Consider the following 768208-nt stretch of genomic DNA (forward strand, 5'->3'; position numbering starts at 1 on the left):
AGTATGCAGAGGTTTGCTTCCTCCGTGCAGAGGGTGCACTCCGTGGTTGGAACATGGGTGGTTCAGCACAGCACTTCTATGAGCTCGGTATTCGCAATGCTAACTGCGAGGATCCTGAGATGAAGTCTATGGACGGTGAGAGCCCAACAGGTGCTTCTGGTGTAAACTGGTATGATGCTTGGGTTGATACTTACATGGCACAGGAGAACCCTGTAGCATACGTTTACAAGGATCCAACAGGTGACACACCTGACGCTGCTTCTCCTATCACCATCGGTGTGAAGTGGAACGACAGCGATTCACAGGAGACAAAGCTTGAGAAGATTATCACTCAGAAGTATATTGCAATTTATCCTAACGGTTTCGAGGCTTGGAACGACCTCCGTCGTACCGGCTATCCACGTAAGTTGGATGTTCTGAACATCGATGAGGCTGATGGTAGCCTCTTCCCTGGTGACATCATGCACCGTCTGCCATTCCCTGGCACACAGGACATCGCTACTAAGCAGGATGTTGACAACACTGGTATCCCAGCGTTGGGCGGTCCTGACAAGATGGCAACTCGTCTCTTCTGGGATAAGACTACATCTAACTTCTAATTGACTTAGTTTTTTTCAAAACGAAATACTTTAATCCCAGCAGCGGGGTAGCAGTTACTCTACTGCTGGGATTTAAAATACCTAACAACATTACTAAACAAACAATTATATGAATAAAAAATTTACTCTTAGTGCGTGGGTAGTAGCAGCAATGTTGTCTATGGCACCAATGGGTGTTGCAGCTCAGACAAATATGTCTCCTACAGCTTCTACGCAAATCTACGACCTTTCAAAACTTGGTGACCAGACTTTGTTGGAGAACTTTGCAAAGTTGATTGAGCAGGGTCGCAAATATCCTACAGATGCCGACCTTGAGGCATGGGGCATCAAGGACGAGGTTGAGTTTATCCGTACTCACGTGAAGAAGCGCAATATCGAATCACGTAATGACCGTCTTATTCAGGACACTTACGAGAATCGTAACCTCTTCATGAATATTCCTGGTGGTGCAGGTAAGAACCTCGGTGGTTATCCTTCAAGCACATTTGCTAACGATAACTTCTCAATGTGGAACTATACCAACCTCTTCGGTGCATGGAACTACGGTTTGTTCCAGGCTCCAGGTTCTTGGGCTGATGCTGCTCACCGTAACGGTACAAGCATCTTCGCCGGTATTAAGTTCTTCGATCATACAACAGGTGGTGCGGCTAATAGCTGGCAGAGCTTTATTATGACAAGAAATGATGATGGTTCTTTCCGCTATACACATCCAATCATCAACTGTATGCGCTTCCTCGGTTTCGATGGTATCAACTATAACTGGGAGAGCACAAGCAACTATCAGAACTCTAATAACGTTGCATTCCACAAGGAGCTTTACAAGATTGCGAAGGAAGAAGGTTTCAACGACTTCAAGATCATGTATTATACAAACAGCTCAAACTTGACTGGATGGAGTACAGGTTATATGTGGGGTCCAAACCAGAACGAGCGTATCTCTGAGGTGATGTTGAACTATTCTAATAGCGACTTCAGCTGGAATATGGATAACTCTGTAAAGGAGGCTGAAAAGACAATGGGTTCTGCTGACGGTCTATACGCTGGTGTATGGATTGTAAGTATGAATAGAAGATGGAATGGTCTTAACAGCACAGATGCTACTAAGCGTTGTGGTATCTGTCTTTGGGGTGAGCATGCTGAGAGTCGTTTCTGGAGCTATAACACTGGTGGCGACGCTATGTCTCGTATGCATAACTATCAGGAGTATCTTGAGCGTGCCTTCTCTGGTGGTAAGCGTAACCCATTGGATCGTCCTGCTATCAGCAATATAGGTAATGAGGTTGAGGCACATGGTGGTGTACCAGCATTGTCTAACTTCGCTGGTCTTGCTTCTTGGATCCCAGAGCGTACAGCTATCTCTGGCAATCTTCCTTTCGCTACCCACTTCAATACGGGTGCTGGTGAGCGTTATCACTATAAGGGAAAGAAGACAGCTGGCTCTTGGTACAATATGTCTGCACAGGACTTAGTTCCAACTTATCGTTGGATGGTTGTTCAGCCAGGTACAGAGACCGCAAGCTTTGACGTACAGCCTTCATTCACTAATGAGGATGCTTACAACGGTGGTGCAGCACTTCGCTTGAAGGGCGTTAACAACGCAACTGCTACAGACGTTGTTCTCTTTAAGACTAACCTCACTCCTTCTGCTGGTAAGGTAGTTGCTAAGGTAGCTATCAAGACTGGTAAGGCTGGTAATACAGACTCAAAACTTTCTCTCATCGTTCGCGTGAACGGTTCATGGAAGGCTTACGAATTGGGTAACACCGAGAGTGCAAGCTGGGCAGAGAAGAAGGTTGAGCTGAACGATATCGCTGTTGGTCAGAAGATCGAGCGTATCGGTTTGCGCGTTAAGAACGCTACTCCTGACTACGATGTTCTCGTTGGTAAGCTCGAGCTCAATGATGACGTGACAGCTACACCAGCAAATGTAAAGAACTTGACCGTTCAGGTGAAGGAAGAAACTAAGTCTTCTCTCTCTGTTAAGGCTATTTGGGGTATCGATAAGGAGGCTGGTAACAACCCAACTGTTTACAACGATGAGGCTAATATCGACCACTTCGAGATTCTCTATAAGAATGGTGAGAATGGTAAGGTGTCTGAGGTAGGACGTACTTCACAGTGGGCTACTTACATTCCTAACATTCAGTTCACAAGTGCTGCAGACAAACCATACATTGGTGTACGTTCAGTAAGTACTGACTTGAAGACCTATTCAAAGGTTCAGTGGATTGCTGTTCCACGTGCTGACCAGTCTCAGCTCCCTGCACAGCAGGAAGAGTCATACGGTACTGTTGAGTTGGATGAGTCTGCTGCTGGTGCAAGTATCGCACGTCAGGTACGTTATGTAAAGAGATTTATCACTGAGGGTGGTACCAAGAACATCGACTATACAGCAACAGGTCCTGCAGGCAATCAGACTAACTATGTTGATGCAACAGCTGACCACGAGTTAATCGTTGAGCAGGGCAAGACTGTCACTGTGAAACTTCAGGGTTATCAGGCTTTTGATGGTACAGATGGTAACCACGATGACCTTCGTTGGTGTATGGGTAAGGCTTGGATGGATTTCAACGGCGACAAGCAGTTTAATCCTGAGAACCTTACAGAGAATCCATCTGAGGGTGAGTGCGTAGTATTCTTTGGTAAGGTTCGTCAGGGTGTCTTGGATCAGGTATCTAAGTTGAATGAGTACACCTTCACTGTTCCTACAGATGCTAAGCCAGGTAAGAGCCGTATTCGTCTCGTATTCTGTGATGCATGGTTCCAGGGTGGTTTGACACCAACTGGTAAGTTCAATAAGGGCTTCGCTATCGACTTTGCTGTAACCATCACTGGTTCTAATCCAGCTCGTGGTGCTAAGGCTGATACCCACGATCAGGGTGTTGCTGATGAGCCAGAGTTGCTCGAGGGTGGTTCTACTAATATTGCTTCTTCTGCTGTTGGCGGTGCTTCACAGCTCACAGTTGCAGGTGGTAAGGTAGTATTCCAGAACGTTGAGCGCGCATGGGTATTCTCTACTGACGGTCAGACCGTGAAGAGCTTGGTTAATCCAAAGTCATTCAACACAAATGAGTTGCCAGCAGGTGTTTACCTCGTTAAGATGCAGAACAACAATGTTATCCGTACACAGAAAATTACAATTAAGTAATAAGTGATATCACATGAATAAGGTTATCTGGCTTGACAAAATCGAGTCGGATAACCTTGTTTTGCTTAAATAGGTAAGTTTTTCGCTGTCTATATCGAATAGTTTTCTCGCAATACGGCAACATTTGAAAGGCTATTAGGCATCAACACGGGTGGTGCTGACCATTAGCACAACACGTGCGGGGCGTTAGCACATCAGATGAAGATGGTCAGAGGAATTCATAAAGATTACGTCGTAAGGCGATAGTGAGTGACTTATGTGAGAAAGGATAGCAGACAGCACTGCTTCAAAATATTGTCCTTGGACATAACCTGCACTCTCAAAAGAGAGGAAAGCAGATATAAACGGTAATTAGATTTTCAATTATTCAATAACATTAAACCCAAAATCAATCATGAGAAGAATTCATTTACTTCTTTTCGGTTGCTGCTTGATTCCATCTACCTTGATGGCACAGGAACTCAAGAGCGACTACATTCAGTGGGGCTTTGACTCTCATCAGTTTGCAAACAAACTGAGCAGTTGGTCAAAGGCAAACCCTACAATTAATGAGGATGATAATTTCTTCATCTCTCGTGTAAGACCAAAGACACGTTTCCGTAACGTAGACACACAGGTTCGTCAGGATCTCACAGATGCTAACGACAAGAAGCTCCTTGCATGGCTCCCATGGAACGTGCCAAGCAAGAACGCTCTTCCTGATGGTGTCTTCGACTCTGAGGTGTTCTCAATGTGGCCATACGTTACTCACTGGGGTGATTGGAACTGTGGTCTCGGTCGTATTCCTGCATCGTTGCTCGACGTAGCACACAAGAATGGTGTGCCTGTTTCTTCTGTTGCTGGTATTCCTTATGGTAGCCTTAAGAGCGATTGGAGAACAACTTTGAACAACATCGCAACTTCAAATGTTCAGAATGCAGCTGCCTTCATGAACTACTTCGGTTACGATGGTCTCGGCTATAACTCTGAGTATACTGAGTTCTTTGGTGCAGGTCGTGTGACAAAAGCACTTAGAGATTTCCACGTAAACCTCAACAAGGCAATCAAGCCTTACAACCCAATTTACGAGAATCTTTGGTATGATGGTACCAACGATCAGGGTCGTATTGCTTTCGACCAGGGTCTTAACGACAATAATAAGAGTATCTTCGGTGAAGGTGGTAGCGAGGCTGCAAACCTCTTCTTCAACTATAACTGGAACGCTGATTGGTTGCTCCAGCAGTCAGTAGAGAAGGCTGAGGAAATCAATCGTAACCCATTGGATCTCTACGCTGGTATCAATATGCAGGGTGGTGAGCCAAGACACGGTTCACGTTGGACTTTGTTGAAGAATCATCGTATCTCTATCGGTCTCTGGGGTGCACACTCACAGAATATGTTCTTCGAGAGCCGTGGTGAGAAGGGTAGTGACCCAGAGACACAGCAGCGCACTTATATGTTGCGTACTGAGCGTTGGTTCTCAAGCGGTTCACGTAACCCAGTTAACTCTATTGCAATCAATAACAGCTTGAACTACAATGCTGATAACACAGACTTCGCTGGTATGTCAGCGATGATGACTGCACGTAGTTCTATGTCTTGGGATCTCGCAGTAGAGCCATTCATCACTTACTTCAACCTCGGTAACGGTAAGTTCTTCAACTACGGTGGTGTACGTCAGAACGATCGTCCTTGGGCTAACGTAGGTGTACAGGACTATTTGCCAACATGGCGTTGGTGGTTTGCAAGCAAGTTGCTCGGTCGTACCGCAGCTGATGTTCCTGCAAACGGCCTTGATGCAGAGTTCGTATGGGACGATGCTTACATGGGCGGTTCTACTGTACGTGTACACGGTTCTACCAGCAAGGAGTATCTCCACCTCTTCAAGACAAAGTATGCTTTGAAGTCTGGCGACGTTATCACTTTCCGTTATAAGGTTAAGGGTGGTAAGGCTGATGCTTCTTTGGTATTCACAACAGAGGACGCTGTAAACACTGAGAAGGCTTATCCAGTACTCGCTTCTACAGATGAGGCTGATGAGGACAAGTGGGTAGAGAAGACTATCACTGTTGATGGTTCTTTGAACGGTAAGACACTTGCACTCGTTGCTTTGAAGATGGAGAACGCTGCTGACTTGAACCTCTACCTCGGTGAGTTCTCAATCGTTCGTGGCACATTCGATGCTCCAGCAAAGCCAGTAATCGCAAAGACTGCTCTCTTGCACTCTGCGAAGAATGGTGTTGACGGTAAGATTATCTTCAATATGCCTAACTCTAAGGCATCTGGTGAGCCTTGCTACAACACAGACGTGAAGACTTCTCTCTTCAAGCTCTGGGCTAAGCAGGAAGGTAAGGAGCCAATCCTCATGGGTGTAACAACATCATGGGCAGGTATGTACTACTCAGTTCCTGTTGACGTTAAGGGTCAGGGTAAGATTAAGTTCGGTGTATCTGCAGTATCTCTCGATATGAAGAAGGAGAGTGATATCGCTTGGGGCGAGGATCATGACATCTTCACAACCTATGACTACAGCGACGAGATCAAGGCTGACAAGTCTGTTATCAAGCCAAACGAGGCATTCACAATCTCTTATGTTGACCCACGTCACGAGGCTGGTAACTGGAAGATTGAGCACAATGGTACAGCTGTAGCAAGCAGCAACAATACTACTGAAATCAAGGTTAACGGTTTGAATCAGGTTGGTTTCTACGACCTCGTTCTTACAGGTTATGTAACTGAGAATGGTACTCGCGTAAGCAAGGAGGTAAGATACTCTAACTACGTTCAGATTACTTCTGATGCAGTAGGTGCTGTTCCTCATATCAACAAGCTTACAGCTAACGACAGCGAGACTTCTATCGAGGTTGTTGCTAATAGTGAGGTAACAATGAAGTATGAGGGTAAGAAGGCTGATGGTTCTGGTTCAAGAGGTATCAAGACACTCGAGAAGCCAGTAGGCGTTAAGGTTTCTGAGCTCGGTTTGACAAATAACAACCAGCCTTGGTCACTTGCATTCTGGGTTAAGTTCAACAGCTTGTCTGGTGGTACTCAGATTGTCGATATGCGTGATCCAGGTACAGGTTGGCCACAGAACAACTGGGGTACATTCTGGTCTACATACGATCCAAGTACTGGTGTTTACGAGTTGACACTCCGTGCTAAGAACGGTGGTGGTTCTCCAGAGTACAAGCAGCGTTGGAAGGTTGACTTCATCCCAGGTGCATGGACACACTTCACATTGGCTATGGACGGTAATGGTACTAATACCAAGCCTATGCTCTATATCAATGGTAAGGAAGCTAAGGCACACAACTGGCAGATTGGTGATAGAAATGGCGAAGGCTTGTGCGAAGAGAGATTCGTTAACAATGGCTGGTGGGATGCTAACATCCTCGGTATCAGTCTTGGTCGTCACAGCACAGCTGCTATGAACGCTGTTATTGACGATGTTAAGTTCTTCAACAAGTATATCTCAGCTGCTGAGGCTGCACAGACAATGACTTCTACTTCTACTACAGAGGGTGGTTTGAAGGCTTATTGGGACTTCGAGGCTGACGCTGATGCAAGTCACTACTTCACAAGCAAGGTGGGCAATGCTAAGTTGGCTCACGGTGAGTTGAAGGTTGGTACTGGTGAAGGTGTTGCAAGTCTTGTTCCAGATGCTCCAACATACGACGCAGGTAGCGCATTCGTATCTGGTAACTATCAGGTGAAGACTACTGCAGAGTGGACAGCTAAGAAGGCTACTATCGTATCACAGAATGGTACTGATATGGCTGGTACAGCGAAGTTGAAGTATGCTAAGGCTGGCGACTATGAGGTTACATTGACCTTGACCAATGCTCACGGTTCTGACACTCGTACCTTCCAGGTAATCAAGGTGAAGGCTGATCCAACAGGTATCAACGGCACTGAGGCTGCTGACATGAAGGTTTACGCTATCGATCGTGACGTATTGTTCGACGTAGAGACACCGGGTAACTACCTCGTTCAGGTATTCTCTACTAATGGTCAGATGGTTGCAAGCAAGGCTGTTTCAGTGAATGGTGCTGAGTCTGTACGTCTCCATCTTGGTGCTCAGGGCGTTTACGTCGTGAACGTTAAGAAGGACGGTAAGACCCTCCGTACAGTGAAATTCATCTGCAAGTAAACATATCTTTAAGTGCTGGAAGGAGCTCGACTCCTTCTGGCACTTATATATTAACCTAATCTTATAGCTTATTAAAAGCATCTAAACTTTAAATACAACAAGTTACATCTAAATAGCATTATTGCTAAACAACGAAAAACAAACCTTATATGGCTATACGTGTATGGCTGTATAAACCTAAAATCATTTATAAACTAAACATTCATTTTTCATGAAAAGGATTACTTTATTTGCATCCTTGGCATTGGCAAGCTGTCTCACTGTGAGTGCACAGCGTACGCCGACACACCCATTGGACATTAAGGATGCTAAGTTTGAAAACCTGCCTAACTACCTTGAAGCGTGGTTGAAAGGCGAGATGAAGCAGCCACAGGGCGTCAGCGATATTGACGACCAGTTCTTTATCTCACGTGTTCGCCCACTTGAACGTATTAAGGATGGCGACTATCAGGTTCATTCAAATGTGAAACGCGATCGTAAGATGTGTCTGTGGACACCGCTTGACGACCCTACCGCTCAGTGGAAGGCGCTTCCTCGTTATTGCTTTGAGGGCGATAACTTCAGTTTGTGGTCATACATTGATATCCACGGAAACTGGACTTCACCTTGGATTCGTTCTACTGCAGGTCTGACTGACGTTGCTCATAAGAACGGTGTTAGCGTGGGTTGTCTGATGTCTGTTCCTGATGGAAGAACTATTTATCTAAGCCCTTGGAGACCTGATAGCTATAGTAAGATATTATATAAACTTACTCTGAATCAGAATGGTAAGTATGTTTATGCAGAGCCATTGGTTCGTATGATGAAGTTCTATGGTATCAATGGTATCGGTTTTAACTCTGAGTTCCATACTTCTGCTGATGTAATGAGACAGCTGACAGAGTTCTTTGTTGCTTGTCATAAGGAAGCAGAGAAACTCAAATGGAAGTTTGAAGTACATTGGTATGATGGTACTGGAGATGATGGTCGTATTCACTTTGATGGCGGTCTGGGCAATCACAACAAGAAGATCTTCGGTGATAAGGACAACATTGCTACCGATATGCTTTTCGCTAACTATAACTGGGGACCAAGTCATCTGAGAGGTTCTGTAAGTACAGCACAGAGTTTAGGCCGTAGCAGTTTCGACTATTATGCAGGCTTTGATATTCAAGGTCGTGGCTTGCGTCAGGCAAGTTGGAGCGCACTGTTGGATAACGATATTTCTATTGGTTTCTGGGGTGCTCACAAGCAGAGCCTTATCCACCAGAGTGCTACCGACAATGGAACATCTGACATTGCTATCCAGAAGACTTATCTGAAGAAGCAAGAGCTTATGTTTAGTGGTGGTTATAACAACCCAGCTTTGTTGCCAGCTATCAATACAGATTGTAATTTGGCTAATGCAAGCTTGAAGAACTTCCATGGTCTTGCAGCCTTCCTTACAGCGAAGTCTACTATCCAGCAGGTTCCATTCGTGTCACGCTTTAACCTTGGTAATGGTTTGAGCTTCCGCAAGGATGGTGAGGTTGTTTTCAACCACAAGTGGTATAACCTCAATACACAGGACTATATGCCAACATGGCGTTGGTGGATTACTGACCGTGCAGACCAAGTAAACACTGGTAATATCAATAGTCTTGCAAAGGCAGAACTTACCTTTGATGATGCTTACTGGGGTGGCTCATGTTTGTCAATCTCTGGTCAGACAGCATTCTCACGTGTGAAGCTCTTTAAGACGATGCTTGAGGTAAAGCCAGACTATGAGTTCTCTGTTACCTATAAGACTGTCGCAGGCATGGATTCTCATGCTAAGTTCTTTGTTGCTTTGAAGGGTAACGTGAACGTATATAAGGAGGTTGCATTGCCAGCTGTTGAGGCTGAGGGTAAGTGGAAGACCTTCACTGTAAAGGCTTCTGAACTCGGTTTGGCTGATGGTGATAAGGTAGCAATGATGGGTCTTGTTGTTGAGAATACTCCAGCTAACTATGAGTTGCGTGTTGGTGAGATGGCTCTCCGTGACAATTCAAAGGACTTTGCTACTGCCACTCCAACTATCAAGAAGGTTGAGATTCTCCGTGGTCGTTACAACGCTTGTGACTTCAAGATGCAGTATGCTTCTAAGGAAGAATCAGGTTGGGAGAAGACTTATAACGATGAGGTAGGTACATGGTATTATGAAATCTACTTCCAGCAGAAAGACCAGCCACAGCAGTTGCTTACCGCTACTACTTCTTGGGCTGCATACGTTGTGGATGCTCCAATGGTATCAGGTGCTGACAAGCGCGACTGCCGTTTCGGTGTACGTGCCGTTTCTCCTGATGGTAAGAAGGGTTCTGACATTGTTTGGTCAGAGTATAAGACTGTTGCTTACGACCAGCCATTGAGCGATGTCGTTGCTGACCGTCCTGTTATCAAGCCAAACGAGGAGTTTACACTCAAGTATCTTGATGACATGGTTCCTGCTGCTCAGTCATGGAAGTTGAAGAATGCTGTGAATGGTACTGTTGTTGCTCAGAGCGAAAGCGGTACAAGTGCTAAGTTTACTGTTCCAACAGAGGGTACATACGACCTCGTTGTTATGGATAGCAACGGCAAGGAAAGCATCATCCGTGGTAAGGTAAAGGTTACTCCAGAGGCTACAGGTGCTGTTCCTCAGATTACTGATATCACTGCTGACAAGACAACAGAGAAGGTAGGTCAGAACGTAACTTACACTTACGAGGGTCGTCTCGGTGAGGGTAAGGCGTCACGTGGTCTTGAGATTACAGACCCTAAGATGTTCCGCATCCCTGGTGATGTTCAGCAGGGTAAGTCTTATTCATACGCTCTCTGGTTCAAGGCAGACAAGTTCAGCCACGATAGTCAGGGTACAAACCTTATCAATAAGAACTCTATCCATGACAAGTGGCCACATAACAACTGGGGTGACCTTTGGGTAACTATCCGTCCAGAGTGGCAGGGTCATAGAACTAAGCACGAGGCGAATGAGGTTTCGTTCAACACAATGGGTTGGACAGCTCACGACAATCCTTACGAGGATGTGATGTCTACGGGTTACAATGTTACTCCTGGTGTATGGAACCACATCGTAGTAACTCATGATGAGGGTAATATCCAGAAGATTTACTTCAATGGTCGTATGGTAGCAAGCCACAGCTTCGCAAGCTCTAAGCGTCGTGAGGATGTTGCACAGAGCGATTCACGTATCGATGCTAACAAGGTAGCCGATATCTTCATCGGTGGTGGTGGTGTTTACAAGAGCGGCTTCAATGGTATCATTGATGAGGTTCAGGTTTGGAGCAAGCCACTCTCTGATGATGAGGTATTGCAGGCTATGAAGGGCTATAAGGAAGGTCAGGTTCCTACTGACTTGAAGGCTTACTTCACTTTCGAGGAGGCTAACGGAATGAAGTTTAAGAACCTCGGTAGTGCAGGTAGTGCTTATGATGGTTCTGTTGTTGTTGTCGCTGGTAGTGGTGGCGAGAACACCTCTGGTGCTTCTTATGTTGACCAGAAGCCTAACAACGATGTATTAGGCTTCCCTGGTGTTGTAGGTACATACGAGATTAAGACTGTTCCTACTTGGACCTTGGGCGATGGTGTTATTTCTTCATCTGCTGATAAGACAGCTGTTGTTACCTATGCTGCTCCTGGTAAGAAGAATGTAACCTTGAAGCTGAAGAACGGCTGGGGTGAAGCTGAGAAGACAGTAGAGGAAATCGTTGAGATTACCTCTGAGGCTAACGCTATCGATGCAGTCGATGCTCAGCTTGGCTTCTCTGTTTATCCTAATCCATTCGTTGAGAGCGTAAATCTTCGCTTTGCTGAAAATGGTCGTTACACTGTTAACGTGCTCGGTACTACTGGCGCACTCCTCCAGAGCAATAGCTTTGAGGCTGCACAGGGTCAGGTCGTTAATGTAGCTATCACTGGCACTAAGGGTATGTACCTCGTTCAGGTGCTTAAGAATGGTAAGGTTTACAAGACCGTGAAGGTTGTGAAGAAGTAGAAAGCCAATCACAACTGGCCGACTGGCCCCTCCCCCTTGCCCCTCCCCCATAGGGAGGGGAGTGAAATGCGAGATACCCCTATAAAAAGGGTTTGTACATTTAAGAAATCTCCTCTTGTCTGCATCCTCATGTAGGGGTATCACGCATACTACTCCCCTCCCTTTGGGGGAGGGGTTTGGGGGAGGGGCCAGTTGTTGTGTTTGTTGCGTTTTTTTTTTATTATGACCACACTCCCACAATCAACCTACAAGACTACCACATGGAAGGGTGGTGTCACACGTCAGATTTTTATCTCACCTGCTGATGGCGACTTGTCAGCACGGCAATTCGATGTGCGTATCTCGTCGGCTATTATCGATGATGTGGCGAGTGATTTCTCTGACTTTACGGGCTTCACGCGCTATATTCTACCTTTGGAGGGAGAGATAACGCTGATAAAAGAAGGGCGTCGTATCGCTTTGTCGCACACTGCTTTGTATGAGTTTGAGGGTGACGAGAAAGTAAGTTCGGAGAATACGCAGGGAGCAGTAGATTTTAATATCATCGTGCGACACGGCATAAGTGTTGAGGTGGGGATAATGGAAGATGCAGCGTTCGCGGACAGCCGTCGAACGATTGTTTTTGCCCTTGAAGATTGTATCGTTGAGGGTGAGGCTCTTTCTAAACACGATACGGCTCTCCTTGATGAGCCTTTCAGTCTAAAAGGAAAAGCCGTCATTGCTCGATTTATGTAATAACGGATGGTCAGCATTGTTTGTTCTGACCATCCGTTTTTGTAAATATAAATTCCTACTTCAAAAAATAAAGACGCTTAATAGCGATTGAATTAAGGCTCTTTTGGCTTGCAAAAGATGCCCTTTAAGCCCCTTACTAACGCCCTTTTGAAGTCCAATTAAGCACCTTTTGAAAACCACTTCTACAACCATCTGATAATAAAAGGTTTATGAGGATGCCCCAAATACTCATTTTTAGCCCTTTTCTTCGCCTTTTCTTCGAATATTTTGTAATTATATTTCATATTGTTGAGGTCTCTGTGTCATCCTATGACCTTTAGGTCTCTGAGCGTTTTAGTGTGTAAAAAGGAAATCTGTTCTTTCTGTTCCTCTGTGTCATCTGTGAGAGAATGCTTTGATAGAGTAGCTGTTTCTTTATTTTCTCACAGATAGCACAGAAGAACAGAGTCCATGGACGCACAGAAACCTAAAGGTTATTGATAACACAGAACGTTAAAACACAAAATCAGCACAAGCAACTCGTTCACTATAACTCTGTGAGTTCTCTGACCTTTAGGTCTCTGAGCGTTTCAGTGTTCAAGAAAGAAATCTGTTCTTTCTGTTCCTCTGTGTCATCTGTGAGAGATTGCTATGATAGAGTAGCTATTTGTTTTATTTTCTCACAGATAGCACAGAAGAACAGAGTCCATAGGACGCACAGAAACCTAAAGGTTATTGATAACACAGAGCGTTAAAACACAAATTCAGCACAAGCAACTCATCCACTCATCCACTCGTTCACTATAAATCTGTGAGTTCTCTGACCTTTAGGTCTCTGAGTGTTTTAGTGTGTAAAAAGGAAATCTGTTCTTTCTGTTCATCTGTGTCATCTGTGAGAGATTGCTATGATAGAGTAGCTATTTCTTTATTTTCTCACAGATAGCACAGAAGAACAGAGTCCATAGGACGTACAGAAACCTCCCCCGACCCCTCCTTTGGAGGGGTTGGAGGAGGTTAATTAATATTAAATCTTAATAGACTAATGCAATAAAATGAGTAGATGTAATCTTAAATTTGTTATCTTTGTAGCTAACATAAAAGCATAGTCTATGATAAAAAATATATTTACTCCTTTTCTTTTCACATTACTGCTTTCAGTAGGCTTCACCGCACCGGTGCAGGCACGTGCAGCAATTGATTTGATTGACTTCGATACGCAGACAATTTCAATCTCAGTTGTTGGTAACGTGTTGCACGTGGTAGGTGCTGAGGACGAACAATTGGCAGTGTATAATGTGACAGGTGTACGTGTGATGAGCGTGAAGGTTGACGGCAGCGATAAGCACTATACGCTCAACCTCCCGAAGGGATGCTATATCGTTAAGGTGGGCAATGTAGTCCGCAAGGTATCTATTCGTTAAAGAGCCGTTTAGCTCTTGACAATCTAAGCCTTTTCCTGAAAGAGTAGTGACTCCCCTCGATGAAGCTGAAGTGATTCGCCAGTTGGCGAGTCCCGAAGGAAGACAGAAGGTTTTCCCCATGATTGTTGACCAGTACAGCCAATCGTTGTACTGGAAGATTCGTAGTATAGTCCTTACGCATGAGGATGCTGACGACGTATTGCAAAACACGTTTCTTAAAGCATGGAAGAGTCTTCCAACCTTTCAAGGAAAAGCTAAATTGTCCACTTGGCTCTATCGTATAGCTATTAACGAGTCGCTCGATTTTCTTCGTCGTCAAAAGGCTGCAACGCTGTCTAGTGCTGATGCCGACCTCTCGGTTGCTAACCGCTTGATGGCAGACGACTACTTCGATGGCGATAAGAGTCAGGCATTGTTGCAGGAAGCCATTGCAACCTTGCCCGATGTGCAGCGCATGGTGTTCACACTTCGTTATTATGACGAGATGAAATACTCTGATATTAGCGAGATATTAGGAACCAGCGAGGGCTCGTTGAAAGCCTCTTATCACATTGCTGTACAGAAGATTACTGACTACGTGAAGCGGTATGAATAATATTTCACCTTGATAATTAAACCATTCAGCCTTTCTGCAGTCTAAGTTATATCAAAGAAAAAACTTTATGGAATCAACGAATCACTTACAAAAGGAATACGGCACGCAGCGCCCTTTCACAGTTCCGGAGAATTACTTTTCGGAATTGTCTTCCCGTGTGATGGCTCAGATACCAACTGAAGAGCAGAAAGAGACAGTCGTGACGGTAAAGCCACGTCGTGCAAAGGTGCGTTATCTCCGCCCATTGGCAGCAGCAGCGATGACAATCGGTGTTGTACTAATAGGTTTCCTTGCTTATCAAGAGTTTGATGGCGGACAAGGGAATGGCTCACTTACAGGTAATCGTTTAGCGCAGGGAACTCAGGAGTTGTCGGCTTCGTCAGCTGATGATTTTGATCAGCTGGCTGATTATTTTATGATAGACGAGTCGGATATGTATGCTTATCTGGCGAGTGAAGAATAATAGAGGAGAAGGAAGTATGAAATACATAAGAATAATCCTATTGCTTTGCGTTTTCTTTAGTGTGTCTTTGCTGCACGCACAAGGGAAGTTAGATTTTAATAGAATCAAAGCAGAATCGCATAGCTTTATGACGAAAGAGGCAGGGTTGACAGCGCAAGAGGCTGCACGCTTCTTCCCTGTATATGATGAGATGAGGGAGAAACAGCGTGGTTATTTCGATAGGCTGCGTGCTATTCATCATTCAAAACCTTCGTCAGAACGTGAGGCAAGTAAGATGATTGAACAGGCTGACGCCTATGAAATACAATTAAAACAGATAGAACAGCGTTATCATAAGGAAATGCTAAAGGTGATTCCTGCCACAAAACTGCTGCAGGTGTTAGAGGCTGAACGCCGCTTCCACCGCCAGACGTTTAAGAGGATGGCTGGGAAGAGATAAAACCTCACCCCCCAACCCCCTCTCCGAAGGGAGAGGGGGAGTGCTGGAAACGGTTTGCTTGGGGGTGATGAAAGGTTTAATCCTAATTAATTTGCTTGGGAAATGATGAAAATCTGGATTCTAATAAATTAACTTGGGAAAGCCTAACAGTTATTTCCAATAACTATAAGGGGTATCACGCATACTACTCCCCTCCCTTTGGGGGAGGGGTAAGGGGGAGGGGCTTTTTGTTCCTTTTTCGTATATAACTAAATTAAAATAATGAGACAACTTCATTCTCTATTGAGATTATTGATTGCCGCAGTGCTTTTCATTGGGGCGGGTAATGTCGTGTATGGACAAGTCCCAGCTAAGAAACGAGAGTTCCGCGGTGCGTGGATTCAGTGTGTGAACGGACAGTTCCAAGGTATTGGTACAGAGGAAATGCAGCGTACGTTGCGTTATCAGTTGGACGAACTGCAGCGAGATGGTGTGAATGCTATCATCTTTCAGGTGCGTGCTGAGTGTGATGCCCTCTATCCAAGTAAGTATGAGCCATGGAGTAAGTTCCTTACAGGTCGTCAGGGTACACCTCCTTCACCTTATTGGGACCCATTGCAATGGATGATTACGGAGTGTCACGATCGTGGTATGGAACTCCATGCGTGGATTAATCCTTATCGTGCTAAGACAAAGAATACCACACAGTTGGCGACGAATCATGTAGCAATAACCAATCCTAATCGCGTCTTCTCTTACGATGGTCTTTACATCCTCAATCCTGCTTTGCCAGAGAATCGCGATTATATCTGTGCGGTGGTGGATGATATCGTAAGTCGATATGACATTGATGGCTTGCATATTGACGATTATTTCTATCCTTATCCTGCTGCAGGACAGACCATTCCTGACCAGTCTTACTTCCAACGTGACAGACGTGGATTTACCAATATCAACGATTGGAGACGTAATAATGTAGACCTCTTCATCAAGCAGTTGGGCGAGTCTATCCGTCGTCGTAAGCCTTGGGTGAAGTTTGGTGTTTCTCCTTTCGGTATCTATCGCAATCAGAAGAACGACCCAAAGAATGGCAGTCGTACAAATGGTTTGCAGAACTATGACGACCTCTATGCTGACGTGTTGAAGTGGGTAAACAATGGTTGGATAGACTATTGTGTGCCACAGATTTATTGGGAGATTGGCAATCGTGCGGCTGATTATAAGGAACTTATCGGATGGTGGAACCGTTATGCAGGCAATCGTCCGCTTTATATTGGCGAGGATGTGCTCCGTACGGTGAAATATGCTGATCCACAAAATCCTAATTCAAATCAGCTTCCAGCGAAACGTCGTCTGCATCAGCAGTGTCAGAACGTGAACGGTACGGTGTTGTGGTATGCTAAGTCGGTTGTTGATAATCCCGGTAACTATGGTACACTGCTTCGTACAAACTACTGGCGTTATCCAGCTTTGCAGCCTTTGATGCCATTCATTGACGATGAGGCTCCATCAAAGCCAAAGAAGGTGAAGGCAAGACAGGAGAGTGATGGCTACTATTATCTGACATGGAAGGCACCAAGAGGAGAGGGTTGGAAGGATGCTCCTTATCGATACGTTGTTTATCGTTTTTATGCGGATGAGCCAATCAACCTCAATGATCCATCAAAGATTGTGGGAATGCCTTATGGAAATAAGCTCCGTCTTAATTATAAAGATGGCAATACAAAATATGTCTATGTCGTTACTGCGCTTGACCGAATGAGTAACGAGAGTCATGGTAAAAAGAAAAAGGTGAAGCTTTAGGCTTCACTTTTTTTATTGAGGCTATTGGGCTAATAGGCCTTATTAGCCTAATAATTATTAGCCCAATTAGCCTAATTAGCCCAATAAGGCTAATCATCTTTCTTGCCCAATAGCCCCCGATAAAATTCCTCATACAGTCTTGCAACCTTGATATAATCATGGTGCTTGCTAACATAGGCATAGCTATCGCGTCGCAGTTGAGGAATGAAGGAGAGATTGTTGACAAGGCGAGTAAGCTCTGCAACACAGCTTTCGTAAGTCGGAAGGACGTTGATGATTGGGCGAAGTGTGGTTTCGTTGATGATTTCGTAGTTCTCTGGTTCGCCACCACCGATACAGATAATACCATGTGCCATCGCTTCAAGCGGATTCATCGAGGGTGTATAGCTATAGAGTTGGTCCATGATAGCATCAGAACCGAGCATCGTTCGCACGTATTCGTCAAAGGGTAAGCCCGTTACAACCTTCAGATTCAGTCTGTCGGGATATTGTTCTTTCACTGTTTCAGCCGCTCGCAGCATGATATCTGTGCCTTTATAGACAGAGCGGTTCTTGCTGATTCCAATAAAGAGATTCAACTTTTCGGGTGTTTCATCGGCTATGATAGGTGGCTCACCGACAACGATAGGGAAGGGGATAAAGGTAGTTTTCGTAGGGAAATACGGTTCGTAACAACGCCAATACTCATAGAGTCCAGTCACAATACCATCGCATTGCTCCGCCATCAGTCGGTTTAGGCGTTCTTTCTCCGTACCTATCCAGTCCTCTCTCTCAATGACAGCTTCCTTATTTTGGCGCAGATCCTTACCGATATTGAAGTCGCTGTAACGCAGTGGCATCGTCGTTGAGCAGGTGTTCACCCAATAATAATCCATTCCGAAACCACAGAGAACAATCTTTTTATTATGCTTTTTCAGATAATGAAAGAGTGAAAAGAGCCGTTCTGCCTTCAACTCAAAGAACATCGGATTGATGAATTGCACAATGTCATAGCCTCGTAGACGGGGCAGTAGGGCATAAATCTTAGCCATCAGAAGCACACCACCCATCTTACCCGGTCGTCTGGAAACATCAATGTCACGTGGGTAATTCTTCCAGAAGTCCCCATTTGACACCACTGTTACCGTATGTCCAAGCTCACGCAAGCCTTGTGCCAGCGTGTTATGTACGTTGCTATATTCGCCTAATAGTAGGATTTTCATGTGACCTTTGTACTTTGAACGAGTACTCAAAATAATCTTTATAGGTTATTACTTCTCTATAGTTCATGGCAAAGGTAACTTATAAATTACGTTCATACAAGTTTTATGGGGTGTTTTCTCCGTTGCTCCCTGCACCGACGGTGCCTCTGTGGACTACGTTTCATAAAAAACTCTCCGCAAACTCTGCATATCTCCGTGTGATATTTAATCTCAAAAGGTAAAGAAATATGTTTACAAAACAATCAAAGAAAAGGCGGGGAAAAGGACTAAAAACAAGCCGTTTAAGCACCCTTGTAAGTGTTTTGTTATCAAATAGTTGCAAAGGTGCATTTTAAAAGGTGCTTAATTGGAGTCCAAAAGGGCGTTAGTTGGAGTCCAAAAGGGCATCTTTTCGAAGTCAATTAGGCATCTTTTCGAAGCCAAAAGAGCATGTATTGGTTTTGAACTACATGAAAATAGTTTACAAGAACCAATTAGTAAGGGAGTAGTTTGTTTGTAGAAGACGGATAGATATCGTATCTATTTGCGTTTTATCCCTTATTGAGCCGCAACAGCATTATCAAAGTCTTGCGCCCGAAACTGCTGTTTGTCATTCTTCTGAACCACTTATATTTACTTGTATAGTCCTTGTCAGGCAGTGGGAAAAGCCCATGTCGAGACAGACGTTGGAGCACATGGTCAAGATGTGTTTCGTCATGTGTCAGCCTTATGACGTTGTATATGTGGTCCATTGTCAACTGTGCGATGCGCCTTTCCATAGCGATACGCTCTTTGACAGGGAGGTGGTCTACTCGTTCTTTCAAACGATAGATAACTTGTTCAGCATCAGACAGACGACGAAGGTGCCATCGTTTGTCGCTCTTGTGCATCGTTGAGTTCTCCCGTTTACGATAGTAATAAGCCTTGTTGTTGGTTGTATAAATGCTTTCAGCACGTAACATAACCTGTGGAACAAACTCTTCATCCTCATGGAATATGCCCTTACGGAAGCGAAGATCGTGCAGAATCTCCTTACGGAAAAGGAAGGTCCACACACAACCACGCAGGTTATTGTGTGTCATATACTCCGTTCCACTTATCGGACCCTCAGCATCAGCAAGTGGTTTGGAGGTTTTCTTATCAGAAGACTGGAACAGAACCATGTCTGTTTCGCGGTATCTGACGATGTCAAGACACTGCTCGTAGGCACTTGTCAGCAAGAGGTCGTCGCCATCAACAAACTGAATAAAACGACCTTCTGCCAACGCTATACCCGTGTTTCGCGCTTGTCCCGGTCCTTGATTAGGCTGCCTAACGTAGACAATGCTCGATGAAAGGGCAAGCAATTCGTTGATAGGCGAATACTCCGCACCATCATCCACGACGATAATCTGGCGTTCTGTCTCGTTCAGACTCAATGCCAAGATACTGCTGATACACTCCTTTAGCATATCAACAGGCTCGCTATAAAAAGTCACGACGAAGCTTACGAGCGGCTTATCTTCCTTATTTTGTGAATAAACTGGGTGAGTTGACATAAGCGTTTTAATCCTATTAAGTGGAGAATAAAGAGTTTCAAGGTGCCTTTATAGGGCAGAACGGGTAGGATAGGCTCAGCGTGAGTGGCCTCATAGACATCTATTTGAATATTAACCAATGCCTGATAGTAAGCAGGTGTCAGTTCGCCCCATAGCTTCAGATGCTTCAGATGTGCCTCTAAAAGGTCGTTCAATTCCTTTCCACCAGCCTGAGCAGTGATGCCTTTATCGTTCTGACAATAATAATATAGCCCCGCAGACGTTGTTGCCACTACCCTTGCTCGCTGTAACAAGAAAGGATAAGTATAGACATCTTCAAACACCTTACCTTCTGGGAAGCGGACATCAGCAAAGAGTTCACGCCGAAAAAGCTTATTACAAGCATAGCTGTGGAGGTGACCTCCGCCTAACCAATAGTCACGGATAGAACTGATGGTTGTATCAGAGAACGTCAGCAGTCGCTGCTTCGTCTTACTTCCATAATACAGTAAAGCAGGATATTCAAGGATATCATAGTCGGGATGCGTCGCCAACACAGCCAACAGCGCAGCGTATGTACCCTCAGCAATGAAGTCATCAGAGTCGACAAAGGTGAGATAATCCCCCATTGCCACTTCTATTCCTGCATTTCTTGCAGCCGAAAGTCCCTTGTTAGTTTGGTGGATAAGCCTACAATTCCCTCTGCCAGCCGTCATTTCTTCCGCAATCTGCCCAGAGGAATCCGTCGACCCATCATCAATGAGCACCACCTCCATCGTCTCATCTACTTGCGCCAACACGCTCTCCAAGCATCGTTGGAGTGTGTCTTCAACGTTATAGATGGGTATGATAATAGATAGTCTCATGTAATAATTGTTTGATGCAAAAATAATAAAAAACTTTTAAATCCGTTAGATAATGTGATGAAAAAAGCCTCTAATACTGACAGCTATTTGCATATCTTGAAGTACATCAGCCTCTTTGGTGGTGTACAGGTTATCAATGTGCTGGTTGGTATCGTTCGCAACAAGTTTGTTGCAATGCTGCTCGGACCGCAGGGAGTAGGACTTATCTCGCTCTTTAATTCCACAACAAAGCTCATCAGCGACTCTACGAACTTTGGTATCTCTATGAGTGCTGTACGCAATCTGTCAGAGGATTACGACCAGAACGATGAGGAGAAGCTGACGGAAGACATTGCCGTCGTGCGTTCTTGGAGTCTGCTTGCAGCCTTGTTGGGATTCTTTGTCTGTATCTTCCTTAGTCCGTTGCTCAGCCGTTACACCTTTTCGTGGGACGGCCACATGCTTCATTTCATCCTTCTATCCCCTTGTGTAGCATTGACTGCCTTAGCAGGAGGCGAGTTAGCCATCCTCAAAGGAGTTCGTAAACTGCGTGCCTTAGCTGCTATTTCAGTGTATAACGTGTTGGCAGCCTTAGTCTTAACCGTTCCTCTTTATTATTTCTTTGGCAACGCAGCCATTGTTCCTTCGTTGGTATTGATGGCGTTGGTACAGTTGATTTTGACGATAGTCGTTTCCTATCGCCTATATCCTTTCCGCGTTTCTTTCCAAAAAGCGTTCTTAGACAAGGGCTGGGGCATGATTCGATTGGGTACAGCCTTTGTCTTTGCAGGCATCTTGGGCTCTGGTGCAGAACTGATAATACGCAGCTACCTCAATAATGTTGCAGAGATAGAGACCGTCGGTTTCTATAATTCTGCCTTCATGATGACGATGGTTTATGCAGGTATGATCTTCTCAGCGATGGAAACTGACTACTTTCCACGCCTATCAGGAGCGAACAACTTGAAGTTTACTTTTAATCAGATAGTCAACCGACAGATAGAGGTGACACTCCTGCTTATATCTCCTTTGCTTACCTTCTTCCTCTTGTTCTTGCCCCAGTTGATACTCTTCCTTTATTCCGATAAATTCCTTCCAGCCCTCGGTATGGCACAAGTGTTGGTGTTAGCGATGTATATCCGTGCTATTCGCCTCCCTGTAGAGTATATTCCTTTGGCAAAGGGCGACTCAAAGTCCTATCTACTCTTAGAGGGATTGTATGACATCTTCCTTGTTGCACTCGTGCTTCTTGGCTTCTGTCAGTGGGGACTTCTTGGTGCAGGACTCGGTATGGCAGCAGCAGGTTTTCTCAATTTCATTTGTGTCTACATCTATGCTTACGCTCGTTATGGCTATCGGTTGTCTTCATCGGTGATGCGCTATGCCATTCTCCATTTATCCATCGGAGTCCTTGTCTTCCTTTGTGTACGCTCCGATAATGATTGGCTACGCTGGGGAGTAGCGAGTCTCTTATGCTTTGTCAGTACATTCATCTCTCTTCGTGTCATGAAGTCGAAGGTAGGCTTATGGAACGCTTTGGTTCATAAAATAAAAAACAAGTTCAGCCATCATGCCAAAGATTAGTCTACTCGTAGCCGTTTATAACACGGCAGCCTATCTATCGCAATGCCTCGACTCCTTACTGAGTCAGACATTAGCGGATATTGAGGTTATCTGTGTCGATGATGCGTCAACGGATAGCTCATTGGATATCCTCCATCAATATGCTGAAAAGGACCAGCGTGTGAAGGTCTTTGCCTTGAAGGAGAATAAGGGACAGGCACACGCTCGTAACATAGGACTATCTCATGCCACTGGCGAGTATATTGGCTTTGTAGATAGCGATGACTGGCTTGGACAAGATGCGTTAGAGAAAGTGTGTGATGCCTTCCGTGAGGATGTCGACAGTGTCTTGTTTCGTATGCTCTATGTTTATAGCGATGGTAGTCAGAAGGATTATCAGATGGCTCCATTCCGCACGATGACTGGCGTAGAAGCTTTTCAGGCGAGTCTTACGTGGAAGATTCATGGTTGTTATGTGGTTCGCAATTCTATCCACATGGCTTACCCATACGATGAGTCGCAACGAGCTTACAGCGATGATAACACCACACGCATCCATTATTATTATTCACGTAAGGTTGCTTACTGCGAGGGAATATATTACTATCGTCAGCAAGTCGCATCAGTAACCCATAAGGTTAGCGTGCGCCGTTTCGACTTTCTGCTTGCCAATGAGTCTATGCGTCGTCAGCTCATTGCCTTGGGTGCATCAGAGGAGAACCTCCGTTGTTTTGAAACGGTCAGATGGCTCAACTTAGTGGGAGTGTATATGTTTTATTATCTCCATCGCAACGAACTGTCAGATGCTGACCGCCAACAAGGCTTATCAATCATGCACCATGTTTGGCATACTATCAATATCAAGCAGGTGAGTCGTTCCATTAGATGTAAGTTTGGTTATATGCCCCTCCGCTTTTCGTGGTCCCTTTTCCGTTTGCAGGAAGAGTTGTATTTTTGGTTGAGAGGGCTTGTGGGGAAGAATAGGGAATAAAGCTAATGACTGCCTCCAGCCCCTCCCCCAGCTCCTCCCCCATAGGGAGGGGAGTGGAATGCGAGAGAGATATCAGCCCCACCCCCAACTCCTCCCCCATAGGGAGGGGAGTGATTAGCGAGATACCCCTATTGATTAGGAAATACATTTAGCTACCCCAACACTGCAAACGATTAACAATACTCCATAGCAAATTGTTTCCAGCACTCCCCCTCTCTCTTGGAGAGGGGGTTGGGGGGTGAGGTTTTGTGTGTAAAATATCCTTACAAAATATTGGTTGGAAAGGTCGAAAAAACAGCTAAAAACGTGCTTTTCTACCACCCTTGTAAGTTGTTTGTTATCAAATAGTTGCAAGGCGGGATTTTAAAAGGTGCTTAGTAAGGCTTCAAAAGGGCGTTAGTAAGACCTCAAAAGGGCATCTTTTGCAAGCCAATTGGGCGTTAATTTGAATGTTATTTGTGCCCTTTCAATTTTCAGCTTTAGATTTTTTTTTACATAAAGAAGCGTATATGGAGAGGAGATATGTCTAAGACATCGCCCCTCCTTCCTTATGAAAAGGGTGGGAAGGGCTCGTTATTTTTGTTGAGGTTACATCTTTTTCATCATATATTTATCGTATAATGGTTTGAAAATAGGGGGAACGGGGCACGTTTTATATAGCTATGTAAGATAATCCTTAGCAGTGTCACTGTTACTATAATCCCCTCAGTTTTTTAAGTATTTGGTAGCTCCAAGGGGCAGGGTAGGCATAAAGAAGTTGGAAGACCCTATCATCATAATAGTCTTCTTGTTTGATTGTAGCTTGACAAGCAGCCTTAGCATACCACTCGAAGGCAGGGTCGTTCCAGTTGCCGATGGCTTCACATGCCTCATAGGAGCATACACCTACTTTCTTTAGATTGGCTTTCAGCAACTTGTTGATACGCTGACGGTCATTGGGATTCTTGTATTGAGCGAGGAGAGGGAGGATAGCATCATTCCCCTTGTCGGCTTCTTCGATGACTGTGGTATAATAAATCTTATGGGGTTTGAAGTCTATGGGTAGTCCATCTTCAAAGCCATAGTGCTTCATATAATCGAAGAAGATGAGGCTGTCAAGGGAGAAACGCAACTGGTTGGGTAGTTTAAGTTCGTAGCTAACGTACCTATAGATAGAGATAGCAGCGCGATTGTAAGGTTCTTCAAAGCCCCTACAGCCAGACTCCAACGCTACGTATGTCGTATCTTTTAATGCCTGCTTCAATACATCAATTACTTGATTGTCAGCTTTCTTCAGTAGAATTCTGTATGCCCAGAGCCTTGTTATGCGTGAAGTATCGGTATTGGCAATCTCCATTAATTGTTCTGCAGTTGTGTGACGGCTGAGCTGATCGGCATAATCAAATTGCTCTGACTGCCTCCCTGCCATACCGATGTCTCTTGAAAGAGCCATATACTGGCAGTGGTGGAAGGAATCGAGTGCCACCATAGCACTATCAGATAACCTGTCTGAAAACTTTGTGCAAGAGCCATAGCCACTGCCTAAAGCTATCAGTGTGAGGACTGATATGACAAGATAAATACGTTGTTTAAGCACTAAGTAGTTCATTATTATATCTTTTTATTCATTTAGTGTATAGCCGAGTCGGGCGTTAAGGCGGTGGGCAAGTTGTTCCACTTCTTTCTTCTGTTCGGGCTCTATCAGGCGATCGTAGAGCTGTTCGATAACACGAATCGGAGCGATGGTGTCGCTGGGCAATGGGTCTTCTTGTATTTCGGAAGGGCAGTAGAAAGCGATGACATTCAGCGACTCATAGACCTTGATAGAGTCGGGATTGCTGTAGCTATAGAATGTAACTCTCCGTTCCGTCAGCCCGCTAACCTTGTAAACAGCCGTCATGTTGTTGTCGAAGAAGTCATATCTGTATCGCCTTGCAAGGTAATCACCATCTTTACAAAAGTAGGTTGGAGGGAAAAAGATATCACCCCCTATGACTTGAAGAAAGATGGCAAGTAGCCAAAGTCCTATGCCTATCACTCCGCTGTAAAGGCGTATCACTAACATCCTTTCACTTTTCCGTGCTGCAATCATCAGCGGAATGGGCGACAAGAGGGCAATCCATATCAGCCAGTAAGTCAGTCCCCAGCGCAGGTGTACGTCTTCGGGTAGCAGGATATAAATCAGTCCACAGAGGAATATTGCACCAAGGTGTAAGCCCATTGCAAGCGATAGTTCTTTGCGTTGAACCAAGTCTTTTATTCTATTCCATTGTGGTTTTTGCATATTGTTAAAGTTAGTTATGGGACAAATTTACGTTTTTCTACATTAATAAGCAAGTGTTTGTTATGTTTTTTGTGGTTCTCACTATCTTTTCTTTTCTCATCCTCCGATATAGAAGAGCCTTTTCTCATACTCCTTCGAAGTGGTGGATAATGCTTTGAAAAATCATTACATAAATTCAAGTAAAACCCCTATAAATAAGGATAAAAACACATATAAAAAGCGTGTTTATAACCAACAGGAAATCAGTTAGTTATAAAGTAGCATCAGAAAAGGTGCTTAATTGGACTTCAAAAGGGCGTTAACAAGACTTCAAAAGGGCACCTCTTGCAAGTCAATTAGGCATCTTTTAGAAGCCAAAAGGTCATGTATTGGTTGATGAGGGTGTGAAAAAAGTTTACAAGTATACGTGTGATAGCTTAAAAGAAGAGTAATGGTTTTTGTGAGAATAAGACTTCACTTATTTCTCAATCAGCGGTCGGAAGACTTGAGGAAACGTTCCGTGTTTCGCTTGTTGTTGAAGAAAAACCTTTATATCTGAGAAGTTCTTGTATTTTTCTTCTTGGGAAATCATATCTTTAAAAATATCATAGCTCCACGGTGCAGGGTAGCTCCAAAGGAGGCTGATGTAACGAGTTTGACCGTAATGTGTCTTCTTTTTGGCTGCTGCTTGGCAGATGGTCTTTACATACCATTCAAAGTCTGGCTTATCCCACGCATTAAGAAGCCAATAAGATTCGTTGGTCATTTCCCCATTCTTCTTCAAATCGCGCTTCAGAAACTTATTGATTCGCGCGATATCGTTCTTGTTCTTGTATCGAGCAAGGAACATCAAAACCTCGTCATTGCCTTTGTCAGCCTCTTTGATGATGGTTGGGTAATAGGATTTGAGTGGTTGGAGGTCTTGAAGGAAGGCTTCTTCATATCCATATTTTTTCATATAATCAAAGAAGACTAAGCTGTCAATGGCTGCTTGCTGTTGTTCAGGCAGGTCCTCGTCTACGTTACTATAGTAGACGCTGAGAATAGAACGGTGGAAGGGAACTTTGAATTCTTCTTCAGAGCTGGATATATAGTTTACTTTTGTTGTGTCGTTTATAGCCTGTTTAAGAATGTTGAATATTTGCCCATTGGGTTTCTCCAACAGGATTTTGAATGCCCAAAGGCGTGTGATACGCGAAGGACTTGTTTGGGCAATCTCAGCCAATTGGTCGCTTGTAGCGTTGTAGCGCAATGAGTCAGCATAGTCAAATTGCATTAAACGATAACGATCAGAGGAGCCCACTTTCTCTTCCTCAGAAAAGAAAGTCTCTTTGTTTAAGGCGTCAAGAGCCATTCTAAGCGTTTTAAGCGACTCTTCCGTTTGTGGTCTTCCACTTCTGACTGTATGTCTTTCCTTTAGATATCTGTCGTACAGTGGTTGGAAGATAGGAGGGATAGGTCCTTCCTTAGCATACTTTATAAAGTGTTCCTTTATTTCGTGAATGTTACTATATCTGTCTTTACCAGAAAGGATATCTTCGAGAAGTTGATAGCTCCAAGGTGCAGGATATTGCCAAAGAAGGGGGAAATACTCTCTTACACTAAAGTAATCTGGTTTACCGATAACGGCTTGACAAACGCTTTTTGCGTATTCTTCAAAGTCTGGTTTTCCCCATTCTTCGAGGATTTCACGGGTATCGTATGTCAGTCGCTTGTTCTCCTCAAAGTCAGCTTGCAGCAACTTACGGATGTGCTGTAAGTCGTTAGGATTCTTATATTTGATGAGTAATGGCAGGACTTCTACCTGTCCTTTGTCGGCAGCTTCGACTACAGCTGCATAGTATTTCTGTTTAGGTTTGAAGTGTTTGAGTATTCCATAGGAATATCCATAACGTTTCATATAGTCGAAGAAAGCTAAACTGTCAATCGCCTCTTGCATTTCTGGTGTCTGACTATTCACTTGATCAAAATAGTAGAGGGAGAAAGATCTGAGGTTATAAGGGACCTTGCTATAGAAACAATAACTCATCTGCTCAGTCTCTGTGGTGTCGTTGATAGTTGCTTTCAGGACATCATAGACTTGCTTGTGAGGTTTCTCTAACAAGATTCTAAGTGCCCAAAGACGAGTGGCAGGATTAGGATTTGTCTTAGCTATCTCGGCTAACTGGTCGGGTGTGGCGTGACGGCGCAGCCAATCAGCGTAATTATATTGTCCAGAGCGATGATGTTCTGGACCGAGTACGTAGGTAGCAGCAAAGATATTATACTTGTTTATGGAGTCAATAGCTATCTGAATGCTGTCTGGCATCTCGTGTACATCAGTCTTACCACTTCTGAAACTACTACCAAGAAGGGTGATAGAGAGGAGCGTTGCGACAAGGAAAACTGGTTGTTTAAAGTTGAACTTTTTAATTCTTTGAACTTTGAGCATTGAACTTTGAACTTTATGATTTGGGTTTATAGCTTTTACTTTTCTCATATAGGTAATCATAATTATGACTTTAGTATTCTTGTTTTCCAGTCAGCGTATAGCCGAGCCGGGCATTAAGTTGGTGGGCAAGTTGTTCTATCTTTTTCCGTTCAGGTTCCATTGTGTCGTCATAAAGCTGTTCGATGACACGGAGAGGAGCGATGGTGTCGCTGGGCAATGGGTCTTCCTGTATTTCGGAAGGACAGTAGAAAGCGATGACATTCAGCGACTCATAGACCTTGATAGAGTCGGGATTGCTGTAGCTATAGAATGCAACTCTCCGTTCTGTCAGCCCGCTAACCTTGTAAACAGCCGTCATGTTGTTGTCGAAGAAGTCGTAACGGTATCGCCTTGCAAGGTAATCACCATCTTTACAGAAGCAGGTTGGAGGGAAAAAGATATCGCCCCCTATGACTTGAAGAAAGATGGCAAGTAGCCAAAGTCCTATGCCTATCACTCCGCTGTAAAGGCGTATCACTAACTTCCTTTCACTTTTCCGTGCTGCAATCATCAGCATAATGGGCGACAAGAGGGCAATCCATATCAGCCAGTAAGACAGTCCCCAGCGTAGGTGGATGTCTTCGGGCAGTAGGGCGTAAATCAGTCCACAGAGGATGATTGAGCCAAGGTGGAAGGCTGTAACCAGCGATAGTTCTTTACGTTGGACGAATACCTTTATTCTTTCCCATTGCAACTTTTGCATATTGTCAATGTTGGGTTTGCTGCAAATTTACGTTTTTTTGTGTTATAAAGCAAGTTTTTGTTGTGTTTTTTTGCTTTCGTTAAAAGTGTAAAAAGCAAAGGAAGTGATATGAGAATATCTTTACAATCTGACAAGTGTTTGAACGCCAAAACGCCAAAAAATGACGTTTTTAAGTCTTTACGCAACCATCAGACAATCAAGGACTTGCATAATTGCATTTCAAAAGGGCGTTAATAAGACTTCAAAAGGGCGTTAACAAGACTTCAAAAGAGCATCTTTTGCAAGCCAATTAGGCATCTTTTCAAAGGCAAAAGAGCATCAATTCGAATTTATCCTTTGAAATATTTATACAAAAACCATGTATGTGTCACTACAAAGAGACAAAAGCTAAGTTTATACAAACACAATGATGAATGTCCAAGGATTTAGTGGAAGAACCTTTTTTGTCCAAAATGAAGAACCAGAAAACAATTGGGCACGGTGTTTGTTAACGATGTTTAAAATGAGAAAAATAAATAGGTGGATGCGAGATACCTGCTATTTTTTTCGTAATTTTACCCCCAAATTCATTTAAGGCATGAGTAACAATTCACTTACATGCCGATTATAGGAAATAGATGAAGCAAAAGACAACGATAAAACTTATCTATGCGTGGGCACTCCTTTTAGTGTTCACTTCTATGCTTTTGCTCAAAGATTTCCACTATCATAACACTTCTTATCCTTGTTCTGAAAAGGCTTCGGTAAGCCACGATGCTTCGGTGAAGCAGGTTTGTAGTACTTGTGACTTCACAATGCACGAGTCTACTGCAGCCAAGGCAACCGTCTTTCAGCCTGTTGTAGCGATAAGTTGGGTTCCAAGATGTTCTTTTACAGAACAAACTGTCTATCAGGTTATTGTCTCTCTCAATAGCCATTCGCCTCCGACAGTGGGCTAATTATCACCTTATTTATATGGGATAGGTGTGCACTAAGGTGTGCATACATGTCCGTATGACAAACTTTTCGTAGGTTCTTTGCCCATTTAAGGGGGCGAAAGAGCCGTCTATTGACATTTAATATTTAGTCTATGATGCTTAAATCAGAATCAGGCAAGCATCAGTGGGCAGGTGTTTTATTCGCGTTGCTATGTTGGTCTATGCCATTAGTAGCACAGAATGAGAATACCACTAAGCCCGCTCATGATTCTATTTGCCTAAGTGAAGTAGTTGTTTCTACTCGTCGCCAGATGATGAGTGCAAATCAGATAGGCAGTCAAATCAATCAAACAGCCATTACAAACGCTATGGGACGCTCCTTAGGCTCACTGCTTGAGGGAGTTAGTGGTATGAGTTCTATCCAGACAGGAACGATTGTTTCAAAGCCTGTGATACATGGAATGTATGGTAATCGCATACTCTTGGTGAGCAATGGTGCACGTTTGACGGGTCAGCAATGGGGTGCAGATCATGCGCCAGAGGTCGATAAAAACAGTTATAGTAACATCGAAGTGGTCAAGGGTGCTGATGCTGTAAAGTATGGCTCTGAGGCACTTGGCGGTATTGTTCTTATGCAACCTTCACCCTTACCTTATGATGTCAGTGGTCTTCATGGTATGGTATCGGGGCTTTATGGCACAAATGGTAGACGCTTCGGTGCCTCAGGCTATGTTGAAAGTAGCTTTAAGTGGCTGGGTAATTGGGCGTGGCGTTTGCATCTAAATACTGAGAATGGAGGCGACAGAAGTACGGCTCATTACTTGTTGAACAATACCGGAATGCGTGAAAACGACCTATCCCTCGCCTTAGGCTACAGCCGTGATCGCTGGAGAGTGGAGGCAGGGTATAGTCTTTTTACACAGAAATTGGGCGTTATGCAGAGTGCACAAATGGGCAATGAGCAGTTGCTTCAAGAGCGTATCAGGCTCGGCAGACCCGTTGATTTCACGCCTTTCAGTCGACAGATAGACTATCCTTTTCAGCAGATCAATCATCACATTGCCTATCTCAAGGCCTTTTATGATCACGAAAAGATAGGACATTTTGCCTTTCAATCAACCTTTCAGCAAGACAATCGACGTGAGAACCGCATCCGACGTCTGAACCATTCGGACATTCCAACGGTCAGTTTACACTTGAAGTCGTTGCAGAATTCACTCGTTTGGAACAAGGGCTATCAGCATTGGAAGAGCGAGGCTGGAGCGCAGTTGATAATAACCGACAATACAAACGAGCGTGGAACGGGCGTTGTTCCGATTATTCCTAATTACACAGAAGTGGCTTTCGGACTCTATGGGCTGCAGAAATACACTGCCGATCGGTGGGGAATGGAGGCTGGAGTGCGTTTAGATGGACAGCAAACGAAGGCTGACGGCTATGATTGGACAGGACGAAGATATGGCGGAAAGCGTGACTTTACGAACTTTACTTATAGTCTTGGCGGTCATTACCACATCACCAAACAACTGAAACTGACATCACATTTCGGTGTGGCTTGGCGTGCCCCACACGTCTATGAATTGTATAGCAATGGTAACGAACTTAGTTCTGGTATCTTTGTGAAAGGCGATTCAACCCTTCTCTCAGAGCAGAGTTACAAGTGGATTACCTCGTTGAAGTATACTAATAAATACTTTGATGTTCAGCTCGATGGCTATCTTCAGTGGATTAACAACTACATCTACGACCAGCCAACGGGGCGGAATATCACAGTCGTGTCGGGGGCTTACCCTGTCTTTCAGTACAAGCAGACACGTGCTTTCTTCCAAGGAGTAGACTTAGATGCCCATGTCCGCCCACTGTCATCACTCGATTATCATCTTGTTACGGCAATGATTTGGGCGCGCGAAATGCCTTCTCACGCCTATCTTCCTTATATTCCGAGCTTCCGTCTGACCCATTCGCTGACGTGGTCGCTACCTTTCTTCAAGGCATTCTCGCCAAAGATAGGACTCAGTCATCGCTTTGTGGCTAAGCAAACACGCTTCAACCCATCCACAGACCTCATCACAACGAGTCCTGAGGCCTATCATCTCATGGGCTTTGATGTTAGCTTCTCGGTGCCAATGCGTGAGGGACAGTCGCTTCGTGTAGGTCTGATGGGCGACAATATCCTTAATCGTGAGTACAAGGAATACACCAACCGCAGCCGCTACTATGCCCATGATATGGGTCGTGACGTGCGCTGTATGATTACATGGAACTTCTAATTAAAAAGATAAAAACGATGAAAACAAAAAGATTAATAAATGGTCTTGTACTTGCTTTTAGTGCAGTAATGACCATGCTGTTCGTGGCTTGTAACCCTGAACAGCCTGAGAATGAGAAAGAAAACAAACTGCATGAAGACCCAGTTCGGGCTGTCTTCACCCTCCAAGAGGGAACGCTCAACAACGTTTCTGCCTTCGACAACACACCGAAGATGGCTAACTTCAAGGCAGCTTCTGTCCCTGCTCAAGTGATAGAATGGCAGACAACGGCTGGTCAAGGTTGGCACGTGACAAGTCCAACAAAGTCGTTCAACGTAAAGAATAGCGTTGACAACCCTTCTGTTGTTTATCTTCTGAAGATGGACTATTATAATGCAAAGGGCGAAATGATGAACAGTCAGTTCTACAATCTCGGTCAGGACAAGATTCATCAACACTTCTTCTCAATGTTCAAGCAGGTGATGTATGATGGACAGACGAGTTCTGTGCGTGTCACAAACAAAGCAGAACTGCCTTATGACTACCGTTATATCGACGAGTTAAACGGCACTTTCGTTGGCGACACAAATCCTATGGGCTTTGAAGGTCTTATCAAATTCGTGAAGCCGGGACGTGAGTTTACACTCTCTATCGACCTGCTCCACGCTGCAGGAAGTAAGTTTGGTGACGACGGAAAGGCCTCTCCTTTCTACAATCCAGCTGGAAAGTTGCTTAGCACTGGACTTTGGGATATCAACGTTAAACTGCCTATCGTGATTGATGGGCAGTCAACTGAGGAGAGTACTACTGACCCTTCACTTATCAATCCTGCAAAGGTTGTGATTGAAATCTATAACGGTCACTTGCATGGACCAAAGGCTTTTCATCAGAACCCAACACCAAAAGAATTGAAGTATATCGGACGTAACTACAAACTCACTTACACTTTGGAGAATGGAAAATGGGTGGCTGACCCACAGAATGGTAAGAGCGTGAATCTTATGGGTAGCAGTCAGAGGTTTTATGAGTCGGCTTTTGTCATCCACTATTACGACAAGGCGGGCAACGAAATCACCTCTCAAATTTTCAATAATGGCGAAGACAGCCACTATCAGCACTTCTTTATGGTAGATAATATTCGCCCTTCTTATGGCGGAAAGAAGGAGGCAACCGATGTTAACTCTCCTGATTTCTTTAATTATGTCTACTGTGATACAGACCCATGGAATAAGACTAACAAGTTTGATGGTGCTAAATTCTTTGGTAAAAACAATCCTATCGGTCATAAAGGTTACTTCGAGTTCTTGCGTACGCATAAGCAGTTTAACCTCGAAATTCGCCTGATGCGCGCTCGTAACTCTAAGTTGACAAATGGCGAAGCAAGTCCTTTCTACGCACCAACCGAACGCCAGTTGAAGGAGGAAGCATGGTTGCCAACCATCGTTGTGCCGATGAATATCTATATGGATAGCGATGAGCGCGAACTCGACTCAAAGGTTTTCGACACTGAATTTGATAAGTTAAGCAACGATGCAAAGGACTATTCAGAGAGCAACATGGTGTCAATTCGCTCGCTTATGGATGCTTTTGAAATAACCGACATCAAGACAGCCGTCCTCGATTTCTGGTGGAATTTCCACGGAGACAGCAAGCACAGCGATGCTGGTTTCTGGTTCTAAACGAGAAAATCAATGGCTTATCCCTACCGCTCTTGATGCCGATAGGGGAGGAAATAATATGATCGCTGTTTCTTTATCTTCTCACAGATAGCACAGATAAACAGAGTCCATAGGACACACAGAAACCTAAAGGTTATGGATAACACAGAACGTTAAAACGCAAATCCAGCACAAGCAAATCGTCAACTATAACTCTGTGAGTTCTCCGACCTTTAGGTCTCTGAGCGTTTGAGTGTACAAAAAGGAAATCTGTTCTTTCTGTTCATCTGTGTCATCTGTGAGAGAATGCTGTGATAGAATGCCGTGATAGAGTCGCTGTTTCTTTATCTTCTCACAGATAGCACAGATAAACAGAGCCCATAGGACGCACAGAAACCTAAAGGTTATTGATGACACAGAACCTTTGTTTTATGCTTTCTGTCTTCTTTATCTATGTGTGATTGTAAAAATCTTTCACATCTTCAAAATTAAAACATCATCTTTTGGCTTTGAAAAGACGCCCAATTGGCTTGCAAAAGATGCCCTTTAAGCCCCTTACTAACGCCCTTTTGAAGTCTTATTAACGCCCTTTTGAAAATCACTTCTGCAACTACTTGAACACAAGAGAGTTATAACGATGTTTAAAATGCTCGTTTTTAGTCTTTTACTCCATCTTTTGTCTTGCTCTTTTGTAATAATATTTCATAACGTTGGGCGAATGAATTTTCTCATAGAGGGCAGAGATTTACGATGATATGATATTGTTTCCTAACAGCTTTTATTTTCTTATCGGCATCTTGTCTGTCTTTGTAACTTGACGTAGCAGGTTACGTCTGCGCCTAAAAGACAAACAATCTGCTCGATGATATAACAAAATATGTTTAGGTTCTAATAATCGATTTGGGTTAAAATACCTATTAGTAAGTATTGACAAGACGAAAATCTTCGCCTATCTTTGCAACAAAAGTAGACAGAATGGAGAAGATATTAAAATGCCATAGAGCATCAAGCAATTGAAAGCGTACTGCAGAATGAATGCAATACGCTTTTTTTTATGAACAAAATAAAACATTGTCCGTTAATAAGATAATAATGAAAACATTAAAAGAAGATGTGCGGAGTAGGATTGTTATGGCTGCCCGCAGTGAATTTGTTAAGTGTGGATATAGGAAGACCTCGATGCGAACAATCTCGGCAAAGTCCGGTGTTGTGTTGGGGAATATATATAATTATTTTAAGACAAAGGACGACATCTTATGTGCTGTCCTGCATCCGCTACTCTCTGTGATAGGCGAACGAATGGCGTCGCATAGCAAGGGTGAACACGAAGAAAAGCACCTTGATTTCTCCCCACAACGGCAGAAGGATTTTCTAAAGGAAATGCTTCGTATCATTTTCTTATATAAGGAAGAGCTGAGACTACTGCTCTTTGAGTCGCAGGGTACCTCCTTGGAGAATTTCCGTGAGAACTTTATCGACGAACAAGTGGCGATAAGTAAAACTTACATGGAGCAGGTGGGGACGAGAGTGTCGCCTCTCTTCTTTCGTATTAACGCCTCTACATGGGTGACCATCATCGGTGAGATTGTGATGAACCCCGACCTTCGAAAGGAGGAAGTGAGGCAGGCTTTGGCCGAATATATATGCTACAATACGGCAGGGTGGCAAGAACTCATAAAACAATAAGTTAGGTATGAAGAGATTAATCCTTATTACAATGTTATGTCTGTGCCCTCTGCTCGTGGCGGCCCAACGGCTGTTAAGGGGTAAGATAGTGGAGAAAGAAACGTCGACTCCTATCTGTGGAGCTTGCATAGCAGTTAAGGGAACGAAGCAGCAGGTGCTCTCTGACAGGACAGGCGGTTATGAGCTGACGATTACCGCAGCGGGTGCCTATACGATAGAGGTGTCGGCTGTAGGCTACAAACGGCTTAGAGAGGTCGTTACGGTGGGTGGTGATGCGACAAGAGACTACTATCTCGACCCCTCATCGACCTCGCTTCGTGAGGTTGTTGTGCGGAGTTCAGTGCAGAGTGCGGAGATAAATCAGATACGGCAAAGCCCTATGGCTGTGACAGTTGTGGATGGAGTAAAACTGAGAGGACGAGCGAGTAGCATAGAGGAGATACTGACGCAGACGTCAGGAATTAAGGTTCGGAGATCAGGCGGACTGGGGAGTGCGTCGCGCATCTCGGTTCATGGCTTAGAAGGGAAGCGTGTGGCTGTGTATATTGATGGGTTCCCACTGAACAGTCCTGACGGGTCCTTTGATATTAATGACATCCCGATAGATGTCATCAAGTATATCGAGGTGTATAAAGGGATTGTTCCTGCGGAGTATGGCGGAGATGGCTTAGGAGGTGCTATCAATATCGTCACGCGAGAAGATGAGTGCGACTTGGTGGGCTTCACACAAGAGTTGGCATCCTTTGGGACGGTGAAGACACTCGTAAGTGGACAAAAGCTCTTTAGCCGACCGGGGGTATTATTTAACGTGGCCTTCTTTAAGAATAAGTCGAAAATGATTATATGATGTCGTGGCCAGTGTTCGAGACCAATCTACCTGCGTCGGCATATAGAAAGGTGAGACGTAGGAACGACTATTACGAAGCCAATTTCTATCATGTTGGGTTAGGGTTTAGGAAACTTTACTTTGATAAGTTCGACCTGGAGTGTGCCTTTTATAAGAATGAGAAGGGAATACAGGCACTTAATTTCGACGCTCGACATGCCTATACAAAAGGGATAAATATCATGCCAAATATTGTGTTAGAGAAACGTGACTTCCTCGTTAAAGGATTGGATATGAAGTATGCTATCGTTACTCCCATTATCCGCTCAAATATGACAGACACCGCCACTACGAGGAGACAATGGGACGGAACAGTCACGCAAGCCGTAGGAGAGACGGACGACAACCTTTTTAACGAGTCGCATGATCGGCAGTTTGAGGTGAGGAGTAAGTTTAACTTGAAATATACACGGGGTCGGCACACTCTTAATCTCAATGACCAATACGCCTACTCGGCTTATACTCCTAAGGACGAACGCATGAAAGGCTATCTTGGCTTTGACCCCAGTGCCTATCCAAGTAGGATGACTGCAAACAACATTGGGCTCAGTCATCTGTTTGTGTCAGATAATCGTCGGCTACAAAACTCATTGACAATCAGCATATACTACCTTAATTCAAGGGTTTACAGAACCAGTGACGCACTGGTAAAAGGGGCGATAACAGACGAGTTAGCACCCAAGCAGACCCGTGTGGAACGGTCGTATTATGGGTTCAGTGAGGGCTTCAGCTATGAACTGTGGAAGGATGTGCGGGCGAAGCTGTCATTTTCGCATAATGTGAGGATACCTGATACGGGCGAACTCTTTGGCAATGGGATAAGCATCAAACCATCGGTGAACCTGCAGCCAGAGGTGGGGAATAATCTGAACCTTGGCTTTATCGTCGATAGAAGAGGACTATGTGGACTCATGAGGGTACAGTGGGAGACGAATTTCTACTATATGATGATGAAGAACATGATAAGACTCTTTCCTGCTGACACACGTTCTATCTATACGAACTTAGGGAAGACAAGGACCATTGGAATGGACACTGACGTGAAGGTGGACGTCACACGCAATGTCTATCTCTACTTTAATCTGACTTTACAGGATATCCGAGACAGGCAAAGATGGTTTAATGACGAACAAGGAACGAGCAACCCTACCTATAATAAGCACGTCCCTAACATCCCTGCCTTTTACTATAACTATGGCATGGAGTACCATGCAGAGGGCTTGATAGGGTGCCGAGAGCTGTCGAGAGTATATATTGACGTGTCGCATGTGGGCGAGTTTGACTGGGGATGGCAGATGAGTTCACTTGCAGAGGAGCGTAGGAAATGGCGTATCCCATCCAATGATGTCTTTACGATAGGGCTCCAACAGTCTTTATGGCATAATAATATGTCACTGAGCCTTGAGTTAGAAAACGTCTTCAACAAGGAGAACTACATGGAATTTAAGATGCCTCTGCCCGGAAGAACCTTAAAGGCAAAACTACGCTTCAACCTGTTCAGAGACAAACTGGCAGGTGGGGCAATGAGCTTATAATTATTAACTTCTTTAATCAAAACACAATGAAACATTATTTCTTAACCGCAGCTATAATGCTGCTCACGACCGTCGGACTATTATCTTGCGACAAAGACTCACCTGACACACCGCCTGCACCGGCAAAGACGGAGATGGGTTTCGTCCATAGTGTTAACATCGGAGACAATACATACGTAAGTGTTTTCAAAGACATGAACGTTGGTTCGCTCAATACGGACAATGCTTTGGTGTTTGCCAAGGGTGCTTATACCTTCGTATATAAGGCGAAAGTGTATATAACCGACACCGAACGCATCTATAAATATGCCCAGAAAGAGGGAAAGTTAGTGCAGGAAGGGAATACTATCCTACTCCCAAGTGGGGCTGCAGCAATGCACATCACCTTCGCTTCCGACCATAAGGCATACGTCTCTTGTCCTGGTTTAGGAAAGGTGATCATCATCAATCCTACCACAATGGAGAAGGTTGGAGAGATTGATTTGGCGGAGTACTCCTTAGGGAAAGCCGCTGGTGATAATAATCCAGAGCCTGCCGCATCTATCATAAGAGACGGAATACTCTATGTGGCACTTAGTCAAATGAAGTCTACATACGTCTGTGAAGCAGGGGCTTACGTGGCTTTGATTGACACAAAAACCGATAAACCTATCAAAGTCGTTAGTGATTCTCGTGTCTCAATGGCCTCTGGTGAGTCGCCAGCTGGCGACCCTTTCATCGATGAGAAGGGTGATATCTATTTTTATTGTGTAGCGATGTTCGGCTATCAACCTGGTGTCAAGGAGGGATTTCTGCGTATTAAGAAAGGTCAGACTGACTTTGATAAATCCTACTGCTTCACCCTTGCGGATGTTGACTTAGTAGGAGTCAAAGGCAATAAAACCTCGTATGCTTACATGAAGGTGTATGGCGGCAACGGAAAGGTGTATGCTTACCTGAACATCCCAGGTGCTGCAAGTAATCCACCAGACTATGTTCACGATAAATGCTTCCAACCTTTCGAGATTAATCTCTACAATAAGAGCTGTACAAAGTTGGACCTCTCTGCCACAGCTGGGTGGGCTGCAACCCTCTGTAAGTCGGGTAATGACATCATCTTCGGTATGTCCACCGACCAAGGTATGGGCTATTCTGTCTATCATCCAGCCACTGCCACCTACGAGACTCTCAAGGTAAAAACCTCTGGTGCACCATATTTTGTGCATGAGTTGAGGTAGTTTGTGTACATATCGAATCCACAGAAAGAGTAGTTGTCCCTTCTCTTGAGGGTGTATCATTTTTGATATACCCTCAAGGGAAAGGACTGCTTGGTGGATGCTGATGGCTCTTTGTGTGGTTGTTAGGGGGGGAGATATTCCTTCTTCCCCTTTTTCTGATTTAACCCAAATCGGTCATTAGAGGCTAAACATATCTTGTTTTATTATTGAGCAGATTGTTGTCTTTGTAACGCAGGTGTAGCAGGCTACTTCAAGTTACAAAGACAGACAAGATGCCGCTAAGAAAATATAAGATGTTAGGAAACAATACCATAGTAATAAGCATTATACATATTAGTGGTCTAATGACCGATTGGGGTTTAATATTATGTTGTTTGGGGATTTGAAATATTATTACAAAAATAAGCGATTGGGAGTCAGAAAAAGGGCAAGAAAAGGAGTGCTTTTAATGCCTTTGTAAGTAGTTGTGTGTCAGGATGTTGCTGATGTGGTTTTCAAAAGGTGCCTAATTAGACTTCAAAAGGGCGTTAGTAAGGGGCTTAAAGGGCATCTTTTGCAAGCCAATAGGGCGTCTTTTAGAAGGCGATTAGGCATCTATTTGTTTTTGATTGGTGAATTTTTTATTACAAAATGAAGGTTTGTGATTGGAGTGTTCAGAGTAGGAAGAAATAAAAACTACTATTTCATAGCGTGTGTTTACCTGCCTTTTGTGTTCCATATAAAGTCGTACTTTTCCTTTATTGTTCTATCTTGGGGAGGGTTTGTAAGCAAGCACACTTCTTCCGAAAAATAAAGAAAGCAGAGGTGGGTAGGGTGAAGGTAGTGCGGATTTGTTGTGATAATCTCGGGTTAGCATATATTAATGAAGTCATAGAAACGTCGTGAAAGTTGGTTGATATAAGATATTTTTAAAGATGTTGGTAACTTTTCCCATTATGCTTTGCTTTTGTACTTTTTATTTGTTATCTTTGCGGTAGATTTAATTTAAAAAGTGTTCTAAGACGATATATGGCTAAAATAAAGACAATTGGAATTCTGACCTCTGGTGGTGACGCCCCAGGAATGAATGCAGCAATACGTGCTGTGACCAGAGCCGGTATCTATAATGGTTTTGAAATCAAGGGTATCTATCGTGGTTATGAAGGATTGATAACAGGTGATATTAAGTCTTTTACCACAGAGAATGTCAGTGGTATTATCGGTCAGGGCGGTACGATTCTCAAGACGGCACGCTCAAAAAGCTTTGCAACGATGGAAGGTCGCCAGCAGGCATACGACAATCTTGTGAAGGAAGGCATTGATGCGTTAGTAGTCATTGGCGGTAATGGTTCGTTGACGGGAGCGATGATCTTTGCACAGGAGTTTGATATTTGTTGCATTGGTCTGCCCGGTACGATTGACAACGACCTTTATGGCACGGATAGTACTATTGGTTATGACACGACGATGAACACTATTATGGAATGTGTTGACCGTATTCGTGATACTGCCCAGAGCCATGAGCGTATCTTCTTCGTGGAGGTGATGGGACGTGATGCTGGTTTCCTTGCACAGAACTCGGCTATTGCCAGCGGTGCTGAGGCTGCTATTATTCCAGAAGACTCTACTAATGTTGACCAGTTGGGCCGTTTCATGGAGCGTGGTATTCGTAAGTCAAAGAAGAGCTGTATCGTTATTGTCTCTGAGAGTCCTAAGTGCGGTGCAATGTATTATGCAGACCGTGTGCGTAAGGAGTTCCCTGACTACGATGTGCGTGTGTCAATTCTTGGGCACTTACAGCGTGGCGGTCGTCCTTCAGCACGTGACCGAATCCTTGCCAGCCGTACAGGTGTTGGTGCTATTGAGGCAATCCTTCAGGGGCAGCGTAACATCATGGTTGGCGTTAGAAACAATGAGGTGGTTTACGTACCATTGTCTGAGGCGATTCGTTCTGATAAGCCTTTCGACAAGAAACTTATTAAGGTTCTCGACGAGTTGAGCATCTAAGAGGGGTCTTTCCACCTTATTTATATATAGAGGAAATAATAATAAAAAACAACAAAGATATTTATGTCACAGATTAATGGGCGCATCTCCCAGATTATCGGTCCTGTTATCGATGTCTATTTTGATACCAAGGGAGAGAATCCTGAGAAGGTTCTGCCAAAGATTCATGATGCCCTACGCGTAAAACGTGCGAATGGGCAGGATTTGATTATCGAGGTACAGCAGCACATCGGTGAAGATACCGTGCGCTGTGTGGCTATGGATAATACAGACGGCCTGCAGCGTAACCTTGAGGTTGTACCAACAGGCAGTCCTATTGTCATGCCAGCTGGCGACCAGATTAAGGGTCGTATGATGAACGTTATCGGTCAGCCTATCGACGGTATGGAGCCACTGAGCATGGAAGGTGCTTATCCTATCCATCGTGAGCCTCCTAAGTATGAAGACCTCTCTACACGTAAAGAGATGCTTCAGACCGGTATTAAGGTCATCGACTTACTTGAGCCTTATATGAAGGGTGGTAAGATTGGACTCTTCGGTGGTGCTGGTGTAGGTAAGACGGTGCTTATCATGGAGTTGATTAACAACATCGCAAAGGGTCACAATGGTTACTCAGTATTTGCTGGTGTAGGTGAGCGTACTCGTGAGGGTAACGACTTGATTCGCGATATGTTGGAGTCAGGCGTTATTCGTTATGGCGAGAAGTTCCGCAAGGCAATGGATGAAGGCAAGTGGGACCTTTCACTTGTTGATCAGGAGGAGTTGCAGCAGTCGCAGGCAACACTTGTCTATGGACAGATGAATGAGCCACCTGGCGCACGTGCATCAGTGGCACTCTCAGGTCTGACTGTTGCTGAGGAGTTCCGCGATCACGGAGGTAAGAATGGTGAGGCAGCTGATATCATGTTCTTCATCGATAATATCTTCCGTTTCACACAGGCTGGTTCTGAGGTGTCAGCGTTGTTGGGTCGTATGCCATCAGCCGTAGGTTATCAGCCTACTTTGGCGAGTGAGATGGGTACGATGCAGGAGCGTATTACCTCTACAAAGCATGGTTCTATTACTTCAGTACAGGCGGTTTATGTGCCTGCTGACGACTTGACCGACCCTGCTCCAGCTACTACCTTTACCCACTTGGATGCAACAACAGAGTTAAGCCGTAAGATTACTGAGCTTGGTATCTATCCAGCGGTAGACCCATTGGGTAGTACCTCACGTATCCTTGACCCACTGATTGTTGGTAAGGAGCATTATGAGTGTGCTCAGAGAGTAAAGCAGTTGCTGCAGCATTATAACGAATTGCAGGATATCATCGCCATCTTGGGTATGGACGAGTTGTCAGACGAGGATAAGTTGGTTGTGAACCGTGCTCGTCGTGTACAGCGTTTCCTCTCTCAGCCATTTACTGTTGCTGAGCAGTTCACTGGTGTTAAGGGTGTTATGGTACCAATCGAGGATACTATCAAGGGCTTCAATGCTATCTTGAATGGTGAGGTTGACGACCTGCCAGAGCAGGCGTTCTTGAACGTTGGTACGATTGAGGATGTCAAGGAGAAGGCTAAGCGTCTTTTGGAGGCTTCTAAGTAATCGTCTTCTTGTACAAACTGAATAATAATTGAATTGTCTATGTTGACACTTAGAATAGTTTCTCCCGAAAGGATTGTCTTTACAGGCGAGGTGGATAGTGTGTTGGTTCCGGGTACAGTGGGACCGTTTGAGATTCTTGATAATCACGCACCTATCATCTCTACGCTCAGTGAGGGCAAGGTAGCTTATAGCATAAAAGGGGCGAAGACGGAGCTTCAGATCGTTGGCGGATTCGTTGAGGTGAAGAAGAACTTAGTCAGCCTTTGTGTAGAAATCTAAAGAAATATAACTGACAGACAGCTGAATACGGATGATGGATGCTAACAAAGTATATAAGAAGTACTATAAGAATAACCTGTTTATTATTGCAGGTCTCTTTCTTATTGGCTTGCTCGGAGTGCAGCTAACGCAGCAAACGGCTTATATCAATGTGCTGACCATTTGTGCTGTTTATTCGCTTATCACCTCTTCTATCTATGGAGGAGCTTGGAAAGCGATAGCCAGTCAGTCGCCCGCAGTACTGAATAACTTCTATCTTGCGGCTTCTGGTTTTCGTATGCTGTTGGCGTTCTTGACCGTTTTGATTTATGCAATGGTGGTGAAGGAACGCGCAATGGTAATCGGCTTTGTTGTTATCTTCATGATATTCTATCTTGTGCTGTTGGCATTTGATACCGTCTATTTTTACAAAGTGGAAAAGAACAATAAAATTAATAATTAACGAATGAAATATCTCAAGCATCTGATTTGTATGGTAATGATGCTCTTCCTGTTAGTGCCTGGTGCTGCTGCATCAAGCAGTAAAGGGGGAGAGATTGACCTGCAGGAGATATTGTGGGGACATATCAAGGACTCATACGAGTGGCATGTTACCAGTATCGGCGATAAGCATATCATCATCAATCTGCCAGTCTTTGTGAAAACATCAAAAGGCTGGTACACGGGTTGGGCTGAAGACTTTGCTGAAGAGCCGTTAGAGGAAGGTCCACACGCAGGCTATCGTCCTTGTAAAAATAACCCAGACCTGTTCATTGCAACGAAGGGAAACTATGAACGTCGTATCGTTGAGTTGCAGGAGGATGGCACGGAAGTGCGTCCTATTGACCTCTCTATAACGAAGACGGTGTGCGTACTCTTCATTGATGCCATCATTCTCTTGCTGTGTATCTTGATTCCAGCACGCTGGTGTCGCCGTCATAAGTTTACGGATAAGGCTCCAAAGGGATTCACGGGATTGATGCACATGATGATTATGTATGTTTATGATGAGGTGATTAAGCCTGCATTAGGCAAGGAGGCAGACAAGTATGCGCCTTATCTGCTGACTTGTTTCTTCTTCATTTTCATCTCTAACCTCATGGGTATCATACCATTCCCACCAGGTGGCGGTAACTTGACAGGTAACATTACGGTAACATTCTTCCTTGCAGTGTGTACGTTCTTGATAACAAACTTCTCTGGAACAAAGCATTATTGGAAGGAAATCTTCTGGCCAGAGGTTCCTGTATGGATGAAGGTTCCGGTGCCATTGATGCCATTCATTGAAATCTTTGGTATCTTCACGAAACCGTTTGCTTTGATGGTCCGTCTCTTTGCTAACATGATGGCAGGTCATGCGATAGCATTGGCTTTGACGTGTGTCATCTTTATTACAGCAACAATGAGTGTTGTTATCAGCACTTCTATGACGATTGTGAGTGTGGGTATGAGTATCTTCATGATGCTCCTCGAATTGCTTGTTTGCTTCATTCAGGCAATGGTATTCACGATGTTGAGTGCGGTGTTCATCTCATTTGCAAGAGTACACGAGTCTGAGGCGTAGGAGAATGGCTGCGGATTGTCCTAACCTATATAGGAACTCTAGGCTATCTAGGAACCCTAGGAACCTAACCAAACTAGGAATCCTATGATAACTGGAAACCTATGATAACTGGAACCCCAAGGAATAATAGGATAAATAGCTTCACTATTCCTGCTATAATAGCAAGTTTTGTTAGTAAGCCAGTTTCCTCTTCTCACAAGAATAAAAACAAAGAAAGTAAGAAAATAAAAACAATTAATAATTAAAAGCAAAAAACTATGTTGACATCATTGTTATTAGCAGCAGAAACTGCAAAGTTGGGCGCCGCTATCGGTGCAGGTATCGCAGCCGTAGGCGCAGGTCTTGGTATTGGTCGTATCGGTGGTCAGGCGATGGATGCTATGGCTCGCCAGCCAGAGAAGATTGGTGATCTTCGTTCTGCTATGATCGTTGCTGCCGCTTTGGTTGAGGGTGTTGCCTTCTTCGCGGTTATCGTTGCTGCTCTCTGTGTATTCTAAACCACAGAAGAGAGCTATTTAAACAAAATTGGTAAGAAAAGTAATTTAGCAGCTTATGTCATTATTATTGCCAGATAGTGGCTTACTCTTTTGGATGACCCTCGTCTTTCTGGTGGTCTTCGGCATCTTGTGGAAGTGGGGTTTCCCATCAATCATCAAGATGGTGAACGAGCGCAAGGAATATATTGACGAGAGTCTTGCAAAGGCAGAGGAAGCCAACTTGAGGCTTGCCAACATTCAGAAACAAGGTGAGGAGCTGCTTATGGAGGCACGTGAGAAACAGGCGCAAATCCTTAGGGAGGCGTCTGAGACACGTGAAACCATAGTCGGTCAGGCACAGGAGAAGGCACGCGAAGAGAGTGCTCGTATCCTTTCTGAAGCCAAGGCAGAGATTGAAAGTCAGAAGCAGGCTGCCATCCGTGACATCCGTTCGCAGGTTGCAGAGCTTTCTGTGCAGATTGCTGAGAAGATTCTGCACAAGGAGTTGTCTGGTTCTGCCGAGCAGACTCAGCTTATCGACAGCTTATTGGATGAAGTTGCTTCTTCTAACGGAACAGAAAGTAAATAATCGCTTATGAATACAGGTGTAATATCGGTTCGCTATGCTCGTGCGCTGTTGAAGACTGCCTGTGAGCAAGGTCTCGAGGACAAGGTATATGCTATCATGCAAACACTTGCCCAGAGTTACCTTCAGGTGCCCGAACTCCGCATGACGATTGAAAGCCCGATGCTTCCGAAGGAGAAGAAGCGCAAGCTATTGGAAGTAGCCTGTGGTGACGACTGTCCTGAGCTTGTTGGAAACTTCCTTTCCCTTGTTATGAAGGGAGATAGAGAGGAGTTGCTGCAACTTATGGCGAATGACTATGTCGCTCTGTATCGTAAGCAGAAGAACATCATTCGCGGAAAGGTCATCACAGCCTCGCCTGTCTCTTCCCAGACGGAAGACAAGATGAAAGCACTGGTACAGTCCAGAGCGCAGGGAACCGTTGAGTTCAACACTGAGGTTGATCCTTCACTCATTGGCGGCTTTATTCTTGAGTATGACACTTATAGAATGGATGCCAGCGTGAAGAGCAAACTGAACGCTATCCTCACACAATTAAAAAAGTAATTAGATTAATAACATGTCAGATAAAATTAAACCAAGTGAGGTGTCTGAGATTCTTTTGAAAGAACTTCAAGGCATCAACTCTGAGGAGAAGTTTGATGAAGTCGGTACCGTACTGACCGTTAGCGACGGTGTGGCACGTGTCTATGGTCTTCGCAATGCTGAAGCCAACGAGTTGCTTGAATTCGAGAATGGCACCATGGCGATTGTCATGAACTTGGAGGAAGACAATGTTGGTTGTGTCCTTCTTGGTCCTACGTCAGGTATCAAGGAGGGACAGAGCGTGAAGCGTACACACCGCATTGCCTCTATCCGTGTCAATGACAACTTCTTGGGACGTGTAGTCAACCCGCTTGGAGAGGCTATCGATGGTAAGGGTGATATCGACCTGACTGAATCTTTTGAGATGCCATTGGACCGTAAGGCTCCGGGTGTTATCTATCGTCAGCCAGTGAAGGAGCCACTCCAGACTGGTCTGAAGGCTGTTGACTCAATGATTCCTATCGGTCGTGGTCAGCGTGAGCTTATCATTGGTGACCGCCAGACAGGTAAGACAGCCATTGCCGTTGATACTATCATCAATCAGAAGAGCTTCTATGAGCAGGGTAATCCTGTTTATTGTATCTATGTTGCTATCGGTCAGAAGGCTTCTACCGTTGCTACATTGGTACAGAACCTCAAGGAGCGTGGCGCATTGCCTTATACGATTATCGTAAGTGCTACAGCGGCTGATCCTGCTGCTATGCAGTATTATGCACCATTTGCTGGTGCTGCTATCGGTGAGTACTTCCGCGATCGTGGTTACTCTGCTCTCGTTATCTATGATGACTTGTCAAAGCAGGCTGTAGCTTATCGTGAGGTTTCATTGATTCTTCGTCGTCCTTCAGGTCGTGAGGCTTATCCTGGTGACGTTTTCTATCTCCACTCTCGTCTGCTTGAGCGTGCTGCACGTATCAACAACCAGCAGGAGATTGCAGAGAAGATGAACGACCTTCCAGAATGTATGAAGGGCCATGTAAAGGGTGGTGGTTCGCTTACAGCGTTGCCTATCATTGAGACACAGGCAGGTGACGTGTCAGCCTACATCCCTACTAACGTGATTTCCATTACCGACGGTCAGATTTATCTTGAGTCAGACCTCTTCAATCAGGGCTTCCGTCCAGCTATTAACGTAGGTATTTCCGTATCTCGTGTGGGTGGTTCTGCGCAGGTTAAGAGTATGAAGAAGGTGGCTGGTACGTTGAAGATTGATATGGCACAGTATCGCGAGTTGGAGGCATTCTCTAAGTTCTCATCAGATATGGACAAGGTCACAGCGATGACCCTCGACCGTGGACGTAAGAACAACCAGTTGCTTATCCAGCCACAGTACAGTCCTATGCCAGTGGGTGAGCAGATTGCTATCCTCTATTGTGGTGTGAACGGACTGATGCGCGACGTACCTGTCGACCAGATTCGCCAGTGTCAGGACCAGTTCCTCGACAGCATGCGCTCTTCTCATGCCGATGTAATCAGCGAGTTAGCTTCTGGTAAGCTCGAAGATGCTTCTATCAAGGTAATCGAAGAAGTCATGGGCAATATTGCCGGACAATACAAATAAAGACAATACAGAATGGCATCCTTAAAGGAAATCAAGACTCGTATCGCCAGTGTTCAGAGTACTCGTAAGATTACGAGTGCGATGAAGATGGTTGCGTCGAGTAAGTTGCACCATGCCCAGAATGCCATCGAGAGTATGCTCCCATACGAGGCTATGCTCGAACACATTCTCAAGGCTTTCCTTGTCTCTACGCCCGATACGGACACTCCGTTCGACGAACAGAGACCAGTGAAACGTGTTGCCTTACTCGTGTTCTCCTCAAACAGTTCTCTCTGTGGTGGATTCAATGCTAATGTCATCAAGCTGATGCAGCAGACGATAGACGAATATCGTGCGCAGGGTTTGACTGACAAGGATATTGTCATTTATCCCGTAGGACGTAAGGTGTTTGAAACAGCTAAGAAGCGTGGATTTACTTGTGTATATCCTTATCCGCAACTTGCTGACAAGCCAAATTCTGAGGAGTGCCGCAATCTCGCTAAAGAGTTAAGTCAGAAATGGCTGGATGGCGAGTTCGACAAGGTGGAGATAATTTATCATCACTTCAAGAGTGCAGGAAGCCAGATTCTCCAGCGTAAGAATTTCCTTCCGATTGACCTTGAGGAAGAACTCAATGCCGACTCTACGCGTGATCTTTCATCAAATATTTCGAGCAAGGCTGCACAGGAATATCTCAAGAGAAAAGGACAGTCTGAAACACAGAAGTCTAATAAAGAGGCTGTTACTCCTCTGAATGATAACTTCATCGTTGAGCCAGACCTGCATACAGTCTTGACAGCATTGGTACCGAAACTGCTGCATCACATGGTCTTTACTGCCCTTTTAGACAGTAATGCCTCTGAGCACGCAGCGCGAATGGTTGCCATGCAGACCGCAACAGATAATGCTGACGATTTGCTTCGTGCGCTTAACTTGCAATATAACAAGTCGCGTCAGGCAGCCATCACATCTGAGTTGCTCGATATTGTAGGTGGTACGGTAAATAATTAATTTCTTGTTTGCCCTTGTGGTAGGCAGTGAATAGAATCTAATAAACAGGGATAGGCGTTGGCTTATCCCTGTTTTTTATTGGGGTAATTAGCCTAATAATTTATTAGCCTAATTAGCCTAATTAGCCCAATAAGGAAAATAAGCCCTATAACCCTAATAATTTATTAGCCCAATTAGTCTAATAAGGCTAATGAGCCTTATAATTAATCAGCCTAATTAGTCCAATTAGCCAAACACTTAATTTCCCTGCTTATTGTTGGAAAATAATTAACAAAAAGTCTGCTCAATCCTCCCTTGAATCCCTCCAAAATATTTTAAAGAGCCTTCTTTGTAACTATCATATAATCAATAACTTGCAGAGGTGCTTTTTAAAAGGTGCTTACTTGGACTTTAAAAGGGCGTTAGTAAGGGGCTTAAAGGGCATCTTTTGCAAGCCAAAAGGGCGTCTTTACGAACCTAAAAGAGCATGTGTTGAATTTCAAGCGTTGAATTTTTTATTACAAAACAGATAATCGTTTGGTTCTTCCGAAATATGGAGTGCTAAACTAAACGTCTTATATAATAGGCACACGGAGTTACGGAGGGGACGGAGGTAATGCAATGTAACGGAGGTGCCGACGGCACAAAGAGCGACGGAGGTATAGCGTACAGATTCTTAATAAATATTTAGGGATAAATGCTTTGTTGATAAATTGCTAATAGAATTGGCAAACAAGCTCCGTCGCTCTATGCACCGACGGTGCCTCTGTGACTTCTATCGCTTTTTAATAATCCTCCGTTCTCTCCTTTTCTCCGTGTGACATTTCGTTAGAAACCTAACTTTAAATGTCAAACCTTATCACTCCAAAATCCTGAAAACCTATAAATAAACCTTAGCATAAGTATAGGTTATGAGAGATAATGATTCATGATAAAAAAGCGTATAAAGTCAGAGGTTATAAAATTTGTTTTATAGAAAAGTTTCAATTTGTAAACCAAACTTTATATAAATGTATGATTCTTATTAAATGTGATTTATTAGAGTATTAGTAAAGTTGTTGTCCCTTACAAATTTTATCAATAATTCCAGATAAAGTCTGCTTTGTTTAATACCTTCTTTATATCTTTGTAGGGTAGAAAATCGTACACATAAAAGGAGGTGACACGGTGTTGTGTGGGTGAAGATAATCACTTGAACATAAGCGTGTTTAGAAAAAAAAATCAGATAGTAATGCTTCGTTATATCAATACAGATATCGTCTTTCAGGAGTTTCCCGATGAGGTGACACTTGCCATTAATATTTCGGGATGTCCGTGTCGTTGTCCGGGCTGCCATAGTCAGTTCTTGTGGGCAAATAGGGGAGATGAATTGACGGCTGAAGCACTGTCTGCACTGATTCATGGTGCGAAAGATACCATTGCCTATGTGGGTTTTATGGGTGGCGATGGTGACCCAGCGGCAGTCGACCTGCTTGCGAAATATGTCCAAGAACGTCACAACGGTTTGAAGGTTGGTTGGTATACTGGGCGCACGGCAATCTCTCCGCTCATCAATCAACAGCATTTCGACTATATCAAAGTGGGACCCTACCTCCGCCATCTTGGTGGACTTGATTCCCCACGCACCAATCAACGAATGTACCACCGCTGCACAGATGGAAACTTTGAGGATATCACTTCCCGCTTTTGGACACATCAGATAGGCAATAACCTATAAAAAAGTCACCTTTGGTTGATAAGATTTAACCCAGCGTTCCTTGACATTTTGCTTAAAAATTACTACCTTTGCACTCGCTTAGAAAGCAGTTGATTTCTGTTAACAAGAGCAGGCGTTATTGGTCTTATAAATACCAATCCAGCTTATACAAAGGATTCGTATGTCTTGCTCTCTGAGAGTATCTTCCATTAAAACAAGGATTAAGACATTAAATCTGACAATTGCATAGTGTTATTTATTTCTCTGAGAGTATCTTCCATTAAAACAAGGATTAAGACTTATTAAGATTACAATAGTTAACTACATTAGCAATACTCTGAGAGTATCTTCCATTAAAACAAGGATTAAGACTCCGCCCTTACAATAGAATAGTAATAAAAGCCGTTGCCCTCTGAGAGTATCTTCCATTAAAACAAGGATTAAGACCATTTTAATTGCAATTTTATTGGGTTACCGAAATCTCTGAGAGTATCTTCCATTAAAACAAGGATTAAGACCATTTTAATTGCAATTTTATTGGGTTACCGAAATCTCTGAGAGTATCTTCCATTAAAACAAGGATTAAGACGACATACACTTACAGTTCGGATCATGTACAATACTCTGAGAGTATCTTCCATTAAAACAAGGATTAAGACATTTTTAGTTTGTTAATAATTGGTTAAAATTGTCTCTGAGAGTATCTTCCATTACAACAAGGATTAAGACGACATACACTTACAGTTCGGATCATGTACAATACTCTGAGAGTATCTTCCATTAAAACAAGGATTAAGACATTTTTAGTTTGTTAATAATTGGTTAAAATTGTCTCTGAGCGTATCTTCCATTACAACAAGGATTAAGACAACAGTCCACTGTCAGACACACGAAATACGAATCTCTGAGCGTATCTTCCATTACAACAAGGATTAAGACAAACGAACGTAATTCTCTTTAGGAGTAACAGTTACTCTGAGATTATCTTCCATTTAAACAAGGGTAAATAGAGCTGGCAAAGTTAAGGTGGATTATTGTTTAGTATTTTTAAGCATAGTACTTCTACCTTTTTTAATAGTATTCTCACTTTAGGAAAGGTCAGACAGAGAGTAGCTTATAAGAAAAAAGTCTGCTCCGCTTGACATTCTGCTTTAGAATCATTACCTTTGCAATCGATTTACGGCTACTCCTAAGTAACGGAAAATGTATTTTTAGAGTCCTTGTAAGTCAAAGAATAACAGAATAATAATGAAAAAGTTTAAGACAATAATCATGTTGCTATTGGTTGCTATTGCGTTGTATGCGCAGCGAACTCCAAGAGTGACGAATGATCTTAAAGAAGGAGACTTAATCTTTCAAGTATCGCAAAGTCGTCAGTCACCTTTTATTCAATTAGCAACTAATTCTCCGTGGTCACATTGTGGTGTGATTGTAGAAAAGGAGGGAAAACTCTATGTGCTTGAAGCTTCTAATGTTGTCAAGGTCACTCCACTAAAAGCGTGGATTGATAGGGGTAAGATGGGAAGGTATAAGAGAAGACGAGTACTGAACAAACCTGTCAAAATTAAGTACGCTAAATACCTTGGTAAGCGTTATGATTTAGCCTTTAAGTTTAATAATGACAAGTATTATTGTTCAGAACTTATATACGACATCTATAAGGATCAGTTTGGTATTCAACTCGTTACGCCCAAGCCGATCAAGTCTTATCATATCTTCGGACTTGGTAAACTAATGAAAAGACGTGGTATGGACCCAAATCAGAAAGTCGTTGCTCCTTGTGACTTGTTATAGATTTAGCTGCATAATGGAAACCGAGTTCTCATGTTGTCTTGTATTCTCCATAAGCAACCTGTTAACTTGTCAACTCGTTCACTCGTCTAACTTGTCACCCCTCATGTTGCATTGTTCTCCCAATACATTTCTATAAAACAAACTTTGCTGTCACTGCTATCACTCGAAGAACTCGTCTAACTTGTTAGTTTACAGTGTGATTACTTGAAGTGTTAAAAGTGACAGCAAATAAAAACTAAACTCTTCTTGTAAGAAGTGTATTAGTCTCTTGCTTTTTTCAAGCCCTTCTCCTCCCATATATTATAAGTATTTACCCCTGTTCTCCTGTTACTTTGTCTTTCTTCGCAATCAACTTGTTCCCTATCAACTTGTTTACTCGTCCACTCGTTCCCGTGTTACTCTGTCTTCCTTCGCAATTAACTTGTTCACCTGTCTACTCGTTTACTTGTCCACTCGTCCCCTTGTTACTCTGTCTTTCTTTACTATTAACTTGTTCACTCGTCCACCCGTTCACTTGTCCACTCGCTCTCAAGAGTGTATTATTTACGTAATATCCTTGCTTTCCTATTGCTTATTTGTTTTTTTTTATTAACTTTGCCTACGTTGTAAAATGGAGTGGGGCTTGCAAGCTGAGTAGCAGTCTCATAGCGTCTTTGAAGAAGCCTTGAAAAAGGCGGTCAGAGACAGTTCAGAAAGCGTATAACACCTAACTATTATGCATAAACAATTTTTATTCGGTTTATTATTATCGTCATTAACAGCTGCGCCTATACAGGCTGATGACTACCCTGCGGGAGGCTATCTCTTCGGTCAGGCAACAGCACCAACTGGTAATGAATGGCAAGCACCGGGTGCATTAGGCTACAATAAGTTGCCTGCTCGTGCGTTGTTCTCTTCTTTCTCGTCTGTTGATGAGGCAAGAAAAGTTTTGCCAGAGTTCGCAAAGGACTACCTTTCTCTCGAAGGAGAGTGGAGTTTCCACTTCTCAAAGAACCCTGATGAGCGTCCAAAGGACTTCTTTACAAAGGGTTATGATGACAGCAAGTGGGATCGTTTGCAGGTGCCAGTAAGCTGGAATATGGCGGGTATTCAGAAGGATGGAACATTGAAGTATGGTGTGCCAATCTATGTGAATCAGTGGGTTATCTTCAAATATAACATCGAACCGGGTGACTGGAAGAAGGGTGTTATGCGTGAACCGCCAAAGAACTATACTACTTACGAATATCGTAATGAGGTGGGTTCGTTCAGAAGAAGCTTTGATATCCCAGCAACTTGGGACGGTAAGGAAGTCTATCTTAACTTTGATGGTGTAGACTCATTCTTCTATTTGTGGATTAACGGTCGTTACGTGGGCTTCTCAAAGAACTCGCGCAACACGGCACAATTCGATATTACCCCTTATATCACTAAGGGCAAGAACGAGGTGGCAGTGGAGGTTTATCGTTCGTCTGACGGTAGTTTCCTCGAGGCACAGGATATGTTCCGCCTGCCGGGTATCTTCCGTAGCGTGAACGTTACAGCAACTCCGAAGGTACACGTTGCTGACGTGAAGGCAATCCCTTCATTCGCTGATGGTAAGGGTACTGTCGATCTCAATACAACATTGCAGAACCTCACAACCAAGAATACAAAAGACTTGCACCTTCGTTGGAGCATCTATAAGAACAGACTCTTTGCTGATGACAACGAGTTGGTTGCAACTTTCGAAGATGCGAAGGCAAAGACCACTTGTAGCAGCAACGGACAGACTAACGTTCGTCAGACACTTATCGTGAACAATGCGGCAGCATGGACAGCTGAAGAGCCTAACGTCTATGTTGTTGTTGGTGAGCTGATGCAGGGTAAGAAGGTTGTTGAAACGATAAGTTTCCAAACTGGTTTCCGTACGGTTGAAATCAAGGACACTCCTGCAAGTCAGGACGAGTTCGGTTTGGCTGGAAGATATTACTATATCAATGGTAAGCCTGTGAAACTCAAGGGTGTAAACCGCCACGATACCAACCCATTGACGGGTAAGGTTATCTCTCGTGAGCAGATGGAACGTGAGATTATGCTGATGAAACGTGCGAACATTAACCACGTGCGTACCTCTCACTATCCTAACGACCCTTACTTCTATTATCTCTGTAACAAGTATGGTATCTACTTGGAGAGCGAGGCAAACATCGAGAGCCATGAGTACTTCTATGGCAAGGCATCGCTTTCTCACGTGCCAGAGTTCCAAGCAGCCCACGTTGATCGAGTGATGGCAATGACACGTCAGTTGGTTAATCAGCCTTCAATCGTTATCTGGAGTTTGGGTAACGAGGCAGGACCGGGTCATAACTTCGTTGTAGCTTACGACTCTTTGAAGGCTTACGATGCTTCAAGACCAGTACAGTATGAGCGCAATAACGACATCGTGGACATGGGTTCTAACCAGTATCCAAGTATTGCGTGGACACGTGATGCGGTGAAGGGTAAGATGGGTATTAAGTATCCTTTCCATATCTCAGAGTATGCCCATTCGATGGGTAACGCTGTGGGCAACCTCGTTGACTACTGGGAGGCAATGGAGTCTACTAACTTCTTCATGGGTGGTGCGATCTGGGACTGGATTGACCAGAGTATGTACAACTACACAAAAGATGGCAAGCGTTACCTTGCTTATGGTGGTGACTTCGGTGATACGCCTAACGACGGACAGTTTGTTATGAACGGTATCATCTTCGGTGATGAGCAGCCTAAACCGCAGTATTATGAGGTGAAGAAGGTGTATCAGTATATTGGTACAAGCTGGAAGGAGGCTAAGACAGCTACTTTGGATGTCTTCAATAAGAACTACTACTCTGATGACCTCAGTGGTTATGCAATGTCTTACAGCCTAACAGCTGATGGTGTAACCGTAAAGAAAGGTAATCTTGAACTTGGTAGCGTACCAGCAAGAAGCCATAAGAGCATTACAATCGCAGGACTCAACGAGGGTCTTGACCCTAATAAGGAGTACCTCCTCCACGTAACTTATCGTCTCAAGCATGATATGCCATGGGCAAAGGCAGGTTATGTTCAGGCTGAGGAGCAGTTGCCTGTACAGGCGGCAGCGGCTCGTCCAGCTATCGCAGCAGCAGGTAAGGTGAATATGTCTGCCGTAAAGGACAATAAGATTGTCTTCTCTGGCAAGACTTTTACAACGACTTTCGACCTCGCTAAGGGTACTATCTATAACCTCCAGTACGATGGTAAGACCGTCATTCCAGATGGTTGTGGACCAGAGTTGAACGCTTTCCGTGCATGGGTTAACAATGACAACTGGGCTTACGAGGCTTGGTATGCAAACGGTTTGAATAACCTCCAACACAAGTGTACCAACTATACAACCCACGCAAATGCTGACGGTTCTGTATCAGTTGTATTCAATGTTGAGTCACAAGCACCTTATGGTTATCGCCTTGAAGGTGGCAACGCCAACTGGAAGAAGCTCATCGAGTACAAAGAAAAGCCATTCGGTAAGGACGATTTCCACTTCAATACGCAGGTGGTTTACACTATCTTCCCTGACGGTAGCATCGAGAGCGAGAGCGCAATCACAAGCAATAAGCCTAATCTCACACTCGCTAAGCTGGGTTATACCGTACGTATTCCTAAGAAGCTCAACCTCTTGACTTACTATGGTCGTGGTACTGTAGACAACTATCCAGACCGTAAGACAGGTCAGATGATTGGTATCTACGAGCAGCAGGAAGTTGAGGATGAGTTCGTTGCCTTCCCTAAACCACAAGATACGGGTAACCATCAGGATACTCGTTGGCTCTCACTTACAGGCAATGATGGCGGCGATGCCCTCTATGGTGCTATCTTCGTGGCTAAGGATAAGATGAGTTTCTCTGCGCTTCCTTGGTCAGATAATACCATTGCAATGGCTAATCACCCACACGAGTTGCCACAGAGTGAATACACTCATTTGCATCTTGACATGGCTATCACTGGTCTTGGTGGTAACAGTTGTGGACAGGGTGGTCCGTTGATGCGCGACCGTGTAATGGCAACGCCACACACCTTCGGTTATATGATTCGTCCGATGAACTCTGTTAAGACTAATGACCTCGTTAGCAATGCGAATGTTAGTCTTAAGGGTGCTACACCACTTACTATCATCCGTGATGGCGAAGGCAATGTTACAATCAATGCAAACGGTGCGAAGGGCGATATCTACTATCGTGTTAATGGCAATAAGAAAGCCATGAAGTACACTGGTCCTGTTAGCTTGCGCGATGGCGGTACTATCTCTGCTTGGGCACAGGAGAATGATTGGCTCGTAGCTTCTCAGACCTTCTCACGCATTGAGAGCATCCCATTGTCAGTGGTCTTCGCTTCAAGTCAGGAGAGTGGTGAGGGCGATGCAAGCCATCTTACTGATGGCAACCCAAGCAGTTACTGGCACACAATGTACTCTGTTACGGTGGCTAACCACCCACACTGGGTTGACTTCGACTGTGGTGGAATGAAGACTATCAAGGGTTTCACCTACCTTCCACGTCAGGACAGCAACAATGGTAACATCAAGAAGTACAGCATTCAGGTAAGCAACGACGGCAAGACATGGGGCAAGGCTGTTGCTGAAGGTGAGTTTGAGAACAATAGAAAGGAAAAGACTATCCTCCTCACCACACCTGTTAAGGCTCGCTTCGTTCGTCTGACAGCCCTCAGTGAGCAGTCTGGTCAAGACTTCGCAACTGGTGCTGAGTTCAAGGTATTGGAGAAGTAAAGACTTTCTATCAGTGTAGGGCATCCCCATAATTGCTGCCCTTGCTTCTGATAGAGCTACATTAAAATAAAAAAGGAGTGGAAGAAACAGTGTTTTCTTTCACTCTTTTTTATTTGTCATAGTAAAGTATGTTGGAAGAATCCACATCCCATTTCGTTCTATTTATTATTTGTTGTAGATGGGAAAAGATTCTTTTCGCACCAAGTGATGAGGGTTGAGACGAGTGGATAGAGCCCCTTTCCGATGGTTGAAAGGCTGTATAGCTTGTTGTTTTCAACGATAATCTTGTCTTCTTTCAAGACTTTTAGCGAGGTGGAAAGAGGACAGTCGGAAAAGTCTTGACTTAACGCTTCGTAACTCACCTCACCTTTCCTACCTAATTCTTGGATAAGGCAAAGCGTGTCTGGCACGCATACCCTTGCAAGGACATTACGTATCGGACACGTTGGGAAGAGTGGGTCTATTACCATTTTAGTTCGTCATTCAATATCACGCCGTCGGTCATAGGGGAATCTTCCTCTGCAAAACTGTTAGCTTTATATTGGATGCAGAGCATTAACATCTCGTCATTGCCAGTATTCTTCAGTGCACGCTTACCTTCTGGAGCAACGCGAATAATACTACCTTCAGTCACTGGGAAGACCTCGCCATCAACTTGATACTCACCTTCACCTTTGAGGATAAAGTAAAGTTCCTCGTGTGTCTTGTGTGTGTGAAGGAAACCACTATCCTGTCCGGGAATGAGTGTCTGGAATGAGAGTTCGCTACCTGTTGTCTGCAATGCCTGACTAACGAATACCTTACCCGGAATCTCAATCTCTCCAAGTGAGAGCACATAGTCCTTGATATCGCTGAGCTTACCTACGTTTACTGCTGTGAAGTTCTTACCATTCTTGATCGTTTCAATTGCTTTCATAATTCTTTTTGTTTTATTGATTTGTTTGTTTTGATGATGCAAAGGTATTGACTTTCAGATTAATCCACAAGTAGGTACGCAAATGTTAGCCAGTTACCTTGAGGTAAGTAATGCTGATAATAAAGCACTTAATAGGTATGCGTTTTACATAGTTTAACACTAAAAGATACGAGCCTTAGCTTATAATAGTTACTTTTGTGCAGTAATATGACTTAAAGAATTTATAAGTATGAATAGAAATGAAGTAAGAGATGCTCTCTATCCAGATTGTCCTATACGTAATGTACTGTCAAGAGTAGGGGACAAGTGGTCAATGTTGGTGCTTTTCACGTTGGAGAACAACAATAGCCAACGCTTTAAGGAACTGCAGCGTAACATTCCCGATATTTCTCAAAAGATGCTGACTGCAACGTTGAAGACGTTGGAGGGAGATGGACTTATCCTTCGTGAAGCCTTCCCTGAGATACCGCCTCGTGTCGAATATTCACTTACGGAGAAAGGGCAAAGCCTCTTACCGCTTATAAATAACTTGATTTCGTGGGCGAGTGAGAACATGGAAGATATTATTGAGTCGAGAAAACAGTATCTGCTGAAGTAGTTTTTTTAGCGTTTTTAGTGGTCAACGAATTAAGTAATAGCAATCTTCTTTGTAAATATTTTTCCTCCCTTCGATTTTTATTAAGGCTTAATAGCGTTTGAATTAACGCCCAATTGGCTTGCAAAAGATGCTCTTTAAGCCCCTTACTAACGCCCTTTTGAAGCCTTACTAAGCACCTTTTGAAATGCAGTTGTGCAACTATCTGATTTCAAAAGACTTACAATGGTACTAAAATCACTTGTTTTTAACCCCTTTTGCAGGATTTTTGTTGGATATTTTGTAATAATATTTCTAAAACCATTGGTCTTTGATTTGATGCCATTCTCTCACAGAATACACAGATAAACAGAAAGAACAGATTTCCTTTTGCTAACTGAAATGCTCAGAGACCTAAAGGTCTTGGAGTACACAGAGCAGTTTTGCGAATGTATAGCAATAGAATCTGTGTCTTCGAATGACCTTTAGGTCTCTGTGTTTCTGTTCTTTCTGTTTATCTGTTCACTCTGTGAGAGAAACCTTAGATTATTTATGTTTGAAAGTTTTACCTTCTCTTTATCCCTTCGTGAGGGCTTATATTAGCAGATTACAAGTTCTCTGGAATCTGTTTTTTCGGACTAATACCTAATGTTTTTAAGCCTTCTAATCGGCGGACGATGTTGCCCTTACCTTCGTTTAGCTGGCCCTTAGCCTTGTTGAAGTCTTGTTGTAGGCGTTCGATATTCGTACCAATCTTCACGAAAGTCTCGGCAAAGGTGACGAACTTATCGAAGAGTTCGTTAGACTGATAGAGGATTTCCTCTACATTCTTTGTCATACGGAAGTTCTGCCACATGGTGTGTGTCAGCTGTAAAGCCATGAGCAGGTTGCTTGGACTCAGAATGATGATGTGCTTGCGATAGGCGTATTGTAGGATAGAAGGGTCGGTCTTCAAGGCAGCAGAATAGCCACTTTCGTAAGGGATGAACATCAAAACGTAGCCGATGCAGCCCGGTACAAGTTTCTCGTAGTTCTTATCAGAAAGTTCGTCGACATGCTTCTTGATAGAGGTAACGTGTTCCTTCATATAGCGTTCGCGCAGAGTAGCATCCTCCTCTTTGATAGCTGCCTGATAAGCCGTCAGCGAAACCTTGGCGTCAATCACCGCACGTTCGTTATTTGGGAAGGCTATCACGGCATCTGGTCGGAAGTTGTTGCCGTCTTTGTCCTTGAAATTCTGTTGCAGGAAATACTGTTGGTCCTGAATAAGTCCACAGTCTTCCAAGGTCTTTTCGAGAATCATCTCACCCCAATCACCCTGCATCTTGGAGTCGCCTTTAAGGGCTTGCGTGAGCGAAGCAGCATCGTTACCAATGCGTTCCGTTTGTTCGCGCAGTTCTTTTACAGCACGTTCCTGATCCTCACGCATCGCTTTGATGGTCATTTCCTGCTCTGCATGAAGGCGCTTCAAGGCCTCTTCAAAAGTCGTTTTAATCTCAGTTTTATTGGCAGTATTCTCCTTGCTATTGTTTGTAACCGTCTGATTAAAAGCCTCTAATCGTTCTTTTAGAGGAGAGAGGAGGGTGTCGAGGCGTTCTTTGTCAGCCGTATTCATCTTTTCTCGACTCTCATCCAACATCTGTGCAGCCATGTTGCGCACCTCCTCTTGCAGCAGTCTGTTCTTAGCTTCAGCCTGCTTTTGCAGTTCGTTGCGTAGCTGTTCGCCATGCTTTCGTTCTGCTTCAAGTTGCTGGTTAGCATTCTCTTTGACTGCAGCAATACGTTCATCAATATTCCTCCGTTCCGTGTCGAGTTGGCTACGGAGCACAGCTAATTCCTCACCAGCCTTCTTCTGCTCTAATGTTGATTTGTTCTTCATCCATAGCAGCATAATACTTGCGCCGATGATAATGCCGAGAATTAAATATATTATTACCATTTTTCCCTTTTTCTATTATAATTTTCTCACAGAATACACAGATAAACAGACTTTACAGAACTTCTACACAGAGCCCTGATGGGCATAGATTGCACAGAGTTCTGACGATATGGATGTCTGCAAATATTATCTATATCCATTGATAACTCTATGGATATTATGTTTAATATCAGCAGTTTGGAAGTTTACGAGTAGTCCAATGTGCAGATTGGATAGTCTCAGATAGGTTAGGAGTTGTTTATAGTGCGTGTCCAACAATTCTTTTACAGCCTTTAATTCTACAATAATTTGACCTTCTACCAATAGATCTAATCTTAAATCATCAGCTAATTGTTTACCCTCATAAAATATAGGAACATGCACCTGACGCTCTACTTTTAGTCCATTTATCTCTAACTGATAGGCTAAAGCTTCCTCATAAACAGATTCGAGTAAGCCTGGTCCCAGTGCCGCATAGACTTTGTATATTGCTCCTATAATATTATAGGTGATATCATTTTCTTGCATAGTAGATTAGGTTGTATTGGTTGTAGACGGAAAGTCTATACTGTGTGTTGTGGTAGCTTCTGTGCTATCCATGCCCGTCAGGGCTCTGTGTAGAAGTTCTGTAAAGTCTGTTTATCTGTGCATTCTGTGAGAGAATGAAAGTTATTATATCCCTCCCTATGTGGGGAGGGATCTTTCTTTTTTTTAATCTTGGAAGTAAACTCTCTTCACGCGGTTGCTGATTGTCGTCAGAACCTCGTATGGAATTGTGCCGAGCGTGTCGCTGAGGACGGTCACTGGGAGGTGGTCACCAAAGATTTCAACACTATCACCTTCCTTGCAATCAATGCCTGTAACGTCAATCATAGCTACGTCCATACAGATGTTACCGACATACTCTGCCTTCTGACCATTTACCAAACAATAGCAGTTGCGGTTGCCAAGATGGCGGTTCAAGCCGTCAGCATAGCCGATTGGTATTGCTGCAATCACGCTGTCGTGGTCGATTGTTCCCTTACGAGAGTAGCCCACAGTCTCACCAGCTGGTACGTTGCGCAGCTGAAGGATAGTGGTCTTCAGCGTAGAGATATTGTTGATTGTCTTGTTTGTGCGTGGGTTAATACCATAAAGACCTAAGCCCAATCGGCACATATCCAACTGACGTTCAGGGAAGTGTTCGATGCCCGAAGAGTTGTCTATGTGGCGGATAATCTTATGGCTGAAAGCAGCTTGAAGCTTCTTACTACCCTCATCAAAGAGTGCAAACTGGCGTGCAGAGAACTCGTCGAAGTTGTCGGCATCAGAGCCAACGAAGTGAGAGAAGACCGAACGAGGGATGATAGCATTCTGATGTTTCAGTCGGTCAATCAACTCATCCATATCCTTCTGTGGGTCAAAGCCTAATCGGTGCATACCCGTATCGAGCTTAATATGAACAGGGAAGCCCGTGATACCCTCCTTCTGTGCTGCCTTTACGAGTGCATCCATGAGTCGGAAGCTATATACCTCAGGCTCAAGGTCGTAGTCAAAGAGCGTCTTGAAGGAAGTCATCTCAGGGTTCATGATCATGATATTGCTTGTGATACCGTTCTTACGAAGGGTCACACCCTCATCGGCAACAGCCACAGCAAGATAGTCAACACGATGATCTTGCAAGGTTTTAGCAATCTCTACCGCACCCGCTCCATAGCCGTCAGCCTTAATCATACAAACCAATTTCGTCTCAGGTTTGAGGAAAGAGCGGTACCAGTTGAGGTTGTCAACAACGGCATTGAGGTTCACCTCCAATACTGTTTCATGCACCTTCTTCACCAAGAGTTCTGTTAGTCGGTCGAAACCAAACTGTCTTGCACCCTTTAATAAGATAACCTCATCGTGCAAGTTAGCGAAGACATCGCTGTGGATAAAGGAGTTGACGGTAGCAAAGAAATGCTTTTCGCCTAAATGCTTAAAGGCAGAACGCTGTGCCAACAGTCCTTCACCAATACCGATAAACTTCTCAACACCACGCTTTTCGCATAGGAAAGCAACCTTGCTATATAGATCTTTATCCGTGTCACCACTCTGTAGAATATCGCTAAGAATCAATGTACGACGACGTCCCTTATGGTCAGGACGACGGTTCATGAAGTCGAGTGCAATATCGAGTGAGTTGAAATCAGAGTTATAAGAATCGTTGATAAGCGTACAACCATGCTGTCCCTCCTTCACTTCCAAGCGCATAGCGACAGGTTCTAATTGTGCCATTCGCTCGCTAATGGTCTCAGGATTTAGGCCTAAATGGAGTGAAACGACTGCGCAGGTGATAGAATTTTCAACGCTGGCATCGTCGATGAAAGGCAGTTTATATTGTCCTTCTGTCTTCCCTTTCCAAGTATAAGAAACGGTTGTTTCAATGTCTTTCTTTTCAATCGCTTTGATATAGAAAGCCGCTTCTTCCTTCTTAGTAGACCAATCCAGCTTCTGCCCCTTGTAATCATACTGGCTTAAACACTGCATCATCACCTCGTCATCCGAAGAATAGACAATCGCCTCGGTGTCATGGAAGAGTTTTATCTTCTCATGGCATTTAGCTTCTATGGATGGGAAGTTCTCTTGGTGGGCAGTACCAAGCGTGGTGAAGACACCGATAGTAGGCTGGATAATGTCGTGCAAAGCCATCATCTCACCCGGAAGACTGATGCCTGCTTCAAAGACACCGACCTGTGTATTTTCACTCAAGAGCAATACTGACAGCGGAACACCAATCTGAGAATTATAGCTACGAGGTGAGCGTGTGACCACCATCTGCGGAGATAGCAACTGATAAAGCCACTCCTTGACCATCGTCTTACCATTAGAACCCGTGATTCCCACAATCGGAATCAAGTATTCATCACGATGACGTTCAGCCAGTCGCTGCAAGGCTTCCAGCGAACCAACAACTTTCAAGAAGTTAGAATCAGGATAACGAGTAGCCCAACCCTCAGGCACTACCTCCACGACAAAGTTTCTCACACCCCTTGCATAAAGTTCTGGGATGTAATTATGTCCGTCGTTACGCTCAGACTTAAGCGCAAAGAACAATGTTTCTTCAGGGAAACAGAGAGAACGGCTGTCGGTAAGAACAAAGCTTATATTTGCATCCTTATCACCATAACGGCGTGCGCCAATGAGCGTCGTTACTTTCTCAATAGTATAATTCATTACTACCTATATTGTTTTATATCTTATGCAAAGGTAGTGAAAAGTCTTAATACAACATCTTATCCTTGCGGTTTTTTCGTCTTATCATTTAAGATAATATCGGTGAGCACATTTAGGACATATTCCTTTTATCATATAGTTGATTGAAAACTGCTCATATCCTTCGGGCAGTTCTACCTGCGGAACTGGTATGTCATTGAAGCAGTAGGTTTGATGGCAACGCTCACAATAGAAGTGTACGTGCATATCCTCATCCTCATCCTCTTCATCGCTAAGACATAATTCGTAGCGCACCACATCATTCCCGTCCTCCAATTGATGTACTAAGTGCTGCTGTTTAAATAGTGATAGTGTACGGAATATATTTGACTTATCAATCGTTTGAATCTTTGCTTCCAACTCTTTCATAGAAGCTGGATTATCCAGTCCTGACAATGTGCGTGCTATGAGTATGCGATTTGCAGTCAGTCTTATGCCATGTGTTTTTAAGAGCAGTTCAATCTGTTTGTCGTTCATTTCTTCCATAGTTATAAATTCAATTCTATATTGGGATATTTTAGTTTCAACATTTTTGCTTTTTCCATTGTTTTCTTTATGAAATCCTGATAAGCCGCTGCCTCTGGATTAAACGGGCGGTGGGCTAATGCCTCTTTAATCGGTTGCCATTCTCTAAGAAACTCTTTAGCTTCAGTGGAGAAGCAGGTTGCCACAAGCTGTTCCCATATATAGTCTACAGCCTGTTCGTTGGGGTGCAGCATGTCTGCCTTATAGAAACGATAGTCGCGCAGTTCGTCATTAACAATCTCATAAGCTGGGAAATAATAGACCTTATCACCATTTTCTTTCACCACTTTGTCTGTTGCCAATAGCAGTACAGCCTTTGACAATTGACTTCCGTGATAGCCATATTTAGCATAGCGGATAGGACTAACCGTCAGGATAACATTAACCTTTGGATTCGCTTGTCGTAATAGGGAAATAGCTTCATGTAGTGCTTCTGCGCATTCCTTAATAGTGAGTTCGCGCTCTTCAAACTCTCGCTGTGGACGTTTCTGGCAGTTGTCAACAATCTCACCTGTCGCCCGCTCCACATAGACGTGGTTTGTTCCCAAGGTGAATACGGCTGTGTCAAAGGCTTGGCTCTCCAACTTCTTTACCGTATGTAGCACTGAAACAGGGTTGTACATCACACCGAAAGGATTTACCACGGCATGGAATTTCTCCTCTTCGAATCGCTTGCCAATATTATCAGCAAAGCACGACCCAACGAAAAGAATCCGTTCGCAAGGCTCCAACTCAAATGTCGGACGGGGGATGTTGACAATTGTTCTAAATTCCATAAGGTCGCAAAGGTAAGAAAAATCATAGAGAAAAACATTCAGTAAAGAATATTTTTCATACTTTTTAGTTGCTTAAATAAATATTCTATCAGTTAATGTTTCTTTTCATATATTATTTGTATATTTGCCCTACTTATAAGCTTATCGTATCTAAGTTTAGTAATGATATGGATAAAAAGACGTTAGAGTTTGTTACTTATTGCATAGGTAAGTTGTCAGTAATGCTGAAACTACCACAACAAGAAGTATACCGTAGGTTGAAAACCTCTGGTATATTGGATGAATATATTGTGCCTTCTTATGATGTTTTGCATACCTTTGGTTCTCGTTACTTGATGGAAGATTTGACAGATTATATGAGAGAGAAAGGAGTTTTATAAATAGAGAAACGATAAATGTACACATACCAATATCCGCACCCAGCCGTAACGGCTGACTGTCTTGTTTTTGCACGTACTGAAGAAGGGATGAAACTGCTGTTGATACAGCGGAAGAATGAGCCTTGTAAGGGGAAATGGGCTTTCCCGGGTGGCTTTATGGATATCGACGAAACAACGATTGATGCTGCTCGTCGTGAACTGAAAGAAGAAACAGGTTTGGAGGTGGGCGAGTTGTTTCGCGTTGGTGTCTTTGATGCTGTCAACCGTGATCCACGCGAGCGAATCATTACTGTGGCTTATTATACGGTTCTTGATAAGCCTGCCGAAGTCAGTGGCTTGGACGATGCAGCACAAGCAAGGTGGTTCCTACTGACTGAACTCCCCGAATTGGCTTTCGATCATCGTGAGATACTTCGAGAGGCAGAACGAGTGACGAGGCTTGCTTTGTCCTAATTTTTCACAACCTCATTTTTAATTCATGCTCATTTCGAATTGAATTAAGGCTTAATAGGCTTGCAAAAGGGCGTTACTTGAAATCCAAGTAACGCCCTTTTGAGGTCTAAGTAACGCCCTTTTATAATGTGAGTTTATAACATCCTGAATGATTGATAGTTATAAAGGCAAAAAAGAAAGGCTCTTTCTGTGCTTTTAAAAGATGGGATAAGGGAAGTAATGTAAATATATTTCTTTTCGTTTCAACGGCTATACACTATGAGTTATCTTCACAAAAAGAACGCTTTTGCCACAAAGGAAAGCCTTTCTTTTCGTGAAGATAAGTTCGTTTTCGTGTGAATAACTCTTTCGACAGCGTCTATAAGCAAGCAACGGTAAGTCCTGCCATCACGATGCTGACCATGCTCATGAGTTTGATAAGGATGTTAAGCGATGGACCAGAAGTATCTTTAAATGGGTCGCCAACGGTGTCACCGACGATAGTTGCCTTGTGAGCGTCAGAGCCTTTACCGCCGAAGTTGCCTTCTTCGACATATTTCTTCGCATTGTCCCACGCACCACCAGCATTCGACATGAATACGGCAAGGGTGAAGCCGGCTGCCAAACCGCCTACTAACAAGCCTAATACACCTGCCACTCCGAGCAAAAGACCGACGACAACAGGGATGATGATGGCTAAAAGCGATGGGAAAATCATCTCGTGTTGTGCACTCTGTGTACTGATTTCCACGCATCGTCCATAGTCTGGTGTGCCTGTTCCTTCTAATATTCCCTTAATCTCACGGAACTGGCGACGCACCTCTTCCACCATCTTTCCAGCTGCTCTACCAACGGCACCCATTGTCAGTCCGCAGAAAAGGAAGGCTGCCATAGCACCGATGAAAGCACCGACAAGAACCTTTGGATTCATCAAGTTTACTTGGAAGAAGTTCATGAAGTCTGGGATAGTAGCCTTTGTGGCATCAATCGTTTCACCTGCAACGTTGGTCATTTGTGTACCGACACGAGCCATGGCAATCTTGATTTCTTCGATATAAGAAGCCAACAATGCTAATGCTGTCAGTGCAGCCGAACCAATAGCAAAGCCTTTACCCGTAGCGGCTGTCGTATTACCCAAGGCGTCAAGGGCATCAGTACGCTGGCGCACCTCTGCTCCTAACTCGCTCATCTCCGCATTACCGCCAGCGTTGTCGGCAATCGGTCCGTAGGCATCTGTTGCCAAGGTGATACCCAAGGTTGAGAGCATACCCACCGCAGCGATACCGATACCATAGAGTCCGTGCTGAATAGAGAGTGCTGACATTGACATGTCAAAGCCGTTGGCACAGAGATAACTCAGCATGATAGCCACTGAAATGGAAAGGACAGGAATACAGGTTGAAATCATACCCGTACCGATACCTTTTATAATAACTGTTGCCGAACCCGTCTGACTTGCCTCCGAAATTCCCTTTGTTGGCATATAACTTTGAGAAGTATAGTACTCCGTTGCCTGACCGATGATAACTCCAGCAGCCAAACCAGCAATGACAGAGAAGCTAACACCGAGCCAGTTCTCCAAGCCTAAGAGGTAGAGGATGAGGAAGCTAACAGCAGCGATGAGTATGGCAGCCGTATTTGTGCCTAATCCTAAGGCGTGGAGAAGGTCTTTCATCGTGGCTCCCTCCTTCGTTCTTACGAGGAAAATACCGAACAAACTCAAGAAAACACCGACGGCAGCGATGAGCATTGGTGCGATGACAGCCTTTAGTTGCATATCGCCTGATGAGGCTGCAAAGGCGGTTGCACCCAAGGCAGCGGTAGAAAGAATCGAACCACAGTAGCTCTCGTATAGGTCGGCACCCATACCCGCCACGTCACCCACGTTGTCGCCTACGTTGTCGGCAATCGTTGCAGGGTTGCGTGGATCGTCTTCAGGGATGTTAGCTTCGACCTTACCCACGAGGTCGGCGCCTACGTCGGCAGCCTTTGTATAGATACCGCCACCCACACGAGCAAACAAAGCCTGTGTAGATGCACCCATACCGAAGGTCAACATCGTTGTTGTGATGGTGATAAGCATTTCGCTCGTTGTCATCTTATCAAAATAGAACCAAGTGAGGACAATGAACCAAATGGCTATGTCTAACAAGCCTAATCCTACGACAACGAGTCCCATGACTGCGCCCGAACGGAAGGCAATCTTGAGTCCATCGTTGAGTCCGTTGCGTGCTGCGTTGGCTGTTCTGGCACTGGCATAGGTAGCCGTTTTCATACCGAAGAAACCTGCAAGACCAGAGAAGAAGCCGCCAGTTAGGAAGGCAAAGGGTACCCATTCATTCTGCGCATTGAAGCCGTATGCCATGATGGCGAAGACAATAGCAAGAACGACAAAAACCATCAATACGACTTTGTATTGCTGTTTCAGATACGCCATGGCACCACGACGTACGTATTCAGCAATCTCAACCATGCGGGGTGTACCTTCCTCCGCTTGCATCATAGACTTAAAGAAATACCATGCCATACCCAGTGCGCACACTGATGCAATGGGAATGAGCCAAAAAACTTGTGGGATGTGTTCCATAATTCAAAATATTTAGGTTGTGTAATAGTCTTTCCTTGTTCGTTCGCAAATATATAAAAAAATATTGAAAAGCAAGGGAAATTGGGAAAAAAGAAAGAGTAAAACAGCAACCAATCACCACAACAAGCAGCCCCTCCCCCTTGCCCCTCCCCCAAAGGGAGGGGAGTAGTATGCGTGATACCCCTATAAATTAGGGAAAGGCTTTCAGTTATTCGCAAGCATGGTGTTTCCTGCACTTCCTCTCTTTCCCGCGCGAAGATGGGGCTGGGGGTGAGTTTTTATTATCTTCTGCCATACTGTTAACGCCTCGCACATAGCGTGCTAACGTTCCGCACATGATGTGCGGGGCGTTAGCACCATCACAAAACACATGAAAAAGAGGGACAAAATAGATGTAATAAGTAGAAAGTTTACAAAATATTTGTAAGAAAAGGGTGTTATTATTATCTTTGCAAATATGTTGTACTAAAACTATTAATTATGAAGAAAAACTTATTTTTACTAATCCTATTATTTTGTGTGCCAATCGTGCTTATGGCACAAGATAAGAAGTACTATTGCGAAGCAGAAGGCTATTTAAATAGGCAGAGTTATATCGTTTATCTTGATTTTGGTGATTTGAGAGAAAACTCTTCTCTTTTTGAATCAGAAAAGAAGACACGACCAGTAGATGAGCAAGGGAAATTTATTAAATTCTTAACAGCTGTAAGTTTCCTTAATTGGATGGTTGATAAAGGCTGGAACTTGGAGTTCAAGGTTCTTGAGCCAGATAATGCAAACAATGCTGTTTATACATTCTCCAAAGTAACATCAAGGAGTAAAATAAAAGAGGGGATTATATTAAAGGGAGATAAGTGATATTAAGTAAAAACGGAGATTTATATAAATCTCCGTTTTTAGTTTTGCTGTGTTGGCTGTTGGTTGTTGATGGTTTGTTTACTCCTTTATAAATCCTTGATTTTTAAGTGAATTTATTAATACTTTAGAAAGGGCTTCGTTCGCTTCTTTCGTATATCTTAAATCGGTGAAAACCTGTGCGAGGGTTTCTTTATTGTTGATTTCCACAAAATGTTTGTTTTCCTCTAACTGCTCCTTTGGCGTATAGAAAGCATCGATACGCTCAGGCGTATAGTCTTCGTAAGTTTCGTTGTGGATAATGCTGTCGATAGGAAGGCGGTCAACAAGGGCTGGATCTTCATCAGGCCAACCGAGGGTAATCGTAGCGACAGGCATCACTAAGCGAGGGAGTTGTAATGCTTCAATGATAGTTTTAGGGTTGTAGATGGTTGTTCCCAAGAAGCAAGTGCCTAAGCCTTCTTCCTCTGCAAGGTTGCAGAAAGTCTGACAATAGAGCAGCGCATCAGTAGCAGCATTGAGGAAAGAAAGGAAGTTGTCGTAACCCGGTGTTGCCTTACGGTTCTCCGCCCAGAGCGTAGTACGACGGAAGTCCGCGCAGAAGGTGAGGACCACAGGTGCCCCCATGACCATCGGTTGGTTGAAATGAGCAGGTGCCAATTGCGCCTTCTTTTCCTCGTTTCGTGTGATGACAACTGAGTAAAGCTGCAGGTTTCCCATTGTTGGGGTACGTTCAGCCTTCTCTAATAGATTTTTCAGTAAATCCTCCGATACATCCTTGTTGGTGTATTTTCTTATCGTCTTTCTTGTATTAATAGTTTTCATTTTAGATAATTTTGATGCTACAAAGTTAAGTAAATGTTTTCTATTTTGGAAAACAATTCGTAACTTCGCAGTCGAAATATTTTCTAAAACGACAATAATGGAAACCAAACAAACTTACTCATTTGATGAAGCATTTCAAGCTACTTTAGCTTATTTCGGCGGAGACGAACTTGCTGCTCGTGTATGGGTCAACAAGTATGCGATGAAGGATAGCTTCGGAAATATCTATGAGAAGTCGCCAGAACAGATGCATTGGCGCATTGCTAACGAGATAGCTCGTATTGAGAATAAATATAAGAATCCATTGACGGCACAGGAGGTATTCGACCTCTTGGACCATTTCAGATATATTATCCCTGCTGGTAGTCCGATGACGGGTATCGGTAATAGCTATCAGGTAGCATCACTTTCTAACTGTTTCGTTATCGGTTTGGACGGTGATGCCGATTCATACGGTGCCATTATGCGTATTGACGAAGAGCAGGTGCAGCTGATGAAGCGTCGTGGTGGAGTGGGACATGACTTGACCCATATCCGTCCGAAAGGCTCACCAGTGAACAACTCAGCCCTGACTTCAACGGGTCTTGTTCCTTTCATGGAGCGTTATTCCAACAGTACTCGTGAGGTAGCGCAGGACGGTCGTCGTGGTGCCTTGATGCTTTCGGTAAGTATTAAGCATCCAGATTCAGAGGCGTTTATCGATGCCAAGATGGAAGAAGGTAAGGTGACTGGTGCTAACGTGTCTGTAAAGATTACCGATGAGTTCATGCAGGCAGTCGTTGAAGATAAGACATACGTACAGCAGTTCCCTACCAATAGTAGCGAACCAAGTGTAACGAAGGAGATTTCTGCTAAGGAATTATGGGAAAAGATTGTACATAACGCATGGAAGAGTGCCGAGCCGGGCGTGTTGTTCTGGGATACAATTATCCGAGAGAGTATTCCTGATTGTTATGCAGACCTTGGTTTCCAGACTGTTTCAACGAATCCATGTGGTGAGATTCCGCTCTGTCCATACGATAGTTGTCGACTCCTTTCATTGAATCTCTATTCGTATGTTATCGACCCATTCACAGACCATGCACGCTTCGATATGGAATTGTTTAAGCGTCATGCACAGCTCGCACAGCGATTGATGGACGATATCATCGACCTTGAGATGGAGAAAATCGACCTCATTATGTCGAAGATAAAGACCGATCCTCAGGTTGATGAGGTGAAGAGTGCAGAGTATCATCTTTGGGAGAAGATTAAGAAGAAGAGTTGTCAGGGTCGTCGTACAGGTGTGGGAATCACTGCTGAGGGCGATATGATTGCAGCTATGGGCTTGCGTTATGGAACACAAGAAGCAACCGACTTCTCGGTTGATATTCATCGTACATTAGCTCTGAATGCTTATCGTTCATCGGTGACAATGGCACAGGAGCGTGGTGCGTTTGAGATATACGATGCTAAGCGTGAGGAGAAGAATCCGTTTATCCTTCGTTTGAAGGAGGCTGATGGTCAGCTTTACGAAGATATGAAGAAGTATGGTCGTAGAAATATTGCCTGTCTGACGATTGCTCCTACGGGTACAACCTCTCTCATGACACAGACAACATCGGGTATTGAACCAGTCTTCATGCCTGTATATAAGCGTCGTCGTAAGGTGAATCCAAACGATACGGACGTACATGTAGACTTCGTAGATGAGGTGGGCGACTCTTTTGAGGAGTACATTGTTTACCACCGTAAGTTCTTGACATGGATGGAGGTGAACGGAATTGATACGCAGAAGAAGTATAGTCAGGAAGAAATTGACGAACTCGTGAAGCGTTCTCCTTATTATAAAGCTACCGCAAACGATGTCGACTGGTTGATGAAGGTACGTATGCAGGGCGAAATTCAGAAGTGGGTTGACCACTCAATCTCTGTGACTGTGAACCTTCCAAATCAGGTTGATGAGGAGTTAGTGAATAAACTCTATGTTGAGGCATGGCGTAGTGGTTGCAAGGGTTGTACTATCTATCGTGACGGAAGTCGCTCGGGTGTGATGATTTCTGTATCGAAGAAGGATAAGACGAAGGAAGAAAAGCCTGCTGATGAGGAGAAGGCAAAAGACCTTAACTCAGCAGAGGAACATCATGAGCATATCTGTAACCATCCAAACGTTATTGAGGTTCGTCCAAAGGAATTGGAGTGTGACGTCGTACGCTTCCAAAACAATAAAGAGAAATGGGTAGCTTTCGTTGGCTTGTTAGATGGTTATCCTTACGAAATCTTTACAGGTTTGCAGGACGATGAGGAGGGTATTGCCCTTCCAAAGAGCGTTACTAAGGGTAAGATTATCAAGCAGACAGCCGAAGATGGTAACCATCGTTACGACTTCCAGTTTGAGAATAAGCGTGGCTATAAGACCACTGTTGAAGGCTTGTCAGAGAAGTTTAACCCAGAGTATTGGAACTATGCGAAGTTGATTTCAGGTGTATTGCGTTATCGTATGCCAATCGATCATGTCATCAAGCTCGTTGGTTCGCTGCAATTGAAGAATGAAAGCATCAATACTTGGAAGAATGGTGTTGAGCGAGCTTTGAAGAAGTATGTTACTGATGGTACGAGTGCGTCAGGCTTGAAATGTCCAGTCTGTGCCCAAGAAACCCTTGTTTATCAAGAAGGATGCTTGATTTGTACCAACTGTGGAGCCTCACGTTGTGGCTAAACGGTTAGCAGTAAAGTTCAATAAAATCCCAATTCGGTCATTAGAAAACCATTAATATACATATCGTAGACTAATGACTGATTTGGGTTAACATAGAGGGCGGACAGCTCGTCTTGCTCTCACTTCTCTTAACGAATGATGAAATTAATGACAAGTTATATTCTTCTGGAAGGTCTTCACTTCCATGCTCGTATTGGAGTAGGGGAGCAGGAACGTGTGGTCGGTAATGAATATGTGCTCGACTTGCGGTTAGGTTATCCGTTCGCAAAGGCAATGGAGAGCGATGATGTAGCTGACACGTTGAACTATGCAGAGGCTTTTAATGTCGTAAGAGAAGTAATGAAACAACCCGCTCGCCTGTTAGAGTCAGTCGCTGGTTCCATTGTTGAAGCATTGTGTGCGGCTTTTCCAATGCTAAGTAGTATCGACTTAAAACTCGTGAAGCTTAATCCTCCAATGGGTGCTGATAGTGATGGGGCAGGCGTGGAATTACACTTAATAAATGATAAAACCATGGATTAGAGCCTTGGTTTCCCAAGGAAAAGCCGTATCTTTGCCCTTTAAATAATTAAGTATGTTTAAGAAAATATCGCTTCTCTTTGTTTTCTTGGTCTTGTCAGTAGGTCTTTCATGGGCTGCAGACGGACGATTTACACTGGTTATTGACCCCGGTCATGGTGGTCATGACGCTGGTGCTATAGGTGCAATATCAAAGGAGAAGGACATCAACTTGAATATAGCTTTGGCTTTTGGCCGTTATGTTGAGAGGAATTTACCAGATGTTAATGTGATATATACTCGTAAGACAGACGTGTTTATTCCTTTGCATCAGCGTGCCGATATAGCCAACAAAGCTAAGGCAGACCTTTTTATCTCAGTACATACGAACTCTGTTGCATCAGGTCGTTATGTAAAGGGATTTCAGGTTTATACCTTAGGTATGCACCGTGCGAAAGCTAACCTTGATGTTGCTATGCGTGAGAATGGCGTTATCTCAATGGAGAAGGGCTATCAGCAGACTTATCAGGGTTTTGACCCAAACTCTTCAGAGAGTTATATCATGTTTGAATTCATGCAGAATGCGAACATGGAGCGAAGTGTTGAGTTAGCTCGAATGATACAGAATTCTGTTTGTTCTACTGCTGGACGTATCGATAAGGGTGTTCATCAGGCTGGTTTCCTCGTGTTGCGAGAGAGCTTTATGCCTGGTTGTTTGATAGAGTTAGGCTTTATCACAGCAGCAGATGAGGAGGAGTATCTGAACTCTTCGACTGGTATAGATGCCATGGCAAAAGGCATTTACAATGCTTTTGTACAATACAAGAACACGTACGACACACGTATCGTAGTGCCTTACCGCCCTGTAGAGAACAAGAGAATCGTAGTGGATCGCGTTATTCCAACAACTCCAGTAGACAAGCCGCGCCCTGTTACACCAGTTGAGAAACCTCGCACAACGGCTCCTGTGCAGCGTTCTCGTTCTACAGTGCCTGTGGAGCAGCCTCGTTCATCAGAGCCTGCACCAAAGCCTCGCCCTATGAATAAGGTGCAAGAAGCAAAGAAGAGGATCTCTGATGCGATTCGAGAGTTGCTTCCTTGTAATGATTCTGAAGCTGGGGCGTCAAATAGCGCACCCACGTTTAAGGTGCAGGTGCTTGCTGCCAACCGTCAGTTACGACCAGGTAGCGAACAGTTCCGTGGTCGTACAGATCTTGATTGTATACAGGAAGGCAATTTTTATAAGTATGTTATAGGCTCCAGTACGAATTATAATGAGATAGCGCGAATGCGCGAAAAGCTGTTGAAAGACTTCCCACAAGCTTTCATCATTGCTTATAAAGATGGTGCTCGTATGGATGTCAATCAGGCAATAGCAGAGTTTCTTAAGAATAAAAAGAATAAGTAAATAAAACGGATATGAAGAAAGTTTTTACACCACAGGTAAAGATTGCAGTTGTAGCTATACTTGCAGTTGTTGTGCTGTTCTTTGGAATGGAGTTCTTAAAGGGTTTGTCAATCTTTGGGAACGAGACACATTACAAGATTAAGTTCAATGACATCACTGGCTTATCTACGTCAACCCCTGTCTATGCTCGCGGTTTTAAGGTGGGTGTTGTTAGGAATATTGATTATGACTATGATAGGTTAGATGAGTCAATCACAGTTGATATCGATGTTGAAAAGACATTGAGAATCCCAGAGGGTACTACCGCTGAGATTGTTAGCGACATCATGGGTAATGTGAAGGTCGTACTGCAATTTGGTAAAGGCACGAAGCTTTTGGAGCCAAATGGTTGGATTGACGGTGGTATCAACGATGGTACCTTAGGCGACTTGAAGAGTATGGTACCTTCAATGCAGAAGATGTTGCCAAAGTTGGATAGCATCCTTGCCAGTGTGAATACGCTCCTTGCTGACCCAGCTCTTCAGAGTTCGGTTCATAACGTGGATAAGATAACAGCTAACCTCACTACTTCTACTCGCGAGCTTAACACGTTGTTGGCTCAGGTTAATACTTCTTTGCCTGCTATGACTGCGAAAGCTGGTAAGGTGATGGACAATGCCAACGGCATGATGGTGAACGCAAACAGAGGCATTACAGAGGCTCGTGGGGCTATCCGTGGCGCAAATACGATGATGTCTACCCTTAATAATAAGGTGAACGGACTCGATGTTGAGACTACAATGGCTAAGGTGAATGCCACCATAGACAATATGAACTCGCTCACAGCTAAGCTGAATAGCAATGAGGGTACAATGGGTTTGATGCTCAATGATGCCTCTTTGTACAATAATCTTAATAGCACGATGCGCTCTGCAGATAGTCTTTTGACAAATCTCAAGGCACATCCAAAGCGTTATGTTCACTTCTCTATCTTTGGTAGAAAAGACAAGTAATTTAAATATAGTCTAAATAATATTGTCAATGTTTCACACGCAGGGAAAGTGTTTTGAAGCTGTTTGAATATCAGCTTCTTTGCGCTTTCCCTGCGTTTGTTTCACTCTCAGCATCATAAAGGGTATAAGCTGGGTAAAACTTGTTGTTTTTCAAATACTTACAATTACACAACTACGCAAAATGAGAGGTTGATAAGAAAGATAACGCAACCTCCACAGATATAACGATTTACAAACTTTCTCGTCTTTGAGATGTAATATTGCAGATAGTTCTCTTTATAAATAAATTACTATCTTTGCACTATCAAATCAAAACAGAGATAGTCGGCAAGCCACTATTTCGAGAAAGACATAGATATTTATAGATAACCAATTATGAACGTCAGTCCTAAAAATCTTTGGGATAGTTGCCTCCAGCTCATAAAGGAGAATGTGACCGAGCAGCAATTTGACACCTGGTTTCGTCCGATTGTATTACAGTCGTACAAGCCAGCATCAAAGACATTGTTAGTTCAGGTCCCAAGCCAATTCGTATATGAGTATTTGGAAGGTCATTACGTAGACTTACTACGTAAGGTGTTGACGCGTGTCTTCGGACAAGGCGTACAACTGACGTATCGTGTAATGGTTGACCAGGAGAATCACTTGTCACAAGACTTAGAGCAGGACACCGTAGAAGACATCTCTTCACAGCGTCCTACTGCTCGCGCTAATCAGAGCCCAACCGTGTTGGATACAGTGCCACAGGACCTCGATTCGCAGCTCGATCCTCATAAGTCATTCAGCAACTATGTTGAAGGCGACAGCAACAAACTCCCTCGTTCTATCGGTCTTTCTATCGCAGAACACCCTAACACAACACAGTTTAACCCAATGTTCATCTATGGACCATCGGGCTGTGGTAAGACCCACCTTGTTAATGCTATCGGATTAAGAGCGAAGCAACTCTATCCACAAAAGCGTGTGTTATACGTGTCTGCACGTCTGTTCCAAGTACAGTACACCGATTCTGTACGACAGAATACTACCAACGATTTTATCAACTTCTATCAGACAATTGACATTCTGATTGTCGATGATATTCAGGAATGGGTTACTGCTACAAAGACGCAGGACACCTTCTTCCACATCTTCAACCACCTTTTCCGTAACGGAAAACGTATTATCTTAGCGAGCGACCGTCCACCAGTAGATCTCAAGGGTATGAACGACCGCCTGCTGACACGTTTCTCTTGTGGACTGATTGCAGAGTTAGAAAAGCCAAACGTACAGCTTTGTGTGGATATTCTCCATAGCAAGATTAAGCGTGATGGTCTTAACATTCCAGAGGATGTAGTGCGCTTCATCGCCGAAACTGCTAATGGTAGCGTACGTGACCTTCAAGGTGTTATCAACTCACTCCTCGCTTACAGTGTCGTTTACAATAGTAATATTGATATGCGATTGGCTGAGCGTGTTATCAAACGTGCAGTGAAGATTGACGACGAACCGCTGACAATTGACGATATCATGGACAAGGTTTGCTCTCATTATAACGTTACGATGTCGGCAGTCAACTCTCGTTCTCGTAAGAAAGACATTGTGATGGCACGCCAAGTGAGCATGTATATGGCACAGAAATATACGAAGATGCCTGCAAGTCGTATCGGAAAGTTGGTGGGTAATCGTGATCACAGCACCGTAATCCACAGTTGTTCAAAGATTGAAGACCGACTAAAGGTTGACAAAGGATTCCATGCTGAAATCGCAAGTATTGAAAACTCTTTTAAGTTAAAAGCATAAGGTATTAGTTTGAAAGTCTGTCGCATGGTCGTGGCAGGCTTTTTTAATTGACTTAAACCTTACTCCCTCACCTGAAAATAACCTTCCCCTCACTCTGAAAAATTATTACAAAACAAGCGTAGAAAACTCTCTTAAAAGCTCCAAAAAGTACTGGTTGTAATGTCTTTGTAACTCTCAGAGCATCAAACACTTGCACAAGTGCATTTCAAAAGGTGCTTACTTCGAGTTCAACAGGGCGTTAGTAAGCACCCAAAAGGGCATCTTTTGCAAGCCAATTGGGCGTCTTTTCGAAGCTAAAAGAGCATCTTTTCAAAACGAGGATGTGAAAAATAATTACATTCATTGTAAGGAGTGGTTTTGGAGATGGTTAAGGATACCCATTTAAAATTGTTCATTTTGGGTAGGACTGTTTGGCATTAAACGTAATAAAAAAGGTTCTTCCGGAATTTGGAGTGATAAAGATTTGTCCAAACTTAGTTCTCTGACGAAAGGTTACACGGAGAAAAGGAGAGGACAGAGGATTATTAAAAAAAGCAATGGAAGTCACGGAGGCACCGTCGGTGCATAGAGCGACGGAGCTTGTTTGCCAATTCTATTAGCAATTTATATACAAAGCGTTTATCCCCAAATAGTTATCAAGAATCTGTACGCTACACCTCCGTCGCTCTTTGTGCCGTCGGCACCTCCGTGACATTGCGTTTACCTCCGTTCCCTCAGTGACTCCGTGTGCCTATTATATAAGAGTTTTAGTCTATCACTCCATATTTCGGAAGAACCACTTTTCTAAGCAAATCCTTATCCCGAACTGGCGTAACAACTACGAAAGACATCAAGCATACCACCCCCTCTCCCCTTTGGAGAGGGGCAGAGGGGTGAGGCTTTTTCCCTACTTCTAGGTATTGCACTATTCCTTACAACATCCTACCTTTGCATTAACAAATCAAAGGTGAGCTCTAGAATCATTGATAAGGTCACAAAAAGCCCTATGGGGCGTGCTGTGACTATATCGAAGATTTACAGAACATACCTGAATTTAAAACAATTTAAAATGATAAAGAAAAGAACCGTAAAACAGATTTTATGTAAATCGGCGTTTGTTTTCGCCGCTACGTTCGTTCTTTCGCTGCCCACTTACGCAAGGCACGAGAACGAAGTGAAAGTTAATACCGAAGCCAATATTAAGGGACGCGTTGTGGATAGTAAAACACAACATCCTCTTTCGCACGTGAGCGTGCTGGTTTTGGGTACAGTTATCACTACCACCACCGATGCCGATGGCCATTTTATGCTGCGAAATCTGCCTGTGGGAAAGGTGATTGTGGAAGTGCGCTCGGCTGGTTATAGGGCTTACAAACACGAGGTGACAACGCAAAAAAATAATACCCATGAGCTGAATGTGATGCTCAAACCCGACGAAATTGCGCTCGACGAGGTTGTTGTGTCGGCCAATCGTAGTCAAACACTTAGACGTGAGTCGCCTGTGGTTGTGAATGTTCTGGACACGAAGTTGCTCGAGTCTACCCATTCTACAACCTTGGTGCAGGGTTTAAACTTCCAACCGGGCGTGCGAACCGAAGATAATTGCACCAATTGCGGATTCTCGCAGGTGCGCATCAATGGGCTTGATGGTCATTATTCGCAAATATTAATCGACTCGCGACCCGTTTTCACGGCCCTTCAAGGTGTTTATGGACTCGAACAGATACCCTCTAACATGGTGCAACGTGTTGAAATTGTTCGCGGTGGTGGCTCGGCGCTCTTCGGTGCTTCGGCCATTGGTGGCACCATCAACATCATTACCAAAGAACCTAGCGAAAATTCGGCCGATGTGGCGCACACCATCACAGGCGCAACAAATGGCTCTACTGCTTTCGACAACAACACCACGGGCAACCTATCGGTTGTTACAACCAATAATAGAGCTGGGTTTTATCTCTATGGACAAAGCCGACACCGCACTGCTTACGACCGCGATGGCGATGGTTACACCGACCTTCCCACGCTAGATAATAAAACTGTGGGGCTTAGCTCTTTCTTCCGACTCACCGATTACTCCAAAATAACCCTTAAATACCACGGCTTGAAGGAGTATAGACGTGGCGGAAACAAACTTTACTTGCCTGCTCACGAGGCCAATATTGCCGAACAAATCGAACATACCATCAACGGCGGAAGTTTGGGCTACGACCTCTTTAGCCTTAATGGTAAGGGACATTTCAGTGCTTATGCCTCGTTTCAAAACGTTGACCGTAAGAGTTATTACGGCGGACTGGGCGAACTGGCCACCGCTGCCGATGGACTTAAGGCCTTGAACGAAGCCTATAAACTGGGACTTAACCTCGATATGAGCGAAGACGATGCCGCCACGCTGCCCGCCAACCAACAACAAACGCTGGCCGATGCGCAAGCCTACGACAAAGCACAACGAGCCTATAACCTTACGTATAACATCAATTACATAGCTGGTGCGCAATATGTGTACAATTTCGACCGTCTGTGGTTCATGCCTTCGAGTCTTGTTGTGGGGGCCGAATATAGCTACGACCGCATTAAAGACCACTCTCTGGGCTACAACAGCCTGATGGAACAGCGCGTGAATATTGGTAGCTTCTTTGCTCAAAACGAATGGAAAAACAACCATTGGGGCTTGCTTCTGGGCGGACGACTAGACAAACACAACCTTATCTCGCATCTTATCTTTAGTCCGCGCGTTAATCTGCGCTACAATCCCACGCCCAACACCAATTTCCGACTTACTTACGCTGGCGGATTTAGAGCCCCACAGGCTTTTGATGAAGACCTTCATACGCGTATTGCTGATGGCGACCGTGTGAAAATTGCGTTGGCTAAGGATTTGAAAGAGGAACGTTCGCACAGCTTTAGTGCATCGGCCGACCTCTATAAAAGTTTTGGAACAGTACAAACCAACGTTCTTATTGAGGGCTTTTACACACGCCTTAACAACATGTTTGCTACACGCAAACTGGCTGATGATGTGATTATTGATGGCGCACGTGTTGAAGAACGCTTCAATTCTAACGGTGCAACGGTGTATGGAATTAACCTCGAGGGCAAGGCTTCGCTCTCGTCGTGGGCGCAATTGCAAGCTGGTTTTACTTGGCAAAACAGCCGTTATCGCACGCCCGAAGAATGGGACGACGATGCTGCTCCCGAGTTTAAAACCACTAAACGTCTGCTGCGAACGCCCAACACCTACGGATATTTCACCCTCACTGTGCATCCCACCATCGATTTTGCCCTATCGTTATCGGGCGTTTACACGGGTAGAATGTATGTTGGTCACCCCAAAGGGGGGAGCGAGCGCACCAACGACTTTGCTATCATTGAGCACACTCCCGCGTTTCTCACGCTTAACCTGAAGCTTGCCTATAATTTCTACATAACTAAGCAGGTGAAATTGGAGGCTAGTGCGGGGGTGCAAAACATGCTCGATGCTTACCAAAAGGATTTGGATAAAGGGGCTTCGCGTGCCTCCGACTATGTTTACGGACCTACTCAACCCCGCAGTTTGTTTCTTGGGGTGAAGTTTTCGTACTAGGTATTATGTCTTTTTATCCAAAAACAGTGGGTAGAGTTGTTTTGATTTTGTGTATTGCTGGACACATTGCCGATGTTGTTATTGAAAATGTGGTGCACTACGCTCAAACAATATCATAGGCAAGATGCCGACAAGCCAACAAAAGATGAACTGGATGAAATGTAAGCAACATCAATTGTGTGATTAGTGGTCTTACAATTGATTTGGGTTTAAAAAGCTGGGTGTAATGATTGAAAGCTACGGTAAATAGACTTTACAAAACGCATTTCAGTACTACACCACTTCTAGAAAGGCAAAAACGCCTGTAGGCGATGCCCCAAAATAGGCTTTTAATGCCCCAAACGAGACCAAAATGGTGTAAGTGCTTGTGCATAAGCACGCTAACACAAAAATGAATATTGCATAAAGGCAGGAGCTTAAATCATAACTTTTGCGCTGCTTTTTGAGTTTTTAGTGAGAAAAAGGTGCTAATTCTATGCTTATTGCGCCTTTTTCCCACTTTTTTTGTGGTTCACGTCAGTTGTTTTTGCATAAATTGGGGCTCAGTAGGAAAAAGGTGGGGATTATGCATATAGTTTTTTGATTCTAAACAAAAAGAAACTTTTGTCCCTGACTCCTCTCAGATTCGTTCTGAATAATTTTATTTTTGAGTTGAAAGATTCTGCTGCCGCATTTGATGCTCTATTGTTGTAAAAATTAAGGATATCATCATAATGTTCATAGAATGTAGCTGCAATAACATTGAAAGAATCAAACCCTGCCTCTTCCACCTTATTGTACCATTTAGCCATTGATAACCTTGCTGCATTTTTGATGGTATTCTTGGCAAAAATCATTCTTAAGGAATGACACAGACCATAGGCCGTCTGAAGCTTAGGATAAAGTTCGAAGAGTATCTTAGCTCTCTGTTTCTGTGAGTCTGTCCATTTCTCCGAAGACTTGAACAGAAGATATCTACTCCTGGCTAGCAGTTCCTTCTTCGTATCTCCATTCTCAAAGGTGCGAGGTTGATACTTCTTTCCTATAAGTTTGGCTTCCTGCATTTCATCATTTGCCTCCTGTATGGCTCTCCAACGATAGTCTATCCTCATCTGCTGTACAGCATCACAGGCAAGCTTTTGAACATGAAACCTATCAATGACTCGTTTGGCTTTAGGGAAGCTATGGCGTACTATCTTACGCATACTGTCTGACAAATCTAGTGTTACCTCCTCGACCTTTTCACGCTTTTGTTCATCTATCCTATCGAGGGCCTCACATACCTTCTCAGACTTTGTTCCAGCAACCACTGCTACAAGGCAGCCCTTCTTGCCATGTCTGTCCCTATTAGTTACTATCGTATAAAGTTCTCCGTTGAAGAGAGCGGTCTCGTCTATGGCAAGATGTGAACCAATATTATCAGGAAACACAAGCCAGTCTTCAGCGTGATCTAGCTGATCCCAATCCCTATAGCCGCTAAGCACCTCCTTATATTGTTTCTCAAACTGATGTCCATCGATATGATAAAATTCCTCAAGCGTACGGCAGGTCACTGGGGATGTCTCCATACGTTTCTTTTAAAAAAGCTCCGAACTCTTTGGAATAACGAGTGCCGGAGGCTGTAATATCAATCTGTAAAGGAAGAGAGAAACTCTTGCCTGTACGCGTATCTAACCAACGACGACGGCGAAGAACAAGAATAACTTTATGGTCACGAATAGGGAAGTCGGTAACCTCTACGGCATCCATAAAGCCTTTAGACTCAAAATGAAGGTCATCGGAAAGTTCTTTCTCCATCTTCTCGTCAAGATGGATACGTAATAATGAAGGACTAGGTTCTATTTTAACTACAGAGAAGTATTCCAATACATCCTTAGGGAGAACCAACGATGCTAAATGATATAGATAAGTATCTTCCATAATGCAAAGGAAAGAAAAAGATATCAAATAAAGAAATTTCCCCACCTTTTTCCTACTGAGCCGTAAAAAGTAAGTGTGGTCTTGTCTGGACTTAGTTGTGCATAAGGTTGTGCTACCTTCTTAAAATATCCCGTTTCAGGGTTTGCCATAGCTGCATCAGTGTTGTCGGCATTGTAAGCCACCACACCTTTAAGTTTGGTACAGCCAGTAAACATACTTGGGGAATACTCACATTCCCATGCCCTTGCAGAGAATATGGTAGTAAGTTTCTGACAATCCTTGAACATATATGCCATATTCTCTACTTTCTTCGTATTAAAGTGATTGAGATTGAGTGTTTCAAGGGACTTACACTCTCTGAACATATTGCACATATCCTTCACCTTCACAGTATTGAAACTTTTGAATTCAATACTTTTCAGCGCAGTGCATCCATAGAATAAGTTTCGCATATCATCAACATTATTAGTCTCAAAGCTTTCAAGATTAAGGGTTTCAAGCGCACTACATCCTTCAAACATAGAAGTCATATACAGAACATTCTCTGTATCAAAACTTTCAAGATTAAGGGTTTCAAGCGCACTACATCCTTTAAACATAGAACTCATACTCTGAACATTTCTTGTATCAAAGCTTTTAAGGTCAAGTGTCTTTAGAGTACTGCATGTCTTGAACAGTCCTCCCATATCCTCCACATTTTTAGTATCAAAACTCTTGAGGTCAAGTGTCTCAAGAGAACTGCAATTTTCGAACATTGAACCCATAAGCTTCACACTTTCGGTGTTGAAACTCGTGACATTGAGCGTCTTTAAAGTACTACAATCTTGAAACATCGCTCTCATATCTACTACTTTAGTTGTGTTGAAGGTCTTGAGGTCAAGTGTCTCAAGTGCGCTACACTTCTCAAACATAGACATCATATCTGTCACATCAGAGGTGTTGAGATTATCCCATCCTTCAATAGTAGTCAATGCCTGATAGAAGTAAAACCAATAAGCAGTGGTGGTTGGACGGTAATTTTTGAAAGAAGCATCAAACACAACCTTTGTGGTCTTAGTGTTAGGGGAACTGTGTTCGCCAGCCCAAAGAGGAATTGAATTAAATTGGGCATCTTTGTCATTGACCCCCCACGTGGCACCTGCTCTACTACTACGCTGGCTGTCATAGTAGAAAGTAAGTGTCGACTTGTCAGGACTTTGCTGTACATAGGCTTGTATTGTCTGTCCCTGCACTCTTTGAGGAAATGCAAAAAAAGCACCCAGCATAGCGATGATAATCACGCAAAAACGCTGTAAGGTTAATCTACTTGTTTTCATAATCATTGTTGTTAATTGATTTTTTGATTAAACATTAAATGTAAGATAATTCTATTGTCAAGGTAGGTAGTTATTTTTGTTCAGAAAAAGTATACCTGTCTCATCATTTGCAGAACATTAAATTAACATTCTTGTGCAAAAATAATGTTTTTTATGATTGCGTCCAAGTATAGAGTGAAAAATATATAAAATAATACTTGGAAACGTAAAATAACGATATATCAAACAAAGTCGCTATATTTGTAGTTCGGCACTTCAAAACAAACTTTCCTGTCACTGCTGTCATCAGTTGTGGTAGTTTAACTTGTTGATTTACAATGAACTCTACGCAAATGTTAAAATGACAGCAAATGAAAATAAAAGTAAGCTGAGCTAAATGCAATATAACGGAGATGGCGATGGACAAAGAGATACAGAGATGAAACATAAGTTTACTGATAAGTTTTGGCATAAATGCTTTGAGTTTGAAATCTCTAATCAAACTCGTAAATATTTTCCGTTACTTCATGCCGCGACGGTATCTCTGTGTCTTCTATTACTTTGTTTTTAATAATCCTCTATGTTCTCTGCTTCTCTGTTTGACATTTATTGAAATGCTAAACTTAAGAGCAAGTCTTATTATTCTAAATTACTGAAGACTCTTACTTATTAATTCCAATTTGGTTATTAGGTTACAATATGTTTAGGCTTTAATGACAGATTTGGGTTAAATTGATTTCTCTTTTTATTTTATAATGTTATTTCTTACTTTATATTTTTCTATAAAGTAGTGCTTTTTATGTGGGTTTTTGTTTGTTGTTATATGTCTGATATATAGGTTGTTATGATTTGTGTTGGGGTTTGGGGGGTTATAGGAAGGCTTATATTGATTTATATTATATCAGTGGAAAGTTTGTACTCACCTTTTGTGTCGTATTTTCTTTGTAATATTGTACTCGGAAAGGAAATGGAGAAGCCTAAATCATTATTGGTGAGTAAGAGGGATTCGATTTATATTATAAGATAAAATCTGATTTTAATAACCTTTTAATATATAAGTTTATGGGATTAAAAACATTTACAAAATCTATTTTATGTTGCGCTTTATTCGTTGTTGGCGCGTTGTCTGCAAAAGCTGCTGATTGCTTAGTAATTGTCGGTGAGGCTACGTGGGGTGGTTGGAATCTTGGTCAATCTACCGTTATGCAGAAGTCTGATGAGAATGCTGATGTCTTCAAGGCAACTGTTCATCTGGATGCAAATAAGGAGTTTAAGTTCTTGACTGAGCTTGATTGGGGTAAGTTGGAGTATCGTGCTGGAGTAAGTTCCGTGACATTACAGTCGGGTGTTGAGGCTCCATTGGTTAGTAGCGATGAGAATGCTGATGATAATAAGTTTAGTGTTTCTGAGTCTGCTAACTACGAGATTGTTTGTAACTTGGCTGAGAAGACAGTGGTTCTTACTAAGGCTACCTATCAGACAACAGATTTGAAGCACACAGCTTTATGGATGATTGGTAGTGCTACAAAGGGCGGTTGGAGTATCGGTGAAGGTACGATTATGAAGGCAGATGCAACTAATCCTGCTAAGTTCTCAGCACGAACAGAGTTGAAGGCTGGTGAGTTGAAGTTTGGTACGAATGTTTATGCTGGCTTCGATCAGATGTTCTATTTGCGCGACTTGTCAGACGAGGGTAAGATTGTCTTTGGTGGCGATGATAACAAATGGAACATCACAGAGGAGGCTACATACGATGTTACCGTTGATGTTGCTGCGATGACAGTGTCATTTACTAAGGTTGATCCAACAGCGATTAGCACTGTAGAGACAGCAAATAATACACCTGCAGTTTACTACACATTGAGCGGTGTGAAGGTTGAGAAGCCTGTTGCTGGTGTTTATGTGAAGTGTCAGGGTGGCAAGTCTGTGAAGGTTGTAGTGAAATAAAACCTTGTTTCTTACAATAGTTGGGGTGAGAGAATAAGTCCTTTTGTATAATAAAACTTCTTACATTCGGTTATAAATAAAGCCATATCGACATCTCCCTACGGAGATGAAGATATGGCATTTTTGATTTGTAGAAAAGGTTTGTTATATTTTATGCGTACGGTAAATTAGGTAATCACCGTCCGCTTGGATTGTAAATTCATTCGATAAGGCTTCGTTTAGCGTTCCCTGCCATAGTTCGCTGAATGGATAGATATCCCATTTTAGTCCGTTACTACTTAGCTCCTTGCAGGTAGCATTGAAGATACTGACTTGCTGTCCGGGGAAAGAATCAAAACGAGTTGTACCTGATGCTGCGACAAAATAACCATAATCGGTAATCATCACTGGGTCGATAGCCAACTGACGATAGTAATAGAGCATGAGAGAGATGTTGCCCAAAGTATGATCTTCACGCTTGCCAGTTGCTCCGAGGTAACAGAAGCGAGGACGAGTATGGGTAGATGCATCCATCTTTAGATGTGAACGAGCAAAGAGAGTAGCCTTGGTCAGGTCGTTAAACTCCTGCTCCGAAATCGGATGATAGATGTGTGCATAGCGTTGTTTCAACTCTTCAGAGAGTGAGTCGCCATCGCCCACCACTGCTGTTGGCTCTATATCATATTCCAATAAATCCTTCAAAGCACCATCACAAACAATCAGATTCTCTGCAGTACGTAGGATGTGAAGGGGTAGGGCGTGGGTAGGGAAGTCACCCGCAGCAAGGATGACGGAACTAAAGCCTCCCCCAACCCCTCCGAAAGGAGGGGAGTGCTTAACGGAGTGTTCGTTGGGAATGTGTTGGTGTTGTCCGTTCTTATTTTTCTTTTTGTTATTGATAATCATTTGCGTTGCTGTTCTATATTGTTATTAGCCCTCCTTCGAGATGCGTTGTATATCTTTATTTATTGCAGTAACTCATCCTTCAGCCTATGAAGGTAGTTTTGGATAACTTTGAAGGAACCTTTCTTCCGTTAGGCATTCCCCTCTTTTGGAGTGCTTAGGGGAGGTCTTCCCTATTTGCACTCCCCTCCTTTCGGAGGGGTTGGGGGAGGCTTCTTCTCCACTTAAAGTACCCTGCCACTGCAATAACGGCATAGAAAGCATAGAGGCCTGCGGTGAAAGGAATCTCTTTATATACATAAAGTCCTGCTAATTCGATGTCGACAACAATCCATATCCACCACTGTTCGATGTATTTCTTTGCTAAAGCCCACAGACCGATGAAGCTGAGTGCATTGCCGAAGCTATCTAATACAGGTACGGTAGAGTTTGTGAACTTGATGAGGATGAGATAGAGAGCACCCCAGAGGACGAGGAAGACAAGCAGTGAGGGGAGTATCAACCGACGAGGATAGCGTGTGATAGGAATCTCCTCCGCCCCTTTCTTCCTTCCGAACTTCCAATACAAGAACCCATAGATGGCAGCTAATGTATAATATATCTGCATTCCAAAGTCCGCATACAGTCCTGCCTCGTAATAGACAAACATATAGATGACAGGCATAATAATCCCCGTCAACCAAAGCCATATACTCGCTTTGTATTCTTGATAGATGTAAATTAGGCCGACGATGCAGCCCAGCATGTCTAATGTCATAATGAATATGAAAGAAAAGCGACTAATAACAAACCAACCACCAACAAACCATCATCCACCACCAACCGGCCCCTCCCCCTTCCCCTCCCCCAAAGGGAGGGGCGTGAAATGTACCGTATGCTTGTAGATTGCTTGTAAAAAAGAGTCAACACTCAAGCAGGACAACTTGTTTACATGTAAACATGTCTACTTATAGACTCATGTTAATTACAAGGGGTATCTCGCTATCTACGCCCCTCCCTTCGGGGGAGGGGAAGGGGGAGGGGCCAGTTGTTAGGTCTTGTTCTATTTAAAACTTCACCGCAACACTTCCCATCACATTAAAGCCTGCCATTGGGATAAAACCAATCTGCGTATAACGGTTCTCGTTAGGATGACCGTTGTTGTCGAGGATTGAGCTGTACACCCATCCGCTGGCTGCATAATGGCGATTGAAGATATTGTTGAGGTTCACACCGAAGACAGCTTCCTTCAAACCAGCAATGTGCTTGGTAGGACGAAGTGTGTAGCTGAGGTTGATATTCGTCTGTGAATAGCATGGCAACGAACGTGTCATGTTCTCTGTATTGTCGAGATACTGACGACTGACGAAGTTTGTATGCCATACTGCCTCAAAGCCTTTATAATGGAGATTGAGCATACCATTGAGGATAGCTGATGGTGAGAACGCCAAAGTAGAGTGGTTGTAATGAATCTTACGGAACGAAGACTCCCAATCTACACTTGCCATCTCGTCAAAGTCCTTGATGATATTACGACTCAAAGCTGCGTTACCCTCAACGGTCAACCATGATAATGGACTCCATCCTGCCTCTATCTCAGCACCCATACGATAGCTGCTCTTGATGTTTGTGGTCAGATTCTCACCGATATCACTCTGCGCACCAGTCTGTACAAACTGGTTGTTATAGTCCATATAATAGAGGTTCACCCCTGCTCTCCAGTTGCGACCATTGTATTGATAGCCCATTTCGATATCCATCATACGCTCTGGCGATGGTGCAGGATAACTACCGTTGTTGGTGAAGTTATTACGTTCTGGCTCACGACTGGCGTGCGCAATAGAAGCGTATGCCTTGTGACCGCCACGATAATAGCTGATACCTGCTTTCGGATTGACGAAGTCATAACGCTCGCTGATGTCTAAGAGTTGGTTCTGATAGCCACTTCCTACCTTATAGAAACGGTCGTTCTGACCATCGGTCATATATTCTACATGACGAATCTGCAAATCCATAAACACATTCCAATAGTCTGCAAAGTTGTATTTTGCCTTGAAGAATCCGCTGTAATCATACTTATGTGCCTTAGAGTCATAATATTTATAATCATTGCCACCAGAACGATATTTCGCATCTGCCTCCTCATTCTTTATATAAGTAAGGTAGCCGAAGTGACTGCCACGGAACTGCTGCAGATTCAGTCCACCCGTTACGTCCCAGTTCTCGTCCTTGTAATTGCTGGTGTAAACAATGCCGTAGGTGTGCTGTGACAAACCTTTCAGGCGTACGAAGTCTGACTTTTTGATAAACTTACCATTGCTATCGGTGAATGCCAAGCCGAACTTAGCAAACTTTGTGTTATGCTTAAATTCGCTGTAATAGCCGTAACCGTAGGTGTAATGCAGGGTTACGTTATGACTCCAATGATTGGAAGGGTGGAAAGCAAACGATAAGAGGTTATGATTCTGATAGAAATTATCTGTCGTCTTGTTCCAGAATGAGCCGTCACGCATTGTGTAACGTGCTGTCTGGTAGTTGCCGTTTGCATCCTTTACGAAGGCTCCGTTAGCATCGGTCTGCAGGTATTCATAGAGTTGGTTGAACTTGCCCAAACCTCTGTCATACATATCTTTATAGGTCGTGATACCAGTCTTTACACCGTAGGTACCATCCATCAAACTCAAGTCATTGCTACCCGTAACGACACCGTTCCATGCTTGTCCAGTCTTCTCGAAGTTGCCGATGTTCTTATAGCTGATGCGGAAGTTATCGCCCAACCATGTTAGTCCACCATAGTAAGAACCCGAACGTCCACTCGTTCCGTTGACATATCCGTCTGTTGCGGTCTCGTGATAGGCTCCATCGAAGACAAGGTGATTGAACAACAGACCCGTAGAGAACTTCACACCTGCGTTATACGTGTTGTATGAGCCGTATGAACCACTCACCTCTACGCTTGGTTGTCGGCTTGGTGCACTCGTTGCCAACGACACCGAACCACCGAAAGCACCATCGCCATTGGTTGAAGTACCGATACCACGTTGTATCTGTACACTATTCATCAGCGATGCGTAAGAGTTCATATTTGCCCAAAACACCGTCTGATCCTCTGGCGAATTGAGTGCGACACCGTCTAAGGTGATGTTGATTCTACTGCCCGCAGCACCACGGATGCGCATTGCTGCCGTACCCGTTCCGAGTCCGTTCTCACCCCAAGCCAATACGCCCGGCGTCTGTGAGAGGAGGAAAGGCAGTTCACGTCCACTCTTTGAGAATGCCTCAAGTTCTGTCTTTTTGATATTAGAAACAGCGTATGGTGCACTCTTTGGCGCACGTACACCTGCCACGACGACCTCATCAAGATGCTGTTGTCTCAGTGTGTCCGTCACTGTTTGCGCCTTAATAGCTGCCACGCACGTCAGTGCAGCAGTAAATAGGATAATTCTTTTCATATCCCAGGTTGATGATTTAAGAAAAAAGTATAAGGGGGAATCTTCCTACGCCGGCATTATCCGTATCAGGTCAATGGGTATAATCTCAGCAAGCCCAAACAGGCAAGCACCCCTTAGTTTCCATTCTGAAAACCACTGCAAAAGTAATACTTTCTTATCAAACTGCCAAAAGTAATCTGTACAAATATCGGATACGCGTATTTATATTCCTTTCTTTCTATATAGGGAGTGATAACTCTTCTCTGATATGAGAAACTATTACACTTCTCACAACACAAGTTTTGTTTTGATTTGCTGTCACTTTTAACATTTCATCCTTTCCTTCTGTAATCCAATGAGTTAGCTTGTGCCTTTAAGTGATAGCAGTGACAGCAAAATTGAAATACGCAAAAAGGAAAGAAGATGCGAAGTAATTAAAACCATAGCTTATAGTAGTTCATAGCTGTTTTAGTTTACGAGTTAACAAGTTCACAAGTTATTTGTTGTGATAATGATTCGTGGTATTTGCGTAATTCGTAGTTTGTTTTAGGAGTCTTCAGCAATTTGGAGTGATATCTTTTGAGATTAGAACTTTGATGTATTGTCACACAGAGCAAAGGAGAACACAGAGGTTTTATATAGTAGAAATCGTTAGGCACAGAGGCACCGTTGGTGTGTGGAGCATCAGAGGATATTTGCGAGTTTTATTAATGTTTTTGTCTACTTCATTACAAAGCAGTGGGTTTACAAGATTTCTTAAAACGTTTATTACCAAAGTTATCAGCAACACGTACACTACGGCTCTGTCGCTCTTTGTGCCTTCGGCACCTCCATGATATTGTCTTTTATGTTTTTCATCTCCGTGTTCTCCTCCTCTCTGTGTGCCTTTTATATGTAGTAGGCTTACTTTATCACTCCATATTTCGGAAGAACCGTATTTTTTATTTATAAATATTTTGCGAATCAATAAAATATCCTTATCTTTGCGTCATTAATTTTTAAATGATAAAGTTATGTTGCATTTTTTCAAATCCATCAGAAGATCAGTAAAACACTGGTACATTCCCCTTATATTAGGAATTTTGTTCATTCTTTGTGGTATAGGGGTAATTATGTCACCACAAGATTCTTATCTTACCCTTTCAATACTCTTTAGTCTTTCGTTCTTAGTATCGGGGATAATTGAAACCTTCTTTGCCCTACAGAATACTAAAAATCTTAATGGTTGGGGCTGGTATTTGGTAAGCGGACTTATTTCATTGATAATGGGTATCTTTTTACTTATGTATCCTGCCCTATCAATGTCTATATTACCATTGGTAGTAGGTTTTACGTTGCTATTCCGTTCGTTTGAGCTACTTGGTTTTGCCTTCGAAGAAAAAGAAGCAGGCGTACTGAATTGGGGGAACTTAGCCATAGTGAGCGTATTGAGTATTATCCTCTCGTTCATTTTGATTGCTAATCCTGTCTTTACAGGTATCTCATTAGTAGTATTCACAGGTTTATCATTTATCTCCACAGGTATTTCATCTGTAATACTTTCGTTCAATCTGAAAAAGTTAAAAGGTTCTGCTCAAAAGTTATCAGATGATTTAAAGAACCGCATAGAAGACGTCGAAAAAGAAGTGAAAGAAGCTACGAAATAATAGCAAATTAGTAAAATATCACTGGCACAAGTCTATAGTTATACCTATGATTACAGAGCTATGGTGCTTTTTTGCAGAAAATACCTCCAAAGAATTAAATACTCTTTGGAGGTATTATGATTTTATAATTGACGCGCCTACGTCCAATATCCAGCACTCTTTTTAAGAGTTGTCTTTATCTTATCTTTTATCTTCAGTAATTGGCATTATTGGCTTTGTGGTATTAAAAGAATACTCCATTGGTAAACCCATACCACCGCAATACCGTTTCACCCCCACAAGAGTATCATCAACCAACTGATAAACATTATCGTAATACCAAACTTGAAGGTATCGCTCCAGCTGTATTGATTGGTAGTGTACAGTAGGGCAGCAGGTTTACTGTTAAAAGGCAGTACATACACGTGTCCCACAAGCATTGCCACCGGGAAGGCAAGACTCATTCAGCATTTTATCTTGTAGTTTATCTTCCTTTGTCAGACCATTTAATTTGGGATAGTCATATCCTGCAAGTGTATAAGTTTTTATTTAATTTCCAATCTACACATTTAACGAAAGAGCCCATTTTTCTCCTTGGATATCATTTCTTATTTATGAATCAATAGTAGAAGGAATTACTTTCTCTTGTGTCCAACACTCCCCTCTCTCTCGGAGAGGGGTTGGGGAGAGGACTTTTTTTTCTTCTGTCCTTCTGTCTTGTAAAGATAATTCTAATCTTGAAAATCAAAAAGGCATTAATTGCCTTTCAATTAACGCCCTTTTAGCTTTCAAAAGATGCCCTTTAAGCCCCTTACTAACGCCCTTTTGAAGTCCAATTAAGCACCTTTTCTGTATCGCCTTTGTAACTAATTGAATTTCTGAATGTTGTAGACTTGCTCCTTATGCGTGTTTTCTACCTTTGTTTTAGGTGTTTTACAGGATTTGATGTAAATATTTTTCACTAAACACTCCGTATTTTATAGCTTGCAAATGGATAGCGATTTTATGTCGGCAGGAGGATACTAAAAGAGGTTATTGGCTATCTAAGTCATCTGTTTCTCACTATAAAGTGTTATCTTTGTGGGCGAGTATTACTCATGTATGTTTTATCAACGAAAGCATTGTGTTATGAATAAAAAGGTTTATTTCGCAGGTTCTATCCGTGGTGGTAGGGAGGATGCGGCTGTGTATAAGCGGATTATTGACTATATCAACAGGACTGATACAGTACTTACGGAGCATATTGGTTTAGGAAGTTTGAGTGTAAAAGCGCAAACAAAAGAAGATGACGTACATATATATGAGCGTGATACAGAGTGGCTTAGGTCATCCGATGTGCTGATAGCAGAATGTACGAACCCCTCTCATGGCGTTGGTTATGAATTAGCATACGCTGAGGCTTGTAATATCCCAGTGCATATCTTCTATGATAAGCACAAAGCCAATATCTCCGCTATGCTGAATGGCAACGCTTATTTTAAGGTTTATCCATACGAGAACGAAGCGGAGATATATCCCGTTCTGGATAACATTTTAGGAAATAAGTAGGGCGATTTAATCGAGAAAAATCAATATTCGAGGTTGACAGTATGCTCTTATTCTTGTCAAGATAGGGACGAACACACTTGCTTTTTCTGTTATAAAGCAAAGTGAGAAGTGAGCATCACACTTCTTGGACGAAGCTGGTAGAGGGTGTAGCTTTCGGAAAGATTGCTGTTAGAACGATAGATAAAGGTTTTTGTATTGAAGACATTATCGACGTTCAGAACGAATTGTATCTTCTTTTTTGTTTTAAAGGTGATACTAAGATTCATAAAGGTGTAATCCTTTTTATCCGTAAAACCACTATTATGCGTGTATTGTAGGTTGGTGTTAAGTATCAGTCTGTCAGGTATAAAAGCTATGGAGAGTGCAGCCTCATTACTAAAATTGCGAATCATATTTGTGTAGTTACCCGACTTTGATTGGGAGATTGACCATCGACAGTTCTCTGTTAGTCGGATGTTCTTGATAAGATTAAAGGCAAGGTTGGCAGAGACAAAGAAACTATTATACTGATAGTCGGTGATGACAGACTGGCGGAGTATCTTGCTTGTGTTAGTCGAATAATCAGCTGTTGCCCCGATACTCATGTCGTGCCAAGTAATCTCCTTTCGTATATTCGCTGTCATAGAGAAGTTGCTCTGGTGGTTTGGAGCATATTCAGCTTGCAGCAATGTATGCGCATTTTGGTCTATTGTCGTACCATAAATCATGTCACTCCATGAGCGACTAACCGCCCCAGAGAGATAGGCAAAGAACTGATGCGGGATATTCTTGTAGTGTATCTTCCCATGTATAGTTGCCGATTTGTTTTCCGATAGATTCATCTTGTAGCGGTTCAGTGTCCTATAGTTGCTCATTAGATAAGCAGTGAACAGACTTCTCCAACTCGTAGGAAACATCCCGTAACTCCCTCCTGCAGAAAGCGTCCAATTGTCTGTTGCTTTCCAAAGCATTGTAAAAGATGGCGAGAAGAGTAGGGTTGTGTGCTTTCCTTTCGTCGTCTCGTTAGCTATCGGTTCGTTATCCACCTTTGTATAGTTGAGCGATAAAGGTAGATTGAATGATAGGCGGAACGTGTTTTTGACATATTGTAGGTTGGCTCCCAAGTTGCTTTTCATCTGCAAGTAACCCATGTCTCCGCTCGTCGCCATTGTCACAGCTGTATCGTTTAATAAACTTTTCAGTCCCACATATTCAATATTAAACTCTGCGGAAGGCGCAATGGTCCAGTTGTGTTTTCGGATGTTTCTTATCAAAGTGAGGCTGTTGTAACTTCCCATGTTTGAGAGTCTCGCATCTTGTCTTACCTGCATGCCCCCTTCAATGGCGAGAGCTTGTGGATTTGTCTGTACAAAGTTGGTTGTTTTCAGCTTAAAACCTCCTCCATTGGTTGTACGCTGAATCCATTCCGTGTGATTGTTCAGTCCTAAGTTTCTGTTAGAGGCATGTTGCTGAATACGTGCATTGTTTGACAAAGCCAGTCCATTGTCGTCACTCCAGTTTCCTGCTAAGTCAAGTGTGTTTTTAAGATAAGTCTTACTGCTGTTGTTCTCAAAATGCAACTGCATTGTGGCAGCGTTCGTCGTATTACGTGCAGAAATGTCTTCGGTCATCATACGAGTAGTTGCATCAGGGAGCAGATAAATGGTTTGTGAATAGCTACTTTGCCGTTGGATATCGTGCCTGTAAGTTATGTTATACTTTATTTCCGCGGTCTCACTTAGTTTGTTGAGATTGCTGAAACAGATGTTATGCTGGTTGTTACGTAGACTCTTACCTACAGGAGATGATCCCGGAAAGATGATGGATGTTAGTCGAGAGGCTCCAATATTACTCCCACCATAGTATGATTTAAACCAATCGACGCTTGAACCGTTATTATCTGTTTCGTAATAGAAAACATGCTGTTGTCTTTGTGCGAAGTACATAAGGGCAGCATTGACTTCTCTCAATAAACCGTTAGAATCGAAGCCTATCCCTAAGTCTACGGTCTTTAGCCATCTGCCCTTTGCTTTCTTCTTCAACTTTAGATTGATAGCTGCTGACTCAGGTGGTATCTGATCCTGCAATGCCTTGATATGTTCATGGTTTTCCATCACCTGTACCGTACTGACATCTTCAGCCTTAATACCATTCGTGGCGATGCTATATTTGCCCGCAAACATATCCATGTTCTCAATGTAGAAATGGTTGATAGGTACACCTTGATACTTCACCATGCCACCTTCTAACGTGATACCTGGCAGCTGTTTGAGAATGTCACCAATGGTTCTGTCCTGTCCTTTCATATAGGCAGAGACCAAGTAGTTCAGTGTGTCCCTACTTCCCCATAGCTTTCTTGCCTTTATCTCCACCTCTTTCAGTGTGATACTCTCGTAGGTGGTGGTGAAGTTAACGGTCTGACTCGTTGGAGTTATCCGTTTTACTTGCCGTTTTATATTGAATCCTGTCAGGCTTAAAAGTAGGTTGTCTTTTGTTCGTGGATAGCTGATAGCGTATCTGCCATCTTCATTGGTCAGGCTACTGGCAAGAATGGAAGAATCCTTTTCTTGTATGATTGTAAGAATACAGCCATCCATAGGTTGATGTTTATTATCAACCACACGCCCAGTAATAGTCAGAGAGTCTCCCTGACTGTTCTGAGCCATACTGTTTATAGACAATAAGCCGATAAACGATAGTAAGATAAGCAGGTGTCTTATCATTCTCGTTCCAAAGGATTGTCGAATGTAAAGAGCGTTAGTTTCACAACTTGTCCATTGAAATTAGTCGTAGTGAAGTTGTAGCCATAGCTCTCAAGATAGCCTGCAGGATCTTTCAGCAAGAGCCTCTCTTGCTTGCGTGTGTTCTCACGAGAAGTCTTTACATAGGTCCTATCAAGGAAATAGATAGGCATTACAGTCTTAGGTTTTTCTATGCCAGTAACCGTCCAATGATAATCTCCCTCTTTAGTTTCAGCCTCCATAACCAAGCCAGGCAGTCCTGTAAACTTCCATGGACCATAGGAAAGTGGAATCTTAGTAGTGAACCATACCTTATAATTTCTTCCACGATAAGAACAAGTTGCGGCTGTACAATCGTAATCTAAAAGCATTTTATGCTCGGTTGTAAGCTTCCATTGCATCTTCGGAGTAGCCTCTTGATAAAGATAAGAGCCAGCTCCGTCCATATTGTAAATCACTGTTGTCTTTCCCTTTGGATAGCCAATATAGGTTTCACCAACATTAGCGACGAGTTTCATAGATGCTCTTGAGCCTCGCTTCCCATTACGAAGAAAGGCTTTAGCCATTCTCAGGTCGGCATTATGCTCGCTCTCTACAAAGCTCTGGCACACCTTTCGTCCGATGTAAGTATATACCTTTTCAAAGTCAGGATTATTCTGTCCTGATAGGTCATATTTAACAGTTAGGTCATAAGAAACAATTAGCTGCGTTGTGTCGATTGCTGTATGCTTGAAAACATCTAATTCCGTCTTCTCCTGTGCATTTGCAGATAACGATAAGGTTAGCGCAATTAGTAGTAGTTTAATCTTCGAAGTCATAGTTATATTATCTATTAGGTAAATCAAAAACGAGTACAATTGTACAAAATCTTTTTCTAAAAAGCAAGTATTTGACTCCTTAATTTCAAATTATTTTTCGGTTCTTCCATTAAATGCGTGGATGCTTCTTGTATAGCTTTTAACGGAAGAACTAAAGTTATTCATTAAACAAAAACATAGCCAAGACTGTCAACTGTCTATTCTATTATCACCCTCTAACACCGAAAACCTTTTTCATGTTAATACTTAAAAAAATGCAGGTAAGATTCTGAAAAATCATTACATAATTTTGGATAAAATATCTACAAATAAAGGTAAAAGCATGTGTAAAAAGCAAGTTTGCAACCAACAGTAAGTCAATTAGTTATAAAGTGGCAAAGTAAAAGATGCTTAGTTGGACTTCAAAAGGGCGTTAGTTAGACTTCAAAAGGGCATCTATTGCAAGTCAATTAGGCATCTTTTAGAAGCCAAAAGAGCATGTATTGGTTTTGAGTTGCACGAAAATAGTTTACAAATATCAATTAATAAGGGAATAAGTTGCTTGTAGAAGACGGATAAACATCACACCTAATTATAGTTGTTATGTAGTTTATCCCACTTTATAAAACCATCTAATTAAGGCTAATCATACCATGTATGTGGATTAAACTCATTCTATTAACCTGTCTACGTATTTAACGGAAGAACTATTTTTCTTTTCATGTGCGGTTATCGTTGCCAGCGTATAAGGAATTTAAAAATCAGTACATCTTATATGAGAAATATATCTGCCTCCTCAGAGTTTTCAAAGATGGAATAAGATGCCAATATTAAGCTAAAAATAATTTTCCTGTCACTTCTGTCACTCTGAATGAAGATATAACAGATTAGTTTACAGGCGTTTCTGTCTAAATGTTAAAATGACAGCAAAATGAAATAAAAGTATTGTTGGATTTCGGTCCGTTATTCTCTTATGCTGTGAGCGTAATAGTGTAATACTCTTTTTACCTAATCAGTTACAATAAGAAAGTGAAAACCAAGATGTAGATTTGGAGTTGTTATAGGAAAACGTTATATTTGCAGAAAATAAGCTCTACTCGGCAAATTGAAAGTAAGCTTTCTTTGCTCTCGTTTGCATTATTTTTGCAGAGAAATATAAACAGGAGGTATAATTATGGCAGGCATAATGACAAACATCGAGAACAATACGATACGTATGTATTGGAACGCATTGCGTTCGATGAGTAAGAACATTCGGTTGGGCTTAGCTGTGAAACTTACCAACTCTGTACTTGAGGAAGAACGTAAGGAAATGTCTGACGAGGCCTATACAGAAGAAATGCTTAATAAGTTTTTTGGGAAGTGGGAAGGAAACGAAACTGCTGAAGAATTGATGGGTATTATCAAGCAGAGCTCCTAAAGTCAACAGAGAATGTAAAACACTTTGCACGTATAGAAGGATTGGAAGTGCAGAACTGGGTTAAACGGTAATTACGGCTATTTTAATAATAAGTTTGTTTGGCAAATAACATATTCTTAACGATACTTGTTAAGAAGTGTTTTTCCTATTTAACGAATGATAAAAATCTTCCCATTGTTGAAGTAAAAAGCTAACTTTGCTTGTATTTATAATGTATAGACATTTATAAAAACTAAAAGCATAAAACTATATTTACAATGAAAAGTTTAAAAGATATTCTGCCTTGGGAAGACCGTCCAGAAGGATGCAAGGATGTGATGTGGCGTTATTCAAAGAACCCAATCATCGATCGTTATCATATTCCAACATCAAACAGTATCTTCAATAGTGCTGTTGTTCCTTTTGAGGACGGCTTTGCTGGAGTATTCCGTTGCGACAACAAGGCGGTTCAGATGAACATTTTTGCTGGTTTCAGTAAGGACGGTATCAATTGGGAAATCAATCATGAGCCTATTAAGTTTGAGGCTGGTAACACTGAAATGATTGAGTCAGAATACAAGTATGACCCACGTGTTACATGGATTGAGGACCGTTATTGGATTACATGGTGTAATGGTTATCACGGACCAACAATCGGTATTGCTTACACCTTCGACTTCAAGAAGTTCTATCAGTGTGAGAATGCTTTCTTGCCATTCAACCGTAATGGCGTCCTCTTCCCAGAGAAGATTAACGGGAAGTATGCGATGTTGAGCCGTCCAAGCGACAATGGTCATACACCTTTCGGTGATATCTACATCAGCTTCAGCCCAGATATGAAGTATTGGGGCGAGCATCGTTGCGTAATGAAGGTTACTCCTTTCCCAGAGAGTGCATGGCAGTGTACAAAGATTGGTGCTGGTTCAGTTCCTTTCTTGACAGATGAAGGTTGGTTGCTTTTCTATCATGGTGTAATCACTACTTGTAATGGTTTCCGTTATTCAATGGGTGCAGCTATCCTTGACAAGGACAATCCAGAGAAGGTTCTCTATCGCACTCGTCCATATCTTCTTGCACCAAATGCACCTTACGAGTTGCAGGGTGACGTGCCAAACGTTGTCTTCCCATGTGCTGCTTTGCAGGATGGCGAGCGCGTAGCGGTTTACTATGGTGCAGCTGATACCGTCGTTGGTATGGCATTTGGCTATATTAAGGACATCGTAGAGTTCACAAAGAACAATAGCATTTTATAAGGTGTTAAGTGTTGGGTGTTGGGTGTTGATGATTTGTTAGGTGTTAGGTGATAGGTGTTGGGTGTTGATGAATTGCTTAGATATAAATAATGATAGCTTCATCACAATTCATCACCACCCACCATCCATCACCTAACACCCATCACCACCTAACACCCACTACCTATCACCTACTATTCATCACCATCTAACACCTATCACCTATCACCCAAATGAATCGTAAATTCCTATTAGTACTACTTCTTTCCTTGTCTTTTCTTTCGCTGAAGGCGGCTGACAAGGGTGGGGAAGAGCCTGTCGACCTTGTCAATCCATTTATTGGAACATCTAATTTTGGTACAACTAATCCGGGAGCAGTATGCCCTAACGGATTGATGTCAGTTGTGCCATTCAACGTAATGGGTTCTGATTTGAATAAATATGACAAGGATGCACGCTGGTGGTCAACTCCTTACGAATATCATAACGTCTTTTTCACTGGTTATTCTCACGTCAATCTGAGTGGTGTGGGCTGCCCAGAAGTTGGCTCATTGTTGCTTATGCCAACGACAGGAAAGTTGAACGTTGATTATAAGGAGTACGGAAGTACTTACGACAAGGAGGTTGCTCGTCCCGGTTATTATTCTAATCACTTGGTAAAGTATAATGTGAAAACAGAGGTAACAGCCACTCCTCGCAGTTCTGTTGCACGTTTCACATTCCCGAAAGGAGAAAGTCATATCTTGTTGAACCTCGGTGAAGGACTCACAAATGAGTCTGGTGCCATGGTGAAGAAAGTGAGCGACACGGAATATGAGGGTATGAAGTTGCAGGGTACATTCTGTTATAACCCTCAGGCAGTATTCCCAATTTACTTCGTGATGCGTGTCAGCAAGAAGCCAACGGAGGCTGGCTATTGGAAGAAGCAGCGTCCGATGACAGGCGTAGAGGCTGAGTGGGATGTTGATAATGGCAAGTATAAACTCTATAAGACTTATCACAAGGAACTCTCTGGTGATGATATCGGAGTATGGATGAACTTCAACACAGAGGCTGACGAGCAGGTGGAGGTACAGATGGGCGTGTCATTCGTAAGTATGGCAAACGCTCGTGAGAACCTTGATGCCGAACAGCGTGGAAAGAACTTCGACGCTATTCGTGCTGAGGCGCGTGCTAAGTGGAATGATGATCTCTCCCGCATCCTCGTTGAGGGTGGTACAAAGACAGAGCGCACCATCTTCTATACTGCTCTTTATCACGTCCTTATCCACCCAAATATCCTGCAGGATGTCAACGGACAGTACCCTGCCATGGAGGGTGATGAGATTCGAACGGTGAAGGAGGGTAACCGTTATACGGTCTTCTCTCTGTGGGATACCTATCGCAATGTGCATCAGTTGCTTACGTTGGTTTATCCAAATCGTCAGCGCGACATGATTCGTTCGATGATTGGGATGTACGAGGAGCATGGCTGGATGCCAAAGTGGGAACTCTTTAGTCGTGAAACCTACACGATGGAAGGCGACCCAGCTATCCCTGTTATCACTGATTCTTGGTTGAAAGGTCTGCGTGGTTACGATATCAATAAGGCTTACGAGGCATTCCGCAAGTCGGCTTTGACAAAGGGAAGCGAGAACCCTCTGCGCCCAGACAATGACGAATACATGGAGAAGGGTTATGTAGCTTTGCACGAGAAGTTCGATAACTCCGTCTCTCACGCCCTCGAATACTACATTGCAGACAATGCCCTTTCACGCTTGGCTATGGCATTGGGTAAGAAAGATGATGCCCGTCTGTTCCACAATCGTGCTTTGGGTTATCGCCATTATTTTAGTAAGGAGTTTGGCTTGTTGCGCCCATTGATGCCAGACGGCACCTTCTATAAGCCTTTCGATCCAAAGCAGGGAGAGAACTTCGAACCATCTCCGGGCTTCCATGAAGGCAATGCTTGGAACTATACTTTCTATGTTCCGCATGACGTTATGGGACTCGCAAAGCTCATGGGAGGACAGAAAAACTTTGTAAACAAGCTCCAGAGCGTGTTCGACAAGGGTTATTATGACCCTGCCAATGAGCCTGATATCGCTTATCCTTACCTCTTCTCTTATTTCAAGGGCGACGAGTGGCGTACACAGGTACAGACACGCAGACTCTTGAAGGAGTATTTCAAGAATGCACCAGAGGGCATCCCGGGTAATGATGACACTGGAACCATGTCGGCTTGGGCGGTGTTTAATATGATAGGTTTCTATCCTGACTGTCCAGGCGATCCATCTTATACGCTCACTTCGCCAGTCTTTGACAAGGTGACTATCCGTTTGGATAAGGCACAGTGGGGTAGAGATAACCTCTTGATTGAGACTGTTCGTCCAAATGCTGAGGCTGTTATTATTAAGAAGATAGAATTAGGTGGTAAGCCATTGAACCGCTATCGCATTACGAATGACGAGCTATTGAAGGGCGGAGTATTGAAGTTCTATCTAAAGTAAACGACTACTACCCATCAAACCTCCCACGCTTCCGACGGTCTTTAATGTCTTATTACATTATATATAATGATAAAAACGGACATTGTTTGCCGTTTTCTATTACTGTCCGAACGCTTCGGACAAAGTGTGTGGAGCCTTAACACAAGTTGTGCGGAGTCTTAGCACATTTGGTGCGGAGGTTTAATACGAAACAAAAAGGTGGCAGTTTGGAAGGCAGTCTACTATCAGAAAGGTTTTGAATGACCGCTGATAAGAATACAGACAGCCGACAGCCATCGAAGAAAGAGACATAAAGTAAAAACAAATAATAAAGAAATAAAACCGAAATTTATACTCACGTTATGAGAAAAAAAGTTCTTTTGAGTGCAGTTTTCCTGTTGTTTGCAGCAGCTGTTTCTTTGCCTGTTGCAGCTCAGAACATCATTCCACAACCTGAGAATATCAGTCTTTTGAAGGGTCACTTCAAGCTGAATAAGGGTGAGAAGATTGTGACCAATCTTACAGGTAGTGACTTCAAGGTGTTGAAGCAGTACACTTCTGAGGTGTTGAAGCAGCCTTTGGCATACGCAAAGAATCCTTCTCAACAAGGCGTTTTCCGCTTGATTTGCAAGGGTACAGCCAAGCAAGCAGCGCAGGCAATGGACAGCGTTCGTCTGCAAGGTTATGAGTTGGAGGTGACACCAAAGGGTATCACCATTCAGGCACTGACCCCAACAGGCTTGTTCTATGGTTTGCAAACCGTTCGCCAGCTCGAAACGAATGGGCAGATAGCTTGTGTAAAGGTGAAGGACGCCCCTCGTTTCGCTTATCGTGGTTTGATGATCGACTGCTCTCGCCACTTCTGGACAAAGGACTTTTTGAAGAAGCAGATTGATGCGATGGCTTATTTCAAGCTCGACCGCTTCCACTGGCACCTCACTGATGGTGGTGGATGGCGCATGGAGGTGAAGAAATATCCTCGACTGACAGACGAAACCGCTTATAGAACAGAATCTGACTGGACGAAGTGGTGGAACGGGAATGACCGCACGTATATTCCTGATCCAAGCCGCCTTGTATGTTGGAAGGGAATGAATATACACGGTGGCTATTACACACAGGAAGATATCAAGGATATCGTACGCTATGCAGCTGCGCGCCACATAGAGGTAATCCCAGAGATAGAGATGCCTGGTCATAGCGATGAGGTTGTTTATGCCTACCCAGAGTTGTCATGTACAGGCAAACCTTATACACAGTCAGACCTCTGTGTAGGAAAGGAGGCAACCTATACCTTCATGGAGAACGTGCTGAAAGAGACAATGGCGCTCTTCCCTTCTAAGTATATCCACATCGGAGGAGACGAGGCAGAACGTCGCACATGGAAGACTTGCCCTGATTGTCAGAAGATGATGAAGGAGAACAACTTGAAGGATGTAGCCGAGTTGCAGAGCCATTTCACCCATCGTATGGAACAATTCTTGAACAGCCATGGCCGTAAACTGCTTGGTTGGGACGAGATTATGGAAGGTAAGTTAGCTCCTAACGCAGCCGTGATGTCATGGCGCGGAACAGAGGCTGGTATTGAGGCTGCAACAAGTAAGCACCATGTAGTGATGGCTCCACAGCAGTTCTATTATCTGAATATGTATCAGGACAATCCGATGGAACAGCCAAAGGCGCAGGGAGGTTATACTCGTTTGGATAAGACTTATAACTATGAGCCAATTCCAGCAGCGTATAAAGGAACCAATCTTGAGAAATATATGGATGGCGTTCAGGCTTGTGTATGGACTGAGTTCATTGCTGAGCCAAGTCATTTAGAGTATATGCTCTATCCTCGTCTGTTGGCTTTGGCAGAGACAGGTTGGACAAAGAAGCGCACTGGTTACGACAACTTCCGCAAGAGAGCAGTCGTAAATGTTGAACGTCTGAAGCGTGCGGGCTATAATGCCTTTGACCTTTCAAAGGAGAAGGGGTCACGTATGGAAAGCCGCAGTGTGACACAGCACGAGGCATTGAATAAGCCAGTGACTTATCTTGGACGTTATGCAGAGAAGTATCGTGCCGAAGGCGACAGTACACTGACCAATGGTTTGCGTGGTGACTGGGGCTATCTTGAGGGTCGTTGGCAGGGCTTCATCGATAGTACTGGTGTAGATGTTGTGGTTGATATGGGTAAGGTTACGGACATACGTGACGTATGTGTTGACTTTATGCACCTCTATGAGTCGGTTATCTATACGCCTGAAACAATCGAGTTGATGGTGTCAGAGGATGGCAAGAACTTCACAACGATTGACACAGTACGCCCAGGTATTAAGTCGTCAGAGGACTACCTTGTTTATCCTTACAAGTGGAAGGGTGATGTCAAAGGCCGTTATGTACGTGTAAAGGCACTCTCTCGTGAGAAGGATGCATGGATTTTCACAGACGAGATTATCGTTAACGAGAAATAAGACAAGGCTTGAGAGGAGGTCGGATGACGTTTCTCTCAACAATTTTAAGAGAAGAAATATAAAACATTCATGATATGAAAAAAAGGTTCTTAACTTTAATGGCGTTTGCTGTGACCAGTCTTTTTGCTTTTGCACAGGACTATACGCAGTATGTTGACCCATTTATTGGAACGGGCGGACACGGACACGTGTTCCTTGGAGCTAATGTTCCATTTGGTAATATTCAGGCTGGTCCTACACAGAAGAAGCAGGGTTGGGACTGGTGTTCAGGTTATCATTACAGCGATTCAACGGTCATTGGCTTTGGACAGATGCACCTTAGCGGTACGGGTATTGGTGACTTGGGTGATGTATCACTCCTTCCTACTACCAATCCAGCACAGCGTGAGGTGAAGTTTGCTCATCGTGCCGAACATGTAACCCCTGGTTACTACTCTGTAATGTTGGCTTCTGGTGTTCGTGTAGAGTTGACTGCCACCCAGCGTGTAGCCTTCCATCGTTACGCTTTTCCTGCTGATGCAACAAAGGGTTACGTTATTTTGAACCTTTCTCAGGGTATTGGTTGGGACAAGATGACCTCTTGCAACTTCAAGCAGGAGTCGGCTAAGGTCGTTAGCGGTTATCGTATGTCACAAGGATGGGCTAAAGATCAGTGCGTTTACTTTGTGGCAGAGTTCTCACAGCCTGTTAAGTTGGAGTCAAACGAGCGTGATACGATTGGTGTCTTTGCTTTCGACAATGCTGAGCAGCCACTTCTCGTGAAGGTAGGAATCTCTGCTGTGAGTGTTGAGAACGCTCGTTTGAATATGCAGAAGGAACTTCCAGGTTGGGATTTCCGCAATGCTGTTGCTCAGGCAAAGGATGAGTGGAATCGTGAGTTGAGCAAGATTGCTATCAAGACAGAGGATGAGAGTGCAAGAAAGATATTCTATACAGCAATGTATCACTCAATGATTGCACCTTCTGTCTTCAATGATGTAAACGGCGAATACCGTGGTGCAGATGGTAAGACACATAAGGGTGACTTCAATGTTTATACCACCTTCTCACTTTGGGATACCTATCGTGCAGCTCATCCATTGATGACAATCATTCATCCAGAGAAGCAACGCGACATCGCACAGACGATGCTTCATATCTTTAAGGAGCAGGGTAAGTTGCCAGTATGGCACCTTGTTGGCAATGAGACAGACTGTATGATTGGTAATCCGGGCGTTCCTGTGCTTGTTGATATCGCACTGAAAGGCTTTGATGTAGATAAGAATGCAGTCTTTGAGGCTGCTAAGGCGTCTGCTATGCTTGATGAACGTGGTATGGGATTGTTGAAGAAATATGGTTATATTCCTTGTGACCTCGACCCAGAGCATGAAACAGTAGCAAAGGGATTGGAGTACGCTTTGGCTGATGCAAGTATTGCAAAGCTTGCAAAGGAGTTGGGTAAGACCGCTGATTATAAGTACTTCTCTAAGCGCAGCCAGTCATATCGTGACTTCTACTTCGACAAGAAAACGAAGTTTATGCGTGGTGTAACCTCTGATCGTAAGTTCCGTGAACCATTCGATCCATTCAGCACTGTTCACCGTCAGGACGACTATGCAGAGGGTAATGCTTGGCAGTATGTATGGTTGGTACCACATGATGTGCATGGTCTTGTAGCTGCTTTTGGTGGTGAGAAACCATTTGTTTCAAAGCTCGACTCCCTCTTCATCGTTAGTGGTGATATGGGAGCAGAGGCCTCACCAGACATCACTGGTCTGATTGGTCAGTACGCACACGGTAATGAGCCAAGCCATCATATCCTCTATATGTACAACTATGTGGGTCAGCCTTGGAAGGCAGCGGATAAGATTCGCTATGTACTTAAGAACTTATACCACGACGACTTCGATGGTTTGAGTGGTAACGAGGATGTGGGTCAGATGTCTGCATGGTATATTCTCTCCTCTCTTGGCATGTATCAGGTAGAACCTGCTGGTGGCAAATATATCTTTGGTACACCGCTCTTCGATGAGGCTACGGTGAACGTTGGAGATGGTAAGACCTTCCGCATTGTGGCACATAACAACAGCGATAAGAATATCTATATTCAGAGTGCTAAGTTGAATGGCAAGCCATATACCCGTTCTTACATCGACTTCAAGGACATCAAACGTGGTGGAACACTTGAGTTTGTTATGGGTAGCAAGCCTTCTCAGTTTGGTGTTAAGCCTGCTGATAGACCCTAAAAGTTTTTGGAGTTAACTCCTTCACTCCTAATAGTGCATCAATCTTTAATACTAATAAACAACTATGCCTAATTTTAATGATGTTGTATCACAGTTCCGTATTGAGGGAACTGTTGAGAGTGTAAGTCCAATCGGTAATGGACTGATTAATGAAACACTGCGTGTAAAAACTGTAGATGCTAATACGCCTGATTATATCTTACAGCGTATTAACAACGCCATATTCACTGATGTAGACCTTTTGCAGCATAATATCGAGCTTGTAACTGACCATATTCGTCACAAGTTGATGGAGAAGGGTGAGACAGATATCGAGCGTAAGTGTCTGCGTTTTGTTCAGGCTGTAGACGGTAAGACCTACTACAAGGATGCTGACAACCTCTACTGGCGTGTGAGTGTCTTCATTCCTAACGCTGTTACAAAAGAGGAAGTAAACCCAGAGAGCGCATTCTGCTGTGGTGAAACCTTCGGTAACTTCCAGAATATGTTGGTTGATCTGAAGGAACCATTGGGAGAAACCATCCCTGATTTCCATAACATGGAACTTCGTCTGCGCCAGTTGCGTGAGGCTGTTAGTGCTGATAAGGCTGGTCGAGTGGCTTCTGTGAAAGATATCCTTGCTGAGTTAGAGCGTGATGCTGACGAAATGTGTCTCGCTGAGCGCCTCTATCGTGAGGGAACACTGCCTAAGCGCATCTGTCACTGTGATACAAAGGTTAACAACATGATGTTCGATGCTGACGGAAAGGTTCTCTGTGTTATCGACCTCGATACCGTTATGCCAAGCTTTATCTTCTCTGATTATGGCGACTTCTTGCGCACTGGTGCTAATCATGTGGCTGAGGATAGCGATAACTACGATGCTGTTGGATTGAAAGAGGATATATTCTGTTCGTTCACAGAGGGTTATCTCAGTACTGCAGGCAACTTCCTTACACTAGTAGAGACCAGCCATCTGCCATACGCTGTGGCACTCTTCCCATATATGCAGTGTGTTCGTTTCTTTACTGATTACATCAACGGAGATGTATATTACAAGACAAAGTATGATGAGCACAACCTCGTTCGCTCACGCAATCAGCTCTTACTCTATCGTGATGTACGTCGTCATGATCAGATGATGGCTGACTTTGTGAAGAAAACATTGAAACAATGAAACAATTAAAGGTAAAACGTTTGGAGTGTCAGCAGGTGAAAGCTGTTGACATTCCAGCCCTTTTCAAGGATAATAGCGTATCTTATAATAGGATAGATACAGTAGACTGGGCAGCAGAATATCCTTATTGTCCAAGTGTTGAGTTTGCCATTGCTCATAAGGGTGATGCCATTCTGTTGCATTATCGAGTAGAGGAAGACTGCGTGCGTGCTGAGGCTGGAACCGACTTAGGTCCAGTTTGGCAAGATTCATGTTGTGAGTTCTTCTGCAGCCCTGATGAAGAAGGAGGCTATTATAACCTTGAAAGCAACTGTATCGGTACGATATTGCTGTGCAATGGACAGGGACGAGAGAATCGTACCCATGCCCCAGCAGCTGCCTTAGAGCAGATTGATCGTTGGGCATCTTTGGGGCGTGAGCCTTTCGAGATGAGAGAGGGACGACAGGCATGGGAACTCACACTCGTTGTTCCTGTTAGTTCTTACTTCCGCCATACATTAGAGAATCTCTCTGGAAAGACGATAAGAGCTAATTTCTATAAGTGTGGTGACAAAACATCGCAACCTCATTTCCTTTCATGGAATCCAATTGCTTTGCCTTCTCCCGACTTCCATTGCCCTGCCTTCTTTGGTGAGTTAACGTTCGAATAGGATAAAATAAATAAAACATTTTTCCTATGTGTCATATCCACCTAATAGGTGGTAATGTGGTAATAACAAATAAGGGGAACTACTTGTTCCCCTTTTCTTTTTCCAATAACCAAGTTTTTCGGGCTGTTCCACCTGCATATCCTCCTAATTCTCCATTGCTTGCTACAACTCTATGGCAGGGAATGATGATCATTAATGGATTGTGATGATTAGCATTACCCACAGCGCGGGCGGCTTTTTCTCGACCTATCTGTCTTGCTAAACCAGCATAAGAAAGTGTTTCTCCGTATGGGATTTGCTGCAAACCTTCCCATGCGTGTAGCTGAAAGGGAGTGCCTTTTAATCGTATAGGGAGGTTAAAAGTCTTGCGCTTTTGAGTGAAATATTCCGTTAGCTGACGGCAAGCCTCAGTTAGTAACACGCTGTTCTTTTCCTTGTCTTCCTCCCACATCGTTATCGTTCGTTCGTCAATTGTATCTTCCCATTGACAATAAACGATAGCATCTTCTTCCTCGGCAAGTAATAAGTTGCCGAGGGGTGATGGGTAACGACAGAAGTGCATAGATTATTCCTCTACAATCTCAGCGTCTTCAATATTATCTGTAACTAACTTGTCGCCTGTCACAATCTTAGCTTCTTCAGCCTTCTCGTAAGATTTGCGGACAAGATACATGCGGATAATCAAGATAAATTCTAAGACACCATAGTACATAAATGCCCATCCGAGAACTAATAATGGGAGTTGTGCAGTCTCTATTGGCTTACTAATCAACAGAATGGCTACTGCCAAGATGACTGTTGGGAAGAGCCACATATAGGCTGGGACACGAGCGTACTGACGTGAACGAGCGAGGTTCATAAACTGATTGACAGCACCGAGAATCAGTAATGCTGCAAGGATATAAACTACCCATGTGATGAACGTGTTGGGCATGACAGCAAGGATGATACCCAAAGCAATACTGCCGACACCCGCAATAGGGAAGGAAGGCGACTTAAGATTTTCTTCTTCCTGCTCTCCTTCTTGCTGTTCAGCCTTCGCTGTTTTCTTTGCTACTTTCTCCTTTTCAAAATAGTAAACCATGCAGGAAACCAATCCTGAGAGTAGGAAGAGTATACCCACAGTAATGGTCATCCACGTCATAGTTTCCTCACGATATCTTACGAGGAGGAAACCTGTCACTAATACGATAATAGCCCTTATGGCTGATATTTGAAGTACTTTCATAGATGCAAAAATACAAAATAATCTCTATTCCAACGTTTTACTCCCTGACTTTTTATTATTTTTGCAATAAGAAATGATGAAGTTATGACATTATTATATCTTGTAAGGCATGGTGAGACGGTGGATAATGCCAATCATATCATGCAAGGACAAACACAGGGAGAACTGAACGAGAATGGTATCAAGCAGGCTGAAGAACTTGCAGAACGTTTGAAAGGTGAGCCGATCGATGCGTTTGTTTCAAGTGATTTGCAGCGTAGTATTCATACCTGTGAGCTGATAGCTCGACCTCATGAGAAGGCTGTTACGACTACTCCCTTGCTTCGTGAACGAGATTGGGGTTCGTTTACGGGGAAGCATATTCCCAGTTTGGCAAATCTAAATGATCCTTCTTTATGGCCTGATGACATCGAAAGTCTGGAAGCTTTGAAGGCTCGTGCCAAAGAGTTTCTCACATGGTTAAAGGAAGAATATCCCGAAAAGAAAGTGCTTGCTGTAGGACATGGTATCATCAATAAAGCCATTCAAAGCGTTTACTTTGATAAGCCGATGAATGAGCTGAAGCCAATGAGTAATGCTGAGGTTAGGAGGCTTGAGTTATAAGGCTTATTAGCCTAATTAGTCTTATTGGGGCTAATTTGGATAACACCAAAAAGCGAAGAGGAACTTCACATCACGTGAAATTCCTCTCCTTCATTTAAATAACTCTCTTTGTTACATCTCTAATTTGGTCTGAATGCAGTCTTACTCATTGGTTTGCTAACTGCTAAACAATCTTTAATACCTTAATTCTTCTAATCTCTTTTAATCTTCTAAACCTTAGTGCTTAGTATTTAAACCTGATTGAATCAATGTCTTTTTATTATATCTTAATGTCGTTATCTATGTCCTCCGAAGGAACTTCCTCCGTTTGAGTTGTTACTGCTACCTGAACGGCTTCCGCCGAATGTTGCGCCACCTCCACCGAAGCTGCTGCTTGGTGAGCTGAATGAACGACTTGGCTCATAGCTTCTTGTTGCGCCACCATAGTTTCTACTTCCACCAAAGTTGCCACCATAGTTTGGTTGAGTAACCGTTGTTCGTGTTGAACTCTCTCGTGGTGCGTAGTACTGGTTGTTACGTGGTCCATCAAAGTTTCCGCGTTGCTGGTTGCCGAAGCTGCGTGGGCGGTCGTTCTGATAAGTAGGACCATTGTTATAATAGTAGTTTCCTCCTCTGTTGTAATCGCCACGTATGTAGCAATCTCTCATCCCGTATCGGCTGTTATATTCTCTGCCGTAGAAGAGATCTCTACCATTGTACCAACTTCTTCCGCCATTCATTCGCCAGCTATGGGCTCCGTTATAAACGTTGTAGAACGATGGTCGTCCGAAGTAATAATAGTCGCGGCGTGGGTAGCGGGCATAAATGCCAAATCTCCAGTAACCTGCGTCCCATCTCAGTGGGCGGTAGAAATATACTGCATCAACGTATGCACGATATTGCCAATCATATAGGATATAGCTCAAATCAGCGTTTCGATGTGACCAATATATTCCATAGAGGTCGTCTACCGTGTTGACATTCATGAGGTAATCCAAGTTGATTTCATAGGCTGCCTCATATTGTGCCTCCGTCAGATTCAGCTCGTAAGCCATCTTATCTGTTAGAAAGAGTGCTTGTACTCGAGCTTGCTCATAACTCATTGCGCTTGTTGATGCGCCGATAACTATGAGCGATGCGATGAGGGTTAGTACTATCTTTCTCATAATCGTTATCTTTTTTATGTTCATATTCAAGTTTCGGTTGTACTTCGAAAAGCATTTCCTAACTTTCATGATGCAAAGGAACGAAGAAAAAAAGACATCTGAAAAGGATTTCCCCTATACAGTGGGGGATTTTCCCTAAACTTGTGTTTGACACGATATAAAGACCTAAAATCTTACCTTATTTATATAGTTTAGTTTTAGTTTTAAGTTGCTGTCACTTTTAACAATTCGCGTAATAGAGTAAATATTAAATGATTACATGCTTAAAGATGATGATAGCAATGACAGGAAAATAAGTTTTGATGGATTCTTTTCTCCACTTCTTCTTATAACACAAACAGCGTGGCGCATATAAGATTTACATACACATATATTAGGTCGAATGATAGGTCCGTTTCTAATCAGGGATGTATGAGCCGATTAGTTCAAAACATAAAATAATTGAAAAATGTAAACGATTAGATTTTAGGTAATATCATATAGCTGTTAGAAGGCAAGTTCTTTCTGGCAGCTATATTTTTATCGAATAGTTTTGATGTAAGATACTTATGGTAAAAATGTGACCTATACGCCAAAAATGTAGCAGAAGATAAGAAGTCTAAGTTAATATTTTATAAATATAACTTTTATTATCTAAATCGGAGGAGATAAACTTGTTTATCTAAAAAAGTATAAATACTTTTGCCCTACTAATTCGATGACATCTATCAATAAATAATGTGATTTACAGAGATGCCGCATGTAGATTAGAGAGGATATAATCATATAAAAAAAACAGATATGCAAAGAAAAAATTATGTAAAAAAGGAATACTGTTGCCCCGAGCTTTCAGTTATTCCTGTATCGGCAGAACCAATCATGGGGACAAACTCACCCTTTGAGTCTGATCACAAAAAGGCAGATAATGACAACACTAACACGTTTGATGTTGAACCAGATTAACCCAAAATAATTATCAATAAGAATTATGAAGATTAACAAGTTCACAAGTTTGTTTGCTACATGCTTGCTTATGGGGCTGACGGCTTGTTCTAATGACAATGTAAGTGACGCGGATTATAGCAATAGTGCTAAGGATAAGGATTTAACAGGTAAGACTTCTTTCTCTATTACTTCGGAGGCTAAGACACGTACCTCAGGCGTTTATAATTCAGGGGTAGATTTCTACTGGACTCCAAACGACAATATTTGGGTAAAAAGTGGCTCTACAACATCTCCTACACTAAAAGCAAGTAGTTCCAACAATATTACATCAACAACAACTTCTGCAAAGTTCTATTTCGATGGAACTTATACGGCAGCGAGCTATCCTGTTAGATACACAGGGAACGCAAGCACTTCAGGTAACACTGTTACAATAGCAACAAGTCAGAATCAGGACGAAGCCAACAATGCAACTCAGTTAGGAACTGTTGGAGACTGCGGTGTCGGTACTGCAACACGCCAAACAGATGGATCCTATAAGTTTACTCTCAGTCATAAGGCTTCGTACATAACATTTATGCCATACTACTCAAAAGAGGCGTTGGATGCTTCTGCTGTAGTAACACAAATCAAAGTTGAAGCGGCTAACGGTGAAAAGCTTGCTGGAACGTTCAATTTTAGCGACAGCGGTTTAGGAGCTGCAAATAGTTCTTCTAACAGCGTAACCTTGACTTTGAACGGAACAAGTTCAACAACTGGTTTCCCTATTCCTACTACCGCTACAGCATCTAAGAATGCAGCCATAATGGTTGTAGCTCCAGGAACTTACTCAACCTTTAAGGTTACTTATACTCTATATGATTCCGTAACTGGTACAAATAGCACTATTTCATATACATATAGTGGTATAAATTGTACTGCTGGAAAGAATCAGGTAATCAAGACTGACCTTGGCATGGCGACATATACTTCTCGCAAGACCAATTATTACATGTGGGATGCAAAGAGCAATTATTGGAATGGATATGAGAACAGTCAGCCTTTACTCAATAACGCTGAAAATACAAACTATGCAAAATCATCAGCGGACACAAGATGGTACAATACTGCATTCACGTATAAGGTCCAGACAAAGGCTATAAACTCATGCAAGGATGAGCCGACCTTCGAAGCACTTACATGGTATATTGGGGCAGGATCTCCAAAGTTGGATAACAAAACTTTATGGGTATTTGCAAACCATCTTTATGTAGGAGGCATCTGGCTAAAGAAACAGAGCAAAATTTCAGGTTTTAGTTCTGAGGAAAACTGTCCAGGTACAGATAAGTGGGAATTAGGTAAAGATATTAAATTTACTGTAGCAATCTCTGGCAAACCAGAATCATCAGTAAGAAGTGATTATTTCTATCTTCCAGCACTTGGACAATATAAGGATGGGAAATTAACCGATTTAGGAAAAAAAGGCTATTACTGGGCAAGTACACCAAATCCAGTTAACAGTGGTGACAGAAGTGCAGGTTATGGTAATATCATATCAGCCAACTGTCTTCGCTTTGGGATAGATACGGAATTAAATAATGTCTATGTACGTAATTACTATGAACGTTATGTAGGCATGCAGGTACAGGCATTTGAATAGGTTCCCACAATAATGTAAGTAAAAGAGAGGCTGGAAACAATACCAAGCCTCTCTTTTTTCATCTGGAACCTTTACTGAATAAGAATGTAGAGAACACATTTATAAAGAGAGTATAATATAAAAATAGTTCTCATTGTGGCTCTCCCGTTAAATACGTAGATTGGAAAAAGAACAAAGGCTTATACACTTGTAAGGTATGACTGTCCAAAATCGGACGGTCTCACATAAAGGGATAAAGCACAAGATAAGAATGCAGAAAAGGCAAATATTTACCATGTCCTTCCGTCTTCTACAAACAACTTATTCCCATATCACTCAACGTTTGTAAACTATTTTCATACAACTCAAAACCAATACATGGTCTTCTGGCTTTGAAAAGACGCCCAATTGACTTGCAATAGATGCCCTTTTGAGGTCTAACTAACGCCCTTTTGAAATCCAATTAAGCACCTTTTCTTTTACGACTCCATAATGGGTTGATTTCCTGTTGGTTGCAGACTCTCTTTTTTTTATCTTTTTTCCCACTTTATTTTAGGTCTTTTTTCGAAATTATGTCATGATTTTTCAGACTATTGTCTGTGTAGGTAGATTCAAGTACCAAGTGCAAATTTAATCAATCTTTTTGTTAAAAGCCAATATTAGAGATTTGGGTTTAAGTTACTTCGAATATACATAAAGTCGTCTTTATACAATCCTCCGTTTTACTCCAATCTATAGAAGTCACCATCGTCATTGATACGGTAAACATCTATGGAGGTCTTCTTGCCCTCTACAGTTCGCACATAGATAGTTCCATCCGTAAAGATAGCGAAGTCTTCCTTTATGTCATTATATGAGCTGAAGGCAAGGATGTTTATATTGTTGTCGTCGTCTATCATCCCATTCTTGTAGGTATATATAAGAAACTCATCGTCTTCGTTGCAGTTATAAGCAACAAAAATGGGGAAAGACTTATAGTTAGGAAGTTTCACGAAATAGAAACCACCACTGTTGTTCATCTGGGATATACTCTTCCCCATACATAATTTCAGTTCTCCTTTATAGGGACGAATATTATATTCGCGGGCACGCTTGCTACTCATCTCCTTTCTTACATCCTTATACATGTCAGCTTGCGTGTATTCCAGCTTTGCATCAAGGGAAGGCAGTCCCTGACCAGATTTTCTCACGTATTTGAAAACACCAGCAATGTTATTATGATACAACACAAGGTAGTCACCAGTATAAATATACTCCAACATATCGCTGTATATCTCGTTCGCCGACGACTGTATAAGCAAAACAGGAACTGACTTGGATATATTGATGCCACGAAGAGCAAAGTAATCTTTTAGATAGGGGTAGTAAAGTGCATCCCGTTCGTACATAGACGGATCGCTGTCAGAATGGCTAACCTTGATTTTCTTCCCATTCAGATAAAGGATAGAGTCACCAAGTATCTGTATCTTCATGTTCTGAAGTTCCTCCAAGCCATTCTCATTTTTTGTGACGGAATAATCATAGTAAGACACAAGTTCCCAACTGTCTTTCAGTTGGTATTTCTTTGCGACATACGTGCGATGGATAGAATTCCAGTCTGCCACTGTCTTGTCGCTGACAGGCTGCAGCAAGGAGTCAGTAGTTCCCTTGCGCACCTTTGGTAAAGATCGCTCTGTCTTTCTCTGTGCTTCAGAGCACCCCCAAAAGAATAACACACTGATTATTACCAATATTATATTCCTTTTCATGTCTTAACTTTTATCTATGCTACTCGCCAGACATACGATGACTTTCTATCTCAACTCCTTCCTGATACCGGTCATATTGAATTTGTATTATCTTATCGAAGTCCTTTAGGTGGAAGTAATTATTCTTCTTGATGTATGAGACAAAGTCTTTCTGATAGTACAGGGCATATCCAAAACCTTGATTATCACAAGGTGTCCCTATACACTTCTCATACATCAGACCATAATAATACCCGATGTATGCACCAGCCTTATATCTTTCATCCTTTGTCAGGTCGTCGAACTCTGGTTCATTTTCTAAATCCAACAAATATGATAAATATTCATCCAACATACAGTAATACAGATTCTTTCTGTCAGCATGTTTCAACATATACTGCAGCAGTCCTTGATGAATGAGAATCCGCCCATCCGTACCTTTCGAAACAAAGAGTTCCTTGTATTCTTTCCCTATAGGGAGTTCTCCTTCTTCTTTCACTTTGTCTATCATCATCTTGTTGATAATATCAGACTTGTCATAGCCGTATTTCAGGAACAACTCACGAAGGAAATCCCTGTCATTATTCATAAGCCAAGTGAGTGCAGCCTTGCTGTCGTGGAAGATGAATTGATTCTTATAGAAAAGTTCTTCATCTATCCTGTAAGATAATTTACCCTTTTTGAGTACATTATTATCAGCATCTTCATCATCAAAGCCTTCAAGTAGGGTAGCACCTTCAATAATAGGGTGGAATATAATATAGTTATATTTAGGAACAAAAATATTCCGATACCAAAAGCAAAATAGGGTTTCCGTAGCTCCATCGTCCATAGACCTACGCTGATCTAAACGCTCTTGAGGTAGTCCATCTTTAAATACATATCTGCGAAGTCCTTTTTTAAACAGAGAGTTATTACTTTCAGATATATCTATGTTATAATACTTTTTAATGGCCTTTTGTGCCTCTACACTGCTAACAGGTTGGAACCCCATCCTTTTAAGGATTTCGAAATTCAATTCTATTGCAAGATCTGTATACTCTACTTTCTTCTCTATAGGCATTACTGTGACCCCATCAATCCCTACTTCTGCAAGTTCTTTATAATAGTCTCTGATTTCGTGGTCATACTTCTTTATCAAGTCAACCTCCGTTTTCATAGCCTTTTTCTGATGGTCCTGAAGTTTTGGGAGCTGCTTCGGGGGCTGTTCTGTGCAACCAATCAACACTACGATGTTTAGAATAAGCAGTAAAAAACAAACCTTCTTCATACCAATATTCTATAAGATTTCAGATTATCTCTTTATTGTCGAATTAGACCATTACAATCTATCGTGACTTTTCCAATAGTTTTATCATTGCAACATTCTTATGATGACGAGCAATGGAAAGGGGAGACATTCCGCTTCTATTCTTCACCTTTGTCTTTGCTCCATACTTCAATAAGATTTTCACCATGTTTATATTATTCTTATCCACTGCAACCATCAGAGGATAAGTTATATAGTCTCCACCAAGGTTACCCAAGCCATTTGCCTTTGCTCCATATTGTAAAAGAAGGCAAGTAACAGGATAACTGTTCATACTACAGCTCATTACCAAAGGGCAAAGTCCATCTTCATTATAAGCCACGTTAGCGTTGGCTCCTAATGACAGAAATAACTTTACCAACTCGGCATTCCCCTTATCTACTGCCATATATAGCACATCATAGCAATACATATCATCAGAGTACACACATTCCATATCAGCCTTCATTCCTATGAGTCTTTGGACAATGTGCTTGTTCTGATAAAGACATGCATAACCTAACAGCGTATAGGAATGGTCAGTATCTGTATGAAACAAGGAGTCAATATTCTTTATATGTTTAATGTTCTTTTCAAAGTCAGATATATTCCCTTCTTTTATTGCCTTCATGGTTAGATGATAATGGTCAAAGTTTTTTTGGCAGTGACCACTATATAAAAAAACGAATAGACACAGAAATAAAAAAGCAATTCTTTTCATATTCATTGAGTTGTTTAGATAACATACCGCAAAGATATAAAAAACACTTGAAGTTCTTAGAACTCTTTGGTATTTTCTTTAGGGGAGTTGTACCGCAAGTCCTATATTGAACTTGCACGTAGTTACAATATTCCCTATCATTCACTACCTGTAGGGGGATTCAAGTCTAATCCCTCCCTTTCTATTTTATCCATCATTTCAGGACTACTGATACCGAAGAACTTATGTGTACGTGCATACCGGTAGATGTTCTTGCAGTTAGTCATTATTACATACGTCATAGACGTTTGAGCCCAATCGGTTGATGGGATATAATCGGCATATTTGTTGCGCATCTTATATTCAGAATTTGCAAGATAACAAAACATTCGTGCTTTTTGTTCCAGATTAAAATGTGCAGCATTCATTCCATCTTCGTCTTGTAACACCTGATACACATATATTAAGAACTTATCATTGTAATAAGAACTGTTCTTGCCTGTGGTGTTCTTCTCGATAGTCTCTATCAGTTCTGGATGCACAATAAGGTTATTCCCTTTTCCTTTATCAAATATATAACAAAGGAAAGCAAAAGGATTTTCCCTTTCCGCATTAAAGAACCATTGATTCAATTCAGGGTTTCCAAAATAAGAATATTCTTTTAATAAATCATTTAATATTCGGTTACCGTCGTAGTAATCACCTATATCATCACCCTCTCCCCCACATTGATTCAATTCTAATTGCTTCAACGCACCTGTATCATTATAAATCAAGAACTTGTTTAATAACAAGATTTGCTTCAAGGTCGTGCTCTTGAATGTAATCGTGTTCCCATTGACAGATATCAAATCTCTGAGAAGCCAATTATAGGTTATGAAGCCTTTATCTTTGATGGCAAAGAAGGAAGAGGCAAAATCGAAGCTCTTTTCATTACTAAGGTTTATGAATGTTGACTTCGTGTTCGCTCCAAGGTCTTTTCCAAAAACTTGTCTGATTCTTTTTTCAAATAGTTCTTTTGAAGGCTTCTTAAAGCCATGAGTATATAAATAATGCTCCACTAAAGGTATTGTTAAGAGAAAATCCTCCTGTGTCGGTATGTATCTTGGTTGTGATTGATCATCTCGAAAATCACCACCAAACCATGCAAGTTCTTGAAGTTTTAAATGCTTCATTAGCTTGTTTTTTTCAACTCCCAAATATTTTAAGGAATCTATTTCCTTCATTTTTTTATTTTCGTTGTTCATTAGCCTCTTCTCAGTAAGGATATTATCCTTGGAAGAATTTGATTTACACTGTGTAAAAGTGAGAAGCCCAAGTAATAAAGAGCTTATAAATAAAAATCGTTTCATATCTATTTTTGATGTTTTGAATAGTGAACCGCAAAGGTATAAAAATGGGTCTTTCGGAATTTGGAGTGATGTTGTGATGTCCTTTATACCACTTGTTAGTAAAGAAAGTTTGTAAACAGTCCATTATAAATGTTTTGTAGTGTGTATAACCCATGTGGTACAACAACTTTCGTAACCATTAGATTAGTACTTTGTATCCTTTAATATCAGTAAGCCAAGGGGATATAAAAGTTATTGATAATCAGACATTAAACATTATCACTCCAAAATCCTAAAGACCCCTTCTTTTTGCTAATTGAACCTTGGCTTTAAACCTTCTAAGTCCCCCCTCAGGATTTACTCTGGGTCAGGTCCGTCTGATTCGTCTGAAATCCCTTCATGTTCCAATTCTTCCATCATTTTAGGACTACTGATACCAAAGTATTTATGCGTGCGCGCATATTGATAAATCTCTTTACAGCGAAGCATTATCAGGCAAGTCCAAGGCATAGGATCCCATACGTTTGACGTGATATACTGTCGATATTTCTCACGCATCTTATATTCAGAGTTTGCGAAATAACAAAAAATTCTGGCTTTCTGTTCAATAGTAAAGTACTTACTATTCATGCCATTTTCATCTCGTATAAGGTCATATACGTAATTGGCAAAGTTGTCATCATAATAGTCATGCTTAGTACCCGTAGTGTTTTTTTCTATTGTCTCTATCAGTAATGTATGTACAATTATATTATTATTGGGAGCTTTATCAAATATTCTGTTTACAAAATCATAAGGTTCATCTTTATACTTGAGAAAATACCATTGATTTAGCATGGGACTTTTATAATAATTATAAGAGGCAAACAAATCTTCTAATATGTTTTCTCCATTATAAAATGTTCCAAGACCATCATCATCTCCTTGGGATTGTAAGTTTTCTAAGAGTTTAAAAGCATTTACATCATTATAGAAGATGAAGTTGTTTAGCGCTTTAATTTGCTGAAAGACCTGTGATTTCAATTTTATCTTGTCTCCCTCTACGGATAATAGGTCACGAAGTAACCAGTTGTAAGTTATGAACCTATCCTTATATATCGCATAATAGGGCGAGGTAAAGTTGAAGTCATCATCAGCACCAATTCCCTCATAGCCTTTTGTCTTATCCATTTTCAACTGATATCCAAAAACAAACTTGATTCTTTCTTGAAATAACTCTGTAGAAGGTCGCTTGTAGCCATGGGTGGAAAGATAGTATTTTACCAAGGGAATAGTCAGCTGAAAGTCAGTCTCTGTAGGCATATATTGCGGTATAGATTGGTCGTCACGGAAATCACCTCCATTCCATGCATTCTCCTGTAATTCTATATGTTTTAGCAAGGTATTTCTGTCAATGCCTATTTCTTTTAATCTTTCCATACTGATTATACTATCATAGTGAATATGTGTTGTTTTATGCGATTCCATAGCAACAGTATTCGCACGTTTCGAATTTCCTGTACACTGAACAAACATAATTGTCAGTGCAAATAAAGGAACTAAGCCTAATATTTTTTTCATATCTTTATTTCTTTGAATAATGTACTGCAAAAGTATAAAAATAACATCGAACTGGATTGTGCCCTATCAAATGGAATCCTTTTCTAAAGAAATGCATTTTAATGGTTCCTGCTAATTTCTTATTCTCATTTTCTTTATATTTTTCTCCTCTTTCATTTATAGCTTTCTCATTTTTAACAGATGACTGAATAGCTTCTATTGTTGTAACAATATCACTTTCAGAATTATAATTTATCACAACTCCTGTGTGTCCACTATAGTGCGATACCCCTTTTTTATCTACTCGCTTTCCATACCACAAGAAAATATCCCCTCTTTTAGGAATATAGTTGGGGTCATTATGTTTTATAAGCCATTTGGGATTTTTCATTGCATAATCAACCATATAACATGTTGTCCAACCCATAGGTTTCTTACACCATTCTATTTTTGCAGCATAACGTCCTACTAGTTCTGAGCAGTCCATTGTTTTGCACCACTTTCCAGAATACGATTACCATCTTGAACATATGGGACCTTATACTTCACCTTACCTACCTGCTCTAAAGGTATACAGATACTTTCCAGCCATCTGATGCCTTGTTCTATTTTTAGATCCTTATCTTCTTGAGTAGATGAAGAATTATCTTTCTTCGATTTGATGATGCAATCACTTACTCTAAACAACTTAGATGTAATATTGTTGAAACTATTCCTTTTTAAATCATAATTTGTCTCTTTTTTTGAGCCAACTTTATTTCCTATTCTCCTAGAAATAATATCCACATCTTTTTGTCCATTAGATCTTGTAGACAATCCTTTTTCCTTTGACCAAAATGCCATACAGGTTACCATTGCTACTTCTATATCACTCCCTACAAGACTAGCATCCTTGTCTGAGTTTATAATATTTTTACGTAAAAGTTCTTCTGTATATTTGTTTGCGTGAGTGTAGGCTTCACGACCAGTAATCTGTATCATTCCTCTCCCTCTAAAGCGCCATCCATCTCCAACTTGAGTATTACCTAATTTTCTTTTCTGTGAGCAATTTTTGTCATCATATACAATATTGGCTATCATCTCTTCATTTGCAGCCTGGATACCTTGGTCATTATATCTATACAAGTCCTTACGACCATATTTTTCTGCTAAATCCGGATGACTTACCATATAAGAATATGGTGATGCTTTTGATTCACCATCTGTAAAATAACCACCCTGTCTTGTTTGAGTATTACCTTGTACCCAATGTTTACCATTAACATTGTCTCTCCCTTTCATACGCCTTGCGGAGTAGTTGAAACTTTCGGTCTTAATATTAAAAGAATCTCCCACTTCTATCTTCGCCTGTGCAAAGAAATGTGCTTTATTCCAACAGGTATCCATCTTAAAATACCTCATGTGCTTATTATAAGCTTCAGCAATTTTTATACGTGTTGTTTCTGAAGTTTTTGGGAAAACCTCTTTAAGCTGCTCTGCTGTAATTGGAGCACTACAGCGTGGACATCCACCCTTTTCTGGTTCTGTGCGATTAACATTCGCCTTGCTGGGTTCTGCCTTTGGCGTGGGGATATTCCGCTTGACAGAGAAGAGGACTTCTTTCCCTTTAAGTATGTATTGTTTGGATTCCTTTGAGGTCTGTCTGTCAGTATTATTATTTACATTTCCGTTGGAAGACTGACTACTGAAAATCCATGAGACAACAACCTTGTAGGCTGTACCTTCCTTGTACGGAGGCGCTGCCAACGTCAAAGAGAACTTATAGATACCCGTACTATTGACAGGACAACTGGTACTATATACAGGTGATGGCTTGGGGCTTTTCTCTTCTTGGTTGCCTGTTTCGTGCTTATATACATCCAGACGTATCTTGCCGGTTTCCATATTGGAGGTAGAGACACGCACGTATACCGTACTCCCGCTGTCAGCAATGCCACCCTGCAGTTTTTCTTTGCAATCAGAATCCTTATAAATGACCAGGCTTCGGAACTCTATCGCGTCATTATACTAATGGGGCATACTCTAAATAACAGAACAATGATAAATTCATTTTTTTGTAAATGACACTGTTCATATGACACTTCTCTACATTTTATGTTTTTATTTCATTAATGTAACCTAAACTTTCCATCTACAAAAATATATTCTTTTTTCTTAATTACTATATCCTTTTTATTTAGGTTGAGCTATCATCTCTTTTAGAATAATCTTATTGCTTCCAGTAATGATATAGTGTAAATAGGAATTTACTATTTGTCCCTTCCAGCTAATATTTTTAGCTTTATAGATGAGCAATCTATCTATTAGTTTATACTTGTTATTTAATATACATAAAAAAAATCTTCCTTCTCCAACATGGTCACTAGCAAAAATTAAAAGATAATGATAATGGTTTGTAGATGGTAGTCTTGCAATACAGCAATTCCCAAGATCCGTATCAGAATCTACCAAAGTGGAAATGAAATGCATTATAGTCTTGTTGACGTGCATTGTACCTGTTAAATCATTTATAAAATCGTAAGAGTATTCAAAAGGGAAATGAATGACTGGTATTTTGTAATAATTTGTAGCCATAGAAGTTTCTATAGAAGAAGAAACTTTCTTGTCGAGGCAGTTTTCAAGATAATCTTTATAAAAATCTTTATTATATTTGAGAATAACAGGAGATTCTGGGTCAAGAGAAATGTCCTTTAAAATATTCTTCTTGGTGTCAAGTATAATCCAGCCTATTGAACTTGTACTATTTTCTCCATTACTATATACAAAAAGTCTTACTCTGTATATTCCATCAGATATTTCCTCTTCTATTTCAGCATGTATATCCTTTTTCTTAAATGGTGTTTTAAAATTGTGACATGATATAATTAAGTTCTTTAACTTTTCATCACACGATGTAGTTGCAAAATAGCTATCTCCGAAAGGAATGTTTTCTGATGTTTTTAATATTCCCGCATTACTTATACAAGTAGCAACAACTACAAATAATAATATATATATACGTTTCATTTCAAATTGTTTTATATATTTCATAATTTATTCTTCAAATGATTTAACTATGCGTGGTACAATACCTTGCAGATGACTTCTGTAAGCTTCCTGTGCACTCGCTTTTGTACTATGCCACCTTGCATAATTATTGTTATGCTTTCTTATATAATAAACTAAATATTCCATTGTTGCCTTCACAGAAGGCATAATTATATACTTTTTTGGCTTACTTGTATCTTGAGCATTTCCTCCTTTTCCACTTAATCCTTTTGATTCATACATTTCATATATACCAACAGGCTTATACTCTAGATACTTCTCAAAGAAGTTTGAGTCCCAGCCGTAATATGGGGCATCTCCATGAGCTTCCATACCACAAGTTCCACATTTTTTATACTGAACAGAAGCAAAATGAGCAGTTTCACCTCTAAACATTCTTTCAATTATTATAGCCATATCTCGCCCATATGTGTTATAAATATATTGAAGAGCCTCACGAGCATCTGAAAGGTTAAAGTCATTTTTTATATTGTTAGACTTTGTAGGTTTGTTGACAGGTAATGATGAATTTATACAGTTACAGATTCCACCTTTATCAAGTGATTTTGCATATTCTAGTATCGTTGGTCCATTTGCATTTTGGAGACTATTTGCAAAGAGATGGTCTGACAAATATTTTAAGTCAAATGTTCTAACATCAAAATGAACCCAAGTCGTGGCTCCCATTCGTGTTGATTCTAAATTAAAAATATTTTTGATTTTCCAATCATTTCCTGCTTTAAGATATGTATGAAATATCTTTGAACGAATTTCTTCAATTGTTTTGTTATTCTGTATCTGTCTTTTATGTTTATCATTTGTATGATAAAAATGTAAATCCATTGCCTTGCCCATATGATTCGTACTTTTCCTACGATGGATTCTATTATTATTATGACACCTGTATCCCGAAAATATATATAGAAGAGAAATATTCATATTCTGTTCTTTATTAGCTAAGTAGAACATAACTGCTTTTAAAGCCCACCATAAACTTCGATGAATACCAGGGTATTCATATTTACGATACATCTCTAAAATTTTAGAATTTCCGCGTTCTGATAAATATAATTGATTACCAAATCCTTTACAGCCTCCACAATTGCATTTTGATCTATTAAAATCAACAGAATATTTACTTCTTAAATCATCTAATGCTACTAAGAAAGAACCACACACAACACCAGTTGGTTCTATTTGCATATAATCACGTTGGAATTGGCGTACACACTTCTCCGTTAATTCCGTAAATTCATCAGAAGGAAGGCACCCTCCAAAACCAGCTAATCGAATATTTATTTCCTCTATTAGTTTTCCTTTATCTCCCTTCTTGAGACAATACTTTCCTTTACAGTTATAAGCATTATTTCTTTCTATATTTGTTAAGCTTACATTATTCGGGGTTTCGCTTTGTTTTCTGGATATCGTTATTAACTCCCAGCTACTATGATAACCACTGTCGCCAATACTTCGATTATCTTTTGACCATGAGGCTATTACTTTATAAGCTATACCTTCTTCGTATGGAGGTTTAGCTAACGATAAAGAAAACTTGTAGATACCCGTACTATTGACAGGACAACTGGTACTATATACAGGTGATGGCTCTGAACTTTTCTCTTTGCTAGCACTTGTTTCGTGCTTATACACATCCAAACGTATTTTGCCTATCTCTATATTGGATGTAGACACATGCACATATACCGTACTCCCGCTGTCAGCAATACCACCCTGCAGTGTTTCTTTGCAATCAGAATCTTTATAAATGACTATGCTGCGGAACTCTATTTTGTCATTGAACAGGATAGGGTGCTGTGAAGCCTTTGTAAGGTTTTCTATCCAATGACGAGAACTCAGTTCCAGATATATCCTTATTTTCTGCCCATTGCTGAAACGCTTACGGTCTTCTATTATCTTCTTTAACTGGTCGCCTGAAAGGGAAAGGGCAATCTTTACTTTCCCTGCAGCAGACAAGGTCATTGGAGTAAGAGGTGATAGATATGTCTTTCCTTCATATCCATTATAGTAAAAGCGACAATTAACAGATATACCCTTACAGCCCGGCAAAGATACATGTGCAAACACTTTATTACGCAACCCAATGTAAGTAACAGGCTTCCCGTTTTCGTCCTTCCATTCTATACTTTTGAACTTGGGGTAGGATACGGTTATCCTGGCCACGCCTTTGCCTTTGGGTGAGCCTGGTTTATGAACATAAGCGTATACAGAGGAGACTCTGTATATCTGTGTACCTTATTATGTAAGAACTTTAGTTTATCTACATATTTTAGAAGAACAAAAATCATTAAGTAAACGGTTTAAACTATCATTAAGTGCATGAGGCATCCAATTATTCTCCAGTTTGCGAAGCCTTTACGGAGAAATCGTAGTCCTCATAAATCTTATCGCAGATTTCCTTAAACCCTGGCAGTTTATAATAATGATGCTTTTCCAGATTATCTCTGAACTCATTATTATAATACAGCTCATTGGCAAAGCCTGTACTCCCAATCTGCTGATATCGAAGACGGTCTTTATATAAGTAATATCCCAGATAGGCAGCAGCTTTGTATCGTTCCTTCCACGTAAAGTGCGCCATCCAATATGGACACCCCGCCTTGTCTTTTTTCAAGAGATAATCAATATACGTTTCAAGAATTATTTGCCATTTCAAATTTTTATCATTGGCTGGTAACCGAAGTATAGTCTTCATTAACCCCTCTCGGATTTCTATATGAGGTTCTTTGTCATATACCTTACGAATAAACGTATTTATTAATCCAGAGACATCTTCCACATTGGTATATTCGTTCGATATATCCTTTAGTACCAGTTCATTGATAGCTTCATTCGTATCATATCCATAAGATAGAAGCAAATCTTTCAAAGCTTCAGGATTATTGTGTAGTAACCAGGCGAAACTCGCTTTGCTATCATTGAACAAAAATCTATTTAGATGTACAATCTCATCACTTAAATGAAACGCTATTTTACCCTTATTATTCCTCAGAAAGGAATCTAACATAGGTTTCGGTAGGCAGAAATTATAGCCCTTGACAAATATATTACTGATAGGAGCGTATCGAATATATTCATGTTCTTTTTTGTCAATACCGTCTTCTGCTATGTCATCTGTCCATCCCTGCATAATTGTCGGTGAGGTAAAATAGTGTTTATATTCATAGATATAAGGCTGTTTCTGCCTTTGTTCGGGAGCAAGACCTAACTCTTTCAACTTCTTGTTGTACAAAGCAGAAGATATAGGTATAAAACCACGCTTCGCCAAGTCGTTGAAAGCATAAGGTATTAGGATGTTGATATATCGTTCATCAATACGCACTTCATCCTCTTCTTCATCCTCAGAAGATGATTGCAGGTAAGAAGTCTGATAGACTTTCATTAGCGAGTCCATTCCTTGAGAGTTTATGGGTAGAATCATATCCTCTGGAATTCCTATTTTCTTACATAGAGACGAAGAGATTGAATCTTTCTCCTGTGTTGTATGCACCATCTTCATTTCTGCACCTTTCTTATTCGTACAACTTATATATCCAATTGACACAAAGGCCAATACGCCTAAAAGAAAAAACTTTATTATTACCATAGAATTACTTATAACCTTTTTTATTTCTGTTACGCTGTATATTCATTTCAGCTTCTGTTAATTGATTTTTCTTTTTATAATCTAAATAACATAAGTTCGACGAATTATAAGTGTTTGTTAATTTGCGGATTAGCGAAATTTGTTGTAACTTTAAAGAGTTAATATACAAACAGTTACAAACAAAAATCGCTATGATCACCGAGGACAAAGTTACTGAAATATTTTGTATGGCAGATGACTTCTGCAAGTTTTTTGATGCAATGACAACAAAATATACGCTAAAACCTACTGGAAAAAGAAAATGTTATCGAAGTTCTACAATGTCAAAGGCAGAATTTATGCTGATAATGATTCATTTCCACGATTCTGTTTTTCGTTGCTTTTAACATTTCTATCTTGAAAAAGTATGTAAACAGCTTCGCCATCTGTGCCCAAAAGTTGTTTCTTATAACCGTATAGTAGAATTTTGTCACTTATGCCCCTATTCTGTCATTCGTCACCTCCAGGAGGATTCTGGTCTAATCCTTCCCGTTCTATTTCATCCATCATTTCTGGACTACTGATACCAAAGAACTTATGTGCACGTGCATACCGGTAGATGTTCTTGCAGTTGGTCATTATTACATATGTCATAGATGTTTGAGCCCAATCGGTTGATGGGATATAATCGGCATATTTGTTGCGCATCTTATATTCAGAGTTTGCAAGATAACAAAACATTCGTGCCTTTTGTTCCTGATTTAAATGTGCATCATTCATACCATCTTCGTCTTGCAACACCTGATACACATATATTAAGAACTTATCATTGTAATAAGAACTGTTCTTGCCTGTGGTATTCTTCTCGATAGTCTCTATCAGTTCTGGATGCACAATAAGGTTATTCCCTTTCCCTTTATCAAATATATAACAAAGGAAAGCAAAAGGATTTTCCCTTTCCGCATTAAAGAACCATTGATTCAATTCAGGACTTCCAAAATAAGAATATTCTTTTAATAAATCACCTAACATTCGGTTACTGTCGTAATAATCGCCAATGTCATCAATTTCTCCCTCACTTTGATACAGTTCTAATTGCTTCAACGCACCTGTATCATTATAAATCAAGAACTTGTTTAATAATAAGATTTGTTTCAAGGTCGTGCTCTTGAATTTAATCGTATTCCCGTTAACAGAAATCAAATCTCTGAGAAGCCAATTATAGGTTATGAAACCCTTATCTTTGATGGCAAAGAAGGAAGAGGCAAAATCGAAGCTCTCTTCATTGCTAAGGTTTATGAATGTTGACTTAGTATTCGCTCCAAGGTCTTTTCCAAAAACTTGTTTGATTCTTTTTTCAAATAGTTCTTTTGAAGGTTTCTTAAAACCATGAGTATATAAATAATGCTCCACCAAAGGTATTGTCAAGAGAAAATCCTCCTGTGTCGGCATGTATCTTGGTTGTGATTGATCATCTCGAAAATCACCACCAAACCATGCAAGTTCTTGAAGTTTTAAATGCTTCATTAGCTTGTTCTTTTCAACTCCCAAATATTTTAAGGAATCTATCTCATGCTTTTTCTTATTCTCGTTGTTCATTAGTTTCTTTACAGCAAGGGTATTATCCTTAGAAGAATTTGGTTTACACTGTGTAAAAGTAAGAAGGTATAGTAATAAAGAGCTTATAAACAAGAATCGTTTCATATCTTTTTTTGATGTTTTGAATAGAATTATGATATATACGCCATCCTCATAATGTCAAGGAATAGCACAATGTTATACTATTCACCAGACATACGATGACTTTCGATTTCAACTCCTTCCTGATACCGGTCATATTGAATTTGTATTATCTTATCGAAGTCCTTTAGGTGGAAGTAATTATTCTTCTTGATGTATGAGACAAAGTCTTTCTGATAGTACAGTCTATATCCAAAAGCTTGAATATCACAAGGCGTCCCTATACATTTCTCATACATCAGACCATAATAATATCCGATGTATGCACCAGCTTTATATCTTTCTTCCTTCGTGAGACCATCAACCTCTGGTTCATTTTCTAAATCCAACAAATATGATAAATATTGATCCAACATACAGTAATACAGATTCTTTCTGTCAGCATGTTTCAACATATACAGCAGCAGTCCTTGATGGATGAGAAGCCGCCCATCCGCACCTTTTGAAACAAAGAGTTCCTTGTAATCTTTCCCTATAGGGAGTTCTCCTTCCTCTTTCACTTCATCTATCATCATCTTATTAATTACATCAGACTTGTCGTAGCCGTATTTCAGGAATAACTCACGAAGGAAGTTCCTGTCATTATTCATAAGCCAAGTGAGGGCTGCCTTGCTGTCGTGGAAGATGAATTGGTTTCTGTAAAAATAGGCTGTATCTATCGCATAGTAAAGTTTCCCTTTCTCAACTATATCATCGTCGGTATCTTCATTGTCAAATCCTTGAAGCTCAACAGTGTTCTCTATGGAAGGATAGGATACGATGTAGTTATACTTTGGAACATAGATACTCTTATTCCAAAAGTAAGAAACTGTTTCCGAAGAGTCTACTTCCATAGCCTTTCGCTGTTCCAACCGTTCTTTAGAAGCTCCATCTTTGAATACATATCTACGAAGTTTGTTCCCTGCCAAATAGATGTTATTCTCAGAGATATCAATGTTATAATATTTTTTGATAGCCTTTCGTGCTTCAGCATCACTGACAGACTGGTATCCCATTCTTCTGAGCGCATCATAAATAAGTTCTATTGCCAAATCTGTATACTCTACTTGTTTGTCTATATCCATTACCGTAACGCCATCAAGTCCTACTTCCGCCAGTTCTCTATAGTAGTTTCTGATTGTCTTTTCATTCATACAAATCAAGTCTTTCTGCTTCACATTTTGAAAAGTTCCTTTTATGTCTGTAGATTGCCTCTGTCTTACATTCTCTTGACAACTTACATGCGTCAGAACTAAAACCGAAATCATAAGTATACATAGAATCTTTTTCATTTTATTTTCTCCCATAAAAATCTTTTAATTGTCCTTTTTTCATTCTTTCTTCCTGTATCCTTTTTTCTTCTGGTGACATCTTTACCTTATAATATACATAATATGCAGGATTACATCTTTTAGTCAGATCTCCACATCTTCTTTCTGACCTTATTTCAAAATGCAGATGAGGACCACAAGTTCCATCTCTGATACCAGAAATACCCGAATAACCAATAACCTGCCCAGCATATACACTACCTTTTTTAACAAGAATGTAACTTAAATGATAGTAGACAAGGTATATATGATTAGAATTTTCATCAAATCCTTCACCCTGTTTTTTTTCGCCATCATAGGTTGGATTATAGTCTCTTCTCCTTTGTCTGAAATAGTTTATTTGTTCCTTATCTGTTATTTTTAACACAATGGTCTGTCCTTGTCCCTTAGGAGAATCCGTTATTGATTCTACAATACCATCCAAACACGCATATACATTTGATCCTTCTGTACAAAACAAATCAACTCCCTGATGATAATGTCCATTAGGTCTTTTCGCACCAAAAACCGCATTTGAAGGCTCATTACGTCCACTCTGAGTCCATATCGTTATCTGTGGATTATCCACAGGTTCGTGCCACTTTCCTTGTTTTGGAGTTTGTTTTGGAGATTCCTTAACATCCCACTTACAATTATCCACCATAAAAGCAATAGAAGTCCTATTAGTAAAGGCTTCTTGTTTCTCTTCGTAGTTCGACTTACCTGTATCTTTGTTTGTTTCTTTCATTCCAACAATTGTAGAAATACTTGTTGTGTTTTTATTCCCATTGCAGAGTCTGTACATATCTACATTTTTCCATTTGAAAAAGGCCATAGAAGCAACCACTGCAAGTTCGAAATTTTTGCCAACTTGATCTGATTTCTCTATACTACTTGTGATATCGCAGGAATAACCTATATCATGCAATATTTTTTCAATTGCAGTATAGCAAGCTCTACCAGTTAATTGTATTAATCCTCTACCTCTGAAGTGCCATCCGTCATTTGGAGATTTGTTTCCCAGTTCTTTTCCCTTGCTGAACTTATAAGAATATGCATAGTTTGCTATCTTTATTTGGTTTTCTTTTGAAACAGCATTCGCTTTGGTTGATTTCTTTTCCGCACGCCCCCATTTTCTTGCATTATTTCTTCCTTCATCTGTTCTGAAGGCTGATAATTTGGTTGGTATGATTTCCCAATAGTAATTAAAGGATTCTCCCTCCTTTACATCAAGTCTACCTCCTGTTTCTTTATAGGCTTGAGCAAAAAAATGTGCCTTAATCCAACACGTATCCATCCTCAACTCTTTCATATACTGAGTATAAATTCTTGCAACAATTGATAATTTTTCAGGTGACACTCCCTTGAAAATCTTCTGTAGTCTTGGAAGCATATCCGTCCATTCTTCTCTACAACGTGGACATCCACCTTTTTCAGGCTCGGTGCGATTAACATTCGCCTTGCTGGGTTCTGCCTTTGGCATTGGGATATGCCGATTGACAGAGAAAAGAACTTCCTTCCCTTTAAGGATGTATTGTTTGGGTTCCTTTGAGGTCTGTCTGTTAGTATTATTATTTACATTTCCGTTGGAAGACTGACTACTGAAAATCCATGAGACAACAACCTTGTAGGCTACACCTTCTTTGTACGGAGGCGTTGCCAACGTTAAAGAGAACTTATAGACACCCGTACTATTGACAGGGCTACTGGTACTATATACAGGTGATGGTTTGGAACTTTTCTCTTCTTGGTTGCCTGTTTCGTGCTTATATACATCCAGACGTATCTTGCCAGTTTCCATATTGGTGGTAGAAACACGCACGTATACCGTACTCCCGCTGTCAGCAATACCACCCTGCAGTTTTTCTTTGCAGTCAGAATCTTTATAAATGATTAGGCTGCGGAACTCTATCGTGTCATTGAATAGGATAGGATGCTGTGAAGCCTTTGTAAGGTTTTCTATCCAATGACGAGAACTCAGTTCCAGATATATCCTTATTTTCTGCCCATTGCTGAAACGCTTGCGGTCTTCTATTATCTTCTTTAACTGGTCGTTTGAAAGGGAAAGGGCTATCTTTATTTTTCCTGCAGCAGATAAGGTAATTGGAGTAAGGGCGGATAGATAGGTTTTTCCCTCATATCCATTATAATAAAAGCGACAATTGACAGGTATACCCTTACAGCCCGGCAAAAATACATGTGCAAACACTTTATTACGCAGCCCTATGTAAGTAACAGGTTTCCCATTCTCGTCCTTCCATTCTAAACTTTTGAACTTAGGGTAGGATACAGTTATCCTGACCACACCTTTGCCTTTGGGTGAGCCTGGTTTATGAACATAAGCATATACAGAGTACGTACCTTCTTTAGTAAAGTAAGTACGTGCTGGAGCTTCTGTCAACCCTTTTGCAATCACACGATTGCCATGACAGACATCCCACTTGACACCAGTCCCCCGCATACTTCCTGCCGTAAGTGACGTAGTGAATAGGAGTTCTTCTTGGTCGTAGGGGGTTATGGTTATCTCTCTCTTTCCATTGACAAGAACATTGTTTACCTGCACTGCTGCCGGAACACGTTTGTTCTGACTCTTCTCGTCCTCCTGCGGTAAATGCTTCCAGTCTTCTTCTGTAAAGATCGGACTCTTATGTGCCGTACTATTTGCCTTGCGTGGTGAAGCAGAAGGCTTTACTACAACCTGTTGACCAGATGTCTGTATATTGATTCTACCACCTCCAGCCTTACAGGTACCAGAACTCTTGACTGTCAAAGGATACATCTTACCCTTTATGGCAATCTTGTTATAAGTGTTACTCCAAACGATATTTGGAGTACAAGGGCCATTATTCTTTGCTGCACAACTTCCAAAGTTCAAGGATTTGATATCTTTGTCCTGATCTGTAGCAACAAGTTTTCTTGCACCATTACAGTAGATCTTCTGCTGGCTGGTAACACGGAAATTTCCTGGTTTGGAACCTTTGTCACATGTACAAATTGCACTATCCGCAACGATTTCCTCACTTTTCCCAGTCTGTTTACGATTACGGTCTGCTGATGTATTTTTGCCTGTTTCCATTCTTCTTTATTGAAAGGTTAGACTTATTTCAATATCCTTAAGTATCTGCTCCTGTCCCTTAATAGTGTAATGACTATGTATGGACTGGGGAATTTCTGTAATCCTATCAGTCTTTACGATACAATGTTGTTCTATAGATGTTATATCTTCTATCTGAGTCTCATCAAGGAGGGAAATCTTTTCGAGTTGTACTTCATTCTTTCTCAAGTCAGCATTCCCGACAATGTGTAGCGACATTCCTTCTTCATTGTCCTCAATAGAACATTCCTGTGAGAACAGAAGTGGTACTCCCAAGGCTGTTTCTTCATGCTCTCTGTATCCTTTCCCTTCTGTGAACTCTATGCCTGACCAGTCAGCTTCCAGCCACTCTGAAAATACGTAATATCTCTTCATCATATTAAGCAGAAGCCCCTTGTCATGAACCCTATCTGTCAACAACTGTAGTTCCTTTTCAACCCATTCTCCTTCATAATTGGCACGCAAAAGAAAGAGACTGTCATCCCAGCGTTTACAGAGTTCGTCATGGTCTGAAATCCCAATACATTTCCCCCTGCTGTCCAGTTCCATACATATCGGGTTTAGAGTAGACTCTATATCATGTACAAATGCTGCTGTGGCATCGTCATCATCTGCAAAGGCATGTAGATGTACTATAGCTTTGACTTTGCTATCCTTAGAAAGAGGAGCAAACTCTATAGAAGCCTCACATTTCGTTTCACTCACCCCGTCTGGCATGACTTCTGTTCTGACTCCATGAACCCTGCATGAGCCTGTCGGTACTTTAAAAGGAATATACATCGTTTAGAACAAGTTTACTTTTTCAGAACTCTGGATGTTGACCTTCTTTGGAGAAGAAAGGTCAAGGTCCTCCATCGTACTGTCAATGTTGATTTTCTCTGCTGTCTCCGATATTGTAGATGCCTGAAGATTATGCTCTTCTGTGACCTGTACATTAGCATCATTAGCAGATAGGACATAACTGTCTGCTGCTATCTCTGTGAGGGATTCGCCTGCTTGTATAGACGTACTTTCTCCAGAGACACTGGTAATATCCTGCTCCGCATTCATATTGATGGATTCCTCCGCAAGGATGTTGGCATTCTTGCAGTTCACGGTGAATGTCTCTCCTGCATTGATGGTAATATTTCGCTTTGCATTGATGATGATGTCATCTCCTACAGAGTCAATATGAATGGAATTCCCCTTTATGTCTTTGATGGTTATTCCAAGTGATGATAGTGAATCGTTCAACTTTATAGTATGCCCACTTCGAGTTGTGAGACTCTTCATGTGATTTCCTTCAAGACCACCACCACCAGTGGTGCCGTTAAACAGACTACCCATAACGTATGGTCTTGCTGGGTCACCATGGCGGAAGCCGAGGAGGACTTGATCGCCTACCTCTGGGATGAATACAAAACCGCGGTTACTCTTTACGTCGTCACTGCTACCGCCATCAGGTGTCATCACACGCACCCAACCTGTCTGCATACCATTCGTCTGCCAATTCATACGTACACGCACACGGCCCTTACCCTGTGGGTCAGCATTGCTGAGCACTGTTGCCATCTGTGTTTCTGCAAGCGGCATACGCACCTTTGGACTTGGCAGTGCCTTTATCGTTGCAGGGATAGCCTTGAAGCGGTTCTTGTAGTAGCTGCCTTGGCTCACCTCATGGGTTATCTCGATAATGATAAAGTTACCCAAACTCTCTTTTGATATGTTTCCTACACGCTCTAAGAAAGAGCTGTAAAGACTTACAACAGAGCCTACACGTAGGGTTGGCACCTGACTCTCTGCTGTGATGTAATGTGTCTCAGCAGTCTCTGCCGCCTGCTTACGCCCCATGTAATTAATAAGTTCCGACTCATCGCTGATACGTGGCAATGCACGCTGTCTTGCTGGCTTTGAGAACAATCCTAATGATGCACGGAAGGCACCTCCCGACAGTTTATCATGACCAATGGCTTGGTCTGGTGTCATTCTCTCCATCTCACGGTCCGAACCAGAGTGGTAAGAGAATACCTGCTCTGAACGTGCGAGTGTCTGCAAACCATTAGAAAACAACTTTCAACAACATTGCAACAAGCCCGACACCTGCAAACCAGCCTATACCGCTCTTTCTCATAACGTATTACCGTTGTATTGATAGGCCCACCAAATTACTCCTTTTCAAACCGTTCCTTGAACTCTTCCTCACTCATCATATAGGTGAGGTATAGTTCCACTGCTCTCTTGTAATAGGAAGGTCTGCTGAACGCATACTCGTATTCCTTGTCATCATAAGCACTTCTTAATCGTTGCAAATCATAATCATAGTCTAACACAGGGACAGGATTGGCTTTAGAACCGTATCGAGGAGAGTTCAGTTCGTACTTGTTTATCCGAGCTCTGATGGTCTTACGGTAACTTATATCATCTCCTACAAATGAACTTTGTCTACCCATATCCCGATGCTCTGGCTCGATAACGACTACACAGAAATCTTATCATAAGACTGATTCCATTGGATGACACTTTACTGTACTTCTGCCGTCTCACAGACATCTCAAATAATTTATTCGTTATCATTGGATGGATTTAATTCCAATCCCTCTTGTTCCATTTCTTCCATCATTTCAGGTTTACTTATTCCGAAGAACTTATGTGCCTGAGCTTCCTCATAAATACTTTTACAATTGGTCATCATGATATATGTCCATGAAGTTCTGCCCCAGTCGCCGGTATCCATATACTCCGCATATTTATTCCGCATCTTGTATTCCGAATTAGCAAAATGGCAAAATATCCTCGCTTTTTCTTCAAGAGTATAATTGTTGGAATTCATACCATCCTCATTTTGTAACACCTGATATACGTAAAGTCCAAAATTATTAAAATAAGTCCCGTTCTTACCTGTCGAATTCCTTTCCACTGTTTCTATTAAAGAAGGATGTACAACTAGTTTCTTATTTGAAGTCTGCTCAAAGATTCTGCTTACAAAGCCATAAGGTACATCTTTTTGCTTATTAAAATACCATTGGTTTAACAGCGAACTTCCAAAATAATTATAAGTTGAGAACAAATCATCTAAAATCATCTTTCCACTATAAAAGTCTCCTAAATCATTTTCATCCCCTTCATACTTAGATAATTCCAAAATTTTAAATGCTGAAGGGTCATCATAAATAAGAAATTTATTGAGTGCAAGAATTTGTTGAAATACCTCTGACTTTAACTTAATTTTATCTCCCTCTATGGATAGCATATCACGGAGCATCCAATTATATGTTATAAAATTCTTATCACATATACTATAATAGCTATGGGCAAAGTCAAAAGAACCATCCCCAACGATTTCCTCATAACTTTTGGAGCTATGCTTTTTTAGTCCTATGCCAAACACTTTCTTGATTCTATCTTGAAACAGCTTTTCTGTCGGGCGTTTATAACCATGTGAGGATAAGTAGTAATCCACAAAGGGTATTGTTAGTAGAAAATCTAATTCTGTGGGTTCGTATCTAGGCTTAGATTGGTCATCGCGGAAGTCTCCGCCATACCAGGCTAACTCCTGCAATTTCATGTGCTTGGTCAAGGTTTTTTTGTCTATTCCCATTTCTTTCAATCTTTCCATATTGATGATATTATCATTTAAGGATTGCAGTGTATCTTGTTGGTTCGTATCCACACTCACTTTCCCGCTTTTTGAACTACACTGATAAAATACGATTGCTAATACAATCATTGAAATTGATGTAATAAGTCTTCTCATGTCTATTTTTTTGTATAATGTACTGCAAAAGAATAAAAATAGCAAAGCTTTGGAGAATGACCAAGCAAATGATAGTCTGTCCTCTTGAACTTCATTTTTATGACTCCTCGTAAATGGATGTCAGGTTTACGCTTTCGAAATTTTCCATTATCATTTACAGGCTTTTCGTTATTTACAGTAGAACTAATAGCTTCTATTGTGGTAACTATATCATTTTGTTCATCGTACTCGATTACTACTCCTGTGTGTCCTCTCCATAAGAAGATGTCTCCTCGCTTGGGTATATAATTGGCATTTTTATGTTGAATAAGCCACTTCGGATGATTCTTACCATATTCTATCATACTAGCTGTTGTCCATCCCATAGGTTTCTTTGACCATTCTATTTTTGCAGCATAACGTCCTACCATTTCTGAACAGTCCATTGTTTTAGCACCACTATCTTTGATGCGATTTAGATCCTGGCAGTATGGTATCTTATATTTGGTCTTTCCTACACTTTCTATTGGAATGCAGATACTCTCAAGCCACTTGATGCCTTCTTCTATCTTTAGTTCCTTATCTGTCACCGTTTTCACTCTTTTAGCCTTTGATTGGATGTTACAATCGGATACAGCAAAGCATTTAGATGTTATGTTATCGAAAGCACTTTGTTTTCCTATATAATCTACATTACTACCAATACCTGCAGAGATAATATCTTCATTTATTTCTCCATTGGATTTAATTTCTAGATTTCTTCCAGATTTAGCCCAATAAGCCATGCATGCAACCATTGCGACTTCAATATCTGTACCAACTAGATTTGCATCAGCCTCCGAATTTATAATATTCTTACCGAGTAGCTTTTCCGTGTATTTATTGGTTATTGTATAATTTGAGCGTCCTGTTATCTGCACCAGTCCCCGCCCTTTGAATTTCCAACCATCTCCAACTTGAGTATTACCTAATTTCCTTTTCTGTGAGCAATTTTTGTCATCATATACAATATTGGCTATCATCTCTTCATTTGCAGCCTGAATACCTTGGTCATTATATCTATACAAGTCCTTACGACCATATTTTTCTGCTAAATCCGGATGATTTACCATATAAGAATATGGTGATTTTTTTGATTTACCATCTGTAAAATAACCACCCTGTCTTGTTTGAATATTACCTTGTACCCAGTGTTTTCCATTAACGTTGTCTCTCCCTTTCATACGCCTTGCGGAGTAGTTAAAACTTTCGGTCTTAATATTGAAAGAATCTCCCACTTCTATCTTCGCCTGTGCAAAGAAATGTGCTTTATTCCAACAGGTGTCCATCTTAAAATACCTCATGTGCTTATTATAAGCATCAGCAATTTTTATACGTGTTTTTTCTGAAGTTTTTGGGAAAACCTTTTTAAGCTGCTCTGCTGTAATTGGAGCACTACAACGTGGACATCCACCTTTTTCAGGCTCTGTGCGATTAACATTCGCCTTGCTGGGTTCTGCCTTTGGCGTGGGGATATGCCTCTTGACAGAGAAAAGAACTTCCTTCCCTTTAAGTATGTATTGTTTGGTTTCCTTTGGGGTCTGTCTGCCAGTATTATTATTTACATTTCCGTTGGAAGATTGATTACTACTGAAAAGCCATGAGACAACAACCTTGTAGGCTGTACCTTCCTTGTATGGAGGTGCTGCCAACGTTAAAGAGAACTTATAGACACCCGTACTATTGACAGGACAACTGGTACTATATACAGGTGATGGCTTGGGACTTTTCTCTTCTTGGTTGCCTGTTTCGTGCTTATATACATCCAGACGTATCTTGCCGGTTTCCATATTGGAGGTAGAGACACGCACGTATACGGTACTCCCGCTGTCAGCAATACCACCCTGCAGTTTTTCTTTGCAATCAGAATCTTTATAAATGACTAAGCTGCGGAACTCTATTTTGTCATTGAACAGGATAGGGTGCTGTGAAACCTTTGTTAGGTTTTCTATCCAATGTCGAGAACTCAGTTCCAGATATATCCTTATTTTCTGTCCATTGCTGAAACGCTTACGGTCTTCTATTATCTTCTTTAACTGGTCGCTTGAAAGGGAAAGGGCTATCTTTACTTTTCCTGCAGCAGACAAGGTTATTGGAGTAAGGGCGGATAGATAGGTTTTTCCCTCATATCCATTATAATAAAAGCGGCAATTGACAGATATACCTTTACAGCCCGGCAAAGATACATGTGCAAACACTTTATTACGCAACCCTATGTAAGTAACAGGTTTGCCATTCTCGTCCTTCCATTCTATACTTTTGAACTTGGGGTAGGATACGGTTATCTTAACCACGCCTTTGCCTTTGGGTGAGCCTGGTTTATGAACATAAGCATATACAGAGTATGTACCTTCTTTGGTAAAGTAAGTACGTGCTGGAGCTTCTGTCAACCCTTTTGCAATCACACGATTGCCATGACAGACATCCCACTTGACACCAGTCCCCCGCATACTTCCTGCCGTAAGTGACGTAGTGAATAGGAGTTCTTCTTGGTCGTAGGGGGTTATGGTTATCTCCCTCTTACCATTGACAAGAACATTGTTTACCTGTACCGCTGCTGGAACACGTTTGTTCTGACTCTTCTCGTCATCCTGCGGCAAATGCTTCCAGTCTTCTTCTGTAAAGATCGGACTCTTATGTGCCGTACTGTTAGCCTTGCGTGGTGAAGCAGAAGGCTTTACTACAACCTGTTGACCAGATGTCTGTATATTGATTCTACCGCCTCCAGCTTTACAAGTACCAGAACTCTTGACCGTTAGGGGATACATCTTACCCTTTATGGCAATCTTATTATACGTGTTACTCCAAGCGATATTCGGAGAACAAGGACCATTATTCTTTGCTGCACAGCTTCCAAAATTTAAGGACTTTATATCCTTGTCTTGGTCTGTGGCAACAAGTTTTCTTGCGCCGTTACAGTAAATCTTCTGCTGGCTGGTAACACGGAAAGTTCCTGGTTTGGAACCTTTGTCACATGTGCAAATTGCACTATCTGCAACAATCTCCTCACTGTTCCCAGTCTGTTTACGATTACGATCTGCTGATGTGTTTTTGCCTGTTTCCATTCTTCTTTATTGAAAGGTTAGACTTATTTCAATATCCTTAAGTATCTGCTCCCGCCCTTTGACCATATAATGACTATATACGGATTGAGGACTTCTTGTAAGGTTGGATGTCTTCACAATACAATGTTGTTCTATAGATGTTATATCTTCTATCTGAATCTCATCAAGGAGGGGAATCTTGTCAAGCTGTACTTCATTCTTTTTCAAGTCAGCATTTCCAACAATGTGTAGCGATATTCCTTCTCCTATGTCCTCAAAGGAACAATCTTGTGAAAAGAGAAGTGATACTCCCAAGGCTACCTCTTCGTGCTCTCTGCGTCCTTTCCCTTCTGTGAACTCTATGCCTGACCAGTCGGCTTCCAGCCACTCTGAAAGTACGTAATATCTTTTCATCATGTTAAGTAGAAGCTTCTTGTCATGAACCCTATCAGTCAACAACTGTAGCTCCTTTTCAACCCATTCTCCTTCATACTTGGCACGCAAAAGAAAGAGACTGTCATCCCATCGTTTACATAGTTCGTCATGGTCTGAAATGCTAACACATTTACCCCTATTGTCCAATTCCAGACATATAGGGTTAAGAGTAGATTCTATATCATGTACAAATGATGCCGTGGCATCGTCTTCATCTGCAAAGGCATGTAGATGTACTATAGCTTTGACTTTGCTATCTTCAGAAAGCGGAACAAACTCTATAGAAGCCTCACATTTGGTCTCACTCACCCCGTCTGGCATAACTTCTGTCCTGACTCCATGCACCTTGTGTGACCCTGTCAGTGCTTTAAAAGGAATATACATAGTTTAGAACAGATTTACTTTTTCAGAACTCTGGATATTAACTTTCTTTGGAGAAGAAAGGTCAAGGTCCTCCATCGTACTGTCAATGTTGATTTTCTCTGCTGTCTCCGATATTGTAGATGCCTGAAGATTATGTTCTTCTGTGACTTGTACATTAGCATCATTAGCAGATAGGACATAACTGTCTGCTGCTATCTCTGTGAGGGATTCGCCTGCCTGTATAGACGTACTTTCCCCAGAGACACTGGTAATATCCTGCTCAGCATTCATATTGATGGATTCCTCAGCGAGGATATTGGCATTCTTGCAGTTTACGGTGAATGTCTCTCCTGCATTGATAGTAATATTTCGCTTTGCATTGATGATGATGTCATCTCCTACAGAGTCAATATGAATGGAATTGCCCTTTATGTCTTTGATGGTAATTCCAAGTGACGATAGTGAATCGTTCAACTTTATAGTGTGCCCACTGCGAGTTGTGAGGCTCTTCATGTGATTTCCTTCAAGACCGCCCCCACCAGTGGTGCCGTTAAAGAGACTACCCAAAACGTATGGTCTTGCTGGGTCACCATGACGGAAGCCGAGGAGGACTTGGTCGCCTACCTCTGGGATGAATACAAAACCACGGTTGCTCTTTACGTCACTACTGCTACCGCCATCAGGTGTCATCACACGCACCCAACCAGTCTGCATACCATCCGTCTGCCAGTTCATACGCACACGCACACGGCCCTTACCCTGTGGGTCAGCATTGCTGAGCACTGTTGCCATCTGTGTTTCTGCAAGCGGCATACGCACCTTTGGACTTGGCAGTGCCTTTATCGTTGCAGGGATAGCCTTGAAGCGGTTCTTATAGTAGCTTCCTTGGCTCACCTCATGGGTTATCTCGATGATGATAAAGTTACCCAAACTCTCCTTAGATATATTTCCTACACGCTCCAAGAAAGAACTGTAAAGGCTTACCACAGAACCTACACGCAGGGTTGGCACCTGACTCTCTGCTGTGATGTAATGTGTCTCAGCAGTCTCAGCCGCCTGCTTACGCCCCATGTAATTAATAAGTTCCGACTCATCGCTGATACGTGGCAATGCACGCTGTCTTGCTGGCTTTGAGAACATTCCGAGTGATGCACGGAAGGCACCTCCCGACAGTTTATCATGTCCAATGGCTTGGTCTGGTGTCATTCTCTCCATCTCACGGTCCGAACCAGAGTGGTAAGAGAACACCTGCTCTGAACGTGCGAGTGTCTGCAAACCAATGTCAAGTGACGACAGCGTCGTTCCGTATTCCAACCTAATTGGATCAGCCAATTTCTTTGGTTTTCCGAAGATTAGTTTAGTTCCATCGTAATACATCCACTCTTGATACTGATGAGCAAGACGACGGATAAAGTCGAAGTCGGACTCTTCGTATTGGCAGATATAGTCCTTGTTCTCTTTGAATTCTGGATTTAACTCTAATTGCACCTTCGCTTGTTCGCATAGCTTTTTCACTACGTCACCAATGGTAGTATCATTCCATGAGAAGCAGCTATGTGCCGTTTCCATTCTGTAAGTAGCAGAATAACCTGAAACGATAATACATCCAAAGTCGCTTCCTTCTCGGTGTAACTGTACATTTGTCACCACACCCACGAAGATAGGAGTGTTTGCAGCCTTTACAACGATGCTCTCTCCGAGCCAGTCCTTGCTGCTATTGATATTATGTACATATCTATTGCTACCCGTTTCCAATTCAACAGACATTTGGAAACGATGATGTGTACCTATGTTTTGTTCAATCTGTAGAGAAATAAAAGAAGAAAGAGACTTCTTTCCTACGCTGATAGTGATTGGATTGAATGGAATTGACATTGGTTGTTTGTTTTGAGATAAAATAAAGCTAATAGGCGTGTGTTAGGGTATTATATTTTCAGTTTAAGGAGATTAAAGTTGACTTAAATCCCCTTTAATTGTGGAAAGCGAAAAGGACTATGCCGAGCACGAAAACTCTGCATAGTCCTAATGTTTCTTAGACTTATGTGCGAGGCCAACGGTTGTCCAGCTCGGCATTACCTACTGTGATGTTCTCAGCAGAGAAAGTCATAGCGATGGTCATAGGAGCCTCGTTGTTAACGTCGAGTGTCTCCTTGTAATGAACGATGTAAGCATTCTTGAAAGAAATCTCCTTCATCTTAGCATCCTCTTCGCTCTTCTTGTAAACAATCTTACCCTCAACAGGCTTGAACTGGCTGTTAAGCATAGCCTCGATGGTAGAAGTGTCATCAGTAGACTCGATAGTTACGCTGATGCGACCGCCAGAGATGCTTGATGCAGGCTGACCCTTCTTGTCAGTTGTGCGGCTGAACTCGTAGTTAGAGTAGAGTACGTCATACTCCTTACCACCCAATTCCAAAGTTGCTCTAAATGAACTCATAATTGAAAAGTTTTAAGTTGTTAGAAAAAAAATGATAAACGAGGCACCCTCATCATCTCCTAATATTATAGGGAAATAAAAAAGAGAAAACCTCAACAACTTCTTGAAGTCCCCTCTGTACGGCTGATAAACAGTCTTGCTCTTGGAAGAAGAGGAAGATTTGCAATCTGTTGTTTTATGATGTCAAAAGTAAAAATATAATTTTATAAAAACAAATTAAAGATGTAAAATAACATAAGTTTAACATTTGATAAGCTAAATCCTTACCTTACTTCGAGAGTAGGAGGAACACCTCATCATTATAAGAATAAACTTGTCAACTCATCAGTTTATTAACTTATTCACTTGTCTATCTGTATGAAGTTGTAAATAATTTTCAGTCTCTTAAAATTCTATTTATGCTTAATAGGCTTTGAAAAGACGCCCTTTTGGCTTGCAAGAGGTGCCCTTTTGAGGTCTTATTAACGCCCTTTTAGAGTCTAATTAAGCACCTTTTACAATCTTCCTTTGCAACTATTTGATTACAAATAACTTACGTAGACGCTAAAGCGATGCGTTTTTAAGCCTTTTCCTTGCCTTTCCTTCGAATATTTTGTCAATATATTTCTTTATCTTTTCAGGTTAAATCTCACACAGAGACACGGAGTTAACGGAGGTTTTATGTAAGGATGTGTAGCCCACGAAGGGGTGTTAATGTTGAATAGATAGCAGAGGAATGTTTTTATTCACTTTTCTATTTGAATTCAAACAAGTTGCGTTTACTTGCTGAGGGATTAAGTTTGCTGGTCATCTTTTTTTTATTATCTTTGTAGCTGGTATTAACTTTATAATGATGAAGAAGTTATTTTCAACCTTGGTTGTCCTTTTGATGACATCGACGATGCAGGCCCAGTATCAAGAGCCAGTACGACGTGACACGTCAAGGTTGCAGCCATTAAAAGGCTTAGAATATAAGGTAGAAATGCAGGGGAGCCTATCAAAGGGCAAGACCCCACTCTGGCTCAATGCCAATAAGTATGGACTCAGTTCGCTGGAGACGGCGAACGGCTATCTGCGTGGGGGCATAGAACGCCCAATAGCGACAGATGAAGGGCAGAAGTTCGGCTTAGGCTATGGGTTAGATGTTGTCGTTCCTATCAATTATACCAGTAAGGCAGTTGTCCAGCAGGCATACGTGGAAGGGCGATGGTGGCACGGAACACTGACCATCGGAGCCAAGGAAGAACCGATGCAGATGAAGAACAATGAACTCAGTTCTGGCTCACAGACCTTGGGCATCAATGCTCGTCCTATTCCGCAGGTGCGTTTGGCATTGTCAGACTATTGGACACTACCCTTTGCGAATGGCTGGTTGCACCTCAAAGGACACATCGCCTACGGAATGATGACCGACCAAAATTGGCAACATGATTTTACGGCTAAGCAGTCGAAATATACCGACCGTGCGCTCTTTCATTCTAAGGCAGGCTATCTGAAGTTGGGCAATGATGAGGTGTTCTGCCCGTGGTCGTTGGAGATGGGGTTAGAGATGGTTAGTATCTTTGGCGGTACCTCTTATCTCCCTGATGGTCATGGTGCAATGAGAACCATAGAGAATGGCAAAGGCTTGAGTGCCTATTGGAACGCTTTTCTCCCTGGTGGTGCTGATAATGGTGAGACAACTTATCAGAATGTGCAAGGCGACCAGTTAGGCAGTTGGGTGATGCGTTTCAACTATGATGGCGACTGGCACGGCTTTTCACTCTATGCCGATAAGTTTTTTGAGGACCATTCTGCCATGCTTCAGCTTGACTATGACGGTTATGGTGAGGGCAGCGAGTGGCAGGAGAAGAAGCAACGTCGCTATCTGATTTATGACTTCAAGGACTGGCTCTTAGGTTTTGAATATCGTTATAAGCCTGACAATTGGTTGAACACTCTTGTCGTTGAATATCTTTACTCAAAGTATCAGAGTGGTCCGATTTACCATGATCACACCATAACGATAGCCGACCATATAGGAGGAAAGGACAACTTCTATAACCATTATATTCTCCCAGGTTTCCAACATTGGGGACAAGGCATTGGTAATCCGCTTTATCGTTCGCCAATTTATAATGAAGATGGGACAATCTACTTTAAGGACAACCGTTTCGTGGGTTTCCATGTAGGTTTAGGTGGTCATCCTTCAGAGTATTTTAAGTGGCGTTTCCTCGGCACATGGCAGGAGGGATTGGGTACCTACGAACAGCCTTACACGAAGAAACGGCACAATGTGAGTCTGATGGGAGAGGCAACTTACACGCTGCAAGGACAGAAACTTCCAATGTGGATGAGAGGCGTTGATGTCCGAATGGGTATCGGAGCCGACTTCGGTTCAGTACTCGGTGGCAACAACTATGGTATGCAGTTGACCATTACGAAGCGAGGTTTATTAGGAAAGAAATAGCCTTTTTATTGTGAAAGAAGAACAAAACAGAATATGAAAAGAATAAAGATATTATCCTTTGTCTTGCCTCTGCTGGCACTCCTCTTCTCCTCTTGTACATTGGAAACGGACAATGATGCAGGAAGCATGGAGGGTATGTGGCATCTTGTGAAGATCGAATCAATGACATCCGTTGCGAGTGAAGATTTGAGTGAGCAGATTGTCTTCTGGTCTTTTCAGTCAAAACTCTTACAAATGGAAGATAAAACGGGACAGCATTATAGCTATCTCTATCGTTTCCGAATTAATAATGACCAACTTACGTTGACTGCTCCTTATCAGTTTGATCGTGAGAATGGCGACCGACCACTAACTGCTTATGAATCAACATTAGGGCTATATGGTATTAAAAGTATCACGCCAGTGTTTCGAATAGAAAAGATAGACAGACGAACGATGATATTGAATGATGGGGCAGTAAGGCTCTACTTTGATAAATTCTAAATGGTAGTCGCCGACAGAATATTGTCGATGTCATGTGAATCATTAGTTTCTTAGGATTCTTATCTTGATATTCATGGCAGGCTTTGTCCCTCTATAAGCAATGTGTTGATGCTTAACACATGATGTGCGGAGGCTTAGCACCATTGGTGCGGGGCGTAAGCACATAACAAAGTGATACGGTGTGAAAGCTATGCAGAAGGACAGTCGTTGTTTAAGATGACGTTTTTGAACTTTATGGCTACAAAATAATAAAAGGCAGGTGTTAGCCTGCCTTTTGTGTATATATTAATAACGCTTCTTTGCTTTTTAGTCTCTTACCTTCTTACTTCCTCTTTATTCAGTGAAAGGAAGTCCGCCCTTTCTTCTTATAAAGACATCGAGTGTATAGTGGAAAGCGATATAGATAATAATATCAATCGCAATAATCCATGTCACAACAAGGTGGTTGAAGAGAGAAAGGTTGATGAGGATAAAAATAAGCGATAGCGCAACAATACTAATCAATGCCTGATGCTGTGTCATTCCTGCACGCATCAGCTTATGATGAATATGGTTCTTGTCGGCTCTGAAAAGCGGTTTGCGGTGTAGGATTCGTACGATGATAACTCTGAATACATCGAAGGTCGGTACGAGGAGTAAGGTCACGGAAAGGAGTGTTGCACCCTTCTGGTAAGGCATGACATACGGGTTATACATACAGAACTTAATCAGTAGTACGCCAAGAATATAGCCGAGTGTCAGACTACCAGAGTCGCCCATGAATATCTTTTGGTTCTTTTCCTGTTTTCCCCAAATGTTATGGTAAAGGAAAGGAATCAGTACGCCCATCAATCCCGCAATAAGGATGCAGTATATCCATATCTGTTCACGTTGGAAGATATAGAAAAGACCGCATAACGCAATGAGTGTAAGGCTCGCAGAGAGTCCGTCAATACCATCTATCAGATTGATAGCATTCATGATAAATACCAGTACACCAATGGTTAAGATTGTTCCTACAAGTGGTGGAATCTCATAGATGCCTAAGAATCCATAAAGGTTATTGATGTAAAGATAGGACATAGGGAGCAGACTGGCAACGACAATCTGCATAAGAAGTTTAACCCTTGCTCTCACACCAAAGATGTCGTCAATTACTCCTGTTATATAGATAATAGTAATACCCACGCCAAAGAAGATACTCCATGGACTGACACCAATCTTGTTGCCTTTGCTTGTATAGACCCACGCCAATAGAGCTACGATGGTAGCAATCAGCATGCTGGGCATAAAAGATACGCCCCCTAAACGAGGAACAGCATTCTTGTGTACTTTCCTGGCATCGGGTGTATCATATAGTTTTCTCTTTTTACAAAACGAGAGAATCTGTGGAATCATAATGAATCCACAAATGGCACTCATGGCAAATGCAAAAAGACTGATTAAAGTATATGTCGACATTTTGCTTGTATTCTTGTGCTTAATAAAACTCAATAATTGTAATAATATTGTATTCGAGCATCAGAAAAAGCATAATTATTATCCTCTAATAATTGATTTTGCGAAATCTTCTTACTATGAATGGTTATTTGTTATTTTCTTTTTGTAAATTTGTAGCTAAAGAATACGAATAGAGTCGTTGTTTGCTTTCGGCATTAATCGATTTTATTTAAGTATTTTTTGTTAAATAATCCTTGAGACCGACGTATGGAACGTATTGACATATCAGTTTTAATGGCTGTTTATAAGAAAGATAATCCTGCTTTCCTTCGTGAAAGTTTAGAGAGTATCTTCTCTCAGACTGTAGAGGCTGCTGAGGTCGTTTTGTTAGAGGATGGTCCTTTGACGGAAGCTTTGTATGACGTAATAAAGTCTTTCGTTTCAAGATATCCGACTTTGAAAGTGGTGTCATATCCTGAAAATAGGGGATTGGGCAAGACCTTAAATGATGGCTTACTGCTTTGTAAATACGATATTGTGGCACGTATGGATGCTGACGATATCTGTAAACCGAATAGGTTAGAGGTAGAGTATAATTGGCTTCAAGCGCATGAGGACTATGACGTAATAGGCTCTTGGATAGATGAGTTTACAGATGATAAGATGCAGGTTAAGTCGATAAGAAAAGTACCTGAAAAGTATGATGAGATACAGAAATATGCTCAATATAGATGTCCTATAAACCATCCGACAGCTATGTATAGAAAGGCAGCTGTGTTGGCAGTAGGCGGTTATCTCACAGAATATTTCCCTGAAGATTATTTCCTTTGGTTGCGAATGCTAAAGAATGGGAGTAAGTTTTATAATATTCAGGAGTCTTTGTTATGGTTCCGTTATTCGGAGGAGACGGTGGCAAGAAGAGGTGGCTGGGCTTATGCTTGTGATGAAGTGCGTATCTTGGTACGGATGCTAAAGATGGGTTATATTCCTTTCCATGTTTTTTGTCAAAGTGTAGTTATCCGATTTACCACTCGTGTTATGCCTTTACCTATCCGTCAGCGGTTGTATAATCTGATAAGGAAAACATAGGTTTAGGGTTGTTGAAGTTATTTAGAAATATGAATGTTATCTACTAAGAGGCGATACAATAAAATAGCTAAGAATACGTTTCTATTCTTATATCGTAGTTAATTGTTAAAGATAAATACAGAATAAAATATAGTTTCAATGGAAGACAATAAGAAAGAGAATGTTGCAGTAGTTTCCTTTCTCAAAAAACTTAAGCATGACTTGTTACGATACGTTATTGTTTTTGTCGTTGCTTTGGTAGGATCAATCTTAGTGATTCTGCCTGTTCCACGCTATTATAAATGCAATATATCACTCGCCCCAGAGATGGATAATACTGAGGGCGGAGGTAAGTTGAGTTCTATTGCGTCTTCCTTTGGTGTGGATCTTGGCGATGTTGCCTCTGCTAATGCCTTGCAGCCAAGTCTTTATCCAGACTTGATGAAGTCTAATGAGTTTATAAAGAGTCTGCTACGGATTCCTGTAGAGACAAAAGATGGTTCGTTAAAGACCACTTACTATGATTATCTTTATAATCATCAGAAGGAGTCACCATACGCTAAAGCTATTGGATGGATTGGGAAGAAGTTTGGTGAGAAGGACAGTCTTACAAGCAAAGCAGACACTATTAATCCGTTTATGCTTAGTAAAAAGCAAGACGAAATATTCACACAAATAAAGAATAGTATTGCTTGTGATATTGATATTAAGACGGGGTTGATAACGATTTCAGTGGAAGATCAAGACCCATTGATCAGTGCTACGATTGCCGATTCGGTACGAGCTAAACTGCAGGACTTCATCACAAGCTATAAAACAAATAAGATGAAGAATGACGTGAAGTATTATACAAAGTTAGTAGCAGAGGCGAAGACGAAGTATGAGAACGCTCGTCAGAAGTATGCTACCTTCTCTGATGCCAACCAAGATGTTATCTTGCAGGAACTTCAGTCACAGCGTGATGACTTGGAGAATGATATGCAATTGAAGTTTAATGCTTATAGTGCGTTGAGCACTCAGCTACAGAATGCGCAGGCAAAGTTACAGGAGCATACTCCTTCTTTTACAACAGTTCAGAGTGCATCAGTGCCTGTTAAGCCTGCTGGACCAAAGCGAATGGCGTTTGTCTTTATTGTTGTTTTCCTAAGCCTGATGGTTACATTCGTTATTTGTAACTTCTCGTTGTTGTTTGGTGGAGCAAAGGGCGAATAGTTGATGATTACAGTTAAGGATATCATAACGCGTATAAACTCATCTTCCATATCACGAAGAATGGGGCAAGGACTGGTGTGGTCGTTCACTGGAACGGCTTTAGCAAAGTTCCTTACCTTAGTTGTTGGTATCATCTGTGCCCATATTTTGCAGAAAGAAGCATACGGAGAGTTCTCTATGGTGCGCTCTACAATCAATATGTTTATTGTGCTTGGCTCTGCAGGATTAGGTGTAACGTCAACCAAATATATTGCAGAATATAGGGAGAATCAGGCAGATAAGATTCCAGCTGTGTATGCAGCGACGAACTACTTTGGACTTTTAATGGCTATTATAACGGCAATCCTGATATTGTTAGGGGCACCGTTCATTGCGAATAATATCCTTCACCATCCAAGCATCGTCTTACCAGTACGTGTAGGTGCAGTGTTATTGTTCTTTTCTATCATCAATGGCGTACAGAACGGAGCTTTGATGGGCTTTGAAAACTTCAAAGCAATAGCTATCAATACATTGTTAGGAAGTGTCTTAGAGTCTGTCTTGACAATCCTTGGAGCATATTATTTTGGCGTTAATGGAGCCATTCTTGGTTTCGGAATGGGATTCATCTTGATTTTTGTTATGAATCATCTTTCCATCAATAAGAACTTTTCTGCTATTCATATAAAGAAGTTGAGCATAAAGAAACTCCAATTAAAGGACTTTTCTATCTTATATACTTATAGCCTTCCAGCAGCTTTGTCGGCATTACTTATTACCCCCTCATTTTGGCTAATACGCTCAATACTTGTGCGTTCAGAGGGTTTTCAAGAGCTTGCAGTCTTTGAAGCGGCTGACCAATGGAAGGTTATTATTCTGTTCATTCCCACAGCTTTCAGTCAGATAGTTCTCCCCATCCTATCGAGTTTGAATAAGGAAAAGACTTCTTTTGTATCTACCTTGAAGTATAATATGCTCATAGTAGGCATTACGGCTTTGTTATTATCTATCGGTGTAATGCTTTTCGGTGGTTTTATTATGCGACTATATGGTGCTACTTATGACAATTCTGTACCCGTGCAGATACTTGCTATATCAACAATATTCTCTGCATTGGCAAATGTTCTTGAGATGGCAGTGTATAGTCTTGGTAAGATGTGGCAATGCTTTGCTATCAATATTGTTTGGGCTTTACTGATGGTTGGATGCTCTTATTATTTTTGTATGAGAGGAGATGGGGCTAATGGTCTATCTATGGCGGTATTAGTCTCATATATAGTGTCCTTTTTTATGTTTTTGGTCTACACCATCATAGTTGTTAGAAAGGAGGTAAGGTGATGTCAGAGAAGGTTCGTTATGTCTTGTTTGCACTCTGTCTTTTCCTTACACAGATACTGGGTACGGGCATTGTTCCTATGGGATTGTTTGCCCTTTCGTTGTTAATGATATTCTCTCCGGCAACCTTTCTCAAGAGTCTAAGATATACCCCAATATTCTTTTTGTTTATCTGTCTATCTTTAGGAGTTGGAACCTATTTCGCCTTATGTGATGGTTTAAAGCCTTGGAATATAGCTTATTGGGGACAATTCTATTTCCTTTGTATTCTTCTCTTGGGTGTTAAGGATAAGAAATCGTGCTTAGAAGCATTACGCCTTTTTGTATTTATCATCTTCATTCTCGACTTTGGAACGAATCTTTTGTTCCTTATCGGTGTGAATGTACCTTGGACAGAACTACCGCCTGTACGTCCTGGAGAGGCACTTGCACGTTTCCCAGGCTTTAAGGGTAATGCTTTATATTCAGGAAGTATCACCTTTGTGAGTGCTTGCTATATGCTCAATCAGAAGAAGGTGAATAAACTCGTCTTCTACATAGGACTTGCCTCAATGGTTGGTAACCTTATCCTCTCTGGTTCTTATCGCTATCTTATTATTGGAGCGGTTGTTGCAACGATGTATTACCTTCGCTTGTATAGGAGCAAGATAATGATGACAGGAATGTATGTGTCAAGTATTATCATTGTGTTTATGGCAACACTTGTCACGATGTTCTCCAATCTTAGCAACTTCTATCGAGCGTTTATATGGTTCCATTTCTTAAAAGAAATAGCGAAAGACCCATGGATAGGACATGGCTTCTTCAATATCCATTTGGACGAAAATCAAGACTTTAGTACACCTACTCACTTGATTGCCAATGGCGTAACAGAGTCTTGTATTCTGACGATAGGTTATAGCTTTGGTATTATTGTTCTGTTGTTTTTCCTCGTAAGTATTGTCAAGACCTTATTAAGATATAAGTCATACAAACAATATTCTGTAGAGTTGGGCTTGTTCCTCGGTCTTACATTGGACCTTTTCTGGGGTGGAAGCTTTGATAATACTTATACCTTTGCGCTATTATTATTGAGCTGGTATTTGATAAATCAAACTGCTTGTAAAAAACAATTGGATGAAGACATTCACGATAGTACTGCCGACGTATAATAATCTCGACCTTTTCAAGAGTGTCTATGGTTCGGTCTGTAAGCAAGACTTCAAGGACTATGAGATTGTTGTAGTAGACGATTCCACTAATTCGTCTATAGAGGATTACATGTCTTCGCTTAATAATCCCGTCCTAACTTATCGGCATCACATTCCCTCAGCAGGCGCAGTGAATAACTGGAATCATGGTTTACAATTGGCAAATGGTAGATATGTTGTTGTAGTACACCATGATGAAGCCTTCGAAGAAGACAATTATCTAACTTCTCTAAATGAGCAATTTCAAAAGGGATATGACGTACTTGTGACGCGTGTAAAGGTCTTTAATGCTGGCGTATTAAAGCCTAATGTCTTTTCGCAGGCTGTGATGAAATTCTTTATAGGCTGTCCTTCTCTTCTATTCCTTTGTAATGTCATTGGTCCTTGCTCTTGTGTGGCATTTAAACGGGAGCATCTAATCGAGTTTGACAATAGACTTAACTGGCTTGTTGATGTTGATTGGTATTATCGTCTGCTGAAAGGTAAGCGGAGAAAGTTCTTAGATAGTCTTCATATCGACTCTTTCAATGATCATGAGGATAAGATTACAAATCAGATAGACGTGAAGCAATCGGAGGTGAAAGACATAGCTGCTCTCAACTCAAAATATAAGTATCATCTTCTGTTAAGGTGTTGCTTATTCATCAATAAAATGGTTATGCTCAATGATTTAAAGGGTATAATAAAGAAAGTAATACGCAAATGAAGATAGTAAAGATATTAGGTGGCTTGGGCAATCAGATGTTCCAGTATGCGCTATACCTTTCTCTGCAGGAAACGTTCCCAGAGGAGCGAGTGATGCTTGACCTTTCCTGCTTTCAGGGCTACCATCTGCATAATGGTTTTGAATTGGAGAAAATCTTCTCAATAAAAGGTGAAAAGGCTTCAGCTTCAGATATTATGCGGGTAGCTTATTACTATCCTAATTACCTTTTATGGCGCATTGGTAAGCGTCTGCTCCCATGTCGCAAGGGCATGTGTTTGGAAAGTTCTACACTCCGCTTTGATGAAACGGTGTTGACAAAAGAAGGAAATAGATACTTCGATGGCTATTGGCAGGATGAAAGATACTTTGCCGCTTGTCGGGAGAAGGTGTTGAAAGCCTTTACTTTTCCTGCTTTTAAGCGTGCAGAAAACTTATCTTTGTTAGAGAAATTAGATGAGAACAGCGTTTCGTTACACGTAAGGCGAGGAGACTATATTGGCAATAGTCTTTATCAAGGAATCTGCGACCTCGACTATTACCGTACTGCTATTGAAAAGATGTGTTCTTATGTTACACCTTCTCTTTTTTGTGTTTTTAGTAACGATATTGAATGGTGTCGTGAGCATCTTGAGCAATATATTAATGCACCAGTGGTTTATGTCACTTGGAACACAGGTGCAGAAAGCTATCGTGATATGCAGTTGATGTCGTGTTGTGCACATAACATCATTGCGAATTCCTCCTTTTCATGGTGGGGGGCATGGCTCAATCAGAATAGTGATAAGGTTGTTATTGCACCAAAGAAATGGTTGAATATGGAAGAATGCCATTTTGCTTTGCCATCGTCATGGATTAAAATCTAAATTCTTTTATTGCAGTCTGATACAAATAAAATAGCATACTCTCTCTTTGCTAACACTCTTTTAGGGTATAGGCTTTGTCAATATAACTCTTATCTAACAACCAATAAATCTCTTTTTAGTATAATATTGTAAGGCTATTAGTGCTCCGCACCAATGGTGCGAAGCATGAACACGACATGTGCGGGGCACCAACACAAGTTTAATAGGTGGTATGAAGCAACTTAATATAGGTGATGTTCATCGTGTAGTATTAATAAAAAGAAGTTAGGTCTGCGCTATTTGCATTGACCTAACTTCTTTTTTATTGACTGCAAAACATTGTCTACAGTCTTGTTGATAGAGATAATTTCTTACTTTAGCAAGCTTGCAATCGTTGCAATGACGGCTGCGATACTGGCAGCACTTGAACCAACGCTGAGCGTTTCAGCAAGGCTCATCTTGCTTTGTACCTTTGTTGGAACGATAATCTCACAACCTGGGCGAACCTTAGCATTATGTCCTACCTTCGCTAACATTCCATTCATGTAGAGAATATAGGTGTTGCTCTTCTTCGCATCACTGGCGAAACCACCTGCTTGATCGATATAGTAAGCAACACTCTTGCCTTCAACATAACCGACAGAGTTAGGGAACATAACCGCACCATTAATCTTAACGGTTCCATTGTATTGTGGAATGACGATGCGGTCGCCCTCGCGAAGAACGATGTCGGCATCACTTCCCGGATTAGCTATCGCCTTATCTAACTCGATACCAACAGGATATATATCAGGAACTTTGAACTTATCTTCTGATTTCTTATTACTCTGCTCTATAGCTTGAAGCACACCTGCATCCTTAGTCTTCACGGCTAAGTTCACCATGTTCTTATGTTGCTGTTCCAACTGCATCTTATAAGCATTCTCCATGCGGATTCGCTCTGTTGGCGTAGGGCGACGCTCCAAGCGCGCACCCTTGATATATCCGAGTTCTGTTGCACCACCTGCAGCCTTATAGATGTCGCTCAAGCGCATCTTTCTTGTTGTCAACGTATAGTTTCCTGCAAATACAACCTCACCATCAATACTAACATTCTGTTGATTGGTTGTACCCGGACTCTTACGAACATAGACCTCATCGTATGGTTCAAGAACGAAACCTGGTGCACCATCAATGACAAATCCGTCACGTAGTGAGAATGTGTAGGTGCGTGCGATGATAGAGTCTGGTGTCAGTGCTTGTGGGTTTGTGACACGACGAGATACATCCACTCTCACCGTTGAAGCACCCTGCTTCAGACCTCCAGCCTGTAAAATGAAGTCTTCTAATGACTCATTATCAGCATACTGATAGATACCCGGATAGAGTACCTCCCCATGAATGGTTATCGTTCGTTGCTCCTGTGCATCTGTACGCGTAGGAACAAAGAGTACATCTTCGTTTTGTATAGGGATGTCTGCCACACGACCTGTAAGGATTCCGTCCACATCAACCGAGATAACCTCCAGTGTTCGGTCAGCTTTCTTGCGGTGTAAAACAGCGTGTGGGGCAAATGCCACCTCTGTCAATCCGTCAGCTGCTTCAATCAATCCACGTACGCTGTTGATACGTCCACCAACCTCATACATACCCGGACGGAACACGGCTCCCTTAATCTCCACCATGTTTTCATATCTTGGAATAACCGAGTCAACACTGATTGAATCTTCATCTGATACACGGAAACTACGCATATCAAACTCGTTGACATTGAAGATAGAATACTGACGGCCCGTCTTTCTGCGTACACGTACCGAACGTGTATAGGCGTCACCAGCAAAACCACCAGCATAACCGATGAGTGTTCCAAGACTTTCGCCACGTTTCATCTCATAGAACATTGGGCGTTTCACCTTACCACTCACCTGAGCGAGCATCTCGTAAGGCCCAACAACGATGACGTCGTTATCAGCTAAGCGCACATTACCACTCAAATGGCCACGACGAAGGAAGTCATATACGTCAACCGTACTGATGAGGGTTCCGCCTCTATATACCTTAATATTACGCAGTGTTCCTAAGTCACCGATACCGCCAGCCATGTAAAGTGCATTGAAGACAGTGGCAAAAGCCGATAGTGTATAGGTTCCTGGTGTCTTCACTTCACCCACAACATTCACCATAATGGTATGGGTCTGACCAACTGAGAGGCGTATGTTCGAACTGCTAAAACGCTTACCGATCTTCTCACGGATGCGGTTGTTTGCTTGATCTACGGTCAAACCACTTACCTGAACAGGGCCAAAGCCCTCCAATGTGATGTAACCATCTGGTGCAACCGTAGTCTGGTAAGACTTCTGTGAAGCACCATATACATCGATAAACACAGCATCGCCTGGGCCAATACGGTAGTTGCGAGGCAGTGCCATGTTCATGTTTGGTTCAAAAGAAAGACTCTTATTGTTGAAGATGTCACGTCCCCAAACCTTCTTACGGTTACGGCTCAGCTGCTTCAGTAGGTTTTCATACATCGTAGCAGTGTCCTGTGGCATCCAATCATTCATCTCTGCCTGCATCTTCAGGAATTCAGCATCATTCTCATCGTAGGTATTTGTCCACGAACGATTAGGCGAGATACGTCCTTCAGAGTATCTGCTTACCTCCTGTTCATTGGTGTTGTAATCATCGAGTGTCGCTTCAGCGATTTGTCGTTTGCTCTTTCCTGGAGGAGTATTAGGGCTTGTCTGTCCGTTATTTGTACGACTACGGTCTGTTGTTGCTCCCTCTTTGGCAGCTCCAAAAGCAGCGTTTCCTTTCTGCATCTTCATGAAGGTGTCTCTTACACGTCGTATCTGCGAGATGTCTACACCACTCTGCATAAGCTTGGTGACAATCTGCGATTGTGGAGTTCCTTTCTTATGCTCCTTCTGCACGAAGTCCATTACCTGCGTATCCGTCATTGACGACTGTGCAAAGCCGTTCAAGGAACATAATGCGAGTAATACAAATAGAATATATTTCTTCATTTTCTTGTTTAGAATTTCTTGCCAGTAACAATGTTTAGAACCGTCTTAACGACGATAGTAAAGTCCAACCACAAGGTACGATGTTCCAGATAATGGATGTCCATTTCCATTCGTCGGAGCATCTTTTCCATTGTGTCAGTATAACCATTGTAGAGTGTTGCCTCTGAAGTTAAGCCCGGTCGCATCTCATAGATGAGTTGATAGCGGTCGGTCTGTTCCATGATTTTATCAATAAAGAACTTACGTTCAGGACGCGGACCCACGAACGACATATCGCCTCGCAGCACATTCCATAGCTGTGGCAGTTCGTCTAAATGATGTCCACGTAGGAACTGTTCCAGTCGGGTAGAGTTCGAACTATCACATTTTGCAACAAGTTGCGGACCCTCTTCTTCCACGACACTACTCATTGTACGAAACTTAAAGATAGCAAAGGGACGTCCTTTATATCCGATACGTATCTGTCGGAAGAATATCGGTCCATTGCTTTGATATGTAATAAGAATACTGATAATGAGAAATATAGGCGAACAGATGGTTAGCCCTACGAGAGCTCCAATAATGTCAAAAGCCCGCTTCAAACAGCGTTGAAGCTTCCCCATGGCATCATGACTCCCATTTTCTCTCATTTGGTTATTCGTACTTTGGTTTCGTATAGTTATTATAACTCTATTTTTGTTATTTTGTTGCAAAGATACGCTTTTTTATTTATTTATTAATGAGAAATACTTATCTTTCCACATCTTAACAGTATCTTTGCATAGAGAACAGGGTACTATCATGCGTAAAATTATTCACATTGACATGGATGCTTTCTTTGCAGCGGTAGAGCAAAGGGATAATCCAGAACTGAGAGGGAAGCCTATTGCTGTGGGTTTCGATGGTCCACGTGGTGTGGTGTCGACGGCCAGCTATGAGGCACGTACCTTCGGTGTTCGTTCGGCAATGTCAATGGCACAGGCTAAAAGGCGTTGTCCGCAACTGATAGTAGTCTCTTCACATTTTGATAGATACAAAGAAGTATCAAGACAGATTCACGCTGTCTTTCATGAATATACTGATTTGGTGGAGCCAATCTCACTTGATGAGGCTTTCCTTGATGTCTCGGAGAATAAAAAAGGAATAGAGCTTGCTGTTGATATAGCTAAAGAAATCAAGAAAAAGATATTCGAGCGCACTTCGCTAACTGCCTCTGCAGGAATAAGCTATAACAAATTGTTGGCTAAGATAGCCTCTGATATGCGCAAACCGAATGGAATCTTCACGGTACATCCCGACCGTGCGCTTGGTTTTATTGGCAAGCTCCCAGTGGAGAAACTATGGGGCGTAGGTCCAAAAACGGCTGAGCGAATGCATGGTATGGGTGTCTTTACGGGAGAACAATTACGACAAATATCGCGAGAACACCTTGTACAGGTGTTTGGTAAGATGGGCAATGTTTACTATGATTTCTCACGTGGCATTGACAATCGTCCTGTCATCGTTGAATACGAGCGTAAATCGGTCGGCTGTGAACGTACTTTTCTTGAGGATTTGCGCATCGAATCGAAGATTATCATCGAACTCTATCACATCACTTTGGAATTAGTTGAACGAATAAAAGCGAAAGATTTTAAGGGTAGAACCCTCACACTAAAATTGAAGTGGGATGCTACAACGCAGATAACGCGCAGTCTTACACAGGAGAAAGTTCTTCGAGCGAAAGATGATATCCTTCCCCTTGCCAAACAGTTGTTGAAAGATACGGACTATCATAACCGCCCTATCCGCTTGATGGGACTATCTGTTTCTTCACCTGATACAAATGAAAAAGAAGGACAAAACCGACCTCAATGGATAGAGGGATTGCTCCCTTTTGAAGAAAAAGGCAGTATTAGGTAATTGTCTTATGACATATTCTATTTCTGATGACGAATATAATGCCTCTTTCTGTCTACTTTTAAGTGATATGGAAGTACTGCGCACATATCGTGTTGATGCTCCGCACATAGTGTGCTAAGGGTAAACACCATTGGTGCTAAGCACTAAACGCTGTGTAGATGGCAGTTTCTTGTTGTAGAATCTTAAGTTAGAAGTTTCGCATTTGTTTGTAAAATTGACCTTAATATTATTGCTTAAAACATTTCCAAATATGGAAGAAAATTATTAATTTTGCACAAGATAATCCGTGTTTGACTATTAGGGATGTCGTTTATCCTTTGTCCTCACTAATCAATGTTTTAAGAAGCAGTAGTTTATGCAATATAATGTAACTTGTAATAAATGTAATCGCACATTTATGATTACGGCTGATGGCAATGACAAAATGCAGTGCAATTGTCCTTATTGCGGGCAGCAATTACTTGTCAACTTACCGACGTTGGCAAGCCCTGTTACTCCTACTGTGCAGCAACCTATTATGAACGAAGATGAGAAGAAGGGTAGTGGTTCTGCATTGAAAATCATCCTTACTGTATTGATCGTGCTCATCTTGGGTGGATTAGCTGCCTTTGGTTACATTTATTGGAATAACCAGAAGGAAGCTGCTCAGCAGGCACTTCAAGCACAGCGTAAGGCACATGCCGACTCTGTGATGCAGGTTCGCGCACAGATTGAGGCGCAGGAAGCTGAGGCACAGCGACAGGATGAAAAGCGAAAAGGTATTTGCAGATTCTTAGAATCATTCTATAAGAAAGCCGTTCTTACGGATGATGCGGATGCAGACTTCTATAGTCGTTACCTCACAGACTATTGTCATCGAATGGTTTTCGGAACTCAAGGGTCTTATGACTATGATGTTGATGAGGCAACAATATGGTGGGGTGCTTTCGGAAACACGGCTACAGACCCTGATTTTGAACAACTCCAACGTAACCTTAAAGTCGTTGCTATAGATGATAATTGGTATAAAGTGAGATTGTCGCAAGATGGTGAAACAGAATATCGTCAGGTGAAGGTGCTATCGCAGGATGGGCATACTCTCATTGATGATGTAAGATAAAAATAGATAGAAGGAGGTTAAAATGCAATTTCAAATAGCTTGTAAACATTGTCATCGTCCCTTCGTTATTGAATCGGAGGGTGGCAATACGCTAAGATGTAATTGCCCCTATTGTGGTGAGAGTATGATGGTTGCCACCCCACAGATGGGTGAGCCTGCTGGTAGTGCTGCTGAGACGACTGCCACAGTGAGCCACGTGCAAGTGGAAAAGGATAACACGAGCGGACAAGTCAGACCAACGATGGAGAAAAAAACATCGAAGAGTGGACTGGGAAAGAAAGTAACAATTGTTTTTGTTGGCTTTTTGTTGTTCGTTATTCTCATGTCATCACTCTTATATATTATTTTCTCAGCAATGTCGAATTAAACAATAACACACTCAATTTTATGAAACAGACAAAGATAGTATGTTCTATTAGCGACCGTCGCTGTGATGTTGACTTCTTGAGAAAGCTTTTCTTCTCAGGTATGAATGTCGTACGTATGAATACGGCACACGCCAGCCCTGAAGGTATTAAGGAGATTATCCGCAATACACGTACAGTATCTCAGCACTTGGCATTGCTGATTGATACTAAGGGACCAGAGGTTAGAACCACTGCAGTGGCTGAGCCTATCCAATATAAGGTGGGCGATATGGTTAAGATTTTCGGTCGTCCTGATGTAGAGTCAACAAAGGATATTATCAATGTTTCTTACCCTGACTTCGCTCGTGATGTGAAGGTGGGCGATCATATCCTCTTTGATGATGGCGCATTGGATATGCTGGTTATCGAAAGTGTTGGTCCAATGTTGGTTGCACAGGTACAGAATGAAGGTGAGCTTGGCTCACACAAGAGTGTGAATGTCCCTGGTGAACATATTGAACTTCCTGCACTTACAGAGAAAGATAAGGCTAATATCTTGTTGGCAATAGAGGAGGATATCGACTTCATTGCTCACTCTTTCGTTCGTTCAGCAGCTGATGTTCTTGCTGTTCAGAAGATTCTTGACGAGCATAACTCTGATATTAAGATTATCTCAAAGATTGAGAATCAGGAGGGTGTGGACAATATTGACGAGATTATCGATGCTTCATACGGTATTATGATTGCACGTGGTGACTTGGGTATCGAGGTGCCTATCGAGCAGATTCCTGGTATTCAGCGTAGCATCATCAACAAGTGTATCTTGAAGAAGAAGCCTGTTATTGTGGCTACTCAGATGTTGCACACGATGATTAAAAACCCTCGTCCTACTCGTGCTGAGGTTACTGACATTGCAAACGCTATTTATAGCCATACCGATGCTTTGATGTTGAGTGGTGAGACAGCAAGCGGTAAGTATCCTGTTGAGGCTGTACAGACAATGGCTCGTATTGCTGAAGCGGCAGAGCAGGATGCTCATAAGCGTGGACATGTTAGTGTTCCTATGACAAACCAGAATGATCAGCGTGAGTTCTTGTCAAGAAGTGCCATCGAGGCTACTGAGCAGTTGGGTGTAAAGGGTATTATCACCGATAGCGAAACAGGTCAGACTGCTCGTAATCTTGCTGCTTTCCGTGGCCCACACCCAGTTCTGGCTATCTGCTACAAGGATAAGGTACAGCGTTGGTTGAACCTTAGCTACGGTGTTATTGCAGTTTATCAGCATCGTTATAAGTCAAATGAGGAGATGTTTACAGCTGCTTTGCGTATGCTTCGTCAGAAGGGTTACATTGAGTTAGAGGATAAGATTGCTTATCTTTCTGGTACGTTTGGCGAAGGTGGTGGCGCTACCTTCCTTGAGATTAACAAGGTGGGTGATGTCTTTGCACGCAAGTATCGCTTCCATCTCCCTGAAGAAGTGAACACTGGTTCAGAAGAAGAATAATCCTATTTCCTCACAGTGTGTATGCCACATGAAGTACAAATGAAGGTGTAGAGTTTATTTAAGCCAAACTGGTTAGTAGACAATAATACCCATCATTGCCACTATGGGAGGCATGGTCTCCCAACTTCTTTTATCTTCGTGTCGGCATCTTATCTGTCTTTTTAGCTTGACATAGTCTGCAATGTCTTTGTTGTAAAGACAAATAAGGTTCATCTGAAATATGGAGTGATAAGCTAAAACTATTATATCAAACGATACACAGAGCAGTTCTAAGTTTGCAGTAAGAAACTTAGAGTAGCTCTGTTTTTTATTTCTTAAAGCCAAATCGGTCATTTGAGTCTAAACATATATTGTTTTATTATCGAGCAGATTGGCTGTTTTTGTAACGCAGGTATAGCGGACAACGTCTGTTACTTCAAACTTTAGAAGACTCCTTTTTGTCCGATATTTTCACATACTGATTTTGTAAAGACCACCAAACGGCTTGTAGATAACGCCTAATTGGCTTCCAAAAGATGCCCTTTTGAGGTCTTATTAACGCCCTTTTGAACCCTTACTAAGCACCTTTTAAAAGCTTACTTTGCAACTACTTGGTAACAAGAAACTTACAGAGGCGTTGTGAGAAGTCGATTTTAAGCTATTTCCCTATCTCTTCTTTGATATTTTGTTAATATATTTCTTTGTGCTTTTGAGGCTAAATCTCACACGGAGGAACGGGGGTGTCGGAGGGCTTTTTACCTTGACATAGATTGATATGAGTTGTTGAAAGATCGAGTAATATGCTCGATAGTTACCCCCAATCAGTCATTATTCTACAAAAATGACATTAATGATGAAAAAAAGAAAGGTGTTCAGAAAACTCTGAACACCTTTTTTTTATTTTCCTTTGTTTGTATTATTCAATCAGACAAAGCTGAGATTAGCCTTGCTGAACAGGAATCTTTTTAACGCGACGCTCGTGTCTACCACCCTCAAAGCTTGCTTTGAAGAATGCATCGAGAATCTTCTCAGCAGTCTTGTTGTCGATAAAACGGCCAGGGAGGACAATAACGTTTGCGTCATTATGCTGACGAGTCAGCTCAGCAACGTCCTTATTCCATACCAAACCTGCACGTACACCTTGGTGCTTGTTGAGTGAGATTGCCATACCCTCACCGCTACCACAGATAGCAATACCAGGGTAAACTTCACCGCTTTCAATGGCTTCAGCCAATGGGTGAGCATAATCAGGATAGTCGCAACTCAAATCACTATTACAGCCAAAATCCTTATATGCATACTTGTGTTCTTCCAAATACTGGATTACGAACTGCTTCAATGGATAGCCTGCGTGGTCGCAAGCAACTCCTACTGTCTTAATTTCCATAAGCTGTTTAGGTTTTTATGAGCCTCTGCCTTCGGTGAGGAATTTAGAGACTCAGGTTAAACGTTTATGCTAAAAATGCTTTTACTTGCTCGTAAACATTCTCAGGAGTGAAGCCTAACTTCTCATCTAAGACTGTATAAGGTGCTGAGAATCCGAAGCTGTTAAGGCCGAATACCTTACCATTGGCACCAACTAATCCTTCGAGAGTTACTGGAAGGCCAGCTGTAAGACCGAAGATCTTGGCATCTCTTGGCAGAATCTGCTCCTGATATTCCTTGCTCTGACGGCGGAAGAGTCCCTCTGATGGTGCGCTAACAACGCGTACCTTCACTCCGTCCTTACGCAACAACTCTGCTCCAGCAACACAGGTAGAAACCTCAGAACCACTTGCAACGAGGATAACATCAAACTGCTCATCAGAGCCAGTTACGACGTATGCACCCTTGCGAGTCTGCTGATAGTCTGTTCCTTCTGGCAAACTCTTCACGTTCTGACGTGAGAAGATGAGTGCTGTTGGGGTATCCATGTTCTCCATAGCCATCTGCCAGCATACGGTTGCTGCATCACTGTCGGCTGGACGAAGTACACGAACAGAATCCTGTCCAGCGTGGTTTTGCAACTTCTCCATCAAGCGAATCTGTGCTTCCTGCTCTACTGGTTCATGGGTAGGACCATCCTCACCAACGCGGAATGCATCATGACTCCATACAAACTTAACTGGAGTGCGCATGAGGGCAGCCATACGGATAGCTGGTTTCATGTAGTCTGAGAATACAAAGAAGGTTCCCATTGCGGTGATAACACCACCATGAAGCATCATACCGATACACATACATGCCATTGCCAACTCGCTAACACCTGCCTGGAAGAAGGCACCGCTGAAGTCGTCACGTGTGAGTGCGTGAGTCTTGTTGAGGAAACCATCTGTCTTATCAGAGTTGCTGAGGTCGGCTGATGACACGATCATGTTAGGAACCTGCTCAGCGATAACACCGAGACAAGCTGCAGAACCATTACGTGTAGGAATGTCGCGCTTCTGTACAAGGCCACTCCAATCAATCTTTGGAGCCTTGCCAGAGAACCATTCACGCATCTGTGCTGCCTTTTCTGGGTTCTCTTTCTCCCAAGCTGCTTCAGCTGCATGACGCTCAGCAACAATCTTTCTGAGTTCTGCTGCACGGTCATCATAGAGCTTCTGAACCTCTGGGAAAATCTTGAATGGGTCCTCAACGTCACCACCAAGATTCTTTACTGTATTTGTATAGGCGTCACCACCCAATGGTGCGCCATGTGTTTTAATGCTATGTTCGTAGCTACTACCGTCTGCCTGCAAAGCACCCTTACCCATGATGGTCTCACCAATGATAAGAGTTGGGCGACGTTCTTCCTTGTTAGCAGCAACAAGTGCCTCACGGATAGCGTCTGGATCGTTACCATCAATCTTCAATACGTTCCAGCCCCATGCTTGATACTTCATTGCTGTATCCTCAGACATAACGGCTCCACACTCAGTTGAGAGCTGAATGTCATTGGCATCGTAGAACATGATGAGGTTGTTAAGACCCAAGTTGCCAGCCAAGCGACCTACTTCTGCGCTGATACCTTCTTGGACACCACCATCAGAGATGTAGGCATAAATCTTATGCTGCATCATAGTGCTGCCAAGGCGCGCCTCAAGGAACTTCTCAGCTACGGCTGCACCAGCTGCGTATGCATGACCTTGACCAAGTGGACCAGAAGAGTTTTCGATACCATGTGCGATGTCTCTTTCAGGATGTCCCGGAGTGATTGACCCCCACTGACGGAATTGTTTAATATCGTCAACCGTGAACTTTCTCTGAAGGGTCAATGCCGCATAAAGCATTGGTGACATGTGACCAGGGTCAAGATAGAATCGGTCACGTCCTGCCCACTCAGGCTGTTCTGGGTCGAAGACGAGAAATTCAGAGAAAAGGATGTTTATAAAGTCCGCACCACCCATAGCTCCACCAGGATGACCTGATTTAGCTTTTTCAACCATTGACACTGCGAGAATTCTAATGTTATCCGCTGCTCTGTTCATCAATTTCTTGTCATTCATAAATAGATAGGATTTTTAAATTATAATGCAAATATAAAGATAAATATGGAGACATCAAAATAATAAACTTACTATTTTCCCAAAATATCCAAAATTGCCCAAAGCATTGTATTCGCTTTGCTTTGTTTAGTTGGTGAGTGGCTGTTTTATGGCTATTTTGTTGAAGTGCTATTCTTCTTCGGCTACAAACGGTTTTACCTGTGAGAGATGTATTTTTCTTCTCTTTTTTGCCTCTTTTTATCCCCCTTTTATAATGGTGTTAACGCTTCGCACCTATTGTGCGGAGGCTTCACACGATTGGTGCTGGACGTTAGCACCAGTCGTCTTGTGGGTGCGTAAGTATGCTATCAGCCACAAGAGAAACAGTAATTGATGGATAATTCTATGATAAAAAGGGTATATCTGAATGTTCGTCAATGACGTTTTTACATTCGATATACCCTTTTATCTTTTTTCTTAGCTAAACATTTATATCGTTCGCCTTACTATTAATGATTATAGTGAGGCGTCTGTATATGCTTGTTTATTAATGCGATACAGTGCAGCACCACGTTTGCTCGTAATCTTATCAATGAACTTTGTCTTCTCGATGAAGTCAATTTGTTTGATACGCTTACGGAAGTTACGCTTGTCGATTTCAACACCCATGATTGCTTCGTGGACATTCTGAAGCTGTGTGAGCGTGAAGAGCTCTGGGAGAAGATTGAAACCGAGTGGGTCTTTGTTGATGAGTTTGCGGAGTTGGCTTAATGCTATCTGTACCATTTCGATGTGGTCACCAAACAACTCTGGCAACTTGTTGATGTCAACCCATTGTAAATCATTTTCTTCTAATAGCTTATGGTCGTAGTCAGACACATTGATGAGCGCGCAATAAGCAATTGAGATGACACGATCACCTGGGTCACGATCGGTTTCACCGAAAGCACCCACCTGTCGCATATAAATATCATTGATGCCTGTACACTGGAAAAGAACTCTGTTAGCAGCTTCTTTCAAACTTTCATTCTCTCTTACGAATCCACCATAGAGAGATAATTTGCCGCTGTACGGCTCAACTTTACGTTTACCAACGAGTAGCTGTAGCTTTTTGTTTTCGAACCCGAGTACGATGCAGTCAACCGAAACTAAAAGTTTGGGTTCTCCTTTATAGTATTTATTCATGTTGTAGGTTTTGATTTAGAGATGTAAACTTGTTTTGTTTTTTGGTTACGTAGTAATAATTTTTCTGTTATGTATTGGAATTTAAAGGTTATTCTTGTGTTGGATTACTTCTTGTATTTATGATTCTTATTTTTAGATAAGGGCTGAACTTCTTATAGAGAATCCAGCCCTTATACTAATTAAATATCAATGAAAGTGGCCCCTTGTTAGATGCTATTATGTTCTTAGCAAACCTTGTGAGAACCTTCACTGATAACCACTGGATAAACTTCTGGAGCATGACCATACTTTGCTGTGAACTTCTCAGTTGCGTCAGCAATGAACTTGTCATACAACTCGTCCTTAACGAGGTTGATGGTACAGCCACCGAAGCCACCACCCATGATACGAGAACCAGTCACGCCATTCTCCTTAGCAACGTCGTTGAGGAAGTCAAGCTCTTCGCAGCTTACCTCATACTCCTTGCTGAGTCCGTGGTGAGTCTCATACATCTTCTGACCTACAGTCTCATAGTCACCAGCAACAAGTGCGTCGCAAACAGCGAGTACGCGCTCCTTCTCACCGAGAACGAAGTGTGCACGCTGGTAGTCCTCAGCACTTACCTTGTCCTTAACAGCCTCTAACTCGTCCCAGTTAACATCACGCAATGTCTCATACTTCTTCTCTGGGAACTGCTCAGCGATAGCTGCAACAACATTCTCACAGCTTCTGCGACGATCGTTATATGGGCTACCAACGAGTTCGTGCTTAACCTTTGAGTTTACAAGAACAAGCTTGTAACCCTGTGGATTGAATGGGAAATACTCGAACTCACGGCTGCGGCAATCAAGACGCATCAACTTGCCTTCCTGACCGAATACACTTGCAAACTGGTCCATGATACCACAGTTCACACCGATATACTTGTGTTCTGTAGCCTGACCAGCGAGTGCGATGTCCCACTTTGAAATCTTATTATCAGCGAACAAGTCGTTCAATGCGCATCCGAAGCAGCTCTCCATAGCGGCAGAAGAACTCATACCTGCACCGAGAGGAACGTCACCAGCAAAAGCAATGTTGAAACCCTTTACGTCAACACCAAGTGCTTTGAACTCCTGTACCATACCATAAATGAAGCGTGCCCATGTTGCGCGTGGACCCTCTGGGTCGTTAACCTTGAACTCTACACGATCCTTGAGGTCGATAGAGTAGCACATAACAGTATCTGTACCATTAGGGCGAACCTCAGCCATGATGCCCTTGTCTACTGCACCTGGGAATACGAAACCACCGTTATAGTCAGTGTGCTCGCCAATGAGGTTGATACGTCCTGGTGAGAAATAGATGTTTCCAGTCTTGCCGTCGAAATGCTTAATAAAACGACTTCTTACGAATTCTATGTCCATGTTAGTAATATTTGATGATTGTTAGGATATAATTAAATTATCTCGATATAATGGCAAGCGTGATGCCTGCCATTATAAAGATGTCTGTTTAAGCCTTCTTTGAAGGATGTGAGCCAATCAAAGCGTAGAAGAGCATGTAAGCCAACATACCAACGATGAGCCAGTAGCTCTGGATGTCGCCTACCTTTGTAGCCATAATGTTCTGAATCAATGGCATAACACCACCACCAACAACCATGGTCATGAAGAGACCAGAAGCTGTAGCTGTGTACTTACCAAGACCCTCTGTAGCGAGGTTGAAGATAACACCCCACATTACTGATGTACAGATACCGCAAAGGATGATGAGTAATACCTTTGTTGGAACCTCAGCCTCAATCCATGTGCTCTCTGCAATATTAGGAATTGTAAGGCTCATTGTATTTGCTTCTGGCATGAAGATAGCCACAATAAGAAGTACGAGAGCCAAGGCTGTTGTCACTGTAAGCTGTGTACGTGAAGATACCTTACCGCTGATGAAGGCACTTACGAAACGACCAACGAGCATCAACAACCAGTAGATACCAGCGATAAGACCTGCGATGGCAGCACTACCGAGTACACCACCTTCTGCAACTGGCTGACTGAGGTAGAACAGGAGCTGACCTGGAATACCCACCTCAATACCTACGTAGAAGAAGATTGCAATGATACCGAGCAACAACTGGCGATAGCCTAATGCGCCCTTGATACCACCAACAACATCAGCCTTCTCTGTCTCTGGCTCAGTCAACTGTGTAAACCAAACGATAAAGAATGATGCTGCAAAGATAACCAATGCGATAAGCAACAATGGAGATACAACCTCAAGTGATGTACTCTTAGTAATCTCACCAATCATAGAACCTGCAACCATCGGAGTCAGTGTTGCTGCGAGTGAGTTCAATGATGCACCAGTCTGGATAAGCTGGTTACCACGGTTACCACCACCACCAAGAAGGTTCAACATTGGGTTTACTACAGTGTTCAAGATACAAACACAGAAACCACAAACGAAGGCACCAACAAGGTAAACTACGTATGTGCTGATTTCGTTTCCATCCATTCTACTGGAACCATATTGGATGGCAATACCGATGAAACCAAGTGCCAAAGCAACAAGAGCAGTCTTCTTGTAACCATACTTTGTAATCATCATACCTGCTGGAATACCCATGAAGAGGTAAGCCAAGAAGTTCATCATGTTACCCATCATACCAGCCCAGTCATAGTGCTGTTTCCAAATTGTACCAAATGGTGCTGCCATGTTGGTAACGAAAGAGATCATAGCAAATAGGAACATCATGGTGATAATTGCCACCAAGGTTCCTTTTTTGTTAGTTTGATTTTCCATTTTGATATTTCAATTTTTATTTATTATTTCGTTTTTGGATGCTTATTTCTCTACACCAAACTTATAGATAGTTCTCTGTGTGTACTCCTTGCATGGCTCTAAGATGACTGAAGGGAAATAAGGATGGTTTGGACTGTCTGGGAAGTGCTGTGCTTCGAAGCAGATAGCACTGCGTCGTGGGAAGGTTGCACCATGCTGACCCTTATATCCGTCAGCCCAGTTGTGGGTATATACCTGAACACCTGGCTCTGTTGTATAAACCTCCATAGTTCTGCCACTCTTTGGTTCTTTGATGCGTGCAGCGAATGATAGCTCGCCTTCTTCCTTCTTATTCAGTACGAAACAGTGGTCGTAACCTGCGCCATTCTTAATCTGCTCGTGGTCAGCATCGATATCCTGACCTACTGGCTTTGGTTCACGGAAGTCGAATGGAGTACCAGCTACCTTCAAAATCTCACCTGTTGGAATTGATGTTTCATCAATAGGGAGGTAGAAGTCAGCATTAATCTGGCACTCTAAATCGTCAATTGTTGGTGTTGGATTAGCAATACCTGCCAAAGAGAAGAAACCATGACTGGTAAGGTTGATGATTGTCTTCTTGTTAGTCTTTGCAGAATACTTGATAATGAGTTCGTCGTTATCAGAGAATGAATAGGCTACCCAAACTTCAACTTCGCCTGTATAGCCTTCCTCACCGTACGAAGAAGTGTACTTTAACACAACGGCGTGGTCGTTAACCTGTACGGCATCCCAAACCTTTGCATTAAAGCCCTCCTTACCTCCATGCAGAGAGTTAGGACCATTATTAATAGCAAGTTTATATTCCTTTCCGTTCAACTGGAAACGACCTTTGGCAATACGATTACCATAACGGCCAATAAGGGTTGAAAGATAAGGTTCTGGTGAATTGATGACCTCTTGTATATTGTCATGTCCTTGTATGATATTTGCCAAGTTTCCTTCTTTATCAGGAACCATAATAGCAACAATCGCACCACCGTAATTAGTGACTGCAACCTCATTGCCTTTGGCATTTCTAAGTACATAGAGATCGGTTTTCTTACCATCTATCGTAGTCTGGAAGTCCTCTTTCTTCAGACCACACACGTAGTGTGTCTCTTCGGCATTTACCATGATGTTCTGTTTTTAGTTACTATTTCAAGACCTGCAAAGTAAATAAAAATAAACGATAACTGCAAACTTAACTTTGAAAATAATAGGGTATGGTGTGTTAAAAACAATTAACATAACAAGGTTTTAACCCAAATCAGTCATTAGATATTGTTAGAAACGATATCTCTATTGACTGATTTGGGTTAAACTCAATTTAATTACAAAAGTCTTATAGCAATCTTTGTAAGTGTGAGTTGATTACTCAAATTACAAGTTTGTGCCTTTGTTTTCTGTTAAAACTCCTCAGAATAGGCTCTGATTTTACCTGGACAGGGTTTAAGCAAAGGATAGTCTGAGCTCTCTTGGAACTTTGTTAGCTTTTGCATAATAGCATCCCTATCCTCTTGACTCTTCATCCGAAGCATGTCTTTGATAAAAGGTACTGTCGGACTATCTGGGTAAGCCTTCATGAATCGTTTCCACTCTTCTTTAACTTCTTTGTCTATGTTTTCATAATACACAGGAGTATTGTCTACGCCAAATAAATAGGCAGACTGAAGGAATATATAGTCATCTTGTAGTCTACAGAAAAATTCTTTCTTTGTTGGATATGTTTTTACGTAAGCTTCGTGTCGAGCAAGCAGGTTACCCAACCTTCGCCACGATATTACGAGGACAGCATCTGGGGCAATGTTCTCTGCATCCTTTATCAGGTACCAATAGTCCTGATAGTACTTAGGCAATAGTTTGACATACTGAATGTATGTTTTAGTTTGAAGGTTCATTTCTACGATTCCTTCTCCTAAATCTACTATTTCTATCCCTGCGTTCTTATAGAACAGCTCCTTCTTTTTAATGGAATCGTGTGGCACTATTTCATTACCCATGCTGTCTATTTTATACTCGAAATAGTGCCCAAGGAAATGACTCTCACGGTCATTGATCTTATTCAGCTCTTTTTGCACTTCCGTACTAAACTCATCAAAGATTCGACAACGCTCCTCTGGTGATGCGCCCTTAAATTGGATGTCAATTATTTGCTGATGAAGCTTGATTCGCTTCAAGGGATCAGTCGTTTTTGCAAGGATTTGCTTAACGCTATCAACCTTAGCCTTTTGTTGGATACTATCGATATTTATTTCCTGCTTTGTACTATCGATGTTCTGACCATCTTTATCTGTTTGCTTGGAAGGGCTGTTTTGACAAGCTGTCAATAGTACAATTCCTAATAAGAATAGATATATGATTCGTTTCATAAGATTAATGTTTGAAAGTTTTATTAATGATAAATTTTGTTCTCAGTTTCTTTTCTTCTGTGCAAAGATATATATAAAAAAGGAGGAAACTCTCAATTGTTAGTTTTTTATTTTCTCATGTGTTAATATTTATTGATAAGTTCTTTTGTATCAAGTTTTTTTTATATGTATTTTAGCTTGTTCTTTTGTGGTTCACTTTACTGAATACCTAAACTTAATACGCTTGTATAAGCATCTGTTTAGAGTACTTTTGTGTGAAATATTATGACATTTTTTGATCCTATAAGCTTGTTTTCAGTCGAAAAACAGCGTTTTCACTTAGGTTTGTAACTATCAGATAATCAAGCGGTTGTCTGATTGTAAAAGAAAAGATGCTTAATTGCATTTCAAAAGGGCGTTACTTAGACCTCAAAAGGGCATCTTTTGCAAGTCAATTAAGCCTTAATTCGAATGCAATTAAGCACCAATTAAAAATCAGTTTATGATTTTTCTTTACAAAGTAAGTATGAGTGCGGTTACCCTTTAGTTTTGATTGCTAATTTACTTTCTGAAAGTCCAAAGTCCTTAACAGATGATGTCCGATAAGATTTATCCGTATATGTTAGGCTTTTGGGGGCTTACTTATATCTCATTTTAATGGGAATAGCAATCATTCCTACCATCTTTTTTTGATTTGAATTTATTTTTATAAGTAGTATTCCTACAACTCATTTTACTCAGATAAGCATAGAATAGTTAAATGTAAAAAGAGCACAGTAGGATTAGAAAACCTGCTGTGCTCTTTGTTTTTTTAGATATTCTTTATGAATTCTATCACATCTTGTATGGCTTTTTGCTTCCAAAGAATATAAGTAAAACCGCCAACTGATATAATAGAGAGGGTGATGTTGATAAGACAAGATTTGAAATCCATTTCTTTCCAGTTCTTAAATAACCCCCACACGCTCTTGACAGTTATATAAACTAAAACGGCACAAAGTGCAAATGCAAATATTATCATATTATTTCTTAGTTCTTTTACTGTTTTCTTTTCTTTACTTCTTGCTGCTTTTCTAATTCACGCAATTTTTCTTCAATCGTATTATTCTCCAACTGTTTTACCATTTCGGGAGAAGCATAAATAGAACAGTCTGTATTACCGTGCCTGTAAATACACCATCCAAATTCTGCTACAGCTATTCCTACACCGACTGGACCTAAAGCTCTCTTAGCAACAATCTTAAAATTTTTTTTAATAACAACTTTTGACCATTTGGCGTTTGCAAATGCAACTACATTTGTAAATATGTCTGCTCCTATGGCTTCTAAAGCACAGTCAAAAATAACCTTTAGATTACTTTGTTTAGCAAAATTGTCTTTGGCATAACATGGTGTCGCTAAGAAATTAAATGTTTGTCTTTCATTCTTTGAAACTTGTAACTCTGCACGTTGAATGTCTTGATTACCTAAAATCATTGCTACAAGAATAACATCCTCGTCGCTTGCTCCTGTCTCTGCTATTATTTGATTAAGTTCTTCTTCTGTTATATCTTGCTCCAGCAAGTATCCCCTACTTACGCCCAACATAGGATTTAAAACATTTTTGATTTCCACAGTTGAAACAATAATATCATTTTCTCCACTTTGCATGTTTGGTACTATGGAAAAATCTGCAGCAGTTATTCTATGAAAATCTGATACATCCTGTACCGTTCGTACGTATTTAAGTAACTTTTTCTGTATCTCTGTTGCATCTTCAGGGAAATCAGCATGTAATGTTACATAATTACTCGTATTGATGGAGTCTTTGGCATTGCTCGCTCTGGTCTTTCCTGTTGGAATGAGTTGAGTTGATGCAATGGCAGGGACATTGAGAGTCAGTGCCTTAAAAAAGTTTCTGGTTTCGTCCTTTACCACTTCACCTCCTTGGTTTGATTCGATGTTTGTACATCCTATTGAAGCTATCACTAAAATGACACAGTATAGAATCATTTCGTTTGTTTGTTCATTTGTTTCATTTTCTTTGATTTTTAGTTGATTAAATTAAGAGATAATCGATTATCTACTGCAAAGATAAATAAAAATAACATTCATGTCAAGTGTATTGATAATAAATTTGCTATCTTTATCAAATCTATACTATGCCATCTTCTTACAGCACTTATCTGTGACTTTTACAAGGCCATTATTCAAAGACTCGACGTAAAGAAGTTCGGACTCAATGCAACAAGTCGCATAAAAGCGTTTGTCTTCAGGTTTATTTCTGTACCAGCCAAGTGGATCAGGACATCAAGGCGGTATGTGCTGAATATCTATACCTGTAATAATGCTTACGCAGATGTTTTCCAGACTGATTTTGGATAATGACTACAACTTATGGGAATGATATTATGTATTGCCTCAAGTCACATTGTGGGGTAAGGGGATATTGTAGGCAGAAGTGGGTGCTTCAAGTTCAAATTTAATCATATATTATTCTCCTTTTCGTTTTGCAAATATAACTCTTTGCGTTGATATGTGTAAGAGAATAAATGAAAAAGCAGCAAATGATTGCTCATTTGCTGCTGTATGGTAATAAGGTTTTCTATATAAGCCCTCAATGTTTTTCTTGTAAGTTTCTGTTCTTATTCATCTTTCTTTGTCAGACGAACATACAACAAGTAAAAATATATGGTGTGGCTTAGGAAAACCGATGTGTCTGTTATTTAATGATTATCTTTTTACCATTGACAATATAAACACCCTTAGGTAAAGCATTAATTTCGTCGGTGCTTGCTTTACTTAGCCGTTTTGTTCCATCTATTGTATAGACATCAGCAAGTCCTGCTTTATTATAAACAGTGTTTGTAATGCCAGTAGTATTATCCTCTATTAATAAGAAATCTTTCCATTGGTATGCTTGTTTATATGCGTCAAGACTATTCTTAGGAACAATAAGTTTACATTTAGATTTATTAATGTTGGTAAAAACACCTGATTCACAGGTTGGAGGTACGACTGCCTCACTTGAAATCTGTGTTATACTGGTACAGTAATCAAATGCGTATTCTCCTATAGCCTTAACACTATCTCCGATATGTACTTTTTGTAGGTTGGTGCATCCGCTAAAAGCTTCGCCACCTATTGTCGTAACACTATTAGGAATGGTTACAGAAGTTAGAGAACTGCAACCCATGAAAGCATTGTAGCCAATTGTAGTAACACTATTTGGAATGGTTACAGAGGTTAGAGAGCTACAAATACTGAAAGCAGCCTTTCCAATTGTCGTAACACTATTTGGAATGGTTACAGAAGTTAGAGAGCGACAACCGTTGAAAGCATTGTCGCCAATTGTTGTAACACTATTGGGAATGGTTACAGAAGTTAGAGAACTACATCCAGCGTATTTACAACCGATTATTACTCAATATTTTATAGATAATAAGTCAGAAATATGGTTGTTATTTTTAATTGCACATTCTAAAAGGTGAAGATTTAACGCTTTTATTGATTATTAACTCAAAAAGGACATCAACTTGGGTCGTTTCTTCTCTTTTCCTTGCTATTCGTTTCCGATATTCCACTTTTGTTTTGGTCTATCTCATATGTACTGCAAAGGTATTGATTTTTGTTTGATATTGCTCCTTGCTTGCTCCTTGTCGTAGATTAATTTTCACACAGGAATTTTTGTTCTCTTTCTATAGGGGCTTGAAACAATCCATTTATTGGAAACAATTAAAGACGGAGCTGGTTTGCCCCAGTGCTTTTTAAGAAACAGGGCAATTATTTTATCTCCACAAAGGCTCTTGTTCCCAATTATGAGGAAAGCCTAATAAACGAGTTCTTACTGATGGGTATTTCGATAAAAGCTGCTTGAAATCTGCAACAAAAGTGTTGCCCATAGAAATGGAGTTAAGCCAATACACCACATAGCAGAGTTGCGGATAAAGTGTTTGTTCACGGAACGAGAAATCCGTAATCCATGTGTTTGGCATACGCATAGGCATCATTGGCTTGACAGGAAAGACCCGATTTGACAGTCTTGAATGATGGGCGCAGCAATTACGAAGTACGGGTCTGGGTACGGATTAAAAGGCTAAGTGATTATTTCCAGTCATTTAGCCTTTTTAATTATCTAATTTTTCCCCACATTTTCCCCACAGCTGTCTATTTATATATTTTAGAAACATATTTTTCCGTAAAGTTATGTACCTTTGTCGGCAAATAAAGATATTCTCGTCAAACAAATATAAATAATATAAACATGGAAAAAAACAGAAAAAAACAAATCGTAGTTTTGAGTATAGCTTTAGTTTGCATTTTCATCTTGGTATTTTCATTGTTCCATAAATCAGCGACAAAAGATAGCGCAAATCCTCCTTTAACAAATGTTTTGACTGATAGCATTTCTCAAATTGTCTCAGCTTGTCCTGGCGAAATTGGTGTGGCGGTTATTGTTAATAACAGAGATACGGTTAAGGTCAATAATAAGAGTGTTTATCCTATGATGAGTGTGTTTAAGGTTCATCAGGCATTAGCTCTTTGTAATGACTTTGACAATAAAGGAATTTCACTTGATACCTTAGTAAATATAAATAGGGATAAACTTGACCCAAAGACTTGGAGTCCTATGCTGAAAGATTATTCAGGGCCAGTCATATCATTGACAGTGAGAGATTTGCTGCGTTATACTCTTACTCAGAGTGACAACAATGCAAGCAACCTTATGTTTAAGGATATGGTTAATGTCGCTCAAACAGATAGTTTTATAGCCACACTCATTCCTCGTTCAAGTTTTCAGATAGCTTATACGGAAGAGGAAATGTCGGCTGACCATAACAAGGCTTACTCTAACTATACATCTCCTCTTGGTGCTGCAATGTTGATGAATCGTTTGTTTACTGAAGGTCTTATCGATGATGAGAAACAAAGTTTCATTAAGAATACGTTAAAAGAATGCAAAACAGGTGTAGATAGGATAGCAGCTCCACTTCTTGATAAAGAAGGGGTTGTTATAGCGCATAAGACAGGTTCAGGTTATGTTAATGAAAATGGTGTTCTTGCAGCTCACAATGATGTTGCCTATATATGTCTGCCTAATAATATCAGTTATACCTTAGCGGTATTTGTTAAGGATTTCAAGGGAAATGAATCACAAGCGTCACAATATGTTGCGCATATATCAGCTGTAGTATATTCTTTATTAATGCAAACTTCAGTAAAATCTTAAACTGCACTTGCTTTGATAATTAATGATAAACAATCTAAAAGCACTCTAATCGTTATCGGAGTGCTTTTAGATTACTAATCAAATTGCTTCTATTATAATTTGAATCCTCTACTTTTTCTTTCTTCCTGTTGCGGCACTCTTGCTCCATATCTAAGCCTGTGCCATTGCTCCCTGAACCAGTCGGCAATCGGCTTCCTGTTTATTGTCAGGTTCAGCCTGCTTTCATCGTCAGGGTCATTTTCCACCCTTAAAATATCATCCTTTATATCAAAGTTCCGCCTGTGTTGCTCGGAATAGATTTTACCGCTACATTTCAGGGCTTCTTTTTTGACTATAAGACTTTCAGTCATTTCTTTAGAGAATCCCAGCATGGCACAAAACTTTTCCATGCGCAGCATTTCCCTGAACATCGAAACCACCTGAAAGCCTTGTCTATGATTCTGGCGAGCCGTGACAGTTCTTTTTCTTTCATGTCAAGTTCCTGCCTGTGCATTTCTCTGAGATTGTGGATTTGCGTATCATGCTGTTTCTGCATCTGCTGTACTTGGCTCTGCAATTTTTCAATATTGGTGTTCCGTTTTGAAACCTCGTCTTGCAGTTTTTCGTTGGCACGTTCCAGTTCTTTCAGTTTTCCACTCCCGAAAAGAGAAGCAACTCCACTAGTTATGGCTGTCGCTGCCGTGGTGGCTGTCTTCTTTAACTTGTCAGTGCGTATTTCTGATTTCACCTGTTTCAGTTCCTGCTCGGCAAGATTTATCTGTTCTTCTTTGTGCCGTTTGGCTGCATCCATGCGTTGCAGTTCAGCTTTCTGCTTCTCAATGATAAAGTCGTTCCGTTCCAGATGCTCCTTACCAGTGACAGCCTTTGACTGCCCGCGTTCCATCAGCAGGATGTCGGATGCAAGGGTCTGCATCTGCATCATGTCATCGTCATTGAGCTTTCGGCTCTTTCCTGTTTCGTGGTTCATCCAGTCGAAAACGATATGGGCATGATAGTTCGGCTTGAACCATCTGTCCCCGACTTTGAAGCTTTCCCTGTCTTCCGCTTCCGGCTGACCGTTCAGCCAATGCCCTTCATCCTTGTGCAGGAAGATTTGCAGCGGTGTGATTCCCCAGCGTCTTTGACACTCCTCACCGAATTTACGCACGTCTGCCAGTGTGGTGTCCGACCTGACAAGCAGCACTCCTTCACGTATGGGGGAGCATCCCGCAATCTTGACTATTTTACCGTTCTTGCCTTTGCGTTCACGCTCCTTTTCCTGCATGGCACGTCCGGTCTTTTCCTTTACCATCTGTCTGATATTGTCATAATGCATCCGCAAATCCGGACTGCCGAAGTCGGGATTTATCCACTGTTCGTTATCGGTGGATAGTTCAGGAACGACATAGATTCTGGACTCTCCGATGTGGCGCATGTATTCGGCAGTCCTCCTGTTGTGAGCCTCGCTCGATGCGATGTTGCAGGGCTTGATATGTATGCTTGATTTTGTTGCCATAGATACTTGTTTTTTGGTTTGTACTTTATTGTTTGCTTTTCCGCTGTCCGTAAACGCATGGGGTTCTTAGGGGTGCAACCCATAAGCGGAGATTGCAAAGAGAGGGTCACTCTTTGCTCTGGGTTCTCAGGGGAGAAACGCCCTGAGTGGGTCATTAGGGTAAAACCCTAATCCCCTCGGGAGAGCCCACAACTACGTAAGCGGAGCGTGTAGTTATAGTGGGCTATATCAATGGCAAGCCATTGTCTGCAAACTCCAGCCTACGGCTTCCGCTCTCCTCCGTCAGGGAGGTTTTTCATCATCGTTGCCGATTGGAGATGCACCGACCAGCACAAGGTCTAAATCGTCTATCAGTTTTTGCAGGACGGGATTCTTCTCTATCATCCGCTGGAGGATTCTCTCAGCCTCGACCAAGTGGTTGGCTGTACTCATCACCTTGCCCTCCCGTATCTGAAAGATAATCCAATCGGCTATGTCGATATGGGCTTCTTTTTGTTTCGGGGTGGCATTCCTTTCGATGATGTCCGAAACCACCACCTTACAAAAGTACATGCTCTCGGCTCGCTGTTTCCACTCGGCATAAGCATCGGCATCGGGAAAGAGAAGCACGGTTCGCCCTGACAGTACACGGAGTTTCTCTTCTCTCATCTGACTCTTACCACCCGTAGCCAGCCATACATAATCGGGGAAGATAGCAGAACCGATAACGGCACTCTTCTCGGATTCCACCAAGACCACCACCTTGTCGGGATGCGTTTTCAACAAGTGTTCCCCGAAAAGGCATTGGGATAGTTGCCAATCCTCTGCCAACACACGCTGCTTTTTCAATATGCTGTGTATCCAGTTCACTGCCGATGTCTGTCCTCCCTTGATACGGTGTCCGTCTTCGGGATTGTACTGCATCACCTTTCCCGTGCGTACCTTGCCCGTCCTGTCTATCTGCCAAAAGATAACAGAGCCGTCACGGGTAGCCCCCAAACGGTATTCCTCCAACAACCGCTTCAACACCTCTTTCGCCTTGTCGCCATAGTAGGAAGTAAGGAGTGTGAAGAGGAAACGGAAGAAATTGCTACGCTCGCTTTGCGACTTCTCCACATAGTGAGGGGGAATATAGCCGATGGCTGTCGGCTTACTTTGCTGCTTCACTTTCTTCTGCTCTGCTCTTTGCCTGTCAAAAGAGAAATCATTGGTAGTTCTGTGTTCAGGATGCTCTTGAAAATACTCTTTCGGAGTGTAGTGATACCCACAACCGCTTTCGTGGTTACATCTGCCGACCGATGGATGCAACGGCACATTATTTTCGTCCACGTAATAGACGAAAGAATGCCTGTCTCCGCATTTGGGGCAGGTATGCCGTGTTGCCGTTCCTTTATACTTCTGTAATGAATAATTGCCCATAGCTTAGTCCGTTTTTGATGGTTGATTGTCGGCTGTCCCATCCTGTCCCATTGTCCCACACTCTAAGGGTTGGGACAGTGGGACACTTGGGACACCTGCGTTTTTACTCTCTTTGCTGCGCTGGATGATACGGTTTACGGTGGACTTGCCACAATTCACCTGTGAGGCTATCTCCCTGACGGACTTGCCCGATTGGGAGAGTTGCAGAATTTGGCAATCCCTTTGGCTTGATTCATTGTCGCCCAATTTTTTCAAGTGTTCCTTTTCCGTGGAATAGCCCCTGAACACGAACTGCAAGAAAGCATCCACCTTGTCAATCTCGTAAACGATTACATTATCCGCATCATGAGAGAACGTGCCATAGCGCACTTTAAGCTGCTTCACATAGCGAAGCCCTCCGTCTTGGGCACTTTTTCCAATGGTGAACACGCTGTCAAAGAAATTGTAGAGCCGTTTGCTTCCGGCAAGGTCGTTGGATGTGATGGGACAATCCAAAGAGCGTTTGGGCGTATGTGCTAGGACAAGGATAGAGAGCGCATATCTCTTTTTGAGATTGTTCAGCTGAATCATCAGCCGTCCTGCGGCATCGCCTTTCTCCATGGCGCAACACAGGTAGGTAAGATTGTCAATGATGAAAATCTTGCAGTCGGTCTGCACAGCCATCTGTTCAATGCCGCCTATGATAGCTTCCTCAAAGTTGGCATCCAAAAGCTGGTTGCAGTCAATAGACACCCGATAGAGTTTGTCGGGAAAGGTGTAGAGCTCTCCATGCTCGTTGGTATAGCGGAGCTGGAACTGCTTTTCGGACAGTTCAAAGTCCAGATACAGCACATTGTCGGTTCGGGCGATGCGGTCGGCTATCTGCACGGCAAGGATGGACTTGCCCACGTTGGAATCGGCAAACAAGCAGGAGAGTTCCCCCTCGTACCAAAAGCTGTCCCACAGCGCACGGGGCGTAGGCAATAACGATGCTTCAAGAATGGTTTGGTTTGCCGTCTTGATATTCATCATGCCTACACTGTCGGGCATACCGTTATGCGCTTGGGATGCTTTTGTGAGGTCGCCACGTATCAGGTTGATATAGTTCTTATCCTCTTCCATATCATTCACCAGTTACGTGGGTTGGGCTTGCGACGGTGGGAAGAGGATAAGGACTTGTTCAGTTCCTCGTCTGACAACGGTATGGGATTCTTTCGGGCGGTTTCCAGCCACTTGTCCAGTTCGTCACGGTAAAGGCAATAGCGTTTGCCGGGCTTGGTGGCAGGGATTGTCCCTTCTGACAGTTTCATGTAGAGCGTACCCTTAGGGATACCTAAATACTCTGCTGCCTCGTCCACAGACATGGGCACGTGGGTGTCCACCGTTTTGGCATTGTTCACACTGCGCTGCTCGGCGAGCAGGCTTTTCAGGCTCATCACTTCGTCTCGAAGCTGAGCGACAACCTCGGGGAGGTCGTTGAAGGTAAGAATTGATTTTTCCATTCGCGTACTCGTCTCTTTTGTAAGACTTGGCGCAAAGGACTGAAATGATATATCCGTGAATATCTCCACGACACGTCATTGCAAAATAATTCCCGAATAATTAAGCCCAGCCATAAATGACGGGTAAAATTACTCGGGAAACGATGTAAAACAGGCGGTTATGAGTTACCGGATGGTTGTCGTTGGTGTCGTGATTATCCTAATTCCGCACATAATCCTCGGGATAGTGGAAATCAAGTTTGCCGTTTTCGGGTTCATCAATGGGAATTTCCGTCTTTAACGGCTCTACCTTGAAATTCTTGATGGTTGATAAGTCTGTATCAGCAAACGATTTCGGGAAAAGGGCTTTGATGAACTTGGCACGGTTATCCCCATTGTAGTATCTCTTGTACAGGAAACGCTCAGAGATATTCCATACGAAGTGACGGAGTGGAATGTTGTTGATGTCTTTGGTAAACGGTCTTTGTATGGGCTTCGGGGTATAAGTGTTAAGATTCATCCATTTGTCCACCTCAGTACAGATGTGGTTCACGGTTTCTTGGTCGGCAATGCGAGGCAGGTAATAATGGCAATACTCCATGACCATGCGGATGCGCTCTTCCTTTTCCCGTTGCTCTCTGCTTGCGTAATTGGCACGGTTCTTTTCGTGAAGATCCGGGGCGATAGTAAGCTCTATCGGTTGTGTTTGGATAAGTGTCTCTTCTTTTGTCGGGGATGATTCGGGTACAGGCTCAGGGACTGATGTAGGTCCAGGCACAGATGTGGCTTCTTCAAGTGTATTTTGTGACAGTTCTTCCTGCACCTCTATGGCTTCGGCAATCGTTTCTTTCTTGCCGAACTTGATTTTGTAGATTTCGTATGTATCAAAGATAAGTGTCTGAAAGGAGAGATAGAGCAACCATCCCAACAGGTTACAGCATACGAATACTATCCACCTGACAAAGTTGTCTTGGTTGAAGCTGTCCGCTATTACCAGCGTGGCAATGGAAGATATTAGGACGATGGCGAAGCCGACAAAGCCCAAGATGATGTATTTGTCCTTGATTGATGATTCCATATTTCGTTGAGAGATTGAATGTTCCTGTATTATTTTGTGCAAAGTTAATGCTATTTTTCCCAATTACTGCCCGTTATTTGCGGTTAGAACGGTCTTTTTCAATGTATTTCACGAAATGTCATCATATCATACTCTGTTTCATACTCTGAGGGGCTTATAAATGGTGGCATCAAGCCAAAAACATAGAGGGGCGATTATAGCCTTGTAGCCATAACCGCCCCTCTGAATACCTGTCAATGTGAGACATTTATGCCTCCTTGCGCTTCAAGGTTATCTTGTCCACCACCTGACACATCTGCTGCGCTGCTATCTTGGAATAGATTTGTGTGGTGGTAATGTTCTTATGTCCGAGATAGGCTTGGATGACAGCCATGTCCGTTCCCATTTCCACGTGCAGGCTTCCGAAGCTGTGGCGGGTACAGTGAAAGGTGATTTTCTTGGTTATCCCTGCTGCCGTGAGCCACCGTTGGAGTGGTCCTTGCAGCATCTTGTCCTTGAAATCCTCAAAGATAAGTCCCTCGCCCCGTTCTCCCAGCAGTCCATAGGCTTCATCACTGATGGGGTTATGCACTATTTCTTTGGTTTTCTGCATACGGGTGGTAACGAACATCCTGCCGTTGGTGTATGGTTGTATCTGCTGCCACGTGAGCTGTCTGATGTCGCTCTTTCTCAGTCCCGTAAGACAGGCGAAAAGAAAAGCTTTTTTCAAGACCTCCTCCTCACAGGGTGTTTCGGCAAGCCGTATCAGTTCCTCTTGGCTCAAATGCTCCCTGATGGTGGGAATGCACTCGATGCGGTCTAAGAAGCCGTTTGGGTTCTCCTTTATCTTCCTGTCACGGTAAGCGGTGTGCAGCACGGCACGGAAAGTTGACCAATAGCCTGCTGCGGAGTTGATGTGCAGCTTTTGGTTGGTGTGGATGGATTGGGGTGCATCAAGCAGGTATTCCATGAACTTGCGGCACAAATCCACATCCACCTCCTCAAAGGTGCATTTGCCGTTCACGAACCGCTGGAAATGCTTGTATACGTGCTGCCACTTGATATTCTTGCGGTCAGCCAGTCCTTTGAAATAGGCAAGGAAATCGCCCTTCATCTTGGTCTTGTCAAAAAAGCCGTTGTTTTCATTGAAAATGGCTTCGTAGCGCTGGTTGCGCAGGATGACCGCTTTCTTCATCATGCGTGCGTTGAAGTCCCGTTCCTGCTGGTTTGCAGGTTTGGCGAAGATGTAAATTCCTAAGGCTTCACGTGTAATCACTCTCATGGTGACATTGTCACGGTAGCCGGGATAGTAGTCAAGGCATAGTGAATACTGTGTCCCGTTCTTAATCTTGCGCTTACGCAAGGTAACTGTTTTGCATTTACTCATAATAATTATGTTTTAATTGGTTGTATACATTTTGGAGTTGTATCCATGTTTCCGATGGCAAAGGAACAACGTGAAATATCCGTGAATACCTCCACGATACATCATTTTGAAATAATTTTCGATAATCCCGATTTTTCACGGTTATTTGTTCCTTTCAGCCATGACACGCTCCACATCTGAGCGCAAAAGCAGGTTTTTCACACCCACCTTTATCTTTTCGATGTGCTTCACCTTGACGATATGGCAGATGTTGGCTGACGAAAGACCATAGATTTGCTGCACCTGCTCAACGGTATAGTAGCGTTCATCGTTCACAAGGTCAGTTCTGCGGAGTTCGTTCAAATGTGATTTGGAGTAATAGGTACGCCCGTACTCTCTTTTAGTGGGTATCTTATGGCGATAGGTGTAGGCACGGAGTGCGGTCGGCTTCATGCCGAACAGTTCCTCCACCTCCTCGGTCAGTAGCCAGTCGGTAATTTCGCTAATATCAACTGCCACACCGAAAAACTCGTCAATATGCTTCTTGCTGTAATAGTTCTTTCCTGCGATACGGCAGATGGGGATATGGTTACGCTTGGCGGAAGTGTAAAGCCATGACTGCTTTACCTTAAAAAGGGACATCACCTCCTCGCCCGAATAGAAGTCCAACACTTCTTCGCTTTCCTTTTCCCTTTTTTCTCTTTTGGCAGGTAAGGAAGATGAAGATGATTTCCTTGGTGTGGAGGTGTTGCCGGGCAGGATGCGGTGATAGGGATTGCCCTCCAACATCTGCTCGATGTCGGCTCTGCGGATGAATGCCATGCGGTTGCTGATGCGTGAGGCTTTCAGCTTGCCGATGGCTACAAGTTTGTAAATGTACTGTCGGGAACAGCCCATGAGGATGGCTGCTTTGGAAAAGGTGAGATACTCCTGATGCTGTATCTCCATCAAGGGTTGGGCGACTTTGAAGAGGTTGTTCTTCTGCATCACTCTGGCTCGTTTGGCTTCTGCCTGACAAGCCTCACTGCAATATCTTTGCATACCGCTTCGGGTTACAAAGGACTTGCCGCAAAAACTGCATTTTCTGGTTGCTTTCATACCGTTTTATCGTTTAATGGTTCATTTCTTCAATCCTATATCTCTGAAATGGTAAACGGATGTGAACGGAAGTCAACCATTGTCGCTTTTCTACACAGTGTGACTGTTTCCGCATATCGGGGCGGTTATTGTCGCTTGTCGTAAACGGTTGTAAACCCTTGTCAACTGTCTGCACGGTGTGACAAAAAACAAGCCCCGCAAATTCTCCACGTCAGAAATACGTCTCAAAAATATGTGGAAATTTGGGAAGCGACAAATGGCAACCGAAAAGTGTTAAATTTTAGAATATGCTGGTAATTAAAGATTTACACTCGGATATTTCTGATTAGTTTTGGTTGTTCTATGGTTATAAATACATCCAGCGAAAGCATACTCTCCAATTGTCGTAATACTATTTGGAATGGTTACAGAAGTTAGCGCGCTACAATTGAAGTATTTACAACCGATTATTACTCAATATTTTATAGATAATAAGTCAGAAATATGGTTGTTATTTTTAATTGCACATTCTAAAAGGTGAAGATTTAACGCTTTTATTGATTATTAACTCAAAAAGGACATCAACTTGGGTCGTTTCTTCTCTTTTCCTTGCTATTCGTTTCCGATATTCCACTTTTGTTTTGGTCTATCTCATATGTACTGCAAAGGTATTGATTTTTGTTTGATATTGCTCCTTGCTTGCTCCTTGTCGTAGATTAATTTTCACACAGGAATTTTTGTTCTCTTTCTATAGGGGCTTGAAACAATCCATTTATTGGAAACAATTAAAGACGGAGCTGGTTTGCCCCAGTGCTTTTTAAGAAACAGGGCAATTATTTTATCTCCACAAAGGCTCTTGTTCCCAATTATGAGGAAAGCCTAATAAACGAGTTCTTACTGATGGGTATTTCGATAAAAGCTGCTTGAAATCTGCAACAAAAGTGTTGCCCATAGAAATGGAGTTAAGCCAATACACCACATAGCAGAGTTGCGGATAAAGTGTTTGTTCACGGAACGAGAAATCCGTAATCCATGTGTTTGGCATACGCATAGGCATCATTGGCTTGACAGGAAAGACCCGATTTGACAGTCTTGAATGATGGGCGCAGCAATTACGAAGTACGGGTCTGGGTACGGATTAAAAGGCTAAGTGATTATTTCCAGTCATTTAGCCTTTTTAATTATCTAATTTTTCCCCACATTTTCCCCACAGCTGTCTATTTATATATTTTAGAAACATATTTTTCCGTAAAGTTATGTACCTTTGTCGGCAAATAAAGATATTCTCGTCAAACAAATATAAATAATATAAACATGGAAAAAAACAGAAAAAAACAAATCGTAGTTTTGAGTATAGCTTTAGTTTGCATTTTCATCTTGGTATTTTCATTGTTCCATAAATCAGCGACAAAAGATAGCGCAAATCCTCCTTTAACAAATGTTTTGACTGATAGCATTTCTCAAATTGTCTCAGCTTGTCCTGGCGAAATTGGTGTGGCGGTTATTGTTAATAACAGAGATACGGTTAAGGTCAATAATAAGAGTGTTTATCCTATGATGAGTGTGTTTAAGGTTCATCAGGCATTAGCTCTTTGTAATGACTTTGACAATAAAGGAATTTCACTTGATACCTTAGTAAATATAAATAGGGATAAACTTGACCCAAAGACTTGGAGTCCTATGCTGAAAGATTATTCAGGGCCAGTCATATCATTGACAGTGAGAGATTTGCTGCGTTATACTCTTACTCAGAGTGACAACAATGCAAGCAACCTTATGTTTAAGGATATGGTTAATGTCGCTCAAACAGATAGTTTTATAGCCACACTCATTCCTCGTTCAAGTTTTCAGATAGCTTATACGGAAGAGGAAATGTCGGCTGACCATAACAAGGCTTACTCTAACTATACATCTCCTCTTGGTGCTGCAATGTTGATGAATCGTTTGTTTACTGAAGGTCTTATCGATGATGAGAAACAAAGTTTCATTAAGAATACGTTAAAAGAATGCAAAACAGGTGTAGATAGGATAGCAGCTCCACTTCTTGATAAAGAAGGGGTTGTTATAGCGCATAAGACAGGTTCAGGTTATGTTAATGAAAATGGTGTTCTTGCAGCTCACAATGATGTTGCCTATATATGTCTGCCTAATAATATCAGTTATACCTTAGCGGTATTTGTTAAGGATTTCAAGGGAAATGAATCACAAGCGTCACAATATGTTGCGCATATATCAGCTGTAGTATATTCTTTATTAATGCAAACTTCAGTAAAATCTTAAACTGCACTTGCTTTGATAATTAATGATAAACAATCTAAAAGCACTCTAATCGTTATCGGAGTGCTTTTAGATTACTAATCAAATTGCTTCTATTATAATTTGAATCCTCTACTTTTTCTTTCTTCCTGTTGCGGCACTCTTGCTCCATATCTAAGCCTGTGCCATTGCTCCCTGAACCAGTCGGCAATCGGCTTCCTGTTTATTGTCAGGTTCAGCCTGCTTTCATCGTCAGGGTCATTTTCCACCCTTAAAATATCATCCTTTATATCAAAGTTCCGCCTGTGTTGCTCGGAATAGATTTTACCGCTACATTTCAGGGCTTCTTTTTTGACTATAAGACTTTCAGTCATTTCTTTAGAGAATCCCAGCATGGCACAAAACTTTTCCATGCGCAGCATTTCCCTGAACATCGAAACCACCTGAAAGCCTTGTCTATGATTCTGGCGAGCCGTGACAGTTCTTTTTCTTTCATGTCAAGTTCCTGCCTGTGCATTTCTCTGAGATTGTGGATTTGCGTATCATGCTGTTTCTGCATCTGCTGTACTTGGCTCTGCAATTTTTCAATATTGGTGTTCCGTTTTGAAACCTCGTCTTGCAGTTTTTCGTTGGCACGTTCCAGTTCTTTCAGTTTTCCACTCCCGAAAAGAGAAGCAACTCCACTAGTTATGGCTGTCGCTGCCGTGGTGGCTGTCTTCTTTAACTTGTCAGTGCGTATTTCTGATTTCACCTGTTTCAGTTCCTGCTCGGCAAGATTTATCTGTTCTTCTTTGTGCCGTTTGGCTGCATCCATGCGTTGCAGTTCAGCTTTCTGCTTCTCAATGATAAAGTCGTTCCGTTCCAGATGCTCCTTACCAGTGACAGCCTTTGACTGCCCGCGTTCCATCAGCAGGATGTCGGATGCAAGGGTCTGCATCTGCATCATGTCATCGTCATTGAGCTTTCGGCTCTTTCCTGTTTCGTGGTTCATCCAGTCGAAAACGATATGGGCATGATAGTTCGGCTTGAACCATCTGTCCCCGACTTTGAAGCTTTCCCTGTCTTCCGCTTCCGGCTGACCGTTCAGCCAATGCCCTTCATCCTTGTGCAGGAAGATTTGCAGCGGTGTGATTCCCCAGCGTCTTTGACACTCCTCACCGAATTTACGCACGTCTGCCAGTGTGGTGTCCGACCTGACAAGCAGCACTCCTTCACGTATGGGGGAGCATCCCGCAATCTTGACTATTTTACCGTTCTTGCCTTTGCGTTCACGCTCCTTTTCCTGCATGGCACGTCCGGTCTTTTCCTTTACCATCTGTCTGATATTGTCATAATGCATCCGCAAATCCGGACTGCCGAAGTCGGGATTTATCCACTGTTCGTTATCGGTGGATAGTTCAGGAACGACATAGATTCTGGACTCTCCGATGTGGCGCATGTATTCGGCAGTCCTCCTGTTGTGAGCCTCGCTCGATGCGATGTTGCAGGGCTTGATATGTATGCTTGATTTTGTTGCCATAGATACTTGTTTTTTGGTTTGTACTTTATTGTTTGCTTTTCCGCTGTCCGTAAACGCATGGGGTTCTTAGGGGTGCAACCCATAAGCGGAGATTGCAAAGAGAGGGTCACTCTTTGCTCTGGGTTCTCAGGGGAGAAACGCCCTGAGTGGGTCATTAGGGTAAAACCCTAATCCCCTCGGGAGAGCCCACAACTACGTAAGCGGAGCGTGTAGTTATAGTGGGCTATATCAATGGCAAGCCATTGTCTGCAAACTCCAGCCTACGGCTTCCGCTCTCCTCCGTCAGGGAGGTTTTTCATCATCGTTGCCGATTGGAGATGCACCGACCAGCACAAGGTCTAAATCGTCTATCAGTTTTTGCAGGACGGGATTCTTCTCTATCATCCGCTGGAGGATTCTCTCAGCCTCGACCAAGTGGTTGGCTGTACTCATCACCTTGCCCTCCCGTATCTGAAAGATAATCCAATCGGCTATGTCGATATGGGCTTCTTTTTGTTTCGGGGTGGCATTCCTTTCGATGATGTCCGAAACCACCACCTTACAAAAGTACATGCTCTCGGCTCGCTGTTTCCACTCGGCATAAGCATCGGCATCGGGAAAGAGAAGCACGGTTCGCCCTGACAGTACACGGAGTTTCTCTTCTCTCATCTGACTCTTACCACCCGTAGCCAGCCATACATAATCGGGGAAGATAGCAGAACCGATAACGGCACTCTTCTCGGATTCCACCAAGACCACCACCTTGTCGGGATGCGTTTTCAACAAGTGTTCCCCGAAAAGGCATTGGGATAGTTGCCAATCCTCTGCCAACACACGCTGCTTTTTCAATATGCTGTGTATCCAGTTCACTGCCGATGTCTGTCCTCCCTTGATACGGTGTCCGTCTTCGGGATTGTACTGCATCACCTTTCCCGTGCGTACCTTGCCCGTCCTGTCTATCTGCCAAAAGATAACAGAGCCGTCACGGGTAGCCCCCAAACGGTATTCCTCCAACAACCGCTTCAACACCTCTTTCGCCTTGTCGCCATAGTAGGAAGTAAGGAGTGTGAAGAGGAAACGGAAGAAATTGCTACGCTCGCTTTGCGACTTCTCCACATAGTGAGGGGGAATATAGCCGATGGCTGTCGGCTTACTTTGCTGCTTCACTTTCTTCTGCTCTGCTCTTTGCCTGTCAAAAGAGAAATCATTGGTAGTTCTGTGTTCAGGATGCTCTTGAAAATACTCTTTCGGAGTGTAGTGATACCCACAACCGCTTTCGTGGTTACATCTGCCGACCGATGGATGCAACGGCACATTATTTTCGTCCACGTAATAGACGAAAGAATGCCTGTCTCCGCATTTGGGGCAGGTATGCCGTGTTGCCGTTCCTTTATACTTCTGTAATGAATAATTGCCCATAGCTTAGTCCGTTTTTGATGGTTGATTGTCGGCTGTCCCATCCTGTCCCATTGTCCCACACTCTAAGGGTTGGGACAGTGGGACACTTGGGACACCTGCGTTTTTACTCTCTTTGCTGCGCTGGATGATACGGTTTACGGTGGACTTGCCACAATTCACCTGTGAGGCTATCTCCCTGACGGACTTGCCCGATTGGGAGAGTTGCAGAATTTGGCAATCCCTTTGGCTTGATTCATTGTCGCCCAATTTTTTCAAGTGTTCCTTTTCCGTGGAATAGCCCCTGAACACGAACTGCAAGAAAGCATCCACCTTGTCAATCTCGTAAACGATTACATTATCCGCATCATGAGAGAACGTGCCATAGCGCACTTTAAGCTGCTTCACATAGCGAAGCCCTCCGTCTTGGGCACTTTTTCCAATGGTGAACACGCTGTCAAAGAAATTGTAGAGCCGTTTGCTTCCGGCAAGGTCGTTGGATGTGATGGGACAATCCAAAGAGCGTTTGGGCGTATGTGCTAGGACAAGGATAGAGAGCGCATATCTCTTTTTGAGATTGTTCAGCTGAATCATCAGCCGTCCTGCGGCATCGCCTTTCTCCATGGCGCAACACAGGTAGGTAAGATTGTCAATGATGAAAATCTTGCAGTCGGTCTGCACAGCCATCTGTTCAATGCCGCCTATGATAGCTTCCTCAAAGTTGGCATCCAAAAGCTGGTTGCAGTCAATAGACACCCGATAGAGTTTGTCGGGAAAGGTGTAGAGCTCTCCATGCTCGTTGGTATAGCGGAGCTGGAACTGCTTTTCGGACAGTTCAAAGTCCAGATACAGCACATTGTCGGTTCGGGCGATGCGGTCGGCTATCTGCACGGCAAGGATGGACTTGCCCACGTTGGAATCGGCAAACAAGCAGGAGAGTTCCCCCTCGTACCAAAAGCTGTCCCACAGCGCACGGGGCGTAGGCAATAACGATGCTTCAAGAATGGTTTGGTTTGCCGTCTTGATATTCATCATGCCTACACTGTCGGGCATACCGTTATGCGCTTGGGATGCTTTTGTGAGGTCGCCACGTATCAGGTTGATATAGTTCTTATCCTCTTCCATATCATTCACCAGTTACGTGGGTTGGGCTTGCGACGGTGGGAAGAGGATAAGGACTTGTTCAGTTCCTCGTCTGACAACGGTATGGGATTCTTTCGGGCGGTTTCCAGCCACTTGTCCAGTTCGTCACGGTAAAGGCAATAGCGTTTGCCGGGCTTGGTGGCAGGGATTGTCCCTTCTGACAGTTTCATGTAGAGCGTACCCTTAGGGATACCTAAATACTCTGCTGCCTCGTCCACAGACATGGGCACGTGGGTGTCCACCGTTTTGGCATTGTTCACACTGCGCTGCTCGGCGAGCAGGCTTTTCAGGCTCATCACTTCGTCTCGAAGCTGAGCGACAACCTCGGGGAGGTCGTTGAAGGTAAGAATTGATTTTTCCATTCGCGTACTCGTCTCTTTTGTAAGACTTGGCGCAAAGGACTGAAATGATATATCCGTGAATATCTCCACGACACGTCATTGCAAAATAATTCCCGAATAATTAAGCCCAGCCATAAATGACGGGTAAAATTACTCGGGAAACGATGTAAAACAGGCGGTTATGAGTTACCGGATGGTTGTCGTTGGTGTCGTGATTATCCTAATTCCGCACATAATCCTCGGGATAGTGGAAATCAAGTTTGCCGTTTTCGGGTTCATCAATGGGAATTTCCGTCTTTAACGGCTCTACCTTGAAATTCTTGATGGTTGATAAGTCTGTATCAGCAAACGATTTCGGGAAAAGGGCTTTGATGAACTTGGCACGGTTATCCCCATTGTAGTATCTCTTGTACAGGAAACGCTCAGAGATATTCCATACGAAGTGACGGAGTGGAATGTTGTTGATGTCTTTGGTAAACGGTCTTTGTATGGGCTTCGGGGTATAAGTGTTAAGATTCATCCATTTGTCCACCTCAGTACAGATGTGGTTCACGGTTTCTTGGTCGGCAATGCGAGGCAGGTAATAATGGCAATACTCCATGACCATGCGGATGCGCTCTTCCTTTTCCCGTTGCTCTCTGCTTGCGTAATTGGCACGGTTCTTTTCGTGAAGATCCGGGGCGATAGTAAGCTCTATCGGTTGTGTTTGGATAAGTGTCTCTTCTTTTGTCGGGGATGATTCGGGTACAGGCTCAGGGACTGATGTAGGTCCAGGCACAGATGTGGCTTCTTCAAGTGTATTTTGTGACAGTTCTTCCTGCACCTCTATGGCTTCGGCAATCGTTTCTTTCTTGCCGAACTTGATTTTGTAGATTTCGTATGTATCAAAGATAAGTGTCTGAAAGGAGAGATAGAGCAACCATCCCAACAGGTTACAGCATACGAATACTATCCACCTGACAAAGTTGTCTTGGTTGAAGCTGTCCGCTATTACCAGCGTGGCAATGGAAGATATTAGGACGATGGCGAAGCCGACAAAGCCCAAGATGATGTATTTGTCCTTGATTGATGATTCCATATTTCGTTGAGAGATTGAATGTTCCTGTATTATTTTGTGCAAAGTTAATGCTATTTTTCCCAATTACTGCCCGTTATTTGCGGTTAGAACGGTCTTTTTCAATGTATTTCACGAAATGTCATCATATCATACTCTGTTTCATACTCTGAGGGGCTTATAAATGGTGGCATCAAGCCAAAAACATAGAGGGGCGATTATAGCCTTGTAGCCATAACCGCCCCTCTGAATACCTGTCAATGTGAGACATTTATGCCTCCTTGCGCTTCAAGGTTATCTTGTCCACCACCTGACACATCTGCTGCGCTGCTATCTTGGAATAGATTTGTGTGGTGGTAATGTTCTTATGTCCGAGATAGGCTTGGATGACAGCCATGTCCGTTCCCATTTCCACGTGCAGGCTTCCGAAGCTGTGGCGGGTACAGTGAAAGGTGATTTTCTTGGTTATCCCTGCTGCCGTGAGCCACCGTTGGAGTGGTCCTTGCAGCATCTTGTCCTTGAAATCCTCAAAGATAAGTCCCTCGCCCCGTTCTCCCAGCAGTCCATAGGCTTCATCACTGATGGGGTTATGCACTATTTCTTTGGTTTTCTGCATACGGGTGGTAACGAACATCCTGCCGTTGGTGTATGGTTGTATCTGCTGCCACGTGAGCTGTCTGATGTCGCTCTTTCTCAGTCCCGTAAGACAGGCGAAAAGAAAAGCTTTTTTCAAGACCTCCTCCTCACAGGGTGTTTCGGCAAGCCGTATCAGTTCCTCTTGGCTCAAATGCTCCCTGATGGTGGGAATGCACTCGATGCGGTCTAAGAAGCCGTTTGGGTTCTCCTTTATCTTCCTGTCACGGTAAGCGGTGTGCAGCACGGCACGGAAAGTTGACCAATAGCCTGCTGCGGAGTTGATGTGCAGCTTTTGGTTGGTGTGGATGGATTGGGGTGCATCAAGCAGGTATTCCATGAACTTGCGGCACAAATCCACATCCACCTCCTCAAAGGTGCATTTGCCGTTCACGAACCGCTGGAAATGCTTGTATACGTGCTGCCACTTGATATTCTTGCGGTCAGCCAGTCCTTTGAAATAGGCAAGGAAATCGCCCTTCATCTTGGTCTTGTCAAAAAAGCCGTTGTTTTCATTGAAAATGGCTTCGTAGCGCTGGTTGCGCAGGATGACCGCTTTCTTCATCATGCGTGCGTTGAAGTCCCGTTCCTGCTGGTTTGCAGGTTTGGCGAAGATGTAAATTCCTAAGGCTTCACGTGTAATCACTCTCATGGTGACATTGTCACGGTAGCCGGGATAGTAGTCAAGGCATAGTGAATACTGTGTCCCGTTCTTAATCTTGCGCTTACGCAAGGTAACTGTTTTGCATTTACTCATAATAATTATGTTTTAATTGGTTGTATACATTTTGGAGTTGTATCCATGTTTCCGATGGCAAAGGAACAACGTGAAATATCCGTGAATACCTCCACGATACATCATTTTGAAATAATTTTCGATAATCCCGATTTTTCACGGTTATTTGTTCCTTTCAGCCATGACACGCTCCACATCTGAGCGCAAAAGCAGGTTTTTCACACCCACCTTTATCTTTTCGATGTGCTTCACCTTGACGATATGGCAGATGTTGGCTGACGAAAGACCATAGATTTGCTGCACCTGCTCAACGGTATAGTAGCGTTCATCGTTCACAAGGTCAGTTCTGCGGAGTTCGTTCAAATGTGATTTGGAGTAATAGGTACGCCCGTACTCTCTTTTAGTGGGTATCTTATGGCGATAGGTGTAGGCACGGAGTGCGGTCGGCTTCATGCCGAACAGTTCCTCCACCTCCTCGGTCAGTAGCCAGTCGGTAATTTCGCTAATATCAACTGCCACACCGAAAAACTCGTCAATATGCTTCTTGCTGTAATAGTTCTTTCCTGCGATACGGCAGATGGGGATATGGTTACGCTTGGCGGAAGTGTAAAGCCATGACTGCTTTACCTTAAAAAGGGACATCACCTCCTCGCCCGAATAGAAGTCCAACACTTCTTCGCTTTCCTTTTCCCTTTTTTCTCTTTTGGCAGGTAAGGAAGATGAAGATGATTTCCTTGGTGTGGAGGTGTTGCCGGGCAGGATGCGGTGATAGGGATTGCCCTCCAACATCTGCTCGATGTCGGCTCTGCGGATGAATGCCATGCGGTTGCTGATGCGTGAGGCTTTCAGCTTGCCGATGGCTACAAGTTTGTAAATGTACTGTCGGGAACAGCCCATGAGGATGGCTGCTTTGGAAAAGGTGAGATACTCCTGATGCTGTATCTCCATCAAGGGTTGGGCGACTTTGAAGAGGTTGTTCTTCTGCATCACTCTGGCTCGTTTGGCTTCTGCCTGACAAGCCTCACTGCAATATCTTTGCATACCGCTTCGGGTTACAAAGGACTTGCCGCAAAAACTGCATTTTCTGGTTGCTTTCATACCGTTTTATCGTTTAATGGTTCATTTCTTCAATCCTATATCTCTGAAATGGTAAACGGATGTGAACGGAAGTCAACCATTGTCGCTTTTCTACACAGTGTGACTGTTTCCGCATATCGGGGCGGTTATTGTCGCTTGTCGTAAACGGTTGTAAACCCTTGTCAACTGTCTGCACGGTGTGACAAAAAACAAGCCCCGCAAATTCTCCACGTCAGAAATACGTCTCAAAAATATGTGGAAATTTGGGAAGCGACAAATGGCAACCGAAAAGTGTTAAATTTTAGAATATGCTGGTAATTAAAGATTTACACTCGGATATTTCTGATTAGTTTTGGTTGTTCTATGGTTATAAATACATCCAGCGAAAGCATACTCTCCAATTGTCGTAACACTATTTGGAATGGTTACAGAAGTTAGCGCGCTACAATTGAAGTATTTACAACCGATTATTACTCAATATTTTATAGATAATAAGTCAGAAATATGGTTGTTATTTTTAATTGCACATTCTAAAAGGTGAAGATTTAACGCTTTTATTGATTATTAACTCAAAAAGGACATCAACTTGGGTCGTTTCTTCTCTTTTCCTTGCTATTCGTTTCCGATATTCCACTTTTGTTTTGGTCTATCTCATATGTACTGCAAAGGTATTGATTTTTGTTTGATATTGCTCCTTGCTTGCTCCTTGTCGTAGATTAATTTTCACACAGGAATTTTTGTTCTCTTTCTATAGGGCTTGAAACAATCCATTTATTGGAAAACAATTAAAGACGGAGCTGGTTTGCCCCAGTGCTTTTTAAGAAACAGGGCAATTATTTTATCTCCACAAAGGCTCTTGTTCCCAATTATGAGGAAAGCCTAATAAACGAGTTTCTTACTGATGGGTATTTCGATAAAAGCTGCTTGAAATCTGCAACAAAAGTGTTGCCCATAGAAATGGAGTTAAGCCAATACACCACATAGCAGAGTTGCGGATAAAGTGTTTGTTCACGGAACGAGAAATCCGTAATCCATGTGTTTGGCATACGCATAGGCATCATTGGCTTGACAGGAAAGACCCGATTTGACAGTCTTGAATGATGGGCGCAGCAATTACGAAGTACGGGTCTGGGTACGGATTAAAAAGGCTAAGTGATTATTTCCAGTCATTTAGCCTTTTTAATTATCTAATTTTTCCCCACATTTTCCCCACAGCTGTCTATTTATATATTTTAGAAACATATTTTTCCGTAAAGTTATGTACCTTTGTCGGCAAATAAAGATATTCTCGTCAAACAAATATAAATAATATAAACATGGAAAAAAACAGAAAAAAACAAATCGTAGTTTTGAGTATAGCTTTAGTTTGCATTTTCATCTTGGTATTTTCATTGTTCCATAAATCAGCGAACAAAAGATAGCGCAAATCCTCCTTTAAACAAATGTTTTGACTGATAGCATTTCTCAAATTGTCTCAGCTTGTCCTGGCGAAATTGGTGTGGCGGTTATTGTTAATAACAGAGATACGGTTAAGGTCAATAATAAGAGTGTTTATCCTATGATGAGTGTGTTTAAGGTTCCATCAGGCATTAGCTCTTTGTAATGACTTTGACAATAAAGGAATTTCACTTGATACCTTAGTAAAATATAAATAGGGATAAACTTGACCCAAAGACTTGGATCCTATGCTGAAAGATTATTCAGGGGCCAGTCATATCATTGACAGTGAGAGATTTGCTGCGTTATACTCTTACTGCAGAGTGACAACAATGCAAGCAACCTTATGTTTAAGGATATGGTTAATGTCGCTCAAACAGATAGTTTTATAGCCACACTCATTCCTCGTTCAAGTTTTCAGATAGCTTATACGGAAGAGGAAATGTCGGCTGACCATAACAAGGCTTACTCTAACTAACATCTCCTCTTGGTGCTGCAATGTTGATGAATCGTTTGTTTACTGAAGGTCTTATCGATGATGAGAAACAAAGTTTCATTAAGAATACGTTAAAAGAATGCAAACAGGTGTAGATAGGATAGCAGCTCCACTTCTTGATAAAGAAGGGGTTGTTATAGCGCATAAGAAGGTTCAGGTTATGTTAATGAAAATGGTGTTCTTGCAGCTCACAATGATGTTGCCTATATATGTCTGCCTAATAATATCAGTTATACCTTAGCGGTATTTGTTAAGGATTTCAAGGAAATGAATCACAAGCGTCACAATATGTTGCGCATATATCAGCTGTAGTATATTCTTTATTAATGCAAACTTCAGTAAAATCTTAAAACTGCACTTGCTTTGATAATTAATGATAAACAATCTAAAAGCACTCTAATCGTTATCGGAGTGCTTTTTAGATTACTAATCAAATTGCTTCTATTATAATTTGAATCCTCTACTTTTTCTTTCTTCCTGTTGCGGCACTCTTGCTCCATATCTAAGCCTGTGCCATTGCTCCCTGAACCAGTCGGCAATCGGCTCCTGTTTATTGTCAGGTTCAGCCTGCTTTCATCGTCAGGGTCATTTTCCACCTTAAAATATCATCCTTTATATCAAAGTTCCGCCTGTGTTGCTCGGAATAGATTTTACCGCTACATTTCAGGGCTTCTTTTTTGACTATAAGACTTTCAGTCATTTCTTTAGAGAATCCCAGCATGGCACAAAACTTTTCCAATGCGCAGCATTTCCCTGAAACATCGAAACCACCTGAAAGCCTTGTCTATGATTCTGGCGAGCCGTGACAGTTCTTTTTCTTTCATGTCAAGTTCCTGCCTGTGCATTTCTCTGAGATTGTGGATTTGCGTATCATGCTGTTTCTTGCATCTGCTGTACTTGGCTCTGCAATTTTTCAATATTGGTGTTCCGTTTTGAAACCTCGTCTTGCAGTTTTTCGTTGCACGTTCCAGTTCTTTCAGTTTTCCACTCCCGAAAAGAGAAGCAACTCCACTAGTTATGGCTGTCGCTGCCGTGGTGGCTGTCTTCTTTAACTTGTCAGTGCGTATTTCTGATTTCACCTGTTTCAGTTCCTGCCTCGGCAAGATTTATCTGTTCTTCTTTGTGCCGTTTGCTGCATCCATGCGTTGCAGTTCAGCTTTCTGCTTCTCAATGATAAAGTCGTTCCGTTCAAGATGCTCCTTACCAGTGACAGCCTTTGACTGCCCGCGTTCCATCGAGCAGGATGTCGGATGCAAGGGTCTGCATCTGCATCATGTCATCGTCATTGAGCTTTCGGCTCTTTCCTGTTTCGTGGTTCATCCAGTCGAAAACGATATGGGCATGATAGTTCGGCTTGAACCATCTGTCCCCGACTTTGAAGCTTTCCCTGTCTTCCGCTTCCGGCTGACCGTTCAGCCCAATGCCCTTCATCCTTGTGCAGGAAGATTTGCAGCGGTGTGATTCCCCAGCGTCTTTGACACTCCTCACCGAATTTACGCACGTCTGCCAGTGTGGTGTCCGACCTGACAAGCAGCACTCCTTCACGTATGGGGAGCATCCCGCAATCTTGACTATTTTACCGTTCTTGCCTTTGCGTTCACGCTCCTTTTCCTGCATGGCACGTCCGGTCTTTTCCTTTACCATCTGGTCTGATATTGTCATAATGCATCCGCAAATCCGGACTGCCGAAGTCGGGATTTATCCACTGTTCGTTATCGGTGGATAGTTCAGGAACGACATAGATTCTGGACTCTCGATGTGGCGCATGTATTCGGCAGTCCTCCTGTTGTGAGCCTCGCTCGATGCGATGTTGCAGGGCTTGATATGTATGCTTGATTTTGTTGCCATAGATACTTGTTTTTTGGTTTGTACTTTATTGTTGCTTTTCCGCTGTCCGTAAACGCATGGGGTTCTTAGGGGTGCAACCCATAAGCGGAGATTGCAAAGAGAGGGTCACTCTTTGCTCTGGGTTCTCAGGGGAAGAAACGCCCTGAGTGGGTCATTAGGGTAAAACCCTAATCCCTCGGGAGAGCCCACAACTACGTAAGCGGAGCGTGTAGTTATTAGTGGGCTATATCAATGCAAAGCCATTGTCTGCAAACTCCAGCCTACGGCTTCCGCTCTCCTCCGTCAGGGAGGTTTTTCATCATCGTTTGCCGATTGGAGATGCACCGACCAGCACAAGGTCTAAATCGTCTATCAGTTTTTGCAGGACGGGATTCTTCTCTATCATCCGCTGGAGGATTCTCTCAGCCTCGACCAAGTGGTTGGCTTGTACTCATCACCTTGCCCTCCCGTATCTGAAAGATAATCCAATCGGCTATGTCGATATGGGCTTCTTTTTGTTTCGGGGTGGCATTCCTTTCGATTGATGTCCGAAACCACCACCTTACAAAAGTACATGCTCTCGGCTCGCTGTTTCCACTCGGCATAAGCATCGGCATCGGGAAAGAGAAGCACGGTTCGCCCTGACAGTACACGGAGTTTCTCTTCTCTCAATCTGACTCTTACCACCCGTAGCCAGCCATACATAATCGGGGAAGATAGCAGAACCGATAACGGCACTCTTCTCGGATTCCACCAAGACCACCACCTTGTCGGGATGCGTTTTCAACAAGTGTTCCCCGAAAAGGCATTGGGATAGTTGCCAATCCTCTGCCAACACACGCTGCTTTTTCAATATGCTGTGTATCCAGTTCACTGCCGATGTCTGTCCTCCCTTGATACGGTGTCCGTCTTCGGGATTGTACTGCATCACCTTTCCCGTGCGTACCTTGCCCGTCCTGTCTATCTGCCAAAGATAACAGAGCCGTCACGGGTAGCCCCCAAACGGTATTCCTCCAACAACCGCTTCAACACCTCTTTCGCCTTGTCGCCATAGTAGGAAGTAAGGAGTGTGAAGAGGAAACGGAAGAAATTGCTACGCTCGCTTTGCGACTTCTCCACATAGTGAGGGGAATATAGCCGATGGCTGTCGGCTTACTTTGCTGCTTCACTTTCTCTGCTGCTCTGCTCTTTGCCTGTCAAAAGAGAAATCATTGGTAGTTCTGTTTCAGGATGCTCTTGAAAATACTCTTTCGGAGTGTAGTGATACCCACAACCGCTTTCGTGGTTACATCTGCCGACCGATGGATGCAACGGCACATTATTTTCGTCCACGTAATAGACGAAAGAATGCCTGTCTCCGCATTTGGGCAGGTATGCCGTGTTGCCGTTCCTTTATACTCTGTAATGAATAATTGCCCATAGCTTAGTCCGTTTTTGATGGTTGATTGTCGGCTGTCCCATCCTGTCCCATTGTCCCACACTCTAAGGTTGGGACAGTGGGACACTTGGGACACCTGCGTTTTTACTCTCTTTGCTGCGCTGGATGATACGGTTTACGTGGACTTGCCACAATTCACCTGTGAGGCTATCTCCCTGACGGACTTGCCCGATTGGGAGAGTTGCAGAATTTGGCAATCCCTTTGGCTTGATTCATTGTCGCCCAATTTTTTCAAGTGTTCCTTTTCCGTGGAATAGCCCCTGAACACGAACTGCAAGAAAGCATCCACCTTGTCAATCTCGTAAACGATTACATTATCCGCATCATGAGAGAACGTGCCATAGCGCACTTTAAGCTGCTTCACATAGCGAAGCCCTCCGTCTTGGGCACTTTTTCCAATGGTGAACACGCTGTCAAAGAAATTGTAGAGCCGTTTGCTTCCGGCAAGGTCGTTGGATGTGATGGGACAATCCAAAGAGCGTTTGGGCGTATGTGCTAGGACAAGGATAGAGAGCGCATATCTCTTTTTGAGATTGTTCAGCTGAATCATCAGCCGTCCTGCGGCATCGCCTTTCTCCATGGCGCAACACAGGTAGGTAAGATTGTCAATGATGAAAATCTTGCAGTCGGTCTGCACAGCCATCTGTTCAATGCCGCCTATGATAGCTTCCTCAAAGTTGGCATCCAAAAGCTGGTTGCAGTCAATAGACACCCGATAGAGTTTGTCGGGAAAGGTGTAGAGCTCTCCATGCTCGTTGGTATAGCGGAGCTGGAACTGCTTTTCGACAGTTCAAAGTCCAGATACAGCACATTGTCGGTTCGGGCGATGCGGTCGGCTATCTGCACGGCAAGGATGGACTTGCCCACGTTGGAATCGGCAAACAAGCAGGAGAGTTCCCCCTCGTACCAAAAGCTGTCCCACAGCGCACGGGCGTAGGCAATAACGATGCTTCAAGAATGGTTTGGTTTGCCGTCTTGATATTCATCATGCCTACACTGTCGGGCATACCGTTATGCGCTTGGGATGCTTTTGTGAGGTCGCCACGTATCAGGTTGATATAGTTCTTATCCTCTTCCATATCATTCACCAGTTACGTGGGTTGGGCTTGCGACGGTGGGAAGAGGATAAGACTTGTTCAGTCCTCGTCTGACAACGGTATGGGATTCTTTCGGGCGGTTTCCAGCCACTTGTCCAGTTCGTCACGGTAAAGGCAATAGCGTTTGCCGGGCTTGGTGGCAGGGATTGTCCCTTCTGACAGTTTCATGTAGAGCGTACCCTTAGGATACCTAAATACTCTGCTGCCTCGTCCACAGACATGGGCACGGGTGTCCACCTTTTTATTATATCAAACGATACACAGAGCAGTTCTAAGTTTGCAGTAAGAAACTTAGAGTAGCTCTGTTTTTTATTTCTTAAAGCCAAATCGGTCATTTGAGTCTAAACATATATTGTTTTATTATCGAGCAGATTGGCTGTTTTTGTAACGCAGGTATAGCGGACAACGTCTGTTACTTCAAACTTTAGAAGACTCCTTTTTGTCCGATATTTTCACATACTGATTTTGTAAAGACCACCAAACGGCTTGTAGATAACGCCTAATTGGCTTCCAAAAGATGCCCTTTTGAGGTCTTATTAACGCCCTTTTGAACCCTTACTAAGCACCTTTTTAAAAGCTTACTTTGCAACTACTTGGTAACAAGAAACTTACAGAGGCGTTGTGAGAAGTCGATTTTAAGCTATTTCCCTATCTCTTCTTTGATATTTTGTTAATATATTTCTTTGTGCTTTTGAGGCTAAATCTCACACGGAGGAACGGGGGTGTCGGAGGGCTTTTTACCTTGACATAGATTGATATGAGTTGTTGAAAGATCGAGTAATATGCTCGATAGTTACCCCCAATCAGTCATTATTCTACAAAAATGACATTAATGATGAAAAAAAGAAAGGTGTTCAGAAAACTCTGAACACCTTTTTTTTATTTTCCTTTGTTTGTATTATTCAATCAGACAAAGCTGAGATTAGCCTTGCTGAACAGGAATCTTTTTAACGCGACGCTCGTGTCTACCACCCTCAAAGCTTGCTTGAAGAATGCATCGAGAATCTTCTCAGCAGTCTTGTTGTCGATAAAACGGCCAGGGAGGACAATAACGTTTGCGTCATTATGCTGACGAGTCAGCTCAGCAACGTCCTTATTCCATACCAAACCTGCACGTACACCTTGGTGCTTGTTGAGTGAGATTGCCATACCCTCACCGCTACCACAGATAGCAATACCAGGGTAAACTTCACCGCTTTCAATGGCTTCAGCCAATGGGTGAGCATAATCAGGATAGTCGCAACTCAAATCACTATTACAGCCAAAATCCTTATATGCATACTTGTGTTTCTTCCAAATACTGGATTACGAACTGCTTTCAATGGATAGCCTGCGTGGTCGCAAGCAACTCCTACTCTTAATTTCCATAAGCTGTTTAGGTTTTTATGAGCCTCTGCCTTCGGTGAGGAATTTAGAGACTCAGGTTAAACGTTTATGCTAAAAATGCTTTTACTTGCTCGTAAACATTCTCAGGAGTGAAGCCTAACTTCTCATCTAAGACTGTATAAGGTGCTGAGAATCCGAAGCTGTTAAGGCCGAATACCTTACCATTGGCACCAACTAATCCTTCGAGAGTTACTGGAAGGCCAGCTGTAAGACCGAAGATCTTGGCATCTCTTGGCAGAATCTGCTCCTGATATTCCTTGCTCTGACGGCGGAAGAGTCCCTCTGATGGTGCGCTAACAACGCGTACCTTCACTCCGTCCTTACGCAACAACTCTGCTCCAGCAACACAGGTAGAAACCTCAGAACCACTTGCAACGAGGATAACATCAAACTGCTCATCAGAGCCAGTTACGACGTATGCACCCTTGCGAGTCTGCTGATAGTCTGTTCCTTCTGGCAAACTCTTCACGTTCTGACGTGAGAAGATGAGTGCTGTTGGGGTATCCATGTTCTCCCATAGCCATCTGCCAGCATACGGTTGCTGCATCACTGTCGGCTGGACGAAGTACACGAACAGAATCCTGTCCAGCGTGGTTTTGCAACTTCTCCATCAAGCGAATCTGTGCTTCCTGCTCTACTGGTTCATGGGTAGGACCATCCTCACCAACGCGGAATGCATCATGACTCCATACAAACTTAACTGGAGTGCGCATGAGGGCAGCCCATACGGATAGCTGGTTTCATGTAGTCTGAGAATACAAAGAAGGTTCCCATTGCGGTGATAACACCACCATGAAGCATCATACCGATACACATACATGCCATTGCCAACTCGCTAACACTGCCTGGAAGAAGGCACCGCTGAAGTCGTCACGTGTGAGTGCGTGAGTCTTGTTGAGGAAACCATCTGTCTTATCAGAGTTGCTGAGGTCGGCTGATGACACGATCATGTTAGGAACCTGCTCAGCGATAACACCGAGACAAGCTGCAGAACCATTACGTGTAGGAATGTCGCGCTTCTGTACAAGGCCACTCCAATCAATCTTTGGAGCCTTGCCAGAGAACCATTCACGCATCTGTGCTGCCTTTTCTGGGTTCTCTTTCTCCCAAGCTGCTTCAGCTGCATGACGCTCAGCAACAATCTTTCTGAGTTCTGCTGCACGGTCATCATAGAGCTTCTGAACCTCTGGGAAAATCTTGAATGGGTCCTCAACGTCACCACCAAGATTCTTTACTGTATTTGTATAGGCGTCACCACCCAATGGTGCGCCATGTGTTTTAATGCTATGTTCGTAGCTACTACCGTCTGCCTGCAAAGCACCCTTACCCATGATGGTCTCACCAATGATAAGAGTTGGGCGACGTTCTTCCTTGTTAGCAGCAACAAGTGCCTCACGGATAGCGTCTGGATCGTTACCATCAATCTTCAATACGTTCCAGCCCCATGCTTGATACTTCATTGCTGTATCCTCAGACATAACGGCTCCACACTCAGTTGAGAGCTGAATGTCATTGGCATCGTAGAACATGATGAGGTTGTTAAGACCCAAGTTGCCAGCCAAGCGACCTACTTCTGCGCTGATACCTTCTTGGACACCACCATCAGAGATGTAGGCATAAATCTTATGCTGCATCATAGTGCTGCCAAGGCGCGCCTCAAGGAACTTCTCAGCTACGGCTGCACCAGCTGCGTATGCATGACCTTGACCAAGTGGACCAGAAGAGTTTTCGATACCATGTGCGATGTCTCTTTCAGGATGTCCCGGAGTGATTGACCCCCACTGACGGAATTGTTTAATATCGTCAACCGTGAACTTTCTCTGAAGGGTCAATGCCGCATAAGCATTGGTGACATGTGACCAGGGTCAAGATAGAATCGGTCACGTCCTGCCCACTCAGGCTGTTCTGGGTCGAAGACGAGAAATTCAGAGAAAAGGATGTTTTATAAGTCCGCACCACCCATAGCTCCACCAGGATGACCTGATTTAGCTTTTTCAACCATTGACACTGCGAGAATTCTAATGTTATCCGCTGCTCTGTTCATCAATTTCTTGTCATTCATAAATAGATAGGATTTTTAAATTATAATGCAAATATAAAGATAAATATGGAGACATCAAAATAATAAACTTACTATTTTCCCAAAATATCCAAAATTGCCCAAAGCATTGTATTCGCTTTGCTTTGTTTAGTTGGTGAGTGGCTGTTTTATGGCTATTTTGTTGAAGTGCTATTCTTCTTCGGCTACAAACGGTTTTACCTGTGAGAGATGTATTTTTCTTCTCTTTTTTGCCTCTTTTTATCCCCCTTTTATATGGTGTTAACGCTTCGCACCTATTGTGGAGGCTTCACACGATTGGTGCTGGACGTTAGCACCAGTCGTCTTGTGGGTGCGTAAGTATGCTATCAGCCACAAGAGAAACAGTAATTGATGGATAATTCTATGATAAAAAGGGTATATCTGAATGTTCGTCAATGACGTTTTTACATTCGATATACCCTTTTATCTTTTTTCTTAGCTAAACATTTATATCGTTCGCCTTACTATTAATGATTATAGTGAGGCGTCTGTATATGCTTGTTTATTAATGCGATACAGTGCAGCACACCACGTTTGCTCGTAATCTTATCAATGAACTTTGTCTTCTCGATGAAGTCAATTTGTTTGATACGCTTACGGAAGTTACGCTTGTCGATTTCAACACCCATGATTGCTTCGTGGACATTCTGAAGCTGTGTGAGCGTGAAGAGCTCTGGGAGAAGATTGAAACCGAGTGGGTCTTTGTTGATGAGTTTGCGGAGTTGGCTTAATGCTATCTGTACCATTTCGATGTGGTCACCAAACAACTCTGGCAACTTGTTGATGTCAACCCATTGTAAATCATTTTCTTCTAATAGCTTATGGTCGTAGTCAGACACATTGATGAGCGCGCAATAAGCAATTGAGATGACACGATCACCTGGGTCACGATCGGTTTCACCGAAAGCACCCACCTGTCGCATATAAATATCATTGATGCCTGTACACTGGAAAAGAACTCTGTTAGCAGCTTCTTTCAAACTTTCATTCTCTCTTACGAATCCACCATAGAGAGATAATTTGCCGCTGTACGGCTCAACTTTACGTTTACCAACGAGTAGCTGTAGCTTTTTGTTTTCGAACCCGAGTACGATGCAGTCAACCGAAACTAAAAGTTTGGGTTCTCCTTTATAGTATTTATTCATGTTGTAGGTTTTGATTTAGAGATGTAAACTTGTTTTGTTTTTTGGTTACGTAGTAATAATTTTTCTGTTATGTATTGGAATTTAAAGTTATTCTTGTGTTGGATTACTTCTTGTATTTATGATTCTTATTTTTAGATAAGGGCTGAACTTCTTATAGAGAATCCAGCCCTTATACTAATTAAATATCAATGAAAGTGGCCCCTTGTTAGATGCTATTATGTTCTTAGCAAACCTTGTGAGAACCTTCACTGATAACCACTGGATAAACTTCTGGAGCATGACCATACTTTGCTGTGAACTTCTCAGTTGCGTCAGCAATGAACTTGTCATACAACTCGTCCTTAACGAGGTTGATGGTACAGCCACCGAAGCCACCACCCATGATACGAGAACCAGTCACGCCATTCTCCTTAGCAACGTCGTTGAGGAAGTCAAGCTCTTCGCAGCTTACCTCATACTCCTTGCTGAGTCCGTGGTGAGTCTCATACATCTTCTGACCTACAGTCTCATAGTCACCAGCAACAAGTGCGTCGCAAACAGCGAGTACGCGCTCCTTCTCACCGAGAACGAAGTGTGCACGCTGGTAGTCCTCAGCACTTACCTTGTCCTTAACAGCCTCTAACTCGTCCCAGTTAACATCACGCAATGTCTCATACTTCTTCTCTGGGAACTGCTCAGCGATAGCTGCAACAACATTCTTCTTCTGCGACGATCGTTATATGGGCTACCAACGAGTTCGTGCTTAACCTTTGAGTTTACAAGAACAAGCTTGTAACCCTGTGGATTGAATGGGAAATACTCGAACTCACGGCTGCGGCAATCAAGACGCATCAACTTGCCTTCCTGACCGAATACACTTGCAAACTGGTCCATGATACCACAGTTCACACCGATATACTTGTGTTCTGTAGCCTGACCAGCGAGTGCGATGTCCCACTTTGAAATCTTATTATCAGCGAACAAGTCGTTCAATGCGCATCCGAAGCAGCTCTCCATAGCGGCAGAAGAACTCATACCTGCACCGAGAGGAACGTCACCAGCAAAAGCAATGTTGAAACCCTTTACGTCAACACCAAGTGCTTTGAACTCCTGTACCATACCATAAATGAAGCGTGCCCATGTTGCGCGTGGACCCTCTGGGTCGTTAACCTTGAACTCTACACGATCCTTGAGGTCGATAGAGTAGCACATAACAGTATCTGTACCATTAGGGCGAACCTCAGCCATGATGCCCTTGTCTACTGCACCTGGGAATACGAAACCACCGTTATAGTCAGTGTGCTCGCCAATGAGGTTGATACGTCCTGGTGAGAAATAGATGTTTCCAGTCTTGCCGTCGAAATGCTTAATAAAACGACTTCTTACGAATTCTATGTCCATGTTAGTAATATTTGATGATTGTTAGGATATAATTAAATTATCTCGATATAATGGCAAGCGTGATGCCTGCCATTATAAAGATGTCTGTTTAAGCCTTCTTTGAAGGATGTGAGCCAATCAAAGCGTAGAAGAGCATGTAAGCCAACATACCAACGATGAGCCAGTAGCTCTGGATGTCGCCTACCTTTGTAGCCATAATGTTCTGAATCAATGGCATAACACCACCACCAACAACCATGGTCATGAAGAGACCAGAAGCTGTAGCTGTGTACTTACCAAGACCCTCTGTAGCGAGGTTGAAGATAACACCCCACATTACTGATGTACAGATACCGCAAAGGATGATGAGTAATACCTTTGTTGGAACCTCAGCCTCAATCCATGTGCTCTCTGCAATATTAGGAATTGTAAGGCTCATTGTATTTGCTTCTGGCATGAAGATAGCCACAATAAGAAGTACGAGAGCCAAGGCTGTTGTCACTGTAAGCTGTGTACGTGAAGATACCTTACCGCTGATGAAGGCACTTACGAAACGACCAACGAGCATCAACAACCAGTAGATACCAGCGATAAGACCTGCGATGGCAGCACTACCGAGTACACCACCTTCTGCAACTGGCTGACTGAGGTAGAACAGGAGCTGACCTGGAATACCCACCTCAATACCTACGTAGAAGAAGATTGCAATGATAACCCGAGCAACAACTGGCGATAGCCTAATGCGCCCTTGATACCACCAACAACATCAGCCTTCTCTGTCTCTGGCTCAGTCAACCTGTGTAAACCAAACGATAAAGAATGATGCTGCAAAGATACCAATGCGATAAGCAACAATGGAGATACAACCTCAAGTGATGTACTCTTAGTAATCTCACCAATCATAGAACCTGCAACCATCGGAGTCAGTGTTGCTGCGAGTGAGTTCAATGATGCACGCAGTCTGGATAAGCTGGTTACCCACGGTTACCACCACCACCAAGAAGGTTCAACATTGGGTTTACTACAGTGTTCAAGATACAAACACAGAAACCACAAACGAAGGCACCAACAAGGTAAACTACGTATGTGCTGATTTCGTTTCCATCCATTCTACTGGAACCATATGGATGGCAATACCGATGAAACCAAGTGCCAAAGCAACAAGAGCAGTCTTCTTGTAACCATACTTGTAATCATCATACCTGCTGGAATACCCATGAAGAGGTAAGCCAAGAAGTTCATCATGTTACCCATCATACCAGCCCAGTCATAGTGCTGTTTCCAAATTGTACCAAATGGTGCTGCCATGTTGGTAACGAAAGAGATCATAGCAAAATAGGAACATCATGGTGATAATTGCCACCAAGGTTCCTTTTTTGTTAGTTTGATTTTCCATTTTGATATTTCAATTTTTATTTATTATTTCGTTTTTGGATGCTTATTTCTCTACACCAAACTTATAGATAGTTCTCTGTGTGTACTCCTTGCATGGCTCTAAGATGACTGAAGGGAAATAAGGATGGTTTGGACTGTCTGGGAAGTGCTGTGCTTCGAAGCAGATAGCACTGCGTCGTGGGAAGGTTGCACCATGCTGACCCTTATATCCGTCAGCCCAGTTGTGGGGTATATACCTGAACACCTGGCTCTGTTGTATAAACCTCCATAGTTCTGCCACTCTTTGGTTCTTTGATGCGTGCAGCGAATGATAGCTCGCCTTCTTCCTTCTTATTCAGTACGAAACAGTGGTCGTAACCTGCGCCATTCTTAATCTGCTCGTGGTCAGCATCGAATATCCTGACCTACTGGCTTTGGTTCACGGAAGTTCGAATGGAGTACCAGCTACCTTCAAAATCTCACCTGTTGGAATTGATGTTTCATCAATAGGGAGGTAGAAGTCAGCATTAATCTGGCACTCTAAATCGTCAATTGTTGGTGTTGGATTAGCAATACCTGCCAAAGAGAAGAAACCATGACTGGTAAGGTTGATGATTGTCTTCTTGTTAGTCTTTGCAGAATACTTGATAATGAGTTCGTCGTTATCAGAGAATGAATAGGCTACCCAAACTTCAACTTCGCCTGTATAGCCTTCCTCACCGTACGAAGAAGTGTACTTTAACACAACGGCGTGGTCGTTAACCTGTACGGCATCCCAAACCTTTGCATTAAAGCCCTCCTTACCTCCATGCAGAGAGTTAGGACCATTATTAATAGCAAGTTTATATTCCTTTCCGTTCAACTGGAAACGACCTTTGGCAATACGATTACCATAACGGCCAATAAGGGTTGAAAGATAAGGTTCTGGTGAATTGATGACCTCTTGTATATTGTCATGTCCTTGTATGATATTTGCCAAGTTTCCTTCTTTATCAGGAACCATAATAGCAACAATCGCACCACCGTAATTAGTGACTGCAACCTCATTGCCTTTGGCATTTCTAAGTACATAGAGATCGGTTTTCTTACCATCTATCGTAGTCTGGAAGTCCTCTTTCTTCAGACCACACACGTAGTGTGTCTCTTCGGCATTTACCATGATGTTCTGTTTTTAGTTACTATTTCAAGACCTGCAAAGTAAATAAAAATAAACGATAACTGCAAACTTAACTTTGAAAATAATAGGGTATGGTGTGTTAAAAACAATTAACATAACAAGGTTTTAACCCAAATCAGTCATTAGATATTGTTAGAAACGATATCTCTATTGACTGATTTGGGTTAAACTCAATTTAATTACAAAAGTCTTATAGCAATCTTTGTAAGTGTGAGTTGATTACTCAAATTACAAGTTTGTGCCTTTGTTTTCTGTTAAAACTCCTCAGAATAGGCTCTGATTTTACCTGGACAGGGTTTAAGCAAAGGATAGTCTGAGCTCTCTTGGAACTTTGTTAGCTTTTGCATAATAGCATCCCTATCCTCTTGACTCTTCATCCGAAGCATGTCTTTGATAAAAGGTACTGTCGGACTATCTGGGTAAGCCTTCATGAATCGTTTCCACTCTTCTTTAACTTCTTTGTCTATGTTTTCATAATACACAGGAGTATTGTCTACGCCAAATAAATAGGCAGACTGAAGGAATATATAGTCATCTTGTAGTCTACAGAAAATTCTTTCTTTGTTGGATATGTTTTTACGTAAGCTTCGTGTCGAGCAAGCAGGTTACCCCAACCTTCGCCACGATATTACGAGGACAGCATCTGGGGCAATGTTCTCTGCATCCTTTATCAGGTACCAATAGTCCTGATAGTACTTAGGCAATAGTTTGACATACTGAATGTATGTTTTAGTTTGAAGGTTCATTTCTACGATTCCTTCTCCTAAATCTACTATTTCTATCCCTGCGTTCTTATAGAACAGCTCCTTCTTTTTAATGGAATCGTGTGGCACTATTTCATTACCCATGCTGTCTATTTTATACTCGAAATAGTGCCCAAGGAAATGACTCTCACGGTCATTGATCTTATTCAGCTCTTTTTGCACTTCCGTACTAAACTCATCAAAGATTCGACAACGCTCCTCTGGTGATGCGCCCTTAAATTGGATGTCAATTATTTGCTGATGAAGCTTGATTCGCTTCAAGGGATCAGTCGTTTTTGCAAGGATTTGCTTAACGCTATCAACCTTAGCCTTTTGTTGGATACTATCGATATTTATTTCCTGCTTTGTACTATCGATGTTCTGACCATCTTTATCTGTTTGCTTGGAAGGGCTGTTTTGACAAGCTGTCAATAGTACAATTCCTAATAAGAATAGATATATGATTCGTTTCATAAGATTAATGTTTGAAAGTTTTATTAATGATAAATTTTGTTCTCAGTTTCTTTTCTTCTGTGCAAAGATATATATAAAAAAGGAGGAAACTCTCAATTGTTAGTTTTTTATTTTCTCATGTGTTAATATTTATTGATAAGTTCTTTTGTATCAAGTTTTTTTTATATGTATTTTAGCTTGTTCTTTTGTGGTTCACTTTACTGAATACCTAAACTTAATACGCTTGTATAAGCATCTGTTTAGAGTACTTTTGTGTGAAATATTATGACATTTTTTGATCCTATAAGCTTGTTTTCAGTCGAAAAACAGCGTTTTCACTTAGGTTTGTAACTATCAGATAATCAAGCGGTTGTCTGATTGTAAAAGAAAAGATGCTTAATTGCATTTCAAAAGGGCGTTACTTAGACCTCAAAAGGGCATCTTTTGCAAGTCAATTAAGCCTTAATTCGAATGCAATTAAGCACCAATTAAAAAATCAGTTTATGATTTTTCTTTACAAAGTAAGTATGAGTGCGGTTACCCTTTAGTTTTGATTGCTAATTTACTTTCTGAAAGTCCAAAGTCCTTAACAGATGATGTCCGATAAGATTTATCCGTATATGTTAGGCTTTTGGGGGCTTACTTATATCTCATTTTAATGGGAATAGCAATCATTCCTACCATCTTTTTTTGATTTGAATTTATTTTTATAAGTAGTATTCCTACAACTCATTTTACTCAGATAAGCATAGAATAGTTAAATGTAAAAAGAGCACAGTAGGATTAGAAAACCTGCTGTGCTCTTTGTTTTTTTAGATATTCTTTATGAATTCTATCACATCTTGTATGGCTTTTTGCTTCCAAAGAATATAAGTAAAACCGCCAACTGATATAATAGAGAGGGTGATGTTGATAAGACAAGATTTGAAATCCATTTCTTTCCAGTTCTTAAATAACCCCCACACGCTCTTGACAGTTATATAAACTAAAACGGCACAAAGTGCAAATGCAAATATTATCATATTATTTCTTAGTTCTTTTACTGTTTTCTTTTCTTTACTTCTTGCTGCTTTTCTAATTCACGCAATTTTTCTTCAATCGTATTATTCTCCAACTGTTTTACCATTTCGGGAGAAGCATAAATAGAACAGTCTGTATTACCGTGCCTGTAAATACACCATCCAAATTCTGCTACAGCTATTCCTACACCGACTGGACCTAAAGCTCTCTTAGCAACAATCTTAAAATTTTTTTTAATAACAACTTTTGACCATTTGGCGTTTGCAAATGCAACTACATTTGTAAATATGTCTGCTCCTATGGCTTCTAAAGCACAGTCAAAAATAACCTTTAGATTACTTTGTTTAGCAAAATTGTCTTTGGCATAACATGGTGTCGCTAAGAAATTAAATGTTTGTCTTTCATTCTTTGAAACTTGTAACTCTGCACGTTGAATGTCTTGATTACCTAAAATCATTGCTACAAGAATAACATCCTCGTCGCTTGCTCCTGTCTCTGCTATTATTTGATTAAGTTCTTCTTCTGTTATATCTTGCTCCAGCAAGTATCCCCTACTTACGCCCAACATAGGATTTAAAACATTTTTGATTTCCACAGTTGAAACAATAATATCATTTTCTCCACTTTGCATGTTTGGTACTATGGAAAAATCTGCAGCAGTTATTCTATGAAAATCTGATACATCCTGTACCGTTCGTACGTATTTAAGTAACTTTTTCTGTATCTCTGTTGCATCTTCAGGGAAATCAGCATGTAATGTTACATAATTACTCGTATTGATGGAGTCTTTGGCATTGCTCGCTCTGGTCTTTCCTGTTGGAATGAGTTGAGTTGATGCAATGGCAGGGACATTGAGAGTCAGTGCCTTAAAAAAGTTTCTGGTTTCGTCCTTTACCACTTCACCTCCTTGGTTTGATTCGATGTTTGTACATCCTATTGAAGCTATCACTAAAATGACACAGTATAGAATCATTTCGTTTGTTTGTTCATTTGTTTCATTTTCTTTGATTTTTAGTTGATTAAATTAAGAGATAATCGATTATCTACTGCAAAGATAAATAAAAATAACATTCATGTCAAGTGTATTGATAATAAATTTGCTATCTTTATCAAATCTATACTATGCCATCTTCTTACAGCACTTATCTGTGACTTTTACAAGGCCATTATTCAAAGACTCGACGTAAAGAAGTTCGGACTCAATGCAACAAGTCGCATAAAAGCGTTTGTCTTCAGGTTTATTTCTGTACCAGCCAAGTGGATCAGGACATCAAGGCGGTATGTGCTGAATATCTATACCTGTAATAATGCTTACGCAGATGTTTTCCAGACTGATTTTGGATAATGACTACAACTTATGGGAATGATATTATGTATTGCCTCAAGTCACATTGTGGGGTAAGGGGATATTGTAGGCAGAAGTGGGTGCTTCAAGTTCAAATTTAATCATATATTATTCTCCTTTTCGTTTTGCAAATATAACTCTTTGCGTTGATATGTGTAAGAGAATAAATGAAAAAGCAGCAAATGATTGCTCATTTGCTGCTGTATGGTAATAAGGTTTTCTATATAAGCCCTCAATGTTTTTCTTGTAAGTTTCTGTTCTTATTCATCTTTCTTTGTCAGACGAACATACAACAAGTAAAAATATATGGTGTGGCTTAGGAAAACCGATGTGTCTGTTATTTAATGATTATCTTTTTACCATTGACAATATAAACACCCTTAGGTAAAGCATTAATTTCGTCGGTGCTTGCTTTACTTAGCCGTTTTGTTCCATCTATTGTATAGACATCAGCAAGTCCTGCTTTATTATAAACAGTGTTTGTAATGCCAGTAGTATTATCCTCTATTAATAAGAAATCTTTCCATTGGTATGCTTGTTTATATGCGTCAAGACTATTCTTAGGAACAATAAGTTTACATTTAGATTTATTAATGTTGGTAAAAACACCTGATTCACAGGTTGGAGGTACGACTGCCTCACTTGAAATCTGTGTTATACTGGTACAGTAATCAAATGCGTATTCTCCTATAGCCTTAACACTATCTCCGATATGTACTTTTTGTAGGTTGGTGCATCCGCTAAAAGCTTCGCCACCTATTGTCGTAACACTATTAGGAATGGTTACAGAAGTTAGAGAACTGCAACCCATGAAAGCATTGTAGCCAATTGTAGTAACACTATTTGGAATGGTTACAGAGGTTAGAGAGCTACAAATACTGAAAGCAGCCTTTCCAATTGTCGTAACACTATTTGGAATGGTTACAGAAGTTAGAGAGCGACAACCGTTGAAAGCATTGTCGCCAATTGTTGTAACACTATTGGGAATGGTTACAGAAGTTAGAGAACTACATCCAGCGTATTTACAACCGATTATTACTCAATATTTTATAGATAATAAGTCAGAAATATGGTTGTTATTTTTAATTGCACATTCTAAAAGGTGAAGATTTAACGCTTTTATTGATTATTAACTCAAAAAGGACATCAACTTGGGTCGTTTCTTCTCTTTTCCTTGCTATTCGTTTCCGATATTCCACTTTTGTTTTGGTCTATCTCATATGTACTGCAAAGGTATTGATTTTTGTTTGATATTGCTCCTTGCTTGCTCCTTGTCGTAGATTAATTTTCACACAGGAATTTTTGTTCTCTTTCTATAGGGGCTTGAAACAATCCATTTATTGGAAACAATTAAAGACGGAGCTGGTTTGCCCCAGTGCTTTTTAAGAAACAGGGCAATTATTTTATCTCCACAAAGGCTCTTGTTCCCAATTATGAGGAAAGCCTAATAAACGAGTTCTTACTGATGGGTATTTCGATAAAAGCTGCTTGAAATCTGCAACAAAAGTGTTGCCCATAGAAATGGAGTTAAGCCAATACACCACATAGCAGAGTTGCGGATAAAGTGTTTGTTCACGGAACGAGAAATCCGTAATCCATGTGTTTGGCATACGCATAGGCATCATTGGCTTGACAGGAAAGACCCGATTTGACAGTCTTGAATGATGGGCGCAGCAATTACGAAGTACGGGTCTGGGTACGGATTAAAAGGCTAAGTGATTATTTCCAGTCATTTAGCCTTTTTAATTATCTAATTTTTCCCCACATTTTCCCCACAGCTGTCTATTTATATATTTTAGAAACATATTTTTCCGTAAAGTTATGTACCTTTGTCGGCAAATAAAGATATTCTCGTCAAACAAATATAAATAATATAAACATGGAAAAAAACAGAAAAAAACAAATCGTAGTTTTGAGTATAGCTTTAGTTTGCATTTTCATCTTGGTATTTTCATTGTTCCATAAATCAGCGACAAAAGATAGCGCAAATCCTCCTTTAACAAATGTTTTGACTGATAGCATTTCTCAAATTGTCTCAGCTTGTCCTGGCGAAATTGGTGTGGCGGTTATTGTTAATAACAGAGATACGGTTAAGGTCAATAATAAGAGTGTTTATCCTATGATGAGTGTGTTTAAGGTTCATCAGGCATTAGCTCTTTGTAATGACTTTGACAATAAAGGAATTTCACTTGATACCTTAGTAAATATAAATAGGGATAAACTTGACCCAAAGACTTGGAGTCCTATGCTGAAAGATTATTCAGGGCCAGTCATATCATTGACAGTGAGAGATTTGCTGCGTTATACTCTTACTCAGAGTGACAACAATGCAAGCAACCTTATGTTTAAGGATATGGTTAATGTCGCTCAAACAGATAGTTTTATAGCCACACTCATTCCTCGTTCAAGTTTTCAGATAGCTTATACGGAAGAGGAAATGTCGGCTGACCATAACAAGGCTTACTCTAACTATACATCTCCTCTTGGTGCTGCAATGTTGATGAATCGTTTGTTTACTGAAGGTCTTATCGATGATGAGAAACAAAGTTTCATTAAGAATACGTTAAAAGAATGCAAAACAGGTGTAGATAGGATAGCAGCTCCACTTCTTGATAAAGAAGGGGTTGTTATAGCGCATAAGACAGGTTCAGGTTATGTTAATGAAAATGGTGTTCTTGCAGCTCACAATGATGTTGCCTATATATGTCTGCCTAATAATATCAGTTATACCTTAGCGGTATTTGTTAAGGATTTCAAGGGAAATGAATCACAAGCGTCACAATATGTTGCGCATATATCAGCTGTAGTATATTCTTTATTAATGCAAACTTCAGTAAAATCTTAAACTGCACTTGCTTTGATAATTAATGATAAACAATCTAAAAGCACTCTAATCGTTATCGGAGTGCTTTTAGATTACTAATCAAATTGCTTCTATTATAATTTGAATCCTCTACTTTTTCTTTCTTCCTGTTGCGGCACTCTTGCTCCATATCTAAGCCTGTGCCATTGCTCCCTGAACCAGTCGGCAATCGGCTTCCTGTTTATTGTCAGGTTCAGCCTGCTTTCATCGTCAGGGTCATTTTCCACCCTTAAAATATCATCCTTTATATCAAAGTTCCGCCTGTGTTGCTCGGAATAGATTTTACCGCTACATTTCAGGGCTTCTTTTTTGACTATAAGACTTTCAGTCATTTCTTTAGAGAATCCCAGCATGGCACAAAACTTTTCCATGCGCAGCATTTCCCTGAACATCGAAACCACCTGAAAGCCTTGTCTATGATTCTGGCGAGCCGTGACAGTTCTTTTTCTTTCATGTCAAGTTCCTGCCTGTGCATTTCTCTGAGATTGTGGATTTGCGTATCATGCTGTTTCTGCATCTGCTGTACTTGGCTCTGCAATTTTTCAATATTGGTGTTCCGTTTTGAAACCTCGTCTTGCAGTTTTTCGTTGGCACGTTCCAGTTCTTTCAGTTTTCCACTCCCGAAAAGAGAAGCAACTCCACTAGTTATGGCTGTCGCTGCCGTGGTGGCTGTCTTCTTTAACTTGTCAGTGCGTATTTCTGATTTCACCTGTTTCAGTTCCTGCTCGGCAAGATTTATCTGTTCTTCTTTGTGCCGTTTGGCTGCATCCATGCGTTGCAGTTCAGCTTTCTGCTTCTCAATGATAAAGTCGTTCCGTTCCAGATGCTCCTTACCAGTGACAGCCTTTGACTGCCCGCGTTCCATCAGCAGGATGTCGGATGCAAGGGTCTGCATCTGCATCATGTCATCGTCATTGAGCTTTCGGCTCTTTCCTGTTTCGTGGTTCATCCAGTCGAAAACGATATGGGCATGATAGTTCGGCTTGAACCATCTGTCCCCGACTTTGAAGCTTTCCCTGTCTTCCGCTTCCGGCTGACCGTTCAGCCAATGCCCTTCATCCTTGTGCAGGAAGATTTGCAGCGGTGTGATTCCCCAGCGTCTTTGACACTCCTCACCGAATTTACGCACGTCTGCCAGTGTGGTGTCCGACCTGACAAGCAGCACTCCTTCACGTATGGGGGAGCATCCCGCAATCTTGACTATTTTACCGTTCTTGCCTTTGCGTTCACGCTCCTTTTCCTGCATGGCACGTCCGGTCTTTTCCTTTACCATCTGTCTGATATTGTCATAATGCATCCGCAAATCCGGACTGCCGAAGTCGGGATTTATCCACTGTTCGTTATCGGTGGATAGTTCAGGAACGACATAGATTCTGGACTCTCCGATGTGGCGCATGTATTCGGCAGTCCTCCTGTTGTGAGCCTCGCTCGATGCGATGTTGCAGGGCTTGATATGTATGCTTGATTTTGTTGCCATAGATACTTGTTTTTTGGTTTGTACTTTATTGTTTGCTTTTCCGCTGTCCGTAAACGCATGGGGTTCTTAGGGGTGCAACCCATAAGCGGAGATTGCAAAGAGAGGGTCACTCTTTGCTCTGGGTTCTCAGGGGAGAAACGCCCTGAGTGGGTCATTAGGGTAAAACCCTAATCCCCTCGGGAGAGCCCACAACTACGTAAGCGGAGCGTGTAGTTATAGTGGGCTATATCAATGGCAAGCCATTGTCTGCAAACTCCAGCCTACGGCTTCCGCTCTCCTCCGTCAGGGAGGTTTTTCATCATCGTTGCCGATTGGAGATGCACCGACCAGCACAAGGTCTAAATCGTCTATCAGTTTTTGCAGGACGGGATTCTTCTCTATCATCCGCTGGAGGATTCTCTCAGCCTCGACCAAGTGGTTGGCTGTACTCATCACCTTGCCCTCCCGTATCTGAAAGATAATCCAATCGGCTATGTCGATATGGGCTTCTTTTTGTTTCGGGGTGGCATTCCTTTCGATGATGTCCGAAACCACCACCTTACAAAAGTACATGCTCTCGGCTCGCTGTTTCCACTCGGCATAAGCATCGGCATCGGGAAAGAGAAGCACGGTTCGCCCTGACAGTACACGGAGTTTCTCTTCTCTCATCTGACTCTTACCACCCGTAGCCAGCCATACATAATCGGGGAAGATAGCAGAACCGATAACGGCACTCTTCTCGGATTCCACCAAGACCACCACCTTGTCGGGATGCGTTTTCAACAAGTGTTCCCCGAAAAGGCATTGGGATAGTTGCCAATCCTCTGCCAACACACGCTGCTTTTTCAATATGCTGTGTATCCAGTTCACTGCCGATGTCTGTCCTCCCTTGATACGGTGTCCGTCTTCGGGATTGTACTGCATCACCTTTCCCGTGCGTACCTTGCCCGTCCTGTCTATCTGCCAAAAGATAACAGAGCCGTCACGGGTAGCCCCCAAACGGTATTCCTCCAACAACCGCTTCAACACCTCTTTCGCCTTGTCGCCATAGTAGGAAGTAAGGAGTGTGAAGAGGAAACGGAAGAAATTGCTACGCTCGCTTTGCGACTTCTCCACATAGTGAGGGGGAATATAGCCGATGGCTGTCGGCTTACTTTGCTGCTTCACTTTCTTCTGCTCTGCTCTTTGCCTGTCAAAAGAGAAATCATTGGTAGTTCTGTGTTCAGGATGCTCTTGAAAATACTCTTTCGGAGTGTAGTGATACCCACAACCGCTTTCGTGGTTACATCTGCCGACCGATGGATGCAACGGCACATTATTTTCGTCCACGTAATAGACGAAAGAATGCCTGTCTCCGCATTTGGGGCAGGTATGCCGTGTTGCCGTTCCTTTATACTTCTGTAATGAATAATTGCCCATAGCTTAGTCCGTTTTTGATGGTTGATTGTCGGCTGTCCCATCCTGTCCCATTGTCCCACACTCTAAGGGTTGGGACAGTGGGACACTTGGGACACCTGCGTTTTTACTCTCTTTGCTGCGCTGGATGATACGGTTTACGGTGGACTTGCCACAATTCACCTGTGAGGCTATCTCCCTGACGGACTTGCCCGATTGGGAGAGTTGCAGAATTTGGCAATCCCTTTGGCTTGATTCATTGTCGCCCAATTTTTTCAAGTGTTCCTTTTCCGTGGAATAGCCCCTGAACACGAACTGCAAGAAAGCATCCACCTTGTCAATCTCGTAAACGATTACATTATCCGCATCATGAGAGAACGTGCCATAGCGCACTTTAAGCTGCTTCACATAGCGAAGCCCTCCGTCTTGGGCACTTTTTCCAATGGTGAACACGCTGTCAAAGAAATTGTAGAGCCGTTTGCTTCCGGCAAGGTCGTTGGATGTGATGGGACAATCCAAAGAGCGTTTGGGCGTATGTGCTAGGACAAGGATAGAGAGCGCATATCTCTTTTTGAGATTGTTCAGCTGAATCATCAGCCGTCCTGCGGCATCGCCTTTCTCCATGGCGCAACACAGGTAGGTAAGATTGTCAATGATGAAAATCTTGCAGTCGGTCTGCACAGCCATCTGTTCAATGCCGCCTATGATAGCTTCCTCAAAGTTGGCATCCAAAAGCTGGTTGCAGTCAATAGACACCCGATAGAGTTTGTCGGGAAAGGTGTAGAGCTCTCCATGCTCGTTGGTATAGCGGAGCTGGAACTGCTTTTCGGACAGTTCAAAGTCCAGATACAGCACATTGTCGGTTCGGGCGATGCGGTCGGCTATCTGCACGGCAAGGATGGACTTGCCCACGTTGGAATCGGCAAACAAGCAGGAGAGTTCCCCCTCGTACCAAAAGCTGTCCCACAGCGCACGGGGCGTAGGCAATAACGATGCTTCAAGAATGGTTTGGTTTGCCGTCTTGATATTCATCATGCCTACACTGTCGGGCATACCGTTATGCGCTTGGGATGCTTTTGTGAGGTCGCCACGTATCAGGTTGATATAGTTCTTATCCTCTTCCATATCATTCACCAGTTACGTGGGTTGGGCTTGCGACGGTGGGAAGAGGATAAGGACTTGTTCAGTTCCTCGTCTGACAACGGTATGGGATTCTTTCGGGCGGTTTCCAGCCACTTGTCCAGTTCGTCACGGTAAAGGCAATAGCGTTTGCCGGGCTTGGTGGCAGGGATTGTCCCTTCTGACAGTTTCATGTAGAGCGTACCCTTAGGGATACCTAAATACTCTGCTGCCTCGTCCACAGACATGGGCACGTGGGTGTCCACCGTTTTGGCATTGTTCACACTGCGCTGCTCGGCGAGCAGGCTTTTCAGGCTCATCACTTCGTCTCGAAGCTGAGCGACAACCTCGGGGAGGTCGTTGAAGGTAAGAATTGATTTTTCCATTCGCGTACTCGTCTCTTTTGTAAGACTTGGCGCAAAGGACTGAAATGATATATCCGTGAATATCTCCACGACACGTCATTGCAAAATAATTCCCGAATAATTAAGCCCAGCCATAAATGACGGGTAAAATTACTCGGGAAACGATGTAAAACAGGCGGTTATGAGTTACCGGATGGTTGTCGTTGGTGTCGTGATTATCCTAATTCCGCACATAATCCTCGGGATAGTGGAAATCAAGTTTGCCGTTTTCGGGTTCATCAATGGGAATTTCCGTCTTTAACGGCTCTACCTTGAAATTCTTGATGGTTGATAAGTCTGTATCAGCAAACGATTTCGGGAAAAGGGCTTTGATGAACTTGGCACGGTTATCCCCATTGTAGTATCTCTTGTACAGGAAACGCTCAGAGATATTCCATACGAAGTGACGGAGTGGAATGTTGTTGATGTCTTTGGTAAACGGTCTTTGTATGGGCTTCGGGGTATAAGTGTTAAGATTCATCCATTTGTCCACCTCAGTACAGATGTGGTTCACGGTTTCTTGGTCGGCAATGCGAGGCAGGTAATAATGGCAATACTCCATGACCATGCGGATGCGCTCTTCCTTTTCCCGTTGCTCTCTGCTTGCGTAATTGGCACGGTTCTTTTCGTGAAGATCCGGGGCGATAGTAAGCTCTATCGGTTGTGTTTGGATAAGTGTCTCTTCTTTTGTCGGGGATGATTCGGGTACAGGCTCAGGGACTGATGTAGGTCCAGGCACAGATGTGGCTTCTTCAAGTGTATTTTGTGACAGTTCTTCCTGCACCTCTATGGCTTCGGCAATCGTTTCTTTCTTGCCGAACTTGATTTTGTAGATTTCGTATGTATCAAAGATAAGTGTCTGAAAGGAGAGATAGAGCAACCATCCCAACAGGTTACAGCATACGAATACTATCCACCTGACAAAGTTGTCTTGGTTGAAGCTGTCCGCTATTACCAGCGTGGCAATGGAAGATATTAGGACGATGGCGAAGCCGACAAAGCCCAAGATGATGTATTTGTCCTTGATTGATGATTCCATATTTCGTTGAGAGATTGAATGTTCCTGTATTATTTTGTGCAAAGTTAATGCTATTTTTCCCAATTACTGCCCGTTATTTGCGGTTAGAACGGTCTTTTTCAATGTATTTCACGAAATGTCATCATATCATACTCTGTTTCATACTCTGAGGGGCTTATAAATGGTGGCATCAAGCCAAAAACATAGAGGGGCGATTATAGCCTTGTAGCCATAACCGCCCCTCTGAATACCTGTCAATGTGAGACATTTATGCCTCCTTGCGCTTCAAGGTTATCTTGTCCACCACCTGACACATCTGCTGCGCTGCTATCTTGGAATAGATTTGTGTGGTGGTAATGTTCTTATGTCCGAGATAGGCTTGGATGACAGCCATGTCCGTTCCCATTTCCACGTGCAGGCTTCCGAAGCTGTGGCGGGTACAGTGAAAGGTGATTTTCTTGGTTATCCCTGCTGCCGTGAGCCACCGTTGGAGTGGTCCTTGCAGCATCTTGTCCTTGAAATCCTCAAAGATAAGTCCCTCGCCCCGTTCTCCCAGCAGTCCATAGGCTTCATCACTGATGGGGTTATGCACTATTTCTTTGGTTTTCTGCATACGGGTGGTAACGAACATCCTGCCGTTGGTGTATGGTTGTATCTGCTGCCACGTGAGCTGTCTGATGTCGCTCTTTCTCAGTCCCGTAAGACAGGCGAAAAGAAAAGCTTTTTTCAAGACCTCCTCCTCACAGGGTGTTTCGGCAAGCCGTATCAGTTCCTCTTGGCTCAAATGCTCCCTGATGGTGGGAATGCACTCGATGCGGTCTAAGAAGCCGTTTGGGTTCTCCTTTATCTTCCTGTCACGGTAAGCGGTGTGCAGCACGGCACGGAAAGTTGACCAATAGCCTGCTGCGGAGTTGATGTGCAGCTTTTGGTTGGTGTGGATGGATTGGGGTGCATCAAGCAGGTATTCCATGAACTTGCGGCACAAATCCACATCCACCTCCTCAAAGGTGCATTTGCCGTTCACGAACCGCTGGAAATGCTTGTATACGTGCTGCCACTTGATATTCTTGCGGTCAGCCAGTCCTTTGAAATAGGCAAGGAAATCGCCCTTCATCTTGGTCTTGTCAAAAAAGCCGTTGTTTTCATTGAAAATGGCTTCGTAGCGCTGGTTGCGCAGGATGACCGCTTTCTTCATCATGCGTGCGTTGAAGTCCCGTTCCTGCTGGTTTGCAGGTTTGGCGAAGATGTAAATTCCTAAGGCTTCACGTGTAATCACTCTCATGGTGACATTGTCACGGTAGCCGGGATAGTAGTCAAGGCATAGTGAATACTGTGTCCCGTTCTTAATCTTGCGCTTACGCAAGGTAACTGTTTTGCATTTACTCATAATAATTATGTTTTAATTGGTTGTATACATTTTGGAGTTGTATCCATGTTTCCGATGGCAAAGGAACAACGTGAAATATCCGTGAATACCTCCACGATACATCATTTTGAAATAATTTTCGATAATCCCGATTTTTCACGGTTATTTGTTCCTTTCAGCCATGACACGCTCCACATCTGAGCGCAAAAGCAGGTTTTTCACACCCACCTTTATCTTTTCGATGTGCTTCACCTTGACGATATGGCAGATGTTGGCTGACGAAAGACCATAGATTTGCTGCACCTGCTCAACGGTATAGTAGCGTTCATCGTTCACAAGGTCAGTTCTGCGGAGTTCGTTCAAATGTGATTTGGAGTAATAGGTACGCCCGTACTCTCTTTTAGTGGGTATCTTATGGCGATAGGTGTAGGCACGGAGTGCGGTCGGCTTCATGCCGAACAGTTCCTCCACCTCCTCGGTCAGTAGCCAGTCGGTAATTTCGCTAATATCAACTGCCACACCGAAAAACTCGTCAATATGCTTCTTGCTGTAATAGTTCTTTCCTGCGATACGGCAGATGGGGATATGGTTACGCTTGGCGGAAGTGTAAAGCCATGACTGCTTTACCTTAAAAAGGGACATCACCTCCTCGCCCGAATAGAAGTCCAACACTTCTTCGCTTTCCTTTTCCCTTTTTTCTCTTTTGGCAGGTAAGGAAGATGAAGATGATTTCCTTGGTGTGGAGGTGTTGCCGGGCAGGATGCGGTGATAGGGATTGCCCTCCAACATCTGCTCGATGTCGGCTCTGCGGATGAATGCCATGCGGTTGCTGATGCGTGAGGCTTTCAGCTTGCCGATGGCTACAAGTTTGTAAATGTACTGTCGGGAACAGCCCATGAGGATGGCTGCTTTGGAAAAGGTGAGATACTCCTGATGCTGTATCTCCATCAAGGGTTGGGCGACTTTGAAGAGGTTGTTCTTCTGCATCACTCTGGCTCGTTTGGCTTCTGCCTGACAAGCCTCACTGCAATATCTTTGCATACCGCTTCGGGTTACAAAGGACTTGCCGCAAAAACTGCATTTTCTGGTTGCTTTCATACCGTTTTATCGTTTAATGGTTCATTTCTTCAATCCTATATCTCTGAAATGGTAAACGGATGTGAACGGAAGTCAACCATTGTCGCTTTTCTACACAGTGTGACTGTTTCCGCATATCGGGGCGGTTATTGTCGCTTGTCGTAAACGGTTGTAAACCCTTGTCAACTGTCTGCACGGTGTGACAAAAAACAAGCCCCGCAAATTCTCCACGTCAGAAATACGTCTCAAAAATATGTGGAAATTTGGGAAGCGACAAATGGCAACCGAAAAGTGTTAAATTTTAGAATATGCTGGTAATTAAAGATTTACACTCGGATATTTCTGATTAGTTTTGGTTGTTCTATGGTTATAAATACATCCAGCGAAAGCAGCCTCTCCAATTGTCGTAACACTATTTGAAATGGTTACAGAAGTTAGCGCGCTACAACCTGCGAAAGCACGGCCGCCAATCGTGGTAATACCATTACCTATTATAATTCGTTTAATATCATATCTGCCCCATGGTGCTCTGTTGTCGAATGAATAATCATACATTTTCCCTTTTCCTGAAATGGTCAAAACACCATTATCAGTAAGGTGCCATCTTAGATTAGGTCCACAAGTACCAGACTCCTCGGCATTAGCCGATAAGCCCATGAGTAGGGCTATTAATAAGATGTAAATTTGTTTCATATTAGTACTTTTATATAAATAATATATTTGATTTACGGAAGTTCAAATGCAAAGATAAATAAAATTTATTATAAATGTTTTTCTATAAAAAGTTTATGTAGCATTTTGCTTCTTCTTCAAGATAGTTATTGTTGAGAGATGGTCGTGAAATTATGAAAATCAACTTTGCTGTCACTCCTGTCACCACTTCTATACTCGTAATAATTTGATTATAAGTTTATTATATGAAATGTTAAAAGTGACAGCAAACGAAAATTAAACTTATGTAGTAATATAAGCTTAGTAGATAATGATGGTTATACTACATCTTTTGTAAGCTTGTCAGCAAGTCGGCAACCACATAGCTGGAGCCGCCAATGAAGATAAAATCTTGTTCGTCAGCATCTTGAAGGGCAGCTTGGTAGGCTTCAAGGACGGTTGGGTAGACCTTTCCGTGTAGGTCGTAATCGTCGGCTGTTGCGGCAACTTTCTCTGCGGGGAAGGCACGATGTGTACTTGGTTGTGTCCAATAGTAAATGACATCATCGGGGAGCATGGACATAACAGTATGTAGGTCTTTATCATCCACCATACCAAAGACAATGCGCTTCTGCTTACATTGTTGACGTTTGATTTGTTGAGAGAGGTAAGTCCATCCGCCAGCATTGTGACCTGTGTCGCAAATGACCAATGGGGTTGCTTGTAGTTTCTGCCATCTACCCATCAGTCCTGTCAGTTCGCAAACATTGGCAAAGCCTTTAGCAATACTCTCTGCGTTCTTGACGACACCTTTATTATACAGTTGCATGACGGCTGTTAAGACTGTGTTAGCGTTTTTCTCTTGGTAGCTACCACCCAATTCGCCAACAATATCACCGAAGAAACGAGTTTGATAAGCGATACCACCATCGGGGTTAAGGCGAGACGAAAGCACTGCGGGGATGTCTTCTGCAAAGACAATGAGCGCATCCTCTTTCTGTGCTTTTGCCTTGAAAACAATCTGTGTTTCAGGGACAGACTCACCAATAACGACCGGTACACGATGTTTGATAATGCCAGCTTTCTCTGCTGCGATAGCTGCGAGTGTGTTGCCGAGGAACTGGGTGTGATCGAGTGATATATTGGTGATAATCGATAGGATAGGGGTGATGATGTTCGTACAATCAAGTCTACCACCTAAGCCTACTTCGATGATGGCGATGTCTACCTTTTGTTCAGCAAAATACTTGAAAGCTAAGGCTGTTGTGAGTTCAAAGAAAGAAGGGTGCAGTGGCTCAAAGAAGTTGCGTTCCTGTTCGATAAAGTCTATAACCTCCTGCTCAGAAATCATTTCTCCATTGACTTTGATACGCTCGCGGAAGTCAACGAGGTGAGGACTGGTATAGAGTCCGACCTTATATCCTTCCGCTTGGAGGATAGCAGCCAACGTGTGTGAGCACGAACCTTTTCCGTTGGTTCCTGCAACATGGATAGAAAGAAAGTGAGTATGTGGATGACCGAAGTGCTCGTCCAAAGCCTTTGTTGTCTCGAGTCCTTCTTTATAAGCAGATGCTCCGACGTGTTCAAAGACGGGTGTGCTGTTGAATAGATATTCTACGGTTTCTTGGTAGTTCATGGGTGTTGGGTGTTGGGTGTTGGGTGTTGGGTGATGATGGAATGTAGGGAAATGATTTAGCCCCATTAGCCAAAGAAGTCTAATGGGGCATATAATCATTATTTCAATTTTGTTTGTAAACTCATTGCTAATTAAAAAACTCGTTTACTCGTCAACTTGTTTACTCGTCAACTTGTTTACTTGTCAACTTGTTTACTTGTCAACTCGTCAAACTCGTCAACTTGCTTAACTGAAGAGTTTCTTAAAGTTCTCAAAGATAGAGCGTTTGGTGTTGTTGTCACCACGGAAGTTCTCGCTTTGGCGTAATTCTTCAATCATCTTCTTCTCTTCCTTATTCAGTTCCTTTGGAACATAAATACTGATGTGAACCACCAAATCACCAGTACCGCTGCCATAACCTTGTACTGCAGGAAGACCCTTACCACGTAGGCGGAGTGTCTTGCCAGGCTGTGTTCCTGGTTCAATCTTAATCTTCACATTGCTGCCATCGATGGTTGGGATGTCAACCTGACCACCTAAAGTTGCTGTTGGGAAGTCGAGTAGGAGGTTATAGATGATGTTCTGACCGTCACGAATGAAGGTGTCATTGGTTTCCTCCTCGATATATACTTGGATATTACCAGCCACACCATTGTGTCTACCAGCATTACCCTTGCCCGGAACATTGACTACCATACCTTCAGCTACACCTGCTGGGATATTGATTTCAACTACTTCCTCGCCCTTTACAACGCCTTCGCCATGGCAGTGGGTACACTTGTTTTTAATGATAGTTCCCTCACCATTACATACATGACAGGTAGTCTGGGTCTGCATCATACCGAAGATACTCTGCTGTGTACGGATTTCAACGCCCGAACCATGACAGTTCTGACAGGTCTCTGTTCCGCTACCCTCCTCAGCACCAGAGCCATGACAATGTTCACAAGTTACGTCCTTGCGCACCTTGAACTTCTTGGTAACGCCCGTAGCAACCTCTTGTAATGATAGACGAACCTTTAAACGAAGGTCTGTTCCACGGTACTTTGGGGCTTGATGTCCGCCACCTCCGAATCCGCCGAAACCTCCGCCACGTCCACCGAATACATCGCCAAACATAGAGAAGATATCGTCCATAGAGAAACCACCAGCTGAACCGAATGGACTACCACCACCAAAGCCACCGCCAGGAGCATCGAAACCAAACTGGTCATACTGTTGGCGTTTCTGTGGATCGTGCAGTACATCATAAGCTTCGGCAGCCTCTTTAAACTTTGCTTCAGCCTCAGGATCATCTGGATTACGGTCAGGATGATACTTGATAGCAAGTTTTCTGTATGCTTTCTTTATCTCGTCTTCAGAGGCACCTTTACTTACTCCGAGTACCTCATAGTAATCTCTTTTTGCCATCTTACTATTGTCCTACTGCTACCTTTGCGTGACGAATAACCTTATCATTGAGTGTATAGCCTGTCTGTACACAGTCGATAACCTTGCCCTTCTTGTCATCGCCCATGCCGGGAACCATTGCGATTGCCTCATGGTAATCAACATTGAAGTCGGCATTCTCGGTCTCAATCTTGTTAACACCGAGTGTCTCCAAGGCCTTCAAAAACTTCTTATAGATAAGTTCAAAGCCTTCTTTAATCGCCTGTGGGTCCTCTGTCTTATCGGCAGTAGCACGCTCAAAGTCGTCAAGGATAGGCAGAATAGCAGCTACAGTCTTCTCACTTCCGTTGAGAATCAGCTCTGACTTCTCCTTCAGTGTACGCTTCTTGTAGTTCTCAAATTCGGCAACCAAACGGATATACTTGTCCTTCCACTGCTCAGCTTCGTTCTGTGCAGCTACCAATGGGTTGAGTTCTTCCTCTGCAGGAGTCTCCTCTCCGTTAGCATCTTCCGCCTGTGTTTCAGTCTCGTTCTGGGTTGTTTCTTCGTTATTCAACTCCAGCTCTTCGCCTTCAATCTTTATATTTTTCTCTTTCTTACTCATAATTTTATTGCACTATTTGTCATGACATACACTTGCAAATAGTATGCCATGTTTTGACAATCTTAGTACATTCCTGCCTTTTGCTCCTTAATCTGCTCATCATGGATATAGTCATCGTAGCTCATGAGCTTGTCGATGGTACCCTTTGGAGTCAACTCAATGATACGATCAGCCACAGTGTTAATAAACTCATGGTCATGTGAACTAAAGAGGATATTACCCTTGAAGCCAATCAGGTTGTTATTGAATGCTTGAATACTCTCCAAGTCAAGGTGGTTAGTAGGCGTATCAAGAATCAAACAGTTGGCATTCTGAAGCTGCATACGTGCAATCATACAACGCATCTTCTCACCTCCAGAGAGTACATTCACCTTCTTCTCAACCTCTTCCTGCTTGAACAACATACGACCCAAGAAGCCCTTCATAGCCACTTCATTACCTGGTCCGAACTGTGACAACCAGTCAACGAGGTTCAAATCACAATCGAAGAACTCGGTATTATCCAATGGGAGATAAGCCGTAGTGATTGTCACACCCCAATTATATGTACCAGCATCAGGCTCTCGATTACCATTGATAATCTCGAAGAGCGCAGTCATAGCCTTTGAGTTACGAGAGAGGAAGACTACCTTCTGTCCCTTCTCAATATTGAAGTTCACATTATCGAAGAGTACTGTTCCGTCCTCATCAACAGCCTTCAAGTTCTCAACCTCAAGGATCTGATTACCAGGTTCGCGCTCCATAGAGAAGATGATACCTGGATATTTACGGCTTGATGGACGAATCTCCTCTACGTTCAAACGCTCCAACATCTTCTTACGTGATGTTGTCTGCTTACTCTTAGCCACATTGGCAGAGAATCGGCGGATGAACTCCTCCAACTGTTTCTTCTTCTCCTCAGCCTTCATCTTCTGGTTTTGAGCCTGACGTAAAGCCAACTGTGAACTCTCATACCAGAATGAGTAGTTACCCGCAAAGACTGTTACCTTACCGAAGTCGATATCAATCGTCTGTGTGCTGACAGAGTCAAGGAAGTGACGGTCGTGCGATACAACCAATACTGTCTGATGCTCGTCAATCTCACCAAGGTAATCCTCTAACCATTCAACGGTTTCAAGGTCAAGGTCGTTGGTAGGCTCATCAAGCAACAAGTTCTCAGGCTTACCAAAGAGAGCCTTCGCCAACATCACACGCACCTTCTCAGTATTTGAGAGCTGTGACATCTGCTTCTCATGCAAATCCTCCTTAACGCCGAGGTTCTGAAGAAGCTGTGCAGCATTGCTTTCAGCCTCCCATCCGTTCATCTCAGCAAACTTCAACTCTAAGTCGGCAGCACGATTACCATCCTCTTCTGTCATCTCTGGCTTAGCGTAAAGTTCCTCACGTTCTTTCATGTTCTGCCAAAGAGACTCATGTCCCATGAGGACAGTGTCCATTACTTTATACTCATCATATTTGAAGTGGTCCTGTTCCAGTACTGATAGACGCTCGCCTGGTCCTAACTCTACTGTTCCTTTATTTGGCTCCAAGTCGCCAGAAATGGCACGAAGCAAGGTTGATTTACCAGCGCCATTAGCACCAATGACTCCGTAAATATTACCTGGTGTAAACTTTAAGTTAACGTCCTTGTATAGAACTCTCTTGCCGAATTGGATAGCAAGGTTTGAAAGTGTAATCATCTTTTTCTAATACCTTATTATATAATAATTTGGCTGCAAAGGTACGATTTTTATTTCAAATGACAAAGAAACAAGTCGATAGATGAGTCTGTTGTTCTTTTGATATAAAACTCCTATTGCTTAAATGGCTATAAATGTTTATTGGTCTTCTCTATAGAATTAACTTATATGCAAAGGTGTTGAAAAAAACAAAAAAGAAAGTGTTGTTTTAATTTAAAATCTTGCGTGATTGAAATTATTTCAGTAATTTTGCAGCCGAAAAATTTCAAATTAATTACTAAAGGATGTAGTTTAAGGATAAACATAATTAAGGACTAACAAAAACCTAATATATAATAAGGTAAAAGAAGCAGTGTGATACTGCATTGAGTTCTTCAATTAGGATAACAGAAATAGGATAAAATACCAGTTTTCTATCACCTTAATACGCATACTTTCGAACAAGGGTGTAAATATTGTCATCCTAAATTTATAAATGTATATCATTTAAAATAGTATTCAAAATAGCATTTTATATCATAAGTTATGAAACAGAATAAGATTAAATTGGGATATCAGAAGCCTCAGACAGAGATTATGAGTGTTAACAGTGAGAGTCTTTTGTTAGATGCGTCATACCATAGTCAGCACAATCCAGGCCGTCGTAAGAAAGGCCCTACTGCTAATAATGCAAAAGAAGCACTTGAGTGGTTTGAGGTTGGTGACGAGGCTTTGTCAAGCAATGGACATACTTCATTGTGGGAAGATTAATCAAATGAGAGTTTTAATATAATTAAGTAATTAGTTTAAAAAGACTATATTAATAATGAGAAAACATACTTTTAAGGTGCGCCTGCTATCTTTGGTAGCATTGTGTGGCATCGTAATGGCTTTTACATCTTGTTCTAACGAAGATGTAGCACAGAGCAATGTAGATACAAACACTGAAAACAACAGCAACCTTACTTCATTCGTGACAGGTGCTGCTGAAACTCGTACTTCACTCAACTATGATGATGGTGCTTTCTTCTGGGAGGCTGGTGATCATATCTACGTAAAGGATGATAACGGAACTTGGAACAAGAGTAGCAATGCTCCAACAGAGAAGACAGCCAGCTTTAAGTTCATGGTTCCTGGTAAGTACACAAATAGCACTACTTATAAGGTGTACTACCCTGGTAAGAATGGTCTTAACAACAATGTAACTATCTCTGGCACACAGACTCAGGCACAGCCTAACAGTACTCTTCATATTGGTGAGGCAGGTGACTGTGGTACAGCAGATGCAACAGGTGGTAACGGCGTATTTAATTTCCGTCTCGACCATCAGGCTGCTATTCTCGTGTTCCAGCCTTTTACAAACAATACAGCAGTAAAGAATTGTCAGCTGACAAAGATTGAAGTGACATCTGACAATGACCTTACTGGTACTTACACACTTGACACAACAACAGGTGAGTTGACAGGTACGGGTAGCGGTAAGACTATTACAATGACAACAAAGGGTAGCGGTTCTTATGCAAATGGTTTCTCTATGAATACCAGCGCAGCAGATGTAAAAACCAATGGTGCCTATGTTGTTATCCGTCCAGGTACACACGCCTTGACCGTTCGTTATTGGATCAAGGACTATGTTACAAACGTTGAGGGTGCTATTACTAAGACGTATGATTCGTTCAAATATGAGAAGAACGACTATTATGATATGGAGGCTAACCTCAATGTAACTGATTACGATGGTAGAAAGTACTATATGTGGGATGCACAGAAGAATTATTGGAATGGCCATGAGTGGAATTCTGCCAATCCTTGGCAGCCTGTGCTTGCAACCAAAAGCAATCCAAATTACCCAACTTTTGGTAGTGATAGCTACTTTCATAGGACTGGAGGCTTCGGCCGTGAGGATGCTATGAATTCTTCTTGTAAGGATTTGCCTAATGCTAATGAGCTGGGATGGTATGTAAAGAATGGTGATCCACGTTGGGATGATGATAAACTGTGGACAGCAATGGGACACTTATATAAGGGTGGTATATGGCTCCGCAATAAAGCATATATCAAATTGATAACATCGTTCAATTCTGATCAAGGTCCAAGCTATCTGGATATGCGCGATGATTATGCAAGAATTGAAGTGACTCCTACTCAAGGTGCACCTGTAGGCTATTTTGCAAGTAGATACTTCTTTTTACCTGCTTTGGGTAAATATAGTGAAGGTTATTTGTCAAGAATTGGAGAGAAAGGATTTTATTGGTCATCAAGTGCTTCTCCAGTTGACGAAACCTGGGCATACTCGTTGGAATTTAGCAAGAGCAAGCTCATTGTAAATCCTACAACAAGTAATGATGGATATTACATAGGTACTTTTGAGTAACTTGCATTCTCATTCCTCTCTTTAAGAAACTTTCCTTCTTAAAGTTGCAGGTTAAGTAGATATAACCTTGCCAACGCACGTACAGCGTTGAGTTGTCTTCGGACAGTTCAGGGAAGTACGATGTCGTTGGCAAGTTTTGTTTCTTTGCCTACTTTGTTTATTTTCTTTACCTCGTGTTTTTTAATTGATGCTTAATTGGTTTCTAAAAGACGCCCAATAGCATGGTAAAAGATGCTCTTTAAGGCTTCAATAGATGCCCTTTTGAAGGCTTAAAGAGCACCTTTTGAAATGCTACTTTGTAATAACCTGATAAACAGATTGTTGTAAAGATGCTGAAAGGATGAATTTTCCTTTCTTTTAAAGTGAGATAGTCTGTTTGTTTTGTAATGTTTTTTCAAAGGCTGTTGCGTGCTTTAAGATAAGTTGTTGAGTCTTTTTAATAATGGAATTTACGCAGAACTATCTATGACCTTTCTTCTATGATTTACTATGCGAAACTCAATATAGCGTTTATCTAATGCGTGTTTACTCTATGTTGTTATCTCCAAAGTGATAATTTGGCAAGCATGATTTAGGTAGTAACCTTGTAAGAAATTTTATACGCTTGTGGTATAATGGAAGTAATCTTGCTTTTGTTTGCATTTTTAGGTAAAATTTCTTACCTTTGTGTTATACATTAAATTTAAAGCTTATGGGCATTATTGCATCACTTATTATTGGAGCCATTGCAGGATGGTTAGGTGGACTTATCTATAAAGGTAGCGGTTTAGGACTTTTTGGGAATATCATTGTTGGTATTCTTGGAAGTGGCGTAGGATCTTGGCTTTTAGGAAGTGTGCTTCATATTTCACTTGGTGACGGGTGGATTGGTTCTATCATCACAGGTGCCATAGGTGCTGTTGTGATTTTATTCTTATTAAATATTGTGTTTGGAAAGAAAAAATAAGGACACTAAAGTGGGTGTTTTAACCCAAACAAGTCATTAGAACCTAAATATATATTGTTTTATCATTGAATAGATGTTTGGCTTTGTAGCGCAGGCGTAGCATCAGACTATGACAAGTTATAAAGACAGACAAGAAACTGATAGGAAAATAAAAGATGGTAGGAAACACTACTATAGTTAAATAATATACATATTGTAGTCTAATAGCAGAAATGGGTTTAATGTCAACTTTTTATTTCTAAATCTCTCTATCTAATAAATGTAAAGCCCCGAAATGTCATACATTTCGGGGCTTTACTCTTATGTTTTTTCTCTACTATCTCTTTCCGTTAGCAGTCCATATTTTCCCATCTTTAGTGTATAGAATATTCAATGATGAAGCATTGATTCTAATTATTTTTACGCCTTCTTTCAAGTCAATATTTACTAAAGTATGGTCACCTTCCTTTTTAAAGGTTACACCTTTAAGATCAGGGATTCCATCTGAAAATCTAAAATAGTAACTACCAGCTGCTTTAATGACGGTTATAGAACCATTATCGGCACTTTTCTTTATTTTATCACCAGAATAAGTGATTCTTCCTTTGTATGTTCCTGCAAAGATGTCATTGTCTGCAGGGTCATCTGTCTTGCTACAAGAGATTGAAGTAAGATAATTTGATTTTAAGGGTTACTAATCAGCTAAGTTATTTCTTAACTTTTTCTTTCAATGATGCTAATTTCTTTTCTAATAGCTTAACAAGGTCTTCAGGTTTACTGTCTGAATCTGATAAAAGATTGTCAACCTTTTCTTCTAAAGTGCCTTTTAACTCCATTGATTTATCACGCATTTTTCTTGTAAGACTATCTATTTGGTCTTTTAGTTCATCAACTTTATCGCCTATATAATTCTTTTTACATAAGGTTTTATCCTTGTCAAGTACAAAAAGTACACCTATACCTGCAACTGTTCCAGCTGCTACTCCTAATAAAATGCTTCCAATTTTCGACATAGTCGTAGATCTGTTTTAATTAGTTTAAAAATATAATATCGTTGTAAATATAATAAATAAATTTGATATTAGCAATATTGATGCGAGAATTGTGTGGTAGTTTTACAAAGAATAACATTTTTCATGGGCATTGTGATAATATTTTATATATTAATGAAAATCAGTATCAGCGCCTTTTAAAATACAATGTTTACTTGATGGCAATACGATTTTTTTAAAAAAAGTCAAGTCTATATAACTATCTTCTACATTCAATTTTAGAGTTTTTGTTTATGTATGTAAGTATAAAAAAATACCAAACCCGTGATGGTTTGGTACTTCTTACTTTTGTATTGTACTATTATTATGGTAAAATAATTAATTCAAGGCTGTCAGATTTGACTTTCACTTTCAGCCAGTCATAAAGCTGTTTTCTGTTGTCTTTGGCAAGTGTCTTGTTTGTTTTGACTATAGCCACGATATGATTTTTTATTGAAGCAGAATCAACGAAAGACTCAGATGCTTTTGAAAGTATGATACTCTTTGCTGAGGGGCATACGACTTTAAGTTCTTCTCGCATGTCGTTAGCAAGTACAGGATAATGCGTGTAAGAGTTTAGCTGCTTCTGTAATACATCATTTCTATATGCAAGTTCTTGCCATTCAGCCGTATTTTTTTCTCCTACCATCAACTGACCTTTATTCTTGTGCTGTAGGAGTAATAAGCTATCAGAGTTAGATCCTTGTATCACCTTTAGTGCGTAGCCATCAAGCTGATAATTAGTCATCGCTTTTTGTGCTTTAGCTATCGAATCAGTTGAAATCGGATTGCCCACCGCTACCACATGGAGGGTCTTGGTTTTTAGGTCGTATTGGTGTGAGAGAATGTTTGTTCCGCTATAATTAAGTTCCTTTGTAATGAAATTCTCTATGTTATTTTTAAATACACTTTGCTTAATGATGTTCCATGTCATGTAGCTTGCAGGGATAATTGTGATAATAATAATGCTAACGATGTAATAATTTACTCGTCTCATTTTTTCAAGATTGATAAACTGCTTTCTATGAAAATGCAGAAAGCGTACACCAAGACAGGTTGTAAAAGCAATGAAAACAGTATTGATGAAGTATAGGTAAAATGCCCCAAGGAAGTAGGACGTGTTTTGCACAGCAAGTCCATAGCCTGCTGTACAAAGTGGTGGCATCAATGCTGTAGCAATAGCAACACCAGGTATTACGTTGTTTTTTCCTTTTGTTGACATAGCTAAGAAGCCAGCAGCACCACCAAAAAGAGCTATCAATACGTCATAAAGGGTAGGCGATGTGCGCGCTAAGAGTTCGGATTGAGCATCCGTGATAGGTGAAAGTGTAAAGTAGATTGTTGCAGTAACAACGCTAATGAATGTACTTATCAAATAGTTTTTTATGGACTGTTTGAACAAGTCCAAATCAGCAATTCCAAGAGCTAATCCCATACCGATGATTGGTCCCATCAGTGGAGAGATGAGCATAGCACCAATAATTACTGCCGTTGAATTGACATTTAAGCCTAAGGATGCAATAAATACGGCAAAGATAAGTATCCAGAGATTAGAACCTTGAAAGTTGATACCATTAGTTATTTGTTTGATAACATATTTTTCGCCGTCTTTGTAAGGTAAGACATTGAAATAACTCTTAATTATCTGCCATAAAGTTTGATTGTTATTTTCCTGCATTTCGTTTTTTTTTGCAAAGATACTAAATTTAATGGAAAGTTTCAAGCAGTTTCTTGATTAACTATTAAGGAGTGGGCTGGTGTTTGTGAGCGTACATTCTTTTCGTTTCACATAAAAACAAGATTGGTAAAGATAAGGCTCCGTTGTAGTGCACAGCCGATATGCAATTACGATAGTCCTATATATGAATAGGTGTTCTGATCAACAAAGAGCTAAGAGAATAAAAAAAGAGTACCAAGAAAACTTGATACTCTTTTTATTTATGTTAGATTTTAGTGCGCAAATTACTTGCCACCCTCCATCTTCTTCTTCAAGTCAGCGAGAACACCGAGGTCACCGAGAGATGTACCAGCAGCAACGTTGTTGATAGCAGCTGCATCATTCTTTGGCTTGCTCTGAGCTGCTGGACGCTGGCGACGTGGCTCTTCCTTAACCTCCTCGAATGTACGAGAGTGAGAAAGGATGATACGCTTAGTGTCCTTAACGAACTCAATTACCATGAATGGGAGAACCTCACCAAGCTGTGCCTGTGTGCCGTCCTGCTTAACAAGGTGCTTTGGAGTAGCGAAGCCCTCACCACCCTCGCTGAGCGTGATAACAGCACCCTTGTCCATAGACTCGGTAATCTTACCCTCGTGGATTGAACCTGGAGTGTAGATTGCCTCGTACTCATCCCAAGGATTAGACTCGAGCTGCTTGTGACCGAGGCTCAAGCGACGATTCTCCTTGTCGATTTCGAGAACTACAACCTCAATCTCTGCACCCTGTGAAGTGAACTCAGATGGATGCTTAACCTTCTTGGTCCAAGAGAGGTCGCTGATGTGGATAAGACCGTCAACACCCTCCTCGAGCTCTACGAAGATACCGAAGTTAGTGAAGTTGCGAACCTTTGCAGTGTGCTTAGAGCCTACTGGATACTTAACCTCAATAGCCTCCCATGGGTCTTCCTTGAGCTGCTTGATACCGAGAGACATCTTACGTTCGTCGCGGTCGAGTGTGAGGATAACTGCCTCAACCTCGTCACCAACCTTCATGAACTCCTGTGCAGAACGCAAGTGCTGGCTCCAGCTCATCTCTGAAACGTGGATCAAGCCCTCTACGCCTGGCTGAATCTCTACGAATGCACCGTAGTCAGCCATAACAACTACCTTACCCTTAACGTGGTCACCAACCTTGAGGTTAGGATCCAAAGAATCCCAAGGGTGCTGAGTGAGCTGCTTGAGACCGAGAGCGATACGCTTCTTCTCCTCATCGAAGTCGAGGATAACAACGTTGATCTTCTGGTCGAGAGTAACAACCTCGTGTGGATCGCTTACGCGGCCCCAAGAGAGGTCAGTGATATGTACGAGTCCGTCAACACCACCGAGGTCAACGAATACACCGTAAGATGTGATGTTCTTAACAGTACCCTCGAGGATCTGACCCTTCTCAAGGTGAGAGATAATCTCCTTACGCTGTGCCTCGAGCTCAGCCTCGATGAGTGCCTTGTGTGAAACGACTACGTTACGGAACTCCTGGTTAATCTTAACAACCTTGAACTCCATTGTCTTACCAACGAATACGTCGTAGTCGCGTATAGGATGAACGTCAATCTGGCTGCCAGGAAGGAATGCCTCGATACCGAATACGTCAACAATCATACCACCCTTAGTGCGGCTCTTGATGTAACCCTGGATAACCTCGTCGTTCTCCAGTGCCTTGTTGATATTCTCCCAACTCTTCTGGAGGCGAGCCTTCTTGTGAGAAAGAACGAGCTGACCACGCTTGTCCTCCTGGTTCTCAACATAAACCTCTACCTTGTCACCAGCCTTGAGCTCTGGGTTGTAACGGAATTCAGAAGCAGGGATGATACCATCGCTCTTGTAGCCGATGTTAACAACTACTTCCTTCTTGTCAACTGAAATAACAGTACCTTCAACTACCTGGTGCTCCTGGATCTTGTTAAGAGTTTCGTCATAAGCCTTAGTAAGATCGTTCTTACTTGCCTCAGCGTGTGCGCCGTTCTCGAACTCATCCCAGTTGAAGTCAGCTAAAGGCTGTACATTCTGGACGTCTTTGAAATTTGTCATAAAGTGTTTAAAAAATAATTTAATTAATAAAGTTTGACTTTATATTATCTGTAATATGGGCATAGTTCGCCCAAATCGGTTGCAAAGTTACGAATAATATTCTGTATATTAGTGCTTTTGCTTCTGTTTTTTTGTTTTTTTCTTTCTACTTCCGAAAATGTCACTCACTTTGTTGAAGTCTTTCTTTAGAATCAGACCTATACCCTGCGTTGTCAGTGAGTTACGTGTGAAGTAGCGGTCGTTGGTCTGGTTATAGACACGGAAGGCTACGTTGCCGCTTGGGAAGAGGAGGTAACGGATATCGAAGTCGCCTATGAACGATGACTTGTCCTTGGCTACATTGTCTCGATAACCAAACTGTCCGTTGAAGAGCAGACGGTTGTTAAGCATACTTCCTGAGAGCATTCCTTCGTATTCGGCATTGTCGAAACCTTCATTACCTGTGGCAATGTTGGCACCGAAGTTCCAGTTGTTATCTTTCACAACGTTGGACAATACGGTGTTTATTTGCTGTGAAATCGTACCTGAGAGCAGACTCTGCATAGCAAGTGATGCACGACTTGGCGATTCACTGTTTCGTGCCGTATTGTTATTGTTGCTCTGTGGATAGAAACGTCCAACAGCTAAAAGGTAAAGTACTTGCTGGTTAAGCTCTTGCTCAGAGTTGAGGATAGAGCGTATCATCTGTTGTGCGTCTGGTGAGAGCGTTGGGAGGTCGAGACCGAAAGAAACGGTCGGTGCTCCTGGGGTTCCTTCAATATTCAGCAGACAGTTTACCTTTGTGTTGTTGGCAGTGAAGGATCTACCCAATCCGAGGTCGCCCAAAGGAACAGAGTTGATGATATAACTGGCTTTCAGATTCAATGCGGCGTTGAAGGGGTCGCCACCGAAGGCAATCGTTGAGCCAGGCTGGAAGATAAATTGTTTCTTGATAATATTCTGAATAGTGAGGTTGTATTGTCCGTAGCCCACGTTGTAGTTTCCAAAGAGATGGAAGGCTCCCTTATTATAATAGGTGGCACGAATCATGCCCGAACCATTCAGTCGGATATTGTCGCCAGTGGCATCATCAAGCAATACTCCAAGCGTAAGATTTGGATTTGTACGTACGAGGAAGTTAATGTGTAGGTCGCTTGGTATGTCACTGAACTTCACTGCGTTTGAAACTTTCTTAGGGGCAGGTCTTGCTGCGAAACTGAGCGTGTCGGCTGCTTCAGGAATCAATACTCCAGTACTGTCCTTTGGTATGTTAATCCAACGGATAAAGTTGTTTGTACCTGCATCATTGGTAGAAGTAGCATCGTATGTTATATAGGTGTTCTTTTCAGGTTCCATCTCTATGTTCATTGTTGTTGAACCCGGTTCACCTTTTATATTACATTTACCAGTTCCATATACTACACCCCAGAACGAGTCCTTACCTTGTTTCTTAGGGAAGTTATAAGCTAAGAGGTTTCGTGCGAGGATGTTGATGTCGTAAGTAAGGTGGCTAAGATTCTTATGATGTAGTCCACCTGTAACGATACCGATATGTCCTTGTGGGTCAGTGATGGTGTCGTTAGCAAAGATAATTTCGTTAGGGATGATTTGAACACGTGCATCACGCATTTTATAGGTAACACCTATTGGCTTTACATATACGCTTCCGTTCACCTGCATGTCACCTTCAAGATTGATAGCGCTAAGTGGTCCGACAACCTTACACCAGCCATTTCCTTGTACTTGAATCTTGTCCATAAAGGATCCACAGAAGCTCTTGAGGAAGTAGAGATGGGTGTTATTGGCAAAGATAGGGAGGTTGATGTAGCTTTTCTTTATGTCTACATAGCCGTTGATATCTGTGCGAGAACCTTCTCCAGCATCAGCGTAAGCATCGATATTAATCTTACCTTCCTTATCATTGTAGTTTGCTTCCGCATAGAGGGTACCCATATCACCCTCTTCAAATTGGAAGTCTTGTACCTCAAGCTTCGCTTGTAGCTGTGGATGATGGAAGAACGATTTGACAGATGCGGTACCAGAAGCCGTTCCTCCAAACTTAACACTGTGGAAGTTGACAAGGTTAAGAATATATGGAACGTTGATATCCTTGAATCTTACAAGGATAGAATCGCTTTGATTTCCAGACGTCTGACCGTTAGCAATGATATGCTGGTCGTGGTTAGAAAGCTCAAAGTGGTCGATGCTGAGATTGTTCCGATGATAAGAGATATCAGAAGGCTGCACTTGCAACGCAATGGAATCAAAGTTGATTTCTGATGGGTTGAGATGCAAGTGAGTCTCTAAGTCACCATGACGGCGTGAGAACGAAGCAATACTATTGACGTTTCCAAATACAGGAGAGGTGCCCGGTATGCGGAAGGAAATATCAGAACTTATGGCGTTGTCAGCAATAAGTCCTTGTGCATTGATAATTACATGAGGTCCCTTCTCTCCCTTTCGTTCGGCAGAAATATGGGTCTGTAAACCTTGTGGCTCACTCTTGAGATTCAGTACGAGGTTCTTAATCTGCTGTCCTGAATAGGTCACGTCGGGTGCATTGATGTGCAAGTCGATTTCGTTCTGACGTTCATTGACAAGTCCTGCAAGTCTGATGGCGTGTGAAGACACGATGTCAGTCTTCAGCAAACTATTGATGAACTTTGTGTCATGTAGACGTAAAGTGAAAGAGTAGTTTGCCTTTCCTGTAGCTGTATTATAGTGTGGGTTAGGCTGGAAGATACTTGGTATATAATGTCTTAAGACACGTCTTATCGTTTGTGGGAGTTGGTCATATTCGTATTGTCCTACGAGGTGTATTTCTCCAAAGTCTGTCTTTGCATCAAGTGACTTACCTAAGAGTCCGTTGTTTGTTTGGATACTTAGCTGGTTAAGTGTGATTTTCTGACCTTCTCCAGTCATAGCAAAATTACTGATATCAAGGTTTCCTATGACATCATTCAAACTTGCTCCCTGTCCTTTTATCTTAGAAGTAAAGGAGATAGTCCTATTACCCAAAGCTTCTGTTAGCTGAAGTTTCTGCAAGTTGACGGCATCGGCAGTGATAGAGATGTCGGTAGACAGTTTCCCCTTGTGTTGTATGAAAGCCATAACGTTGGCAGCATTTCCGTCAATGTTCAACTTTCCGTTAGGGTCGTTTATCGCTGCTTTACCTATGAAAATATCATTTTTATAAGTTCCGTCAAGGTGTATGTTCTTATAGGTATAACCTTTATAATAGAAGGAAGAAACGTCACCCTTTGCAACAATATAAGATAAATCAGTATTTCCTTCTACCTTAATATTAGTGCTTAACTTACCAAAGTCTTTATTGTCAAGTACTTTCGCAAGATTTAAATCGGTAGTGTTGACGGTTCCTTGGATATTCTTTCCGTGAATAACAGTAGCCAATTGAACGTTACCAGCATCTGTGTTCAGCTGTCCCTTTGCGGTATATTTTCCAGCGTTATGGGCAAAGGTACCATTATAGTAGATATTGCCAATGTTGCTCAATGGTTTAGGGAGAGGCTTATGAGTAACTTTGCTGATGGATTGAAAGGTGTTTTTGCTAACCTTCAGTGGGCTGAAAGTGAAGTCCCAAATAGGCTTCTTTTGGATGTTTTTCACCCATCCTTTTGCTTTTATTTGGGTTGAAAGAGTTTGATCTGAAACGTTAAGTTGTTTTATTAATACCGACTGGTTTGTACCCTCTGCATTAATTGTAGCAGTGTAGCTGTTTGTCAGTGACTTTAATTCGGGTAGGATAGGGGAGAAATCGGAAGGCTTTACTGTGGCTTTGAAGTCCTTGATGGTGTAACGAAAAGTGTTGAAATCCAACTTCTTGTTATTGAACTTGTAGGTTGTAAGTAACTCTTTTAAAGCTATCTTGCTGTTAGTACCATCGAAGATAAAGTCACGCAATGTAGCTTGCTGCTGATCGGCTTTTAAGTCAAAAGCCAACTGCTTCACCTCTAAGCCTGTTGCTTCCTTGAAAGACAATGTTCTGAGGTCAGCCCATACACTCGTATCATCCAACTTGTGAAGGATGATGTAAGACGAGATGTTATGGAGGTTGATATGATCTAAATTCAGTCGGTTAGGTGTGGTAGGGGCATCCATACAATCGTATTTGATGCTACCATGTCGAATAACAAGACTATTGATAGACAAGTGCAACGGAGTGTGACTTGTGGTGTCTTTAGATGCTAATGAGTCCAACGCAAATTGGAAATTTGGTTTGGCATCCTTACTTGTTTTGTACAGTTCTGCTCGTAAACCAAATATCTGTGCAGAGGAGATATTGATTTCTCCTGTACGTAGGAGGTGCCAGATGTCGACCCTTGCTCCAACACGTGATGCCGATAACATCTTCTTGTGACTTTGGTCATAGATGAGAATGTCGTCTAATACAAAGCGGTTGATAAAGCCTAAGTCAATGCGTCCTACGCGCACTTCTGTACCTAATTTGTTACCTGCTATGTCGCCTACTTTTTGAGCAAGAAATCCCTGTACTACTGGTATGTGCAGCAGTACGATTGTGGTTATGTAAAGACCTACTATGGTCCATATAACCCATCGTATAAATGTCCTAAGTTTCTTCAATGCGTCTACAAAACTACAAAAAAACCATTTTATACTGAAATTATTATATCTAAATGTGCCAAATCTGCTTAAAATTTGCTACATTTGCAGAAAATAAGCTATGCTTGGCAAATAGTAAGTAACCTTTCTTTGCTCTCGCTTGCATTATTTTTGCAGAAAATAAGCTACGCTTGGCAAATAGAAAGTAACCTTTCTTTGCTCTCGCTTGCATTATTTTTGCAGAAAATAAGCTACGTTCAGCACAGCAAAGGATGGTTTACTTTATGTTTTGTACTGCTTATTCAGGACGGAAGAGATTAGAATGAAATAATATAAAAATCGCTTTATCATTGTTATGGCAAATGTAATTAAGTTACGAAAGGGCTTAGACATTAACCTTACAGGACGCGCGCAGGAGCAGATGTTGCCTGTGAAATCACCTACGGAATACGCTTTGGTTCCAGATGATTTCCCAGGATTGACGCCTAAGGTGACCGTTCGTGAAGGTGATCATGTCCGAGCTGGTGACCCATTGTTTGTTGACAAGGGGTGCACTGAAGTTAGCTTCGCTTCTCCGGTGAGTGGTACAGTCACAGCTGTTGAGCGCGGAGAAAGACGTAAGGTGTTGCGTGTGAAGATTGCTGCCGATGCGCAGCAGGAGTATGCTGACTTCGGCGTGAAGGACGTGGCGGGCTTATCCGCTGATGATGTCAAGGCTTCATTGCTGCAGGCAGGATTGTTTGGTTATATCAACCAGCTACCTTATGCTGTTGCTACACGTCCAGACACAGAACCAAAGGCAATTTTCGTGTCTGCACTTCGTGATAAACCTTTGCAGGGTGACTTCGAGTTTGAGTTGAATGGTCAGGAGAAAGACTTCCAGACAGGTTTGACAGCTCTCGCTAAGATTGCAAAGGTTTATTTGGGTATTGGTGCTAAGCAGTCGGCTTCGGCGTTGACTGGTGCAAAGGATGTTGAGGTAACTGTTTTCGATGGCCCTTGTCCTGCTGGTAATGTTGGTGTACAAGTAAATCACATCGACCCAGTTAATAAGGGCGAAGTTGTATGGACTGTTGAGCCAACAGCAGTTATCTTCTTCGGTCGTTTGTTCAACACTGGTAAGGTAAACCTCACTCGTCGTGTTGCCATTGCTGGTAGTATGGTAAAGCAGACTGGTTATGTTGATGCCCTTGTAGGTACTCCATTGAAGCAGATTCTTGCAGACAACGTTGCTGACGGTTGTCATGTTCGTGTTCTCAATGGTAATCCTCTCACTGGTGTTATTGCTAACGATGAGGCTGTGCTTGGTGCACATACTTCTGAGGTAACATTGATTCCAGAGGGTGATGACGTAAACGAAATCTTCGGTTGGATGCTTCCTCGTTTCAATGACTTCTCTACTTCTCGCAGCTACTTCACTTGGTTGCAGGGCAAGAAGGCGTACAATCTTGATGCACGTCTCAAAGGTGGAGAGCGTCACATGATTATGAGTGGCGAGTACGACAGAGTGTTACCAATGGATATCTATAGTGAGTACCTCATCAAGTCAATTATCTCTGGTAATATTGACAGCCAAGAGCAGTTGGGTATTTATGAGGTAAGTCCAGAAGACTTTGCACTCGCTGAGTTCGTTGACAGTTCCAAGTTACCTTTGCAGAAGATTGTGCGTGAGGGCTTGGATATCCTTAGAAAAGAGAATGCATAGGGGTCTTATGAGCCCACAATAACTTTAACTATAGTTTCAGATTAAGTTTCTCAGGGTTTTATCAATCTATGGTAATGATTCAAGAAACAGAAACTTTGGACTTTAAGAACCCTATAATAAAAGTAATATGAGTTTAAGAAATTATCTCGATAAGATACGCCCGAGCTTTGAAAAGGGCGGAAAGCTTCACGCTTTCAAGAGTGTCTACGATGGTTTCGAGACGTTCCTTTATGTTCCTAACGAGACATCAAAGAGCGGAACTTCTATCCATGACGCTATTGACTCGAAGCGAATTATGAGTTTAGTAGTACTCTCAGTGGTACCTGCTATGCTCTTCGGTATGTACAATATCGGTTATCAGAACGCATTGGCAGCTGGTAAGTTGGCTGATGCTACCTGCTGGGGAATGTTCCTCTATGGTATGCTTGCCCTATTGCCAAATATCCTTGTGTCTTACATTGTCGGTCTGGGTATTGAGTTTGCTTGGGCACAGTGGAAGGGTGAGGAGATTCAGGAAGGTTACCTTGTGTCAGGTATTCTGATTCCGTTGATTATTCCTGTGACTACACCACTTTGGATACTCGCGCTTGCTGTTGCCTTTGCGGTCATCTTTACGAAGGAGATCTTCGGTGGTACTGGTATGAATATCTTCAACGTTGCCTTGGCTGCACGTGCCTTCCTCTTCTTCTCTTATCCGAGCAAGATGACAGGTGATAGCATCTGGGTGGCACAGAATTCTATTTTCGGTTTCGGCTATACCTTGCCAGACGGTTTCACAATGGCAACCCCATTGGGTGAGATTGCGCAGGGAACAGCTGTGAACACTTCTGTATGTGATATGATTATTGGTCTTATCCCAGGTTCTGTTGGTGAAACATCAGTAATCGCTATCGCCATTGGTGCGGTTATCCTTCTTTGGACAAACATCGCCAGCTGGAAGACAATGTTGAGCGTATTCCTTGGTGGTACCGTGATGGGACTTCTCTTCCAGTCAACTGGTGCAACACCAATTCAGTGGTATGAGCACCTTATTTTGGGTGGTTTCTGCTTTGGTGCAGTCTTTATGGCAACCGATCCAGTAACATCAGCACGTACAGAAAGAGGTAAGTGGGTATATGGATTCTTCATCGGAGCGATGGCTATCATCATCCGTGTGTTGAACCCAGGTTATCCAGAGGGTATGATGCTTGCCATCCTCTTTGGTAATATGTTCGCCCCACTTATCGACTACTGTGTAGTTCAGTCAAACATCAGCAAGCGCGCTAAGCGTGCTAAATAAATAAGGAGGACGAAGAAATGAAAACAAATAGTAATTCTTATACAATTATCTATTCTGGCATCCTCGTGCTGATTGTAGCCTTTTTGCTTGCATTCGTTTTCCAAGCATTGAAGCCAATGCAGGATGCTAATGTACAGCTTGATCAGCAGAAGCAGATTCTCTTTGCACTCAATCAGGATCGTGATATGAGCAATGAGGAGGCTGTTAAGCTTTGGAAGCAGATTATCGTTGCAGATGATATTATCAATGTAGACGGTCAGGTCGTTGAGGCTGGAAAGCAGGGTGGCGTTGATGCTGGCTTTAAGTTGAATAGTAAGGATGCCAAGGAAGGCAAACTTGCATTGTTCCGTTGCAAGGTGAACGGTGAGGATAAGTATGTTATCCCTGTTTATGGTAACGGTCTTTGGGGTCCTATTAATGGTTTCATTGCTATCAATGGTGATAAGCGAACTGTGTTCGGTGCTTACTTCAACCATGAGAGTGAGACTGCTGGTCTCGGTGCAGAAATCAAGGACAATAAGGCTTGGCAGGATTTATTCAAGGGTAAGCACCTCTTTGCTGGTGACAATACTCAGAAGATTGCACTTGCTGTAGAGAAGAAGGTTGAAGACCCATCTACACAGGTGGATGGTGTTACTGGTGCAACACTTACCAGTAATGGTGTAACTGAGATGTTCCAGGCAGAGAAAGGCGGACTTCAACCTTACGTTAAATTCCTGAACAGCAAATAACATTCTAATCTTTTAGAACAATAAGAATATGGATTTATTCTCAAAACAAAATAGAGAGGTATTCAGTAATCCGCTGAACTTGGACAACCCAATTTTGGTTCAGGTCCTCGGTATCTGTTCTGCCCTTGCCGTAACTTCACAGTTGAAGCCGGCGATTGTTATGGGACTTGCCGTTACCATTATTACGGCATTCTCTAATGTTATTATTTCACTTATTCGTAACACAATCCCTAACCGTATTCGTATTATCGTGCAGTTGGTGGTTGTTGCAGCTCTGGTAACTATTGTTAGTCAGGTTCTTAAGGCTGTAGCATACGATGTAAGTGTTGAACTTTCTGTCTATGTCGGACTGATTATTACCAACTGTATCCTTATGGGACGTCTTGAGGCATTCGCTATGACCAATAAGCCTTGGCCAAGTTTCCTCGATGGTGTTGGTAACGGACTGGGCTATGCTTTGATTCTCGTTGTTGTAGGTGCTATTCGTGAGTTCTTCGGTCGTGGCTCATTGCTCGGTTTCAAGATTCTCCCACAAAGCCTCTATGATGCAGGTTATATGGACAACGGAATGATGTCAATGCCAGCAATGGCACTCATCCTTTTAGGTTGTGTTATTTGGGTTCATCGTGCATATTTCTATAAAGAAGACAAGAAGTAATTATGGAACATCTTATTAGTTTATTCTTCCGGTCCATCTTTGTGGACAATATGATATTTGCGTTCTTCCTCGGTATGTGTTCATACCTTGCGGTATCTAAGAGCGTGAAGACTTCATTGGGTCTTGGTATTGCCGTAACATTCGTGTTGCTCGTTACTACACCAATCAACTATCTTTTGCTGACTAAGGTTCTTGGACCAGACTGTCTTGCAGAAGGTGTTGACCTTACTTATCTTAGTTTCATTCTCTTTATCGCTGTCATTGCTGGTATCGTACAGATTGTGGAGATGGCAGTAGAGAAGTTCTCACCTTCACTTTATGGTGCGTTGGGTATCTTCCTTCCACTGATTGCCGTTAACTGTGCTATCATGGGTGCTTCACTCTTTATGCAGCAGCGTATCGGTCTTGACCCAGCAAGCACACAGTATATTGGTACTGTATGGGACGCACTTGTCTATGGTATAGGTTCTGGTCTTGGCTGGACATTGGCTATCGTGGCAATGGGTGCTATTCGTGAGAAGATGGAATATTCTGATGTACCAAAGCCTTTGCAGGGTCTTGGCATCACATTTATTACAGTAGGACTGATGGCAATGGCAATGATGTGCTTCTCAGGTCTTAAAATCTAAGTAAACAATGGGACAATTCATAACAATAAGTATTGTGGTATTCCTTATCACCATCCTTGTGTTGGTGATTCTCCTGCTTGTGTCTAAGAAGTATCTCAGTCCAAGCGGAAAGGTAAAGATAACAATTAACGGTGATAAGGAGATGACCGTTGATCAGGGTAGCTCAGTATTGTCTACGCTGAATGAGAACGGTGTGTTCCTCCCTTCTGCTTGTGGTGGTAAGGGTAGCTGCGGCCAGTGCAAGTTGCAGGTAGTAGAAGGTGGCGGTGAGATCCTCGATTCTGAGCGTCCTCACTTCAGCCGTAAGGATGTTAAAGATCATTGGCGTCTCGGATGTCAGTGTAAGGTGAAGGGTGATATGTCACTTAAGGTTCCTGAGTCTGTCATGGGCGTTAAGGAGTGGGAGTGTACTGTTATCTCTAACAAGAACGTTTCCAGTTTTATCAAGGAGTTCAAGGTTGCCTTGCCTCCAGGTGAGCACATGGACTTCGTTCCTGGTTCTTACGCACAGATCTCAATCCCTGCTTACGACTGCATCGACTATGATAAGGACTTCGATAAGAATGATATTGGTGAGGACTACCTCGGTCCTTGGAAGCAGTTCAATCTCCTTTCTCTGAAGGGAAAGAACCCAGAGGCTACTGTTCGTGCTTACTCTATGGCGAACTATCCTGCTGAGGGTGATATCATTACATTGACAGTTCGTATTGCAACACCTCCATTCTTGCCACGTCCACAGGTTGGTTTCCAGAACGTACCAACTGGTATTGGCTCTACTTACATCTTCTCTCTTAAGGAGGGTGATAAGGTGATGATGAGTGGACCTTATGGTGACTTCCATCCTAACTTCACTTCTGGTAAGGAGATGATTTGGATTGGTGGTGGTGCTGGTATGGCTCCTTTGCGTGCGCAGATTATGCACATGACAAAGACTCTCCATACTCGCGATCGTGAGATGCATTTCTTCTATGGTGCGCGTTCACTCAATGAGGCGTTCTTCCTTGAGGACTTCTGGGCATTGGAGAAGGAATATCCTAACTTCCACTTCCACCTCTCTCTCGACCAACAGGATCCAAAGGCTGATGAGGCTGGCGTGAAGTACTACACTGGTTTTGCTGTTAACTGTATTCGTGATGAGTATCTTAAGAATCATGAGGCACCAGAAGATTGTGAGTATTATCTCTGTGGACCTCCAATGCTCATCAAGACCGTTACTGATTATCTTGATAGCATCGGTGTTGATCAGGATGCAATCATGTACGATAACTTTGGATAATTCAATATCCTACTTACATAAAGCGAGGAACCTCATCTGGCTCCTCGCTTTTTTTAGTATTGTGTAAATGGGGAAAGTAAAAAGGACTTTTGGAAAGTGAAAGAGTCTGCATACAGGCAAACAATATCTTATGAACGTGTTATTCACTTTCTACAAAAGTATTACTTCCTGTGTCTACGAATGATATCCTTCCTCCTTTAGCACACATGCAGAATGATTGTTCCGTCAGTTTTTTCTTCCCATTGATGCTGTCTTTCAGTGTTGTTTGTTGCCACCCTTGTGGTTGGGGAATACAAGGAGGATTCGGGGAACAACATTTGCAAATACTGAAACTTGGAATATTCACCATCCCTTCTTTATCAGCTTCTGTACCAACAAGAGCATCAGCTATCCTACGGAATGTTTGACTCGTCACTGTTAGCTTGGAATTCTTTACACCAAGAGTACAATGCAGAGTTGCTCCGTGAGTTATAATTTTAGACATAAATTCCTTTTTAGTTTATTCAACCCTTTTATTCTATGGCTTGCAATATCTCTTTGCTGAGTAGTTCTCCATTCTTGGCATTCCATGTATAAGTTAAATCACCGCCTCCATTCGTTATAGTAATCGTCCAAAGTACAGAGCCTTTTTCAAATATAGCGTTGGCATCACTTATTTTGCCGAAGCTTATGCTAATGCCAGGCTCGTCTCCCTTTTTCACGAACTTCTCCTGACCCTTTCCAGTTTTCCTGTCTATATAGCCCTCATGCTCAAGCCAGCGCAGGATATTTATAGGTTTCAGGCGCAGCTTCTCAAATTTCTTGTCCTCATCGGTTTCTTTTATAAGGTTGCCCTGATTGTCATACTCGCACCAAATGCCAATTTTGACACTTGAATGACAAAGCAATTTCCCTTTGGATTTGAGAATACAATTTTTATAATAGTTCTTGACTATCATCTCATAAGTAAATGGCTTAATTTCTTGTAAGACATATCCATCCTCGTTAAATGACACATAGATCTCAGTACCATTCCTCTCAACATATTGAGCAGATGTGGCATTCTCATAGGTATTTTGCTCTTTGATTATATTTTTATAATATTGTACATCGAATCTTTCAGTTGTCTTCATTGTTGTTGCCTCCTTGTCTTTTTGTGCATTGCAGCAAGTACAACACAGCGCAGTTGTTAATATTAGAATGAGATGTTTCATATCTTTTATTCGATTTTTTTGTTTAATATTCCCCATTGCCAGTAAAACAAGCTTGTACGCTCAATTGGATTGGGTAAATGGTGACTGTAATCCATAATATTATCTGTTGTGTGATATTTGTAGGCAAATGGAACTCCTTGATAGTCGAACGAATGGGGCAACCCCATTGCATGCAGCATCTCGTGGGGTACCGTGGCAGAGTTATACCCATCGAAGAACACCCCATACTTGGAGTTTGAGTAGGCATATCCATTTAAACGTCCCCCATCAGTAAAGCACTTATCACCAAAAAAGAATACAGTATAGTAACCTTTATAAGTTGTTTTGAAAGCAGCTACCATTTTTTTCATTAGATATTCTTGAAGCAACTGATCCTTACTTTCATCTATACCATATTCTATACCTTTTAAATATCTAAAATTTTCGGCGAATACCTTCTCCGTACATTCAATTTCTACCTCTTTAATATCTACATTTACAAGGGCTTGATGTAGGACATTGAGGAACAAAGTTATGGATTCAGGAATTACTGTGCCTGTTTTTTCTTTTTGTCCGTCCAACTTTGTTTTCACCTTTACAAATACTACATTTATATTTCTTTGGTGTTTCTTGCTATTAGGCAGAATAAACAACGTTCCTACAGTATCTCCATCGTCAGTAACTGCAGTGAGCGTTCGCTTTTCTTTCAACTCACCTGTACAAGATATTGTGAGGGTAACCATTCCTGTACGTACGGAGAGATTCGTATGGCTTAGTTTCAGACCATCCGCCTTGTCAAACTGGAGTTTGATATTCTTTGGCTTGTTTTCCTCCCCGTCAAGTTCAATCTCGGCAACGAGATTGACTTCCGTGTCAGGCATCATTGTCATACGAGGAATATAGTAGGTGAAATCCTCGAGGGGTGACACTCCGATTCTTGCCTTTGCTAACTTGAAGCCTATATTGAAATACTCGAAACTGTTCCTCTTTTTGTCGACCTGCGTAGGTAACATCTCAAAAGGAGACTTGTATGCAGCATTGCCATCTGTGCATGTGACTTTATTTCCGTTTTTGTCTGTTTCATAGTGGTGTCCTATGGTATCGACAAACTTATAGTCTCCTTTCGGCATATCCTCTTGCTTTCCCAGATGGAACCAGTCAAAGCCGTACTCGCCATTATAGTTTTCGGAACGCTTGAAATACACAACACATCGTTTGGCTTTTTCCTCTACAACTTTCTGATAAGAGAACGCCTGATTAAACTCGTTCGCCCCCTGCTCACCCCTCATCTCTATTATACCCTGCGAGTTAACAATGGCTTTCTCTGCACTATGTATAAATAATCTTTGCTCGCCAACAACATTCGTTTCTGGAGCCTCAATCTTTATTTGATTCTGCGAGTTGAGCAATGCCTTTCCTGCCTGTGTGTGGAAGAAGTCTGCAACAAGCTGCTGCATGAACGGTGTGTTTACCAATATCTTCTGCATTACATTGGTCAGCAACATGTTACCAATGTTCGTTGTTTGTGAGTTTCCAACATTAACTTGTAGGTCTTGACCTACCATTAAGGACATATCATTACCAGCATGGAGCTGTATGTTCTTAGGGGCATTAAGCAAGATGTTTCCATTTCCATCCAAATGAATGGAACTACCGCCTGCATCTTTTATCTCAAGAGACTTATTATCATCATTTAGGATAACGGAAATACCACTACGTGTCTTAAGACTTTTAATACTATTATTTGAACCTCCACCGCTACCAGTAACCCCATTAAACAAACTGCCTAAGATGTATGGTCTTGCTGGGTCTCCATGGCGGAAACCGAGGAGGACTTGGTCGCCCACTTCTGGGATGAATACAAAACCACGGTTGCTCTTTACATCGTCACTGCTACCGCCATCTGGTGTCATCACACGCACCCAACCGGTCTGCATACCATTCGTTTGCCAGTTCATACGTACACGCACACGGCCCTTGTCCTGTGGGTCAGCATTACTGAGCACAGTTGCCATCTGTGTCTCTGCTAATGGCATACGATGTCTATTGGTATAAAGATAATTACAATGCATCATAAAGGTTGAAAGTGAGTATTTTTACTCACTCTCTACAAACGTATTACTTCCTGTATCAACAAAAGATATTCTTCCGCCTTTAGCACACATACAGAATGACTGCTCCGTCAGCTTTTTCATCCCATTGATGTTATCCAGCCGTGTTGTTTGTTGCCACCCTTGTGGCTGGGGAATACAAGGAGGATAGGGAGAACTGCATTTGCAAACTCCAAATGATGGAATATTCTTGAGTCCTTGGTTGTCTTCTTCTGTTCCTATAAACTTGTTGGATATGTTTGCAAAAGATTGACTGTCAACTATTAAAACACTCTTTGTATTACCTAATGTGCATGACATCAAAGCTCCGTCAGTTACTACTTTTAGCATTGTTTATAGAGTCTATTATTGGTGTGTTGACATTGATGAGGATTTCTTGAAATCGTGATACATTTCCTCTATACTTTTCTTATTAGCAGGAGAATCTTCATCCCGACTTATTTCAACATTCTTCTGGATATATAATGTTTCTCCTGTAATCCCATTAATAAGATAAATGTCATTTCTATTATCTTTCCGACGAGCAGAGATTATATAAATGGGTCTTTTTATATACTTTTGTTCTTCATAACGTCTCATACTAAACACTTGTTTCATATCCATGAGATTAATGCCATACTGTTGTAACATCTTCTTTTTTAATGCATCTATATTAAACTTATAGAGCAAATCATAATCTATACATTTTATTTCATTTCCATGACCATCAAATTGATAGCCTTTCCCAATAGGCATTTTGTGAAAATATGCACAATACGCAGTTATATACCCTTCTGTGTTATATATATATATATACTCGTATGGAGAGTCTCTATATGTATGAGATTCTCGAAAACCCGAAAATGAGTTATTTACATATTCATCATTTAACTCTATAAGCTCACCTGATTGCCCTTCTTTGTATATATGATATGCAGTCGGATTATTGCTTACTAATCTCTTATATTCTTCAATATCAAATCTTTTATATCTTAACATTTTCTTATCAATTTTGTGATTCTTCTCTAAATTATGTTGTCCAGCACAAGTTATCGTAAATAACAATAACAATAAACTTACTGATAATTTACTCATTATTAAATATTTCCTTTTACAAGTTCCCATTGCCATTTCCATGTTGAAATCATATTTTTAGTATTATAACTCATTACGTTGTCCGTTTTATATTTCACATAAATGTACTTTCTACTCTTTTCTGATATTGGACTACCATTTTTGTGCGTATGAGAAAGCCCCAAACCATGTAGTGCTTCATGCGGAAATGTAGCATAATCATTTTCATTTCTATTCTTAAAAAGTATAATATTCTTGAGAAAACTTAAAAAGATATATTTGTTATTTTCTAATTTCCAAACAGCATCCGTATAGCCTAAAGTTCTACTTTGTTCTGTTCCACAATAATGGTCTACAGCAAAGACTGTGAAACAATCTTGATAAGCATGGTTATCAGAAACTTTTAAGAATTTACGCCGTAAATACTTAACTAAATTCTCACTTCCATAAGGGTCATATTTCAACAAAAAGTTTCCATCTTCTGATATATATCTACCTTTCTTTCGGATAGTTTCAACTTTAAAGTTACTATCAGAAGTTAAATCTAATTCTATATTCATTTTTCTACCACTATTAGGATTAATAATATCTTTTCCATCTGGTCCCTTTTTCACACGTAGAATATCACATTCTATAAGTGATTGATGCATAATTTTATGTAATAAGATTATCTCATTTTCATCAAAGTTTCCTACTCTTGGAATTATATCTGTTGATAAAGGTTGTGTCTTTACTTGTACTAAAACAATATTTTGTCTTTTTCTTTCTTCCTTTCCGTTTGGCAATACCTTAATTTTTCCTGCCAGTGTTCTCATAGATTCACGTTCAGCTTCTGTTTTTCCTGCTGCTTCTTTCGGATAGGCATAAACAAATATTTCTCCTTCACAGGCTTTGATTATTTCTTTTTTACAAGTAATCTTAACCGTCTTGTTACTGGATTGAACCTTTCCTTCTGGAGTTTTATTCTTATTGGACAACTTTGTATTATCCAAATCAAAGATATCTTTATTATACTTAAATTCCAAACTGTCAAGCTCATCTACTGCAATATCAACTAACACACGTAACTTTGCCTCGTATTTAGGCTTTGCATACTCTTCTACATCTTTGAGTGAATCAACGTAAGGCTTGGGATAAAGTGTTAGATAAGGAACAAAATATTCTTTTGCTCGTTTCTTATTTTTAGCTATATCGGGCATATTAACAACGATTGTTTCATATTCTTTCTTTAGTTTTTGTATGCTTCATTCTTTGTTAAATCAGTTTTACCATCATTATAGCCACCTTCTATTATTTTATCATAAGGTTCTTCATTTAAATAGTGTCCCTTTTTCTCCAAGCCATTGTCATCGACTCTCAGCCAGTCGAATCCAAAACTGCCATCATACTCTTCAGTTGTTCGGAACTCAACCATAGCCATTGTAATCGAAGCATGATCTTCTGTTTTTGCTTTATCAGCCTTAGGTAATAATGACAAAGCTCCATCACTTTTCATCTCAAGCGTCCCACGGCTATTTGCAAGAAATTCTTTTTCTGAATGCAGAAACATCTTCTTTTTGCCGATGGCAGTTATATCTTCAGACTGAAGCTTCATATCTTGTCTGGAACTCCACAATGAAGTTCCACTAAACATTTTTTGTGAGAAAGCCACAGTACTACGCATATAACTTGCCATGCTATTAATGATCTTTCCAACATTTATCAACCAATTAGCACCAACATTAGTTATAAGGTTGCCACCAGAACTCATATTGATATTATTACTTGCGGTAATATCAATGTTTGTTGCATTTAGTTGTATGTTATTTGGAGCATTGACCACCATGCTACCTTTACCATCCATATCAACGACATTGCCACTGGCATCCTGAATGTGCAACGACTTACCATTATCATCAAGTTTAATCTGGATACCACTTCTCGTGGTTATACTCTTTATAGCATTACTATTACCACCGCCACCACCTGTAGTTCCATTAAACAGACTACCCATAACGTATGGTCTTGCTGGGTCACCATGGCGGAAGCCGAGGAGGACTTGGTCGCCTACCTCTGGGATGAATACAAAACCACGGTTGCTCTTTACGTCGTCACTGCTACCGCCATCAGGTGTCATCACACGCACCCAACCTGTCTGCATACCATCTGTCTGCCAGTTCATACGTACACGAACACGACCCTTGCCCTGTGGGTCAGCATTGCTAAGCACGGTTGCCATCTGTGTCTCTGCCAATGGCATACGCACCTTTGGACTTGGCAGTGCTTTTATTGTTGCAGGGATAGCCTTGAAGCGGTTCTTGTAGTAGCTGCCTTGACTTACCTCATGGGTTATCTCGATAATGATAAAGTTACCCAAACTCTCTTTTGATATGTTTCCTATACGCTCTAAGAATGAGCTGTAAAGACTTACAACAGAACCTACACGTAGGGTTGGCACCTGACTCTCTGCTGTGATATAATGTGTCTCAGCCGTCTCAGCCGCCTGCTTACGACCCATGTATCCAATGAGTTCTGACTCATCGCTTATACGTGGCAATGCACGCTGTCTTGCTGGCTTGGAGAATAACCCGAGTGATGCACGAAAGGCATCGCCCGATAGTTTATCATGTCCAATAGCTTGGTCTGGTGTCATTCTCTCCATCTCACGGTCCGAACCAGAGTGGTAAGAGAACACCTGCTCTGAACGTGCGAGAGTCTGCAAACCAATATCAAGTGACGATAGCGTCGTTCCGTATTCCAACCTAATTGGATCAGCCAATTTCTTTGGTTTTCCGAAGATTAGTTTAGTTCCATCGTAATACATCCACTCTTGATACTGATGAGCAAGACGACGGACAAAGTCGAAGTCGGACTCTTCATATTGACAGATATAGTCCTTGTTCTCTTTGAATTCTGGATTTAACTCTAATTGCACCTTAGCTTGTTCGCATAGCTTCTTAACCACATCCCCAATGGTTGTGTCATTCCATGAAAAGCAGCTATGTGCAGTCTCCATTCTGTAAGTAGCAGAATAACCAGAAACGATGATACACCCAAAGTCACTTCCCTCTCTGTGTAACTGTATGTTTGTCACCACACCCACGAAAATCGGTGTTCCAGCAGCTTTCACCACGATGCTTTCACCCAGCCACTTTTTACTGTTCTCGCTGATGTTGTGCACATATCTATTGCCACCAGATTCAAGTTCAACCGACATTTGGAATCGGTGATGTTTACCTATATTTTGTTCGATTTGTAGAGAAATAAAAGAAGAAAGAGACTTCTTTCCTACGCTGATAGTAATGGGGTTGAAAGGAATTGACATGGTTGTTAATTTTGAAGTTTAAAAGCTAATTGGCTTATGCGTCATTACATTTAGAATCTTAAAGGAATGCAATCATAGTATGTGGGATTGTTAAGTTCCTCCCTTTAAGTAAAAACAGAAAGGACTATGCTAAGCATAGTTTGCCCTGCATAGTCCTTATGTTTCCTAAGCTTATGTGCGAGGCCAACGGTTGTCGAGCTCTGCATTACCCACTGTGATATTCTCAGCAGAGAAAGTCATAGCGATGGTCATAGGAGCCTCGTTGTTAACGTCGAGTGTCTCCTTGTAGTGAACGATGTATGCATTCTTGAAAGAAATCTCCTTCATCTTAGCATCCTCTTCGCTCTTCTTGTAGATAATCTTACCCTCGACAGGCTTGAACTGGCTGTTAAGCATAGCCTCGATGGTAGAAGTGTCATCAGTAGACTCGATAGTTACGCTGATGCGACCGCCAGAGATGCTTGATGCAGGCTGACCCTTCTTGTCAGTTGTACGGCTGAACTCGTAGTTAGAAAAGAGTACATCATACTCCTTACCACCTAATTCCAAAGTTGCTCTAAATGAACTCATAATTGAAAAGTTTTAAGTTGTTAGAAAAAAAATGATAACTGAGGCACCCTTATCATCTCCTTAACCAGAAAACAAAAAAGAGAAAACCTCAACAACTTCTTGAAGTCCCCTCTGTACGGCTGTTAAACAGTCTTGCTCTTGGAAAGAAGAGGAAGATTTGCAATCTGTTGTTTTACTGTGTCAAAAGTAAAAATATAATTCTATAAAAGCAAATTAAAGATGTAAAATAACATAAGTTTAACATTTAAAAGCTAAATCACATAACTCATGTGTTATTTAAAGTTTATGACTTCTCCAGTTTTCAAGTTTATCATTCTTTAGTTTCGCTATTAGACTGACAAGACATTATACTCGATGGCAAATTCGTTATTTTAAATTTGTTGTCTTCGATAATTTTTACGATACCCTTTTCTTCAAGAACCAATAAATAATCTTTTAAGAGACTCTGAACATTTCTATCGTTTGTAAAGTCTTCTACAGACCAAATGCTACCCAAATTTCTATAGAAAAACTCCAGTTTGTGTAGAAACTCCTTTTTGATTTTATTTTTTTTCATAAATATCAGTGACTAAATTGAATTATTTTTCCAGTTCCCAAATGAATGAGTCGGTTGACTTTTATTTGGCTATTGGTTATAAATTGTGAACCTCCTCCTTCCAATTTTAAACCTTTTATTTCTGGAGAACTTTTACATAAGACTTCTTTATATTCTGTAGCTATGTATTTACCATTAACCAGAAAATCTTACCTTCGTATTTATCAAAACCGAATGTTCTTTTTAGCAAAGCTGAATTTTCTTTCAGGGCAAAGATAATTATTTTTATTTATATAGCCCGATAATAGTAGCAAAACTGTAATAAGTCCCTATTGTTTCTATGTGTTATTCTTGTTTAGTGTTTAGGTTCTGTAAAGAAAATTCGTTAGTTGAAAATTCGTTGATGCTCTTTTGGCTTCGAAAAGACGCCCTTTTGGCTTGCAAAAGATGCCCTTTAAGCCCCTTACTAACGCCCTTTTGAAGGCTAATTAAGCACCTTTTGAAAAGCAATTCAGTAATTCGCTGATATCAAATAACTTAGAAAGGCGTAAAAATCGTAGGTTTTCTGGCTCTTTACCTGACTTTTATTTTCTTACTTTGTAATTATATTTCTAAAAGGCAAACATTAAGTTTTGAAGTGTAACCTCAAAGAGTAAGGTTAAAAAATATCACACAGAGGAATGGAGTATATGTTGGGATGTATCTCTATAGTAGAGAATCTCCATTAACTCCGTGACTCTGTGTGAAACTTAAATTAATTCATAATCTATAAATCACAATGTACAATATGATTACCGATAACGGAAAGTTCAAAGCTATAAACTCTAATCATAAAGTTCAAAGTTCAAACCTCAATGTTCAAAGAACATTGTTTATGCCTTTGGTGGAGTCTTACGCTCATGCTCGGTGAGGAAGCCACAGCGGTAAGCATAGAGAAGCTCTTTTAGGGCTTCAATCTGCAGACGGAGTTCAGTACCCTTGTCGGTGTCTTCCACACGTAGGCGCTGTTGATTCATCTCAACAATCTGAATGGTTGAAACAATGTCTGTTCCTCGTTCGATGGCATCTTCTGTTGATGTGAAAGGCTCGTGCTGTACGAGCTGGAAGCCACGTGAGTGGTAGACGAGAGTGTAACCAGCAATACCCGTTTCCTTGTGGTAAGCTTGTGAGAAACCACCATCAATCACCATCAGTTTGCCATTTGCCTTGATAGGATTCTCACCCTTGACGACGTGGACGGGAACGTGACCGTTGATGATGTGGCGGTTAGGCTGTGGCACATCAAACTCATCTAAAATCATATCTGCAATATCTTCGTTGTCGCGCATCCCAAAGTAGTAGCCTTTCTCCTCATGATGTGTCTCCTTCTCTGCAATGAAGTAGCGTTCGAAGGTTGCCATCTTTGACTTGTCAAAGAGCGGACTATCAGGTCCACACCAAAGGAAGAGGAAGAAGTCGATAGCATCTTGACGCTCTTCTTCTGTCTGCAGTTCGTTATTTGTCTGGAAGGCAGAACGAATCTTCATACCAGTCTGATAAAGCAACTCCTTACCCTTCAATTTCACACCCGGAGCTATCTCAACCTCTTTCAGTTTGCCCTCTTTCGTGAGTGGGATAGAGGCATGATAAAGGAGATTATGGTTGAAGACGTTATACATACAGCCGTGACGAAGCAGAGAACGGATATGACTGCGCAACTTCTCGCTACCAGTAAACGACTGATGTAGACGATCAATGAGTGCCTGTTCTGCTTCTGTAAGCTTCTCAGGATTCTTTGGGTCAATGGTTGGGAAGTTGCATGAGCGCATCTTGTATTCCTTGCCATCGATAAGAATCGTACCCTTCTTATAGTCAATTGCTTTGAGAAGACGACGGTCGTCCATCTTCCAAAGCGGATGACGACTGATCATCTGTGATTCAATCTTAAACTGAAGAATACTGATAGCCTTGTGCATCTGTGCTGTCAGCGTCTTGCTACGTTCGTCGAGTGGATTGTCTTTCGATATCTTTGGCATGAACTCCTCGCATGGATCATCACCATATACGTCCATTGCAAAGGTAGCCAACTGAATAAGGTTGATACCATATCCATCCTCAATGGTAGCCATGTTTGCATAACGCAGGGCAATACGGATAACATTACAGATACACGCATCGTTACCAGCACAAGCGCCCATCCATAGGATATCGTGGTTTCCCCATGTGACATCCCAGTTGTGATAATTCTTTAAGGTGTCCATAACGATGTGAGCACCTGGTCCACGGTCGTACACGTCACCTAAAATATGCAGCTGGTCGATGACTAATCTCTGGATTACCTCACAGATTGCAATGATGAAGTCGTCAGCTCGTCCAGTTGAGATAATCGTCTTGATGATAGCACTCACATAGTCGGTCTTATCCTTATCGTCTGCATGTTCGTGTAGCAACTCCTGAATAATATAGGAGAAATCAGCAGGTAAAGACTTCCGAACCTTTGAGCGTGTGTATTTGCTGGACACATCACGGCATACCTCTATCAAGCGGTGTATGGTGATATGATACCAGTCTTTTATATCCTTTTCCTCTTTCTTAACGAGCTCCAACTTCTGTTCTGGATAATAGATCAGTGTGCAAAGCTCTTGCTTTTCAATGTTTCTAAGCCTTTCACCAAAGAGCTCGTTTACCTTTCTTTTTATGTTACCAGAGGCATTTTTAAGCACGTGTTGGAATGCTTGATACTCACCATGAATGTCGGCAAGGAAGTGTTCTGTACCCTTAGGGAGGTGTGCAATAGCCTCAAGGTTGATAATCTCAGTTGTAGCGTCTGCAATATTTGGGAACGACTTTGCTAATAGTCGTAAATAACGTTCATCCTTTTTTAAATCGTATTTCTTATGTGTCATGCGTTAATGTCTTTGTACGAAATTATTTCTTTTGATGCCCTTTGTTTTCCTATCATCACGTGGAGGGATAGGCATGAATCCCTCTTTCAGTAGCACCTTCTCAGCAAGGAGCTGTATGATACGACGTGAATAACGGTAGAGGCGGAGGTGGCGGAGCGCGTCTGCAAGTCGGTCTTCGTCGTAATCATTATACTTTATAACTGTGTATAAATCAGCCAACAGACGTAGGGAAAGTTTTTTCTTTCGTTCTATCTGTCGAGTGTTGGCAATGATGGTTGCTATCTTTTTGATGATAGCATCTTCCTTATTGGAGTAATCACTGAGTCGCTGGCGCGTCATAGGCTGGTTGCCTATCACCTTATCTGTGTCAACCGATGTCGTTTCTTTGGGCAACAACAATGGGAACCGCTCTATGGCAGCGGTATCGATAGTGGGCGCATTGAGTTGTAAACGGCTGATACTGTTGTCTACAATCTCTCTTATTCCTTCGTCATCAGCATAGAGGAAGATTCTTCGCCATTGTTCTGGATTCAGACTTCGCAGGTTAAGAAGCTGATCACTGGGCAAGAGGTTGTGGGTTGTCTCTTGTGCTAAACCAACGTGTAACAGACTTGGAACTGCATCTTTCTCCATTGCTGTCATGGCGAATTGATAGCGTGTGTCAAGTACTTTACGATAGAAAGAAATCGTTTGCTGCGCCATTTCGTCATCATTCAACGAACTGTTTAAAACGCTATCTTGCACAATGTCAATGCGCTTCGTCCATCCTAACTGCAGAATTTCCTTTCTTTCCTGCTCGTTAGTGACAAGGAGAGCATCCATACCTCGCACCATCTTTGCCTGATAGAGTAGGGTCTTCACCTTCTTAGTAGACTTCTGCTCTGTCGTTCTTGCTCTCTCATCAAGTGCCCAATGTGGTGAGAACACTACAGCACAATGCTTCTTTGCAGCCCAACTGGCGTATGTGGCAGCTTTGCGTTCCCAACAGGTATGAATATGAACGATGTCAGGTTGAAAGTCAGCAAGGAGTTTCTTGAAGTCCCCTTGTTGCGTAATCGTCTTGACATCAGCATATTCTTTCTGCGCTGTGGTGAGTCGTAGAAAGTAATCAGAAAGCAGATTGCCTGCCTTTATGCAGTCTATGTAATGGATAATGCGCATTTATAGTTTGTGAGATATGAAGTCATACTTATCTGCACGATGGTATTTTAGCTTATAACCAAGGTGCTTCCATGCGATAGCAATCTCGTATGGGATAATCTTCCATGCTGGAATATCAATATCAAAACGGCTCAGCGCTTTCTTACCAATGACTAAGCGCAGAATGATAGATATGATAAGCGATAGTCCTGCAGCGATAGAAATCGTCCACATACCCAATAGGAGAGAGCCTACAAGTGCAATGCATTGCACGAAGTAGTTACCATGTAGTGCCGTTTGGTCGAGATATGGGAGGAAACGATGCTGTGGAGTTCGTTCCAAGTGTTGGCGATTCTCCATATAGAAAAGGTGTGTGCCGAGCCAAACCTTCTCTGTTGGTACTTCTTCAATGAGTGTTCCTTCAATCGAGTTCTCAAACGCAAGGTTGTTTCCCTTCGCATATTTGTTTACTGTGAAGTCATATTCTCCACGTATATACTTGAGGTTTCCGCGGAATCCTTCCTCACGTAAGAAGCGGCTTTTACGGAAGGCTAAGGCGTTGAACGGACATGCGTAGGCCTTATTATGCTGATATTCACGCATGAAATAGCGTGCCAAGTAATGTCGTTCAAAGTGTCGATAAGCAGGTGTTTCTTCCTCATAACGAGTGTAGCCCACCACAAGGTCTTTGCCTTCCTTACAGTTTCGGGCAATGGCTTGCAGCCAGTTATCACCCGTTGGATAGCAACATACGTCTGTCATGATGACCCAATCATACTTTGCTGCCTTCACTCCTAAGGTTATAGCAAGCTTCTTCTTGCTCATATAGCGTGATGATTCAGGGATGAAGGTAGTGTATAGATGAGTGTTAGAAGCAAAGAGTTTCAGTACATCACTTGTCTCATGATCATTCTGAGGAGCCACAACAATCACCTGAAAGTCTGCTGGATAGTTCTGATTCAAATAGAGTGGGAGGTTCTTTGCGAGTTCCTGCGCATTGTCATGAGGCGTAAGGATAATCGAGATAGGAGGTAGATTAGGGCGTTGTTCGTCAGTGACAACAGGTTCTGCTATCGCTTTGTTATCCTCCTCTACACCCTCTTCTTCCTTACTTGTTTCTTCACTTTCGGTAGTAGGCGTAGGTACACCATACTCTGCAATCCTCACTTTTCGGAAGAAAGGATTGAGCAATGAGGTCAGCAATGCTACTAAAAGCAACACTACTGAGATGATGATGGTCGTATTATCAAAAGTGAACATTTATTCGTTTCCTTATTGATTAAAGTTCGTCTGAGGTATAACCTACAGGCAGTTTCCTGCAATTATATTGCGAAGCCATGATTTCTCCGTATGCTCCAGCAGAGCGCATCGCAATTAAGTCACCTCGATGAACGGTGTTAAGTTCGATTTCTTTTGCAAAAACATCACTCGATTCGCAAATCGGTCCTACCACATCATAAGCGTGTAAAGGACCCTCACTCGATAGATTCTCTATCTTATGGCTTGCCTGATAGAGGGCAGGACGCAGCAAGTCGGTCATTCCTGCATCAACAATAGCAAACTGTTTTGCTGTTCCTTGCTTCACATAAAGGGTGCGAGTGATGAGACTTCCCATCTGTCCAACTACTGCACGACCTAACTCAAAGTGGAGCTTCTGTCCTTCTCTTAGATTCAGATAGCGTGCAAAAGTATAGAAATAAGACTTGAAGTCAGGGATAGGGTGTTTGTCAGGATTGCTGTAATCGATGCCCAATCCACCGCCAACATTGATATTCTTAATCTTTATATTCTCCTGCTCCAAGCCGTCTTGTATCTCGTTGATACGGCTGCAGAGATGACGAAAATCAGTCATTTCGAGTAGCTGTGAACCAATATGGAAGTGCAAACCGATAAAGTGGATGTTCTCCATCTTACTTGCTGTCAAGATGGTCGGCAGCATGTCTTGCATGGCAATACCAAACTTATTCTCAGCCAATCCAGTGGTAATCTTGGCATGTGTATGTGCACTCACATCAGGATTGATACGGAAACATACGTTTGCTACCTTACCCTTTTTCGCTGCCAACTCGTTGATAATCTCCAACTCCGCAACACTCTCTACGTTAAAGCAGAAGATGTCATGGTCTAATCCGAGGTTGATTTCCCAGTCTGCTTTACCCACACCAGCATAGACAATCTTGTCTGCAGGGAAGCCACAGTCTAAACTGCGCTGTATCTCTCCACCACTCACACAGTCGGCTCCCATACCAGTCTGCTGTATAACATTCAGCACCTTAGTGTTCGCATTGGCTTTAACAGCATAGTGGACGATGAAGTTTTCATACTTCTTCAATTCATTATTAATCGCCTGTAAGGTATCTCTCAAGAGATCACAGTCATAATAATAAAAAGGAGTTTCAATCTTCTCAAACTTATCTATAGGGAATTTTTGCATCATGTGTGTTGTGTCGTGGAGTTTGTTTATCTGAGTTGTAGAGGGACATACGCCCTCGTATGTCCAGTTGTCTGCTTCCAGTGATGAACAGTCGAGGGCGTTCGTCCCTACAATAAATATTTCTTTTAGTTAAAGAGCACGTTTGACAGTGACTGCAAAGCACGCTGCTTGTCAGCCTCACGAATCAAGAAAGAGATGTTGTAGTTGCTTCCACCGTAACTAATCATACGTACAGGGATATCCTTCATTGCATCGGTTGCCAATGTTTCAAAACCAACGTTGCTCCAATCAAGGTCGCCAACAACGCAGACAATACACATCTCTGTGTCAACGGTAACGGTGCCATACTTCTTCAATTCATCAACAATCTCAGACAAATGGCTATTGTTTTCGATGGTCATTGACACACCCACCTCACTGGTAGTAATCATGTCAATAGAAGTCTGATAGCTCTCGAAAATTTCAAATACCTTACGCAGGAAGCCCGAAGCACCAAGCATACGACTCGACTTAATCTTGATAGCTGTAATCTTATCTTTGGCTGCAACCGCCTTAATCTTTCTTCTCACCAATGTGTTGTTGATGATTGTACCCTCAGCATCTGGATCCATCGTGTTCTTCAAACGAACAGGAATACCCGCATACTTAGCAGGTTGAACGCAAGTAGGGTGGAGAATCTTTGCACCGAAGTAAGCCAACTCTGATGCCTCTTCAAAGTTCAGCTGGCGTACAGCCTCGGTCTTCTCAACGACACGTGGGTCATTGTTGTGCATTCCGTCAATATCAGTCCATATCTGAATCTCCTCTGCGTTGATAGCAGCACCCACAAGTGAAGCCGTATAGTCAGAACCACCACGCTGCAAGTTGTCCACCTCACCGTAAGCGTTACGGCAGATGAAGCCCTGTGTGATATAAATCTGATAGCCCTGATTTTCTTCCATGATAGCTGTCAGATGCTCTTTGATATACTGTCCGTCTGGCTCTGCATTCTTGTCGGTGCGCATGAAGTCGAGTGCAGAAAGTAATGTTGCTTTGATGCCCTGCTCCTGAAGATAGTTCACAACCATGTTGGTTGAGAGGATTTCACCCTGTGCAACGATGCTCTTTTCCTCAAATGAAGTGAACAAATCCTTTGTGAAGGTACGTAGATAGTTGAACTCCTCACTCAGGAACTGGCGTGTCTTCTGTTTGTATTCCTCAGTAGAATAAAGCTCTTCAACGTGGCCGAGATATTTCTGTTCGAGGTTGTTGATAAGTTCGTTTGCTCCCTCTGGATTCTTACGATAGAGGTAGTCTGATATCTCTATCAGTGTGTTTGTTGTTCCACTCATTGCGGAGAGCACGATAAATGTTGGTTCTCCTGACTTTGTTATCAAGGAAGCAACACCCTTCATGCGTTCTGGTGAACCAACGGATGTACCTCCGAATTTCATTACTTTCATCATCTTCAATCTTTCTAAATGTGGATATATGCTGGGTTCTATGCACTTAATCGTTTTGTTCTGGCTCGTCGATCGTCTCTACGGGAGCCGTCTCTTCTGCCAATTCGCAAACTTCTTTCTTGTCGGTGAGTTGGTGAAGTTCGCCCTCGTGACAGCGATAAACCTTACCCGGGAACTGGTCAATGAGGTTGATGTTATGGGTAGACATGATAACTGTCGTACCAGCCTCGCATGAGTCCTTGAGAATACTAACGATGTTCGCAGCCGTCTCTGGGTCAAGATTACCCGTTGGCTCATCGGCAATAATAATCTTAGGAATGTTTAGCAAAGCGCGTGCAATAGCAATACGCTGCTGCTCACCACCAGAGAGTTCACTTGGCATCTTGTTCTTCTTGTCTGTCATGCCCACCTGAGCCAACACTTCTTCGATGCGGCGGTCAATCTTCTGGCTGTTGCTCCAACCTGTTGCCTGCAAGACAAATTTGAGGTTCTTTGCTACAGAGCGGTCATGCAAGAGCTGGAAGTCTTGGAAGATAATACCCATCTGCTTGCGGAGTGCAGGGATACGACTACGCTTGATGTTAGGCATACTCTCGTCGAGAACGACAGCCTTCTCAGCATCTTCGCTATCAATATCCAATTCACCATAGATTGTTTTCAGCAGCGAACTCTTGCCCGAACCAACACGGCCGATGAGATAGATAAACTCTCCTTTTTCTGCCTGAAAGTCAACATCTTTCAGAATTAAGCGTTCATCTTGATATATGTTTACCTTCTTGTAGTCTATTAACATGATTATCTCTGTATGATTTATTATTGTCAATTGATACTTCTGTCCATTGCCTATTGGCAAGGATTCATTCTGCAAAGATACTAAAAAACACTGTAATAGATGCAGGAAATAAGAGGTTTAACGCATTTACACTTTATTATGATTGTACAAGAACAACTTTCACAAACCAATATGGCTGTGAAAGCTGATAGAACCCCTACTGTTAGAGGCTCTAATTCGCTGAATACTTTCTCATCAGACAATTTTAGGTAACGGCATTACTTGCCTTTGGCTGGTCGATGAAATGCGGCTTTCAACTTATTAGGGAAGTCAACCGACAGGGCTGAATCTTTGAAGTTAATGTAGATATCTTCGTTGTTTTTTGTCTTGATATACGTCACATTCGTATCGTCAGAATGTAAATACAATAAAATATCCTTTTGATCTTTGGTTCGGAAATGACCAACATTATATGCACCAAATGATATTCCATTTGTCCTAATTCCGATTGGAGGTACTATTGCATTTCCTTTTATATAGATTATGCTTGATATTGGTATTTCTTTTGCGTATGACCCTTTTATAAACAAAGTGTCATTTCTAATCATCGTATTGTTGTCGTATCCTATGACGGGGAGGGTCCCGATGAGAAGAAGCATACTTAAAATCACAATGATAGAGATCATGAGCACGAGCAAACCCTTCCCCTTCCTCTCTATCTTGTACAGCTGTAACAGCATGTAAATGATAGCTACTATCTCAGGGATGAGTATAACGACAAGTTGATAATCTTCCCAATGAAAGGCAAGACAAGCGAAACCACCGACAAGGATGAAGCTACCTGCCAATATTAGTGCTATCTTTATTCTTCTCAATCGTTTAAGCCCTTCCTCGCTTTTAAGTTTCCGCAGAGTCAACCAGCAAGTGCAAAATTACAAAACGTGTTTAAAGAACTCGCACTTTGGATTAGAAAAGTTTAATTTTTCTCTTGGTCTTTCGTTCAATTTCTTTTGTATGGACATAATTCTCTTGTCCGTATATTTATCAAACGAATCCTTTTTAGGTATATACTGCCTGATTAATTTGTTTGTATTCTCAACAGTTCCCTTTTGCCATGAACAATATGGGTCAGCGAAGTACACGGGCACTCCTAAGTATTTTGTGATGTCCTTATGTGCTGCAAATTCAGGTCCGTTATCTGTTGTAATTGTCTTCAGGCTGTCTTTGTATGGCAGCAGTAGTTTCCTAACCACCTTTACCAGAGGCTTTGACATTTTTCCAAATGGCAGTTTCTGCATAAACAACATATTGGTGGATTTCTCCACTATTGTGAGTATGGCGTGCTGGGCAGGATCGACGATCAAGTCCATCTCAAAATCTCCGAATCTCTTCCCGTCAACTTCCTTACTTCTTTCATGGATACTCACCCTGTCCTTTATTGGAAGATGTCCGCCTTGGGGACGATGCCTGTATTTCATCTTATGCCTTGTGTGCTCTGCAAGCTTCCCTGTTGTGTCATTGTGGATAATGTTATAGATGGACTGGTGGGAGACCTCTATACTCTCATTTATGCGCAGATACCCTGATATTTGTCTTGGAGACCACTGGTCGTTGATAATATATTCTTTAATTCTCCAAACTAATTCGTCGGAGAGTTTGGCGTTAGTTACCGTGCTCTTTCTGCGCTGCATAGCCATATCATGCGCCTTCGTCCAGATATACTTTCCCGAAGGCGTACTGTTGCGTTTGATTTCACGTGAGAGTGTTGACTGACTAATACCGACGATCTCGGCAATTTCTTTTCTCGCTGTTTTCTTTTGGAGTAAGGCAAAAATTTGCGACCTTTGCTCCGAGATTAATTGATGATACATTTGCAATACAAAGTTAGTTAATCTTTGGGAGACTTCGGTCTCCTTTTTTATTTGTATTGCTGGTTGTTTCTTTTTCCTCTCCGAGAGATGCAGACAACCTCTCGCTACGCGTCGAGAACGTCTGCATCTCTCGGAGAGGGACACTCTTTTATTGCACTTCGTTTTGGAACTTGCATTCGCTTTCGGTATTCTTGACCCAAAATTGATAGCAGAATCTGGCCCAATAGTGCTTCCGAGAACAATTAGCGGTAAGCTCATCAGTAGTATTACAATGATGTCTATCATATCTCAACTTATGTTGAATTTATTTATGTAGTATCAAACAACTTTGTTATCAAGGTTTATAATAGAAGCTAAGCATCAGTTCTCTACCTCTAATGTCTTGATTGCTAAAGCTACTTGAAAGCGTATTGTTAATTCCATAGCTATAGTTTTTATTATTAAAGACGTTATTCCACGCAAGACTCAGGTCGAAGTGTTTGGCTTTGAATATCAAAGTGAAGTCTTGAAAGAACATATCCTTAAACTCCTTTTGTGCTATCTCGTTATGATAGTATTCCGTCAAAGTTTCCAAACTTAAAACCTTACAAAGGGGTATTCTAAGGCTTCCCTCATGCTTCCAACTATTTAGATTAGACGTCTTTCTGAAAGCAGGCATCTTCATCTGGTGAAAGCCATAAGTAAGTTTATAATTTATATCGACACCCTTTATCAAACCAATATCAAGATCAGAGGTAAGTCTTAAGTTCTTTGTGTCGTAAGGCATTCGTTGGCTATTCTGTACCATATAACTATTCATGGCATTATATAAAGCCTTTACATTTAGCTTTCCTTTTAAGAAGCCTATGCCTTGTGAACCCATTAGGAACATATTCCAGCTATTATATTTTGTTTCTTCTGGAGTCAATGATTCTACGATATAGTTGCCCACATAATCTTGAGTTGATGTATAAGGAGAGGTTCCAAACGACTTTGTTATGCGTAATCGTATAGAAGTGCCTTTCAGAGCATCGCTATAAACAACTCCTATTCCTACGCTTTTTTCTTTGTTTAAATTATAGCCTGCCAGACCTTTGTTCATATATTGATAATCTTGCAGTACCAAAGTTGGATAAAATTGGGCAGCATTAATCTGCATTGTATTAATGGATGCATTAGCCGAGAATGTCCATGTTGCTGTGGCTTTCCATCTTATATGGAGGTTAGGGGAGAATAAGAATTTAGACTGACCATTATCTAAACTATACTTATAATGGTTGTACGACATATCGCCAGATAATGTGAAATTAAAGTCCTTCACCGTATATTCAATGCTCGGATTGGTATAGAAACTTGCAAATGTAAAGCTGCTTTTGCCCATCAGTAGTCCAATACTATCTGGAACTCCCACTAAATCAGAAGTGAAGCGGTGTTCTCCTGCATTTACTCCTATTTCTCCTGATAGAATAAATCTACCTATTCTAAGACTTCCACTTACGTCCGTATTCGTTTCATAGTAATGTTGATTAATAGACTGTACCAGTGAATCGACATATAGTTGTTGCGGACGTACATCCATTATATTCTTTGATTGCAGAGTAATAAGGCGTTTGCCATATTTCTTCATTATACTGAAATTATCTTTTAATGTATAAATCGGAAGATTACCCATCATCATGTGAGGTTGAGTCCCCTGTTCATTCAGCCATTGTTTGTTCCAAGAGAAGTCACCAGAAAGCTCATTTTTAAGATAATGATTATTAGCGTTATTCTCGTATTTTATCTTTGCAAAGAGGTCATTACTTTTCTCCAAATACTGTTTTCTGTTTTCTATTGTCTTTATACCGCTATTCGTATAAAAGTCTGAATGGCGCAAAGAGGTAGCCTCATTACGGTCATTGGCAAATGTAACCTGTACGCTTACCTGAGAGTTTTCATCTATACGCTGTAGTGCATTCAAACTAACAGCATGTGTGCGGTTAAATAATGAACGTCCTTTGAGCAATAGAGGCGATGGTGAAGGAAGAGAGAGCATAGCTGACAAAGGACTTTGTAGCTCATCAAAATTTAAAAGTTTGTCCGTCTCTCTCCTTATATTCTTACCTATATTATTTGTTTTATAGGTGAGAATTGTCTGAAAAGAAGGCTTCAGACGCATGGCAAAGGTTTCATAATTCCACAATCCTCCATGACTCTTTAGTCCTATGCCACCGCTATAGGTCGTCATCCAGCGTGCCTTGGCTCCTTGTTTCATCTTAATATTGATAGCATTATCGTCAGAATAAGTAAAATCATCTAATACACGGATAGGTTGATGATGCTTCATTACTTCTACTGTTGCTACATCCTCTTGGGGCAGTGACTTTGTTGCCAAGCCATATTTCCCTCCCATCAGATCCATCCCTTCTATATAGAAGTTGCTGATAGACTTTCCCTCGTATTGTATCTCGCCATTCTCTTTATTCACATCAAAGCCCGGGACACGTGCAAGAACATCAGCTAATGTTCGGTCTCCTTCTCTTTTATAGGTAGTGAGTAGATATTGAATCGTATCGCCTTTTATCTTAATTGGTTTTGCCTTTACAGTTATCTCCGATAACGTTTTCGTATCTTCCTCTAATGTAATATGCTGTGCAGGCATATCCATTGTAACCTTTAATTCCTGCTTTTTATAACTTATTGCTGAAATAGATAGAATATTACCTTCTTGTGCTGTAATGGTAAATTTCCCCTTAGCATCTGTCTGACAGAAATGTAATGTCTTTTTTGTGGTTGCATCTACAGTCTTGATAATAGCTGCAGACACAGGGTGTCCTCCTACGTCAGTAACGACACCTTCCACTATCCTCTGTGCACTTATTGACTGTACAAGTAGGATAAGCAAACATAAAATAATATATTTCTTCATTAGTAATATCTTATTCTAATTCCATTTCGGGAATAAAGATTGTATTCTTTGGATAGAGCGTATGGTTTGAAGCCTTTTTTAAATAAGAGAGTCGATCTATATCCTTATACTTTTTCTCCCAGAAATTATAAAACTTGACAGGTGGCAACTGCTCTCTTTTTATGTTACTTGCAATTATGTCTAAATAGCCATCGCAATGTGCAGCTAAGATTAAACCGGGTAGTCCACCTAATTTCCACGGACCGAGCGGTAAAGGAATCTCCTCACTGAACCACACCTTCCAGTCTCGTCCACGGAAATGTGTGGTTGCCATCGTGCAATTAAAGCCTATGACACTTCGTGTACTGTCTTCGTGAATAACCCATTCTGGTGTGGGTATGTCCTCTGTTATCTTATAGTGAGAGTCCCAAACCTGTGTATAGGTTGTCATTTTTCCGTCTTCAAGATTTCTGTAAAGATAATCACGACTATTAGGACTTTCTACCTTATGGGTAGTCTTATTATTATTGCGAGCAGCTTTTATCATTTCATTAATTATCGCCAAAGCCGTCTCAGGGTTGCTCCCTAAGGAATCGAAGCGCAAAGTATGATAGCTAAAGTATTCACTTACATTTTTCCCTATCCTAAGTGCATAGTCATCATAACTGTTAAGATACTTTGTGTGATAACTGATTTCGAGAATGCTCGGTTCAATGATATGTGTCTCTTGTCCAAAGCAACTAAGCAGTGACAACATGAATGTGATACAGAAAGAGTATAATTTCATAATCATTAATTTAATGTGTTTAGGGATAGTCCTCTGCAGGTTAGTTTCTTTTCTTTATAGGGCTCATTGATTAAGATATCGCAAATATATAATAATATTCAATACGACGCAACTATTTGGCTCAATAATTTGCTGCGTATTATGTGAGGGGATAGTAGTTGTGTTTATAGCTTTCGTGGGCAATGTAAAATAAATTCACAACGTGCTTTTTTATTGATGCTCTTTTGGCTTCTAAAAGATGCCCTTTTAGCTTTCAAAAGGGCGTTAATTGAAGTGTTACTAACGCCCTTTTGAAGTCCAAGAAAGCACCTTTTACTTTTGTGTTTTGCAAGTGTTTGGTTCTCTGTTAGTTACAAAGATAGTGGAAAGGGATGATTTTTGACCTTTTTAGAGAGATTTTTAACGATTTTGTGTCAATATTTTTCATAACCAACGAGGCTTTGTTTTTAGAAAAGAAGCAAAAGAAAAAGCGGTATAATGACGTCGCAAAAGTTCGTCTTATACCGCTTTGTAAGATGAGGCTATACCTATGTTTCGTTAGGAAAAGGGATGTCCTTTCCTGCGATTTACGATTAATAGCATCGTTAGTATAGCTGTTTTATGTGCTGGGGTAGGTTACTTCTCGCAGCTGCAGCCCGTCCAAGGCTTCAACTCTTTGAAGAAGTCGTGACCCTTATCGTCAACGAGGATGAAGGCAGGGAAGTCCTCAACGGTAATCTTCCAAACAGCTTCCATACCGAGTTCTGGATACTCTACGCATTCAATACTCTTGATGCTGCTCTGTGAGAGAACGGCAGCCACACCACCGATAGTACCGAGGTAGAAACCACCATGCTTCTGACAAGCATCTGTCACAGCCTGTGTACGATTACCCTTAGCAATCATTACGAGTGATGCACCGTGTGCTTGGAACTCATCTACGTATGGGTCCATACGATTGGCAGTGGTAGGTCCCATTGAACCACATGGATAACCCTCTGGAGTCTTAGCTGGTCCGGCATAGAGGACAGGGTAGTTCTTGAAGTACTCTGGCAACTCCTCGCCTGCATCCAAACGAGCCTTAAGCTTAGCGTGAGCAATGTCACGAGCAACAATGATGGTACCCTTGAGGTTGACACGTGTTGAAACAGGATATTTTGTCAGCTCAGCACGAACAGCATCCATACCCTTGTCGAGGTCGATCTCTACGCCCTTCGCACCTTCTCCTGGCTTGCGGTACTCCTCTGGAATCAACTCGCTTGGGTTGGTGTCCATCTTCTCCAACCAAATACCGTCCTTGTTGATCTTCGCTTTGATGTTACGGTCAGCAGAACAGCTAACACCCATACCGATAGGGCAGCTTGCACCGTGGCGTGGCAGACGGATGATACGGATGTCGTGAGCAAGATACTTACCACCGAACTGTGCGCCAAGACCAATCTTGTGAGCCTCTTTGAGGAGCTTCTCCTCGAGATCGATGTCGCGGAAAGCACGCCCTGTCTCGTCACCAGTAGTAGGAAGATTGTCATAATACTTGATACTTCCGAGTTTAACAGTGAGGAGGTTCTTCTCTGCAGAAGTACCACCAATCACGAAGCAGATGTGGTAAGGAGGACAAGCAGCAGTACCGAGGCTCTTCATCTTCTCAACGAGGAAAGGAATGAGAGTGCCCTCGTTCTGGATAGTAGCTTTGGTCATTGGGTAGAAGTAGGTCTTGTTAGCAGAGCCACCACCCTTTGCTACCATTACGAAACGATATTCTGCACCCTCAACAGCCTCGATGTCAATCTGTGCAGGGAGGTTACACTTGGTATTCACCTCGTCGTACATATTGAGCGGAGCGTTCTGTGAGTAGCGGAGATTCTCCTCTGTAAAGGTGTTGAATACACCACGAGAGAGTGCCTCTTCGTCCTCGAAACCTGTCCATACCTGCTGACCCTTCTCACCGTGAATGATAGCAGTACCGGTGTCCTGGCAGAAAGGCAGTACGCCCTTCACAGCTGTCTCAGCATTGCGGAGGAACTGGAGAGCTACGTACTTGTCGTTCTCTGATGCCTCTGGGTCGGTCAGAATCTTTGCAACTTGCTCGTTGTGTGCACGACGGAGCATGAACTCACAATCGTGGAAAGCCTCCTGTGCGAGCAAAGTAAGAGCTTCTTTGCTTACCTTCAGGATTTCTTTACCTTCAAACTCACCAACGCTGATACCTTCCTTTGATACCAGACGATACTCGGTGTCATCTTTGCCCAATTGGAACATTGGTGCATACTTGAATTCTGCCATAATGTTTTGTTTACCTGTCTGCCCATTATCGATAGGGCAGACAGGGCTTTTTCTATTTGTTTATAATATGTTTTTGTATTCTTTTCTTACTGTTTATTAATAGCCGAAGATTTCTTCTGTTGTCACTCTCTTGATAGGTGCAATCTTCTCCAAAGCCTTGAGGTCAAGCTCTTTCTCGTCACCGAGGATGATATACTTGAATGGCTTGTTAGCAATATTTTCCTTCTCAAAGTTGATAACATCCTGAAGCTGCAGGCTTGGGAGGGCATTGTAAACCTTCTCACTCAATGAGGTGTCGAGACCTAAACGCTGTGCTGCAAGATAAGAGGTGAGGATAGAGTATTTTGTTGTACGTGCTGAAGCAAGGCTCTTCATGAGACTTTGCTTTGCAAGATCAAAGCCACTCTGACGTACTGGTACGTTGTTGAGCAACTTATTGAACTCTGTTACACAGTCCATCATCTTGTCATTCTGTGTGATGATGTAGGTGTAGAAGCTCTCATTACCTCCTAAACGGTAAGGCGAAGCATAGACAGCTGAAGCCGAATAAGCCAAACCACGTGCCTCGCGCAACTCTTGGAAGACGATGGCGTTCATACCACCTCCGAAGTATTCGTTGAAGAGTGCGATGATTGGTGCACGGTCAGCTGACCACACCTTGTTCTCGTTATGGAGCTGAACCATGTAGATGTTCTTTGCATCGTAAGGTGCAATGATAACCTCATTCTGTGGTGTTATCTGCTCTGTATAACGCTTGATAGCAGGTACTTCAGCGAACTTCTTTGGTGAAAGGATTGTCTTGCTGACAAGCTGGTCAACCGCTTTCAGACTTGATGGGCCATAGTAAAGAACTGTCAACTTATAGTTCTTCAAGTTCTTCAGCAGGTTAAGGAGTTCTTGTGGGTTCATTGACTTCAACTGCTGCTCGCTTGGAATATTACGAGTAGGGTTGTACTCTCCGTAAGTAACATAGTCTCTGAGGGCAGAGAAGTTAGCCTTCTGGTTAGCCTTGTTGTCGCTGCGTGACTTCAGAATCTGCTCTACATAGAGGTCGTATGCCTCCTTGTCAACCTTTGCATTGTTGAGTAAGTTGTTCAACAAAGCAAGTGCCTGAGGTAGGTTAGAGTTAAGACCACTTAATGTGATGTACGAAACCTCGTTTCTTTCTGAGAAGCTGTAGTCGCAAGCTAACTTGTAGAACTGCTGTTTAATCTGCTCGTTGGTGAACTTATTGGTACCTAAATAGTCAAGGTAACCAGCTGCATAACTGAGCATTGGGTTATGCTCGTCACCGTAAGGCACTACGAAACAAAGTGTAAAGAGGTCGTTTGAGGTGTCCTGCTTATAGAGAACTGGAAGACCCTTCTGTGTTGTTGCCTTGGTAAGGTCACGCTTATAGTCAACGAACTGTGGCTGGATAGGAGTTGTCTTTGCGTTTACAATTTCCTTCAGGAAGTCACTCTGCTTGTCGTTGTTAGTTGGGATAGGAGTGATAGATGGCTTCTCTACCTTCTTGATAGAAGTGTCGTTGCCCTGCTCCTTATAAACACAAGCGAAGTTGTTGCCGAAGAAATGGTTCGCAAATCTCACAAGCTCTGGCTTAGTTAGCTTAGAAATGCGATTGAGTTTATCCACCTCTTGCTTCCAATCTTTATGATTGATGAAGGCATCCACGTACTGCTTTGCACGGAACTGGTTGTTATCTAATTGTGTATAGTAGTAACGCTTGTAGTTGTTGATGATAGATGGCAAGAGATCATCAGAGAATTCGCCCTTCTTGAGCTTCTCTATTTCAGACAAAGCGAGGGCACGTGCCTCCTGTAAAGTTTGTCCGCTCTTTGGCTGTCCATAGATATAGAAGACTGAATATTCGTCCATGTCTGCGATACCTGCGCCAACCTCCTGTATCTTCAACTTCTGGTTAAGGTTGAGGTCGAAGAGTCCTGCCTGACCATTAGAAAGCAATTGCGCAACAATCTCTAATGTATCCATCTGCAAAGACTTGCCAGCATCTGCACGCCAACCCATGAAGAAGGTTGGAGCCTCCTTACCGATAACAGTCGTGTCGACTGGTGCTGTGAGGGCTGGTTGTACTGGGAACTGTGGTACATCAATGTGTGAACTTGGCTTCCAAGTACCGAAATACTTCTCAATGATTGCCACAGTCTCGTCTGGATTAAGGTCACCAGAGAGACAAATTGCTACGTTGTTTGGAACGTAGTACTTGTTAAAATAGTTCTTGATATTGGTGATTGAAGGGTTCTTCAAGTGCTCACCAAGACCGATAGTGGTCTGTGTTCCATACGGATGGGTAGGGAAGAGCTTTGCAAAGAGTGCTGCATACATCTTGCGCCAGTCGCTGGTAAGACCGATATTATACTCCTCATACACCGCCTCTAACTCTGTGTGGAAGCCACGGATAACCATATTCTGGAAGCGATCACCCTGAACTTTTGCCCAAGTGTCCAACTCGTTAGATGGAATATTCTCAACATAGCAAGTTACGTCATTAGAAGTATAAGCGTTGGTACCCTCACTACCGATGGCAGTCATCATCTTGTCGTACTCGTTTGGAATGTTGTAACGAGCTGCGAGTTGTGAGATTGAGTCAATCTGGTGGTACCACTGCTTGCGTGCAGCTGGGTCAGTGATGTGACGATACTGCTCGAAACGTGCCTCGATAGAGTCGAGGTAAGGGCGTTCTGCCTCTACATTAGAAGAGCCAAAGTGGGTTGTACCTTTAAACATAAGGTGCTCTAAGTAGTGAGCGAGTCCTGTTGTCTCCTTTGGGTCATTGCGAGAACCCGTGCGCACAGCGATATATGTCTGTACACGTGGCTTCTCCTTGTTGACTGAAAGATAGATTTTTAGACCGTTTTTCAGCGTATAGATACGCGTCTGCATTGGGTCGTTCGGTATGCTTTCATAGCTGTAACGCTGCGCATAAACCGTCACAGTCGCAAATAGGCACAATAGTCCTAAGCTTAGTCCCTTAATAAGGGAACTGTTAACGAAATGTTTTCTCATATAATCAGTTTTTGTTTATTGTTTTAATTGTGAAGAGGTTGTGATGCTTAATTCTCAAAATCAACCTCATGGTCAAGGCTATTAACGAACGATTCGAAGACCTCTCTGTCTACATCACCCATCTCATACTCCTTCTCTGCATCCTTTTTAATCTCTGCAATCCATGCACGGCGTGCTTCGATATAATCTCGTTTGATGCGCGCATCGTCCTCGGGAGAAATCTCGTTAATACCGTAGTATTCAAGAATCATGCGATAGGTCCATGCCCACTGATAGATGCGATAGTTCTCGTTAATCTCTCGGAAGCGGTTTACTACTTCTTCTATTGTTTCAAGGCTACCGCTCTTTACATCCTCGATGAGGCGTCGCTCCTCTGATACTGGGAGCAGAAGACCAGAGAGATCGTCCCATCGTCCGAGTCCAATTTCTGTTTGTGGCTTGCCAAAGAATCCCCATTTATGTGCACGTTTCAGTACTGCTCCCATGTAAATGCGCAATGCAATGTCGTAGTATTTGATACCTTTTCGCAGGCTGGTGGCATTGATAACATATTCATGATAGTTATAAGACGAAACATTGTCGCCACTTGCTTGGCGTAGATTTTCAAGTATCTTCTTACCCTGCAAAATCTCTCCAACAGAGTAAGGCGATAGCCAGTCGAAGTTGACTATGCTCTTCTGTGTCTGCTGTGGACGCATATCACGCTTCGGCCACTTGCGTATGTCGCGATAAAGACCAACGGTTGTTATGTTGCGACCTGGTACGAGATACATCTTATCAGCCTCGGCAATGAGGTAAGAGAAGGGGAGAGCAGTCGTGTTAGGGTGGTGCATCAGCTTACCAAAACATACGGAGAACGTACCAATCGTTGCTGGCATGAGCAGATAACTACCGCTTGCCGTCTTCGTTCCACGCTCTAAGATACCCCAGTGCATTGGTCCCATCTTGTAAGCATGGTTAGAGAAGTTGGTTCCCGAACCAGCATTATAGAAAGAGAACATACCACCGATGAGCAGCGAACTCTTATGATGAGAGGCGCAGAACGGACCGCAGAAAGCAGCGCAGGCTTCACCGTTTGACATAAAGGAGTTGGCGAAGAAGACACTCTGTGAGGCTGTAAAACCATTGCTTATCTGACAAGCTTCACCCACGAAGCAGTCTTGCATCTTCACACTGTTCACAATGCTTGAACCATCTGATATGATAGAGTTCTCGCAGATGACACCTGTACCGATGTAAACGCTGGCATATTCAGAACTAAGAATGGTACAATCGCTCAATCGACTGGCACCAGAAATCTCGCAATCGTCCTGAATGACGGTGTTGGTAATCTCTCTTGTATTAACAATCTTGACGTTGTTGCCAATCGTACCACGTTCAGGATTCGTGCGTGCAATCTCTTCTTTCACTAATCTTCGGATAGCATTCTTGAGGTCTTTGTCGTTGAAATGCTTCACCATAAAGGCCGCAAACTGACTGTTGAGGTCGTGGAAGAAGATTACGTTTCCGTCACCTACCTCGTTAAGGACAGATATAAGATTACCTTCTCCGTATGTAGCTCCCTCCGTAGTCTCCATGACAGAGATGTTAGAGATAAGACAATCGTCGCCAATCGTATAGTTATTAATATAATTCCCTACCTTCTCAATCAGGCAGTCGTTACCAACGGTTACATTACGAAGAGTAGCATCATTGATACCAGAATGCTTTACGAAGCCTTTGGTTATCTCAACTTCTTTTTGGAAGCTACCCAACTGTATGTCACCATAAAACATGACACGATGGAAGAATTTCGCTTGAAATCCATCTTCCGCAACCTCTACTCGACTCCAATCTTCTGCCCAGCAGCTATTGCTCTCGAGTATCTCAATCTCTTCAAAGGTAAGGGAACGATATTGCATAAGCCTTTTATTTTAGTTGTTGTTATTAGCCTTATTAGCCTTATTGGGCTTATTAGCCCTATTAGCCCAATAATCTTTATTCCTCTTCGATATTGTAAAGGAAGTCGTTGTAAGGATACTTCTGCACGTGGAGTTCGCGCACTTTCTTGTAAAGTACCTCTCTGAACTCGTCAATATTCTCCTTTTCCTTGGCTGAAATGAATAGACAGTTGTCATGCTCCTTAGCCATCCATGTCTTCTTTAGCTCGTCCAAAGTGATGTTCTCTTTGGTTGCTGGTGTGAGGTCGTCCTCCTCTTTCTCCACCCAATGATAGTTATCAATCTTATTGAAGATAATCATCGATGGTTTGTCAGCACAGCCCAGTTCAGACAGAGTTTGGTTGACAACCTGTATCTGTTCCTCAAAGTCTGGATGTGAGATGTCCACAACGTGCAAGAGAAGGTCGGCTTCGCGCACCTCATCAAGGGTAGACTTAAACGAGTCAACCAAGTCGGTTGGCAACTTACGGATAAATCCAACGGTGTCAGCTAATAGGAAAGGAAGATTGTCAACAACGACCTTGCGCACGGTTGTGTCCAATGTTGCGAAGAGCTTGTTCTCTGCAAACACCTCACTCTTTGCCAAGAGATTCATGGTTGTTGACTTACCCACGTTCGTGTATCCCACCAAGGCAACACGAATCATGCGGCCACGGTTCTTGCGCTGTGTCACTTTCTGCTTGTCAATCTCAGCAAGCCTTTGCTTCAAGAGTGTCATACGCTGTAAGATGATACGGCGGTCCATCTCCAACTGGGTCTCACCCGGACCACGCAGACCTACCGAACCTTTACCACCACCAGAGCCAGAACCACCGCCCTGACGCTCCAAGTGAGTCCACAGACGTTGCAGACGTGGGAGCATATAGCGGTACTGTGCCAACTCTACCTGTGTCTTAGCATTGGCAGTCTGAGCACGCATTGCGAAGATATCGAGGATGAGAGAAGTGCGATCTAATATCTTCACACCGAGTTCCTGCTCGATATTGCGCATCTGTTTAGCCGACAACTCATCGTCGAAGATGACCATACCGATAGGTTCGTCCTCGTCCTCCATCATCTTGATGTAATCTCTTATCTCTTCCAGTTTACCCTTGCCGACGTAGGTAACAGAACTTGGTCCTGTCACTCTCTGTGTGAATCGCTTCACAGTGATAGCACCAGCAGTATCAGCGAGGAACTCTAATTCGTCGAGATATTCTTTCGTCTTCGCCTCGTCTTGGTCCTTAGTGATAAGACCAACAAGGATGGCTGTTTCCGCCTTGACGTCAGATATGATAAATTCTTTCATTCAGTAATTTCTATTATTGCTTGTTTTTGTGTTGAAAAGTGTACTTTCCTTCCGTTCGAGTAGGTACACATTGCCACATGGCAAAGTTACTCATAAAATCTGATAAATGCTAATGAAAAACTTTGTTTTTATGGTTCTTCTGTTAAATGCGTGGACACTTTTCGTATAGCTTTAGCGGAAGAAGCGAAATTATTGATTAAACAAAGACATAGTTAAGACAGTCTTGACGGACTCTTTTATTCATCCTCTGACACAGAAACTTTATCATTTTATTGCTTTGTAATTTTATAGGTAAGGTTTTGAAAAAGCATTACAAAAATTGGAGTAAAATGACTAAAATAATGATGAAAAACACGTGTAGGAAGTAAGTTTGCAACCAACAGTAAATCAGTTGGTTATAAAGTTGTGTAAGAAAAGGTGCTTAATTAGACTTCAAAAGGGCGTTAGTAAGGCTTCAAAAGGGCATCTTTTGCAAGTCAATTGGGCGTCTTTTCAAAGCCAAAAGAGCATGTATTGGTATCGAGTTACATAAAAATAGTTTACAAATTTTCGATTAAAAGCATACTTGTTATCCTTTGTTTCTTACCCCTTTTGTTGGTTCTTGATGGCGACTCTTTAGTAAGAAGTTGATTTTATAAGGTTTTTCTTGCGTTAAGTAGGATATTTATATCTTGATTCTCAACCCATCGTATGCAAAGAAAACATCTTTTGGGAGTTGTTTTTGTGCTTCTTCGTGTAAGCCTATTTTATGAGTGAGATGGGTCAAATAAGTGCGTTTTGCGCCAATCTTTCGGCTGAAATCTATGGCTTCTGAAATCAGTTGGTGGGAATGGTGCTTAGGTTCCCAGCGCAAAGCGTTTACAACCAAGGTCTCAACACCTTGGAGATAAGAAAGCTCTTCTTCTTCAATGGTTTTCATATCTGTTATGTAGGCAAGTTTGCCAAAGCGATAACCGAGGATAGGTAGCTTCCCGTGCATTACAGAAATAGGCATGACCTCGATGTCACCTATACCGAATGAGACATGAGGTTGAATGCTATGAAGATTCAATTTAGGAACTCCGGGGTAAGGGTTTTCAGTGAAACAATAAGGAAAGTTGTGGCGTAAACCATCGCAGGTATTAGCGTTGGCATACACTTCTATATCCCCCAAGGCACAATATGGGCGTACATCGTCAATCCCTCCTACATGGTCATAGTGGATATGTGTAATCAATAAGCCGTCAATCTTGCGGAAAGGTTGTGGCAACATCTGTTGGCGAAAGTCAGGACCGCTGTCAATGACGATGCGTGTGTTTGCTGTTTCCAATAATGCTGCAGTGCGCAATCGGTTGTCGCGTGGGTCCTTACTCTTACAAACATCGCAGCTACAGCCAAGCACTGGAACCCCGTTAGATGTGCCAGTGCCAAGGAAGGTAAAGCCTCTCCCGACCCCTCCGAAGGGAGGGGAGCTCTTTATAGATAGTTCGTTGCTTATATGTTCTTCTTGTTTCAACGGATATGTTCTTAACAATTGGTTTGATACGTTATAAGTATTTCTTAATTAAAGGCTTATTTATAACGAGTGTCTATGGTTGGATGTTGCAGTTGTTATGATAAATCTTAATATTAAACTATACCACAACCTAAAGAAATAGCTCCTTTTGTTTAGCACTCCCCTCCCTTCGGAGGGGTTGGGGGAGGCTCCTTTTGTTTAGCACTCCCCTCCCTTCGGAGGGGCTGGGGGAGGCTTTTAGTGGGAGTTTTTAGTTGGGAAAAGTATTCACCTCTGGATGTATCTCAATCCCAAACTTCTCCTTTACATCATGCTGTATCGTCTTATAAAGGCGTACGATGTCAGCACCTGTTGCACCACCAAGGTTCACCAATACCAAGGCTTGCTTCTCGTAGACACCTGCAGGACCAAGTGCCTTACCCTTCCAACCGCATTGTTCAATCATCCAACCGGCTGGAATCTTCTCGTAGTTATCGTCAATGGTATAATGAGGCATACGCTCATATTGCGCTGCCAACTCCTCGTATTTCGCCTTAGGAACGATAGGATTCATGAAGAAACTGCCCGCATTACCAATAATCTTAGGGTCGGGAAGTTTTGCATTACGGATGTCGGTAATCGTCTGACGAAGTTCTGCAGCAGTAGGGTTTTCAATGCCTTGCTCGGCTAATGCCGCACGAATATTACCATAGTCGAGCTTAGGTTGATAAGTCTTAGAAAGGCGATAGGTCACTGATGTGATGAGGTATTTATTACGCCATTCACGCTTAAACTTACTCTGTCGGTAGCTATACTCGCATTCAGCATTCTTGAAATGATGCACTTCGCCAGTGGCTATCTCCACAGCTTCAACCTCTTCTATTAGGTCTTTGGCTTCTACACCGTATGCTCCTATATTCTGTACAGCACTCGCACCGCACTCACCGGGGATAATAGAAAGGTTCTCTGTACCATAAAGGTCATGAGAAACACAGTAATCTACAAAGTCATCCCATACGTAAGCAGAGCCACAACGTACACGTTCTTCGTCGATTTGCTCGATAAAGGAGATGCCAGAGTGGAGTACGGTTCCCTTGAAATCACCAGTGAGTAGAAGGTTACTTCCCCCACCGAGAATCAGCAATGGATAGTCTTCATCCTTTAACGAGCACACAAGTTCCTGCGCTTCCTCTACGGAATAGTATTCGACAAAACGCTGACATTTAGCTTCAATGCCGAAGGTATTATGTTTTAGCAGACTATAGTTAGACTCTATTTTCATTTTAGCTTCTATCGTTTTTGTGTTGTCCTTGGTTTCTGTTTATAATAAGGAGTTAATCTTCATGGGGCAAAGTCCCATAATCATAACATGAAACAACTGAGTGATAAGATGAAAGAAAGACCCGCAGCCAAGGTAGGCTGGGGTCTATTCATTAATAAGCTACAACTTTCTCTAAGCGCCAGTCTTTGCCGTTAAGCTTAAAGATGAGTTGTGTTTCGACTCCGTTAGACAATCCACGGAAGGTGACAATCCTGCGACCAGACTCTGAATACTTCTGGCCATAGAGGATGTTATAAATCATATCGTGTGGAAGTTCTGGTAGGAATGATGACCATTCTTCAGCAGGGATAGTGGTGTTGACCACGTTTGTCTCCTCACCATTAGGGTCTGGACCAGTATAAGCTAATGGACTCTTCACAAATCCCTTACCGCCATTCGCAAAGAAGCGAGAAAGGAAGGTGAAGAATGATGCGTTATAACTCTCCCCGAATGGAATGTTACGAATCTGATTCAACTTCCAGCTACCATCCTGATGATCAAACCAATATTGCTCAATCATGCCTTTCTTCAAGTGTATCTTTTCAACGATAACACTATCCAAATCGGTAGACTTAGAGAACTTCATCTGCTTCTCATTATCGAAGATAAGCGTATAATAACCCTGCTTACGGAAGAAATAATCCATCTTCCAGTTCTCACGGGTTAGTTCAGTAGTCTTTGTACCATTTATTACAGGCAGTGGAAACTTGATACGATTGCTCTGCAGCTTCTTGTTAGCAATGAAGTTGAAGAAGAAATCATCAAACAGTTGGTCTGCTGCCTTAGGCATAGGAGTAGCGGCAATCACTTCTGTCACAGAGTCAACACTGTCGACAGTGTCAGCTTCTTCCGTACCTGTAGAATCTTGGCTTGTACTATCAGTTCCCTCTACTTTCTTATTAGTGCAGCCAGTGGTAACAGCCACCATAGCCACACACACACACACAATAAGTAAAAAAGCTTTTCTCATACTCTCTTTTTATTCATCTCAAATTTGCTGCAAATGTACAATATTTATTTCTAATAAGATAGGTTTTTTATAAATTTATATTAGGGTAATTTCTCCGTTACGATTATAAATTGTACCTTTGCAGGAAAATAATCAAGAACTATGTTATTAGACAAGATAGAAGAACTTCTCAAGGAAGTGAGCGCACTCACGGCTAAGAGTGCTGATGATGTGGAGCAACTCCGTCTGAAATACCTCAGTAAAAAGGGCGAAATCAATGCGTTGATGGGTGAGTTCCGTAATGTGGCAGCCGACCAGAAGAAGGTTGTCGGCATGAAGATTAATGAACTTAAGCAGAGTGCACAGAACAAGATTAACGAACTCAAGGACCAGCTTGAAACAAGCGAGGCACAGAGTGATGATATTGATTTGACTCGTACTGCTTATCCAATCAACCTCGGTACACGTCATCCATTGACGCTTGTAAAGAACGAGATTATTGATATCTTTGCTCGTATGGGTTTCACTCTCTATCAGGGTCCAGAGATTGATGACGATCAGCACGTCTTTACAATGTTGAACTTTGCTGCGGACCACCCTGCACGTGATATGCAAGATACCTTCTTCATTGAGCGTAGCAATACGATGGACGTTACAAAGAATGTCATTCTTCGTAGTCATACTTCTAATGACGAGGCACATTATATGTCTACACACGAACCTCCAATTCGTGTTCTTTGTCCAGGTCGTGTGTATCGTAATGAGGCTATCTCGGCACGTGCACACTGCTTCTTCCATCAGGTTGAGGGTCTTTATGTTGATAAGAATGTAAGCTTTACCGACCTCAAGCAGGTGCTTCTCACCTTTGCTCGTGAGATGTTCGGTGTAGATACAAAGATTCGTCTTCGTCCAAGCTACTTCCCATTTACTGAGCCAAGCGCAGAGATGGATATCAGTTGTAACATCTGTGGCGGTGAAGGCTGTGGCTTCTGTAAGCATACTGGCTGGGTAGAGATTCTTGGTTGTGGTATGGTTGACCCACACGACCTTGAGGCTTGTGGTATTGATCCTAATGTATATACAGGTTATGCCTTCGGTATGGGTGTTGAGCGTATTGCTAACCTCAAGTATCGTGTTAGCGACCTCCGTCTCTTCTCAGAGAACGATACCCGTTTCCTCCGCGAATTTGAAGGTGCATAGTGTTGGGTGATGGGTGTTAAGTCTTAGGTGTTGAGGGTCACTTAGGTGATGAATGTTAGATGTTGGGTGTTGATAAATAGCTCTTTCTCTAATCGAGCTACCTCTACTATACACTACATTTACTAATGATTTTTGTTGAGTTTGAGTGATAAATAATGGGTGTTGATGAAGCTTTATGCTATTCATCAACACCCATTCTCGTTTCTATATATTCTGCTTAATGAGTAGTTTCAGATAATGGATAAACTCTAATTAGGTAGAAGTTGTCCACTAACTTTGAGTCGTCAAACTTCTTTCTAACGGCAAATATCATTCTTGTTGCTAACGTTCTTTCATGTGGTTGACGTCTAATAAGATGCGTGCTAAGGCTTAGCACCATGTGTGCGGAGCCTTAGCACAACACGTGCGGGGCCTCCGCACGTTCGTCAAAGAGGGTGTGTGAGCCTTATTCTTGTCATTCTTTTTATTTAAAAACAAGGCTGACTAACCTTTGTGAACCCCACTTTCATGGTTACCACCAGTATTTCTCACGTAACATATCATCATCACCCAATATCTATCATTCATCACCTATCACATCATCAACACCTAATACCCATCACTTATCACCCAATAGCTTACAAAATCTCACGTGCTATCCACGCACAAGCTTCCGCATCGGCGAGGGCGTGATGGTGGTCGGTTAGCTCATAGCCACAGGCAGAAGAAACCGTTTGCAACTGATGGTTTGGAAGATGAGGGAGCATCTGACGTGCTGCTTTCAGCGTATCATAGAATTCATAATCAGGATAATCCATTTGATAGGTATAGAAAGATGCCTTCAAACAACCTTTGTCAAATGGTGCGTTGTGGGCTACCAATGGCAGACCTTCTATCATGGGTTCTATCTGCTTCCACACCTCACTGAATACGGGTGCACCGTCAGTATCTGCACACGTCAGTCCATGCACCTGCGTACATCGCCAATGATAATAATTCGGTTCGGGCTGTATAAGAGAATAGAAGCTATCGACAATCTCTCCTCCCCTTACTACTACCACGCCCACCGAGCATACACTACACCGCTCAAAGTTTGCTGTTTCAAAGTCAATCGCTGCAAAGTCCTGCATAGTTTCTCTATAAATTTGTTGGTCGTTTGCTACATCTTAAATCTATAGATGAGGCTCTATGTTTGTTTAGACAAAGTCTCTTTGTTCATTCTTGACAACCATAATAGTCATAGTACATATCCCATAAGGTATCGGAAAAACCCCAACCACATTGTGTTGAATTAAGCATACTTTCAATTCTCTGTCTGAAATGCTCCTCAAGGTTATGGTCGGAAATATGCTTCAAGGCTTTCTCAAAATTCGTTTCTAATGTAGTATAATACTGTTCCCACATATCACCGAAGGTCATTGTGTATTCACATCCCAACTCTATATAGTAAAGCATTAAATCTCCAAGACTAATGGCATCAGCCTTCAACTTCTTGAAGTCGGAGATTGCCTTGCGGCAAGTTGCAAATGAAGGCTTGTCTGAAAAGCCCCGAGCAGGGAAGAATTCATTGCGAATAATCTTTTTGTACTTTTCCAATGCATCGCTATAATCAGGTGTAAGATACATTTCCAGATACATCTTCGCTTCTGCGCTCGCATCATACAGACTCAACACAAGGTTCATTACGTCTTCCTTAGGTAGTACTGCCAGATGCTTCTTTAGTTTTAATTTGGTCATATCAGAATCCTCTCCACATTAGTGTTTATTGTTAACATAAAGTTGCTACGCACAAAGTTACAACATTATTTCTATTCTTTTAACTTGATAACGAGATATTTCCAATCTTTTTCTTACTTTTGCAAAGGGAGCATCTACTGCTATAAAGAATACTTTCTATGGAAGAAAACAATTACACACCAAGTTTAGATAAATACCAGATTCCTGTTGTTGAAGCCAGTCAGGGACATCATCTTGTGTTGGCATCACCGGGATGTGGTAAGACACATATCCTTGCAGAGAGGATAAGATACGCACGAGAAAGAGGTGTGAAGTATGAGGATATGCTTTGTCTGACGTTCACAAATCGTGCTGCAAGGGAGATGACCAACCGTATTCAAAAGGTAGTGGGAGGTGATTTCTCTGAACTAATGGTGGGTAATGTGCATCGTTTTTGTTCTAAGTTCCTTTTTGAACAGGGACGTATACCAGCCGATTCTGCCATTATTGACGACGAAGAGGCGGTGAGTATTATTGCGGATTATCGCAACGAGGACGAAGAAGGAGTGACAAGAGACTTTAATCGATACAAAGGTTATCAGACGATTATCTTCTTTCAGCATTTCATCTATCAGATGGAACACCAGCATCCATGGAAGTATTACCTCCATCCAGAGAGTTTCACGGATGATGATAGAGAAGCTGTAAAGCATATCTGTACCTCACAAAAGATTGAATATGACGAGCAGGCGGTGGTGAATATCTATCATCATGCACAGGAATACATGGACGAAGCGAATGCACCTGGGCTTGACGGGAAGACGGCTGATAGGATTCGTGTACTGCTTTGGAAGATGTATTACGCAAATTGTTACGCCCGATATAAGGAGGAAAATCATCTTTTCGATTTCGAGGATTTGCTTCTCTATACATACGATATCTATCGTTCTGACCCTACCTGCAAGCGTTATCCATGGATACAGGTCGATGAAGTGCAGGATCTTAACGGTATGCAGCTCGCTATCATTGACTTGCTGACAGCAGAGGACAACCCGATGGTGATGTACTTAGGTGACGAACAGCAGGCAATCTTCTCTTTTATGGGGGCAAAAGTGGAAACGCTGACACTGTTGAAGATGCGCTGTAAGGGTAATATACATCACCTACAACGTAATCATCGTTCCCCAAAATATCTACTTGACGTCTTCAATGACTATGCAGAAAAGCAACTGAAGATAGACCGCGAACTACTTCCTCTTTCCGATAATGACACTAAGGCAAAGTCAGGCGACTTGAGAATCATACATAGTAGTACGATTGAAGCAGAACACAAGGATGTTGCCACTGAGGCTCTCCGCCTTTATGAGCAAAATAAGGAAGAGCGTACAGCCATCATCGTTAGTGCCAATTCGGATGCTGATCGTATCAGTGATGCGATGACAGAAGTAGGACTAACTCACTTTAAGGTCTCTGGTCGTGACCTTTTCGATACACCCGATGTCAAGTTGTTGTTGGTACATTTGAGTGTTCTATCCAACGAACATAACTCTATTGCGTGGACACGTATCATGAAAGGTGTGCGTGCCTTCCCTTCTCATGCCCTTGCTCGCCGATTTAATTGGAAGCTAAAGCAGTTGGCACTATCGCCTTCTGATTTTCTACTTTATCCCGATAGCTGTTATACAGCTGAGTTTCTTCGTGCATACAATGAGGAGGAAATCGTTGTATTTGATACTGAGACAACGGGCTTGAGCATCTTTCAAGATGACATCATAGAGATAGCTGCCATCCGAATTAAGGGTGGGGAAGTGGTTGGTGAACCGCTTGATCTCTACATAGAAACCGATAAGCCGATTTCGCCAATGCTCGGTGATAAGGAGAATCCGATGTATGCTATCTATCATAAAAAGATGGCTACTGGCGAATTGCTTGCTCCTATTGATGCGCTACAACGTTTCCTAACATTCGTGGGTACAAGTCCTATGCTCGGCCATAACGCTAACTATGATTATAACATATTGGACAACAATCTGCAACGTTACTGCAATGACACGATGCAGGCACGTGAGAACCGCTGCTTCGACTCGCTCAAACTGATAAGACTATTGGCTCCAAGTCTTCATTCCTACAAGTTAGAGAGCCTTCTTGAAAGCTTTCAGCTGACAGGTGTTAATAGTCATCAGGCGATTGATGATGTGAAAGCAACTATCAGTCTTGTACGCCTCTGTGCTGATAAAGCACGTGAAAAGCAAGCGCAGCAAGAGGCTTTCATTCATCACCCGAAGGTGAAACCCTTTGCTAACGTGCTTCGTAGCAATTATGGTGAACGCTATCGAGAGGCTGTCAACCGACTTTATCAGCTATCAACCAACCATGAACCAGCTCTTGTAAGCGAACTCTCTACTGCTTATAATGCCTTTCGTTCTGATGGTTTAATCAACGACATCCCCCGATTAGACTATATCCTCCGTTACCTCCGCATAGATATGCTGACAGACGAAACGGTTGCTAATGCCCTTGCACCACAGCTCTCACAGTACGTAATGGATATTAATACGCTGAAAGAAGCCGACTTCTGTAATAGTAAAAGTATTCTTGAGCGTATCTATGTGACGACTGTTCATAAGGCAAAGGGGCTGGAGTTTGATAATGTTATCATCTTTGATGCAGCCGATGGACGCTACCCGAACGCCTATAACAAGACGAAACAGCAGGACGAGGAAGACGCTCGTAAATTCTATGTAGCTATGTCGCGTGCTAAACATCGACTGTTCATTGCCTATGCCCTGCAGATGGTCGATCGCCATGGAAGGGTTTTCAACCGTGATTTGACACCCCTAATGGATAGCATTCAAAAGTATTTTAATTAGGATTGAGCTACATCAAACAACTGATATAAAATAAGAAAGAAACAGATGGAACAATAAATTTTACCTGTTATTTCTTTTAAAAGGAAATAAATTATACCTTTGTAGTGTTAGAGTGAAATGTTGGATAGCTAAGGAAAAGATATTAGCTAAATCTTTCTTGTATTCATAAACTAATAAAATCAGGATAATATGACAAAAGAAAAGTTCTTCTCTGCAATGGGATGGGTTGGTATGGTGACAGCTGTTTTAATGTATGTTTTCTACCTACCACAGATAGAAAGTAACCTCGCAGGCAACAAGGGTTCTTTTATTCAGCCATTTATGGCAGGTGTAAACTGTACCTTATGGGTTGCTTACGGATTGTTTAAGGAGAAGCGTGATTGGCCAGTAGCAATTGCTAACACACCGGGTATCATCTTTGGTTTTGTAGCAGCTTTCACTGCATTGTAAGTCAAAACAATATAAAATGAGTGTCCTCTTCATTCTTTCGGATGAAGAGGATTTTTGTTTTATGGCTGAAAATCAAATCAATTACATTGCCATCTGCAAAACTTTTATTATCTTTGTCGTAGCTAATAGCACCTATTTTCGAACACTACAAACGAACAACAACGATGCGTATGAAACGATATCAAACAGCCCTAACACTGCTCTTTCTCACCTTTCTACTGACTGCCTGCAAGACAAAGACGGCTGATGGGCAGAAGGATTCGGGAGTCGCAGCAGGTCATTTCCCTGACCAGAGGGAATATCTAAAGGAGTTCAAGGACGACATTGTCATCATGGAATGTGAAGATTACGACTTCAATACGGCTCCAATAGGTATCGGAAATAAGTTCTTTACGCTGTTACATGGATGGGTATATACCGATGGTGTCCTCTCTCATACCATAACAGGTGAGGGACTGACAGAGGGTATTTTGGTGCAAGACTTCCCCAATTATGAGGATTTGAAAGAATATGGTGGCTATTATGTTTCGGATAAACCTTATATCAAGATGAAGCTTTATCGCACGAAGGATGCCGTTTGGTTTATGAATAAGCGATATCCCATTGCACGAGAAAATGGTGATAGTATCTTCTCTCCGTTAATGAAAACAGAGTATGGGAATAATCAATCTGTATGGATATTTGTGGGGGATATTCCTTTTAAAAACAATTAATCGAAGCGTATGAAGACTATACTACTTATCTTTTCTTGTCTCCTTCTACTCTGTTGCACAACAGAGAAGCGAAAGGTAAAAACCGTCCATTCTCCAAATGATACTGTGGATGTCTACGCAAAGGATGTGACGGGGCAAAAAATATACAATGTTATTTCCGAGAAGGCAGTAACGGTTAATGGAGACTCGTTATTTGGTAAGATAAGAAAAGAGGTCCCGAAACAGTTGAATGACAAGGAGTTTGAACTTGCAAAAACCATTGTAAGGAAGTATATAAATAAGCATCAAGATGATTATCTGCCTTTTGATTCCTATTTTCAGCAATACTTAGGTTATAAGAAAGGGGGCGTTTTGATGACTGATGTCGCCTTGTTTTCAGATTACAGAATTGTCTATCAAAAGGGAGTTACAGGTATTACTTGCGAAGACTATAGGGTGAAATTTAAGTATCTGAAGGAACTTGGGAAGGAGCGTAAGATGCTTACAATAAACTTGGATAAGGGAGTTATCGTAAATGAATAGGACGATTTAAGATATGTCACTTATCTTTTTTGTCGTACGAAGTTAACTTCTTTTTCCTCGTTCCACAGCAACCCTTTGATAATCAGTATACTATCGCGTAACTCCATGACTTTGCAGCGGTTAGTATCATTCTCGTTATAGGTCAGAAAAAGCGAGTCGTTCACAAAGTGGTAACTATTAAACCACCTGCAAGTGTCTCCTATGCCTGGGTCGTATGCTACAGTAGAGTCCGTCACGTCAAGGGTTGGACGCATACCAATGTCAGTCTTTTCCACACCTGCCCAGTTTCCTATAAATTCTTTGGGGTAAACGGGTCCATCGTTTCTGTCGCAAGCAGCGAGCAAAACAGACAAGAGAATAGAAAGTAAGTAGTATCTCATACCTCACGAATTTATCAATATCAACAATCACGATAAGTGCATATACTAAAAAGGCTGACCAAAATGGAATCATAGTCTATAGCCCCTTTATGATATAAACGCCGTCAGCATCATAAAATTGTTTAGTATAAAGGTTTTCTTTTGATGATTGCAAATGTTGCAAAACTACTCTTTAGTGAATTGAATTTTATTTACATAATGAGCGCGCTTTGGTGCTTTAAAAGACGATAAGACGAGCTAAAAGAATGCCTTTGTAAGTTACATAGAATCAGTGAGTTGCATAGTCGTATTTTAAAAGATGCTTAGTAAGGCTTCAAAAGGGCGTTACTTGGACCTCAAAAGGGCATCTTTTGCAAGCCAAAAGGGCGTTAATTGGAAGCCAATTTATGCTCTTTTTGTTTTTAAGATTAGATTTTTCTTTACAATAATTCTTATCCTCGCAAAAACTATAGAGAAGAGAATAAGGTGAAAGTGTAAAAAGTGAAAAGTTCTTCTGTTACCCTGTCTTCAGGCAATTCAGTCTTCGTTCTTCTGTTACTTTGTCTTTTCTTTATTCTGTCTACAAACAACTGGTTAACTTGTCTACTGGTTAACTTGTTAATCAAAGAAATGTTCTTCAGTCTTTGTTCTTCTGTTATCCTGTCTTTATATTACTCTGTTTCAAAGCTGTTTAGTTATCTTGTCTATATCAACTATGATAATCATAATAATGAACTTTGAAATCTGAGATGTCTGACCGCTATAAACGAGAAAACCGCAGGACGAAAGTCCTACGGCCAATTTCTCTCTTTTTCTGTTCGTTCTCTGATTACTTAACAGAGTCAGCAGCTGCAGTTGAATCAGCAGCAACAGTATTAGCAGCTGAATCAGAGCTGAGTGAATCTACAGTTGAATCAGCTGTAGAGTCAGCGTTAGCAGCTGGCTTAGAGTTGTTACCACAAGATGCGAAAGAGATAGCTGCGATAGCTACGAACATTAAAACTAATTTCTTCATTTTCTTTGCTTTTTAAATCTGTAAAACAATCATTTGTTTGTTAAAACGATGCAAAGGTAAGTATTTTTTTTATTCGGCAATAATTTTTTTAGAACTTTTTTTGTTCTTCTTTTGTAACAAATTCATAAATCACTGATAATCAGTGTTATGTGAATGTTAAATAAATATTAATGGTTTTGATGTGTGCCTACACAATTTCAGAATCCTTGCTTTTTAGTGGTCTTAGAGGGTCTGTTTCACAGTGTAAAATCTTATTTTCTTAGTCTTTCTTATCTTTTCAAATGTGTAAACGGGTCGTATTTCTTTGGTTTTGTCTTCATTTTACTGTAACTTTGCAAGTTATATGATAGATACAGCAGCATTTCAAGGCAAGACAGCCAAGTTCTATACTTTGGGTTGTAAACTCAACTTTTCAGAGACAAGTACCTTCGCGCGTACCTTATATAATATGGGCGTACGTGAAGCGAAGAAGACTGAGCAGGCAGATATTTGTCTGATCAATACTTGTTCGGTTACAGAGGTTGCTGACCATAAGTGTCGCCAAATTATTCATCGTATGGTGCGCCAAAATCCTGGTGCTTTCGTTATTGTAACTGGTTGCTATGCTCAGCTTGAGAGTGCAACAGTGGCAAAGATAGAAGGTGTAGACCTTGTATTGGGTAGTAATGAGAAGGCCGACCTTGTACAGTATCTTAGTGATGCGTGGAATAAGGTAGATACAGATAAAAACAAGGAAACGTCAGAGGGTGAGTATCACTCTGTAAAGACGAAGGATATTAAAAGTTTCCAAGCAAGTTGCTCACGTGGTAATCGCACACGCTACTTCCTAAAGGTGCAAGACGGATGTAATTACTTCTGCACTTATTGTACGATTCCCTTTGCACGTGGATTCTCTCGTAACCCGACCATTCAGTCACTTGTTGCGCAGGCAGAAGAGGCTGCAAGAGAGGGAGGAAAGGAGATTGTGTTGACGGGAGTTAATATAGGTGACTTTGGTAAGACCACAGGTGAGAGCTTCTTAGACCTCGTTAAGGCATTAGATAAGGTAGAGGGAATACAGCGTTTTCGTATTAGTTCGTTGGAACCTGACTTGATCGATGATGAGTTGATAGCGTATTGTGCAGAGTCACGAGCGTTTATGCCACATTTCCATATCCCACTTCAGAGTGGTTCTGACGAGGTGTTGGAGTTGATGCACCGCCGTTATGACACGGCACTCTTTGCTCGTAAGATAAAACTTATTAAGGAAAAGATGCCCGATGCATTTATAGGTGTGGATGTGATGGTAGGTTCTCGTGGTGAACGACCAGAGTATTTTGAGGATTGTTATAACTTCCTTGACTCCCTGCCAGTCACCCAACTCCATGTCTTCCCTTATTCAGAACGACCAGGAACAGCGGCATTGTCAATCCCTTATGTAGTGGATGACCGTGAGAAGAAACACCGTGCACATAAGCTTTTGAAGCTCTCTGATGAGAAGACACGCGCCTTCTATGCAGAGCATATAGGGCAAGAGGCAGACGTCCTCTTTGAGAAAGCGGCACGAGGTAAGGCTATGCACGGCTTTACAGATAACTATATTCGTGTAGAATTATCGCCCGATCAGGCAAAGGAAGAGTATGACAACCAGATTCTTCGAGTACGATTGGGAGAGTTTAATTTCGACCAAAGTTCATTAAAGGCAGAACTCTTATGAAAGTAGCGATAGTCATATTGAACTGGAATGGACGAAGCATGATGGAGCAATATCTCCCTTCTGTGCTGAATTATTCACGTGATGAGGCAGAGGTTATCATAGCCGACAATGCTTCAACAGATGACTCTGTCGCATGGCTGAAAACAACCTATCCACATGTTCGAGTGATAGAATTAGCTGAGAACTATGGCTTTGCAGAGGGGTATAATCGTGCACTAAAGCAAGTAGACAGCGAGTATTACGTGTTGTTAAACAGTGATGTTGAGGTGACGCACCACTGGCTTACACCCCTCATCGAGGAGATGGATGCCCATGAGGATATAGCAGCTTGTCAGCCAAAGCTACTCTCTGTTGCTAATCGTGACGCTTTTGAGTATGCTGGTGCATCGGGAGGTTTCATTGATCGTTATGGCTATCCGTTCTGTCGTGGACGCATCTTTGACACGGTGGAGGATGATAATGGACAATATGACAATGCGGAAGAGGTCCTCTGGGCAACAGGTGCTTGCTTGATGATACGTGCTAAGGACTATTGGGCTGCAGGCGGATTAGACGGCAGATTCTTTGCCCATAATGAGGAAATCGATCTCTGTTGGCGACTGCATCAGATGGGTAGGCGCATCTTTTGTTTCCCAGAAAGCTATGTTTATCACGTTGGAGGCGGCACATTGCCTAAGTCAAACCCACGTAAAACCTTTCTAAACTTCCGTAATAACTTGACCATGTTATGGAAGAACTTGCCAGAAGATGAGTTGAAACATGTCATGCGTGTACGATGGTTCTTAGACTATTTAGCTGCATTTCAAACGCTGATTCTGAATCGTAATTGGGGTGAATTTAAGGCGATTTTCTCAGCTCGTAGGGCTTTTAAAAAGTGGCGACATGAGTTTGAGAGATTACCTATTCGTCTTGATGGAGTGGTAAAACATCGAGAAAATCTCCCTTTATGCACAAATGATGGACGTAAGAAATATGCCCTTCTTTGGCAATATTACGTGAAGGGTCGTAAGTTTTTTAGTTCCTTATCTGAATGAAAATAGGATATAGTTGCATGTTATTTTAATATTTTTAGCAAAACACTTGCATTTTAAAATATATTTTAGTAATTTTGCAATCAATACTCAAATATTGTAAAAAGTAACCAGAAAGTAACCAGTGAGATATCTCTATTTCATATTATTAGTTGTTCTGTTCACCTGTGTAGGCTGTCAGTTCAAACTTTCATCTGATGACGTGAATGATAATTCACTGTTATTAGAGATAGATCGCTATGACCGTTTGGAATATCGTTACTTGACAACAGGTGACTTCTCTGCACTTCAGCAGATGAATACAGAGTATCCGATAGAGACCCGTACACTGATAGAAGATGTTGTAAAGATAGGTGAGATAACCGATCCAGACATTAATACAAAGTTCCTGAAGTTCTATCAAGACACAACCTTACAGTCAGTCATTGCTGCTGTAGAGTCGGAGTTTGCGAATACAGAAGACCTTGATCATCAGTTTAGTACAGCTTTCAAACATCTGAAGCAGGCTTTGCCAAACATAACAATTCCAAGAGTCTATGCACAGATCTCGGCTTTAGACCAAAGTGTTGTTGTGGGTAATGGTACTATCGGTATCTCGCTCGACAAGTACCTCGGTCCTAATTACCCTTTGTATGCGAAGTTCTATTCGCCAACACAGCGTAAGCAGATGTCACGTGAATACATTCTTCCAGATTGTATGACATTCTATTTGATGAGTATCTACCCTTTACAGCATTTCGAGTCACGTCCGCAGTTAGAGCGCGACTTGCAGATTGGCAAGATACAATGGATTGTTAATCAGATAATGACAAAGCGTATCTATCACAGTCGATACGAGGAAGCCGTAGATAACTATATGAAGAAGAATCCTAAGACCTCATACGAGGAACTGCTTCGTATGACAGATTTCTCCAAATTTACTGTTGTGGAGAGTTAATGGTGAAGGTTTAACGGACTCATAAGAAATATATTATCCCCTCTCAGAACCAACGGCAATGACCGTATAAAAGGTTTTGCAGAGGGGATAATTGTATCTAATAGGTTATAGCATTTTATCTCCAATAGTCTTTTTAAGGCTAAATCATTTTTACCTAAACTATATATTATAAGGTAATATGCCCTTAGCACAAGTGGTGCTAAGCCTCCGCACCACATGTGCGGAGCATCAGCACAAGGTTTGAATAGGGCTGGTGAACTTTGTAGCTATCATTTTATTTGTTGTAAGATACAAATAGCTGACTTACAAGGAATGTTTTTTGGTATGCGGTGTAAATATTTAGTCTTCTGTTGATAAGTTAATATTTTGTATGTGTATTTTATTGTGAATGTTTAAATTTATCGTCATGTAATAACAAAAATGTCAGTTTGTGTTTGTTTATCTTCTTTTTTTTATATTTTTGTAGCAAAATCTTTTATTTACTAACGCTTAAATAATAATTTATGGACAAGGGTAGAGCTATTTGTAAGGTATTGAAGGATGTCCGTCAGAAAATAGCAAATGAGAATGGAATAAGCTATCATCCTGAAGAGTGCCACCATAAGGGTGAATGTACAGGTACGTGCCCTGGTTGTGAGAAGGAAATCCGTTACCTTGAAGAACAACTGAAGAACAAGCAGCATAGTGGTTTTGGTTTGAAGGTGGCAGGTATCGCAGCTGGTGTCTGTGTAACTGTATTGCCAATGGCTGCTATGGTACAACCTGAGCGTAATACAAACCCTGACTTGACGGCTAAGACGATAAAGAATGATTCTATAAGAGCAGAAGACCTGACCAATGGTCACCCTGATGCTGTGCTTTTACGCGGTCAAGTATTCGATGCAAAGACAAAGGAGACTGTTATTGGAGCCGTTGTTGAGTCGAAGGACACAAAGAAAAGAACTGTCACCGCTATTGAGGGCGACTATGCTGTGAAAGTTCTGCCAACTGATACACTGGAGGTGATAGCTGTTGGTTATTATAAAATGAGTGTGACGGTTAAAGAACTCTTAGATAAAAAGAATAATGATATTTATATCACTGAGGACTCGGCGATGATGAATGAAATTATAGTCTTGGGTGGATGCGATAAAATGTTCGGGAAGCATAAGGCGAAGAAAGGACCTAAGTCGCATAAGGAAAAGAAGTGTAATAAGAAATAAAGTTATGACGAAAGGGAAGAGTACTTGTAAGCTACTAAAGGATGTTCGGCAGCAGATAGCGGATGCGAATGGTATCTCTTGAACATGAATACTAAAAATGTCAGTTTGTTTTTGTTTATCTTCTTTTTTTTGTATTTTTGTAGCTGAATCTTTTATTTACTCACACTTAAATAATAATTTATGGACAAGGGTAGAGCTATTTGTAAGGTATTGAAGGATGTCCGTCAGAAGATTGCAAATGAGAATGGAATAAGCTATCATCCTGAGGAGTGCCACCATAAGGGCGAATGTACAGGTACGTGTCCTGGTTGTGAGAAAGAAATCCGTTACCTTGAAGAACAACTAAAGAACAAGCAGCATAGTGGTTTTGGATTGAAGGTGGCTGGTATCGCAGCTGGCGTTTGTGTGAGCGTATTACCAATGATGGCTATGGTGCAGCCTGAGAGAAAGAGTAATCCTGATCAGAAGACTCCGGTTGTAAAGAAGGATAGTGTAAAAGTGGTAGACCTGACCAATGGTCACCCTGATGCTGTGCTTTTACGTGGACAGGTGCTTGATGCAAAGACAAAGGATACTATTATTGGAGCCGTTGTTATGTTGAAAGGGTCAATGTCACCAAATGGATTGGGGACGTGTACCAATCAGGATGGTTGGTATGCAGTGAAAGCTCTACCAACCGACACTTTAGAGGCAAACTTCGTAGGCTGTCATAAGTCTTTTTTGACGGTTAAAGAGCTGTTAGCGACAAAGGATAAGACGATTTATCTTGAGCAGGATACTACCAATTGGCATAAGATTATCACCGTTGGGGGCATAGAAGGAACATCAGGGAAGCATCATCCTAAGAAAGGAGCTAAGTCGCATAAGGAGAAAAATAAAAAGAAGTGTAAGTAAGGATTAGTATTATGGTAAAAGGGAAGAGTACTTGTAAGCTATTGAAGGATATTCGGCAGCAGATAGCGGATGCGAATGGTATCAGCTATCAGCCTAAGGAGTGTCATTACAAGGGAGATTGTGCAGGTACTTGTCCTGCTTGTGAGGAGGAGATACGTTATCTTGAACATGAGTTAAAGGCACGTAAGGGTAATGGCTTTGGTATGAAGGTAGCTGGTATCGCTGCAGGTATCTGCGCTACGGTAATGCCGATGACTGCTGCTGCGCAAGGCGTTAAGCCCGATAGTACGGCTAATCGTCCTGTGCGTACAGCCAAGAAAGGCGATGTAAAGGTAGTAGACCTTTCTGAAGGTTGTGCATCACCTGTGGTTGTACGTGGAATGGTCATTGGTAGTGATGATAAAGAACCTGTAATAGGTGCTTCTGTTTTTATAGACGGAACAAACAAAGGTGATGTAACAAATATTGATGGACAGTTTGCCTTGAAAGTACCACCAGACACTTCTTTGGTTATTTCATATATCGGATACAAGACAAAGAAGGTTCATGTAAGCTATCTTTTGCATTCTGATAATAATGTTATAGTGCTTGAGGATAGTAGAGAGCCAATGTTAGATGGCATTGTAGCAATAGCTACACTACCTACCTGTAAAGGTGAAAATAAACGTAATAAAGATAACGTGAGTGGTCGTAGAACTGATAAGCCTAAGTCGCATAAGGAGAAGAATAAAAAGAAGTGTAAGTAAGGATAAGGATTATGGTAAAAGGAAAGAGTACTTGTAAGCTATTAAAAGATATTCGGCAGCAGATAGCGGATGCCAATGGTATCAGCTATCAACCTAAGGAGTGTCATTACAAGGGGGATTGTGCAGGTACTTGCCCTGCTTGTGAGGAGGAGATACGTTATCTTGAACGTGAGTTAAAGGCGCGTAAGGGTAATGGCTTCGGTATGAAGGTGGCTGGTATTGCTGCTGGTATCTGCGCTACGGTAATGCCGATGACTGCTGCTGCACAAGGTGTTAAGTCTGATAGTACGGCTAATCGTCCTGTACATACAGCCAAGAAAGGCGATGTAAAGGTAGTAGACCTTTCTGATAGTTGTGCATCACCTGTGGTTGTACGTGGAATGGTCATTGGTAGTGATGATAAAGAACCATTGACAGGTGCTTCAGTTGTAATAGAGGGAACAAACAAGGGTGTGGCAACAAATATAGATGGACAGTTTGCTTTGAAGTTACCACCAGACACTTCGTTGGTTATTTCATTCATTGGTTACAAGCAGAAAACGGTTAGTGTAAGTTCTCTTTTGCATTCAGATAATAATGTTATTGTGCTGGAAGCCTATGATTTATCGGGCATAGCAGGAGAAGTTGTAATCGTTACGCCAAACTACGATGATGTGTATGGACATAGGACTTATAAGCCGAAGACGCATAAGGAGAAGAATAAAAAGAAGTGTAAGTAAATATAAATGTTATGACAAAAGGAAAAAGTACTTGTAAACTACTGAAAGGTATTCGGCAGCAGATAGCGGATGCGAACGGTATCTGTTATCAGCCTAAAGAGTGTCATTACGAAGGGGAGTGTGCGGGTACGTGCCCTGCTTGTGAGGCGGAGATACGTTATTTAGAGACGCAGTTAAGAGAACGGAAACGCAAGGGATGGGGCATGAAGGTAGCTGGATTGGCTGCTGGACTTTGTGTTGCAACTGTTCCGCTAACATCGTGTCAGAATACTCCAAAGGGCTGTAATGTTGAGAATAAAGCTCAAGATTCTATAGATATGCCAGTTAGGGGTGAACAAGTAGTTATACCCAAAGCACTCACAACAGATTTGAAGAATGCTATCGTTATTAGTGGGCAAGTGTTGGATGCTTCTACTGGTAAGGCTGCTTCAGAAGTTAATGTTATGATATTAGGAGGTAAGAAGAGACTGTCTTTGGGTGAAGATGGAAGTTTTGCTCTGCAGGTTAATCGCAATGACACCCTTGTGTTTTCATCTTATGGGTTTGAGGATAAGGTGATAGCAGTGAAGTCTATTCGTAATCCTAATAATATGGTTGTCCGTTTAGAACCTTCTCTTGACGTAGTAGGGGAGATAGATAGGGAGTATTTAGAGAAAGAATTAGCCGACAGCACTGCTCCTCAATCACATAAAGAGAAATGCAATCAGAAATAACAGCACCGTTAATTGCCATTAATCGGCACAGACTCACTACGGATGGCGAAGGCGTAACAACATTGGTTGCCTTTCATGGTTGTCCGCTACGTTGCGAGTACTGCTTAAACGCTCAGTGCTTGCAGGCTGATGGTGTATGGTGCAGGCTGACACCCGGAGAGTTGTATAGTGAGGTGGAGATAGACGACCTTTACTTTATGGCAACGGGTGGCGGTATTTGCTTTGGAGGGGGTGAACCCCTCCTACGTTCGGATTTCATCAAGGCCTTTGCCGAGATAATGAACCCCGAATGGAAGTTGACGATGGAGACATCGCTCAATGTACCGCTTGAGAATATCAAAGCTATTGCCTCGTTGGTGCAGATGTGGTATGTAGATATTAAAGACATGAACCCTGATATCTACAAAGCATATGGATGTAAAGAGAATAAGCAGGTAATCAGTAATCTTCAATGGTTAGCTGCGAATGGCCATGCTGACAAGGTTATTATACGCTTACCGTTGATACCCGAATATAACACAGATGAAGACCGCCAGCAGAGCCAGCAACAGTTGGAAGAGATGGGCTTTACAAACTTTGATAAGTTTAATTATATTGTGCGGTAGTAGTATTCATCTTATACAATATACATAGCTCATCTTTCGTTTTTTACTTGAAAAGCATTATCTTTGCAATTAATAAAAGAAAGAGAGTATGAAGAAACCACTTATCATTTTATCAATTATATTTCTGTTGTTGCCAATTACAGTAACAGCACAGAGCTTCGACGCCTTATGGCAACAAGTAAATCAAGCTGAGCAAAAGGACTTGCCAAAGACACAAATCAGCTTATTACAGAAGATTGAACAGAAAGCACAGAAAGAGAAAGCCTATGGGCAAATCTTGGCTGCCAGTCTGTTAGCATCAAGGTTACAGACAGAGATTGCACCCGACTCTACTGAAGTAGAGTTTAAGCGATTGAAGGCAAAGGCAAAGATGGTCGAAGGTAAGGATGAGGTCTTGTCGGCTGTCTACAACTGTATCTTGGGTGTGATAGGTCGGAATGATGATGAGGGAAATGCTGAGGGTTACTTTAAGAAGGCTCTGGCAAACCCTTCTCTGTTGGCAAGTCAGAAAGCAGCAGACTTTAAGCCTTTAATAGTGGTAGGTAAAAATGATAATATCTTCAAGGGTGACCTGCTGCATGTTATTGGTATGCAGGTGGGTAACTACGACAAACTACATAGCTATTATAAAAGCGTTGGAAACCATGAGGCAGCTTGCTACATGGCCTTGCTGGGAATAAAGAATGAAAAAGAAAGTATTCCAAAGCTTGACTCACTCATTTTAGAGTATAGCGACTTACCGATATGTGGGGAAGTTGCGTTGAAGCGTTATGCCTGTATGGGAGAAGATACTCCAGTTGAGGAGAAGATAGCTTATATTGATAAAGCCCTTGTTCGTTGGGCATCATGGAAGCGAATAGTAGCTTTACGTAATGCTCGTGAAGAACTGACAAGACCAATGTTTGACGTGAGTTTTGATAAGCGTAATGTTAGTTCATCGGAGAAGAATAACTGGGTGAGGCTTAATACGCGCAATGTGTCAGATGTAGTCGTAACGGTAACACGTACGAAGTTGTTGGGAAATCATTCTCTCAATCTTGGGGATGAAAAAGACATGGTTAAGGTGATGGCAAGTCTGTTGCCAGCAACGAAGCAGACGATAAAGCGCACCTACACAGGTCATAAGGATTATGAAGAGGTGAAAGACTCTTTCTTAATGCCTACATTACCTTTGGGCGTTTACCTTATTAAGATAGAAACGCCTAAAAAGAATATTGTACCAAAATATGCTTTCTATTATGTCAGTGACCTCTATGTCATGAGCGAACTGCAACCAAAGAAGAAAGCACGATATGTTGTTGTCAATGTTGTGGATGGTCAACCAGTAGCAAATGTAACGGTTCAGGCTACCTATCCAAATTATAATGATAAGCCTTCTATCGTTAAGAAACTCGTTACGAACAAGAATGGAGAAGTCATATTTGATTCGGAAAGAACTACCCCTGACATCTATGTCTTTACGAATAAGGATAAAGCCTTTGAAGAAACTCAACTGGAGGGGTCGTATGATTACGATAAGGAGAACTATGACAAGATGGTAACTCAGGTCTTCACGGATAGAGGCATCTATCGTCCTGGGCAGACGGTACATGCATCTGTCATTGCTTATCAGAACACCAAGCAAGATTATAAGACTAAGGCTGCAGACGGACAAACCTTCGATATGGTTTTGAAAGATGCCAATTATAAGGAGATAGGACGTAAGTCAGTAACCACCGACCGTTTCGGTACTGCTGCAGCAGACTTTAATCTTCCAACAAGTGGATTGACTGGTAGCTTTTCTATCTATGCTGATTTTGGAACAAAAGGATCTAAGCGTTTCCAAGTAGATGAGTACAAACGTCCAACGTTTGATGTAAACTTTGATGAGTATAAGGAGAAGTATGCTGTCGGTGATTCTATCAAGTTGATTGGTCGTGCCAAGAGTTTTGCTGGTGTACCTGTACAAGGTGCAAAGGTGCATTATGTCGTTACACGTAGTATAAGCTATTGGAGTCGCTTTTATGAAGGTAGTGGGGAAGTGAACGAGCAAGATGTTGTCACAGATGACAAAGGAGAGTTTGTTGTTACTGTACCTTTTGTTTTGTCTGATAAAGCCAAGAAGGAACTAAAGTCTGGTAAGGGTTATCGTTCACTTTTCTATAATTTTAGAGTTGAGGCTTCGGTGACCGATGCTGCAGGTGAGACACATGACGGTTTTGCATCATTACCATTAGGAACAAAGGAGGCAAGTCTTTTTTGCAATATTCTTGAGAAGAACCTGCGTGACATTCTTAAAACGATAAAGTTTGATTATCTGAATGCTGCAGGATCTCCTGTTGATGGAACTGTGAAGTATGTAATCGTACCACAGCAGAAGGATAAGGGTAAATATGTTTATAGCAATTACAAGAGCGTGAAGGCAAATGAGAATGTTGCTATAAAGGGCTTGTCTTCTGGCGCTTATCGTGTGCATGCTATTTGTGGAACAGATACTATTGATACAGACTTCATTGTTTTCTCAATGGACGACAAGCGTCCTGTTATAGAGACACATGATTGGTTCTATCTGAGTGGAATCCAATTCCCTCGCGATGGTAGTCCTATCTATATGCAGGTGGGTTCAAGTGATGAAAATCAGTATGTTGTTTATTCCATCTTTTCAGGTAATAAAGTGATTGAAACAGGTTCTTTCAATCAAAGCAATAGTATACAGACACGCAAGTTTGTTTATAAGGAAGAATATGGTGATGAGATACGTCTTAATTATGCTTGGGTAAAGAATGGCATAATGTATTCTCATTCAGAGAGGATTACACGTCCGTTACCAGATAAGAGTTTGATAGTAAAATGGAAGACTTTCCGTAATAAACTTATTCCAGGACAGCAGGAAGAATGGACGGTAACCATTAATCGTCCTGATGGCAAGGCTGTCAATGCTCTACTGATGGCAACACTTTATGACAAGAGTCTTGATCAGTTCTTGTCTAATTCATGGTACTTAGGCAATTTCTTCTTGCTTAACTATACATCTGTTAATTGGGAGAGTCCTTACTATTCAAGCTTTGGTCTTTCAGGAGAAGCTTATATCAAACTTTTTGATGTAGAGATGTTGTCTTTATCGAAATTTGATAGTCGTTTCTTAGAACAATATGATACTCCAGAAGCTTATTTTTATTCAGCAAGAGCAGACCGAATGGTAAGTATGACACGTACCGTTAAGACAATGGCTTTTGCAAAGGAGTCTTCTATGAATGAGGTCGTTACGGTTGGCTTTGGACCTACAAAGAAAACGGAAGCGAAATTTACTGCTCCTGTAGTAAAGAAAGATGAGGAGATAAAACAAGAGAAGGGCGAAACGAAGAATGTAAAGCCTTCTATGCGTGAGAATCTCAATGAGACAGCATTCTTTTATCCACAGTTGCAGACGGATGGAAAGGGTAATGTTAGTATTAAGTTTACGCTTCCAGAGAGCCTTACTACTTGGCGTTTCATGGGATTGGCACACGATGAGGATATGAACAATGGCTTCCTTTCTGATGATATCGTTGCTCAAAAGACTTTGATGGTGCAGCCTAATATGCCTCGCTTTGTCCGTATGGGTGATGAGGCAATGGTTTCTGCTCGTTTGTTCAATCAATCTGAGAAAGATATCAATGCAAAAGCAAAGGTTGAAATCCTTGATCCTGCAACTGAAAAGATGCTTTTCACAGACAGTAAAACTGTTGTTTTGAAGGCGCAGGGGAGTGGCTCTGCAACTTATAGCTTAGCTTCATTGCTGGCGAAGAATGCTAATAAACTTACAGCTGACCAGTCTTTACTCGTTGTTCGCTTCACGGTTGAGGGCGATGGCTTCTCTGATGGTGAGCAACATTACCTCTCAGTACTTCAGAATAAGGAGTATGTAACAAACACTTACCCATTCACACAGAATGATGCTGGGGTGAAGACGATTAATGTTGGTAAGCTCTTCCCAAAGAAGAGTACAGACCAAAAGCTGACCGTAGAGTACACTAATAACCCAAATTGGCTGATGATTCAGGCATTGCCTTATGTGGCAGATGCAAGTGAAAAGAATGCTATCAGTCTTGTTTCGGCTTATTATGCAAATAGTTTAGGTAAGCAGATCATGAGTACTTCCCCATCGATTAAGCAGACTATTGAGCAATGGAAGAAGGAAATAGGTAAGGAAACGTCTATGATGTCGGCTTTGGAGAAGAATCAAGAACTCAAAACCTTGACACTTGATGAGACTCCTTGGGTGATGGATGCTAAGAATGAAAGCGAACAAAAACAGCAACTTGTGCGCTTCTTCGATGAGAATCAGTTGCAGAACAAATTGACATCAACATTCTTAAGTCTAAAGAAACTGCAAAACTCTGACGGCTCGTTCGCTTGGTGGCTAGGAATGAAGGGGAGCCTTTATATGACTGTTGCGGTGACGAAGACACTTGCCCGTTTGCAGAACCTTACAAGTCCAAGCCCAGAGGTAACAAACATGATTAATGCTTCTTTCCGCTTTATGGATAAGAAGGTAGCTAAGTGTGTTGCTGAGATGAAGCGTGATGAGAAGAAGTATAATACAACATTGTTCCCTTCTGACGCACTCTGTGATTATCTTTACACCAATGCTTTGTTCTATCATGATCGAGCTACAAATGACATAAAGTATCTCATCGATCGCTTGGCTAAGAAACCTACGGATTTGACTATCTATGGTAAAGCGAATACAGCAGTAATCCTTCAGCAGTATGGTAAGGTTGAGAAGGCGCGTGAATACCTGCAGAGTATCAAGGAATATACGGTTTATACAGAGGAGAAGGGACGTTACTTCGATTCTAAAAACGCTTATTACAGCTGGCGTGATTATAAGATTCCAACAGAGGTGGCTGCTATTGAGGCGATAAAGACGATTACTCCTGCTGATAGTAAGACTCTTGTTGAAATGCAGCGTTGGCTCTTGCAGGAGAAGCGTACGCAGGCTTGGGATACACCATTGAACTCAGTGAATGCTATTTGGGCATTTATGAACAATGGCAATTGGTTGATGCAGAATGGAGAGCATGCTACGTTGATGCTTGATAACAAACCTTTGCAGACAACACAGCCTACGGCAGGTTTGGGTTATGTGAAGGCTACACAGACTGTTGATTTCCAATCGTCTGAAAGTCATGATTTGGTTATCAGCAAGACAAGCACTGGCACAAGTTGGGGTGCTGTCTATGCACAGTTCTTCCAGACGTCAACAGATATCTCCGATGCTTCATCTGGCTTGAAGATTAAGCGTGAGGTAATGGTTGATAGTGTACTGTTGAAGAGAGGTAAGAACCTTAAAGTTGGTGACAAGGTGCGTATCCGTTTGACGATCATTGCCGACCGTGATTACGACTTTGTGCAGGTTGTTGACAAGCGTGCAGCCTGCCTTGAACCTGTTAGTCAGTTGAGTGGTTATCGTTGGGGGTATTACATTGCTCCAAAGGATTACACGACTAATTACTACTTCGACCAGATGGCAAAGGGTAAGCATGTCGTTGAAACAGAATATTATATTGACCGAGCAGGTGTTTATCAGACAGGAACCTGCACTGCGCAATGTGCATACGCTCCTGAATATAGTGGACGTACAGGCGCAGAAGTTATTCAAGTTGACGAGTAGATAAGTTTACGAGTTGACAAGTTATTTAAGTTTACGAGTTAACAAGTTTACGAGTAGACAAGTTTACGAGTAGACAAGTGAACAAGTTATATGATAGAGTTGTGGAGTAGTGGCTGTTGTCTTAACTCCCATAACTTCGCAACTCCTTAACTTCTTAAAAAGAAATGCTTCAAATAGAAATTGATAACGGTAGTGGTTTTTGCTTCGGTGTGACCACTGCCATTAAGAAAGCCGAAGAAGAATTGGCAAAGGGTACAAAGCTCTATTGCTTAGGTGATATTGTACATAACAGTATGGAGGTAGAACGCCTCACAAAGAAAGGACTCATCACGATTAATCATGAGCAGATGCGCGAACTTCATAACGTGAAGGTCTTGCTGCGTGCACATGGTGAACCACCTGAGACTTACGAACTTGCAAGACGTAATAACATTGAGATTATCGATGCTACTTGCCCTGTGGTTCTTGCCCTTCAACGTCGTATTAAGACACAGTATGAGAAAGGTCGTCAACCTTCTTATATGATATCTTCAAAGGGCGGAGCTACTGTTGATGAACCTTCAAGCCTTAAGCCAGTAACGAATGAAGCGGTGGAAACCTCTACTTCTTCTGTTTCTCTTCCTCCTGCAGTAGGCGAGGGACAAGAGCTTAGTGCCTCCTCTTCCATTGTTATCTTTGGAAAGAATGGTCATGCCGAGGTGCTCGGACTTGTTGGTCAGACCCATAGTCAGGCGATTGTGATAGAGAAGTTTGAAGATGTCAAAGCGTTAGACTTTAATAATGACATCTATCTCTACTCACAGACGACAAAGAGTTTGGATGAGTTTCATAAGATTATAGAATACATTCAAAGTCATATCTCACCCAAAGCAAAGTTTCAAAGCTTTGATACCATCTGCCGACAGGTTGCTAATCGTATGCCAAACATTTCTACCTTTGCTGCTCGTCACGACTTGATTCTCTTTGTGGCAGGCCGTAAGAGTTCAAATGGTAAGGTCCTCTTTCACGAATGTTTGAGTGTGAACCCAAACTCCCATCAAGTTGAGAGTGCAGATGAAATCGACATGAGTTGGTTTGAAGGAGTTGAAACAGTAGGAATCTGTGGGGCTACGAGTACACCAAAATGGCTGATGGAAGAATGCCGTGATGAGATACTCAGACATACGAAATAATAGCTTTATAATCCTCAAACAAAGAGATTAAACGCGAAAAACTATCAAGTTGTGATAGTTTTTCGCGTTTTTTTTATACCTTTGCATCGTCAATCAAGATTTAATGTGACTTTTATTGCAACACTTGGGTTAGGTTTTATCTTGAAATGACAGAATGCAGGGTAATATTTGTTGGGCCTTCCAACAGTTTAATATGATGGAGTATGTCAGTTGTTGATGATAGGTTTTAGGGATTTGTTCGTGGACATAACATTACTCTAATCAACAAAAGAAGATGTCATGTTGTCCCATATTATTTAAGTGAAGTATTCATCGATAGTGTTGCATAGTAGACTTATGAAAGAACAAAAGAGTTTCCTTGTCCCTATGGCATTCTTAGGGCTTATGTTTTTTACTTGTGGATTTGCCTTGGGTATAAATTCATTGTTGGTTCCAGTATTGAAGGTGTCGTTAAGTGTTTCTTCAATGGAAGCATATATGCTCATTGGTGCAACATTCTTGCCTTTCCTCATCTTTGGCTATCCTGCGGGAATGTTAATTAGCAAGATAGGATATAAGCGTACGATGGCTATTGCGTTCGGAATGTTTGCTGTAGCTTTTGGAGTGTTTATCTTCTCGGCAGATGCAAAGAGTTTTCCTTTGTTTCTGGTAGCTTCCTTTTTCTGTGGAACGGCTAACACCTTCTTACAAGCAGCTATAAATCCTTATGTGACAATATTGGGACCAACGGAGAGTGCTGCAAAGCGTATCTCTATTATGGGTATGATCAACAAGTTAGCTTGGCCAGTGTCACCCCTCTTTATTGCTCTTTTCGCAGGTGCTTCAGGTAGTGTTGCTATAGATGATTTAGGTAAACCTTTTGCTGTGATTATTTGTCTGTTCGTTGCTTTAGGTGTAGTGGCTCTTTTGTCACCATTGCCAGAGGTGAAAGCAGCGGGTGAGGATAGCAGTGAGACTGATGAGGTTGACCAAGAAGTATCTGCTTATGCAAACAGTAAGAAGTCTGTTTTCCAGTTCCCACACTTGGTTCTGGGTGCTATTGCCATCTTCTTTTATGTTGGTGCAGAGACTATTGTGTTGGGAACGCTCATTGACTATGCGAATGAGTTAGGACTTGCTCATCCAGAAAACTATTCTTGGATAACTCCGATTAGTATTAGTATTGGATATATAGCAGGAATCATTCTGATTCCTAAGTATCTTTCTCAGACACGTGCTTTGCAGATTTGTTCATTTGTAGCCTTGTTGGGAACGACTCTTGTTGTTCTTCTTCCTGGAGTTTATAGTATATATAGTGTTGGTGTCATGGCTTTAGGATGTTCACTGATGTGGCCAGCGTTTTGGCCTTTGGCATTGATGGATTTGGGTAAGTTTACTAAGAAGGGTTCATCACTCTTGACGATGGGACTTATCGGTGGAGCAGCAATTACAGTACTGTTTGGTCTTTTAAAGGATGTTTCAGATGCTCGATATGCCTATGGTCTTTGCTTTGTATGCTTTGGCTATATCTTGTTCTATGCGTTCAAGGGCTATAAGTTACGTTAATAGTTTCTTATTAAAAGAAGTTATAAGGTTCTGTGTGTAATAACCTTTTAGTTAGGTTGAAAGCAGTATTCTTATTGCATAAACATTCCTAAGTTACAATAGTTTTATGGGGTTGCCTTTACGAAGGTAATCCCATTTTTTGTTTTTTATTTTCTTCTCTTGTTGTTTTTTGTGTGGGTATATTAAGGAAATGAAAGATGATTTTCACTTGCTACTTTAAACTGAATCTTCTTTTTATTTGGGAAATAACTTTACATGTTTTGCTCCTAAAACTGCTTTTCACAAGAATAAAATAAGAGTTTTTGGTAGTGTTTATAACTATCAGGTAAACAGTGTGTTATAAGACAGTGTGTGAAAAGGTGCTTAGTAAGGTTGCAAAAGGGCGTTAGTAAGACCTCAAAAGGGCATCTTTAAGAAGCCAAAAGGGCGTCTTTTCAAAGTGAAAAGAGTATCTGTTGAATTCTGGTTATGATTATATTATTACAAGTTAATTCATAATTCATAATTCATAATTATGATTACTACTATAACTTATCATTATTCGAACAGAACTCTCGTTAGTACGTCATAATTATGATAACTACTATGATTTATCATTATTCGAACGGAGTTCTCATTAATAAGTCATAATTATAATTACCAGAAAAGATGGAGTTTATGGCTGTGGGTAACTTGTTTACTCATAAATGCGTTTATGGGTAAACTTGACAGTTTGCCCTCTTATTTCTTTTTCTTTTTGAATAAACTGAACTTCTTATTAAGGAGTCCTGATGATTGTTTACCGCCAAACATACGATAGAGCTTCCAAGAGAGGATAAGTCCATCCAATACACTTGCACCAACATTGAAAGCACCTGAGAAGCGTTGGGTAGGAGAGTTTTTGTCTTTCGGCTTATGCATAAGCTCATTCCATAACCCTGCAATCTTATTGCTGTCCTTGGTCAAGTCGGTACGCAACTGGGCTTTGCGCAGGCGTATATCGTCCAACGACCTATATTCGGGTTTAAATTGAGTTGTCTGTTCTGTCATAAGCTTATTTTGACATTAAAAGACTTCCCAAGAATCTTACCAATGGGCGTTCAATAAGTCTGTGACGCAGTAAGATAAAGAAGATGAGTAGCAGCAAGTAACCACCACCAACAATGAGGAAAGCCCATATAAGTGAACCAACTAATGGCTGCAACGCATAGACTGCAGCAAAAGAAAGGTAAATGAGAGAAATGAAGAGGGTAGTGCAGAAAACTGTTGCCACGATAATCACGGTCAGTAGTCGCACGACCTTTTCAATTACATCGAGCTTCACGTACTCTGACTGAAGCCCGATATAATGTTTTAGCACCTCTACGAGTTGTGCTATTGTTTCTACGTTCTTATCGTTTGAGAACATCCTTTACAATTTAGATAACGTCTGAAGCTGCGTCCTTGATATCTTCAACGAAATCTTCAGCTTCCTTGCGGCTGAGCTTAATGTCGTGCTTCTTGCAGAAATCGTCAACAGCATCAGCAATCTTTGAACGTGTGTCTGTACCCTTCTCTGGAGCTAAAAGAAGTCCGAGAGCTGCGCCTGTGATGCTACCACAGAGGAATGCGCCAATGTAACCTAATGTCTTCATAATCTCTTTATTTTATTGTTAATGAATACTTGATTTCTTTTCAATGGCAAATATAGTCAAAGTTTCGCATATAAGCAACAGATAGGAAGTATTTTTGTGTTAAAAATCTTACAAATAGTTTATTTAACAAACTTTATTGGCGATATGTTCTTACTTCTCCTTCTTATTTTGTAACTTCGCAAGATAATTACATAGTAAATTAATAGTATAATCAATAAAAACTAAGCGATTATGAAGAAATTTATGGTTTTGGGCGCAGCTATGTGTGTGGCAATGGCTTTCACTGGCTGTAAGTCAAGCGAGAGTGCATACAAGAAGGCTTACGAGAAGGCTAAGTCTCAGGAGCAGAACTCTACAAATAATTATGACAACTCAACTCAGCAGGATGCTGTTGTAGCACCAGTTGAGACACAGCCAGTTACTCAGGCTCCAGTTGTTGATAATTACGACAATGAGCCAGTACGCCGCGAGACTGTTTCTGTTGTAAATGGTTCTGGTTTGAAGGCTTACAGCGTAGTTGTTGGTTCATTCGGTATTAAGTCTAATGCTGAGGGCTTGCAGCAGCGTTTGAAGAATGCTGGCTACGATGCTCAGGTTGCTTACAATGCTGGTAACAATATGTATCGCGTTGTTGCTTCTACATACGACAGCAAGGCTTCAGCTGTTCAGAGCCGTAATCAGCTCCGTGCTACATACGCTGATGCTTGGTTGCTCTCTCGATAAATGAGTAGAATTTTAGCGATAGATTACGGTAAAAAACGTACAGGTTTAGCAGTCACCGACCCATTGTGCATCATCGCCAATGGGTTGGCGACTGTTCCTACGTCTGAGCTTTTCGATTTTTTGACGCAATATGTCGCAAAAGAAGGGGTTAGTCAACTCGTCATTGGCAAGCCTATGCAGCCCAATGGTCAGCCAAGCGAGAACCTTGCTCGTGTGGAGCAATTTGTCAACCGTTGGCGCAAGGCACATCCTGAGTTACCTATTGATTATTACGACGAGCGGTTTACGTCGGTTATCGCCCATCAAGCAATGATTGCGGGGGGAGTGAAGAAGAAGACACGCCGCGAAGATAAAGGGCTTGTTGACGAGATTTCGGCAACAATTATCCTACAAGATTATATGAGGTCCAAGGGGCTTTGAGCCGTGTGTCGGTCAAGCTCGTTGGACTTGTAAGTTTAAAGAAAGAAAAGAATATGGTATTACCCATTTACACATACGGTCAGCCAGTATTGCGCAAGGTAGCCGAGGATATTCCTCTCGATTATCCTGACCTCCAAGAACTGATACAAAATATGTTTGAGACCAACACCGCCAGCGATGGCGTAGGTTTAGCAGCACCACAGATTGGTAAGTCTATCCGTGTCGTTGTTGTCGACTTAGATGTGCTCTCAGACACCTTCCCTGAGTATAAAGACTATCGTCATGCATTCATCAATGGTCACATCCTTGAGTATGATGACTCAGAGACGGAGACCTTAGAAGAGGGATGTCTCTCTCTGCCAGGTGTTCACGAGAGTGTGACACGTGCAAAGCGCATCTACGTTAAGTGGTATGACGAGAATCTCGTTGAGCATGAGGAGTGGATAGACGGCTATCTTGCTCGAGTTATCCAGCATGAGTTCGATCACCTTGAAGGTCGTGTCTTTACTGATCGTCTCTCGCCATTCCGCAAGCAGATGATTACCAGCAAGCTCAAAGCCCTTTTGCAGGGTAAGATTCGCTGCCACTATCGTGTGAAGGCTCCACGTAAGTAAGCCTATGTTGCGTGGTATCGTAGTATCCTTGCTATGCCTATTGGCATTGCCGTCAGCAGCCCAATACAACGTCAAGAAGATGATGGAGGAGGGGAGGCGGACGCTTGATCAGGGATACTACGTTACTTCCATGCAGATTTTCTCCCGTATCGTTGCCCTCAAACCAAATCTATACGAGGCTTGGTATTTGATGGCATTGTCAAAGTATCACCTTGAAGACTATAAGGGTGCTGGTGATGATTGTCGCCGTGCTTTGACTTTACAGCCCTATATTGCTGATATCTACGAACTTTATGGTATGACCAACATTCGTGTGGAGCGTTACGATAGCGCTATCGTTGCCTTTACCCGTGCGCTTGATATTACCCCCGACAATCGCAACTATTGGTTTAATCGTGCTTATTGTCTCTATCAAGTGGGCGATAGCAAGGCTGCCCTTCAGCAACTTGATTATATTCTCAAGCGATGGAAGGCCTTCGATGCAGCCTCCCAACTTCGTGCCGATATCGTAGCAGGTAGGAAGCCTAAGCAACAGCCCATGAAGCCTAACGCTTCGCAGTTTTACAAGCTACCGAGTCTTCGCATTGAAGGTGATGACAAGCGTCCGTTGAAGCTTTGAACTTTGAACTTTATGATTTGAGTTTAACCTTTGAGCAATATTGGTATTTATAATTATGGATTATGAATATTGAATTATATTTTGGTCAAAAGTTTACAGAATAAAATGCGGCACCCACTAAGGGGATGCCGCCTAAGAGTTTTTCTTCTCTCGCAAAGAGAAGACAAGACCACAAAGGTCAATAATATGTTAGCCTCTAAAAGCGAAGGACCTCCAACTTCTGTTCTCCCCCTACAAATAAGTTACTATCATACCACCGCATACCCAACATAATAGGGATATCGCGGTATTCACTCCCCTCCCTATGGGGGAGGGGCAAGGGGGAGGGGCCAGTTATTGCACTCCCCTCCCTTCGGAAAGGTCGAGGGAGGCTCCAGTTGCTGCACTCCCCTCCCTTCGGAGGGGTCGGGGGAGGCTTCTCTTTCTAATCCAACTCCTTCAGCTGCTCAGCAACCTCGTTGTTGATACGCTCAGCGAAGGCTTCCATTGTCATAGTAGCCTGCTCGCCACCGCCCTGCTGACGCATTGATACAAGACCCTCGGCAGCCTCTTTCTCGCCAACGATAACCATGTAAGGAACACGCTTGAGCTCGTTGTCGCGAATCTTGCGACCAATCTTCTCGTTGCGGTCGTCCATGATTGAACGTACGTCGTGAGCATCGAAGTAAGCCTTCACCTTCTGAGCATAGTCGTTATACTTCTCAGAGATTGGGAGGATGGCAACCTGATCAGGTGTCAACCAGAGTGGGAAGTGACCTGCTGTGTGCTCGATGAGCACGGCTGTGAAGCGTTCGAGTGAACCGAATGGTGCACGGTGAACCATCACTGGTGTCTTCTTCGAGTTGTCCTCAGCGGTGTATTCGAGCTTGAAGCGGTTAGGCAGGTTATAGTCTACCTGGATTGTACCGAGCTGCCAACGACGACCGATGGCATCCTTCACCATGAAGTCGAGCTTTGGACCATAGAACGCAGCCTCGCCAAGCTCTATGCGGGCGTTGAGCCCCATCTCTGCACAAGCCTCCTTGATAGCTGTCTCACTCTCTTCCCATACGTCGTCAGAACCGATATACTTCTCCTTATCCTCTGGGTCACGAAGCGAAATCTGAGCCTCATAGTTCTCGAAACCGAAGGTCTTGAACACCTTGAGGATGATATCGATATTATTCTCAAACTCAGCCTTTACTTGGTCAGGGCGCACGAAGATGTGAGCATCGTCCTGTGTGAAGGTACGAACACGTGTAAGTCCGTGAAGCTCACCACTCTTCTCATAGCGGAACACGGTTCCGAACTCAGCGATACGCAGTGGGAGATCTTTATAAGAACGTGGCTTATGAGCGTAAATCTCACAGTGGTGAGGACAGTTCATAGGCTTGAGCATATACTCCTCGTCCTCCTCTGGTGTGTGGATTGGCTGGAAAGCATCCTTGCCATAGTGGGCATAGTGACCAGAAGTTACGTAGAGGTTCTTACCACCGATACCCGGTGTGATTACCTCCTGATAATTGTATGGACGGAGGAGACGACGCAAGAGCTCCTGCAAGCGCAGGCGCAGCTGTGTTCCCTTTGGCAACCAGATAGGAAGACCCTTACCAACACGGTCAGAGAACATAAAGAGTTCCATTTCCTTACCAATCTTACGATGGTCGCGCTTCTTAGCCTCCTCAAGCATTTCGAGATATTCATCGAGCATCTTCTTCTTAGGGAAGGTGATACCATAGATACGTGTCATCTGTTCACGCTTAGCATCGCCACGCCAGAAAGCTCCAGCAACGCTGGTTATCTTGATTGCCTTGATAGCACCCGTAGAAACGAGGTGCGGACCACGACAAAGGTCGGTGAAATTACCCTGTGAATATGTTGAGATAGTGCCATCTTCGAGGTCCTCAACGATGTGCTCCACCTTGTATTCCTGTCCATCAGCAGTGAATTCCTTAACAGCATCAGCCTTAGAGACGTTACGACGAACGACTGGCTCGTTCTTCTTAGCAAGCTCGCGCATCTTCTCTTCAATCTTTGGGAAGTCGTTCTCAGAGATTGTCTGACCCTCTGCAGGCATCACATCATAGAAGAAGCCGTTCTCAACAGCAGGACCGAAACCAAACTGAATGCCCGGGTAAAGCTCCTGCAATGCCTCAGCGAGGAGGTGGGCAGAGGTGTGCCAGAAGGTGTGCTTACCTTCTTCGTCATCGAACTTGTAAAGTGCGATGCTTGCGTCCTCATTGATAGGACGATTGAGTTCTGTTGTTTCGCCATTTACACCGCAAGATACAACGTCACGGGCGAGAGCCGGCGAAATGCTCTCGGCGATTTGAAAACCAGTTACGCCCTGCTCGTATTCACGAACGGAACCGTCTGGGAAAGTGATTTTAACCATACTACAAATTAGTTTTATAAATCAAATATGTGGCAAAGGTAATACTTTTAATTCAGAATTCAGAATTCACAATTCATAATTATGATTACCGATGTTAATTTAGAAGATATAATTCACTGTGTAATATGAGTAAATGCTCATTTTTATGTTATATTATGTATAGTAGATAGGTTGAGTTAAAAGTAATACATACTGCGAAGAACAAGAATCGTAGTAGATGCTGGATATTGAGGTCTTTTTACTATTAAACAATAATAAATGACTAACTGTATTAAGTTTTTTTCAAAGTCGCTATATGAAAAATATAATGAAAATCTCTTGGATAATCGGTTGGAAAATAGTAACTTTGCACGCGTTTAGCGAATTTAGACACTTTAAAATAGTTGGATGAAGAATGACAAAATGAAAATGAAGTACCGCGTGAACGAGCAGATTCGCGTTCGGGAAGTACGTGTGGTAAGTGATGATGGAGCTGAGGTTATGCCTACGCGAAAAGCGTTGGAATTGGCTCAGAAAGAGGGAGTTGACCTTGTGGAGATTTCTCCTAACGCACAGCCACCAGTTTGTCGTATCATCGACTATTCTAAGTTCCTCTACCAGCAGAAGAAGCATCAGAAGGAGATGAAGCAGAAGCAGGTGAAGCAGGAGGTGAAGGAGATTCGTTTTGGTCCTCAGACGGATGAGCATGACTATAAGTTTAAGCTCAAGCATGCACAGGAGTTCCTCAATGCAGGTAATAAGGTACGCGCATACGTGTTCTTCCGTGGTCGTTCGATTTTGTTTAAGGAGCAGGGCGAGGTGCTGCTGCTTCGTTTCGCTAACGATCTTGAGGAGCTTGCAAAGGTAGAGCAGCTTCCGAAGCTTGAGGGCAAGAAGATGTTCCTCTATCTTGCACCTAAGAAGGCAGGCGTTGCCAAGAAGAGTCAGCAGAAGCGCGACCGTGAGGAGGCAGAGGCTGGCGTGAAGGCAGGTGCTGAGAGTGTCAGCGAGGAGCCAAAGACGGATGGCGGCTTGTTTGCCAATGCTAAGAATGGTGCTGACGCATTGAAGAAATTGAATATTGACTAACGCCCGTTGGGTGTCTCCTCGGTAAGAGGGGGCGAAATGGGCAACCTGTGCGTAACGTCCTGGTATATACGTTGCCACAGATGAATATAAATAACAATTTTAAAATTTTAAAAAAATGCCAAAACAGAAGACAAATTCCGGAGCGAAGAAGAGATTCACGTTCACCGGTACTGGTAAGATTAAACGTCATCACGCTTACCACAGTCACATTCTGACTAAGAAGACAAAGAAACAGAAGAGAAATCTTGTTCACCAGACGCTCGTGGATCGTTCAGACCTGAAGCAGGTACGCGACCTGCTCAGACTTCGTTAATTCATTAGTCAAACAAATTAAAAGGAAAGAAAAACTATGCCAAGATCAGTCAATCATGTTGCTTCAAAAGCAAAGAGAACAAGAATTCTGAAGCAGACTAAGGGTTACTATGGTGCCCGTAAAAATGTTTGGACGGTAGCAAAGAATACCTATGAGAAGGGTTTGACTTATGCTTATCGTGACCGCCGTAACAAGAAGCGTAACTTCCGCGCATTGTGGATTCAGCGTATCAACGCTGCTGCTCGTCTTTATGATATGAGCTACAGCCAGTTGATGGGTGCATTGCACAAGGCTGGTATCGAGATTAACCGTAAGGTGCTCGCTGACCTCGCTGTTAACAATCAGGAAGCTTTCAAGGCTATTGTTGACAAGGTAAAGTAAATTAATGACGCTCACGGTCGTGGGCACTCGTTATAACGGATATGGAGCTGTCGCCTGAAAGGGTGGCAGCTTTTTTTAAAGCCTCACCCCCAGCCCAGCCTCACCCCCAACCCCTCTCCGAGTGGAGAGGGGAGTGAACAGCGTGTTATCCCTGTATATTAGATGATTCTGTGGTAAAAATAAACTCCGAAAGGAGAGGGGAGTGAACAGCGTGTTATCCCTGTATATTAGATGATTCTGTGGTAAAAATAAACTCCGAAAGGAGAGGGGAGTGAACAGCGTGTTATCCCTGTATATTAGATGATTCTGTGGTAAAAATAAACTCCGAAAGGAGAGGGGAGTGAACAGCGTGTTATCCCTATATAATTAGATGATTCTGTGGTAAAAATGAAAAAAGCAAAGAAGAAGTCCCTGAACATAGGGGTATCTCGCCATTTACTCCCCTCTCTCCTTTACTTCCCTTCGGTCAGTGACCGTTGGTTCGGAGAGGGGTTGGGGGTGAGGCTTTTTATGCTTCTGCTGCTCGTTGTCGGAGTGGGGCAGGAGGTGCACGCGCAATATGTGATAACGAAAGATACTGCGAGGTGGCAGGCGAAACAGGATTCTTTGTTGTCAGATAATTTTGGGAAAAAGGTTGATAGGCAAGTTAGACCTACTTATCGCGTTGACACACTATGTCTTATTGATAGGTTCTTTCGCAGGGGTATGTCGAGAAAGAGTATACAGAATATTCCTAAGGGCGAACGACCTGCACCTGAAACCTATTTGAAGCGAAGATATATAAGGCGACATCTGAAGAATTTTAAGGCAGGCGCATCATGCCTTGTTTCGAAAGAATTGTTAGAACGATATCACGGTGATTCTATCGGAAAGGCTGATAATAGCCAGTTTATTATGATGAAGTCGGAGATGGATAGTGTCTTGATAAAAAGTCATGGCGACTTGTCGCGTATCGAACACGAATTGGGAATCCCTGCAGGTGCGTGGAAACATCGAATATTAGTAAGGATTGACATCCCCAAGCCTAAGAAACTAAGGTTGAGGATGCCGTCGGGTAACGAAATCGGAGCGAATGCGCTATGGCTTCCGGGTGGACTTCTACCTACTGGATATAAAGAGGCGGTGATAGATAGGATTCCGAAAGGACGATATAAAGCTTCGCTGATTGAGATTGTCAAATGATAATATAGAAAGAATCTTAAAATTAAAGGTTGTCGCTTATACTTTTTCTGATTTAAATGTAGTAAATGGTGAATACTAATATGAAATAAAAGCTTAGTAAATTAGACCTATTCGCCAAAGAGTTTTTACTGCTAAAATGGTTATAAGAAGGCAAAAGATGCCCGCAATTATATAGGGTACTTTGCGTTGTTCCCAATAGTAGGTATTATTATTAACGAGTGTAATGGGTCTTGATTTCATTTTTATTGTGAGATTTTGATAGCTTAGGTTGTCTTCCTTGTCACCATTTTGTAGGTTGAAGATGAAGTAGTTTCCATCAGCCCCTTTTCCTATGACAGAGTCTCCAACCACTTGTATATGTGTAATCCCATCAATAAGGTTTTCTTTCAACAGATCGTTTCTGCGATTGATGTTAGCATATTCGGGCGTATCAACTGAGGTAAGTTCATAACCATTCTTTAGTGGCATAGACCAGCTATCACCTATACCAATGTCAGAACCAAGAATGATAGCAATGATAATCATACACACAAAACTACTTGCAGCGTATATCCCAATAAATATTCCTGGTGTGAGGAATGATAGAACCATCTTCCTCTTCCTTTGCTTTTTGCAAAGAAAGTAAGAGAAAGGTAACGTTATCAGTCCTAATATGAGGGATAGGATTATAAGAGCGATTGCCCAGAAAATAAGAACAAAAAGCATTCCCATAGTTTGTCTTTATTATTTTTAAGGGAGAAGAGCTATCTTCCCTTGATATACTTAAAAATGAGGTGTATTGCTGTTGAGAGGATGTATATGAGATTAAGCACAAGAAGATAAAACCACCATGTGAGACCTACTCCATATTCTGAATGAAAGAAGAAGAGGTAATAGAGTGGGAGAGAGTAACCTAATAATACGATAGCTGATAAGATACCTGCTCTTTTCTGGCGATTGAATATCTGATAAATAGTGAGGAGTGCGCAGATAATAGAGCTGATATAAAGTAAGAGATTGTCGCTCATATTCTTTTGATTTAGATGTAGCGAATGATGAGGATTAATATGATAAGGAAGCATAAACCAATGATACCATCAAGGACACGATTGGAAAAGTATTCGGGATTACGAGGGTAAATGTCAACATCTATTAGCTTTAATTCGCCAGTTTCAATCATACCTTGTATTATCTCTTTCTTACTTCTACCCTCTTTGAGGAACATTTCGAGTGTTTGTTGTTGTTCCTCATCCAGGTCTATATCATATGCTTGATTACGTTGAATTTGTCTCTGCTTCCATCTCTTGAATTGTTCCTTGTATGATTCTTTGGAGCAATCAAATACTGGTGATTCAGTTATCAAGGAATGATAACTATAATTATCTCTGATAATAAAGCGATGATAGACGAAGCGAAGTGCAGCACCTATGTGAACCAATGTTAAGCCTATAAAGCCTCCAATAATGTCATGCATAGCATAATACTCACCTCCAAGCCTTCCCAAAGGGAGGAGGGCTTGAATAGGGTTATTTGTTATATTATTTATGTTTTGCCAAGTTCAGCTTGCAGAGCGTAAGTGCTTCTTCAGCTCGTCCAGCCATCATATAGGCAGGAAAGGAGTAAAGGGCGTTGATAGTCTTGAGGTTATACTCCATTGTCTTGCGTTTTATCCATGAAGATTCGTTTGCGATAACCTTTTCAGGGTCTTTCATCTGGATGGTTATCAACCTGTTTCCTTTAAAACGTATCAGGGAGAAGTCGGCAATCTCGTTCCATAATATTTCCTCAGCTCCGCAGATAGAGATGCCTCTATCGGTAAATTCTATTTCTTTCTTATGGTTTATGAGGAGCTTTATCATTTTATAAGCCATAAACAAACCGCCACCACCAAAGAAGATGATGGAGAAGATGCCAGCAACTCTTATTGTCCATAGTGGATAAGTTGTGGTGGGGTTTTCTATGGTAAGAAGCCATACGCCTAAGGCGGTAAACGCAATACAACCTAAGTAAACAAGGATTTTCTTTGTCTGATTCATTTGTTTTTATTGTTTTATATTCTTCATACTCAACCCGATACGTTTGCGACGCATATCGACTTCGACGACACGGACACGGATGTGCTGATGAAGGCGTACGACTTGTGTGGGGTCGGTGACGAAGCGGTCGGAGAGCTGGGAGATGTGGACAAGACCGTCTTGATGGACACCGATGTCGACGAAGACACCGAAGTTGGTGATATTCGTCACGATACCAGGGAGTTCCATTCCTACGATGAGGTCGTTGAGGGAGTGGACATTCTTGTCGAATTCGAAGACTTCCACCTCTCCACGTGGGTCACGGCCAGGCTTCTCAAGTTCGGTGAGGATGTCGCGGAGGGAAACCTCCCCCAACCCCTCCGAAAGGAGGGGAGTGCATAGGCGCTCACAAGAGGGTAAGGACTTTTTTAATTTATCTCCATCTTTCAGCGAATCGTTTCCAGTACTCCCCCTCTCCTTTCGGAGAGGGGGGTGGGGGGTGAGGTATCTCTTGACATCAATTTCCGCCAAGAGTTTTTTATTGCCAATCAAATCCTTTATCGTACATCTCAGGTCCTTCGCCATTTGCTCAACGATGTGATAGCTCTCGGGATGAACGGCAGAGTTGTCGAGCGGGTTCTTGGCATTGGGGATGCGGAGGAAGCCTGCGCATTGCTGGAAGGCTGTATCGCCCAGACGCTTCACCTTCTTCAATTGGGTACGTGAGGTGAAGGGACCGTGCTCACGACGATAATCAACGATGTTTTGGGCAAGGGCAGGACCGAGTCCGCTGACGTATGTAAGCAAGTGACGGGAAACCGTGTTGAGGTTGACACCCACCTGATTGACACAACTCATCACCGTTTGGTCGAGGGAGTGCTTGAGCTTCGATTGGTCAACATCGTGTTGGTATTGTCCGACACCGATACTCTTCGGGTCAATCTTCACAAGTTCAGCGAGTGGGTCCATCAATCGTCTACCGATGGATATGGCTCCACGTGTGGTGACGTCTTCATCGGGGAACTCCTCGCGAGCTACGGGTGAGGCGGAGTAGATAGATGCACCGTCCTCGGAGACAAGGAAGATAGAAGAAGCCCCACCCGACCTCCCCGAAGGGGGAGGAGACAAGCTTGCAAGTTCTTTGCTGAGGCGTGGGGGGATAGGTGCTCCCCTCCTTTCGGAGGGGTTGGGGGAGGCTTCTCTCCCCCTCTCCCTTCGGAGAGGGGGTTGGGGGGTGAGGCTGTTCTCCACAAACTCCTTACTCTCCCTGCTTGCCGTACCATTACCAATGGCAATGGCCTCAATCTTATATGTGCTTATCATCCTCTGCAGGGCTTCGGTGGCTTGTCTTACCTGATTGCGAGGCGGATGCGGATAGATAATCTCGTGATGCAGGAGGTTACCTTGTTCGTCAAGGCAAGCAATCTTACATCCGTTGGCAAAACCGGGGTCGAGGGCGAGGACACGCTTCTGACCGAGTGGGGGAGAGAGGAGAAGCTGACGGAGGTTCTCGGTAAAGACCTTGATAGCCTCTTCATCGGCACGCTCCTTGCTCAAGGCGGCAAATTCGTTTTCAATGCTCGGATTGATAAGACGTTTGAAGGAGTCTTCAACGGCTTGGGTGACGAGGGTCTGGCACACTCCGTGTCCACGCACGAATTGGCGGGTGAGACGTGAGATACATTCCTCGCTATCAATCGTGATGCTTATGCGCAAGATACCTTGGTTCTCACCACGACGCATGGCAAGAAGTCGGTGGCTATTGCATCGTCGGAGAGGTTCGGAGAAATCGAAGTAATCAGCGAACTTCTGCGCCTCGTCGGTATCCTTCATCTTCTTGATGACCTTCGATGTGATGACAGCCCCACGCTGGTAAGCCGTGCGGACGGTATTGCGTGCTTGCTGGTTCTCAGAAACAATCTCGGCGATGATGTCTAAAGCCAAAGCCCCACCCGACCTCCCCGAAAGGGGAGGAGGCAAGTTTGCAAGTTCTTTGCTGAGGTGTTGGGGAAGATTCAAAGTGCCCTTCTTCTCTTGTGTGCGCATAGGCACTCCCCTCCCTTCGGAGGGGTTGGGGGAGGCTTCTTTCAAAGTGCCCTTCTTCTCTCGTGTGCGCATAGGCACTCCTCCCCATTCGGGGAGGTTGGGCGGGGCTTCTCTCCCCCCTTCGGGGGAGTTGGAGGGGGCTGTAGGGTTTTGGGCTTCTCTCATTATTGCCAACGCCAATGGCTCCAATCCCTGCTCACGGGCAATCTGAGCACGTGTACGGCGTTTGGGCTTATAAGGTAGGTAGATGTCTTCCAACTCTGTGGAATCCATACAAGCGAGAATCTTTGCTTCTAATTCTGGTGTCAGTTTCTCTTGCTCACGGATAGTCTTGAGAATGGTTTCCTTACGCTTGCCGAGTTCCTTCAAACGATCATTGAGTTCGCTGATATTGGTTATCTGAACCTCGTCAAGGTTCCCCGTCCGCTCCTTACGATAGCGGGAGATGAAGGGAATCGTACAGCCCTCATCGAGTAAGGTGAGAACAGCTGATACGCTTTGGAGAGGAAGGGAAAGGGAGTGGGAGATGAAGGAGACACCAGAAGCCCCCTCCAGCTCCCCCGAAGGGGGGAGAGCCCTATTTGCTGAGTGTTTGCTATTGTTCTTATGCTCGGTTTCTTTGCTGTATGGTGGTTGTCTATTCATTTCAGATACTGGTTTATGTCTTGTCTTTGTGGAATCTGACTACTTCCCTTCCATTACTTTTGGGTCAGTGCCCTTTGTTTTTTTGGAAGAATCAGTGCGTTTTGTCTTAATCATGATGGTTGGATGTTTTTCTTGTCGTGGATCGTTTATATAAGTAAGGATGTCGGCAGAAACGATGTCCGTGGGCTTAATACGCCTTGGCAAAGCCTCCATTATACGTTGGGGTGAAAGTTTGTAATCAATGATGGTCAGTCTTTTTCGTGGGTTTATTATCTTGCCGTTTAGAATCCATTGTAGTTTAGCAAGGGAGTTGGTTCTTATGATGACAATATCTCTTGGCATTTTACAGAAAGTGATGTTCTTCCCTTGTTTTATTTGCTCTTCTGCTGAGAATGTCTGAATGGATTCAATCGCTTGGGGCGGAATAAGTCTCAGTCTATGTGATACAATCTGTTTAGCCGAATCCGACCGCATCTCGTCGATGGTAACGTACAGGAGGGAGTCGGGTAGAGGAATGCCGTCAATGACGCATAAGGTCTGGGCACGTGTGGTGAGACTGGTGAGCACAGTCAGGATTATACAAGTCAGGGTTCTTTTCAGGTTCAGTTCCATTATAATCTTTTTGTTCGTCAAGATTATTTATATGCATAAAGCAGGATGGGTTTCCTACTCTTGTCACAAAGGACTTCGATTTTCCTTAGCATAGCAGGGCTTGTCGTGAAGCATCCCCACGAAGCATCGGAGAGAGGAAGATAGGAGGTGAGATGGTGCATAATGCCCACGTATCGGGAACTATGGATGAGGATGTTTCTTTGGCGTGCATTGCTGTTCGAATCATCAAGACCATCAAGCGCAAAACGCAGTCCGACAGTAGTGGAATAGCCTTTCTCTGCAATCTTGAAAGCTCCGAGACTTGAACATCTGCTCCCCTCCTTATTTGAGAAAACAGGTTTCCACGCACTGTTACCCTTTCCTTTGCCATGTGCACAGGGGCCAGTGTCGAGTACGGTCAACGTATTCAGGTCGATGATAGCCATTCGGTCCTCACCCGATGGGCGTGAGAAGTCTACGAGGATGCAATAATCTTCGTTATATCCCTTTTCGTGACAGATTTCCCATACATCTTTGAAATAACTTTGGAATGAATAGGACTTTATCTTCCAATAGCCCTTTACCCCAAAGTTAAGGGTTAGAAGAAAGAGAAGAAAGAAAAAGAAAAACCGACCTCTCCCCCTTATTCCTCCCCCGTAGAGGGGAGTGATATGTCCTTTTGGTTGTGTTTTACTTTTCATTGCTTTTATTTTTGGCAAGTAACGGAAAACACTCCTCCCCTTTCGGGGAGGTTGGGTGGGGCTTTTACATTCCCCTTGCCTTCAGCAATCCCTTTGTATCAGGTGCTTTGAGGCCAGTGAAGTCAGAGAAGATCTGCATAAGGTCGCGAGTATTTCCACGTGAGAGAATCTTCTGGCGGAAGTCATCACCCACCTTGCGAGTCAGTGCACCATGAGCCTCGAAGTAATCAGCAATGTTTGCGGCTAATACCTCACTCCACAAATAGCTGTAATAACCAGCTGCATATCCTCCACCCCAAATGTGGTTGAAGTAAGAAGTAGAGTAACGTGGAGGAATCTGATTGTTCAACAGACCCATATCCGCCAATACCTTCTTCTCGAAGGCTGGTGCCTCTTGAGCTGTTGGAACCTCGGATGGTGAGAGGCAATGCCAAGCCAAGTCTACGCTTGTAGCTGAAAGGTTCTCGCCCAATGAATAAGCTGAAAGGAAGTTGAGTGAACCCAACATCTTCTCACGCAAGGCATCTGGCATAGGCTCATTGGTCTTGTAATGACGTGCATAGTTATTGAACACCTCTGGAATACTTGCGAACGACTCATTAAACTGTGAAGGCATCTCCACAAAGTCACGTGATACGGCAGTACCGCTCAACGTGTTATACTTACAATTAGAAAGCATACCATGCAGGGCGTGACCGAACTCGTGGAACATCGTCTGAGTCTCATCCCAAGTAAGGAGCGTTGGTTGACCCTCTGGGGCCTTAGCATAGTTACAAACGTTGAAAATCAGAGGTTTCTGCTGACGGTCACCACTCTGTTTGAGGAAGGCACTCATCCACGCACCACCACGCTTTGTTGGACGACGGAAGTAATCGCAATAGAAGAGAGCCAATTGCTTGCCGTCAGCATCTATCACGTCAAACACCTTCATATCCTTGTGGTAAGTAGGAATATCCTTACGCTCACGGAAGCTGAGTCCATAGACACGATGAGCCGCATAGAAGATACCATTTACGAGTACCGAGTCAAGATTGAAATAAGGCTTCACATCATCGTCAGAGAAACTATACTGGTCCTTCTTCATCTTTGCCGAATAATAGAAGCGATCGTAAGGCTGGAGACGGAAGTCTGCGCCCTCTGTCTTCTGAGCATACTCCTCAATCGCCTTTGTCTGAGCTTCCGACTTAGGTTTATAAGCCTCAATCATCTGATGCAAGAAAGCATAAACATTATTCGTATTCTTTGCCATTGTCTTTGATAGCGAGTAAGAAGCATAGTTCTTATAACCCATCAGCTGAGCCTTCTCCGCACGCAAGCGAGCTATCTTCACGATGACAGGGAAGGTGTTATAAGCACCCGTGCCATCCGTACGATGAATAGAAGCGTTGAAGACCTTCTCACGCAGTGCACGATTCTCAAGACTTGCGAGGATAGGTTGTTGAGTAGTATTTGTAATTACGATACAGTAAGGTGCCTTACCACCACGACTCTCAGCATCCTTCTTGCACTGAGCGATATCCGTCTCGCTAAGACCCGCCAATTCCTTTACATCATTGACCCATACTGTTGCCTCGTTAGCGGCTTTTGGAAGCATATTGCCAAAGTCCTGCTGAAGCTTTGCCAATTCCTTGTTAATCTCCTGCATACGAGCCATCTTCTCCTTTGGAAGGAGAGCGCCAGCGTGTGTAAAGTCCTTGTAGACAACCTCTAATAACTTCTTATCCTCCCCCTTGAGCGTCTTATATTCGTGGTCGTAGACATACTTGATGCGCTGGAAGAACTTCTGATTAAACTTAACCTCATTCTCAAATTCCGTCATCAGCGGAACGATGCTTCCCTGCGCCTTCTCAATCTCAGGAGTTTTATCAGCTGAGGCGAGCGCATAGAAGATATTTGAGATACGTTCCAAGTTCTTTCCACTACGCTCGTAAGCCAAGATAGTATTTACGAAGGTAGGCTTCTGCTTGTTATCGGTAATCTTCTTTATCTCCGCCCTCTGCTGAGCGATAGCCTGTTTGATAGCAGGCAGATAGTCCTCACTCTTGATACGACTGAAGTCAGGAGCATTAAAAGGTAATGTACTCTGTTTCATAAGCGAATTTGTGACCGTCTGTGTGGTCTTAGGTCTTACACTCTGTGCCTGACCTGTAAGTGCTGTGCAGGCAAGTCCTGCGGCAAGCACAACATGTTTTAGGTTCTGTTTCATGTTCATAATATTGTTGGGTGTTGGGTGTTGGGTGTTGATGGTGTGTAGATTATAGTAATCATCAACACCTACCACCTACCACCCAACACCTATTTTACCGCAAACTTACATAAAAAAACTGAGATTATGAAATTAATGGGTGATTATTGTTGGGTGTTGGGTGTTGAATGTTGGTTGTTGATGGTATGTAGATTATAGCAATCATTAACTTAGCATACAGCAGTTCCTTCTCTTGCTTCGGTGTTGATGGTATGTAGATTATAGTAATCATTAACACCCATCACCTAACACCCATCACCTAATTAATTGTTGGGTGTTGAGCGATGTTTGTAAATTATTTTTAATCTATTCAAAGTCAACACATACTCTTTTGGCTTTAAAAATACGCCTACTTGACTTTGAAAAGATGCTCTTTTGAGGTCTAACTAACGCCCTTTTGAAGTCCAATTAAGCACCTTTTCTTGTATGACTTTATAACAGGTTGATTTACTGTTGGTTGCAAACTTACTTTTCACACATATTTTTGTCTTTATTTGTAGATGTTTTATTCGAAATTATGTTGTGATTTTTCAAAACCTTGTCTGCACATTTTTAAAGTGTTAATATGAAAATATTTTTGTGATGATGGTTTCTTTGAAAAATAATATTGCTGATAAATTCTCTACATCAATTGCTTCTTTGGCTTATTTTTACTAACTTTGTACATCACATATAATGTAAAGAAAGTTTAGCTTTAAATAAGCCAACGATAGTCTTTGTGGGAAGTTTTTAATAGTTCTTGATTCTTTGATATAAGGCTGTTTAGGAACTTTCTTATTCAAAATAAAAATATTATCTTTGCAAAGAACATTTAGGAAAAGAAAAATATAATGATATCAATAGACGGACTGACGGTGGAATTTGGCGTGAAGCCATTGTTTAAGGATGTGTCATTTGTCATTAATGAGCGAGATAGGATTGCCTTAGTGGGTAAGAACGGAGCGGGAAAGTCAACAATGTTGAAGATTCTTTGTGGACTGCAAAAGCCTACGGGTGGCGTTGTTTCTATACCGAACGATACGACTGTGGGCTATCTTCCTCAGGTGATGAAACTTTCTGACGATACGACCGTGAAGGAGGAGACGCGCAAGGCTTTCGCTGACAAGACGAAGATGGAGGCGAAGCTCAAGAAGATGGAGCAGGAAATGGCTGAGCGTACCGACTATGAGAGTGACGGATATGCAGAGTTAGTAGAACGCTTCACGACTGAGCACGAACGCTATATGATGATGGGAGGTGAGAATTATGAGGCTGAGATTGAGCGTACGCTGACAGGTCTTGGTTTTACACGTGAGGATTTTGATCGCCCTACACGTGAGTTCTCTGGTGGATGGCGTATGCGTATTGAGTTGGCGAAGATTCTTCTCCGTCGTCCTGATGTCCTCCTACTTGATGAGCCGACGAACCATCTTGACATTGAGTCTATTCAATGGCTTGAGCAATTCCTCTCTCAAAGTGCTAAGGCCGTCGTGCTTGTGAGTCACGACCGTGCGTTTGTCAACAATGTAACGAACCGTACGCTGGAGATTACCTGCGGACACGTGGAAGATTATCGTGTGAAGTATGACGAGTATCTCGTCCTCAGAAAAGAGCGTCGTGAACAGCAGCTTCGTGCGTATGAGAACCAGCAGAAGGAGATTGCAGAAACAAGGGCGTTCATTGAGCGTTTCCGTTATCAAGCCACAAAGGCCGTACAGGTACAACAACGCATTCGCCAGTTAGAGAAGATTGTGCCAATCGAGGTGGATGAGGTTGACAATTCGGCTATGCGTTTGAAGTTCCCTCCATGTTTGCGAAGTGGGGATTATCCTGTCATTGCAGAGGGATTGGGGAAGACTTATCCAAGCAGATTGCATAGTGACGGACCGGGGCAGACGGTGTTTGAGGGTGTCGACCTTATTATTAAGCGAGGTGAGAAAGTGGCTTTTGTCGGTAAGAATGGTGAGGGAAAGTCTACCTTCGTGAAGTGTATTATGGGTGAGATACCTTTTGATGGTACGCTGAAGATAGGTCATAACGTACAGATAGGTTATTTCGCACAGAATCAGGCACAGTTGTTAGATGAGAACCTCACGATATATGAAACCATTGATAGAGTTGCCACAGGTGATATGCGTTTGAGGATAAACGACCTGCTCGGTGCCTTTATGTTCGGTGGTGAGACGTCGGAGAAGTATGTTAAGGTACTTTCGGGTGGTGAGCGTTCGCGTTTAGCAATGATAAAACTCCTACTCGAACCAGTGAATCTTCTTATCCTCGATGAGCCTACCAACCACCTCGACATCGCTTCAAAAGAAGTGTTGAAGGAGGCTATCAAGTCTTTTGATGGTACGGCAATCATCGTGAGTCATGACCGTGAGTTCCTCGATGGATTGGTGAGCAAGGTGTATGAGTTTGGTGGTGGTAAGGTTAGAGAGCATTTAGGTGGTATTTATGACTGGTTGAGAAGCCCCCTCCAACTCCCCCGAAAGGGGGAGAGTGCAGAGAACCTCTCGCCGGCATCATCAAAACCTAATGATAGTAGAAATGCTTCTCCCCTCCCTTCGGGGGAGTCGGGGGAGGCTTTATCTTACGCTGAACGCAAAGAACAACAGAAGAAGATTCGTAAGGCACAACGTGCTGTGGAAGAGTCGGAGGCTAAGATAGCGAAACTCGAAGCACGTAAGAGCGAACTCGATGAACTCCTGATGGCCCCTGAGAATGCCTCGAATATGGAACTCGTAACGGAATATACCAACCTCCAACGTGAACTCGATGAGGAAAACGATAGATGGCTCATACTGTCGGAAGAGTTGGAGACTTTGAACTTTGAACTTTGAACTTTGAACATTGAGCTTTGAACTTTGAGCTTTGAACTTTGAACATTGAACTTTGAGCTTTGAATATCTCCTACATCGGTAATCATAATTATGAATTCTGAATTCTGAATTTTGAATTCTAATTGGATTCTGAATTAAAACCAAATATTTTTTACTATGCGTATCAAAAAACTATTACCAATGATGCTCCTTGCATCAGCCCCTTTTACCGTTATGGCACAAGGACAGGCAGGAATCAAGGCTGAGAATCTCGACAAGTCGGTACGTCCAGCTGACGACTTCTTTACGTTTGCTACAGGTGGATGGCAGAAACTTAATCCACTTCCTGGAGCCTTCTCACGCTTTGGTTCGTTCGACCAATTACAAGAGAATAATAACAAGCGAATCAACACTATTCTGACAGATTTGCTCAAGAATCAGGGTAAACAGAGTGCCACAGAGAAGAAGTTAGGTGACTTCTATAAGCTTGCTATGGACTCAGTGCGCCGTAACAAGGAGGGTGTGAGCCCTGTTAAGCCTCTGCTCAATGAGATGGAGAACGCAAAGACACTTTCTGACCTTCGTGCTCTTCAATTGAAGTATGCAAGCTTTGGTTATGGTGTGCCAATGGGCTATTCCTTTGAGGCCGACGAGAAGAATGCGAAGATGAATATCCTTCTTATCTATCAGGACGGACTGAGCCTTGGACAGAAGGAGTATTATCTTGATAATGATAAGGCCACGACTGACATCCGTAACGCCTTCCGTCAGTTTATTGCTAATATGTTCCGTCTCTATGGATTCTCTGATGCACAGGCTGAAGCTAAGCGTGATGCCGTAATGCGTTATGAAACGATGTTAGCTATGATTTCAAAGAGTCGTACAGAATTGCGTGACGTGGAGGCTAATTATAACAAGATGACGCTCAGTGAGTTCAAGGAGAAATATCCTAATATTCCGCTTGAACAGATGGCAAATGCTGAGGGTATTAAGAGTGAGTATATTCAGACGATGGTCGTATGTCAGCCTGCCTTCCTTGCGGGTGTTGACAAGCTGACATCTACTGAGACTTCTGACGAACTTCGTGCGCGTATGGAGTGGAGTGCTATCCTTGCTTCGGCTAACTACCTGAGCGATGATGTGCGTGCTGAATACTTCAACTTCTTTAGTAAGACGATGCGTGGTACAAAGGAGGATTACCCTCGTTGGAAGCGTGCCACTCAGCAGGTGGAGAAGCAGATGGGTGAGGCGCTTGGCCGTATCTATTGTGAACGTTACTTCCCAGCTACAAGTAAGAAGCGTATGGAAGACCTCATCAAGAACCTTGAGGTGAGTCTTGCTGAGCGTATCAAGGCACAGGACTGGATGAGTGAGGCCACAAAGAAAGCTGCACTTGAGAAACTTTCATCGTTCTATGTGAAGGTGGGCTATCCTAACAAGTGGAAGGATTTGAGCCAGCTTACGGTTGATCCATCGAAATCATATTATGAGAACGTGCTGACCTGTCAGAAGTTCTGGGCGAAGGATGCTATCGAGGAGAAGGCTGGTAAGCCAGTTGACAAGGACAAGTGGTTGATGACCCCTCAGACCGTGAATGCTTACTATAACCCTACGACGAATGAAATCTGCTTCCCAGCAGGTATTCTTCAATATCCATTCTTCGACCCAAAGGCTGATGATGCCTTTAACTATGGTGCTATTGGTGTGGTTATCGGTCACGAGATGACACACGGATTCGATGATCAGGGACGTCATTATGATAAGGATGGTAATATGACTGACTGGTGGACAGAGGAGGATGCTAAGAACTTCGAGGCACGCACAAGTAAGTATGCTGACTTCTTCAGTGCTATTAAGGTATTGCCTGATCTCTACGCAAATGGTAAGCTCACATTAGGTGAGAACCTTGCTGACCACGGTGGACTTGAGGTGGCTTTCAATGCTTTCGAGAAGACGCCAGAGGCTAAGAAGGGTAAGGTTATTATGGGCTTTACACCAGAACAACGTTTCTTTATCGCTTATGCTGGTGTATGGGCAAACAATATTACAGAGGCTGAGATTCGTAGTCGTGTGAAGAGTGACCCTCACTCTCTTGGTGAGTGGCGTGTGAATGGTGCTTTGCCACATATCAACGCATGGTATAAGGCGTTTGGTGTGAAGGAGGGTGATAAACTATTCCTCCCTGAGGCTGAGCGTCTGAAGCTTTGGTAAGTGTTGGTGTTGGGTGATGGGTGTTGGGTGTTGATGATTGCATATTGTTTGAGTAATAGATGCTAAGCAGAATTACTATTCATTACCACCTACCACCTACCATCCATTATCCTATTTCTATTCATACTTTTATATAGGTAAGACTTGTGGAATCTGTTATAAATTACTATCTTTGTATCTTAGTTTTAAAGCAGAGAAAAGAAGGGTTGTATGCTTGTATGACCCTGTAAAAGATAAAGGAAACAGGATATGCCATTAAGATTGCCCGACGGGCTTCCCGCTATTGATATACTGAAGCGTGAGAATATCAACATCGAAGATATGCTTGCAAAGGAGGATAAGCGTCCACTTCGCATAGTCATACTCAATCTTATGCCGTTTAAGATTACGACTGAGACCGATTTCATACGTATTCTTTCTAATAGTCCGCTATTGTTGGATATCAGCTTTATGAAACTCAAAAGTCATACTTCTAAGCACACACCAGCGGAACACATGGACCGTTTCTATCACACGCTTGAGGAACTTAGCAAGGAGAAGATAGACGGAATGATAGTCACTGGTGCACCTGTTGAGGATATGCCCTTTGAGGAGGTGGACTATTGGACAGAACTGCAAGGAATATTCAATTGGGCACGTGAGAATGTGCGTTCAACGCTTTACATCTGTTGGGCTGCACAAGCGGGACTCTATCATTTCTATAACATTCCGAAGTATCCTTTGCCAAAGAAGATGTTCGGTATCTTCCCAACGATTCCTCTAAAGCCCGAATTACCTCTGTTTCGTGTTTTTGACGATGTCTTCCGTATGCCTCAGAGTCGTCATACGGAGATTAGGCGTGAGGATATTGAACGGGTAACCGACCTTGAAATCATTGCTGAGTCAGAGGAGAGTGGCGTGTCTATTGTAAGGTCACGTAGTAGGCGTGAGTTCTTTATCACAGGCCATTTAGAGTATGCTCCCGACACACTCGACACAGAGTATCGTCGTGACCTTGGTAAGCGTGATGACGTAGAACTTCCGAAGTATTATTATCGTGAAGACAAGCCAGAGAAAGGGCCACTGGTTACTTGGCGTTCACATGCTAATTTACTGTTTACAAATTGGTTGAGTTGGGTAGTCGTTGGGTGATAGGTGTTGAATGATGGGTATTAATGAATTGTTGCATTTGATTAGCATCATCTTCCATTATAAATAGTTGATCCCTATCGTTAGAATTCCTCATCACCCATCAATATGTATTCATCAACACCCAACACTCAACACTCATCATCCTATAAACACTTCATCATCACCCAACACACAACAATATGCACTCATCAACACCCATCACCCATCACCCATCACCCATCACAATCGAACTCCTCGCCCCAGCCAAGAACTTGGAATGTGGTATAGCCGCTATTGAACACGGAGCTGATGCCGTATATATCGGTGCTTCCCGATTCGGAGCACGTCAGTCCGCAGGCAATAGTGTGGAGGATATCGGTAAGCTATGCGAATATGCCCATCGCTATGGAGCCACAGTTCACGTGACTATCAATACGATTATCTATAACGATGAGTTTGACGATACGCTTGCATTGGTGCGCGAATTGGTGGACGTAGGCGTGGATGCCTTCCTCTTGCAGGATATGGGATTGATGAGTAAGGTGAGGGAGATAGTTCCTGATACAGTAGCTCTTCACGCCAGTACACAGTGTGATACACGAACTTGGAAAAAGGCACAATGGTTGAGCCAACAGGGTTTTGATCGTGTTGTACTCGCCCGTGAATTGTCTGCTGAGGAGATAAACGATATTCATAGTCGTTTGCCAGAACTTGAATTGGAAGCCTTTGTGCATGGAGCATTGTGCGTAAGTTATAGTGGTGTATGCTATGTTTCACAACATAGTTTTGGTCGTTCGGCCAACCGTGGTGCGTGTGCACAGTTCTGTCGATTGGCTTTTGATTTGAAGGATTCAGACGGAAAGACCATCGAACACCAGCGCCATCTTCTCTCATTGAAGGATATGAGCCAGATTGATAACCTTGAAACGCTTATGCGTTCGGGGGCTTGTGCCTTTAAGATAGAGGGAAGATTGAAGGATATCAACTACGTGAAGAACGTTGTTTCGGCGTATAGTAAACGTATTGACGAGATTATCAGTAAGCATCCCGATGAGTTCCGACGTGCTTCTTTGGGACGTGTTCGCTATTCGTTTACACCTGATTTGAAGAAGACTTTTAACCGTGGTTATACCAACTACTTCCTCAAGGGTAGACAAGCAGACATCTTCTCACCCGATACGCCAAAGGCATTGGGTGAGTTTGTGGGTCGTGTAAAGGAGATAAGGCGTGATAGTTTTAATGTGTCCAGCACAGCAAACTTTGCGAATGGTGATGGACTATGTTTCCTTTCGCGTGATACAGAAAGTCAGTCAACACGCTTAGAGGGATTCCGTGTAAATCGTGCAGTTGGTAATCGCCTCTATCCTTTTAAGATGCCAAGAGGCTTAAAGCCAGGTATGGGCTTGTATCGTAATCAAGACCAAGCGTTTGATAAAGAGTTAAGTGGAAAGACCGCTGAACGTAAGATTGCGATAAAGATGTGGTTTGGAGTCTCCTCTGAAACCTCCCCCAACCCCTCTAAAGGAGGGGAGTGCCTGAGGGATAGTCGTGGGACAATATGGGCAAAAGCAGAGGTGATAGATGATAGGATTAACCATATCTCTCATGAATCGGAATCTAATGATTGTTCACAAGATTCTTTATCCACTTATAATTTTCACCAACGAATATCCAACGAACATCCCGTTAGGCTCTCCCCTCCCCTTGGAGGGGCTGGGGGAGGTCTTCAACTTGCCCAAAAACCTCAACGTGATAACATCATACGTCAGCTCACGAAGTTGGGTAATACGGTATATGAATGTGCTGAGGTTGAGATAGTTGACGGAGCTGATAAGTACTTTATCCCGAGCAGTATGCTTGCAGAACTTCGTCGTATGGTGATAGAGGAACTTGATAAGCAGGTAATGAATATGCAGCGTATGACGATTTATCGAAATACTAAGAGAAAACTGTCAGAACCTAAGCCACAGTTCTCTATGGTAAATCCTTCTCAATATCAGCAGTTACCTTATCTGTATAATATCTCCAATGATGCAGCTCGAAAGTTCTATGAACAGCAAGGATTGACCAAAGCCGAACCTGCTTTTGAACTTCAATACCCTACAGGTGTTGCTAATGGTTCTGAGCCATCAGGTAAGTCGTTCTCTATCAAGGGAGATAAAGAGGCAGTTTCTCACTTGTTGATGCAGTGCCGTCATTGTATCCGTTATTCGCTCGGGTATTGTGTGAAGCGAGGTGGACAGAAGCCAACTTGGCGTGAGCCACTCTTCCTCGAACTGCCTGATAAGCGTCGTTTCCGCTTAGAGTTTGACTGTAAGAATTGCCAGATGAATGTGTGTAACGTTACGTAATAGAAATTCATAATCTATCGTTTCTCATTATGATTACGAATAAAGGAAAGGTTAAGGAGCAAGAACTTGCACAGACTTCAGTAACAAAGAAGTCTGACAGTTGCTCTGTGCAACGTTGTGGCATAGTAGGTGTATTCTTCCTTTTATTGCTTAGTTTCTTTTTTACAGGCTGTTATCATAAGAAGACCCCATCATCTTTCCGCTTGCCCGATAGCATTCAGGAGGCACAGATATCTCGTCGATTAGAGGCTGAGGGTGACTCAATCTTGAAACAAAAAGATAATAACGAAATAGAGTGGAGTGGTACACGAAGTAAAGAAGATTCGTTGGCTTTTCGTGTAAAACATCATTATTCGCAGGGGTTTAACTTTATTGTTACATCTGATTCGCTGATGCTTCTTCGTCAACAACCAGAAGAGGCTGTCAACGAAATGAAGACAGACTCCTTTGCCGTGAAGAAAGGAAAGGAAGTCGTTGTGGCTGATATTCGTATTCTTCCCATTGATAAGCAGGATTCTGTATGGGTGCAAATCGCAACAGAGGATTATGCCTTTGGTTGGATTCACGAGTCTCGTCTGTTGAAACAGGTTGACCCAGCAGACCCTATTTCACAGTTTATTTCTACTTTCTCAAATGTTCACCTACTCATATTTTTGATTGTTTTCTCAATCATGGGTGTAGGTTATTTGGCACGTAAGATATTGAAGAAGAACGCACATATCGTACACTTTAATGATATTAGTTCGTTCTATCCCACGCTGTTAGCTGTCATTGTGGCACTCTCTGCGGCTTTTTATGCGAGCATACAGCTCTTTGCACCAGAGACATGGCGTGAGTTCTACTTCCATCCTTCGCTCAATCCCTTCTCACAGCCATTATTACTCAATATCTTTTTGGTACTTGTGTGGGCAATGCTCATTATTGGTCTTGCCACGATTGACGATGTGCGAAGATTGTTGAAGTCGGGCGAAACCTTGCTTTATCTTAGTGGGTTAGGTGCGGTATGTGCAGTGAATTACATTGTTTTCTCAGTACTTACTTTATATTATATAGGTTATCCACTTCTCATCGCTTATATCTATTATGCTTTCCGTATCTATCTACGTAAGAGTAGCGAGACCTATTACTGTGGTAATTGTGGTGTACGCCTACATAGAAAAGGAAGATGTCCACAGTGTGGAGCTGTAAATGAATAGCAAAAGCACTTGTTAGATATGAATTTCAACAGGTTTTATATTTAAAATAAACGCTTGGTCGTTTATAAAATTATTTACAATACAATAGCCGTTTTTACCTTATTCTTAGGGTAAAAACGGCTATTTTTATTTCCCTTGTAAGTGTCATGTATTCAATTAGTTACAAAGTACTAATCTAATAGGTGCTTAGTTAGACTTCAAAAGGGCGTTATTTAGAGCTCAAAAGAGCATCTTTTAGAGGCTTAAAGGGCATCTATTCGAGTCCAATTCATCATGTATTGATTTTTACATAATGATAAAATCCTGACACATTTATAAGTAGTAGCTGATAGAATAAGTCCTTTCTTCATTCTAATCCATTCCAACTTATATGGCTGTTTCTCAACAGAATATTTGTAATATTCCTAATAAATTAGGATTGTTTATTATATTTTTTATGCTTACCTTTGTCATCATTAACGATTTATAAAAACATTAGAAATAAGATTATATGATTAAGTCTAAACTTAGTATTGCCCTTTTACTGGCGTCATCTTTGCCAATAGGAGTACAAGCTAACAACATTATCGAAAGCAACGACACTTCTCGCGTCTATGATATTGACGAGGTTGTCGTCGTTGATCAACCAAAGGAAGCCTTTCGCTTGCGTCAACAGCCATTGAGCAGTACTTCTTTCAATGGTGATTTGATTCGTAGCCTCAATGTGCAGGATGTTCGCAACCTCTCTGTGTTTGTTCCATCATTCTCTATGCCTGAGTATGGAAGCCGTTATACCTCTTCTATCTATATGCGTGGAATCGGCTCACGTGTCTACTCGCCAGCTGTGGGTATTTATGTAGATGGTATGCCAATCTTGAATAAGAGTGCGTTTAATTTCCATACATACGATGTTGATCGTATTGATGTGTTGCATGGTCCACAGGGTACACTTTATGGTATGAACACTGAGGGCGGACTGATTCGTCTTTATAGTCGTAATCCTTTCCAGTATCAGGGAACGGACGTAAAACTCTCGCTTGGTACGAAACTACATCGTCAGATAGAGGCAAGTCATTATGAGAAACTAAATGATAAGATGGCTTATTCGGTAGCTGGCTTCTATGGAGGACAGAATGGATTCTTCCGTAATCAGTATGATGGATCACGTGCCGACCTTATCAATGAGTTTGGTGGTAAGGGCCGTTTCCTTTGGCGTCCAACGGATAGACTGAACTTTGACTTCATTGCTGATTATCAATACACTCGCCAGAATGGTTTCCCATACGGTCAGGTTGTGACAGAAGACGAACTTTCTTCTGCTACAATTACTTCACCGCTTTATGGGATGAAGGCTGGTACACAATTGCCTAACCTCAATCGTCAGGCAAATTATCGTCGTAATATTATCAATACGGGACTGGGTATTAAGTATGCAGGAAAAGGCTTTGATATCAACTCGATGACTTCTTGGCAGTTCCTCCGTGACTATATGTTGATGGATATTGATTATCGTCCGCAGGATTATATGCATCTTACTCAGCGTCAGTTGGGGAATACTTTGACAGAGGAACTTTCTATCAAGAGCCGTAATAATAGCAAATGGCATTGGACCTTTGGTGCTTTTGGTTCTTATCAGTGGTTGAAGACGACTGCTCCTGTTTATTTCGACCAAGATATGAACAGCTATCTGTCTAAGAAGATTACGGACTATGCTTATAATGGTATACTCAATGCAATGGCAAAGGGCATGGCACAGAGAATGATTGCAGGTGGAATGTCAGAAGAACTTGCCAATAAAACAGCACGTGCAAGTGTTGCTGCGGCAATCGCTGCAGCAGGTGGTGTAAACATTAATATGACAATGGACCCTGTTCCGGGGGTCTTCCGTACGCCAACTCTCAACTTAGGTGTTTACCATGAGAGTAATGTCGCACTTTCTGATCGCTTGATGGCTACCTTAGGTTTGCGCTATGATTATTCACGTGTAAGTATTGATTATGACACTTCTGCACGTTTGGCGTTGCAGGAGAGTGTGATGAGTGTAAATATTAATCCTGTTATTACTTCTGTGTTGAAGCATAGCGAGCATGATAGCTTTAAGCAGTTCCTTCCAAAACTTGGCTTGACTTATCGTCTACAGAATGGTAGTAATGTTTATGCAACATGGTCAAAGGGCTATCGTGCAGGTGGTTATAACTTTGAAATGTTCTCTGATGTACTTCAGGCTGAAACCTCACAAGCTGCTAACAAGGCACGTGCCGATGTGGATGTTGCGCATGATGAGGCTTACTATGAGCGTATTGCAAAGACGATTGAATATAAGCCTGAAACGAGTTGGAACTATGAGGTGGGAGCGCATCTTAATCTTTTGAACAACCAACTTCACCTTGACCTCGCTGCTTATTATATGCAGATTCGCAATCAGCAGCTCTCTGTGATGGCTGGTAACTATGGTTTCGGACGTGTGATGACGAATGCTGGTCGTAGTCATTCTTGTGGCTTGGAGGCAACACTCCGTGGTGTTGCGTTAGACAATAAATTGACATACGGTCTTAACTATGGCTTTACAAGTGCTCAGTTTGATGAGTATAAGGACTCTATCGCTGGAGTAGGTATGGCTGATTATAAGGATAAGCGTGTTCCTTTCGTGCCACAGCATACACTGGGTGCTAATGCTGATTATCGAATAGATATTGACCCAGCAGCCTTGCTCAATCCATCAAATCGTTTCCATTTACGTAGTGTTACAGTGGGACTGAACCTTTCTGCGCAGGGCAAAACTTACTGGGATGAGCAGAACTCTATCGGTCAGAACTTCTATGCTGTCTTAGGTGCTCATGCCGATGCCGACTTCGGTCCGCTACATGTTAACCTCTGGGTGCGTAATCTGACAGATACAAAATACAACACCTTTGCTGTTCAGAGTGCTGCCACTGGTACACGATACACCTTTGCGCAGAGGGGTAATCCATTCCAAATGGGTGTAGATTTCAGAGTACATTTCTAATGAGAAAAAGCCTCCCCCGACCCCTCCGAAGGGAGGGGAGGCAAATAGGATAAGGCTTGGTATCAGCTAATAAGATTTGAATCTTTTTATTATAGAATTAAATAGAAAGGTTATAGATGTAAATCATTAGCTTATAACCTATTGATATAAATGTAATTGACCTACAATTAAAGTGCATGAATCTTCGCACTTTAATTGTAGGTCAATTCTTTTTATAGGCAATATAAACTCTTCTAAACGCCAATATCCTCTTCTGTGAACAACATATCATAATGTGATTAAGTCTCAACACCACTTGTGCTAAGCCTTAACACCATGTGTGCTGGGCTTTAGCACCAGATGTGCGCAGCGTGAAGACATCGTCAATAGTTGATAAATCAGGCTTATAGTTGTCATTAAGTAAATTGTAGAATTGTAAGAGAAATTACATGATGGCTGTCTATAAGGCATAGAGAATCCACATTGAGCGCATTCTCAATGTGGATTCAAATAATACGTCAAATTATGATAATTGATTACTATTATCGCTTCACAATCTTACAAGTTGTTTTGCCAATGTTTAGGAAATAAATTCCTGACGGTAGGTTGGTAACACTGATAATGTTGTCGCCAGCTTTAACATTGTGCTTACTGATAAGATTTCCTTGAACGCTGTATATACGTACAGTGCTTGCTTTTGTAACAGAAAGGGTTACGTTATCAGTTACGAAATCATTATGAACAGATAATTCTGTATCACCAGAAATAACCTCATCAATGCCTAATGGGATATTTTCGCTATCTACTTTATTACCAATTGATTGGAAGTGTTCGCCATAGGTAGGTGGAGTGTCAAAGTCAAAGGTTGGACCGAGGTTTAGTTTGCTGTTGAATAAGATAGATGAGTCTGCCTGGTTAAGGGCGGTATAAACATTGAATGGAACTACATCTGTTGGATAATAAAGCCATGCTGCACCACCATTGTTATAGAGAATATTCATGTAATAACGTCCCTTCGTTAGGTATCTTGTTGGGAGTGATACTTCAATATATCCACTATTATTAGGCTTAAGTGTGATGGTTCTTGTCTCTGTCATGTTGCTATTGAGAGGTTTAGAACTCAGTTGAGCATCTGTAACATAGAACTTCACTCGGCCTTCGAAACCATTGACAGACTTCAAGTAAACGCGAGCAGTAAACTTGCTATTGGTAGTTGACACATAAGCATTATCAGAACCGAGATTACTACCACCTTGGTAGAAATAGATTGTCTGTAACTTTAGATCGTGAACAGTTTGTGAGTCATTATCACTATCGTCAGGTGTATTGATTGTTAGCTCACCTATTTTCCATACTTTTGAATCAGTTTTTACCTTTACAGCCACCTCTTCACCATCAACATCGTATCCAGCAATTAGGCTATATTTACCTACTTCCAGTTTTTTAAAGGTATCGTTTGTATAGAAAGAGAAGGTTACACGCTCACCTCTTGCTATTTTAGCATTGCCTTCTGAGATAAGTGTAGCTGCCTTTACATTGTCTGATTCTGCTGGTAATACATATAGCTTCAGGTTACCATTATAGTCTGCATTACCTTCATTTGCCAGTGTCGAAACAATCTTTGTGTTCTGACCTTTCTTGATATACTCTGTTACTCTTTGCACAGCATAGAGTTCTGGCTGCTTAACAACTGGATTTGGAGTTGGGTCTGGGTCGGGATCAACTTTTCCAATAGTAACTGTTCCAGCAACGGCATCAATAGCCTTGAAGCCTGTTCCTTTGGCATAGTTTACTGTGAGGTTATAAGTTCCAGCCTTGACATTTGCAAGATTGGCGTAGAAGGTTACCTTCTTCGTAGACGCTGAGCCAATAGACGCTGTTGTTGTAGAGACAATCGTTGAGTAAGCATCATTCCCTTCTTGATAGAGGGCAAGTGCCAATCGACCTGAATAAGCAGATTCACTGTTCTTATTACCAATAGTGATTGTAACTGGAACTGAGTACAGTTGTGCTAAAGTTGTCTGCTGGCACTTAGCTGCAATGTACAAATTCGAACCTGTTTCAATGTCGGGTTGTGGATTAGGCTTTGGTTCTGGGTTAGGATTAGGGTCTGGATCAGGATCATCATTACGATCAGGTTTAAGGTAACGCAGCATCTGTTGATTAGAACTGTATCCACCACTACCACCACCAATACCTTCTTGTCCAGGGCGCAACACATTAAGTTTATGCCAACCATTTGAAGAATAGTTCCAGCCCCAGTCAACATGTACGAAGCCATTAGAAGCAAAACCATCGAGTACAAAGCAATGTCCACCTCCAGCAGAGAATCCTGCATAGATAACGGGGCCGTAATCACGCAACTCATCACGTATCTCTTTTAGCCAACTTTGCTCGTAATAGTCGCTGCGCTGAAGGAACCTAACAGTATTTTTATAGCCGAAATTACGAGTAAGAACAGCAGGAGCATTGTAGACGTAAGCGCCAGAACCACCAAAGGATGCTGGGTTATAATCCATCTGTACAGCATAACCAATATCACGCAAAAGACGTCCGACGTTATCAGCTTGTACAGATGTAACGTTACGTCCAGTCGTTCTGTCGCGTCCATATCTGTCAATACCAGCAGGCATCTGACTCCAATCGTAAGCTGCATTCTCAGAACCTTGTCCATCAAAGTTTAATGACATGTAGTTACGTTTCCAATAGTAGCTCACTGACCCATGTGCCTTACGTGGCCATTTGTGCCAACGTAGTACGGTACAGATGGCTGTTGCCACACAACCTGACACTGTTTCATAGGTTTCACCATTGTAACGATAGTTCGGAGCATACTGGTTGAAAGGCCAACTTTGTCCCCAGCTGATAGGTGTTGTAAGCTTCGTTCTACGGTCAGAGGCATATTCGAGAAGCGGACTAATCTCTATCTGATAGTTGCTTGCTTGCATGGTTGCTACCTGCCTAAACTCTGGTGATGGAATGTCAGGAGTGTTTTCGATAGCCCATTTTATCTGGTTGCAATACTCGTCATATAACCACTTAATAGAAGGATTCCCTTGGATATCGTTCTCTGTCAAGCTACCTTTTTCAGCGAATGCGATAATAGGAGAAACACGATTGTCTGCTGCGATAACAACAAATCCCTGATCGTTACCACGATTGATGATATAATATAAGTTTTCCTCAGCCTTTCCAGCATGAGAAGTCTTATAAGGAGCCTTATACGTCATGTTGAGTTGGCTTGTTGTAGTGCCTTGTCCAAAGAAACTTGAGGCAATCTTTAATGCCAGCGATTGATCAACTGGTCCAGCCATTGATAGCTGATACAGCAAGCATAATAAGGCTAAAAGCGCGAATATTCTTTTCATATTGATAGAGTTAAATTCGACTTAGGATAATAAATGTACTGCAACTTTATCGACGTCTTAGTGGTGACGTCGATAAAATTGCTATTGTTATTTATTAGTTAAAGAACTTAAGGTCAAGAATCTTTACGTAAGTATGAATCTTGATGTGCTTATAGTTGCTTTCTAATACGACAACAGGGTTGTCACTCTTATACTTTGAGAAGACGGTACCAAGGGTATGATTGAATTGTGTTCGACCATAGTTATATTTATAGATACCATTCTCTGTGTGCAAATCTGTGATGAATGATATCTTCTGATGGTCGACAAAATCTTCTAAACTTTCGTTCTTATCTTTGTCAAACTCAACATTGACGATACCACCAAAGCCTATTGGATGTAATGTTTCTTCCTTCTCACGATAATCAAACCAGAACGGATTCGACTTATCTATCCCTACAAGTTCATGTTCTTGGCCGTTAACACCGACAGAAACCTTACCCCAGATGTTAGCATCTTTGTCAAGATTAGGTAGCGGACCACTATGCTGTCCAGAGAAACCGAGAACCTGTAACTGCATACGAACCTTCTTAAACACAGGGACAAAGTCACGTTGTGTGACAGTAAACTCGTTGCTTGTAACGACACGTGCCTGTGAATTATCAACAGCATAACGCAAAGAGAAACTGATAGGATACATCTGTTCCATTGGAATATCGGCTGCAAGGAAACGCTGGAAAGATTCAATATCGCCCTTTAGAATCTCTTGCTGGATAGTCTTTCCACCACCAAGGACTGTGATATGTACATCACTCTTAGCTAACATCTTGCGGTAGTTGACAGCCTGATCGACTGATACGTTTACATCAACACCCTTAATTTTGTTCAAAGCAAACTCAATTGCCTCGTTAATATTGCGCTCTTTCTCATCAGTCTCAATAGAAAGATAGATGATTCGACCGTAGTTGATGCTTGATATGTAAACGGGCTGATAACCATCAAGGGCATCTTTGTCAATTGACTCAAAGATTGTACCTTTCTTAGGAGCGTCGGTTGAGACCGTAAAATGTTTTTGTATGAGTCGTGCCAAAATGTGATTTTTCTTCTTATTGAAGTTAAATCCAAGATTAATTGAGCCATTTGCAACTGGTGCAGTCACAGCTACACCCAGTTTTGTAACAAGTTCTTCTTGAGAGTTTATCTTCTCGACACTCTGTATAGTTGTTACTGGAGATTCCTTCCAATCCATTGTTGCCCACTTATTCCATACTTCTTGATACTCACTCTTACGAATGTTAGGAACAGTTGCTGAGGTTTCGTGTGCCTCTCTTGGATTAGCTGGTGATAAGCTAATAGAGAAGGTTACATCGCCAGTTTTGTGTGAAGTAATCATTGCGTAGGTCCCATTAGCTATCGTACCACCTTTGAGAACACAACCTGGATACACAACATCGCTTGTAGGATCGAAGAGGAAATTCTCATCGAATGTCTGTTTTATTTTGTAATGCCGTGTTGTTTTTACCCAATTACCAGGTATACCATCGAGTACACCTTGTGTTTCTACAATAGGGTTTTCTTCTTCAACAGGTATTGGAGCACCATCATCAGGGTTTATTGGCCCGTTGGCGCGTGTCATCATTGGTGCCAAGGGCAGCGTTTTCAGATAGTTTCGAATTTCCTTCGGATTATTCAAAACCCCTTCTTCACTTTGTTCTTTGACTGGTGTCAACATCTCGTCTTGTGAGCAAGCACCAAATGTAATGGCACAAATTGCCATCGAAGCAGGCAATACTGCTTTGAAAAGATACTTCTTCATTCTTTGTTAATTTTTAGGTTGTTATGTTTAGGTTTATTATAAATGACTGCCTCTTTGCAGTCAGAATGGATATCTTTCAATTCAAGTTCTAATAAATGGTATAGATAGGATTAGCTATTAGTCGTTATTCTGTTTACACGTGCCAAGTATAATATTATTCGCAAATTATATTAACCTCATGGTATATATGTGTCCCTCTTTCACTTAACAGGTTTCACTCAAAGTGTCTACATTCCCCGACAAAGATAGGTAATAATTCAATACGAATCCTTGTTTGTTTTTTAAAAATCAATAAAGATAAAGGGTGAAAAGTGTAAAATATATTTATATGGGCTAAACCATACATAATTAACAGACTTAATTTGTATACATAGTTTAAATGGGGCTAAAATCGTCAAAGCTAATAGTATTTAGCTTTATATAAATTGTGACCTATTTATATAGATGTAATTGACCTACAATTAAAGTGCATGAATCTTCGCACTTTAATTGTAGGTCAATTCTTTTTATAGGCAATATAAACTCTTCTAAACGCCAATATCCTCTTCTGTGAACAACATACTATAATGTGATTAAGTCTCAACACCACTCGTGCTAAGCCTTAACACCATGTGTGCTGGGCCTTAGCACCACATGTGCGCAGCGTACATCCTTTTGAACTCCCCTCCCATTACTTCCCTTCGCTCAGTGACCTTCGGTTCGGGGAGGCTCCCCTACACCCTAATCTTCCCCACTAACTTTCTTTGTTTCCCGTTCCCAATGATAGGTGCGTGAGCATCTTCTGGGAAGAAGATGGTGAACTGTCCTGGTTTGACATTGAAGTATTCTTTTGCATCTTGTGTATAAAAGCCACAATCTCTTTCGGGATTATAGGCAATATCAGGCTCATCCAAATCCGATAAGGCGGTCCAACCCATTGTCTCTGGCTGTGATAAGGGAACTTGAATATCAATATAGTTCTTGTGGAACTCTAATCGTTGCGCTTCTTTACGCTTCAGTTCTACTTCGTCTAAATTGATGAAGAGGTCGTCACCATCGAGGGTTATGCGTCCTGCTTCTTGTTGGCTGAAATCATGTTGGAGGATATACTCTAACATTTCTTTCATTCTTGGATGTAAGCCGTAGTAGCGATGGCATGCGGTCAAATCTGCTATTATCATCTTCTTGGATTTACTAAGTGCTATTGAAAACTACTACAAACATACATATTTATTTTCTGATAACAAAGGATTGATCAATAATAACGTGTTTGTGGAATAAAAAAGGGACACACATAGCGTGTGCCCCTTTATTTAGGATATTCACAGAGATACGTCTTGTTATAGTGTGACGTAGTCTGTGTATGTCGTAGAGGTCAAGCGAATTGTATTTCGTTCTGACCACTTATTTCTTTTCCCAGCCGTTCTTAACGTACTTAGGATTGACAGAAAAGTCTCCTGTTCCTATGTCAAGGTCTCCGCTGTTTGGTACTCGGTATTGTCCCCATGCGCATGGTTTAGACTTTTTAGTCTTGTTGCTTGTCCATGTTCCTGCATACTGAATATTACAATAGGAGTCCGAATGGCTATCAATGTCGTCATAAACGAACTTGCCATCGTTGGTTTCATACCAATAGAACAGCAGATAACCAGTGAAGACACCACTTCCCGTCTGGCTGTTTTCTTCTTCAAAGTTATACTTCGCAATACTACATCCACGTCGTTTGAACTGCCCCTTCATTGAGTCGTCCACACCGTATGTAGGGTGAGTAAATTCCCTGTTTTCAACGATATCAATGGTTCCACGGAAGTTACAACGATTACTTTTGACAGCAGTGATGCCGCTGACATCATATTGGTTGTCGTCCGTTCGTTGAACTTTTTGAATGTCTATCGTGAGCTTCTGATATTCAGTCCCAATATAACCGATATAGGGAGTACGCTTGTCAGACAGTATCTTTGAGAAATCATTCTCAACACTTGTGTTCTTGCTCTCACTTACCATAGATAGAATCCACTTCGGAACATTAGCCTCCGCCTTCTTTTCTTGGCAACTCATGAAAGGTAATACTATCAAGAGTAGTGTTATGTAGCTGAAGAACTTTCTCATAAGATTCTAATCAAAATGTGATTACAGGGAATGAACTCTTTATCCGAGGAAGTGTAACTGACCGATGAAGTACAGTAGTATGTAACCCAAAATGAGGGAAACAATACCGCTGGTCAGACCCACCTTGAGCATATCGTTCTGCTTCACAAGTCCTGTTGAGTAAGCAATAGCATTCGGTGGAGTAGAGATTGGCAGACACATAGCAGTAGAAGCTGCAATGGCAATACCGATGAGGACAGTGCTTGTACCGCCAATACCACCGAGTTTGTCACCCATACCACGGCATACCACGGCGAGGATAGGTACTAACAGAGCAGCTGTTGCTGTGTTTGAAATGAAGTTAGAAAGGAAGTAACAAATCAAACCAGAGATAGCAAGGATAACGATAGGACTCCAATTGCCGAAAGGAATACTCTCGATAGCAGCATCAGCCAAGCCTGATCCGTTCATACCCAATCCAATTGCAAAGCCTCCGGCAACCATCCAGATGACACTCCAGTTAATCTCCTGCATATCCTTTGCGGTGATAACACCAGTAATAGCGAAGATTGCCATAGGAATCATTGAAACAGTGTTGGTGTCAATACCTGTGACATCCTTTGGAATTACCCATAGAAGGATTGTCACAATAAAGGTTATGATAACAACCCACATACGCCATCCACGGTGTACCTCACCATCAATCTTTAGATGAATAGTCTTCTGTGTGAATGGGAAGAAGTAAAGAATAATTCTCCATGACAAGAGAAGCAGAACAATCACAAGCGGTGCCATAAACGCCATCCAGTGCATGAAATCGATATTCATGTTAAGTCCTGCTGGGTCATTAAGATATTTAAGTGCAATGAGGTTTGGAGGTGTACCAATAGGTGTTCCCATACCGCCAAGGTTGGCTGCAACAGGGATAGACATTGTCAAAGCGATACGTCCCTTACCATTAGCAGGCAATGCTGCAAAGACAGGAGTAAGGAAAGTGAGCATCAATGCAGCAGTCGCAGTGTTTGAAATGAACATAGAGAAGAGTCCTGTGATAAGCAGGAAACCCAAAAGAACATTCTCACTCTTGTTACCAAAAGGCTTGATAAGGTTACGTGCCAAGAGCGTGTCAAGTCCCGACTTCGATGCAGCTATCGCTAAGATAAAGCCCGCAAGGAAGAGCATAATGATTGGGTCTGCAAAGGATGCCATAATTTCCTTTGAATCAAGTAGCTCACCGATGCCGTCACTTTTGAAGACTCCAAAAGCATTCTTCGAAACGGTGACACACATGATAGCCATGATACTCAGCGACGTTGCCCATGCTGGAATACACTCCGTCAGCCACGATAGGGTGGCAAACACGAAGATTGCAATGATGCGTTGCTGTACTACGGTTAACCCATCAATGCCAAAACTGCTTGTGGGAAGGTTCCAAATAATGGCTGTAACCACGATGATGGCTAAAAGTTCCCAGACTTTCTTCATCTCAATGTGGCTACTAAGTTCATTAGACTTTTCTTCTGCCATGGTTTTAGTTGTTTAGTTTAATAGATTTAGATTGTTTAATAAATTGTGGGCGAATTTATAAAAAATATTCTTATCAAGCAAAATAATCTTTCTTTTTTTGTATTTTTGCATAACAAATTCTTGTTTATGCGACAGTTATTGGTATTTACTCTCTATCTTTTACTGTTTTTATCCTGTAACAACTATCAGAAACCTGTGGCTGATAAAAGCGATAAAGGGACAAAAACAGAACTACAGTATGCTCGAAATATTACTATCGAACGTACGGAGGATTATGTGATTGTACGATTGTTAAACCCTTGGAAAGAGGGAACTATCCTACATACTTACTATCTTATTGAGCGTGGGAAGGATGTAAAAGTTCCTGATGATGGTACAAAGGTTGTTACCCCTCTACGCAAAAGTGTTATCTTCACGACAGCCCATGCCAATCTTGTTGAGATGCTTCAGACACAGAAAGCTATTGCTGGTGTTGCCGATTTGAAGTATATGATTATCCCTGATATTCAGAAACGCGCAAGAGTAAAAGGGGGTATTGTAGACTGTGGAGATGCAATGAAGCCTGATGTCGAGCGAATTATAGACTTAAATGCAGATGCAGTCCTGCTTTCCCCTTTCGAAAATAGTGGTGGTTATGGCCGTTTAGAACAAATAGGAGTACCCATAATCGAATGTGCTGACTACATGGAACGTTCTGCTTTGGGGCGTGCAGAATGGATGAAGTTTTATGGTCTTCTCTATGGTCGGGAGCAGGAAGCCGACTCGTTATTCGCTGTTGTTGAACAAAACTATAAGTCTTTAAGTCAGAAGGCAAGCCAGAGTAAGATAACTCGTAGTATCCTTCCAGACAGGAAGGTGGGTGCTGTTTGGTATTTACCAGGTGGTGAGAGCAGTGTGGGCTTACTTTATAAGGATGCCCATGGGCGTTATGCTTATTCTAATGATAAGCATAGTGGAAGTCTTGCAATGCCTTTTGAGACGATCTTGGATAAGTTCGGACAAAGTGATTTTTGGGTGTTAAGTTACAATGGTAATTTCAATCGTCGTCTTTTATTGTCTGAGTATCAGGGGTATGTTAAGCTGAAACCTTATCAAACAAAAGAGATTTATGGCTGTAAGGTGGATAGCAAGCCCTACTTTGAGGAGGTTAGTTGGCGTCCTGATTGGTTACTATCAGACTTAATTCAACTCTTCCATCCCGATTTGCATATCGCTCCGTTGCGTTATTATCAGAAGTTAGAAGATTAATAGATTTGAAACGATAAGATGATGAAACGGAATATTCTTCTTTTTATAAGCTTAGCAGTAAGTATCTTATTTCTGTTTGGATTGAATCTTATAACAGGTTCGGTTCAGATACCTTTTGCTGATATATTGGATATTCTGTGTGGTCGTTTTATGGGAAAGGAAAGCTGGCAGTACATTATTTTAGAGAACCGACTCCCTCAAACACTCACCGCTATACTCTGTGGAGCCTCCTTGTCTGTATGTGGTTTAATGCTTCAAACAGCCTTTCGTAACCCTTTGGCAGGTCCTGATGTGTTTGGTATCAGTTCAGGTGCGGGTTTAGGTGTTGCCTTAGTGATGTTGTTATTAGGTGGAACTGTATCAACATCAATGTTTACTGCCTCGGGCTTTCTTGCTATTCTCACTGCTGCTTTCGTTGGTGCAATCGCTGTGACAGCACTCATCTTATTTCTTTCTACTATGGTACGCAACGGCGTTTTATTGCTGATAGTGGGTATTATGGTGGGATATGTCTCCTCTTCCGCCGTCTCTCTACTGAATTTCTTTGCATCAGAAGAAGGCGTAAAGAGTTATATGGTATGGGGAATGGGCAATTTTGGAGGTGTCTCAATGAGTCATATTCCTCTATTCTCTATACTGTGTCTGATGGGTATCGGTGTATCCTTTCTATTGATTAAACCACTGAATATCCTACTTTTAGGACCACAATATGCTGAGAGTTTAGGTATCAGTACGCGCCAACTTCGTAATATATTATTAGTTGTTGTAGGACTGTTAACTGCTATCACAACAGCTTTTTGTGGACCTATCTCGTTTATTGGTTTGGCTATTCCGCATATAGCTCGTCTCTTGTTCCGTACAGAAAATCATCAGGTACTCCTTCCTGGAACAGTGTTAAGCGGTGCTGCTATTGCTTTGCTTTGTAACTTTATCTGTTATCTTCCTGGGGAAGCAGGTATTATTCCACTCAATGCCGTCACACCACTTATTGGCGCACCCGTCATCATTTATGTGATAGTTCAACGTCGATGATGTTTTGAAAAACTATTACATATATTCGGGTAAAACGCCTATAAATAATAGTAAAAACCCACATAAAAAGCAAGTTTGCAATTAGCAGGAAATCAGTTAGTTATAAGGTAGTATGAGAAAAGGTGCTTGATAGGACTTCAAAAGGGCGTTAGTAAGGGTCTTAAAGGGCATCTTTTGCAAGTCAATTGGGCGTCTTTTAGAAGCCAAAAGAGCATGAATTGGTTTTGATTTGTATGAAAATAGTTTACAAGCACCAGTAGCGTGGGGATAAGTTATTTATAGTAGTTGGATAGATATGTCATAACATATTATATGTTTAGAGTTAGAAAAAGATGCCTAATAGATACAAAAAGAATTGGTCTGTTACGTATAAAGGGGTTCTTTTTCTACTTAAAAGTCATTTTTTCTCTTATTTCAACCACTATGCCATACATTTTTTATACTTTTGCAAATTGAATGCGTATTAATACATCTCTGACAAATACTAATAAAAATCATTCTATACATGAGTAATTTACAACTATCGCCGATGCGAAAGACAATAGTGGGAGTACAATTCCTCTTTGTTGCTTTCGGTGCTACTGTTCTCGTCCCTTTGCTCGTGGGACTTGACCCAGCAACAGCGTTATTCACAGCAGGTTTAGGAACATTTATCTTTCATTTGGTTACGAAAGGTAAGGTTCCTATTTTTTTGGGCTCTTCCTTTGCCTTTATCGCTCCAATTATCTCTGCTTCAAAGCAGTGGGGTATGCCCGGAACATTGGCAGGAATAGCTGGTGTTGCACTTGTTTATTTCGTGATGTCAGCACTGATTAAATGGCAAGGAAAGAAACTGTTGGATAAGCTTTTCCCACCCGTTGTTATTGGTCCTGTTATCATTCTGATTGGTCTTTCTCTGTCAAAGGCGGCAGTAGACATGGCGAAAACAAACTGGCTCATAGCCTTTATCTCATTGGGAACGGCTGTGACAGTTCTCTCTATGGGACGTGGCTTGATGAAGTTAGTTCCTGTAATTTGCGGTATTGCTGTAGGTTATACCGTAGCTGCCTTTATGGGTATTATTGATTTCTCAGGTGTAGAGGCTGCGCCTTGGTTTGCCTTGCCACCTGCATTAGCCAATTTCCAGATGCCACAGTTTGCTTGGGAACCATTCCTTTATATGATTCCTGTGGCGATAGCTCCTGTGATTGAGCATGTGGGTGATGTGTATGTGGTAAGTGCTGTGGCGGATAAAGACTTTACAAAGTCACCAGGTTTGCATCGTACGATGTTGGGTGATGGTTTAGCTTGTTTGGCAGCTTGCTTTTTTGGTGGCCCTCCAGTGACAACTTATAGTGAGGTGACTGGTGCGATGAGTATTACAAAGGTGACCCATCCTCAGGTAATCCGTATTGCTGCTGCAACAGCTATTGTCTTCTCAGTAATCGGAAAGTTGAGTGCGCTTCTGCAGAGTATTCCTCCTGCAGTCTTAGGAGGAATCATGTTATTGCTTTTTGGTACGATTGCTTCTGTGGGTATTCAGAACCTTATTCAGCATAAGGTAGACTTCAACCGCACACGCAATATCATTATTATCTCTGTTACATTGACGATGGGTATTGGTGGTGCTGTACTGCAGTGGGGTAGCTTCTCTATTAGTGGTATTGGACTTTCAGCTATGGTGGGCGTTATCTTGAACCTGATATTGCCACCTGCAAAGGAGAAAAAGAGCGAGGGTAATTCATAATTTATAATTCAGAATTCATAATGATGATTACCGTTATTTGCGGTGTTTATTGATATGAGTAGCGAGTTTGCTGGTAAAGATCTTCACTTGTAAAGCTATTCACTTGTAAAATAAATATTGGGCAGATAGGAATAACAAATCCTATTTGCCCAATATTTTGTATAAAGGGGGCTTTACCCACCAATAGAATCTTTGTATTGTTGTTTTATCTTTTCTTCGAGTTCTGCTAATGTCTGCTTGCTGTTGAATAGACTTTTGATAAGGCGATAGCCCAACCATATCACGAGCATACCCACAAGGGCAAGGAGATATTGAAGTACAATGCTGTTTACAATCGTCTTTGTATAGTTCTCACAGATAATAAAACCAGCAATGAAGATGACATAGTCAATCCAGCCCGAACCATTATAGCTCTGGGTAATACGCTGATACTCTTCGTTGTTGGCAAGAATCTCTTTGCGATTCTCAGCCCATTTCTTTTCAAATTCTTCGTTGGTCATGGGAGGATTAGGTGTTGGATGGTGAATATTGGGTGTTGATGAATATTAGTGATGTACTTATACCTTCATTAAATCGCTCATAACGGAGTCGCTGACATAGATACCATCACGAGTAAGATGAAGCCAACCATTGTCTTCTATCAATAAACCTTGTTGTTGTAAAGGCTTGGCGAGGCGCATGAGATAAGCTTGGTATTCAGCAGAGAGCGTTGAAAGATTAATTCCTTCACACGTGCGGAGGGCTGTCATAATCATATCGTTATAATGTGTATCTGCATCGATTACCTCTTCTTCGCTTGGTAGTCTGTCTTCTTCAATTGCAATAATATAAGCCTTAGTATCTGCTATATTCCAACTTCTCTTACCATTGCCGTAGGAATGAGCAGAGGCTCCGATGCCAATATAAGGTACATTATGCCAATACGAACTATTGTGTTGGGAACGGAAAGGACTTGGGACTTTGAACTTTGAACTTTGAACTTTGAACTTTGAACTTTGAGGTTTGAGGTTTGAGGTTTGAACTTTAAGCTTGGCAAAGTTACTAATCTCATATTGTTCATAACCAGCTTCGGCTAAGTGGTCGATGAGAGTGTCGTACATCTGACGATAAAGTTCGTCGTCCATATCCTTGACCTTTCCCGCTTGAAGAAGGCGATAGAGGGGAGTCCCTTCTTCATACATAAGACTATATGCTGAGATATGCTCAATGTCTAATGCAAGCAATCGCTCAATGTCTTCTTTCCATTCTTCAAGTGTTTCATTGGGAAAGCCAAACATAAGGTCTACCGATATGTTTTCAATGTTTACGTTTCTTAGGCGTTTGACCGCTGTTTCTACCTCGTCAGCTGTATGTCTACGATGCAGGAAGCGTAAGCGTTCATCTGAGAAAGTCTGCGCTCCCATAGAGATTCGATTGATAGGAAGAGAACGCAAGTTCTGTGCAAACTCTTCCGTTACATCATCGGGGTTACACTCCATTGTGACTTCGATAGGAGTCGCTGTGATGCAAGTGTTGTTCTCTATATCCCATTCTAAACCAATGTGATATACCTCATTTATTGTCTGGAATATCTTCTTTAGACTCTCGAAAGAAAGTTGGGAAGGAGTGCCACCACCCAAATAGATAGTTGACAAACCGCTTGTTCTTCCACCAAAATAGTCGTCGTCCTTCTCCGTACGCAGTTCCATCTCATGGCAGATAGCTTTCACATAGCGTTCTTCTACAGAAAGTCTTTCGTCCTTTTTCTTTGCGGGCACAGTAGAATAGAAACCACAGTAAATGCAGCGACTGGCACAGAAAGGAATGTGAATGTATAATCCTGACATGATAAGTGTATATGCGTATATATTAATGTATGCCTTACAAGAAGTAATGCAAATGTACTAATAAGTTTTAAAAGATTTCGTTTTTTTCGTAAGAAACTTTGGTGCTTTCGATGAAAATGTATAACTTAGACCGCAGAATTGATGAGCTACGGCTTGTCCCTTGAGACGAAATAAATTATTACTAACAGCTTAAATCTATCAGATATGAGAGTATATCAGACAAACGAGATTAAGAACATTGCCTTGGTTGGCAGTGCCGGTAGCGGCAAGACTACTCTTGCCGAAAGTATGTTGTTCGAAGCTGGTGTCATTAAGCGCCGCGGTTCAGTAGAAGCTAAGAATACTGTTAGCGATTATTTCCCTGTTGAGCAGGAGTATGGCTACTCAGTGTTCCCAACAGTATTCCATGTTGAGTGGAATAATAAGAAACTGAATATCATTGACTGTCCAGGTAGTGATGACTTCGTAGGTGGCGCTATTACTGCCCTCAATGTAACCGATGAGGCTGTTATTCTTATCAATGGTCAGTATGGACCAGAGGTAGGTACACAGAACAATTTCCGCTATACCGAAAAACTCAAGAAGCCTGTTATCTTCCTTATTAACCAGTTGGATTCTGACAAGTGTGACTTTGATAACCTCATTTCCAATATGCAGGAGATTTATGGTTCAAAGTGTGTTCCTGTGCAGTATCCTATTGAGACAGGTCCTGGTTTCAACAGTTTGATTGACGTTCTGTTGATGAAGAAATATAGTTGGAAGCCAGAAGGAGGCGAACCTATTATTGAGGATATCCCGGCAGACCAGATGGATAAGGCGATGGAACTTCATAAGGCGCTCGTTGAGGCTGCTGCCGAGAATGATGAAGGCTTGATGGAGAAGTTCTTTGAAGAGGAGACACTGACAGAGGATGAGTTGCGTACAGGTATCCGTAAGGGTCTTGTAACCCGTTCTATCTTCCCTGTTTTCTGTGTTTGTGCAGGTAAGAGTATGGGTGTTCGTCGTCTGATGGAGTTCTTGGGTAATGTTGTTCCTTTCGTTGACGAGATGCCTAAGATTCATAATACTCGTGGTGAGGAGGTTGCTCCAGACAGTAATGGTCCAGAGTCACTTTACTTCTTCAAGACGGGTATGGAGCCACATATCGGTGAGGTAAGCTATTTCAAAGTGATGAGTGGTTGTGTGAAGTCGGGTGACGACTTGACTAACTCTGATCGTGGCTCAAAGGAGCGTATGGGACAGCTTTATGCTTGTGCAGGTGCTAACCGTATTCCAGTTGACCAGTTGAATGCAGGTGACTTAGGTTGTACCGTGAAACTGAAGGATGTTAAGACAAGTAACACCTTGAATGGTAAGGGTACTGACCAGCGTTTTGATTTCATTAAATATCCAAACTCTAAATACTCTCGTGCCGTTGAAGCTAAGAGCTCACAGGACACAGAGAAGCTTATGGCTGCTTTATTGAAGATGCGTCAGGAAGATCCAACATGGGTTGTTGAGCAGAGTAAGGAGTTGAAGCAGACAATCGTCCATGGACAGGGCGAGTTCCACCTACGTACTTTGAAGTGGCGTTTGGAGAACAATGAGAAACTTCAGGTGACTTTCAAGGAGCCAAAGATTCCATATCGTGAGACAATTACTAAGCAGTCAAAGGCTGAGTACCGTCATAAGAAACAGAGTGGTGGTGCTGGTCAGTTCGGTGAGGTTCACTTGATTGTTGAGCCATACGCAGAGGGTATGCCTGATCCAACAACCTATAAGTTCAATGGACAGGAGTTTAAGATGAATATTAAGGGACGCGAAGAGCGTGACCTCCCATGGGGTGGTAAACTCGTGTTCATCAACTCTGTTGTTGGTGGTGCTATTGATGGTCGCTTCATGCCTGCTATCTTAAAGGGTGTGATGGATTGTATGGAGCGTGGTCCACTGACAGGTAGCTATGCACGTGATGTACGTGTAATAGTCTATGACGGTAAGATGCACCCAGTTGACTCTAATGAGCTTTCATTCACTTTGGCTGCCCGTCATGCGTTCTCAGATGCCTTCAAGGCAGCAGGTCCAAAGATTCTTGAGCCAATCTATGACTTAGAGGTCTTTGTTCCAGGCGACTATATGGGTGACGTGATGAGCGACTTGCAGGGGCGTCGTGCCATGATTATGGGTATGGATTCTGAAGCAGGTTATCAGAAGTTACAGGCAAAGATTCCTTTGAAGGAGCTTGCTAACTATAGTATCTCATTGAGTTCTCTCACTGGTGGTCGTGCAAGTTTCACAACAAAGTTCGCAAGTTACGAACTTGTTCCAAATGATATCCAGCAGAAGTTGATTGCTGAGCATGAGGCAGAAGTGAAGGAAGAAGAAGAATAGTTCTCCAATTTTAGACTAATATAGTCGAAGAGGTTGATTCGAAGGCTGCACAATGTAGCATTAGAATCAACCTCTTTTCTGTTTATTAGTATGTCATTATTGAATAATGGATATGTGTTTATAAGTTCTTAGTTGTTACAAAGTTGACCTTCTCCGCCTATTTTTAGCCGTTGTGTTGAGCCTTAGCACATATTGTGTTGATGCTCCGCACATATCGTGCTAAGGCTTAGCACCAATGGTGCGCATACTAAATATGATACAAAAGAGTTGCTAAGTTTTACCAGATAGCAGTCGAGTTAAAGCCGAATAGATTATTAGTCCACGACGAACAGATTTGTCTTGAAAAGATGATAACAGTCAGTTATTGTATAAAGGAAAATTTACCTTTGATAAGTGGTTCTACCTCATTAGATAGAGGTAAATAGGAATTCCTATTATCGGAGTAAAGAAACCGCAGACTCCTATGTATAACAATTTCAATGGCCAAGGCTTTCCATGAGTTATAAATGGCATTAAAAGGAGTGTTATCAAAAAGAAAAATATTTCTAAAAGTTCCATATTAAAAAGTTTTATTCAAGGCAAAAATAAAACTTTATAAGGAATAATGCAAGTTATTTTTTGAAAATATTATCTCTGAGGGCAAACAAAAGAGGCTATACTCTCTGACGAATATAGCCTCTTTATCAATATATGAGGTTTAGATGATGAAATTCAATTCACTATCTAAGCTTGCTTCTTTTTGATGTTTACTGGTTAGGCATAACGAATTTATCGCCACTCTGTTTAATCAGTTCACGCTTAAAGTAGTCGCTGTAACCAGGACGCTTTACACGTTCGCCAAGACCTGTTGAAGTGCGGAGGAACTTGCCGTCCTTCTCTGGCTTAATAGTCATATCGTTAAACTTCACAATCAGATAGATTGCCAAGTCACGCCAGCGTGCAATCATCTCGTCGCTTTTCTGAACAGAGTAGTCGTTGAGATACTTCACAGCAGCAGCCTTGTCGGTAGCATAGAGGGCCTGTGCCTTCTCTTCAACACCCTTCTGTGCAGCAAAATAAGAGTTGTCGAGTGAGTCGCGCACCTCTTTCAATGCTGGGAAGAGCTGAGAGTAACGTGGGTAAACCATGTTGCTGACCCAGTTGCATACCCAAAAAGCACTCTTATCAGAGAAGGTTACAGCATCTGCACCTGGTGTGTTGAAACACTCTGCACGCTCGGTATTGCTGCAATAGATTGGCACGTAGGCAACCATGTTTCCATCATCGTTACCGAACCAGAGGATACCACCAATCTCACGTGGTAACCATGAACGGAGCTGCGCGATGTAAGAGAAACCTGTCTGCTGTGTTGAGATAGGGCGCTCATTGAAACACTGCTTGCCATCTACTTCAAACTTCAGTGGAGTAGGGCGGTAAGGTGAGTTCCAAATACCCTGTGCGATGTCCTGATCAAGTGACAATGGAGTGCCCTCGTAGTGGTCGCGCATACAAGCTTCCATCTTAGCCAAGTCGACCTTTGTGTTTGGTTCAATCCAAAGTGGCATATCCTCTGCGTTAGGGTCTTTACCCAATGCCCATGGCAACCAACGTGACATATCTTTGAAGTGGTTGAAGTAGCTCCATACACGAGCATCACACCAGCGACGACCACCAAAGTCTGGTGCTGCGTAGGTCATCTTCCAGTTGAAGTCTTTGTCTTTGCCAGTGAACCAACCCTTTGAACGTGCAAAGCTGATGCAGTTCTTTGAGGTGATAACCTCTGTATTATAAGTTGAGAACTGTCCGATACGACTCTGGTTAGCATGAGCAGAAATCATACCATCAGGGATGCGTACAGCAACCCAAACAACCTTCTGCTTCTTGTCACCACCACAACCCATCATCTCAAGCAACCATACCTCGTTAGGGTCGGCGATAGTGAATGACTCTCCACCAGAGTTATAGCCGTAGGTCTCAACGAGTGAAGTCATTACCTTGATAGCTTCGCGAGCTGTCTTACTGCGCTGTAAGCCAAGATACATCAGTGAACCATAATCGATGATACCATCCTTATCAACCATTTCTTCACGGCCACCGTATGTTGTTTCACCAATACTAACCTGATACTCATTGATGTTTCCAATGACATTGTATGTTACTGGAGCCTCTGGGATAAAGCCATGGCTCTCGTGGGTGTCATAATCGATAATCTCACGGCGGTCACCCTTTGCGTGAGTGCCTGCAGGATAATGACACAGGTTAGTAAACAAGCCGTAATCATCAGCGGTATAAGTTACGAAGACGGAACCGTCCGTTGTTGCTCCTTTTGTTGCAATGAAGTTCGTACATGCATTGGCATACGTAATCATTGTAAGGAAGAACAGTGTTGCAAATGATTTCTTCATATTCTACAATTTAAATTGTTAATACTTTATTTTAGTCAGATATTCTTTCTTATTATATCGGTTGTCTGTTGCGATAATCCTCAATGTCCGTTCTTTTCCAGTAGGACGTACTGGTGTTTCTGCAAGGTTACAGAAGAATAATTCTTTATTCTTACCAAACTGCAGAAGAATAAACTGCCCATCGAGATAAGCCTTATAGTTTTGCAGTCCGCTACCCTCATCAGTTATTTTAAACGATAAACTGCGTGGATTGAGATTTAGCTCTGTAATCATTGGTGGAGTCTCATCATAGGCAAGGAAATAGGCACAAGCTAACTCGCGCATTCGTCCTGTAACCCAACCATTAGCGTAGGTTCCCCCACAATAGGATGCGGGCGCGTCAGCATTTAAGCTGTTTCGCATGGCAACATACAACTTCTTTGGATCATGTACTGTTCCAGTTGGTTTGAGGCTTATCTCTGCATAGTGGAATAGAGGATATGCAGCCTTAGAGAAGGTATAAGCCATAGAGTGTGCATTGCTTGTGTTGCCGTGTTGTAGTTGTAACCAGCCATTCTTTGCAAGTAAACCTTTTTGGATGTTCAGTCGTACCCCCTCTGCTTCAAAATGATTGTCTTTGTTATAATAGAGTGGGCTTATGCCGTCTGGACGATGTACAATTGGAATAGCCTCAGGTTCGCCTCTCACAGTGAACTCCTTTATAGTTTGATTGCCAAAGACATCTCTTATAACATAACGGAGGTGATAGTCGCGTTGCTGGTTGAAGTTGATAATACCCTTATTAGCATCGGCTCGTAGGATAGGAAGCGTGTTACCAGGTTCGATATAAGACTTCATAAACCATATCTTCGTAGAAAGGAAGTGGTCATAGTCTCCCCACGAATTGACCATTCTGTGACAACTTGTAGGGATATTATTCACATCCGAAGAGAAAATAAGTTTACCATCACAATAGAGCTGTGTGTATCTGATACCAAAGTTATTATACACATCGTCCATGTGATCACTTGCTCTCACACCAAAGCCGACCTTTCCCCAAGCTTGGAAGTATCCCTTGTCAAAGGTGAAGATACGTGACTCTGGGGAGTGTTGGAATACACCTTCTCCTGGTTGAGGATAAGACTTAAAGGAGTAAACAGCGGGGACTGTCTTGTCTTTTACAATATGCTTGAGAAAGTTGAGAGGGTCATAAAGGTTCTCTCCTTTCGTCTTGTGCATCTCTAAATGGATGTGTGGACCTTGTGATGAACCAGTGTTACCACTCAATCCAATGAACTGTCCTCTCTTCACAGGAAATTCTCCTGGTCGGAATTTAACGTCACAAGCAAATTGTTGATGTTGGTATTGCCATTTACGAACGGCTGCTTCAATCTGTGGAGTGAAGCGGTTGAGATGGACATAACAACTGGTATATCCATTAGGGTGTGTGACCAAAATCGCACGTCCATAGCCATATTTTTCAACGATAGCCCCTGATATATAGCCATCGGCAATGGAATAGACACCGAGATTTACTTCACGATCGGTTTTGATATCAATACCTCCGTGGAAGTGGTTGGGGCGTGGTTCTCCAAAGTTGCCCGCCAATTGCACTGGAATGTGAACTGGTGAACCGAAAGGTAGTATGGATAATAAAAGATTTAATAACAAACTCATTGGCTATCAGATCCTTTCTTTTATAGTTGTGTCTGTTGTCTGCTTCACGGCAAGAGAACAGAATCATTTCAGTAATTGATTGCCTTTGTAAGCTCTGAGCTTACCATCATTGTCAGGCTGTATCGTGATAGTCCCTGTTGTCCATTCAGTCATAGGCTCTTCCTCAGTGAATGGATAGGTGTCGAGGACAATGCCGTCTTCAATGACAACTATTCCTTGTTCTATCGTTCCAGTCGCTGTTTCAATGATGTTGGCTCCGATACGTCTTATCGATTTTTTTCTATCGGTCATAACTTATCGGGGCTGGTAGGTATTCCTCGTTCCTTCATCGCATCAGCTGGCGTTCTTGTCGGTGGTCCAGCTGGCTGGTCTGGTGGTGTTTGAGGATTGACAGGTTCACCACCAATCGTTCTGATTGGATCAGATTCCTGCAGAGAATCAGTCGGTTGTGTTGGTTCCTGCTTTTGTATATGCATACGAACAAGATGGATATTACTGAGAATAAGCATCTTGAAGGTAGTCGTTGGCTGTTGTCCCTTCAGCATGAGGAAGTAGCCACGGATGTTCTTGATACGCAATGAATCCCCAGCATCAATCGTCATGGTGTTGCGGGAGTCAGACGTAATGTGCTGGTATTGTGTTACGATACTATCATTAGAATAGGTAACAGCCATCATGATAATAGCATCACGCATACCATCTTGTATGATAAACTGTGAATTGAAACTCAAGAGGAGTCGGTCACCCTTGTGGAAGGCGGTGTCTGCCTTGATTTCAAAGGATTCACGATCTACTGGAGCGTAAGGAGAAAGTATTAAAGTACGGTTGCCTCGCCAAATATCGGTGGTATCTCCCTTTGAAGTGATATCACCATACTGGGCTAATTCACTCTCTGATGCACCTTGTGCACGCGCCTCACGTTCCAGTCGTTTGGTAAGTTCTACATAGATGTCGTGTAGCTGTTCGGTATGTCGCATATAGTATTGAAGAGACTTATCGAACTTTTCTTCCGATACGTCATATTTCTTCATTACAGCGAGTTTAAAAGCTTTCTGTCTGACATCTGTATAACCTTCACGATTGGCTATTGCCATGGAAAGGTGATAATCGTAGAGCATATCTTCCATTTCCGAAGGTTGGATATACTCTGAAGGGATAGAAGGTTTACAACTTACAACGAAGATTGCAAGCAGTAACCCACAAAGAGTGGCAAAGGAACGAACCAGTTTTTTACTTCTCATTGTCTATCTACTGATTATCAGTAATGTTTTCTTTATCAGTAACCTTCTTGGCCATAGTTGGCACCCAGCCATTGAAATCCTTACGGAAGGCAAGGATAATCGTAATGACACCTACTGAAATGCAGGAGTCCGCAAAGTTGAATATAGGTGAGAAGAAGATAAATGACTCACCACCCCAGAATGGGAACCAGTCAGGGAATGTACCATGGAAGAGTGGGAAGTAGAACATATCCACCACTTTACCCATTAGTACAGGCGCATATCCTTCTCCCCATGAAACGAGGGTTGCCGGTGTGGCTCCTTCTATGTAATAGGGTGTAGATGCTGTAAATATCTGACCATAGAAGAGGGAGTCGAAGATATTACCCGCTGCACCTGCTGTAATCATTGACAATACAATGATATAAGCCATTCTCGCTCCGTGTTTGATACGATTAGCAATATACCAAATAAGGAAACCAATAGCAATTATACGGAATATGCTAAGGAAGAGTTTGCTTCCCAATTCCATACCCCATGCCATACCATTGTTCTCGATAAATTGTATTTGGAACCAATCGAAGATATGGATAGATTCGCCTAAATTCATATTAAGCTTGACAACAACCTTGATAATCTGGTCTATTAGGATTAATAGAATAATTAGCAAGGTGGCTATCAAGCTTTGTTTTTTCTGTTTACTCATTAGTGATTTTTATTTGCCATCTTGGATGCTACGCTCAGTGTTGCATGTGGTACTATGCGCAGTCTCTCCTTTGGAATAAGTTCTCCAGTGATACGATCGATGCCGTAAGTCTTATTGTTGATTCTGACAAGCGCTGCCTGTAGTGCTTGGATAAACTTCTGCTGACGTTGTGCCATCTGTACGAGTTCTTCCTTAGTTTGGTTAGAACTGCCTTCTTCCAGTGCCTTATATGTTGGTGATGTGTCATTAACGTCGTTTGTATTCTTGTTCATCAGAATCTTCATCGTTTCATCGTAGTCAGACTTGGCTATTGCCAACTTGTCATTTACTATCGTGCGGAACTCCTCGAGTTCCTCATCGGTATAACGCTTCTTAGTTTCCATAAGGTAAAATTGAATTAGGTTATGAAAGTATTCTATAATATTTTGAGGTTGTTGAAAGCCTGATAATAGGGACGTGTACGAAACACGTCCACTATTGTTTTTGGCTTATAGGTGTACGAGTTGCACACCCCAACTATTTCATTTAGTTCTTTTTGATTTCTATATGGAGGTTGAATTCATCAAACTCAACATCAGCTCCATTATTCTCTGCAAGTGTGATGTCATTAGCAAGAACCTGTGTCTTAATCAGTTCGCCGAACGACTCTACTGCAGCTGCTGCCTCTGCGTGTGGTTCAATAACAACAGAGATGCGGTCGGTAATCTCAAGACCAGTTTCCTTACGGAGGTTCTGGATACGATTGATTAACTCACGTGCCATACCCTCACGACGGAGTTCTTCTGTCAGTTCAACTTCAAGTGCAACAGTCAAGTTACCCTCGTTGCTTACCAACCAGCCTGGGATATCCTCAGAGATGATTTCTACATCTGCTGCCTCAACCTTGATTGGCTGACCTTCTAACTCGAAGTTGAATTCGCCTGCAGCTTCCAATGCAGCAATCTCTTCCTGTGAAAGGGCATCCATACGAGCTGCCACCTGCTTCATCAGCTTACCGAACTTCTTACCCATGACACGGAAGTTACACTTCACCTTCTTAACAAGGATGCCCTGACTCTCAACGAAAGTAAGGTCTTTAACGTTCACCTCGTGCTTGATAAGGTCTGCAACGGCTTCGATATGTTTCTTCTGAGTTGCATCGATAGCAGGAACCATAATCTGTGCCAATGGCTGACGAACCTTGATGTTCACCTTGCGACGCAGAGCCAAAACCATAGAGGTAATGCGCTGTGCCATATCCATACGTGCTTCAAGGTCAGCATCAATCACAGCCTCGTCAGCTACTGGCCAACGGTCCAAGTGGATACTCTCTGAGTTTCCACCCAAGTCTGAATAGAGCTGGTCAGCATAGAATGGAGCGAATGGAGCCAACAAACGTGCAACTGTCATCAGGCAGGTGTACAATGTGTCGTATGCACTCTTCTTGTCAGTACTCATTTCTTTACCCCAGAAACGTTTACGGTTCAAACGAACGTACCAGTTACTAAGGTCGTTGTTTACGAATGAGTCGATAAGACGACCTGCACGTGTTGGGTCGAAATCCTCTAACTCAGCAGTCACACCCTTGATGAGTGAGTTAAGTTTAGAGATAATCCAACGGTCAATCTCTGGTGCATCAGCCTTCACAGCCTCACATGTAGTGGCATCATAGCCGTCAACATTTGCATAGAGAGCAAAGAAACTGTATGTATTATATAAGGTACCGAAGAACTTACGGCGACACTCGTCAACACCTTCTGGATCGAACTTCAAGTTATCCCATGGTTCGCTGTTCGTCATCATATAGAAACGTACAGGGTCAGCACCATACTTATTCATCATCTCAAATGGGTTGGTAACGTTACCCACGTGCTTACTCATCTTGTTACCCTTTGCATCGAGCACAAGACCTGTTGAAATCACGTTCTTAAAGGCAACAGAGTCAAACACCATTGTTGCTATTGCATGGAGTGTGAAGAACCAACCACGCGTCTGGTCAACACCCTCGTTAATGAAGTCTGCAGGGAAGAATGCTGGTGGAACAGCCGTACCCTCATAGCATGAGTGTACCAACTGGTCACGATATTCAGCCTCAGTCTTACCTGTAGCCTTCAAACCTTCTGCATTAATCTCACCCTCAAATGGATAGTGAAGCTGAGCGTAAGGCATAGAACCACTATCGAACCAAACGTCAATAAGGTCTGACTCACGATACATTGGCTTTCCTTCATCATTTACAAGGACGATATCATCAACGTATGGACGGTGAAGATCAATCTTATCATAGTTCTCTTGGCTGAAATCACCAACAACGAAGCCCACCTCTTTCAGTGGATTCTTCTCCATGATACCCGCAGCAACAGACTTTTCAATCTCGTTGTAAAGTTCCTCTACAGAACCAATACACTTCTCGCCACGGTTTTCATCACGCCAAATAGGCAATGGAGTTCCCCAGAAACGTGAACGGCTGAGGTTCCAGTCATTCAAGTTCTCAAGCCAGTTACCGAAGCGACCAGTACCAGTTGATTCTGGCTGCCAACGGATAGTCTTATTCAACTCTACCATACGTTCCTTCTTAGCAGTGTCCTTGATGAACCAACTATCGAGAGGGTAGTAGAGGATAGGTTTGTCTGTGCGCCAGCAGTGAGGATAGTTATGTACATGCTTCTGAATATTGAAAGCTGTACCTTCCTGCTTCATCTCCATGCAGAGAATGATGTTCAAGTCTTCTTCCTTCTCTGAAGCCTTCTTATCCCATACGCCATTAGGATTGAAGCGTGGATCGTAAGAACTCTTTACATAGTCGCCAGCGTGGTGACCGTATGCCTTTTCGTTTACACAAGCCTTAACAAAGTTCTGGTCTAACTCGTCGATAGTATAGTACTTACCTTGAAGATCAACCATTGGACGAGTCTGTCCCTTCTTTGAAATCAGATAGAGAGCAGGGATATTAGCATCCTTTGCCACCTTAGCATCGTCCGCACCGAAGGTAGGAGCAATGTGTACAATACCTGTACCATCATCTGTGGTGACGTAATCGCCAAGGATGATACGGAAAGCCTCACTCTCCATCTCCACAAACTTATCACGACCATCTTCACTTGCAAACACCTTCTCTGGGTGAACTGCAGCATAGTCGTTCACAAACTTTGGTGCAAAGTCGCCTGTCTGCTCAACTGGTTTAATCCATGGCATAAGCTGCTGATAGTGCAGACCTTCAAGCTCTGTACCCATCACACGACCTACGATACGATAAGGAACATACTTGTCTCCACGATCGTAGGCAGGTAATTCGCCACCATCGGTAATCTCACCTTCTGACTTCAGATAGGCAGCTACACGACTTGCAGCCATAACGAGTGTCAACTTCTCGGCATCGTATGGGTTATAGGTCTCAACAATAACGTATTCAATCTTTGGACCAACACAAAGTGCAACGTTTGAAGGCAATGTCCAAGGTGTGGTTGTCCATGCAACAAAGCAAGGCTTACCCCATGTCTCCTTAGGTAAATTAGCCTTTTCAGCCAATGCTTTCCAATCCTCTGTAGGGATAGTAAACTGTGCTGTGACAGTAGTATCCTTTACATCACGATAGCAACCCGGCTGATTAAGCTCGTGGCTTGACAGACCAGTACCTGCAGCTGGTGAGTAAGGTTGGATGGTGTAACCCTTATAGAGCAAGCCCTTGTTGTAGAGCTGCTTGAGAAGCCACCACAATGTTTCAATGTATTTATTATCGTATGTAATGTAAGGGTGCTCCATATCAACGAAGTAACCCATCTCCTCAGTCAACTGCTGCCATTCAGCAGTAAACTTCATTACGTTCTCACGACACTTATGATTATATTCCTCTGTTGAGATATACTTGTCAGATGCATGGTTGTCGATATCCTTCTTTGTGATACCCAACTCTTTCTCAATACCTAACTCAACAGGCAATCCGTGAGTGTCCCAACCCGCCTTGCGATGCACTTGGAAACCTTGCATAGTCTTGTAGCGGTTGAAAGTATCCTTAATGGCACGTGCCAATACATGGTGAATACCGGGATGACCATTAGCTGATGGAGGTCCCTCGAAGAAGATGAACTGTGGTTCGCCCTCACGCTCATCAATACTCTTGTGGAAGATATCTTTCTTCTTCCACGCTTTCAATATTTCCTGATTTGTGCTAACAAGGTCAAGTCCCTTGTGCTCGGCGAATTTCTTTGCCATATTATCTAATTGTTTTGCTTATTTTCTAAATACCTGCAAAGATACAAATAACAACTGAAACTACCAAACTTTTTATTATATGAAAGACAATGCACTTTCTTTCATGCAAAGTATCAGTAGTTGGTCTGTTTATTGTGTCATTATTTCTCCGTTTGTAAGGATATTTTCTATTTATTAATCTGCAAACTCTTTACATATAATAAGGTGTAGAGTAATATTGTGTATTATGGAACAGAATGCGCATGGCTGTTAACTATATATACCATTATAGTATTTGTTGACAGAATAAGCTACATTTAACAAAAATATTGGAAAAAGTTTTATAATTACAAATTAATTATTATCTTTGCACTCAATAATGCGGTCTATAGGTGTATTTATATTTCATAAGTCCTATTTGATAGATAAATATGTTGAATATAAAGATGTTGTGTAAGGTTTTATCTTCATTAAACACCTATTGCTATTGGACTATAAGTAATAGAACGATACAAGATCTCTATTTAACACCAACTAAAAAACAAATAACAGATAATAACTAAATATTAACTTATTATAAATGTAACTTTAATTATGAGTAGAAAATCAGGAGTGTTTTTAATGCTTGTTCTGACAGTTCTGTTGTCTTCCATTTCTATAAATGTAAAGGCACAAGGTCAGGATGCTAATTACCAGTGGATTGGTAATGATATCTCAACGGTCATTGGGAATTCAAATGCAGACATGAACAAAGTTTATTTGTATAATGTCGGTACTGGTAAGTATTTGAATGTAGGTGATGTTTGGGGTACCGCTATTAATGCCTACAATGTTGGTTTGGAGTTGAAATTGAACAGTGTAGGAACTGATACCTATACTATTCAGGGTGCGTTGACAACTACAGATGGAAACTTTTTGGGTTTCCCTTATGTTAGTTCTGCTGACAATAATGCTGACAAGCAGTCAAGCTGGGATCGTGTATTCTGTGATCGTAAGACGGATAATGCAAATGTAAAATGGATTATCAAAAGGGCAAGTAGTTATAGTGCAACAAATAATAAGACTTATACACTGTGCTGTGATAATAGTACTGATCAAAATGGGCATGAACAGCCTGATATTGTAAAGGGTGTGCGTTATCTTGTTGTAAAGTCTGGTGCTTCAAACTCTAATCGTGTTTTGTATGACTATCCTACAGCAGATCCTTCAGCTGTTGGTAATACAAATGGTGAATGGAAATTTGTAACACTTGATGATTTGAAAAAAGCCTTTAAAGGTCAGTTTGCTTCTGCTGAGGCTCCAGCTGATGCAACCTTCTTGATGTCTGATCCTGACTTTGTTAGAAGTCATAGTGGTATTACTAACTGGACGGTAACAGGTTTCTTGTCAGCAGAAGAAAAGGATAATTCTAATAAGAATATTTATGCTTTTAATGTGAAGGCTCCAAATACCTATTATGTCGGTGTGGGTCAATTTAATGGTTGGCCAGACAAGTATACAAGAGTTTATGGTAGCTACTGGAATGCTTCTATAAGAAATCTTGGTAATAATACGAATGCAAATGGTACTGTCAGTCAGAAAGTAACTACTCTTAAGAAGGGTTGGTATAAGGTTTCATGTGATGGTTTCTTTAGCCCTGGTACTGGAAGCGGTATGAAAGCAAGTCTGTTTGCTAATGTTGATGGCATAACAGATGGTCGTTCAAATGTTTCTGCTATGTTAAATGTTTTTGGTAATGAATTTACATATGACCAAACTGACTTGACAAAGATTTATAAAACAGCTGATGCTAATGCTGGAACAGAAAGTCCATACGTAAAGGCAGCTAAGCTTTTTGAAACGGGTAAGTATAATAATTCTATCCTTGTTTATGTGCCAGCTGATGGTGCTAAGTTAAATGTTGGTATTAAGGTTGAGGATTCTTATAAGCCACTTGACTGGACTGTTTTCGACAATTTCCAGTTGAAGTATTGTGGTGATAACGATATGATTTTGGATGAGAGTCAGGCTTCTATTGCTTATCTTAATAAGCAGGGCTTACAGACTACAAATGCTTACACACTTATTCTTAAGCGTACGCTTACACCAGGCCAGTGGGCATCTATCACACTTCCTGTAAACCTAACTGCAGCTCAGTTTAAGACTGCTTTTGGTGACCAGGCTAAGTTGTCTACTTTTGAAGGTCAGGATAATGCGTTGAAGTTGCGTCTTAGATTTAAGACAGTTGACCTCTCTAATGATAATGCTGTTGTTTTGAAGGCAAATACGCTTTACATCATGAAGACCACGCGTGCTGCAACAGTAGCAACTGGCTCATATGAGAAAACGTTGTCAGATAATAGTAAGCTAACTATCTCAGCACCTTATTATACAATCAATAACGTAGTACCTGTTAATCTCACTCCTTCTGAGACATTCAAGGAGGCTGCAAAGGCTTCGTCTACAGTGAATGGAACTGTTCAGTTCTGTGGCTCATTTGTTACTAAAACTGCCTTTATTCCAGCTCTGTCTTATGTGATTGGTGCAAAAGACGGAAAGTGGTATTACACAAACAAAGCTCTCAATGTTAAGGGTTTCAGAAGCTGGATAGAAATTAACAGTGCTGCTCCTGCTAAGGGTCTCTCTATCTTTGTTGATGATGAGGATGTTACTGGAGTTGTAACTGGAATTGAAGGGGTAGTAGCAGCAGAGCGTATCTCTGCCAAGACTCCTGTTTACAACCTCCAGGGACAGAAGGTTGCTGAGAATGATTCTCAGTTGAACACATTGCCAGCAGGCGTTTATATTGTAAATAACAAAAAGGTACTCGTTAAGTAATTATAGTCATGAAGAAAGAATATATAAAGCCTACTACTGTAGAGAGTTCTGTATTAGCAGATGAGATTATGTTGTCTCCTTTCTCAAAGATTGATAACTCTGGTAATAATGGCAGTGATGGTGATATGTTTAAACCTATCGAAGGCAATCCAGAGGACGACGAGGTAGGCGCTAAACCAGAAATTCCACTTTGGGAAGTATTCCAGTCTAACGTGTGGGATGACTAATAGACGTATGGATTACGACAGCATAGAAGGATGTCTTAGTAGATATTTTCTTTAGTGTGCTGTTGCTGTTAGCCATTAAAAAAGTGAGGGGCGATATCAAATTTATTTTGATATTGCCTCTTTTTTTGTTCTTATTGCTTTGACTTAATTTTGTTGTTAATCAGTTTGGGACTTTGACCTTTGATGTTTGATATTTATATTTTCTTTTACTTTTTATTTTATCATAATCTATGAAGTATTCTCCGTGTCTACCATAGCTTTGTATTTAGTAGTTCTCCATTCATTCTGTGACTCTGTGTGACATATCGTTAAAGTCCAAAACTCACATGGTAAACCTTGTTTCTCTATTTTTCTGAAGATTCTTAATTTATGTTTACTATCTTGTATGAATCTTTTTTGTAAATAAAATTCATACATTTAATCTTTATTGATGCTCAATTGGAGTTGAATTAACGCCCTTTAGGCTTGCTAAAGATGCCCTTTTGAAGTCTTATTAACGCCCTTTTAAACGCTAATTAGGCACCTCTTACAGCGCTGTTATGGAACTATTTGATTTAGTGATAGTTACAACTGCAAGCGAATAGCTCTTTTTTTGAGTAAAAAGGTGTGCTATAGAGATGAATTTTGTGTAGTTTTTTCAGCGTCTTTCGTTGTCTGTTGAGACCTCTTGAAACAAATAACGGATGCACAATCGTGCATCCGCATTAACTTTACTGAGAACTATAATAAAGTCACAGTTTATTTTTCTTTATTTATCTCCGTTGAGCTTGTGGTGAAACTTTGCTGATAATGCCTTGTTTTAGGCTATCTTTTTTTGTAGCTATAGCCACAAGTAACGTTGATAATTCTTTATGATTAATGTCTTTTTATAATGTTTTTGTATTATAAATGGGTATGGATAGCCCTGTCATTTCTTCTACAACTCAGCTCCACTTACCAACCTTATTCATGGTTTTACCATTGGTTACACCACGCTTAGTGTATTTTGAGACGGGGACTTTAGTTCAGTTCCTCTTTTTCGTTCATTGTCTCAAGGCAGTGAGGACAGATTCCTTTATAGTAAAGCTGTGTGTCATCAATTCTAAAGCCCTTGCCAATTTCGCCAGTATAGCGTGGCATTTCCATTGCCTCAAAGTCATAAACCTTCTCACAACGCTTGCAGAAGAAGTGTGCATGTGGCTCGGTAATACCGTCGTAGCATACGCGATGATCATCAATGGTAATCATTGATGCTGCTCCGTGCTCTGACAACATTCTCAATGTGTTATAAACTGTTGTACGGCTCACCGTTGGAAGTTGTTTCTTCAATGCAAGGAAAACCTCCTCCACTGTAGGGTGGGTGTGGTGAGTAGCGAGATACTTCATGATTGCTACACGCTGTATAGATGGGCGAATACCTAATGCTATTAATTTGTTATATACTGAATCCACTGTTGTCTACCTTTTTATCAATTTATACTAAATATATTTCCACTAATCATAATAAATCACCCGAATTAAAGCGAATGATTGATAGAATATCACTGCAAAGGTACGAATTTTGTGTAAAACTGACAAATATTATGTTGGAAAAACTACAGATATTGTAGGAGTAGACGAGTGAACATGTAGACGAGTGAACGAATTGCTTGTGAGAAAGACAGGGTAACATAGTAGTTTGATAAGAGAACAGTTTGCTCAGAGAAAGACACAGTAACAGAGGAACGATGGAGGAATAATAACATAATGAGTAACTTATCCACTTCTTAATTTGTATGCAATAAAGAGTGTTCTTATGTTACTTTGTCTTCTTTACAAGCAACTTGTTCACTTGTCATCTTTTTACTTGTGTGCTTTGTTAGAACGGATAAAAGTGTTACTTTTGTATTTGATAAATGTTTAAAGTGTATATATAAAGATTATTTAGGATGAAAGAAGTTAGTTACAAGGATTTAAAGTTTAATCCGTTCAACCTTTTAGGAAAGGAATGGATGTTGTTATCTGCTGGTAATGAGCAGGATGGGTGTAACACGATGACAATTAGTTGGGGACATATTGGCTGTATGTGGGGCCATAACGACCCAACAGTTGTTGCCTATATACGTGCCAGTCGCTATACAAAGACCTTTGTAGATAAGGAAGATTACTTTACGCTTTGCGTGATGGATGCCTCTTTTAAGAAGCAAATGGCTTATCTTGGTTCTGTTTCAGGACGTGATGAGAATAAGATAGAGAAGGCTGGATTGACAAAGGTTTTTGCTGATAATAGTGTTTATTTTAAGGAGGCTAAGTTAGTTCTTGTTTGTAAGAAAGAGTATGCTGCAGACCTAAAGGAAAGTGGTTTTATTGATAAGGAGGTTTTTGAACAGGCTTATCCTAATGGCGATCTTCATACGATGTATGTTGGTAAGATTGAAAAAATACTCGTTCGTGACGATGAGTATCTTGGTTAGTAAACAAGTGAACAAGTAGACAAGTTTACCAGTTGCTTGTAATAAAAGATGAATTGTAAGAGGCAAAAGGTTTATAAGGGAATGAAAATAGGGTATATCCTTGCGTTTCTATTGTTTCTTGTGGCTTGCAAACCTTATGCTGATTATAAGGAAAGAGGACATTGGAAGCAACTGAAAGAAAACGAACGTATAGGTTTTTATTGGCGGCATAATGATAAAATCTATGCTGCCTTAGGCGATTCTGCCGTCCTTATCAAGTATGTTAAGCCTATGGAAGATGTCGATATAGCGACCTTCTATGTGAATAAAAAAACTACCAATGGGATGGAGAATTATGCTAAGGATAAGAAGAATGTTTATTATCCTTTGCATGCAATATGCGTTGATGCTGACAGCTATGGTTATGAGTATGCTACAGAGCTTATTGTCAAGGGTGCCTTTCCCTCTTCTTTTAGATATGTCGGGGATGGGAAAGGAACTGATGGGTATACGATGTATAGATATGGTAGGCGAGAAGACAAGTGAAGGAGTAGACAAGTTTACCAATTGCTTGTAATAAAAGATGGTGTATCATGGTAATAGACATAGTAACAAAGGTAGCGTGATAATTTAATAAGTAACTTGTTCACGTCCTTTGTTATTATGTCCTTTTTTATCTTTTACACAAGCAACTGGTTCACCTATCTACTTATTCATTTTTTTACTTTGTCTTTTTATATAGACAACTTGTCCCCTTCTTCGTTATTCTGTCCTTAATAGGATAGATGTTGAGGCTCCGCACATGTGGTGCTAACGCTTCGCACGAGTGGTGCTAACCAACGGCACAAGGCGTGCGCCACAACAATACCGCTGTAGAAGATGGGATGTAAGTTGATTGATTGACGAGTTTATAAGTAGAAAAGTTGCTTGTTAGCTTCTCATTTCTTTTTTCTATCTATCTCACAAGCACCTCGTAAACTTGTTTACTCGTCAACTCGTTCACTTACTTAATATCATCGTATGCACGAATTGCCTGAAGGAAACGTGCATTGACATCTTCGAAAGTGTAAAGACCGTCAGTGTTCTGATTGAGACCTTTCAATTTCAAAGAGAATATCTGTGGTGTATGTTGCATGTCGAGTAGGGACATCTGCTTAAGCTGATCTGTACTCTGGTAAACAAGGTTTACGGCTATATAAGCTTTGCCAGCAGCGTCAACCCACTTTTCTAAGACAAGCTTTGAACCGATAGGTGTCTTCTTCTCGATAGAGTTAGGAAGTGAATACTCCTCAACACCAAGGGCAGCATCAACACTTGCAATGTTTGAGTCGTGACCACAGAGGAAAGTGAACTTACGATCTTTATCGTTCAACTCATCGTACATATACTGCAAAAGTGGGTGAGCCACGTTAACAGCAACGATAGGAGCAGTGAAAAGCACATCGCCATACACGTCTTTAACCTTTGCAATCTTGGTCCAATCATCAAGTGAGAGCTTATGTCCAAAGGCAGCTTTCAGTGCATCAGGCTCCTCATAGAACTGGAGGATAAAGGCGTCAGAAGCTGAGTTAGCATTCTTCAATGAACCCTTCATTCCTGGTTCCTGATTGAGTTCAAGCGTAATCTGTGTATCGTTATTAACGAAGTCTTTTATTTCTCCTTTCTTATAATACTCGCTCTGCTTCATGTCTAAGACCTTAGCAATGAGGTCGTAGCTCTCCTTCAAGCCTTTGTTGATACCAACAAGTCCTTCTTTACCACCCATAGCATTGATTTGCTTCATAGCCTCAGTGCGGAAGGCCTCAGTACTTTTTGTGAGACGAGGGAAGAAGATTGGATCCATCTTAGATGGAACATAGCGGTGGTTTACACGCAAGTTAGCTACAGGCATAAAACCACTTGAGAAGTATTGTGCAGTAGCGATACAACGCTGCATAGAGTTAGCATAAACGTTTACCTCATCAATAGAAGGAACATAGTTGTCCTTAAACAATCCTGTTTCAATTGTCCATTTGCGAAAGAATTGTCCCATCTCGGTTTCAAGTACACCACCTCTGAGTGTCAGTTCGCTGGAAGCTGATGACCAGTTTGTCCACTCGTGTGGAGTCATCTTGCTCAGTGCAGAACCATTGGTTGATAGTGGTGAGCGGATGTTGTGACGAGAAAGAATAACAACTTCTTTGAGTTTGTATTTTCCTTTGAATGCCTCAGAACGCTGAAGTTGTGCCTGTGCTAATGCTGGACAAATGATTGTCAGTATTAAAAGGAGTAAGAATGAATTAAGTCTTCTCATTGTAGTAAGAGTTTGAATAATTCATAATTTATAATTCAGAATTCATAATTCATAATTATGATTACCATTGTTTGTTGTAAAGGTAGGGTGAACATATCTATATATAGTAAATGTTAATACTCTTCCTTCATAAACATCTGAAGTAATCATAATTATGAATTTTGAATTTTGAATTATGAATTAAAACCAGTCATAATTATGAATTGTGAATTATAAATTATGAATTAATGTTAGAATTTAATCTGCAAACGTGTCTCAAGGATAGAGAATGTATTGTTGTTGAATGCAGCGTTATCTGTTGCGCGGGTGATAGAACCACGAACACGCCAAATCATATACTTGTTGAGGTAATAGTTGAAAGTCAATGACCAATCGTTTACTTTACCACCAAAGATATTAGCGTCCTTATCGGTTAAGGTTGAGTAGTTGTAAGCTGCAACAAGCTCCATAGAACCTGGGTCTGGAGTTGCAATACCTGCATCAGCCATTGTATAGGTATAGCCCTGACCCTTGAGAAGGCAGCGTAAATTGCTATATGCACCCCATGCACTATAGTTTGGCATAGCGTTATCACGCTTGATACCTACGTAGAAGTACTGTGCCTCAAAGCCCAAGTTACCAACTGCAAAGTTCATTTCTGGAGAGAACTTCCATAGTGCTGTAGCGTCTGTGATAGTTGCTTCCTGTGCTGCAACATTTGCAATACGTGTTGGGAATGGAGCCTTCAATGTGTAAGACTTATGGCTGATAGCTGCATTCTTGTTGTAACGTGGTGACTCGTATGCTCCACTGATACCAATATGGAAAATCTTTCCACGCTCGGTTGCTGGACGCCATACCAATCGTGTCATTGCACCCCATGCCTCATTACCAAGCTTGTCAGTTGACATCTTCATCGCATCATTCTCTGCAAATACAGATGCTGTGGCATGGAATTTCTCACCAGCGTGAACATACATGGCACCAATCAGACGACTATTAAAGAAAGCCTGGTTAGCCAATGGCTCTTCCATTGAAATCTTGAAACTTGATGATGTACCACTCTGTAAACCAAACTGGTGTACGAAGTAGCCCATACGAATCAAGTTCTCTTTGTTGAAGTTATATTCGAGACTAATATCTTTAAGTGAAAGACTCTGACGAGCATAACCAATGTCAACCTTTGCTTTCCACTTACCGTATGTTGCACCTACGCCAATACGTACATCAGGAATAGCAGCACCATCATTAAGCTGGTCGTTGAGTGTCTCGTCGGTTGAGTGCATTATACCAGCATCCATAAGGATTCGACCAGTTGGCTTAACAACTAACTTTGGTTCCTCGTCTTCCTGAGCAAAGGCCCCTGCACAAGTCATCAAGGCACAGGTAGCAATAAGGATAATTCTTTTCATAGGGTATTTGTATTCTATAAATTAGGTTTTAAATGAGAAATAGAGATATAAGAAGGGCATAGAGGAGTTAAGTCACTAACTAAAAGTCAATGTAAACCTATTGACTTAACTCCTATGATACCTTATGCTTTGTAAGACTTAGTTTGCTGTCTTAAAAGTACTCTTCGCAATCTTACCCTCCTTCTTCAGCTTAGCAAACTCTTTCTTAGCCTTTGCCAACTGCTCCTGGAAAGCTGGTTCTGCGTGGAGACGTGCTACAACAGCTGCACTGATGATACGTGCTGCGTCTACATCGCTCTGCCAGTGGTAACCACAGATAACACGACTCTGGCCCATCTGATAGCCACGTTCAAGGATTTCATTCTGACGATCAACGTTAATCTCAGAGAGAACAAGAGCGGTAGCCCAACCGATAGCTGTGTGACCTGATGGATAAGAACCATTGGTTGAAAGCTCTTCCTGCTGCTCTGGGTTACAAGTCATCTCCTTGTAGAATGCAAATGGACGAACGCGCATGTAATGATCTTTAGCACTACGTGTAGCTAAATCACCTGCATCCTCACGCATATTCAAAACGAGCTTGTAAATCTCTGGAGTTGTCTCTTTGCTAATTTTGATACCGAAAGCCTCTGAGAAAGCGTTAGGTACACCATCACCACCTACACGTGCATCAGCAGCAGCCTGATCACCACGAGGTGTGTTGCGCTGCATCTTACCCCATTGGTACTGTGCTTGGTCGTTAAGGAACTGAATACTACCTGGCTGTGGAGGTGCTGGGAGAAGCTCGAGTGAACTTGCCTGCTGTCCATCCTGAAGGTAATAGAGGTCTGGTTGTGTACGTACGTCTTTAATCTTCTTAGCTGCTGTCTGTGCGAAAGTGGTTACTGAGAACATTGCCAGCAAACCAACTAATAAGGTTTTCTTTGTCATCTTAGTAGAGTTTTAAATTTATAAAACGGTTTAATTAAAATACAAAAGTAATAAGTTGCTGCAAAGGTAAAGGAAATGTTGTATACAAAATAGTTGCATCTTGTTTTTTAGATAAAATAAACGGATGCAACTATTGTTAATATGTTGATTATCAGTATTTATTCTTATTTTGATAATTTTAGAATATAATTGACGATACTGGTTGGATTCTCTTTGCAATAGGCAGTGAGAACAGCATTGTTATCACCAATCTTACTATGATAAAGGCGGCTGACAACAGGATTTAGGTTACCATAGATTCCTAACATTCCTGGTAGGAGTGTACGCTTTACTCGTGGCATTGCAAGGAGCAAAATAAGCACACGCACCTGCTGACTATTGGAAGCTGTGAAGTGGAATACCTCCTTACAAATTTCTTTATCGGTTGTGGCAAAGTTCTTAAAGAACTTATCTGATACATCAGCAATTTGGTCGGTGATGTCTCGAGTAGCTGATTCGATATCGGCAAAGAGTTTTGAATTAAACTTCTTCATTCGTCGCTCCTCGTTCTCCTGCACAACATTCTCGTGTACAGCAGCATATTCCTGCATTAATTGTTGCAAGGTATTCAGTTGCTTAATTTGGTTGATACGGTTATCAATCGTCTGTAATATGCGAAGAAGTACTATGCGGTCACGGTTGTCAATGTCTTTTTCTATTGACTGCAATTCGGCCGTCAATGCTTTAGTCATTACTTCATAACCCTCCAGCTTTTTAAGTTGTTCGATGCTTTCAGATATATATTCACGGATAACTTTTAAGCCCTCTGGCGTGAAGATATTCTCATATTGATTCTTCACAGCAATGAAGTCAGTATAAACCTCAGCCACAGAGTGTTGCTTTGATTCGTTAAGAATATGGTGTAAGCGTTCTTTCATACCATCATTCAATCCCTTTAGCACGAGTGTGTCTTGTGTTGAGCGATGGATTTTATTAAGTCGTTCCTTAAGTTCTTGGATATGATTGAGCCATACCTCATTCCTTCGGCATTGTTCAATGATAATCTCTATGTTGTCCGTATTGCGTGCTTCTTCTGAGTCGTGTACCATAGAATCACGTTCATAGACCTCAAATTGTTTAATACGAGCTATCTGATCATTTAGGTATTTTACCATCTGAAGAGCGGTATCACGATTCAGTCGGGCAATACGTGCCGATAGTTTGGCAAACTGCTCATTGTTAGTACGCAGACTTTGTGAGCTGACATTAATGCTATCAATTTCATGACTGATACTGTCAAGCGTGTTGCGTTCATTCTCCGTCAGTCTGTCTTTTAAGGTGTCTAATGCTTCCAGACGTTTGCGTAGATCGTCCTTACTCATCTGAAGTTGGCGATAAGTTAATATCCGATGTCTACGATAACTAAAGAAAATAATGATGAAGATGCAAATGAGGGTAAACAGAATGATAGCAATAAGTTGTAGACTTGGAACCTTGTCATCAAAAGTAACCCACTCGGCTGCTTTTTCCTTATCTGGGGTTAACTGTAAAACTCCAAGGTCAGAACCTATATATAAGGTGTTGTCAAGGATAAATCCTGCCTGAGCATTGAAGTGGATGTCTGCAAAGAAACTACCACTATCAATTAGTCTTCCCCCTTTAATCTTATACTTATGTATACCTGTTTCTGGTATTGTATAGATAATGCTGTCATTGATGCAGAACATTCTACAGCTTCCATCGGCCCGGATAGAGTCAGCACCTTGAATTTGTAGATGATGATTGGTAAGGAGGAGTAATTGAGGATTCTGCTGACCGTATGTTAACAGACTGCTGATAAATACTTTATCCTGTGTTCCTGCAACTTGTTTTATCTGTTCCCCCTTTTCTACAAATACACCATTATTGAGCGTGGCAATATATATGTTGTCGCTATTTTGTGCCTGATGAAAAGCGGTTATATATCTGTTGTTCATCGCCTTAATGGTATCTGTCTTACCATTTTGGGTATCAATGGATAATAGATAGTCTTGCACACCAAGGAGTATTCTGCTTTGGTGGGACAGAAGTGCCATAGAGGTGATACGTGTCTTTGGTTTCGCCAGTAGCTGTGGACGCTTAAAGAGCTGATTGACAAGGTAATGATTACCAAGGCTTAGCCTGAATAGCTGGTTATTAGCATTATAGTAATAAATGTCCTCGCCATTGGCATACATCTCCTTTGGCAACTCATCGTTCTCAAAATCATAAATCTTTGTAGCTACTTGTTCTCCTGCTTTTTGACGGAATAACTCATGTTGGTTATTAACATAGAGAAGGTCTTTGTCGGATACACAAGCAGCAATGATAGGAGGGTTAGCATTAAAGAAACCAAGATGGTGTGGAATACGCCATATAGCATTCTTTGTCAGCAAGATAGAAAAGCCATTACCATCGTCGGCAATAGATATTTGATGCGGATTGTCAGGAATATTATTTCGCAATGGAATACTAACAAAACGCTCTAAGTTGTCGGATAATAGTATTGTAGACGATGTGATGAAATAGTAGGTTGAACTGGCTTTATAGAAGGAAAGTACCGATTGGGGCAGCGAGAACGTCTTACTCTCTGTACCATCAAATCCTTCGATAGTCAACTGCTTATCAGATAAAATGTAGAGTTTTCCATCATAGATAGCAACATTGCGTATGTTCTCCCCTTTGTGTCGTAGTTCTATTTTCTTCGTAGGGAGATTTATGCTTATTACGCCAGCTTGCGTTGAAGCAAAAAGCCATTTATTCCCAACATGACAGAGGTTATTTACCAAAAAAGGTTCATAATATTGACTTGTGTCGTTTATATGGATAGGGTAGAGGGGCTTTAATCCTTGCTGTTGCTGATTAAGCGGCATGGAGAAAAGTCCTTGAGAAGTAGCAACAAAGAGATTGCCGTCTATTATTTCAATACTATATGGAGAGTATCGGCTGCCTTTGCTTGGAATCTCAAAGGTTGTCTTATGAATGAGCGTGTCGCCAGCTATGTTCCATAATTGTAAACCAGCATTACGTGTTGCCACCCATATCTGATTGCTTTGGTTGGAATCACGCTCAATGTCATAGATGCGGTCTAACCCCGTGTAGAAACGCTTCCTATTCTGTCCGTTGATATGCCATATAACACCTGTCTCGCCGCCTATCCAGTATCCATTCTTATCTATAGATAGCGTTGACAATCGGTCATCATAGTGGAATTCCCGCTCTGATAATGACCGTGAAGTAGTTGTCTCCTTGCAGCCTGTGATGATAAATAATAGCATCAAACAAAGCCAATTAACAAGTAAACGCTTCTTTGTCCTTATGTTATATTTTGTAGTCATTAGATTCTACTTTGTCTGCAAAGATAACGAATTACTCCAGAAATGTGATATGATATTTTATATTGTTTGCAGAAAAATGATGCTTCGGATGTGTTTTCTTATTAAATGAATATCTATTCTATCTTGCTACAGAGTGGTATATATTTCTAACATAAGTCTTTCTTTAGTGCTTTTCCGTATCTTATAGTACTCATAATGAGCCTCATTTATGATTTTCTATCGTTGTGTTGATGCTGCGCACATGTTGTGCTGATGCTTCGCACATAATGTGCTAAGGGTAAACACCAATGGTGTTGATGCTAAATCGCTTTGCAATATGTAGACAAAGTAAATGCAAGTCTTAGTTATATAAGCCAAAGTAAGCAATCTTAAACTATTAAGAATATTCTTCTGTTTATTGCATAAGAAAAGGGGATGTAACGCTACATCCCCTTTACTATAATCGTCTATCTCTTATTATTTTTCAAGATTCGTTGTGCACAGTCTGCTAAAACTACCACTGCGCCTGCTAAAATACATACATCCTTGATGACAAGTCGACCTGCACCCGTAAGTAATGGGAATCCGTGCTCGCCACTACCTAAGTCTGGTACCCATGTTTCAGGGGTCGTGACAAGGAAGGATAGCGTTCCGAATGTCATGATAATAACCAGTCCGGAGCCTACAAAACCAATCTTAGGGAACCAAATACCCAATAATGTCAAGATACCGAATGACATGATAGCAATACCTAAGCCATGTGAGAAGGTGTAAGTATTATTTGCCTTGTGCCACTCATGCTTAACTTGATCAAACTCACCTTCTTTGAGTTTGTAGTCCTTATATTCAGGTGCATCCTTTGAATAGAAGAAACTCATAAAAGGACTGTTAGCAACGAAAGGTACAATACCCTCTGCCTCATAGTTCCAGAACTTCAAACCACCAATCCATACGAAGATGATAAAGATGGCAATACGTATCAAATGAATACCTGTACCCTTCAGCGATGCTGCGGTGTTAAGAACGAAATCTAATAATAATTTTACTTTGTTCATAATCTGTTTTTTATTGACTTTATGTCTTGAATTTATATTTGTGTTTGTGGGTTTTACCCAGCAATTTATAGATTAAGTTTAGTCTTATCCTATTCCTTTAACCTATTTTTATCCTTATGTTTGGATTTGTCGGCAAAGATATATATTTATCTTCAAACTGCAAAGAATTATTTTGTATTTATTCCAAATAAATCTTCACAATCCTTACTTTTCATACTTTTTTAAGTACTAATTACCTGAAAATACCATGTTTGTGGTATCTATTATATACCCTCTTTTCCCCTTCATCAGTATGTTTCTCTATTGTATTTGAAAAAAATCAGTACCTTTGTGGTATCTAAAACAACGATATTGTTCGCCTTCTGTTTCCACTCGTGTTGTGATTTGCTTGAAAATCAGTACCTTTGTGGTATCTAAAACAACGGCGAATTGACTGCAAACCTTAATCTACGTGTTGTGATTTGCTTGAAAATCAGTACCTTTGTGGTATCTAAAACAACGCACGATTAGCAGCTGTTTTAGCGTCTGAAGTTGTGATTTGCTTGAAAATCAGTACCTTTGTGGTATCTAAAACAACCCCCTTTTATAGCACATTTGCAAAGTAAACGTTGTGATTTGCTTGAAAATCAGTACCTTTGTGGTATCTAAAACAACTGAGCATCTGAGCCGTTAATACTGATAGGCGTTGTGATTTGCTTGAAAATCAGTACCTTTGTGGTATCTAAAACAACTTTAAGAGGCAAAAGAGAGAACAGGCAGCCGTTGTGATTTGCTTGAAAATCAGTACCTTTGTGGTATCTAAAACAACGCGTGGTTATTCTGAACAAAATATGCGTGCGTTGTGATTTGCTTGAAAATCAGTACCTTTGTGGTATCTAAAACAACCAAAGCGACTTATAAGACACAAAGAAAAAGGTTGTGATTTGCTTGAAAATCAGTACCTTTGTGGTATCTAAAACAACAATAGTCAGCGGTACAATTTAGTTCACGGCGTTGTGATTTGCTTGAAAATCAGTACCTTTGTGGTATCTAAAACAACCATTTTGCCCTAAGCCAGTAAGGAAGTCACGTTGTGATTTGCTTGAAAATCAGTACCTTTGTGGTATCTAAAACAACGGACGAACTTTATTGTATTCTAAAGAATCAGTTGTGATTTGCTTGAAAATCAGTACCTTTGTGGTATCTAAAACAACGTTGGTTTCATGCCAGTTAACCAATCCTTAGTTGTGATTTGCTTGAAAATCAGTACCTTTGTGGTATCTAAAACAACTTGCATAACTTACTACATCTATCATATCTCGTTGTGATTTGCTTGAAAATCAGTACCTTTGTGGTATCTAAAACAACAGACAACTCGTCACACTTTAATCATGTCTGGTTGTGATTTGCTTGAAAATCAGTACCTTTGTGGTATCTAAAACAACAATACTCCTTTGTCCTCATTGTGATTAAGTGTTGTGATTTGCTTGAAAATCAGTACCTTTGTGGTATCTAAAACAACTTATATAGAAATGGTCACCAGCTACAGCAGGTTGTGATTTGCTTGAAAATCAGTACCTTTGTGGTATCTAAAACAACTTGTAATAGGAACAAAACTATCGGTTTGCTGTTGTGATTTGCTTGAAAATCAGTACCTTTGTGGTATCTAAAACAACCTTGTTCAACAGGCAATTTAACAAGAGCGTGTTGTGATTTGCTTGAAAATCAGTACCTTTGTGGTATCTAAAACAACACTTTCTCTTTTAGTACCTAAAGATGTTTTGTTGTGATTTGCTTGAAAATCAGTACCTTTGTGGTATCTAAAACAACCTCTTAAGGACGAGCTCGGACATACACTCCGTTGTGATTTGCTTGAAAATCAGTACCTTTGTGGTATCTAAAACAACGCAGCAATATAAGGATTAATACCAGCATCTGTTGTGATTTGCTTGAAAATCAGTACCTTTGTGGTATCTAAAACAACTATTAGTGAAGTTGTTGCTACTGCTGATAAGTTGTGATTTGCTTGAAAATCAGTACCTTTGTGGTATCTAAAACAACAGGTACTGATAGCGGTGCTTGAGTGAATTAGTTGTGATTTGCTTGAAAATCAGTACCTTTGTGGTATCTAAAACAACAGAAGTTGTATAATTTATTGGCTAATAGCAAGATATAAGGTTGTTATTCGAAAATAAATTGATACTACAAAGTGAAATCCCATTCGTTTAGAATGGGATTTTTTACTTTAATGACTATGCTGAGAAGGATAAGTTTTTAAGTTGTTTAAGAGGACATTGAAAGCTTGTTTTTAATTGTTAGGGTATAAAGTTTAAAAAAGTTCTAATTGTTGTCCAGGTGCGTTAGGAGTTTGTTCTTTTTCGCCATAGTAGAGTTGAATGTTTGCAAATTGTTTATCTGTTATACAGAGTATTCCTACTTTCCCTAACTTTGGTAACATGGTTCGAACTCGTTTTATATGTACCTCTGCATTTTCCATACTTGCGCAATGGCGTACATAGATGGAAAACTGGAACATAGTAAATCCATCCTTTATAAGGGATTTCCGGAAATCGCTATATGCTTTCTTCTCCTTCTTGGTTTCTGTTGGTAGATCAAAGAATACAAGAATCCACATAATTCGGTACTCACTAAAGCGCTCAAAGCCAGTCATACTACTTTTACATTTCTGGGTAACTAATGCGTTTGTTTTCCCCAGCAAAACATCTTGCAAGTGAGGCTGTAGTTTGTTGGGCAGCAATCATTAAAGGACTGCGTTTGCCATTTATCACTACATCTAACATTGGAATACCGAGAAGTTGCATTTTCAAATCTCGTGTGATATCAGATATTTCTAAGTTGCGTTGAATGATATCTAACACTAATTGATCGACATAAGGGCGATAGGGTTCCATAATATCATCAGCAAGACAATAGGCGTTATACCTATTATGATGATGGATTCCTAAGGTTGGTAGCAATCCACTTCCTACTAACGCCCGAGCGATTATGGCACGAAGAATAGCATAGCCATAGTTTAAGAGGTTATTAGGAGGGGCTCCTTCTCTGTCTCTTACAAAGTTTGGATAATTTGTAAAGAGGTTTTTCCAATAATAGGCAGCAGCTCTTGCTTCAAGGTTATCAGGGTCTCCACTACGTACATCATTAGACCAGACACGCATACAATTGGTTTCCTTATCTGTATTTGTCCGTAGCACATACTCTTGATTAAGGATTTTTTGTTTTATTGTCTGTTGCCAAAGTTGTTTCCGTAAAGGTAAAGATGCTTCTAGTTGAGAGCGAAAGCGTTCGTTTTGTGTAGTGTTACCGCATAGTGGCAGAAGTAACCCTACTGGCATACTCTTTTGATTGCAAGTGATGACTGCGCAGTTGTTCTCAAGTAAAGCCTCCATTACCCCAGAAGTTATGGTAATACGCCTATTGTCGAGGATTACCACCCCGATATCTTCTATCGGGATGGTACGCTCTGCTTCTTTTTTTATAGCTTCAGGCAATGTCTTATTACTTTCTACTTCTGGTATATGCAGGACTAATTGTGCATTTCGCAAACTTAAGTAGATTGGATTGCTGAAGCATAGAGTTTTCTTTATCATAGGCAATACTTTTACTTTATAATCTTATGTATGTTCCCTAATCGGTCGACTTCAAGTTTCCAGCAGACTGATTTAATCATTTCGCCAGTGATTGATTTCTGATTCTTTGATTGTGGACTGCCTATTCCATATTCGTTCTGGATTACTTCATGATTACAGAATTTTTCTGCAATCTTTTTATCTACATTGTAAATGAGGTTAGAAACTCTATGAGGAATAAAGTTTGCTGTTGTTCCGCTAGAATCTACAAACTTATATATTTGTCCCTTTTTAATTTCATTTTCTTCGTCTGTTTTAGGTACATATACTAAATCATTTGGAGAAAGATGAAACTTCAATGGTATACCTTTTTCATTCGCATCTGGAACTGGAGATAATCCTTGTTTCAAACGTTCTATAACTTCATTTAATGGGATGGTATTGTATGAACGATTACCTTCTTTATCTTCGTAGATTGCAAAGTAGAGATTTGTTCCTTTTTGTGCTTCAACAAACTTTGACGTTTTATTACCCGTTTCACCTACTTGGTATTTAGCTCCCTTAGGCTCTGAGACTCTGACTTTTAGAATAGGTTGGTGTCGCTTGCCATTGTTATATTCAGTGATATGCTTATTCATCTCAGCTATTCCTTCTGGAGTAAAGGCTATGTTTGGATTATTGTCTTTTGCTTCAAGGTAGTTGCGAAGAATCTTTTGGATACCAGTATCAGTAATGGTAGCAATGCGCTTAGCATCAAATGACGTGTCGATAGGCTTACGCGTAGCAACCATAGGCTCCTTTTCGTCACTGTATTGCCATACGTCAACTTTATTAACATATTTCATTTTTAGACGATAGTTGATGCTTTTGAAATGTGCAAGTATTTGTTTCTTATTAAACTGTTTTGTTACTAATTTGTTGATGTAGTCACGTAGTTCCTTGTCGCAGATAGCAGGAATCTTCTCAAGTGCATCCTTTAAATTGACAGTAACTCTGCGTCGGAGGTTAACTTGACCAAACACAGTCTCTTTATGCATAGGCTTTCTTATAGCCCACATATCTTGCCCTTTCTGCTCTGCTATTCCTTTCTTTCCATTCTTATCATACTTCTCGTAATAGTTTGTTGCCTTGTTGATGACACGCACATAATTCTTAAAGCTTACTACGACATCCTCAAGAGCTGTATGAGCATCTTGTGTGAAGGTCTCCCAAGGTTTGCGTATAATGCGATTCTTATCACAAAGCTTCTTTCTTAGGTCTTCTCTCTTCTCTTGACTCTTGGCAGATTCATTATTGAGGTAGTTGATAATGTTATTTGATGCACAAGCTATGACGAGAGCATCCATAGCATGATGGCGATGGTCTATACGCTTCTTACTAAAGCCCCTCTGTAGTTCCAAAGGTAGTGATGTTTGGAATACCTGTTTCCCTTCTTTGTTCTCCCAACGTCCAAAGTTTTCTGTATTGGTGAGTTTGTTGAGACGTTCAAAACGTGGATAAACGATGCTGTTCCATATATCATTCAGGCCCCAATCCTGTTTCAGGCGGTTTGTTATGCCTCCTGAGCATGCGATAACAAACTTAGATTTAGCTTCTTTTTCATCTTCTTCGCGTACAATATTAGATAGGATTGCCATCACCTTCTTACTGATATATCGACTGTCATTCATTTGACGATTAAGAAACTCCTGTGGTATGTCCTCCATTAAGAGTTTTTCCTTCTTACGTCTATTGTTGGCATAATGTTCTGTTACGAAGTTAGAATATTCCTTAGTATCGTATATCTTCACGTCACCTATCATCGTACAATGTACGATTTCGCCACCATGTTTCTTGATGAATTCGTAACCTAACATATTACTCTTGAGCTGATTTACCTCAGCCTCACAGATGACCTTATTTGTGAATGAATCATCAAAATATCGGCTCTGTGGGATAATATGTTCTATTTGATAAGCAGATGTGAATAGTTTTGACAGAGAAATAGGTTTACCTGTATAGGGTGAACAATACTTTTGTTCTAACCAAAGTCTGTATTTAAGTAATTCGTTTGCAGAAGGTTGTGCCATTTGAGAAATCTTAGAAATCTCAGTATATTGGGCATCCTCTTTAGTTAATTCCTGCAAGGCTCCCTCCTCGTATATTCTTAGAATTTCCTGCTGCATAGGTGAGTATGGGCGCACATTCTCAAACTCTTTTGCATTCTTGAGTTCCATTAAGAGACTCTTGATGCGCAGATTGGTATTCTCATTCTGCATAATACTTTTAGCCATACGTGCACGCTGGTCGGCTGTACTCTTCATACTCCTTCCCAATTCTATATGAATTTCATCTATGTGTCCAGCTTCCTTCCATATATCGTGCACAGTTCTGAGTGTCTCAAGGATACACTGCTCGGCGATAGGGTTACGAAGAGAATGTTGTTTGAACCCATTGATGTATGCCATCAAGTTTTCTGGCTTTGTCCACCGCTGTATATCTGTTGCTTCAGAGTGTCGGTCATATACAACATAGCAAGCTAACCACTCAGGAAGTCCCTGAAAGTCGGATATTTGGCAGAAAGTGCGCCCCATTCGATCTTTTATCTTCTCGTCAATATGGCCTTTTATGATGTTTTGTATTCTATCTCTTGTCTGTTCGCAAATGTCAGTCTCATCCCACAGGTCTCCCATACGCATCACAGCCAATAGCTTCTTTATAGCTTTCTCCGAATAAGCACCATATTCTTTTTTAAATGGCTTTATTTTTAAGAAAGCATTTACAAAGTCATCATTATCATTAAGTTTTCTCAAGGCTCCTTCTGCTTCCTCCTTGGACTCTACAGAATAGAGAAGATGCCAAAGTCGGTAGTATTGTTCTTTATCATCTAACCAACTATGGTCTATACCAGCTTTGTCTAATGCTGCAAGTAGTTCGTGACGTGTTTCGTTGCAAGGGTATTTTTTCTCTTTGTCTTCAATATAGTTCCAACGGATAGGAAACTCCTTTTCCATTCCTATTTTGACTTTCTTTTGTTTGCAGAAGTCTTTTAATAGGGTCTCTTGATTAATGTCTTTTCTGTCGTTGAGATATGTAAACAGTCTGGTGTAGTCTTCCATAGAAGACAAATATTCAGAAGTGACTTCTTTATCATTAGTCCTATCAAAGAGTCTGAGGTTGATGATGAATTGCCATAGTCGGAACTCCTGATAATAAGGATTTGACTTTGCAATACATTTGATACCCTGTCGCTTGATTTCTCCAGTTTCCTTAATAACGTATTTGTAATACTCGTATGGGCAGTCTGCTATCAGTGACTTCTTACTTTTCAACGGTCTTTGATAGAAAATCAAGTCTGTAATTAAAAGATACGCCATATCCTTCTTCATCAAACTATCTTGATGAGGCTTGTTGTTGGGATATAACTCTTTGATACAGGCTATAAGCGTATCTATGTCTTTTAATTCTTTATGATGTTTTGATTGTTCACGTAGAATGGCTTCTAATTCTTTCTTGTAGAACTTTCGTTCAATTGTACGTACAAAGTTACCTCTGATTTTATCAGCGGGTTCTGAAAGTATGTGGTCATAGATAAATGTTCCAACAGTCTTACCTGATTCCTCTAAGAGACTTTCGGTTTGTTTCTTACGTAATCCCCAATCATCTTCACTTGGCGCTCGGAAAGAACGTTTCACTTCTCCATTTTTATCCTTTTTGATGGTAACTCCATCTATTTCGTATTCTGTTGTAACAATAAACGGTCTTACTTTCCCTATCCAGTCATTTAGCTCAATTTTGCTCTGTCGACGATATATCCAGCCGTTCTCTAATGTAATATTATACCACGTGTTACCTCCTTTTCCTTCTTCGGCAGCCTCTATACCGACAACTTTCAGTTCATAATATTCCTCACGTTTAGTAGGATTCTCTTCGTCTTCTTCTCCACGCAGCTGGTAGTAGCCGCGTTTCTGATTAAAATTGAGTAGTATCCAAGCCAATTCTTCTTTTCTGACAGCTTGTGTAAGTGCTTTCTTGCGTAAGTAATAAAGTGTCCAGTCCAGTGGAATCTTTCTCCCATCAGCAACTATTCCCGGTTGATGATTTGCAAAATCAGCCATCATTTCATAGAAAGAATCCATAAAGAGGAAACGCATAGAACCGTCCTCTTGTTTCTCCCAAGCTAACTTAGGTTCTGCATTGTCAAGGAACTTGCCGTACGTTGTGGCTTCCTCTCGATACCATCCGATGGCATTCTCGTAGTGTGGAGGCAAGAATCCCATCACGTGTAGGACTCTGTGTAAGCGTTCTCGTCTTTGTAGCGCACGTTCTCTGATTCTTCTTATACCTCGAAAACCTGTTCGTGCAGCAGCTGGAGAGTCAGTTACTCCCTTGTCAAAGTTACTGAGTGTGTCTTGGCTCATAGGGATGATACGGCTGCCAAGTTTAATCTCACGTGTGTAGTTTCCGTTGTCGTCAACGCAGACTTTAGCCCAACCAATACTATTGGTTCCCAAGTCTAATCCAAGAATTGTTTTCATTTTTTTCTTGTTTTATTTGGTTGTTAGTTATATTCTTTCTATATTTGCAGTAGATTTTTAAGCAAGTCACAATAAGGATTATTCCGTTGTGAAAACAAACAGAGCGGGGCAACTCGCTCTTTTTTGTGTTTTATAGTGCCAAAGTTAATATTAATTTTTTTTAAAAACAAGTGAATTCTCTTTATTTTAGTATGCATAAACAGTTGAATTCATATTGTAGTTGAGGAAGATTCTATATTAGTTTATCATAGAATCCTATGTTATGTATAAATTAAATTGCATTGCGATTAATTTTAATCGCAATGCAATCAATTCTTTTTTTGTAATATTCCTACGCTTTCTTACCAGAAACAAGTACGAAGATGATGAGGATGCCGATGACGAAAATGAAGAGGAAGGAGCCTAATGCACCGGCATAGATTCTACCTGTGTGTACCTCTAAAGCAAGACTCCAAAGCGACATGGGTTTATCTTTCAATTCTTCTGGCTGTTTTGCGAAGGATGAACCTTGGAAATAGGTTGCTATACATTCCTTGTTTGTGAAATCAGAACTATAGCCAGAGATTGTCTGTTCGTCTGGTGCAGTACCCGGTATGCGGGGAGTAGAGACCATAGCATCATTGTAGTAAAGTACGACGTTATTCTTACGATCCCAGTAGAATAGACCATCGAAGGAGCCTACTATCCATGATTTGTTGTCTGCATGTTGCCAAACATTTTGACCCATAACACTCACTGGGGGTGCTGTGGTGATAGGTGTTGGCTTGGAAGAGAGATTCTTAAGAGAGTAGAAACCTTCCGAAGTCGAGATGAGCCAATCGTGAGCTTGCTCATCATATCGAATCATTCTTAGTTTATCATTCCAAGGATTATCATTATCTAAGGTCGTACCAGGCAATGGTTTCGTACTGTTTGTGGCGAGGAGAATCATCAGTGGAGGACGTAATGCCCATCCCGTTATTGCGATAAATAGCGTTAAGGCGAATGTGTAATGCCCAATCTTTGTATGCCAAACGACCATTGATACTGTTTTACGACGAATCCAATACCATATACCCGTCACACAAAGGATAATTAAGACGACTCCAATTCCGTCTACAATGAGCTTTCCTACGGTTCCAAACAGTGCACCACTATGCAATAACCACATTTGACGGAACAGTGATACCTTCCCCTCATTCCCCTCACCAGCTTGTAGTGTCAGACAAGTAAACTTCTTATAAGGGGCTGTAGCATAGTAGAGGTGAGAACGAGAAAGAACGATGAGCGTGTCACCATGGGTGGTGATATCTGTCAATAGTTCGTCATCCTCTTGCTTAGGTAAGTCTATTTTTTGCCAAGATGCGTTCTTTCCCAGTTTATATAAGTCTATGACGCTAACCGCAAACAGGTCATTTTGTGGAGTTTTAGCCATTCCTCGCATCTGTCGATAGTCAGCACCAGCAGGTAGACCTTGGTTGTATTCTGTGAAGTGAGAAGCAGTTGTATCAGTTTGAATGACACCCGCTGCGCCATATATGAACACTTTATCTTTGTTTTTATAATCTTTGTAGCGTAATGTTCCACGTAGTAATCCGTTGTTCCATTGGTTGAATTCATACTGACCAGGCAATATTCCACGGCTTACATTAATATCAGAAAAGAGTTGACGATGATTGAGGACAATACCTGAAAGGCAGAACATTACTAAGAAGAATGTTATGATGATACCAATCCATTTATGGTTTTTACGCCATGTTTTACGTTTCATATCCTATTGTTTGTGTTATGTTGTTTTTTACTCAGTTCTAAATTAGAGTACAAACTTACACAAAAAAGCTGTATTTCGGAACTTTTTTTGCTGTTTTTTGCTTCTTCCGAAATATGAAATCATAAAGTAAAGTTCTGTTATATAATAAGTCACACAGAGATGAAGGGTGGCTGGAGATTAATGCAATATCATGGAGGTGAGAATAGTACAAAAATCGACAAAGACGAAACATACGGCTTTCTGATAATTTTAAGGATAAATGCTTTGTGCATAAAACTCGCAAACAGCCTTCGTTGCTCCAGACATTGTCGTTGTCTTCATGGACTTCTCCAAGTCAACAGCAGCTTAGAATTATGTTATATTTTAGTCAAACAGGTAAATTCCGTTTGAGATAAGCGTACTTCATTTCTCTATAAAACAACGAAAGTGACACCTCATGATGTCGCTTTTTGTTTTGATAAGCCCTCGAAGCTATCGCTTAACCACATTGCTTTTACCTACCAACCGCAATGCTTTTGGACGTCAATAAAAATGTTATTAACAGATAAGAAGAGTACTTTTTGTTTTTCATTTATACAACTTTTATTATATTTTAAATAGATTTATTTTAATACATAGGATTATTTATGTTTTCTTATTAAAAAATGTGTATCTTTGTCGCAATAAACTTCAAGAAATATTTATTTATGAAAAGAATCTTACTATTTTTATCAATGCTTCTTTTAGTAGGAGGCACAACAATGGCATCCCTCAATGGAGCTTGTCCCAATTATTCAGCACATCTTTCGAATAACGAAAGTAGTACACCAACCCATCACATGCGTGGCGCAGAGCAACGAAACGGCAACAATGCAGGCTCGTCTGCCCTCGATGTCGTTGCGCTTAAAAAAGACAATGTCAATGCTCAAACTCTCGAACAAGAAGGCAACAAAGATCAAATAACATTCAGAACTGATAAAAGTGTTGGCGAAGAAATCTACTTAGAAATATCATATCCACTCGGTTCAAATATAGAGAGCATTACAGTTGAAGGTGCCACTTTAACAAAAAGTGAAGACTTCCCAAATCTATTAAAATCGAATAGAACCTATAAACTCACCTCACAAGAGGTTCGTATTATAGGAGAAGTGAGTGACTTTATTTGCGCCAACAACAAAATTACATCATTAGACCTCTCAAAATGTCCAAATTTAAGGTATTTAGTATGTTCTAATAACTTACTTGAAAGTTTGCATGTAGATAACTGTACTAATCTTAGCACGCTTGAGTGCAACGATAATAAAATCAAAGAATTAGACTTGTCTTATGCTAAAAATTTGTATTCATTAGACTGCTCAGATAATAAAATAACAACATTAAAAACATCGTTAGAGAGTATTACCGAAATAGATTGTCGTTATAATGAGATTAAAGAACTTAACATTTCAGCAGCAAATCAATTGGTTCGTCTCAATTGTGGTTTTAATAAACTAAACAAACTTAGTATAGATAACTGTCCACTCCTAAGCGTTTTAATTTTTAGCAATAACAACATATCAGAGCTAAGCGTCCAATATAATCCAAAGCTTATTTATGTAGGTGCTATTGAGTCAACCACTAACATGTCTCTAATTGAGCAACTGGTTGCCTCTTTACCTACTGTTGGAGATGCGTCAAACAGACAAGGAGACTTTAGATTAGTTCCATCAATAGAGTTTATAAGTGAGTTTATAGAACAGTATGGTATAAACTTTTTAAATGCTCTAACGAAAAATTTAAATAATAAAGGTTGGAAATCTACAGATGTAACAGGAGCTGAAATACCTAATTTCTCTGAAACACCTTACATCTCTTTCACTACAAATAAGAGTGTTGGTGAAACTATTAATGTGCAACTCAAGATGTTGCCTGGTGCAAATGTTGAAGATATACAACTTGAAGGCGCAACATTAGTGAGTTCAACATTAAAAAGAGACTCTGAAAGATTTAGTGAATATTACTTCCAAACCTATAAACTTACCTCGAATACAGTGAAAATTTTGGGTCACGTATCAGACTTACTCTGCCCCAATAACGAACTCACCTCAATAGATATCTCAAATCCAGAACTTTTATTTTTAGAATTTCCAGATAACCATATCACCACAGTTGACACCAAGAAAGCTAAGAAATTAATACGACTTGATTGCAGTAGAAACAATTTTACAACTTTAGACGTGTCTACAAACAAGGCACTAAGAGTATTAATATGTACAGAAAACAACATTTCTACTCTCAATTTACCCCAAGATGGTAAACTAAATTACTTGTTCTGCTCTAACAATAAATTGAATGAGCTAAATATTTCCAATACGGTGGGTGTTCTCAGAGCAGTATATTGTAACGACAACCAAATAACCAAATTAACTATAACAGACCATGATGGCCTTATGGGAATTGATTGTTGTAGAAACAATATAACAGAAATAAATATTGCAAACAATCCAAATCTTAAGAATTTAGATATCCACAAAAATAAGATTACTCTTGAGCAAATGGAGCAATTAGCTAACGATTTGCCAGTAGAGAGCGATCCTTCGAACTACGAAAGAATATTAATTCTCAAAGATATAGTGGGTGAAGAGAACAAATACTCAACCGAAATAATTAATAAAATATTAAGCAAAGGCTGGAAAGTAGAGGACACAAACAATGTTTCTTTAGGCATCTCTGCTATCGAGAACGACAAAAACCAACCCCGAAAGGTATTCGACCTTAACGGACGTGAGGTGAACGAAAACCAAGTGAAGGGCGTTGTTATCATTAAACAAGGAAACAAAACTTACAAAAAGGTGGTGAAATAACCCACACAACCCTATTTATAAAGGAGTGAGTTCTCTATCGTTGAGAATTCACTCCTTTCTTTTTGCCCTGCTAACAAGGTGACTATAAAACTCGCAAACAGCCTTCGATGCTCCACACATTGTCGTTGTCTTTGTGGACTTCTATTGCTTTGTCTTTATTCTCTTTTTCTCTGTATGAAGTTTTTTAAAGCTCTCCATGCAAAGGGTAAACCTTATCACTTTAATCTTTTGATAACGTCTGATTTGTCCGATTTTTTCACATACTGATTTTGTAAAGACCATCAAACAGCTTACAAATAACGCCTAATTGGCTTGCAAAAGGTGCCCTTTTGAGGTCTAACTAACGCCCTTTTGAAGCCTTATTAAGCATCTTTTGAATCCTCTCTCTGCAACTACTTGATAACAAGGAGATTACAAAGGTGCTAAAATAGCTTGCTTTTAACCTTTTTTCCTACCTTTTTCTTGAATATTTTGTCAATATATTTCTTTGTCTTTTGGGTTTAAAGGCGCATAGCCCAAAGAGGTTTTTCCGTGTGTTGTTTTTTAGTTCTGCGCTCTCTATATTTCTGTGTGACTTATTATTTAACAGAGCTTTACTTTACCATTTCATATTTTGAAGAGGCTAAAAAGAAAGGTTCTTCAGGAATTTGGAGTGATAAGGAAAGCCTACTACATATAAATGTCACACAGAGAGTGGGAGAACACGGAGGTGAAAAGCATAAAAGACAATTTCACAGAGGTGCCGAAGGCACAAAGAGTGACAGAGCCGTAGTGTACGTGTTGCTGATATCTTTGGTAATAAACGTTTTAAGAAATCTTGCAAACCACTGCTTTGTAATGAAGTAAACCAAAGTATTAATAAAACTCACAGATATTCTCTGTTTCTCCACGCACCAACGGTGCCTCTGTGTCAACAAATAGCTTTGTTATAAATAATCCTCCGTGTTCTCCTTTTCTCTGTGTGAGGTTTCTTTAAAGTTCTAATCTCAAAAGGTATCACTCCAAATTGCTGAAGAGCCAAAAGAAACCCCAATTAACAGAGCTTTATATAAGTTCAAGCTACTATTAATTGGGGTAAATATTATAAGTTTGAGTTTGTTATGTCTTACTTTCTTGTAACACGAACATATCTCATAACCTTCTTAACGACTACTCTTCTCAAGTCGCTGTCATTGAATTTGGTCTGAGTTAGCTCAAACTCATTGTTGCTCAAGAATCTAATTTGGAGGTTCTTGCGCATCTTACCGTCTATCTTCATAAAGAAACCATCACGGCGGAAACCATAAACACCGATATCATCATCACGCTTCCATCTGCCGTTGTCTTCTCTTTCTATAACGCTCATGGTTCCATCATGGTAGAAATCGAAACGGTGCAACTCATCATCGAGGTCGTTATCATCGTGACCAACAAGCGTACGAAGATTAACAGGCTCACCTGTAGCAAAGTCAACAGGGAGGAACTTATAGTCGTCATATCTGTCAATCGTGAAACCTACCTTATATTCCTTATGTGTTCTTGGATTGCGCACAATGGCATAGCTACCCTTATTTGTAAGCTCCCAGGTACCAACAATCTTAGAGTTGGTTGTAGGTGCTGCAGCTACTATGTTGTTATTATCCTTTACTTCATTGTTTGCCGCGTATGAACTGGAAAATGTAAACAGTCCACCTAATACTAAACCAGCACATAAAGCGTGGTTAGAAAAAAAGTTTTTCTTCATTGTTATATATTCATTTTTGGATTAATATGTTGCAAATATACGTAAAGAAATTATAATAGCAGGGAAGTATTTATACCGTTTTAAATGATTTTATAGAATTCATTAACAGACTGTCTCTAAATTAACAGATTTGTTCAAATAGAAACAAAATCTGTTTATTGAGTGCAAAGGGGATGTGATAGCTTCCTATTTCGCAGGTTTATTGCCCATTGTGAAGTCGATTATAGGACCTGATAACAGCTGTTCATGCTCAATATAATAATGTGAATAAGGCTGCCCATTCACTTTAATACGTTGAATGAAACGATTGTCAGCATCACTCTTGTCTGCATGGATTGTAATGGTCTTTCCATTTTCAAGCTGTATCTTTACTTTATTGAAATAAGGAGTACCAATCATATATTGGGTACTGCCAGGACAAACAGGATAGAAGCCGAGAGCAGAGAAGACATACCAAGCTGATGTCTGACCATTATCTTCGTCGCCACAATAGCCATCAGGCTGAGCAGTATAGAGTCGGTCCATCACCTCACGCACCCAATATTGCGCCTTCCAAGGCTGTCCGCTGTAGTCATAGAGGTAAATCATGTGCTGGATAGGTTGGTTACCATGTGCGTAATTGCCCATGTTCATGATTTGCATTTCACGTATTTCGTGAATTGTAAAGCCGTAATAGCTATCGTCAAAGATAGGAGGAAGTTGGAATACACTGTCTAACATTGCATTAAACTTATCGTATCCTCCCATCAGCTTTGCCAGCCCAGCAGGGTCATGGAATACACTCCACGTGTAATGCCAGCTGTTTCCTTCCGTGAAGGCATCACCCCATTTGAAAGGATTAAATGGCGATTGGAAGCTACCGTCCTCATTACGTCCACGCATCAGACCCGTTTCCTTGTCGAAAACCTTCTGATAGTTCATTGCTCGGAGTTTGAAAGGTTTGAGTTCCTTAGCACTCTTTCCGAGTTTTAATCCTAACTGATAGATACACCAATCATCGTAGGCGTACTCTAAGGTGCGGGCAACACTCTCGTTGATTCCCACGTTATAAGGTACGTAACCTAAGCGATTATAATAGTCAAAGCCTTTTCGTCCAGTAGAGCTAACGGTTGGGTGAACAGCATTAGCACCATGCACTACAGCCTTCCAAAGTGTTTCTATGTCGTAGCCACGCAAGCCCTTGATGTAAGCATCAGCAACGATTGAAGCTGAGTTGTTGCCCACCATACAATCACGATGCCCTGGGCTTGCCCACTCTGGAAGGAATCCACTCTCCTTATAGGTATTGACTAAGCTCGCTTGCATCTTCTCATTCATTGAAGGATAGACGAGGTTGAGCAATGGGAAGAGTGAACGGAAAGTGTCCCAGAAACCTGTGTCGGTAAAGAGATAACCCGGTAGTACTTTGCCATTATATGGACTATAATGGATAGGATTACCCTGTTCGTCAAACTCATAGAACGAACGTGGGAAAGTACTGAGCGATAGAGGCAACTATAGAAAGTACGAAGATGGTCGATGTTGTCATCTTCAACCTCTATACGTCCTAACACATTATTCCATTCCTTTCTACCTTCTGTCTTCACTTCGTCGAATGTCTTTCCCTCAACTTCCTTGAGATTGCGCAATGCCTGCTCGTCACTAATAAACGATGAGGCTACCTGCACATTAACTTGTTCGCCTTGTTTGGTGCGAAATCCTACAACAGCCATAGTGTGATTGCTGGTTGCAGAAGTCTTTCCCTCTGATAGTTTCCCATCTTCAATGCTGCCAACGAAAGAGAATTCGTGGTCGAAACGAAGCACAAAATAGTTCTTAAAGTTTGCTGGTACACCTCCGCTATTCTTAGTTGTATAGCCCACGATTGTACGTTTGTCAGACATAATGGTTACGGAAGAACCCTTGTCAAAGGCGTCTACAACCAAATAAGCTTCATCTGTTTGTGGATAGGTGAAGCGCATTGCAGCAGCACGGCTGGTAGGACTAATCTCTGCAGTGACGTCATAGTCAGCTAAATAAACCTTATAGTAATATGGTGTAGCTGTCTCAGCTTTGTGCGAGAACCAACTGGCGCGTCCTTCTTCATCAAAGACTTTCTTACCGACGACGGGCATGATAGAGAACTGTCCGTAGTCGTTAATCCATGGACTGGGTTGGTGTGTCTGCTTGAGACCGCGAATCTTATCGGCCCCGTAGGTGTAAGTCCAGCCGTCTCCCATCTTTCCTGTTTGTGGAGTCCAGAAGTTCATGCCCCATGGTAAGGCAATAGCAGGGTAGGTGTTGCCGGTTGAAAGCTCTGATTTTGAGGCTGATCCCACTAATGTACTCACGTAGTCAACTGGGTTTTTTACTGTGATTGCATACCCATTGGTAATGAATGTCAGTAATAAGAAAACAAGAAAAAGGCTTCTTTTCATATCTTAATGATGTGATTTGCGATTTATACTTTTGGCTAAAGGTCAGCTTTATAGTAAGGTTAAATTGATGATTTGGGGTAGGGACGGGAATGTGTTATTAACAGATGGTTCATCCATAATTACTTTGTAGCCGACTTCCACACCCATAGTTCGCCCATTTGAAAGCGAACTAATAGCTTTGATCCTGTATCAGTCAGCATGATACCTTTTGTGCCTGGCTGTAATAAAAACACCTCTCCATTGTTTAGTTGTTCAATGATAGTAGAATCTTTTCGGCTTATTTCATCAGGACGAGGTAAGAGATCAAGAACATTCATATTAACAACTCCAAAACAAGGGATAGTTAGTGTTACTTCGTTTGCTCTGTTGCTGATGAAGCCTGCATCCCTTCTATTTGCATTCTTAACAGCCTGATCGCCTTTATCAACAATCTCGGTAGTAATCGTCTTAATACCATGAAAGTCTTCCTTCGGTTTTTCTTGTGTTCCTTTGTCACAGCTACTCAGCATTAAGGCAGCCATAGTAAGGTGGGTATATAGTTTTCTAATCATTTTGTTTTACGCTTAATATTTAAGTACAAATGTACACTTTTACAAGCATAAAGGCAAGAGATGTTGAAAAAAACGATAAATATTATTATCAATAGAGGCTGATAGTTCTGACGTAATAACTTTATATTTCATAGGGTAAAACTATTGTAAAAGCTAATACTTTACCTATTGTTTATTCTTACTAACATTTCGTATTACATTGAAATATAACATTAAATGTTGCTCAATTAACTTTATTTTACTATTTATATTTGACTTTATTACGAATAATTCGTAGCTTTGTGGCGTGAACTTTTAGATATATAATTTATGGAGAAACTAACTAAACAAGAAGAAGAAATAATGTTACAGGTATGGAGTTTAAAAACTTGCACTATCAAAGATGTGCTACAAGAGTTGGAAGAACCTAAACCTCCTTATACCACAGTGGCTTCTATTTTGAACAATCTGAAGCGTAAGGGATATGTAGTCGCTGAGCAGCATGGACTGACCTATCACTTTGTTCCGAAGATAGAACAGACGAAATATAAGGCAGATTTCATGAAAGGCTTCGTTGATAAGTACTTTAAAAGTTCTTTCCGTGAAATGGTTTCCTTTTTTGCAAAGGAGGATAACATCTCGCCAGAAGAACTGAAAGATATTATAAATGAGATTGAAAAGGGGAAAGAGGAGTAATAGATAAATACGTATTTTTCCTTTTCTCCAATAACAATGACTTAACCTTTTGACGATTATGATAATGTATTTATTGAAATTGAATATAGCCCTTATTCTACTTTTCAGCTTTTATAAGTTGATGTTCACAGGGGATACTTTCTTTTCATGGCGTCGGGCTACGCTTATCGGAATGTATTTTGTTGCTATGATGCTACCTGTAATGGATTTTTCCGCATGGCTAAGCAATAGTGAAGGAATGACATCCATTGCAAATGAATATGCAACAGTCGTTTTACCAACTGTATCTACATCATCGAAAGGTGGTGGAGTCTTACAATGGGAGTTGGTAGTGTTGATAGTTTATGGTGTTGTTACCTTTGTTTTACTACTACGTTTTTTGTGGCAGTTGTTTTCTATTATATTGCTAAAGAACAATAGTCAAACTGCGTATATACATGGTACAGAGGTTTATCTGTTAACCGATGACGAAGGTCCTTTCTCTTTCTTTAATTGGATATTTATCAATCCAGAGAGGCACAAGAGCGATGAGATAGAGGAGATTATGATGCATGAATTAACACATTGCCAGCAACTTCATTCAATAGACATAATCTTTGCAGAACTATTTTGTGTAGTCTTTTGGTTTAATCCTTTCGTCTGGTTGCTCAAGCGTGAAGTGCGATTAAATCTTGAGTATCTTGCTGATAATAGCGTACTTGCTAATGGTAAGGATAATAAAGAGTATCAGTATCATTTGCTTGGACTAACATATAGGAAGAATGTAGCTACAATAACAAATAATTTTAATGTTTTACCTATTAAAAAACGAATCAAAATGATGAACAAAAAAGAAACAAAAGGAATCCTTAAAGCAAAGTATATGCTTTATATTCCATTGGTAGCAATGCTATTAGCGGTAAGTAATATCGAAACTATTGCACGTAATGTAGCAAAGGTTACGGCAAGTGTTGAGATACAGCAGAAACCAAAGAAAGCGCCTAATCAAGTATATACAGTTGCAGAAGTCATGCCTACATTTAAAGGTAATTTAAATAAATGGCTATCAGAGAATCTTCGTTATCCGAAAGATGCAGTAAGTAGAAAAGAGCAAGGACGTGTTATGGTACGTTTTATCGTAACAGACAAGGGTGAGGTTATTCAGCCAGAGATTGTTCGTTCTGTTAGTCCTTCTCTTGATAAGGAAGCCCTTCGTGTTGTGTCAAAGATGCCAGCGTGGACCCCCGGTAGAAATGGTAATAAGAATGTTGCTACAAAGTATATGTTACCTATTATTTTCTCCTTAGGTTCGAAGTAGAATGTATATAGGTGTAAAGTATAGTATTCTTTGATGGTTTATATTGCTGGGATGCACAATATTTTGTGTGTTCCAGTTTTTTTCTGGTTCTTTACTTAAATGTGTGGATGGTTACCCATGCTTGCTTCTAACAATAAGTTTGTTCCACATCGACAATAGATTGCATGGTATTTAGTACTTCGCACCATTGGTGTTTACCATCAGCACCACATGTGCGGGGCATCAGCACGCTATGTGCGGAGCACCAGTACGACTGCTAAAGCTTGTAAGTTACGTGCTATTATGTTCATTATAATGAATATAGAATGATGCTAATTGCTAACCATTAGAAAAGCTGTTCAATCGACAGAACAATTTCTTTGTTAATATAGAATAATAGGAACAATATTGTTTTATGCATAATAGTTGTATAATATTATGTAAGATGCATCTTATTAGGGTACTCAAAAGACGAAAATAGTTTACTTCTATATGGAATGAATATTTATTGTATTTTATATAAAAAGTTAAGGATGAGCGCGATAAAAAGGCAATATTTTTACTAAAATATAACAAAAATAGGATAATTTTTGGCTATTCTAACGGAAATGTATATCTTTGCATCAGAATGTCGGAGATGACATTAGAACTAACTATGTAAACGTTATCTTAATCTACAAGCAGCTGAGAGAATTCTCAGTGACATGTAAATGTCAAAGTACAGTAAATGATGAGCCCCTTGTTTGATAAGCAATTATCAAACAAGGGGCTCAGTTCTTTTGATGTTTTGTTAGTTGACTGGTGTTAGTTCACCAGTACGTGAGTCAATGATAAAGCCACGTACTGCAACGTCTTTGGGTACGAGTGGATGCTGTTGAACAGCCTTGACCGTACGGCGTACACTTGCCTCTGTGTCATGAAATCCGTCCAAATATTCGTTTAGATTAACCTGCTGTCCAGCTTCTTTGATAGCTTCTTCTGTGATTCCACGCTCACGCATCAAATGAAGAAAATGATCTGCATTCATGTCGCAAGCACCACAACCAGAGTGATGAATAATCATAATCTCTTGACAACCTAATTCATAGATAGCCACAAGAAGGGAACGCATCACAGAGTCGTAGGGGGTAAGAATGGTTCCGCCAGCAACCTTAATAATCTTTGCATCACCATTTCTCAAGCCGAGAGCATTAGGTAGAAGCTTTGTCAGACGGGTATCCATGCAGCTGACAATAGCTAACTTCATGTCTGGTTGACCTGATGTAATAAAAGGTTCGTAGCCTTGTACAGCCACGAACCTTTTGTTATAAGAAAGTATCTGATCTATCATAATTGAATCATTATTTTACTACTTTTCCACGATAATATGTGTCAAATGCATCTTCTGCATATCCATCTTTGAGTACTTTGAAGCTGGAACTTCTGGCGTCATTAATCTTTCTACCCATATAATATACTTCGAAGGTGTCTTTACCATATCCCCAGCCTAAGTCCTTAAAGCTACTTGCACGGTCGCTAATCTTTCTACCATTGTAAAGAACTGCATTAGAAGTAACGACGTAACCTTCATTATAATAAGGGTCGTACTCATCACGAGGATTAACTGGATAGTCATCAGAATAATCGCCTGGATAGCCACCTTGATAAACACTTCCTGGTACCTTAAGACGGAAGGTCATTGGGTCAACGAATGGAAGAATCTGTCCTTCAAAATAAACGTTATATCTATCTTTTGCATAACCATACCCAAGATCTACGAAGGTACGTATGTCTATTCCCATAACTGGTTGACGACCATAGAATACACCTTTCTTATTGAAAGAGTAAGGACGTACTTGACGTGAAGACTGTGCTGAAACATTGAGTGCAAAGGCTGCCAAAAGGACTACGCAACTTAGGCGAAGCTGGCGATAAAAGTTCTTCTTTTCCATAATCATCGATTTTATTTGTTATTATCTTAATTGTTATGTCGCAAAGATAATAGGAATAAATTACTTACCTTGTGGAATTACCCTAAAAGAGATTAGGGGAATACCTTTTTGTCAGTCGGGACTTCCGATATGAAGAACTGTACCTTGAAATGTGTAGAATCTTCCATGCATATCGTTGAGTGAGCTATTTACTTCTTAATTATTGAGAAGTTCTTTGCGTAGAATAGGGTTGAGGCTGTTAAGCAAGTTCAGCCAACTCTAACCAGCGAAGTTCTAACTCGTCCAGTTCCTCCTTTAAGATTGGTAGACGTTTGCTCTTTTCTGTAAGTTCGTCTACAGATAGATTACCAGAGCAGAGTTCTTCTTCAAGTTGTTGTTTCTCGTCTTCTAATTGTGCAATCTTATCAGAAAGCTGTTCGTATTCCCGCTTCTCCTTGAAGGACATCTTACGCTTTGTGTTGTTACGATAATCCTTCTTCTGTTCGTTTGCTGTTGGGCTACTATTCTTTGTAGGTTTTTGCTGTTCTTCTTCCTTAGACTTCATCTTTTGGTAATCACGGAATTGCGTGTAGTTACCTGGGAAGTCTTGAATCTCTCCTTCACCTTTGAAAACTAAGAGATGGTCAACAACCTTATCCATAAAATATCGGTCGTGTGATACCACGATGACACAGCCGGGGAAGTCTTGAAGATATTCTTCAAGAATCTGTAAAGTCTGGATATCCAAATCGTTGGTAGGCTCATCGAGGACTAAGAAGTTCGGATTTTTCATCAAAACCGTACAGAGATAGAGCTTGCGTTTCTCTCCACCAGAGAGCTTATACACATAGTTGTGCTGTTGTTCTGGTGAGAAGAGGAAGTAGTTGAGGAACTGTGAAGCCGTCATGTGCTTCCCTCCTCCAAGGTCGATATAGTCTGCTATGTCTGTGATAATATCAATAACTTTTTGATCATCACGGAACTTTAAGCCTTCTTGTGAGAAATAACCAAAGCGAACAGTCTCACCAATATCAAACTTACCACTATCAGGTGCAACCTCTCCGAGTAACATCTTTACAAAGGTAGACTTACCAGTACCATTGTTACCAACAATACCCATCTTCTCAAAACGTGAGAAGTTATAGTAGAAGTCGTTCAGTATTATCTTGTCATCAAACCTCTTTGAGACATATTGACACTCAAAGATTTTACTTCCGATATACACACTTGACGACTTCAAGCGCACCTGTCGTTCTTCAATTCGCTGCTTAGCCTTTGCTTCCAATTCGTAGAAAGCTTCCTCGCGATAGCGTGCTTTGTGGCCACGAGCTTGTGGCATACGGCGCATCCACTCTAACTCCGTACGATAGAGGTTGTTTGCACGTGCAATCTCAGCGCGGGTATTGTCTATTCTCTCTTGACGTTTCTCTAAGTAATAAGAGTAATTGCCACGATAGGTATATATCGTGTTGTTGTCTAATTCTAAGATGGTATTACACACGTTATCAAGGAAATAACGGTCGTGTGTCACCATAAAGATAGTCTTGTTACCACGAGAAAGATAGCCTTCTAACCATTCAATCATCTCTAAATCAAGGTGGTTGGTAGGCTCGTCAAGTATGAGGAAGTCTGGTTCTAAGATAAGAACATTTGCCAAAGCAACACGCTTCTGCTGTCCACCACTCAGTTGTCCCATTGGCTGATCTAAGTCATAGAGCTTCAGCATGGTGAGGATTTGTTTCGCCTTTAGAAGTCTTTCAGGATTTCCTTCATGGTTGAAACAAGCATCCAATACGCTTTCTTCTGGGTCGAAATGAGGACTTTGCTCTAACATTCCCACTCGCAAGTTATTGCGATAGATGATAGAACCGCTGTCATAACCCTCTTTTCCAGTAAGAATAGAGAGTAGAGTAGACTTTCCCGTACCGTTTTGAGCAACGAGACCAACATGCTGTCCTTCTGCAATAGAGAAAGAGATGTCCTTAAAAAGAACCTGTGCACCGAAACTCTTTGTTAGATTTTGGACATCAAGATAGGGTATCTGCGCCATAAGTCCTATTCTAAAGTCTTATTGATTTCGTCTATATACTCCAGTACCTCATCTCTTCCAGTCTTGTTCTCAGCAGATGTGATGAAGTAAGGTGGGAGAACTTCCCATCTGTCTTGTAGCTTCTTCATCCAGAGAAGGGCGTTTGACTTAGCCTTTGCAGGTGATAGCTTGTCTGCTTTCGTAAAGATAATAGAGAAAGGAACATTGCTTTCACCTAACCAATCAACAAACTCACGGTCTATCTTCTGCTGTTCATGGCGGATATCAATCAGTACAAATACGTTCACGAGTTGTTTGCGTTGGAGGATATATTGGGCAATCATTTGCTCCAACTTATTTCTTACAGTCTTTGAACTTTTGGCATATCCATAGCCAGGAAGGTCTACTAAATACCACTCATTATTGATGATAAAATGATTGATAAGTAGCGTCTTACCTGGTTTTGATGAGGTTTTAGCCAAGCCCTTATGGTTACAAAGCATATTGATAAGGCTTGATTTTCCTACATTTGATCGTCCAATAAAAGCATATTCTGCCTTTGTATCTTCTGGACACTTTGACAATGAAGGCGAAGATATAGTGAATTCTGAATTTTTAATAATCATATTTTGAAGAGTAAGTGTTATAACAGCTTTTCCTGCAAAGTTACTAAAAAGTTAATAGCTATGAATGGTCAGTTGATAGTTTTTTCGTATTTTTGCAGAAAATATACTGCACTCGGCAAAGTTGAAGCAAGCTTCCTTTGCTCTCGTTTGCGTTATTTTTGCAGAAAATATGCTGCACTCGGCAAGGTGAGAGCAAGCTTTCTTAGCTATTGCTGATGTGTTTGTAGAAAACTAATGTGTAAATGAAACAAATCAACTGGGGATTTATTGGCTGTGGTGAGGTGACAGAAAAGAAGTCTGGACCTGCGTTCAACGAAGTAATGGGTTCGCATGTTGTCGCTGTGTTTAGCCGTAGCGAGTTAAAAGCACGTTCGTATGCTGAGCGTCAAGGTATTCGTAAATGGTACACAGATGCACAGGCTTTGGTGGATGATCCTGACGTAAATGCCATCTATATTGCTACACCTCCTTCTGCCCATGCAACCTTTGCTATCATGGCAATGCGTGCTGGAAAGCCTTGTTATATAGAGAAGCCTTTGGCGGCTTCTTACGAGGATTGCGTGCGTATTAATCGTGTATCAGAGCAGACGGGAGTACCATGTTTTGTCGCTTATTATCGTCGTTATCTCCCTTACTTCAAGAAGGTAAAAGAGATAGTTGATAGTGGTGAAATTGGTAAGATTCTTACTGTGCAAGTGCGTTTTGCCGTTCCTCCACGCGATTTGGATTACGAACAGAACGTACAACTACCATGGCGACTGCAATCACATATCTCAGGTGGCGGATATTTTTACGACCTTGCCCCTCACCAGCTTGACCTTCTACAGAATTTGTTTGGTGTTATTGTCAAGGCACATGGCTATACAGCTAACCGTGCAGGGCTTTACAACCTTGAAGACACAGTAAATGCAGTATTCCGTTTTGAGAATGGTTTGACAGGTAGTGGTGCTTGGTGCTTTGCTGCTCATGAGAGTGCACGTGAGGACCGTATAGAGATTTACGGCTCAAAAGGTAGACTATCCTTTTCTGTTTATACTTATGCACCAATCCATCTGTGTACCAGTGAGGGCGAAAGAGATATCGAGGTTGCTAATCCTCCATACGTCCAACTACCGATTATTAAGTCTGTTATCGAGGATATGCAGGGATATGGTGCCTGCGATTGTACGAGTATCAGTGCAACACCAACCAACTGGGTGATGGATCGTATCCTTGGAAAGATATAAGTAAAAGCCTATATGGCGTATGTATTCAATTAATTATTCACATGAAGCTAACTTTCAACGACTCCCTGTTTCTATGTATTCTTCTATTGTTGATAGGAGGAACAAAGGCGCATGCGTTATCTACTACGACCACATCTGATAATAGAGTAGTGATAAAAGACAGTAAGGACAGCATTTTTGTAAAGCAGCTGATAGACTCTGTTCGTTGGATGCGTGCAGGTGAGCCTGCACGTTTGTTTAAGCAAAAGATAGGCAGAAGCGGTAGCTTCTTTGACCATTTCAATGCGATAGACACTTCTTACATTGAGCCTCAGAAGTATAACTTTGCTTTTATGTTGCAAAATACAAATACATACGAGGTTTATCGTTTGAGTAGTTCTAATGAACAAAGTATCACCTTTGCACCTGAAGCAACGGTGCGAATAGGCCCTTATTTCGGTTGGCGTTGGATATTCTTGGGTTACACACTTTATATAAAGCACTTAGACTTCTGGAACAAGAACAATAATTCTCGACAAGAGTATGATTTAAGTCTGTATAGCTCAATGCTGGGACTCGATATTTATTATCGTAAGACAGGTAATGATTATAAAATCAGACAGTTGTATCTTGGGAAGGATATTAATACGGATGCAATTCGTGGTACTGACTTTGGTGGATTGACTTCAACCATTAAGGGTTTCAATCTTTATTATATCTTCAATCATCGTCGATTCTCTTATCCAGCAGCTTTCAGCCAGAGTACGATACAACGTCGTTCTGCGGGTAGTCCTCTGTTGGGTATAGGATATACACAGCATAGCCTTGATGTCAATTGGGGGGAACTTAATAGAGTCATCTCAAATCGTCTTGGTAGCCAGGTTCCTACTAATCCAATAGACAGTACATTGATGTTTAGTGAGGTTAAGTACACTGATATTTCTATCAGTGGTGGTTATGCTTATAACTGGGTTTTTGCTCGAAATTGGGTCTTGGCAGGTTCACTTTCCTTAGCCTTAGCTCATAAACGTAGTAAGGGAGATGTTACGCATAGAAGCTTCTCTATCAACGATTTTAAGTTTAATAATATCAATGTTGATGGTATTGGACGCTTTGGTGTGGTGTGGAACAATAGTAAATGGTATGTTGGTACGAGTACAATTCTTCATGCCTATAATTATCGTCGCAGTAACTTCTCAACTAATAACTTCTTTGGAAGTGTAAACCTCTATGCAGGTTTTAACTTTGGAAGAAAGAAGGAGAATTAGAATACATATTGTTAGCTTATCAGTACGCTAATAATATGTCTTTTTTCGAATTAAGACTTATTAATATGACACTAAAATATTCACTTATATTCTTAGCTCTCTTTGCTTTCTCAGCTTGTGGAGCAAAGACTGAACGGAAAGCAAAGACACAGCCGGTTGCTGATACTATTGTGATATCAGAGCAGATCTCAAGTGCTGTTTCTGAAGTATCTGCAGCCGAACAGAATGACACACTACCTACCTATATCGACAGTTATACAAAGGCTGATAGTGCTTTGGTTTGTCAGTTGTTACAAGAGTTCGTGCCACAGCGACAGCAACTTACGAATGATCAGCTTATTATAAAGATTGCACGAAAGTTTATTGGAGTGCCATATATTGCTCATACCTTGGATATAAACGAGGATGAGAAATTGGTTATTAATCTTCATGGATTAGATTGTACGACATACGTTGAGGCTGTTACAGCTCTTGCGCTATGTACAAAGAAGGGCGAAACACGTTTCTCTGATTATGTTCGTCAGTTAGAACAAATACGCTATCGTGACGGTAAGATGAGTTATATAAATCGTCTACACTATTTTCACTGGTGGTTGGAAGATAATGAACGAATGGGCTTTGTCAGAGAGATAGATACGCCTAATCCTCCTTTCACAGCTGTTCAGACCTTGAAAATCAACTATATGAGTCTGAATGCAAGACTATATGATATGTTGAAGAACAATCCTGAGCGTGTGGCTGAACTTAAGAAGTTGGAGGATGCTACCAATGGAACAAAGCTACGCTATATCCCTAAGAACTTGCTTAACAATAGTAAACTACTTCGGGAGGTGATCCATGATGGTGACATTCTTGCGATTGTTACGAGTAAGCGAGAGTTGGATACAACACATCTTGGTTTTGCAATATGGCACAAGGATGGACTCCATCTCATGAATGCCTCTAATCTTAGGAAGAACGGTAATAAGGTTGTTGACCCAGTAGAGACGCTCTATAATTATATGATGGCTCGTCCAGCTAATCTTGGAATACGTGTTGTGCGTATTCAATAACCTTGCGGATAGCATAAAAAACAATCTCTCCTTCAAGTTTGTCATTTGTTTTAATGCGACAAGCGATGGCACTAAAGAGCTTGTTTTATCCTCTTTTATACTTGTGCGGACGCTTCGCACGGGTGGTGCGGAGGCTTAGCACGAGTGGTGCGGAGGCTTAGCACCATTGTAAGATGTCATTAGGAAAAAGATAACTTATTGTTAGACGATGGATAGTACATGAGAGAATCGTCCCTTTAAGTTTATCAAACATCTATAAATAAAAAAGCTCTGGCAGAGATTTTAATAGTCCTGCCAGAGCATTTTCTTACTTTTTCATCTTAGCCTTGCGGGCATACTCAAAGAGTGCTGCAGGTAGATGGCAATAGCCAGTTGGGTTTTTGTCAAGATAATCTTGATGATATTCTTCTGCTGTATAGAAGTTCTTGAGCGGTTTCACCTCAACGGCAATCTTTCCGTTGATGTGTTTCTGCTCCTCTTCAAACACCTTTTTGATCGTTGGGAGGTCGGCTGGGTCGGTGTAGTAAACGCCTGTGCGATATTGACTACCACGGTCGTTTCCTTGCTTGTTTACACTTGTTGGGTCGATAGACTTAAAGTATAAGCCTAACAAGAACTCCAAACTGATAACCTTAGGGTCGTAGGTGATGTGTACAGCCTCGGCAAACTGTGTCTTATCTGTACATACTTCTTCATACGTTGGGTTCTTTATAATACCGTTGGCATAGCCCACTTCGGTAGCCGTAACGCCTTCTATCTGTTTGAGGTAATGTTCTGTTCCCCAGAAACAACCACCTGCTACATAAATTTCTTTCATTGGTCTAACTAATTTTATATAGGCTCCGTAGCCTTTCGCTTTCATCTCTTCAAGTGGGATGAAACGTAACGAAGCACTGTTGATACAATATCTTTTGCCCCCAGTCGCTGCTGGTCCGTCATCAAAGACGTGTCCTAAATGTGCTTTACCAGTCTTGCTTCGCACTTCCGTACGCAACATTCCGTGCGATGTATCAGTGTGGTTTGTAACGACTTTTTTGTCGATTGGCTTTGAAAAGGCAGGCCAACCGCAGCCTGAATCAAACTTATCAGTAGACGAGAAAAGCGGTTCGCCCGTTGTGATATCTACATAGATTCCCTCTCTGAACTCATGGTCATACTCGTTGGTGAAAGGTCGTTCGGTGGCAGCCTGCTGTGTTACAGCATACTGTTCGGGAGTAAGCACCTTTCGTAATGTGGCATCGTCTGGACGTGTAAATTTTGTCTTAGGAGCGATGATAGAATCTGTTTGTGTCATAGCTGTCTTTGTTTTGCTTGTGCAAGATGCTGTTCCCGTTATTAATAAGCCACAAGTTGCGGCTTCAACAAAGGTCGGAAGAATTAGCGTGCACAATATGGATAAAATGTTACGCATAGTTTGTAGTGTTTATAAATGTGATTAATAAAAAGTCAAGAGATAACAAAGGGTGTATCAAAATCCGATTTACTGGATTCTGAAACACCCTTCTTTATATTCTTTTTGTTTACTGCTTCTGCAAGAAACGGTCAACTTCAATAGCTGCCATTGCACCTGTACCAGCTGCTACGACACCCTGACGATAGGTTGGGTCTGCCACGTCACCCGCAGCAAAAACACCCTCAATATTGGTTGCTGTAGACTTTGGCTTTGTGATGATGAAGCCGTGATCGTCCATCTCTAACTGACCTTTGAAGAGGTCGGTGTTAGGAGTGTGACCAATAGCCAAGAAGAAACCATCGATGTTGATATCGAATTTCTCCTCGTTCTCCTCACCCTTGAAGCGTACCAAATGTGCTCCCTCTACACCATCTTCACCAAAGAGACCGAGTGTATTGGTGTTATAAAGAATCTCAATATTCTCCTTCTCGGTCACACGCTTACGCATAATCTCTGCCGCACGCAACTGAGGTTTACGTACAATCATATAAACCTTCTTTGCCAAACCAGAGAGATACATAGCCTCCTCGCAAGCAGTGTCACCACCACCAACAACGGCTACGGTGCGCTTACGATAGAAGAAACCGTCGCAAGTAGCACATGCACTCACACCCTGACCACGGTATTTCTCCTCATCAGGCAAGCCCAAGTACTTTGCACTTGCACCTGTTGCGATGATTACTGTTTCAGCTTCAATCTGGTTGCCACGCTCATCTTCGAGGTGGAAAGGACGACTACTGAGGTCTGCCTTTACGATAGAACCATCACGAAGATCGGCACCATAGAGCTTAGCCTGCTCACGCATCTCTGACATCAGTTGGTTTGCATCAATTCCTTCGTGGAAGCCTGGGAAGTTTTCTACAATGGTTGTGGTAGTCAACTGACCACCAGGTTGTAGACCAGAATAGAGTACTGGCTGGAGATTAGCACGTCCAGCATAAATCGCAGCAGTGTAACCTGCAGGGCCGCTACCAATTATAAGGGTTTTTACTTTTTCCATATCAATATATTGTATGTTGCCCCTTGAATAGGACTTAACTCCTAAGTGGGGGCTTGATTAATATTTTTATACTTATTACAGAACAAACATTGTGCCAAAGAGTCGTGCTCGTTATTATTCCATTGGGAATAAGCCAAAGAGTCGGTCATCAATCATATCTGTGACACGTTTGAAGTCTTGTGGGTTGTCTTGGAAGTCTGTTGTGTCACCATCGACAATCATCAGATGTCCTTTGTAGGTCTTAATCCATTCCTCATAACGCTCGTTGAGGCCACGAAGATAGTCTATACGCATTGTCTGTTCGTAGTCACGGCCACGCTGTTGGATGTGATCGATGAGTCGAGGGATAGAACAACGGATGTAAATCATCAAGTCTGGCAGCTTTACCAATGAGAGCATCAAGTCGAAGAGGTCGGTGTAATTATTAAAATCACGCTCTGACATTAATCCCATATCATAGAGGTTCGGTGCAAAGATACGTGCATCCTCGAAGATAGTACGGTCTTGGATAATCGTGTCCTTTGATTGTGAAATCTCTACAACATCGCGAAAACGCTTGTTGAGGAAGTAAATCTGCAGATTGAACGACCAACGAGTCATGTCAGCATAGTAGTCTTCCAAATACGGGTTGTTGTCAACTGGCTCGAAATGAGCTTTCCATCCGTAACGTTTCGCGAGCATCTTGGTGAGTGTAGTCTTACCAGCTCCAATATTTCCAGCGATTGCTATATGCATAATATGTGTGTATCTAATTGCCCACCTCACGCCCACCTCTTATCGTAGGTGTGGTTAGCGTCGGTGCTGAGGGCATGTGATTTCTTGTTAGTTTGTTTATGTTAATTCCCTTTCAGTACTTTAAGTGCCTGCTTTTTGAGCAAGGAAGGGATTCCTTTGTGAGTATCTTAGAACAATCCGAAGAGCTCTCTGTCAATCTTGTCAGTAATGAAACCAAAGTCTTTCGGGCGATGTTGATAATCGAGGTTGTCGACATCAATCGTCAGAACACGCCCTTTATACTTCTCTTTGATAAACTCTTCATAGCGTTTGTTGAGGTTCTCAAGATAATCCAAAGGCATCTTTTGCTCATACTCTCGTCCACGTTTCTCAATGTTAGAAACAAGGTGACTGACTGAAGCACGAAGATAAATCATTAGGTCGGGGAAGCGAACAGCATCCGTCATGTCTTCGAATAACTCCATATAGGTTTCATAGTCGCGGTCGTCAAGATTACCCATAGCATAGTTGTTCTCCGTAAAAACGTAGACTCCTTCGTAGATAGAGCGGTCTTGTACTACTGACTCATCGTTCCGACTTATCTCAAGTAGGTCTTTGAAACGCTCTTTTAAGAAGAACACTTCCATTGGGAACGACCAACGCTTTATGTCTTTGTAATAGTCCTCCAAGTAGGGGTTGTAGTCTACTGACTCAAACCTTGGCTTCCAACCATAGCGTTTGGCAAGCATCGTTGTGAGTGTTGTCTTACCGCTACCTATATTTCCTGCAATTGCAATGTGCATAACATCGTGTCCACATGTACATCTCTGGCTTTCTCTTTGATGGACAATGCCAGAGATGTCAGTGGAGAATATTGTTTATATTTAGAATTGATTTCTTGCCTTACCTACACAACCATTTGGCATTTGGATATGTAACATCGCGCATACTGTTGGTGCGATATCTACGATATGTGTCTCCATATTGCTTGCACCATGCTTCACGTTCCAACCAAAGAGTAGGAAAGGAATGTGTGTGTCGTATGGGAATGGCTGTCCATGTTGTGTTCCACGGAAGTCAGGTCTGTCCTTACCACCAAAGAACTGTGGGCGTGTAACAATGCCAATCTCACCTGAACGGCCACGGAAATAACCATTCTGCATACGCTCTTTGAGCCATTCTGGCATAGTTGTCTCGCTCACCTTCTCCTCGTCAAAGACATAGAGGAACTGTGGATCTTTCTTCAACCACTCTACAGACTCATCTATAATCTCTTGCTTTTTCTTACCAGCAGCTTCGATAATTGAGTCGTTGAGGTAGAATTGGTAGTTGTCTTCACCCATTACAGGACTGATACCAAACTTTCCTTGCAGATAGGTATTGAGGTCTTTAACAGTCTGTTTATAATCCCATCCGCCTGCTGGAATGCGGTGCTCACGCATGTAGTTATAGTTGTGAGCAGCACCATGGTCGGCAGTAAGAAAGAGCAAATAATTGCCTTCACCCACCTCTTTATCAAGCACCTTAAGGAACCATGCCAAGTCTTTGTCTAACTGCATATAAACTTCGTGATTCTCTTTTCCACGTGTAGAGAATCTATGTCCGATGATATCTGTTGATGAGATACTCACAGTAAGCATATCTGTTTCTTTCCCTTTACCGAGTTTCTCATTCTTCAAAGCTGCCTCAGCCATCTTGAAAGTCATAGTAACACCCTGTGGAGAACCCTTGATATCAAAGTTAGGGTCTGTGTGATTCTTTGCATTAAAGTCCTCAACCCACTGTGGAAGTTTATCCATGTAGAAGGTAGAAGATACAAAGCGACCTGCTGAAGTGTCCCACCAGTAAGCGGCATCGGCTGCATGACCAGCAGGAAGGATAGATGCACGGTCTTTCAATGCGACACCAATCACCTTTGAACGGAAGTCTGTTGCAACTTGAAGCTCGTCGCCAATGGTGGATGTAAGCATACGGCGAGGGCTCATCTGACCTTCTTTACTATCAGAACCAACACTCTTCACGGTATTATCTTCGCAGCAATAAACACTCTTATCGTCTTGATAGAAAGAGTTGCCAGCAATGCCAGTGAAGGCAGGAATAGAACCCGTATAAACAGAACTATGTCCGATAGCAGTCACTGTTGGTGCATAGTTGATGTGTGTATTCTCAAACGAGAAACCTTGGTTGAGTAATCTTTTCAAACCATCATTACCATATTCATTGTAATAGTAGTAGAAATAATCCCAACGCATTTGGTCGACAACAAGACCAACAACCAACTTTGGTCGTTGTATCTGCGCATTTGCTGCTGCTGCAATCAGCAATCCAGCTACAAGAAAAAGCAGTTTTCTCATTTTAGGTCATGTGTTTAAATTATCTTGCAAACTTACAATATTTTTTTTAATTTCTCGACTTTTTTGTCTACTTTTGCACTTGTCGAAATGATATTAAATACAAACAAGAAACATGAAGAATATCATCATTGCAGATAATCAGGATATCACACGGGCTGGAATGGCTTATGTGGTTTCTAAAAGGGAGAATATATCTTGTCAGGTGGCAGGCAATAAGTCTGAATTGATACTCCTCTTAAACGATTGTCCTGAAGCGGTTGTGATATTAGATTATACCTTGTTTGATATTTTTAGTGAGTCGGATCTTCTAAATATTGGCCAGCGTTTCCCGCTTGCACATCTTATATTATGGAGTGAGGAGTTGAGTGTCGACTTCATTCGCAATCTTGTTAATGCAAGTAATCGGATTAGTGTGCTTATGAAGGACGCCAAGATGTCTGAAATAGAACAATGTCTTGACTATGTGCTACAAGGTCAACGTTTTCTTTGTCAACATGCAACAAACATGATTTTAGCCCCTACTGCCTCAGTTGATAAGGAGACTGCGGTATTGACGAAAACAGAAACTGAGATTCTTAAGGAGATTGCTTTGGGTATTACGACACGTGAGATTGCAGAGAAACGTTTTTCTTCTTTCCATACGGTTAACACACATAGAAAGAATATCTTTCGTAAGTTAGGTGTGAATAATGTTCATGAAGCTATCCGCTATGCGATGCGTTCGGGATTAGTAGATGCTGCAGAATATTATATTTAAGGTTTGTCTTGTTATTTCTTTATTATTTCTGCACTTACTTTTTTGATTTGGTAGAGAAATGATAAGGCTTGTTGGGTGTGAAATATCTTTACATTTTAAGGCTATAATTTACTCTAATTTCCCTCGAAAAACACCTTATTCTGAAGCTCTTGTAACTGTTTTATTGTCAAATAGTTAGAAAGGTGTAAATTAAAAGGTGCTTAGTTGGACTTCAAAAGGGCGTTAGTTAGACCTCAAAAGGGCATCTTTTACAAGCCAATTAGGCGTCTTTTCGAATCCAATTAAGCATCTATTGATTTTTAAGCAGTGATTTTTTTATTACAATGCAGGTTAAGGGGATAGTTTGCTTAAAGCTATCTTATAATATTGTAGACTGCTTTCAATGTAGAATGATGACCATAGAAAGAGCCATATCAAACGCTGTTAGCGTGAATTGATACGGCTCTTTTAGTATGTGTTATGACCGAAAGAACAATTTTAGTCTTGGTCTGCTAACTCCTTCTTACTAAGCTTGGTTGCAAGAATGAAGTAAAGAATCAATGCAGCATAAGCTACGAGAGCGAGAAGTTCAGAGAGATGATTCTCCCACCAAGATGAGTAATCGAACTCGATACCACCAAACTTCAGTAGGGCTGAAACGACACCCATCAGCGCACCACCAGCTATGAAGCCTGATGCCAAGAGCGTTCCCTTATCGCCACGTGCTTTATTTACAGCTTCGTTCTTAGAACGAGTGGTTACATACCAGTTTACGGCTCCACCGACCAAGAGAGGAATATTCAACTCCAAAGGAATGAACATACCCAATGCGAAAGCCAATGCAGGAACCTTGCAACGGTCGAGAACGAGTGCAATAACAGCACCGATGCCATAGAGAACCCAAGGTGCACCCTGTCCACTCATCAATGGTTTAATAACAGCTGCCATTGCATTGGCTTGTGGAGCAGCTAACTTGCCAGAGTTGAAGCCGTAGGTCTTATCCAAAACAATCATCACACCCGCAACAGTAGCTGCAGAGATAATCGTACCGAGGAACTTCCATGTTTCCTGCTTCTTAGGAGTTGTACCGAGCCAATAGCCAATCTTCAAGTCGGTAATGAACGAACCAGCCATTGAAAGGGCTGTACATACAACGCCACCCATCAAAAGAGCTGCCAACATACCAGCGTTACCCTTCAAACCTACAGCTACCATCACGACAGAAGCAAGGATGAGAGTCATCAATGTCATACCTGATACTGGGTTGCTTCCTACAATCGCAATGGCGTTAGCAGCAACTGTAGTGAAGAGGAAGGCAATAATGGCAACGAGGAGAATACCCACAACTGCATGCAACAAGTTGAAGTCCATCACACCAAAATAGAAGAATAAGAAGGTGATGAGGAGGGTAGCAATACTTCCAAAAGCAATAATCTTAAAGGAAATATCACGTTGTGTACGGAGAATTTCTTCCTGTCCACTACCTTTACCTTTCATTTCGCGAGCTGCTAATCCAACAGCACTTTTGATGATACCCCATGACTTCACGATACCGATGATACCTGACATTGCGATGCCACCAATACCGATTGAGCGAGCGTATGACTTAAAGATAGCCTCTGGTGCCATCTGTCCTACGGCTGTTGTGATAGATGGGTCCCATTGGTTCAGTACGGTGTCTGGGAAGATAAGAGCCATTCCCGGTACGATGAGCCACCATACAGTCAGCGAACCAACACAAATGATGAAAGCATATTTTAGGCCGATGATATAGCCAAGACCGAGGACTGCAGCACCCGTGTTAATCTTGAAAACGAGTTTTGCCTTGTCTGCAATCGTTTCGCCAAAGCCAATCATACGGCTGGTTACGTTCTCATTCCACCATCCAAAGGTTGCTATAATAAAGTCGTAGAGTCCACCTACAAGACCAGCGAGGAGGAGAGGCTTTGCCTGACTTCCACCTTTCTCGCCGCTCACGAGTACCTGTGTGGTAGCCGTTGCTTCAGGGAAAGGATATTTACCATGCTGGTCCTTAACAAAGTATTTACGGAAAGGAATCAAGAAGAGAATACCCAAGACGCCGCCTAAAGCTGCTGCAATGAAGATGTTGAAGAAGTCAGCTTCTAACTCAAGCATGTAGATAGCTGGCATTACGAAGATACCTCCTGCTACAATAGCACCTGAGCAGGCACCGATACTTTGGATAATGACATTCTCGCCCAATGCGTTCTTACGCTTTGTGGCAGATGATACTCCAATTGCGATAATGGCAATCGGGATAGCAGCCTCAAACACCTGTCCAACTTTCAAACCAAGATAAGCTGCGGCAGCAGAGAAGAGAACTGCCATGAGAATACCCCAAGTGATAGACCATGGGCTTACTTCACGATACGTTTCTTGTGGTGACATGACGGGCTTGTACTCTTCGCCATCTTTCAACTCCCTGAAAGCATTCTCAGGAAGGTCAATGTTTTGATTCGTGTTATTTTCCATTGTTTAATAGTATTATTTGCTTGCAAAGATAAATAAAAATCATTTATCTTGTACCAATTCAGCATAAAATATTACCTTTGTCAATATGAAAGAGATTAAACCCATCGCTTTTTTCCGTTCTCCCTTGACGTCGAAGTTCGGTATTCCTCGTCAAAGTGGACTGGCTGATAATCTTGTAGGTAGGATTGTGTTTGAACCTCAATATCAACGTGAGGAGGCACTGAGAGGCTTGGAAGACTTTGATTATCTGTGGTTAATTTGGGGCTTTTCAGCAAATAAAACTACCGATGAAGGCAAACTGACTGTTCGTCCTCCGCGCTTGGGTGGGAATGAACGATTAGGCGTGTTTGCCACTCGTTCGCCCTTTCGTCCAAATGGTCTTGGATTGTCTTCTGTTCGTATTAATCGAATAGTGGATGGTGTTATTGAGGTTGTTGGAGCAGATTTGATGGACGGTACACCGATCTATGATGTAAAACCATATATCTCATACGTTGATAGTCATCCTGAGGCAAGAGGCGGTTTTACCGATAAGAAAGAATGGCAACTATTGTCAGTTAATATTGTGGATGAATACTCTAAGCTCTTTGATGTAGAGGAACTTGCAGCCTTAAAGGAGGTACTCTCGCAAGACCCACGCCCACAATATCAGCATGATGCAGCGCGTGTTTATGGTATGCCTTTCGGTGGAAAGGATGTAAAGTTTAGGGTTGAGGGGGATGTGTTAGAGGTTGTTGGGGTTGATTAGGAAGCTATTTGGCTTATTGGGCTAATTAGCCTTATAAGCCCAATAAGCCAAATTAGGCTAATAAACTCAAGAAAGTTATTATCTCAATAATCACCTATTTCTTCTTCAAATAACGCATCCAAGCAAAGGGGCGACGATGTGATAGATAATCAAGGTTATTCATATTCTGATACGCTTCCCGTTCAAAGGAGAGGTTAAGATAGGCCCGCCCCTCCATGGGTAAGCGTATAAGCCATTCTATAAGATACCATAAATAAAAGGGAAGGATGAGCATTTCTAACATTTGTCGTGTATGAATACGCTCATGATTGATAATCTCCTTCGTTAGTTTAACGCCAGGATGAACAAAAAGAAGCCCAAGAATGTTGATGGCATCGTAATTCTTGGGCGGTAGATATTTCGTCCGAATAATCTTCATTAATCTGTTTCAATAGACTCAACACGTGGTTTTGAAGCTGCTGGAGCGATAGGCTGTACCTCGCCAGACGAAGACTCTGAAGTGCTACTTTGTTTGTCTGCACTACTTGAAGAAGCATCATTACTACTGCTCTTGTGGCTCGAACGATTACTTCTACGAATACTATTAAACACCTTTTCAGCCTGTTCTTCCTCTTGCTTTTCAGTAACTTCCTTGGCTGTTGTGTCTCTAACAATCGTGTCAAACTTAGCTTTATTATTATCTGCTAAGTTTGAATCTGGCTCAATAGCAGTCTGTGTATATTCTGGGTCGTTCTTATGTTGACCATAATAATAGAATCCAAAGGCAACAAGGAAAATCGTACCAAGGATAATAAAGGCAACCATACCGCGCCCTAAGGTCGGTCCGTTGTCTGTATCATTATTATTCAATGGAGTATTGCAGTAAGGACAATTCTTATCCTTCTCACTCACCTCATTATTACAATTTCGACATTTCATATTTCTTTCTTTAGCTTTGATTTCTATCGGCAAAGGTAAAAGAAAAGGTAGAGATGACAAAACGATTTGCCTTTTTATTCGTTTCTTCTTTCTTTTTTGTATCTTTGCAGGGATTTTCAAGAGATGATATAATCATATTAAAAATAGAAAAGAAGGAGTTTTTTCGATATGAAAAAGACATTGATAATTATATGTTTCCTTACTTGTTGGCTGTGTGTATCTGCCCAGAGCCTGCGTGAGGTGTGGGTAGAAATGCCTGATAGTATACTGCCTTATTTGAGCAAGAGCCAGCGTACAGAGCTGGCTGACTATGTTGAAATGAAGGCAGAACCAGCCGTCTTGAGTACTTTCGGCGATTCTGTTCGGATTGAATGTATGACCAATAACTATCTTTTAGTTAAAGCGAATGAGGTTACTCGTTTGGAAATCAAGTTGTTGGATAATAACACAATAGCGTTAGTTCAGACATGGATGGCACCTGCTGCAGAGAGTAAGTTGAGTCTTTTCAACCTGCAATGGCAGCCAAAAGAGGTGGTTGTGGGTTACCAAGAGAATATTGTAAAACCAGAATCAATGAGTGATGAGGACTTTGAAGAATTGAAGACGTTGATGTATCCTCGTCTGAAAGAGTATCGATTGTCAGCAGATAATAACTCATTGTCAGTAAGTTGGAACTACCCTTTGCTTTCTAAGAAAGATGTGAAGCGAGTTGCAGACTTATTAAAGCCGCAGGTACTTAACTGGACTGGAAAAGATTTTCGATAGTAAAAAATGATGGAGCATTTGGCAGTTTCTGATAAAATAACTACTTTTGTGCTCATTAATTAATAGCTTATAGCATGAATTTGAAGGTACGTTTAGCATTGATGAACTTCTTGGAGTTCGCAGTGTGGGGAGCTTATTTGACCTCTATGGGTCGCTATCTTGGTAACATTGGTATTGGTCCAGAGATTGGCTATTTCTACTCAATGCAAGGTGTAGTATCAATCTTTATGCCTGCTTTGATGGGTATTGTAGCCGATCGTTGGGTTCCTGCTCAGCGTTTGTTAGGCTTCTGTCATTTGCTTGCAGGCTTGTTTATGTTTGCCACTGCAGGTTATGGTTTGAGCGCAGGCGACCAAGCAGAGTTCTCTACTATCTTCACACTTTATTCGCTTTCTGTTGCCTTTTATATGCCAACCTTGGCTCTCTCAAACTCTGTTGCTTATAGTGCTTTGAGTAATGCAGGTATGGATACTGTGAAAGCTTTTCCACCTATCCGTGTGTTTGGTACGATTGGTTTTATCCTTACCATGTGGTTGGTAGACCTCTTAGGCTTCCAAAGTAATCAGAATCAGTTTATTACTTCTGGTGTTGTAAGTATCATCCTCTTCCTTTATACCTTTACATTGCCTAAGTGTGCAACTAATAAGGGTACTGAGCAGAAGAGTTTTGTGGATGCCTTTGGTTTGCGTGCTTTTGCCTTATTCAAGGAGAAGAAGATGGCAATCTTCTTTATCTTCTCAATGTTGTTGGGTGTAAGTCTTCAGATAACAAACAGCTTTGCCAATCCATTCCTCTTTAGCTTTGGTGCTCAACCAGAGTTTGCAAACTCTTTTGGAGTACAGCATGCTAATATTCTGATTAGTCTTTCGCAGGTCAGTGAGACTTGTTGTATTCTTCTGATTCCATTCTTTATGCGTCATTATGGTATTAAGAATGTGATGTTGATAGCTATGTTTGCATGGGTATTGCGCTTTGGTTTGTTTGGAGTTGGTAATCCAGGCTTCCCTGGTATTTTGATGTTCGTACTCTCAATGCTTGTTTATGGTGTAGCCTTTGACTTTTTCAATATCTCAGGTTCACTCTTTGTTGATAATAGTACGGAGCCAGCACTCCGCTCTTCAGCACAAGGTTTGTTCATGTTGATGACCAATGGTGTTGGTGCAACAGTGGGAACATTAGCAGCTCAGGCTGTTGTAAACGCCTATACACATCCAGAGGTTGTGGGGTCAGATACATTGACAGTAGGTGATTGGCAGGCTTGTTGGTTCATCTTCGCTGGCTACGCCTTTGTTGTAGGTGTCTTGTTTGCTATTATCTTCCGTCCAAAGAAAAAATAATTGCTTACTGATTAATGGTATAGAATCAATGAGTAAAGTTCAACTTATATATGAAGGAATATCACAGATAGTAGGAGGTCCTGAGTTAGGACTCCTTGTTCTGTCCGATCTTACACATACAAGGCAGATTGCTATTGTATGTGATAAGCGTATGGAGATTGAACTTAGCTTGCGAACAGGTGAGAAACCTGTTACCGAAAGATTATTGCCAGAAGTGCTTTGTAGTGTGAATCCATTGATGACAAGTGAGCATTACGAAATACTTTTTAATTCTATCATTGATGGACAATACAAGGCTCTCTTAGTAAATAAAGACGATTTAACGCTTACACCTATACGTGCTTCTGATGCAGTATTGTTGGCACATGTGGCAAAGTTGAATATCTTTATGGAGGAGCATCTCTTCAAACGTCAAAGCGTGGATAGCAGTACAAGTCAGAATAAGATGGCTTTACCTTTAAATGCTCTAAGTTTTGAGATGCTACATCATGCTTTGGAGAAAGCTATAGAAGAAGAGAATTATGAACTTGCTTCTATGCTCAGAGATGAAATGAAGAATAGAGCAAAGGAGCCTTGAATACAAAACTAATTAAGAACGCTTAAGCCCCATACTATACATTCTTTCTTAGGAAGTCGATGTTATAAAACCAGAGAATGAAAGAAGCAAGATATTTTTATGTCCCTAATGCAGCTCTTGAAACGGAGTTGCCAGCAGAGGAGGCCGTTCATGCTACACGTGTACTGAGGTTGAAGGAAGGCGACGAACTTTTCCTTATGGATGGTGAAGGTTGCTTCTATCAAGCAGAGGTTGCACTGGCAACATCGAAAAAGTGCCTTTATACTATTAAAGAGACACTGAAGCAAGGCCTTGTTTGGCGTGGAAAGATTCATCTTGCTATTGCTCCAACAAAAGATATGGGACGTATAGAATGGATGACGGAAAAGGCTACGGAAGTAGGTTTTGATGAGATTAGCTTCTTAGACTGTAAGTTCTCTGAGCGTAAGACTTTACGTGTAGATCGTATAGAGAAGATTGTAGTTTCAGCAATGAAGCAAAGTCGTAAGGGGTGGAAACCTATCGTAAACCCTATGACTCCTTTTCATTCCTTTATAGAGAACTGTTCTAACAATGGACGAAAGTATATTTGCCATTGTTATCAAGAGATTCCTCGAGCAGACTTCTTTACCGCTATTACACAAGAAGGCTCGTCTTTGTCCGAAGAAGATATTACCGTATTAGTAGGTCCAGAAGGCGATTTCTCTATTGATGAAGTTCGTTTCGCTTTGGAGCATGGTTTTGAGAGTGTTACATTGGGTAACAGTCGTTTACGCACAGAGACTGCGGGACTTAGTGCCGTTATGATGTCGCAGCTTGCACGTAGAGTGTAAGCTGTTTTTATGTGTATAAGGTAAGAATAGTTGATGAATACTTTTAAAAATATATATGAGTAATTGCAATTATCATACTCCGCACCATTGGTGTTAAGCCTTCGCACAATGTGTGCTAAGCCTTCGCACATGATGTGCGGAGCGTCCGCACGATAACAAGTGATGAATAGAAAAACCCTTAAAGGATATTAGACGGTTTGCAATAAGCCCAATGACTGGTAATAGAAGTCTAACAAGCAACTTATATGAGAAAAAGTTTATCGGACGTAAATGAATTGAGTTTTTTCATTGTACTCCCATGTTTGTATGAAAAAAAATGCTTAATTTTGCAGCATACATTTAAATAACGTTATTATTTATATTAAATTTTTTAGCTAAACTATGCAGAAAAGATTACTTTTCTTGATTACGTTGTTGATTGCAATGACAACTACTGTCATGGCACAGGTTACAACTTCAGGAATCAGTGGTAAGATTGTGTCTCAGGGTGAAGATGTTATCGGTGCTACCATTACAGCAACTCATCAACCTTCTGGAACAGTCTACCGCGCTGTAACGAACATTGATGGCCGTTATACTATTCAGGGTATGCGTGTCGGTGGTCCGTACAAGGTGACTGTGGCTTACATTGGTCAGAAGACAAAGACATTTGACAATGTAACACTTCGTTTGGGTGAGACGGAAGATCTCTCTTGTTCACTTCAAGATGATACCAAGGAACTTCAGGAGGTTGTTGTGAAGGGTAGTGCAGGTGTCAACGCAACCAAGACGGGTGCTGCACAGAGTATCAGTTCAAAACAGATTGCTGATATGCCAAGTATTACCCATGGTATTGCTGATGTTGCTCGCCTTAATCCACAGTTGACAACAACGAATAGCGGTGCAATGTCTTTTGCTGGCACAAGTAACCGTTACAACTCTTTCATGATTGATGGTGCTGCCAACAATGACGTATTCGGACTTTCTGGTGATGGAACGAATGGTGGTAGAGCTGGTGCACAGCCTGTTTCAATGGAGACAATTGAGCAGATTCAGGTGAATGTTGCTCCTTTCGACGTTCGTCAGGGTGGTTTCACAGGTGGTGCTATTAATGCTATTACGAAGAGTGGTACCAACATTTTCCATGGTAGTGTTTATGGTTTTGGTAACAACCAGAACTTGGTAGGTTCAAAATATCCTCTCGCTGATGGTGGTTATGCTCCAAAGTTCAACAAGCAGCAAGAGTATAATATTGGTGTAACCTTCGGTGGTCCAATCATTAAAGACAAGTTGTTCTTCTTTGCTAACTATGAAAAGACCAATAAGACTTATCCTAATCTCTATACTTTAGGTTCTGAGCAATCAGCTGTTGATGCTGCAAAGGCAAATGATATCTTGGTTAAGATTGCTGATATAGCAAATCGTCAGGGTGTAAACTTCCCAACAGCACTTTCTAACAGTGATATTTATACAAAGAGTAATAAGGTAGGTTTGAAGCTCGACTGGAATATCAATGAGACCAATAAAGCCTCTCTTCGTTGGAGTCTTGTTGATGCAGTTCAGTTGAATAATGCTGGTTCACGAACAGCTGTTAATGGCAGTAGCTATGCTTTCCCATTTGAAAGTACTACCAATTCATTCATTGCAGAGTTGCAGAGTCGTATCTCTCCGTCTGTTGCTAATGAGGCTCGTGCAAGCTATGTACGTGTAAGAGACAATCGTGCTATCTCTGGTGAATATCCTAATGTTACTATCAATAACGTCGGTGGTGGTGCAGTAAACTTAGGTATTGACCGTTCTTCTATGGCTAATCGCTTGGATCAGGACATTTATACATTGGAAGATAACTTGACTTGGTATAAGGGTAATCATACCTTTACATTCGGTACTCACAACGAATTGTATAAGTTTACAAATCTCTTCCTTCAGGATCTCTTTGGTAGTTATACCTTCAAGAACTATGATTCTTTCGTAAGCTACTACAATGATTATGTTAATGGAACTATCGATCCAAAGAAGTCATATATTAACTTGTATCGTTATGGTCATGCAAATGTTGACGTAACAGGTAACCCACGTTGGGAATCTTCATTCGGTGCGGCTCAGTTGAGTTTCTATGCACAGGATAAGTGGGATGCAACCACAAACTTCCAGTTGACTTATGGTTTGCGTATGGATATTCCAATTATCATGGATACCCCTACAGCAAATGAGCCATTTGCTCAGTATGCAGAGACAAAGGGATGGAATGTTAAGACTAATCAGCGTTTGGCAAGTAGTCCTCTTTTTAGCCCACGTGTAGGTTTCCGTTGGGATATCAAGAAAGATCGCAGATTTATTCTCCGTGGTGGTGCTGGTGTGTTCACTGGTCGTATACCTTTTGTTTGGATTAGCAACAACTATGCTAATACCGGTATCCAGGTTTCATCATTTAATGTTAACTCTCCAACAGGCTTGGATTTGTTGCTTGACCCTAATGGACAGGAGGCAAATGCTAATAAGTTAAAGGCATTAGGAAGTCAGACTATCAATGTTTACGATCGTAACTTCAAGTATGCACAGAACCTTCGTTTTAACCTTGGTTTTGACTTTAATGTGTTAGGTATCAACTGGACAGCCGAGGCTATCTACTCAAAGACATTGAATGATATCCTTTATGAGAATCTTGCTTACGAGCAGACTGGTAAGACCTTTGGTGAAGTCTATGGTAGTGCAGGTGCTCCTATAGAAGACAATCGTCCACTTTTCTCTAAGGTAACTGCAGGAAGTCCTTATACAAATGTTTATAAACTCAGCAATACTTCAAAGGGTTATACAATGAACTTGAGCTTGAAGGCTGAGAAGCATTTCGACTTCGGACTTGACTTGATGGCAAGTTATACTTGGACAAAGGCTATGAGTGTCAATAATGGTAGCTCATCTGTTGCAGAGAGTAACTGGAGATATAATTATACTTATCGTAACCCTAACGACCCAGAGTTGGGCTATTCTGCTTACAATATTCCTCACCGTATTCAGGCTTCTGCTTACTATCACATAAACTATGGTGCACAGAAGCAGTGGCAGACTACTGTAGGTCTTATCTATCAGGCTAAGAGTGGCTCTCCATATAGTATCTATTATTATGGTGATGTTAACGAAGATGGCGCAAATGGTAACGACCTCTTCTTTATTCCAACAGATGCTCAGATTGACAGAATGCAGTTTGAGGAGACAAACTTCTCTGCTAATGCGCTTACCAATGCAGTCTTTGGTGATGGTTTCACTGCTCCTAAGTTGACAGCTGATATGCAGCGTGCAATGATGAAACATTGGATTGGTAATGACTCTTACATGAAGAAGCATCGTGGTGAGTATTACAAGCGTTTTGCTGATAACCTTGCTTTTGAGCATCATTTCGATGTTCACTTCGCACAGAAGTATAGTTTCAAGGTGGGTGGTCAGGTTAACTCTCTTGAGTTGAGTTTTGATATCATCAACGTTGGTAACTTGTTGAATAAGGATTGGGGCCATACTTATGGCGATGGCTTTGGTATCTACTACAGTCCAGTAAACTACCAGAGAAATGGTCGTTATCAGTTTACAGGTGGTTATGCAACACGTAACTATAGCGACTACTATAGCCGTTGGCGTGGTCAGCTCGGTTTGCGTTACACATTCTAATCTGTAAGATAAAACTATATAAAAAGCAGAGACTCCTGTTGGGGTCTCTGCTTTTTTTCTTATCTTTGCATAAGATAGGCTGCGTTCGGCAATTTGAAATTAAACTTTCATTGCTCTCACTTGCACTATCTTTGCATAAGATAGGCTGCGTTCGGCAATTTGAAAGTAACCTTTCATTGCTCTCACTTGCACTATTTTCGTATAAAATTAGAAACCATATATTATGATTATTGATTTTGATAAGATTGCCGAAGAGCATATTGAAGGCTTTAAAGGCGGTGAAGGTAAATTGGATATGCGTGCTTTCGTAGATGATCAGGCTCGTATTATGTATTCAACCTTGCGTCCAGGTGCAAGTAGTGGAAAGCACCAGCATATTGGTTCTTTTGAGGTTATGTATGTTATCAGTGGCGAACTGACTGTTCATTATGACGATACGACAGAAGTAGCAAGAGTAGGGCAGTTACATTATTGTCCAGAAGGTCATTTCCATTGGTTTGAGAACTGTACAGACCATGATGTAGTTTACCTTGCTATTGTTCCAACATTGAGATAAGAACGATTTTTTTTCATGAAAAAAAATATTTATTGTCGTGAAGAAAAATATTTCTTTTCATGAAAATAATTCTTTTCTTTCATGAAAAGAAATTGTTAATGATGATATCATATAGCCTCAGTCATCTCATTCTTTTTCCTTAAATAGTAGGAGAATGTAGGCTATTTGTGGTTAGCAGATGGATTGATTACAGCATTGAATTTTACACTATTCATAAGTAAATACTATTGTATAGTTGTATTATTGTTGGATGGGGATAGCCCAAGCTTTATTTTAACCTAAAACGATGAGAATTAAAAACCTAATAATGACAACGATAACTTTATTGACGGGATTGGGTGCAAATGTTTCTGATGCCGATAGCCTAATGGCAATGAGTGGTTTTCCTACCGATGAAGTAGGAATCGAACATGGTGTATCTGCTTGTTACGCAGGTTGTATTGATAACCAACTTGTAATGGCAGGTGGTTGTAATTTTCCCATAAATACATTGGCTCCAGATAGCAAAAAGGTTTATTACAGTGGGATTTATGCTACCACAACTGACGATGGTGACCAACTGAATTGGAAGTTGGTTGGTCATTTGCCTGAGCCATTGGCTTATGGAGTTACTGTGACTTACGACAATAGTATGATTGTTGTTGGTGGAATGAATAATGATGGGAGCTACGGAAAAGTTTATCGTGTAACTTTTGTTGATGGTAAAGCAGAAGTTTCTGTTCTTCCTTCTATGCCTTGCTCTGTGGATAATATGGCTGGTGCTTTGGTCGGCAGACATCTTTATGTAGCAGGAGGAGCAATGGATGGTAAGGCTTCTAATCGTGTTTTATGCCTTGATTTAGATAATATCTCAGCTGGTTGGAAGGACATAAAGCCTTTCCCTGGCTTGGTACGTGTACAGCCTGTAGCAGGTAGTATGGGTGACAATCGTTTCTGTCTTTTCGGTGGTTTCGCTCCTGCAGCAAATGGTGAGGAAGCAAAGTTGGCGATGGATGGTTGCGTTTATGATGAGACTACTGATGAATGGCAGGTACTTGAAGGTCCGAAGGACGATAAGGGAGAACCGCTGTTTGTAGGTGGTGGTACGGCTATCAACCTATGCAAAGATCAGCTTTTGGTGATGGGAGGCGTTAATAAAGACGTTTTCCTCTCAGCTGTTAATCATCCTCAACCAGATTATTTGAGTCATCCTATTGAGTGGTACCGCTTTAATCCATATACTTTATACTATAATAAAGATGGCTGGAAGGTTCTTTATAAGAGTCCAGAAACGGCACGTGCTGGTGCTGCCTTGGCACAGACCAATCATGGTTTATATGTGATTGGTGGTGAGTTGAAGCCAAGAGTGCGTAGTAATAAGATTGTAAAGTATCCTAAACGTTGATTAGTTCTATTCCTTCTTTTGTGAGGATAGAAAGGCCAAATGGCTTGGCTATTATTCTTGATATAATCACAAAAGCCCCTTTTTAAAAGGGATTTGGACAGATATTTAAATAATTTATTAATCGCCCATTGTTCTTACGGATATTCATCTGCTATTTGTTATGGAAGATAGAGACGTGGGGTGGGCTGTAATCTTTTTATGAAAAAATATTATCCTTGGGTACTTGTTGCCCTCCTTTGGTTTGTTGCCCTGCTGAATTATATGGATCGCCAGATGTTGTCGACGATGCAGGAGGCTATGAAAGTTGATATTGCAGAGCTGAATCAAGCTGAGGCTTTCGGTGCATTGATGGCTGTATTCTTGTGGATTTATGGTATTGTGAGTCCATTTGCAGGAATTATTGCTGACCGTGCTAACCGTAAGTGGCTTGTAGTCGGTAGTATCTTTGTATGGTCTGCAGTGACTTATCTTATGGGTTATGCTGAGAGTTTCGACCAACTTTATTGGCTTCGTGCCTTTATGGGCGTCAGCGAAGCACTTTATATCCCAGCTGGTCTGTCACTCATTGCCGATTGGCATGAAGGAAAGTCACGCTCATTGGCGATTGGTATTCACATGACAGGTCTTTATGTTGGACAAGCTGTTGGTGGTTTTGGAGCAACGTTGGCTGCAATGTTTTCATGGCATGCAGCCTTCCATTGGTTTGGTATTATTGGTATTGTTTACTCACTTGTATTGCTTGTATTCTTGAAAGAGAATCCAAAGCATGGACAGAAAGCGGCTTCACAAGGTGAGGCTAAGTCAAGCAAGAATCCTTTCCGTGGTTTGTCTATTGTGTTCTCTACTTGGGCTTTCTGGGTAATACTCTTCTATTTTGCAGTGCCAAGTCTTCCAGGTTGGGCTACAAAGAATTGGTTGCCAACACTATTCGCTAATAGTTTGGATATACCAATGTCAAGTGCAGGACCAATGTCTACGATAACTATTGCTGTATCATCATTCATTGGTGTTATCATGGGTGGTATTGTTTCAGACCGTTGGGTACAGCGTAACCTACGTGGACGAGTATATACCAGTGCTATTGGTCTTGGTCTTACAGTTCCTGCCCTCATGTTCTTGGGCTTTGGTCATAGCCTTGTGTCTGTCGTTGGAGCAGGCTTGTGCTTTGGTATTGGTTATGGTATGTTTGACGCTAACAATATGCCAATCCTCTGTCAGTTCATTTCATCAAAGTATCGCAGTACCGCATACGGAATCATGAATATGACTGGTGTGTTTGCAGGAGCTGCCGTTACACAGGTATTAGGTAAGTGGACTGATGGTGGTAACCTCGGTCTTGGCTTTGCTATCTTGGGTGGTATTGTTGTGTTAGCTTTAGTTTTGCAGCTCTCTTGCTTGAAGCCAACAACCGACAATATGGAGTAAGAACGGAGTCGAAACTCACTTATAATTGCTTATTTTTATCACATATAATCGCCTTTCCCACGTATATAACCGTTTGTTTTAGATGATTAAAGGTGGAGGGCAACACTGTTTATGGAAAAGATTATCGGATTAATTGACGCACCGTTCACGCCATTCTATGCTAATGGCGATGTCAATCTTGAGCCTATTGAGGCTTATGCAGCTATGTTGCAGAAGAACGGTTTGAAGGGAGTATTTATCAATGGTTCGTCTGGTGAGGGCTATATGCTCACAACAGAAGAGCGTATGCAGTTAGCTGAACGCTGGATGCAGGCTGCACCAGAAGGTTTCAAGGTTATCGTACATGTGGGCAGTTGCTGCTTGCGTGAGAGCGTACGCTTGGCTGAACACGCAGAGAAGATTGGTGCATGGGGTATCGGTGCGATGGCTCCTCCTTTCCCAAAGATTGGTCGTATTGAGGAGTTGGTGAAGTATTGTGAGACAATTGCAGCCGCAGCTCCTTCACTTCCTTTCTACTATTATCACATTCCTGCATTCAATGGTGCATTCTTGTCAATGCTCGAACTCTTGAAAGCTGTTGATGGTCGTATCCCTAACTTCGCAGGTATTAAGTACACCTTTGAGAGTCTTTATGAGTACAATCAATGCCGTCTTTATAAGGATGGTAAGTTCGACATGCTGCATGGACAGGATGAAACGATTCTCCCAAGTTTAGCTCAAGGCGGTGCAAAGGGTGGTATCGGTGGCACAACCAACTATAATGGTCGTGAACTGACAGGTATCATCGAGGCTTGGAACAAGGGTGACATCGAAACTGCACGTGAGAAACAAAACTTCTCACAGGAGGTTATTAATGTTATTTGTCACTTCCGTGGCAATATCGTTGGTGGTAAGCGCATTATGAAGTTGATGGGCTTTGACCTCGGTCCAAACCGTGTTCCTTTCCAGAATATGACAGATGAGGAAGAGGCACGTATGAAGAAGGAGCTTGAGGAAATCGGTTTCTTCGAGCGTTGCAATAAGTTCTAATAATCATATTACAGCCCAATATTTCCTTTTATTCTTCCTTTCAATAACTATTGATTTGTAGGAAGGGTGGGGAATATTGGGCTGTTTTGTTTTTCTATCAAGTTGTTCGTTGTAATCTATCAATTATAGATAGTGATTTCGCCTGCAATAGATTGGTTCATGTATTTGCGAATAGTTTCAGTATCGTTGTATTTAGCTTGCAGATACATCAATTTTGTTACAGCTGCTTCAACCGTACTATCATAACCACTGATTACACCAGTATCTTTGAGTTGATAGCCCGTATCGTAACGATTCATCTCCACCTGTCCGCTAATACACTGGCTGATATTAACCACAATAATATCACGCTCTGAAACCTTACGGAGTATATTCATGAGCCAAGGATACTGTGGAGCATTTCCACTTCCGTATGATCGCATGACAATACTTCTCAACTCTGGTGCATCAAACATGTGACGAATCAAATGCTCTTCAATACCTGGGAATAGAGAGAAGATAATCACATTATTATCCAACTCGAAGTGTGGCACCATTGGCTTCGTAAAGTCTGGCTTTAATATACTATGTTCTTTAAAGTTGAAGTTGACACCAGCCTCGCAGAGATGAGGATAATTAAAGGTGTCAAACGCATTAAAGTCGTCTGCATTCTGCTTCGTTGAGCGATTGCCTCGTAAGAGATGACCGCTAAAGTAGATACAAACCTCTGGTACCATTGGCGTGCCATCTAAGTGATGTGCAGATGCCAATTCAAGACTTGTCATGAGGTTCTCCTTACCATCTGTACGTAGCTGTCCGATTGGAAGTTGTGAACCCGTAAGGATAATAGGCTTTGTAAGGTTCTCAAACATGAACGACAAGACAGAAGCGGTATAAGACATCGTATCTGTACCATGCAAAACAACAAAACCGTCATATTCGTCATAGCGGTCTGCAATGACTTTCACCAACTGCTTCCATCGGACAGGTGACATGTCAGAAGAGTCGATAGGTGGATCGAACTGATAGGTGTCAACCTCCGTAGGGATTAGTTTGAACTCGGGAACGTTATCAACAAGATGGTTGAAGTCTAATGGCTCCAATGCACCTGTCCGTTGGTTATGTCCCATACCAATGGTACCGCCTGTATAAATGAGTAATACTTTGTTGGTTCTGTTCATCGTGCATTAGTTTGTTATTTTTGCAAAGATAAGAAAAACATTTAATTCCCATCGTAATTTTAAAAGATAATTTTCTATATAATGTTGTATGGTAAGCAAATATCTTATATGTTAGTTGTTAGTGGCTTGTTTCATAAGGTAATGTCCTTTATCTTATCGTTTTCTTTTGCTATATTGGGGCTCGTTAAGCCTTGTTTTGTAGGTAAGCACTAATGGTGTTAAGGCTTAGCACTAATGGTGCTGACGCTCCGCACCATTGGTGCTGATGCTTAATTGCGATGTTATATATCTCCTTTTTGGGGCGGAAACTATGTTATTAGCCCTTTTGTAAGGCTTCCTACCGATGTGTTTTTTCCTTTATAACGTTTGGTTTTCTCTGCTTTTATGCTTACCTTTGTTTTTCAAACATAATCAATCACAATATAACCAAATTATCTTTCGACTATGGAGAAGAAATATTTTGCCCCTTCTGAACTGATTATTAATGAAGATGGAAGTATCTTTCATTTGCACTTGAAACCAGAGAATCTTGCTGATAAAGTTATACTTGTTGGTGACCCTGGTCGTGTTGCACTCGTTGCTTCACACTTTGAGAACAAAGAATGTGAGGTTGCTAATCGTGAGTTCTGTGCTATCACAGGTACTTTCAAGGGAAAGAGAATTACGGTTTTGAGTACAGGTATTGGCTGTGACAATATTGATATCGTTTTAAACGAATTAGATGCGCTTGCTAATATTGATTTCAAGACACGTACAGAGAATGAGCAGTTGCGTCAGTTGACACTCGTACGGATTGGTACTTGTGGTGGATTGCAGCCTTACACACCTGTTGGTACTTATATAGCGTCTGCCAAGAGTATTGGTTTCGATGGCTTGTTAAACTTCTATGCAGGTCGCAATCAGGCTTCTGACCTTGAGTTTGAAGCGGAATTCAAGAAGCAGGTTGAATGGGATTCGCAGTTGGGTAATCCATACGTGGCTTGTGCTGATAAGGAGTTGCTTGATACTATTGCAGCTGATGATATGGTACGTGGAGTTACAATTGCTTGTGGAGGATTCTTCGGGCCACAGGGACGTGAGCTTCGTTTGCCATTGCAGGACCCTAAACTGAATGAAAAGATAGAAAACTTCTCTTATAATGGTATGCAGGTAACTAACTTTGAGATGGAGTCATCGGCACTTGCTGGTCTTGCTACTCTTATGGGACATAAGGCTGTTACAGCCTGTATGGTTATTGCCAACCGCCTTGCTAAAGAAGCAAACGCAAGCTATAAGAATACTATTGATGGCTTGATAGAGAAGGTGTTGGAGAGAATATAATAAATCATTTTTTATGAGCAAACAAAAAGACAAGATATCACAAACTGTTTTATCCACTCCTCTGTCTATTCTTTCAGGGGGTGGTGAACCTATATGCTCTCTTGCTACTCAGCCGGGTGGAGCTATAGGAGTCATCCGTGTGAGTGGTGAGATGGCGATAGAAGTAACGGACAAAGTCTTTCATGGTGTTCGTGGAAAGCATTTAACAGATGCGAAAGGGAATACCTTGCATTATGGTGAAATCCTTGACAAGGAGGGAAAAACCATTGATGATGTTCTGGTTAGTGTCTTCCGTGCTCCTCATAGCTATACGGGTGAGAACAGTACTGAGATATCCTGTCATGGTTCTGCATATATTCTTAATCAGGTTGTAAAGGCACTTATTGATGCTGGTTGTCGTCAGGCTCAGCCAGGAGAGTACACACAGCGAGCTTATATGAACGGCAAGATGGACCTTAGTCAGGCGGAAGCTGTTGCCGACCTCATCGCTGCTTCTAATCGTGCTACGCATCAAGTGGCTTTGAGTCAACTGAAGGGCCATTTTAGTTCGGAGCTTTCACTCTTGCGTGAACAGCTCTTGAAGATGACTTCTTTGTTGGAGTTAGAACTCGATTTCTCTGATCATGAGGAACTTGAATTTGCTGATCGTACAGAACTGAAAGCATTGGCAGAGACGATACATCAAAAGATAAAACTCCTCACAGATTCCTTTGAGACGGGTAAGGCTTTGAAGAAAGGTGTGCCTGTTGCCATTGTTGGTAAGACGAATGTGGGTAAGTCTACTCTTTTGAATTGCCTTCTTCATGAGGAGAAAGCCATTGTGTCGAATATTCATGGTACGACACGCGATGTCATTGAGGATACAACAGAAATCAAAGGTGTTACCTTCCGTTTTATTGATACGGCTGGTATTCGTCATACTGAAGACCAAATTGAAAAGTTAGGCATTGAGCGTGCTTATCAAAAGATGGATGAGGCTGCCATTGTCTTATGGGTTGTTGATGAACAACCAACAGCAGAAGAATGTGCTGAAATGCAGCGTTTGACGAAAGGTAAGCATTTGATAACAATCTTCAATAAAATCGATAGTAAAGTGGTAGAGCCTAAGCAGGTAGATAATGACTAACATACAGTCTATATATCAGCAAAGTTAAAGCAAAATATTAAGGCTTTGGAGGAGGCTATTTATGAAGCTGCTAATATCCCTGAGATAAGTGAGAACAGTGTTATCATTACTTCTGCGCGCCATTACGAAGCATTAACTCATGCTGATGAATCTATTCTACGTGTCATAGAAGCTCTCGACTTTGGGCTTAGCGGTGACCTTGTAAGTGAAGACTTACGCATCTGTCTTCATCAACTTGCTGATATAACAGGTGGGCAGATTACCCCACACGAAGTGCTTGGAAATATATTTAAGCACTTCTGTATAGGTAAGTAAGGTCTTTGGATAGGTTACTCTCTTTGTGTCGTAAGTCCTTATTGTTGAGAGATATAGCCTTCTTGATCATACCCCTTGCGCTCATGGTGAATGAGATCTATCAATTGTTGGATCTCTATTCTGTCTGATTTAATATCCTTATAACGAGCATATTGTTCGTTATAACGCCTTGTTGAACCCCATCTTAACCGTGAGGAGATATCTTCTGGGATTAAGAAAGATGTGCGTTCTGTGCCTAAATGCTTCTGAAATTCAGACAGGAATATATGAATACCAGCCAAATCAAAGTCGCCAAAGTGGATATATGGATTGGGAATAGATGCCAGCCATTCTCTAAGATCAGTTGATTGTGGATAGCGTGAGACGAACAATACCTTTTGTGAATGTCCATGTTTATGTAGATACTCATTAAAGAAGACCCTTTGTTGACGTACTTTTCTGAAATTCTCCATATTCTCAATTCCAATGATAATCACGTTGCCAGGAATCGTAAATGTTTTCCAATCAGATACAAAAAAGAAATATCCTTCTTGTGGATTGATGGTAAATGGTTCTTTATTCAATCGACATTCAATCGACTCATACGTATTTACTGGGAATCCAGGACACGAACGTATAGTCACGAGTTTAGAGTTTCCTGTCTCGCTTGCCATTGAACTTCTTGACTCGGAATTACCGACATCTAATATCCGATAGTTCTCATCTTTATCAATAAGAAACCTTTTTAATGCTTCGATATTGTTGGCACGATACGATTTTCTCGATCCATGTATAATGATTTGCAATAGGCCTTCCTGAATAAGTTCTGTCAGTAGTCTATTACTTATCCTTGAGCCTGCAACGGTCTCACCAGCTATTAACGCTTGTATAGATGCACTTACTGCCATAGTCTTTCGATGTTATATTCTCTTTAAAAGTTTCTCAACTTTCGTCTTTACACCATGCTTGCTTAGTAGGTAGGTGTACCGATAATCGTATGGATTATAGGATGTTGGTGAACTATTTATTAGCTGGATATTACGTGAGTTAGCAAACTGTAAGATGCCTTTAATATTGTTTGGATGTAGACGACCAATCTCATCCATCATACAATGGACGATGAAATCACCACTCTTACGGGCTGCCTTCTTCTTGAATACGTTGATAAGCATGATGTTAACCATTGCCTTCACTAAGATGTCTGTTCCGTCTGAACCAACGTTATTAATGCGTTCTACCCAGCTTGTATCATTGTCATTCTCCTTTACACGGAACTGTAAACGGAAGGCATCACCCAATGATACGATGTTACGATTGGGCTCGTTCTGTAACTGATGAGATAAACTCTTTAGATAGTCTACAACCTTTCGGTTTATTTCATCACGATTATCACTTGAGAAAAGGTTTAGTTCTCCTATAGAAAGAGCATTCTCTATGCAGTAATTATGAATGGATATAAGCAACTGCATAAGCTTGTCTGACGACTCATTTGCTCTTAATTCTATACTTTTAATGACTCCTGCAAAGTTCTTCTCAACAAAGTCTCGATTGATGTCAAGGATTACTCCATCCACATCTGATCTACGTTTCATCAATGCGCCGACCTCAGTTGAAATACGTCCTAAGATGTCTTTGTAATGTTCACTGGTACGTCTTCGATACTCTTCTATCTTATTATTGTCGATAAACTCTTGTAAGTCAACTGCAATCTGCATATAATCTGCGTCTGTGATAGGCATTGTGTTGAAGTGAAAAGCATTCTGGGGCTTAAAGTTACGATTGAAGTTTACGACAGTTCCTTTTAGTATCTCAATAGCTTCTCGTTTCTGATTAATGGTGCCTCTCAGCTGACTTATTAGCTGTAGACAGTCTAAATGTGTAGACTTAGCCTTATTATCAGCGAGATAATCGTTAGATACTAAGTGTTCATTTTCTATAACTTGATGATATTGATTTAGTCCATCTCGTCTATGAGCGAGGTCTTTTTGGATCGCTCTCTGTTGGTCTTCAAATGCTTGCTTCTTCTTTTCTATGCGTATTCGTTTGTCTTCGTAGCGTTGTTGCAACATAATAAGTCGCTGCCCAATCTCCTTTATATTGTTTCTAATATCAGCTTCTTTAGAGAAGAGGGTTTCCACCGCATCTTCGTATTTGATTACATCATTGCGGTCTGTTTCTATCTGTTGAAGTAGCTTGTTAAGCTCATCAAGTGCTTTGCGATATTCGTTCAATAGTTTGATATCTACTCCCTTGCCTTCAAGCTCAGCTTTTTGTTGTTTGTCAAGTTGAGCTTTTTGATTTTCAAATTCCTGATTATGCAATTCAACTTCAGTCTTTTGTTGCTCTTGAAACGTATGTAGTTCATTATTAAGTGCCTTTACAGACCTATTGAAAGCTGCATCAAGTTCCTTCAAGTCCTTTTCGTTCTTAGCGTCATTTTTAGCTTGTCTTTCTTTCTCAGCTTCAACTTTAAGAGTGGCATCATTGAATGCACGCATACGTAACTCTTGTTCGCTTGAGATTATTTCCTGCTCTTCCATCTTTAATTTATGCTGTTGGTTCTGCAGGTTCTGTCTCTTGGTAGGTATTTGTTCAGCCTCCACTCTTAGCTGAGTAGCTTCCTGACGCAATGGTTTAAGTAGGTTACCATACTTCTTACCAAGTTTAGATATTTCCTCTTGAAGGGTTACTGATAGTTGTGATAACTGTCTATTCAATAGCTGTAGTTGGCTCTCTAAATTTTTCTTCTTTGTCCTATACTCATCAGGGGTACGATGAGTAGGCTCAATATTTTCCAAGTTGAGCTTTACTCCAAATAGGTTGTCCGTTTTATTGTCTAATGTTGGTTCAAGTCCTTGGGCGTAGAGTATCCGTTCTTCATCTACAACTTTTCCAATCGTATCTTCCCATCCTTCAGCGTTCTCACACAGCCAATGATACAGCGAGTCATCCAGATGTGACAGCAAGTCGTTGATTCTTTCAATTTCATTACGGCATATTGTACGATCGTTCTCCAATCGTTTTTGTTCCTGCAAAGAGGCTTGTTTCAACTCAGCCTCTTTCATTTCGAATTCGTTAGTCAGCTTTTCTATTTGAATTCTAACAGTTTTCTGCTCTTCCTTATTAGCCTTTTCTTTGATATCTAATTGCACCAGTTGCTCCTTCACCAGCTTGATGTCATTCTCCTTAGGGTGCCATTGGCGTAGTTCTTTAACTCTACTGTCAGCTCTATATTGTTCAGCAATAAGGCTTTGAAGACGTTCTTTAGAATCAAGTGATAAGGTACGATACACGTTCATAACCAGGTTTCTGTTCTTAGAACGTTCTTCTTCATAGCGATTACGTTCTTGTTGTAGCTCTGTTTGCTTTGTATATAAAGTCTCTCTCAGCCTATTGATAAATGCTTGATGAGCATTTTCAAGTTTCGCTTTGGCGATATTATACTTCTCTGCTATTGAAGCATTCGTTTTGAGCAAATCATCCAATAACATTTTTTTCTCAGCTGCTTCATGCTTTAATGACTTCTCACGAGCATTAAGTGCAACCTTTTCTTTAATGTTAATAGCATCAAAATACTTCCGTTTCTCAGCTATCTCTTTCAGTTTACTATTCTTCCCTCCAAGGTCTTGATTGAGTGAGTCTTTTTCTTTGTCATAGTCAGCTTTAAGTTCCTTCTGACGTTTACTCTCTTTCTCAATATTGTTTTTTACATCTACAAGTTTACTTTCCAATAGTGGTATTTGTTGTTCATCGTCCACTACAACATAGTTCAGCATGTGCCATACATCAAGTAGTTGCTGGTCAAACGCAACTATCTTACGGCCTTGTTCAGCTATTTTCAGTGCTTGCTGGCGTACGGGATAAATTCCGTTACGTGTCTGTCGGAACCAACAGTCTATTTCATCGTATTCCCTTTCAAAGTCTGTTACCAGTCTTCTGTACGTTTGTAAATCAATAGGGTGGTCTTCGTCAGCCATTGACTGGATGATAGTATTCTTCACAAAGTCAGCATCCAACTTCGTGTTAAGGAATACATTTTGAATACTTCGAGGTATATTTTGATAGTGAGAACTCTGTACTAAGGCATAGCGAGTAAACTTATGGTCGTGTGTATTACCAAAGATGATATCCTTAAACATCACCCCTGAGTCAATTCTTGCTGATACACTCACATTCTTATCAATACGTTCACGTATCTTGACCCAGTCACTCAACACCTGTTTATCATTATCAATGAGCCACTCTCTTTGGTATGGTGCATCAATAAATCGCCAAGAAGCACGTCCTTGGTATCGGTTGACTAATATGGTATATGCTCCATTATCACGCATTACCTCATAGAGGATATGCGAGTTAGATTGGCGGAAATAGAACTCATCAAACGACTTCTGGCCTTGTTGAATACCCAACTTATGTTTGTCGGCATTGTAGAAGAATAGTAGTGCTCTTAGTACTGTACTCTTTCCTACACCCTGCGTTCCAGTGAAATGCACATTACCATCTACTGATATTTCAGCGTATGGAATATTAGCACTATTGATAAATATGATTCTATTCAGGTATTTCATCTTCGTTAGCTATTTGAATCATGTTAACCAATTCCTCGGCATAGCGGAATGCAGAGGTTATCTTAAAAGTTTCATCTTGAATATTGACACATTCAGCAAACCCCATGTTTTGCATCTCTTGGAGTAGCTTGTTCACTATCTCTTGATTTGAGCCTGCGCCATACTTTTTAAACAGGTGGTTGGCTTTCTCCTTCAATTCAATATCCAAACTGATTTGTTCTATCAGATGTCCTTTACGAAATTGATAGCCTGCAGAGAATGCTTGGTTATAGCATTTAAGGAAGTCAAGATAATCAAGCCACTTAGAGAAGCTCTCTAACTTTTGTTCTATAGCTTGTTTTCCCTCCCCTATACGAGAGAAGTAGAAGTAACCATTGCCCTGTTCTAATTGTAGACCAACTTCTTTAAAGTAGTCTGTATAATCTTCAAAGTTCTCTTCTAAGTCATCGTATAGATGGCGGATAGAGTTGTCAGAACTGTCAACAGAGAGGAATTCTCCGCGGATTAATCGTTCATATATTCGTTGAGTGTTATTTCGCATAGATGATTGGATATTCAATGTTTTGGTAAGTTGCGTATTCTCCTGTCATTTTACATTCATCTGGGTGTAGGATGACAAGTTGACAAAAGAGGGTTGCATGATCTTCTATTTCACGTTTTGTCATATAGTTGTATCTGAGGATAAACTCAAAGAGATTGTAGCTTGATGCAGCAAAGGCATTCCACACTTCAGTAGGATCAATCTCTTTCAGAAGTTGTACTTGCTCTTGTAAGTCTTCCTTTGTAAGTGGCTCTGCTTCTGTTCGTGACGTCTTTTGTATACCGTTACGTTCTGCTATTCTCCTTAAAACCTTTGCTATCTCATCATTCTCTCTTAATGCCTCTAATGAAAGACGAATCTTACTATATTGCCGAGACTCCATCCATAGCGGATTGTTATCTTCTAATACTTGTGTAATATTAGTTTCTGTCTTGATGAGAACTTGGTCTTTCAGATACTTTAATTTGCGTATCTTCTTATAAAGCTGATTCTGTTGGTCTATTTGATTGATATAGACAATAATCTGCCTATCTATCTCCATCAGTGCATGATAGGCTTCAACGAAATCGTGTCTTACATTGCTACAAGTCTTAGCCATGTGTGGGTCATTGGCCATAATGAAGAAAGCTTGCTCATTGTCCATTAGCTTTTCACATTCACGTATCATCGAACGTATGCTATGACTTTTCTCATCAAGATTCTGGAGTTTCGTTTTCTTGTTGAGATAGTTGGGCTCTTGCTTATAGGTGTTGTCCATGTTTCGTTTCAAGTCTACCACATTTTTCAACGTTCTAAAGCCAGTCTTCTTCAAGAGTTGACGCACACTATCTTGGTAGTTAGCTTTCCGATTTACGTTTGTCTCTTGTAGAAAATAAGTGATATGCTCCTTTAGTGTGTTGATACATTCCTGCACACTTAACACACTTATTTCCTCATTCACGTTCAGTACCTCCTCGAAGAAATTAAGATAGTCGCTCTCTATTTCAAGAGAATTGCCAGTTTCTACTACTACACCATAGTCAATGAGCCTACTTAGTCGGCTCTCATTCCCGCCAACTAACTCCAGTGCTATTCCTTTGGGGAACTTTATCAGCTTTCGCTTCTCAAACATCTCACTCAGTAGCCTTTGTTCGCGTGAGAGTGTTTTAGTTAGCTCTTCTATTGTTCTAAAGTGTGACAGTATGTCCATGGGCTTGTTTTATATATCAAGAGTATGATAGTCTTTAACATTATTATTGAATAAGGTGGGATTAAGCAAGATTTCTTAATACATCAGTTTTGTGTGGATAAGAATCCGTTTGCTTTTAGACCAGCATCTTATACTTTAGGTATTAAAACAGATACAAATATAATAATTACTTTCGAACAACGTTGCTTATTACTGATAAAATCTGAGTAACTTATGGTAAACACACCATGTATATGTCTTTTTATCGGTATCTTCGTGTGAAATAGATAGTAATAGATGAACTTATATACATCTTTCTCTTATTGTGCGGGTGCTCCGCACATGTGGTGCGGGGGCTTAACACCATACGTGCGGAGGCTTAGCACCACACAAGTTTATGGTAAGGATAAAGGTAACTTATCGTCGAGAAGTATGCAAAAGGTAGCTGATTAGTATGAGTTTCTATGTGAATAGGAGGACGTAAGCGTATGATAAATAGAATTTTATATAGTGAAGGCTTTTCTTTCTGTTTAATGTAGGTTATATAAAAAAGCCGCACTTAGTCACAAACGTAACTAAGTGCGGATATGTATTTGTTTTTCTTTTGATTCTCTGTCAGTGATAATCAATATTACCTTAACTTCTTACTCATTCTTCCGTCAGGTGTCACTCTCAGTTCGATAACGTATGTTGTGTCGGCATCAGGGATTCCGATAATAACATAGTAGTAGAGTGCTTTGGCATCAGCATGGGTAAAATACATCTTGCGTAGAATGCTGCGAGAGAGGAAACTCTTAGGGATAAGTGACTGGAACTCCTGCTTGCGGAAGTCATGAGCAAAGACAGGCGTACCATGATTGTACAATCTCAGTGATGCAACATTATCAAGGTAGATGTTGTCAACTTCTACTCCGTTATCGTTATAAGTTGATTTTACCACCTTGTCAGAGGTCGTTTGTACATGAACTTTACTCTGGAAATAACCTAAGTCTGTACGGATAACGGTATCTTGTGACTGCTCCAAGAAGGTGTTCATAGCATATACATGATAGTTAAAGGCTGAATAGAGTGATTTATCATTACTCTTTATCAACTTTACTTCATCACCATTTTGGTTGGCAAATTTCAGTAGGTGTGCCGCCTGCTTTTCTATTTTATAGCCATGAATGTTTTGACCTTGCAGGTAGATAGTGTCTTGATAAATCCAGAAGCGTACTGGCATACTCGCAGAGTCTGGGTAGAAGATGCTATCTCCCTTTACCAACATGGCAGGGTCACTGTTCTCGCCATTGGTCCATAAACCTTGCAACATCTCTTTTGCTTGCTTGTCCTCGTGTTGCTGTTGATAATCAGCTCCACGATTGCGACAAGCCGTCAAAAGAACCAGTAACGTTAATATGCAAACAATTAACTTCTGTTTCATCTTTACTGATACATAGTCGAACGCTTCGATAGTTCGTTCGTAATTAAATGTTTTATGCTGGATGCTACTTTAAGGCATCCTATTTTGAAAATATATCTTTTGTTTATTCAAACACCTTTACGTCCTTCAAAGCCAACCCCTTATTAAGGTCTTTGTCTGAAAGTACGACATCCTTCACGTCGATAGGCCACTTAACACCTACAGTCTCATCATTCCAACGGAGGCTCGCCTCTGTCTGTGGAGAGTAGACATTATCTACCTTATAAGTAAAAATAGCCTCGTCAGAAAGAACAAGGAAACCATGTGCAAAGCCACGTGGTACGAAGAACTGACGCTTGTTGTCCTCAGATAGTTCAACCATAACATACTTGCCGAATGTAGGTGAACTCTTGCGAAGGTCAACAGCAACGTCAACTACCTTACCCTTGATGACACGCACTAACTTAGCTTGTGCGGTATCGCCCTCTTGATAATGTAATCCACGCAGAACGCCATAGCTTGATTTAGACTCGTTGTCCTGTATGAAATCAACATGATAACCAATGTGTTTGTCGAATTCAGCCTGCTTGAAAGACTCGAAGAAATAGCCTCTATCGTCATTGAATACCTTAGGTTCGATAATCCAAACACCATCAATTTCTGTCTTAATAAACTCCATAAATTTTATTTTTAGTTCTTATTGCAAAGATAGTAAGTTTTATCGATTATCGGAAGGATTATTCCCTTTTTCATTATTCAAATAAGAATTTAACGTTGGGGACTTGCCACTTCCAAATAAAATAATTAAATTTGCAAACGTGATAAAACTCGACCGACATATAGAGATCCTTCTGTTGGAGAATGACTGTGTCATTGTCCCAGGCTTAGGTGGCTTTGTTGCCCATCATGTTTCAGCAAGATATGATGAGCAGGAAGGCTTGTTCCTGCCACCTTATCGTACGCTTGGCTTTAATGCACAGCTTAAAATGAATGACTCTTTGTTGGTGCAATCTTACGTAGATGCCTACGATTTAAGCTATCCTGAAGCTTTGCGACAGATAGAGAATGAGGTTGATGAGATTTATCAAACATTAGATGAAGAAGGCTTATTTGAACTAAATGATCTTGGAAGTCTTTCAAGAAATAGCGATGGTAACTTAGAGTTCGAACCTTTTGAAAGTGGAATTCTTACGCCATTATATTATGGTTTGAGTAGCTTTAACTTCACTAAGTTTGTTGCAGAAAAGCAGACTGCATCTCCAACGATAGAGGTTAAGACGCAAAAGCAGGGTTTAGTCTTTGTTGATGACTCTGATACAGCAAACAAACGTCTCAGTATCAGTATGCGTGCAGTACGCAATACAGCTGCAGCTGCAGTCTTCCTTACTGCGGTCTTCCTTGTTGCTTTCCCTGGTTCTAATCGTAAGGGTGTAAGTGATAAGCAGCAAATCAAGAGCGGAGTTCTTTATAATATCTTTGATTCTGACGACACGTCGAATGCTACTAAGCAGCTTAATACATTAACACCAGCAAGTCAGGTGTCAGGTGTAAAGCCCCAACAGACAACTCCTACTAATTCTTCTCATTATTGGGCAATTGTTATGGCAAGTCACGTAACAGAGAGTAATGCGCGTGCTTTTGTTCATCGGTTGCACAAGAGTGGACTTACTGATGCTCGTGTTTATGAGGGTGCTGAAAGTATAAAGGTTCTTTATGGCTATTTCTCAAGTCAGAAGGAAGCTTATGAAAAGATGAAGTTTATCAATAAAACTACTGAATTTAAGGAAGCTTGGGTGATAGAGATAGGAAAGTAAGACTGATTCTAATGCCTGCAAAGGATATGACTCGTTTACTTTTTTTCGTATAGAATCCAATACAATAAAGTTAAGAGCAAAGGTTTTTCATAGTTTGTGTATGTTTAGCCTTATTTGTTACTCCATGAGAGCCTCTTTATCCTCGTCTGAGGTGAGGGGCATTTTTATTAAAATTACTTTTATTATATGAAGCGTGTAAGATGTCCGAAGTGTGATAACTTCATAACTTTCGACGAAACAAAATATAAGTCTGGACAACGTCTTGTCTTTCAGTGTCCTCAATGTAGTAAAGAGTTTGGAATCCGTATAGGTGTTTCTAAACTTCGCAAGACACAAAAAGAGGAAAACGATGCTCCTATTGATGAAGCGTCAGAAGGCAAGTATGGCTCTCTTCATGTGATTGAAAATGTATTCCATTTTCGTCAGGTAATCCCACTGCAGATGGGTGAGAATGTTATCGGACGTTATATGAAGGGGAATCCAATTAACTGTCCGATTGAGACAGTTGACCCAAGTGTCGACATGACTCATTGCTCTATTACTGTCAGCAAGAATAAGCAAGGAAAGTTACAATATGTATTGCGTGATGGACCATCTTATACAGGTACGTTTGTTGATAACGTGATTCTTGGTGACCGTGAGCGTCGTGTTATAGAAGGTGGTACGCTCTTTACGATTGGTGCAACAAGTATTATTCTTCATACTCCAGATGAAGATTAAGTTGTGAAAATACTTTACAATGATTGGGGTAATTTACTCCTAAAAGTCTAAGAACGTACGTCTTTTTATCGACTTTGTAACTATCAGTATGTCAGTTTGTTGTAAACTCGTATTCTTAAAGGTGCTTAATAAGGGTTCAAAAGGGCGTTAGTTGGACTTCAAAAGGGCATCTTTTAGAAGCCAATATATGCCTAATTCGGATGCAATTAAGCGTTAACAAAAAATGAATTTCTGATTTTTTATTACAAAAGACTTGAGTGTGGAGTTTTTGTAAAATAATAAAGCCAGCTTTTACAGATACGTAAAAGCTGGCTTTATTATTTTATTTATGGACTTACTTGCCAGTCATGACACCTTCTATATACAGACGGGTCATTTCAACTTTTCCATTTGTACGTACGGTAATACTCTTCTTGAAGTGTCCTGGGAACTTACCTGTTCCGTTATAAGTCACGTCAATCGTACCTTTCTGACCTGGTGCAATCGGTTTCTTGTCATAGTTAGGAATGGTACATCCACAACTTGCAACAATCTGATTAATCACCAATGGGGCTTTACCAACATTTGTAAATGTGAATGTTGTTTTGTGCACTGGGTTGTCGTCAGAGAAAGTACCGAAGTCGTAAGTTACCTTATCAAATTTAATTTCTGCCTGATTCTGTGCTACTGCGAATGTCAATCCGAAAACTAACATCACTGTCATTAATAAGAACTTTTTCATGTCGTCTTTGTTTAATTGATATTTATTAAGTTCGATGCAAAAGTAATCAGAAAGTTTATAGTTTCACTAAAAATTCACAATAATTAAGGAGATATTGTTATTTTAACTCATTTCTGCCTATTGTCTTAACAATAAAAGGTGTAGAACTTTCTTTATATTTTTATAAGGTGTTTCCCATTTTTAATTTAAAGTTCGTATCTTTGCAGGAGATTATTTAAACCTAACAATTGGAAGATGATTTTCCTTTTTGTTAATTGCAGAAGCAAAATATAATAAACATATAATAAGGTATGTATAGAACAAATACTTGTGGAGAGCTGCGCCTTTCGGATGCAGGCAAAGAAGTAACCCTCGCTGGATGGGTACAGCGCGCACGTAAAATGGGAGGTATGACTTTTGTCGATCTTCGTGACCGCTATGGTATTACCCAGTTAGTTTTCAATGAGGCCGATAATGCAGACCTTTGTGGCGAAGCTAACAAGTTAGGACGTGAATATTGTATCCAAGTTAAGGGTGTTGTCAATGAGCGTCAGAGTAAGAATAACAAGATTCCAACAGGTGATATAGAAATTATTGCCAAGGAATTGAAGGTACTTAGCAGTTCTGAGACTCCTCCTTTTACAATTGAAGATAACACAGACGGTGGTGATGACCTCCGTATGAAATATCGCTATTTAGACCTTCGTCGTGAGGCTGTGCGTAAGAACATGGAATTACGTCACCGCATGACGATTCTTATTCGTAACTTCCTCGACTCTGCACAGTTTATGGAAGTTGAGACTCCTATCCTCATTGGTTCAACACCAGAGGGTGCACGTGACTTCGTTGTACCATCACGTATGAACCCAGGTCAGTTCTATGCGCTTCCACAGAGTCCACAGACATTGAAGCAGTTGTTGATGGTTGCAGGTTTTGATCGCTACTTCCAGATTGCTAAGTGTTTCCGTGATGAGGACTTACGTGCTGACCGTCAGCCAGAGTTTACACAGATTGACTGTGAGATGTCATTTGTTGATCAGGATGATGTTATCAATCTGTTCGAGGAGATGGCGCGTCATCTTTTCCGCGAGATTCGTGGTGTAGAGCTTCCTAAATTGGAGCAGATGAAGTGGCACGATGCTATGAAACGTTTTGGTTCTGATAAGCCAGACTTGCGTTTTGGCATGGAGTTCGTAGAGTTGATGGACGACTTGAAGGGTACAGGTTCTTTCTCTGTATTTGATGAGGCTGCTTATATCGGTGGTATTGTTGTGCCTGGTTGTGCTGAATATAGCCGCAAGCAACTCAACGAATTGACTGACTTTGTGAAGCGTCCTCAGGTAGGTGCTCAGGGCCTTGTATTTATCAAGTACAATGCAGATGGTACTATTAAGAGTTCTATCGATAAGTTCTATACAGAGGAGCAGTTGCTGAAAGTTAAGGAAACAACAGGTGCCAAGGATGGCGACCTTGTGCTGATTCTTTCTGGTGACAATGTTAGAAAGACACGTGTTCAACTCTGTTCTTTACGTCTTGAGATGGGTGATCGTTTAGGTCTTCGCGATAAGAACGTATTTAAGTGTCTATGGATTGTTGACTTCCCATTGTTTGAGTGGAGCGATGAAGAGCAGCGTTTGATGGCAACTCACCACCCATTTACTATGCCTCATCCTGATGATATCCAGTTGCTGGATGAGCATCCAGAGCAGGTTCGAGCAAAGGCATACGACTTTGTATGTAATGGTATTGAAGTTGGTGGTGGCTCACTTCGTATTCACGATACTCAGTTGCAGGAGAAGATGTTTGAGGTTCTCGGCTTTACACCAGAGAGTGCTAAGGCACAGTTTGGCTTCTTGATGAATGCTTTCAAGTATGGTGCACCACCTCATGCAGGTCTTGCTTTCGGTCTTGATCGCTTTGTTAGCATTATGGCTGGTCTCGATTCAATCCGTGACTGTATCGCATTCCCTAAGAATAATAGTGGCCGTGATGTCATGTTGGATGCTCCTTCGTTTATCGATCAGAAGCAATTGGACGAGTTGGAAATCAAGTTAGATTTGAAGGCATAATACTCTTTTTGGTTGACTTATGTCAATAAATTGTTACTTAAGGAGTTAAAGCGTTCATTATCTGTTACTTTTCGTCGTAAGTATTTGATACTTTGGATTATTTGATGTACTTTTGCAACAAATAAATAGCATTCAACTGAAGAAAACTAATAATTTCTTTTGTGCGTATGCATTACTTTAGCAGATAAGTACAAATATATAATTATTCGATTGCTTGAACGAGACTTTAATTGTATAAAACTATGACAGAAAAGAAAGAAGTTAAGTCTGCTCCTAAAGCAGCAAAGAAGGCTCCTGCAAAGAAAGCTCCTGCAAAGAAGGTAGTTGTAGCTATTAACGCAGAGAATGTCGGTTTTAAGGCTGGCGATGTTTACAATGCTCTTGCTGCTGAGGCTAAGGCCTTGACAGTTGCTGAGATTGCTAAGGCTGCTAATATTAGCACTGAGGAGGTTTATCTCGGTATTGGCTGGCTCTTTAAGGAGGGTAAAGTTAAAGGTGAAGACGGCAAAGTTGCTCTTGCTTAATTAGAGTAATTACTATAACACAGGAGGGGAGTCTGTATAATAAAGGTATAGGCTCCCTTTTTTGTATGCAATACGACAAAGAAATATTACGGGTTCTTGCTGAGGCAGGTAGCGAGGGACTTTCTGTACAGAAAATCTCCCGTCATGTTTTTAATGCTTGTAATTCTCTTTTCAATTCGCTTAATCAAGAAGATGTACATAAGTATGTACAGATGTATCTCTTGAAGAATAGCAAGTCTTGTAACTCTCTTATTGAAAAGAGTAGGAAAGGAGTTTATCGACTTAATGAGAGTAATCAATTGTCTCAACAACTCATTCTTCAGTTTCATGACGAGGTAGAAACCCCTAAAGAGAAGCCTGCTGAAGATCAAAGTCTGAGCTTATTTGATTTTTAATTTTATAGCTTTCTTTTCTTAGTTCTTCTTACTTAATACCACTAAAAAAGAAAAAGCCACAGTATTAATTGTCGTTATTCATTTTTATTTGTATATTTGCAATCATATTAATTTTTTGATAAATAGTTATGGCGCAAACAGATAATCATCTTGTCATTATGGCAGGTGGCGTAGGCGGTAGATTCTGGCCGATGAGTACTGCAGACTGTCCTAAGCAGTTTATTGATGTTTTAGGAGTAGGTAGATCACTTATCCAGTTGACCTATGATCGCTTTGCAGGTGTTGTTCCTTCTGACAATGTGTGGGTTGTCACGAACCAAAAGTATGTCTCTTTGGTTCATGAACAGCTCCCAGAGATTCCTTTGAATCATATTCTGAGCGAGCCTTGTCGTCGTAATACAGCACCTTGTATTGCATACGTGAGTTGGCGTATCAAGAAAGAGAACCCAAAGGCTAATATTGTGGTGTCGCCAAGTGATCATATTGTAACCAATGAAGCAGAGTTTAAGCGTGTAATCACTAACTGCTTGAAGTTTACCGCAGAGACTGATGCTGTGGTTACTTTGGGTATGAAACCAACACGTCCAGAAACGGGTTATGGCTATATACAAGCTGATCTTTCAACTGCTTCAGCGCGTAATCGTGAGATTTATCGTGTAGATCAGTTCCGTGAGAAGCCTGATTTATCAACAGCTGAGCAATATATTAAGCAGAATAACTTCTTTTGGAATGCAGGAATCTTTATTTGGAGTGCCTCTACTATTGTTAATGCTTTCCGTATCTATCAACCAAGTATAGCAAGAATTTTTGAGCGTATCATGGATGTTTTGGATACTGCAGATGAGCAACGCGTGATTGATGAGGTATATCCTGAATGTGAGAATATCTCTGTTGATTATGCTATTATGGAAAAGGCTGAGGAGATATTTGTTTGTCCTGCAGACTTCGGGTGGAGTGATTTAGGAACTTGGGGCTCGTTGCTTGCTCAGACACAACATGATATTTACGGTAATGCTGTTATTGGTAATGATGTTCATCTGTTTGATAGTAAGAACTGTATTGTACATACAACGGAGGAACGTAAGGTGGTTATCCAAGGACTTGATGGCTATATTGTAGCTGAACAAGATGGCAAATTGCTTATCTGTCGCCTCTCAGAAGAGCAGCGTTTGAAGCAGTTTACGGGTGAAGGATAAGTTTGCTTGATTTGAAATTATAAGTAAATAGTTTGCGTAGGTGCTGGTTTTAGATACTGGTCCTACGCATATCTCTTTTATGGTAGGAGGTTAGTTCAGAACGTTCTTATTGAAAGTTCAATTATTTAAATGCTTGTCGTTTGATTGAGTCGACCATCTCGTTATTCTTATTCTGATGTTATGTTGAGTGGTGTTAGGCCTCCGCACCATTGGTGTTTAGCCTCCGCACGCCTCGTGCTGGGCGTTCGCACATAGATTAGAAAAGGTAGGGAACTTGCTAATAGTTCTTCTACTATATTATAAGACTTCAATGATTACATAAGTTGAGAAGTGTTTGTCAGACGATTTGAAATTAAATATTCATGATTATGATACCAAAGCTTAAGTTGATTATATTCTTTGTTTTATGTTTTCCATTTACACTCTTTGCGCAGATTCCACAACTTGTGCGAATTAATCCGCAGCACTATTTTCAACGAACAGTTCCAAAGGGGAATTATAGTGGATTGACATGGTTGGGAGCTAATTGCTATGCTGTGGTTTCAGATAAGACTGCACAAAGTGGTTTCTTTCTCTTTCGTATAGAGATAGATTCTGTTAGTGGAGATATTAAAGAGGTCGTGAATGATGGCTTTCAGTCGTCGGGGGAGGCGAATAAAGATGAAGAGGGAATAGCTTTTTTTCCTAAGGACAGTACGTTGTTAATATCTCGTGAGGCAGATAGTAGAATCTTGGAATATGACATGAATGGTAAACTGACAGGTAGAGAGTTAGCTATACCTTCTATTTTCAGCATAGCTACACCAGCATATAGCTTTGAAGCATTAACTTACAATGCTCATACTCATCGTTTTTGGACAACTTCTGAAAGTACATTGAAGCCAGATGGGCAACAAGCTAATGCAACGAATCAAGTGAAGAATCGGCTTCGTTTTCAGAGTTTTGATGACTCTTTTGCTCCACAGGAACAATATGCCTATTTAATGGATGTGGCGGAGAATAATCCTTCTGCTTCTAATTATGCAATGGGTGTACCAGCAATGACAGCCTTAGATGATGGAAAGTTGCTTGTTTTAGAGCGTGAATTCTTAGTGACTTCAAGTAAGATAGGATCGTTTGTAGAGAATAAGATTTATTGTGTAAACCCTGCTCAGTCTATATCTATCAGTCAAGAAAAAGAGCTTGATACTGATAGCCCGTATATGCAGAAAACATTGATTGCAGCGTGGAAAACCTCATTGGGATTGCTCCGTCAGAATCTTGCTAATTATGAAGGTATGTGTCTTGGCCCCCGCCTTGCAGACGGAAGCCAAGTTATAGTACTTTGTGCTGACAGCCAAGATCAATATGGTGGTGTTCTTCGCGATTGGTTTCGTACGATTATTATTCGATGAACTTCATTCGGTTTAGCGCAGCAGTTATTTCATCTTCTTATGAAGTTTGCGCAAAGCCTTGTCACGAATCTGTCTTACACGCTCACGCTTTAGTCCCATATCCTCTGCAATCTCAGCCATAGTATAGTGTGCCCCAGCTAAGCCATAGATATAGGTGATAACATGTTTCTCACGATCATCAAGTATATCTAAGCCTTTTTGAATCTCATTACTGAGGATTTCTTGGTTAAGATGTTCATCTGCATGCTTTGCATTCTCATTCTCAAGGATATGTTGTAGTGTGAAATTATTACTACTACCTACAGGTACTGGCTGGTCAATAGAGATGGCACGTGAACGTTTCTGTTCAAATCTACTTGTCTCGTTTTTAGGGAGTTTATAGAGTGTAGCCTGCTCCTTGATAGCCTCCTCCATGGCATTACGGATATATGGAGCTGCAAAGACAACAAAGCGCACACCTCTTGAACCGTCAAACTTCTGTGCAGCATACATCATCCCAATATTTCCCTCGCTGATAAGGTCGTCTTCTCCCAATCCACAATTACGATATTGATGTGCCAAGGAAACAACAAACTTCAAGTTAGCCTTGGTCAGTTTCTCCAAGGCTCTTGCGTCGCCAACCTTTATTTTTTCAGCTAATTCCTGCTCTTCTTTATCTGAAAGAAGCTGCTCATTAGCTATATCTTCAATGTATTTTTCGTTTGAAGTCATAACAAGGAGTTTTTAAGTGAATATCGGTATATAGCGTTACACCTGCTGTGATTGATTATTATCGTTCTTCTTTCTCTTGATATACCATTTAATAAGGAAATAAAGGCATGCGAGAATAACCAAAATAATCAAGCCGAACTTGATATACTCTCCATACTCTAAAATCTTCTCTTCGAGTTGATCTTCTGGTACAAAAGAGTGCATATAATGTCCTAAGAAGGCAAGGATACTATGCCAAGAAGCAGCACCTATCGTTGTATAAAGTAAGAACTTCCAATAATTCATCTTTGCCAATCCTGCTGGAATAGAGATGAGATGGCGTATACCTGGTAAGAGACGGCCTGTGATAGTAGCCACCATACCATGGTCATCAAAGTATTTCTCACTCTTTTCAACCTTTTCTTGATTCAACAAGCATAGGTGTCCCCATTTACTATTAGCAAATTTATAGATGATTGGGCGTCCCAGATACCATCCCGCAAGATAGTTAATAGATGCACCAACGTCTGCTCCTAAAGTGGAGAAAAGAATTACCAGCCATATATCAAGGTTGCCAGCAGCAGCATGATAAGCAGCAGGGGCAACAACTAATTCTGATGGTACAGGGATAACTGTACTTTCAAGAAGCATCAAAAAGAAGATGGTGCCATAGTTGAGATGTCCGAGCATGGATGTGATAAAACTCATAATGATATGTTATTAATTATAATTCAACTTATTTTAAAATACGAATGTTGGGGTAGTCCTGAGGGCTTGTACCTTCTGGATAAAGGTCTGATAGCATCATAATACTCTCCTCTGGATTTCTTTTAACGGCTTGTTGCACGTATATCTTGAATTCTTTTTTTAGTTTTAATTCATAGCAACAACGTGCAAGGTAAGCAAAACCAATGTCCCAGTCGTCATCCATTTCAGGCAATAACGTACTAAAGATATTATAAGCATATTCTACATACCCATTGTCAAAGGTTGAAATACCAATGTGGATGAGTGTTAGACTCTTACTCTTTGTTTCTGCTAATGCCAAATGATAATAACGTTGCGCTTCTGAAGCATTGCCCTGCATGAGATGTATATGTCCGATGGTAACATCAACGACAGTTGTATCTTGATTATGGCAGAGTTTCTTATAACGCTCGTAATATTTCAGCGCCTCCTCATAATTACCAAGTGAAAAGAGTCCGTTTGCCTTGTTGAGGATAGCTTCTTCATCATCAGGATTGATAGCAATAGAGTATTCACTTGATGTGATAGAATCCTTAATGTCATTTCTTAAAAGCTGAGTCTGAGCTAACTGATTCCAGTAAGGACCAGAATATGGGTTGGTATCAAGTAACTCATTGAGGATCGACTCACTCTCTTTATACTTCCCATGATTTTTGAGAACACGTGCACGAAGTTCCTTGTAGTCGTTGTCTTCCGTCTTTGTTGAGCGGCTTAACCACTTCTCTACATATTCAGTTTCCTCATAATCAGAAAAGAGGGCTGCAACATCAAGGACGTAATCCTCACGGTCTTCTTGTGAAATAATCGCGTCGTACTGGCTTTGAAGGAAGTCATCAGCTTCTGCAGCCTTGTTGTCAACAATCATAATTTCAGCCTTAAGATAGAGATAATCTAAATCAGTCTTATCGACAATCATCTCTGCAATCTCGTCAGCAAGTTGTGGGTCATCGTTGCAGAATAGTGCCAAACGTGCCTTGAAAGAAAGTGGAATAGTGGCTGTCGGATACATGTGAATAGCATAGTCTACAGCCTCTAAAGCCTTGTTATCCTCACCAATATAGTGGTAATACTCAGCAACATCAGTTAGTTCCTCAGGGTCGAGGAACTCGCTGATGTTGTCTTCCTGCAATTCTTCATATCTTCGAAGTAACTGCTTGAATTTATCACTTTGATAGTATATATCCAAATCTAACTTTACTTTAGTTATGCTTTGGCCTTCTTAGCCCAAGTATCCTTCAAACCAACAGTCTTGTTGAACACGAGGTGGTCGGCTGTTGTATCTGGGTCAAGCATGAAATAACCAGTACGCTGGAACTGTAAGTAATCTCCAGGCTTCTTCTCTGCGAGATACTGCTCAACGTAGCACTCGGTGCGTACGGTAAGACTCTCTGGGTTGAGAAGTTCACGGAAATCACGTTCGTCAGCAGCAGGATTCTCAACATTGAACAAACGGTCGTATTCACGTACCTCAGCCTTTAAGCAATGGTCTGCACTAACCCAGTGGAGAGTACCCTTCACCTTACGGTCAGCACCCTGCATACCACTCTTGCTCTCTGCATCGTATTCTGCTTGAATCTCAATGATATTGCCCTCAGCATCCTTAGTACAGCCAGTACATTTAACAATGTAGGCATTCTTCAATCTTACTTCCTTACCTGGAGACATACGGAAGAACTTCTTTGGTGCATCCTCCATAAAGTCAGCACGTTCAATCCAAAGATTCTTTGAGAAGGTGATAGTGTGTGAACCATCAGCCTCATTCTCTGGGTTGTTGATAGCTTCCATTTCCTCTGTCATACCTTCAGGATAGTTGGTAATAACAAGCTTTACAGGGTCGAGCACTGCGCTAACACGTGTTGCCTTCTTATTCAAGTCATCACGTACAGCAGCCTCCAACAATGCTACGTCATTGAGTGCATCAAACTTGGTATAGCCAATAGAATCAATGAAGTTACGGATAGATTCTGGAGAATAACCACGACGACGCATACCGCAGAGAGTAGGCATACGTGGGTCATCCCAGCCCTTAACGAGATTTTCATCAACCAAAGTGTGAAGCTTACGCTTTGACATTACTGTATAAGTAAGGTTCAAACGGTTGAATTCAATCTGTCGTGGACGGTTATCAGTCAAGTTGTCATCTGTGCCATCACTTTCCTTTAAGAAGTCAATTAACTTATCATAGAGAGGGCGATGAGGAACAAACTCGAGTGTACAGATAGAGTGGGTAACACCCTCAAAGTAGTCGCTTTGTCCGTGCGCAAAGTCATACATTGGATAGCAATGCCACTTTGTACCTGTGCGATGGTGTGGAATCTGAATGATTCGATATATGATAGGATCACGGAAGTGCATGTTAGGATTAGCCATATCCAGCTTTGCACGAAGTACCATGCTTCCCTCAACAGCCTCTGGTGTGTTCATCTGCTCAAACAGAGCAAGGCTCTCCTCTATAGGGCGATCACGATAAGGTGATGCTGTACCAGGAGTTGTTGGTGTACCTTTCTGTATTGCAATCTGCTCAGAAGTCTGCTCGTCAACGTACGCCAAGCCCTTCTTAATCATCCATACAGCAAAGTCCCACAACTTCTCGAAGTAATCACTTGCATAATAAATGTTACCCCATTTGAATCCAAGCCAGCTAATATCATGAAGAATGTTCTCTACATACTCATTATTCTCTTTGCTTGGATTTGTATCATCAAAGCGAAGATTACAGATACCCTTATAATCCTCAGCTACACCAAAGTCCATGCAAATCGCTTTTGCATGACCAATATGGAGATAGCCATTTGGCTCTGGCGGGAAACGTGTCTGAATACGTCCTCCGTTTTTACCCTTTGCGAGGTCTTCCTCTACCAGTTGTTCAACGAAGCTCAAGCTACGCTTCTCCTCATTGGTGTTGTTCTCTATCGTAGTCATATTTTCCTATTTATTATTATGCTGCAAAGTTACTTATTTTTTCTCGTTTTTGATGCACTTTATTATAAATAATGGTGTATATTCTTTTATGCAGTTTGAAAAGAACTTTATAAAATGATTCTTGAGTGATGCTTTGAAAGGTTTATTGCAGATTCTGTAACGAAATAAAACCATTTTTCTTTATCTTTTTCAAGTGTTTAATAAAAGTGAATATGACAGCCTGTCAGTGATAGGTGTATATGAGATAACAAATGTTTTGTTTTTGATAAAAAAGTTGCATAAAAGTTTGCACATATAAAAATAATGCCCTATCTTTGCAAACGTTATCCTGAATACAATCTTTTTACCTTAAAGAAACTAATACCTATTGAGATTGAATGCCCATCGCTGTGAAGCGTAGGGCATTTTTATTTTTAGTAATTTTGAGGTGTCGTATTTTTATTTACAATATTCACTTTATGCGTTTTAGTTATCTTAAAATTAATATTATATTTTTCTTTATAGTTCATTTAAGTGTATTTCTAATTTATACTTAGGTGTAATTATGACGATTCAAAGTGTATTTTAACGCTTAGTACCAATCTTTTATTATTCGTTTTATTAGAGAATAGTATATGGTAATATTATACATTTAGTTTGAAACGAACTTTCCTTAAATCCACCTACCTACTTGTTTGTATTTTTTTTAATATTTTCTTATTATCTTGTAGTTTGTCGTATAGATATTGTAACTTTGCATAAAACTGGAACAAAATGAAGAATATATTTAAAGAACTACGACGTAAGGACCACCCGCGTGTGCTGGGTGCCTTAGATATATTTAAGTTTATTGGTCCCGGACTTTTGGTGACCGTAGGTTTTATTGACCCTGGTAACTGGGCAAGTAACTTTGCTGCTGGTTCTGAGTATGGCTACGCTTTGTTATGGGTAGTAACCCTTTCGACGATTATGCTTATTGCTTTACAGCATAATGTTGCCCATCTTGGAATTGTGACAGGACTCTGTCTTAGTGAGGCTGCTGTTAAGTATGCACCCAAGTGGATAGGTCGTCCTATTATTTTGAGTGCTATTCTTGCCAGTATCTCTACCTCTTTAGCTGAGATTCTCGGTGGTGCTATTGCGCTACAAATGCTCTTTGGTATAAGTATTCCAACGGGTTCTGTCTTAACAACTGTAGCCGTGTTGATTATGCTGTTTACGAATAGCTATAAGAAGATGGAGCGTGCTATTATTGGCTTTGTGTCAATGATAGGTCTTTCGTTTGTCTATGAACTCTTTCTTGTTGACATTCATTGGCCTGCAGCTATTGAAGGTGCTTTCGTTCCGACAGTTCCACAAGGTTCTCTTTTGATTATCATGAGCGTGTTAGGAGCTGTTGTGATGCCTCATAACCTTTTCCTTCACTCAGAGATTGTACAGAGCCGTGAGATTAATTTGGAGGGTGACGAGCGTATCCAGCACATGTTGAAGTATGAGTTTGTCGATACACTTTTCTCAATGATTGTGGGTTGGGCTATTAACTCTGCGATGATTCTTTTGGCAGCAAGTACATTCTTCTCTCATGGTCAGCACGTAGATGAACTTTCTCAAGCGCAAGCAATGTTACAACCGCTGTTGGGTAATAATGCAGCGAATATATTTGCAATTGCCTTGCTTTTAGCTGGTATTTCAAGTACGATAACCAGTGGAATGGCTGCGGGTAGTATCTTCTCAGGACTTTTTGGTGAGTCATATAATGCGAAAGATGCACACTCTATCGTTGGTATTGTTCTCTCATTGGGTATTGCCCTTCTGCTGATATTCTTTATTGGTGACCCATTTAAGGGGCTGATTATATCACAGATGTTTTTATCTGTTCAACTTCCTTTCACCGTCTTCTTACAAGTTGGTTTGACATCTTCTAAGCGTGTGATGGGTAAATATGCCAACACGAAGTTGAATATGCTCTTCCTTTATTCATTAGCGGGTATCGTCACCTTACTTAATATATGGCTCTTAATAGAGAGTATATCATAGTGGCTGCATCTTGTAAGATGGGTTAGGATAAGAGTAGACTTGTGCTTTGTAAAATAAATTCACATTGTGTAAATTAATAGATGCTTAATTGCGTTTCAATTGGGCGTTAATTGAGATCTAAAAGGGCGTTAGTTGGCATGCAACTAACGCCCTTTTGCAATGCAGTTAAGCACCTTTTGCAATGTGTTTTTGCAACTGTTTGATTCTCTGAAAGTTATAGGTGTGATTTTTCTTGGTACTTTTAAGGTAAAAGTAACTTCTTTTCTCTTTCTTTGTGTAATGATTTTTCAAAGTGGCTATTTGTGCTTTACTCCTATAAAAAGCCAACTTCTGCGGGTTAATCCTACATTATATAATATAAAAAAGACGGGAATGATACGACCATATCATTCCCGTCTATTATGTTATTTGCTATTAATCTTAGATAGACTTGTAGCCGTTCGTACTGTTATGTGCAAGCAAGTCTTTCAGATTAAGTTCTCTACCACCATGTGCTTCGTAAGCTTCTCTCATTTCTTCCTCGCCCTCAGCCTCTTCTTCAGAGTGAACGAAAGTAACGCACTTGTTTTTAAGTTCTGCGACTACCCAGCCAATCAGTGCGATGATAAGCAGTGCAATCAGTCCTGTCATTGGAGTTATCATAATTGATTTGTTTTTTATTTATGATGCAAAATTACATTAAGTTTCGGAAAGCACCAAATAATCTCTAAGTTTTCAGTAACTTTGCAGTAAATATAACTGTATAAAGTTAATAAGAACAAGATGACAAGAAAAGAAAGATATGATTATGCACTGAGTTATTTTCGCAAGAATGTTGGGCATGTTTCGACTGAGCTAAATTTTGGTTCAGCATTCCAACTTCTTTGTGCGACACTCCTTTCTGCTCAGTGTACGGATAAGCGAATTAATGCAATTACACCAGAGTTGTTTCGTCATTATCCCGATGCGAAGGCGATGGCAGAGGCTACTGCTGATGAGATATTTGAATATGTAAAGAGTGTTTCTTACCCAAATTCAAAGGCAAAGCATCTGGTTGAGATGTCGAAGATATTGGTTGAGAAGTTTGATGGTGAGGTGCCTTCAGACCCTAATGCACTTGTTACGCTTCCGGGAGTAGGGCGTAAAACGGCAAATGTTATTCAAGCAGTGTGGTTTGGTAAGCCAACACTTGCGGTTGATACGCATGTCTACCGTGTCAGTCATCGTTTGGGTCTGGTTCCTTCAACAGCAAATACCCCTCGTAAAGTTGAGGATTATCTGATGAAGAATATCCCTACAGAGGAGGTCTCTGATGCACATCATTGGATATTGCTTCACGGCCGTTATGTTTGCAAGAGTGCTAAGCCTGATTGCGAGCATTGCCCCTTTGATGATATATGTCCAAAGTTGTTGGAGAATAGTAAGTTATAAAAAGTCCCCAAAAGGTAAAGGATAAAAAGGATATAATATAGGAAGAATATGAATACAAAGAAGATAATGCACTTTCTGAAAGGTATTGCTGCGAACAATAATAAGCAATGGTTTCAGGAGCATAAGGCTGAATACGATGAGGTGAAGGCTGATTTTGAGAACGGAGTTGACCAAATAATATCTTGTTTGGCAACCTTTGATGATGAGGTTTCACACTTGACGGCAAAGGATTGTACCTATCGTTTTTACCGTGACGTTCGTTTCTCACCTGATAAAAGTCCGTATAAACGCCACTTGGGTGCATACATTTGTGCACGTGGTAGAAAAGCGTTGCGTGGCGGTTATTATATACATCTTCAACCAGGTAACTGCTTAGTAGCTGTTGGCTGCTATTGGTTGCCTACGAATATATTGACTTCATGCCGCAATGAAATTATGGCGAATGTTGATGAATGGCTCAAGCATGTAGAGAATGAGGAGTTCATCAATTTGTTTGGACGACCCAATGAGGGTGAATGGACAGACGATAAAGTCAGTAAAAAAGGCTTTGGACTTGCTTCCTTAAAGACGGTTCCAAAGGGATTTCCAAAGGATTATGAGCATCTTCAGTATCTTCGAATGAAGGATTACTGCTGTTGGGTTAAAGTTGCTGATGATTTCTTCGAGGGCGATGGTTGGATTGAGCAGTTAGAACATATCTTCAAGACGGGTAAGCCTATGATGGACTTTATTAATAATGTGGTAGATGATTATGAATAGAAACAAATAAAAGAGGAATGCGAAGGCATTCCTCTTTGTTTCTATTTTTACTAAAACTCCTTGGCTAATTAATGTATTAGCCAAAGAGATAATAGATTACTTCTTTCTCAACTCTTCAAGACTTGTCTTCAAAGCGGCAATCTTCTCTTCAGAGTCGCTCTGCTTCTTGCGCTCACGTTCGATGACTGCTGCAGGAGCATTTGCCACGAAGTTCTCGTTTGACAACTTCTTCTTGATACCTATGAGGAAGCCCTCAAGGTGCTTAAGTTCCTTCTCCTGCTTCTCAATCTCAGCTGCAACGTCAATCAAGTCGCCCACTGGGACAGCGAAGCTATCAGTACCTACCATGAAACCAGATGCGTCTCCGCTCTTCTCTGTTACCACTTCAATAGCCTTCAAGTTAGCCATCTTGATGATTACACTATTATAAGCCTCATAGTTGTTCTGACCAATTACGTTCAAGTCGAGCTCAACCTTTGGAGCAATGTTCTTCTGATTGCGTACGGTTCTCACACCGCTGACAATCGCCTTAACCTGCTCAATTGCTTCAATAAGACTCAACTCGTCCTTGCTTGGAGCATCGAGCTTGAGTTCATCCCGCATAATACTCTCGCTATCCTTACGGTCATAGATGTGCTGCCACAACTCCTCAGTAATGAAAGGCATGAATGGGTGCAACATCTTCAAGAGTGAATTGAAGAATTTAAGGGTTGCTTCGTAGGTGAGCTTGTCGATTGGTTTGCCGTATTCAGGCTTAATCATCTCCAAGTACCAACTTGAGAACTCGTCCCAGAAGAGGCGGTAAACAGTCATCAAAGCCTCTGAAATACGATAGCTCTTGAATTGCTCGTTCATCTCGGCATTTACTTCCTTCAGCTTCGCATCGAACCATTCAACAGCAATCTTACTTGCCAATGGCTGCTCAGTATCAGCTGTTTCCCAACCCTGAACGAGGCGGAAAGCATTCCAAATCTTATTGTTGAAGTTACGTCCTTGCTCGCAAAGTGTCTCGTCGAAGAGGATGTCATTACCTGCAGGTGCAGAGAGCATCATACCCATACGAACACCGTCAGCACCGTACTTCTCAATCAACATGATAGGGTCTGGTGAGTTACCAAGACTCTTACTCATCTTACGTCCGAGCTTATCACGTACAATACCTGTGAAGTAGACATGCTTGAATGGGAACTTTCCACGATACTCATAGCCTGCCATAATCATACGTGCTACCCAGAAGAAGATAATATCTGGACCTGTAACGAGGTCGCTGGTAGGGTAGTAGTAGTTGATTTCTTCGTTATCAGGGTTATTGATTCCATCGAACACAGAGATAGGCCACAACCAACTTGAGAACCAAGTATCCATACAGTCGCTCTCCTGCTCGAGGTCAGCAGCTGTAACAGAAGGGTTGATATCCTGTGCCAACTTCAATGCTTCTTCAGTAGTTTCTGCCACAACAGTGGCATTCTTACCCTCAGCATCTTTGAAGTAATATGCTGGAATACGATGACCCCACCACAACTGACGGCTGATACACCAGTCCTTAATATTCTCTAACCAGTGGCGGTAAGTGTTCTTGTATTTTTTAGGATAGAACTCAATATCGTCGTTCATGACTGGAGCGAGGGCGATATCAGCAAAGTGCTGCATCTTTAAGAACCATTGTGTAGAGAGCTTAGGCTCAATAGGTACGTGTGTACGCTCTGAGTAACCCACCTTATTATCATAGTCCTCAACCTTCTCCATGAGGCCTGCAGCCTCCAAATCCTTTGATATCTGCTTACGTACATCCATACGGTCCTGACCAACATACAAGCCAGCAGCCTCAGAGATAGTACCATTATCGTTAAAGATATCAATTGTTTCTAAACCATGCTTCAAACCAAGAGCGTGGTCGTTTACGTCGTGAGCAGGGGTTACCTTCAAACAACCAGTACCGAACTGGATATCAACGTATGAGTCTTCAATAACTGGAATCACACGATTTACCAATGGAACGATAACATGAAGACCCCTCAACCATGTGTTTTTAACGTCCTCTGGGTTGATACACATAGCCGAGTCACCCATGATAGTCTCAGGACGAGTGGTAGCAACAACTGCATAGTAACCCTTCTCATCCTTATGCATTACGTTGCCTTCATTCTTTCGTTCAACCTTTGTCTGGTCTTCTTTTGCAACATAGTATTTAAGGTGATAAAGCTTAGAATGTTCATCCTTGTAGATTACCTCTTCGTCAGAAAGAGCAGTCTGAGCCTGTGGGTCCCAGTTAACCATGCGTACACCACGATAGATGTAACCCTTCTTATAGAGGTCACAGAATACTTTTATAACGCTTTCGCTGCGGATATCATCCATAGTAAATGCAGTACGGTCCCAATCGCATGAGCAACCAAGTCGGCGCAACTGTTTGAGGATAATGCCACCATGCTCGTGTGTCCAATCCCATGCATGTTCAAGGAACTGCTCACGAGTGAGGTCAGTCTTCTTTACACCTTGCTCTGCAAGGCGATTCACAACCTTTGCCTCTGTAGCAATACTTGCGTGGTCTGTACCTGGTACCCAGCAAGCATTCTTACCCTCCATACGGGCACGTCTTACCAGAATGTCCTGAATTGTATTGTTCAACATGTGGCCCATGTGAAGCACACCTGTTACGTTTGGTGGTGGAATAACCACGGTGTAAGGCTCGCGGCCATCAGGCTTAGAACTGAAAAGCTTGTTGTCCAGCCAATACTGGTACCATTTTGATTCCACTATTTGTGGATCATACTTGCTTGCTAATTCCATTGTCTCGTATATTATTATTTCTTTATTATCTTTAAAATTACGATGCAAAAGTACAAAAAATCCGCCTAAAAAGCGTATCTTTGCATCAATAATAGTACACAGATGAGTACTTTAACGTTTATCTTTAACTTTAAACATCAAGACTTTGCATACTAAAGAAGAGAAACTGGAAGCTTTTGCCCGACTTTTAGACATTCAAGAACGACTCCGAAAGGAGTGCCCGTGGGACAGAAAACAAACCAATGAAAGCCTTCGTCCTAATACGATTGAAGAGACTTTTGAATTGGCAGATGCACTCTTGAAAAATGACTCAAAAGAGATTTGTAAGGAACTTGGAGATGTGATGGAGCACGTTGTCTTCTATTCATTGCTTGGTGAAGAAAAAGATGACTTTGATGTTGCTGATGTCTGTAATGCACAATCTGATAAACTTATGTTTCGACATGATTTTATTGATTGGACGGGTTGGAGCGTGACACGCTCTGATATGGTTGTTAATGCAGCGGGACAGGTTGTTTACAAAGATGAAGAACAGCAGGCTGCTAAAAACGCACAGTCGTCAACTCCTAATACTGCTTCTCAAGTGGAATCTACATGGGAGCAGCGCAAACAACGTGAGCGTGATGGCAATACTTCGGTACTCTCTGGTGTGCCAAATTCGCTACCAAGTCTTATTAAGGCTTATCGTATCCAAGATAAGGCACGTAATGTTGGTTTTGATTGGGAAAAGAAAGAGCAAGTATGGGACAAGGTGTATGAAGAATTAGGAGAGTTGAAGAACGAGTTGATGAAGGAAGATAAGCAGCGTTCAACAGAAGAGCTTGGCGACTTCTTATTCTCTCTTATTAATGCAGCACGCCTCTATCATTTGAATCCTGATAATGCTCTTGAGCATACGAATCAGAAGTTTATTAAACGGTTTAATTATATTGAGGAAGCAGCTAAGGAAAAGGGAGTTACGATAAAAGACTTAACTCTTGCTGAAATGGATGAGTTATGGAATCAAGCCAAGGCTGCTAACAATTAAAATTACGATAGGAATTAAGGAGTATAAATATGAAAAGAATCTTTTATTTTATCATGTCTTTGTTTATTCTTGCAGTAGCAATCTCTTGCAAGGATAACAAGCCTAAGTCTGTAATGTCTCAATCAGGAGAGGTAGAGGACTCTGTTTCTACTAACGATAGTACAATCTATGGTACGATGGTTGATGGTGGTATGAACTCTATCATTCTGCTTACAGACAATGGTGATACACTTGAATATCTTGTAAATCCAGATGATACAATTGAGGTTGTCAAAGGTGGAAAGATTAATGGTGACCGCTTTGCTATTATTGGTTATAAAGAATATGGTGACAACTTTATGCGTTCAGCGATTAACCTTACCTCTTTGTTAGGTAACTGGAGTAGTCTTGATCGCAACTTCGAAATTAAAGAAGGTGGTACTGTCACTTCAAGTTTGCAGTCTGAGAAGAATCCATGGACAGCTTGGAAAATATGGAATGGCAAGTTGATTCTGTCTAAGGATACCTTTGATATAGAAAACCTTGGTGCAGACACGTTGTCATTGGAGAATAAAGCGGGTATCTTTGTCTTTACAAGAGGAAAATAAACTCTTCGCAATGCTCTCTTTTAAGAGAATGTAACGACTATTATAAGAAAATGAATCTTTTCATTCCTCTCTTAAAAGGGTGGAATGAAAAGATATTGGTAAATATATATGGAGCCCTTTAAAGTACATATTCTTGGTTGCGGTAGTGCATTACCAACTTTGCAACATAATGCTTCTTCTCAAGTTGTTGAACTTAGGGAGAAGCTTTTTATGATAGATTGTGGGGAGGGGACGCAGATACAACTTCGCAGGTCACGTATACATTTCTCTAAGATTATCGCTGTTTTTATTAGCCACCTGCATGGTGATCATTGCTTTGGCTTGCCCGGAATGATTTCTACCTTTGGTATGACGGGACGCACGGCTCCTTTACATATCTATGCTCCTGCGGCTTTTGAGCCTATTCTTGACCAAACATTGAACTTCTTTTGTCAAGGTTTAGAGTTTGAGGTTGTGTTCCATGCTGTTGATACAAAGCAGAATAAGGTGGTTTATGAGGATAGGAGTCTGACGGTTGAGACAATCCCTTTGCAGCATCGTATTGAATGTTGTGGCTATCTGTTCCGTGAGAAACCAACGCTACCGCATATTCGCCGTGATATGATAGACTTTTATCATATTCCTATCAGTCAGATTAATAATATAAAAGCAGGGGCAGATTGGGTGACGCCAGAGGGCGATGTGATTCCTAATAGTAAACTGACAACGCCTGCTGCGCCTACTCGTAGCTATGCTTATTGTTCTGATACGCGATACATTAAAACCCTACATAATCTTGTAAAAGAAGTTACGACACTCTATCATGAAAGTACATACGCAGCACAAGATGCTGATCGTGCTCGTCTTTATTGGCACAGTACATCTGAGCAAGCTGCACAGGTGGCTCGTGATGCGTCTGTGGGGAAACTTCTTTTAGGGCATTATTCTGCACGTTATGGTAATGAACAGCAGTTGTTAGAGGAGGCAAAAGAAATATTCCCTAATAGCTTCCTGACACAAGAAGGTGTAACCTTTGATATATAAGTAGGCTTGTATGATTTTTTTTTTGATGCAATCTACCAATCTTAATGTTATACAAATAAGAAAGGTAGCATATACCTATACTTATATATAATATAGGCTTTTAAGATTACGAATAATCAGTTTCTGAACTTGTATTAGAGTGCTAAAATCCTATTGTAAATGATAACAACCGAATTATTTTCATGAAAATAAATATTTTTCTTCATGAAAATAAATATTTTTGTTCACGTAAATAAATTTTTCTTGTCGTGAAAATAATTCGATAATGGTTGTCCCTTTTACAGATTAAAATGGTGATTAGTCTTTCTTTTCTTCCTCATTTGAAGATTGAAATGACGCTAAACGTTCTCCCCTTACAAATATTACAACACCACTTAATACCAATGCTAATCCACCGAAAAGTAGTTCGTTTCCATTGAAGTGGAGAATAACATGGAGTGCGAACAGAAGTAGACCTAAAATAATGTCTGCGATGCCTAAGTATTTGATATATCTTTTCATACAAAAGTGTAAATATGCCGTTTGTTGGCGCAAAAGTACTAAAAATATTTGGTCAGTTGCATAAAAATCAGTACTTTTGCACCGCATTTTGCGAAAGCAGGTGTAATTTAATTCACAATTTTATATTTTTAAGTAGTATGAATCAATACGAAACCGTTTTCATTTTGACTCCCGTTTTGTCTGACGAACAGATGAAGGAAACGGTCGCTAAATTCAAGAAACTGCTCACCGACAATGGCGCTGAGATCTTGAACGAGGAGGCCTGGGGTCTGAAGAAGTTGGCTTACAACATCCAGAAGAAGTCATCTGGCTTCTACGCAATGTTGGAGTTCAACGCAGAACCAACAGTTATCAACACTCTCGAGACCGGCTTCCGTCGTGACGAGAAGGTTATTCGTTACATCACCGTTAAGCAGGACAAGTACTCTGCAGCTTATGCTGAGAAGCGTCGTGCTAAATGGGCAGCTAAAAAGGAGGCTTAAATCATGGCAGAGCAGAAATCAGAAATCCGTTATTTGACCGCTCCTTCTATCGACACAAAGAAGAAGAAGTATTGCCGTTTCAAGAAGAGCGGTATTAAGTACATCGATTATAAGGATGGCGAGTTCTTGAAGAAATTCCTCAACGAACAGGGTAAGATTCTTCCTCGTCGTATCACAGGTACTTCTTTGAAGTATCAGCGTCGTGTGGCACAGGCTGTTAAGCGTGCTCGCCAGATTGCGCTCCTTCCATACGTAACCGATTTGATGAAGTAAAAAGGAGGTCAATAGATGGAAATTATTTTGAAAGAAGATATTATCGGTCTTGGATACAAGAACGATATCGTTAATGTAAAGAATGGTTATGGCCGTAACTACCTTATCCCAACAGGTAAGGGTATCATCGCTTCTCCATCTGCTAAGAAGCAGTTGGCTGAAAACTTGAAGCAGCAGGCTTCTAAGCTCGCAGCTCTTAAGGCTGAGGCAGAGAAGAAGGCAGCTCAGTTGGAGGGTGTAGAGCTTGTTATTGCAACTAAGGTTTCTGCAACTGGCGTAACTTACGGTTCAGTTAATGCAGCTACTGTTGTTGAGGAACTCGCTAAGCGCGGTATTGAAATCGATCGTAAGATTGTTACAATGCGCGATATGAAGAAGGTTGGTACATCTGAGGCTACTGTACACTTCCACAAGGAGGTTGAGGTTAAGGTTCCTGTAACTGTTGTTGCAGAGAATCAGCCAGCACCTGCTGTTGAGGAAGCTCCAGTAGAGCAGCCTGCAGAGGCAACTGTAGCTGAGGAGGAAACTCCTGCAGCAGAGTAATTCTATATTGACATTTTGCACTGTAAAGCAGTAATGTTAGATAATAATCCCTTTCACTTTCGGGTGGAGGGGATTTTTTAGTCATTATGAAACGAATTGTACTTACCGGCGGTCCATGTGCCGGAAAAACAACAGCACTTGTCAAGATTATTGAGCACTTCTCAAGTCTTGGCTATAAGGTGTTTATCATTCCTGAAGTTCCAACGCTTTTCTCTCAGGCGGGTATGGATTATCTTACAGATAATGCTGCGTTCTTCTATGAAGGAGAGAAGGCAACTTTGGAGGTTCAACTTGCTTTGGAAGATAATTTTACGCGTATGGCTGAGACCATTGATAAACCTACGATTATAGTATGTGATCGTGGTACAATGGATATCTCTGCTTATATGAAGCCAGAGATGTGGAAAGAGATTACAGCTGGTGTAGGAACAACTTCCGAGGAACTTCGTGCTCGTTATGATGCAGTTCTTCACCTTGTGAGTGCTGCGGATGGAGCAGAACAGTTCTATACCACTGCTAATAATGCTGAACGTACAGAAGGGCTTGAGCTTGCACGTGAAATGGATAAGAAAGTTATTCAAGCTTGGTCGGAACATCCGCACTTGCGTGTAATCAACAATCACGAGAACTTTGACACGAAGATTAATCGTGTTATACAGGATATTTCTAATGTCTTGGAGATTCCACAGCAGATTGTCGAGGAACGCAAATACATTGTTCGATTGACTGGTGAGATTCCTGATGCTATCGAAAGTGAGATTACACAGACCTATCTAACCTCAGAACCTCGCAGTGAGGTGCGTCTACGTCGTCGTACTCTGAATGGTGTTTCGGTTAATGTTCGTACAACAAAGAAGACCTTACCGAATAATGAACAGGTTGTTACTGAGCGACAGATAGATAATAATCTATATGAATCATTGATGCGTCAGGCAGATCCTTATCGTCAGTCTATCCACAAGATTCGCAAGACCTTTATCTGGCGTGGTCAGTTCTTTGAACTTGATACTTATCTTGCTCCTACCTCTAATCTTCAGATTTTGGAGACAAAGGGAATCGTTGACCATGAGGATGTGAATTTCCCTCCATTCATTGAAGTTCTTGAGGATATCACAGGTAAGACTGAATACTATAATTACAATTTGGCTTTGAAGAAGTAAAAAGTCTTAAGCTTTCTATATCAAAGAATAGCTTTATAACTTTAAAGTAAAATAAATGCCGTAATACTCTCTGAGCGTTACGGCATTTGTTGTATGTTGTTTTAAGAAGTTTACTTCTTCTTTGTAGCCTTATCGAGCTTCTCCCAGTATTTCTTACCTTTTTCCTTCAACTTAGCAGTGAAGTCCATAGCGTCTGCTGCAGCCTGTGCTTCATCAGCAGGAGATGCGTAAGCGTGGTGGAATCCTTTAACTTTATTCCACTCTCCGCGTGTGAAATCAGGCACTTCTACAGGAATGTTACCATTGTCCATAGAGATAGAACCTAACTCTGCCAAGCAGCACCATTCTGCCAAGTCATAAACGTCGATATCCAAAGGAAGACCGTTCTGTAGACAGTAAACTAAACGTGAGTCCATGATGAAGTCCATACCACCATGTCCACCAACTTCTTTTGCCTGCTTCTCATATTTAGCAACGATAGGACTCTCATACTTCTCTATCAATGCTTTGGTGTCAACCTGTGAAAGATAAGAGTGACCTGAAAGGTTGTCAGATGACGGAGTAACACCTGATTTCTTCATCTCCTCAGCAGAAAGAGCAAAGCCTTCAAAAGGATACTTATTGGCAAAACCCTTTGTTCCAGTGAGCTGATACATACGATTATATGGCTGTGGGGTCATTACGTTATGATGAATCTCAATTACCTTTCCGTTCTCTGTGCTGATAAGGGTAGTTGTTTGGTCACCATTACGGAACTCGTTACAAGGCTCTCCAGTCATTTTCTCAACCTGTTTCTTACCATTAACAGACTTTGTATCCATTGCAACGAGGGTGTTCATCTTATCACCTCTGTGGATATCCAATACCTGTGCGATAGGGCCTAAGCCATGAGTTGCATAGACGTCACCACGGAATTTCTGGTTGTAATCCAATCTCCAGCCTAACTTGTCTTGTGCATCCTTCTTCCAATATGCGTCCCAGAATTTAGATAGTTCATGACGATAGGCACCCTGAACATAAAGAATCTCACCGAAGACATCTTTCTGTGCCATGTTCAATGAGTTCAACTCAAAGAAGTCATAGCAGCAGTTCTCAAGCATCATACAGTGCAGACGCTTCTTCTCAGATATATCGATGAGTTTCCAAATTTCTGTAAGGTTCATGGCAGCAGGTACTTCTACAGCAACGTGCTTACCATTGTTCATAGCCTCGTAGGCAACAAGGAAGTGATGCTTCCAGTCTGGAGCAATATATACAAGGTCAATATCCTTGCGCTTGCAAAGCTCTTTATAGCCATCTTCTCCAGAGTAGATGTCGGCTGCAGGCATGCTTGCTTTACGTAGATATTCTTGACATCTCTCAGCTCTACCGCGCTCATAGTCGCAGAGTGCCATTACTTGGATACCAGGGATATGTGTCCAACGCTCTACAGCATCATGACCACGCATTCCTAAACCAACAAAAGCCACGCGAACAACCTTCAACTTAGGTGAAGTCATGTTCAGTGCACTTTCTTGTCCTGCTGCACGTACTGGAACTTCCGTTACAGCTTTTCCATTGGTCACCTTGTATGGCCAGTTGAACTGAGCCATTACAGTTGATGGTAAGAGAAAGCTACCGAGAATAAATGCAGTAGCTATTGATTTTCTGATACTCATTGTTTTTAGTTATTTGTTTATTGGTAAATTTTGTATTTTAATATCCAAAGTATTTGTAGGCAAAGATACTAAAAAATATTTAAACAAAAGAAGTATGACTTCTCCTTTTTCCTAATGATTCAGCCATTGTTTAGTAAGATTAAATTATTTAATGTGTTATGTGCTATTGCTTATGTTTATACTTAAATTAATTTATAGGGCTTTTATGCAGTCAACTCATCCAATCTTGAATTTGTTAATCATTAGTTTCTCACTTATATTATAATGATAGAAAAGATTCTTTCTTTCGTTTTCTTATCAATATATTGATGCTTAGCACGTGTGGTGCGAATGGTGCGCACCAATGGTGCGGATGGTAAACACCACATGTGTTGTTGGTCAACACTTATCAAATCGCAATACCTCTTAGTAAGAATAATTGCTTTTTTGATCTAATAACTGGCTTGTATGGGGTTATGCTTGTGATACAAAAAAGGAACTCCTACATTGAGTAAAAGTTCCTTATAACTATCTGTTTTCTTATTAGCCTTCGCGTCTCATCTGCTCAATCAGTTCTTTCTGACGATCTGTGAGGTGGTCAGGAAGTTTCACATTATAAGTGATGATAAGGTCGCCGAAGGTACCATCGCCACGGTCGTAACCCTTACCACGCAGACGCACCTTGGTTCCACCTTGTGTTAATGGCTTTACCTTTAGTTTTACCTTCTGTCCACCAGAGAGCTGAATAACAACTTCACCTCCTAAAAGGGCAGTGTAAAGGTCTATGCCGACGTTAGCCTCCATCTGTCCTGTTGGCTGTTGTGCATGAGCTCTACCCGTGTTAAAGCCAGACGAACGACGTCGTCCACCACCTCCAAAGAGGTCTTGGAAGAAGCTACTGAAACCACTGCCACCATTACCAAAGCTACTAAAGTCAAATCCACCGAATGGATTTCCTCCACCTTGTCCACCTTGGAATCCACCAAAGCCACCAGCGTTCTCGTATGCTTCTGCATTACGCCACTGCTCTCCGTACTTATCGTATTTAGCTCGCTTATCAGGATCACCGATAACCTCAAACGCTTCGCTCAATGCTTGAAATTTAGCTTTTGCCTTTGGGTCGTTTGGGTGTAAGTCTGGATGAAACTGCTTAGCTCGTTTTCTATAGGCTGCTCGTACATCCTTTTGAGGGATGTTGCGGTCAACACCAAGTATCTTATAATAATCTATAAATGCCATAATATCTCCTCTCTAATTAAAGTTTAATACCGTTCTTAGGGTAGCAAATATTGTGCCATTAGTCCATTCTGTCACGATAATCCTCGTAAGTATATTCGCGTAGCACTTCGAGTTCATTATCTGTATGGAGTAGGGCGATAGCGGGATGGCTGATGCCATTGAACATATTTGTCTTGACAGTCGTGTAGTGAAGCATATCTTCAAAGATAATGTTCTCGCCTACTTGCAGTGCATGATCAAATGTCCATGAACCCATCCAGTCGCCACTCAGGCAGCTGTTGGCTCCTAATCGGTAAGTATATTCGCCCTTTGCTGAACCATCTTCGTCAGCAAGTTCAGCATTACGGATGGTTGGATGGTAAGGCATTTCAAGACAGTCGGGCATGTGGCAAGTGAAACTTGCATTGAGGATAGCTGTTTTAATGCCATGATCTTCTACTATGTCTACTACTTGTACTACCAAAGGACCAGTCTGCCATGCAAAGGCACTACCTGGCTCGAGGATAACCTTTAACCACGGATAGCGTTTGCGGAATCCTTGTAGGATACGTATCAGTCGTTGAACATCATAATCCTTGCGTGTCATGAGGTGACCACCACCAAAGTTAATCCACTTAAGTTGAGGGAACCACTTGGTAAACTTCTCTTCTATATGTACTAAGGTACGCTCGAAGACATCACTGCCACTTTCGCAATGACAGTGAATATGGAAGCCATCCACATCCTCTGGCAATGTTTCTGGTAGCTTGTTGGATGATATTCCGAAACGAGTACCAGGCGCACAAGGATTATAAATCAAAGTATCTACCTCAGAGTACTCTGGGTTTACACGCAGACCGTAACTCAATTTCTTGTTCTCCATCTTTGCACGTACGTGATAACGCTCGTACTGTGTCAATGAATTAAAGACAAGATGAGACGAACAGCGAGCTATGTCATCAATTTCGTAATCAGTATAGCCCGGTGAGAAGGTGTGTGTAGGCGCTCCAAATTCTTCAAAGCCCAGTCGAGCTTCAAAGAGAGAGGAAGCAGTTGTAGCTTTGATATACTCACGGAAAATAGGAAAGGTACGCCATAAAGCGTATGCCTTGAATGCAAGAATAATCTCAACATCAGCCTCTTTTGCCACGTGGGAAATGAGGTTTAGATTTTCTCTGAGCCTTGCTTCTTCCAGCACATACATTGGGCGGGAAAGTTCGGCGTATGTTAATGGATTTATTTTCATGGTGCAAATATAAGGAAAAATTTGCAGTTATGGGAAATAATCTCTACCTTTGCATTACAAATAAAGTAATGGCATGAAACTGGTCATCATGACTAAGTCCACATATTTTGTGGAAGAAGATAAAATTTTGAGTATGCTTTTCGAGGAAGGACTTGATAGTCTGCACATCTCGAAGGCAGATTCTTCCCCACTTTATTTGGAACGTCTTCTTTCACTTTTGCCTTCTGAATACCATCGTAAAATCATAGTACATCAGCATTTTAATATGAAGGACGAGTTTTCTCTGGGTGGAATTCATCTGGATAACTCAAGTGTTGCTGTGCCTCGTGGTTACCGTGGTTATTTGAGTAGAAGTTGCAATGACGTGATGCAACTAAAGGCTATGAAAAAGCAATCGGACTGTGTCTTTCTAAAGAATATCCACCAACCTCGCGAACAGTCGGAGCAAGAGGAGCGTGTACTTTCTGACTTAGAGTTAGATGAAGCTTATAGACAAGGTCTTCTTGGGCGTTATGTCTATGCAATGGGTGGTATTACGATAGATGATATACCAATTCTACGTGAACTTGACTTTGGTGGAGTAGTGGTTAGAAACGACCTTTGGGATAAGTTCTGTATTCATAGTGAACAGAATTTTAGTTCTATTATTAACCACTTCCGTAAGTTGCGTGCCCTCTGTTAATGGTGCAGAGACTTAAAATGATTTATACGTTATCAATATAAACAACTAAAAGAAATGAGTGAAAATAACTCTTTTTTGGTATTCTCTGGTACAAAAACGAGATACCTTGCTGAGAAAATCTGCGCCAGCCTTGGCTGTCCGCTTGGCAACTTGGTGATGACCCGCTTCTCTGATGGCGAATTTGTCGTTTCCTATGAGCAGAGTATTCGTGGTAAGGATGTCTTCCTTGTACAGAGCACTTTCCCAAGTTCTGACAACCTCATGGAACTTCTCCTGATGATTGATGCTGCTAAGCGTGCTTCTGCTCGTCAGATTATTGCCGTTATGCCTTACTTTGGTTGGGCACGTCAGGATCGTAAGGATAAGCCACGTGTTAGCATTGGTGCAAAGTTAGTAGCTGACTTGTTGAGTGTAGCTGGTATCGACCGTCTGATGACAATGGACTTGCACGCTGACCAGATTCAGGGTTTCTTCAATGTTCCTGTTGACCATCTCTATGCAAGTGGTGTTCTTCTGCCTTACGTTCAGAGCCTCCACTTGAAGGATGTAGTTATTGCGAGTCCTGACGTAGGTGGTTCTAAGCGTGCTAATACTTACGCTAAGTATCTTGGTTGTCCACTTGTACTCTGTAACAAGACTCGTGCACGTGCCAATGTCGTTGATACAATTCAGATTATTGGTGATGTGAAAGATAAGAACGTTATCATTGTTGACGATATGGTTGACACAGCTGGTACTATCACTAAGGCTGCTGATGTTATGAAGGAAGCTGGTGCTATGAGTGTACGAGCAATTGCTTCTCATTGTGTGATGAGTGGTCCTGCTACTGAGCGTGTAGAGGCTTCTGCATTGGAGGAGATGGTCTTCACAGACTCTATTCCATACACAGATCGTTGTTCAAAGGTAAAGCAGATTTCTGTTGCTGATATGTTTGCTGCAACTATTCAGCGCGTATTGAACAACGAGAGTATATCAAGTCAGTACCTTATATAATAAGGAATAACGTCGAATAACTTCTTTTTAAAAAAGGAAATAGTATAATGTTGGGGCGCACAAGATGTGTGTTCCAACATTTTTATTTGTTCTAATCCTATGGAAATACGTCTTTTATCTTATGATATTAGCTTGCTATTATATTCCTACTTACACGACCTTTCTCTTGACATTTTGCTTAATATCGCCCTTGATGTATATCAATAAACGTTGTTTTAGATAAAAATAATTGTGAAAATGTTTGGCTGTGTACGCAAACAGTCGTACCTTTGCATCGTCAAAAGACAAATATAGATTGTTTAGGTTAGTAGTAATAGATTTAGGTTTTTAGTTATTATTTTAAGGTAGAACAAAAGAGATTGTTCAGGTTAAAGTTTAATAGGTTTAGTTAAGGTAATAAGAAGATTGATTAAAGGATAACAATGATGCAAGATGATTGGGGAACGCCGTGAGGCGCGAACCAAAAATCAAGCTCAAGTATTTCACAGAGATGTGGATATTAAAGGGCACAGCAAATTAGTTGCTGTGCTCTTTAATTTTTTAGTAATGCTTTCTTTGGCGGTTTTATTCAAACATTCAGTCTATGTATGTCTAATGTGTTGTCTTTATAAAGCTTACCAGTAAAGATATATACTTAGTGTTTTACTATATGCAGTAATGGTAACATAGAGTCAATCTGTTTATCTTTGCTCAGTGTGCTGATGATGAACACATGTTGTGCGAAGGCTTAGCACATGTTGTGCGGATGGTAAACACCATTGGTGTTGAATATCCTTTGCTTAGTAAAATATTGTCAAAGTAGTTGCTATTTATTGTTGTAAAAGCGTTATATAAGGCAAAGTATATAGATGTTTGATGTTGAACGTGTTTATACAACGACATAGGATATAATTCAGCATCTTCTTTTTTTTAGTGATGCATTTCGATTTTTAAATTATAAAAATAGAACTTTGTTCTTTCGTTTTAAGTTTCTTAATTGCTTTTTCTACTCAGTTATTCCTTTGTTTTTTCTATAGTTTCCGTATCTTCTGTCTAAAAATAAAAACTTACAAATGTAATTTTAAGAACATGGCTTAAAAATGTTTTATAAATTTGTTGTTCTCACTTGAAATCGGTATCTTTGCATATAGCTTATTTTAATTATAATAAACTAAAAACGATAAACGTGAAACATAAATATATCATCATATTGTTACTTTTCATTCCTTCGTATCTCTTTGCACAAAACATAGAGGTAGGTACTTGTACAACTAAGGATGGAGGAATTTATCGTGGACAGATGTTCCGTGGTAAACCTAATGGTAAGGGAAAGGCTACTTATAAGAAAGGCAATGTTTATGAGGGTGAATTCATCAAGGGTTTGCGCCATGGAGAGGGTACTTATAAGTTTGCAGATGGTGAGAAATATGTAGGTCAGTGGTTCCAAGATCAGCAGCACGGGCAAGGTGTTTACTACTTTGCCAATGGTAATCGCTATGACGGCTTGTGGTATAAGGATTATCAGCAGGGGCAGGGCACAATGTATTATTACAATGGTGATAAATATATTGGAAACTGGGATCATGACAAGCGTAGTGGTGAGGGTAAATATATCTTTGCTAATGGAGCGTTTTATGAAGGTTCATGGAAGAATGATATGAAGAATGGTCATGGAAGCTTCAAATGGCCAGACCACTCATCGTTTACAGGAAATTGGGTGAATAACCTAAAGGAAGGAAGAGGAATCTATATTTATGCAGATGGTGATGAGTATAATGGAGAGTGGAAGAATGATCTGCAGAATGGTAAAGGCATCTATAAATTCAAAGATGGAGAAGTCTATGAGGGTGAATATTTAGATGGTGAACGCACAGGGCAAGGCATCTTCCGTTATAAGAATGGCGACCAATATTCTGGTCATTTCCTTAAAGGACTTAAGTCTGGCTATGGTACAATGTCATGGAAGAATGGCGATATCTATGTAGGTTACTGGGAGAAAGATATGCAGAACGGACAGGGTAAACTGACCAAGAAGAATAAGGATGTGTATGAAGGGCAGTTCCGAAATGGTTTATTAGAAGGGCTAATCATCATACACTATGCTGATGGCAGTAAGTTTCGTGGCAGCTACCACAATGGCAAAAGAAATGGAACAGCTGTTGAGGAGTCTGCTGATGGTGTACGTTTTGAAGGTAACTATCGTGATGACCGCCGTGATGGAAAGTTCATTGAGCGTGATAAGAATGGTAAAGTAACTGCCAGCGGTTATTATGAAAGAGGAAAACGCTATACGAATTAGCCTTTACAAAATATAACAAATAACATAAAGCTTATCTACCATGGTTACAAAGAAGACCACAACAAAGAAGGCTCCTGTCAAGAAGACTTCTGTCAGAACGGCAAAAACGAAGGGAGCGTCTCATATAGGACTCGTAAAGAATGATGCCTATTTGGCGCCTTATGAGGATGCAATCCGTGGACGTCACGAGCATGCTCTTTGGAAGATGAATCAGCTCACGCAGAATGGTAAGTTGACACTTTCAGATTTTGCAAACGGCCATAACTATTATGGTTTGCATCAGACGACTGACGGATGGGTGTTCCGTGAATGGGCTCCTAACGCTACTGAGATTTATCTTGTTGGTGATTTCAATGGTTGGAATGAGCAAGAAACATATCAATGTCATAAGATTAAAGGTACTGGTAATTGGGAACTTACGCTTCCACATGATGCTATGCAGCATGGTCAGTACTACAAGATGCGTGTACATTGGGAAGGTGGTGAAGGTGAGCGTATCCCAGCTTGGGTACAACGTGTGGTTCAAGATGAGGACAGCAAAATCTTTTCTGCACAGGTGTGGGCACCTACAACGCCATACGTATGGAAGAAAAAGACCTTCAAGCCACAAACTTCTCCACTCTTGATTTACGAATGCCACATTGGTATGGCGCAAGATGAAGAGAAGGTTGGAACCTATAATGAGTTTCGTGAGAAGGTCTTACCACGTATTATTAAGGATGGATACAATGCCATTCAGATTATGGCAATTCAGGAACATCCTTATTATGGTAGCTTTGGTTATCATGTTAGTTCTTTCTTTGCAGCAAGTTCACGTTTTGGAACTCCTGAAGAGTTGAAGGCACTCATTGATGAAGCGCATAAGAATGGCATTGCTGTAATCATGGATATCGTTCATTCTCATGCTGTTAAGAATGAGGTGGAAGGCTTGGGCAACTTAGCTGGCGACCCTAATCAATACTTCTATCCGGGTGACCGTCATGAGCATCCAGCATGGGATTCGCTATGTTTCGACTATGGTAAAGACGAGGTGCTTCACTTCCTTTTGTCTAACTGTAAATATTGGTTAGAGGAATATCACTTTGATGGTTTCCGCTTTGATGGTGTTACATCAATGCTTTATTATAGTCATGGGTTAGGCGAAGCATTCTGCAACTATGCTGATTATTTCAATGGACATCAGGATGATAACGCTATCTGTTATTTGACACTTGCCAACTATCTTATCCATGAGGTAAACAAGAATGCAGTCACGATTGCAGAGGAAGTGTCGGGTATGCCAGGCTTAGCAGCTAAGTTTAAGGATGGCGGTTACGGCTTTGATTATCGTATGGCGATGAATATTCCAGACTATTGGATTAAGACAATCAAGGAGTTGCCAGACGAGGCTTGGAAACCATCATCTATCTTCTGGGAGATAAAGAATCGTCGTTCTGATGAGAAGACTATTTCTTATTGCGAATCACATGACCAAGCGTTGGTGGGCGATAAGACGATTATCTTCCGTTTGGTAGACGCTGATATGTATTGGCACTTCCGTAAGGGAGATGAGACAGAGATGACACACCGTGGTATTGCATTGCATAAGATGATTCGTCTTGCTACTGTTTCGGCAATTAATGGTGGTTATCTAAACTTCATGGGTAATGAGTTTGGTCATCCAGAGTGGATTGATTTCCCACGTGAAGGTAATGGATGGAGTCATAAGTATGCGCGTAGACAATGGAATTTGGTTGACAATGAAGAGTTGTGTTATCATTTGCTTGGCGACTTCGACCGTAAGATGTTGGAGGTAATCACAAGTGAAAAGAAGTTTAATGAAACTCCTATCCAAGAGATTTGGCACAATGATGGAGACCAGATATTGGCGTTTAGTAGGGGAGAGCTAATCTTTGTATTCAACTTCTCGCCAACACGTTCTTACTCTGATTATGGTTTCTTGGTGCCAGAAGGTTCTTATAATGTAGTATTAAATACTGATGCCAGAGAGTATGGTGGCTTTGGCTTTGCTGATGACACAGTAGAGCATTTCACGAATGCTGACCCTCTTTATGAGAAAGATCATAAAGGCTGGCTTAAGCTCTATATACCAGCTCGTAGTGCTGTAGTATTGAGAAAGAAGTAAATTCAATGATGGAAAGTAAGTTTATGCGTGTTATCTGCACGGTGCTATTCTGTTTATTCACATTCTGCTATCTGTATTTCTTTCAGGCAGATGTGATGACTGTAGTGCAGCATTTGGCTTCAGGGAAGCAAACCTTCTATGACCCATTGTTAGGTGCAATATTGATAACGTTTACTTTAAAGTTACTTCAAGTAGGTGTAAGCTCATTGTTTAAGTTAAATAAGCGTGGCTTTGGCTTGACTTACTTTCCATCTTTTCTTGTTCTGACAATCATCTCAGACTTGCGTCCAACAGCTGATAGCGTAACGTTTGGCAATTGGTTATGGATAGCTCCATTGCTCTTATTGGTTTATACTTTTGTAATGCTTGCTGTCAAACGCTTTGAGCCTTACGAACCAGACCTGCGTAGTTATGGTCCGTTTTCACAGATAATTTGGATAAATCTTTTGCTTTTTCTGGGCTTCTTCTTATTTACTGGACTTTTCAGTAATAGTGATCGGTATTTCCATCAGCGAGCTAAAGTTGAGGCTTTGATAGATAAGAAGGATTATGCGGGTGCGCTTAAAGTTGTGCGTACGATGCCACATACGGATTCTGTAACATCTATGCTAACCATTTATGCTGTTGCGCGTAGAGGTCATTTAGCAGATAGTCTTTTCCATTACCCTTTGGTAGGAGGTTCACGAACTTTACGTCCTGGAAAGGTACATTCGTGGCTACAACCTGATAGTGTACTTTATAAAGTTACCCGTAATTCAGCTAACTACCAGCTGACAGGATTCTTATTAGACCGTAATCTCTATGATTTTGCTCGTTATCTTCCGCAGTATTATCCGTCAGATAGCCTTCGTCCACGTTATTATAAAGAAGCTCTCAAGATTCTCTCTCTTAAAAAGCAAGGCTTGAGAATAATACCACCTTATAAAGAAGGTAGCTATGCAGCTTATTACTATGCAAAGTAATTAACTTCTTTACATAAGGATTTCTATTTTGAAATATCTTTACGAATACTTTGATAATATTCGTATAAAAGCCAAACAAAGCGTGGTTTTTTTGATATTTGTAACTATCAGCTTTTCAATGTATTATAAGGTTGTATAGGAAAAGATGCTTAACTGGATTTCAAAAGGGCGTTAGTTAGACCTCAAAAGGGTATCTTTTGCAAGCCTATTGGGCGTCTTTTTGAAGCTGATTCAGCATCAAATAAAAGCCATGCCGTGAAAAAATATTACAAAAGCGTAGTTCTCTTGTGAAGGTGTGGAAACAAAATAAAGTTCTATAAGAAGTAATTTTCTAACTCCTTTATCGATGTTTCTGTTATATTATCAATGTTCTTAATAATCTCACCTTTCTCCATCAATACAATTCTGTCACTGATATCTGTTGTATGGTGTAGATTGTGACTTGATATGAGAATAGAAGCCTTATGTTTCGTTTTATACTCTATCAAAAGTTTTTTTAGATGATTTTGACTACTTGGGTCGAGGAAGTTGAAAGGTTCATCAAGGATAACAAACTTTGGACAAGAGAGTAGGGCAGCAACTATGCCAACCTTCTGTTTGTTTCCTGCAGATAGTTCACGGATATATACTTTTCTGCCAAGAACCTCATCGCCAAGGAAGGATTGTAAGTTGTTAAGCCTTTCTTCCATCTCCTGTTCTTCAATGTTATTGACTTTCGCAATAAAGGTAAAGAACTCCTTTGGCGTAAGGAACTCTATTAAAAAGTTCTCGTCAAGATAAGCTGATATATAACTTTTCCATGATTCCTCAAGATTAGAAACCACAGACTCACTGGTTTTACAACTCTCTTTGTCAATATTGCTCTTTTCTTCAGTAAGACAGAAGTTTACGATACCACTATCAGCCTTAATGAGGTTGAGGATTAGTCGGAAAAGAGTTGTTTTGCCTGCACCATTATTCCCAACAAGACCAATAATCTCGTTGGATGGGAAACAAAATTCGGGGATAGACACAGCTGTCTTATCCCCGAATGTTTTTATAAGTTTATTAACGGATATTGCTACCATGGCAATTCTTAAACTTCTTACCACTACCACATGGACATGGGTCATTTGGACGTGGCATCTTATCTGCACGATATGGAGTGTGGTTTACCTCCTGTGCTCCTTCTCGGGTGTCATGGTGTGCTGCAGCAACCTGATCAGGATCATTCAATTCAACCTTCTCCTCTCTGTACTGCTGGCTATGCTCCTCTGGCGCAGCCTCCTGAATGTCCTCAGCTGGCTGCATCTCTGGAATCTGACCACGCATGAGTACGCTTGCAGTACGATTGTTCATATCGTCAATCATGTTGTCCCACAACTTCACACTCTCCAACTTGAAGATGAGCAATGGGTCTTTCTGCTCGTAAGAAGCATTCTGTACAGAGTGACGGAGGTCGTCTAACTGGCGGAGGTTCTCTTTCCAATCATCATCAATGATATGGAGAAGAATAACCTTCTCAAACTGCTTAACAACAGACTTAGCCTCGCTCTCGTAAGCTTCCTTCAAGTCGCAAGGAATGTTGTAAATGCGCTTACCATCTGTGATTGGAACCATGATACGCTCATACATTGTGCCTTGATTCTCATATACCTGCTTGATGATAGGCCATGCAACAGACTGAATACGCTCTGTCTTGCGTGCGAAAGCCTCCATTGCAGCCTGGAAACTGCGCTCAGAAAGTTCAGAAGTGTTACCACCATTGAACTCTTCCTCAGTGAATGGACATTCCATTGCAAGAATCTTCAAGAATTGTTCCTTGCAGCCTTCATAGTCATTGTTCTCAATGATGTTTACGCAACGGTCCCAAATAATGTTAGAGATATCCATACCGATACGCTCACCCATCAAAGCGTGACGACGCTTCTCATAGATAACTGTACGCTGCTTGTTCATGACATCATCATATTCCAACAGACGCTTACGAATACCGAAGTTGTTTTCCTCAACCTTCTTCTGTGCGCGCTCAATACTATTTGAAATCATTGAACTCTCAATACGCTCACCATCTTCAAAGCCGAGTCTATCCATTACCTTAGCAATACGCTCAGAACCGAAGAGACGCATCAACTTGTCTTCAAGTGATACATAGAATACTGATGAACCTGGGTCACCTTGACGACCAGCACGACCACGAAGCTGACGGTCTACACGACGGCTTTCGTGACGCTCTGTACCGATGATTGCCAAACCACCAGCATCCTTCACTTCCTGAGAAAGCTTGATGTCGGTACCACGACCTGCCATGTTGGTAGCGATTGTTACTGCACCAAGACCATCTACAGAACGACCTGCCTCGGCAACAATCTGAGCCTCCTTTAAGTGCTGCTTAGCGTTCAATACCTGGTGTGGAATCTTACGCATGTTAAGCATCTTACTCAAAAGCTCACTGATTTCGACAGATGTTGTACCAACAAGACAAGGACGACCTTGATTTCTCATTGCCTCAACCTCATCGATTACAGCTGCATACTTCTCACGTGCAGTCTTGTAAACGCGGTCCTCCATATCCTTACGTTGGATTGGACGGTTGGTTGGAATCTCAACAACATCGAGTTTATAGATATCCCAGAACTCACCAGCCTCTGTTGAAGCTGTACCCGTCATACCTGCAAGTTTGTGGTACATACGGAAGTAGTTCTGTAAAGTAATCGTTGCGAAAGTCTGTGTAGCAGCCTCTACCTTTACGTGCTCTTTTGCCTCAACAGCCTGGTGCAAGCCATCGCTCCAGCGACGACCTTCCATGATACGACCAGTTTGTTCGTCGACAATCTTAACCTCACCATCCAAGACAACATACTCATCATCCTTATTGAACATTGTGTATGCCTTCAAGATCTGCTGCAACGTGTGTACACGTTCACTCTGAACTCCATAGTGAGCCATCAACGCATCTTTCTTGTCGATATATGTCTGCTCATCAATAACCTTATCATCCTTCTGCTTCTCAAGCGCAGAAAGCTCTGTAGTAATATCAGGTAATACGAACAACTGGTCATCCTTTACCTGTGCTGCCAACCATGCTGTACCCTTATCTGTAAGGTCACATGAGTTCAGTTTCTCGTCAGTTACGAAGTAGAGAGGCTCAATAGCCTTTGGCATTTCACGGTTGTTATTAGCCATGTAATACTCCTCAGTCTTCAGCATACCAGCCTTGATACCTTCCTCTGAAAGATATTTAATGAGAGCCTTGTTCTTTGGCAGTGCCTTGAATGAACGATAGAGAGCAAGGAATCCTTCCTCCTGAAGCTTCTGGAAAGCCTCTTTATTATTTGTATTCTTCTGTGCCTCAGCCAACTTGTGGCGAGCTTCTGAAAGAAGTTCTGTAGCCTGCTTGCGCTGAACCTCATAAAGACTCTGTACCAATGGCTGGAATTCTTCAAACATCTGTACGTCACCCTTTGGTACTGGACCACTAATAATAAGAGGTGTACGAGCATCGTCAATCAACACAGAGTCAACCTCATCGACGATAGCATAGTTGTGCTGACGCTGTACGAGGTCAGCTGGTGATACTGCCATATTGTCGCGCAGATAGTCGAAACCAAACTCATTGTTGGTACCGAAGGTAATATCTGCTTGATAAGCCTTACGACGTGAAGGAGAGTTAGGTTGGTGCTTGTCAATACAATCAACTGAAAGACCGTTGAACATATAGAGAGGCCCCATCCACTCAGAGTCACGCTTTGCAAGATAATCATTGACAGTTACGACGTGAACACCATTACCTGTGAGGGCATTAAGGAATACTGGGAGGGTAGCAACAAGGGTTTTACCTTCACCAGTAGCCATCTCGGCAATCTTACCTTGATGAAGAACTGTACCACCGAATACCTGTACATCATAGTGAACCATTTCCCATTTAAGGTCGTTGCCACCTGCTGTCCAGTGGTTGTGGTAGATAGCCTTGTCGCCATCAATGGTAATAAAGTCCTTTGAAGGGTCTGCAGCCAACTCACGATCGAAGTCGGTTGCTGTTACGATTGTTTCCTCATTCTCGGAGAAACGACGTGCTGTATCTTTGACAATAGAGAATGCAACTGGCATAACCTCATCGAGAGCCTTCTCATAGTTGTCAAGAGCTTCTTTCTCAAGTTTATCTATTTGATTGAAAATATCTTCACGATCTTCAATCGGTGTAGCTTCAATTGTTGTACGAAGTTCGGCTATCTTCTCACGTTGTTCCTTACCTGCATCCTGAACATACTTCTGGATTTCCTTTGTCTTTGCACGTAATTCGTCATTGCTGAGTGCTTTAATCTCTGGATATGTAGCCTTTACCTTATCTACGTATGGCTGTATAAGCTTCATATCACGTGTTGACTTATCTCCGAAAAGTGCCTTTAATATCTTATTGAAATTCATTTCTTCTAATTGAGTTTGTTATTTATATTAGAGGTTTTACCTCTTTATTTACTTCTATATATCTATGTTTTGTAACATTGTTTATTACACTAAAGGAAGTAAACTGGGTGCACGAATCTTGATTCCAGTCCTTAAAGAAGGATTAGGAAGGAATAGTTGTGATTCCTGATTATTATTTGATTGAGATGTTAAAGCTATGGAATAATTGTCGTGTAAGTCTGTCACAAAGACTGCTTTGCTTTGTGCTGGCTCTGTTTCTTCGTCCTCTTTAATCTGTTTAAAGGCTTCAAGAACTGATAGGATTTCCTGTTCAACGCCCTTAAACGCTTGTTGATGACAAAGGTCTTCAATGTTAACATCACCCAACGCAATCTTTAGCGCAGATTGATAGCTCTGTGCCTCGACTCCTGTTGCCGCAAGGACAACAAGTAATGCGGTGATGTATTTATTCATTATCTTTTATTTCTTAGAATCACTCACGGTTGTTGCAACCGCTTTATTAATTCGCAAATGTACTATGCAATGTAATAGCAAGAATGATGCCACAATTAGTATTGGCAGTGGTATTTCTTGGAATAAACTTCCGAAAAGTCCTAAAATGATAAGGACTCCCCATATTTTCCACCATGTTACCTTCTTCTTTTTCAGTGTACTATAAAGGAAGAACAATGGTAAAGGATTAAAGAAGAATAGGTTGAAATTCAAACTAACACATGGATGTTGTGAGAAAATCATTATAAAGAAGATAATTCCCATGAGCCCTGATGTTAGCATTAAAACTAAATCCCACGCCCAATAAACCTGCTGTCTGCGATAGCTAAAGAGCATCATTACAAGACTGATAACTGCAAATATGAGTGCTATAGATAGCGGAGAAAGTGGAAAACCTGGTTCTGCCACTTCTGTTTCAGCATCCAATAGTACGTTAGTTTCCTTTACTAAAGGTTTTCCGTTGTATCTTGCTTTGTCAAAGTCACTCCTTAAGTTCTCTGGAAGAAATTGCTGTTCAGACTTTGTTGTCTTACGATCAGCATTCACACCGAGTAGAAGGTCTTCTCCGAACTGTGACCATTTATATTTGTTGTTCCATTTATGAATCATAGAACGGAACGTTGCATCTTCTTCTGCTGGTGGATAAACAATCTTTCCATGGAGGTGATTGGCGAGCATATCACGTGCCCTTGTGGTGCAGTTATCAAAGAAGTAGTTGTAGCGATAAACTACATTTTCAGGCTTCATGTTCTCCTGCAATGCTTTATAGATAACCTCTTTATCTTCAGCTGATAAATTAAGAACCTGTTCGACAACTCCTCGCCCTTCATAACTATATTGAGCAAGGAATATATCCATAGGTTGAACTCCCATGCGATAGTCTGTCATACCAAGAACAAAACGAGGGATAAAGTAGGTTTGGTCAAGGGAGAAAATACCATAGTTGATAGCAAGGTCTTCTCCGCTTTCTTTGTCGTAATAGCGAATAGCGGTATGACCATATTGTGCCCAGACTTCTTTACCAGGTGAACACGTCAAAAGGGATATCTGAATGCTATCAGGATTAGTCATAGACTGAACCCCCGCTGTAGCGTTAACAACAGACAGGATGAAAGTCAGTACAATATATAATAATCCCTTTTTCATTTTCTCCGCAAAGGTAGTAAAAAAGCATGAGAGCACAAAGAAAGCTTATTAAAAATCAAAATCCTTTCTTGTTTTTCTGCAATATAGATTTTTTTTAATAACTTTGCGCCAATATATTGTTTAGACATATCGTCAGAATAAGAAAAAGAAAGCGAATGAAAAAGATAATTGCAGCAGCGTTCCTTGCAGGTCTTGCAGTACAAGTGTCAGCTCAGAGCGGAACTAACTCTCCATATAGTCAGTATGGATTAGGCGCTTTGGCATCTCAGGCAACAAGTTTTAATCGTGGTATGAATGGATTGGCATACGGTTTTCATGAGCGTAATCAGGTGAACTATGCGAACCCTGCTTCATACGCTTCTGTTGACTCTCTTTCATTCATATTTGATGCAGGTGTTAGTCTTCAGTTGACTAATTTTGAGGAAAACGGCAATAAAGTTAATGCTAAAAATGCTGATATTGAGTATGTTGTTGCGTCGTTCAGAGCGTTTAAGCATGTGGGTGTTAGCTTTGGTATTTTACCTTATACAAATGTTGGTTACAATTTTAGCAACACTCAGAACGTCAATGCTTTCCCAAGTACATCTTCAACCAATGCTACGTATTCTAACACATATAATGGTAATGGTGGTTTGCATCTTGTTTATTTAGGTGCAGGTTGGGAGCCTTTCAAGGGTTTCTCATTTGGTGCAAACATCGGTTACTTATGGGGAACATTGAATCGTAACTCAACAAACACATATAGCGATAGCTATGTAAATACGTTGTCAAAGAATTACTCTACACAAGTTAAGAGCTACAAGGCAGACTTTGGTGCGCAATATACTTATGCTATTGATAAGAAGAATGAGTTGACCTTGGGTCTTACTTATTCTCTTGGACATAGTTTAGGAGCTGATGCTGAGTGTAACCTGATTTCAACAAATTCACAGACAAGCGTTTCTGATACAACTCGTTATGTTGTTTCAAACTCTCTTGAACTTCCTCATACTTTTGGTGTTGGTTTGATGTGGAATCATAATAACCGCTTGAAGTTCGGTGTTGACTATCAGTTGCAGAAGTGGGCTAACTTAAAGTATCCACAATTAAGCACAGTCAATGGCACAACTGGTTATAACCTTGTTGATGGACAATTCAATGATCGTCATAAGTTAACACTGGGTGGTGATTATTGTAAAGGCGAACGCTATCGTGGTTTCTTTAGTCGTATGCACTATCGTGCAGGTCTTAGCTATGCAAGTCCTTATTTGAAGATTAATGGTGTGGATGGACCACGCGAGCTTTCAGCAAGCCTTGGTGTTGGTATTCCAATCCTTAATGCCTATAATAACCGTAGTATGTTGAATATCAGCGCAGAGTGGGTAAACCAGAGTGTTACGGGAATGGTCAAGGAAAATACATTCCGTATCAACGTTGGTTTCACCTTCAATGAGCGTTGGTTTGCTAAGTTCAAGGTTGAATAATATGCGTTCAAGCCTTTATTCACTTTTCATTGGTTTGGTGCTATTAACAGCGAGCTATGCCATGGTTTCCTGTTCGGAGGAACGTGAGCATACCGCTCCTGCTATTCATGACCGTGACTCTGTGCCGGTTATGACAACATACGGTGTCAATACGCTTATTTCTGATTCAGGTGTAATCAAATATCGTATTGTTACTGAGCGTTGGGAAATTAATGAGAATAGAAAGCCTTCACGATGGACTTTTAATAAAGGAATACTGCTTACTCAATTTGATTTGAAGAAACATGTAGTGGGTTATATTCAATGTGACTCTGCTGTTTACTTTGATAAGGACCGTCGTTGGGAACTAAGAGGGCGTGTTAGAATCCTCACAGCGCAGGGACTCACCTTTTATAGCAATGAACTCTATTGGGATGAGCGTAACCATGAGATGTGGTCATATACTTATTCACACCTCAAGACTCCTGATAAGGAGTTGCAAGGAAACTGGTTCCATAGCGATGAGCAGATGACAAATTACGAGATACGTCAGACAAAGGGGTGGGGTATTTTCTCTAAAGAAGAGTTTATGTCTCCTGCTAATCCTCCTTTTACACCTATTGATACCACACGTGTTGATAGTATGAAAGGACCAGTTGTAAATCAAAAGTAATTGTTGCAGTTCTATAAAATCTTAAATAATAACCCTACCATGCATTAGCTCTCTAAAAACAGATAGTATCGTGTTGCCTTAAGAATAGCAAGTTAATTCGTAGAACTTCTTTTCTAACAACAAGTTGCTCTCCTCTCATTAATCTGTTGCATTGCATTTGATGCTCCGCACCACTGGTGCTAAGCCTTAGCACGATATGTGTTGGGCGTCAACACAATAGCAGAAAACAAGAAAATAGGTTCATAACTGTCATAAACAGAAAGAAACTTATGGCTAACATATACGGGGAACTGTTTACCAAGTCGCACTAAATAGTAATAGAAATTGGATATAAGTTTAATTATAGGAATAATAATAACAATGGTACTCTCTGCATTCTTCTCAGGAATGGAGATTGCCTTTGTTGCGAGTAATCGTCTTCTTGCGGAGATGGACAAAGAGAAGAATGGTATTGCCCAAAAGTGTCTAACCATCTATTATAATAATCCGAATGGTTTTGTTTCTACGATGCTTGTTGGTAACAACATAGTTCTTGTTATCTATGGTATCTTCTTTGCTCAGATATTTGATACGACGCTATTTGCAATGTTCGATTCTGCTACACGTGTTGTATTAGATACTTTGGCGTCGACACTTGTTATCCTTTTTACAGGTGAGTTCTTACCTAAAACGCTATTTAAGAGTAATCCTAACCGCTTACTTACTTTTTTTGCCCCATTGGCGTATGTCTTTTTTATTATCCTTTGGCCTATTAGTCGCTTTGCAACCTTTCTTGCGCGAGTTCTTTTGCGTCTTGTTGGTGTAAAGATGGATGAGAAAGAATCAGACGGAACCTTTACGAGGATAGACCTCGACCACCTTGTACAGAGTACTATTGAGAATGCTCAGAGCGATGACGATATAGAAGACGAGGTAAAGATCTTCCAAAATGCTTTGGAGTTTCAAGATACCAAGGTGCGTGATTGTATGGTGCCACGTACTGAGATAAAGGCAGTTGAAGAGAATTGTACACTGGAAGAACTACAGCAGATGTTCATAGAGAGCGGTAACTCTAAGATTGTTGTTTATGAAGGAGATATCGATCATATCAAGGGTTATATTCACTCTTCTGAGATGTTCCGTTCTCCAAAGAACTGGAAAGATCATATCCGACAGATGCCGTTTGTGCCAGAGACGATGGCAGCACATAAACTTATGCAGGTTTTCCTTGTCCAGAAGAAAAGTTTGGGAGTGGTTGTGGATGAGTTTGGTGGAACAAGTGGTATTGTTTCATTGGAAGACATTGTAGAGGAAATCTTCGGTGAGATAGAGGATGAGCATGATAATACAAAGTATATTGCTAAGCAAATAAACGACAGCGAATACGTTCTTTCGGCTCGTTTAGAGATTGATAAAGTGAATGAAATGTTCAATCTTGACTTGCCAGAGAACGATGATTATATGACCGTTGGAGGCTTATTGTTGCACGTCTATCAAAGTTTCCCAAAACTGAATGAAATCGTTATCGTTGGACAATATGAGTTTAAGATAATCAAGAAGACCATGACAAAAATAGAACTCGTACGGCTAAAAGTCAATGGTACAGAGTAATTTCTGAATGAAAAATTATGATACTTGCCCTTTTTTTTGTATTTTTGTGGGCAATTTGTCATATTGAATAGAATAATTAAAATCAAATAATAAATCTAAAATGGCAGCATTAGGAAAAATCAGAAGCAAAGGTGGCATACTGGTAGGCGCTATCGGTATTGCTTTGTTTGCGTTCTTAGCTGGAGATGCGGCTCGCTCTTGTGATGGTATCAAGGGCGAAGCACGTCAGCAGATTGGAGAAATCCTGGGCAAAAAGATTAGCGTCCAGGACTATCAGAAGTTGATTGATGAATATCAGTCAGCAATTAAGTTCACTATGCAACGTGACAACCTCACCGACCAAGAACTTAATCAAGTAAAGGATCAAGTTTGGCAGCAGCTTGTAAGTAATCGTGTTATCGAGGCTGATGCAGAGAAGGTTGGTCTTACTGTTACAGAGGCTGAGATTCAGAACGTATTGAATGAGGGTACTAACCCTATGTTGGCTCAGACTCCATTTGTTAACCAGCAGACTGGTCGTTTTGACGTAAACGCACTTAAGCAGTTCTTTGATAGCTACAACAAGGCAAAGGCTGCAAAGTCTCCACAGTTGGAGCAGATGCAGGCTGTTTATGACTACTGGCTCTTTGTTGAGAAGAACCTTCGCACACAGTTGCTTGGGCAGAAGTATCAGGCACTGCTTGCAAGTTGTGTTCTCTCAAACAAGGCTGAGGCTAAGATGGCTTTCAAGGATAATAACGAGGAAAGTCAGATTCAACTTGCTTCTTTGGCTTACAGCACAATAAAGGATGCTGATGTTAAGGTGACAGACGATGACCTCAAGGCTAAGTATGAAGAACTCAAGCCAGCTTTCCGCCAGAATGTTGAGACACGTGATATCAAGTTTGTTGACTTCCAGATTAAGGCAAGTGCTGCAGACCGCAGTCAGGTTGTTAAGGAGATGAACGACTTCCAGAAGCAACTTGCTTCTGCAGTAGATCCTGCTGCTGTTGTTAGCAAGAGTGGATCTGAAATTCCTTATCTTGGCCTTCCTGTAAGCAATAAGGCTTATCAGCAGTATCCTGACATTGCATCAAAGATTGATTCACTTTCAGTAGGTACAACTGGTGTGATTGAAAACGCTCAAGACAATACATTGAATATCATTCGCGTACTTTCTAAGGCACAGTTGGCAGACTCAATCCAGTTCCGTCAGATTAATATCGCTGCTGCTACTATTGATGAGGCACGCGCTAAGGCAGACTCTATCCAGAAGGCATTGGCTGGTGGTGCAGATTTCGATGCACTCGCAAAGCGTTATGGTCAGACTGGTGAGAAGGTATGGTTTACTGGTCAGCAGTACGAGATGGCTCCAAGTATGAATCAGGATAATCGTACATTTATAAATGCTCTGCTCAATGGTGAGGTGAATGCAACGCAGAATCTTGCTCTTACACAGGGTAATATCATTCTTCAGGTACTTGATAAGAAGGCCTTTACAACAAAGACAACTGCTGCTGTTATTAAGAAGATCGTAGACTTCTCTAAGGCTACACGCAGCAATGCTTACAATAAGTTCTCTGAGTTTGTTGCTAAGAGTTCTACTGTAGCTGACCTTGAGAAGAATGCTCCTAAGTCTGGTTATCAGGTTCAGTCACTCAATGATCTCTCAACAGCAGAGCACTATATTGCAGGTATCCGTGGTACACGTGACGCACTCAAGTGGCTCTTCGAAGCTAAGCAGGGTCAGGTTTCACCTCTTTATGAGTGTGGTGACAATGATCACCTCCTGGTTATTGCTTTGACAGGTATTCATCCACAGGGCTATCGTTCATGGGATGATGCTCAGGTGAAGGAAATCCTCAAACGTGAGGTTATTAAGGATAAGAAGGCTGAGAAGCTTATGGCTAAGCTCAAGGGTGTAAACTCTATTGCGGCAGCTCAGGCTAAGGGTGCTAAGGTTTCTCCTGTTAATCAGATTACTTTTGCTGCTCCAGCTTTCGTACAGGCAACAGGTTCTGTTGAGCCAGCTCTCTCAGGTGCAGTTGCAGGTACAGCAGCAGGCAAGTTCTCTAAGGCTCCTGTGAAGGGTAACGCTGGTGTTTACGTATTCCAGGTAGAGAAGAAGGCTATGCGTGCAGGGTCTAAGTACGACGAGACTTTGACAATGCAGCAGGCTGCTCAGATGAATATGCAGTTGGTAGGCAACTTTATGCAGGATCTTATCCTTAAGGCAAAGGTTGTTGATAACCGTTATCTTTTCTTCTAAGAGATTATTTCACCTTATATATAAGACGGATGTACAATTAAAGTACATCCGTCTTTTTGTTTTCGATATAGCTTTCTTCTTTGGTTTTAAGAAGATTCACTACTATGCGTATTTTAATTCTTAATGGTGCTATTTAAGCTTATCTTTATACTTTTCTGCACATAATATTTTGAAATGTGCTTATAAATATGTATCTTTGCACACAGATTGAAATATTGTGCAATGGAAAAGATTCCAAGTTTTAATGAATTAATAGAGAAGAGTATCATCGAACATTGGGACCGTGATGCTCTTACAGATTATAAAGGTAAGACCCTTCAATATCATGATGTTGCAAGAAAAATTGAAAAGTTGCACATTATGTTTGAGGCAAGTGGTGTAAAACGTGGTGACAAGATAGCACTCTGTGGAAGAAACTCTTCAGCATGGGCAGCTGTATTCCTCGCTGTACTTACATATGGTGCTGTTGCTGTGCCTATCTTGCATGAGTTCATGCCAGAGCAGATTCATAACATTGTCAATCACTCAGATGCAAAGCTTCTCTTTGTTGGTGATGTCGTTGTGACACAGGTTGACGCAATGAAGATGCCAAACTTAGAGGGAATTATCTATATTCCAGATTATTCTTTGGTATTAAGTCGTACGGAAAAGCTGACTTATGCACGCGAACATCTTAATGAGGAGTTCGGACGTCGTTATCCAAAATATTTCCGCCCAGAGCATATTCACTACTATCGTGAACAGAGTCCAGATGAACTTGCTTTGATAAATTATACCAGTGGTACGACTGGTCGTTCTAAGGGTGTAATGCTTCCATATCGTTCTTTATGGAGTAATGCAGACTTTGGTAAGCACGTTTTAGGTCATGTTATCAAGCCAGGAGATAATGTTATCAGTATTCTCCCTATGGCTCACATGTACGGAATGTCATTTGAGTTTATCTTTGAATTCCTCTCTGGTGTTCATATTTACTATCTGACACGCATTCCTTCTCCAGCGATTATATCTCAAGCACTTCAAGAGGTAAAGCCTGTCATTATGATTGCAGTACCTTTGGTAATTGAGAAGATTATTCGTAAAAAAGTATTTCCAAAGATTCAGAACAATCGTATGCGTCTCCTTCTGAATATGCCAGTAATTAATAAGAAGGTACGTGCAAAGATTCGTGAGCAGGTATATCAAGCATTTGGTGGTAATCTTTACGAGATTATTATTGGTGGAGCTGCGCTCAATGGTGAAATTGAGAGCTTCTTGCGTCGCATAGAGTTCCCATATACCGTGGGATATGGTGCAACGGAGTGTGGCCCAATTATCTGTTATCGTGACTGGCAGACTTTCAAGCAGGGGTCTTGCGGTCAGGCTGCTTTACATCAGGAAGTGCGTATCAATAGCTCTGATCCAGCGAACGTGCCAGGTGAGATTCTTACAAAGGGTCCTAACGTTCTTTTGGGTTACTACAAGAATGAGGAAGATACAAGTCAGACAATTGATAAGGATGGCTGGTTCCATACGGGTGATCTCGGTTTGATGGATGAAGATGGTAATGTCTTTATTAAGGGTCGTTCTAAGAATATGCTTCTCGGAAGTAACGGACAGAACATTTACCCAGAGGAGATAGAAGACAAATTGAATTCTCTGCCTCTCGTAGCTGAATGCTTGGTTATTCAGAATGGTGAAAAGCTTATCGGCTTGGTACATCCTGATTACGATGAAGCTCAGAATTTAGGACTCAATGCGGATGACCTCAAGAATATTATGGAGGAGAACCGTACACAGTTGAATACAATTGTACCAGCTTACTGCAAGGTCGCTGAGATTCGTATTCAAGAAGAAGAGTTTGAGAAAACACCAAAGAAGTCTATCAAACGATTCTTATACACAGAATAACTCTCTTATCTATTAGAATATCAGGGATATAAATCCACTTTTATCCAGCATTTTATGCTACTATGGATAGAAGGAGATTTATATCCCTCTTTTATTTTTTCCCTTTTGTTATTTCGAGTTATAGTAGAGAAGGGTATAAGGTCGCCCTTTATAATAATGTTACTATAAGCATGTAGTGTAAAATAAATTCACATCGTAAAATTTAATAGAGGCTTAATAAGGGACCAATAGATGCTTAATTGGCTTCTAAAAGATGCTCTTTTGGAGTCTTACTAACGCCCTTTTGAAGTCTTACTAAGCGTCTTTAATAAGGCTGTCTTGTAACATTTTGATTGTCAGATGATTGTGTTTGCGCGAAATAAAGCTTACTTTACGTGTAAAATAGCATATTGGACAATGGACTTTGTAATAAATTTTACAACCTATTGGTAGGGAAATTTTAGTCTACTTTTAGTGTGAAAAGATAAGTTTAATCACTGTAAAAAGTTCTGGTTTTGGGTAGCATGTATGCAATGACAGGTAGATTTATGATTTTGTCAATGATCTACCTGTGTCCCATAATAATCTTTTTGCCCAGCGGAGAACAACCAATGCGCTGACAACAGCAACTGCTGAGTCAATCCAAGTAATGTTCCAAAACATTGCACAGAGGATTCCGATGATGGCACCGATCTCTGTCAAGGCGTCAGAAAGGACATGAAGATAGGCAGCATGGCTGTTATAGTCTGCTGTTCCATGATGACCATGAAGTACTAATGCACTGATAGTATTAGCAACCAAACCTATTCCTGCTGTTGTTAATGCAAGTTCGTAGTTGAGGATTTCTCCATGTGCTGAGAATCGCTCTACTGCTTCTACAATGATAAAGATAGCTGTGAAAACCAGTAATATACCACTTGTGAACGCAGCTAAGTTTAATATCTTTTCTGTATCGTAATGCGTTGTACCCTTACTTTGCAAGTAACGTACTAATACGTAGGCAGCCCAGTTTAGTCCGATAACTAATACGTGTGAACCCATGTGGACGCCATCTGCAAAGAGTGCCATCGAATGGGAAGATAGTCCCACGATAATCTCTGCAAGCATCACACAGAAGGCGAAGACTACCACAAAGGCAGTACGTTTTTCTTGTGAAGAACGCTTTATATTATTTGACATAGTTTTCTTTTATTTCTAATCAATGACTCAGTTCACCTCTGAATTGAGATTCAACAGCCATTATCTTTAATCCTTAATTGTTTATAATTCCAAAGTGTATGAAAGCATTACGTATTCCGTCCTCATCTACACTTGTTGTAACGTAGTCAGCTACAGCCTTCACTCCTTCATAAGCATTTCCCATTGCTACACCAATACCTGCTGTCTGGAGAATAGTCATGTCGTTTCCTCCATCACCAAAGGCGATACATTCTTCAAGGCTGATGCCAAGATGTTTTGTCATCTGCTTTAATGCGTTTCCTTTGTCAGCTCCCTGCACGGTAATATCGGTGAAACTTGGATGCCAACGTGCCGAAACACAATGTGGCATTGATGAAAAAATATCCTTCTCATATTCTTCACTGAAGAAAGGAGTGAGTTGAAGAACAGGTTGGTTAAGTAATGGTTCTACTGGTCGAGTTATGTCGATATTAGTAACACCCAGACCTTGAACGAAGATTTCATCGAAGATTGGTTTATGATTGTGGAGTGCAACTACATCTCTACCACATACCAAAACGGCATAGTCGCGACGGCTGGCATCCTCAATCATAGCTCGTACCTCATTTTCGGGAATAGGCATCAAAGCTATATCTTCGTCGCCAATGAAGGTGCGAGCACCATTAAAGGTGATATATCCATCAACAAGATGACGGATAGCATCAATGTTGTTGATGATAGCTACAGGACGTCCTGTGGAGATGAATATCTTCACACCTTGTTCTTTTGCTTGCTCGATAGCCTTTATTGTAGATGCTGGAATCTCATGCGTCTGAAAGGATACCAAGGTACCATCTATATCGAAGAATGCTGCTTTAATTGCCATGATGAATCTCTTTTGGAGTACAAAGGTACAAAATTATATTGTAATCAGATAAAATTATAGTTGTGCAGTCTGTCTAAATAAATTAAATACTTCTCCTTAAGGCACATTCTTTATTTTTGTTGTACCTTTGCACCCATGAGTAAAGGTAAGTTACAGAAATTTGCAGAGATGGAGACGTTCAAGAACGTTTTCCAATATCCTTATGGCGTTATCAGTGAGGTTCCGTTTGAAATGAAGGGTCATTGGCGTGAACAGTATTTCCATAATGATAACCCTATTGTGCTCGAATTGGGCTGTGGTAAAGGTGAATATACTGTTGGTTTGGCACGTGTCTACCCAAATATCAACTTTATAGGTGTTGATATCAAGGGTGCTCGTATCTATACAGGTGCTAAACAAGCTTTGGAAGAAGGGTTGGAGAACGTAGCCTTTCTGCGTACAAGTATTGAGATTATCGACCGTTTCTTCAGTGAAGATGAGGTGCAGGAGATATGGCTTACTTTCTCAGATCCACAGATGAAGAATGTGCATAAGCGTTTGACTTCCACCTTCTTCATGAACCGTTATCGTCGTTTCTTGATAGATGGAGGTATTGTTCACCTTAAAACGGATTCAAACTTCCTCTTTACATATACCACCTATATGGTTAATGTGAATCAACTACCAGTTCTGTTCCGTACAGAAGATCTTTATGGTAATGAGTTAGGAGAGGGGAGTGTTGCAGAAACTCAGATGGATGAGAAGACACGTGAAATTCTTGGTATTCATACTTACTATGAAAATCAGTGGATTGAACGTGGATTGAATATTAAATATATGAAGTTCCAGTTGCCAAGAACGGGTGAATTGGTAGAACCAGATATTGAGATAGAACTTGATGACTACCGTTCTTTCAAACGTACGAAGCGTAGTGGATTGACTACGAGTAAGTAGTATATATTGCGTTAGAACATAAAAAAGACACTAACTTCTATTCCTTTTAAAGATATAGGGGTTAGTGTCTTTAATATTTTTATTGGGTTATAATCAAACTTATAACGTATGACCGTCAAGGTAATCTTGAAGCATAGTCTTATAACTATCAGATATTGGAAGGATAGCGTCACCCATAACAACACGGAAACGATCAATACCATCAATCTTCTTCATGTGTACGATGTAGGAGCGATGAATACGCATGAATTCTGGTTTAGGAAGTGACTCCTCAATCTTTTTCATGTTCATCAGACTCATAATTGGCTTATGATCGTTAGCAAGATAAATCTTAACATAGTCCTTCAATCCTTCAATATAGAGGATGTCATCAAACATAATTTTAACCAGTTTGTACTCGCTCTTGACAAAGATGAAACGGTCGTTTGAAGCGTTCTCTGTCTGACGGGTACTTTGGAACCAGTCTAAAGCTCTGTTTGCACCTGCTAAGAAATCATCATAGCTAATAGGTTTCATAAGATAATCAATAGCATTTGCCTTATAACCATCAATAGCATACTGACTGAATGCTGTTGTGAAAATAATCTTAGTTTCCTTAGGTAGAATCTTAGCAAACTCCAATCCGCTAAGTTCAGGCATCTGTATATCTAAGAATATGAGGTCAACCCTATTCTCACGGATGGCTTTTACGCCTTCTACAGCACTATTAAAAACACCAATTAAGTTTAAAAAGAGTGTTTTCTTTGCATAACTTGCAAGCAAGTCTGCTGCTAAAGGTTCGTCGTCAATGATTATACAGTTTAGTGTCATAAATGATGATTTTAGATGAATATGTATTTCTATTACTATCAAATCCCTTTTCCCACTTGTACTTACCTGGATAAGCAAGCTCAAGACGGCGCTCTACTTGTTTAAGGCCTATACCATGACCATTCCTTTCTGCTTCTCCCTTAGGATAGTTACTATTCTGAATGGAGAAAATGATATTCTCATCGTTAGCATCTAACTTTATATGAATAAAGTTCTTTTGCTCTGGGCTAATACCATGTTTAAAGGCGTTCTCCAACAATGAAATAAAAATCATTGGGGCAACATGAATCTTGCAATTAGATGGAATGTTACACTCTCGTTTGATTTCTACATTCTCTGGTATGCGTATCATCATCAAGTCGATATAGTTGTGTAAGAACTCTACCTCTTCCTTCAGGCAGACGTAAGGCTGCTGGTTGTCATAGAGAATATGTCGTAACATCTTTGAAAGGTCGATAATAGCTTTCTGCGCCTTTTCAGTATCGAAAGCTGTAAGCGCATAGATATTATTCATTGTGTTGAGCAAGAAATGTGGGTTAACTTGCTGGCGTAAATTCACCAACTCAGCTTTTGTCATTGCTGTTTCAGCCTCACGCTTTTCCTTCTCAGCCTTTGACCAACGCTGTGCCATCAGTATTGATGTTGCGACACCAGCGCAGATACTTAGGTTAAAGATATTACGCACAATGAAGAATATGTGTGGATAAACATATTTGTCTTCTTTGTTTTCAACAAAGACTTGGTATGGATAAGTCATTAAGTCATGCTCACCTGAGATATAGTACAACCACTCATGCTGTACAATAGATAGGATAAGGATGAGCAGTGTGTTGATTACCCAGAAGTTTTTCTTACGTCCCTTTAACAGCATGGGTGCAAGTACAAAATAATTAGTATATGCAACTGCCATCATTGAAAGGGGAATGATATATATAGACAAGTCGTTTTGCCATGATGTATGTTCATGCGGAGCATACAAAATGGGAATGAGGAAAAGTGGAAGCCAAATGATAATTTGGTTCCAAAAGCTCTTAAATATGTCTATTTGTTTCCTCATTTATTACTTTTGTTTGTCTGTATAATCTATATCTGCAAACAAAGGTAATAAAACTTTTTGTAAAATAAAATGTATTGATTGATTATGTGAGTTTTTTTTACATTAACCAATTATTATGTATATACGAAAGCCATGTAATTAATTTATTTTTGTAATATAACAACCCTAAAAGACACTGAAATAGCTTTGTATACTATGTTTTTAGTGTCGTTTAGGGTTATTTGTTATCTTGACAATAAATGTTTACAATATCTATTTTGTAAAGCTGTTTAAGCGTGCTATATATTTGCCAAGAATGTCAAACTCAAGGTTTACAACAGTACCTACATTAATGTCGGCAAAATTGGTGTTCTCACGTGTGTAAGGAATGATGGCTACTTTAAAGCTATTATCTGTTGGTTCACAAACTGTCAATGAAACACCATTGACCGTAACAGAGCCTTTGTCAACAGTAAAATAGCCACGTTGTGCCATCTCTCGGTTGCATGGATATTCGAAAGTGAAGTATGTGCTACCGTCCGCATCTTCCATATTAACACACTTTGCAGTTTGATCGACGTGACCTTGTACGATGTGACCATCCAATCTGCCGTTCATTATCATTGAACGTTCTATATTGACACGGTCTCCCACTTTGAGCAAGCCTAAGTTTGAGCGTTCAAGGGTTTCTTTCATAGCTGTAACTGTATAGGTGTCGTCTTGGAAGCGAACGACAGTAAGGCACACACCATTGTGTGCAATACTTTGGTCAATCTTCAATTCCTTTGTGAATGAACATTGAAAGGTGAAGTGGATATTCTCCTGTTCATGCTCAATCCCTTTGAGGATTGCCATCTCTTCTACAATGCCTGAGAACATAGCTAATTTTCTTTTATTATCCCCTTTAAGAAAGTCTGGAGGGTTATATAAGTATCGATAAATAATCTTTTATAACTTCACAGGCTACTTATAGGAGGTTAAGTTTTACATAATTACTATATACTTGAATAATTGAAAAAGGTGGGGTACCACTTTGGAACCCCACCTCAATCCCTCTTCTTATACGAAATGGGAATTAGAAAAGTCGTATCGACGATGTGATGAAAAGTCCGAGTATCAATGATAAGAGAGCTCCTCGTCTTTGTAATCCACTGACCTTGCGGCTTAGTCGCTGAAATGCGATTTATGTGGCCCGCCATTAACAAAAGAAGTCATCTCGGGTTTTCTAATTTATTTGATGACTATCCCGATCGAATCGATACGACTAAATCTGTATCCTTTCTGTCTGCAAAGTTAGTATAAAGATTTTTATCCTCCAAACATTTTATACTTAAAAGTATTTACTTATAGAGGTGAATCCCTTTGTTCTTTGTGTAGAAAGGAGCAGAAATGATAATATTCTTTTGTGTATAACTTTAATAGTTTATTGGTTTTATAACCTTCTTTTGACAACAATTTGCTCTCGTCTTGACCATATATTAGAAGGCGTTAAATCCTCCGCACAATTGGTGCTAAGCCTCCGCACCACACGTGCTAAGTATCAGCACGTTGATTAAATGAGGGAAGAAAGGCTCATTATTGTCATTTTAAAGAATGATACTAATATCCCTATTTTTTAGAGGAGTGCATCTTGTAGAATTTCACTCAATGTTGGATGGATGTGAATGATATCTCGTATCTTATCCATCTTAGCATCATAATTCATTAAAGTTGCAACTTCTTGAATAAGGTCAGCAGAATGAGCGCCATAGCAGTGTGCGCCCAATATAGAGCCATCTTCAGCTATCAGCACCTTTATCATACCTTCCGTTTCTTCCATACTTAGAGCCTTACCATTGGCACGATAGAAACCTTTTCGAGTAGAGTACTTGATTTCCTCAGCTTTACACTGGTCTTCAGTCTTACCCACGCAAGCAGCTTCTGGATATGTAAAGATGGCAGATGGCATAATATCAAGACGGATGTTGTCGTTCTTTCCTAGAATATGATTGACAGCACGGAAGCCTTGGAAAGTTGCAGCATGAGCTAACATTTGGCGTGCATTGACATCACCGATAGCATATACTCCCTTAACATTGGTTTCCATATTGTCATTGACAACAATCCCCTTTGTGTTTACTTCTATGCCAGTTGATTCTATACCGATGTTGTCGAAGTTAGCTTGTCTACCAGTAGCAATCAATACAAGGTCGGTATCAATTCTATCTTCTTTGCCCTTTTTGTCGAATACAACTGTTGTGTGGTCTTGTCCACTTTCTGCAGGTGATAGGATTTGTTTTACGGCACTCTGCATATAGAAGGTCACACCTCTTTTCTCTAATGTTTTCCTTAATCGTTTAGCTATATCGCTGTCAATAGGAGGGAGACATTCCTTCATAAACTCTATGACGGTCACTTCACTACCAAAAGCAGAGAAAGCTGAGGCAAATTCCATTCCGATAACTCCAGCACCAATGATTGTAAGGCGTTGAGGAACCTTCGCAATAGAAAGTAATTCTGTGGATGTAACAATGTTCTGCGCTGTTTCAGACTGATTTAAGAAATCTTCCTCGCTCATGAAAGGAGGCATCTTTGAACGTGAGCCAGTGGCAATGATAATATGATCGGCTTCTATCTGTTCGCCATTCACTTCAATAATATGGTCAGAAACAAAGCGAGCCTCACCTACAATAAAGTCTATGCCTGGCTGACTAAGTAAAGTGCTTACACCCTCTCTAAGTTGATTGATGACCCCTTCCTTTCTTTCCATTACCTTTGTAAAATCGAGTGGGGGAGTCGTGTCGTAAAGAGAGGAAGTCGTAAGGCGTAGCTCTGCGTCATGCGCAAGACACTTTGTTGGTATACAGCCTGCATTCAGACAGGTTCCACCGGGTTGTGCTTTCTCAATAATTGTAACTTCCAAACCATTCTGAGCAGCATAGGAAGCGGTTCGGTAACCACCAGGTCCCGAACCGATTATTAATAGATTTGTTTTTTTCATATTCAAACTCTATAGAGTTATTGTTTTTAAAGTATAGGATTGCTATACTTCTTCTTGTACGTCGTTGATAAGCTGACGGTAAGTAAGAATTGGATGCTTGGCTGCAAGTACGTCATCTACACGTCCAATAGGGGTGTCGTATGGTGCTCCCTTTACAAGTTCAGGATTCTCACGAGCCTCTTTGGCAATGGTATGCATAACCTCGATAAAGCCATCAATAGTGTCCTTACTCTCTGTTTCTGTAGGTTCAATCATCATTGCCTCGTGGAACAGAAGTGGGAAATATATTGTTGGAGCATGATAACCATAATCGAGTAAGCGTTTTGCAACATCCATCGTTGTAACACCTGTACTCTTATCCTTCAGACCATCGAATACAAACTCATGCTTACAAAGGCTGTCAATAGGAAGTTCGTAATCATTCTTCAGACATTCCTTGATATAGTTTGCATTTAGAGTAGCAAATGGTCCAACCTCATTAAGATGCTTTTTACCAAGTGTTAGGATGTATGTATAGGCACGAAGGATAACGAGGAAGTTACCAAGATAACCACTGATACGGATATTAGAAGATGAGAACTCTCCTGTGGTATCTGGATTATCAATCACAAAGCCATCCTCAGTCTTTCTTACATGAGGCTTCGGTAGGAATGGTATCAGTTTCTCGCAAACACCAACAGGACCAGCACCAGGACCACCTCCACCATGTGGGGTTGAGAATGTCTTGTGAAGGTTGAGGTGAATAACATCAAAGCCCATATCTCCAGGGCGTGCTGCACCTAACAATGGATTTAGGTTTGCACCATCATAATATAGCAGACCACCACAATCATGTATTAGTTTTGCTATCTCTGGAATATCTTTCTCAAAGAGTCCTAAGGTATTAGGATTTGTCATCATCATACCCGCGATGTCGTCACCTAAGAGAGGTTTTAAGTCGTTGACATCAACAAGTCCTTCAGCTGTACTCTTTACTTCTACAATCTCCAGGCCACATACTGCAGCAGAAGCTGGGTTCGTGCCATGAGCTGAGTCAGGTACAATAACCTTTGTTCGCTTCATATCACCACGCTGATGATGATAAGATGCAATCAGCATCAATCCTGTTAGCTCACCATGAGCACCAGCGTATGGGTTAAGCGTAACTTCCGCCATACCCGTAATTGAAACAAGAGCGCGTTGGATGTTGTATTCTACTTCCAATGCACCTTGTACTGTTTCAATAGGCTGATGAGGGTGAAGGGCTGTAAAAGAAGGCATTGAGGCTATCTCCTCATTGATGACAGGATTGTACTTCATCGTACAAGACCCCAAAGGGTAAAAGCCATTGTCAACACCAAAGTTGTTTTCACTATGGTTAGTATAATGACGTACAACCGTCAATTCATCACATTCAGGTAGCTCTGCATCTTTCTCTCGTTTGCAGAAGTCGGGTAGAGGATGATGTCCAAAACGATTCTCAGGGAGGCTATAAGCACGTCTTCCTGGATGTGATAACTCAAATATCAGATTGCCATATAGTTTATTATTCATTGTTGCTTAGATTTTAAAAACGTTGTGTGACTATAATAAACCGACGAGTGTATCAATCTCCTCTTTTGTTCGTTTCTCAGTAACGGCAATAAGGAGTTTGTCATCATCAACCTTAATTCCTGGAAGAATGCCCTGTTTGATAGCCTTATCGAAGAAGGTGTCTCGGTCTTCTAACTGAATAAGGAACTCGTTAAAGAAAGGCTTATCGTAAGTAAGTTTAACTTTGCCTGTACCAATAAGTTGTTCGCAAAGATAATGTGCGCCATCATAACCTATTTGTGCAGCTTCCTTTACACCTTCTTTTCCCATAATACTCATGTAGATCGTAGCGTAAAGTGCCATCAAACTCTGGTTAGAGCAGATGTTCGATGTTGCCTTTTGGCGGCGGATATGTTGCTCACGTGCTTGGAGGGTCAAGGCGAATACACGTTGTCCACGACTGTCAAGTGTCTTGCCAACGATACGTCCCGGAAGTTTACGCATAAGCTTTTCTGTTGAACACATGTATCCTGCGTAAGGTCCACCAAATGCCATTGGAAGTCCAAGACTCTGAATATCACCTACGGCAATGTCTGCTCCCCATTCTCCCGGTGTCTTTAACAATGCAAGGTCGGCAGCAACACTATTAATAACAAACAATGCTTTGTTATCATGACAAGTATCTGCAAAGCCTGTAAAGTCTTCTATAATTCCGTGACAATTAGGTTGTTGTACGATAACGCCAGCCACACCACCTGCGTTCATTTGGTTCTTTAAGTCGTCATGTGATGTTACACCATCTACCGCCTTAATAGCTTTGAGTTTGATACCATGGAAGTGTGCGTAAGTCTTCAGTACACCAACGATATTCTTACACAATGTTTCAGAGTATAATACAGTGTCAGCCTTCTTGGCATTGTCGAAAGCTACCATCATTGCTTCAGCTGTCGCTGTCGTGCCTTCATACATAGAGGCATTGGCAATGTCCATACCTGTAAGTTCTGCCATCATACTTTGGAACTCAAAGATATAATGGAGTGTACCTTGTGAAATTTCAGCTTGATAGGGGGTATATGATGTAAGAAACTCTGAACGACTGATAAGATGTTGAATAGCACTTGGTGTGTAGTGATCATACACACCACCGCCAGCGAAGCAAGTGAGCATATTATTCTTTTGGCCAAGCTTCTCAAAGAAAGCGCGTATTTCTAACTCGCTCATTGCTTCAGGAATGTCATAATCTCCCTTAAAACGGATGCTTTCCGGTACTTCTGCATAAAGTTCATCAAGATTCTTTATGCCAATACGCTCAAGCATCTGTTGAATATCCTCATTAGTATGAGGTAAAAACTTATGAATCATTTGTTTAGGATTGATTAGGTTAGTAGTAGGCTATAAGTACACACAAGCGTTTATAAGCGATGATAGGCTTTCTATCATCGCCTATTAGCACTTATAAACGCCTACATATATTGTTTCGTAGAACTTTATTCAGCACAGAACTCCTCGTAAGCCTTAGCGTCCATAAGATTCTTTAGCTCTGCGGTATCTGTAAGTTCAACTTTAATAATCCAGTTTTCGTAAGCATCTTTGTTAAGCAAGTCAGGCTCATCCTCTAATGCCTCATTTACTTCAATCACCTTACCTGATACAGGAGCCTTGAGATCAGAAGCTGCCTTAACACTCTCAATAGCACCGAAATCTTCGTCTATCTCAATGTCATCATCAACTTCTGGCATGTCAACATAAACAATGTTACCCAAAGCGTGCTGTGCATAATCGGTAATACCGATATAGCCAAACGCACCTACTACTTTCACGAATTCATGTGACTCTGAATAGTAGAGTCCTTCAATTACTTTTGCCATAATATTATTTTTGATTGTTTATTAGCTTTATAGATTTTGTGTAAATCTTATTTCTTATAATGATTCTCGTAGAACTTCTTCTTAACTACGGTTCCAGGGAAAGTCTTCTTGCGGATTTGGATTTCAAGTCTGTCGCCCATCTGAATAGAAGCGTCTACCAATGCTACAGCACAACTCTTCTCTACTGAGATGAGGCGGTAGCCAGTGGTGACTTCACCAACTTCTACACCGTCTTTTAAAACCTTGTATCCATGACGTGGAATAGCGTTGTCATCCAACTCAATACCACGGAGACGCTGGCTGACTCCTTCTGTCTTTTGTTTTAGGAGAGCTTCCTTACCGATAAACTCTTCTTTGTCAAACTTCACGAACATTGATAATCCAGCCATAACAGGGGTTATCTTGTCAGAAAGTTCATTGCCATAGAGTGGCATGCCCACTTCAAAACGCAAAGTGTCACGGCAGCCCAATCCACATGGTTTGACTCCTGCTTCTATCAGTTTATCCCACACCTTAACGATATACTCAGGTGTACCATAAACTTCAAAGCCATCTTCGCCCGTGTAACCTGTACGAGAAACGATAACTTCAACACCATCTTGCTGCAAACGTTTTACCTCATAGAACTTTAATTCTTTACAAGCAAGACCGAGTACATCTTCTAACATGCTTTCTGCCTTTGGACCTTGAATTGCCAACTGTCCGTATGCTTCGCTCTTGTTCTCAATAACAACATCGAAGCCTTCTGCATTCTGTTTAATCCATGCTACGTCCTTATCAATGTTTGAAGCATTGATAGTCATAAGGTATAGACGGTCGTCAAGCTTACAGATACATGTGTCGTCTACAACCCCACCATCAGGATAGCAAATCATACCATAGAGCACCTTGCCTGCAGCAAGTCCGTTTACGTCATTTGTAAAGATATGATTAATGAATCTATCAGCCTCAGGGCCAGATACAATTACTTCTCCCATGTGAGAAACATCAAATACTCCACAATGTTCTCTTACCGCATTGTGTTCATCGATAATCCCAGTATATTGGATGGGCATATCAAATCCTGCAAAAGGGGTGATAAGTGCGCCTAATGCAACGTGTCGGTCATATAGGCAAGTTCTTTGATTTGTCATATTGTTTAGGTTTATAAGTTTGGTTCTTCGTTTGGTAGCCTGTAAGTATATGTTTAGGTAGACCTAAAAATTAAGTCGATTGCAAATATAGAGAAAAGCAATGAAGAGACAAAATAAAAATATAGAATTTTGATGTTAATAAAGTTAAAGTATGAAAAAGCTAAGTTATATATAGTGTGTGTTAAGTTGATTTCGATATTTATTCGTACATTTGCAATTCTCAGAATAAAAGATGTATCAGTTTAATGAAGAATTTACAACAAATAATTTATCTATTAGCTTGCATATTGGTTTTGGCTGTGGCCGCAGTACAACGTGATGGAAAGCTATTGGGTAACTATGTGTTGAGTAAGGATAAGCAAGTAACAAAGAATAAGATAGATACTCTTCGTACATTGGATGATGGTACTGTCGTTCTCAATACAACTTATTTAGCAAAGGACGTAAAAGGCTTTGCTGGTGTTGTTCCATTAGAGATTTACTTGAAGAAAGGAAAAGTACAGCAAGTGAAGGCATTACATAATTCAGAGACTCCAGAATTTATGCATGAAGCCAGCGAGTTGTTAGATCGGTGGAATGGTAAAACTACTGAACAAGCGTTAGCTATGAGGATAGATGGTGTGACAGGTGCAACTTACACGTCAAATGCTATTATCGGTAATATGAAAGCTGGTTTGCAGTATGCTGCTAAGAATGTGAAAGAGACCTCATTCTTTGATAAACTTGACTTACGTGCGAAGACGATAATTGGATTATTCGTTGTGCTCATGGCAGCTATTATTCCTTTGTTTGTTAAGAACAAGCGATATCGTGTTTTTCAACTCTTGTTGAACTTTGTTGTTTTAGGACTATGGGGCGGTACATTTATTTCCTGGTCTGTTCTTGTTGGTTTAATGTCAGGAGGTATCAATGTTTGGATATCACTGATTCCTATCGTTATGCTGATAACAGCTTTTGTTTACCCTCTCTTTGGCAAGAAGAATTACTATTGTACTCACGTCTGTCCGTTAGGTTCTGTACAAGAGTTAGCAGGTATGGCAAATCATAATAAGTGGAAGATGAGTAAGCAGACGACAGAATATCTTGATCATTTCCGTAAGGTTTTGTTTTGGGTATTGATGCTCTTAATGCTTGCAGGCGTTTGGTCACAGTGGATGGATTATGAACTATTTGTTGCTTTTGTCTTTAATTCAGCAGTTTGGGTAATCATTTTGATAGCTGTAGTCTTTATTTTGTTATCGTTTTTTGTCCCACGTCCTTATTGTCGCTTTGTTTGTCCGATGGGAAGTTTGTTAAAGTTGCCTACAACTAAGGTAACGAAGTGGGTATAAATGATGATAATATAAAATACCCTCATCTATCTGGAAAGATAGGTAAGGGTATTTGGATAGTGCTGAATTTTATTTACATTGTTTCTTGATAAATCCCTTAATAAAGCGAGAAAGCGTACTACTTCGTTCGCTTTTGTAACTCTCTTTCTATGAGTTGGTTATAAATGTATGTTTGGAAAGGTGCTTACTAAGGCTTCAAAAGGGCGTTAGTTAGACTTCAAAAGGGCGTCTCTTGCAAGCCAATTGAGCATCTTTTAGAAGCTAAAAGAGCATGTGTTTAAAAACAAGTCGTGAAAAATTATGACAAAAAGAGCTGTGCTTATCCTTTGTCAAATGAAGAGGGAGTTGGTCGTGTGATATCCCTATAAAATATAAGGAAGAAAGATACAGTTAATCCTTCTTCCTTATATTCCTTCACCTTTTAAAAGGCTTTTATCTTTGTTCTTCTCCTTCCCAGAACTCCCAACTTGCGAAAGCCTGCAGCAGAAGCATTTCAAGACCATTCTTTACAATAGCTCCATGCTCGCGACCCTTTGCCATAAATAAGGTTTCATCAGGGTTATAAAGCAAGTCATAAAGTAAAGTATGACTATCCATAGCTTCGTATGGGAGTGGGGGACATACCTCAGTGTTTGGGTACATACCGAGTTGGGGTACAGTTGATGATAACATTATACTCACGGATAATCTCGGGAGTTATCTCTTCATAGGTTAAGAAGTCAGCTCGTTTGGTACGTGATACAAACTTGGTTTCCAGTCCGAGCGACTTTAAACCATAGTTGACAGCCTTTGATGCGCCACCCGTACCGAGAATGAGAGCTTTTTTATGGTGACGTTCAAGTAAAGGTTCAATACTACGTGTGAAGCCAATCACATCACTATTGAAGCCTTTAAGTATGGTTTTATTACCCTTATGGGTGACACGAATAACATTTACAGCACCAATAGCTTTAGCTTCTGGACTAAGACTATCAAGGTAAGGAATTACTTGCTCCTTATAAGGAATGGTCACATTCAATCCACGCAGTTGGGGATTGGAGTCAATAACCTCTTTGAAATCCTCTATTGATGGAATTTCAAAGTTGATGTATTGAGCATTGATCTGTTCATTTTCGAATTTCTCATTGAAATAGCCAATAGAGAATGAATGCCCTAATGGGTAGCCAATTAGTCCATACTTGTCCATATCTTTACCTTGTTCTATAAATTATTTTTGTTCATCCGATGTTTCGAATGATATTCCGCAATAAACGAATTTCCTGTCACTTCTGTCATTCTAATCAGTTGCTTAACAATCTATTTTACAGTAGTTTAAAGTGAAATGTTAAATGTGACAGGAAAATGAAATCAAAACTATATTGATAATATATCTAATAATCTCTCCTTATTTTAGTAGGACTGTATAAGTCTATATCTCAGAAGAGTCTTATTTTTCAGCGAAATACATCGTACAGATACCGAAAGTCAATCGGCGGAAAGAGCTTTTCGCAAAGCCAGCCTTTTGGAATATCTCCATCATCTTTTCGCCTTGTGGGAACGCCTCAATGGTCTTGTTAAGGTATTCGTATGCACTTTTATCCTTTGAGATAAATTTAGCGTAATTGAGTAGGAATGTGTTAGAATAGATGCGGAAAAGTTGCTTCATAGGGAATTTGACAGGTGTTGTCAGCTCTACAATGCTTAGATGTCCGCCTTTTTTCAGTACTCGACAAATCTCGGTAAGTCCTTTGTCGAGGTTCTGGAAGTTACGAATACCGAATGCTGCTGTCACAGCATCAAACGTATTGTCAGGAAAAGAAAGGTTGAGACAATCTTCTTTCTGGAAGGAAATGACATCACTCAGTCCTGCAGCCTTCACCTTCTCACGACCGATAGCCATCATTCCTTCAGAAATATCTGCACCGATAAGATGTTCTGGCTTCAGTTCATTAGCTGCAAGAATGGCAAAGTCGCCAGTTCCTGTAGCAATGTCAAGCATCAGCTTTGGACGGAAGGGCAGCAACTGATGGATAGCCTTCTTACGCCATCCTTTATCAATGTTTCCAGAAAGACGATGATTTAGTGTGTCGTAAGTTGGTGCGATATTGTCAAACATCTCTGCTATGAGTTTGCCTTTCTCGCCATCACCATCATAAGGTTTAATCTTTTCCTGCTCGTACATAATTCTTTTAATTCATAATTCATAATTCTAAATTCATAATTATGATTACTATTCTTTGATATGCTATAGGGGCATATTAAAGATTAATCACTGAATAGTTCTAATCAAAATTAAGAACTTAGAATTATGAATTTGTATTTATCATTTTATTTTCTTGAAGCCAGATACTGCTTTACATTCTTCTCAATGCGTGCAGCAATATCACCGTCTTCAACAGCCTTATCAAACTTCTCGCCTGTGATATGCTCGTAAAGTTCGATATAGCGGTCGCTAACGCTTTCTGCATATTCTTCTGTAATCTCAGGCATTGTCTGTCCTGGCTCATTCATAAAGTTGTGCTCAATAAGCCACTGACGAACAAACTCTTTCGAAAGTTGCTTCTGTGGCTCACCCTTCTCAAGTTTCTCCTCGTAACCTTCTGCATAGAAGTAGCGGCTTGAGTCTGGTGTGTGAATCTCATCAATGAGGTAGCACTGCCCATCACGCTTACCGAATTCATATTTTGTATCAACGAGAATTAAGCCCTGCTTTGCAGCAATCTCCTGACCACGTGCAAAGAGTTTGCGAGTCCAGTCTTCGATGATTGCATAGTCTTCTGCAGAAACAATACCCTGCTCGATAATCTCTTCCTTAGAGATATTCATATCGTGACCCTCGTCAGCCTTGGTAGTTGGAGTAACGATTGGCTCTGGGAAACGCTCGTTCTCACGCATACCATCAGGAAGCTTCACACCACAAATCTCACGACATCCGTCTTTATAAGCACGCCATGCAGAACCAGTAAGGATTGAACGAATAATCATTTCAACACGAAAGCCTTCACACTTTAGACCAACAGTAACCATTGGATCAGGAGTAGCTAACTTCCAGTTAGGACAGATATCTGTTGTCAGGTCAAGGAACTTGGCTGCAATCTGGTTCAAAACTTGTCCTTTGAACGGTATTCCCTTTGGCAGTACGACGTCGAATGCTGAGATTCGGTCGGTAGCTACCATGACGATAAGATCGTCATTGATGTCATACACATCACGTACTTTGCCGTGATACACACTCTTCTGTCCATCGAAATGGAATTCAGTCTTTGTTAATGCTTTCATTGTTTTTATGTTTATAGAGTCCTATCTCTTGTTAGCCTTATCGTGTGCTTCGTATGCGTTCACGATACGCGTAACCAATTTGTGTCTTACAATGTCTTTTTTGTCAAGATGGATGACCGATATATCATCCACGCCGCTTAGAATAGAAAGAGCTTCTTTTAATCCACTCTTTTCAGCATGTGGGAGGTCTATCTGTGTAAGGTCACCCGTAATTACCATCTTTGTGTTCCAGCCCATACGCGTTAAGAACATACGGATTTGTGCTGGTGTCGTATTCTGTGCTTCATCGAGGATTACTACTGCATCACTCAGAGTTCGTCCTCGCATGAATGCCAATGGAGCAATCTGAATGATATGCTTATCCATCATGTCTTGTAGCTTGACAGCAGGAATCATGTCCTCTAAAGCATCATAAAGAGGTTGCAGATAGGGGTCAATCTTATCCTTCATGTCACCCGGAAGGAAACCAAGTTTCTCTCCCGCTTCTACAGCTGGACGTGAAAGGATAATCTTCTTTGCGGCCTTCTCTTTGAGAGCCTTTACTGCCAAGGCAATACTTAGGTAAGTCTTACCTGTTCCAGCTGGTCCAACTGCAAATATCATATCATTTTTCTCGAAGGCATCAATCAGTTGCTGCTGATGCTCCGAACGACCTTTGATTGGTCTGCCTGATACAGAATAAACAAGGACGTCCTTTACCGCATCAGCTTTGGTCTTACGACCTTTCACGATATCAAGGATGTCCTCTTCTGTAATGGTGTTATACCGCTCCACATGCTTACGCATGGTTTCAATGTCTTCTTCAATCTTTACCATCTCCTCTTCATCACCTAAGATGCGGATAACGTTGTCTCTTGCAACAATCCTCAGCTTAGGGAAGAGCGACTTTATCATCTGAAGGTGGACATTGCCAACCCCATAGAAGACCACTGGGTCTATATCTTCAAGAACTATATGCTTTTCTATCAATTTCTTCTACTTTATATTTGTTCGCAAAGTTACTATAAAATAATGATACTTACAAATTATTCTTAATTCATAATTCGCAATCAGCAAAAACTTATTACCTTTGTATCAATGAAACAAAAAAAGAAGATAACAAAGAATCGATTTTTATTGGGCTTCATTGCTATAACTTTTCTTTTAGCCATCATAAGGTTACTATTTCCGTCTATTGCACATGATAGGATGAAAGTATTATCTAATGTTGATGGTAATAGTATTCGTGCCATGGAAAAAGTTGATTCTGCTAAGATTAAAGCTCAATCAACTCCAAGTAATATTAAGATGTCTCATTTCTTTAAATCAGATGGTTCACAGAAAAAAAATAGAATCATTGGTGTAAGAGATTATGAGGAGAGCTTTCCGGACTCACAGCCACAACAGCTTGAGGCTGCCTTGCGCTATGGTGTAAAGGCTGTTGTTGATCGTACTGATGCTGAGAAACGTAAGAATGAGTTGGTATATGTTGGTAGTAGCCCATATTATAATATGAAGAAGCTGAATAGTAGCATACCATACCTTGTTCCACGTGCTGCTATCTTGCTTCAGGATATTGCTCGTAACTTTATGGATAGCTTGCAGACAAAGGGAGTGCCTATTAATAAAATCTTAGTATCAAGCGTATTGAGAACAAAGGAAGATGTTGAAAAACTTCGTCGGTACAATCATAATGCAACAGAAAATAGCTGTCACCTCTATGGTACAACCTTTGATATAGCTTATAACAAGTATGCTTCGGTTACTCGCTCTGTGTCAAACGATACACTTAAATGGGTGTTAAGTGAGGTACTGAACGACTTACGTTCGCAAGGACGATGCCTCATTAAGCATGAAAAACGTCAAGGCTGTTTTCATATTACAGTAAGATGATTTAGCTTTGACGGCTATCATGCTTTGAAACGAATTGTAGATAAGCCGTATTGATATTAAGAAATAATCGTTGTAGCTTTAATATAATCATCAGATTATTTGGCTATTAGAAAAAAAAGAAGTAATTTTGCAGTCGCTGTCACGAGATGGCAGCATTAAATTCAAACCTTTAAAATATTTATTAAAGAATTATGGCAACAAAAATCAGATTGCAGCGCGGTGGTCGTAAGAACTATGCTTTCTACAGCATCGTAATCGCTGACGCTCGTGCACCACGTGATGGTAAGTTTACTGAGAAGATTGGTACTTATAACCCTAATACCAATCCAGCCACAGTAGATTTGAATTTTGATCGTGCTCTTTACTGGGTTGAGACTGGTGCTCAGCCAACAGACACTGCTCGTAACATCCTTAAGGGTGAGGGCGTTTACTTGATGAAGCACCTCCGTGGTGGTGTTAAGAAGGGCGCATTCGATGAGGCTGCATGTCAGCAGAAGTTTGACGCTTGGAAGCAGGCTAAGGATGCAGCTACAGAGGCTGTAGAGAAGAAGGTAACCGATGCGAAGAAGGCTGCTGCTGCTCAGAACCTTGAGGCTGAGAAGAAGGTTAAAGAGGCTATTGCTAAGAAGGTTGCAGACAAGAAGGCTGCTACCGTTGCAGCACAGGCTGAGGTAGCTCAGGCTGCTGAGGATACAACTTCTGAGGCTCCTGCAGAGGAGACTCCAGCAGAGGCATAACCCTCGCTCACAATTAAAGCATAAGTCCATAGACTCTTTAAGAGTTTATGGACTTTTTGTTTGTGATAGATTCAAAATGTGTTACATTATGGTAAGCTTTCCCATATAAGTAAGTCATTATAGCCTTACTATCTTAATAAAGGCAATAATGTTTGAATTTTTCACATATCGATTTTGTAATTACCCCAAAATAGCTTGCATATAACGCTCAATAGGCTTGCAAAAGATGTCTTTTAGAGGTCTTATTAACGCCCTTTTGAAGTCCAATTAAGGACCTTTTCTTGTATGATTTCATAACTAATTGATTTAATGTAGGTTGTAAGCTTGCTTTTTACACATGTTTTCCCATTTTATTTTTAGTTTTTACAAGAATTTATGTAATGATATTTCAGCATCTTATCTGCCAACTTTCAATGTGTTAAAATGAAAAGGTTCTCTGTGTTAGAGGATGAATAAATAGACAGTCTTAGCTATCTTTTTGTTTAATGAATACCTTTGGTTCTTCCATTAAAACTATACAAACAGTGCTACGCATTTAATGGAAGAGCCCTTTCAATCTACCTATACATACTCTTCTCCTTGTAAGAAGGCGCGTTTTACAATAGGTGTTGTATAAGCGTATGGGATAAATTCAATAGATGGAATTTTATCTGTAATGAAGAAGTTGGCAACTTTTCCACGTGTGATGGAACCATACTCTTTACTTAATCCCATTGCACATGCTCCATTCAAGGTTGCTGCATTGATAGCTTCGGCTGGCATTAAGCGCATCTTGATACAACCAAGCGAAACGATAAACTTCATATCTCCTGATGGGGTAGAACCTGGGTTGTAGTCACTTGCAAGCGTAAGTGGCAGTCCTTTGTCTATCATCTTTCGTCCTAAGGCAAAAGGTAAGTTGAGGAAGAAGGAGGTTCCTGGAAGTGCAGTCGGCATGGTTTCGCTGTTTTTTAGAATCTCTATCTCTTCTTCAGTCATACTCTCTAAGTGGTCAACTGATAGTGCGTTATGCTCTACACCAACCTCAACACCACCAGATGATTCCAATTCGTCAGCATGAATCTTTGGTCGCATACCATATTCTGCACCAGCTTTAAGAATGCGCGCAGTCTCTTCTGGTGTGAAGAATCCTGTATCACAGAAGACATCAATGAACTCAGCCAATTTCTCTGTACCCACAGCTGGTATCATTTCGTTGATAATCAAATCAACGTATGCATCTTGTCTGCCTTTATATTCACGTGGAACAGCATGGGCACCGAGGAATGTTGCTACGACTTTCAGGCGTGTTGTCTCTTTGACACGACGGATAACACGAAGCATTTTCAATTCGTCTTCCGTATTCAGTCCATAACCGCTCTTTATCTCCACACAGCCAGTTCCTTTCCTAATAATCTCATCAACACGCTTCATAGCTTGCTGATAGAGTTCGTCTTCACTCATTTCATGAAGACGATCTGCAGAGTTGAGGATGCCACCCCCACGCTTTGCAATTTCCGCATAGCTGAGTCCACGAATCTTGTCAACAAACTCTTGCTCTCGGCTACCGGCAAAGACAATGTGTGTATGAGAGTCACACCATGAAGGAAGAATAGTTCCTCCTTCTGCATCAACAATCTCCTCGTTTCCAGAAGTTGGTGGACAATCACTCATCTTACCATAATCAGCAAAGCGTCCATCTTCTATTATAAGGTAAGCATCTGGCAGTGTGTTTAGTATTGCCATCTCTTTACCTTTGAGACATAGCTTGCCATCGTGGCCTATACCAGCAAGTAAACCGATGTTTTTTATTATTAGTCTTTTCATTTCAAGTCTTTTCCCTAATCGATGAAAGTATGAAAATAATAGATATTAAATAGAAAGAGGTTGCACCAGAATTGTTACCAATCTTGATACAACCCCTTTATGACTTACTTATTTACGTAAGAATTCAACTGACTTGGCAATGTGAGGTGCCATAAACTCGTCTGTGTCGATGAAAGGAACGTTCTCACGATAAGCCTTGTGGATAGCTTCAATCGTAGGCGAAGACTTCAGCGGACGACGGAATTCAAGTGCTTGTGCAGCATTGAAGAGTTCGATAGCAAGTACACGCTCTGTGTTTAATACTACTTGATAGAGCTTCGTTGCTGCATTGGCTCCCATACTAACATGGTCTTCTTGTCCTTGTGAAGATGGAATACTGTCGACAGATGCTGGAGTACAATAAGTCTTACTCTGACTAACGATAGATGCTGCTGTGTACTGTGGAATCATAAAACCACTGTTTACACCAGGCTTAGCCACGAGGAAACTTGGTAGGTTACGAGTACCAGACACGAGCTTATAGATACGACGCTCAGAGATGTTACTCAATTCGCATAGTGCAATAGCAAGGAAGTCCATTGGCTGTGCGATAGGTTCTCCGTGGAAGTTGCCTGCCGAGATAACGAGGTCTTCATCAGGACAAACGGTCGGATTATCCGTAGCTGCATTCACTTCAATGTCTACAACAGACTTTACATAGGCAATGGTATCCTTTGATGCACCATGTACCTGTGGCATACAGCGGAATGAATATGGGTCTTGTACGTTGACCTTAGGCTGTTTGATAAGCTCACTACCTTCCAGCAATTCTCTTATTCGTGCTGCAGTGTCAATCTGTCCCTTGTGATGACGAACAGCGTGAACAGCATGTGTGAATGGTTCAATACGTCCATCGTAAGCTTCAAGAGACATTGTACCAATGACATCAGCCCACTCGCTCAATCGTTCACTTTGCAGGAGTGCCCATACAGCAAAGGCATTCATGTTTTGAGTTCCATTGAGTAGAGCAAGACCTTCCTTAGAAACGAGTTCGATAGTGTCCCATTTCATCTTCTTCAAGATGTCTGCACCGGAATAGATTTTTCCTTTGTATTCAACTTCACCCATGCCAATAAGTGGCAAACAAAGGTGAGCCAAAGGGACGAGATCGCCCGATGCGCCCAAAGAGCCTTGTGTGTATACAATAGGATAGATGTCGTTGTTGAAGAAGTCTATCAGTCGTTCAACGGTTTTCAACTGGCAAGCAGAGTAACCGTAGCTGAGTGACTGAATCTTGAGTAGCAACATTATCTTTACAATATCATTAGGAACACGATCACCCACACCACAAGCGTGAGACATTACGAGGTTTTTCTGCAACTGTGATAAGCTATCCTTGTCAATAGATATCTTACAGAGAGAACCGAAACCAGTTGTAACACCATAGATAGGTGTTTCTGATTCTTTAATCTTATTATCGAGATACTCTCTACAACGGATAATGCGTTGACGTGCATCTTCAGAAAGTTCAAGTTTTGTGCCGTTCTTGATTATCTCGCCAATCTGCTCAATAGACAGATGCTCGGCACTAATCTGATGAATTTTGTTCATAGTTTTACGGATTAGTATAATAGATTTAATTGATTAAAAAGCAGTGTTGATAACGTCATCATCAACGAAGTTAGGAAGGGTAACACATAGTCCTGGTGTGCGCTCCATCTCTCTTCGGATGGCGTCAATAGAACCAGTGTTGCGTGCCCAACTACGGCGTGCAATACCATTGTTCACATCCCAAAGGAGCATCTGACGGATATGACGATCTGAGTCCTCGCTACCATCAATCACCATACCGAAGCCACCATTGATGACTTCTCCCCAGCCAACACCGCCACCATTGTGGATGGATACCCATGTTGCTCCACGGAAAGAGTCACCAATAACATTCTGTACAGCCATATCAGCACAGAACTGTGAACCATCATATATGTTAGATGTCTCACGGAAAGGAGAGTCTGTTCCCGATACATCATGGTGGTCACGACCAAGGACGATAGGACGAGAAATTTCTCCCTTACGTATAGCTTCATTGAAAGCTAAGGCAATCTTCGTTCGGCCTTCTGAGTCAGCATAAAGGATGCGAGCCTGTGAACCAACAACCAAATGATTCTTTCCTGCCTCTTTAATCCAATGGATATTGTCATCAAGTTGGCCGATAATATCTGGCGTAGCAGTCTTGCGTATTTCCTCTAATACCTCTGTTGCAATACGGTCGGATGTTTCCAAATCCTTTGGATCACCAGAAGAACAAACCCAACGGAATGGTCCAAAGCCATAATCGAAGAACATTGGTCCCATAATATCTTGTACATAAGATGGATAACGGAACTTACCATCTGTCTTCATGATGTCTGCTCCTGCACGGCTTGACTCTAAGAGGAAAGCATTACCATAATCAAAGAAGTACATACCCTTATCTGTCAGCTTGTTAATAGCAGCAACCTGACGGCGTAAAGACTCCTGAACCTTTTCCTTGAAGAGTTGTGGCTCTTCAGCCATCATACGCTTAGACTCTTCCAATGAAACGCCAACAGGATAATAGCCTCCTGCCCATGGGTTGTGTAGAGAAGTCTGATCACTTCCGAGGTCAACGTGTATGTTCTCTGCTGCCAAACGTTCCCAAAGGTCAACAACATTGCCCACGTAAGCCATAGAAACTGTGCGCTTCTCTTCAACAGCCTTCAATGCTGCAGGAATTAGTTCATCGAGCGAAGTATGTAGTTCGTCAACCCAACCTTGATCATAACGCTTCTGTGCTGCTAATGGGTTAATTTCTGCTGTAATACTTACTACCCCAGCTATGTTACCAGCCTTAGGTTGAGCACCAGACATACCGCCTAAGCCAGAAGTAACGAAGAGCATACCTTTGATACTTGTCTCTCCAGCCTTCAATCGTTTACGGGCTGCATTTAGAACGGTGATAGTTGTGCCATGAACGATACCCTGTGGACCGATATACATATAGGAACCAGCGGTCATCTGTCCATACTGACTTACACCCAAGGCATTATCTCGTTCCCAATCATCAGGCTTAGAATAGTTAGGTATAACCATACCATTCGTTACCACTACACGTGGAGCATTCTTATGAGAAGGGAAGAGCCCGAGCGGATGACCAGAATACATCACCAATGTTTGTTCATCGGTCATCTCACTCAAATACTTCATTACCAGTCGATATTGTGCCCAGTTCTGGAAGACGGCACCATTACCACCGTATGTAATCAGCTCATGAGGATGTTGTGCAACAGCCTTGTCAAGGTTGTTCTGAATCATCATCATGATGGCTGCCGCCTGTTTAGAGTTATGAGGATATTCGTCGATAGGACGCGCATACATCTCATAAGTAGGGCGGAAACGGTACATATAGATACGACCATATTGGCGTAATTCCTCAGCAAACTCTGGTGCTAACGTTGCATGGAACTTCTTAGGGAAGTAACGTAAGGCATTACGTAGCGCAAGTTTCTTCTCTTCTTGTGTGAGAATGTCCTTACGTTTTGGTGCGTGATTGATAGAAGGGTCGTATGCTTGTGGCTCAGGTAGCGTGTCGGCTATACCTGTGCGAATGTCTTTTATAAATTCTTCTTTTGTCATAGTTACTTAGTAGATTTATTTGGGGTTGTAGTTATTTGATTTGCTTTCAAGCGTAAAGTGAAATTGTTAAAGCATATAACTGTTTAGCTATCATTATATATCTATTATCTTAGAGATAGTTTAATCGGGCAAGCAAGGTATGCTTGCCCAATTTATTGACATATAATTAACTTCGTTGTGGGATAGCTACAGTGTTATTTATTTCCTTGTTTATAAGGAATATAACTCTTATAATATAAAGAAAAACATTATAGTTTAGCCTCAACTATCTTCATTATCTCTGCCTCAGCTTCATTAGCTTGAGCAATCAACTTGTTTGCCTCGGCAACTAAATGTTCTGCTTTTTCTTTGTCTTTCAAGCCAGAAGCATTAATCTTCACATTCAGCCCTGCGCCGAGTACAGCAGCACGAGCTGCCAATACACCAACACCAGCATCTGAAACACTGTTAGGATTACCTTCTTCTGCCATTGCACGGCAAAGTTCAAATACTTTGTATGAAGCCTTCATTGTATGCAATGGAACTTCTGTTGCGAAAAGTGTTGCTTCTTGTATTGCCTGAGAGCGTGCTGCCTTTTCCTCGTCAGTACCCTTAGGAAGACCGAAGGCAGACATGATACGATTGAAAGCTTCTGTGTCTTCATCAACGAGTACCATTAGTTCTGCTTGTATTGCCTGACCTTTTTCTGCCCAATTGCTAAACTCTTCCCAACGTGCATCCCAACCTGCTTTATGGCTGGAGAGGTTGGCTACCATCGTACCTAAGGCTGCACCTAATGCACCCATATAAGCAGAGATAGTACCACCTCCAGGTGCTGGAGATTCACGTGAAGTCTCATTGGCAAACTCTTTGACAGTCAAGTCAATGAGTTTTGGTGTCTTATTAGCATCTTCCAGTAAGTATTCAATAACTTTCTCACGTGGATTAAAAGGCTTCAAATCATCTAACCCCATTGACATAATGGCAATCTTGATGATGTCTTCTTCTGGAATACCTGTTGAACGTTGCTGCTTCTTTAGGAAATAAGTTCCAGCCTCAAGGAGCGTACGCTTAGGAATAAGACCAACTATTTCAGTACCAGTCACGCGTATTCCTCGGGTCTGTGCACAGCGACAAACCTCATCAAAGGCAACATGAAGAGGAGTAACGTTAATGTCAGTTATATTCATTGACACCTGTGCAATTCCATATTCATCAATGAACCAGCCAATAGCCTTTGTAGCTTTCAACGTACCGGGTTGCATGATGACCTCGCCCTTTTCGTTCTTCATTGGCTTACCGACAGGCGAACCACCTTCACGCATTGGACGCCCCTTTTCTCTTACATCAAATGCTATTGCATTGGCACGACGTGTAGAGGTTGTGTTGAGGTTGAAGTTTGTTGCTATCAAGAAATCGCGTGCACCGACAGCTGTACAGCCTGTTCGTGCTAACTGCTCATCCCATTCACGTGCACCATAATCAGGTGCCTCTGCTGCTTCTGACATACGCTGTGGAAGTCCTTCGTACTCTCCCTTACGGCAAATAGCAAGATTCTTGCGTTCAGGAGTCTTGGCAGCAGCTTCATAGCAGTAGCAAGGAACCTGTAACTCGTTAGCGATTCGCTCAGCCAGCTGACGTGCCAATGCTGCACATTCCTCCAAAGTGATGCCAGCCACAGGGATAAGTGGGCAAACATCCGTTGCACCCATACGAGGGTGAGCACCATGATGCTGTCGCATATCAATAAGCTGTGCTGCCTTTTTTACGCAGCGGAAAGCAGCCTCAACAACTACTGATGGTTCGCCAACGAAGGTTACAACCGTGCGATTAGTTGCTTCTCCTGGGTCAACATCCAGTAATTTAACACCTTTAACGCGTTCTACTTCATCAGTAATCTGTTTGATTACATCTTTGTTTCGTCCTTCACTAAAATTAGGAACACACTCGATGATTTGTTTTTCTCGTGCCATATATAATTAATATAGATTTAAACAATGATTGTTTAGGGTTTCGAGTGTAAAAATACAAATTAGTTTTTGTAAATCAAAACTTTTAATGCAAAACTATTTAAACAAACTTTAGATACCATCATTTGACAAAGTAATGGAAGATAATCGTATTAGAAATAGGTTTATAAAAACAGTTATTAGGCATAGAAATAGGAGAGATTAGAAGGTGAAAAATGGTTTTTTCTAAAATATAGAGTGATAAAAAGCCATTATATAATAAGGTACACAGAGCGATTCTAAGTTTCTTGCTGAAAGCTTAGAATCGCTCTATGTGATATTTCTTAAAACTCTAAACGTATGTAGTAAACTTTATTACTCCTGCAAACTCCTGAATGCTCTTTTTGTTCGATTTTTTCACATATTATTTTTTCAAAGACCACCAAACGGCTTGCAACTAACGCCCAATTGGCTTGCAAAAGATGCCCTTTTGAGGCCTTACTAACGCCCTTTTGAAACCTTACTAAGCACCTTTTAAAAACCATCTTTGCAACTGTTTGGTAACAAGTAACTTACGTGTGTGTTAAAATAACTTGCTCTTAAGCTATTTTCCCACCTTTTCTTTGGTTGTTTTGTCAATATATTTCTTTCCTTTTTGGTATAAATCTCACACAGAGCAACAGAGGTACCAATGGCGTAGAGAGTAGAGGAGTATAATCGCAATGTTTATCGGAAGAAAACAAAAGAGTTATTCTTTTAGCCAAAACTATCGTCCTTCGTCTACGATAGGATATAGTTCAACAAACTCTCCTTGGTGCTTTTTGCCATCATTTATGACCTCTGCTATTTTCTCACTGACAACATCTATCGAGTGAGAACCAGGTCCTGTATAATGATTATTCAAGTCGGTAGTTGTTGCACCAGGGTGAATATTGAAAATCTCAACAGGTATATTGTTCTTTTCAAACTCCATAGCCATAATGCTTGTCATTGCATTCTGTGCTGCTTTGCTGGCGACGTAAGCCATCGGGTGCCAGTAAGGACTCACATCAGACGGTACGGTTATGTTCACAATTCGTCCTTTGTTTGCAGAGAGTAATGGGATAAGTGCCTTTGTCAAGCAGAATGTTCCGACGTAATTCACTTGTACGGTGTCTGTTACATCTTGCAACTCTGATTCATAGCTTGCTACTTCCATATCGCCAGGAATACCAGCATTGTTTACCAATAGTTCCAAGTCATGATATTTCTCTTTTACTTCTTTTGCAGTTTCCTCCAAAGAAGCATTGTCTGATAGATTGACGTATTGCCAGCCAATTACGTCAACTCCCTCTGCTTTCAATGATTTCATCGCCTCCTCGGCACGCTCACTATTCCGCGCACCAACGATTACCTGCCAGCCACTTTTGCCTAAAAACTTACAGATGCCATAGCCAATACCTTTGTTAGCACCTGTTACCAATACTTTTGCCATATTTGTTTTTCTATGTTTATCAGTGTGATATATTTGCTTGCAAAGATACATTATTTTATTGAGAGAATTATCTTTAATGTTGAGATATAATTACATAAAAGACTTTATTCTGTATATAATTATAATGTGTGTGTTCCTTGCTTGAGTCATCATATATCAATCTCTCTCTTCTATATAGTTTTTTTTACGTACCTTTGCAAAGACAATTTGTCTATATTACAATCAATAAAAGAGATTATTTAATGAAGTTAATTAAATCTATGTTCCTTGCTATGATGGCGGGATTGTTGCTTTCTTCTTGTATTAAGGAAGAAGCTTTAAATGCGGAAGCAGATATTACAGATGTAACGGTTGATGGAACTACGCTGGTTCGTAAGCCTGTTATCACGAATAATGAAGTACTCTTCTATGTTAATGGTTGGGAAGATTTAACCAACTTAGCACCGAAATTCAATGTTACTGAAGGTGCAAAGATAGTACCTGAAAGTGGTACGGCATTAGACTTTACACAGCCTCAAAGCTATACCGTGACCTCACAAGACGGTCAGTGGAAGAAGACTTATAAAGTGTCATTTGTAAGTAATGATATTGCTACTGATTTTCATTTTGAAACGCTTAAGGTTGATTCTACCAGTAAGTATCATACTTTCGTTGATAAGACTGCTGATGGTAACCTTGCAGAGTGGGGCAGTGGTAACTCTGGTGTGTCATTCCTTATGGGTGATAGTAAGGCAACTGAATACCCAACAAGTCAAGCAGAAAATGGTTATGTGGGTAAGTGTCTGAAGCTGACAACCGTTAGCACGGGTTTCCTTGGAGCTATGTTTGGTGCGCCGATAGCTGCAGGTAACCTCTTTACAGGTGACTTCCAGATTGATATGGGTAATCCTGCAAAGTCAACTCACTTTGGTCGTCCATTCTACAAGATACCAAAGGAATTGATTGGTTATTATAAGTACAAGGCTGGCGAGAAGTTCCAAGATAAGGATAAAAAGGAGATTAAGGATCGTAAGGATAGCCTTGCTATATATGCTGTGTTCTTTGAAACTGGCGATGGTGTAGAATATCTTGATGGTACTAATTCACTGACAAGTGATCGTATTGTCCTTCTTGCACAGCTCAAGAATGCTAAGGAAACAGAAGAATGGACACGTTTCTCTATCTCATTCGAGCCTGTAGCAGGTCGTACTATAGACAGTGAGAAGTTGAAGAATGGTAGGTATAGCCTTGCTATCATCATGTCGTCAAGTAAGGATGGTGCTTTTTTCAATGGTGCTGTGGGTAGTACGCTCTATGTGGATGAGTTGAAGTTGTACTCTGAGTAATAGTGGTTTGGAGTTAACAACTAACGAGTTTAATAGTTTAAGAGTTGACACAAAGATATTAAAGATAAAATAAAACAAATGAGACAACATATTATAGCAGTTGCAATTGCGGCTATGAGTTGCACAGTGACAGTTTTTGCACAAACAGATCGTACCTCGGTACTGAGTGTTGCAGAGCATAATGGATGGGAATATGAGGTGAAGGCTGGTGTAAACATTGGTGGTGCCTCTCCTCTCCCTATGCCTGTTGAAATCAGAGAGATTAGTAGTTATAGTCCAAAATTCAACGGAACGCTGGAGGGAACAGTCACTAAATGGCTTGGTAAGGAGCAGAAATGGGGTGTTTCTACAGGTTTGAAGTTTGAAGAAAAGGGTATGATTACTGGTGCAAACGTGAAGAACTACAGCATGGAGATTCTCAATGATGGTAGTCGTGTGGAAGGTTATTGGACGGGTTATGTAAAGACAAACTATAATACAACCCTCCTCACTGTTCCTGTTATGGCAAACTATCGTTTCAATGATCGCTGGAAGGTGCGTGCAGGGCTTTACTCTGCTATCAAGTTAGATGGTCAGTTTACGGGTAACGTGAGTGATGGTTATCTTCGTGAAGGTACTCCAGTGGGTGAGAAACTTACCTTTGCGGATGGCAATACAGCGTCATACGATTTCTCTTCTAATCTCCGTCACTTCCAATGGGGTGGTCAGTTGGGTGCAACATGGCGTGCTTTCAATCACTTCACAGTTAATGCTGACCTTACATGGGCATTTAATAACATCTTTGAAAGTGATTTTAAGACGATTAGTTTCGGACTTTATCCAATCTATCTTAACCTCGGATTTGGATATCGTTTTTAGTGTTCTAAATAGGAGATAAATAAAAAGGCTCAGTCGACAACATTTTCGTTTGTCTACTGAGCCTTTTCTTTTAGATGTATGTTATCGTTATTTTGCAATACGTTCCAATTCAATAGCCATTTCTTCTTGCAGCTCTTTTGCCTTTATAGCAGCAACTTCAGCATAGTCTGTACCTGTACTTGCATAGATAATACCACGTGATGAATTCACCAACAGACCACAATCCTTTGTCATTCCATACTTACAAACCTCCTGTAAGCTACCTCCCTGTGCACCAACACCTGGTACTAAAAGGAAATGTTCTGGAGCTATACGACGAATGTCTTCAAACATCTTACCTTGTGTTGCACCTACAACGTACATGAGATTTTCGGTTGTTCCCCATTCCTGTGACTTCTTTAAGACTTTCTCAAAGAGGCGTTCACCCTGATTATCTTCAGTTAGCTGGAAGTCGTGGCTACCTTTATTACTTGTCAATGCAAGGAGGATAACCCACTTTCCATCATACTCAAGGAAAGGCTTTACGCTGTCTTCGCCCATGTATGGAGCAACGGTAACAGAGTCAAGATTATATTCTTCGAAGAAAGTCTGGGCATACATCTTAGAGGTATTGCCAATATCACCACGCTTAGCATCAGCAATGATAAAGTGGTTTGGATGGTTTTCCTTTATGTATTGAATGGTCTTTTCAAATGCCAACATACCTTTCAAACCATAGCACTCATAGAAAGCAAGGTTTGGTTTGTAGGCTACGCAATAAGGTGCTGTTGCGTCAATGATTGCCTTGTTGAATGCAAAGATAGAATCTTCCTCATTCTTCAAGTGTGATGGTATCTTGTTAATATCAGTGTCAAGTCCCACACATAAGAATGTTTTTTTTGTGAAGATTTCGTTGATTAACTGTTGTCTGTTCATAAAGGTCGTCTTTTAAGAATTTATCAAAAGAGTATATTAAATGATTATCAGTAGTAATTTAAGGGGCGTATGGCTCTTGTGTCCGTAAGTTTTGTGTATAACAGATACACGAACCATACGCCCCTAAATTTTGATATAGCTTTTCTTGTAGTTTCTTCTTATAGCTGCGAAGCTTTGTTCTCTTCTGTTAGAGGTTTAGAAGTTGTGCTGCGAACCTTCCATACACCTAATAACAAACCAAGAATAGAAGCTACAAATGTAGAGATTAACATTGTCTTATCAATTGAAACAGAAAGTGAAAGGCTGATTGCTGTACCGCCAACACATAGTAATGCTCCAATAAATGCTGCTGCAATAGCTGCAATAAACTTCTTATTTCGTGCAACTGGAGCAGTTGATGTTGCTGCAATTACGAATATAGCATACTTAGCCAGCATAACAGTACTGAGCATAATAGTACTCACAATTTCACCCATCGGTAAATTTGAATTGATGAGTTTAACGAGCGTACCAAATCCAACCTGAACAGCAAACATTGCAATGAATGCTATTGGCAATGTGAGAACCCATCTAAATGCTGGGCTTAACGTGCTTACAAGTCGCAAATCATAGTTGCTGTCAATGTCTAATTTGCTTTCTTTCTTTGGTTTTGTTTCTGTGTTCATTTTTAGTTTAAATTGGTTGTTACAACTCTGTTTCCTTCAACTTTTCTGCATTTTCTGCTACGGTCAAAGCGTCAATCATGTCTTGGATTTCACCATTCATGAAGCCCTGAAGGTCGTGAGTTGTGAAGCCGATACGATGGTCGGTAACACGGCCCTGTGGGTAGTTATATGTACGAATCTTGGCACTACGGTCACCAGTTGATACCAGAGTCTTACGACGGCTTGCGATGTCATCGACATACTTCTGATGCTCGTGATCATAGATGTAAGTATAAAGACGGCTCAATGCGCGCTCCTTATTCTTTGGCTGATCACGTGTTTCGGTACACTCGATAAGGATTTCTTCAACCTCACCCGTGTTAGGATTCTTCCATGGATAGCGCAGACGTACACCAGATTCAACCTTATTTACATTCTGACCACCAGCACCACTTGAACGGAATGTGTCCCACTTGATATCGCCTTCGTTGATATTTACTTCGAACTTATCAGCCTCTGGCAATACGGCTACTGTCGCAGCGGATGTGTGCATACGACCTTGTGTCTCGGTGGCAGGTACACGTTGTACACGATGAACACCTGACTCATACTTTAATGTACCATAGACATTATCACCCTCAACGGCAAAGTCAATCTCCTTGAAACCACCTGCAGTACCTTCCGATACGGCTGTGATAGAGAGTTTCCAGCCCTTCTTGTCACAATAGCGTTTGTACATATTGAAGAGATCACCAGCAAAGAGTGCAGCTTCATCACCACCAGCACCACCACGAATCTCCATTTGAACATTCTTAGCATCCTCTGGATCCTTTGGTACAAGCAACAACTTGATTTCCTCTTCGAGTGCTGGTTGAAGCGCTTCGTTCTCTGATAACTCCTCACGTGCCATCTCTTTCATCTCTGCATCACTCTCATTAGCAATGATATCCTTTGCCTCTTTGATAGTGGTAAGACAATTAATATAACGGCGACGAGCATCCATAATGTCGCCAAGGTCTTTATATTCCTTTGTCAGCTTCACATAACGTGACTGATCAGCAATGACATTAGGATCAGTTATAAGTGTTGATACTTCTTCATAACGGGCCTCAAGTCCGTCGAGTTTTTGTAATATATTGTTGTTATCTATCATAATCTTTTAGTTAAATTTATAACCTATCGTTCAACATCCACAATCAGAAATAATCTGATACATGAAGAATCCTATTCTCATGTTAGGAGAATAATATTTTCCTAATTGTAAATTCTGAATTTACAGTTGTGAATTATCAATATTCAAATGTACCAAACTCGCTCTTAATCGTCAAGCTGCGCTTGCCTTCTTCGATGTGTCCGACAATCTGTGCATCGATGTTGAACTCCTTGCTGATGGCAATAACCTGCTCAGTAACCTCTGGACGAACGTAGATTTCCATGCGATGTCCCATGTTGAAGACCTGATACATCTCCTTCCAGTCTGTACCGCTACACTCCTTGATAGCACGGAAGAGTGGAGGTACTGGGAACATATTGTCTTTGACGACACGGCAATTCTCATTTACGAAGTGTAGTACTTTAGTTTGTGCACCACCTGTACAATGTACCATACCATGAACCTCTGGACGCAATTCGTCTAATAATCGCTTGATAACAGGAGCGTAAGTACGAGTAGGAGAGAGTACCAACTCACCTGCATTGATAGGACTTCCCTCAACAGCATCGGTTAGTTTATACTTACCACTGTACACTAAATCTTCTGGTACAGCGTGGTCATAACTCTCTGGATAGTTCTCGGCAAGATATTTAGCAAATACATCATGGCGTGCAGAAGTCAGACCATTGCTTCCCATACCACCATTATAGCGTGTCTCGTATGTCGCCTGACCAGTAGATGAAAGACCTACTATCACATCGCCTGGACGGATGTTTGCATTGTCAATAACATCTTCACGGCGCATACGGCAGGTAACAGTAGAATCTACGATAATCGTACGAACAAGGTCACCGACATCAGCTGTCTCACCACCAGTAGGGTAGATGCCGATGCCCATCTTGCGCATATCAGCCAAGAGCTCGTCAGTACCATTGATGATAGCAGAGATAACCTCGCCTGGTACAAGCATCTTATTACGACCAATGGTTGAGCTAACAAGGATGTTGTCTACTGCACCCACACAGAGCAAGTCGTCCGTATTCATTACGATAGCATCCTGTGCAATACCACGCCATACGCTAAGGTCGCCTGTTTCCTTCCAATACATGTAAGCCAAGGCAGACTTTGTGCCAGCACCATCAGCGTGCATAATGTTGCAATACTCTGGGTCTCCACCAAGAATATCAGGGATAATCTTACAGAAAGCCTGTGGGTAAAGACCTTTGTCAATGTTCTTGATGGCATTATGCACATCTTCCTTAGCAGCACTTACGCCGCGCATCATGTATCTGTTGTTCATATCTTAAAAGGAGTTTTCTTGTGCAAAGGTAGCTAATATTTGTTGATTATCAGTTGAATTAAAGCATAAATTTCAGCTAAAAGAGGGCTTTTATTGCTTGAAAAATATGTTGCCGACTTTTATAGTTGTTTTGAACTTCTATCGTAGATAGATATTATCTTATTGTCTGTGTTGACTAATTAGTGTTTTTTGTTGGTAATGGAGGTTGCAAGTTAATATAGTTTTGTGTGTAAAAGATAGTATTCTTTTTCTCGAGTCAAAGTCTTGATTGTAAAAAATAATTTGTATGTGAGATGCCGATAGATGCTCTTTTGGCTTTGAAAAGACGCCCTTTTGGCTTGCAAAAGATGCCCTTTTGAGGTCTTACTAACGCCCTTTAAGAAGCTAATTAAGCATCTTTTGAAATAGTGGTTTGTAATGGTTTGATTATTAGTTGATTATAGCGGTGAAGGTTAAGGTGCTTTTAGGCCGTTATTTAAGATAAAATTAGGCTGTGTTTTGTAATAAAATTTCCTTTGCATGCGCCCATGCTTTAGCCATCTTTATTTGTGTTATTTTGTCCGAACGTGTCTAACAAATTAAGCAACGTTCGGACAAAAGTATTTGATATGGTTTTTAGATGGATTGGACTGAAGTTTGTTTCTTATGCTTTTAGCCTATGTTTTTATAGGTTATTTAATTTTTCTTCAGCTCGCTGAAGGTCTTCTGGTGTATCAATACCAATGGTTTCAACATCCGTAAGACCTACCTTTATTTTATATCCGTTCTGTAACCAGCGTAGCTGTTCAAGACTTTCTGCTAATTCAAGTGGTGATTGTGGGAGACGACTTACTTCACGAAGTACTTCTGTGCGGTAAGCATAGAGTCCAATATGTTTGAGGAATGGGAAATTCGAAAGCCATTCTTCGCTCTCCTTACCACGTACAAACGGAATGACTGAGCGAGAGAAATAAAGTGCATAGCCATCGTTGTCGAGTACAATCTTAGGTGAATTAGGATTCTCTACAGCCTCCATTGACTCAAAAGGTTTGCCGAGTGTTGCAATCTGTGTACGTGGGTCGTCAAAACACTGCATAACAGTTTCAAGCTGACTTTTCTGTATGAAAGGTTCATCGCCTTGTATGTTGATAACGATATCAAAGTCTCCCCCCACTTTGTCGAGTGCTTCGCAGATTCTGTCTGTGCCACTCTGATGGTCGGTGCGAGTCATTATTGCCTTACCGCCAAACGACTCTACAGCATCGTAGATACGCTGGTCGTCTGTAGCAACAAATACATCTTCCATTATGCTACTTACTTGTCTGTAAACATGTTCTATTACAGCTTTTCCTCCAAGTATTGCTAAAGGTTTGCCAGGAAAGCGTGAAGAGCTATAGCGAGCAGGGATAATTCCAATAAATTTCATACGTGTTTCTATCTGTTTAAGTTTAATATACTACTGGTTTAATGTGCCAGTATGCGCAAAAGTAGTAAATCTTTATTAAAAAGGCGATGACTTCCCGACATATTTCCTTTAAAATTATTAAATTTGTTGGCATGATGAAGGTTACATTGATTGGTGCTGGTAATCTTGCCACACAGTTGGGTAAATCGTTGAAGAAGACTGGTGTCACTATCAGTCAAGTGTATAGTCGTACTGAAGAGTCTGCCCGAACGTTAGGTGAATTGCTTGAGGCAGAGTGGCTAACAGATATAAAAGCACTTCGCGATGAAGCTGATGTTTATATCTTCTCAGTGAAAGATAGTGCTCTCAGTGAACTGATTACAGAGGTCTGTAAGGGTAGGGGAGATAAGCTTTTTCTCCATACAGCAGGCTCAATGCCAATGAGTTGTTTTGAAGGAAAGGCACTACATTATGGTGTGTTTTACCCTATGCAGACATTTTCTAAGGCGAAGGATGTATGTTTTGAGAATATACCAGTGTTTATTGAAGGTGATTCAGCAGAAACAGCAGAGGTTATTAGAAGTCTTGCCAATAAACTATCTCAGCGTGTGATAAGGCTGTCTTCTGCAGATAGAAAGTATCTACATTTAGCTGCTGTTTGGGCTTGTAACTTTACAAATTACTGTTATACGGTAGCTTCTGATATTCTCAGTGAGCATGGTATACCATTCGACGTGATGTTGCCATTGATTAATGAGACAACAGAGAAGATACAGAATATTAGTCCTAAGGAGGCGCAGACTGGACCTGCGGTGCGTGGAGATAAGAATGTTATGAGTCAACAATTGGAGTTGATGAGTGATAGAACGGATTTACAAGAGCTTTATAAAATGCTTTCAAAGGGTATTAATCCACTCTTGGAAGGTTCTACTTTAGATAAAATAGATTAATAATATACTCTAATAAGTAAGTATAATTGATTGTATTATAGCTGATTATAATATTAATTGAATGTTTATAATGATATGATAAACTACGATTTAAAGAAGATAAAGGCTGTTGTCTTTGATGTTGATGGTGTATTGTCTGCTTCTACTATTCAAATGGATGATAAGGGAGAGCCACTTCGCACGATTAATATCAAAGATGGTTATGCTATACAACTGGCTGTAAAACATGGATTACAGCTTGCTATTATGACGGGTGGACATAATGAGAATATCCGTTTTCGTTATGAATACCTTGGCGTTAAGGATGTTTATATTAGCTGTTCGGTAAAGATACGCACTTGGGAAGAGTTCCTTAAGAAGTATGATTTGAAGGAAGATGAGATCATTTACGTTGGTGATGACATCCCAGATTATGAAGTGATGAAACGTGCTGGCTGCCCTTGTTGTCCAAAAGATGCTTGTGCAGAAATCAAAGAGATATCAACCTATATCAGTGATTGTAAGGGGGGATATGGCGTTGCACGTGATATTCTTGAGCAGGTGATGAAGGCGCAAGGGAAATGGGTGTTGAATGAAAAGGCCTTTGGTTGGTAAATTGTAAAATAATGAAGCATATTATACTTGCGAGTAATTCGCCTCGTAGACGAGAACTTTTAGCAGGGTTGGACTTGGAGTTTGAGGTAAAAGTACTGCCTAATATTGATGAGTCTTATCCTGATAATCTACCTGCTGCTGAAGTAGCGGGCTATATTTCTCGTGAGAAGGCAGCCCCCTATCGTGCCTTGATAGGGGAGGGCGACCTTGTTATTACGGCTGATACGGTGGTAATAGTTGGAGATGAAGTACTTGGAAAGCCTAAGGATGCGGAGGATGCACGTCGTATGCTTCAGCTTATCAGCGGTAGAACGCATCAGGTTATTACGGGTGTTTGTTTGTTAACAAGTGATAAGGAACATGCTTTTTCAGTGACAACTGACGTTACTTTCAAGCAGCTTTCAGAGGATGAAATTAACTATTATATTGAGCATTACAAGCCTTTCGATAAAGCAGGAGCTTATGGTATTCAGGAATGGATTGGCTATGTTGGAGTTACATCAATCAACGGTAGCTATTTTAATGTTATGGGATTGCCTGTGCAAAGACTGTGGGAAGAAATAAAGAAGTTGTAATATGAAAACAATTCTCATCCTTGTAGGGAAAACGCAGAGTAAGATATTTAAGGTTGGTATAGATGATTATGTCAGTCGTATTGAGCATTATATGCCATTTAGTATTACTACAATCCCAGAATTAAAAAATACGAAAAGCCTTTCTGAAGATCAACAAAAACAAAAGGAAGGTGAATTGATTTTGAAAGAAATTCAGCCTTCTGATACGGTCGTATTGTTAGATGAACATGGTGCAGAATTTCGTTCTGTTGAATATGCTAATTGGCTGAAACAAAAACAAAACACGGCTCGTCGACTTGTTTTTATTATTGGTGGACCGTATGGTTTTTCCTCAGATGTTTATGCACGTGCCAATGAAAAAATCTCATTATCACGTATGACTTTCTCGCATCAGATGGTCAGACTCATCTTTACAGAGCAACTTTATCGTGCTTGTACAATTATTAAAGGTGAACCATATCACCATGAGTAATTTCTAATTTACCAACTTTATTCAATGTTTTTACGTCCAGCACACATGGTGTTTACCAACAACACTATGTGTGCTGAGCGTTAACACAGAACGTGTTTGTTGTTCCTAAGATAATGGTAGTTATGATAAATAGGTTTTTGTAAACCCTATTAGTATTCTTTTCTAAAGTAGATAAATATAAAAAAGAATTACTATATTTGAAGTTCTTTTGACTTCATATATAGCAAGTAAGGATAAGTTACTATATTAATCATAGAGAATGTCTGTTGGTTTGTCTACAAATATAGTCCCGCCATGCTGTATCAAGAAATCTTTATCACGAAAACCCCAAAGTACACTGATACATGGTAATCCGCAGTTTTTGGCTGTCATTATGTCTACATCACTGTCACCAATATACACAGCACCTTCCTTTGATACGCCCAATTGCCGAAGAGCCTCTAACACGGTGTCTGGTGCTGGCTTCTTTCTAATAGTTTCGCGCTCTCCTATTGCGACCTCTATTGTGTCAGGAAAGAAATGTTTTGCAAGGTCTTGTGTTGCTGCATAGAACTTATTACTCACAATAGCAAGTTTCTTGCCGTGATGCTTTAATTCGCTTAATAACTCTGGAATACCTTCGTATGAGCAGGTTGTGTCAAGGTTATGCTCCATATAATGTTCACGAAACTTGGCGTATGTCTCCTTAAATTTAGGGTTATTACTACCATTAGGAATAGCCCGTTCCATGAGTAGTTTTACTCCATTTCCCACAAACATACGTATTTCTTCTATTGTTCGTTCTGGCATTCCAGCCCAGCGAAGTGCGTAATTTGTACTTGCAGCTAAGTCGTTTAATGTACTTAGCAGCGTACCATCTAAATCAAAGATATATGTATCAAATTCTTTCATTATCCTTTTGTTTACCTCAGACAAAAGTACACAATTATACAGACAATGGCTTATCTTTTCTCTTAAATTTCAAAAAAGTATAATCAAAGTCGCATGTCATTGCTCGTTTTGTACTTTAAAATTGTACCTTTGCATTTCAGAATTATAAAGTAAAGACGATGGCAAAATCTAAAGGAAAGAATAAGGGAAAATCATCCCGTTGGATTATTGTTGCAATTTTTGCGATATTAGCAGGTGTAGCATACTTTCTCTTCTTCTCGGGAATGTCCCGTACTGGAAAAGAAGAATACGTTCTCATTGATGAGGATGATAACATAGACTCTGTATATGTTAAGCTTCAACCAATCTCTACTCCTCAGGGCTTTTGGGTATTTAAGCAGCTTGCAGGAGTTATGGGCTATGCAGACAATATTCGCCCAGGTAGATATGTTGTAGGGTCATCAGGTTCTCTTCAAACTTCACGTCATATCATTAATGGTCTTCAAGCACCTGTGAAGATTACGATTAGATCAGTAAGAACAATTGAAGATCTTGCCACTGATGTGAGCGAAAAGCTAATGTTCTCACGTTCAGAACTCCTTTCACGTCTTCAATCAAAGGAGGTTTGTAAGAAATATGGTTTTACTCCAGAAACTATTCCAGCAATGTTTATTCCTAATACATACGATTTCTATTGGAATACATCTGTTGATAAGTTCCTCGATAAGATGAGTGAGGAGAACAAGAAGTTCTGGAACTTTGAGCGTAAAGAGAAGGCAAAACAGGCGGGTTTCACTGAAAGTGAGATTGTAACGCTTGCAAGTATTGTTGACGAAGAAACTGACAATGAGGCTGAGATGCCAAAGATTGCAGGTATGTATATCAATCGTCTACATATTAATATGCCATTGCAGGCAGACCCAACAGTAAAGTTTGCGACAAAGAACTTTACTGCTCGCCGTATCTATCAGAAGTGGCTTACAGTTGATAATCCGTATAATACCTATAAATATCGTGGTCTTCCTCCTGGACCGATTCGTATTCCTTCAGTGGCAGCTATTGATGCTGTATTGGATTATGTTCATCATGATTATATCTACATGTGTGCTAAGGAGGATTTTAGTGGTACACACAACTTTGCCAAGACATACGAAGAGCATCAAGTGAATGCTGCAAAGTATGCTAAAGCTTTGAATGAACGTGGTATAAATTAAGGAGATAATATAGTTTATCAGACTACCTTATCCCGATGTTTTAATACTTTATTTTATCATGTGCGATGCCTCACACGTATTGTGCTGACGCTTCGCATATATTGTGTCTATGCCTCGCACATATTGTGCGGATGTTAAAAACCAACGAAAGTTGGGGCTATCTGTCTTACTAAAATTAGACTTCTCTATTAGAAATTACCTATTGCTTGCCAAAGATTATCTTTAGGCAGCGGTGATTCTATACAAATCTTCTCCTTTGAAACAGGGTGAATAAATTCAACGCGGTGGCTCAACAAGCAGATACTTCCATCTGGGTTAGAACGTGGAGCACCATATTTCAAATCGCCTTTTATAGGACAATCCATGTTAGATAGCTGGCAACGAATCTGATGATGACGGCCTGTCATCAGATTAATCTCTAATAGTGTGTAACGTTCTGACTGGTTGATTACTTTATAATGTAAGATAGATTTCTTAGAAGTTGGGACCTGATGATTATAAGCGTAACTCTTATTTTGTCGCTCATTACGTACAAGCCAGTCTGTTAGTGTTGCTTCTGTTTCAAATGGTGGACGCGTAACAATAGCCCAATAAGTCTTATGTACCTCACCATTACGGAACATATCGTTTAGCCTTGTAAGTGCTTTTGATGTCTTGGCAAAGACAACTAATCCTGCTACAGGGCGGTCAAGTCTATGGACAACACCTAAAAATACATTTCCTGGTTTCTGGTATTTCTCCTTTATCCATTGTTTGACAATCTCTGATAAAGGTTCATCACCTGTTTTATCGCCTTGTACTATCTCGCCTGCCTCTTTGTAGACGATGATGATATGATTATCTTCGTAAAGTACTTCCATAGTAAGAAATGTCTTTATTGAGAGCTATAATAAAAGATTATCAGTATTAACAATTATAGAGAAAAAGCTTATATAATGTCTTTTATCTGTGATGTATGCGTTAAAAGAAAAGTTAACCTAACTATTTTAATGAGTCAAAGAGATTATAGAAGCAAATTATATCCTTCCCTCCCTACCCTTCCAGCATTGCTGTTAGGAGGGAGGGAAGAAGCTTTACATATTCATACCACCGTCAACCTGGAGAACCTGACCTGTAACATAGCTTGACAGTTCAGAACCAAGGTAAACAGCTGTGTTTGCAATATCTTCAACAGTACCACCACGACGGAGAGGAATCTTTGAAGTCCATTCCTTACGAATATCGTCGTCCAAAGCCTGTGTCATAGCTGTATCAATGAAACCTGGAGCAATAGCATTTGCACGAATACCCTTAGGCCCCATCTCCTGAGCAACGCTCTTAGCCAAAGCAATCATACCAGCCTTTGATGCAGCATAGTTAGCCTGACCAGCATTACCATGAACACCAACAACACTCGCCATGTTGATAATGCTACCGCCACGCTGACGCATCATTACTGGTACACAAGCGTGAATGAAGTTGAAGGCACTCTTAAGGTTTACTGCGATAACAGCATCCCACTGCTGCTCAGTCATACGAAGCATAAGACCATCCTTTGTAATACCAGCATTATTAATGAGGATATCAATAGAACCGAACTCCTCCTTAACCTGCTTTACAACCTCTTCAGACTGTGCGAAGTCTGCAGCATTACTTGCATAACCCTTAGCTTTAACACCAAAAGCAGCAATCTCTGCCTCAGTTGCTTTGCCATTCTCGTCGATAACGAGGTCGGTGAATGCAACGTTTGCACCCTCCTCTGCAAACTTCAATGCGATAGCCTTACCAATACCACGTGCAGCACCTGTAATCAGGGCTGTCTTACCTTCCAATAATTTCATGTTGTTTTGATTTATATTGTTAGTTTATAAGTTTATGAATAAGCAAGCTGACTGAAATCACATGATAGAATAATGGTTTATTTCAGTCCGCTCTTTCCTAATGCGCCATACACAACTTTAGCAACAAGTGGACGTGAAGACTCCTCTGTTAGTCCATGACCTAAGCGACCATAGATAAATGGAACTTCGAGTCCTTTGATACAATAGTGTGTGATGTCCGCTACAAGTTCAACGTTTTCAATATCAAAATCTCCATCTTCCTTGGCATCAGAATAAACCTTACGGAAGAGCTCGATTTCGTCCTCATCAAAATTCTTTCGCGCCTTCTCTACCATCCATATATTCCTAAAGAACTCTGCACGTAGATTACCATTACGCATCACAGTTTCTTTAATCATACTAAGATGAGTGTAAATAAGTTCGATGATTTTATCCTGAGGGCTGATATTCTTTGCAGCTACTTCGTCCAACTTATCTGACAAGCGTTCCAGCTCCGACTCAATCACAGCATAATACACGTCATCCTTACTCTTAAAGTAAGTATAGAGCGTACGTCTACCTTTACCTGAAGCCTTAGCGATGTCATTCATCGTTGTGTTGGCAATGCCATTTTTTGCAAAAAGTTGGCGTGCTACATCAACAAGCTTTTGTCTAGTTTTTGATATTGACATACCCTTGTAATTATCTATTTAGTTATTTGCACAGCGCAAATCTTATGTGCAAAAGTATAGATTATATCCCAAATTCGCAAATTTATACGGACAAAAATTCTTCTTTTTTAATCTTTTTATCCTTAAGGTTGTTCTATTTTACCTTAATATAGTCCTTGAGAAGTATAAAAAGCCTTAATCGAATAGTTGATAATAGCTTTGATTTTCTTATTGATTATTATATAAATCATTCCTCTCCTATCAATATTTTGCAATGCATTTACCCCTCAGCACCAATAGTGTTGAGTATGAACACCACTTGTGTTGGGTAACAACACATTGCTTAAAAATGAATAGAGAGATACTTTATTGTAGTTATAGATAAGGTTGAATACAATAAAGAGTAATTATAGAGTAAATGTTTATTATACAGCATTGAGTGATGATAAGACAGAATTAAAAGTATAAAAATTATCCCTCGATTCACATCGAGGGATAACAACAACACAAACACAAAATAAAGCAGGATACACCTGCAATATTGTTTTTTGTTTACTAATATAGATATTATTAATCGTAAAAAGTGATTTCTACATAATTCCGTCTTCTCTGAGCTTCTCCTGCCATTTCCAAGCAGTTGCGAGAACATTAGCCAATGGCGTATCTGCTTTCCAACCCAATACTGTGTTGGCTTTGGTGCAATCGCCCCAAATCTTTTCGATATCGCCTTCACGACGTGGACCATACTTCCAGTTTACCTTAACACCGGTAGCCTTTTCAAAGGTATCAACAATCTCCTTTGTAGAGTTACCACTACCAGTGCCAACGTTGAAATACTCAATCTTCTCTGTATCCTGGTCAAGTACACGTGCCATTGCTGCTACGTGTGCCTTTGCTAAGTCAACAACATAGATGTAGTCACGGATACATGTACCATCAGGTGTGTTATAATCATTACCAAAGATGGTCAACTCTTTTCTGATACCCATAGCTGTCTGTGTAACAAAAGGAATCAGGTTATTAGGCACACCATTTGGCAACTCACCAATCAATGCAGATGGGTGTGCGCCGATAGGATTAAAATATCTCAATACGATACTCTTAATATCAGCACCGCTATGAATATAATCTAAGATAATCTGTTCGTTGATTTCCTTGGTATTACCGTATGGAGAGGTAGCTTTCTGATGTGGAGCATCCTCTGTAACTGGGAGGTTCTCAGGCTTTGGTTGACCATAAACAGTACAAGAACTTGAGAAGATAATTCCCTTAACGTTGTACTCTGGCATCAACTCTAAGAGGTTTAACAATGAAACAATGTTGTTTCTATAATACATCAAAGGTAGTTGTACACTCTCACCTACTGCCTTTGAAGCAGCAAAGTGAATAATACCTTCAATCTTTGGATATTTACGGAAGACATTTTCTGTTGCCTCACGATCACGAAGATCAACCTGTTCGAAAGCTGGTCTAACACCCGTTATCTTCTCTATACCATCTAATACTTCAATCTTAGAGTTTGACAAGTCGTCAACAATAACGACCTCATATCCAGCTTCTATCAGCTCAACACTTGTGTGTGAACCAATGAATCCTGTTCCACCAGTAACAAGAATTGTTTGTTTCATTTTATTTAGTTTTTCCTTATTTATAGGCTCTTTTATCTCAATGAGTTATGTTGCAAAGATAGTGTTTTTTTTATAACCATCAAAAAAAGAGCGTAAAAAAATGTGTTGATATATACAAAATCGAAAACTTTTTGTATATTTGCCATTGTTATAAATAAACATATACCAAGGACATGATAGGAACTGAACAGACCCAGCAACAAGTTGAGCGCTTTTTGAAGAAAGTAGCACAGAAATTTACTGCTAATGATAGTGATATGCCAATGACAGATATTCATCTGCGTGTATCGCAAGATAGTGGTGATCTTATGGCTTTTGACGATAGCGATAATGAGATTACTCGCTGTGTCATAGGTCAATGGATAGACAATAAGAGTGATAATTTCTATCAGGAAGCAGCTTGCATCTTGCGTTCAGAAATCAATCGTATAAAGGATGTAATTGAGAATATGTCAATCATGAAGCCTTATAGTTTCATCCTTGAAGATGATGATAGGAATAATATTTCTGAGCTTTATCTTGTTGATGACGACATTGTTATTATTGGTGGCGACCTTATGCATGATTTAGATAATGACCTCGATAGCTTCCTTAAAGATTTATTAAACAAAGAAGAATGAAGCGATTAGTCTTTATATTCACCTATTGTTTAGCTTGTCTTTTCCCTCTTCCGATTTTTGCACAACGACATCAAATCAATGACGAGAATATTCGTTCATTACAGGTTGTTGCTAATCAGAAGTGGATGGACTTGCCTATCATGATTCTCAATGGCGGAAAGATAAGTATAGATTTTGATGATCTTACGCATACTTACCGCCGTTTGACATATCGTTTAGAACATTGTGAGGCAGATTGGAAACCTTCTGTCGGACTCTTTGAAAGCGATATCATAGATGGTTTTATTGCTGGAAACACAATAGATGATGTAAAGGAATCCACGCTTACGAATACACTTTATACACATTATCATTTGGATATTCCGAATGATAAGTGTCGTCCTAAATTGTCTGGTAATTATCGTCTTTATGTATATGATGACGATGATAATAGTTCTGACCGCCCTTTACTTACGGCTTGTTTTATGCTTACAGAGCCTGCAGAGAGTTCTATGGGTGTTAGATTGAATATTACGACACAAACTGATAAGTCGATAAATCGTGAATATCAGCAAGCGGAGATGCAGGTGGATTATGGAAACTATACGGTAAGTAATCCACAACAGCAGATTAAGACAGTCGTATTACAAAATCGTAACTGGCTTGATGCTCGTTGGAATAGCAAACCACAATATGTCATGTCAAATAGTTTGCGATGGTCGCATAATCTGGATTATATCTTTTGGGCAGGCAATGAATATAGGAAGTTTGAGATTCTCTCAACTGATGTTACTTCTATGGGTGTAGATAGAATTGGTTGGGACGGCAAGAATTTTCATGCCTATCTCTTCCCTACTGCCCCTTTCACTAATTACCTATATGATGAAGATGCTGATGGTGCGTTCTTGATACGTAACTCTGATAATGTAGAGATAAATACGACCAGCGACTATATGCTGACTCATTTTCAACTAAATACACCTTCCCCCTACCCTTACAGGATATTTCTGAATGGTGATTGGACTTATGACCGCCTGCTTTCTGCTTATGAGATGACTTATAATCCAGAAGGTGGCTACTATGAGGCGGTCGTCCCTTTGAAGTTAGGTTATTATAATTATCAGTTTCTTGCCGCAGATGAACAAGGTAGGCTCTCGTCTTTTAGAGTTGACAATAGCCATTATCAAACTGAAAATAGCTATCAAGCACTTGTTTATTTCCGTCCGCAAGGAGGGCGTACTGATAAACTTGTTGGCTATTCAAATGTTAGGTTTATCAAGAAGTGAGACATAAATCCATTGTTGTATCAATGTGATTTTTATGTTTTAATTCAATCACAATTTAGTGTTTTGGTTTTAGAAAAATCATTACATAATTTGTTGTGTTTGGCGTTTATAAACATGAAAAATCATGGTTTTGAAATGTCTTTGTAACTATCAGCCTATCAGTGGTTTGTAAAGTTGTGTTTTAGAAGGTGCTTAGTAGGGGTTCAAAAGGACGTTAGTAAGGGTTCAAAAGGGCATCTTTTGCAAGTTAATTAGGCGTTAATTCGAATGCTATTAAGCATCTTTTAAAAAGGAGGGTTTGAAAATTTAGGACAAAAGGAGTGTCTTCTGTATTTGTTAGAAACAGCATATAAACAAAAAAAAGTGTATCAAAAGGAAACGATATCGTTTCATACTTTTGATACACTTTTACTATTTACTTAAGACTATAAAACAGCTTTTCTCAAGAGAAAAGCAAGTTTAGTAGTTTAATTTCATTAATCATTCATTGACAACAGGAACTCCTCATTGTTCTCTGTACGTCTCATGCGGTCGTGGATAGAGTTCATTGCCTCAATAGAATTCATATCAGCAATGTACTTACGGAGAATCCACATACGGTCAAGTGTTGTGCGATCCTGCAAGAGGTCATCACGACGTGTACTTGAAGCAACCAAGTTAACAGCTGGGAAGATACGCTTGTTGCTTAAGCTACGGTCAAGCTGCAACTCCATGTTACCAGTTCCCTTGAATTCCTCAAAGATAACCTCATCCATCTTAGAACCTGTATCAATCAAGGCTGTTGCAATGATGGTCAGAGAGCCACCACCCTCAATATTACGAGCAGCACCGAAGAAACGCTTTGGCTTCTGCAATGCATTGGCGTCCACACCACCAGTCAAGACCTTACCAGATGCTGGTGCAACGGTGTTATAAGCACGTGCCAAACGAGTGATTGAGTCAAGGAAGATAACGACATCGTGACCACACTCAACCATGCGTTTTGCCTTTTCTAAAACGATACCAGCAATCTTTACGTGGCGTTCTGCAGGCTCATCAAATGTTGAAGCAATGACCTCAGCATTTACTGTGCGTGCCATATCGGTAACCTCCTCAGGACGCTCATCAATTAAGAGCATCATCAAGTAAGCCTCTGGATGGTTGGCTGCAATGGCATTTGCAATGTCCTTCATCAAGATAGTCTTACCCGTTTTTGGCTGAGCAACAATCAAAGCACGCTGTCCCTTACCGATTGGTGAGAAAAGATCTACAATACGTGTTGAAAGATTGGTTGTACGAGGATCACCACAGAGAGTGAACTTCTCCTCAGGGAAGAGCGGTGTAAGATGCTCGAATGGAATACGGTCACGCACCTCAGAAGGCTTACGACCGTTAATCTTATCAATGCTTGTCAGTGGGAAATACTTCTCACCCTCATGTGGTGGACGTACGTGGCACTCTACAACATCACCCGTCTTTAAGCCGAACTGCTTAATCTGATGATTTGCAATATATACATCATCAGGTGATGACAAGTAGTTATAATCACTTGAACGGAGGAAGCCATAGCCATCAGGCATTACCTCAAGAACACCGTTTGCCTTGATAATGTCAGAGAAATCATAGGTTGCATTATTTGCTACTGGAGCATTATCATAGACAGGAGCAGATGGTATCTGCGCAGGAGTTGTTGGTTGATCAAACATGTCATAGTTTGGAACAATACCCTGGTCCTCTATTGGTAGGTCAACAACTGGAATAAAATCAGTACCATCTCCAGGGTCACCTACCCATACGCCATCAGGTAATACTTGGTAACCTGCAGGTTCCATATTCATATTATGTGCATTAACCTTTTCCTGAAGGCGTGCTAATAGTTCTTCTTTACCTTCACTCTCTTCCTGAGGTTGTACGTTAGAGAACTGATCCTCTGGAATGAAATCCTCTGGAGCAGATGGCTCTACATTCTCTACTGGTGCTTCCTCTACAGGCTCTTCTACCTGCTGTGCTTCTTCTGCTTTTGCTTTAATAGCAGCTTCAGCGGCAGCAATAGCTTCTAACTCAGCCTTAGATTTACGACCACGATGCTTAGGAATGGATGCTAATATTTCTTCTGGAGATTTCTCTTCAGTCTTTTCGTTCTTTGAGTCAGGTAACTCTTTGAATAATGATGGCTGACTTGTAGCCGTGTTTTTATTCTTTTGTACATCGAAATTTTCCCCTTCTTCACCATGTACCGAATAAACCCTGTCGGTATCTTTTCGTGCTATTCTGGTACGCTTACGCTTTGATTCTAAGGGATGTGCAGTACCCGCCTCTTCTGCCTGATGGTCAAGGATAGCATAAACGAGCTTGTCCTTATCATCTCCAGGTGAATAAGCGGTACCAGTGCTCTGAGCAATAGCTTCAAGCTCAGAAACTTCTTTCTCTAATAATTCTTCTTTGCTTAACATATAAATATGTATGGGAAATTACATTTGATAGTGTTGACGTTTCATAAGGTGAAACGTCATTAAATGTGTCTTTTGTGCCGCAAAGGTATAATTTTTATTTGAACCTTACAAGATTTCTCTTATCTTTTTTGATATTATTCTATTGATAAAGAGGATTTAATATGTGTATGTTTAGGATTCATTAGGTGGAGAGGTCGTATCTGTATGTCAAATATTTAATTTATAGCAATTGTGTATAACAATATTCCCAACCACTGGAAATCGAAATTCCAAGGGTTGGGAATAATTGAGTTTATTATGAACTTAATGAAGTCCTACAATTAAAATGCTTACTGATGCTGCTCACGCAGAAGGTCGTTGACAGTCTTTACAGGATTGAAAGTGCCGAGTGGTACTTCTACAAAGACTGTGTTCCAATCGCTCATCGCACCATTCCATAAGCCAGGGAGTTCTAAAGCCTTAAGCTCACGGCCATTCTTTGATTTCGAACTGATGAAACCTGTTGACTTGTCGACATACTTTGTCAAGTCAAACGCATTGCCCTTATAATCTTTGATAGCGCAAACAAGGTCAACAGGATTGAAGTGTGTACCTTCTGTAAACATCTTCATTGATGCTTCATCATTCTTATCAATCTGCGAACTCTCAAGAATCTGAAGGCTAACAGTGCCATCTTGGTTATAAGCAAGGAATGGACCGCCACCTGGTTCACCCACATTCTTTACCATGCCGCATACACGTATTGGACGATTTAGTTTCTTATATAGGTATTCTGCGAGTGCTGTATCGTCAAGCAAAGACACATCATGCTTCTCGCAAGAAAGCTCGTTTTGCAAGAAATTAACTATTTTTTCCAGTTCTGTACGTGTACAGTTCCCTTTTTCTAGTTTGTGAAGATAAAGAAAAGCACGCTCTTGTAAGGCTACAAGTGTACCTGCAATAATCATTTTCCAACTGATAGTTTCTTCCTTCAAGCGGTCTGGTACGACGTTATCAATATTCTTAATGAAGACAACTTCAGCATCCAAATCATTCAAATTCTCAATCAATGCACCATGACCACCTGGACGGAACAATAAGGAGCCATCCTCATTACGGAAAGGAGTATTGTCAAGATTTACTGCAATTGTGTCTGTACTTGGCTTCTGTTCAGAGAAAGAAATATCAAAGTTAACACCAAACTTTGCTTCAAATCCTGCCTGCTTGTCTGCTACCTTTTGTTTGAAAAACTCCAGATGTTCGTGTGATACGGTGAAATGTACGTGTGCTTGCTTATTACTTTCTGCATAGCGAGCAGCTTCAACCAAGTGTTCTTCCATTGGGGTACGCATTCCATCGTCATAAGAATGGAACAACAGTAATCCCTTGGGTAGCTGTCCGTAATTCAATCCTTCCTTATTTAATAGCGTAGCAACAACCGCTTTGTATCGTCCCTCTGCTACTAACTCATCGATAGTCTTACCTTCCAGCTGCTGACATTTAGCTGATAACTCCTTAAAGAAAGCAAACTGATGAATATTAGAGAAGAACTCCTTTTCAAAATCACTTACAGGTGCCTCGTTACTTCCGTTGAGAAAAGCAAAAAGATCTTTGAACATACGACTGGCTGCACCAGAAGCTGGAACGAACTTAACCACTTTATGGCCATCAGTTTGATAGTCTTGCCATGTGCGACAAGCTGTTTCACAAGCTTCCTTATCAAGTACTGTAACACCCTTTTTAGGTGTTGCCGCACCTTCAAGTTTCAGATATGGGAAACCTCTCTTGAAGTCTTCCAACTGTCTATTTATCTGTTCTTCACTTATTCCTTTATCATGAATCTGTTTTAGGTCTTCTTTTTTCAACATAATAGTAAGGTATTAAAAAGATTGTATTATTACTGCAAAAATAACGAATTAAACCGAAATAAAGAAACTATTTGACACATTAATTCTTAATAATATCGATTTTCTTTGTATCTTTGCCTCTGAAAAATAATAGAATGTATTGTGCCTATGGAAGAGAAATTCATTTATACGGATAAAGAAAGAGAGTTATCTGAACAGATACTCGAAGGACTAAAAGAGACACTCGGGCAAACGTTTTATGAGACTGATCTTCCTAAACTTCGTGACCATCTGGGTAAGGTTGTGTCGGATAATAGTATCCAACGCAATGTATTCGGGCTTAACCCTATTCTTTGCTCTTTGCAGACTGCGGCTATTGCAGTTAAGGATATCGGTTTGAATCGTGACTCTGTCATTGCAATTCTTCTGTATCAAAGTGTCCAGGAGGAAATCCTTACACTTGATAAAATCAGTAAGTTGTATGGTGATGGTGTATCGAAGATTATTCATGGGCTTATACGTGTTCAGACACTTTATAAGAAAACACCTGTTATTGAGAGTGAAAACTTCCGAAACCTTCTGCTGTCTTTCGCAGAAGATATGCGTGTTATCTTGATTATGATAGCTGACCGTGTCAACCTTATGAGGCAGATTCGTGACGTTGAAAATAAGGAAGCACAGCGAAAAGTATCTGAAGAAGCAAGTTATCTTTACGCTCCTCTGGCACATAAGTTAGGTTTATATCAGCTGAAGAGTGAGTTAGAAGACCTTTCTTTGAAGTATCTTGAGCATGATGCTTACTATCATATAAAAGACAAGTTGAACGCAACAAAGAAGGTGCGTGATGCTTATATTAGTAGCTTTATCACTCCTGTTAGTGAGCAACTTAAAGCTGCTGGGCTTAAATTCCATATTAAGGGAAGAACGAAGTCAATCCATTCTATCTGGCAGAAGATGAAGAAGCAGAAGTGTGGCTTTGAAGGTATTTATGACCTCTTTGCCATTCGTATCATTCTTGATTCACCAGAAGACAAGGAGAAAATGCAGTGTTGGCAGGCATATTCTATAGTGACGGATATGTATCAGCCTAATCCAAAGCGACTCCGTGATTGGCTTTCTGTACCAAAGTCTAATGGTTACGAATGTCTACATATCACTGTGCTTGGTCCTGACAAGAAGTGGGTAGAAGTACAGATTCGTACGGAACGTATGGATGAGATTGCTGAACATGGACTTGCTGCACACTGGAGATACAAGGGGGTGAAGGCTGAAGGCGGAATGGATAGTTGGTTAGCATCTATTCGTTCAGCACTTGAGGCGGGTAATAACCTTGAGGTGATGGACGAGTTTAAGTCTGATCTTTATGAAAAGGAGATATATGTCTTTACTCCAAAGGGTGACCTGTTAAAGTTTCCAAAGGGTGTGACGGTTCTCGATTTTGCTTATCACATTCACTCTAAGGTAGGAAATCAATGTGTTGGTGGAAAGATAAATGGCAAGAATGTCTCGTTCCGTACCGAGTTACATAGTGGTGATTCTGTAGAGATTCTAACTTCAACAACGCAAAAGCCTAATCGTGATTGGTTAAATATCTGTAAGTCATCACGTGCAAAGTCAAAGATTCGTCTTGCGTTAAAAGAAACGCAGATTAAGGATGGCCTTTATGCTAAAGAACTGCTTGAACGTAGGTTTAAGAATAAGAAGATAGAGATTGAAGACTCTACAATGGGATATCTCATTCGTAAGTTGGGCTTCAAAGAGGTATCTGAATTTTATAAGCAGATAGCTGATGAGAAGCTTGATCCTAACCATGTTATTGAGGAGTATCAGAAGGCTTACAACCATGTTCATAACCTTAATCAGCCAAAGGAGGCTGAGAGTGCAGAGAACTTTGAGTTTGAGAATCCTACAACAGAGTATTTGAAGAAGAATGATGATGTTCTCGTCATCGATCAAAACCTTAAAGGTTTGGACTTCTCACTTGCTAAGTGTTGCCATCCTATCTATGGCGATCCAGTCTTTGGCTTTGTAACAGTTAGTGGAGGTATAAAGATTCATCGCAATGATTGCCCGAATGCTCCTGAGATGCGCAAGCGTTTTGGCTATCGAGTTGTCAAAGCACGTTGGAGCGGTAAGGGAACATCTCAGTATGCTATCACCCTGCGTGTTATTGGTAATGACGACATCGGTATTGTGAGCAACATTTCAAATATTATCTCAAAAGATGAGAAGATAGTGATGCGATCTATCAATATTGATTCGAATGACGGCCTTTTCTCTGGTAACCTCGTTGTTCTCCTTGATGATAATTCCAAGTTGAATATGCTCATCAAGAAACTTAGAACAGTGAAGGGCGTTAAGGAAGTAATGAGAATATAAAATAATCAAATATGTTCTGCCCTCATTCTCTGCCCTATTATTGCGGAGAGAATGGGGGCTTTTTTATTTATAGCAATCTTATTTATAAGTTATTTGGTGGACTGGTTGACTATATAATTGCAGTTTGCTTGTATGAAATTTTGTTACAAAAGAATAGCTGTTAATCGCTGAATTAAAGGGAAAAAACAGCCTTTTGTAGGCTTCTTGTAACCTTCAGATTATCAATATGTTATGAAGGTGTGTTTCAAAAGGTGCTTAGTTGGACTTCAAAAGGGCGTTAGTTAGACCTCAAAAGAGCATCTTTTAGAAGCCAATAGATGCTTAATTGAAGTGCTATTAAGCATCTATTGATTTTTAAGGATATGATTTTTTATTACAAAATGGTTTTACTTATCCATCGTGTTTATGCGCTCAATGCGCTTTGCCATAGCTTGTGATTTTGGACTCAGTTTCCCTTTAAGATACTTCTCCATAATCAGTCCTGCTATAGGGGCAGCTACATCAGCTCCAAAACCTCCATGCTCAATATAAACAGAGATGGCAATCTTAGGCTCATTCATTGGTGCAAAACCAATGAAAACAGAGTGGTCCTTACCAGCATTTTCGGCTGTTCCCGTCTTTCCACATACAGGATAGGTTGTTCCGTTGAGTACGGTTGCTGTTCCCTTTGTTACTGCTAAGCGCATACCATTAATGACACTTGAATATATATAAGAAGGAACCTTGGTTTGACGAGGGGTAAGGAATCGTGAAGGCAGTGGTGCCCAGTCTACGCTCTTATGAATATGTGGTGTAAAGAAGTAGCCACGATTGGCTATCGTTACAGCTAAATTACAGAGCTGTAAAGGGGTGGCTGTGATATCGCCTTGTCCCATTCCTGCCCACATAATTGTTTTTGGCTCCCAATTATTCTTATAACGGCGTGAGAGATAGTTCACATTAGCAACCAATCCACCCTTTTCGCCAGCCATATCAATACCCAATGGACCACCAAGTCCCATACTGGTAATGTATTCCCACCAAGTTGTAACAGCCTTCTCCTTGGAACCATACTTCTGTGTATTGCTTAACATTGATAGGTATGATTTTAAGAACCAAGTATTACAAGATACTGCTATTGCGCCAGGCAGTGCTTCTGGAGAGTAATGCGGATGGCATTTAACCTTTATGTTTCCATCACGAAACCCATCATGACAGGCAATCTTGGTGTCTGGCTTAACGATTCCTTCTGAGAGGAAGACTAATGCTTGTGCCGGCTTAATGGCTGAGCCAGGAGGATAAGCAGTTGCAATGGCAAGTGCATCATTAGGACCCGTAGGTGAATTTGTCACCATACAAAGGACCTCACCAGTAGCTGGATCAATCGCAACGATACTCCCCTTCTTGCCTTGCATTAAATCTGTTCCGAGCTCTTGTAGCAGTGGACGAAAGGTTAGTGGTGGGTCTTCACGATACTCTTGTGCCTGAACCCTGTTCAGTGTAAGGAACACGAGTGCAAGTATTGCAAATCGAAAAGATATAATTGTTTTGTTTATAGTTATTTTACGCATACTTATTAAATTCTTGCTTAATATGTTTTGCCATCAGTCACAAAGACTTATGACTCCATAACGCTATTGATATTTTCTTCTTTTAGAGGCTATAATGTTTCTCACTCTTCTTTCTACAAAGAGCAAGTTGGGTTCATCTAAGTTTTTATGGGGTGCAAAAGTACAAATAAATTATTCGCTTGAAACATTCTTTCACTTGTTTATAATTAATTCACAACAATCCAAAATAATTGTAAATTACTAAAGGCGAATGTCTGTAAGTGATGTTCCTGACATGAAACGGTTGAGGTCTACGTATCCACGAATACCGCGTACTTTTCCACGATCGGAGAACTGCCAGATGTTATGTCGCCCTACTCCCTTGATAGATGGACGTACAGAACTATATCTACCCAAGGACAAAAAGTATTTGTTAAAACGAGGATTAAGATGAGAATTATAGAAGCTTACATGAGAATAAATAAGCGGTTTCTTTCCATATTTTCTCTCTATCAGTTTGGCAAATAAGGCAACGCTGTCTTGTACTTGTTTCTTGCTCCAACGTCTTACACCCTCGTGTTCAACGTCAATCATCGGAATCAAGTCCTGCTTGTGTCCTTTCATTGTTTTCTGGAAATTGCGAAACTGAGACCTAATAGGCGTTAAGCATGAAAGATAGTGATAAGAACCACAACGCAATCCCTGACGACGAGCCGCTTTGATGTTCTGCTCGTAGTTCGTGTCTTTTAAACTTGTTCCTTGTGTTGCTTTGATATATACAAATTTAATCTGTTTGTCTTTTGCCACTTCTTTCCAATCAATCTTTCCCTGATGATGCGACACATCAATACCATCATACTGGCGTTTCGTGTTTTTTGAAGACTTATGATAAGAATTTGATGCAGAAGCTATTACACAAATAGCTGATAGGAAAAAGATATTAATGGAACGTGGAAATATAGTTGATTTCATCATTTTATTATTTGAAACATTTTGAATAAGATTCTTTTAGAATCTAAATTATCCTGTAATGGTGCTTGAAAAGCGCTGCAAAATTAGTATATTTTTCTTGAACAAACCCATAAAAATCCGATAATAATCATTATCTTTGCAACGTAATTATATCTCGATATAGTATCAATGAGCAAACAGGACATCACTCAGCAACTCATACAGACCATTGATGAGCTTTCTGAACCGGAAGCGTTGCAGGGCATTTGCCATGAGCATCGTGATGGAGACCCATTGCCATCAGCTAAGGAATTGGAAGAAATTATTGAACTTTCACGTTCTATTCTTTTTCCTGGTTTTTATGGGCGTTCGTCTGTTAATTTTAAAACTATCAAATACCAAATAGGCGTAAACGTAGAACGCCTACATAAACTGCTATGTCGACAGATTATGGCGGGTTTATGTTTTAATGAAGATTGTCATTGTCCGAATGCTGCTGATACACGCCGTTGTATGCAAGAGGAGGCAGATAAGGTTGCAGGACGAGTCATCGAAAAGTTTCCTACCTTACGTAAGATACTTTCAACAGATATACAAGCAGCCTTTGATGGTGACCCAGCAGCAGCCAATTTGGGAGAAGTAATTTCTTGTTATCCAGCTATTAAAGCTGTTATTAATTATCGTTTAGCACATGAGTTAGTTTTAGAGAATGTGCCACTTATCCCACGTATGATTGCTGAGATGGCGCACTCTGAAACAGGTATTGATATTCATCCTGCTGCAACCATTGGTACTCATTTTACTATTGACCATGGTACTGGTGTGGTTATTGGTGCAACTTGTATTATAGGTAATCATGTGAAACTCTATCAAGGTGTGACCTTAGGTGCTAAGAGTTTCCCACTCGATAAAGATGGTAATCCTATTAAGGGTATTGCCCGTCACCCAATCTTAAAGGATGATGTTATTGTCTATGCCAATGCAACTATCCTCGGTCGTATTACGATTGGGAAAGGTTGCATCATAGGAGCTAACGTGTGGGTTACACGAGATATGCGTCCACGGACAAAGAAGTACAAACAGAATAAAACTGATATCTTAGATATCGATTTTGAATATGGTGGTGGGATATAATGTTCCTGCCAACTATTCATTTAATATCGTAAATAAAAATATTTATTACATAAATGCAAGAATTTGAACTCATCGCCAAAACCTTCATGGGTTTGGAGCAAGTATTAGCAAAAGAGCTGACACAGTTAGGTGCCAATAACGTGCAAATAGGACGCCGAATGGTGTCGTTCACTGGTAATAAGGAAATGATGTATCGTGCTAATTTCCAGTTATACACAGCTATTCGCATTCTTAAACCTATCGCACATTTCAAGGCGAAGAGTGCTGAAGATATGTATGAGGAGGTGATGAAGATTGATTGGAGTAAATATATTCTCCCTGGAAAGACATTCTCTGTTGATTCAGTGGTTTATTCAGAGGAGTTTACTAACTCACGCTTCGTTACATACAAAGTAAAAGATGCCATCGTTGACCAGTTCCGTGAGCGTACTGGTACTCGTCCAAATATCTCTGTTAGTAACCCTGATATCCGTTTGAATATCCATGTGGCAGAAGATAATGCAACGCTGTCGTTGGATTCAAGTGGTGAGTCTTTGCATCGTCGTGGTTATCGTCAAGAGAGTGTTGAGGCACCATTGAATGAAGTTTTGGCTGCGGGTATGATTCTTATGACTGGTTGGAAGGGTGAAACAGATTTCATCGACCCAATGTGTGGTTCTGGAACATTGCCTGTTGAGGCTGCTCTTATTGCTCGTAATATTTCTCCAGGTGTGTTCCGTAAGGAGTTTGCATTTGAAAAATGGCCTGATTTTGATCAGGAACTGTTTGACATGATATACAATGATGACTCACAAGAGCGTGAATTCACACATCATATCTATGGCTATGATACTGACATGAAGGCTGTAAATACGGCTCGTATGAATGTTGCTGCAGCTGGTCTGTCAAGATATGTAACCATTGAACAGCAGGATTTTAAAGACTTCACTCAGCCAAAGGAGAAGAGCATGATTGTAATGAATCCTCCATACGGTGAGCGTATTTCTACACCTAACTTGCTCGGTACCTATAAGATGATTGGTGAACGTTTGAAGCATCAGTTTATGGGTAATGAGGCATGGATTCTCTCTTATCGTGAGGAATGTTTCCGTCAGATAGGTTTGAAGCCAAGTATTAAGATTCCTGTTTATAATGGTTCTTTGGAGTGTGAGTTCCGTCGTTACCAGATGTTTGATGGTAAGATGAGTGATTTCCGACACGATGGTGGTGTCGTAAAGACCGAAGACGAGAAGCGTGAGATGGCACAGAAGCACCGCTTCAAGAAGGAACGTGAGTTTAAGAAACGTCTTGATGAAAATGAGGAGAATGCTGAGGCTGATATTCGTTCATTTACTTTTCATAGCTTAGAGCGTAATAAGTTTGGTGGAGGTAAGTTCCATGAAGATCGTGAGCGTCGTCCTCGTTTCGAACGTGATGTAGAAGACCGCAAACGTTCTTTCAGAAGAGGAGACGATGATCGTAAGCGTTCATTCCGACGTGATGATGATCGCAAGCGTTCGTTCAGTCGTGATGATGACCGTAAGTTTGGCGGTAAACGATTTGATAAATCTAACAAGCGCGGAGGATTCCGTGGTAAAAACACGTATAATCATGAAGATTAAATCATTTATTAGTCTTGTGGGGCTTTGTGCTTTCACAGGACTTTTAAGTCCTACTGAGAGTATGGCACAAAAGCAGTTCACACTTGAGGATTTGAACTTTGGTGGCAAAAACTTCTACAGTATGCGCCCTGAAGCACGCTATCTTACGTGGTGGGGAGGCAAGTTGGTACGCCAAGACCTTAACAACTGTTCGTTGGTTGATTTGGTAACTGGTAAGGAGACGCAGCTCTTCTCACTGGATGAGATTAACAAGTGGGCAGGTTTATCTGCTTCTAATGAGGTTGTTCGTCATCTTTATGGTGCTGAGTTCCCTTATGCTGACCGTTCTATTGTGAAGGTGCAGAATGGTAATGAGGACTTATATGTAGATTTCCAAACGCAAAAACTTGTACAGCGTTTGAGTCGTCCAGCTGGTCTTCAGGCACGTGATTGGAATAAAGTGTCTGGTGCAACTGCATTTGTTAAAGACCATCAGTTATATGTTGCGGATGCAAAAGGCACAGAACGTCAGTTGACAACTGATGGTTCTGGTGATATCGTATATGGTCAGAGCGTACATCGTGATGAGTTCGGTATTGATGGTGGACTTTATTGGAGTCCAAAGGGAAGTCGCTTAGCTTTCTATCGTATGGACCAAAGTATGGTTGCTGCCTACCCTCTTATTGATGTTCCTGAGTTAGATTGGAAGCCTGAAAAAGGCGAGTCACGTGCAGCTAAGGTTGACCTTATTAAGTATCCTATGGTGGGCGAAACTTCTCATAAGGTAACTGTTGGTGTATATGACCTTACAACAGGTAAGACTGTGTATCTTCAGGCTGGTGACCCAACAGACCGTTATTTTACAAACATCACATGGAGTCCCGACGAGAAGACAGTTTATATGTTTGAACTCAACCGCGATCAGAATGATTGCCGTTTGGTATCATACGATGCTGCTACAGGTACAAAGTTGAAAGAACTCTATCGTGAGACTGATGCAAAGTATGTTGAACCATGTCATCCTATTCAGTTCTTACCATGGAATGAGAATGAGTTCATCTTGCAGAGTCAGAAGGATGGATATAATCATCTTTACCTCTTCAATAAGGATGGACGTCAGCTTAAGCAGATTACAAGTGGCAAGTGGGTTGTAATGGAGGTACTTGGCTTTAATAGCAAGCAGAAGAGTATTGTCTATGTTTCTAACGAGTGTCATCCTATTCAGCGTAATGCTTGGCTTGTTAATGTAGCATCTGGAAAGCGTACATTGCTTGATAACGGTCGTGGTTATCATCATCCAAAACTGAGCCAAGATGGTACTGCTATTATGGATAGTTATAGTGAACCAGCTGTGCCTCGCAAGTATGAAATCATTAGTTTGAATGGTAAGCCACAACGTAATGATTACTTCACATCTGCTAATCCATGGGAAGGCTATACAGTTCCTGAATATACAAATGGTACGATAAAGGCTGCAGATGGTAAGACTGATTTGTATTGGCGTATGGTGAAGCCTGTTAACTTTGATGCTAATAAGAAGTATCCTACGGTTATCTATGTATATGGTGGTCCTCATGCTCATAATGTTGAGGCTTCATGGAACTGGGGATCACGTGGTTGGGAAACCTATATGGCACAGAAAGGCTACCTACTCTTTATTCTTGATAATCGTGGTAGCGAACATCGTGGTAAGGAGTTTGAGCAGGCTACATTCCGTCATCTTGGTCAAGAGGAGATGAAAGACCAGATGGAAGGAGTTAAATTCTTGAAGTCTCTTCCATACGTTGATCAGAATCGTATGGGTGTTCATGGCTGGTCATTTGGTGGCTTCATGACAACATCATTGGTTACCAATTATCCTGACGTGTTTAAGGTTGGTGTTGCAGGTGGTCCTGTTATGGATTGGAAGTGGTATGAGGTTATGTATGGAGAGCGTTATATGGACACTCCTGAGACTAACCCAGAAGGATATGCACAGACATCACTCCTTACAAAGGCAAAGGATCTTAAAGGTAAACTTCAGATAATTACTGGCTTGAATGACCCAGTCGTTGTTCCTCAGCACTCTTACTCCTTCTTGAAGGCTTGTATTGCTGCTGGCACACAACCAGACTTCTTCGTTTATCCAGGTGAGCCTCATAATATGCGCGGACATCAGAGTGTACACTTGCATGAGCGCATTACAGAGTACTTTGAAAATTATCTTAAGCCTATAAAATAGGGTTTGGTGATAATCTAATAGTACGTTTTATTATTGCTTATAATCGCATCTAACAATTAATAAATACCCATGTGCAGCAAGTCTGCACTCCCCTCTTTCATCGGAGGGGGTGGGCAAAGCTTTATGAGAATATTACTTTTAGGCAGCGGCGGTCGCGAACACGCCTTAGCATGGAAGATTGCACAGAGTGCAAAGTGTAGTAAACTCTTCATCGCACCAGGTAATGCTGGTACGGGAGCAGTTGGTGAGAACGTTGCAATCGGAGTAAATGACTTTGATAAACTGAAGGACTTCGTTGTTGAAGAGAAGGTTGATATGGTTGTTGTCGGTCCTGAAGACCCATTGGTAAATGGTGTTTATGACTGCTTTAAGGATGACAGTCGCACAGCTAATATTCCTGTTATTGGTCCTTCAAAGGCTGGTGCTGTACTCGAAGGGTCTAAGGACTTCGCCAAAGCTTTTATGAAACGTCATAACATTCCGACAGCTGCTTACGAGACATTTGATGGTACTACTATTGAAGAGGGTATGTGCTTCCTTGAGAAGCTTAAAGCTCCTTATGTGTTGAAAGCCGATGGCTTGGCAGCTGGTAAGGGTGTTCTTATTCTTCCAACGCTTGAAGAAGCTAAGAAAGAATTGCGTGAAATGCTTGGAGGTATGTTTGGTAACGCTTCTGCAAAGGTTGTTATCGAGGAATTCCTTTCAGGTATTGAATGTTCTGTATTTGTTCTTACCGATGGTACAAACTATCAGATTTTGCCAGAAGCAAAGGATTATAAGCGCATTGGTGAGCATGATACGGGTTTGAATACTGGTGGTATGGGTAGCGTAACTCCTGTTCCATTTGCTACTAAGGAATGGATGGCAAAGGTGGAAGAGCGCATTATTCGTCCAACTGTTGATGGTTTGAAGGCAGAGGGTATTGACTATAAAGGCTTTATCTTCTTTGGCTTAATTAATGTTGATGGCGAACCAATGGTTATTGAGTATAACTGTCGTATGGGTGATCCAGAAACAGAAAGTGTTATGTTACGCTTGAAGAGTGACATCGTTGATCTCTTTGAAGGAGTTGCAGAGGGTAATCTCGATCAGCGAGAGGTTGAGTTTGACTCACGTTCTGCAGTCTGCGTAATGCTCGTTAGTGGTGGTTATCCAGAAGAGTATGTGAAAGGTTATCCAATTGCTGGACTTGATAAGATAGAAGGCTCTGTAGTTTTCCATAGTGGAACAGCTGTAAAGGATGGCCAGGTTGTAACCGCTGGTGGTCGTGTCATCGCTGTGTCTTCTTATGGTGAGAATAAAGAAGAAGCACTAAAGAAGAGTTTTGCAGAAGCTCAGAAGATTGAATTTACGGATAAATACTTTAGAAGAGACATAGGTCAGGACTTATAGTCTTATCTTCTTGAAGGAAAGGAGATAGCTATAAGGTGTCTATTGTATAACAATATTAATTACGGCTATCTCCGTATATCATCTATTATGCAACAAAAACGCATCCAAAATCGAATAGCAGAAAGCCGCTGGACACAAGCATACGTTGTCTCAGCGGCTGCTCTTGTATGGGTTATTGCGGGGTTATATAATCTTGCAGTAATAGTACCAGGTATATGCCTTTTGCTGTCTACCTATCTTATGATGGAGTTGAATAATGCCAATGCGCTTATTCGTATCTACAGTAGAATGGTGTCATGTTCGTTCTTAGTCTTTGCGACTATGGCGGCCTTTATGTTCCCATCTATTCAGGCTGCTATCATTATGTTGGGCTTTGTAGGCTTCTATACTTTTGCTTTTCGATGCTATCAAGACACTCATGCGCCGGGATGGACTTTCTATGCCTTCTTCTGTATAGGTATGGCGAGTATTGTATGGGTACAAACTCTTTTCTATCTCCCTATTCTTTGGGTCATTATGCGTACCAATATTCTTTCGATGAGTCCTCGCAATTTTGTTGCATCTCTTCTTGGTATTATCCTTCCTTATTGGTTCTATGCAGGATACTTGGCTGTTAAGGGAGATATTACTATACTCTTAAACCATTTTGCTAAGATTGCAGTATTTAGTGAGCCTTTCAATTTTAAGATATTAAGTTTTAATCAAATACTGACTTTATCATTTGTATTGGTATGCGCTGTGATTGGCATTGTGCATTTCATGAATCAAAAGCGCAATGATAATATTCGTACACGTTTGTTCTATCAGATATTTATAACAGTAGATCTTGCAACAATCGTCTTTTTGTTTCTTCAACCTCAGCATTATGAAGCATTGCTGAGTGTGTTGATTGTAACTACAGCACCGCTAATTGCACATTTCTTTGCACTTACACGTACAAGGATAACTAACTGGATGTTTCTCATCCTTTCTTATTCAGCTATCATTATCACCCTACTCAACTTATGGATTCTCTTACACAATTACTTGTAGACTATGGTTATTGGGGAATGTTTTTATCGGCATTCCTTGCAGGAAGTGTTTTACCTTTTAGTAGTGAGGCGGTAATGCTCGGTTTGCTTGCAGCTGGCGTAGACCCTGTCCTATTACTTGTTTATGGTAGTATAGGCAACGTCTTAGGAGGAATGCTAAATTATGGTCTTGGTAGATTAGGCAAACTGGAATGGCTTGAGCGTTATTTCCGAGTGAAGCAAGAGTCGTTAGACAGAGCTTATCGCTTTATGGGCGGACATGGTGCATGGATGGGATTCTTTGCTTTCCTTCCTATCCTTGGTAGTGCCATCACCATTGTTTTAGGACTTACACGTGCAAATATCGCTTTGTCAGTATTAAGTATTACAATAGGTAAAGTACTGCGTTATGCAGCTTTGATTTGGGGTGCATCTTCCCTCTTTTAATTAGTTATTTCCTATGAAGATTATTTTTCTCTTTATAGGAAACAACTAATATCTAATATAACTTAAGCAGCATACTCTCCTATGCAGTATCTCCTTTTATGTTATTTTGTTTTTTCAACGGGAATATATTGTAAGTGTTTTAGTGCTTAGCACCATTGGTGTTAACTATGAGCACTATATGTGCTGGGCACTAACACGTAGATAGAAAAGGGTAAGATAGAATCATCAAGGTCAATATAAGATATGTTAGATATATAGGAATCGCTTATTTATATAGTGTTTACAGATTATACTAATAGGAAATAATCTCTCTTATATTCAATTAATAGAAAGTTATTTGATAATCATAACGTTTTTAAAACCGAAAAACTTTCTTCGCAAGAACTGGTTATATTCAAAATTTATTTTTATCTTTGCGATTATAACTTTATAAAAAGAATATAACTATGAAATCTGACATCGAAATTGCACGCTCATGTAACATGAAGCCAATTGAGGAAGTAGCAGCTACGGTGGGTATTCCAGCTGATGCTTTGGAGCATTATGGTAAGTATATGGCGAAAGTTCCTCTTTCGCTAATAAATGAAGAGCGAGTTGCTTGCAACCGCCTTATTCTTGTTAGTTCAATCTCCCCTACCCGTGCTGGTATTGGTAAAACTACAGTTAGTATTGGCTTGTCAATGGCGTTAAACCGCATTGGTAAGCGTTCTGTTCTTGCCCTACGAGAGCCAAGTCTTGGTCCTTGCTTTGGAATGAAGGGCGGTGCTGCTGGTGGTGGATATGCTCAGGTTGTACCAATGGAGAAGATTAACCTCCACTTTACTGGTGACTTCCATGCTATTACGAGTGCACACAATATGATTGCAGCCTTGCTTGATAACTATATTTATCAGCATCGCAGTGAAGGCTTTACATTAAAACAAATTCTTTGGAAGCGTGTCTTGGACGTAAATGATCGTAGTCTTCGTAACATCGTTACAGGACTTGGAGCATCTACTGATGGCTTACCAACACAGTCTGGCTTTGATATTACGCCAGCAAGTGAGATTATGGCTGCATTGTGTCTTGCCGACAGTGAGCAAGACCTCCGTCGTCGTATTGAGAATATGGTTTTGGGTATCACCTTTGACGACAAACCATTTAGAGTACGCGATCTTGGTGTAGCTGGTGCTATTACTGTTCTCTTAATGGATGCTATTAAGCCAAATCTTGTTCAGACACTTGAAGGAACACCAGCCTTTGTTCATGGTGGACCATTTGCGAATATCGCCCATGGCTGTAACAGTTTAGTTGCAACTAAGATGGCAATGTCACTGAGTGATTATGCTATTACTGAGGCTGGTTTCGGTGCAGACCTTGGTGCAGAGAAGTTCTTGGATATTAAGTGTCGTAAAGCAGAGATTCACCCTCGTGCCACTGTTCTCGTCTCAACTTTACGTGGTTTGAAGATGCATGGTGGTCTTGTTGATGGTGCATCACATGAGCAAGAGCGTCAAGCACTTGTAGAGGGCTTTGCTAATCTTGACCGTCATGTTGAGAATATGCAACGCTTTGGACAGCCAGTGATTGTCACATTGAACCGATATGGTGATGATACAGAAGAGGAAATTGCACTTCTTGCTGACTACTGTAAGAAGTTGGGTGTAGGCTTTGCAGAAAACAATGTGTTCTTGAAGGGCGGCGAAGGTGCTGAGGAATTGGCTCGACTTGTTGTTGAAACGATTGATAAGCAGGGCGCTAACGAAATCAACATGACTTATGCCGATGAGGATAGTATTGAAGAGAAAGTAAACAAGGTAGCCAAGAATATCTATGGTGCTCGCTCTGTTATCCTTAAGAAGTCTGCTCAGAATAAACTTGCACGCATTAAATCATGGGGAATGGATAAGTTCCCTGTCTGCATTGCTAAGACACAGTTCTCATTCAGTGAGGACCCTAAGCAGGTGGGTGTAGCAAAGAATTTTGATATCACCATTCGTGACTTTGTTATCAATGGAGGTTCAGAGATGATTGTTGCTATTGCTGGTGAGATTATGCGTATGCCAGGTTTACCTAAGGTTCCTCAAGCTGAAAAGATTGATATTGTTCGTGGTCAGATAGAAGGTTTGGCTTAACAAGTATCAATAGTTTCGATTAATTTACAACTTGTCCAGTTTTATAGGAGCATCCTATACATCCTGGACAAGTTTCCTCTTGACACAAGATATTACTATTATCAGAAAAACTTAGGCTGTTGACGAAAACAATATGAAAAAAAAGACAATACTACTAATCTTCTTTTCTGTTATCCTTATTGGTGCAATTATTTGGTGTGTCAATGCACCTTACCGTGAGGTAAATTTAAATGATAACTTACAGGCAATTCAGAAATCAGAAACTTGTATCTCTGTCCATGAATTATATAAGGATAAAGAATGGGATACGATGATAGTTATCAAGCCTTATGATAATCATACTGCTTCTGATGAGAAAATAGATATGGGCTATGCTGGAGATAGAGATGCTATCCTTGATAATACTTTATTCGATAGTATTTGTACGCTTCTCTTTATAAAAGATAACAAGCTTGTTGCCTTTTCAAGCATTTATCGTAATGTAATCGATTTTAGTTCACTGGGTAAAACAACCTATAACGGCACAGACAAAATTCGTATTATTAATAAAATTGCAACAGATTGCTGATTTAATCGGAACAATCTTTTATTTTGGCATCTTGAAATCATCTACGGATACACCTTCACGTAGCTGGTCAATGTCTACGTATGTCCATATTCCACGCACTCTTCCACGCTTACTTGATTGCCATATATCATATTTTGTGTCAGGTAGTTGTGGAGGAAGATTATAGTTTGCAATGAACAATCGGTAACGGTTAAACTCGGGATAGAGGTTTAGATGATAATAAGCTTCATTAGTGTAAATCATTGGAGAATGTCCTGTTCGTTCCTTAATTAATCGGATAAATTCTGCAAGATTCTTTTGAATGATATCACGTCCCCAATTACGTGTTCCATCCTTTTCAACGTCAACAAGTAGTAATAGGTCTTGCTGACTAAGGTCAATATTAGCAAGAAAATTATCTACCTGACGCTCCATAGATGTACGATAAGTCAAGAAATGGTAAGAGCCTACTAATAAGCCTCTTTCTTTTGCTGCCTTAAAGTTCTTCTTATATAATGGATCAACGATAGAACTACCTTCTGTAGCTTTAATATAGACAAAACGTAGTTGTGGATTCTCTTCCACCAGCTCATCCCAATGTATCTTCCCTTGATGGCGTGAAATGTCAAGCCCATCAAAGTCTTTAGTGTATGGACCTTTGGTCATATCACGATAAGGCCATTGATCGCTGGCTACAGAGCGAGGTCTGCGCCATGGTTTTAGGTCGATGATAAGAATAACTATTAGTACCGCTAAAGCAGCACAGACCCACCACCAAATACTGTATTTATTGCGCGTTTGCTTTTTGCGCCTACGTTTACGCTTTATCATTTATTGTTTTAATTTATAGAGCCTGTATGGATTTATTAAGCATATTAGCAGCGATAAGCCTAATAATATGCTTTCTAAAGACCTAAAATCATCACAAAGGTAAACATTCTTTTTCAATGCCACAAATTGCTTGTACCGCAAAAATAGCATGATTTCATCGACTTTTAGTAGTAAAAGTCTATTATTAGGCATTGCAAGTTCCAAAACGAAGTGCAATAAAAGAGTGTCCCTCTCCGAGAGATGCAGACGTTCTCGACGCGTAGCGAGAGGTTGTCTGCATCTCTCGGAGAGGAAAAAGAAACAACCAGCAATACAAATAAAAAAGGAGACCGAAGTCTCCCAAAGATTAACTAACTTTGTATTGCAAATGTATCATCAATTAATCTCGGAGCAAAGGTCGCAAATTTTTGCCTTACTCCAAAAGAAAACAGCGAGAAAAGAAATTGCCGAGATCGTCGGTATTAGTCAGTCAACACTCTCACGTGAAATCAAACGCAACAGTACGCCTTCGGGAAAGTATATCTGGACGAAGGCGCATGATATGGCTATGCAGCGCAGAAAGAGCACGGTAACTAACGCCAAACTCTCCGACGAATTAGTTTGGAGAATTAAAGAATATATTATCAACGACCAGTGGTCTCCAAGACAAATATCAGGGTATCTGCGCATAAATGAGAGTATAGAGGTCTCCCACCAGTCCATCTATAACATTATCCACAATGACACAACAGGGAAGCTTGCAGAGCACACAAGGCATAAGATGAAATACAGGCATCGTCCCCAAGGCGGACATCTTCCAATAAAGGACAGGGTGAGTATCCATGAAAGAAGTAAGGAAGTTGACGGGAAGAGATTCGGAGATTTTGAGATGGACTTGATCGTCGATCCTGCCCAGCACGCCATACTCACAATAGTGGAGAAATCCACCAATATGTTGTTTATGCAGAAACTGCCATTTGGAAAAATGTCAAAGCCTCTGGTAAAGGTGGTTAGGAAACTACTGCTGCCATACAAAGACAGCCTGAAGACAATTACAACAGATAACGGACCTGAATTTGCAGCACATAAGGACATCACAAAATACTTAGGAGTGCCCGTGTACTTCGCTGACCCATATTGTTCATGGCAAAAGGGAACTGTTGAGAATACAAACAAATTAATCAGGCAGTATATACCTAAAAAGGATTCGTTTGATAAATATACGGACAAGAGAATTATGTCCATACAAAAGAAATTGAACGAAAGACCAAGAGAAAAATTAAACTTTTCTAATCCAAAGTGCGAGTTCTTTAAACACGTTTTGTAATTTTGCACTTGCTGGTTGACTCTGCGCATAGTAATTGTTCATTCCCAACTTTATATATTAAATGTTAAAGTGTTGTATATCAGGAATATTTTTTGTAACTTTGCAGCGTTAATATGAAACTGAGGCGTGGTGATAACTCATTCTCACATAAGAACACGCCGTAGAGAGTAGCTCTTTTGACCTACTCTTCCAAGGTTTCGGAAATTTTTTAATGATGAGAATTTTAAAAGTAGTAAGTATTTGTTTCTTAATGATTTTTGCTTCACATGTTGAAGTGTCTGCCAAAAATGATGGCTTTGATTGGGAACCAGTAATGAATGCAATCATTCAGATTGAAAGCAAGGGTAATCCTGCAGCCGTAAATGGTCCTTATGTTGGTGTACTTCAGATTTCTCCTATTTTGGTAAAGGAGTGCAACAACATTCTTAAAAGTACTGGTAGCAGTAAGCGTTATTCACTTTCAGATCGTTTCAATGCTACAAAGTCAAAGGAAATGTTTGTGATTATCCAGAGTTTCCACAATCCATTGAACAGTGTCGAGAAAGCCATCCGTTTATGGAGTGGTGGTATTCGATACAATGTTGCAAAGACACAAGCTTACTTTCGCAAAGTAATGCGTCACATAAACTAATAAGTGCAACAATTATTTAAGAATCCTCTTATTTAAAAGTCCGGCTATCCCTTCCTTTGGAACAGATAACCGGACTTTTCCTTTTATATCTCTTTCTTTTTTCTTAATTTTGCAGTAAGAATAAATAAGATTAATACTTAGTATTCTGATGGTTGGATATGTTATTCAAGTGTTTATATGAAGAAAAAACTATTATTTTGCCTCTTTCTTTCAGTTACTATCCTATCAATACACGCTCAGAACGTTACGTATTGCGGCTCAAAACACTATAATATTAAAGTGAATCAATTTAAGCAAGAGGGTTCTTTGCCAGATAATGCTATTGTCATGTTGGGCGATAGTCATTCTGAATATGGAAAAGACTGGAATCGCTTCTTTCCTAATGCAAGAAGGATTATTAATAGAGGGATTATTGGAGATGATAGTCGAGGAATTTCTAATCGATTAAATCAGATTTTGCCTTATAAACCAAGTAAAATATTCTTTGAGTGTGGAACTAATGATTTAAGCCATGGATGGACGGTTGAGCGCACTTTTCAGGGCGTTATTAACGTCATTGAGTCAATTCGTCAAACGTGTCCACAAACTAAACTTTATGTTCAAAGTCTTTTACCCTTAAATGAAAAAGTTGGTGTTTGGAAACTACTTAAAGGTAAGGATGATATGATTATTCAGTTAAATGAAAAGTTGAAGAATTATTGTAGTGCTAATAAGCTTGTATTTATAGACTTATATACCCCCCTTTTAGGTGCTAACGCTAATGAAATGCACCCTGATTATTGTCGTGATGGACTTCATCTTACGAATAAAGGTTATGAGGTTTGGGCAAATATTATTCGTTCTTATATCAATGAATAATGTTAGTGTATATTTTTTGAGGTTTACAGTTTGATGAGGATAAAGCTAAATATAGATGTTAAGTAGCTATATACTTGTTCTTCGATAATATCTTAGTTTGTAAAATAAAATCACATTTTGTAAACTGAAAGATACTCCTTTGGCTTTCAATTAACGCCCAATTAGCTTCCGAAAGATGCCCTTTTGCAATGTTACTAACGCCCTTTTGAAGTCCAACTAAGCACCTTTTAAAATGGTTTTTTACAACTACTTGATAATCGGTTAGTTACAATGATAAAAAAATAACGACTATTTTGACCTTAAATAGATTCGATAGTCGTTATTTTTGTAATAAATTTTTATAGACTTTATATGTCTTGAAATGATTCTCTTATGTCGTTTAGAAAGGTGCTCTCATATCTCCTGTTGGATATGGTGGAATAGGTTCCTCGTTCATCTTACTACCAATAATCTCACCGCCCAGTGGGTCGTCAGGTATTGGTACAGCCATGTCAACATCTTCAGGGTTAGCAAAGCGAGTGTATTCGCCACGGAAGTTGAGTAGCACGTCACCTGTTGCACCCTTACGGTGCTTAGCAATAATAATCTGAGCCATACCGTGAAGGTCGTTGCCATGATCATCTTGTAGGATGTGGTAATACTCTGGACGATGCACAAAAAGTACCATATCGGCATCCTGCTCAATGGCACCAGACTCACGCAAGTCACTTAGCTGTGGACGTTTACCCTCACGTGGGTCACGCTGTTCAACCGCACGGCTTAACTGTGATAGTGCCAATATCGGAATGTTCAGCTCTTTTGCAAGTCCTTTTAATGAGCGGCTAATCGTAGAAACCTCTTCCTGACGGCTGCTGAAGCGCATACCATTCGCATTCATCAACTGCAAGTAGTCAATCATGAGAACTTCTATATTGTGTTCACGTACCAATCGGCGCGCTTTTGTTCGAAGTTCGAAAATTGAAAGTCCAGGTGTGTCATCAACATAGATAGGCGCACCCTGCATCTTTCGTATGTTAGAATCGAAACGCTCCCACTCGTCAGGGGTTAGCTGACCATTGAGAATCTTATTACCCGGTACAGAACATACGTTTGAAATTAGACGGTTGACAAGCTGTACGTTGTTCATCTCAAGAGAGAAGAAAGCTATAGGTTTACGATAGTCAACGGCTATGTTTTTAGCAATACTAAGCGCAAATGAGGTCTTACCCATGGCTGGACGTCCAGCAATAATAATCAAGTCGGATGCCTGCCAACCTGCTGTAATCTTATCTAAGTCATGGAAGCCACTTGGTACACCAGTTAAACTACCTTTGTTGTTTGCAGCCTTGAGGAGCAGTTGATGAGCCTGCTCAACGACAGTATCAATTTGCACATAGTCTTGTAGCATATTTTTCTGAGAAATTTCAAACAAAGTTCCCTCAGCTTTTTGCATCAACTCATCAACATCGACGGTTTCATCGAAGGCATCAGTCTCAATCATTGAGGCAAATTGAATAAGTTGGCGTGCTAAGTATTTCTGTGCAAGAATATGTGCATGATAGGTGATATTCGCAGAAGAAGCAACCTTGGAACTAAGCTCCACGACATAAGCAGGCCCACCTATATCTTCAAGTGTGCCCTTATGACGGAGTTCCTCAACCACAGTCATGATGTCTACAGGTCTCTCCTTTAGGTTCAATGATTGTATAGCTTCGTAAATTTTCTCGTGGCGAGAATCATAGAATGTTTCTGGTTTAATGATTTCAGAAACAACTGTGAAGGCGTCGCTATCAATCATAAGTGCACCTAAAACAACTTTTTCAATGTCAATTGCCTGTGGCTGGAGGTGACCGAATGTCGTGTCAATAGGAGCCTGCTTGGTCCTACGACTACTTTTATTGTTATTACTTCTTTCTGGCATACGCTGGCAAAATTACAAAAAATATTCCATTTCTAACATCAATCTTATAAGCTTTTATTATCTTTGCAGAAAAGAATCTTTAAATTATAATTTTAGACTATGATTACTTTTCCTTGCTGCAAAATCAACCTCGGTTTAAATATTGTTGCAAAGCGTCCTGATGGTTATCATGACCTTGAAACTGTCTTTTATCCAGTGCCTTTATGTGATGCTTTAGAAATAAAGAAGATGGATGAGGAGTTTCCCTCTCCTACTCCTATTGATTTAAAAGTGACAGGCAATGTCGTGGAATGTGATGAGAGCAAGAACTTAGTTGTAAAGGCTTATCATCTTCTTGCACAAGATTATAACCTTCCTCGTGTTCATGCTCATCTTGTTAAGCGTATTCCTATGCAAGCAGGACTTGGCGGTGGCTCTGCTGATGCCGCTTATATGATTCGGTTGCTTGATGAGCGTTTTCGTTTGAATATGGGGAATGCTGAGATGGAACGTTACGCAGCTAAATTGGGTGCTGACTGTGCGTTCTTTATTCGTTCTGAAATTGCTTATGCAACGGGAATTGGTGATGTGCTTGCACCTGCGGATAATGAGGATAATAATTTAGAAGGTTATTATCTTGCTTTGGTAAAACCTGATGTTGCTGTCTCAACAGCAGAAGCATACGCAGGTGTGACGCCTAAGAAGCCAGTGAAAAGCTGTCGTGATATTGTTCGTCAACCGATTGATACATGGCGTTCTGAATTGACAAATGATTTTGAGGCATCTATTTTTGCAAAACATCCTATATTGGCTGATGTTAAGGAAAAACTATATGAGAATGGTGCTCTGTATGCACAGATGTCTGGTAGTGGTAGTACTATTTTTGGTATCTTTGGACAGAAACCAACAAACATAAAGGAACTCTTCCCAGATATGTTCACATATTGTGTCAGACTCTAACATCAATCTTTACTCATTCATGATGGAAAAAGCATTAACGGTTTATAAAGCATCAGCGGGTTCGGGCAAAACATTTACATTAGCATCAGAATATATTACCTTAGTGGTAAAGAATCCACAAGATTATAAGAAGATTCTTGCCGTTACCTTCACTAATAAGGCAACGCAGGAAATGAAAACACGTATTCTTTCCCAGCTATATGGTATTGCTCATAAGTTGCCAGACTCTCAGGCATATTATGAGCAGGTGTTACAGAAAACAGGCTTCCCTGAACAAACAATTAGGGAGAATGCTGCTGAAGCTTTGTCGCTGCTTACTCACCATTATAATGAGTTTCGGGTACAGACGATTGATGCCTTCTTTCAATCTGTATTGCGTAATCTTGCTCGTGAATTAAATCTTACAGCTAATCTTCGTATAGACCTTAATGATGAGCAGGTTGAGGCGCAGGCTGTTGATGAGTTAATTAATAGTCTGGAAGAAGGTGAAGAAGTTCTGAGTTGGATTCGCGATTATATCGATAAAAATATTGAAGATGACAAAGGGTGGAATGTTATTGGGCAGATAAAGGACTTCGGAAAGAATATATTTAAGGACTTCTATAAAGATCATAAGGCTGAGCTTGATAAACGATTCAAAGATACTTCTTTTTTTAACGATTTCATCACGGATTTGCGTAGGAGACGTGCACAAGCTTTAAAGAATTTGAATGATCAAGCAAAGCAAATGCTACAAAAAATACGTGAAGCTAATGTGGACAATCAAAACTTATTTAACAACAAGTCAAGAGGGATATATCCATATATAGTTAAATTGGCGAAGGGCACTCCATCGGATAATGATGCCCCCAAATACGTAAATACGTGTATAGAAAATGCAAGCAAGTGGCCATCTGGCTCTTGTTCTGCAGATGAGAAAGCAACGATTATAGAACTTGCCTCAGCATCATTGTGTAATGATTTAAAACTCTTGGAAAAATATAGAACAGAGGGGTGGAAGGAGTATCAATCAAGTAATCTTACGCTTAAACATCTTTCTCAACTTCGTCTTTTACATGCTATCTCTGAGGCTGTTGATGAGATAAATAAAGACACGAATCGATTTATGCTAAGTAACACGCAATCATTACTTAGCACTTTAATGAAAGAATCTGATACGCCTTTTGTTTTTGAGAAGATGGGAGCTTACTTGAAGCATATCATGATTGATGAGTTTCAAGATACAAGTACTATCCAATGGAATAATTTCCGCAAGCTACTTGATAACTGTATGGCACAAATAGAATCTCATAATCTGATTGTGGGTGATGTCAAGCAGAGTATTTATAGATGGCGCCAAGGTGATTGGAAATTGCTAAATAATATTGAACATGAGTTCTCTAACGAACAAATAAAGATTGAACCGCTGGATACTAACTATCGCTCAGAAAAGAACATAATCCGATTTAATAATGCTTTCTTTACGCAGGCTGTTGTGCAAACTGTTAAAGAGTTGGAGAGCGATGAGATAAAAGGTGCAAGCCAATTAATAGAGGCTTATAAGGAAATTGAGCAGAAACCACGGAAAGATAATGGTAAGGGCTGTGTACGTATTAAACTCTTTCACTATGATAAAACTGTAAGTGCAGAATATAAGGAGAGTGTTCTAAATGAACTAATAGATAATGTTCGTCAACTTTTAGAGCGTGGTTATAAACAAAAAGATATTGCTATCCTTGCACGCTCTAAGACTGTAATACCAGATATTGTAGATAAGTTTCAAAGTGAGTTTGGAGCTGATGTAAGTCTTGTATCTGATGAGGCTTTTCAATTAGATGCTTCGTTAGCTGTTAATGTGATTATTGCTGCTCTGCGATTGCTTACACATCCAGATGATAAACTAACAGAAAGCAAGTTGGTTAAGCTTTATCAGCAGCAAGTAATGCAGACAGATAAAGATAATAATGCATTGTTTGTTGATGGAGGTAAGATGGAATTAAAGTCATTCTTACCAAATGGTTATATTGATAAGTTTGAGTCTTTATTAAGGCTGTCTCTTGTTGATTTAGTTGATGAGATTTATTCTCTTTTCAATCTTGGCTGTCTTGAAGGGCAGAGTGCATACGTATGTACATTCTATGATACGCTGAATGAGTATTTGAGAGATCACCCAGCAGATATAGACGATTTTATCGAAGAATGGGAAGACACTCTTTCAAGTAATACTATTCAAAGTGATGAAGTTGATGGAATACGCTTGATAACTATTCATAAGAGTAAAGGTCTTGAATATGATAATGTTCTGATTCCATTCTGTGATTGGGAGTTAGAGAAAACAAATGGTAATACAATATGGTGTCCAGGAGATAATAAGGAGAAACCTTATGGAGAATTACCGTTGATTCCAATAGATTTTTCCAAAAAGATGTTAGGTACAGTATTTGAAGATGATTACAAAGAGGAGCATCTTCAGAATATTGTTGATAACATGAATTTGCTTTATGTTGCCTTTACACGTGCTGGAAAGAATCTATTTATTACTGGTAAAAAGGCTTCTAAAAGCACTTTAACTAACCTCCAAAATGGTAATACGGCTACAGACCGTTCACAGATTATACAATTAGTTATCGATAATCTTGCTAAAGAATTATCAGGAGCAACGCTTGATGATGCTGGCGATAAGGAGCCTATCTGTTTTGAGTTTGGCACTTTAATGGATAGTGAAGAGCGTGTAAAACAGGAGAAATCAACGGAGAATCCTTTTGAACTAAACCCTAAGACACATAAGTTGAAGATAGAAACTTTCCCCCACCCTGTCAGCTTCCGACAGAGTAATAAGAGTCATGACTTTATTAATGGTGAAGATATTGACCCTTCTGATGCAAATCGTTATATAAAGGTTGGAAATATACTTCATCAACTCTTTTCTACTATTCTTACTGAGGCAGACATTGAACCTCGCTTGAAGGAATTAGAGCAAGAGGGAGTTATCTATAATGATGAGGTTACATCGAGAGAACTGCAGAACAAGATTGCCAATGCTTTGAAGAATGATAAAGTGAAAGATTGGTTTAGTTCACGATGGAGGCTGTTTAATGAATGTACCATTCTTGACTATGATAAGGAGAGTGGAGATATTTATGAACATCGTCCTGATCGTGTAATGACCGATGGAAAGGAGATAATTGTGGTAGATTTCAAGTTCGGTAAACCACAAGAAGAATATCATGAGCAAGTACAACGCTACATGAGTTTACTTATGCGTATGGGTTATGAGAAGGTGTCGGGTTATATTTGGTATGTCGTTAGAAACGAGATTGTACCGACTCCTTTCCTCCTATTTAAGGGAGAGTAGCCTATATTACTAATTTTATTTTATACTTAACAAGCGTTCTGATATATAAATTATGAATACATTTCTCGAACACGTTGCAGTTGATTTGTTGAATAAATATGGTAATGACATGGCACATATAGCTGTGGTCTTTCCTAATAAACGTGCTGCCTTATTTTTGAATCAAGCATTAGCTCGACTGGCTGATGGTCCTGTATGGAGTCCTGCATATATTACTATTTCTGACTTCTTTCGTCAACATTCAGAACTAACAATTGCTGATCCTATTAAAAGTATTTGTGACCTCTATAAGAGTTATGTTGAGGTTACAGGCAATACGAATGAAACCTTAGACCATTTCTATGGATGGGGGCAACTGCTCTTAGCCGATTTCGATGATATCGATAAAAATATGGCGGATGCCGAGATGGTGTTCTCTAATATTAGTAATCTTAAAGAGTTAGATGATATTAGCTATCTTAGTGATGAACAGAAGGCTGAGTTGCGCCGTTTCTTCGCTAATTTCGATTATAACCCAGAGGGGCTTAGAGAACGTTTTATAACTCTTTGGGATAAGTTGAATGATATATATAATAATTTTAGGCAAAAACTTAGAGATCAAAAGCTTGCATACGAGGGTATGCTTTATCGTGATGTGGTAGAGAATGCGAAGATAGAAGCACAATATGAACACTATATTTTTATCGGTTTCAACGTACTTCAGAAGGTTGAGCAGCTTCTCTTTAAACGCTTCTTAAAGGAGGAAAAGGCAAGTTTCTATTGGGATTATGACCGATATTATATGAAGTCTACTAATGAAGCGGGTAACTATATTCGTCGTTGGCTTGATATATTCCCCAATGCTTTACCAAACGATAACGATGAATTGTACGATAATTTAGGTAAAGAGAAGGAAATAAATATTATCTCTGCCCCTACTGAGAACTTACAAGCACGTTATATCACCGAGTGGTTGCGAGAGAATGAAAGATATAAAGATGGTAAGCGTACAGCAATTGTTCTTTGTGATGAACATCTGTTGCAGACCGTTATTCATTGTATACCTGATGAAGTCGATACTCTGAATGTCACAACGGGTTATCCGTTACAACAAACCCCGATTGCATCGATGGTTACGCAGCTTTGGGCATTACAGACAGAAGGTTATTCTGTGCAAGAGCAGAGTTATAGACTTCATTATGTAAACAGAGTGTTACGTCACCCTTATGGAAAGTATTTAACACCTAAAGTTGCCGAAATCATCGAACGATTGAATAGTGAACGGCAGTTTTATGTGAAGCCAAAAGAAGGCTCAATCTTTGAATACCATCCAAGTGATAAGCAGAACCTACAAGCATTAGTTAGTTGGTTAGCAGAAACTATCCGTTTCATCGGCATGAATGGTGCAGACGATAAAGATCCACTCTTTGAAGAGTCTGTTTTCCGTATGTACACCTTGCTCATACGTTTGTCTGAGCTGATGGTAAATGGTGATTTGGATGCAGATAAGATAATCTTTCGTCGACTTTTAACACAGCTTATTGCTGCTACAAGTATCCCTTTTCATGGTGAACCAGCACGTGGTGTACAAGTGATGGGCGTTCTTGAGACGCGTAATCTCGATTTTGATCATGTACTTGTGCTCTCTTGTAACGAAGGAAATATGCCAAAAGGGATAGATGATGCTTCATTTATACCTCATCTTATACGAAAGGCATACGAGTTAACAACAATTGATAATAAGATTTCCATCTATAGCTACTATTTCCATAGTATGATTCAGCGGGCAAAGGATGTTACTTTCCTTTATAATAACTCCACACAAGGTAGTCATACTGGAGAGATGAGTCGTTTCATTTTACAGTTGATGGTAGAATGGAATCACCCAATTCATCGACTAACTTTGCAAGCAGGACAAGAGCCAATGCGCTGTGAAGCCGAAGAGGTTGAAAAGAATGAAGCTGTGCTGAAAAGACTCGATGAAATCAGTTATTTCTCACCAACTGCTATTAATACATATATAACTTGTCAACTAAAGTATTACTTTAAATATATTGCAGGTATAAATGAACTCGATGAAATTGATGTTGATGATGTTGATAATCGAATGTTTGGTAATATTTTTCATACTGCAGCACAGCTTATGTATGAAAAGTTATTGCCGAGAGAAGTCATTACTACCAAGAATATAGATTATTTGTTGAAGACAGGAAAGAGTACCCAGTCTCTCACATCAGGGAATGCTGAACTTACATTGGATGATATCGTTGACGAGGCATTTGCTACTGAACTATTTCATCAACAACGAGGAGTAAGAAAACATCCAAAGCTCAATGGACTGCAACTTATCAATCGTGAAGTAATTATAAAGTATCTTCATCAATTATTGCGTATTGATCAGCGTTCTGCCCCATTACGTGTGATTGGGCATGAGTTTCCTGTTAAACGCTCATTGACAATTAATGTGAATGGATTAGATAAGCAAATCGAAACTGGTGGACGTATTGACCGTTTGGACGAGATATTTGTTGATAATGATATTGCACGCTTGCGTGTTGTAGACTATAAGACTGGTGGTAAAGCTGCGGAGTCACTGAAATGTGTTGATGATATGTTTAATCCAAAATTTTTAAGTAAAAAGAGTGACTATACAATGCAGGCGATGCTATACAGTCTTATTGAAGCAAAGGACGATTCAGAACACAATCCAAATCATCGTGCCGTTAGTCCTGCTTTGCTCTTTATTCAACATGCAGGTAGTGATGACTATACCCCGGTACTGTCAATAGATAATGAGGAAGTTACGGATGTCACTGTATATGAAGAGGATTTTCTTAGAAATCTCACGGAGAAGCTCGAAGAAATACATAATCCTAATATAGCTTTTGCTCCAACAGATAATACTGATAGTTGTAAATACTGTCCTTATAAACAGATGTGTGGACGATAATTACAGCTATAAAGATAATAGGCGGTCATAAATGCGAATACATTTATGGCCGCCTATCGTATTTGTAATGTTCTTAACCAATAACCTTAAACTTAGCAAACTTCAGGAGTAGCTGTTTTGTTCCTGCATTACGGAACTCAACTGTTGCCTTAGCATTTTCCCCAGAACCTTCAAGATTTAACACCTTACCAATACCAAAGCGTTGATGTTCAATCATTACACCAACACTAAGCCCACCTATTGAAGCTACCGATGAAACCGAAGATAATGAAGAACTCTCGGTTGATAATGTTCTACCGCCATTCGTCATAGCAGAAGATAAGCGCTTAAAGTTTCCTCCTTCTGCTATTAATCTACGTTTTGTACGTTCTGACAGTGGGTCTACAGCAGTTTCTGGGCGTTTGCGTTCAGTTATCTTTGGCTTTGGGTCAGCACGAAATTGGCTTGCAACAGGATTTGAATTCTGCCATCTCGAGCCCATTTGACGATATTCTTGTCCCCAAGGTCTGCTACCAGTATATGCTTTGTTTGGCTCGTATTCACGGAAATTATCTTCTGAACGATTACGTCCCCAAGTGCTTCTTGAGCTATTGTCCTCGTCCCAAGGCATCTTACGTCGTTCACCTCCAAAAGTACTATTTGCCTCATCTTCTACATGAATTAGTGCGGGGTCGAAATCATTTAAGAAACGACTTGGGTTATCAATTTGCATTGATCCATAACGAAAACGATTCTTTGCATTCGTCAATATACAATGCCGCTCGGCACGTGTTATAGCCACATAGAGTAATCTTCTCTCTTCTTCTATCTCACGTTTTGAACTTGCCGACATTGGACTTGGGAATATATTTTCCTCCAATCCAACGACAAACACTGTTGGGAATTCCAATCCCTTTGCTGCGTGAATTGTCATCAATGTCACTTTTGGGGTGTCATCGTCTTCCTTATCAGCATCTGTGTATAATGCTACTTCCTGGAGGTAGTCAGTAAGATAGACATTTTCTTCACGACCTTCTTCGCGTCCTGAATCAACAAAGCCCTGCATAGCCGACATAAACTCTTCCAAGTTCTCTCGACGAGCCAAGTCCTCTGGTTCATTCCCTGAACGGATATCAGCACTTACCCCACTCTCTTCAATAATCTCTTTTCCAAGCTCGTATGCATCTTTCAGTGCTACATTCTTAATAAATCCACTGATAAGTGTTCTGAAAGCAAAAAGCTTTGTCATTGTACCCTTGTTGACATCTAATCCATATTGTATAGGATTGAGGATAGTTTCCCATAATGAAACAGAATTTTGCTGGGCACAATCAATAATCTTTTGAACAGTCGTATTGCCAATTCCACGTGTCGGATAATTAATGATACGACGGAAAGCTTCTTCATCATCAGGGTTAGAAACCAGGCGGAAATATGCGATGATATCTTTGATTTCCTTACGTTGATAGAAAGAAAGTCCACCAATAATCTTGTAAGGTATACCTTGTTTGCGGAATTCATCCTCGAAAGAACGACTCTGTGCATTCGTACGGTAGAGAATGGCAAAGTTGCCATAATCACAATCATCATTGCGTTTGATACGCTTCAGTTCATTCGCAACAACCATAGCCTCTTCCCTATCACTATAGCAAGGTTTATAGAGAATCTTGTTTCCTTCAGCTTCTTTAGAAAATACATCCTTCGGAATCTGACGTTCGTTGTGTTTCATCAACGAGTTAGCAGCCTGTACGATGAGTTGTGTTGAGCGGTAATTGCGCTCTAACTTAAACAGTTTTGCATCTTCAAACTTATGTTTGAAGTCAAGAATATTGTCAATGTTAGCACCACGGAAAGAATAGATGCTCTGATAGTCATCCCCCACAACGCAGATGCGTCGATGTGTTTCAGCCAACTGGCTGATGATACTTACCTGTGCATAGTTTGTGTCTTGATACTCGTCTACCAAGATATATTCAAACTGTTGTCCGTACTTCTCTCTAATCTCTTTATTGTTACGGAAGAGCAAGAAGGTATAAAGTAGAATATCGTCAAAGTCCATTGCATTTGCCTGACGACATCTTGCTTCGTATGCTTTGTAAATCATGTGGATAGCAGGCATACGCGCACTTCGGTCACGCTCAATGGCAGCACGGTCTTCTGCATATTCTGCAGCTGTGATAAGATGGTTCTTTGCCATTGAGATAAAGTTATGCACTGCGGCTGGTTTATAGATTTTTTCGTCAAGGTCTAAGGCTTTTACAATACTCTTAATAAGTGAACGAGAGTCATTTTCATCATAAATCGTGAAATTACTTCCAAAGCCGATAGCCTCTCCTTCACGACGTAGGATACGTGCAAAGATGGAATGGAACGTTCCCATATAAAGATGTTGCGCATCTTTAGCAGTTGTTATCTGGGCGATACGTTCCTTCATCTCTCTTGCAGCTTTGTTCGTAAACGTAAGTGCAAGGATATTCCATGGGGCTAAGCCTTTATTAAGTAGGTAGGCAATCTTATAGGTAAGCACACGTGTCTTACCCGAACCTGCACCAGCAATAACCAATGATGGCCCTGTACAATACTCAACAGCCTCACGCTGGCTCTCGTTTAGTGCAGAGAGAATTGTCTCTTCCTTATCTTGATATATCATCTTATCTTCTTCGTTTTTGTCGAACAGAATTGTTTAATAGACTAATATACAGATATTTTAATGCTCTTTTGGGAAAGCAGGCATAAAAGTCATCTGGTGTTCAATCTGTCCTATTCTCTTGCGCATATAAGGTCCAGGGTTCTTTGAGGAGAAGCGGCGTGGGTTAGGTAATGTCGCTGCTATGAGTGCACAATCTCTTCGACTAAGTTGGCTTGCCTCCATACCGAAATTCTGTTCAGCGCATGCTTCAACACCATAGATTCCATCGCCCATCTCAATAGAGTTTAGATAAACCTCCATGATACGCTGTTTGCTCCATAGTGTTTCTATGAGGAAAGTGAAATAAACCTCTAATCCTTTTCTTATCCACGAGCGTCCCTGCCACAGAAAGACATTCTTTGCCGTTTGCTGAGAGATTGTAGAGCCACCACGTAGCTTCTTACCTTTTTTTAGGTGGTCTTCGGCTGCTTTCTCAATAGCCTGATAGTCAAAACCATGATGTGTAAGAAAACGCTGGTCCTCACTTGCCATTACCGCTACAGGCATTGATTTTGGCATTTTCTCTAATGGAATCCATTCATGGTATAGTTTCACAGATTCTCCTTTACCAATCTGCTCAAAGCAACGGCTAATCATCAGAGGGGTAAAGTATACAGGGATAAAGCGATAGACTACTACCGCCAATATTGTGGAGATGAAGGTTAGGGATAATACCCATCTTATCACTTTAAAAATCTTCTTGAACATAGTTAATGAGTTAATTATTTGCAAAGGTACTAAATCTTATTTGATAGCAAGCGGGAAGAAGAAGTTTTTTCCTCTCTAAAACCAGCATGAAAATTCTAATAAATAAGACAAACAAGCTATTTATTGCTATCCAGTAAATATTCCCATAGAAGTTAAAACTGAAGTTAGTCTATTAGCATATCTTTTTATTTTTACAAGTAATTCCTCGCTTTGTTTATAGAGGAATGTAAATATTTTTCCAATCTTTCAAAGTCCACACATGCTCTTTTAGCTTCTAAAAGACGCCTAATTGACTTCCAATAGGTGCTCTTTTGAAGTGTTACTAACGCCCTTTTGAAGCCCAATTAGGCATCTTTACTTTTGCTGTTTTGTAACTTGTTGATTCATTGAAGGTTATAAACCTACTCGTGATAGGTTGTTTTTGCCATTATTTGAGGATTTTTATTTGGATTTATGTAATTAATTTTTCATAGTTGAAGATATGTTTTTCGAGGTGTAAAAAGAAAAGATCCCTCCATTAAAGATATACGCCTATAAAATAAGCGTCTACGCATTTAACGGAAGAACCTTTTAATTACTTTGTGTATATAAGTAGGATAGCTACTTTATATTTACTTAATCAGACTGATAGAACGCTTAAGGAACTTATCGAGTGCTGCACCCTGAAGCATACCATTTTGTAGCAATGCCAAGTCGATGAGTTGATGAACAATATCATTACCCTTAGCGTATGCTGCAACAATAGCTTTCTTCTTGTCCTGAAGTTCAGAAACAGTCTTCTGAGTATTCTGCATATCGTCCTTCTCCTCCTGTGTCAGTTCCTCAGCTTTCTTGCTATCTTGTGACTGATGCAAAGCTGCCAAACGTGCCTCCTGTCCCTTTAGCTCGCTTGCTATAGGCTTCAATTCCTCTGCAGTGTTAGCAGTGACATCGTCAAGAACCTTCTTTACTAATGGGTGGTCAGCATTAAGAACGAGGTTATAAGAATCAGGCAGCTGAGCATAGAAACCCATTCCCTGCTGGAACTGACTCATCTCCTTCATACGGCGCATATACTCGTTCTGTGTTACAAGAACTGGCTGGAAAGATTCTCCGAGTGACTGTACGTCAACTGTGAAGTCTGCTTTTTCGATAGCAGGAATCTGTGAACGGAAAGCCTCTGACAAATTGTCAGTTTCATCTGCTGACAGATTATTCTTTGGAGTATCCTCCTTTTGAATAATACGGTCAACGATATCAGAGTCAACACGTACGTAGCGTGTCTTCTCCTGCTTCTGCTCAAGCATTGAAAGCAATGGTACATCCAATTGTCCGCTTGCATCAATAACACTATAACCCTTCTGCTTTGCAGCCTCAATATAGCTGTATTGCTCTTCCTTGTTACTTGTATAAAGGTTTACAAGATAACCCTCCTTGTCGGTCTGATTGTCCTTAACGAGTGTGTTATACTCCTCAAAGGTAAAGTACTTACCTTCGGTATCCTTGATAAGAGAGAAGTCCTTTGCACGCTCGTAGAAATCTGATTCAGAAAGCATTCCGTAGTTGATGAAGAGCTTTAGATCATCCCATTTCTCCTCAAACTCCTTACGATTTTCCTTGAAAATACTCTGTAGTCTGTCCGCAACTTTCTTAGTGATATAAGTTGCAATCTTCTTCACATTCGCATCACTTTGTAAGTAGCTACGGCTCACGTTCAGAGGAATATCTGGAGAATCAATAACACCATGAAGCAATGTGAGGAACTCTGGTACAATACCCTCAACCTGATCGGTCACGAATACCTGATTGCTATAGAGCTGAATCTTATTACGTTGCAGTTCGATATTATTCTTAACACGTGGGAAATAAAGAATACCCGTGAGGTTGAATGGGTAGTCAACGTTCAGATGAATCCAGAACAATGGTTCGTCATTCATTGGAAAGAGAGTACGATAGAAGCTCTTGTAGTCTTCATCTTTCAGTCCAGATGGAGCCTTTACCCACAAAGGTTCAACGCTATTGATAACATTATCTTCCTCTGTGTCAACCATTTTTCCGTCTTTCCACTCAGTCTTCTTACCAAAGACAACAGGAACTGCCATAAACTTACAATACTTGTTTAGCAGTTCTTCAATCTTTGATTTCTGCAGGAATTCCTTGCAATCATCGTCGATATAAAGAACAATATCGCTACCACGATCTTCCTTCTCAGCGTCTTCAAGTGTATATTCTGGGCTACCATCACAGCTCCATTTCACAGCCTTGCTACCCTCTTTATAGCTCTTTGTAATAATCTCAACCTTCTTAGCCACCATGAAAGAAGAATAGAATCCAAGACCAAAATGACCGATTATAGCCTCTGCCTTGTCCTGATACTTCTCAAGGAAGTCATTGACACCAGAGAATGCAATCTGGTTAATGTACTTTTCTATCTCCTCTGCGGTCATACCGATACCACGGTCGCTGATAGTCAATGTCCCTGCCTTTTCATCTAAACTAACACGAACACTCAAATCACCCAACTCGCCTTTGAAGTCACCTGTTGCAGAAAGGGTCTTCAGTTTCTGAGTAGCATCAACAGCATTTGACACCATCTCACGCAAGAAGATGTCATGATCTGAATATAAGAACTTTTTGATAACGGGGAAGATGTTCTCAGTTGTAACCCCGATATTTCCTTTTTGCATAGCAATATAATTTAATTGTTTTCAATTTTCTTTGTTGTATATAACAAACTCCGTGCCATGATAAGAGAACATATATTACATAAGCCAATATACAATAATAGAAATAAAAATGCCATCTTGTTCAAAAGAGCAAGATGGCGTATAATTTATGTTATTGCTATTTCCTTTTACTTGATATTCTTAAGGACAGCAAGGAGATGATCCCATACCATTTGAACAGTAGGTATAAGGAGGCACTCGTCTGGTGTATGGACATAACGAAGTGTTGGACCAAAGCTAATCATATCTAAATGTGGATATTTCTCAGAGAAGAGACCGCACTCAAGACCAGCATGAATACCAAGAACAAGTGGTTCCTTACCAAAGATATTCTTGTACTGTTCAACAGCAACGTGTACTAACTCTGAGTTAGGATTCATCTTCCATGCAGGATAGCTGTCATCAACAACAATCTCTGCACCAGCCAACTCAAAACATGCACGAACAGTGTTGGTCATATTTGCCAAGTTGCTCATTACGTTTGAACGCTGTGAAGAGACAACTGTTAATTTATTCTCCTCTGTCTGTATGCTTGCAACATTGCTTGATGTTTCAACCATGTAAGCCAAGGCTTCATCCTGACAATTAGTCAATGGACCATTGTCAAGTGCCTGCAAAGCAAGGATAACGTTGTGTGAAATCTGCTTTGGCATAACTGGAGCGGCATCTGCACTCTCAAGGTTCCATACCATTGCTGTGTCTGTAACATGGAACTCGTCCTCCACCTCTGCACTAAAGATATTCCAATCTGCCTTAACAGTCTCTTTGTTAGCTGAAGGAACAGCGAAGAGCACCTTACCATCACGTGGGATAGCATTGTGTAACTTACCTGAATTCCAATAGCTCAAACGAAGGTCCATCTTAGCCTGCTCCGCATAGAGGAAACGAGCAAGGAGTTTGATAGCATTAGCACGTTTCTTATTGATGTCATCACCAGAGTGACCGCCAACAAGACCCTTCAAACTTGCTTCCATAAAGAAATAACCCTCTGGTGCATTCTCACGCTCAAAGTTGAATACCGCTGTTGTACTATTACCCCCCGCACAACTTACAAAGATTTGACCTTCATCTTCAGAATCAAGGTTGATGAGATAGTTTCCTGTCATGAAACCAGCCTCTAAGCCGAAAGCACCAGTTAGGCCTGTTTCTTCATCACGTGTAAAGAGACATTCGATAGGTCCGTGCTCAATATCATTAGAGTCAAGGATAGCCAACTCATAAGCCATACCAATACCATCATCAGCACCGAGTGTTGTACCCTTTGCATGAAGCCACTCGCCATCAACATAGGTCTGAATAGCATCCTTATGGAAATCAAATTCTATATCAACGAGTTTGTCACATACCATGTCCATGTGGCTCTGGAGAACAACAGTTGGTACATTCTCCATACCTTTTGTTGCAGGCTTAGAGATAAGTACATTGCCAACTTTGTCAACCTTTACTTCAAGATTGCGCTCCTTAGCAAACTCTTGTAAATAACTAATCATCTGCTCTTCATGCTTAGATGGGCGTGGTATTTGATTGATTTTAGCGAACTGCTCAAAGACACAAGCAGGTTTTAATTCTACATTTGCCATTTTTAATAATATTTTTTTTTGTAATCTTGCTGTTTTATATTACCTTTGCGGTCAATATAAATGCAAAGATAAAGAAAATGTTTGTAACTTTATTGTTAACATTGTTAATAATTGCTATAGCCATGTTGCTTCTCGGAGTGCGTGTGTTATTCAAGAAAGGCGGAGAATTCCAGTCGCAACATATATCGGATAATGCTTATCTAAAGGAGAAAGGAATCCATTGTGTTATCGACCAGGACAAGGAAGCTCGAATTGAGAATAAAGCATATTAGAGTAAGAAATAATTAATTAAATACAATAGAAATGAAGAAATCATTTAGCAAAATGGCAGTGCTTGCAATGGCAGCATTCGCTTTTGTTGCATGTAACAATCAGCCAGTGAAGAATGACACAACTGCAAGCAAGGCTGAAACTTCTACAGCTGCTCCAGCTGCAAATAGTCAGAAAGTAGCTTATGTAGAGATTGACTCTATCATGAGCCAGTATACTTATTGGAAGGATGTAACTAAACTTGTAAAGGCTAAGGAGGCTAATATTCAGCGTACATTGGCTGGCAAGCAGAAGGCTATTCAGGCAGCTGCTGCTAACTTCCAGCAGAATATTCAGGCAAATAAGTACACACAGGCACAGGCTCAGCAGATTCAGGCAAGCATTCAGAAGCAGGCTCAGGATGCTGATGCATTGCAGCAGCGTCTTGGTGCTGAGTATCAGAACGAGGTTGCTAAGTATAACAAAGCTCTCTCTGACAGCGTGCATAACTATCTGAAGGAGTATAATAAGGATAAGAAGTATAGTATCATTCTTGCTAAGAGTGGTGATAATATCCTTTATGCTGATCCTGCTTACAATATTACAGAGGATGTTGTTAAAGGAATGAACCAGGCTTACAAGGGTATGAAGAAGTAATTTGTGGGTTCACAGTTACTTATTAAATAGATATAATAAAACCAGTCGTAATTTACGGCTGGTTTTGTTTTTATAGAATAGTATCATAGAAAGAGATAAAGTTTAGTTTCTTGTTTTGTATAGCACTTTCTAATAATCTTCTTTCGTTTAAGTTTGATATACCATTCTTTTTACAGATGTTAACAACTATTATAAGCCTATATTTCATCTTTTTGCAGTTGTGTTGATGCTTCGCACATATCGTGTTGATGCTCCGCACATATCGTGTTGATGGTAAGCACCAATCGTGTTGAGCATTTAATACCTTGCAAATAAGGCTTTGTTGTATTCAACTTGTTGTTAGAAAAGTAGAAGACTATCACAAATTAAAAATAATCTCTTTGATTAAGTTGTTTACTTGTCTAAATAGATTCAATATTTGCGAGTGTATTGTTTAATGATTATGGTGTTGCTATAATTAATGATTTATTTCAATTTTAACTCATAGTTGAGAAAAGCTATTATTCTTTTTGACGTATCAACATGTATTGTTTTTCTTTTTCATCAAAAAGTAGTAGCAAGATACTAAATAAACGATACTATTATGTTGCAAAGCCTAAGATAGCCATGAACAGTAGTAAAAAGATAAAATCTTCTTCCTCATAATCTTTTTATATTTTGAATTGCAGGTTTTTATAATGCGGTCTTTTTAACAAGTTCTATACCTTGTCTTGACATTTTACTCTTTGTTATATTCCCATTTGTATTGGCCAATAGATTCTCCAGCACGGGTAACATACGATTGAGGTTACCATATTGAATCATAAAATTCCAAAAAGGTTCAAACTTCTTCCACCCTCCCATATAAAAGAGATGAGCCAATTGCTGCTTTATATTATCGTGCCCAAAGCTTGCCTTAAAAATATTACTCCATGAATAGAAGTTACGATAAGCCCACTCGTAGCCTTGTTTTAACTCCTCTGCTGTTAATCCCAATGTTTTGTACACAACCGTTCGGGTATCATACTTGCTCCAGTCATAAGACGTAATACGTCCATCTCGTTCCATCTGTTGAAACAGACGCGTTCCTGGATAAGGAGTTAGAATATGGAAGGTTGCTGTTGTTATGCTATGTTCAATCCCCCAATCAACAGTTCTTTGAAATACATCTTTATCATCATGATCAAGACCAAAAACAAAACTTCCGTTAATCATAATACCAAGACTATGCAGGCGTTCAACAGCTGCTACATAATCTTTCGATAAGTTTTGTAGTTTGTTACTTGAACGAAGATTGTCTGGAGAAAATGTCTCAAAACCTAAAAACAAACTCCGCAATCCTGCCTCGGCAGCTTTTTCTATCAAATTACCATTGAGCACTGCTGCAACTGTAGAGGCACTCTGAAAAACTCTACCCATGCCACGCATACCCTCAAATAGTTCTGATGCGAAATGAGAATTACCTAAGAGATGATCGTCAAGAAAATAAAGGTGTCTGCCAGGAAGGCTATCGATTTCAGCTAAGGCATCGTCTACTTTCCGAGTGTAAAACGATTTACCTTCACTATAGAAGGCGTCCTTATAGCAAAAGTCACAATGGTGGGGACAACCACGGGAAACAACAAGCGAGTTAGGTACTAAATACTTCTCTCTTTTAATAAGATCACGGCGTACAGGAGGAATGTTTTCAATACTTCTCCAACTTGCCATATACCGTTTTTGAGGGTGTCCTTCGCGCAAGTCTTTGATGAATCGTGGGAATGCTTCTTCCCCTGGTCCTAATATTAGTGTGTCTGCGTGTTGTGCCGCTTCGTCAGGAAGACTTGTAACGTGAAGTCCTCCCATAACGACATATACTCCTTTTTTTCTATATTCATCAGCAATCTTGTAAGCCCTATAAGCATTAGTAATGTAGACTTGAATACAAACCAAATCTGGAGTATCATTCAACTTAAGTTGCTCAATGTGTTGATCCTGTATCTCTACTTCATCATTATCAGAGAAATAGGCTGCAAGTGTTGCCAGCCCCAAAGGTGGGAAAAGCGAGTATTTGATAGGTCGCCAATAAGGGCTTTCTGCCTCTTGCAAAGCTGGTAATATCATTTTTACCTTCATACTGTTAAGTCTTTATTCTTCATGACACAATATTATCTTAACGAGGTGATTAATTAGCTAAAGCTAATCAATACATAAATTTTAAAGTCAAAACTATAGTTCTTATTTAATATATTATACAAAAGTCGCCATTACTTTTCATATATGCAAACTTTTTTCAAGAAAACTCAATTGGATAAGGTTGTACTTATATTTTTATTAATAAGATAGAGATAAATTCTCTTTCTAACAACAAACTTCTTGAAATAAATGTGTTTTTTTATAGAATAAAAGAAAAAGACAACGAAAAATTTTGAGGTATGAAAATAAAGTACTATCTTTGCACTCGCATTTGAGATAATGCTTGGTAATTCGGTTGTAAGCCATCTTGGAAGGATGGGTGAGTGGCTGAAACCAGCAGTTTGCTAAACTGCCGTGCGCGTCCGCGTACCGGGGGTTCGAATCCCCCTCCTTCCGCTTTATCTCATAATCTCAAATGCAATTTGGTCGATTCATCTAATGGTTAGGATACAAGATTCTCAATCTTGGCATAGGGGTTCGATTCCCCTATCGACTACAAATCATCCTTCTATAGGAAAACCTTATTTTGGTCGATTCATCTAATGGTTAGGATACAAGATTCTCAATCTTGGCATAGGGGTTCGATTCCCCTATCGACTACAAAAAGAAAGTTTAGCTTAATGGCTGAACTTTTTTTGTTTTATATGCTTATTTGTTTTTGCAGATTGCGCCAGGTGGGTATGTTAAATTAAATTTGCTGTCACTTCTGTCATTTGTTGTGAGTACTTAACTTGTTTGTTTACAGTAGAATAAATGAAATGTTAAAAGTGACAGTAAAATGAAACAAAAAATATTCTTGTAAGATGTGTGTATAAAACAAAATTAAATCTTCAATCTTTAGTAAAAGTTATCTTGTATGCTTAAAATGTATGCTTGTGGGTAAGTGTAGATGCTCTTAGAGTGTATATTTGAGGTTCTAAGCTGCTATCCTACTCTATTGGCTTGTAAGTTTAATCTTTGGCAGTCTATCGTGTGTGGGTTAAGCTAAGGGTATGTAAAAAACAAATAAAGGCTATAGGAAAACCTATAGCCTTTTATTGATTTTATCTTTATAGAATTAATTCTTAAAGAAATCCTTGACAGCCTCATTTGGGACCATCTGCTCATCGAAGATGTAAGCACCAGTCTTTGGGCTCTTTACCATCTTGATAACTTTTGAATATGCGCGACCATCCGTAGAACCTTCGTGGAGGGTAGCGACCGCTTTCTTTGCCATAGTCTATTAATTTTAACTATTAACTATACTACTCTTTTTAGCGAGCTTACTTAATCTCCTTGTGAAGGGTAACCTTCTTCAGAACAGGATTATACTTCATGAGCTCAAGACGCTCTGGAGTATTCTTACGGTTCTTTGTAGTTACGTAACGACTTGTACCAGCTACACCGCTGTTCTTCATCTCGGTACATTCCAAGATAACTTGGACTCTGTTTCCTTTAGCTTTCTTTGCCATGATATTTAGTCTCCTATTACCTTAATGTCCTTCCAGTCAACATAACCCTTAGAAACAGCCTGCTTGAGTGCTGCATCAAGACCTACCTTGTTAATTAGACGAAGACCAGCAGCACTAATCTTCAGCTGAATCCAGCAAGCCTCCTCTACATAGTAGAACTTCTTGCTGAAGAGGTTAACATCAAAGCTTCTCTTTGTACGGTGCTTTGAGTGAGACACGTTACAACCTATCTGTGCCTTCTTTCCTGTGATTTGACAAATCTTAGACATTTCTATCTTTGTTTTGTGATTCGTTAATTGATACCTATTCCAAACAGGGTGCAAAATTACAAAAAAGTTTCAAATAAGCAAAACTTTTACTACAATAATTGTTGCTTTTAAGCTTTTTTGCGAGTTTATTCGGACTTAATATCTAATTCTTTTAGGAAATCAAGGAATAGACGGATTGCTTTGTTTGTTGCAATGGCAAGATTTATGTCACGTCCGAAGTCTTCGGTTAACTTAAATGTTCTTACCTCATCTTTGTTGCCATATGCCAACCAAATAGTACCCACTGGATGTTCTGCTGTACCGCCTCCAGGGCCGGCTACTCCTGTAGATGCAATGGCAAAGTCTACTCCAATAGTTTTTATAGTGCCTAATACCATCTCACGTGCAACCTCCTCTGATACTGCACTTTTCTCCTCAAGTATTTCATGAGATACGCCAAGTAGTTTCTCCTTTACTTCATCCGTATAAGCAACTACTCCTCCTTTATAATAATTAGATGATCCTGGGATAGCCATTATCGCTTCACTGATACGACCACCTGTGCAGCTTTCTGCTGTTCCAATTGTGTAACCTGAAGCATAAAGGATGTCACCAATCTGACGTGATATTATCTTACTTTCAAAATCCATAATCTTACTCTTATTAGGGGGGATTGTTTAATTATTCAAAAGTTACTTTGCTAAACACAGGGATATCCATCTGTGTAAAGTCTTTGTCTTGATACTTGAAGTTACCTACACTGGCAATCATTGCTGCATTGTCTGTCGTATAGCTAAACTTTGGTATGTAAATCGTCCAACCATAACGCTCTGCATGGTCATGGAACGCATTACGAAGACCATTATTAGCCGATACGCCACCTGCAACTGCTACATGTTTAATACCAGTCTCTTTAACAGCTAAGCGTAACTTCTTCATCAATATACTAACAATTGCATGCTCAAGGCTGGCTGCAATGTCTTCTTTATGATGCTCTATGAAATCAGGGTCTTCCTCTACCCATTTTCTCATATTATATAAGAATGATGTCTTAAGACCAGAGAAAGAGTAATCAAAACCAGCAACATTTGGCTCTGCAAACTTATAAGCCAAAGGATTACCTTGGCGTGCAAGCCTATCAATGATTGGACCACCAGGATAGCCGAGTCCCATTACCTTTGAACACTTGTCAATAGCCTCACCAGCAGCATCGTCAATAGTCTGACCAAGTACTTCCATATCGTTATAGGCATTCACCTTAACAATCTGGGAATTACCACCAGATACCAAGAGACAAAGGAATGGGAATGGAGGCATGTGGTTGTCGTCATCGCTTTCCTTGATAAAGTGAGCCATGACATGACCCTGCAAATGGTTTACCTCAATCATTGGGATATTCAATGAACGAGCAAAACCTTTTGCAAAGTTTACACCAACCAAAAGACTACCCATCAATCCAGGACCACGTGTAAAGGCTATGGCTGAAAGTTGTTCTTTAGTAATACCCGCACGCTTCAATGCTTGATCAACAACAGGAACTACGTTCTGCTGGTGCGCTCTTGATGCAAGCTCAGGAACAACTCCTCCGTAAGCTTTATGCACCTCCTGTGAGGCTGTTACATTACTGAGGATTACACCATTCCTCAATACGGCAGCACTTGTGTCATCACAACTGCTTTCTATACCTAATATATAAATATCTTCTTTTTCCATTTTCAGTTAGATTCTCTCCTAAAAGAATATCAGACATTAATGTGTCAGAATCTCTAATCCATGTTCAGTCATAACGAAAGTATGCTCCCACTGAGCTGAAGGCTTTTCGTCTCCTGTGATAACCTCCCAACCATACGGGTCGTCAGCATCAATGAAGACTTTCCATGTACCCATATTAATCATTGGTTCAATGGTAAATACCATACCAGGAACCAGTAACATACCAGTACCTCTATGACCATAGTGAACAATGTCTGGCTGTTCGTGGAACTCGATACCCACACCATGACCACAGAGGTCACGTACAACACCATAGCCATTCTTCTCTGCATGCTTCTGAATAGCATGACCGATGTCACCTACAAAGGAATAAGGCTTAGCTGCTTCGGCACCTATCTCAAGGCATTCCTTCGCTACACGTACCAAACGTTCCTTCTCAGGTGTTGTCTTTCCAATGATGAACATACGACTTGCATCTGCATAATAGCCATCTACAATCGTTGTCATATCAACATTGATGATATCTCCTTCTTGAAGAACATCTTCTTTCTTTGGAACACCATGACACACAACTTCATTGATACTTGTACATACACTCTTTGGATATCCCTCATAGTTCAAGCAGGCAGGGATTGCATTATGGTCCTTGCAATACTGCATACAGATATCATCAATCTCCTGTGTATTCATTCCTGCGTGGATAGCCTCAGCAACAGCATCCAAGCAGCCAGTATTGACGATACCACTCTTTCGGATACCTTCAATCTGCTCAGGTGTCTTAATCATATCACGTGTAGGAACGAGTTTGCCCTTCTTCTCAAGAGCCATTATCTTTAAGTCCATTTCGGTTGGCTCCTGTCCTGGAAGACAATGCCACCTTTTCTTTTTCAACTGCATATCGTCAATTTTATCTTTTTGCAAGAATTAAGCAGTTAAACGCAAGAAAACAAGTTTTCATTTTGCGAAGTGCTGCTTAGTTTCTGCAAAAGTACTATAATTCAAAGACAAAACAAAATAAATCAAGTCCTTTCTTACAGAAGAGTCTTATTTGATATATCGTATAATAGTCTACTTAAATCGAATCAAGCAATTGGTACTTATCATATATAAATCTCATCAGAAGAATCTTTGCCAATAACTGGTAATACTTCTTTTTGTCAAGCCTTTCTTTATCAATCAAAAAGGTTGAGTTTATTCTCTCTTGCCTTACTCAAAGACAATACCTTTTGTTGTTGCTCCTTATAACCAGCTCTTAGCTTTTCGTATTTTTCGTCTAATTCCTCACAGAAATGTCCACGCTCTTTATCATTGAGCAATAAGGATGCTATGGAAGGATTGACAGAAGCGTCTTTAACCCATACAACTGGGGCATCATATAACGGAGCAATCTTCAGTGCAACATGAAGTTGAGACGTTGTTGCGCCACCAATCATAACAGGAATATTCAGTCCTGCTTCCTTAAAAGCTACAACACTATTAACCATCTCCTGAAGACTTGGTGTAATGAGGCCAGACAATCCAATCAAGTCAACATTTTCTTCCTTAGCTTTCTTGATAATCTGGTCAGCTGGCACCATAACGCCCAAATCTATGACTTCATAGTTGTTACAAGCCATCACGACACCCACGATATTCTTTCCAATATCGTGAACATCACCCTTTACAGTAGCTAAAAGCACTTTTCCAGCAATAGCCTTACCATCAACCTTCTCCTTTTCAATATAAGGCTGAAGAATTGCTACAGCGTCTTTCATTGTACGAGCAGTCTTGACAACCTGAGGCAAGAACATCTTACCTGCACCAAATAAATCGCCTACTTCGTTCATACCCTCCATCAGAGGACCTTCAATAATATTCACAGCATGCGGATACTTCTCCAATGCTTCGTGAATATCCTCATTCAAATAGGTTGAAATACCCTTACGCAATGCATATTTTAATCTGTCTTCCAACGCATCATTACGCCATGCTTCCTGTGCTACTTCTTGCGTAGCACCGCCATTCTTTTGTGCTTCTTTTTCCTCAAGAATCTTGTTAGCTAATTCTATCAGTAGTTCGTCGGCTCCCTCTACCCTATCTAAAACAACGTCTTCAATTATCTTCAAATGGTCTTCTGGTATATCAGCGTATGTTACTTTGGTAGCTGGATTGACAATACCAAAGTCCATACCCACCTGAATGGCATGATAAAGGAATACGGCGTGCATAGCCTCACGGATATAGTTGTTACCACGGAAACTGAACGAAAGGTTACTCACACCACCGCTAACGTGTGCGCCTGGTAGATTCTTCTTAATCCATTCCGTAGCACGAATGAAGTCGACCGCATAGTTATTATGCTCCTTCATACCCGTACAAATAGCAAGGATATTTGGGTCGAAGATAATGTCCTGAGGTGGGAAAGCCACTTTCTCGGTAAGAATTTTATAAGCCCTATTAGCTATTTCAATACGACGCTCGTAGCTTGTTGCTTGTCCTTCTTCATCAAAGCACATTACAACAACAGCTGCACCAAAGCGCAGTACATCCTTTGCATGCTGGATAAAGGCTTCTTCACCTTCTTTCAAAGAAATAGAGTTGACAATAGCCTTACCTTGTACACACTTCAAAGCAGATACAACTACCTCCCAATCAGATGAATCAATCATCAGTGGAACACGGGCAATCTCAGGTTCTGATGAAATCATATTGACAAAATGAGCCATCTCATCTTTCGACTCCAATAAACCGTCGTCCATGTTGATATCCAATACTAATGCACCATCATCTACCTGTTTACGAGCAATTGTCAAAGCCTCTTCATAGTTCTTCTCTTTGACTAAGCGAAGGAACTTACGGCTTCCTGCAACATTACAACGCTCACCAACGTTTACAAATGATATTTCTGGAGTCAATCGGAACTGCTCAAGTCCAGAGAGAATCATCTCCTTTGGTGCATCAACAGGTATATGAGGTTTCTTTCCCTCAACAACCTTTACGTAGCCAGCAATGAACTCTTCCGTTGTTCCACAACAGCCACCAATGATATTTACCAGACCTTCATCTACAAATGAAGCCATTTGTGGAACCATGATTTCTGCTGTTTCATCGTATTCTCCCATTGAGTTAGGCAAACCTGCATTGGGATGAATGCTTATATAATAAGGTGCTTTAGCTGCCAACTCCTTCAAATAAGGGCGCATCTGTTCTGCTCCGAACGAACAGTTAAGACCAACAGAAAAGATAGGATAAGACGATACTGACGCAAGGAAAGCATCGAGTGTCTGACCACTAAGCGTTCTGCCAGACAAGTCAGTAATGGTCACTGACAGCATAATAGGTAAATCAACACCCGACTTCTTCATCTCTGACAATGACGCATCAATTGCTACTTTAGCATTAAGCGTATCAAAGATAGTCTCAATCAAGACAGCATCAATACCCCCTTCTATCATCGCTGCCACCTGCTCGCTATAAGCATCAAAGAGTGCATCATACGTAAGATCACGCTTAGCAGGGTCGCTTACATCAGGCGACATCGAACAAGTTTTGTTCGTCGGACCAATACTACCTGCGACAAAACGAGGTTTATCTGCAGTCGAATATTCATCAGCACACTGTCGTGCAAGCTTTGCTCCTGCAAAGGCAATATCACGGGAGAAACTCTCCATGTGGTAATCCGCTTGCGAAATACGCTGTGCAGAGAATGTGTTAGTACTGATAATGTCAGCTCCAGCCTCTAAATAACGACGGTGAATATCCTCAATAATATCAGGGCGTGATAGATTCAACATATCATTATTACCCTGATAATTGAGCATCTGTAAAAGTTCAAGGTTACCTCGGAAGTCTTTCTCCGTCAAGTTATATCCTTGAATCATAGTGCCCATCGCACCATCTAAAATCAGTATTCTATCTTTAATGTTATCCCTTAACTTCATTACTCTTTTTAATAGTGTTTCTTTGCCCGATCCATCTCTCGTCGGTCTTCTTTTTCTTTTAGTGTTTGACGCTTGTCGTATTCTTTCTTACCCCTTGCTAACGCAATATCAACCTTTGCTCGTCCGTTCTCATCGATGAAGATAAGTGTTGGAATAATTGTGAAGCCTGGGTTCTTTGATTCTGCTTCAAGGTTGCGTATTTCTTTTCGGTTTAATAAGAGTTTTCGGGGGCGTTTTGCCTCATGATTGGCATACGACCCATAGAAATAAGGAGATATATTCATCCCCTGTACCCACATTTCACCTTTTGTTATATAGCAGTAAGAATCAACCAACGAAGCCTTACCAGCACGGATAGACTTTATCTCAGTACCAGTAAGAACAATACCTGCAGTGTAAGTGTCAACAAAGAAATATTCGAATGAAGCTTTCTTGTTTCTTATCTGAACAGGCGATTTCTTTCTTTTCTCTTGTTGTTCCTTATTCATTTTCAATTGTTGCAAAATTCTCAATATGGTCATCGATGTAGGCAGCAATCATTGCACACCATCGTTCCTCATTGACCACAAATTCATCATCAAACTCGTCAAATTCTGGCATCTGTTCGTATAAAGCCATGAAATCTTCGTCAGACTCAACAGCTTCAATTGCCTCACGATACTTTTCGTAGTATTTCTTTCCGTGACGAATGTGTGTGTATAGCTCTCGAATGCCCCAGTTACGCATAGCAACTGCAAAAGGGTTCTTGAAGATAAATGCTCCATAGCCATTGTATATCAATTGGATATAACCTCCATCCATCACTTCCTGATGAAGATAACTCCATGCCAACAGTGTTATCTGATCAGCATTTAGTTGCTGCATTGTCTCCAATGTCAGCTTATTATCTATTGCATTGCCAATGGCATCAACAAAGACCTGAACAAAACTGTCCATTCCTTCTTCAACGGCTTTGCGTATATCGCTATCTTTTACTTTGACGTCAATCATTGTTATATCTTTTGTTATACAATTCTAAGGGTTATGTAAGTACTGGCAGAGAAATGGTCTTCAAAATGCCAAATGCAACTTATCTTCTGCAAAGATAATGCAAATGAGCGCAAAAGAAGCTTGCTTCTAATTTGCCGAGTGCAGTTTATCTTCTGCAAAGATAATGCAAATGAGCGCAAAAGAAGCTTGCTTCTAATTTGCCGAGTGCAGCTTATCTTCTGCAAAGATAACTTTTTTTTCTTGATTATGTCTTTATCAATTGCTATTTCTTTTGTATAAGCTTATATACAAGCATATAAAGAGAGAATTCTTAGACTTTTTCCAGTCTTATCTTATGTTATTTTAGACTGAATATGATTTATAATTTTAATACTATTCGAAATGAAATATATTTACACTTTCAGCCTCTATTTTTGTTTAAAATGAATTATAAAACGCTATTTTGGAAAACTATATAATATCCAGTAAATCAATATGTTGTGAGAATAGAGAAATAATAGTTGCTTAGTTGGCTTCTTAAAGGGCGTTAGTTGCCCTTCAATTGGGCGTCTTTTGAAAGGCAATTAAGCCTTATTTAGAACGCCATTAAGCATCTATTAATATTGAGGATGAGAAAATATATTACAAAAGAGTGTGGTTTTTGTTTTTTCTTATATTATCATTTCTGCTTTTTCTTATCTTATTCAAGATTTCTTATCTCTATATGTGAATCATACATTCATCCTCCCCAGTCTTCAAATCATATTCTTTTTTGAATAAAGAAAAAGCCCACTCATAAAAATGAGCAGGCTTTAATTCTATAGTTGTAAATTGATTACTCTTCAACTGGAGTGAAATCATCCTTACCTACACCGCAAAGAGGGCAAACCCAATCCTCTGGGATATCCTCAAATGCTGTACCTGGCTCAATGCCGCTATCTGGATCACCGAGTTCTGGGTCATAAATATAACCACATGTCACGCATTCGTACTTCTTCATAATGCTCTGTTTATAATGTTAAAAATTAATTTTAATTTGAATTATATCGTTTGCAAAGTTACAAGTATTTTGTAATAATTACACAATTAAATAGTTAAAAAATGCTATTGTGTTAATGTGCTAATATTGCTCATAGATACAAAATCTTCTGATTTACATGCAAATACAATGTCTGTATACTTGTTGAAAAAAGTATCTTTAAGGATTTAATTCGTACATTTCACTTGGTATCTTTCTTTTTAATACTTCAAGTGTAAATTCCTTACCAATAACAATTCCACTATCACGTAAAACAGATTCAATTGTCTTTTTAGCCAATTCTGGATGATTGTTTTCATCACTCAAATGGCATAGCCATACATGGTGTAAAGCAGGAGAAGCATTCTCTAAAAGTGCTTTTGCACAAGCTTCATTGCTAAGATGACCATTTGGTCCACTGATACGTTCCTTTAAATGTCGTGGATATGGTCCTGCTGCTAACTTCTCTGGTTCGTGGTTTGCCTCTATAACTAAGTAATTAGAAACAGAAATAAACTGAGCAATCTCATCTGTGATATGTCCACAATCAGTGATTAATGTAAATCGGATTCCATTATATTCTATAGAATACCCAACGCAATCGGTACTGTCATGGGGGACCTCGAAAGGTGTTACTTTAAATTCACCGATAGAAATCTTTTCACCTTTTTTTAAGTATCTAACATATTGTGAATCAACTTTACGTCTTACACACCAGTTTTGGCTAATTCCTCTATGAACATCCTCTGTTGTATATACAGGTAGTTGCAAATCACCACTTATAGAGCCAACCGACTTCACATGATCAGCATGATCATGGGTGATAAGCACATTATGAACCATATTTAATTGCAGACCATAGTTGTGGAAATGCTTCTTTAATGTACGAATACCAACACCACAATCAATCATTAGACAGTCTGTGTCAGTATATAAAAGATAGCAATTACCACTACTACCACTGCCGAAAGATAAAAACCTCAGCATTATTTTCTTATTTTAGGCAAATGTAACAAAAGTATTTTGATAGACAAAATTATTGTTTATGTTTGCCTTATTATACACTCTACTTTTAGGAATAATTAAATATAAAGGTATCTATGAAATGACTAAAATGGAAGTCCTACGGCGAAATGGAACGTAAAGTCTCGCTTTAGATTGGGATGCCATAAAGCATAATGCTCCTCCGTACTTGTATATGCAGGATTAATGGCTTTCATACCACCATCAAATCGAAGTATGAAGTAGTCGAAATTGAGGCGTAAACCAAGTCCGTATGCAACAGCTATTTGGTTATAGAAGTTTTTGAAATTAAACTGTCCGCCTGGTTGGTCAGCATAATCACGCAGTGTCCAGATGTTTCCTGCATCTATAAAAGCTGCTGCATCAAGTTTCCAAAACAGATGTGTACGATACTCCGCATTTAAGTCAAGCTTCATATCACCAGTCTGGTTGATAAAGTCTATTCGACCATCAACACCCTTAAACTTACCTGGTCCTAACTCTCTTACGCTCCAACCGCGAATAGAGTTAGCACCACCAGAGAAATAACGCTTCTCAAATGGAAGTACTGTACTGTTTCCATAAGGAATTGCAATACCCAAGCCACCATGTAAAGCTAAGGAGTTACGCTCGTCAAAGCGTAGTATCTTGGTATAATCGAAGTCGAACTTTGCATATTGTGCATAGGCAATATTAAAGAGTGTTCGTTTTCCTTCACTATTCTTCTTGAAGTTAAAAACACCGCTAAAACCATTCAATAAGTTACCTGCCAATTCCATTCTTGCTCTGAATGCTTGGTTAGCCCCACTGTAATTCACACCAAATCCTGTGCGCAAGATAAATAAATCTTGATAGTTATAACGTAGAATAGCATTGCGAGTTGTCGCATTGTCGAGATAGTCATGCTTAAAGGTCTCACTAATCCACGGCATATATACGTAGCTGAGGTTAAGGAGATCAAAGTCGTATGTCAGGTGACGAACAGGATTTGACCAATGATATTTCCATGCAGAAGAAAAGACTCGACGGTGGAACTCTGGTCTGTTTTGAAGATTCCATCCCACAGATACCTCTGATGTTGCACTACTCTTTCTTTTAAAGTTCTTTGAGATAAATGGGGCCAAGAAGCGAGGGAACTGCAGATGTGCTTGTACACTATATTCCTCATAGTCGCTATTCTTATAGCCTTCAAGGCCTTTAATGGCCTCAAAGGCTGCTCGGAACTCTAAACTTAAATGTTCACTACCTCTAAATAGATTCCTATTCTGATAAGAAAGTACGGCTGCCGCACCTAAATCACCCGCTGTATTTGTTCCTTCTGGTTGGAAAGATATTGTGTTAGGTTTATTGTTTGAAACCTGAATATCAGCATCTAAGTAATGCGTAGAAGATGTTGTATAGGTAAATGTCTTACCTATCACCAAACTATCATAGCGAGGAACTTCCCTAAAATTGATATTTGTGTAACGTACTGCACCAAGACGTGAGAAGTTGTTATAAGTCTTCTGTAAGTCTGTCGCAGAGAAGTATTTGCCTTTTTCTATTAGGGTGTTATCTTCCAAGATTCCCTTTCTAAGATGGAAACCTGTTGAATCTCCTGGAATAAAATTAACGTTATTAATGACGTAGCGTGGGTGTAGCGTTGGTTCAGCATCGCTATTCTCAACGTATTTCATTAAGTGCAAGGTCACGTTTACATGCTGTCTACCTTGTGTAGAGTCTGCAGTATAATATATGAAGTCCTTATGAAATCTATAGAAACCAGAGTCATTCAAGATATGTGTAAGCCTTTTACGCTCGTCATCCAAGGATGTAACGGTAAACTGATGTGGTCGATCAGTATCTGTTTTGAGGTGAGAAGCAAGTACTTTCTTTATAACTGAATCTTCAATTTCGTAGTTAAATCGATCAATGATATATGGGTCACCTGGGTGAAGCTGGTAATTAAGGGTAAGTTTCTTACCTTTAACTTTTTTGCTTACGTCTACTGTTGCATTCATATAACCCATATTTTGCATTGCAACCGTCAAGTCCTCAGACGAAAGACGAGCCTGAACAGAATCATACAATACGGGTTCCTCTCCCATTCTACGGAGTGTACGGTTAATCCATTTCGTTGTATCTTCTCCCGCCATAGCGTAAGTTCCTAATGGAATCTTAAAGAGAGAGAACCAACGTGAGTTCCCTTTTTGACGTACATACTGCATCAGAAGCGAAGAGTTAACGTCCTTTCTGTCAGAACGTAGCTCTACCTTATCCAAAAGATATTGCCCATCAGGAACAAACTTATCTGATGAACACGCTATGACTACAAGCGTAATCATAACGATAAAGGTAGGTGTAAGAATTCTATATAACTTTGAAAATATCATTGATATCCTAATTTTTAATCTAAAAATAATGCAAGTGAGCACAAAGAAAATTTAATTTCAATTTGCCGAACGCAGCTTATTTTATGCAAAAATAATGCAAGTGAGCGCAAAGAAAATTTACTTTCAATTTGCCGAACGTAGCTTATTTTATGCAAAAATAATGCAAGTGAGCGCAAAGAAAGTTGACTTTCAATTTGCCGAACGTAGCTTATTTTATGCAAAGGTAGTAAAAAGTTAAGAAGTAATAGATGACGAGTGGATAGTTTTTTGTAAATTTGCGAAGTGATATCAAAAAATAAGATAAAGCTTATCCATTCTCTTGAGACTAAAAAAGGAAGAGAGAAAGTAGGATTATTTGTAGCAGAAGGACCTAAAGTTGTCAATGATTTGCTGCACGAAGGGTTTGTGGCAGATGAGATTCTGGAAGATATTGAAGACATCAAAAAGGTTTCTTTTCTCCAACATCCACAGCCTGTTTTGGGTATTTTCAGAATGCCAGAAGAAGATTGTAAACTAACAAATGATTACTTAAGTTTATTCAATAAATATATTGATAATCAACTTGTATTAGCTCTTGATGGTGTGCAAGACCCAGGCAATTTGGGTACAATCATTCGAATTGCAGATTGGTTTGGAATCGAAAACATCTTCTGTTCAAATGAAACAGCAGACTGTTGGAATCCAAAGGTTGTACAGGCAACAATGGGAAGTATTGCAAGAGTAAAACTTTATTACTTAAACTTAAATGAGTTGATAGACCATCTCCCTGCTGACTACCCTATCTATGCCACCCTTTTGGATGGCAATAACATTTATAGTCAAGAACTCTCTCATCACGGAATGATTGTAATGGGAAATGAGGGAAAAGGTATATCTTTCCATCTCAGAACAAAGATTAATCGAAAACTTTTGATTCCAAACTATCCTCCAGAGCGTGAAACGGCAGAATCTTTGAATGTAGCCATCGCAACATCTATTGTTTGTGCTGAGTTCAGAAGACGATAAAAGGCTGTTTTTCTTGAAATAATTAACTACCAACCTACAAAGAAACATAATATGATAGACTTACAGAAACTGGTCAGAACAAATATTAGAGAACTCATCTCTTGCGCTGAAACCAAAGCTGAAGAGAATGTAAGGGATTCTCAACATATTATGCTTGATGCTAACGAAAATCCTTATAATAAACCGTTTAACCGTTATCCATCTGACAATCAGACAGAGATAAAGGAAGAACTTGCAAAACTTAAAGGTGTTACACCTAAGGATATTTTCTTAAGCAATGGCTCTACAGAGGCGATAGACATGTGCTATCGTATCTTCTGCCAGCCCAAGGTTGATAATGTTGTTGCCATTGAGCCAACCTGTGAACTATACAAACGTTATGCTATATTAAACGATATTGTGTATCGATCTGTACTTTTGGATGATAGTTTTCAGTTAAATGCTACCGCTCTACTTAACGTTTGTGACAAGCATACTAAGCTGATTTGGCTTTGCTCTCCTAATTCGCCAAGTGGTAATGTATTGAACGTAGAAGAAGTTGAGAAGGTATTGAAAGGTTTTGATGGTATTGTTGTTATTGATGAGGCTTATTCTGACTTCTCACGTTTACAAACCTTCCGAGAGCGTTTGTCAGAGTTTCCTAATATGATAGTTCTCAACACTTTTTCTAAAGCATGGGCAAGTGCTGCAATTCGGTTAGGTGTTGTTTATGCGCAAGAAGCTATCATTAACGTATTTAACAAAGTGAGCGGTCTTTATCATATCAATCAACTTACACAAGAACAAGCCATTGATGTGCTTAAGCACCGCTATGATATTGAAGATTGGATAAAGATACTCTTATTAGAACGCAAACGCATGATAAGTGCCTTTGCGAGTTTAGCTTGTTGTGAGAAAGTTTATCCATCGAATGCCAACTTTTTCTTAGCTCAGATGAAAGATGCGCAAAGTGTGTATGATTATCTGTGTGAAAAAGGTATCAATGTATGGAATTGTTCTAACGTATCGTTATGCGATAACTGTTTACGCATAACAATAGGTTCTAAGGCTGAAAACGCAGAAATCCTTGGAATACTTAGATATTATAAGCCAACAACATAGTCTTAAAGTCTATAAGTTGATGTTGTCTTATTACAGCATCAACTTATAGATAATCAAATACTTCTGTTTAGTATTATACGATAAGACGTCTTCGTATAAGTAATTTAGCAATGTCTTGTTTATTTCATGGTGACTATAAGATATGGCTCTAATGCCTTTTTGTGATAGTGCGGAGCCCCAGCACCAATGGTGCGGACGGTTAACACCAATGGTGCAGATGGTTAATAAACACGTGGACCAAAGATAGTTGTTCCCACACGAACCATCGTTGAGCGACATTCCACAGCTATGTCATAGTCATGACTCATTCCCCATGAACGCTCCTTGAACTCTGAATCATCAGCAAAATACTTTGCTTTCAGTTCATCAAAGAGCTCTGCTGCCATTGTCATCTCCTTTTTAATCTGATTACGGTCATCAACATTCGATGCCATCATCATTAACCCCGAGATATGTACATGCTTAAGCTCTTTCCACTCACCACTCTCCAATAGTTCACGACAAGCATCAGGAGTGAAGCCATACTTTGTTTCCTCTTCTGCAATATGAAGCTCAAGAAGGACATTGATAACACGATCATACTTCGCTGCATGCTTGTTGATTTCCTTCAATAACTTCAAAGAGTCAACTGCTTCAACCATAGAGATATAGGAAGCAATATACTTCACTTTATTGGTTTGTAGATGACCAATAAAATGCCACTCGATATCTTTGGGAAGCGTTTCAACCTTTTGTGTAAGTTCTTGCACTTGACTCTCGCCAAAGATGCGTTGCCCTTCACGATAAGCAGCTTCGAGGTATTCGTTAGGGTGAAACTTACTGATGGCAACCAACTTCACACCATCAGGAAGATTCCCAAGCACTTCGTGTAAATTCTTTGCTACATCATACATAATTGTAAGTTTCTTTCTTGTCTATTAATTAATTTACTTCTCGAACTCTGGCTTATCGTTCTTCTTTCCAGCACGATGCTCAAAGACATCCATAATCTTTGTTTCAGTGATAGCAGCAATCTCGTAATCAATCATTGTACCCCCCATCACCTCGTCTACATGCTTAACTGCACCGCTTACAGAATGAGCCTGGACAAGATAAGTTACTGAAGTACGCTTTGCTTTATCTGTTTTTTCGTCCAATGTGATGAAAGAAAGCTTTGCCTTAAACCACTTATCGTCAGTATCGATATCGCTAAAGAAAATCTCACCGAATGGTGCTGGAGAAATGGCTTTTACGTCAAATTCACCGCTAACATAATGTGACATTTCCTCTGTGATAAACTCCTCAGCCTCAGAGAAACTGAATGCATCAACCACATACTGTTCAATGACTTTCTTGTTCTGACCATCTTCCATGGTCTTGTCATATCTAACTCGTGTTTCAAACCAAGTGCTTGTTCTACTTCTCATAATTATTCTTTAAGTTTTTAGGCCCTGCTTTTCAACTATCAAATAAAGAAAAAGCGAAGAGCAATAGGCGGTTTTTATAGATGTGCAAAAGTAGTAAAAAATCTGCGTTAATCTGCTAAAAGTGCGGTTAAAATAAAAAAAATGTCTATCTTTGCATCATAGTAAAGAATATAAGAGCAGACATCTTCTACTCTCATACATTATCGGGAGAATAAATAAAGTCAATATGCCGGAAATATCAGTTCGTGGACTTGAAATGCCGGAGTCACCTATTAGAAAACTGGCTCCACTTGCCGTTGCTGCAAAGAAACGTGGTATTAAAGTTTACCATTTGAATATCGGTCAACCTGATCTTCCAACACCGCAATGCGGACTGGACGCTTTGAAAAAGATTGATCGTAAACTTTTAGAGTACTCACCATCTCAAGGCTATCTTTCTTATAGGGAAAAACTCTGTGACTTTTACGAGAAGTTCAATATTAATGTTACACCAGACGATATCATCATAACCGCTGGTGGTTCTGAAGCTGTGCTCTATTCATTTATGGCATGTCTAAATCCAGGAGATGAAATCATCGTTCCAGAGCCTGCATACGCCAACTACATGGCATTTGCTATATCAGCTGGTGCAAAGATAAAGACAATTGCAACCTCTATAGAAGAAGGTTTTGCACTGCCTAAGGTTGAGAAGTTTGAAGAACTTATCAACGAGAAGACACGTGCTATCATGATATGTAATCCGAATAACCCTACTGGTTATCTGTATACAAGAAGGGAGATGAATCAGATTCGAGATCTTGTTAAGAAGTATGATCTTTACCTCTTCTCGGATGAGGTTTATCGTGAGTATATCTATACTGGTTCGCCTTATATCTCTGCAATGCACTTACAGGGAATAGAGAATAATACCGTACTTATTGATTCTGTATCAAAGCGTTACAGTGAGTGTGGCATTCGTATTGGTGCGCTAATAACAAAGAATGAGGAGATTCGTAATGCTGTGATGAAGTTTTGTCAGGCACGCCTCTCTCCCCCACTCATTGGTCAGATTGTAGCAGAAGCAAGTCTTGATGCACCTGAATCCTACTATCGTGATGTCTATGATGAGTATGTTGAGCGTCGTAAATGCCTGATTGATGGGTTGAATCGTATTCCGGGAGTATACTCTCCTATTCCTATGGGAGCCTTTTATACTGTAGCTAAACTTCCTGTTGACGACTCAGATAAGTTCTGTCGTTGGTGTTTGGAGGAGTTTAATTATGAAGGTGAAACGATAATGATGGCACCTGCCAGTGGTTTCTATACTACACCAGGTGCTGGACATAACCAAGTCCGCATTGCTTACGTACTTAAACGTGAAGACTTACAGCGTGCTTTGATTGTTCTTCAAAAAGCTTTGGAGGTTTATCCGGGACGTGTAGAAGAAGAATAAAGTCTGTTTATAATTCACAATTCATGATTCAGAATTCATAATTATGATTACTGATATTTGTTCTCGTTAATCCCCTTCTCAATTTTATTTAAGAGACTATTATGGACTGAAGATTGGTAAATAATTGTCAACAAGGAATAAGAACAGACTTGTACAATTAATATATAGGAATAGAAGATTCGCTCATACAGAATGAAGGTAATCATAATTATGAATTATGGATTATGAATTCTGCATTAAAGTAGTCATCATAATTATGAATTCTGAATTATTGAATTATAAATTAAAATAATGAACTATCCGCTTTTTATTGCTCGCAAAATATATAACGGAGGAGACAAGACACGAAAGGTATCAAAGCCTGCTATTACCATTGCTACTATTGGTGTAGCAATTGGTTTAGCTGTAATGATCGTGTCTGTATGTGTTGTATTGGGTTTTAAGCATTCTATCCGTGATAAGATGGTGGGCTTTGGAAGTCATATAACTGTAGCCAACTTCCTTACATTGCAGGGCTCTGAACAATATCCAATAGCAGTAAACGATTCACTTATAAAGGAACTCAAGGCGGTACCAGGTGTAAAGCATGTGCAGCGTTATGCGTATACGCAGGGCATATTAAAGACCGACAATGATTTCTTAGGTGTTATGTTGAAAGGTGTTGGACCAGATTTTGATTCTACCTTTATACATAACAATATGGTAGAGGGAAGTCTCCCCCATTTCTCTGCTACAGAGAATCAACAGAAGTTAGTTGTCTCTAAAACGATTGCTGACAAACTAAACCTGAAGGTAGGACAACGTCTTTTTGCCTACTTTATCAACGATCAAGGTGTTCGTACACGTAAGTTTACTATTGCTGGTATCTATGAAACAAACATGAAGCAGTTTGATTCGCAGATTTGTTTCACTGATTTATATACAGCTAATAAGCTAAACGGATGGGAAGCCGACCAATGTAGCGGAGTTGAATTACTTGTCAACGACTTCACACAGCTTAATAATATTTCTTCTCGTGTACTTAATAAGGTGAAGAATACGGTTGACCATTATGGCGAAACCTACTCTTCCGAAAACATTATAGATCAAAATCAGCAGATATTCTCTTGGCTTGATTTAATGGATTTAAATGTATGGATTATTCTTGCACTTATGGTAGCGGTTGCTGGTGTTACGATGATATCAGGTCTATTGATTATCATTCTCGAACGTACCCAAATGATTGGTATCTTAAAGGCACTTGGTTCACGTAATCGTCAGATACGTCATATCTTTCTTTGGTTTGCTACCTTTATTATTGGTAGAGGTCTGCTTATTGGAAACCTCATAGGATTAGGCGTTATCTTCTTACAGAAGTGGACTGGACTTATAAAGCTCGACCCACAGACTTATTATGTAAGTACGGTGCCAGTAGAAGTAAACCTCCCCCTTATTATAGGTCTAAACATTGCTACAATGTTGGTATGTGTAGCTGTTCTGATTGCACCAAGCTATCTTATAAGTCGCATCCACCCAGCTAAGTCAATGCACTACGAGTAACAACATTTATTCCCTTCAGAATGAAAACCATTAAAAGGAATCGAGTCGTTATCTATATTTCTGTTATTATAGAGATTATTTTAGTTGTACTTTGTGTCATTAAATATATCCCTGTATATAACATCTATATAGGAAAGCTGCGGGCTAAGGATCTAATTGAAAGATTAGAAAATTATAAAAAACAGCACGGAGAATATCCAGAAACTTTGAAGCCTATAGGCTTTCCAAAGGCTGAAATAGGTGAGTATGTGGAGTATAAAGGTACTTGTTATTATTATATAAGACACAGTGAATGTGACTTTGAATTGTTAATTCCTGATGGTTTAGACTCCCCTATTTACTATTCACTCGCCGAAAAATGGTTTAGTGTCAACAGGGGTGAAATTATCAAACAGCTTACAGAACCACTTTATAAAAAATATCTATTAGCAGAGTCTTCAAATAAACTCACAACCTCAGTACGTAGCAACGTTACAAAAAGTGAGAAGGAAAACATTCCTTTCTTTAACTACACAACAGCAGACAGCATAATTTTTATTAAGAAGTTTTATGACAAGAAACATATTGCTTCAAAGGGCTTTGCTTTAGTTGACGTTAAAACTAAAAGAATAAAGCCTATTGGAGCTTGGACTATATTTACTTACAACGGAAAGAGTTATCAAGTTACTTATGACAAAGATTCATCTAAAGGACAAATTTTATCACGTCTTTACTTGCGGGTTACGTGCTGGGGCGAGTAAATTAGGTCTATTAACTATCTTATCTTTGATGGTATTTTCTTGTACGCATAGAAAGCCTATTGAAGTGAAGAAGCATAGAACTGATATTAGCTTTATTAATAACCGAGATGTTCATTTTGATATCTTGTATGTGGCTTGCGATTCCTGTTTTCCTATTCACGATATTGGTTATCGTGTACGTGTAAAGTTATCCGCCAACGAGGATAGCCTTATAAGAACTATTAAGAAAGAACAATGGTTGCAACTTTTGCAGAATTCGGCAACTGATTATGCAGCCAATGCCTTGTTATATTCCCTTTACAATCGTGATGCAATAGTTTTATTATACCATAGAGACATCGAAGATTGGAGGATGTCTATGAAGGAAGATGATATAAATTACTGGAAAGGTAATCTTCGATTTTGTAAAGAAAATTACAAGGTTGAAAAATAATTGAGGCTTAATTCGATTCGAATTAAGCCTTAATTGATGTTCAAAAGGGCGTTAATTGAAGCCTTACTAACGCCCTTTAAGAGTCGAAGTAAGCACCTTTTCTTACACGAGTTTGTAATCATTTGATTTACTTTTAGTTACAAAGGTAATTGAAAATGCTATATTCTTATCGTTTTAAGGTATAATATAAGAAAAGTATGTAAACTTTTTTCTAATCCTTATTGTGGTATTTTTAGAGTGAAAATATTACTTATAAGTTTTATGTTGTTACTTAGCACGCATCGTGCTATTGGTAAGCACCAATTGTGTGAGAGCCTAACACCAATGGCGCGAATGCTAAACACTTTATAAAATACTACCGCAGTGGTGTCTTTTTAAGTCTTAATTCCTACAATAGACATCTAAAGTTTATTGGGAGAAAACACCTCTCCTTCCAAGCCAACAATGGTATCAATTCTTATTTTTGTTCTATCTTTCATTATAATGATGCGTTCATTGGTTCGAATAGCCTTGACAACACCTGTAATTGTAAGGTATTGTCCACCATCCTTACGTCCGTCGGGTTGGAAGTAAGTAATTGTAATTGATGGTTCTTCTTCTAAACAAGTGGTAAGAATTGAAAGTTTTCTGTCCATCAATTGACGGTCGTCTTCCATCATCTCAATCTTTGAATTTGTTTGTCGGGCAGTCTCAGCAATTGCATCCCCATAACCAGTAAGAGCTGAAAAGGGGGCAAACTGTGCCGCCCGATTATAGAGACTCATCTGTGGATGTCGCTTTGAGACATGACGAGGAAGATGAATTATGTCGTCGTAATTATCTGTCATGCCTTATGTCCTCCTATCTGTTTGTTTCGTTCTCTTGCTGTCGAACCTTCATCAAAGTTCAAGCCACGAAGCATAGAGTTCTTACCAAATCGTTTTTTAATATTGATAATCGTTTCTTGTATCTTTCTTTCACGTGTCAACTCGGCATCTTCAACCTGCTTTTCTCGCCTTATAGCTTCATAATCTGTAAACATATCAAGCTCAACAGGATTATGTGCCTTTTGCTTCATTTGCTCTTCACTAATGACGTGATTAGTTGAGATACCCAATCTTCTGACTAATAATCTTTTATCAACAATCTCGTCATAAAGAGCAAGAACAGCCTTGGCTATTAGGCAAGTTGAAGACGTATATCGATGAAGATTGGCTGTTCCGTGTGAACTTTTTGGTACTTTTCGTCCATACCAGTCAACAGTAACAGGACCAGTATAGCTCTTTCCTGCAGGCGAAGTCAAACTTTCACGATCGTAGCTAACGTGTAAGACGAGTTGATCTGTAACGCAACGTTTCTCAACTAAGTCTAAGGCTATCGCATCAATCATCTCCTGCACGACAACTCTTGTTTTACGAAAGCTGTATGGTTCTTGAAGAACTTGACCGCTACTCATTGAACTATGCTCTGGTCGATAAGCTTTAACCATCTCCATTGTACATGGCTCCCAGCCCCAAGCATGGTCGATAAGCAACTCGGCATTTACTCCAAAGAGCTTATAAAGAAGTTCTTCTTGATGAATAGAGCAGCGTGCAATCTTGCCCATCGTGTCTATCCCATAGGAATATAGACGCTGCGCAATACCTCTTCCCACGCGCCAGAAGTCTGTAAGTGGGCGGTGATCCCAGAGTTTTTCACGATAACTTTGTTCATCTAATTCGGCTATACGCACTCCGTCTTTGTCAGCAGGAATATGCTTTGCAACGATATCCATAGCCACTTTACACAGATACATATTCGTACCAATGCCCGCAGTTGCTGTTATACCAGTCTCACGTAGTACGTCGCTTATCATCTTCCTTGCCAATTCATGACCTGTCATCCGATAGCTGGAAAGGTAAGCAGTAGCATCAATAAACACTTCGTCTATCGAATACACATGTATATCCTCTGGTGCTATATATCTCAAGTAAATATTGTATATCTTTGCACTATGCTTGATATAATGCGCCATGCGGGGAGGTGCTGTTAGATAGTCAACAGCCCAGTCAGGATGCTCTTCAAGTTCTTTTGCATTATATGATTTCCCCGTAAGTTCTTTTCCGGCTAAGATTCTACGCTCATCATTGACCTCTTTTAATCGTTGTATTACCTCAAATAAACGTGCTCGTCCTGGAATACCGTGTGCTTTCAACGAGGGTGATACTGCAAGGCAAATCGTCTTTTCAGTTCTTCCTTTATCTGCAACAACTAAGTTGGTTGTCATAGCATCAAGTCCACGCTCTACGCACTCCACACTGGCATAGAACGATTTAAGGTCTATGGCTATGTAAGTTCTGGTAGATGGTTTACTTGATGGAGACATTTTGAGGAAAAAGTAGGTGTTTAAAAGTTTAATAAAATAGTATTGTAGGAATCAAAAGATGATTAAAGAGAGTTAGTGAAGTTAAGCACCAATCCTCTGTTACAGATAAATTAGCGTCTTACCTTACTTTACTAACTCTCTCTAAAATCCTTTTTTTCAGCTTTTAATAGTCTTTTTCAGTGTATTGTTCATCCAGCAACACCTTTGAAGGAGTCTTGCCTGAACGATAAGTATATCTGAAATTGAAGCCAGCATCCTTATAACCTTTTGTACCAGCATCAGCCTTTAACGCATCATTTAAAGCTTTTCTTAACTCTGACTTCTTAGAAATAATAGCCTGTTCATTATCAGCATTTCCAACAAGTGAGTAATAGTAATGGATTGTACGAGTCGATGGTTCGAAGACCATACTGTCCATTCTTGTGTCATTTACTACGGGTGTAGGACACTTCTTCTCGGTATATTCTTTGCATTCCTGTGCTGCTCTGTCCTCCAGACTGTTACGACAAGCAGAAAGAGAAAGCAGCAGTACGCCTGCATAAAGTAAGTGTTTCATTCTCATTCAAGTTAATATTAATTTGTAAGGGGCTTTATGTAAAGATAACACCTTTTATTTTCACCCTAACCATATATCTGTTGCAAAGATAAGAAAAAATAGGCAATTTCTTATTTTAAGGTTCTTAATTCTCAATATTTATAACTATATTTGCACTTTGAAAATATAGACAAACGGATGAATCATATAAGAAATTTCTGCATTATTGCCCATATTGATCATGGTAAGTCAACCTTGGCGGATCGTCTCCTTGAATATACTCAGACGATAAAGATTACTGGTGGGCAGATGCTCGATGATATGGATTTGGAGCGTGAGCGTGGTATTACTATCAAGAGTCATGCTATCCAAATGGAGTACACATTGGATAAGGAGAAATATGTCCTTAATCTTATTGATACTCCGGGACACGTAGACTTCTCTTATGAGGTGTCACGAAGCATTGCTGCATGTGAAGGAGCATTGCTGATCGTTGATGCAACACAGGGAGTACAGGCTCAGACGATTTCTAACCTCTATATGGCTATCGATCATAACTTGGAGATTATTCCTGTTATCAACAAGATTGACATGCCTAATGCTATGCCAGAAGAGGTTGAGGATGAGATTGTTGATCTTATTGGTTGTGACCCTGAAGATATTATTCGTGCCAGTGGAAAGACTGGTGAGGGCGTGCCAGACATTCTTGAAGCAATCATTAAGCGCATCCCTTCACCAACTGGTGATATCAAAGCTCCTTTGCAGGCACTTATCTTTGACTCTATTTTCAATTCCTTCCGTGGTATTATTACACTGTGTAAGATTGAGAATGGTGTCATTAGAAAGGGTGATAAAGTTAAGTTTGTACAGACAGGTATGGAATATGCTGCTGATGAAGTGGGCGTATTGAAGATGGATATGATGCCTACTCAACAGCTTTCAACGGGCGAAGTTGGATATATCATCTCAGGTATTAAGAATGCCACTGAGGTGAAAGTGGGTGATACTGTTACCCATATTGTTAATCCTTGTGAGAAAGCTATTGAAGGATTCCAGGAAGTTAAGCCTATGGTCTTTGCTGGCGTCTACCCTGTTGATCCAAATGACTACGAAGGTTTGCGTACATCTTTGGAGAAACTGCAGTTGAATGATGCCTCATTAACCTTCCAGCCAGAGAGCTCTCAGGCTTTGGGCTTTGGTTTCCGTTGTGGCTTCTTAGGCCTGCTTCACATGGAGATTATACAGGAGCGTTTGGATCGTGAGTTCAATATGGATGTTATTACCACTGTTCCTAACGTAAGCTACATGGTATATGACAAGCAAGGAAACGAGAAAGAGGTTCATAACCCATCTGGTCTACCAGATCAGACAATGATTGATCATATTGAAGAACCATATATCAAGGCATCTATTATTACTTCCAGCGAGTTCATAGGTCCTATCATGACGCTTTGTCTTGATAAGCGAGGTGAACTTATTAGCCAGAACTATGTGAGTGGAAATCGTTTGGAACTCCTCTTCATGATTCCGTTGGGTGAGATTGTGATAGACTTTTATGATAAGTTGAAGAGCATTTCAAAAGGATACGCTTCATTTGATTATCATATAGATTCGTACCGCCCTTCTAAGTTGGCAAAGCTTGATATTCTTTTGAATGGAGAGCCTGTTGATGCCCTTTCAGCACTGACACATGAGAGTAATGCTGTTGTGTTTGGACGAAGAATATGCGAGAAGCTAAAAGACTTAATTCCACGTCAGCAGTTTGATATCGCTATTCAGGCTGCTATCGGAGCAAAGATTATAGCAAGAGAGACCGTTAAGCAAGTACGTAAGGATGTTACTGCCAAGTGTTATGGTGGTGACATTAGCCGTAAGCGTAAACTTCTTGAGAAGCAGAAGAAGGGTAAGAAGCGTATGAAGCAGATTGGAAACGTACAGGTACCACAGAAGGCATTCCTTGCAGTATTGAAGTTAGATTAAAATCAAAGGTATAAGAAAGGAAAGGAAAATGAAAGATTTGGTAAACGATACAAGAGATATAGCGCGTGAATTGGCACGTAAATATAGTACGATGACTCATGACGAGTTGGATGTACTTGAAAGTATCCTCGTGCCAATGAAATTCGCTAAAGGACAGATGATTCTCAGTGAGGGTGAGGTCTGCAAGCACGTTTATTATATAGAAAGAGGTCTTATTCGCCAATTCTATTTCAAAAATGGTAAGCAGATTACAGAACACTTAGGAGAGGACAGAAGTATCTTTATGTGTATTGAAAGTCTTTTCCGTGAGGAGCCTACTAAACTACAAGTTGAGGCTTTAGAGCCAACATGGGTTTATGCTCTACCAAAACAGAAGTTAGAGCAGGTAGCACTTCATAATGTCAACATTCAGATTCTCTATCGTAAGATATTGGAAGAGAGTCTTATCACTTCACAGGTTCACGCAGACCTTGTACGTTTTGAGACTGCACAAGCTCGTTATAAGAGAATGTGTAAGCTAAGCCCACAGGTTATCTTGCGTGCACCACTGGTTTATATTGCCAGCTATCTGCAGATGACCCCAGAAACATTAAGCCGTGTTCGTTCATCAACATTGCTTGATGATTAATACGTTTTTATACTAATCAAGCGTTATAAGCAGTTAGAGGAGTTAAATAATCACCTACTATTCGTATTGAAAAGCGAATGATAGAAGATGATGGTAATTATTTAACTCCTCTAACTTTTTTCTTTTTATAAATCATGATAGAAGGGAGAATACATTAATTGGGACTCCCAGTAATCTATCTAACCACCCTATCCTACTTCCCTAACTCTCCCACATAGTGGATAATTCTCCCTTCACTTGTCACACCTTCAATTATAATATGATAGTTTGAACTATATTCTGATGGTAAAAGTAGACGGAAAGAGCTACCACGTAATGAAGGTAACCACACTGGAGTATGTGCGTTAGGAGTGTAACTTTGTGGAATTTGATAGCCTAATGTTGTAAAAGTCTTCGTATTTGTTAGTGGTACAGAAGCTGCTTTGAAATCTCCTTTCTTTGTTGTTATTGAGATAACACCCATACCACCAATCGCTCCCCAGATAACTGTTGAGCCACCCTTAAAGACATCTACTCTCTCAACATCAGACATTTGAACGTTGTCTAAGTCGTAATCATCATTTAGAAATATTCCATCTATGGCAATAGCGGCAGGTCTTTTTCCATCTACAGCCGTCCCCCCTCGCACATAGCATTTTCCCAATTCTACTCTAACACTTGGTACTCTGCGCAACAACTCATGCAAACAAGTTGCGCCAATGCTTTCTATATCACGAAGTCCAAAGGAGAAGTCTGCGGTGCGCGCATAAGCATCAGAACGAGAAGAATAGGTAGGCTGATGACTAAAAACGTTCACTTCTTCCATTTGTATACCACCTTTAGGAAGTGCCAATGTTGCATCTATACGTGTTGTATCATTTCCTATCCATTCAAACGGAGGGAGTTGGCCAGTATATGAGGGGAACTCCTCTTCGTCTAATAGCAGTTTTACCCATGATTTTCCAGCCTTTGTAAACGCATTAAGAACATATTGTGTGCCTTCTGGAAAATCTATACCTTCAAATGAAAAACGACCTTGTGCATCGGTTTTAGTGACAGCATAAAAACCTTTATCGGGTGAAATAAGATTTACTACACCTTCTTTTATGGGCTTATGACCAATCAATGTTTCAACTCGTCCTCGTATTACTGTCGATTTCTCAATACTAATCTTTCCCTTCTTACATTCCCCTTTAATTACGTCGGCCATTCGATATCGATTCCAACTACAGCTATCGAGCAATCGTTCTGACTCATTATTGAAAAGAATCGATGCTGGTTGCTCTGGACGATCTGCTACATCCATATCATATAATAAATGAGAAAGAATATTTGATTGTCCATCTAAAAGGTTTGTTCCACCATATTCTACACGTACAGATACGTCCATTGTTTCCCCCTCACGTAGATTATTAGCCTTGATAATACAAGGTACTTGACCGTCATTTGTCTTTTCTGTTTCTATCCATTTTACTGATATAGTACACAATTCTTTCTCTGGATATATTAACTTCAGTTTTTCTTCAACTGTGTTTAAGTTGGCATCAAGAAGTTGGAAAGAGTAAATTCCACCTTGAGACAGACTATCATAACTCAGAATAACATCTTTATCTTTGCTTATTTTTCCAAAGTATATAGGAACGGAACGACAGTGAATAAAGAGTCTATAATCGGTTTTAATACTATCAGAATAATTATCAATACTTACTTTAATATTATTTCCTAATTTATTGATATACAACTTTAATTTAGTATTTCCTTTAATCGTATTTGTAGCCTTACTATATTTGCAAGGTAAGAGCTTTCCCTGCCCACCAATAAAGATACTTTTAAGACTTTCATAGCTACTGAGGTTCAACATATTCTTCGTATAGCTACGCAACAAATAACGTCCTTTTACTACTCCCTCAGGGATGTCTATATGTCCAACAAAACCTTGATCGCTTCGTATCAAACGTACTCGCTTTACAACAAGATGTTCTGAATTAAGGAGTTCTACATATACGTAATGACTCATACTATCCGTCTGATGAACTACGGCATTCACTAAGAATACACGCAAATGGATTCGTTGTCCCGCCTGATAACTCTCTGCATCCGTAAATATGTATGTCTTTTCCTGTGGAAACAATTGTACTTGCCGAAGGATACGACTCAATAATACATTGTTTGTCTGCGCATACAATGATGTGTTAAAGCATATCAGTAATATAGTAAATATTAGTTTTCTCATAATAGATTGGCATCAGTAAATGAGTTCTATAACCGATTTTCAATAATGAAAATAAGCATCTGTAGAGTTATATGCAAACTTACACAAAATTCTTAAATAATATGGTCGTAAAATAGAAAAACCATACACTATTGTATAAAAAACTTTATATTTTATGTCTGTTTAGAGTATTATTCCTTTCTTTAATTCCCTAAACTGCTTACGTTTTAAGCCTATAATGCAATTGTAAATACCATCAGCACCATACGTGCGGAGCATCAGCACCAATGGTGCGGAGTATCAACACGTCATGTGTTTGATTATAACACGTCAATAGAGAATGGGAAGGTTGAACAGTTCTTGTCGTCATTATATAATAAAAAAGCTACTGATAACTAATCTAACATGTGAGATGTTTTATCTGAGAAAAACACAGTCATTGAGTTTGCAAACTGTACTATTAGTGCTAATAATAGTCTATTGTGGTTTATTAATCAACTTGGCTTCAAAGGTTCTTCATTTATACTATCCATATTACAGAAACATTTTGTAAATTTGCAGTTCAATAGGCTGCTTCATAATATTAGCAAATATGGATTGTTGATTTAGTAATTTTACAGAAAAAATAATACTGAAATAATAGCCTAAAAATAACACATAGTGAAGATTAAGAAATGATATATCCCAAGAACTTTGAGCAAAAAATTGGTTTCACGGAGGTTCGTTCACTCCTGCGTGCACGCTGTCTTTCACCGTTAGGAAAGGAACAAATAGATGCAATGAACTTTTCTACTGATGTCACACAGGTGAATACTTGGATGGAAGAGATTAGAGAGTTTCGCAGAATACAAGAGGGACAAGACGACTTTCCTTTAGATAATTTCTTTGATGTACGCGAAAGTGTGGCACGAATCCGCTTGGAAGGAACCCACATGGAGGTGGAAGAACTTTTTGATTTGAAGCGTTCATTAGAGATAATTATTGCTATTGTGAACTTTCTGAGCCGTGGAGAGGAGACTGAACAGGGCGAAATACGTCATTTCTATCCTGCTCTTTACAATCTTGCTGATGGTGTTGCAACCTTCCCTTTGCTTGTTCAGCGCATTTCGCAGATTATCGATAAATTCGGTAAGATGCGTGATAATGCCTCTCCTGAACTGCTTCAGATACGTCGTGAGTTGGCTCGCATCGAGGGAAGTATCTCACGCACACTCTATGGTATCTTACGTGCTGCGCAGGGAGAAGGACTTGTTGAGAAGGATGTCACACCAACTTTGCGTGATGGTCGTCTGGTTATTCCTGTTGCACCGGGCTTAAAACGTAAGATTTCGGGTATTGTACATGATGAAAGTGCTACGGGTAGGACTGTCTATATAGAACCAACAGAGGTTGTTGAAGCTAACAATAAGATTCGTGAACTTGAGAATGAGGAGCGAAGAGAGATGATTCGTATTCTCACAGAGTTTGCTAAACAGGTACGTCCTAATGTACGTGAGATACTCGACTCTTACAATCTTATGGCGGCTGTAGACTTTATTCGTGCAAAAGCTGAGCTTGCTCGACTCTTTAAGAGCTTTGAGCCACAGGTGGCAGAGAATCCTCATATTGACTGGATAAGAGCTATTCATCCTCTACTTCAATTATCATTAGAACGAAAGCATAACAATAAATTAAACTATTCATTATCTGGTGATAATAACGAAATAGATAAAGTTTCTAATGAGGTTGATAATACACAAGACTACGACACAATATTAGAAGAAGAGAACAATACACGCAATGTTCCTTCAAGTGTTGTTCCCCTCGATATTCAACTCACAAAAGACAAGCATCTGTTGATTATCTCTGGTCCGAATGCTGGTGGTAAATCGGTTTGTTTGAAAACTGTGGGTTTGCTTCAGTATATGCTTCAATGTGGTCTTTCAATTCCTGTTGGTGATCGCTCAACCACTGGTATCTTTACGGATATTATGATTGATATCGGTGATGAACAGAGTATTGAGAATGACCTTAGTACCTATTCTTCACACTTGATGAATATGAAGATGATGATGCGTCGTGCTTCTGATCGTACGCTTATCCTTATTGACGAGTTCGGAACTGGTACGGAACCACAGATTGGTGGAGCAATAGCTGAGTCTGTTTTACGTCAGTTCTGGCAGAAACATGCTTGGGCTGTAATTACAACTCACTATCAAAATCTCAAGCATTTTGCGGAAGAACACCCTGGCACAGTCAATGGTGCGATGCTCTATGACCGCCATGAAATGCGCCCACTCTTTCAGTTAGCTATCGGTAGACCCGGTAGTTCGTTTGCTATTGAGATTGCTCGAAAGACGGGAATACCTGAGGACGTAATTCGTGACGCATCTGAAATTGTAGGTTCTGATTATATTCAGAGTGACAAATACTTACAGGATATTGTTCGAGATAAACGTTATTGGGAGAACAAGCGTCAAACCATTCATAGTCATGAGAAGGAATTGGAGAAACGTATCAGTCAATATGAAAAAGATATTGCAGCGTTAGAACAAAGCCGTAAGGAGATTCTTAATCGTGCTAAGGCACAAGCTGAAGAGATTATTAAGGAGAGCAATCGTCGTATAGAAAACGCTATCCGAGAAATTAGAGAGAAGCAAGCTGAGAAGGAGGAGACCAAACGTATTCGTCAAGAATTGGCTGCTTATGAGGCAGGATTATTGGATGGAAATAAGAGTGATAAGCCTAAAACCTCGAATAAGAAGAAACTAAAAAGTAGTGGATTACTCTCTGATGACGATTTTCAGAAGAAGGTTGATAAGATTAAAAGTCGCAAGGAACGCCATGAACAGCATCTGAAAGAAAAAGCAAGTAAGCAGCAAGCTGCTGCTGAGGCATTGAAGAATGCCGTACGTAAACAGCAAGGAGGTGGGCTCGTTATGGCTGGTGATTCTGTACGTATAAAGGGTCTAACGTCTGTTGGTAAGGTGGAATCTATTGAAGGAAAGCAGGCAACTGTTATCTTTGGTGGTATGAGAACTAAGATGGCTATTAGTCGTTTGGAGCATGTTGATGCGGCAACTATTCAGTCAGAACAGAAGCAATTCCAAGCTTATAACTATAGTCGTGAGACTCGTGAAACCATTGATAAGCATCGTAACCAGTTCCGACAAGAGTTGGATGTACGTGGTATGAGGGCTGATGAAGCCTTAAATCAGGTGCAATACTTTATAGATGATGCTATCCTTGTTGGGGCAAGTCAGGTGCGTATTCTTCATGGTAAAGGCAATGGAATACTTCGTCAGCTCATCCGACAGTATCTTGGCAGTGTTCCTAATGTTACAAACTATCGCGATGAACATGTACAGTTTGGCGGTGCAGGTATCACGGTTGTGGAACTATAAGTTAGTTGACGAGTTTACAAGTAAACAAGTTTACGAGTTATTTCTTTTATTAGAAGACAGATAAAGAATATAGGCAATAAATTGAAAGAGCAAGCGTTAGAATATTAATATGAACTACCTAAGGCTTTTACATATACTTCGCAAACAGCGACAGAATCTTCTGTTAGCTGTTGGTGTCACGTTGATGCTGACGTCATGCGGTATAGATAGAAATATTAAGAAAGGCGAAAAACACCTTTCCTTGGGCGAATATTATGACGCTGCGACCCAATTCAAAACAGCTTATCAGCGTACATCACCTAAGGATAGACGCCAACGAGGAGAGTTGTCTTTGAAGATGGCTGAGTGCTATGAGCGTATTTCGTCTTCTCAACGAGCGATAGCAGCTTATAGAAATGCTATCCGTTATAAACTGGATAATGGTGAGACGCATAAGCGTTTGGCTGATAATCTAATGAAGGAAGGTAGTTATGCGGAGGCTGTTAAGGAGTATCGCATTGCGCTTGATTCAATGCCTAACAATCAATTGATAGCTCAAGAGCTTCAGGCTGCATCAATAGCTGCAAGCGTAAAAGAGCGTGGTTCGAAGTATATTGTGAAGCGTATGGACGTGTTTAACTCACGTCGACAAGATTATTCGCCAATGCTTTTCGGTGATAAATACGAACAGCTTTACTTTACTTCTACACGAAATGAAGCCAAAGGTGATGAAGTGAGTGGTATTACTGGTGCAAAGGCTGGTGACATCTTCCTTAGTGAAAAGGATGATAAAGGTAAATGGAGTACTCCAAAGGCTATTGAGTCTGCATTGAATACAGAGGCAGATGAGGGTACACCTGCTTTCTCTGTAGATGGTAGGGAGATGTATATTACACAATGCTTGACTGACCCCAGCAACCCTCGCTATGCTCAAATATCAGTAAGCAATCGCTCTGATGCTGCTTGGGGAAAGGCTAATAAGTTGGAAATTAGTCGTGATACGCTATCGAGTTTTGCGCATCCTGCTGTTTCACCAGATGGTAATTGGCTTTATTTCACCAGTGATATGCCAGGCGGAAAAGGTGGTCTTGACATCTGGCGTGTACGTCTGACAGGGGGTACAACAGGAGGTGTTGAGAACCTTGGAGAACCAATCAATACTCCTGGAGACGAGGAATTTCCTACTTTCCGACCTAACGGTGACCTTTATTTCTCAAGTAATGGACATGGTGGTTTGGGGGGGCTTGACATCTTTATAGCTAAAGTTGGTAGCGATCGTCGCTACCACTTGGAACATCCAGGATATCCTCTTAACTCACAAGGTGACGACTTTGGTATGACTTTCGAGGGTATTCATAATCGTGGTTTTTTCTCTTCAAACCGTGGGGACGGACGAGGTTGGGATCATATCTATAGCTTTGAACTCCCTGAAATCATCCAGACTGTGAAGGGATGGGTCTATGAAATGGATGGTTATGAGTTGCCAGCTGCACAGATATTTATGGTTGGTGATGATGGAACCAACAAGAAGTTAGCCGTCAAAGGTGATGGTTCTTTCGAACAAGAGATACAACCTGGCGTTAATTATATCTTCCTTGCAACCTGTAACGGTTACTTAAATCATAAAGAAGAGATAAAGGTTGGTAATGTAGATGATTCTAAAATACATACCCTTCAGTTTGCTTTAGCAGGAATCAACGTACCTGTATTGATAGACAACATCTTCTATGACTTTGATAAAGCGACACTTCGACCAGAATCAGAGAAGGCTTTGGATGCTCTTGTCAACCTACTCAAAGAGAATCCAAACGTAACAATAGAACTCTCAGCTCACACTGATTACCTTGGTTCTGCTGATTATAACAAACGTCTTTCACAACGACGTGCAGATGCCGTAGTGGCTTATCTCACTGCACATGGTATCGTTCGTGACCGCCTTACACCAGTTGGATATGGTAAAGAACGTCCTAAGAAGATTCGTAAGAAGGTCACAGAGAAATACTCTTGGCTGAAAGAAAACGATGTACTCACTGAAGATTTCATTAAGAAACTTGATAAGGAGAAGCAAGAAACAGCCAATCAGTTGAACCGCCGTACTGAGTTTACAGTGCTTCGAACAACATACGGCATGTTTGATGAGAAGGGAAATCTTAAGCAACAGCCAAAACCAAAGAAGAAAGAAAGTCTTGATGATGATGGAATGATAATTATTGACATTCCCTAAAGTATATGACAAAAGATAATAGCCAGCAATATCAGGCAGCACAATCTTCTTGTTCTTTTAATTCAGATGGGCAAGAAGTAAGGGGTATAGAAGAAGTTGAAAAAAGACTTCCTCATGCCTTCACAGATTATACTCGTAGTCTTTTTGGTGATAGCCTTTATCATACATTCCTAAAAGGGTTGGACGAAATAGCACCTGTGAGTATTCGTCTAAATCCCTTTAAGTTGGCAGAAGGCACTCATAAAGTTAATCCAGAGTTGAATCCTCAGCCTATTCCTTGGTGCAAGGATGGCTATTGGTTGGAAACAAGACCTAACTTTACGTTTGACCCACTACTCCATGCTGGAGTTTATTATGTGCAGGAAGCATCATCTATGTTTCTATCTCATGTTTTACAACACTTGGTAAAACAGCCTGTTATGGCACTCGATCTCTGTGCTGCTCCAGGCGGTAAAACAACTTGCGCACGTGCATCCTTACCTGCAGGATCCTTTCTTTTCTCTAACGAACCGATAGGAAAACGAGCACAAATATTGGCAGAGAATGTACAAAAGTTTGGTCATGATGATGTCGTTGTTACAAACAACTACCCTCGTGATTATAAAAAGTCAAAGCTTGGTTTTGATGTTATCATTGCCGATGTTCCTTGCTCTGGTGAAGGAATGTTCCGTAAAGACCCACAGTCAATAGAGGAATGGAGCCCACAGAATGTTGAGAATTGTTGGCAACTTCAGCGTAGTATTATTGCTGATATATGGGACAACTTAAAGCCAGGAGGTATTCTCATTTATTCTACTTGTACCTTTAATGCACATGAAGATGAAGAGAATATTGCATGGATTCTCAACGAATATGATGCAGAACTTCTCTCTGTACCTACAGAAGAGGCATGGAATATAACAGGATCACTCATTGATAACCCACTTAATGACGGTCGGGATTTCCCAGTCTACCGATTCCTTCCTGGTAAGACACGTGGTGAAGGAATCTTTATGGCTATCATTCGTAAGCGTGGAGAGAATGATGCGCTTAATAGTAAGACAACTATTGATATTGATAAAGCTATCGCCGAAGGTCGTAAACGTCTTCGCATTCTCTCGTATGGAGTAAAAGAAGGAATACAAAAAGGGAAGACAATTATTCCTGACCATACGTTGGCACTCTCCTTTTCTACTGATAAATCGGCTTATTCTACTGTAGAAGTTGATTACCAAACAGCTATTGCTTACCTTCGTCATGAGGCTATCGTACTGACTTCAGAAGCTCCACGTGGTATCGTACTGCTTACTTATAAAGGGTTTCTGATAGGCTTTGCAAAGAACCTCGGAAACCGTGCAAACAATCTTTATCCACAGGAATGGCGCATAAAGAGTACACATATACCAGACGAGCCTTTGGTTCTTTTATAATATAAATGTAGACAAGAAAAATCCAGAAAACAATATATTCCTACAATATCTTAGAAATAAACGGACAATTATGCAACAATATTTAAACCTCCTCAACCGCATCCTCACAGAAGGAACACAGAAAGGTGATAGAACCGGAACTGGAACTTTATCTATTTTTGGACATCAGATGCGCTTTGACTTGCGCGATGGTTTTCCACTATTGACAACTAAGAAGCTTCATTTGAAGAGTATTATTTATGAATTACTATGGTTCTTACGTGGTGATACGAATGTGCGTTACCTACAAGAGCATGGTGTAAGGATTTGGAATGAGTGGGCTGATGAGAATGGTGAACTTGGTCCAGTCTATGGGCATCAGTGGCGTTCATGGCCTGATTACAAGGGTGGTACTATTGATCAAATTAAGAATGTCGTGGATATGATTAAGCACAATCCAGACTCACGTCGTATGATGGTTACTGCATGGAACCCAGCAGAGGTGGATGATATGGCTCTCCCACCCTGCCACTGTCTTTTCCAATTCTATGTTGCAGAAGGTAGACTATCGCTCCAACTCTATCAGCGTTCAGCTGACAGCTTCCTCGGTGTACCTTTTAACATTGCGTCATACGCTCTCCTTTTGCAAATGATTGCACAGGTTACAGGACTCGAAGCAGGTGAATTTATTCATACTACAGGTGATACACATCTCTATTTAAATCATCTTGAGCAGGCTAAACTCCAACTTACTCGTGAACCACGTACACTGCCAAAAATGAAGATTAACCCAGATGTAAAGGATATCTTTGACTTTAAGTTTGAAGACTTTGAACTTACTGATTACGATCCCTTGCCACATATTCCAGGAGTAGTTGCAGTGTAAAAAAGCCTCCCCCAACCCCTCTGAAAGGAGGGGAGTGCAAATAGGGAGTAGCTATTCTCTTAATTTTGTAGTAAAGTATATTAGTCAAGAACTTTAAATCCTTCACCAAATTGATTGCTAAATCAGTACTCCCCTCCTTTGGAGGGATTGGGGGAGGTCAAAAAACACCATTATGGAAATAAATATCATTGCTGCAGTAGCAGCCAATCGTGCCATTGGTTATCAGAATGATATGGTCTATTTCATTAGAGAAGACCTTAAGCGTTTTAAGCAACTAACAACAGGACATACTGTTATCATGGGGCGTAAGACCTTCCATTCATTACCGAAAGGTGCACTGCCTAATCGTAGAAACATTGTACTCAGTAGAACGGAAACAGACTTCCCTAACTGCGATGTCTACTCTTCGCTTGAAGAAGCTCTTAAACATATAGGGACAGAGGAAAAGGCTTTTATCATTGGTGGGGCAAGTCTTTATAAAGAGGCGCTTACTATTGCAGACCATCTCTACCTCACAGAGATAGCTGCTACTCCTCCACAAGCAGATGTTTTCTTCCCAGAATATAATGATGGTACGTGGGTTGTAGAATCATGTGAGGAACGTCCTGCTACTGATGATAATCCTGCATACGCATTTGTAAACTATGTAAGGAAATAATCTTTACCCCAAACTCCTGTTCTCCAGAGAGGAGAATAACAAGAATTGAGTTATATAGTAGTATAACTAAATATACAAGATAATTCATTTTAAAAGCTCCTAACTATAGGAGCTTCTTGTATAATAGTATGTTTCCACTTTACTATTTGTCAGATATTTTCCACAGTTTCAATTCTAATACATGCTCTTTTAGCTTTTAAAAGATGCTTAATTGGCTTTCAAAAGATGCCCTTTTGAATGCTAACTAACGCCCTTTTGAACCCTTACTAAGCACCTTTTAAAATGCAAGTTTATAACTATTTGTACTGCTGTGAGTTACAAACGCATAAGAAAGAGGTGTTTTTTGATAAATAAACACTCACAACTTCGTTACTTTTGTAAAGTCTTTTCGTTTGCATATAGTTGTTTAAAAGTACTTTTCTGACTCTCTACTGCTTTCTTTTAAATGGTAATATTCAATGTGTTTGGTATTAAAGAACATGAGTACTTACCATCAACACCACATGTGTTAAGCATCAGCACAATATGTGTTTGGCAAAAACACGTAAGTGAGAATTGATGTTAGATCATATTATAGTTATAGTCTTAGAGAATAATAAGACACAAATAAAACTATTCAGCCCCGCTAATCGAATTAACGGGGCTGAATAGTTGAAAATCATACAAGATTAGAATGGCAAACCAATTGCCAAGTGGAAGGCTTGTGCATCCTTAAATTTAGATATGTTATAGAAGCCTGTTTTACCCGTTTCATAAGGTACGTGTAATCCAAGTCCCCAATCAAGACGAATCATAAAATAGCCAATATCGTAGCGTAGACCAACTCCCGTACCGAGTGCCATTTCATTTAATACATTCTTTATCTTGAAATGTCCTTCTGGTCGACCATCGTCGTAGTGCATTGTCCAAACATTACCAGCATCGAGGAAAACTGCTCCGTAGAGTGAACCCATAAGGTGAGGACGATATTCAAGATTGAATTGCAGTTTAATATCACCTGTTTGCTCTACGTATGAACGTCGACGCTGCGTTGAGCGATAACGTCCTGGACCTATTTGTCGGGCATTAAACGCACGGATACTATTAGCTCCACCCACATAGAATTGTTCAGTATAAGGTGCAAAACGACTATTACCATAAGCCCATAGCGTACCCAAATTGACGTGGGCAGCAATACCACTCTTCTCTCCTATGCTCCATACTTTTGTAAGATTGGCATCAACTTTGAAAAATTGTGCGTATGGATTTTTGAAAAGTTTCTTTTCTTTTTCACTCCAACGTCTGCCGAACGCCGCATAGCCTGCAGATAAGATATTAGATGCTTCACTAACAGTTACCCATGCCTTAATAGGACTCTTATAATGAGCTGGACTCATAAAGGTATATTGGAACATCATCTTTGGTATGAACTGGTCTGCCAATGATACTTCAAGATATGGAACACTATCTATCAATTCAAGATAACGGTCGGTCACGTTATGCATATACTCATAAGTCAATGTCAACGGAGAGAACGAATAACTATTACGTTCGTTTGGTTGCCATTGGTATGTTAACTCGCCAGATACAACGTGGCGTTTGAAATACTTAGAACGATTCAATACATCTACAGAAGCTTTAAGCGTAGTTGATGGTGTCGTATAATAAGTGCGTGGACCCTTTGGAATATAAACAAGTCCCTTCTCTGCAGCTTCAGCACTCTTTCTCTCTTCTCGTTCCCAACGCTTTCGTGGTGGTGTAATGAAAGGATTAACAAGACGTGGGAACTGTAGACTTGCTTCAGCACCATACTCGTAGTTATTCAATCCAAGTCGATCATTACCATTATCATCAGTACTTGCAGACCATTCGTAAGAGCCATGTACGCGCAAGTTAAGTTTCTCACCGCCACGAAATGCATTACGCTTCGTTAGACCAATGATGCCTTCTGGACCATATCTTCCACTGGTCTTTCCCTTACCATAAGCCTCAATATAAAAATCATAAGGCTTATCAAAGACACAATTAATTGTCATGTCCAAGACATTACACGTATCGGTAGTGTCACGAGGAGTGAATGTGAAGTTTGTAGCAGCGAATAGTCCACTACTGTTCAATTGCTGCTGGCTCTTTTCAAACAATTCATTATTGTAAACAGTACCAGGCCATATCTTCAAGTCATTAGCTATTGCACGTAGACGAAGCGGCATGTGCGAACCATTATAATTTACAATAACATCACGAAAACGCCGTTGCTGAGTAAGAGAATCAATAAACTGACGCTGTAAATTGATATTAATTGTTCCAATAGTCCACTTCCTCAAAGCTTTTTCACTTACTGAATCAGCCATTTGCAAACGAATAGATGCTAAACCATAAGCCTTCGTTGTATCAGCAAGATAGCTTGCATCGTTATTCTGATAATAATAGTAACCATTATTACGGAAAAGCTCTGTTATTCGCTTACGTTCTTGCTCAAGTGTTGCTACATCAAAAGCATCACCCTTGCGAATAATAGCTTTATCCAGATTCTTTCGTATCAAACTATCTGCTGAAGGCGGAAAGTTAGTATATTGTACGCTATCAAGCAGCCATAAACGTCCCATATCAACAGCATACTGTAAGCGCATCTTCTTTGGATTACTCTGTGCAAGCTTCTCGTAGCTTATCTTTCCATTGAAATAACCGCGCTTACGTAAGAGATTCTCACCCACCGTTACACGTAAGTCTGGTGTTGTTGAACTCATCAATACTGGTGAAGAACCAAACGCGCGTACTAACCAACGACTGAATGCTGTTGTGTCTTGTGAAAAAGCATTCCATATCCATAAACCGACAGGGAAAGGAGAACGTACACTGGGACTACCCAACCAAGCAGCGTTAGGCTTAGTTGCAAGTACTAAGTCTAATTCTTCTTTCACATCATTAAAATGCTGATTTGATTGGTAATTACTGTATTTTGTTGATTCCATACCTGTATATAAGTATTCACCATCAGGGATGGCTGAAGTCGTACTACAGGCTGCAAGCATGAATAAGAATGCCATAAAAACGAATAGTTTTATGACTCTTTTTTTACTTACTGAACTTATATGATTATTATTTCTTTTCATTTACAAAGTTGATTAATGTGTCGCGTTTAGGCTTCTCTGTCTGTGGCTTTACCACAGAATTATCCTCTTTGAATCGGAAAATATCCTTGAAATGGCGTAACTTACGGCGCCACATGAAGCCAGCTCCAAACTCACTCAAGTTACCTTCCAACCAATCGTATGCCTCACGCTCATAATAGAGTTTCAAATACTTTGTTTCTTTCTGATTAAGACGATACTCAAGTGAGAAATTATCGAAGTAAGCACCATTATCTTCAGAGAACTGTGAGCCTGTAGATACTCGTCCACCCATGATAATACGTAGGCGATTATTCCACAAACGTTTTGAGAACTTGAAGGTATAGTCTGTGTGTAAGTTACCATTCACATCGGCAGCACTTTCCATGTTGGCTGTTAAGTCGAGCCCCATTGAGTTGAGTGCCTTACCCGTAATAGAGTTAACCTGTGTCTGTAGGAAGCCTGCTAATGCACCACTCATAGCTGTATTGGCGCTTGCTGAGTTATCGCCATCAAAGTACATACCCGATGCCAACATCGTAACTGCAAGTTTTGAACGTTCCTCAACACTCTTGATATTAAGAATATTCTGCATCTCTTGATCATCTGGAGCGGTGATGATAAACTCAACTCCAGGTTTAGGGAATTGCTTGCTAAGACTTACACCACATTCAAAATCAACGATTCTACTTTCCCCAGAACCACTGGATACACTTGTTCTTACTTCTTCTGTTGCAGTAATTTTCAGTGTAGGCTTCATTGGATCACCTGTAAACTCAAGATAACTTCCGTCTTTAATATTGAAAGTGCGGAGTGGAATAACTGGCAAAGAGTATTTCATCTTACCATCACTCAACGTATATCTACCACGAACCTGCACTCCATTTGTTGGGTCATAGTTAAGAAGTAGATTGCCACCACCAACGAAGTCGACATAATTAGACTGGTCAGCATTCAACGCACAGAAGACATGTGCTTGCTCATCAATATCTACACTAAGAGCCATTGTAAAGCCCATAATATCTGGACGTTTAATAACATCAATTGTAGAATCATTGAAGTTAGTAAACTGAACAAGGTCTTTTAATTCATCATCCGTAGTAAGTGTACCATCACGTACCACGTATGTAACATCTGTACTACCTAAAACGTCAAGTTTACCAGTTAACTGTAAATTGCTTAAAAGTCCATTTATTCGTCCTGAAAAGTCAACAAAAGCCTTTCCATAAACTTCTGAACGAGGATTTTTCTTCGCATCAATAATTTGGAAGTTCTTAGCTCTCATTTGCGCATCAAGCTTCATCTTGTCCAGATCTGAGAAGTCTAAGTATCCTGATATGTCAAGTGGTGAACCATTACTTGCAAATAGCTCAAAGTTCTCAAACTGAATATGGCTATTGCGTATTTGAACAGGATCATCAGCGAAGCGCATCTTTATACCGTATGGAACACTCACCAAGTAAGACGAATCAAGATAAACTTCACCATTGATATCCAACTTCTTCAGCGGACCTTTTACCGTTAACGTACCTTCTCCTACTCCATCGAGTCCTACAATTTGGTCAGGAACAAAGCCATTGACGTAATTCAGTGGGAAACGATTCATCTCTAAAGTAGCATCAAGTTCTCCAGCCCCTTCACTGTTATAGGTTCCTGAAAGTACACCGACTTCCTTTCCGTTTTGTGTTATGATACCATCCACATAGTGAGAACCGTCCCCCTTAGGCATATAAACAAACTGTGTACCCACATCACCCATTGGACTATTCTCATAAACAAGCTTCTTAATAGTCATATCACTTGATATGGTGAGTTCTTTATCAGTCTGAACAAGGTGGTAGTCACCATCCAACATACCTGACAACTTCGGTGCAAATGGTAAGACTTTAAGCAAATTACCCAACTCAAAATGGTTCATTGATAGTGTTACATTCTGCAAAGATGTTGAATCAGTGTCTACTGTTGAAACGAGCATACCTGTTCCATCAGCAGCCTCCAAGCGAAGATTAGCAGATAGACGACGGTCATGACCAATATAGATATAATTGGAGTCGTTAACTGTAAATGACTTATAACCTAAGATTGACTGAGGAGAAATGATTGAAAGTTGTATTCCCCTACCCTTCATAGCTGCCTGCATAGCCAAATCAAAGCCAGTCTTTCCCTTATTATCAAGGATAGTTGCATGTGTCTGCAAGCCATGTTCATAGAGTGCACCTTGCAAGTATCCATGATAAGGATAGGCGTTCTTAGGATTATTTCTTACAGATAGTGTATAGTTCAACTGGCCATCAATACTGGTAAGGTCAGCTCTGATACTATCTAAATGAATATCATTATATACCAAAGAGTCAATATTTATCCGTCCATCAAGTCCCTTTGTAGGAGATGATGTTAGATTTATATCAGCCTGACTAAAGGCATAACCATCTTGTGCTAACAAGTTAGAGAATAAGTTGTCACGTCCACTTCGAAGAGTAAAATGTCCCATAGGCAACTGACGAAGTATTGCAGCCTGATCAATACGTCGATTAGTCAATTGCTCACGAACAGCCTTATAAATTCTCTTTCCACTTTCTGTCAATTGATTAACACTACTGTTAAACGCTGTATTGAGACGGAAATCTCCACCATTCAAAACAGCATGAACAGTATCACGACGACTCATAAGATCGATGTTTACATCTCCGGGAGCGTAGGTGCGGTCTTTATCGGTAACACGAAGGTCTCCTATCAAACCACGAACATTCATGTCGTCTTTACCAGACATAGCAAACGAGGTATTAGCTGAGAAGCTACTTGACATAGCCTTGTCAACAACTCCCAACTGATAAAGGTCTACACGTGGGAATACTCCATTTATTGAGCCTTCAATTTGTTCACCACGCATGGTTGCATCAAGGTTAAAATTACCTTCTGCTAATGGTACACGCTCTCCCTTACGCTGTTCACTTAGTAATAGATTTCCTACATTTCCGCTTACAGCATAGTACTTCTTCATATCAGAGCGGAGCGTAATATCAGCATCTGCAGAGGTTATATAATGCTTATCTATAAATCCAAATGCATGTAAATTAGCTTCAGATAGATTTCCTTTTACGTGAGTTTCAAGACTATTAGCGCCTACATCAGCCCGCACATTAAAGTTTCCAGCTGCAAGAAGTTGACTCTTCTTTCCTCCCTCTTTCAAAAGACGGAACGAACGAAGTGGACCACTAACATGATGATTGTCCTTCATATCCGAACGTACATCAACATCAGCCCATGTAGAGACAACATATCTCTGATCCATAACTCCCATAGCATGTAAGTCAACACGACGTAGCCAACCACGAAGATGACCATCTACAAGTTTAGCGTTTACTCTGCCTTTATAGGTGAAGTCGCCACCTAACATACGATTTGTACTCTTCACGTGAGCAGACAGTTGCTCTCCTTGCTTTGATATATCACCATTCAAGCCATCCAATACATAGTTGCCATATTTGAAACTACGAATACTAAGACTTAGATTTGTTGATGATTTCGGACTTAAGATATCAGTTCCACGACCTTGTGTCTTTATACTTCCCGAGAAGGCTGACAATCCCATATTAGGTAAGAAACGCTGAACTGGAAAAGCAGTAGCATCTGCTATAAGACGATAAAGTTCTGTAGCAGTATTGTAAGCACCATTCAAACGAATTCGACCACCACCTTGTGTCAACTGTATATTACCCGTATAAAGCGTTTTACGTACATGAATATCTCCGTTTATACCTACTCCACGTGGGAATGATATTGTCTTACGCACATCGTGTGGCAGTAGCTTGGATACAAAACTAAGATTATTGGCTATTCCTTTTAGTTTTAAGTCACTACGAAGATGACCAGCACCAGACATCATGTCAGCAATCCAACCTGTTCCTGTAAGGTCAAAGTAACCCGGCATAGCCAAACGCAGCTGTTTGAATGCAGCTGAACGAAGATTTCCTTCCAGTTGTCCTTTTACGATAATTCGTTGATTAGGAATAGCTTGATAGATATTTTTTGGAACAGAAGTTAAGAATGGACGTAAGTCTTCCAGTCGTAAAAATCCATCTAATTGAGTAGATATCTGTCCAGGATTCTTATCTGCAAAAGCATTCATATCCATCATAAAACGTCCTGAAAGCTCAGTATTAGGTAGTCGGAAATACATATCAGGAAGATTGATACTTGTAGAATCCATAGAGAATGGTCCACGGAAATCCTTTACTATCAGTCCACTTTTTTCATTCATATTGGCAGTACGAACACGCAAACGAATTTTAGGAGCAGCATATAGGAATGAATCTATACCCAAATTAATATCCTGCATGTTTATATGCGCTGCATCAAAGCCTGAACTTGCATGTCGCACATAATTTTGGTCATAACTAAATTCACCGCCTTGCCAGTCTACGTTGGCAACCTTGTATATGTTATCATGTAGCAAAAGTTCAGTTCCCGTAGCCATTGCTCTCTTGAAGTTAGCACGAACGCTCATTGTATCTCCAGGCATGTGAAGACGAAAATCTGTTTTTGTAAGATTAAGTTTATCGATATTGATACGCCAAAGTGGTTTCTGTTTATTAGGATCATCGGGTACGGTATCGCCCAATGCAATATCTATCCATCCGCCTTCAATATCTGCTTTGTTTACACGAATAGAATCGCCAACAAGATTAACCGCATGGCTAACAATATGCAAACGTTGCAAATCACCACGAACACGAAGGTCACCGATAAAGTTAACCGTATTTGCTTTTAGTTTTGTAAATGTCAGCTCATTTACTTCTACCCTACTTTTAAGCAATGGCAATAAGTCTACATTTGCCACTAAACGATGTACGTCTGCCACCGTATCTTTCTTATTAGGAATAGAATCATTCGGACGAAGCATCTTCAGACCATCCAACTGAAGATCTAATGGAAAAGAAAGATTGACCCGTTCGATACTTACTTCCATTCCTGTTTTATCAGAAACATAGGCAGCCACACGTTTTACAGCCCAATTTTGAACGGGTGGACAATATAGTAAAGCAACAAGGATAAGAAACAGAATGACTGGTGTTGCAACAATAGCAATCAGCCATTTCAAGCTCCTTTTCATGTTCATTATGTTAGTCATTGACAGCTTTCTCAAAATATATCCTTACCTGGGTAGGATTAATACGTTAGTAAACTTAAATAATTAACTGCAAAGTAACACAAAAAAAATGGAATAGAAGAGTTTAGTAAGGTAAAAAAGCAAAAAGAGAATGGGATAAAATAAGGTTCTCCTGTTTATTGTCTAATCGCCTTTCGTATCGCTTTAATAGAAAAACGGAAATTAGATATAAAACCAACACATAGCCAATATTGTTAACTAATTATTTTCCCTATATCTTCCTATACTAAAAATCGATTCATTATTATACCCCAAAAGTACAGATGAAGGGATGATATAATATTTACAAAATGCTATGATAAACACATATAAATAATGATAAAAATACTGCTAAAAAGAAAGTCTGCAACCAACAGTAAATCAACTGGTTATCAATATGTATTTTAAAAGGTGCTTAGTTAGACTTCAAAAGGGCGTTAGTAACATGCTTAAAGGGCATCTTTTGCAAGTCAATTGGGCGTCTTTAAGAAGCTAAAAGAGCGTATGTTATTTTTGAAGAGTACGAAAATAGTTTACAATAACAATAAGTGATTGACTTTTTAAGCCTTAGGCTAATTAGACTAATAAGGCTAATTTGCCGAATATCCCAAAGAGGTACTTACTCAAAAGATAACTTCTTCAGTCGAGTACGCAGTTCTTCTGCCTGCCCTTTTCTGATAAAAAGGACAACCTCGCAGGTATTGTCAAATACTTGATTAACAATGCGAGGATTCATTTCTTTAATAATTCGCATAACATCGTTCATCATCGGATAAGTAAATGTATATTTTACTTCCTCCTCTATGAATTTTTCTTCAATCTCGCTATTTGCTAAAGCATCTGCAGCAGCTTCACGATAAGCCACAATCAAGCCACCAGTACCAAGATTGATACCTCCATAATAACGAATAACACAAATAAGTGTATTTGTTAATCCATAACTGTCAATTTGTCCAAGTATAGGCTTACCTGCTGTAGAAGATGGTTCTCCATCATCATTTGTACGAAATTCTGTTCCATCAAAGCCTACTCTATAGGCATAACAACAATGACGTGCATCATAATACTTCTTTCGATATTCTTTTACAATCTCTAATGCTTCTTCAACAGAGTCAACATGATGCGCAAAAGCGAGGAACTTACTCCGCTTTTCAGAGTAATATCCCTCGCTAATCGCTTTCTCTTTTATTGTCTTATATTTATCGCTATCCATTCAATAGTTTTAATCTTGTATTAATCCAGTTTATGGATGACAAGACCAGAACGAAGTTTTGGCTCAAACCATGTTGCCTTAGGTGGCATAATCTTACCACTATCAGCAATGTCCATTATCTGCTGCATAGATACAGGATAGAGTGCCAATGCCCAACGCATTTCACCACTATCGACACGACGCTTCAGCTCTCCAAGACCACGCAGACCACCAACGAAGTCTATACGTTTGTCTGAACGGAGATCCTTAATGCCCATCAGTTCGTCCAAAATCAGTCGACTTGAGATGTCAACATCAAGAACACCAATAGGGTCATTATCATCGTATGTGCCAGGTTTCGCTACTAAGCTATACCAGTTTCCGTCGAGATACATTGAGAACTCATGCAACTTTGCAGGACGATATTCGTTCTGACCTTTCAATTCAACAGTGAAGTTCTTCTCCAAAGCTTTTAAGAACTCTGCAACTTCCATGCCATTTAAGTCTTTGATAACACGATTATAGTCAAGAATGGTCAATTGACTTGCTTGGAAGCATACTGCCATGAAGTAGTTATACTCTTCATCACCCTTGTGATTTGGATTATTCTTAGCTTTCTCAGCACCTACCAAAGCTGCAGCTGCAGAACGATGGTGTCCGTCTGCAATATAAAGACTTGGCATCTTCTTAAACTCCTCTGTTATAGTCTTGATGTCAGCTTCATCAGTGATTACCCAGAACTGATGTCTGAAACCATCATCAGGTGCGACAAAGTCATATTCAGGCTTTGTTGCAGCATAACGTGCCAACAAGCTATCAAGAACTTGATTGTCAGGATAAGCAAAGAATACAGGCTCAACATTGGCATTACAAATGCGAACATGTTTCATGCGGTCCTCTTCCTTATCTCTACGTGTCAATTCATGCTTCTTAATATTGCCAGTCAGATAATCGTCAACATACGCTCCAACAACAAGACCATATTGAGTCTTGCCATTCATTGTTTGTGCGTAGATATAATAATGTTCCTTATCGTCTTGGACTAACCAGCCTTCATCTTGAAATTTCTGGAATTGTTCAACAGCACTATTATAAGCTCTTGGATCATATTCACTTGTGCCAACCTCAAAGTTTATTTCTGGTTTGATGATATGATATAAACTCTTCTCGTTGTCACCAGCTTCAGCGCGTGCTTCTTCTGAATCCAAAACATCGTATGGACGACTGGCAACAGATTCAACTAAGTCTTTTGGAGGGCGAATACCTTTAAAAGGTTTGATTACTGCCATAGTGTTATTTTTTAGAAATTAATAAAAGGATTGAAAGCCACAATCTTACTTAGTAGATTAAGGCAATCAACCCTTTATTTATTGAAAAGTTATTTGTTTACTTGGAATGTTGTATCACCTGTAGCAAAGAATGCATTAATTTGTTTTGCTGCTGCGATACCAGCTTTATTATTGGCTTCAGCCGTCTGAGCACCCATCTTCTTAGGTGTAGAGAAGTAGCGACCTTCAAACTTCTTGAACTCAGCATCAGCGTCAGGCATAATATCAGTCACAAACTTCAAGTCTTCACGCTCAGCCATCAACTTCAGAAGTTCCTCCTCATTAATAACTTCCTTGCGGGCTGTATTAACGAGAATACCCTTCTTTGGGAGAAGGTTAACTAAACGATAATCAATACTCTTAACGGTCTGTGGAGTTGCAGGGATATGGAGTGAAATAACATCACAAACTTGGAATAATTCATCCTGTGTCTTACAAGCATGAACACCCGCTGCTTCAATAGCCTCTGCTGGGCAGAATGCATCGTATGCGTACACTTCCATACCAAAGCCTTTGGCGATACGAGCTACATTACGACCAACATTACCGAAAGCAAGAATACCAATTTTCTTGTCCATCAATTCGGTGCCTGCCTTGCCATTATAGAAATTACGTATAGCATATACCAACAAACCAAATACAAGTTCAGCAACTGCATTAGAGTTCTGACCTGGAGTGTTTTCTACAACAACATTTTTCTCCTTGGCATAGGCTGTGTCAATAGAGTCATAACCAGCACCTGCACGAACAACTATCTTCAACTGTTTAGCTGCGTCAAGTACTTCTGGTGTAACTTTATCAGAGCGTACAATCATTGCATCAGCATCTTTTACTGCTTCAAGCAATTCAGCTTTCTCTGTATATTTTTCAAGTAGAACAACCTCATGTCCTGCATTCTTAAGTTCTGTTGTAATACCTTGCACTGCAGATGGTGCAAATGGTTTTTCAGTTGCAATTAAAACTTTCATAGCCTTAATGTTTTGGTTAGATATAGTAAAGTTATCGTTTAGACTCAGCAAATGGTAAGTTTACCACTGCTAAGTCTAATGATAATAAATTTAGTGCTTTGCTTCGAATTCCTTCATTGTTTCTACAAGTGCCTTGCAGCCTTCAACTGTCATTGCGTTGTAGCAGCTCGCACGGAAACCACCAACATCACGGTGCCCCTTGATACCTACCATACCTTTTTCTGTAGCAAACTTAAAGAACTCATCCTGAAGTTCAGCATACTCATCGTTGAGAACGAAGCAGATATTCATGTAAGAACGATCTTCCTCACACTTAACTGTACCACGGAACAACTTATTGCGATCAATTTCACCATATACAATATCAGCGCGTTCCTTAGCAAGTTTCTCCATTGCTTCTACACCACCATTAGCCTTAATCCAACGGAGATTCTCCATAGCTGTATAGATTGGCACTACAGGAGGAGTGTTAAACATAGAACCCTTCTTGATATGTGTACGATAATCCAACATTGTTGGAATTTCGCGCTGTACACGACCAAGGACTTCATCCTTAATAATGATAAATGTCACACCTGCCATAGAAAGATTCTTCTGAGCACCACCATAGATACAATCGTACTTAGAAACATCAACTGGGCGGCTGAATATATCTGAAGACATATCACCAATCATACGTACTGGTACGTCCAAATCTTTGTGATACTCTGTACCATAAATTGTGTTATTGGTGGTAATGTGTAGGTAATCCAAATCTGTAGGAACGTCGAAGTTCTTAGGGAGATATGTATAGTTTTCATCTGCTGATGAAGCCACTTCAACAACTTCTCCGAACATCTTAGCTTCCTTCATTGCCTTCTTTGCCCAAACACCAGTATTCAAATAACCAGCTTTCTTTATCAAGAAGTTGAAAGGAATCATGCAGAACTCAAGTGATGCACCACCACCCAAGAAAAGCACTGAATAGCCTTCAGGGACATTTAACACTTCCTTTACTAAAGCCATTGCTTCATCCATTACTGGCTGAAAATCCTTTGAACGATGGCTGATTTCTGCAATAGAGAGACCAATTCCATTAAAATCTAAAATAGCACTTGCTGTTTTCTCGATTACTTCGCGTGGAAGGATACATGGACCTGCACCAAAATTGTACTTTTTCATCTGATTGTTTAGTTTAAGTTTGACTTATGTTTTGTAGTTATTATCAGTATTAAATATTCTAATAGGTTTTATAGTATACGATGCGAAGATACACTTTTATTTTTATACTTCCAAATAAAATATCAGTTTTTTTTATCAACTAAAATTAGGTGTTTTATACATGTGGGCGTGCACGATAAAGAAAAAGGTGACACATTGTAAAATGTGTCACCTTACCTCTTCCACAACGGTACGAATACCCTTTATTTTTTCACCTTTAGTCAATGAAATTATTTCTTTTATCTTTGTGCGTAAAATCGCTACATAAGTAAAACGATCCTTTACATCTATCTTTCCAATCTCAGAAGAATTTAATCCTCCTTTTTTACAAAGAAAGCCAACAATATCCATTTTTGAAATTTTATCTTTCTTTCCTTTACCTATATATATAGTAGCCATACGTGGCTGAGCTGGTTTAGGTAAAGATGCTGGAATCTGATATTCTTCATGCTCATTGGTAACATACTCTGGCAAATGTTCTTCTGGACCAAGAATGAAGAAGGTTCGTCCTTCTTTATCCCAACGTGCTGTACGCCCTACTCTATGCACGTAGCTATCTTCAGTTTCAGGGAAATGATAATGTATGATATTATCAACATCAGGAATATCCAATCCACGTGAAGCTAAGTCTGTACTAACAAGTATTGGTGCAGATCCATTAGAGAAACGATAAAGGGCAGCTTCACGTTCACGCTGCTCTAAACCACCATGGAACCAACTAACGGTAAAACCATTCTCTTTTAAGAATAAGGCTGTACGTTCAACAGAGTCACGATAATTCAAGAAAACAATACTACTCTTGTCACCCAAAGAAAGTAAGAGTCTTTTCAGCACTTCAAGCTTATCTTTTTCAGGACTTGTAACGGTATAAAGACGAATACGATCAGGAATATTCTCTTCATCTGTACGATAATCCAAATGAACAGTTCTACCCATCGAAACAAAATTCGGAATTGTCTCAGACTCTGTTGCTGAGAGAAGAATTCGTCTTTCGATCTTAGGCAATTTACAGAGAATACTCATCATCTCATCTTGGAACCCAAACTCAAGACACTTATCAAACTCATCAATCACAAGCCATTTAATTGTTTCTGCATTGATGTTTGACTTGTCAAGATGGTCATTTAAACGTCCTGGGGTTGCGAAGACTATCTGAGGTTTTACATCTCTCAATACACGATGTTCTTCCATCGTCGGACGTCCACCATATAAAGGCATAGAACGCAAGCCGCTACCCATATCTTTAAGTACGTTAGCAGACTGTAATGCTAACTCGCGTCCTGGAACTAAAACAACAGCTTGCAACTCATCAGATGAAGCATCTAACCGCTGAATTAATGGCAGAAGATAGGCATAAGTCTTACCAGAACCTGTTGGAGACATTACTACAACATCTTTACCCGTATGCAACACTGCATCAGCCGTAGCCTCCTGCATTGCATTGAGTGTGATGCCAAGTTTACCAATAATATCGTTGTTCATCTTTATTTTTCCTTTCTCAACTTATCAATTTCATCAAATTCCTTACCCATATTCAAATTAAGGTAAATTGTATACAAAGGGGCTAACCATTTACTCTTTGCTGTTGGAGCAAGCTCTCTGTATTTCTCCATATAGGGTTTAGAACGTTGATATAATGTTATTATCTTTTCTTTATTTGCACGATACTTCTGCCTATCCTTGTTTAATTCTATCGCCTGATTGAAATATGCAAGTCCTATGTTATAATAAGCATCTGCATAAGAGTCATTATCTTTTATCAACTGCTTACAAACTTCAATACACTCATTATATCTTCCGAGGTTAAGCAGTGCTGTACTCTTAGCAAATCTAAACAAAAGACTTGTAGAGTCAGCTTTCAATGCACGGTCTGTTATTTCTAATGCCTTCTGATGCTCTCCAATCTTGGCATAATATTCAACCAATCGTGGAAAGAAGAAAGCAAAGTTCGGATATTGTTCAAAACCTGCTTGCAATGACTTTACATACATAGCTGTATCCTTCTTAACCAAATATGCTTCAGCTTCATACTGCCTTACAAAGTTAAGCATTGAGGTATCACGTTCCGCTTGGTCTTTAAAACGCATAATCTTATCAGCATCGCCCAACTTATAACCACAAAACATCGCCCAATAAGCTGCGTGTGGAATAAGAGCATCACGCTGCATATAATCATAACTTTCAAAGAGAGGATAATTTGCAGATAACAAATAATCTGTGTAATAATCAAAAGCCGTCTTATAGTCTTTCTTATGGACAAAATATGAGCCTCCATTAAAAAGATTAGGACGGATTGAATTTAAGAAAGCTGCATGTTTTGCTCTATACTTAGCACGTACCCTTCCTTTTGCATCTGGCTGAGCATCAAGAGAATCAAAACGTGACATAACATCATACAGCTTTCTTGTTACAGAAAAGAGAGCCGCCGTGTCATACTTTTGTTTCAAATATAATTTTTCGTTTCCCTGCTCATATTGCTTTGTTAAAGCATCACAGAGAAGAAGCCAGATTTTGCTATTCTTCTTAGATGCAGAATCAACAAGCAAGCCACGAAGTGTGTTTTCTGCTTTTGTGAGTTCTTTTCCCGACTTTATCTGATCGCGCACAGTCTGGAGTTGCTTCTTCTGAGCAACACCAGTAAGCGGGAAGAGCAGACAGATGTATATTAAAAATAATTTTATAGACTTCACTTTTTAAAATTTGTTACAAGAGGTTCAAGTTCTTCAGCCTTAATTTTGTCGTTTAATATAGTATAATCCAAATAGAGAGGGCCAACCCAGTCTACTCGATTTCTACGGGGGTCTTTTGCTCTCACACGTTCAAGATAAGTACGTGCTTCTGCAAAATATTTCATATACTCATTATCTGACACTTCTTCCTTCTTCTTTCTTCGTTCAGCTACATCCTCACGTGCAGCCAATCCAATAGTATTCAGACATACACCAATATTGTAGGCAACAGGAATACTGCTTGGATCTATTTCGTCAGCTTGCTTGTAAGCATCTATTGCTTCTTCCCAACGTTCAGCATGCATAGCAATTTCACCTTTAAGAATCCATGGCACTGCTGAGTTTGTGTTCTCCTCAAGAATTCTATCAATAAAGTCTTCAATATTAAACTTACGTGTAGGATTTTGATAGAACTTCATTATCCATGAAAAATACTTCTCATTTGTAGGATCTGTGCGATAAAGTCGTTGTATTACAGAAAGGTAACGCAAGGAGTCCTCCTCTGTCACCATCTTACTATTCATGCACTGAGCTTTAATTTCTGCTGCTGCCTGTGCTGTTTCATCGTATTGCATAGCAATGTCAGCATATTCATCAGCTTTTTCCAAGTTACGTGCTTTTAAATAATAATAAGCAATGTAATAAGCAGCAACACCAGACTCGTCAATATTATCCTTTACCAATGGAGATTTACGAGCTTTTAGATATAATTTTAAGGCATCAAGTCCTTCATTTCTCGTATAACTTCCTTTGCTGAAATATTTACCAGCATCTATCAACATTGGGTGCAGAACTGCAAGACGATTCTTATTTTCCTCCTCAAACTTAGGATTAACTTTTCCCTTTCGATTAGGCATTCTGTCAAATTCATCACTTTTCAATGAATATTCCACACCATCAACAACAGCATTGAAAATGGCTACAGAATCCCTATTCGAACGTTTCTCTACACGGGAGAAAGCATCTTTTGCAAGGCGGTTATAAGACTCTGCCTGCTGATAGGCTTCTTGTGCCTCTGCGATATTCCAACTTGTAACAATAGAAATAATCAGTATGAGTACTTTTTTCATCAACTATAATTTAGTAACACAAAATCCCCTCTTATATGACTTAACTTAATAATTCATATAAGAGGGGAATATTAAAGTCGACTTACTGCTGAACACCAGCAATAGCTGCAGCCTCCAATGTTTCAGGAGCCTGAGCACCCTTTACAAAGTAGTAGCAACCATAAAGTGGGTATGCCCATGAGCTTTTCTGCTCTTTCATTACATCAAGGTTCTTAGCAGCCTCAAGATATGTAATAGCCTTGTTGTAAACTTCGTTAAACTGAGCACGTGCAGCTGGTGACAATACACCCTTCACAGATGCTACACGGTCCTGTGCCTTATAGAACCAGCACTGACCAATAGATGCATTGATAGCAATCTTTGCATTATCATCCTTTACCAATTCCAATGCCTTAGAAAGGTAATCAGCAGCCTTCTCATATTCCTTCTTCTGGCTTGCGAACTGACCGAGCATTACCAACGCACCATAGCTATTAGGATTCTTTGCAAGAGCAGCGTTTACGATTTCCTCTGCCTTGTTCTGCATACCAAGTGAGCTATAGATTGATGTCAAAGTTGTCAATACAGCATCATTCTCTGGATCCTGAGCATAAATAGCAGCAAGTTTGTCTGCGTAAGCAACAGAGTCCTGACGATTTGTAAGCTGTGCACCCATGATAGCCAACTGCAACTGCTTTGCATCCTTACCACGGTCCTTGCTCTTTACTGCGTATTCAGCATATTTCTCAGCTTTCTTATAGTCCTTATTCTGATAAGCATAATAGGTTGCGAAGTAAGCAATCTCATTCAAGTTATCATCCTTAGACTTATCAAACTTTGAGAACATTGGATCATCAGCAGAGTCTACGTAGCGAGCAAGATACTTATAAGCATTTGCATCATCCTTAGCACCCTGATAGAAGATACCACCATTGATAAGCTGAGCACGGAGTGGATAGAGCTCATCAGCAATACCTGTATACTTAGGCTTAACCTTACCCTTTGCGTTAGGCATATTGTCATACTTAACAATCTCCTCAGCAGCATCGAAAGCCTGACCTACAGCCTCGTAGAGACCTTTCTCGTCAACAGGCTTGTTGCCTTCCTTACCCATCTGCTGATTGGTTTGGTTCTCAAGCTGAACACCCTGCTCTGCACTTACCTTCTTCATAGCAAGTTGATAGAGCTTGTCATAAGCCTTTGCCTTCTCAGCATTGTCTGTAAGCTGTCCAATGTTAGCCTTTACGAGCTCTGCAGCTTCTGCATAGCTCTGTGCTTTAAGAATTGCCTTTAGTGGCTCGCTGTCACCAGCGAATGCAGCAGATGTACTGAGTAACATCAATGCTGCGAACATTAACTTCTTCATATTAGTGATCTTTATTAAAAGGTTTATAATTCTATGTTAATTCAGAATTTATAATTCTATGTTAATTCAGAATTCAGAATTCATAATTCATAATTCATAATTATGATTACCGATGATTATAAGAGCTTTGAGACAAGCAACTTGTCAACTAATCAACTCGTTCACTCGTCAACTCGTTCACTCGAAATCAACTGGTGTTACCTCAGTGTTATCTACTGATGATGCCTTACCCTCGATATTCTCAGTGTTGTTTGGAAGTTCTTCGTTGTTTTCTTCCTCAACCTCTGACTCCATCTCAGAACTCATCACCTTACATACAGATGCGATGACATCGTTCTTCTTTGCGAGGTTAATAAGGCGTACACCCTGTGTTGCACGACCCATAACGCGGCACTCAGCAACTGACATGCGGATAACAATACCACTCTTGTTGATAATCATCAAGTCGTTATCATCAGTAACGTTCTTGATAGCAACAAGTTTACCGGTCTTCTCCGTAATATTCAGTGTCTTAACACCCTTACCGCCACGATTAGTCAATCGGTAGTCTTCTACCTGTGAACGCTTACCATAGCCCTCCTCTGACACAACCATAACGGTCTCTTTGACTGGGTCATTTACAACAATCATGCCAACAACCTCGTCCTGTCCGTCATCATCTAATCGCATACCACGTACACCAGTAGAAACACGGCCCATTGTACGGATATTTGCCTCATCGAAGCGGCAAGCACGACCATTGCGATCAGCAATGATAAGTTCGTTATGACCATTTGTCAAGCGAACATCTACTACCTCATCACCTTCGTTGATATTAATAGCAATCACACCATTGGTACGAGGGCGTGAGTAAGCACGGAGAGAAGTCTTCTTAACGATACCCTGCTTTGTTGCAAATACTACATAGTGAGAATCGAGGAAGTCATCATCGTCCAAGCCCTGAATACGCAAGAATGCGTTAACAGAATCGCCCGGCTCAAGTGAGAGCATATTCTGGATAGCACGTCCCTTTGAGTTCTTATCACCCTCAGGGATGTCATAACACTTCATCCAGTAGCAGCGTCCCTTACGAGTAAAGAACAGCATTGTCTGGTGCATTGTTGCTGGATAAATATATTCGGTGAAGTCCTTCTCACGAGTACGAGCACCCTTTGAGCCTACACCACCACGCGCCTGCTCCTTAAAGTCTGCAAGCGGTGTGCGCTTGATATAACCAAGGTGGCTGATAGTAATAACAACAGGGTCATTAGGATAGAAATCCTCAGCATTAAACTCATGCTCATCAGGGATAATCTCTGTACGACGAACATCGCCATACTTCTCCTTCACCTCCTGCAACTCTTCCTTCATTACCTCCTTGCAACGCTCAGGATTATTAAGAATCTCCTGCAAGTCCTTGATGGTTTGCATCAATTCCTCAAACTCCTGATGCAACTGATCAAGACGAAGACCAGTCAGCTGTGACAAACGCATATCAACGATTGCCTTTGACTGAAGCTCATCGAAATCAAAACGCTTCTCGAGGTTCTTCTGAGCCTCAGAAGGTGTCTTGCTGGCACGAATAATACGGACAACCTCATCAATATTGTCACAAGCCTTAATCAATGCCTCCAAGATATGTGCGCGTTCTTGTGCCTTCTTAAGGTCAAACTGAGCACGACGGATAGTTACATCATGACGATGCTCAACGAAGTACTTAATGCACTCACGAAGACTCAACAAACGTGGACGACCAGCAACTAACGCGATACAGTTTACAGAGAAAGAACTCTGCAAGGCTGTCATCTTAAAGAGCTTATTCAGAATGACGTTTGCATTCGCATCACGCTTCACGTCAACAACGATACGCATACCCTGACGGCCCGTCTCGTCATTTACGTTAGAGATACCTTCAAGCTTGCCTTCCTTCACGAGGTCAGCAATATATTCTATAAGTTGCTGCTTATTAACTCCGTAAGGAATCTCCGTCACAACAATCTTATCGTGGCTCTCATCGCTCTCAATCTCAGCCTTAGCACGCATTACGACACGACCACGACCAGTCTCATAGGCATCTTTAACACCTTGAAGACCATAAATATAAGCACCCGTTGGGAAGTCTGGAGCAGGAATAAACTCCATCAAACCATCAGTAGATATCTCTGGATTATCAATATAAGCACAACATCCATCGATAACCTCACTAAGGTTATGCGTAGGGATATTTGTTGCCATACCCACAGCAATACCATTACCACCATTTACAAGCAGGTTAGGAATCTTTGTAGGCATCACAGCTGGTTCGCGCAACGTATCGTCGAAGTTGTTGACCATGTCAACCGTATCCTTCTCGATATCGTCCATAACGTGCTCACCCATCTTTGAGAGGCGGCACTCAGTATAACGCATCGCAGCAGCAGAGTCACCATCGACAGAACCAAAGTTACCCTGTCCATCAACCAACTTGTAGCGCATATTCCAGTCCTGTCCCATACGCACAAGCGCACCGTAAACAGAAGAGTCACCATGTGGGTGATACTTACCAAGTACCTCACCGACAACGCGGGCGCACTTCTTGTAAGGCTGGTTGCTAAAGTTACCGATACCGCGCATACCGAAGAGAATACGGCGGTGAACAGGCTTAAAACCGTCACGAACATCAGGGAGGGCACGTGCCACAATCACCGACATTGAGTAGTCGATGTAGGAGCTTTTCATCTCCTCCTCGATGTTGATCTTAATAATTCTGTCCTGATCAATTGTCTGATTTTCGTCCATTATATATTTTTTCTGTTATAAATTTCTATCACTTTAACGAAGCTCATCTCCATAAGGCTAAAATTGCCCACAATAGCCTTTATTTCCTTTCTGAGCCGTTTTCGTACTTTTTCAAGGTGTAAAGATACGAACATTTTTTGATACCACAAAGGGCTTATAACGAAAAAATGTTATCAGGACATATTATTTCAAGAGCTCGCAGAGTCAACCAGCAAGTGCAAAATTACAAAACGTGTTTAAAGAACTCGCACTTTGGATTAGAAAAGTTTAATTTTTCTCTTGGTCTTTCGTTCAATTTCTTTTGTATGGACATAATTCTCTTGTCCGTATATTTATCAAACGAATCCTTTTTAGGTATATACTGCCTGATTAATTTGTTTGTATTCTCAACAGTTCCCTTTTGCCATGAACAATATGGGTCAGCGAAGTACACGGGCACTCCTAAGTATTTTGTGATGTCCTTATGTGCTGCAAATTCAGGTCCGTTATCTGTTGTAATTGTCTTCAGGCTGTCTTTGTATGGCAGCAGTAGTTTCCTAACCACCTTTACCAGAGGCTTTGACATTTTTCCAAATGGCAGTTTCTGCATAAACAACATATTGGTGGATTTCTCCACTATTGTGAGTATGGCGTGCTGGGCAGGATCGACGATCAAGTCCATCTCAAAATCTCCGAATCTCTTCCCGTCAACTTCCTTACTTCTTTCATGGATACTCACCCTGTCCTTTATTGGAAGATGTCCGCCTTGGGGACGATGCCTGTATTTCATCTTATGCCTTGTGTGCTCTGCAAGCTTCCCTGTTGTGTCATTGTGGATAATGTTATAGATGGACTGGTGGGAGACCTCTATACTCTCATTTATGCGCAGATACCCTGATATTTGTCTTGGAGACCACTGGTCGTTGATAATATATTCTTTAATTCTCCAAACTAATTCGTCGGAGAGTTTGGCGTTAGTTACCGTGCTCTTTCTGCGCTGCATAGCCATATCATGCGCCTTCGTCCAGATATACTTTCCCGAAGGCGTACTGTTGCGTTTGATTTCACGTGAGAGTGTTGACTGACTAATACCGACGATCTCGGCAATTTCTTTTCTCGCTGTTTTCTTTTGGAGTAAGGCAAAAATTTGCGACCTTTGCTCCGAGATTAATTGATGATACATTTGCAATACAAAGTTAGTTAATCTTTGGGAGACTTCGGTCTCCTTTTTTATTTGTATTGCTGGTTGTTTCTTTTTCCTCTCCGAGAGATGCAGACAACCTCTCGCTACGCGTCGAGAACGTCTGCATCTCTCGGAGAGGGACACTCTTTTATTGCACTTCGTTTTGGAACTTGCAGCTTTATTTCTTTTTTGGATTTACGTTAAATCTCCATGACAAGGACAACAGTACATATCGGGGAATACTATTATTCCATGTTTCCGTCCTACCCTGTGCGTCCATTATATATTGAGTATTAGAGAGCTGGCGAAGCATATCAAAGCCTTGCAACGTTACTAAAAGTCGCTTGTCAATAAAACTGCGGCTTAGCTGTGCATTCCATATCCAATCAGTAGTATTTATCTCTGAGAGCTGATAACCACGACGAGCAAACATGGTCAGGTCGGTGGTTAACTGCAGTTTCCATGGCAAAGTTACCTGCATATTCATACCTATATCATAATCTCCAGCATGAATATTACTAAATCCCTCACGTTTGCTTTTAATCAGATAGTATGTACCTCCGCTATGAAACGTGAACTCATAGTTATCATTTGGACGATAATTAAGTTTCAAGACATTACCTATCTTCCAATTATTAACGATGCTCCACGAACTTTGCGCAGCTCCTTGCACCATCGCCATATCAACGCTATGATTATATTTGAAGGATGCTTGATTATCAAGCGTCAATTTCCGCGCTTTATCCAACGCACGTATATATTCTATTCTTAAATCGTATCGCCTGTTACCATTCACGCTGACGGGCTGAATGGTTGAAACACCCGTTTGTTTATCAAAGACAAGGCTATAAGCCACGGCATTATCCGTCTGATGATAACCCATGTTGATGCTTAGCTTGTTATTCTCCTTTCCATTAAATGTTTTGTTAGCTTCTATGTCATAATAATGAATATTGCGCAGTTGCGAATTGCCTAATATGACATTCATCGGATTTCTATCATCACGATAATCAATCATCGTTGTTAGGTCGGGAAAATTAGAATGCATCTTTGCATTTATCTCCCATGTTTCACTTCTCAGCCCTATAGTAGGTTCAAAGAACACGCCATGTCGAGACACATCGTGCCGACCCATACGATGATAATAAAGTTTGGCATGCGCTATCTGGATAGGCAGTTCAACAGACACCTCACATTTTAGGAATTTACTACGCAGATTTCTATAACCGAAGTTAAAGCGATGACTGTTTTGATACTGCGTAAAGTGATAACTGTTGTCCCTATCAAGGACAGTAGACAAGATGCTTAGGGAAGAAGGTAATTTGTCGAACAGACTGCTGTCCCGTCCAGAAATTTTGTCGAGACGATAGAGCGGATTATCCGTTTTGACGTAAGAATAGGCGTAATTATAGCCTGGCTGCAGGGATATATTCCTGAAACCCCAATTATAACTGGTACCTGCTGTCAGATTGAGATTCTGATTAAGGCAGTCTGTGTATTGATTACGATAGTCACGGGGCTGACCATGCTGCAGATACTCCAAATCCTGCAAGGAGAAGGTTTTTTGCGTATTACGGTTATATGTAATTCCGAAGTCCCACCTAATCATATCAGCTATGAGGCTTATTCCATTGCTATTTTTTAAATTAAAATCTATATTCTTCGATTCAAGGCTATTTGCCGACAACATACGGTTAAGCAACGATTGATTGTCAGACGTCTCGATATTGCTGTTGTTCAGGTCATGGCTATGGGCATAGGAAAGGGAAAGATTATTAATCGTATAATATTTGTCTTTTTGAATATATAAACCACTACCCGCTGCCCAACTGTCAGAACTTCCTAACGACTTGTACCTGCTATGCTGATATGCGTCTCCACCATACAAGAAAGTCTGTTTAGAGGAGAGAGACTCGTTGTCTGTGTTTGTATGATTCCACAGACTATTTAGTTCAAACCAAGAAAAGTCATTCCCTAAAAAGCGTATATATTGAGCACCGACGCTTTTATTCGTCTGTAATCCACTCCCTACATCTTGTGGGCTCCACTCGCCATTAAGTGCTGCCCGCTGGTTGTTGTTAAGATTGTTGTTGTTAGCAAATATCCCGACACGTTCTTTGTCGGAGAATCTTACGGCTAAACCACGTAGCTTGTATCTGTTTTTCGAGCCCGCACCTGCCTCAATGTTACCCATATAGCCGATGGCATACTCCTTCTTCAGCCTTACGTCCATCACATAGCTCTTGTCGCCCATATTACGTCCTGCCACCACCGAAGCCGCCCCCGACTTGTTGAAAACCTTGATTTTATTGACTGTATAGGCTGGCAGATTCTCCAGTGCCAACTTAGGATTCCCGCTGAAAAACTCCCGTCCGTTGACTAAAAGACTTTGGATATACTTACCATTCACGAATATCAGCCCCTCTTTGGTCAGCCGTGCGCCTGGCAATCTGCTGATTAGTGCGTCCAGCATGCTGCCCTCTGCAAGATTAAAGGCGTCGGCATTGTAGACAATCGTATCGCCCGCAAAAACCATTTTGACCTTTGTAGCCTTTACGGTCACTTCTGCCAATTCGTGCGCCTTTGCCAATCGTATTGACTTTACAAATACAGAAAACTCTCGCTTACTCCTCAACACAAAGCGCATATAGCCGTCCTCATAACCCTCAGCACTTGCCCGCACGATATAATTCCCAACCTTCGTCAAATTTGTAAACTGATAGAAGCCCGCATATTCTCCAGCCTCTGCAGGTGCGGCTATCAAGCTATCTATAACAACACTGTCTGAGGTCATCAGGTAAACCTTGGCACTTGGCACTCCAGCTCCCGTCATGTTATCAAGCACTCGGCCTTGAACAGGGATTGTGTCATCGTTTGCCTGTACATTACTGCAGCAAAATAACAATATTAACAACAAAAGTAGTCCGTTTCTCATAAGATAGTCTGGCGTAGATGGTCGGTGATATATAGATTGCCCAATTTGATTACAAAGATAAATAATATCTTTCTGAAAAACAAGAATATGGGCATTTAAAACATACATACTATTGCAACTTGCACCATAAATCCCTGTCAATGACCTCCTTACCTCTGCATAACCTTCCGTTCAAAGCTCCAAACCCCTGAATAGATTGCAATCACAAATCACAACAATCACAAATCATATTAAGGTTTTTCCGTATTTACTGATATCAATGAAAGACATTATATATTATTATTTATTAATAAGGTATTATATTATATGGGACTTTATTATTCTTGTATTGAAATTCCTTATTATGATTTTGTGATTTGTGATTTTTGTGATTGTCTTCGCCCCCCTTAGTACCTGTAAAGGTACAAAATATAATCAAAAATGCAAAATCTCAAACGTGTGAAAAAATATTATTCACAAGCTAACACGCTGTACTTATGGAGATTATAAATAATTGATAAGTGACAACAGCCTGACAATTACAAGATGATTATCCCCTTTGAAAACTAAATAACACAAAACATATTGCCCTCAAAAATTACAAAATTACAATTACAAATTACATTAAGGTTGGTCGGGGTATCTGCTCAGCAGCTAAGAGGATAAAGTTTTATTATAATATATAATATATATTATATATTATAATAAAGTTTATAATATTACTAATTATTATATTTATCATTCTAAAACTATCAGTTTTTACCCCCTATACAAGAAAAGAAAACCCTGATGGGCCTTAATGTAATTTGTAATTGTAATTTTGTAATCGAGGGAGAGAATCTCCAAGATGCTCTACTATCAAGAATCAATCTGTTCGATAATAAAACAAAATATGTTTACGATTTGGATAAAAAATATTTTAAGCCTATCTTTTCACCCGACAAAGCATATCTAAACATATTACGGATATGCCCTTTAGTAAGCTTAGAAAGGGCTTATACGCATAAAGAAAACAAATGATAGCAATAGTGTGCCAAGCGTTGGTGAACAATTGCTCACAACGACTATAACACACTTATGTACAACAGTTTACAAGCAATAAAACACTTTTTAACACGCCCTTTTCTTGCAATCTTCAAAATAAATAGTTACCTTTGTATGGTCAATATGAAAGACCGCGGAAGAAATGAAAAACAACACAAACCGTCATCAGCTGTGAAGCTAAAAAGACACATCATCAGCAGTGAAGTTTTTAAACATAAATCAGCTGTGAAACTCTAAGACATACATATCTGCCCACACTGTTATGTCAGCAATCACAGAACTGCCCTCACGCTGAAATCGAAGGATATTGCTCGCTGGCTTGACTTGCTGCAGCTGATAGCCATGCGACTGAAGCCCAGACAGCAAAGCACGATAATACCCCTTGTCCCAAAAGACGATTTGCAACGCTCCTCCCCTATCGTCAATGACAGCAAGGCTTGAATTGTCCTTCTTGGCAAAGAGTCTATAAAAAGGCTGTTTTGATTGGTCAAAATCCGTGTTAGGACCGACATGCCAACCCCATAGCTGACGAGAGTCATCAACCACCAATTCTGCAGGTATCTGCCTAAGCCCATACTTACTGAAAAGATAAGGTGCAACAGCCCGTTTCCCTTTCTGCACCTGATATTGAAGTAATTCGAGCACAGGCAATGGAAGTAAAGGCAGAATCCCCTGCGCAGATGTGCACAGAGGAATCAGTATGAGGATAAGTTGAAAGATTATTCGCTTCATGACAGTCCTTCCAACTCATTGAGCCAGTTGGTTGACATCGCATCTGATGGCATTCGCCAGTCGCCACGTGGTGAAAGGCTCACACTGCCCACCTTTGGTCCGTCTGGCAAGCATGAACGCTTGAATTGCTGTGAGAAGAATCTACGGAAGAAAATGCGCATCCAATGAAGAATGACGCTATTTGGATAAACTCCACGGAAGGCATTCTGCGCCATCCAATAGATTTTTGAAGGGCGGAAACCACAACGAAGAACGTAATAAAGGAAGAAGTCGTGAAGCTCGTAAGGGCCAACGAGGTCTTCTGTCTTCTGAGCAATATCTCCCTGTGCATCAGCAGGCTTCAACTCTGGTGAGATAGGTGTTTCCACGATGTCGGTCAATATCTGACGTACGTTCTCATCCTTAGTCGTATCGGCAGCATAGCGCACAAGATATTGTGTCAGCGTCTTTGGAACACCCGCATTCACGGCGTACATGCTCATGTGGTCGCCATTATAGGTACACCATCCCAAGGCAAGTTCGCTGAGGTCACCAGTACCGATGACAAGTCCGTTCATCTGATTGCTGAGGTCCATCAAAATCTGCGTACGTTCACGTGCTTGTGCATTCTCATAAGTAGAATCATGTACCTCTGGGTCATGACCAATATCCTTAAAATGCTGTAGAACTGAGGCTTTAATATCAATCTCGCGAATAGTTATACCGAGATTCTCCATCAGTGCCATAGCATTCTTATAGGTTCGGCCCGATGTTCCGAATCCCGGCATAGTAACACCGACGATGCCTTTACGGTCAAGCCCAAGTTTGTCAAAGGTTTTGACAACAACAAGGAGGGCAAGCGTGGAATCAAGTCCACCACTGATGCCGATAATGGCTGATTTACAATCAGTATGTACTAATCTCTTTGCCAATCCGCTGACCTGAATGTTATAAATTTCATCGCAGGCATCCTGCATATTCTCTGACTTAGGAATGAAAGGATGCTGGTCGAACTCTCGTGTCAGTGTAAACTCACGAGGATTGAGTGGAGGCTGACAATCAACATGTAAGGCGAGTTCGCCAATCTGCCCAGTGATACCCGCTAATCCTGAAGCAACAGGACGTTGTGCGTTGACAAAGGTGCTATTGGTACGGCGTTCGCCACGTAAATTTTCAATATCAATTTCAGAAATAACTAACTGTGGGTCAAGCTGGAAACGCTCTGATTGCTTTACAAGTGAGCCATTCTCAAAAATCAGCGCATTGCCACCAAAGGCAACATCTTGCGTACTCTCACCGAAACCGCTACTGCTATAAACATATCCGCTAATGGTACGAGCACTCTGCTGAGCAAGGAGCGACTTTAAGTAAGCGTGCTTTCCGATGAGTTCATCACTCGTTGAAAGATTGAAGATAATCTCAGCACCTGCCAAGGCAAGATGATTGCTTGGAGGCGTTGGAGCCCATACATCCTCACAGATTTCAATAGCAAAGGTTGCACCCTCTGACGTGCGGAAAATCTGTAACTCTGGTGTTACGAGAATATTATTACCAGCAAAGAGAATATGCTGCGGGCGAAGGTCTTGTGAAGACGCAAACCATCGTTTCTCATAAAATTCGCTGTAATTAGGTAAGAAAGTCTTAGCCACAATTCCTAAGAGTTTTCCTTGCTGGATAACCAGTGCACAGTTAAGAAGTAGCGCACCCACAGCAACTGGCGCACCGACAATGACTGTTATATCCAACTGACGAGTAAATTCGAGTAATTCAATGACGGCTTGCTCAGTATCATCAAGAAGAAGCTGTTGCTGGAAAAGGTCCTGACAAGTATAACCCGTCATCGAAAGCTCTGGGAAGACAATAATCTCTACGCCCTGCCCGTCGGCAACAGTAATCTGCTTCTCTGTTTCTATAAGGTTGAACTTTGTATCTGCAACCTTCACTGCAGGAATGGCTGCAGCAACCTTTATAAGTCCGTGTTTCATATAAAACGCAAAATTTATTTAATTGTTACCTGAGTAGCTCCATAGCCGTATTCACGGAAAGAAGCATCTTGATAAGAATAATGCTTGTATTTATAATTAAGTTCGTGGATGATAGCATGGCGCAATACGCCTTCGCCCTTTCCATGAATAAAGATGAGTTTCTTACCATGATGAGCCTTATATTGCTCAAGTGTACGACGGAAGGTATCTAACTGATATTCAAGGATATCGGCTGCATTCATACCTACTGTTGTCTCAAGAAGTTCATCAGCATGAAGGTCTATAATAATTTTATCATCGCTGAGAATCTGCTTTGCTGGCTTCTTACGCTCAAATTTATAACGCTTGGCAAGTTCGTCCGTCTTCTTGTCAATCTCTTCTTCTGACAGACGGCTTGGAGAGGAATAGCCCACCTTCAACTTCTCTGTGGCTTCGTCCTCACCTTTCCTTGTTAAAGGTTCAAACATCGGATGTTGAACCATTTTATCCTTCTCTATCAACGTATATATCAACGCTAACTGCTCGAAGAAGTCGCTTTCGTGAAAAGTATTGAGCTTATAGAATTTTACGGCATCAATCTTCACCTGAATGTCACAAGTTGGCTTGAGCGCAAAGGGCTTATCCTTCTTATAGCTGTGAAGTTGAACACATCCCTGCAACATATCGTTGAGGTCGGCAAGCGTAAAATCCTCTATCAACAACTTCATATTTGGCTCTAATTCTCCAACAGCCTTCAGCATCCACTTATCCTCCTGCTTTAAGGCGTAGGAGAAGTGAATGTAATAATTAGAGTCATTAACAAGATAAGACTTAAAGTGTGTCGTCGTCAGATTCTTTATATCTGTTGGTGTAAAAGCCAAATAGACAGACAATTCATCACCACCCACACGTTCTCTTACTGGAGCTTCAAAGTTAACGGAAGGGTCATCATTGGGTTCAACATCTACGCTAACATCACGCCAATTTCCCCCTATTTCCTCTTCTTCTACCCCTGAAGCTGTCAATCGTTGCTTAATACTACGATTGTCCTCGCCTTTCTCCATTTTGCGTTGCTGCTGATCAATACGCAGCTTCGCACGGTCGGTAGCGGCATCCTCTACAACAACAACCTCGCTGGCTACTGTTGGAATCTGAAAACCATCTTCATCTTCGACCAAAACGATTTTACCTTTGAATCCAGCGATGACACCACCGCCTGTAGAACTCAAAAATCTAACTTTATCTCCTATTTTCATTTTTTCTTCTTAATGTTTATAAAGAATGCAACCAATATCTTATAATTAGCTGCATTTCCCCCTCTTTTAAATGCCAAATCTATAAATAAAATTTATAAATCCTCACGCTGAGGGAAAAATACTATGGTATCAATAATGAAGAGTCTCCATAGCTTAGGAAGCGGAAATCATGACTGAGGGCATAATCATAAACCTTACGCCAATCGCCCTTTAAGAAAGCACTCACCAAAAGCAAGAGCGTTGATTGAGGCTGATGGAAATTGGTTACGAGTGCCTTGACTATCTTGTAAGTATAACCTGGAGCAATAATAATCTGTGTACTTGAATGTAACACATTTAATCCGTCTTTATCCAAATAAGCAAGTAAATGACGAATAGAATCCTCTGCTGTTATTACCTTACCATCAACTTCTACCAGTCCTTCTGCATTATGTGGCAAGTCGTATGGCTCCCATTGATTGACATGAAGGTCCTTCTCTATTGTGTCTGGAGATAACACTAACTTTACCCCCATATAATAAAGGCTCTCTAATGTTCTCACACTTGTCGTTCCTACAGCAACTGCTTGACAGCCATGCTTTAGTAGTTTCTCCAAGGTCTGACGACGAACAACAACAAACTCTGTGTGCATGCTATGCCCCTCAATCTCCTGACTCTTCACAGGCTTGAAGGTTCCTGCACCTACATGAAGCGTAAGTTCCTCACGATCAACACCATGCTCATCCAAAGCTTTCAGTACTTTATCGGTAAAGTGAAGCCCAGCTGTAGGTGCTGCCACTGAGCCCTTAATCTTTGAATATACTGTTTGATAAGTTTCCTTATCACTTTCCTCTGTCGCACGGTTAAGATACGGAGGAATTGGCAATTCACCTACGACTTCAAGAATTTCAGCAAATGAAATGTTTGAATTATCCCACTCAAATTGAATCCAATGATTCGTTCCACCAGCTTGCTCCTGCACCTTGCTGCGGTCCATTGTCACTGTGAGCGTCAGTTTCTGACCTTTGATTTCAAATGCACGTTTTAATGCACCTTCCTTCCACTTCTTAAGATTGCCAACCATACAAAGCCACGCACACTCATGATTTGTTTGAAACATCAACTCATAATCTGTTGGTTGTGCTGGTTCCATGAGGAAGACTTCAATAAGTGCTCCAGTTTCCTTACGGAAGTGCATACGTGCTTGAATAACTTTCGTGTTATTGAAAACCATCAACGCTCCCTTAGGCAAATATTCAGGAAGATTATAAAAAATGTCCTCCGATACCTCACCATGCTTATAAAGCAAAAGCTTGCTATGGTCGCGCTCTGTCAACGGAAACTTGGCGATGCACTCATCAGGGAGTGGATAGTTGTAATCAGAAATGCTAATATGTTTTGTATCTTCAGACATAACTTTATTTTATATGGATAAAACGGCCCGAAAAGCCGCATAAATAAATGACAAGATAAGTACACAAATAACAACGTCTATATCTGCGAAACTATAGCCTGTTCGCGTATATTTTGTTGAAATATAATGTAATTTGTCGCTAAACCGAATATAAATGCGAAGGTATAAAAAATAAATGAAAACAGCGACACTTGAGCCAAATATCATTCCTACAAGTACATCAGAAGGATAATGAACGCCAAGATAAGGACGTGTTAGTGATACTATAATGCTCCACGTTATCATCAAGATAGAAAAGATGCGGTCACGTACCAATAAACAGAAGAATACAGCAACCACAAAGGCATTGGCAGTATGAGAAGAGAAGAAACTATAACCGCTGGCAGTATAGTGATTTACTGCCATAACTATCCCTTGTAAATCAGAATTGTTAAGAGGACGTGGTCGGGCTACAAATGGCTTGACAACACCAAGATTTAAACCATTAACGATAAGAAGCCCCAACGCCACCGTTCCAATAACAAGCATTATCTTTTGCCAATTCTCATTATTCTTTATAACCAGATAAAGCAAAGACGCATAAAGAGGAATCCATGTAAGAGCATTGGTCACCGTAAGAACAAAATAATCAATAAAAAGGTTATCGCCTCCATTGAAAGCGAGTAAAATTGATTTATCAAGTTCTCTTAATACATCTAAATTCATTGTTTGGATTCTATAAGAAACTCTCTGTCAAGTTGTCGTTTATATAGCTTCAACATTATCAGCCTTTATCCAGCCTTGACGACCATCACTTAACTTTATTTCAGTCCATTGGCTCATACTGTTATCAGTAATTCTAACTTTAGATCCTTCATGGAGGATGAAGGCTTCAGCAGACTTCTGATCAGGAGTCTTTCTAACAACTGCCGAAGGAGTCATGATAATACCATGAGATTCGGAATCCAACAAATAGACTTGCTGTATTGCGAAAAATGTATTAATAATAAAAAAGAGGAAGAAGAGAGGTAATACCATCTTCGATAATTTCCTGAGAAACTCAATCTCAACAAACAGATAGGCAACAAGTGCTAAAAGTGAAATAAAAAGACAAATAAGACTAAGGATAGCCCACTTGTCAACACTCATGAAATTAACTAATGCCTTATACCATGTGACAAAAAACATCTCTGGCTCTGGAGTCAGATTATCAATTGTCTTTGATTGTGCCAACTGAAGGTTAAAACGAATATCTTCATCGCTTGGAGCAAGGCGTTGAGCACGCTCATAAGAAAGTACTGCATGTGGGATGTTATCAAGGCGATAGTAGCTATTGCCAAGATTATAATATAAGGCTGCAGATTCGCCCTGCTTTAATAGTTTCTCATAACCTTTAACTGCTTGCATGTAATTTCCTTTTTGATATAGCTTGTCGACATCAGCCTTTGTTTGTGCTGACAACTGCAAAGAGAAAATAGACATACAGATGACAAAGAAGAAGAAGAAATTAAATGTCTTCTTGCTTGATGGCTTTAATTTCTTAACCGCTTCTTCCATATCAGCTATTGCTTTCATTGCTGCATCAAGTGTTCGTTTCATATTACCTTTCTCATCTCCAGGAGCATAACGCTCATATTCACATTCATCAATAGCAGCAATGTAGTTATCAATCACATCGAATGGTACATTGATTTTACTAAACTGATCATTAATATTATCACGTGATAATAACTCAATAGGAAGGTTGAGCTTATCACTCGCATAACCCCATAATGTCTTCAAAACCTCATCATAAAAATCAAGATTCTTATTCTTCAACATTAAGAGTTCTGCTGCATGCAAACGACTGGATGCGATACGATTAGCATTCTTTCCACGTTTAAGTACCATATCCACACGATGCGCAAAGCGATCACGATAGTAGAATGATAATGCACCCCCTACTCCCAATAGTAAAAGAAGAATTATATAGTATGTCACAGAACCAAAGAAGAAGTTGCCAACTTTATCAAGAGAACTCTCTCCAATTTTCAATGGTAAGATATCTTCATTTGGTAAATCAACAGAAAGAATATCTTTTGAAGAGCTGTCACCTCTTGATACTTTTAACTCCATCGGTTCTGTCTGCAGCGTTACGTATTTCTTCTGCGCTAAATCATAGTAGCAGAACTTTACAGGAGGAATAGCAACAAGTCCTTCCTGATGAGGAATAACGACCTGATCATAAACCATGTTACCCTCTGCACCCTTTGTTGTCAACTGGGTCTTATCGGTTATCTTTACATCGTATGCTTCAAATCCCTTAGGAATCTGAATGATTGGTTTTTTAATTAGTTTCAAGTTTCCTGCTCCACTTACAACAACACGAATCGTAATAGGATTACCAGACTTTACCTCTTTCTTATTTAATTGTGCTGAAAGGTTGAAATGACCTACACCACCAGAGAAATCTGCAGGACGACTTGGCAATGGTAAAACCTTGACTGCTAATCCTGGTGCTACAATATCTTTTTTAAAGCTTGTACTACCACCATCAATACCAAAGGCTTCAAATGGATTGAAACTATTAGATTCTTGAATAACACCATGGAAAGTCAATGACGGAACCTGCAATGTTCCTGTCATTTGTGGATACATTACATACTGACTCCAAGTAACGCAATTATATAAACGTTTTCCGATTCGTTCCTTGTGGAAAGTCTTCTGTTGTGGTAAGTCTACTTCTTGTACATGAAAACCAACCAAATCAGGCATTTTACCAATAAGTTGGCGCAAGTTCTTTGTTGTATAAACTTTATATGTAAGTAATACTGGCTCTTGCTCGTAGACAGTAGTCTTATTTGCATTTACTTTAATGAATAAATCGTTAGCAGTTATCTTAGCAGCAGCTGCACGAGAATCTGTGCGGGATTCATAGTGCCCACCACTTGTTGTACCATGAGAACCTGTAGTAGCAACAATTTTTACGGGTGTAGATGCAAGTTCCTGATCATTCACAAATATATGTGCAGGACCTATACTAACATTTCCCTTCTTTGTAGCTATGAAAACGTATGTAAATGATACAGAAGAAGAACTACTTGCATGTCCATCAATAAATTGATAATTTGATTGAGAAGAAGTTGCAGGGCCAAACACTTTCTCAAGTCCACTTGATAACTTTCCCAATTGAAATCTACGAACATCTTGAGTGTATACGACGTATTCAACCTGAAACTCCTCGCCTACTGTCACTTGTTTAGGTGCAGCCACCCGAACGCGTTGTGCTTGTAAAAGACAAACACTCATGAGGGACAGAAATAAAATTATATATCGTTTCATATTTTCAATATTACCAGTTTTTATCAAGTTTTTTATCAGAAGGTTGGCGCATTACTCTTGACAAACGTTCTTGAGTTTCCTTCTCCTGTTGTTTAACAGCATTAAGAAGTTGCTCAGCATTGTCTTTGCTCATACCTTGATTATTTTTTTGTTGTTTATTCTTCTGAGTATTGTTCTTTTGATTCTGATTTTGGGATTGATTTTTTTTCTTATTTTTATCCTTATCAGACTTATTCTTATCATTATTAGATGACTGCTGATTTTGTTGCTGCTGTTTCTGCTTACGCTTACACAACTCTAAGTTATATCGAGCATTCTTATGGTTAGGATTACTACGCAAAGCACTTTTATAAGCTTCTATAGCTTTTGCATAATCTTGATCATCTTGAAAAATAGTACCTAAATTATTATAACTACTTGACAGACGAACAGGGTCTTTCTCTAACTTCGCAGCATTATCATAAAACTTTTTTGCTTCCTCATTCTTCTTCTGTGCTTGTAGGCTTCTACCCAAATTATAATTTGCAATAGCATTATTACCATCTTTGTCAACTGCCTTACGATAAAGAATTTCCGATTGAGCATAATTCTTTGAAGAGAAAAGCCTATTTCCCTCTCTTATGAGTTGATTTGACGTTTGAGCATTTACTCCAACGAACATCAACAACAGACATATTATGATATAAAGTCGTTTTACCATACCTTTAACAACGTCTTTTTCTTTCAAGTAATAAGACATCTACAATCAGTAGAATTACGACAAGCAACGCCAATGCTTGAAATTGCTCATCAAAGTCGCTATAAACAACATTGTTAATTTTGCCTTTCTGCAGTTTATTAAGTTCTCTACTCAACACAACATCAGCCGTACTGCTATTAGTAACATGCAGATAAACTCCATGTCCAGCAGTTGCTATCTGTTTACACATTTCTTCGTTAAGGCAAGTCTTCACAACTTCTCCATTAGACTTTTTCAATTCACTGCCGTCAGGCATAGGAATTGTACCACCTTCTTTAGAGCCAACACCTAAAATAAAGACTTTAATACCCTTACTTTGTGCCTGCTTTGCCATTTCCTCTGCTCCACCTTCGTTATCTTCACCATCAGTTATTAAGATAATTGCCTTTCCTACCTTAGAATTTGGTGTAAAGCTATTCATTGATAGCTGAAGGGCTTTACCAATATCTGTTCCCTGTGTTCCGATTAATGAAGGATTAATATTATCCAAAAACATCTTGGCTGAAACATAATCACTTGTTATTGGAAGTTGAACAAAAGCATCACCCGCAAAGACAATCAGTCCTATCTTGTCTTCACTAAACTTATTCATTAAATTCTCAACCAACAACTTACTCTTTTCTAAACGTGAAGGCGCAACATCCTCTGCAAGCATTGAATTGCTAATATCGAGTGCTATAATTGTCTCTATACCTTCTCTCTCTTTATTTGTAGCTATCTTACTACCTACCTGTGGACGAGCCACAATCAGTATAAGAAGTAACAACACCAATTCTACTAAAACAAATTTTATCCAACCTCTCTTCTGACTTATCATAGGAGAAAGTTGGTGTATAAGTGCAGGATTCCCAAACTTTTCCATTCGTTGCTTGCGCTTACGAACAGAGTATAAGTAGATGATTACTGATAAAGGTATCAGTAATAACAACCACAAATATATGGGACTATCAAATCTAAACATTCTTCAACTAATCTTGTTAAACGAGCAAATATCTTCAGTAACAGCTGAGCAAAAGCTTTATGGCAATCGTCTAAAAACGGTCCAACGAAGCATTAACTCCAAACAGAAGAGTAATAAGGCCAACCAAGCAAAAGGCATATAAGCCTCATGTAGATGGTCGTATGACTTGATACTCATCTTTGTTTTCTCAAGTTTATCAATATCTCGATAAATCTTTGATAATTCAGCTTGACTCTGTGCTCTATAAAATTCACCATTCGTTAACACAGCAATATCTTGCAATGTCTTATAATCAATGGCACCTATATCTTCTCCTGTCTCTCTTCCCAAACCTATAGTATAAACTCTGATACCAAACTTCTTTGCTATGGTAGCAGCTGTCATTGGAGAAATAGAACCAACATTATTACTACCATCGGTTAACAGAATAACAACCTTACTCTTAGCTTTAGAATCTTTCAAGCGACTAACAGAGTTAGCTAATCCCATACCGATAGCAGTACCATCTTGCATCAATCCACTTGTAACCAAATCTGTACGAACATTATGAAGAAGATTCAACAACGCTGCATGATCAAGGGTCATTGGACACTGTGTAAAGGCTTCACCTGCGAATATGGTAAGTCCAATGTTATCACTTGGACGACTACTGATAAATTCAGACGCAACCTCCTTTGCAACTTCCATACGATTAGGGAAAACATCCTCTGTCAACATACTTGCTGAAATATCCATTGTCAGCATGATGTCAATACCCTCAGTATCTTTATTATCCCAAGCATTATAAGTTTGTGGACGTGCCAAAACAATGACTACTAATGCGTAAACTATACAACGCAAAGCCATAGGGAGATGAATCATTTTCACCTTCCAATTTCTGGGAGCATGTTGATAAGCGAATGTATCGCTCATCCTCATGGTTGGTTCTTTACCTTTACCGCGAAGGAAATACCACAATATATATGGTATCAACAAAAGCAGTAAAAGGAAATATGCACTATTGGCAAATTCCATTTCTATAATTCTATTTATATTACATCAAAAGCGCATAGGCTTCAGACGCAGCGTAAAGAAGTAAAGCTACAGACGTCACTATAAGTAATCCGATAATTATCTTTAATGTCTTATGTGAACGAGTATCTTTTATTTCCTCTTTTGATTCTTCAATAACCTCTATTGGCTCTTCAACCTTTGTGCTATCTATAAAGCGAGTAATACTATCAAGATAATAATCCATGTCATTCGCATCAGTTGAATATTTAGCGAATTTTACAAGGTCAGCTGTATTAAATACTACTCTTAATTCAGAAACATCACATACATCATTAATGCTTTCTAATATCTCGTGAGAGATCATTTCCAATGCATTGATATTGAAACGCTGTGAGATATATTTTCTTAGTACATTTGTCACATCTGTATAATAGGCTTTCTGCTCTTTATATGACATCTTGTTAGCAGCTATTTCAGAAAGGTCATGCTTTGCCTGTTCATAGAATGAAAGCACGCGAGTCTTCTTTGGCGTCCAACCATGTTTCTTACGGTGGAGAGTTTTATAAAGATAGAAAGCAATACAGACAAGTATAAGTGCAAGTACAATTACTGAAATTACAGGAACCCATTCCCCCCATGAGAAAGGGACCTTTTGAATATCATCTGGTGGCATCGGAGTACTTTTCACAGTATCAACAGGAACAGCCTGGACATCCAGAGCAACATTACCTGTCATCTTAGTTTCACCACCAATAATAACATTCTGCGCAGGAAGAGTGTAACGTTTTGCATCCCAAGCAGTTATGGTATATATACGTCTAATTCTTATCTTGCCATTTGCATCAGCTGTGTCAGACCGAGCACTAAGTACTTCTACATCTGGAACTATCTCTTTTTTATTATTAAATTCAGGAAAAGAAATCTTCGTCCCTTTAGGTGCATATACAGTAATGAAATAGTGTGAACGCCCACCTATCAATATCTTGGTAGAATCCACACTTGCCGTTACCTGTACTTGTGCATGGCTTACAACTGCCAGGATAAGCAATATAAATATAACAATATATTTTCTCATCGGTTCCTCTTTGAAAACAACGTCATCAACATCTTTACATAGTCGTCATCCGTTGCTATAGCCACACTATCTACATGACTCTGACTTAGCATTTCATGTAGACGCATTTCGCGCTCCTCCCAATATTTATTATGTACTTTACGCAAACGAGCATCATGTGTATCAATATACATTTCATGCCCAGTCTCAGCATCTACAACCTTCATTAAACCAACATCAGGCATTTCTTTTGCTCGAGGATCATAAACTTGAATTGCAACAACATCGTGCTTTTTATTAGCTATTCGTAGTTCTTGACTAAAATCCTTACGAGTATAGAAATCACTGATTATGAAGGCTGTGCATCGACGCTTCATTACCTTATTAAGGTATTCAAGACTTACGCCAACTTCTGTCCTTTTGCTATTCGGAGTAAAAGTAAGCATCTCTCGAATAAGATAGAGAATATGCTTACGTCCTTTCTTTGGTGCAATATACTTCTCTATATGGTCTGAGAAAAATATAACGCCTATCTTGTCATTATTTTGAATGGCAGAGAAAGCCAATGTTGCAGCTATCTCTGTTGCACATTCTCGTTTTAACTGACCAGAAGTACCAAAATCAAGAGATCCACTAACATCAATAAGCAACATCACTGTCAATTCACGTTCCTCTTCAAAGACCTTCACATAAGGGCGATGAAAGCGACCAGTTACATTCCAATCTATATCTCTAACATCATCACCATACTGATACTCTCTGACCTCTGAAAAAACCATACCACGACCCTTGAAGGCAGAGTGATACTGCCCAGCAAAGATATTTTGGCTCAGTCCTAAGGTCTTAATTTCTATCTTACGGACTTTCTTTAGTAATTCAGTAGTATCCATAGAAAATGATAATAATGCTTCTTAAACTCTTCTAAGAATATAATTGAAGATTAAGGCACCTGAACTTTATTGATAATCTCGCTGATAATCTTCTCTGTTGTAAGGTCAGTTGCTTCTGCTTCGTATGATAAGCCAATTCTATGACGAAGTACGTCATGTGCAACTGCACGAACATCTTCAGGAACAACATAACCGCGATGTTTAATAAAGGCGTATGCACGACTTGCCTTAGCAAGATTGATACTTGCACGTGGACTACCACCAAAAGTTATCATTTGCTTCAATTCTGGTAATTGATAACGCTCTGGATAGCGCGTAGCAAAAACAATATCAGCAATATATTGCAGGATTTTATCATCAATATATACATCCTTAACAACGCGACGTGCTTCAAGAATTTCATTAGCACTAATAACAGGATGTACAACTGGCATGGTTTCTTGAAGATTCTCACGAATAACAAGTTTCTCTTCCTCTAAGGTTGGATAATCAATAACAACCTTCAGCATAAAACGGTCAACCTGTGCCTCGGGAAGCATATAAGTACCCTCCTGCTCTATTGGGTTCTGAGTAGCCAATACGAGGAATGGATCTGGGAGTGTAAACGTTGAATCACCAATTGTCACTTGATGTTCCTGCATAGCTTCCAACAATGCACTCTGAACCTTTGCTGGAGCACGGTTAATTTCATCTGCAAGTACAAAATTAGCAAATACAGGACCTTTCTTTACATGAAACGCTTCATCCTTCTGCGAATAAATCTGTGTACCAATAACATCAGCTGGCAAAAGATCAGGAGTAAACTGAATACGACTATAACGAGCATCAACAAGCTGTGATAGAGTCTTTATAGCAAGGGTTTTTGCCAACCCAGGCACACCCTCAAGTAGAATATGACCATCACTGAGCAATGAAATAAGTAATGAGTCTATTAGGTGTCTTTGACCAACGATAACCTGATTCATACCTGTTGTAAGGTTGGTAACAAAAGAACTCTGTCTTTCTATCCGCTCGTTCAACTCTCTAATATCAATAGATTCTGCCATTATCTTATGAATTATTATTGTACTATTATATTCTTATTCTATTAGTCGCAAAAGTACAACATAAATGCGGATGAAGCGAAGAATAGTGTCTAAATTATATTAAAAAAGTCCTTAAAACTAATTTTAAGGACTTTTTCTACATAATTACACTTGTATAAAACAAATGTAGCTTTGTTATATTTAAATACTTACTTTCTATACTCTGGTCTTAATTCAACCTTTGGAACTTTCATTGTGTCACCTGCTTGCATTGTCTTACGACCATTAAGAACCTGGAAATATCCAACCATGTCGGCACCAAGTGTCTTTCGACTGTATTTCTCCATCGTCTCACCTTTCTTTAGCACAACAATGCGGTCAATGCCTATAATATTATAAGCACCATAACGGATACGAGGATCACTATTTAAAGCCATAAAAGAATCAACTTTAGCCGTTTCTTTCTTTTTAGGTGCTTTATGAACTTTTGTTGCTGTAGTATCTGCAGAAACCGTCTTTGTTCCAAGGGAAGTATGGTTATCAGAATTATTCACTTGCTCAGCGACTTCTTTTGTATTCTTCCGTGAGTTTGAGCTACCCATTCGTGCCCAAAGAAAAATACCAAGGCATATTATAATAATAAATGCAATTAACGCAACCTTCTTCAACAAACCATTTTCAGAACCTTCTACATCATTATTTTCATCTTCAGAAATATTTGTAGACTCTGAAGTCTTTGACAATTCTATTTTCTCTATATTCTCTTCGCGTAAAGGTTCTTCTTGCTTCTCTAAAACATTTGATACGGCTTGCACTGGCTTAACATCGACTTCTATAGTATCCTCTTCTACCTTTGTATCAGCCTTTACATCAGTAACTGTTTCAACTTCTGATTCAACCGTTGGTTCAACCTTTGACTCAGTTTCTACAATAACCTTTTCTACTTCCTTATTATACTCTTCGAGAACAGAAGTTTTTTCTTCTGTTTCTAATATTTCTTCTACATTTGAAGAAGGCTCTTCGATTACATCGATAGGCAAGCTATTTTCAATAAGACTATCATCAACGTCGACAGCAGATGCTTTTGCCGAACTATTCTCAATTACGTCTTCTTTAGTAACTTCTACCTCTATTTTCTCTTCCTTGACAACAGTAGTTTTCTCTTGGTCTAAAGTTTTTTCAGGAGTAAAATCATTGACAATTTCTGACTTAACTTCATCAGAACTTTCCTCAACAGGAACACGCTCTAACTCCTCTGTATCAACACCATCATTGATTACAACAGTTTCAAATTGTGAGAAAGGTTTATTTACAAGTTCCTTCATCACAGCATCTGGAGTAAAACTTATCTTGTCATGTCCTTCAATAAGCACACGTTCACCCGTATTAACATTAACACTCTCACGAGGTTTTACAGATTGAACCTTAAAAGTACCAAGTCCCTTAATTTTTACTTGATTACCATTTTTAAGTTCAGAACTTACTATATCAAAAAAGGCATCAACAAAAGCTGCCGCTTCTGCTGCTGACAGATTATACTGTTTAGCTAATGCACTTATTATCTGTTGTATTGCAGTCTTAGCCATTTTCCTGTCCTCCCTTTCTTACATGTCCTTTTATTGTTGCAGCAGGCTTGAAATTAAGAACCAACTTTGGAGGAACCAGCATACGCAAACCTGTTGAAGGATTAACCATCACACGTTCCAAACGTTTTTTAACCTCAAACGTTCCAAAACCAACAACTGGTACAGGGTCACCCGTTTCAAAGGATTTCCCCATCAAGTCTACAACAGTCTTCACCATCTTTTGGCTTTCATCCTGCGTGTATCCAGTTTTTGCTGCTAATGCTGCAATGAATTCTTTATTATTCATTCTGTTTTCTCCCTTTATTCAAAAATTCAGAACCTATAATCGAATTAATTCAAGTTAAGATTCTCAAAATCAATATATTGAACTATGAACTTATGGATTATCATTTTACAACCTCACCAAAAAGGTCAAACTCATCAGAGTCTGTTATGCGAACATCATAGAACTTACCTACACGTAAAGGATTATCTGTCGATGAAATCAAAACTTCTGGATCTACCTCTGGTGAACAGAACTCTGTGCGCCCAACATAGTATTCTCCTTCCTTACGGTCAATAATAACCTTAAAGGTTTTACCTACCTTCTCTGCTTCCAGTTCTTCTGATATTCCTTGCTGAATAGCCATTAGTTCATCAAGACGAGCCTGTTTTACATCCTCTGGAACATTGTCTTTGTAATGTTTGGCACTGTACGTTCCTTCTTCCTCCGAATAAGAGAATGCACCCATACGTTCAAAGCGAGCTTCAGTAACAAACTCTTTTAATTCTTCAAAGTCTTCATCAGTCTCACCTGGGAAACCAACAAGAAGTGTGGTACGAAGATGAATACCAGGAACGCGACGACGTATCTCTGCTATTAGGTCAAGCGTCTCTTGCTTACTCACATGTCGACGCATACGATCAAGCATGTGATCAGAAATATGCTGAAAGGCAATGTCTAAATATTTACAGACGTTTGGTTTTTCTGCGATTACATCGAGAAGATCAAGTGGGAACTGATTAGGATAAGCATAATGAAGGCGAATCCATTCTACTCCCTCTATATCGGCCATTCGTGATATAAGTTCAGTAATATGATGTTTACCATCAAGATCTACACCATAGTAAGTCAATTCTTGCTCAATAATCTGAAACTCCTTCACACCTTGAACAACAAGTCCTCTTACCTCATCCAAAACATCCTCGACAGGACGTGAACGATGACGACCTGTAATCAAGGGAATAGCACAATAAGCACAATGACGATCACAACCTTCAGCAATCTTTACATAGGCATAATGACGTGGCGTCGTTAGGTGACGAACACCGTTACATGCAGGAACATCAGCCTTACCAAGTTCTTTCAGTAATTCTTTATAATTAAACTTACCATAGAATTTATCTACCTCTGGAAGTTCTGCTTCAAGTTCGTCTTTGTATCGTTGTGACAGACAGCCCATTACATAGAGCTTATTAAGCTGTCCATTCTTCTTTCTATTGATAAATTCAAGAATCGTATTGATACTTTCTTCCTTTGCAGCTTCGATGAATCCGCATGTATTGATAACAGCAATCTCACCTTGTGGACGTTTTGCATCATGTGTACAATGAAAGCCGTTTCCTTCAAATTGCTTCATGATTAGCTCTGAATCTACAAGATTCTTTGAGCAGCCCATGGTTACAATATCTATCTGATTTTTCTTCATTCGTTCTTTGTTTAGTGATAAGCGTTGAATGTTGGATGTTGATGAATTGCATAAATGGATGTAATATCACTTCATCAACACCCAACACCCAACATTCAACACCCAACACCCTATTTAAATAGGCTATCAACAAACTGCACCTTATCAAAGAGTTGCAGGTCTTCCATGCCTTCGCCTAATCCAATATATTTAACAGGGACCTTCAACTGGTCGCTGATACCTATCACAACTCCACCCTTTGCTGTTCCATCGAGTTTCGTAATGGCAAGTGAAGTAATCTGTGTTACAGCTGCAAACTGACGAGCCTGCTCAAAGGCATTCTGTCCAGTACTTCCATCAAGTACAAGCAGTACTTCGTGTGGAGCCTCAGGAACAACCTTCTTCATGACATCCTTAATCTTCTTCAACTCGTTCATCAAGCCTACTTTATTGTGCAAACGACCTGCCGTGTCAATAATCACTACATCCGCACCATTTGCTTTAGCACTTTGCAGGGTATCAAAAGCAACACTTGCAGGGTCAGCTCCCATCTGCTGTTTCACGACAGGAACACCAACACGGTCGCCCCATATCTGAATCTGCTCAACAGCAGCAGCGCGGAAGGTGTCAGCTGCTCCGAGATAAACTTTCTTTCCAGCTTGCTTAAACTGCCAAGCAAGTTTACCTATGGTTGTAGTCTTACCTACACCATTTACTCCGACAACAAGTATAACGTATGGGTGTGTACCTTCTGGTAACGTCCATTCCCCATTATCTCCAGTATTATTTTCAGTGAGCAATGCAGTTATCTCACTTTTAAGAATACTATTAAGCTCGCTTGTTGAAACATACTTATCGCGGGCAACGCGTTCTTCAATGCGTCGGATAATCTTAATAGTTGTATCTACACCTACATCAGACGTTACAAGAATCTCTTCAAGGTCGTCTAAGACCTCATCATCTACTTTTGACTTTCCTGCCACTGCACGTGTCAGTTTTGAGAAAACATTTTCTTTTGTTTTCTCAAGTCCTTTGTCAAGTGTTTCTTTCTTCTTCTTACCGAATAAACCGAATAATCCCATATAATTAGCTAATTTGATGCAAAGATAATAAAAAGTTGACGAAAAAGCAAATTTGCTTTACATCACAATGAAAATTAGTATTATCCAAGAAATATTTACGCTATAATTTACGTGTTTAAGCCTAAGTGTATTCTTTTTTATGATAAGATTGAATAATAGAGTTTGTTTTTAATAGGAATAATATAACTCATCACATATCGTGTTAAGCCTCCGCACCAGTCGTGCTAAGGCTTCGCACCAATGGTGCGGAGCCTTAACAACATGCTTTATAATACTAAGAAAAACTATATTTGTTTGTGATTAGGAGTGTCATTTACTATTAAAACCGGGTTATAGTAGTATAACATCAATCGAAATATTAGTTTTATCAGATTAGAGTAAACGCAAGTAAGCATTCCTTATACGCTAAGAAATACTTACTTACAACGTTACTAACAAGTTTATGAAAACTTAGTAAGTATCTTTAATTAAATTAATATATAAAGTACTAATATTCAAATATGTATCAATAAATAATTAAAGTAAATTATCGATGCTTATGCTTTACGTACCAACTATGAATAAAGGTATCATACAAAATCAGTGAGACTGCTAAAATTCCAAGTCCAATCCATAAGATGAGAGGTAATTCAAGATTAAATACTCCGTATGAAAGGACTAATCCTACACCAATTCCAGTTTCCCATGCAAGTAAAAACGTACTCTGGCTGGTTCCACGCTGACAATGGTCTGACATCTTAATGAAGAAGAGTAAGAAACGACTACCAATCAGTCCTACTCCTAAACCAATAAGAATTGGTACAACATAGCTAACGCTTTCCTGATTTCGAGTAATCATTAGTAGAATTGCAATACCAATGACTATCATTCCTGTTGTGGCTTCACTGCGAAGGTCGGCATCTGCAAAGACAAATCTTTCAGCAAGAATTGCAATAATAAAACCCACCATTAACATTCCATAAAAGCGTGGAGAGTGTTCTATGCTTAATAAGATACCAACGACTGTAGTGATAAGAACTACATTAACAAATAACCAATGACTACCTTTCAATAGAAAACGATCGCAAGAAAAGCGAGAGAAATCCTCGCTTGGCATACGAAACGGAAATCTTATTAAGTTGACAAACACAAAGGATACAGCCAAACAAATACAAGACAAGAGAAGTACTGAAGCAAAATTCATAGTCTGATATACCATGAGTCCTGCTAAAGGACCAAGTGAAAGCGCAAAACGACCAAACCATGTTGCAGCATGATTTGCCTCTGTTCTATGTACTGCTTCTACTGTATCGATAATCAGTGTACTTAGAAGAACAAGTTGTGAAAGTCCGTAGAAAGCTCCTTGTATAAAGCGAAGTCCAATGAGTATCGTATAATCAAAAGAGTTATAAGGAAGATTACTTAAATAATAAAGTACACCTGTAACTCCTAATAACAATAGTGTTGAAAGATTAAATACATTTTTGCGACGATAGCGTTGAACAAGATAGCCAGATAAACTACCAAAGAGGTATATTCCTATAAAGAAAACACCCATTACCAAAGCTATTTGTAACATAGAATATCCCCTTACTTCCATACGTAAAGGTATGGTAGCAATAAGCATATAAGACGACATAACTAACAAGAGATTAGCCATTGCCAACAACCAAAAATGCTTATTCCACAAACGAACGTGAACAGGTATGTTTTGAGTATCCATAAATCATTATTATCCAGAAATTAATCATTATGTGAGTTAGACTCTGAAATATGTAATGTATTTTGTTAGAGATAGTGAATACAATAATCTCTATTTAGTTTTTAAATACATATTTCCATTAATAAATCCAACATCATTTAGAATCGTAATTTATAAATTCTTACCTATAAACGAATATTAATATGACTCAGATTCTGAAGGAAAGCTCGTATCCTTCACACATTTAATATATTCTTGTACCCCCTCTGTCATACATTTGTTGACATTAGCGAAATGACGGAGGAACTTAGGCTTGAAGCCCTGTGTCATACCAAGAGCATCAGCATACACAAGCACCTGACCATCTGTGCCATTACCTGCTCCAATACCAATTGTTGCAGCTTTAACCATTGATGTTACTTTTGTAGCCAAAGTTGCTGGTACCTTTTCAAGCGTAATAGCACTAACACCAGCTGCATCAAGTGCAAGTGCATCTTCAATAAGTTTTTCAGCCTCTGCATCATCTTTTGCACGAAGACCGTACCCCCCAAACTTGTGAATACTTTGTGGGGTAAGGCCGAGGTGACCAATAACAGGAATACCAGCATCAACTATACCTTTAATAGTATCTGCAATCTCCTTACCACCTTCCATTTTAAGAGCACCTGCACCAGTTTCTTTGATAATGCGGATAGCATTACGAATACCATCCTCACGGCTCACCTGATAAGAACCAAACGGCATATCACAAACAACAAGGCAACGTTGACAAGCACGTACAACAGAACGTGCATGATAAATCATCTGATCAACTGTAATAGGAGTTGTATCTTGATTACCTGCCATCACATTTGATGCAGAATCACCAACAAGAATACTATCAATCCCTGCTGCGTCAATAATTCCTGCTGTTGTAAAATCATAGGCAGTCATCTGAGTAATCTTCTCACCTGCTACCTTCATTTCTAATAATGTCTTTGCAGTTACTTTTTTCTTATCTGTTGTTAAATATCCCATAGTCACTTTTATAAGTCAAGTACCCAACATAATTCACTGTCTGTTATATAAAACGACATGATTTAAAACCTTGATTTTAGTTTCGGGCTGCAAAGTTACTCCTTTTTAATGGTCTGGCAAAGTAAAACCATCATAATTACTAATTATCTCCTCTGTATAAGGTTTTAATTCAGCCACAGAATTGGTAGTTGCAAGACCTATTACACGTGCTCCAGACGCAATACCAGAACGTAAACCATTGAAGCTATCTTCAAAAACAACACACTCTTCAGGAGAGACACCAAAACGAGCAGCAGCCTTGAGATAACAATCGGGTGATGGCTTACTTTCTACAAAGTCTTCTGAAGTAAGAATCTCATCGAAATATCCCTTAAACTCTGGATGTTTATTATAAACATTCTGCATCTTTGCAAGATTAGAACTTGTGACAACAGCAGTCTTTATACCTTTACTTCTAAGTTCTTTTATAAATAACTCAAAACCAGAAATATAATTAAAAGACATATTACGCTCATATTCATATAGAATTGTCGTAATCTCTTTCTGTTTTTCTTCTTCTCCAGTAAAATACTTATCATATATCTGAACCAGTGTTTGTCCTTTAATAACATGCTCAAAATTATCTATATTTGGACGTAGTTTCTTATCCAAATTACGCCAAAACAAAGTGTATAAAGGCTCCGTATCAAACACAACACCATCTAAGTCAAACAAACAAGCTTTTACCATTATTTCCTTATTTATTATTATATTTATAATGCAAAGTTACAAAAACTTTTCGTAACTTTGTAGCCTATATATGACAAAGAAATTATTTATAATATTTGCTTTTTCCACAATTATAATATTCTTTATTAGCAGTTGTGGACATAAGTCATCAGCACCAAAGAAGTTGGATATACCAACAGCTGTAGTTTCTGTAGACACTATAGCACACCTTTCAGATGTAATACAGTGTCATGTTCATGTTGATTTCACCTATTTGAAAGAAAACAAATATGCTGCTGTCAATGACTCTCTGCTAAGAATGGGGCTTTTACAACCAGACTATTTCTCTATAAATAATAATAAACTCACCCCTCGAACAGCCATTCTATTCTTTGTACGTCAGTACATAAAGGATTATATGGAGATTGCACAGCTTGTTCATCAAAGAGAGAAAGACAAGAGTCAACTCAATGGTGAACTAACTATCAAGACTGAATTACGTGCTGCTTTAGATAACTATATTACTGCTTTATCTTATATAGCCATTAACAACGGTAATGGAGAGCTCACTAAGTACACAGTTGTACGTAATTTCGACCCTAAAAGTGGAAAACTTATCACACTTCAAGAGCAGTTTGGTAAGGATTATAAAGAGAAACTAACAAAGGAAATCATTGAGCGTATAGCTGACAGAGAAAAGCTTGAGAAAGATGATTTTGCAGGACTTCAAGCAAAAGGTTATTTCATTGGAATAGATCCCTATCCTACTGATAACTTCATTCTCACAGATGATTCAATTGTGTTTATCTATACTCCAGGCGAAATTAGTCAGAAAGAAGTTAGAGTCGTTATCGACAACTAATATTATCTTTGGCTTTATTTATATACCGCTAAAACCCATATACAAAGATTATGATTGAAATTATAAAGAAATACTTTCCTCAACTTACACCAAAACAAGAAGAGCAATTTACAGCACTTGATGCTTTATATCACGATTGGAATGCAAAAATCAATGTTATTTCACGCAAAGACATTGATAATCTCTATGAGCATCACATTCTTCACTCACTTGCAATTGCTAAATATATTACCTTCCGTGAGGGTACAAATGTCCTTGATTTTGGAACAGGTGGTGGTTTTCCTGGAATTCCTCTTGCCATTTTCTTCCCTGAAGCTAATTTCAAACTTATTGACGGTACAGGAAAGAAAGTAAGAGTAGCGCAGGAAGTTGCTGATGCTATTGGACTTGAGAACGTTCTCCCTGCTCACTTGCGTGGAGAAGAGGAAAAGGGTAAGTTCGACTTTATCGTATCACGTGCTGTAATGCCACTACCTGATTTGATGAAGATTGTAAAGAAGAATATTGCATCAGATCAGCATAATGTTTTGCCAAATGGTATCATTGTTTTGAAAGGTGGAAACCTTGATGAAGAATTAAAGCCATACAAGAACATTGCTGAGAAGACAGAACTATCACAATGGTTTGATGAAGAGTGGTTTAAGGAGAAATACCTTATTTATGTGCCAGGATAATCCTATCCCTCCCACTTTATAATATAAGACCTCTTCATTTTCAACCATTTACAACCGAATATCAGTTATGCTTAAAATCCAGACTTTTGAGGTTAATCCTCTCCAAGAGAACTGTTACGTTATCAGTGACGAAACTAAGGAATGTGTAATTATTGACTGCGGTGCACTTACAGAAAGCGAACAAAACTCCATTATAGAATATATAAAAGCAGAAGGACTTACTCCTGTCCATAATCTTGGTACTCACGGTCACCTTGATCATCACTTTGGAGATGCTGCTCTTCTCGTAGCTTTCAATCTCCAACCAGAGGTTTCTGAAGGTGATGCTGTGTTTATGAATAATCCTAAACAGGCAGCTGCACAGATGCTTGGAATGCAATTAGATTATGATTTGCCTGCAGGTGAGTTGAAACTAACTGATAAACAAATAATATCATTTGGTTCTCACACCTTCAAAGTTATGCATACTCCAGGTCACTCTGGTGGTTCTGTATGCTTCTATTGCGCAGAAGAAAATGTTCTCTTCACTGGTGATACATTATTTAAAGGAAGTATTGGTAGAACAGACTTCCCTGGTGGTAGTATGTTTCAAATTATCAGTAGTCTCCGAGAACTTGCACAACTCCCTGATACAACAATTGTTTACCCAGGTCACGGACCACAAACATCTATTGGATTCGAACTTGCACATAATCCTTATATGGATCGATAACACACAAATCAAATAACCCTTCAAAATGAAAACAAAAAGTTCACAACCCGAAAAGATACTACTTGGCATCGACCCAGGCACTAATGTCATGGGATATGGTGTGCTGCGTATCTGTGGAAATAAAGCCGAACTTGTTGTTATGGGGGTCATTGATATGCGTAAGGAGAAAGATGTATATCTTCGTTTGGGCAGGATATTTGAACGCGTAACAGGTATTATTGACGAATACTTACCTGATGAAGTAGCCGTTGAAGCTCCTTTCTTTGGAAAGAATGTACAATCTATGCTAAAGCTTGGACGAGCACAAGGTGTTGTCATCGCTGCAGCCATTAACCACGATGTTCCCATTCAGGAATATGCACCACTAAAAATAAAAATGGCAATTACGGGAAATGGCTCAGCTTCCAAAGAACAAGTGGCTGGTATGCTACAAAAGCTTCTGCATCTACGTGATGACCAAATGCCTCATTTTATGGATGCTACCGATGCTGTTGCAGCAGCTTATTGCCATTTCCTACAGATGAGTCGACCTACAACGGATGCTAAGCACTATGGTTCTTGGAAAGACTTTGCACGCAAAAATGCAGACAGAATAAGATAAACAATAGTTCTCACATAGCTACATCTATAAATATATGGCTGTGTATATTAAATCTAAAAGACTTCAATAACGTCAAAGATATAAACTAAAACAACACAAGGATATTTTTAAAACGTATGAAAAATAAAATCATAACACTTTCATTTCTTCTCGCTTCTGTACTCACGGTGAATGCCCAGCAGGAGCGTGTGTCAAAGCAACTATATACAAGTGCTTATAAGATAGCTACTGACAGCAAGGAAGACGTGAATGTTCGTAAGGCAGCTTCTTTTAAAGTTGATGCTATCACCTATCTTAATACTCGCACATTATCAGCCATCGTTGATACAACAAAGCAATTATCCAATAAGGAGATTGCCCACCTCAATGCTCAACTTGACTCAATGGCTTATTATATGCACGAGTATGTTAACCTATTCACAAAGGAATATACACGTACGGATAAACAAAAGAGAAAAGAACAAATTCTCAAAATATTTCGTGACGCAAGTATCAATCATCCTCTTTACAATGACCCAGATAAGAACCTTGTCTTGGTCTACTTCAATAGTGAAGATTACCTTACTCAGTTCTCCCTTGATACTAACTGGATTGCTGCACTTGCAGAAGTAAAGAAAAAGTTAGCTGAGATTCCTAACAAGTAGAGTAAACATCTTATTTTTACTTTTTAAGATATATAACAATGCAAGACGAACTATTAAGATATCCATTTGAGGAAAAATTCAAAGAGGATTTGACAACATATCTACAAGAGAAGGAACTTGTAGACAAGATATTACCTGATACAACCGACATGGAAGAAAAATGGTTAGGTATTGCTGAAGCTTACCTACCTGATGGTATGCGAGAATTTGCAGCCTACCCTACTGTATCCCTTGGATGGATGATGTACGTCGGTATGGCTATTGCAAAATACTGGGACGAAGATTGGGAACTATATAATAAGGTAGAAAACCTCTATACCTATCTTCGTGACCGCATTGACTACGACCACATGGATGACTATATCTGTGAGAAAGTACTACTTCTTACAGCTGACGAGCATCAGGAGGTTGCTAATATTGTTGCAAAATGTGCAGCCCGCACCAATAGTCTGCTTCGTCATCTACCTATTGCTCCTGGTAGCAGTGATGCCTTTCATGCCTATGTTGCAGCTCTCCACCAAATGTACTTTATGGGGATAGCGATGCAATTAAAGCGAATGGGGTATCACATGACAAGAATATAGTTTATTAGTGACTCACATATAGCTTTGTGTTGGTACTCAACACATATTGTGCTATTGCTTAGCACCATTTGTGTTAAGGGTTAAACAACAAACAATATCGTGACAATTGAAAAGCGGTTTATTGTAAGAAGAAAGTATCACTCACCCTTTACAAAGTTTACATTAACAGAACTTAGATATAAAAAGAGGAATACATAAATCTGTGTATTCCTCTTTTTATATTTTATACTGTCTAAAGTTTTTTATAAATAACTTTAGAAGTATTCTTCTTGTATACCATTCACATTAATAGTGTCTGCTGTTTCACAAGGGTTAAACTTAGCAGGAATAGCAAACTTAGTACCTTGATTATATCCTAATCGTTTGTCAGCATAAACACGCTGCATAAAGTAAGCCCATACAGGCAGAGCAGTTGTCGCACCTTGTCCCATTGAAGTATGGTCGAAGTGGATATCACGGTCTTCACCACCTACCCAGCATCCACTGACAAGTTCAGGTGTAATACCCATGAACCAACCATCCGAGTTGTTGTTTGTTGTACCCGTCTTACCACCAATATCGGCAGTAAGATGATAAGCGTAACGCAAACGACTGGCTGTACCGCCCTGAATTACCGCACGCATCATATCAATCATCTGATAAGAACTTACCTCAGAGATAACCTCTGTCATCAATGGCTGGAACTTAGCAATAACGTTGCCGTGGCTGTCCTCAATCTTTGTAACAAAGAGCGGAGCACAACGAATACCACCATTCGCAAAGGTTGTATAAGCACTTGCCATCTCACCAACAGACGCCTCACAAGGTCCAAGACATAACACTGGGCTTGTATTCTTATCAATATCTGGATTATTCAATCCAAAGTCATGCAGAATATTTACAAACTGAGAAGGTCCGAGAAGGTTGATCAAATAAGCTGAAATCCAGTTGTTAGACTGTTGTAAAGCCCAACGCAATGGTACTTCCTGACCATAACGAGCACGAGAGCCATTACGAGGTGTCCACCCACCATAAGTACGCTGTACGTTTGGCGCAAGCGAACAAGGAGTCATACCATTCTGCATTGCAAGTGCATAGAGGAATGGTTTGATAGTTGAACCAACCTGACGACGACCACCCATTACAACATCATACTTAAAGTGCTGATAGTCGATACCACCCACGTAAGCCTTTACAGCACCCGTATGTGGGTCCATACTCATAAAGGCAGAACGAAGGAACGACTTATAATAACGTATAGAGTCGATTGGTGTCATCACCGTATCGATATCACCATGATATGTGAAAAGTGTCATCTCATGAGGCGTCTGAAAACTACGTCTTATCTCGTCGGGTGTAGCTCCCTGCTCTTTCAGACGACGATAGCGCACAGTCTGACGACATGAACGATTCAAAATTTCCTTTATCGTACGACGAGAAATATTAGATGAGAATGGAGCATTCTTCTTATAACGCATCGCAAGATTAAACTGTGACTGTAAGTATCCACCTACATGCTTGCGTACAGACTCCTCTGCATACTGCTGCATACGCGTATCAATCGTTGTGTAGATACGCAAACCATCCGTATTTACATTATAAGGTTCGCCATTACGCTTTGTATTCTTATTACACCATCCATAAAGTGGATCTTGCTCCCATGCAATAGAATCGAGAACAAACTGACGATTCTGCCATGCTTGGTAATTCTCTCGTTCAGGTTTCTTTGCCATCATATACTGACGAAGGAACGCCTGGAAATAATCACCCGCACCACTTACAGGCTTTGACTTTGTAAAATGAAGTCCTAAAGGACGCTGTGAGAGTTCCTCATATTCAGCCTTCGTTACATAGCCAGACTTAACCATCTGCATCAAAACCACATTACGACGCTGCAAACAACGCTCTGGATAACGAAGTGGATTGAACATAGAAGGGTTCTTACAAAGTCCCACCAACATAGCTGCCTCAGTAACTGTCAACTTACGAGGTTCCTTGTCGAAATAGACATTTGCAGCTCGTTTAATTCCTACAGCATTATGGAGAAAGTCAAAGTAATTGAAATACATTGCAAGTATTTCTTCCTTTGTAAAGTGACGTTCCAGCTTTACTGCAATAATCCACTCAATAGGCTTCTGCAAAAGACGCTCTACTGTGCTATGTGCTTTTTCTGAGAAAAGCTGCTTAGCAAGCTGCTGTGTAATCGTTGAGCCACCACCAGCACTTGCTTGTCCCATTACACCACGCTTTACTACAGCACGTCCAAGTGCTATAAAGTCAATACCAGAATGTTCATAGAAGCGTTCATCTTCCGTTGCAACAAGGGCGTGGACAAGATGTGGTGAAAGACCATTATAGTCAATTGCAACACGGTTGTTATTATCCGCATTCCAAGTACCGATGAGCTGCTGGTCAGAAGAATAAACTTGCGAAGCAAACTTATCTATAGGGTTAGACAATTCATCCATATCAGGCATGTATCCTACCCATCCATTCCATACAGAGATGAAGAATACGAAGACCAAACCCAATATGGCAAGAAGTGAACCCCAGAGGAAATGTACAAAATGTCTTCTCATAAATTGTGAAAATATTATGCAAAGATAATGTAAATCAATGGATAAGCAAAATAAATAGATATTTTTTTGATATAGGTGGATATTTCCTATTCTATAGTTCGTCGATTAGAAAATAATAATGTAACTTTACCAACAGAAAAGAACTAAAACATCACAAAACAAAAATGGAAAAGCATAACTTTGTGAATATCCAAGGGTTAGATCGTGAGCAGCTACTCTATCTTATTGAAATGGCTCAGGAGTTTGAGAAACATCCAAACCGAGAGCTACTTAAAGGTAAGGTTATCGCAACGCTCTTCTATGAGCCTTCTACACGTACTCGACTTAGTTTTGAAACAGCTGCTAACCGCCTCGGAGCACGTGTTATCGGCTTTACCGATGCAAAGGTTTCAAGTGTTAGTAAAGGTGAAACTCTGAAAGACACTATCCTCATGGTATCTAACTATGCAGATGCGATTGTCATGCGACATCACATAGAAGGTGCAGCACAATATGCTTCAGAAGTGGCACCTGTACCCATTATTAATGCCGGTGACGGAGCACATCAACATCCTTCACAATGCTTGCTTGACCTTTATACGATTAATCAGACACAAGGAACATTAGAGAACTTAAACATCTACCTTGTTGGTGATCTTAAATACGGTAGAACAGTTCATTCTCTTCTTATGGCCATGCGTCATTTTAATCCAACGTTTCACTTTATCTCACCAAAGGAACTTGCTATGCCAGAGGAGTATAAAGTGTATTGTCGTGAGCATAATATTCACTTTGAAGAACATGAGGATTTCACTCCAGAAGTAATTGCCAATGCAGATATTATCTATATGACACGCGTACAAAAGGAACGTTTCTCTGACTTAATGGAATATGAGCGAGTTAAGAACGTTTATATTCTTCGTCGTGATATGCTCTCATTGGCTCGTCCAAACATGAAGATTCTTCATCCACTGCCACGTGTGAACGAGATTGCATACGATGTTGATGATAGTTCACATGCTTATTATATCGAACAGGCTCGTAATGGTCTTTTCGCTCGTGAAGCCATTTTCTGCCATTGTCTTGGTATATCTATGGAGGAAGTAAAAAACGATAAGACAATTTTAGAATAATAACTTAATCATTTTTACGAGTATGAGTATATTAAAAAAGAGTACGTTTGCCGCTCTGCTACTGATGCTTTTGACCACCATATTCAGTTGTGAACTAAACTCTGAAGATGGTCGTTGGGATCCTATGAAATGGACATCAGACCGCCATGGAGATCCAAGAAAGATTACTGCTACAGCAGAAGGAGAAACTTATCAATTAAAATGTACCAACTATGGGGGACCATGGATTAGTAGCGTGACAGATGCTGACACAGTCATCTATGCCGGTAGTAAAGAGCAAGATTTCCATCATATCAAATATGATTGGTATGACATATCAGCGAAAGGAAATACTTTTTATATCACTCTCCTCCCCAATACAACTGGCAAAGAACGCAAATTATCCATTGTTGTGACTGCAGGTGACATCTTCGATCAAATAGAAGTGACACAAAACAAATAAAAATATACTCATAATATATATAACTTTATCTATTATATGAACATGAATAAATTTAAAAATGTATCGTTTGCAGCATTGTTACTGGTTATTTTGACCACAGTATTCAGTTGTAGCAAGAATACAATTGATGATATCCACAGAACAACTTTTAAGTGGACTTCAGACTACACTGGTGACCCAAGGAATATAACAGTTCCTGCTGAAGGAGGAACCTACAAGTTGGTATGTACCAACTACCAAACTCTGCGATTTGCAAGAAAGACTGTTGATGATTCATCAGTAATATATGGAGAAGAGGTAATCAGTACTGCCATTCTTGGAAAATGGTTCACAGCAGAATTAACAGGTAATACACTCACGATTACCATCAAGCCCAACACCACGGGTAAAATACGTAAGCTAATCTTTGGGATAAGAGCTGATGATGCCGTAGATAGAGTGAAAATCACCCAAGAAAAATAGAAATAGACTCATAATGCCTATGAGTGAACAAAGAAAACTGCCCACAAATACCCTGTCAGGCATACCTCAATATTGAGGAGACAGAGTGAGGCTTATATGATTATGTCAAAGAAAGAACGTCTGGTAGCTGCTATTAAGAGCGGCACCGTTATAGATCATATTCCAGCAGAGAAGACTTTTCAAGTTGTGAACCTACTACAGCTCCAGAAGCTCTCCACACCTGTCACTATTGGTTTCAACTTCTCATCGAAGATGGTAGGCACAAAGGGAATCATCAAGGTGAGCGACAAGTTCTTTACTGATGATGAAATTTCTCGTTTGTCGGTCGTGGCACCGAACGTGGTGTTGAACATCATTAATGACTATGAAGTGGTAGAGAAGAAGAAGGTTGTGACACCGGACGAGCTTCGGAGCATTGTAAGATGCAATAATCCAAAGTGCATCACTAACAACGAACCTATGAACACTATTTTCCATGTTGTCGATAAGGAGCATGGTATTCTTAAATGTCATTACTGCGATAAAGAACAGGAAATGGAGAAGGTGGAACTTGTATAGAGTACATGTTGACGAGAAGACAAGTTTACGAGTTGACAAGTACTTATTTAATGGGTTATAAATTGATAAGTTAAAACACTATATATTAGCAATTTAATTGGTATAATTAAAGCTTATTATAATCATATATTTTATAAGTTATAGAATTGTTTGTTCTTCTCAAATATGCTATCTTCCAAATTATTTTCATGAAAAAAAATATTTATTTACGTGAACAGAAATATTTTTTTTCATGAAAATAAATATTTCTCCTTATGAAGATAAATTAAGACTAACTTAGTATAAGTACTAAGTGAAATACTGTTCTACGTTTTATTATCCTATAAATCATTGCATAACAATTAGGTTTTCTCATTTTTTTTTCGTACATTTGCAAGCATAGTATAAGGATGAATTTCATTCATTCGTATAAATGTAAGAGAATATTAATGGATAATAGGAGTGCGACTTTAGAGTTAGGAACAAAGCCGGTAGGTAAATTGTTGGTACAATACGCCTTTCCAGCAATTATAGCTATGATTGCATCCTCGCTCTATAACATTGTAGACCGAATATTCATTGGTCAGATTGTAGGACCGATGGCTATATCTGGTTTAGCTATTACCTTTCCTTTTATTAACCTTGGAGCTGCCTTTGGAGCTGCAGTAGGAATAGGAGCATCAACTTCTATCAGTGTGAAGTTAGGTCAGCGTGACTATAAAACAGCAGAGAATATTCTTGGCAATACAGTAACACTAAATTTAATTATAGGCAGTGCTTTCGGTATTATATGCCTTATTTTCCTTGACCCAATCCTGCGATTCTTTGGAGCAAGTGATGCAACAATCCCATACGCACGTAGCTTTATGGAGGTTATCTTAGCAGGTAACGTTATCTCTCACATGTATTTTGGAATGAATGCTGTACTTCGTGCTGCATCCAAACCTCGCCAGGCTATGATGGCAACGATATTCACAGTCTTGATAAATATTATTTTAGACTTTATATTTATCAGCTTTTGGGGTTGGGGAATTCGTGGTGCTGCTTTTGCTACAATCTTATCACAAGCATTGGCATTATGCTGGCAGATGAAACAATTTACCAACAAAGACGAGATATTACATCTTAAACGTGGCATCTATCGACTTAAAAGACATTTGGTAGAGAATATTATTTCAATTGGTATCTCTCCATTCTTGATGAATGCATGCGCTTGTATTGTGGTTATTTTTATGAATAATCAGTTAGTAAGATACGGCGGTGACATGGCTGTCGGAGCTTTTGGTATAGCTTATAGCGTTGCTATGGTTTTTATAATGTTTGTCATTGGATTAGACCAAGGAATGCAACCAATAGCTGGATATAATTACGGCTCTCAGCAGACAGACAGATTGATGCGAGTACTAAAACTTACCATCTTTGCCGCAACAGGGATAATGGTTACAGCTTGGTTAATAGCACATTTAGCTCCATATTACTGTGCCCGTATGTTCACAAAAGACCCTGAATTAATTCGTCAAGCAATTAAGGCAATTCAAATAAACATGATGATGTACCCTATCGTTGGATTTCAAATGGTTGTAACTAACTTTTTCCAATGCATTGGTAAAGTAAAGATAAGTATCTTCTTGTCTCTCTCACGTCAGCTATTGTTTTTAATCCCACTGCTTGTTATCCTACCACAGTTTTTCAACTTAAATGGCGTATGGGCATCCTTGCCTTCCAGTGATTTCTTGGCATCATTGGTTGCTGCTATCATAATGATAACCTACATGCGTCGATTAAAAAAGCAGAGTGTAAACAATCAACACTTAAAATCATAAATTAAGAATCTAAATATGGAAAAGGAACTAATCATAAATGTTGGTCGCCAAATAGGTAGTGGTGGTCGTATCATAGCAAAAATGCTTGCTGATGAGTTTGACTGCCAGTTCTTTGACCGTGAGATACTCAACCTTGCTGCCAAAGAAAGTGGTTTCTCGGAGAAGTTCTTTGAGCAGAACGATGAGCAAAAAGGGTTTATGAAAGGACATTTCCACATACACCTTCCTCTCTTGGGTGATAACAACTTCTATAAGAGTAATTTCTCACAAGAAAGTCTTTATCAGTTCCAAAGCGACGCTATTCGTGAAGTGGCAAAGCAAAATCCACGCTGTGTGTTTGTTGGTAGAACTGCTGATTACGTTTTACGTGATAATCCAAACACCATCAATATCTTTATAACAGCTTCCATGGATACCCGTATTGCAAACGTTTCTGAACGCCGTGGATGTTCAAAAGAGGAAGCTCGAAAGTTTATAGAAAATGGTGAGAGTGAGCGTGCTAAATATTATAACTATTACACAACAAAGGTGTGGGGGCATGCAGAAAGCTATGACCTTTGCATTGATGCCAGTATACTTGGATTAGAAAAGACAAAGGATTTAATTGCAGAGTTTATCAGAAGAAAAAGTATTTAATGAAACGAATAGGTATAATCTCTGACACCCACGGACACTGGGATGATAAATATGAACACTATCTTGGCGAATGTGATGAGATTTGGCATGCTGGCGATATTGGATCATTAGAAGTTGCAGATAAGTTTGAGGCAATGAAACCCATCTTCCGTGCTGTATGTGGGAATATAGATGATTACACTATGCGCAACCGCTATCGGGAAATTTTACGCTTTAAATGTGAGGATGTTGATGTGCTACTAAAACATATTGGAGGTTATCCTGGACGATATGATCGTTCGGTACAAAGTATGCTCTATGCTTCTCCACCCAACCTCTTTGTTGATGGACACTCGCATATCCTCAAAATACAATTCGATAAGACACTAAACCTACTTCATATAAATCCTGGTGCAGCTGGTCTTCGTGGATGGCATAAAGATAGAACTTTAGTGAGATTAACTATCGAAGGTAATAAATTTACTGATTGTGAAGTTATAACATTGGGAAATAAACAAACTAAACCTATCTGATTTGTAATGCACAACATTCAGAGTCGCTAACAATAAAACTGTTAAAACTAACAATAAGAAAACAAACAAAATAATAAAGATATGAAAACGTATTTAGTAACTGGTGCTGCTGGATTTATCGGAGCAAACTACATTAAGTATCTACTTCACAAGAAGTATGTGAACGAAGAAATTAAGGTTATTATCCTCGATGCACTTACCTATGCTGGTAACCTTGGTACTATCAAGGATGATATTGATAACGAGCGTTGCATCTTTGTAAAGGGTGACATCCGTGACCGTGAGCTTGTTGACCAACTCTTTGCTGAATATGACATTGACTATCTCGTAAACTTTGCTGCAGAAAGTCATGTTGACCGTTCTATTGAAGATCCACAGTTGTTCCTTTCTGTAAACATTCTTGGTACACAGAACCTCATGGATGCTGCACGTCGTGCATGGGTGACAGGTAAAGACGAGCAGGGTTATCCAACATGGAAGGTTGGCAAGCGTTACCATCAGGTATCTACTGATGAAGTATATGGTTCATTAGGAGCAGAAGGCTACTTTACCGAGGAGACTCCACTCTGTCCACATAGTCCATACTCAGCAAGTAAAACAAGTGCAGATCATTTTGTGATGGCATATCATGATACATATCACATGCCTATCAGTATCACACGTTGTTCTAACAACTATGGCCCTTATCACTTTCCAGAGAAGTTAATTCCATTAATTATCAATAATATTCTTGAAGGTAAGAAACTTCCTGTATATGGCGAGGGGTTAAATGTACGTGACTGGCTTTATGTAGAGGATCACTGTAAGGCTATTGACATGGTTGTGCGTGAAGGACGTGTAGGTGAAGTTTACAACGTTGGTGGTCATAACGAAATGAAGAATATCGACATTGTTAAACTCACTATTAAGACTATCTACGACATGATGGCAGAGGACAAGAATCTCCGCACTATCCTCAAGAAGCAGGTGAAAGATGCTAATGGTGATATTGATATTAGCTGGATTAATGAAGAATTAATCACACATGTTCCAGACCGTCTTGGTCATGATGCGCGCTATGCCATTGATCCAACAAAGATTAAGAATGAGTTAGATTGGTATCCAGAAACAATGTTTGCCGAGGGTATCGTGAAGACAATTCGTTGGAATTTGGAGCATCAGGACTGGATTCAAGAGGTTACTTCTGGTGATTACCAAAAGTACTATGACATGATGTACACCAAAAAAGGAAGATAAAAAATCAACTAAAATATAATCCTACACCCTTGTCTACCCAAACAAAATAAATAGCGAGGGTGTAAATCCTTCTCACAATCAAAACATAGACAACACATCTTTAAATGAAAAAAATCTTATTATTAGGCTCAGGCGAACTGGGCAAAGAGTTCGTTATTGCAGCTAAACGCGCTGGACAGTATGTCATTGCTTGTGATAGTTATGAAAATGCACCAGCCATGCAGGTTGCTGATGAGTCTGAAGTAATAGATATGCTTGATGGTGATGCACTTGATGCTGTTGTAGCAACTCACAGACCTGACCTTATTATTCCAGAAATTGAAGCCATAAGAACAGAACGATTGTTCGATTATGAAGAGCGAGGAATACAAGTTGCTCCATCTGCACGTGCTGTAAACTTCACCATGAATCGTCGTGCAATTCGAGACCTTGCAGCACGCGACTTAGGATTAAGAACAGCCAAATATTTCTATGCTAAAACATACGAAGAATTCAAGGCTGCAGCTGACGAGATTGGTTTCCCATGTGTTGTAAAGCCTTTGATGAGTTCAAGTGGACACGGTCAGAGTTATGTTCATAATGACAAAGAACTTAAAGAAGCATTTAAGAATGCTATTGAAGGTGCACGTGGCGATGTGAAGGAGGTTATTATTGAAGAATTTATTGAGTTTGAGAGTGAATTTACTCTGCTTACCGTGACACAGAAGAATGGCCCTACCCTCTTCTGCCCACCTATCGGTCACATACAAAAAGGTGGCGATTACCGTGAAAGCTGGCAGCCATACGCTATATCAGAAGAATCATTACGTCAGGCAGAGCACATCGCTAACGAAGTAACTCGTGCACTTACTGGATATGGTATTTGGGGAGTTGAATTCTTCTTGACAAAGACCGGAGAAGTTATCTTCTCTGAATTATCTCCTCGCCCACATGATACTGGTATGGTTACATTGGCACATACTACGAACTTCAGCGAGTTTGAACTTCATTTCCGTGCTGTAATGGGACTCCCAATCCCTGCTATCCACCTTGAGCATGCTGGTTGTTCTGCTGTAATTCTTTCTCCTATTGAGACAGATAAGCCATTATCATACAACTTATTAGATGCTTGCAACGAAGACCGAACACGCTTACGTATCTTCGGAAAACCAGTTGCTCACGTTGGTCGACGCATGGGTGTAGCACTCTGTTATGGAGAAGTTGGTACTGATATGGATGCACTTCGTGATAAGACTAAGCGTGTTGCAGCAACTGTATTAGGTACAGACCCGTACATGAAGAAGTAAAAGGCAGAAATGTCAAGAGGATGTAAGAATGAAAGAAACTAAGGCTTCAATAGGAAAGATTATCTCCCTACAAAAGATGGTTGACCCACGTGGCAACCTCTCTATTGCAGAGGGAATGAAGGATATTCCTTTCAATATTTCTCGTGTTTATTGGACATACGATGTACCATCAGGTGCTTGCCGTGGTGGTCATGCCCATAAGCATTGCCGAGAGTTCATCATCGCTGTGAGTGGTTCGTTCACTGTTACACTCGATAATGGACTTGACAAACAATCTTTTCTCTTGAATCATCCTTATCAAGGACTCTTAGTTGAAACAGATATATGGCGCACACTCGATGATTTTTCATCGGGTGCAGTGTGCCTTGTTTTGGCAGAAGACCCTTTTGAAGAGGAGGATTATATCCGTGAATACAAAGAGTTTCTTAACTATCAGCGTTCTAAGAAGGAATAAAAGTCTATCCATAAATTTAATATAAAAGGAAACAAGAAGTAAGTTCTGAATATCTTCTGTTATTCAATCCTAACATATAATGTTTGAAGTAAAGCAATATACGCAAGAGCAAACACGAGAGTGGAACGAGTTTATAGAGAATTCTCGACAAGGAACGTTTCTCTTCAACCGTTCCTATATGGATTATCATACAGATAGGTTTCAAGACGCTTCGTTGATGATTTATCGTAAAGGTCTGCTCTATGCACTCTTTCCTGCTAATCGTTTAAACGATACACTTTACTCTCATCAAGGATTGACTTATGGTGGACTTATAACTAAGAAGCAGGCTACCACAGTTGAGATTTGTGAGGTTTTTATAAGGATTAACAAACATCTTTATAACTCAGAAATACAAAGAGTTATATATAAACCAACTCCATGGATATATCATTGTTATCCAGCTGAAGAAGACCTCTATGCTCTTATCAATGTGTGTCATGCCCAACTGGTGGCTCGTGACATATCAAGTACTATTCCATTTGCTTTACGTATGAAGTTCACAGAGAGCCGTCGAAGTGGAATTAGAAAGGCAACACGTGCAGGAGTGACTGTTTGTGAGAGTAAAGACTATGCTACTTTTTGGAATATCCTAAATGATAACCTTACCAATAAGTATGATACGCATCCCGTGCACTCTCTTGAGGAGTTAGAACTACTCCGCAACCATTTCCCTAAGTCCATTCGATTATTCATGGCATATAATAATAAAGGTATTGCTATTGGAGGGACAGTTGTTTACGAGATGTCGCAAGTTATTCACACACAGTATATCTCAGCATCCAAAGAAGGTAAAGAATTGGGGGCACTTGATTTCCTCTTTGATTACATTATCAATGTTGTCTATGCTGATCATAAAGGCTACTTTGACTTTGGCAAGAGTACAGAAGAACAAGGAAAGGTTCTTAACGCACCACTTATTTTTCAAAAAGAAGGCTTTGGAGGACGTGGCGTTTGCTACGACTGTTATACATGGGAAACAAAGTCAGTTATAGAGTAATACAAGGCTTCCGACCATAAGCACTGCACTTCATAAAAGAATAAACATGATAAATTATCTCTCATTACAAAAAATAACAGCATTACACGAACCAGAGCTTACTGCTGCTGTTAATCAGGTACTACGTTCAGGATGGTATCTGCAGGGAGAGCATATAACATTATTTGAAAAGAATTATGCACAATATATTGGCACAAAATACTGTGTGACCTGTGGAAACGGTCTTGACGCGCTGTGTCTTATCCTTCGTGCATATATTGAGTTAGGACTACTCAAAGAAGGGGATGAAGTCATTGTTCCTGCTAACACATACATAGCAACAATCCTATCCATCACTGAGAACCATCTTACTCCTATACTTGTAGAACCAGATATCAACACTTTTGAGATAGATGAGCAACAGATAGAACAAGCTATCACTCCTCGCACACGTGCTATTATGCTTGTGCACCTTTATGGGAGATGTGCTTATACAGCTTTCATTGGTGACATTTGCAAACGTCATAACCTCTTACTACTTGAAGATAATGCACAAGCGCACGGCTGCTACTTTGGCAACAAACGTACAGGAAGCCTTGGAAATGCAGCTGCTCACAGCTTTTATCCAGGAAAGAACCTCGGTGCATTAGGTGATGCAGGAGCAGTGACAACCAATGACGAATTGCTGGCACATACTATTCGAAGCCTTACCAACTACGGCTCTGCACGTAAGTATGAGTTTACTTTTAAGGGAAAGAATAGCCGCATGGATGAAATCCATGCGGCAGTTTTGAATGTAAAACTCCCCTATCTTGATGAAGAAAACCAGCGCAGAAAGCAGATTGCCAAAGCATACTTAAAGGGCATTAACAACCCACAAATAACATTGATAAAGGATAATGACAGAGACAATGTATATCATATATTCCCTATTCTCTGTTCATCTCGTGATCGTTTACAACAATATCTCAAAGATAATGGTATTGAAACAATGATACACTATCCCATTCCACCACATCAGCAACAGGCTTATAAAGAATGGAATGAGCAACATTATCCTATCACAGAGTTTATTCATCAACAAGAACTCTCCCTCCCTTGCAATCCAACCATGACTGATGAAGAAGTTTATCAAATCATTGATAGCCTCAATATGTATCAATAAAACTAAATCATAACGTATGAGAAAGATTACCTATATTACATCAACATTCGTTGCATTGATGGCATTACAAGCGCAACCTGTCAATGCTGATAATATAAATAAGGTACCAACAAACCAACTCACCTGCCCAGCAGATGCAGTGACATTCACTTCAAAACGACCTAAAGAAACTGAAAGACTTTTCCGCTCAGAAGCAGTAGAAAAAGAAATACAGAACATTATAAAGAAGTTAACGAACAGACGTCTGGCATGGATGTTTGAGAATTGCTTCCCAAATACACTTGACACTACTGTACACTATGGCGAAGAATCAGATGGAACACCTGATACTTATGTTTATACAGGTGACATTCCTGCTATGTGGCTTCGTGATTCTGGTGCACAGGTGTGGCCATACGTACAGTTAGCAGGAAAGGATAAGAAACTGAAGAAGATGCTGGCTGGTGTTATCAATCGTCAGTTCAAATGTATCAATATCGATCCATACGCTAATGCATTTAATCATTATCCAGACCCAAATGGACGTTGGATGACCGATGAAACTGACATGAAACCAGAGCTACACGAACGTAAGTTTGAGATTGACTCACTCTGTTATCCAATCCGTCTCGCTTTTGAATATTGGAAGATAACTGGTGATACAAGCGTCTTTGGCTCAGAATGGATTAAAGCTGTTGAGAACATTCTCAAGACATTCCGCGAGCAACAGAAGAAAGATGGCAGAGGAACCTATAAGTTCCTTCGCGTTACAGATCGTGCATTTGACACAATGAGCAATGCAGGATGGGGCGCACCTGTAAAGCCAGTAGGCTTGATTGCTTCTGCCTTCCGCCCTTCTGATGATGCAACAACGTTACAATTCCTCGTACCATCCAACTTTATGGCAGTATCATCTCTACGCAAAGCAGCAGAGATATTGACCAAAGTGAATAATAATACAACACTTGCAACTCAATGTAGCGACCTTGCTAACGAAGTCAGCAATGCTTTGCAAAAATATGCTGTATACGAACATCCTAAATATGGTAAGATATATGCTTACGAAGTAGATGGCTTTGGCAGCTACTTCCTGATGGATGACGCAAATGTGCCAAGTCTGTTAGCAATGCCATATCTTGGTGATGTAAGCGTAGATGACCCTATCTATCAGAACACTCGCCGCTATGTATGGAGTGAAGATAATCCATATTTCCATCGTGGTAAAGCTGGTGAAGGTATTGGTGGACCACATATTGGCAACGACATGATATGGCCTATGTCAATTATGATGCGTGCTTTTACCTCAAAAGATGATCAAGAAATACGTCAGTGTATTGAAATGTTAATGAATACTGATGCAGGAACCGGCTTTATTCATGAGAGTTTCTATAAGGACGATGCAAATAAATTTACACGTGAGTGGTTTGCATGGCAGAACACATTATTTGGTGAGCTTATCGTTAAGTTGGTAAATGATGGCAAACTTGATTTGCTAAACAGTATAAAATAGACCAGTAACAAAACATTTGTAGAGATATTTCAAAAGTTAGAAGACAAAATCTTAATATTTATCTTATTTAACATTATATATTTGGAAATATAACAATATTTGGATATCTTTGCATCGTGTTTTTCATGGTATTAGATTATTAAGGTTAGAAGATTAGTTGTCGTGAGACAAGTAATCTTTCAGTCCCAGACCAATAGTCTGGGACTTTTATTTTTAAAGTACGTTGACTTTATTTTATGAATAAATCTAAACTATTTTGTTCTTAAAAACATGACTAAGTATCGAAACATTGATATAATTAATTGTTTTACGCAACAGATCGCTAAAGATTTCTAACAATAAAATCATATACATCAATCGAAAACAAAAATTATTAGTATAATAAAAGAGCCAGTTCTGCAATGTAGAGCTGGCTCTTTTATTATTGTCTTACATTCGATTAAAGTTGAGTACCAAAGCAATTAAACAATGAGAATAATTATTTGACAACTGTAATATAACTTTTACTCATTCAAAAAAAATACTATTAGACACTGATAAAAATACTATTTTAATCTTTCAGATGTTTTTTCAAATCCTTAATATTGATAGATTTTAACTCGTTAAGATAAGCCTCACGGATATGTTCCAGCTTATTATATGTAGCATGATTCCACGCTTTATGAGGTGAAAAACCTAATAGAGCGAACTTCGATGCAGGCTCAGATTCCAAACGAGCAATCATCTCACCCATTGTTATGTTATTTGTGTCGTGTGTAGGTGTATAAGTAACTTCATCTGTAGTAGGCGAATAGTTCTCTGAAATAAGATTTACCTCTTTTAATTTATGAAGAATATCAGCCATTACACGTACTGGAATATGTGTTGCAGCCTTTATTTGTAACGCTGTGTGAGGTTTTTCATCGTTGGCAAAGCGTTGACAAATATGACTCAACACCGTCGCACACAACACCATAATATCATTATGTGATATATCTTCCGTATCTATCTGGCATTCATAGTACTCTAAATTCTGATTAATATAGCTGAGTTCAGCGCAGAACAAACAAATATACCATGATGCAAGAATCCATAGCATAAACAGTGGAAGTGCAGCAAATGAACCATAAATGGCATTATAGCTTGTAAGGAAAATCTGACCATGAATATAGACAGCTTGTAGGCAAAGCATAGCCATGCTGGCTATCATCGCAGGCCCAATTGTTTTTGTAATCTTAACCTTAGCACTGGGCATAAAAACATAAAGCACAATAAACATAAGAGTAAGAATAGCCCATGGCACAAAAAAGCGAAATGAGAAACTCGCAATTGTACCGAGAAAACGTAAACCATTTAGATTCTTTACAAAGCTATAGAAATAGATACTCAGTCCCGAAAGTATAATAATACTAATAGGAACAAGAAACATCAAGGCTGTATAGTCTATGACTACCCTACTAAGAGGACGACTGTCCTTAACCTGCCATATATTATCAAAAGCAGACTCTACTGTTCTGATCAGAGAGAAAACACTATAAAGCATTATCACAAGTCCAATTCCAATAAAGAGTCCTGTTTTGGCATGAACAAGATAAGACTGTGTAAGCGTAAGCAACCAAGTGGCAGCCTCAGGTTGAGCCGAGAGCATCTCACGAAACTGACTTTCAAGGAACTGACCAAAGCCAAAGCCATTGGCAATAGCAAAAATCATAGACGCTATAGGCACAATTGCCATAATAGTTGAAAATGAAAGCTGTGTAGTAGCAGCGGCATGGTCGCGTTCAAAAAAGAATTTTACGGTAAGGTAGAGTTTTTGAATCTGTCTAATAAAAAATTCTCTACGTTTCGATCGTTGCTCTTTTGTCAAGAACATACCAACGGTAAAGAAGTATTTTATGCTTTTAAAATCTATCTTCATTATTATTCCCTATTTCATAAGAGTATAGAACTTATTATGCAAACTTAATAAAAAAAAGCGAAATCAGCAACGATTTCATCTATTTATAACAATTACACAAATGACATTCATCTAAAACAACAAGTTTACTTTTGTAACTTCTCTACATCATCTCATAAAGTTAGCAGACTTCGTATTGTAATAAAAAATCATATACTCATTTTTAAACAAGGCTTAAATACATTTGAATTAACGCTTAATTGACGTTCAAAAGATGCCCTTTTGCCTTTCAATTAACGCCCTTTTGAAGGCTAACTAAGCACCTTTTCAAATACAAAATCGCAATCTACTGATAACCAAATAGTTACAAAGTCATACTTTTCAGCTATATTTGTGCATTTTGGGGGCTAAACTACTCACATACTTGTAAGTTTTTTTTTCACAACAAAACTTGCTATAATTAGCCATCAGTTTAGAAAAAAGCAAAACAACGCATACTGTTTATCTAATGTATAGTTTAACAATATGCGCTGTCATTTAAACAAAGAGCCAATTAGAACTGGAAGTAAATAAATGGCTGTATATCAGAGCTCTTTACCTGCATGATAATAAAGATAACAATAGTAATTGCTATTGCAGAAAGTAATACGCCACCCTTTTCCAAGACACGTACACAACGATTCTGCCATGAGTCTGGAATCCAATGTGTCAGAAGAGCAAATATCATCAAAAGGAATACATACTTATACCCTATGAAGACATCAGGAAGTACGGAAGGATTGAACTTCGTAAACATTTGCTTTACCATAACCCATACAGCATCAAAGTCCTTACAACGGAAGAAAAGCCATGTAAAACAGAGTACGTGGAAAGTGATAAATACTGAAATAAACCGACGAAGACCAGATGGATGATAACGACGGTCGTGCTTCATAACTGTCTGTGACCAGAACTTATGTACACAAACCAATGCACCATGCAAGACACCCCAAACAATAAAGTTCAACGAAGCTCCATGCCAAAGACCGCAAGCTGTCATAGCAACCATCTGATTAAAATACATACGAAGTGTTCCCTTCTTGTTTCCACCAAGCGAGATATAGACATAATCACGAATCCAAGTTGAAAGCGAAATATGCCAACGACGCCAGAAATCAGTCATGGAATCGGCTGTAAGTGGTGCATTAAAGTTCATAGGAATCTTAAATCCAAGAAGTAAAGCAATACCGATTGCCATATCAGAATAACCAGAGAAGTCGCAGTAAATCTGAATACAGTAGCCATAAAGACCAAGAAGAACCTCGCCACCAGAGAAGAGCGTTGGGTTGTCAAAGATACGATCTACAAAGTTTTGTGAGATATAATCAGAGATAACAGCTTTCTTAAAGAGACCAATGATAATAAAGAATACTCCCTGCGCAAACATTTCACGGCTGATATGTAACGGCTTGCGAATCTGTGGACCGAAGTCTGTTGCACGCGTAATCGGACCAGCGAGAAGTGTTGGGAAGAAGCTGACATAGAAAGCGTAGTCAAGAAGTGACTCCATTGGTTCAGCCTTCTTTCTGTAAATATCTACAACGTATGAAATTGTCTTAAAGGTATAGAAGCTAATTCCTACTGGTAAGAAGATATCCCAAGGTTGGAAGTTTCCACCAATCATCTGTGTTACCATTCCTGCAAAGAAGTTGGTGTACTTAAAGTAAGCCAACAATCCAAGGTCTATCAACAGTGTCAAAGCTAACCATAATTTAGGATGCTTTCCCTTAGCAACACGTTGTGCAATATAAAAGTCACTGATTGTAACGATAAGCAACAACAAGAAATAGAAGCTACTACTCTTATAGAAGAAATAATAAGAGAAAAGCGTTACAAAGAGAAGTCTACCATCTACCTTATTTCGCAGACAGTAGTAACCTATCATGAAGACCAAGAAGATAAAGAGGAATGCTCCTGATGAGAAAAGAAGCGGTTCGCGTGGATTATAGAGCAGGATGTCAACCACCTTTGTGAAGTCAAGGCTTGAGACATACAACTCAATATTCTGTAGGAAGATTTTTAATATAGCCATGAACTGGCTGAATAAATTACTTAATTCCATCTGATTCTATATTGTGCTAATAAATATTTACTGTTCAGCTAATTTCTCACGTCTTGCATAATTCTTCTGTCCTGCTACAATAGACTTGAAGATGCGCTCGCTGACATATTTACCACCTTTATAATTAATGTGTACGTAATCCTTAGTACCCATACCCTGTTCGTCTACGATACGCATCATTGTACCAGGACCGCCCATCGCACGGAAAAGATTATAGAAACCGACATGACAATCGGCTGCAAGTTGCTCTTGATAGCCTACTAACATCTCGACACCCTTCATTGTACCATCAGGTGAAGTCTTTGAGCCACGGTCAGGACTACTAACAATAAGAATGCTCGTTTCAGGGAAACACTTGTGGAAGAGGTCTACAACAAGCTTCATGTCAGCCATATACTTCTTCAATCGCTCAGGCGTTGTCTCTGCGTCTACAGCATTGACACCAAACTGAAATACAATAAGATCATACGGACGAACACGAGCAAACTCTTTCAACATCTGCTCTGGAAGTTTTGCTAATGTTGTACCAGAAGAGCCACGCATACTGAAGTTATCAAGAATAATTCCTTCGTGACTCTCTTGTGATGTACCAAAGAGAACTGTGTTAGAACCATCCACCTTAATAGTTGCATGAGAAGTAACACCATCCATCTTTACTGCTTGCACCTCTGCTGATGGGTTTACACGCTGTGTTGATGTCTTTCCTCCATCAATCTCAAAGGTTACGTTAGCACCACCTTTTGAACGAAGATAAAGCCATGTACTTGCCCACTTCTCTGTAAGCGGATATTCATGAGATAAAGAGAAAGGAGCATACGACATAGTAGCTTGTCCATTCATTGTATAATAACGTTCCGCAATACCAGCTTGATTTGCATCGTAACTTGTTGGCTTTTTTACCATGTGTTCGGTAAGTCCCGTAAACTTCTTATCTACTGTGTGCTTATATTGGTCAAGGTCGTTACCTGCATCTATCCATCCAACACCATAACCTCCATAATGTTTTTGAAGATCTTCGCGTAAATCAGCTAACAGAATATCACCCTCGATAAACGAATCGCCGAAATAAGCAATACGAACAGGACGACCAACCGCCTGCTTCTGAGCTAACATATTAAGTTGACTATAGAAATGATCAAGACCACCAGGTTTACCAGCTGAATAATCTACGATACGTTCTGTTCCCTTTGGCCACTCTTCCTTAAAATCAATAACCTTTCCCTCTTTGTCATAAGCAACTACAGCTGAAGGCTTCTTTGGTGAAGGTATTACATCTTCGAGTACTTTCTTCTTTTGTGCAAGGTCACTCAGAATATCAATCTCTCGTAGTTTTGTATCTCCTATTTTAAAGGTAGGAAGGAAGTGAAGTAGAAAAAGGAACAATGCCACTAACAATGTTAGCAGCAATGTTTTATATGTATTATCTTTCATCTATTAATTATCTTTTACAAAATGTATTTTATTCAAATGCACAACATATAGTATATTAATTATCCACTTTAAGACAAGTGAAGAGAGTTTAGTTCTTCATCCAACAGCTTGACACCCTTCAGCGTACAATAAGCGCGAATAAAGAATAATATACCAACATGTGCCAACTCCTTCACATCGTATTTCTTATAAAGATACTGATTCATAATTGCTTGCTGAGATGCAACAGTCAGTGTACGAACAATATCATAGTTTACATCAGGAAGGAACAAACCTTCATCAATACCACGTTGTATAAAAGCGTGAGCATCGGTTTCCCTTTCATCATGTAGCCTACGTACATAAGCGAGCAACTCTGGATATCTATGAAATTCTTCAAAGAAAAGAGGGTTAATTTGACTAAACTCCTCTATGCGAAAACGACAGATTTCAATGATAATATTAATTACATTCAATCCCGTCTTGACAATCTCGTCCATCCGTCGTTTCTCTCTCTGCTTGTCATGTCGTACAACTTCGAAAAGCAGTTCTTCTTTGTTGCTATATATTTCGTAGAGCGTACGCTTTGAAATCTTGAGCTCGTTGGCAATATCATCCATCTTGACACACCTTATTCCACGCTTATGGAAAAGCTCTATGGCAGTAATGAGAATTCTCTCTTTAAGTTCTTGCCGATAAGTGGTTTCTGTAGCTGTATTATGCATTAAACTTTATTTTTGCGACAAAATTACAAAAAACTTTCATAATGGCATCTGTTTTAGAGTGGATTTTACTAACTTTGTAAATCAAATATACATTTTTGTAATATAATCACGTAAAAAGATTAAATATGGTCAAGGTAACAAAAGAAGCCGCTTTGGAATATCATAACAACGGCCGTCCTGGCAAAATTGAAGTAACGCCTACAAAACCTTATAGTACACAGACAGACCTTAGTCTGGCATATTCGCCTGGCGTGGCATACCCATGCTTAGAAATTCAGCAGAATCCTGACGATGTATATAAATACACTGACAAAGGAAATTTGGTTGCTGTTATCAGTAATGGTACAGCCGTTTTAGGACTTGGTAACATCGGTGCTATGAGCGGTAAGCCTGTTATGGAAGGTAAGGGCTTGCTGTTTAAGATATATGGTGGTATTGATGTTTTCGATATAGAAGTAGATGAACAGGACCCTGACAAGTTCTGCGAGGCTGTTGAAAAGATTGCTCCAACCTTTGGTGGAATCAATCTTGAAGACATCAAGGCTCCGGAATGCTTTGCTATTGAAGAGCGTTTGAAGAGAACTCTTGATATTCCTGTTATGCATGATGACCAGCATGGAACAGCTATTATCTCTGCTGCTGGTTTGAAGAATGCACTGGAAGTTGCAGGTAAAAATATTGCTGATGTTAAATTAGTAGTAAATGGTGCAGGTGCTGCAGCTATCTCATGTACAAAGCTGTATATGGCTTTAGGATTGAAGAAAGAGAATATTGTAATGCTTGATTCAAAGGGTGTTATTACTTCTGACTCTGAGAACCTCACACCACAAAAGGCTCTTTTTGCCACTGATCGTCGTGATGTTCACACCTTAGAGGAAGCAATTAAGGGGGCTGACGTATTTGTTGGATTATCAAAGGGTAACATTCTGACTCAGGACATGATTCGTTCTATGAACGAGAATCCTATTGTCTTTGCATTGGCTAACCCTGTTCCTGAGATTTCATACGATGATGCTATTGCTGCACGTCCTGACGTAATCATGTCAACTGGCCGTTCAGACTATCCTAACCAGATTAATAACGTAATCGGTTTCCCGTACATTTTCCGCGGTGCATTGGATGTTCATGCTAAGGCTATCAATGAGGAAATGAAGATGGCTGCAGTGTTAGCTATTGCTGATTTGGCTAAGCAAACTGTTCCAGACGTTGTAAATGAGGTATATCATGTAAATGACCTTACATTCGGGCCTAAGTACTTTATCCCAAAACCAGTTGACCCACGACTGATCACAGAAGTTAGTGCGGCTGTTGCTAAGGCAGCTATGGATAGCGGTGTTGCACGTACGCCTATCAAGGATTTCAAAGCTTATAAGCAGAATCTTCGTCAGATGTTAGGGCAGGAAACAAAACTGACCCACACACTCCACGCTACTGCAGCGCAACATCCACAGCGCATTGTATTTGCTGAAGGTGGTCACCAAACAATGATGAAGGCTGCTGTACAGGCTAAACAGGAAGGTATCTGTGTTCCTATCCTATTAGGAAATCCAGACCGTTTGAACCGTGTCGCTAATCGCTTGAAACTTGATATCTCAGATATTGAGATTATTGACATGCGCGCAGATAAGGAGCAGGGACGTCGTGCAACTTACGCAAAACACTTAGCAGAGAAGCGTGCACGCGAAGGCTACACCTTCGACGAGGCATACGACAAGATGTATGAGCGTAACTATTTCGGTATGTCAATGGTTGAAAATGGTGATGCGGATGCGTTTATCACTGGTTTGTATACTAAATATAGCAATACTATTAAGGTTGCAAAGGATGTCATAGGTATTCGCCCAGAGTATAAAAACTTTGGTACAATGCACATTTTGAATACTAAAAAGGGAGTTTTCTACATAGCAGATACATTAATTAATCGTCATCCTGATGCAGAAGTATTAGCTGACATTGCAAAGTTAGCTGCTAACTCTGTTAGCTTCTTCAATGATAAGGCTGCTATCGCAATGCTCTCCTACTCTAACTTTGGTTCTGATAAGGAAGGTTCTCCATTAAAGGTACATACTGCTGTTGAAAAGTTGCAAAAGGAGTATCCTGACATGGCGATTGACGGTGAGATGCAGGTTAACTTTGCATTAAATAAAGAACTACGTGATGAGAAGTTCCCATTCACTCGTTTGAAAGGATTAGATGTTAACACACTCATCTTCCCTGACTTATCTTCTGCCAACAGTGGTTATAAACTTTTGCAGGCTTTGAGCCCAGAAGCTGAGGTTATTGGCCCAATCCAGATGGGTCTTAACAAACCAATTCATTTCACCGACTTCGAGTGTTCTGTACGTGACATCGTGAATATCACAGCGGTTGCGGCTATTGATGCTTATGTAGAGAAAGTAAAAAAGAACATATTATAAATAATAGTATTGTCCAGTAAAAAGTTAGTTAGCATACGCTTTCATGAGGATTTTCTTTGCAATAGATAATATAACATTATCATTGAAAGAGTAGATCTTTTTATCAAGTAAGCATTGTTTGCTTATGACAGTGTAGCTTTTTTATAACATAAAATTGAATTCACTTTGGTGGTAAGTTGAAATGTATTTAGTGCTTCGCACCATTGGTGTTTACCAACAACACAAGTTGTGTTGAGCATTAACACGACTTGTGACGGACATAAACACATCAACTAAAAGCTAAAAGAGAGGTTCATTATAACATATAATAAAATACGAACTTTATATGGACAATATTTATTGGACAATATAAGTAAATAATAAAAGCAGGATATCACTTAGTATCCTGCTTTTATTTTCTAACTTATTTATCTTTAATCGGATATAGCTTTATATTATCGCATTCGAATTGTAGAATATAAACACACTCTATTCAATTAAAGAGTTTGATAGTCTCGAGAGTAACGCAACATCTGTTCTGTGTATGACTCTGAGTAATCAACAACAACATCAATCATCTCGCCAAGTTCATTATAAACTGGCTTTAGAATAGGATTGATAAAGCCTTTGTAAGGTGCTATATTCAAACCTTCATATCGACGGAGTACTTCTGCATGAAGTACTGGGTCAAGATTGATAGCATACTTCTCTACTAATATTCGTGCAGCATCAAAGTCACCTTCACTCTTAATACGCTGAATCTCGGCAAGTTGAAGAGCAAAGATATCACGTAAAGCTTCGTAATCATTAACACGAACAAATGTTTTAGTTTCCTTTGTTGCATTGTCTTCAGAAGTAACAAGTTCTACTACATTATTCTCTTTACCCAGTTCCATTGCCCATTGTGCTATAAGAGCGCGGTTTTGCATGTGTGACTCTTCTATCTGTTTATCAGGCTTAATACGAACCTGCTGTGTGAGCAGACCATTCATCATATAACTATAATATTGTGCTTTATACGCCTCAGTACTATCTAAGAGTCCAAAATCTAAAAGCTTCTGGTCAGCTATATAATATAATCCAAAGAGGTCAGCACGTGCCTCTTCTATCGTATTACCATAATTCTTCAGTGCATCAGGGTCTGTACCAGGCAATAATCGCCCACTACCATGCCCTAAACATTCATGAAGGTCTGTATGAAGATTATCTGTTTTATCCGCATACAAATCCAACAACTTACAAGTTTCTGCATCAATGACAAATTCTTCACGAAATCCATTACCCTTAGCAGCCATATCGTATGCATGAGTAAGATTGGAAATCGTTACACTCTTTGAGCCATGTTCTGCACGAATCCAATCTGCATTTGGTAAATTAATTCCAATAGCTGAAGCTGGATATTCGTCTCCACCTAACATTGCCGCACAAATAACATTAGCTGTTACACCTTTTACAACTGGTTTACGGAATTGAGGATTAACAGGAGAATGATCTTCAAACCATTGAGCATTAGCAGATATAGCCTGTGTACGATGAGTCGCTTCAAGATCTTTATATTCGACAATGCCTTCCCAAGAACCTTTCAATCCCATTGGGTCACCATAAACTTCAATAAAACCATTAATAAAGTCTATACGCCCTTCTTGCTCATGTAACCACTCAATAGAATATATATCAAAATCATGTAAATCACCTGTTTTGTAATAGCGAATCAAGAGATTAATTACATGAAGTTGCTGATCGTTTTCTACAAATTCTTTTGCACGTTCCAGCCAATACACAATTTTTTCAATAGCAGCACCATATTTGCCATCTATCTTCCATACATCTTCACGGATAAAATCGCCTTCTTTTACAAGAGTAGAGTTTAATCCGTAAGATGGTGCTTCAACTGCAGGCCCCTCTTTTTTTAACTTAGCATAGAATTCTTCAACTTCATGCTGAGAAACTCCGTCATAATAATTACATGCTGAAGAGCGAACAATATCTTTACCATCCGTCTTATCAACTCGCTTAGGGAGTATAGTTGGATCAAAGATTACTGGACAGATTTCATTAAGTAATGAATTAACAGATTCTCCTTCTCTAAGAGGGAGCAATTTAGCATCAATAGCTAAAACAGCATTGCGGAAAAAATCTTCAGAAAAACTGGGAGAAAATTTATCACAAGCATAATGATGATAAATACCACTGGCAAACCAAACGTGCTTCAGATATTCTTCTAAAGCACGGAAATTATTTTCTAATCGATCACCATTATAGTTCAAATAAACCGCCTCTAATGTCTTTCTAATACAGAGGTTGTATTTGCCAAACTGATCAAATGTTATGTCACGCCCAAATAGTGTGGCTTCTGACAAACAGTAAATCAACTGTTTTTGCCGAATTGTCAGTGCTTCGAAATCCGGAAGCCGATATCGTAACATTTGTATATCGGCAAACCGTTCATCCTGAAAGTTAAAAGTCTCTTCTCCTATTGATTCTATCATATTGTTTTAATTCATTTCTTAAGTGGTTTTTTTAAACGCACTTCTTCTGAAGAGGGTTGTGCCATGTGACGCATTCTGTAGTCACGTGGAGTGACACCATTCAACTTATAGAAAGAAGCATAGAAAGACTGCCTATTGGAGAAGCCCACCATATCACTGATATCTTCCATATTCAGTTCTTGATAACGCTTGTCAACCAAAAGAGCCATTGCTTCCTCTATACGGAATTTGTTTACAAACGACGTGTAGTTCATGTGGAACCTCACATTAACCACAGCCGAGATGTAGCGCGTATTCGTTCCTAAGTCCTCAGCAAGTTGCTTGGCAGAATAATTTTTGTCTTTGTAACGTTGCTGAATAAGAATGATATTAAGGATTTTCTCCTTTAATTCATCCATTAATTGCGGACTGACCAGACTACGATAGGCGGCTACCTTCTCCTTTTTTTCTGTTAAATTGTACTTAGCCATAATCCGTGTATTTTTAGTTACCTATTCTGTTATTACACTGCAAATATAACATATTTAATTAAGAATGTCAAGTTTATAGCAAGTTTTTTAATATCTATTAGTTATTAAATTTCGCAAAGATTTTATTACACTCCAACGTATCAAGGTACAAAATATTTACATATACCACCTTAACATCTTTTTATACAAAGCGTTTCCGATTTTTATCTTTTACGCTCTTCTTTACATAGATTATGTTCAGAACAACACAAACCTAACTTATTTAATTTTATTCTTTTTTAACCCTTAACCGTCACAAATGTTACCCTTATATCTTTATTTTATATATAATTTTGCACCCATAATAACATTATCGAAATAATATAAAAAACAAAAACATGGCAGAGAACAAAATGTTCTGTTTCCAATGCCAGGAAACAGCAAAAGGTACAGGATGTACAATCCAAGGTGTTTGCGGTAAAAAAGCTGAAACAAGTCGTTGGCAGGATTTATTACTTGGTGTAGCAAGAGGTGTAGCAACAATTTCAGATGCACTCCGCAACGCAGGTATTAAAACAAATCAAGAGGTTGGAGATTATATCGTTGACGCACTTTTTGCAACGATTACCAATGCCAACTTTGATGATCAGGCTATATTAAATAAGGTGGACAACGGAGTACGCATCAAGCGTGAGTTGCTCGCACTTGCAAAAGAAAACAATGTAGCATTGCCTAACTATCAGGAAGTAAACTGGGGTGGTGAGAAAGCAGATTACGAAGCAGAAGGTGATCGTGAGGGTGTTCTCCGTACAGAGAATGAAGATCTCCGTTCATTGAAGGAGTTGACTGTACTCGGCTTGAAGGGTATGGCTGCTTACTACGAGCATGCATCACGCCTTAACGAGCGTAATGAGGAGATTATCGCATTCATCGAGAAGGCCCTTGCTATTGTGTCTAACCCAGCAGCTGACATGGACACCTTATTGGCTACTGTTATGGAAACTGGTAAGTTCGGTGTTGATGCAATGGCATTACTCGACAAGGCTAACACACAGGCTTACGGTAATCCTGAACTCACAAAGGTAAATATTGGTACTGGTAGCCGTCCTGGTATTCTTATCTCAGGTCACGATTTAAAGGATATCGAACAGCTTTTGGAGCAGACAGAAGGAACAGGAGTAGATGTTTACACCCACGGAGAGATGCTCCCAGCTCACTATTACCCACAGTTAAAGAAGTACAAGCACCTTGTAGGAAACTATGGTAATGCATGGTGGAAGCAGAAGGAAGAGTTTGAAACATTTAATGGTCCTATCGTCTTCACAACCAACTGTATTGTTCCTCCTTCACCAAAGGCAAGCTATAAGGACCGCGTATTCACAACAAACGCAACAGGTTTCCCAGGTTGGAAGCACATTCTTGCTGATGAGAATGGTCATAAAGACTTCTCTGAGGTAATCGAAATCGCTAAAACTTGTGAGGCTCCAACAGCTATCGAACAGGGTGAGATTATTGGTGGATTTGCTCACGCACAGGTATTTGCTTTAGCAGATCAGGTTGTTGAAGCTGTTAAGAGTGGTGCTATCCGTAAGTTCGTTGTAATGAGCGGATGCGACGGTCGCATGAAGAGTCGTGACTATTATACAGAGTTTGCTGCTCAGTTACCTAAGGATACAGTCATCTTGACAAGTGGTTGCGCTAAGTTTAAATATAACAAACTGAACCTTGGTGACATCAATGGTATCCCACGTGTATTAGATGCTGGACAGTGTAATGACTCTTATTCATGGGCTGTTGTAGCCTTGAAGTTGAAAGAGATTTTTGGTGCAAATGACATCAACGACCTCCCAATTGAGTTCAACATCGCATGGTATGAGCAGAAGGCAGTTATCGTTTTGCTTGCCCTACTCTACCTTGGCATCAAGAATATACACATTGGTCCTACATTGCCAGCATTCGTTTCACCAAACGTTTTGAACGTATTGGTAGAAAACTTTGGTCTTGGTGGTATCACATCTGTTGAGGAAGACCTCAAGAACATGGTAGGATAAATTAAATAACCACTATCAAAACTTAAAGCCCATTCTATTTTGAGTGGGCTTTCTTTTTATTTCCCAAAGCCAAATCAATTTTTAGGAACTATACGTAACTTGAGTTTAATTGAGTTTTTTTATCTCATATATATAATGAGGTGTATCAAATTAGAAATAAAGAAAGAAAACTGTGTTCTTATATAGTTTTTGAATAAATCAATAATTCAAGTCTCATATTATACGATTTTGTAAACATTCTTTTAATCGCTCATTATTATTTGATGCTCAATAAGACTTTAATTAACGCTTAATAGCCTTCTAAAAGATGCTCTTTTGAATGCTAATAAACGCCTTTTTAAACCCTTAACAAGCACCTCTTTCTTAACACCTACGTAACAAACTCACTACAAGATGGTTACAAAAGCATATAAAAATATATTTTTCGCCCTTCTAAAACAAACATATTAAAGATAATTGTAATTATTTTTCTAAACTACAAAGCACAAATTAGCAAGTAAACTGATACTTAATGAAATGATAAACATTATATTCCAATCTATGATTAGTATTAAATAAAATATAATTTTGCAGTTTATTATCCTTAAATCGACAAATTATTAATATTAATTTGTATCTTTGTGCTATCATTAAGAAAATTACAAACTCAAAAATAAATACAATGCAGAAAAAAGCACTTATCACGGGTATTACAGGCCAAGATGGTTCCTATTTGGCAGAGTTGTTACTCGAAAAAGGTTATGATGTACATGGCACTATTCGTCGTTCATCAGTAGATTTCCGTGAGCGTATTGCTCATTTGGAAGGACGTCCACACTTCCACTTGCATTATGCTGACCTTGGCGACTCTATGAGTATCCTCGGCGTAATCAGTAAGGTGCGCCCAGATGAGATTTACAACCTTGCAGCACAGAGTCACGTACAGGTTAGTTTCGACTCACCAGAGTTTACTGCAGATGTTGATGCTGTAGGTGTATTGCGTATCTTGGAAGCTGTTCGTCAGTTGGATATGACAAAGACATGCCGTATCTATCAGGCTTCAACATCAGAGTTGTATGGTAAAGTTGAGGAAGTTCCACAGAATGAGAACACTCCATTCCACCCTTACAGCCCATACGCTGTTGCTAAGCAGTATGGTTTCTGGATTACAAAGGAGTATCGTGAGGCTTACAATATGTATTGCTGTTCTGGTATCCTCTTCAACCACGAGAGTGAGCGTCGTGGCGAAACATTCGTTACTCGTAAAATTACACTTGCTGCTGCACGTATCAAGCAGGGTAAGCAGGAGAAACTTTACTTAGGTAATCTTGGTTCTCTTCGTGACTGGGGCTATGCTAAGGATTACGTAGAGTGTATGTGGTTAATCCTCCAGCAGGAGAAGCCAGAGGACTTCGTTATTGCTACGGGTGTTCAGCACAGCGTACGTGATTTCTGCTACTATGCGTTCAAGCGTGTTGGTATTGAACTCGAGTTCCAAGGTGAGGACATGAATGAGAAGGGTATTGATAAGGCTACTGGTAAGGTTCTTATTGAGGTTAGTCCTGATTTCTATCGTCCTACCGACGTTGTTAACCTTTGGGGAGATCCAACAAAGGCAAAGGCGAAGCTCGGTTGGAATCCTAACAGCACCAGCTTTGAGGAGCTTGTCAACATTATGGTAGACAGCGACATGGCTAAGGTTGCTTCTGAAGGTGCAGCTGAGAAGGTTAGAACAAACCTTGCTGAGTATTTGGAGAAGGGTATCGTTAAGTAAAAACTCTTCTTTCACTCCTTCTTAAATAGAGGGGTAATTACCGCTTATGCTGATAGTTGGCGATTCCTTATTATCGCTTACTATCAGCTATTATTACTTTTTATCATCTATTCAACAAACTCGTAATGAATAAAAATAGTAAAATATACATTGCTGGACACAACGGTTTGGTGGGCTCAGCAATATGGAATAACCTCCTTCAACGAGGATATACAAATCTCGTTGGACGAAGCCATAAAGAGCTTGACTTGACAGACCAGCAAGCAGTAAAGCGTTTCTTTGATGAAGAGAAACCTGATGCAGTCGTTCTCGCAGCTGCTTTCGTTGGAGGTATTATGGCAAACTACCTCTATCGTGCAGACTTCATCATGCAGAACATGAAGATGCAATGCAATGTCATCGAGCAGAGCTACCTTCACAAAGTGGAAAAACTTCTCTTCCTTGGTAGCACTTGTATCTATCCAAAAGATGCGCCACAGCCTATGCGCGAGGATTATTTACTAACTTCTCCATTGGAGTATAGTAATGAAGAGTATGCTATTGCAAAGATTGCAGGTCTAAAGATGTGTGAAAGCTATAACCTTCAGTATGGTACTAATTACATAGCTGTCATGCCAACAAACCTCTATGGTCCTAATGATAACTTCCATTTGGAGAACTCTCATGTAATGCCAGCAATGATGCGCAAGATTTATCTGGCGAAACTTATTCATGAGAACGACTGGGATGCTATCCGTAATGATATGGATAAACGCCCTATCAACCCAACTGATAAGCTGCGTGCAGAGATTGGTGAAGGTAATGTTGACGGTAAGAATACAGAAGAGCGCATCCTGAAAGCACTCGCTTTCTATGGCATTGAGGATAATAAGGTGACTCTATGGGGTGATGGTAATCCATTGCGCGAATTCCTTTGGAGTGAGGATATGGCTGATGCCAGCGTTCATGTCCTACTGAATGTAGACTTTAAAGATATCATTGGTATTGAGAAATATTCAAGTGTTTTCTACGGTGCAAAGATTGACGGAGCTGTTGACCGTAACAATTCTGAGGGCCGTGGTGGTGCTATCCCATCATTGGGAGAGATTCGTAACTGCCATATCAATGTTGGTACTGGCAAGGAGCTTACCATCAAGGAACTTGCAGAACTTGTTAAGAAGACTGTACACTTTGAGGGAGATATCATCTGGGATGCCGAGAAACCAAATGGTACGCCACGTAAACTCATTGATGTTGAGAAGTTGCACAGCCTTGGCTGGACACACAAAGTGGAAATTGAAGATGGTGTTGAGAAACTCTACGAGTGGTATCAAGAAAGCTTAAAGTAATTCCTATTGCTAATTAGGCATATTGGGCTAATTAGTCCAATAAGCCTAATTAGACTAATAAGCCCACCCTATCGCTAACAGCGAACATTCATTCAAATCTTTACTATATGAAGAAACAAATATTACTGACCGCAGCATTATTGTCTGCTACAAGCATGATGGCACAGAAGCTAACGTATCCACAAGCTCCAAAGGATGGAACCATCGACACCTATTTTGGTGTTCAAGTGGCCGACCCTTATCGCCCATTAGAGAATGATAGTTCTAAAGCTACTGCTGAATGGGTAGCTGCCGAGAACAAAGTTACACAGGAGTATCTCTCTCGTATCCCTTTCCGTGGCAAACTTCTAAATAGAATGAAGGAGTTGGCTAACTATGAGAAAGTTTCTGCTCCATCCTATATCAAGTCCATAGGTAAGTGGCTTTTCTATAAGAATGATGGTCTGCAGAACCAGAGTGTACTGTATATAATGGACAGTCTTGGAGATGAGAAGAACGCACGTGTATTCCTTAACCCTAACCAACTATCAACAGACGGAACCGTAGCATTGAAGGGTATCTACTTTTCTCACAATGGTAAGTATGCAGCCTACGCTATTTCACGCAGCGGAAGTGACTGGCAGGAATTCTATATTATAGATGTCAAGACTGGAAAACTTCTTGACGACCATATCACTTGGGCAAAGTTCTCTGGTGCATCATGGCAAGGCGACGGTTTTTATTACAGTGCTTACGACGCTCCACAGAAAGGACTTGAATTCAGTAATGTGAATTCTATTCAGAAAATATATTATCATAAGATTGGTACTCCACAGTCTGAAGACGTTCTTTTCTATCAAAATCCAGCAAATCCAATGCGCTTCTATGCTGTAAGTGTTAATGAAGAAGAAACGATGATGTTCCTCCATGAAAGTGGTGCAGGCTCTGGTAACAATGTTTATGTACGTGACCTCCGCCAGCCTAACAGCCAATTCATTCAGATGACATCTAATCTTGACTTGCAATATAGTCTGGTTGAGACCATTGGTGACAAGATGTACTTCCTTACCAATGATGGTGCACCAAAGAATCGACTAATGGTTACAGACCTCAAGCACCCTGGTTTCAGTGAGTGGAAAACACTTGTACCAGAGTCAAAAGATATGCTTGAAGGTGTTACCTTTGTTGATGATAAAATGATTCTCAACTATATGAAAGACGCTTCCAGCCACGCATACGTTTATTCTATGGATGGAAAGCAACTTTCTGAGATTAAACTTCCTACCTTAGGAAGTGCAGGTTTTTATGGTGAGAAAGACCGCAAGGAAGTCTTTTATTCCTTCTCTTCCTTTACTGTTCCAACCACCATCTACCAATATGACCTCAACACAGCCAATAGCAAGGTTTATGCAGCACCAAAGGTTAAGTTTAAGGAGTCTGATTATGTTTGTGAACAGGTTTTCTATCCAAGTAAGGATGGCACCAAAATACCACTCTTTATTACTTATAAGAAAGGTTTAAAGCGCAATGGTAAGAACCCAGTATTCCTCTATGGTTATGGTGGTTTCAATGTTCCTTTAACTCCTTACTTCTCTTCTGTACGCATTCCTTTCATTGAAAATGGTGGAATCTATGCACAAGCTTCCCTCCGTGGTGGTAGCGAATATGGTGAGGAATGGCACATTGCAGGTACAAAGATGCAGAAGCAAAACGTTTTTGACGACTTTATCTCTGCAGGAGAATGGCTCATTGAAAACAAATATACAAGCAAGGATTACCTCGCTATCGTTGGCGGTTCAAATGGTGGTTTGCTCGTAGGTGCTTGTATGACACAGCGTCCTGACCTCTTTAAGGTATGTATTCCACAGGTAGGTGTAATGGATATGTTGCGTTATCATAAGTTTACGATTGGTTGGAACTGGGCTCCAGACTATGGAACAAGTGAAGACTCAAAGGAGATGTTCGACTATCTCCATGGTTACTCCCCACTCCACAACCTCCGTCCGGGCACAAAGTATCCAGCAACTTTGGTAACAACTGCCGACCACGACGATCGCGTTGTACCAGCTCACTCATTTAAGTTTGCAGCAACTTTACAAGCTGTTAATGCTGCTAACACACCGACCCTCATTCGCATTGACACAAAGGCGGGACATGGAAGTGGTAAGCCATTGTCTAAGCAATTGGAAGAACAGGCTGATATCTACGGCTTCATCCTTTATAATATGGGATTGAAATATTAAGAGTTCAGAGGAGTTATGCTCACGCATCTTTGTTTGAAAAGTAACTTCTTGCAATAGCATAACTCCTCAAACTTCTAAAATATCTCATTAATAACGATTTAGTCTTAATTCTATAAAATCCTTAACCTCTTAAGTACCCAATCAAATGCAGATACTATTAGCATCCGCTAAGATAATGAACAGTACTACAACAGTACAAACCCCTAACACACACCTGCCTCGCTTCCGAAAAGAAGCAGGACAGATAGCGTTAGAATTAGGTGAACTTTCTGTTGAAGAACTTGCAAAAACTATCCCATGTAACGAGAAGATAGCACTTGAAAACAAACTACGTTATCAAGATTTCTTCAACGAGAAAGCTTTTCTTCCTGCCCTCCTCGCCTACTACGGACAAGCATATAAATGTCTCAAGGCGCAAGAATACAGTCAGAACGACTTCAACTATGCCGACAAACATCTTTGGATAACAAGCTTTCTTTATGGTCTTTTGCGTCCATTAGACCTTATCCACCCCTATCGTCTTGAAGGTAAAGCAAAGCTACCTTCAGCCAAAGGCAAGAATATGTTTGCCTATTGGAAACCTCATCTTACAGATATCCTCATCGAAGCAGTTAAAGCCGATGATGGTATCTTGGTGCATTTGGCAACTGAAGAGTTCCAACATCTATTCGATTGGAAACGATTACAAAAAGAGGTACGTATTATTCAACCGCTTTTTATGGTTGATCAAGGTAGCCGGTTGAAGGCTGTCAGTGTCTATGCAAAGAGTTGTCGAGGCGCTATGACAAGCTATATACTCCGCAACCAACTAACTTCTCCCGAGGATCTTCTTGCCTTCGAGTATGACGGTTTTACTTATGAGAAAAACTATGGAGATGAAAACCATCCACACTTTATATTAAAGCCGTAGCCTATATTGATTCCTGATTATAATTATAAAAGTCAAATTAAATATGTCAATAGAAGAATTTCGCCAACAAATCCTCACCTTGCTACTTTCTAAAACCAACAGCAAGGGTGAGCCACGTTTTGATGAAACATCAGCAAAAGAACTACTCGACCAACTAACAGACGAGGAGTTAGAAGAAGGTATCCTATTCAATACACCAGAAGATGTAGCTGAGATATTATCAGAAATAGGAACACTCTAAGCACACATTATAAGCAACAAAAGAAAACATAGACGACAATCGATTGTTTATTAGAGTTTTCTCTCAGCTTATTAAAGCTTATTCCATCTTAAAATCTCACATTCATAGCAACGAAATATTTTTACATAGCTTTTAGATATTTCTACTTAAAAACAAGAAATAAAAGCATTTTTCAACCTCTTTGTAACTTTCTTCTTATCAAGAAGTTATAAAGTTGTGCAAGAAAAGGTGCTTACTTAGCCTTCAAAAGGGCGTTAGTTAGAGTCTTAAAGAGCATCTTTAACAAGTCAATTAAGGCTTAATTGAAATGCAATTCATCGTTATTAAAAATACTAACGAGAATTTATTTTGACAAAAACAACAAAAAAGGTAAAAGAGAAAAAACTCTTTTACCTTTTTTATTATATATGAAGTTTCTTAGAAACGATAGCCCAATGTGAGGAGCAACTGACTTTTGTTGTTCTTAACATCAGTACTTGTTGCAACGTTAGACTCCTTAACTGTTGTAGCACCAGAAGGTATAGAGATATCTCTAATATTAGAGAATGGAGCAAAAGAGCCTTCCTGTGCACTGTACTGATAAGCCAAATCAATATTGAACTTCTTAATCTGATAACCAACACCTAATGTGAAGCGGTTGATTGCACCCCAGTTTGTGTAGTCTGTTGTTGAAGCATACGATGTACCTAAAGAAGCAAGACCTGGATCCTTCTGCGCATCATTTACATACATTGCACTTACATAATTGTAACCCGCACGCAAAGCAACATTACTTACAGGCTTATACTCAACACCCAACTTCAAAGTGCTAACACCCTTCAGAACTTCTTTAGTGTGGTTATTCATTGTCTTGTCAGGGCTTGATGTCTCGTAGTACTGATTATAGTAATAATCATAGTATCCACCATCGTTGACTCTGCTATTAATATTAGCGTAGTTCTCATACTCGTAAGTTGCACCTAAAGCGAGGTAATTACCCACGGTGTGACCAAGAGAGAAACCAAACTTCCAAGGTGTCCACATCTTGAAATCGTATGAGTTACCGATACCATTTTCCTGACTTGCAGTGCCTGACACATAAACAAGACGTGTAACGTTTGATGTTGTCAAGTCATACCATGTTGGAGACTTTACGTATGCACCGATTCTGAAAGGCGACTCTGCTACTGGACGAACGATAACACCAGCTGTAATATCAAATCCAGAACCTGTTACCTTTCTCTCGTCACGAACGACTGCTCCACTATTATTACCGAAGTTTTCAGCATACTCACTATAGCCCTTGTAAGTAACATCTTTCATACCGAATGTTAAACCAAGATAAACCCTATCATTGATATTTCCACTGACAGCAAAGTCATAATTACCAATGTAACCAGAGTGAGCACGATCTAATGTATAAGCAGTAGCATTCTCATAATTATAAGTTCCTGTACTACCTGGAATCAATGAATTCCAATAGAGGTAATCAATCTGGCTCCAAGTGTATGCTATATCCTTTGAAGTTGAATTTACATAGCCAATGTTCTGACCATCTTTATTCTTATCAACATAGAAGCCACCCTCATTCTGATTACCAAGTGCACCCTTAATATATGACTGCTTATTCTGTGAACTTCCACTCAAAGAGCCTGCAGCATTAAGAATATAATCAAAGTTCTTGCTCTTATGATAGTTGAAACCAAAGTTAAGAAAAGACTTCTGACCAGTACGGGTAGTGTAAACACCGCCAATCTGATCAAAACTCAGATTAGTCTTCTTACCATTAGAGAATTCCTTACCATCTGATTGCATAAGAAGACCACCACTGATACTAACATTGTTGTGACGGAACAAACCGATACCAGCTGGGTTAGAACCAATTGTAGAGATATCAGCACCCAAGGCCTCCATAGCTCCACCCATACCAACGTAACGTGCAGTACCATTCAAGTCCTCTCCTGCTAACTTAGCATTCTCGTATGTCTCCTGCGCATTTGCTGACAAAGCTGCAAACAACGATACTGCAAAGAAAATATATTTACTCTTCATATCTGATATTCTTTATTAATTAAACTTTCATTATCCTAAATCTTATCTATGACCACCGAAGCCACTACGTGACGAACCAAAGCTACTGCCACCACCTGAGTTTGAGCCACCAAAGTTTCCGCCACCACTTCTTGCACCACCAAATGAACTTGGTGAAGGCTGTGAAAAGGTTGAACGCTCTGGCTGAGAATAAGTACGTGTACGATTCTCATAACCATTCTGACGTGCACCGCCAAAGCGGTCATAGTAACCATTCACATCGTTGCGTTGAGATGCATTGTTACCATACTGGTTTACATTGCCACGACGAGTTGAATAAGCTGACTGTCCGTTGTTATAGGAACCATTTCTTGTCTGAGAACCAAAGGCTCTTGGAGAGTTACCCCAGTGATTGGCAGTACCAGTATGACCATTGTAAGCATAGTAACCACCTCTTCTATAACCATAGTAAGGATAACCACCATAATAGCCATAATATCTGCTCCATGGATTGTACCAGCCGTAGCCAGCATAGCCATAATAGTATGGATAACCGCCATAGTAGCCATAATATGGATAACTACCATAATAGCTATAGTAAGGATAACCACCGTAGTAACCATAATACCATGGATCATCCCATCTATCATACCAGCCACCATAATAAGGTGAATGCCATCCCCAACCTACATAGATTGAAGAGCGACCAGCAAACCAAGGGTCATAATATCCTCCGTAGAAGCCATCAAAACGGCTCATTCGTCTGCTATATGCGAAGTCGTCATCACCGCTCTCATACTGCCGTGTGAAGCCTCCGTAGATAGTATCTAACACTACAGAGTCACCATGCAACGTAGAGACACGTGACATAAAGATATCATTTCCAAGAGAATCAACTCCGATTTTCTTATAATTATACTTGCCACGACGATTGTACTCGTCATTAGACTTACCAATACCGCTATAATAAACAGGGCGCTCTTCCTCCATTTTACTCTGCTGATAAGCAGACTGCTCTGCCTTTGATGGGGTAAAATAAAGGTCATCCTGTGCCATAGAAAGCAATGGCATAGCTCCAAATAAAACCGAAAGTAATACTGATCGTTTCATATACCCTTTTTTAAAATTACACTTGTTTTAACACCAAGATATGTATGTACACAATCTTTATAGTGCAAAAATAAGACAACTTTTCTTGCAAATATACGGATTTTCCCTAATCCATGGTAGGTTTTTCCCTATTTTTTATAATTTTGCAGTAGAAATTTAACACCAAGATGAAATATATACAAGTAAAGTTTACGGCAGAACCTGATTCTCAGGATGTAAGAGACATTATTGCAGCTCTTGCAGGTGAAGTTGGATTCGATTCCTTCACGGACGAGCCAGACGGACTCGTTGGCTACTGCCAAGAAGATCTTTTCAATGAAGAAACACTTAAAGAGACCATGCTGAATTTACCTATTCCAGACATAAAGGTTTCTTTCACAGCTAATCAAGCTGAGGATAAGAACTGGAATGAGGAATGGGAGAAAGCTGGCTTTGACCCTATCATCATTGATGACCGCTGTGCTATCATTTGCAAGAATATGGAAGAAGAGGCTATTGCTAACTATCCTCAGCTTGCAACAATCCCAATGAAGATTGTTATTGATGCACAACAGGCATTTGGTACAGGTACACATGAAACAACACAAATGATTGTTTCATTATTATTAAACCAAGAGCTCAAGGATAAGAGAGTCCTCGACTGTGGTTGTGGTACGGGAATTTTAGGTATTGTTGCCGCTAAATGTGGTGCAAAGGATGTTGTATGCTATGATATTGATGAGTGGAGCGTACGCAATGCAGAGCACAATGCCGAACTGAATGGTGTAGAATTAGATGTACTTGAAGGCGACAAGCGAGTCTTGTCACACGTGAGTGGTGTCTTTGATGTTATCTTGGCAAATATAAATCGTAATATTATCCTTGAGGATATAGACGAGTTTGTCAGTGTTATGACAACTGAATCAAAGATTATTTTGAGTGGATTCTATGAGCAGGACGCAGAAGCTATCCTTCAGAAAGCTAACGAACTCGGTCTGAAAGAGAGTCAACGTTTGTTGAATCATGACTGGTGCTGCCTACTGCTTGAACGGGCGTAACCTCTTCGGGAATAAGCAATTGCTGCAAATCATAGAAGCTACCATTGTAGATATTTAAGTCTACATATCCCTTAATACCTGGCAGCCTTCCAGCATCGGTATGCTGCCAGAACTTCCAAGCACCTTGATACTCCATCTGATTAACATAGTAGTGGGCTATCCAATAAGGATAATCATCAAAGCGAGAATCAGAAAGATATTGGTCCTTAAACTTATAATAGGTATAGATGATAGGTTTCACATGATACCTATCTTCTACAATATGTAGCCATGTAAGAATATTCTGCTGGAACTCTTCAGTACTAATATTCTTTGGCTTATGCTCGACATCAAGTACTGGTGGTAAATCTCCCGGCTGTAAATGGGCCATAGCAAGAAAGAAATAAGCCTGACGACGTGCTGACGAGTTATTGCTCCAGAAATGATAAACACCTCGTATAAAGCCAGACTCTTTTGCATTATAGAAGTTCTCACGGAACTTCACATCAACATGACTATCACCCTCCGTTGACTTAATAATAACAAAACGAATAGGTGAACGGTCTATCAACGCATTTCTAAGTCTGTTCCAGTTAATCGTACCTTGATAACGACTTACATCAATACCATAAATTGTATAACCCTCTGGGTAGTCAGGATCACCATAAATAGCACGCCATCTGAAGCCTGTAGGTGAAACAAAGAAGAAATAAAACAGAAAACTATACCCTACAGCAAGACACAATCCTCCAGCCCATCGCATCCAACTTGGCATCTGAATCCAAGTCTTTAATATTGAATGAAGCACTTTGGGAATAAACATTTTCTTACTTTTGGATAATCTTAAGTTCTACTTTATATCTATATACATTAAACTTTCAAGATTTCTTTTCATGAAAAAAAGAAATTATTTTCATGAAGAAAAATAATTATTTACGTGAAGATAAATATTTATTTTCATGAAAATAAATTAGCATACGACCTGAATAAGTTCAAAATATGTTGTTTTTTTAGATTCAATAGACAGCAGAATTAAAAACAATTAAGCACTACTTACATCCGTAATCATGTGCTATTATTATTGTATGAATGTTATAATAATAGATTGAATTTCAAAGGAATAATTGAACATTGCTTACTAACTACTTAAACATAGAAGCAAGATAAACAGGAGCTTGTATAAAAACAAAAGAAGAAACAGAGGATATAACTATCCCCTATTTCTTCGTTTATGTATATACTATTACTTAGCCTGCTCTAACTCGAGAGTCTTAGTAGTCTGATCACATACTGAAGAAGGACCCCAGTACTGGATTGGACCTGGATAGATGTAGCAAGTTTCCTTAGCCCACTTATCACGCTGAGCAGCGAAAGCCTTAAATGGAGCACCATCAAGTTCTACAAGTGCCTTGCGGATAACTGGCTTCATCTCACCGTTACGTCTCTCCATGTTCATCATCATAGTGATTGGCACACCTCCTGCCTTCCACTGATCTGTACCAGCTGTTGTGTTCTTAACGATAGCCATGTAACCTGTCTTACCGTTTGCAATCAACTGAGCTGCTGATGAACCGAGTGCATAGCAGTAGTCTGCATCAAAGTTAGAAGGAGCTGCGCAACGACCCTCGTAACCGAAGAAGTGGTGAAGAGGAGAGAACTTACCAGTGTACTTGCCTTCCTTCTTCCACTGATCAAGCTTAGCAGCAACCATCTCAGAGATAAGCTTCTCTGTCTCGATGAGAGATACCTGTACGTTACCATGTGGATCACGATCAAGAGAAAGCTGACGAGCAACGCCCTCTGGAAGTGTCTCGAAAGTAGCCTTATTCTCTGCTGAGAGGTGAGCGAGAATATACTCACGCTGAGCAGCCTTGTCAAGGTTCAAATACTCTGCACCATGAGCAGCGAGCAAGTCATTCAACTCCTGAATCAAACGACCGATAGCAGGAATAAACTCGATAAGACCCTCTGGAATCAAAACAACACCGAAGTCGTTACCCTGCTCTGCACGATAAGCAACAACACCAGCAATATACTCAACGATATCATTCAATGTCTGATCCTTAGCCTCAATCTCCTCAGATACCAAGCAGATGTTTGGCTGTGTTTGCAAAGCACACTCAAGAGCGATGTGAGAAGCAGAACGGCCCATCAACTTGATGAAGTGCCAGTACTTACGAGCAGAGTTACAGTCACGCTCAATGTTACCAATAAGCTCAGAGTATGTCTTTGTTGCTGTATCGAAACCAAAAGAAGTCTCAATCTGATCGTTCTTCAAGTCACCATCGATAGTCTTAGGACAACCGATTACCTGTACGCCATACTGCTTAGCAGCATAGTACTCAGCCAATACGCAAGCATTGGTATTTGAGTCGTCACCACCGATGATAACAATAGCCTTGATATCCAACTGACGGATAATCTCAAGACCCTTCTCAAACTGCTCTTCCTTCTCAAGCTTTGTTCTACCTGAACCAATCATATCGAAACCACCAGTGTTACGATAAGCCTGAAGATTCTCAGCTGTAATCTCGATGTAGTTGTGGTCAACAAGACCACCAGGACCCATAAGGAAACCATAAAGGCGGTTCTCTGGGTTCAACTTCTTAACCTCATCAAAGAGACCAGAAATAACATTGTGACCACCAGGAGCCTGACCACCTGAGAGGATAATACCAACGTTAATCTTAGCATTGTTAGCTGAATCAGCTGGAACAAACTCTACGAGAGGCATTCCGTAAGTATTAGGGAACAGCTTCTTGATATCCTCCTGATTGTCAACACTCTGTGTAGGAGCACCTTCCTGCACCTTTACTGCACCCTGAAGAGCCTTAGGCAACTTTGGCTGATAGCCTGCTCTTTCCTTCTGCAATGCGCTAATTTCCATGTGTTTAATTTAAATGATTTAAATATAATGATTTATTTAATGTCTTTACTATTTTGCAAATTTACCTTTTTTATCCGATAATAGAAAGGAAAAGATGCTAAATTAAAATTTTAACTCTATTTTTATGTAAGAAAGTCTTGCTTTTCTATTTTTTTATTTATCTTTGAACGATAAATGTAAAATATAGCTATTTAGGATTAATATGAGTAACAAAAGAGATTTGAAACGCACCATCAATTACATTTGTGGTGATTTGTTCACAGAGGGTATCGCAGCATCTCTCTATGGTGAAAATCGTGATAATGACAATACAGAGGCTATCCTCACTTCTATCTTGGTAATGCACAGCAACTACATCAGACGCGTGTCTCATGTTCAGCCGGGCATGTCTGCCAAAGTTTATTTCAAAGACTTGAAAGACAAGTTTAGTAAAGAAGTCAATGAGATTATTGACCAACTCAATAACCTTGCATAATGTTACAGGCTATATCTAAGTGGCTTCTTTATAGTTTTATGGGGTGGAAGAAGGATGTCAGGTTTGCATTGCCTGATAAAGCTATTATTTGTCTTGCACCTCACACGAGTAATCATGATTTCCTTATTGGTCAGCTTTACGCAATAGCTGAGCGGCTGAAGAGCAATTTCCTCATGAAGAAGGAGTGGTTTTTTTGGCCGCTTGGTCCTATCTTCCGCAAACTTGGAGGAATTCCTGTATGGCGTGATAAGAAAACGAGTATGACCGACAGATTAGCCGATTATGCTATAAAGGCTGATAAGTTCCAGCTTTGTATTACTCCTGAGGGTACGAGAAGTTTAAACCCTGATTGGAAGAAAGGCTTTTATTATATTGCGTTAAAAGCGCAACTGCCTATCTATCTCTACGCTTTAGACTACGAAAAGAAGTTGATTGAGTGTTCTAAGATAATAACACCATCGGGTGATGTGGAACAGGATATGAAGGAAATCAAATTGTATTTCAAAGACTTTAAGGGTAAGCATCCTGAATTGTTTACGATAGGAGAATTAAACGGATAATGAAGATAAAATTGCTGTGTACCGCGCTTCTTGCAATGGCGTTTACAAATACCTTTGCACAAGCAGGTAAATCAACATGGGGAAAAACAGAATATGAAGATGCACCATGGGTGAAGAATGTTTCTCGTCCAAATGAGATTACAGAGGGATTGCAGAATAGACATCTTTCTGTATGGTCATCTCATGGAAGATATTACGATGCAAAGAAAGGTGAATGGAGATGGCAAAGACCGATTCTATTCAGTACAACTGAAGACCTTTATACGCAGACGATAGTTCTTCCATATCTTATTCCTATGCTTGAGAGTGCAGGAGCAATTGTCTTTACACCACGAGAAAGAGACTGGCAAAAGAATGAAGTTATAGTTGATAATGATAGTCGTACCAACTATAAAGAAGAGAGTATGAAGAAGAAGTGGGCAACTACATCCACTAAGGGCTTCGCTCTACATTATGGTAGTTATAACGATGGTGAGAACCCTTTTACGGCAGGAACAGCTCGACAAGTTAAGGCAAGGAAGCGCAACAGCAAGATTAGCTCTGTTGTTTATCAACCAACTATCCCAGAAACAGGACGCTATGCGGTATATGTAAGCTATCAGACACAGAAGAAGAGTGTTGAAGCAGCAGAATATATTGTTTTCCACAAAGGACAAGAAACCCATTTCCGTGTGAACCAACGCATGGGTGGTGGCACTTGGGTATATCTTGGAACATTTGAATTTGACAAGGGAAATAGCATTAACAACTCTGTTGTGTTGACCAATCATAGTTCTCATAGAGGTATTGTTACGACTGATGCTGTGCGCTTTGGTGGAGGTATGGGTAATATCGTTCGTGGCGGAACAGTGAGTGGTATGCCTCGTTTCCTTGAAGGAGCAAGGTACGCTACACAATGGGCTGGTGCACCTTGGGGCGTAGTAAGCAAGAGCAATGGTTCTAATGACTATAACGATGACATCAACTGCCGCTCATTGATGACGAACTGGCTTGCTGGAGGTTCTTGTTATTTGCCAGAAAAGAAAGATGGTAAGAAAGTGCCTATCGACCTTACTTTGGCAATACACAGTGATGCTGGAGTTAAAGCAGATGATAGTTTCGTAGGAACCTTGGGTATCTGTACAACGCAAGAAGGCAATAAAACATTAGGAGATGGACTTTCACGTAAGGTTTCAAAAACCTTTGCAGAACAGTTAGTAGCCAATGTAAAGAGAGATTTAGATAAAGCTTTCCACATGAATTGGACTACCCGTTCAGTGTGGGACCGCAATTATAGCGAAACACGACTCCCTGAAGTTCCATCTGCAATCCTTGAGACTCTCTCTCATCAGAACTTCCCTGACATTAAGTTAGGACAAGACCCTAACTTCAAGTTCACCTTTGCACGCTCTTTATATAAGACTATTTTGAAGTATGAAGCTAACATGCACGGTAAGACTTATACCGTGCAACCACTTGCCCCAAATAACTTCAAGATAGAATATGTATCAGCAAACAAGGTGAGATTACAATGGAGACCAACTACGGATGCCAGTGAACCTACTGCAACCCCTACTTCCTATAACGTGTATGTTGCGATGGGAACAAGAGGTTTTGACAATGGTATGAACGTTCGCAATACTTATTTTGACATAGAATTAATGCCAGGTGTCGTCTACAACTTTAAGGTAACGGCTTGTAACCGTGGTGGAGAGAGTTTCCCAACAGAAACCCTTTCTGCCTTACGCAATGAAGGTGCAACTCAAACGATTCTTATTGTCAATGCATTCCATCGTCTTTCTTCCCCTGCAGTAGTCAACACAAGCACAGAACAAGGCTTCGACCTTGAAGCAGACCCTGGTCTTAGCTATGGGCCAGTAGCTGGATGGGCAGGAAGACAAGCTAACTTCAACAAGGCTATGATGGGCAAGGAAGGTCCTAATGCCTTAGGTTATGGTGGCGAAGAACTCGTGGGTAAGATTATCGCAGGTAATGATTTCAACTACGTAAAAGAACATGCTGAGGCCTTACGCCATGCTGGTAAATACAATATTGTTAGTTGTGACAGTAAGGCTGTTGAGTATGACGAAGTCAATCTTTCTAAATATGCAATGGTAGACCTGCTCCTTGGTAATGAGAAAGATGATGGACATAGCTTGTATTATTATAAGACCTTCAAACCAGCCCTCCGTCAACAGTTATCAAAGTATCTAAATGGCCGTGGCAAACTCTTTGTCAGTGGTTCTTATCTTGCATCCGATATGCAGGGCGTTGATGAGCAAGAGTGGTTAAGAAATAACCTAAAGATTACCTTTAATGGTGCAAACTATGACAACTATAACTCTATTGTGAGTGGTATGGGAATGTCATTCGATGTTTATCGCACTATCAATGAAGAGCATTACGGTGCTTATACACCAGACAACATCCTACCTGTTGATAACGCTTTTAGCACCTTAACTTATGCTGACGGACAAACTGCAGCTGTGGCATATAAAGGAACTGACAACAGTGTTTTCACATTATCCTTCCCATTCGAGTGCATCAAGGATGCTCCTACACGCAATAGTATCATGAAGGGTATTGTCAACTTCTTAATGAAGAAATAACAACAAAGAAATTGGAATAATCTAAAAGTGTAAAGACTATGTATAAAATTCAAGCAAACGCTTCGGGTACACGAAGCATTGAGATTACAGACAGCCATCTTGAGACAATTCAGAAGTATTCACTTCTCTCTGGATTGGTCGATTCCAATGGTATTATTGATGAGGATATCCTCGACAAACTGAAATTCAATGTTCGTGGACTTCTTGAGTCTGAACCTGGTAAAGACAAAGACTTGTTGGACTTATGTCTTGATGTTATTTATAATCAAAACATGAAAGCCATTGGACTAAAAAACCTTGTTGCACTCTTCAAAGAATGGGTCTTAACACACCAAGACATAGAAGATGAGAATAAAGAAGTCCTTTAATAGTTAAAAAGGAACATAAATAAAAATCAAATTCTTGAAAACAAGCAACATACTTAAAAAGAAAATCAATTAAATACAAAAACATTTGAGTTCACAAAAAGAAAATAGAAGAACTGCAAAGCAGCATAAAAAAGCAACACCTACTCTGCGACAAGATAGAGAAGGTGGTGCTAAGCATGAAGCTAAAATCACAAGACCTTCAAGATTTCAGCTGACAGACTTCCTCCCTACTACAAAAAAGGAGGTTGAACTCCGTGGTTGGGATCAGTTAGACATTATTCTCTTTTCGGGTGACGCCTATATTGACCACCCTGCCTTTGGAGCAGCAGTCATTGGTAGAACACTTGAAGCAGCTGGTTATAAGGTAGCTATCGTTCCACAACCCGACTGGCATGGCGACTTCCGAGACTTTAAAAAGTTAGGTCGTCCACGTCTCTACTTTGGTATATCGCCAGGTGCAATGGACTCGATGGTGAACAAATACACCGCCAATCGTCGTCTACGCTCAGACGACGCCTATTCACCAGATGGCAGACCCAACCTGCGTCCAGAGTATCCAAGCATTGTTTACTCTAATATTCTCAGACAGCTCTATCCCGATGTTCCTATTGTTTTAGGCGGCATCGAGGCTTCACTGCGTCGTCTTACTCATTACGACTATTGGAAAGATTGTGTTCGTAAGTGTATTCTCTGTGATGCACGTGCCGACATGATTATCTATGGTATGGGCGAGAAACAGGTGGTAAGCATAGCACAAGAATTGGAAAACGGTGCTAACATCAAGGATTTAAAGCATATTCCACAAACCGTATATCTTTGTAAAGAGTCAGAGATTCCAGACGGAATAAGAGAGAATGACATCGTACTTCATTCCCATGAATCTTGCTTACACAACAAGAAATATCAGGCTGAGAACTTCAAACATATAGAAGAAGAGTCTAACAAAAAACATGCACAGCGTATTCTGCAGGCTGTTGACAACGTTTATGCCGTTGTTAATCCACCCTATCCTACCATGACAACAGAAGAGGTAGATGCGGCTTATGACCTGCCATACACACGTGAACCACATCCGAAGTATCGTGGCAAGACGATTCCAGCCTATGAGATGATTAAGCACAGTGTGAACATTCATCGTGGATGTTTTGGTGGTTGTTCGTTCTGCACTATATCAGCACATCAGGGTAAGTTTATTAGCTGTCGCTCGAAAGAGAGTATCTTAAAGGAAGTAAAGCAGGTTATACAGATGCCCGACTTCAAAGGTTATCTCTCCGACCTCGGTGGTCCATCAGCTAACATGTATGGTATGGCTGGTAAGAATCAGAAGGCTTGCGAGCATTGTAAACGTCCAAGCTGTGTTAATCCAGAGATATGTCCTAACCTTGAAACTGACCACACCAAGCTGCTTGAAATCTATCATGCAGTAGACGAACTTCCAGGTATCAAGAAGAGTTTTATTGGATCAGGTGTACGCTACGACCTTCTCCTACACAAGAGTAAGGATGAGAAGAGTAACGAGGCTGCCAGACAATATACTCGTGAACTGATTACACGCCATGTCAGTGGCCGATTAAAAGTTGCACCAGAGCACACTTCAGATCGTGTATTGGGACTTATGCGCAAGCCGTCGTTCCAACAGTTCTATGCTTTCAAGAAGATTTTTGACCGCATTAACCGTGAGGAGAATATGCGACAGCAGATTATTCCTTACTTCATATCTTCTCACCCAGGCTGTCAGGAGGAGGACATGGCTGAGTTGGCGGTACTGACAAAAGACCTTGACTTCCATTTGGAGCAGGTACAGGACTTCACCCCTACTCCAATGACTGTTTCTACAGAGGCGTGGTACACGGGCTATGACCCTTATACACTCGAACCAATCTTCTCTGCAAAGACACCAAAGGAGAAACTTGCACAGCGTCAGTTCTTCTTCTGGTATAAGCCAGAGGCACGTCGTGACATTGAACGAGAACTTCACCGCATAGGGCGTAGTGACTTGATAGCTAAGCTATACGACAATGTTCCGAAACGACATCCACGTGCTGTTTACGACCCGAAGGCTATCGGTAGTACGCCTGATATCCCTAACAAAAAACGTAAAGGACGGGAAGAAAAACCAACAGATAACCGTAGAAAATCTGCAAAGCAAAATGGCAAACAACCAAAGAGTTACAATCCAAACTTTTCTGGTAACCATCGACGCAGACAAAAATAAAAATGTAAGAAGGAGTTATGACCCAAAAGGCATGACTCCTTTTTTTAACTTATAACGATAAAGTGAAATTAAAAAGGGGGGCGACTCTGTTATTTAACGCATCAAATAATCTAAACGCAACTAAGAAAAGGACTACTAAAAATAAACATTGACTGGTAAAATATTACAACAAAAAGAAGATAAAAGAGCACAGCAAATCATAGAAATAGAGGTGTTTTTAGCGCAATTACAACCAATTAGTTTTCAACCAGTTACACAACCACTCCGTAAAAGGTGCTTAATTAGACTTCAAAAGGGCGTTAGTAAGCCCTTAAAAGGGCATCTCTTACAAGTCTATTAAGCCTTAATTAGAAGCCAAAAGAGCATCTTTTATTTTTCACGATGTGAATTTTCATTACAAAATAGAAGTATGAATGATAAGAACGGAGCAATTAGCAACCTATCGATTTATCAATACCTCAAAAAAAACTTATCATCGTCAGAATAGCATGTAACAGATACATCTCGCCTATTAAACACCATCTTTTTCCCACGGAGCTATGCAATTAGGTACAAATAGAAGCGATTAAACGTAAAACCTTAACAATATTTAAAGAGGTGAAGATAACTATCTCCACCTTTTTTAGTAAATTTGCATTTGATTCTGTTATAAGGTCTTTTTAGCTCATTGCGAGTAGAATGAGTTGAAGGCTACAGATGAGAAAAATAAAAAAAGAAGCTATAAATAAGAAAATAAATTCAAATTATGAGTAAGCAAACAGAAAAGATCAAGGCACTCGTGGAGAAGCGCGAGTTGGCACGCTTAGGTGGTGGTCAGAAGGCCATCGACAAGCAGCATGAGCGCGGAAAGTACACTGCACGTGAGCGTATTGAAATGCTGGTTGACAAAGGCAGCTTCGAGGAATACGATATGTTCAAACTCCATCGTTGTCATAACTTTGGTATGGAGAAGAAACAGTACCTCGGTGATGGCGTTGTTGCTGGTTCAGCAACTATCGACGGCCGTCTCGTCTACCTCTATGCGCAGGACTTCACCGTAAACGGAGGTTCGCTTTCTGAAACAATGGCTCAGAAAATCTGCAAGGTAATGGATATGGCTATGACCAACGGTGCACCAGTCATCTGTATGAACGACTCTGGTGGCGCACGTATCCAGGAAGGTATTACTTCTTTGGCAGGTTACGGCGAAATCTTCGAGCGTAACATTCTCGCTTCTGGTGTTATCCCACAGATCTCAAGCATACTTGGCCCATGTGCTGGTGGTGCTGTTTACTCTCCAGCATTGACAGACTTCATCATCATGAAGGAGCAGACAAGTTACATGTTCTTGACTGGTCCTAAGGTTGTAAAGACCGTAACTGGTGAAGATATTGACGCTGAACACCTCGGAGGCGCAAGCGTTCACGCTTCAAAGAGTGGTGTGACAAGTTTCACAGCAAAGACAGAAGAAGAGGCTATGGATCTTATCAAGAAGCTCCTCTCTTACATTCCTTCAAACAATCGTGAGGAGGCACCACGTGTAGAGTGCACCGACCCTATCGACCGTAAGGAAGACCTCTTGAACGAGATTATCCCAGACGATCCAAACCAGGCATACGATATGTACAAGGTAATTCAGGCAGTAACTGACAACGGAGAGTTCTTCGAGGTTCAGCCAAAGTTTGCTAAGAACATCATCACTGGTTTCGCTCGTTTCAATGGTCAGAGCGTTGGTATCGTAGCTAACCAGCCATCAGCATACGCTGGTGTATTGGATGTAAACGCAAGCCGTAAGGGTGCGCGCTTCGTTCGTTTCTGCGATGCATTCAATATTCCAATCGTTTCACTTGTTGATGTTCCAGGTTTCCTCCCAGGTACTGGTCAGGAGTATAACGCTGTAATCCTTCACGGTGCACAGTTACTCTATGCTTACGGTGAGGCTACAGTTCCAAAGATTACTGTCACATTGCGTAAGAGCTATGGTGGTTCTCATATCGTTATGGGTTGTAAGCAGCTCCGTTCTGACCTCAACTTCGCATGGCCAAGTGCAGAGATTGCCGTTATGGGTGCATCTGGTGCTGTTGCCGTTCTCTGTGGTAGAGAAGCTAAGGAAGTTAAGGAGCAGGGTGGCGACGTTAAGCAGTTCCTCGCTGAAAAGGAAGAGGAGTACTCAGAGAAGTTTGCTAATCCATATCAGGCTGCTCAGTTCGGCTACATCGATGATGTTATCGAACCACGCAACACTCGTTTCCGCATCTGCCGTGGCTTGGCTCAGTTGGCTCATAAGAAGCAAGACTTACCAGCTAAGAAGCATGGCTGTATGCCAATGTAATAAGGAGGCACGCAACTATGGATAAAAACGTATATGCAGTTATTGCAATGGCACTCTATGAGTTTGCCGGAAACAATGTTCACGATAACGAGCCTGGCTTTATCACTATTCTGCCAAAGCAGACAATGTGGGATGCTAAGTTCGAGATAATGACAAAGAAACCATAATAGACAACAATGAAAGAATTCAAATATACTATCGACGGCAAGGAATATAAAGTCGAGATTTGTGAGATTAATGCCGAGAATGTTGCAGAAGTAACTGTCAACGGTGAGCAGTATGCAGTACAGATGGAACAGCCTGCTGAACCTGAGAAGAAGAAGGTTGAGCTTGGTAAGCCAGCTGCTACTGAGGCAAGTGAGGAGGCTGCTCCTACTGTTGCTATCAACAGTTCTGCTGCTATTAAGGCTCCACTGCCAGGAACAATCACTTCTGTTGAGGTGACAGTTGGTCAGGAAGTAAAGGCAGGCGATACTGTTGTTGTCCTCGAGGCGATGAAGATGCAGAACAACATCGAAGCTGAGAAGGATGGCAAGGTGACTGCTATTGCAGTGAAGGTCGGTCAGGCTGTGCTTGAGGACGACCCATTGGTTGTTATTGAATAATTCTGCTATCAGTTGACATTCGTCACTGATGCTATTATCATTTTCTTAAGAGGGTGTGTCATTACGACATACCCTCGCTTTTATGATAATAGTACATTAAATATAGAACATAGAAAAACACACAATCACATTTCTGTTTCCAAGTACAAAAGAAGATTATCTATTATAAAGTTACACCTTATTAATAAATGACATCATCCCTTACCTTGAAAGACGAAATGTAATTGTGTGCTTATAAAAACACTAATAAAGACAAAGGATTAATCCTCTGGCTAATACTATATTCTATCTAATTATAGTCGATTGCCTTCCTTAGGAAAGACAATTGAAGGCTTAAAGGATTTTGCTTCTTCAAAATCCATCAATGCATAAGAGATGATAATTACTTCATCCCCGACTACAACCTTGCGAGCTGCTGCTCCATTCAAGCAGATACAGCCAGAACCTCTTTCTCCCTTAATAATATAGGTTTCAAAGCGTTCACCATTGTTATTATTTACAATTTGGACCTTCTCGCCTGCTATCATATTAGCAGCATCCAACAAGTCTTCATCAATGGTAATACTACCCATGTAATGAAGATTTGCCTCTGTGACAGTAGCACAGTGTAACTTACTTTTTAATACTTCTATCAGCATCTTTTCTTATTATCCTCTGTATTTTATGTGGTCAATAAGTCGAATAGGCGTATGGCCACAATAAACTGTAATACAACCTACAACATACGCTTCCCAAGTATTTACTTCAAGAAGTGTGTTGCCATCAACAATCTCAAAATACTCTACCTCAAGTCCGTCTACCGCATTGATATCAGCAATGACTTTCTCTCGTGTTTCAGCAACTGTATGGATCTTAGAGAACGCTACACTTTGACTTAACGCCTCATATATCTTTGGTGCTATAGCACGTTCATCTGCGGTCAACAGCATATTGCGTGAACTCATAGCCAAACCATCTGCATCACGTATAATTGGACATTCAACTATCGTTATTTCATCCTTCATACCAATAAAGTCAACAAGACGTTTGATAACAGCAATCTGCTGCCAGTCTTTCTCACCAAAATAGGCTTTATCTGGACGAACAATATAGAATAGTCTACTGACAACTTGGCAAACACCATTAAAATGACCAGGACGTTTTGCACCCTCCATCACTGTTGATTGTGGTGGAAACTCGTATTGACGATTATCTGGTTTGGGGTAGACTTCTTCAACAGATGGAGCAAAAACATAATCTGCTCCACAAACTTCAATAAGCTTACAATCAGCCTCTAATGTACGAGGATAACGTTCTAAATCTCCCTTATCATTAAACTGGGTAGGATTAAGAAAAACAGAAACGACGGTTATATCATTCTCCTTGACGCTTTGTTTTACAAGTGATGCATGACCATCATGCAACGCACCCATCGTAGGAACCAACCCAATAGTCTTGTTCTCCTTACGATAAGAGAATAGTTCGTTCTGAAGTTCTACAATCTTTTGAATAACTTTCATCAGTCACTAAAATTTAAATCGCTGCAAAGTAACAACAAAATAATTAAATAGACGAGATTTTAATTAAATAATCTCAACATGCCCTACTTTTTATTTGTTTTCAGTCGAAAGCGAGAGTTGTCTCATTTTTTTTTCGTACCTTTGCAGAAGATAAGCTACGCCCAGAAAGTACTAACATTCTATGCGTTTGCTTGCTGTAGTTGCAGAAACAAAAATTCTAACATAAAGAATGGGAAAAAAAGTATTATTTGTTAATCAAGAAATCATGCCGTATGTGCCTGAGACAGAGATGTCTTTCTATGGCTCAGAAATGCCACACATCATGCAAGAAGCTGGATTTGAAATCCGTACATTCATGCCAAGATGGGGAAATATTAATGAACGCAGAGGGCAGTTGCACGAGGTTATTCGCCTTTCAGGTATGAACTTGATTATAGACGATACAGACCATCCATTGATTATCAAGGTGGCAAGTATTCCGCAGACACGTATACAGGTTTATTTCATTGATAATGAAGATTATTTCCAGAAGCGTCCTGCAATGACAAAGGACGAACTGGGTAACGACTATCCTGACAATGGCGAGCGTGCTATCTTCTTTGCAAGAGGCGTGCTGGAAACAGTAAAGAAGCTCAGATGGGCTCCTGACGTGATTCACTGCCAAGGCTGGATGTCTTCAGTTATCCCATTCTATGTTAAAACTGCCTACAAAGATGAGCCACAGTTTGCTAATTCAAAGGTTGTTACTTCACTCTTTGCAGAACAGCCACAAGATAGCTTAGGAACTAACTTTAAGCATTGTCTTGAATTCCGTGAGGCAAAAGCCAAATATTTGAAGAACTATAATGATAACTTCGATTTCATGGAATTAGGCAAACTGGCTATCGACTATTCAGATGGTGTCATTGGTACCAGCGACAAAGCACATGCAGATCTTATCAACTATGCTAAGTCTAATGATAAGCAGCTTTTGGAACATGCAATCGATGATACTGAACTAAAGGAGAAGTATTCAGAATTTTATAATAAACTATTCTGATATTCTTACATTCATACAATTAAGAAATTCTAAATGAGAAGGAAATTCATTGCAGCTTGTATGCTTGCAGCTTGTATCGGAATGGTATCATGTGATGATACTACAGATACCCTTGGAGGCTCACTTATTGATAATGGCGACAAACTTTCTATAAAGGCAGACACCTTCAGCGTAGCTTCTGAGACAATGGTTGCTGGCAGTGTTATTGCACGTTCAGCAACTGGATACTTGGGCAGAATGATTGACCCTGAAACAAACACAACGGTTACAGGTAATCTTATGTCACAGTTCCATGTGCTTAGTAATTTTGAGTTGCCAGCAAAGGACTCTATCATGAGTCGTGATGCAAACAATGAGATTATTGCTGATTCATGTGATATAAGACTGTATTACAGCACATACTACGGTGATTCACTTAGCCAGATGAAGCTGACAGCATACGAACTTTCTAAGCCTGTTGAGGAAGGTGTGACATATTACTCTAACTTCGATCCAGAAGCACAAGGCTATATCCGACCTGCTGCACAGGGTGGTATTGCGGAGAAACGTTCATTCACACTGACAGACTATACAGAGGCTGACAGTATCAGAAATAGAAGAAACTATAATCGTAATATCATTGTTCGCTTGAACAATCAGTACAAGGACAAGAGTGGTGTTACATATAACAACTACGGAACTTACCTGCTCCGCAAGTATCAGCAGAACCCTGCTGCATTCCGTAACCCTTATCGTTTCTTGCATGAAATCTGCCCAGGCTTCTATTTTAAGATAGATGGTGGTTCTGGTTCAATGGCACATATACAGGTTGCTCAGTTGAATATCTACTTCAAGAACAAGCAGAATGGTAAGGTATCAGAGATATCAACCAACTTTGTAAGTACAGAAGAGGTTCTTCAGTTGACAAACTTCTCTAACGATAACACAAAGTTACAGCAGTTAGCCAGTGAGTCTGGTCACACTTATCTCAAGACGCCAGCTGGTTTGTTCACAAAGTTGACGCTCCCTGTATCTGACATTATGGCAGGACATACAAACGATTCTATCAACTCAGCTAAGGTTGTACTCTACCGAGAGAACAATAGCACAACATCTGACTATCAGTTTGGAATACCACAGAATGTCGTTATGGTAGCTGCAGATAGCCTACAATCGTTCTTTGCGAACAATCGTCTACCAGATAACAAGACTTCATTCTTGGCAAGTTACAACAAGACAACGAATGGCTATGTATTCAACAATATCTCGGGAATTATCAACCTCTTCTCACGCAACACATCAATGCCTGCATGGGGTAAGGTTGTAATAGTGCCAGTTGAATTGCAGACTGTAACACAAGGTTCAGGTAGTAGCCAGAAAACGATAATTACTAAGGTTTCTCACGACATGGGACTCTCAAGCACAAAGTTATTGGGTAACACGCCAACTGGTAAGAATATTCAAATTTCGATAATATACGGTAAGTTCAATGGCAGATAACTTCTTAGAACGTCATCGTGAGGAATATGAGCAGCGCAAAGCGGCTTGGCTTCGCAAGAAAAAGCACTTAGGACAACAGCCCAAAGCAAGACTTCAGAAGCCTGACGACGAAGCACTGTAATAGAATATAAAATATAGAATCGGACTTACAACACTCATGTACGTCCGATTCTTTGTTTTTGGCACACCTTTTGTTTATACAATCCTACTAATACAGGACATATTGTCCACAGATACAAGTAAAGAAAAGAAAGGTTAGGATATGATGAATCAATTCTCCCCAAAGGTTTCTGAAATACTTTCATTCAGCAGAGAGGAAGCAGAACGACTGACAAGTGCGTCGGTTGCTCCTGAGCATATCATGCTCGCCATTCTGAGAGAGAAGTCAGGACCAGTATGGGAACTATTCAACCAATGGAAGGTTGATATAGACAATATAAAGAAAGAAATTGAAAGAAGACTTCAGGAGGAAACAATTGACCCAACTACTTATGTGCCTGATATGCTTTTAAACGAGCAGGCAAATAACATATTGAAATTAGCTGTACTTGAGGCTCGTATTCAGCATGCACAGACAGTGGATATTCTTCATCTCTTCCTTGCTATATTGCACGATTCTTCTAACAATGGTGCAAAGCAAATAATGGAAGAAAGTGGATTCAATTATAACAACGCAATATCGATGTTACAGAAACGCGCAAACCAACCAAAGAATGGTATAGGAATGGCTGACGAAGAAGAAATGGATGATGATATGATGTCATCTTCATCGTCTGAAGGCAGCAATAATGCCAAGACAACACAGGCTTCTCGTACAAAATCTAAGACACCAGTGCTCGATAGTTTCGGTACTGACCTTACTCAAGCAGCTGCCGAGGGAAAACTCGATCCTGTTGTAGGTAGAGAGAAAGAGATTATGCGTGTCAGTGAGATTCTTGGTAGAAGAAAGAAAAATAACCCTATTCTCATTGGCGAACCAGGTGTTGGTAAGAGTGCTATTGTTGAGGGCTTGGCACAACTTATCGTAAAACATCTCACCTCTCCGATTCTCTTTGATAAACGTGTTATCACACTTGACTTAACTGCTGTCGTGGCTGGTACCAAGTATCGCGGTCAGTTTGAGGAGCGCATCCGTGCATTGATCAAGGAAATCGAACAGAATCCTGACATCATTGTCTTCATTGATGAGATTCACACACTTATCGGAGCAGGTTCTTCACCAGGCTCAATGGATGCTGCTAATATCCTCAAACCAGCTTTGGCAAGAGGTACTATACAGTGCATCGGTGCAACAACACTTGACGAATATCGTAAGTCTATTGAGAAGGATGGTGCCTTAGAGCGTCGTTTCCAAAAGGTACAGGTTGAACCAACAACAGTTGAAGAGACATTGCAGATTCTTGAGAATATCAAAGACCGCTACGAAGTACATCATCATGTAAGTTATACAGAGGATGCACTGAAGGCTTGTGTGAAGTATGCTGACAGATATATTACTGATCGTTTCTTCCCAGATAAGGCAATAGACATCATCGACGAAGCTGGTTCTCGTATTCACTTGCAGCACGTGAAGGTACCACAATCTATCCTCGACATTCAGAAAGAGATAGAAATAACACAAGAGAAGAAGCAGACAGCAGTAAAGAATCAGAACTTTGAGCTGGCTGCAAGCTTTCGCGATAAACAGACGGAGTTGGAACAGACACTGAAAGAAGAGCAAGAAAAGTGGCAAAATGGTGATACCGAAGATAAGGTTGAAATCAATGAAGAAGCCATTGCTGACGTTGTTTCTATGATGACAGGCGTACCTGTTCAGCGTATGCAAGAGGCAGAAGGCGTTAGACTAAAGAACATGGATGCTGAACTCAAGCAGGTTGTTATCGCACAGGACGCAGCTATCGACAAGATGGTAAAGGCTATTCAGCGTAACCGTGTAGGTCTGAAAGATCCTAACCACCCTATTGGTGCATTTATGTTCTTAGGTCCTACGGGTGTGGGTAAGACTTATCTTGCCAAGCGACTGGCAGAGATGATGTTTGGCTCTTCGGACGCTTTGATTCGAGTAGACATGAGCGAATACACAGAGAGTTTCAACACTTCTCGCCTTGTTGGTGCGCCTCCAGGATACGTTGGCTATGATGAAGGTGGACAGTTGACAGAGAAAGTGCGCCGCCATCCCTACTCTATTGTCTTACTTGATGAGATAGAGAAGGCACACGGCAATGTGTTCAATATGCTTTTACAAGTACTTGATGAAGGTCGATTAACTGATGGAAACGGTCGTTTGATAGACTTCCGCAACACGGTAATCATCATGACTTCAAATGCAGGTACACGTCAATTGAAAGAATTTGGACAGGGTGTTGGCTTCAAAGCAACCAATCTGAACGGACTTTCACAGAACGAAGGCGACAAGGAACGTGCTCGTGCTATCATTCAGAAGAGTCTTAGCAAGCAGTTCGCACCAGAGTTTCTCAACCGTTTGGACGAGATTATCACCTTCGACCAACTTGACCTCGAGGCTATCAAAAAGATTATCAACATTGAACTCAAGGGCTTGTTCAAGCGTGTGCATGAACTGGGCTACGAGATGGAGATAACAGATGAAGCCAAAGAGTTTGTTGCAAGCAAGGGATATGATGTACAATTTGGTGCTCGCCCATTGAAGCGTGCTATCCAAAATCATATTGAGGATGGACTGAGCGAACTGATTCTCTCTGGCGAAATCAAGGTTGGTGACACTATCAAAGTATCAAAAGAGAATGATAGTGAGAAACTAAAGTTTGATGTTGTATCAGCTGAATAAAATCTAAGGGAAGGAATAAACATCTCTTACCCTTACCAAATTTGTAATATAAAAGTCATCTTTAAAGAATAAACAAATGCTTAGTTGCATTCCAATTAAGCCTTAATTGAGCTTCAAAAGATGCTTAATTAAAGCCTAAAAGGTGCTTAGTTAGACTCAAACTAAGCACCTTTTCTTTTACAGTTCTATAACACATTGATACCTTGAAAGTAACAAAAGAAACAAAATTGGCTCTTGAAGAAGGAAAAACTTATAGAAAAGACAAATATTTTGTAACAACATTTCACAACTCTATCTAAAAACTTCCAAACTCCATTATCATACAAAACAGACGATTAAAAGTAAAAAGCACTATCCATAAAAATGTATATAAAGAAGGTGTATATAACAAAAATAGGAGTTCCCATAAATAAACATTATGGAAACTCCTATTTTAATTTATAATGCTAAGCCCTTACAAATTATTTTCAAGAGCTAAGAACAATCATTTATAAGCCCAAGCTCTTCTTAATAGCCTCAATCTTTGCACCTACACGCTGCTCGCAAGCAGGGAAGTCAGAAGCAGAGTTCATTGTGTCCTTAATCTCAAGATAGAACTTAATCTTTGGTTCAGTACCTGATGGGCGAACGCTCACCTTAGTACCATCAGTGCAGAACCACTGGAGAACATTGCTTGTGTCAGGCATATCCATCTTCTCCTTAGAACCATCAGCCTTTGTAATCTCAAGACTCTGGAAGTCCTTATAAACATCGATTACACTACCACCAAGTTCCTTAGGAGGATTAGAACGGAAGTTCTTCATCATCTGCTGAATCTCATCAGCACCGCTCTTACCAGGACGCTCAACATTAATTGTGAACTCATGGCTGTAACCATACTCCATATAGATATCCATAAGAATGTCATACAATGTCTTGCCATGATCCTTTGCGTATGCACAAATCTCAGCCAACAAAGTACAAGCACTCACAGCATCCTTATCACGTACGAAGTCTTCTGCAAGGAAACCATAGCTTTCCTCACCACCACCGATGTACTGCTGCTTGCCCTCAGAAAGAGCAATCTCACGTGCAATCCACTTGAAACCAGTGTAACAATCACGCATTTCAACGTTCTGCTTCTCGGCAATCTTACGGATAACCTCTGTTGTAACAATAGTCTTTACAATAAAGTCTGTTGGCTTCATCTTGCCTACAGCCTGACGATTAGTAATGATATACCACAAGAAGAGCAGACAAGTCTGGTTACCATTAATCAGTACCCACTCGCCATCGCTGTTCTTACAAGCCATACCTACACGGTCAGCATCTGGGTCAGAAGCCATCAAGATGTCAGCATCAAGTGCCTTTGCATCACGTAAACCGAGTGTCAAAGCCTCAGCAATCTCTGGGTTTGGACGGTCAACAGTTGGGAAGTTGCCATCTTTAACCATCTGCTCTTCTACACAATGAACATTGTCAAAGCCCCAAGAAGCCAATGCACGTGGAATCATTACACGACCAGCACCATGCAGAGGAGTATAGACAATCTTAAGGTCGTGCTGATTCTTGATAACCTGTGGGTCAATGCTAATAGTCTTTACCTGCTCAAGATAAACCTTATCAATCTCCTCACCAATAATCTCAATCAGCTGATTGTTGCCTTCAAACTTAACGTCCTCTACCTTAACCTTGTTTACTTCGTTGATAATACCCTTGTCATGTGGCGCAAGTACCTGTGCTCCATCATCCCAATAAGCCTTGTAACCATTGTATTCACGTGGGTTATGACTTGCAGTAATGTTCACACCTGCCTGTGCCTTCAAATGACGAATAGCAAAAGAACACTCTGGTGTAGGGCGAAGATCATCGAAAAGATAAACCTTAATGCCATTAGCTGAGAAGATATTAGCTACGGTCTCAGCAAAGAGACGTGAATTGTTACGGCAGTCGTGGCAAACAACAACGCTAATCTGCTCCTTATCCTTGAAGCTAATCTTCAGATAATTAGCAAAGCCCTGAGTAGCCATACCAACCGTGTAGACATTCATACGGTTAGAGCCAGCGCCCATAATACCACGAAGTCCACCTGTACCGAACTCTAAATCTTTATAGAAACATTCAATAAGGTCTGCCTTATCCTCATTGTTAATCATAGCCTCAACGGCAGAACGAGTCTCTTCATCAAAAGCAGGAGACAGCCACTGTCTTGCTTTATCTTCGCATTGTGCGATGAGTGTTTGGTTATTGCTCATAATTTAAGTGTTTTCTTTTTTACGACTTGTATTTGCAAATGTACTCAATAATTCTGAGAAAGTCACTTGCAAGTAGAGTTTTTTTTGTATTTTTGCAGCTATATAAACTGAGTTTTTGCTAAGAACAATACGTTCTAAAGCATATTTCTCAATATAAGAATTATATTTAATATTGAAACTTAACATTAATGGAATTGAATTTTGAAGGTATACTCCTCGCAGTATGTACGTTTTTAATCATTGGACTTTGTCATCCACTCGTTATAAAAACAGAGTATTATTTCGGTACAAAACCTTGGTGGATATGGCTCATAGCGGGTATTGCTTGCTGTGTAGCAGCCTTGTTTGTAGAAAGTATTTTCTGGTCAGCCGTACTCGGTGTTCTCGGAGCTTCATTCCTTTGGGGCATTGGTGAACTTATCTCACAGGAGAAACGTGTCCTAAAAGGCTGGTTCCCTATGAATCCTAAACGTAAGGAACACTACGAGAAACTCAGCAAAGACAAGCCTGTTTGCCCTACTTGTAAGGATAAGAAATAAAGACTTTCAAGCATCTTCAACCATTGTGTTAACGCCCCGCACGTATGGTGCGGAGGCTTAACACCAATGGTGCTAACGGCTTTTTACCTTACAGTAGTTTGTCAAGATGATAGCATCTTATGACTCAAAGACTGTTTAAACATTATAAATCAGTCTCAAAAAGAACAATCCCGTGATTCCCCAAAGCGAAATCACGGGATTGTTATAATGTATCATTTGAATAAGGAAGTATGCATCCTTAGATTACAATATCAGTTAAACAAGCCTACACTAAAACCAACATTGTAAAGGTTTGGATGTCCCGATGAGTTAGCAGAAGTAAAGTCGCCAAAGGCTTTCACAAACCACATAGCACGTGACTTCTTAATTGTCAGTGGGAACTGATACATCACCTGTAGACTTCCATGAAGAAGATTAGCATCATAATAAGGTAAGTCTTTCAGTAAGACACGCTCTGCGAGGATAGAAGTATTATCTGCCAATTCAAGGTCAGCACGTGTAGAAAGACTATAACCGAGCGTTACATCAGCCGTAAGACGCTGCTTAAACAGTGAGAAACCATTCTCTAACTGAAAGTTCACACGGCTATAATCAGACGATGATAGCGGCAAAAGATGACAGTTGCTTGCCTTATGTGTATCAACAGAAAAGCCCATATAGCCTTTGGTAGAGGATGTTAAATATCGACTACCTGCTATTAAAGACGTATTAATGAAGTTTGCACGATAACGGAAGGAGAAGTCGAAGGTGCGAACTTGATAACGTTTGCGGAACTCTAACTGCTTTTCGTAGGTGTAAGAGGTCGTTCCTATCTGTGGATCATTCTTGATAATCAACTGCTGGCGATACTCATCTGCATAGCCTTGCAGCCAATCCAGATGTAAATCGGCCTGATGCATAATAGTACCTGTGTACAAACGATTCTGTGATTGTACGTTATATCGGTAAGTGAAGTACCTTCCCGGCTCATATTTGTAAGTGCCATAAGCATATTCTTCGCCACGACTTATACCAAAACTATTCAACGTCTGAAAACGTGCAGAACGATATCCATAATCAACTTCAGTCCCCAATTGATGGTTCACCCACTCACGATTGAAACTTGAATATCCACCAATTGTACCCGTTGCATTCTCCATTCCTGAGAAAAGGTAATAGGTAAGTGTAGCATCACTCTGCACTGTTACTAATGGTCCCATCTTCTCCTTGCGACGATCATAATAACCCGCCAAACCGAGTGTATGGCTTTCCATCGTGTAAGAGACAGAAGGAGTCAAACGATAATCAAGCAATTGCGAACGTGAACGTGGGTCACGAAGTCGGGAAAGGTCGCCCAACTGATAGTTAAGCTGTAGACCAAAACGCCAACCAGAGAAGCCAACCGTACCCATTGATGCCGTGATATCAAAGTTCTGATGGTCGTAACTTCCTGCAATAGCACTACCCGACTGGTAAGGATTGGAGTTGTAAGGGCGATACTGATCGGCAAAAGCACGATCCTTTGTACGTCCAAGATTGAAGTCTACCTTACCATAGCTGTACAGGTATTTACCTATTTTTTGGTAACGCTCAGTGAAGAACTGCATATTATTCATTGCTCCCCCTTCTTGTACACGATAGTAATCGCCACCACGATGATTAAATCCTATTGAGGCAATGCCACGATTAGATGAATTGTCAAGAGAAAGACCAGAAGCATTATTTGTATTATGCCAGAGTTGTGTAAGGTTCTCGAATCGATATTCAACCTCGCCCGAAAGCGAGTCAGAAGGCGTCTGTGCCATTGTAGGGAGTGTGAATAGCAATAAGAAAAGCCTTCCCCAGCCTCTCCGAAGAGAAGAGTGTGTAAGTTTGGAAATGCTAAGATCTATGTGTGAAGTATTCATATACTGATAGTTAATGTATGTGATAAAAAACGATGTCATACAGAATTTACGTTAAGGAGCAACCGTTGTAGACACCTCAAAGTCATTAGAACTATTATTTGTATCCATAAGAATGTTATGTCCACCTGCTGCTGTAGAAGCTGTCTTACGATAGATAACCTCACCTGAAAGACCAGCTGTGGCATTGATACTTATATATCCTGCATCAATATCATTATAAAGACGTTTCTCACCAACATCTGTACCTGTTGCCTTATGACGAAGGAAATCAACACCATCGATAATATAACGCTTTGGTAGAAGTCCATACTGTGTACCGCTGGTCTTGCCAAACTTATAAGTAAGTTTCAGTTGACTGATGTCTGCAGAAGAGCGGAATATAACCACACCTTGCCCTGTTGTGAGGATATTCATATATGAAATGCCCGAATAGATATTAAAGACATTCTGTAAAGCAGGTACCTCTGGATTGTTTAACATCTTACCTTTCACATCCTTTGCTTCGAAGTTTGCGTTCAAAAGGCTATGCTCTAACGGACTGTTAAGACTATGATCAATAGCACTATTCACCAAGAGAACTGTTCCACCTGGAGCTACCTTATAACTCTTATCAGTTGGTATACGGAACACTTGCTTAACCAATACGACTGAATCAGCATAGTTTGTCTTGAGGTTTTCGAGGGTATAAGCCTGTGGGACATCCGTCTCAAGCAGTCCAATATAAAGTCCGGCAACATCAACCGAGTCGTTAGACTGGTTATAAAGTTCAATATATTGACCAGCAACATAGCGTTTATTGTTATTGTCCTTAGAGCCAGCTGCATATATCTTACTGATTACTATATCTCGTTTTACAGAGAGAGTAGTCGTGAGAAGCAAAGGTTCTAAACCACTGATAAGCTGTGAATTCAAACTACCTGACACTGTTGCACCATTAATTACCTGACTACTTCCTGTAATCCTATTATACTCTGACGACGTTATATCCCATGAAGTTGAGATGTTATAGACATCAGGAACAATATTAGAGAAGGTTGCTACACCCGCAGCATCAGTCTGTGCAGAATAGGTAACACCATTCAATTGAAGCGAAATCGTATGTCCCTCCAATGTCATGTGACCACTCAACTCATTTGGAAGTTGGAGCTGTACCTTAGCTGTTACAGCCTCTGAAGCATCAGAATAGTCTACACAAGAGCTAAAAACAAAGGCTACTGCGAGGATTGAAAATAAATATTTTATTGCTTTCATATCATTATAAATTAACATAAAGCTCTACACCAAAACTAAACTTACCCGTGTTACGCTGGCTCAGCGTTAAGGTATTGTTACCTGTAAGGTATGGCTCATAATAAATCATATTGTTCACATAAAGGGAAAGACCACCAAAGTTGCTGAGTTGCTTGGTAAGTCTTCCTTGCAAATTCCACTCTACTGGTGACTTTGAAGGCTTATTATCGCTAACACGAAGAGTAAGGTCATTGACAGCAACTACGTCTACTCCCGTTGGACGAGAGGCATAATACTGGCCGTCCATACCCAAGAAACCAGACATCATGTCCGAAGTTATAGGATGCTCAACAAGGTCAGAACCAAAGTAACCAATAGGATTCTTATTTGCAGTAAAGGAAGTATGCCAGTCATACCAGATAGCCTGTGCAGTAAATGAAGCCACCATCTTCAAGGCTGGAATATTCGTTACGACACGCAATGTATTGAGGAAACGACGATACTTTTCGTAATCTTGTCCTGAAGGATAGACTACTCTAAATGGTGTAACACTATAACTTGAATAAGACGTTGGCAATAATGCTGCCTTTACAGCTTCTGTATTGCGACCTGTTGAATAGGTCTTTGTCTCAGAATAAGCACCACTAAAGAAGAAAGATGTGTGCAAAGGACGAATCTCTCCAAGTTCAAAATCAAACTCTAAACCTTTATTAATAGAGGTGTTTGTATTACCAACTGCACCCGTTGTCATATAGCCATTAAAGGTACGATAAGGGTTTGTATAATCAATTGTTGTAGCCTGTCCCGGTGTTATATTCAGTCCTTGCGCCTGCGTAAAGATACTATATGGATAGACAAAGAACTCACCAAGTGATTCAAAACCATTCGGAGTGCGGTCACGATAAGCAAGAATACTCAGACGACGACCATCTTTCAACTTGAAGTCTACACCCAACTCAACCTTAGTAGTTGTTGCATTCTTCAGGTTCTTAGAGTATTCAACCTTATAAGCTTGTGTATGATAGACTAACAACTGTGCCGCAGGATCAGTCTGTGGGAAATAGTTAGCAGCCACACGGTCGTCATACTTAGTATCAGGATAGAGATATGCCAGACCCGGAGTCTTCGAGTTCATACCAATTCCACCACGAATATCAAGCCAAGGAGTAACACTTAATGAAAGATTTAGACGTGGAGAAAGCGACGTTGTAGCAACATCACTGAAAGGCTGCATAGCTGTAAAACGAAGACCAAGGTTCGCACGAAGTCTGTTTACCTTATTGATATTCCACAAGAAGTTATCCTCTGCGTATGCAGCTATCTGATGTAAGCCCGGCACATCATTAAAAGCACGCGGACGGCCATTACTATTTGGCTGTAGCGGCAACAAATCATTGTCGTTGTAATATCCCTTTCCACTATTCCAATCATAGCGGTATTCCGCACCAACCTTAAAGTTCTGACGCGTTTTACCAGCCTTGAAGAAAAAGGTGTCGTTAATCTTCGCAAACAGATTACCTGGCTTACTCTCTGTTCTACCAGTAGCCTTATACGACTGAGTCTTCCAAGGTACGTTGAAATAACCAGTTTCCTTTGAAGTCAATATTGGAAGAAATCCCGTACTAACAGGTACAAATGACGTCTGTACATTGTCTGTTCCTCCATAGCTAAAACCCAAAGTATAGTTGAGCGAACGCATGAAAAGTTTATCAACGGATACTCGACCGTTATGGGTCAAACCAACCGTTACGGTCTTATTCTTGGTTTCCGTACCATCTTGAATAGCATCAGGATCTTTGCCAGACCAATCCTGTGCCGACAACAGACGTAGCTTTGTTTCTGTATGCCAACGCTTACTGAGGTCATAACTATAACCAAGATTAAAAGTATAACGATTATAACTGCGCGTCTTCTGACGTGGGTCACCCCAAGCTTTAGCATAGTCTAAGTTCACATTCATGATACCTGCTTTATTCAAAGAAAAGCCCTTTGTAAGTGAAGCATTCGTCATAGCAGGATTTACCTTCGCCTTTATCTGCCATGGAGTTACACCCACTTTAGAGTGAACTACTACAAGACCACTCGTCAAATCACCATACTCAGCAGAAGGGATACCACGTATTACCTCAACATTATCAATATTATCAGCAGCCAACTGACGAAGGTCAGTACCAGTAAAAGCAGTAGACGAGAATTGTCCCTGAGTCAACTGACCGTTATTTGAGATAGGTACACCATCGACAACAATGCTTGAACCGAAAGCACTTGTATTGTTATTACGCAGTGTACGGAGCTGTAGATTGGACTTCTGAGTCATATCTACATTCCCCATCTCCTTACCAGGAATGAGCTGCATAATGTCAGCCAGTGATGAAGCCTGTAAGTGGTCAATTGCCTGACGACCGATAATAGAAGACGTGGAAGCCCCTGACGCATTCTGCTTTGCTGTCACAACCACCTCTTTCAATGCCAAAGACGTAGGAACAAGCTGTACACTAACGTTCAAGTCTTTCTCAACTTTCAATGTAGCCGTATAGGTTTCATAACCCACATAACTTACTTTCAACGTAAATGAACCTGCTGGAACCTTTTGGAATACAGCCTTTCCATCGATATCTGTTACATTAAAAGACCCTAATGGTTCAAGCGAACAGTTAGCCATAATGACACTTTCTTTCGTGTTCTTATCGGTAACTACAATATTTACAATGTGATTTTCTGTTGCTTTTAATGTTCCTTGAGCCCAGAGAACTTGCCCTATCGACAACAATAACAATAGAGCTATGAGCTTTATTACTTTCATTTAAAAATCCTGAAATTAATACCTTTAATTGTAAAATAAAGTGCAAAGATATAGAAAAAACAAGTATTTAACAATACTCTAAATTAGGTATTCTTAACCTAACAAACATGAATATTCTTTCTATCTTAGCCACATAAACTCCCCCTTCATAGCTTTTAATATGTTATTTCATGATGGTAAGCATTTACATCTCTCATTATAAACACAGGTTTTAATGCTCCGCACACATGGTGCGAAGGCTTAACACATATAGTGCGAAGGCTTAACACCAATCGTGTTGACTGCTAAATACATCGCAAAATACCGTAGTGGCAAGTCCAAAACTACAACTAAAGAAAACGTCCATAGTAGAGTTTCAAATTCTACTATGGACGAATATTACAACCATTAAACATGAATAGACTTCCTGTCTATGGTGAGAAGTTTACTTAAATAATTACTTTACAGTCACACGACGCTCACGAATCAACTTAATCTGACGTAAGAGATCGTTGTAATGAAGGAGATTAATGCCTTCACTCTGTGCTGCTTGTGCCTTACAGAACTGCTCAACAGTATCTAAATGCTGCATCAGATAAAGCATAATATCAGAATTACTTGCACGATCAGCAGCAGTTGGTTTATCTTTCTGAACAGGATTCAAAAGGGTGTTCATCTGCTCTACATAGTTACGTTCAAGCAAGCGACGTGTACGAACTTGCATATCATTAAGACCTGCAAGTGGCTTCCAAACGCTGTTGAATAAATCATTAAGATAGTCTTTGAACTGATAAGCTCCTGCTTCACGCTGGTCCTTATAAATCTTATCCATAATGGTTCCGTTCATCATCACCTTCAGAATACGATCTTGATAACTGCTGATTTCGTCAACAAGATCAGTACCTGCAATATCAGTCATTGATGAAGGGTAAAGCCAAAGTGGTGCTTCGAAAACCTGACGACCGATATAGTCTACAGCATCTCTACCCTTCTTGGCTGGCGCAACCTCATAAGGCTTCTGTCCAGGCATATTATTGATGTAGCGACCACCAATATTCTTCAGAACGTGATTGGTGTAACGGCCATACTGACCAACAACACTTCTCCACATTTCCATACGGTCTTCGTACTGATCATTAGGCTGACGTGTCCACTCAGGAAGCTTCGCAACAATACGCTTTAAGTTCTTAATACCATAATCACTCGCCTTAACATTATCATCACCAAGGTCTTCTATCTGTGCACGTGGGTCTTCATTCTTGCCCTCACCACCAAACCACAGACGTGGATTCTTTGCAAGGATAGCGGTAGTCTCAGTCATCAACTTCTCCTTCTCATCCATTTCATCTTTGAACTCAGGACGATACTGATAGCCCCAACGGATTGCCCACTTGTCGTAATCGTTCACACGTGGGAAGAGACCACGCTCTGAAATGCCATCTTTTGGCTGTGCAACGTAATTGAAACGAGCATAGTCCATGATGCTGGCAGTATGCCCATGTTCCTCAACCCATTTCTTATCACGAAGCTTCTCTACTGGTGTAGCATGGCTTGCACCCATGTTATGACGTAAACCGATTGTATGTCCCACCTCATGACTTGACACAAAGCGAATCAATTCGCCCATAAGCTTATCGTCCATGTGTACTGTCTGTGCGCGCTTATCTAATGGAGCGCACTGTGTAAAGTACCACTTTGTCAAGAGATTCATCACATTATGATACCAACAGATATGACTCTCGATAATCTCACCACTACGTGGGTCAACAATACGTGGGCCGTATGCGTTCTCAATCTCAGCTGGAAGATAACGAAGAACGTTGAAACGAGCATCATCAACACTCATGGTTGGGTCGTTAGGCCACTCCTTTGCCTGTATTGCATTCTTAAAGCCAGCAGCCTCAAAAGCAACATTCCAGTCCTCAATACCCTTCATCAAATAAGGAACCCACTTCTTTGGTGTGGCTGGGTCGATATAGAATACAATAGGCTTAATAGGCTCTACGAGCTTTCCCTTTGCGTATGCCTTCTTATCTTTTGGCTCCAAGCGGAAACGAGAGATAAACTGCTGGCGATCGGTCTTAGTCTGTTCGTCACTAAAGATGGTATATCTATTAGTGAAATAACCTACACGATTATCCCATATACGCTTGCGCATAGGTATCTTTGGAAGAAGAACAACACTGGTGTTCAGTCCAACAGTCATTGCACCTGTATAAGAGGCAGGTGCTGTAGAAGGTGAACTTGAATAGGTACGTGTCGTAGCAATCTCCACATTTATTGGATAAACCTTCATCGTATCAATGAAAGTACGGTCAGACATCAGTCCACCTAACTTCAATTGCTTAGAGTCATTTGAAGATATACTTAGAACGGCATTATCTCTTACGAACAAAGATGTAACATCAATCAACTGTGCTTTAGTATCCTTGTTACGACCAATCACCTTGAACGAAGCAACGATAGGGTCAGCTGTAGAAGCCTTCAACGTACGAGAAATGCTACTCTTTGGGGCAGCCTCCTGCGAAAGAACGTATGCACGAAGCAACATTGTCTTATCATCACGCTGCTCAAAATAAACTGTCTGTTGGTTAACTGCTTCTCCTGCAAACTTACCAAAGTTCTGTGGAACGGCTGTAAAACGAGTCACGGCAAGGAGATAACGACCTATAATTGAATCAGGAACTTCAAAATACCATTGGTCATCAATATGTCTCACGGTAAAGAGTCCTTGCTGAACACTTCCTTTTTTCTTTACAAGCTGGTCGTATGCAGAAGGCTTTTCTTTCTCTTTCTCTGATGCTTTATCCTTCTGTACTTTCTGTTTGGTGGTGTCTTTCTGTTGTGTAATAGTATCCTTTACAGCACGATAGACAAACCTGTTGCCTGCTACGCCTACTCCACTTCCGAGCATAAGCGCAAACAGGCAGGCTGTTGCTTTTTTGTTAATTGACATAGATTTATTAGTAACTTTACTTTATATTTACATTGAGAATAAATAAAGACAACCTTATTTCAATACGGTTGCTTTACGAATACGGATATCGACCAACGGACGATCGTTAGCATCACCAGGCTGACGCTGAATACGTTCTACAACTTCCAAGCCCTCTAACACCTGTCCAAAGACTGTATATTGTCCGTCCAAATGAGGAGTACCACCCACTTCTTTATATAGTTGTCGCACCTCTTGTGTCATCTGTACCGTACTATCAGTATGTGCATTGAGGCGTTCCTGCGCCCAGTCAAGCTGTCCATCAGAGAACTTTATTCCCCATACAATATAGAATTGTGAGGCAGACGACTCACGCTTCGGATTGACATCATCGCTCTCACGTGCTGCAGCAACAGCGCCACGACGGTGCAATAGCTTCGGATAATTTATCTCTGCTGGGAGTGAATAAGTCTCTTGTGTGTCACCCAAAGCCTGTCCTGGCTTTGCTGTCTTCGATGCCATGTCACCTGACTGTATCATAAAGTCCTTGATAACACGATGAAACAACACACCATTATAAGCACCACTACGCACCAACTTTAAGAAGTTATCACGATGACGTGGTGTCTCGTTATAAAGTTGGATTCGAATGTTTCCACTGTCTGTTTCTAACAATACTTCATGACGTAATGTGTCTGTCAAAGACTGTGCTTGAACATTAGCTACGATTAAAGCCAGCAAAAAGGAAAATAATAACTTCTTCATCTTTTTTAATAAAGCGCAAATTATCCGCAAAGATAAACAATTAAGAACAAATAACCTAATTAAGCAGGGATAAAAAAGCGATTAAAAGGCTACATATATCAAGGAAAGAACGTACCTTTGCACTATAAATGCAGGTTCTTAATGAAGTCTCTTTAGAATTATTTACGTGTAAATAAGAATTTCTTTTCATGAAAATAAAGATTTCTACTAACGTAAATAAATATTTATTTTCACGTAAATAATTTGCGAAAACAAATCTACATATATTAAAGAAAGAGAATATTAAAACCGTATTTAAGATTGAATTTCAGAGTATTAACATCATTCTTATATTATAATAAATAGTAAATGACACAAACAAAAAGTATATTTCAACGCCCATTATGGGTGACTATCTTTGCCCTTACAGCTGCCATTGCATGGGGCTGGGCTTATCCCTTGATTAAATTAGGCTTCTCTGAGTTTGCCATCACAGCAGATATGACTGGCTCTAAAATGCTTTTTGCAGGTATTCGCTTCTGTCTTTCTGGACTGATTATATTGGCAATTGCAGGTGCTAAGAAGCGTGATTTCAAAGTAAGAAAACCTGTCGATTGGTGGTATATCCTTCTGTTCTGTATGATGAACACCACCTTACATTATGCCTTCTTCTACTTTGGTCTTTCTCATAGTGAGGGTTCACGAGCAGCCATTCTCAACTCACTAAGCGTTTTCTCTGTCGTTATCTTTGCTTGTATCTTCTTTAAAAGCGATCGTATGACAGTAAAGAAGATTGTTGGTTGTATTGTTGGTTTTGCAGGTATATTATCGCTGAATTTAGGCGGAGCAGAGAGTGGACAGTTCACTTGGTTAGGTGATGGAATGATTATCCTCAATGCCCTTTGTGGTGCCTCAGCATCACTGCTTACTCGTGGATTGGGCAAACGTGTAGATGTATTTGTCGGTACTGGCTATAGCTTAGCGATAGGTGGTGCATTGTTGATTATCCCTGGATTACTGATGGGAGGTGAACTTCCTCAAATTACTCCTTTGGGTATTACTTACCTACTTTTGCTTATCGCTATCAGTACATTATGTTTTACGCTCTACAACAAACTACTCACCTGTAATCCTGTTGGTAAGGTAGCTATCTATAATTCACTAATTCCTATTGTTGGAGCAGTTACCTCTTGCCTATGCCTTGACGAAACATTCTATATCAAATACATGATAGCAGGTGCCTTGGCTGCAGGCGGTATATACATTATTAATAAGAGTTAACCATCTAAGCAGGTACTCAGGATGAAGTAGTAGCAGGCATAAAAGAGTACTCAAACCCATTAGAATGTAAAATAAAATCACATCACTGGAAACATACTAAGGCTTAATTGCATCTGAATTAAGGCTTAATTGACGTGCAAAAGGGCGTTAGTTCGAATGTAACTAACGCCCTTTTGCAATGCAATTAAGCACCTCTTGCTTTACTATTTTATAACTACTTGTTTATCTGAAGGTTACAAACGCAATCAAAATAGCAGTTTTTTGAAGGAAAACGTGGTATAAAAGCCATTGAGATTGTAATAATATTTCAAATCTATCGACGACCATGATACCCCATTCCGTGCTTCTCATCATGCTTAAAATGAGTAGTAAAATCAGGTTTATCCATACCAATAGGATTTGCATTCTGTTCTGGTTCGCCCATCCATTCTACAATCTTATCAACCCATAGAGCAGCACCCTGACGCGTTGGATGAATACCATCTGCACGAGAAGCTACGACAGAACTACTGTCAAAGAACCGACCTTCACCTGTACAATCACGGATTACATCAACGATTGTTCTATCTTTAATCTTCTTCCAAGGGAGAGGACCAACCCATACGTATGGGATATCCCCCACACGACTCAGAATCGTTTGGATTGCAGTTTCACGTCTACTATAATCTTTATAACCTAAATCATTGGTACCTAAGCTAATAATTATATATGTAGGACGTACTCTTTCAATCTGATATTGAAGGTCTGAAGCTATCGCCCAGTCGCGTGTTGTACTACCATACCATACGATAGAATGAAACTTAAAACCATTTTTTACAGCATAATCATTGAATCGAGAGCCAAGACCATCAGCCATAGAATCACCAATAAGTAATACTACTTGATCACGACTTTCTGCTACTTGTGACACTTGAGTTGTCGACGTTGGCAGTGGTTCCATAGACATTTCTTCTACTGAAGCAGAAGTTGTATGAGGAGTAGCAGCTACTGGCATTGCATCTGGCTCTACTGATTTAGCTGGCTTATCCTTTTGTTCACTTATTCCGTTAGCATCCTGCGCAGAAACAGCAGGTGATAACAGGAAAAGAAAGAGTAATACTATAAAATACTTTATTGTTCTCACAACTATTTATTTTTGCGTTTAATGGCGTGGTCATGCCACCATATCTCTACGCTGTTAATAATATTCTGCCACAAGATGTAGCAGCCTGGCCCCACTGTCGACAGTGGATTCAGATAAGTATGGGCTATCCAAATAGCAAATGCAGTATTCTTCTGCCCTAAAGCTTGTCCCGCATTAATCGTACTGCGGAAGAAATGACCAATATATCTACCAATAGCAAATTGTATCAAGCAAAGCACTAAGGCCAAAATTGCTATCAACAAGAGGAAGCTTACAGCTACCTCTGCATGCACGATATTCTTTACTGTTGTACCTGAAACGATGAGTAATGAACATCCCCAAAGATAAAAACTGAGGTTATTCACACTGATTACCCACTGATAGAACCTACATAAAGCGTGCCAATGTTTTGTTATATATGCCAAAAGCATTGGAACTACCAGTACCAGACACACCTTATAAAGAATCGCAATGAAAGCATCCCAGAAGGTTATACCTGCTCCAGACTCTATTAAAGGGAAGCAGACTGGTATCAACAATGCACAGAGAAAGTTGGAGAGAAACGTGTAAGTTGTCATTTCTTCAAGGTTTCCACCTAACTTCTGTGTAACTACTGCTGCTGCAGAGGCACAAGGACAAATAATACTGACAAGGAGTGCTTCAAGTAGTATAAGCGACTCACCCGTGATATGAAAAGTCAGAATTGCCCCAATAACAACCGCAACCATCAACACTTGAGAGAAAGCAATCCAAAGATGCCAACCAACAGGAATAAGCTTACGGAAGTCTACCTTACAGAAGGTAACATATAAGACGAGGAACATAAACAATGGAAGAGCTGCGTCAAGGATAGGAGCAAAAAAGTTTGCTGCGCCATCCAAGGCTGGAATAAAGGCAAAAACAAGGTATAAAAGGCTACCTGTGCCTATTGACACTGGCAGTGTCCACTCTCTTATAAATTGAATGATTCTCCTCATCTTTTATCATCAAATCAATCTAATTCTCTCCCCTCTCAGAGAGAAAAGAGGTTGCAAAGTTACGAAAAAAAGACTGAAAATCAACAATATAATTCAAAAAACGTAAAAATGATTAAGACAAATTCAGTGTTTACAATAATAAAATAAAGCCATTAAACGACAAAAGATAAAGACAAAAATCCCACCAACTTCTCAGTTGGTGGGACCCATTCAAGTATATATGAAGCTATAGAAAAGCGATTAGCTTTTATTATCTCTTGCGTAGACCATTTACTGCTCCAACGCTATTCTTAGCATAGTCATTCTCCTTAGCTGAACCGAAAGAAGCCTTGCTTGAAGCTCTTGTCAACGCATTTTGAGCCTTTGCATTTGCTGGTCTCTGACGAGCAAGATTGAAACTCATAACATCTGTTGTGTTTGTACTACGTGCCGTACCAAAGAATGTATCATAACCCTTTGCCTGCTCATACCCTAAGTGGAAACCTTCATTAGTAGATTTCATATCAAGACGGAAGATTGTTCCACTATTAGTGTACTTGATGTAGATGTCTCCATTATTATCGATATTCCAAGAGAATGCAAGTGTTTGTGTGTTACCTTGTGCATCAGTATCTACCTCAACACCATTTCCCTGAAGAGAATTAGCAGACGAATTGTACTGGAAGAACTTCATATTAGCGTGGAAAGAATTACGCATACGCTGTTTCGTATTATCATCCGTATACTCAATAGTCATACTTCCAGCCCACTCACCAGTCAATGTCTGTGCCTCCTCAACAAGGCGGCTAACCTGTGTATTCTGCTCCTGACGATAGTTATTATCCCAGTTATAATATCTATTACTTCCAACAGCATCCATAAAAGCATAGAACTCAGAGGTTGTTGCTTCTGGATAATTATAATAGAGCCAGTTATAAGCTGTATAATAACTTGATCCATCTGGATACTGATATAGATAATTACGTACGGCAGATGTTACCAAATTATTATAGTAATAATCATCTCCATCATAAAAATCATTATCACAGCTTGTCAATGCCAATGGACTCGCAACTATTGCAAGTGCCAAAAATAATTTAGTGATTCGTTTCATATTCATATCCAATTAAATTCTTATTCTTTCTTTGTTTACTGATGCAAAAATAGTGAAATTATAAGATGATAATCGAGTAAATACACTATTTGAAGGTAGGGAAATCCCTATTAAAGAAAAAACACCCACAAATAATCAACCCAACAGAAAGAATTCCAATAATCTATTACGAATTAAAGCGAATCCTAAAAAACTACTAAACAATGAAGGCATTAACAAATAAAATTCGTACATTTGCAACACACAAATAAGTAAACTATATAAAGAGAAGATAAGAAACAGAAATGAGAACAGTTTATGAATTCTCTGTCAAAGACAGAAAAGGTAAGGCATTTTCACTGAAAGAGTTTTCTAATGAGGTGCTGCTGATTGTAAACACAGCTACTAAATGTGGCTTCACACCAACTTATGAGGAGTTGGAGGCACTCTATGAGAAGTACCATGCACAAGGATTTGAAGTACTTGACTTCCCTTGCAACCAGTTTGGACAGCAGGCACCAGGTACAGACGAAAGTATCCATGAGTTCTGCAAACTTACATACGGCACAAAATTCCCACGCTTTAAGAAGGTAAAGGTTAACGGCGAAGACGCTGATCCTCTCTTCAAGTTCCTCAAGGAGCAGAAGGGCTTTGCTGGTTGGGACGAGTCACACGAGCTCTATCCTATCCTCGATAAGATGCTTTCTGAGGCTGATCCTAACTATAAGGAGAGTGCGGAGATTAAGTGGAACTTCACCAAATTCCTTATTAATAAGAAGGGACAGGTTGTTGCTCGCTTTGAGCCAACAGAGAAGATTGAGAATATCGCAAAGCAGATTGAGGAGTTATTGTAGGATAAAGACTTACAATTAGTTCATTCCTAATAAGGATAAAAGCTATTTGTAAGATTACATATAACAAAACGATAAAAGGCAAAGAGCTTAGTACTCTCTGCCTTTTATCGTTTATCGTACTCATTGCTGTCCACTAAACAAGAAACAACTAACGTCGTATTTTGGAATTACTTGTAGTAGATATGTTATTTCCTAATGTCTGTTTGCCTTTCCTATCGTAAGATTTTGCAAGGTAATTAGTACTCCGCACCAATGGTGCTTACCAACAACACAATGCGTGCTGGGCAACAACACATAAGTTAAACACGCAAAGTAAGTGTTAAGCTTACTTCATTTCGGAATCCAAGCCCTGCTTTCTTGCAGGAAGAAAGAAGCATGCTGCGAACGTTATTAGTCCGTTCAACATCAACAACTCATAGCCGAACTTATAACCAGTAGTCTTCGAAACGATTGTATCTAAAGCAAAACAAAGAAGTGGACTGGCTACTGCTATATATGGAGTTAACCTATCATTTACTGCTCGCTTGGTACATAAGCCAAAAGCAAAGAGTCCTAAAAGTGGTCCGTATGTATAAGAAGCTATTGTGTAAATGGCGTCTATCAGACTTGTAGAATTGACATAACGGAAGATAAGAATAAACAGAATAAACACTACCGACATACCAACGTGTGCCTGCTTACGCAACTTTTCATCTTTTGGACGATTACAAATGTCCACACAATAAGTTGTTGTTAAGGCTGTTAAGGCAGAGTCTGCACTGGAGAAACACGCCGCAACAATTCCAATCGTAAAGAGAATAACAACCAATGTTCCTAATTGTCCACCTGCAACAGCCTGTAACATAAGATTATCTGGCACATCAGGTAAAGCTTGCCCTATACTATTAAAGTACATCATCAACAACACCCCAAGAGAGAGAAAGAGTAAGTTAGCTGGTACAAAGGCAAAACCATAGGTACACATATCCTTCTGTGCCTCTCGCAAAGTCTTACAAGTAAGATTCTTTTGCATCATATCTTGGTCCAGTCCTGTCATAACAATAACAATAAAAATACCGCTAAGGAACTGTTTCCAAAAGTTCTGTTTTGATACCCAATCATCAAATACAAAAATACGAGAATGACTGTCATTGGCTATCGCATGCGCTGCTTCAGGAAGCGACATTCCCAATGCCTCGACAACCTTATATATAATCAGAATAAGCGCAAGAAGCATACAAAGGGTCTGAAAAGTGTCTGTCAACACCAGTGTACGAATTCCTCCCCGACGCGTATAAAGCCAAATGAGTGCCACAAGAGCCACAACAGTAATAGGAAAAGGTATGCCGTATGCATCTAAAACAAACCGTTGAAGTATCATACAAACAACATAGAAGCGCACTGCAGCACCTGTCATCTTAGACAATAGGAAGAAAGAAGCACCCGTCTTATAGCTATGATTGCCTAAACGTGTTTGTAGATAAGAGTAGATAGTCGTCAACTTAAGACGATAATAAACAGGAAGTAGCAGAAACGCCACTGCAAAATAACCAAGGATAAAACCTAAACAAGTCTGCATATAGGTCATATCGCTCAACATTACCATACCCGGAACGCTGACGAAGGTGACACCAGAAATACTGGCACCAATCATTCCAAAGGCAACAAGATACCAAGGCGACTGTCCGTTTGCACGGAAAAAAGCTTCGTTATCTGCTTTATGTCCTGTTATTCTACTTATCAACAATAAGACGCAAAAATATGTAAGAATAGTAGCGATTATTATCATAATGGCAGCAAAATTACTAAAAAATATAATCATTCCATGCATTTAGAAAATCTTATTTTGTAACTTTGTGAAACATCATCTTTCAAATAACAGTTATCCATTGTATAATTAAGTAATAGTATGGCACAACAGAAAAGATTTATACTTGACGAGAAAGATAGAAGACAGAGTTCATTGCAGCAGAGCCAAACAGCTGTCCAAAGCTGACACATGGTAAGTTTGAATATGCTTTCGGTGATGAGGCTGGATATACTCCATTGTTGCCAATGTACACACTTGGACATGATTTCAATCCAGCAAACATCCATGCAGGTGGTCTGCGCCACCATGGTGCAGGTGTTATCGTAAGCCAATTGCTCAAAGACGGCTATATGTACGGAATGGATATACCACAGTTAGAAAGCTTCGAGGTAGGTATCCTCTTCTCTCATACAGAAGGAATTATCCCTGCACCAAAGAGCTGTCATGCCATAGCAGCTGCCATTCGAGAAGCAAAGAAGGAAAAGGAAACTGGAAAAGAAGATGTTATCCTATTCTGTCTCTCAGGATATGGGCTCATTGATATGACGGCATACGACACTTATATCAATGGTGATTTGAGGAACTATACGCTCACTGACGAAGACATAGAAAAGAACCTTGGCACTGTTCCAAAAATATAAGAACAAGAGGTAACACGCTATTATAAAGTACAATAAAGTAACAGGCACTTTGTAGACAATGCTACAAAGTGCCTATATTCATTTATAGATAGAGATTATATATTCTCGATGTTATCTGCTTGTAATGCAGCACCTATGGCTGTACAATACTCTGAATTCTTCGGAATAATAAAGCGAACGTCATAAATCTTCTCCATTACAGGGAAGAGAAGTTCGCATTGTGGCAATAAACTAAGGTTTCCAATGAGTACAAAGTCACGAATATCGCTATTCAAAGAGCTCAAGATAGTTGCCGAACCAATCGACTGTAACACCAGACCTATCAAGCCTAAGGCAATATCCTCACGGCTTGCATTAGCCTGTGCATTGGCAAAGAGAGATGCTGTTGCATCCATTGGTAAGCCTGGGAGTGGACTAGTTGAAATATCCTTAATCTGCAGGTTGATACGAGAAATATCCCCCTTATTGGCTAAAGCAATAATCTCATTGATATTATCCGTCTGCAAAAGCAAACGAGAAAGACCACTCAACGTACCGCCACCAATACCAATACCGCCGATATGACGAACCTCATTGCCATTGCAAAGAACAAGTGATGTACCCGTACCCATCGAAACAACGATCATACGTTGCAACTTCGACTCAAACTGAGCACCTAAGCCATCAGCCAAAAACTCATCTGCCTTAGCTGTTGGAAGCCCATAAACAGGCTTGTCAATATAGTGAGCACCTACGCCCGTAAGCATAACACGCTCAACCTCAGACAGATCTATTCTATTGTCATATAGATATTTTCCAAAAGCGCCATACAAGGATGTTACTGGATCAGTAGCCTTGATACGCAAAGGTTTAATAACCTTTCCCTCTCTGATTCCAACAATCTTAGTTGTTGAAATACCCACATCTATACCGATGGAAATCTTCATACACCTTATATAATTATACAGAAGTCTTGCAAAATCTACTTTCTAAGAGCTAATGAATTAACCAAGATTTACCAGAGTTTACGCTAATCAACCACGCATAAAGATTCGTCTCTACACAAGTATTAATAACAGTTCAACCCCTAATAATATCGTCTAATCCAACACTCCAGATAAGCATGAAATACAACTTATAATGTCGCAAAGGTACGAAAAACCTTAAAGTTTAGAGCATATACTGAGATATTTTACAAAAAAGACACAAAATTATTTCTCTATTAAGCTGAAAATGAGTATCTTTGCATTCCGTTATAACGAGAGATTAGAAATAAACATAAATAAAGAACAAAATCAAAATGACGAAAGCAGATATCATCAATGAGATAGCAACGTCTACTGGCATTGCCAAGAAGGACGTTTCAGCTGTGGTTGAGTCTTTTATGGAAACTATCAAAGACAGTTTGTTGGAGAAGAAAGAAAATGTATACCTTCGTGGCTTCGGTAGCTTTATCGTTAAGCACCGTGCGGAAAAGACAGCTCGTAACATCTCAAAAAACACGACTATCACTATCCCAGCTCACGATTTCCCAAGCTTCAAGCCTGCAAAGACTTTCATCGAGGATATGAAGAAATAAATTAAACATAAATACAATAACAATTTAAAACAATTTAAAGCTATGCCAAACGGAAAGAAGAAAAAGGGACACAAGATGGCTACGCACAAGCGTAAAAAGAGATTAAGAAAGAACAGACATAAGAGCAAGTAAGCCCCAAGGCTGAAAGACTTATAACTGACTTTCAAAAATATGGCGGGGCGTGTCATCGCAATATACTTCTCTTCCCTGGAAGTGCGACGGCAGGTTCCGCATTTTTATTTTACCTATATGTATCTTTTAGCATAGTTCATGATAACTTATATAATTGCTAAAAGGTAGGTATAACAAACGAAGAAGATGACAAGCGAAGTAATTATTGATGCCCAACCGAAAGAGATTTCGATAGCGCTGCTCGAAGACAAGCGTCTGGTTGAATACCAGCGTGAGCCAAGAGAAGCCAGTTTCTCGGTTGGAAACATCTACGTGGCAAAGGTTAAGAAACTGATGCCAGGGCTTAACGCCTGCTTTGTAGATGTAGGTTATGAGCGTGACGCCTTTCTTCATTATCTTGACTTAGGGAGCCAATTCAACTCCTATGCGAAGTATCTGAAACAGGTTCAGAGTGACCGCAAGAAACTTTATCCCATTCAGAAAGCCACTCGCCTACCCGACTTGCAAAAGGACGGAACTGTTCAAAACACATTGCAGGTAGGACAAGAGGTGATGGTACAGATTGTTAAAGAACCCATTTCCACCAAAGGACCTCGCCTTACAGGCGAAATATCATTCGCTGGCAGATTCCTGGTGCTTATACCATTCGGGCATAAAGTTAGCGTATCATCTAAAATCAAAAGCGGAGAAGAACGTGCACGTCTCAAGCAACTCATACAGAGTATTACGCCAAAGAATTTCGGTGTAATTGTCCGTACTGTAGCTGAAGGTAAACGCGTTGCCGAGCTTGATGCTGAGATGAAAGTCCTATTGAGCCGATGGAATGAAGCAATCACAAAACTGCAAAAGACACAGGAACGTCCTCAACTTGTTTTTGAGGAGACTGGACGTGCTGTTGCTATGCTGCGTGACCTCTTCAATCCAACCTACGAAAACATCTACGTCAACGACGACGAGATTTGCACTGCCGTTCGACACTATGTCTCTCTAATAGCCCCTGAAAAGGCGGGCATCGTGAAGAAGTACACTGGTAAGGTGCCAATCTTCGACAACTTTGACGTTACGAAGCAAATTAAATCCAGCTTCGGCAAGACCATCAATTATGGTCATGGCTGCTACCTCATCATTGAACACACTGAGGCAATGCACGTTGTGGATGTGAATAGTGGAAACAGAACAAAAGAAAAAGCACAGGAACAGAATGCTCTTGACACCAACCTTGGTGCTGCCGATGAGTTAGCTCGCCAGCTTCGACTGCGTGATATGGGTGGAATCATTGTCGTTGACTTCATCGACATGAATCTTGCTGAAGACCGCCAGATGCTGTACGAGCGTATGTGTAAGAATATGCAGAAGGACCGTGCACGTCACAACATCCTTCCACTTAGCAAGTTCGGACTTATGCAGATTACTCGCCAGCGTGTACGCCCAGTGATGGACGTAGATGTAGATGAGAACTGCCCTACTTGTTTCGGTAGTGGCAAGATTCGTTCAAGCATCCTCTTTACTGATCAGTTGGAGCGTAAGATTGACCGATTGGTTAATAAGGTTGGAGTAAAGAAATTCTATTTGCACGTTCATCCATACGTTGCAGCTTACATTAACAAGGGTTTTATTTCCATGAAACGTAAGTGGCAAATGAAGTATGGTTGGGGTGTGAATATCATTCCTTCACAAAAACTTGCCTATTTGCAGTATGAGTTCTATGACGCAAAACAGCAGTTCATTGATATGAAGGAACAGAACGACAATTCCTGAACAAACTACTAAGTCGTTAGATAAAACGAAAGGTTTACAACATTAGAAATCCGCCACCTATTATATATAAGGTGGCGGATTTCTTTTTTTCTCTACTTTTCATATTTCATAAAAACATAGACTTCAAACCTAAGAGAAAGTCAATTTGTCAACAATTTTCCTCTCTTCGATTTTTATTAAGGCTTAATTACACTCGAATTAACGCTCAATTGACTTCTAAAAGATGCCCTTTTGAGGTCTTACTAACGCCCTTTTGAAGCCTAACTAAGCACCTTTAACAAACCAACTTTGTAACTATCTAATAACAAAAGAGTTACAAAGGAACGTAAAACTGTGTTTTTAAGCACCATTAAGAGGATTAAAGGACAAAAAATGTTAAGTATTTTCATAACTGTAAAACGCCCTCACTTGTCATCATTCAAACAAGTGAGGGCGTTGTTTTTATTGATAGAGAAATGAATTAAGCAGAAATTACCTTAAAGCGAATGCGAAAAGTGCGCTTTTGCTCGTCCCAATTAGTCCCTAACATTTCAAAACGACCAATCTGAGCCGTTGAACGAACGTGCTTGCCAATACAAAGACAAACGTCAAAATCACCAATACGAACCAGACGCAACATCTCTGAAGCATCCTCTGGGAGTTTATCAATCGAAACACCCTCAGGGATGTTATTGCGGTCAACCATTTCGAATGTTACTGGAAGGTCTTCAGCAATCAGACGATTCATCTCAACCTCTATCGCCTTTTCCTCTTTACGATCAGGCTTATGATCAAGGATGAAAGTCATCTTGCTCTTCTTCCGTTCGATGTGAGCATTGTTGCTGCGCTCTGTGCCAAACATACGAATCATCACCTGATTCAGCAAGTGTTCTGCTGTATGAGCAGGAGGAAACTCCTCTTTATTGTGTGAATTTAAAACGTAGTCCATGGTCTTCTACTTTATATTAAACTTGTAAATTCTACCATAGTTCGCCTCTATATCTAATGCTACTTGACCATCGCACTTCAACTCTACAACCTTTGTAAAACCTGAAAGCAAGTCAGTCATCTCAACTGTCTTCTCTGGAATACCGAGGAAGTCGAATGCATGAGTAGGGATAGTGACATTGATTTGTACCCGTTCTTGATCGAAGTTAGCAACAACCAATAACACTTCATCATCTGCCTTACGTAAGAAAGCAAACTGTTTATGAGGATTAAACTGGTGACTCTGATGATTGACATACATTAAATCAAAGGTCAGTCCCTCACGTACAGCTTTCTCGCGATTGCAGAAACGGAGAATTCCTTGATAAACAAGCGAAAGCTTCTTTTCGTCAGTAGTCAAAGCTTTACGATTGAAGAAACCTTTATAGATAGCGTCACTCGTCCAGTAATCAAAGATTGTTGAACGACCGTCCTGACCTGAAAATCCTTCCTTATCCATACCTTTTTCGCCAAACTCCTGTCCTGCATAAACCATAACAGGATTCTGCTGAAGAAGAGCAGAGACAATCATACCGGGAACTCCCTTCCAAGGATTACCTGCAAAGAAATCAGAAGCAATACGCTGCTCGTCATGATTCTCAAGGAAATAAAGCATGTGGTCGCGAATATCATCAACCTTTTGCCACTCATGCGTAATAGAAGAAGCAGGACGCTCGTCGCACATCACACCACGAATACAGTCGTACATTCCCACCTTATCATAGAGATAGTCGAAACCTGACTCAACATACATACGATATTGATTAGGATCATAGACCTCACCAATGAATATCATCTCAGGATAACGCTCCTTCACCTGCTGTGTTGCGTAAGCCCAAAACTCATGCGGAACCATCTCAGCCATGTCACAACGGAAGCCATCAACGCCCTTTGCTGCCCAGAAAAGAAGAATATCAGTCATCTTCTTCCATGTAGAAGGAAGAGGATGATAGTGATAACTTCTACCGCCTGCATCACAATAGTCTACACCATAATTTAGCTTTACAGTTTCATACCAATCGTTCTGCTGTGGATGAGCGTCGAAGCGGTCGTTACCAGTGCATTTTGCTGGGAACTCATAATAAGCCTCAGCATCATGAGCATAGACATTATCAACAACCCCAGAAAGGTTAAGCTGTTCGCCCGGACAGTAATAGAAATTGTTCTGAGCATCGAAATGCTTACCTGTATCATCATCTTCTCCAAGGTCTTCAACACCCTGTGGCTTAGCAATACTCTTGTATTGGCGAGCAACATGATTAGGCACAAAGTCAATGATAATCTTCATACCTTCAGCATGAGTGCGGGCAACAAGAGCCTCAAACTCTGCCATACGTGCATCTACATCTACCGCAATATCTGGGTCGATATCATAATAATCGGTAATAGCATAAGGCGAACCAGCACGTCCCTTTACAACACGAGAGTTCTGTGTAGGAATACCGAAGGATGAATAATCAGTACATGTAGCATGACGGATAACTCCTGTGTACCAAAGATGAGTGACACCGAGGTCATGGATTCGACGTAGCACCTCCTTGTCGAAGTCATTCATCTTTCCTGCTCCGTTCTCTGCTAAGGTACCATTCTCCTTCTTTGTAAGATTCTTATTACCGAAAGTACGGGTGAAGACTTGGTAGATAACTAATTTAGTTTTCATACATATAAAAGAAAGAAAGCCCCTCCTTCGTCCCTTCCCTAATTTAAGGAAGGGGACGGAAGAGGGGTTATTCGCTTAATAATAATGTAGGATTATACACCGTGTGCATTAACGGTCTTGTCGATGCGACCAAGCATACCCTGCAAAGCAGCACCAGGTCCGCACTCAACGAACTCTGTAGCACCATCAGCGATCATATTCTGTGCGCTCTTTGTCCAACGTACGCTTGATGTAAGCTGAGCGATGAGATTCTTCTGAATCTCTGCTGGATCAGTGTGTGGCAAAGCATCTACATTCTGATAAACAGGGCACTTTGGTGCATTGAATGTAGTTGCCTCAATAGCTGCCTGCAATTCGTCCTTAGCTGGCTGCATCAATGGAGAGTGGAAAGCACCACCCACCTTCAATGGCAATGCACGCTTAGCACCAGCTTCCTTCATCAACTCGCAAGCCTCATTGATACCCTCTGTTGAACCAGAGATAACCAACTGACCAGGGCAGTTAAAGTTAGCAGCAACGCAAACCTTACCATCCTTTGAAACTGATGCACAGATTTCCTCAACTTTCTCATCAGCCAAACCAATAATAGCTGCCATAGTACCCGGATTCTGCTCACAAGCCTTCTGCATAGCATTAGCACGCGCTGCAACAAGTTTCAAACCGTCTTCGAAACTCAGTGCACCAGCTGCTACAAGTGCAGAGAACTCACCCAAAGAGTGACCTGCTACCATATCAGGCTTGAACTCATCACCTAAGCAAAGAGCTGAAATAACGCTATGGAGGAATACTGCAGGCTGAGTAACCTTAGTTTCTTTCAACTGCTCGTCTGTACCAGCAAACATAATCTCGGTTATCTTGAAGCCAAGAATCTCGTCAGCCTTATCGAAAAGTTCCTTTGCTAATGGGTTGTTGTCATAGAGGTCCTTACCCATACCAACAAACTGAGATCCCTGTCCAGGGAATACAAATGCTTTCATATACTATTGAATTGTTTAATTATTAATATTCTACAGTGTGCAAAGGTACAGAAAAGAAAGGAGATAGAAAAGAAACTAAGTAAAAAACACTATCTGGGTTGCATCACACTCCCCTCTCATAAATATAATTAATTGGTATTCATCTTATCTTGTACTAACTTTATTAAAGCTACTAACTCTGCATAACCAAGTTCTATTGTAGTATATTTCCAACAATACCACCATATATTATCATCAGTTTTCCAGCCTTCTAACTCTCTTTCCTCCAATAAAGATTCACAATACTTCTTTACTTCTGGTATAAGCTGTTCACTTACATAATGTCTACCAAAACCAATATAAATATTCTTATTCTGAAGATTTTGTTCTATAAGCACTGCTATTTTGTACTTTTCACTATAAGGCAATATTATTCCTGTCTTGAGATAGTTATCATCATTACTATGGTGTAACAATTCAAGAGTATTAAACTCCACACCCAACTTAATACTCCATTCTTCAAATATTTTTTTATATGCCTCTATCATTAAAGCATCTATATAACCTGACAAGTTATCTATCGCACTCTTATTAGCTTTCAAAGCAAGAAGCTGTTCTTCTCCGTTTTTATCTTCAAGTTGTAAACTTGAGGTTATAAGATTCTTAATATTTGGATCCATCTTTTTGTATTTATAATTGTTTGTCAATTGTATTAAATAAGCTTTATACTGGTAAATACCAGAAGCCAAGTCTTCCTCCTTACGTGGTATCTCTTGATAATATTCATCTAACCAGTCTATTATATTCTCTTTATAAGAAATATCAACATATCGAGGCTCAGTAGAAAAAGTATCTTTAAAATCTCCCCAAGTCTGTTTAGATGCATGTTCATATTGCGTACGCGTAATGTAAATAACAAAAATCTTAGATAACGAATAACCAAGGCTATTACACTTTTCGATATACCTACTTAACTGTTTTGGTTGCTCTTTTGCTCCATGTATCTTATTCTCTATAATAATAGCATACTTATTATGTTCACAAATAAGACCATCAATTCTATACCTCTCAGATGTAATCTGAGGTGAAACCACACTTTCTTCATCAAAATCGAATCTCCTATCATATCTCCTTTTTAAGAAACTAATAAAAGAATGTAAAGTAGTTTTATCCCGAAGCAGGTTTACCAATATCCGACTATGAGCATTCTCATCTGCCCAAACTTCTTCCAATAAATTAAATTTATATGGAAGTTTATTTAATTTTTCACCTAACAACTTCGTTAGTATTAACAACTCTTTGTGACCTAATGGTCTAAACAAATTATTTGGCATCACGATATAATTCTTTTTATAATAGCAACTTTACACTTAAACACAAATCGGTCATTAGAACACAACATTCATCTATCTTACTTTCCATATTATTTCCTAACATCTTTTTTGTCGATCAGATTAGACTGTCTTATTCACTAATGAACGACATGAGCTTGAAAGTTGCTGTCACTACTATCAGCCTAACATATAACATAAACATCTTATAATGTGTATATTACAAGAAATGTTAAAAGTGACAGCAACTAAAAACAAAATCTATTTAGGTTCTAATGATTGATTTGGATTAAAATTTAAATAAATAACATTATAATTTACCCATACCAACGAACAGAAAGCCCCACTCAGAGAAATCGAATGCTTTCATATTCTATTGAATTGTTTAATTATTAATATTTTACAGTGTGCAAAGATACTGAAAAGAAAGGAAATCATGAAGAAATATTCTCTAAAATAGAACATTACTTCTTAAACAAGATTCCTCTTAAATCTACACTATGCTCATTCAAATCACCTTGAAGATTGGTCATGTAAAAGCAGATATTCTTACCATAGAATGTTATTGGAAGAGGATTGTCTGCTTTATCCATCTCATCCAATGTATTAATAGGAATAGAGATAACATCCTCTACCTTCTTATCATTCAGCATATAGTCCATCGTTATAAACATAGTATCATTCTTTGTTTCAAATGAAAAACGTTCTGAAGAATAATCATGTCCTACAATTCTATAAGAAGTATATCCCTTAGGAATTGTACAGAGTGAAGCAGAATATTTACAATCAATATCTACAAAGTGACTTTCTGTTTTAACCTCTGACCTATATAAAAATTCATATATAAAGACTCCCTTTCTATCAACAAGTCCATCTATAGCCAACGTATCAAATGTGCTTGATAAATAGTAAACTTTATCGGAAAGCTGCTCACCTTGAACTTCTCCTAAACTCTTTACCAGTTTTTTATACGTAGCACTATCCATTGGAAACTTCGTTACGCCATTTTCCATAGCGATCTGCTTAATATCACTTTGCAACTTATTACGTGTAAAAGTAAAGACATTATAAGGCAATACCGTGAGTATAAGTACCAATGCAGTAAATGAACCTACAATCCATGATAAGCGCTTCGCCTTTACCACGTAAAGCCCAATGCAAACAGCATAACACCAAAGGTTGAAAGCAAGTAAATATATACGTAACACAGATATTCCATAATCGTTAAAACGACGGATAATACCAATAGACATCAAAAACAATAAGGGTAATACGACTATAGGAAGATAGCGTAAAACAAGTTGATCGAAGCGCTTCTTCTCTGCTTGGAAATTAACAGGATAAAGTAGAAAGACAATGACGATTGTCAGAAACATCAGTGCAGTTACCAACCAACTGACCCAACCATTAGGCAATGTCCACGTTAGAACGATCTTAATAACATAAAGATACAAAGTTAAAAGGTAGACCAAATGAAGTGGTATCACCAAGAAATGTATGACACCATTCATAAACTTATTCTCCGTCCAATTACGAACAGCATATTTATCTTCTCCTGAAGGAGTTTGAAGCACAACTAACGAAGGTGCTAAGAAGAAGAAACAGAAGATAAGGAGATAGAGTACTTGCGTTTCCTCAACATGAAAATCGAACAGAAAAATAAATGACTGTATCAATAACTCCAGACCTAAAAACAAAATTAATGATACAATAAGAGACAAAAAGATATGCTTAACAAAACCTAAGACAAAATTGATTGCAGGTCTATCATCTTTCTGGCCAACAAAAGGAATAACCCAAAGAGCCAATACAATAGCAACACAACAAGCAACACAAGATGCCTTAAAAGAATTATTCAAGGGAAAATTATGCGAGAAGAAAACACAGATAGTCGTCCAAAGAATATTTGATAAAAGATTTATTATCAAACTTTTCCCTCTGGATTTATTCTCTGAATATAAGTGAACAACATAAGAGAAAACAGTTCCCGACAAAGGCCAAAAAATCATGAAAAACTCTATTCCTGACTCCAAGTTCTGTCGCTTATGGCTGAATATCCATAAATATACTGTTGCTATAATAATATAACAAAAGGTAAAAGGAAAACGTTTTAACGTCTTGACAATATGATCATATTTGTCTGCAAGACTCATTTTATTAAACAGCATCATGAGTATAATTCTCTAAATATAAGTTTCTTCTAACTTAATTATCAAATAAAAGAAATAAGGATAATGGTAGAATTAGTGAATAGACATAACAAGGTGGCGACCTGCTAATAAAGCAATAAAGCCTAATGCAAGGGAAACTATGATATAAAGGGAGGAAAGAATAAAACCATCCCCTCCCTTTAATAACGTTGCATGCTCATTCATAAAGGTTGAAAAGGTTGTAAAACCTCCACAAAAACCAGTAGTAAGCATAAGGCGAACAGCTGGACTAACTCCTCCATTATCACTGGATAATGAGGAAAAAACACCTATAAGGAAACATCCAAGTACATTTACAACCATTGTTCCCAAAGGAAATGAGCCAGCTACAGCCAACTGAACATACTTCGAAATAACCATTCGAAGACTGCCACCAACAAAACTTCCAATACCGACTAAGATAATATCCTTTATCATATCTAACGATGATTAGATTTACTCATAGGGATTAGAAAACCAGATTAAAACCAAATCTAATACCATTCTTTGATATTCCTGGAGCATTCGTATAAGTAAGTCGACGAACGTAATCAACCTCCAAACATTTGAAGATATTATGTACTCCGACAACAAACTCCATGTAAGGATCGCGCGTCATTACACGTGTGTCGACAGGGAACTTATACAATTCTGTATCATTAGCATTCTGTGGTAAGTATGGGTTGTTCTTATCTGTTAAATGTCCCCACATCCCTTTAAAGGCAACATACTCACGCCACTTCAGTTTCTTAATGAGTGGAAGACGGTTGAAAATCTTACCTTCTAAGTCCCACGCAAGATTAAACTGTGCATATCGGTCATTAAGGAATTCAAGTCCTTTCATAAGGTTGAACGTTCCTTGATGTTCAAAATAAGACGTGTTCACAGGAGGAGTGATAAGGAATTGGAATGGCACCTTATTCCATTGTGCACCACCTTGCACACGCGTATCAATGTGACCCCAGCTACCTAACCAGAAACGTTTATAAATAGAAACCTCAGTAAGATTACTATTAAAGTCACCTCCTAAGAAATGCTTAATACCCATTGTATGCTTAACATTGAACTCTGGTGCATCGAGATTTACAGTCATACGCTTTTGCTTTGAGTTCACATAAGACTGTCCAGGACGATAATTGAATCCAAGACTAACCTCACTCACACGCAGTTTGTCTACCAGTGTACCATCCATCTTCTCATATACAAGTTTACCAGTTGGTCTATTACTCTCTGTACGAAGTTCCAAACTTGTAGCCAAACCATAATCTGTCTCCCAATTAAAGTTTATCTTCTGACGATTAACAAAATACATCTGCTCAACCTTCACTGGGCGGAAAGTCATGAAGATATTATCCTTATTGTGTTTCAGATACTTATCTGATGGAGACTCTACGTCACTTGTTGATTCGAACGAAATAGTACGTACAGGGAATTCTATTGGCTGATACTCTGGCTTATTGAATGAGTAAGTAACCTTAGCATCGTAATAACTGCGGTGTGACTTCGTACCATAAGCATAGTAACCCTCAAAGAACCAATGAGGATTAAGCTTAGCTGTCGTACGAGCAGAGGCACGCAAGCGAATACCATCAATAAAGTTCTTTGAGATGAAAGTATTGACAGGGCCGATATCAAACTTACTTGGCTTATCTTCAGAACCTGTTTCAATAAAGTTCTCTATCAATGCCTTGGATGCAAAAATCACCCATTTGAAATGCTTAGTATTTGCCATTCGCTTGATAAACGAGTCCATCCCAGCCTCACTCTTCGTCAATTGCGTTGTTCTGTGTGCTGCCCAAAACTCATTATCACGCATCTTAGCATTGGTATCGTATATAATCTTTGCTTTACCCTTAAACTGTTTATCCTCAATAGGAGCAAAGCCATAGTTTGTCATACCAGTCGTACGAATGACAATAGCACGTTGTAAGAGGTCTGTTAGCTTTAACTCAGCAATCATATTGTCTGTTGTCAAAGCCCACTCTCCATTGCTTAACTTCGTGAATTCCTGCTGAAACTTCATAGCATCAACAAAGTTAACACCTGTATTAGCAGGCAACTGCATATCACACTTCTTCACATGAAGCGAACTATCATTCAATACATACAACTCACCACGGAATCCAAAGTCCTGCTGGTTGGCTGGCATAAACTGCAAACGAATACACTGATCCTGATTTACATAGACCGTATCGTCTATATAAAAATGATAAAATGAAATAGCTGTAGAACCGATTGGAGAAGGAAAACGTTTCTGAAGGAGGTCAATATGGTCATCATAAAGATTGATATCCTTAAAGAGGTCCTTCACAATTGTATTCAAAGCTTCACCCGTTTGTATAAGTTTTGAAATACCCTTAGTAGACTGTCCCAACACAATATCCTTCTCATCACGTGGACTCTTACGATAAAGATGCTGCGTAAGCGTTTCATCTACAGAGATTGGAAGAATGAGTTTGTTATTATAAGGACAAGTCTCCACTTGGTCAAGAAGCCAAGGAGCCTTCTTAAACATAGAGCCTTCAAGTTCATCAGGTGTAAGGTTATTAATAGCCATTGTCACCTTCTGATACTTATCATACTGATAGTAATCATGGTTCTCCAAATGGGTTTGTTTCTTCGCAGCAATAACACGCCGCATCAACTCTACTGCTGGATTATCCTTACGAGAATACTTATGACGTCGCTTAGCCTTCACAACAATCCCTTGAAGTTGCTTAGAGTCTGCAATAAGGGTCACCTTCAATTCTCTTGAAGTATGTGCAGTAATCTTGATATGACGTGGCTTATAACCTACAGCAGTAATAGTAAGCTGTTCACCCACCTTTCGAGCTATAGAAAAATGCCCATCAGCATCACTCGATGCACCTAACTTTAAATTCCGATAGAGCGCATTCGCATAAGGAATACTATCTCCCGTCTGCCAGTCAACCACGTAACATTGGAGCAAAGTACTATCTATCACTGCTGGCTTAGCAGCTATCTTAGCTAAAGAATCCATCATTTGAAGCAATGAGTCAGTAGCTATCACCATCGAATCAGTTGCTGTTAACAAAGAATCTTTACCTAACAACAAAGAGTCAATACGTACTACATGAGGCTTCGAATTAAAGTACAATGCCTTAAAAGAATATGCTTGCGCAGTAAATGACACAAGTAAAAAGAGAAGAGAGATAATCACTCTATTCTTTATCACTTGTAGCTCCTCTTTTGCCTTATCAAAGACAAAAGATATATGTTTATCTTTATTGAGTCTGGGTAATCTGTTCATATCTTACTTTAGTTTTAGGACAATGCAGAACAGCCCACTATAGCTATTCTGCACCCAAGAGTTGTCACATCCATAAAAGATGTTCGAAAGACTTCTATACGGTTTGAGAAGCTTACTAATCGATTTCTTCATCTGCTTCATATCCCCCCATTTCTCGGATAGCATTCTTCAGCATGGTATACTGTTCAAAGAGGTTATTGACAGCTTCCTCACCACGGGTAAAATCGTGCATTGGACTCTTAAGGAAGATACTCAAGAAACGCTGAATACCATAACGACCAGCCCTCGCAGCAAGATCAGAGAGCAATGTAAGATCAAGAAGCAATGGTGCAGCAAGGATTGAGTCACGGCAAAGGAAATTAATCTTTATCTGCATTGGGTAACCCATCCAGCCAAAGATATCAATATTATCCCATCCCTCCTTATCGTCATTACGAGGTGGATAATAATTGATACGCACTTTATGATAGATATTACCATAAAGATCGGGCTGTTCATCAGCTCTACAAATTGTTTCAAGTGTTGACAACTTACTTACTTCCTTTGTGTGAAAATTAGCTGGTTCATCAAGAACCAAGCCGTCACGATTACCCAAGATGTTCGTTGAGAACCACCCTGCAAGACCAAGGTTACGTGTCTTAATGATAGGAGCAAAGCCCGACTTAACCAATGTCTGACCAGTCTTAAAGTCCTTACCTGCAATAGGCATACGTGTCTTCTCAGCCAACTCCCACATAGCAGGTATATCAACCGTTGTATTAGGAGCACCCATAATAAACGGACAACCTTTTGTCAATGCCGCGTATGCATAACACATTGATGGAGCAATATGCTCTCTGTCATCTGCCTTCATAGCCGATTCCAATTGCTCAAGTGTCTTATGACATGCCTCGTCGTATGGTACATAAATCTCGGTAGAAGCAGCCCAGATAACAACTACACGTTCACAGCCATGCTCTTTCTTAAAGTTCTGAATGTCTTTCTGCAATTCAAGCACCATATCCCAGCGTGTCTTGCAGTCTTTAACATTGTCACCATCCAGTCGCTTAGCATAGTTTCGGTCAAAAGCAGCTTTCAGAGGCTTGATAGCCATCAGTTCCTCACGTACAGGTTCAATATCCTTTGCCTTCAACACTTCAGCATATACTGCAGCCTGATAAGCATTCTGAGGATACACATCCCATGTACCAAAGACAATATCGTCTAAGTTTGCCAATGGAACAATATCTTTGTAATGAAGATATTTCTTATCTGCTCCACGTCCTACACGGATTTTATCATATTGAGTCATAGCTCCGATAGGCTTCGTAAGACCCTTGCGTGTCATTAACACTCCAGTCATGAAGGTCGTAGCAACTGCGCCGCAACCAACGACCATTATTCCTAATCTGCCTTCTGCAGGCTTTACGTTTGTTTGCTTCATGATTAATACTGCAATATTTAATTAACGCATTAAAGTGGCGTATATTGTCTTAATATAGATTGTAGTTCAACTAAATTCTTAATAACATAATCTGCCACACACGTTGTTGGCTCTTCCGACGTCCACCCTTCACCTTTTAACCAAATTGTATGGCAACCTATTTCACGAGCTGGAAGTATATCTTTGGTATAGCTATCGCCAATCACAACAACGTTTTCAGGCCTCACTTCCATAGATTTCACAGCTAAATTAAATATCTGCGAATCAGGCTTTCGAACACCAACAACAGCACTTTCCGTTACTGTTTCAAAATAAGAAGATAAATCAAACTCCTCAAGAACAACCGTCATATTCCCATAGAAGTTTGTTACCAAGCCTAATCTATGGTTCTTCTTTAAGTCAGATAGGACTCGCCTACTCTCTGACATAATGGTTTTTACCTTCTCATAAATATCGTTCAACAGAACTCTTTGCATCTGTTCAGCCTCAACCTTATCTACTGATAACCAGCCACGACTAAGTAAGTATTCAAACTCTATTCTTAACTTATTCGTTAACATCGAGAGGAATGTGTCATGTGACTGTATAATAGGCAGCTTTCCTAAGGTACGCTCTGCATGTACATAGGCTTCACGAAACTGCTCCTCGGTCACAGGAATTTCATTCCTTTTGTATGCATACCATAGAAACTTACCCCAATGACAACCCGCAGTATCAAGTGTACCACCAAAGTCAAAGAGAAGAATTAATCTTCCCTCCTCACTACACTGAGAAGCGTGTATTGTTTCTGCTTTTAAAGATATATCGTTTAACTCTTTGTTCATTCTAAAATAGTTTAAGCTACATTAGATTGTAATAGACTGTTATTCAACACTAAAAGATAAGCATTAAAAGTATTTCATCAACATATATTCAACCCTAATTATAGTCTAAAAAACATATTATTTACTCCTTTGGCATGAGGCTTTTACATAAATCTTCGTGCCGCTTATGCATATAGATGTACAACAAACTATATAAACTAATCTCAAACACAAAGTATATCCACGGACAATTCAATAAGCAAGTGACGTAAATAAGAATAGCACGACTATTGAAAGACAAGAAGTTTGTAAAAGGCATCAGCGGTTTGCTACCTGCCAAGAAACGTTCTTTGAGCTCCTGTGGCACCTTATCTATTCCTCCGTACTTCTCTATCAATGCTGCATGAAACTTCTGAAAAGCAGGGGTTCTACGCTCCTGACTTCTACAATAACGTTGATAATTACTATGAAAAGCACGATCCCAAAAGACACCCTTCTTTCCCTTCAAATCTTCAACAATAGCGTGTTCGCGTTCGTATGAGTCAAGTTCTGAACCTTCTTTACCCTTCAAGAAATAAAGATGAATCTGTCGATAATAGTCACTTAACGAACTTTGGGGGGAGTGACATAACAAACTTGCAACAGCTGCCAAACCTAATCCCCAAAAGCCCCACACCTCTGATGTGCCGGGCATTGGCTGATACCACAGTCGTAAGACAATAGCAAGATAGATTGAGAAGAACCATACATCGCCTGCAAAACCATCTAAACAGCGACCTTTCATAGATTGTTGACGAGTAAGCCGTGCCAACTGTCCGTCTGTTGAATCACAAAAGTTTGCTAACATCAAGAGAATAATTCCTATGATATTATGCAAGGTATCTGTAAAATAAAACATTACACCCGCACCAATTCCAAGGAAGATAGAGAGAATAGTAATCGTATTAGGCGTAACACCTAAGCGATACCAGAACAAGGCAAATGCTAAACCGATAGGCCGAGTAAAATAAATATCAAGCCATTCTTCCGTATCCATAGACTTGAAAGAGGCACGAAGAAGACTAAAAAATCCCATCTTACCATCTTGTCCTTCTCCCAAATATGGCGAAGAGGGCTGAGCTGCAAAATGAGCATTGTCCTTTGTTTGCTGAGCAGTTGCTCTATTATTTTGTTCTTCTTTTGTCATTGTATTCTGATTATTTATAAACGAGTCAAGTTGAGGAATAATTGACTATCTATCAACTACAACTATTCATATCGTCCTTACACTTCTCGTTTAAAGAGGTTTTATGAGAAATCTCAACCTTCTGTTTCATCCGTCTAACGATAGCCTTTGCCGCTTCTTCCCTACATCTTGAGAAACTGGGAAAGTCATTAAAATCAATGATAACATAACTGCCGTCTTCCCGTACTATCGCGTCACCACCATAAATAGGCGTCTGTAGTAAACAAGCTAACTTCTCCGCATCAGTTTGCAAGTTAGAAGATGAAAATGGATAATATTGTGGTTTACCATTCCTTTCTTCATCACCAAACTTTGTTTCTGTATCATCACTGGAATAATAATAACGGAAAAAGCCAGTATCTTCAACACCATAGAACTTCACTACGTCACCTTTCACATGTGCTTGTATCACGATGTTTATGATACCACGCTGCATAAAAGCTGATTTCACATTTTCTACTTCTGTCCAATCTTGACAGAAACAGACATCTTTTTTACTTTGTGCCGATGCATCAGCGCGCTTTACCCAATAACCATCATTACCTTCATCAGGTGGAAATGGGAGATGGTTTTCACGCATCACCTTATCTACATTACTCCTTTGACCAGCCCAAACGCCAGCCGATGGGTTAAGAACTTGTATGCCACTCTGCTCCAACTGCCCAAGACACTCTAAAGCCTTTGTGCTGCGAGCCATAGAAATAATTTGGCTATTGACATTTACAAAATCTACTGATTCAGATGAAACAGACCGATTATAAGTATTAAAACTATTGACAAAATCATCTTCACTTATTATCGTGGCATCCTCTAAAAGACTACCAACCTCTTGCAATACAGCTAAGTCTTTCTCCTCAGAGTTAGGTGAATAGCATAATGCACGTTGTATCAATAAGGTTTTCCCTTTATAATAAGGAGATAAGTTCTTTACCCCTTCATCAGCCTTTCTTATATCTTCTATATGGTCGATATCAAACACCTTTGTCAGTGGATAAGCTTCTATTCGCAAACTTGCTGCAACCAATGCACGCTGAAAATTACGCATCCTGCATTCACCTTTTTCTATACAAGTTTCAAGAATATCAAGCGAAGGAGCTGTCAACCCATATATACCTGCAGAAATAAAACGAGAATCTACTTGTGCATCATCGTAATAGCCATTAATGCGCATGACATTGTCAACACCAACATAAAGTGGTTTTTCATCATCAATATAATCTGTAACACCCATCAAAGCGGCTGTCCCATGTGCTATCTTATCTTGAAAGGATAAGACGTAATCATGAAACTCACTTTCATCAAAGATAGTATCAACAGTTGTTAGGATAAAAGGCTCATCACGAAGAAAGTCGCGCAATTCATAAAAACTATGCATTGAACTCGGCGTTGACTTTACGACAAAACGCAACGGGATGGGCAAACCATTCAAACCTTTGTCTTGTATCATCTTCAAATGACTTGCCACATCAAACATCTGCTCATTACAGATAACAACAATCTCCGTGGCATTATTTTCCATGAAAATCCTTATTAATCTGTCTATGAGCCGTTCTCCCCTTACCTTCACCAATGGTTTGGGTTCGGTGACACCTTCTTGAGCCAGTCGTGAACCATCGCCAGCTGCAATAATTGCGAATTTCATCTCTGCAAAGATACATAATTCTAAGGAGATAAGCCCCTTTCTCGGTAACGTTTTTCTACTTAAATATACCCCAAAAGAAACTTTTATAATACTTTTATCGACTTACAAGCTTTAATACTTAACTAACCCCTCTGAAAGTGACAGAAGACAAATAAGATAAATAAAATAATAACAGCCTCATTGGAGTACATAAGAGCACAAAGAAATTTTATTACAAAAACAAGGAGAAAAAGAAACATAATAACAGCCTAAATCAGTATTTTCAACTACTATTGTAACCAAAAGACTATCAAACAATTACAAGACCATAAAGTAAAAGATGCTTAATTGGACTTCAAAAGGGCGTTAGTTAGACCTCAAAAGAGCATCTTTTACAAGTCAATTGGGCGTCTTTTCGAAGCCTAAAAGGCACATATTACTTTTCAATAGTTAGAAAATTTATTACATTTAGTGAAACACATAGTTCTCATAAAAGCAAATATGATAATCGAG

570 protein-coding genes, 3 tRNA genes, 26 pseudogenes, 2 CRISPR repeat arrays and 1 riboswitch (1 of these 602 cut by a window edge) are annotated in these 768208 nt (G+C 40.7%); of the genes and pseudogenes, 260 read left to right on the forward strand and 339 right to left on the reverse strand.

The genetic code is table 11. The features are described 5' to 3' along the window. The 10 genes from PMEL_RS09025 to PMEL_RS09070 form a co-directional block, all read left to right on the forward strand. Positions 1-599: the end of a SusD/RagB family nutrient-binding outer membrane lipoprotein gene (locus PMEL_RS09025; RefSeq protein ID WP_120175000.1), read on the forward strand. The gene continues 1234 nt to the left of window position 1, outside the view; the window shows 599 of its 1833 coding nt (coding positions 1235-1833); its start codon lies beyond the left edge, outside the window; its stop codon occupies positions 597-599. A gap of 109 nt (positions 600-708) precedes the next feature. Then, complete coding sequence (locus tag PMEL_RS09030) at positions 709-3747, forward strand: GEVED domain-containing protein (RefSeq protein ID WP_120175001.1); 3039 nt, start codon at positions 709-711, stop codon at positions 3745-3747. A 394-nt stretch (positions 3748-4141) separates the two neighbouring features. Beyond that, positions 4142-7876 (forward strand): endo-beta-N-acetylglucosaminidase, encoded by a 3735-nt coding sequence (locus PMEL_RS09035; protein WP_120175002.1) that lies wholly within the window; start codon positions 4142-4144, stop codon positions 7874-7876. Between the two features lie 211 nt (positions 7877-8087). Continuing rightward, a complete protein-coding gene (locus tag PMEL_RS09040; protein WP_120175003.1) occupies positions 8088-11867 on the forward strand; it encodes an endo-beta-N-acetylglucosaminidase in 3780 nt (1259 codons plus the stop codon). A 222-nt stretch (positions 11868-12089) separates the two neighbouring features. Further along, positions 12090-12602 (forward strand): HutD family protein, encoded by a 513-nt coding sequence (locus PMEL_RS09045; protein WP_120175004.1) that lies wholly within the window; start codon positions 12090-12092, stop codon positions 12600-12602. Between the two features lie 1088 nt (positions 12603-13690). Next, positions 13691-14002 (forward strand): T9SS type A sorting domain-containing protein, encoded by a 312-nt coding sequence (locus PMEL_RS09050; RefSeq protein WP_120175005.1) that lies wholly within the window; start codon positions 13691-13693, stop codon positions 14000-14002. 46 nt (positions 14003-14048) lie between these two features. Next, positions 14049-14597 carry an RNA polymerase sigma factor gene (locus tag PMEL_RS09055; RefSeq protein ID WP_120175006.1) on the forward strand — a complete coding sequence of 183 codons (549 nt, stop codon included), beginning with the start codon at positions 14049-14051 and terminating at the stop codon, positions 14595-14597. A 67-nt stretch (positions 14598-14664) separates the two neighbouring features. Further along, on the forward strand, positions 14665-15060 hold the full coding sequence (locus PMEL_RS09060; RefSeq protein ID WP_120175007.1) for a hypothetical protein: 396 nt from the start codon (positions 14665-14667) through the stop codon (positions 15058-15060). 127 nt (positions 15061-15187) lie between these two features. Further along, entirely contained in the window at positions 15188-15499 is a 312-nt protein-coding gene (locus tag PMEL_RS09065) for a hypothetical protein (RefSeq protein WP_231999464.1), read from the forward strand. A 261-nt stretch (positions 15500-15760) separates the two neighbouring features. Next, on the forward strand, positions 15761-17281 hold the full coding sequence (locus PMEL_RS09070; protein WP_120175008.1) for a glycoside hydrolase family 10 protein: 1521 nt from the start codon (positions 15761-15763) through the stop codon (positions 17279-17281). Positions 17282-17370: 89 nt separating this feature from the next. On the opposite strand, the gene PMEL_RS09075 is transcribed toward PMEL_RS09070, so the two are convergent. From PMEL_RS09075 to PMEL_RS09085, 3 genes are all read right to left on the reverse strand, one after another. Continuing rightward, on the reverse strand, positions 17371-18483 hold the full coding sequence (locus PMEL_RS09075; RefSeq protein WP_120175009.1) for a glycosyltransferase family 1 protein: 1113 nt from the start codon (positions 18481-18483) through the stop codon (positions 17371-17373). Positions 18484-19013: 530 nt separating this feature from the next. Further along, positions 19014-20000: a glycosyltransferase family 2 protein gene (locus tag PMEL_RS09080; RefSeq protein ID WP_120175010.1), complete on the reverse strand. Its 987-nt coding sequence runs from the start codon at positions 19998-20000 to the stop codon at positions 19014-19016. Then, entirely contained in the window at positions 19949-20845 is an 897-nt protein-coding gene (locus tag PMEL_RS09085) for a glycosyltransferase family 2 protein (protein ID WP_120175011.1), read from the reverse strand. Before PMEL_RS09085 ends, PMEL_RS09080 begins: the two co-directional genes overlap by 52 nt. Before the next feature lie 57 nt (positions 20846-20902). On the opposite strand from PMEL_RS09085, the gene PMEL_RS09090 reads away from it, so the two are divergent. Together PMEL_RS09090 and PMEL_RS09095 are read left to right on the forward strand one after the other, a co-directional pair. After that, positions 20903-22408, forward strand: coding sequence for an oligosaccharide flippase family protein (locus tag PMEL_RS09090; RefSeq protein ID WP_120175012.1), 1506 nt, complete (start codon positions 20903-20905; stop codon positions 22406-22408). Beyond that, on the forward strand, positions 22395-23378 hold the full coding sequence (locus PMEL_RS09095) for a glycosyltransferase family 2 protein (protein ID WP_120175013.1): 984 nt from the start codon (positions 22395-22397) through the stop codon (positions 23376-23378). The genes PMEL_RS09090 and PMEL_RS09095 overlap by 14 nt, the downstream gene beginning before the upstream one ends. A gap of 694 nt (positions 23379-24072) precedes the next feature. Here PMEL_RS09095 and PMEL_RS09100 read toward each other — a convergent pair. The 4 genes from PMEL_RS09100 to PMEL_RS09115 form a co-directional block, all read right to left on the reverse strand. Beyond that, a complete protein-coding gene (locus PMEL_RS09100) occupies positions 24073-24966 on the reverse strand; it encodes a hypothetical protein (protein WP_231999465.1) in 894 nt (297 codons plus the stop codon). 12 nt (positions 24967-24978) lie between these two features. Then, positions 24979-25641: a hypothetical protein gene (locus PMEL_RS09105; RefSeq protein ID WP_120175014.1), complete on the reverse strand. Its 663-nt coding sequence runs from the start codon at positions 25639-25641 to the stop codon at positions 24979-24981. Between the two features lie 457 nt (positions 25642-26098). Beyond that, a complete protein-coding gene (locus PMEL_RS09110) occupies positions 26099-28051 on the reverse strand; it encodes a hypothetical protein (protein ID WP_120175524.1) in 1953 nt (650 codons plus the stop codon). A gap of 70 nt (positions 28052-28121) precedes the next feature. After that, on the reverse strand, positions 28122-28793 hold the full coding sequence (locus tag PMEL_RS09115; protein ID WP_120175015.1) for a hypothetical protein: 672 nt from the start codon (positions 28791-28793) through the stop codon (positions 28122-28124). A 617-nt stretch (positions 28794-29410) separates the two neighbouring features. Between PMEL_RS09115 and PMEL_RS09120 the strand changes: the two genes are divergently transcribed. The 19 genes and pseudogenes from PMEL_RS09120 (at position 29411) to PMEL_RS09210 (ending at position 56747) form a co-directional block, all read left to right on the forward strand. Beyond that, the gene (locus PMEL_RS09120) at positions 29411-29731 is read left to right on the forward strand and encodes a hypothetical protein (RefSeq protein WP_120175016.1); all 321 of its coding nucleotides are present in this window, start codon (positions 29411-29413) and stop codon (positions 29729-29731) included. A 131-nt stretch (positions 29732-29862) separates the two neighbouring features. Then, positions 29863-31980 carry a TonB-dependent receptor gene (locus tag PMEL_RS09125; RefSeq protein WP_120175017.1) on the forward strand — a complete coding sequence of 706 codons (2118 nt, stop codon included), beginning with the start codon at positions 29863-29865 and terminating at the stop codon, positions 31978-31980. A gap of 17 nt (positions 31981-31997) precedes the next feature. After that, on the forward strand, positions 31998-33638 hold the full coding sequence (locus PMEL_RS09130; protein ID WP_120175018.1) for a hypothetical protein: 1641 nt from the start codon (positions 31998-32000) through the stop codon (positions 33636-33638). Positions 33639-34709: 1071 nt separating this feature from the next. Beyond that, positions 34710-35303: a TetR/AcrR family transcriptional regulator gene (locus tag PMEL_RS09135; protein WP_120175525.1), complete on the forward strand. Its 594-nt coding sequence runs from the start codon at positions 34710-34712 to the stop codon at positions 35301-35303. 7 nt (positions 35304-35310) lie between these two features. Further along, a pseudogene (locus PMEL_RS09140) lies at positions 35311-37724 on the forward strand (TonB-dependent receptor). Positions 37725-37750: 26 nt separating this feature from the next. Then, positions 37751-38941, forward strand: a complete 1191-nt coding sequence (locus PMEL_RS09145) for a YncE family protein (RefSeq protein WP_120175019.1) — start codon at positions 37751-37753, stop codon at positions 38939-38941. 1008 nt (positions 38942-39949) lie between these two features. Continuing rightward, positions 39950-40927, forward strand: a complete 978-nt coding sequence (gene pfkA, locus PMEL_RS09150; protein WP_120175020.1) for a 6-phosphofructokinase — start codon at positions 39950-39952, stop codon at positions 40925-40927. A 63-nt stretch (positions 40928-40990) separates the two neighbouring features. Continuing rightward, entirely contained in the window at positions 40991-42514 is a 1524-nt protein-coding gene (atpD, locus tag PMEL_RS09155; protein WP_120175021.1) for a F0F1 ATP synthase subunit beta, read from the forward strand. Between the two features lie 39 nt (positions 42515-42553). Next, complete coding sequence (locus PMEL_RS09160; protein WP_120175022.1) at positions 42554-42793, forward strand: F0F1 ATP synthase subunit epsilon; 240 nt, start codon at positions 42554-42556, stop codon at positions 42791-42793. Between the two features lie 31 nt (positions 42794-42824). After that, complete coding sequence (locus PMEL_RS09165; RefSeq protein ID WP_120175023.1) at positions 42825-43235, forward strand: hypothetical protein; 411 nt, start codon at positions 42825-42827, stop codon at positions 43233-43235. Positions 43236-43238: 3 nt separating this feature from the next. Continuing rightward, positions 43239-44336 (forward strand): F0F1 ATP synthase subunit A, encoded by a 1098-nt coding sequence (atpB, locus tag PMEL_RS09170; protein ID WP_120175024.1) that lies wholly within the window; start codon positions 43239-43241, stop codon positions 44334-44336. A gap of 257 nt (positions 44337-44593) precedes the next feature. After that, positions 44594-44833, forward strand: a complete 240-nt coding sequence (gene atpE, locus PMEL_RS09175) for an ATP synthase F0 subunit C (protein ID WP_120175025.1) — start codon at positions 44594-44596, stop codon at positions 44831-44833. Between the two features lie 55 nt (positions 44834-44888). Next, positions 44889-45401 (forward strand): F0F1 ATP synthase subunit B, encoded by a 513-nt coding sequence (gene atpF, locus PMEL_RS09180; protein ID WP_120175026.1) that lies wholly within the window; start codon positions 44889-44891, stop codon positions 45399-45401. A 6-nt stretch (positions 45402-45407) separates the two neighbouring features. Further along, positions 45408-45944, forward strand: a complete 537-nt coding sequence (locus tag PMEL_RS09185) for a F0F1 ATP synthase subunit delta (protein WP_120175027.1) — start codon at positions 45408-45410, stop codon at positions 45942-45944. A gap of 13 nt (positions 45945-45957) precedes the next feature. Then, positions 45958-47541 carry a F0F1 ATP synthase subunit alpha gene (gene atpA, locus PMEL_RS09190; RefSeq protein WP_120175028.1) on the forward strand — a complete coding sequence of 528 codons (1584 nt, stop codon included), beginning with the start codon at positions 45958-45960 and terminating at the stop codon, positions 47539-47541. A gap of 12 nt (positions 47542-47553) precedes the next feature. Further along, positions 47554-48531 carry a F0F1 ATP synthase subunit gamma gene (locus PMEL_RS09195; protein ID WP_120175029.1) on the forward strand — a complete coding sequence of 326 codons (978 nt, stop codon included), beginning with the start codon at positions 47554-47556 and terminating at the stop codon, positions 48529-48531. Between the two features lie 1210 nt (positions 48532-49741). Beyond that, entirely contained in the window at positions 49742-50227 is a 486-nt protein-coding gene (gene nrdG, locus PMEL_RS09200) for an anaerobic ribonucleoside-triphosphate reductase activating protein (RefSeq protein WP_120175030.1), read from the forward strand. A gap of 170 nt (positions 50228-50397) precedes the next feature. Next, positions 50398-51216: direct repeats of the CRISPR family, unit length 37 nt; unit sequence CTCTGAGAGTATCTTCCATTAAAACAAGGATTAAGAC. Between the two features lie 238 nt (positions 51217-51454). Further along, on the forward strand, positions 51455-52000 hold the full coding sequence (locus PMEL_RS09205) for a YiiX/YebB-like N1pC/P60 family cysteine hydrolase (protein ID WP_120175031.1): 546 nt from the start codon (positions 51455-51457) through the stop codon (positions 51998-52000). A 715-nt stretch (positions 52001-52715) separates the two neighbouring features. Further along, positions 52716-56747 (forward strand): glycoside hydrolase family 2 TIM barrel-domain containing protein, encoded by a 4032-nt coding sequence (locus PMEL_RS09210; RefSeq protein ID WP_120175032.1) that lies wholly within the window; start codon positions 52716-52718, stop codon positions 56745-56747. Positions 56748-56905: 158 nt separating this feature from the next. Here the strand turns inward: PMEL_RS09210 and PMEL_RS09215 are convergent, their stop codons facing one another. Then, positions 56906-57217, reverse strand: a complete 312-nt coding sequence (locus PMEL_RS09215; protein WP_120175033.1) for a transcriptional regulator — start codon at positions 57215-57217, stop codon at positions 56906-56908. Next, entirely contained in the window at positions 57211-57663 is a 453-nt protein-coding gene (locus PMEL_RS09220) for a cupin domain-containing protein (protein WP_120175034.1), read from the reverse strand. The genes PMEL_RS09215 and PMEL_RS09220 overlap by 7 nt, the downstream gene beginning before the upstream one ends. A 229-nt stretch (positions 57664-57892) precedes the next feature. Between PMEL_RS09220 and PMEL_RS09225 the strand changes: the two genes are divergently transcribed. Beyond that, positions 57893-58261: a winged helix-turn-helix transcriptional regulator gene (locus tag PMEL_RS09225; RefSeq protein WP_120175035.1), complete on the forward strand. Its 369-nt coding sequence runs from the start codon at positions 57893-57895 to the stop codon at positions 58259-58261. Between the two features lie 583 nt (positions 58262-58844). Here PMEL_RS09225 and PMEL_RS09230 read toward each other — a convergent pair. The 5 genes from PMEL_RS09230 to PMEL_RS09250 form a co-directional block, all read right to left on the reverse strand. Next, complete coding sequence (locus PMEL_RS09230; protein WP_120175036.1) at positions 58845-60176, reverse strand: DNA recombination protein RmuC; 1332 nt, start codon at positions 60174-60176, stop codon at positions 58845-58847. Positions 60177-60302: 126 nt separating this feature from the next. Further along, entirely contained in the window at positions 60303-60683 is a 381-nt protein-coding gene (locus PMEL_RS09235) for a GxxExxY protein (RefSeq protein WP_120175037.1), read from the reverse strand. Between the two features lie 183 nt (positions 60684-60866). Further along, the gene (locus PMEL_RS09240) at positions 60867-63347 is read right to left on the reverse strand and encodes a bifunctional UDP-N-acetylmuramoyl-tripeptide:D-alanyl-D-alanine ligase/alanine racemase (RefSeq protein WP_120175038.1); all 2481 of its coding nucleotides are present in this window, start codon (positions 63345-63347) and stop codon (positions 60867-60869) included. Between the two features lie 84 nt (positions 63348-63431). Further along, positions 63432-63863, reverse strand: coding sequence for a Fur family transcriptional regulator (locus PMEL_RS09245; RefSeq protein ID WP_120175526.1), 432 nt, complete (start codon positions 63861-63863; stop codon positions 63432-63434). Positions 63864-63874: 11 nt separating this feature from the next. Continuing rightward, positions 63875-64687, reverse strand: a complete 813-nt coding sequence (locus PMEL_RS09250; RefSeq protein WP_120175039.1) for a GSCFA domain-containing protein — start codon at positions 64685-64687, stop codon at positions 63875-63877. Positions 64688-64854: 167 nt separating this feature from the next. Here PMEL_RS09250 and PMEL_RS09255 point away from each other — a divergent pair, with 167 nt between their 5' ends. Both PMEL_RS09255 and PMEL_RS09260 read left to right on the forward strand, forming a co-directional pair. Further along, positions 64855-65067, forward strand: coding sequence for a DUF3791 domain-containing protein (locus PMEL_RS09255; protein WP_120175527.1), 213 nt, complete (start codon positions 64855-64857; stop codon positions 65065-65067). Between the two features lie 15 nt (positions 65068-65082). Beyond that, entirely contained in the window at positions 65083-65520 is a 438-nt protein-coding gene (locus PMEL_RS09260) for an NUDIX domain-containing protein (RefSeq protein ID WP_120175040.1), read from the forward strand. A gap of 358 nt (positions 65521-65878) precedes the next feature. Here the strand turns inward: PMEL_RS09260 and PMEL_RS09265 are convergent, their stop codons facing one another. Continuing rightward, positions 65879-68086, reverse strand: a complete 2208-nt coding sequence (locus PMEL_RS09265; protein WP_120175041.1) for a sodium-translocating pyrophosphatase — start codon at positions 68084-68086, stop codon at positions 65879-65881. Between the two features lie 480 nt (positions 68087-68566). Between PMEL_RS09265 and PMEL_RS09270 the strand changes: the two genes are divergently transcribed. Then, positions 68567-68944, forward strand: coding sequence for a hypothetical protein (locus tag PMEL_RS09270; RefSeq protein ID WP_120175042.1), 378 nt, complete (start codon positions 68567-68569; stop codon positions 68942-68944). A gap of 78 nt (positions 68945-69022) precedes the next feature. On the opposite strand, the gene PMEL_RS09275 is transcribed toward PMEL_RS09270, so the two are convergent. Beyond that, positions 69023-69766, reverse strand: a complete 744-nt coding sequence (locus PMEL_RS09275; protein WP_120175043.1) for a nitroreductase family protein — start codon at positions 69764-69766, stop codon at positions 69023-69025. 97 nt (positions 69767-69863) lie between these two features. On the opposite strand from PMEL_RS09275, the gene PMEL_RS09280 reads away from it, so the two are divergent. The 6 genes from PMEL_RS09280 (at position 69864) to PMEL_RS09305 (ending at position 80703) form a co-directional block, all read left to right on the forward strand. Then, the gene (locus PMEL_RS09280; protein ID WP_120175044.1) at positions 69864-72464 is read left to right on the forward strand and encodes an adenosylcobalamin-dependent ribonucleoside-diphosphate reductase; all 2601 of its coding nucleotides are present in this window, start codon (positions 69864-69866) and stop codon (positions 72462-72464) included. A 138-nt stretch (positions 72465-72602) separates the two neighbouring features. Then, positions 72603-72986: a dihydroneopterin aldolase gene (gene folB / locus PMEL_RS09285; RefSeq protein ID WP_120175528.1), complete on the forward strand. Its 384-nt coding sequence runs from the start codon at positions 72603-72605 to the stop codon at positions 72984-72986. Between the two features lie 52 nt (positions 72987-73038). Further along, positions 73039-74370 carry an N-acetylmuramoyl-L-alanine amidase gene (locus PMEL_RS09290; protein WP_120175045.1) on the forward strand — a complete coding sequence of 444 codons (1332 nt, stop codon included), beginning with the start codon at positions 73039-73041 and terminating at the stop codon, positions 74368-74370. 11 nt (positions 74371-74381) lie between these two features. Continuing rightward, complete coding sequence (locus PMEL_RS09295; RefSeq protein WP_120175046.1) at positions 74382-75362, forward strand: MlaD family protein; 981 nt, start codon at positions 74382-74384, stop codon at positions 75360-75362. 375 nt (positions 75363-75737) lie between these two features. Then, entirely contained in the window at positions 75738-77144 is a 1407-nt protein-coding gene (gene dnaA, locus PMEL_RS09300) for a chromosomal replication initiator protein DnaA (RefSeq protein ID WP_120175047.1), read from the forward strand. A gap of 1048 nt (positions 77145-78192) precedes the next feature. Beyond that, complete coding sequence (locus tag PMEL_RS09305) at positions 78193-80703, forward strand: TonB-dependent receptor (protein ID WP_120175529.1); 2511 nt, start codon at positions 78193-78195, stop codon at positions 80701-80703. Positions 80704-81266: 563 nt separating this feature from the next. Here the strand turns inward: PMEL_RS09305 and PMEL_RS09310 are convergent. The 3 genes from PMEL_RS09310 to PMEL_RS09320 are packed head-to-tail and all read right to left on the reverse strand — an operon-like array spanning position 81267 to position 83918. Beyond that, positions 81267-82250, reverse strand: coding sequence for a transposase (locus tag PMEL_RS09310; RefSeq protein ID WP_120175048.1), 984 nt, complete (start codon positions 82248-82250; stop codon positions 81267-81269). Continuing rightward, positions 82216-82602 carry a hypothetical protein gene (locus tag PMEL_RS09315; RefSeq protein ID WP_120175049.1) on the reverse strand — a complete coding sequence of 129 codons (387 nt, stop codon included), beginning with the start codon at positions 82600-82602 and terminating at the stop codon, positions 82216-82218. The genes PMEL_RS09310 and PMEL_RS09315 overlap by 35 nt, the downstream gene beginning before the upstream one ends. Before the next feature lie 23 nt (positions 82603-82625). Then, entirely contained in the window at positions 82626-83918 is a 1293-nt protein-coding gene (locus PMEL_RS09320; protein ID WP_172586785.1) for a BspA family leucine-rich repeat surface protein, read from the reverse strand. A gap of 1041 nt (positions 83919-84959) precedes the next feature. Between PMEL_RS09320 and PMEL_RS09325 the strand changes: the two genes are divergently transcribed. Beyond that, the gene (locus PMEL_RS09325) at positions 84960-85844 is read left to right on the forward strand and encodes a SusF/SusE family outer membrane protein (protein ID WP_120175051.1); all 885 of its coding nucleotides are present in this window, start codon (positions 84960-84962) and stop codon (positions 85842-85844) included. A gap of 144 nt (positions 85845-85988) precedes the next feature. On the opposite strand, the gene PMEL_RS09330 is transcribed toward PMEL_RS09325, so the two are convergent. The 3 genes from PMEL_RS09330 to PMEL_RS09340 form a co-directional block, all read right to left on the reverse strand. After that, entirely contained in the window at positions 85989-86729 is a 741-nt protein-coding gene (locus PMEL_RS09330; protein ID WP_120175052.1) for a thiamine diphosphokinase, read from the reverse strand. A gap of 154 nt (positions 86730-86883) precedes the next feature. Next, positions 86884-87483, reverse strand: a complete 600-nt coding sequence (pnuC, locus tag PMEL_RS09335; protein ID WP_120175053.1) for a nicotinamide riboside transporter PnuC — start codon at positions 87481-87483, stop codon at positions 86884-86886. A gap of 289 nt (positions 87484-87772) precedes the next feature. Then, positions 87773-90157, reverse strand: coding sequence for a TonB-dependent receptor (locus tag PMEL_RS09340; protein WP_120175054.1), 2385 nt, complete (start codon positions 90155-90157; stop codon positions 87773-87775). A 25-nt stretch (positions 90158-90182) separates the two neighbouring features. Next, a riboswitch (TPP riboswitch) is annotated at positions 90183-90281 on the reverse strand. Between the two features lie 868 nt (positions 90282-91149). Between PMEL_RS09340 and PMEL_RS09350 the strand changes: the two genes are divergently transcribed. The 3 genes from PMEL_RS09350 (at position 91150) to PMEL_RS09360 (ending at position 93309) form a co-directional block, all read left to right on the forward strand. Next, on the forward strand, positions 91150-91782 hold the full coding sequence (locus PMEL_RS09350; RefSeq protein WP_120175056.1) for an HdeD family acid-resistance protein: 633 nt from the start codon (positions 91150-91152) through the stop codon (positions 91780-91782). 239 nt (positions 91783-92021) lie between these two features. Continuing rightward, on the forward strand, positions 92022-92150 hold the full coding sequence (locus PMEL_RS12485; RefSeq protein WP_262697071.1) for a hypothetical protein: 129 nt from the start codon (positions 92022-92024) through the stop codon (positions 92148-92150). Between the two features lie 739 nt (positions 92151-92889). Further along, on the forward strand, positions 92890-93309 hold the full coding sequence (locus PMEL_RS09360; RefSeq protein ID WP_120175530.1) for a nucleoside 2-deoxyribosyltransferase: 420 nt from the start codon (positions 92890-92892) through the stop codon (positions 93307-93309). An 89-nt stretch (positions 93310-93398) separates the two neighbouring features. Here PMEL_RS09360 and PMEL_RS09365 read toward each other — a convergent pair whose 3' ends face one another. Then, the gene (locus PMEL_RS09365) at positions 93399-95954 is read right to left on the reverse strand and encodes a TonB-dependent receptor (RefSeq protein ID WP_120175531.1); all 2556 of its coding nucleotides are present in this window, start codon (positions 95952-95954) and stop codon (positions 93399-93401) included. Positions 95955-96007: 53 nt separating this feature from the next. Then, positions 96008-96847, reverse strand: a complete 840-nt coding sequence (locus PMEL_RS09370) for a GLPGLI family protein (RefSeq protein ID WP_120175057.1) — start codon at positions 96845-96847, stop codon at positions 96008-96010. Positions 96848-98000: 1153 nt separating this feature from the next. Between PMEL_RS09370 and PMEL_RS09375 the strand changes: the two genes are divergently transcribed. The 7 genes from PMEL_RS09375 (at position 98001) to PMEL_RS09410 (ending at position 108415) form a co-directional block, all read left to right on the forward strand. Beyond that, entirely contained in the window at positions 98001-98246 is a 246-nt protein-coding gene (locus PMEL_RS09375; RefSeq protein ID WP_120175058.1) for a hypothetical protein, read from the forward strand. A 257-nt stretch (positions 98247-98503) separates the two neighbouring features. Next, on the forward strand, positions 98504-99478 hold the full coding sequence (locus PMEL_RS09385; protein WP_120175059.1) for a glycoside hydrolase family 130 protein: 975 nt from the start codon (positions 98504-98506) through the stop codon (positions 99476-99478). Positions 99479-99690: 212 nt separating this feature from the next. Continuing rightward, positions 99691-101946 carry a GH92 family glycosyl hydrolase gene (locus tag PMEL_RS09390; RefSeq protein WP_120175060.1) on the forward strand — a complete coding sequence of 752 codons (2256 nt, stop codon included), beginning with the start codon at positions 99691-99693 and terminating at the stop codon, positions 101944-101946. Between the two features lie 341 nt (positions 101947-102287). Further along, a complete protein-coding gene (locus PMEL_RS09395; RefSeq protein WP_120175061.1) occupies positions 102288-104384 on the forward strand; it encodes a family 20 glycosylhydrolase in 2097 nt (698 codons plus the stop codon). 74 nt (positions 104385-104458) lie between these two features. Continuing rightward, a complete protein-coding gene (locus PMEL_RS09400) occupies positions 104459-106609 on the forward strand; it encodes a GH92 family glycosyl hydrolase (RefSeq protein WP_120175062.1) in 2151 nt (716 codons plus the stop codon). Positions 106610-106673: 64 nt separating this feature from the next. Continuing rightward, complete coding sequence (locus PMEL_RS09405; protein WP_120175063.1) at positions 106674-107765, forward strand: phosphotransferase enzyme family protein; 1092 nt, start codon at positions 106674-106676, stop codon at positions 107763-107765. Beyond that, a complete protein-coding gene (locus PMEL_RS09410) occupies positions 107762-108415 on the forward strand; it encodes a carbohydrate-binding family 9-like protein (RefSeq protein ID WP_120175064.1) in 654 nt (217 codons plus the stop codon). Before PMEL_RS09405 ends, PMEL_RS09410 begins: the two co-directional genes overlap by 4 nt. Before the next feature lie 79 nt (positions 108416-108494). On the opposite strand, the gene PMEL_RS09415 is transcribed toward PMEL_RS09410, so the two are convergent. Together PMEL_RS09415 and PMEL_RS09420 are read right to left on the reverse strand one after the other, a co-directional pair. Further along, positions 108495-108977 (reverse strand): methylated-DNA--[protein]-cysteine S-methyltransferase, encoded by a 483-nt coding sequence (locus PMEL_RS09415; RefSeq protein ID WP_120175065.1) that lies wholly within the window; start codon positions 108975-108977, stop codon positions 108495-108497. 3 nt (positions 108978-108980) lie between these two features. Then, positions 108981-109643 carry a DUF308 domain-containing protein gene (locus PMEL_RS09420; protein WP_120175066.1) on the reverse strand — a complete coding sequence of 221 codons (663 nt, stop codon included), beginning with the start codon at positions 109641-109643 and terminating at the stop codon, positions 108981-108983. 84 nt (positions 109644-109727) lie between these two features. Between PMEL_RS09420 and PMEL_RS09425 the strand changes: the two genes are divergently transcribed. Continuing rightward, positions 109728-110246, forward strand: a complete 519-nt coding sequence (locus PMEL_RS09425) for a histidine phosphatase family protein (protein WP_120175067.1) — start codon at positions 109728-109730, stop codon at positions 110244-110246. Positions 110247-110521: 275 nt separating this feature from the next. Here PMEL_RS09425 and PMEL_RS09430 read toward each other — a convergent pair whose 3' ends face one another. Continuing rightward, complete coding sequence (locus PMEL_RS09430) at positions 110522-111391, reverse strand: hypothetical protein (RefSeq protein ID WP_120175532.1); 870 nt, start codon at positions 111389-111391, stop codon at positions 110522-110524. Between the two features lie 967 nt (positions 111392-112358). Here PMEL_RS09430 and PMEL_RS09435 point away from each other — a divergent pair. Beyond that, a complete protein-coding gene (locus PMEL_RS09435) occupies positions 112359-113954 on the forward strand; it encodes a hypothetical protein (protein WP_120175068.1) in 1596 nt (531 codons plus the stop codon). A gap of 701 nt (positions 113955-114655) precedes the next feature. Here PMEL_RS09435 and PMEL_RS09440 read toward each other — a convergent pair. The 10 genes from PMEL_RS09440 to PMEL_RS09485 all read right to left on the reverse strand — a co-directional run bounded on the left by PMEL_RS09440 (position 114656) and on the right by PMEL_RS09485 (position 127149). Continuing rightward, on the reverse strand, positions 114656-115681 hold the full coding sequence (locus tag PMEL_RS09440) for a hypothetical protein (protein WP_120175069.1): 1026 nt from the start codon (positions 115679-115681) through the stop codon (positions 114656-114658). Between the two features lie 19 nt (positions 115682-115700). Beyond that, the gene (locus tag PMEL_RS09445) at positions 115701-116930 is read right to left on the reverse strand and encodes a hypothetical protein (RefSeq protein WP_120175070.1); all 1230 of its coding nucleotides are present in this window, start codon (positions 116928-116930) and stop codon (positions 115701-115703) included. Positions 116931-116988: 58 nt separating this feature from the next. Beyond that, positions 116989-117579: an ankyrin repeat domain-containing protein gene (locus tag PMEL_RS09450; protein WP_120175071.1), complete on the reverse strand. Its 591-nt coding sequence runs from the start codon at positions 117577-117579 to the stop codon at positions 116989-116991. Between the two features lie 227 nt (positions 117580-117806). Continuing rightward, entirely contained in the window at positions 117807-119000 is a 1194-nt protein-coding gene (locus tag PMEL_RS09455; RefSeq protein WP_120175072.1) for a hypothetical protein, read from the reverse strand. A 336-nt stretch (positions 119001-119336) separates the two neighbouring features. Next, positions 119337-120539 (reverse strand): hypothetical protein, encoded by a 1203-nt coding sequence (locus PMEL_RS09460; protein ID WP_120175073.1) that lies wholly within the window; start codon positions 120537-120539, stop codon positions 119337-119339. Positions 120540-120543: 4 nt separating this feature from the next. After that, positions 120544-121005 (reverse strand): hypothetical protein, encoded by a 462-nt coding sequence (locus tag PMEL_RS09465; protein WP_120175074.1) that lies wholly within the window; start codon positions 121003-121005, stop codon positions 120544-120546. After that, positions 120987-122402, reverse strand: coding sequence for a glycoside hydrolase family 19 protein (locus tag PMEL_RS09470; protein ID WP_120175075.1), 1416 nt, complete (start codon positions 122400-122402; stop codon positions 120987-120989). Before PMEL_RS09470 ends, PMEL_RS09465 begins: the two co-directional genes overlap by 19 nt. Before the next feature lie 288 nt (positions 122403-122690). Continuing rightward, positions 122691-123548 (reverse strand): hypothetical protein, encoded by an 858-nt coding sequence (locus PMEL_RS09475; RefSeq protein ID WP_231999409.1) that lies wholly within the window; start codon positions 123546-123548, stop codon positions 122691-122693. 3 nt (positions 123549-123551) lie between these two features. Further along, positions 123552-125630 carry a peptidoglycan-binding domain-containing protein gene (locus tag PMEL_RS09480; protein ID WP_172586786.1) on the reverse strand — a complete coding sequence of 693 codons (2079 nt, stop codon included), beginning with the start codon at positions 125628-125630 and terminating at the stop codon, positions 123552-123554. Between the two features lie 265 nt (positions 125631-125895). Continuing rightward, complete coding sequence (locus PMEL_RS09485; RefSeq protein ID WP_231999410.1) at positions 125896-127149, reverse strand: hypothetical protein; 1254 nt, start codon at positions 127147-127149, stop codon at positions 125896-125898. 191 nt (positions 127150-127340) lie between these two features. Here PMEL_RS09485 and PMEL_RS12385 point away from each other — a divergent pair. Then, a pseudogene (locus PMEL_RS12385) lies at positions 127341-127613 on the forward strand (IS982 family transposase); the annotation flags it as partial. Between the two features lie 25 nt (positions 127614-127638). On the opposite strand, the gene PMEL_RS09500 reads toward PMEL_RS12385, so the two are convergent. From PMEL_RS09500 to tssD (PMEL_RS09550), 11 genes and pseudogenes are all read right to left on the reverse strand, one after another. Beyond that, positions 127639-128655 carry a hypothetical protein gene (locus PMEL_RS09500; RefSeq protein ID WP_231999411.1) on the reverse strand — a complete coding sequence of 339 codons (1017 nt, stop codon included), beginning with the start codon at positions 128653-128655 and terminating at the stop codon, positions 127639-127641. Between the two features lie 254 nt (positions 128656-128909). Continuing rightward, positions 128910-130001 carry a hypothetical protein gene (locus PMEL_RS09505; RefSeq protein ID WP_231999412.1) on the reverse strand — a complete coding sequence of 364 codons (1092 nt, stop codon included), beginning with the start codon at positions 129999-130001 and terminating at the stop codon, positions 128910-128912. Between the two features lie 139 nt (positions 130002-130140). Continuing rightward, positions 130141-133233: a peptidoglycan DD-metalloendopeptidase family protein gene (locus tag PMEL_RS12550; protein WP_120175080.1), complete on the reverse strand. Its 3093-nt coding sequence runs from the start codon at positions 133231-133233 to the stop codon at positions 130141-130143. A gap of 6 nt (positions 133234-133239) precedes the next feature. Further along, positions 133240-134031: a hypothetical protein gene (locus PMEL_RS09515; protein ID WP_120175081.1), complete on the reverse strand. Its 792-nt coding sequence runs from the start codon at positions 134029-134031 to the stop codon at positions 133240-133242. Positions 134032-134463: 432 nt separating this feature from the next. Beyond that, positions 134464-135288, reverse strand: a pseudogene (locus PMEL_RS12400) (phage baseplate assembly protein V); the annotation flags it as partial. A gap of 107 nt (positions 135289-135395) precedes the next feature. Then, positions 135396-135716 (reverse strand): annotated as a pseudogene (locus PMEL_RS09525) (hypothetical protein); the annotation flags it as partial. A 74-nt stretch (positions 135717-135790) separates the two neighbouring features. Beyond that, positions 135791-136984 (reverse strand): hypothetical protein, encoded by a 1194-nt coding sequence (locus PMEL_RS09530; RefSeq protein ID WP_120175082.1) that lies wholly within the window; start codon positions 136982-136984, stop codon positions 135791-135793. A 2-nt stretch (positions 136985-136986) separates the two neighbouring features. Beyond that, positions 136987-140067, reverse strand: a complete 3081-nt coding sequence (locus PMEL_RS09535; RefSeq protein WP_120175083.1) for a PAAR-like protein — start codon at positions 140065-140067, stop codon at positions 136987-136989. A gap of 6 nt (positions 140068-140073) precedes the next feature. Then, positions 140074-140865, reverse strand: coding sequence for a hypothetical protein (locus PMEL_RS09540; RefSeq protein WP_120175084.1), 792 nt, complete (start codon positions 140863-140865; stop codon positions 140074-140076). Positions 140866-140868: 3 nt separating this feature from the next. Continuing rightward, positions 140869-142719: a type VI secretion system Vgr family protein gene (locus PMEL_RS09545; RefSeq protein WP_120175085.1), complete on the reverse strand. Its 1851-nt coding sequence runs from the start codon at positions 142717-142719 to the stop codon at positions 140869-140871. A 163-nt stretch (positions 142720-142882) separates the two neighbouring features. Further along, positions 142883-143281 (reverse strand): type VI secretion system tube protein TssD, encoded by a 399-nt coding sequence (gene tssD / locus PMEL_RS09550; RefSeq protein WP_004383461.1) that lies wholly within the window; start codon positions 143279-143281, stop codon positions 142883-142885. An 832-nt stretch (positions 143282-144113) separates the two neighbouring features. Here tssD (PMEL_RS09550) and PMEL_RS09555 point away from each other — a divergent pair. Continuing rightward, on the forward strand, positions 144114-145709 hold the full coding sequence (locus tag PMEL_RS09555; protein WP_120175535.1) for a capsule assembly Wzi family protein: 1596 nt from the start codon (positions 144114-144116) through the stop codon (positions 145707-145709). Between the two features lie 33 nt (positions 145710-145742). Continuing rightward, positions 145743-146192, forward strand: a complete 450-nt coding sequence (locus tag PMEL_RS09560) for a lipocalin-like domain-containing protein (RefSeq protein ID WP_120175086.1) — start codon at positions 145743-145745, stop codon at positions 146190-146192. 333 nt (positions 146193-146525) lie between these two features. Here PMEL_RS09560 and PMEL_RS09565 read toward each other — a convergent pair whose 3' ends face one another. Beyond that, the gene (locus tag PMEL_RS09565; RefSeq protein ID WP_120175087.1) at positions 146526-147632 is read right to left on the reverse strand and encodes an MraY family glycosyltransferase; all 1107 of its coding nucleotides are present in this window, start codon (positions 147630-147632) and stop codon (positions 146526-146528) included. 246 nt (positions 147633-147878) lie between these two features. Between PMEL_RS09565 and PMEL_RS09570 the strand changes: the two genes are divergently transcribed. The 6 genes from PMEL_RS09570 to PMEL_RS09595 all read left to right on the forward strand — a co-directional run bounded on the left by PMEL_RS09570 (position 147879) and on the right by PMEL_RS09595 (position 153964). Further along, positions 147879-148700 (forward strand): glycosyltransferase, encoded by an 822-nt coding sequence (locus tag PMEL_RS09570; protein WP_120175088.1) that lies wholly within the window; start codon positions 147879-147881, stop codon positions 148698-148700. Positions 148701-148838: 138 nt separating this feature from the next. Continuing rightward, a complete protein-coding gene (locus PMEL_RS09575) occupies positions 148839-149891 on the forward strand; it encodes a chain-length determining protein (RefSeq protein WP_120175089.1) in 1053 nt (350 codons plus the stop codon). A gap of 3 nt (positions 149892-149894) precedes the next feature. Continuing rightward, entirely contained in the window at positions 149895-151208 is a 1314-nt protein-coding gene (locus PMEL_RS09580; RefSeq protein ID WP_120175090.1) for an oligosaccharide flippase family protein, read from the forward strand. Then, positions 151208-152356, forward strand: a complete 1149-nt coding sequence (locus PMEL_RS09585) for a ligase (protein WP_120175091.1) — start codon at positions 151208-151210, stop codon at positions 152354-152356. The genes PMEL_RS09580 and PMEL_RS09585 overlap by 1 nt, the downstream gene beginning before the upstream one ends. After that, on the forward strand, positions 152322-153101 hold the full coding sequence (locus PMEL_RS09590; RefSeq protein ID WP_120175092.1) for a glycosyltransferase family 2 protein: 780 nt from the start codon (positions 152322-152324) through the stop codon (positions 153099-153101). The genes PMEL_RS09585 and PMEL_RS09590 overlap by 35 nt, the downstream gene beginning before the upstream one ends. Further along, a complete protein-coding gene (locus PMEL_RS09595) occupies positions 153098-153964 on the forward strand; it encodes an alpha-1,2-fucosyltransferase (RefSeq protein WP_120175093.1) in 867 nt (288 codons plus the stop codon). Before PMEL_RS09590 ends, PMEL_RS09595 begins: the two co-directional genes overlap by 4 nt. A gap of 350 nt (positions 153965-154314) precedes the next feature. Here PMEL_RS09595 and PMEL_RS09600 read toward each other — a convergent pair whose 3' ends face one another. Both PMEL_RS09600 and PMEL_RS09605 read right to left on the reverse strand, forming a co-directional pair. Then, entirely contained in the window at positions 154315-156948 is a 2634-nt protein-coding gene (locus PMEL_RS09600) for an SLBB domain-containing protein (RefSeq protein ID WP_120175094.1), read from the reverse strand. Positions 156949-156956: 8 nt separating this feature from the next. Further along, entirely contained in the window at positions 156957-157577 is a 621-nt protein-coding gene (locus PMEL_RS09605; protein WP_120175095.1) for a sugar transferase, read from the reverse strand. A 151-nt stretch (positions 157578-157728) separates the two neighbouring features. Between PMEL_RS09605 and dinB the strand changes: the two genes are divergently transcribed. The 4 genes from dinB to pyk all read left to right on the forward strand — a co-directional run bounded on the left by dinB (position 157729) and on the right by pyk (position 161779). Then, positions 157729-158829, forward strand: a complete 1101-nt coding sequence (gene dinB / locus PMEL_RS09610; RefSeq protein ID WP_120175096.1) for a DNA polymerase IV — start codon at positions 157729-157731, stop codon at positions 158827-158829. Positions 158830-159184: 355 nt separating this feature from the next. Beyond that, complete coding sequence (locus PMEL_RS09615; RefSeq protein WP_120175097.1) at positions 159185-159928, forward strand: hypothetical protein; 744 nt, start codon at positions 159185-159187, stop codon at positions 159926-159928. Between the two features lie 22 nt (positions 159929-159950). Further along, a complete protein-coding gene (locus PMEL_RS12405) occupies positions 159951-160295 on the forward strand; it encodes a hypothetical protein (protein ID WP_231999414.1) in 345 nt (114 codons plus the stop codon). A 20-nt stretch (positions 160296-160315) separates the two neighbouring features. Continuing rightward, on the forward strand, positions 160316-161779 hold the full coding sequence (gene pyk, locus PMEL_RS09625) for a pyruvate kinase (RefSeq protein ID WP_120175098.1): 1464 nt from the start codon (positions 160316-160318) through the stop codon (positions 161777-161779). Positions 161780-162698: 919 nt separating this feature from the next. On the opposite strand, the gene rpiB (PMEL_RS09635) is transcribed toward pyk, so the two are convergent. From rpiB (PMEL_RS09635) to PMEL_RS09670, 9 genes are all read right to left on the reverse strand, one after another. Next, entirely contained in the window at positions 162699-163145 is a 447-nt protein-coding gene (gene rpiB, locus PMEL_RS09635; protein ID WP_120175100.1) for a ribose 5-phosphate isomerase B, read from the reverse strand. Positions 163146-163209: 64 nt separating this feature from the next. Further along, positions 163210-165225, reverse strand: coding sequence for a transketolase family protein (locus tag PMEL_RS09640; RefSeq protein WP_120175101.1), 2016 nt, complete (start codon positions 165223-165225; stop codon positions 163210-163212). Positions 165226-165720: 495 nt separating this feature from the next. Next, complete coding sequence (locus PMEL_RS09645; protein ID WP_120175102.1) at positions 165721-166389, reverse strand: NUDIX hydrolase; 669 nt, start codon at positions 166387-166389, stop codon at positions 165721-165723. A 224-nt stretch (positions 166390-166613) separates the two neighbouring features. After that, on the reverse strand, positions 166614-167774 hold the full coding sequence (gene galK / locus PMEL_RS09650) for a galactokinase (RefSeq protein ID WP_120175103.1): 1161 nt from the start codon (positions 167772-167774) through the stop codon (positions 166614-166616). An 88-nt stretch (positions 167775-167862) separates the two neighbouring features. Next, entirely contained in the window at positions 167863-169146 is a 1284-nt protein-coding gene (locus PMEL_RS09655; RefSeq protein WP_120175104.1) for an MFS transporter, read from the reverse strand. 42 nt (positions 169147-169188) lie between these two features. Then, positions 169189-170280 carry an aldose epimerase family protein gene (locus PMEL_RS09660; RefSeq protein ID WP_120175105.1) on the reverse strand — a complete coding sequence of 364 codons (1092 nt, stop codon included), beginning with the start codon at positions 170278-170280 and terminating at the stop codon, positions 169189-169191. A gap of 272 nt (positions 170281-170552) precedes the next feature. Then, the gene (locus tag PMEL_RS09665; RefSeq protein ID WP_120175106.1) at positions 170553-171515 is read right to left on the reverse strand and encodes a hypothetical protein; all 963 of its coding nucleotides are present in this window, start codon (positions 171513-171515) and stop codon (positions 170553-170555) included. A 790-nt stretch (positions 171516-172305) separates the two neighbouring features. Then, positions 172306-172428: a hypothetical protein gene (locus tag PMEL_RS12495; protein ID WP_257899590.1), complete on the reverse strand. Its 123-nt coding sequence runs from the start codon at positions 172426-172428 to the stop codon at positions 172306-172308. A gap of 104 nt (positions 172429-172532) precedes the next feature. Continuing rightward, positions 172533-173486, reverse strand: coding sequence for a hypothetical protein (locus PMEL_RS09670; RefSeq protein ID WP_145985365.1), 954 nt, complete (start codon positions 173484-173486; stop codon positions 172533-172535). Between the two features lie 156 nt (positions 173487-173642). Between PMEL_RS09670 and PMEL_RS09675 the strand changes: the two are divergent. After that, positions 173643-173858, forward strand: a pseudogene (locus PMEL_RS09675) (IS1380 family transposase); the annotation flags it as partial. Between the two features lie 337 nt (positions 173859-174195). Here the strand turns inward: PMEL_RS09675 and PMEL_RS09680 are convergent. Next, a complete protein-coding gene (locus tag PMEL_RS09680) occupies positions 174196-174825 on the reverse strand; it encodes a leucine-rich repeat domain-containing protein (protein ID WP_231999470.1) in 630 nt (209 codons plus the stop codon). Here PMEL_RS09680 and PMEL_RS12410 point away from each other — a divergent pair. Further along, entirely contained in the window at positions 174707-174964 is a 258-nt protein-coding gene (locus PMEL_RS12410) for a hypothetical protein (RefSeq protein ID WP_231999415.1), read from the forward strand. The two genes, PMEL_RS09680 and PMEL_RS12410, sit on opposite strands and share 119 nt — an antisense overlap. Positions 174965-175261: 297 nt before the next feature. Here PMEL_RS12410 and PMEL_RS09685 read toward each other — a convergent pair whose 3' ends face one another. Further along, a complete protein-coding gene (locus PMEL_RS09685) occupies positions 175262-175483 on the reverse strand; it encodes a hypothetical protein (RefSeq protein WP_004356044.1) in 222 nt (73 codons plus the stop codon). A gap of 254 nt (positions 175484-175737) precedes the next feature. Here PMEL_RS09685 and PMEL_RS09690 point away from each other — a divergent pair, with 254 nt between their 5' ends. Continuing rightward, positions 175738-176703, forward strand: coding sequence for a CfxA family broad-spectrum class A beta-lactamase (locus tag PMEL_RS09690; RefSeq protein WP_004339683.1), 966 nt, complete (start codon positions 175738-175740; stop codon positions 176701-176703). Positions 176704-176795: 92 nt separating this feature from the next. Here PMEL_RS09690 and PMEL_RS09695 read toward each other — a convergent pair. The 9 genes and pseudogenes from PMEL_RS09695 to PMEL_RS09735 form a co-directional block, all read right to left on the reverse strand. Then, positions 176796-178198 (reverse strand): annotated as a pseudogene (locus tag PMEL_RS09695) (mobilization protein). A 282-nt stretch (positions 178199-178480) separates the two neighbouring features. Next, positions 178481-179596: a DUF6371 domain-containing protein gene (locus PMEL_RS09700; protein WP_004292742.1), complete on the reverse strand. Its 1116-nt coding sequence runs from the start codon at positions 179594-179596 to the stop codon at positions 178481-178483. A gap of 3 nt (positions 179597-179599) precedes the next feature. Beyond that, positions 179600-180697: an AAA family ATPase gene (locus PMEL_RS09705; protein ID WP_004348225.1), complete on the reverse strand. Its 1098-nt coding sequence runs from the start codon at positions 180695-180697 to the stop codon at positions 179600-179602. A 5-nt stretch (positions 180698-180702) separates the two neighbouring features. After that, positions 180703-181077 carry an excisionase family DNA-binding protein gene (locus PMEL_RS09710; protein ID WP_004338328.1) on the reverse strand — a complete coding sequence of 125 codons (375 nt, stop codon included), beginning with the start codon at positions 181075-181077 and terminating at the stop codon, positions 180703-180705. 199 nt (positions 181078-181276) lie between these two features. Continuing rightward, the gene (tnpC, locus tag PMEL_RS09715; protein WP_004339687.1) at positions 181277-182134 is read right to left on the reverse strand and encodes a transposon Tn4555 protein TnpC; all 858 of its coding nucleotides are present in this window, start codon (positions 182132-182134) and stop codon (positions 181277-181279) included. A 247-nt stretch (positions 182135-182381) separates the two neighbouring features. Next, positions 182382-183500 (reverse strand): tyrosine-type recombinase/integrase, encoded by a 1119-nt coding sequence (locus PMEL_RS09720; protein WP_004338318.1) that lies wholly within the window; start codon positions 183498-183500, stop codon positions 182382-182384. A 141-nt stretch (positions 183501-183641) separates the two neighbouring features. After that, on the reverse strand, positions 183642-184577 hold the full coding sequence (gene tnpA / locus PMEL_RS09725) for a transposon Tn4555 protein TnpA (RefSeq protein ID WP_004292844.1): 936 nt from the start codon (positions 184575-184577) through the stop codon (positions 183642-183644). A gap of 297 nt (positions 184578-184874) precedes the next feature. Then, a complete protein-coding gene (locus tag PMEL_RS12500) occupies positions 184875-185027 on the reverse strand; it encodes a leucine-rich repeat protein (RefSeq protein ID WP_197715125.1) in 153 nt (50 codons plus the stop codon). A gap of 367 nt (positions 185028-185394) precedes the next feature. Further along, positions 185395-185616: a hypothetical protein gene (locus tag PMEL_RS09735; RefSeq protein ID WP_004356044.1), complete on the reverse strand. Its 222-nt coding sequence runs from the start codon at positions 185614-185616 to the stop codon at positions 185395-185397. Positions 185617-185870: 254 nt separating this feature from the next. Here PMEL_RS09735 and PMEL_RS09740 point away from each other — a divergent pair, with 254 nt between their 5' ends. After that, positions 185871-186836: a CfxA family broad-spectrum class A beta-lactamase gene (locus tag PMEL_RS09740; RefSeq protein WP_004339683.1), complete on the forward strand. Its 966-nt coding sequence runs from the start codon at positions 185871-185873 to the stop codon at positions 186834-186836. A 92-nt stretch (positions 186837-186928) separates the two neighbouring features. Here the strand turns inward: PMEL_RS09740 and PMEL_RS09745 are convergent. The 9 genes and pseudogenes from PMEL_RS09745 to PMEL_RS09785 all read right to left on the reverse strand — a co-directional run bounded on the left by PMEL_RS09745 (position 186929) and on the right by PMEL_RS09785 (position 195750). Beyond that, positions 186929-188331: pseudogene (locus PMEL_RS09745) on the reverse strand (mobilization protein). 282 nt (positions 188332-188613) lie between these two features. Next, positions 188614-189729 carry a DUF6371 domain-containing protein gene (locus PMEL_RS09750; protein WP_004292742.1) on the reverse strand — a complete coding sequence of 372 codons (1116 nt, stop codon included), beginning with the start codon at positions 189727-189729 and terminating at the stop codon, positions 188614-188616. Between the two features lie 3 nt (positions 189730-189732). Further along, positions 189733-190830, reverse strand: coding sequence for an AAA family ATPase (locus PMEL_RS09755; RefSeq protein ID WP_004348225.1), 1098 nt, complete (start codon positions 190828-190830; stop codon positions 189733-189735). 5 nt (positions 190831-190835) lie between these two features. After that, positions 190836-191210 carry an excisionase family DNA-binding protein gene (locus PMEL_RS09760; protein ID WP_004338328.1) on the reverse strand — a complete coding sequence of 125 codons (375 nt, stop codon included), beginning with the start codon at positions 191208-191210 and terminating at the stop codon, positions 190836-190838. 199 nt (positions 191211-191409) lie between these two features. Beyond that, positions 191410-192267: a transposon Tn4555 protein TnpC gene (gene tnpC / locus PMEL_RS09765; protein ID WP_004339687.1), complete on the reverse strand. Its 858-nt coding sequence runs from the start codon at positions 192265-192267 to the stop codon at positions 191410-191412. A gap of 247 nt (positions 192268-192514) precedes the next feature. Beyond that, a complete protein-coding gene (locus tag PMEL_RS09770; RefSeq protein ID WP_004338318.1) occupies positions 192515-193633 on the reverse strand; it encodes a tyrosine-type recombinase/integrase in 1119 nt (372 codons plus the stop codon). A gap of 141 nt (positions 193634-193774) precedes the next feature. Beyond that, positions 193775-194710, reverse strand: coding sequence for a transposon Tn4555 protein TnpA (tnpA, locus tag PMEL_RS09775; RefSeq protein ID WP_004292844.1), 936 nt, complete (start codon positions 194708-194710; stop codon positions 193775-193777). A 297-nt stretch (positions 194711-195007) separates the two neighbouring features. After that, complete coding sequence (locus tag PMEL_RS12505; protein ID WP_197715126.1) at positions 195008-195160, reverse strand: leucine-rich repeat protein; 153 nt, start codon at positions 195158-195160, stop codon at positions 195008-195010. Between the two features lie 395 nt (positions 195161-195555). Next, on the reverse strand, positions 195556-195750 hold the full coding sequence (locus PMEL_RS09785; RefSeq protein WP_231999416.1) for a hypothetical protein: 195 nt from the start codon (positions 195748-195750) through the stop codon (positions 195556-195558). Between the two features lie 255 nt (positions 195751-196005). Between PMEL_RS09785 and PMEL_RS09790 the strand changes: the two are divergent. After that, a pseudogene (locus PMEL_RS09790) lies at positions 196006-196972 on the forward strand (CfxA family broad-spectrum class A beta-lactamase). Positions 196973-197066: 94 nt separating this feature from the next. On the opposite strand, the pseudogene PMEL_RS09795 reads toward PMEL_RS09790, so the two are convergent. The 14 genes and pseudogenes from PMEL_RS09795 to PMEL_RS09855 form a co-directional block, all read right to left on the reverse strand. Continuing rightward, positions 197067-198470 (reverse strand): annotated as a pseudogene (locus PMEL_RS09795) (mobilization protein). A gap of 282 nt (positions 198471-198752) precedes the next feature. Then, positions 198753-199869 (reverse strand): annotated as a pseudogene (locus PMEL_RS09800) (DUF6371 domain-containing protein). A gap of 3 nt (positions 199870-199872) precedes the next feature. After that, positions 199873-200966: pseudogene (locus PMEL_RS09805) on the reverse strand (AAA family ATPase). Between the two features lie 5 nt (positions 200967-200971). Then, a pseudogene (locus PMEL_RS09810) lies at positions 200972-201217 on the reverse strand (helix-turn-helix domain-containing protein); the annotation flags it as partial. Positions 201218-201906: 689 nt separating this feature from the next. Further along, a pseudogene (rpiB, locus tag PMEL_RS09815) lies at positions 201907-202352 on the reverse strand (ribose 5-phosphate isomerase B). Between the two features lie 64 nt (positions 202353-202416). After that, a pseudogene (locus tag PMEL_RS12510) lies at positions 202417-204432 on the reverse strand (transketolase family protein). Between the two features lie 492 nt (positions 204433-204924). Then, positions 204925-205595, reverse strand: a pseudogene (locus PMEL_RS09825) (NUDIX hydrolase). A gap of 223 nt (positions 205596-205818) precedes the next feature. Then, a pseudogene (galK, locus tag PMEL_RS09830) lies at positions 205819-206975 on the reverse strand (galactokinase). A gap of 88 nt (positions 206976-207063) precedes the next feature. After that, a pseudogene (locus PMEL_RS09835) lies at positions 207064-208350 on the reverse strand (MFS transporter). 42 nt (positions 208351-208392) lie between these two features. Next, positions 208393-209487, reverse strand: a pseudogene (locus tag PMEL_RS09840) (aldose epimerase family protein). A gap of 272 nt (positions 209488-209759) precedes the next feature. After that, a complete protein-coding gene (locus PMEL_RS09845) occupies positions 209760-209987 on the reverse strand; it encodes a hypothetical protein (protein WP_120175108.1) in 228 nt (75 codons plus the stop codon). Between the two features lie 123 nt (positions 209988-210110). Then, complete coding sequence (locus PMEL_RS09850; RefSeq protein ID WP_120175109.1) at positions 210111-210722, reverse strand: hypothetical protein; 612 nt, start codon at positions 210720-210722, stop codon at positions 210111-210113. A 791-nt stretch (positions 210723-211513) separates the two neighbouring features. Continuing rightward, positions 211514-211636 carry a hypothetical protein gene (locus tag PMEL_RS12515; RefSeq protein WP_257899590.1) on the reverse strand — a complete coding sequence of 41 codons (123 nt, stop codon included), beginning with the start codon at positions 211634-211636 and terminating at the stop codon, positions 211514-211516. Between the two features lie 104 nt (positions 211637-211740). Then, positions 211741-212694, reverse strand: coding sequence for a hypothetical protein (locus PMEL_RS09855; protein WP_145985365.1), 954 nt, complete (start codon positions 212692-212694; stop codon positions 211741-211743). A gap of 156 nt (positions 212695-212850) precedes the next feature. Between PMEL_RS09855 and PMEL_RS09860 the strand changes: the two are divergent. Then, positions 212851-213066: pseudogene (locus PMEL_RS09860) on the forward strand (IS1380 family transposase); the annotation flags it as partial. Between the two features lie 337 nt (positions 213067-213403). Here PMEL_RS09860 and PMEL_RS09865 read toward each other — a convergent pair. Continuing rightward, complete coding sequence (locus tag PMEL_RS09865; RefSeq protein WP_231999470.1) at positions 213404-214033, reverse strand: leucine-rich repeat domain-containing protein; 630 nt, start codon at positions 214031-214033, stop codon at positions 213404-213406. On the opposite strand from PMEL_RS09865, the gene PMEL_RS12435 reads away from it, so the two are divergent. Beyond that, entirely contained in the window at positions 213915-214172 is a 258-nt protein-coding gene (locus PMEL_RS12435) for a hypothetical protein (RefSeq protein ID WP_231999415.1), read from the forward strand. The genes PMEL_RS09865 and PMEL_RS12435 overlap by 119 nt on opposite strands. A 297-nt stretch (positions 214173-214469) precedes the next feature. On the opposite strand, the gene PMEL_RS09870 is transcribed toward PMEL_RS12435, so the two are convergent. Further along, positions 214470-214691, reverse strand: coding sequence for a hypothetical protein (locus PMEL_RS09870; RefSeq protein ID WP_004356044.1), 222 nt, complete (start codon positions 214689-214691; stop codon positions 214470-214472). Between the two features lie 254 nt (positions 214692-214945). On the opposite strand from PMEL_RS09870, the gene PMEL_RS09875 reads away from it, so the two are divergent. Continuing rightward, on the forward strand, positions 214946-215911 hold the full coding sequence (locus PMEL_RS09875) for a CfxA family broad-spectrum class A beta-lactamase (protein ID WP_004339683.1): 966 nt from the start codon (positions 214946-214948) through the stop codon (positions 215909-215911). 92 nt (positions 215912-216003) lie between these two features. Here PMEL_RS09875 and PMEL_RS09880 read toward each other — a convergent pair. The 12 genes and pseudogenes from PMEL_RS09880 to PMEL_RS09935 form a co-directional block, all read right to left on the reverse strand. Continuing rightward, a pseudogene (locus PMEL_RS09880) lies at positions 216004-217406 on the reverse strand (mobilization protein). Positions 217407-217688: 282 nt separating this feature from the next. Then, positions 217689-218804, reverse strand: coding sequence for a DUF6371 domain-containing protein (locus tag PMEL_RS09885; RefSeq protein WP_004292742.1), 1116 nt, complete (start codon positions 218802-218804; stop codon positions 217689-217691). A gap of 3 nt (positions 218805-218807) precedes the next feature. Continuing rightward, a complete protein-coding gene (locus tag PMEL_RS09890) occupies positions 218808-219905 on the reverse strand; it encodes an AAA family ATPase (RefSeq protein WP_004348225.1) in 1098 nt (365 codons plus the stop codon). 5 nt (positions 219906-219910) lie between these two features. Next, on the reverse strand, positions 219911-220285 hold the full coding sequence (locus PMEL_RS09895; RefSeq protein WP_004338328.1) for an excisionase family DNA-binding protein: 375 nt from the start codon (positions 220283-220285) through the stop codon (positions 219911-219913). Positions 220286-220484: 199 nt separating this feature from the next. Beyond that, positions 220485-221342, reverse strand: a complete 858-nt coding sequence (tnpC, locus tag PMEL_RS09900; RefSeq protein ID WP_004339687.1) for a transposon Tn4555 protein TnpC — start codon at positions 221340-221342, stop codon at positions 220485-220487. A gap of 247 nt (positions 221343-221589) precedes the next feature. Beyond that, entirely contained in the window at positions 221590-222708 is a 1119-nt protein-coding gene (locus tag PMEL_RS09905) for a tyrosine-type recombinase/integrase (RefSeq protein WP_004338318.1), read from the reverse strand. 141 nt (positions 222709-222849) lie between these two features. After that, the gene (tnpA, locus tag PMEL_RS09910; RefSeq protein ID WP_004292844.1) at positions 222850-223785 is read right to left on the reverse strand and encodes a transposon Tn4555 protein TnpA; all 936 of its coding nucleotides are present in this window, start codon (positions 223783-223785) and stop codon (positions 222850-222852) included. Positions 223786-224082: 297 nt separating this feature from the next. Further along, complete coding sequence (locus PMEL_RS09915; protein WP_120175110.1) at positions 224083-224457, reverse strand: leucine-rich repeat protein; 375 nt, start codon at positions 224455-224457, stop codon at positions 224083-224085. 301 nt (positions 224458-224758) lie between these two features. Further along, the gene (locus tag PMEL_RS09920; RefSeq protein ID WP_120175111.1) at positions 224759-226051 is read right to left on the reverse strand and encodes a bifunctional folylpolyglutamate synthase/dihydrofolate synthase; all 1293 of its coding nucleotides are present in this window, start codon (positions 226049-226051) and stop codon (positions 224759-224761) included. A gap of 225 nt (positions 226052-226276) precedes the next feature. Beyond that, the gene (gene dnaJ / locus PMEL_RS09925) at positions 226277-227440 is read right to left on the reverse strand and encodes a molecular chaperone DnaJ (RefSeq protein WP_120175112.1); all 1164 of its coding nucleotides are present in this window, start codon (positions 227438-227440) and stop codon (positions 226277-226279) included. A gap of 4 nt (positions 227441-227444) precedes the next feature. Beyond that, positions 227445-228023, reverse strand: a complete 579-nt coding sequence (locus PMEL_RS09930; protein ID WP_120175113.1) for a nucleotide exchange factor GrpE — start codon at positions 228021-228023, stop codon at positions 227445-227447. 62 nt (positions 228024-228085) lie between these two features. Beyond that, entirely contained in the window at positions 228086-229702 is a 1617-nt protein-coding gene (locus PMEL_RS09935; protein WP_120175114.1) for an ABC-F family ATP-binding cassette domain-containing protein, read from the reverse strand. Between the two features lie 525 nt (positions 229703-230227). On the opposite strand from PMEL_RS09935, the gene PMEL_RS09940 reads away from it, so the two are divergent. The 3 genes from PMEL_RS09940 (at position 230228) to PMEL_RS09950 (ending at position 233001) form a co-directional block, all read left to right on the forward strand. Then, on the forward strand, positions 230228-230452 hold the full coding sequence (locus PMEL_RS09940; protein WP_120175115.1) for a hypothetical protein: 225 nt from the start codon (positions 230228-230230) through the stop codon (positions 230450-230452). Positions 230453-230507: 55 nt separating this feature from the next. Beyond that, positions 230508-232055 (forward strand): hypothetical protein, encoded by a 1548-nt coding sequence (locus PMEL_RS09945; RefSeq protein ID WP_120175116.1) that lies wholly within the window; start codon positions 230508-230510, stop codon positions 232053-232055. Between the two features lie 691 nt (positions 232056-232746). Next, positions 232747-233001 (forward strand): GlsB/YeaQ/YmgE family stress response membrane protein, encoded by a 255-nt coding sequence (locus PMEL_RS09950; RefSeq protein WP_120175117.1) that lies wholly within the window; start codon positions 232747-232749, stop codon positions 232999-233001. 316 nt (positions 233002-233317) lie between these two features. On the opposite strand, the gene PMEL_RS12440 is transcribed toward PMEL_RS09950, so the two are convergent. The 5 genes from PMEL_RS12440 to PMEL_RS09975 all read right to left on the reverse strand — a co-directional run bounded on the left by PMEL_RS12440 (position 233318) and on the right by PMEL_RS09975 (position 242339). Beyond that, complete coding sequence (locus PMEL_RS12440) at positions 233318-233644, reverse strand: hypothetical protein (RefSeq protein ID WP_120175118.1); 327 nt, start codon at positions 233642-233644, stop codon at positions 233318-233320. 43 nt (positions 233645-233687) lie between these two features. After that, the gene (locus PMEL_RS09960; protein ID WP_120175119.1) at positions 233688-233993 is read right to left on the reverse strand and encodes a YtxH domain-containing protein; all 306 of its coding nucleotides are present in this window, start codon (positions 233991-233993) and stop codon (positions 233688-233690) included. A gap of 343 nt (positions 233994-234336) precedes the next feature. Next, positions 234337-235689, reverse strand: a complete 1353-nt coding sequence (locus tag PMEL_RS09965) for a TIGR00341 family protein (RefSeq protein ID WP_120175120.1) — start codon at positions 235687-235689, stop codon at positions 234337-234339. Between the two features lie 284 nt (positions 235690-235973). Next, positions 235974-237758, reverse strand: coding sequence for a 30S ribosomal protein S1 (rpsA, locus tag PMEL_RS09970; RefSeq protein ID WP_120175121.1), 1785 nt, complete (start codon positions 237756-237758; stop codon positions 235974-235976). A 108-nt stretch (positions 237759-237866) separates the two neighbouring features. Beyond that, entirely contained in the window at positions 237867-242339 is a 4473-nt protein-coding gene (locus PMEL_RS09975; protein WP_120175122.1) for a translocation/assembly module TamB domain-containing protein, read from the reverse strand. Positions 242340-242673: 334 nt separating this feature from the next. On the opposite strand from PMEL_RS09975, the gene PMEL_RS09985 reads away from it, so the two are divergent. From PMEL_RS09985 to nqrF, 6 genes are all read left to right on the forward strand, one after another. Further along, on the forward strand, positions 242674-244023 hold the full coding sequence (locus PMEL_RS09985; RefSeq protein WP_120175124.1) for a Na(+)-translocating NADH-quinone reductase subunit A: 1350 nt from the start codon (positions 242674-242676) through the stop codon (positions 244021-244023). 127 nt (positions 244024-244150) lie between these two features. Continuing rightward, positions 244151-245302 carry an NADH:ubiquinone reductase (Na(+)-transporting) subunit B gene (locus PMEL_RS09990; RefSeq protein ID WP_120175125.1) on the forward strand — a complete coding sequence of 384 codons (1152 nt, stop codon included), beginning with the start codon at positions 244151-244153 and terminating at the stop codon, positions 245300-245302. A gap of 17 nt (positions 245303-245319) precedes the next feature. Further along, positions 245320-246033 carry an NADH:ubiquinone reductase (Na(+)-transporting) subunit C gene (gene nqrC / locus PMEL_RS09995; RefSeq protein ID WP_120175126.1) on the forward strand — a complete coding sequence of 238 codons (714 nt, stop codon included), beginning with the start codon at positions 245320-245322 and terminating at the stop codon, positions 246031-246033. 28 nt (positions 246034-246061) lie between these two features. Further along, positions 246062-246691, forward strand: a complete 630-nt coding sequence (locus tag PMEL_RS10000) for an NADH:ubiquinone reductase (Na(+)-transporting) subunit D (protein ID WP_120175127.1) — start codon at positions 246062-246064, stop codon at positions 246689-246691. A gap of 2 nt (positions 246692-246693) precedes the next feature. Beyond that, on the forward strand, positions 246694-247320 hold the full coding sequence (nqrE, locus tag PMEL_RS10005; protein ID WP_120175128.1) for an NADH:ubiquinone reductase (Na(+)-transporting) subunit E: 627 nt from the start codon (positions 246694-246696) through the stop codon (positions 247318-247320). A gap of 7 nt (positions 247321-247327) precedes the next feature. Beyond that, on the forward strand, positions 247328-248596 hold the full coding sequence (gene nqrF, locus PMEL_RS10010) for an NADH:ubiquinone reductase (Na(+)-transporting) subunit F (RefSeq protein WP_120175129.1): 1269 nt from the start codon (positions 247328-247330) through the stop codon (positions 248594-248596). Between the two features lie 139 nt (positions 248597-248735). On the opposite strand, the gene PMEL_RS10015 is transcribed toward nqrF, so the two are convergent. From PMEL_RS10015 to PMEL_RS10145, 25 genes and pseudogenes are all read right to left on the reverse strand, one after another. Further along, positions 248736-249080 carry a DUF4280 domain-containing protein gene (locus tag PMEL_RS10015; protein ID WP_120175130.1) on the reverse strand — a complete coding sequence of 115 codons (345 nt, stop codon included), beginning with the start codon at positions 249078-249080 and terminating at the stop codon, positions 248736-248738. A 28-nt stretch (positions 249081-249108) separates the two neighbouring features. Beyond that, a complete protein-coding gene (locus tag PMEL_RS10020) occupies positions 249109-249789 on the reverse strand; it encodes a hypothetical protein (RefSeq protein WP_120175537.1) in 681 nt (226 codons plus the stop codon). Positions 249790-251309: 1520 nt separating this feature from the next. Next, positions 251310-251807 (reverse strand): annotated as a pseudogene (locus PMEL_RS12565) (phage baseplate assembly protein V); the annotation flags it as partial. A gap of 57 nt (positions 251808-251864) precedes the next feature. Next, a complete protein-coding gene (locus tag PMEL_RS10030) occupies positions 251865-252209 on the reverse strand; it encodes a DUF4280 domain-containing protein (RefSeq protein ID WP_120175131.1) in 345 nt (114 codons plus the stop codon). 15 nt (positions 252210-252224) lie between these two features. Continuing rightward, positions 252225-252953 carry a hypothetical protein gene (locus PMEL_RS10035; protein WP_231999420.1) on the reverse strand — a complete coding sequence of 243 codons (729 nt, stop codon included), beginning with the start codon at positions 252951-252953 and terminating at the stop codon, positions 252225-252227. 2 nt (positions 252954-252955) lie between these two features. After that, the gene (locus PMEL_RS10040; RefSeq protein ID WP_120175132.1) at positions 252956-254131 is read right to left on the reverse strand and encodes a hypothetical protein; all 1176 of its coding nucleotides are present in this window, start codon (positions 254129-254131) and stop codon (positions 252956-252958) included. Positions 254132-254160: 29 nt separating this feature from the next. Further along, the gene (locus tag PMEL_RS10045) at positions 254161-256236 is read right to left on the reverse strand and encodes a type VI secretion system Vgr family protein (protein ID WP_231999421.1); all 2076 of its coding nucleotides are present in this window, start codon (positions 256234-256236) and stop codon (positions 254161-254163) included. A gap of 171 nt (positions 256237-256407) precedes the next feature. Further along, the gene (tssD, locus tag PMEL_RS10050) at positions 256408-256806 is read right to left on the reverse strand and encodes a type VI secretion system tube protein TssD (protein ID WP_120173669.1); all 399 of its coding nucleotides are present in this window, start codon (positions 256804-256806) and stop codon (positions 256408-256410) included. Positions 256807-258213: 1407 nt separating this feature from the next. Then, a complete protein-coding gene (locus PMEL_RS10060) occupies positions 258214-260226 on the reverse strand; it encodes a fructose-1,6-bisphosphatase (RefSeq protein ID WP_120175134.1) in 2013 nt (670 codons plus the stop codon). Between the two features lie 3 nt (positions 260227-260229). Beyond that, positions 260230-261387: a glycosyltransferase gene (locus PMEL_RS10065; protein WP_120175135.1), complete on the reverse strand. Its 1158-nt coding sequence runs from the start codon at positions 261385-261387 to the stop codon at positions 260230-260232. Then, positions 261388-262626 carry a glycosyltransferase gene (locus PMEL_RS10070; RefSeq protein ID WP_120175136.1) on the reverse strand — a complete coding sequence of 413 codons (1239 nt, stop codon included), beginning with the start codon at positions 262624-262626 and terminating at the stop codon, positions 261388-261390. Positions 262627-262645: 19 nt separating this feature from the next. Further along, on the reverse strand, positions 262646-263803 hold the full coding sequence (lysA, locus tag PMEL_RS10075) for a diaminopimelate decarboxylase (protein WP_120175137.1): 1158 nt from the start codon (positions 263801-263803) through the stop codon (positions 262646-262648). Positions 263804-263925: 122 nt separating this feature from the next. Further along, entirely contained in the window at positions 263926-265242 is a 1317-nt protein-coding gene (locus PMEL_RS10080) for an aspartate kinase (RefSeq protein ID WP_120175539.1), read from the reverse strand. Between the two features lie 46 nt (positions 265243-265288). Then, the gene (locus PMEL_RS10085) at positions 265289-266035 is read right to left on the reverse strand and encodes a cell division ATP-binding protein FtsE (RefSeq protein WP_120175540.1); all 747 of its coding nucleotides are present in this window, start codon (positions 266033-266035) and stop codon (positions 265289-265291) included. 257 nt (positions 266036-266292) lie between these two features. Further along, on the reverse strand, positions 266293-266889 hold the full coding sequence (locus PMEL_RS12260; protein ID WP_231999422.1) for a PH domain-containing protein: 597 nt from the start codon (positions 266887-266889) through the stop codon (positions 266293-266295). Between the two features lie 57 nt (positions 266890-266946). Then, the gene (locus tag PMEL_RS10095; RefSeq protein ID WP_120173978.1) at positions 266947-267885 is read right to left on the reverse strand and encodes an IS30 family transposase; all 939 of its coding nucleotides are present in this window, start codon (positions 267883-267885) and stop codon (positions 266947-266949) included. A 334-nt stretch (positions 267886-268219) separates the two neighbouring features. Next, on the reverse strand, positions 268220-270772 hold the full coding sequence (locus tag PMEL_RS10100) for a carboxypeptidase-like regulatory domain-containing protein (RefSeq protein WP_120175138.1): 2553 nt from the start codon (positions 270770-270772) through the stop codon (positions 268220-268222). A gap of 10 nt (positions 270773-270782) precedes the next feature. Continuing rightward, positions 270783-271544, reverse strand: a complete 762-nt coding sequence (locus PMEL_RS10105; protein ID WP_231999423.1) for a GLPGLI family protein — start codon at positions 271542-271544, stop codon at positions 270783-270785. Positions 271545-272153: 609 nt separating this feature from the next. After that, positions 272154-273800, reverse strand: a complete 1647-nt coding sequence (locus PMEL_RS10115) for a fumarate hydratase (protein ID WP_120175140.1) — start codon at positions 273798-273800, stop codon at positions 272154-272156. Positions 273801-273896: 96 nt separating this feature from the next. Next, positions 273897-276827 (reverse strand): M16 family metallopeptidase, encoded by a 2931-nt coding sequence (locus PMEL_RS10120; protein WP_120175141.1) that lies wholly within the window; start codon positions 276825-276827, stop codon positions 273897-273899. A 47-nt stretch (positions 276828-276874) separates the two neighbouring features. Then, positions 276875-278728, reverse strand: coding sequence for a DUF4954 family protein (locus PMEL_RS10125; RefSeq protein WP_120175142.1), 1854 nt, complete (start codon positions 278726-278728; stop codon positions 276875-276877). 76 nt (positions 278729-278804) lie between these two features. Beyond that, complete coding sequence (gene hflX, locus PMEL_RS10130; RefSeq protein ID WP_120175143.1) at positions 278805-280055, reverse strand: GTPase HflX; 1251 nt, start codon at positions 280053-280055, stop codon at positions 278805-278807. A gap of 664 nt (positions 280056-280719) precedes the next feature. Then, the gene (locus tag PMEL_RS10135; protein WP_120175543.1) at positions 280720-281514 is read right to left on the reverse strand and encodes an MBL fold metallo-hydrolase; all 795 of its coding nucleotides are present in this window, start codon (positions 281512-281514) and stop codon (positions 280720-280722) included. A 286-nt stretch (positions 281515-281800) separates the two neighbouring features. Next, positions 281801-282823, reverse strand: coding sequence for a UDP-N-acetylmuramate dehydrogenase (gene murB / locus PMEL_RS10140; RefSeq protein WP_262697074.1), 1023 nt, complete (start codon positions 282821-282823; stop codon positions 281801-281803). 139 nt (positions 282824-282962) lie between these two features. Next, positions 282963-283820 carry a DUF4348 domain-containing protein gene (locus PMEL_RS10145; RefSeq protein ID WP_120175145.1) on the reverse strand — a complete coding sequence of 286 codons (858 nt, stop codon included), beginning with the start codon at positions 283818-283820 and terminating at the stop codon, positions 282963-282965. 141 nt (positions 283821-283961) lie between these two features. On the opposite strand from PMEL_RS10145, the gene pheS reads away from it, so the two are divergent. Further along, a complete protein-coding gene (pheS, locus tag PMEL_RS10150) occupies positions 283962-284999 on the forward strand; it encodes a phenylalanine--tRNA ligase subunit alpha (protein WP_120175146.1) in 1038 nt (345 codons plus the stop codon). A 617-nt stretch (positions 285000-285616) separates the two neighbouring features. On the opposite strand, the gene PMEL_RS10155 is transcribed toward pheS, so the two are convergent. Continuing rightward, positions 285617-286108, reverse strand: coding sequence for an exonuclease domain-containing protein (locus PMEL_RS10155; protein ID WP_120175147.1), 492 nt, complete (start codon positions 286106-286108; stop codon positions 285617-285619). An 85-nt stretch (positions 286109-286193) separates the two neighbouring features. Further along, a complete protein-coding gene (locus tag PMEL_RS10160; RefSeq protein ID WP_120175148.1) occupies positions 286194-286715 on the reverse strand; it encodes a DUF6155 family protein in 522 nt (173 codons plus the stop codon). A gap of 158 nt (positions 286716-286873) precedes the next feature. Between PMEL_RS10160 and PMEL_RS10165 the strand changes: the two genes are divergently transcribed. From PMEL_RS10165 to PMEL_RS10180, 4 genes are all read left to right on the forward strand, one after another. Continuing rightward, a complete protein-coding gene (locus PMEL_RS10165) occupies positions 286874-289564 on the forward strand; it encodes a 3'-5' exonuclease (RefSeq protein WP_120175149.1) in 2691 nt (896 codons plus the stop codon). Between the two features lie 189 nt (positions 289565-289753). Continuing rightward, the gene (locus tag PMEL_RS10170; protein ID WP_120175150.1) at positions 289754-290014 is read left to right on the forward strand and encodes a SemiSWEET family transporter; all 261 of its coding nucleotides are present in this window, start codon (positions 289754-289756) and stop codon (positions 290012-290014) included. Positions 290015-290184: 170 nt separating this feature from the next. Then, on the forward strand, positions 290185-290727 hold the full coding sequence (locus PMEL_RS10175; RefSeq protein ID WP_231999424.1) for a hypothetical protein: 543 nt from the start codon (positions 290185-290187) through the stop codon (positions 290725-290727). A gap of 9 nt (positions 290728-290736) precedes the next feature. Next, positions 290737-291249: a hypothetical protein gene (locus PMEL_RS10180; protein WP_120175152.1), complete on the forward strand. Its 513-nt coding sequence runs from the start codon at positions 290737-290739 to the stop codon at positions 291247-291249. 20 nt (positions 291250-291269) lie between these two features. Here the strand turns inward: PMEL_RS10180 and PMEL_RS10185 are convergent, their stop codons facing one another. Beyond that, on the reverse strand, positions 291270-291629 hold the full coding sequence (locus PMEL_RS10185; protein ID WP_120175153.1) for a hypothetical protein: 360 nt from the start codon (positions 291627-291629) through the stop codon (positions 291270-291272). An 808-nt stretch (positions 291630-292437) separates the two neighbouring features. After that, the gene (locus PMEL_RS10190; RefSeq protein ID WP_120175154.1) at positions 292438-292623 is read right to left on the reverse strand and encodes an entericidin; all 186 of its coding nucleotides are present in this window, start codon (positions 292621-292623) and stop codon (positions 292438-292440) included. Between the two features lie 343 nt (positions 292624-292966). Here PMEL_RS10190 and mtaB point away from each other — a divergent pair, with 343 nt between their 5' ends. From mtaB to PMEL_RS10260, 12 genes are all read left to right on the forward strand, one after another. Then, complete coding sequence (gene mtaB, locus PMEL_RS10200; RefSeq protein WP_120175155.1) at positions 292967-294319, forward strand: tRNA (N(6)-L-threonylcarbamoyladenosine(37)-C(2))-methylthiotransferase MtaB; 1353 nt, start codon at positions 292967-292969, stop codon at positions 294317-294319. Next, a complete protein-coding gene (locus PMEL_RS10205; protein WP_120175156.1) occupies positions 294316-295353 on the forward strand; it encodes a glycosyltransferase family 2 protein in 1038 nt (345 codons plus the stop codon). The genes mtaB and PMEL_RS10205 overlap by 4 nt, the downstream gene beginning before the upstream one ends. Positions 295354-295474: 121 nt before the next feature. After that, a complete protein-coding gene (locus PMEL_RS10210) occupies positions 295475-296287 on the forward strand; it encodes a gliding motility protein GldB (protein ID WP_120175157.1) in 813 nt (270 codons plus the stop codon). A 503-nt stretch (positions 296288-296790) separates the two neighbouring features. After that, the gene (locus PMEL_RS10215; RefSeq protein ID WP_120175158.1) at positions 296791-297489 is read left to right on the forward strand and encodes a carboxypeptidase-like regulatory domain-containing protein; all 699 of its coding nucleotides are present in this window, start codon (positions 296791-296793) and stop codon (positions 297487-297489) included. A 180-nt stretch (positions 297490-297669) separates the two neighbouring features. Continuing rightward, complete coding sequence (locus PMEL_RS10225) at positions 297670-298383, forward strand: carboxypeptidase-like regulatory domain-containing protein (protein ID WP_120175159.1); 714 nt, start codon at positions 297670-297672, stop codon at positions 298381-298383. A gap of 11 nt (positions 298384-298394) precedes the next feature. Further along, positions 298395-299129 carry a carboxypeptidase-like regulatory domain-containing protein gene (locus PMEL_RS10230; protein WP_120175160.1) on the forward strand — a complete coding sequence of 245 codons (735 nt, stop codon included), beginning with the start codon at positions 298395-298397 and terminating at the stop codon, positions 299127-299129. Positions 299130-299140: 11 nt separating this feature from the next. After that, complete coding sequence (locus tag PMEL_RS10235) at positions 299141-299848, forward strand: carboxypeptidase-like regulatory domain-containing protein (RefSeq protein WP_120175161.1); 708 nt, start codon at positions 299141-299143, stop codon at positions 299846-299848. Positions 299849-299859: 11 nt separating this feature from the next. After that, positions 299860-300561 carry a carboxypeptidase-like regulatory domain-containing protein gene (locus PMEL_RS10240; protein ID WP_120175162.1) on the forward strand — a complete coding sequence of 234 codons (702 nt, stop codon included), beginning with the start codon at positions 299860-299862 and terminating at the stop codon, positions 300559-300561. Further along, a complete protein-coding gene (locus PMEL_RS10245) occupies positions 300546-301166 on the forward strand; it encodes a radical SAM protein (RefSeq protein ID WP_120175163.1) in 621 nt (206 codons plus the stop codon). The genes PMEL_RS10240 and PMEL_RS10245 overlap by 16 nt, the downstream gene beginning before the upstream one ends. Positions 301167-301254: 88 nt before the next feature. Beyond that, a complete protein-coding gene (locus tag PMEL_RS10250; protein WP_120175164.1) occupies positions 301255-306801 on the forward strand; it encodes an alpha-2-macroglobulin family protein in 5547 nt (1848 codons plus the stop codon). Positions 306802-306965: 164 nt separating this feature from the next. Continuing rightward, positions 306966-307973: a 4-hydroxy-3-methylbut-2-enyl diphosphate reductase gene (locus tag PMEL_RS10255; RefSeq protein WP_120175165.1), complete on the forward strand. Its 1008-nt coding sequence runs from the start codon at positions 306966-306968 to the stop codon at positions 307971-307973. 336 nt (positions 307974-308309) lie between these two features. Further along, positions 308310-309518: an MFS transporter gene (locus PMEL_RS10260; protein WP_120175166.1), complete on the forward strand. Its 1209-nt coding sequence runs from the start codon at positions 308310-308312 to the stop codon at positions 309516-309518. Positions 309519-310238: 720 nt separating this feature from the next. Here the strand turns inward: PMEL_RS10260 and PMEL_RS10265 are convergent. From PMEL_RS10265 to PMEL_RS10275, 3 genes are read right to left on the reverse strand one after another with little or no spacing between them, the layout of a single operon-like run. After that, positions 310239-310547 (reverse strand): hypothetical protein, encoded by a 309-nt coding sequence (locus PMEL_RS10265; RefSeq protein WP_120175167.1) that lies wholly within the window; start codon positions 310545-310547, stop codon positions 310239-310241. 4 nt (positions 310548-310551) lie between these two features. After that, the gene (locus PMEL_RS10270; protein ID WP_120175168.1) at positions 310552-310905 is read right to left on the reverse strand and encodes a phage holin family protein; all 354 of its coding nucleotides are present in this window, start codon (positions 310903-310905) and stop codon (positions 310552-310554) included. A 10-nt stretch (positions 310906-310915) separates the two neighbouring features. Continuing rightward, on the reverse strand, positions 310916-311131 hold the full coding sequence (locus PMEL_RS10275) for a YtxH domain-containing protein (RefSeq protein ID WP_120175169.1): 216 nt from the start codon (positions 311129-311131) through the stop codon (positions 310916-310918). Between the two features lie 231 nt (positions 311132-311362). On the opposite strand from PMEL_RS10275, the gene PMEL_RS10280 reads away from it, so the two are divergent. Genes PMEL_RS10280 through PMEL_RS10295 form a run of 4 tightly spaced genes read left to right on the forward strand, consistent with a single transcriptional unit; the run spans position 311363 to position 313507 of the window. Further along, complete coding sequence (locus tag PMEL_RS10280; protein WP_120175170.1) at positions 311363-311854, forward strand: SPOR domain-containing protein; 492 nt, start codon at positions 311363-311365, stop codon at positions 311852-311854. After that, positions 311855-312274: a Holliday junction resolvase RuvX gene (gene ruvX, locus PMEL_RS10285; RefSeq protein ID WP_120175171.1), complete on the forward strand. Its 420-nt coding sequence runs from the start codon at positions 311855-311857 to the stop codon at positions 312272-312274. Between the two features lie 53 nt (positions 312275-312327). Next, entirely contained in the window at positions 312328-312888 is a 561-nt protein-coding gene (gene def, locus PMEL_RS10290; RefSeq protein ID WP_120175544.1) for a peptide deformylase, read from the forward strand. A gap of 4 nt (positions 312889-312892) precedes the next feature. Further along, positions 312893-313507, forward strand: coding sequence for a tetratricopeptide repeat protein (locus tag PMEL_RS10295; protein WP_120175172.1), 615 nt, complete (start codon positions 312893-312895; stop codon positions 313505-313507). 424 nt (positions 313508-313931) lie between these two features. On the opposite strand, the gene thrS is transcribed toward PMEL_RS10295, so the two are convergent. Beyond that, positions 313932-315881, reverse strand: coding sequence for a threonine--tRNA ligase (gene thrS / locus PMEL_RS10300; protein WP_120175173.1), 1950 nt, complete (start codon positions 315879-315881; stop codon positions 313932-313934). A gap of 387 nt (positions 315882-316268) precedes the next feature. Here thrS and infC point away from each other — a divergent pair, with 387 nt between their 5' ends. The 4 genes from infC (at position 316269) to PMEL_RS10320 (ending at position 318825) form a co-directional block, all read left to right on the forward strand. After that, positions 316269-316949, forward strand: coding sequence for a translation initiation factor IF-3 (gene infC, locus PMEL_RS10305; RefSeq protein ID WP_120175174.1), 681 nt, complete (start codon positions 316269-316271; stop codon positions 316947-316949). Between the two features lie 115 nt (positions 316950-317064). Continuing rightward, entirely contained in the window at positions 317065-317262 is a 198-nt protein-coding gene (gene rpmI / locus PMEL_RS10310) for a 50S ribosomal protein L35 (protein ID WP_120175175.1), read from the forward strand. Positions 317263-317298: 36 nt separating this feature from the next. Further along, positions 317299-317643: a 50S ribosomal protein L20 gene (gene rplT, locus PMEL_RS10315; protein WP_004383393.1), complete on the forward strand. Its 345-nt coding sequence runs from the start codon at positions 317299-317301 to the stop codon at positions 317641-317643. A 387-nt stretch (positions 317644-318030) separates the two neighbouring features. Beyond that, positions 318031-318825, forward strand: coding sequence for a hypothetical protein (locus tag PMEL_RS10320; RefSeq protein WP_120175176.1), 795 nt, complete (start codon positions 318031-318033; stop codon positions 318823-318825). A 93-nt stretch (positions 318826-318918) separates the two neighbouring features. Here the strand turns inward: PMEL_RS10320 and PMEL_RS10325 are convergent, their stop codons facing one another. From PMEL_RS10325 to PMEL_RS10360, 8 genes are all read right to left on the reverse strand, one after another. Further along, a complete protein-coding gene (locus PMEL_RS10325; RefSeq protein ID WP_231999425.1) occupies positions 318919-319416 on the reverse strand; it encodes a hypothetical protein in 498 nt (165 codons plus the stop codon). 152 nt (positions 319417-319568) lie between these two features. Next, positions 319569-319832 (reverse strand): conjugal transfer protein, encoded by a 264-nt coding sequence (locus PMEL_RS10330; protein ID WP_120175178.1) that lies wholly within the window; start codon positions 319830-319832, stop codon positions 319569-319571. A gap of 11 nt (positions 319833-319843) precedes the next feature. After that, positions 319844-320308 carry a transcriptional regulator gene (locus PMEL_RS10335; RefSeq protein WP_231999426.1) on the reverse strand — a complete coding sequence of 155 codons (465 nt, stop codon included), beginning with the start codon at positions 320306-320308 and terminating at the stop codon, positions 319844-319846. Between the two features lie 34 nt (positions 320309-320342). Further along, positions 320343-320840 (reverse strand): STM3941 family protein, encoded by a 498-nt coding sequence (locus PMEL_RS10340; protein ID WP_120175180.1) that lies wholly within the window; start codon positions 320838-320840, stop codon positions 320343-320345. A gap of 6 nt (positions 320841-320846) precedes the next feature. After that, on the reverse strand, positions 320847-323510 hold the full coding sequence (locus PMEL_RS10345) for a Tex family protein (protein WP_120175181.1): 2664 nt from the start codon (positions 323508-323510) through the stop codon (positions 320847-320849). A gap of 39 nt (positions 323511-323549) precedes the next feature. After that, positions 323550-324077: a 50S ribosomal protein L19 gene (locus PMEL_RS10350; protein ID WP_231999427.1), complete on the reverse strand. Its 528-nt coding sequence runs from the start codon at positions 324075-324077 to the stop codon at positions 323550-323552. Between the two features lie 68 nt (positions 324078-324145). Further along, a complete protein-coding gene (locus tag PMEL_RS10355; protein ID WP_120175182.1) occupies positions 324146-324802 on the reverse strand; it encodes a murein L,D-transpeptidase catalytic domain-containing protein in 657 nt (218 codons plus the stop codon). Positions 324803-324866: 64 nt separating this feature from the next. Further along, complete coding sequence (locus PMEL_RS10360; RefSeq protein ID WP_120175546.1) at positions 324867-327008, reverse strand: M3 family metallopeptidase; 2142 nt, start codon at positions 327006-327008, stop codon at positions 324867-324869. 869 nt (positions 327009-327877) lie between these two features. Here PMEL_RS10360 and PMEL_RS10365 point away from each other — a divergent pair. From PMEL_RS10365 to PMEL_RS10390, 6 genes are all read left to right on the forward strand, one after another. After that, positions 327878-329866, forward strand: coding sequence for an ABC-F family ATP-binding cassette domain-containing protein (locus PMEL_RS10365; protein ID WP_120175183.1), 1989 nt, complete (start codon positions 327878-327880; stop codon positions 329864-329866). A gap of 156 nt (positions 329867-330022) precedes the next feature. Next, entirely contained in the window at positions 330023-332056 is a 2034-nt protein-coding gene (locus tag PMEL_RS10370) for a M13 family metallopeptidase (protein WP_120175184.1), read from the forward strand. Positions 332057-332305: 249 nt separating this feature from the next. Then, positions 332306-333187 carry a homoserine O-succinyltransferase gene (metA, locus tag PMEL_RS10375; RefSeq protein ID WP_120175185.1) on the forward strand — a complete coding sequence of 294 codons (882 nt, stop codon included), beginning with the start codon at positions 332306-332308 and terminating at the stop codon, positions 333185-333187. A gap of 179 nt (positions 333188-333366) precedes the next feature. Continuing rightward, the gene (locus PMEL_RS10380; protein WP_120175186.1) at positions 333367-335517 is read left to right on the forward strand and encodes a peptidase U32 family protein; all 2151 of its coding nucleotides are present in this window, start codon (positions 333367-333369) and stop codon (positions 335515-335517) included. Between the two features lie 29 nt (positions 335518-335546). Further along, positions 335547-336713, forward strand: a complete 1167-nt coding sequence (locus tag PMEL_RS10385; RefSeq protein WP_231999428.1) for a zinc ribbon domain-containing protein — start codon at positions 335547-335549, stop codon at positions 336711-336713. A 490-nt stretch (positions 336714-337203) separates the two neighbouring features. Then, positions 337204-339699, forward strand: a complete 2496-nt coding sequence (locus PMEL_RS10390; protein WP_120175187.1) for a TonB-dependent receptor — start codon at positions 337204-337206, stop codon at positions 339697-339699. A gap of 521 nt (positions 339700-340220) precedes the next feature. Here the strand turns inward: PMEL_RS10390 and PMEL_RS10395 are convergent. The 5 genes from PMEL_RS10395 to PMEL_RS10415 form a co-directional block, all read right to left on the reverse strand. Continuing rightward, a complete protein-coding gene (locus PMEL_RS10395) occupies positions 340221-343046 on the reverse strand; it encodes a C10 family peptidase (protein WP_120175188.1) in 2826 nt (941 codons plus the stop codon). 94 nt (positions 343047-343140) lie between these two features. Further along, positions 343141-344841 carry a thiol-activated cytolysin family protein gene (locus tag PMEL_RS10400; protein WP_120175189.1) on the reverse strand — a complete coding sequence of 567 codons (1701 nt, stop codon included), beginning with the start codon at positions 344839-344841 and terminating at the stop codon, positions 343141-343143. Positions 344842-345554: 713 nt separating this feature from the next. After that, the gene (locus PMEL_RS10405) at positions 345555-346001 is read right to left on the reverse strand and encodes a YhcH/YjgK/YiaL family protein (RefSeq protein ID WP_120175190.1); all 447 of its coding nucleotides are present in this window, start codon (positions 345999-346001) and stop codon (positions 345555-345557) included. Between the two features lie 223 nt (positions 346002-346224). Next, a complete protein-coding gene (locus tag PMEL_RS10410; RefSeq protein ID WP_120175191.1) occupies positions 346225-346929 on the reverse strand; it encodes a hypothetical protein in 705 nt (234 codons plus the stop codon). A gap of 39 nt (positions 346930-346968) precedes the next feature. Then, on the reverse strand, positions 346969-348435 hold the full coding sequence (locus PMEL_RS10415) for an SLC13 family permease (protein ID WP_120175192.1): 1467 nt from the start codon (positions 348433-348435) through the stop codon (positions 346969-346971). A gap of 126 nt (positions 348436-348561) precedes the next feature. On the opposite strand from PMEL_RS10415, the gene PMEL_RS10420 reads away from it, so the two are divergent. From PMEL_RS10420 to PMEL_RS10430, 3 genes are all read left to right on the forward strand, one after another. Next, a complete protein-coding gene (locus PMEL_RS10420; protein ID WP_120175193.1) occupies positions 348562-349683 on the forward strand; it encodes an ABC transporter substrate-binding protein in 1122 nt (373 codons plus the stop codon). Positions 349684-349704: 21 nt separating this feature from the next. After that, positions 349705-350715, forward strand: coding sequence for an iron ABC transporter permease (locus PMEL_RS10425; protein WP_120175548.1), 1011 nt, complete (start codon positions 349705-349707; stop codon positions 350713-350715). Positions 350716-351220: 505 nt separating this feature from the next. Then, positions 351221-352441, forward strand: a complete 1221-nt coding sequence (locus PMEL_RS10430; protein WP_120175194.1) for a uracil-xanthine permease family protein — start codon at positions 351221-351223, stop codon at positions 352439-352441. A 173-nt stretch (positions 352442-352614) separates the two neighbouring features. On the opposite strand, the gene PMEL_RS10435 is transcribed toward PMEL_RS10430, so the two are convergent. Then, positions 352615-352941: a Fis family transcriptional regulator gene (locus PMEL_RS10435; RefSeq protein WP_120175195.1), complete on the reverse strand. Its 327-nt coding sequence runs from the start codon at positions 352939-352941 to the stop codon at positions 352615-352617. A gap of 57 nt (positions 352942-352998) precedes the next feature. Next, on the reverse strand, positions 352999-354267 hold the full coding sequence (gene hemW, locus PMEL_RS10440; protein WP_120175196.1) for a radical SAM family heme chaperone HemW: 1269 nt from the start codon (positions 354265-354267) through the stop codon (positions 352999-353001). Between the two features lie 204 nt (positions 354268-354471). Between hemW and PMEL_RS10445 the strand changes: the two genes are divergently transcribed. After that, on the forward strand, positions 354472-356634 hold the full coding sequence (locus PMEL_RS10445; RefSeq protein ID WP_120175197.1) for an elongation factor G: 2163 nt from the start codon (positions 354472-354474) through the stop codon (positions 356632-356634). Positions 356635-357380: 746 nt separating this feature from the next. On the opposite strand, the gene PMEL_RS10450 is transcribed toward PMEL_RS10445, so the two are convergent. The 7 genes from PMEL_RS10450 to ileS all read right to left on the reverse strand — a co-directional run bounded on the left by PMEL_RS10450 (position 357381) and on the right by ileS (position 366791). After that, positions 357381-359018, reverse strand: a complete 1638-nt coding sequence (locus PMEL_RS10450; protein ID WP_120175198.1) for a dipeptidase — start codon at positions 359016-359018, stop codon at positions 357381-357383. Between the two features lie 18 nt (positions 359019-359036). After that, positions 359037-360674, reverse strand: coding sequence for a M23 family metallopeptidase (locus PMEL_RS10455; RefSeq protein WP_120175199.1), 1638 nt, complete (start codon positions 360672-360674; stop codon positions 359037-359039). A gap of 63 nt (positions 360675-360737) precedes the next feature. Next, the gene (locus PMEL_RS10460) at positions 360738-360965 is read right to left on the reverse strand and encodes a hypothetical protein (protein ID WP_120175200.1); all 228 of its coding nucleotides are present in this window, start codon (positions 360963-360965) and stop codon (positions 360738-360740) included. After that, positions 360962-361915, reverse strand: coding sequence for a DUF4296 domain-containing protein (locus PMEL_RS10465; protein WP_120175201.1), 954 nt, complete (start codon positions 361913-361915; stop codon positions 360962-360964). The genes PMEL_RS10460 and PMEL_RS10465 overlap by 4 nt, the downstream gene beginning before the upstream one ends. Positions 361916-361922: 7 nt before the next feature. Further along, the gene (locus PMEL_RS10470; protein WP_120175202.1) at positions 361923-362600 is read right to left on the reverse strand and encodes a lipoprotein signal peptidase; all 678 of its coding nucleotides are present in this window, start codon (positions 362598-362600) and stop codon (positions 361923-361925) included. Further along, the gene (locus PMEL_RS10475) at positions 362600-362983 is read right to left on the reverse strand and encodes a TraR/DksA family transcriptional regulator (RefSeq protein ID WP_013265473.1); all 384 of its coding nucleotides are present in this window, start codon (positions 362981-362983) and stop codon (positions 362600-362602) included. Before PMEL_RS10475 ends, PMEL_RS10470 begins: the two co-directional genes overlap by 1 nt. A 142-nt stretch (positions 362984-363125) precedes the next feature. Then, positions 363126-366791 (reverse strand): isoleucine--tRNA ligase, encoded by a 3666-nt coding sequence (gene ileS / locus PMEL_RS10480; protein ID WP_120175203.1) that lies wholly within the window; start codon positions 366789-366791, stop codon positions 363126-363128. Between the two features lie 573 nt (positions 366792-367364). On the opposite strand from ileS, the gene PMEL_RS10485 reads away from it, so the two are divergent. Both PMEL_RS10485 and PMEL_RS10490 read left to right on the forward strand, forming a co-directional pair. Beyond that, positions 367365-369587, forward strand: a complete 2223-nt coding sequence (locus PMEL_RS10485) for an adhesin (RefSeq protein WP_231999429.1) — start codon at positions 367365-367367, stop codon at positions 369585-369587. 8 nt (positions 369588-369595) lie between these two features. Then, positions 369596-369814, forward strand: coding sequence for a hypothetical protein (locus PMEL_RS10490; protein ID WP_120175205.1), 219 nt, complete (start codon positions 369596-369598; stop codon positions 369812-369814). Between the two features lie 999 nt (positions 369815-370813). Here the strand turns inward: PMEL_RS10490 and PMEL_RS10495 are convergent. Continuing rightward, positions 370814-371245, reverse strand: coding sequence for a Fur family transcriptional regulator (locus PMEL_RS10495; RefSeq protein ID WP_004360246.1), 432 nt, complete (start codon positions 371243-371245; stop codon positions 370814-370816). Between the two features lie 476 nt (positions 371246-371721). Between PMEL_RS10495 and PMEL_RS10500 the strand changes: the two genes are divergently transcribed. After that, complete coding sequence (locus tag PMEL_RS10500) at positions 371722-372246, forward strand: flavin reductase family protein (protein ID WP_120175206.1); 525 nt, start codon at positions 371722-371724, stop codon at positions 372244-372246. Between the two features lie 81 nt (positions 372247-372327). Next, entirely contained in the window at positions 372328-372771 is a 444-nt protein-coding gene (locus PMEL_RS10505; RefSeq protein ID WP_120175549.1) for a hypothetical protein, read from the forward strand. 457 nt (positions 372772-373228) lie between these two features. On the opposite strand, the gene PMEL_RS10510 is transcribed toward PMEL_RS10505, so the two are convergent. The 9 genes from PMEL_RS10510 to PMEL_RS10550 form a co-directional block, all read right to left on the reverse strand. Continuing rightward, a complete protein-coding gene (locus PMEL_RS10510) occupies positions 373229-374518 on the reverse strand; it encodes a histidine-type phosphatase (protein ID WP_120175207.1) in 1290 nt (429 codons plus the stop codon). A gap of 230 nt (positions 374519-374748) precedes the next feature. Next, positions 374749-375909 (reverse strand): OprO/OprP family phosphate-selective porin, encoded by a 1161-nt coding sequence (locus tag PMEL_RS10515; RefSeq protein WP_120175208.1) that lies wholly within the window; start codon positions 375907-375909, stop codon positions 374749-374751. A gap of 138 nt (positions 375910-376047) precedes the next feature. Beyond that, positions 376048-376839 (reverse strand): acid phosphatase, encoded by a 792-nt coding sequence (locus PMEL_RS10520; protein ID WP_120175209.1) that lies wholly within the window; start codon positions 376837-376839, stop codon positions 376048-376050. A gap of 164 nt (positions 376840-377003) precedes the next feature. Then, positions 377004-380174, reverse strand: a complete 3171-nt coding sequence (locus tag PMEL_RS10525; protein ID WP_231999430.1) for a hypothetical protein — start codon at positions 380172-380174, stop codon at positions 377004-377006. A gap of 446 nt (positions 380175-380620) precedes the next feature. Next, entirely contained in the window at positions 380621-381208 is a 588-nt protein-coding gene (locus PMEL_RS10530; RefSeq protein ID WP_120175210.1) for a DUF417 family protein, read from the reverse strand. A 376-nt stretch (positions 381209-381584) separates the two neighbouring features. Next, positions 381585-383325: direct repeats of the CRISPR family, unit length 47 nt; unit sequence GTTGTGATTTGCTTGAAAATCAGTACCTTTGTGGTATCTAAAACAAC. Between the two features lie 191 nt (positions 383326-383516). Beyond that, positions 383517-383858: a CRISPR-associated endonuclease Cas2 gene (cas2, locus tag PMEL_RS10535; RefSeq protein WP_004360001.1), complete on the reverse strand. Its 342-nt coding sequence runs from the start codon at positions 383856-383858 to the stop codon at positions 383517-383519. A gap of 7 nt (positions 383859-383865) precedes the next feature. Beyond that, positions 383866-384798, reverse strand: coding sequence for a type II CRISPR-associated endonuclease Cas1 (gene cas1, locus PMEL_RS10540; RefSeq protein WP_120175211.1), 933 nt, complete (start codon positions 384796-384798; stop codon positions 383866-383868). Between the two features lie 11 nt (positions 384799-384809). After that, complete coding sequence (cas9, locus tag PMEL_RS10545) at positions 384810-389294, reverse strand: type II CRISPR RNA-guided endonuclease Cas9 (protein WP_120175212.1); 4485 nt, start codon at positions 389292-389294, stop codon at positions 384810-384812. Positions 389295-389625: 331 nt separating this feature from the next. After that, positions 389626-391044: a PepSY-associated TM helix domain-containing protein gene (locus tag PMEL_RS10550; RefSeq protein WP_120175213.1), complete on the reverse strand. Its 1419-nt coding sequence runs from the start codon at positions 391042-391044 to the stop codon at positions 389626-389628. Between the two features lie 686 nt (positions 391045-391730). Between PMEL_RS10550 and PMEL_RS10555 the strand changes: the two genes are divergently transcribed. Further along, entirely contained in the window at positions 391731-393866 is a 2136-nt protein-coding gene (locus tag PMEL_RS10555) for a leucine-rich repeat domain-containing protein (protein WP_120175214.1), read from the forward strand. A gap of 1105 nt (positions 393867-394971) precedes the next feature. Here PMEL_RS10555 and PMEL_RS10565 read toward each other — a convergent pair. The 3 genes and pseudogenes from PMEL_RS10565 to PMEL_RS10575 all read right to left on the reverse strand — a co-directional run bounded on the left by PMEL_RS10565 (position 394972) and on the right by PMEL_RS10575 (position 398557). Next, positions 394972-395589, reverse strand: coding sequence for a hypothetical protein (locus PMEL_RS10565; RefSeq protein ID WP_120175216.1), 618 nt, complete (start codon positions 395587-395589; stop codon positions 394972-394974). Between the two features lie 186 nt (positions 395590-395775). Continuing rightward, a pseudogene (locus PMEL_RS10570) lies at positions 395776-398006 on the reverse strand (GH92 family glycosyl hydrolase). Between the two features lie 119 nt (positions 398007-398125). Continuing rightward, positions 398126-398557, reverse strand: coding sequence for a hypothetical protein (locus tag PMEL_RS10575; protein WP_120175217.1), 432 nt, complete (start codon positions 398555-398557; stop codon positions 398126-398128). A 309-nt stretch (positions 398558-398866) separates the two neighbouring features. On the opposite strand from PMEL_RS10575, the gene PMEL_RS10580 reads away from it, so the two are divergent. Together PMEL_RS10580 and PMEL_RS10585 are read left to right on the forward strand one after the other, a co-directional pair. Next, positions 398867-399232, forward strand: coding sequence for a BlaI/MecI/CopY family transcriptional regulator (locus PMEL_RS10580; protein WP_025836555.1), 366 nt, complete (start codon positions 398867-398869; stop codon positions 399230-399232). Between the two features lie 58 nt (positions 399233-399290). Further along, the gene (locus tag PMEL_RS10585) at positions 399291-400529 is read left to right on the forward strand and encodes a TonB family protein (protein ID WP_120175218.1); all 1239 of its coding nucleotides are present in this window, start codon (positions 399291-399293) and stop codon (positions 400527-400529) included. A 769-nt stretch (positions 400530-401298) separates the two neighbouring features. On the opposite strand, the gene PMEL_RS10590 is transcribed toward PMEL_RS10585, so the two are convergent. From PMEL_RS10590 to yihA, 4 genes are all read right to left on the reverse strand, one after another. Beyond that, positions 401299-401838: a beta-class carbonic anhydrase gene (locus tag PMEL_RS10590; RefSeq protein ID WP_120175219.1), complete on the reverse strand. Its 540-nt coding sequence runs from the start codon at positions 401836-401838 to the stop codon at positions 401299-401301. Positions 401839-401848: 10 nt separating this feature from the next. Beyond that, positions 401849-402439 carry a DKNYY domain-containing protein gene (locus PMEL_RS10595; RefSeq protein ID WP_120175551.1) on the reverse strand — a complete coding sequence of 197 codons (591 nt, stop codon included), beginning with the start codon at positions 402437-402439 and terminating at the stop codon, positions 401849-401851. Positions 402440-402677: 238 nt separating this feature from the next. Beyond that, positions 402678-404468, reverse strand: a complete 1791-nt coding sequence (locus PMEL_RS10600) for an ABC-F family ATP-binding cassette domain-containing protein (RefSeq protein ID WP_120175220.1) — start codon at positions 404466-404468, stop codon at positions 402678-402680. Between the two features lie 5 nt (positions 404469-404473). Beyond that, positions 404474-405073, reverse strand: a complete 600-nt coding sequence (gene yihA, locus PMEL_RS10605) for a ribosome biogenesis GTP-binding protein YihA/YsxC (protein WP_120175221.1) — start codon at positions 405071-405073, stop codon at positions 404474-404476. 242 nt (positions 405074-405315) lie between these two features. On the opposite strand from yihA, the gene PMEL_RS10610 reads away from it, so the two are divergent. The 3 genes from PMEL_RS10610 (at position 405316) to PMEL_RS10620 (ending at position 408598) form a co-directional block, all read left to right on the forward strand. Further along, complete coding sequence (locus PMEL_RS10610; protein WP_120175222.1) at positions 405316-406299, forward strand: Gfo/Idh/MocA family protein; 984 nt, start codon at positions 405316-405318, stop codon at positions 406297-406299. A 41-nt stretch (positions 406300-406340) separates the two neighbouring features. Beyond that, a complete protein-coding gene (locus PMEL_RS10615; RefSeq protein WP_120175223.1) occupies positions 406341-407546 on the forward strand; it encodes a DUF4421 domain-containing protein in 1206 nt (401 codons plus the stop codon). Positions 407547-407611: 65 nt separating this feature from the next. Beyond that, positions 407612-408598 (forward strand): N-acetylmuramoyl-L-alanine amidase-like domain-containing protein, encoded by a 987-nt coding sequence (locus tag PMEL_RS10620; RefSeq protein WP_120175224.1) that lies wholly within the window; start codon positions 407612-407614, stop codon positions 408596-408598. A gap of 307 nt (positions 408599-408905) precedes the next feature. On the opposite strand, the gene PMEL_RS10625 is transcribed toward PMEL_RS10620, so the two are convergent. The 5 genes from PMEL_RS10625 to PMEL_RS10645 all read right to left on the reverse strand — a co-directional run bounded on the left by PMEL_RS10625 (position 408906) and on the right by PMEL_RS10645 (position 414119). Next, positions 408906-410009 (reverse strand): bifunctional methionine sulfoxide reductase B/A protein, encoded by a 1104-nt coding sequence (locus PMEL_RS10625; protein ID WP_120175225.1) that lies wholly within the window; start codon positions 410007-410009, stop codon positions 408906-408908. Between the two features lie 109 nt (positions 410010-410118). Continuing rightward, complete coding sequence (trxB, locus tag PMEL_RS10630; protein ID WP_120175226.1) at positions 410119-411051, reverse strand: thioredoxin-disulfide reductase; 933 nt, start codon at positions 411049-411051, stop codon at positions 410119-410121. 114 nt (positions 411052-411165) lie between these two features. Continuing rightward, a complete protein-coding gene (locus PMEL_RS10635) occupies positions 411166-411786 on the reverse strand; it encodes a deoxynucleoside kinase (RefSeq protein ID WP_021673202.1) in 621 nt (206 codons plus the stop codon). A 167-nt stretch (positions 411787-411953) separates the two neighbouring features. Further along, on the reverse strand, positions 411954-412568 hold the full coding sequence (locus tag PMEL_RS10640) for a deoxynucleoside kinase (protein ID WP_120175227.1): 615 nt from the start codon (positions 412566-412568) through the stop codon (positions 411954-411956). Between the two features lie 81 nt (positions 412569-412649). After that, a complete protein-coding gene (locus PMEL_RS10645; RefSeq protein WP_120175228.1) occupies positions 412650-414119 on the reverse strand; it encodes an alkaline phosphatase family protein in 1470 nt (489 codons plus the stop codon). A 112-nt stretch (positions 414120-414231) separates the two neighbouring features. Here PMEL_RS10645 and PMEL_RS10650 point away from each other — a divergent pair, with 112 nt between their 5' ends. Beyond that, positions 414232-414876: a helix-turn-helix transcriptional regulator gene (locus PMEL_RS10650; RefSeq protein WP_120175229.1), complete on the forward strand. Its 645-nt coding sequence runs from the start codon at positions 414232-414234 to the stop codon at positions 414874-414876. 477 nt (positions 414877-415353) lie between these two features. On the opposite strand, the gene PMEL_RS10655 is transcribed toward PMEL_RS10650, so the two are convergent. Further along, positions 415354-417348, reverse strand: coding sequence for an OPT family oligopeptide transporter (locus tag PMEL_RS10655; protein WP_120175230.1), 1995 nt, complete (start codon positions 417346-417348; stop codon positions 415354-415356). Positions 417349-417433: 85 nt separating this feature from the next. Between PMEL_RS10655 and tsaA the strand changes: the two genes are divergently transcribed. Beyond that, complete coding sequence (tsaA, locus tag PMEL_RS10660) at positions 417434-418096, forward strand: tRNA (N6-threonylcarbamoyladenosine(37)-N6)-methyltransferase TrmO (protein WP_120175231.1); 663 nt, start codon at positions 417434-417436, stop codon at positions 418094-418096. Between the two features lie 94 nt (positions 418097-418190). On the opposite strand, the gene PMEL_RS10665 is transcribed toward tsaA, so the two are convergent. Further along, entirely contained in the window at positions 418191-418514 is a 324-nt protein-coding gene (locus tag PMEL_RS10665) for a hypothetical protein (protein WP_120175232.1), read from the reverse strand. Continuing rightward, positions 418514-419014, reverse strand: coding sequence for a zinc ribbon domain-containing protein (locus PMEL_RS10670; RefSeq protein WP_120175233.1), 501 nt, complete (start codon positions 419012-419014; stop codon positions 418514-418516). Before PMEL_RS10670 ends, PMEL_RS10665 begins: the two co-directional genes overlap by 1 nt. Before the next feature lie 168 nt (positions 419015-419182). Here PMEL_RS10670 and PMEL_RS10675 point away from each other — a divergent pair, with 168 nt between their 5' ends. From PMEL_RS10675 to PMEL_RS10720, 9 genes are all read left to right on the forward strand, one after another. After that, positions 419183-419779: a DUF3256 family protein gene (locus tag PMEL_RS10675; protein WP_172586791.1), complete on the forward strand. Its 597-nt coding sequence runs from the start codon at positions 419183-419185 to the stop codon at positions 419777-419779. Positions 419780-419853: 74 nt separating this feature from the next. Then, the gene (locus tag PMEL_RS10680; protein ID WP_120175234.1) at positions 419854-421116 is read left to right on the forward strand and encodes an MFS transporter; all 1263 of its coding nucleotides are present in this window, start codon (positions 419854-419856) and stop codon (positions 421114-421116) included. A gap of 28 nt (positions 421117-421144) precedes the next feature. Next, entirely contained in the window at positions 421145-421693 is a 549-nt protein-coding gene (locus tag PMEL_RS10685) for a bifunctional nuclease domain-containing protein (RefSeq protein ID WP_120175235.1), read from the forward strand. Between the two features lie 77 nt (positions 421694-421770). After that, entirely contained in the window at positions 421771-422505 is a 735-nt protein-coding gene (locus tag PMEL_RS10690; protein ID WP_120175236.1) for an RsmE family RNA methyltransferase, read from the forward strand. A 381-nt stretch (positions 422506-422886) separates the two neighbouring features. After that, positions 422887-426147, forward strand: coding sequence for a carboxypeptidase regulatory-like domain-containing protein (locus PMEL_RS10695; RefSeq protein ID WP_120175237.1), 3261 nt, complete (start codon positions 422887-422889; stop codon positions 426145-426147). Between the two features lie 223 nt (positions 426148-426370). Continuing rightward, entirely contained in the window at positions 426371-426703 is a 333-nt protein-coding gene (locus PMEL_RS10705) for a cupin domain-containing protein (protein WP_120175238.1), read from the forward strand. Between the two features lie 307 nt (positions 426704-427010). After that, positions 427011-428087, forward strand: coding sequence for a cyclically-permuted mutarotase family protein (locus PMEL_RS10710; protein ID WP_120175239.1), 1077 nt, complete (start codon positions 427011-427013; stop codon positions 428085-428087). A 198-nt stretch (positions 428088-428285) separates the two neighbouring features. Further along, positions 428286-429512, forward strand: coding sequence for an MFS transporter (locus PMEL_RS10715; RefSeq protein WP_120175240.1), 1227 nt, complete (start codon positions 428286-428288; stop codon positions 429510-429512). Between the two features lie 111 nt (positions 429513-429623). Further along, positions 429624-430541 (forward strand): dihydrodipicolinate synthase family protein, encoded by a 918-nt coding sequence (locus PMEL_RS10720; protein ID WP_044046045.1) that lies wholly within the window; start codon positions 429624-429626, stop codon positions 430539-430541. Positions 430542-430660: 119 nt separating this feature from the next. On the opposite strand, the gene PMEL_RS10725 is transcribed toward PMEL_RS10720, so the two are convergent. Beyond that, complete coding sequence (locus tag PMEL_RS10725; RefSeq protein ID WP_120175241.1) at positions 430661-431701, reverse strand: type I asparaginase; 1041 nt, start codon at positions 431699-431701, stop codon at positions 430661-430663. A 444-nt stretch (positions 431702-432145) separates the two neighbouring features. Between PMEL_RS10725 and PMEL_RS10730 the strand changes: the two genes are divergently transcribed. Together PMEL_RS10730 and mnmE are read left to right on the forward strand one after the other, a co-directional pair. Continuing rightward, complete coding sequence (locus tag PMEL_RS10730; RefSeq protein ID WP_120175242.1) at positions 432146-433021, forward strand: nucleoside phosphorylase; 876 nt, start codon at positions 432146-432148, stop codon at positions 433019-433021. 61 nt (positions 433022-433082) lie between these two features. Further along, positions 433083-434462 (forward strand): annotated as a pseudogene (mnmE, locus tag PMEL_RS10735) (tRNA uridine-5-carboxymethylaminomethyl(34) synthesis GTPase MnmE). Positions 434463-434500: 38 nt separating this feature from the next. Here mnmE and PMEL_RS10740 read toward each other — a convergent pair. The 6 genes from PMEL_RS10740 to rfbC form a co-directional block, all read right to left on the reverse strand. Then, entirely contained in the window at positions 434501-435349 is an 849-nt protein-coding gene (locus PMEL_RS10740) for a hypothetical protein (protein WP_120175243.1), read from the reverse strand. 12 nt (positions 435350-435361) lie between these two features. Then, positions 435362-439009 carry an ATP-binding protein gene (locus tag PMEL_RS10745; protein WP_120175244.1) on the reverse strand — a complete coding sequence of 1216 codons (3648 nt, stop codon included), beginning with the start codon at positions 439007-439009 and terminating at the stop codon, positions 435362-435364. Continuing rightward, the gene (locus PMEL_RS10750; RefSeq protein WP_120175245.1) at positions 438993-439550 is read right to left on the reverse strand and encodes a condensin complex protein MksE; all 558 of its coding nucleotides are present in this window, start codon (positions 439548-439550) and stop codon (positions 438993-438995) included. The genes PMEL_RS10745 and PMEL_RS10750 overlap by 17 nt, the downstream gene beginning before the upstream one ends. Continuing rightward, positions 439540-440739 (reverse strand): hypothetical protein, encoded by a 1200-nt coding sequence (locus tag PMEL_RS10755; protein ID WP_120175246.1) that lies wholly within the window; start codon positions 440737-440739, stop codon positions 439540-439542. Before PMEL_RS10755 ends, PMEL_RS10750 begins: the two co-directional genes overlap by 11 nt. A gap of 610 nt (positions 440740-441349) precedes the next feature. Then, complete coding sequence (locus tag PMEL_RS10760) at positions 441350-442141, reverse strand: DUF4738 domain-containing protein (protein ID WP_120175247.1); 792 nt, start codon at positions 442139-442141, stop codon at positions 441350-441352. A 103-nt stretch (positions 442142-442244) separates the two neighbouring features. Then, positions 442245-442799: a dTDP-4-dehydrorhamnose 3,5-epimerase gene (gene rfbC, locus PMEL_RS10765; RefSeq protein WP_120175248.1), complete on the reverse strand. Its 555-nt coding sequence runs from the start codon at positions 442797-442799 to the stop codon at positions 442245-442247. Between the two features lie 103 nt (positions 442800-442902). On the opposite strand from rfbC, the gene PMEL_RS10770 reads away from it, so the two are divergent. Together PMEL_RS10770 and PMEL_RS10775 are read left to right on the forward strand one after the other, a co-directional pair. Continuing rightward, the gene (locus tag PMEL_RS10770; RefSeq protein ID WP_120175249.1) at positions 442903-443934 is read left to right on the forward strand and encodes an SPOR domain-containing protein; all 1032 of its coding nucleotides are present in this window, start codon (positions 442903-442905) and stop codon (positions 443932-443934) included. Between the two features lie 186 nt (positions 443935-444120). Next, positions 444121-444654 carry an FHA domain-containing protein gene (locus tag PMEL_RS10775; RefSeq protein WP_120175250.1) on the forward strand — a complete coding sequence of 178 codons (534 nt, stop codon included), beginning with the start codon at positions 444121-444123 and terminating at the stop codon, positions 444652-444654. A gap of 334 nt (positions 444655-444988) precedes the next feature. Here the strand turns inward: PMEL_RS10775 and PMEL_RS10780 are convergent, their stop codons facing one another. Further along, positions 444989-445375, reverse strand: a complete 387-nt coding sequence (locus PMEL_RS10780; protein ID WP_120175251.1) for a DUF1573 domain-containing protein — start codon at positions 445373-445375, stop codon at positions 444989-444991. Positions 445376-445665: 290 nt separating this feature from the next. Between PMEL_RS10780 and aspS the strand changes: the two genes are divergently transcribed. The 5 genes from aspS to PMEL_RS10805 all read left to right on the forward strand — a co-directional run bounded on the left by aspS (position 445666) and on the right by PMEL_RS10805 (position 450932). Continuing rightward, complete coding sequence (gene aspS, locus PMEL_RS10785) at positions 445666-447423, forward strand: aspartate--tRNA ligase (RefSeq protein ID WP_120175252.1); 1758 nt, start codon at positions 445666-445668, stop codon at positions 447421-447423. A 242-nt stretch (positions 447424-447665) separates the two neighbouring features. Continuing rightward, a complete protein-coding gene (locus PMEL_RS10790; RefSeq protein ID WP_120175253.1) occupies positions 447666-447947 on the forward strand; it encodes a winged helix-turn-helix domain-containing protein in 282 nt (93 codons plus the stop codon). A gap of 65 nt (positions 447948-448012) precedes the next feature. Further along, positions 448013-448342: a hypothetical protein gene (locus tag PMEL_RS10795; RefSeq protein WP_120175254.1), complete on the forward strand. Its 330-nt coding sequence runs from the start codon at positions 448013-448015 to the stop codon at positions 448340-448342. A gap of 128 nt (positions 448343-448470) precedes the next feature. Further along, positions 448471-449538, forward strand: coding sequence for a mannose-1-phosphate guanylyltransferase (locus PMEL_RS10800; protein WP_120175255.1), 1068 nt, complete (start codon positions 448471-448473; stop codon positions 449536-449538). A gap of 362 nt (positions 449539-449900) precedes the next feature. Continuing rightward, positions 449901-450932 carry an esterase-like activity of phytase family protein gene (locus PMEL_RS10805; protein WP_120175256.1) on the forward strand — a complete coding sequence of 344 codons (1032 nt, stop codon included), beginning with the start codon at positions 449901-449903 and terminating at the stop codon, positions 450930-450932. 24 nt (positions 450933-450956) lie between these two features. On the opposite strand, the gene PMEL_RS10810 is transcribed toward PMEL_RS10805, so the two are convergent. The 4 genes from PMEL_RS10810 to PMEL_RS10825 are packed head-to-tail and all read right to left on the reverse strand — an operon-like array spanning position 450957 to position 455291. Continuing rightward, a complete protein-coding gene (locus tag PMEL_RS10810; protein ID WP_120175257.1) occupies positions 450957-451643 on the reverse strand; it encodes a sigma-70 family RNA polymerase sigma factor in 687 nt (228 codons plus the stop codon). A gap of 36 nt (positions 451644-451679) precedes the next feature. Continuing rightward, the gene (locus PMEL_RS10815; RefSeq protein ID WP_120175258.1) at positions 451680-452330 is read right to left on the reverse strand and encodes a DedA family protein; all 651 of its coding nucleotides are present in this window, start codon (positions 452328-452330) and stop codon (positions 451680-451682) included. Between the two features lie 28 nt (positions 452331-452358). Continuing rightward, positions 452359-453555, reverse strand: a complete 1197-nt coding sequence (locus tag PMEL_RS10820) for a tetratricopeptide repeat protein (protein ID WP_120175259.1) — start codon at positions 453553-453555, stop codon at positions 452359-452361. Between the two features lie 17 nt (positions 453556-453572). Continuing rightward, positions 453573-455291: a glutamine--tRNA ligase/YqeY domain fusion protein gene (locus tag PMEL_RS10825; RefSeq protein WP_120175260.1), complete on the reverse strand. Its 1719-nt coding sequence runs from the start codon at positions 455289-455291 to the stop codon at positions 453573-453575. Positions 455292-456044: 753 nt separating this feature from the next. Here PMEL_RS10825 and PMEL_RS10830 point away from each other — a divergent pair. Beyond that, the gene (locus tag PMEL_RS10830; protein WP_120175261.1) at positions 456045-457307 is read left to right on the forward strand and encodes an Nramp family divalent metal transporter; all 1263 of its coding nucleotides are present in this window, start codon (positions 456045-456047) and stop codon (positions 457305-457307) included. A gap of 420 nt (positions 457308-457727) precedes the next feature. On the opposite strand, the gene PMEL_RS10835 is transcribed toward PMEL_RS10830, so the two are convergent. Beyond that, positions 457728-457949 carry a hypothetical protein gene (locus PMEL_RS10835; protein ID WP_120175262.1) on the reverse strand — a complete coding sequence of 74 codons (222 nt, stop codon included), beginning with the start codon at positions 457947-457949 and terminating at the stop codon, positions 457728-457730. Positions 457950-458069: 120 nt separating this feature from the next. Here PMEL_RS10835 and nth point away from each other — a divergent pair, with 120 nt between their 5' ends. Beyond that, a complete protein-coding gene (gene nth / locus PMEL_RS10840; RefSeq protein ID WP_120175263.1) occupies positions 458070-458717 on the forward strand; it encodes an endonuclease III in 648 nt (215 codons plus the stop codon). Between the two features lie 48 nt (positions 458718-458765). Further along, the gene (locus PMEL_RS10845) at positions 458766-459476 is read left to right on the forward strand and encodes a DUF2461 domain-containing protein (protein WP_120175264.1); all 711 of its coding nucleotides are present in this window, start codon (positions 458766-458768) and stop codon (positions 459474-459476) included. A 96-nt stretch (positions 459477-459572) separates the two neighbouring features. Here the strand turns inward: PMEL_RS10845 and PMEL_RS10850 are convergent, their stop codons facing one another. Beyond that, positions 459573-462266, reverse strand: a complete 2694-nt coding sequence (locus tag PMEL_RS10850) for a valine--tRNA ligase (protein ID WP_120175265.1) — start codon at positions 462264-462266, stop codon at positions 459573-459575. Between the two features lie 145 nt (positions 462267-462411). On the opposite strand from PMEL_RS10850, the gene mazG reads away from it, so the two are divergent. The 3 genes from mazG to PMEL_RS10865 all read left to right on the forward strand — a co-directional run bounded on the left by mazG (position 462412) and on the right by PMEL_RS10865 (position 464903). Then, positions 462412-463293 (forward strand): nucleoside triphosphate pyrophosphohydrolase, encoded by an 882-nt coding sequence (gene mazG, locus PMEL_RS10855; RefSeq protein WP_120175266.1) that lies wholly within the window; start codon positions 462412-462414, stop codon positions 463291-463293. Positions 463294-463322: 29 nt separating this feature from the next. Beyond that, a complete protein-coding gene (locus PMEL_RS10860) occupies positions 463323-463880 on the forward strand; it encodes a hypothetical protein (RefSeq protein ID WP_120175267.1) in 558 nt (185 codons plus the stop codon). Between the two features lie 108 nt (positions 463881-463988). Further along, positions 463989-464903 (forward strand): ribonuclease Z, encoded by a 915-nt coding sequence (locus PMEL_RS10865; protein ID WP_120175268.1) that lies wholly within the window; start codon positions 463989-463991, stop codon positions 464901-464903. 297 nt (positions 464904-465200) lie between these two features. On the opposite strand, the gene PMEL_RS10870 is transcribed toward PMEL_RS10865, so the two are convergent. Then, entirely contained in the window at positions 465201-465404 is a 204-nt protein-coding gene (locus tag PMEL_RS10870; protein ID WP_120175269.1) for a hypothetical protein, read from the reverse strand. A 137-nt stretch (positions 465405-465541) separates the two neighbouring features. Here PMEL_RS10870 and rpsF point away from each other — a divergent pair, with 137 nt between their 5' ends. The 4 genes from rpsF (at position 465542) to PMEL_RS10890 (ending at position 467862) form a co-directional block, all read left to right on the forward strand. Continuing rightward, the gene (rpsF, locus tag PMEL_RS10875) at positions 465542-465886 is read left to right on the forward strand and encodes a 30S ribosomal protein S6 (RefSeq protein WP_120175270.1); all 345 of its coding nucleotides are present in this window, start codon (positions 465542-465544) and stop codon (positions 465884-465886) included. 3 nt (positions 465887-465889) lie between these two features. Further along, positions 465890-466159 (forward strand): 30S ribosomal protein S18, encoded by a 270-nt coding sequence (gene rpsR, locus PMEL_RS10880; RefSeq protein WP_004353605.1) that lies wholly within the window; start codon positions 465890-465892, stop codon positions 466157-466159. A 15-nt stretch (positions 466160-466174) separates the two neighbouring features. Further along, complete coding sequence (rplI, locus tag PMEL_RS10885) at positions 466175-466702, forward strand: 50S ribosomal protein L9 (protein WP_120175271.1); 528 nt, start codon at positions 466175-466177, stop codon at positions 466700-466702. 86 nt (positions 466703-466788) lie between these two features. Continuing rightward, entirely contained in the window at positions 466789-467862 is a 1074-nt protein-coding gene (locus PMEL_RS10890; RefSeq protein ID WP_120175272.1) for an AAA family ATPase, read from the forward strand. A 110-nt stretch (positions 467863-467972) separates the two neighbouring features. Here the strand turns inward: PMEL_RS10890 and PMEL_RS10895 are convergent, their stop codons facing one another. The 3 genes from PMEL_RS10895 to nspC form a co-directional block, all read right to left on the reverse strand. Continuing rightward, positions 467973-469520 (reverse strand): Gfo/Idh/MocA family protein, encoded by a 1548-nt coding sequence (locus PMEL_RS10895; RefSeq protein WP_120175273.1) that lies wholly within the window; start codon positions 469518-469520, stop codon positions 467973-467975. Between the two features lie 522 nt (positions 469521-470042). Continuing rightward, positions 470043-470738, reverse strand: a complete 696-nt coding sequence (locus tag PMEL_RS10900) for a DnaJ domain-containing protein (RefSeq protein ID WP_120175274.1) — start codon at positions 470736-470738, stop codon at positions 470043-470045. A gap of 58 nt (positions 470739-470796) precedes the next feature. Continuing rightward, complete coding sequence (nspC, locus tag PMEL_RS10905) at positions 470797-471963, reverse strand: carboxynorspermidine decarboxylase (protein ID WP_120175275.1); 1167 nt, start codon at positions 471961-471963, stop codon at positions 470797-470799. 73 nt (positions 471964-472036) lie between these two features. Here nspC and PMEL_RS10910 point away from each other — a divergent pair, with 73 nt between their 5' ends. From PMEL_RS10910 to PMEL_RS10930, 5 genes are all read left to right on the forward strand, one after another. Then, positions 472037-472645 (forward strand): thiamine phosphate synthase, encoded by a 609-nt coding sequence (locus PMEL_RS10910; protein WP_120175276.1) that lies wholly within the window; start codon positions 472037-472039, stop codon positions 472643-472645. Positions 472646-472699: 54 nt separating this feature from the next. Continuing rightward, positions 472700-473638, forward strand: coding sequence for a ribose-phosphate pyrophosphokinase (locus PMEL_RS10915; RefSeq protein WP_120175277.1), 939 nt, complete (start codon positions 472700-472702; stop codon positions 473636-473638). Between the two features lie 1165 nt (positions 473639-474803). Further along, entirely contained in the window at positions 474804-475916 is a 1113-nt protein-coding gene (locus tag PMEL_RS10920) for a phosphatidylinositol-4-phosphate 5-kinase (protein WP_120175278.1), read from the forward strand. A gap of 40 nt (positions 475917-475956) precedes the next feature. Further along, a complete protein-coding gene (locus PMEL_RS10925) occupies positions 475957-478041 on the forward strand; it encodes an alpha amylase C-terminal domain-containing protein (RefSeq protein WP_120175279.1) in 2085 nt (694 codons plus the stop codon). A 5-nt stretch (positions 478042-478046) separates the two neighbouring features. Further along, entirely contained in the window at positions 478047-479003 is a 957-nt protein-coding gene (locus PMEL_RS10930; protein ID WP_120175280.1) for a hypothetical protein, read from the forward strand. Between the two features lie 314 nt (positions 479004-479317). Here PMEL_RS10930 and PMEL_RS10935 read toward each other — a convergent pair whose 3' ends face one another. The 4 genes from PMEL_RS10935 to PMEL_RS10950 all read right to left on the reverse strand — a co-directional run bounded on the left by PMEL_RS10935 (position 479318) and on the right by PMEL_RS10950 (position 485048). Further along, positions 479318-480070 (reverse strand): ABC transporter ATP-binding protein, encoded by a 753-nt coding sequence (locus PMEL_RS10935; RefSeq protein ID WP_120175281.1) that lies wholly within the window; start codon positions 480068-480070, stop codon positions 479318-479320. Continuing rightward, the gene (secA, locus tag PMEL_RS10940) at positions 480051-483410 is read right to left on the reverse strand and encodes a preprotein translocase subunit SecA (protein ID WP_120175282.1); all 3360 of its coding nucleotides are present in this window, start codon (positions 483408-483410) and stop codon (positions 480051-480053) included. The genes PMEL_RS10935 and secA overlap by 20 nt, the downstream gene beginning before the upstream one ends. A gap of 84 nt (positions 483411-483494) precedes the next feature. Next, on the reverse strand, positions 483495-483863 hold the full coding sequence (locus PMEL_RS10945; RefSeq protein ID WP_120175283.1) for a hypothetical protein: 369 nt from the start codon (positions 483861-483863) through the stop codon (positions 483495-483497). Between the two features lie 6 nt (positions 483864-483869). After that, positions 483870-485048 (reverse strand): DUF4105 domain-containing protein, encoded by a 1179-nt coding sequence (locus PMEL_RS10950; RefSeq protein WP_120175284.1) that lies wholly within the window; start codon positions 485046-485048, stop codon positions 483870-483872. 155 nt (positions 485049-485203) lie between these two features. On the opposite strand from PMEL_RS10950, the gene PMEL_RS10955 reads away from it, so the two are divergent. The 5 genes from PMEL_RS10955 (at position 485204) to PMEL_RS10975 (ending at position 492888) form a co-directional block, all read left to right on the forward strand. Beyond that, positions 485204-486511, forward strand: coding sequence for a hypothetical protein (locus tag PMEL_RS10955; RefSeq protein WP_120175285.1), 1308 nt, complete (start codon positions 485204-485206; stop codon positions 486509-486511). A gap of 1 nt (position 486512) precedes the next feature. Continuing rightward, a complete protein-coding gene (gene lptC / locus PMEL_RS10960) occupies positions 486513-487163 on the forward strand; it encodes an LPS export ABC transporter periplasmic protein LptC (RefSeq protein WP_120175286.1) in 651 nt (216 codons plus the stop codon). Positions 487164-487487: 324 nt separating this feature from the next. Next, positions 487488-488753, forward strand: a complete 1266-nt coding sequence (locus tag PMEL_RS10965; RefSeq protein ID WP_120175287.1) for a hemolysin family protein — start codon at positions 487488-487490, stop codon at positions 488751-488753. 100 nt (positions 488754-488853) lie between these two features. Then, the gene (locus tag PMEL_RS10970) at positions 488854-491001 is read left to right on the forward strand and encodes a peptidylprolyl isomerase (RefSeq protein WP_120175288.1); all 2148 of its coding nucleotides are present in this window, start codon (positions 488854-488856) and stop codon (positions 490999-491001) included. A 222-nt stretch (positions 491002-491223) separates the two neighbouring features. Then, complete coding sequence (locus PMEL_RS10975; RefSeq protein WP_120175289.1) at positions 491224-492888, forward strand: AMP-binding protein; 1665 nt, start codon at positions 491224-491226, stop codon at positions 492886-492888. A gap of 525 nt (positions 492889-493413) precedes the next feature. On the opposite strand, the gene PMEL_RS10980 is transcribed toward PMEL_RS10975, so the two are convergent. Both PMEL_RS10980 and PMEL_RS10985 read right to left on the reverse strand, forming a co-directional pair. After that, on the reverse strand, positions 493414-494046 hold the full coding sequence (locus PMEL_RS10980; protein WP_120175290.1) for a cation diffusion facilitator family transporter: 633 nt from the start codon (positions 494044-494046) through the stop codon (positions 493414-493416). Between the two features lie 73 nt (positions 494047-494119). Next, entirely contained in the window at positions 494120-494911 is a 792-nt protein-coding gene (locus tag PMEL_RS10985; protein WP_120175291.1) for a Cof-type HAD-IIB family hydrolase, read from the reverse strand. 135 nt (positions 494912-495046) lie between these two features. On the opposite strand from PMEL_RS10985, the gene trmB reads away from it, so the two are divergent. Next, entirely contained in the window at positions 495047-495844 is a 798-nt protein-coding gene (gene trmB / locus PMEL_RS10990; protein WP_120175292.1) for a tRNA (guanosine(46)-N7)-methyltransferase TrmB, read from the forward strand. Between the two features lie 99 nt (positions 495845-495943). Here the strand turns inward: trmB and PMEL_RS10995 are convergent, their stop codons facing one another. The 8 genes from PMEL_RS10995 to gcvT all read right to left on the reverse strand — a co-directional run bounded on the left by PMEL_RS10995 (position 495944) and on the right by gcvT (position 505183). After that, complete coding sequence (locus PMEL_RS10995; protein ID WP_120175293.1) at positions 495944-496654, reverse strand: LytR/AlgR family response regulator transcription factor; 711 nt, start codon at positions 496652-496654, stop codon at positions 495944-495946. Then, complete coding sequence (locus tag PMEL_RS11000) at positions 496629-497711, reverse strand: sensor histidine kinase (protein ID WP_120175294.1); 1083 nt, start codon at positions 497709-497711, stop codon at positions 496629-496631. The genes PMEL_RS10995 and PMEL_RS11000 overlap by 26 nt, the downstream gene beginning before the upstream one ends. A 252-nt stretch (positions 497712-497963) precedes the next feature. Then, the gene (locus PMEL_RS11005) at positions 497964-498569 is read right to left on the reverse strand and encodes a riboflavin synthase (protein WP_120175295.1); all 606 of its coding nucleotides are present in this window, start codon (positions 498567-498569) and stop codon (positions 497964-497966) included. A gap of 736 nt (positions 498570-499305) precedes the next feature. After that, the gene (lpdA, locus tag PMEL_RS11010; RefSeq protein ID WP_120175296.1) at positions 499306-500670 is read right to left on the reverse strand and encodes a dihydrolipoyl dehydrogenase; all 1365 of its coding nucleotides are present in this window, start codon (positions 500668-500670) and stop codon (positions 499306-499308) included. 42 nt (positions 500671-500712) lie between these two features. Continuing rightward, positions 500713-502203, reverse strand: coding sequence for an aminomethyl-transferring glycine dehydrogenase subunit GcvPB (gene gcvPB, locus PMEL_RS11015; protein WP_120175297.1), 1491 nt, complete (start codon positions 502201-502203; stop codon positions 500713-500715). Between the two features lie 30 nt (positions 502204-502233). Further along, positions 502234-503544 (reverse strand): aminomethyl-transferring glycine dehydrogenase subunit GcvPA, encoded by a 1311-nt coding sequence (gene gcvPA, locus PMEL_RS11020; RefSeq protein ID WP_120175298.1) that lies wholly within the window; start codon positions 503542-503544, stop codon positions 502234-502236. 125 nt (positions 503545-503669) lie between these two features. Continuing rightward, entirely contained in the window at positions 503670-504050 is a 381-nt protein-coding gene (gene gcvH, locus PMEL_RS11025) for a glycine cleavage system protein GcvH (protein WP_120175299.1), read from the reverse strand. Between the two features lie 47 nt (positions 504051-504097). Next, a complete protein-coding gene (gene gcvT, locus PMEL_RS11030; protein WP_120175300.1) occupies positions 504098-505183 on the reverse strand; it encodes a glycine cleavage system aminomethyltransferase GcvT in 1086 nt (361 codons plus the stop codon). Between the two features lie 245 nt (positions 505184-505428). On the opposite strand from gcvT, the gene PMEL_RS11035 reads away from it, so the two are divergent. Continuing rightward, complete coding sequence (locus tag PMEL_RS11035) at positions 505429-506514, forward strand: 4Fe-4S binding protein (RefSeq protein WP_120175301.1); 1086 nt, start codon at positions 505429-505431, stop codon at positions 506512-506514. A gap of 432 nt (positions 506515-506946) precedes the next feature. Here PMEL_RS11035 and PMEL_RS11040 read toward each other — a convergent pair. The 4 genes and pseudogenes from PMEL_RS11040 to PMEL_RS11055 form a co-directional block, all read right to left on the reverse strand. After that, positions 506947-507700, reverse strand: a pseudogene (locus PMEL_RS11040) (shikimate dehydrogenase family protein). 240 nt (positions 507701-507940) lie between these two features. Beyond that, positions 507941-508675, reverse strand: a complete 735-nt coding sequence (gene ubiE, locus PMEL_RS11045) for a bifunctional demethylmenaquinone methyltransferase/2-methoxy-6-polyprenyl-1,4-benzoquinol methylase UbiE (RefSeq protein WP_120175302.1) — start codon at positions 508673-508675, stop codon at positions 507941-507943. Positions 508676-508821: 146 nt separating this feature from the next. Continuing rightward, entirely contained in the window at positions 508822-509772 is a 951-nt protein-coding gene (locus PMEL_RS11050) for a phosphoribosylaminoimidazolesuccinocarboxamide synthase (RefSeq protein ID WP_120175303.1), read from the reverse strand. A 21-nt stretch (positions 509773-509793) separates the two neighbouring features. Then, on the reverse strand, positions 509794-510741 hold the full coding sequence (locus PMEL_RS11055; protein ID WP_120175304.1) for a PhoH family protein: 948 nt from the start codon (positions 510739-510741) through the stop codon (positions 509794-509796). Positions 510742-510849: 108 nt separating this feature from the next. Here PMEL_RS11055 and PMEL_RS11060 point away from each other — a divergent pair, with 108 nt between their 5' ends. Both PMEL_RS11060 and PMEL_RS11065 read left to right on the forward strand, forming a co-directional pair. Continuing rightward, positions 510850-511644: a DUF5715 family protein gene (locus PMEL_RS11060; RefSeq protein ID WP_120175306.1), complete on the forward strand. Its 795-nt coding sequence runs from the start codon at positions 510850-510852 to the stop codon at positions 511642-511644. Between the two features lie 191 nt (positions 511645-511835). Further along, complete coding sequence (locus PMEL_RS11065; RefSeq protein ID WP_120175307.1) at positions 511836-512381, forward strand: 30S ribosomal protein S16; 546 nt, start codon at positions 511836-511838, stop codon at positions 512379-512381. A 561-nt stretch (positions 512382-512942) separates the two neighbouring features. Here PMEL_RS11065 and hutI read toward each other — a convergent pair. The 5 genes from hutI to PMEL_RS11090 form a co-directional block, all read right to left on the reverse strand. Next, a complete protein-coding gene (gene hutI / locus PMEL_RS11070; protein WP_120175309.1) occupies positions 512943-514187 on the reverse strand; it encodes an imidazolonepropionase in 1245 nt (414 codons plus the stop codon). Between the two features lie 108 nt (positions 514188-514295). Further along, a complete protein-coding gene (gene hutH, locus PMEL_RS11075) occupies positions 514296-515777 on the reverse strand; it encodes a histidine ammonia-lyase (protein WP_120175310.1) in 1482 nt (493 codons plus the stop codon). A 33-nt stretch (positions 515778-515810) separates the two neighbouring features. Next, positions 515811-517820, reverse strand: a complete 2010-nt coding sequence (locus tag PMEL_RS11080) for a urocanate hydratase (protein WP_120175312.1) — start codon at positions 517818-517820, stop codon at positions 515811-515813. Between the two features lie 248 nt (positions 517821-518068). After that, positions 518069-519772, reverse strand: coding sequence for a glutamate formimidoyltransferase (gene ftcD / locus PMEL_RS11085; RefSeq protein WP_120175313.1), 1704 nt, complete (start codon positions 519770-519772; stop codon positions 518069-518071). Positions 519773-520514: 742 nt separating this feature from the next. Next, positions 520515-521222 (reverse strand): SDR family NAD(P)-dependent oxidoreductase, encoded by a 708-nt coding sequence (locus PMEL_RS11090; RefSeq protein WP_120175314.1) that lies wholly within the window; start codon positions 521220-521222, stop codon positions 520515-520517. A gap of 242 nt (positions 521223-521464) precedes the next feature. On the opposite strand from PMEL_RS11090, the gene PMEL_RS11095 reads away from it, so the two are divergent. Together PMEL_RS11095 and PMEL_RS11100 are read left to right on the forward strand one after the other, a co-directional pair. Then, positions 521465-522547: a PCMD domain-containing protein gene (locus PMEL_RS11095; RefSeq protein ID WP_120175315.1), complete on the forward strand. Its 1083-nt coding sequence runs from the start codon at positions 521465-521467 to the stop codon at positions 522545-522547. A gap of 78 nt (positions 522548-522625) precedes the next feature. After that, positions 522626-523405, forward strand: a complete 780-nt coding sequence (locus PMEL_RS11100; RefSeq protein WP_120175316.1) for a porin family protein — start codon at positions 522626-522628, stop codon at positions 523403-523405. An 87-nt stretch (positions 523406-523492) separates the two neighbouring features. Here PMEL_RS11100 and pyrF read toward each other — a convergent pair whose 3' ends face one another. The 5 genes from pyrF to kdsB all read right to left on the reverse strand — a co-directional run bounded on the left by pyrF (position 523493) and on the right by kdsB (position 528822). Beyond that, on the reverse strand, positions 523493-524320 hold the full coding sequence (gene pyrF, locus PMEL_RS11105; protein ID WP_120175317.1) for an orotidine-5'-phosphate decarboxylase: 828 nt from the start codon (positions 524318-524320) through the stop codon (positions 523493-523495). Positions 524321-524478: 158 nt separating this feature from the next. After that, positions 524479-524985: a flagellar biosynthesis protein FliQ gene (locus tag PMEL_RS11110; RefSeq protein ID WP_120175318.1), complete on the reverse strand. Its 507-nt coding sequence runs from the start codon at positions 524983-524985 to the stop codon at positions 524479-524481. A 19-nt stretch (positions 524986-525004) separates the two neighbouring features. Further along, positions 525005-526117: a peptide chain release factor 1 gene (gene prfA, locus PMEL_RS11115; protein ID WP_120175320.1), complete on the reverse strand. Its 1113-nt coding sequence runs from the start codon at positions 526115-526117 to the stop codon at positions 525005-525007. Positions 526118-526253: 136 nt separating this feature from the next. Continuing rightward, positions 526254-527417 carry an AIR synthase-related protein gene (locus tag PMEL_RS11120; RefSeq protein WP_120175321.1) on the reverse strand — a complete coding sequence of 388 codons (1164 nt, stop codon included), beginning with the start codon at positions 527415-527417 and terminating at the stop codon, positions 526254-526256. A gap of 664 nt (positions 527418-528081) precedes the next feature. Continuing rightward, positions 528082-528822, reverse strand: a complete 741-nt coding sequence (kdsB, locus tag PMEL_RS11125) for a 3-deoxy-manno-octulosonate cytidylyltransferase (protein WP_120175322.1) — start codon at positions 528820-528822, stop codon at positions 528082-528084. Between the two features lie 131 nt (positions 528823-528953). Here kdsB and PMEL_RS11130 point away from each other — a divergent pair, with 131 nt between their 5' ends. The 4 genes from PMEL_RS11130 (at position 528954) to rlmH (ending at position 531392) form a co-directional block, all read left to right on the forward strand. Further along, complete coding sequence (locus PMEL_RS11130; RefSeq protein ID WP_120175323.1) at positions 528954-529751, forward strand: Rossmann-like and DUF2520 domain-containing protein; 798 nt, start codon at positions 528954-528956, stop codon at positions 529749-529751. Between the two features lie 75 nt (positions 529752-529826). Continuing rightward, on the forward strand, positions 529827-530345 hold the full coding sequence (locus PMEL_RS11135) for a KdsC family phosphatase (RefSeq protein ID WP_120175553.1): 519 nt from the start codon (positions 529827-529829) through the stop codon (positions 530343-530345). A gap of 11 nt (positions 530346-530356) precedes the next feature. Further along, positions 530357-530920 carry a Maf-like protein gene (locus PMEL_RS11140; RefSeq protein ID WP_120175325.1) on the forward strand — a complete coding sequence of 188 codons (564 nt, stop codon included), beginning with the start codon at positions 530357-530359 and terminating at the stop codon, positions 530918-530920. 1 nt (position 530921) lies between these two features. After that, positions 530922-531392, forward strand: coding sequence for a 23S rRNA (pseudouridine(1915)-N(3))-methyltransferase RlmH (gene rlmH / locus PMEL_RS11145; RefSeq protein ID WP_120175326.1), 471 nt, complete (start codon positions 530922-530924; stop codon positions 531390-531392). A gap of 246 nt (positions 531393-531638) precedes the next feature. Here rlmH and PMEL_RS11150 read toward each other — a convergent pair whose 3' ends face one another. Continuing rightward, on the reverse strand, positions 531639-532283 hold the full coding sequence (locus PMEL_RS11150) for an HAD family hydrolase (RefSeq protein ID WP_120175328.1): 645 nt from the start codon (positions 532281-532283) through the stop codon (positions 531639-531641). Positions 532284-532441: 158 nt separating this feature from the next. Here PMEL_RS11150 and mltG point away from each other — a divergent pair, with 158 nt between their 5' ends. Further along, positions 532442-533476: an endolytic transglycosylase MltG gene (gene mltG / locus PMEL_RS11155; protein ID WP_120175329.1), complete on the forward strand. Its 1035-nt coding sequence runs from the start codon at positions 532442-532444 to the stop codon at positions 533474-533476. Between the two features lie 188 nt (positions 533477-533664). On the opposite strand, the gene PMEL_RS11160 is transcribed toward mltG, so the two are convergent. From PMEL_RS11160 to galE, 4 genes are all read right to left on the reverse strand, one after another. Next, entirely contained in the window at positions 533665-534336 is a 672-nt protein-coding gene (locus PMEL_RS11160; protein ID WP_120175330.1) for an RluA family pseudouridine synthase, read from the reverse strand. Positions 534337-534549: 213 nt separating this feature from the next. After that, positions 534550-535296, reverse strand: a complete 747-nt coding sequence (gene fabG / locus PMEL_RS11165) for a 3-oxoacyl-[acyl-carrier-protein] reductase (protein WP_120175332.1) — start codon at positions 535294-535296, stop codon at positions 534550-534552. A 77-nt stretch (positions 535297-535373) separates the two neighbouring features. Beyond that, positions 535374-535967 (reverse strand): TetR/AcrR family transcriptional regulator, encoded by a 594-nt coding sequence (locus tag PMEL_RS11170; RefSeq protein ID WP_004359820.1) that lies wholly within the window; start codon positions 535965-535967, stop codon positions 535374-535376. Between the two features lie 569 nt (positions 535968-536536). Beyond that, the gene (gene galE, locus PMEL_RS11175; protein ID WP_120175334.1) at positions 536537-537574 is read right to left on the reverse strand and encodes a UDP-glucose 4-epimerase GalE; all 1038 of its coding nucleotides are present in this window, start codon (positions 537572-537574) and stop codon (positions 536537-536539) included. Between the two features lie 173 nt (positions 537575-537747). Between galE and PMEL_RS11180 the strand changes: the two genes are divergently transcribed. Both PMEL_RS11180 and PMEL_RS11185 read left to right on the forward strand, forming a co-directional pair. Beyond that, positions 537748-538194 carry a hypothetical protein gene (locus PMEL_RS11180; RefSeq protein WP_120175336.1) on the forward strand — a complete coding sequence of 149 codons (447 nt, stop codon included), beginning with the start codon at positions 537748-537750 and terminating at the stop codon, positions 538192-538194. Further along, the gene (locus PMEL_RS11185) at positions 538191-539459 is read left to right on the forward strand and encodes a DUF5103 domain-containing protein (protein ID WP_120175337.1); all 1269 of its coding nucleotides are present in this window, start codon (positions 538191-538193) and stop codon (positions 539457-539459) included. Before PMEL_RS11180 ends, PMEL_RS11185 begins: the two co-directional genes overlap by 4 nt. A 476-nt stretch (positions 539460-539935) precedes the next feature. Here PMEL_RS11185 and rho read toward each other — a convergent pair whose 3' ends face one another. Both rho and PMEL_RS11195 read right to left on the reverse strand, forming a co-directional pair. Beyond that, positions 539936-541891, reverse strand: coding sequence for a transcription termination factor Rho (gene rho, locus PMEL_RS11190; RefSeq protein ID WP_120175338.1), 1956 nt, complete (start codon positions 541889-541891; stop codon positions 539936-539938). Positions 541892-542220: 329 nt separating this feature from the next. Beyond that, a complete protein-coding gene (locus PMEL_RS11195) occupies positions 542221-543738 on the reverse strand; it encodes a DUF4301 family protein (protein ID WP_120175340.1) in 1518 nt (505 codons plus the stop codon). Positions 543739-543885: 147 nt separating this feature from the next. Here PMEL_RS11195 and PMEL_RS11200 point away from each other — a divergent pair, with 147 nt between their 5' ends. After that, complete coding sequence (locus tag PMEL_RS11200) at positions 543886-546096, forward strand: RelA/SpoT family protein (protein WP_120175341.1); 2211 nt, start codon at positions 543886-543888, stop codon at positions 546094-546096. 386 nt (positions 546097-546482) lie between these two features. On the opposite strand, the gene PMEL_RS11205 is transcribed toward PMEL_RS11200, so the two are convergent. Both PMEL_RS11205 and PMEL_RS11210 read right to left on the reverse strand, forming a co-directional pair. Further along, positions 546483-547646, reverse strand: coding sequence for a penicillin-binding transpeptidase domain-containing protein (locus PMEL_RS11205; protein WP_120175342.1), 1164 nt, complete (start codon positions 547644-547646; stop codon positions 546483-546485). A 240-nt stretch (positions 547647-547886) separates the two neighbouring features. Beyond that, entirely contained in the window at positions 547887-548597 is a 711-nt protein-coding gene (locus PMEL_RS11210; protein ID WP_120175554.1) for a glycoside hydrolase family 25 protein, read from the reverse strand. A 168-nt stretch (positions 548598-548765) separates the two neighbouring features. On the opposite strand from PMEL_RS11210, the gene PMEL_RS11215 reads away from it, so the two are divergent. The 8 genes from PMEL_RS11215 to PMEL_RS11250 all read left to right on the forward strand — a co-directional run bounded on the left by PMEL_RS11215 (position 548766) and on the right by PMEL_RS11250 (position 559042). Then, entirely contained in the window at positions 548766-549710 is a 945-nt protein-coding gene (locus PMEL_RS11215; RefSeq protein ID WP_120175344.1) for a serine O-acetyltransferase, read from the forward strand. A gap of 53 nt (positions 549711-549763) precedes the next feature. Then, positions 549764-551311, forward strand: coding sequence for a class I SAM-dependent RNA methyltransferase (locus tag PMEL_RS11220; RefSeq protein WP_120175346.1), 1548 nt, complete (start codon positions 549764-549766; stop codon positions 551309-551311). Then, entirely contained in the window at positions 551301-553511 is a 2211-nt protein-coding gene (locus tag PMEL_RS11225; protein WP_120175555.1) for a S9 family peptidase, read from the forward strand. The genes PMEL_RS11220 and PMEL_RS11225 overlap by 11 nt, the downstream gene beginning before the upstream one ends. Before the next feature lie 123 nt (positions 553512-553634). Next, positions 553635-554903, forward strand: coding sequence for a phosphoribosylamine--glycine ligase (gene purD, locus PMEL_RS11230; RefSeq protein ID WP_120175348.1), 1269 nt, complete (start codon positions 553635-553637; stop codon positions 554901-554903). 87 nt (positions 554904-554990) lie between these two features. Beyond that, a complete protein-coding gene (locus PMEL_RS11235) occupies positions 554991-555935 on the forward strand; it encodes a hypothetical protein (protein ID WP_120175350.1) in 945 nt (314 codons plus the stop codon). After that, complete coding sequence (locus tag PMEL_RS11240; RefSeq protein ID WP_120175352.1) at positions 555908-556360, forward strand: YqaA family protein; 453 nt, start codon at positions 555908-555910, stop codon at positions 556358-556360. The genes PMEL_RS11235 and PMEL_RS11240 overlap by 28 nt, the downstream gene beginning before the upstream one ends. 446 nt (positions 556361-556806) lie before the next feature. Further along, the gene (locus tag PMEL_RS11245) at positions 556807-558474 is read left to right on the forward strand and encodes a formate--tetrahydrofolate ligase (RefSeq protein WP_120175354.1); all 1668 of its coding nucleotides are present in this window, start codon (positions 556807-556809) and stop codon (positions 558472-558474) included. 133 nt (positions 558475-558607) lie between these two features. Beyond that, positions 558608-559042 (forward strand): hypothetical protein, encoded by a 435-nt coding sequence (locus tag PMEL_RS11250; RefSeq protein ID WP_120175356.1) that lies wholly within the window; start codon positions 558608-558610, stop codon positions 559040-559042. 18 nt (positions 559043-559060) lie between these two features. Here the strand turns inward: PMEL_RS11250 and PMEL_RS11255 are convergent, their stop codons facing one another. After that, positions 559061-559852, reverse strand: coding sequence for a glycoside hydrolase family 25 protein (locus tag PMEL_RS11255; RefSeq protein WP_120175357.1), 792 nt, complete (start codon positions 559850-559852; stop codon positions 559061-559063). A 367-nt stretch (positions 559853-560219) separates the two neighbouring features. Here PMEL_RS11255 and PMEL_RS11260 point away from each other — a divergent pair, with 367 nt between their 5' ends. The 3 genes from PMEL_RS11260 (at position 560220) to PMEL_RS11270 (ending at position 562647) form a co-directional block, all read left to right on the forward strand. After that, positions 560220-561158, forward strand: coding sequence for an IS30 family transposase (locus tag PMEL_RS11260; RefSeq protein WP_120173978.1), 939 nt, complete (start codon positions 560220-560222; stop codon positions 561156-561158). Positions 561159-561369: 211 nt separating this feature from the next. Continuing rightward, entirely contained in the window at positions 561370-561789 is a 420-nt protein-coding gene (locus PMEL_RS11265) for a hypothetical protein (RefSeq protein ID WP_120175358.1), read from the forward strand. 177 nt (positions 561790-561966) lie between these two features. Next, positions 561967-562647, forward strand: a complete 681-nt coding sequence (locus PMEL_RS11270; RefSeq protein ID WP_120175360.1) for a GDSL-type esterase/lipase family protein — start codon at positions 561967-561969, stop codon at positions 562645-562647. A 379-nt stretch (positions 562648-563026) separates the two neighbouring features. Here PMEL_RS11270 and dnaB read toward each other — a convergent pair whose 3' ends face one another. Further along, positions 563027-564547 (reverse strand): replicative DNA helicase, encoded by a 1521-nt coding sequence (gene dnaB / locus PMEL_RS11275; RefSeq protein WP_120175362.1) that lies wholly within the window; start codon positions 564545-564547, stop codon positions 563027-563029. A 99-nt stretch (positions 564548-564646) separates the two neighbouring features. Between dnaB and ispE the strand changes: the two genes are divergently transcribed. From ispE to PMEL_RS11290, 3 genes are read left to right on the forward strand one after another with little or no spacing between them, the layout of a single operon-like run. After that, on the forward strand, positions 564647-565486 hold the full coding sequence (gene ispE, locus PMEL_RS11280) for a 4-(cytidine 5'-diphospho)-2-C-methyl-D-erythritol kinase (RefSeq protein WP_120175364.1): 840 nt from the start codon (positions 564647-564649) through the stop codon (positions 565484-565486). A 22-nt stretch (positions 565487-565508) separates the two neighbouring features. Beyond that, positions 565509-568820 (forward strand): UvrD-helicase domain-containing protein, encoded by a 3312-nt coding sequence (locus tag PMEL_RS11285; RefSeq protein WP_120175556.1) that lies wholly within the window; start codon positions 565509-565511, stop codon positions 568818-568820. 52 nt (positions 568821-568872) lie between these two features. Further along, positions 568873-571749 (forward strand): PD-(D/E)XK nuclease family protein, encoded by a 2877-nt coding sequence (locus PMEL_RS11290; RefSeq protein WP_120175365.1) that lies wholly within the window; start codon positions 568873-568875, stop codon positions 571747-571749. Between the two features lie 73 nt (positions 571750-571822). On the opposite strand, the gene PMEL_RS11295 is transcribed toward PMEL_RS11290, so the two are convergent. The 4 genes from PMEL_RS11295 to PMEL_RS11310 all read right to left on the reverse strand — a co-directional run bounded on the left by PMEL_RS11295 (position 571823) and on the right by PMEL_RS11310 (position 579410). Next, entirely contained in the window at positions 571823-574378 is a 2556-nt protein-coding gene (locus PMEL_RS11295; RefSeq protein ID WP_120175367.1) for an ATP-dependent helicase, read from the reverse strand. Between the two features lie 57 nt (positions 574379-574435). Continuing rightward, the gene (gene mtgA / locus PMEL_RS11300) at positions 574436-575125 is read right to left on the reverse strand and encodes a monofunctional biosynthetic peptidoglycan transglycosylase (RefSeq protein ID WP_120175368.1); all 690 of its coding nucleotides are present in this window, start codon (positions 575123-575125) and stop codon (positions 574436-574438) included. Positions 575126-575736: 611 nt separating this feature from the next. Beyond that, positions 575737-577791: a molecular chaperone HtpG gene (gene htpG / locus PMEL_RS11305; protein ID WP_120175369.1), complete on the reverse strand. Its 2055-nt coding sequence runs from the start codon at positions 577789-577791 to the stop codon at positions 575737-575739. Positions 577792-577958: 167 nt separating this feature from the next. Next, positions 577959-579410, reverse strand: a complete 1452-nt coding sequence (locus PMEL_RS11310; RefSeq protein ID WP_120175370.1) for an aminoacyl-histidine dipeptidase — start codon at positions 579408-579410, stop codon at positions 577959-577961. A gap of 77 nt (positions 579411-579487) precedes the next feature. On the opposite strand from PMEL_RS11310, the gene PMEL_RS12455 reads away from it, so the two are divergent. Both PMEL_RS12455 and PMEL_RS11320 read left to right on the forward strand, forming a co-directional pair. After that, positions 579488-579682: a hypothetical protein gene (locus tag PMEL_RS12455; protein WP_120175557.1), complete on the forward strand. Its 195-nt coding sequence runs from the start codon at positions 579488-579490 to the stop codon at positions 579680-579682. A 31-nt stretch (positions 579683-579713) separates the two neighbouring features. Then, complete coding sequence (locus tag PMEL_RS11320) at positions 579714-580316, forward strand: OmpH family outer membrane protein (RefSeq protein WP_120175371.1); 603 nt, start codon at positions 579714-579716, stop codon at positions 580314-580316. 672 nt (positions 580317-580988) lie between these two features. Here the strand turns inward: PMEL_RS11320 and PMEL_RS11325 are convergent. Then, entirely contained in the window at positions 580989-582410 is a 1422-nt protein-coding gene (locus PMEL_RS11325) for a B12-binding domain-containing radical SAM protein (RefSeq protein WP_120175372.1), read from the reverse strand. 369 nt (positions 582411-582779) lie between these two features. On the opposite strand from PMEL_RS11325, the gene PMEL_RS11330 reads away from it, so the two are divergent. From PMEL_RS11330 to PMEL_RS11340, 3 genes are all read left to right on the forward strand, one after another. Continuing rightward, positions 582780-582866 (forward strand) — tRNA-Ser (locus tag PMEL_RS11330). Between the two features lie 28 nt (positions 582867-582894). Then, positions 582895-582966 (forward strand) — tRNA-Glu (locus PMEL_RS11335). A 32-nt stretch (positions 582967-582998) separates the two neighbouring features. Next, a tRNA-Glu gene (locus PMEL_RS11340) sits at positions 582999-583070 on the forward strand. A gap of 457 nt (positions 583071-583527) precedes the next feature. Here the strand turns inward: PMEL_RS11340 and PMEL_RS11345 are convergent. The 12 genes from PMEL_RS11345 to PMEL_RS11405 form a co-directional block, all read right to left on the reverse strand. After that, positions 583528-583686: a DUF4295 domain-containing protein gene (locus PMEL_RS11345; protein WP_008822410.1), complete on the reverse strand. Its 159-nt coding sequence runs from the start codon at positions 583684-583686 to the stop codon at positions 583528-583530. 46 nt (positions 583687-583732) lie between these two features. Next, complete coding sequence (gene rpmG, locus PMEL_RS11350) at positions 583733-583921, reverse strand: 50S ribosomal protein L33 (protein ID WP_004359784.1); 189 nt, start codon at positions 583919-583921, stop codon at positions 583733-583735. A 5-nt stretch (positions 583922-583926) separates the two neighbouring features. Continuing rightward, positions 583927-584190 (reverse strand): 50S ribosomal protein L28, encoded by a 264-nt coding sequence (gene rpmB / locus PMEL_RS11355; protein ID WP_004359782.1) that lies wholly within the window; start codon positions 584188-584190, stop codon positions 583927-583929. Between the two features lie 125 nt (positions 584191-584315). Further along, a complete protein-coding gene (locus tag PMEL_RS11360) occupies positions 584316-584819 on the reverse strand; it encodes a CinA family protein (RefSeq protein ID WP_120175373.1) in 504 nt (167 codons plus the stop codon). 31 nt (positions 584820-584850) lie between these two features. Beyond that, on the reverse strand, positions 584851-585882 hold the full coding sequence (tsaD, locus tag PMEL_RS11365) for a tRNA (adenosine(37)-N6)-threonylcarbamoyltransferase complex transferase subunit TsaD (RefSeq protein ID WP_120175374.1): 1032 nt from the start codon (positions 585880-585882) through the stop codon (positions 584851-584853). 36 nt (positions 585883-585918) lie between these two features. Next, positions 585919-586779 carry a type I methionyl aminopeptidase gene (map, locus tag PMEL_RS11370; protein WP_120175375.1) on the reverse strand — a complete coding sequence of 287 codons (861 nt, stop codon included), beginning with the start codon at positions 586777-586779 and terminating at the stop codon, positions 585919-585921. 275 nt (positions 586780-587054) lie between these two features. Beyond that, positions 587055-589802: a methionine synthase gene (gene metH, locus PMEL_RS11375; protein ID WP_120175376.1), complete on the reverse strand. Its 2748-nt coding sequence runs from the start codon at positions 589800-589802 to the stop codon at positions 587055-587057. A gap of 8 nt (positions 589803-589810) precedes the next feature. Beyond that, positions 589811-590290: an SsrA-binding protein SmpB gene (smpB, locus tag PMEL_RS11380; RefSeq protein WP_120175377.1), complete on the reverse strand. Its 480-nt coding sequence runs from the start codon at positions 590288-590290 to the stop codon at positions 589811-589813. Then, positions 590283-590792: a DMP19 family protein gene (locus PMEL_RS11385; protein ID WP_120175378.1), complete on the reverse strand. Its 510-nt coding sequence runs from the start codon at positions 590790-590792 to the stop codon at positions 590283-590285. The genes smpB and PMEL_RS11385 overlap by 8 nt, the downstream gene beginning before the upstream one ends. A gap of 814 nt (positions 590793-591606) precedes the next feature. Beyond that, a complete protein-coding gene (gene rd, locus PMEL_RS11395) occupies positions 591607-591771 on the reverse strand; it encodes a rubredoxin (RefSeq protein WP_120175380.1) in 165 nt (54 codons plus the stop codon). A 198-nt stretch (positions 591772-591969) separates the two neighbouring features. Continuing rightward, positions 591970-592776, reverse strand: coding sequence for an MBL fold metallo-hydrolase (locus PMEL_RS11400; protein WP_120175381.1), 807 nt, complete (start codon positions 592774-592776; stop codon positions 591970-591972). A 122-nt stretch (positions 592777-592898) separates the two neighbouring features. Next, positions 592899-595163 carry a BamA/TamA family outer membrane protein gene (locus PMEL_RS11405; protein WP_120175382.1) on the reverse strand — a complete coding sequence of 755 codons (2265 nt, stop codon included), beginning with the start codon at positions 595161-595163 and terminating at the stop codon, positions 592899-592901. 282 nt (positions 595164-595445) lie between these two features. Here PMEL_RS11405 and PMEL_RS11415 point away from each other — a divergent pair, with 282 nt between their 5' ends. Then, entirely contained in the window at positions 595446-596168 is a 723-nt protein-coding gene (locus PMEL_RS11415) for an RNA methyltransferase (protein WP_120175383.1), read from the forward strand. A 51-nt stretch (positions 596169-596219) separates the two neighbouring features. Continuing rightward, positions 596220-597269: a histidinol-phosphate transaminase gene (gene hisC, locus PMEL_RS11420; protein ID WP_120175384.1), complete on the forward strand. Its 1050-nt coding sequence runs from the start codon at positions 596220-596222 to the stop codon at positions 597267-597269. A gap of 221 nt (positions 597270-597490) precedes the next feature. Here hisC and PMEL_RS11425 read toward each other — a convergent pair whose 3' ends face one another. After that, a complete protein-coding gene (locus PMEL_RS11425) occupies positions 597491-598162 on the reverse strand; it encodes a YggS family pyridoxal phosphate-dependent enzyme (protein WP_120175385.1) in 672 nt (223 codons plus the stop codon). 33 nt (positions 598163-598195) lie between these two features. Next, positions 598196-598675, reverse strand: coding sequence for a DUF4494 domain-containing protein (locus tag PMEL_RS11430; RefSeq protein ID WP_120175386.1), 480 nt, complete (start codon positions 598673-598675; stop codon positions 598196-598198). A 226-nt stretch (positions 598676-598901) separates the two neighbouring features. Between PMEL_RS11430 and PMEL_RS11435 the strand changes: the two genes are divergently transcribed. The 4 genes from PMEL_RS11435 (at position 598902) to PMEL_RS11450 (ending at position 602819) form a co-directional block, all read left to right on the forward strand. Beyond that, a complete protein-coding gene (locus PMEL_RS11435) occupies positions 598902-600107 on the forward strand; it encodes a pyridoxal phosphate-dependent aminotransferase (protein WP_120175387.1) in 1206 nt (401 codons plus the stop codon). A gap of 291 nt (positions 600108-600398) precedes the next feature. After that, a complete protein-coding gene (locus PMEL_RS11440; RefSeq protein WP_120175388.1) occupies positions 600399-601646 on the forward strand; it encodes an ABC transporter permease in 1248 nt (415 codons plus the stop codon). Positions 601647-601666: 20 nt separating this feature from the next. Beyond that, the gene (locus PMEL_RS11445; protein WP_120175389.1) at positions 601667-602386 is read left to right on the forward strand and encodes a hypothetical protein; all 720 of its coding nucleotides are present in this window, start codon (positions 601667-601669) and stop codon (positions 602384-602386) included. A 64-nt stretch (positions 602387-602450) separates the two neighbouring features. Beyond that, complete coding sequence (locus PMEL_RS11450; RefSeq protein ID WP_231999431.1) at positions 602451-602819, forward strand: hypothetical protein; 369 nt, start codon at positions 602451-602453, stop codon at positions 602817-602819. A gap of 401 nt (positions 602820-603220) precedes the next feature. On the opposite strand, the gene PMEL_RS11455 is transcribed toward PMEL_RS11450, so the two are convergent. The 3 genes from PMEL_RS11455 to PMEL_RS11465 form a co-directional block, all read right to left on the reverse strand. Beyond that, positions 603221-603646, reverse strand: a complete 426-nt coding sequence (locus PMEL_RS11455; protein WP_120175391.1) for a hypothetical protein — start codon at positions 603644-603646, stop codon at positions 603221-603223. Continuing rightward, positions 603643-605163: a DNA methylase gene (locus PMEL_RS11460; protein WP_120175392.1), complete on the reverse strand. Its 1521-nt coding sequence runs from the start codon at positions 605161-605163 to the stop codon at positions 603643-603645. The genes PMEL_RS11455 and PMEL_RS11460 overlap by 4 nt, the downstream gene beginning before the upstream one ends. Positions 605164-605326: 163 nt before the next feature. Then, the gene (locus tag PMEL_RS11465) at positions 605327-605725 is read right to left on the reverse strand and encodes a hypothetical protein (RefSeq protein ID WP_120175393.1); all 399 of its coding nucleotides are present in this window, start codon (positions 605723-605725) and stop codon (positions 605327-605329) included. 171 nt (positions 605726-605896) lie between these two features. Here PMEL_RS11465 and lepA point away from each other — a divergent pair, with 171 nt between their 5' ends. Both lepA and PMEL_RS11475 read left to right on the forward strand, forming a co-directional pair. After that, entirely contained in the window at positions 605897-607678 is a 1782-nt protein-coding gene (lepA, locus tag PMEL_RS11470; RefSeq protein WP_120175394.1) for a translation elongation factor 4, read from the forward strand. A 28-nt stretch (positions 607679-607706) separates the two neighbouring features. Next, a complete protein-coding gene (locus PMEL_RS11475; protein WP_120175395.1) occupies positions 607707-608306 on the forward strand; it encodes a Crp/Fnr family transcriptional regulator in 600 nt (199 codons plus the stop codon). Between the two features lie 193 nt (positions 608307-608499). Here PMEL_RS11475 and PMEL_RS11480 read toward each other — a convergent pair whose 3' ends face one another. Next, on the reverse strand, positions 608500-610518 hold the full coding sequence (locus PMEL_RS11480) for a TonB-dependent receptor plug domain-containing protein (RefSeq protein WP_172586792.1): 2019 nt from the start codon (positions 610516-610518) through the stop codon (positions 608500-608502). A 653-nt stretch (positions 610519-611171) separates the two neighbouring features. Here PMEL_RS11480 and PMEL_RS11485 point away from each other — a divergent pair. The 5 genes from PMEL_RS11485 to PMEL_RS11505 all read left to right on the forward strand — a co-directional run bounded on the left by PMEL_RS11485 (position 611172) and on the right by PMEL_RS11505 (position 619015). After that, complete coding sequence (locus PMEL_RS11485; protein WP_120175397.1) at positions 611172-613880, forward strand: endonuclease MutS2; 2709 nt, start codon at positions 611172-611174, stop codon at positions 613878-613880. A 109-nt stretch (positions 613881-613989) separates the two neighbouring features. Beyond that, positions 613990-616083, forward strand: a complete 2094-nt coding sequence (locus PMEL_RS11490; protein WP_120175398.1) for an OmpA family protein — start codon at positions 613990-613992, stop codon at positions 616081-616083. A gap of 5 nt (positions 616084-616088) precedes the next feature. Continuing rightward, entirely contained in the window at positions 616089-617492 is a 1404-nt protein-coding gene (locus tag PMEL_RS11495) for a methyltransferase RsmF C-terminal domain-like protein (protein WP_120175399.1), read from the forward strand. Positions 617493-617562: 70 nt separating this feature from the next. After that, a complete protein-coding gene (locus tag PMEL_RS11500; RefSeq protein ID WP_120175400.1) occupies positions 617563-618357 on the forward strand; it encodes a thymidylate synthase in 795 nt (264 codons plus the stop codon). Between the two features lie 172 nt (positions 618358-618529). Beyond that, positions 618530-619015 carry a dihydrofolate reductase gene (locus PMEL_RS11505; RefSeq protein ID WP_120175401.1) on the forward strand — a complete coding sequence of 162 codons (486 nt, stop codon included), beginning with the start codon at positions 618530-618532 and terminating at the stop codon, positions 619013-619015. 668 nt (positions 619016-619683) lie between these two features. Here PMEL_RS11505 and PMEL_RS11510 read toward each other — a convergent pair. The 32 genes from PMEL_RS11510 to PMEL_RS11670 all read right to left on the reverse strand — a co-directional run bounded on the left by PMEL_RS11510 (position 619684) and on the right by PMEL_RS11670 (position 667010). Next, the gene (locus PMEL_RS11510; RefSeq protein WP_120175402.1) at positions 619684-622107 is read right to left on the reverse strand and encodes a BamA/TamA family outer membrane protein; all 2424 of its coding nucleotides are present in this window, start codon (positions 622105-622107) and stop codon (positions 619684-619686) included. After that, positions 622094-627223, reverse strand: a complete 5130-nt coding sequence (locus PMEL_RS11515) for a translocation/assembly module TamB domain-containing protein (RefSeq protein WP_231999432.1) — start codon at positions 627221-627223, stop codon at positions 622094-622096. The genes PMEL_RS11510 and PMEL_RS11515 overlap by 14 nt, the downstream gene beginning before the upstream one ends. Before the next feature lie 649 nt (positions 627224-627872). Next, positions 627873-628466 (reverse strand): IMPACT family protein, encoded by a 594-nt coding sequence (locus PMEL_RS11520; RefSeq protein ID WP_120175404.1) that lies wholly within the window; start codon positions 628464-628466, stop codon positions 627873-627875. 20 nt (positions 628467-628486) lie between these two features. Then, the gene (locus PMEL_RS11525; protein WP_120175405.1) at positions 628487-629734 is read right to left on the reverse strand and encodes a DUF1015 domain-containing protein; all 1248 of its coding nucleotides are present in this window, start codon (positions 629732-629734) and stop codon (positions 628487-628489) included. An 89-nt stretch (positions 629735-629823) separates the two neighbouring features. Next, on the reverse strand, positions 629824-630741 hold the full coding sequence (locus PMEL_RS11530; RefSeq protein WP_120175406.1) for an NAD(P)-dependent oxidoreductase: 918 nt from the start codon (positions 630739-630741) through the stop codon (positions 629824-629826). Between the two features lie 90 nt (positions 630742-630831). Beyond that, the gene (gene serC / locus PMEL_RS11535) at positions 630832-631902 is read right to left on the reverse strand and encodes a 3-phosphoserine/phosphohydroxythreonine transaminase (RefSeq protein ID WP_120175407.1); all 1071 of its coding nucleotides are present in this window, start codon (positions 631900-631902) and stop codon (positions 630832-630834) included. A 207-nt stretch (positions 631903-632109) separates the two neighbouring features. Further along, entirely contained in the window at positions 632110-633423 is a 1314-nt protein-coding gene (locus PMEL_RS11540; protein WP_120175408.1) for a DEAD/DEAH box helicase, read from the reverse strand. Between the two features lie 2 nt (positions 633424-633425). Further along, complete coding sequence (locus PMEL_RS11545) at positions 633426-634631, reverse strand: tetratricopeptide repeat protein (protein WP_120175409.1); 1206 nt, start codon at positions 634629-634631, stop codon at positions 633426-633428. After that, positions 634628-635740, reverse strand: a complete 1113-nt coding sequence (locus tag PMEL_RS11550) for a tetratricopeptide repeat protein (RefSeq protein WP_120175410.1) — start codon at positions 635738-635740, stop codon at positions 634628-634630. The genes PMEL_RS11545 and PMEL_RS11550 overlap by 4 nt, the downstream gene beginning before the upstream one ends. A gap of 82 nt (positions 635741-635822) precedes the next feature. Further along, on the reverse strand, positions 635823-637085 hold the full coding sequence (locus PMEL_RS11555; RefSeq protein ID WP_120175411.1) for a tetratricopeptide repeat protein: 1263 nt from the start codon (positions 637083-637085) through the stop codon (positions 635823-635825). A gap of 177 nt (positions 637086-637262) precedes the next feature. Further along, entirely contained in the window at positions 637263-639842 is a 2580-nt protein-coding gene (gene gyrA / locus PMEL_RS11560) for a DNA gyrase subunit A (protein WP_120175412.1), read from the reverse strand. A gap of 223 nt (positions 639843-640065) precedes the next feature. Then, positions 640066-641004: an IS30 family transposase gene (locus PMEL_RS11565; protein WP_120173978.1), complete on the reverse strand. Its 939-nt coding sequence runs from the start codon at positions 641002-641004 to the stop codon at positions 640066-640068. A 178-nt stretch (positions 641005-641182) separates the two neighbouring features. After that, positions 641183-643939 carry a TonB-dependent receptor gene (locus PMEL_RS11570; RefSeq protein ID WP_120175558.1) on the reverse strand — a complete coding sequence of 919 codons (2757 nt, stop codon included), beginning with the start codon at positions 643937-643939 and terminating at the stop codon, positions 641183-641185. Positions 643940-645181: 1242 nt separating this feature from the next. After that, on the reverse strand, positions 645182-645694 hold the full coding sequence (locus tag PMEL_RS11580) for a hypothetical protein (RefSeq protein WP_120175414.1): 513 nt from the start codon (positions 645692-645694) through the stop codon (positions 645182-645184). After that, a complete protein-coding gene (locus PMEL_RS11585; protein WP_120175415.1) occupies positions 645691-647658 on the reverse strand; it encodes an NAD(+) synthase in 1968 nt (655 codons plus the stop codon). Before PMEL_RS11585 ends, PMEL_RS11580 begins: the two co-directional genes overlap by 4 nt. A 14-nt stretch (positions 647659-647672) precedes the next feature. Continuing rightward, positions 647673-648893, reverse strand: a complete 1221-nt coding sequence (locus PMEL_RS11590) for a DUF2027 domain-containing protein (protein ID WP_120175416.1) — start codon at positions 648891-648893, stop codon at positions 647673-647675. Positions 648894-649014: 121 nt separating this feature from the next. Next, the gene (locus PMEL_RS11595; RefSeq protein ID WP_120175417.1) at positions 649015-650286 is read right to left on the reverse strand and encodes an S-adenosylmethionine:tRNA ribosyltransferase-isomerase; all 1272 of its coding nucleotides are present in this window, start codon (positions 650284-650286) and stop codon (positions 649015-649017) included. 9 nt (positions 650287-650295) lie between these two features. Then, positions 650296-650991 (reverse strand): phosphatase PAP2 family protein, encoded by a 696-nt coding sequence (locus PMEL_RS11600; RefSeq protein ID WP_120175418.1) that lies wholly within the window; start codon positions 650989-650991, stop codon positions 650296-650298. 39 nt (positions 650992-651030) lie between these two features. Next, positions 651031-653586: a BatD family protein gene (locus PMEL_RS11605; protein WP_120175559.1), complete on the reverse strand. Its 2556-nt coding sequence runs from the start codon at positions 653584-653586 to the stop codon at positions 651031-651033. Between the two features lie 10 nt (positions 653587-653596). Beyond that, positions 653597-654286, reverse strand: coding sequence for a tetratricopeptide repeat protein (locus PMEL_RS11610; protein ID WP_120175560.1), 690 nt, complete (start codon positions 654284-654286; stop codon positions 653597-653599). A 4-nt stretch (positions 654287-654290) separates the two neighbouring features. After that, positions 654291-655286: a VWA domain-containing protein gene (locus tag PMEL_RS11615; protein WP_120175419.1), complete on the reverse strand. Its 996-nt coding sequence runs from the start codon at positions 655284-655286 to the stop codon at positions 654291-654293. Positions 655287-655343: 57 nt separating this feature from the next. Next, entirely contained in the window at positions 655344-656300 is a 957-nt protein-coding gene (locus PMEL_RS11620; RefSeq protein ID WP_120175420.1) for a vWA domain-containing protein, read from the reverse strand. A 19-nt stretch (positions 656301-656319) separates the two neighbouring features. Continuing rightward, complete coding sequence (locus tag PMEL_RS11625) at positions 656320-657354, reverse strand: DUF4381 domain-containing protein (protein WP_120175421.1); 1035 nt, start codon at positions 657352-657354, stop codon at positions 656320-656322. Then, complete coding sequence (locus tag PMEL_RS11630) at positions 657351-658223, reverse strand: DUF58 domain-containing protein (RefSeq protein ID WP_120175422.1); 873 nt, start codon at positions 658221-658223, stop codon at positions 657351-657353. The genes PMEL_RS11625 and PMEL_RS11630 overlap by 4 nt, the downstream gene beginning before the upstream one ends. Positions 658224-658273: 50 nt before the next feature. Continuing rightward, positions 658274-659269, reverse strand: coding sequence for an AAA family ATPase (locus PMEL_RS11635; protein ID WP_120175423.1), 996 nt, complete (start codon positions 659267-659269; stop codon positions 658274-658276). 188 nt (positions 659270-659457) lie between these two features. Continuing rightward, positions 659458-660834, reverse strand: a complete 1377-nt coding sequence (locus PMEL_RS11640) for an HU family DNA-binding protein (protein WP_120175424.1) — start codon at positions 660832-660834, stop codon at positions 659458-659460. Next, positions 660827-661120, reverse strand: coding sequence for an HU family DNA-binding protein (locus tag PMEL_RS11645; RefSeq protein WP_120175425.1), 294 nt, complete (start codon positions 661118-661120; stop codon positions 660827-660829). The genes PMEL_RS11640 and PMEL_RS11645 overlap by 8 nt, the downstream gene beginning before the upstream one ends. Before the next feature lie 100 nt (positions 661121-661220). After that, positions 661221-662522 (reverse strand): 30S ribosomal protein S12 methylthiotransferase RimO, encoded by a 1302-nt coding sequence (gene rimO, locus PMEL_RS11650; RefSeq protein WP_120175426.1) that lies wholly within the window; start codon positions 662520-662522, stop codon positions 661221-661223. A gap of 110 nt (positions 662523-662632) precedes the next feature. After that, positions 662633-663583 carry a signal recognition particle-docking protein FtsY gene (gene ftsY / locus PMEL_RS11655; protein ID WP_004359448.1) on the reverse strand — a complete coding sequence of 317 codons (951 nt, stop codon included), beginning with the start codon at positions 663581-663583 and terminating at the stop codon, positions 662633-662635. A 526-nt stretch (positions 663584-664109) separates the two neighbouring features. Further along, a complete protein-coding gene (locus tag PMEL_RS11660) occupies positions 664110-665285 on the reverse strand; it encodes an MFS transporter (protein WP_120175427.1) in 1176 nt (391 codons plus the stop codon). A gap of 177 nt (positions 665286-665462) precedes the next feature. Next, a complete protein-coding gene (gene panB / locus PMEL_RS11665) occupies positions 665463-666281 on the reverse strand; it encodes a 3-methyl-2-oxobutanoate hydroxymethyltransferase (protein ID WP_120175428.1) in 819 nt (272 codons plus the stop codon). 105 nt (positions 666282-666386) lie between these two features. Next, the gene (locus tag PMEL_RS11670) at positions 666387-667010 is read right to left on the reverse strand and encodes an HAD family hydrolase (protein ID WP_120175429.1); all 624 of its coding nucleotides are present in this window, start codon (positions 667008-667010) and stop codon (positions 666387-666389) included. 70 nt (positions 667011-667080) lie between these two features. Between PMEL_RS11670 and PMEL_RS11675 the strand changes: the two genes are divergently transcribed. From PMEL_RS11675 to PMEL_RS11700, 6 genes are all read left to right on the forward strand, one after another. After that, positions 667081-667851 carry an RsiV family protein gene (locus PMEL_RS11675; protein WP_120175430.1) on the forward strand — a complete coding sequence of 257 codons (771 nt, stop codon included), beginning with the start codon at positions 667081-667083 and terminating at the stop codon, positions 667849-667851. 50 nt (positions 667852-667901) lie between these two features. Then, the gene (rsmG, locus tag PMEL_RS11680) at positions 667902-668525 is read left to right on the forward strand and encodes a 16S rRNA (guanine(527)-N(7))-methyltransferase RsmG (RefSeq protein ID WP_120175431.1); all 624 of its coding nucleotides are present in this window, start codon (positions 667902-667904) and stop codon (positions 668523-668525) included. Positions 668526-668592: 67 nt separating this feature from the next. Further along, the gene (locus PMEL_RS11685) at positions 668593-669237 is read left to right on the forward strand and encodes an MBL fold metallo-hydrolase (RefSeq protein WP_120175432.1); all 645 of its coding nucleotides are present in this window, start codon (positions 668593-668595) and stop codon (positions 669235-669237) included. A 25-nt stretch (positions 669238-669262) separates the two neighbouring features. Beyond that, complete coding sequence (gene ruvC / locus PMEL_RS11690) at positions 669263-669838, forward strand: crossover junction endodeoxyribonuclease RuvC (protein ID WP_120175433.1); 576 nt, start codon at positions 669263-669265, stop codon at positions 669836-669838. A 116-nt stretch (positions 669839-669954) separates the two neighbouring features. Continuing rightward, entirely contained in the window at positions 669955-670482 is a 528-nt protein-coding gene (locus tag PMEL_RS11695; protein WP_172586793.1) for a hypothetical protein, read from the forward strand. A 38-nt stretch (positions 670483-670520) separates the two neighbouring features. Beyond that, positions 670521-671066, forward strand: a complete 546-nt coding sequence (locus tag PMEL_RS11700; RefSeq protein ID WP_120175434.1) for a hypothetical protein — start codon at positions 670521-670523, stop codon at positions 671064-671066. 254 nt (positions 671067-671320) lie between these two features. Here PMEL_RS11700 and PMEL_RS11705 read toward each other — a convergent pair whose 3' ends face one another. Then, positions 671321-673624, reverse strand: a complete 2304-nt coding sequence (locus PMEL_RS11705) for a transglycosylase domain-containing protein (protein WP_120175435.1) — start codon at positions 673622-673624, stop codon at positions 671321-671323. 164 nt (positions 673625-673788) lie between these two features. Here PMEL_RS11705 and pyrB point away from each other — a divergent pair, with 164 nt between their 5' ends. The 13 genes from pyrB (at position 673789) to PMEL_RS11770 (ending at position 685796) form a co-directional block, all read left to right on the forward strand. Then, the gene (gene pyrB, locus PMEL_RS11710; protein WP_120175436.1) at positions 673789-674736 is read left to right on the forward strand and encodes an aspartate carbamoyltransferase; all 948 of its coding nucleotides are present in this window, start codon (positions 673789-673791) and stop codon (positions 674734-674736) included. 124 nt (positions 674737-674860) lie between these two features. Next, positions 674861-675178: a BACON domain-containing protein gene (locus PMEL_RS11715; RefSeq protein ID WP_120175562.1), complete on the forward strand. Its 318-nt coding sequence runs from the start codon at positions 674861-674863 to the stop codon at positions 675176-675178. A gap of 90 nt (positions 675179-675268) precedes the next feature. Further along, positions 675269-675640, forward strand: a complete 372-nt coding sequence (locus PMEL_RS11720) for a hypothetical protein (RefSeq protein WP_231999433.1) — start codon at positions 675269-675271, stop codon at positions 675638-675640. 102 nt (positions 675641-675742) lie between these two features. Beyond that, positions 675743-676198, forward strand: a complete 456-nt coding sequence (pyrI, locus tag PMEL_RS11725) for an aspartate carbamoyltransferase regulatory subunit (protein ID WP_004359464.1) — start codon at positions 675743-675745, stop codon at positions 676196-676198. A 428-nt stretch (positions 676199-676626) separates the two neighbouring features. Next, positions 676627-678000 carry an MATE family efflux transporter gene (locus PMEL_RS11730; protein WP_120175438.1) on the forward strand — a complete coding sequence of 458 codons (1374 nt, stop codon included), beginning with the start codon at positions 676627-676629 and terminating at the stop codon, positions 677998-678000. Between the two features lie 15 nt (positions 678001-678015). Beyond that, positions 678016-678636: an AAA family ATPase gene (locus PMEL_RS11735; RefSeq protein ID WP_120175439.1), complete on the forward strand. Its 621-nt coding sequence runs from the start codon at positions 678016-678018 to the stop codon at positions 678634-678636. Next, positions 678636-679148 (forward strand): metallophosphoesterase family protein, encoded by a 513-nt coding sequence (locus PMEL_RS11740; protein ID WP_120175440.1) that lies wholly within the window; start codon positions 678636-678638, stop codon positions 679146-679148. Before PMEL_RS11735 ends, PMEL_RS11740 begins: the two co-directional genes overlap by 1 nt. A gap of 81 nt (positions 679149-679229) precedes the next feature. Further along, the gene (rfbB, locus tag PMEL_RS11745) at positions 679230-680384 is read left to right on the forward strand and encodes a dTDP-glucose 4,6-dehydratase (RefSeq protein ID WP_120175441.1); all 1155 of its coding nucleotides are present in this window, start codon (positions 679230-679232) and stop codon (positions 680382-680384) included. A gap of 104 nt (positions 680385-680488) precedes the next feature. Next, positions 680489-681670, forward strand: coding sequence for a formate-dependent phosphoribosylglycinamide formyltransferase (gene purT / locus PMEL_RS11750; RefSeq protein WP_120175442.1), 1182 nt, complete (start codon positions 680489-680491; stop codon positions 681668-681670). Between the two features lie 28 nt (positions 681671-681698). Continuing rightward, positions 681699-682124, forward strand: a complete 426-nt coding sequence (locus tag PMEL_RS11755; RefSeq protein ID WP_120175443.1) for a sugar 3,4-ketoisomerase — start codon at positions 681699-681701, stop codon at positions 682122-682124. A 79-nt stretch (positions 682125-682203) separates the two neighbouring features. Continuing rightward, a complete protein-coding gene (locus PMEL_RS11760; protein WP_120175444.1) occupies positions 682204-683163 on the forward strand; it encodes a GNAT family N-acetyltransferase in 960 nt (319 codons plus the stop codon). Between the two features lie 46 nt (positions 683164-683209). Then, positions 683210-684307, forward strand: a complete 1098-nt coding sequence (locus PMEL_RS11765) for a DegT/DnrJ/EryC1/StrS family aminotransferase (protein ID WP_120175445.1) — start codon at positions 683210-683212, stop codon at positions 684305-684307. A gap of 16 nt (positions 684308-684323) precedes the next feature. Then, a complete protein-coding gene (locus PMEL_RS11770) occupies positions 684324-685796 on the forward strand; it encodes a glycoside hydrolase family 125 protein (RefSeq protein ID WP_120175446.1) in 1473 nt (490 codons plus the stop codon). Positions 685797-686346: 550 nt separating this feature from the next. On the opposite strand, the gene PMEL_RS11775 is transcribed toward PMEL_RS11770, so the two are convergent. The 4 genes from PMEL_RS11775 to PMEL_RS11790 all read right to left on the reverse strand — a co-directional run bounded on the left by PMEL_RS11775 (position 686347) and on the right by PMEL_RS11790 (position 691908). Further along, the gene (locus tag PMEL_RS11775; protein WP_120175447.1) at positions 686347-687693 is read right to left on the reverse strand and encodes a YihY/virulence factor BrkB family protein; all 1347 of its coding nucleotides are present in this window, start codon (positions 687691-687693) and stop codon (positions 686347-686349) included. A 532-nt stretch (positions 687694-688225) separates the two neighbouring features. Continuing rightward, positions 688226-689743 (reverse strand): MBOAT family O-acyltransferase, encoded by a 1518-nt coding sequence (locus PMEL_RS11780; protein WP_120175563.1) that lies wholly within the window; start codon positions 689741-689743, stop codon positions 688226-688228. Between the two features lie 57 nt (positions 689744-689800). Then, the gene (locus PMEL_RS11785; RefSeq protein WP_120175448.1) at positions 689801-691204 is read right to left on the reverse strand and encodes a hypothetical protein; all 1404 of its coding nucleotides are present in this window, start codon (positions 691202-691204) and stop codon (positions 689801-689803) included. Between the two features lie 68 nt (positions 691205-691272). Then, positions 691273-691908, reverse strand: a complete 636-nt coding sequence (locus PMEL_RS11790; RefSeq protein ID WP_120175449.1) for a TetR/AcrR family transcriptional regulator — start codon at positions 691906-691908, stop codon at positions 691273-691275. 125 nt (positions 691909-692033) lie between these two features. Between PMEL_RS11790 and PMEL_RS11795 the strand changes: the two genes are divergently transcribed. After that, positions 692034-694325, forward strand: a complete 2292-nt coding sequence (locus PMEL_RS11795; protein ID WP_120175450.1) for an NADP-dependent malic enzyme — start codon at positions 692034-692036, stop codon at positions 694323-694325. A gap of 476 nt (positions 694326-694801) precedes the next feature. Here PMEL_RS11795 and PMEL_RS11800 read toward each other — a convergent pair whose 3' ends face one another. After that, positions 694802-696793: a dipeptidyl-peptidase 3 family protein gene (locus tag PMEL_RS11800; RefSeq protein WP_120175451.1), complete on the reverse strand. Its 1992-nt coding sequence runs from the start codon at positions 696791-696793 to the stop codon at positions 694802-694804. An 11-nt stretch (positions 696794-696804) separates the two neighbouring features. Further along, complete coding sequence (locus tag PMEL_RS11805; protein ID WP_025838609.1) at positions 696805-697263, reverse strand: helix-turn-helix domain-containing protein; 459 nt, start codon at positions 697261-697263, stop codon at positions 696805-696807. A 377-nt stretch (positions 697264-697640) separates the two neighbouring features. Between PMEL_RS11805 and hcp the strand changes: the two genes are divergently transcribed. The 6 genes from hcp to PMEL_RS11835 all read left to right on the forward strand — a co-directional run bounded on the left by hcp (position 697641) and on the right by PMEL_RS11835 (position 705747). Further along, positions 697641-699293 (forward strand): hydroxylamine reductase, encoded by a 1653-nt coding sequence (gene hcp, locus PMEL_RS11810; RefSeq protein ID WP_120175452.1) that lies wholly within the window; start codon positions 697641-697643, stop codon positions 699291-699293. Between the two features lie 661 nt (positions 699294-699954). After that, complete coding sequence (gene gmd, locus PMEL_RS11815; protein WP_120175453.1) at positions 699955-701046, forward strand: GDP-mannose 4,6-dehydratase; 1092 nt, start codon at positions 699955-699957, stop codon at positions 701044-701046. Between the two features lie 125 nt (positions 701047-701171). After that, positions 701172-702374 (forward strand): GDP-L-fucose synthase family protein, encoded by a 1203-nt coding sequence (locus PMEL_RS11820; protein WP_120175454.1) that lies wholly within the window; start codon positions 701172-701174, stop codon positions 702372-702374. Positions 702375-702481: 107 nt separating this feature from the next. After that, entirely contained in the window at positions 702482-704596 is a 2115-nt protein-coding gene (locus PMEL_RS11825; RefSeq protein ID WP_120175455.1) for a prolyl oligopeptidase family serine peptidase, read from the forward strand. A 145-nt stretch (positions 704597-704741) separates the two neighbouring features. Further along, positions 704742-705506 carry a YaaA family protein gene (locus PMEL_RS11830; RefSeq protein ID WP_120175456.1) on the forward strand — a complete coding sequence of 255 codons (765 nt, stop codon included), beginning with the start codon at positions 704742-704744 and terminating at the stop codon, positions 705504-705506. A gap of 43 nt (positions 705507-705549) precedes the next feature. Next, positions 705550-705747, forward strand: a complete 198-nt coding sequence (locus PMEL_RS11835) for a hypothetical protein (RefSeq protein WP_120175457.1) — start codon at positions 705550-705552, stop codon at positions 705745-705747. A 417-nt stretch (positions 705748-706164) separates the two neighbouring features. On the opposite strand, the gene PMEL_RS11840 is transcribed toward PMEL_RS11835, so the two are convergent. Both PMEL_RS11840 and PMEL_RS11845 read right to left on the reverse strand, forming a co-directional pair. Beyond that, on the reverse strand, positions 706165-707778 hold the full coding sequence (locus tag PMEL_RS11840) for an OmpP1/FadL family transporter (RefSeq protein WP_120175458.1): 1614 nt from the start codon (positions 707776-707778) through the stop codon (positions 706165-706167). 42 nt (positions 707779-707820) lie between these two features. After that, the gene (locus PMEL_RS11845) at positions 707821-708867 is read right to left on the reverse strand and encodes a hypothetical protein (RefSeq protein WP_120175459.1); all 1047 of its coding nucleotides are present in this window, start codon (positions 708865-708867) and stop codon (positions 707821-707823) included. A 167-nt stretch (positions 708868-709034) separates the two neighbouring features. Here PMEL_RS11845 and prmA point away from each other — a divergent pair, with 167 nt between their 5' ends. Further along, positions 709035-709904 carry a 50S ribosomal protein L11 methyltransferase gene (prmA, locus tag PMEL_RS11850; RefSeq protein ID WP_120175460.1) on the forward strand — a complete coding sequence of 290 codons (870 nt, stop codon included), beginning with the start codon at positions 709035-709037 and terminating at the stop codon, positions 709902-709904. On the opposite strand, the gene PMEL_RS11855 is transcribed toward prmA, so the two are convergent. After that, the gene (locus tag PMEL_RS11855) at positions 709828-710706 is read right to left on the reverse strand and encodes a glycoside hydrolase family 25 protein (RefSeq protein ID WP_120175461.1); all 879 of its coding nucleotides are present in this window, start codon (positions 710704-710706) and stop codon (positions 709828-709830) included. The genes prmA and PMEL_RS11855 overlap by 77 nt on opposite strands. A 420-nt stretch (positions 710707-711126) precedes the next feature. Next, complete coding sequence (locus PMEL_RS11860) at positions 711127-712770, reverse strand: diphosphate--fructose-6-phosphate 1-phosphotransferase (RefSeq protein WP_120175462.1); 1644 nt, start codon at positions 712768-712770, stop codon at positions 711127-711129. 202 nt (positions 712771-712972) lie between these two features. On the opposite strand from PMEL_RS11860, the gene PMEL_RS11865 reads away from it, so the two are divergent. The 8 genes from PMEL_RS11865 (at position 712973) to PMEL_RS11895 (ending at position 721892) form a co-directional block, all read left to right on the forward strand. Next, positions 712973-713245, forward strand: a complete 273-nt coding sequence (locus PMEL_RS11865; RefSeq protein WP_120175463.1) for a hypothetical protein — start codon at positions 712973-712975, stop codon at positions 713243-713245. Further along, on the forward strand, positions 713245-713805 hold the full coding sequence (locus PMEL_RS11870) for a 1-acyl-sn-glycerol-3-phosphate acyltransferase (RefSeq protein WP_120175464.1): 561 nt from the start codon (positions 713245-713247) through the stop codon (positions 713803-713805). The genes PMEL_RS11865 and PMEL_RS11870 overlap by 1 nt, the downstream gene beginning before the upstream one ends. Next, positions 713805-716393: a fibronectin type III domain-containing protein gene (locus PMEL_RS11875; protein WP_120175465.1), complete on the forward strand. Its 2589-nt coding sequence runs from the start codon at positions 713805-713807 to the stop codon at positions 716391-716393. The genes PMEL_RS11870 and PMEL_RS11875 overlap by 1 nt, the downstream gene beginning before the upstream one ends. Positions 716394-716431: 38 nt before the next feature. Beyond that, complete coding sequence (locus PMEL_RS11880; protein WP_120175466.1) at positions 716432-716761, forward strand: hypothetical protein; 330 nt, start codon at positions 716432-716434, stop codon at positions 716759-716761. Positions 716762-716846: 85 nt separating this feature from the next. Continuing rightward, the gene (locus PMEL_RS11885; protein WP_120175467.1) at positions 716847-718976 is read left to right on the forward strand and encodes a YgiQ family radical SAM protein; all 2130 of its coding nucleotides are present in this window, start codon (positions 716847-716849) and stop codon (positions 718974-718976) included. A gap of 745 nt (positions 718977-719721) precedes the next feature. Beyond that, positions 719722-721287 carry an acyl-CoA carboxylase subunit beta gene (locus PMEL_RS11890; protein ID WP_120175468.1) on the forward strand — a complete coding sequence of 522 codons (1566 nt, stop codon included), beginning with the start codon at positions 719722-719724 and terminating at the stop codon, positions 721285-721287. A 17-nt stretch (positions 721288-721304) separates the two neighbouring features. Continuing rightward, the gene (locus PMEL_RS12265; protein WP_172586795.1) at positions 721305-721454 is read left to right on the forward strand and encodes a hypothetical protein; all 150 of its coding nucleotides are present in this window, start codon (positions 721305-721307) and stop codon (positions 721452-721454) included. A gap of 9 nt (positions 721455-721463) precedes the next feature. Continuing rightward, a complete protein-coding gene (locus tag PMEL_RS11895) occupies positions 721464-721892 on the forward strand; it encodes a biotin/lipoyl-containing protein (protein ID WP_120175469.1) in 429 nt (142 codons plus the stop codon). A 293-nt stretch (positions 721893-722185) separates the two neighbouring features. Here the strand turns inward: PMEL_RS11895 and panD are convergent, their stop codons facing one another. Both panD and panC read right to left on the reverse strand, forming a co-directional pair. Beyond that, on the reverse strand, positions 722186-722530 hold the full coding sequence (gene panD / locus PMEL_RS11900) for an aspartate 1-decarboxylase (RefSeq protein ID WP_120175470.1): 345 nt from the start codon (positions 722528-722530) through the stop codon (positions 722186-722188). Between the two features lie 9 nt (positions 722531-722539). Then, positions 722540-723391, reverse strand: a complete 852-nt coding sequence (panC, locus tag PMEL_RS11905) for a pantoate--beta-alanine ligase (protein ID WP_120175471.1) — start codon at positions 723389-723391, stop codon at positions 722540-722542. Between the two features lie 229 nt (positions 723392-723620). On the opposite strand from panC, the gene PMEL_RS11910 reads away from it, so the two are divergent. The 4 genes from PMEL_RS11910 (at position 723621) to PMEL_RS11925 (ending at position 728715) form a co-directional block, all read left to right on the forward strand. Beyond that, positions 723621-724430 carry a glycogen/starch synthase gene (locus PMEL_RS11910; RefSeq protein ID WP_120175472.1) on the forward strand — a complete coding sequence of 270 codons (810 nt, stop codon included), beginning with the start codon at positions 723621-723623 and terminating at the stop codon, positions 724428-724430. A 33-nt stretch (positions 724431-724463) separates the two neighbouring features. Beyond that, entirely contained in the window at positions 724464-725909 is a 1446-nt protein-coding gene (locus PMEL_RS11915) for a DUF4270 domain-containing protein (protein ID WP_120175473.1), read from the forward strand. Continuing rightward, positions 725899-726030: a dehydrogenase gene (locus tag PMEL_RS11920; protein ID WP_120175474.1), complete on the forward strand. Its 132-nt coding sequence runs from the start codon at positions 725899-725901 to the stop codon at positions 726028-726030. The genes PMEL_RS11915 and PMEL_RS11920 overlap by 11 nt, the downstream gene beginning before the upstream one ends. Before the next feature lie 141 nt (positions 726031-726171). Further along, positions 726172-728715 (forward strand): ATP-dependent Clp protease ATP-binding subunit, encoded by a 2544-nt coding sequence (locus tag PMEL_RS11925; RefSeq protein ID WP_120175475.1) that lies wholly within the window; start codon positions 726172-726174, stop codon positions 728713-728715. Positions 728716-729203: 488 nt separating this feature from the next. Here PMEL_RS11925 and PMEL_RS11930 read toward each other — a convergent pair whose 3' ends face one another. Next, the gene (locus PMEL_RS11930) at positions 729204-730949 is read right to left on the reverse strand and encodes a phospho-sugar mutase (protein ID WP_120175476.1); all 1746 of its coding nucleotides are present in this window, start codon (positions 730947-730949) and stop codon (positions 729204-729206) included. 188 nt (positions 730950-731137) lie between these two features. Between PMEL_RS11930 and PMEL_RS11940 the strand changes: the two genes are divergently transcribed. Next, positions 731138-731488: a DUF4491 family protein gene (locus tag PMEL_RS11940; protein ID WP_120175478.1), complete on the forward strand. Its 351-nt coding sequence runs from the start codon at positions 731138-731140 to the stop codon at positions 731486-731488. Between the two features lie 251 nt (positions 731489-731739). Here PMEL_RS11940 and PMEL_RS11945 read toward each other — a convergent pair whose 3' ends face one another. The 5 genes from PMEL_RS11945 to PMEL_RS11965 form a co-directional block, all read right to left on the reverse strand. Then, positions 731740-733272: a DUF6850 family outer membrane beta-barrel protein gene (locus PMEL_RS11945; protein WP_231999434.1), complete on the reverse strand. Its 1533-nt coding sequence runs from the start codon at positions 733270-733272 to the stop codon at positions 731740-731742. Positions 733273-733425: 153 nt separating this feature from the next. Next, positions 733426-734625, reverse strand: a complete 1200-nt coding sequence (locus tag PMEL_RS11950) for a DUF4876 domain-containing protein (protein ID WP_120175565.1) — start codon at positions 734623-734625, stop codon at positions 733426-733428. A 4-nt stretch (positions 734626-734629) separates the two neighbouring features. Further along, positions 734630-737407, reverse strand: a complete 2778-nt coding sequence (locus PMEL_RS11955; RefSeq protein ID WP_120175479.1) for a TonB-dependent receptor — start codon at positions 737405-737407, stop codon at positions 734630-734632. 436 nt (positions 737408-737843) lie between these two features. Further along, positions 737844-740342: a zinc-dependent metalloprotease gene (locus PMEL_RS11960; RefSeq protein WP_120175480.1), complete on the reverse strand. Its 2499-nt coding sequence runs from the start codon at positions 740340-740342 to the stop codon at positions 737844-737846. Between the two features lie 54 nt (positions 740343-740396). Beyond that, positions 740397-741086, reverse strand: coding sequence for a peptidylprolyl isomerase (locus PMEL_RS11965; RefSeq protein WP_120175481.1), 690 nt, complete (start codon positions 741084-741086; stop codon positions 740397-740399). A gap of 348 nt (positions 741087-741434) precedes the next feature. Here PMEL_RS11965 and PMEL_RS11970 point away from each other — a divergent pair, with 348 nt between their 5' ends. Beyond that, on the forward strand, positions 741435-742346 hold the full coding sequence (locus PMEL_RS11970) for a DMT family transporter (protein ID WP_120175482.1): 912 nt from the start codon (positions 741435-741437) through the stop codon (positions 742344-742346). 313 nt (positions 742347-742659) lie between these two features. Here PMEL_RS11970 and PMEL_RS11975 read toward each other — a convergent pair whose 3' ends face one another. The 3 genes from PMEL_RS11975 to PMEL_RS11985 all read right to left on the reverse strand — a co-directional run bounded on the left by PMEL_RS11975 (position 742660) and on the right by PMEL_RS11985 (position 745539). Next, positions 742660-743469 carry an SGNH/GDSL hydrolase family protein gene (locus tag PMEL_RS11975; RefSeq protein WP_120175483.1) on the reverse strand — a complete coding sequence of 270 codons (810 nt, stop codon included), beginning with the start codon at positions 743467-743469 and terminating at the stop codon, positions 742660-742662. Between the two features lie 2 nt (positions 743470-743471). Continuing rightward, a complete protein-coding gene (locus PMEL_RS11980) occupies positions 743472-744446 on the reverse strand; it encodes a transporter (protein ID WP_120175484.1) in 975 nt (324 codons plus the stop codon). 250 nt (positions 744447-744696) lie between these two features. After that, positions 744697-745539, reverse strand: coding sequence for a hypothetical protein (locus PMEL_RS11985; RefSeq protein ID WP_120175566.1), 843 nt, complete (start codon positions 745537-745539; stop codon positions 744697-744699). Positions 745540-745823: 284 nt separating this feature from the next. Between PMEL_RS11985 and PMEL_RS11990 the strand changes: the two genes are divergently transcribed. Further along, a complete protein-coding gene (locus PMEL_RS11990; RefSeq protein WP_120175485.1) occupies positions 745824-746372 on the forward strand; it encodes a glutathione peroxidase in 549 nt (182 codons plus the stop codon). A gap of 325 nt (positions 746373-746697) precedes the next feature. Here the strand turns inward: PMEL_RS11990 and PMEL_RS11995 are convergent, their stop codons facing one another. Beyond that, positions 746698-748140, reverse strand: coding sequence for a sodium:solute symporter (locus PMEL_RS11995; protein WP_120175486.1), 1443 nt, complete (start codon positions 748138-748140; stop codon positions 746698-746700). Between the two features lie 164 nt (positions 748141-748304). On the opposite strand from PMEL_RS11995, the pseudogene PMEL_RS12000 reads away from it, so the two are divergent. Next, a pseudogene (locus tag PMEL_RS12000) lies at positions 748305-748802 on the forward strand (TrpB-like pyridoxal-phosphate dependent enzyme); the annotation flags it as partial. 95 nt (positions 748803-748897) lie between these two features. On the opposite strand, the gene coaW reads toward PMEL_RS12000, so the two are convergent. Further along, positions 748898-749728, reverse strand: a complete 831-nt coding sequence (gene coaW, locus PMEL_RS12005; RefSeq protein ID WP_120175487.1) for a type II pantothenate kinase — start codon at positions 749726-749728, stop codon at positions 748898-748900. 353 nt (positions 749729-750081) lie between these two features. Between coaW and PMEL_RS12010 the strand changes: the two genes are divergently transcribed. Next, positions 750082-750360 carry an HU family DNA-binding protein gene (locus PMEL_RS12010; protein WP_004359523.1) on the forward strand — a complete coding sequence of 93 codons (279 nt, stop codon included), beginning with the start codon at positions 750082-750084 and terminating at the stop codon, positions 750358-750360. Positions 750361-750678: 318 nt separating this feature from the next. Continuing rightward, positions 750679-752250 carry a ribonuclease E/G gene (locus PMEL_RS12015; protein ID WP_120175488.1) on the forward strand — a complete coding sequence of 524 codons (1572 nt, stop codon included), beginning with the start codon at positions 750679-750681 and terminating at the stop codon, positions 752248-752250. Between the two features lie 460 nt (positions 752251-752710). Here the strand turns inward: PMEL_RS12015 and PMEL_RS12020 are convergent. From PMEL_RS12020 to PMEL_RS12065, 10 genes and pseudogenes are all read right to left on the reverse strand, one after another. Continuing rightward, a pseudogene (locus tag PMEL_RS12020) lies at positions 752711-754876 on the reverse strand (alpha-amylase family glycosyl hydrolase). 92 nt (positions 754877-754968) lie between these two features. Continuing rightward, positions 754969-755853, reverse strand: a complete 885-nt coding sequence (fabD, locus tag PMEL_RS12025; RefSeq protein WP_120175489.1) for an ACP S-malonyltransferase — start codon at positions 755851-755853, stop codon at positions 754969-754971. Between the two features lie 128 nt (positions 755854-755981). Next, positions 755982-757166, reverse strand: coding sequence for a PD-(D/E)XK nuclease family protein (locus PMEL_RS12030; protein ID WP_120175490.1), 1185 nt, complete (start codon positions 757164-757166; stop codon positions 755982-755984). Positions 757167-757627: 461 nt separating this feature from the next. Beyond that, on the reverse strand, positions 757628-759316 hold the full coding sequence (locus tag PMEL_RS12035; RefSeq protein ID WP_172586796.1) for a DUF4153 domain-containing protein: 1689 nt from the start codon (positions 759314-759316) through the stop codon (positions 757628-757630). 90 nt (positions 759317-759406) lie between these two features. After that, positions 759407-759790 (reverse strand): fluoride efflux transporter CrcB, encoded by a 384-nt coding sequence (gene crcB / locus PMEL_RS12040; RefSeq protein WP_120175492.1) that lies wholly within the window; start codon positions 759788-759790, stop codon positions 759407-759409. A gap of 31 nt (positions 759791-759821) precedes the next feature. Further along, on the reverse strand, positions 759822-762623 hold the full coding sequence (locus PMEL_RS12045; RefSeq protein WP_120175493.1) for a DUF5686 family protein: 2802 nt from the start codon (positions 762621-762623) through the stop codon (positions 759822-759824). A gap of 115 nt (positions 762624-762738) precedes the next feature. After that, on the reverse strand, positions 762739-764046 hold the full coding sequence (locus PMEL_RS12050; protein WP_120175494.1) for an inositol-3-phosphate synthase: 1308 nt from the start codon (positions 764044-764046) through the stop codon (positions 762739-762741). Between the two features lie 29 nt (positions 764047-764075). Next, the gene (locus tag PMEL_RS12055; protein ID WP_120175495.1) at positions 764076-764870 is read right to left on the reverse strand and encodes an HAD family hydrolase; all 795 of its coding nucleotides are present in this window, start codon (positions 764868-764870) and stop codon (positions 764076-764078) included. A 121-nt stretch (positions 764871-764991) separates the two neighbouring features. Then, a complete protein-coding gene (locus PMEL_RS12060) occupies positions 764992-766035 on the reverse strand; it encodes a CDP-alcohol phosphatidyltransferase family protein (protein WP_231999435.1) in 1044 nt (347 codons plus the stop codon). Between the two features lie 52 nt (positions 766036-766087). Further along, positions 766088-767716, reverse strand: a complete 1629-nt coding sequence (locus PMEL_RS12065; protein WP_120175496.1) for an NDP-sugar synthase — start codon at positions 767714-767716, stop codon at positions 766088-766090. Positions 767717-768208: the final 492 nt, after the last annotated feature.

This window comes from Prevotella melaninogenica, from assembly GCF_003609775.1.
Lineage (GTDB): Bacteria > Bacteroidota > Bacteroidia > Bacteroidales > Bacteroidaceae > Prevotella > Prevotella melaninogenica_A.

Coding starts and splice junctions, on each gene's coding strand:
- PMEL_RS09030 (WP_120175001.1), top strand. CDS start 709: ATGAATAAAAAATTTACTCTTAGTGCGTGGGTAGTAGCAGCAATGTTG.
- PMEL_RS09035 (WP_120175002.1), top strand. CDS start 4,142: ATGAGAAGAATTCATTTACTTCTTTTCGGTTGCTGCTTGATTCCATCT.
- PMEL_RS09040 (WP_120175003.1), top strand. CDS start 8,088: ATGAAAAGGATTACTTTATTTGCATCCTTGGCATTGGCAAGCTGTCTC.
- PMEL_RS09045 (WP_120175004.1), top strand. CDS start 12,090: ATGACCACACTCCCACAATCAACCTACAAGACTACCACATGGAAGGGT.
- PMEL_RS09050 (WP_120175005.1), top strand. CDS start 13,691: ATGATAAAAAATATATTTACTCCTTTTCTTTTCACATTACTGCTTTCA.
- PMEL_RS09060 (WP_120175007.1), top strand. CDS start 14,665: ATGGAATCAACGAATCACTTACAAAAGGAATACGGCACGCAGCGCCCT.
- PMEL_RS09065 (WP_231999464.1), top strand. CDS start 15,188: ATGACGAAAGAGGCAGGGTTGACAGCGCAAGAGGCTGCACGCTTCTTC.
- PMEL_RS09070 (WP_120175008.1), top strand. CDS start 15,761: ATGAGACAACTTCATTCTCTATTGAGATTATTGATTGCCGCAGTGCTT.
- PMEL_RS09075 (WP_120175009.1), bottom strand. CDS start 18,483: ATGAAAATCCTACTATTAGGCGAATATAGCAACGTACATAACACGCTG.
- PMEL_RS09080 (WP_120175010.1), bottom strand. CDS start 20,000: ATGTCAACTCACCCAGTTTATTCACAAAATAAGGAAGATAAGCCGCTC.
- PMEL_RS09085 (WP_120175011.1), bottom strand. CDS start 20,845: ATGAGACTATCTATTATCATACCCATCTATAACGTTGAAGACACACTC.
- PMEL_RS09090 (WP_120175012.1), top strand. CDS start 20,903: ATGAAAAAAGCCTCTAATACTGACAGCTATTTGCATATCTTGAAGTAC.
- PMEL_RS09095 (WP_120175013.1), top strand. CDS start 22,395: ATGCCAAAGATTAGTCTACTCGTAGCCGTTTATAACACGGCAGCCTAT.
- PMEL_RS09100 (WP_231999465.1), bottom strand. CDS start 24,966: ATGAACTACTTAGTGCTTAAACAACGTATTTATCTTGTCATATCAGTC.
- PMEL_RS09105 (WP_120175014.1), bottom strand. CDS start 25,641: ATGCAAAAACCACAATGGAATAGAATAAAAGACTTGGTTCAACGCAAA.
- PMEL_RS09110 (WP_120175524.1), bottom strand. CDS start 28,051: ATGCTCAAAGTTCAAAGAATTAAAAAGTTCAACTTTAAACAACCAGTT.
- PMEL_RS09115 (WP_120175015.1), bottom strand. CDS start 28,793: ATGCAAAAGTTGCAATGGGAAAGAATAAAGGTATTCGTCCAACGTAAA.
- PMEL_RS09120 (WP_120175016.1), top strand. CDS start 29,411: ATGAAGCAAAAGACAACGATAAAACTTATCTATGCGTGGGCACTCCTT.
- PMEL_RS09125 (WP_120175017.1), top strand. CDS start 29,863: ATGATGCTTAAATCAGAATCAGGCAAGCATCAGTGGGCAGGTGTTTTA.
- PMEL_RS09130 (WP_120175018.1), top strand. CDS start 31,998: ATGAAAACAAAAAGATTAATAAATGGTCTTGTACTTGCTTTTAGTGCA.
- PMEL_RS09135 (WP_120175525.1), top strand. CDS start 34,710: ATGAAAACATTAAAAGAAGATGTGCGGAGTAGGATTGTTATGGCTGCC.
- PMEL_RS09145 (WP_120175019.1), top strand. CDS start 37,751: ATGAAACATTATTTCTTAACCGCAGCTATAATGCTGCTCACGACCGTC.
- pfkA (WP_120175020.1), top strand. CDS start 39,950: ATGGCTAAAATAAAGACAATTGGAATTCTGACCTCTGGTGGTGACGCC.
- atpD (WP_120175021.1), top strand. CDS start 40,991: ATGTCACAGATTAATGGGCGCATCTCCCAGATTATCGGTCCTGTTATC.
- PMEL_RS09160 (WP_120175022.1), top strand. CDS start 42,554: ATGTTGACACTTAGAATAGTTTCTCCCGAAAGGATTGTCTTTACAGGC.
- PMEL_RS09165 (WP_120175023.1), top strand. CDS start 42,825: ATGATGGATGCTAACAAAGTATATAAGAAGTACTATAAGAATAACCTG.
- atpB (WP_120175024.1), top strand. CDS start 43,239: ATGAAATATCTCAAGCATCTGATTTGTATGGTAATGATGCTCTTCCTG.
- atpE (WP_120175025.1), top strand. CDS start 44,594: ATGTTGACATCATTGTTATTAGCAGCAGAAACTGCAAAGTTGGGCGCC.
- atpF (WP_120175026.1), top strand. CDS start 44,889: ATGTCATTATTATTGCCAGATAGTGGCTTACTCTTTTGGATGACCCTC.
- PMEL_RS09185 (WP_120175027.1), top strand. CDS start 45,408: ATGAATACAGGTGTAATATCGGTTCGCTATGCTCGTGCGCTGTTGAAG.
- atpA (WP_120175028.1), top strand. CDS start 45,958: ATGTCAGATAAAATTAAACCAAGTGAGGTGTCTGAGATTCTTTTGAAA.
- PMEL_RS09195 (WP_120175029.1), top strand. CDS start 47,554: ATGGCATCCTTAAAGGAAATCAAGACTCGTATCGCCAGTGTTCAGAGT.
- nrdG (WP_120175030.1), top strand. CDS start 49,742: ATGCTTCGTTATATCAATACAGATATCGTCTTTCAGGAGTTTCCCGAT.
- PMEL_RS09205 (WP_120175031.1), top strand. CDS start 51,455: ATGAAAAAGTTTAAGACAATAATCATGTTGCTATTGGTTGCTATTGCG.
- PMEL_RS09210 (WP_120175032.1), top strand. CDS start 52,716: ATGCATAAACAATTTTTATTCGGTTTATTATTATCGTCATTAACAGCT.
- PMEL_RS09215 (WP_120175033.1), bottom strand. CDS start 57,217: ATGGTAATAGACCCACTCTTCCCAACGTGTCCGATACGTAATGTCCTT.
- PMEL_RS09220 (WP_120175034.1), bottom strand. CDS start 57,663: ATGAAAGCAATTGAAACGATCAAGAATGGTAAGAACTTCACAGCAGTA.
- PMEL_RS09225 (WP_120175035.1), top strand. CDS start 57,893: ATGAATAGAAATGAAGTAAGAGATGCTCTCTATCCAGATTGTCCTATA.
- PMEL_RS09230 (WP_120175036.1), bottom strand. CDS start 60,176: ATGGTAATAATATATTTAATTCTCGGCATTATCATCGGCGCAAGTATT.
- PMEL_RS09235 (WP_120175037.1), bottom strand. CDS start 60,683: ATGCAAGAAAATGATATCACCTATAATATTATAGGAGCAATATACAAA.
- PMEL_RS09240 (WP_120175038.1), bottom strand. CDS start 63,347: ATGAATTATACTATTGAGAAAGTAACGACGCTCATTGGCGCACGCCGT.
- PMEL_RS09245 (WP_120175526.1), bottom strand. CDS start 63,863: ATGAACGACAAACAGATTGAACTGCTCTTAAAAACACATGGCATAAGA.
- PMEL_RS09250 (WP_120175039.1), bottom strand. CDS start 64,687: ATGGAATTTAGAACAATTGTCAACATCCCCCGTCCGACATTTGAGTTG.
- PMEL_RS09255 (WP_120175527.1), top strand. CDS start 64,855: ATGGATAAAAAGACGTTAGAGTTTGTTACTTATTGCATAGGTAAGTTG.
- PMEL_RS09260 (WP_120175040.1), top strand. CDS start 65,083: ATGTACACATACCAATATCCGCACCCAGCCGTAACGGCTGACTGTCTT.
- PMEL_RS09265 (WP_120175041.1), bottom strand. CDS start 68,086: ATGGAACACATCCCACAAGTTTTTTGGCTCATTCCCATTGCATCAGTG.
- PMEL_RS09270 (WP_120175042.1), top strand. CDS start 68,567: ATGAAGAAAAACTTATTTTTACTAATCCTATTATTTTGTGTGCCAATC.
- PMEL_RS09275 (WP_120175043.1), bottom strand. CDS start 69,766: ATGAAAACTATTAATACAAGAAAGACGATAAGAAAATACACCAACAAG.
- PMEL_RS09280 (WP_120175044.1), top strand. CDS start 69,864: ATGGAAACCAAACAAACTTACTCATTTGATGAAGCATTTCAAGCTACT.
- folB (WP_120175528.1), top strand. CDS start 72,603: ATGAAATTAATGACAAGTTATATTCTTCTGGAAGGTCTTCACTTCCAT.
- PMEL_RS09290 (WP_120175045.1), top strand. CDS start 73,039: ATGTTTAAGAAAATATCGCTTCTCTTTGTTTTCTTGGTCTTGTCAGTA.
- PMEL_RS09295 (WP_120175046.1), top strand. CDS start 74,382: ATGAAGAAAGTTTTTACACCACAGGTAAAGATTGCAGTTGTAGCTATA.
- dnaA (WP_120175047.1), top strand. CDS start 75,738: ATGAACGTCAGTCCTAAAAATCTTTGGGATAGTTGCCTCCAGCTCATA.
- PMEL_RS09305 (WP_120175529.1), top strand. CDS start 78,193: ATGATAAAGAAAAGAACCGTAAAACAGATTTTATGTAAATCGGCGTTT.
- PMEL_RS09310 (WP_120175048.1), bottom strand. CDS start 82,250: ATGGAGACATCCCCAGTGACCTGCCGTACGCTTGAGGAATTTTATCAT.
- PMEL_RS09315 (WP_120175049.1), bottom strand. CDS start 82,602: ATGGAAGATACTTATCTATATCATTTAGCATCGTTGGTTCTCCCTAAG.
- PMEL_RS09320 (WP_172586785.1), bottom strand. CDS start 83,918: ATGAAAACAAGTAGATTAACCTTACAGCGTTTTTGCGTGATTATCATC.
- PMEL_RS09325 (WP_120175051.1), top strand. CDS start 84,960: ATGGGATTAAAAACATTTACAAAATCTATTTTATGTTGCGCTTTATTC.
- PMEL_RS09330 (WP_120175052.1), bottom strand. CDS start 86,729: ATGATTATCAATAACAAAAAGAAAAATAAGAACGGACAACACCAACAC.
- pnuC (WP_120175053.1), bottom strand. CDS start 87,483: ATGACATTAGACATGCTGGGCTGCATCGTCGGCCTAATTTACATCTAT.
- PMEL_RS09340 (WP_120175054.1), bottom strand. CDS start 90,157: ATGAAAAGAATTATCCTATTTACTGCTGCACTGACGTGCGTGGCAGCT.
- PMEL_RS09350 (WP_120175056.1), top strand. CDS start 91,150: ATGTTGCATTTTTTCAAATCCATCAGAAGATCAGTAAAACACTGGTAC.
- PMEL_RS09360 (WP_120175530.1), top strand. CDS start 92,890: ATGAATAAAAAGGTTTATTTCGCAGGTTCTATCCGTGGTGGTAGGGAG.
- PMEL_RS09365 (WP_120175531.1), bottom strand. CDS start 95,954: ATGGCTCAGAACAGTCAGGGAGACTCTCTGACTATTACTGGGCGTGTG.
- PMEL_RS09370 (WP_120175057.1), bottom strand. CDS start 96,847: ATGACTTCGAAGATTAAACTACTACTAATTGCGCTAACCTTATCGTTA.
- PMEL_RS09375 (WP_120175058.1), top strand. CDS start 98,001: ATGGCAGGCATAATGACAAACATCGAGAACAATACGATACGTATGTAT.
- PMEL_RS09385 (WP_120175059.1), top strand. CDS start 98,504: ATGAAAAGTTTAAAAGATATTCTGCCTTGGGAAGACCGTCCAGAAGGA.
- PMEL_RS09390 (WP_120175060.1), top strand. CDS start 99,691: ATGAATCGTAAATTCCTATTAGTACTACTTCTTTCCTTGTCTTTTCTT.
- PMEL_RS09395 (WP_120175061.1), top strand. CDS start 102,288: ATGAGAAAAAAAGTTCTTTTGAGTGCAGTTTTCCTGTTGTTTGCAGCA.
- PMEL_RS09400 (WP_120175062.1), top strand. CDS start 104,459: ATGAAAAAAAGGTTCTTAACTTTAATGGCGTTTGCTGTGACCAGTCTT.
- PMEL_RS09405 (WP_120175063.1), top strand. CDS start 106,674: ATGCCTAATTTTAATGATGTTGTATCACAGTTCCGTATTGAGGGAACT.
- PMEL_RS09410 (WP_120175064.1), top strand. CDS start 107,762: ATGAAACAATTAAAGGTAAAACGTTTGGAGTGTCAGCAGGTGAAAGCT.
- PMEL_RS09415 (WP_120175065.1), bottom strand. CDS start 108,977: ATGCACTTCTGTCGTTACCCATCACCCCTCGGCAACTTATTACTTGCC.
- PMEL_RS09420 (WP_120175066.1), bottom strand. CDS start 109,643: ATGAAAGTACTTCAAATATCAGCCATAAGGGCTATTATCGTATTAGTG.
- PMEL_RS09425 (WP_120175067.1), top strand. CDS start 109,728: ATGACATTATTATATCTTGTAAGGCATGGTGAGACGGTGGATAATGCC.
- PMEL_RS09430 (WP_120175532.1), bottom strand. CDS start 111,391: ATGAGAAAGATAGTACTAACCCTCATCGCATCGCTCATAGTTATCGGC.
- PMEL_RS09435 (WP_120175068.1), top strand. CDS start 112,359: ATGAAGATTAACAAGTTCACAAGTTTGTTTGCTACATGCTTGCTTATG.
- PMEL_RS09440 (WP_120175069.1), bottom strand. CDS start 115,681: ATGAAAAGGAATATAATATTGGTAATAATCAGTGTGTTATTCTTTTGG.
- PMEL_RS09445 (WP_120175070.1), bottom strand. CDS start 116,930: ATGAAGAAGGTTTGTTTTTTACTGCTTATTCTAAACATCGTAGTGTTG.
- PMEL_RS09450 (WP_120175071.1), bottom strand. CDS start 117,579: ATGAAGGCAATAAAAGAAGGGAATATATCTGACTTTGAAAAGAACATT.
- PMEL_RS09455 (WP_120175072.1), bottom strand. CDS start 119,000: ATGAAACGATTTTTATTTATAAGCTCTTTATTACTTGGGCTTCTCACT.
- PMEL_RS09460 (WP_120175073.1), bottom strand. CDS start 120,539: ATGAAAAAAATATTAGGCTTAGTTCCTTTATTTGCACTGACAATTATG.
- PMEL_RS09465 (WP_120175074.1), bottom strand. CDS start 121,005: ATGGACTGCTCAGAACTAGTAGGACGTTATGCTGCAAAAATAGAATGG.
- PMEL_RS09470 (WP_120175075.1), bottom strand. CDS start 122,402: ATGGAAACCGGCAAGATACGTCTGGATGTATATAAGCACGAAACAGGC.
- PMEL_RS09475 (WP_231999409.1), bottom strand. CDS start 123,548: ATGAAATATATAAAACAATTTGAAATGAAACGTATATATATATTATTA.
- PMEL_RS09485 (WP_231999410.1), bottom strand. CDS start 127,149: ATGGTAATAATAAAGTTTTTTCTTTTAGGCGTATTGGCCTTTGTGTCA.
- PMEL_RS09500 (WP_231999411.1), bottom strand. CDS start 128,655: ATGAAGCATTTAAAACTTCAAGAACTTGCATGGTTTGGTGGTGATTTT.
- PMEL_RS09505 (WP_231999412.1), bottom strand. CDS start 130,001: ATGAATGAAAAGACAATCAGAAACTACTATAGAGAACTGGCGGAAGTA.
- PMEL_RS12550 (WP_120175080.1), bottom strand. CDS start 133,233: ATGGAAACAGGCAAAAATACATCAGCAGACCGTAATCGTAAACAGACT.
- PMEL_RS09515 (WP_120175081.1), bottom strand. CDS start 134,031: ATGTATATTCCTTTTAAAGTACCGACAGGCTCATGCAGGGTTCATGGA.
- PMEL_RS09530 (WP_120175082.1), bottom strand. CDS start 136,984: ATGAGAAGACTTATTACATCAATTTCAATGATTGTATTAGCAATCGTA.
- PMEL_RS09535 (WP_120175083.1), bottom strand. CDS start 140,067: ATGGAAACAGGCAAAAACACATCAGCAGATCGTAATCGTAAACAGACT.
- PMEL_RS09540 (WP_120175084.1), bottom strand. CDS start 140,865: ATGTATATTCCTTTTAAAGCACTGACAGGGTCACACAAGGTGCATGGA.
- PMEL_RS09545 (WP_120175085.1), bottom strand. CDS start 142,719: ATGTCAATTCCATTCAATCCAATCACTATCAGCGTAGGAAAGAAGTCT.
- tssD (WP_004383461.1), bottom strand. CDS start 143,281: ATGAGTTCATTTAGAGCAACTTTGGAATTGGGTGGTAAGGAGTATGAC.
- PMEL_RS09555 (WP_120175535.1), top strand. CDS start 144,114: ATGAAGAAGTTATTTTCAACCTTGGTTGTCCTTTTGATGACATCGACG.
- PMEL_RS09560 (WP_120175086.1), top strand. CDS start 145,743: ATGAAAAGAATAAAGATATTATCCTTTGTCTTGCCTCTGCTGGCACTC.
- PMEL_RS09565 (WP_120175087.1), bottom strand. CDS start 147,632: ATGTCGACATATACTTTAATCAGTCTTTTTGCATTTGCCATGAGTGCC.
- PMEL_RS09570 (WP_120175088.1), top strand. CDS start 147,879: ATGGAACGTATTGACATATCAGTTTTAATGGCTGTTTATAAGAAAGAT.
- PMEL_RS09575 (WP_120175089.1), top strand. CDS start 148,839: ATGGAAGACAATAAGAAAGAGAATGTTGCAGTAGTTTCCTTTCTCAAA.
- PMEL_RS09580 (WP_120175090.1), top strand. CDS start 149,895: ATGATTACAGTTAAGGATATCATAACGCGTATAAACTCATCTTCCATA.
- PMEL_RS09585 (WP_120175091.1), top strand. CDS start 151,208: ATGTCAGAGAAGGTTCGTTATGTCTTGTTTGCACTCTGTCTTTTCCTT.
- PMEL_RS09590 (WP_120175092.1), top strand. CDS start 152,322: ATGAAGACATTCACGATAGTACTGCCGACGTATAATAATCTCGACCTT.
- PMEL_RS09595 (WP_120175093.1), top strand. CDS start 153,098: ATGAAGATAGTAAAGATATTAGGTGGCTTGGGCAATCAGATGTTCCAG.
- PMEL_RS09600 (WP_120175094.1), bottom strand. CDS start 156,948: ATGAAGAAATATATTCTATTTGTATTACTCGCATTATGTTCCTTGAAC.
- PMEL_RS09605 (WP_120175095.1), bottom strand. CDS start 157,577: ATGAGAGAAAATGGGAGTCATGATGCCATGGGGAAGCTTCAACGCTGT.
- dinB (WP_120175096.1), top strand. CDS start 157,729: ATGCGTAAAATTATTCACATTGACATGGATGCTTTCTTTGCAGCGGTA.
- PMEL_RS09615 (WP_120175097.1), top strand. CDS start 159,185: ATGCAATATAATGTAACTTGTAATAAATGTAATCGCACATTTATGATT.
- PMEL_RS12405 (WP_231999414.1), top strand. CDS start 159,951: ATGCAATTTCAAATAGCTTGTAAACATTGTCATCGTCCCTTCGTTATT.
- pyk (WP_120175098.1), top strand. CDS start 160,316: ATGAAACAGACAAAGATAGTATGTTCTATTAGCGACCGTCGCTGTGAT.
- rpiB (WP_120175100.1), bottom strand. CDS start 163,145: ATGGAAATTAAGACAGTAGGAGTTGCTTGCGACCACGCAGGCTATCCA.
- PMEL_RS09640 (WP_120175101.1), bottom strand. CDS start 165,225: ATGAATGACAAGAAATTGATGAACAGAGCAGCGGATAACATTAGAATT.
- PMEL_RS09645 (WP_120175102.1), bottom strand. CDS start 166,389: ATGAATAAATACTATAAAGGAGAACCCAAACTTTTAGTTTCGGTTGAC.
- galK (WP_120175103.1), bottom strand. CDS start 167,774: ATGGACATAGAATTCGTAAGAAGTCGTTTTATTAAGCATTTCGACGGC.
- PMEL_RS09655 (WP_120175104.1), bottom strand. CDS start 169,146: ATGGAAAATCAAACTAACAAAAAAGGAACCTTGGTGGCAATTATCACC.
- PMEL_RS09660 (WP_120175105.1), bottom strand. CDS start 170,280: ATGGTAAATGCCGAAGAGACACACTACGTGTGTGGTCTGAAGAAAGAG.
- PMEL_RS09665 (WP_120175106.1), bottom strand. CDS start 171,515: ATGAAACGAATCATATATCTATTCTTATTAGGAATTGTACTATTGACA.
- PMEL_RS12495 (WP_257899590.1), bottom strand. CDS start 172,428: ATGGATTTCAAATCTTGTCTTATCAACATCACCCTCTCTATTATATCA.
- PMEL_RS09670 (WP_145985365.1), bottom strand. CDS start 173,486: ATGATTCTATACTGTGTCATTTTAGTGATAGCTTCAATAGGATGTACA.
- PMEL_RS12410 (WP_231999415.1), top strand. CDS start 174,707: ATGGTTACAGAGGTTAGAGAGCTACAAATACTGAAAGCAGCCTTTCCA.
- PMEL_RS09685 (WP_004356044.1), bottom strand. CDS start 175,483: ATGATGCCTATGCGTATGCCAAACACATGGATTACGGATTTCTCGTTC.
- PMEL_RS09690 (WP_004339683.1), top strand. CDS start 175,738: ATGGAAAAAAACAGAAAAAAACAAATCGTAGTTTTGAGTATAGCTTTA.
- PMEL_RS09700 (WP_004292742.1), bottom strand. CDS start 179,596: ATGGGCAATTATTCATTACAGAAGTATAAAGGAACGGCAACACGGCAT.
- PMEL_RS09705 (WP_004348225.1), bottom strand. CDS start 180,697: ATGGAAGAGGATAAGAACTATATCAACCTGATACGTGGCGACCTCACA.
- PMEL_RS09710 (WP_004338328.1), bottom strand. CDS start 181,077: ATGGAAAAATCAATTCTTACCTTCAACGACCTCCCCGAGGTTGTCGCT.
- tnpC (WP_004339687.1), bottom strand. CDS start 182,134: ATGGAATCATCAATCAAGGACAAATACATCATCTTGGGCTTTGTCGGC.
- PMEL_RS09720 (WP_004338318.1), bottom strand. CDS start 183,500: ATGAGTAAATGCAAAACAGTTACCTTGCGTAAGCGCAAGATTAAGAAC.
- tnpA (WP_004292844.1), bottom strand. CDS start 184,577: ATGAAAGCAACCAGAAAATGCAGTTTTTGCGGCAAGTCCTTTGTAACC.
- PMEL_RS09735 (WP_004356044.1), bottom strand. CDS start 185,616: ATGATGCCTATGCGTATGCCAAACACATGGATTACGGATTTCTCGTTC.
- PMEL_RS09740 (WP_004339683.1), top strand. CDS start 185,871: ATGGAAAAAAACAGAAAAAAACAAATCGTAGTTTTGAGTATAGCTTTA.
- PMEL_RS09750 (WP_004292742.1), bottom strand. CDS start 189,729: ATGGGCAATTATTCATTACAGAAGTATAAAGGAACGGCAACACGGCAT.
- PMEL_RS09755 (WP_004348225.1), bottom strand. CDS start 190,830: ATGGAAGAGGATAAGAACTATATCAACCTGATACGTGGCGACCTCACA.
- PMEL_RS09760 (WP_004338328.1), bottom strand. CDS start 191,210: ATGGAAAAATCAATTCTTACCTTCAACGACCTCCCCGAGGTTGTCGCT.
- tnpC (WP_004339687.1), bottom strand. CDS start 192,267: ATGGAATCATCAATCAAGGACAAATACATCATCTTGGGCTTTGTCGGC.
- PMEL_RS09770 (WP_004338318.1), bottom strand. CDS start 193,633: ATGAGTAAATGCAAAACAGTTACCTTGCGTAAGCGCAAGATTAAGAAC.
- tnpA (WP_004292844.1), bottom strand. CDS start 194,710: ATGAAAGCAACCAGAAAATGCAGTTTTTGCGGCAAGTCCTTTGTAACC.
- PMEL_RS09785 (WP_231999416.1), bottom strand. CDS start 195,750: ATGATGCCTATGCGTATGCCAAACACATGGATTACGGATTTCTCGTTC.
- PMEL_RS09850 (WP_120175109.1), bottom strand. CDS start 210,722: ATGAAACGAATCATATATCTATTCTTATTAGGAATTGTACTATTGACA.
- PMEL_RS12515 (WP_257899590.1), bottom strand. CDS start 211,636: ATGGATTTCAAATCTTGTCTTATCAACATCACCCTCTCTATTATATCA.
- PMEL_RS09855 (WP_145985365.1), bottom strand. CDS start 212,694: ATGATTCTATACTGTGTCATTTTAGTGATAGCTTCAATAGGATGTACA.
- PMEL_RS12435 (WP_231999415.1), top strand. CDS start 213,915: ATGGTTACAGAGGTTAGAGAGCTACAAATACTGAAAGCAGCCTTTCCA.
- PMEL_RS09870 (WP_004356044.1), bottom strand. CDS start 214,691: ATGATGCCTATGCGTATGCCAAACACATGGATTACGGATTTCTCGTTC.
- PMEL_RS09875 (WP_004339683.1), top strand. CDS start 214,946: ATGGAAAAAAACAGAAAAAAACAAATCGTAGTTTTGAGTATAGCTTTA.
- PMEL_RS09885 (WP_004292742.1), bottom strand. CDS start 218,804: ATGGGCAATTATTCATTACAGAAGTATAAAGGAACGGCAACACGGCAT.
- PMEL_RS09890 (WP_004348225.1), bottom strand. CDS start 219,905: ATGGAAGAGGATAAGAACTATATCAACCTGATACGTGGCGACCTCACA.
- PMEL_RS09895 (WP_004338328.1), bottom strand. CDS start 220,285: ATGGAAAAATCAATTCTTACCTTCAACGACCTCCCCGAGGTTGTCGCT.
- tnpC (WP_004339687.1), bottom strand. CDS start 221,342: ATGGAATCATCAATCAAGGACAAATACATCATCTTGGGCTTTGTCGGC.
- PMEL_RS09905 (WP_004338318.1), bottom strand. CDS start 222,708: ATGAGTAAATGCAAAACAGTTACCTTGCGTAAGCGCAAGATTAAGAAC.
- tnpA (WP_004292844.1), bottom strand. CDS start 223,785: ATGAAAGCAACCAGAAAATGCAGTTTTTGCGGCAAGTCCTTTGTAACC.
- PMEL_RS09915 (WP_120175110.1), bottom strand. CDS start 224,457: ATGAAACAAATTTACATCTTATTAATAGCCCTACTCATGGGCTTATCG.
- PMEL_RS09920 (WP_120175111.1), bottom strand. CDS start 226,051: ATGAACTACCAAGAAACCGTAGAATATCTATTCAACAGCACACCCGTC.
- dnaJ (WP_120175112.1), bottom strand. CDS start 227,440: ATGGCAAAAAGAGATTACTATGAGGTACTCGGAGTAAGTAAAGGTGCC.
- PMEL_RS09930 (WP_120175113.1), bottom strand. CDS start 228,023: ATGAGTAAGAAAGAGAAAAATATAAAGATTGAAGGCGAAGAGCTGGAG.
- PMEL_RS09935 (WP_120175114.1), bottom strand. CDS start 229,702: ATGATTACACTTTCAAACCTTGCTATCCAATTCGGCAAGAGAGTTCTA.
- PMEL_RS09940 (WP_120175115.1), top strand. CDS start 230,228: ATGAAACAGAATAAGATTAAATTGGGATATCAGAAGCCTCAGACAGAG.
- PMEL_RS09945 (WP_120175116.1), top strand. CDS start 230,508: ATGAGAAAACATACTTTTAAGGTGCGCCTGCTATCTTTGGTAGCATTG.
- PMEL_RS09950 (WP_120175117.1), top strand. CDS start 232,747: ATGGGCATTATTGCATCACTTATTATTGGAGCCATTGCAGGATGGTTA.
- PMEL_RS09960 (WP_120175119.1), bottom strand. CDS start 233,993: ATGTCGAAAATTGGAAGCATTTTATTAGGAGTAGCAGCTGGAACAGTT.
- PMEL_RS09965 (WP_120175120.1), bottom strand. CDS start 235,689: ATGCAGGAAAATAACAATCAAACTTTATGGCAGATAATTAAGAGTTAT.
- rpsA (WP_120175121.1), bottom strand. CDS start 237,758: ATGACAAATTTCAAAGACGTCCAGAATGTACAGCCTTTAGCTGACTTC.
- PMEL_RS09985 (WP_120175124.1), top strand. CDS start 242,674: ATGGCAAATGTAATTAAGTTACGAAAGGGCTTAGACATTAACCTTACA.
- PMEL_RS09990 (WP_120175125.1), top strand. CDS start 244,151: ATGAGTTTAAGAAATTATCTCGATAAGATACGCCCGAGCTTTGAAAAG.
- nqrC (WP_120175126.1), top strand. CDS start 245,320: ATGAAAACAAATAGTAATTCTTATACAATTATCTATTCTGGCATCCTC.
- PMEL_RS10000 (WP_120175127.1), top strand. CDS start 246,062: ATGGATTTATTCTCAAAACAAAATAGAGAGGTATTCAGTAATCCGCTG.
- nqrE (WP_120175128.1), top strand. CDS start 246,694: ATGGAACATCTTATTAGTTTATTCTTCCGGTCCATCTTTGTGGACAAT.
- nqrF (WP_120175129.1), top strand. CDS start 247,328: ATGGGACAATTCATAACAATAAGTATTGTGGTATTCCTTATCACCATC.
- PMEL_RS10015 (WP_120175130.1), bottom strand. CDS start 249,080: ATGTCTAAAATTATAACTCACGGAGCAACTCTGCATTGTACTCTTGGT.
- PMEL_RS10020 (WP_120175537.1), bottom strand. CDS start 249,789: ATGAAACATCTCATTCTAATATTAACAACTGCGCTGTGTTGTACTTGC.
- PMEL_RS10030 (WP_120175131.1), bottom strand. CDS start 252,209: ATGCTAAAAGTAGTAACTGACGGAGCTTTGATGTCATGCACATTAGGT.
- PMEL_RS10035 (WP_231999420.1), bottom strand. CDS start 252,953: ATGAGTAAATTATCAGTAAGTTTATTGTTATTGTTATTTACGATAACT.
- PMEL_RS10040 (WP_120175132.1), bottom strand. CDS start 254,131: ATGCCCGATATAGCTAAAAATAAGAAACGAGCAAAAGAATATTTTGTT.
- PMEL_RS10045 (WP_231999421.1), bottom strand. CDS start 256,236: ATGTCAATTCCTTTCAACCCCATTACTATCAGCGTAGGAAAGAAGTCT.
- tssD (WP_120173669.1), bottom strand. CDS start 256,806: ATGAGTTCATTTAGAGCAACTTTGGAATTAGGTGGTAAGGAGTATGAT.
- PMEL_RS10060 (WP_120175134.1), bottom strand. CDS start 260,226: ATGACACATAAGAAATACGATTTAAAAAAGGATGAACGTTATTTACGA.
- PMEL_RS10065 (WP_120175135.1), bottom strand. CDS start 261,387: ATGCGCATTATCCATTACATAGACTGCATAAAGGCAGGCAATCTGCTT.
- PMEL_RS10070 (WP_120175136.1), bottom strand. CDS start 262,626: ATGTTCACTTTTGATAATACGACCATCATCATCTCAGTAGTGTTGCTT.
- lysA (WP_120175137.1), bottom strand. CDS start 263,803: ATGATGCAAAAATTCCCTATAGATAAGTTTGAGAAGATTGAAACTCCT.
- PMEL_RS10080 (WP_120175539.1), bottom strand. CDS start 265,242: ATGAAAGTAATGAAATTCGGAGGTACATCCGTTGGTTCACCAGAACGC.
- PMEL_RS10085 (WP_120175540.1), bottom strand. CDS start 266,035: ATGTTAATAGACTACAAGAAGGTAAACATATATCAAGATGAACGCTTA.
- PMEL_RS10095 (WP_120173978.1), bottom strand. CDS start 267,885: ATGTATCATCAATTAATCTCGGAGCAAAGGTCGCAAATTTTTGCCTTA.
- PMEL_RS10100 (WP_120175138.1), bottom strand. CDS start 270,772: ATGAAGAAATATATTATTTTATGTTTGCTTATCCTACTTGTACAGTCA.
- PMEL_RS10105 (WP_231999423.1), bottom strand. CDS start 271,544: ATGATTATGAAATTATACTCTTTCTGTATCACATTCATGTTGTCACTG.
- PMEL_RS10115 (WP_120175140.1), bottom strand. CDS start 273,800: ATGGCAGAATTCAAGTATGCACCAATGTTCCAATTGGGCAAAGATGAC.
- PMEL_RS10120 (WP_120175141.1), bottom strand. CDS start 276,827: ATGAGAAAACATTTCGTTAACAGTTCCCTTATTAAGGGACTAAGCTTA.
- PMEL_RS10125 (WP_120175142.1), bottom strand. CDS start 278,728: ATGCAATATCGTTCCCTTACCTTTGAAGAGATTGAGATACTCGAGAGC.
- hflX (WP_120175143.1), bottom strand. CDS start 280,055: ATGAAAGAATTTATCATATCTGACGTCAAGGCGGAAACAGCCATCCTT.
- PMEL_RS10145 (WP_120175145.1), bottom strand. CDS start 283,820: ATGAGAAAAGCTTTTTTACTTATTGTGTGTGTGTGTGTGGCTATGGTG.
- pheS (WP_120175146.1), top strand. CDS start 283,962: ATGTTATTAGACAAGATAGAAGAACTTCTCAAGGAAGTGAGCGCACTC.
- PMEL_RS10155 (WP_120175147.1), bottom strand. CDS start 286,108: ATGCAGGACTTTGCAGCGATTGACTTTGAAACAGCAAACTTTGAGCGG.
- PMEL_RS10160 (WP_120175148.1), bottom strand. CDS start 286,715: ATGACCAAATTAAAACTAAAGAAGCATCTGGCAGTACTACCTAAGGAA.
- PMEL_RS10165 (WP_120175149.1), top strand. CDS start 286,874: ATGGAAGAAAACAATTACACACCAAGTTTAGATAAATACCAGATTCCT.
- PMEL_RS10170 (WP_120175150.1), top strand. CDS start 289,754: ATGACAAAAGAAAAGTTCTTCTCTGCAATGGGATGGGTTGGTATGGTG.
- PMEL_RS10175 (WP_231999424.1), top strand. CDS start 290,185: ATGAAACGATATCAAACAGCCCTAACACTGCTCTTTCTCACCTTTCTA.
- PMEL_RS10180 (WP_120175152.1), top strand. CDS start 290,737: ATGAAGACTATACTACTTATCTTTTCTTGTCTCCTTCTACTCTGTTGC.
- PMEL_RS10185 (WP_120175153.1), bottom strand. CDS start 291,629: ATGAGATACTACTTACTTTCTATTCTCTTGTCTGTTTTGCTCGCTGCT.
- PMEL_RS10190 (WP_120175154.1), bottom strand. CDS start 292,623: ATGAAGAAATTAGTTTTAATGTTCGTAGCTATCGCAGCTATCTCTTTC.
- mtaB (WP_120175155.1), top strand. CDS start 292,967: ATGATAGATACAGCAGCATTTCAAGGCAAGACAGCCAAGTTCTATACT.
- PMEL_RS10205 (WP_120175156.1), top strand. CDS start 294,316: ATGAAAGTAGCGATAGTCATATTGAACTGGAATGGACGAAGCATGATG.
- PMEL_RS10215 (WP_120175158.1), top strand. CDS start 296,791: ATGGACAAGGGTAGAGCTATTTGTAAGGTATTGAAGGATGTCCGTCAG.
- PMEL_RS10225 (WP_120175159.1), top strand. CDS start 297,670: ATGGACAAGGGTAGAGCTATTTGTAAGGTATTGAAGGATGTCCGTCAG.
- PMEL_RS10230 (WP_120175160.1), top strand. CDS start 298,395: ATGGTAAAAGGGAAGAGTACTTGTAAGCTATTGAAGGATATTCGGCAG.
- PMEL_RS10235 (WP_120175161.1), top strand. CDS start 299,141: ATGGTAAAAGGAAAGAGTACTTGTAAGCTATTAAAAGATATTCGGCAG.
- PMEL_RS10240 (WP_120175162.1), top strand. CDS start 299,860: ATGACAAAAGGAAAAAGTACTTGTAAACTACTGAAAGGTATTCGGCAG.
- PMEL_RS10245 (WP_120175163.1), top strand. CDS start 300,546: ATGCAATCAGAAATAACAGCACCGTTAATTGCCATTAATCGGCACAGA.
- PMEL_RS10250 (WP_120175164.1), top strand. CDS start 301,255: ATGAAGAAACCACTTATCATTTTATCAATTATATTTCTGTTGTTGCCA.
- PMEL_RS10255 (WP_120175165.1), top strand. CDS start 306,966: ATGCTTCAAATAGAAATTGATAACGGTAGTGGTTTTTGCTTCGGTGTG.
- PMEL_RS10260 (WP_120175166.1), top strand. CDS start 308,310: ATGAAAGAACAAAAGAGTTTCCTTGTCCCTATGGCATTCTTAGGGCTT.
- PMEL_RS10265 (WP_120175167.1), bottom strand. CDS start 310,547: ATGACAGAACAGACAACTCAATTTAAACCCGAATATAGGTCGTTGGAC.
- PMEL_RS10270 (WP_120175168.1), bottom strand. CDS start 310,905: ATGTTCTCAAACGATAAGAACGTAGAAACAATAGCACAACTCGTAGAG.
- PMEL_RS10275 (WP_120175169.1), bottom strand. CDS start 311,131: ATGAAGACATTAGGTTACATTGGCGCATTCCTCTGTGGTAGCATCACA.
- PMEL_RS10280 (WP_120175170.1), top strand. CDS start 311,363: ATGAAGAAATTTATGGTTTTGGGCGCAGCTATGTGTGTGGCAATGGCT.
- ruvX (WP_120175171.1), top strand. CDS start 311,855: ATGAGTAGAATTTTAGCGATAGATTACGGTAAAAAACGTACAGGTTTA.
- def (WP_120175544.1), top strand. CDS start 312,328: ATGGTATTACCCATTTACACATACGGTCAGCCAGTATTGCGCAAGGTA.
- PMEL_RS10295 (WP_120175172.1), top strand. CDS start 312,893: ATGTTGCGTGGTATCGTAGTATCCTTGCTATGCCTATTGGCATTGCCG.
- thrS (WP_120175173.1), bottom strand. CDS start 315,881: ATGGTTAAAATCACTTTCCCAGACGGTTCCGTTCGTGAATACGAGCAG.
- infC (WP_120175174.1), top strand. CDS start 316,269: ATGAAGAATGACAAAATGAAAATGAAGTACCGCGTGAACGAGCAGATT.
- rpmI (WP_120175175.1), top strand. CDS start 317,065: ATGCCAAAACAGAAGACAAATTCCGGAGCGAAGAAGAGATTCACGTTC.
- rplT (WP_004383393.1), top strand. CDS start 317,299: ATGCCAAGATCAGTCAATCATGTTGCTTCAAAAGCAAAGAGAACAAGA.
- PMEL_RS10320 (WP_120175176.1), top strand. CDS start 318,031: ATGAAAAAAGCAAAGAAGAAGTCCCTGAACATAGGGGTATCTCGCCAT.
- PMEL_RS10325 (WP_231999425.1), bottom strand. CDS start 319,416: ATGGTTCTATCATTCCTCACACCAGGAATATTTATTGGGATATACGCT.
- PMEL_RS10330 (WP_120175178.1), bottom strand. CDS start 319,832: ATGAGCGACAATCTCTTACTTTATATCAGCTCTATTATCTGCGCACTC.
- PMEL_RS10340 (WP_120175180.1), bottom strand. CDS start 320,840: ATGAATCAGACAAAGAAAATCCTTGTTTACTTAGGTTGTATTGCGTTT.
- PMEL_RS10345 (WP_120175181.1), bottom strand. CDS start 323,510: ATGAATAGACAACCACCATACAGCAAAGAAACCGAGCATAAGAACAAT.
- PMEL_RS10355 (WP_120175182.1), bottom strand. CDS start 324,802: ATGAAAAGTAAAACACAACCAAAAGGACATATCACTCCCCTCTACGGG.
- PMEL_RS10360 (WP_120175546.1), bottom strand. CDS start 327,008: ATGAAACAGAACCTAAAACATGTTGTGCTTGCCGCAGGACTTGCCTGC.
- PMEL_RS10365 (WP_120175183.1), top strand. CDS start 327,878: ATGATATCAATAGACGGACTGACGGTGGAATTTGGCGTGAAGCCATTG.
- PMEL_RS10370 (WP_120175184.1), top strand. CDS start 330,023: ATGCGTATCAAAAAACTATTACCAATGATGCTCCTTGCATCAGCCCCT.
- metA (WP_120175185.1), top strand. CDS start 332,306: ATGCCATTAAGATTGCCCGACGGGCTTCCCGCTATTGATATACTGAAG.
- PMEL_RS10380 (WP_120175186.1), top strand. CDS start 333,367: ATGCACTCATCAACACCCATCACCCATCACCCATCACCCATCACAATC.
- PMEL_RS10385 (WP_231999428.1), top strand. CDS start 335,547: ATGATTACGAATAAAGGAAAGGTTAAGGAGCAAGAACTTGCACAGACT.
- PMEL_RS10390 (WP_120175187.1), top strand. CDS start 337,204: ATGATTAAGTCTAAACTTAGTATTGCCCTTTTACTGGCGTCATCTTTG.
- PMEL_RS10395 (WP_120175188.1), bottom strand. CDS start 343,046: ATGAAAAGAATATTCGCGCTTTTAGCCTTATTATGCTTGCTGTATCAG.
- PMEL_RS10400 (WP_120175189.1), bottom strand. CDS start 344,841: ATGAAGAAGTATCTTTTCAAAGCAGTATTGCCTGCTTCGATGGCAATT.
- PMEL_RS10405 (WP_120175190.1), bottom strand. CDS start 346,001: ATGATAATAGCAGATTTGACCGCATGCCATCGCTACTACGGCTTACAT.
- PMEL_RS10410 (WP_120175191.1), bottom strand. CDS start 346,929: ATGAGAAAGTTCTTCAGCTACATAACACTACTCTTGATAGTATTACCT.
- PMEL_RS10415 (WP_120175192.1), bottom strand. CDS start 348,435: ATGGCAGAAGAAAAGTCTAATGAACTTAGTAGCCACATTGAGATGAAG.
- PMEL_RS10420 (WP_120175193.1), top strand. CDS start 348,562: ATGCGACAGTTATTGGTATTTACTCTCTATCTTTTACTGTTTTTATCC.
- PMEL_RS10425 (WP_120175548.1), top strand. CDS start 349,705: ATGAAACGGAATATTCTTCTTTTTATAAGCTTAGCAGTAAGTATCTTA.
- PMEL_RS10430 (WP_120175194.1), top strand. CDS start 351,221: ATGAGTAATTTACAACTATCGCCGATGCGAAAGACAATAGTGGGAGTA.
- PMEL_RS10435 (WP_120175195.1), bottom strand. CDS start 352,941: ATGACCAACGAAGAATTTGAAAAGAAATGGGCTGAGAATCGCAAAGAG.
- hemW (WP_120175196.1), bottom strand. CDS start 354,267: ATGTCAGGATTATACATTCACATTCCTTTCTGTGCCAGTCGCTGCATT.
- PMEL_RS10445 (WP_120175197.1), top strand. CDS start 354,472: ATGAGAGTATATCAGACAAACGAGATTAAGAACATTGCCTTGGTTGGC.
- PMEL_RS10450 (WP_120175198.1), bottom strand. CDS start 359,018: ATGAAGAAATCATTTGCAACACTGTTCTTCCTTACAATGATTACGTAT.
- PMEL_RS10455 (WP_120175199.1), bottom strand. CDS start 360,674: ATGAGTTTGTTATTAAATCTTTTATTATCCATACTACCTTTCGGTTCA.
- PMEL_RS10460 (WP_120175200.1), bottom strand. CDS start 360,965: ATGACCGATAGAAAAAAATCGATAAGACGTATCGGAGCCAACATCATT.
- PMEL_RS10465 (WP_120175201.1), bottom strand. CDS start 361,915: ATGAGAAGTAAAAAACTGGTTCGTTCCTTTGCCACTCTTTGTGGGTTA.
- PMEL_RS10470 (WP_120175202.1), bottom strand. CDS start 362,600: ATGAGTAAACAGAAAAAACAAAGCTTGATAGCCACCTTGCTAATTATT.
- PMEL_RS10475 (WP_013265473.1), bottom strand. CDS start 362,983: ATGGAAACTAAGAAGCGTTATACCGATGAGGAACTCGAGGAGTTCCGC.
- ileS (WP_120175203.1), bottom strand. CDS start 366,791: ATGGCAAAGAAATTCGCCGAGCACAAGGGACTTGACCTTGTTAGCACA.
- PMEL_RS10485 (WP_231999429.1), top strand. CDS start 367,365: ATGAGTAGAAAATCAGGAGTGTTTTTAATGCTTGTTCTGACAGTTCTG.
- PMEL_RS10490 (WP_120175205.1), top strand. CDS start 369,596: ATGAAGAAAGAATATATAAAGCCTACTACTGTAGAGAGTTCTGTATTA.
- PMEL_RS10500 (WP_120175206.1), top strand. CDS start 371,722: ATGAAAGAAGTTAGTTACAAGGATTTAAAGTTTAATCCGTTCAACCTT.
- PMEL_RS10505 (WP_120175549.1), top strand. CDS start 372,328: ATGAAAATAGGGTATATCCTTGCGTTTCTATTGTTTCTTGTGGCTTGC.
- PMEL_RS10510 (WP_120175207.1), bottom strand. CDS start 374,518: ATGAGAAGACTTAATTCATTCTTACTCCTTTTAATACTGACAATCATT.
- PMEL_RS10515 (WP_120175208.1), bottom strand. CDS start 375,909: ATGAAAAGAATTATCCTTATTGCTACCTGTGCCTTGATGACTTGTGCA.
- PMEL_RS10520 (WP_120175209.1), bottom strand. CDS start 376,839: ATGACAAAGAAAACCTTATTAGTTGGTTTGCTGGCAATGTTCTCAGTA.
- PMEL_RS10525 (WP_231999430.1), bottom strand. CDS start 380,174: ATGACTACAAAATATAACATAAGGACAAAGAAGCGTTTACTTGTTAAT.
- PMEL_RS10530 (WP_120175210.1), bottom strand. CDS start 381,208: ATGAACAAAGTAAAATTATTATTAGATTTCGTTCTTAACACCGCAGCA.
- cas2 (WP_004360001.1), bottom strand. CDS start 383,858: ATGACTGGCTTTGAGCGCTTTAGTGAGTACCGAATTATGTGGATTCTT.
- cas1 (WP_120175211.1), bottom strand. CDS start 384,798: ATGATAAAGAAAACTCTATGCTTCAGCAATCCAATCTACTTAAGTTTG.
- cas9 (WP_120175212.1), bottom strand. CDS start 389,294: ATGAAAACAATTCTTGGATTAGACTTGGGAACCAATAGTATTGGTTGG.
- PMEL_RS10550 (WP_120175213.1), bottom strand. CDS start 391,044: ATGAAACGTAAAACATGGCGTAAAAACCATAAATGGATTGGTATCATC.
- PMEL_RS10555 (WP_120175214.1), top strand. CDS start 391,731: ATGAAAAGAATCTTACTATTTTTATCAATGCTTCTTTTAGTAGGAGGC.
- PMEL_RS10565 (WP_120175216.1), bottom strand. CDS start 395,589: ATGAAGAAAAACTTTTTTTCTAACCACGCTTTATGTGCTGGTTTAGTA.
- PMEL_RS10575 (WP_120175217.1), bottom strand. CDS start 398,557: ATGATTAGAAAACTATATACCCACCTTACTATGGCTGCCTTAATGCTG.
- PMEL_RS10580 (WP_025836555.1), top strand. CDS start 398,867: ATGGAGAAACTAACTAAACAAGAAGAAGAAATAATGTTACAGGTATGG.
- PMEL_RS10585 (WP_120175218.1), top strand. CDS start 399,291: ATGATAATGTATTTATTGAAATTGAATATAGCCCTTATTCTACTTTTC.
- PMEL_RS10590 (WP_120175219.1), bottom strand. CDS start 401,838: ATGATAGATCAGATACTTTCTTATAACAAAAGGTTCGTGGCTGTACAA.
- PMEL_RS10595 (WP_120175551.1), bottom strand. CDS start 402,439: ATGGAAAAGAAGAACTTTTATCGCCAGCTTCGCCTAAGTTGCGTAGTC.
- PMEL_RS10600 (WP_120175220.1), bottom strand. CDS start 404,468: ATGGCGCAGATACCCTATCTTGATGTCCAAAATCTAACAAAGAGTTTC.
- yihA (WP_120175221.1), bottom strand. CDS start 405,073: ATGATTATTAAAAATTCAGAATTCACTATATCTTCGCCTTCATTGTCA.
- PMEL_RS10610 (WP_120175222.1), top strand. CDS start 405,316: ATGAAACAAATCAACTGGGGATTTATTGGCTGTGGTGAGGTGACAGAA.
- PMEL_RS10615 (WP_120175223.1), top strand. CDS start 406,341: ATGAAGCTAACTTTCAACGACTCCCTGTTTCTATGTATTCTTCTATTG.
- PMEL_RS10620 (WP_120175224.1), top strand. CDS start 407,612: ATGACACTAAAATATTCACTTATATTCTTAGCTCTCTTTGCTTTCTCA.
- PMEL_RS10625 (WP_120175225.1), bottom strand. CDS start 410,009: ATGCGTAACATTTTATCCATATTGTGCACGCTAATTCTTCCGACCTTT.
- trxB (WP_120175226.1), bottom strand. CDS start 411,051: ATGGAAAAAGTAAAAACCCTTATAATTGGTAGCGGCCCTGCAGGTTAC.
- PMEL_RS10635 (WP_021673202.1), bottom strand. CDS start 411,786: ATGCATATAGCAATCGCTGGAAATATTGGAGCTGGTAAGACTACACTC.
- PMEL_RS10640 (WP_120175227.1), bottom strand. CDS start 412,568: ATGCACATTGCAATTGCAGGAAATATAGGTAGCGGTAAGACAACACTC.
- PMEL_RS10645 (WP_120175228.1), bottom strand. CDS start 414,119: ATGAGAAAACTGCTTTTTCTTGTAGCTGGATTGCTGATTGCAGCAGCA.
- PMEL_RS10650 (WP_120175229.1), top strand. CDS start 414,232: ATGAAGAATATCATCATTGCAGATAATCAGGATATCACACGGGCTGGA.
- PMEL_RS10655 (WP_120175230.1), bottom strand. CDS start 417,348: ATGGAAAATAACACGAATCAAAACATTGACCTTCCTGAGAATGCTTTC.
- tsaA (WP_120175231.1), top strand. CDS start 417,434: ATGAAAGAGATTAAACCCATCGCTTTTTTCCGTTCTCCCTTGACGTCG.
- PMEL_RS10665 (WP_120175232.1), bottom strand. CDS start 418,514: ATGAAGATTATTCGGACGAAATATCTACCGCCCAAGAATTACGATGCC.
- PMEL_RS10670 (WP_120175233.1), bottom strand. CDS start 419,014: ATGAAATGTCGAAATTGTAATAATGAGGTGAGTGAGAAGGATAAGAAT.
- PMEL_RS10675 (WP_172586791.1), top strand. CDS start 419,183: ATGAAAAAGACATTGATAATTATATGTTTCCTTACTTGTTGGCTGTGT.
- PMEL_RS10680 (WP_120175234.1), top strand. CDS start 419,854: ATGAATTTGAAGGTACGTTTAGCATTGATGAACTTCTTGGAGTTCGCA.
- PMEL_RS10685 (WP_120175235.1), top strand. CDS start 421,145: ATGAGTAAAGTTCAACTTATATATGAAGGAATATCACAGATAGTAGGA.
- PMEL_RS10690 (WP_120175236.1), top strand. CDS start 421,771: ATGAAAGAAGCAAGATATTTTTATGTCCCTAATGCAGCTCTTGAAACG.
- PMEL_RS10695 (WP_120175237.1), top strand. CDS start 422,887: ATGCAGAAAAGATTACTTTTCTTGATTACGTTGTTGATTGCAATGACA.
- PMEL_RS10705 (WP_120175238.1), top strand. CDS start 426,371: ATGATTATTGATTTTGATAAGATTGCCGAAGAGCATATTGAAGGCTTT.
- PMEL_RS10710 (WP_120175239.1), top strand. CDS start 427,011: ATGACAACGATAACTTTATTGACGGGATTGGGTGCAAATGTTTCTGAT.
- PMEL_RS10715 (WP_120175240.1), top strand. CDS start 428,286: ATGAAAAAATATTATCCTTGGGTACTTGTTGCCCTCCTTTGGTTTGTT.
- PMEL_RS10720 (WP_044046045.1), top strand. CDS start 429,624: ATGGAAAAGATTATCGGATTAATTGACGCACCGTTCACGCCATTCTAT.
- PMEL_RS10725 (WP_120175241.1), bottom strand. CDS start 431,701: ATGAACAGAACCAACAAAGTATTACTCATTTATACAGGCGGTACCATT.
- PMEL_RS10730 (WP_120175242.1), top strand. CDS start 432,146: ATGGAGAAGAAATATTTTGCCCCTTCTGAACTGATTATTAATGAAGAT.
- PMEL_RS10740 (WP_120175243.1), bottom strand. CDS start 435,349: ATGGCAGTAAGTGCATCTATACAAGCGTTAATAGCTGGTGAGACCGTT.
- PMEL_RS10745 (WP_120175244.1), bottom strand. CDS start 439,009: ATGAAATACCTGAATAGAATCATATTTATCAATAGTGCTAATATTCCA.
- PMEL_RS10750 (WP_120175245.1), bottom strand. CDS start 439,550: ATGCGAAATAACACTCAACGAATATATGAACGATTAATCCGCGGAGAA.
- PMEL_RS10755 (WP_120175246.1), bottom strand. CDS start 440,739: ATGGACATACTGTCACACTTTAGAACAATAGAAGAGCTAACTAAAACA.
- PMEL_RS10760 (WP_120175247.1), bottom strand. CDS start 442,141: ATGAAACAGAAGTTAATTGTTTGCATATTAACGTTACTGGTTCTTTTG.
- rfbC (WP_120175248.1), bottom strand. CDS start 442,799: ATGGAGTTTATTAAGACAGAAATTGATGGTGTTTGGATTATCGAACCT.
- PMEL_RS10775 (WP_120175250.1), top strand. CDS start 444,121: ATGAAGCGTGTAAGATGTCCGAAGTGTGATAACTTCATAACTTTCGAC.
- PMEL_RS10780 (WP_120175251.1), bottom strand. CDS start 445,375: ATGAAAAAGTTCTTATTAATGACAGTGATGTTAGTTTTCGGATTGACA.
- aspS (WP_120175252.1), top strand. CDS start 445,666: ATGTATAGAACAAATACTTGTGGAGAGCTGCGCCTTTCGGATGCAGGC.
- PMEL_RS10790 (WP_120175253.1), top strand. CDS start 447,666: ATGACAGAAAAGAAAGAAGTTAAGTCTGCTCCTAAAGCAGCAAAGAAG.
- PMEL_RS10795 (WP_120175254.1), top strand. CDS start 448,013: ATGCAATACGACAAAGAAATATTACGGGTTCTTGCTGAGGCAGGTAGC.
- PMEL_RS10800 (WP_120175255.1), top strand. CDS start 448,471: ATGGCGCAAACAGATAATCATCTTGTCATTATGGCAGGTGGCGTAGGC.
- PMEL_RS10805 (WP_120175256.1), top strand. CDS start 449,901: ATGATTATGATACCAAAGCTTAAGTTGATTATATTCTTTGTTTTATGT.
- PMEL_RS10810 (WP_120175257.1), bottom strand. CDS start 451,643: ATGACTTCAAACGAAAAATACATTGAAGATATAGCTAATGAGCAGCTT.
- PMEL_RS10815 (WP_120175258.1), bottom strand. CDS start 452,330: ATGAGTTTTATCACATCCATGCTCGGACATCTCAACTATGGCACCATC.
- PMEL_RS10825 (WP_120175260.1), bottom strand. CDS start 455,291: ATGACTACGATAGAGAACAACACCAATGAGGAGAAGCGTAGCTTGAGC.
- PMEL_RS10830 (WP_120175261.1), top strand. CDS start 456,045: ATGAAGAATATATTTAAAGAACTACGACGTAAGGACCACCCGCGTGTG.
- PMEL_RS10835 (WP_120175262.1), bottom strand. CDS start 457,949: ATGATAACTCCAATGACAGGACTGATTGCACTGCTTATCATCGCACTG.
- nth (WP_120175263.1), top strand. CDS start 458,070: ATGACAAGAAAAGAAAGATATGATTATGCACTGAGTTATTTTCGCAAG.
- PMEL_RS10845 (WP_120175264.1), top strand. CDS start 458,766: ATGAATACAAAGAAGATAATGCACTTTCTGAAAGGTATTGCTGCGAAC.
- PMEL_RS10850 (WP_120175265.1), bottom strand. CDS start 462,266: ATGGAATTAGCAAGCAAGTATGATCCACAAATAGTGGAATCAAAATGG.
- PMEL_RS10860 (WP_120175267.1), top strand. CDS start 463,323: ATGAAAAGAATCTTTTATTTTATCATGTCTTTGTTTATTCTTGCAGTA.
- PMEL_RS10865 (WP_120175268.1), top strand. CDS start 463,989: ATGGAGCCCTTTAAAGTACATATTCTTGGTTGCGGTAGTGCATTACCA.
- PMEL_RS10870 (WP_120175269.1), bottom strand. CDS start 465,404: ATGAAAAGATATATCAAATACTTAGGCATCGCAGACATTATTTTAGGT.
- rpsF (WP_120175270.1), top strand. CDS start 465,542: ATGAATCAATACGAAACCGTTTTCATTTTGACTCCCGTTTTGTCTGAC.
- rpsR (WP_004353605.1), top strand. CDS start 465,890: ATGGCAGAGCAGAAATCAGAAATCCGTTATTTGACCGCTCCTTCTATC.
- rplI (WP_120175271.1), top strand. CDS start 466,175: ATGGAAATTATTTTGAAAGAAGATATTATCGGTCTTGGATACAAGAAC.
- PMEL_RS10890 (WP_120175272.1), top strand. CDS start 466,789: ATGAAACGAATTGTACTTACCGGCGGTCCATGTGCCGGAAAAACAACA.
- PMEL_RS10895 (WP_120175273.1), bottom strand. CDS start 469,520: ATGAGTATCAGAAAATCAATAGCTACTGCATTTATTCTCGGTAGCTTT.
- PMEL_RS10900 (WP_120175274.1), bottom strand. CDS start 470,738: ATGGCATTTATAGATTATTATAAGATACTTGGTGTTGACCGCAACATC.
- nspC (WP_120175275.1), bottom strand. CDS start 471,963: ATGAAAATAAATCCATTAACATACGCCGAACTTTCCCGCCCAATGTAT.
- PMEL_RS10910 (WP_120175276.1), top strand. CDS start 472,037: ATGAAACTGGTCATCATGACTAAGTCCACATATTTTGTGGAAGAAGAT.
- PMEL_RS10915 (WP_120175277.1), top strand. CDS start 472,700: ATGAGTGAAAATAACTCTTTTTTGGTATTCTCTGGTACAAAAACGAGA.
- PMEL_RS10925 (WP_120175279.1), top strand. CDS start 475,957: ATGGTTACAAAGAAGACCACAACAAAGAAGGCTCCTGTCAAGAAGACT.
- PMEL_RS10930 (WP_120175280.1), top strand. CDS start 478,047: ATGATGGAAAGTAAGTTTATGCGTGTTATCTGCACGGTGCTATTCTGT.
- PMEL_RS10935 (WP_120175281.1), bottom strand. CDS start 480,070: ATGGTAGCAATATCCGTTAATAAACTTATAAAAACATTCGGGGATAAG.
- secA (WP_120175282.1), bottom strand. CDS start 483,410: ATGAATTTCAATAAGATATTAAAGGCACTTTTCGGAGATAAGTCAACA.
- PMEL_RS10945 (WP_120175283.1), bottom strand. CDS start 483,863: ATGAATAAATACATCACCGCATTACTTGTTGTCCTTGCGGCAACAGGA.
- PMEL_RS10950 (WP_120175284.1), bottom strand. CDS start 485,048: ATGAAAAAGGGATTATTATATATTGTACTGACTTTCATCCTGTCTGTT.
- PMEL_RS10955 (WP_120175285.1), top strand. CDS start 485,204: ATGAAAAAGATAATTGCAGCAGCGTTCCTTGCAGGTCTTGCAGTACAA.
- lptC (WP_120175286.1), top strand. CDS start 486,513: ATGCGTTCAAGCCTTTATTCACTTTTCATTGGTTTGGTGCTATTAACA.
- PMEL_RS10970 (WP_120175288.1), top strand. CDS start 488,854: ATGGCAGCATTAGGAAAAATCAGAAGCAAAGGTGGCATACTGGTAGGC.
- PMEL_RS10975 (WP_120175289.1), top strand. CDS start 491,224: ATGGAAAAGATTCCAAGTTTTAATGAATTAATAGAGAAGAGTATCATC.
- PMEL_RS10980 (WP_120175290.1), bottom strand. CDS start 494,046: ATGTCAAATAATATAAAGCGTTCTTCACAAGAAAAACGTACTGCCTTT.
- PMEL_RS10985 (WP_120175291.1), bottom strand. CDS start 494,911: ATGGCAATTAAAGCAGCATTCTTCGATATAGATGGTACCTTGGTATCC.
- trmB (WP_120175292.1), top strand. CDS start 495,047: ATGAGTAAAGGTAAGTTACAGAAATTTGCAGAGATGGAGACGTTCAAG.
- PMEL_RS10995 (WP_120175293.1), bottom strand. CDS start 496,654: ATGACACTAAACTGTATAATCATTGACGACGAACCTTTAGCAGCAGAC.
- PMEL_RS11000 (WP_120175294.1), bottom strand. CDS start 497,711: ATGAGGAAACAAATAGACATATTTAAGAGCTTTTGGAACCAAATTATC.
- PMEL_RS11005 (WP_120175295.1), bottom strand. CDS start 498,569: ATGTTCTCAGGCATTGTAGAAGAGATGGCAATCCTCAAAGGGATTGAG.
- lpdA (WP_120175296.1), bottom strand. CDS start 500,670: ATGAAAAAAACAAATCTATTAATAATCGGTTCGGGACCTGGTGGTTAC.
- gcvPB (WP_120175297.1), bottom strand. CDS start 502,203: ATGAATAATAAACTATATGGCAATCTGATATTTGAGTTATCACATCCA.
- gcvPA (WP_120175298.1), bottom strand. CDS start 503,544: ATGATTCATAAGTTTTTACCTCATACTAATGAGGATATTCAACAGATG.
- gcvH (WP_120175299.1), bottom strand. CDS start 504,050: ATGGCAAAAGTAATTGAAGGACTCTACTATTCAGAGTCACATGAATTC.
- gcvT (WP_120175300.1), bottom strand. CDS start 505,183: ATGACAAATCAAAGAACTTGCCTATATGACCGACACGTTGCATTAGGC.
- PMEL_RS11035 (WP_120175301.1), top strand. CDS start 505,429: ATGAAGAATTTACAACAAATAATTTATCTATTAGCTTGCATATTGGTT.
- ubiE (WP_120175302.1), bottom strand. CDS start 508,675: ATGTACGAGCAGGAAAAGATTAAACCTTATGATGGTGATGGCGAGAAA.
- PMEL_RS11050 (WP_120175303.1), bottom strand. CDS start 509,772: ATGAAAGCATTAACAAAGACTGAATTCCATTTCGATGGACAGAAGAGT.
- PMEL_RS11060 (WP_120175306.1), top strand. CDS start 510,850: ATGAAACAAAAAAAGAAGATAACAAAGAATCGATTTTTATTGGGCTTC.
- PMEL_RS11065 (WP_120175307.1), top strand. CDS start 511,836: ATGGCAACAAAAATCAGATTGCAGCGCGGTGGTCGTAAGAACTATGCT.
- hutI (WP_120175309.1), bottom strand. CDS start 514,187: ATGAAAAGACTAATAATAAAAAACATCGGTTTACTTGCTGGTATAGGC.
- hutH (WP_120175310.1), bottom strand. CDS start 515,777: ATGAACAAAATTCATCAGATTAGTGCCGAGCATCTGTCTATTGAGCAG.
- PMEL_RS11080 (WP_120175312.1), bottom strand. CDS start 517,820: ATGACAAAAGAAGAATTTATAAAAGACATTCGCACAGGTATAGCCGAC.
- ftcD (WP_120175313.1), bottom strand. CDS start 519,772: ATGGCACGAGAAAAACAAATCATCGAGTGTGTTCCTAATTTTAGTGAA.
- PMEL_RS11090 (WP_120175314.1), bottom strand. CDS start 521,222: ATGGCAAAAGTATTGGTAACAGGTGCTAACAAAGGTATTGGCTATGGC.
- PMEL_RS11095 (WP_120175315.1), top strand. CDS start 521,465: ATGAAGTTAATTAAATCTATGTTCCTTGCTATGATGGCGGGATTGTTG.
- PMEL_RS11100 (WP_120175316.1), top strand. CDS start 522,626: ATGAGACAACATATTATAGCAGTTGCAATTGCGGCTATGAGTTGCACA.
- pyrF (WP_120175317.1), bottom strand. CDS start 524,320: ATGAACAGACAACAGTTAATCAACGAAATCTTCACAAAAAAAACATTC.
- PMEL_RS11110 (WP_120175318.1), bottom strand. CDS start 524,985: ATGAACACAGAAACAAAACCAAAGAAAGAAAGCAAATTAGACATTGAC.
- prfA (WP_120175320.1), bottom strand. CDS start 526,117: ATGATAGATAACAACAATATATTACAAAAACTCGACGGACTTGAGGCC.
- PMEL_RS11120 (WP_120175321.1), bottom strand. CDS start 527,417: ATGAACAACAGATACATGATGCGCGGCGTAAGTGCTGCTAAGGAAGAT.
- kdsB (WP_120175322.1), bottom strand. CDS start 528,822: ATGAAATTTATTGGAATTATCCCTGCTCGCTATAGCTCTTCACGCTTT.
- PMEL_RS11130 (WP_120175323.1), top strand. CDS start 528,954: ATGATGAAGGTTACATTGATTGGTGCTGGTAATCTTGCCACACAGTTG.
- PMEL_RS11135 (WP_120175553.1), top strand. CDS start 529,827: ATGATAAACTACGATTTAAAGAAGATAAAGGCTGTTGTCTTTGATGTT.
- PMEL_RS11140 (WP_120175325.1), top strand. CDS start 530,357: ATGAAGCATATTATACTTGCGAGTAATTCGCCTCGTAGACGAGAACTT.
- rlmH (WP_120175326.1), top strand. CDS start 530,922: ATGAAAACAATTCTCATCCTTGTAGGGAAAACGCAGAGTAAGATATTT.
- PMEL_RS11150 (WP_120175328.1), bottom strand. CDS start 532,283: ATGAAAGAATTTGATACATATATCTTTGATTTAGATGGTACGCTGCTA.
- mltG (WP_120175329.1), top strand. CDS start 532,442: ATGGCAAAATCTAAAGGAAAGAATAAGGGAAAATCATCCCGTTGGATT.
- PMEL_RS11160 (WP_120175330.1), bottom strand. CDS start 534,336: ATGGAAGTACTTTACGAAGATAATCATATCATCATCGTCTACAAAGAG.
- fabG (WP_120175332.1), bottom strand. CDS start 535,296: ATGAAATTATTGGAAGGTAAGACAGCCCTGATTACAGGTGCTGCACGT.
- PMEL_RS11170 (WP_004359820.1), bottom strand. CDS start 535,967: ATGTCAATATCAAAAACTAGACAAAAGCTTGTTGATGTAGCACGCCAA.
- galE (WP_120175334.1), bottom strand. CDS start 537,574: ATGAAACAAACAATTCTTGTTACTGGTGGAACAGGATTCATTGGTTCA.
- PMEL_RS11180 (WP_120175336.1), top strand. CDS start 537,748: ATGATAGGAACTGAACAGACCCAGCAACAAGTTGAGCGCTTTTTGAAG.
- PMEL_RS11185 (WP_120175337.1), top strand. CDS start 538,191: ATGAAGCGATTAGTCTTTATATTCACCTATTGTTTAGCTTGTCTTTTC.
- rho (WP_120175338.1), bottom strand. CDS start 541,891: ATGTTAAGCAAAGAAGAATTATTAGAGAAAGAAGTTTCTGAGCTTGAA.
- PMEL_RS11195 (WP_120175340.1), bottom strand. CDS start 543,738: ATGTTGAAAAAAGAAGACCTAAAACAGATTCATGATAAAGGAATAAGT.
- PMEL_RS11200 (WP_120175341.1), top strand. CDS start 543,886: ATGGAAGAGAAATTCATTTATACGGATAAAGAAAGAGAGTTATCTGAA.
- PMEL_RS11205 (WP_120175342.1), bottom strand. CDS start 547,646: ATGCGTAAAATAACTATAAACAAAACAATTATATCTTTTCGATTTGCA.
- PMEL_RS11210 (WP_120175554.1), bottom strand. CDS start 548,597: ATGAAATCAACTATATTTCCACGTTCCATTAATATCTTTTTCCTATCA.
- PMEL_RS11215 (WP_120175344.1), top strand. CDS start 548,766: ATGAGCAAACAGGACATCACTCAGCAACTCATACAGACCATTGATGAG.
- PMEL_RS11220 (WP_120175346.1), top strand. CDS start 549,764: ATGCAAGAATTTGAACTCATCGCCAAAACCTTCATGGGTTTGGAGCAA.
- PMEL_RS11225 (WP_120175555.1), top strand. CDS start 551,301: ATGAAGATTAAATCATTTATTAGTCTTGTGGGGCTTTGTGCTTTCACA.
- purD (WP_120175348.1), top strand. CDS start 553,635: ATGAGAATATTACTTTTAGGCAGCGGCGGTCGCGAACACGCCTTAGCA.
- PMEL_RS11235 (WP_120175350.1), top strand. CDS start 554,991: ATGCAACAAAAACGCATCCAAAATCGAATAGCAGAAAGCCGCTGGACA.
- PMEL_RS11240 (WP_120175352.1), top strand. CDS start 555,908: ATGGATTCTCTTACACAATTACTTGTAGACTATGGTTATTGGGGAATG.
- PMEL_RS11245 (WP_120175354.1), top strand. CDS start 556,807: ATGAAATCTGACATCGAAATTGCACGCTCATGTAACATGAAGCCAATT.
- PMEL_RS11250 (WP_120175356.1), top strand. CDS start 558,608: ATGAAAAAAAAGACAATACTACTAATCTTCTTTTCTGTTATCCTTATT.
- PMEL_RS11255 (WP_120175357.1), bottom strand. CDS start 559,852: ATGATAAAGCGTAAACGTAGGCGCAAAAAGCAAACGCGCAATAAATAC.
- PMEL_RS11260 (WP_120173978.1), top strand. CDS start 560,220: ATGTATCATCAATTAATCTCGGAGCAAAGGTCGCAAATTTTTGCCTTA.
- PMEL_RS11265 (WP_120175358.1), top strand. CDS start 561,370: ATGATGAGAATTTTAAAAGTAGTAAGTATTTGTTTCTTAATGATTTTT.
- PMEL_RS11270 (WP_120175360.1), top strand. CDS start 561,967: ATGAAGAAAAAACTATTATTTTGCCTCTTTCTTTCAGTTACTATCCTA.
- dnaB (WP_120175362.1), bottom strand. CDS start 564,547: ATGCCAGAAAGAAGTAATAACAATAAAAGTAGTCGTAGGACCAAGCAG.
- ispE (WP_120175364.1), top strand. CDS start 564,647: ATGATTACTTTTCCTTGCTGCAAAATCAACCTCGGTTTAAATATTGTT.
- PMEL_RS11285 (WP_120175556.1), top strand. CDS start 565,509: ATGGAAAAAGCATTAACGGTTTATAAAGCATCAGCGGGTTCGGGCAAA.
- PMEL_RS11290 (WP_120175365.1), top strand. CDS start 568,873: ATGAATACATTTCTCGAACACGTTGCAGTTGATTTGTTGAATAAATAT.
- PMEL_RS11295 (WP_120175367.1), bottom strand. CDS start 574,378: ATGATATATCAAGATAAGGAAGAGACAATTCTCTCTGCACTAAACGAG.
- mtgA (WP_120175368.1), bottom strand. CDS start 575,125: ATGTTCAAGAAGATTTTTAAAGTGATAAGATGGGTATTATCCCTAACC.
- htpG (WP_120175369.1), bottom strand. CDS start 577,791: ATGCAAAAAGGAAATATCGGGGTTACAACTGAGAACATCTTCCCCGTT.
- PMEL_RS11310 (WP_120175370.1), bottom strand. CDS start 579,410: ATGGCAAATGTAGAATTAAAACCTGCTTGTGTCTTTGAGCAGTTCGCT.
- PMEL_RS12455 (WP_120175557.1), top strand. CDS start 579,488: ATGTTTGTAACTTTATTGTTAACATTGTTAATAATTGCTATAGCCATG.
- PMEL_RS11320 (WP_120175371.1), top strand. CDS start 579,714: ATGAAGAAATCATTTAGCAAAATGGCAGTGCTTGCAATGGCAGCATTC.
- PMEL_RS11325 (WP_120175372.1), bottom strand. CDS start 582,410: ATGAAGGTAAAAATGATATTACCAGCTTTGCAAGAGGCAGAAAGCCCT.
- PMEL_RS11345 (WP_008822410.1), bottom strand. CDS start 583,686: ATGGCAAAGAAAGCGGTCGCTACCCTCCACGAAGGTTCTACGGATGGT.
- rpmG (WP_004359784.1), bottom strand. CDS start 583,921: ATGGCAAAGAAAGCTAAAGGAAACAGAGTCCAAGTTATCTTGGAATGT.
- rpmB (WP_004359782.1), bottom strand. CDS start 584,190: ATGTCTAAGATTTGTCAAATCACAGGAAAGAAGGCACAGATAGGTTGT.
- PMEL_RS11360 (WP_120175373.1), bottom strand. CDS start 584,819: ATGGATTTTGAAAGTAAGATAATATCACGTCAGATTGGTGACATCCTT.
- tsaD (WP_120175374.1), bottom strand. CDS start 585,882: ATGGAAAAAGAAGATATTTATATATTAGGTATAGAAAGCAGTTGTGAT.
- map (WP_120175375.1), bottom strand. CDS start 586,779: ATGCAGTTGAAAAAGAAAAGGTGGCATTGTCTTCCAGGACAGGAGCCA.
- metH (WP_120175376.1), bottom strand. CDS start 589,802: ATGAAGTTAAGGGATAACATTAAAGATAGAATACTGATTTTAGATGGT.
- smpB (WP_120175377.1), bottom strand. CDS start 590,290: ATGAATAAGGAACAACAAGAGAAAAGAAAGAAATCGCCTGTTCAGATA.
- PMEL_RS11385 (WP_120175378.1), bottom strand. CDS start 590,792: ATGATTGACGTCAAAGTAAAAGATAGCGATATACGCAAAGCCGTTGAA.
- rd (WP_120175380.1), bottom strand. CDS start 591,771: ATGAAGAAGTACGAATGCGTGACATGTGGTTATATTTATGACCCAGAA.
- PMEL_RS11400 (WP_120175381.1), bottom strand. CDS start 592,776: ATGCTGAGGTTTTTATCTTTCGGCAGTGGTAGTAGTGGTAATTGCTAT.
- PMEL_RS11405 (WP_120175382.1), bottom strand. CDS start 595,163: ATGATATTTTCAAAGTTATATAGAATTCTTACACCTACCTTTATCGTT.
- hisC (WP_120175384.1), top strand. CDS start 596,220: ATGATAGACTTACAGAAACTGGTCAGAACAAATATTAGAGAACTCATC.
- PMEL_RS11425 (WP_120175385.1), bottom strand. CDS start 598,162: ATGTATGATGTAGCAAAGAATTTACACGAAGTGCTTGGGAATCTTCCT.
- PMEL_RS11430 (WP_120175386.1), bottom strand. CDS start 598,675: ATGAGAAGTAGAACAAGCACTTGGTTTGAAACACGAGTTAGATATGAC.
- PMEL_RS11435 (WP_120175387.1), top strand. CDS start 598,902: ATGCCGGAAATATCAGTTCGTGGACTTGAAATGCCGGAGTCACCTATT.
- PMEL_RS11440 (WP_120175388.1), top strand. CDS start 600,399: ATGAACTATCCGCTTTTTATTGCTCGCAAAATATATAACGGAGGAGAC.
- PMEL_RS11445 (WP_120175389.1), top strand. CDS start 601,667: ATGAAAACCATTAAAAGGAATCGAGTCGTTATCTATATTTCTGTTATT.
- PMEL_RS11455 (WP_120175391.1), bottom strand. CDS start 603,646: ATGACAGATAATTACGACGACATAATTCATCTTCCTCGTCATGTCTCA.
- PMEL_RS11460 (WP_120175392.1), bottom strand. CDS start 605,163: ATGTCTCCATCAAGTAAACCATCTACCAGAACTTACATAGCCATAGAC.
- PMEL_RS11465 (WP_120175393.1), bottom strand. CDS start 605,725: ATGAGAATGAAACACTTACTTTATGCAGGCGTACTGCTGCTTTCTCTT.
- lepA (WP_120175394.1), top strand. CDS start 605,897: ATGAATCATATAAGAAATTTCTGCATTATTGCCCATATTGATCATGGT.
- PMEL_RS11475 (WP_120175395.1), top strand. CDS start 607,707: ATGAAAGATTTGGTAAACGATACAAGAGATATAGCGCGTGAATTGGCA.
- PMEL_RS11480 (WP_172586792.1), bottom strand. CDS start 610,518: ATGAGAAAACTAATATTTACTATATTACTGATATGCTTTAACACATCA.
- PMEL_RS11485 (WP_120175397.1), top strand. CDS start 611,172: ATGATATATCCCAAGAACTTTGAGCAAAAAATTGGTTTCACGGAGGTT.
- PMEL_RS11490 (WP_120175398.1), top strand. CDS start 613,990: ATGAACTACCTAAGGCTTTTACATATACTTCGCAAACAGCGACAGAAT.
- PMEL_RS11495 (WP_120175399.1), top strand. CDS start 616,089: ATGACAAAAGATAATAGCCAGCAATATCAGGCAGCACAATCTTCTTGT.
- PMEL_RS11500 (WP_120175400.1), top strand. CDS start 617,563: ATGCAACAATATTTAAACCTCCTCAACCGCATCCTCACAGAAGGAACA.
- PMEL_RS11505 (WP_120175401.1), top strand. CDS start 618,530: ATGGAAATAAATATCATTGCTGCAGTAGCAGCCAATCGTGCCATTGGT.
- PMEL_RS11510 (WP_120175402.1), bottom strand. CDS start 622,107: ATGAAAAGAAATAATAATCATATAAGTTCAGTAAGTAAAAAAAGAGTC.
- PMEL_RS11515 (WP_231999432.1), bottom strand. CDS start 627,223: ATGAACATGAAAAGGAGCTTGAAATGGCTGATTGCTATTGTTGCAACA.
- PMEL_RS11520 (WP_120175404.1), bottom strand. CDS start 628,466: ATGGATAGCGATAAATATAAGACAATAAAAGAGAAAGCGATTAGCGAG.
- PMEL_RS11525 (WP_120175405.1), bottom strand. CDS start 629,734: ATGGCAGTAATCAAACCTTTTAAAGGTATTCGCCCTCCAAAAGACTTA.
- PMEL_RS11530 (WP_120175406.1), bottom strand. CDS start 630,741: ATGAAAGTTTTAATTGCAACTGAAAAACCATTTGCACCATCTGCAGTG.
- serC (WP_120175407.1), bottom strand. CDS start 631,902: ATGAAAAAGTACAATTTTGGTGCAGGTCCATGTATCCTTCCACGCGAA.
- PMEL_RS11540 (WP_120175408.1), bottom strand. CDS start 633,423: ATGAACAACGATATTATTGGTAAACTTGGCATCACACTCAATGCAATG.
- PMEL_RS11550 (WP_120175410.1), bottom strand. CDS start 635,740: ATGAAAAAAGTACTCATACTGATTATTTCTATTGTTACAAGTTGGAAT.
- PMEL_RS11555 (WP_120175411.1), bottom strand. CDS start 637,085: ATGAAGAAGTTAATGTTCGCAGCATTGATGTTACTCAGTACATCTGCT.
- gyrA (WP_120175412.1), bottom strand. CDS start 639,842: ATGGACGAAAATCAGACAATTGATCAGGACAGAATTATTAAGATCAAC.
- PMEL_RS11565 (WP_120173978.1), bottom strand. CDS start 641,004: ATGTATCATCAATTAATCTCGGAGCAAAGGTCGCAAATTTTTGCCTTA.
- PMEL_RS11570 (WP_120175558.1), bottom strand. CDS start 643,939: ATGAGAAACGGACTACTTTTGTTGTTAATATTGTTATTTTGCTGCAGT.
- PMEL_RS11580 (WP_120175414.1), bottom strand. CDS start 645,694: ATGAAGCGAATAATCTTTCAACTTATCCTCATACTGATTCCTCTGTGC.
- PMEL_RS11585 (WP_120175415.1), bottom strand. CDS start 647,658: ATGAAACACGGACTTATAAAGGTTGCTGCAGCCATTCCTGCAGTGAAG.
- PMEL_RS11590 (WP_120175416.1), bottom strand. CDS start 648,893: ATGAAAATAGGAGATAAAGTTAGATTTTTGAGTTCTACAGGCGGTGGT.
- PMEL_RS11595 (WP_120175417.1), bottom strand. CDS start 650,286: ATGTCTGAAGATACAAAACATATTAGCATTTCTGATTACAACTATCCA.
- PMEL_RS11600 (WP_120175418.1), bottom strand. CDS start 650,991: ATGAATTTAGATGTATTAAGAGAACTTGATAAATCAATTTTACTCGCT.
- PMEL_RS11605 (WP_120175559.1), bottom strand. CDS start 653,586: ATGAAACGATATATAATTTTATTTCTGTCCCTCATGAGTGTTTGTCTT.
- PMEL_RS11610 (WP_120175560.1), bottom strand. CDS start 654,286: ATGGTAAAACGACTTTATATCATAATATGTCTGTTGTTGATGTTCGTT.
- PMEL_RS11615 (WP_120175419.1), bottom strand. CDS start 655,286: ATGTTTAGATTTGATAGTCCCATATATTTGTGGTTGTTATTACTGATA.
- PMEL_RS11620 (WP_120175420.1), bottom strand. CDS start 656,300: ATGGAATTTGCCAATAGTGCATATTTCCTTTTACTGCTTTTGTTGATA.
- PMEL_RS11625 (WP_120175421.1), bottom strand. CDS start 657,354: ATGAGAAAATATATTGTTATATTTATATTGCTTATCCTGGCAGTTGTA.
- PMEL_RS11630 (WP_120175422.1), bottom strand. CDS start 658,223: ATGGATACTACTGAATTACTAAAGAAAGTCCGTAAGATAGAAATTAAG.
- PMEL_RS11635 (WP_120175423.1), bottom strand. CDS start 659,269: ATGGCAGAATCTATTGATATTAGAGAGTTGAACGAGCGGATAGAAAGA.
- PMEL_RS11640 (WP_120175424.1), bottom strand. CDS start 660,834: ATGGCTAAGACTGCAATACAACAGATAATAAGTGCATTAGCTAAACAG.
- PMEL_RS11645 (WP_120175425.1), bottom strand. CDS start 661,120: ATGAATAATAAAGAATTCATTGCAGCATTAGCAGCAAAAACTGGATAC.
- rimO (WP_120175426.1), bottom strand. CDS start 662,522: ATGAAGAAAAATCAGATAGATATTGTAACCATGGGCTGCTCAAAGAAT.
- ftsY (WP_004359448.1), bottom strand. CDS start 663,583: ATGGGATTATTCGGTTTATTCGGTAAGAAGAAGAAAGAAACACTTGAC.
- PMEL_RS11660 (WP_120175427.1), bottom strand. CDS start 665,285: ATGGATACTCAAAACATACCTGTTCACGTTCGTTTGTGGAATAAGCAT.
- panB (WP_120175428.1), bottom strand. CDS start 666,281: ATGGGATATTTAACAACAGATAAGAAAAAAGTAACTGCAAAGACATTA.
- PMEL_RS11670 (WP_120175429.1), bottom strand. CDS start 667,010: ATGGTAAAAGCTTGTTTGTTTGACTTAGATGGTGTTGTGTTTGATACG.
- PMEL_RS11675 (WP_120175430.1), top strand. CDS start 667,081: ATGACAAAGAAATTATTTATAATATTTGCTTTTTCCACAATTATAATA.
- rsmG (WP_120175431.1), top strand. CDS start 667,902: ATGATTGAAATTATAAAGAAATACTTTCCTCAACTTACACCAAAACAA.
- PMEL_RS11685 (WP_120175432.1), top strand. CDS start 668,593: ATGCTTAAAATCCAGACTTTTGAGGTTAATCCTCTCCAAGAGAACTGT.
- ruvC (WP_120175433.1), top strand. CDS start 669,263: ATGAAAACAAAAAGTTCACAACCCGAAAAGATACTACTTGGCATCGAC.
- PMEL_RS11695 (WP_172586793.1), top strand. CDS start 669,955: ATGAAAAATAAAATCATAACACTTTCATTTCTTCTCGCTTCTGTACTC.
- PMEL_RS11700 (WP_120175434.1), top strand. CDS start 670,521: ATGCAAGACGAACTATTAAGATATCCATTTGAGGAAAAATTCAAAGAG.
- PMEL_RS11705 (WP_120175435.1), bottom strand. CDS start 673,624: ATGAGAAGACATTTTGTACATTTCCTCTGGGGTTCACTTCTTGCCATA.
- pyrB (WP_120175436.1), top strand. CDS start 673,789: ATGGAAAAGCATAACTTTGTGAATATCCAAGGGTTAGATCGTGAGCAG.
- PMEL_RS11715 (WP_120175562.1), top strand. CDS start 674,861: ATGAAATGGACATCAGACCGCCATGGAGATCCAAGAAAGATTACTGCT.
- pyrI (WP_004359464.1), top strand. CDS start 675,743: ATGTCAAAGAAAGAACGTCTGGTAGCTGCTATTAAGAGCGGCACCGTT.
- PMEL_RS11730 (WP_120175438.1), top strand. CDS start 676,627: ATGGATAATAGGAGTGCGACTTTAGAGTTAGGAACAAAGCCGGTAGGT.
- PMEL_RS11735 (WP_120175439.1), top strand. CDS start 678,016: ATGGAAAAGGAACTAATCATAAATGTTGGTCGCCAAATAGGTAGTGGT.
- PMEL_RS11740 (WP_120175440.1), top strand. CDS start 678,636: ATGAAACGAATAGGTATAATCTCTGACACCCACGGACACTGGGATGAT.
- rfbB (WP_120175441.1), top strand. CDS start 679,230: ATGAAAACGTATTTAGTAACTGGTGCTGCTGGATTTATCGGAGCAAAC.
- purT (WP_120175442.1), top strand. CDS start 680,489: ATGAAAAAAATCTTATTATTAGGCTCAGGCGAACTGGGCAAAGAGTTC.
- PMEL_RS11755 (WP_120175443.1), top strand. CDS start 681,699: ATGAAAGAAACTAAGGCTTCAATAGGAAAGATTATCTCCCTACAAAAG.
- PMEL_RS11760 (WP_120175444.1), top strand. CDS start 682,204: ATGTTTGAAGTAAAGCAATATACGCAAGAGCAAACACGAGAGTGGAAC.
- PMEL_RS11765 (WP_120175445.1), top strand. CDS start 683,210: ATGATAAATTATCTCTCATTACAAAAAATAACAGCATTACACGAACCA.
- PMEL_RS11770 (WP_120175446.1), top strand. CDS start 684,324: ATGAGAAAGATTACCTATATTACATCAACATTCGTTGCATTGATGGCA.
- PMEL_RS11775 (WP_120175447.1), bottom strand. CDS start 687,693: ATGAAGATAGATTTTAAAAGCATAAAATACTTCTTTACCGTTGGTATG.
- PMEL_RS11780 (WP_120175563.1), bottom strand. CDS start 689,743: ATGGCTATATTAAAAATCTTCCTACAGAATATTGAGTTGTATGTCTCA.
- PMEL_RS11785 (WP_120175448.1), bottom strand. CDS start 691,204: ATGAAAGATAATACATATAAAACATTGCTGCTAACATTGTTAGTGGCA.
- PMEL_RS11790 (WP_120175449.1), bottom strand. CDS start 691,908: ATGCATAATACAGCTACAGAAACCACTTATCGGCAAGAACTTAAAGAG.
- PMEL_RS11795 (WP_120175450.1), top strand. CDS start 692,034: ATGGTCAAGGTAACAAAAGAAGCCGCTTTGGAATATCATAACAACGGC.
- PMEL_RS11800 (WP_120175451.1), bottom strand. CDS start 696,793: ATGATAGAATCAATAGGAGAAGAGACTTTTAACTTTCAGGATGAACGG.
- PMEL_RS11805 (WP_025838609.1), bottom strand. CDS start 697,263: ATGGCTAAGTACAATTTAACAGAAAAAAAGGAGAAGGTAGCCGCCTAT.
- hcp (WP_120175452.1), top strand. CDS start 697,641: ATGGCAGAGAACAAAATGTTCTGTTTCCAATGCCAGGAAACAGCAAAA.
- gmd (WP_120175453.1), top strand. CDS start 699,955: ATGCAGAAAAAAGCACTTATCACGGGTATTACAGGCCAAGATGGTTCC.
- PMEL_RS11820 (WP_120175454.1), top strand. CDS start 701,172: ATGAATAAAAATAGTAAAATATACATTGCTGGACACAACGGTTTGGTG.
- PMEL_RS11825 (WP_120175455.1), top strand. CDS start 702,482: ATGAAGAAACAAATATTACTGACCGCAGCATTATTGTCTGCTACAAGC.
- PMEL_RS11830 (WP_120175456.1), top strand. CDS start 704,742: ATGCAGATACTATTAGCATCCGCTAAGATAATGAACAGTACTACAACA.
- PMEL_RS11835 (WP_120175457.1), top strand. CDS start 705,550: ATGTCAATAGAAGAATTTCGCCAACAAATCCTCACCTTGCTACTTTCT.
- PMEL_RS11840 (WP_120175458.1), bottom strand. CDS start 707,778: ATGAAGAGTAAATATATTTTCTTTGCAGTATCGTTGTTTGCAGCTTTG.
- PMEL_RS11845 (WP_120175459.1), bottom strand. CDS start 708,867: ATGAAACGATCAGTATTACTTTCGGTTTTATTTGGAGCTATGCCATTG.
- prmA (WP_120175460.1), top strand. CDS start 709,035: ATGAAATATATACAAGTAAAGTTTACGGCAGAACCTGATTCTCAGGAT.
- PMEL_RS11855 (WP_120175461.1), bottom strand. CDS start 710,706: ATGTTTATTCCCAAAGTGCTTCATTCAATATTAAAGACTTGGATTCAG.
- PMEL_RS11860 (WP_120175462.1), bottom strand. CDS start 712,770: ATGGAAATTAGCGCATTGCAGAAGGAAAGAGCAGGCTATCAGCCAAAG.
- PMEL_RS11865 (WP_120175463.1), top strand. CDS start 712,973: ATGAGTAACAAAAGAGATTTGAAACGCACCATCAATTACATTTGTGGT.
- PMEL_RS11870 (WP_120175464.1), top strand. CDS start 713,245: ATGTTACAGGCTATATCTAAGTGGCTTCTTTATAGTTTTATGGGGTGG.
- PMEL_RS11875 (WP_120175465.1), top strand. CDS start 713,805: ATGAAGATAAAATTGCTGTGTACCGCGCTTCTTGCAATGGCGTTTACA.
- PMEL_RS11880 (WP_120175466.1), top strand. CDS start 716,432: ATGTATAAAATTCAAGCAAACGCTTCGGGTACACGAAGCATTGAGATT.
- PMEL_RS11890 (WP_120175468.1), top strand. CDS start 719,722: ATGAGTAAGCAAACAGAAAAGATCAAGGCACTCGTGGAGAAGCGCGAG.
- PMEL_RS12265 (WP_172586795.1), top strand. CDS start 721,305: ATGGATAAAAACGTATATGCAGTTATTGCAATGGCACTCTATGAGTTT.
- PMEL_RS11895 (WP_120175469.1), top strand. CDS start 721,464: ATGAAAGAATTCAAATATACTATCGACGGCAAGGAATATAAAGTCGAG.
- panD (WP_120175470.1), bottom strand. CDS start 722,530: ATGCTGATAGAAGTATTAAAAAGTAAGTTACACTGTGCTACTGTCACA.
- panC (WP_120175471.1), bottom strand. CDS start 723,391: ATGAAAGTTATTCAAAAGATTGTAGAACTTCAGAACGAACTATTCTCT.
- PMEL_RS11910 (WP_120175472.1), top strand. CDS start 723,621: ATGGGAAAAAAAGTATTATTTGTTAATCAAGAAATCATGCCGTATGTG.
- PMEL_RS11915 (WP_120175473.1), top strand. CDS start 724,464: ATGAGAAGGAAATTCATTGCAGCTTGTATGCTTGCAGCTTGTATCGGA.
- PMEL_RS11920 (WP_120175474.1), top strand. CDS start 725,899: ATGGCAGATAACTTCTTAGAACGTCATCGTGAGGAATATGAGCAGCGC.
- PMEL_RS11925 (WP_120175475.1), top strand. CDS start 726,172: ATGATGAATCAATTCTCCCCAAAGGTTTCTGAAATACTTTCATTCAGC.
- PMEL_RS11930 (WP_120175476.1), bottom strand. CDS start 730,949: ATGAGCAATAACCAAACACTCATCGCACAATGCGAAGATAAAGCAAGA.
- PMEL_RS11940 (WP_120175478.1), top strand. CDS start 731,138: ATGGAATTGAATTTTGAAGGTATACTCCTCGCAGTATGTACGTTTTTA.
- PMEL_RS11945 (WP_231999434.1), bottom strand. CDS start 733,272: ATGGCACAGACGCCTTCTGACTCGCTTTCGGGCGAGGTTGAATATCGA.
- PMEL_RS11950 (WP_120175565.1), bottom strand. CDS start 734,625: ATGAAAGCAATAAAATATTTATTTTCAATCCTCGCAGTAGCCTTTGTT.
- PMEL_RS11955 (WP_120175479.1), bottom strand. CDS start 737,407: ATGAAAGTAATAAAGCTCATAGCTCTATTGTTATTGTTGTCGATAGGG.
- PMEL_RS11960 (WP_120175480.1), bottom strand. CDS start 740,342: ATGTCAATTAACAAAAAAGCAACAGCCTGCCTGTTTGCGCTTATGCTC.
- PMEL_RS11965 (WP_120175481.1), bottom strand. CDS start 741,086: ATGAAGAAGTTATTATTTTCCTTTTTGCTGGCTTTAATCGTAGCTAAT.
- PMEL_RS11970 (WP_120175482.1), top strand. CDS start 741,435: ATGACACAAACAAAAAGTATATTTCAACGCCCATTATGGGTGACTATC.
- PMEL_RS11980 (WP_120175484.1), bottom strand. CDS start 744,446: ATGAGGAGAATCATTCAATTTATAAGAGAGTGGACACTGCCAGTGTCA.
- PMEL_RS11985 (WP_120175566.1), bottom strand. CDS start 745,539: ATGAAACGAATCACTAAATTATTTTTGGCACTTGCAATAGTTGCGAGT.
- PMEL_RS11990 (WP_120175485.1), top strand. CDS start 745,824: ATGAGAACAGTTTATGAATTCTCTGTCAAAGACAGAAAAGGTAAGGCA.
- PMEL_RS11995 (WP_120175486.1), bottom strand. CDS start 748,140: ATGATAATAATCGCTACTATTCTTACATATTTTTGCGTCTTATTGTTG.
- coaW (WP_120175487.1), bottom strand. CDS start 749,728: ATGAAGATTTCCATCGGTATAGATGTGGGTATTTCAACAACTAAGATT.
- PMEL_RS12010 (WP_004359523.1), top strand. CDS start 750,082: ATGACGAAAGCAGATATCATCAATGAGATAGCAACGTCTACTGGCATT.
- PMEL_RS12015 (WP_120175488.1), top strand. CDS start 750,679: ATGACAAGCGAAGTAATTATTGATGCCCAACCGAAAGAGATTTCGATA.
- fabD (WP_120175489.1), bottom strand. CDS start 755,853: ATGAAAGCATTTGTATTCCCTGGACAGGGATCTCAGTTTGTTGGTATG.
- PMEL_RS12030 (WP_120175490.1), bottom strand. CDS start 757,166: ATGCCAAATAATTTGTTTAGACCATTAGGTCACAAAGAGTTGTTAATA.
- PMEL_RS12035 (WP_172586796.1), bottom strand. CDS start 759,316: ATGAGTCTTGCAGACAAATATGATCATATTGTCAAGACGTTAAAACGT.
- crcB (WP_120175492.1), bottom strand. CDS start 759,790: ATGATAAAGGATATTATCTTAGTCGGTATTGGAAGTTTTGTTGGTGGC.
- PMEL_RS12045 (WP_120175493.1), bottom strand. CDS start 762,623: ATGAACAGATTACCCAGACTCAATAAAGATAAACATATATCTTTTGTC.
- PMEL_RS12050 (WP_120175494.1), bottom strand. CDS start 764,046: ATGAAGCAAACAAACGTAAAGCCTGCAGAAGGCAGATTAGGAATAATG.
- PMEL_RS12055 (WP_120175495.1), bottom strand. CDS start 764,870: ATGAACAAAGAGTTAAACGATATATCTTTAAAAGCAGAAACAATACAC.
- PMEL_RS12060 (WP_231999435.1), bottom strand. CDS start 766,035: ATGACAAAAGAAGAACAAAATAATAGAGCAACTGCTCAGCAAACAAAG.
- PMEL_RS12065 (WP_120175496.1), bottom strand. CDS start 767,716: ATGAAATTCGCAATTATTGCAGCTGGCGATGGTTCACGACTGGCTCAA.